Source organism: Pseudomonas tritici (genome assembly GCF_014268275.3).
GTDB lineage: Bacteria > Pseudomonadota > Gammaproteobacteria > Pseudomonadales > Pseudomonadaceae > Aquipseudomonas > Aquipseudomonas tritici.
On record NZ_CP077084.1, the window covers coordinates 863,777 to 1,786,522 of the forward strand.

Here is a 922,746-nt window from a genome sequence, read left to right on the forward strand (position 1 = left end):
AAGACGTGTTCAGTTTCTCCCTGCTGGTGGTGATTCTGATTTTCCGTCCTCAGGGCCTGCTTGGTCGCCCACTCGTGGCTAAGGTGTAAACATGTCTGCTGCCAAACCAATCGATATCAAGAAAAGTGTGGTCGATGCAGTCCTCGCCGGGCTGATTTCGTTGATCATCTTCGGGCCCATCGTTGGCGTTGTCCTCGATGGCTACAGCTTCAACCTGGAACCGACCCGCGTCGGCGTGATGGTCGCGATTGTGATGCTCGGCCGGTTCGCCATGAGCCTGTTCCTGCAAACGCCCAAGGGTATAAGAATCCTGCAGGGATTCGAGAGCAGCGGCTCCGGCGTGCACGTACAGAAACCGGACTATAAATCGCGGCTGCGCTGGATCATTCCGGCACTCATCGTGATCGCCATCGTGTTCCCGATCTTCGCCAACAAGTACCTGCTGACCGTGGTGATCCTCGGGCTGATCTACGTGTTGCTCGGGTTGGGCCTGAACATCGTGGTAGGCCTGGCGGGCTTGCTCGACTTGGGCTACGTGGCGTTCTACGCCATCGGTGCCTACGGCCTGGCGCTGGGTTATCAATACCTGGGCCTGGGTTTCTGGACGGTGCTGCCACTGGCGGCCATTGCGGCGGCGCTGGCGGGGTGCATCCTCGGGTTTCCGGTATTACGAATGCACGGTGACTACCTGGCTATCGTGACCCTGGGGTTCGGTGAAATCATCCGCTTGGTGCTTAACAACTGGCTGTCGTTTACCGGCGGCCCGAATGGCATGCCCGTGCCGTCACCGACCTTCATGGGGCTGGAGTTCGTGCGCAAGGCCAAGGATGGCGGGGTGCCCTTTCATGAGTTTTTTGGCATCGATTACAACCCTAATTTCAAGTTCATGTTTATCTACATCGTGTTGTTCATCGTGGTGATGCTGGTGCTGTACATCAAGCATCGCCTGACCCGCATGCCGGTCGGCCGTGCCTGGGAAGCGCTGCGCGAAGATGAAATCGCCTGCCGTTCCATGGGCCTGAACCACGTACTGGTCAAGCTCTCGGCGTTCACCATCGGTGCGTCGACTGCGGGCCTGGCCGGGGTGTTCTTTGCCAGCTACCAGGGCTTCGTCAACCCGTCCTCGTTTACCTTCTTCGAGTCGGCGCTGATCCTGGCCATCGTGGTCTTGGGTGGCATGGGCTCGACGGTCGGCGTGGTGATTGCGGCCTTCGTATTGACCGTCGCGCCCGAACTGCTGCGCAGCTTCTCCGAATACCGCGTGCTGCTGTTTGGCGTGTTGATGGTGGTGATGATGATCTGGCGACCGCGCGGCTTGATCCGCATCAGCCGTACCGGTGTGACACCACGTAAAGGAGTGGCGCCATGAGCAAGGAAGTCGTCCTTTCCGTTGAGCACTTGATGATGCACTTCGGTGGCATCAAAGCCTTGAGCGATGTGAGCCTCAAGGTGGAACGCAACTCGATCTTCGCCCTGATCGGCCCCAACGGCGCCGGCAAGACCACGGTATTCAACTGCCTCACCGGCTTCTACAAAGCCAGCGGCGGCAAGATTGAACTCAATGTGCGTGGTAAGCAGACAAACGTGATCCAACTGCTCGGCGAGCGCTTCAAAGCCGTCGACTTTGTGTCGCCGAAAAGTTTCCTCAGTCGGGTGTACTACAAGATGTTCGGCGGCACCCACCTGGTGAACCGTGCTGGCCTGGCGCGAACCTTCCAGAACATTCGCCTGTTCAAGGAAATGTCGGTGGTGGAAAACCTGCTGGTGGCCCAGCACATGTGGGTCAACCGCAATATGCTCGCGGGTATCCTCAACACCAAGGGCTACCGCAAAGCCGAAAGCGATGCCCTTGACCACGCTTTCTACTGGCTGGAAGTGGTGGACCTGGTGGACTGTGCCAACCGCCTGGCCGGCGAACTTTCCTACGGCCAGCAGCGCCGCCTGGAGATCGCTCGCGCCATGTGCACGCGGCCGCAGATCATCTGCCTCGATGAGCCGGCAGCGGGCCTCAACCCCCAGGAAACCGAAGCCCTCAGCGCGATGATTCGCCTGCTGCGCGACGAACACGACCTCACGGTCGTGCTGATCGAACACGACATGGGCATGGTGATGAGTATTTCCGACCACATCGTGGTGCTGGACCACGGCAACGTGATCGCCGAAGGCGGGCCGGAAGCGATCCGCAACGACCCGAAAGTGATTGCCGCCTACCTGGGCGCCGACGAAGAGGAGCTGGTATGAGCGGACCTATCCTCGAAATGAAGGACCTGGACGTGTACTACGGTCCGATCCAGGCCCTGAAAAAAGTCTCGCTGCATATCAACGAAGGCGAAACCGTCAGCCTGATCGGCTCCAACGGCGCGGGCAAGTCCACGCTGCTGATGTCGATTTTCGGCCAGCCACGGGCCGAGTCAGGGCAGATCCTCTATAACGGCGTCGACATTACCCACAAGTCGTCCCACTACATTGCCTCCAATGGTATTGCGCAGTCGCCGGAAGGGCGGCGGGTGTTCCCCGACATGACCGTCGAGGAAAACCTGCTGATGGGCACCATCCCGATTGGCGACAAGTTCGCCCAGGAAGACATGCAGCGCATGTTCGAGCTGTTCCCACGGCTCAAGGAACGGCGTACCCAGCGGGCCATGACCATGTCCGGTGGCGAGCAGCAAATGCTCGCCATCGCCCGCGCGTTGATGAGCCGTCCAAAGTTGTTGCTGTTGGACGAACCTAGCCTGGGGCTGGCGCCAATTGTGGTGAAGCAGATCTTCTCGACCCTGCGCGAGTTGGCGGCGACCGGGATGACTATTTTCCTGGTGGAGCAGAACGCCAACCATGCGCTGCGTCTGTCGGATCGGGCGTATGTGATGGTTAACGGTGAGATTCGCCTGACGGGTACTGGTAAGGAATTGTTGGTCAACGAGGAAGTGCGCAACGCCTACCTCGGCGGCCACTGATCTAAATAACGACGCAGCACCCACTGTGGGAGCCCACATAAAAGCGGCTCCCGCAGTCTTTTTAGTGCTATCCACAGACCGTTCTGGAAATTGTGGAAAACAAATCCAGCCGCCCTCTAAAGCGCGACATATAGCCGCCGCAAATCCCTGTTTTGTCACAGTTTTGACTTGTCCCCATCCACTGTGGAACCGGCTGTGGGTAACGTGGGAGTAGCTGGCTGAAAGCCTTTAAAACCGTGGCTTGTAGCGAGTCGGTTGTTTTTTGATCAGCGGCTTTTTCGCGACCGCCCGAGGGCTTTGTCAACCTGTTTAAAGACACAGGTATATGACCGAAATATGTCCCGCCAGCCTGTGGATAAGTCTGTGACTAAACTCTGGAAAGACGGCCGCAGAGGCCGGAATGACTGGCCTGGAGCCATCGTTCTGATTTCCCGCCTGTCGATGGGTCTACATACGGCCCGTCTAAGGTCAAGCAAAAAACTTTCTAAAACCCCCTGTAACCCTTGTGTACAGAGGCCTGGAGCTTTTTGCACTTGCCCCCAAAGACTGTGGGCGCAGTTGTGGATAACCTGCGTGCATATGGCTGCACGCCACGGTTCATAAGGCTTTGCGTGCAATGGTTAAAAAGTGATCAGCTGCACATGAAGTTATGCGCTTAGCGGTTGCCGCCACCGCGGCGTAAGGGCATTCTGCTGGCAACTTTTTTCCCGATGCCCGCAAGGAGAACACCATGTCCGACACGCTGTTTATTACTGGCGCAACCTCAGGTTTCGGCGAAGCCTGTGCTCGTCGTTTTGCCGACGCTGGCTGGAAACTGGTGCTGACTGGCCGGCGTGCCGACCGCCTGAATGCGCTGGTCGAAGAGCTTTCAAAGCAGACCGAAGTGCATGGCCTGGTTGTGGACGTGCGTGACCGCAAGGGCATGGAAGACGCCATCGCCAACCTGCCGCCGTCGTTCGCGAAGCTGCGCGGGCTGATCAACAACGCCGGCCTGGCCGTGGGCACTGACCCGGCGCCCAAGTGCAGCCTCGACGATTGGGAAACCATGGTCGACACCAACATCAAGGGCTTGTTGACCACCACCAGCCTGCTGCTGCCGCGCCTGATCGCGCATGGCCGTGGCGCCGGGATCATCAACCTGGGCTCCATCGCCGGCAGCTACCCGTACCCGGGCAGCCATGTGTATGGCGGCTCCAAGGCGTTTGTTAAGCAGTTCTCGCTGAACCTGCGCTGCGACCTGCAAGGTACCGGCGTGCGCGTGACCAACATCGAGCCAGGCCTGTGCGAGAGCGAGTTTTCGTTGGTGCGCTTTGGTGGTGACCAGGCGCGGTATGACGCGACGTATGCCGGTGCCGAGCCGATTCAGCCGCAGGATATTGCGGACACGATCTTCTGGGTCATGAATACGCCGGCGCATGTGAATATCAACCGGTTGGAGTTGATGCCGGTGAGCCAAACATGGGCTGGGTTTGCGATTGAGCGCGGCGCTAAAGCCTGATTTTGTAGTGAGCGGGCTTGCCCCGCGCGAGGCATGCTCGCTCACTACACATTTCATTGTCAGCCGCCAAATAGGCAGCAAATCGGCCAAAACACGGCATAAGGTACACTCCACCTCTGAAAACCCCTCCGCACTGTGCGGTTTTAAGGTTTTGACAGGAGGAAATGTGAGTAACCGAGGTGAGCAGTCACTGCTCAAACAATCGACCATCCTGATGTTCGCGGTAGCGATCGCCGGGATTGTCACGGGTGTGGTATCTGGCGCCCAATCCATTCTGTTCGACGGCTTTTTCTCGCTGATCGCCACCGCCATCAAGGTGTTGATGCTGATCACGGCCAAGCTGATCGCCAAGAAAAGCAACGAGCGCTTCCAGTTCGGCTATTGGCACCTGGAGCCCATGGTGTTGCTGATCGAAGGCAGTTTCCTGTTGCTGATCGCCATTTATGCGTTCCTCAACGGCGTGTTCGGCATTATCAATGGCGGGCGTGAGATCGAGTTGGGGCTGGTGATCCTCTACGCGGCGGTGTTTACCGTCGTCGAATTCGCCTACTTCTTTTACGTGCGCTATCGCAATCGCACGCTGAAATCATCGCTGATCCAGTTCGACAACATCAGTTGGCTGGTGGACGCGATGCTCTCGGTGGGCTTGCTGATCAGCTTTCTGGCGGCACTGCTGCTCAAGTCCCAGGGCTATGGCGAGTGGGCGGTGTATGTCGACCCGTTGATCCTGATCCTGCTGGCCCTGAGCATGCTGGCGCCGGCGTTCAAGATCCTGCGCCCGGCGTTGCGCGAGGTGCTGGGGATTGCCCCGGACCACCTGGATGACAAAGTGCGCGAAGTGATGGACGCGGCACAGGCCAAGCATGGTTTCGACGACTACGTGTCCTACGTGCAAAAACACGGGCGGGCGCGGTTTATCGAGATTCATGTGGTGCTGCCGGCGGATTATCCGGTGGATAACGTTGCGACCCTGGACGGGCTGCGCGAAGAGATATCCACAGGGCTCGGCACGCCGGATGCGGCGCGCTGGCTGACGATCAGTTTTACGGGAGATCGTAAGTGGATTGCGTGAGGGCAGTTAGACCGAGGTGAAGCCTTCGCGAGCAAGCCCGCTCCCACATTCGACCGCATTCACATGTTGGAACACGGTCAAGTGTAGGAGCGGGCTTGCTCGCGAAGAGGCCCTGAAAATCAGCCGAGAGACCGGATCAGACCCTGATAGCAAGTCGCCAAATGATAAGGCGTAGTCGACGGCATATCCCGTCGACTCACGACGCCCTCGGCATCCAGGCATTCATTCCAACCCTTTTCATGCAAGAAGTGCTGTTGCAGCGCGAGCAGTTGGCGCTGTAGCACCGCTTCGCTGCCTGGCCGCAAGGTCAGTGCCCGCAGGTATTCGGCCTGGGCCCAGATACGTTGAGTGCCGTCGCGTACCGTGCCGTCCAGCGCCAGCATGCCGCTGACCGCGCCGCTTACGTTATCCACACCCTGTTGCTCGGCGTAGGCGAAAGCCCGGGTCAGCGACGCATGCAGCGGCGTACCGCGCAGTACATCTGACGATTCCAGCAAAAAGAACCACTCGAACTGGTGTCCCGGTTCGAACCAGTTATCCACAGCGCCCAGCGGTTTTTCCATCATCACGCCGTGCTGGCGGTCGATGAAGCGCTGTTGCATGGCTGTCGCCAGTGCCAGCAGGGCTGCCTGCACGCGGGCGTCTTCACGCACCGCGAGGGTGGCGAGGAACCCTTCGGCCAAGTGCATCAATGGGTTTTGCAGCGGGCCGGATTCAAGCGATGACCAGTTGCGCTCCAGCACGGCTTCATACAGGCCGTCGCCTGTGGAAAACCGCTCGGCGACCACTTCCAGGGCCGCATTGAGCACCGATTCTACCAGCGGCGCACGCACCTTGGCCCAGTAATGGGCGCAGGCGAAGATGATGAAGGCGTGGGTGTAGAGGTCTTTGCGCTGGTCGAGCGGCTGGCCGGCGGGATCAATGCTGTAGAACCAGCCGCCGTGCTCGGCGTCATGGAAGTGCTGTTGCAGTGAACGGAACAGAACCGCTGCGCGCTCCTCGGCGAAGGCTGCGCCAGGCTCGCCGATCAGGCTGGCAAACAGGTACAGCTGCCGCGCGCAGGCCATGGCGCGGTAGCGTTGTGGGGGCAGCGGCCGGTGATCGGCATCCAGCGCCTCATAGGGCAGTGCCAGCTCGGCGTTCCAGCCCGGGCCTTGCCAGAGCGGTACGATCAGGCTGTGGAAGTGCGTGAGCACGGTGTTCAAGGAGGGTTGGGAAGCGCTGGGCATTGGCTGGCGTCGTCACGGCAGGGGTGTAGGCGCGCATGGTATCAGGCTTGGGTTGTGTGGTGTCTTTGAGACCGCCATCGCAGGCAAGCCAGCTCCCACAGTTTGATGTGCGAACCCAATCAAACGTGGGAGCTGGCTTGCCTGCGAAGAGGCCCTTACAAACGCAACAAAATTCAGCCCGCCAGCAGCCAAACCCCAGTCGCCGCCGACGCCGCCCCTGCAACCCGCACCAACGGCGCCGCAGCCGCCGGCAGGAAGCGCACTACCGCATAACCCGCCGCGTGCAACACGGCCGTTGCGCCTACAAAACCAGCCGCATACGCCCAAGGGTTGGACATGTCCGGCAGCTCCAAACCGTGCGCGACGCCGTGAAACAGCGCGAACAATGCCGTCGCCCCCACCGCCACAAACAACGGCGGTCGCACCGTCAGCGCCACCGCCAGGCCCAGTGCCAGCACCGACGCGGCAATCCCGCTTTCCAGCGCCGGCAATGCCAAGCCCTCAAAACCCAGCACGCCGCCAATCAGCATGGTGCCCACAAAAGTGCACGGCAGTGCCCAGCGGGCGGCGCCTTTTTGTTGGGCGGCCCACAAGCCGACGGCCACCATGGCCAACAAGTGGTCAATGCCACCCAGGGGGTGGCTGATGCCGGCCACCAGGCCGTTGTCGCCGTGGCCCGGGTGAGCGAAGGCGAGGGCGGGGGCCAGCAGCAGGGCGGCGGCGGTGAAAAGTTTCTTGAGGCTCATAAACGGGCTCCTTGGGGGTTGGTCAGGCGGCGGTCAGCAGGCCTTGGCGTTCGATAAAGGCGACGATGTCATCCAGGCCGACACCGGTTTTCTGGTTGCTGAACACAAAGGGTTTACCGTTGCGCATGCGCTGGGTGTCGCTGTTCATCAACTCCAGCGAGGCGCCCACCAGCGGTGCCAGGTCGATCTTGTTGATCACCAGCAGGTCGGATTTGCAAATACCAGGCCCGCCCTTGCGTGGCAGCTTGTCGCCGGCTGACACATCGATTACGTAGATGGTCAGGTCCGACAGCTCGGGGCTGAAGGTGGCCGAAAGGTTGTCGCCGCCGGACTCCACCAGGATCAGGTCCAGGCCGGGGAAACGGCGGTTGAGCTGATCCACGGCTTCGAGGTTGATCGAGGCGTCTTCACGGATCGCCGTGTGCGGGCAGCCACCGGTTTCCACGCCGATGATGCGCTCGGGTGCCAAGGCTTGGTTACGCACCAGGAAATCGGCGTCTTCGCGGGTATAGATGTCGTTGGTGACTACTGCCAGGTTGTAGCGGTCACGCAGCGCCAGGCACAGCGCCAGGGTCAGGGCCGTTTTGCCGGAGCCCACCGGGCCGCCGATACCAACACGCAAAGGTTGTGAGTTCATGTAGGTGTTCTCCTAGGAACGGAACAGGCGGCTGTACTGGCGCTCGTGGGCCATGCACGCCAGGGACAGGCCGAAAGCGGCGCTGCCGAAATGGGTAGGGTCGATGCGGCTGGCGTCCTGCTGGGCTTGTTGCAGCAGCGGCAGCAGTTCGCTCGTCAGGCGCTGGGCGGCTTGCTGGCCCAGGGGCAGGGTTTTCATCAGCACGGCCAGTTGGTTTTCCAGCCAGCTCCACAACCACGCGGCGAGGGCATCGGCGGGGCTGATGCTCCAGGCGCGGGCGGCCAGGGCCCAGCCCAGGGCCAGATGCGGCTCGGTGCACCGCTCAAGAAATGCGCGGGCGGCGTCGTCCAGTTCCGGCAATCCGCTGAGTAATTGCTGCAGCGAGTAGCCCATCTGCCGGCTCTCCTGATACAGCTCGCGGGTCTCGCGGCTGGCGCGATGCTCATCACACCATTGCGCCAGGCGCGGCCAATCCTCATCAAAGGCCGCTTGGCAGTGCGCGAGCAGCAACGGTGCTTCGAAACGCGCGAGGTTGAGCAGCAACTGATCGCTGATCCAGCGTCGTGCAGTGGCCGCATCATTGACGCGACCGTTCTCCACCGCCATTTCCAGGCCCTGGGAATAGCTGTAGCCGCCAATCGGCAATTGCGGACTGGCCAGACGCAGCAGCGCCCAGGCTGGGTTCATAGACGCACGCCGAACTGATGCAGCTTGGGTGGGTAGTTGAAATCTTCATCGCCATGGCGCGAGTGATGGTGGCCGCCGCCGTAAGCGCCGTGCTCCGGCTGGAATGGCGCTTCAATAGTTGCGGTCTGCGCGCCCAGCTGTTCGAGCATGGCCTTGAGCACATAGTCGTCCAGCAGGCGCAGCCAGCCGTCCCCTACCTGCAACGCCACATGGCGGTTACCCAGGTGATACGCCGCGCGAGTCAGTTCAAATGCGCTGCTGCAGGTGACGTGCAGCAGATGTTCAGGCCGGGCGCATACGCGTACGACGCGTCCGTCTTCAGCCTGTAGGAATTCGCCATCGTGCAGCGGCGGCTGGCCGCGCTCCAGGAAAAGGCCGACGTCTTCACCGTCGGCACTGAAACAGCGCAGGCGACTTTTGCTGCGTGCTTCGAAATTCAGCAGCAACTCGGCGGCCCAGAGGGCTTGAGGGGCGATTCGGCGGTGGATCACCAGCATCAGGAAGCTTCCAGCTATGAGCGATGAAACAGCTAGAGCAAGGGCCTTGCCAATGTCGATAGAGAGTAGGAATTGCCTGTAGGCAAGGACGATGGCGCCACTAAATGGAGCGAGGAGCAATTCTCTGTGTGCGCCAGAGTGGTGCGTATTTTTATAGGTTGCACGCGTGGTGGGCGTTTTCAGATTTTCCCTACAGGGTATGAGGATTCGGCGTTCATCAAGTTACCTGCAAGATCATTAGCCTGTGCGCCGTGTTTAATCCACCGCGACGTTCATCATGTTCAAGTCATTTTGTTGTCTGGTTATTGTCAGTCTGTCTCTCGCTCTTTCATCGGCTTCGGCCAATCTGAACTCCCATCCCTCTTTCACCGCGTCACCCAAAGAAGCGTCTATCGAGGATGTGGTCGACCGTGCCCACGAACTGTTGGGTACGCCTTACAAATGGGGCGGTACCTCGGCAGAGCAGGGTTTCGATTGCAGCAGCCTGCTGGTGTATCTGTTCAAGACTCAAGCCAATATCCGAATACCGCGCACCACGGCGGCAATGCAACGTTCGACGGCCGCGACCATCAAGCGCAACTCGCTCCAGCCCGGCGATGCGGTGTTTTTCAAAGGAAACGGTAGCGGCCAGGTCAGCCATGTGGGCCTTTATATAGGCGAGGGCAAATTTATCCATTCACCGCGCAGCGGCAAAAACATCCGTATCGATTCGCTGAGCAACCGCTATTGGAACAAGCACTACACCACGGCCAAGCGTTTCCATTCGGCAGGCTAATTGCGTTATTCGGTGCTGCCCAGGCCTTGCCAGTGCTTCAAACCGATAAAGATAAAGCGCAATTGCTGGGTGATTTTCGCCTGCGGCGTGAGGTGGGCGGGCAGGGCGTGGGCTGGCGGGTCGATGATGTCGGGAAGGGTGGCGAACACACTTTTGACGATCAAGTCCGCCATCACGTGCAAGCCTTCAGCGTCCAGGTGCTGCAGTTTGGGCATGAAAGTGAGGTCAGCCGCCAGGTCGCGAGTGATGTCTTCGCGCAGCGCCGCGATGGCTTGGCGCACGGCGAGGCAGCCGCCGTATTGCTCGCGGGCGAGGAACAGGAATTGCGAACGGTTGGCCGAAACCACATCGAGAAAGATCCGCACGGAGGCATCGATAATGCCGCCCATCACGAATTCGTTGTGGCGCACCAGGCGGATCGTAGCGCGAAAGGTCTGGCCGACTTCACTCACCAACACGAGGCCAAGCTGGTCCATGTCGGCAAAATGGCGATAAAAACCGGTGGGCACGATGCCAGCTGTCTTCGCCACTTCGCGCAGGCTCAGGCTACCAAACCCACGGCCACATTCCATCAGATGGCGGGCTGCGTCCATCAAGGCGAGGCGGGTCTGTTGCTTTTGTTCGGCGCGGGGCAGCATGGGCGGGCAGGCTTTGTTGGCAAGTACAGCGACGCACTCTAGCAAAACAGCTTTGCCGGCGTCGAACTTGGCGGGGAAGTACGTGACGCGATCTACAGGAAAGCAAAAGCCCGATCGACGGATCGGGCTTTTTTCTGGGCCACCACGGGTTAGCTCTGTGCTTGATGCAGTTCTTGCAGACGGTCAGCACCGCCCTCAGCAACACCTTCGGTGTAGGCGCGTTCGTTGGCTTGTTCAGCACCGCCTTCAACCAGGCCTTTTTGTTCCAGGCGATCACGGCCACCTTCGGCGACAGCATTGCGTTCCAGCAGGCGATCCGCACCACCTTCAACCAGACCTTTCTGTTCCAGGCGGTCGCGGCCATTTTCGGTCAGGCCTTCGGTGTAAGCGCGTTTGTTGGCTTGCTCCGAACCATTTTCAGCAACAGCGCCTTTGGCGTAGTCACGGTTCTCTTCTTCTTGCGAGCCGCTGCGCGCTACGGTCTGGCTGAAATGCACCGCGTCGGCTTTGACTTGTGGGGTGGCCTGTTCAACGGCTGGCAGGGCAAAGGCACTGGAAGCCAGGATGGACAACAGGACGGTAGCGAGTACTTGGCGTTTCATGATGGGTTGCTCCTTGGGAGGGCGATAAAGTGGGTACAGGGCTAATGCTACTCTCGATAAGTCGATATAAAAGTTCATAAACACAATGGTAATAATCAACAGAATTGATTGTTCTGGGCGGAGGCTCTAGATCGGGCCTCTCAAGCACGCGGTTTTGCACCGGTGTGGGTATTTTCGACACGCACATGGGTAACAATGGTGCGCTGTCGTAGGGGGATTCTGTCGAAGTGGTCAGAAATTGAGGTTTTTCCCGGCAAATGGCCGATTGGGTTAAACCCCCAAGCGGTTTGCCAGTCGTAGTCGTATAAGCTGTCCATAAAGGCTGTGACCCAGCCAGTCGTATTCAGGAGTCCTGTGCAATGACGCGCACTCGTAAAATCGTCGCTTGGTGCTGCGCCAGCTTCGTTCTGTTAATCGCCGTGGTGGTATTGGTTCTGGTGTTCTTCGACTGGAACCGCATCAAGCCGCCCCTCAATGCCAAGGTTTCCGAAGAGCTGCATCGACCGTTTGCCATCAACGGCAACCTGGCGGTGGTGTGGGCGCGTGAGCCCGACGAAGGCGGTTGGCGCGCCTGGGTGCCGTGGCCCCATGTGATTGCCGAAGACCTGACCCTGGGCAACCCCGACTGGTCGAAAACCCCGCAAATGGTCACGCTTAAAAAGGTCGAATTGCGCATTTCGCCGCTGGCGTTGCTGGTGCAGCGCGTGGTGATCCCGCGCATTGACCTCACTGAGCCGAGTGCGCAATTGCAGCGTCTGGCCGACGGCCGCGCCAACTGGACCTTCAAGTTCGACCCCAAGGACCCGAACGCCGAACCCTCCAACTGGGTGGTGGACATCGGCGCTATCGGCTTCGACAAAGGCCACGTGACCCTCGACGACCAGACCCTCAAGACCCAGCTGGATGTCATCATCGACCCGCTGGGCAAACCCGTGCCCTTTGGTGAAATCGTTGGCGACGCCGATGCCAAGAAGGCTTTGGAAAAAGGCTCGGCGCCGCAGGACTATGCGTTTGGCCTCAAGGTCAAAGGCCAGTACCACGGCCAGAAACTCGACGGCACCGGCAAAATCGGCGGCCTGCTGGCGTTGCAAGACGCGGCCAAGCCGTTTCCGTTGCAGGCTCAGGTCAAGATTGCCGACACCAGCATCGCCCTGGCCGGCACCCTCACGGATCCGCTGAATCTGGGTGCCCTAGACCTGCGCCTGAAACTCGCAGGTTCCAGCCTGGGCAACCTCTACCCACTGACCGGCGTGACCCTGCCGGATTCGCCGGCCTATTCCACCGATGGTCACCTGATCGCCAAGCTGCACGAAGCCAGCGGCGCCTCGTTCCGCTACGAAAACTTCAACGGCAAGATCGGTAACAGCGATATTCACGGTAGCCTTGGCTACGTCGCCAGCCAGCCGCGCCCCAAACTCAGCGGCGCGTTGGTGTCCAACCAACTGCTGATGACCGACCTCGCGCCCCTGATCGGCGCCGACTCGAATGCCAAGCAAAAAGCCCGTGGCGGCGACAGCAAACAACCCGCGACCAAAGTGCTGCCGGTGGAAGAGTTCCGCACCGAGCGCTGGCGTGTCATGGATGCCGATGTGGAGTTCACCGGCAAGCGCATCGTGCACAGTGCCGATCTGCCCTTCACCGACCTCTACACCCATGTGGTGCTCAATGACGGCGAACTGAGCCTGGAGCCCCTGCGTTTCGGCGTGGCCGGCGGCAAGCTGGATGCACAGATTCGCCTGAACGGGCGCACCGCACCGATGGAAGGTCGCGCCAAACTGACTGCGCGTAACTTCAAGCTCAAGCAGTTGTTCCCGACATTCGAACCGATGAAAACCAGCTTTGGTGAGCTCAACGGCGACGCCGACATTTCCGGTCGCGGCAACTCCGTGGCGGCACTGCTGGGCACCTCCAATGGTGACCTGAAGATGCTGATCAACGACGGCGCCATCAGCCGTGGTCTGATGGAAATCGCCGGGCTTAATGTGGGCAACTACGTGGTGGGCCGACTGTTTGGCGACAAGGAAGTGAAGATCAATTGCGCCGCGGCGGACTTCGGCATCAAGACTGGCCTGGCGACGACGCGGTTGTTTGTGTTTGATACCGAGAACGCCATTATCTATATCGATGGCACGGCGAACATGGCCACGGAGCAACTGGACTTGACCATCAACCCCGAATCGAAAGGTTTCCGACTGTTCTCCCTGCGTTCACCGCTGTACGTCAACGGGCCGTTTATCAAGCCGAATGCCGGTGTGAAAGCCATTCCTCTGGCGCTGCGTGGCGCGGGCATGGTGGCGCTGGGTGTGATCGCAGGGCCTGCGGCCGGTTTGCTGGCATTGATCGCACCCAGCGCCGACGCGCCTAACCAGTGCGCACCTTTGCTGCAACAGATGCGGGAAGGCAAAGCACCGAAAACAGTCAAAGGGTGATTGCTGAAAATCACCCACTTGCCCATTAATCAAACGATGTGTCGCAACAGCGCTAGCGAACATTCTGCGCCAGCGGTGTTGCGACCCTAGGCAATCTGGGTCGCAAACCTGCCCACCGCATCGACCACTCGTTTGGCGCCATCCTGAATCTCAACAATGACGTGGCCCGCCTGGGTGGCGAGTTCAAGACCTTGCTCTGCCTGGGATTTGCTGTTTGCCATCTCGGCGACGGTCTCATCCACCAGCTTCTGGTTCTGCAAGACAACCGATGCAATTTCTTCGGTAGCCGTGCTGGTACGCCCAGCCAATTGCCGAACCTCATCCGCCACGACCGCAAAACCGCGCCCCTGCTCACCTGCGCGCGCGGCTTCAATCGCAGCGTTCAATGCCAGCAAGTTGGTTTGTTGGGCAATACTACTGATCGTCTGGATGATCGAGCTGATCAACAATGACTGCTTGCCGAGCGCTTCAACGCCGCCAGAGGCCGCCTGCATATCAACGGCGACTTTACGCATGGTGTGCATCGTGTCGTTAACCACGACGGCGCCGCGCTGAGCCGTCACGTCAGTCTGCTGGGAGATTTCAAATGCAGTTTGGGCGGCTTCACTGACGGCTTGTTCACGGGCCACCTGGTCGGTGACCACCGTTGCAAACTTAACGACCTTGCAGAGTGTGCCTTCGGTGTCGTACACCGGGTTATAAGTCGCCTCCAGCCATACAGTCTGACCGCGACTGTCCATTCGTTCGAAGCGGCCAGCAACAAATTCACCCTTGTTCAGCGTTGACCAAAAATCCTTGTAGTTCTGCGACGAAGCTTCTTCTGGCTTGCAGAAAATACGGTGGTGACTGCCTTTCGCTTGGCTCAAGTTGTAGCCCATGGCTTTTAAAAACTGCTCATTCGCCATGAGCACATGCCCGGATAGGTCGAACTCGATCACCGCCGTCGAACGCAGCAGCGCGTCAATGAACGAGGCGTTTTCCGAGGCTTTTTCTACGCGGGACGTAATGTTGGTCGCATAGCAAGCGATATGACTTAACCGGCCAGTCGCCTCGGTTATGGGCTGCCAATGAGCATGAATCCACACTAACGAACCGTCAGCATGCAGGTAACGGTATTCGTCAGAGATCGATTTACCTGCGGCGACGGCGGCTCGAAAGTTGTGAAAGCACGGCAGCTTGGAGACGTACTGGGGAACGATATCGGCCATGGCACGGCCCAGAAGCTGATTCTGGGTGTAGCCCAAGGCCTGTGCGAAATTGTCGTTGCAGGCGGTAATTTTAAATGTCGAATCGATACTCAGCGTCAGCATTTCATGGCTGAGTCCATCACGCAGTTGGCGCAGCTGCGCCAGCTCGGCTGTCTGAGATTGAAGCTGGTTCTTGATTTTGGTATTGAACATGGGAAAACCGCCTGTTGGGTCTTGATAAGGCTATCGGCAAAGTCAGCAGCTTGTTGGTCCTTTGCGACGCCTAAGCAGCGCTGAAGAACGCAACTTTTGCAGTAAGGCGATCCGCCAACTGCGCGAGTTCCATGCTCGCCGTTGCCACTTGGCGTGAGCCGGTGGCGGACTGCACGGTGGATGCGTGAATACGGTTGATGTTTTGCGCCACGTCTTCGGCCACGCTGTTCTGCTGCGAGGAGGCACTGGCGATTTGGGCGTTCATGTCGCTGATCGCACCCACCTGCTCGCTGATCTTGGCTAACGCACTCTGCGCCCTACGGGTTTGCGCCACGGTTTGGCTTGCCAGCTCGCAGCTGTCACGCATGGTTTGCGAGGCGGTTTCAGTGCCCACTTGCAGCGTGCTGATCATCTCCCGAATTTCCTCGGTCGACCGCTGAGTCCGGTTGGCCAGCGAGCGCACCTCATCGGCGACTACCGCAAACCCGCGCCCATGCTCTCCAGCCCGCGCGGCCTCAATGGCGGCGTTCAGGGCCAGCAAGTTGGTTTGCGCAGCGATGGAGTTGATAACATCGATCACTGACTCGATCTTTTCGCTGTGTTTGGACACCTGGTTCACAGTGCCTGTGGTCTGCTCCAGCGTGACGGCCAGTTGTTCGATGGCCAGTGTGGTGCTAGCCACCAGTCGATTGCCGCTTTCCACTTCTATATCAGCCAACCGGGATGCCTCAGCTGCCTGCGCGGCATACCCTGAGACTTCATTCACCGTTGCCGCCATTTGCGTGATGGCGGTGGCCACCTGCTCGGCTTCACGGGTTTGCAGGCTGATCTGGTCATTGTTGGCCGATGAAGTGGCAGACAATTGAGTCGACGAGTGATTGACCTCTTGGGCCGCCCTGCGCACTTGCTGGATAGTCTCTGCCAGGTGGCTAAGTGCGTCTTTCAATACGCCCATCACGCTATTGGGGTACTTCGTGGCTATCGTCTGGTTCAGATCACCCGCTGCCAACCGCGCGATGGCCAATGCAACTTCCGTAGGCTCTGCGCCCAGCGTGGAGTTGACGAAGCGAATAATTACCGCCGACAACATAATGCTCAACAACAGGGCAATGCCGGTCGCGATGATCATCAGCGTACTGAACTGGCTGGCGGTTGCTTGCACCGCGCCAAGCTTCGCCTTGATTGACGCCTCTTCATAGTCGATCAGCGCATTCACGCGCTTGAGCCACTCGCTGTATTCCAAAGACGTTTGACGCATCAGCAGCGCTTGGGCGCCCGGAATATCGCCCGCTTGGCGCAGGGAGATTATGGCCTGGGTAGATGCCAGGGTTTGTTGTTCGATGGCCTTGATGGCGCTCAGTAATCGAACCTCTTCGGCGGTGACGCGGGTGCCCTTGAACAGCTGGTCCATAGGGGCCGCCGAGTCGGAGTAGGCCTTTTCCAGGGCTCGAATCTCATCCAAGTGTTTTTCCAGGTCCGCGTTGTTCGCCACCAGCACTGCATCCCGGATCGCAATGGCTCGGTTATGCACGCTGCCGCGGAAATTGATTGCGTAGCGCTGTACCTTCGCAGCGTTTTCGCTGACGTCGCCCAAGGTGGAATCAATAAACGCCACGCGCTGAATGCCGATGGCAGTGATCACTACAAGAAGCGCCAGGATGGCCGCGAAGCTAAGCCCTATACGTGTGGCCAACGAAAGCGTTTTCTTCATGGCTAGCTCGGAAATTCGCCCTGCACTGGGCTGAGTTGATGCGGATGACGCGAATGGCGCTATTAGCCGCTCACGTTGAGTTCATTGACGATACGTCGGTGCAATAAGGGCCATCCAGTTAGCAATACTCACTGCATTGATAGCTATGTGCTATCGGGCAGGGTCGCCGAGCAGGCTCCATCAAAAAACTAAATTCACAGCGGCGTGGGTGCCCGTTGTCAGCGATGGATTTTGAGCCTATCGTGCCATTAAACTTATACAGGATGCATATCATTGTACAAGAATTAGCGGTGACCACTGACGCTTTATTTTGATGGTGAGTGCCCACTTTGCGCTCGAGAATCAGTTGCGCGGCGATGTGGCGTCAGCCTCGCTGTAGTGGCACTTTCTGATGCGTCACGGTAACCGCCCACACAGACAAAAAGGGCGCGCTGGTTATCCAGCGCGCCCTTTTTGGTATTCCGGTTTTTTTGGTATTACAGGCTTTCGAGAATATCCGCCATGTCGTCGGCGTGCTCTTCTTCCTGGGCCAGGATTTCCTCGAAGAGACGGCGCGTGGTCGGATCTTTGTCACCGATGTACTGGATGATTTCACGGTAGCTGTCCACCGCGATCCTTTCGGCCACCAGGTCTTCGTAGACCATTTCCTTCAAGCTGTTACCTGCCACGTATTGAGCGTGGGAGTTTTTCGACAGCAGATCCGGGTTGAACTCCGGTTCGCCGCCCAACTGCACGATGCGCTCGGCGAGTTTGTCGGCGTGCTCGGCTTCCTGGGTGGCGTGCTCGAGGAACTCTTCTGCGGCTACATGGGCTTTGACGCCGCTGGCCATGAAGTAATGGCGCTTGTAGCGCAGTACGCAGACCAGTTCGGTCGCGAGCGAGCCGTTGAGCAAGCGGATGATTTCTTCGCGGTCGGCGTCGTAGCCTTCGGTCACGGCACCGTTTTCGACGTTCTGGCGGGCGCGTTGGCGCAGGGTTGCTACGTCAGTCAAGTTTGCTTCAGTCATCTCAATCTCCTGGTGCTAATCCGGTTTTACGCCACGCTCTACCGGCGTGATCGCTCCAAGTTGTGAGTGTTGGCTGAAGCAAAAAGTTTTATCGGATTTCACAAGGCGTGCCCGGACAGCCTGACTTCCTCCTGCATCCACTGGAAAAACGCCCGTACCGGCGGGTGACGCTCACGGCCCGGTACACACAGCGCGCTGTAACCGGCACCGCCTACGCTGATCTGTGGTTGGAAAGGCACCAGCAAGCCCGTGGCAATGCTCTCCGACACCAGAATATTGCTGGCCAGGACCAAGCCCTGACCGGCGATGGCCGCTTGCAGCGCGTAGTGTTCTTCGTCGTATTCACGCAGTGCCGGCGCGTCCTCCAACCAGCGTTCCCCGGCCTTTTCACACCAGGCTTGCCACCCCAGGGCATAGAGCCTGGAGTTGTGCCAGCGCACGCTGATCAGCGTCGGCACCTGCGTGTGGGCCAGCGCCACTTGTTCGGGGGAGCCGTACACCGCAAATCGCTCATCGAACAGGCACAGGCCGTAGAGGTTGGGGTAGTCATCGAGGCTGTAGCGGATTACCAGATCGACGCTGGCGTCTTGCTGCAGGTCAACGACGTCGCACTGGGTATCCAGGCGCAGGTTGATCCCCGGATGAGCGGCATAAAAACGTCCCAGCCGCGGCACCAGCCATAACGCGGCAAAGGCCGGCGTGGTGGACAGGGTAAGGTGCCCAGCGCTGCGTTGTGGGCGTAAGGTGTCAACGCTTTGCGCCACATCCAGCAAGGCGCCGTGCAGGCTGTGGAACAGCCGTTCGCCACACGCCGTCAGGCGTACCTGGCGCGGTAGGCGCTCGAACAGCGGCACCCCTAGCCAGGTTTCCAGGCTGCGTATCTGGTGGGACACCGCTGTGGGCGTGACCGACAACTCCTGGGCCGCCGCCTTGAAGCTCAGCAGACGCGACGCCGATTCAAAGGTGCGCAGGGCAGTGAGGGGCAACGAGGCAAACATTCTGGCTCCATGGATGAATTCAATTCATCCAGATCAACTATTGCTCATTTGTTGGAAGCTGCGTGCAGCACTAGATTTGCAGGCAAGAGCAGCGACCATACAGGTTGCCTGAGTCTAACGCGCGAAGGTCCTACAGATGAAAAAAATGCTAGTTGTCCATGCCAGTCCCCGGGGCGAACGCTCTCACTCCCGGCGCCTGGCCGAATCGTTCCTGGACGTGTGGCAGGCCGCCAACCCTGGTGCGCAGATCACCCGTCGCGAAGTCGGCCGGGCCTTCATTCCCCACGTCAACGAAGCGTTTGTGGCGGCGAATTTCTACCCCGAACCGCACTCTCTGCCCCGGGTCATGAAAGCTGACCTGCAGCTGAGCGATGAACTGGTCGGCGAGTTGATCGACCATGAAATCCTGGTGATTTCCATGCCCCTGTATAACTTCGGCGTACCCAGCGGTCTCAAGGCTTGGATTGACCAGATCGTGCGCATGGGCCTGACCTTTGACATCACTCAAGACAGCCAAGGTATCGCGCAGTACCAGCCTTTGCTCAAAGGCAAGCGTGCATTGATCATTACTAGCCGAGGCGGTAATGGGTTTGGTCCGGGTGGCGAATATGAATGGATGAACCATGCCGATCCGCACCTGCGCACCGTGCTGGGTTATATCGGTATTGACGATGTGCGGGTGATCGCCGCCGAGGGTGAAGAGTCGGACAAGAGCGTTTTCCTGCGTGCCTGCGAGGAGGCCGAACGCCAGTTGCACGATCTGGCCGGGCATTTTTAAAGAGCCCGCGTGTCACGGATTGGTCATGGTGCGGTCATGTCGATTTATGCAGTGTTGGTCTAGGATGGATTTATCGTACTGAGACCAGGATGTCTGCTCCATGCCCCACTCCCTTGCCACGCGTTATCCCCTGGTGCTGGTGCCTGGCATGCTCGGGTTCGTGCGCCTGGGGCTGTTCCCGTACTGGTACGGTATCGTCCCGGCACTGCGTGCGGGTGGCGCCCAGGTGTATCCCGTGCAGGTGGCACCGCTCGATTCCAGTGAAGTGCGCGGCGAGCAATTGCTGGTGCAGATCGAGCGCATCCGCCGCGAGACCGGGGCCGACAAGGTCAACCTGATCGGCCACAGCCAGGGCTCGCTCACCGCGCGATATGCGGCGGCCAAGCGACCGGAGTGGGTGGCGTCGGTGACGTCGGTGGCTGGGCCTAATCATGGCTCGGAGCTGGCCGACCATATCCACACCCATTATCCCGTCGACGGCGCCAAGGGCCGGATCATGAGCGCGCTGTTTCACCTGGTCGCCTGGGTGATGGGCGTGCTGGAAACCGGCTATCGCGGTCCGCGCTTCAAGGCGGATCTGCAGGCGTCCCATAGGTCCCTGACCAGTGCGGGGGTGGCGCTGTTCAATCAGCAATATCCACAAGGATTGCCCGAGACCTGGGGCGGGCAGGGCGCCGAAGAGGTCAATGGGGTGCGCTATTACTCGTGGTCCGGCACCTTGCAGCCGGGCATCACTGACCGTGGCCGTAACCTGTTCGACGGTACGCACCGCAGTTGCCGTTTGTTCGCCCGCAGCTTTGTGCGGGAAAAGGGCCAGTGCGATGGCATGGTCGGGCGCTACAGCTCACACCTGGGGGTGGTGATCGGTGATGACTACCCCTTGGACCATTTCGATATCGTCAACCAATCGCTGGGTCTGGTGGGTAAGGGGGCCGAGCCTATTCGGTTGTTTGTCGAGCATGCACAAAGGCTTAAGGCTGCTGGGGTGTAACTGTGGGAGCAGGCTGTGTTCAGGCAGTACTGACGGGGGTAGTCCAACGCTCCGACAAAATCACCCCGCCCAACGTCAGCAAGCCGCCCACCAGGTGGTACAGCGCCAACTCTTCCTTCAACACCACCGCTGCAATCAGCGCGGTAATCAACGGCAGCAGGTTGAAAAACAGCGTGGTGCGGCTCGGGCCCAAGGTCTTCACCGAATGCATCCACGCCAGCGGCGCCAGCATCGAGGCCAGCAGGCACGCATACAGCACCAGCGGAATATTCGCCCAGCCAAGGCCGGCTTTTGCCGAGAACAGGAACAGCGGAAACAGCACCACCACGGCCACCAGCACCTGCAAATACAGCAACACCAGTGGTGGCAGGCGCAGTTGCCATTTTTTCAGCAGGGTGCTGTAGACCGCGTAGGCCAGGGTGGCGACCAGCATCATGCCGTCACCCAGGTTGACCCCGTGTTGCAGCAGTGCGCCCAGGCTGCCCGCCGACACCACCACGACTACGCCGGCAAACGACAGCACGGCACCGGTCAATGCGCCGTAGGTCAGGCGCTGGCCAAGGCTGATGATGGCCGCCGTGAGTGCCATCAACGGCATCAGCGACAGAATGATGCCCATATTGGTGGCGGTGGTTAGCGAGGCGGCGTAGTACGCCAGGCTCTGGTACACCGCCATGCCGAGCGCGCCTAGGATGAAGATCTTGCCCAGGTTCGGGCGGATCAACGGCCAGTTGTCAATCACCGGCTTGAGCATGAACGGCGTAAACAGCAGCGCGGCCAGTAACCAGCGGTAAAACCCGATTTCAGCGGGGAAGATCGAACCCACCGCCAGCTTGTTGACCACGGTGTTGCCGGCCCAGATAAAAATGGCCAGCAGGGGATAAGCGTATTGCATCGAAAGAAACCAGGCGTGTTGATGAGGCAGGATTATCCCTTGTCTGGATTGAAGCTTATACTGCGATCCAGACAAATGACCTCTGTATCCAGACAATATGGCCAAGCACAACGTACGCCTTCAGGATTTCCCCCAACTGCCCAGTCCGGTGTACTTCCGCTATTCGGATTTCGCCCCGGACACCGAATGCACCCCACACCAGCATTTCTGGGGCTCGCTGGATTACTCCGCCAGCGGCGTGATGCGCATGGAAGTGGCCGGCAGCCGCTTCATGTCACCGCCGCAATACGCGGTGTGGGTGCCGCCGCACACCGAACACAGTTCCTACAACGCCGAGGCGATTGTCTACCACTCGGTGGGCCTTGCCCCGGAACTCTGCGAGGAACTGCCGCAACAGCCTTGCACCCTGGCCATCAGCGATATCCTCAAGGCCATCCTTCGCGACTTCGCACAGCGCGACGTAAATATGCCGCAGAGCGCATCCGATATCCGCCTGGCCCAAGCGCTGGTGGACCAGCTCAAACAGGCGCCGATCCACGAGTGTTTCCTGCCCTACGCCCGCCACCCAGGGTTGCTCGGCGTATTGGAAGGCATGCAGGCCGACCCCGCAGACAACCGCCCCCTGTCGCATTGGGCCGAGCAGGTACACGTGAGCGAACGCACCCTGGCGCGTCAGTTTGTGCGCGAACTCGGCATGAGCTTTGGTGAATGGCGCCAGCGCCTGCGCTACCTGGCGGCCATCGAAGCCCTCGACAGCGAGCGCAGCGTGCAACATGTGGCATTCGACTTGGGCTACAGCACCGCCTCGGCCTTTATCGCCATGTTCCAACGCCAGGCGGGTTGTACCCCGGAGCAGTATCGGCGGACGCATATACGCAGTCGGTGAAGATGTAACAGGTTTTGACTACACTGCTGGAAGGCCGTGCCCTCCGGCACGGTAACAGGGAGAAAACTCCATGAAGATGCTGCGAATTCCGCTGTTGATGATGGGCCTGCTGCTGTGTTCCCAGGGCTTTGCCGCCACCGCCCAGCAAAACAAAATGACCACCTGCAACGCTGAAGCCTCCACCAAGACGCTCAAGGGCGACGAGCGCAAGGCCTTCATGAAAACCTGCCTGTCGGCCCCGGCGGCCAACGACGCCAAGACCCTGACCCCGCAGCAGCAGAAGATGAAGGATTGCAATGCATCGGCGAAAACCAAGGCGCTGACGGGCGATGCGCGCAAAACCTACATGAGTACTTGCCTGAAAGGCAGCTGAGTGCGCGAATCCCCCTGTGGGAGCGGGCTTGCTCGCGAAAGCAGTTTTTCGTTCAACACATCAGTGACTGAACCACCGCATTCGCGAGCAAGCCCGATCCCACACTGACCGTGTTCACAACACTAAGACCTCTCGCTTGATTTCCCCAAGGCTGGCAGACTGCCCATCCTTTAACGCCGTTCGTTTTTGAGGCTGTATGCCAACGTTTTCTCAGCGTCATGTGTTGTTGCTGGCCAGCTACATCATCATTTTCGGCGGTTTGCTGCTGGTACTGCCGCTCAAATTGCTGCCCAGTCTGCTGGCGGGTCTGTTGGTGTTTGAACTGGTCAACATGCTCACCCCCCAACTGCAACGGCTGATCGAAGGCCGGCGCGCGCGTTGGCTGGCGGTGGCTCTGCTTGGCACACTGATCGTCAGCGTGCTGACCCTGATCTTTGCTGGCGCCATCAGCTTCCTGCTCCACGAAGCGGAAAATCCCGGAGCTTCCCTCGACAAATTCATGGGCGTGGTCGACCGCGCGCGCGGCCAACTGCCGCCGTTTCTCGATGCTTACCTGCCCGCCAGCGCCGCCGAATTCCGCGTGGCCATCGGCGATTGGCTGAGCAAACACCTGAGCGAACTGCAGCTTGTTGGTAAGGATGCCGCGCATATGTTCGTCACCCTGCTGATCGGCATGGTGCTCGGCGCGATCATCGCCTTGCAGCGCGTGCCCGACCTGACCAAACGCAAACCCCTGGCCGCCGCCCTGTTTGATCGCCTGCACTTGCTGGTCCAGGCCTTTCGCAACATTGTTTTCGCCCAGATCAAAATCGCCGCACTCAACACCGCCTTCACCGCCGTGTTCCTCGCCGTGGTGCTGCCGCTGTGCGGGATTCACCTGCCACTGACCAAAACCCTGATCGTGCTCACCTTCCTGCTCGGCTTGCTGCCGGTGATCGGCAACCTGATGTCCAACACCCTGATCACCATCGTCGCGCTGTCGCTGTCGATCTGGGTAGCAGTGGCGGCGTTGGGGTATCTGATTGTTATCCACAAGGTCGAGTACTTCCTCAACGCGCGGATCGTGGGTGGGCAAATCAGTGCCAAATCGTGGGAACTGTTGCTGGCGATGCTGGTGTTTGAAGCCGCGTTTGGTTTGCCGGGGGTGGTGGCGGGGCCGATTTATTATGCGTATTTGAAGAGTGAGCTGAAGCTGGGCGGGATGGTCTAGGAACGCTGTCCAAAGGCTTGGTGTTCGTTGCACTGGCGCTGCTTGCCGGGTGTGCGCCCTCGCATTCCGCATGGGTATCCAGTCGAGATGGCTCGAAAGGCACCCGATGGACTCACATATCCGTACGATCTGCTCCCAATCACCTGGGAAATGCTCGGATTCGTTCTGGTCGCCCGTCAATCAGAACCGAGTGTTTGACCGCGTTGTGGAAGAGGGTCAGGGCAAGCGCTACTACATCACGTGGATACGTGACTGCCGTTATTCCGTTTGGGTGGATGAAAACAGGGTGGTCAAGTCCTGGCGGTATGAGACGGAAAATACCGGAAGTTGCTACATTTTCTAGGTCTGGTGCGCGATGGACGCAGATCAAAATGTGGGAGCGGGCAACCCCCCCACATTAGTCATGCTGTGTTGGCGATAAAGGGGCAGATCAGCAGCCGTATCGCTTGCTCGCCTCAATCGCCAACCCACTGCCGATGCTGCCAAAGATATTCCCTTCCACATGCCGCGCATTCGGCAACATCGCCGAAATGCTGTGACGTAGTGCCGGAATCCCGCTGGAACCGCCGGTAAAGAACACCGTGTCCACCTGCGCCACACTGACCGATGCATCGTTGAGCAACTGCGTGACACTGCCGCGCACGCGCTCCAGCAAGCCATCGATGGCCGACTCGAACAGTGCTCGGCTCAGCGCTACGCTCAGCCCCGGCTCAACCCGGTCCAGCGCAACATGGCGGCTGTCTTCATGGGTCAGCTGGATCTTGGTTTCTTCCACTTCCATCGCCAACCAGTGCCCGGCGCGCTGTTCGATCAGCTTGAACAGGCGATCGATACCACCGGTGTCCTCGATGTCATAGCGCATGCTGCCCAACGCCAGCTGGGATTTCTGCGAGTACACCGAGTTGATGGTGTGCCAGGTGGCCAGGTTCATGTGATGGCTGGTGGGCATGTAGGCGCCACTTTTCATGCGGCTGCCGTAACCGAACAGCGGCATCATGCCTTGCAGGCTCAGTTGCTTGTCGAAGTCGGTACCGCCGATGTGCACGCCGCCGGTGGCGAGGATGTCATCGTGGCGGTTGTCGTTGTGACGACGGTCTGGCGACAGGCGCACCAGCGAGAAGTCTGAAGTACCCCCGCCGATGTCGACGATCAGTACCAGCTCTTCCTTTTCGATGGTGGACTCGTAGTCGAAGGCGGCCGCAATCGGTTCGTACTGGAACGAGATGTCCTTGAAGCCGATCTTGCGCGCAACGTCGACCAGGGTGTTTTCCGCTTCCTGGTCGGCCATCGGGTCGTCATCGACGAAAAACACCGGGCGGCCCAGCACCACTTCTTCGAACTCACGGCCGGCGTTGGCTTCGGCGCGGCTCTTGAGTTGGCCGATAAACAGCGCCAGCAGGTCTGTGAACGGCATCGCCGTGCCGAGCACGCTGGTGTCGTGCTTGATCAGCTTGGAACCCAGCAGGCTCTTGAGCGAGCGCATCAGCCGGCCTTCGTAGTTTTCCAGGTACTCATGCAGGGCCAGGCGGCCGTACACCGGGCGACGCTCCTCGAAGTTGAAGAACACCACCGACGGCAACGTGATCTTGTCGTCCTCCAGCGCGATAAGCGTTTCCATGCCGGGGCGGATCCAGCCGACGGTGGAGTTGGACGTGCCAAAGTCGATGCCGCAGGCACGGGCTGGGGATGGGTTTTTCATGTCTATCGGGTTCCGGTTGAAAAACGGCCGCGCAGTGTATGCCAGTCGAAGGCGGATGCGTAGGCCGACCATCCGTTAAATCGTGCTTGAATCCTGGGGATTTGCCCCCACATCTGCTGCATACGGCAAGTGCCGATAACACTTTGACGCACCCCCAGGCCACAAGACTCAACAAGTGCAAACCAGCGCACGTTGTGCCCCGGGCTGTGCGATCTCGATTGAAGGATGGTGAACCGCCGATGGATTTCAAAGACTATTACAAGATTTTGGGTGTCGAGCCGAGTGCTGATGACAAGGAAATCAAGGCCGCCTATCGCAAGCTTGCACGCAAATATCACCCGGATGTGAGCAAGGAAAAAGACGCTGAAGCCAAGTTCAAGGACGCGTCCGAAGCCTATGAAGCGCTTAAAAGCGCCGATAAGCGCGCGGAATACGACGAGCTGCGCAAATACGGCCAACATGGCCAGCCATTCCAGGGCCCGCCGGGCTGGCAGAGCCGTGGTGGCTATGGCGGTGGTGGCGGCGGTGAGGATTTTTCGGACTTCTTCAGCTCCATCTTCGGCTCGCGCGGCGATGCCTTTGGTGGCGGCCAGCGTCGTCCTGCCGGGCGCAAGGGCCAGGATGTGGAGATGCACCTCACGGTGTCGCTTGAAGAGACGCTGTCGACCGAGTCCAAGCCGATCAGCTTCCAGGTGCCGCACTACGACGCCTCGGGCCGGCATGTGAGCAATACCACCAAGAGCCTGAACGTGAAGATCCCCGCCGGCGTGGCCGACGGTGAGCGCATCCGCCTCAAGGCGCAGGGCGCACCGGGGATCGGCGGCGGGGCCAATGGCGACCTGTACCTGATCATCAAGTTCGCGCCGCACCCCAAATTCGAGGTGGACGGTGAAAACCTGATCATCAACCTGCCGCTGGCACCGTGGGAACTGGCCCTGGGCGCGGAAGTCGCCGTGCCGACACTGACCGGCAAGATCAACCTCAAGGTGCCCGCCGGCAGCCAGAACGGCCAGCGCATGCGCGCCAAGGGCCATGGCCTGTTGAACAAGGCGGGGCAGCGCGGGTACCTGTTCGTGCAGCTCAAGGCGGTAATGCCCAAGAGCAGCGACGATGAGGTGAAGGCGCTGTGGCAGGAACTGGCGCAGAAAGCCGCGTTCAACCCACGCGAGCACTTCTGACACCTGTAGGCGCGAACGTGCTCTGCATCGCAGGCTCGCGCCTACATAGTTAGCCCTCGTCCCCAGGCACCGATCATTAGGCTGATGGCTTTCCCATCAGTCACGGATGATCCGCCATGCCCAACCCGCAACCCCCCGCGTCCGCCAGTATCCACGGCCCCTTTCTCGAACAAAGCATTCCCGACTGGCTGATCAACGCCACCCCCGAACGCCGCGCCACCCTCAAGGAGGCCCGCACCATCGCGCCGGATTGGTACACCCGCGCCACCCCCGCCCAGCGCCTAGCCCTGAACAACCGCGTGCTTGCCAGCTTCAATGCGCAAACCGCGCTGGACAAGGCCGTGGCCTCGCTGCAAAGCGTCGACCAGTTCGCTGAACCCCTATTGCGCAAGGCGTTGCAGGATCAGTTCAACCTGCAGTTGGACGTCAACACCACCTACCTGCACCTGCAAAAGCCGGTGGAGCTGGGCGTGTTCGCCGTCGAGGTCGACCGCTTCGATGTGCTGAAACTGCCGCTGCTGCAGGCTGCGCTGCACAACTTCGAAGAAGCGGAAGCCAAGCCCGGCGCTTTTCATCGGCAATCCGGTTTCCTGCGCGAAACCCAGACCCCAGGCACTTTCGACCCCATCACGACAGCGTTGACCGTGCCCCAATTCATTCACCTGTGCCGCACCCTGGATATCGGCGCGCTCTACCAGGCCTACCTTGAGCGCTTCCTCAAGCCGCAGGACGACCAGGCCCTGCGCCAGGCTTTCATTGCTGCGCAGAAAGCCGCCCTCTCCGTGGCGGCGGACCAGGCGTTGTTGCAGCAGGATATCCGGCCCGCTGACTACCGGATGATCCAGGACGTGATCAACGGTGAACGCCACCCGCGCCTGGGCGGCAAACCGGTGTGGTTCCGCGATCTGGGCATGATGAAAAAACGCCTGACCGGCTGCGTGGTATTTGTGATGAGTGAGCAGTATCGCTACTCGGACGAGCTGATTCTCTATATCCCCAACGACCCCCTTCACCCCCTCAAGCGCTACACCTTCGAAGGCATGCGCGCTGCGTTCAAACAGCATTTCACCGCCCGTGACAACGCTGCCGAAGCCAACGGCAACCCCACTGGCTATCAGCGATTTTTCAGCCAATTCGTCGACTATGCCGATCGCCCGTACTTTTTCAGCCAGTTCACTGAAAACGCGCCTGCCGCCTCCCTGGGCGAGGCGCTGCAACCCTATGCGCCGCTGGCCAATCAGGGGCTCAAGGGCATCAATCCCTTTATCCTGCTCGTCGCCCCGCGTGAATTGCCGCCAGCGCCACCCAGGCCCAAGGTCGCCAACCTGGATCCTTACATTGACGCCAGGGCGCTGTCGCGCAAGGGCCATGGCATCTGGGCAGAGAACATCGACCTGTGGACTTATCTGTTCGAACAGTACCGCGACAAACTGATCAATGACGCACGCAGCCACGCCGTGCCCACTGCCGATGTGGATGCGCGGGTGCGCTCGGAAAAATTCAGTGCGTTGCTCAACATCGGCCTGCTGGTGCTCAACGCCGTGTCGATGTTCGTCCCGGTGCTGGGGGAGGTGATGATGGTCGTGATGGCCGGCCAACTGTTGCACGAGACCTTCACCGGTGTGATCGAATGGAGTGAAGGCGACCGCCGGGCGGCTAAGGCCCATTTGATCGATGTGGCGGAAAACCTCGCGGTGCTGGCATTGATGGTCGCCGGCGGCAAGGCCCTGGCCAAATTGACGGCGGCCAAGGCCGAGCCGGTGATAGAAAACCTGCACCCGGTCAGCCTGCCTGACGGCCAGGTCCGCCTGGGCAAAGCCGACCTGCGTGGCTACGAAAGCCCGGTGCTGCTTGAAGGCTCACCGAATGCCCAGGGCCAGTATTTCAAGGGCGGCAAGACCTACATTCGCCAGGGAGACAAGGCCTATGAGCAGCGCTACGACGCCACTGTGCAACGCTGGCGCATCGCGCACCCCAGCGACGCCAGTGCCTATCAACCGCTGCTCAGCCACAACGGCCAGGGCGCATGGCGCCATAGCCTGGAGCGGCCACTGGCCTGGGACCGCCTGACCCTGCTGCGCCGCATGGGCCACAGCACCCAAGGGTTTACCGATGCGCAATTGCTCAAGGCCGCCGACATCAGCGGCGTCACCGATAACCAACTGCGCCGCATGCACATGGACAACCGGTCACCTGCGCCTGAGTTGACCGACGCAATGCGCCTGATCGAGGCTGACCAAGGCGTGGACCAGGTCATCGAGCAGATCCGGACCGGGCAATCGACCAACGGACGCTACCTGTTCACCTTGCCTCTTATCACCGAACTGCCGCGCTGGCCGCTGGGACGCGTGCTCGAAGTGTTCGACAGCCGTGCATTGACCGGGCGCTCGATCAAGTACGGCTCCGAGCGGTGGTTTGCCGGGATCGAGGCCAAGGCACCGATCCGCATCAGCCGCGCCGACGTGCTCAGCGGCGAACTGCCGACGCGGATTCTCGCCGCACTGAATGAAACGGAAATTACCGCGCTGTTGGGCGGTGAACCGGCGCGCGTGGTGGCCGAGCGACCCACGGAGTTTCGCAAGCAGATCGCCGACTTCGCACGCACCCGCCAGGCGGCAATCTTTGAAAGCCTGTACAACGGCCACGCCGCATCGCACCCGGATATCGCCAAGCTGCAACGGCTCTGCCCAGGCCTCAGCGAGCCGGCTGCGCGTAACGTGATCGAGCTCGCCGACGCTGAGCAACTGGCACGCCTGCACAGCACCGGGCGCATGCCCTTGCCGCTGCTGGAACAAGGCCGTTGGTACGCCCGCCAAGGCCGCCTGGGCCACGCCTACGCCGGATTGCACCTGGAAAACATGGCCGCCGGCGACAGCACGCGCCTGGCCCTGCACGCTCTGCAACGCCTGCCGGGCTGGTCCGATCAACTGCGCCTGGAAGTGCGCGAAGGCAGCATCAGCGGGGCCCTGCTCGATGGCATCGGGAGCGAGACCGCGCCTCAGCGCAAATACCTGGTCAAGCACGGCCCGGTCTACCAGGCCTTCAACGCGCGTGGTGAAAGCCTCAACAGCCTGCCGCGCCATGGCGACAACTTCTATGCCTCGATCATGCACGCCTTGCCCGACGAGGCGCGCCAGGCTCTGGGCATGCCCCAGGTCAGCCAGAGCGCCGACCTGCGCCGCGCGATCATCGACTATGCCTTGGGCCATCGTGGCGAGATGGCCGCACGTCTCGACCGTCACGCCGCCACCCGTCAACGCATCAAGGCGCCGACACGTATCAGCGTCAGCCAGGTGGGCTACCTCGCCAGCGGCCGCGGCAGCGGCGTCGACCCGTCACTGGTCTCGCGGGTGCAGGACCTTTACCCCCAACTCACCGAGCAACAGGCCAACGGGTTCATCCTCGAGCAGCGCCTGGCCGGGCAGAGCGATGCGCAGATCTACGGCCTGCTGCAAGCGCGCACGCGTGAATGGCAAAGCTTGGAGGCCAGCCTCGACCAGTGGGTCGGCCCCCAGCCCCAAGGGCTGCAGTCGTCGTCCTTCGGGTCTAGGGCAGTGGCCGACAGCATCAAAGACTCCTGGCGCAATGCCCCATTGGCCGGCGAAGACCCACGCTACGCGCAGTTGCGCATCATCCATTTCTCCTCGCTGCCGCCGCTGCCTCGGTTGAGCGCCGACTTTTCCCATGTGCGCGACCTGCAACTGGTTACCTCCAGCGCCGATGACTTGCTGGCCCTGTTCCCCAACCTGGAAAAACTGCACATGGCCGGCAGCTCTGACCAGCTAGACAGTGTTTTCGAACACGTGCGCAACCTGCGCCAACTGCGCAGCCTGAGCATTTCGGTGCCGCTGACGCCGCCCATCCTGTCCAGGCTCGGCACCCTGACCCACATCGAGGAGCTGAGCCTGGTGTCGGCGCGCTTCGACGGACCGGCGCTGCCCAGCCCGCCGCTGGATGTGAGCGCATTCAATCACCTGCGTCGCCTGGAAATCATCGACCCCTGGATGAAGCAGTGGCCGACCGGCGTGCTCGACCTGCCGGCCTTGGAACGCCTGAACCTGCGCCAAACCGCCATCGACGCTTTGCCCGGCGGAATCTACGACGGTCATGAACGGCTGTTTGCCGGGTTGTCCCTGGACTGGTCGCGGTTCCCGCGTGAGGTGTTCAAGCCGGCGTATGAGTTTGTCAGTAGCCGCGCTGAACATTTGATGGACCTGGAGGAAATGGTCAGTGACTACTGCCGTGGCGAACTCAAGCGCCTGACCGAGATGGGCCCCCAGTCCCCCGACATCCTGTTCACGCGATTTGCCGAACAATGGCCGGGCGCCGAAACGCGGTTTGCGGCGATTGAGGCGCTGAGTGCGCAATGCCGTGAAATCAATGGCCTGCTGGAGGCCTGGGTGGGCGATTCGATGACGCTGGAGGGTGGCGGCTATGCACGCTCCACCCTGGCCTCCACGCTGAGAACCTGTTGGCGTAATGGCGTCTACCGCCAGTACGGTTCATCCACCGGCGAGCCGAGCCTGGACCGGTTGTACGGGCACATGAGCGACTCCTCGGTGCTGGACCTGCCTTACATGCAATTGGATACGCTGCCGCATCTGCCTGCGGCGGGCTTTAGCCATGTGCGCACCTTGCGCATGCGCAACCTGCGGGTGCCGGCGGATCAGGTCCAGGTGTTTATCCGGGCGTTTCCATCGGTGCAGATGCTCGACCTCAGCGGCAGCGCCCTGACGCAACTGCCGTTTGAAACCCGCGATTTACCAGCCCTTGAACACCTCAACTTGCGTAACAACCCACTGCACAGCTTGGATGTGCGCGGCCTGGAGCGTTTGCAATCACTGAGTCTGCGGGGAACCACACTGACAGCCTGGCCGACCGGCGTCGAACACCTGTCGCAGCTCACCTGGCTGGATTTGCGCAGCAGCCAGCTCACCCGCGTACCAGCCTCGGCCCTGGCCCAGGAGCGCGTGCTGCTCAACGCCAACCTTACCGATACGCCGCTGACACCCGAGGCGCACACCGCGCTGAAGACGGCCATGCACCGGGTAGAGCAAGCGCGTGGCTTGCCCGAAGGTACCTTGCAACGGTTTGCCGAGAATCAGGTGCCCGATCATTTCCCTCCTGCGGAGAGCGGGGGAGCCATTGCCCGACACTTGTTGCCGTTGCTGCCTGCCGAAATCCAAGGCGCATCCCTGGAGCAGCGGCTGCATCGTCTGTGCCCGGCGCTCGACGAGGATGGCGCCGCGCAGTGGCTGGCCAAGTTGCGCGAGGATGGGGTTGGCGATGCCCAACTGCATCAGCGTGTCGATGCCTGGAACCGTGACTTCGAAGACCTGACGCGGCGCTTGAATGGCTGGATGTACCTGCGCGAAACCCGGGGCATCGATTGGACTCGCGGGGGCAACTGGATCCTGTCGGCACAAAGTCGTGGCATGGCGGCGCGGCGCATCATGGCCTGCTGGCGCGACGGCATCCTGGCCTGCTGGCGCGACGGCATCCTGGCCTGGAGTCGCGAGGCCGATAGCGTGTTGACCCTCAACGGGTTGCAACTCGGCGACTTGCCACCACTGCCGGTATCACTTGCCCACGTTGGCACCCTGGACCTCAGCGGTGTGCGCGTCACCGAGCTGGGTTCCAACGGCTTCTTGAGCGCGTTCCCCCAACTGCACGTGTTGGAACTCAGCGGCAACGGCTTGCAACTGCTGCCCGAGCCGGTGGGTGCGATGAGCCAGTTGGAACGCCTGGAACTGGGTAGCAACAGCCTCGCCGACCCCGAGCCTTTGTATCGCACATTGGCAAACCTGACCCAGTTGCAATGGCTGGACCTGAGCTACAACAACTTGGAAACCTTCAGTGTCGACAACCTGCACACGCTGCACACCCTGGACCTGCGCAACAACCGCCTGGTGCAGTGGCCAGACGGCGTGTTGACCGCCCCGAACCTGCGCAGCCTGAACCTCAGTGACAATGAAATCTCGTTGATCCCCGATCATGCGCTCAATGGTCAGCACGATACGTTGCTCGATGGGGTCGACCTGTCCGACAACGTGAGTTTGTCCCTCGACAGCCTTGAGCGCCTGCGCGACTACTTGGTGGCTGGTCGGCGCGATCGCGCGCTGGGGCTTACGCGTAGCGATATCGAGCAACTGCTGCACGATCTGGACAGCGATACCGAAGACGCCAATGGCAACAGTGGCGTAGAGGAAGACGAAGATATCGTCGAGGCCCAGGGTGAGTCGCCACAACGCGCCGCATGGCTGGAAAATATCGACCCCGACGCCGTACAGGGCCACATCGAGCTGTGGGAGCAGTTGCACGCCGAGCCAGATAACCAGGCCTTCTTCCACCTGCTTGCGCGGTTGCAGGACACCCTGGAGTTTCGCGTGGCCCGCGCCGACCTGACGCGACGGGTGTGGGACGTGGTAAGCGCCGCCGCCGGCAACAGCCAGTTGCGGGAGATCCTGTTCGCCATGGCCAACACCCACGGCACCTGTATCGACGGGCGCATCCTCACGTTCAGCGGCATTGAGGTCAAGGTGTATGAATACAATGCGTTGCTCGGCCTGGACCCCGAACGTCTGGACTTGAAGGGCCAGGCGCTGTTGAACCTGTCGCGCCAGCTGTTTCGCCTGGGCAAGGTCGAGGCGTTGGCGACTACCGAGGGCTCTGTGGATATGGCAGAGAGGCGCCTGGAGTACCGCATAGGCCTGACTGACGGCTGGCCGGATGGCCTGGTGTTGCCCGCTCAACCCCGCCACATGTCGTATGGGCGGCCAATTGCTGGCGAGCTGCTCAATGAAGCCCGGGCCGAAATACTGCGCCTGGAGGGCACCGATGCGTTCTACGAGGACCTGATCAGCCGCGACTACTGGGTGCAGTACCTGACGGAGCGATACCCCGATGAGTTCAACACCCTGAGCCAGATCACCACGCGCCGGCGCAGCAGCCTTGAGGCCGCTCACGAGCAGATCGACGAAGCCTACGGCGAGGCTGCCAACGCGCTTGAAATCGAGCTGTCCACCCAGCGCAATCAGAAACTGATCGAGCTGTCCCGCCGCGAGACCGGCGCCTGATAGCTATCTACCGCTGAACCTGCCTGCGGGCGTGGTGTGCTGTGACTCTTACATTAACTGGAGAGACACCATGCCCGCAGGCACCCCCCCGGCCGCCCAGACCGAGCCGCTCACGGCTGAATATGCGCTGATCAAACAGAACACGCCGCAGTGGTTGATCAAGGCCGCCGCACCCACTCGCGAGGCGTTCAAGAGCGCCTCCACCCAGCCCCTGGAGTGGCTCGTAAGCCTTCCGGACGACCAGCGCCAGCAGCTCAAGCGCTACAACGAGGCCAGCGCCGACTCGCAAAATGCCTTGGACCAGGCCATGGCGCCGTTGCAGACGGTCGAGGCGTTCGCCAAACCCATACTGGCCGAACGGCTCAAGAAAACGTTCAACATCGAACTGGATCTGGACACCACCTGGCTGCACCTGCGCAAACCGATTGCCCTGGGCGCGCTGGAAATCAAGATCGGTGAATATTCCGTGCTCAAGCTCACCCTGCTGCAGGCCGCCTTGCACAACTTTGAAGAGCGCGAGTGCGTGGAGGGTGCCTTTGACAGGTCATCGGGCTTACGCGTCGGCGATGCGGACAACAGCGCAGCAGTCACCTCCTCGATGTCTGTAGAACGCTTGCTGCGGTTCTGTCGCGCCGTCGACATTGGCGACCTGTACCAGCGCCATCTCAAGGCATTCTTCGACAGCAACGAAGCGACGCTGCGGCCATTGGTGATCCGCGCCGAAAAAGATGCGCTGCAGGCGGCGGCCTACCTGGCCCTGCTGCAGCAGGACATTGGCCCTGGCGATTATGCTGTGATCGAAGCAGTGCTCGCCGGCCACCGCGATGTGCAGCAAGGCGGTAAGCCGGTGTGGTTCAGCGACCTGAGCATCATGGGCCTGCGCCTGAGCGGCTGCACCGTGTTCGTGCCGGTGGACAAGTACCAGTATTCCTCTGAAGTACTGGTCTACCTGCCCCATGATCCCGTGCACCCGCTGAAAAAATACCCCAACTCCCATGCCCTGGAAGGCGAGTTGACGCGCCAGTTGATGGCCGCCGACAGCAAGGGGCCTGGCCGCTACCCGCGCTATTTCGCGCAGTTCCTGGCCTATGCCGACCAGCCGGTATTTTACAGTCGCTTGACCCAGGAGGGCAGCACCACCAAGGCTCAGATCCTGTCGACTGTCGGTTCGGCCATCAACCAATACGTGCTGCCCTTTGTGTCGGCCACCGTGTCGATCCTGCTCGCGCCCAAAGAGCTGCCGCCCAAGTCGCCGGCCCCCCGGGAGCCGATCAAGGACCCGAATTTCTACATCCGGGTGATTTCAAAGCGCGGCCTGTGGGAAGAAAACGTCGCACTGTGGGAGCACAACGCCGACCGGCTGCGTGACAAGCTGATCGCCGATGCCCGCCAGCACGCGGTACCCACCGCGGATGTGGATGCGCGTGCGCGGGCCCGCAAGATCGCCGCGCTTGAGCAGGCGGGTCTGTTCGGGCTGAACCTGGTGTCGATGTTCGTGCCGGTGTTGGGCGAGGTGATGCTCGGGGTGATGGCCGGGCAACTGCTATATGAGACCTTTGACGGCGCAATCGAATGGAGCGAAGGCGATCGCGAAGCCGCGGTCGGGCATATCACTGACGTCGCGGAAAATCTTGCGCAGATGGCGCTGATGGCCGGCGGTGGCGCAGTGCTCGGGCGTGTACTGCGCCCGCCGCCGGTGATCGAAAACCTCAAGCCGGTGACCTTGCCGTCCGGTGAGCAGAAACTGTGGAAAAACGACCTGACACCCTACAAGGCCAACGTCGAGCTGCCCCCCGACGCGCGATCCGATGAACTGGGCCTGTATCACCATGAAGGCCAGGCGCTGCTGCCGCTGGAAGGCGAGCATTATGCGGTGCAGCACGACCCGCATAATGGCGAGTACCGTATCCAGCATCCCACGCGGCCGGACGCCTATGCGCCGGGGCTTGAGCACAACCAAGAGGGCGCCTGGCACCACGAAGGTGAAGCACCGTTGACCTGGGATGACGCGACCGTACGGCGTCGCCTTGGCTATTCGAGCGATGCCGTGCAGTTGGCGCAAGTCAGCAGCGGGATTGATACCGACGTGTTGCGCGCCGCCCACGTGGACCATGAGTCCGTCCCGTTATTGCTTGCCGATAGCCTGCAGCGTATTGCCATCCACCGCGAAATGACGGGCTTTATCGAGCAACTCGCCAGTGCCGAGCCTGCGGTGTACGCCAAGGCCGATGTGGCTTTGCAGATGCACCTGATGCAGCGCCGTGGCCTGCTTTCCGGTGCGCCGAAGCTGCGCGTGATGGACCGCGCCGGCAAGGTGCTATGGGACGACCCGACGGCCAGCACCCTCAAACGCCATGTGGTGGTGCTCAGCCCGACGCATCTGGCGCGTGGCGAGGCCCTCGATCAGTTGCTATTCAGCCTGGAAGGTTACCCTGACGTCTTAAAGGAAATGCCCGGTTCGTCCGCCGACGCCCTGGCATCCCGCGCCGGCAAACTACGCAGCTATCTCGCGCAAAGCGCCGAAACTATCAAGGCCGCGCTGGTCGAGGAACGCTATACGGCTCGCACCCGTAGCGCCGACCCCGATGTGCAGCGCCTGCTTGCCGAGCATCGCAGCCTGCCGTCGGCCATCGCCTCGCGGGTACTGGAGCGCTTGAGCCCTGAAGAACGCCAGTTGTTTCGCGACAGCGAACGCTTGCCCGAGCCATTGGCCGAACAGGTACGCTGGTACGAACAAGAAACCCGCGCCGCGCGCGCCTATGAGGGGGTGCTGCTGGGTACCCCCAGCGATCTTGACAGCCAGCGCCTGGCCCTGCGCACCCTTGAAACCCTGCCCGGCTGGCGCCGGGGTACGCGCGTGGAACTGCGCTACCACTCGGCCCAAGGCAAGGTGCTGGATGCCATCGGCTCCCCGGACCATGGCGCAGCGCGCAGCCTGGTGCTTGATGAACACGGGGATTTCTACACGGCGGCCTGGCAATTGTTGTCGGCCAGCGAACGGCAAAACCTGGGAATCGCCGACAGCGCCCAGCTCAAGGCTGCGATCCAGCGAAAGCCATTGCCACGGGCGGCATTACGCACGGTGCTGCTGGATAATCCGATCCGCAAACCGGCCTATGATCCGTCGTTGCGCCTGTTGGGTGGCGGGCGCGGTCTGCAGCAACTGGTGACCTCGACCACCAACGTGTTTCGCACCCCCGAGGCGCGGGTACGGCGCCTGTATCCGACCTTCGGCGACGCCGATGTAGGGGCCTTCATCCAGAACCTGGGGCCTGATGTACGTGGCAGCCTGTCGCGCCTGGAAAGCGAATATGCCAGCCTTGAGCACGACCTCAAAAGCTGGGTGCGTACCCACGCCCCGCAAATGACGGCCACGGCCTTTGATCGACGGGGAGGGTATGTGGGCAACCTGGCGAACCAGATCAAGCGCTGCTGGCGCCGGGAAACCGGACGCAGCCTGCACATCAGCGGCAGTGAAGGCCTGCCGCTGCCGGCCTTGAGCGCCGATTTCAGCCATGTCGACGAACTCGAACTGACCCGTATCGCCTGGGCACCCTCAGGGCAGCGGTTCCTGGCCAATTTCCCCCGGCTCAAGCATCTGCGTATGGCCGAGGCCAGCCTCAACGAACTGCCTGAGTCGATCACGGCCATGGGTGACCTGACCCACTTATGGTTGCGATCCAATAACGTGTGCCTGACCGTTGAAAGTGCGCAGAGACTGGCTGGCATGCGTGCGTTGGAAACCCTCGACCTATCCGGCAACCCGCTGGGCATCACGCCGGATGTCAGCGGCATGCCGCATTTGAAAAACCTCGACCTGAGCCATACCAGCATCACCCAGTGGCCCCGGGGCCTGCGCGATCAGGCGGCCTTGCAACGCCTGGACCTGAGCCACAATTGGTTGAGGAACATACCACCCGAGCACTTGAACCCGCCCGCTGAGGACCTCGAGCGCATTGCCCGCATCAACGGCGTGACCGTGATGCTCGGCAATCCGTTTTCCCTCGAGACGGCTGCCGAACTCGACCAGTATTGGCGCCGCCTCAAGCGACGTGAACCGGCACTGCCTGACAGCGGCATCGACGATGCATTTGCCATCGAGACGCCGCAGATCGCCCAGGTGCGGCGCATGTACCCCCACTACAGCATTGCCCAGGCCCGGGACTATATCTGGGCCTTGGGGGAAGACGCCGCGCAGCAGTTGCAACAACGCGAAGTCGAGTTCATCGGCTTGAACCAGCAACTCAACGGTTGGGCGTTTTCCGGCACCAATGAAAATGCCCGCGCGCCCAATACCTATGTGCGGGCCTATCAACGCCGGCTCAACGCCGATGTACAGATCGATCGTTTCGAAGCCAAGAGTCGTATCCTCAACTGCTGGCGGCGGGCAACCGCGCAGAAACTGGCGAGTGACGGCACCCCCATCGGCCTGGAGCTCGACCTCAGCGGCTTGAACCTGCCGGCCCTGCCGGAGCTGGAAGCCGATTTCGGTCATGTGGGGTCGCTGAAGCTGAACAACATGAACCTGACCGTTTCTCCTGAGCAGTTCCTGTCGCGCTTTCGCGGCGTGCGCTGGTTGGACCTGTCCAACAACCGCCTTCGCGAACTGCCGCCGGCCTTGGGCGAGATGCATGGGTTGACGCGGTTGTTCCTGCAGAAAAACCTGATCCGCCTGACCCCTGAGAGCGCGCAGATCCTGGCGCAGCGCACCACGCTGCGTGCGTTATGGATGGACAACAATCCACTGGGCCTGACCCCGGATTTCAGCTTGATAACCGATATGCGCTCCCTGAGTCTGGACGCTACCGGCATTGACACCTGGCCCACCGGCCTGGGGGCGCAACCGGCGCTGGATAAGATCAACCTGCGCAGTAATAGGCTCACCAACATTCCCGACTCGGTGATCGCGCCACCGGACGATCAGTTGGCGCAATCGGCACGCCTCAACAACATCACCAATGTCACCGATAACTCCTTCACTGCCGAGACGTTGGCGCGCGTGAACACCTATAGCGAGCGCCTGCACGAGGCCGGGATCACGCAAGGTAGTGACATCAACTTATTGGTGATGACTGCCAGGACCTCGGGCGCAAGTTTCCGTATGGCGCCGACCGTGGATGCACGGATCCAGCGTTGGACCCGTGGGCTGTCCGCCGAGCAAATCGCGGCGCGCCAGCAGCAGTGGCTGGCGTTGCGCGAGCAAGAAGGTTCGGATGGATTTTTCCAGATGCTCGACGACCTGATCAGGCCCGAGGGTGACGGCGATGAGCTGCAACAGCGGGTGTGGGAGGTGATCGATACCATCACCGAGAACACGGCTGAATCCCATGCACTGCGCCAGGAGATGTTCGACTGGGCCGGGCGCGCTGCGTGTTGTGATCGTGCGGCCTTGTCGTTCAGCAACCTGGAAATCAGGGCCATGGTGTATCGGGCACGCGCCTTGGCGACCGATGAAACCCAGGGGGCGGCGCTGATCAAGTTGTCCAGGGGCCTGTTGCGCCTGGACGAAGTGGAAAAAACCGCCCTGGCCGATATCGAGGCACGCAAGGCGCGCATCAACAACGCAAAGGGCTTGTCCGCCAGCCAGAAGCAACGCCAGATCGACCTGCTCGAAGAGGTGGAAATTCGACTGGCCTATCGCATGGGGCTCAAGGGGCCGGAGGCGCCCGGCGCCAAGCAACTGGACCTGCCTGGCCAGCCGCACATCGCACGGTTTACCAACATGGTCGGGGTCAGCCAGGCGACGCTAGATGCCACCTACGACCGGATCATCCAGCTCAACGAGTCGCCGCAGGAATTCCAGGCCTTGATGTCGCGGGAGTTCTGGCAGGACTACGTGACCCACAAATACCGTACGCAATTCGGTGCCCAGAGCCTGCCATACCAGGAACGTTTAGCGCAGCTGCGTGACAGGGTCGATGCGGGCACGCTGTCCGAGGGCAACTACGAGGCCCGGGCCAAGGACATGCAGGCGCAACTGGCGATCGAGGAAGCGAGCTTGATGGAGCGCCTGAGTCGCCAGGAAATCGCCGAATACCTGATGCCCCATGGCGAGATTCAAACCTTGGCCGAACCCTCGCTGGTGTTGCGGCTTTCCGAGGCCGAGAAGATCGAGTACGAGGGCAAGCCTTACTTCATCGCCAGTCTGCCTGATGCCGGTGATGGGCTGCACTATGTGTTGCGCGTCCAGGACCCGAAGAATCCGTTTGTATTGGTCAGCGCCGGTATCGTCGCCAAGCCGGACATAGCCGGTGCCTGGAAGCGCAGGGGCTTGTCGGGGGGAATGAAAGCGGACGTTCCCGACGACGAGTTCGAATTGGCTTCGGAATCAATGCAGGTCAAACCCTACACCCGTGCCGAGTTGGATTTCATGCGGCATGAAACCCACTTCATCAACCTGGACAACCGCCTGGGCACGTATAACCGTGCCAATAACGGCAAGTACCCTTTAAGGGATTACCAGGGCCGGCCGATTCGCATTCGAGGCTTGGAGAGTCGGGTTACAACCGCTGAGGGCCATCGCTATAGCTCGGCGCAAATCAAACCCTACATCCAATTCGAAGGCTATGAGCGCGTCGCGGCGCTGTATGACGAAAAGCTGCAATTGCGCACCTTTACCGCCGAGGATGTGAAGGTGCCCGGTGAACGGGGGTTGATCGGCCAGTCCATGGTGGTGGCGAATCGGCGAATTGCAAAAGGTGAAATCCTCGGGGTTTACGGGGGGACGATTCTCCCTCGTGGGCTCGTTGCGGACGCAAGCAGCACCTTTGGCATGGTCGTTGGCCACACCAAGGCACCGGAAGTCGAGCCGATCACGCTGGTGGGTGACAACATTATTTCCAGGATGAACACCCACTTTGAATACGACGCCGACGGCAAACCCATACGCCAGGCAGAAGGGGGATATAACGTCGAAGTGGTGCCTTTCCGGGCCGAAGCGGTGTATGCAACCAGCCGCTCCGGTGCCCGCGAGGCGTTTTCGTTGAATGCCGCGTTTGCGACCGAAGACATTCCGGCGGGCGTCGAACTGCGCTGGGATTATCAGTACACCGACGGCATGATAAAAAACCAATTCTCCTGAGCAGATGATGGGCAACGGTGAGTGTCACTCGCACATGTACGCCCTCGGCGAGGGGCGCATCAACACCCTGTGCTCCGTTATCCACCCGCTCATGGGGGGCTCAGAACAGGAAGTAACGCTGCGCCATCGGCAGCACCTCGGCCGGTTCGCACCACAGCAGTACGCCGTCGGCCTTGACCTGATAGGTCTGCGGGTCGACCTCGATGTCAGGCAAGTAATCGTTGTGGATCAGGTCGGTTTTCTGCACCGAGCGGCAACCCTTGACCACGGCGATCTGCTTTTTCAGGCCCAGGGCTTCGGGCAATCCGGCGTCCTGGGCGGCCTGGCTGATAAAGGTCAGGCTGGTAGCGTGCAGGGAGCTGCCGAAGCTGGCGAACATCGGGCGGTAGTGCACCGGTTGTGGCGTCGGGATTGAGGCGTTGGCGTCGCCCATCAGGCTCGAGGCAATCGCGCCGCCCTTGAGGATCAGTGTCGGCTTGACCCCGAAAAAAGCTGGGCGCCACAGCACCAGGTCGGCCCATTTGCCGACTTCGATAGACCCGACGATATGGCTCACGCCGTGGGTGATCGCCGGGTTGATGGTGTACTTGGCGATGTAGCGCTTGATGCGGAAATTGTCGTTGCCCGGGCCATCGCCAGGCAGGGCGCCGCGCTGGCGTTTCATCTTGTCGGCGGTCTGCCAGGTGCGCGTGATCACCTCGCCGACACGGCCCATGGCCTGGCTGTCGGAGCTGATCATCGAGAACGCGCCGAGGTCGTGCAGGATGTCTTCGGCGGCGATGGTTTCGCGGCGGATGCGGCTTTCCGCGAAGGCTACGTCTTCGGCAATGCTCGGGTCCAGGTGATGGCAGACCATCAGCATGTCCAGGTGTTCGTCGATGGTATTGCGTGTGAACGGCCGCGTCGGGTTGGTGGAGCTGGGGAGCACGTTGGCGAAGCCGCAGGCCTTGATGATATCCGGCGCGTGCCCCCCACCGGCACCCTCGGTGTGGTAGGTGTGGATGGTGCGGCCCTTGAGCGCGGCCAGGGTGGTTTCAACGAAGCCGGATTCGTTGAGGGTGTCGCTGTGGATCGCTACCTGCACGTCGTATTGGTCGGCGACGCTCAGGCAGTTGTCGATGCTCGCGGGTGTGGTGCCCCAGTCTTCGTGCAGCTTCAAACCGATGGCGCCGGCCTTGACCTGTTCGATCAACGGCTCCGGCAGGCTGGCGTTGCCCTTGCCGGTAAAACCGATGTTCATCGGGAACGAATCGCTGGCCTGGAGCATGCGCGCCAAGTGCCAGGGGCCGGAGGTGCAGGTGGTGGCGTTTGTGCCCGTGGCCGGCCCCGTGCCGCCGCCGATCATGGTGGTGACGCCGCTGGTCAGCGCTTCTTCGATCTGCTGCGGGCAGATGAAATGCACGTGGCTGTCGATGCCGCCGGCGGTGAGGATCATGCCCTCACCGGCGATCACTTCGGTACTGGCGCCGATGGCCATGGTCACGCCGGGCTGGATGTCCGGGTTGCCGGCTTTGCCGATGGCGTGGATGCGCCCGTTCTTCAGGCCGACATCGGCCTTGACGATGCCCCAGTGGTCGATGATCAGCGCGTTGGTGATCAGCGTGTCGACGACTTCATGGGCGAGTAATTGGCTTTGACCCTGACCGTCGCGGATGACCTTGCCGCCGCCGAATTTGACTTCTTCGCCGTAGACGGTGAAGTCCTGTTCGACTTCGAGGAACAGGTCAGTGTCGGCCAGGCGGACTTTGTCACCGACGGTGGGGCCGTACATGTCGGCGTAGGCTTGTCTGGAGATCTTCATGTGTCTGCCCTGAAATATTTGTGTTGAATGTGAAATAGCTATCGCAGGCAAGCCAGCTCCCACATGGGACTGTGTTCACACATTTGGATTTGTGAATACAGTCCCATGTGGGAGCTGGCTTGCCTGCGATGAGGCCCTAGAGATCACCCATAATGCGTCCGGCAAAACCGAACACCCGCCGCCCACCGCTCAAATCCACCAACTCGACCTCACGACTCTGCCCCGGCTCAAACCGCACCGCTGTCCCCGCCGGAATATTCAAACGCATGCCACGGCTCGCCGCACGGTCAAACGTCAGCGCGTCATTCGTCTCGAAAAAATGATAATGCGAGCCCACCTGGATCGGCCGATCGCCGCTGTTGGCTACGCCAAGGGTGACGGTACGGCGGCCGACGTTGAGTTCGATCTCGCCAGGCTGGATCTGATATTCGCCAGGAATCATGCAGGTTGCCCCAGGGTCTTGAAGTAGATAGCGGTCGGGCTGTAGCGCCCGTCCGGGCTTTGGCAGTAGTCGGGCAGTTCGCCGACCTTGATGTAGCGCAGCGACTGGTAGAAGGCTTCGGCGCCGGAGCCAGCCTCGGTGTCCAGGTACAGCAGGCCGCGCTTGTGCTGGCGCGCGGCGAGTTCCAGGGCGTTCATCAATTGCTGGCCCAGGCCATGGCGCCGTGCGCGGCTGTGCACCAGCAGTTTTTGCACCTCGGCGCGGTTCAGGCCGTTGGCCTTCTGGCACAGCGCCAACTGCACGCTGGCGATCACCTCTTCGTCGCGCACCACCACCCACAGCAGCAGGCTGGCGTCTTCAATACTCGCCTGCACGCCGTTCAGATAAGCACGCGCTTGAGCCTCATCGAAATCGGCCATGAAACCCACTGAAGCGCCATGCTTGACCGCGTCCAGCAACAGCTCGATCAAGCCCAGGCGGTAGTGGGCAAAACTTTCAGCATGGACTCGACGCAGTTGAGCAGCGTTCATCGGTGTCACTCCTGGGGCGGTTCTGCGCCCGGATTCAAGGCAAGCTGCATAAAGGTGAGGTCGAGCCAGCGGCCAAACTTGATCCCCACTCGCGGCATCTGCCCGGTGGTGATGAACCCCAGGCGTTCATGCAGGCGGATAGAGGCCTGGTTGCCACTTTCGATGGCGGCGACCATCACGTGTTTGCCGCAGGCGCGCGCGCGTTCGATCAGCGCTTCCATCAAGCGCGGGCCCAGGCCCTTGCCGCGTTGGTCGTTGCGCACGTACACCGAGTGTTCGACGCTGTAGCGGAAGCCCTCGAACGGGCGCCAGTCGCCAAACGCGGCGTAGCCCGTGACTTCGCCGTTTTCCACCGCCACCAGGATCGGATACCCCAAAGCCTGGCGCGCGCTGAACCAGGCCTGACGGTTGGCCAGGTCCACCGGTTGTTCGTTCCAGATCGCCGTCGTGTTCAGCACCGCATCGTTGTAGATGTCGCGGATCGCAGGCAGGTCCTGCTCGGTTGCATCACGAATCATGGCCGGCCTCTTACGCAATGGGTTGGTGGACGGTGACCAGCTTGGTGCCGTCGGGGAAGGTGGCTTCTACCTGGATATCCGGGATCATTTCCGGGATACCTTCCATCACCTGCTCGCGGCTGAGCAGGGTGGTGCCGTAGTGCATCAGGTCGGCCACGGTGCGGCCGTCGCGGGCGCCTTCCATCAAGGCGGCGGAGATGTAGGCGATGGTTTCCGGGTAGTTGAGCTTCACCCCGCGCGCCAGGCGACGCTCGGCTACCAAACCGGCGGTGAAGATCAGCAGTTTATCTTTTTCCCGTGGGGTCAGGTCCATGGTTCAAGGTCTCTCTTAGACAGCATTCTTATCAACAATGGAGATCCAGTGTGGGATCTTCATGTGCTCCAGATTCTCGGTGATACCGCTTCCCTGCCTAATACGGCCGGGCGCAACACGCGCCATAAATCAATCAACCACCCCCGTGCCAGCAGCGCTTCGCTGGCCAAACAACGGGCCACCAGCAAGCCGGGCAATTGGGTGAGATCGCCACGCACCGCGTGGGGCAGGGCGCGGCAGGTTTCCAGTAATTCAGGGTCAATATCAGCGGTCAGCAACAGCGTGGCAAACACCGGTTGTCCGTCCAGGCCGATAGGTGAATCGAGCAAACCGTCGGCGCCCACAATGCGCTGGCGCTCATGCCAGAGCAACTGGCCGTCGCGGCGGATATCCAGGTGCGACTGGAAGTGGCCCAGGTCAAAACGCTCGCCACTGGCCGGGCGACCGAGGGCGACCACGTCCCAGTAGAACAGTCGCGCATCGCCTTGCAGCTCAATGCGCGTGGTGAGTTCGGCCTGGGCGGCGCTGAATACAATGGTTTCCTGGGGTAGCCATTCCAGCGTCGCGCCGGCTTCGACCCTGAGGTCGAGCTGCTGAAACGCCGGCCCGTTGGCGCGGTACCACTTGGCCGCGCCGGGGCTGGTCAACTGTGCCCAGGCACCGGCACCGACGTGGGCGCTGATGTCCAGGCGATCGCCACCGGCAATCCCGCCCGGCGGGTGCACGATGATGTGCTGGCACACCTCGGGGCCTTCGGCATACAGGTGTTTTTGCACGCGCAGCGGGCCGAGGTGGCGACGCATCACCGGGCGCGTGGTGTCGCCGAAACGCGCGTAGCCGAGTTCCAGCTCGGCGTGCCAGCTGGGGGTGAACAGGGCGGAAGTAAGGGGCAGGTTCATGTTGTGCGCTTATCGTCAGGACGCTACAGGTTAGATCGTAACCAGGCCGCGTACACCCTCGCTTTCCATATTTTCACCACGGCCCTGCTGCACGATTTCACCCCGGGACATCACCAGGTATTGATCGGCCAGTTCCGCGGCAAAGTCGTAGAACTGCTCGACCAGCAGGATTGCCATATCGCCACGCTCAGCGAGTTTCTTGATCACCGCGCCGATCTCCTTGATCACCGACGGCTGGATGCCTTCGGTGGGCTCATCGAGGATCAACAGGCGCGGACGGCTGGCCAGGGCCCGGCCGATGGCGAGCTGTTGTTGCTGGCCGCCGGACAGGTCACCGCCACGGCGATGCTTCATTTGCAGCAACACCGGGAACAATTCGTAGATGAAGGCGGGCACTTCCTTGGCTTCTGAGCCCGGAAAACGCGAGAGCCCCATCAGCAGGTTTTCTTCCACGGTCAGCCGACCAAAAATCTCCCGGCCCTGGGGCACGTAGGCAATCCCGGCATGCACGCGCTGATGCGGCTTGAACCCGGTGATGGCCTTGCCTTCCCAATTCACCACGCCTTCCTTGGAGGGCAGCAGACCCATCAGGCATTTGAGCAGGGTGGTCTTGCCTACGCCGTTACGGCCGAGCAGGCAGGTGACTTCGCCGACTTTCACATCAAAGGACAGCCCGCGCAGGATGTGGCTACCGCCGTAATACTGGTGCAACTTATCGACTTGCAGCATATTCAACTCTCCTCAGCGACCGAGATAGACCTCGATCACCCGCTCATTTTCCTGCACCTGCTCCAGCGACCCTTCGGCCAGCACGCTGCCTTGGTGCAACACGGTCACGTGGTCGGCAATCGAGCCGACAAACCCCATGTCATGTTCCACCACCATCAGCGAGTGCTTGCCCGCCAGGCGCTTGAACAGTTCGGCGGTGAATTCGGTTTCGGCGTCGGTCATGCCCGCTACCGGCTCGTCCAACAGCAGCAGTTGCGGGTCTTGCATCAGGAGCATGCCGATCTCCAGGAACTGCTTCTGGCCGTGGGACAGCAAGCCGGCCGGGCGCTGTGCCGAAGCGATGAGACGAATGGTGTCGAGCACTTCATCGATACGGTCCTTCTGCTCACCGCTCAGGCGTGCGCGCAGGCTGGCCCACACCGATTTATCGGTCTTCTGCGCCAGCTCCAGGTTTTCAAACACGCTCAGGGCTTCGAATACCGTGGGCTTCTGGAACTTGCGCCCAATGCCAGCCTGGGCGATCTGCACTTCGCTCATACCGGTGAGGTCGAGGTTTTCGCCAAACCAGGCGGTGCCATGGCTGGGGCGAGTCTTGCCGGTGATCACGTCCATCAGCGTGGTCTTGCCCGCGCCGTTGGGGCCGATGATGCAGCGCAATTCGCCGACGCCGATGTACAGGTTCAAATCGTTGAGTGCCTTGAATCCATCGAAGCTGACGCTGATGTCTTCCAGGGTCAGGATGGTGCCGTGGCGGGTGTTCAGGCCCTTGCCGGCGGCCTGGCCAATGCCGATGGCATCGCGGCCGCTGCCTGCGTCGAAAATAGGTTCAAGCATGACGTTCCTCATTTCTTCAGCAGACCGATAACGCCCTTGGGCAGGTACAGGGTGACGATGATGAACAGCGCCCCGAGGAAGAACAGCCAATATTCCGGGAAGGCCACGGTGAACCAGCTCTTCATGCCATTCACCACCCCTGCGCCCAGCAGCGGGCCGATCAACGTCCCTCGCCCGCCCAAGGCCACCCACACCGCCGCTTCAATCGAGTTGGTCGGCGACATTTCACTGGGGTTGATGATGCCCACTTGTGGCACATACAGCGCCCCGGCCAACCCACACAACACCGCGCTCAACACCCACACGAACAGCTTGAAGCCACGTGGGTCGTAGCCGCAGAACATCAGGCGGTTCTCGGCGTCGCGCAAGGCGGTCAGCACCCGACCGAACTTGCTCTTGGCCAGGCGCCAGCCGATGTACAGGCTCGCCACCAGCAGCAGCACCGTTGCCACAAACAACACTGCCCGCGTGCCCGGCTCGGTAATCCCAAAGCCGAGAATGCTGCGGAAATTGGTGAAGCCGTTGTTGCCGCCAAAACCAGTCTCGTTGCGGAAAAACAGGAGCATCCCGGCGAAGGTCAGGGCCTGGGTCATGATCGAGAAATACACGCCCTTGATCCGCGAGCGGAAGGCGAAGAAACCAAAGACCAGTGCCAGCAGACCAGGCGCCAGCACCACCAGGCACATGGCCCAGAGGAAGTGCTCGGTGCCGACCCAGTACCAGGGCAATTCCGTCCACGAGAGGAAGGTCATGAACGCCGGCAACTCATCGCCGGACGCCTGGCGCATCAAGTACATGCCCATCGCATAGCCGCCCAGGGCAAAGAACAAACCGTGGCCGAGAGACAACATACCGGCATAGCCCCACACCAGGTCCAGCGCGAGGGCGACGATGGCGTAGCAGAGGATCTTGCCCACCAGCGTCAGGGTGTAGGCCGACACATGCAGCGGGTTTTCCGGTGACAGCAAGGAACACAACGGCAGCGCCAGCAGCAGGATCAGGATCACTGCGCCGACGGCAATCGTCACCTTGGGGCCGGCCTTTTGCGCGGCCGTAAGCATCAATGGCTGGTTCATCAGTCGATCACCCGTCCTTTCAGTGCGAAGAGTCCCTGCGGGCGTTTCTGGATAAACAGAATGATCAGCGCGAGGATCAGGATTTTGCCGAGCACGGCACCGATCTGTGGTTCCAGAATCTTGTTGGCGATGCCCAGCCCGAAGGCGGCCATGACACTCCCGGCCAACTGGCCGACGCCGCCGAGCACCACGACGAGGAACGAGTCGATGATGTAGCTCTGGCCCAGGTCCGGGCCGACGTTGCCGATCTGACTCAGCGCCACACCGCCCAACCCGGCAATGCCGGAACCCAGGCCAAACGCGAGCATGTCCACGCGGCCTGTCGGTACGCCGCAGCACGCGGCCATGTTGCGGTTCTGGGTCACGGCACGCACGTTGAGGCCCAGGCGAGTCTTGTTCAGCAGCAGCCAGGTCAGCACCACCACGCACAATGCGAAAGCGATGATCACAATGCGGTTGTACGGCAGCACGAGGTTGGGCAGCACTTGAATCCCGCCCGACAGCCATTCGGGGTTGGACACTTCGACGTTCTGCGCGCCGAACACCAGGCGCACCAACTGGATCAGCATCAGGCTGATGCCCCAGGTGGCCAGCAGGGTTTCCAGCGGCCGACCGTACAGGTGACGAATCACCGTGCGCTCCAGCGCCATGCCGATGGCAGCGGTGACAAAAAACGCCACCGGCAGCGCGATCAGCGGGTAGAACTCAATGGCTTGCGGCACGTAGCGCTGCATCAGCATTTGCACCACATACGTGGAGTAGGCGCCGAGCATCAGCATCTCGCCGTGGGCCATATTGATCACGCCGAGCAGGCCGAAGGTGATCGCCAGGCCCAGGGCCGCCAGCAACAGAATCGAGCCCAGGGACATGCCGCTGAAGGCCTGGCCGAGGAGCTCGCCGACCATCAACTTGCGTTTGACCTGGGCCAGGCTGGTTTCGGCGGCGGTGTGCACGGCGGCATCGGTTTCGACGCCTGGTGCCAGCAGCGCCTCAAGGCGGGTGCGGGCCAGTGGGTCGCCGGTGTTGCCGAGTAAGCGCACAGCGGCAAGGCGCACCACGGGATCAGGGTCGACCAGTTGCAGATTGGCCAACGCCAGGCTGAGTGCCGTGTGCACGTCCTCATCTGTTTCGGCGGCGACCTGCTGGTCGAGGAATTTCAGCTGCGCAGGTTGCGCGCTTTTTTGCAGGGTTTGCGCGGCGGCGAGGCGCACCTTGGGGTCGGCGGCGAGCAGTTGCTGGCTGGCCCGTACGTTGTCGATCAAGCCGCGCAGACGGTTGTTCAGGCGGACGGTTTTGGTCTCGCCGTTGACGGTGAGTTGGCCTTGTTGCAAGGCGTCCACCAACTCGATACGCGCCGGGTCAGGCTGCGCAGCCCAGTCCTGCAGGAGCTTGGCTTGTTGGGTCGGGTTGGCAGACAGGAAGTCTTCGGCGTCGCTGGCGTGTGCGGCGAAAGGCAGCAACAGCAGGGTAGCCAGGATGAAGCGGTAGAAGGCAGTGGGCATATTCGTGGGCCTTGCTCGAACTAATGTGGGAGCCTGGCTTGCCTGCGATAGCGGTACATCAGACAAACCGAGTCGTCTGCATCGCAGGCAAGCCAGCTCCCACAGGGTGTGTGTCTGCACTCAAGTGCCGACACCCCTCGGATCAGTTGCTCTTCACGGCATAATCCGGCTTCTTGTCATTCCCCGGAATGTACGGGCTCCACGGCTGCGCCCGGATCGGTTCCTGGGTCTGCCACACCACCGAGAACTGCCCGTCAGCCTGGATCTCGCCGATCATCACTGGCTTGTGCAGGTGATGGTTGGTCTTGTCCATGGTCAGGGTGAAGCCGGACGGCGCAGCAAAGGTCTGCCCGGCCAGTGCTTCACGCACTTTGTCGACGTCGGTGGACTTGGCTTTTTCAGCCGCCTGCGCCCACATATGGATGCCCACGTAGGTGGCTTCCATCGGGTCGTTGGTCACGGCTTTGTCGGCGCCCGGCAGGTTGTGTTTCTTCGCGTAGGCTTTCCAGTCGGCGACAAATTTCTTGTTGACCGGGTTCTCCACCGACTGGAAGTAGTTCCAGGCAGCGAGGTTGCCCACCAGCGGCTTGGTGTCGATGCCGCGCAGTTCTTCTTCACCCACCGAGAACGCCACCACGGGTACGTCGGTGGCTTTCAAACCCTGGTTGGCCAGTTCCTTATAGAACGGCACGTTGGAGTCGCCGTTTACGGTGGAGATCACAGCGGTCTTGCCGCCCGCCGAGAATTTTTTGATGTTGGCCACGATGGTTTGGTAATCGGCATGGCCGAACGGGGTGTAGACCTCTTCGATATCTTTATCCGCTACGCCTTTGGAATGCAGGAACGAGCGCAGGATTTTATTGGTGGTGCGTGGGTACACGTAGTCGGTGCCCAGCAGGAAGAAGCGTTTGGCGCTGCCGCCTTCTTCGCTCATTAGGTATTCCACTGCCGGAATCGCCTGCTGGTTCGGCGCCGCACCGGTATAGAACACGTTTGGCGACATCTCTTCGCCCTCGTATTGAACCGGGTAGAACAGCAGGCCGTTGAGCTCTTCGAACACCGGCAATACCGATTTACGCGACACCGAGGTCCAGCAACCGAACACCACGGCGACCTTGTCCTGGGTCAGCAACTGTCGGCCTTTCTCGGCGAACAGCGGCCAGTTCGACGCCGGGTCGACGACCACAGGTTCGAGCATCTTTCCGTTTACCCCACCCTTGGCGTTGATCTCGTCGATGGTCATCAATGCCATGTCTTTGAGCGACGTTTCGGAGATCGCCATGGTGCCGGACAGCGAATGCAGGATGCCGACCTTGATGGTCTCGGCAGCCTGGATCGTCCAGGTCATGCCCATGGCGGCGATGGATGCCGAAAGAGTGAAAGCCTTGATCAAGCTGCGACGCTTCATGGTGCGATCTCCGTGACCGATATTTTTATGGGTGGCAGATGAGGGACGTTGCAGAGGTGATAGCAAGGGGTGTGCCGAAGTCGCAAAAGCCTTGAACAGATGGCGTGGCGGGGTAGCGCAAGGTTGCTAGCGCACCAATGTGGCTCCCGGTTGCAGCGGGTGGGCACGGGTCTGTGCCGTAATGGTGCGTGCTGCCAACGCCGGACAACGGTGAGCGCTGATCCCGCAGGCTACTTATCTACCGATTGAAAGACGCGCCCCGCCCTAAGAATGAGGGGCCGGGCGCTATGCCCAGGCATTCTTTCAAGGAGTTGAAATGGCTATCAGATTGTCACGTGAAGAACGCGCTGCGAGTTCGAACCGGGGGGCGGCCAAGCTGCCGCCGCTGAGCCCTGCGTTTGTGAATGAAGCGGACGCCGCCTACTGGGCACACCAGGCAATCGGCGACCGGCGCGATGTCGAGTACGGTGGGGTGATTGTGCGCAGTTCCGCCGGTGACTATTTCGCGACCCAGCCGGTGGCGGGGGCGGGTATGCAGTTTGATCTGCGCGCGGTATTGGGCATCAGCGCCGATGGCTACTATCTTCAGCCAGCGGGCTATACCTGTGTCGCCAGCTACCACTCACACCCTGCGCAGCATGAGTTGATTCTCCAAAGAAACGCCAGTTTTGATGAGCGCATGGCCAAAGCGTTTCTGGGTTTTTTGTCTAGCACGGACTTTTACCGGGATGTGCATGATCGCGACTTTTTCCCATCGTCCTACTTGTCCGGGCCGGATGGCTCGCTGATCCGCCATACCCCCTCCGGTACGCCGGCAGAATTCAGTTTTGCCTTGTGGGTGCAGGCTGGGAAGCCGCCCAATAGCCCGGTGGGGGTGTATGGCGGGTTTGATGAGTTCGTCAAAAAAATAGCCACGTTCGGCTCCTTGAGCTTGATTGTGCCCACCGCGTTGTGGGGCGGCTCCGTTGGCCGAGTACCGGCCGATTGGGTGGTATTCGAACCTTTTTCGTCGTCAGCGCTGACCGAGCAGCCACTGTTCACTGCCGTCTTTGCCCAGGCGCCGTTGGCGCTGGCGGCAGCGCTCTCTTCACCGTCGGCACAGCCTACGGAGCCGCGCGTTGGCGTTGTGCTCAAGCACATCAGCGAAGACCGTTTTATCGCGACCATCGCGTCGCCCAAGCGTGAGCCTTTGTTTGCGCTGGATGCATTGTTTCCAAAGGGGCCTGGCGGCGTGTTGGTGTTGCCTGCCCAGTATCGTCTGGAGGCCATTTACTTCAAAGACTGGTACGAGAAGGATGCCGTGGCGGCGAAAGAGCGCTGGCTGGCCAGCGCGTTCTTTTCTCCTGCACAAGTGGTGGCCGCTATTCGTCAGGGGCAAAGTACGCTGGCCCTGCAAAACCCCAGCCGCGGTCTTGACCTCTACATGCGTGCCCATGACGACGCGTTGCTCAAGCTCAAGGTGCCGTCGACAGCACTGGTCACCGAGCTGTTCAAGCCAGATAGCGACGGCCTAATCAGTGACAACGGCGCCCAGGCTGCACTGGTCGCCGGTACGCTGACACCGCGCAACTATTTACGCAGGGTGATCCAAGCCACTGAGCTGTGGGTGGTGCAGGCGGGTAACTTATGGCGTGATGTTGGGCGCGTGGATACGCACTCGCCGCTGTTGGCCCCGAAGTATCCGCAGGCCTTTGGGCGCTCGTTTCTCAGCGCTCGTGATGCGGCTCTGCACGCCCATGAACAAATCGGCAGCCGACGCAGCCTCTATTACGGCGGGTATGTGCTCAAGGGGGCAGACGGCCGTTTCGTGGTCACGCCGCCCCTGCAAAGCATGGGACATCCGTTTTCGTCCACGCTGTTTTTTCCCGTGGGTGACCAAGGGGCGCTGATCCCGATGGAGGATTATGAGCTGCACGCACGCTACGGCTCGCATACGGCGCTGTCGATGGTCCATCCGAACTGGGTCATGCAACGTGGCTGGACGCAGGAAGAAGCGCTGATCAACCTGCAAGTGTTTTCCGATGACGAGATGTACTCGATCATCTCGGATGAACGGGTGGCCTACCTGTCCGGGGCGCAGGATTGTTTGTTGGAGTACGCGCCGACCAATTCGCCTCAGGAACAGTTGCTGCTGGCCAATATTGGCCCTCCGGCCGGGGAGAACCGACTCGGGCGGCGACTCGATCGCGGTGTGATCAGGCCGGCTGATTGGGTGCGGCGACTGGCGGTTGCAGGGGAGTTCAAAATCATCCAGGGCAACACGTTGTGGGGCCCACGTGGGGTTGTCTACAGTGATTGGTCGCCTAACTTCACCTATGCACCCAGGTTCGGACCACTCGATTACGTCCTCTATAGTGCGGTGTTCTCCAGTGGCGATGATGCTGCGCGTAACCTGCATGCGCGTTTGCAGGAACGCACAGTTCCCGAGCCGGCCTGCTATGCGTACATCCTTAAGCATAAAGACCTGCCGCAGTACATTGCGACCGAAGCGGTGGGCGCCGTCAACGCAGGTGCGCTGTTTGAGTTCAATCGCTTGTTCGCTCGCAACCTACGTAATGAACCGATATTGCCCGAGGGCTATGAGATGCACGCCTTGTTCCGGTCGCAGCATTGGTCGCCGCCGTGGCTGAAGGGGGCGAATGCGTGGTTGACGCAGTATTTTGTTACGCCGGAAGTGTTGCTGGTCGCGTTGACCGAAGGCCTGCGCGGTAGAGCGCAGAGTCTGCCGGTTTACTTTTCCAACCTTGACGGTGCGCTTTTGCGCTATCAGCCATCATTGATCGACGTGAAAGCCGGAGGCCTGGCGGACAACGTGCTGGGGATCGCAAGCACGCAGTTGGAGTCCGGCAAGAAAACGGCGTTGGAGTTTGTTCAGGAATGGATCGCCAAGGGCATGCTTTACGTGGTGCGCGGCAGTCAGCTCTGGGATAGGAGCGGGCAGGTCAAGCCGACGTGGAGTGGCTATGAAACGCTGACGCCTCGACGCCTGAGCCCGGCGTTTGCCTCACCGGATGATGCGGCACGCCATGCCGCGGTTGCGGTCGGCAGCAGGCAGCGCCGGACCTACGGTGGCGTCATCCTCAGGCTGACCAATGGCCTGTTTGTGGCAACTGAACCGTTGCTGGTCCCGGCTCAAGGCCCAACACTGGAGTGGATCTACCCTGACCCCGTGATTGCGACTGGCCTCTATCCAGGGGGCGCGACCCTTGCGGCTTTCTACCAGTCCCGGATGGAACAGGAGGTGCAGATACTGTTGTCGGCTTCTCAAAAAGTCCTTTATCAAAGCATGATCCCCACGGCGGTTTTGGGCAGGCTGCTGACCCGTGAAGCGCACGTTAAACGCCAGTATGTGTTCGGGCCAAATGGCACGATCCTCAGTTATCAGTTGACGGGCGATGTCGAGGAAGCGCTGTTGAGAAACAAGTTGGTCGCTACAACCCCTGGCGCTGGCGACTTGAGTGATAACCCCATCGAACGACAACTGCGCAGTGGAGCACTGCTACCGCAGGCATTTATCGATCAAGTGGCACGGGCCGGCAATTTGCGTGTGGTGGAAGGCAATGCAGTGTGGGGCAGTCCCAGACGGATACAAATCGGGTTTGTGCCGAATCAGTACCGCGCTGGCCCATTGGAGGTGCGCGATGCTGAAGCCGACTCACCGTGCGGCCCGATCTTTACCCGCGCACTCGATGCGGTTCGGCATGTCTACCGTAATTGGAACGCACAGGCTCAGGTTGCCGTCGGTTATGTGCTCAAGGCGTTTGGCAAGGAGCTGTACATGACGACCCTGCCGCTTGTCAGAGACCGTTATGACGATTTGAAACCGGTCTTTGTCAAGGGCCAACTACCCCAAGGCTATGTGTTGGCGGGTTTGTACTTGTGCGCGTCGACCGAAACCATCGCTGCCGCTGACGATGAAATGGCCCAGCACTTCTTTGCGCCGCCGGCCATCTCCAAAGCGTTGTCATTCATGACGACGCCACGCAACGGCGAGGCATTGCCGCTGTACCTGCTATGCGCTGACCGTGCACTGCTTTGGTATACCGTGCCCAAGAGCGCGCCCGTGTCCGAATGGGCAAGCAATGTGAGCCACGATTCGGCGCGACTGCGCGAGGGCTCGTTAACCGTACTCGACTATGTGCGCCGGCTGGCAGCCATGGGGGATTTGCGCATCCGGGTCACCAGTGAAATATGGGGGCGCAAGGAGCAGGTCACGACGCTATGGTGGCCCAAGCGGCCGCCGCATTCGTTCACTGCCGACCCCCATTTCCATTCATTTTGCGGGCCGTTGTTTTTTTATGCCGATGACGCAGCCCGTTACGCTCAGCGATTGATCGCGCCCTTTGCCGGTAAAACGTACCTAGGCGCGGTGCTGATGCCTCCGAAAATGACCGGGTTTGTCGCGATCGATCCCGTGGAGGACAGCCCCGGTTTTGGTAACAGTACGCTGGAGTTGCTGTTCTGGATGGGGCATGCCGGGTTCGACGTACCGGCTGAGAATGTGCTGCGCAATTACAAAGTTGCGGCGGTGCATGCCTTCTACAAGTCCATCCCGTCGAAGCCCAATCTCAAGCCGCTTGACCTCGTCCTGTTACCTAATTTTATCTCCAGCGACGTACTGAACCGCTACCTGTCTGTGGTGCTGAGTAACCAGCCCGACGCCGAGCGTATTTACCTGTCCTGCCAGCATGGTGCCCTGCTCAAGTACATACCGGCGCTGACGGCGGCCGAGTCGACGATACTCAGTGCCCGGCCAGCGCCTTCCCCGAGTGCGCTGGTCAGTCGTTTGAGGCAACTGGGCAGCCTGTCGGTGCTGGTCACTGATACGTTCTGGAGAAAACGTGGGCCGTTGGGTGATGAATGGGCCGCGATAGATCCGGATGTAGGCGAGCCCTGGTATGGCCATCAAAAAGATGAGCTTTGATGACGGCGTTTGTGCGCTTCATCGTGAACCTGAGACCGATTGATGCTGGCCAAAAAAGCGTGACAGCACCAGGCGATCCAGCGCCCACACGACGATCAGCGATGCACCCACCAGCGGAAAAATGATCGCCAGCCCGAGCATGATCACCATCGCGGTTTTCCATCTCGGCAGGTCATGGCGTAACGGCGGAACCCCCAGGCCGCCCTGTGGCCGGCGCTTCCACCAGATCACTACACCGCTGACGGCACTGAGCAGGATCATCAGGCAGATCAGCAACACGATGATCTGGTTGATCGGGCCGAACATCTTGCCTTCGTGCAGCATCACGCCGGTTTCGGTGGCGCGGGCGACCAGGTTGTAGTGCTCCCAGCGCACATCGGCGAGCACCTTGCCGGTGTACTGGTCCACATGCAGGGTGGCGTCGTTGCGCGGGTCGTTGGCGAACACCGCAACGGTGAACACGCCTTCGGCGGTGGTGGGGAAGGTGATGCTGTAGCCGGGCTCGACCTTGCGCGCGGTGGCCAGGTCGACCACCTGTTGCAGGCGCAAGGTGGGCGCGGCCGGCGCGGAGTGCATCGCGCCGTGGTTCATGTGCTCCGCGTGGTCGCCGGACATGGGCATAGGGGTGTTTTCCATGGCCCAGGGCACGGTCTGTTGCGTTGCGGTATTGAGTGCTCGCGCCTGCTGGTCGGACTGCGGCACGTTGTTCCACATGGCCGCCGGGAACCTGTTCCACAGGTCGGCGTATTGCTTGCCCCAGAAGCCGGTCCAGGTCATGCCGCTGAGCAGCATCACCAGCAACAGTGACGCGCCCCAGAAGCCGGTGACCGCATGCATGTCGCGCCAGAACACCCGGCCACGACTGCTGAACCGCGGCCACAAAACGCCTGCCGAAGACTTGCCGCGCGGCCACCACAGGTACAGGCCCGACACCACCAGCATCACGCCCCAACCGGCGGCGAGTTCCACCAGGCGGTCGCCGACGGTACCGATCATCAGCTCACCGTGCAGCGCGCGGGCGATGGCTTGCAGGTTGTATTTGGCGTCCTGCTCACCGAGCACGGTGCCGCGATACGGGTCGACGAAGATCGTTACTTCGTGGCCGCCGTTATGCATCACGAACTGCGCGCTGCTGGTGGCGTTGGCCGGCGGCAGGTATTTGCTGATGGCGCCCTGAGGGTAAGCGGCCTTGGCGCGTTGCAGTTGTTCGTCGGCGCTCAGGGCGTGTTCGGCGGCGGGTACGGTGAGCAGGTTGCCGTACATCAGCGGGTCGAGCTGGGGTTTGAACAGGTAGATGATGCCGGTGAGGGCCAGCAGCACCATGAACGGCGCGACGAAGAGGCCGGCGTAGAAGTGCCAGCGCCAGGCCAGGTTGTAGAAGGAAATTTTTTGAGTGGTCATCAGGTGCTCCGCAAAGGCTTTAATTTTTGTCGTCAGGTATGCCGCTATCGCGGGCCAGCCCGCTCCCACAGGTGGATGCATTTCGCCTGTGGGAGCAGGCTTGCCTGCGATGCTTTTAGAAGCTCATGTCCACCTTGGTCCAGAGGGTGCGACCGGGCTCCTTGATGGCCTGCGGGTCATTGGCCGGGTAGCCGAACCCGGCATTGCCGGCCAGGTTCAAGTGCTCGGCGTAGGCCTTGCCAAACAGGTTGTCGACGCCGGTGCTGACTTTGAAGTTTTTGTTGATGCGGTACGCCGCGTTCAACGAGAACACGCCGAAGCCGCCGCTCTTGTCGAAGTCCTTGCCGACTACGTTGCCCTTGTTTTGATCGATGCGGTTTTGCGCGGCGACCACGCGCCACAGGGCGCCGGCACTCCAGTTGTCCTCGCTGTAGGTGAGGCCCAGGCGTGCGTCCAACGGCGGCATTTGCGGCAGCGCCTTGCCGTCGCTGCTGTTCTTGCCCCAGGCGTAGGCGAGGGTGGCGTCGGCCTTCCAATGGCGCGTCAGTTTGTACGCCGCGCCCAGTTCACCGCCCATGATGCGGGCGTCGACGTTGCGCGCCTGGGAGGTGGTGCCCATCATCCCTGGCCTGTAGTCGAACAGGATGAAGTCCTGCACCCGGCCGATGTAGCCCGAGGCCCAGGCTTCAAGCGCCTCGGCTTTGTATTGCGCGCCGAAGTCGAGCTGGGTGGTTTTCTCTGGCTTTACGCCGTCAAAGGCATTCACCGTACCCGCCGCGCCGGTGTTGGGGGAAAACAGCTCCCAGTAATCCGGGAAACGCTCCGAGTGGCCCAGGCCCGCGTAGAGGGTGGTAGGGCTGTCGGCCAGGTCGTGTTCATAGCGCATAAAGCCGGACGGCAGGGTATCGGCGCGGGTGTCATCGGCGGTTGGGTTGGCGCGGGCGCTCATGCCGGAACCGGTGGTTTGCCTGAAGTCCTTGGCCGAGGCGCGATCCAGGCGTGCGCCTGTGATCAGGCGGTCACGGTCGGCGGCGTACCAGGTGAGTTCGCCGAACACGCCATAGTTGTGGAAATTGGCGTCCTTGACCCGGGGCAAATCCTTGTAAGTGTCGATGCCCATGCTGCTGCGCTGGCGGTGTTCGTTGGTCTGCGCGTCCAGGCCGCTGATCAGTTGCACATCGGCCCAGCGCCAAGTGGCCTTGATCCGTGCACCGAGGGTACGGCGGTCGACGTTGGAGGCCATCGGCCCAGCCATCATGCCGGTGCCGGAGGGCGTGCGCAGGCTGTAGTTGTCCATCACGTGGTCGGCGTAGTTGTAGTAGACCTGGGCCTCGACCTTATCCAGCACGTCGCCGATGTTGGACGTTTCGAAGCGCAGCCCCAGGCTTTCACGCAGGAACTGCGAGCCGTCCATACCGCGCCCGGCGTAGCGTGCCTCGCCATCGCCACGGCCGGCGGTGAGTTCCAGCAGGGTGTCGGCGTCGGGGGTGAAACCGACGGCTACATCACCGTTCCACTTGTCGTAGCGCGAGGCGACGGTGTCGTTGTTGCCGTCCTTGTAGTCATCGGCATGCGCCTGGTTGCCAATTACCCGTACATAGCCCAGCGGCCCACCGGCGGCGGCATCGATGACCTTGTCGAAGCGTCCGTTGGAACCGGCCAGCACACTGGCGTTGAGGCGCGTGCCCAACTCGCCGAACTGCTCCGGCTCGCGCTCGAACAACACGGTGCCAGCGGATGCGCCGGGGCCCCAGAGCACGGTTTGCGGGCCTTTGATCACGGTGAGCTTGTCGTAGGTTTCCGGCGAGATGTACGAGGTCGGCGCATCCATACGGCCGGGGCAGGCGCCGAGCATCATGCTGCCATTGGTGAGGATATTCAGGCGTGAGCCGAACATCCCGCGCAGCACCGGGTCGCCGTTGGTGCCGCCGTTGCGCACCAGCGCAAAGCCCGGGATGGTCTTGAGGTAGTCACCGCCGTCACTGGCGGGCACCGGTTGACGCGGGTCCTTGGGGTTGGTGACCACGGTCAGCGGCGAGCTGGGGGCGATCGCGGTGATCACGGTGGGGGTGAGCTCGTGCTCAGCGTGCTCATCGGCATACGCCTGTGGAGCCAGGAGTGCGCCGCATAGAACGGCGAACACAGGAGTGCTTCCCAAGCGGGTGTCAGCAGAAAACCTGGACATGACAAATTCCATCAATCAATCGTAAACAACACGGCCAGCAGCCTGCGGCTGTCTGTCTAAAGTCGGCCGGGGTGAAGTAACGGTGTGAAGTGCTTACGAAGCGATGGGCGGCGCGCGACTGCGGGCGCCGGGGAAGATGCTCTGCCGGGCGTGGCCCAGGCGCGTGGCGGCGGTGAGGGCGTTGGCAGGTGCCGGGCTGTTTAGGTTGAACGTTGAAATGCCGCCAGGCAGGGCGGGGCAGCTGTAGAGCAGGTCGCAATAGCCGCACTTGGACCAGAGGGCGTGGTGTTCGTCAGCGGCCTTTTTGTGATGGGAATCGCCATGGTCCATCGGCATTTCCATCGACATGCCGGCGTGATGATCCATCGGCATCGCTTGGGAAATCAGCGGACCGATAAAGATCATCAGCATGGCGAACAGGCTGATCCAACTGCCGCGCATTACGCGGTGGCGTGGAGACAGCCTGGCGCGAGGGGCGCCCATCTGGAGTCTGCCTATTGGGCGTGTTTATGCTCGTGTGTGGCCATTGGCGGCACCTTCTGCACCGACACTTCCACCTCGACCTTGCCGGCCTTTTCGAAGGTGAGGGTCAGCGGGAATTGCTTGCCGTCGGCCAACAGGCTGCGGTCTTTGAGGCCGAGCAGCATCACGTGATACGCCATCGGCGCAAAGGTCAGCTCGCCTTTTGCAGGTACGGCGACGCTGGGCACCTGCTGCATCTTCATCAGGTCGCCCTGCATCACATGCTCATGCAGCTCGGCCTTGTCGGCCACTGGCGTCTCGACGCTGAGCAGACGGTCCGGGGTAGCACCGGTGTTATGAATCACGAAGTACGCCGCAACAGTCGGCGCGTTGGGCGGCAATTCCTGGGACCAGGGATCGCTGACCAACAGGTCGCCGGCCTTGTAGTCATCGGCATTGGCAGCACTGAACACCGGCAGCAACAACGCAGCCAGAAGCAGGGAAGATTTGAGCATGGCAGTTCTCCAGAACGGTTCTAAACGCAGTTCACTTGCGAAGAAGATCAGACCGTTGGAGAGGCACGGGGGTTGAGGCTCGGCCATTGCTGGCGCGGGGTAGGGTTTTGCAGTGGGGGCTGCGGCAGGTTTTGCACCGCCTCGAACCGCGTGACATACAACTGCGGCACATGCCCCGGCAACGCCACCAACGGCGCCGAGCCTGAGCAACACCAGCAATGCTGCATGGTGGAGTGATCGTCCTGTTGTGGCGCCGGAATTTCCAGCGTGCCCAGGGCAATGGTCTTCAGGCTGGCGCCATTGGAGGAACAGAAACTGCCCCAGAGCAGTCTCTTGACCGGATCATCGGCTTGCTGCATCGCACTGGCCATCGGCATGGCAAAGGCGTTGAACAGCACTGCAAGGCAGGCGATCCAGGCGATTGCAAAGCGTTGACGGGCCATGGCGCACAATCCGTAGGGTTAAACGATCAGGGGGGTATTTAGCCTGATCGGTGGGGATAAGTAAAAAGGGTGGGTGTGGTTTGGTGTCGCAGTGACTGGTTACAGGATAGACGGGAACCACGGATTGCCAATTTTTGCAGATTGGGCGCGATGCTCAAGGTGCTGCGCAAACCTGTGGGAGCTTGCTTGCCTGCGATGGCATCGGGATCTGCGCATTTTTTAATGGCTTAAGAGCAATTTGTAGTGAGCGGGCTTGTCCCGCGCTGGGCTGCGAAGCGGCCCTAAAACCTGGCATCGCGTGTTACCTGAAAAGCGCGGTGGCCTTATTGGGGCCGCTTCGCAGCCCAGCGCGGGACAAGCCCGCTCACTACATTGTGTCGACAGCGTCGACACAATGGGTGACGTAGGGCCGCAAATTATGCAGTGGGAACTCCGTGGACCTGCATATCAACACCCAGGGCTTTTCTAATCACCGCAAAAATTGCCGCGAGGTTATCCATGCTTGGATTGCCACTGGCCGACAGCATTCGGTGCAGGCTTTTACTCGGTTTGGCCGTTTCTTTCGCAAGGCCTTCAAAGCCTACTGTGGCGTTGACCAGATCACGCAGAATGACACGTGAAACTTCCGGCTCACCATTTAGAAACAACGTAGCAGCCTCATCAAGGAGAGCCTGGGCAAATTCAGGGTCGCGCTGAGCACGTTCGGCGATGGTGTGTTTGTAGCTGCGGGTGAGCGCCATGTCGGTTACCTCTGTTGTTTCAATTTCTTGTCACGCTGATGTTCATTGATCAGCGACTTCACGACTTTGATATCGCGCTTTTGACTGGACTTGTCGCCACCACCGAAAAGGATGATTAGTCGGTGGGCTTCTTGTATCAGATAGATTCGCAGGCCTGGTCCCCAGTCGATGCGGTATTCGCCCAACCCATCGAACCACTTGATGTTGCTGGTGTTGCCCATTTCAAGTCGAACCAAAGCGGTGGAAACTCTGGTGGCTGCCGGCACACTCAAGGATGAAAACCACTCATCGAACGGGCTGGACTGGTTATCGCGTCGGTATTCTTCAATCTCAATCATTAGCCGTCCTGAAGGTAACAAATAGGTTACTAATCAAGCAAGCGAGCGATCCTGACTTACCGAATGAAATTTGCCAACGCGATGAGTGTTTCATCAGGCGACAAGAGTTCCCGATCTACTTGAGCCAACACGGGCCGCTTCAACACCAACACCGGTACTCCGCGCTCCCGCGCCACCTCCAACTTCGGCTCGGTTGCGCTGCTGCCGCTGTTCTTGCTGATCAACACATCGATCTGCCGTCTTTCAAATAGCGCCCGTTCGTCTTCAATCAGAAACGGTCCGCGTGCGCCGATCACTTCACACCGCTCATTCCCCGGATACACATCCAGCGCACGCAACGTCCAGAACTGCTCCGGCGGGATTTCGTCGAGATGCTGCAACGGCTCACGCCCCAGCGTGAACAATGGGCGTTTGAAGGGTTTGAGCGCTTCGATCAACGAGGTCCAATCACCCACCTCGCGCCAATCATCCCCCGCCTGCGGCTGCCATGCCGGTCGGCGTAACGCCCAGCACGGCACATGGCTTAACTGCGCAGCCTCGGCGGCATTGCGGCTGATCTGCGCCGCATACGGATGAGTCGCATCGAGAATCAAGCTAATCGCCTCATCCCGAACAAACTGCGCCAAACCCTCAGCGCCACCGTAACCGCCGACCCGCACTTGGCAGGTCAGATCAGTAGGCACGCGGCCAACGCCGGCCAAGCTGTAGATATGCTCCGGCCCCAAGGTCCGTGCGATAGCCAGCGCTTCAGTCACGCCGCCCAGCAGCAGGATGCGCTTCATAGCGGCTTGACCACTTCCAGCAAGGTGATCGGCAACGCCTGGCGCCAGGTATCGAATTCCCCCAGCGGCTGAGCCTGAGCCACATGGATGCGCGTCAGTTCGCCGCCGTGCTGCGCGCGCCAAGCCGTCAGGGTCATTTCACTTTGCAGGGTCACTGCGTTGGCGACCAATCGCCCCCCAGGCCGCAGGTGTTGCCAGCAGGTGTCGAGCACGCCTTCGCGAGTAACGCCGCCGCCGATGAAGATCGCGTCCGGTGCTTCCAGGCCGAGAAGCGCATCGGGCGCCTTGCCGCGAACCAGTTGCAAGCCAGGCACGCCAAGGGCGTCGCGGTTGTGTTCGATCAGGCCTTGGCGGCCCGCATCGCCTTCAATCGCCACTGCACGGCAGCTCGGATGAGCGCGCATCCATTCAATCCCAATGGAGCCGCTGCCCGCGCCCACATCCCACAGCAGTTCGCCGGGCATCGGGGCGAGGCGGGCGAGGGTCATGGCGCGCACGTCGCGTTTGGTCAGTTGGCCGTCATGTTTGAACGCCGAATCCGGCAGGCCGGCGAGGCGCGACAGGCGCGCAGTATTCGCGTCGGCCAGGCAGTCGATGGCGACCAGATTCAAATCAGCGACCAAGCTGTGTTCCCACGCCTGCGCCAGCCCGTCGAGACGCCGCTCATCCGTGCCGCCCAAGTGTTCAAACACGCTCAACCGGCTCGGCCCGAACCCGGACTCAGCCAGCAACGAGGCAATCAACGCAGGGCTGCGACCGTCATTACTCAACACCAACAATCGCACACCACTGGCCAGATGCGCATTCAGCGCCGCCAACGGCCGCGCCACCACGGATAACGTCACCACCTCCTGCAACGGCCAGCCCAGCCGCGCCGCCGCCAGGGACACCGACGAAGGCGCCGGCAATATCAGCAACTCATCCACCGCCACCTGTCGCGCCAAACTCGCCCCCACGCCATAGAACATCGGATCGCCACTCGCCAGCACACACACCGGCTCCCCGCGCCGCGCCAGCACCGGCTCCAGCGAAAACGGGCTCGGCCACACCTGGCGCTCGCCACGAATACACACCGGCAACAGGTCCAACTGACGCTGACCCCCTATAATCCGCGAGGCGCGCAACAGGGCATGCCGGGCATTCCTGCCCAGCCCCTTGAAGCCGTCTTCACCGATGCCTACAACCGTCAGCCAGGGCGACATATGAATTCCTTGAACGACATCCGACGGGCAGGCTTTTCATGCCGCCGGACAAAGCAGGCATAATACCGCGCCTTTACCCGCGAACCGGTAGCCCCGTGAACCAGACGCCCGCTGTGAATACCTTGCGCCCCTCGGCTTGTCCGGGGTTGCTGCGTATTGTCCAGGCGCTGGACGGTGGCATTTGCCGGATCAAATTGGCCGGTGGTTCGATCACCGCAGTGCAGGCCCATGCGGTGGCGGACGCGGCCCAGGCCTATGCCGGTGGAGTGATTGAGGCGACCAACCGCGCCAACCTGCAGATTCGCGGGATCGGTGCCGAAGAGCACGCCTTGATCGCCATGCTGCTGGCCGCAGGCCTAGGCCCCAGCAACGCCGCTGGCGACGATGTGCGCAACCTGATGCTCAGCCCCAGCGCCGGTATCGACCCGCAGATGCTGTTCGACACCCGCCCGCTGGCCGATCAGATCCTCGCCACCCTGCAAAACCACCCACGTTTCCATGAGCTGTCGGCAAAGTTCGCTGTGCAGTTGGATGGCGGTGAAGCGCTGGCGATGCTCGAACATCATCATGATCTGTGGCTTTCGGCGTTTGTACGCGATGGTGAGACGCTCCTCGCATTCGGCCTGGCCGGTTGCCCTGGGCTGGATGCACCGTTGGCGGCTGTGCCATTGGAGCAGGGCCATGCGCTGGTGGTGGCGGTGCTGGAGGCGTTTCTTGACCTCGCCACTCCGGAACAAACCCGCATGCGTCATCTGCCTGTGGATAACCTGCTGAGCCGCTTGCACCTGAAGCTACTGCCGGTCGACGGCTTCAATCGCCCGCCCAGTGGTGCTTTGCTGCACCTTGGGACTTATCCACAGACGCAAAAAAATCAGTTCTATGTCGCTGCCATCGCACCCTTGGGTCGCCTGGATTCGGCGATGCTTGCGGGCGTCGCACAACTCGCCAGCGAGTACGGCGACGGCACCTTGCGTTTCACCCCTTGGCAGGGCGTGCTGCTGCCCAACGTCGAAAAGCCTCACGCCGTGACCGAGCGCCTAGCGCAGCTGGGCTTCCTCTGCTCAGTTGACCAACCCCTGGCGCGCATGACTGCCTGCACCGGTTCCAGGGGCTGCGGCAAAGCGCTGGCCGACACCAAGGCTGATGCGGTGCAACTCGCCGCGCTGAAACCCGATCACGACGTGCACCTGTCCGGCTGCCCACGTTCCTGCGCCGCCGCACACGTTGCGCCGGTGACATTGCTGGCCGTGAGCCCCGGCCACTACGACCTCTATTTCCGCGAAGCAGCCCATCCCGGTTTCGGCCGGTTGCACGCGCGCAACCTTTCTATTGAAGCGACGGGCGCCTTGCTGCGCGCTCGCCCACGGAGCAACACCGATGATTGATTACATCCGCGATGGTCAGGAGATCTATCGCAACTCCTTCGCCATTATTCGCGCGGAAGCCAAGTTGGACCGCATCCCGGCCGACCTGGAAAAACTCGCGGTGCGCGTGATTCATGCCTGCGGCATGGTCGATGCCATCGACGGCCTGCAGTTCTCCGAAGGCGCAGGCAAGGCCGGGCGCGATGCGTTGGCCGCTGGCGCGCCGATTCTGTGTGATGCGCGGATGGTGTCCGAAGGCGTGACCCGCACACGCCTGCCGGCTAACAATCAAGTGATCTGCACCCTGCGTGACGACAGCGTGCCGGAGCTGGCACGGGCGTTGGGCAACACCCGTTCCGCTGCCGCCCTGGAACTCTGGCGCCCGCACCTGGAAGGCAGCGTGGTGGTGATCGGCAACGCGCCGACCGCGTTGTTCTACCTGCTGGAGATGCTTGATGCTGGCGCACCAAAACCGGCGTTGATCCTCGGCTTCCCGGTCGGCTTTGTGGGCGCCGCCGAATCCAAGGCGATGCTGGCCGCCGACAGCCGCGGCGTGCCATTCGTGATCATGCAAGGCCGCCTGGGCGGCAGCGCGATGGCCGCCGCAGCGGTGAATGCCCTGGCCACGGAGGTCGAATAATGCAGGCACGCGGACGCTTGATCGGCTTGGGCGTTGGCCCCGGTGATCCCGAACTGATCACCCTCAAGGCGCTGCGCCTGCTGCGCGAATCGCCTGTTGTGGCGTACTTCGTGGCCAAGGGCAAGAAGGGCAACGCCTTCGGCATCATCGAAGATCACCTGGTGCCGCAGCAGACCCTGATGCCGCTGGTGTACCCGGTGACCACCGAAGCGCTGCCGGCGCCGATGTCCTACGAGCAAGTAATCAGCGATTTCTACGACGCCGCCAGTGTCGACGTCGCCGCGCATTTGGACGCTGGCCGCGATGTGGCGGTGATCTGCGAAGGCGACCCGTTCTTCTACGGCTCCTACATGTACCTGCACGACCGCCTCGCCGAACGCTACGAAGCGCAAGTCATCCCAGGCGTGTGCTCGATGCTAGGTGGCGCCTCGGTGCTGGGTGCGCCGTTGGTGTATCGCAACCAGAGCCTGTCGGTGTTGTCAGGCGTGTTGCCACATGAGGACCTCAAGCGGCGCCTGGCGGATGCCGACGCGGCGGTGATCATGAAGCTGGGCCGTAACTTCCCCAAAGTGCGCCAGGTGCTCGAAGAACTCGGCCTGGCCGGGCGTGCGCTCTATGTGGAACGCGCGACCATGGCCAACCAGAAAATCGTGCCGCTGGATCAGGTGGAACCGATGTCGTCGCCGTATTTCTCGCTGATCATCGTGCCTGGCGAACGGTGGCAAGGTTGATGCGCCCGGCGATTGTCATCCTGGGGCAGGGCAGCCTGGCGACTGCGCGCCAGATCCAGCAGGTTTACCCAGGCGCGGTGATCCACGGCTTGGCCGGACGTGTTGAAGGGGCTGACCAGGCCTACAGCGAGTTCGGCGCGACCCTGCGCCAGCTCTATCAACACGGCACGCCGCTGATTGCCCTGTGCGCCGCCGGCATCGTCATACGCACCCTGGCGCCGTTGCTGCTGGAGAAAGGCGAAGAACCCGCCGTGCTGGCCGTGGCCGAAGACGGCAGCGCAGTGGTGCCGTTGCTCGGTGGCCTTGGCGGTGTGAATGTCATGGCGCGCGAAATCGCCGCTGCCTTGAACGTTGCCGCTGCAATCACCACCAGTGGCGAGCTGCGTTTTGGCACCTGCCTGCTTAATCCACCGATGGGTTATGAGCTGGCTGATCTGGAGCTGGGCAAGCGGTTTGTCTCGGACTTGCTGGCCGGCGAAAGCGTGCGCATCGAAGGCGCGGCGCCGTGGCTGGAGCAGGCCAACTTGCCTCAGGATCAACAGGCGCGCCTGGCGATTCATGTGGGCAGCGCCGAGCGCACGCCTGCGGCCAATGAATTGTTGATCTACCCGAAGAATGTATGTGTTACGTGCAAACCAGGCGTGCAATTGGCTGAGCGTGTGCGCACGGCCTTGCATAAGGCGGGTATCGCCGTGCAATCCCTGGCCTGCTTGCTGGCCAGTGATACGCAAATGGCCGAAGCATCGTTGCATGAAGCGGCTCTGGAACTCGGCGTACCGCTGCGGTTTGCCAGTGTTACCCAGGACGCCGACATCCTCATCAACGTTGCCGAGCAACCCCTGGACCTGGCGCAAGTCGGTCGCCCCCGTGGCCGACTGGCCGTGATCGGCCTGGGCCCCGGCGCTGCCGAATTGATGGTGCCCGCGGTGAAAGCCGAACTGGCGCGTTGCACCGACGTGCTCGGCTACGAAACCTACGTGCGCATGGCCGGGCCGTTTCGCGACGATCAGGTGCAGCACTGCACCGACAACCGCGAAGAAATGCAGCGTGCGCGCCACGCCTTCGAGCTGGCCGCGCAGGGCCGTTCGGTGGTGGTGGTGTCGTCCGGCGACCCTGGCGTATTTGCCATGGCCGCCGCGGTAATCGAGGCCTTGCACGAGTCCAGCGACCCGGCCTGGCATCAGGTCGACCTGGAAATCCTGCCCGGCGTCTCGGCCTCCCTGGCCACCGCCGCCCAGGCCGGTGCGCCGTTGGGCCATGACTTCTGCGTGATGTCGCTGTCGGACAACCTCAAGCCCTGGTCGATCATCGAGAAGCGCCTGGACCTGGCGTCCCAGGCCGATCTCGCCCTGGCGTTCTACAACCCGATTTCCCGTTCGCGCCCGTGGCAACTGGGGCGTGCCCTGGAAATCGTCGCGCTGCATCGCACGCCGCACACACCGGTGGTGCTGGGCCGCGATATTGGCCGTCCGGGGCAGACCTTGCGTGTCACCACGTTGGGGCAACTGACGCCGGACCAGGTGGACATGCGCACCATGGTGCTGATCGGCTCGTCCACCACCTGCACATTCCCCCGTGCCAGTGGCGGTGAATGGGTATACACACCGCGCTGGTATGGCGAGAAACCTGCCTGCTGAAAACGGCCTGCAGGTTGCCGGAAAGCTCCGAATGATCCAGGGATATTCCTGGCGTTGTTCGGGGCTTTTTCTTTTTTTTGCGACGAAGTCTGGAGGCTCACCCGTTACGCCACGCGATTGCTGGGCGCGGTAGTTTTACGTGGCGCGGCAAGGGATGTTTGTCGTCTGGTAAGCCCGTCGGTGGGTGGACTAGGGTGGACATAAGCCCCGAGTTGGGGTGCTTGTGGAGAGTCAAAATGGAGCGACATCACAGAAGGATCAACAGTAAACAAAGGCGCAAATTGATTGCCGCCTACAAACTGCCGGGAGCGCCAGGAGCGCTGAAGGCGTTGCCGATGGACACTGAGGACGATTTCAATGCGGCGGTGGTCAACAACAGCGTGATTTCGTTTGCCGATGGCCTGTCGGGCCTGAACCGGGAATACATTCGCAAGAGCTATCTGCTGGCCAGCAGCTACGTCAGCGATGTGTTGAAAATCCAGCGCGGTACCGAGGTCTGGTACGAGGAATTTATCAAGGTGATGGTCGGGTTGGGCTGGCTGCCGGTACGCAGCCGTTTCGAGCGGGTCTCACGTTCGGGCAAGGGGCTGACCGTGCAGTTGGCGGTGCTGAATATCATCGCCGCCATGCTGGCATCGACGTCATTGTCCGCAGCGTTGCTCGCGGCTTTGCCTAAATTGGCCGCCGATGCGTTGGAGGCGTTGAAGCAGACGCCGGCGAATTTCGAGTTGTTCAAACGCAACAGCGCGGTGCACCAAGGCGGTGATTTCGGCCTGGCTTCCTGTGCCGAAACAGAGGGTGAATTGATGATGGTGCTGGTGACCTACAGCACCCACAGCGTGAGCAAACAGGTAGGGCTGCCATTCCTGGAATGGGACAGCTCCTCGTTCGAGGCTTTCAGCGGGCAGACGTGCCTGGTGCTGAATACCTCGGTGGTCAACGAAAAGACTATCCAATTGATGCGCGAGAGCGCGGGTGACAAGGTGCAACAGGCGATCGCCAAGTACCGGATCTAGGGCACCAGGTAGCCGCGCACCCCGGTAAAGATGATTTGCGCGGCCAAGGCGCACACAAACAATCCCATCAATCGACTGACAATCTGCAAGCCCTGATCACCGAGGATGCGTTCGATACGGTTGGACAGGTACAGCACCACGCCGACCGTGAGGCTGGCCAGGGCGATGCTGAGGATGGCGGTGAGCTTGTCATCCCAGTGCGGCTGGCTCACGCCCATCACCAACAGTGCACCAATGGTGCCGGGGCCGACGGTGAGGGGAATGGTCAGCGGCACGATGGTCACGTCCTGCTGCACGTTGTCGGTCTGCACGGCCGACTTGCCTTGGGCCATGCCCAGGGCAGAGATAAACAGCACACTGCCGGCGCCGATGCGGAAGGCGTCGACGGTGATGCCGAACACGCTGAAAATCACCCGGCCGAACAGGTAGAGCAACACGCTCGAGACCAGGGTCGCCAGCGCCACTTTCCAGGCCAGGCGCCGACGCTCTTTGCTGGAGTAGCCGCGAGTAAGGCTGATAAAGCAGGACAGCACGAAGAACGGGCTGTAGAGCACCAGCATTTTCAGGTAGACGCTGAATAACACGTGGAGCATGTGAGTGGCTCGCGGGCGGAAAAAGTGTGGGCAGTCTATCAGGCGAAACAAATCAAATGTGGGAGCTGGCTTGCTGTGGCGAGGGAGCTTGCTCCCGTTCGACAGCGCAGCTGGAGTCGTTTTTTTTGGGGGCGCTTCGCACCCCAGCGGGAGCAAGCTCCCTCGCCACAGCAAGCCAGTTCCCACAGGGGACTGTATTTCAAGTCAAGAAGGCGCGTGCTCCGGGCGCTGCTGACGCTGCGCCACCCAGAACTCCACCAGCTCACGCAACTGCGACAACTCCACCGGCTTGGCCATGTGCCCGTCCATCCCAGCCTGGCGTGCACGTTCTTTGTGCTCCGAGAGGATATGCGCGGTAAGCGCCACCACCGGTGTGCGAATGCGCTGGTGGCTGACTTCCCACGCACGCAGTTGCTGAGTCGCCGAGAAGCCATCGAGGATCGGCATTTCGCAGTCCATCAACACCAGGTCATAACGCTGGGCTTTCATCGCCTCCAGCGCTTCTTCGCCGTTGCTGGCGGTGTCCGGGTTGAGGTTGAGCTTGCCGAGCATGCCACGGATCACTTTGGTGGAAATGCTGTTGTCCTCGGCCACCAGGATGCGGAAATCGCTGGGTACGGTGACGGCTGCTGGCGCGCTGGGCAACGCACGCGGTGGTACGGTGCCTTTGCTGCGCTGGGTCAGTTCATCCGCCAGGGTGGTCTTGAGCGTGTAACCCGCGACTGGCTTGGCGAGGATGCGTTTGATCCCGCAGTTGCGCGCGATGATCTTGCTCGGCGCGTTGCTGATGCCGGTGAGCATGATCAGCAGGATGTCGTGGTTCAGGCTCGGGTCTTCCTTGATTTTCGCTGCCAGTTGCATGCCGGTCATGCCGGGCATGTTCTGGTCCAGCAGCACCACATCGAAGTAGTCGCGCAGGTGCGCCTTGGTACGCAGCAACGCCAGGGCCTCCTTGCCCGATGGCACGGCGCTGACGTTAAGGCCCCAGGCCGAGCATTGCTGCACCAGCACCTTGCGGCAGGTGTCGTTGTCGTCCACCACCAGCACCCGCGCGCCTTTGAGCGGGCCGTCGAGGTCGGAGGTCGGGTGTTCCAGGCGTTCCGGGTCCAGCGGCAGGGTCAGCCACAGGGTGCTGCCCTGATGGCTGCCGCTTTTGATGCCGAACTCCCCGTTCATCAGCAGGATCAACTGGCGGGCGATAACCAGGCCCAAGTGGCCGTTCAAACGGGTGGCCGAGAAGAAATTCTTGCTGTGCAGTTCGCTGTGCAGCAGGGCGTCGCGCTCGGCCGCTTCCATCGGCAGGCCGCTGTCTTGCACGGCAATGCGCAGGCGTGGCTTGGTGCTGCGATCGTCCAGGGCAACCACGATCAGCACTTCGCCTTCGTCGGTTTTTTGCAGGGCGTTTTCCAGCAGGCTCAACATGGCCTGGCGCAGGCGTGTCGGGTCGCCGCTGATCACGCGGGGCACCTGGGGCTGGATAAAACTGATCAGTTCGACGTTCTGCTGTTCGGCCTTGGCGCGGAAGATGCTCAGGCAATCTTCGATCAGCGCATTGAGGTCGAACTGCACGTCGTCCAGTTCTATCTGGCCGGACTCCAGCTTGGAGATGTCGAGGATTTCGTTGATCAGGGTAAGCAGTTCATTACCTGCGCTGTGGATGGTTTGCACGTAGTCGCGCTGTTTCACCGACAGCGGCGTGCCCAGCAGCAGCTCGGTCATGCCGAGCACGCCGTTCATGGGGGTACGGATTTCGTGGCTGATCTTGGCCAGGAACTCGGCCTTGGCGGCGATCTCGGCATTGCTCGCTGCCAGGTCGCGACTGAGGCTGAAACGTGCCTCGACAATCGCGCGCTGGCGTTCGCCCAACGCCAGGCTCATCAACAAGCCGCTGAGGCAGATGAACGCCAGCAGCGTGACGATCAGGCCCTGGGGCGAAATCATCGTCAGGCCAAGCAGCGCCGGCAGGATGATCAGCGTACCGATGTTGAATACCACCATTGCCGCCACGAACAAGCGTGCCGGGCGGTAGCCTTTCTGCCAGTGACAGGCCGAGATAAACAGCATGCTCAAGCCAGCCAGGGCCACCAGCGCGTACGTGATGATGTTCAGCGGCAGGGTGTTGACGAACAACAGCAGCAGGCCGCACAGCACGATGACCAGGATGTCGGCCATCAACAGCTTGTTCAGTGGATGTGGGCCCAGAGGCATGAAGAAACGGTAGGCAAACATCAGCCCGCAGGGCGCGGTCAGCAGCAACGCCAGGTAGGCGCCCGGTGTCTGGATCGCATGCCAGTTCGGCAGCCATGGGCCCACCAGGTTCAGCAATAGCGCCAGGCTGAGCATCAACAGCGCTTCGCAGGCCGCCAGCCACAGGCTGCTGCGTGAGCGGTGGTAGGCGAAGCGCGTGAGGTTGTGCAGGATCAGCATCAGCAGGCAGCCGAACAATAGGCCGTAGATCAGCGTCTGGGTCTGGTCGGCGGCGGCGAGCACAGCCGGTTCCAGGGTGATATACGGGCGCAGTTCGTGCTCCGAGACCAGGCGCAGGTAAACCTCTAACGGTTTCTGGCTCTGGGGCATCGGCAGCATGAAGTCGCTGCTGGGCAACGGCCGCTCAGTCTGGGGCTGGCGCGTGCCGGTGCTCTGTTGTTCCACCAGGGTATCGCCGTCCAGTACATAGAGGCTCAGGTGGGACAAATCCGGGGCAAATACCCGCAACACTTGCTCGTGTTTGCCGGGTTGCAACTTAAACCGTATCCACAGCGCGCCGTTCGGTTCCGCGGCGCTGATGCGGTCCAGTTCGATGGGGCTGAATTGATTGGTGTAGCGTGAAGAGCGGATGTCGCTCAACTGCAGGTCGGCCTGTTCATCAAGCAATACTGCCCAGCCACTGCCTTGCGCGGCAGCCTGGGCCGGGAACAGGCAGAGCAGCGTCAGCAGGCTGACAGTAAAACCTATGGCGATCCTGAGCCAGCGCACGGCGAAATCCCTTCGTAGGTTGATGCACGGGGTAACTATGCGCGGGGAGGCCCGTATACGGCAAGGGCCAGAGGCCCTTGCCTAGCCGAACGGATAGCTACTGACGTCGGCGGCTTAGCTGTTTTCGCCACGTTCGCGGGCGATGGCGCGGTAGCCGATGTCTTTGCGGTAGAAGCAGCCTTTCCAATCGATTTTCGCGGCCAGCTTGTACGCTTGCTGCTGCGCGGCGTCGACACTGGCGGCCATGGCGGTGGCGCACAACACACGGCCACCGGCGGTCACGACCTGGCCATCCTTCAGCGCGGTGCCCGCATGGAACACCTTGCCTTCCAGCGTCGCGGCGGCGTCGAGGCCTTCGATGACGTCGCCCTTGTCGTAGTCGGCAGGGTAACCACCGGCCGCCAGCACAATGCCAACGCTCGGACGTGGGTCCCACTGCGCTTCAACCTTGTCCAAGGCCTGTGCCAGGGCGGCTTCCACCAGTAGCACCAGGCTCGATTGCAGGCGCAGCATCACTGGTTGGGTTTCCGGGTCGCCAAAGCGGCAGTTGAACTCGATGACTTTCGGGTTACCGGCTTTGTCGATCATCAAACCGGCGTACAGGAAACCGGTGTACACATTGCCCTCATCGGCCATGCCGCGCACGGTCGGCCAGATCACCAGGTCCATCACGCGCTTGTGCACGTCGGCGGTGACGACCGGGGCAGGGGAGTAGGCACCCATGCCGCCGGTGTTCGGGCCGCTGTCGCCGTCGCCGACGCGTTTATGGTCCTGGCTGGTGGCCATCGGCAATACGTTCTTGCCGTCGACCATCACGATAAAGCTGGCTTCTTCGCCGTCGAGGAACTCCTCGATCACCACGCGGGAACCTGCGTCACCGAAAGCGTTGCCGGCGAGCATATCGCGCACGGCGTCTTCGGCTTCTTGCAGGGTCATGGCGACGATCACGCCTTTGCCGGCGGCCAGGCCGTCGGCCTTGATCACGATGGGCGCACCTTTTTCACGCAGGTAAGCCAGGGCCGGCTCGATCTCGGTGAAGTTCTGGTAGTCGGCGGTCGGGATCTTGTGGCGCGCCAGGAAATCCTTGGTGAACGCCTTGGAACCTTCCAGCTGGGCAGCGCCGGCGGTTGGGCCGAAGCAGTCCAGGTTGCGGCTGCGGAACAGGTCCACCACGCCGGCAACCAATGGGACTTCCGGACCGACGATGGTCAGGGACACATTCTTTTCAGCAAAGTCGGCCAGTTGTTCAAGGGCGAGCACGTCGATAGCAACGTTCTCGCACTTGGCTTCAATGGCGGTGCCGGCGTTGCCGGGTGCAACGAAAACTTTCTGGACGCGCGGGTCTTGGGCAACTTTCCAGGCCAGGGCGTGTTCACGGCCACCGCTGCCAATGATCAAAACATTCATTTCAAAAACCTCTGGGAAACGCTGTGCTTCACTGTAGGAGCGAGCTTGCTCGCGAAGATCGTCAACGATAACGGGGGAAACCTGACACCCCGTGGCGCTCTCGGGCTTTTCGCGAGCAAGCTCGCTCCTACAGTCGAAAGCAGTGGTGTTTAGTGACGGAAGTGGCGCATGCCGGTGAATACCATGGCAATGCCGGCTTCATCAGCAGCGGCGATCACCTCGGCATCACGCATCGAACCGCCCGGTTGGATCACGGCGGTCACGCCGGCTTTCGCGGCATTGTCCAAGCCATCACGGAACGGGAAGAACGCATCGGAAGCCATTACCGAACCCACGACCTGCAAACCGGCGTGTTCAGCCTTGATCGCGGCGATACGCGCCGAGTTCACGCGGCTCATCTGGCCGGCACCGACACCGATGGTCTGGCGGTTCTTGGCGTAGACGATGGCGTTGGATTTAACGTACTTGGCCACTTTCCAGGCGAAGATCAGGTCGTTGATCTCTTGCTCGGTCGGTGCGCGCTTGGTCACCACTTTCAGGTCTTCGCTGCCGATCATGCCGATGTCGCGGCTCTGTACCAGCAAGCCGCCGTTGACGCGCTTGTAGTCCCAGGCAGCGGCGCGGTCAGCCGACCACTCGCCGCACGCCAGCAGGCGCACATTGGCCTTGGCGGCGACGATGGCGCGGGCTTCTTCGCTGACGCTTGGCGCGATGATCACTTCAACGAACTGACGCTCGACGATCGCCTTGGCGGTCTCGGCATCCAGCTCACGGTTGAAGGCGATGATGCCGCCGAACGCCGATTCGGTGTCAGTGGCGTAGGCCAGTTCGTAGGCCTGGCGGATACCGCCTTCTGCGTCCGGGCTCACGGCCACGCCGCACGGGTTGGCGTGCTTGACGATGACGCAGGCCGGCTTGACGAAGCTTTTCACGCATTCCAGCGCGGCGTCGGTGTCGGCCACGTTGTTGTAGGACAGCTCTTTACCTTGCAGTTGGGTCGCGGTGGCGATGCCGACTTCGGCCGGTTTTGCCTCAACGTAGAACGCCGCGCTCTGGTGCGGGTTCTCGCCGTAGCGCATTTCCTGGGCCTTGATGAACTGGCTGTTGAAGGTGCGCGGGAACTGGCTGCGGCCTTCGGTGCTCAGGGTCTCGGCCGTTTGGTTAACGGTGCCCATGTAGTTGGCGATCATGCCGTCGTAGGCGGCGGTGTGTTCGAACGCCTTGAGCATCAGGTCGAAACGCTGGGCGTAGGTCAGGCCACCGGCTTTCAGGCTTTCGAGCACGTTGGCGTAATCGCTGGCGTTAACCACGATGGCCACGTCTTTGTGGTTCTTGGCCGCCGAGCGAACCATGGTTGGGCCGCCGATATCGATGTTTTCGATAGCGGTCGGCAGGTCGCAGCCCGGCTTGTTGATGGTGGCTTCGAACGGGTAGAGGTTAACGGCCACCAGGTCGATCGGCTTGATGCCGTGTTCGGTCATGATCGCGTCGTCGATGCCGCGACGGCCGAGGATGCCGCCGTGGATTTTCGGGTGCAGGGTCTTGACCCGGCCGTCCATCATTTCTGCGAAACCGGTGTAGTCCGCCACTTCCACTGCGGCCACGCCGTTGTCCTGCAGCAGTTTGAAGGTCCCGCCCGTGGAGAGGATTTCCACACCCAGGGCTTCCAGCTCCCGGGCAAATTCGAGGATCCCGGTCTTGTCGGAAACACTGATCAAGGCGCGGCGGATCGGCAGGCGGGTAGTCTGGTCGGTCATTTCAATTTCCATCAAAAGCAAAGGAGTCAGCAAAAAAGGCGACCGGTTTTACGCGGGCGCCTTTCTGGTTTGATTGAATGCTTACAGCAAATCGTATTGCTTGAGCTTTTTGCGCAAGGTGCCACGGTTGAGGCCCAGCAGCTCACTGGCTTTGGTCTGGTTGCCCTTGACGTAGTTCATCACGCTTTCGAGCAAGGGCGCCTCGACTTCGGAGAGCACCAGGTTGTACACGTCCGTGACGGAAGCGCCCTCAAGGTGGGCGAAATAATTGTGCAGCGCCTTCTCGACACTCCCGCGAAGGGTTTGGCCTTCTTCGCTCGGCGTGTTGAGGTGCTGTTTCAAATTGACGTTGTCGCTCACGGGTGCTGTTCCACTCACTAAAGTCTCGGTCATCATCGTCATGCGGCCACCCCCTTTGCATCCCCTGTTCCCAGGCTGTTGTCACGTTCGGCGAAGAACTCACGAACGGTGGCGACCTGTGCCTGCGTTTCATCCAAACGATTGAACTGGGCGCGAAACTCCTTGGCGCCCGGCAAGGTTGCGAGATACCAGCCGACATGCTTGCGAGCAATGCGCACGCCCATCACGTCTCCGTAGAAAACGTGCAGGGCATTCAAATGCTCTAGCAGAATACGTTCCACCTCGACCAACCCTGGCGCCGGTAACATTTCGCCGGTACGCAGGAAATGCTCGATCTCACGAAAAATCCACGGCCGCCCCTGGGCGGCCCGGCCAATCAACAAACCATCGGCGCCGGTTGCGTGCAGTACGCGCCGGGCTTTCTCGGCTGAGTCGATGTCGCCATTGGCAAACACCGGCATCGACACCGCCTGCTTGATCGCAGCAATGGTGTCGTACTCGGCTTCACCGGTGTAAAGGTCGGCGCGGGTGCGGCCATGCACCGCCAGCGCTGTAATGCCTGCCTGTTCGGCGATCTTCGCCACCACCAGGCCGTTCTTGTTCTCCCGGTCCCAACCCGTGCGAATCTTCAGGGTGACCGGCACATCCACTGCGGCGACAACGGCCTGCAGGATCTCGGCAACCAACTGCTCATCTTTCAACAGGGCGGAACCGGCGGCCTTGTTGCAGACCTTCTTGGCCGGGCAGCCCATGTTGATATCGATGATCTGCGCCCCCAACTCCACGTTGGCCCGGGCCGCATCCGCCAGCATTTGCGCATCACCGCCGGCGATCTGTACCGAGCGGGGCTCGGGATCACCTTCGTGGATCATGCGCATCCGCGATTTGCGGGTGTTCCACAAGCTCATGTCGCTGGTGACCATTTCCGAGACTACTAGACCCGCGCCCAAACGCTTGCACAGCTGACGAAAGGGCTGGTCGGTGACGCCCGCCATCGGGGCGAGAATCAAGCCGTTCTGCAATGTGTATGGGCCGATGCGTACCGCCGACATAGGACTTCCCTGTTGTGGGGCCGGATCATTAGAGTTCGAAAAAGGGTTGGCATGATACCCGCTCTCGATGACTGGATAAAGGCTGAATTGGATAAAATCTGAACAGTTATTTTCTTATCGCCACCGGTTTGGTTGCCGATGGTCCAGCCATTCAATCCGCGATGCGGGCCTTGATTTACTCGGGCGAGTGAAAGCTCAGGCTGTAATTCACGGCTTTATTGCCCGGATCGAGGATGTCCAGGGAGATGTGGATCGGGACCTGTGATGGCATTTCGCTAACGCCGGCCAGTTCGCCGCTGAGGTATTCGGCGGGTTTGAAGCGACGACTGGCAATCAGGCCGCCGTTCAAGTCGGCAAAACGCAGCTCCAGCAGCGGGAAGGGCTGGGAGAAGGTCGCGCGGTTATAGATGATCGCGTCCACTACCAGCGCCCCGGCGAAGTCCGGGTGGCTGCGCACCACCAGGTTGCTGCTCTTGATATGGGCAATATCGACCCGTGACGGCACGGTGCAGCCCAGTGTAGGGCACAGTTCCTGGAACCAGGGGCGATAGGCGTCCTGGCGGGCCAGCTCGTCGAATTGGTAGGCGATGTACTGGCCTGCGAGACCGGCGGCGGCGATCAGTACCAGCAACAGCCAGATCAGGCGACGGCCCAGGCTGGCCGGACGCTTTTGCGCGTAGAGGTGCAGCGGGTCGTCTTCGAGATCCAGCAGTTGGTCGTCGTGCACATTCGTTTCGGCGCGCGGGCGCTTGCGCCGGGGTTTGGGGCGTTCTTCGGGTTCAACGTCATCGGCCGACTGGGTCAATGGCGTGAATGGCGGATCGGTGTCGTCATCTTCTGGCGTTGAACGCAGTGGCGGTTCATCGTCGATATCGTCGGTGTGGAACGACATGGACGGTTCGGTGCGCTGCTTGGTCGCAGGTGCGTTCGTCGGCTCGGGTTCGGCTTCAGTGCTTTGGGCACGCTCTTCAGGCGGTTCGCTGAACAGGCTGGCGGCCCATTTTTCTTCTTCGGCTTTAACCGTGTCGCGGCTGGCGCTGAAGGATTCTTCTTTTTGGCGCCGCTCGGCGCCGGGCTGGCGACGTTCTGCACCCGCCGGCAGCGTGTGCTGAATCTCGCGACGTTCCAGCTTGGCCAGCTCTTCGTCCAAGTCAAGGTTGTCCAGGTCCAGCTCTTCGGCGGTCCACTGCTTCTGGCTGATTGCCCGCGGTGCCTCAAGTGTGATCTCTGGAACAGGCTCGGCAGCAGGCAGATCAGGCAGATCAGGCTGCGGCGCCGGCACTTGGCCACGCTGCTCCAGCAACTGGCGAGCTGCATTGAACACTTGCAGGCACGAGCCGCAGCGCACCACGCCGCGGGCCACGCTCAATTGGGCGTGGTTGACGCGAAAGCGCGCTTGGCAATGCGGGCACTGGGTGACGAAACTGTCGGTCATGCGGCCATCCGATTCAGGCAAGCGCTCATTCTAGCGCCGACGACCGCTGATGCGTACCCAGCCATCACGGTTAGCGATGGGGTCCAGCTCGAAATCCTGCGCGTAGGCAGCGGCGACGTCTTCGCCTTGCTCTGCGAGGATGCCCGACAGCGCCAAACGGCCGCCCGGCTTGACCAGGCTGGACAGCTGCGGCGCCAGGGACACCAGCGGCCCGGCGAGAATGTTCGCCACGAGCACATCGGCCTGCACCTGGGGCAATTGCTCTGGCAGGTAGAGTGGGAATTTGCTTTCAGGAATGTTGTTGCGTCCGGCGTTATCGCGGGAGGCTTCCAGGGCCTGTACGTCGATATCGGTGCCCACGGCTTCCTTTGCGCCGAGCAGCAGGGCGGCAATTGCCAGGATGCCCGAGCCGCAGCCGAAGTCCAGCACGTGGCTGTCGGTCAGGTCCTGGCCGTCCAGCCATTCCAGGCACAGGGCGGTGGTCGGGTGGGTGCCGGTGCCGAACGCGAGGCCCGGGTCCAGCAGCAGGTTGACGGCATCCGGCTCAGGCGCGGCGTGCCAGCTTGGCACGATCCACAGGCGCTGGCCGAAACGCATCGGCTGGAAGTTGTCCATCCAGCTGCGTTCCCAGTCCTGGTCTTCGATCACTTCGCTGTGATGCTCCGGCAATGGGCCGCCGGTGAGCAATTCCATGTGGGCCAGCACGGCGGCAGCGTCGGTGCCGTCTTCGAACAGGGCCAGCAAATGGGTGTGGGACCACAGCGGGGTGGTGTTGAGTTCAGGTTCGAAGATCGGTTGGTCTTCGGCGTCCATGAAGGTGACCGAGACAGCGCCCACTTCGAGGAACGCGTCTTCATAGGTTTCGGCTTGTTCTGGGCTGATGGCGAGACGGACTTGCAGCCAAGGCATGGCGGGCACCTTTGAAAAAATGAGTGTGCAGCGGGGTTGGGCTGCGAAAGGGCGCAAGTTTACGCGAGCGGAGGGCAGAAGACGACTGTGCCGACGATATGCGGTGCAGGGGATACACACACAACAAAATGTGGGAGCGGGCTTGCTCGCGAAGGCGGTGTATCAGTCAGCACATGTATGACTTGACACACCGCCTTCGCGAGCAAGCCCGCTCCCACAGGGGATGGTGTTTTTCCACAGAAACCGGGGGGAGTAGAAACAACAAAGCCGCCCGAAGGCGGCTTTGTTGAGTGGAGCACTTACTGGTTGGCCAGCTTGTGTTCCAGGTAGTGAATGTTCACACCACCCTCGCAGAAGCCTTCATCACGAACCAGGTCCCGGTGCAGCGGGATGTTGGTCTTGATGCCGTCGACCACGATTTCGTCCAGGGCATTGCGCATACGGGCCATGGCCTCGTCGCGGGTGGCGCCCCAGGTGATCAGCTTGCCGATCAGCGAGTCGTAGTTGGACGGAACCTTGTAGCCGCTGTACAGGTGCGAATCGACGCGAACGCCGTTGCCGCCTGGCGCATGGAAGTGCTTGACCAGGCCTGGACTCGGGATAAAGGTTTTCGGGTCTTCGGCGTTGATCCGGCACTCCAGGGAGTGGCCGTGCATCTTCACGTCGTCCTGGGTAAAGGACAACACGTTGCCAGCGGCGATGCTCAGCATCTCCTTGACGATGTCGATACCGGTGACCATCTCCGAAACCGGGTGCTCTACCTGCACACGAGTGTTCATCTCGATGAAGTAGAAACGGCCGTTCTCGTAGAGGAACTCAAAGGTACCGGCGCCACGGTAGTTGATGTCGATGCACGCCTTGACGCAACGAGCCAGTACTTCCTGGCGCGCTTTTTCGTCCAGGCCGGGTGCCGGTGCTTCTTCCAACACCTTCTGGTGACGACGTTGCAGCGAGCAATCGCGATCGCCGAGATGGATGGCGTGGCCTTGGCCGTCGGACAATACTTGCACTTCCACGTGACGTGGGTTGGTCAGGTATTTTTCCAGGTAGACCATCGGGTTGCCGAACCAGGCGCCCGCTTCGGAGCGCGTCTGCTTGGCGGCTTCGATCAGGTCTTCTTCCTTGTGCACCACGCGCATGCCGCGACCACCACCGCCACCGGCGGCCTTGATGATCACTGGGTAGCCGACTTCGCGACCAATGCGCAGAGCGGTTTCTTCGTCTTCAGGCAGTGGGCCGTCGGAGCCAGGAACGGTGGGCACGCCGGCTGCAATCATGGCGTCCTTGGCCGAGACCTTGTCGCCCATCAGGCGAATGGTTTCGGCTTTCGGGCCGATGAAGGCGAACCCGGATTTTTCCACCTGTTCGGCGAAATCGGCGTTTTCCGCAAGGAAACCGTAGCCCGGGTGGATGCCGTCAGCGCCGGTCACTTCTGCCGCGGCGATGATGTTCGAGACTTTCAGGTACGAGTTCGTGGCCAGTGGCGGGCCGATGCAGATGCTTTCGTCCGCCAGTTTCACGTGCATCAATTCGGTATCGGCCGTCGAGTAAACAGCGACGGTCTTGATGCCCTCTTCCTTACAGGCGCGCAGGATACGCAGCGCGATCTCGCCGCGGTTAGCGATCAGGACTTTTTGCAGTTTCTTCGCAGGTTTCAACATCGAAGGCGCTCCGCGGTTCAAACGATGGTGAACAGCGGCTGGTCGTACTCAACCGGCTGACCGTTTTCTACCAGGATGGATTCGATGACGCCGGCTTTCTCAGCGGTGATGTGATTCATCATCTTCATCGCTTCAACGATGCAGATGGTGTCGCCCACTTTCACCGTCTTGCCGACTTCAACGAAGGCTGGCGAAGTCGGTGCCGGGGTACGGTAGAACGTACCGACCATTGGCGACTTGACCACGAAACCGTTCAGCACAGGCGCTGCGGGTGCTGCAGGTGCAGCGACAGCAGGTGCGGCGGCCGGAGCAGCAGCGGCCGGAGCCGGCGCTTGCATCTGTGGCGCGTAGAACTGTTGGGCCGGAGTCTTGCTGTGACGGCTGATCCGTACGGACTCTTCGCCTTCCTTGATTTCCAGCTCGTCGATACCGGATTCTTCCAGCAGCTCGATCAGTTTCTTAACTTTACGGATATCCATGAATCATCAACTCCCAAGGGTCGGTCAGGGGCGCTTGGCCGGTTGTTCAAGCTGTTCCAGGGCGGCCTCCAGGGCCAGTCGGTAACCGCTGGCGCCAAGGCCGCAGATCACTCCTACCGCTACGTCGGAGAAGTAAGAGTGATGGCGGAAAGGTTCACGTTTGTGCACGTTCGACAAATGCACTTCGATGAATGGGATGCTCACCGCCAGCAGCGCGTCACGTAATGCAACGCTTGTGTGCGTAAAAGCGGCGGGATTGATCAGGATAAAGTCCACGCCTTCGCCGCGCGCGGCATGGATGCGATCAATCAATTCGTACTCGGCATTGCTTTGCAGGTAGAGCAGATGGTGGCCGGCTTCACGCGCCCTGCGCTCAAGATCGAGGTTGATCTGATCCAGGGTAACTGCCCCGTAGACGCCCGGTTCACGGGTGCCGAGCAGGTTCAGGTTGGGTCCGTGAAGAACCAGTAAGGTCGCCATCGGCTGTTCCTTGTTATTGATGTGAGTACGGCAGAACCCGGCGACTATGCCGCAAAGCCTTTGTGACTGTCCAGTTCTATGCAGTAGGCAGCACGATTAGCGAGGATAGCGCAAAGTATGTGACCAAGTCGTAGGATCTGGTCATTGGTGGTACGTCTTCGAAGTTGATGGAGATTCAATGTGGGCGCTGGCTTGCCTGCGATGGCGGTGTGTCAGTACCGGATGTGTTAACTGGCCCACCGCTATCGCAGGCAAGCCAGCTCCCACAGTTTTGATCTGCGCATAGCCCGTGATCTTGATGAGGCGGTAGATCGGATTAGACGCGGAACGCCTGCACCGCGGTGTTGAGCTGCCCACCGAGTACCAGCAGATGCTCACCCTGGCTGCGCCCCTGACCAATGCGCAGCAAGTTATCCTCACCCAGCTGATGAATCCGCTCACTGTTATCGCGAATCTCACTCACGGCCCCACTCTGCTGCGCCGTCACATCGGCAATGCGCACGGCCGTGTCGGAAATGGTCTGGATCGCGCCGACGATCTCATCCAGCGCACCGTCCGCCGCCTGGGCCTGTTGGGCGGTGGCTTCTGCGTGTTCGACCTGGGCGCGCATGCCTTGCACGGATTGGTGGGCGGCGCTTTGCAGGCCCGCAATCAGGGTCTGGATCTCCGCCGTGGCGCCAGCGGTGCGTTGGGCCAGGGAGCGGACTTCGTCGGCGACCACGGCAAAACCACGTCCGGCTTCACCGGCACGGGCAGCCTCGATGGCAGCGTTGAGGGCCAGCAGATTGGTCTGCTCGGCAATCGCGCGAATCACGGTGAGCACGCCGCCGATGGTGGCGGATTCTTCGGCGAGTTTTTCGATCATCTGCGCGTTTTGCTGCACTTCGCCCACCAGGGCGTGCAGCCCGGTCAGGCTCAGGCCGATCACGCGTTGGCCTTGCTCTACCGCCTGGCCGGCACTGCGACTGGCGCCCGCGGCCTGGCTGGCATCGCCGGCGACTTGCTGGATGGTCGCTTCCAGTTCCCCCAGCGAATCGCGGATCTGCGCGGTATCCCCAGCCTGGCGTTTGGCACCGTCGTGCAGGCCGCTGCTCAGTTCGGCCAATGCCCGACTGCTGCCGGCGACTTCCTCGGCATTGCCGCGAATAGTGCCCACCAAGTCCACCAGATAGGCACGCAGGCGGTTCAGCGAGGCTTCGATATCGTGCAGCTCACGGTTGGTCTTGCCCAGGGCAATCGGCTGGCTGAAGTCGCCCTCGGCCCAAGTCGACAGGGCCGGCGCGAGGTTGGTCAGCACGCGTGCCAGGCGCCGTTGCAAGGTGTCGATCAACAACGCGATCAGCAGGATCAGGCCGATCATCACCCCTTGCATCAGGCGAACTTCGCCCTGGATCGTGCCGTGCTGCGCGCGCACCACCGGCTCCAGGCCGGCGATGGCTTCCTGCACGGCCTTGATTTTCAGGTGGGTAGCGGCGGCCAGTCCGGCGCGTTGCTGGATCTGTTCGCGGGTGCGCTTGAGTTCGGCAGGGTAGCGGGTCAATAAGCTGTTGAGTTCGCGCTTGAGGTCGACGCCGGTGTCTTGGGCCTCGGTTTTCTCAGTGTTTTCCAGGCCCATCAGCGCGGAAAAATCATCCGCGCTGGATTCGGCGCTGGCCTTTACGCCCAACAGCGGCAGTTGTTCCAGCACATCCGCCTGGCTGCGGATATTGCCGACTTCGCGCTCCACATCATCAGCCAGTTCCGCGCGCCCGCTGCTCACCAGTTTGTCGCGGGCCAGGGACAGTTTGGCCAGATGCTGGGACGCCGCCAGCAGTGGCGGCAGGTAACGTGCGGCCTCTGCAGAATTGACGCCGATGGCGTACTGGCCCAGTTGCTCCAGGTTCGCGCCGAGTTCGCGCTCGGCTTGCAGCAGCAGGGCCTGTGGGTCACCCGCTAATTTGCCGGCGGCGAGCAGGTCAGTCTTGCTGAAGGCATCCAGGTCCACCAGGCTGGGGCGCAGGCTTTGCGCCAGGTCGGCGGGCAGTTGATCCAGGTCTTGCAACAGGCTTTCCAGGCTCTGGCTGGCGCTGCTCAGGCGCAGCGCGTCGCCGCTGGCCAGGTAGTCGTCAATATTGCGCGCGGCCTGGTTCTGAAAAGCCTGCGACAGGCCCAAGTAGCGCTCCATCAGCAAATACGGCCGTTCCAGAGCGCGCTGCGACCACCACAGCGTCGCCCCGAGCGCCAGGCACACGGCCACAATAAGGAGGGTGTTGAGATTGGTCAGCAGCTTCAGGCGCATGCGTGGTTTCAACCGACAGCAAAAGATAAGTGCCTGAAGTTATTGCGTTTCCATTACAGCGTTATGACCGAATCGGTGAATTCAGGTGAAAAGATGGCACTTTGCTTTGACGTGCGCGCCGCTTGCACGCGGTTACGCCCGGCATGCTTGGCACGGTACAGCGCTTCATCGGCCTGGGCGGCCATCATCAGGCTGTCGGAACCGTCGCACAGTTCCACCAGCCCGGCGCTGAAGGTGCACCACAAATCCTCGGGCTGGGCCGGGTAGTGGATTTCCGCAAAGCGCCCACGGATATCATCCAGGACCTTGCAGGCCGATTCCAGGTCGGTGTCAGGCATCACGATGGCGAATTCTTCGCCGCCGTAGCGCCCGATATAGTCAGTCTTGCGCAGTCGCTGCTTGAGAAACAGCGCCAGGCTCTTGATCACGCGGTCGCCCATGGGGTGGCCGTGGCTGTCATTGACCCGCTTGAAGTGGTCGATATCGAGCATGGCAAAGCTCAACGGCTTGTTCTCGCGGCGTGCGCGAAAGCTGCAGTCTTCGAGCAATTGCAGGATGTGGGTGTGGTTGTACAGCCCGGTCAGGCTGTCGCGCACCATCCGCGCCTTGAGGTTGCGCGCACGGGCCGCGCGGTTGCGCACGGTGGTGATCAGGTGGCGCGGCTTGATCGGCTTGGTGAGGAAGTCGTCGCCGCCTTCGCTCATGGCGTCCAGTTGCTTGTCCAGATCGTCTTCGGCCGACAGGTAGATGATCGGCACGCTGACGTAACGGTCGTTATGGCGGATGACCTTGGCCAGTTCGGTACCGGTACAGGCGGGCATGTACATGTCGAGGATGATCAGGTCCGGCTGGAAATCCGCCAGCTCGGCCATGGCCTGGATCGGTTCGATCAGCGTGCGGGTGACGATGCCGGCGCTGTTGAGCAGCCGCTCGGTGTGCAGCGCCTGGGCCCGCGAGTCATCGATGATCAGCACTTTATACGGCTCGTACTGGGCGACGCAGGTCAGTACTTCGATTTTTTCCAGCAGGCTGGAGGCTTCCAGGGTGCCGGTGAGGAATTCCTGGCCCCCGGCGCGCACGGCGGCCAAGCGAGTTGGCGTATCGGTTTCGTGGAGGCTGAAAAACAGCAGCGGCAACTTGTGCTCCAGGCCCTCCTGGGCTTCGGCGGCGAGCTTGAGCCCCAGCCCTGTGCCGCAGAAATCCACATCCATCACAATCGCCGAAGGCAAGCGTTCGGCCATCGACGCGCGAAATGCCGCCACACTGTCGAGGGATTGGGCGCTCATGCCAAAGAATTCCAGTTGCTTGGCCAGGCGCTCGGCGCGATCGTGATCGGCCAGCATCACGTAGATCGGCTTGCGCATCGGCGGCAGAAAGGTGTGTTCGAACTGGTCGCCCTGGCGCAGGCCGGTGCGGGACAGGCGCTGCATCAAGCGGTTGAGTTCGGTGATCAGTTGGCTGCTCAGGCGGCCACGGTTGTCGTCCACTGCTTTGAGTGATTCGCCGATATGCCGCGCCAACTGGCCGTGCTCGGGTTGTTCGAAGCGCTCGGCAAAGCGCAGCAGGCGCAAATTGGCTTCGCTGAGTTCGGAGAGGTCGGCGCCGGACCATTCGCTGCGTTGCAGGCGCTGCCAGATCTCAAGAATTTGACGTGCCTGATGAATTACCCGCTGGGCAAAATGCTGCTTGAGACGCTCACGGCTGGGGTCTTCTGGCTCGGTCATATCCTGACTACTAGTTAGGGTGCATGCTGAGGTCGAGTGGTGGCTCTATGCTAGCACCATCTTTCCGATGGGATGAGTGTCTTGCGTCAATAAACTGCTCTTCCTTGTTATTCAGTTGCTGACCCGGTGGTCGCGCAGCGGAAAAAGCGTGCATCCTTTATAGTCGAACGCTCCCTGTGCGCCAGTTTGGCGAAAAGCCCCGCATGGGCGGGCACGATGGGGTAGGGTTGTGGTCGGAGTGTTTGAACGCACGCCATCAATTCAAGTGCATGAACTCAAGTGATTGAAAGGATATCGCCATGCTGGACTGGAAAAACCGTGCAGGCAGTGCCAAAGGCCCTGCGCCTGAGCCCAAGTCGGCCAACCGCAGCTACTTCCGTACGCTGCTGATGAGTCGGGCATTGCTGAGCGTCCTCGGCCTGTACCTGTTGGTCACCGGCGCGCTCGGCTGGTACTGGAGCGAAGAGCCGGCGCTGTTTCCGGTCCAGCAAAATGCGCAGATCGCCGCCGAAAAAGACGGCAAGCAGATGGTGGTAGGGTTCACTACCGTCGAAACCCTCAAGACCGTGGTCGGCACCTTGCTGAACAAGCCGGGTGGCTACATTTCCAATGACCGCTTCCCGCCGGGTCTGTGGATGGACAACATGCCGAGTTGGGAATATGGCGTGCTGGTGCAGGTGCGCGACCTGACGCGCGCCCTGCGTAAGGACTTCGCCCGTTCCCAGTCGCAGTCGGCCGAAGACGCTGATTTGGCCAAGGCCGAGCCGCGCTTCAACTTCGACAACAAAAGCTGGGTGCTGCCGTCCAGTGAGTCGGAGTACCAAGAAGGCATCAACTCCCTGAGCCGCTATGAAGCACGTCTGTCCGACCCGAATCAGCGCGGTGCGCTGTTCTATGCCCGCGCCGACAACCTGAACAACTGGCTGGGCGACGTCGCCACCCGTTTGGGTTCGCTGTCGCAACGCCTGTCGGCCAGTGTAGGTCGGGTGAAATTGAACACCGCTCTGAAAACCGAGGCGCTGGCGCCGGGTGAAGTACCGCAGGTCGATGAAGAAGTGGTGGAAACCCCATGGATGCAGATCGATAACGTGTTCTACGAGGCTCGCGGTCAAGCTTGGGCCCTGTCCCACCTGCTGCGCGCCATCGAAGTCGACTTCGCCGACGTGCTGGCCAAGAAAAACGCCACCGTCAGCGTGCGCCAGATCATCCGTGAGCTGGAAGCCTCGCAGGAACCGGTTTGGAGTCCTATGATCCTTAATGGCAGTGGCTTCGGCGTACTGGCGAACCACTCGCTCGTCATGGCCAACTACATTTCCCGGGCCAACGCTGCAGTGATCGACTTGCGTCAGCTCCTCAACCAGGGGTGATGATGGACGCTCCTCAAAAGGAGGCCGCGCACCGCGCGGCTTCCGATGCTGAACTGATCTGCTGGGTCGACGAGCAGGACAACCTGCTCGGCACCCTTGTCAGGTCCGACCTGCGCCAGCGTGGCCTGATCGGCCGGTGCACCTTTATCTTCCTGTTTAACGCCCGTGGTGAGCTGTGTGTGCATCGACGCACCCTGAGCAAAGCCATGTATCCCGGTTTCTGGGACACGGCAGCGGGTGGGATGGTGGCGGCGGGCGAGTCCTACGCCTTATCGGCGGCCCGCGAGTTGGAGGAAGAATTGGGCGTCAGCGGTGTGGAGCTGACCGAACACGATCATTTCTACTTCGAAGACGGTGACAGCAAACTCTGGTGCAAATCCTACTCCGCTGTCTGGGACGGGCCGCTGCGCCTGCAGCCCGAAGAGGTCATGGAAGCGCGCTTTTTACCGATTGAAGCAGTCCTGCAGGAGGCTGAACAAAAGCCTTACTGCCCGGACGCCCAGGAAGGCTTGCGACGCTATCTGGCGTCACGTCGCTAAAGTTGCATGAAATGGCGCCATTTGGCCCTTAGCAAGTGGGCTTTTTGTCGTTACACTGCGCCACTTTTCATCCCCCAAGAGGATTGCCGGTGGCCAAAAAAGCCGCATCCTTCGCCGCCCTGGGCGGCCTGGTATTTTCCACCGACGCAGGTCGACACTGCCCGGACTGTCGCCAGCCCGTGGACGCGTGTACCTGTAAACAGACCCTGATCCCCGAAGGCGACGGTATTGCCCGCGTGCGACGCGAGAGCAAGGGCCGTGGCGGCAAGACGGTGACCACCATCACCGGCGTGCCGCTGGCAGAAGACGCGCTGAAGGAGCTCGCCACCACGCTGAAGAAGCGCTGTGGCACCGGCGGCGCGTTGAAAGACGGCGTCATCGAGATCCAGGGCGATCACGTCGAATTGCTGTTGGCCGAGCTGATCAAGCTCGGGTACAAGGCCAAGAAGTCCGGCGGCTGAAAGCCTCTTCCCGACCTGTGTCTAAACTCTGTCCTGCGAATGAGGTCTACCTCCCTCACAGGCAAATCGTCATTTTTATTCTTTAGACTGCGCCAGCCTCTGCGAGAGGTGGCGCCTTCGCCTTCATTTATAGGGGACTTCGATGTCCGTACGACGCACACGCAAAGACGATGGCAGCCAATGGACAGTTGCGGACAGCCGCAGTGTTTACGGGATCCGCCATTGGGGGGCCGGGTATTTCGCGATCAATGAAGCCGGTCGCGTTGAAGTCCGTCCGAACGGCCCGAACAGCACGCCCGTGGACCTGTACGAGCAAGTCGACGAATTGCGTAAAAGCGGCCTGTCGCTGCCGTTGCTGGTGCGCTTCCCCGACATTCTGCAAGACCGTGTACGCCAGCTGACCGGCGCCTTCGATTCGAACATCGAGCGCCTGGAATACCAGAGCAAGTACACCGCGCTGTACCCGATCAAGGTGAACCAGCAGGAAGCGGTGATCGAGAACATCATCGCCACCCAGAATGTGTCCATCGGCCTGGAAGCCGGCTCCAAGCCTGAGCTGCTGGCCGTACTGGCCCTGGCGCCGAAGGGCGGCACCATCGTCTGCAACGGTTACAAAGACCGTGAGTTCATCCGCCTCGCGCTGATGGGCCAAAAGCTCGGCCACAACGTGTTCATCGTGATCGAGAAAGAATCCGAAGTTGAGCTGGTGATCGAAGAGGCCGCCAGCCTCAAGGTCAAGCCACAGGTCGGCCTGCGCGTGCGCTTGTCGTCCCTGGCGTCGAGCAAGTGGGCAGACACCGGTGGCGAGAAGTCCAAGTTCGGTTTGTCGGCGGCGCAACTGCTGTCTGTGGTCGAGCGCTTCCGCGCGGCGGGCCTGGACCAGGGCATTCGCTTGCTGCACTTCCACATGGGCTCGCAGATCGCCAACCTGGCCGACTACCAGCACGGGTTCAAGGAGGCCATTCGTTACTACGGCGAACTGCGCAACCTCGGCTTGCCGGTGGACCACATCGACGTGGGCGGTGGTCTGGGCGTGGACTACGACGGTACGCACTCGCGTAACGCCAGCTCGATCAACTACGACATGGACGACTACGCCGGCGTGGTCGTGGGCATGCTCAAGGAATTCTGCGATGCGCAGAGCCTGCCGCACCCGAACATCTTCTCTGAAAGCGGCCGCTCCCTGACCGCTCACCACGCCATGCTGGTGGTGCAGGTCACCGACGTCGAGAAACACAACGACGAAATCCCGACCATCGAAAACAAGGAAAGCCTGCCGGAAACCGTGCAATGGCTGGTGGACCTGCTCGGCCCGACCGACATCGAGATGGTCACCGAGACCTACTGGCGCGCCACTCACTACATGAGCGACGTGGCCACCCAGTACGCCGACGGCAAGCTGACCCTGGCCGAAAAAGCCCTGGCCGAGCAGTGCTACTTCGCCGTGTGCCGTCGCCTGCACAACTCGTTGAAAGCCCGCCAGCGCTCACACCGCCAAGTGCTGGACGAACTCAACGACAAGCTGGCCGACAAGTACATCTGCAACTTCTCGGTGTTCCAGAGCCTGCCGGACACCTGGGCCATCGGCCAGGTATTGCCGATCCTGCCGCTGCATCGCCTCGACGAAGAGCCGCTGCGCCGTGCCGTGCTACAAGACCTGACCTGCGACTCCGACGGCAAGATCAAGCAGTACGTCGATGAGCAGAGCATCGAGACCAGCCTGCCGGTTCACGCCTTGAACGAAGGTGAGGACTACTTGCTGGGGATCTTCCTGGTGGGCGCTTACCAGGAAATCCTCGGTGACATGCACAACCTGTTTGGTGACACCGATTCGGTGAACATCTACCAGCGTGAAGATGGGTCGGTGTACAGCGCGGGTATCGAGACCCACGACACAATCGAAGACATGCTGCGGTATGTGCACTTGTCGCCGGAAGAGTTGATGACGCATTACCGCGACAAGTGTGCAAGTGCGAAGATCAGTGCGTCGGAGCGTACTCAGTTCCTGGATGCGTTGCGCTTGGGGCTGACGCGGTCTTCGTACCTGTCCTCGTAATCTGAGCTGACATCAATCTAATGTGGGAGCGGGCTTGCTCGCGAAAGCGGAGTGTCAGTCACCGAAAATGTTGACTGACCCACCGCTTTCGCGAGCAAGCCCGCTCCCACATTTGGATCTCATTTCTTCAGTTGCTACCTAGCCATAACCCCCGCCGATTTAAACGCCAGGCAATCGCCCACAGCGTCAGGCTGCGCACCGCCATAAACATCAGGAAGGTTATCCACAGCCCGTGGTTGCCCAAGCCTTGCAACATCCATGCGACAGGTAATGTCAGCAATACCGTCAACAGCATCCCATTGCGCATCTCCCGCGCGCGCGTAGCGCCGATAAACAAACCATCCAGCAAGTAACTCCACACCGCAATCAACGGCAATACCGCGAGGTAAGGCAGGTAGATGTCGGCGGTTTCGCGTACGCTGGGAATATCGGTCTGCATGGCGATAAACAAGTGGCCAGCGACGGTGAACAGCAGCGCGAAACCGACGCTGGCGATCAGCGACCAGCCGCCGGCCACTACCAGCGAACGGCGCAGCGCTGGGCGGTCATGGGCGCCGATGGCGTGGCCGCACAGGGCCTCGACGGCGTGAGCCAACCCATCCAGGGCGTGGGCGGTCAGCAACAGGCCGTTGAGCAGCAGCGCGTTGGCGGCCACGGTAGCGTCGCCCAGGCGGGCGCCTTGTACGGTGATCATGAAAAACACCGATTGCAGCGCGAGGCTGCGGATGAAGATGTCGCGGTTGACCGCCAATAGCGGGCGCCAGCTTTCCCACAGCTTCAGTGCCGCCCAGGCGATGTGACCGGGGTAGGCGCGCAGGGCTTTTTGCGTCAGCGCGAGGCCCAGCAGGGCGCCGGTCCATTCGGCAACGACCGAGGCGCGGGCGGAGCCGACCACCCCCCAATCCAGGCCCAGTACGAACCACAGGTTGAGGGCGATGTTGACCAGGTTGGTGGTCAGCAGAATCGCCAGCGGCGCGCGGGCGTTTTGTGTGCCGAGGAACCAGCCGACCAGCGCGTAGCTGGCCAGCGCGGCGGGCAGGCCGAAGAGGCGGGTGTGGAAGAAATCCTGCGTCAGTTGATTGAGCTCGGGGGAGGGCTGCATCCACTCCAGCGCCAGATGGCTCAGCGGGATGCCCACGGTGCCGAGCAGCATCGCCAGGCCCAGTGCCAACAGCAAACCTTGCAGCAGGATTTGCCGCAGCGCTGCCCCATCATTGCGCCCGGCAGCTTGGGCGGCGAAACCGGTGGAGCCCATGCGCAGGAAACCCATGGCCCAGGCGAGGAAGGTATACAGGCTGGCGCCGACGGCTACGGCACCCAGTTGGTGGGCGTGGGGCAGGTGGCCGATGACCATGCTGTCGACCAGCGCTACGAGCGGCACCGAGATGTTCGACAGGATCATCGGCGCAGCCAGGGCCCAGACGCGGCGGTGGGTGGGGCGGTGGCGCCAGTCGGTGAGCAGGGTGGTCATGAGGGCTCCTTTGGGGAGGGGTATTGTAACTGTCCCTCCATGACACCGCGGAACCAATGTGGGAGCTGGCAAGCCAGCTCCCACATTTAGATCTCTGTTGTTTGTGGGATTTGGCTTGGTCTGGAAGGCCCTTAGAGCCAAACCATCCTCCCGTCGGTCAATGTGACCAGCACCTCATCGGCCCCACTCGGGCTGATATATAGTGAGTCCTTCGGTCCCTCCCACTACGAGTGCCTCATGCTTAACAAAGGATTGTTCCTGGCCTGCGCGCTGGCCCTGCTGAGCGCCTGCGATTCTTCCGATAAACCGACTGCCCCGACCGCGCCTGCGGCGGCAACGGTTGCACCCAAGCCGGCTAAAGCGGCGGTGGATGTGGCGGCGCTGAAGCAACGCTACGCCGGGCGTGAGTTGAGCGTGGTGGACGTGTCTGAAGTGCAGCTCGATGGGGCCAGTACCTTGTCGGTGAGCTTTTCCATTCCGCTGGACCCCGATCAGAAATTCGCTGACAAATTGCACTTGGTGGACAGCAAGTCCGGCAAGGTCGATGGCGCCTGGGAAATCTCCGACAACCTCATGGAGCTGCGCCTTCGCCACCTGGAGCCACAGCGCAAACTGGTGCTCACGGTGGATGCCGGGGTGAAGGCGGTCAACGACAAAACGCTCGCCGCCGAGTACATCGCCCGTCTGGAAACCCGCGACCTGCAAGCCACTGTCGGCTTCGCCAGCCGTGGCACCTTGTTGCCGACGCGCCTGGCAGAAGGCCTGCCGGTGATTGCGCTGAACGTCGACAAGATCGACGTCGAGTTCTTCCGCATCAAGCCCGAATCCTTGCCGTCATTCCTGGCGCAGTGGGGGCGTAATACCAGCCTGCAAAGTTATGAATCCCGCGAACTGCTGCCGCTGGCCGACCTGGTCTACGGTGGCCGTTTCGACTTGAACCCGGCGCGCAACACTCGCGAAACCCTTTTACTGCCGATCGCCGGCCTCAAGCAACTGCAGCAGCCGGGCGTGTACCTGGCGGTGATGCGTGCGTCGGGCACCTACAACTATTCGCAACCGGCCACGCTGTTCACCTTGAGTGACATTGGCCTGTCGGTGCACCGCTACGCCAACCGATTGGATGTGTTTACCCAGGCGCTGGAAGGCGGCAAGGCACTGGATGGGGTTGACCTTGAAGTACTCGACGCCGAGGGCCGTGTGTTGGGCCAGGGCAAGACCGAGAAGGGCGGCCACGCTGAATTGCCGCTGCCGAAAAAGGCCCAGGTGCTCCTGGCCAAGCAGGGTGAACAGACCAGTCTGTTGCGCCTCGACAGCGCTGCACTGGACCTGGCCGAATTCGACATTGGCGGCCAGCCTTCCCACCCCTTGCAGTTCTTTGTGTTCGGCCCGCGTGATCTGTATCGCCCCGGTGAAACGGTACTGCTCAATGCACTGTTGCGGGACAAGGACGGCAATGCCGTCAAACCGCAGCCGGTGAGCGTCGAAGTGCGTCGCCCGGACGAGCAGGTGAGCCGCAAATTCGTCTGGGATGCGGATGCCTCCGGTCTTTATCAATACCAGCTGCAACTGGCCGGCGAAGCGCCGACTGGGCGCTGGCAGCTGGTATTCGACCTGGGCGATGGCAAACCGCAGTTGTATGAGTTCCTCGTTGAAGACTTCTTGCCCGAGCGCCTGGCGCTGGAACTCAAGGGCAGCGACACCGCGCTGAGCCCCGCGGACAACCCGGTCATTCAGGTTAACGGCCGTTACCTGTACGGTGCGCCAGCATCGGGCAACCGCGTCAGTGGTCAGGTTTATGTGCGCCCGTTGCGCGAAGCGGTCAAGTCATTGCCGGGCTACCAGTTCGGCTCTGTTACCGAAGAAGAGTTGAGCCAGGATTTCGAACTGGATGAAAGCGTGCTCGACGCCAAGGGCCAGGAAGCGCTGACCCTGGAAAGCAAGTGGGCCGACGCGAAGTCGCCGTTGCAATTGATCGTGCAAGCCAGCCTGCAAGAGTCCGGCGGGCGCCCGATCACGCGGCGTCTGGTGCAGCCGATCTGGCCCGCCGAGCAGCTTCCGGGCCTGCGTGGGTTGTTTGACGGCACCGAAACCAATGGCGATGGCCCGGCGGAATTTGAAGTACTGCTGGCCAATCAGGATGGGCAGAAACTCGCCGCGCAAAACCTCAAGGTACGCCTGGTGCGCGAGCGCCGTGACTACTACTGGAACTACTCCGAGAACGATGGCTGGAGCTATCACTTCAACGAGAAATTCCTCAACCTTGACGAGCAGACCCTGACTATCAAGGCTGGCGACACCGCCAAGGTCAGCTTCCAGGTGGAGTGGGGCCCGTACCGCGTCGAGGTCGAAGACCCGCAGACGGGGTTGGTCAGCAGCTTGCGCTTCTGGGCCGGCTACCAGGGCCAGGACAATACCGAAGGCGGCGCTGTGCGCCCCGATCAGGTCAAGCTGGCGCTGGACAAACCCGCGTATGGCGATGGTGACACCGCCAATGTCACCGTCACGCCACCGGCAGCCGGTAAAGGCTACCTGCTGGTGGAGTCCGCCGAAGGGCCGCTGTGGTGGCAGGAAATCGACGTGCCTGCCGAGGGCAAAAGCTTCGCCGTGAAGCTCGACCCGAAATGGTCGCGGCATGACTTGTACGTGAGTGCCCTGGTGATTCGCCCAGGCGAGCGTAAAGCCAATATCACCCCCAAACGTGCAGTGGGCCTGCTGCACCTGCCGCTGGATCGCACCCAGCGCAAACTGGGCGTGACCCTCACTGCGCCGGAAAAAATGCGCCCCAAACAACCGCTGGCGGTGAAGATCTCGGCTAAAAATGCCGATGGCAGCGTGCCGAAACAGGTGCACGTACTGGTGGCGGCGGTGGACGTGGGCATCCTCAACATCACCGAATACCCGACACCGGACCCGTATTCCAGCCTGTTCGGCCGCAAGGCGTATGGCGTGGACCAGTTCGATATCTACGGCCAGTTGATCGAGGCCGGCCAGGGTCGCCTGGCCAGCCTGGCGTTTGGTGGTGACGCAGCGTTGGCCAAGGGCGGCAAGCGTCCGGACACCAGTGTGACCATCGTTGCCCTGCAAAGCGCGCCGGTCACTTTGAATGAGCAGGGCGAAGGCGAAGTCAGCGTCAATATTCCCGACTTCAACGGCGAACTGCGCCTGATGGCCCAGGCCTGGAGCGATGACCGCTACGGCATGGCTGAAGCCAAGACGGTCATTGCTGCACCGCTGATTGCCGAACTGTCGGCGCCACGCTTCCTGGCCGGTGGTGACCAGACAACGTTAGCGCTGGACCTGTCCAACCTGTCGGGCAAGGCGCAGAAGCTTGATGTGCAACTGACTGCCGAGGGGCAGTTGGAATTGGTCAACAGCGGCGCGCAAACCGTCGAGCTGACACAAGGCCAACGCACCACCTTGCGCATCCCCGTAAAAGCCTGGGGCGGGTTGGGGCAGGGCAAGGTCAAGGTGACCGTGAATGGGCTGGACTTGCCAGGTGAGCACCTGCCGCCGTTCACCCGTGAATGGACCTTGGGCGTGCGGCCGGCGTATCCGGCACTGCTCAAACATTATCGCGCGGTTCTCAAGGATCAGCCGTGGAGCCTGCCACCGGGTACCCTGGATCAATTCGATACCTCGGGGCGCCAGGCCCTGCTGAGCCTGTCGAGCCGGCCGCCGTTGAACCTCGGTGCGCAGATCAGTGCACTCAAGGCTTACCCTTACGGTTGCCTGGAACAGACCGCGAGTGGCCTGTACCCGTCGTTGTATGCCGACGATGCCTTGCTCAAACGCCTGTCCATCAAGGGCGAATCGGACAGCGAGCGCAAACGCAAGATCGAGCTGGGCATTGAGCGTTTGCTGGGTATGCAGCGCTACAACGGCAGCTTTGGTTTGTGGGGCGCCGATGGTGAAGAAGAATATTGGCTGACGGCCTATGTCACCGACTTCCTGTTGCGCGCCCGAGATCAGGGTTTTGCGGTACCGCCTGAAGCCTTGAAAAAGGCCAGCGAGCGCCTGCTGCGTTATGTGCAGGAGCGCAACCTGATCGATGTCGACTACAGCGATAACGCCGATCACACGCGCTTTGCCGTGCAGGCCTACGCCGGCATGGTCTTGGCGCGCAGTCAGCAGGCACCGTTGGGCGCGTTGCGCAGCATCTTTGAACGACGCAGCGACGCCCGCTCCGGGTTGCCGCTGGTGCAGTTGGCTATCGCGTTGCAGAAGATGGGCGACCAACCGCGTGCCGATCAAGCCTTGCTGGCCGGGTTGGCGGCGCAGCGCAATGCCAATGAATGGCTGGCCGATTACGGCAGCCCGCTGCGCGACCAGGCAATGATCCTGGCGTTGCTGGAAGAAAATGATTTGGCCAAGGGCAAGCGTGAGGAGCGCTTGTTTACGCTGTCGGATCAACTGGCGGCCAGTCCGTATCTGTCGACCCAGGAGCGTAATTCGTTGTTCCTGGCGGGGCGCCTCGGTTTCGCCAAGCCGGATTCGAACTGGCAGGTGTCGCTGACCGGCAGTGGCGGTGTGCAAGCGTTGAATAATCAGCAATCGACGCTGGCGCTGGAAGGCAAGCTGCTTTCCAGTGATTTGACCTTGAGCAATCAGGGCGAAACGCCGGTGTATCAGCAACTGACGATCTCGGGTTATCCACAGCTGCCACCGGCTGCCGGCGGCGACAACCTGAGCATTCGCCGTGAGTACCTGGGCATGAATGGCCAGCCGTTGAATCTTCGTAGCCTCAACAGTGGGGATCTGGTGCTGGTGCATCTGGCGGTCGGTGCCAAGCAACGTGTGCCGGATGCCTTGGTGGTGGATTTGCTGCCCGCTGGCCTGGAGCTTGAAAACCAGAACCTGGCGCAGAGTGCTGCCAGCCTGGAGAACGCCAGCAGCCAAGTGAAGGAGTGGCGTGAGTCGATGCAGAACGCGTCGCTCAAGCATCAGGAGTTCAGGGATGATCGGTATGTGGCGGCGATTAATCTGGAGGGGTCTGGCACCACGCACCTGCTGTATCTGGCGCGGGCGGTGACACCGGGGACTTATCGCGTACCACCGCCGCAGGTGGAGTCGATGTACCGACCGAATTGGCAGGCGGTGGGGGAGACGCCGGCGGATTTGGTGATCAAGGGGCGCTGATAACCTAACTGGCAGGACTGGCTCCCACAGGGGGGTTGAGGTGTTTGTAGGGTTAGTGGACGACCCAGCTCAGGAGCCATAGGCCGAGCAGTAGCCAGATGATGCCCATGATGACCGAGGCGCGCATGAAGGCGCGTACGGCGGAATACAGGAACAGCAGGCCGATGATCAGGGTAATGATGCTGATGATCGAGGTGTCCATGCCCAGGGTGCGGGACAGGCCTTCGACGAAGTTGCCGCCGGCGTTGGTCAGGGCACCGAACAGGCCGCTGAGGCCGTCGACGATAAAGCGGATGATGGAACCGAGCGCCTGGCCCAGCCATTCGAAAAAGCTTTCTACCTGCATGTGTGTGTCCTGATGAAGAGGTGGGCGTATCTGTGTCTTTGGTTGTTATTGCGAGAGGCTAGTTCCCTACAAGCATAGAGGTTTGCTCGGTTGAATTTGCGATTAAGTTGCGTCATTTGCGGGTGTACGCTCCCACATTTACTGCGCTGGGCTTTGGGGGCAGTGGTGTTGGTGGTGGTGTTGTTGTGGGGGGCGGATCGGGTTTGGCCGTTGCCGTTGCCCCAGGATGATTTGGCGCGGGTGGTGTTGGCTGAGGATGGCACGCCGTTATGGCGGTTTGCCGATGCGAATGGGGTGTGGCGCTATCCCGTGCAAACCAGCGAAGTGTCGCCGTATTACCTGGATGCGTTGCTCACCTATGAAGACCGTTGGTTCTATCAGCATCCTGGCGTAAACCCGCTGGCGCTGGTACGGGCGACTTGGCAGAACCTGACCGGGGCGCGTGTGGTGTCGGGGGGCAGTACGTTGTCGATGCAGGTGGCGCGGTTGTTGGATCCGCATTCGCGCACCTTCCACGGCAAGTTGCGCCAGTTGTGGCGCACGGCGCAGTTGGAATGGCACCTGTCCAAGGAGGAAATCCTCAACCTCTACCTGAATCGCGCACCGTTTGGCGGAACATTGCAGGGCGTGGCGGCGGCCAGTTGGGCGTATCTGGGCAAGTCTCCATCACAATTGACCCATGCCGAAGCCGCCTTGCTCGCGGTTTTGCCCCAGGCGCCCAGCCGATTGCGCCCGGACCGTCACCCGCAGCGTGCCCAGGAAGCGCGCGACAAAGTGCTGCGTCGTCTTGGCGAGTTCAAGGTGTGGCCGCAAGCCGCCGTCGATGAAGCCCTGCAGGAACCGCTGCTGCTCGCCCCGCGCCTGGAGCCGAGCTTGGCGCCCCTGCTCGCGCGCCGCCTGAACCGCCCCGACAGCCCGCCGCTGATCCGCACCACCCTGGATGCCACCCTGCAACGCCGCCTCGAAGACCTGCTGTTGGGTTGGCGTGCACGCTTGCCGGAGCACACCTCCGCCGCGATCCTGGTGGTGGAGGAAGAAACCATGGCGGTACGCGCCTACCTCGGCTCGGTGGACATCAATGATGCCAAGCGTTTTGGCCATGTGGACATGATCAGCGCACGGCGTTCGCCGGGCTCCACCTTGAAACCCTTTCTCTACGGCATGGCCCTTGATGACGGGCTGATTCATTCTGAGTCCCTGCTGCAGGACGTGCCGCGGCGTTACGGGGATTACCGGCCGGGCAACTTCTCCATGGGTTTTACCGGCGCAGTGCCGGCGAGTACGGCGCTGTCCAGTTCGCTCAACCTGCCGGCGGTACAGTTGCTGGAAGCCTATGGGCCGAAGCGGTTCGCCGCCGAGATGCGTATCGGCGGGGTGCCTTTGGCGTTGCCGGCGTTGGCCGAGCCGAACCTGGCCTTGATCCTGGGCGGCGCAGGCAGCCGTCTGGAAGATCTGGTGAGCGGCTATAGCGCCTTCGCCCGTGACGGCAGGAGTGCAACTATTCGATTACAGCCGGACGATGCGCTTAGGGAGCGGCCATTACTGTCGCCAGGGTCCGCCTGGATTGTGCGGCGCATACTCAGCGGCCAGGCGCGTCCCGACCGCGACCCGCGTGCCGAGCTGGTGCAACGCCCGGTCCTGGCCTGGAAGACCGGCACCAGCTACGGCTTTCGTGATGCCTGGGCGATTGGCGTGGGGCCGCGTTACTTGATCGGCGTGTGGATCGGCCGCCCGGACGGCACGCCGGTGCCGGGCCAGTTCGGGCTGGCCTCGGCGGCGCCGTTGATGTTGCAGGTGCACGACGTACTGAGCAACCGCGACAGCCAGCGCGGCATCAGCGCGCCGGTCAAACCGGTGCCCGCCAATGTCGGCGTGGCAGCGATCTGTTGGCCACTAGGCCAGCCCATGAGCCGCAGCGACCCCAATTGCCGCCGCCAGCGCTTCGCCTGGACGCTGGACAACACCACGCCGCCGACCTTGCAGGCACTGGACCAACCGTTGAGCGTGGGCCTGATGGAAAGCGTATGGGTCAATGCCAAAGGCTTGCGGGTCGACGCCCATTGCCCGGGTGCGGAGCCGAAAAACATCGCCCTGTGGCCTGCGCCCCTGGAACCCTGGCTGCCAAGGGCCGAACGCCGCGAAGCACGCATCCCGCCCGCTGACGCCGATTGCCCGCCACCGGCGCTGGCCGCGTCTTCACCGCTGTCGATCGTTGGCGTACGCGAGGGCGACCAACTGCGCCTGCCCGCCGCCAGCCAGCAAACCTTGCGCCTGAAAATCTCCGCCCTCGGCGGCAGTGGCCGGCGCTGGTGGTTCCTCAACGGCGCGCCACTGGGCGACAGCGCCAACCAGGACTTCATCAACGCCAGCTTCGAACACCTGGGCCGCTACCAACTCAGCGTCCTCGACGAAGCCGGCCAAACCGCCCGCCTGGAATTCAGCGTCATCGACTAGAGCCTTATCGCAGGCAAGCCTACATTTTGATTTGCAAACCCATTCCAATGTGGGAGCTGGCTTGCCTGCGAAGGCGTCCTCAAGCACACCAGAGATTCACTTGCCTTAACCGCCAATCCCCCCGAAGCTACCCACCTTCAGGAGCCCCCGCATGAACCTCGAACACCTCACCGAACGCCTGCACCGCATTCGCGATACAAATAATTGGAAACAATTCCACAGCCCAAAAAACCTGGCCATGGCCGCCAGCGTAGAAATGGCCGAACTGGTGGAAATCTTCCAATGGCTGAGCGAAGACCAATCGCGCCAGCTCCCGGCTGAGAAACTCGCCCACGCTGGCCAGGAAGTCGGCGATATCGTGTTGTACCTGCTGTTGCTGTGCAGCGAACTGGGCCTGGACATGAACGAGGTGGTGCGCGCCAAATTGGCCGACAGCGAACGGCGGTTTGCCCATGAGTGATCGTCATTTCGACCAACTGGCCACGCGCTTTGCCGAAAAAATCTACGGCGGTGCCAAAGGCGCGATTCGCCTGGCGGTGCTCCAGGCCGACCTCACCGAAGCCCTGCCCAAACGCCCCTTGCGAGTCCTGGATATCGGCGCAGGCCTGGGCCACATGTCGCTGTGGCTGGCCGAGCAAGGTCATCAGGTTACCTTGGCGGAACCTGCTGAACCGATGCTCGACGGCGCCCGCCAACGTTTTGCCGACGCCGGGCAGACCGCGACCTTTATCCATGCGCCCTGGCAAGACCTGCTCGGCCAACTCACCGAACCCTACGACCTGGTGCTGTGCCACGCCGTGCTGGAATGGCTGGCCGAACCTCATGCGATCCTGCCGATGCTGCACCAGCTCACGGTGCCTGGCGGCTGGTTGTCGTTGGCGTTCTACAACCGCGATGCGCTGATTTACCGCAACCTGCTTAAAGGCCACTTCCGCAAAATGCGCAAGAACGACATGGCCGGCGAAAAGCAGAGTCTCACCCCGCAGCAGCCGCTCGATCCACGTGAGTTGGCGGCGCAACTCGAAGGCCTTTGGCAGGTCGAAAGCCAAAGTGGCGTTCGCGTATTCCATGACTATATGCCGGTGGAATTCCAGGCCCGCGCGGATTTGCAGGACCTTTTGGAGATGGAACTCGCTCACCGTCGTCACCCAAGCTTTGCCGGACTTGGGCGTTATTTGCACTGGGTTTGCCGTCCGGTTTAAACGGCCCAGTCTGCGGAGGTCGAAATGCGTCGTCTCTGTTTGATCCTGTTATCTCTCGGCTTGGGGGCGTGTTCGAGCCCCAACCCTTATGTCTCCGCTTCGGCGCCGATTCCACCGGCGCCGCCGCAGGCAGCCAATACCTTTGATGCCAGCGCCTATCCCGCGCCCGTGCGCGACTACGGCGCCTACCGCAACTGGGCGTGGCGCAATGGCCAGCTCCCGGCGGGCACGGCCTGGGCGGATTCGGCGCAAATTGCCGAAGCGGTCAGCGGCGCGCTTGACCAGCGCGGCCTGCGTCCCTTGCACGACAACCGCCCGGCAGACCTGCTGGTGAGCGCCGATGTGCGTCAGGAGAAGCGCCTCAAGCAAGTCCAGGATGACTATGGCTACGGTTACGGCGGCTACAACCGCTATGGCAATGGCTACGGCATGTACAACTCGGTGCCGATCGTACGCACCTATGAAGTCCAGGTCGTGGTGGTGCGCGTCAATCTATTCGATGCCCGCACGGGCCAGCCGGTGTGGAGTGCCAGCGCGGAAACCAGCAGCCAGGGCAGCCTCAGTGAACGGGGAGATGCCTTGCGCCAGGCGGTGCAAAAGGCAATGACGGCGTATCCTCCGAGTTAACAGCTATTCTCATCTTGAGCGCGGGTCGCTTTTTGGAGAAAAACCATGTTTTGTCGTATCGCTTTGCTCGCAGTTGTCATGTTGCTGGGCGGTTGCCAGACCAGCCAGGTCAACCACGATTTTGATGCCAGCCGGGACTTCGGCGCCTACCGCAGTTGGGCCTGGAAAGACCCGGCCCTGCAATATCGCCCGGATGACCCACGTATCAAGAGCGACCTCACCGAACAACGCATCCGTCAGGCAGTGGGCGAACAACTCGACCAACGCGGCCTGCGCCCCGCGGCACCGGGCAGCAAGGCCGACTTGAGTGTACAGGCCTACCTGATCGTCGAAGACCGCCAGCAACAAGTCACCACCAATTATGGTGGTGCATGGGGCGGCCCATGGAACGGCTATTGGGGCGCGCCGATGTACAACGAAACCCGCAACATCACCTACAAAGTCGCCACCCTCCAGATCGACCTGCTTGACGGCAAAGACGGCAAACTGGTCTGGCGCGGCAGCGACGAACAAATGATGGCCAGCTCGCCCAACCCGCAGGACCGCAACAACGCCATCCGCACCACGATCACCCGAATCCTCTCCAGCTACCCACCCCACTAAAACCCAGCACAGATTCAATGTGGGAAATCCAGTGTGGGAGCGGGCTTGCTCGCGAATGCAGTGTGTCAGTCACACATGTACCGATTGACCCACCGCATTCGCGAGCAAGCCCGCTCCCACATTGGAACTCGGTCAGCCAATAAGTCTCTGTCAATCATTCATCTGGCGACTGGCCAGCCCTTGTCTACACTCAAAACCAACTAAGGAGAGTAAGCGCTAAGGAGTGCCTGATGTCTCCCCGACTTGGTTCCCGTCAGCGTGGTGCGATTGGCCTGATGGCTGCGGGCACCCTCGCAGTGGCCCTGGTGTTCATGCTGCTCGCGGTAGACAGCGGCCGCCTCCACCTGGAAAAGCGCAAATTGCAATCCATCGCCGACACCTCGGCCCTGGAAGCCGCCGGCCGTGGCGGCCTGTGCACGCCCACCACCACCGCCAACGACTACGCCAAGGAAAACGCCACGCGCAACGGCTTCACCGTGGTCGCCGGTGACAACAGCCGTGGCCTGGCCGTGACCTGCGGAACGTTGACCACCAATGCCAGCAATATCCGTGTATTCACCGCAGACGCCACCAAAAACGATGCCGTGCGAGTGGTGGCCACGCGCAGCGTGATGACCAGCATTGCCGGCGGGATCTGGAGCATGTTCAGCGGCGGGCCAACATCCACGCAGATGATCCTGAGTGCCACTGCCGTGGCTGCGTATGCGCCGCCGGTGGCGCAGTTGACGATTCGCAGCGGCCTAGGAACGGTCGACGCCAGCAAATCTCCTCTATTGAACATGCTCATCGGCAATCTGTTGGGCGGCAACCTGTCCCTGACGGCTGCGGGCTGGAACGGCTTGCTGACGACGAACGTGAACCTACTCAGCTACTTGGATCAGCTGGCGATTCAATTGAATGTCAAGGCAGGTGACTACGATGCGTTGCTCAACACCGCTGCATCCGCCAGCCAGTTGATCGACGCCGCGGTAAAGGTGCTGCAAAAAAATGGCTCGGTGGCCACGGCGATCATTAACGACGTGATTTCAGTGAAAGCAATCGCGCCCAACACACAACTGTTGAAGGTCGGAGACCTGCTGAAGGTCGCTACTGGAACACCGGCCGCAGCCTTGAATACCAGCGTGCAGGTGTTTCAACTCCTACAGACCGTGGCGCAGCTTTCCAGTAGCAAGAGTGCGGTGAGTGCTGCAACTCAGTTGAATATTCCCTTGATAGGAAACGTTTCGGTCCAAACCAAAGTGATCGTACCTCCCCAACTGTCGGCTATTGGTAACCCTGCAAAGGCCAAAGCGGGCTTGTTGAAGACCCCTCCGACAGATCAGATTTTTGTGCGTACGGCGCAAGTCCGCACGTTGGTGTCTATTCAACTTCCTGTGCTCAACGGACTGAGTCAGTTGACGTCTGCGGTTTCAGCGTTGACGACCCCGGTAACAGGAGTGGTCAATAACCTGTTGCACCTGAATCTTGTGGGCATGCTGGATCCGCTTCTGTGTCTAGTGTTGAAACCGTGTGACCGTACGGATGTGCAATTGCTTAGCGGCCTGGATATCAACATCGAAATGGCCAGTGCAAATGCCTATGTCACTGACTTTAGTTGCGCGAGCAATGCAACGAAGTCACTGACCGTTCAGGCGAGTACAGCGCTGGCGGACGTGTCAGTCGGAAAGGTTGACCCGGTGCAGGCATTCTCCTCGGCAGCGGCTGCCACTGTTCAGCCCGTCGCTCTAGTGGATATTGGTGTACAGACGTGCGCAGGGATTTTTGGATGTGCCCCACGTAAAGCCGGTTTGGGGGGCAGTTTATTGCTATCGGTTGTACACGCGACGGTTGGAGGCAGTACTCAGAAGCTTACGTTTTCACCGGTCAATGAAATGAACCTGACACCCACCTATCAACCCGTTGTTCCTGCTTCAGATGTAGTTAAAAGCTTGGTCAATACGCTGGGCGGGATTCAGGTGATATACGTTCCCCCTCCTGGGAATCCAACGAGCGGCCCATTGTCTAGTGTCTCGGGTTTGCTCGCGACCATCACCAACACATTGATCACTGCTGTCAAAGACGTCTTGTCGCCGGTGCTGGACCCGATCGTGAACGGGTTGCTCAGTGCACTAGGCATCACTGCTGGCAACGCCGAAGTCGGCGCCAACCTCAGTTGCCATATGGGCCGCGCCTACTTGGTGATCTAACTGATCGGCAATTCCACACAAAACCGCGCACCGTGCTCCCCATTGGCAACGCTCAACCGTCCGCCCATGTTTTCCACAATCCCGTAGCTCACCGACAACCCCAACCCCGTGCCCACGCCAATCGGCTTGGTGGTAAAGAACGGCTCGAAAATCCGCTCCAGCAACCGAGGGTCAATGCCACCAGCGTTGTCTTCCACCCAGATCCGCACATGCCGACTGTCGTGCTCGCAATGCACTGCGATCCAGGGGCGGAACGCCGGGTCCTTTTCCTGTTTGCTCAACAGCGCATCGCGGGCATTTACCACCAGGTTGATCAGCACCTGCTCAAGCTGGTCGACGTAACCTTTGACCTGCATCGCAGCGTCCGCTGGCGTGACGCGCACCTCCACACCTTTGCCGCGCAAGCCTTCACCGAGCAGTGACAGCGTGCCTTCCACCGCCTGTGACGGGTCGAAGGGTTGTTGTTCGATTTCCGAGCGGCGGCCAAACACGCGCATATGGTCCACCACCCGCGCCGCGCGCTGCACCTGGGTGTCGATGCGCTGGAGCTTGTCAGTGAGGTAGTCGATTTGCGCATCGCCAGTGCGCAGGCGCTTGAGCACATTAACGATCGCCATGCGCATCACGTTCAGCGGCTGGTTGATCTCATGGGCCAGGCCCGTGGCCATTTCGCCAAGGGTGGCCATCTTTGCGCTCTGGGTCAGTTGCTGCTGGGAGCGGCGCACTTCGGTGTTGTCGCGGCCCACCGCTTGCACTTCCACCAGCGTGCCCTGTTCATCGAACACGCCACGGTCTGACCATACCCACCAGGCGTGTTCGCGGCCGGGCAATTCCAGGCTGATTTCGGCGGTGCTGACCGGAAATTCCGCGCTCAATTGGCCGATACGTTGCACAAAGGCCTGGCGCTGTTCTTCCGACAGCCAGTGCCCCAGGTTCTGCCCCGGCAGCTGTGCGGGCAAGCATTCCAGGTAATTGGCCAGCGGCGTGTTGCCAAAGGTCAGGGTCAGGTCCGGGCGGTAGCGGCAGATCATTGCCGGGGAGTCTTCGACGAGGATGCGATAGCGCTCTTCGCTTTGTTTGATCTGCTCGGCAGCCTGGGTTGTCTCGGTGACGTCCAGCCACAGCCCGACGGCTTCCAGCGGCAATCCTAGGTCATCGCGCAGTAATTTGGCTTCATCGAGCAGCCAATGGTATTGGCCTTGTTTGTCGCGCAGGCGGTAGCGGCTGCGCACGGCGCCTTCGCGCAACAGTTGGCGGGTGCGTTCGAAGTACAGGTCGCGGTCTTCGGGGTGAATCAGCGACGCCAGGCTGTCGTGGTTACACTCGGCCAACGTCCAGCCCAGCAGCGGCAGCAGGCTATCGCTGAAGAACGCCGGGTGCAGGGCACCGCTGACATAGCGCTGCACATAGATGACTGCCGGTGAACTGGCGATGAGGTTGTCCAGGCGCGCATGGGCGGCGGCGGCTTGCAGTTGTTGGTTCTTGATGTCGCTGATGTCGAGCATGAAACCGACCCAGCGGCGGTCATCGCCCATGCCCAGCACCTGGCCCTGTACGCGGTACCAGAGGGGGTTGTGCTCGGCGTCGGTGCGTTGCAGGCGTACGCTGGTCAGCAGCGGTTTGCCCAGTGCCTGCAGATCGTGCAAGCGGCTGTTGAGTTCCTGGCGGTCGGCGGGGTGGATCAGCTCCAGCCACAGGCCCAGCGGTTGGTGGGTGGGGCCGTCCTCCGGGCTGAGGCTGTGCAGCAACTGCGGGGCGAGCTGGATTTCCTGGGTAGCCGGCAGCAGCTCCCACCAGCCGGTGCCGAGCAGGCCTTGCAGGGCTTCCATGCGGTCGAGCTGTTGATGATAGCGTTGCTCGCGCAAGCGGCTCAGCAAGGGGGCGGCGAGGGCGGCGGTGAGGTTCAGCCAGTCCTGTTCGCGGGCGTGTTGCTGGCCGTTGTAGAGGCCGCAGAGTAACCACGCGGCGATGCCCTGGCTGTCACGGTAGGGCACCAGGAATCCATCGGCATTGCCGAAAATGCTCTGCAGGCGTGGGTTGTCGCTACGCTCCTGGGCCAGGCTCAACGGCGTGTTGCCACTCACACTGTCGAGGCTGGTGCCCAGGTGTTGGCCGGTCCGCCACAAGGCGGGGGCATCGTGGGCGGCGTAGTGGCTGTAGATCCGCCAGTCCTGGTCTTCTTCATCGAGCAACGCCAGCGCGAGGCAGGGAATTCGCCAGCGCTGCGCCACGCTCCGCAGGTGCTCGTTGAACACCTCGGGCAGTCGGGCCAGGCTGCACACCCGCAACTGGCTGCTTATCTGGCAGGCCAGTTGATGATTCTGCTCACGGTGTTGGGCCAGTTGCGAGCCAGCCAGCAAGTCGCCGACGTCCAGCAGGCGCAGGCTCCAGCCGTCACCCTCGGCTTCGATCCAGCCGCGAGTGTGCAGGACCTGGCCGGTAGCACCCTGGAAGTCCAGGTCCAGGTTCTGGTGCTGCCAGTCTTCCGGACGGCCTTCAATGCTCAACGCGCTGCTGGCGCACAACAGGTCACGCAATAGTGGTCGGGTTTCGCCCACCTCATGCGACGCGAGCTGCGGCCGCAGAGTGCCGCTGATGCTCAATACGTGGCCCTGGGGATCCAGTTGCAGATGCAACCCTGGCGTGGGTGCGGCGGGCGTGTCGAGCGGCGTGGCGCTGGTGCGGCCGAGCAGGCGCCCGAAGAGGTTATCCCCCGAGGTCAAAACTGCAGACTCGACATGGCCGTCAGGTTGGCCGGCAGATTTGGCACGGGGCCTATGCCCGGCACTACCAATGTCGGAAACACTGAATAGAGACGGCTGGTGGGGTATTTAATCGTCACAGTCAGCGTGGTGCCGTTGTAGGCGGCGGTGATTAAATCGTCGGTAAATTGGAAGCTGGGTGGAATCCAGTTCAACTGCTGGATCGCCGTGGTTTTGGCGCGATCAGTCACCTGCGTGCCATAAGCGGTGCCCGCGGCTACCGGGTCCACCGCCATGGCCTGGCGTACGGCCTCCGCTGCCGCCTGGTTGAACGACTGCATTAACAGCATTGGCAGGCTATAGCTGATCAATCCATAGAACACCGCAAAAAAGATCCCGAAGACCAGCGCGAACTCAATCGCCGCCGCACCTTTTTGCTTTCTAGGGAGGCTTGTTTTCATGACTGCGTCTACCCTGACGGCTACTACTTGATATCAGCATAGAATCATTCGGCAAAAAGGGATGTTTTTTACGTGATCCATGGCGTGGTGATACTGCTCTGGTTGGGGCTCTGTGCATGGCAGGACATGCATCAACGGCAAATCGCCAACGGCTTGACCCTGGGGGCGGCGCTGCTGGCGCTGTTCTACCTGTTATGGACGGGCACCACCTGGCTCGGAGCGCCCGCCGGCGAAGGTGGCTGGGCCTTTGCCGTGGCACTGCTGCTGACCTTGCCCGGCTATGCGCTGGGCCGCTTTGGCGCGGGTGATGTGAAGCTGCTGGCCGCCCTGGCGCTGGCCAGTACGCTGGACTATTTATTGTGGTCTTTGATCGGCGCAGCGCTGTTCCAAAGTGGCTGGGTGCTTTTCCGTCAAAGGCTTAGCGCACCTCTTCAAGGTGCGGCTACGGGAGCGTCAACAAAACAGCCTTTTGCGCCCTTTGTATTGACTGGGTTTGGACTATATTGGTTTTGGATCCATTAGTCTGACGAGGTCTCTATCGCGGTGTACAGAGTCGGAAAGTAGGTCTACGTTTATTAACTGGATGTATAGGATTTTTTGTCAAAAGGGATCGATCAATCTTTTGGCTTTCCAGGCATGGAGTGGCGCGTGAACAAGCTTACCTCAGCGGTGAAAGTGCTCGTGGTCGACGATCAGCCGATGATCGTGGAAGAGCTCTGCGAATTTCTTGAAGGCAGTGGTTACCGCTGCGTCCCTTGTGAATCCAGTCGGCATGCGTTGCAACGCTTCGGCGAGGATGCCGACATCGGCTTGGTCCTGTGCGACCTGCATATGCCGGACATGGATGGCATCGAGCTGGTGCAGGCCATGCAGAAGGTAGCGGGCAAGCAGCGGGCGTTCGAAGCGATCATGCTGACCGGACGTGCCGACAAGCAGGACGTGATCAAGGCCCTGCGCGCAGGAATCTCGGATTACTACCAGAAGCCGATCAACCTCGATGAGTTGCTCGAAGGCCTGCAACGCCAGGAAGCGGCGTTGGAAGAACGGCAAAAAGAGCTGCAACTGGGGCACTTGAACCAGAAGCTGCAATACCTCTCCGAATCCATCAATGACCTGTACCAGGACCTCGATAAAGTGCGCCGCAGCCCAAGCCCCGGCTTGGTGGACGATGGCGAGCCGGTCGCCGAAGAGGCTGGACCAGTGGAGATTCCGACCATCTTCAACCAGCTGTCACCGCGCCAGCTCGATGTGGCTCGTCTGGTGGGCAAGGGCCAGACCAACTACCAGATTGCCTGTGAGCTGGGGATCACCGAGAACACCGTCAAGCTGTACGTGTCTCAGGTGCTGCGCCTCACCCACATGCACAACCGCACCCAGCTGGCGTTGGCCTTGTCACCGAATAACTCGGCGATGCGCCAACGGGTCACCGCCCACTAGGGTGTCACTGGCTCTTCCCGCCTTGGGAAGACCCTCCCGACTCCGATTCAAAGAACTCCGGAATCGGATGCTTATTGCTGTCCAGCCAGCGCTGAAAGGCTTGCTCCCGTTCTGCGGGAGTGGTCCTTTGCGGTGTCGCCGAAGCGGCCCGACCATTGACCTGCAAGGCCAGCCAGTTTTCCGTCTCCGCTTGTTGCGGGGACGACGGGCCAGGTTCGAGAGCCAGTGCGCTCAGCGGCAGCAGCGCCAGGCCAATAAGGTAATGTGCTTTCATCAATCACTCCTTACTTGAGGGTCACCGGCAGGGCATCGCTCACCGCCGCTACTTTGCGCGTCGCCGCGCGGGAGCCCTTGAGTTTTTCCGCGCGTGCCTGGGCAACGGTGACTTGCTCGGGGTTCAGGCCCAACTGGCTGACCACTTTCGCCGCTTGCCCCCAGTCGTCCTGATAGATCAACAGCGTCACCAGGTTGACGGCGGCCAAAGGATCGCCCTGCTTGAGCTCGATGGCGGTCATGAATTCAAAGCGAGCGTCTTCCAGGCGCAACTGGTTGAGGTACACCACGCCCAAGTCATTGCGGATCTTTTCGTCCGTGGGCGCCAGCCGCGCCGCTCGTTGCATATGGGCCATCGCTTGGTCGTTGTCGCCCTTGGCCGCGGCCAATTGCCCCAGGCCGTGTTCGCCTTCAGCGGTCATGCAGGTGCCGAGCAGGCTGCGGTACAACGGCTCGGCCTCGCTGCGCCCCAGCAAGCGGTAATTGCGGGCCTTGCGCTGGCGCACCTGGGGCAAGGACTCGGGCTGGCTTTGCAGGTTGGCGAGGCTGGCGTGCAGCTTGCCTTCGTTGGCCAGGTCGTCCGACAGGTTGAGCGCCAATTCCTGGTCTGAACTCGGCTTGGCGCAACTGCCGGATGAGGTCATCGCGGCCCAGGGTGATTGGCCGTTGGTGGCGCAGCCGCCGAGCATCAGCAGGGCCACGCCGGCAATCAGTACTTTCATCAACGTCTCCTCAAAAGTGATTCAAAGCGCTGGCGATGCCGATAAACGCCGGGCCACCGAGCACGATCAGCAACGCGGGGAACAGAAACACCATCATCACCACTGACATTTTTGCCGACATCTTCGAGATGTACTCCTGCAGGCGAGTCAGGCGTCGGTCGTCGAGCAACTGCTTGAGCGCCAGCAAGGACTTCATCGCGCCGCCACCCTGATGGATCAATTGCTGCAGGATGATGCAGGTGTCGGTGAACTCATCCACTTCCAGCAAGCGCGCGGTCTTGCCCAGTTCTTCGCTCAGCTCCAGGCCGGAATCGACACGCGCCAGGATCAGCCGCAATTCATGGGTAAGCGCGGGTAGCAGGCGTTCGGCTTCGTTGCCCAGCACCCGCAGCGACTGCTCGACCGCCATGCCCGACTCGAACAAGATGCGCAGCAGCGGAATGAACGTTGAGATTTCTTTGGCGATGGCCTGCTGGCGATGTTTGGCCGCCGCAGCCAACACGCGTTTTGGGAGCAGGTAGCCGATGCCCAGCGCAAACATCGGGGCAATCCATGCAGGTTCTGCGTGAGGAAACAGCAGTTGCTGGCCGATGAGCGTCAGACCCAGCAGCACGATAGGCAAACCAATCTGGAAGGCAGCAAACAGCGAGCGCTGGCTAGCCTTGCGCCAGCCGACCCGGTTGAGCAGGATCTGCGTCTCGTTGTCCAGGCTGACCGAGCGCTGCGCCAGGGTGCTCGCGCCCAATTGACGTATGAGCGTGCCGATCCTTGCATCGCCGCTCATCCGCCCCTGCAAGCGTTCAGCCACCCGGCGTCTGCGACGTCGATTCTCGAGCACTTGGCCGCCCACCAATACCGCGGCGGCGAGCAACAACAAGGCGCAGGCCAAAAGTGCCATCTCAGACACTCCTCAGCATGCGCCACATGATAAAGGTGCCGCCGAGGTCCATTGCCAGCGCGGTGAACAGCATCATGCGCCCCGTGCCGTCGTTCCACATGGTCATCAAATAGCCGGGGTTGACCACCATGAAGTAACCCACGATCAACACGGGCAGGCCGCCCAGCACATAGGCCGTCATGCGCGTTTCGCCGGTCATGGCTTTGAGTTGACGGGCGCCTTGTTCCCGCTCGCGAATCATGTTGATCAGGTTTTCCAGCAATTCGCTGGCATTGCCGCCATAGCGATGGTTGACCTTCAAGCCAAGGGCAAACAGGCGGAATTCGTCCTGTTCGTAAAACTCGGCGAAGTCGCTGACCGAATCCGGCAGACTGATCCCCATGCGCACATTGCGTTGCACGCGACCCATGGCGTCCTTCAGTGGGTTTTCAACGCTCTCGACCCCGCCCAGTACGGCGTCTGCCAGGGTTCTGCCGGATTTGAGGCTGCGTACGCTATGGTCCAACAACTGTGGCAATTGCTCGACCATGCGCTGCACGCGCTGTTGATAACGCCAGCTGATAAATATGCGCAATGCCAGGGGCGGCCCCACGATCATGGCGATCAGGCCCAGCCCGTCGGCGAGCAACCAGCCCAGCAGTGCGCCGATGACCCAGGCGCTCAGCCACAGGCCCAAACGGTCCGTGGGTTTGCCCAGCCCCGCGCGCAGGAACATGCGTTCAAGGCCGGTCCATCTGGTACTCGGTTCCTGGGCCTCGGGCTGGCCATCGCCGAGGCGTTCCAACACGCGGTCCGTCTGTGCCTTGCGCAGGGCATGTTGAAGCTGCCAGAACGACAAGCCGATCAGCAGCAGGCAGACAAGCAGCAACACCGGTCCAGTCATCACGCGCTCCCTAGGGTGGCAAGGCCGATTCGCGGCGCAGTTTGTCGCCGGCCGGGTTGAGGGCTTCGCGCAAGAAACCAACGCCGGTGCGCCGGTCCAGGCGGAACAGGGTGTTGGTGACATACACGTCATCGCGCACGCCGACCACCTCCACCACCTCGCTCACGCAGCGACGGCCATCGGGCATACGCGTCAGTTGGATAATCACGTCCAGTGCGGCGCAGATCATCTGGCGCAAGGTTTTTTCCGCGATCACGCGACCGGTCAGGCCCACCAGGGTTTCCAGGCGCAGCAACGCATCCTGGGCATTGTTGGCGTGCACCGTGCTCATGGAGCCGTCGTGACCGGTGTTCATCGCAGTCATCACGTCGAGCACTTCCACACCACGGATTTCCCCGAGGATGATGCGGTCCGGGCGCATCCGCAAAGCGTTGCGGATCAGGTCGCTGGACCTGACCTCACCGTGTCCCTCAGCGTTGGGCGGACGGGTTTCCAGGCGGACCACGTGCGGGTGGCCCAGTTGCAGCTCGGCGACGTCTTCGATCGTTACCAAGCGCTCGTGGGGGTTGATCAACTGACTGAGGATATTCAGCAAGGTGGTCTTGCCGGTACCCGTACCGCCGCTGATCAGGATGTTGCAGCGCCTGCCCACGGCCTCCTGGAAGAACTCGAAAATGCTCTGGTCGATAGTCTGCATGGCCACCAGATCGCTGCTCTTGAGCATGTCTTTGCGAAACTTTCGAATCGACAGGCACGGGCCGTCCAGGGCAATCGGCGGGATGATCGCGTTCACCCGGCTGCCGTCGGGCAAGCGTGCATCCACCATCGGCGAGGACTCATCCAGGCGTCGGCCCAGCGGCGCGAGGATACGTTGCATCACGCGTTCCACGTGGTGGTCGTCGATGAAGCGCAAGTCACTCTGGTGCAGCAGGCCATCACGTTCGATAAACACCCGGTGCGGCCCGTTGACCAGGATTTCGGTGACCGACGGGTCGCGCAACAGCACTTCCAGCGGGCCGAAACCGGTGAGTTCGTCGACGATCTCTTCGGCCAGGCGCTCCATCTCATAGCGCGAAATCGCCAGGCGCATGCGCGTGATGTATTCCGACACCTTGTCGATGACAAATTGCGCCAGCGACTGGCGCGTGCCTTCGAGCAGGTTTTTGCCCGACTCCTCGATGGCGTCGATGATGTAGCGATGCAGCACCAGTTTCAGCCCATCGTGATCGCTGTTGCCGCTGACGCTGCGGGCCGGACCGCCAAACAGTTTTTCGCCGCTCATCGTCCCGCCCCCAGGATGCGTTCAAACCAGCGCATTGAGGGCTTAGCAAGGCCCTCGGAGCGTTTTGCCAGGCGCTCGCCCAAGGTGCGTACGGCTTGGGTCAGGGGTTCACGTGGGGCCAGGGCGAACAGGGTCTGGCCTTGGTTTTTCACGTTCAGGCGCAGCTCAGCGCTCAGGGGCAGCACGGCGACGCACTCAAGGCCGAAGCTTTTTTCCAGGGCGTCGGTGTCCGGCGCACAGGCCTTGATGTACCGGTCGATCACCAGCCTGGCGTGATCGAGCTTCATGCCTTTTTCGCGCCAGCGGCTGAGCACCGCGAGGTTGCGGCGACAGTCCAGTACGTTTTGGTCGGTGCACCACAGCAGCTTGTCGCAATGGCTGACAAAGGTGCGCAGCGCTTCACTGTCTGGCTGGCCGGTGATGTTCACGACGATGTGCTGGAAGTGTTGGCGCAGTGCGCTGAGTAACATGTACAGCTCGGCGGCGCTGGTCAGTTTGAGTGGCTCGTCACCGGTGGCGTACGCCAGGATGCGCAGGCCATCCAGGGCGGTGGTAAAGGCACTGTTGATCAACGTGGTATCAAGGCGGCGTAAATGCCGCAACGCATCACCGAAATTGAACGTGCTCTCCAGGCCCAGCAAGGCCAGGCTGTCGCTGCGGGGCAGGCCCAGGTCGAGCAGTAAGGTCTGCTGCCCGCTTTTCTGCACGACCATGGCCAGGTGGGTTGCCAGCATTGCGCCGTCAGCGTTGCTCTGAGTGCCAAACAGTACGGTCAGGCCCCCCAGCTGTGCATTGTGGGCGACGGTTGGCAGGCGCTTGCTCAGGCGTCGCACCAGCCCCGCCACTTCGCTGGAACGCGAGCCGTAGGCTACAAAGTCGCGGGCACCGGCGCGCATGGCGTTGAGTACCAGCTGGTTGTCCATGCCATCGCCGAGGGCGACCACGGCGAGCATCGGCTTGGCTTCCAGGGCACCTTCGATGAGCGCGCTCTGGGCCACGACGTTTTCCCGGTCGAGGCCGACGAACACCAGGTTGGCGAACGTCACGTCCACCAGCGCCAGCAGTTCGTCCAGGCTGCCGGTGCCGGCGCTGACGACTTGGCCAAGGGGCGCGAGGGCACCCTGCAGCCACTCCAGGTCGGTGGTGTTGCGCGTGATGGCGAGGAAGGTCTGGCTCAGGCTATCGCTCATTGGGAAAGTCCACTGCGACGGTCGAAATTACCGTTTTCCAGGAAGAACATCCGGTACCAGTTCGGGTCGTAGCCGCGCAGTTTTTCACCAGGCAGCGACGGCAGTTGGGCGTTGGCGGCCAACGGCTGCACCAGGTGCGGCGTGACGATCATCAGCAGTTCTTTTTCTTCGCGGCTGATGTTGGAGTCGCGGAAAAATGCCCCGAGGACCGGGATATCGCCCAGCCCGGGAAACTTGCTGATGGTGGAGCGGTTATTGGTACTGATCAGGCCACTGATCACGAAACTTTCGCCATCGGCCAGGGACACGCTGGTGTCGGTGCGGCGCACGGTCAGGGCCGGCACCTGGATGCCTTGGATCTGCACCGCGTTGCTGTAGTCCAGCTCACTGACTTCCGGCGCCACCTTGAGGGTGATGCGGTTGCGGTCAATCACGGTGGGGGTCAGGGTCAGGCGAATGCCGAACTCCTTGTACTCGATGGAGATGGTGTCGCTGCCGGCGCTGGGCACCGGGATCGGTACCTCGCCACCGGCCAGGAAGGACGCGCTCTGACCGCTCATGGCCACCAGGCTTGGGCGTGCCAGGGTGTAGGCGAAACCGCTGCGTTCCAGCGCGTTGATCATGGCTTTGACCCGGCCCCCGCCAAACCCGATGTTGAAACTCTCAGTGCTCACCGGCAGCTTGAAGACGCTCTCCGCGGGGGACAGGAGATTGGGGCTGCCAAGGAAGAAGTTTGTGCCAATGCCCAAAAACTTCGTGCTGGCTTCCTTGAGCTTGGTGCGGCTGACTTCCACAAAGCGGATATCGGTCTGCACCTGGCTGGGCAGCAGTGGGTCTTGCGATGGCGACAATGATAGGCTGGTCAGCGCCGAGGTGGCTTTGCCCTTGACGAACACCATGCTCTGGCGCGGCGCGCTGGCACAGGCGGTCCACACCATCAGGCTGGTGGCGCCGCTGGTGACGCCGGTCAGCAGGAAGTGACGGTCGCCATTGACGCGCACATCGGCAATTTTCGGGTCGCCGATTGCCAGGCGCGTGATCGCCACTGGCGATTGCAGCTCTTGTTGCAGGCCTTCTCCCACTTCGACCACGGCCGGCAGTTGACCCAGGGCGCTGCAGTTGCCCGGCGCCGCCAAGGCCATGCCGACCGGCAGGCACGACAGCATCAAAGCCCAAGCCATTTGCGTGAACATGGGTGCGTAGCGATGGCTCATTCAAGGCATCCTTGCTCGATCACGGAGTTTGTGGCGCCGCTTGGGCACCGCGAATCACTTCAATGCCACGGCGCACGCCAGGCCCGCCACCGGCCGGCGCGATTCGTTTTGGCGGGCCGGTCAGGGCTAATTGGGTGAATTGGTAAAGGTCGCGGTTGGCGCTGTCGAGTTTCTCCGGCGCGTCGTTTTCGCCGGCCCAGTAGCGGCTGAGCAGTTGCTCCTCGGCGCTGCGTACGGCCAGGCGCAAGGTGCCGGCTTGCGCCGCGAGCATCAGGCGGCTTAATAAAGGCTCTGGCACGGCCAGCACCACGGTGCGTGCGGCGGCGCGGCGTTGGGCGGCTTGGACGCGCTCTTCGGCCGTGGCCGGCGGTGGCAGTGCGGGCTGGCCATCGTTGGCCAAACCCAACTGATCGCCGACGCTGAGCAGGCGCATCGCCGGAAGGGCAACCTGGGCCGATTGCTCGCTGTTGCTGGCATCCTGGCGCAGGAACAGCAACACATCCACGTAATCCCCGGGGGTCAACTGGCCGCCCGCGCCGATCACCTCATCCACGGCGACGGCCAGCGCGCGTTCATTGGGACGAATCATGCGCGCCAGCGGGCCACCGCCGCTGAAGCTGTCCTCGGTGAGCCAGGTGCCTGCACCCAGGGCGCGCAGCGGCATGCGGCCGAGGGCCTGGTCGAGTTGGGTCAGGCTGCCGGCAGGCACGGTGCGCAGTTTTTCCACCGCGAGGTCGGCGGCGGTCAGGGGAATAAAGGCGGGCACGTCATGCACCAGGACCACTACCGGTTGGCGGGTTTGGTCTTCAGCGGTGGCGACGGTGTTTTCCACGGAAACGACAGGTGCGGCGGGGGCTGCGACAGGTTCCGGTGCGCGGCTCAAAACAAGCCCCCAGTACCCGGCGATCAATGCCCCGATCAGCAACAAGCCGGCCAGGACCATGCTGATGCGACTGTTCATGACGGCTCTCCCTTTCCCCGTTGCACTACACACCCGTCTAATCCAAACGAGTTAATCCGCAACCTGGCTGTGATGAACATCTAACGATTTGGCTATTTGAAGGTAGCTCAGCTAGGACAAAAAGCCATTAACCCAGGAAAAAATTATCGGTCCTTTAAACCTCGCCTTTTAAACCCTACGTTTATGGCGCCAACGTTGCGACTAATACTTTGTGATTAATCCGTTCTTACAGTTGTGAGTCTGAGGTTTGTTGACAATGCTTTAGTGGCACGCCGTGATCATCTGGTGATAGAGCCCTTCCGGCTTTCAGTGGCGTTTTAGGGAGAAGTATTATGTTCCTTGACATGATGTTGAAACTTTATGTCCAGACGCAGTTGTTTTTTCAACGCAAAGACGGCGCGTCGGGTATTGAATACGCGATTATCGTGGCCATGGTTGCACTGGTGATCGTCGGTGCAGGTACAGGCCTTGGAACTAAGATCAAGTCCATCTTTGATAGCGTCGCTACTAAAATGACGACTTGATAGTCTGCTGATAACTGTGAGAAACACTCATTAACGTTCTTTCTGTCCAGGTACAGCCATGAGCGCCTCTTTTTCTTCCCGCCAACAAATTCTTTTGGTGGATGATGAAGAGGACGCCCTCATCGAACTCGCCGAGTCCCTCGAAAACGAGGGGTTTGTCTGTTTTACCGCCAACTCCGTCACCTTCGCCCTGCAAGAATTGACACTCCATCCCGACATCGCCCTGGTCATCACCGACCTGCGTATGCCCGAGGAAAGTGGCATTTCCTTGATCAAGCGCCTGCGCGAACACACCTCACGTTCTCATCTGCCCGTGATTGTGATGTCGGGCCATGCCGAAATGGATGATGTGAGCGACATGCTGCGTTTGCAGGTGTTGGACCTGTTCCGCAAGCCGATCTACCTGGTGCGGCTGATCGACACGTTGAACAACCTGTTTCCCCTTCCCAACGCTAAATCGTAGTGAGCGGGCTTGCCCCGCGCTGGGCTGCGCAGCAGCCCCATTGGCGGCGCTGAGTTTCCACAGTTGGAACGGAGGCGGCTGAATAGTGGGCTGCTGCGCAGCCCCGCGCGGGGCAAGCCCGCTCACTACAGTCAGAGCTGATAACTGAAGCTTAACGAGTAGCGCGGGCGTCGATCGAAGCTGTCCAGCGCTACGTCGGACATCGGCTTGGCGACTTCCAGCGCGATGTTGTAGTACTTGGCGTCGCCAAAGCGCAGCCCCACCGCTGCCGATGACATGTCGTTACCCTTGACCGGCAGGTCGTTGAACCAGGTCTTGGCGCGGTCGAACACCACGTAGGGTTGCAGGATCCTCACCCAGTCGCCGGCGCGGTTGTAGCTGTAGTTGACCTCGTACGCCACGCCCCAGCCTTTGTCGCCCGTGCCCTGGTCGTCGGGGTAGCCGCGCCCGAAGCTTTGCCCGCCGAAGGTGGCGCGTTCGCTGTCGGGCAGGTTGTCGTTACTCCAGTAGAGCGCACCGGACAGTACGCCTTGCCAGTTGTCGAGCAGCTTGTTGCTTTGCACGCCGGACAGGCGCAGGCGGAAGAAGTCGAGGTCGGGTTTAAGACCGCCGAAATCCGTGTGAGTCGTGGCGCCCATGCCATTGATGCCTTGGTACACACCGCCGCTGATGATGCGCAGCGACGTGGTGTCTGCCTTGCGCCAGTCTCCTTCGAAGGCCAGGGCGCGCAGGTCGGTTTGCAGTTCAAAGCGCTGGGGGAAGCCGTCCAGTGTGTAACGGGTGGTCTGGTCGACGGCATAGAGGCGCGTACCGAGGCTCAACGACTCCGTGGGCGAGGCGATAAAGGGGTGGCTGAGGCCGATTGAGTAACGGTCGATTTCCTGGTGCGGCTTGAGCTCGAAGCCATCACCCAGTTGCAGGCGGGTGCTGGGGTCGGCGCGGTAGCGTTCGCCGGAGAGCACCACCTGGGTGCCCTCGGCATTGATGAATTGGCTGTAGCTGGCGCGGTAGTAATGTTCTTTGTCTTCGCCAGGTGGAAACAGGCCGCTGAGGCTCAGTTGTTCGCCCATGGACGTCCATGAGTTGCTGGTGCCGGTCAGCAGCGCCTGGGTTCCGCCGCGGCTGGCCTCGTTGAGGCTCATGCTGGTGGTGAAGGGCTTGCGGCTGGCGGTGATCTGCATGTGAGTGCCGCCGTCTGTCGTGCTTGGCGGAGGCACTTGCGCCTGCAAGGTCACGCCTGGGATGGCGCTCATCAGGGTGGTGTAGCGCTCGAAGGTCTTGCGCGTGAGTGGGCGCTCGGCCGTGAGTTTTCCCGCCAGTTTGTCGACGTAGGACGAGACGGCGCCGATGTCGCCTTGCAGCTGGTAATCGCGGATGTAGCCTTCGACCAGCACCACCTGCACCAGGCCGCCTTCGAAGCGTTGTTCCGGCAGGAAGGCGTAGGACAGCAGGTAGCCGTCTTCCTGGTAGCGCCGGGTGATGTTGCGGGTGGCTTCGATCAATTGCGCCAGGTTGGTTTCATGGCCAATCAGCGGCTCGAATACCTGGGCGATGTCCTTGAGTGGGTAAACCGTTCCGCCGTCGATCTGCAGTTTTCGAATGGTCACTTTGCTGTCCATCAGCAACGGCTGCCCGGCGGTGGGGGCTGGCACCGGCACCTGGGTGGGCGTCGCGGCCGGTCGGTAGGCATCGGCGGGCAGGTTGGGCACCGGAAGGTTACGGATGGTGTCGTTGCTGTTGAGGAAGCTGGGTAGGGTATCGGCGTGGGCGTAAGCACTGAGGGTGAGCAATAACAACGGTGTCAAAGCGCGCATAGGACACTCCATGGTCAAAATTGCTGCAGCGTTTCGCAGATGCCCGCCGGGCTCTGGGGGCGCGGTTCGGGTGTTTTCAGGGGTCGATCATTGACCCCTAAAAAAGACGAGAGACTTAGTGGGTCTCTCGTCTCAACCAAGCGTAGGCGCTGTAGGTGAGGCCGTCTAATCGGCCAGGTGCAATTCTAATTTTTGCCGGTCACGCCACCCAACAGCCCACCCAGCAGGCCCCCATTTGCACCGGCGCCTGCTCCTGCACCCGCAGAGGCACCGGCGCCGAGGTTCAGGCCTCCACCGAGCAAGCCACCACCGGTATTGGTGCCGCCGGTGACCAGGCCGCCGATCGACGCGACGGTGCCACCCACGGCGGTCACGGTGCCGCCCAGGGCGTTGGTGACCGGGTTGGCAGTAGTGCCGCTGATTTTGCCGCCGAGGCTGCCAACCGCGTTGCCCACATGGGTGACCAGGCCGTTGACCGGGGCGCCCAGGCCGGTGGAGCCGCCAATGGTTTGGGTCAGGCTCTGCACGCCGCTGGTCACAGGGTTGAGTGCATTGCCGATGGGGCCGGTCAGCCCTGCGACCGGAACGCTGGTTTTAGTGCTTGGCGTGCCACCACCGAGGGCGGCCACGGTGATGCCCGTTTTGACACCGGTGACGCCTGCTGCGCTGACCACGCCATTGGTGTTGCCAGCATCCAGGCCACCGCCGGCACCGGCGATCACGCCACCGATGAGTTCGGCGAGGCCCAGTTTATCGGTGCTGCCTGTACCGCTGTCGTCGCTGCCGCCGCTGGTGTCCGCATCAGGGTCGACATAACCGCGGGCCTTGTCGACCACGCCGCCAACGCCATTGAACACGTGGCCCACGGCGCCAGTCACGGGGTTGCCCGTGCCGCCTGCGCTGGCGACTTTATCGCCCAGGCCATCGACGGTATCGCCGACTTTTTCCAGCAGGCCGCTCACCGGCTTATCAAGGCCCGTCGCGTTGCCGACTTTAGCGGTGGTGTTTTCCACCAGGGAAACAACCGGCACCAGGACTTTCGCACCTGCCGCGTGGGTAACCGAACCCAGTGGGCCGCTGGTGCTCGCGGTACTCAGGGTGTCACCAAGCATGGTCACGGCATAGCCGACCTTGCCCACCACATTGCCCACCGCCGGTGCGGCGCCGCCGACCACCGGCACGTTCCCGAGCAGGGTGGCGACGTTGGCACCGGTCACGGTCACGCCATCTCCCAGGTCGGACACACCATTGGCCACGCCAGCGACGGTTTTGCCCAGTGCGTTACTGTCGGTACCCAGCGTCCCCAGGCCATCCGACAAGCCGCGTCCGATGGTGTCTACTGCGTTGCCGGTCGCCGTTACCAGGTCGCCAGCGGTTGCGCCAACGATCGGCAGGCTGCCAAGGGTAGTGCCCAGGCTCCTGAAGGTGTTGCTGAGGTCGGTCATGGTATCGCCGCCGGTATCGACCACGTCGGCAGTGACCAGTGAGGCTGAGCTGACGCCTGGATCGGTGCCGCCGCCAGTCCCGCCACCGCCGGCATCGGAGGAACCGCCGGAGGAACCACCGCTTTTATGCCCGCCACCACCGCTGCTGCAGCCGCCGAGTGCCAGTGCTACTGCCAGGGCCAGCGCGGTACTTGCTTTCCAAAACACGATTTGAGTTTTCATGATTGAGTTCCCTGCACCTGTACAACCTTGGTTGTCTTCAAGCGCTCGCTATTTCTTGGGATAGCGATGCGTTTGTCCGTGTGGCTATAACAGCCCCGGCGGCGCGCTCTCTCAATTATCTCTTTGGTATTAACGATTTATATACCGCTGCAATGAACCGGTTAAGCGACTAATGCCAAGGGTATAGGGGGAGGGTGTATCAAGATGTATATGTTTTTGAAATCAAAGAGTTGAATAAAAAAGCGGACTTAAAAAAGTCCGCTATTACTTAAGGTGTATATATACAATTAATCAGTTTATTTCAGGCTATCGGCCGCCACTTACCTACCATATGTTCAATGTCGCCAGCGCCTTTCAACCACAACTCACCGGTGGAACCGGCGGCGCTGGTTAATAACGTCACATCACCGGGCAGGCGCACGGGTTTCTTGAACTCGACGTCTATTTCGATATTGGCGGCGGGCAGGTGTTCGCTGAGGGCGGCGAGCGTGCGCGCCTTGTTCCATAACCCGTGAGCAATGGCCTGAGGGAAGCCGAACAGCTTGGCGGTCAGGGCGCTGAGGTGGATCGGGTTGTAGTCACCGGAGACCCGTGCATAACGGCGGCCGATGTCGGCAGGGGCTTTCCAGCGGGTCAGTTCGTTGACGTGGGTCGGGGAAGGCTGGGCGTGATCCTCTGCGTCATCTTCCAGTTTCACGCCCCGGCACAGCATGCGGCTCTCAGCTTCCCAGAGCAGGCCGAGGGAATCCTCGACGCTGGTCACTAATTCAAAGGTCGCGCCTTTGGGGTGGGGCTTGAGGTTTTGTGTGTGCACGCTGATGGACAGCTCGCTCACGCCGCCCAGGGGACGGTGAAGGCGGATGCGATTATTCAGGTGAATCAACCCCAGCAGTGGGAAGGGAAAGTTGCTCTCCGTCAGCAACTGCATCTGCAAACCAAACGCCAGGATATGCGGATAAGTTGCCGGCAGAATCGGGCTGTCGGTAAAACCACAGACCTTGCGATACGCCGCCACCTGCTTGGGGTGGATGCTCACCCGACAGCGCAACCCCTGTTCGGGCAGGGTGTTGCCGGTAATCTTGCGCTTAAGCGCCGCGCGCCAATACAACGGCGGCAGAAACGGCGTAGCGCCTAATGTCTTCCATTGCATGCCTATGCTCCCAGGATACTTTGCCCACACACCCGCAGCGCTTGCCCGCTGACCGCACCGGAACCCGGTTGGCCAAGCCAGGCCACCGCTTCGGCGACGTCTTGCGGCAAGCCACCCTGGCCCAGCGAACTCATGCGCCGCCCGGCCTCACGCAGCGCGAACGGAATATGCGCGGTCATCTGGGTTTCGATAAAACCGGGGGCCACGGCGTTAATGGTGATGCCGCGTTCCTTGAGCAATGGCGCCCAGGCTTGCGCGAGGCCGATCAACCCGGCCTTGCTCGCGGCATAGTTGGTTTGCCCACGGTTACCGGCGATGCCGCTGATCGATGCCAGCAGCACCACGCGGGCGTTGTCGTGCAGGGTGCCGCTGTCGAGCAAGGCCTTGGTCAATAGTTGCGGTGCGTTTAGATTGACCGCCAGCACCGCGTCCCAGTATTCCGGGGTCATATTCGCCAGGGTTTTATCGCGGGTGATACCGGCGTTGTGCACCAGGATGTCGAGGCCATCGGGCAGTTGTTCGATCAATTGGCTGGCGGCGTCTTCGGCGCAGATATCCAGCACCACGGTGCGGGCACCCAGGCGCGCGGCCAGGGCTTCGAGGTCGGCCTTGGCCTGCGGCACGTCGAGCAGGATGACCTCGGCGCCGTCGCGGGCCAGGGTTTCAGCGATAGACGCGCCAATGCCTCGGGCGGCGCCGGTGACCAGCGCCTTGCGCCCGGCCAGTGGTCGCGTCCAATCCTCAACGGGGGTGGCGCAGGCTTCCAGGCGAATCACCTGGCCGGAGATATACGCACTTTTCGGCGAGAGGAAAAAGCGCAGCGCGCCTTCCAGTTGGTCTTCGGCACCCTCGCCGACGTAGAGCAATTGCAACACGCCGCCATTGCGCAACTCTTTGGCCAACGAGCGGCTGAAACCTTCCAAGGCGCGCTGGGCGCTGGCGGCGAACGGGTCGCGGAGGCTCTCCGGCGCGCGGCCGAGGATCACCACGTGGGCGCTGTTATCCAGGTTTTTCAGCAACGGCTGGAAGAACTCGCGCAGTTGCTTGAGCGTGTCGGTGTGCTGCAGATCGCTGGCATCGAATACCACGGCCTTGAGTTTGGGGCCATGGCCGGGAATCCACGTCGAGGCTTGGCTGCCGTAGGTGTAGATAGCGTCGGTGAATTTGTGAGCAAACGCTTGCACGTTGGTTGCCAGCGCACCACCGCCCAGCAGCAACGCGCCTTCCACCGGACGCAGGCGCCCGGCTTGCCAGCGTTCCAGGCGTACCGGTGACGGCAGGCCAATGGCGGCGACCAGGCGATGGCCGAGGCTTGAGTTGGCGAAGTCGATATAACGGTCAGACATGGAACGCTCTCCGAAGGCTGGGGTTCAAAGGGTTGACCACCCCGGGGTGGCAGTCGTTCGATTGAGCCTAGGCTAGGCTTGATGATTCCACCCACAACCATCAGGGAGCTTTCCATGACTCAATTGCGCCGTGTAGCGATCATTGGCGGTAACCGCATTCCTTTCGCTCGCTCCAATGGTCCGTATGCCACCGCGAGCAACCAGGCGATGCTGACGGCTGCGCTGGAAGGCCTGATCGAACGCTACAAGCTGCACGGCCTGCGCATGGGCGAAGTGGCGGCCGGCGCGGTACTCAAGCATTCGCGCGACTTCAACCTTACCCGCGAATGTGTGCTGGGCTCGCGCTTGTCGCCGCAGACACCGGCCTATGACATTCAACAGGCCTGCGGCACCGGGCTGGAAGCCGCATTGCTGGTGGCCAACAAGATTGCCCTGGGCCAGATCGAATGCGGGATTGCCGGCGGGGTGGACACCACTTCCGATGCGCCCATCGGTGTAAATGAGGGCCTGCGCAAGATTCTGCTGCAAGCCAACCGCAGCAAATCCATGGCGGATAAATTAAAAGTCCTGTTACAACTTCGTCCCCATCACCTCAAGCCCGAACTGCCACGTAATGGCGAGCCGCGCACAGGCCTGTCCATGGGCCAACATTGCGAATTGATGGCGCAGACGTGGCAAATCCCCCGCGCCGAACAGGATCAGTTGGCCCTGGAAAGCCACCAGAAAATGGCCGCCGCCTACGCTGAAGGCTGGCACAACGATTTACTCACACCGTTCCTGGGCCTGACCCGCGACAACAACCTGCGCCCCGACCTGACCCTGGAAAAACTCGCCGCGCTTAAACCCGCCTTCGAGCGCAGCGAGAAGGGCACGCTGACTGCCGGCAACTCCACGCCCCTCACGGACGGCGCGTCGTTGGTACTGCTGGGCAGCGAAGCCTGGGCCAAGGAACGCGGCTTGCCAATCCTGGCGTATCTGCGCGATGGTGAGGCGGCGGCGGTGGATTTCGTCAACGGCGCCGAAGGCCTGCTGATGGCACCGGTATATGCCGTGCCGCGGCTGCTGGCGAGGAATGGCCTGACGCTGCAAGACTTCGATTACTACGAGATCCACGAAGCCTTCGCTGCCCAGGTTTTGTGCACACTCAAGGCCTGGGAAGATGCGGACTACTGCAAGACGCGCCTTGGGCTTGACGCGCCGTTGGGGGCCATCGACCGCAGCCGGCTTAATGTAAAAGGCAGTTCCCTGGCCGCCGGGCATCCGTTTGCCGCCACAGGTGGGCGTATCGTCGCCAATCTGGCAAAGTTGCTCGACGCAGCAGGTAAGGGGCGAGGCCTGATTTCGATCTGTGCCGCCGGCGGTCAAGGCGTGACGGCGATCATCGAGCGTTGATTGCGCCACAAATTGGCATATTGGATGCATTCTGAAGGGGTCAGAGGTCGGTAGCCTCTCCCACCGGCGAGCCGATTGCCGTATAACGAGTTCCACACGCGTGTTTGGTAATACAGGACCCACAATAAAAGCTGATGAAGACTCCTAAACGCATTGAACCCCTGATCGAAGACGGTCTGGTCGACGAAGTGCTGCGCCCACTCATGAGTGGTAAAGAAGCAGCTGTTTATGTGGTGCGCTGCGGCAACGAATTGCGTTGCGCCAAGGTTTACAAGGAGGCGAACAAACGAAGTTTTCGTCAAGCGTCCGAATACCAGGAAGGCCGTAAGGTCCGTAACAGTCGTCAGGCCCGGGCCATGGCCAAAGGCTCCAAGTTCGGCAAGAAAGAAACCGAAGATGCCTGGCAGAATGCCGAAGTGGCGGCGTTGTTCCGCTTGGCCGGCGCGGGCGTTCGCGTGCCCAAGCCTTACGACTTCCTGGAAGGCGTGCTGTTGATGGAGCTGGTGGCCGACGAGTATGGCGACGCCGCGCCACGTCTGAACGACGTGACGCTGGATCCGGACCAGGCGCGCGAATACCACGCCTTCCTGATCTCGCAGATCGTGCTGATGCTGTGTACCGGCCTGGTGCACGGTGACTTGTCCGAGTTCAACGTACTGCTGACGCCAACCGGCCCGGTGATCATCGACCTGCCCCAGGCGGTGGATGCGGCGGGCAACAACCACGCGTTCAGCATGCTGGAGCGGGACGTGGGCAACATGGCTTCCTATTTCGGGCGTTTTGCTCCCGAGTTGAAGAAGACCAAGTACGCCAAGGAAATGTGGGCGCTGTACGAAGCCGGCACCTTGCACCCGGCCAGCGTCTTGACCGGCGAGTTCGACGAGCCGGAGGAGTTGGCGGACGTGGGCGGTGTGATCCGCGAAATCGAAGCAGCGCGGCTGGATGATGAACGTCGTCAGGCGATTCGCGCGGCGGATGATGCGCCGCAGAGCAAAGTGTCGGACGAGCCACCGCCACCGCCGTGGATGCAGTAGTCAGAGCAACTGCGATCGAATGTGGGAGCTGGCTTGCCTGCGATAGCATCAACTCGGTGTGACTGACATACCGAGGTGTCTGCATCGCGGGCAAGCCCGGCTCCCACACAAGCCAGCTCCCACAGTTGTTTTGTGTACGCCTGGTCAGGCGCAACAGCTGCCCGATGCCAACTCCTTGAGAATCGGACAATCCGGCCGATGATCGCCCTGACAGTGCTCCACCAGGTCCTGCAATGTATCGCGCAGTTGTCCCAGTTCCAGAATCTTCTGGTTCAACTCTTCGATGTGTTGGCGCGCGAGCGCCTTCACGTCAGCGCTGGCCCGTTGCCGGTCCTGCCACAGGGTGAGCAACTTGCCGACTTCCTCCAATGAAAACCCCAAATCCCGCGAACGCTTGATAAACGCCAGGGTGTGCAAGTCATCCTGGCCGTACACGCGATAGCCACTGTCGGTGCGGTGGGCGGCTTTGAGCAGGCCGATGGATTCGTAATAGCGAATCATCTTGGCGCTGAGCCCGCTCTGGCGTGCGGCTTGGCCGATGTTCATGGGCGTTGATCCTCCAGATCCTTGGGTTTCCAAGTCTTCAACAGTAACGCATTGCTTACCACGCTGACGCTGGACAAGGCCATCGCGGCCCCCGCCAGCACTGGATTGAGCAGGCCAAACGCTGCCAGGGGAATGCCAATTAAGTTATACACAAAGGCCCAAAACAGGTTCTGGCGGATTTTTGCGTAGGTCTTGCGGCTGATCTCCAGCGCGGCCGGCACCAGGCGCGGATCGCCGCGCATCAGGGTGATACCGGCCGCGTGCATGGCCACGTCGGTGCCACCGCCCATGGCGATGCCGATATCGGCGGCGGCCAGGGCCGGGGCGTCGTTGATGCCGTCGCCGACCATCGCGACGACGTCGGTTTTCTTTAGTTCGGCGACGGCGGCGGCTTTGTCGGCGGGCAGCACTTCGGCATGCACATCATCGATGCCCAAGGCCTCGGCGACCACGCGGGCGCTGCCGCGATTGTCACCGGTGAGCAAATGGCTGCTGATGTGCTGGGCCTTGAGTTGCTGCACAGCCTCCAGCGCACCGGGCTTGAGGGTATCGCCAAACGCGAACAGCCCCAGCACACGCGGTTGCGCACCTTGCTCGATCAACCAGGACAAGGTACGCCCCTCGGCTTCCCACGCCTTGGCGGAGTCGGCAAGGTCGCCCATGCGTAAGCCGCTTTCTTCCAGCAGCCGACGATTGCCCAAGGCCAGCGGTTGCCCCTCAAGCGTGCCGGCGATACCGCGCCCGGTCAGGGATTGGCTGGCGCTCACGTCGGTCACGTTCAAGCCTTGTTCATGGCACGCATCCAGCACGGCCTTGGCCAACGGGTGTTCGCTGCCGCGTTGCAACGCGCCGGCTTTTTGCAGCAGCAGCGCTTCATTGCCATCCACTGCCGCCAAGTGGGCGATTTTCGGCGTGCCTGAGGTGAGGGTGCCGGTCTTGTCAAAGACCACGGCGCTGACTTCATGGGCGCGTTCCAGGGCTTCGGCGTCCTTGATCAGGATGCCGTGGCGTGCAGCGACGCCTGTACCGGCCATGATCGCGGTGGGAGTGGCCAGGCCCAGGGCGCACGGGCAGGCGATCACCAGTACCGCTACGGCATTGATGATCGCGGTCTCCAGGGACGCGCCATACAGCCACCAGCCGATCAAGGTGACGGAGGCCAGCACCAACACGGCAGGGACGAACACCTGGCTGACTTTATCCACCAGTTTCTGGATCGGCGCCTTGGCGGCTTGTGCGTCTTCCACCAGGCGGATGATCCGCGCCAGCACGCTTTCGGCGCCGAGGGCCAGCGTGCGCACCAACAGGCGGCCTTCACCGTTGATGGCGCCGCCGGTGACTTTATCGCCGGTCTGCTTGGGCACCGGCAGGCTTTCGCCGCTGATCAAGGCTTCATCGGCATGGCTTTGACCGTCCACCACTTCGCCGTCCACCGGGAAGCGTTCGCCGGGTTTGACCAGCACCAAGTCATTGAGCTTCAAAGCGCTGATGGCGACGTCTTCTTCGCGACCGTCGAGCACTCGAATCGCCCGTTCGGGACGCAGGGCTTCCAGGGCGCGGATGGCGCTGGCGGTCTGGCGTTTGGCACGGCTCTCCAGGTATTTACCCAGCAGCACCAGCGCGATCACCACCGCCGAGGCTTCGAAGTACAGGTGCGGCGCCATGCCTGGGTGGGCCGTGAGCCATTCATAAATGCTCAGGCCGTACCCGGCGCTGGTGCCGATGGCCACCAGCAGGTCCATATTGCCAGCGCCGGCCCGCACGGCTTTCCAGGCAGCGATATAGAAGCGCGCGCCAAAGATGAATTGCACCGGTGTGGCCAGGGCGAACTGCGCCCAGGCGGGCAACATCCAGTGCAGGCCAAAAGGTTCCACCAACATGGGCAGCACCAACGGCAGTGCCAGCAGGATCGCCAGCAGCAACGCCCAACGCTCGCGATGCAGGCGCTGGGCTTGATTGGCTTCGGTGGCCGTTTCGCTTTGGGGCAGGGTGGCGGTGTAGCCGGCCTTGTCGACGGCGGCGATCAGCACGCTGGCGTCCATTTGGCCAAGCACTTCAACATGGGCACGTTCGTTGGCCAGGTTGACGCTGACGCTTTGCACCCCCGGCACTTTGCCCAGCGCGCGCTCGACCCGGCCGGCACAGCTGGCGCAGGTCATGCCGCTGATGGGCAGGTCAAAGGTGGTGGATCCATTCATGGGGCAGTCCTCCAGGAGAAGTTGCCCCTAGGATCAACCTTGACCTGTGGGGAAGGTCAAGCGCCGTTAATATTCCAGTGCGGCGGGTTTGAGGTACATGCCGTCCGGGCCCTGGGCGATACGCAATTTGCGCACGTCACCGACCTTGAGCGTGATGTTCTGCGCGGGAGGCGCGAGCAGGCCTGGCAGGCAACCTGGGGATTGGCCCGGTAGCAGCTTCAAGCGCAACGACAGATTGCCCGCCGGCAGGTTGAACGACGTGGCTTGCTCCTGGAACAACCGGCCGGCCAGTTGATCATTCAGGTATAGGCCGATCTCGCAGTTGGTCGGCACTTCCAGGCGTTCCCGGGAAATGATCAGCACCGCATAGTCTTCTGCGGCAACGGCCTGGGGCGCAGCGGCAGACAAGCTCATCAGGCCGGCAAGGGCAAAAAAAGACCAGCGCATGGCGAATGCTCCGTGGTTTGAATCGAAGAGGAATGAAGCTTGGCCTTTGAGGCCGCCAAATACCAGCCCGGCAGAAGTTTTCAGAACTTGACCTTGCCATCGTGGCAAGGTCGAGACTGGGTTCAACCTCATCAAAGGAGTCATGTCATGCAAGTATTCAGCGTTGAAGGAATGACCTGCGGCCATTGCGTTCGAGCGGTGACCCAGGCGCTGCAGAGCCAGGACCCGGCGGCCAGCGTAAAGGTCGACCTGGCGGCAAAGGAGGTCGGCGTCGAGAGCCGCCTGTCTGCCGACCAGGTGATCAGCCTGATCACGGAAGAAGGCTACAGCGCCAAGCTTGCCTGACGGGTAAAAATAGTTAGCGAGCTATCGTGTTCAATGCGCCCAAGCGCGGCTAGACTGTCGGGCTGCCGTTTGACTTGGGTGCCCGATGAACCTTCGCATAATCCTGATTCTGGGCGCCTTGAGCGCCTTCGCTCCGTTGGCGATCGATTTTTACCTGCCGGGCTTCCCGGCAATGGCCAAGGCCTTTGCCACCGATGAAAAACACATCCAGCTGACCCTGGCGGTGTACTTCGCTGGCCTGGCCATCGGCCAGTTGATCTATGGCCCACTCGCGGACCGCTTTGGTCGACGCGGCCCGCTGCTCAGTGGTGTCACTCTGTTTACGCTGGCCTCCTTTGCCTGCGCCTTCGCGCCATCCCTGGAATGGCTGATCGGCGCGCGTTTCGTGCAGGCCCTCGGTGGCTGCGCCGGCATGGTGATTTCCCGCGCGGTGGTCAGCGACAAATGCGATGCGGTGGGCTCGGCCAAAGTGTTTTCCCAATTGATGCTGGTCACCGGCCTGGCGCCGATCCTCGCGCCGCTGGCTGGCGGTGTGATGGTGGGATTATGGGGCTGGCAGTCGATTTTCCTGGCGCTGTCGATATTCAGCGTGATGGCGGCAATCGCCGTGGCGATCGGGCTGCCGGAAACCTTTCCGGCCCATCAGCCGCGCCAGCCGTTGTCCGGGTCGTTACGTCGCTACGGCTCGCTGTTGTCCGATCGGGTTTACCTGGGTTACGCGCTCACCGGCGGTATTTCGATTGCCGGGATGTTTGCCTACATTGCCGGTTCACCGTTCGTGTTTATCCAACTCTACGGCGTGCCAGCCGAGCATTACGGCTGGCTGTTTGGCTCTAATGCCGCAGGCTTTATCCTGGTGGCACAGGTGAATGCGCGGTTGCTGGCCAAGCGTGGCCCGGCGTACCTGCTGTCGCGCAGTGTGTGGGTTTACCTGTTGGCGGCGTTGACGCTGCTCGGCATCACGGCCTTACGCACCGAAGCGCTGTGGCCGTTGCTGGTGCCGCTGTTTATCTGCATCGCGAGCCTGGGCTGCATTTTGCCCAATACCTCGGCGTGTGCCATGGGCGGGCAGGGTGCACGCGCCGGTAGCGCGTCGGCGCTGCTCGGGTGCATTCAGTTTGGCGTGGCGGCGGGCGCTGCTTCATTAGTGGGTCTGCTGCACGACGGCACGGCGATGCCGATGGCCATCGTCATCAGCCTGTGCGGTGTATTGGCGGTAACGATTGCGATGTCGACCCAGCGCCTGCAACGGGCGAGGGCCGAGCAGGCGCAGGGCTGAAGCGCGGATCAGCCAGCGGCGGAGCGTTGCTGGCTGTTCGGAAAGCGGTGGGGGGCTTGGATACGGGCTTGCAGGGTGTCGGCAAAGGCACGGGCTTCGGCCTCGGTGCGGAAGGTGAACGCGTCGCCGTCGAGACGAACCTGCCATTTATTGCCTGCGGATTTTGCTAACGCTTTTATCAGGATCTTCATTGCTGACTTCCTCACGTAAAAGAATCGTGGCAAAGGCGGCCAATATAAACCCGAATACGCTCACACATATGACAAAGATCAACTCTCAGACTAGCGGTGTCGTCCATTACTCACAGGAATAATGGACAACACTGACAGACGTTTTTCAGAACCCTTCCAGCACGATCTTGCCCTTGGCCTTGCCGCTTTCCAGCAGCGCATGGGCACGCCGCAGGTTCGCCGCATTAATCACACCGAAGTGCTCACCCACTGTGGTTTTCAGGGTGCCTGCGTCGATCAGTTCGGCCACGCGATTGAGCAGGTTGTGCTGTTCGATCATGTCCGGGGTTTCGAACATCGAGCGCGTGTACATGAACTCCCAATGCAGTGACAGGCTCTTGCGCTTGAGCTTACTGACGTCCAGTGCCTTGGGATCGTCGATCAGCGCGAGCTTGCCCTGGGGTTGCAGGGCTTCGACCAGTTGGTCCAGGTGATGGTCGGTCTGGGTCAGGCTGGCGACGTGGGTCACTTGCGCGTGGCCGGCTGCTTTCAGCGCTTCGCTCAGCGGTTGGCTGTGATCGATCACCAGGTCGGCGCCGAGGGCCTTGGCCCATTCCTGGGTTTCCGGGCGCGAAGCGGTGCCGATCACTTTCAAGGCGGTGAGCTGGCTGGCCAACTGGGTCAGGATCGATCCTACGCCACCCGCGGCGCCGACGATCAGCAGGCTCTGGCCTTCATCCTGTTTGCCTTCACGCACTTGCAGGCGTTCGAACAGCAGTTCCCAGGCGGTGATGGCGGTCAGTGGCAGGGCGGCAGCGTCGGCAAAACCCAGGCTTTTCGGCATGTGCCCGACGATGCGTTCGTCCACGGTGTGCAATTCGCTGTTGCCCCCCGGGCGTACCAGAGAGCCGGCGTAGAACACCTTGTCACCGGCCTTGAACAGCGTCACTTCGCTGCCGACAGCCTTGACCACGCCAGCCACGTCCCAGCCCAGCACCTTGGCGGCGCCGTTTTCCGGGGCGACGTTCTGGCGCACTTTGGTGTCCACCGGGTTGACCGAGATGGCTTTGACTTCCACCAGCAGGTCACGCGGGCCGGCGACGGGCGCTGGCAACTCAATGTCTTGCAGGGCGTTCGGGTCGTTGATCGGCAGCGAGGCGTAGTAGGCAATGGCTTTCATGATGGCTCCAGGAAAAGGGCGGGTGATCAGGCAAGAAACTTCAGGCGCTTGAGGTCGAAGTGTTCGATCACATCAGCGGCCTTGGCGCGAAAGCTCTGGATGTGCGCGCTCTGGTCGTGGTCGGCCAGTGCTGCGTCGTCGCTCCAGCGTTCGAGCATGTAGAAGGTTTCGGGGTGTTGCAGGTCCTGGTGCAGGTCGTACTGCTCACAACCGGCCTCAAGGCGGGTGGGTTCCAGCAGGCCGCGCAGCAAGGTTTCCAAGGTGGCCTGCTGGCCGGGTTTGGCGATCAGCGTGGCGATGACGTTAAAGGCAGTGGACATATTCAACTCCAGATACGTAATGAACGGGATGCACGGATGATTGGCTATTTCCCCAGGAGATAAAAGCCGCTAAAACAAAGGTCTGTTTCAACCAAATTTTGATAATGAGCGGGAATGCATGCTGCGTTTTGATGATTTGCAGTTGTTTGTGCGTGCGGCGGACCTGGGTAGCCTGTCCGCTGCCGCACGGGTGATGGACCTGTCGCCTGCGGTAGCCAGTGCCGCGCTCAAGCGCATCGAACAGCAACTGGGCACGCGCTTGCTGGCGCGCTCTACCCGCAGCCTGCGCTTGACGGCTGAAGGCGACGGTTTCCTGGAATATGCTCGCGCCGCGTTGAGCTCGCTGGATGAAGGGCGGCGCTTATTGGCCAGCGGCCAGGACCATGTCAGTGGCGTGCTCCAGCTGTCGGCGCCTTCCGATTTCGGGCGTAACCAATTGCTGCCGTGGCTGGATGAATTCCAGCATGAGCACCCGCAACTGAGCGTGCGCCTGTTGTTGGGTGATCGAATTGCCGACTTGTTCCGCCAGCCGGTGGACATCGCCCTACGCTACGGTGAACCCGAGGATTCCAGCCTTGTCGCGCTCCCCGTCGCGCTGGAAAACGTTCGCGTGTTATGCGCTTCCCCCAGCTATCTCGCGCGGTTTGGCGAGCCTCGGCAGTTGGAGCAACTGGCCCAGCACAATTGCCTGCTGTACATGCTCGGTAGCCGGGTCCACGACCACTGGACTTTTCACGACGGTAAACGCGACGTCAGCCTGACCGTCTCCGGCGACCGTTTCAGTGACGATGCCGACGTAGTCCGCCGCTGGGCGGTGGCGGGTGTAGGCATTGCCTACAAGTCCTGGCTGGATGTGAGTACTGACGTGCTGGCCGGGCGCCTGCGCTTGATCCTGCCTGAGCTGCGCGGTGAGCGTACGCCACTCAATCTGCTGTGTGCTCATCGCGCGCAACTGAGCAAACCCATCAACCTGTTGCGGGAAATGCTCGTGTCCCGTTGTGCGATGTTGACTGCCCAATTACCGGAGCCATTGAGCGCGACGTAACGGCCTCCATCAAAGCAGGAAATTTCACTCAGATACCGTCCCTATCTACGCTGTCAGACGCCGTGGAACCGGCGATTTACGGCCCTATACTTTGGCGCCAACCTCAGTAGAAAAATAAATCGACAGGGAGTGAAAAGATGGAAGTGGCACCTTGCATCAGTCAGATCGCCAGCTTGCTCGCCGAGCCCAAACGCACCGCCATGCTGTGGGCCTTGATGGATGGCTCGGCCAAATCGCCGGTTGAGTTGGCAACGCTCGCCGGGTTGTCTCCGACATCCGCCAATGCGCACTTGGCGCGAATGACCGCAGGTGGTTTGCTGCGGGTTGAGGCCCGGCGTGGCAAGCGTTTGTTTCGTGTTGCGGCACCTGATGTCAGCGCTGCCATCGATGCCTTGGCCAGAACCACCATGGCGTGTGTTGCACGCAGCGCGCCGGGCGTAACAGCGGCGGCCCTGGTTGCTCCGCCGCTGTTACGCCATGCCCGGTTGTGCCACGGCCACCTCGGCGGGGAGCTGGGGGCGCAGCTGTATCAACATCTGTTGGAGGCGGGGTGGATCGAGCGCTATGAGTTGCGTACCGACATTACGGTCAAAGGCGCGCAGCACTTGGCCGGCCTGGGTATTTTCATTCAGGCATTGGCATCGCCGCTGGTGTGTAGCTGTTTTGACTGGAGCCAGCAGCAACCGCACCTGGGCGGTGCGTTGGGGGCAGGGTTGTTGCAACTGTTTTTGCAGTCGAACTGGATCAGTGTGATCAACGAGTCGCAGGCCTTGCAGGTGCACGCTATCGGGCAGCGGGAAATCGCCCGATTCACCCTGGCTGGGTGAGGTGTTGACGTGAGATCGATGAATTGAATGTGGGAGCCGGGCTTGTCGAACCGTCGAACCGCCGCGATAGCGGTGTGCCAGGCAATAAATTGCTCACTGATACACCTCTATCGCAGGCAAGCCAGCTCCCACATGTTGGACTGCGTTCAGTCAGTTATGGCTTGACCAGTCTGGCATCCAGGCTGTTCTGCGCCAGGCGCTTGGCCTGGTCCTGGGTCATGCCCAGCGAGGTGTACAGCGCGTGGAAGTTCTCGGTGACATAGCCGCCGAAGTACGCCGGGTCATCCGAATTCACCGTCACCTTCACGCCACGCTCGAGCATGTCGAGGATGTTGTGTTGGGCCATGTCGTCGAACACACACAGTTTGGTGTTGGACAATGGGCACACGGTCAGCGGGATCTGCTCGTCGATGATGCGCTGCATCAAGCGCTCGTCTTCGATAGCGCGCACGCCATGATCGATACGCTCGATCTTCAGCAGGTCGAGGGCTTCCCAGATGTATTCGGGCGGGCCTTCTTCACCGGCGTGGGCCACGGTGAGGAAGCCTTCGTGGCGGGCGCGGTCGAACACGCGCTGGAACTTGCTCGGCGGGTGACCCATTTCCGAACTGTCCAGGCCCACGGCCACAAACGCGTCACGGAACGGCAAGGCCTGGTCCAGGGTTTTCTCGGCTTCGGCTTCGCTCAAGTGGCGCAGGAAGCTGAGGATCAAACCGCTGGTGATGCCCAGTTGTTGCTCGCCATCTTTAAGGGCCGCGGCGATGCCGTTGAGCACCACTTCGAACGGCACGCCACGGTCGGTGTGGGTCTGCGGGTCGAAGAAGGGTTCGGTGTGGATCACGTTCTGCGCTTTGCAGCGCAGCAGGTAGGCCCAGGTCAGGTCGTAGAAATCCTGGGAGGTGCGCAGCACATCGGCGCCCTTGTAGTACAGGTCAAGAAACTCTTGCAGGTTGTTGAATGCGTAGGCCTTGCGCAGGGTGTCGACGTCGTTCCACGGCAGCGCAATCTTGTTGCGCTCGGCCAGGGCGAACAGCAACTCAGGCTCCAGCGAGCCCTCCAGATGCAGGTGCAATTCAGCCTTGGGCAGGGCGTTGAGCCAATCGTACATTTTCTAAATTCTCATCAGGTGCAATGGCGACATTCTACAGGCCATAGCTGAAATAATCGGTAAAACCTGACCAGCAGGAGAGTTTTGGTTTTATTCATGCAAGAACCCTCTCAACTAAGATGTAACGAAACGTTAGCGACACCGCGCAGTCTGTACCCCATCAATGACAGATTTGCCGTACTAAAAGGCCCGAAATGCTTACCTCACTCAAGCAAGAAAAATTCATGCTGCTGGCGCTGATTGCCGCCATCGCCGCCTACCCGCTGGAGCACTGGATGCTGCACAGCGGACAAATGGTGGCGCTGCTGGCTGGCGCGGCACTCATTGGCTTTATTGTGATGGCGTCGATGCGCGTTGCCCATCACGCCGAGCAACTCGCGGAAAAAGTCGGCGACCCCTACGGCACCATGATCCTCACCCTCGCCGCCGTGCTCGTGGAGGTGGTGATCCTGGCGATCATGATGAGCAACGAGCCTTCGCCCACCCTGGTGCGCGACACCATTTACTCGGCGGTGATTTTCTAGACACACTCCGCTTTGGTGTCAAAGCCCTTAGGCTTTGACCTGCTCCTGCTCCTGCTCCTGCTCCTGCTCCTGCTCCTGCTCCTGCTCCTGCTCCTGCTCCTGATGTGGAAGCTTAAGATCTGCATTTGACTGGGAATGCTCTTGCCTGGGCCTTCCTGGCACACCTCGGTCTATGGCATACCCCGGAAGCCCGAAAAAGTCTGAGTGATGTCGGCTCACAACTCCAGATGCCGCTCTGTTCGATTTGTATCAATCGTCGGTATCTGCGGGTCTTGCCATCAAAGCACCTGCGAATTTCTTCATTCTTGCCTTGAAGCCTGTTTTGTTCGAAAGGTCTTTATGCACCTTGGGCAGCCGCTCTTTGAGTTTTGTCACATAGGAGGCATAGGTGTCTTTGTGATCCTTAGAGATCGACCAGTCTGCGAGCTGTTCCCATCTGCTATCTAGGAAGTCCGAAGCTAGGGAGGTAGATCCTGGCTCGCGGTGGAGGAACAAAAGTATTCGGAGTAAGCGGTCTTCCTCAACGGCATTTCGAGGAGCGACACTTGGAAGTAGGGCTCCGAACTCAGACAATATGAATATCGAGGACTCAACAGCGGTAGCGCTATCATAGATGCAAGCTCTAAGTTCGGTACCGACAATAAACTTAGTGTCCTTGTCGAAAAGATTCAGTACGTTTTTTATATTTCTGAGCGCCGATGGGGAAAGGGCCACGAATGGAGATTGTTTGACCGCAGTCGTAAAGTACGTTGAGATTGCAGAGTGAGCGTTTTTCTCTCCTGCGAAATCTAGCTTACGAACCGCCATGTGATCCAGCGCATTAGCTACCCTAGGGTTGGGGCTGTTGAATATCGCGAGCCAAGCAGGAGCAGCAATCTCCGGCCCAAAGTCTCTGTTTAGAATATGTGCTCTGAACGCAAGTAGCATCTTGTTCGATCCGGTGAGGATCTCCTCAAGAAACTGCGGATCTATTTGGTCTAATGTTGGAATGTTCTGAACCGCTAAAGGAAATGAAGTGAACCATTCTAAAAATTCGCCTTCTTGTAGGCCGGCATCTTCTAACGCTTCGCACAGTTCGGTGTAGTGTCGGTATACATCAACAGTAAAAATGCTAGCTGCCAGTCTGTCCTTAATCACTCGGACGAGTAACGGAGCCACTAGCTCTCTTGACTCGGGCTGTAGAACCAGCGCGAACAGATTACCAGTTGTTATCAAAGCGCCCGTCATCGCATTTAGAAACTCTGGCTCTTGAGCAAAAGCAGATTCTATTTCTGGAATCTCGGCAAGCTCAGCTCCCATATCCTGTCGGATATATGCAACCGCCATAGCGATCTTTATAAAGTTTGATTTTGTAGAGGATGCGTAGCTCTTGATAAGGGTAGGTATGGAGCTAGAGTATTTTTCAAAAAAAGCCAGGCCAAGCCAAGCTCGCTCGTCGGCAGGATCACTGCTAATCGCAGTCGTAATTTCCGCAGCTTGTTCATCGTCTAGTTGATAATCGCGCTTCTTTACGGATAGCTTCATTTGCCCGAAGTATTGGTAAAGGCAGTGCACCCACTCATCTTCCGGCAGGGGAGTCATTTCAAGAGCGACGGTATCATTGGAGATAATCTGTCTAACTGCGTCGACACGGCCCTTCTGGCTGAGAGAAATGCGATTGGTGTCGATTACCAAGAGGTCTGGATCCGGAACTAAGGTGTGGAACAGTACCTCAGAGCTATCCATAGTCAGCTCTGGAAATTGATAGTCCAACGCATGGAGATAACTGTCATACAGAGTGATTGTTTTCTGATATGAGTCATTGGCGTCGGGGTCGAACGCTTGCCTGTTCATCTGCAAGAAAGCGTCGTGGGCAGCTTCAAGCTTTCCATCGAAAATCGTTTTGCTGACTCCCAGATTAATCAATCCTTTTATAGCCTCAAAATAACCTGTTTCGGGAACGTGACCTTCCAGTAGAGGGCTCTCTGTAAACCGTTTATTGACAAGAGGAATCAGCGCACCGATGTCGCAGTTCCCTGACGAAGCCGCCTCATGCAGTGTGAGGAATAGATTATTAGGCGAGACTGCACCTTCCAAGCCCCTCACAAATGAGTCGGTAAAGCCAAAGTACGGCACTAGCGAAGCTAGTTTTTTTCCGTCCTGAGATTCAATGGCAGTTGCCAAGGGTTGATCAATCAGTTCAGCGATGGCGATATCAGGAGATGTTTGGAAATGGATCTGGAGAATTTGAATTGGCCAGCCTTGATCCATGTCCTCCCCGAACAGTGTTTGAAGAGTGCGTCTGGTTCTGACCAGGTTCAAGCTAGTTATCTCTTTTAGCTCTTTTTCATCAGCCTTATCGGTCGGAGTAGCAGAGTCTGTCGCCGGCGCACTTGGCTCCTTTAGCAACGTCTCTATGGGGATATTGTTGTATTTACAGACCGCGATATAAGCCGCGATGCATACAACGCTTGGCTGCCCGGCTGTAACCAGCATGGTCGTGGCGATATCGTTAATGAATCTTTTTTGTAAGCGTGGTGTAACTAAGCCTCCTGCCATGGGGCTGTGACGTTGCAAAATGATGCTGCAAGTATCTGCATCGCTTTGACTCGCTGGGCCGAAGGTCTCAGACCACAGCGCGCGAAATGCATCCTTCCATCCGGATGTGATGATTGGTGGTGTACGAAATACGACAGGGAATTTCTTAGCGATGAAATCCTTGGAGTCGTAGCTATGCTCAGTATCTCCATTTAGGTATTTCGACACCTTCGTTGAGCAAAAAGGAACAATCACGCTCAGGTTCTCGGTTCCCGTTACTGATGTGAAGATCTCCAGGTCACTCCATACCGAGCGTAGGACGTCTCGAGGCAGTCGGTCGAGGTTGTCTATCACTATAATGAAATGATGCTCTTTAACTGCGTGAAGATGATTTCTTAATGCCCGTTTCAAGTCTAAAGGGCTGACTTCCTTGCTGATCTCAATCGTCTCGGTGATCTGGTCATCCGAACTCCCTTTGAGGAGGCTGCTGATGTTCCAGCGCTTTTTGCCAGTTTGTTCTTTGCCGTTGAAGAAATATGCGAGGATCAGAATGATAACTGGGGCTAGGCTAGTGCCTAGGTAGAAGAGATGTTGCCACCAGGGTAACTCTGCACTCGCCCTTAGCTGTGGTAGGTAGTCTCTAATGAACGTAGGGCTGAGCACACCACTTGCGATTAGAAGGACTGCCCATACGCTGATGTGGCTTCTAGTATCTTTTGTATAACTGAAGTGTCGGCCTAAGGCAATGTCACGGGTTTTCAGGACTTCTGGTATGGCGTCCTTATCTCCAACTTTAGTGAGAAGATCTGTAACTTGATCAGTAAATAATTCGATAAAATTACTTTTTATAGATCCTTGATAGTTTTGCTCGCAGTCGAATATCCATAGTACGGATTTCGAACCTTTGTCCTTTATTTTTTTCTCGAGCATTTGCAGGATAGAGCTTTTGCCTGAACCAAACTCACCATCAAGTCCGATTACCCGGTGGTTTTTTCGACTACTTATATAGTCATGGATAGCTTGCGCTACCCTGTCGTGGCTCTCGCCTTTGAACGCGTCCCGTTCGGATGGGTTCTCGCTTTGAAAATTTAAGATGTTCATCAGTCCCTTGCACCTTTGAGGCTCAACAACGTGGCCAATGACCACGAGGATACTGCTTTTGATGGCTAAGTGCCCACATCGATTTTACAAATAACACTTCCACGGTTTATATATTTCGAGCGGCCCGGAAAGCGCTAAGTGCCTTGCCGTGTGGCGATGTCTTGTCTGAATACCGAACGGTGTCTCCCAGCGATGGTCTAGTAGCATGTCGATGCCCCATAACTGACGGAAAGCCGTTCTCTGTCTACATCGTGGACGCTCATGGCCGTGGCCCAGCGACGTCTCTATTAACTAAAAAATCAAGTAAGGAATCTCGTAATGGCGGGCAGTAGCCTCTTCGCACTTCTGGACGACATCGCCACGCTGCTAGACGACATCTCCCTCATGAGCAAAGTCGCGGCGAAGAAATCGGCCAGCGTCTTGAGCGACGACCTTGCTGTGAATGCTGAGCAGGTCACCGGCATGAAAGCTGACCGAGAGCTGCCGGTGGTATGGGCTGTATTCAAGGGCTCGTTGAGAAACAAAGCCATCCTGGTGCCTTGTGCCTTGGTATTGAACGCACTGTTGCCTGCGGCGGTTCACTGGCTGCTCATGATTGGGGGAGCATATCTCTGTTATGAGGGCTTTGAGGCTATCAAGGACAAGCTCACGGCTGGTCGAGACGATGACACAGGGCAGCCAAACAAAACGAAGCCTAAGACGCCTGAAGAGCTTGCAGCTTATGAAAAGCGGAAGATTGCAGGGGCTGTTCGAACGGACTTCATCCTGAGCGCCGAGATCATCGTCATCACCCTAAATATCGTTACTGATGCCCCGATGCTCCAACAGATTTTGACGTTAGCGCTGATCGCGGTAGTCATGACAGTGGGCGTTTACGGATTGGTCGCGGGGATCGTCCGCTTGGATGATGCTGGTCTTATTCTCCAGAAGTCTAAAGCTACCGGTACATGGGGTTCTGTGGTGCGGACTGTCGGGCGATGGCTGCTGTCGGCTGCTCCGAAGCTTATGAAAGCATTATCCTGGATCGGAACTGTGGCAATGTTCCTGGTCGGGGGGGCGTTCATTACAGAAGGCATCGGGCCGATGCAGCACTTTGCTGAGAGACTGGTCGAAGGGGCAGGGGCGTGGGAAACCTTCGCAACTTTAGGCATTCACTGCCTGGTAGGCGCGCTTGTAGGCATGGTTGCCGTACTTGTGGTCAAAAGCATCACATCCATCACTGGAAGTAAGGCTTAAAGCTAGCTCTCATCGACGATGTTGAATCTGGAATCGCATACAACCTTACTTCGTAAGGAATCGCTGGGTTCAGCGCCGTTGATCCCATAACAGCGTTTGGCATAAGGTGAGTCGAACTGGCGTTTTAAGCCTGAAAAGTAGGGCAGTGGGCCGAGAGAGGAGCATTGGCTAATGCTAATGTCCTGCTTCTCTAGCCCTCATATCATCCGTTATGACCTTGATCATCTTGAAATACTCTGCTCTACCTTGGATTGCTTCTGGAGTAGATTCAATTTCTAGATTTGCCATATGGACAGCAGGATCTATGACGTAATGGCTCGCCTGCATATAGTTCTTGATGGCTGGGATAATCCAGCATGCGGGATAGAAACGGAGAATTCCATTACCAGCCTTCTGAATCATACCGACCCAGGCAACCTGGTTGGATTTAGGCATTAGGTTAGAAACCATCCCACCACTCATTCCATTCATTTCTGAGTGTGTGATCTGACCAAGAAAACGCAGGATGGGGGCTGATCCTTCGAACTCACAAACACCGTGAAAGATATGCTTATTGATCACTGTCGAGCAGTTGTAGTCATCGCCATACGGATACTCAATCGGGTTTTCATCTATTGGGTAGCCAGAGGCTACCAATAACATGCCGTCATACAAATCGCTTACAGCTACGGCTATACGGCCATTCGTGCCATCTAGGTCGATGAATTTATCGGGAAAACGGAATAGCGAGGATGAAAGCTCGATCAGCACGATGTCTTGCATGTCGATACAGGGACTATCTGCCGTTATCAGCTCACCGATACGCCAGCCGCGCATTGGGAATCCCATACCCTCTATTCCTTCCCAGCCTCTCTTAGCAAAGAGGTGAGTGAAGAACGGCGACTCGTTTTGTGCCGCCTCGTAGTTCGCATCTAGAACGTGTTGAGCCGTCAGGAGAAAAAATTTCTGCTGGTACTTGATCAGTATTCCTGTCCCGCCTTTGCTATAGACCATATCGGCGTGATACCGGCCAAGCTCTTCAATAGGCTGAGAGCAATGGGTGAATATAAGCCTTCTCACAGACTGAATTACGTTGCTCTGAGACGTATTCTCGTAGAACCGATTTAGCTTTCGTACTGGAATTTTAATGTTTTAACTTCCTGTATCGCAGGGTAGAAATTTGTTGCGGTTACGGAGCTTGAAGCTTCGTCTGCATGTCAGCGACATCGCCCCATTTTCTAGCCAAACCGCTCCTGAGTATCACAGCCAAAACAACTGCCAGCCAACGGTTAGCCAACTTTCCAAGGTAGATCCACCGGCAGGTCAATTTGCAAGCTGCTAGCCGCTACGTCCAGATCTGCGGTGGTCTCCGCAACCATCTGAACCTGAAACTCGGTATCTGCATATCGCTCCATAAGTGGCGCACGCATCAGTAATACTCGAACGCGAGCCTTGAGGCGCTGCCCCTCTGGATGCCCACAAGCGATCAACCTGCCTATGCGTCCCATCACTCGACGCGCCTCCTTTTCATCATCAGCGGACAGCTGACCTGAATTACCTTCGAAGCGATCCTCTAGCTGTTTCACGGCGGCGCGGATTGCCATCCGATGTTTTTTGGGAAGCGCCGGTATCGGCCCGTTCACCACTAATCCGGTCACGGTGACGGCGTCAGCTTTATCGCTAGTGATCAATGCTTGCCCGCGCTTACGAACATGCAGCTTGCTCCGCTTCTGCAGGCAGCCTTTTTGTCCGAGCATCCATGTGACAGAGGCAATAACTTGGGAGGTGGTAGCTTGATCAATACGAGTTTTGCTAGATACAGTAATGTCATCTGCGAAGCGCGAATACGCCAGTCCCTGAGCTTTAAAGCGAGTGACGAGCGCCGGCTCGATATCCCAAAACACTAGGTTGGCCAAGTAGCTACTTGTACTCGCCCCTTGTGGAACCTGGCCCTCACGAGTAACTAGATCCGCAAGCAGAGTGGCTACATCTGCGGAGAAGCGGAAGAGACCCACGAACAAGCGATGAATGTGCTCGTTTGTAATTGAGGGGAAGAAATCAGCGATGTCCTGAAGAATGACTGTCTTGGCGCCGGTATGAACCCGAGCGTTCGAGTAAATGCTGCGGGGTAGCTTGGGATCTCTGATACCGCCGTGCAGGTATCCAGGGAACGCAACCTTGCTGAGGATCCGATCCACGATCTTGCGCTGGATCGTCTTCAGAGGCTCATGAGCATCATAGGTATGTCTGGGTGTTATGCCGTCTTTTTTTGTTTGCGGGACATATCGATAAAGACGAGAGCTACGATGAGCAAGTGCGATTAGCCTCTCGACTGGCTCTCCGAGAGCACGTGCTAAGGCGCTGATGCTGTGGATAGGGCTATGAGGATAGAACGGAGCATCCATGTCCAAGCTTCCGGTGATGGGCCGGCCCCGAAGAACCGGCCCCTCTGAATTCGAATGATGTGGTTTGTTGTGTCATGGGAGGTTCTCAATAAATGGAATCACCACTGTCTCGACAAAATCCCAGCCCTCAACAGTCTTCTCCCATAACCAGATGCATAGACGAATACGTGCGATCCACTTGAGCAGGGTTACTGCCTTCGCCTTTACCCACGCAATCCGACCCGCTTTAGGTTCTTGAGATGGAGCTGTCTCGATGACACGAGCATCTTCACTGTTGTGCATAGACTGACGCGCCTTGCGGCGCGCTAGGTTCTTTAAATTAACCATGACTGATGTTCCCAACGACAGGCGAAATTGCCCCGCCGCCAAGCATTCCGGGCCGAAAGGAACGCTGAAGATGCCACTACAAACCACAGTTCTGCTTATCAAGTCCCTTGATAAGCCGTCCGCCGCATTACCGCCACATCACATTTCGCCTCAACGCATCAAACGATCAGAGACAAACCCTTGGATCACCTTTGGGATTGCCCTAGGCGCTAAGCACTCAGGAGCGATGGGCAGCACCAACCTGCGCGGCGAAGAAAGCCAAGGCGAACACCAAGGCGACCAGTTTCCCGGTCAAAAACCGCAAGCCCAAATTTCAGTCATATTTAAAGAGCACTTGGGTGGTAGCACCCAACAGACGCAGTATTTATCAGAATAAACAAACCGGCGACAACTGTTATTTGTTGCAAGAGTTGTTCTTTGTATAAGTCGTATTTTTGACTGTATAAAGCGTCAAAATTTAAGTGTCGCTCGTGTTAATGCCACTTAGGAAATTGAGCATCTTTCGAGTTGTCGAGTTGGGCTCGTTGACCTATGATCCCACTAGGCGGTGATGGTCGCCTGGCGCCTGTTTCGCGAAGCAATAGCCCATCGTAGATGCACCCCACGTTTTACATCGGCATGTCCCTACCCAGACGCTGCCCGGTGAACAGGCAATCGGTACCAAAGCGTCGAATGGTTTTGGATACTTGCTATGTCCGATTTCTCCCCTATCAGCATCATCAAATCGCAAGCCAAGCAGCATGCTCGTGAACACGACACGAAGCTTTCTGCTGCCCAAGAAGCGCTTGCGCGTCAGGCTGGGTTCGAGGAGTACCACGAGCTCGTTGTCGTCGCCCACCGAAACCCCACGGATCCGCGTTTGATGCTCGCCGCCTTTGGCGTGCGTGACTTCAAGGAAGCGATCTTCGAGGATTATGTATTCTCCGAGCTGGATCGAGAGCTGGAGCACATGCTGTCCGGCGCGATGGCCGAGACCAACGCTAGTGAGTTCACCATCTGTGATAGCGAGGTGGAGTCAGTCTCCTATGACGATGCAATTGGCGCACTCAGGTTGGGCATGTCTATCGACTGGGAAGGACAGCAGGATCCTGACCGTGTCTACTACGGTAGGGTTTTCTTCCTTAAGGCGGATGTTAATCTGGTTCGGCGAGATGGCAGGTGGTCGCTCGGTGAGGACGGTGTTTGCATCATCACTAGCGAAACGGATGCAGACCGTGATCGCAGGACTGAATGGGAGGACAGGGCGCACCAACAGGCCGCTGAAAGCGGGGAGCACCGTCCCAGCATTAGCATGGCGCAAGCGCTGGCCAGTGGGCTTGAGATATCCCTAGAGGATGCGGAGCTTCTGGCAGGCGCGAAGGTTAGAGGGTATACCTCAGATGACGGGATGATCTACAGCTACTGGGTGGACGTTGAGCCGTGTGCCGAGGGAGCGCTGCGAGCAGATCTGTTGGCCCGGTTCGGCACCTTGGAGTTCGAGGTGGACGTCAATTCCTTCGACGACATCCATCCTGAGATGTGAGTGAACTGGGGATGGCTGGCTGCGGATGCTGGCCACCTTCAGGCCTCGGGATCGCCGAGTACGAACAGCTAAGTTGGGGTTTGACCCTGGGGGGCACGGCTGTTGTGAACCAAACCTCGGCGACGCCGAGTTGTGGCCCTACCGGCGTCCAGTCAGACCAACCGGGAAATGAGTCGCAGGGAAATTAGAGCCAACCGTCTGCGTCCCAGACAGGTCACGGCTTGAACAACTCATCCAGCGGCACGAACGCAGCGCCAGTTTCTGCGGCAGCTCTAACCTTCCGGTCAATCACCTCCGCAATGGGTATGCGCCGTCCCAGTGCTTTGTAGATATCCTCGCCGGACATGCAAATCACCTTCCGACCTCTGCCGAATGCGTGAAGGCCTTCTTGTGTGAACCCGCCATAGCTGATGAAAACGCCACGCGCCCATGCAGCCTTTTGATCGAGTTTCCCCTGAAACGTGTGTAGCTCCGCTGCCCCAATCGGATCTCTGACCCATTTGGCCTCGATCAAGTACGTTTCGTTTCCAAGCTGGAAGCTACCGTCTATTTGCTCGCCAATCAGGCTGAACGGCGAACGCGCCTGAAGTTTGGATGAGTCAAAAAGCTCTTTGAGAAATCCTTCGAATTCGTAGCCACGCTTCTGCGGTGGCAGATCGCGCAGATCGTAAAGCCGCTGTTTCAGTGCGTCGAGTATTGGGCCCTGATTAACCAGCGCCGCTGCAGCGAAAGGATTTTGTACCACCTGGGCGTGCTGCCCCGGCGATCTAATTGACTCGAGCAGGGATAGAAAGCGGCCTTCGGCGTTCACGACATCTTCCGTAGCCTTGCTCTCTGCCCGTATCATTTGCCGGTGTTTCCAGAGGGCTTCGAGCACTCGAGCTACCGTGGAATGATCGGCGTTCTGGAGGAGGCATCTGACGCGCCTGGCCTTGGAGGTGCCATCCTTGGAAAACATCTCGTGCGAGATGTCGATTTCAAGCTCCTCCATGAAGAACTCGTCCATCGTGCGGTTGGAGAAGTCGAGAACGTATCCGCCACCCATGTCGAAGATCGAATCAAGGAACCGCATTTCTGTCGATTTGAAATTCGCCACACCTTTCCTCGGTCTTCATGTGCCCGACACTCAGATGCCAAGCCAAGATAGCGTTGAAAAATTATTTTAATAATATGCCCCAATCCAATCCCGAGGAATATCTTCATGACCTCCGATACGGTGACTCGGCGATGGGCGCGCTTTCTGAATACCTTTCTACATCTCCAATCAAATCAGCTACTCACCAAGGCATTGAGGTAAAAGGGCTTTTCGAAAAAAGCACTATAAATGGGTACGCCTTTCACGCCAGGTGGATACCTACAAAAAATGACTGATGTTCGAGAACGCTATCGCTAACCCAGGCTGCGCCGGATGGATGAAGACGAAATACGCGGCAAAAATGAAGGGGCCAGCCTCTTGAGTTCGACGATGCTCTGCCGATATGCTAAATGAAAGCGGTGAACGGTTCGTCGAGTGTTGCATCTTGGCGATCCGACGAATCGCGGGAACTTCACTGTTCGTTTGTTGATCAATCTGTATAATGCGCACCCGTTTCGATGCACCTTTCGGTGCACGTCACGCACGCTACCGCCAGAGCGATTCATTTTGATGCTGTCGTGAAGCTAGATGCATTCCGCATCGTTTCGTTTTGCATTGACTAGCGCTTCTGCTACCTTCAATGAAAATGTGCACGTTCTTGAGAGACGCCATGAGCCTGAAAGCACTGATTGACCTTGCCAACCGCCAAACTGTAGAAGACTCGCGCGCCCGCGACCGTCGGAACCAGGACAGCTATGCGCGCGTTAAACAGTACGGCAAAGAGGTCGAGCAACGTATCGCCTCCAAAGCCGTGAGTCAGGAACTGCTAGCAAGAGCCTGTAGCCTTTAATCCCCCTTTTTGAGGAAGGAAGCAGCCATCGCGGCTGCTTTTTTTATGTCCATGATTTCATATCTCGTATCTTCGTTCGAAAAGCAGACGATCACCAATCTCGTCAGGGAATGCTTTGGTTATGATTTCCCCGACATTTTCGAAAAAGCTCAGGTCGATTACATTTTCAATTACCTGAACAACCTTCCCGGTGGGAAAAAAGCTAAGTCAGTTTTGCTGGAGTACAACTACGTCGACAAGGACTATCTGGAAGATTTTTCGCGCTACTACGTGAAGCGTTTCGGCAACGATGGCCACAAGTGCGCACGCCTTCACTTCTTCAGTCGTGAGGTTGATCATCGCCGTGTCACGGAGATTCTGGAAGGAGGAAAAGGCGCTCGCGCTAAGATGGCCGAGCTCAACAAAGCCTACCTCGGGTTCATGGTCATCAAGCCGCTTCCCAGAACATTCATCGGTAAAACCTGCCTCATCGTTCTGCCAGACGCTACTACCAGTGCGAAAACGAAGAAGCGCTTAGCACGTGAATATAGAGTCGATTTGTTCGGGATTCCTCTCTCAGTGCGATCAATCGCATTCCAGGAGCAGGACAAAGTCGTTGCCGCCTGCGCTACCACCGCAATCTGGACAGCGCTGCACTCATTGCCGTGGCGTGAAAGCCGGAGCATCCCCTCTTGCAGTGAGATCACGATCAACGCCCTTAACCATGTTGAAGGATCAGCCAATAGCTTTCCTAGCAAGCAGCTAACCCACAAACAAATCCTTAGGTCGCTGGACGTTGAAGGGGTGCGATACCATGCGGAAAGCATGGAAAAACCGGTTGCCGAGGAGTTTTTGGCGTCGGTTGTGGCGCATATTAATAGTGGCCTTCCGATGATCCTGACAGGTGAAGTTTTCACTCGAGAAGAATCGGGCGACTTCGAAGGACAAGGTGGACACGCGATTAGCATTGTCGGTTACAAGGTCGACCAGGACGAGCAGGTTCTTTACGTCCATGATGATCGGCTTGGCCCCTTCGCTCGAGCAAAGCTTGTTCAGCTCGAGGATTACACGTTGACGGGTACATCCGACATTAAGGGACAGACGTGGGCATTGGGCCTTCAGAAAATGAAATCCAAGACCAAGTGGGAGAAACCCCATGAGCTGATCGTGCCTTTGTCATCCATCGTCCCGAGTGACAAGAAAGCGCGACTGCCTTTCTACTATGTTTACGAAACCTGCAATCTGATTGTCGAAGAGGCGAAACGAGAGCTGAATGTTCAGCACAGCGAAGTGAAAGCCCTCACCTATGACATTCAGCTCAAAGATATCTCCAGTATTCGACAGGAGATCATTGAGCATGTCGCTGATCGGAAAGTGTATGAGGACGGCTCAAGGCTACAGGTCGACCACATCGACTACGCGAAGTGGATGAGCGATAAACAAAAATTTTTGACAACGAGTTACGCACGGCTTCAGTGGTCGGCAGCTTTTAGCTATCAAGGAACGCTTCTATTCACGTTGTTTATCGATGCCAGTGATATTCCACAGGGCAATGCTGTGTCTGCGATCTACGTTCAGAACATCAAGCTTGCGGAACTGGTACTGAAAGGTTTCCGAGGGAAGGATCCTGACAAAATCGAGCACAACACAGGTCATTTTTATCAGTCCTTCCTTCGCCGCCTCAACAAAGTTAGCGACATACGAGAAAGCCACCTGAACGAGACATACGGAACCCCACGCGCGCCCAAAAAGCTTAGGCTCACAGAGTTTGAAGGGGGAAGCATCAAGCTGAACAATACACTCCAAACCTATTACGAGCCGAGAGGCGACCAGCTCCTAACGGTTTTTCAACGCTTTGCACTCAAACAAGTTCCTAACCTAATTTGGGCGATTTCTTTGGATGGTGATCTTCTGATTGCAGAGGAGCACGACGGAAATGGGCACCCTAGCATCACCGGCTTCAAGCCCGCACGCATCGCTGGTGAGATCAAGCACACAGATGAAGGATTTGTGCCGCCAGACTCCCGTGCCTGGCTTTATATAAACTCGAAATCTGGTCGATATAGCTCCGACTATTTCAACACCAAAGAGCTGCTTGAAAATGCCAAGAAACGTTTTGAACTCTATTTCCCAGAGCGCTTCCACATTGAAGAGCAAGTATTCTAAGTAACATCGCCTAGCCAACATCCGTCGACCGAATCGGCAGCAACGGCGACGGACTCAGGGCAGATTCGTGAAATGCCGACGCGCAGCTAGATGACGAAATATCGGAAACGCGGCGATGAACGTGGATTCCTATGATTTTCCTACCCAAACCCAGGAGCAGGATACGTAAAACGTACTTTCTCACATCCTGCTGGGAGATTGTTTTGCGTCGTCACGCTAGCTCGCCTTGACCGTCCGAAGCCGATCTTACCTTGGTGGTATGACTCTGGCCCATCAAATCGCTACGCATTGCCCAGCAAAGGACAGCAAGTAGCGATGCTATCCGGCGGGGTTGGTCTCAGTTGCAAAAGCAATTAACTCTCCTAACGCAATAATGACTGTAGCTTTCTAAACGTCCAAAGCGCCTACCGCAGCAGTGGCACCCGCAATCTAGCTTCAGTGCATCCCGATAGACTAAAATCAGCGCGAGCTTTTCTCCGCACTCTCCGCTGGGATGAGGGAGAAGCAGTCCTTGGCCGACAGCCAGTCCCCTGGAACCGCCATCAAAAAAGCATCCCCAACCTGCAACTCATGCGGCTCCTCGCCACGCATGACTTCTACCTTCGCAGCTAGGCTATCGGCGAACCATCGCAGTGACTCGAACTGGGTGGCTGTTCTTAGGAAATGAAGTTCACTAATTCGAAAAATGCCCAGTCTATCTTTCCAGTCGTCTGCGACCTTCTTCGTTTCGGAGCTGACTCTGACCTTGTTCCTCCAAGGAGCGATCTGAATAGCGCTCACGCCGTCCATGACGATCACAGGATCTAAGGCGCGCTCGTCCAGAAGATGCTTGACAATGGCCAATTCAATTAAGACAAAACAGGTAATGCTCTCCTGCATGAACAATACGGTATTGGCGGGTGACATTGAGGCTGTGAACGATTTACACGGTAGCCAATTAGGCTCTGGGGTTAATGCGACTATCAAAGTGGTTGGTGTTTGATGCCGCATCACCAGATCATCAATTGACTGAGCCCACTGGATATCATTTCGCCCACAGATGTATGTCAGGCCCGGCTCGGGGATGAGAGCTGCTGTACCTCGAAGCTGAGCCTGCGACATACAATTGTTGATCTCTTCCTCGTAGCTAATAAGAGGAACCGAGACTTCGATGCGCTTGGTGTTGGGCACACCTCTGAAGTTCGCCGCCCCGTCATCTCTGAAAAACTCATACAGTTCGCGCAGTTGTTTCTGCTGTCTACGCACCCTAGCGTTCACATTCGCCGAGCTCTTCACTTCCAAGGGCACTGGATCGGCAGCCCCCATCAACAAGATGTCGCCATGCCTGATTATATTCGTAAGATCGGAAAGCACAGCAGGTACGTTCATCGCGAGAGCCTTCCGCAGCAGGCGATACTCGTTCATGAATCCAGCCTTACCGAGTATGAAACCTGGATCGCTTTTGACCTGATAATCACCATCGAAGTAGAGGTGCTTCAAGCTGTATGAACTCTGATATACGCAGGCTATTCCATCACCAAAGCATCTCCAGAGGAAAAGAAGGTGATGGAGATTTTGGATGCGATCTTCGACCTTTGAGACAAATTTCTTAAGAAAGGCAGATCTGTCCTTAGTCGAGCCTTTCCGCCTTAAAGAAACCATCCTGCTCCTAGCCTTCTTCAGTCGTTTGATTCTGTGCTCGACAGTGATGACTTGCCTTAATAGAAAGCGCTGTAGACCCCGAACAGCGAATAGATCGTCAGGAACGTTTTGGATCTTATTGAGTAACAGCGCGGCCATTCCTAGACGCTCTGTCTCCTTGGGGAATCTCATCAATGGCTCTCGCACGCAGTGCAATCAGAGGAAGATCAACGGGGATGCATACCCACTCAAAGCCACTATTCCAGGCTCGTACACATCATGTTGTCCCTGCTCCCCAAGCCCAATCGCCGCCCACCACAATGAAGATTTCAGACGTCAATAGTCGCGCTCGGAAAGCGGCTTGTACCGAGTTACGGACATCGTTTCGTACAGCAACCGCGCTGGTGCCGTTGAAGAAACCCATCGTAGAGGTGGTGGGAATGACTACATGATGCCCCTCGTCTGCCTTAACCACTTTTGCTAGGCCGATCCGCTGAAGATCTGCATAAACGTTCTCGTAGTCCTTAGAAGAGGCGTTCTTCAAGTCAAACGTGCAATAGACCAAATAGCTCATAGTACAAACTCCTGGAAAACTCACACTTGAAAAATGGGGGCCAGCCCATGCAGCAGCCGGCTCACCAAAGAGCGAGAAATCTGACCTCTAGCCTCTTCCTACTGGGTGTGGCATGCAGAAGAGCACGTCCGGCAGCCGTTCGACTGAGGGTAAGTGTTGCGAGCCTGACGCACGGCAGTCACACAGCTGCTGTGTTGGCCTAAATCGAGGCGGTTCTGCAACGCCGGCAAGAAAATGCATGAACTGGTATGCACTTCATGATCGCCATTGTTTTGGGCATTGCGGTTAACGTAATACTGAGCCATCTCACTCACCCCGCTGTTTATTCGATTGAGTGAGTACCGAGGCCGCGAGGGTCTTGGTGGTGGCGTTGTATTTGTTGCTGTCGAGGACGTGGCTGGCTTTCGTCTCCATTTCGGCACCGGTTTGCTTACCGCTAGAGGCCTGAGCCATTGCCGAGCCTGCCAGTTCTTTCTGAATGGCCGAGGAGCTTTCGCTACGCAAGGTTTTGGCTGCCAGGCTGGCGACCGCAGTCGAGGTTTGTTTAGGGTTTTTAGGCACGATTAGGTGCTCCTGTAACTATATGAACATCAAGTAGGCAGGAACGACCCTTGAGCGGAAACCCGAGCTGAATGGTTGACATCCAAAGTCGGTTTTTCTCTAATGCGCGCCCCACCAGTGTTTGCATTGGTTCAGGGATAGGCGGGTATGTGTGCGCGGCTACCAAACTTTGCACGCATACCCGCTGTGTTCACTGAAGCCTCAGCTTCCCGCCAAAAACACAACATGTAGTGCTGATCTCGAGATGACCTACAAGATAATGTGGTAACTTTGACATTGCAAGATGACAAAGCTGTGGATAACTTGTGTGCAAACTGTGGGTTGGATCCATTTTTTCCTGTATGGATGCCCAGGCCCTTCTAGATCGCGGGCTGCGCCCCCGCAGGCTCGACACAACTTGAAACACTCTCCCTTGTGATGATCGTTTTTATCGCCTGAAACATGGCTTTCACCCATCTAAAGATGACAATTCAGTGGCGTCATTTCTTTGTTTGAATAAACTCCGAACTGCCACTTTCCATAGCTCTTCAGGGCCGCAAACTCTCTTCTCGTCGCTTGGCTTATGTACCCTAATCGACTCATTTAGGCCTTTAAACAGGCCTAATGTGCTATTTACGGATCCTTACGCTTAGCGAATCATCACGGCAATTTAACGTGCGTGGGATTGTGGAAGCGGCTCTCTCACCAGTTGCCAAAAAATTAAATCGGATTCCTTGCTCGAAGGGTAGTAGTGGATCTTGGAGACTTACCTCGCAGTCCCAACCACTAAAACCTGAGGTTTCCCATGATCCGTAAATCCGCTTTCACCGGCTGGTCAGCCCTTAAAGACTCGTACCACCTGCAGCAAGCCCGCGAGAGTTTCTCCGAGCCTGACTACCTTAACGCTCTCGCACAAAGTATCCAGGACGTGAAGCCAGGCACCTGCTTTCGTGACGCCATGCGCCAAGCCATCACAGTGGACGAGTACACTGTGGGCGTGCTCGGCGGCCAAGAACTGGGCAAGCGCACTAGGGCAATCCTCGAAGATCAACCTGCCGACGTCCCTGTTCGGTAATCAGAAATGGAAGAGATAATGAACGACAAAGGACAAGACAGGCTTGCCCAAGGTTTTTTGGCTCGTAAAGACCGAGCTCTCCAAAGCATCCAAGAAATTCTGGGGCTCGACAAGCAAACGTATCAAGGCTGGCTTGATGCCATGACCCCGGAAGAACGCTCCACCCACGACGATGAGGTCGGACGGTACATGGAGCTTTGCACGATCATGTATGCCGAGCACAAACAGTGGTCTAGCCAGCTCCTGCTTGGAGCACCTGAAAATGCGCTTGCGCACTCCGTAAATCAGTCCAGCATGATAGGCGGACTTGGCGCGATACTGCTGGATGAGCTAAAAAAGCCATCAGGCAGGGCTATCCCACAGCATCTGCGCAAGGCTGGAAAACAAATCGAAAAGCTGACCACAGCCAAGAAGCGTTTCCTTGACGAGCTCTATAAGCAGCTTCGCTCGGACGAACAAGAGGTCTATGGGGATCTTCTGACGTCGTGTATCCCCCTATTGTGTGCCATGCCCGACTTGGCCCTATACGAAACCTTTGGCCGAGTTGATCTAGCCTGGAAGTTCCGCTCAAGTCTGATGATCAAGCCCCAACCTGGCGTCCCAGAATCAGGTCTTCAAGCCGTGATCACCAGGCTGCATAAGCGCGTCACAGAGCTATCCAGCCAAGCTCTGAGCCCGATACTCTCAAGGTCGATTACTCAGAAAAAAGACTCCCTAGCGGCCAAGCTAATGCTGGCCACTCTGGTGAACCGTTCACACTGGGAGTTTCTGGAGCTAGAGCGTTTCGAAGGGATCGCAACCCAAAGCCTTCTGCGACTGGTCATGAGCTTGAGGCGCTCTGACCACGCGAAAATCCCTGCCAACGGGACTAGAGGGAACTTCACGCAGTGGCTAACAAGGACGTTCTGTGTTGACAGCTATGCCGGAGAACAAACCTGGAGAGGTCTCAAACCAAAGCACGTAGATCGCTTCTACAAGCAGGCCGAGTGGATCCTGCTTTGGGAGAAGCGAGATTCTGTCGAGCACTATGACTCCGAAGAAGCACTGCTGAACCTGTGTGTTCTCGGCATGACATGGAGCTACTGCACTCATGAGAAACATGACGTCAGAGTACCCGACGTCAAAGATTATGATCTGGTCAGCGGACGAGAGGTTGAGCACGGCGAGTTGGTGCCTCTGACTCGGATCATGTACCAGCAACGACAGTTGAACATTTTGGCCAGAAGCCAGCAGCACTATGCCCTGAGCCCGAGAAAGCTGGAAATTCAGTCGGCCTGCTCGAAAGTCGGACGCCAAGAACGGATGACGTACATTCGCTCGAACCTCAGAAACACTTCGCTCGCGCAATGGAGAGGACTGACCAAGGGCATTTATGAGGTGCTCGCACCGCTTCTGCAGGGCCAGGCCGCAGTACCCATCACAGTAACGTAGCCTTGGCTCTAGACGGACTGCGTGTTCAGCACTGTTCACTCCCGTCAGATCGCCAGACAGCTCAACTTCCGAGGAAGAAAAAAATAAATCGGAAACCCTGCCAGTTCTGTCGAAACGCTGCTGTTTAAATACGGTTGCCCTAAAAAAGGAGGGGGCAACCAATGAGTAAAACTGCTTTAAAAACAATCTTGCGGGATGTGGTCGTTGCGGTCTTAAGCGCCTACATCGTTGCACTGCTGCAGGCTGGTGATCAGCCGAAATCCGACGCTGATCGACCGCCTCAGTTGATGTACGTCCAGCACCAGGAGCCGGCATATGCCGGCGATCAGGTCTTGGTGACGATATGATGGCGGAAGACCGCACTACGCGGTCGCCGGCATCTTGTCGGGGGAGTTTTTGCTGCCAACGCAAAACTCGCGATTGCCCGAGGAAGTGCTGCTGAGGGGGTTGTCATCAGTTTTCTTGGCAACAAACCTTCTCCTGCATCAGGCCTCTAGAATCGGAGGCTTCAGCCTTGGGACTTCAGCCGCCAGGATCTGGTTGAACGTGAGTTCACCAAACGAAAGGTTATTGCCCTGCCTTCTGATCGAATCAAAATGCCCATTGATATAGGTTATCTCGTACGGCGCCACCATTCCTTCTCCATACACCTCAACAGAGCCTGTCGCAGTAGCGAGGTTGCCTTCTACCTTGAAATGTTTCGGGGCGATCAATAACGATGTGTCGGCGAACGACAAACGTAGCGAGCTACCTTCTCGTTCCTCTTCCCGACCACTGCTGTCAGTGACGAGGTACGCGGACGTCTTCGCCTCAGTAATGAAACCATCAAGGTCATACAGCGGCTGTATCCATTCTTCGATGCTCTCCATCAAACCGCTCAGTTGTGCTTCCCAAACGAGCAGCGCATCCCTCGATGCAATGTTGGTTTGATTCCGATATTCGATCTGTTTTTGTGCGGCGATCTTGAGGGCGTTCTGGATGGCGTTCATTTATAAGTCCTTGTTAAGAGTAATGGGCATCCTGCGAGCAAGCACCAACCTTGCAAAATACACAGTGGTATATCGGCCAGCTACCCGGTGGGCGGGCTCGAGTTAAGCACTACCTGAATTGCATATGCTGACTGGTCAGCGGCAAGGAATCAAAGCTCATCTTCACCGCGAATCCAATGGTGATCAGGCACGATCATAGTTCCGATAATCCCATCTGCCTGCTTACTCAAGATTTCCTCCTGCTGAGAGATTGCAAGCACGAGCATCTGAATTGCAGACCTAGCGACCCGAAGCGCACCTAGGGTCTCGTTAATAAAATCTGAGTGGTTGAGATGCTCGACTTCAGGAGCTTGCCTCGCTCGCGAGGGATCCCCAAAGTCATGAAGCACTACGAATCGGTGCGTACCCGCGTTCCGCAGATCCTTCTGTGAGCGGAGAATTCCCTCGTTGTCATCATAGTCTTCTGCCAGCTCAGCCAAGCCGTACAGCGCGTACACGCCTGCACGAATTAGTACCTCTACTTTTTTTGCGAGCGGAGTACCTGTTTTCTTGTCTGCGGAATCTCTCCATAGCCTTCCGAAACTTACTTTTTTGGGAGCTAATCCAAGCTCGAAATAGTGGTTCGCCGTTACGGCTACCTTGTCGAGCAGGTCAAGGGCTGTTCGATGTGCCAGCATAAGTGCCGAGATGTTAGGGCCGTACATTGCATAATCGAGCGTGTCCGCAAACTGTCCTGTCCTCGACCAAACGCTTGCATCACTTGCACGCCATGCCAAATCTCGGGCTAACAGAAAATCGCTCTTCAGCAGATTGAACATGGCAAACAATGGCGGCGGGCTCCCTCCCATATCTGTCTCACGCTCGAGAATTCCTGGGAGGGTAAGCCAATCTAGCTTGCCCAAGGATGGATCAACGAGCTCGACAGTTGGGGCTAACGTCAGGCGCTCCTCCTCCACCCATTTGATGAATGGATCTATATGCTCAGGCCGCGATGGCGGGTCACTTAACTCACCTGCTAGTGCTTCAACTTTGGCCGCTACGCGTGCGCCGGCGTACTGGACGATTCGCTCCTTATTTCGAAGTGCCTGCCTGGCTAGCATCACGGCCTCCATGCGTGTCAATTCTGAGTAGCCGCCTCGGTGGAAAAGCCACATCAGACCCAATGCTGCGCAAAACGCGGCGACGCCATTCGTGGGATCAACCTTCAACGCTGAAAGACGTGCGTCATGGGCCTCAGAAAGCCGGTAGGTTTTTTCGAACAAATTAGCGATGTTCGTCCAAGCCTGTGTGCGTAATTCGACATCGGCATCTACGTCTTGCGACACCCTCCAATAGCCTTGTCGCGCTTCGGCCCTGTAGGCTCGGGTTCGTTCCTGATGATCTAACCAATCGGAGTCATCACCACCAAATTTTGAGGCTTCCACGAGCGTGTTTGCTAGGTTGTAAGTGACATCTGCTGTCGGATATAGACCATGAAGCTCGCGGTACAGCTCAAGCCCCTCCTCAATCGCGTCTTGTTGTCCAACCGAGGCGCCGGCATTCACCAAAGTCGCTGCGCGCAGGGACATCCAATTAGCGCGATCACGCCCGTCTAGATCAATTTCACGAGCTTTTTGCAATGCAAGCTTGGGATCCGTATCCACCAAGGAACTGAGGTGTGATGAGAGCTTCGTAAATACGCTCAACATGTCTGGTACCTCCTTTCAAAGTGAACGATCAGCAATGCAGGCATGTCTCACTCATCCGCAAATGCCTCAAGCGCGGCGAGCAGCTTGGCAAGCTCAGCCAGGTTGGCTGCCGTCACGATGTCATATTCTCCTCGACTACTCAGCCGATATACCTCTCGAGCCTTTTTGACCCGTTCCAGTAGAGGAACAACAATGCCTGACGCTCTTTCAAGAAATTCGTTAATGTCTGCCCGTGTTTGAGGGATCTTGTAGCCTTTGGCCGCGCTTGTGATGATGACGTCCGCATCCCGAAGCTTCGCAATGCCACTGGATCGGATTCTCTGGCCGTTGACCTCTCCCAGTCCGCTGTCTTTTAGATGGGCCATGATCTCCGTAGTCAGCACGTAATCCTTGGTGACGAATTCGCTTTGAAATCTTAAGAACCGCAGGATACTCAATTGCAGGCGCTCATCCTCATCAGGGTGTTCGCCAGCCCGCTCGCTAAAACGATCAGCCTGGCGGAGAGCTTCTTGGTGTACCTGGTAGTCTGCATACCCAGATTCATCCGTCGGCGGTGGCAGAAGAGACTGGTACTTGGATGGCCACTCAAGCATTCCAAGAGTCAGGCTGCGAAGGATTTTCTTGTAGGCAAGAACAGCTTCTTCCGATGCTTTCTCTTCGTAGATCTGAGCGACTGAGCCAGCAAAAAAATCTGCAACCTGAACCAAAACGTTGTCCTTACTGGCCATCGTCTGGAACGCATCCTTATCGCCAAATAGGTCGTCCACGAATCGTTCTGCAACGTAGCTTTTGAGACTCTCCTGAAATTCCTGGCCACCATGCTCGTCTACGATCATCTGGAGGTCAGGGTATGCGCGGAACAAACGTCCATAGAGCAACCCGTTCACGTATTTTATGAACGAGGTCTTGATACGGAGGCCACCGTCTTTGTGAATTCGGGACTTATCAACGACGGTGAAATAGAGCTTGAATGGCAGCTCAGCTAGCTCGTTGAGGATTCGGTCACGGCGATCTGAATCCTTCGGCTTCAGATTGCTGGATTTGATCTCGCCTGTTTGAAAGTGACGCATGCGGAGTGCTTCAGCTTGGGCATAAGCAGCTTCCAGGTCTTTCTCTGCCACCAGAATGGAGCACACGATGAAGAAGCCCGAGCTTCCTCCCTTTGACGTATCAAGGTCGGAATTCCCGGACTCATCCACGAAGGCATATGTTCTGTCCATGAGCTTGCTCCATCAACAACGTGCTGAGCGCAGTGGGTCGCTCAATGGCAAGGTGGGGGACTCAGTTCGTCGCAGTGGTAGTGCCTGGAGCGGGGCCTTCGCTGAACGTGTAGTTGATGACCACGTCATTTCGGATTAAGACGTCGAGAGTTTTCTGAGTGCCCGTAGTCGTCACCTTCATGGTGACCACGTAGCTTTGGGCATGGGCTGAGCCATTGGTGTAGGTGTAGATCCACTTCTCGTCAGTCTCGCTGACCGCGCTCTTGGCGTAGGGCTCGCCAAATAGCGACTTCAGTTCTGAAGTGGTGGTTTTACCTTTGGTGATGCTCGCTACACTGGCCGACGGAAAGTCTCGTCCTGCGGTGTAGTGGGACGTAGCGCATCCGCCTAGTGCGACAGAGATACCCATTACTGCGATGAGCTTTTTCATATCCTTCCTTGATCGTAGAAAGCTCCAAATCTAGCTGGCATTGGGGCCAAAAGCCACTATCCCTGCGGATCGACTTTCAACAGCATCGTTCAGAAACCGGCCACTCTAGCCGCCGGTTGTCTGGACGCTCGCACTAATGATGCAGCGCAATGTCACAATGATGTCATGTGGGAGGCAGCGAAGCCTCCCCACCCCTCCCATAATATGCGTGACACCATGCCTACGACCGACGATTTCCGATTCAACGCCCATCACCTCCTGCTAGATCTGGATGCAGCTACAAGTCACCTAATGATGCTTGTAGTGTCACGTGAGGTGACAGGCAGCCGTTGGGATGACGCTGTGTCTCGTCATAAGCAAGCGTATACAGCGTGGGCCTCCATCCTCACGGGAATTCAAATCGATCCAATGCCTGCCCTTGATGGTCGACCGGTAGAAGGGAGCAGCTCTGCCGCTGAGTAGCATGCAAGGGTTGAAGATCTTCAGAAGTCTCGATCCGTGTGTCCTTCCCGAGTCGAAACAGCCTTTTTTTGGCAAGAATCGTCATGAGCTCTCCGCTTCTAGCCGAAAACAGCCGTTCAAGACGGTTGGTTTTTTAGGCGGTAGATGCTCATCGCGTCTTTGCTACTTGGCTCTCACTGTCCACAACTGGTCTAGCTTCGTCGTGTAACTCTGGCTCATAAGCTCCCGACGCATCGCCCATCCAGGTGCTGTAGGCACGCTGGCTAAACGCAGCACTCCCTTTCCCCAGCGAACGTTAATCTCATCCAGCACACCCATCACCTTGTCTGCCAACGCCGGTTGGGATTGCGCGAACAGGTCATCAGTGAATTCGCCGGGCTGTCGCAGATCCATCAGCAGAACCTCCGCCTTGCTGTATTTGTAGCCCGGACGGAAGATGCGATTGACCGCTTCAGTTGCAGCCTTCGTCATGAGTCGCACGTCGTTTGTTGGGTACGGCAATTCCACCAAGGCGCCATTCGCATATTTCGCTTCCTGGGGATTGAACATGCCGGTTCTAATACTCACGCGGATCTTCTTGCATAGCGAGTTTTGTGCTCGGAGCTTTTCCGCCGCGCGTTGCGTGTAGGTAGCGACAGCTTCCTTTATGGGCTCAATCTCGGTGAGCCGCGTGCCGAACATCCTGCTACAGCAAATCTCCCGCTTGGGAGGATCAGCCTCACCCAACTCGAGACTTGGGGTGCCGGCGAGTTCGCGAGCGGTTTTCTCGACCACCACACTGAATTTTTGGCGAAGCATCCACGGGTCGGCTTTTGCCAAGTCCATCGCGGTCTTGATGCCCATGACTTCCAGGTGAGCTTTCATACGCTTGCCAATGCCCCAGACCTCGCCGACATCGGTATTGCGCAGCGTCCAGTCCCGTTTGAACGGGTCGCAAAGATCGACCACACCGCCGGTGATATCTAACAGTCGCTTGGCGGTATGGTTTGCGAGCTTCGCCAGCGTCTTGGTGTGGGCAATACCCACACCGACTGGGATCCCGGTGCACTTGAAAAGAGTGGAGCGCATACGGCGCCCAAAAGCAGATAGATCACCTGGGACGCCAGTGAGGTCGGCAAACGCTTCATCAATGCTGTAGACCTCGAGCGCTGGCACCATCGATTCGATAATCGTCATGACGCGTTCGCTCATGTCGCCGTACAGGCTGTAATTACTGCTGAAGGCCACGATTCCATGCCGGCGTAGATGGTCTTTGATCTGGAAGTATGGCTCGCCCATTTTCACGAAAGGCTTCGCGTCGTAGCTGCGCGCAATCACACAGCCGTCGTTGTTGGACAGCACCACGATAGGCGTCTTGGCGAGGTCAGGTCTGAAAACGCGCTCGCAGCTCGCGTAAAACGAGTTGCAGTCGATCAGGGCGAAGACAGGCTCACGTATTGTCATGATCGCGGACGCTGTACTTCACGACACCCCAGATCACAAGCTCATCACCTTCCATGACATGTCTCGCCGGATATTTTGGGTTCTCCGACAAAAGCATCACGGCGTTCTCGCGCAGAAGCAGGCGCTTGCAGAACGGTTCCGAATTCAACGCGGCTATGACGATATCGCCACTGACCGCATCAATGCTCCGATCAACCACCACCAGATCCCCTGAGTAAATCCCGGCGCCCTGCATACTGTCCCCATCGATCCTTACCAAGTACACGTGCGGTGCACGGATATCGAACAGCTCATCGAGGGAAATGTGTTTCTCAATGTGGTCAGCAGCTGGCGAAGGGAACCCCGCAGGCACCTTGGAAGAATAAAGAGGCAGTTTCTTACCGCCAGGTGCGAGTGGGCCGAGGATGGTGATGCTCATGATGCAAGCCTTAGAGTGGTGAGCTGTACGTATATACAGTTAACGATTTGCTTTGCTTGCGGTCAATCTCATAGGCACGACAATTCGACGGGTGACAGCATGTGCGGACGATACTCAATCTACGAGTCGATGGATCACTACCTCAAGGTGCTAGCCCCGAAGCGGCTGGTGATCAATGGCTATGACCTCTGGCCCGTCGACCGATACAACGTCGCGCCATCGACGCGAGTGGAAATCATCCGGCCCGTTCTGGAAGGTTTAAGTGTTAACAAGGTCAAATGGGGATGGGCGCCTTTCTGGGCGAAGGGGAAGCGTCCAGACCCGATCAACGCGAGAGTCGAGACCGTCATCACCGGCAGGTTTTTCAATCAGCTTTGGCCAAACGGTCGTGTGCTTGCCCCGGCGAACGGCTGGTTTGAATGGGTTAAAGACCCCGATGATGCAAAGAAAAAGCAGCCCTACTTCATCACCTTGAAAGAGCAGATTCCAATGTTCTTCGCAGGGTTGGCCGAGGTGCACGAAAGCCTGGAGCCGGATGATCGCGATGGTTTCGTCATCATCACAGCTGCGAGTGACCAGGGCATGGTCGATATCCATGATCGCAAGCCTCTGGTCTTGTCACCTGAGCACGCTCGTGAATGGATTGATCCCGACACTCCACCTGAACGAGCACGCGAGTTAGCGATGGAGCATTGCCGGCCAGCAACAGACTTTCATTGGTACAAGGTTGGTAAGGATGTCGGAAATGTTCGAAACCAGGGCCCGCATCTGATTGAGCCGCTTTCCTTGGCCTCGGATGCCGATGATTGAGCGCAGATGCGACAACCTTGTCTTGAAGGAGCGTCACGCTCTGCTTAGGCACGCGGACACCTATCTAAATTAGCTCACCCCATTTTTTTTATCGGTTTAACCGAGACCACTTCCACGTACTTGTACTTCTGTCTGGCAGCCTTCACAGCATCTTGCTCAGCCAGCAACGAGCTCAACGTGTCGGCGTCCTGGATGAGCTCGTGCATCTCCCCCTCGTATTCGTTTCCAACCCGAAGCGTGACCCTGATCCTAGGCGTAAACGCTTTCGCCGCTTTTTTCGTAGCTATAGGCGCCGCTATCGCCTTTGTGAATACGACTTCTGTCACAGGCTCCGGTACTGGAGAGGCAGGCACCTCTCCGGGTTTAGCCGTACCAAACAAGGCGCGGCGCATCTCTTCTTCAGTTAAATCAGCTTTCATAAATCGTCTCTATAGAACAGCAATTAGCTCAACAAGTTGTTCGGGAAGGCTTAAGCCAAGAAGAGCTGTGGAGCAGGAGGAGATTTCAAATACCTAGGTCAATTTCGAGACAAGAACCCCTCCAGGCTCGGGAAAGTTGCCCCTTCGGCAGTCGCGTAATGAGCCCGTCTGCTAGGTCACTGGCGTGCCGGGAGTACAGTGTTACGGTGTCCGGAACCGGTGTCCGACCCGCAACGAATGCACCCACTCGCTCTTGGGCAATTTTCAGTATATTCAGGACTTCTTGGCTCATCTCTTTGGTGGACAGGTATTCCACGACTGGCTTGGGCGGAGGCGCAGCTTGACTCCACATTTCTATGACCACCTTGAGGAGCCCGTCCGAGCCAAAATGCTTGAGGGCCATTTCCCACAGCTCACCTTCCTGCACCATATCCAGGCGAGGCCTAGTCATAACGGAGTTCTGTCAAATGAGGCTCTTTCTTGATTGCGAGTTCACCCGGCTCTCAGCTACAGCGAAGCTAATATCACTCGCACTGGTAGCTGAGAATGGACGCGAATTCTACGTGGAATTGCTCGACACATGGCGAGAGGAAGATTGCAGCGACTTCGTCGTAGAGATCGTTCTTCCGCAGCTCTGGGGCAGTGACAATGCACAACCCATTATTGGGGCAAGAACTGCCCTGCTCGATTTCCTAGCGTCGTTCGACGAAGTTCTAGAAATTGTCACAGACGCACCACAGTTCGACTGGGAGCTTTTCTGCGAACTTGCATATAACGACGGTAAATGGCCAGGGAACGTTCGGAATTACCCCACCGACGCAACCACTCTGGATGCTACAAGTGACGGGGTTCCGCTTCCGCATCACGCTCTCCTCGATGCCCGTATCATCGCTGGCATGTTCACCAACAGCAATCGAAAGAAAGAGTGACTCTGAGAAGGGCAGTCAATCAGTAGTCTGTATGGGCCAATCGCCTGGAGCGAAATATGAAATGGAAAGCGCGCACGACCAAGCAAGTCGCCGAATTGATTTGTGGCGACAACACGAAAGGTTATTTCCTCTACCTTATCCGTGCGTGCAGCAGAGGCAACCGTCATTATTCGCTCAGCTTAATGTGCCCGGATAGGGCCATTGAGCCCAAAAATGATGGTTAATGTGCCGTATTGGGGACATTAGCTCGCACCTCATACGGAGAAGTGCTTTGCATCCGGCTTCAAGACGGCAGTTGATTCTCTGAGTCGCTAGGCTCATGCCTAGCCCAGTGCAACGTAGCTACCGCAGCCCTCCACAGCAGCCCTTCCTGTGACATTTTTAGCAGGGAGCTGGTCATTGAAAAATCACTCGGAATTAATTCGCTCAGACGTGGTTGTTTTCAGATATCTGCGGACAGTGGATCTCGACAGATCCAGCCTCTCTGCGATTTCGGACACCGCTACTCCGGCACTGCGGAGGCGATCCGCTTCAGCCGCTTTTTGCGCCGCATCGGATCGGACGGGTCGACCAGGCGCCGGCTTTCCGTCTCGTGCCATTGACTTCATTTCCTGGTCAACGCTTTCTTTTTTAATTCTGTTCAGCTGTTTGGAAATGCGTTTAAGGCCCTCCCCGAACGGCTCATTAGATTGCAGGGATGTTGCCATGAGAATCAGCGAGGCCGGTTCAACTTCCATTATCGCTGCAAGACGAATGAGCACATCAATCGTGATATTCACCTCGCCACGCTCTATCCGTCCCCAGTAGGAACGGTCAATCGTGATCAGGTTTTCCTGCGTAAAACCCTTTCTTCTACGCAGTGCTCGTACCACTACAGCTAGGGCTTCTGCGGCCTCCATGACATTTCCCCAAGCAAATCGAGGATGAGGCCATATTGCGAAGCACCATAACACGGACTATCATCCTCATTATGGTGCTCCTAGCGCTTTCAGGTTGGCTTCCCTTGATCTGATTGACGTCTCCAACCCCACACAGCTGGCGCGCGGAGAGGTTCCTACGAGGGGCGAGCGCAGACAAACGGGATTGAATTGTCAATTTCCGGGTAATTAATTGAGGTGAACCCTATGGCTAGCGTCCAAGAGCCCGATTTTATGAAAGGGCCTAGAACGTCCCTAGAGGGCCTGACAGGTACTTCCGAAGCTCGAGCTTTAGCAGTCGAACGATTGCCTAAAAAGCCTTACTGCCTAGTTCGCGACTGGACAATATTTCGCATTGAAGTCACCCGTGACGAGCTCTTCAAATGCAATGCAGCGGGCCAGCTCCCGATGATCCTGTTTGCCCATAACGTGGCAGAGGACAGTCAAGGCCGTTTCGAAAGGGGCGACTGGGTTCGTTCAAGCATGTGCACCGGTTTCCACGATGGTGTTGTGTTCGAAACCAGAAACACGATTTACGTGTTGATCGGCCCAGGTTATGAACAGCTCGCAAGCCTGAAAGACGTTTTCTCCCTCTTCTAACCTGCGCTCTGTATCGGAGCCCTTTCAGGCCAAGGACATAAAATGTTTAGAACACACGACGCCGACATGCTGGGCCTACCAGGCATGTTCGGTGAGGGTCAGTACCAATGGCATCAGGTATCCAAAGTGCTTCGTAATCACTGGTATCACGTAACCGTCCAGGCTAAGACCGAGGGCAGAATTTCCGAGGCGGTTCTGATGATCGACAGCGAACCTCGACTGCAGCAGGTGCTGATTGCCCAAGACGCTGAGACGATCATTACAGAGGTACAAGTAGTCACTCCCGCCCATATGAACGGAACGAGAAACTGGCGAATGGAGACTCTGACCAAGGTGACGCTCGGCGAAGACGAGAACGAATGCGTGGTGTGTTTGTTGGAAGTGGATACAGGCTCCCTATATCACAGTTCTCATCAACCCGGCTTCAGTAGCGGTGCACTGAGCAACCTTCGTCCGATCTATCATTCGAACATGATTCGTACAGCCTGAAATTTATCAAGAATCCCGCACGATATCAGCGCAAATGGTTCCGTGTGGATTTACTGGTAACGCCATACGGGCTGCGAAAGGAGCGCAATTATGCTGAACACTTTTGATGTGAATTTCCATGGAAAACGACATACAGATTTCGATCTCGCACGAATTCTAAGAGCACAAGCGCAAGGCTTCGACAAACCGATAACAGCCTATCTCTGCGGAGTATCCATAAAGGCTCGTGCTGGATTAGGCGTCGTGTTTGGTCACAACCGTAAAGACCAATATGGACGGTTCGGCGACGGTCACCTGATTCGGACTTCTGACGTGATCAAAGTCGAGCGTGAAGGCAGGTTTTGGGTGATGACGACCGAAAATTCCAGATACGTGCTCGTAACATTTCAGCGCGGTAACGGGCGTGCGAGCCTGCGGGAGTTTCTGCGGCTTTCACAGGGGATGCACCACTTCACCCCGCGAGGGTTACAGTAATGGTCGTGGTCTTCTTCCACTGGCAAAGCCTCCTGAATGGCTTCGAGGTGGTGTCATGATCGTCAAGGCAGGCGAAGTCATCTGCATTGCCTCGGGCATTTTTGAGAATTACGACCGCGCTGGGCCCTTTGTTGCAACGCAGGACTTCGACCTCGATTCATTCATAGCAGAGGCAATGAAGCCGCTCACAGAGAAATGGGAAGTGTCGAGCTTGTTTGCGGATATTCCCAGGGTGCTTTTCGATAACGGGCTCATCACCAAGCTTCCTTGTCGCAAAATTTACCTAGGAGCGATGGGCGAAGTCGACATTTGGGAAGAGCAGGATGACCTTTGATGACGACGCTTCAAGTATTTGGCAAAAGCCTAATGAAGGTAGCGATAGAGCTGAGATTCTTTGCCTTGCAGCAGCCGCACTTAGGATCGCGGTAAACGTCGATGACTTCACCGCCTTGTGCCGCTCCGGTCATGAGTAGTGTCGTGAACGCGGCAATTCGCAGACTGGCATTAATGGGAGTTCTCCTGTTTATAAATAATGCTTACCGGCAGCAACATCCGCCGCCGTTCCCGTCACAGCCCGAGGTTTATTACTCGCTACGCTTTCCACTGTCGCCAGCATTGCTGGATAGCCCGCGTTCTTCAGGGCCGCAAGCAGTGCTTGGCTGTCCGAATCGCCGCTGACCTTCACCCGTCCGGATTGTAAATCCACTGCTACGTCACTGACTCCTTCAAGTGGGCGCAGCGCTTCAGTGACATGTTTGACAAATGAGCCACAGCTCATGCCCTGACTGTCGAGCAATCGCCCGAGCAAATCAAAGTTGCTCAACCGATCAATCGCCGTACCTCAGTCAATCGCTTATAGCACTGCCTTCTGACTTGGGTCGCCTTAGCGCACCCTGAAATTCGAGGAAATCTAATCTAATTTTTTACGATTTCTTTACGGTAGGTTTTATCGCTCATCCCGATACTGGCCGTGATTTTTGATCGTCCACGTGCCTGCTCTGCAGTTGGCCCTGGAAAAACGTAATGCCCAAGGACGGCATGCAGTTACTCCCCGCTAATTGAGAGGGCGCCACCTTGAGTGAGACCGCAACCGCTACACACGTAGACTCCCCATCCAAAGCATCAGGGGTGGGCTTACTCGTCGCTGCTGTAGGTGTGGTTTACGGAGACATTGGCACGAGCCCCCTCTACACGTTGAAAGAGGTCTTTTCCGGGCATTACGGTGTTCAGGTGAATCACGATGGCGTGCTTGGCATTCTGTCGTTGATCTTTTGGTCACTGATCTGGGTAGTCTCGATTAAGTACGTATTGTTCATTTTGCGTGCCGACAACCAGGGCGAAGGCGGCATCATGGCTTTGACTGCGTTAGCCCGCCGCGCAGCTGCACCTTACCCACACATGAGCAAGATACTGGTTCTGCTCGGCCTATTCGGCGCGGCACTTTTTTACGGCGACAGCATGATTACCCCGGCTATTTCGGTGCTCTCTGCGGTCGAAGGATTACAGTTAGCATTTGATGGTATCGAGCACTGGGTCGTGCCTATATCAGTGGTCGTGCTCGTCGCCCTGTTCTTGATACAGAAACATGGCACAGCTCGAATCGGCATACTGTTTGGCCCTGTCATGGTGCTGTGGTTTGTGGTGCTGGGCGCCCTCGGTATCCACGGCATTTTGCAGCGGCCCGAAGTGCTGCAAGCGCTAAACCCTGTTTGGGCAGTGCAGTTCTTTGTTGCTCATCCAGGCATGGGTGTAGCGATTTTGGGCGCCGTCGTGTTGGCATTGACCGGTGCTGAAGCACTGTATGCCGACATGGGCCATTTTGGCCGCAAGCCGATTTCTCGGGCATGGTTCATGTTGGTGTTGCCGGGGCTGGCACTTAATTATTTTGGCCAAGGCGCCTTGATCCTGGAAAACCCGGAGGCTGTGCGCAATCCGTTCTACTTGCTTGCGCCGAGCTGGGCACTGCTGCCGATGGTCGCGCTTTCCACACTGGCGACCATCATCGCTTCTCAAGCCGTAATCTCCGGTGCTTTCTCCCTGACGCGCCAGGCCATCCAGCTAGGGTACGTCCCTCGGATGTTCATCCAGCACACCTCCAGCCAAGAGCAGGGGCAGATCTACATCGGCACGGTTAACTGGGCGTTGATGGTAGGTGTTGTACTGCTGGTGATCGGGTTCGAGTCATCCAGCGCCTTGGCTGCCGCTTATGGGGTCGCGGTGACAGGCACCATGTTGATCACAACGATCCTGTCTTCGGCTGTCGTCCTGCTGCTATGGAAAACACCGCGCTGGCTGGCGATCCCGATGCTGCTTGGCTTCTTGCTCGTCGACAGCTTGTACTTTGCGGCCAACGCTCCGAAGATTTTTCAGGGCGGAGCATTCCCGGTCATTGCCGGTGTCGCTCTTTTCATCCTGATGACGACTTGGAAGCGGGGTCGAAAAATCATTGTTGAGCGGCTGGATGAAACCGCGCTTCCTTTGCCCTTGTTCATCAGCAGCATTCGCTCGCAGCCTCCACATCGAGTGCAAGGAACAGCAGTCTTTCTCACGGCGAGGGCTGATGCCGTACCTCATGCGCTGCTGCACAACTTGCTGCATAACCAGGTCTTGCATGAGCAAGTGGTGCTCCTCACCGTTGTGTCTGAAGACAGCCCACGCGTCAGTCCTGCGCGTAGGTTCGAGGTCGAAGCTTATGGGGAAGGTTTTTTCCGAGTGAGCCTTCACTTTGGCTTTATGGAAGAAGCCGACGTTCCTCTGGCATTGAGTCTTTGCCACTTGGCTGACCTTGATTTCAGTCCGATGCGCACAACGTATTTCTTGAGCCGAGAGACCGTGATTCCTACTAAACGAATCGGCATGGCGCGCTGGCGAGAGAGTCTTTTTGCCTTCCTGCTGAAGAACGCAAACAGCAATCTCAAATATTTCAAATTGCCCATCAACAGGGTGATCGAGCTGGGTACCCAGGTGGAAATGTAAAAACATCTGAAGCCGCATGTGTCATTTAAAATGGCAAGGCTTTGGTTCGGGAAACGGCTGCTCACGACTTGTTCGTGTTGATCTTCCCAGTGTCTATTTTCGATGGAGGCTTGGGCAAGCCGGATTCGAATAGGAAGCGATGATCAAGAAAACTAATCATGCTTCCTACCGCCGCAATCACAACCATCATCAACATACCGATATCCGAAGATTGCATCGTGTGCTCCTGACCGAGATACCCATTAAAAAAGCGAATTCGTTAGGCCATACGCCGCAATGCGTAAACCATTCCCGCACCGACGAAACCCATGCACATGATCAGTACGGGAAAGGACATCCACCAGGGAACACCGGACGTCATCATGCTGAATTCCGACATCCCGCCGATGCCGGCGATAAGGTTTAACGGGAGGAAAACGACATTGATGAGCGTAAGTTTGCGAAGGGCTCGATTCATGCTGTTGTTTGCAAGGTTGCCGTGCGACTCGATCAGGTTTGCGAACACCTTCGCGTGAATTTTGGCCTGCTGATAACTTTGCTCGTTTTCTATGATCAGGTCGTTTAGCGAATCTAGCTGTCTGTCACTGAAGCCTTGTCGCTGGCCATGGTTTCGCAGCAGGGTCAAAACCGCGCCGTTACCTTGAATCGCGTTTACGTAGTAAACAAGGCTTTCGCTCAGGTTGTACATTTGAGCCAGCTGCTGGTTATCCATCGCTCGGGTGAATTGGTGCTGAATCTCTCGAGCAATTTGTTTCACTACCCTCAAATGCCCGAGGTAGTGATGAACGCTTTCAGCGAGTAGCGCCATCAACACATCCACTGGGCCAGTCATTTGCAGATCGTGCTCAAGACTGGACAGCAGCGAATTGCTTGCACAAATCACCACCAGCCGCTTTTCACTCGACACCACGCCGAACGATGAGACATTGAATGCTCGCCCGTCAAAGCTTTCCGGGCGCTTCCAGATCAGGAACAGGTGATCTGGTTTGATCTCGATTCGAGCCACCTCATCAGGATCGAGGGACGATTCCATCGCTTGAGCGCTAATGCCCAAGCGACTCTGTAGCTCGGATTGCTCGGCTGCGTCCGGGGCGACAGACAGCCAAATACACGCGTCGTCTTTTGATGCGCAGCACAGGGAGCCAGACTGTATAGAGTAACCTTCAACCATCGGTCACCACGCCTGGCCACGGTGTTTCAGTTCCAGCCTTTGCGTGAAGGCCAGCAATACGCGCCGATACAGTTCGTCACCCAGCACGGCATCTTCGATACCAGCGTCGAGGTTGGGGTTGTCGTTCACTTCGATCACCAGTACCCGATCACCTGCCTGCTTGAGGTCGACGCCGTAGAGCCCATCCCCAATGAGACGGGCCGTTTGTACGGCAAAGGCCTCAAAAAGCTGGCGACCGATCTCCTGCAGCGGTTCAATCGACGCCTTGCCGAAGTACAACGAGAGCGTGAAGGCTTCTGTTTCGCCGTATGGGTGATTTGCCAGCGCTCGCTCCAGGGTACGTTCAAGATCATTCAGCCCGACCCCGTAAAGCGCTTTGCGTGCCAGCTCGCTGACGGTGCGTACCGAGGGGAAAACTTTGTGCCCGCGCGCCTCTGCCAGCAGTGAGCAGTAGTAACCCTGGCCGAGGTATTTGTAGTTGCGACAGAGGTTGATGACTTGGGTGCGGTGAGGAAAATCATCGCTGTGTTCAAGGTAGTCTTGGGCAAGCATCAGGCTCTCGCTGGGCAAGTAATCTGCCCAGTCGTCCTTACGCTCGACCAGTATGAGCAGTCGGTTCCCTGAGCGTTTGATACTGGGAGGTTCCTCACTGAGGGAGATTGTAGAACGCTCGGTTTTATCTAATACTTCGTTCACGTTGGCTTGCACCGCTGACATGAGTAATTGATCCCTGTTGAAGAAGACGCCGCTTCAATAAATCACGGGCATCTCAGTCTGTCCCGGTTCGTTACTCAAAAATTACGGTGTTGCCATGTCTTTTGATTTCCGCTTTGCATCTCTGGACGATGTTGATGAATTGGTCGAGTTGGAGCAGGAATGTTTTACGCTGGATCGGCTGAACCAGCGCAACTTCAGTTGGATGATTAGTCGAGCAAACGCGTCTCTCATCCTGGCTACCTCAGGCGGCAAACTCGCCGGTTACGCTCTTTTGCTTTTCCATCGAGGCACTTCGCTCGCGCGCTTGTATTCCATAGCGGTTAGCCAGGCTTGGCGAGGTCATAGTCTCGGGCAGCGCTTGCTGGACGAAGCCCAGGCATGTGCCTTGGCGCGCAATTGCGCGTGGCTGCGACTGGAGGTGCGTCTCGACAACCCTGCCGCCATCCGACTCTATGAAGCAAATGGGTACCATCGATTCGCAATCGTGGAGGACTACTACGAAGACCATGCTGAGGCGTTGCGCTACGAGAAACGCATCTTGTGCGATGCTCCACCGCCAGCACGTCAGGTACCGTATTACCAGCAGACCACAGAGTTCACTTGCGGCGCGGCTTGCCTGCTAATGGCCATGGCCGCCATCGACGTGAATCGTCTTATGAGTCGCTCGGAAGAGATACAACTGTGGCGCGAGGCAACCACCGTTTTCATGACTGCGGGACACGGTGGCTGCAGTCCCCAAGGGATGGCATTGGCGGCATGGCGACGCGGTTATGACGTGCGTCTAGAGCTCAGTCATTTGGGCTCGCTTTTTCTGCACGGCGTACGTAGCGCTCAGAAGAAGGCCGTCATGAAACTGGTGGAGGAAGGGTTTGCCCAAGATTTGACTGAAACGAGTGTTGAGCAGGTTCTGGCCTCTACTCTGGATGTCGGCGCTGCATTGGAGGCCGGATTTAAACCGGTGGTACTGATTAGCAGCTACCGATTCACCCGTCTAAAAGCCCCTCACTGGGTGATCATCACCGGCTGCGACGATGAGTTCGTTTACCTGCATGACCCAGATATCGACCATAGCAAGCTGAAACGCAGCCTGGACTGCCAGCACTTGCCGATTAGCCATGAAGAGTTCCTTCGCATGAGTGTATTTGGCGTTCAGCGCGTTCGTGCTGCCGTTATGCTGCGCGCAAGGTGAACGGGTGGCCACCTATGCAAAGACCGAGTGCCGAGGGGTGATATTGTCTCAATACCATCATCTACATCTTGGACTGCTTAAGGCTGTTGACCAGATGTCATGATTGCACCGAGAACAATCTGCGCGTTGGGCCTCCGCAATGTGCTGAGGGCAACCGCAATTTACGCAGCAGAACAGGGCCGTCGCAGGCGCAGTTTCAAACTCAGCACGATGTTCTAATGGTAGGACGGACAGCCCAGGGCGCAGATCTTTCTGTTCGAAAAAATAAAGGCTGATGTCGCCGTCGGTCTCAACGAGACCGAGTCTTACTTGTCCGAGATGTTCAACACCTTGCTGTCGTAACTCCATCAACAATTCGTTGGATGAGATGTTCAGCGTGTCTAAAGACTTAAGCTCATAGAGACCGTCACGGATGACAGTTACCGGAAGCCCATCCATCCAGGCTTCGAATCTTTTGCTCTTGGTCATCACTAAGACGGTAAGCCGGTAGAGAAGCAGGAGCGTGAGAAATACTACGGCGACCGGCAGCAGCGGAACGTCATGATAGAAGGACACATCTCCTGCTGCTGAGCCCAATGTCAAAATTACGACCAGCTCAAAAAGTGAGAGCTGTCTGATCCCTCGTCGACCGCTGGATTTCAAAAAAAGAAACACTGCGAGAAAAGCGAAGGTGGCCCGGAAACCCACCTCCAGCAAGAACGTTAAAGGAAATTCGTCTATGAGCATCCGCTGGATATCAAAAGGCGACATCGTGACCTCGATTTTATTGTGAGAGCAGCCGACGGATCGATTCAACATTTGATTCCAAAAGCTGGTACCAGAGTATTCAGCGGGGAATCGAACTTTGCGGTGGGGCTGCGACGCGTAGCGGCTTTATCAAAGGTTCGCGCCATATCACGCGCTACTACGTTGAGCTGGCTCGCCAAGTGACATCGGTAATGCCGTATTTTTCGGCTTGAGGTTTGGACACCATCTTCAGTGGCGGGCGTCCAGGCTTGGGAATTGGGGCTGCGCCCGCATCGCAGCTAGCCCAGTGCCAGGCATCAGCGTTTTGCATCGCTTTGCTACGGATGATGAAGGACTTGGGCACACCATGAAGCTTGTAGTTGATGACGAATAGATTGTTTTCCATGACTTACTCCGTCTGCTCTGATCTAACGGAGTCATCGGGCGCGGAAAAATTCAAAAAATTCAGGGACTTCACCCCCATATTGATTTAGGGCAGTGGAGATGCAGACTCATCCGCTGAGCACCAACTAAGTCCTGCATGACCTCACGATTTCGAAGCCAGGCTCAACGTTTGCTAATCGGGTTTCCTGGCTGGAGAAGCTCCGCCACTGCCACTACCATGTCATCCAGCGACCAAGGCTTGTGCAGGTAAATGGTATGAGCTGGCACTGCGGTGCTCTCGATCAGATATCCCGAGGTAAGTATCGCAGCGATGTGAGGCCACCTGCCTTTAACCATTTCTATGAACTCGATGCCTTGGACTTGTCCGGGAACGCCATGATCGGCGATCACCAGGACGCATTCACCATGCGCTTCCAGCAGGTAGGTCAACGCATCATCCGCCGTCGCGAACGGGACAGTCTTCGCGCCAATCTCATCCATGATATCGGTCATGAGCGACTGCAGAGTTGGGTCGTCCTCAATGACGATGATCTCACCGCGAATCGGCAGCAGTCCTTCCCAATTTACGTCCAAACAATCCTCCTCTAATCAGGGAAACCGACCAAACAGACGGAACGGTTGGATGAGTGTAAGCGAAAATATCGCGTTTGCCGTGAAAGCGCTTGGAGCACGCGGGACACTCGACTCATGTCATGTCCCCTGCAGATGTCCTCGAAGCACATTGAAAGAGCGTCTGGCGCCTCGCTTTTTGTGATCGCGCGAGCATCGCAGTTAGATTCAATTGTGCGCGTAGAGCTATGAATGCTGCTTAGCAATCCCTTGATCTAGATCAAACTTTGCGCATTTTTTCGAACCTTCCCCCCTGGTACCTATCGAAACCAGGAAGAGAGTCAACGCATCGCAGGGAACATAGACCAGCACTCATTCGCAAAAGTAGATGAGGCAGCTGAGTCAAACTGGAGCATGCAATCTAGGATCGATCCATGCAGAAAGAAAGCCACAACCACCAAGTGATCGTCATCGGCACTTCAAGCGGCGGGCTCGCTGCATTGCGTGAGTTTCTTGCCGAGCTTCCGTCGGATTTAACTGCGGCAGTCTTTGTCACGATGCATATCGGAGACCAACCTAGCGTTCTCCCAAACCTTCTTGCCCAGACGAGCCCATTGCCTGTCGGCTTCGCCGTGGGTGAAGAGCCGATACAGACGGGTCGTGTATACATAGCGCCTCCGGATAAGCATCTGCTTGTCAGAAAAGGAGCTATTCAGGTCGTTCGAAGTGCAAAGGAAAACCACTCGCGACCTGCGATTGATCCGATGTTTAGATCGGCTGCCATCAGCTACGGAAGCAATGCCATAGGGGTGTTGATGACTGGCGAACTTGATGACGGTGTAGTTGGACTCCAGGCGATAAAGGCCTATGGCGGACTGGCCTTCGTACAGGATCCTGAAACTGCCGAAGCTCCCTCAATGCCGACGAGCGCTCTTCGTCATGTAACTGTTGACGGATGCCTGCCGCTCACTGATTTGGGTAGGAGGCTCGTACAGATCATCAATCAACGCATAGCCGGAGCGACAGCGCCTTCTGAATCAAAACGTATCGAGCCATTCGCTACGGAGAATGATCTGGCTGAGGATTTCAGTAAGGGTGGTTCTTACGCGCTGGATGAGATCGGCCAAGTCGCAGCCATTTCCTGTCCTGAATGCGGAGGCGCTCTGTGGGAGATAGACGCGTCATCACCACGGTTTCGCTGCCATACCGGTCATGCTTATACCGCCGCCGCATTGTTTCATGCCCAAAATGAAACGATTGAGGAGGCACTCTGGGTGGCCATTAGAGCCTTGCATGAAAAACAGTTGCTCTTGGGTCGGCTCATGCAGAGCAGCAAAGACGGCGGGCGCTTGGGCGCGTTACGAGAATACGAACTTGCGGGTGAGGGACTCGAAGGTCATAAGGCGACCCTACGCGCATTGCTTACTTCGTTACGTCCCGCTTGAGAACGTGCCGATTTGGATCTTGTTGTCGTATCGCCTAGGAACGTCCGAAGCGGATTTCCGAAAGCATTCAGCGTGCCGCAAATCCGTTCAAACTCTCCGGATCTCTAATGGTCAACTTGATAGCAGGTATCGATACGTCATATCAGAGGCGAGCCAATGGATAACTATCACATCAAGAAAACAGGAAAGCTTTGGGAGCTCGTCAAAGAGGGCGCGCAACGCGCCTCCAAGACCGCATCTACCAAAGCAGAAATTACCGAGATAGCGAGCGAATTTCTTCAGGGCAAGACAGCCTCTCTCAAAATTCACAAAGAGGACGGCACGATCCAAGAGGAGCGTACGTTTCCTCGATCAGCAGATCCTAGTAAAACAAAAGGCTGAACCGGGCACATGAAAATGGTTGCGGCGCGCATTTCACTGGCACTGCTATGCAAGCAACCGACCTGAAGTCTCGGTCATCCCAAATGGACTTCGCTTCAACTACAGGTGCTGATGATGGTCATTGCATGTCTAGGATGGGGATCTTTGATTTGGAAGCCGGATGCCTTACCGCTCGCGAGCGAGTGGTTTATGGATGGCCCCGTGTTGCCCATCGAGTTCGCGCGAATCAGTGACAACGGAGATCTTACGACGGCCATATGCGCGAATGCGCCTGGGTGCACAGTGCTTTGGGCGATACTGGATCTGGACAACCTTGATGAGGCACGCGAGGCCCTTAGAATTCGGGAGGGGGTACCTCAAGATCGGGAGGATGGCATCGGTAGTTTCATGGTTGGGAAGACCGTAGCGGGGGTCATTGCTGAATGGGCGATCCCCCGCCAATTGGACGCGGTAATCTGGACTGGATTGCCACCAAGGTTCGGAGGCATTGAAGGTTTAGTTCCCGCAGCTGAGGACGCTGTTGCCTATCTTGCCGGCTTAAGCGGAGAAGAACGTGAACACGCGCGCGACTACATCAAAAATGTGCCGTCCCAGATCGATACACCCTACCGGCGCCAGATCATGACAGGGCTTGGGTGGCATTGATTCGGTAGAACACCAAGTAAAAATCGCCGCCATCACTCCGAATTGGTGGCTCCGAGAAACTGGCTGCAAATATCTTCACCAGACAAAGGAGGTGAGTTGGTCGATCTTCGCAAGCATCAGGATAGACCGTTTGGGGTTTGTCCGGCGTTTCACAAAGTGCAGGAGCCTTCGAATTTTCTACGCTCTGGCGATGTCCGCTGCGTCCCGGGGTGCTCAGAAGCCACCGGCGAATGCTTTGATCTTTCTTTAGATGTACGGTATGAAGATTGCTCTATGAAGTCCACCGCCAATTTGACGACGCGCACATGACGCTCTCCTTACCGATCTACACAAGGCTGACACCTAAAGCGTTGTCCCTTTCGCTGATAGGTTTCATTCTTCTGGTCTGTTTTTCGTTGATCCTTGCTACTGCTTGGCAGATGGCGAAGTCGTCCGGTGAGCGAGTAGACGCGGCCAAAATAACTGTTTCGAACATCGTGCTTGCCGCTGAGCAGCAGGCCCGTGACACGATGCTGCAGGCCGACAATACCTTGCGAGATCTTGCTGAGCGTGTAGCGCACGATGGAAGCGGCCCTGATCAACAAGAGCGATTGGCGAAGCTGCTGGCCCGACAGGTGAATAATATTGAAGGTGTTCAAGGGCTTTTCATCTTCGATGCTCACGGCAACTGGATGGCGAATTCATTTTCGGAAGGCCTACACACCAAAAACAACAGCGACCGAGCATACTTCGTTTATCACCGCGAGCACGATGATCAGTCCATCCACATCGGCTCCATAGTCGAAAGTCGAACGACTGGCGAGATGGTGATCCCTATCAGTCGGCGTATCGAAACAGCCGATGGAGCATTTGCAGGAGTTGCGTTAGCCACGGTTCCGGTTTCATATTTCCAAAGCTTTTTCAAGCGTGTGGACGTTGACGACGAAGGAGTAATTTTCCTAGCACTCGATAACGGCGAGCTACTCGCCCGACGCCCGACAGTCGCAGCTTTGATGACGACCAATCTTTCCAAAGGTGAGATTTTCAGCCGGTACCTACCTCAGAGCGACAGTGGTACTGCAGTCATCAAATCCATTGTAGATGGCATTGAGCGGATCTACGCCTATCGTCGCTTGGCAGGGTTGCCTATCGTCGCTGCAGCCGGAGTGTCGTACGAGCATGTATTTGCTCCTTGGTGGTCATATGTTTACCAATCGGTTGCACTGGTAGGCTCCATCATATTGGCTTTGGCGTTTTTAGGTAGCTTGCTATATCGGCAGATCCAACAGCTGCTTGTCGCAGAGCGTGAGCTCAAAGCAATCCGAAAAGAGCTAGAGGTGATAGCCCATACAGATGGTCTCACTTCTCTAGCCAATAGGAGAAATTTTGACTTGGCTATGGATAAAGAATGGAAGCGTGCCACGAGAAATCAGACAAGCATATCCGTAATCCTTTTGGATATAGATTTGTTCAAGCAATATAATGACCATTACGGCCATTTAAGTGGTGATGATTGCCTTGTGCGCGTAGCGAACCTTATTGCAGCTAACGTCAATAGACCAGGTGATATCGCTGCTCGCTACGGTGGGGAAGAATTTGTAGTTCTGCTTCCGGACACTGAACTCGCAGGTGCGGTTATGGTTGCAGAGAACATTAGGCTTTCCTTGTTGGATGCAAAAATTCCACATTCAGCGAGCCCATTCGGCGTAGTCACCATAAGCTCTGGTGTAGTCTCGACTGCTAAAACAGGAGAGGAGAATCATAAAGAATTTCTGATCAAAGCTGACCGTTTGCTTTACAGCGCTAAGGCTCAAGGACGGAATCGAGTAGCAAGCTGAACACCGATAGCCTACAAAACGCCTCGAACGTTATCTCCAACTTCACCGCTACCTTGGGCTTCGACATGGAGCGTTAATTCCATCAGTGCAGCCTCCAGGGCGAGCTGATTTGATATCCTTTCCAGCGCTTTCGATAATGGATATTCGCTTGCCATGAGCTTCCTTTATCCTTGAAATTGTCTGAGCGTAGCAGCGGGTTCGGGTTGGGCATGAGGTGTGCCGCAACCGTTGCGAGGCGTAGCTCAGCATCTCTTTTTTTGGATCCTTGACTTCGAAACTATTCCTGCGAGACGCACATAGGAGGAGGTTATGAACAAAGCAGTCTTTACTGTGGGTCATTCGACAAAGCCTATCAATGTCTTCGTCCAGATGCTCCAGAGCTTCGATGTTGACGCCGTGGTAGACATCCGGACTGTGCCTCGCTCCAGGACGAATCCTCAGTACAATTTGGATGTGCTGCCAGAGTTATTAGCCAAATCTGAAATCTTGCATTACCAGATCGAGAGCTTAGGCGGATTGCGAAAAAAATCCAAAAACGTCCCGGATGACATCAATGCATTTTGGGAAAATAGAAGCTTCCACAACTACGCTGACTACGCTTTATCGGATGAGTTTGAAGACGGTTTGCATCAACTGTTGAAGCTGAGCGACACCAAGCGTTGCGCCATCATGTGCGCGGAAGCGGTCTGGTGGCGATGCCATCGTCGTATAGTCGCTGACTACCTGCTGAACCGAGGGGCGGAGGTCTTTCACATTATGGACATTGGCAAGTCCACGAAGGCGATACAGACTCCTTCTGCCGAGCTAGTGGGAAGCAAGCTTACCTATCCGAAAAAAGGCGAATCGAAAGAATAGCCTCCGTTTTGCCGAATTTTCCGTCGTTGTACGTGTAGGGCTTTCTCCAGCCAGGGGACACCTCTTGCTAACGTCATTCCCCTCGCACTCCCGCTACAGTTTTCTACCAGGAGGGTGTGGGGACGATAGGCTTATAGCCGCTTTAGACTCCTGCAACCATTGTTCGGCGTACATAGCCGAATCGTCATCTGGCAGCGGATAGCCTGCGGCTGAGAGAGCTTCGGCTCGCTCTTCAATGAGCAGGCGCTCAGGATCGCGGGCGACTTGATAGGCTCTGCCCGGCACGCGCCAGGTGGCATCCATTCGTGACTCGGGGGCTGACCGGCTTACTCTCCACCCGTCTTCGTCGGGATCTTTCGAAAGCAGGCACTCACCACAATTGGGTACGTGGTTCGCGATCTCATACTCACGCCAGTCCACCATAGCTCCGCCATCCATGCTGAGCGGCTTGCGCTCAATAAGCCAGGCTACGGCGTTGATAAGCTGACCATGCGAAAACGCTACGATGTCTTGAGCTGGATGTTCAGCAAGGCGTTCCATGAACACTTGAGCTCTAGCTATGAAATCTAGAAATGACTCAGCGCCTTCACCATCCGTGAAACCAGAATCTGCTTTTGCCCAATAGGCATCCACCCATTCGCGTCTCTGGGCGACGGTTGTGTTAGTGCACCGTGCAGGTTGAAGGTAAGTGAATTCTTGGATGGGCCAAGTTTCAAAAGGGGTATGAGGAAAGACCGCTGCGGTCGCCATAGCGGTTGAATGCGCTCGGCTGAACGGCGAGGCAACGATCAGAGCCGGAGGATGTTTGAACGATAGAGCCACCAGGTGCGCTTGCTCAAATCCTTTCGGAGTCAGAGGAATGGTCGCGTGATCTAACGTGGCTTGGCCTGCGTTCGCAGCGCTCTCTCCGTGGCGAATTAGCCTGACATGCTTCATTAACCAACTACTCGCACAGGTTCGGCCATCATTTCACTAACATCCCCAAGATTACTGTACTCAACCTTCAATCAAGAAGCCTCGAAAGCAATCCCTCTATCTGGGTGCCTGAATGCTTGAATTTCAGCTCTTCGAGCTTAGCTGCCCTTCGTTCCCCGGTGAGCAGGCTGAGTCCGTGAAGCGCATTAAGCAACTTCTGAGACTCACCAATTTCCGAACGCAAAGTCAGCCAGGTAGTGTTCACTCGACGAGTCAGCTCGTCGGCCTCATGGCTCAAGCTTTGCGACTCAATTAGCCTATTAGCGTGGATGGTTGCTTTCAGATTACCTACCGTCTGCTCAAGTTCTTCCAATAGCTCGGTAACGACGTCCGCTTGGTCAAGTGACACTGGACGCCCTTCGACGTAAATCGTGTCGTCCTGAACGCAATAGATAGCGAGTGGCCCTTCCCCCCCTCCCGTACAATCGAGTGCCAGAACGTTTCCTAATCGAACCGGCGCTGGAATCCAGGTGTGGCCCGTGCACACACGCCAGGCCCCTTTGATACCTTCTCGATGGTGCTTTTTGATCCGCTCGCGCCCCCATAGCGCAATCTCTTCGACAGCAGGGATTGATATGTCTCGAGTGAACTCGACCCATGACATCCCGGAAGGAATGTCCGCGTGAACAACGCCAACCAAGCCGCGAGGCGACTCGATTTCTATGACGGATGGAAGGCTCTCAAGCTTTCCAACTATCATCTCTTTCGATTCGTCGGCTATGGTCGACCACCAGCCTGCGCCATGAGCTACGTAACGAGCGCTGGGGTCTTCCCTGTAAGCATTGATAAGCATCTGCTCATGGTTACCTTGAACGGTAAAGAACCACGGCTCACCAAGAAGCTTCAGACCGTCGAGGACTCCAGGCCCGCGATCTATGAGGTCGCCCACCCCGATGACTCGGTCGATAGCTTTGTCGAAACCTAGCTTCAACAATCCTTTATGAAGATCAATCGTCTTGAAGTGGATGTCACCGACGACGAAGTCGCGACCGACCTCGTTCCGGGGAAGCCTCAGGACTTTCTGACTCATGCGCGGGGTTCCTTCCTGAATGGCCAGCTACCAGGTGACCAAACCCGTATTGTCCACCCAGCGACCGCACCTTCCAACAGAAATATGGCCGGACAGGATGACTACACTCCATTGCGCAGGGCTGAGGAAAACCGAGTTCTTCCGTCGATAGAAATGACCAGAGCAAGCGGAGCGCGCAGGCCAGTAAGGCCGGAGGCGCGAGGATGGAAGCCCAAAGGGCCATGACTTGGCGTCAGTCATGGCATGGTTTACGACAGCCGACCCGATAGGGCGCGCCAAAACCGCGATTTGCTTAGATTGCAGGATTGCTGATGTTCTGCAGGCTTATGTATTCCAATATTTTTGGACAGTGCTTCGCGCAACGCCGAGCTTTTCGGCGATTGTTTTCCTGTCGAAACCTTGCGCTTTCAGGGCTCGAATGTAAATCGCGTTAACGGGCCGCTTTGGCTTGCCTTGGGAGCGCTTGATGAGCTTTCCGTCACTGAACTGCTCCTCTACCAACTCCCACCCTCCAGACATCTCGAATTCCCTGACACGCAAGGCAGTACGCTGTAAAGCCTCTGACGGGAGTTCTTCACCCTGGGCAGCAATGGCGAGAGTGACCATCGTCAAAAGGTCGAGCCCTAGGTAGTCAGCGATCTCGTCCAGCTTCTCCAGCGTCGGCGTCGTCCTGGCCTGCTCAAGCTTCCCTAAATTCGTTCTGTGCGTCGCACCTGCCAGATCCTCGTAACTCAACCCTTGGTGTGCACGGGCTCCGCGTAATGCCCCCGCCAGCGCTTCCTTCAGATTCATGAGTCGGATCCTCAAAAGCGAGGATAGAGCCACGGCAAGTGTGTTTCGATAAACAGACCATGGTGATATTATCGTGACATATGGTTTGCCAGGCCGTCGTTTGATCATAGCGGCGCGATGTCTGGATTGGTGATGGATTGGTCATCAGAGCAGCACCTAAGACACGGCCAGGGACGTCTCGATGGGAGACGCGCTCATCAAGTCCGGCGTCTATGGCCCGCGTGAGCCCGCCTGCAATAGTCACTGAGCGACGTCTTGGCAAGAACCAGATCCACTTTTTTGAGCGAAGGCAGGGATAGTGAGTGATGAAGTTCGATTGCGTGAAAGTTTCAGGAAAAGTTGACTACGTTCGATCTGTTGATCGAATGAACGGCGGACATAAAGCTAAAGTCAGCATTGACGGTGCAGTTATCCCGAATTTGCAAGTATCGAATAAGCTTTACGAAGAGTTAGAAGTCGGCGAAAACGTAACTTTGTATGGCCTTTTCAAAAGAAGTAATGACAAGGAAAAAAACACAGGCATCTTGTACGGCCTAGCGAAGCAAAACGGCGAGAAATCATTTGCAACCCAGTACAGATATCAAGTCCCGCTTTTCCTGATCGTCACTGCGGCCATCGCATTTTGCTTAACTTTCGTCGCCGGCTGGATAGCTTCGATATTTCCAGTGCTTTTCTTATTTGGAGAAAATTCAGATTATATGTATACCACTACGGTATTTGCAGTAATTGAGTCGAGCTTGGTTGCCGCTTTTTTCCTGTGGAGGGCATTGGTGATGTTCAACGCTACGTCTGATCCTGAAGCTTGGGAAACTACCGAAGCCGCAGCGCTATCGAGTCGCTTCAGTAAGCTCCACAAGTAATAGGCCTATACGTAGGGCAAGCTTACACCCGCCCCGGCTTCAGGATCGCTGCGCAGGACTATCCTTACCGTGCAGTTCAGAAGGCAAGCGGAGCGCGCAGGCGTGCGGGATGAAAGCCCGTAGGGACGAGACGTGGCTTGCCACGGCTCGGTTCACGCCAGCCATCCGCCGAAGGCGGCACGCCATAACCACCGCCCAGCGTTGTGAAGAGGAGGCTTAAATGAGCTGCGATTTACTCCGCGAGCGTGAGAGAACTAGGCGAAGGGTTCTGTGGGCGCTTGCCACCTTCGACCCTGGTGATCCCAGCGCATCTGACCTCCTTGCCATCCTCGATGTTCTCGACGACCAAGAGCGAAACGACACCCCCTGTAGCGATAGGCTACTTGAGCTCCCTGAGGTTCGCAACTCTGTCTCGGTTATGCGCCACAACTCCGGAATCGACATCATTTTGGAGCGGTCTATTCCGCAACCCTGGAGAGAGCGTTTCCACCAAGCAAGCATCGGGTCGACCAGAGTTCCTGATGGGCCCTACTCCACAGACTGGGATAAATTTTTGGTTGAATGGGAGCGTGAGATGCAGCATGTGAAAAATCACCGAGCTGCACAGGCTGCTACCAGCTAGAGCGGCTAGTTCGCGCGATGGCGGCGCAAGCACACAAGCAGTCGGTGTAGCCTGGTGAAGTCGCACCCTCAAAACAGGAGCAGCAGAGTGGAACGGCCTTCTTTTTTTATCGATTTCGAAGCTTCAGGTATAGCCCCGGATAGCTATCCTATCGAAGTCGCCGTCGTGTCGAGTGAGTTCGCCTTCAATACGCTGATCAAACCAGCAAGGTACTGGACGCACTGGTCATTCGATGCGCAAGACATGCATGGTCTCACTCAGGATCATTTGCTTCAGGAAGGTGATACCCCACACACCGTGGCGGAACGAATGAATCAGCTGTTTTCAGGGCAGGTGCTTTGCAGCGACTCACCTCAAGACGTGTTTTGGTTCGATGTCCTTTATGAAGCAGCAGATCTGAGACCTACCTTCGAGTTGAAGCCTTTGGAGGTGTTGGTGGGCCGCGAGGCGGCTAGTGACATTTATCGCCTACTGCCAACATCTAGTCACCACCGAGCTTTGAATGACGCAACTGCTTTGATGAACGCCTGTCGTGCTTTTTTTGAAGCTGAACTTTCGAAGGGTTTAACCCAGTGAGCTTTGGATCTAGCTCAGTCTGGGTGTCCGCTCGAACCGAAGGAAGGTGATCACACGGCTGGATAAGCAATGCAAGCGGAGCGCGCAGGCGTGCGGGATGGAAGCCCGAAGGGCCGAGACGCAGGCTCGGTTTACGACAGCTCGCCCCCGAAGGGGCACGCCCCAACTGAACGCTCAGGGTCATTAAAGCTCCGTATCCCAAGCATTCATCGCCTCACTCAAAGTCGCGTACCAATGGAGTCCACCGCTCTGAAGTGCATTTGCAACTTGCCTGTTGGTATTGCCATCGACCCAAGTCGGGAGACTCTCTATGGCCTCTGTGAACAGACTGGCTGTAGCGACAGCGAATCGCCCCGTACTTGTAGACTGGAGGCACACGTAGCGCAATGCAGCGCCACTGGAAAGCCTACGCCAGGCCACGACCTCAATGCAGTCCATTGGCTCCACAGGAGCCTCGACGGCGAAACCCGCGCCCTCATCCGCCCTATGGCTCTCAGATGCTCGGAACGGCCCGCCAAGCGCTCTTGGGTCGTGTACGAGGTGCTTCAACTGCTCACGTGCGGAGACAATTTGCTCCCGGAACTCTTCTGGATCAATGAACATGGCCCCTTCCGGCGTCACCCTAAGGGTCTGGAGGCTGTTCGCGGCTTGGATGAACGCAAGTTCGCGCTCAATCTCACGCTGAGGACGGCGGTCTTGGCGGATGAGATCCCATAGCGCACGGACTATTCGCATCTGAATATTCTCCCTGGTATCGGTAAACCCACACCGGCAGCGCGTGAAACTGTGATGACTCAGGTTCACAAGCCGTTCGGGTGGAGCAGCAACACTACTCAGCACTCTCGCGGCTGCTTAGCCGCATTTCCAGCTTTTCAACCAGAGCTTTGACGCTTCGGATCTCAACCGACAGATCAATTTTTTGCAGCTTGGATTTATGCTCCAGAGCAGTGAGCGTGTCTTTAACAGAGTCCAATTCGTCCTGGGCCTCAAGCATTGAACTGTAGGTAGAGCTCGAGGTGAGCGCCTTGTATTCAGCGTGAAAATAATGGTGGAGAGATGCAGGGTCAGTGTGGCCGGTGAGTTGTGCCACCTCTGCGCAAACATCGTCTCGCAGCGCCGGCGTCCACCCTTTCTTTAGAGCGGGGGTTTGGGCGAATCTTTCCTCCAGCCTGATATTGATTTGACGCGTGACAAAACGATGTCTAAACATGGACAGGCAAACGCGGGTGCCTGACAAACCAGCACCTAAACACAGTCGGTCAAACTCCTTAGTGATTGACTCTTTTTTCAGTCGACTACCGTTCTCACCTAGGAATATATGGTTTGGCTGATCGAAAAAAATATTACGATCTGCCATGAAGTCAATATAAGCTTTCCTAGCTTCCACGTAAGTTGCGAACCGCCTTGCATCTGCAGCATTGATTTTAAAACGGCGTAACGGTGCCGGAGTTCCGCGCTTTTTAGTGGGGATCACAATCTCCAGTGTGTTCGAAATGTTTTGATTGAGCTCAAGGTCGAGGTCAAACAGCTCCTCAGGACGTAGTCCTGTGAGCTTCATCATTCTTAACGTGAACATCCGCCGTTCGTATAGATACACACTGGTAGCATCGTAAAGATCGAGGTCACTGATTGATTTAAGTCTGGAGCTAGCAGGCAGATCCTCCCAGTCTCGCTTCCGGAAAATCTCATCCTGGATTTTTTGGATGATATGTTCGTCTATTGCCACCTTGTCATCGTTGTACGGCACGGGAGCTACGAGCAGTGGATGAACCATGTAGCATCGCTTGGTTTTGGGATTTGTCTCGTAAGATATCGTGATGTTTGCACCGCTATTCTTTAAGCCTATCAATGGTGTTTTAGATAGATTTGGGTAATTTTCGGTTAGCCAGTGCAGAAAGTTAAGCATGGTATGCTGAATTAGCCGGGTGCGGTTGTTGTTCCTTGCTGGTTCGATACCACGAAGGGTGGATTTGGTTTCTTCAACTAGCTGTTTAGTAAAATCCTGAAAATTAGTTTCGTTGAAATTACCGAATTGAATATTCTTGACAGAGCAGAAGCGAACGAAATGCGTGATGAGCGCCGCGTCTACTCGCGCAGAATCCCTGGCGCCTGTGGACGCGCAGATCTCATTCAACCATAGATTGGCAAGGTTACATGGCCTCCCGTTGGGCCAACGAATAAGTACGAAATTTCCGATAATGCGTGGCTTTCCAATGAACGCCCCAGTCTTCCGAACCGGCATAGCTTTGTCAGGTACGCTTACGGACTCATATTCCGTGTAGAGTTGCTTACCCATCCTTTTTGCCGCCGTCGATAACCTTCATTTTCTCTGAAGAAAATATCTGGTCGCTTATCAGGAAAGAGTGATATTTGGCCTTGGACGTTTTGACTTTAAGTGCGATGGCTGCACGGATTTCATCAGCGCTACGGGTGCTTTGAGGGTCAACACGCTCTAGGAAAGTCAGGATGTCAAAGTACGCCATCGAGGCGATGTGAGCCTCCAGCAGCGCGATGCGTGCCTGATCCTTGTCTGAAGGAAGGTTAGGCGCCGGCGCCGGGTTAACCTTGGGTGTCAACAGGGCGAATGCCATGGTTCTCATCTGTAGCATCTTGTCCCACAGGCTTGACCCAGAGATGCCAAACTGTGCAACCTTAGCCGCTTGCTTCAGGGAGTTGAGCGAAATCGATGTGAAGCAGCCAGCGACCTCCAGTTCGCAGAAGCCTCGCATCGAGGATAGAGCTCGAAGCTGGGCTTTCGACGGTGTAATTTCTTTAGATAGCACCTGTGAAAGCCAAGTGTGGCGAGAGTGGAGGTTTTTATTTGTTGTATCTCTCATCTTTTTGGCCTCCTAGACAAATAGCGAAATCAATGGTGTAGATTTCTTCATCGTAAGTTTCAAGCCTGACTTTATATGTGGTCATATCGAACTCAGGTTGTTGCACCATTTTGTCTAAGTATTTGAGTAATTCCTTGTTGCTAATCGAGGCGATGCTAGTGGCTTTAAAGTGCTTCAAGGCTTCTGTGTAAAGTGCTAGAAGCCCTTGGTTTGTATCTTTGGACAGTAAGCCGTTTTCAAGAGCAATGAGCTTGTCATCGATGCATTCGGATTCATATCGGACGGCTTCCGAGTCTGATGGCTCATAATCTGTGTAATCGTCAATATGCTTCCTATTGGAGTGACCTGCCATATACCTCAGCAATTCCTTCCCTGAATCTCCTACGTGCCTGTGTACGAGCAGGAGGAAGAATTTTCTCATCTCGTGAATGCGCACATACCATCGCCGACCCAATTTATCGACGGGCAGGTGGACAACATCACAGAAAGTATTAATGCACAAGTTTACTTTCCATTCGGGAATTCCGCCACTAGGGCATTTGAATCCCCTGCCAGGAATATAGAACAGCCTCCGTGCGTACTCCGATTCATCCCCATAGATACCTGCCAGCTTTTCGCCGAGCACTTGGAGTAGCTGGATGGCATGAGCCGCAACGTAGGGGATAGGGCGTTCAATGAAGTCGTTTGCACCCAACTCCCCAGTTTTGCCGACCATGTGGCCCATAAAAGCGCCATTGTTGCCCCGGTCGGTAGAAAGGCAGTTGCGCTCCAGGGTGCTAAGCTCAATGTTCCGAATAGGTTTTATGATGCCGATAATTATGGCGCAAGCGCCATAAAAAGATTCCATTACCATTTTGTAGTTGTTTTTGTCTACAGGGAAATTCTTCTTCTCTTTGGTTTGGAGCCTGCTTATGGCGAGCGCTTGGAATAGCGGCTGCGCAGGTAAGTTTTCCATGCCTGTCGTCATCCAAAGGTGTTTCGTTTTCTGGAAGAACTCGTTCTTTTTTACGGACTGTTTCGACAATGAATTATCTTCGTCAATAGAGACGAATTGCTCGATATAAAAAATCAGAGATTCAACGATGGCATTCCCGTAGACGGTTATCCACTTGCAGGCTTGGTTCAGGCATTTGAAGCCAATATCAAGAGGTAGCAATTTGGTGTGGCCACCTGGCTTCAAATGTGGCTTGTAATTAAGAACAAGTTGATCAATGTTAAGTTTAATGTCGGGGATGTCTTCGGGCAGGATATCATGGCCTTGGAAAAACAATTTTAGGCATGACATAGTATCCTGGAAAGAGCTGATGCCCATTGCCCCTTCAGCTGCTTCATCTAATGTCTTAGTGTTTTGAGTGCTGTGAAGATTTGTGCGCACACCTCTTTGTAGTAATTCGTCATGGGCCAAGGTTGGCTCAAACTGCCTAATGAACAGGCGGAAATTTGCATTATGCAGAGACGTTGAAGGTCGACCGAGAATGGAGCCAATATAGTCTCTTGAAAGCAATCCTTTATCATAGGTGCTGCTTTGGGCGCTGGAGACATAGAGATCGTTTCGAGTGAAGTAGGAAATCGCTTCTCTTGTGAGCTCAACTGGTAGGGCGTCCGGGGCTGATATGAGATCCTCTAATGAGAAGGAGACAGGTAAGATATCAAGCAGGTGTGAAATGAAACGCTCCTTCAACAACAAAGCAGCAGTCCATCCACCCTGACTGAAAGTTTCGGCGATAGCTTTGCAAGCGTCCTCATCGAAGAGCCGGAAGCCATGCGAGCAGGTTTCATAAGTGTCTTTATAAAGATTGGCGCGTGCTGCCAAATTCATAGCGAAGCTAAAGTATGTAATCCATCGACCTTCCGCGACTGGTTTACCTGTAATGGTGCCCATGCGACAGTGAAATAACCATTTCTGCACCGTTTCTAGCAGCAGTTTATTAGAGTCGTCGGTGAGGTTGGTGCCGTCCGCCATCAAGCGATCAAAGCTCATGCACTGAAGCTTTGACCCACCCGGAAAACTGACCCACCATTCCTGACTTCCGATCCCGCCCCTTACCAGCCAATCTGCTTGATAGCTGTGGCTTCTTTTATAGATTTTGCTTTGCCGTTCCGCTTGTTCGATCATCGCTTTGATACGACGCTCGTCGAATGAAAAGTCTTCCATTAGACGGCCTTCCAAACAGAAAGCGAGACTAGCGGACGAAGGTCGTGTTTCAGGATGGTCGCACGAGCATGCGATTTCCGGAGTTCACTCATGGAATCGCCCGAGACCCTTTCCGCGATAGCCATCTCAGCGTTAGATGCGCTATCGAAATCGAGGGAAACTGTTTTCGCTACTAAATCCCTGAGCACCGGGAAGATCCATAGGGGCACGCTGGTTCGCTCATCGATCACCGAGCGTTCTTCTAGTGCAAGCTTATCGACGGCATCTGCGTATGCGTAGATCGCGGCAAGGCTACCCGCACTCCGATCAAACAGCAGCTCGCGCTCTACAAACATTTCAATTAGAGAGCTGGGATCAGGCGAGTAATGACCAAGCTTTGAGCGTAAGGCTTCGCTTAGGGGATCTCCCTTCTTAAGGCCTAATAGTATCCGTCGGACGAAAGCCTGTAGCTCTTCTCGAGTGCTAAAGTCAGATGCAGCTAACTGCCAAGGCTCGCCCTCTGTTGCTACTAAGATGACCTTTTGATGTAGCACCCTGAAAAACCTCGTCGCCCATCGATGAACCATCCAGGCCGGAATATATTTATCTCTGACCACCTGCAAAGAGTTACCCAGCATGTCCGCTACGGCCTGGAGACTACCAGTACGCAAAAACTCCAAAATCCCTTGAGTGCATCGGATCGTGTAGAGATTGACCATGCTTGGAGTTACGCCTACTTTGTCTAGTTCATCTTTATATAAATCGTGCAGAGAGAGTCCAGCATTTGTAGTCAAGGTTTTTGCAAAGTTAGGACTGGAGCCAATTTGGTTTCTGCTCGAGACAAGGAACAGCTTCCTCCACCCGCTCTTACCCTCCGATAAAAGGCGTCGTCTTGGCATGTTTGTACACCGAATCACATCCATAACGATCCGAGTGCTCAATGGGGGAAGTACAGCGACCTTGCGTGACTGCGCGCGAGGTTTGCTAACGCTGACTGTTATTCGCTTGGTGTCACTATTGCCGCGTAGATAGAATTTTCCGTCTCGTCGGTATAACCTTATGTTGGTCAGTGATGATGGATTGAACGAAGGGTTTTCTGATGCAATGATCGCACTTGCAACTGCGCAGTCTCTGGGTGACAAGTAGCCGAGTAGTCGGTTGAAAGTTTCATTAACTGTATTGTTATCGATACAGTCGTCGCCGGCAGCCTCCCATAGTCGTGCCCTAAGTTTTGGCTTGCTATGGGAGTTGTAGATGACGGGCCTAAAGAAAGGTAGTTCTTGCAGGTCGTCGAATGTCATCGATTTAAGCTCGTCAGTCTGTTCGGCGTAATATCGAGCGACGGCTAGAAACCAGTTGATACCTGTAGGCGAATCTGGATGCGCAAGATGCATGCCATTTCTGCTGAATTGTCCGCTCTCAAGCACCGCCTCGATTTCGTCGTTCGAGATGTTCTTACATAACTCATCACCTCGGGCGTGGCATCTTAGCATTCGCTTCCAGTAGTCTACCGAGCATTCGACAATGGCATCGGCCCTTGTCTCGAGAGTGTTCTTAAGATTAAGTAGGTACACGTCATCTTCAAAACTCAACCCTTCTTCCACAAGGTATTTTTTGGGAAGCAGAAATCGTGGCCCTTTGGGAATAGGCGTGTGCACAGTCCCGTAACCAGCCGGTTGAGACATATTCTCCGGCTGACTGACGGAATTCGCTTTTGCATCTGGGATGAATGTGTCTTCCGGTATGAATCCATCCCGCCTCAGTTTTTTGTAAATAAACGCCACCGCGTTCCAATGGTCATATCGGGTTTTGGGCTTATGATCTTTGTTGTAGAGGTGATGGGAGTAGTGTGTAAGTATGAAGTTGCTCCAGTCATCTTCCGCAGGTGGGAACTTTAACCGGAACTTGGTAACGTGGTTGAAGATATATCTACTTGCCCGGAAGCGTCCTGAATAGCTAGTGGTCTCTCCAGTGATGCATAATACCCTAACCGCATCGGCTACTTTATAGAGCACTTCTTTGTCGACCCACGATGGAGTGTGGATAGTAGAAATTCTGTAGTCGTGAATACATTCATCATCATCCCACTTGAATGTGATGCGATCATCCTGCACTTGGTAGGTAAGCATAATGAGATCCTACGTTGAAAGCGGCATAGCGTAGTGATCTGGTTGCTCTGGTCAAGAACTTTCGTGCGTGCTTTTAAAGTTTTAAACAGTGTATTAAAAGCATACTCTTACATGTATTTCGGGACGGGATTTTGCATTAACCTCACGTCGCAGTGAAAGGTTGGCCGACAATTGATATATTGTTTGGTATATCTGTTGGTCTGCGTTTCGCTGATAAGGAATTGCCGGCCTGGACGCTTATCTGCGAATACGCAGGGGGGTAAGGATTAGGCTAGAGAAGAGGGTTCGTCGTTATCGGCATACCTAAGCGTGGGTGAGCACAAGGAAGGCGGTTGCTGCTTCCCAGTGTACTCAGTTCCTAGGGAGCATTTCACTGAGCGATTGCTTGGTCATCCTCAACCAAGTCGTCTCTAATAGCTCTTTGCCGGGACTGCTGGCGGGGCATTAATTAAATCAATATTGACTTAGCGTTTGAACCAATTATCGATTTATCCGTCGCCGTGTTCTACGGATACTAGCACTACCTCCGCATATATTTAGTCCAGTTGGTGTTCGGCCCCTAGCTTGTAGTGTCGAAGCTAATATTAGTATCCGAATCGGCTTGAATCACGTCCAGCGCAAACCGTAATTCTTTTCAAGTGTGACTGGACATCCCGCGCCTCGCCGCAGACAACACTGCGATACGCGCCAGCTGTCCACCCTTGAGATTGGTGATTTGGGGGGGCAAAGGCGATGGACGGTGCGCTAGGGTTTCCCAACCGTCAATCCGAGGTGATGGGCAACCTGGCCACGATGACCTCATGTCGATCATTGTGGGAATCTCTCTTCCGTTCACAGCCTATGGGAGGTAGTGGAGTGCCGATGAATTCAGCGTTTTTTCGTCTGGGGTATCCGAAGCACATGGAAGTGGGTGTCAAGATTCAGGTGTCAAAACTGTTGGATAAGCTTTTGATCTGTAACGGTTTATACCTTCTAGATGAATTCATGTGTCTAGAAAAACCTAATGCTCGACATCAACGGGATTCTCGGCCTGGCTGCGCTGATGGGCGGTATCAAGCACGGTGAACAGTCCTACAACGACGATTCGGCGCGTACTTACAGCGTGATGATCCTCACCGCCATGGGCGTGTCGATGGTGGTGCCGGAATTCATCCCCGAAGCCGACTGGAAAATTTACTCGGCCTTCACCATTGGCGCGATGGTGGTGTTGTACACCCTGTTCCTGCGCATGCAGGTGGGGCCGCACAGTTATTTCTTCAGCTACAGCTACCCGGAAAAACGCCGCAAGAAGCAGCCGGAAGAACAGGAAGCGCCGTCGGTTAACCTGGCATTTTCCATCGGCACGCTGGTGTTTGGGGTGGTGGTGATCGGTGCATTGGCCGAAGTGATGTCTAAGACCCTGGACCTTGGCCTGGAAGGCACGGGCGCGCCGCCGGTGATCACGGCGATTGTGGTCGCGGCCATTTCGGCAGCGCCGGAAATTTTGACGGCGTTGCGCGCCGCTTTGGCGAACCGCATGCAGTCGGTGGTGAATATTGCGTTGGGTGCTTCGTTGTCGACGGTGATCCTGACGGTGCCGGTGATGGAAGCCATGGCGCTCTACACCGGCCAGCCCTTCCAGATGGCGATGACGCCGGTGCAGACCGTGATGGTGTTGATCACGCTCATTGTGAGCGCGATCAACCTCAACGATGGCGAAACCAATGCCATCGAAGGGATGACGCATTTTGTGTTGTTTGCGACCTTCATTATGTTGTCGTTGTTGGGGTTGTAAGGGTCTTCGGCACACCCCAAAACTAATGTGGGAGCTTTGTTTGGATTAGGTTCCGGCCATCAACTGCCGTGCCGCCTGGGTGTGATCGGCGATCAAGCCTTTCAGGTCCAGGCCTTCCACTTGGCCGTCAATCACACGCCACTTGCCGCCGATCATCACCCGATCCGCCCGATCCGCACCGCACAGCAGCAGTGCCGAGATTGGGTCGTGGCTGCCGGAGAAACGCAGCTCATCCAGCTTGAACAACGCCAGGTCGGCCTGCTTTCCTACCGCCAATTCGCCAATGTCTGTACGCCCGAGCAACTGCGCTGAACCTTTGGTCGCCCAGCCCAGCACGCCTTGCGGGGTGATCTTTTCCGCGCCGTAACGCAAGCGCTGGATGTACAGGGCTTGGCGTGCTTCAAGGATCATGTTTGACGCATCGTTGGAGGCGGAGCCATCCACGCCCAGGCCGATAGGCGCGCCTGCTGCCAGCAGGTCCAGCGTCGGGCAGATGCCGGACGCCAGACGCATGTTCGAGCTTGGGCAGTGGCAGATGCCGGTGCCGGCGGCGCCCAGGCGCGCAATCTCATCCGGGTTGAAGTGAATGCCATGCGCCAGCCAGGTGCGCGGGCCGAGCCAGCCGACGCTGTCCAGATAATCCACGGTGCGCAGGCCGAAGCGTTGCAGGCAGAAGTCTTCTTCGTCGAGGGTTTCCGCCAGGTGGGTGTGCAGGCGTACGTCGAGGCTGTTGGCCAGTTCGGCGCTGGCTTGCATGATTTCCGGGGTGACGGAAAACGGCGAGCAGGGGGCCAGGGCAATCTGGATCTGTGCGCCGTCGCCGCGCTGGTGATAGTCGCGGATCAGGCGTTGGCTGTCTTCAAGGATGACTTGGCCCTGTTGCACGGTCTGCTGCGGAGGCAGGCCGCCATCGGCTTCGCCGAGGCTCATGGAGCCGCGGGTTAGCATGGCGCGCATGCCCAATTCGCGCACGCTTTCAACTTGCACGTCGATCGCGTTTTCCAGGCCGTCAGGGAACAGGTAATGGTGGTCTGCCGCCGTGGTGCAGCCAGAAAGCAGCAACTCCGCGAGTGCCACCTTCGACGCCAGGGCGAGTTTTTCCGGGGTCAGCCGCGCCCAGACCGGGTAGAGGGTTTTCAACCAAGGGAACAATGGCTGATTGACCACCGGCGCCCAGGCGCGGGTCAGGGTTTGATAGAAGTGGTGGTGGGTGTTGATCAGGCCGGGAAGGATCACATGTTCGCGCGCGTCGAAGACATGCCCGCAAGGCACGGCAGGCTCTCTTCCCCAGCCCAGTACTTCGGTGATCACACCGTCTTGCAGCACCAGGCCGCCACGGCCATCGAGACCATTGGCAGTGAAAATCGCGAGGGGGTTTTTTAACCAGATACGGGTCGCAGGCATTGGCCGGCTCCTCTGAATGATGGGTTCAGGTTTGCCAGCTCAGTGTTGCCCTGTCTGCTGATCCAGGGTCGCCGGTGAAGGCGAGGGGCAGAGTTTACTTGTAGTCTATGTTCGGGTCTATCTGTAGGAGCGCGGTGCTCTTGAGATTATCGCGGGCAAGCCCGCTCCCACAGTGGATGGGTATTTACCAGGCGATGGTGTCGCCTTTGTAATCGATGAAGTGATGGCCGCCTTTACCGGTGTAGGCATTCACTTGGTCCACCAGGCCGCGCACGCTGGTGTCGACATCGATGTGCGCATTTTCGCCGCCCATATCGGTCTTCACCCAGCCTGGATGCAGTGACAACACCGTGAGTTTAGGGTCACCCAGTTGGGTGACAAAACTGTTGGTCATGGAGTTGAGCGCCGCCTTGCTGGCCTTATACAGCGCCAGGTCCGCCCCGTCGGGGATGGTCACGCTGCCCAGTACCGAACTCATGAAGGCCAGTACGCCGCTGTCCTTGCGGATCTGCCCGACAAAGCGCTGGGCCAGGTTGATCGGCGCCACGGCATTGGTGAAGAACAGTTGGCCGACTTCGGCCAGGGTGGCGTGGCCGGGTTCTTGATTGGCGGGTCCCTTGACGCCGGCGTTGACGAACAGCAGGTCGAAGGTGCGTTCCTTGAGACGCTTGCTCAGGGCGATCACGGCTTGTTGATCGTCCATGTCGAGCTTTTCGATCTGCGTTGGGCCGAGGGCTTTCAGCGCATCGGCATTGCTCGGATCACGCACGGTGGCGGTCACATCCCAGCCGTCCTGGATCAGTTGCTTGACCAGGCCAAGGCCCAGCCCGCGCGATGCGCCGATGATCAATGCGGTTTTTGGCGTAGGCATGAAAAGCTTCCTTTAGCGTTGCGGTTCAGGGCGTTCAGCGTTGTAGCAGGATACGCCCACGGCTGAGGTCGGCGAGTTGAATTTGCAGGGTGTCGATATGCGCTTCGCCCACCGCCAGTTGTAGTTCGACGCCGTTGGCGGTGAAGGTTTCTTCCACCACCAGCCCGCCCAGTTCAGCCACGCGCAGTTTCACCAGGTTGAGCTCGGCGAACCCGCAAGCGCAACTTAAGGGCACACGGCTGATCAATTCGATGCGTTCGGCATTTTGCAGGCATTTATTCGCGCCACCGCCGTACGCACGCGCTAGCCCGCCGGTGCCCAGTTGGATGCCGCCGTACCAGCGAATCACCAGCACCGCGACCTGATCAAAACCCTGTGCCTCGATGGCCGCCAGGATCGGCCGCCCGGCTGTGCCGCCGGGTTCGCCATCGTCGTTGCTGCGGTATTGATCGGCGAGTTTCCAGGCCCAGCAATTGTGCGTGGCGTTCAGGTCGCTGTGCTGCTCGAAAAAAGCCTGGGCGTCCTGCGGGCTGGTGATCGGTGCGGCGAGCGTGATGAAGCGGCTTTTGCGTATTTCTTCGCGAAATTCGCAAAGGCCGGTGAGCGTGAAAGGCATAAGTCGCTTCGTTTATTGGACGGGCTTGATGCCACAGCCCTTGAGAATGATGTGGATCAGGTTGGTGCCGGCGTCGTCCATGTCCTGCTTGGTCAGCTTGGTGCGACCGGTGACGCGGCAGATCTGGGTGGCGAAGTCGGCGTAGTGCTGGGTGCTGCCCCACAGCAGGAAGATCAGGTGCACGGGGTCGATGGGGTCCATCTTGCCGGCGTCGATCCAGGCCTGGAACACCGCCGCGCGGCCACTGAACCACGCACGATAGTCCTGGCTGAAATATTCGGTGAGGCATTCGCCGCCGCTGATGATCTCCATGGCGAAGATCCGCGAGGCCTGGGGTTGGCGCCGCGAGAACTCCATCTTGGTGCGAATGTAGCGGGTGAGGGCTACGGCCGGGTCGTCCTCGGCGGTCAGCGCGTTGAAGGTGCTGTCCCACAGTTCGAGGATGTTGCTGAGCACCGCGATGTACAGGCCCAGTTTGTTGGTGAAGTAGTAGTGCAAGTTGGCCTTTGGCAGCCCGGCACTGGCAGCAATCGTATTCATGCTGGTGCCTTTGTAGCCATGGCGCGCGAACTCATCTTCAGCAGCCTGGAGAATCGCTTGTTCGTTCTTTTGCCGAATGCGGCTGGCGGGTTTACCGGCTTGGTTGCTGTGGGCAGGAACTTCGAGGCTCATGGAGGTTTCCGTGCTGATCGATAGAGACGACGTGTGCACAGATAACCCACCCTCAAGCCTCAGACAAGTCCTGATGCAATAAAACTGTCAAAGCGGTTCCAGCGTGTCGCTTTCCGGTGTGTGGTTTGCGGCGACGCGGGTGGGTTTGGCTTCCGGTAATAGCAGGCACAGCACAATGGCAGTCAGGCCGCCGCTGGTGATAGCGGAGTCGAACAGGTTCTGCACCAGCGTCGGCATCAAGTGCAGCAGGTTCGGTTGGGCGGCGATACCCAGGCCCACACCAAACGAGGTGGCGATGATCAGCATGCTGCGTCGGTCCAGCGGTGCCTGAGCAAGGATGCGCACACCGGCGGCGGCCACGCTGCCGAACATCACCAGGGTCGCGCCGCCCAAGACCGGCTTGGGGATTTGCTGCAGGACTGCGCCAATCAATGGAAACAACCCGAGGCAAAACAGCACCACGCCGATATATAAGCCGACGTATCGGCTGGCGACGCCGGTGAGTTGAATCACGCCGTTGTTCTGCGCGAACGTGGTGTTGGGGAAGGCGCTGAAGGTGGCGGCGATCATGCAACTGACACCATCGCCGAGGACGCCACCCTTGAGGCGGCTTATATAAGAAGGGCCGCTGATGGGCTGGCGGGCGATCATGCAGTTGGCGGTGAGGTCACCGACCGTTTCGATGCTGCTGATCAGATAAATCAGCGCGATCGGCAGGAAAGCGCTCCAGTCGAAGTTGAAACCAAAGCGAAACGGAATAGGCAGGCTGACCAGCGGCAGGTCGGGCAGGGCTTGAGGCATGAGTTTGCCGCTGAACCACGCGGCCAGGCTACCGAGGGCCAGGCCGATGATGATTGCCGACAGGCGCACCCAAGGTGTGTTGGAGCGGTTGAGCAGGATGATGGTCAGTACCACGAACACACCCAGCGCCAAGTTGATAGGCGCGCCGAAGTCCGGGGCGTTGAAACCGCCGCCAAGGTCGGTGATGCCGACCTTGATCAAACTGATGCCGATCAACGTGATGACAATTCCAGTCACCAACGGCGTGATGACTCGGCGCAGTTGGCCGATAAAGCGGCTCAGCACGATCTGCACCACGGCGCCGAAAAAGCACACGCCAAAGATCATCGCCATGATGTCTTCCGGGCTGCCGCCACGTTGCTTCACCAAAAAGCCCGCCGACAACACCGCGCCGAGAAACGCAAAGCTGGTGCCTTGCAGGCAGATCATCCCGGCGCCGATACCAAATGGCCTACGTGCCTGGATGAAGGTGCCGACACCGGAGACCATCAACGCCATGCTGATCAAGTAGGGCAAATGGGCGGTGAGGCCCAGGGAGGAGCCGATGATCAGTGGCGGGGTGATGATGCCGACAAAGGCGGCCAGCACATGTTGCAGTGCGGCGAGCAGGGCCGGAGCGGGTTTCGGGCGGTCGTTGAGGCCGTAGATGAGGTCGCTGGAGCTGGAGGGTTCTGGTGGCATGGCGGGCAAACTCGAGTCGGACAGTTCTAGGTCCTGGTGGGCTTGCAAAAAACTGTCCAAGTGCTCAGCTTTTTGCTCGAGGCCCGCGTTAGCGCGTTGCTGCTAGACTTTCCAGGAAGCTTTCCAGCACCAAATGGGGGCGACGGCCCTTACGCGTGACCGATGCGAGGCTCAAATCGTAAAAACGTGTAGCCGGTTTCAGCGGGCGCAGTCGTCCTTGTTGTACCCACAGGCTGGCGTAGTGATCGGGCAGGTAACCGATATAGCGGCCGGTGAGGATCAGGAATGCCATGCCTTCGCGGTCGGAGGCGCTGGCGGTGCAGTTGAGTGCCTGGTAATGGGCCTGGATCTCGGCGGGCAGGCGGAACGTCGGTGCGATGGCGTCCTGGTCATCGATGCGAGCGTCGTCCAACTGCTTGTCGTCGGCATAGAACAACGGGTGGCCGACCGCGCAGTAGAGCAGCGAACGCTCGCTGTACAGCGGTTGATATTCCAATCCCGACAGGGCGCTTGCCTGGGGCACCACGCCGACATGCAGGCGACCGTCGAGCACGCCTTGTTCGACTTCGTTGGGGGCGATCATGCGGATCTGGATTTGCACATCCGGGCCGCGTTCCTTCAATTGTGCGAGCGCGTGGGTGATGCGCATGTGGGGCAGGGTGACGAGGTTGTCGGTGAGACCGATGATCAGCTCGCCGCGCAGATGCTGGTGCAGGCCGTTGACCTCGGTGCGAAAGCTTTCCAGGGCACTCAAGAGTTGCAGGGCCGATTGGTAGACCTCGCGGCCTTCTTCGGTCAGGGAGAAACCGGCGCGGCCGCGTTGGCACAGCCTTAGCCCGAGGCGTTGCTCAAGATCGCTCATTTGCTGGCTGATGGCCGAACGGCCTATGCCCAGCACGGTTTCTGCCGCTGAAAAACCACCGCACTCCACCACACTGCGAAAAATGCGCAGCAGGCGGATATCGAAGTCGCTGACTTGGGCCAGGGGATCGGGTCGACGGCTGCTCATAGTTTAGTGACGGCCTGACTGAAGGTTAGAAGAGTTGGATTTCACCGACTTTATCGCCATGGCAATTTAGCTGCAACCACGCGTTTCAATCCCGACGCTGCCTTCTGCCTTGCGAGGTTTTGCTGATGAACATGCCCGAAAACGCCCCATCGTCCCTGGCCAGCCAACTGAAGCTGGACGCGCACTGGATGCCTTACACCGCCAACCGTAACTTCCAGCGTGACCCGCGGCTGATCGTGGCCGCCGAAGGGAGCTGGTTGATGGATGACAAAGGCCGCAAGGTGTATGACTCGCTCTCGGGCCTGTGGACCTGTGGCGCCGGGCACACGCGTAAGGAAATCCAGGAAGCGGTGTCCAAACAACTGGGGACTTTGGACTACTCGCCGGGCTTCCAATACGGTCACCCGTTGTCCTTCCAACTGGCGGAAAAGATTACGGCCCTGACCCCTGGCAACCTTAACCATGTGTTCTTCACCGACTCCGGCTCCGAGTGCGCCGACACGGCGGTGAAGATGGTGCGTGCGTACTGGCGCCTGAAAGGTCAGGCCACCAAGACCAAGATGATCGGTCGCGCCCGTGGTTATCACGGTGTGAACATCGCCGGCACCAGCCTGGGCGGCGTCAACGGCAACCGTAAAATGTTTGGTCAGGCGATGATGGATGTTGATCATCTGCCGCACACCCTGCTGGCGAGCAATGCATTCTCCCGTGGGATGCCGGAGCAGGGCGGTATCGCGCTGGCTGATGAATTGCTCAAGCTGATCGAGTTGCACGATGCATCGAATATCGCGGCTGTATTTGTCGAGCCAATGGCCGGCTCTGCGGGCGTGCTGGTGCCGCCACAGGGTTACCTCAAGCGTCTGCGTGAGATCTGTGACCAGCACAATATCCTGTTGGTGTTCGACGAAGTGATCACCGGGTTTGGCCGTACCGGTTCGATGTTCGGGGCCGACAGCTTCGGCGTGACCCCAGACCTGATGTGCATCGCCAAGCAAGTAACCAACGGCGCGATCCCGATGGGCGCGGTGATTGCCAGCAGCGAGATCTATCAGACCTTCATGAACCAGGCGACGCCGGAGTATGCGGTGGAATTCCCCCACGGCTACACCTACTCGGCGCATCCGGTGGCGTGCGCAGCTGGCCTGGCGGCATTGGACCTGCTGCAGAAGGAAAACCTGGTGCAGAGCGTAGCCGAAGTCGCACCGCACTTTGAGAATGCGCTGCACGGTTTGAAGGGCAGCAAGAACGTAATCGATATTCGCAACTATGGCTTGGCCGGTGCGATCCAGATTGCCCCGCGTGACGGTGATGCCATCGTGCGTCCATTCGAGGCCGGCATGGCCTTGTGGAAAGCCGGTTTCTACGTGCGTTTTGGCGGTGACACCCTGCAGTTCGGACCAACCTTCAACAGCAAGCCGCAGGACCTGGATCGCTTGTTCGATGCGGTCGGCGGAGTGCTGAACAAGATCGACTGATTTCTCCTTCTATATAGAACAATTTTTCAGGAGCCCTGCATGAGCCTTATCCAGCATTTGATCAACGGTGAGATGGTCAACGACAGTGGCCGCAGTGCCGACGTGTATAACCCGTCGACCGGCCAGGTGATCCACCATGTGCCGTTGGCCAGCCGTGAAACCATTCAACAAGCGATCGACTCGGCCAAGGCTGCGTTCCCGGCGTGGCGTAATACCCCGCCAGCCAAGCGCGCCCAGGTGATGTTTCGTTTCAAGCAGTTGCTGGAGCAGAACGAAGCACGCATCTCGCAGTTAATCAGCGAAGAGCATGGCAAGACGCTGGAAGACGCGGCCGGTGAGTTGAAGCGCGGGATCGAAAACGTGGAGTACGCGTGCTCGGCGCCGGAGATTCTGAAGGGCGAATACAGTCGTAACGTAGGACCGAACATTGATGCCTGGTCGGACTTCCAGCCGCTGGGCGTGGTTGCCGGTATTACACCGTTCAACTTCCCGGCGATGGTGCCGTTGTGGATGTACCCGTTGGCGATAGTCTGCGGTAACTGTTTCATCCTGAAACCATCGGAGCGTGATCCGAGCTCGACGCTGTTGATCGCGCAATTGCTGCAAGAGGCCGGTTTGCCTAAAGGCGTGCTGAGTGTGGTGCACGGTGACAAGGGTGCGGTGGATGCACTGATCGAAGCACCGGAAGTGAAAGCACTGAGTTTCGTGGGCTCGACGCCGATTGCCGAATACATTTATTCCGAAGCGACCAAGCGTGGCAAACGCGTGCAGGCACTGGGTGGGGCGAAGAACCACGCGGTACTGATGCCGGACGCGGACCTGGATAACGCGGTGAGTGCCTTGATGGGCGCGGCGTATGGTTCCTGTGGTGAGCGTTGCATGGCGATTTCGGTGGCTGTGTGCGTGGGCGACCAAGTGGCGGATGCGTTGATTGCCAAGCTGGTGCCGCAGGTCAAGGCGCTGAAAATTGGCGCGGGCACGTCTTGCGGGCTGGATATGGGGCCGTTGGTGACGGGCCAGGCGCGTGACAAAGTCAGTGGCTATATAGAAGACGGAGTGGCGGCGGGGGCTGAGCTGGTTGTCGATGGTCGCGGCTTGAGTGTTGCCGGGCACGAAGAGGGCTTCTTCCTGGGGGGGAGTTTGTTTGATCGTGTGACGCCTGAGATGCGTATCTATAAAGAAGAGATCTTCGGACCGGTGTTGTGCGTGGTGCGGGTGGATAGCCTGGAAACGGCGATGCAACTGATCAACGATCATGAATACGGTAACGGTACCTGTATCTTCACGCGTGACGGTGAAGCGGCACGGCTGTTCTGCGATGAGATCGAAGTGGGCATGGTCGGCGTTAACGTTCCCCTGCCAGTGCCGGTGGCTTATCACAGCTTTGGTGGCTGGAAGCGATCGCTGTTCGGCGACTTGCATGCGTACGGTCCGGATGGGGTGCGCTTCTACACACGTCGCAAGGCGATTACACAGCGCTGGCCGCAACGGGCGAGCCATGAAGCGTCGCAGTTTGCCTTTCCTAGTCTTTAAGGCTCGGTAGGAAGAAAGCCGGCCCCTTGGGGCCGGCTTTTGCGTTTCTGGGGGCTTTTTGACCTATATGACAGAAATGTGAAAAAAAGGGGTTGACGGCAGATCCTAGAAGTCTATAATTCGCCCCACTTCCGGCGCAGTCGAAACGGAAAACTCCTTGGTAAACAAAGAGTTATGCGAGATTCGACAGCGAGTTGCTTCAGTTCATCGAAGCCCAGAAGGAGTTGGTAGAGCAGTGTTGTTTGGCTCTATTAACGTTTCGATCCTCTCGGTCGAAAGCGGAGAAAAAGAGGTGTTGACAGCAGCGTGTAACGCTGTAGAATTCGCCTCCCGCTAACGAGAGATCGGAAGCGCAAGTGGTTGAAGTTGTTGAAGAATTCTTCGAAAACTTCTGAAAATAATCACTTGACAGCAAATGAGGCTGCTGTAGAATGCGCGCCTCGGTTGAGACGAAAGATCTTAACCAACCGCTCTTTAACAACTGAATCAAGCAATTCGTGTGGGTGCTTGTGGAGTCAGACTGATAGTCAACAAGATTATCAGCATCACAAGTTACTCCGCGAGAAATCAAAGATGTAACCAACGATTGCTGAGCCAAGTTTAGGGTTTCTTAAAAACCCAAAGATGTTTGAACTGAAGAGTTTGATCATGGCTCAGATTGAACGCTGGCGGCAGGCCTAACACATGCAAGTCGAGCGGTAGAGAGAAGCTTGCTTCTCTTGAGAGCGGCGGACGGGTGAGTAATGCCTAGGAATCTGCCTGGTAGTGGGGGATAACGTTCGGAAACGGACGCTAATACCGCATACGTCCTACGGGAGAAAGCAGGGGACCTTCGGGCCTTGCGCTATCAGATGAGCCTAGGTCGGATTAGCTAGTTGGTGAGGTAATGGCTCACCAAGGCGACGATCCGTAACTGGTCTGAGAGGATGATCAGTCACACTGGAACTGAGACACGGTCCAGACTCCTACGGGAGGCAGCAGTGGGGAATATTGGACAATGGGCGAAAGCCTGATCCAGCCATGCCGCGTGTGTGAAGAAGGTCTTCGGATTGTAAAGCACTTTAAGTTGGGAGGAAGGGCAGTTACCTAATACGTGATTGTTTTGACGTTACCGACAGAATAAGCACCGGCTAACTCTGTGCCAGCAGCCGCGGTAATACAGAGGGTGCAAGCGTTAATCGGAATTACTGGGCGTAAAGCGCGCGTAGGTGGTTTGTTAAGTTGGATGTGAAATCCCCGGGCTCAACCTGGGAACTGCATTCAAAACTGACTGACTAGAGTATGGTAGAGGGTGGTGGAATTTCCTGTGTAGCGGTGAAATGCGTAGATATAGGAAGGAACACCAGTGGCGAAGGCGACCACCTGGACTAATACTGACACTGAGGTGCGAAAGCGTGGGGAGCAAACAGGATTAGATACCCTGGTAGTCCACGCCGTAAACGATGTCAACTAGCCGTTGGAAGCCTTGAGCTTTTAGTGGCGCAGCTAACGCATTAAGTTGACCGCCTGGGGAGTACGGCCGCAAGGTTAAAACTCAAATGAATTGACGGGGGCCCGCACAAGCGGTGGAGCATGTGGTTTAATTCGAAGCAACGCGAAGAACCTTACCAGGCCTTGACATCCAATGAACTTTCTAGAGATAGATTGGTGCCTTCGGGAACATTGAGACAGGTGCTGCATGGCTGTCGTCAGCTCGTGTCGTGAGATGTTGGGTTAAGTCCCGTAACGAGCGCAACCCTTGTCCTTAGTTACCAGCACGTCATGGTGGGCACTCTAAGGAGACTGCCGGTGACAAACCGGAGGAAGGTGGGGATGACGTCAAGTCATCATGGCCCTTACGGCCTGGGCTACACACGTGCTACAATGGTCGGTACAGAGGGTTGCCAAGCCGCGAGGTGGAGCTAATCCCAGAAAACCGATCGTAGTCCGGATCGCAGTCTGCAACTCGACTGCGTGAAGTCGGAATCGCTAGTAATCGCGAATCAGAATGTCGCGGTGAATACGTTCCCGGGCCTTGTACACACCGCCCGTCACACCATGGGAGTGGGTTGCACCAGAAGTAGCTAGTCTAACCTTCGGGAGGACGGTTACCACGGTGTGATTCATGACTGGGGTGAAGTCGTAACAAGGTAGCCGTAGGGGAACCTGCGGCTGGATCACCTCCTTAATCGACGACATCAGCTGCTCCATAAGTTCCCACACGAATTGCTTGATTCATTGAAGAAGACGATAAGAAGCAGCCCGAAATTGGGTCTGTAGCTCAGTTGGTTAGAGCGCACCCCTGATAAGGGTGAGGTCGGCAGTTCGAATCTGCCCAGACCCACCAATTTTGTGTGGGAAACGCCTGTAGAAATACGGGGCCATAGCTCAGCTGGGAGAGCGCCTGCCTTGCACGCAGGAGGTCAACGGTTCGATCCCGTTTGGCTCCACCACTACTGCTTCTACGTTATGAAAGCTTAGAAATGAGCATTCCATCGTTATGATGGTGAATGTTGATTTCTAGTCTTTGATTAGATCGTTCTTTAAAAATTTGGGTATGTGATAGAAAGATAGACTGAACGTTACTTTCACTGGTAACGGATCAGGCTAAGGTAAAATTTGTGAGTTACTCAGTTTTGAGTATTATCGAATTTTCGGCGAATGTTGTCTTCACAGTATAACCAGATTGCTTGGGGTTATATGGTCAAGTGAAGAAGCGCATACGGTGGATGCCTTGGCAGTCAGAGGCGATGAAAGACGTGGTAGCCTGCGAAAAGCTTCGGGGAGTCGGCAAACAGACTTTGATCCGGAGATGTCTGAATGGGGGAACCCAGCCATCATAAGATGGTTACCTTACACTGAATACATAGGTGTATGGAGCGAACCAGGGGAACTGAAACATCTAAGTACCCTGAGGAAAAGAAATCAACCGAGATTCCCTTAGTAGTGGCGAGCGAACGGGGACTAGCCCTTAAGTGGCTTTGAGATTAGCGGAACGCTCTGGAAAGTGCGGCCATAGTGGGTGATAGCCCTGTACGCGAAAATCTCTTAGTCATGAAATCGAGTAGGACGGAGCACGAGAAACTTTGTCTGAATATGGGGGGACCATCCTCCAAGGCTAAATACTACTGACTGACCGATAGTGAACTAGTACCGTGAGGGAAAGGCGAAAAGAACCCCGGAGAGGGGAGTGAAATAGATCCTGAAACCGTATGCGTACAAGCAGTGGGAGCCCACTTTGTTGGGTGACTGCGTACCTTTTGTATAATGGGTCAGCGACTTATTTTCAGTGGCGAGCTTAACCGAATAGGGGAGGCGTAGCGAAAGCGAGTCTTAATAGGGCGTCTAGTCGCTGGGAATAGACCCGAAACCGGGCGATCTATCCATGGGCAGGTTGAAGGTTGGGTAACACTAACTGGAGGACCGAACCGACTACCGTTGAAAAGTTAGCGGATGACCTGTGGATCGGAGTGAAAGGCTAATCAAGCTCGGAGATAGCTGGTTCTCCTCGAAAGCTATTTAGGTAGCGCCTCATGTATCACTGTAGGGGGTAGAGCACTGTTTCGGCTAGGGGGTCATCCCGACTTACCAAACCGATGCAAACTCCGAATACCTACAAGTGCCGAGCATGGGAGACACACGGCGGGTGCTAACGTCCGTCGTGAAAAGGGAAACAACCCAGACCGTCAGCTAAGGTCCCAAAGTTATGGTTAAGTGGGAAACGATGTGGGAAGGCTTAGACAGCTAGGAGGTTGGCTTAGAAGCAGCCACCCTTTAAAGAAAGCGTAATAGCTCACTAGTCGAGTCGGCCTGCGCGGAAGATGTAACGGGGCTCAAACCATACACCGAAGCTACGGGTATCACGTAAGTGATGCGGTAGAGGAGCGTTCTGTAAGCCTGTGAAGGTGAGTTGAGAAGCTTGCTGGAGGTATCAGAAGTGCGAATGCTGACATGAGTAACGACAATGGGTGTGAAAAACACCCACGCCGAAAGACCAAGGTTTCCTGCGCAACGTTAATCGACGCAGGGTTAGTCGGTCCCTAAGGCGAGGCTGAAAAGCGTAGTCGATGGAAAACAGGTTAATATTCCTGTACTTCTGGTTATTGCGATGGAGGGACGGAGAAGGCTAGGCCAGCTTGGCGTTGGTTGTCCAAGTTTAAGGTGGTAGGCTGAGATCTTAGGTAAATCCGGGATCTTAAGGCCGAGAGCTGATGACGAGCTAACTTTTAGTTAGCGAAGTGGTTGATGCCATGCTTCCAAGAAAAGCTTCTAAGCTTCAGGTAACCAGGAACCGTACCCCAAACCGACACAGGTGGTTGGGTAGAGAATACCAAGGCGCTTGAGAGAACTCGGGTGAAGGAACTAGGCAAAATGGCACCGTAACTTCGGGAGAAGGTGCGCCGGTGAGGGTGAAGGACTTGCTCCGTAAGCTCATGCCGGTCGAAGATACCAGGCCGCTGCGACTGTTTATTAAAAACACAGCACTCTGCAAACACGAAAGTGGACGTATAGGGTGTGACGCCTGCCCGGTGCCGGAAGGTTAATTGATGGGGTTAGCTAACGCGAAGCTCTTGATCGAAGCCCCGGTAAACGGCGGCCGTAACTATAACGGTCCTAAGGTAGCGAAATTCCTTGTCGGGTAAGTTCCGACCTGCACGAATGGCGTAACGATGGCGGCGCTGTCTCCACCCGAGACTCAGTGAAATTGAAATCGCTGTGAAGATGCAGTGTATCCGCGGCTAGACGGAAAGACCCCGTGAACCTTTACTATAGCTTTGCACTGGACTTTGAATTTGCTTGTGTAGGATAGGTGGGAGGCTTTGAAGCGTGGACGCCAGTCTGCGTGGAGCCAACCTTGAAATACCACCCTGGCAACTTTGAGGTTCTAACTCAGGTCCGTTATCCGGATCGAGGACAGTGTATGGTGGGTAGTTTGACTGGGGCGGTCTCCTCCTAAAGAGTAACGGAGGAGTACGAAGGTGCGCTCAGACCGGTCGGAAATCGGTCGTAGAGTATAAAGGCAAAAGCGCGCTTGACTGCGAGACAGACACGTCGAGCAGGTACGAAAGTAGGTCTTAGTGATCCGGTGGTTCTGTATGGAAGGGCCATCGCTCAACGGATAAAAGGTACTCCGGGGATAACAGGCTGATACCGCCCAAGAGTTCATATCGACGGCGGTGTTTGGCACCTCGATGTCGGCTCATCACATCCTGGGGCTGAAGCCGGTCCCAAGGGTATGGCTGTTCGCCATTTAAAGTGGTACGCGAGCTGGGTTTAGAACGTCGTGAGACAGTTCGGTCCCTATCTGCCGTGGACGTTTGAGATTTGAGAGGGGCTGCTCCTAGTACGAGAGGACCGGAGTGGACGAACCTCTGGTGTTCCGGTTGTCACGCCAGTGGCATTGCCGGGTAGCTATGTTCGGAATAGATAACCGCTGAAAGCATCTAAGCGGGAAACTAGCCTCAAGATGAGATCTCACTGGGACCTTGAGTCCCCTGAAGGGCCGTCGAAGACTACGACGTTGATAGGTTGGGTGTGTAAGCGCTGTGAGGCGTTGAGCTAACCAATACTAATTGCCCGTGAGGCTTGACCATATAACACCCAAGCAATTTGACTACTCGAAAGAGCATCAGATTGCGGTGTGTGAAGACGATAGAACCGAAAGTTCGATCTCACGAAAACACCGAAAGCTGTCACATACCCAATTTGCTGAAGCGAGGCCATCTGGTCACGACTCAGTACCCGAATTTCTTGACGACCATAGAGCATTGGAACCACCTGATCCCATCCCGAACTCAGTAGTGAAACGATGCATCGCCGATGGTAGTGTGGGGTTTCCCCATGTGAGAGTAGGTCATCGTCAAGATTAAATTCCAGAACCCCTGTTTGCTAACGCGAACAGGGGTTTTGTTTTGGGCGGTCGAAAAGCACATGGGGTGTTCGCGTAGGGCCAGAAAGACAATGCGCCGGCTGTAAACAGCAGTCGTCTGCGTAGCCAAGCGCACCCGAACTCGTCAAACAAATATGCACAGTTATTTCTGAACCAGACCACTAGAATAGGCACCTAACCTTTTTTAGAGTCCGAGCCCTACTTATGCCCGAGCCGGTTGATGCCCTTGAGGTATCGGATTTACCACTGGACGACCTGGCGGCATGCCATGAGTGCGACTTGCTGATGCGCAAGCCGGTGCTGGCCGTCGGTGAAAAAGCCCAATGCCCACGGTGCGGTTATGAGCTTTATGCTCATCGCCACAACGTCGTTGAGCGAAGCCTCGCCCTGGTGCTGGCCGCGCTGCTGCTGTATATCCCTGCGAACTTTTTGCCGATCATGCAGCTCAATCTACTCGGGCAGTCCTCGGAAGACACCGTATGGAGTGGCGTTGTCGGTCTGTTCAATACCGGTATGCAGGGGGTCGCCGCCGTTGTGTTTCTTTGCAGCATGGCCATTCCGCTGCTCAAATTACTCTGCCAATTGGCTGTGTTGCTCAGCATCCGCTGGAATATCGGCCGCAGTTATGGGCTGCTGTTGTACCGCATCTACCATCACATGAAAGATTGGGGAATGTTGGAGGTCTACTTGATGGGCGTGCTGGTGGCGATTGTAAAACTCGCCGACATGGCCTCCATCACGGTCGGCCTTGGTTTGGTCTGCTTTATCAGCCTATTAATGGTTCAGGTGCTGCTTGAGGTGGTGATGTCGCCCCACCAGATCTGGCAAGCGTTGTCAGGAGAGGATGATCATGCGGGCGATTGATGCGGGCATTCTGATTTGTACTGAATGCCACGAACTGAATAAACAAGACGCTGACTCCGACGAGCAACTCTGTACCCGTTGCGGTGCGCTGATTCATGCCCGACGCCCGAACAGCCTCACACGCACCTGGGCGTTGCTGATCACGGCGGCAATCTTGTATATCCCCGCCAATCTGCTGCCCATCATGACCGTCAACTCGTTAGGGCAGGGCGAGCCCAGTACTATCATGGCAGGCGTGATCCAACTGATGCAGCACGGCATGTACCCCATCGCAGCAGTCGTGTTCATCGCCAGTATTCTGGTCCCCACATTCAAGTTGGTGGGCATTGGGCTGCTACTGTTCTCAGTGCAGCGCCACCAGCCGCTGTCCGCCCAGCAACGCATTGTGATGTACCGCTTTATCGAGTTCATTGGCCGCTGGTCCATGCTGGATATTTTCGTAATCGCCATTCTGGTGGCGGTCGTAAACTTTGGGCGACTTGCCAGTGTCGAGGCCAATCTCGGTGCTGCGGCGTTCGCCAGTGTGGTGATCTTGACGATGTTCGCCGCAGTAACCTTTGATCCCCGACTGATTTGGGATAACACGGAGTCGGACGACGACAATGAGTGATTTGCCTAAAGCTAAAACCCGCCCGGCCTCCAATTGGTCGGCTATCTGGGTGTTGCCTCTGATTGCCCTGATCATCGGCGGCTGGTTGGGATGGCGTGCCTACTCCCAGCAAGGCCTCGAAATTCAGGTTCGCTTTGAAAGCGGTGAAGGGATCCAGGCCAATAAGACAGAAGTGGTCTACAAAGGCATGCCCGTGGGCAAGGTCAAAACCCTGGCCCTTGACGACGAAGGCAGCAATCGCGGGGTGATTGCCACCATCGAGATGAACAAGGACGTCGAGCAATACCTCAGGACCAACACCCGTTTCTGGCTGGTCAAGCCGAGCGTTACCCTGGCGGGTATCACGGGCCTCGAAACCCTGGTCTCGGGTAACTACATTGCTGCCAGCCCTGGCGACGGTGAGCCCACACGTAAATTCAAGGCACTCTCCGAAGAGCCGCCCTTGTCCGACGCCAAGCCCGGTCTGCACCTGACTATCAAGGCCGATCGCCTCGGTTCACTGGACCGTGGAAGCCCTGTGTTCTACAAGCAGATCCAGGTCGGCCAGGTTAAAAGCTACCTGCTCTCCGAGGACCAAAGCACCGTCGAGATCAAGGTCTACATCGAGCCGACCTACGCCAACCTGGTGCGCAAACACACGCGCTTCTGGAACGCCAGCGGCATCAGCATTGACGCCAATCTCTCCGGCGTGAAGGTGCGCAGCGAATCCCTCTCGAGTATTGTCGCTGGCGGTATCGCCTTCGCCACGCCAGAGAACCGCAAGGACAGTCCGCCGACCGATCCGAGCCTGCCGTTCCGCTTGTATGAGGATTTCGACGCCGCCGCAGCCGGTATCAAGGTCAAGGTCAAACTCTCTGACTTTGAGGGCCTGCAGGCCGGCCGCACGCCGGTGATGTACAAAGGCATCCAGGTCGGCAGTCTGAAGACCTTGAAGATCAACCCGGACCTGTCTAGCGCTAATGCCGAGCTGACACTCGACCCCCTGGCGGAAGACTACCTGGTCCAGGACACCCAGTTCTGGGTGGTCAAACCTTCCATTTCCCTTGCCGGTATCACCGGGCTTGAGGCATTGGTCAAAGGTAACTACATCGCCATTCGGCCCGGTGACAAAGGCACCCCGCCGCAGCGTGAATATGAGGCTCGCGCCAAGGCGCCGCCGTTGGACCTGCGCTCCCCCGGCCTGCATATGGTGCTGCTCACCGACACCCTGAGCTCGCTGGATGTCGGCAGCCCGATCCTTTACAAACAGGTCAAGGTCGGTTCGGTTCAGAGCTATCAGTTTTCGCGCAAGAAAAAACAGCTCGTGATCGGCGTTCATATCGAGAAGGAATACGAAAACCTGGTCAACGGTTCGACGCGATTCTGGAATGCCAGCGGCGTCACCCTCACGGGTGGCCTCACGGGAGGCATCCAGGTAAAAAGTGAATCCTTGGCCAGCTTGATGGCCGGCGGTATCGCTTTCGAAACGCCGGAGCCGAACGTGCCGTTGAAAAAACGCATCCCGCGTTTCCGCCTGTTCGCCGACCGCGAGGCCGCCAACCAGCACGGCACGTTGGTGACCATCAAAGTTGACCGCGCCGACGGCATGCGCCCTGGCACACCCGTGCGGTTCAAGGGCCTGGATGTGGGCAAGATTGAAAGCGTCGACCTCAGCGCCGACATGCAGTCGGTATTGCTCAGCGCGCGTATCACTCAGGTAGCGGACCGCATCGCACGGGTTGGCAGCCAGTTCTGGGTGGTCAAGCCAGAGTTGGGCTTGATGAAAACCTCTAACCTGGAAACTCTGGTCACCGGCCAATACATCGAAGTGCAACCGGCAGCCAGAAATGGCGGGCCACAAAAAAACTTCGTCGCCCTGGAACAGCCGCCTGAGGCTGCTCATAAGGAAGAGGGCCTGAGCCTGACACTCAGCGCCGCCCGCCGTGGTTCGCTGAAGGAAGGCGTTCCGGTCACCTATCGCGAAGTCACCGTGGGCAAAGTCACCGGCTATGAGCTGGGCCAGACCGCTGACCGTGTCCTCATCCATATCCTGATTGAGCCCAAGTACGCCGCCCTCGTGCGCAGCGGCAGTCGTTTCTGGAACACCAGCGGCTTCGGCTTCGACTTCGGGCTGTTCAAAGGTGCCTCCGTACGTACTGAATCCCTGGAGACCTTGGTCGCTGGCGGTATCGCCTTTGCCACGCCAGACGGCGAACGCATGGGCAACGCGGCGCGGCCACAGCAAACCTTCCCGCTGTTCGACAAGTTTGAGGATGAGTGGCTGACCTGGGCGCCTAAGATTCAACTCGGCAAGTAAACCGAGGTGCGTCCATCGCGGGCTTGTCCGCGATGAGGCCCTTCCATTCGACACAAAAAAACCAGCCATAAAAAAGGCCGCGATCCATAAGATCGCGGCCTTGTGCGTTTCAGCTATTCAAGTCAGACCTCATCCAACTCCGGCTCATCCGCCTGCACGTTCACCGTCGCCTTCACTACATCGTGACGACGGATGTACTTCCAATCCGCCTCATCGATATAGATCCCGTTCGGCCCGCTACCGCCTTCCAGGTCGATCGCCACCTGGGCGGATACCTGCGGCTTCACACTGGCCAGAATAGGCACGAAGCCCAGCTGCAAGCTCGTCTCCAGCAAGGCGGCCTGGTTCTTCTCATCGATGTCTGCTGCCTCGTCGAGGTAGTACGGCAAACGCACACGCCCGGCTTGGTCGCGATCCATCAAGTGCAGCAACAAGTACATGTTGGTCAGCGCCTTGATGGTCATGGTGGTGCCGTTGGACGCCGCACCATCGATATCGGTATGAATCACCGGCTGACCGTTTACCTTGGTGATCTCGAACGCCAGTTCGAACAAATCCTTTAGGCCCAACTGGTTATGGTTGGCAGCTACCAGGCGCGCCAGGTACTCCTTGGCTTCTTCGTTCTTGTTGTCCTGCTCGGCGCTATGGCTTAGGTCGAACACCGACAGCGTCTCGCCTTCTTCATACTGACCGGCACTGTGGATGATCTGGTCGATATGCTTGAGCGCTTCCTTGTTCGGCGCCAGCACAATACGGAAGCTTTGCAGGTTGGACACCTGGCGCTTGTTGATCTCGCGGTTGAACAACGCCAACTGGTGCTCAAGGCTGTCGTAGTCGCTACGGATATTGCGCAGGGTCCGGGCGATATCGGTGACGGCTGCACGGCGCGCCTTGCCCAGGGTCAGGGCTTCATCGGTACGGTGTGCATAAGCGTTGATCAGCAGTTGCAGGCGACGCTCAACGTCGTCCTCGCTGTCGAACTTGGCCACGCCCTTGAGGCGCACCTGCGCATACAGCGCTTCGATCTGGCCATCGGCGCGCAACAAACCTTGCCAGCTGTCCTGATAGTCATTGAGCAGCGGCAGCAGGTTGTCCATGGAATCGTCGACCGGGTCCATGAACGGCGTGCCGAACGGCAAGTCCGCCGGCAGCAACTGACGACGGCGCAAGGCGTCATCCAGCGTGCGCTGCTTGGCTTCCATGTCGCCGATCTGACGGCCGACCAATTGCAGCTTGGCCGACAACTGCTGGACGCGCTCGGTAAACGCATCACTGGAACGCTTCAACTCATCTTGCGCCGCTTCCATCTGCGCCAGGTTTTCCAGTTTCTCGCCTTCTTCTGCGCTCAGGGTCTGCGCGCGACGGAAGTCTTCCAGCGCTTTCTGCGCATCAAGTACCTGCTGGTACAGCGCTTCAGTCTGGGTTTTGCTCGCCGCGCGGTCAGACGCCACAGCCTGCTGGGTTTTCAGCTGCTTGAGTTCTTTTTCCAGACGCTCTTTCTGGTCGCGCAACGCCGCGCGATCCGCCAAGGCCTGCAACGCCGGTGGCTCGATGTGCGAGATATCGATGGCCAGCCCCGGTACTTCAAAACGCTCGCCCTTGAAGCCATCGAGGATCTGCTCCAGGGATTTCACCCACAGGCCTTCCTCGTCCAGCGTGATGCCATGCTCGCCCAGCGGCAGGCTGAACAGCGAACTGTTGAACAGGCGCATCAGTCGCTCGACATCCTGCTGCGAGAATTCTTCCCGTAGCTTGGCGTAGCTGTTGTTGTCCGCGTGATCCAGCTGCTGCTTGACCGACTTCAAGCGTTTTTCCAGGTCGCGCAGACGCTCGTCCAGGTCCTCGGCACTGAACTGTCGGGATTGCGCCAAGGCACCCGCCAACTCATCGTGAGCATCCTTGGCCGCCAGCAGTTGCTGCTCCAGCACCTTGACGTCATCGACCAGCGCAAAGCGATGCTTGAGCACCGACAGCTCGCCCAGCCAACGCTGAATACCGCTGATCTCACGCTCCAGTCGCATCAATTCCTGGGTGCCGCCACGCTGGTCGTTCTGCAGGGCATCCTGCTCGTTGCGGTAATGCTCGGCCTGGATCGTCAGCTCTTCCTTGCGTGCACTGGCGTAGTCGGACCAAGTGCCCAGCAACGAATCCAGCAATGGCGACAGGCGATGCAATTTGCCGCGCAAAATATCGCGTTGTTTCACGCCATTCGCCAGGGCTTCCACCAACGGCCCGGCAGCAACCAACGCGTTGTAGTCCTGCTCCATGCGTCGTACGTCGCGGAAGGCTTCTTCGCACGCCGCGATGTAATCAACACTGCCGGAACGCAGGCTGTGTTCGAAGGCATCCAGGAACAATTGCTTGAGCTTGGCCGCGGTGATTTCGCGCATGTGCAGCAGGTTGATAAACAGCGCGCGGAACGTCTTGAGGCTCTGTTCGCTGGTAGAGCGCAGCGGAATCAACGTCAGGTCCAGCGGGATCGATGTATGGCCACCCACCAGCAAACGGCGCAGCTCATCCGGCTTCAGCTCGTAGGCTTTGAGGCCCTCGCGCTCAAGGTTGGTGAACAGCTCTTTCTGACGCAGGCAGGTGTCATTCTTCTGATAGTGGGCCAGGTCCAGCTTGCCGGCATAGGCAAAGAACTGGTGCCCGAAACCGCCACCCGGGCCGCGCCCGACCACGCCGATTACATGCGGGCCGTGGGGCAGGGAGACTTCCACGAGGATGTAGCTGGTGTCGGTAGCGAAGTAGAAGCGCCGCGATTGTTCCAGGGTGTACTTGCCGAAACTCATGTCCGACATGCGCGCCAGGATCGGGAACTGCAAGGCGTTGATCGACGCGGATTTACCCAGGTTGTTTGCGCCGTAAACCGACAGCGGTTCTTCCAGCGGGAACAAACCCAGGCTGTAACCGGCGGTGTTCAATAGGGCGAAGCGGCGGATGCCGTAGCGTTCCTTACTCATGCGTCGGTCTCCTGTTCTTCGGCAATGGCGCGGGCCAGGGCGTCTTCTTCGCTTTCATCCGCGAAGTCGCTCAAGTCGAGAGGGTCATCGGTTTTCAGCAATTTCTCATCGCTGTCTTCGTCGATGATCACCGGCGCCGGCAGTGGCAACACGCTGTGCACGCTGGCAGCGAGGTCGCGGTCCTGCTGCACCGACAGGCACACATCCAGGAAACGGTGCATCGGCGGCAGGAAGCGGTAAATGCCGTTGTCTTCGCTGGCAAAACCCAGCTGGGTCATGCGGCGCATGATTTTTTCTTCGAGCTCTTCCTGGGTCTGCACTTCGGCCTGGATAAACAGGTCGCGGTACTTCTCCAACAGCGACGGCAGCTCATCGCGGCCCAGGCTGCCACCATCCAGCACGGCAATCGGGTCACGACCCTGGTCGGCCAAGTGCTCGACGATGATGAACGTGAACAACGCCAGGCGCTGCGCGGTCTTGTTTACCTGCGCGGCAGCCACGGCGGTGTCCGGCACGAAGTAGTAGAAGCCCCGCGTATCGCACACCAGCTCAAAGCCCAGGGCCTTGAACAGCGTGCGGTACTGGTCCTGGAAGTTCGACAGTTGCGCGTACAGCTCCGGATCGCGGCGGCTGACGTGGTAACCCTTGAACAGCTCGCGAAAGATCGGCGCCAGTTGGGACAGTTCGGATAGATCAAGATGCATAAGGTGTGCTCGCGGAATTCTCGGCCGCGTCAGGCGTGGCCGGGAGCAGGGCGAATGAGCGCAGGCTGACCTGGTGCTCGTGTGTGTGGTAATCGCGGCGTTCCAGGCGCTCGCGCTTGAAGCGTTTTTCGCGCGAGAGGCGCGAGAACCAGTACAGCAACTCGTCGGTCGCGCCGTCCGGTTCCTGCTCCAGCAGCCAGGTCATCAAGTCCGGCATCGGCAGCGCGTCTTCGCAGCGCTCGAGCATTTCCTTGACCGTCCGCGGTGCGCGCTGGGCTTCGCCCTTGTGGGATTTGTGCGCCTTGGGGAACCGCGCCGGTTTCGGCTCGAAATTCGCCAGGGCATACACATAAGCTTCCACCTGGCTGGCACTGCCGAGGAAGGTGCTTTGCGGCCGGGTAAACATCGGCATCGCTGCTTGCGGTACCGCGTCCAGGCCTTTGCGGCGGATCGCCGACAGCGCCAGCGCCGCGCCACGGGTCACGGCGTTGTGCCGGCGCGCTTCTTCGCGCAGAGGCAACAGCAGTTCCCGCGCATGACGCAAAGTCAGTTGGGCGCTAGTCTGCATTTCGAGGATGCGCGCGTGGGTGCGCAGCAGCATGTCGTCGTCCACCAGGTGGCCGAGGCGCTGTTGCTCAGTGAGCATGCGCAGCAGCACATTCTCCACCTTGCGCACGCCTTGCTCGAAGGCGCCGTCGGCGTTCACCAGTTGGATCATCGGTTCGACGTATTCGTCCCAGGTCGCCAGGACTTCGGCGTAGCGCTGGCGCAACGGGATCTGGCGGTCGCTGGTCTTGGCGCGGTCGGCCACGGCGGCTAGGGCCTGTTCGTCGTTGGCGAGTTTTTTCAACACGTCGCGCACGCGCATGTCGAGCAGGCGCAGCTGGCGGGCCAGGTCGTGGCCATCACGAATGTCGAAGGCGTCCTGGATATACCCGGCCAGGCGTTCGAGGTGGCGCAGGTAGGCTTCGATTTCCAGGCACAGGCCAAGCCGGTGCTCCTTACGAAGATAAGCCAGGAAGTCGTGGATCTGCGCGTTGAGCTCGAAACGGTTCGGGCTCTTGGCGACAGGCACCAGGATATCCAGGCGAATCCACACGTCCAGCAGGCTGGTGATGTCCTGGGGCGTGCTGTCCAGTTGTTGGGCGGCCAGTTGCGCACGCAGTTCGCTAAGGCTCAGGGTGCCTTGGTCGAAGTGTTCGCACAGTGGCTCAAGTAAGGCCCAGTGTTCGGCGAGGGCGCGCAGGACGCGCTTGGGTTCGATCATGGGAATGGCCGGCTGGTTGGCGATTAAAAGTCGCGATTGTACTGCATCGGACGCGGGATTTATCCACAGCCGGTCAGTGTGTAGTGGGCGATTGTTACCGAACAGCGGTAGAATCGCCGCTCTTTAGTTATCCACAAGTGGCCGAGCTGTGCTTATCGAGTCCCGACGTCGCGCTTACTTGACCGCCATGCAGGTGGTCAACTGGCTGCCCCGCACCGAACTGCCGTTTGCCGCACCGTCGCGGCCTGAGCTGTTGCAGGCGCTTGAGCCCTATGAGGCGTTCGAGTCTTCGGGCGAGGAGGCGGCCGCGCCGGTTGCGGTGGTCAAGCCTGTGCCCGAGGCGCGCCCCGTGGTCGAGCGGGCGAAGATCGAAGTGCCGCGCCCATCGCCGGTCGTCAAAGCCGTGGTCGTCGAAGAGGCCGCGCCGGTGGCCAAGGCTCCGGTGGTGCCGCCACCGCGCTTCGCCCTGCAATTGCTGCGGGCCGGGCGTTGCCTGCTGCTGGTCGAGTTACCGACCGGCGAGCGTTTCCAGACCCGCGACCCGGCCTACATGCTGCTCAAGGACATGCTGCGCGCCGCCGGCCTGCCCGATAGCCCACAGATTGTCGGCGACCCGGTGCGCTGGCCGTTGCTGGTGCGCGGCACCATGGACCAGGGCCCGGAAGCGGCGCGGGATTTTGTGCAAGGCTTTGTGTCGGCGCGCCTGGAAGACGAACCCTGTGTATGCCTGTGGCTGATCGGCCTGCCCGCCGTGCGGTTTGCCGGCGAAGCCAACGCCGAGGCCTGGTACCGCGAACTGCAAGTCGAAGGCTTGGGTTCGGTGTGGGCCCTGCCGGGCCTGGAATTATTAATGGAAGAGCCACAGCGTAAGGCTGATGTCTGGCAAGCCATGCGCCGGCTGATGGCGCGCTGGAAAACAACCGATGAGTGAGGCTTTATCCTTCCGCCCGATGACCGAGGCCGACCTCGACGCCGTGCTGAAAATTGAATACGCGGCTTTCAGCCACCCCTGGACCCGCGGAATTTTTCTCGACGGGCTGGGCAAGTATCAGATCTGGTTGATGTTTGAAGGTGAGCAGCAGGTGGGGCACGGTGTGGTGCAGATCATCCTTGATGAAGCGCATTTGCTGAATATCACCGTCAAGCCGGAGAACCAGAGCCGTGGCCTGGGTTTGGCGCTGTTGGAGCACTTGATGTCCCGTGCCTATGCCGCCAATGCGCGTGAGTGCTTCCTGGAAGTGCGGGATAGCAATACCGGCGCATTTCGCTTGTATGAGCGCTACGGCTTCAACGAGATCGGACGGCGTCGGGATTACTACCCTGCTGTGGGGGGGCGCGAGGATGCGGTCGTCATGGCCTGCACCCTGATCGACTGAACACAAAACTCAGTGTCCACACAGGCTCCTGTGGGAGCCGGGCTTGCCCGCGATGCAGGCGCCGCGGTGCGTCATCCACACCGCGGCGTTGCAATCGCAGGCAAGCCAGCTCCCACACAAGCCAGCTCCCACAGGGCCAGTTTTTACAGTGAGCTCCGTGGCGTTTCAGCGATTGCCGTCAACGGGATCAAGGTCGGCCAGTTCGGCCTCATCCAACCCATTCCCGCCGCCAATCTCATCCTCGTCCACGATGCTCAAGTCGAAATCCGCCGGATTATCGTCACCTTCCTCTCGAGCATCCCGCGCACCATCCTCGCGGATCAATGTTTCCGGGCTCATGTCGTCATCCGTTGACTCATGATCGTCGGTGGACGCTCCGGTCATCCCTGCTTCACGTACCCGTTCGTCAGGTATCAGGTGCTCGCGCTCGCGAGGCGGGATTTCATCGCCAATCTCAGCCGTTTGATCGGGCTCGTCAAAATCCAGCTCGCGCATAGAACCCATGCGATCTTCGTTATCATCAATCGGTTCGGGCTGTGTAGCGCCGTAGGGACGTCGTGATTCAGTCATGGCCAATCCTCATACTGTGGGGCTTATAGTGTGTGGACAGGCCGTGCGCCCCAAAGATTCAAGCTAATTTGCGCTAGGCGTGACCCGCAAGCGAGGTTGTCAGTCACAAAACTGCGCAACATTCCTGAGGCTTTCCCTGATGAACGAACTACAAGACCTGCTTGATAACAATGAGCGCTGGGCGGACGCGATCAAACAGGAAGATCCCGAATTCTTCGCCAAGCTCGCCCGTCAGCAAACCCCGGAATACCTGTGGATCGGCTGCTCCGATGCACGCGTACCGGCCAACGAGATCGTCGGCATGCTGCCCGGTGATCTGTTTGTGCACCGCAACGTGGCCAATGTGGTGCTGCACACCGACCTCAATTGCCTGTCGGTGATCCAGTACGCCGTGGACGTGCTCAAGGTCAAACACATCCTCGTCACCGGCCACTATGGCTGCGGCGGCGTGCGCGCCTCGATGCAGGACCGGCAGTTCGGCCTGATCGACGGCTGGCTGCGCACCATTCGCGACCTCTACTACGAAAACCGTGAGGTGTTGGCCGAGTTGCCGACCGAAGAAGAACGTGTGGACCGTATGTGCGAGCTGAATGTGATCCAGCAAGTGGCCAACGTTGGTCACACCAGCATTGTGCAAAACGCTTGGCACCGTGGGCAGAGTCTGTCGATCCATGGTTGCATCTACGGCATCAAGGATGGTCGCTGGAAGAGTTTGAACACGACCATCAGTGGCTTTGAGCAACTGCCGCCGCAATATCGTCTGCGTCCGTTGGGTGAAGTCTAGTCTCGGCATGATCGATGGTCAGCAGCTCACCGGCACGGATTTCACGCAAGGACCAGACCTCAAGGTAGTGCTTGTCGACACATACGTTCGGATCGCTGGAGGGTGAAAACAGCCCGCTGAACCAGCAGTCGTACAGGTGGACGCGCGGCGACAATTGCACGGTACAGGGGCGTTGCTCGCCCACCGCGTAGCCGGAGATCTTGGCGATGCACACGCGGCTATTGAAGTCGACAAGCGCCTTGATCCCTGCGCTCAGGCCATTAGCCACCTGCACCACCTCGAACTGCGCGGTAGAAGGGTAGCCCTTCTCAAGGTGTGACTTGAAGGGGTAAAGGCATTCGCTCTCGACGGTTTTAGCCTTATCCATGGTCAGAGTTTTCATCACTCTCCTCGGGTAGGCTGCATCGACCTGCAGGTGGTGTCTGACTACCAGTCTTGCAGCGGATGGACGCGGTTCAAGACTCGCTGAACAGGGCGCCGATTTCTACTGTCATTGTTGACAGTAGAAATCGGTTGGTTTTTGTGCAGCTTATAGCGCCGGGGTTGCAATAGCGGGGGATGGGGCGGCGTTCTTCAGCTGCTTCAACTGTGCCTTGATGGCGGGCGTGGCGCATTTTGCGTTTGCCTGCTCCGAGGGCAGGTTGCGCACCGAGCTGTAGAACAACTCACACGTCTGCTCCTTGCGCGTGACCTGCCAGGTGTTCATGCACGCTTTAAGCATCACATTCGGGTCACTCGCCGGTTTCTGCCCCATTCCGGCCTGCCAGCAGGCGGCGCTCAAGTCCTGGCCCATCACCTTCAAGCCGGCCTCGTCGGCTTTCTGTTCGTTGCCCTCGTAGGTGTCCGGGCTTGCGGCATACCAGATGTAACTCGGATGGTTGGCGCCCAGCACCGGCACGGTCTGGCCGGCCCCCGGGCTGATCTGCGCCAGGCCCAATACACCCACGGTCTGCCCGTATTGCTGCTTGATCCAGCTGCGCACGGGCGCGCCAAACGCCACCATCGGCAATGCCCCTTTGGCGGGCAGGCTCAGTTCCTGGACCATGCGCATCTGGTAATCAGTGAAGTAGCTGTAGACGGCTTCCAGGTCCTTGCCGGCGTTGGAAGGCGCGGCGATGGGCGCGATGTCGATGATGGTCTGGTAAGCCGGTGTTTCAGTGGCCGGGATGCCATTGTCGACGAGCAGGGCTGCCCAACGGTCAGTGGTGGCCGATTCCAGGTAATCCTGGGCCTGAGTCAGCGAGTAATCCGGCGGGAAGTGCAGCAGCTCGATGCTTTTGCGATTTTCCAGGGCCATGCCCAGCGGCAGGAACAGGTACCAGTTGTAGGCCCACTTGCCGTCACTGTTGAGTTTGCTGGCGCCTTGATAGGCCAGGTCGGCGGTATTGAGCAGGGTGGTCAGGGGTTGGCCATAACTGTCAGGGACGCCACTGAACGTCGCTGCTACCTGCCCGTCATGGGTCTTGACGCTGACTTTAGCGCGGCTGTACCCATCCCGTTGCAGGCTCTGGCTCAGATAATGCTCGGCGGTCTGCTCCAGCGTCCATGGCCGAAAACAGATCACATTGCAGTTATTGGGGTAGGCGAACAGTTGGGTCACACGCTGCGTGCTCCCCAGCGGTACCTCGATGTCGGCCTGTACGACCGCACTCGCCATCAGTGCGGCCAGGGTGAAGGACAGCCTGGTCGGTTTAAACATGGTTGTTTCCTTGTCAGCGAAAGCCCGTCTGCGCGGGATGAAAGCCCACCTCCACACAGTAGCGTCTGACCAGGAAAACCGCGTGCTAAATCACCCGATGTGTCGTTATTGGATACGAAAACCTACAGGCTGAATTGCAAAGCGTTACTCAAGTCGCCCATCGGCTTTTGGCCGCGGGCGATCATCGCGTCATCACGTTGCTTCAGGCCGTCCAAGGTCTCCAGCTGGAACACTCGGGTGATCAACCGCAGGATCGATGCCGTGTCGTACACCGTATGGTCCACCGTGCCTTTGCGCGCGAACGGTGACACCACGAGCGCCGGCACCCGCGTGCCAGGACCCCAGCGGTCGCCCTTGGGCGGAGCCACGTGGTCCCACCAGCCGCCGTTTTCGTCGACGGTCACCACCACCACCATATTTTTCCACTGCGGGCTGTCTTGCAGGACTTTCAAGGCGCGGACGATGTGGCGGTCGCCCGAGGCCACGTCGGCATAACCCGCATGCATGTTCAGGTTGCCCTGAGGCTTGTAGAAGGTCACGGCGGGCAGCTTGCCGGCTTGGGCGTCGGCGAAGAACCTGTTGGTGCTCGACTCATCACCCAAACCACCGTCGCGCAGGCGTTTGTCACGTTCGGCGCGGTTCTCGGGGCCTTGTTTTTTGAAGTAGTTGAACGGCTGGTGGTGATACTGGAAGTTCGGAATCTTCGGAATCCCGCCCGAATCCTTGAACTGGTCCAACGTCGCTTGCCACGCGCCGGCGTACCACGCCCAGTCGACGTTCTTTTTCGACAGCTTGTCGCCGATGTGTTCGTGGGTTTGCGGCACCAGCACGTTGGGCAGGTCGGGCTTGGCGTAATCCGGATTTTCCGGGTCCCGAATCCAGGTCGGCCAGTAGGGCGGGGCCAGGGTGTTCACGCCGTAGCCATCCGGGGTGAGGGCGCTGGGACCGAACTGCGGGGGGCCAGTCATGGCGCTGGCCGGGGACTTGTCCAGCGGCTTGAGGCGCGGGTCGGTGGGATCTTCACTTTGCAGCGTGGCGATCTGCGCCTTGGCTACCGATTGAGCCGCATTCGGGTAAAACGGCGCGGTGGCGCTGACCAGATACTGGTGGTTGAGGAACGAGCCACCGAAAGCCCCCTGGAAAAAGTTATCGCAGAGCACAAACGCCTTGGCCACGTCCCACAGGCGTAGCGAATAACGGGTCTGGGCGTAGTGGCCCATCACCAAGCCGCCGGAGTCCGCCCAGGCGACGAAGTTATCGTTCTTGCCGCCGTTGATCTGCATCTGGTTTTGATAAAACACATGCCACAAGTCGCGGGTCACCAGGCTCAAGGGCAAGTCTTCAGCGTTGGGGCCCTTAAGAGCAAATGGCGCGTTAGGCAGGTTTTCCTGGAATTGCACGTCGCTGGGGTAGGTCACCCCATCTACAGTCTGCGGGCCCACTTGCAATACGCCACCCCAAACCGGGGGCAGCGTGCTCAGTACGCTGCCGTCGCGGTCGCGTTGCTGGGTGTCGGCGGCAGAAAGTGCCGACAGCGGTTTCTCCACCCCGGGGAAATCGGCAAACAAATTGTTGAAGCTGCGATTCTCTGCGTAGATGACCACCACGGTTTTCACCTGATCACGCAGCGCTTTGTCGAGCTCCTGCGGCGTGAGCGGCCGCGTCACAGGTTTGCCTGGCGCTTCGCTGGTGTTGCCGCAGGCACTCAAGGTGGCGCCAACCCCCAACACCGCCGCACCCCCCAGGAAGCGCCGGCGGCTGGTGTCTACCGGCGGCTGGGCTACGGAATCGGCGGAAGGGTGGTCTTCGTGATCGTCACTCATAGCGGGGAATCCCTGGCGAGTTGTTGCAAGATATTTCGCCAGGACGGTAGCAATGCAATATGACGGAACGAAGACAATTATGGAGTCAGAGGCTCACAACAGGCGCAATGCCAACTGGCTGCCGGCTCGCAAGTACTCTACCTGCGCCGTCAGCGCATCCTTGACGATGGCCTCGCCCGTGTCAGTCAGCTTGGCTTTTTTCGAATCGATAACAGTGGTCTGCAACAGCTGCATCGCCACGTCGATCGATTTCTGGAAGGCTGTGACGTTGTTATGCAGGCCAAACTCCTTGATAACGGTCGCCATACGACGGTCGGCATCGTCACGCAAAGCGCGGTACTCCGTGACCGAAACGTTGTCGTCCTTATAAATATCAGTGATCAACTCTTCCAACGATTTGGATAGGGGCGTCATCGGATTTTCCTTGGTGTTTTGTGAGTGGGAATCCGAGTCAGGTTAATCAAAGAGGTTGGCGGGAGGAGTCAGGTATTGCCATCGCGTGGGGTGGGACAACCCCACGCGATTCATCAGAAACAGGCCTCAATCGACAAGCTGACCACTGTCGTTAAGGCATCACCGGAGGCAAATATTTCAACGTCGTCCCCAACGCCCACAACAGGAACAACACCAGCGGCGTGTGCACCAGCAACTGCACGAACGAAAAGCCGATCAAATCCCGCGCCTTCAACCCCAATACCCCCAGCAGCGGCAGCATGTAGAACGGGTTGATCAGGTTCGGCAACGCTTCAGCGGCGTTATAAATCTGCACCGCCCAGCCCAAGTGGTACTGCAGGTCATTGGCCACTTGCATCACATAGGGCGCTTCGATGATCCACTTGCCACCGCCTGACGGGATAAAGAAGCCCAGCACCGCCGAGTACACGCCCATCAGCAGCGCGTAGGTGTCATGGGAGGCGATGGAGGTGAAGAAGGTCGAGATATGGTGTGCCAGCGTCTGGCCGTCGCCGCCTTTGACCACGGTCATCAGTGCCGCGATCGAGCCGTACAGCGGGAACTGGATCAGTACACCGGTGGTGGTCGGCACCGCACGGGCCACTGCATCGAGGAAGCTGCGCGGGCGCCAGTGCAGCAGGGCGCCAACCATGATGAACAGGAAGTTATAGGTGTTCAGCCCCGAGATGGCGCTGATCGCCGGCTTGGTCGAGAACTCATGGAACAGCCAGCCGGCAGCCAGCAACGCCAACAGGATAGTCAGCAACGGGCTGTGTTCCAGCCATTCGCCCGGTCGGGTCGGTGCTTGTAGCTTCGGCAGATTGAACGCCGGGTCGACGCCGCAGGCCTTGGCATCGCGCGCGCTGTTCGGGCCGGGCGCGGTGGCATAGGCGATGATCAGCGACACCACGATCAGCGCCAGCAACAGCACGCCGGATTGCCACAGGAAAATCGTGTCGGTGAACGGGATCACCCCAGTGATCGACAAAATCGACGGCGGCAGGCTCGCCGGGTTGGCCTGCAACTGCGCGGCCGACGACGACAGCCCCAACGCCCACACGGCACCGAGCCCCAAGTAAGCCGCAGCACCGGCCGCGCGATAATCCATGCGCAAATCGGTACGACGCGCCAACGCCCGCACCAGCAACCCACCAAACACCAGGGACAAGCCCCAGTTCAACAATGAGGCGACCATCGAGATCAACGCCACCCAGGCCACGGCCGAGCGACCGTTCTTGGGGATACGCGCCAGGCGGTCGATCAGTTTTACCGCAGGCGGCGAGCTGGCCACCACATAACCACCGATCACTACAAAGGCCATCTGCATCGTAAAGGGGATCAGGCTCCAGAACCCATCACCAAAGGCTTTGGCAGCATCGGTCGGCGCGGCGCCCATGCCCAGGGCCGCCACGGCGACAATGATCACGGCGAGGGCGGCAAACACCCAGGAGTCTGGAAACCAGCGTTCGGCGAAGTTGGAACAGCGCAGGGCAAATCGGGCATAGCGGCTTTCTTCGATAGCATCGGCCACGGGGCATTCCTCTTGTATTTATTAGGGGGGGCGGCAGTTTTCCGGCATGTTCCGCTACGGTCATTGATATGGGAATGCAGTTATCTTCATCGATCCATGAGGAAAACAAATATATCTGTCGCGATTGCCATCATTGGACTCAGCTCATAACCTGCACGCCATTTTGTTTGTCTGCCGAGCCTTCACATGACTGCCACCTTTTCCTCACAGGCGCAGCGTTTTTCCCGCTCCGACTACAAAACCCTGGGCCTGGCCGCCCTGGGCGGTGCCCTGGAAATCTACGATTTCATCATCTTCGTTTTTTTTGCGCTGACCTTGAGCCAGCTGTTCTTCCCCCCGGAAATGCCCGAGTGGCTGCGCCTGCTGCAAAGCTTCGGCATCTTCGTCACGGGTTACCTTGCGCGCCCGTTGGGCGGCATCCTGATGGCCCATTTCGCCGATCACCTGGGACGCAAGCGCGTGTTCAGCCTGAGCATCCTGATGATGGCCATGCCCTGCCTGCTGATCGGGATCATGCCGACCTACGCGCAAATCGGCTATTTCGCACCCTTGATCCTGCTGGCGCTGCGCGTGCTGCAAGGCGCAGCGGTGGGCGGTGAAGTCCCTAGCGCCTGGACCTTCGTTGCCGAACACGCGCCGCCCCATCATCGTGGCTACGCCCTGGGTTTCCTGCAAGCCGGCCTGACCTTCGGCTACCTGCTTGGCGCACTCACTGCCACATTGCTGGCACAAGTCTTCACCCCGGCTGAAATCCTCGATTACGCCTGGCGCTTCCCGTTCCTGCTCGGCGGCGTATTCGGTGTGATCGGCGTATGGCTGCGTCGCTGGCTCAGCGAAACCCCAGTGTTCCTCGAAATGCAGGCTCGCCGCCTAGCCGCCGCCGAGATGCCGCTGCGCACTGTATTGCGCGACCACCGCGCCGTGTTGCTGCCGGCGATGATCCTCACCTGCGTCCTGACGTCAGCCGTGGTCGTCCTCGTGGTCATCACCCCAACCATGATGCAAAAAACCTTCGGCATGAGCCCCAGCCACACCTTCGCCTTGAGTGCCTTGGGCATCGTCTTCCTCAACATTGGCTGCGTATTGGCGGGCTTGCTCGTAGACCGCATCGGCGCCTGGCGTGCCGTGCTGGTCTACAGCCTGTTGCTGCCAGCGGGGATTGCGGTTCTGTACGCGAGCCTGATCAACGGCGGCATCTGGTTAGGTGCGGCCTATGCCGTGGCGGGCTTGAGTTGCGGAGTGGTGGGCGCGGTGCCATCGGTGATGGTCGGGTTGTTCCCGGCGCCGGTGCGGGTGTCGGGGATTTCCTTTACCTACAACATTGCGTATGCGCTGTGGGCGAGTACCACGCCGTTATTGCTGATTGCATTGATGCCGACCAGCCCGTGGATTTGCGTGGGGTATTGCGTGGTGATGGGCGCGGTGGGGGTGTTGAGTGTGGCGCTGTTTGGCAGGCGCCACACCTTGGCCGCCTAGTTATCAGGTCAAGAAGTGCCAGAACAGCAACGTACCCACCAGGCCGACGACGGACACAATCGTCTGCAACACCGACCACACCCAAATCGTCTGCTTCAACTGCAAGCCAAAATACTCACGCACCATCCAGAACCCTGCGTCGTTGACGTGGCAGAAGAACACCGAGCCCGCACCAATCGCCAGCGCCACCAACGAGCTTTGCGTCGCTGCCAACCCCGCCATCATCGGCGCGAGAATGCCCGCAGTCGTGGTGGTGGCGACAGTCGCCGAGCCAGTGGCTTGGCGCAACGCCACGGCGATCAACCAAGCCAGCAACAGGTACGGCATGTGCGCACCTTCGGCGACCTTGCTGATGGTCTGGCTTACGCCAGCGTCCAGCAGGGTTTGCTTGAGGCCACCGCCGGCGCCGATGGTCAGCAGCAACACGGCGATGGGCGCGAGGGCTTTGCGCAGGGTATTGCCGACTTCCGCACGCGGCATGCCGGCGGCCCAGCCCAGGCAGATCACGGCGGCGATCACGGCCAGGCCGAGGGCGATCAGCGGTTCACCGAGGAACTTCAAGGTCAGGCCGACGGTGCTTTCGGCCGGCAGGGCGACCTTGGCCAAGGTGCTGCCCAGCATCAGGATCACCGGCAACAGAATGATCAGCAACGACACACCAAAGCTCGGCTGCCGCGGCGCCTTGGGCGGTGCGCTGAACAGTGCCCCGATGTCGGCCGGCTCATCCACGTGCAGGCGCTTGGACAGCCAGTTGCCATAGATCGGGCCAGCAAGAATCACTGCCGGCACCGCCAGGCAGAAGCCCAGCAACATGGTCAGGCCCAGGTCGGCGTGCAGCGCGCCCACCGCAATCAGTGGTCCCGGATGCGGTGGCATCAGGGCGTGCAGGGTGGTCATGCCGGCCAAGGCGGGAATGGCGATTTTCAGCAGGGGCTGGTTCGAACGCTTAGCCATCACAAAGATGATCGGCACCATCATCACCAGGCCCACTTCGAAGAACAGTGGTAGGCCGATCACCATGGCCACCAGCGCCATCACCCAAGGCAATGACTTGCCCTTGCCCAGCCCGAGCAGGGTAGTGGCGATGCGGTCGGCCGCACCGGATTCCGCCATCAATGCGCCAAGCATCGAGCCCAGGGCAATGATGATCCCGGCTTCACCCAGGATCGCCCCAGCGCCTTTGCTGAATGCCTTGGCCACTTCTTCCGGCGGCAGGCCAGCGCCGACGCCGGCGATAAAGGTGCCGATCAGGATCGACAGAAATGGCGGCAGTTTGGTCGCGCTGATCAGCACGATGATGCTGGCGATGGCCAGCAGTACGCAGAGCATAAGACGGGTGTCGTGAACCATCCACGCGGCGGTCGATAACTCCAAAACGGGACTCCTTATCGAGCAGGCTGGCTAAATTGTTTCTTTTTGTTTCTGCTTGAAAAGCATACCTGATAGAACTGCCGCGTAGCATTCATGAGCCGCTTTGGTGCGTTGAATTTAACGGGAAGCTGATGCGCGCCTTGCGTCAGAACCAGGACAAGGCTCGCGATGCGGTCACCCTGATGACCGGTGGCCGCCTGCAAGTCGAGCACGGCCTGGCCCTGGCGGCCGAGGCAGGCACGGTGATCGTGGAAACGCCAGGACGGCGCGCAGGAAGTGGTCAGCGCAGTGGAGCCGTTCGCCAACCCACTGTCGAGTTGAGCGTAGGGCTTCAGGTATCGTAGGTGCTTTCTTGCATGAAGAGTCGACCTTCCATGAGCCCTACCCACTGTCGCCCCGTTCCGCTGTCCAAGGCCTACCGTTTGCTCAACCACGGCCCGACCGTGTTGGTGAGCGCCGCACACAACGGCCAGCGCAATATCATGGCCGCCGCTTGGGCGATGCCGCTGGATTTTGAGCCGCCGAAAGTCGCCGTGGTGTTGGACAAGGCAACATGGACCCGCCAACTGCTGGAAGGCGCCGGCACCTTTGTGCTTCAGGTGCCTTGCGCGGCGCAGGCGGATCTCGTGCAGACGGTCGGCAACACCACCGGCTCCGAGACTGACAAGTTTGCTGCTTACGGTGTGCAAGCGTTCAAGGGTGAACACACCGAAGCGCCGCTGCTGGAAGGCTGCGTGGCGTGGCTGGAATGCCGCCTGCTGCCCGAGCCTCACAATCAGCAGACTTACGATCTTTTCCTGGGTGAAGTCGTCGCGGCCTATGCCGACGACCGCGTGTTCAGCGACGGCCGGTGGCACTTCGAAGGGCATGATGAACTGCGCACGTTGCACCATGTGGCGGGCGGGCATTTCCTCACCATCGGCCAGCCGATTGATGGGCGCCAGCTCTAAGCCTTACCAGCGTGCGTTTGCCAGCGCTTCGGCAAACGCCATCAGCTTCGGTGAATATTGCCGCGACGGCGGATAGACCAGCGAGATCGCCCGACTGCGTCCGGCAACGTCTTCCAAGATACGCACCAGGCGCCCGGCTGCGAGGTCGTCGCGCACGGCAAAATCCATCACCTGGGCGATGCCGAAACCGCCCACGGCACCGTCGACTAAGGCATCGCCGATATCAAAGATCAGCCGTCCTTCGACGCTCACGTCCCGCACCTTGCCCTCGATCATGAATTGCCAATCCACCATGCGCCCGCTGCGCAAATTGCGCACGGTGAGGCAGTGGTGGTCCTTGAGATCATCAACGCTTTGCGGAGTGCCAAAGCGCGCTAGGTAGGCGGGGGCGGCGACCGTGACCCAGCGTAATGGCGGCAGGGCGCGGGCGATCAGGCGTTGGTCCTGGATCTCGCCGGTACGCAGCAACGCATCGAAGCCTTCGTCGATGATGTCCACCAGACGGTCAGTCATCACCGCTTCGATACGCAACTCGGGGTAACGCAAGGTCAATTCGCCGATGACCGGCATCACCACTTTGCGCCCGAACAACGACGGCGTACTGATCTTTAACAGGCCCGAAGGGCTGCTGCGCCGGTCGAGCATCAGCTTCTCGGCTTCAGCCAATTCCGCCAGTAACGGCGCGCTGCGCTCGTACAACATCTGCCCGTCGGGGGTGAGGCTGACGCTGCGCGTGTTGCGTTGCAGCAGGCGCACGCCCAGTTCGTTTTCCAGGCGCGAAATGGCGCGGGACAAGCCGGATTGAGTCAGACCCAGGTCGCTGGCCGCGCGCGTGAAACTGCGGGTTTCGGCCACGCGGACCAGCAAGCGAACGGCGTTCAGATCCATGATTAAAGTCATTACTGAAAGAGTGATAGCGCTATTTATCATCTATCCGGCATGAAAGACACTGACGACCTCTCATTCCGGACAGGACGCTGTGATGCCTTCCTCTCGACCCTCAGGCTGGATGCTGACGTTGCTGGCCACGGCGCAACTGATCATCGCGCTGGATGCCACCATTGTGTTTGTCGCGTTGCCGCAGATCGGCACGCACCTGGATTTCTCCGCCCAGCAATTGCAATGGGTGGTGAGCGCCTACAGCGTGGCGTTTGGCGGTTTCCTGCTGCTGGGCGGCAGGGCCACGGACTTGCTCGGCAAGCGCCGCTTGTACCGGGTGGGGCAGTCACTCTACGCATTGGCTTCCCTGGCGGCCGTGCTCGGCGGCAGCGCGGTATTGCTGGTGCTGGCGCGAGCGGTGCAGGGCGTGGGTGGCGCGATGTTGTTCCCGGCCACCTTGGCGCTGATCAATACCCACTACGCCGAAGGGCCAGCACGCAACCGTGCGTTCGCCGTGTGGAGTGCGGCGTCGGCGGCGGGCCTGGCGCTGGGCGCGTTGCTCGGTGGTGTACTGACCCAGGTGTGGGGCTGGGAAGCAGTGTTCTTGGTGAATGTGCCTTTGGCCGGTGGCTGCGCCTGGGCGGCGCGTTACTGGATACCCGCCGATGGTGAGCGTGCGCGGGGGCGCAACTTTGATATCAGCGGCGCGTTGACCGTGACCGTCGGCGGTACTTTGCTGGTGTTCTCGTTGGTACAAGGTCCGGAGTGGGGTTGGGCAGCAACGTCCACCCTCGGTTGCCTGGCGTTGGCGGTGGCCCTGCTCGGGCTGTTCACCTGGATCGAACATCGCGGCCGCGACCCGCTGATGCCGCTGCGTTTGTTGGCCTACCGTGAGCTGCGCATGGCGATGGTGCTGACGGCGGTGTTCATGAGCAGTTTTGGTGTGCAGTACTACTTTCTGGCGTTGTATTACCAGCAAGTCTACGGCTACAGCGTGTTGCAGGCGGGGTTGGCATTTTTGCCGGCGACGTTGGTGTGCACGTTCGGCATCTGGCTGGCGGAGCGCTCGTTGGCCAGGATTGGGTTGCGTAATACGTTGGTCATTGGGCAGCTAGCCGGCGCGGTCGGAATCGCGCTGGTGTGCTGGGCGTTGCCGACCGGTGTGGGGTTCTGGTCGCTGCTGCCAGGGATTTTCATCTTGAGCATCGGCCAGGGCATGACTTGGACCGCGATGTGGGTAGCGGCGGGTCTGGGTATCCGGCCGGGTGAGCAGGGCGTGGCAGCGGGGATGGCGTCCACCAGCCAGCAGAACGGCGGGGCGCTGGGGTTGGCGGTATTGGTGTCGGTGGCGAGTGCGGGAGGGATTGAGCTGGCGTTGTGGTGGAGTGCGGCGATTGCGCTGGCGGGGGCGGTGTTGGCGCTGCGCTTGAGAGAAAGCAGCCCTGGGGCGATCACGTTTTTGGACGCAACATAAATCAAAATGTGGGAGCGGGTTGCATTTCAAATCGGGGTTTCAGCGCCCGAGCATCTTCACCCAACGCGACGGTGGCATGCCGTAGGTGCTGCGAAATTGCCGAGTCATGTGGCTCTGGTCGGTGAACCCCGCGGTCAACGCCGCGTCTACCAGCGACTGGCCCTGGGTCAACAGGCTGCGCACCAGGTCCAGCCGACGCATGGTCAGGTAGCGGTAGGGGCTGGTGCCGAACAACAGGCGAAAATCCCGCGATAGCGCCCAGCGGTCCCGGCCGGCGTGTTCGGCCATTTCATCCAGGGTGATGCTGCGGCCCAAGGCGCTGTGGATAAACTCCCGGGCGCGCTCGGCGGCGAGGTAATCGAAGGTCTTGCGGCTGACGATACCGCCCGAGAGGTTGTTCAGCGCATGGGCCAAATCGAACAGGGCGTCCTGCTCCTGCAACGGGTCGATGGGGTTATCCAGGTTTTGCAGCAGCACTTCGCTGGCGCGGAACAGCCTTGGGTCTGTGGATAAACCACTGGGGATAAAGGGCAACGGCTTGCCACCGAGAATCTGCTGGATCAGCGATGGCTCGATGTAAATCATCCGGTATTTGAAACCTTCGTCACTGCCGGCGTGACCGTCATGGGTCTCATCGGGGTGAAGCACCATGGTCGTGCCAGGCAGGCTGTGGATCATGGCGCCGCGATAGTGAAAGCTTTGCACGCCAGTCAACGTACGCCCGATGGCGTAGGTGTCGTGGCGATGCGGGTCAAAGGCAAAGCCGGCGAAGTACGCCTCGATACGGTCCAGGCCACTGGCGTGCGGGGCGCGGTGTAGCCAATCGAGGGTGACGGAGGGATTGCCCATGGTGAGTGGTCACAAAAAAGAGGTGGAAACACGTTAACCCAGTCTGCGGCGGCTTGTCTGTCGGGTCTTGAACGATTGTGCAAGCTGGATGCCATCTGCGCCTATCTGGATTGCCAGCCCGGTGATTTGCTTGTACATATGGCAGAGCCGGCTGCCGACCCGTAGGGGCTTGTCCACACCGCGAAGAAGGATCATTCGATGCTGCTCACCCACCTGCCGTACGCTGCTCCGTTGTTGTCGCTGGCGTTGCTCTGGACTGTCGCGGTGGTGACGCCGGGGCCTAACTTCTTCAACACCGCGCAATTGGCCGCCAGTTGTTCGCGCCGCCATGGTGTGGTGGCGTCCGCCGGTGTGGCGACGGGCACCATCATGTGGGGGTTGGCGGGAGGCCTGGGCATCAAGTCGCTGTTTACCGCCGCGCCGATGCTGTACATGGCGTTCAAGATCATCGGCGGCTGCTATCTGATTTACCTTGGCTTGAAACTCTTCAAGCGCTCGGCACCGAGCATGAGCCAGAACGTGCTGCCGGCTGAGGCGCGTCGTTCGCTGTTCTCTGCATGGCGCCTGGGGTTGCTGGGTAATCTGTCCAACCCGAAGGCCGCACTGTTTGTGGCGACCATCTTCGCCTCGACCATGCCGCCTTCGCCATCGCCGATGCTGTTGACGCTGGCGGTGATCACCATGGCGACCTTGTCGTTCAGTTGGTATTCCTGCGTGGCCTTGGTGTTTTCCAGCGAGCGTATGGCTAACGTGTACAGCCGCTCGCGTAAGTGGCTCGACCGCTTTGCCGGCGGCTGCTACCTGTTGTTTGGCGCGCATCTGGTAGCGAATCGCTGACCGCACGTGGTAAGAAGCCTTACTTTCAACAGTGAGGCAGGGTCATGAGCAAGGTGCGGGTAGGTATTATTTTTGGTGGCCGTTCGGCCGAGCACGAAGTCTCATTGCAATCGGCGCGCAATATCGTCGATGCGCTGGATCGCTCACGTTTCGAGCCGGTGCTGATCGGCATCGACAAGGCCGGCCACTGGCACCTCAACGATACGTCGAACTTCTTGCTCAACCAGGAAAACCCGGCCCTGATTGCCCTGAACCAGTCCAACCGCGAACTGGCTGTAGTGCCCGGCAAGGCCAGCCAGCAACTGGTGGAGACCTCTGGCACCGGCCTGCTGGAACATGTCGATGTGATCTTCCCTATTGTCCACGGCAGCCTCGGCGAAGACGGTTGCCTGCAAGGCCTGTTGCGCATGGCTGACCTGCCTTTCGTCGGCTCGGATGTACTCGGTTCGGCGGTGTGCATGGACAAGGACATCAGCAAGCGCCTGCTGCGCGATGCCGGGATTGCCGTTACGCCGTTCATCACCCTGACACGGAGCAATGCGTCGCGTACGTCCTTTGAGACGGCGGTGAGCAAGCTCGGCTTGCCGATGTTCGTCAAGCCCGCCAATCAAGGCTCCTCGGTGGGTGTGAGCAAGGTCGGCGACGAGGCCGAATACCAGGCTGGCGTCGAATTGGCCCTGGGCTTTGATGAAAAAGTGCTGGTTGAATCCGCCGTCCAAGGCCGTGAAATCGAATGCGCCGTGCTGGGCAACGAACATCCTATTGCCAGTGGTTGTGGCGAAATCGTGGTGAGCAACGGTTTCTATTCCTATGACAGCAAATACATCGACGACCAGGCTGCCAAAGTGGTGGTACCGGCCGATATCAGCCACGAAGCCAGCGAGCGCATTCGCGGGCTGGCCATTGAGGCGTTTGAGGTGCTGGGCTGTTCCGGCCTGGCGCGGGTCGACGTGTTCCTCACCGATGCCGGCGAAGTGTTGATCAACGAAATCAATTCACTGCCCGGCTTCACCCGCATCAGCATGTACCCCAAGTTGTGGCAGGCGGCGGGGATGAGTTACAGCGAGCTGGTGAGCCGGTTGATTGAGCTGGCGCTGGAGCGGCATGCGGGGCGTAAGGGGCTGAAGATCAGTCGGTGAGGCCAGCGGTTTGCGGCGAGGGAGCAATCCACGAATAGATCAACGTCTTCGCCTCCTCCGGGTGATGTGTCCTGCGGCGATAGCTCGCAAACGTGGGTGAGGTGCAGTAAGTACATACCTCACTCACCTCGATCTGCTCTGGTCGAACGCCTGCCGCTTGCAGCAACATTCCTCCATACCCACTCAAATCAAACCACGCGCTTCCCGCTTGCCTGGCTTGCGGCGGCGCGATCTGTGGTGGCAACAGCGGTGCAGGCTGCACGGTGCTCCAAGGCGCCTGAGCGCTGTGCCACAAGTGCCCCTGGTCAGCCTGAAGTTGGGCGACAAACGCCTCGCTCACCTCATAACAGCAAGGTTTGATCGCCGGTCCGATCGCGACTCGCAATTGGTCGACGTTAATCCCTTCATCGGCAAAACGTTTCACGGCATTGGCGATAATTCCGCCTTGCAGCCCCTTCCAGCCACCATGCACGGCCGCCACCTTCTCGCCATTTTCCGAGGCAATCAGAAGGGGCAAGCAATCGGCAGTGATCACGGCGATTGGCTGATGCTCACCCGTGTACACGCCATCCGCCTCCACGGTGTTGGTCACCTGCTCGGCTTGCCATTCAATCACCGACGCACTGTGCACCTGCTTGCAGATGAACACCTCTGCCGGGCGCAGCGGATCATTGATCGAACAAAAACCGTGGGCTACACCCGGGATGGTGTCGAGATTATCTGCCTGCTGCACGGGCGCTTTCTCCGTTGATTGAAATGTTCAGTCGCCGACCGCCTGGCCTTCGCGCCGTGGGTCGGCGCCGCCGTTCAGTGACACCTTGCCCTGGGCATCCCGCGTGCGAACGATGGCCTGGATGCCGCTGGTCATATCGATCTCGCTCACTGCATGGCCCTTCTCCTTGAGCGCCTGTTTCAATGCGGGGCTGAACATACCGGCTTCCAGCTCGGTCGCACCGTTGCGGCTGCCAAAGTTGGGCAGGCTGATGGCGGTTTGCGGGTCGAGCTTCCAGTCAAGCATCGCGACCAGGGACTTGCTCACGTATTCGATGATCTGCGATCCGCCGGGCGAGCCGACCGTGGCCAGTAACTCGCCGCTTTTGCGGTCGAACACCAGCGTCGGCGCCATGGCCGAACGCGGGCGTTTGCCGGGCTCGACACGGTTCGCAACAGGCTGGCCATTTTCTTCGGGAATAAACGAAAAGTCGGTCAGCTGGTTGTTAAGCAAGAAGCCCTGGACCATGACATGCGAGCCAAACGCCGCTTCCACCGTGGTGGTCATCGACACGGCGCCGCCCTGGTCATCCACTGCCACCACTTGCGAGGTAGAGATGCGCAGCGGCGAGCGATCGGGTGCGTAAGCCACCTGAATGCCCGCAGGCAAGCCCGGCTTGGCGATGCCCATGCTGCGCTCGCCGATCAAGGTGGCGCGCCTGGCCAGGTAGTCCGGTGCGACAAGGCCTGCCACCGGCACCGGGACAAAGTCGGCGTCGGCAACGTATAACGCGCGATCAGCAAAGGCCAGGCGACCGGCTTCGGCCAGCAGGTGCACGGCTTCGGGTGTCGGCTCAAGGCCGTCGTGCGATGGGCTTTTCACCGGTTGCATCGCTGCGATGGCCAGCCCTGGGTCGTGGGCTTCCAGCGCCTGCAAGGTGCCGAGGATTTGCGCGATGGCGATCCCACCCGATGACGGCGGCGGCATCCCACACACCTTCCATTGTTTGTAGTCAGTGCACAGTGGCGTGCGTTCCTTGGCGGTGTAGCCCTTCAGGTCTGCCAGGGACAGGCTGCCCGCATTACGATTGCCCTGCACTGTGCGGGCGATCTCATCGGCAATCGGCCCGTGGTACAGCGCATCCGGCCCTTCCTTGGCGATGCGCTTGAACACGTCTGCCAGTGCCGGGTTTTTCAACACGGTGCCGATGGCTTTCGGCGTGCCATCGGCGTTCAGGAAGTACGCCGCCATGTCTGGCGATTGCGCGATGTAGCGATCGGCCGCGATCAAACTGTGCAGGCGCGGAGAAATCGCGAAGCCCTGTTCCGACAGCCTGATCGCCGGTTCGAACAGCTTGGCCCACGGCAGGTGGCCGGTCTTTTTGTGTGCCATTTCGAGTGCACGCAAGACGCCAGGCGTACCGACCGAGCGCCCACCGATCTGCGCCTCGGGAAAGGTCATCGGCTTGCCGTCTGCCTTCAGGAACAACCGCTCGGTTGCCCCGGCCGGTGCGGTTTCACGGCCGTCATACGCCTGCACGTTTTTGCCGTCCCACAGCATGATAAATGCACCCCCGCCGATGCCCGATGATTGCGGCTCCACCAGGGTCAACACCGCTTGCATCGCAATCGCTGCATCAATCGCCGAACCGCCCAGGCGCAACATGTCGCGTCCGGCCTCGGCCGCCAGGGGGTTGGCGGCAGCGGCCATATGACGCTCGGCGTGTTGGGTCGTGAGGCCGGTGCGATAGCCCGAACCCAGCTCCGGTGCCGGCGGCTGTTCGGTGACAGGCGTGTGGCAGGCTGCCAGGGCGAGGGCTGCGGCAACCACTGACAATTGACGGCGGGAAATCGAAAACACGCGCTGAACTCCGTTCATTTTGAGAATGATCTGTTGTCCTTGGGGTACTGCTTTTTTACAGGTAAATCGTGCCTTGCAGGTAGAGCACCGCATGACCGGAAATGATCACGCGGTCCCCCATGAGTTCGCAGCGCAATTGGCCACGGCGCTTGCCGCCTTGTTCTGCGGTGAGTTGCACCTTGCCCAAGCGTTCGGCCCAGAACGGCGCCAATGACGTGTGGGCCGATCCGGTAACCGGGTCTTCATTCACGCCCACATTCGGGCCGAACCAACGGGAGATAAAATCAAACTGCGTGCTTTTGGCCGTTACCGCAATCCCGCGCTTGGGCAGGCCCTTGAGGCCTGCGAAATCTGGCGTCAATGCGGCAACTTGGGCTTCGTCTTCGAGCAGCACGATGTAGTCATCGGTGCTGAACACTTCGGCCTGTTCAATGCCCAGCGCGCTCAACATGCCCGCGGGCGGTTCGCAGCCTTGAGGTTGCTTGGCGGGGAAGTCCATCGCCAGTTCATCGCCCTGACGCGTTACCCGTAGCTCGCCGCTACGGGTAGCAAAGCGCAACACGTCTGGCGCATCCCCCATCTGATGGATCAGCACCCACGCCGCCGCGAGCGTGGCATGGCCACACAGGTCCACTTCGACTTGCGGGGTAAACCAGCGCAACTCATAGAACCCCTCACGAGGGACGAAGTAGGCGGTTTCGGAGAGATTGTTTTCCGCTGCAATGTTCTGCAGTTGCTCATCGCTCAGCCACTCGGCCAGCGGGCAGACCGCCGCCGGGTTGCCGCCGAAGACGGTTTGGCTGAAAGCGTCGACTTGATAGATATCCAGTTTCATCGAGCGCACTCCGTTGAGGGGGGAGCCGGACACTAACAGTGGGTCAGGCGAGCGTCAAAATACAGATGGAAGGTTTTTTCGGGCGCATGAAGTCGCCGTTGTGATTAGGCATAAATGGAACCAAAAACAGCGAGTGCCCACTAGACAGCTGTGATTCATTATGTTTAGGAGCATTACCATGCACACAGGATTAGATCCGCTTCTCAAATTACAGCGTGCCCTTGCCAATTGCGTGACGCAATGGCACGAGGAAACCCCTCCGCGTAAAAGCCCGCCGTTGTTACCGCCAGTGTCGTTGCTCCACTATCAAACACTTCAACCGACCTCAATGCAGTTCGATGCCCGACTTATCAACGGGAAGGTGCAGGCTGATACGACGCTTGCGGGGCGTGAAATCGCCCAACACCTCAACCAGCCGAATAAACACTATGTGGCCGATGGTCCTTCTGCAGCGGGTACCCATACGTTGCGGATGAAGGATGAACGTCGGTACCTGTTTCATATTCAGTCCACACCCGCTGTCGCAGCGGTGTTCAAAAGCAGCTTTCCCGATGCTGCCGACGGCGCAGGTGACGGCCCGGGGCGCGCGCATTTGGGTAGCGTCAGCGCCATTCAAACCACTGCAGAGGGCCAGCAGTTTCGCCTGGATGGCGCACGACTGTTTCGGTTCGAGCCCCTCACGCTTTCCTGGAAGCCAGACGCGGATGCTCGCGCATTCAGCCGCATTGGCCTGAGCAAAGAAGGTGAGTTGCTGAAGACGCCCGAAGCGTTTGCAGACAGCAGCGCCCAAGGGCGCACTACGGTGCTGCTAAGTCAGGACCGGGATATTTCTGTTGTGCATCTCCAAGGGGTTGGCGCACAGACTGTGCGCCCGGTCGATGAGTCAGGTTTGCCGGTGCAACTCATGCGTATCGGGGTGTCGGGAAACGCCTTGTTTGGTGCGACCACCGACGGTGAGTTAGTCCGTGCCGACCTGCGCATGGCACGAGATGACAAGCTGCCCATGGTCAGGCAAACGGTCGACGCGCTGGAGCGGGCGCTGAAGGGCGCCGTCAATGTGGAAGGCTTCTTTCATGATGACGCCGGGCAACTCAATGCCCAGGTGCGCGACGCACGCCTTCAATTGCACAGCGTGCCCTTGAGTGACGGACATGCACTAAGCCCGCAATGGAACCTCAGCGATGTGCTGGTCAAACACATCGAGAAAGGGCTGCCCCTGCCCAGCCTGCAGGCGCTGGCGTCGGCGGTGGATCTCGGACAACGGGGCAAGATTGCACTCGATGCAGGCAACCTGTTGACCTGGGATGCGACGGCACAACGTTGGGAAAACGCTGGGCAGCCTGGTATCGAACATCTGGCGTGTGGGCTGGATGGTCGCGCCTATGTGCTGCAAGAGGGGCAATTGAAGGCGGTAGCCATCAGTCAAGTGCGCGACCCGTTGATTGAGGGCGCCAGTCACGATCTGGTCGCACTTCCCGCGCCGCGCCCGCACGTGTCCCTTGGCGAGGTGCTCGCCGGGGATAGTCAAAAGCCCGTGACCGGATTCGCTGTAGCGGACGGCCGAAATTTTGTGACCGTCAATCAGGATAACCAGCTGCAGGTCCATCAGGACGGCGTCGCCAGGGCGTTGGAACTGAGCCCCACGATTGACATAAAGACACTCGCCCTGGATCACGTGGGAAATCTGTATGCACATACCCAGGAAGGCGATTTGTTCAGGTTGGATCGCCAGGCCTGGCAGGGCAAAACCGAGCAGGCGCAAAGCTGGAGCAAGGTTGAACTACCGGATCGCCAGCCCTTGGAATCCCTGCGGATGGGCGCCGATAAGCACCTGGTTGGCGGGTGGGACAAGCAGTTCCATCGGCTGGAGAATGCCACCGCCAGTACGATGAAGTGGGGCCCGGTGCAATCGACGAGTCAGGCACCGTCACTGGCTGATACGTTGGTGGATACTTCGATGCGTGCACAGTTCAATGGGGGCGCGCTGACCGTCAGCAGCAATGTGATGGGGCAAACCCGTGAGGGGGTGCCGCTCAAGCGCAATTTTATCAAAGGGATCAAGGCGCACTTCCACCCGCTGGAAGGCCTTAGCCAGATGGGTAAGGATATTCAGCACCATTTCAAAGGCCGCAAGGGGCTGGAAGGGATCTATGCTGACGATAAACGCCTGCATGAACAGCTCAAGCCTCTGGCGCAGAGTCGGCCGGTTCCTGCTGACCTGGGCGTGCGGCTCGCCGCCCTGAGCAAGCCGGGGCCGCGTCAGGCGTTGGCCGAGCAGATCCGCCAAGCGCTGACCGACGTCGAACACAGTAGCCAGTCAAGCGCGCGCCGCCTGGCAGACGTGCATGGCATGGCATTTGACGCTCGGCCCACGTTGAGCAGGGCGGCGATCGACCCCGGTTCGACGCTGCATCAACTGTATGACGTGTTTAAAAGAGTCTCCCCCTCGGCGCAAAAATCGACCGCTGCGCTATTGGCCAACCTTGAAGGCCAAGGCTTGGCGCTTCCTGCTTGGACGCCCGAGCGCAAGCGCAACCGTGACCACCCCTCGGCACTCATTGAGGGCGACCTGATTCATCATGCAAGCACGCTCAAGCAACTGGCGGATCTGGCACGTGCGCTCGACGATACGTCAGGCGTTAGCCCAAGCGGCCTGGAGCGCATAGGAACCGCTCTGCGCGAGACGATGCAGGCGTATAAAACCAGCCCTGTCCACACATTGGCCAGCCAAGGTATTGCCAGCTATGAGCAGGCGGAGTCGTTGTATGGCAACTTCAAACTGTTGGCCAAGGACCTTGGAACACCTGGTTCTGCGCTGCACTGGCATCTTTCGAGCCTGCTGGGATTGCCCACCGGTGCTTCCATCAAGGAGGCAATGACGCAGCAGGTACAGCAACTGGGCAGTGGCCAGACCCTCGCGCCGAGCCGGACCCAAGGTAAAAGCGTGGGGTTGATGGTGACGGAGGTAAAACCCATAGCCCCCCTGGAGTTCTTCTTGGGCGCCTCCAAGTCGCATACCCACGGTGTGAGTATCAGCCGCACCGACAAAGGCGCGCGGGTTGAGATCAGTACGGACGATATGCGGCGGCTGGCCGGTTCGGTGGCCTCTGGCTTGACGCTGGGGCGAGGACCGGAGGCGGTGGGGCCGGCCTTGAGGGTCGCTGCGGAACTGACAGCAGCGGTGGCGAAAAACACAGGGTCGAGCATCGGCTTTGACGTGAAAGAAGCAGACTTTGGCAAGATGATGTCGATCCTTACCGGCGAGAACGGTACCGTCTATGACTTGCTGGCGTTGGGTGAGGAGCACGCGACAGGCAAGAGCTCCAAGATCAGTGGTGACGTCAATCTGGACGTACTCACCCAATTGCGCTTGATGTACAGCCCGCGGGAAAACATCGCCGAGTTGGACTCAGTGATACGCGCTGGCGTCGGTGTGGTGGGCAACCTCAATCTCGCGCATGCAGATAAGAGCCAGTCGACCACGTACACCGCAACAGGTACCAGCCAAGGTACGACAACCAGTGCTCAATTATTCAGGCAGGGCGGGGTTGGCGCCAACATCGCGCCGCTCAACGCGTTGGCGTTAGGCCGGGCCGACAGTGACGGGCCCAGCGCGGCGGCGGCCTTGTTGCCGGAACTGTCGGTCATGGTGAAGTTTGATCGCGGCGAATCGCAGGCTTTCAGTTTTTCGTTCAAGCATCCGCAACCGGTTACGCAGTCTCAGATGGATGAACTCACCCGCAGCGTGTCGCTTTACTCGCCGACTTTCAGGCGGGAGCTGGCAGCGATCGGGCTGTCGGGGAGCACCATCGATCAACAGTTGGCCACGGTGCAACGGTTTCTCACGACTCATCCGCCCATGGCAACGAAGCCGGACGCTTATCACGCCATCAGCCAGTCACTGGATAAGTTGATCACCCAGCAGGACCTGGTGAAGAACGGGCTGCGCCAACTGGCGTCGGTCGAGTCTTCCGTCACGCGTGTGGGGTTACGGGATGACGGGCGCCATGCGTGGCTGGATGATGTGGCGCCGGCCAACAAGGCGGCCATTGAACAGTGGTTGAAGGATGACCCCCAGTTTGCCCAGGTACTTGATCAGTGGCGCCAGGGTGAGGGCACTTCAGTGAAGCTCGGCATGGAGCTCAAGCCGCAGGTATTGCGCGCAATAGAGCGTAGCCACCTCGCCGGTGAAAGTACCGAACCGCTGATCCGGCGTGCCCTGAGTGACCGTACCAACCTGCGTGTCAAAAACATGAGCCTGAGCTACACCACGACGCAATCCCATGGCATGTCGATACCCACTATGAATCTCAGTTTTTCCAGCAGCGCTGGGCTGAGTCTCACGCAGAAACGCGTCAATGCTGATCTTGAATACGGAATGGATCCCGATAAACCGTTGCGCATGAACCTGAACGATACGCTGGGCAGTCTGCCCAGGCATGATCTGACTATTGACCTGGCAGATCAGCGGGTGAGGACGCAAAACCGGCCGATCATCTGAATCACTTCGACGTGTGAGCGCGGCGCCGAGGTGCTGCGGCTGGCGGCCCCAGCAGTTTTCGCGAGGCATAAAAAAACGGCCTACCTTTCGGTAAGCCGTTTTTAGTACTTGGTGGCTACACAGGGACTTGAACCCCGGACCCCAGCATTATGAATGCTATGCTCTAACCAACTGAGCTATGTAGCCAAGTGGCGCGCATTATTCGCGTAGAACAGAAATGCGTCAAGCATTTATTTTGAATTTTTATCTACGCTTTCAACTGTTTAAGCGAAATCACCGGATCTAGCGACGAGTGGTTCGTGATTCACCCTGTCGAGTACCCGAAAAGCCTGATCGCGTTGGGCAGATATCCCTGCCGCCCAACGCGTGGTCTGGCTTTAAGGAAACTGCGAGTTGTGAGTGGCGCGTTTAAGCTGTTCGCGCGCCCTTGAAAGGCGCGAGCGAACAGTGCCGATAGGAATGTCCAGTGCGTCAGCTGTGTCCTGGTAGCTACCGTCGGTTTCCAGTGAGGCGTATAGCGTCTTGCGCATTTCCATCGGCAGGTGGTCGATGGCGCTCAGGGTTTTTTCCAGGCGCCGGTTCACCTCAAATTCCCAGTCCAGGTTGTGGTTGTCTTCCTGGCCATGCCACAGCGACTCATCAAATTCGCAATGCACAGGCTTGGCGTACAGGCGCCTGAAGTGATTGCGGATAAGGTTTTGCGCGATACCACACATCCAAGTGCTGAGTGTGGCATTGCCGCTGAAACGCTCTCGGTTGCGCCAGGCTTCCAGGTACGTCAATTGCAGAAGATCGTCTGCATCTTCCGGGTTGAGGACGCGCTTGTGAATAAAGCGCCGCAGTTTTTTTTGCTGATCGTCTGTCAGGTGAAGCATGAATTGAGGCGAGCTGCCAACGAGGTGCGCTAAAGCTTCAATAGGGATATTCATGATTGTTTCCTTGGGATAGACGCAGTCGAAAGTGTGTCGACGGGAACCCCTTTTGCACTGGCTGTGCCAAGAAAAAATCTTTTCTAACCCATTAATTTATATAGATAAATATTTTGAAATGAGGCGTTTTTGTGCAGTGCGTTGCGCAGAGCTCTGAAGATCTGTGCAAGTCTTTTCAAATTTGTCGCGGGATCCGGCTGGATGGAACCGTTTGAGCAGGTCTTGCCACACAGGGAAACACTCTTCCTGTTCAGGTCTGTCCATGAAAGTCGAATCCTCCCCCGATGTGCAAACGGTCCGTCCCCTGGATCAACCTGCTGTCATCCAGACCTCTACGCCTGCGCCCGTCAATGGCGTGGATGAGCTCGCCTACCTGTTCAACCTGGAAGTGGTAAACAATAGCCAGCCCTTGAGTCAGCGGAAGGTGAGCGTGCACGTGCCTCCGATCGAGCATATGGCGGAGCTTTATCGTCAGCTAGGTCATCCGGCCAAGAAGACCCTGGCAATGATCGCTTTGCTGGTCAGGGACGCGTTACGGCAGCGGGCTGATGTGGGCGAATTGCTGAGGCTTTCCGAGGGAGACCCCGCGCGCACGTTCGTCGTGCTCAAATATGTGGCGGCCCAGGCAGACACGGAAGTGCGCCCGTCCGAAGCGGCATTGGCGCGTGATGCCATGGCCAAGCTGCAGGTCCGCTTCAAAGGGGAGATTCAGGCCGGCCTGAACATCGCCGTGGCACTGCAGGCGGCCAGTGTCGATCCGCAGGAGCGCCAGGCGCTGCGTTCGCTCTACTACGCCAGTGTGGTCACGCGCCAATCGTTGTCGACGATGATGCAGGCGCTGCTCGGCGTGTACGGCGGCGAACGGTTTGCGGACGGGCTCAACGTGATGCGCAAAGCGCTGGCTGACGATATAGCGGCCAAGGTCTCATCAATGCCGACACCGCTGTTGCGCACTTTGTTACTGGGCCTGCAAAGCTGTGGGCAGTTGAGCGGGGTGCTGGCGGGTTGTCATGCGCTGCTCCAGCGCCTGGGCATCAATCACGACGCAGTGAGCTTGCTGCAGCGCATGCTGAGTTTCGCCGGTACTGGTATCACCGCTGCTGAGATTCTTCGGATCGGCGATGAACTGGCGGGTGGTCCGAATGCCCAGCAATTGGTGTCGCTCAATGCCCTTTACCCCTTGGTCCAGCAATTGCCATTAGCGTTATGGCTCGACAGTCGAGTGCGTGAAGAAACCCTTCGTGGCTTCCTGGCGGTGATGGGGGAACTGGAACGGATCGCGCGTGGCCCTGCACGTTTTCCAAGTGAACTGGGGGCCTTGGCGTGACAGCGCTTTCGGCCATCAACCGCTTTTTGCTCAAGGTAGCGCAGCGCGCCGAAGTGCTGGGCGCTGTGGTAGTGCTGGCCATCGTCTTCATTTTTATCGTGCCGTTGCCCACCTGGTTGGTGGACATCCTGATCGCGCTCAACATCTGCATCTCGTGCCTGCTGATCGTGTTGGCACTGTACCTGCCAGGTCCTCTGGCGTTCTCTTCGTTCCCGTCGATCCTGCTGTTGACCACCATGTTTCGCCTGGCGCTATCGATCGCGACCACGCGCCTGATCCTGCTGGAGCAAGACGCCGGTGACATCGTCGAAGCCTTCGGCAATTTTGTGGTCGGCGGCAACCTGGCCGTGGGGATGGTGATCTTCCTGATCCTGACCCTGGTCAACTTCCTGGTGATCACTAAGGGCTCGGAGCGGGTGGCGGAAGTCGCGGCGCGGTTCAGCCTGGATGCGATGCCCGGCAAGCAGATGTCCATCGACAGCGACCTGCGTGCTGGCCTGATTGACGGCATGCAGGCACGGGACAAACGCGAGCAGTTGTCGCGCGAGAGCCAATTGTTCGGGGCCATGGACGGGGCCATGAAGTTCGTCAAGGGTGACGCCATCGCGGGCTTGATTATCGTTGTGGTCAACCTGTTGGGCGGCTTCTCCACGGGCATGTTCCAGCACGGATTGAGTGCCGCCGATTCAATGGCGCTGTACTCGGTGCTGACCATCGGCGATGGCCTGATTGCGCAGATTCCCGCGCTGCTGATCTCCCTCACCGCCGGCATGATCATCACCCGTGTGGCGCCGGACGGGCGCAAGGGTGTCAGCAACATGGGCGCCGAAATTGCCCGGCAAATGACCAGCGAACCCAAGAGTTGGATGATCGCCTCGGTGGGGATGCTTGCATTTGCTGCAGTACCCGGCATGCCTACCGGGGTGTTTATCCTCATCGCGACGATAACCGGTAGCTTGGGGTACTACCTGATGCGCCAGCGTCAACGGCAGGAGCAACCCGAAGCTGAAGCCGCGGAAGCGGTGCGTCCCGAAGAAAACGGTCATGAGGACTTGCGTGGGTTTGATCCGTCAAGGCCGTACCTGTTGCAGTTCTCTCCGGTACTGCGAGGGACGCCTGAGGTGACGGACCTTGTCCACTCGATTCGCCAGGCCCGGAACGCACTGGTCGCCAATATCGGCCTGACACTGCCACCGTTCGAGGTGGAGCTCGATGATTCGCTCGCCGATGATGAAATGCGCTTCTGTGTGCATGAGGTACCGATGGTCAAGGCCTCGGTGGTCACTCATGTGGCGGTTGAGCGTAAGGCGCTGACGGTCGAGCCTGCACACGCGATACCGGGTTTGGCAGATCGCGATGAACAGCATTGGGTCTGGTTGGCGCCGAATGATCCGCTGCTCGATGATCCACAGGTGGAACGCTTCACCGCAGCGAGTCTGATCGTTGAGCGCATGAAGCAGGCAATGATGCTCAGCGGGCCGCAGTTCCTGGGGATTCAGGAGAGCAAGTCGATCCTTAGTTGGCTGGAGCACAACCAGCCGGAATTGGTTCAGGAGCTGCAGCGGATCATGCCGCTGTCCCGTTTTTCAGCGGTGTTGCAACGCTTGGCCAGCGAAGGTGTGCCGTTGCGGGCTGTACGACTGATTGTCGAGTCACTGATCGAGTACGGCCAGCATGAACGTGAGCCGGACGCGCTGGCCGACTACGCGCGCATTGCGCTTAAGGCACAGATCTACCATCAGTACAGCGAAGCCGACGGTCTGCATGCCTGGTTGCTGTCGCCGCAGACCGAAAACATCCTGCGTGAAGCGCTACGCCAGACGCAGACCGGGGTGTTCTTCGCACTCGACGACGAACATAGCGCGGCGTTGGTCGGGCTGCTCAACCAGGCCTTCTCGGTGCGCCCGAAACTCAAGAGCGTGATGTTGGTGGCGCAGGATTTGCGCAGCCCGCTGCGTACCTTGTTGCTGGAAGAATTCAACCACGTGCCGGTGCTGTCCTTTGCCGAGCTGAGCAGCACGTCCAAGGTCAAAGTACTGGGGCGTTTCGACCTGGGCCAGAATGAATTGATGCGCGGTGCGGTGGCATGAGGGTTGGCCTGGGTTCAGTACGGAGGGCTCGATGATGTTCGAGCTGCGAGTGCTTGATGGGCTGCATCAAGGCGCTGCGTTGCCATTGTTTGGGGAGCAGTGGAGCATCGGTGCACACGCCGATGCTGACTTGGTGCTGAACGACCCGGGCATCGCCGAGCAGCATGCGCGGCTGCGACTCATCGACTCGAACTGGTCGGTGCAGGCTGAAGCGGGGCTTTTGCAGGATGCCGATGGTCAGGTGTTGGCACAGATCGCACGCCTGGCGCTCAACGTCACGTTTTGGGTCGGCAGTGTGCGGCTGTGTGTGACCTTGGCCGATGAACCCTGGCCCCAGGCGCCCGCCCCCGTAGCGCCAGCGTCGCCACGGGTCAATGAGCCGGCACGGGCGCTTAAGTTATCGGCCATCTCGCATTCGCAGCAGAAGCGTCTGATTACGCTGGTGCTGGTGGTGACGGTCATCTTTGTTGTGGTGGGCATGGCGTCCACCGGGAACCCCGAGGCCCTGGCTTCCTTGATGCCGCCTGTGGTGCAGAAACAGGAACTGGCCTCACCGTTTGAGGTACGCCAGCAGTTGTTGAAGATGCTCAGCGAACGTGAATTGAACCAGCGAGTCGGTTTGCAAGTGATCAATGGGCAGGTCGCGCTCAGTGGAGATGTCTCACAGGATGAAGTGGACCTGGTCGCGCGCATGCTCAGCCGTTTTGGCGAGCAATTCGACAGCGCGGTGCCGGTGATCAGCCGTGTGCGCGTACGCGATGGGACGTTGCCGTTCAAGATCGTGCAGATCGTAGGCGGGCCCAATGGTCATGTGGTCCTGGAGGAGGGCAGCCGACTTTTTGTCGGGGATGAGGTGGATGGCCTGCGTCTGGTGCTGATCGACAACAGCAAGGTGGTCTTCGATGGCGTACAGCGTTATGAGGTGCGCTGGTGAACGCTGAACTGCAAGCACGCCTCGACGCCTGGCAGCAGCGCCAGGCCCAGTCGTTGACCACTTTTGCGCCTGTGACGATGCGAGGTCGCATCCAGCGAGTCAATGGCATGTTGCTGCAGTGCCGGCTGCCTCAGGCGCGTATCGGTGATTTGTGTCGGGTGGAGAAAAAGCCTGGCGACTACATGCTGGCCGAGATCATTGGTTTTGATCAGCAGGATGCCGTGCTCAGTGCCTTGGGCAACCTGGAAGGGGTGCGGGTGGGCGCTGGCGTGGAGCGTCTTGGGGTAGCGCATCGGGTCCAGGTCAGCGAGGCATTGCTGGGCCAGGTGCTGGATGGCTTCGGACGGCCGATCACGGGAGAAGGCCCCAGTGCGTTTGTCGAGGCCGACTTACCGGACACGAGTGCGGTGTTGTGTGAGGCGCCGTTGCCCACCGAGCGCCCGCGGATCAACCGCGCGCTGGCCACCGGGGTGCGCTCTATCGATGGCCTGCTGACGCTGGGCGAGGGGCAGCGCGTGGGCCTGTTCGCGGGGGCGGGCTGCGGCAAGACCACCTTGTTGGCCGAGATCGCCCGTAACGTTGAGTGCGATGTCATCGTGTTCGGCCTGATCGGCGAGCGGGGTCGGGAGCTGCGTGAGTTCCTCGATCATGAGCTTGATGAGCAACTGCGTTCCAAAGCGGTACTGGTGTGTGCCACGTCCGATCGTTCCAGCATGGAGCGCGCCCGTGCGGCCTTCACGGCGACTGCATTGGCTGAAGGGTATCGGCGCAAGGGGCTTCGCGTGTTGCTGCTGATCGACTCCCTGACCCGATTCGCCAGGGCCCAGCGCGAAATCGGCCTGGCCGCTGGCGAACCCCTCGGTCGTGGCGGCCTGCCGCCTTCGGTGTATAGCCTGTTGCCGCGGCTGGTGGAGCGCGCCGGGTTGACGCGTGAGGGGGTGATCACGGCGATCTATACCGTGTTGATCGAGCAAGACTCCATGAACGACCCGGTGGCTGATGAGGTTCGCTCGCTGCTCGACGGTCATATCGTGCTGTCCCGCAAGTTGGCCGAGCGCGGGCACTACCCCGCAGTGGATGTGCTGGCGAGCCTGTCGCGGATCTTGAGTAACGTCGCCGAGCCTGCGGATATCCAAGCGGGTACGGCGTTGCGGCGTTTGTTGTCGGCCTATCAGCAAATCGAACTGATGCTCAAGCTAGGTGAATACCAAGCGGGCAGCGATGCCTTGACTGACCTGGCGGTGGACAGTCGCCAGGCGGTCGACAATTTCTTGCGCCAGGACTTGCGTGAGCCCGCACCGATGGCGGCGACGCTGGCGCAACTCAAGGAGCTGACGGCCTATGTCCCTTTCTGATGTGTTGCTCGGTGAAGTCGAGACGTTGCGGCGCCTGCGTCGGCACCGGGCAGACCGTGCCGAACGTGCCTTGCGTGAGGCGAAGCGAGCCCAGCAGGCCCTGCTCGCGCATATCCAGCAGGCCCAGGATGCGCTTGAGCAAACCCGGCAGGAGGAGGCCCTGCAAAGTGCTCAGTTACTCAGCCAGCACCAGGGGCAGGTACTGACCCTGCAGGCCCTGAAATCCTGGGGAACCCAGGAGCGCTCGTTGTCGGCCAGCACCCGACGAGACATGGGGCAGTTGGAAGCCTTGCGGGGCCAGCGGGAAGAAAAGCAGACCCGCGTTGGCAGTGCCCAGAAACAGGTCACGGAATGCCTGCGGCAGGTGGAAAAACTTCAGGAGTTATCCCTTTTACTGGCGCAGGAGCCGATATGACCCAGGTTTCAGATAAACCCGCAGAACGCCCGCGCCTGCGGGAAACACGCGAGGAGCGAGAGTCGGGAAATGCAGGCGTAGTGCCCGCGGAGTTGACGCGGTTATTTGCCCGGTTTTGGGCCGATGACGGTGACGGCTCGGGTGCGAGAACCTCTCTGTCGGGCACGAAGGGCGTGGAGGGGGCAGCCATGATCGAGGCGCTTGCCGAACAACTGGCACCTCGTCTGCAGGCCGCTTCGCAGTGGCCGCTTCAGGCAGTGTTGTACCTGCCTCGCCTGGGGCGGATCAACGCCAGTGTGCGCCGCGAGCAGGGTGCCTGGAGTCTCGACCTGGAAGCGGAGGAAGAGGCTACGGCGCGCTGGCTCAGCGGCGTGCGGCGACAGGTTGAGGACCGGTTTACGCAAACAATGGGGCGCACGGTCAGCCTGCAGTTGGCCGTTGTTGGGTCGGCATGATGATGCCGCAGGTGACGCTGCCTCTGGTCAGAGGCGACACGGCTGTTGCTCGCCGTCGCCTGGGGCGTGGTTTGCGTCTGCCGTTTGAAGTTGCCGGGCGGCGCGGTGAGTTATGTCTTGAACCGGGCCGTGCCCCCGCTGGAGCGCAACCGCTGTGCTTCGAAACGGCATGTGGGGTGTTGGCGCTTGCGGAGGCGGGACCTCTGCTCAGTCTGCTAGGCGAATGTCCGGTGACATTGGCCAACGCAGGCAACGATCCGGATTCCTGGTTCTGGGCTTTATTCCAGCACCACTTGAGTCCTCAGGTGAAAGCGCTGTTGGGCTATGTGCGGCTACTGGAGGTTGATCGGCCCGAAGGGCTTGGTTGCCGACTCAGCGTCACGCTGGGGGCAGCCCGGGTGATGGGCTATGTGTGGCTGGCGCCCGAGACGTTGATTGCGTTGTGCGACGCCGGGTCTTGGCGCGCCAATGCTGCACCGGTACCTGCGTCGTTTCAACTGGCAATTGCCGTGACGCTAGGGCGCCTGCAGTTGCCGATTGCACAAGCGCGCAGCCTGCGGGTCGGGGATGTGCTGATGCTTGAGCAGAACTTTTTTCAAACCCAGGGCGTAGGTCATGTTCAGGTTGGCAGGCAGCGGCTGCATGGGTGCATTGACGATGGCACAGGGGCGTTGTGCCTGACACTTACTTCTATTGAGGGCACAACGGTGGACGAAGATTTTGAAGCGCCGCACTACTCGGGTTATGAAGAGGATGAGCCCGTGGTGGATGTATTCGGTCATGAGCCGTTCGACGAGCTCAGCATGGCGTTGAACGTACGTTGCGGCACGTTGGACCTGACCCTGGGTGAGTTGCGTAATCTCGCGCCCGGCGCGGTGCTGGGGGTCACCGGTTATTCTCCCGGTATGGCCGGCCTTTATTATGGCGACCGTCCGATTGGCCAGGGGCAACTGGTGGAAATCGACGGTCGCCTGGGGTTGCAGTTGTCCCGCGTGATGTTCGGCCGATGATACTTCAGGGGCTGGACCCGTTAGTCCTGGCGGTATTTCTTGGGGCATTGTCGCTGATGCCCATGCTGTTGGTCGTCTGTACGGCGTTCTTGAAGATAGTGATTGTGCTGATGATCACCCGTAACGCCATCGGCGTGCAGCAGGTGCCACCGAGTATGGCCATCAATGGCATCGCATTGGCAGCCACGCTGTTTATCATGGCCCCGGTGGGTTACGAAATCGCCGAGAGCGTCAAAGTATCGCCTCTGGACTTGAGTAACGTGCAAACACTCCTGCAGACAGGCAATGAGGCTATCAAACCGCTGCGTGCCTTCATGCTGCGCAATATCGACCCGGACGTGCTGACGCACCTGCTGGAAAACACCGCGCGCCTGTGGCCAGCGCAGATGGCTCAGGAGGTACGGCGCGAAGACCTGATCCTGCTGATCCCGGCGTTTGTCCTGTCGCAACTGCAGGCGGGGTTCGAGATTGGTTTCCTGATCTACATCCCTTTCATCGTCATCGATCTTATCGTCTCCAACCTGCTGCTGGCGCTGGGTATGCAAATGGTCTCGCCGATGACCATTTCCCTGCCGCTCAAATTGCTGTTGTTTGTCATGGTGTCTGGTTGGTCGCGGTTGCTCGACAGCTTGTTCCTCTCCTATCTCTGAGTAACTTATGGAACCCATCGTGCTGTTCAAGCAGGGCATGTTGCTGGTGGTAGTGCTGTCGGCGCCCCCGTTGATCGTGGCGGTGACGGTGGGGGTGTTGACGTCGTTGGTGCAGGCGTTGATGCAGGTGCAGGACCAGACGTTGCCCTTTGGTATCAAATTGGTGGCGGTGGGCATCACGCTGATCATGACCGGCCGTTGGATCGGTGTGGAGTTGATCCAATTGATCAACCTGACCTTCGACATGATCAGCCGTTCGGCCCTGAGCTGAGGCGCTGCCCGTGCTGCTCTATCTCGAATTTCTGCCCAGCCTGGTGATTGGCATGGCGCGTATCTACCCCTGCGGCATCCTGGTAGCGGCGTTTTGCTTTCAACATATACGCGGCATGCCACGGCACACCATTGTGATGGTCATGGCACTGCTGCCCGCGCCGGGTATCCATGCGGCATTGGCAGGCCAGGACCACTCCGCAATCATGCTCAGTGCTTTGGTGTTCAAGGAGCTGGCCTTGGGGTTTTTACTGGGGGTGTTGCTGGCAATGCCCTTCTGGATGTTCGAGTCGGTGGGGGCGCTGCTGGATAACCAGCGCGGAGCCTTGGCGGGGGGCCAGCTCAACCCTTCGCTGGGGCCGGATGCGACACCGATTGGGCACCTGTTCAAGCAACTGGCGGTGTTTCTGCTGATGGCGAGCCTCGGGTTGGGTACCTTGACCCAGGTGATCTGGGACAGTTACCTGATCTGGCCTCCCACCGCGTGGTTTCCGCTACCGGCGGTGAACGGCATGGGCGTATTCGTCGGCCTGCTGGGCGATACCTTCACGCATATGATGCTCTACGCCGCGCCATTTATTGCGGTGTTGCTGTTACTGGAATTCGGCATCGCGCTGCTGGGGGTCTACAGCCAACAGTTACAAGTGAGCACGCTTGCGCCACCGGTCAAATGCCTGGCAGGTATCGGTATTTTGTTGCTGTACTTTGCACTGCTGCAGGACCTGATCGTCGGGCGCATGAGCCTGCTGGGCGACTTGAAACACTCACTCGGTCTCTTGATAAAGGTCGCGATCCCATGAGTGATTCAGGCGAAAAAAAACACCCGGCCTCAGCCAAAAAACTGCGTGACCAACGCAAGACAGGCCAGGTCGCCCAAAGCCAGGATGTCGCAAAGTTACTGGTGCTGACCGCCATCAGCGAGATTGCCTTGTTCACCGCCGAGACCAGCCTGCAACGCTTCCAGCAATTGATGCTCTTGCCGATGTCACGCCTGACTCAACCCTTTGCGCGAGCACTGGAAGAAGTGCTGTTCGAGGGTTTGGTGGTGTTTTTCTCATTTGCTCTGTTGATGGTCGGGGTGGCGATTGCCGCCAAGCTCATCAGCAGTTGGATGCAGTTCGGGTTGCTGTTTGCTCCGGAGACCCTGAAGCTGGATTTCAACCGCCTCAACCCGATCAGCCAAATCAAGCAAATGTTCTCAGCCCAGCAATTGATGAACCTATTGATGAGCGTTGCGAAAGCAATTCTTATCGCTTTGATTTTGTACGTGGTGATCCGACCCTCATTGGGCACGCTGATCAACCTGGCCACCAGCGATCTGCAAAGTTACATCCTGGCGTTGATTGCGCTGTTTCGTCACCTGCTGCATGCCTGCCTGGGCATGCTGCTGGTGCTGGCGCTTATCGACCTGGTGATGGTCAAGCACTTCTTTGCCAAGCGCATGCGCATGACCCAAGTGGAGGTCGTCAAAGAGTACAAGGACATGGAAGGTGACCCTCACGTAAAGGGGCAGCGACGGGCACTGGCGCATCAGATGGCTCAGGAAGAACCAAAGGTCAAGCTGCCCAAGCTGGAAGAGGCCGATATGCTGGTGGTCAACCCGACTCACTTTGCCGTGGCCCTTTACTACCGGCCCGGTAAAACGGCGCTGCCCCTGCTGGTCAGCAAGGGCACAGATGACGACGCGCGCAAATTGATCCGGCGCGCCAAGGCGGCCGATGTGCCGGTGATCCAGTGCGTCTGGCTGGCCCGCACGCTCTACACGAAAAAACTGGGAGCCAGCATACCCCGCGAAACCTTGCAGGCTGTGGCGCTGATTTACCGTACCTTGCGCGAACTCGATGATGAAGCCAAGCGCGAAACCCTGGAACTGCCGGAGCTCGAGCAGCGCTGATCACCTGTCCAAGGCTTGCAGATTGGCCAGCGACAGCATTCGGCTGAGGATCCTGTCGAGGGTGGCGTTCGTTGCCGGCAATGCATGCCAGATCACCAAATGGCCTTTGGCGTCGAGGTAGATAAAACAGCCATCGAACGCCACCGCCTGTTCAAAACGTCGCTCCAACGCTCGCTGCAATTGCCCGGCCTGCAACGCTTCGCGAGCGACTTGCAGGGCCAGCCCTGGGCGATTTCCGGCGGGCAGTGTGCACACCTTGATACCGGGCGCGAGGGACAAGTGAGCGGCAGCGCCGCTCACCAGGTTTTCCAGAAATACCTGGCGCTTATAGTCGGGCATTTCCTGGGACCTCATCGTTCCAGTGACACAGTCTGGTAATCCGCCCGCTCACCGGCGGGGCCAGGTTCGACGCGCATCTGCGGCGGCCACCAGATCACCATCTTGTCCTTGGTCGATTGCGGGCGTGAGCACGAATCACCTTTGCAGGTGGGCGTACAGCCGGTGATGAGCACCGCTGCGCCGATCAGGGTTATGCACAAAAGTCTAAGTTTCATGGCGTAGCCTTTTTATCGGAAGTGATCAAGGACGGACGGGGCACACTGATATGTTCATCCTTCAACACGGGGCGCATGGCGATAAATACCTCGGCTTCTTCACCTGGCTTGAGCCAGGCACGTGGCCATACGGTGACCGCGAGGGTCTGCGAGTTGCTGCATTCCTTTTCATCGATACGCACATTGCGCTTGAACTGGTTGCGCAACACCACGACCGCCACGTTGTATTCCGGGCCGGCGTACCACTGGCTGCGTTCGGTATTCAATGCCAGCAAGTCTCGGGTGCTGCACAAGGTGTTCAGCCCCAGAGGCATCGGCGCGGGTTTGAACGCCTTGGGCACTTCCCCGCTGACGAGGCGTGCCAGGGTGCCGATGATGTCACTGCGCTTGATCACCGGCTCATGGGGGGAGTAGCGCCTGGCCAGTGGTGTGAGAGCGGCTTGTAGCTCGGCCTGGTCGGCTTGCGGCAAGTAGCGGGACGGGTCGTCCTGGTCGCCGATAACGCGTGGTGTGAGGATAAACAAGCGCTCACGCCGATTATTCTGGCGTTCGGTCGATGAAAACAGCGCCTTGCCCAACAGTGGAATATCCCCCAGCAGGGGGATCTTTTTTTGCCTGTCAGAACTTTCAGTGACGTGGAAACCGCCGACCACCAGCGAGCGCTTTTCCTCCATGACGGCCTGGGTACTGACCTTGCCCCGGCGCACGTCCAAGTGATTGGGGTCGGGGTTGGTCTCGTCGAAATTGCCATCCTCAATATCCACTGCCAAATGGATCTGGTGAACGCCGCGGCTGGTGGTGACCCTGGGTACGACTTGAAAGCTGGTGCCCACGGTGACCGGTAAGATAGTTGCGTATTCGCTGCCGGGGGTCAGGTATTGGGTGCGGTTGAAGTCAATCACCGCGGGTTGGTTTTCCAGGGTGAGCACCGAGGGGTTTGAGACCATGGTTGCCAGCCCTTTGGCTTCCAGCGCGCGGATATCTGCGTAGAAACGATCACGGTTCTCGATCGATAACTGCGACGAGGTGCCGGGTGCCATGTTCACGCCACCCCGGAAACGACTGTTCTGGAAGCCCCAGTTCACCCCGAATTCGCGCAATTGCGTGCGCTCGATATCCAGAATGATCGCATCGATTTCGATCAGCTTGCGCGCGACGTCAAGTTGCGTGATCAACTCACGGTACATGGCCTGGCGTTCCGGCAAGTCGTAGATCAGCACCGCGTTGTTGCGCAGATCGGCTTCGACGCGTATCCGGCTGTTGGAGACGGGCGCGCGCGGGGTCAATGCGGGGGCTGCGTCGAACTGACCGCTATTGCCATTTGCACCGAGCATTTGGCCTAGCAATGGGTTACCCAGCCGAGGGATGTTGGGGGGGAGCGGGGCAGGCTGGGACGTCGGGCGCTGGCTCAGTCCAGTGAGCGCAGGAGCAGAACGTGGTTCCAGCAGCCCCCGCAGAATAGTGGCGACGCCAGGTACGGTGAGCTTCTCTCCGCGATAATCCACATGACGGTCCGCCGCGCTGGCGAACTTCAGCGGGTAACTCAGCACGCTCTGCTTCTCATCCGGCGAGCGGCGCTGACTGCTGAACTGCTTGATCTGATCGATATAGCGCTTGGGGCCGGAGACGAGTACCACGCCGTCTTCGGGCAACTCGCCCCAACCGAAACGGCTGTCGAGCAATCCGATATCGGTCAGCGCCTGCTTGAGGTCGGCAATCGTTTCCGAGGAAACTTCCAGGCGCGCGGACTCCTGCTGGTCCAGTGTGCTGATGAAGAGGGTGTTGTTGTAGAGGTACCACTGAAAACGGTGCTCGACGCCCAGCCTGTCCAGCATGGATTGCGGGGTATTCGCGCGGATCTTGCCGTTGACGTCGCCTTCCAGCAGGCCCTCGATTTGCAATTGCGTGCCGAAGGTCTGGGCGAAGTCTTCGAGCACTTCCCGTAGAGGTTTGTGTTCGGCCTCATAGGCGTAGGCGGTGTTTTTCCATTCGGGTGGAATGGCAGCAAGTGTGGTCTCCATTGGGCTAAGCAACCAAGGCATCACTATCAAGCAACCCCAACGGGCTCGTTTTGATGGTGCACCAGATGAGTCCGTTTGCAAGTACTCAGGCTTGAAAGGTGGTGAATACATGGAGAGTTCTCTGATTAGTGCGTCATTGATCGTAGCAAGGTGGGAGTCACGCTCTTGCGGGGGCGGGAAAGGCGTGCGGCAACAGCTCGCCAGGTGTCGCGTTGGTTGAGCAGGGCTTCGAGAGAATCGATCAGGGTTTGTTCGCCTTGATCTGCGTGCAGACACTGGATTAGCCAGAGCGCACCATTGGTGGGTGCTTGAGCGAGCGCGCCGTGGAAGCGATTCAGGCTCGCGCCTCCCAGCCGTATCCATGTTTGCAGTTGCGAGTTATCGGGTGCTTGGCGGGTCAGTTGGACACTTAAGTGCAAAGTGCAAGCATGACGTTGCAAGACTATTTCAAAATCGTCTTCGGACAAGCTAATTTGTTTTTCGCCGCTGTTAAACCATTTAATAAGTAAACTGTTCAATTTACTGAAAGCTATCAAATGTCGTTTTGTACATCATGTGGGTGGCACGGCCATGTTCATGCTGTGCCAACTGAGTGTAAAAAGTATCCCTCGATAATTTTCCGAATATCGCTGAGAGTTCGCTTAGGTCACCAGGATCTTGCATGGCGTCGTCCATGGCATTGTCAAACTGTTTCTTGACAGCGTTTCGACTGCTTAAAAGTTGCGGTGCTAATTTATAGAAGTCCATATTTTCTTTCCTGATGTGTTTGCTGATGCTGTGGTTGTGGCTTTCCTCCAGTGATCAGTTCCTTTTTTATACGACTTTGAAAAAAATCTTACGTGAGTTTGTTTTTTTGACTACGCGCTCTAATGTTGTCCAAGCGCTTCAAGCATTGAACTCCAGCTGATACGGAAGTCTCCCTCATCTGTTTTAAGCACTAGCGTTTGAGGCTCGACAGTTTCGTCAGGTTGAAGCTTCCAGAGCGTGGACCTCTGGTGGGCGAAGCATCGTTTTACGATCTCTGTTTCAAGGGGATGGCAGAGTAGTGTCGCGCTGACTTCTGGGAGCTGAACCGCTATAAGATGCCTGAGCAGAGCTGCCAGACGTTTCGGTTCTGCGGTATCGTCAAGCAGTCTGTTGATGGCTTGATTGACGACTGAGGTGGCGTACCTTTCCAAGTCGTCGCACATTCTCTGACGTTCACTTTCCCAGCGCTTGAACTGGGCGTCCGCGCGTTGCCATATTTCAAACGCAGCCCTCTCCAGCATTGCTTCACGTTCTTCATTAGCTTCAGTCAGCAGCTTATTGGCTTGTGCCGTGGCGTGGCTCAGTAGTTGGCTGCCCTGCGAGAAGTCAGCAAGCGTCTGGCGCGAGATGAGGGTTTGCGCCAACTCAAGGTTGTCCTTTTGAACTTCAATTGTGCGTCGGCAGAACATCGCTATGCTCCTTGCTCGTTCGAGTCAGAATGAGTGTTAACGCGTGCCATGGTCGTAGCACGCCAAACGAACGCTTGCCAGAGTGTGTCCAGGCGGCCGTGTCCACTTTCAAGTGGAGAATATTTTTTCTCCATCTCAAGCACGCGTTCATAGGGGAAACGCAGTCTTAGACGCTGCCAAATGGCGGGCTCAACCCAGTTATGGAGCAGTTGCAGCGGATCATCGTTGGGTAACAGTATGTCCGGAGGAAGGGCCCTGGAAAGACGCATGCACCACAGCTGATGATCTTTGCTCAACGGGGTTACTGGCACAGGATTGAACGTACAGTGAATCAGCAAGAGTATTAAGTTGAGCTGCTCGGACGAGGCAAGAACCAGTCGAAGTAGAGTGGGAGTAGGGGGCGGGGGCAAGCAGGGAGCGATACCAACAGCGTTGAGGTTCATTGAAATGCCATTGCGATAAAGCGTTTCTATGGCCGCGTACTTATCGACAGATCTCCAGTCTTCGTGGGCGTATCGCCATGGGAGCGCCCACCACTGAGCCCACGTCAAACCCTCTTTAATCAGGTCGTCGTCACCAGGCATCATGAGGCTGAATGGTCAACTGGCAGTGGCGCCAAGAATGCTTGCTGTCGCTTATGGCGTAAGAACAATAGGGTAGAAGCCGCTAGCACTAAGCCGATCAGCAAGGACGTCACGCTGACTTGCCAGAATCCGATGTCACTCTCGGGGACGAGAAACGGACCGAAGTAAGCCATATGTTGCTGTTCCTGATACGCCGTCGCTGGCACGAATATCACGGTGAGCTTTTGCGGATTGTCCACGGCTGAAGTCATACCGGGGAGGCTGCTCGCCACGAGTCTGCGAACACGTGCCCGGATGTGGTCGGGGTCGAGACGTGCGTCGTGCTTTATAAAGACTGAAGCCGAGGCGGGCTGGACCGGTTCGCCTGGGGCTATGCGTTCGGGGAGTACCACATGCACTCGAGCGACAATGACACCGTCAACGTTGGATAAGGTGGATTCAAGCTCTTGTGATAGGGCATAGATGTAGCGAGCACGCTCTTCAAGGGGCGTTGAAATAACGCCTTCCTTGCGAAACGTATCGCCTAGCGTGGTTCGCGCCAATCTGGGTAGGCCTGCCGCTTCGAGCGTGCGTACTGCGCGCCCAATGTCTCGCGCATCGACAGCAACGACAACGCCATCTTTGGCTGCGACTTTTTGGGCGCGAATATTTTTGTCTGCAAGTTCTGCAATGACTTCATTTGCTTCTTGTTCGGTCAGTTTGCTGTGGAGTTCGACACGGTCGCCGCAACCGTTCAGCACAAATGTCAGGAACACGAGCAACACTACGGGCAGAAAATGATTCATACCTACCTACTGCAAATTACAAATCTTGTCGATACATTGGGTTGTTTTGCCAAGGCTCTTCACCAGGATTTGCGACTGAAACAACGCATTGGACAGTTGGTTCGGGAATTTGCCGAGCAGTTCTTCATTGCCCTTCTTGCTTATACCCTTCAGGGTCTTTTTGAGTTGGTCTGTTGTACTAGAAAGCTCTGAGGACGCGACAGTTAATATATTTGAGTTTTGCAAGAGGGCAGTAATCGGCTGGCTTGAGTGTGCAAGTGCCGATTTGAAGAAGTCCACATCCGAATGGGATGCCAGAGAGGCGAGGTCTGCCTCATTAGCGGCGAAACCACTACGCGTTGATCTTACAGCTTCTGTAGTTTTCATAGAGAGCCTGGCGTATGAAGAATGATGGATTGGCGCCCGTCCGGCGATCAGGAGTAAACGTTGTCTGTTTATCGTTTATTGCCATCTCCCCGACCATGAGTCGGGGAGATGAGCTTTATTAGTTTCGCGCTTGAATGGTGGCTTTGTCGTATGAATCTTTTTTTGCGTCATTCATGTCTTTAGCGGCTATAAGTTGGTCCTCTTTGGCTCGCTGCTTTTCTCCTTCCATTTGAGTGTCAGCGTTTTGGTATGCGTTATATCCGCTGTACGGCGAATTGCTGGAACTTGGAATCATAGGTATATCTCCAATTTTCAATTTGAGTGTTCGCATCACGTGGGCCGATATTCGGATGTCAGGAGTACATGGTCATCCGTCTAGGACCACAAAATGAGTGGTGCTCGAAATTAATTAGTTCCAGATATTTACACCATGGCATTTCAAAATATTGCACGGTCTTCCAGCTTTGCTCTCGATGTAATACATTGCACAATGTTGCGGCATCTTTTTGAACAATCATGGCTTTCATGTATAGTTCTTGGCGAGCGTAAACGCGCCGTTTAGAGTGTGTCATTGTTGGTGGAAAGTCATGGTTTTCAGTGGATGAGCCTGCGGCCTTAACTCAATAATATGTCCAGTTGTTTCATTCGGTAATATAGCGTCCGCTTGGCCACTCCCAATTCCTTCGCTGCGCCATCCACACAGTGAGCGTTGCGGTGTAGAGATTCCTCGATCAGTACTTTTTCGATTTGTTGCATTCGCTCTTTAAGACTCGACTTGATTCGCGGAATGCCCACCTCAGCCGCAGCCAGGGGCGTCAAGCCCAATACAAAGCGTTTAGCCGTAGAGCGTAGTTCGCGCACATTGCCCTGCCATGAATGGCATAGCAGTTGCTGGAGTAGTTCGCTGGAGGGGCAGGGAGTAGTGCAGTGATAGTAGGCGGCTTCCTGCCGAGTCATGTTCAGAAATAAAGGGATGATGCGTTCGCGCCGATGACGCAGTGGGGGAAGACTAATGTTGACAACATTAAGGCGGAAATACAGGTCCCGTCTGAACCTACCTTGCTCGACCATCTCATGCAGTGATTGTTGGGCGGACGCGATGACACGCATGTCCACCGGTATGAACCGGGTTGAGCCCAAGCGTTCAACACCCCGCGACTCCAGCGCCCGTAACAGCTTGGCTTGCAATGCGAGTGGCATGCTATCGATCTCGTCCAAGTACAAGGTGCCCAGGTGTGCGGCCTCGATGACGCCTGCTCGTGACTGTACTGCACCGGTGTACGCGCCGCTATTGACGCCGAACAGTTGGCTTTCGGCCAAGCTTTCCGGGATGGCGGCACAGTTAACCGCAATGAAGTTTCCCTTGCGGTGGGAGAGGTAGTGGATGTGTTGTGCCAGTGTATCTTTACCGGTACCTGTTTCTCCCAGCAAGAGAATATCTATATCAAGAGTGGCGGTATTGTTTATAGTTGTTTGGATGCTCGGGCAATCAGGAAAGGTTATATCTGTTATGAGCCTGTTCTGGCTAATCGTCGACATAGCAATTTGCTCCAATGCAGAGGCCGCTTTCAGAGGGCTATCTCCCTATGTTCTTAGTTAATCAGGATTTTTTTATGTTGTCATGATGGGGGCAAAACTTTGGAGGAGGTGAAGTGTGTAATTTGAAAAAATTAAAAAATTACAAGTGTTGATTTGTGTTTTTTTTAAAGTTTTGCGTAAGGGAAATCTTAAAATTATAGTAAGTAATTTTTAGCGGCTTGGTATTTTTCTGAGTGCCGTAATTAGTTATAAGTTTTTTGTGTTTTTAAAGTGTTAGAGCAAGTTTCACGCTCAGGAATTTTGTCATTTTATCTAGCAGTTTCAAATTTCCCGACATTCGAGTTCGTTCAAGCGCCCACAAAAAAGCCGATGCAATGCATCGGCTTTTTTAGCTCGGTATAAACCGCAGGCAGCACTTACACGTTGAAGCGGAAGTGCATCACATCGCCATCTTTAACGATGTATTCCTTACCTTCCAAGCGCCACTTACCGGCTTCCTTGGTACCGGCTTCGCCCTTGTACTGGATGAAGTCGTTGTAGGCGATCACTTCGGCGCGGATGAAGCCCTTCTCGAAGTCGGTGTGGATCACGCCGGCAGCCTGTGGCGCGGTGGCGCCGACTTTGACGGTCCAGGCGCGGACTTCTTCGACACCGGCGGTGAAGTAAGTCTGCAGGTGCAGCATTTCGTAGCCAGCGCGGATCACACGGTTCAAGCCAGGCTCTTCCAGGCCCAGGGCCTCGAGGAACATGTCTTTTTCTTCGCCGTCATCCAGCTCGGCGATTTCTGCTTCGATCTTGTTGCACACCGGAACCACGATCGCGCCTTCTTCGTCGGCAATGGCCTTGACCACGTCCAGCAGCGGGTTGTTCTCGAAGCCGTCTTCAGCAACGTTGGCGATGTACATCACAGGCTTGGTCGTCAGCAAATGGAAGCCCTTGATCACCGCTTTTTCGTCGGTGCTCATGTTCTTCATCAGGCTGCGCGCAGGCTTGCCTTCGGTGAAGTGAGCAATCAACTGCTCCAGCAGGCCTTTCTGGACCACTGCGTCCTTGTCGCCGCCCTTGGCGTTACGCGCGACTTTTTGCAGTTGCTTTTCGCAGCTGTCGAGGTCGGCGAAGATCAGTTCCAGGTCGATGATCTCGATGTCACGCTTCGGGTCAACGCTGTTGGAGACGTGAATCACGTTCTCGTCTTCGAAGCAGCGGACCACGTGGGCGATCGCATCGGTTTCGCGGATGTTGGCCAGGAACTTGTTACCCAGGCCTTCACCTTTCGACGCACCGGCTACCAGGCCGGCGATGTCGACGAATTCCATGGTGGTCGGCAGGATGCGCTTGGGATTGACGATGGCCGCCAATGCCGCCAGGCGCGGGTCCGGCATAGCCACGATGCCGCTGTTGGGCTCGATGGTGCAGAAGGGGAAGTTCTCCGCTGCAATACCGGACTTGGTCAGGGCGTTGAACAGGGTGGATTTGCCGACGTTGGGCAGGCCGACGATGCCGCAATTGAATCCCATGGTGTTTCCCCTCGGTAAGAGTCAAGCCTTCTGGCTGTGCAGGTTTTTCATCGCGCGGTTCCATTCACCGGCGAAGATATCCGGCAGCACGCCGAGGGCAAAATCGATGCTGGCATCGAGTTTTTCCTGTTCGGCGCGTGGCGCACGACCCAGGACGAAATTTGAAACCATACTGGCAACGCCTGGGTGGCCAATGCCGAGCCGCAGACGGTAGAAATTATTCTGATTACCCAGCTGCGCGATGATGTCGCGCAGGCCATTGTGCCCGCCATGCCCGCCGCCGAGCTTGAGCTTGGCAACGCCGGGTGGCAGGTCCAGTTCGTCATGGGCCACCAGGATTTCCTCGGGTTTGATCCGGAAGAAGCCCGCAAGCGCCGCGACAGACTGGCCGCTGCGGTTCATGTAGGTGGTGGGAATCAGCAGACGAACATCCTGACCCTGATGCGAGAAGCGCCCGGTCAGGCCAAAATATTTGCGATCGGCCGCAAGGTTTACACCTTGTGCGTGGGCGATGCGCTCAACAAAAAGGGCCCCCGCGTTATGCCGGGTCTGTTCGTATTCGGCGCCTGGATTTCCCAGGCCAACGATCAGTTTAATGGCAGTCACGACAGGGGCCCTTCCTTTGGAGTTGTGGATAACATCGCCGCAACCTGGTTGCGGCGAAAGTGGACGACAGAAGCTAACTTATCCAGAGATAAACTTCGCGTTATCGCCCGCTTTCTCGCTACGTTTCGGTCCGCGATGTTTCCTCAAGCTCCGACGTTACAGAGCAAATTACTCTGCAGCGGTTTCGCCTTCTTCATCTTCTGCTACTACACGTGGCGCGTGGACGTTGGCAACAGCCTTGTCGTCGTCGTGAGCCAGTGCTACGAACTCAACGCCTTTAGGGGCTTTGAGGTCGGACAGGTGGATGATGGTGCCGATTTCAGCAGCCGACAGGTCGACTTCGATGAACTCAGGCAGGTCTTTCGGCAGGCAGCTTACTTCCAGCTCGGTGGCGGTGTGGGAAACAACGCCGCCTTTCTTGACTGGAGCTTCTTCACCGATGAAGTGCACAGGCACGATAGCGGTCAGCTTTTGACCGGCTACAACGCGGATGAAGTCAGCGTGCAGCACGTGGCCTTTGGCTGGGTGGCGTTGCAGAGCCTTGATGATGACGTTCTGCTTTTTGCCACCGACGTTCAGCTCGATGATGTGGCTGTAGGCCGCATCGTTTTCGAGCAGTTTGGCAATTTCTTTAGCCAACATGCTGATGGATTCAGGGGCTTTTTCGCCACCGTAAACTACAGCTGGAACCAGGCTTGCGAGACGACGCAGGCGGCGGCTCGCACCTTTCCCCAGGTCGGAACGCACTTCAGCATTCAGAGTAAAATCGTTCATGTTGTATCTCCAAAATAACCACATTCGCCCCAGCGTTTGCGACCAGCGCTAAAGGCGATATGGGCAAAAAAGCCCCGCCCCAACAGTATGCTGGGGCGGGGCGCTTTTCGTCAGTGAGGTGTACCGAAGGTTTGACCCTTAACGGAACATCGCGCTGATCGATTCTTCGTTGCTGATACGGCGAACCGCTTCGGCAACTACCGGTGCGATATCCAGTTGACGGATACGCGAACAGGCTTGAGCAGCAGCGGACAACGGGATGGTGTTAGTCACCACCAGTTCGTCCAGCATGGAATTCTCGATGTTCTCGATCGCTCGGCCCGACAGCACAGGGTGTGTGCAGTAGGCGAAGACTTTAGCTGCACCGTGCTCTTTCAAGGCTTTGGCCGCGTGGCACAGGGTGCCGGCGGTGTCGACCATGTCATCAACCAGAATACAGGTACGCCCTTCGACATCACCGATGATATGCATCACTTCAGAGTGATTGGCTTTCTCGCGGCGTTTGTCGATGATCCCGAGGTCAACGCCCAGGGATTTGGCAACAGCCCGTGCGCGCACGACGCCACCAATGTCCGGGGACACGATCATCAGGTTTTCAAAGCGCTGGTCTTCAATGTCATCCACCAATACTGGGGAGCCGTAGATGTTATCTACCGGAATATCGAAGAACCCCTGGATTTGGTCAGCGTGCAGGTCAACCGTGAGAACACGGTCGATACCTACCACGGTCAGCATGTCAGCAACGACTTTCGCGCTGATAGCCACACGTGCGGAACGCGGACGGCGATCCTGACGGGCATAACCAAAGTAAGGGATTACAGCTGTGATTCGAGTCGCTGAGGAGCGGCGGAAGGCATCAGCCATCACGACGAGTTCCATCAGGTTATCGTTGGTCGGAGCGCAGGTCGGCTGAATAATGAAGACGTCTTTACCGCGGACATTTTCATTGATCTCGGCTGTAATTTCGCCGTCGGAGAATTTACCGACAGAGATGTCACCGAGAGGGATATGCAGCTGACGTACGACACGTCGAGCCAGATCGGGGTTGGCGTTCCCCGTAAAGACCATCATCTTGGACACGCGCAGTACCTAGAGGCTGAGGGTAACCTGGATGAGTATAGGAAAATGGCAGGGGCGGCTGGATTCGAACCAACGCATGGCAGGATCAAAACCTGCTGCCTTACCGCTTGGCGACGCCCCTGTATCTGTTGCAACGAGTGCCTAACACTCGATTCCTTTTAGAGCAGACTTTGCAGCTTGCGATGCAACATCGAAACGTTGCTTCCTTTTGCTACAAACCCTGTAAGGGTCTCTGTAAGAAGGGCCGAGACTTTATCAGCTTCAGCTTTGCTTGGGAAGCCCCCAAACACACAACTTCCAGTTCCGGTTAATTTTGCTTCGGTAAATTTACCTAACAAATTCAAAGCGTTACGTACCTCTGGATAACGCCTTGCTACAACCGGTAAGCAGTCATTTCGACTGTTTCCCTTGGGAACGGGGCGCACTTTAATGGGAGGAGAGTTACGTGTCAACAGCGGATCTGAAAAAATTTCTGCTGTACTTACAGATACTTGCGGAACAAGCACAACGTACCACGGCTCTTCGGGGTATTCCGGGCTGAGTTTCTCCCCCACACCCTCGGCGAAAGCCGCGTGCCCGCGCACGAAAACCGGGACATCAGCACCCAGCGTCAAACCCAGCGCAGCCAGGCGATCATGGTCCCAACCCAGTTGCCACAAATGATTCAGGCCCAGCAATGTGGTTGCGGCATTCGAGCTGCCGCCACCGATACCACCGCCCATGGGCAGGATTTTATCGATCCAGATATCGATGCCGAGCGGGCAGCCGGATTGTTCCTTTATTTTTTTGGCGGCCTTCACAATCAGGTTGCTGTCGTGAGGAACGCCGTCGAACTCGGTGTGCAACTGGATCACGCCGTCGTCGCGCACGGCAAAAGTCAGCTCATCGCCGTAGTCGAGAAATTGAAACAGCGTCTGCAACTCGTGATAACCGTCTTCGCGGCGACCCAGAATATGCAGCATCAAATTGAGTTTGGCCGGGGAGGGCAAGGTCAGCGTTTGTACGGTCACGTTATTGCCCCAGCTTGCGCGGTTGCCAGTCCTTGATCACCAGCGTGACGTCAAGGTCGGTACCGTGCAGTTTGATGCGCTCGGGCAACCAGTAACCGCTTTGTTCTACGTAGCTTAGGTATTCGACTTGCCAGCCATCCTGTTCCAGGGTAGCCAGGCGGCTGTCGCCATTCAGGCTCAGACGGCTTTTGCTGTCAGGCGCTGGCAGGCCGCGTACCCACCATACCAGGTGGGAAACCGGCAGCTTCCAGCCAATCTGTTCTTCAAGCAGTACTTCCGGCGAGGTCGCCTCATAGCGCCCCTGGTTGGCCACTTCAAGGCTGACTTGCCCCGGTCTGCCGGTCAGGCGTGCGGCACCCCGGCCCAGCGGGCCGGAGAGACGAATGTCGTAGTAATCCTGGCGTTGCAGCCAGAACAACGTGCCGCTGCCGGAATCTTTGGGGGCGCGAACCCCGACTTTGCCTTCGATCTGCCAGCCATCGATGCTGCTGAGCTGGTCTTTGTGTTGTTTCCATTGCGCCGGGTTGCCCTGGCCCTCAACGGATTCACGGGCACCGAAACCCGCGCAACCGGCGAGCAGGGCGATAAAACTGAACACTACGATGTGGCGCAAGAACATAAGCTTAAAGGGTCTCGGAACCGGTCAGGCGCTTGATGGTGCTGCGCAGGATGGGGCTTTCGGGTTGTTCCTTGAGGAATTTTTCCCAGATTTGACGTGCTTCGCGCTGTTTGCCATTGGCCCACAGCACTTCGCCCAGGTGCGCGGCGACTTCCTGGTCGGGGAAGCGTTCCAGCGCCAGGCGCAGCAAGCGTTCGGCTTCGTCCAGGTTGCCCAGGCGGTAATTCACCCAGCCCAGGCTGTCGAGTACGGCCGGGTCTTCCGGGTTGAGCTTGTGGGCTTGTTCGATCAGTGCCTTGGCTTCGTCGTAACGCGTAGTACGGTCGGACAAGGTGTAGCCCAAGGCATTGAGGGCCATCGCATTGTCCGGGTCGCGCTTGATGATCAGGCGCAGGTCTTTTTCCATCTGCGCCAAGTCATTGCGTTTTTCCGCTTGCATGGCGCGGGTGTACAGCAGGTTCAAATCGTCAGGGAATTGCAGCAACGCTTGTTGCAGCAATTTCCAGGCGCGCTCACCCTGATTGTTGGCCGACAAAGTCTCGGCCTGGATCAGGTACAGCTGGATCGCATAGTCCGGCTCGGCATCGCGGGCGGCGGTCAGGCGTTTTTCCGCCTCATCGGTGCGGCCGTTGCTCATCAGGATATCGGCCTGGCGCAATTGGGCTGGCAGGTAGTCATTGCCGGGGCCGACCTGGGCATATTCGAGCAAGGCGGCCTGTGGGTCGTTGCGTTCTTCGGCGATACGGCCGAGGTTCAGGTGCGCCGAATCCACATGGCTTTCGCGCTGGATCAGCTCTTCCAGATAACCCTTGGCCTCGTCCCACGCCTTGGCTTCCAGGCATACCAGCGCCAGGGAGTAACGCAGCTCGTCGTCGTCCGGGTATTGCTGCACCAGGTTGGCGAACTGCACCTTGGCGTCTTCCATGCGGTCCTGTTCGACCAGCATGCGTGCGTAGGTCAGGCGCAGGCGCTTGTCATCCGGATACTTCTTGATACTTTTTTCCAGCAGAGGAATGGCTTCCTTGCCGCGATTGAGGTTCTGCAGCAGGCGTGCGCGCAGCAGGATCGGGGCGATTTCGCCTTCTTCCGGCGGGTTCTGCTCCAGCAGCTTCAGCGCTGCGTCGGCTTCGTCATCCTGTTGCAGCAACAAGGCCTTGCCGAAAACCAGCTGGCTGTTCTTTGGATGTTTTTGCAGCAGGCGGTCGAAACTCTTCATCAGGCCATTGCGCGTGTCCTGGTCGGTGTCGGCAGCTGACAGCGCGAGGAAGTCGAAATGGGTGTCGCCTTTGCCCTGCAGGACTTTCTCCATGTAGACCATGGAGTCGTCATAGCGCCCGGCGCGCGCCAGTTGGATCGCCGCGGCTCGCTGTGCTTCCAGATCGTCCGGTGCGTTTTTCGCCCAGATCAGCGACGTGTCCAGCGCAGCCTGGTCGGCGCCCAGGTACTCGGCGATGCGAAACGCCCGCTCGGAAATCCCCGGATCCTGGGTGTTGATGGCCTGGGTCACGTAATTGTCCAGCGCAATATCGAAGCGATTGCGCTGGCCGGCCAGCTCCGCGCTCAGCAGGCTGAACACCGTTTCTTCACTGAACGAGGAATAAACCTTGGGCTTTTCAGGGGCGGGGGTGCTGTCTTCTACGGGCGGTGTACCGTCCGGCGACACGGGTGCCATGGCCTGGCAGCCGCTGAGGAAGACAAAAGCAAGGAGCAACGCGGAAGATCTATTCATATAGGAAGAGGACGACTAACCTGCGGTCGGATCATCATGACACAAGCCTTCGGCCAAACATAACCGAGACTCAGCGGACGCCTTTCATAGGCACAACATATAGGGACAATAGACGACGGTGGTTGTTCTGAATCTTTCGAAGTAGGACAATTGTCGGCTTCCCGACATCATCAGCGATCTTGAATGGCCTTCCTCGCACTCGGTATTAACCACAAGACTGCCTCCGTAGACGTGCGCGAGCGCGTGGCGTTTACGCCAGAGCAGTTGGTTGAGGCCTTGCAGCAGCTCTGCCGGCTCACCGACAGTCGCGAAGCTGCGATCCTTTCAACCTGCAATCGCACCGAGCTTTATATAGAGCAGGAACATCTTTCAGCGGATGTAGTGCTGCGCTGGCTGGCCGATTTTCACCATTTGAGCCTCGATGACCTGCGTGCCTGCGCTTATGTGCATGAAGAGGATGCGGCAGTTCGTCACATGATGCGTGTGGCGTCCGGTCTCGATTCGCTGGTGTTGGGTGAACCGCAGATCCTCGGCCAGATGAAGTCCGCCTACGCCGTAGCGCGCGAGGCAGGAACCGTCGGCCCGCTGCTGGGGCGCTTGTTCCAGGCCACGTTCAATTCCGCCAAGCAGGTACGCACCGACACCGCCATTGGTGAAAACCCGGTGTCCGTGGCGTTTGCTGCGGTCAGCCTGGCCAAGCAGATTTTCAGTGATTTGCAACGCAGCCAGGCCTTGTTGATCGGCGCGGGGGAGACCATTACCCTGGTCGCCCGTCACCTGCATGACCTGGGGGTCAAGCGGATCGTGGTCGCCAACCGCACGCTTGAGCGCGCCAGCATCCTCGCCGAACAGTTCGGCGCGCATGCCGTGTTGCTGTCTGACATCCCGGCCGAACTGGTGCGCAGCGATATCGTCATCAGCTCTACCGCCAGCCAGTTGCCGATCCTTGGCAAGGGCGCGGTCGAAAGCGCATTGAAGCTGCGCAAGCACAAACCGATCTTTATGGTGGATATCGCCGTTCCCCGCGATATCGAACCCGAAGTCGGCGAGTTGGACGACGTTTACCTCTATAGCGTTGACGATCTGCACGAAGTGGTCGCCGAAAATCTCAAGAGCCGCCAGGGTGCAGCCCAGGCTGCTGAGGAAATGGTCAGCACCGGCGCCGAAGATTTCATGGTGCGCCTGCGTGAATTGGCGGCGGTGGATGTGCTCAAGGCGTATCGTCAGCAAGGCGAACGCCTGCGCGACGAGGAGCTGGTCAAAGCCCAGCGCTTGCTGGCCAATGGCAGCAGCGCTGAAGAGGTGCTGATGCAACTGGCCCGGGGCCTCACCAACAAGTTGCTCCACGCCCCCAGCGTACAATTAAAAAAGCTTACTGCCGAAGGCCGCCTCGATGCGCTGGCCATGGCCCAGGAACTCTTTGCCCTCGGTGAGGGCGCGTCAGAAAGCTCTTCGGATAAAAAACCGCAATGAAAGCGTCACTGCTCAATAAACTGGACGTGCTCCAGGACCGTTTCGAAGAACTGACCGCCTTGCTCGGCGATGGCGAGGTCATTTCCGATCAGACCAAGTTCCGCGCCTATTCCAAGGAATACGCCGAAGTTGAGCCGGTTGTGGCCACCTATAAAAACTTGCTGAAAGTGCAGGCCGATCTTGAAGGCGCCCAGGCGCTGCTCAAGGACAGCGACCCGGACATGCGTGAAATGGCCGTGGAGGAGGTCCGCGAGGCCAAGGAAAAGCTGGCCGAGCTGGAAGTCGACCTGCAGCGCATGTTGCTGCCCAAGGACCCGAACGATGGGCGCAACGTGTTCCTTGAAATCCGTGCCGGCACTGGCGGTGACGAGGCGGCGATCTTTTCCGGCGACCTGTTCCGCATGTATTCGCGTTATGCCGAGCGTCGCGGCTGGCGGGTCGAAATCCTCTCCGAGAACGAAGGTGAACACGGCGGCTATAAAGAAGTCATCGCGCGGGTTGAAGGCGATAACGTCTACGGAAAGCTCAAGTTTGAGTCCGGTGCACACCGCGTGCAGCGCGTTCCGGCGACTGAATCCCAAGGCCGCATCCACACCTCGGCGTGCACCGTCGCCGTGTTGCCTGAGCCGGACGAGCAGGAAGCCATCGAGATCAACCCGGCTGACTTGCGTGTCGATACTTACCGCTCGTCGGGCGCCGGTGGTCAGCACGTCAACAAGACTGATTCGGCGATCCGTATCACCCACTTGCCGTCGGGTATCGTGGTTGAGTGCCAGGAAGAGCGTTCCCAGCATAAAAACCGTGCGCGGGCGATGTCGTGGCTGTCGGCCAAGCTCAATGACCAGCAGACCAGCGCCGCCGCGAACGCGATTGCCAGCGAGCGCAAGTTGCTCGTGGGTTCGGGCGACCGTTCCGAGCGTATCCGTACCTACAACTTTGCCCAGGGCCGGGTCACCGACCACCGGGTTAACCTCACCCTTTATTCCCTTGACGAAATTCTCGCGGGTGGCGTCGACGCGGTGATCGAGCCGTTACTCGCCGAGTATCAGGCCGATCAATTAGCGGCGATAGGTGAATAAATGACCATCATTGCCAGCCTGCTGCGCGCCGCTGATCTGCCCGACTCGCCCACCGCGCGCCTGGATGCCGAATTGCTGCTGGCGGCTGCGCTGGGCAAGTCCCGCAGCTACCTGCACACCTGGCCGGAAAAAATTGTCAGCAGTGAAGACGCGTTGACCTTTGCCGGCTACCTGCAACGCCGTCGCGGCGGTGAGCCGGTGGCGTATATCCTCGGCCAGCAAGGTTTCTGGAAGCTGGACCTGGAGGTCGCGCCGCACACGCTGATCCCGCGTCCGGACACCGAACTGCTGGTGGAAGCCGCCCTGGAATTGTTGCCAGCCACGCCCGCCAAGGTCCTCGACCTGGGGACCGGCAGCGGGGCCATCGCGTTAGCTCTGGCCAGCGAGCGCCCAGCCTGGCAGATCACCGCTGTCGACCGTGTATTGGAAGCTGTGGCCCTGGCCGAGCGCAATCGCCAGCGCCTGCACCTCGATAACGCAGCGGTGCTGAACAGCCACTGGTTCAGCGCGTTGCAGGGTCATACCTATGACCTGATCATCAGTAACCCGCCGTATATTGCCGACAATGATCCACACCTGGTGGCCGGTGACGTGCGCTTCGAGCCGGCCAGCGCATTGGTGGCCGGTCATGATGGCTTGGACGACCTGCGCTTGATCATCAAAGAAGCCCCCGCTCACCTGAACGTCGGTGGCCGGCTGTTGCTGGAGCACGGTTACGACCAGGCCCCGGCTGTGAGCGATCTGCTGCTGAGTGAAGGCTTTGAAGAGGTACACAGCCGTATCGATCTCGGCGGACACGAGCGCATCACGCTGGGACGCCGGCCGTGCTGACCGATCAGGAGCTGTTGCGCTATAGCCGACAGATTCTGTTGCAACATGTCGACATCGACGGCCAGTTGCGCCTGAAAAACGGCCGTGCATTGATCGTGGGGCTTGGTGGCCTGGGCGCACCCGTTGCGCTGTACCTGGCGGCCGCGGGCGTGGGCGAGTTGCATCTGGCGGACTTCGACACGGTCGACCTGACCAACCTGCAACGCCAGATTATCCATGACACCGACAGCGTCGGGCAGACCAAGGTCGATTCAGCCCTGCGCCGCCTGAGCGCCATCAACCCCGAAATCAAGCTGATTGCCCACCGCACGGCGCTGGATGCCGACTCCTTGGCTGCCGCGGTAGGTGCGGTCGATGTTGTGCTCGATTGCAGCGACAACTTCTCCACGCGCGAGGCGGTCAACGCTGCTTGCGTTGCCGCCGGAAAGCCATTGATCAGCGGCGCGGCGATTCGCCTTGAAGGCCAATTGTCTGTGTTCGACCCGCGTCGCGCCGAAAGCCCGTGTTACCACTGTTTATATGGGCACGGCAGCGACACCGAACTTACCTGCAGCGAAGCCGGCGTGGCCGGCCCGCTGGTGGGGGTGGTGGGCAGCCTGCAGGCGCTGGAGGCCTTGAAGCTGCTGGCCGGTTTCGGCGAACCCTTGGTAGGCCGCCTGTTGCTTATCGATGCCTTGACCACGCGTTTTCGCGAGCTACGCGTCAAGCGTGACCCTGGCTGCAGCGTGTGCGGGACCCAACATGGTTAAGGGCGCGCCAATCGGTGTGTTCGATTCCGGTGTTGGCGGCTTGTCGGTACTGGCCGAAATCCAGCAATTGCTGCCCCATGAGTCGCTGCTGTACGTGGCCGACTGCGGGCATATCCCCTATGGCGAGAAAACCCCGGCGTTTATTCGTGAGCGCTCGCGGCAGGTCGCGGCGTTTCTCCGCGACAAGGGCGCCAAGGCATTTGTGATTGCCTGCAACACCGCGACCGTCGCGGCCGTCGCCGACTTGCGCCAGGACTATCCCGACTGGCCACTGGTGGGCATGGAGCCCGCTGTCAAACCTGCTGCCGCCGCCACCCGCAGCGGCGTGGTCGGTGTGCTTGCCACCACCGGCACGCTGCAAAGCGCCAAGTTCGCTGCGCTGCTGGACCGCTTCGCCACTGATGTTCGGGTCATCACCCAACCCTGCCCGGGCCTGGTGGAGCTGATTGAAACCGGCGACCTGAACAGCCCCGCCCTGCGCCAGTTATTGCAGGGTTACATCGAACCGCTGCTCAGCGCCGGTTGCGACACCATCATCCTCGGCTGCACCCACTATCCCTTCCTCAAGCCGCTCCTGGCGCAGATGCTGCCCCCCAGCATCATCCTTATCGACACCGGTGCCGCCGTGGCCCGCCAGCTCAAGCGTTTACTGAGTGAGCGCGATCTTCTGGCCGTCGGCGACCCTGAACCTGCACCTGCACAGTTCTGGACCAGTGGCGATCTGCAACATTTCAGAAACATCCTACCTACACTATGGAAATCTTCCGGAAATGTGAGTAATTTCAGTTTGTGAAAAAGTCGTGAAAAAATCACGGTTTTTGACTGAACTTCTGCATTAATGGCGACTTCTATAGCACGTTAGCCTGTACATAAAATCTTACAACGTCGTTTGAAGGGATGTTTCATATGAAGCGTTTTCTCTGTTTGGCTGCGCTTGCGGCCGCGGTAATGGGGCACTCTTTTTCGGCGCAAGCCGCCGGGTTGGAGTTTGGTCTGGGGGCAACCAGTGATTCAACGCTGACCTATCGGTTGGGGTTGACGTCGGATTGGGACAAGAGCTGGATGCAGAGCGATACCGGTCGCCTGACGGGCTATTGGAGCGGCGCTTACACTTACTGGGAAGGTGACGATCGCGCTGGCGCCAGTAGCCTGTCGTTCTCGCCCGTGTTTGTGTATGAGTTTGCCGGGCAGTCGGTCAAACCCTACATCGAAGCCGGGATCGGCGTAGCGGTGTTCTCCCGTACCAAGTTGGAAGACAACAACATTGGCCAGGCCTTTCAGTTCGAAGACCGCCTGGGTTTTGGTCTGCGGTTTACCGGTGGGCATGAAGTGGGCATTCGTGCCACGCACTATTCCAACGCCGGGATCAGCAGCAATAACGATGGGGTAGAGAGCTACTCGCTGCATTACACCATGCCGCTGTAGTCTTCAGGCCGCTGAAGATATCCCCTGTGGGAGCGAGCAAGCCCGCTCCCACATTTAGATCCCCACTCATTTCACGATCAGCGATACGCCGTCGCAATCCCTTCGCGTTCGGTCAAGCACTCCGGAGCGCCCATCTCGAACTCCCGGCAAATCAACGGCCGTCGCTCATAGATCGTGCACATCATCGTGTCCCGATCCAGCGCTGCGCACCAGCCGTCGTCCAGGCGCAGCATCACTTCGCCGCCCCAATCGTCGGTATCGATATAGCGCTCCGGCACGCCGGTGTCGGTAATCAGCATGACTTCCAGCTGGCAGCAGCAGGCCGCGCACGTCGAGCAGGTGACGGCGGGTTCAGCGATTTGGGTGTGGGGGATGTTGGTCATAGGTGCGCAGTGTAAGGCAAGCGGGTCACGCAGATGTGAAACGGCTGACGGACGTCAACGCGCCAAACGGTGTAACCCCACGAAAACCAAGGCCCACAGCAGCGCCAACGCAATCAGGGTGGGCGCCACACTAAAACCAAACTGCACGCCCGCCAATTGGCTGCCGGCGTAATAAGAGAGCGGCCCGCCCCCTGCACCGAGCACGGCCGCCCGCCACCAGGGGCGTGCGCTCCAGGCCAGGCAGTGGCGCAATGTGGTGGCCAGCAGGGCCCATAGCAGGATTAGCCAGAGGGGAATCAGCGGGCCAGGCTCAGTAAACTGAAATACCCCCAGCGCGCGCAACGCGGTATCCAGTAGTGTGCCCAGGATTGTAACGCTGAGGATCAGCTTGCCCTCACTGGCCCATGAACTTATCCACAGCAGATGAATGCCCAGTACAGCCAGCCCTACCAGTAACCATAAGCTGTCACCGCCGAGCACGCAGGCGAACCAGCCGCACTGAAAAAGCACGGCATTGGCCAATGTCTTAAGCACTGAAGCGTCCGAGCAGCGGCGGGTTAATCGCTGACGGTTTGGCCAGCAGCAATTGCGCCGTGCCAATGGTGCGCTCCATAAAGCCTCCTTCGCAGTAACACAGGTAAAACTCCCACAGCCGCAGGAAGTATTCGTCGTAGCCCAATTCGGCGAGGCGGCCATGGGCGCGGCGAAAATTCTCATGCCACAGGCGCAAGGTTCGCGCGTAGTGCAGGCCGAAATCCTCCATGTGCAGCAGGTTCATATCGGTGTCTCGGCTGACGATGTGCAGCATGTTTTGCACACTGGGCAAAGCGCCGCCGGGGAAGATATAGCGCTGGATGAAATCCACGCTGCGCTTGGCCTGTTCAAAGCGTTGCTCACGAATGGTGATGGCTTGCAGCAACATCAGGCCGTCACTTTTGAGCAGGTGCGCGCACTGTTTGAAGTAGGTCGGCAGAAAACGATGGCCCACTGCTTCGATCATCTCGATGGACACCAGCTTGTCGTACTGGCCGGTCAGGTCGCGGTAGTCCTTCAGCAACAGGGTGACCTGGCTTTGCAGCCCCAGGGCCTCGATGCGTTTTTCGGTGTAGGCAAACTGTTCCTTGGACAAGGTCGTGGTGGTGACCTTGCAACCGTAATGCTGCGCCGCATACAGCGCCATGCTGCCCCAGCCGGTGCCGATTTCCAGCAGGTGGTCGCTGGGTTTGAGCGCAAGCTTCTGGCAGATGCGCTCAAGCTTGTTCAGTTGTGCTTGCTCCAGGGTGTCGTCGGGGGTCAGGAATTGCGCCGCCGAGTACATCATGGTGGGGTCGAGGAATTCTTCGAACAGGTCGTTGCCGAGGTCGTAATGGGCGGCGATGTTTTTTTGCGAACCCTTGCGTGTGTTGCGATTGAGCCAGTGCAGGCCCTGGGTGAACGGCCGGGCCAAGCGTGCCAGGCCGCCTTCCATCGCATCCAGCACATCCAGGTTGCTGACCATCACGCGCACCACGGCGGTCAGGTCCGGGCTGCTCCAGTAACCGTGAATAAATGCCTCGCCAGCGCCAATAGAACCGTTGGCCGCCACCAGGCCCCACACGGCGGGGTCGAGGATCTGGATCTCCCCCAGCAAGTGCGCTTCGCGTGCGCCGAATACTTGCCGTTCGCCATCCTCGATCACCACCAATTGGCCATGGCGCAATTGGCTGAGTTGGCGCAGCACGCCTTTGCGCAACAGTGCGGTGGTCATGCCGTTGACGTTCAGGCGGTTGGCCTTGACCGATACGTTAGGGGATTTCATGGCGGCGATCCTTGGAATAACCGACTGCGGTGCGGGAGGCGCCATCGGCGGCCCGGTGGGGAAAAATCGGTGTGCGTTTGAGCAACAGGCGCATGGCTTGCCAGTAGATCGCCAAGCAAGTCTTGGCAGTCATCCAGGGGAAGCGCCATAGGTATCGATGCAAACTGGTGCGGTTCAGCGTTTCCTTGTGCAGGCTCAAGGTGGCGTCGAACACTTTCAACTCGCCCTGCCAGTCGGCCATGTGCACGCCGAGTTTGTCGGCGGGTGGGCTGAAGCTCATGCGGTATTCCAGGTCGCGCGGCAAAAACGGCGACACATGGAAGGCCTTGGCCACGGCGAAGTGCTGGTGTTCATCCGCGCCGAGGGCCTGGGCGGGCAGCACGTAGTGATAGCGCTCGCGCCATGGGGTGTTGGTCACTTCACACAGGATCGCGGCCAGACGTCCGTCGGCCTCGAAGCAGTAGAAGAAACTCACAGGGTTAAAAGCCAGGCCCCAACTGCGGGCCTGGGTCAGTAGGCAGATAACGCCCTGGGGCGTACGCCCCAGCGCCTTGCCGACTTCCTGGCGCACGGCATCGCTCAAGCTCATGCCGGTACGCGTCAATTCACGCAGGTAATCCTGTTGGCGAAAACCAAAGGGCGCCAGCCAGCTGCGCCCGGCCAAGGGCGACAGCCCTAGCACTTCGTGTTCTTCGCTCAGATCCAGGTACAACAGGCCGATGCGGTAGCGAAAGGCGTGGGCCTTGGGCGCAAATCGGCGATGGGCAATCCAGCCGCTGTACAGGGCGCTGTTCACAGGGTTTCCCCAAACGCTTGGGCCACGCGCAAGGCGCTGACCACGCCGTCTTCGTGGAAACCGTTGGCCCAGTAGGCACCGCAATAGAAGGTGTTACGCACGCCAGACACTTCTTCCCAACGGCCTTGGGCCGCGACCGCTGCCAGGCTGTATTGCGGATGGGCGTAGGTGTAGCGGGCCAGCACCTTCAGCGGGTTGATCATCGACGTCTGGTTCAGGCTCACGCAAAAGGTCGTGGCGCTGTCGATGCCTTGCAGGATGTTCATGTCATAAGTCACCGCCGCCGGCGCCTGCCTATTGCCGGTCAGCCGATAATTCCAGCTGGCCCAGGCCAGTTTGCGGTCGGGCAGCAGGCGGGTGTCGGTGTGCAGCACCACTTCGTTATCGGCATAAGGCAGGGCGCCGAGGACCGCTTGTTCGGCTGGGCTTGGATCGGCCAGCAGTGCCAGGGCCTGGTCGCTGTGGCAGGCGAAGACCACCCGATCAAATGCCTCGCTGCCGGCCGGGCTGTGGATAACCACGCCGTCGTCGGTACGCTCAACGTTATGCACAGGGCAATTGAGGCGGATCTGTTCGCGGAAGCTGCGGGTCAGCGGTTCGATATAACGGCTGGAGCCTCCCTCGATCACGCACCATTGCGGGCGGTTACTCACCGAGAGCAAGCCGTGATTCTTGAAGAAGCGCACAAAGAACTGCAACGGGAAGCCAAGCATGTCGGCCAGGGACATCGACCAGATCGCCGCGCCCATGGGCACGATGTAGTGCCGGATAAACCGCTCGCCGTAGTGACCGGCGTTGAGATAGTCACCCAGGGTCATTTCGGCGCTGATGCGTTGGTCTTGCAGGTCCAGCGGTGCCTGGCGATTGAAGCGCAAGATGTCGCGCAACATGCCCCAGAAGCCCGGCGAAAGGATATTGCGACGCTGGGCAAACAGGCTGTTGAGGTTGTTGCCGTTGTACTCCAAACCCGTCTCCTCATCGCACACCGAAAAGCTCATCTCGGTGGGCTTGAACGTGACGCCGATCTGCCCCAGCAGGCGGATGAAGTTGGGGTAGGTCCAGTCGTTAAACACGATGAAGCCGGTGTCTACCGCGTAGCTTTTGCCCTCGACGGTCACGTTGACCGTGTGGGTATGCCCGCCAATACGGTCACCCGCTTCGAACAGCGTAATTTCATGCTGGCGGCTGAGCAGGTAAGCACTGGTCAGTCCCGCGATGCCGCTGCCAATGATGGCGATCTTCACAGGTCGTCCTTTTTCGGCGGTGGGCTGCGCAACATGCGTTTACCGATGATCAACTGCGCGCGATTCGGGAGTTTCGACAGTGGCCAGAGGGTGGCGATAAACAGTGCAGGAAAGGCGATTTCCAGCGGGCGTTTTTCCAGCTTGGCGAAGATGTGCCGCGCGGCTTTGTCCGCCGACCAACTGAGGGGCATGGGGAAGTCGTTGCGTTCGGTCAGCGGCGTGTCGACAAAGCCTGGGCTGATCACAGTAACGTCGATGTTTTCCGGCGAAAGGCTGATGCGCAGGGCTTCGAACAGGTAGCGCAAGCCGGCCTTGGACGCGCCATAGGCTTCGGCGCGAGGCATCGGCAGATACGTCACGGCGCTGGCGACACCCACCAAGTGGGGGCTGTGCCCGGCCCGCAAAAGCGGCAGGGCTGCTTCGATGCAATAGCTGCTCGCCAGCAGGTTGGTGCGCACCACGTGCTCGATGATCGATGAATCGAACTGCTTGGCGTCCACATATTCACAGGTGCCGGCATTGAGGATCACCGTGTCCAGGGAACCCCAGACCACGCCGATGTGTTCGCCGATCTCGCGCACGGTCTGGCTGTTGGTCAGGTCGCCGGCCACCACCAGCACTTGGCCGGGGTAACGTTGCGCGAGCGCTTCCAAAGGCCCCTTGGTGCGGGAGCTGAGTGCGACGTGGGCGCCGCTGTTGAGCAACTCCACGGCGAGCGCGGCACCGATACCACTGCTGGCGCCGGTCAGCCAATAACGACGGGGCGGTACTGCGTTCATCCCACTCTCCTTTTCAGCCAACTCACGACGCTGCCCAGCACGGGCACGTGTTCGTACAGCATGGCGCCGGCATCGAAATAGTCACGGTGGCGGTACACCTTGTCACGCCACATCAAGTGCGAGCAGCCTTCCACGCGAATCACCTTGCCGTTGGCCAGGCGCGGGTGGCTGAAACTCATCTTCCAGCGCAGGTAACCTTCGCCTTCGGCCACTTGGTCGAAACCGTGGAAGTCGAAGCGTAGCTGGCTGACGTTGCTGTACAACTCGCCGAAGTAGCGGTGCAGGGCGGGCAGCCCATGCACTTCATGGAGCGGGTCGGTAAAGGCGATGTCCTTGCTGTACAAGCTGTCGAGCAGGTGCAGGTTGTGCTTGTCCAGCGTGGCGAAGGCCTGGGCGAAGCGTCGCAGGAAGTCACTCATATTCACCCCCTGCGGCGTGTCGCGAGGGCAGGCTGCGGAAAGCGGCCAAGGCGCGTTCGCGGGATTTCTTCAGGTCGACAATCGAGCGTGGGTAGTCGGCCACGCCGAACAAACCACCGGCGGCTTCGGGGTTGTGCACATCCTTTTTATTCAGCGTGGCGAGTTCCGGCAGCCAGTGCTTGATAAAGACGCCTTCGCTGTCGAATTTTTCCGACTGGCTCAGAGGGCTGAAAATCCGGAAGTACGGCGCCGAGTCGGTGCCGGTGGATGAGCTCCACTGCCAGCCGCCGTTGTTGGCGGCCAGGTCGCCATCGATCAGGTGACGCATGAAGAAGCGCTCGCCTTCACGCCAGTCGATCAGCAGGTTCTTGGTCAGGAACATCGCCACGACCATACGCAGGCGGTTGTGCATCCAGCCGGTCTCCAGCAGTTGTCGCATGGCGGCGTCGATGATCGGCAGGCCGGTGCGCGCCTCCTGCCACGCGGCGAGATCCTTGGGCGCGTTGCGCCAGGCCACGGCTTCGGTTTCGGGGCGGAACGCACGGTGGCGCGACACCCGTGGGTAACCCACCAGGATGTGCTTGTAGAACTCGCGCCACAGCAATTCATTGATCCAGGTGATGGCGCCCATGTCGCCACTCTCGAACTCGCCACCGTTGGTTTGTAACGCGGCGTGCAGGCATTGGCGCGGCGAAATGACCCCCGCAGCGAGGTAGGCAGAGAGCTGGCTGGTGCCGGGCTTGGCCGGGAAGTCACGCTCGTCCTTGTAGTAGCTGATCTGCTGGTCGGCGAAGGCGTCGAGGCGGCGCCGGGCCTCGTCTTCACCGGCGGGCCAGAGGGCACGCAGCGTGTCGCTGGGCGGCTCGAAACCTTCGACCGTGTTCGGGATGGGATCGCTTTTCAGCTTGAGCGCAGCCTGGGCCTTTGGCGCTGCCACCATCTGCGGTAACGCGCTGTGCAGGCGGGTGTAGCAGACCTTGCGGAACTGGCTGTAGACCTGAAAGTAAGTGCCGGTCTTGGTGAGCACACTGCCAGGCTGGAAGAACAGTTGATCCAGGTAGCTGTGGAAAGTGACGCCTGCCGCTTGCAATGCCTTGGACACTGCCGCATCGCGACGGCTTTCATGAATGCCGTATTCCTCGTTGACGTGCACCGACTCCACCGAGAGTTCGCGGCACAGCATGCTCAGCACGCTGGGCGCCTGGTCCCAGGTGGCTGCGGTGCGAATCAGCAGGGGAATGTTCAACTCGCCCAGCGTTTTACTAAGCGCCTGCAGGTTGCGCAGCCAGAAATCCACTTTGCACGGCGCATCGTCGTGGGCCAGCCACTGCTCGGGTGTAATCAGATACACGGCCGCCATCGGACCCCGCTGGCTCGCGGCGGTCAGGGCGGTGTTGTCGTGTAGGCGCAAGTCGGTGCGCAGCCAGATCAGATGCATTTAAAGAAGTCCACGCTGGATCAGTAGCTGATGGGCCGACAACGGCTCTTCGGCGACGAGCAACTCAGGGATGTCATGGGTTAATACCGCCAACTCCGCCTGGTGGATGCACACCGTTGGTCCGACGATCAACTTAGGGCAACTGATGCCGCCCAGCAGCTTCGCGAACGTCGACAACTGCAGCGCCTTGCTCGAATACAGCAACACGGCGCGCGGTCGCAGGTGTTCCACCGCCAGGGCCAGCTCGCCGACGGGCAGTGGCCAATCGAACACTTCCACCGGGCAGTCGGCACTGCTGGCCAGCCAGGCGCTGAGCCACAAATGCGGTTCCAGCGGCAGGGCGGACTGGTTGACCAGCAGCAATGGCGCACCCTGCAATTGGCGATTGTTGTGGTAGATGCGCGCACCAAACTTGCTGCGCAGCCAGGACAAGAAAAATACCCGTTCCATCTGCGCGCCGAATTGACCTTGCCAACGCTGTTCCAGCTCCTGCAACAGCGGTAACAGCAGTTGCTCGCACAAGGTGCGTGGCGGGTACAGTGCCATGGCCTGGTTGAAGGCGTCGTCGACCCGGCGCTCGGTCAATTCACTGATGGCGTGCACCAGGTTCTGGCGCAGGGTTTGCCATTCATTTTCCACGGCATCGGGACTGGCCTGGGCGGAGTCGATCAGGCCTTTGACTTGGCTGACCGGCACGCCACGATTGAGCCAGGTGAGAATGGTGTGGATGCGTTGCACATGCTCGGCGCTGAACAGCCGGTGGCCCTTGGGCGTGCGCTGGGGCACGATCAGGCCGTAGCGGCGCTCCCAGGCGCGAAGGGTCACGGCATTGACGCCGGTCTGGCGCGCCACTTCGCGGATCGGCAGCCAGCCGTCCTGGAGGGCTTGGGCGATGTCTTCGCCGGGTTCGTCTAGCAGGGCAGCTCTCATGGTCTAGATCGCATTTCGCAGGCTGAGGTTTTCCGGGTGCGGTTGCAGGTAGGCCTGCTGAGCGATGTAGCGGTCCGGGTGTTGGCGAAAGTGGTGCTTTAGCAGGGTCAACGGCACCACCAACGGTACGATGCCGTGGCGGTATTGGCCGATGACGGTTTGCATTTCCTGTTTGTCATCGGCGCTGATGGCCTGCTTGAGGTAGCCGCTGATGTGTTGCAACACATTGGTGTGGGTGCCACGGGTCGCGCATTTGCTCAGGCCGGTCATCAGGTCGCTGAAGTAACAGCTGGCCAATTCGTCGAGGTTGGCGCCCTTGGTCATGCTGCCCAGCAGGTGCCCAAGGCTTTTGTAATGCGCCGGGCTGTGGGCCATCAACAAGTATTTATAGCGCGAATGGAAGGCCAGCAAACGGTGGCGGGTCAGACCTTCGGCCAGCAGTTGTTGCCAACTGGCGTAGACGAACACACGGGCCAGGAAATTTTCCCGCAGCACGGGATCATTCAGCCGACCGTCTTCTTCCACCGGCAGGTCGGGGTGGCGTGCACAAAATGCCTGTGCGTAGATGCCACGCCCGCCGCCGTCCACCGGGGTGCCGTTGTCGCGGTACACCTTGACCCGCTCCAGGCCACAGGACGGCGACTTCTGCATAAAGATGTAGCCACACAGGTCGGTGTGTTCCGCGGCCATTTGCTGGCCGTAGTCGTCCAGCGGTTGGGTCACGTTCAGTGCGCGATTAACGGTGCCGACGGCTTCCGGATGGGCCGGGTCGCCCACCAGGCGGATCGGTTCGCGGGGGATACCCAGGCCGATCGCCACTTCAGGGCACAACGGCACAAAGTCGAAATAGTCAGCGAGGGTCTGACTGCACAGCAGCGATTGTTTATGGCCGCCGTTGAAGCGCACGTTTTCGCCCAACAGGCAGGCGCTGATGGCGATCTTCGGTTTGGTGGTGCTGGACATAAACCAACCCTCTGCAAGATTCCTGTACAAGATCTAAATCTTGTACAACTAAATCTCATCATAGGTTCGATGCTGTACAAGTCAAATTATTTGTACAAGTTTCGCGTGCGGTCTATTTCCAGCCAATTTTCCAGGCGTCGATATCTTGCAGGGTTTGCCAGGGCAGGCGTTCGCTGCGCCGGGTCATGACGGCTTGCAGTTCGATTTCCAGTACGGTGCCCTCATCGTCGCGAAACAACTCGGTGACCAGAAAGTGTTTTTCTTTGTTTCGGGGGCGCGCTGCTGTCCACTTCGACAGCAGCAATTTGGCGGGATTGATACGGTTCATTGCAGGTGTTCGATCAAGCGTCGCGCGGCTTCCTGGCCGCTGAGCCATGCGCCCTCGACGCGGCCCGACAGGCACCAGTCGCCACACACATACAGGCCCAGGTCTGCATCCGCCAGCACGCCGAATTCGTGGCTGCTGGACGGTCGTGCGTAGAGCCAGCGGTGCGCCAGGCTGAACGACGGCGCGGGCATGGCACTGTGCAACAGTTCGGCGAAAGCACCGTGCAGGTGCTCGATCACGTCCTCTTTGGACAGGTCCAGGTGGGTCTTGCTCCAGGCACTGGTGGCGTGCAGTACCCAGGTGTCGAGTGTGGCGTCGCGCCCTGGTTTGCTGCGGTTGCGCGCCAGCCAATCGAGGGGGCTGTCTTGTACAAAGCAGCCTTCCATGGGCGTATCCAGAGGTTTGTCGAACGCCAGGGCGATGGCCCAGGTCGGGTCCATTTTCACCCCGGCGGCGGCGCTCGCCAGCTTGGGAGCGGCGGCCAGCAGCGCGGTGGCTTGCGGAGCCGGGGTGGCGATGATCACGTGGCTGAACGGGCCGTGGTTCTCGCCGTCGGCGTCTAACAGGTTCCAGTGTTGTTTGCCCTGGAACACTTCGGTGATGCGGCAACCAAACTCCACCGGCAGGTCGTCGAGCAGCGCGCGGGTGATCGCGCTCATGCGGGGTGTGCCGACCCAGCGGATCTGTTCATCGGGGGAGGGTGTGAGTTGGCCGGACTTGAAGTTGTACAGCTGGGGCTTCCATTGCTCGGCCCAACCGTTACTTTGCCAGCGCTGGACTTCGTTGACGAAGCGCCGGTCGCGGGCGGTGAAGTACTGCGCACCCATGTCCAGGGCACCGGCATCGCTGCGCTTGCTGGACATGCGGCCACCGCTGCCGCGGCTTTTATCGAAGAGTTGCACAACGTGCCCCGCGTCTTGTAACGCTCGGGCGGCGGAGAGACCGGCAATGCCGGTGCCGATGATCGCGATGGGAACAGTCATGGGAGGCCTCATTTTACCGTTGGGTACAGACTACGCCGACACCAATAGCTGTACAATATTGTTTTTTGGTATAAGTTTTGGCTTACCTGTTCTTACGGCGTGACCTATGGTTAAACCAGAGGCTTAATCCAACGTTACGCCCGTTCAAATTGATCCCTGCTTATAAAATAGACCAGTGATCGGCGGCGAACGTTACATGAGGAGCGTCCCATGCATATTTTGCTGACCGGCGGTACTGGCCTGATCGGCCGCCAACTCTGCCAACACTGGCTTGCACAGGGCCATCGCCTGACCGTGTGGAGTCGTCATCCGGACCAGGTCGCCAAGTTATGTGGCGACCAAGTGTCTGGGGTTGGTCGCCTGCAAGAGGTTATCGGCCCGGTGGATGCGGTCATTAATCTCGCCGGCGCCGCCATCGCCGATCGCCCCTGGACCCACAAGCGCAAGGCGTTGCTGTGGAGCAGTCGTATCAGCCTCACCGAAACCTTGCTGGCGTGGCTTGAAGGCCTGGCGCAAAAACCAGCGGTGTTGATTTCCGGTTCGGCGGTGGGCTGGTATGGCGATGGCGGTGAACGCGAATTGACCGAAGCCAGCGGCCCGGTGCAGGACGATTTCCCCAGCCAGCTGTGCATCGCCTGGGAAGAAACCGCCCAGCGCGCTGAAGCCTTGGGCATTCGCGTAGTGCTGGTACGTACCGGGCTGGTGCTGGCGGCTGAGGGCGGCTTTTTGTCGCGGCTGTTGCTGCCGTTCAAACTGGCGCTGGGCGGGCCTATCGGTAATGGTCGGCAGTGGATGCCGTGGGTCCATATAAAGGATCAAATCGCCCTGATTGATTTTCTTCTGCACAAGCCTGACGCGAGCGGTCCTTATAATGCCTGCGCGCCACACCCGGTGCGCAATCGCGAATTTGCGAAAACCCTGGGCCAGGTGCTGCACCGCCCGGCGTTCATGCCGATGCCGGCCTTTGCGTTGAAGGTGGGCCTGGGCGAGTTGTCCGGCCTGTTGCTGGGTGGGCAGAAGGCGGTGCCCGAACGGTTACTGGCCGCTGGTTTCACTTTCCAGTTCACTGAGTTGCGCGCGGCTTTGGACGACTTGTCCAGCCGCCTCTAGAGATAGGATGTTGCATGACGGATCACGCGTTGTTACTGGTCAATCTGGGCTCGCCAAAGTCCACTTCGGTGGCCGATGTGCGCAGCTACCTCAATCAGTTCCTGATGGACCCTTACGTGATCGACCTGCCGTGGCCGGTGCGGCGCTTGCTGGTGTCGCTGATCCTGATCAAGCGCCCCGAGCAGTCGGCGCACGCCTACGCCTCCATCTGGTGGGACGAGGGCTCGCCGCTGGTGGTGCTCAGCCGCCGTCTGCAACAGCAGATGACCACGCAGTGGACCCAAGGGCCGGTGGAGTTGGCGATGCGCTACGGCGAGCCGTCCATTGAAACGGTGCTGACGCGCCTCGCCGCCCAAGGCATCCGCAAAGTGACCTTGGCGCCGTTGTATCCGCAGTTTGCCGACAGCACCGTGACCACGGTGATTGAAGAGGCCAAGCGGGTTGTGCGCGATAAAAAGTTGGACGTGCAATTCTCGATCTTGCCGCCGTTCTACGATCAGCCGGAATACCTTGATGCTCTCGCGGCGAGCGTCCGCTCCTATGTGGAGCAGGATTACGATCACCTGCTGCTGAGTTTCCACGGCCTGCCTGAGCGCCATCTGACCAAGCTCGACCCGACGGGCCAGCATTGCTTCAAGGACGCCGATTGCTGCAAGAACGCATCGGCTGAGGTGCTGAAGACGTGCTACCGCGCGCAATGCTTCAGCGTCGCCCGCGATTTCGCCGAACGGCTGGGCTTGCCGGAGGGCAAATGGTCGGTGGCCTTCCAATCGCGCCTGGGCCGGGCGAAGTGGATCGAACCCTACACCGAAGCGCGCCTGGAAGCCTTGGCCCAGCAAGGTGTGAAAAAGCTGCTGGTGATGTGCCCGGCGTTTGTCGCCGATTGCATCGAGACGCTGGAAGAGATCGGCGATCGCGGGCTGGAGCAGTTCCGCGAGGCCGGGGGCGAGGAGTTGGTGCTGGTACCGTGCTTGAATGATGATCCGCGGTGGGCGGCGGCGCTGAATACCTTGTGCGAACGCGCGCCGGTTGCGCTGTAACTGAGCCTTACACGCTCCAAATGTGGGAGCGGGCTTGCCCGCGATAACGGTGTATCTGTCAACGAATGTATTGACTGACACGCCCTCATCGCGGGCAAGCCCGCTCCCACATTTTTATCGTGTTTACAGGTTAAGGGTCAGGCTAACCGTGAGATTGCGCGGTTCACCGGGGTTGATCCAATAGCTGCTGTAGGACCGCTCGTAGTACTTTTCATCAAACAAGTTGTTGAGGTTCAAGCCCACGGTGACGTTCTTCGTAGCCTTGTAATGGGCCAGCAAATCGACGGTGTGGTAGGCGGGTAGCTCGAAACGCGTACCTGCCTCACCAGAGCGATCCCCTACATAAGTGAACGCCGCACCAAGGTCCGAACCCCGCAACGCGCCATCCTGAAACTCATACACCCCCAACAAACTGCCGCTGCGCTTGGCCACGCCGAGAATCCGGCTGCCGGCTGGAATGGCTTTGTCGCCCTTGGTGACTTCGGCGTCGATGTAGGCAAAGGCGCCGATCACGCGTACGGCATCGGTCACCTGCCCGGTCAGTTGCAGGTCAAGGCCCTGGCTGCGCGCTTTGCCCATGGCGCGATTCAGGTTGGTGGCAGGGTCCAGGGCCAGCACGTTTTCCTTTTCGATATGGAACGCGGCAAGGGTGGCGCTGAGGCGGTCGTCGAACAGCTCGCTCTTGATCCCCACTTCATAACCCACGCCTTCTTCCGGCTTGAAGGTTCTGCCGTTGGCATCCAGGCCGCTGTTGGGTTTGAACGAAGTAGAGGCGTTGGCGAACACGCCGACTTCGGGCGTTAGCTGGTAGAGCAGGCCAGCGCGTTGGGTAAATGCGTCGTGGGTTTGCCGGCTCTTGGCGTGATTGCGTGTGAAGTCGTCGGTGCTTTGTTCGAAATGCTCGAAGCGCGCGCCAACCATACCGCGCAAGCGATCGGTGAAGATGATCTGATCTTGCAGGTTCAATGCCTGGCTTTTGGTCTGTTCGAAGAAGTCGGTGCCGGAGCGCACGCCGTTGGGTTTGGTCTTGCCGTAGACCGGGTTATAGATATCGATGGCATAGTCGCTGCCGCCGATAGCCGTCACGCGCTCCTTCTTGCGGTAGTCCTCGTATTCAGTGCCGACCAGCAGCTCATGCTGCCAGCTGCCAATGTCGAACAACCCACGCAGTTCAAGCTGGGTAATGCTGTCGTGCCAACCCATGGAGCGTTCGCGATAGCGGCGGTTGATAGTGTGGCCGTCGGGATTCAGTGTGCGGTTTTCCGAAGCGTCGCCCCACAGGCTGCCTTGTTTGTAGTGGCTGGCCAGGCGCAGTTTCCAGGCATCGCTGAGGTGATGTTCCAGCGTGGCCTGGATGCGGTTGTTGTGGTTGTCGATGTCGCCATCGTTGGGCTCGCCGAGGAAGGTGGAGCGTGATACGCCACTGGCGTCGACGATGCCGCGGTCGAAGGTAGAGCTGTGGCGGACGAATTCGCTTTCCACCAGCAAGCTCGTGTCCGGGTCCAGTTGCCAACTGAACGAGGGCGCGACGAATACCCGCTTGCTCTGCACGTGATCGCGGAAGCTGTGGTTGTCTTCCACGGCCAGGTTGACCCGCGATAGCACGTTGGCTTCGCTGTCCAGCGGGGTGTTCACATCCACGGCGGTGCGGTAGCGGTCCCAACTGCCGGCGCTGGTTTGCACGGTGGTGAAGGCTTCCGGTTGGGGCTTCTTGGTGACGATATTCACTGTGCCGCCGGGGTCGCCACGCCCATACAGGCTGGCGGCGGGACCCTTGAGCACTTCAATGCGTTCGATATTGGCCGTATCCGGTGTGCTCGGGTAGCCGCGATTGGCGCTGAAGCCGTCCTGGTAGAACTCTGACGTGGTGAAGCCGCGCACGCTGTATTCGTAGAGGGTGAGGCCGCCGAAGTTGTTTTGCTTGGACACGCCGCCGGCGAATTCCAAGGCGCGTTCCACGTTGTTACTGCCCAGGTCCTTGAGCACTGTGGCGGGAATCACACTGATGGATTGTGGGATGTCACGAATGGCAGTGTCGGTTTTTGTCGCGCTGGCGGAGCGGGTGGCGCGGTAGCCTTTGACCGGGCCGGTGGCGGATTCATAGGCGTCGGTGGTGACACTGATGGTGTCGAGTTCCAGGGTGTTTTCTTCAGCGAAAGCGGGGTCGAGCAGCAAGCCTAAGGCCAGGCCAGCCAAGGGCACGATTTTTCGAGACGGCATGATAGAGCGTTCCAATAGCGATATTGAAACAATATAACATGACCAATGAGAATGGATTGCTTTGAAACATAAGCTTACAGGTGCCCGCGAACGGACACCCGGATGAGTCGGCTTATTCCTCTTCTTTAACCGGCGCGGGCGGTGGGCGCAGGCCTATTTCTGCCAGCAGCTTGATCTCTTTGCCGTTGCGCATCACCTGGATCGCCACCTTGTCGGTCGGTTTGATCCGCGCGACCTGGTTCATCGACTTGCGGCCATCGCCTGCCGGTTCGCCGTTGATGCTGAGGATCACATCGCCCAGCTGCAGGCCGGCTTTCTGCGCCGGGCCATCGCGGAAGATCCCCGCGACCACGATGCCTGGGCGCCCGGTCAAGCCAAACGACTCGGCCAGTTCCTTGGTCAACGGCTGTACTTCAATGCCCAACCACCCGCGAATCACTTGGCCGTGTTCGATGATTGACTTCATCACTTCCATCGCCAGCTTCACCGGGATCGCAAACCCGATGCCCTGTGAACCGCCAGACTTGGAGAAAATCGCCGTGTTGATGCCGGTCAGGTTGCCATTGGCATCCACCAGTGCACCGCCGGAGTTGCCCGGGTTGATCGCGGCGTCGGTCTGGATGAAGTCTTCGTAGCTGTTAAGCCCCAACTGGTTTCGCCCGGTGGCGCTGATAATGCCCATGGTCACGGTCTGGCCCACCCCGAACGGGTTGCCGATGGCCAGCGCCACGTCACCTACCCGCAAGCCGTCGGAACGGCCGAGGGTGATGGAGGGCAGGCTTTTCAAATCGATCTTCAGGACCGCGAGGTCGGTTTCCGGGTCGCTGCCCACCACGCGCGCCAGGGTTTCACGGCCGTCACGCAGGGCCACGACGATCTGGTCGGCGCCGGTGGTCACGTGGTTGTTGGTGAGGATGTAGCCTTCCGGGCTCATGATCACCCCGGAACCCAGGCTGGATTCCATGCGGCGTTGCTTGGGCCCGTTGTCACCGAAATAGCGGCGGAACTGTGGGTCTTCAAACAGTGGATGCGCCGGTTTGTTGATGACCTTGGTGGTGTACAGGTTAACCACGGCAGGGGCGGCAATAACCACCGCATCGGCATAAGTCACCGGACCTTGCACAACCGCGTTGGTTTGCGGCGCCTGTTGCAGGTTCACATCAAGGCTGGGTAGACCCACCAGCTCGGGGAAACGCTGAATAATCAGCATCGCGATCAGCACGCCAGCCAACAATGGCCATCCAAAAAAACGCAGCGCCTTGAGCATCAAGTAAGTCCTGACAGGTTGCAGGGGGCGGGAGAGCGCCCATAATGTCGCGCATTATACGAGGCTGCGAGCGCCTTCGAACGGGATATTTAGGAGTCTTTTATGGCCGTCCCCCTTACCACCCTCGTCGAGGAAGCAGACCGCTACCTCGGCAGCGCAAAAATTGCCGATTATTGCCCCAATGGCCTCCAGGTCGAGGGCCGCCCGCAGGTGATGCGCATCGTCAGCGGCGTGACCGCAAGCCAAGCCCTGCTGGACGCGGCGGTCGAAGCCCAAGCCGACCTGATCCTGGTGCATCACGGCTATTTCTGGAAAGGCGAAAACCCTTGTATCACCGGCATGAAACAGCGCCGCTTGAAGACGCTGCTCAAGCACGATATCAGCCTGTTGGCCTACCACCTGCCACTGGACCTGCACCCCGACGTCGGCAACAACGTGCAGTTGGCGCGTCAGCTCGACATCACCGTCGAAGGCCCACTGGACCCGAACAACCCCAAAGTCGTCGGCCTGGTCGGCTCCCTTGCCGAGCCCCTGTCGGCCCGCGACTTTGCCCGCCGGGTGCAAGAAGTCATGGGGCGCGAGCCGCTGTTGATCGAAGGCAGCGAAATGATCCGCCGCGTCGGCTGGTGCACCGGTGGTGGCCAGGGCTATATCGACAACGCGATTGCTGTCGGCGTCGATCTGTTCCTGAGCGGCGAGGCCTCGGAACAAACCTTCCACAGCGCCCGCGAAAACGACATCAGCTTCATCGCCGCGGGCCACCATGCGACTGAGCGCTATGGTGTACAGGCGCTGGGCGATTACCTGGCGCGGCGCTTCGCGTTGGAACATCTCTTCATCGATTGCCCCAATCCGATCTGAAGAATGCCGCTAAACAAATGTGGGAGCTGGCGGGCCTGCGATAGCATCGCTGCGGTTTACCTGACTGACCGCGGTGCCCGCATCGCAGGCAAGCCAGCTCCCACACTTGGCCGCATTCCAAGCCAAACTATGGGGCATATTCATATACCGTTTCGATCTAGCTGGCGCCCTGAATAGAAGCAGGTGCTGTGCTAGCATGCCCCGCTCGAACACGGCCCGCTGGCCGTCCACAAGATCGTTTTTCCGTGAGTAACCATGGTCGACAAACTGACGCATCTGAAACAGCTGGAGGCGGAAAGCATCCACATCATCCGCGAGGTCGCCGCCGAGTTCGACAACCCGGTGATGCTCTACTCGATCGGTAAAGACTCCGCCGTGATGCTGCACCTGGCACGCAAGGCCTTCTTCCCGGGCAAACTGCCATTCCCAGTGATGCACGTCGACACCCGCTGGAAATTCCAGGAAATGTACACGTTCCGCGACAAAATGGTCGAAGAGCTTGGCCTGGACCTGATCACCCACATCAACCCGGATGGCGTGGCGCAGGGCATCAACCCGTTCACCCACGGCAGCGCCAAGCACACCGACATCATGAAGACCGAAGGCCTCAAGCAGGCCCTGGACAAGCATGGTTTCGACGCAGCGTTCGGCGGTGCCCGTCGCGATGAAGAGAAATCCCGTGCCAAAGAGCGCGTGTACTCGTTCCGCGACAGCAAGCACCGCTGGGACCCGAAAAACCAGCGCCCGGAGCTGTGGAACGTCTACAACGGCAACGTCAACAAGGGCGAGTCCATCCGCGTGTTCCCGCTGTCCAACTGGACCGAGCTGGACATCTGGCAGTACATCTACCTGGAAGGCATCCCGATCGTACCGCTGTACTTCGCCGCCGAGCGCGACGTGATCGAGAAGAACGGCACGTTGATCATGATCGACGACGACCGCATCCTCGAGCACCTGTCCGACGAAGACAAAGCCCGAATCGTCAAAAAGAAAGTCCGTTTCCGTACCCTTGGCTGCTACCCGTTGACGGGCGCGGTGGAATCCGAAGCCGAGACGCTGACGGACATCATTCAGGAAATGCTCCTGACGCGAACTTCCGAGCGCCAGGGCCGTGTCATCGACCACGATGGCGCAGGCTCGATGGAAGATAAAAAACGTCAAGGCTATTTCTAAGGGGCTGTCATGTCGCATCAATCTGATTTGATCAGCGAGGACATCCTCGCTTACCTGGGCCAGCACGAGCGCAAGGAAATGTTGCGCTTCCTGACCTGCGGCAACGTCGACGACGGCAAGAGCACCCTGATCGGGCGCCTGCTGCACGACTCCAAGATGATCTACGAAGATCACCTGGAAGCCATCACCCGCGATTCGAAGAAGTCCGGCACCACCGGTGACGACGTCGACCTGGCGTTGCTGGTCGACGGCCTGCAGGCTGAGCGTGAGCAAGGCATCACCATTGATGTCGCCTACCGCTACTTCTCTACCGCCAAGCGCAAATTCATCATCGCCGACACCCCCGGCCATGAGCAGTACACCCGCAACATGGCCACCGGTGCGTCCACCTGTGACTTGGCGATCATCCTGATCGACGCCCGCTACGGCGTGCAGACCCAGACCCGTCGCCATAGCTATATCGCCTCGTTGCTGGGCATCAAGCACATCGTGATCGCCGTCAACAAGATGGACATCAATGGCTTTGACCAAAGCGTATTCGAGTCGATCAAGGCCGATTACCTGAAGTTTGCCGATGGCATCGCCTTCAAGCCGAGCACCATGGCCTTCGTGCCGATGTCGGCGCTCAAGGGCGATAACGTGGTCAACAAGAGCGAGCGTTCGCCCTGGTACACCGGGCAGTCGCTGATGGAGATCCTCGAAACCGTCGAGATCGCCAACGACCGCAACTACACCGACCTGCGTTTCCCGGTGCAGTACGTCAACCGGCCGAACCTGAACTTCCGTGGTTTCGCCGGCACCCTGGCCAGCGGCATCGTGCACAAGGGCGACGAAGTCGTGGTGTTGCCGTCGGGCAAGAGCAGCCGCGTCAAATCCATCGTCACCTTTGAAGGTGAGCTGGAACACGCCGGCCCTGGTCAAGCGGTGACGCTGACCATGGAAGACGAGATCGATATCTCCCGTGGCGACCTGCTGGTACATGCCGACAACGTGCCGCAAGTGACCGACGCTTTCGACGCCATGCTGGTGTGGATGGCCGAAGAACCGATGCTGCCGGGCAAGAAATACGACATCAAGCGCGCCACCAGCTACGTGCCGGGTTCCATCACCAGCATCGTGCACCGTGTGGATGTGAACACCCTGGCCGAAGGCCCGGCGAGTTCGCTGCAGTTGAACGAGATTGGCCGGGTCAAGGTCAGCCTCGACGCGGCCATCGCCCTGGACGGTTACGACAGCAACCGCACGACCGGTGCGTTCATCGTCATCGACCGCTTGACCAACGGCACTGTGGCCGCGGGCATGATCATCGCACCGCCAGTCACTCACGGCAGCGCGTCGCAGCACGGCAAGCTGGCCCACGTGGCCACCGAAGAGCGTGCCCTGCGCTTCGGCCAGCAGCCGGCCACCGTGTTGTTCAGCGGCCTGTCCGGCGCAGGCAAGAGCACCTTGGCCTACGCGGTTGAGCGCAAGCTGTTCGACATGGGCCGTGCGGTGTTTGTACTGGACGGCCAGAACCTGCGTCACGACCTGAACAAGGGCTTGCCGCAGGACCGTGCCGGGCGCACCGAGAACTGGCGTCGTGCCGCTCACGTGGCGCGTCAGTTCAACGAAGCGGGCCTGCTGACCCTGGCCGCGTTTGTGGCACCGGATGCCGAAGGCCGTGAACAGGCCAAGGCGCTGATCGGCGGCGACCGTCTGCTGACGGTCTACGTGCAAGCGTCACCGCTGGTGTGCGCCGAGCGTGACCCGCAAGGCTTGTACGCGGCGGGCGGGGATAACATCCCTGGCGAGTCGTTCCCGTATGACGTGCCGTTGAATGCCGATCTGGTCATCGACACCCAGGCCCTGTCGCTGGAAGACAGCGTCAAGCAAGTGCTGGAGTTGTTGCGTCAGCGCGGCGCGATCTAAGCCTCGCCGCCACAAAAAAGCCCGCCACCGAGCAATCGGTGGCGGGCTTTTTACATTCTTCAGTCGGAGTGCGGTCAAAAATGTGGGAGCGGGCTTGCTCGCGAATGCGGAGTGTCAGCCAATACATAGGTAACTGATCCACCGCCTTCGCGAGCAAGCCCGCTTGTGTCTTGAACCAGGCTTAAACTGAAGGTGAGAGCGGTGAGTGACAAGCTGAATGCCCGAAGTGCTTAAAGCACGTGTGGGAGCCCATGCTGTCACTCACCTCTCCACTCTGGTCATTGAGCCCGAACAGTTGAACGAGCCCACCTCGAACAGTTACAAGCGTGGGCCAAGCCAGAGCGCTCTCACCTTGAGTGTAAGAGGATTTGGCTATGTTTTCCTATCCAGCAGGTATTGATGTCTCCAGCGGTAGCCTCGAGATTCGGGTTGATCAACTGGATGTAGCGATGAGTTGTTCCAATTCGCAGAGTGATTTTCCTGGGTTAATTGGATGGCTAACCCTGCATCGCGTGGGTCGAGTGTTGCTGGAGGCCACTGGCGGTTACGAGCGCAAAGTCATGAAAGCGCTTCAAGCTGCGGGCTTTGAAGTCATACGGATCAACCCTTGCCGAGCCAAAAGCTTTGCCCGGGCTATGGGGCAACAAGCCAAAACCGATCCGATAGATGCACGCCTTCTTGCGCAGTTCGCAGCGGTCATCAAATCGCCCGATAGCCGGGTTACCAGCGCCGAGCAGGATGATTTGCGCGCCCTAGTCCAACAGCGAGAGCACTTTGTTCAGCAAAGAGATGACGACAAACGGCGGCTTAAAACGGCCTCCTCTGACGTGGTCAAGCCTGCGCTGCAGAGTCATATCGACTATTTGCAAAAAGTGCTGAAGGAGCTGGAAAGCCTGATCCGCCAAAGTACAGAACGTCTGGATCGTAAAAAAGTAGCCCTTCTGTGCTCAGTCAAAGGCATAGGACTTGTTACAGCGGCCAGCTTGATGTCCTATCTTCCGGAGCTAGGCGAGGTGGGTAGACATCAGATTGCAGCATTGAGCGGCACTGCGCCCTACAACGACGATAGCGGCAAGCACAAAGGCAAGCGTCATATCAGCGGCGGCAGGTTCGCCGCGAGGCGCTCACTGTATATGGCCTGTTGGTCAGTGATCCGGTTTCAGCCTGAGTTTGCCGCGCGATATAAGGCGCTGCGCGAGAAAGGAAAATGCGCCAAAGTGGCACTCATCGCGTGTATGCGTGTTTTGCTGGTACGCCTAAACGCAATGATCCGTGATGGATCTGAATGGAAAGAGCACGCCGCCTAAAATCCTGCGGTAGCTATTTCCTAAAGCAGTTACACGGAGTACAGCCGTGGGAGCGTTGCCGCCTCTGGAAAAAATGGCTTGATGAAAACCATCAAGACAGTTGCTCCCACATTTTGATCATCGGTTGTCTGGGAAATCTGTGTGCAATTTAGCGAGCAACTGATCCTTCTCTTCCCACAACCGATTGATCCACCCCTGGAACGCCAACCGATACTCCCCATCCTGCTCATAATTCTTTCCAATGAACTCAGCCGGGATCTGCACCTCTTCAAACTGCACCACCACGTCCTTCACATTCCCGCACAGCAAATCCCAATACCCAGGGCGTCCGGCAGGGTAGTGAATGGTCACGTTGACCAATGACTTCAACTGCTCACCCATCGCATCCAGCACAAACGCGATACCACCGGCCTTGGGTTTGAGCAGGTAGCGAAACGGCGAGTTCTGCTGCGCATGCTTGCCGGGGGTAAACCGCGTGCCTTCGGCAAAGTTGAAAATTCCCACCGAGTTGTCGCGAAACTTCGCACAGGTCTTGCGCGTAGTTTCCAGGTCCTTGCCCTTTTTCTCCGGGTGTTTTTCCAGATAAGCCTTGGTGTAGCGCTTCATGAACGGAAAGCCCAGCGCCCACCACGCCAGGCCGATTACCGGCACCCAGATCAGCTCCTGCTTGAGGAAGAACTTCAGCGGGCGGATCCGACGGTTCAGCACATATTGCAGCACCATGATGTCGACCCAGCTCTGGTGGTTGCTGGTCACCAGGTACGAGTGCTGGTAATCCAAGCTTTCCAGGCCTTTAAGGTGCCAGCGCGTGCGCCGGACCAGGTTCATCCAGCCCTTGTTGTTGGTGACCCAGGCCTCATGCGTGTGGTTCATCAGCCATTCGCTGAAACCCTTGGCAAACGGCAGCGCCTTGAACAGCGCGACGATAAACAAGAACGAGCACAGCAGGATCGTGTTCAGCGCCAGCAACAGCGATGCGATCACCCCGCGCACGGCGGCAGGTAGAAAATCCAGCATTTAGATATCCATAGGTCGGTTGGCGGCTTGGATCGCGGTGAGCGCGATGGTGTACACAATGTCGTCCACCTGAGCGCCACGCGGCAGGTCGTTGACCGGTTTGCGCAGGCCTTGGAGCATCGGCCCCAGGCTCACGCAATCGGCGCTGCGTTGTACCGCTTTGTGGGTGGTGTTGCCGGTGTTCAGGTCGGGGAACACGAACACCGTGGCCTTGCCGGCAACCAGGCTGTCGGGGGCCAGTTGGCGGGCCACGGTTTCGTTAGCCGCGGCATCGTATTGCAGTGGGCCGTCGATCAGCAGCGAGCTTTGTTGCTCATGGGCGAGCAGGGTGGCTTCACGGACTTTCTCCACTTCCTCGCCGCTGGCGGAGTCGCCGCTGGAATAGCTGATCATCGCCACGCGCGGCGTGATGCCAAAAGCAGCGGCCGAATCAGCGCTTTGCAGGGCGATCTCCGCCAGTTCGGCAGCGCTCGGGTGCGGGTTCATCACACAGTCGCCGTACACCAGCACCTGCTCAGGGAACAGCATGAAAAACACCGACGACACCAGCGTGCAACCCGGTGCGGTCTTGATCAACTGCAGGGCAGGGCGGATGGTATTGGCGGTGGAGTGGATAACGCCGGAAACCAGGCCGTCCACTTCATCCAGAGCGAGCATCATGGTAGCGATCACCACGGTGTCTTCCAGTTGCTGCTCGGCCATCGGCGCGTTGAGGCTCTTGCTCTTGCGTAGCGCGACCATCGGTTCCACGTAGCGCTGGCGGATCAGGTCCGGGTCGAGAATCTCCAGGCCTTCGGGCAATTCGATGCCTTGGGCGCGGGCGACCGCTTCCACATCCGCCGGCTTGGCCAGCAACACGCAGCGAGCAATGCCGCGTGCCTGGCAGATAGCGGCGGCTTGTACGGTCAGCGGTTCGCTGCCTTCCGGCAACACAATGCGTTTGTTGGCGGCCTGGGCGCGCTGGATCAACTGGTAGCGGAACACCGCCGGCGACAGGCGCATCTCCCGCGGCGTGCCGCAACGCTGGTGCAGCCAGCGCGCATCGAGGTGACTGGCGACGAAATCGGTGATGATTTCCGCGCGCTCGCGGTCATCGATGGGAATTTCTTTATTGAGGCTGTTGAGCTGGTTGGCAGTGTCATAGGAACCGGTGCTCACCGACAGCACCGGCAGGCCGGCCTGGAACGCACCTCGGCATAAATCCATGATGCGCGGGTCGGGCAGGGTGTCGCTGGTGAGCAACAGGCCGGCCAGCGGTACGCCGTTGATCGCGGCCAGGCTGACGGCGAGGATGATGTCGTCGCGGTCGCCGGGGGTTACCACCAGCACGCCGGGCTTGAGCAGCTCCACGGTATTTCGCATGGTGCGGGCGCAGATGATGATCTTGGTCATGCGGCGGGTTTCGTAGTCGCCGGCGTTGAGGATCTGCGCGCCCATCAGGTCGGCCACGTCGCGGGTGCGTGGGGCGTTGAGTTCCGGCTGGTAGGGGATGCAGCCGAGCAGGCGGAAATCACCGCTGCGCAGCAGGGGCGAATGTTCCTTGAGGCGCGCGGAGAAGGCTTGCATGCTTTCGTCGGTGCGCACCTTGTTAAGGATCACGCCGAGTACTTTCGGGTCTTTCGGGCCGCCGAACAGTTGGGCCTGCAATTCCACGCGGCCGGAGAGTTCGGTGAGCACTTCGTTTTCCGGGGCGGAGACCAGGATCACTTCCGCATCCAGGCTCTTGGCCAGGTGCAGGTTGACCCGCGCGGCATAGCTGGCGCTGCGGGTCGGCACCATGCCTTCGACGATCAGCACGTCCTTGCCCACTGCGGCCTGTTGGTACAGCGTGATGATTTCTTCCAGCAACTCGTCGAGCTGGCCGTCGCCGAGCATCCGCTCGACATGGGCCAGGCCCAGGGGTTGTGGTGGCTTGAGGCCGTGGGTGCGCGCTATCAGTTCGGTGGAGCGCTCAGGGCCAGTGTCGCCCGGGTGTGGTTGGGCAATCGGTTTGAAAAAGCCGACTTTCAGCCCGGCTCGCTCAAGGGTGCGCACCAGCCCAAGGCTGATGGAGGTCAGACCCACACCAAAATCGGTGGGCGCGATAAAAAAAGTTTGCATGCGAATTCTCTGGAGTTGCATGGCTTGGGTGGCGCTCTATGGCTGAGCGTCTACCGGGAATCAGATGCCAAGGTTATCGTTATTCGTGCACTTGCGCACACCAGCCGCAGGCAAAGGGCTGGCCTATTTTTTCAATACGTTGCGCGCGGTCAAGCACCCACGCGCGCGACTGCCAGGGCGGCTGGTGGCGCAGGTGCTGGGTGTGGCCGCAGGACAGCTCGGCAACCCAGTGCCGGTCTTCATCCTGATGAAAACCGGTGATCGTCGAGTGGCTTGTCTGACCCCGTCCGTCCGGGTTCTGTTCGCTTTCGGGCAAATCCTTGTTTAGACTTGTCCGTTCTTCATTCTTATGCAAAAGGTCTCGCCCCATGACGATCGCCGCTAACAAGGCTGTCTCCATCGACTATACCCTGACCAACGACGCTGGTGAGGTCATCGACAGCTCCGCCGGCGGCGCGCCGCTGGTCTACCTGCAAGGCGCAGGTAACATCATCCCAGGCCTGGAAAAGGCCCTGGAAGGCAAACAAGTTGGTGATGAGCTGACCGTTGCCGTAGAACCTGAAGATGCCTACGGCGAATACTCGGCCGAGTTGGTCAGCACGCTGAGCCGCAGCATGTTCGAAGGCGTTGACGAACTGGAAGTAGGCATGCAGTTCCACGCCTCCGCTCCGGACGGCCAAATGCAGATCGTCACCATCCGTGACCTGGACGGCGACGACGTTACCGTCGACGGCAACCACCCTCTGGCTGGCCAGCGCCTGAACTTCCAAGTGAAGATCGTTGCCATCCGCGACGCTTCCCAGGAAGAAGTGGCTCACGGCCATGTCCACGGTGAAGGTGGTCATCACCACTGATTGATGCATTGATCAGCTGGTAGCAAAAACGCCCCGACTGGTTCGGGGCGTTTTTTTTGTGCTCGAAAATACACTGCTCCCACATTTTGATCTGCGCACTCCACATATCGGGCGCAAACAAAAATGCCCCGGACCTTTCGGTACGGGGCATTTCTTAACTGTTTCACAACCTGGGTTGCGTTGCAGTTGTTACCACTTAGGCTGCAGCAGGAACGCTCAGAGCCTTGATGTGGCCATTCAGGCGGCTCTTATGACGAGCGGCCTTGTTCTTGTGGATGATGCCTTTATCGGCCATACGGTCGATAACTGGCACAGCCAGAACGTAAGCAGCTTGGGCTTTTTCAGCGTCTTTGGTGTCGATGGCCTTAACTACATTCTTGATGTAGGTACGAACCATGGAACGCAGGCTGGCGTTGTGGCTGCGACGCTTCTCAGCCTGTTTTGCACGTTTTTTGGCGGAAGGTGTGTTGGCCACCGTCGAGCTCCTCGAAAGACTTTTTAGGAAATAGCAAACAAAATAGGCCGCGAATCATGCCGATGACTTGATGTGTTGTCAAGAGCGGCTGATGCGAACTGCTGAGTGGTCGATCTGAAGAGGCGGGTGATTTATTTCCGGCGCTTGACCTGTAAACTCGCGAGCTTTGGCTCTGTGCTGTTGCAGGCGCGCAGTATCGCATAAGTGGGCGCTTCTTTCGCCTGCTGTTTATCTATAGGCGCAAACTCTTTCAATGAATCTGCTCAAATCGCTGGCCGCCGTCAGCTCTATCACAATGATCTCCCGGGTTTTGGGGTTTGTGCGTGACACCCTGCTGGCGCGCATTTTCGGCGCCAGCATGGCCACGGATGCCTTCTTTATTGCCTTTAAATTGCCCAACCTGCTGCGGCGAATCTTCGCCGAGGGTGCGTTTTCCCAAGCGTTCGTGCCCATCCTGGCGGAATACAAGACCCAGCAGGGTGAGGAAGCGACGCGCACTTTTATCGCCTATGTCTCGGGCCTGTTGACCCTGGTGCTGATGCTGGTGACCGTGCTCGGCATGCTTGCTGCTCCCTGGGTCATCTGGGCCACAGCCCCGGGTTTCGCCAATACACCAGAAAAATTCGCGCTGACCACTGACCTGCTGCGGGTGACCTTTCCTTATATATTGCTGATCTCCCTTTCATCGCTGGCCGGGGCGATCCTCAATACCTGGAACCGCTTCTCGGTGCCGGCCTTCGTGCCGACCCTGCTGAACGTCAGCATGATCATCTTCGCGCTGTTCCTCACGCCGTACTTCGATCCTCCGGTGATGGCGTTGGGCTGGGCAGTGCTGGCCGGCGGCCTGGCGCAATTGCTCTACCAACTGCCGCACCTGAAAAAAATCGGCATGCTCGTATTGCCGCGCCTGAACCTCAAGGACACCGGCGTCTGGCGCGTGATGCGCAATATGCTGCCGGCGATCCTCGGCGTCTCAGTCAGCCAGATTTCCCTGATTATCAACACGGCGTTCGCTTCGCTGCTGGTGTCCGGCTCGGTGTCGTGGATGTACTACGCCGATCGTCTGATGGAATTGCCGTCCGGCGTGCTGGGCGTGGCGCTGGGCACGATTTTGCTGCCAACCCTGGCGCGCACTTACGCCAGCAAGGACCGCCAGGAATACTCGCGCATCCTCGATTGGGGCCTGCGCCTGTGTTTTGTACTAGTGCTGCCATGTGCCCTGGCCCTGGGGATTCTGGCGGAGCCGCTGACCGTGTCGCTGTTTCAATACGGCCAATTCGATGCCCATGATGCATTGATGACGCAGTACGCACTGGTCGCCTATTCCGTAGGGTTGCTCGGCATTATCGTGATCAAGGTGCTGGCACCAGGCTTCTACGCCCAGCAAAACATCCGTACACCGGTCAAAATCGCCATTTTTACCTTGGTCGTAACGCAGCTGCTCAACCTGGTGTTCATCGGTCCGTTGGCCCATGCCGGCCTGGCACTGGCTATCAGCGTCGGTGCGTGCATCAACGCCGGGCTGTTGTTTTACCAGCTGCGCAAGCAGCAAATGTTCCAGCCGCAGCCCGGTTGGGGCCTGTTTGCGCTAAAGCTGCTGGTAGCGGTGGCGGTGATGTCGGCCGTGCTGCTGGGCTTGATGCACTATATGCCCGCCTGGGACGAGGGCCACATGCTGCAGCGCTTTATGCGCCTTGGCATGCTGGTAGTTGCCGGTGTGGTGGTGTACTTCGGGATGTTGCTGCTGCAAGGCTTCCGCCTGCGGGATTTCAATCGCAAGTCACTGAGCTAGAGAGTTTGCCGCGATAAAACGGTTGTTTTATCGATTCGATCCACTTGGCCTGTGCTGTTGCCTGTCGTCCGGGGCCGGGTGTGGTTATAATCGACCACTTTATGAGCAAGAAGCGCGTTATGCAGCTGGTTCGAGGTCTCCACAACCTGCGCCCTGAACATCGGGGCTGCGTCGCCACTATTGGCAACTTTGACGGTGTTCACCGTGGCCACCAGGCTATCCTGGCCCGGCTGCGCGAGCGCGCAGTCGAGTTGGGCGTGCCCAGCTGCGTGGTGATTTTTGAGCCGCAGCCGCGGGAATACTTTACCCCCGGGACAGCGCCGGCGCGTCTTGCCCGCCTGCGGGACAAGCTGCAACTGCTGGCGGAAGAGGGTGTAGACCGCGTCCTCTGCCTGGCTTTCAACCAGCGCTTGCAAAGCCTGAGCGCTGCCGAGTTCGTCGACCGCATCCTCGTCGATGGCCTGGGTGTGCAGCATTTGGAGGTCGGTGACGACTTCCGCTTTGGTTGCGACCGCGTCGGGGATTTCGATTTCCTGCTACAGGCCGGTGCCAACCAGGGGTTTACCGTCGAAGCCGCGCAAACCGTCGAACTGGACGGCCTGCGCGTGAGCAGCACCCAGGTGCGTAACGCCCTGGCTGCTGCCGACTTCGCCTTGGCCGAGCGTTTGCTCGGCCGTCCGTTCCGCATTGCCGGACGGGTCCTGCACGGCCAGAAGCTGGCGCGCCAATTGGGCACGCCAACCGCCAACGTGCAACTCAAGCGTCGTCGTGTGCCACTGACCGGGGTGTATCTGGTGAGTGTCGACATTGATGGCCAAGCGTGGCCGGGAGTCGCCAACATAGGCGTCAGGCCCACGGTTGCAGGTGATGGCAAGGCCCACCTGGAAGTACACCTGCTGGATTTTGCCGGTGATCTGTATGACCGGCGTTTGACGGTGGTTTTCCACCAGAAGCTGCGTGAAGAGCAGCGTTTCGCCTCCCTTGAGGCGTTGAAAACGGCGATCAATGCGGATGTCGCCGCCGCCCGTGCACTAGCCGCACCTAGCGCCCATCGCTAACCGAAGAGCCTTAAATGACCGACTATAAAGCCACGCTAAACCTTCCGGACACCGCCTTCCCAATGAAGGCCGGCCTGCCACAGCGCGAACCGCAGATCCTGCAGCGCTGGGACAGTATTGGCCTGTACGGAAAGTTGCGCGAAATTGGCAAGGATCGTCCGAAGTTCGTCCTGCACGACGGCCCTCCTTATGCCAACGGCACGATTCACATCGGTCATGCGCTGAACAAAATTCTCAAGGACATGATCCTGCGCTCGAAGACCCTGTCGGGCTTCGACGCGCCGTACGTCCCGGGTTGGGACTGCCACGGCCTGCCGATCGAACACAAAGTCGAAGTGACCTACGGCAAGAACCTGGGCGCGGATAAAACCCGCGAACTGTGCCGTGCCTACGCTACCGAGCAGATCGAAGGGCAGAAGTCCGAATTCATCCGCCTGGGCGTGTTGGGCGAGTGGGACAACCCGTACAAGACCATGAACTTCAAGAACGAGGCCGGTGAAATCCGTGCCTTGGCCGAAATCGTCAAAGGCGGTTTCGTGTTCAAGGGCCTCAAGCCCGTGAACTGGTGCTTTGACTGCGGTTCGGCCCTGGCTGAGGCGGAAGTCGAGTACGAAGACAAGAAGTCCTCGACCATCGACGTGGCCTTCCCGATCGCAGACGACGCCAAGTTGGCCCAGGCTTTTGGCCTGGCAAGCCTGAGCAAACCGGCTGCCATTGTGATCTGGACCACCACCCCGTGGACCATCCCGGCCAACCAGGCGCTGAACGTGCACCCGGAATTCACCTACGCCCTGGTGGACGTCGGTGATCGCCTGCTGGTGCTGGCCGAGGAAATGGTCGAAGCCTGCCTGGCGCGTTACGAACTGCAAGGTTCGGTGATTGCCACTACCACCGGCTCTGCGCTGGAACTGATCAACTTCCGTCACCCGTTCTATGACCGCCTGTCGCCGGTGTACCTGGCTGACTACGTCGAACTGGGTTCGGGTACTGGCATTGTTCACTGCTCGCCGGCCTATGGCGTGGACGACTTCGTGATCTGCAAGAAGTACGGCCTGGTCAACGACGACATCATCAACCCGGTGCAAAGCAACGGCGTCTACGTGCCGTCGCTGGAGTTCTTCGGCGGCCAGTTCATCTTCAAGGCCGACCAGCCGATCATCGAAAAGCTGCGTGAAGTCGGTGCGCTGATGCAAACCGCGACCATCCAGCACAGCTACATGCATTGCTGGCGCCACAAGACTCCGCTGATCTACCGCGCCACCGCGCAGTGGTTCATCGGCATGGACAAAGAGCCGACCCGCGGCGACACCCTGCGTAATCGCGCGATCAAGGCTATCGAAGAAACCAAGTTCGTCCCGGCCTGGGGCCAGGCGCGCCTGCACTCGATGATCGCCAATCGTCCGGACTGGTGCATCTCCCGCCAGCGTAACTGGGGCGTGCCAATCCCGTTCTTCCTGAACAAGGAAAGCGGCGAGCTGCACCCACGTACCGTTGAACTGATGGAAATCGTTGCCCAGCGCGTTGAACAGGAAGGCATCGAAGCCTGGTTCAAAATGGACGCCGCCGAACTGCTGGGCGATGAAGCGCCGCAGTACGACAAGATCAGCGACACCCTCGACGTGTGGTTCGACTCCGGCACCACCCATTGGCACGTCCTGCGCGGCTCGCACCCAATGGGCCACGAGACCGGCCCGCGTGCCGACTTGTATCTGGAAGGTTCGGACCAACACCGTGGCTGGTTCCACTCGTCGCTGCTGACCGGTTGCGCCATCGACGACCACGCGCCGTACCGCGAACTGCTGACCCACGGCTTCACCGTCGACGAGACGGGCCGCAAGATGTCCAAGTCGTTGAAGAACGTGATCGAGCCGAAAAAGATCAACGACACCCTGGGCGCCGACATCATGCGTCTGTGGGTAGCGTCGACCGACTATTCGGGCGAGATCGCCGTGTCGGATCAGATCCTGGCTCGTAGCGCCGATGCCTACCGCCGTATCCGAAATACCGCACGCTTCCTGCTGTCGAACCTGACCGGTTTCAACCCGGCGACCGATATCCTGCCGGCCGAGGACATGCTCGCCCTGGACCGTTGGGCTGTGGACCGTACCCTGTTGCTGCAGCGTGAGTTGCAGGAGAGCTACGGCGAATACCGCTTCTGGAACGTCTACTCGAAGATCCACAACTTCTGCGTGCAGGAGCTGGGTGGTTTCTACCTCGACATCATCAAGGATCGCCAGTACACCACCGGCGCCAACAGCAAGGCACGCCGCTCGGCGCAGACTGCGCTGTACCACATCAGCGAAGCGCTGGTGCGCTGGATCGCGCCGATCCTGGCGTTCACCGCCGACGAACTGTGGGAATACCTGCCGGGCGAGCGTAACGAGTCCGTGATGCTCAACACCTGGTACGAAGGCCTGACCGAACTGCCGGCCGACTTCGAACTGGGCCGCGAATATTGGGAAGGCGTAATGGCCGTCAAGGTTGCGGTGAACAAGGAGTTGGAAGTGCAACGTGCGGCCAAGGCCGTCGGTGGCAACCTGCAAGCCGAAGTCACCCTGTTTGCCGAGGAAGGCCTGACCGCCGACCTGGCCAAGCTGAGCAACGAACTGCGCTTCGTGCTGATCACCTCCACCGCGAGCCTGGCACCGTTTGCCCAGGCTCCGGCGGACGCGGTTGCCACCGAAGTACCGGGCCTCAAGCTCAAAGTGGTCAAGTCGGCCTTCCCTAAGTGCGCCCGTTGCTGGCACTGCCGCGAAGATGTTGGCGTGAACCCTGAGCATCCGGAAATCTGTGGTCGTTGTGTCGACAACATCTCGGGTGCTGGTGAGGTTCGCCACTATGCCTAATGCCGGTCGTTTCGGACGTCTGGGCTGGCTCGTACTGAGCTTGCTGGTGCTGGTCATTGACCAGGTCAGCAAGGCTCATTTCGAGGGCACTCTGGAAATGTTCCAGCAGATCGTAGTCATCCCGGATTACTTCAGCTGGACCCTGGCCTACAACACTGGCGCGGCCTTCAGCTTCCTCGCTGATGGAGGCGGCTGGCAGCGCTGGCTGTTCGCCGTGATCGCGGTGGTGGTCAGTGCGGTGCTGGTCGTGTGGCTCAAGCGTCTTGGTCGCGATGACACCTGGTTGGCGATCGCCTTGGCTCTGGTGTTGGGTGGCGCGCTGGGCAACCTGTACGATCGCATTGCCCTGGGCCATGTGATTGACTTCATCTTGGTGCATTGGCAGAACCGTTGGTACTTCCCGGCTTTCAATTTTGCCGACAGTGCCATCACCGTCGGTGCAATCATGCTGGCGTTGGACATGTTCAAAAGTAAGAAAACCGGAGAGACCGTCAATGACTGATCAGGTATTGGCTGAGCAACGCATCGGCCAGAACACGGAAGTCACCTTGCATTTCGCACTGCGCCTTGAGAACGGCGACACGGTCGACAGCACGTTCGACAAAGCCCCGGCTACCTTCAAGGTGGGCGACGGCAACCTGCTGCCGGGTTTCGAAGCGGCCCTGTTCGGCTTCAAGGCGGGTGACAAGCGTACCCTGCAGATCCTGCCGGAAAACGCCTTTGGCCAGCCCAACCCGCAAAACGTGCAAATCATCCCGCGTTCGCAGTTCCAGGACATGGACCTGTCGGAAGGCCTGCTGGTGATCTTCAACGATGCGGCGAATACCGAGCTGCCCGGCGTGGTGAAAACCTTTGATGACGCGCAAGTGACCATCGACTTCAACCACCCGCTGTCCGGTAAAACCTTGACCTTTGACGTTGAAATCTTCAGCGTTAAAGCGCTTTAAACTGACAGAAGCGGTTCCTGTGTGAGCTGGCTTGTGTGGGAGCTGGCTTGCCTGCGATGCAGACGACTCGGTGTATCGACTACACCGCGGTGATGCTATCGCAGGCAAGCCAGCTCCCACAGGAGTCGGTTTCCCCAAGGGCTGTGTTGATCTAATTTCTTGCAGGGCAAGACACGAGGCACAGCATGCAAATCAAACTCGCCAACCCCCGTGGCTTCTGCGCCGGTGTGGACCGGGCGATCGAAATCGTCAATCGCGCCCTGGAAGTCTTCGGGCCGCCGATTTACGTGCGCCATGAAGTCGTCCACAACAAATTCGTGGTCGAGGACCTGCGCGCGCGCGGTGCCATCTTTGTCGAAGAGCTGGACCAGGTGCCGGACGACGTAATCGTCATCTTCAGCGCCCACGGTGTTTCCCAGGCCGTGCGTACCGAAGCGGCAGGCCGTGGCCTGAAAGTCTTCGATGCCACCTGCCCGTTGGTCACCAAGGTGCACATCGAAGTCGCGCGCTACAGCCGTGACGGTCGAGAGTGCATCCTGATCGGCCATGCCGGCCACCCGGAAGTTGAAGGCACCATGGGCCAGTACGATGCCAGCAATGGCGGGGCTATCTACCTGGTCGAAGACGAAAAGGATGTTGCCAATCTTCAGGTGCAAAACCCTGAACGCCTGGCATTCGTGACCCAGACCACCTTGTCTATGGACGACACCAGCCGCGTTATCGACGCGCTGCGTAGTCGCTTCCCGGCCATCGGCGGGCCGCGCAAGGACGACATCTGCTACGCCACCCAAAACCGGCAGGACGCGGTCAAGCAACTGGCCGATGAATGTGACGTGGTCCTGGTGGTCGGCAGCCCTAACAGCTCCAACTCCAACCGCCTGCGTGAGCTGGCTGAGCGCATGGCAACCCCTGCATACCTGATCGACGGCGCCGAAGACATGCAGCGCAGCTGGTTCGATGGCGTCGAGCGCATTGGTATCACGGCGGGTGCTTCGGCCCCGGAAGTGCTGGTGCGCGGCGTTATCCAGCAGTTGCATGCGTGGGGTGCCACCGGTGCGGACGAACTGGCGGGTCGCGAAGAAAACATCACGTTCTCCATGCCCAAGGAGCTGCGGGTTCGCTCGCTGCTCTGATTGTCCGGGTGCCGGATTAGCTCCGGCACAATGCCTGCTCGGCACGGTCGCTGCGCAGGCTGATGCGCCCGCTGGGCGCCAGTACGACCTGATACAGGCTCTGTGGCTGCTCCGAGTCGCACACATGCACAGTACCTGCACGAAACCCTCCCCCTGAAAATATCGGCTCGCCCAGCCCGCTGAAGCGCACCTGGTTCTTGAGCGGCCCATTGCCGACGATCGGGACCTTCCCGCTGTCCTGGTGCTCCAGCAATACCGGGTTTTTATCGTCCAAGTGGCCGCGTCCGCTCTCATCCACGATCACCCGCCAACCCCGGCTCCAGTCTTCGTCCAGCGCGTGAATGACCACCGCCCGATTGCGTGCGACGGCTTCGGTGCGTGCGTAGCGCAGTCCTCCCGCCAAGGACTGTGCCGCGCTATGTCGTTGCTGTGATTCCAGCAGGCTCTTGAAACTGGGCACTGCCAGGTTAGCCAGGACGCTGCTCACGATCAGTCCGAGTAGCAGTTCAATCAGGGTGAAACCTCGTTGTTGCATATGCCATCCCTCCATGGATTTGAGTACAGCCATAGGTATAGCGCCCGTGCTGTGGCGCTGGATGGTGGCCTTTATGTCCAAAGTATTTCGCTTTGTTCCGGGAGCAGCGCGGGTGAAAAACCGACGCTAGTCTTGGGCCGTACAGCAGATTTCAGCTGCTTTTTTCTGGCCTTCGACACGGATGACGACGGTAATGCTTGCCTGCCCAAACACCAGTTTTCCCCACGCCTTACTCCGGCACCAACGCGGCATGACGCTGATCGAGGTGTTGGTTGCGGTGCTGATTCTCACCATCGGGCTGTTGGGCGCGGCGGTGATCCAGCTCAATGCGCTGAAATACACCGACAGTGCCAGGATGACCAGCCAGGCCAGTTTCATTGCCTACGACATGCTCGACCGAATCCGCGCCAATTCCGCTGCCGACTACGCATGGGAGCGGTCCGAGCGTGCTCCGGCGAGCAGCGCTACCGCTAGCGTGCGCGACCAGGACCTGCATGATTTCGAGGCGAATATTCTCGGCTTCGCCGGGGAGAGCGCCAAAGGCGCGGTGTCGATCAGTGCAAACGAAGCCACTGTCAGTATCAGTTGGGATGACAGTCGAGGCGCTAACAGCCCGGGTGCTCGGGAAACATTCATTCTGACCAGTCGCGTCAGTGATGAGCCGGGGGTGACGCAATGAGGCGTCGCACTCGGGGTTTCAGCTTGGTGGAATTGCTGTTGGCTTTGGCGATGGGCTTGGTGCTGGTGCTAGGGGTCAGCCAGGTGGCGGTCAATTCCAGGACCACCCACGACAGCCAGCAGGCCGCCATGATGCTGCAGGATGATGCGCGGTTCGTGCTGGGCAAGATGAGCCAGGATATCCGTCAGGCGGGCATGTTTGGCTGTTTGGCCACGGAGTTTATCGACAACGCTCCTCCGGCCTTTGATCGGCCTGTCAGTTGGAGTGCTGGGGCGGGTGCAAGGTCGCTCACGCTGGTGACCGCGGATGTCGGCAATGAGAGTGGCAAACCCGATTGGACGGTGCTGTCTGACTGCACAGGCAGCGCCCAAGCGTATGCCGGAAATTCCCCTGTGCCTGCACCCGGACAGATCCGTTTTGCACTGCGCCAACTCACGTACATCTTCGAAGCGGGCCAATTGAAGGTCAGCACGCCTGCGGCCCCTGCCAAGGCAGTGCTGGTGGATAACGTGCAGGCATTCGATATCAGCTTTGGCGTGGCTGCCAAACCCGCATCAACGGAGGTGGTGCGCTACGACCCGAGTCCGGCCGCCGTATCCCTGATACGCAGTGTGCGCATCCTGATGACGCTGCGAGATCCGACCGACCGGGTTAAAGATCAAACCTACAGCGTCGTGGCGGCGCTGCGAAACCGTCTGGGGTAAGCCGCCATGATGCTGACAGAGGGTATTCGTTTGCGCCAGGCGGGCATGGTTCTGCTGATCAGTCTGGTGTTCCTGTTGCTGGTGTCGCTGATCGGTTTGTCATCGATGCAAGGCGCAGTCACCCAGCAAAAGATCGCCGGTAGTCTCTGGCAGCGCAATCAGTCGCTGCAAAGTGCCGAGAGTGGCTTGAGGCGCGGCGAGCAGGCCATACAGCGGTCATTTGCGGCGCTGCCGTTGTGTCAGTCGATAGTTGCCTGTGCGCCGCCGCAAGCAGCATTTTCAGTGGTCGGGGCTGGAATGGACCCTGTTTCGGGCGTCACCTGGGTTGCGCTTAAGGGTGGTGTATACGGCATTCAGTTCCTCGGCCCCGGAGTAGGGTTGGCCCGTTTACCCGCGCAAACACCCGCTGCGGTGTACCGAGTGACGGCTGTCGGGCTGAGCGGCCAACTGCGCACGGTGCTGGAGAGCGTCTACGCGCGGGTGGAAGAAGAGGGCGGCTCACGTTTTCGGCGTGTGGCATGGCGACAACTTCAATAAGGAGCAATGTGATGGGCATGGATAGCCAGGGTTTTACCCTGATCGAGTTACTGATCGCTGTAGCGATCATCGCGGTTCTGGCCGGGATCGCTTATCCCGGATACACCGGCCATATGAAAAAGGTGTATCGCGCTGAAATCGTCGCGTTGTTGACCGAGCAAGCTCAACAACTGGAGCGCTTTTATACGAGGAACGGTACTTTTATTGACGCAAGCGGCGTCAGTGCGGGCAATGATCGCTATAGAATCAGCGCTGCATTGAACCCTCAGGATTTCCAGCTGGTGGCCACGCCTGCCGTCGACTCGATAATGGTCGGCGACCCTTGCGGCGACTTCAGCCTGACCAGCACCGGTGCGCGGTCCAATCCGGGCGCGGCGCCGGACATGTCGCGCAAGCTGTGCTGGGGGCAGTGATGAGGGTGCTGGATGATTGGGCGCCGGGTGCGCTTGTTCCTATTTATCGGCTGGATCAAATGATGGCAGAGCAACAGCAGGTAGTGATTGTCGGTGGCGGGGTCATCGGCTTGTTGACGGCGTTCAACCTGGCGACCCAAGGGCAAGCGGTGGTGCTGCTGGAGCGCGCGGGGTTGGGGCAGGAGTCTTCCTGGGCGGGTGGTGGCATTGTTTCGCCGCTGTATCCGTGGCGCTACAGCCCGGCAGTTACCGCGCTGGCGCATTGGTCCCAGGATTTTTATCCACAGCTGGCAGAACGCTTGTTTACTGCGACGGGTGTCGACCCTGAGGTGCATACCACTGGATTGTACTGGCTGGACCTGGACGACGAAGCCGAAGCCCTGGCTTGGGCTGAACGTGAGGGCCGGCCGTTGAGCAAAGTGGACGTGTCAGCCGCCCATGATGCCGTTCCGGTGCTGGGCAGTGGGTACTCCCAGGCGATCTATATGGCCAACGTCGCCAATGTGCGCAACCCGCGCTTGGTCAAATCCCTCAAGGCTGCACTGCTGGCGCTGCCCGGTGTGACCATTCATGAACAGTGCGAAGTGACCGGGTTTGCCCTGGACGCTGGCAATGTGGTGGGCGTGAAGACGGCCGACGGCCCGATCTTCGGCGATCATGTCGTTCTTGCGGCGGGCGCCTGGAGCGGTGAGTTGCTTGGCACACTCGGCTTGGCGCTACCGGTGGAGCCGGTCAAAGGCCAGATGATCCTGTACAAATGCGCCTCTGACTTCCTGTCGAGCATGGTCCTGGCCAAGGGGCGCTATGCGATCCCTCGGCGTGACGGGCACATCCTGGTCGGCAGTACGCTGGAGCATGAAGGCTTCGACAAGACTCCCACTGAAACAGCGTTGGAAAGCCTCAAGGCGTCAGCGGTGGAGTTGATTCCTGCCTTGGCGGACGCCGAGGTTGTTGGGCACTGGGCCGGATTGCGCCCAGGTTCGCCGGAAGGTATCCCTTACATCGGCCGCGTGCCGGGCTTCAAAGGGTTGTGGCTCAATTGCGGGCATTACCGCAATGGCCTGGTGCTTGCGCCGGCGTCCTGCCAATTATTTACCGACTTGCTGCTGGCGCGTACGCCAATTATCGACCCGGCGCCTTATGCGCCCGAGGGTCGGATCAACGCTGGATAGACTTCGGCCCCTGCTCCAGATGCGCCTGGGTGCAATACCACTCCTGGCGCGAGCCCAAGGCACGATCCTGCGGCAGGTGCACGCCGCAGTGGGCGCAACGCACCATCAAGGCGGCGTCGGGCTCACTGGCGCGTTGCTGTTTGGCGGCCGGGCTTTTGAATTTGCGCCAGAACCATACTGCAGCGGCAATGACGGCAATCCAGAACAGTAGACGAAGCATGATGGGCAGTTTCTCGACAAGGAATGCGCCAGTTTAGCCAAGGACATGCCAGGCGCACAGCGCAATAATACCGCTCACAAAAAAGGAGCCTCGAAAGGCTCCTTCTTGATGACGCAGGGTGCAATCAGTCAAACACACCAAAGGTCATGTAGCTGAACCACGAACGGTCCTGGTTGTTGCCCAGGGCCTGTGGCTCTTCCTCTTCGATCACGTCGCCGTTCTCGTCATGCGGCTTGAGGTCCGAAGGGATAGCGTCCTTGGCGTCCTGGTACTGCTTGATCACGTCCTGGTTGGCGCGGGTTTCGCCCGGCGGCAGCGGTGGACGGGACTCGATCAGGCCCAGGGTGTACTTGCTCAGCCACGAACGGTTGTCGGCTTCGGCAACCTGAGGCACGAACTGGCCATCTTTCAGGCTAGGGTGGTCAGGGTAGTTGAGCTTCAGGGTTTCCAGGCTGGTGCTGGCCAGGTCGTCCAGATGCAGACGCTGGTAAGCCTCGGTCATCACCGCCAGGCCGTCACCCACGGAAGGGGTTTCCTGGAAGTTCTCGACGACATAACGGCCACGGTTGGCGGCAGCTACATAGGCCTGACGGGTCAGGTAGTAGTGAGCCACGTGGATCTCGTAGGAAGCCAGCAGGTTGCGCAGGTAGATCATGCGCTGCTTGGCGTCCGGCGCGTAGCGGCTGTTGGGATAGCGGCTGGTCAGTTGCGCGAACTCGTTGTAGGAGTCGCGGGCAGCGCCCGGGTCACGCTTGGTCATGTCCAGCGGCAGGAAGCGCGCCAACAGGCCAACGTCCTGGTCGAACGAGGTCAGGCCCTTCATGTAGTAGGCGTAGTCGACGTTCGGGTGCTGCGGATGCAGGCGGATGAAACGCTCGGCGGCGGACTTGGCAGCTTCCGGTTCGGCGTTCTTGTAGTTGGCGTAGATCAGCTCGAGCTGGGCCTGGTCGGCGTAGCGCCCGAACGGATAACGCGACTCCAGTGCCTTCAGCTTCGCTGTGGCGCTGGTGTAGCTATTATTGTCCAAGTCTTTCTGAGCCAGTTGGTACAACTCGACTTCGCTCAGGTTTTCGTCGACGACTTCCTTTGTTGACGAGCAAGCAGCAGTCATGGCGAGGATGGCGATCAGCAGCAGGTGTTTCACTTGCATGGCGGCTTGCGTCCCTATGACGGCCGCTGTCTTGGGCGGGGCCGTCCTGTTATGATGAGCGCCCCGTTGAAAGCCTCGGGGCAAAAGACGCCGTATTTAACCACAAGCGCGCAGCCGAAACCAAAGGCTGTGCCACGCCTAGTCTGAGCATGTCCGATAAAATTGAACTTCGCGCAGAGGTGCCGTCCGAATTGGGCGGCCAACGCCTCGATCAAGTCGCCGCACAATTATTCGCTGAGCACTCGCGCTCGCGCCTTTCCGCCTGGATCAAAGACGGCCGCCTGACTGTGGATGGAGCGGTTATCCGCCCGCGAGACACAGTCCATGGCGGTGCGATTCTTGAGCTGACTGCCGAGCAGGAAGCCCAGGGAGAATGGGTTGCCCAGGACATTGAGCTGGACATCGTCTATGAAGACGACGACATCCTGGTCATCAACAAACCCGCAGGCCTGGTGGTTCACCCGGCCGCCGGGCACGCTGATGGCACTTTGCTTAATGCCTTGCTGCACCACGTGCCGGACATCATCAACGTCCCGCGCTGCGGCATCGTGCACCGTCTGGACAAGGACACCACCGGCTTGATGGTGGTGGCCAAGACCATTCAGGCGCAGACGCAGTTGGTCACACAATTGCAAAGCCGCAGCGTCAGCCGGATCTACGAATGCATCGTGATTGGCGTGGTGGTGGCAGGTGGCAAGATCAACGCCCCGATCGGTCGTCACGGCCAGCAGCGCCAGCGTATGGCGGTGATGGAGGGCGGCAAGCAAGCCGTCAGCCACTACCGTGTACTCGAGCGTTTCCGCTCCCACACGCATGTGCGGGTCAAGCTGGAAACCGGCCGTACGCACCAGATTCGCGTGCACATGGCGCACATTAACTTCCCGTTGGTCGGAGATCCGGCCTACGGCGGTCGCTTCCGTATTCCGCCAGCGGCCAGTGTGACCATGGTTGAATCGCTGAAATCCTTCCCGCGCCAGGCACTGCATGCACGCTTCCTGGAGCTGGATCATCCGACGAGCGGTAAGCGGATGAGCTGGGAATCGCCTCTTCCAGACGATTTGGTCTGGTTGTTGTCGCTGCTCAAGCAGGATCGCGAGGCATTTATCGGATGAGTGACTGGCTGATTCCTGACTGGCCTGCGCCGGCTCAGGTGAAAGCCTGCGTCACCACCCGTGCGGGCGGCGTCAGTCTGGCGCCGTTCGACAGCCTCAACCTGGGCGATCATGTCGAGGACAGCCTGGACGCCGTCCTGGAAAATCGCCGTCGGCTTACCGATGCCTTCGTTATTCAGCCGGCCTGGCTGCGCCAAGTCCACGGTATCAAGGTGGTCGAGGCCGATCCTGGCCAGACTGTCGAAGCCGATGGCAGTTGGACCAGCACTCCAGGCATTGCCTGTACCTCAATGACCGCCGATTGCCTACCCGTGTTGTTCTGCAACCGCGCCGGCACCCGTGTGGCCGCCGCCCATGCCGGTTGGCGCGGGCTGGCGGCAGGTGTGTTGGAAGCCGCTTTCGAAAGCCTCAACGCTGAACCTGCCGATGTGCTGGTCTGGCTCGGCCCGGCCATTGGCCCACAGGCCTTCGAAGTCGGCCCGGAGGTGCGTGAAGCCTTCATGCAGCAACTGCCGATTACTGCCGAAGCCTTTGTGCCCAGCCGCAATCCCGGCAAGTTCATGGCCGACATCTATCAGTTGGCCCGTTTGCGCCTTGCCGCGCGGGGTGTCACGGCTGTTTATGGTGGCGGTTTCTGCACCGTGACCGATCCACGCTTCTTTTCTTACCGCCGCAGCTCTCGCACCGGTCGGTTCGCCTCCCTTATCTGGCTCGAGCGCTAGACTCTTCTGATCTGCGTCAACTATCCGTAGCTTGAATCTCCCAGAATTGACCACATCTATAGGGGTATCTGGCAGGTTTCTTCATTCAGGATGTTTTATAGCTCCGGCCTGCTCAAAAGGAAGGTGACTAATGCGTATTGATCGTTTAACCAGCAAGTTGCAGTTGGCCTTATCGGACTCCCAATCCTTGGCGGTGGGCCTTGACCACCCGGCCATCGAGCCTGCGCACTTGATGCAGGCGCTCCTGGAACAGCAAGGTGGTTCTATCAAACCCTTGCTGATGCAGGTGGGCTTTGACGTCAACAGCCTGCGCAAGGAGTTGAGCAAAGAGCTCGACCAACTGCCGAAAATCCAAAACCCGACCGGCGACGTGAATATGTCGCAGGATTTGGCGCGCCTGCTGAATCAGGCTGACCGTCTGGCCCAGCAGAAGGGTGACCAGTTCATTTCCAGTGAACTGGTACTGCTCGCCGCGATGGACGAGAACAGTAAGCTTGGCAAATTGTTGCTGGGCCAGGGCGTGAGCAAGAAAGCCCTGGAAAACGCCATCAACAACCTGCGTGGCGGTGACGCGGTAAACGACCCCAACCATGAGGAGTCGCGTCAAGCACTGGATAAATACACGGTCGACCTGACCAAGCGCGCCGAAGAGGGCAAGCTTGACCCGGTGATCGGCCGTGACGATGAAATTCGTCGCACGATCCAGGTGCTGCAACGTCGCACCAAGAACAACCCGGTGCTGATCGGTGAACCTGGTGTGGGTAAAACCGCGATTGCCGAAGGCCTGGCCCAACGCATCATCAATGGTGAGGTGCCGGACGGCCTGAAGGGCAAGCGTCTGCTCTCCCTGGACATGGGCTCGTTGATTGCAGGTGCCAAGTTCCGCGGTGAGTTCGAAGAGCGTCTGAAATCCCTGCTGAATGAGTTGTCCAAGCAGGAAGGGCAGATCATTCTGTTTATCGACGAACTGCACACCATGGTAGGCGCCGGCAAAGGCGAGGGCTCCATGGACGCCGGCAACATGCTCAAGCCAGCCTTGGCGCGGGGTGAGTTGCACTGCGTCGGTGCTACCACGCTCAACGAATATCGCCAGTACATCGAAAAAGACGCCGCCCTTGAGCGTCGCTTCCAGAAAGTGCTGGTGGAGGAGCCGAGCGAAGAAGACACCATCGCGATCCTGCGAGGCTTGAAAGAACGTTATGAGGTCCACCACAAGGTGGCGATCACCGACGGTGCGATCATTGCGGCGGCCAAGTTGAGCCATCGCTATATCACTGACCGTCAGTTGCCGGACAAGGCCATCGACTTGATCGACGAAGCGGCCAGCCGTATCCGCATGGAAATCGATTCCAAGCCGGAAGTACTCGACCGTCTGGATCGGCGCCTGATTCAACTGAAAGTTGAGTCCCAGGCCCTTAAGAAAGAAGAAGACGAAGCGGCGAAGAAACGTCTGGAAAAACTCCAGGAAGAAATCGTCCGTCTGGAGCGCGAGTATTCCGACCTGGAAGAAATCTGGACCTCGGAGAAAGCTGAAGTGCAGGGTTCTGCGCAGATCCAGCAAAAGATCGAGCAGTCCCGCCAGGAACTGGAAGCCGCACGCCGCAAAGGTGACCTGAACCGCATGGCCGAGTTGCAATACGGGGTGATCCCGGACTTGGAGCGCAGCCTGCAGATGGTCGATCAGCACGGTAAAAGCGAGAACCAGTTGTTGCGCAGCAAAGTGACCGAGGAAGAAATTGCCGAAGTTGTTTCCAAGTGGACCGGCATTCCGGTGTCGAAAATGCTCGAAGGTGAGCGCGACAAGCTGCTGAAGATGGAAAGCCTGTTGCACCAGCGCGTCATTGGCCAAGAAGAGGCTGTGGTGGCGGTGTCCAACGCAGTACGGCGTTCCCGTGCCGGTTTGTCCGACCCGAATCGCCCAAGTGGTTCGTTCATGTTCCTCGGCCCGACCGGCGTGGGTAAAACCGAGCTGTGCAAAGCCTTGGCCGAGTTCCTCTTTGATACTGAAGAGGCCATGGTGCGGATCGATATGTCCGAATTCATGGAGAAACACTCGGTGGCTCGCTTGATCGGCGCGCCACCAGGCTATGTGGGCTACGAGGAGGGCGGTTACCTGACCGAAGCCGTGCGGCGTAAGCCTTACTCGGTGATCTTGCTGGATGAGGTCGAGAAGGCGCATCCGGATGTGTTCAACATCCTGTTGCAAGTGCTGGAAGATGGCCGCCTGACGGACAGTCACGGGCGCACCGTGGACTTCCGCAACACGGTGATCGTGATGACCTCCAACCTGGGCTCGGCGCAGATCCAGGAGCTGGTAGGTGATCGTGAGGGCCAGCGTGCTGCTGTAATGGATGCGTTGACCACGCACTTCCGTCCGGAATTCATTAACCGGGTCGACGAAGTGGTGATCTTTGAGCCTCTGGCACGTGACCAGATCGCGGGTATCACCGAGATCCAGCTGGGCCGTCTGCGCAGTCGTCTGGCCGAACGCGAACTGTCGCTGGAGCTGGGCAGTGACGCGTTGGAGAAATTGATCGCGGTCGGTTATGACCCGGTGTATGGCGCACGGCCGTTGAAACGTGCGATCCAGCGCTGGATCGAAAACCCGCTGGCCCAGTTGATTTTGTCGGGCAGTTTCATGCCGGGCACCAGCGTCACGGCGACCGTGGAAAACGACGAAATCGTCTTCCACTGAGCCCAGGCTGTAGGCGGATAAGACAAGGCCCCGCATTACGGGGCCTTTTTTTTCGATAGGGCGTTGAACTGTAAGGCAAAGGCTTGTAAAGTGCGCCCCGCAGCAACGTCAGCCCACGGGTTTCTTCTCCCCAAGAAGAAATCAGAAACAAGCGCAAATCATTGTCTTAAAAGCAATTTAAAGGGTTGACAGGGGTTTTTAAGATTGTAGAATAGCGCGCCTCAGACACATGAACGTAGCGATACGGGCAAGTCGAAGAGAAGGTTACACAGCAGTAAAAGTTGTACATTTGAAATATGTAGTTCCGTGATAGCTCAGTCGGTAGAGCAAATGACTGTTAATCATTGGGTCCCAGGTTCGAGTCCTGGTCACGGAGCCAATTTCAAAACCGGGGTATAGCGCAGTCCGGTAGCGCGCCTGCTTTGGGAGCAGGATGTCAGGAGTTCGAATCCCCTTACCCCGACCATATTTGGGTCGTTAGCTCAGTTGGTAGAGCAGTTGGCTTTTAACCAATTGGTCGTAGGTTCGAATCCCACACGACCCACCATTTTTGAGACCAGTTAACGCTGGAATCAGATCTTAAGATCAGAGGCCAAAAGCACTGATCGAAGAAGGCGACTGAAAGGTCGCCTTTTTATTACCGGGGTATAGCGCAGTCCGGTAGCGCGCCTGCTTTGGGAGCAGGATGTCAGGAGTTCGAATCCCCTTACCCCGACCATATTAAAAATCCTCGTATCGAAAGATACGGGGATTTTTTTTGTGCTGAAAATCTCAAATGCAACGCAAAAAAATGTGGGAGCGGGCTTGCCTGCGATAGCGGATTGTCAGCCAGCCTATGTGCTGCTGTTCCACCGCTATCGCGGGCAAGCCCGCTCCCACATTAATAAGCGTTGTTAGTGCAATTTCAGACGCGGCTCGGTGCCTCGGCCGATCTTGCTCCCCAGCATCAGCATCGCCGTACGGAAAAACCCATACAGCGCCACCTGGTGCATCCGGTACAGCGACACGTAAAACATCCGCGCCAACCAGCCTTCCAGCATCACGCTGCCAGTGAGGTTACCCATCAAGTTACCCACCGCCGAGAACCGCGATAGCGAAATCAGCGATCCATAGTCGGTGTACTTGTACGACGGCAGGTCCTTGCCTTCAATACGCAGCTTCAGCGATTTTGCCAGCAGCGACGCCTGTTGGTGAGCCGCCTGGGCCCGTGGCGGTACGTTGCGGTCGGTGCCCACTTGTGGGCAAGCAGCGCAGTCACCAAAGGCGAAGATGTTTTCGTCGCGGGTAGTTTGCAGCGTTGGCAACACCTGCAGCTGATTGATACGGTTGGTTTCCAGGCGGTCGATGTCCTTGAGGAAACCTGGTGCGCGAATGCCGGCGGCCCACACCTTGAGGCTGGCTGGAATCACTTGGCCGCTGCTGGTGATCAGGGCGTCGGCCGTCACTTCACTGACCGCCGAGTTGGTCAGCACCGTCACTCCGAGCTTTTCCAGGGTTTTATGCACAGGCCCGCCGATACGCTCCGGCAGGGCAGGCAACACCCGTGGCCCGGCTTCGATCAGGGTGATGTGCATGTTTTCCGGCTTGATGCGGTCCAGGCCATAGGCGGCCAACTCATGGGCGGCGTTATGCAGCTCGGCGGCCAGTTCGACGCCGGTTGCACCGGCGCCGACGATGGCGACGCTGATTTTTTCCACCACGTCGGTCTGCCCGGCATGAGCGCGCAGATAGTGGTTGAGCAATTGCTGGTGGAAGCGCTCGGCTTGCTTGCGGGTGTCGAGGAACAGGCAGTGTTGCGCCGCGCCTTCGGTGCCGAAATCGTTGGTGGTGCTGCCGACCGCGATGACCAGGCTGTCATAGTCCAGCACGCGCGCAGGCACCAGCTCACGGCCTTCTTCATCAAGCGTGGCGGCGAGCTGGATCTTCTTTTGTTCACGGTCAAGCCCGCTCATGCGCCCCAGTTGGAACTCGAAGTGGTTCCATTTGGCCTGGGCGACATAATTGAGTTCGTCCTCCGAAGAGTTCAGCGAACCTGCGGCCACTTCGTGCAGCAAGGGCTTCCAGATATGGGTCAGGTTGGCGTCCACCAGCGTGATGCTGGCGGTGCCGCGCTTGCCCAGAGTCTTACCCAGGCGGGTAGCCAACTCCAGGCCGCCGGCGCCGCCGCCGACGATAATAATACGATGGGTCATGGGGATATCTCGCAAGGCTAAAAGAAATCGGAGCAGTTACCCCCGCGAGCGCCAGGCAGCTCATAGCGTCAGGTAACTCAAAAGGCGACTCAACAGGCCGAGGCCGATCACCACTACAAGCACCACACCGAGGAGCAGCCACGGCCGGAAAGGCTTGCGCTCGACTCGGTGTTGGGAGAGTTGCAGGTACTCTTCGACATGCTGTTGGTCATCGGGGTTCAGGCGGCTGGTCATAAAGGCCTCGTCAGGTAGACGTTGCAAAAGGGCGCCACGTTACAGGCCGGGGGCTCAGAGGCTGATGCCCACGTCGAACACTATGCTGCGGCCCAGGTTGTTGCGCAAGAAATCCGGCGCGTCCGGGTGTGCGAACAGCACCCGTGCAAAAGTCGGCCCCACCAGTGACAGCGAGCGCCAGCCTTGGCGCAGGTATTCCGTCGGTGGCGGGAAGTGGCTGTTGAGGTCGAGCACTTCGCGCTTGAGGCTGGAGAAAGCGACGATATCCAGCTCCCCCAGGTCCATGCCGCGCTCTTTATAGTTGTGGGCCTTTTTGCGCAATGTGGGCGCCAGGCGCATTAAAAATTCATGGGCCGGGATACGTCGCGGCTTGGCTTCACGTCGTACCAGTTGGCTAAGGGAGAAGGCGCTGCGACGGCGCAGCAACTCGTCACGCCATTCGTCGTTCAGGCGACGGCCTTCATCCAGTACGAAAAACACTTCGAAGCTGGCATCGCGGAACAGCACGTCCGGCGGTTCTTGCCCGGCGGCGTGAAACTCTTCGGCACGGTAAGGCACGTTCAAGCCTTGCAGCAGGCGCTGGCAGACCCAACGCTCACGCTCCCACTTGCGGGCATTGGACAGGAAAGCGTTGGCTTGCTCGGCCGCCACGGTGAGCAGGCGCAAGTAATCTGAGTCATCCATAGGTAGCAGCTTAGCGCTCAAATCATGACCGCAGGAAGTCCCGCTGTAAAAGCTCGGTGTAGACTGGTCACTCGATCATCAAGCCGGACTTGAGGAGTGCGTAGTGAAGTTTTTAGCGGTGCTGATGCTCAGCCTTTTACCCGTGTGGTCCCAGGCCGTTGAAGTGGGTGAACGCCTGGCGCCCTGGACGTTGCTGGATCAATTCGACCAGGCCTACACCCTGGATGACCAAGCGCAGATCTTGCTGGTGGCGCGCAGCATGGACGCCGCCAAATGGGTGGATACGGCATTGCAAGGGCAGCCTAAGGGGTATCTGGAGTCACGGCGCGGGGTGTTTGTCGCCGATATCCAGCGCATGCCCCGACTGATCGCCAAACTGTTCGCAGTGCCGGCCATGCAGTCCTATAACTACCGGGTTATGCTGGACCGTGACGCGCGCGTTGCGCCGCGTTATCCGGGTCCTGTGGATAAGGTGCTGTGGCTGCAACTGGATAACGGCAAGCTGGTCGCGCAACGCGAATACAGCTCTGGCGCTGAGCTGCGCCAAGCCCTGGAGCAGGTGAAGCCGTGATCAGTGCGGCCGTGTTGGCGCCGCAAACCCTTGGCATCGGCTGGCTGTTGTACGCGCCGGTGGTGCTGTGGGCAATCTTGCGTTCGCCATGGGTCGAGTTGTTTGCCGACCGGCGGCGTCAGCATTTGCTGTTCGGCACGGTGTTCGCGTTGTTCATGCTGTGGCTGGTACGGCGGGATTTCGATACCGGTGTGTCCTACCACTTTATCGGCATGACTGCCGTCACCCTGTTGCTGGATTGGCCACTGGCGATCGTCGGCGGCTTTGCTGCCCAGGTGGGCCTGATGTTGTTGGGGCGCCAGGACTTGGCTGCCCTTGGTGTCAACGGCTTGCTGCTTGTCGGGCTGCCAGTGCTGGTTACCGAGGGTTGCGCACTGCTGGTCGAGCGTGCGCAACCACGCAATCCGTTTGTGTATATCTTCTGTTCCGGCTTTTTTGCCGCCGCGCTGTCGGCGTTGCTCTGCCTGTTGTTCGGGCTCGGGCTGTTGTGGTTCGACGGTCTTTTTGCCATGCCGGAATGGCTGGAGGATTTCGTCGGCTATCTGTGGTTGATCATCTTCCCAGAGGCCTTTATCAACGGCATGGTTATCAGCGCTTTGGTGGTGTTTTGCCCGGAATGGCTGGAGACCTTCAACCGTACTCGCTACCTCTCGGCGCCCTGGAAGGACGACGATTCACAGCGTTGACCCAGATCAAATCCCGCGTAGCCGAGCAGGCCCATGCTCTGCGAAATTTTCCTGGGCAAGGCGGGGGCACGATCATGAGTGTGTACGAGTGGGCACGGCAGGAGTTGCGCAGAAGCCAGGATGCGGCACAGGAAATCGGTTTTGACCCAGGCTTGACCCTGCGCGCCATGCTCAGTGCGGTGGTGCAGCAGAGCAAGGGTGTGCGCAGTTTTGAAGACCTGGCCGACGAGCTGCAATACCTTGCAGAGAACCTCGACGACCAGCAGGAATATGCCTTTATGCGCCCTTAATGGCGCGGCGGCAGGTCTTCGGAAAACAGCTCGTCTTCGGCATCCGGAGCCACCGGGATTTTGTGTTCCTCGGCCGCCCAGGCGCCGAGGTCGATGAGCTTGCAACGGTCCGAGCAGAACGGCCGGTTGAGGTTGGTCGCTTTCCATTCCACGGGTGCGCCGCAGGTTGGGCAATCGACGGTCAAGGGTTGGCTCATGTTCGGCCTCCACGCAAAGTAAGGTAAAAGTGGTGCAGTCGCTCGACCTCGCTGTGCAGCCAGGCGAGGTCCTTGTCGTTGACCAGTATGTCATCGGCATGGTTCAGGCGGCCTTCACGGCTTGACTGCGCCTTGAGGATTGCCTGTACCTGTTGTTCGGTGATGCCGTCGCGCTGCAGGGTACGCTGAATCTGCAGCGATTGCGGCACGTCGATCACCAGGATGCGTTGGGTCATGCTGTTCTGGCCTGACTCAATCAGCAGCGGCGATACCAGGATTGCGTAAGGCGACTGCGCGCGCGCCAGGTGGTTGCGAATCTCCTCGCCAATCAACGGGTGTAGCAAGGCTTCAAGCCAGCGGCGCTCTTCGGGTACCTCAAAGATCAGCTTGCGCAATGCGGCGCGGTCCAGCTGGCCGTCAGGCTGCAGCACGCCGGCACCGAAGTGCTCGGCGATGCGCGCCAGTGCCGGCCGGCCAGGCTCGACCACCCAACGGGCGGCGTGGTCGGCGTCCACCAGGTCAATACCCAGGTTGATAAAGTGCTGGGCAGCCGCGCTTTTGCCGCTGCCGATACCGCCGGTGAGGCCGAGAATCCAGGGTGCTGCAACAGAAGTGGTCATCTGAAACCGACAGACTGCAAATAGAAGTCGGTTATTTGACCACCCCAGAGCAATGCAATCCAGCCGGCAATTGCCAGATACGGACCAAACGGCATGGGCGCCGATGCCTGGGTCTTGCGTAGACGCATCAGGATCAAGCCTACGCACACCCCAAGCAGGGACGACATCAACAGCGTCATCGGCAGGATCTGCCAGCCACCCCAGGCGCCGAGCAGCGCCAGTAACTTGAAGTCGCCGTGGCCCATGCCGTCCTTGCCAGTGACCCACTTGAACAGCCAGAACACGCTCCACAGGCTCATATACCCGATCACCGCGCCCAACAGCGCGTCCGGCAATGTCGTCAACAGGCCCAACCCGTTGACGATCAGACCCAGCCATAACAACGGCATCACCAGCACATCGGGCAGCAGTTGATGGTCTGCATCGATCAGGCTCATCGCCAACAAGCCCCAACTCAGCACCATCACCGCTCCCGCCTGCCAGCCAACACCGAAATGCCAGGCCACCCAGGCCGAGATCAGCCCGCACCCCAGTTCTGTAAGTGGATAGCGGGCGCTGATCGCGCCCTGGCAATGGGCGCAACGGCCTCTGAGAAACAGATAACTGAGTAGAGGAATGTTTTCCCAGGGACGTATCGGATGATTGCAGTGCGGACAGCAGGAGTTGGGATGCATCAAATTGTAAGTCGGCCCGGCAGGTTCAGCGGGCAAACCGAGCACTTCATGGGCCTGGGCGCGCCATTCACGTTCGAGCATTTTCGGCAGGCGCCACACCACCACATTGAGAAAACTGCCAATCACCAGCCCCAATACCCATGCCATCACGACAAAAGCCAATGGGTGTTCACCCAGCACCAGGTTCAAAATGCACTCCCCAACTGGAAGACCGGCAGGTACATGGCGATCACCAACGCGCCAACGATACCCCCCAACACCACCATGATCAGCGGTTCCATCAGGCTGGTGAGGTTGTCGACCAAGTTGTCCACATCGGCCTCGTAATGGCTGGCGACCTTTTCCAGCATGCGGTCCAGTGTGCCCGACTCTTCGCCGATGGCCGTCATCTGGATTGCCATTGCGGGAAACAGTCCGCTGGCGACCATGGATTGGTTCAGTTGCATGCCAGTGGATACATCGTGTCGCATATGTTCGATTGCCTGTTTGAACGGTCCTGAACCTGCAGCACCAGCCACCGACTCCAGTGCCTGCACCAACGGAACACCGGCGGCAAAGGTGGTGGAAAGCGTGCGGGCATAGCGAGCCACGGCTGATTTGCTCAGCAGTTTGCCTGCCAGAGGCATTTTCAACAAACCGGTGTCCAGCCATAGACGAAAAGCAGGCAAGGCACGATAGGCGTGGCGCAATCCCAGGGCCCCCGCAAGAGCGCCCAGCGCCATGATCCACCAGGCTTTCTGCATGAACTCGGAGAGCGCGATAACCTGCAAGGTAAAACCGGGCAGTGTGCCGTCGACCCCGGCAAACAGGTTCTGGAACTGCGGCACGACGTGGATCAATAGAACGCTGGTGACAACGCTGGCCACTACCAGCACGGCGATCGGGTAGGTCATGGCCTTTTTGATCCTGGCCTTTAATTGCTCGTTCTTTTCCCGATGGATTGCCACGCGCTCCAGCAGTGTTTCCAGTGCCCCGGCCTGTTCGCCGGCTGCCACCAGGTTGCAATACAGCTCATCGAAATAGCGCGGTTGTTTGCGCAACGCTTCGGCCAGGCTGGAGCCGGCGGCGATCGCCTGTTTCAACCCTTGCACCTGCTCACGCACAGCTCGGTTGTCGAAGCCTTCGCCGATGATGTCGAAGGCTTGCAGAAGGGGAATGCCGGCCTTCAGCAGCGTGGCCAGTTGGCGAGTGAGTAGGGTGATGTCCGTCGATCTGATCGACGGTGCCAAGCTTGGCAGCACGGCAGATTGCTTGCGTACCACGCCTGGGCTGATGCCTTGCCGGCGCAACTGAGCCTTGACCAAGGCGGGGTTGTGCCCTGCGGTTTGCCCGGACACCTTACGTCCTTTACGGTTGATGCCTTCCCAGGCGTACAGCGTTGAAGCGTTATCCATGACAGGGTTCCGCAGAGAGGTCGTCGAAGATTTATAGCTTAGTCAGGTGACGGATTCGGGCAGGCAGGCAACGCAGGATAAAATGTCAGAATGTGCGTCCAGTGCGCGATTGAGCGCTTGCGGATGAGTACACTGGCGCCGCTGCACAACACGGGGCGCAGGAAGCGCCTTGTCATGAGTTCTATTCTGGAGAGTGAAAGTGATGCGTCAGAAAGGTTTTACTTTGATCGAGTTGTTGATCGTCGTGGCAATCATCGGCATCTTGGCCACCATCGGCCTGCCCATGTACACCACCCACCAGGCGAAGGCCAAGTTCACCGCCGGCCTGGCTGAAATCACCGCGTTGAAGCCTGGGTATGAAGACACCCTCAACCAAGGCACCGTACCCACGCTGGCGTTGATCGGTGGCGCCAGCCCGACCGCCAATTGCAAGATCGATGTGGCAGGGGATGTGGCGACGGGCGCGGGTTCCATCCGTTGCGAAATACTCGACGCTCCCGCGCCGGTACTGGGCAAGACCATCAGCCTGACGCGCAACGCCACCAGTGGTTGGAAATGCACCACCACCGCTGACGCGAAATATATCGCCAAGGGCTGCGGCGCCGACGGTGCATAACTGCTAGACCCTCCACAGGGAAGTTGAGGTGGCCGATGTATTTATCCATACAGCAGCGTGGCAGTATTTTTCTGGTAGCAGTGGTGTGTCTGCTGGTTGTCGGGATTTGTGCACCGTTCAGTGGGCATGATCTACAGCGGGCGATGCAGATTGCCATCGGGGCTTGTGCGGTGCTGTATGGGCTGTCGGTCGCCCCCGTTGAACGGTTGGTAGACCGGCCCACCACCCTGGGCCTGGCGCTGATTATTGGGCTGGGCCTGGTGTCATCGACGCTGGCCCACCAGCCGCTCTGGGCACTGGCCGAAGTGGCTTTGTTTGTCAGTTGCGGTGCGATTGCCGTGGCAGTTGCCTTGCTGCGTCGCCAGGGCGGCGAGCCTTTGGACCGCGCCTTGATCATGGTGGTGGTGCTGCTGTGCCTGATCAAGTCGATTCAATACGTGTATGCGGGCGCACTCGCGTTCGCCAGCGCCGAGCGGACGCTGGACCCTGACTTGCTGCTCTCTGGCTTTTCCAACAAGCGATTCTACGGCCAGTTCCAGACGTTCACCCTGCCATTGCTGGCGCTTCCCTTGTTGATCCCGACGCTCTCGCGCTCGCTCAAAGTTGCGGTGTTTGCGTTGCTGTGCGTGTGGTGGCTGATCGCAATTGGTGGCGGCACACGCGGCACCTGGCTTGGCATGGGCGCGGCGGGTGTGGTGTTGGCGGTGTTGGGGCCTTGGGGCCGGCGCTGGCTGGGGTGGCAGCTGGCCGCAGTGTGTGGCGGGCTGTTGCTGTACTGGCTGGTGTTTACGGTGTTAGCGGATTACCTGGGGATCGAACTCACCAGTGGCGCCAGCGATCGCCTCACCACCTCGTTGTCGGGTCGCGGGCCGATCTGGTGGCAGGGATGGCACATGCTCACCGAACGGCCAGGGCTGGGTTTCGGGCCTATGCATTTTGCCGATATCACCAACAGGATTGCCGCTCACCCCCACCAGGCCATCCTGCAATGGGCCAGTGAATGGGGTGTGCCATCGGCTCTGTGCGTCGCGGTGTTGGCGTGGCGAGGCGGCTGGGCCACATTCGGTATATTGCGTGAGCGTGCGCTGAGCGCCGAGCGTGCAGACCTGCTGCGGCTGTGCCTGTTTGCATCGGTGGTTGGCGCGTTGGTGCAGTCCATGGTCGATGGCGTGATTGTGATGCCCAACTCCCAGGTTTGGCTGGCGCTGGTGGTGGGCTGGCTGATGGCGCTGCATGTGTGGCGAATGCCGCCGACCGCTGAACTGCCATTGGCCCGGGGTGCTTGGAAAACGCTCAGTGTGCTGGCCGTTGGTCTGTTGATTTTTATTGTCGCGCGCGATGTACCTCACATCAAGCAAGCGCAGCAGCAGTACCTGGACGGCCATGACACCTTCCTGCAACCGCGCTTCTGGGCCCAAGGTGTGATTGCCCGTTGACGCCGGTAAGTTGCCGGACTTCCGATGCAGTGCTAGCTTTAGCCCACCGCCCGTGTAGCTCAGCCGGTAGAGCAGCGCACTCGTAACGCGAAGGTCGCAGGTTCGATTCCTGTCTCGGGCAAAAAGGCAACAAAGGCAGCACGTTTTCAGTTGATCCCAGAATGGTTCTGAAGGCCAGACGAGCCGGCATTCGCGCCCGCTCATTTGTATCTGCGCAACCCTTGATGACCCAGATGCATCCCCATTCCTCGATCTAAGAGAACACACATGACCACGACTGAAATGACCCAGGAAGCTCGGCACGAAGAAGCACTCAATAAATACCTTGAGGACACGCCGCAGCTTAAAGAAGAAATCAAGGACCTGAGCGCCGACGATCAGCGCGATCAGATTCAGTGGGCATTCGAGGACGAGGCCGAGAGCCAGGGCCTCCAGCCTTGGGAGCTGACCCTCAAGTACACCTCGACACCGGAAGAATTCGAAGCGGCACGGCTGGTCTTGCACAAAGAGGCGGCCGAGGTGCTGGGTGTCGATTGGGAAGAGTACTGCGAGATGAATAATCTGGTGGTCTGAGCGTTTTAAATGGGCGGGCTTGTTGTGGCGAGGGAGCTTGCTCCCGCTGGGCTGCGAAGCAGCCCTGATAGCGGGTGGTGAGGTGTATCAGATACACCGGCTGTGTCGGAAAGGGAGTGCTCCGCGCTCCAGCGGGAGCAAGCTCCCTCGCCACAGTGAGCTCGCTCTTAATTTGAAAGCTTAGATACTCAGCCGCATCGACAAATCCACCGCCTTCACATCCTTGGTCATGGCGCCGATTGAGATGTAGTCCACCCCGGTCTCTGCGATAGGCAGCAGGGTGCTTTCATTGATCCCGCCGCTGGCCTCCAGCTTCGCCTTGCCGCCGTTCAGGCGCACGGCTTCACGCATATCGTCCAGGCTCAACTCATCGAGCATGATGATATCCGCGCCCGCTGCCAGGGCTTCGCGCAGTTCATGCAGGCTTTCCACTTCGACTTCCACCGGCTTGCCGGGTGCGATCTTGTGGGCGGCCGTGATCGCCTGGGCAATGCCCCCGCAGGCGGCGATATGGTTTTCCTTGATCAGGAACGCGTCATATAAACCGATACGGTGGTTGTGGCAGCCGCCGCAGGTTACTGCGTACTTCTGCGCAAGGCGTAGGCCCGGCAGGGTTTTGCGGGTATCGAGCAGCTTGACCTGGGTACTGGCGACAAAATCTGCCAAGAATTGGGCGCGGGTCGCGACCCCGGACAGCAACTGCAGAAAATTCAACGCGCTACGTTCGCCGCTGAGCAGCGAGCGTGCCGGACCTTCCAGGTGGAACAGCGCTTGGTTGGGGCTGACGCGTTCACCGTCGGCGACCTGCCAATGCACGGCGACCCGTGGGTCCAACTGACGGAATACCGCGTCGACCCAAGCCGTACCCGCGATAACAGCGGCGTCGCGCGTGATGATGGTGGCGGTGGCCAGCCGTTCGGCCGGGATCAACTGAGCAGTGATGTCGCCGCTGCCGACGTCTTCCAGCAGTGCGCGGCGCACGTTGGCTTCGATTTCGGCGGTGAGGTCGGCAAGACGGAGATTCGGCATAACAGGCTCCACAAACAAAGTGCCCCGATTATAGGGGCAGTGCGCTTCTGAACCCAGGCTCACCCCTCATTTACCGTGCGATGGCAGAGTTTGCTGGCGCAACCCACCTCATTTGCAAGATAATCTTGCGCCTTGCAATTGGCGTCATAGCTTTGACGTTTAGACAGATAGCGCCGTTTCAGGAGGCCAGGATGCACAATGACGGAAAGGTGGTGCCAATCAAAAAGGCACACGCCACGCCATCGCCGCTCGCCCGACTTCCGGTGGTGTTGCTGCAGGTCCGCGACAAGGCGGTGCAACAGTTGCAGCAAGGGCTGCAGGAACTGTTCGATAACGCCGACGACACGTTGTTCGAAATGGCCGACAGGTCGCGCAACACGCTTGACCACCATATTTTCTTTGAAGCCATGCGCGACCTGCGCCTTAAGCGCAAGAATTTTGAGCGCGTGTTCCTGGAGCAACTGTTTGAAGCCTTCGCCAGCCTGGGCCAGGCGGGGCAGGGAGAGCTGCAACTGGTGCCGGTGGTTTCCTATGACGCGCCGCCCGGTTCATCCAAGGATGCCCTGGAAAAAGCCGTGGCGCTTGAAGCCATGCTCGGCCGGGTACGACATCGTGACGGCCTGGCCCTTGGTCAACTCACTGCGCGGTTGAGCGCATTACTGGGCAATCGCCTGGATGAGCGTGACAACCCGCTGGGCCCCGCGCTGTTGTGTGAGTTTTTCCTGCGGGCGGGGCGCAGCCTGGGGGTGGAGATCCGCGTTAAACTGATCATGCTCAAGCTCTTTGAAAAGTACGTGCTCAGTGACGCCGACCAGTTGTATGGCGAAGCCAATCAATTGCTGGTCGCGACCGGCGTATTGCCGGAACTCAAGGCCGTACCGTCCCGTCGGCTTGAGGCGCGTGCGGCCCGCGAACACCCGCACGAAGAGGCCCCGTCGGCCGCCGATCAGCCCGCCGACGACAATGGCCAGGAAGCCTTCGCCGCGCTCCAGAACTTACTCACAGCGGTACGCGGCAGCGTGGCGCCAACGCTTGAGGCCAGTGCCGAACCGCTGCCTATTTCCACCCGTGATCTGTTACGCCTGCTGTCCCACTTGCAGCAGTACGTGCCGGAGCCTGAGGCCGAAGACGATTTCGACCTGTGTAACCAGCTTGAACAGTTGCTCACCCGTGTCAGCGTCAAGAGTGGTAAGTCGCGGGTGGTAGAGGATGCGGACGAAGACGTGATCAACCTGGTCGCGCTGTTATTCGAATTTATCCTCAACGACCTTACCGTGCCCGGTGCCTTCAAGGCTTTGATCGGTCGCCTGCAGATCCCGATGCTGAAAGTCGCGTTGCTCGACAAGAGCTTTTTCAGCCGCGCCAGTCACCCGGCGCGACGCTTACTCAATGAAATCGCGGCCGCCGTCATGGGCAGCAGTCCGCCTGAAGACTGCCAGCGCGACCATCTTTATCTGCGCATCGAGCAAGTCGTGCAGCGTTTGCTCAATGAGTTCGTCGAAGACCCGGCGATTTTTCCCCAATTGCTCGCAGAGTTCAGCGTGTTTACCGCCGATGAACGGCGACGCAGCGACCTGCTTGAACAACACACCCGCGATGCCGAAGCTGGACGCGTGCGCACCGAAGCCGTACGCCAGCGCGTGGCCGATGTGCTTAATCGACGGTTGTTGGGCAAGGTCCTGCCGCGTCCGGTGGTGCAGTTCCTGCAGCAGGCATGGAGCCAAGTGTTGTTGCTGACCAGCCTCAAGCACGGTGAGCAGTCGGTGCAATGGCAAGCGGCGTTGCGCACCATGGACGAGCTGATCTGGAGTGTCAGCCTGCAGCAAGACACTGAAGCCGGGCGCCATTTGCTGGAGCAACTGCCTGGCTTGCTCAAGGCCTTGCGCGATGGGTTGACCAGTGCCGCGTTCGACCCGTTCAGCACCCGTGAATTCTTTCTGCGCTTGCAGGCCTTGCACGTCCAGGCGTCCGAAGGCATGGAAGATCTGATCGAAGTGCGCGAGCCGTTTGTCCTCAGCGCGGCGTCGCCCGCCCCGGTCATCGACCTGCCGAGCAACGACCCGGACTTGCTCAAGGCTCAAGAACTAAAGGTGGGTAGCTGGGTGGTGTTCCAAGCGGACGCGACCAGCACTCTGCGGTGCAAGCTGACGGCGATCATGGCACCGGCCAACACGTATATCTTCACCAGCCGCACGGGGCTCAAGGTGTTGGAGAAGAGTACCGGCCAGTTGGCGCTGGCGTTCAAGCGCGGCACGCTGCATTCCTTGGACGACGCCCCCCTGTTCGAGCGCGCGCTGGCCGCGGTGTTGAATAAACTGCGTCAACTCAATCGCGGCAAGTGATCGCAACCAGAGGGTCGAACGCGGCATACTGGTCATACGTTGTCTCGTTCAAGGAACCTGTATGCAGTTGGACCCCACCAGCGGTTGGTGCCAGGGCATTCGTCATTGCCCTTCGCCCAACTTCAACGAGCGCCCCGCAGGCGAAATCTCACTGTTGGTGGTGCATAACATCAGCTTGCCACCGGCGCAGTTCGCCACCGGTAAAGTGCAGGAATTTTTCCAGAACCGCCTGGATGTCACGGAACATCCCTACTTTGAAGGGATTGCCGACCTACGGGTGTCTGCGCATTTTCTGATTGAGCGCGATGGCACGGTGACGCAGTTTGTCTCCTGCCTCGACCGCGCCTGGCATGCCGGGGTCTCATATTTCGAGGGCCGGGAAACCTGTAATGACTTTTCCCTGGGGATAGAGCTGGAAGGCACGGATGATCAGCCGTTTACCGACGCACAATATGTGGCGCTGACCGACCTGACCCGCCAATTGCTGGCGGCTTACCCGGGCATCACCCCCCAGCGCATTTGTGGTCACAGCGATATCGCGCCGGGACGCAAGACCGATCCCGGCCCCGCTTTTGATTGGACGCGCTTTCGCAGCGCCCTGCAGGATGGAGGACACGCACGATGAGTTTTCTGGTGTTGGTGCTGGCCGTATGGATCGAGAAGTTCTCGGCCCTGCGCCAGCGGTTGCAGCGCGATGGTGGTTGGCTGCGCGAACTGGCCAAGCTGGAATCGAGCCCGAGCATGGGCAAGCGTCCCTGGCTGATTCTGGTAGTACTGGTGTTGTTGCCGGTGGCATTGCTGGCGTTGTTGCTGCTGGTGCTGGAGCCGGTGGCCTACGGTCTGTTGGCGCTGCCGGTGCACCTGGTGGTGGTGATCTACAGCCTGGGCCGTGGTGATCTGCTCGCCGGGCTCGGTCCGTTTCGCGATGCCTGGCGCCGTGGCGACCTGCAAGCTGCCGAGCACGTGGCCGAACGTGACCTGAACCTCAGCGCCGACAGTGGCGAACAGCTGCTCGAACGCGTTCAGGGCCATCTGTTGTGGCAGGCGTACCAGAGCTTCTTTGCGGTGATTTTCTGGTACTTCCTGCTGGGCCCGGTGGCTGCCTTGGCCTATCGCCTACTTGCCCTGGCCAGTGAGCACAGCAAGAACCCACGGGTCGCCGAGCGCGCCGGGCAACTGCGCCACGCGTTTGACTGGCTGCCGGTGCGCCTGTTGGCGGCCAGCTTTGCCTTGGTGGGCAACTTCGTCGCGGTTGGCCGCGTGATGCTGCACGAACTGCTGAGCTGGGACATCAGCGCTGCCCAATTGGTGGAAAAAGTCGGCCTGGTCGCCGCCGAAATCCCGCCACCAGCGGTGGGCGCCGATGGCATCAACAGCCTGGATCGCATATGGGAACTGCTGCTGCGCGCCGCCGTGCTGTGGTACGCCGGGTTTGCAATCTGGACGGTATTGCCCTAGCCGAGTGAATGCGGGCAAATTATTTTTCGGCAGCCCGCTGCCGTTAACCTTAAGTTACAAAACTCCCTTTCAAATTGAGCTATACAGATGCTGGCTAACTGCCGCCCTGGGCCTCAATAAAAATAAAAGAAAGGGAGTTCACCTGTGAAGAGCTTGCTCTATCCCGCTGTCGCGCTGATGAACCGCCTGAGCTTCGGCATGAAGTTCAGCTTGATCAGCGTGCTGTTCCTGCTGCCCATGCTGGCGACCAACTATTACCTGGTGCGCGATTCTTGGCGTGAATTCCAGGGCACACGCGTGGAATTGCAAAGCCTCGACTTGCTCGGCAGCAGCCTGGCCTTGCGCCGCGACTTGGAAACCCTCAACAACCAAGTCCAAATCAACGCCACCCTTGGCCAGTCCGGCAAGGCCGGCGACCTTGAGGGCAAGATCAGCGCATTGGAAAGCAGTGTCCTGAGCCGCCTGCAAAGCCTCAGCGCCATGGCGACCGATCCCGAGCAAATTGCCGCCTTTGACGGCAAGCGCGACGAGTTGATCGCGGCCTTCAAGGCCCAGCAGCAGGAAACATCGCTGCTGAGCAAAAGTGCACTGATCGGCAAGTTGCTTAACAAGGCACAGATGCTCAGCCAGATCATCGCCAGCCAATCCGGTTTGAGCCGCGACCCCCAGAGCGATCTGCGCCAGCTCAGCGAATTGATCACCAGCGTGACCCCGCAAGTCACGCAGACCCTGGGTGAAGGTCGGGCAATCGGCGCGTATTCCCTGGGCCAAGGTTTTCTCAATTCGTCGTCCAGTACGCGCTTTGACGAACTGTTGCAGCAATTGGAAAAACTCCAGGCTGAATATGGCTTGAAGTTGCACGATGCCTTGGGCGCCAGCATAGCCGCGCACACTGCACTCGATGGCCTGGCCAAGGCGAGTAACGCCAGCTTGAAGCAAGGCAGTGAGTTGTTTGAGGAGCAGGTGGTGATGGCCGAAACCCTTGACGCGCCCTGGCAGGGTTTCTACGACGGTATCAGCCAGCTGATGGCCCAGACCTACCAGTTGGACGACGCCACCCTGGCCTTTCTCGGACAGCAGTTGGAGCAACGCCTGGCGCAGAACCGCACGCACATGGTGGTGCTGGTCCTGGCCCTGACGGTCGTGTTCCTGCTGATCTTCTATTTGTACGCAGGGTTTTACGCCTCCACGCGCACAACCCTGCGGCGCCTGGGGACGATGATGGACAAGGTGGCGGCCGGCGATATGACGGTCACCTTTGTCGCGGATAGCCGCGATGAGTTGGGCGACCTGGGCCAGGTGTTCAATGGCACCGTAGCGAAGATCCATGACTTGATTGAACGTGTCGGGCACACCGTCGGCCAGGTCGAACTCCAGGCCGGCCAGGTGGAAACGGTCTCAGCCCAGAGCAATCAGGCGGTGTCCGGGCAGCGCACGCAGATCGAGCAAGTCGCGACGGCCATGAACCAGATGTCGTCCACAGCCCAGGAAGTCGCACGCAGTGCGGCGGCGGCGGTCAGCAGTGCCCAGAGCGTCAACGATGAAACTGTCAGTGGCCGTAGCCTGGTGCAATCCCAGCAGGGCAGCATCGCGCGGCTGGCCTCGGAGATCGATCAGTCGGTGCGGGTGATTAACCAATTGGCCACCGACAGCCAGTCCATCAGCAGTGTGTTGGAAGTGATCAAGAGCATTGCCGAGCAAACCAACCTGCTGGCACTCAACGCCGCCATCGAGGCCGCGCGGGCCGGTGAGCAGGGGCGTGGTTTTGCTGTGGTGGCCGACGAGGTGCGCACCCTGGCCCGGCGTACGCAGGACTCCACAGAAGAAATCGAACAGATGATCAGCCGCTTGCACAGCGGTGTGTCGGCCGCCGTGAAGGCCATGGGCAGCAGCCATGAAATGGCCAATGGCACCGTGGAGCAGTCGGAAAGGGTCCAGCAGGCCTTGGAAAATATCCTCGGTGCCGTGGGCATGATCGTCGATCAGAACCAGCAGATCGCTGCCGCCGTGGAACAACAGACGGCCGTCGCCCACGATATTGACCAGAATATCGTCGCAATCAATCGGGCCGGCGAATATGCCGCCGAGGGCGCGCATCAGACCGAAGCGGCGAGCCGGCAGTTATCGATGCAGGTGATCGAGTTGAAGCAATTGATCGGTGCGTTTCGCGTGTAAGACCTGGACGTAGGATTTATCGCTGGATGGCGTGGTGCTTGTCCTGATTTTCCGGCGTCCCTTTTCTGGCCCCCTGAATGGGTGAAAATTCTTTCACTCGATTTCAAGTTCTGGGGAGGCACAGCGATGACCGCTGCAATCGGCATCAAAGGGCACTGCGCCCATTGCAACATCACCTTTGAACTCAAGCCTTGGCAATTAAATGCCATTGCTATCGAAGAGCCATTCGATTGCCCGTACTGCCAGTGGATCTTGCGATTGAACTGCCCCCGGCAATTGCGTCAGTTCAAGTCCCTGGACCATTGGGCACTGGTGCGCCCAAGCATGGTGGTCTTGACCTGTATTGTGTTGATTGTGGTGCTGGTCGCGGAGTGGCTGGGGCTGATCAGTGTGATTGGCCAGTTCAACGTCTCGCTGGTGGTGCTGCTGGTGCATTTCCTGGCGTTGCGTTATGCCCGTTACCGCCAGCAGATAACGCTGGACCTGCAAGGGATCACGCCGAACCTACCAATTGAACAGCTCGCACGCATTGCGTGTGCTCGCCTCAGCCAGCAATAGGGAGCTGATACCCATGCGCTCGGCAAGGGCGGTGCAGATGGCTGGCAGGTGCTCGGGGCTGTTGCGTTGGCCGGGGAACATGGCCGGTGCCATATCGGGCGAGTCGGTTTCCAGCACCACCGCGTCGAGCGGCAGTTGCGCCAATACCTTGTGCATACGCAGGGCCTGGGGCCAGGTAGGGGCGCCGCCCAAACCCAGCTTGAAGCCGAGCTTGATGTACTCGCGGGCCTCTTCTTGGCTGCCGGCAAACGCATGGATGATGCCGCCACGGGGTAGGCGGATGCGCTTGAGGATGGCGATCACCGCGGCGTGGCTGCGACGTACATGCAGTAACGCTGGCAATTGGAAGTCCACCGCCAGCTTCAGTTGAGCTTCAAACAGGCTCTGCTGGCGTTCGCGGTCCAGTTGCTCGAGAAAGTAATCCAGGCCGATCTCACCGACCGCACACAGTTGCCGGTGGCCGTGCAGGCGAGTCAGCCAGTCGCCCAATTCCGTCAGGTCGGCGGGGCGATGCTCATCGAGGTACGCCGGGTGCAGGCCAAAGGCGGCGAACAAACCTTCGTCCGCTTGCACCAGATCCCACAGGCGCTGCCAATTCTGCTGATACACCCCCAGCACCACCATGCGGCGCACACCCAATGCCCGGCTACGACTGAGGACGTCCCGGCGGTCGCTGTCGAAATCCGCAAAGTCCAGGTGGGTGTGGGTGTCGATCAGCTCCACGCTCAGGCCTCGTGAATACGCTGCTTGAACGTCCGGCCAATGGCGTGCACGCCAGGTTGGTACTGCTCTTCTTCGATAGCGGCCAGGGCCAGGCGCAGGGCGGTTTCGGCGATCTGCTGATGTTGTTGGGCCATGGCGTTGACCGGCAGCGGCAGGAAGTCCAGCAACTGGGTGTCACCAAACGTGCCCAGGCGCAGCGGGCGTGATTTGAGTGGGAAGTCATGCAACGCGTCGAACACGCCTTGCAGCAGCACGTAGGACGTGGTCACCAGCGCGTCAGGCAAATGCCCCAGTTGACGCAGAAGTTGCTCCATCAACTGTCGGCCACAGTCGCGGCTGAACGCTTCGCCGTGTTCGACGATGACCTCGCCGGTGAAACCTTCGAGTGCTTCACGGAAACCAGCGGCACGCTCCTGGCTGATGCTCAGCTCGGGCCGTGCGCCGATCAGCACGATCTGCTTGGGCAGCGGTTGCAGCAGGCTGCTGGTCAATTGCTGGCACGCCTGGCGATCGTCGCTGACCACCGAGCAGAATTGATCCGCGCCCATCACCCGGTCGATGGCAATCACCGGCAACCCTTTGGCTTGCAGCTCGCGATAACTGTCATCGCTGGCCGGCAGGCAACTGGCCACAAACAACGCATCACAGCGGCGGGCGCGGAACAGTTGCAGTAATTGGCGCTCGCTGTCGGCGTCATCGTCGGAGCTGGCGATCAGCAACTGATAGCCTCGCGCCCGTGCGCCTTGCTCCAGGAGCTTGGCGATGCGTGCGTAACTGGGGTTTTCCAGGTCGGGCAGGATAAAACCCAAGGTGCGCGTGTGCCGACTGCGCAGCCCGGCGGCCTGGGGGTTGGGGGTAAAGCCATGGGCTTCGACGACAGCACGCACCCGTTCGACGGTGGCGTTGCTGATGCGTTGCTGTTCGGCCTTGCCATTGATGACGTAGCTGGCGGTGGTCACGGACACACCGGCGAGACGTGCGATATCACTGAGTTTCAAACCGGGATTTCCTTGTTTTTTGGCGCTTGCCCCGACATTTTGTCCAATCGTAACCGATTCCTGTACACGACCAATGTCCTGGCTCAAGCGCCGAGCGGTTCTTCAAGGACAAGCAATTAACGCGTAGTCTTCCATAAAGTCTAGATTAAACGTTTCAGCCAGCGTATTTTTACGAAGATCGCGTCTGAGTAGCTACTGCCAATTGACTGCTCAGTCAGTATTGATGAACACCCCTTACACTGTTTGTTTAAAACAATACCTAGTGCGCCACCGCACTAACTAGGAGAACGGCATGCTTGAGCTCACTGTAGAGCAGATTTCCATGGGCCAGGTGGCTGTGGATAAATCTGCTGCCTTGCACCTGCTCGCTGAAAAACTGGTGGCCGATGGCCTGGTCGCCGAGGGTTACCTCAGCGGTTTGCAAGCCCGTGAAGCCCAGGGCTCGACCTTCCTCGGCCAAGGTATTGCCATCCCCCATGGCACCCCCGAAACCCGTGACCACGTATTTTCTACCGGTGTGCGCCTGCTGCAGTTCCCCGAAGGGGTGGACTGGGGTGACGGCCAGATCGTGTACCTGGCGATCGGCATTGCCGCTAAATCCGACGAACACCTGCGCCTGTTGCAACTGCTCACCCGGGCCCTTGGCGAAACCGATCTGGGCCAGGCACTGCGCCGTGCCGGCACAGCCGAAGCCTTGCTGAAGCTGCTGCAAGGTGCGCCGCAGGAGTTGGCACTGGATGCGCAGATGATCGGCCTGGGCGTGTCCGCCGATGATTTCGAAGAGTTGGTGTGGCGCGGCGCCCGCCTGTTGCGCCAGGCCGATTGTGTCAGCAACGGTTTCGCCGCCGTCCTGCAGCAGGTCGACGCACTGCCCCTGGGCGATGGCCTGTGGTGGTTGCACAGCGAGCAAACGGTCAAGCGCCCGGGCCTGGCGTTTGTCACGCCGGATAAACCCATGCGTTACCTCGGCCAGCCGCTCAATGGCCTGTTTTGCCTGGCCAGCCTGGGTGAAGCCCACCAGACGCTGCTTGAGCGCTTGTGTGCCTTGCTGATTGAAGGTCGCGGCCAGGAACTCGGCCGCGCCACCAGCAGCCGCGCGGTGCTTGAAGTGCTCGGCGGCGAACTGCCGCCAGACTGGCCAAGCGCGCGCATCACCTTGGCCAACGCCCACGGCTTGCATGCACGCCCGGCGAAGATCCTCGCGCAATTGGCGAAAAGTTTTGAAGGCGATATTCGCGTGCGTATCGTCGGTGGCCCGGTGGGCGCCGTGTCGGTGAAAAGCCTGAGCAAACTGCTCAGCCTCGGCGCGCGTCGCGGCCAGGTGCTGGAGTTTGTCGCCGAGCCGACGATTGCTGGCGATGCACTGCCTGCGCTGTTGGCGGCGGTGGAAGAGGGTCTCGGCGAAGACGTTGAGCCGCTGCCGACCCTGAGCGCCCAGCCCGAAGTCCTCGACATTGAGCCGGTGCTCAGCGCGCCGCTGGCCGGCAGCCAGGTCCAGGCCATCGCCGCCGCGCCCGGCATCGCCATCGGCCCTGCGCATATCCAGGTTCAGCAGACGTTCGATTACCCGCTGCGCGGCGAATCCTCGGCCATTGAGCGCCAGCGCCTGCAAAGCGCCCTGGCCGAGGTGCGCGGTGATATCCACGGCCTGATCGAACGCAGCCAATCCAAGGCTATCCGCGAGATTTTCATCACTCACCAGGAGATGCTCGACGACCCGGAACTGACCGACGAAGTCGACACCCGCCTCAAGCAAGGCGAGAGCGCCGAAGCGGCGTGGATGAGCGTGATCGAAGCCGCCGCCAAGCAGCAGGAGTCGTTGCAGGATGCTTTGCTCGCCGAACGTGCGGCTGACCTTCGTGATGTCGGCCGACGCGTGCTGGCGCAATTGTGCGGCGTTGAGGCGGTTCAGGCGCCAAGTGAACCTTACATTCTGGTCATGGACGAAGTCGGCCCGTCCGACGTTGCACGGCTTGATCCCTCGCGCGTCGCCGGTATCCTCACCGCCCGTGGTGGGGCTACCGCCCACAGCGCCATCGTCGCCCGTGCCCTCGGTATTCCCGCGCTCGTCGGTGCGGGTCCCGCCGTATTGCTGCTGGCCTCCGGTACGCCGTTGCTGCTGGATGGCCAACGCGGTCGCCTGCATGTCGACGCCGACGCTGCCACCCTGCAGCGCGCCACGGTTGAGCGCGACACCCGTGAGCAACGCCTGCAAGCCGCTTCGGCGCAGCGTCATGAACCTGCATTGACCCGTGACGGCCACGCCGTGGAAGTATTCGCCAACATCGGCGAAAGCGCCGGCGTTGCCAGCGCGGTGGAGCAGGGCGCCGAAGGCATCGGTTTGCTGCGTACCGAACTGATTTTCATGGCCCACCCGCAAGCGCCGGACGAAGCCACCCAGGAAGCCGAGTACCGCCGCGTGCTCGATGGCCTCGGTGGTCGCCCATTGGTCGTTCGTACCCTTGATGTAGGCGGTGACAAGCCGCTGCCGTATTGGCCGATTGCCCAAGAAGAAAACCCTTTCCTTGGCGTGCGCGGCATTCGCCTCACCTTGCAACGCCCGCAGATCATGGAAGCGCAATTGCGCGCATTGCTGCGCTCGGCGGACAACCGCCCACTGCGCATCATGTTCCCCATGGTCGGCAGCGTCGACGAATGGCGCGCGGCCCGCGACATGACCGAGCGCCTGCGCCTGGAAATCCCGGTGGCCGACCTGCAACTGGGCATCATGATCGAAGTGCCATCGGCCGCTTTGCTTGCGCCGGTATTGGCCAAGGAAGTCGACTTCTTCAGCGTCGGCACCAACGACCTGACCCAGTACACCCTGGCCATCGACCGCGGCCACCCGACCTTGTCGGCCCAGGCCGACGGCCTGCATCCGGCGGTGTTGCAACTGATCGATATCACCGTGCGCGCCGCCCATGCCCATGGCAAATGGGTGGGGGTGTGCGGTGAGTTGGCAGCGGACCCGCTGGCAGTGCCGGTGTTGATCGGCCTGGGGGTGGATGAGTTGAGCGTGTCGGCCCGCAGCATTCCTGAAGTGAAGGCGCGCGTGCGCGAATTCAGTCTGAGCGAGGCCCAGGGCCTGGCGCAAAAAGCACTCGCGGTGGGCTCGCCCGCCGAAGTGCGTGCCCTAGTGGAGGCCGTGTAGATGGCAAGGATTCTGACCCTGACGCTGAACCCGGCGTTGGACCTGACGGTACGCCTGGCGCGCCTGGAACCGGGTGAAGTAAACCGCAGCGAAACCGTGCTCACCCATGCCGCCGGCAAGGGCGTGAATGTGGCGCAGGTGCTGGCGGATTTGGGCCATCACGTGAGCGTGGGTGGTTTTCTCGGTGCGGCAAACCCCGCGGCGTTTGATGCACTGATTGCCAGCCGTGGGTTTGGCGACGCGTTCATTCGCGTGCCGGGCGAAACCCGGAGCAACATCAAGATTGCCGAACAGGACGGCCGGGTTACCGACATCAATGCGCCGGGGCCTGTGGTGAGTGAGCAAGCGCAACGAGAACTGCTCAAGAGGGTGGCGATGATCGGCCCTGAATTCGATGCGGTCGTGGTGGCCGGCAGCTTGCCGCGCGGCGTCAGCCCGCAATGGTTTCAGGGCTTGCTCGAGGAACTCAAGGCGCTCGGTTTGAAAGTCGCCCTGGACACCAGTGGCGAAGCGCTGCGCGCTGGCTTGAAGGCTGGCCCATGGATGGTCAAACCCAACACCGAAGAGCTGGCCGAAGCCTTGGGTAATGCCACGGACGCCATCAACCAGTTGCATCAACAGGGCGTGGAGCATGTGGTGGTTTCCGACGGCGCCGCCGGCGTGACCTGGTACAGCCCGGCCGGGGCGCTGCATGCCACGCCGCCACAGGTGACGGTCGCCAGTACCGTCGGCGCCGGCGACTCGCTGCTGGCCGGGATGCTGCACGGTGTGCTCAGTGGCGATACGCCGGAGCACACCCTGCGCCGGGCCACGGCGATTGCCGCCATGGCGGTTACGCAGATTGGTTTTGGCATCAACGATGACGCGCAGTTGGCGCGTCTCGAAAGCGGCGTACACGTACGCACGCTGACAGAACAATAAGAGGGTTTGTGATGAAGTTAGCCATTGTTACTGCCTGCCCGAACGGCATGGTCACCAGTGTGCTGTGCGCCCGCTTGTTGGACGCTGCCGCGCAGCGCCAGGGCTGGAGCACCAGCGTTGAGGTGGTGGATGTGCAGCGCCCGGAACGCCAGTTGTCCCAGGCCACAATCGACGACGCTGAGTGGGTGTTGCTGGTCAGCAGCACCCCTGTCGACATGCAACGGTTTGTCGGCAAGCGCGTGTTCCAGAGTACCCCGGCCCAGGCGCTGGCGGATGTCGACGCCGTGTTGCGTCGCGGCGCCGAAGAGGCGCAGGTCTACGTTGCGGCTGCACCTGTAGCCAAAAATACACCGCGCATCGTCGCGATTACTGCCTGCCCAACGGGCGTCGCCCACACCTTCATGGCCGCCGAAGCCTTGCAGCAGACGGCCAAGCGTTTGGGCTATGACTTGCAGGTCGAAACCCAGGGTTCGGTCGGCGCACGCACGCCATTGAGTCCGGAAGCTATTGCCAATGCCGACGTGGTGCTGCTGGCGGCCGATATTGAAGTGGCCACCGAGCGCTTCGCCGGCAAGAAGATCTACCGCTGCGGCACCGGTATTGCCCTCAAGCAATCCGAAGCCACCCTCAACAAGGCCCTCGCCGAAGGTGCCGTGGAAAGCGCGGCCAGCGGCGCGGTGGCCAAGAAAGAAAAAACCGGTGTGTACAAACACCTGCTGACCGGCGTGTCGTTCATGTTGCCGATGGTGGTGGCGGGCGGGTTGTTGATTGCGTTGTCGTTCGTGTTCGGTATTCACGCGTTTGAACAAGAGGGCACCCTCGCCGCTGCGCTGAAAACCGTCGGCGATCGCGCCTTCATGCTGATGGTGCCGCTGCTGGCGGGCTACATCGCCTACTCGATTGCCGACCGTCCTGGTATTGCGCCGGGGATGATCGGCGGCCTGTTGGCGGGCACCCTGGGCGCGGGTTTTATCGGCGGCATCCTCGCCGGTTTCCTCGCAGGCTACTGCGTCAAGTTCATCTCGCGTGCGGTGCAATTGCCGCAAAGCCTGGAAGCGCTCAAGCCGATCCTGATCATCCCGTTGCTGGCAAGCCTGTTCACCGGCCTGGCGATGATCTACCTGGTGGGCCCACCGGTGGCGCGTCTGCTCACGGGCCTTACTGACTTCCTCAGCACCATGGGCACCACCAATGCGGTGCTGCTGGGCATCCTGCTGGGCGGCATGATGTGCGTCGACCTCGGCGGGCCGATCAACAAGGCGGCGTATGCGTTTTCGGTCGGCTTGCTGGCGGCGTCCAGCGGTGCGCCGATGGCGGCGACCATGGCCGCCGGCATGGTGCCGCCCATTGGCATGGGCATCGCTACGTTCCTGGCGCGACGCAAGTTCGCCCAGGCCGAACGCGAAGCCGGCAAGGCGGCGATGATCCTCGGCATGTGCTTTATTTCTGAAGGCGCGATCCCGTTTGCCGCCAAGGACCCGCTGCGCGTGATCCCGGCCAGCATCGCCGGCGGCGCCCTGACCGGCGCGCTGTCGATGTACTTCGGCTGCAAACTGGCGGCGCCCCATGGTGGGTTGTTTGTGCTGGTCATCCCGAATGCGATGAACCATGCGCTGCTGTATCTGCTGGCGATTGTTGCGGGTAGTTTGTTGACCGGTTTGGTCTACGCGTTGATCAAGCGCCCTGAAGCGGTCGAACTGGAGATGACACCTGCCAAGGCCTGACTCGGTTTAAAAGTGTGGGAGCTGGCTTGCCTGCGATAGCGGTGGGTCAGCTTGCAAATTTGTTACTGATACACCGCTATCGCAGGCAAGCCAGCTCCCACATTTGATCTTCATTGTCTGTGGGGCTGGTGTCATATCTGCTTCATGCCGCCGTGGTTTAGTTTCCCTTTTGATCCTCAAGAGGGCACCTGCATGAGCCACTTCGATCTAGGCCGCCGCCGCGTGATGCAAGCTGTCGGCGCCGGGCTGTTGTTGCCGGGCCTGGCGCCGGCAGTGATCGCCTCAGTCAAGGACCGCCCGCAACTCACTGACGGTGTGCAGTCCGGCGACCTGCTCGGCGACCGCGCGATGATCTGGAGCCGCAGCGACCGACCCGCGCGCATGGTGGTGGAGTGGGACACCCGCAGCGTGTTCAGCAACCCGCGCAAATTCATCTCTCCGCTGGCCGACAACCGCACAGACTTTACCGCCCGCGTCGAACTCACCGGGTTGCCCGCCGACCAGGCGATTTTCTACCGTGTGCATTTCGAAGACGCCCAGACCGGTGTTGCCAGCGAACCCTGGTTCGGCCACTTGCGCAGCGTGCCGCAACAGCGCCGTGATATTCGGTTTGTGTGGAGCGGCGACACCGTCGGCCAGGGCTTCGGCATCAACCCGGACATCGGCGGCATGCGCATCTACGAAGCCATGCGCCTGCGCCTGCCGGACTTCTTTATCCACAGCGGCGACACCATCTACGCCGACGGCCCGGTGCCGGCGCAGCTTAAGGTTGAAGATGGGCGTATCTGGCGCAATATCACCACCGAAGCCAAGAGCAAAGTCGCTGAAACCCTGGATGAATATCGCGGCAATTACCGCTACAACCTGATGGACGAAAACGTGCGTCGCTTCAACGCCGAGGTGCCGCAGATTTGGCAGTGGGACGACCACGAAGTGGTCAACAACTGGTCGCCGAGCAAGCAGCTCGATGAGCGCTATCAGACCAAGGACATCAACACCTTGGTCGGCCGCGCGCGCCAGGCCTGGCTGGAATATTCCCCGATGCGCCGGCAAGGCGCCGATGGCGGCGGGCGGATTTATCGCAAGCTCAGTTACGGTCCATTGTTGGATGTGTTCGTGCTGGATATGCGCAGTTATCGTGGCCCCAACGATGACAACCTGGGCGGTGAAAAACCCTTCCTCGGTCGTGAGCAATTGGACTGGCTCAAGGGCGAACTCAAGGCGTCCCAGGCGCAGTGGAAAGTGATCGCCGCCGACATGCCCATCGGTCTTGGCGTGCCTGACGGTGAAGTGAGCCCCGGTGTAGCGCGTTGGGAAGCCATCGCCAACAACGACCCGGGTGCGCCGCAAGGTCGCGAGTTGGAAATCGCCGAATTACTGGGCTTTTTAAGGGCTCAGAAGGTGCGCAACCATGTGTGGTTGACAGCGGATGTGCACTACTGCGCCGCGCATCATTACCACCCGGATCGCGCGGCGTTCCAGGATTTCGAGCCGTTCTGGGAGTTTGTCGCCGGGCCACTGAACGCAGGGAGTTTCGGGCCTAATCCACTGGATAAAACCTTTGGGCCCGAGGTGGTGTTCGAGAAGGCACCACCGGCGCAAAACACCTCGCCGTTTGCCGGGTTCCAGTTTTTTGGCGAGGTGCAGATTGATGGGCAGACGGCGGAGTTGACCGTGGTTCTACGGGACTTGGATGGCGTATCAGTGTTTGAGCAAAAACTCCAACCAGCCTGACTTGGAGTGCAATCAAAACTGTGGGAGCTGGCTTGCCTGCGATAGCGGTCGTGAATTCACTATCGTTATCGCAGGCAAGCCAGCTCCCACATTGATCTCATCGTCTATGAGGGATCAGTAGACATCCCGGCGGTAGCGACCTTGCTCGATCAACCGCTCTACGGCTTCACTGCCGAGAATATCCACCAGCGCCTGATCCACCCCAGCCGCCATCCCCTGCAAACTCCCGCACACATAAATCGCCGCGCCATCCGCCAGCCACTTACGCAGCACATCGGCCGATTCACGCAGGCGATCCTGCACATAGATTTTCTCTGCCTGATCGCGGGAAAACGCCAGGTCCAGCAACGCCAGATCACCACTGGCCAACCAGCCCTGCAATTCGTCCTGGCAGAGGAAGTCGTGGGCGATATTACGTTCGCCGAACAGCAGCCAGTTGCGTTGCTGCCCATCGGCAATCCGCGCCTTGAGCAAGCTGCGCAGGCCTGCCAGGCCTGTGCCGTTGCCCAGCAGGATCAGTGGCACCGGTGCCTCCGGCAGGTGGAAGCCACTGTTGCGACGCAGGCGCAGGCTGACGCTTGATCCGATGGCGGCGTGCTCGGTGAGCCAGCCACTGGCCAACCCCAGGCTGCCGTCGGGGTGGCGTTCCTGGCGCACGATCAACTCCAGCACGCCCTCGCTGGCAATCGAGGCGATGGAGTATTCGCGCATGCCCAGGGGCACCAGCGCGTTCACCAGGGCCTGGGCGTGCAGGCCGACCAAGTGGGTGCGGTTGTCCGGCAGTTGGCGCGTGGCCAGCGCTTGGTTGAGGGACTGCGGCATGCCGTCGATCAATACGCCATCGCTGCCGGCCAGGCCGAGGCCGGCGAGGAAGTGTTCGATGGCCCAGGGGCAATTGCGTGGCAGCACTTCCACCAGATCACCGGCTTGCCAGCTTTGCGGCGAAGGCGAGGTGAGGCCCAGCAAATACACGTTCGAGCCGCTGCTGTCGCGGTTGAGCAGGGTGCGTTGGCTGAGCGTCCAGTTTTCGTACTGGGCGGTCGGCCAGGCTGCCACGGGGGCGTGGCCTGTGAGTTGTCCAAGCTGTTGTTGCCAGTGCAGCAGGGCGGTGGTGTCGCCGTTGTCCACTTCCACGGGCGCGAACAGGGGGTTGCCGCCCTGGTTGGTCAGCCAGAAACTCAGGCGCCGTGCAAAACCGCAGAAGTGTTCGTATTGGCGGTCACCCAAGGCCAGTACCGAGTAGTTCAGGCCTTTGAGGGACAGGTCCTGGCCGAGCACGCTGCGCTCGAAACCACGGGCGCTGTCGGGGGCTTCGCCGTCACCGAAGGTGCTGACCACGAACAACGCATTTTCTGACTGACGCAGGTCATCCTGGCTGACGCTGCCCAGGGGCTGCACCTTCACCGGCAAGCCTGCCGCTTGTAGTTGCCCGGCGGTCTGCCAGGCCAGTTGTTCGGCAAAACCGCTCTGGCTGGCAAAGCCGATCAGCCAGGCCGGGGCATCGCTGGTATTGGCCGTGAGCCCTTGCCGTGCATCGCGCACCTGGCGTTTTTTGCGACGACGGTCCAGGTAGAGCAGCCAGCCGGTGATGAAGAACAACGGCATCAGCAATGAGCTGACCGTGAGGATAATCCGCCCTGTCAGGCCAAAGTAGCTGCCGGTGTGCAGCGCATAAACGCTGGTCAGCAATTGGGCGCCGAGCGTCTTGCTGGCGTATTGGTCGTGGGATTTAACCTCGCCGGTGGCCGGGTCCAGGTTGATCTGGTTCAGCGCGCGGTCATGGGGCGAGTTGCTCAGCAGGTAGTAGACCGTGGCGGGTTGCCCCGCGACCGCTGGCATGCGGATGTTATAGGCGCTCAAACCTGGGCCGGCGTTGCTGTAGATACTGCTCCAGATTGCGTCGTAGTTGGCCACTGGCGCCGCACCGTCGGGCGCCGGGCCGCGCTTGCGAACCCTTTCATTGTGAGGCGCGTCGGACAACAGTTTGGTCAGGCCCTGGCTGTACCAGTCGTAGGACCAGGTCAGCCCGGTCAGCGCCGACAGCAGATAGGCCAGCAAGCACCAGGTGCCGAATACCGAGTGCAGGTCCCAGTTGAAGCTGCGCCCCTTTTTGCGCCAGTCCAACGTCAGCCAGGCCCTCCAGCTCGCCACTTGGCGCGGCCAGCGCAGGTACAAGCCGGAGAGGCAGAAGAACACCAGGATCAGCGTGCAGGCGCCGGTGATCTGCCGGCCGGTTTCGCCCATGACCAGGAAACGGTGCAGTTGCAGGATAAAACCGAACGCGTCCTGGCCGACGGCGTCGCCCATGTAGTCGCCGGTGTAGGGGTCGAAGTAGCGCATCTGGCCACGGCGCTCGCCGGGCGGCGGGGTGAAGAACACGCGTGCAGCGTTACCGCTTTCGCTTTCCACCCAGAGCATGGACACGGTCTTGCCTTCAGTGGCCTCCAGCTTGCGCACCAGCTCGGCGGGCGGCAGCACACCCGCTTCGCGTTTCTCGACGCTCAGTACCGTGGGGTTGAGCGCCCGCAGAATCTCATCCTGAAACGAGACCGCAGCTCCGGTGGTCCCCATCAAGGCCAGCACCAGCCCGGCAGTAATGCCAAAGAACCAGTGCAACTGGAACAGGGTTTTCTTCAACACGTCTGACCGCCTCGTCTATCTGAATATGTAGGGCACGGCGCGCATTATGCCGTGGCTTGTCGAGAAACATTCTGTGTAACACGCAAAAGCCCCACGCATCCGATGCGTGGGGCTTTTTGCTGCGTGGCGCTGCTGTTTAAAAGTGGAAGCTGGTGGTCAACAGTGCCGTACGACTGGCCGCCTGGTTGGCGAAGTGGGTCGAGAATGCCTTGTCGTAGTAAACCTTGTCGGTCAGGTTTTGCACGTTCAATTGAAGGTCGACGTTCTTGGTCAGCTCGTAGCTGGCCAAGAACGTCGTAGCGGGTGTAGGACGGTACGTATACGCCGTGGGCTGGTACCGACGCTCAGCCGAAGGCGGGGATTTTCGCGGGCAGTTCAGCTACGCGGCGGTGCTGGCGGACAGAGGCCAGATCGATGCGGCGTTAGTGTGGTTGCGCAAGGCGTTGGCGGGCGGGAATCTGAGGTTTTTGCGGGTGGCGCATAAAGCGCTTTTAAAAGCAAAGCAACCAGAGATCCACTCCGTAGCAGAGGAGTTTGAGGTGCAAATTGCTCGATTAAACGATGAGCGGCCGAGCATTGAGGTTGTTGTCCGAGCGTAAATCACTATGATTAGGTGTGATTCAGTTTTAATCATGTATCTCGCATCGATGCGGAGAGAGGGTTTATGGGGGCGGACACCAAAGTACTGACAGCTCACGTCCCCACGGCGCTGGCGCAAAAGGTCGATCAGATGGCGGCGCGAATGGATCGTTCTTGAGGTTGGATCGTCAAGCAAGCCCTCGCCGATTGGGTTGATCTTGAAGAGGAGCGCAGCCGGCTCACGCGGGAGGCTATGGCCGATGTTGACGCTGGTCGTGTGATTGACCAGCAGGCAGTGCAAGCTTGGGTTGACAGTTTGAGCACCGATACGCCGTTGCCGGTGCCGCGTTGATGGAGTTGAAGTGGACTAGTAGAGCCTTATCAGACCTGGCTCGGCTTTTCGACTTCCTCGCTGTAGTCAATCGACAGGCTGCGGCACGCACCGTGCAGTCTCTGTCCCAAGCACCTACGAGTTTGCTGACTAATCTACGTCTAGGTGAGCGAGTCGAAGAATTCGAACCACGCGATGTAAGAGGGCTTTTAGTGGTCCGGTACGAGATGAGGTATGAGATTCAAGAATCCACAAGCTATATCTTGCGCTTGTGGCTCGTCCGCGAAGCTCGATGATTTTTACTCATAAAAAAACCCATGACACGTCATGGGTTTTTTATTGGCAGTACGCTTACACGTAGAACGACTTCAACGGCGGGAACCCATTGAACTCAACCGCGCTGTAGCTGGTGGTGTAAGCGCCGGTCGACAGCCAGTACAAACGATCACCAATCGCCAGGTTCAGCGGCAAGCCGTACTTGTAGTTTTCGTACATGATGTCGGCGCTGTCGCAGGTCGGGCCGGCGATGACCACTTCTTCCATCTCGCCTTTCTTCTCGGTCCAGATCGGGAACTTGATGGCTTCGTCCATGGTTTCGATCAGGCCGGAGAACTTGCCCACGTCCGTGTACACCCAGCGCTCGACGGCGGTGCGCGATTTACGCGCGACCAGCACCACTTCGCTGACCAGGATACCGGCGTTGGCAATCAACGAACGGCCCGGCTCAAGGATGATTTCCGGCAGTTCATCGCCAAAGTCTTCCTTGAGGAAACGGATGATTTCTTCGGCGTAGGTTTCCAGGCTGTTGGTGCGGGTGATGTAGTTGGCCGGGAAGCCACCGCCCATGTTGATCAGCTTGAGGTGAATGCCGTCTTCTTCTTTCAGGCGTTCGAAGATCACCTTGACCTTGGCGATCGCCGCGTCCCATACGCTGATGTCGCGCTGTTGCGAGCCAACGTGGAACGAGATGCCGTAAGGCACCAGGCCCAGGTCGCGGGCGAGGATCAGCAGGTCCATGGCCATGTCGGTCTGGCAGCCGAATTTGCGCGACAAAGGCCAGTCAGCCGTGGTCGAGCCTTCGGTGAGGATACGCACATACACTTTCGAACCCGGCGCGGCCTTGGCGATGTTGCGCAGGTCGGCTTCGGAGTCGGTAGAGAACAGGCTCACGCCCTTCTCGTAGAAGTAGCGTATGTCCTTGGATTTCTTGATGGTGTTGCCGTAGCTGATACGGTCGGCGCTGACGCCACGGTCCATCACTTTGTCCAGCTCGTAGATCGAGGCGATGTCGAAGCTCGAACCTTTGTCCTTGAGCAGGTCGATGATCTCGACGGCCGGGTTGGCCTTGACTGCGTAGTAGACCTTGGCGAATTCGAAACCGGCGCGCAGGTCATCGTAGGCCTGGCTGATCATCGCGGTGTCGATCACCACGAATGGGGTTTCCTGTTTGTCGGCGAACGCCTTCATTTTGTCAAAGGTGGCGCGCGCGAAATAATCTTCGACGTTGATCGACATGCTGGGAACTCCTAAGGGCAAACTGGTTTGATCAATGGGTGCAAATGAACGTCCTCCGTATCCCCACTTTGGTTCGCCTACTTCCCAAGGCTTGTCGCCGAAAGCAAAAAGGCCATGGGCGTAACCGCTTCCCTTGGCCTTGCTGTCTCGTCGTCAGTACTTGAGCCGGATGGATCGTTTCCAGCATGGACGTTCGGCGCGAACTTTAGGGCTTGATGGGCGTGGGATCAACTAAAAATGTCGCGTTTTTGCACGCGTTCGTCGCGAGGACCGGTACAGCTACTTATGTAACCGACAGGTGTGACGGAATGATGTTCCCCGAATGGGGTAAATCAGCGTGAATTGTGATGCCTTCATCGCGGGCAAGCCCGGCTTCCACAGGGATCGGCGTTATTCATGACAACGCGATCAAATGTGGGAGCTGGCTTGCCTGCGATAGCGATTGATCAGGCCAGCGCAGTTTCAGCAGGCGAAACGATACTGGTCTTGCCCCCACGCGACTTACCCGAACTCAGGTACTCGGCAATCGACTCCTGCGTCACCTCGCCCAGGAACACCCGCTCCGCATCCATCACCGGCAACCACGAGCGGTTGAACTCGTACATGCGCGACAGCAGGATGCGCAAATGCTCGTCATACGCCGCCGTGGCGTTGAATTCGCGCAGGTATTGGCCGCAAGTACCGGTCTGACGGTGCAGGTCGCGACGTCGTACATACCCCAGCGCCTTGTTCTCGGCACAGGTGACCACCACATAGCGGCGGTCAGTTTCATCCATCAATTCCAATGCTTCGGCCACCGGTGTTTCCGGGCTCACAGACGGCGCGTTATCCGCCGCGTCCTCGGCTTTCACCAGCAACAGGCGCTTGAGGGTGCTGTCCTGGCCCACGAAGTTGCTGACGAACTCGTCGGCCGGGTGCGCCAGCAAAGTGTCCGGGTGATCGATCTGCAGCAGCTTGCCGGCGCGGAAGATCGCGATCTTGTCGCCCAGCTTGATGGCTTCGTCGATGTCGTGGCTGACCATGATCACGGTCTTGTTCAGCGCGCGTTGCATCTCGAAGAATTCGTTCTGGATCATCTCGCGGTTGATCGGGTCGACCGCGCCGAACGGCTCATCCATCAGCAGCAGCGGCGCATCGGCCGCCAGTGCGCGGATCACGCCGATACGCTGTTGCTGGCCGCCCGACAATTCGCGCGGGTAGCGATGCAGGTATTGCTTGGGTTCCAGCTTGATCATGCTCATCAACTCGCGGGCGCGGTCGTGGCATTTCTGCTTGTCCCAGCCCAGCAATTTGGGCACGACCACGATATTTTCCTCGATGGTCATGTTCGGGAACAGGCCGATCTGCTGGATCACATAACCGATGTTGCGGCGCAGGGTCACTTCGTCGAGGTCGGTGGTGTCTTCGCCGTTGATCAGAATCTTGCCCGAGGTCGGCTTGATCAGGCGGTTGATCATTTTCAGTGTGGTGCTCTTGCCGCAGCCCGAAGGGCCGAGGAATACGCAAATCTCGCCTTCGTTGACGGTCAGGCTTACGTCGTTGACGGCGGAAACAGTCTTGCCGTTGCTTTGAAAAGTCTTGGTCAGGTTTTGAAGTTCGATCATTTGAGCAGTCCTTTTGGAGTCAGCGAGCGTTGCAGCCATTGCAAAAGCAGGTCGGCGAAGATGGCCAGGAGACTGACCAGCACGGCGCCAACGATCAGCATCGACATGTCGCTGCGGCTGATGGAAGCCAGAATAAGTACACCCAGGCCACCGGCGCCGATGGTGGCGGCGATGGTCATTACACCAATGTTCATCACCACGGCGGTGCGTACACCGGCGAGGATCACCGGCACGGCGATAGGCAGCTCGACCATGCGCAGGCGCTGGCCGAAGGTCATGCCGATGCCTTTGGCGGCTTCACGGATGCCCGGTTCCACACCGGTGAGGGCGAGGTAGGTGTTACGCATGATCGGCAACAGGGAGTAGAGGAACACGGCGGTGATCGCCGGCATTGGCCCCAGGCCCTGGCCGAACTTGGAGTAGAACGGCAACAACAGGCCGAACAGGGCGATAGACGGCACCGTCAGCAAAACCGTGGCACTGGCTTGCAATGGGCCGGCCAGCGTCGGGAAGCGTGTCATCAGCACGCCCAGCGGCACGCCTACGACGATTGCCAGGATCACGGCGATGCCAACCAGGGTGATGTGCTGCCAGGTCAGGTGCAGGACCTGGGCCCAATCAAGATGGGAAAAGGCGTTCAGGAATTCCATGTCTTCTCCTCTTTAGTTGATGGGGTGTTGGCGCAGGAAATCGGCGGCAACAGCGGATGGGCTTTCATGGCCGACGTCGACCCGCGCGTTCAGCTCGCGCATGGTTTTATCGTCGAACAGATCGGCCAACGGCTTGAGTTCAGCGGCCAATTGCGGATGCTTGTCGAGATAGTCCTGACGGATCACCGGCGCGGCGGTGTAGTCCGGGAAGTAGTGCTTGTCGTCTTCCAGCAGCTTCAATTTGAAGGCATTCAGGCGACCGTCGGTGGTGTAGACCAAGCCGGCAAACACTTGGCCATTTCGCAGCGCGGTGTAGACCAGGCCGGCGTCCATCTGCCGGGTGTTTTTGCGGGTCAGGTTCATGTCGTACAGCTTGACCATGCCACCCATGCCGTCGGAACGGTTGGCGAACTCGGTGTCCAGGGCCACCAGGCGCGTGCCTTTGGTTTTTTCCGCCAGGGCTTGGGTCAGGTCGCTGATGTTATTGATCTGCGGGAATTCCTTGGCCACGTTCTCGGGCAACGCCAGCGCATAGGTGTTGCTGAAGCGCGACGGCGAGAGCCAGACCAGGCCTTTTTTCGCGTCGAGTTCTTTCACCCGAGCGTAGGACTGTTCGCTGTCGAGTTTCTCGTCGATATGGTTGTAGGCCACCAGCGACACGCCGGTGTATTCCCACAGCAGGTCCAGTTGCCCGCTTTCCTGGGCACTGCGCGCCAGGTTGCTGCCCAGGCCGCCGGTCACCTGGGTTTTATAGCCCTTGGTGCGCAGGTACTGGGAGGTGATTTCGGCCAGCAGGGTCTGTTCGGTGAACACCCGGGCGCCGATGCGGATCAACGGTTTTTCAGCGGCTTGCGCAATGCCTGCAAACAGCAGCACGCAGCTCAATATCAGAGTCAGTCTTTTCATGTGATTTCCTTTGCCAAGCCTTAAGACGGACGCAACCCGCGTTCCAGCCAGAGGCGGCTGGCCATGGTCACCAGACCGTCAAGCAGCAACGCCAGCAACGCGGTGCACGCGGCGCCGAGCAGCAATTGCGGCTGATTGTTCAGGGCGATACCGGGGAAGATCAGGCTGCCCAGGCTGTTGGCACCAATCAGGAACGCCAGCGGTGCGGTGCCGACGTTGATCGCCAGGGCCACGCGCACGCCGCCGATGATGATCGGCACGGCGTTGGGCAATTCCACGCGAAACAGCACCTGGCGCGGCGTCATGCCGATGCCGGTGGCGGCTTCTTTCAGCGAGCCTTGAACGTTTTTCAGGCCTTCGTAGGTGTTGCGCACGATAGGCAGGAGGGAGGCGAGGAACAGCGCAAAAATGGCCGGGCCGCTGCCGATGCCAAGGACGCCGAGGGCGATGGCCAGTACGGCCAGGGGCGGGACGGTGTTACCGATGTTGAAGATCTGCATGAAGCGTTCTGCGCGCCCGACCATGTTCGGTCGGCTGAGCAGGATACCGGCGGGGATGCCCACAATCAGGGCGGCCAGCATGGAGACTAGAACCAGGATCAAATGAGCTTGCAGGTAAAACAACAAATCGTCGCGGTACAGTTCGATCGTGTTGATGCCGATCCAGTGGATCAGCAGGGCCAGGAGAGCGACGACAACCGCTCCTCCCATAAGCCCTTTGCCATAGCGAATAGCCACAGGCGGACTCCTTTTTTCTTCTGTCGGCGCCCACATTCTCCGGCGGCAATGCCATTCCTGGCTGCCTCTGAATGTGGTCGCGAAATGCAGCTCGCCGATACCGGCAACGCGGTATGCGATCGAGCCATGAGCGCAGCCTCGTCAGGCTAACTTGCTGATTTATCAGCCCCTGTTCCGAGTGCGATAGCAGGGGAGTGGACGTCTCTACCTTTTAAAAGGTTCCACACTTGGCAGCATTTAGCCACCCCCAATGGGCTGAACGGTGGTCTGGCCGCCCGGGTTTGCGCTATACTCGCCGCCCTTTTTTGACTCACCTGCCAGGCGATTTCCCATGACCCACCAGGCCGCCGAAGTCGCGAAACGCCGCACTTTCGCCATTATTTCCCACCCCGATGCCGGTAAAACCACCATCACCGAGAAGCTGTTGCTGATGGGCAAGGCAATCGCGGTGGCCGGCACGGTGAAATCCCGCAAGTCCGACCGCCATGCCACCTCTGACTGGATGGAAATGGAAAAACAACGGGGTATTTCCATTACCACGTCGGTCATGCAATTCCCGTATCGCGACCACATGGTCAACCTGCTCGACACCCCGGGCCACGAAGACTTCTCCGAAGACACCTATCGCACCCTGACCGCGGTCGACTCCGCGCTGATGGTCCTCGACGGCGGTAAAGGTGTCGAGCCACGGACCATCGCGCTGATGGACGTGTGCCGTCTGCGTGACACGCCGATCGTCAGCTTCATCAACAAACTCGACCGCGACATCCGCGACCCGATCGAGCTGTTGGATGAAATCGAAGCCGTCTTGAAGATCAAGGCCGCGCCGATCACCTGGCCGATTGGTTGCTACCGCGACTTCAAGGGCGTGTATCACCTAGCCGACGACTACATCATTGTCTACACCGCCGGCCACGGTCACGAGCGCACCGACGTCAAGATCATCGAGAAACTCGATTCGGACGAAGCCCGCGCCCACCTGGGTGACGAGTACGACCGCTTCGTCGACCAGCTGGAACTGGTGCAGGGCGCCTGCCATGAGTTCAATCAGCAAGAATTCCTCGACGGCCAACTGACCCCGGTGTTCTTCGGGACGGCCTTGGGCAACTTCGGTGTCGACCACGTGCTCGACGCCGTCGTCGATTGGGCGCCGAAGCCTTTGGCCCGCGTCGCCAACGAGCGCACCGTTGAGCCTGTGGAAGAGAAATTCACCGGCTTCGTGTTCAAGATCCAGGCGAACATGGACCCGAAACACCGTGACCGCATTGCCTTCATGCGCATCTGCTCCGGCCGATACGAAAAAGGTATGAAGATGCGCCACGTGCGCACCGGCAAGGACGTGCGCATCGGCGACGCCCTGACGTTCTTCTCCTCCGAGCGTGAACAGCTCGAAGAAGCCTACGCCGGCGACATTATCGGTCTGCACAACCACGGCACTATCCAGATCGGCGACACCTTCACCGAAGGCGAAGCGCTGGGCTTCACCGGTATCCCGCACTTCGCCCCGGAACTGTTCCGCCGCGTGCGCCTGCGCGACCCGCTGAAATCCAAGCAACTGCGCCAAGGCTTGCAGCAACTGGCGGAAGAGGGCGCCACCCAGGTGTTCTTCCCCGAGCGCAGCAACGACATCATCCTTGGTGCCGTCGGTGTGCTGCAGTTCGACGTGGTCGCCAGCCGCTTGAAAGAGGAATACAAGGTCGAATGCTCCTACGAGCCGATCACCGTGTACTCCGCGCGCTGGATCGATTGCAGCGATAAGAAGAAGCTGGAAGAGTTCTCCAACAAAGCCGTGGAAAACCTGGCGATCGACGGCGGTGGCCACCTGACCTACCTGGCGCCGACGCGGGTCAACCTGGCGCTGATGGAAGAGCGTTGGCCGGATGTGAAATTCCGTGCGACCCGCGAACACCACTGAGTTCTTATCGGGGGGACTAAAAAACCTCACAGGCGCGAGTCTGTGAGGTTTTTTTTCGGCTGCGCAAGAGCCTGTTGACATGGCTGTCCGCTGTCAGAGTTGACAGTAGACGCTGGATTTGGGGTGAACTAGTTTGTGAACTCACAGACATGTGTTCCCGCGTTCCGCAGGTCATTTCAACAGGAGAAAGGTCATGACGGTTCAATTAGATGCAGGGCAAGTCAGGTTCAAAGATAGCAGCCATGCAAACCTGATATTTCAAGGTGCGTCTAATATGTATGACGCAGGGGGCGGCGGTGTAATAACGGCCGGTTCTCCCGATCAGAACGCGGGTTCTATTCAGTTGTTCTGGACAGGGTTGGAGCTATGGTTATCCGGTAGCCCATTGAGTACCGAGCTGAGATTTGAGTACATGCCAAGAGTTGATAATGGGCGTAAATGGAATGGGAGAGCGGGTGTTCTGAATGGTGTCATCAGCCACTCAGGGGCCTTGGCAATCGTCAGTTTCAAGGTCACGGTTCATCGTGATGGCTCACCGACGGAAACCCGTGACATTGAGGGGGGGGTATACTGTGACCGCTTCACCGGGGCGCAGAATCCTTCCTCCAACGGATGAACCTGTGTGGTTGCTTAAGTCGCCATTTTCGCCTGAAAGGCTCGGCTGGGAGAACGTATCCATTTGCACAACCCGTGCATCAGGTCTAGCGTTTCGGATGCGGCCTTACCCACGACTGAAAAGGAGACCTCCTTGCCAAGTGTTCGACGCACCCTCCGTCTGATGTTTTTGGGGGGCTTGGGACTTTCCATCGCCTGGGCCCACACCACGGCACTCGCAGACGCTGGAACGCCTGCATGGAAAGACACCGGCCCTGTCAGCAAGCGTAAGCAACAAGAAGTCAACTCCGGCAGCTGGCAGCCCCAAGCCCAGCCCGCCCCGAAGGAGGACCAGGAAAACCCCTACAACGAAGGCGAAGACAGCGAAACCTACGACGACGGCGACACCTGAGTCCTGGCGTAAACCCGGCATTGGGACTAGCGTCAACGCTGGCGACGGTGAGCGGCTGTCGCGTGGGATTTACCTACTGACTGGGCGGAATCAACCATGAGTATTTTTCAACGAGTCGTGCTGTTGATAAAGGTGCTGGTGCTGTTGTCGTTAGGGACGTCGACGGCCTGGGCGAAAAATCCGGTGCACAGCGGTCTTGTGTCTTCGGGGCATAGCCAAGATCTGCAGTTGGCCAAATCCGAAGCTGAACCCGGCGATCAGGACCAGGGCGGCAGCGAGGGTGACGACGACTCCACCACAGACGGCCCCGACAGCGATGCCCCTGACGATGAAGGCGACAGCCAAACGTAGGCATCGCCAAAAAGAAAGCCCCTCCCGCCAAGCTGATGCGCAACCTGGTGGGAAGGGCTGTAGAACACGTGCAATGCCCTGGGCTCAAGACTCAGGGCATTTTTGTTGCAGGGTCAGGCGACAAATTGCTCCGCATAGTGGCAAGCCACCTGGCGGTTATCCAAGGCGCGCAGTTGCGGCTCCTCGGTGCTGCACCGCGCGGTCGCGTACGGGCAGCGCTTGTGGAAAGCGCAGCCGGGCGGCGGGTTCAGCGGGTTGGGCAGTTCGCCGACGATCTTGATCTTCGGCTTGTTCGGGTCCGGGTGAATGGTCGGGGTCGCCGACAGCAACGCCTGGGTGTACGGGTGCAGCGGGCGGGCGTAGATGTCTTCCTTGGGGCCGACTTCCACCGGGCGACCGAGGTACATCACCATCACGTCATCGGCAACGTGTTGCACCACGGCTAGGTTGTGGGAAATGAACACGTAGGCCGTGTTGAATTCCTGCTGCAGGTCCATGAACAGGTTCAGCACCTGGGCCTGGATTGACACGTCGAGTGCAGAGGTTGGCTCATCCGCCACCAGCACTTTCGGTTGCAGCATCATCGCGCGGGCGAGGGCGATACGCTGGCGCTGACCACCGGAGAACATGTGCGGGTAACGCTGATAATGCTCAGGGCGCAGGCCCACTTGCTTCATCATCGCCTGCACTTTCTCGCGGCGTTCGGCGGCGGACAGGTTGGTGTTGATCAGCAGCGGCTCGCCGAGTTGATCGCCGACTTTCTGCCGTGGGTTCAACGAGGCGTAGGGGCTTTGGAACACCATCTGCACGTCTTTGCGCAATTGCTTGCGCTGGGCCTTGTCGGCGCCGGCGACTTCCTGGCCGGCGATTTTCAAGGACCCGGAAGACGGCTCTTCAATCAGCGTCAGCGCACGGGCCAGGGTGGATTTGCCGCAACCCGACTCGCCAACAACGGCGAGGGTCTTGCCGGCCTCCAGCTCAAAGGACACGCCATTCAGCGCACGTACCAAGGCATGGCCCTTGAACAGGCCACGGGACACTTCATAGTGACGGGTAAGGTCGCGGGCGGTAAGAACGACGGCCATTACGCCACCTCCTGGTTCAAGGGGTAGAAGCAACGTGCAAGGCTGTGGCTTTTCGGGTCAAGTCCGGGCCGCTGGGTGCGGCAGGATTCCTGCACGTACGGGCAACGGGGTGACAGCAGGCAACCTTGCGGGCGGTCATAACGACCAGGAACGATACCCGGCAGCGTGGCCAGGCGCGTGGCGCCGAGGCTGTGCTCGGGGATCGCCTTGAGCAGCGCTTCGCTGTACGGGTGCGCCGGAATGTCGAACAACTGCGGCACCTGGCCGACTTCCACGGCTTGGCCGGCGTACATCACGCACACGCGCTGGGCGGTTTCCGCCACGACCGCGAGGTCGTGGGTGATCAGCACCAGGCCCATGTTCTGTTCTTTCTGCAGGGCCAGCAGCAGTTCCATGATCTGCGCCTGGATGGTCACGTCCAGCGCGGTGGTCGGTTCGTCGGCGATCAGCAGTTTCGGCTCGCCGGCAATCGCCATCGCGATGGCTACACGCTGGCTCATACCACCCGACAGTTGGTGCGGGTAGGCATCCATACGGCTGGCGGCGCCTGGGATTTCAACCTTTTCCAACAGTTCGATGGCACGCTTGCGCGCTTGCTTGCCGGACATCTTCAAATGCAGGCGCAGTACTTCTTCGATCTGGAAACCCACGGTGTAGCTGGGGTTCAGCGCGGTCATCGGGTCCTGGAACACCATCGCCAGGTCTTTGCCGACGATCTGGCGACGCTGGCGGTTGCTCAGCTTGAGCATGTCCTTGCCGTCGAAGTTCAGCGCGTCGGCGGTGACGATGCCGGGATGCTCGATCAGGCCCATCAGCGCCATCATGGTCACGGATTTACCCGAGCCCGACTCGCCAACGATCGCCAGTACTTCGCCTTTGTCGACCGAAATGTCGAGGCCATCGACCACCGGCACGGCGGTCTTGTCGCCGAAGCGGACGTTGAGATTCTTGATTTCTAACAGTGACATGGGAATCTCCTCAGGCGGCGTTCTTGAGTTTCGGGTCCAGCGCATCGCGCAGGCCGTCACCCATCAAGTTGATTGCCAGCACGCTGAGCAAAATGGTCAAACCAGGCAGGCTCACCACCCACCAGGCGCGTTCGATGTAGTCACGGGCCGACGCCAGCATGGTCCCCCACTCTGGGGTTGGCGGTTGTACGCCGAGGCCAAGGAAGCCCAGGGCCGCGGCATCGAGGATCGCCGAAGAGAAACTCAAGGTGGCCTGTACGATCAGTGGCGCCATGCAGTTGGGCAGCACGGTGATGAACATCAGGCGTGGCAGGCCGGCGCCGGCGAGGCGGGCGGCGGTCACGTAGTCACGGTTCAGTTCGCCCATCACCGCCGCGCGGGTCAGACGCACGTAGGACGGCAACGAGACGATAGCGATGGCGATCACGGTGTTGATCAGGCCAGGGCCGAGGATCGCGACAATGGCAACGGCCAGCAGCAGCGAGGGCAAGGCCAGCATGATGTCCATCAAACGCATGATGGTCGGGCCGAGCAAGCGTGGGAAGAATCCGGCGAACAGACCCAGCAGGATCCCCGGGATCAGCGACATCACCACCGACGACAAACCGATCAGCAACGACAGACGCGAGCCCTGAATCAGGCGCGAGAGCAAATCACGGCCCAATTCGTCGGTGCCCAACAGGAACTGCATCTGCCCGCCTTCCAGCCAGGCCGGCGGGGTCAGCAGGAAGTCGCGGTATTGCTCGCTTGGGTTATGCGGCGCAACCCAGGGCGCGAAGATCGCGCAGAACACAATCAGCAACATGAACAACAGGCCGGCAACCGCGCCCTTGTTCTTGGAGAAGGCTTGCCAGAATTCTTTGTACGGGGACGGGTACAGCAGGCTTTGATCGACTGCTGACACTGGAGTAGGTGTGGTCATGGTCTTGATCTCAGCGCTGGTGACGGATGCGTGGGTTGGCGAAGCCGTAGAGGATATCCACCACGAAGTTCACCAGGATCACCAGGCAGGCGATCAGCAGAATGCCGTTTTGCACCACCGGGTAGTCCCGCGCGCCAATGGCTTCGATCAGCCATTTGCCGATGCCGGGCCACGAGAAGATGGTTTCGGTCAAAACCGCACCGGCCAGCAGCGTGCCGACTTGCAGGCCGACCACGGTCAATACCGGGATCAACGCGTTACGCAGGCCGTGTACGAATACCACGCGCGCCGGCGATAGGCCCTTGGCCTTGGCGGTGCGGATGTAGTCTTCGCGCAGTACTTCGAGCATCGACGACCGGGTCATCCGCGCGATCACTGCCAGCGGGATGGTGCCAAGCACGATGGCCGGCAGGATCAGGTGGTGCAGTGCATCCCAGAACGCGTCTGGCTCGTCAGCCAGCAGGGTGTCGATCAGCATGAAGCCGGTGCGCGGCTCGATGTCGTAGAGCAGGTCGATACGCCCGGAAACCGGGGTCCAGCCCAGGCTCACCGAGAAGAACATGATCAGGATCAGGCCCCACCAGAAGATCGGCATCGAATATCCCGCCAGGGAGATGCCCATCACCCCGTGGTCGAACAGGGATCCTCGTTTAAGTGCCGCGATCACCCCGGCCAGCAGGCCCAGGATACCGGCGAACAACAGGGCGGCCATGGACAGTTCCAGGGTCGCCGGGAAGAGGGCGGTGAATTCGGTCCACACGCTGGTCCGGGTCCGCAGCGATTCGCCAAGGTCGCCTTGGGCGAGCTTGCCGACATAGTCCAGATATTGCGCATACAACGGCTTGTTAAGGCCAAGGCGTTCCATTGCCTGTGCGTGCATCTCGGGGTCGACTCGTCGTTCGCCCATCATGACTTCGACGGGGTCGCCAGGGATCATGCGAATCAACGCAAACGTCAGCAACGTGATGCCGAAGAACGTGGGGATCAGTAACCCCAGTCGGCGGGCAATAAAACTAAACATCTTGTTGTGTACCTCAATCAGCCGGTTAGGCAGGTCCGGCGCCGTCAATAGCGACGGCGCCGAGCGTTTTTCTTATTTACTTCACCTGGGTGGTGGCGAAGTTATTGTTCGTCAGAGGGCTTTGGGTATAACCCTCGACGTTCTTGCGCATGGCGGTGAACATTTTCGGGTAAGCCATGGGAATCCATGGTTGGTCCTTGTCGAAAACGTCCATTGCTTGTTCATAGAGTGCAGCGCGTTGTGCGGGTTCAGCGACAGCGCGCGCCTTGTCGATCAAGCCTTGAAACTCTTTGTTACACCAGCGCGCGTAGTTTTCGCCGTTTTTCGCTGCATCGCAACTCAGGTTCGGCGTGAGGAAGTTATCCGGGTCACCGTTATCCCCCGCCCAACCGGCAGAAACCATGTCGTGCTCACCGGCTTTGGCGCGCTTGAGCATCTCGCCCCACTCCATGACCTTGATATTCACCTTCAGGCCAATCTGCGCCAGATCTGCCTGCATGCGCTGTGCGCCGAGCATCGGGTTAGGGTTGGTCGGGCCGCCACCGTTACGGGTGAACAGGGTGAACTCGGTGCCTTCCGGTACGCCGGCTTCCTTGAGCAGGGCGCGAGCCTTGTCGAGGTCACGCGGTGGGTTTTTCAACTTGTCGTTGAAACCCAGCAGCGTAGGTGGAAACGGGCCGGTGGCATCGACTGCGTTGCCTTTGCCGTATAGCGATTCGTTGTAGCCCTTTTTGTCGAACGCGATGTTGATCGCGTGACGCACCCGCGCGTCGCTCATGTATTTGTGGGTGGTGTTCAGGGCAGTGTAGGCGGTGGTCATCGCCGCCAGTTCATCGACCTTCAGGTTCGGGTCTTTCTTGATGCTGGGCAGGTCATCGGGCTTGGGATACAGCGCGACCTGGCATTCGTTGGCCTTGAGCTTCTGCAGGCGCACGTTGTTGTCGACCGCAATGGCCAGGATCAACGGATCTGCCGGCGGCTTGCCACGGAAGTACTCCGGGTTGGCCTTGAAGCGTACCTGGGCGTCTTTCTGGTAGCGGATGAAGATGAACGGACCGGTGCCGATCGGCTTGCTGTTGAGCTCATCGGTCTTGCCGGCGGCGAGCAGCTTGTCGGCGTATTCAGCGGAGTGGATGGCGGTAAACGGCATCGCGACATCGGCCAGGAACGGTGCTTCAGGGCGCGTCAGGGTGAAGACCACTGTGTGGTCATCAGTCTTCTCGACACTTTTGAGCAGTTCCTTAAAGCCCATGCTTTCGAAATAGGGGAAACCCGTGGCGGATTTGTTATGCCAAGGGTGTTTCGGATCCAACTGGCGTTGGAAGCTCCAGAGCACGTCATCGGCATTCAGGTTGCGCGTAGGCTTGAAGTAGTCGGTGGTGTGGAACTTGACGTCATCGCGCAGGTGGAACGTGTAGGTCAGGCCGTCGTCGCTGATTTCCCAGGACGTGGCGAGTGCGGGAACGATTTCAGTGGTGCCAGGCTTGAAGTCCACCAAACGGTTGAACATGGTTTCAGCGGCGGCGTCAGCGGTCACGGCCGTGGTGTACAGGACCGGGTCGAAACCCTCCGGGCTGGCTTCGGTGCAGACCACCAGCGGTTTGGCCGAAACGCCGATCGCCACGCTCAACAGCGCGGCAGCCATGGCGGCTTGTAGTGGAAGCATTTTCATTCAGAGCCCTCTGCAATCGATGGGACCAGACAAACGTAGACGGCGGGCTCGTCCTGAGCCCGCCGTCTACCTGGCGCTAATTAAAGGATGTTGAATGGAACAGTGGTCACCAGACGGAACTCTTTGATGCTGCCATCTGCCTGGAACTCGCTGCCACGGTGCTCAACATAGGTTGCGCGCACGGTGGTGGCCTTGAGTGGGCCGCTTTGGATGGCGTAAGAGCCGCCAACACCGTATTCCTGGTGTTTTTCGCCGTCCTGGTTCTGGATGCCGTCGTAGGCGAACTTGGCCCGACCGTTGTTGCCGGTGTAGTGAGTGCCGTCGATGCCCCAGCCACGCGCCGAGTAGATGTTGAACTTCAAGCCTGGCACGCCGTATTCGGCCATGTTGATGCCATAGGCAACCTGGAACGATTTCTCGTTCGGGCCGTTGAAGTCAGAGGTCAGGGAGTTGGCCAGGTAGATGCCGTTGGTTTCGTGCAGGTAGTCGAAGTATTCGTTACCGTTCACAGCCTGGTAGGAGAAGGTCAGGCTGTGTGCCTGGTGAGCCAGGCCCAGGGACAGGGAGTAGGTATCGTTGTCGATTTCCCCCATCTCTTTTTTGCCTTCATCGACAGTCTTGTAGTAGTTGAAACCGGTGGTCAGGGCCAGTTGCTGGGCATCACCCAGCTCGTGGGTTGCGCCGAAGTAGTACTGGTTCCAGAAGTCCTTCACGTTGGCGCCGAAGACGCTGACTTTCAGGCTTTTCAGCGGCTGGTAGTTCAGGCCCAGGGTGGACACCTTGTCGGTTTCCGCGCCATTGCCGTATTCGCTGCGGAATTTCGACAGGCTCTGTTCGGTACGTGGCGAAACGCGGTCAAACACGCCACCTTGGAACGACAGGTTGCTGAACTCTTCGCTGTTGAAACTCACACCTTCAAAGCTCGATGGCAGGGCACGGTTGCCGATGGTGTCGACGATGCCGCTGCTGAAGTTCTGACGACCGGCAGTCAACGTGGTGTTCGACACACGGAACTGCACGTTGGCCAGGCCCAGTTTGCTCCATTGGCCTACTGCATCACCGTCGGAGTCAGCCAGGGTACGGTTGGAGCCGCCCTTGATATCACGCTTGCTGCGGTCCAGGACCACGGCGTTGTACACCGCCAATTCAGTCTTGACGCCTACGGTGCCCTGGGTGAAACCCGAGCTGGCGTTGATGATCGTGCCCTGTACCCAGTTGGTACGGTTACGGTCAGTCAGCGTCTGGCCATGCTTTTTGTATTCGAAGGTGCCGCCACGGTATTTGCTTTCGTGGGAGTACCAGTTACGCGTGGTGCCGCCCAGGCTGAAGTCTTCGATAAAGCCTTTGGCTTCGCTTTGCGCGCTGGTGCCGGCCAGGGTAGTCGGAACGAAGTCCTGGCTGACGGATTCAGCGTAGGCGGTGGCCGTGATGCTGCTGATGGCCAGGGCCAGAAGCGCTTTGCTGCTCAGTTTCATGAATGAAGCTCCTTTGGTTCTCTTTTTAATGCCGGTCTTTTTTGGTGATCCGGCTATTGGGTGTGTAACTCGTTCAAGCCATTGCAAACGTTTGCCGTAGGAAAAATCCTAATAGAAGGCCGCGCGTTTGCAGCAAGGCGATGTTCGCCCTGCGCAATCCGGTTATTTTCTTATGGGGTGATACTGACGCCCGAGAACACGTTGCGGCCGAAGGGGCTCACTTTGAAACCTTCGACTTTGGTGCTTAACGGCTGGTTGACCGTCGAGTGGGCGACTGGCGTGATTGGCACCTGCTGCTTGAGCAGTTGCTGCGCCTGTTTGTACAGAACAGTCCTTTGTTCGCGGTCAGTCACGACCTTGGCTTGCTTGATCAACTTGTCGTACGCCGGGTCACACCACATGGAGTAGTTGTTCCCGCCGATGGCGTCGCAGCTATAAAGCGTGCCCAGCCAGTTGTCCGGGTCACCATTGTCGCCGGTCCAGCCGATCAGGCTGATATCGTGCTCACCGTTCTTGGTGCGCTTGATGTACTCGCCCCACTCATAGCTGACGATCTTGACCTTGAGGCCGATCTTGGCCCAGTCGCTTTGCAGCATCTCGGCCATCAGCTTGGCGTTGGGGTTGTACGGCCGTTGTACCGGCATTGCCCACAGGGTGATCTCGGTACCTTCCTTCACGCCGGCGGCCTTGAGCAGTTCCTTGGCTTTTTCCGGGTTGTAGGCGGCGTCCTTGATGCTGTCGTCGTAGGACCACTGCGTCGGCGGCATCGCGTTGACCGCCAGTTGCCCCGCGCCCTGGTACACGGCATTCAGAATGCTCTGCTTGTTCACCGCCATGTCCAGCGCCTGGCGCACTTCGAGCTGGTCGAATGGCTTGTGGCGCACGTTGTAGGCGATGTAGCCGAGGTTGAAGCCTGGCTTGGTCAGCAGTTGCAGGTTCGGGTCCGCCTTGAGGGCGTCCACGTCAGCCGGGCGCGGATGCAGGGTTACCTGGCATTCGCCGGCCTTGAGTTTTTGCACCCGCACCGAAGCGTCGGTGTTGATGGCGAAGATCAACTGGTCGAGCTTGACCCGGCTCGGGTCCCAGTACTGTTTGTTGGCCACGTAACGGATCTGCGAATCTTTCTGATAACGCTGGAATACGAAGGGGCCAGTGCCGATCGGCTTCTGGTTGATATCGCTCGGCTTACCGGTCTTGAGCAACTGCTCGGCGTATTCGGCCGACAGGATCGCAGCGAAACTCATGGCAATGTTCTGCACGAACGCAGCGTCGACCGTGTTCAAGGTCATCACCACGGTGTGCGGGTCGGTTTTCTCGACCTTGGCAATGTTCTTGTTCAGGCTCATCCCGTTGAAGTACGGAAACTCGGTGGGGTAGGCCTTGCGAAACGGGTGTTCAGGGTCAAGCATGCGGTTGAAGGTGAACAGCACGTCGTCGGCGTTGAAGTCCCGCGTTGGCTTGAATTCCTTGTTGCTATGGAATTTCACCCCTTCACGCAGGTGGAAGGTGTACGTCAGGCCGTCTTCGGAAATATCCCACTTGGTTGCCAACCCCGGCACCACATTGGTCTCACCTTTTTCAAACTCAACCAGGCGGTTGTACAGCGGCTCGGCCGCATCGTTATCGGTGGCGGTGGTGTACTGCGCGGTGTCAAAACCTGCCGGGCTGCCTTCCGAGCAGAACACCAGGCTCTTCTTGTCGGCGGCTTGGCCCATCGTGGCCACGGCCAGAAGGCTGGTGCCAAAAATTGCGGATAGAACGGTGGTATGGCGCATGACGATCCCGATCCTTGTTTGTAGTTGTCATCAGCGAGCAATCACCCTGGCGTTCGGCCAGGGGGACATCACTGATCCCACACGCAGCAAGTACCCTTCCGAGGTTGGTGCTTCTGCTGTCCTACGACGTTATGGGTCGCGGACCTGGCAGTAAATGCACCAAATCGGATTGACCTTGTAGGCAACGGAGTCACGCATCGCAGTTCGCTGCTGTAGGACGCAACGATTGCAAGCGTGGTCCGTTTCCTACGGGTCGGGCGGATGCAATAACGGCGACGTTATGCAACGTCGCCGCCAAGGCTTCTTACTTGCCGCTGACGCTCACGCCGTAGAAGGAGTTCAAGCCAAACGGGCTGATCTTGAAGTCCTGCACGGTGGTGCGCATGGGTTGATACACCGTCGAGTGCGCGATAGGTGTCATCGGGACTGCATCTTTGAGGACATGTTGCGCCTGCTTGTACAGCTCGGTGCGTTTGGCGACGTCCGATGTGGCCTTGGCTTCTTTCACGATGCCGTCGAATTTCTTGTCGCACCATTTGGAGAAGTTGTTACCCGACAGCGAGTCGCAGCCGAACAGCACGTTCAGCCAGTTGTCCGGGTCACCATTGTCACCGCTCCAGCCAATGATCATGGCCTGGTTCTCGCCACCTTTGGAGCGCTTGATGTACTCGCCCCACTCGTAGCTGGTGATTTTCACGTTCAGACCGATCTTCTTCCAGTCGTTTTGCAGCATTTCAGCCATCAGCTTGGCGTTCGGGTTGTACGGACGCTGAACCGGCATGGCCCACAGAACGATTTCGGTCCCTTCCTTGACGCCGGCTTCCTTGAGCAGCGCCTTGGCTTTCTCTGGGTCGAACTTGGCGTCCTTGATGGTGGTGTCATACGACCATTGGGTCGGTGGCATGGCGTTCACGGCCAATTGGCCAGCGCCCTGGTACACGGAGTCGATGATCTGCTGCTTGTTCACCGACATGTCCAGCGCCTGGCGCACACGCAGGTCGGCCAGCGGGTTTGGCTGGTCGCTGCCCTTGACCTTGTCCATGACGTTGTAGGCGATGTAGCCCAGGTTGAAACCGGCCTGGTGCGGCAGTTTCAGGTCCTTGTCTTCACCCAGCGCCTTGAGGTCGGCCGGGCGTGGGAACAAGGTGATCTGGCATTCGTTTTTCTTGAGTTTCTGGATACGCACCGACGGGTCGGTGGTGATGGCGAAGATCAGGTTGTCGATCTTCACATCTTCAGGTTTCCAGTAGTCCTTGTTGCCGGTGTAACGAATGTTCGAGTCTTTCTGGTAGCTTTTGAACACGAACGGGCCAGTGCCGATTGGCTTCTGGTTGATGTCCGCAGGCTTGCCTTCCTTGAGCAGTTGAGCGGCGTATTCAGCCGACTGGATCGAGGCGAAGCTCATTGCCAGGTTCTGGATGAACGCGGCGTCCACAGTGCCAAGGGTGAACTTGACGGTGTGCTCATCGACTTTCTCGATGTTCTTGATGTTGGTGTCCATCCCCATGTCCGTGAAGTACGGGAACTCAGTGGGGTAGGCTTTGCGGAACGGATCGTCCTTGTTGATCATGCGGTTGAACGTGAACAGCACGTCATCGGCATTGAAGGTACGGGTCGGCTTGAAGTACGAGGTGGTGTGGAACTTGACGCCATCACGCAGGTGAAAGGTGTAGGTCAAGCCATCCGAAGACACGTCCCAGCTGGTGGCCAACCCAGGAATCACAGCGGTGCCGCCGCGTTCGAACTGGGTCAGGCGGTTGAACATGGTTTCGGCCGAGGCATCGAAGTCTGTTCCGGTGGTGTACTGGCCTGGATCAAAACCGGCCGGGCTCCCTTCGGAGCAGAACACCAGGTTAGTCGCCGCTTGGGCGAAAGGCGCCGCGGCCATTAGGCCAGCGCTAACAATTAACGGAATGACTGCGTTTCTAAGCATGTTGGCCTCATGATTTGTTGTCATTTTTGATGGTGAGGGCGACCTCGTGAGTCGGCCTGCGGATACTTACGCAGGCGCCATACCCATTGCAAGATGCTGAACCGTTACGAGGGTGAAACAGTGGTACGAACGTACAGGAATGTCGCAATTATGAAAGTTTGTACATATTTGCGCATATTTCGAGGGTTTTTTCGGTGCAAGCAGCGCACTAAAAAAGACCAACCGAGGCGTCTAGCGCACTCGGTTGGGGCGTTGCTGTTACTTATCTAGACTCACGCCATAGAACGGCGTCAACCCGAAGGGGCTGATCTTGAAGTCTTTGACTTCCTTGCGCATGGGTTGGAAAACCGTCGAGTTTGCGATAGGCGTTATAGGTACCTGTTCCTTAAGGATTTTCTGCGCCTGTTGATACCACTTGATGCGCTGCTCGCGGTCATTGCTGATCTTGGCTTGTTGCACGAGTTTGTCGTACGCCGGGTTACACCATTTAGCGTAGTTGCTGCCCTTGACCGCAGCACAACTGTAGAGCACGCCAAGCCAGTTATCCGGGTCGCCGTTGTCGCCGGTCCAGCCATAAATCATCGCATCGTGCTCGCCGTTTTTGGCGCGCTTGATGTATTCGCCCCATTCATAGCTGACGATGTTGGCCTTGATGCCCACCTTTTCCCAATCCTGCTGGATCATCTGCGCGGACATGCGCGCGTTTGGGTTGGACGCGCGTTGTACGGTCATCGCCCACAGGTTGATGGTGGTACCGGGTGCAACCCCTGCTTCTTTTAGTAGCGCCCGAGCCTTGGTCGGGTCGTGCGGCGCGTCTTTGATGGTCGGGTCATAAGACCACTGCGCAGGGGGCAGAGCGTTCTGCGCCAATTGCCCGGCGCCCTGGTACACGGCCTTGATGATCGCCGGCTTGTCGATCGCCATGTCCAGCGCCTGGCGCACCTTGAGCTGGTCCAGCGGCGGGTGGGTCACGTTGTAGGCCAGAAAGCCCAGGTTGAAACCGGCTTGCTGCAGCACGCGCAGATTCGGGTCCTGCTTCATCACTTCGATATCGGCGGGGCGCGGGTAGCCGCTGACCTGGCATTCGCCGGCCTTGAGCTTTTGCAGGCGTGACGCGGCATCCGGGGTAATGGCGAACACCAGGTTGTCGAGTTTCACCTCTTCGGGCTTCCAATACTGTTTGTTGGCCACGTAGCGGATCTGCGAATCCTTCTGGTAGCGCTTGAACACAAACGGCCCGGTGCCCACCGGCTTCTGGTTGATGTCGGAGGCTGTGCCTTGTTTGAGCAGTTGCGCGGCGTACTCGGCGGATTGCACCGAAGCGAAGCTCATGGCCAGGTTCTGCACGAACGACGCATCGACGTTGTTCAGGTTGAAGCGCACGGTGTGTTCGTCGAGTTTGTCGACGCTCTTGATCGTGGTGTTCAAGCCCATGTCGGTGAAGTACGGCGACTCGGAAGGGTAGGCTTTGCGAAACGGGCTTTCGGCATCCAGCAGGCGATTGAAGGTGAACAGCACGTCATCCGCGTTGAAGTCGCGAGTAGGCGTGAAGAAATCCGTGGTGTGGAACTTGACGCCATCGCGCAGGTGGAAGGTATACGTCAGGCCGTCCTTGGAAACATCCCAGCTTGTCGCCAGGCCAGGTTCGACTTCGGTGCCGCCGCGCTTGAACTGGGTCAGCCGGTTGAACACGGTTTCGGCAGATGCATCAAAATCGGTGCCGCTGGTGTACTGGCTGGGGTCGAAACCGGCGGGGCTGGCTTCGGAGCAGTAGACCAGGGTGCTGGCCGCCTGGGCCAACGGCATAAAGGCCAGCAGGCCTGCGGCGAGGAGGAGCGGTTTTAAGGCGATTCTTTCCATGGAGACCCCTGAAGTGGCAGGCATACATAAGCTGCCCAAACGAAAACGACGCCACCGAGGGTAACGCCGTTCAGGTTTGTCAGGTAGGGGTCACTGCATCTGCACTTCGATCACGCCATCGGCACTCATGGTGACTTGGCTGGTGCCGGCTTCTACTTCCGGTGTCGGTGCCGAATCGGCCATCGCTGCCTTCATCATCATGCCGCCACGGGCATAAGGCATTGGGTAACCGTTGGTGTTGAAGTTCAGGTTGACGATCTTGTAGCCCTTGCCGCCCAACGCATCGGTGGCCAGTTGCGCGCGTGCCTTGAAGGCGGCAACCGCATCCTTGAGCAGCGCATCTTCACTGGACTTGCGCGTGGCGTCGGCGATGGCGAAGTCCATGTTGTCCATCTTCAGGGTGGTCAGCAGTTCGCCGGTGAGCTTGGACAGCGCCGGGAAGTCCGCGCTTTCCAGGCGCAGTTCGGCACGCTCACGCCAGCCAGTGATCTTCTGGTTCTTGTTGTCGTAGATCGGGTAGCTGTTGCGGCTGCCTTGGCGCAGGGTCACGGCTTTGACTTCGCGGGCCTGGCCGAGGGCCTTGTTCATCGTTTCAGTGATTTCGGCGGCGAGCTTGGCCGGGTCGCTGTTCTGGGATTCGGTGTACAGCGTGACGATCATCTTGTCGCGAGCCACTTCCTGGCTGGCCTCGGCGCGCAGGGAAATCTGGTTGTAATGCAGCTCATCGGCGGCCAGGGCCGGAAGGCTGGCCAGGGCGCTGACGCTGAGCGTGATAACGGCTGCACTGCGAGTGAAACGAGACATGAAAGCTCCTTGGAATGTTCGTGTTCGGTAAGACTGTAGACGATGGCGTTGGGTTCTTCGGGTTTACACATTAGCTACAAGTTGCGGCGACGCCGACGAACGGTCATTTGCCCGGCCTGCGGCAAAGAGCCACACGCGCCGTGCCAGCCTGCCGGCTTCGTTTATACTCCTGCCGATCCGCCTGCAGCGCTCACCGGGAGAGCTCATGCTCGCCGCCGTAAAACTGACTTCCGCCACCCGCCAGAACCTCTGGCGCCTGACGTTCATCCGTACCCTGGTACTGGCCGCACAGGCCGGCTCTGTCGGGCTCGCCTATTGGTTCGACCTGTTGCCGCTGCCATGGCTGCAATTGGGCGTGACCCTGGGTTTCTCCATCGTGCTCTGTGTGTTTACCGCCATCCGGTTGCGCACCACGTGGCCGGTGACCGAGCTGGAATACGCCCTGCAATTGGCGTGCGACCTGTTTATCCACAGTGTGTTGCTGTATTTCTCCGGTGGTTCCACCAATCCGTTTGTTTCTTATTACCTGGTGCCACTGACCATCGCCGCCGTGACCCTGCCGTGGCGCTATTCGGTGGTGCTGTCGGGCATCGCGTTGACGCTGTACACCTTGCTGTTGGCGCGCTTCTATCCGCTGCAAACGTTCCCGATCGCGCGGGAAAACCTGCAGATCTACGGGATGTGGCTGAGCTTTGCGCTGTCCGCTGCGGTCATTACGTTCTTCGCTGCCCGCATGGCCGAAGAACTGCGCCGCCAGGAAGAACTGCGCGCCATTCGCCGTGAAGAAGGCTTGCGCGACCAGCAGTTGTTGGCCGTTGCCACCCAGGCAGCCGGCGCCGCCCATGAGCTGGGCACACCCTTGGCCACCATGAGCGTGCTGCTCAACGAAATGACCCAGGACCATCACGACCCGGCGTTGCAAGAAGATCTCGGCGTGCTGCGTGAGCAGGTCAAGCAGTGCAAGCAGACCCTTCAGCAGTTGGTACGCGCCGCCGAAGCCAATCGCCGCCTGGCGGTGGAGATGCAGGACGTGACCCAGTGGCTCGACGAAGCCCTGAACCGCTGGCACCTGATGCGCCCCGAAGCCAGTTACCGTTTTCATCTGCTGGGGCAGGGCAGCGTGCCGCGCATGGCGCCGCCACCGGATTTGACCCAGGCCCTGCTCAACCTGCTGAACAACGCCGCTGACGCCTGCCCCGAAGGCCTGGGCGTACAGTTGGACTGGGATGCCGAAAACGTGACTATCAGCATTCGTGACCACGGCGCGGGTGTGCCGCTGGCGATTGCCGAGCAGATCGGTAAACCGTTCTTTACCACCAAGGGCAAAGGCTTCGGCCTCGGCCTGTTTTTGAGCAAGGCCAGCGTGACCCGCGCGGGCGGCTCAGTGAAACTCTATAGTCATGAGGAAGGCGGTACGCTCACCGAGCTGCGCCTGCCCCGTGTCGCACGAGGAGATATCGATGAGTGACGAGATCCAAGTCGAAGGCGAAGAACTGCCGCACCTGTTGCTGGTAGATGACGACGCCACGTTTACCCGCGTGATGGCGCGTGCCATGAGCCGTCGTGGTTTCCGCGTCAGCACCGCAGGTTCCGCCGAAGAGGGCCTGACCATCGCCCAGGCCGACCTGCCGGACTACGCTGCGCTCGACCTGAAAATGGACGGCGACTCCGGCCTGGTGCTGTTGCCCAGGTTGCTGGAACTCGACCCGGAAATGCGTGTGGTGATCCTCACCGGTTACTCCAGCATTGCCACTGCGGTCGAAGCCATCAAGCGCGGCGCGTGCAACTACCTGTGCAAGCCGGCAGACGCCGACGACGTTCTGGCCGCCTTGCTGTCCGAGCACGCTGACCTCGACACCCTGGTGCCGGAAAACCCGATGTCGGTGGACCGCTTGCAGTGGGAGCACATCCAGCGCGTGCTGACCGAGCACGAAGGCAATATATCCGCCACTGCCCGCGCCCTGGGCATGCATCGCCGCACCTTGCAGCGTAAGTTGCAGAAGCGCCCGGTACGTCGCTGAACCTAAGCTGAACAGTCTGCTTCAGGCCGCACAGGCGTATGAACCGATCACCTATGATCGGTTCATACGCCTGTGACCTAATCCCTACCGAGCCTGAACGATGAATCAGAACGCTGAGTACTCCGCGGTCAACGACGCGGTGCGTGGGCAATTTTTACGGCGGGTGTGGGGGCTGATCACGCCTTATTGGCGCAGCGAAGAGAAGGGCAAGGCCTGGCTGCTGCTGTTGGTGGTACTGGGGCTTTCGCTGTTCAGCGTCGCTGTGTCGGTATGGTTCAACAGTTGGAACCGCGACTTCTACAACGCCCTGGAGCACAAGGACTACGACGCCTTCACCCATCTACTGATGTACTTCAGCGTGATTGCGGTGGTGGCAATCGTGACCGGTGTGTTCACCTCCTATTTGCAACAGATGCTCACCATCCGCTGGCGCCGCTGGCTGACGGAAACCTACTTTGCCCAATGGTTGAGCCACAAGAATTACTACCACCTGGAATACGGCGGCTACACCGATAACCCCGACCAGCGTATCTCCGAAGACCTCAACGCTTTTACCAGCAGCACCCTCAACTTGGGGCTGGGTTTTATCAGCAACCTGGTGAGCCTGGTGTCGTTCTCGGTGATTCTGTGGGGCGTGTCCGGCAGTATCGAAGTGTGGGGCATCACCATTCCCGGCTACATGTTCTGGGCGGCGCTGGTTTATGCGGTGGTCGGCAGTTGGTTGACCCACTTGATTGGTCGAAAACTGATCGGCCTGAGCAACCGTCAACAACGGTTTGAGGCCGACTTGCGTTTCAGCCTGGTGCGGGTGCGCGAAAACGCGGAAAGCATCGCGCTGATCAATGGCGAGCGCAACGAACACCAGCAATTGAGTGCGCGTTTCGGGCGGGTGTGGAGCAATTTCTGGAGCATCATGCAGCTCAAGAAGCGCCTGAATTTCTTTACCAGTGGTTACTCCCAGATCGCGATTATCTTTCCCTTTGTGGTCGCGGCGCCGCGTTATTTTTCCGGCAAAATCGAACTGGGCGTACTGATGCAGGTGGCCCAGGCGTTTGGCAGTGTGCAGGGCAGCCTCAGCTGGTTTGTCGACGCCTATACGATGCTGGCCAGTTGGCGCGCCACCTGTGATCGTCTGCTGAGTTTCGACCAGGCCATGCACGACAACGAAAACCGCACCATGGGCATTGGCTTGCAACATCAAGGCGGGGATTTGCAGGTCAAGGACCTGAGCCTGGACCTCGCAGACGGCCGCCATCTGCTGCAGAGCGCCGACCTGGTCGTCGCCGAAGGTGAGCGCGTGATGCTCAGCGGTCGTTCCGGCAGCGGCAAGTCGACCTTGCTGCGGGCTATGGGCAACCTGTGGCCCAACGGCCACGGTAATATTCGCCTGCCGGCCGAGCGCTCTTTGTTCCTGCCGCAAAAACCGTACTTGCCGATTGGCACGCTGAAGGCGGTGTTGAGTTATCCACAGGACGACAGCGCCTACCCGGCAGAACGTTATGCACAGGTCCTCGAGACGTGCCGTTTACCCCATCTGGTGGGTCGTCTGGACGAAGCCAACCACTGGCAGCGCATGCTCTCCCCGGGCGAGCAGCAGCGCCTGGCCTTCGCCCGTGCGTTGTTGTATGCGCCGCAATGGCTGTACATGGACGAAGCGACGTCGGCTATGGATGAAGAGGATGAGGCAACGCTGTACCAAACGTTGATTGATGAGCTGCCGGGGCTGAGCATTGTCAGCGTGGGGCATCGCAGCAGCCTCAAGCGTTTCCACGGGCGGCATGTGCGGATCGAAAGCGGGCGCTTGCAAGAACAACCATTGGCGTAAGGTCTTGCACTGTTCAGGTGGGAGCTGGCTTGCCTGCGATAGCCATAAGTATCTACACATCTTGAGGGAGCCCTCTGCGTAGCAGCTGTCGAGCCCCGGCGAGGCTGCGTCAGCGGTGTGTCAGACAGCCCGCAAACGCAGCCTCGCCGGGGCTCGACAGCTGCTACGCAATTTCACTTTGAAGATGTGTAGATACCTATGCTGCGATAGCGGTGTGTCTGCCAGCGGATGTGCCCACTGACCCACCGCTATCGCAGGCAAGCCAGCTTCCACATTTGATTGATGTTGTTTGTGAGACTCACAAAAAAGCCCGGCTGATCATCGATCAGCCGGGCTTTTTATTGTTTGAAGACGAGTTACTTCTTCAGACCGTAATGCTCATCCAGCATGCCAGGGGCGTTCGGCGTTTTTGGCGCGTAGTCCCGTGGAGGCTCCTGGTTTTCCCGCGGCGGGGTCAGGCGCTCCCGTGGCGCTTGCGGTGCATCGGAATGCAACGCGGCCAGCAGACGCTGACGGGTAATATCGTCGAGAGCCAGGCGGTTGGCACCATCGGCGAGGTGGTCCTGTACTTCCTGGTAGCTCTGGGTGAGCTTCTTGACCAAGGTCGCGGTGCTGTTGAAGTGGGTAACCACCTCATTCTGATAACTGTCAAAACGTTCCTGAATGTCATCCAACTGACGCTGCGTGCGGTTAGGCGCGGCATTCGGCAGCAGGCGAGCAACCAGGAATCCAATGGCGACACCGGCAACCAGGGCAAGAGTCGGCAACAACCAAACTAAGAGCGAGTGTTCCACGAGTCCTTCCTCTATAAACGGCTTTGCTTTACGTTAACGGCTCAAACCTGCGCTGTATACCGCGATTAAGCTCGCAATGATGCCATGCACAGACTTTTAGCTAGACGAGTCGACCCATTGAGAGGTCACGGAGTTCATCTCTTGCTCATGCGTGAAACCCCCGTTTTGATCGATGGCCCGGTAGGCCAATTGGAAGCCCTGTACCTGGATCACCCCGAGCCGCGTGGCTTGGCGCTGATCTGCCACCCTAACCCGGTGCAGGGCGGGACCATGCTTAATAAAGTTGTGTCGACCCTGCAGCGCACTGCCCGCGATGCTGGATTGATTACTTTGCGTTTCAATTACCGTGGTGTCGGCGCAAGTGCCGGCACCCACGACATGAGCACCGGTGAAGTGGACGATGCCGAAGCGGCTGCCAACTGGCTGCGGGAAAAACACCCCGAGCTGCCGATCACCTTGCTTGGTTTTTCCTTCGGTGGCTACGTCGCTGCCAGCCTCGGCGGTCGCCTGGAAGCCAAGGGCGAAAAACTGTCACATCTGTTCATGGTGGCCGCTGCGGTGATGCGCTTGAGCGACAACGACCTGCTGCCCCAGGGATGCCCATTGACCCTGATCCAGCCTGAAACCGACGAAGTGGTCGACCCACAACTCGTCTACGACTGGTCTGCCGCCCTGAAACGCCCCCATGAGCTGCTGAAAGTGGCAGAATGCGGACACTTTTTTCATGGCAAGCTCACCGATCTCAAGGATCTGGTCCTGCCGCGCCTCTCGAATTGATAGCAGTCTGATAAGCGATAACCCATGACGACTCGTACCCGTATTCTCACCGGCATCACCACCACCGGCACGCCGCACCTGGGCAACTACGCCGGTGCAATCCGCCCGGCGATCCTTGCCAGCCAGGACGCCAATGCCGATTCCTTCTACTTCCTGGCCGACTACCACGCCCTGATCAAATGCGATGACCCGCAGCGCATCCAGCGTTCGCGTATGGAAATCGCCGCGACCTGGCTGGCCGGTGGCCTGGATGTAAACCGGGTGACGTTCTATCGCCAGTCCGACATCCCGGAAATCCCCGAGCTGACGTGGCTGCTGACCTGCGTGGCCGCCAAGGGCCTGCTCAACCGCGCCCACGCCTACAAGGCCTCGGTGGACAAGAACGTGGAAACCGGCGAAGACCCGGACGCCGGCATCACCATGGGCCTGTACAGCTACCCGGTGCTGATGGCGGCGGACATCCTGATGTTCAATGCGCACAAGGTGCCGGTCGGCCGTGACCAGATCCAGCACGTGGAAATGGCCCGCGACATCGGCCAGCGCTTCAACCACCTGTTTGGCAACGGCAAAGAATTCTTCACCATGCCTGAGGCGTTGATCGAAGAAAGCGTCGCCACCTTGCCGGGCCTGGACGGCCGCAAGATGTCGAAAAGCTACGACAACACCATCCCGTTGTTCACCAGCGCCAAGGACATGAAAGACGCCATCTCGCGGATCGTCACCGACTCCCGCGCGCCAGGCGAAGCCAAGGATCCGGACAATTCGCACCTGTTCACCTTGTATCAGGCGTTTGCCAGCAAGGCCCAGGAAGAGGAATTCCGTGCCGAGCTGCAGCAAGGCCTGGGCTGGGGCGAGGCGAAAAGCCGTCTGTTCCAGCTGCTGGATGGCCAGTTGGGCGAAGCGCGCGAGCGCTACCACGCGCTGATGTCGCGCCCATCGGACATGGAAGACCTGCTGCTGGTCGGCGCCAAAAAGGCCCGTGCCGTGGCAGCGCCGTTCCTCGCCGAGCTGCGTGAAGCCGTTGGCCTGCGTTCGTTTGTCGAGCAAGCTGCGGCGCCGGTCGCTGCGAAGAAGAAAGCCGCAAAAGCCGCGCGCTTCGTGAGCTTTCGCGAAGACGACGGCAGCTTCCGCTTCCGCCTGTTGGCCGCCGATGGCGAGCAATTATTGCTTTCGCGTCATTTTGCCGACGGTAAAGCCGCAGGTGCCGTGACCAAGCAACTGCAAAACGGTGACGCGCTGGATGTGCGCCCTGAGGCCCTGAGCTTCAGCGTATGGCTGGACGGTAGCGTGGTGGCGGACAGCGCCGAGTTCGCCGACGAAGCGTCCCGCGATGCCGCCATCGCCGCGCTGCGCGTCGCGTTGACCCCCCTCGAGGATTAACCCGACCAAGGGTTGATTGCCATTATCCAGGGCCGTCGTTACAGTGACGGCCCGTTTTTGTTGCCTTGCTAACGAAATTATGACGCCCCTAGAACGATATCAAGCTGATTTGAAACGCCCTGAGTTCTTCCATGACGCGGCCCAGGAAACGGCAGTGCGTCATTTGCAGCGCCTGTACGACGACCTGGTCGCGGCCTCGCAAAGCAAGCCAGGGATGTTCAGCAAGCTGTTTGGCAAAAAAGACCACACGCCGGTCAAGGGCCTGTATTTCTGGGGCGGCGTGGGCCGTGGCAAGACCTACCTGGTGGATACGTTCTTCGAAGCGCTGCCGTTCAAGGAAAAGGTGCGGACGCACTTCCACCGCTTCATGAAGCGTGTGCACGAAGAGATGAAGACCCTGCCGGGCGAGAAAAACCCGTTGACCATCATCGCCAAGCGTTTCTCTGACGAGGCGCGGGTGATTTGCTTCGATGAATTTTTCGTCTCCGACATCACTGATGCCATGATCCTTGGCACGCTGATGGAAGAACTGTTCAAGAATGGCGTGACGCTGGTCGCCACCTCGAACATCGTGCCTGACGGTTTGTACAAGGACGGCCTGCAACGCGCACGCTTCCTGCCGGCCATCGCGTTGATCAAGCAGAACACCGAGATCGTCAACGTCGACAGCGGCGTCGACTACCGCCTGCGCCACCTGGAGCAAGCGGAGCTGTTCCACTTCCCGCTGAACGAAGCGGCCCATGAAAGCCTGAAAAAAAGCTTCCGTGCGCTGACGCCGGAATGCACCCAGGCGGTGGAAAACGACAAGCTGATGATCGAGAACCGCGAAATCATCGCGCTGCGTACCTGCGATGATGTGGCTTGGTTCGAGTTCCGCCAACTGTGCGACGGCCCGCGCAGCCAGAACGACTACATCGAACTGGGCAAGATCTTCCACGCGGTGATCTTGAGCGGCGTGGAGCAGATGAGCGTGACCACCGACGACATTGCGCGACGCTTTATCAACATGGTCGACGAGTTCTACGACCGTAACGTCAAGCTGATCATTTCGGCGGAAGTCGAGCTGAAGGATCTGTACACCGGTGGACGTTTGAACTTCGAGTTCCAGCGCACGCTGAGTCGTTTGTTGGAAATGCAGTCCCACGAGTTCCTGTCGCGCGGTCACAAACCGTAAACGAGAGTTCGAAATGAAAAAGGCCCGCAGCGATGCGGGCCTTTTTTCATGCGATCTTCTGAGCAATGCAGATCAACTGTGGGAGCCGGGCTTGCCCGCGATGGCGGCGTGTCAGTCACTTATTTACTGACGGATGTACCGCTATCGCAGGCAAGCCAGCTCCCACATTAGCGTTGTGTTTGTCTTGGCTTACGCAGCCTGCTGGAACTGCTGGCGATACTGGTTCGGCGACAGTTCGGTGTGCTGCCTGAACAGCCTGGCAAAGAAACTCGCATCGTCATAACCCACCTCATAACTGATGGTTTTGATGCTCTTGCGGCTGCCCGAGAGCAGTCCCTTCGCCGTCTCAATCCGTAACCGTTGCAGGTAATGCAGCGGCTTGTCACCCGTGGCGGTCTGGAAGCGGCGCATGAAATTGCGGATGCTCATGCCGTGTTCCCGTGCCACATCTTCGAAGCGGAATTTGTCGGCGAAATGCTCTTCGAGCCAATGCTGGATCTGCAGGATGATCACGTCCTGGTGCAGCTTCTGCCCGCCAAACCCGATGCGTCCAGGTGCATAGCTGCGTTGCACTTCGTAGAGGATGTCGCGGGCCACGGCCTGGGCGATGTTGGCGCCGCAGAAACGCTCGATCAAGTAGATGTAGAGGTCGCACGCCGAGGTGGTGCCGCCAGCGCAATACAGGTTGTCGGCGTCGGTGAGGTGCTTGTCCTGGTTGAGCTGGACCTTGGGGAAACGCTCGCTGAAGGCGTTGAAGAAACGCCAGTAGGTAGTCGCCTCCTTGCCGTCGAGCAGGCCGGCTTCCGCCAGCCAGAACACCCCGGTGGCTTCGCCGCACAACACCGCACCGCGGGCGTGTTGCTCGCGCAGCCACGGCAGCACTTGAGGGTAGCGCGCGCACAAGGCGTCGAAGTCATCCCAGAAGGCCGGTAATACGATGATGTCGGCGTCTTCCAGGCCGCCGTCCACCGGCATGATCACATCACTGAAGCTGCGCACCGATTGCCCGTCGGGGCTGACCAGTCGGGTCTCGAACGCAGGGGTCAGGCCCTGGCCCAGTTGCTTGCCGTAACGCAGGCTGGCGAGGTGGAAGAAATCTTTGGCTTGCATGAGGGTTGAAGCGAATACCCGATCAATGGCCAAAATGCTGACGCGCCGCAACGGCGTGGAGATTTGGTTAGACATAATTTCATTTATTCTTATAGGGGAAAGTGGTCACCAGACGGCTGGATCGTCTTATTTTTTGTCGCATGTGTCCAGTGTCCCGTGATGCCTTCGCGGCATAGTCTCTGTGGGTTCGTCTTTGTCCGACAATCCACGCAGGTGACCCATGATTCCCAGAACCTTGTTCAGCCCGGAACACGAACTCTTCCGCGAAAGCGTGCGTACCTTCCTTGAAAAAGACGCCGCGCCGTTCCATGGGCAATGGGAGAAACAGGGCTACATCGACCGCAACTTGTGGAGCAAGGCGGGGGAGGCGGGGATGCTGTGTTCCCATCTGCCGGAGGAATACGGCGGGCTGGGCGCGGACTTTTTGTACAGCGCGGTGGTGATCGAGGAGATCAGCCGGCTGGGCCTCACTGGCATCGGTTTTTCCCTGCACTCGGATATTGTGGCGCCCTACATCCTGCATTACGGCAGCGAGGCGCTGAAGCACAAATACCTGCCCAAGTTGATCTCCGGCGAGAGGGTCACGGCTATTGCCATGACTGAACCGGGGGCGGGTTCCGACCTGCAAGGGGTCAAGACCACGGCGGTGCTGGAGGGCGATGAGTATGTGATCAACGGCTCCAAGACGTTTATTACCAATGGCTACCTGGCCGAGTTGGTCATCGTCGTCGCCAAGACCGACCCCAAGGCCGGTGCCAAGGGCACCAGCCTGTTCCTGGTGGACGCCGACACACCGGGCTTCGCCAAGGGCAAGCGCCTGGAGAAGGTGGGCATGAAGGCCCAGGACACATCGGAGCTGTTCTTCCAGGACGTGCGTGTGCCCAAGGAAAACCTGTTGGGCCAGGCGGGCATGGGCTTCGCGTACTTGATGCAGGAGTTGCCTCAGGAGCGATTGACCGTGGCGATTGGTGCCCTGTCATCTGCTGAGGCCGCTTTGCAGTGGACGCTGGAATACACCCGCGAACGCAAGGCGTTCGGCAAGGCAATTGCGGATTTCCAGAACACCCGCTTCAAGCTGGCGGAGATGGCCACCGAGATTCAGATCGGCCGCGTGTTTGTGGACAAGTGCATGGCGTTGCACCTGGAAGGCAAGCTGGATGTGCCTACGGCAGCGATGGCCAAGTACTGGGCCACGGACTTGCAGTGCAAGGTGCTCGATGAGTGCGTGCAGCTGCACGGCGGCTACGGCTTCATGTGGGAATACCCGATCGCCCGGGCCTGGGCGGATGCGCGGGTGCAGCGGATTTATGCGGGGACCAATGAGATCATGAAGGAGATTATTGCGCGGGCGCTTTGATCTTGTGGTGCTTTTGACGTCGCCAGCGCAGGCAAGCCAGCTCCCACATTTGACGGTGTTCACAAATCAAAATGTGGGAGCTGGCTTGCCTGCGATAGCGATCTAACGATCAATCAAGGCGCCGGATTCGGATGATCCTTCTGAATCGCCTCAATCCCCTCCAGCACCTCTTTCGACAGCTTCAGATCAGCACTGGCAATGTTGCTGTCCAGCTGCTCCAGGCTTGTCGCCCCGATGATGTTGCTGGTCACAAACGGCTGCTGCGTGACAAACGCCAAGGCCATCTGCGCCGGGTCCAGACCATGCTCCCGAGCCAGCGCCACATAACGGCTGCACGCTGCTTCCGACTGCGGGTTGAAGTAGCGGCTGAAGCGGCTGTATTCCGTCAGGCGCGCTTTTGCAGGGCGCGCGCCGTTCTCGTACTTGCCGCTGAGCATGCCGAACGCCAGTGGCGAATACGCCAGCAAACCGCACTGTTCACGAATCGCGACTTCCGCCAAACCCACCTCGAAACTGCGGTTGAGCAGGTTGTACGGGTTCTGGATCGACACCGCGCGGCTCCAGCCACGGGCTTCGGCCAGGGCGAGGAATTTCATGGTGCCCCACGGCGTTTCATTGGACAGGCCGATGTGGCGGATCTTGCCGGCCTTCACTTGCTCGTCCAGCGCTTCGAGGGTTTCCTCCAGCGGGGTGAGGTCGTCTTCGTCCTTGTGCTTGTAGCTCAGTTGGCCGAAGAAGTTGGTGCTGCGCTCCGGCCAGTGCAGTTGGTAAAGGTCGATCCAATCGGTTTGCAGGCGCTTGAGGCTGGCATCCAGGGCTTCGACGATGTGCTTGCGGTTGTGGCGCAGGTGGCCGTCGCGGATGTAATCAATGGTGTTGCCGGGGCCGGCAATCTTGCTGGCAAGGATCCAGTCGGCCCGGTCGCCACGGCTTTTGAAGTAATTACCGATATAGCGCTCGGTGGTGGCATAGGTGTCGGCCTTGGGCGGCACCGGGTACATTTCTGCGGTGTCGAGGAAGTTGATCCCCGCGGCCTTGGCCCGTTCGATCTGTGCGAAGGCCTCTGCCTCGCTGTTCTGCTCGCCCCAGGTCATGGTGCCCAAGGCTATCGCGCTCACGTTCAGATCCGTACGGCCCAGCTGTCGATAATCCATTGGGTACTCCTTCAGGGAAAACAATCATAAAAGCAGGTTGAATTTTTTTTCGCAATCTGCATAATTGCCCACCTCTTTCTGCAGTGGAAGTGATGCGCCGTCTGCCGAAGAATCTTGCCGTTGAACGGACGCGCCGACCCGAGCCCCCGATAGCGTCTGTATCCGGCTGCCTTTGACTTGTCAAAGTACGCACTATTCAGTAAGATCCGCCGTCTAATTTACAGGGCGGCCCCTGAGGCTATTAAAGAATGACAACTTTTACTGCAAAACCGGAAACAGTTCAGCGCGACTGGTTTGTCGTCGACGCCGCTGGTCAGACCCTGGGTCGTCTGGCCACTGAAGTCGCCAGCCGTCTGCGTGGCAAGCACAAGCCTGAGTACACCCCTCACGTTGACACCGGTGACTACATCGTGATCATCAACGCTGAGCAGGTACGTGTTACCGGCAACAAAGCGCAAGACAAAATGTACTACCGTCACTCCGGTTTCCCAGGCGGTATCAAGTCTTCGAACTTCGAAGGTCTGATTTCCAAGAAGCCTGAAGCCCCGATCGAAATCGCGGTCAAAGGCATGCTGCCGAAGGGCCCACTGGGTCGCGATATGTTTCGCAAGCTGAAAGTCTATGCGGGCGCTGTACACCCTCATGCTGCTCAGCAGCCCCAAGAACTGAAGTTTTAACGGAATAGTTCATTATGTCGGCGACTCAAAATTACGGCACTGGCCGTCGCAAAACCGCAACCGCACGCGTTTTCCTGCGTCCGGGCACTGGTAACATCTCGATCAACAACCGCACTCTGGAAAATTTCTTCGGTCGCGAAACTGCCCGCATGGTAGTTCGTCAGCCGCTGGAACTGACCGAGACCGTTGAAAAGTTCGACATCTACGTCACCGTTATCGGTGGCGGTGTAAGTGGTCAAGCTGGCGCAATCCGCCACGGTATCACTCGCGCTCTGATGCAGTACGACGAAACCCTGCGTGGCGCTCTGCGCAAAGCTGGCTTCGTGACTCGCGATGCCCGTGAAGTTGAACGTAAGAAAGTCGGTCTGCGTAAAGCGCGTAAGCGTCCGCAGTACTCGAAGCGTTAATTCGCTTTACGTTCCACAAAAGCGCCCAGCCTCCTCACGGAGCTGGGCGTTTTTTATTGCCTGCGATTTATGCATAAAAATCGCCGTGACAACTTGCCACATCCGTAGACCCCCTATACTACAAGGCCTGGAGGCGGAGCCCCGGGCAATTCCCTTGTCATACGTGGGGCTTTTCATTACCATTCGGCAAAATTTTTATAAGTTCAGATTTAATACTTAGTAGACGCCTGATTTAACAGGCCAAAAAGCTGATGGGAGAGGACTGAATGAGCAATGACGGCGTGAATGCAGGCCGGCGTCGCTTCTTGGTAGCAGCCACATCCGTGGTGGGTGCTGCAGGAGCGGTGGGGGCTGCGGTCCCGTTCGTGGGGTCATGGTTTCCCAGTGCCAAGGCGAAAGCCGCAGGTGCACCGGTGAAGGTGAATATCAGCAAGATCGAGCCAGGCCAGCAGATGATTGCTGAATGGCGCGGCCAGCCGGTCTTCATTGTTCGTCGTACCGAGGAAATCCTGGGGAATCTCAAGAAGATCGAGGGCCAGTTGTCTGACCCCAAGTCCGAGAAGTCCGACCAACCCGCCTACGCCAAGAACGAAGCACGTTCGATCAAGCCAGAGATCCTGCTGCTGGTTGGTCTGTGCACCCATTTGGGATGCTCGCCAACCTTCCGCCCGGAAGTCGCTCCTGTGGACCTGGGCAAGGATTGGGTCGGTGGTTATTTCTGCCCCTGCCACGGTTCCCACTACGACCTCGCCGGCCGTGTCTACAAATCCCAGCCTGCGCCTTTGAACTTGCCGGTTCCTCCGCACGAGTACGAATCTGACGACATCATTGTCATTGGCCTCGATAAGGAGAACGCGTCATGAGTAAGTTCATGGATTGGGTGGATGCGCGCTTCCCCGCCACTAAAATGTGGGAAGACCATCTCAGCAAGTATTACGCGCCGAAAAACTTCAACTTCTTCTACTTCTTCGGCTCCCTGGCCCTGCTGGTGCTGGTTAACCAGATCATCACTGGCGTCTGGCTGACGATGAGCTACACGCCGTCGGCGGAGGAGGCGTTTGCTTCCGTTGAAGGCATCATGCGAGACGTCAACCACGGCGCCATCCTGCGTTTGCTGCATGCGGTCGGTGCGTCGATGTTCTTCATCGTCGTCTACCTGCATATGTTCCGTGGCCTGCTCTACGGCTCGTACCAGAAACCTCGCGAGCTGGTGTGGGTCTTCGGCATGCTGATCTACCTGGCGCTGATGGCCGAAGCCTTCATGGGTTACCTGCTGCCTTGGGGTCAGATGTCGTATTGGGGCGCCCAGGTGATCATCTCGCTGTTTGGGGCAATTCCAGTAATTGGCAACGACCTGACGCAGTGGATCCGTGGTGACTACCTGATCTCCGGCATCACCCTGAACCGCTTCTTCGCCCTGCACGTGGTGGCATTGCCCATCGTGATTCTGGGCTTGGTGGTGCTGCACATCCTGGCGCTGCACGAAGTGGGTTCCAACAACCCGGACGGCGTGGACATCAAGAAGCACAAGGACGAAAACGGCATCCCGCTGGACGGCATCCCGTTCCACCCTTACTACACCGTCAAAGACATTGTCGGCGTCGTGGTGTTCCTGTTCGTGTTCTGCTCGATCGTGTTCTTTTTCCCGGAGATGGGTGGTTATTTCCTGGAGAAACCTAACTTCGAACAGGCCAACGCCTTCAAGACGCCTGAGCACATTGCCCCGGTTTGGTACTTCACACCGTTCTACGCAATCTTGCGCGCAATCCCCGACAAACTCATGGGCGTGATCGCCATGGGCGCGGCCATTGCGGTGCTCTTCGTGTTGCCTTGGCTCGACCGCAGCCCGGTCAAGTCCATGCGCTACAAGGGCTGGCTGAGCAAGATCTGGCTGTGGGTGTTCTGCATTTCGTTCGTGATCCTGGGTGTGCTGGGCGTATTGGCGCCGACGCCTGAGCGTACGTTGCTGTCGCAGGTCTGCACCTTCCTGTACTTCGCCTACTTCATTCTGATGCCGTTCTATACCCGGCTCGAGAAGACCAAACCGGTTCCGGAAAGGGTGACTGGCTGATGAAAAAGTTATTTGTTGCATTGATGCTTGCGGCCTTGCCGCTACTGTCCTTCGCTGCCGAACACGGCGGCCCGGAACTGGAAAAAGTCGATATCGACGTGTCGGACAAAGCCGCCCTGCAGGACGGCGCGCGGACGTTCGCCAACTACTGCATGGGCTGTCACAGCGCCAAGTTCCAGCGTTATGAGCGTGTCGCCGATGACCTTGGCATTCCTCATGAAACGATGCTGGAGAAGCTGGTGTTCACCGGGGCCAAGATCGGCGACCACATGAACATCGGCATGAAGCCTGCGGATGCCAAGGCCTGGTTCGGTGCTGCACCGCCTGACCTGACCCTGGTGGCGCGCGTGCGCGGTACCGATTGGCTGTATGGCTACCTGAAATCCTTCTATGAAGACCCGGCGCGTCCTTACCAGGTCAACAACCGCGTGTTCCCGAACGTCGGCATGCCTAACGTTCTGGTCGGCCTGCAAGGCAAGCAAGTGGTAGGATGCAAGCAGATTCAGGTCGTTGAAGACGGCAAGAAGCAATACGATCCGTTGACCGGCACGCCGTTGACTCATGAAGCGTGCGATCAACTGACGATAGAGACTCCAGGTTCCCAGACTGAGGAGCAGTTCGACGGGACGGTCAAGAACCTCGTGACCTTCCTGGCCTACTCTGCCAACCCGGTCAAATTGCAGCATCAGCGCATCGGTACGTATGTGTTGCTGTACCTGGCTTTCTTCTTCGTATTCGCCTATCTGCTCAAACGCGAATACTGGAAGGATGTGCATTGATCCAACCGTAAGCAATTGCTGTTAATCTTGCGCGCCCAGCGGCATCTCTGAACACGTAGCGATCTGGTTGTACCAGGCGTTATAGAGATGCTCTCTGGGCGCGCTCGTTTTTGAGCTTTCGATAATTTCAACAAGCGAGGAGGACCGCCATGGGCGTGACCAACCGGTTGGCCTGTTACTCCGACCCCGCCGACCACTATTCCCACCGAGTACGCATCGTGCTCGCAGAGAAGGGTGTCAGCGCCGAGATCATCAGTGTGGAGGCAGGTCGTCACCCACCGAAACTGATCGAAGTGAACCCTTACGGCAGCTTGCCCACCCTGGTCGATCGTGACCTGGCGTTGTGGGAGTCAACCGTGGTGATGGAATACCTGGATGAGCGTTACCCGCATCCACCTTTGCTGCCGGTGTACCCGGTGGCGCGTGCCAACAGCCGCCTGCTGATCCATCGGATCCAGCGTGACTGGTGCGGGCTGGTGGATGTGATTCTGGACACACGCAGCAAAGAGCCGGCACGCGTGCAGGCGCGTAAGGAATTGCGCGAGAGCCTCACCGGTGTTTCGCCGTTGTTCGCCGACAAACCTTTTTTCCTCAGCGAGGAACAAAGCTTGGTGGATTGCTGCCTATTACCGATACTCTGGCGCTTGCCGATTCTCGGTATTGAACTGCCGCGGCCGGCCAAGCCGCTGCTTGATTATATGGAGCGCCAGTTTGCGCGTGAGGCTTTCCAGGCGAGTCTGTCTGGTGTCGAACGCGATATGCGCTAAGGCTTAAGGAGCCGCTGATGAACTCCAGTCGACCCTACCTGGTCCGCGCGCTCTATGAGTGGATTGTGGACAACGATTGCACCCCGCACATGCTGGTCAATTCTGAATTTGCTGCGGTTCAGGTACCGCAGGGTTTTGCCAGCGACGGGCAGATTGTGCTGAATGTATCGCCGAGCGCCGTGCGCCACCTGCACATGGACAACGAAGCCGTGAGCTTCGAAGGGCGTTTCGGCGGCGTGCCGCATACGCTGTACGTGCCGATTGGCGCCATCCTCGGCATTTATGCCCGGGAGAACGGCCAAGGCATGGTGTTCGATCTGGAGTCGCCTTTCGAGGATGACGAAGCGATCGAAGCAGAAGATGGCGACGATCTGCCGCCACCGGATTCCGAGCCGCCGCGCCCTAGCGGCCGGCCAAGCCTGAAAGTCGTGAAGTAACCGGTTTTCACCCTCGGGTGAGCCTCAAAAATGCCTCGACCTGTGTCGGGGCATTTTTTTGCGCGCAGGATATAAATGAAAGTCGTGCCCGGGCAGTGATCGTACAACCGCCATGGGCTATGATGCGTGTTCAAGTTCGCCGAGAAAAATGGATCATCATGGATAACGCCGCCACCGCCCCTCGTCTTCCCCGCAAGCGTCGCAGCCTTGCCCAGGAATTGGTCACGGTGTTGTCCGAGCAGATCCGCGACGGTCAGCTCAAACGTGGCGATAAACTGCCCACCGAGTCGGCGATCATGGAGGCCCATGGGGTCAGCCGCACCGTGGTGCGTGAGGCCATCTCACGCTTGCAAGCGGCGGGGCAGGTCGAGACCCGTCATGGTATCGGCACGTTTGTGCTGGATACGCCGAGCCCAAGCGGCTTCCGTATCGACCCGGCCACCGTGGTAACCCTGCGTGATGTGCTGGCGATTCTGGAATTGCGGATCAGCCTGGAAGTCGAATCCGCTGGTTTGGCCGCCTTGCGCCGCAGCGATGAACAGCTGGCAGCCATGCGTGCGGCACTCGATGCCCTGAATGAAAGCGCGGCCCACGCTGGAGATGCGGTGGCGTCTGATTTTGCGTTCCACCTCGAAATTGCGCTGTCGACCGGCAACCGCTACTTCACCGATATCATGACCCACTTGGGCACCAGCATCATTCCGCGGACCCGTTTGAATTCTGCGCGCCTGGCCCATGATGACCAGCAACATTACATGGGGCGTTTGAGCCGCGAACACGAAGAGATTTATGAGGCGATTGCGCGCCGGGATTCAGATGCGGCGCGGGCGGCGATGCGGTTGCATTTGACGAATAGTCGGGAGCGGCTGCGCCATGCTCATGAAGAGGCGGAGGCGCAGCGGGGGTAATTCTGGTAACAGTGAATTAACTATTCAGGCGAGGGTGAAGTCGATTTGGTCGACATTGCCTCCGTTGATTACGAAGTTCTTGGCTACGACCTCCAGAGCTGGATCACCATCAAGTTCAATCGTGTCCCCGATGTTGGGCAGGTCGGTAGCGTCAACGTTATGAGTCGCCGATTTAGATTTGTTGGAACGGGATTTAAAGGTGCACTTTTTAGTAGCCATGATATGCCTCACTGATTTTAGGATGAGTGAATGGCCTCCAAGGTGTTTGCGCCTCTTTTCGCGAAAGAGGTAACCCGGCGGTCGAATGCAAGCTACTGGCAGTTGATTCACCTGCGATACTGTCAGAAATGACAGTGGCGACGAGCGGTCCCATGCGCGCGTCTGCACACACACATGGGATTTCTGTTAACTCAAGGCTGCGGTGCGTTCGGCGTGTAGTCCTTCAACAACAAATACGTACTCCACCCCCACCAATCATTCGTCCAGTGCTTGTCGTTCAAGTCATTTACATCCTTACGACGCAGCACCTTGTCCCCCTCCATCTTGAACAGCGGTGAGAAGTTGTTCGCCGGGTTCTGCGCGGCATTCAGGTCCGGCACATACAGCGGCGCCTTGAAGTTGGCCGGGGAGGGCGCCACACCACTGATAAAGGTGTCGAAGACCTCATCCGCCGAAGCCTGCACTGCGCGTTTAACCTGCCCCCGGTTGTCCGCGTCGATGGCGTCGAAGTAGCGTTTATCCCCATAAGCGTGCCACTGATCTCCCAGGGCATTGCGCACCTTGAGCCCGAACTTGCTGTCTTCATCGTGCATGAAACGGCTGATCAGCGAGCCTAATTCACCGGGCGTTACCACTGCCGCCAACTGCTTGCGCGGAACCCGCAAGTGGCCTGCGGAAAACAGATCGGTCAAAAAGTGATCAGCAAAGCTGTTCATGGCATACGCCAGTTCCAAGGCCTGGTCGGTGCCGGTTTGGTGAGCCACCACGGCTTGTTGCAGCGCCGCCGTATGCCCCGCCAAATAGGCCGACAGCGCCCATTCGCCAAAGTGGTCGGCATTGTCCGCCGCCAGTTTCAGGTAGCGGCCCAACGGAACAAGCGCCGACACCGCGCTGCCACCGCCAGTGATGCGGTTCCATTCCTCAGACAACGTATCGCCCAGGGCGTCGTAGGCCTCATGGGCTTGCTTGCCGTCCTTTATCACCTGCTTGACCGCAGTGATCTCCTTTTGCATCACCGCCAGGATCTTGTGTGCTTCTTCTCGCGAAGCGGGCAGCACGGCCAGCGAGTTGAAAGCGGCAGTGAAGCGCTGCACGCGCTCGGCCGGCGACGCGCCATCGCTGATGGGCTGGCCGGGGATGCCATAGAAGTCGCCGCCCAGGGCGATCACTTGGCCATAGGTGAGCGCCAAGCCGTTGGGCAGGTGCAGTTCGACTTGGCGCGCGGGGATCGCCGGTGCGTCCTTGACGAAGCGCAACAGGGTGTCATCGCCGATGGCAGTGTGTTCACCGCCCTCGAAACGTAGGGTAGGCGGTTTTTTTCGGGTGCTGCGAGTTCAAGACCTGACATGTTAGCTCCTTGCTATGTCGTAGGAATCTTCCGTGATGACTGTATGCGCATACAGTATTGGCGAGCTTAGAGGAAAAATTTCCTACGTCAAGGAGGCGGCTCTAAACACCTTGCGGATGAAGTTTGATGAATTGCAGTTGACGAATATTTTTATAGTTGTACGATGACGTACGACATCACCAAAACCAACAATAACCTTTCGACAGAAAGTCTTTACCCAGGGTGTTCGAATAATGAATCCACAAGAACTGAAGTCCATCCTCTCCCACGGTCTGCTCTCTTTTCCGGTGACCGATTTCAATGCCCAGGGTGACTTTCACCAGGCGGGCTACATCAAGCGTCTAGAGTGGCTGGCCCCGTATGGCGCGACCGCCTTGTTCGCCGCCGGCGGCACGGGTGAGTTTTTCTCCCTCGCGGCCAGCGAATATTCCCAGGTGGTGAAAACCGCCGTTGATACCTGCGCGACCAGCGTGCCGATCCTCGCCGGCGTGGGCGGTTCGACTCGCCAAGCTATCGAGTACGCTCAAGAGGCCGAGCGTCTGGGGGCCAAAGGCCTGCTGTTGCTGCCGCACTACCTCACCGAAGCCAGTCAGGACGGCGTTGCCGCCCACGTTGAAGCCGTGTGCAAATCGGTCAAGATCGGCGTGGTGGTCTACAACCGCAATGTCTGCCGCCTGACCGCACCGCTGCTGGAACGTCTGGCCGAGCGCTGTCCGAACCTGATCGGCTACAAAGACGGCCTGGGTGACATTGAGTTGATGGTGTCGATCCGCCGTCGCCTCGGTGACCGTTTCAGCTACCTTGGCGGCCTGCCGACTGCAGAGGTTTACGCCGCTGCCTACAAGGCCTTGGGAGTGCCGGTGTACTCCTCGGCGGTGTTCAACTTCATCCCGAAAACCGCGATGGATTTCTATCACGCAATTGCCCGCGAAGATCACGCTACCGTTGGCAAAATCATCGACGACTTCTTCCTGCCATACCTGGACATCCGTAACCGCAAATCCGGTTATGCCGTGAGTATCGTCAAGGCCGGTGCAAAAATCGCAGGCTATGACGCCGGCCCGGTGCGTACGCCGCTGACCGACCTGTTGCCGGAAGAATACGAAGCCCTGGCCGCGCTGATCGACAAGCAAGGCCCGCAATAACCTATCTATAAGGCCGCTGAGCAATCAGCGGCCTTTTGCGTCAGGAGAAGATTCGTGTCCCAAGCCCAACGTTTTGACAACTACATCAACGGCCAATGGGTGGCCGGCGCTGACTATTGCGTCAACCTCAACCCGTCGGAGTTGTCCGATGTCATTGGTGAATACGCCAAGGCTGATGTTGCCCAAGTCAACGCCGCCATCGATGCTGCTCGCGCGGCGTTCCCGGCCTGGTCCACTTCCGGCATTCAAGCGCGCCACGATGCCTTGGATAAAGTCGGCAGCGAAATCCTCGCGCGCCGCGAAGAGCTCGGCACCTTGCTGGCTCGTGAAGAGGGCAAGACCCTGCCCGAGGCCATCGGCGAAGTGACTCGCGCCGGTAACATTTTCAAGTTCTTCGCCGGCGAATGCCTGCGCTTGTCCGGTGACTACGTGCCGTCGGTACGCCCGGGCGTCAACGTTGAAGTCACTCGCGAAGCCTTGGGTGTGGTCGGCCTGATCACCCCGTGGAACTTCCCGATTGCCATCCCCGCGTGGAAGATCGCCCCAGCCCTGGCCTACGGCAACTGCGTAGTGATCAAGCCTGCTGAACTGGTACCGGGCTGCGCCTGGGCCCTGGCCGAAATCATCTCGCGCGCCGGTTTCCCTGCCGGTGTATTCAACTTGGTGATGGGCAGCGGTCGCGTAGTGGGCGATGTGCTGGTCAACAGCCCGAAAGTCGATGGCATCAGCTTCACCGGTTCTGTGGGTGTAGGTCGCCAGATCGCTGTCAGCTGTGTCTCGCGCCAGGCCAAAGTGCAGTTGGAAATGGGCGGCAAGAACCCGCAGATCATCCTCGACGATGCCGACCTCAAGCAGGCCGTCGAGCTTTCGGTACAGAGCGCGTTCTACTCCACCGGCCAGCGTTGCACCGCCTCCAGCCGCTTGATCGTCACCGCCGGTATTCACGACCAGTTCGTCGCGGCCATGGCGGAACGCATGAAGTCGATCAAAGTCGGCCACGCCTTGAAAAGCGGCACCGATATCGGCCCGGTCGTTTCCCAGGCCCAGTTGGACCAGGACCTCAAGTACATCGACATCGGCCAAAGCGAAGGTGCGCGGCTGGTCAGCGGTGGCGGCCTGGTGACCTGTGATACCGAAGGCTATTACCTGGCGCCGACGCTGTTTGCCGACAGCGAAGCCGCCATGCGCATCAGCCGTGAAGAAATCTTTGGCCCAGTCGCCAACGTTGTGCGCGTGGCGGACTACGACGCGGCGCTGGCCATGGCCAACGACACCGAGTTCGGTTTGTCGGCGGGCATTGCCACCACTTCCTTGAAGTACGCCAACCACTTCAAACGCCACTCCCAGGCCGGGATGGTGATGGTCAACCTGCCAACCGCGGGTGTGGATTATCACGTTCCATTCGGTGGCCGTAAGGGCTCATCCTATGGTTCGCGTGAGCAAGGTCGCTATGCGCAAGAGTTCTACACCGTGGTGAAGACCAGCTACATCGGTTCGTAACAGCGACATCAGGTGGGGGCCAGATGCCTGCTGGCTCCCCCAACAAAAAAACAGAAAACCATTACCCGCAAAAAAAATAATTAGTGGGAGTACTTCTACATGCAAGCGACCAAGCCGACCCACGTCCGCTATTTGATCCTGCTCATGCTGTTCCTGGTGACCACGATCAACTACGCCGACCGGGCCACCATCGCCATCGCAGGTTCCAGCCTGCAAAAAGACCTCGGCATCGACGCGGTCACCCTCGGTTACATTTTCTCCGCATTCGGTTGGGCCTACGTGGCCGGGCAAATCCCCGGCGGCTGGCTGCTGGACCGCTTCGGCTCGAAAAAAGTCTATGCCCTGAGCATCTTCACCTGGTCACTGTTCACTGTGCTGCAAGGCTATGTCGGTGAGTTCGGTGTCTCCACCGCTGTTGTTGCGCTGTTTATGCTGCGCTTCATGGTGGGCCTGGCCGAAGCGCCATCCTTCCCCGGTAACGCACGTATCGTGGCAGCGTGGTTCCCTACCGCTGAGCGCGGTACCGCCTCGGCGATCTTCAACTCGGCGCAATACTTCGCCACCGTGTTGTTCGCGCCACTGATGGGCTGGATCGTCTACCGCTTCGGCTGGCAGCACGTGTTTATCGTGATGGGCGTGATCGGCATTATCTTCTCGCTGATTTGGCTGAAAGTTATCCACAGCCCGCGCCAGCACCCGCTGATCAACGAAGCTGAGCTCAATCACATCGCCGCCAACGGCGCGATGGTCGATATGGATCAGGACAAAGGCAAGGGCAAGAAAACCGACGGTCCGAAGTGGGATTACATCCGCCAGTTGCTGACCAACCGCATGATGCTCGGCGTCTACTTGGGCCAGTACTGCATCAATGGCATCACTTATTTCTTCCTGACGTGGTTCCCGGTGTACCTAGTGCAGGACCGTGGCATGACCATCCTCAAGGCGGGTTTCATCGCCTCGTTGCCAGCGATCTGCGGGTTTATCGGTGGCGTGCTCGGTGGGGTGATTTCCGACTACCTGCTGCGCAAGGGCCATTCCCTGACGTTCGCGCGCAAAGCACCGATCATTGCCGGCCTGTTGGTCTCCAGCAGCATCATCGCGTGTAACTACGTTGACGTTGAGTGGATGGTCGTGGGCTTCATGGCGTTGGCCTTCTTCGGCAAAGGCGTTGGCGCACTGGGTTGGGCGGTAGTGTCCGACACTTCGCCGAAACAAATCGCCGGCCTCAGTGGCGGCTTGTTCAACACCTTCGGTAACCTGGCGTCGATCACCACGCCGATTGTCATCGGCTACATCATCGCCACCACTGGTTCGTTCAAGTGGGCCCTGGTGTTCGTCGGCGCCAACGCACTGGTGGCGGTATTCAGCTATCTGGTCATCGTCGGTCCGATCAAGCGTGTGGTGCTCAAAGAGCCGCCAGCCAAAGGCCCAGAGCTGACCAACCTTACCGAAGCGCATTCCTGAGGGGCGATGTAATGCAGTTGATTGAACATGCCGACTCGCCGCGCTCGATTCGTTTGCACGAGCGCGACAACGTGGTGATCGTGGTCAATGACCAGGGCGTACCGGCCGGGACGGAGTTCCCGGACGGCCTGGTGACCGTGGATTTCATCCCCCAGAGCCACAAGGTGACCCTGGAAGATATCCCTGAAGGCGGTCAGATAATTCGCTACGGCCAGACCATCGGTTACGCCTTGGCGCCGATTCCGCGCGGCAGTTGGGTGCAGGAAGATCAACTGCGCATGCCGACCGCGCCGCCGCTGGACAGCTTGCCGCTGTCCACTGAGGTGCCTGAGACCCAGGCGCCGCTTGAAGGGTTTACGTTCGAGGGATACCGCAATGCCGACGGCACCGTGGGCACGCGCAATATCCTCGGGATCACCACTACGGTGCAGTGCGTCACCGGGGTGCTGGACCATGCGGTCAAGCGCATCAAGGATGAGTTGCTGCCCAAGTACCCGCACGTCGACGACGTAGTGGCGCTGACCCACAGCTACGGCTGCGGGGTGGCGATCACGGCGACGGATGCCTACATCCCGATCCGTACCGTGCGTAACCTGGCGCGCAACCCGAACCTGGGCGGCGAAGCACTCGTGATCAGCCTGGGCTGCGAGAAATTGCAGGCCGGGCAGGTCATGCACGATAACGACAGCTCCGTCGACCTTAGCGAGCCGTGGCTGTATCGACTGCAGGACTCCAGCCACGGCTTCACCGAAATGATCGAGCAGATCATGGCGCTGGCCGAGACGCGCTTGAAGAAGCTCGACCAGCGTCGCCGGGAAACCGTGCCGGCGTCCGAGCTGATCCTGGGCATGCAGTGTGGCGGCAGTGATGCATTCTCCGGCATCACCGCCAACCCGGCGTTGGGCTATGCCTCGGATTTGCTGTTGCGGGCGGGGGCGACGGTGATGTTTTCCGAAGTCACTGAGGTGCGTGATGCCATCTACCTGCTGACTTCGCGTGCCGAGAGCAAGGAAGTTGCCCAGGAACTGGTCAGGGAAATGGACTGGTACGACCGTTACCTGGCCAAGGGCGAAGCGGATCGCAGCGCCAACACCACGCCGGGCAACAAGAAGGGCGGCTTGTCGAACATTGTCGAGAAGTCCTTGGGCTCTATCGTCAAATCCGGCAGCAGCGCAATTAATGGTGTGCTGGGCCCGGGCGAGCGTTTCAAGGGCAAGGGCCTGATCTTTTGCGCCACGCCGGCCAGTGACTTTGTGTGCGGCACCTTGCAACTGGCGGCGGGGATGAACCTGCACGTGTTCACCACCGGGCGTGGCACGCCTTATGGGCTGGCGATGGCGCCGGTGGTAAAGGTGTCGACCCGCACGGAGCTGGCGCAGCGCTGGCCGGACCTGATTGATATCGACGCCGGGCGTATTGCGACCGGGCGCGCGAGCATCGAGGAGTTGGGTTGGGAGTTGTTTCACTTCTACCTGGATGTGGCCAGCGGCAAAAAGCAGACGTGGGCGGAGCATCACAAGCTGCATAACGACATCACCTTGTTTAACCCTGCGCCGATTACTTGACTGTAGTGAGCGGGCTTGCCCCGCGCTGGGGGGCGAAGCCGCCCCAAACCCAGGCGACTGAGTTCCAACTGGAGAAACTCAGTGCCGGAGATGGGGCGGCTTGCCCCCCAGCGCGGGGCAAGCCCGCTCACTACAGGTATCTGGACCAGACGAAGCGGCCCGCACTGGCTTATCATTAGCCACCTAACGACGGTCACCAAGGTTCTCCCCGGCATGCTGGCAATTTTCCTCACCACCCTCACCATCACCGCGCCGGTGTTTGCCATGCTGTTCCTCGGTGTGCTGCTCAAGCGCATCAACTGGATCAACGACAACTTTATCCACACGGCTTCGTCCCTGGTGTTCAACGTCACCATGCCGGCGTTGCTGTTCCTCGGCATCCTGCATGCCGACCTGCATTCGGCGCTCAAGCCGGGCTTGCTGATTTACTTTTCCGTCGCCACCTTGCTCAGCTTTGCCCTGGCCTGGGGCTGGGCGATCTTTCGATGCAAGCGTGAAGACCGAGGCATCTACACCCAAGGCGCGTTTCGCGGCAACAACGGGGTGATCGGCCTGGCGCTCGCGGCCAGTATGTACGGCGACTACGGTATCTCCCTCGGCGCGATCCTCGCGGCGCTGGTGATCCTGTTCTACAACACGCTGTCGACCATTGTGCTGGCGGTGTACAGCCCGGTGATCAAGTCCGACCCGTGGAGCATTTTCAAAAGTGTGGTGGCCAACCCGCTGATCATCAGTGTGATCGTGGCTGCGCCGTTCGCCTATTTTCAAATCGGCCTGCCGGGCTGGCTGGAAAAATCCCTGCAGTACCTGGCAGACACTACGTTGCCACTGGCGTTGATCTGCATTGGCGGCACGTTGTCCCTGGCGGCATTGCGCAAGAGCGGCAACATGGCGTTGAGCGCGAGCTTGATGAAAATGGTCTGGCTCCCGGTCGTCGCCACTCTGGGGGCATGGTTGCTTGGCTTCCGAGGGCCAGAGTTGGGGATTTTGTTCCTGTACTTCGGCGCACCCACCGCCGCTGCAAGCTTCGTGATGGCCAGGGCGGCTGACGGTAACCATGAATTGGCGGCGGCGATTATCGTGATCACCACCTTGATGGCGGCGGTGACTACGAATATCGGGATTTTTGTGTTGCAGGCGGGTGGTTGGATCTGAGAGTGGCGGTGTGGTTCAGGGCCAATCGCAGGCAAGCCAGCTCCCACACTTTCAATGTATTCACAAATCAGAATGTGGGAGCTGGCTTGCCTGCGATAGCTATTTAAAAGTCACTGCTTATCGGCCTGATACGCCTCAATCACTTCCTGTGCCGCCCGAAACGCATCAATCGCCGCCGGCACACCGGCATACACCGCGCAATGCAGCAGCGCTTCGCGGATCTCTTCCACGGTGCAACCATTATTCAGAGCGCCCCGCACATGGCCCTTGAGTTCCTGCGGGCACTTGAGTGCGGTCAGGGCGGCGAGGGTGATCAGGCTGCGGGTTTTCAGCGGCAACCCTTCGCGGTTCCATACACTGCCCCAGGCATGTTCGTTGACGAAGTCCTGCAGCGGCTGGGTGAACTCGGTGGCATTGCCCAGGGCGCGGTCGACGAACACATCGCCCATGACCTGGCGACGCATTTCAACCCCGGGCTTTTTCTGATCGGTCATTGCGATTCCCTCTTGTGTTGGCGGCGCCAGGCTCGCAGCGTGCTGAACAACAGAAAAGCCACCAGCACTGGCAGGACATAAAACAACATCAGTTGCTCGAGCTTGTTGGCCAGGGGCATTCCGGTGGTGAACGCCATCACGTGCAGCCCGTACGCCAGGTACAGGCCCAGCAGCACCAAGCCTTCGGCGCGGGTCAGGCGGTAGCCGGTATAGAACATCGGCAGGCACAGCACCACGACAGCGAGCATCACCGGCAGGTCGAAGTCCAGGGCGTTGGGCGATACTGACAGCGGCGAAGGGGCGAGCATGGCGGTCAAGCCCAAGACGCCAAGCAGATTGAACAGGTTGCTGCCGATCACATTGCCCACGGCAATTTCCCGCTGCCCGCGCAGGGCGGCAATCAGCGAAGTCGCCAGGCACGGCAGCGAGGTGCCGACGCCGATCAGTGTCAGGCCAATCACACGCTCCGACAGGCCCAGATCGCCCGCCACATCCACCGCCGCGCCCAGCAGCAAATGCCCAGCCAGCACCAGGATCAACAACCCGCTGAGCATCTGCAGCACGCTGCTCAGCCAGGGTGCGCGGGCCACTGTGTCCAGCGTACGTGGGCGGCGAGAGTGACGGGTCTGGTAGTGCAAAACGCCGAGGTAAGCAGCCAGGGCCACGAGCAGCAACAGGCCGTCGGTGGGCGTAAGCTCTTCATTGGCCGCCAGGGTAAACACCAGCAGCCCGGCCAGGATCATCACTGGGATGTCCAGGCGCACCAGCTGGCGCGAGACTCGCAGCGGAATGATCAGCGCCGACAGGCCCAGGGTCACCAGGATGTTGAAGATGCTGCTGCCGATTACGCTGCCCACGGCGATGTCTGTATTGCCCGCCAGGGTGGCCTGCAGGCTGACGGTCATCTGTGGCGCGCTGCTGCCGAAGGAGACGATCGTCAGGCCGATGATCAGCGGCCGTACCTTGAGGCTTGCGGCCAGGCGCACGGCCGCGCGCACCAGGATTTCGGCGCCGATGATCAGTAGCAGCAGGCCGCTGACCAATTCCAGCAGGCTCCAGGGCGAGAGGGCGGTTAATCCAAAAATGGCCAGGGCTCCATCGTCAGTTGCTCAAGGCTTGTACGCGCACTCGCGCCGTACCGCTGCTGATCATGCCTAGCTGCTCGGCAGCCTTGCGTGAAAGATCGATCAAGCGCCCACGGGTGTGCGGGCCGCGATCATTGATGCGGACAACCACGGATTTGTCGTTGTCGAGATTGGTGACCTTGACCTGGGTACCGAACGGTAAGCGCCGGTGGGCGGCGGTCAGGCCGTATTGGTTGAAGGGTTCACCGCTGGCAGTCTTATTGCCGTGGTGTTTGGCGCCGTAATAGGAGGCGGTGCCGGTTTCGTCATAGCCGTTGGGGTTGATGACGCCGTTGGCGCAGCCGGCCAGTAGAGAGAACAAGGCCAGTAGGCCGAGTAGACGCTTCATTTTCAAGATGCCCCCGTCACAAATGTGGGAGCGGGCTTGCTCGCGAATGCGGTGTGTCAGCTAAATATTCATTTACTGATCCACCGCATTCGCGAGCAAGCCCGCTCCCACAGGGGGTCCGAGTAGAGCATGAAATCTCCCCCGGACCATTCATTGCTATCAGCCTTCAAGCTTGCTTTTCAGCAGCTCGTTCACTTGTTGCGGGTTGGCCTTGCCTTTGGAGGCTTTCATCGCCTGGCCCACAAAGAAGCCGAACATCTTGCCGCGCTTGGCTTCGTCTGACGCACGGTATTGCTCGACCTGCTCGGCATTGGCCGCGAGCATTTCATCCAGAACGGCCGAAATCGCGCCGCTGTCGGTGACTTGCTTGAGGCCACGCTTCTCGATGATCTCGTCCGCGCTGCCTTCACCGCTGGCCATGGCTTCAAACACGGTCTTGGCGATTTTGCCGGAGATGGTGTTGTCCTTGATGCGCAGCAGCATGCCGCCCAGTTGCTCGGCGGTGACTGGCGCTTCGTCTATTTCCAGGCCCTGCTTGTTCAGCAGGCTGCCCAGCTCAACCATCACCCAGTTGGCCGCCAGCTTGGCGTCACCGGCAATGCTCACGACTTTTTCAAAGTAGTTGGCTTGTTCGCGGCTGGAGGCCAAAACGCTGGCATCGTAGACCGATAGGCCGAACTGCTCCTGGAAGCGCTCGCGTTTTTGCTGCGGCAGCTCCGGCAGGGTGGTGCGCACGTCATTGAGGAACGAGTCTTCGATGACCACCGGCAACAGGTCCGGATCGGGGAAGTAACGGTAGTCGTTGGCTTCCTCTTTGCTGCGCATGGCGCGGGTTTCGTCTTTGTTCGGGTCGTACAGGCGGGTTTGCTGGATGACCTTGCCGCCGTCTTCGATCAGTTCGATCTGGCGACGCACTTCGCTGTTGATCGCCTTCTCGATGAAGCGGAACGAGTTGACGTTCTTGATCTCGCAGCGGGTGCCGTACTCGGATTGGCCCTTGGGACGGATCGACACGTTGCAGTCGCAGCGCAGCGAGCCTTCGGCCATGTTGCCGTCGCAGATGCCCAGGTAGCGCACCAGCGCGTGGATCGTCTTGACGTAGGCCACGGCTTCCTTGGCGCTGCGCATGTCCGGCTCGGAGACGATTTCCAGCAGCGGCGTGCCGGCGCGGTTCAGGTCGATACCGGTCGCGCCCGGGAATTCTTCGTGCAGGCTCTTGCCAGCATCTTCTTCCAGGTGGGCGCGGGTGACGCCGACGCGCTTGATGGTGCCGTCTTCCAGAGGAATGTCCAGGTGGCCCTTGCCGACGATCGGCAATTCCATCTGGCTGATCTGGTAGCCCTTGGGCAGGTCCGGGTAAAAGTAGTTCTTGCGCGCGAACACGTTGTGCTGGCCGATCTCGGCGTCAATCGCCAGGCCGAACATCACCGCCATGCGCACCGCTTCCTGGTTCAGCACCGGCAGTACACCGGGCATGCCCAGGTCTACCAGGCTGGCCTGGGTGTTGGGCTCGGAGCCGAACGTGGTGGCGCTACCGGAGAAAATCTTCGATTGGGTGGCGAGCTGGGTATGAATCTCCAGCCCGATCACAACTTCCCATTGCATAGTGTTGTCCTCAGAAGCCGGTAGGGGTGCGGGTGTGCCAGTCGGTGTTCAACTGGTACTGGTGCGCCACATTGAGCAGGCGGCCTTCCTGGAAATACGGGGCGAGCAATTGCACGCCCACCGGCAGGCCATCGACGAAACCGGCAGGCATGGACAAGCCCGGCAAGCCCGCGAGGTTGGCGGTGATGGTGTACAGGTCTTCCAGGTACTCGGCGATCGGGTCGCCGGTCTTGGCACCGATCTTCCAGGCCGGGTTCGGCGTGGTTGGACCGAGGATCACGTCGACGTCTTCAAAGGCAGCCATGAAGTCGTTCTTGATCAGGCGACGGATTTTCTGCGCCTTCAGGTAGTAAGCGTCGTAGTAGCCAGCCGACAGGGCGTAGGCGCCGACCATGATGCGGCGTTGCACTTCGGCACCGAAGCCTTCGCCACGTGAGCGCTTATAAAGGTCGGTGAGGTCTTTCGGGTTTTCGCAGCGGTAGCCGAAGCGCACGCCATCGAAGCGCGACAGGTTGGATGACGCTTCTGCCGGGGCGATTACGTAGTACGCAGGAATCGCGTGCTGGTTGTTCGGCAGGCTGATTTCCTTGATCACAGCACCGAGGCTTTCCAGCGTCTTGACGCTGTTGTGCACCAGCTCCGCGATACGCGGGTCGAGGCCAGCGCTGAAGTATTCCTTTGGCACGCCGATGCGCAGGCCTTTGAGCGAGGTGTTAAGGCTGGCGCTGTAGTCCGGCACGGGCTCATCGATGCTGGTGGAGTCCTGTTTATCGAAGCCTGCCATGCCTTGTAACAAAATCGCGCAGTCTTCGGCCGTGCGTGCCAGAGGGCCACCCTGATCAAGGCTGGACGCGTAGGCGATCATGCCCCAGCGGGAAACGCGACCGTACGTCGGCTTCAAACCGGTGAGGTTGGTGAACGCGGCCGGCTGGCGAATCGAGCCGCCGGTGTCGGTGGCGGTGGCGGCGGGCAGGAAGCGCGCAGCCACTGCGGCAGCCGAACCACCGGAGGAACCGCCGGGCACGTGGTCCAGGTTCCAGGGGTTTTTTACTGCGCCGTAGTAGCTCGACTCGTTGGCCGAACCCATGGCGAATTCGTCCATGTTGGTCTTGCCCAGGGTCACGGCGCCGGCGGCGGCCAGCTTGGACACCACGGTGGCGTCGTAGGGCGCCTTGAAGTTGTCGAGCATCTTCGAGCCGCAGCTGGTGCGAATGCCCTGGGTGCAGAACAAGTCCTTGTGGGCAATAGGTGCGCCCAGCAGCGCGCCATTTTCACCGTTGGCGCGACGTGCGTCGGCAGCCTTTGCCTGGCTCAAGGCCAGCTCTTCGGTGAGGCTGATGAAGCTGTTAACCTTTGGATCAAGCTCGGCGATACGCGCAAGCAGGGTCTTGGTCAGCTCTTCGGAAGAAAACTTTTTTTCGGCGAGACCGCGGGCGATCTCGGCCAGAGTCATGTGATGCATTGCAGGCTCTTTCCCTTTAGTCGATGACTTTCGGAACCAGGTACAGGCCGTTTTCGACCGCTGGCGCGATGGACTGGTAAGCCTCGCGATTATTACGCTCGGTCACGACGTCTGCGCGCAGGCGCTGGCTGGCTTCCAGTGGATGAGCCAGGGGCTCGATGCCGTCGGTATTCACGGCCTGCATTTGGTCGACCAGCCCGAGAATACTGTTCAGGGCTGCGGTGGTCTGTGGAAGATCGGCATCATTAAGGCCAAGCGAGGCCAGATGCGCGATTTTTTCCACGTCGGAGCGTTCAAGTGTCATGGGAATCTCCAGTGGAAAACAGAACGGAGGCTGTCCGTGTGTTAGATTGTCGGAACACTACCGCATTTCTACGGTCTTACGGCCGCGATTGTGGGGGTTGGTGCACAGAAAGTCGGCCAATTTAGCACATTGGCGCCTTGCCCAAAATCCCTGTCGTTGTTAGAGTTTGCCGCACTTTTTTACCCACGCGTTGCCTAGGGTCCCTTTCCCATGTTCAAGAAACTGCGTGGCATGTTTTCCAGCGATCTTTCCATTGACCTGGGCACTGCCAACACCCTTATTTACGTGCGCGAGCGCGGTATCGTCCTGAATGAGCCATCAGTTGTGGCCATTCGGACCCATGGTAATCAGAAAAGTGTCGTTGCCGTCGGCACCGAGGCCAAGCGCATGCTCGGCCGCACACCAGGCAATATTGCCGCCATTCGTCCGATGAAAGACGGCGTGATCGCTGACTTCAGTGTCTGCGAGAAGATGCTGCAGTACTTCATCAACAAGGTTCACGAAAACAGTTTCCTGCAGCCCAGCCCTCGTGTGCTGATCTGCGTGCCGTGCAAGTCCACCCAGGTTGAGCGTCGAGCCATCCGTGAATCGGCCCTCGGCGCCGGTGCCCGGGAAGTGTTCCTGATCGAAGAGCCAATGGCTGCTGCGATCGGTGCCGGCCTGCCGGTTGAAGAAGCCCGCGGTTCGATGGTGGTGGATATCGGTGGTGGTACCACTGAAATCGCCCTGATTTCCCTGAACGGTGTGGTGTATGCCGAATCCGTACGTGTAGGCGGCGACCGCTTCGACGAAGCGATCATCACCTATGTGCGTCGTAACTACGGCAGCCTGATCGGCGAATCCACCGCTGAGCGCATCAAGCAGGAAATCGGTACCGCTTACCCGGGCGGCGAAGTGCGCGAAGTTGATGTTCGCGGTCGCAACCTGGCCGAAGGCGTTCCACGTGCTTTCACCCTGAACTCCAATGAAGTGCTGGAAGCTCTGCAAGAGTCCCTGGCCACCATCGTTCAGGCTGTGAAGAGCGCCCTGGAGCAATCGCCGCCGGAACTGGCTTCCGACATCGCCGAGCGTGGCCTGGTGTTGACCGGTGGTGGCGCCTTGCTGCGCGACCTCGACAAACTGCTGGCCCAGGAAACCGGCCTGCCGGTGATCGTCGCCGAAGACCCGCTGACCTGCGTCGCCCGTGGCGGTGGCCGTGCACTGGAAATGATGGATAAACACACCATGGACCTGCTCTCCAGCGAATGAGTCGTTGCTGGTAAGCCCATGTTTCGCCCGCAGGCAGCACTTTGCAGTGCTGCCTGTTGGCGTTTATCTTCTTCAATCTGCATCCAGGCCGGTTAGATGCCGTATGAATAAAGAGAACATTTGCCTGGGAGGAGCGGCCTATTAAACCGCTTTTCGCCAAAGGCCCCTCATTGGGCGTGCGCCTGTTGGTGCTGGTCGTGCTTTCGGTCGCGCTGATGGTGGTCGATGCTCGCTTTGCACTGCTTAAGCCCGTGCGCAGCCAAATGTCGCTGGTGTTGATGCAGACCTACTGGATCACCGACCTGCCGCAACGTCTGTACCAGGGCGTGGCCAGCCAATTTGGCAGCCGCACTGAGCTGGTTGCCGAAAATGAAAAACTCAAGACCGAAAACCTGCTGTTGCAGGGGCGCATGCAAAAGCTCGCGGCCCTCACCGAGCAGAACGTTCGGCTGCGCGAGTTGCTCAATTCCTCCGCGCTGGTCAACGAAAAGGTCGAAGTGGCCGAGTTGATCGGCATGGACCCCAACCCCTTCACCCACCGCATCATCATCAACAAGGGTGAGCGCGACGGTGTGGTCCTCGGCCAGCCGGTGCTTGATGCACGTGGCCTGATGGGCCAGGTGGTTGAGCTGATGCCCTACACCTCGCGGGTATTGCTGCTGACGGACACCACCCACAGCATTCCGGTGCAGGTCAACCGCAACGGCCTGCGTGCGATTGCCAGCGGCACCGGCAACCCCGAGCGCCTGGAACTGCGCCATGTGGCCGATACCGCCGACATCAAGGAAGGCGACCTGTTGGTCAGCTCCGGCCTGGGTCAGCGGTTCCCAGCGGGTTATCCGGTGGCGACGGTGAAGGAAGTGATCCACGATTCCGGTCAGCCGTTCGCCATTGTGCGTGCCGTGCCGACTGCCGCCTTGAACCGCAGCCGCTACCTGCTGCTGGTGTTCAGCGACAACCGCACCCCGGAAGAGCGCGCCAACGACGCCGCCCAGGCCCAGGAAGCGGAAGACCAGAAGAACGGCACTGCGCCGATCATTCCGGCCACCGTGCCCAAGCCTGCTCCGGCTACGCCTGCGGTGGCCCCGGCAGTGGCGGCGCCTGTTGCTACCTCAGTCAAGCCTGCTGCGCACCCGGTCAAACCGGCCGCGACCAAACCACCCGCGTCGACGCCGGCCGCCGCAACACCCGCGACTAAACCGCCTGCTGCTGCCCCGGCCACGCGCCCGGCAGCTACCGCCCCGGCAACCACGCGGCAGAGGGAAGAATAATGGCCGGTACTCATTCGCAAAACGGCTGGATCGTCTGGCTGACCTTCGCCATCGGCCTGCTGCTCAGCGTTTCGCCGCTGCCACAGTTCATGGAAATCCTGCGCCCGCTCTGGCTGGCGTTGCTGCTGGCTTTCTGGTCGCTGAACCTGCCGCATAAAGTCGGCATGGTCACCGCCATGTTCCTGGGCTTGGCGGAAGATGTGCTCTATGGCACCTTGCTGGGCCAGAACGCATTGATCCTGACCCTGATCACTTTCCTGGTGCTGTCGTTGCAGCAGCGTCTGCGCATGTTCCCGATGTGGCAGCAGTGCCTGGTGATCCTGGTGATTTTCGGCCTGGCGCAGCTTGTTCAGCTGTGGCTCAGCGCCTTGACCGGTAACCGGCAGCCGACCTTGGCGCTGGTATTGCCGGCCCTGGTCAGCGCCTTGCTGTGGCCGTGGATCAGTTTTGGCCTGCGTGGGTTGCGTCGTCGCTATAAGATCAATTGAATGGATTGCGAGGCTCTGCCTGGTTATCGAACCCTACAGGGAGAGTCTGCAATGAATTCGCTTTACCTGGCCTCGGGCTCACCGAGGCGGCGTGAACTGCTGACCCAGATCGGTGTGCCTTTCACCGTGGTCAGCGCCGCCATTGATGAAACCCCTCTCACAAACGAATCTGCTGTTTCCTACGTCGAGCGTTTAGCGCGGGGCAAGGCAGCGGCGGGTTTTGCTGCGCTTGAACACCCTGCTGGCGCCTGTGTGCTGGGGGCCGACACTGCCGTGATCGTCGATGGCCAGATCCTCGGCAAACCTGTGGACCAGGCCGATGCCTTGGCGATGTTGATGGCCCTGTCGGGGCGTGAACACGAAGTGCTCACCGCCATATCCCTTACCGACGGCCAGCGTTGCGAAACCCGATGTGTCAGCAGTCGTGTGCTTTTTCGTGGGATTTCTGTCGAGGAGGCTACAACCTACTGGCACAGTGGTGAACCTCAGGACAAAGCAGGCAGCTATGCTATCCAAGGGTTGGGTTCGGTGTTTGTCGCCGGCCTCAATGGCAGTTATTCCGCCGTGGTAGGGCTGCCGGTGTGCGAAACCGCGCAACTGCTCGACCAATTCGGCATACCCTGTTGGCAAAACCTTACCGCGCGCTGAACGCCGTTATTGGCGCGCCCAGCCTTAAGCGACCGGTCACTATTGTGAAAACGCCTGAACGAGACCCAGCCATGAGTGAAGAGATTCTGATCAATATCACGCCGATGGAATCGCGCGTGGCGGTGGTAGAGAACGGTGTTCTGCAAGAAGTGCACGTGGAGCGCACCCAGAAGCGCGGGATCGTCGGCAATATCTACAAAGGTAAGGTAGTGCGGGTATTGCCGGGGATGCAGGCGGCATTTGTCGATATCGGCCTGGACCGAGCTGCGTTTATCCATGCCTCCGAGATTTCCCTGCGCGAAGGCCCGGCGGTCGAAAGTATCAGCGCCCTGGTGCATGAAGGGCAGAGCCTGGTGGTGCAAGTCACCAAGGACCCCATCGGCTCCAAGGGCGCACGCCTGACCACTCAGCTGTCGATTCCGTCGCGTTACCTGGTGTACATGCCGCGTACCGCGCATGTCGGCATTTCCCTGAAGATCGAGGACGAAGCCGAGCGCGAGCGCCTGAAGAAGGTGGTCAGCGACTGCGTGGCGGCCGAGGGCATCAAGGAAGCCGGTGGGTTTATCCTGCGCACCGCCGCTGAAGGTGCTGGTGCCGATGAGATCCTCATGGACATCCGCTACCTGCGGCGCCTGTGGGACCAGATCGATGCCCAGATCAAGACCATCAGTGCACCCAGCGTTATTTATGAAGACTTGGGCCTGGCACTGCGCACGTTGCGCGACTTGGTCAGCCCCAAGATTGAGAAAATTCGCATCGACTCGCGGGAAACTTTCCAGCGCACCACGCAATTCGTTGCCGAATTGATGCCGGAAATTGCCGACCGCCTGGAACACTACCCCGGCGAACGGCCGATCTTCGACCTGTATGGCGTCGAAGACGAAATCCAGAAAGCCCTGGAACGCAAGGTGCCGCTCAAATCCGGCGGCTACCTGGTGGTGGACCCGGCAGAAGCCATGACCACCATCGACGTCAACACCGGCGCATTTGTTGGTCATCGCAACCTTGAAGAAACCATTTTCAAGACCAACCTCGAAGCGGCCACCGCGATTGCCCGCCAGCTGCGCCTGCGAAACCTGGGCGGGATCATCATCATCGATTTCATCGACATGGAAGATGAAGAGCACCAGCGCCAGGTGCTGCGTACCCTCGAGAAGCAGCTGGAGCGCGATCACGCCAAGACCAACATCATCGGCATTACCGAGTTGGGCCTGGTGCAAATGACCCGCAAGCGCACCCGCGAAAGCCTTGAGCAGGTGCTGTGCGAGCCGTGCAGCAGCTGCCAGGGACGCGGTAAATTGAAGACCCCGGAAACGGTTTGCTACGAGATTTTCCGCGAAATCCTACGAGAGGCACGTGCTTACCAGGCCGAAGGTTATAGAGTGCTGGCCAACCAAAAAGTGGTGGACCGGCTGTTGGACGAAGAGTCCGGCAACGTTGCCGAACTGGAAGGGTTTATCGGGCGCACGATACGCTTCCAGGTTGAAACCATGTATTCCCAGGAACAATACGACGTGGTGCTGCTCTGATCCCCAATCGTTTTCTTTTTATGAGACTGGCAGACCTTGATCTGCCGTCCGACTACCGCCTTGAGGGTCGCCTGACATGGAGCGTCTGATACGCTTTTTTGCCGCTTTGACCCGTTGGGGCCTTGGCCTTTGTGCCTTGCTGCTGGTATTGGCGGCGGTGTATGTGAGTCTGGGGCGTGAATTGACGCCGCTGGTGGCCGAGTACCGTGCGGAAGTCGAGGCCAAGGCCCAGGCTGCGGTGGTCATGCCTGTGCACATCGGCAGCCTGGAAGGCCGCTGGAGCGGCTTCGCGCCGGTATTGCTGGCCCATGATGTGATGGTGGGCGAGGGCAACAGTGGCTTGCGCCTGGACCAGGTCGAAGTGGTACCGGACATCTGGGCAAGCGTGATGGCCCGCGAAGTGCGCATTGCGCATTTGCAAGTCAGTGGCCTGCAGCTCAGTGCCAAGGAAGACAAGGACGGGAAATGGGTCCTGCAAGGTCTGCCGGTGCAGGACGACCAGCCGCTGGACCCGGAGCAGTTGCTCAAGCGCATGCAGTTGGTCAAGCGTGTGTCGCTGCTCGACAGCCAGGTGACGTTGCAACCGTTTGACCATGCGCCAGTGACCCTGACGTATGTCGGCCTCAGCTTGCGTACCGGCATCACCCGCCAACGCTTGGACGCGCGCTTGACCTTGCCGGACGGCCAGCCCCTTGCCATGAGCCTGCGCACGCGTATTCGTGCCAGCCAGTGGAAAGACGCTGAAGTCCAGGCCTATCTGAGCCTGCCGCAAAGCGACTGGGCCAAATGGATTCCTGCCAAGCTGACCCAGCAGTGGAAACTCACTCAGTTCAAGGCCGGTGGCGAATTCTGGCTGAACTGGGCCAAAGGTACCGTACAGAGTGCGGTGGTGCGTCTGAACTCGCCGCAGGTCAAGGGCAGCTACGCCGATCGTAAGCCCGTGCATATCGAAAACCTTGCGCTCACCGCCTACCTGCAACGCAGTGACACGGGCCTCAAGGTGCTCTTCGACTCACTGGCGATGAACCTGGGGGAAACGCGCTGGGAGTCGCGCGTGCAACTGCAACAAACCCTGGCCACCGACAAGGCTCAGGAAGTCTGGAAGCTGCAGGCCGACCGCCTTGACCTGACGCCAATCACGCCACTGCTCAACGCCCTGGCACCGCTGCCGGAAGGGTTCGCCAAGACTGTAGAGCACCTCAAGGCCACTGGCCTGTTGCGTAACGTGCTGGTGGATTTTCGCCCTCAAGACACTACCGATCAAAAACTCAGCTTCGCTGCCAACCTCGATCGCGTCGGTTTTGATGCCTACTCTGGCGCCCCGGCCGCGCGTAACGTTTCCGGCAGCATCAGCGGCGACTTGGGCCAGGGCGAGTTGCGCATGGACAGCAAGGATTTTTCCCTGCACCTCGATCCGATCTTTGCCAAGCCGTGGCAGTACATCCAGGCCAATGCGCGCCTGACGTGGAAGCTGGACAAAGAAGGCTTCACCCTGATCGCCCCGTATATCAAGGTGCTGGGCGAAGAGGGCAAGGTGGCTGCTGACTTTCTGATTCGCCTGCATTTTGACCACAGCCAGGAAGACTACATGGACCTGCGCGTCGGCTTGGTCGAGGGTGATGGGCGCTTCACTCCCAAGTACTTGCCGGCGGTATTGAGCCCCGCACTGGATGAATGGCTGCGCACGGCGATTCTCAAGGGCGCGGTGGATCAAGGGTTCTTCCAGTACCAGGGTTCGCTGAACCACGACGCGCTGCCGGCTTCGCGCAATATCAGCCTGTTTTTCAAGGTGCATGACGCTGAACTGGCCTTTCAACCGGGCTGGCCGCATGTGAGCAAGGTCAATGGCGAAGTGTTTGTCGAGGAAAGCGGTGTGCGCATCCTGGCCAGTAAAGGCCAGTTGCTCGACACGAAGGTCAAGGACATCTACGTCAATATCCCTCACGCACCTGCCGGCAAGGACAGTCACCTGTTGCTCACCGGTAATTTTGCCGGCGGCTTGGGCGATGGTCTGAAAATCCTCCAGGAAGCGCCGATTGGCACCGCATCGACGTTCGCCGGATGGAAGGGTGAGGGCGACTTGCAAGGCAGCCTTGACCTGGATATTCCGTTGACCAAGGGTGCCGATCCAAAAATCGTGGTGGACTTCAAAACCGATAAGTCGCGCTTGCAACTGGCTGAGCCGACCCTGGACCTGACCCAGCTCAAGGGTGATTTCCGTTTTGACAGCACCAAAGGCCTCAGTGGCCAGAACATCACGGCCCAAGCGTTTGACCGGCCGATCACCGCGCAGATTTTCGCCGATGGCAAGCCGGGCAGCATCAGCACCCGCGTGGCTGCCAAGGGTCAGGTGACGGTCAAGCGGCTGACGGACTGGTTGAACGTCAGCCAACCGCTGCCGGTGTCTGGCGATATTCCCTACCAACTGCAATTGACCCTGGACGGTGCCGACAGCCAACTGATGGTCAGCTCCAACCTCAAGGGTGTGGCGGTGGATTTGCCCGCGCCGTTCGGGATGCCAGCCAGCCAGGGGCGTGACAGTGTGTTTCGCATGACTTTGCAGGGCGCCGAGCGCCGTTATTGGTTCGATTACGGCGAACTGGCGAACTTCACCTTTGCTGCGCCGCCGGACAGATTCAATGATGGCCGCGGTGAACTGTTCCTCGGGGATGGGGACGCCGTGCTGCCGGGCGCCAAGGGTTTGCGCATTCGTGGTGTGCTCTCGGAGCTGGACATCGATCCGTGGAAAAAGCTGGTGAACCAGTACGCCGGCAATGACCCGGGGGGGAGTGCCAAGCAACTGCTGAGCAGTGCCGACTTCAAAATCGGCAAACTCACCGGTCTGGGCACCCAGTTCGATCAGGTCAACCTGCAACTCAACCGCAAACAGGCGGCCTGGGGCTTGCAGCTCGACAGCCAGCAGGCCAAGGGCACAGTCGACCTGCCTGACGCCAAGGGCGCGCCGATTGCGATCAACCTGCAATATGTGAAACTGCCGGCGGTGGATCCGACGGTGCAGGCGGACGAAAACGCGCCGGACCCTTTGGCAAGTATCGATCCCAAGGATATTCCGGCGCTGGATATCGCCATTGATCAGCTGTTCCAGGGCCCGGAGCTGGTGGGCGCCTGGTCGCTGAAAATTCGCCCGACCGCCAAAGGCCTGGTCTTCAATAACCTGGACCTGGGCCTCAAGGGCATGCAGCTCAAGGGCGCCGGTGGTTGGGAAGGTGCGGCGGGCGACAGCAGCAGTTGGTACAAGGGCCGTTTGGACGGTAAGAATATCGCCGATGTGCTCAAGGGCTGGGGCTATGCCCCCACCGTCACCAGCCAGGATTTCCACTTGGATGTGGATGGTCGCTGGCCTGGTTCGCCAGCCTATGTCGGGCCTAAGCGCTTCTCCGGCAGCTTGGATGCCGCGTTCCGCAACGGCCAGTTCGTGGAAGTGGAGGGTGGCGCCCAGGCCCTGCGGGTATTTGGCCTGCTGAACTTCAACTCCATCGGGCGCCGGTTGCGTCTGGACTTCTCGGACTTGCTCGGCAAGGGCTTGAGCTATGACCGAGTCAAAGGCTTGTTGGCGGCGAGTAGCGGTGTATTTGTAACCCGTGAACCGATCACCATGACCGGGCCTTCTACCAACCTGGAGCTCAACGGCACCCTGGACCTGGTAGCAGACCGTGTCGACGCCAAGCTGCTGGTCACCCTGCCGGTTACCAACAACCTTCCGATCGCAGCGCTGATCGTGGGGGCGCCCGCCATTGGTGGCGCGCTGTTCCTGATCGACAAGCTGATTGGTGATCGTGTTGCACGCTTCGCGAGCGTGCAATACAAGGTCGAAGGGCCGTGGAAGGACCCGAAAATCACCTTCGACAAGCCATTTGAAAAACCAAACTGAGGGCCTGTGGAGTAGCATGGCCGCATGCCTTTTATGGAGTGTCGGCCCATGTCCTTTGCGGTAATTCAAATGGTCAGCCAGAGCGATGTGCTGGCTAACCTGGCCCAGGCCCGGCGCTTGCTGGAGCGGGCGGCTGCGGGTGGGGCGAAGTTGGCGGTGCTGCCGGAAAACTTCGCTGCCATGGGGCGTCGCGATGTGGCTGATATCGGCCGCGCCGAGGCGCTGGGCGAAGGTCCGATCCTGCCGTGGTTGAAACAGACCGCCCGCGACCTCACCTTATGGATAGTGGCCGGCACGTTGCCGTTGCCGCCAGAGGACCAACCGCACGCCAAGTCCAACGCCTGCTCGCTGCTGGTTGATGATCGCGGCGAAATCGTGGCTCGTTACGACAAGCTGCACCTTTTCGATGTGGATGTCGCTGATGCTCGCGGTCGTTACCGTGAATCCGACGACTATGCTTTCGGGGGTAATGTGGTGGTGGCAGATACGCCCGTCGGCCGTTTGGGCTTGACGGTGTGTTACGACTTGCGCTTCCCCGAGCTCTACAGCGAGTTGCGCGCGGCGGGGGCTGAATTGATTACGGCGCCTTCGGCGTTTACGGCAGTGACCGGCGCCGCTCATTGGGACGTGCTGATTCGCGCACGGGCCATCGAGACCCAGTGCTACCTGCTGGCGGCGGCGCAAGGTGGTGTACACCCGGGCCCCCGGGAAACCCATGGCCACGCAGCCATTGTCGACCCCTGGGGGCGCGTGCTGACACAACAGGATACAGGCGAAGCGGTGTTGCTGGCCGAGCGCGATAGCAGTGAACAGGCGTCGATACGGGCGCGCATGCCGGTGGTCAACCATCGGCGCTTTTTCTCGCAGGGCGCACAGCGGCCTGCTTCGGAACGATGAATTTAAGGTCATACCTATGAGCGAGTTGTTGTCCTCAGTCAGTGAACACCTCCTGGCACCCGGTGGCGTGACCATCGAAAGCTTGCAAACCGTGCTCGGCGATCTGGCCGGACCGGGCATTGATGCGGCTGACCTGTATTTCCAGGGCCAGATCTCCGAGTCCTGGTCCCTGGAAGACGGGATCGTCAAGGAAGGCAGTTTCAATCTGGACCAGGGTGTCGGCGTGCGTGCGCAATCCGGTGAAAAAACCGGCTTTGCCTACAGCAACGCGATCACCCTGGAAGCCTTGGGCCTCGCGGCGCGTGCTGCGCGCTCAATCTCCCGCGCCGGCCAAAATGGCACGGTTCAGGCGTTCAGTACTCAAGATGTGGCGCAGTTGTACGCACCGGATAACCCGTTGGAAGTCATCAGTCGTGCGGAAAAGGTCGAGCTGCTCAAGCGTATCGACGTGGCCACCCGCGCCCTCGACCCGCGTATCCAGCAGGTCACCGTGAGCATGGCCGGTGTGTGGGAGCGCATTCTGGTGGCGTCCACCGACGGCGGCCTGGCGGCGGATGTACGGCCGCTGGTGCGCTTCAATGTCAGTGTAATCGTCGAACAGAATGGTCGCCGCGAGCGCGGTGGCCATGGTGGCGGCGGGCGTACCGACTACCGCTACTTCCTCACCGACGACCGTGCCATGGGCTATGCCCGTGAGGCCCTGCGCCAGGCGCTGGTCAACCTGGAAGCCATTCCGGCGCCGGCGGGTACCTTGCCTGTGGTGCTGGGATCGGGCTGGTCCGGCGTACTGCTGCACGAAGCGGTCGGCCATGGCCTGGAAGGTGACTTCAACCGCAAGGGCAGTTCAGCCTACAGCGGTCGTATGGGCGAGATGGTCGCGTCCAAGCTCTGCACCATCGTCGATGACGGCACCCTGACCGGGCGTCGTGGCTCGCTGAGCGTCGATGACGAAGGTACGCCTACCGAGTGCACCACCCTGATCGAAAACGGCGTGCTCAAGGGCTACATGCAAGACAAGCTCAACGCCCGCTTGCTGGGCGTGGCGCGCACCGGTAACGGCCGTCGCGAATCCTATGCGCACTTGCCGATGCCACGCATGACCAATACCTACATGCTCGGTGGCGAAAGCGACCCGGCGGAAATCATCGCTTCGGTGAAGCGCGGCATCTACTGCGCCAACCTCGGTGGCGGCCAAGTGGACATCACCAGCGGCAAGTTCGTGTTCTCCACCAGCGAGGCGTACCTGATCGAAGACGGCAAGATTACTGCGCCGGTCAAAGGAGCAACGTTGATTGGTAACGGTCCGGAAGCCATGAGCAAGGTGTCGATGGTCGGTAACGACCTGTCGCTCGACAGCGGCGTGGGCACGTGCGGGAAAGACGGGCAGTCGGTGCCGGTGGGTGTCGGCCAGCCAACGCTGAAAATTGATGCGATCACCGTGGGTGGCACGGGGTCGTAAGAGATGGAGCTTCGGGTGGCGAAAACCGCCACCCGGGGAAGAGGATCAGCGCAGGCCGCGTTGAGTCTCGTCCAGCTCTCGGATGTACTTGAAGATTTTACGGCTGGTGGCCGGTGCCTTGTTATGCGCCTGCTCGTGCTGGGCCTGACGGATCAGGGAGCGCAGTTGCTGGCGGTCCGCGTCCGGGTAGTCCAGCACGAATTTCTCCAGCACGGCGTCATCGCCCGCGATCAAGCGGTCACGCCAACGCTCCAGGTTATGGAAGCGTTCGTTGTACTGGCGAGTGGAGGCATCGGTTTGATCAAGCAAAGCCAGAATGGCGTCAGTGTCCTGATCGCGCATGAGTTTGCCGATAAACATGATGTGCCGTTTACGCGCGATATTCGCGGTGTGCTTGGGCGCATCGGCCAAGGCCCGGCGCATTTCGTCGGTCAAAGGCAGTTTTGCAATCAAATCTTTCTTGAGCGTTGTAAGGCGCTCGCCAAGGTCAACCAGAGCATGCAGCTCGCGTTTGACCTGGGTTTTGCTTTTCTCCCCATCGAGGGAGTCGTCGTAAGAATCAACCATGGTGGCAGTCCGCAAAGAAACGCCGCCATGATAACCAGTCGGGGGCCGCTTGTCCGGCCCGGTCGCTCGATGGCCTTAACCGAAAGCAGAATTTGAGTGGAGAAAACCATGAGTGCAGCCCAAAGCGTCGGTCCGCAAGCGTTACCGGCACTGCAGGAACAAGTCGAGCAGATCCTTGCCGAGGCCAAGCGCCAGGGGGCCAGTGCCTGTGAGGTGGCGGTGTCGCTGGAGCAGGGGCTGTCGACGTCGGTACGCCAGCGTGAAGTGGAAACCGTTGAGTTCAATCGCGACCAAGGGTTTGGCATCACCTTGTATGTCGGGCAGCGCAAAGGCTCGGCCAGTACGTCGGCCAGTGGCCCGGAAGCGATTCGCGAAACGGTGGCGGCTGCGTTGGCGATTGCCAAGCACACCTCGGAGGATGAAAGCTCGGGTTTGGCCGATAAGGCGCTGATGGCCAAGGACCTGAAGGATTTCGATCTGTTCCACGCCTGGGACATCACGCCTGAGCAAGCCATCGAACAGGCATTGATCTGTGAAGCAGCGGCGTTCGACGCCGATGCGCGCATCAAGAACGCTGATGGCACCACATTGAGTACCCATCAGGGCTGCCGTGTGTATGGCAACAGCCATGGTTTTATCGGCGGTTATGCGTCCACTCGTCATAGCCTGAGCTGCGTGATGATTGCCGAAGCCAATGGGCAGATGCAGCGTGATTACTGGTACGACGTGAATCGCCAGGGCGATTTGCTGGCGGACCCGGTGAGCATTGGCCAGCGTGCTGCGCAGCGTGCCGCGAGCCGCCTGGGCGCGCGCCCGGTGCCGACGTGCGAAGTGCCTGTGCTGTTTTCGGCAGAACTTGCCGGTGGGTTGTTCGGCAGCTTCCTGGGGGCGATTTCCGGTGGCAACTTGTACCGTAAGTCCTCGTTCCTGGAAGGTGCGATTGGCCAGAAACTGTTTCCCGAGTGGCTGACCATCGATGAACGCCCGCACCTGATGCGTGCCATGGGCAGCACGTCGTTCGATGGTGATGGCCTGGCGACTTATGCCAAGCCATTCGTCGAGAAAGGTGAATTGGTCTCCTACATATTGGGCACGTACTCCGGTCGCAAACTCGGCCTGCCAAGCACGGCGAACTCCGGTGGCGTGCATAACCTGTTTGTCACCCATGGCAATGAAGACCAGGCGGCGTTGCTGCGGCGCATGGGCCGTGGCTTGCTAGTCACCGAATTGATGGGCCATGGCTTGAACATGGTCACCGGTGATTACTCCCGTGGCGCGGCGGGGTTCTGGGTAGAAAACGGCGAGATTCAGTTTGCCGTTCAGGAAGTGACTATCGCTGGCAACATGCGCGATATGTTCAAGCAGATCGTTGCCGTGGGTAATGACTTGGAACTGCGCAGCAACATTCGCACAGGTTCTGTGCTGATCGAGCGGATGACCGTCGCCGGCAGCTAACCCTTCAACGCTCCCTGAAAAAGGCGCGCCATCCCACGGATGGCGCGCCTTTTTTTGTAACTACGTCGTGGGACGAATCCTTTGGTGCTCTTGTTTTGATTCTTAATATCATTTAATAATGAATATCATTATCGAGCGAGTGTAGATCATGAGTTCTGTCCTGCATGAGGATCCTTATCTGGAAAGCTGGCGCTGGATGAGTCGTCAAATCCGCTGCGCACTCGATCCAAATGAGCCTCGCCTGATCGAGCATTACCTCAACGAAGGTCGATACCTGGCGTGCTGCACCGCGACCCATCCGTGGACGATCGCTGAGACCTCATTGCGTTTACTGCTCGACACCGCCAGCGATATAGCGCTGCCGTGGCACTGGCGTTCCGTATGCCTGGACCAGGCTTGGCGTCCACTGCGTGACCTGGAACAGCTTTCTCAATGTCCCTGCCGTCTCAAGCGCTGGCAGACCTTTGCCTGGCAATTGGCGACCTGCGAATTGCTGCCGTCTATTTCTCACTCCGACCTCGTGCAAGGATCTAACGATGAGTAACACCCGTATCGAACGCGACAGCATGGGCGAGCTGCAAGTGCCTGCCGAAGCCTTGTATGGCGCTCAAACCCAGCGTGCGGTGAACAACTTCCCGATCAGCCATCAACGCATGCCGGCGCAATTCATTCGCGCCCTGATCTTGGCCAAGGTTGCGGCGGCCAAGGTTAACGTCGACCTCGAACAAATCAGCGCGGGGCAGGGCAAGGCTATTGTCGATGCCGCCCAAGGCCTGCTGGAAGGCGATTTCATGCCGCATTTCCCGGTGGATATTTTCCAGACCGGTTCCGGCACCAGTTCCAACATGAATGCCAACGAGGTGATTGCCACCCTCGCCAGTCGGTTGCTCGGCGAGCCGGTCAACCCCAATGACCACGTGAACTGCGGTCAAAGCAGCAATGACATCATTCCAACCACCCTCCACGTCAGCGCCGCATTGGTGCTCCATGAGCAAACACTGCCGGCCCTGTTGCACCTGGTTCAAGTCATCGAGCAGAAGGCCGTAGAGGTTCACCCGTTCATCAAGACCGGCCGCACTCACTTAATGGATGCCATGCCGGTACGCATGAGCCAGGTGCTCAATGGCTGGGCGCAGCAACTCAAGGCCAATATCGCGCATTTGCAGGATCTTCTGCCTAGCTTGCAAGCGCTGGCCCAGGGCGGCACAGCGGTTGGCACCGGGATCAACGCACACCCGCAATTCGCTGCGCGATTCAGCCAGCAGTTGAGCAGCCTGACCGGTGTCAAATTCACCCCAGGCAAAAACCTGTTCGCGCTGATCGGCTCCCAGGACACCGCCGTCGCCGTTTCCGGCCAGTTGAAAACCACCGCCGTGTCGTTGATGAAAATCGCCAACGACCTGCGCTGGATGAACTCCGGCCCGCTCGCAGGCCTTGGTGAAATTGAACTGGAAGGCTTGCAGCCTGGCTCTTCGATCATGCCTGGCAAGGTCAACCCGGTGATCCCGGAGGCGACGGCCATGGTCGCCGCGCAGGTCATCGGCAATGACACCGTGATCACCATCGCCGGTCAATCGGGCAACTTCGAGCTGAATGTGATGCTGCCGATCATCGCCCAGAACCTGCTCAGCAGCCTCGAATTGCTGGCCAATTCCAGCCGCCTGCTGGCGGACAAGGCCATCGCCAGCTTCAAGGTCAATGAAGCCAAGCTCAAGGAAGCGCTGTCGCGCAACCCGATTTTGGTGACCGCACTCAACCCGATTATCGGTTACCAAAAGGCCGCTGAAATTGCCAAGAAGGCGTATCAGCAAGGCCGTCCGGTGATTGATGTCGCCCTCGAGCACACCGACCTGCCGCGCAGCCAACTGGAAGTCCTGCTGGATCCGGAAAAGCTCACGGCCGGCGGCGTGTAATCACCGACCCTGATTTGGAGGCTCACCATGGAGCACTGGAAACGCACGATCGAACGGGCCAATCGCTGCTTTATGGCGGGCGAGTTGGTTGACGCTCGCGAGGCCTATTTGCAAGCCCTGGCCCTGGCTCAAGTGTTGTTCGAACGCTGGGCGGATGCCGACGAAGCAGTGGCGGCGTGCGTCATTTCTCATCATAACCTGGCGGACTTGCACCTGCGCCTGAACCAGCCGGAAGAAAGCGCGGAATACCTTTGCGCTATTCACCAGCGTCTTTTACAGACCCTGCAGGACTCGCGGCTGAGCCCGCAATTGCGGGAAGCGGCCTTGCGCCAGAGCAGCAAAACCTACGTCGAGCTACTGAATTTCATCAGCGATCACGGCGAGTACCCGCGTACCCATCGCTTGCTGGGCGGTACTGCGGCGCAGCCGACCACTCCTCATTACGGAGCACATTGATATGACCTACACCTTGCCTGCCTTGCCTTACGCCTATGACGCCTTGGAACCGCATATCGATGCGCAAACCATGGAGATCCATTACACCAAGCACCACCAAACCTATATCAACAACCTTAATGCCGCAGTTGAGGGCACTGAGTTTGCGGGCTGGCCGGTGGAAAAACTGGTATCCAGCGTGCAGCAGTTGCCGGAAAAACTTCGTGCAGCCGTGATTAACCAAGGCGGCGGCCACGCCAACCACTCGCTGTTCTGGGCCGTGATGTCGCCCAAAGGTGGCGGTAAGCCCGAGGGCGCACTGGGCAAGGCGATCGAGGAACAATTGGGCGGTTTCGACAGCTTCAAGGATGCTTTCACCAAAGCCGCGTTGACGCGCTTCGGTAGTGGATGGGCCTGGCTGAGCGTCACCCCGCAAAAGACCCTGGTGGTGGAAAGCAGCGGCAATCAGGACAGCCCCTTGATGAGCGGTAATACGCCGATTCTCGGCCTCGACGTCTGGGAGCACGCCTACTACCTGCTTTATCAGAACCGTCGCCCGGAATACATCAATGCGTTCTACAGTGTCATTAACTGGCCTGAAGTCGCCGCACGCTATCAGGCCGCTGTGGCCTGATATCCACCTCTATAACAAGATCTAAGGCCGACTATGGGCACTGACACACTGGCGATCAGCAGCGGGCGGATGTTTCGTTATGCACTTGGCTCGCTGCTGCTATTGGCAGGTACTGCATTGCTGGTGGCCCACGGGCTGGCCTGGCTTGACCTGGAACCGCGAATTCTGCGTGCCCTGCAGGGCGGGTCCATCTGCGCGCTCGGCACGGCGCTCGGCGCGGTCCCAGTGTTGGTCATTCGGCGGATGCCGGTGACATTGAGCGATACACTGCTGGGCTTTGGGGCAGGGGTGATGCTGGCGGCGACGGCGTTTTCGCTGATCGTGCCAGGCATTGCCGCGGCTGAAAGCCTGGGATTGTCGCCCTGGGGCGCCAGTGGCTTGATCAGCTTCGGCATTATGCTTGGGGCGTTCGGGCTATACCTGGTTGACCGCAAGGTTTCCGGCGCAAGCCCGGAAATGCTCGTCGGCACGCCGGATAAGCCGGTGATTCCGCCGCGCATCTGGCTGTTCGTGTTTGCCATCATCGCTCACAACATCCCCGAAGGCATGGCGGTCGGCGTTTCTGCCGGAGGCGGCATGCCAGAGGCCGATAGCCTGGCCATGGGCATTGCTTTGCAGGATGTGCCTGAAGGCCTTGTGATCGCGCTGGTGTTGGCCGGGGCAGGGATGTCGCGGGTCAAGGCGTTTATGATCGGTGCTGCGTCAGGCTTGGTGGAGCCGGTGTTTGCTGTGCTCTGCGCCTGGTTGGTGAGCCTGGCTGAGGTGCTGTTGCCTTTGGGCCTGGCCTTGGCTGCTGGCGCGATGCTATTGGTGGTGACTCACGAAGTCATCCCTGAATCGCGACGCAATGGTCACGAAAAACTCGCCAGTTTGGGATTGTGCACCGGTTTTTGCTTGATGATGGTGATGGACACGGCTTTAGGATAAACACGCTTTTCTGTAGGCGCCTGCTTGCCCGTGATTGGCTCCAGTCTTACATCGAACGCAATGACGTCATTGCCGGCAAGCCGGGCTGCTACGAAGGGTTATTCGCCTTCATCAAAGTAGTTGTTGATCAACGCAACCAGTGCGTCCATCGCTTCCTGCTCTTGCTCGCCTTCTGTCTTCAAGTGAATCTTGGTGCCTTTGCCGGCCGCCAACATCATCATTGCCATGATGCTTTTGCCATCGACCATGGATTCCGGCGTGCGCCCGGCCCGAATCTGGCAGGGAAACTGCCCAGCCACACCCACGAATTTGGCCGAAGCGCGGGCGTGAAGGCCCAGCTTGTTGATGATTTCAATTTCCAGAGCGGGCATCGCGGGGGTGTTCCTTTCAGCTAAGGTCGCGGTGGCGGACCTGAACGTTCTTGAGGGTTTGTTGCAGCACCTGGCCCAAGCGTTCGGTCAGGTAGACGGAGCGGTGGTGGCCGCCGGTGCAGCCAATGGCAATGGTGACATAGGCCCGATTGCTTGCGGCAAAGCGTGGCAACCATTTGAGCAAGTAGCTGGAAATGTCCTGGAACATCTCCTCAACATCCGGTTGCGCAGCCAGGTAGTCGGCAACAGGTTGATCCAGCCCGGATTGTTCGCGCAGTTCCGGCTTCCAATAGGGGTTCGGCAGGCAGCGCACATCAAACACCAAGTCTGCATCTACCGGCATTCCGCGCTTGAAACCAAACGACTCCACGAGAAACGCCGTGCCTGGCTCCGGCTGGTTCAACAGGCGCAGCTTGATGGCATCGCGCAGCTGGTACAGGTTAAGGCTGGTGGTGTTGATCTTGAGGTCGGCGAGGTCAATGATCGGTCCCAGCAGCTTGGTTTCGTCCTCGATGGCTTCGGCCAAGGAGCGGTGAGGGCTGCTGAGGGGGTGGCGTCGGCGTGTTTCGGAGAAACGCTTGAGCAGCGTCTCTTCGTCGGCATCCAGGTACAGCACATCGCAATGAATGTGCTTGGCCCGCACTTCCTCGAGCAATTGTGGAAATCGCTCAAGATGGCTGGGCAGGTTGCGGGCATCTATCGAAACGGCGACCAGGGGTTGCGCCAGTTCAGTATGGATCAGCGCGCGTTCCGCCAATTCCGGCAGCAGGCCGGCGGGCAAATTGTCGATGCAGTAGAAACCGCTGTCCTCAAGGACATTGAGGGCGGTGCTTTTACCTGAGCCGGAACGGCCGCTGACGATGATCAAGCGCATGATTACTGCCCGTTCTGTTCGTCCACGACAACCTGATACAGCGCCTCATTACTGCTGGCACTGCGCAGTTTGTCGCGTACTTCCTTGCGGTCGAGCATGCTGGCGATCTGCCGAAGCAGTTCCAGGTGTGCATCGGTGGCAGCTTCCGGGACCAGCAAAACAAACAGCAGGTCGACCGGGGCGCCATCGATAGCGTCGAAATCGATGGGATGGTCCAAGTGCAGCAGGGCGCTGACAGGCGTCTCGCAGCCTTTGAGGCGGCAGTGGGGAATAGCGATGCCGTTACCAAAACCGGTCGAGCCAAGTTTTTCACGAGCAATCAGTGCCTCGTACACAGTTTGCGTTTCCAGTTCAGGCACTTCACGGCCGATCAGGTTGGCAATTTGTTCGAGGGCGCGTTTTTTACTGCCGCCCGGCACGTTCACAAGGGAACGGCCGGGGGTCAGGATGGTTTCAAGTCGGATCATGGGGGGAGAGTTAACGACCTGTACCTTGCATCAGGTGCAGATTCTTTTCCTTATGCTTTATGAGTTGGCGGTCCAGCTTGTCGTAGAGCGAGTCGATCGCCGCGTACATGTCCTCATGTTCCGCATTGGCGACGAGCTTGGCATTCGGTACGTGCAGGGTGGCCTCGATTTTCTGCTTGAGCTTATCGACCTCCATGATGACCTGCACGTTGGTGATCTTGTCAAAATGCCCCGCAAGCTTGTTCAGCTTGCTTTCGGTGTATTCACGCAGGGGTTTGGTGACTTCCAGCTGGTGTCCACTGATGTTGACTTGCATACAGCTTCTCCTTCGTTGCCAGTGCATAAAGCGACAGGCGAAAGCGCCTGCCACTGGAACGCTGTGGCCCGCCCGTCACATCAAACGCTTACGCTCGCTGGAAGGCGCGATCCCGAGGGACTCGCGGTACTTGGCGACGGTTCGACGGGCGACCTGAATGCCTTGTGCCTCCAGTAAACCAGCGATCTTACTGTCACTCAATGGCTTTTTCTGATTTTCCGCGGCAACCAGTTTTTTGATGATCGCGCGAATCGCCGTGGACGAGCATTCACCGCCTTCGGAGGTGCTGACGTGGCTGGAGAAAAAGTATTTCAGTTCATAAATACCCCGTGGGGTATGCATGAATTTTTGCGTGGTTACCCGAGAAATCGTCGATTCATGCATGCCAACCGCCTCGGCGATGTCATGCAGTACCAACGGTTTCATCGCCTCGTCGCCGTATTCCAGGAAGCCGCGCTGGTGCTCGACGATCTGGGTGGCCACTTTCATCAGGGTTTCGTTGCGGCTTTGCAGGCTCTTGATAAACCAGCGAGCTTCCTGCAATTGGTTGCGCATGAAGGTGTTATCGGCGCTGGTGTCAGCGCGACGCACAAAACCGGCGTATTGCGGGTTGACCCGCAGGCGTGGCACCGACTCCTGGTTCAGTTCAACCAGCCAGCGCTCGTTATCCTTGCGCACGATCACGTCGGGAACCACGTATTCGGCTTCGCTGGACTCGATTTGCGAGCCAGGACGCGGGTTGAGGCTTTGTACCAGCTCAATGACCTGGCGCAGGTCGTCTTCCTTGAGCTTCATGCGGCGCATCAGTTGGCTGTAGTCGCGGCTGCCCAGCATGTCGATGTAATCGGTGACCAGGCGCTGGGCTTCGGCGAGCCAGGGGGTCTTGGCGGGCAGTTGGCGCAATTGCAGCAGCAGGCATTCGCTGAGGGAGCGCGCACCGATGCCAGCGGGTTCGAACTGCTGGATGCGGTGCAGGACGGCTTCGATCTCGTCCAGCTCGATATCCAGTTCAGGGTCGAATGCTTCGAGAATTTCCTCAAGCGTCTCGTCCAAGTAGCCCTGGTTATTGATGCAGTCGATCAGGGTCACGGCGATCAGGCGATCGGTGTCCGACATCGGCGCCAGGTTCAGTTGCCACAGCAGGTGGCTTTGCAGGCTTTCGCCGGCGGAGGTGCGGGTGGTGAAATCCCACTCGTCATCGTCATTGCTGGGCAGGCTGCTGGCGCTGGTCTGGTAGACGTCTTCCCAGGCGGTGTCGACGGGAAGCTCGTTGGGAATGCGTTCGTTCCAGTCGCCTTCCTCGAGGTTATCCACCGTTGGGGCGGTTTCCTGATAGGAGGGTTCCTGCACATCGGGGTTGGGTTTTTGCTCGATGTTATCGGCCAGCGGGTCTGCATTATCGAAGTCGTCGCCTTCTTCCTGGCGTTCGAGCATCGGATTGGACTCCAGGGCCTCCTGGATTTCCTGTTGCAGGTCCAGGGTCGACAATTGGAGCAGGCGGATGGCCTGTTGCAGCTGCGGTGTCATCGTCAGCTGCTGGCCCATTCTCAGGACTAGCGATGGTTTCATGGCAGGGGCTTAACACCTTATTCGCCGGCGCAATGCGCCATCCACGACAGGGCGCGTGAGCGCCAAACATAAGCAAATTATATGCCTGATATCGGGGGCTTTGCCTAGAGCGCGGTAACAATAAAAATCCAGAGGTTTTCATTGACTCCCGCGCACCTTGGCAATCGGCCGTGACACCACGGTGTTTACAGGCGGAACTCGTGACCCAGGTACACTTCCTTGACCAGTTCATTGGCCAGGATGGTGGCGGAGTCGCCTTCAGCGATCAGTTGACCATCGTTGACGATATACGCGGTTTCGCAGATATCGAGCGTCTCACGGACGTTGTGGTCAGTGATCAGCACGCCAATGCCCTTAGCCTTGAGGTGGTGAATGATCTGCTTGATGTCGCCGACCGATATTGGGTCGACGCCGGCAAACGGTTCGTCCAACAGGATGAACTTCGGTGCAGTGGCCAGGGCACGAGCGATTTCTACGCGGCGGCGCTCACCACCGGACAGGCTCATGCCGAGGTTGTCGCGGATATGGTTGATGTGGAATTCCTGCAGCAGGCTTTCCAGCTCCTTGCGACGGCCGTCACGGTCGAGCTCCTTGCGGGTCTCGAGGATGGCCATGATGTTGTCGGCCACCGACAGTTTGCGGAAGATCGACGCTTCCTGCGGGAGATAGCCGATACCGGCGCGGGCGCGGCCGTGCATCGGCTGGTGGCTCACGTCCAGGTCATCGATCAATACGCGACCCTGATCCGCCTGGACCAGTCCGACGATCATGTAGAAGCAGGTGGTCTTGCCGGCGCCATTGGGGCCGAGCAAGCCGACGATCTGGCCGCTGTCGATCGACAGGCTGACGTCGCGCACGACCTGACGGCCTTTATAGGCCTTGGCCAGATGCTGGGCTTTCAGGGTTGCCATTACTCGGCCTTCTTCTTCGGCTGGATAACCATGTCGATGCGTGGGCGCGGTGCGGTGACCTTGTTGCCATTGGCACGACCGGCGTTAGCGATCTGTTTCACGGTGTCATAGGTGATCTTCTCACCTTCCGTGGAGTTGCCGTCGGGGCTGAGCACCTTGGCTTGGTCGATCAGCACAATGCGGTTCTGCTGGGCGTGGTACTGGATGGTCTTGCCGTAACCCTTCATCGGGCCGGTGTCGGTAGCGGACTGCTTCTGTTCGAAGTAAGCCAGGTTGCCCACCGAAGTGACCACGTCAATATCGCCAGCCTGGGTGCGAGTCAGGGTCACCGTGTTGCCGGTGATCTTCATCGAGCCCTGGGTGATGATCACGCCGCCTGTGTAGGTGGCGACGCCTTGCTTGTCATCCAGTTGCGCATCGTCAGCCGAAATGTGGATCGGCTGCTGGCTATCGTTCGGCAGAGCCCAGGCGCTCACGCTTCCCAGTGCTGCGCCCAGGCCGAGCAAAATAGGGAGAGTTTTAACGAGCCTCATACTGTCCTCTTACGTTCGATAGCAGGTGTATCCTGCTTTCTTTCAAATACGCTTTCATTCCCTTGCCAGTCGATACACCGCCAGCGCCGTCGATTCTAACGTCTTGCTCGGTCTGCGCATATTGCTTCTGCGGGAATACGGTCATGCGACTGGTGGTAATCACGGTCTCACGTTTTTTATCGTCAGTGCGCGCAACGCGCACCGAGTCGATCAGTTCTACCTCGGTACCGTCCGGGTTGACCTCGCCACGCTTGCTGGTGACGTGCCATGGGAACTCGGTACCGCGGTAAATGTTCATGTCCGGGTTGGTCAGCAGGGTCACTTCGCTGGCTTTCACGTGCTCGACCTTGTCCGAGGTCATCTCGTACTGCACCTTGCCGTCGGGCAGGAACTGCACGCTTTTGGCATTGGTGGCGTAATAGTCGATAACCCCCTCGTCAACCTGCGCAGCAGGCTGGTCGAGAAAGCGCTCCGGGCTGATATTCCAGTAGCCCACCGCCAGGAACAGTGCGGCGATGACTGCGAATAGCAGGAAGTTGCGAATCTTTTTGCTCAGCATAAAACGCTCTATAAGTAGGCGGCGTGGGCCGCTTCAAGGCTGCCTTGGGCACGCAGGATCAGCTCGCAGAATTCGCGGGCGGCACCTTCACCGCCACGGGCGGTGGTGATGCCATGGGCATGCTCGCGAACAAAGGCTGCCGCATTGGCAACGGCCATGCCCAGGCCCACTCGACGAATCACCGGCAGGTCGGGCAGGTCATCGCCCAAGTAGGCGACCTGCTCATAGCTTAGGTTGAGTTGGCCAAGAAGCTCGTCCAGAACCACCAGTTTATCCTCGCGGCCCTGATACAGGTGAGGAATCCCCAGGTTTTGTGCGCGGCGTTCCACAACGGGGGTTTTTCTGCCGCTGATAATCGCTGTTTGCACACCCGACGCCATCAGCATCTTGATGCCTTGGCCGTCGAGGGTGTTGAACGTCTTGAATTCGCTGCCGTCTTCGAGGAAGTACAAGCGGCCATCGGTCAGCACGCCGTCAACGTCGAAAATCGCCAGTTTGATGTTTTTGCCGCGTTGCAACAGGTCGTCGGTCATTTACATCACTCCCGCACGCAGCAAGTCGTGCATGTTCAAGGCGCCAATCGGGTGGCCGTCGCTATTGACCACCACCAGCGCGCCGATCTTGTGGTCTTCCATGATCTTCAAGGCTTCGGCTGCAAGCATTTCAGGGCGGGCGGTCTTGCCGTGGGGTGTCATTACCGCATCGATGGTGGCGGTGTGGATGTCGATGGTGCGGTCCAGGGTGCGGCGCAAGTCACCGTCGGTGAAGACCCCGGCCAGGCGCCCGTCGGCTTCCAGGATAACGGTCATGCCCAGGCCCTTGCGGGTCATTTCCATCAGCGCGTCCTTCAGCAAAGTGCCGCGCTGGACATGGGGCAATTCGTCGCCCGAGTGCATGACGTTTTCCACTTTCAATAGCAGGCGGCGGCCCAGGGCACCACCTGGGTGGGAAAACGCGAAGTCTTCGGCGGTAAACCCGCGGGCTTCCAGCAGTGCCACGGCCAGGGCATCGCCCATGACCAGCGCGGCGGTGGTGGAAGAGGTTGGTGCCAGGTTCAGCGGGCAGGCCTCGTGGGCCACGTGAACGTTGAGGTTCACTTCGGCGGCCTTGGCCAGCGTTGATTCCGGGTTGCCTGTAACGCTGATCATCTGGATGCCCAGGCGCTTGATTAGTGGCAACAGGGTCACGATTTCATTGGTGGTGCCGGAGTTGGACAGTGCCAGGATGATGTCATCCTTGGTGATCATGCCCATGTCGCCATGACTGGCTTCGGCCGGGTGTACGAAAAACGCAGTGGTCCCGGTGCTGGCCAGGGTGGCGGCGATCTTGTTGCCGACGTGGCCTGACTTGCCCATGCCGACCACGACGACGCGGCCCTTGCTGGCCAGAATCATCTCGCAGGCGCGTACGAAATCTGCGTCGATATGGGCCAGTAAGCCTTCTACGGCTTCAAGCTCGAGGCGGATGGTGCGTTGTGCGGATTGGATAAGGTCGCTGGATTGGCTCATGTCTGGAATCGTATAGCCTGACGAAAAGTCGGCGATTATAACGGTAATGATCAATTCCCTCACGCAAGTTCGTCAGGGTTTGTGCGCGACGCGCCTGAGATTCATCTGAAGCAACGTTTTTTCCCTGTGCTCAATCTGAACAAGCGCTGTTCCGGCCTTGGGCGCCTCGTACCAGCAGTGATATAGTTCGCCGCCAGTTCGGTCCGCCCAGCCCATGTGTTCAACTATTGCACAAGCATTGCAAACGTTTGTCGCAAGCGTGGTGTCTGAGTGAGAGGCTGCATCCCAAGGAGTTTAGATGAGTGCCGATAACGCCTACGCGGTCGAGCTGAAGGGACTGACCTTCAAGCGCGGGACGCGCAGCATCTTGAATAACGTCGATATCCGCATTCCGCGCGGCAAGGTCACGGGCATCATGGGGCCTTCCGGTTGTGGCAAGACCACCCTGTTGCGCCTGATGGGCATGCAATTGCGGCCCAGTGCCGGCGAAGTGTGGGTCAACGGCCAGAACCTGCCGACATTGTCGCGCAGCGATCTGTTCGACGCACGCAAGCACATGGGTGTGCTGTTCCAGAGCGGTGCATTGTTCACCGACCTCGATGTTTTCGAGAATGTGGCTTTTCCGCTGCGGGTGCACACCCAGCTGTCCGACGAAATGATTCGTGACATCGTGTTGCTGAAACTGCAGGCCGTAGGCCTTCGCGGTGCCACCGACCTGATGCCCGACGAACTGTCCGGTGGCATGAAGCGTCGGGTCGCCCTGGCACGCGCCATTGCCCTCGACCCGCAGATCCTCATGTACGACGAACCTTTCGTCGGCCAGGACCCTATCGCCATGGGCGTGCTGGTGCGTCTGATCCGCCTGCTCAACGATGCGCTGGGTATCACCAGCATCGTGGTTTCCCATGATCTTGCAGAAACCGCGAGCATTGCCGATTACCTCTATGTAGTCGGCGATGGCCAGGTGTTGGGGCAGGGCACGCCTGAAGAACTGATGAATGCAGACAATCCGCGTATTCGCCAATTCATGACCGGCGACCCTGATGGCCCTGTGCCTTTTCACTTTCCGGCAACGGATTACCGCTCAGATCTTCTGGGGAAGCGTTGATGCGCAAGACATCTTTACTCGAGAAGGTGCGCCTTTTCGGTCGCTCCGGCATCGATATGATCGAAGTGCTGGGGCGTTCGACAATCTTCCTGTTCCACGCTTTGCTCGGCCGTGGCGGCATTGGCGGCGGTTTTGGCCTGTTGATCAAGCAACTGCATTCAGTCGGCGTGATGTCCCTTGTAATTATTGTGGTTTCCGGGATTTTCATCGGCATGGTGTTGGCGTTGCAGGGGTTCAATATCCTTTCCGGCTACGGCTCGGAGCAGGCCGTTGGGCAGATGGTCGCGCTGACGCTCTTGCGCGAACTGGGGCCGGTGGTCACTGCCTTGCTGTTTGCGGGCCGCGCGGGTTCTGCGTTGACCGCCGAAATCGGCAACATGAAGTCCACCGAGCAATTGTCCAGTCTCGAAATGATCGGTGTGGACCCGCTCAAGTACATCGTTGCGCCGCGCCTGTGGGCCGGCTTCATTTCACTGCCTCTGCTGGCGATGATTTTCAGCGTGGTGGGTATCTGGGGCGGTTCGTGGGTCGCGGTTGACTGGTTGGGCGTCTATGACGGCTCCTACTGGGGCAACATGCAAAACAGCGTCACCTTCAGCGGTGACGTGCTCAACGGCATCATAAAGAGCATCGTCTTCGCTTTTGTAGTGACCTGGATCGCCGTATTCCAAGGCTACGACTGTGAGCCCACTTCAGAAGGGATCAGTCGCGCCACCACCAAGACCGTTGTGTACGCCTCGCTGGCTGTACTGGGCCTTGACTTCATTTTGACCGCCTTGATGTTTGGAGATTTCTGATGCAAAACCGCACTGTGGAAATCGGTGTCGGCCTTTTCTTGCTGGCTGGCATCCTGGCTTTATTGTTGTTGGCCCTGCGAGTCAGTGGCCTTTCGGCCAGCCCCACCGCCGATACTTATAAACTTTACGCGTACTTCGACAATATCGCCGGTTTGACTGTCAGAGCTAAAGTGACCATGGCCGGTGTGACCATCGGCAAGGTCACGGCAATCGATCTGGACCGCGACAGCTTCACCGGGCGAGTGACCATGCAGCTGGATAAGAAGGTAGATAATCTGCCAACTGACTCCACTGCATCTATCCTCACTGCGGGTTTGCTGGGCGAGAAATACATCGGTGTCAGCGTGGGCGGGGAAACGGCCCTGCTCAAGGATGGCTCGACAATCCACGACACACAGTCGTCGCTGGTGCTTGAAGACCTGATCGGTAAATTCCTGCTTAATACGGTCAATAAAGACGCTAAATGAGGAATCTGTACATGATCTCTACCTTGCGACGTGGCCTCCTGGTACTGCTTGCAGCGCTGCCGTTGATGGCCAACGCAGCAGGTTCTGCCCACGAATTGGTGCAGGACACAACCAACAAGATGTTGGCTGACCTGTCGGCCAACAAAGAAAAGTACAAACAAGATCCGAGTCAGTTCTACAACGCGCTCAATACTATTGTCGGTCCTGTTGTAGATGCCGAAGGCATTTCCCGCAGCATCATGACGGTCAAGTATTCGCGCAAGGCTACCCCGGCGCAGATGCAGACCTTTCAGGAAAACTTCAAGAAAGGCCTGTTCCAGTTCTATGGTAACGCGCTGCTTGAGTACAACAACCAGGGGATTACCGTCGCTCCAGCCGGGGATGAATCAGGTGATCGCACCAGCGTGAACATGAGCGTCAAGGGCAACAATGGCGCTGTCTACCCTGTGCAGTACACGCTGGAGAAGGTCAACGGCGAGTGGAAGCTGCGTAACGTGATCATCAATGGCATCAACATCGGCAAGCTATTCCGTGATCAGTTCGCTGATGCCATGCAACGCAATGGCAACGACCTGGACAAAACCATCAATGGTTGGGCCGGTGAAGTCGCCAAGGCCAAGGAAGAAACCGATAAAGCTGCCGGGAAACCCGCACAATGACCGAGTCGGCTGTTCGTCTCGGCGACGCCGGCGAGCTGTTCATCAGCGGCGTGCTGGATTACCGCACCGGGCCTGACCTGCGCAAGCAGGGCCAGGCACTGATCAACACCAGCGCTGCGCCTGCACTGGTGCTGGATTGTTCGGGTGTGACCAAGTCCAGCAGCGTTGGTTTGTCACTGCTGCTGTGCTTTATGCGTGACGCCCAAGCGGCGAATAAGCCGGTCAGCATCCGTGCGATGCCTGAAGACATGCGCGAAATTGCCGAAGTTTCCGAGCTGACCGAGCTGTTGGCGCATCCTTAATACACATTATTAGAGAAGCCCCCCGTCAGAGTCCTGCTAAGCGGGGTTCGCAGGCGCGGGGCTTTTTTGTATGATGTGCGACCCGCGCGCACTGGGCGCCGATAGAGGTTGATCATGCAGGCCCTAGAAGTTAAAAGCTTCCTTGAAGGAAAGCTGCCCGAAACGAGTGTTGAAGTCGAAGGCGAAGGCTGCAACTTCCAGCTGAATGTGATTAGCGATGAACTGGCGGCACTTAGCCCGGTCAAGCGTCAGCAGCAGATCTATGCCCATTTGAACCCGTGGATCACCGATGGCAGCATCCATGCGGTCACTATGAAATTTTTCAGCCGCGCGGCCTGGGCCGAGCGCACCTGAGCCCCCAAGGCGTCGAGATTCTTATGGATAAATTGATTATTACCGGCGGTGCCCGCCTTGATGGCGAGATCCGCATCTCCGGTGCAAAAAACTCTGCCTTGCCGATCCTGGCAGCGACCCTGCTGTGCGATGGCCCGGTCACCGTGGCCAACCTGCCGCACCTGCACGACATCACCACCATGATCGAACTGTTCGGTCGCATGGGCATCGAGCCGGTGATCGACGAGAAGCTGTCCGTCGAAATCGACCCACGCACCATCAAGACCCTGATCGCCCCGTACGAGTTGGTGAAAACCATGCGTGCGTCGATCCTGGTGCTCGGCCCGATGGTTGCCCGTTTCGGCGAAGCTGAAGTGGCATTGCCTGGTGGTTGCGCCATTGGTTCGCGTCCGGTCGACCTGCACATCCGTGGCCTTGAAGCCATGGGCGCGACCATTGACGTCGAAGGCGGTTACATCAAGGCCAAGGCGCCGGAAGGCGGCCTGCGTGGCGCCAGCTTCTTCTTTGATACCGTCAGTGTGACCGGTACCGAGAACATCATGATGGCCGCTGCCCTGGCCAAAGGCCGCAGCGTGCTGCAAAACGCCGCCCGTGAGCCTGAAGTCGTCGACCTGGCGAACTTCCTGAACGCTATGGGCGCCAAGGTTTCCGGTGCTGGCACCGACACCATCACCATTGACGGTGTTGAGCGTCTGCACACGGCCACCTACAAGGTCATGCCGGACCGCATCGAAACCGGTACCTACCTGGTTGCCGCTGCCGTTACTGGTGGCCGCGTCAAGGTCAAGGACACCGATCCGACCATCCTGGAAGCGGTCCTGGAAAAACTGCGCGAAGCTGGCGCAGAAATCACCACCGGTGAAGACTGGATCGAGCTGAACATGCACGGCAAGCGTCCTAAGGCCGTCAACGTACGTACCGCTCCGTACCCGGCGTTCCCGACCGACATGCAAGCGCAGTTCATTTCCTTGAACGCCATTGCTGAAGGCACCGGTGCCGTGATCGAGACCATCTTCGAAAACCGCTTCATGCACGTGTACGAACTGCACCGCATGGGCGCGAAGATTCAGGTTGAGGGCAACACTGCCATCGTTACCGGTACCGAGAAACTCAAGGGCGCGCCAGTTATGGCCACCGACCTGCGTGCTTCGGCGAGCCTGGTGATCTCGGCGTTGATCGCTGAAGGCGACACTCTGATCGACCGCATCTACCACATAGACCGTGGCTACGAGTGCATCGAAGAAAAACTGCAGATGCTCGGCGCTAAAATCCGCCGCGTACCGGGCTAGTCCCGGGCTGTTTGTAGTGAGCGGGCTTGCCCCGCGCTGGGTTGCGTAGCGACCCCAAAAAATGGGACTGCTGCGCAGTCCAGCGCGGGGCAAGCCCGCTCACTACAATGAGGTTTGCCGTTAAATGAGCGGTATGCTGAATTCGTTTCAAATCGAGGCTGTCATGGCCTCGATCTGTGTCTGGCGCCGTTTGCGACCGGACAGCAATAGCCAGATGAAGGACTGACGCTTCCATGTTGACCATCGCACTGTCCAAGGGCCGCATCCTTGACGACACGTTGCCGCTTCTGGCTGAAGCGGGCATCGTGCCGACCGAGAATCCGGACAAGAGCCGCAAGCTGATCATTCCCACGACCCAGGACGATGTTCGCCTGTTGATCGTGCGGGCTACCGACGTGCCGACCTACGTTGAGCATGGCGCGGCCGACCTCGGCGTCGCCGGTAAAGACGTGCTGATGGAATACGGTGGCCAGGGCCTTTACGAGCCGTTGGACCTGCGTATCGCCCTGTGCAAGCTGATGACCGCCGGCCGCGTCGGTGACGTCGAGCCCAAGGGCCGCCTGCGCGTGGCCACCAAGTTCGTCAACGTTGCCAAGCGTTACTACGCCGAACAAGGCCGTCAGGTCGACATCATCAAGCTCTACGGCTCGATGGAGCTGGCGCCGCTGATCGGCCTGGCCGACAAAATCATCGACGTGGTCGACACCGGCAACACCCTGCGTGCCAACGGCCTCGAGCCCCAGGAATTCATTGCCGACATCAGCTCTCGCCTGGTTGTCAACAAAGCATCGATGAAGATGCAGCACGCCCGTATCCAGGCGTTGATCGACACCCTGCGCAAGGCAGTGGAGTCGCGACACCGCGGTTGACTCACCCGCGTAGCTGAAAGGCTGCGCCCGTCTATCCGCCTCATAGCCAGAATTCTCAGGTGCCCAAGCGGAGCGAACGGTAGTTTAGGGCGCCTGAGTTTTTTGCCAATCCTATGAGGCCCTCGCTATGACCACGTCCACTGCAATTGCCCGACTCAGCGCTGCCGACCCGGATTTCGCCCATCATCTGGATCATCTGCTGAGCTGGGAAAGCGTGTCCGACGATTCGGTCAACCAGCGGGTGCTCGACATCATCAAGGCCGTGCGCGAGCGTGGTGACGCGGCGCTGGTGGACTTCACCCGCCAGTTCGACGGCCTGGACGTCAAATCCATGTCCGACCTGATCCTGCCGCGCGAACGCCTGGAGCTGGCGCTGACGCGTATCACCGCGCCGCAGCGCGAAGCCCTGGAAGTGGCGGCGACGCGGGTGCGCAGCTACCACGAAAAGCAGAAACAGGACTCCTGGAGCTACACCGAGGCGGACGGTACCGTGCTGGGCCAGAAGGTTACGCCACTGGACCGCGCCGGCCTGTACGTGCCGGGCGGTAAGGCGTCGTACCCATCGTCGGTGTTGATGAACGCGATCCCGGCCAAAGTGGCGGGCGTGACCGAAGTGGTCATGGTCGTGCCGACGCCGCGCGGTGAAATCAACGAGCTGGTGTTGGCCGCCGCCTGCATTGCCGGCGTCGACCGCGTTTTCACCATCGGTGGCGCGCAAGCCGTTGCCGCCCTGGCCTATGGCACCGAAAGCGTGCCGAAGGTCGACAAAGTGGTCGGTCCCGGCAACATCTACGTCGCCACCGCCAAGCGTCACGTGTTTGGCCAGGTCGGTATCGACATGATTGCCGGCCCATCGGAAATCCTCGTGGTATGCGACGGCCAGACCGATCCGGACTGGATCGCCATGGACCTGTTCTCCCAGGCCGAGCACGATGAAGACGCCCAGGCGATCCTGGTCAGCCCGGACGCCGAGTTCCTCGACCAAGTGGCGGCCAGCATCAATAAGTTGCTGCCGACCATGGAGCGTGCCGAGATCATCGAGAAATCGATCAATGGCCGTGGCGCGCTGATCCTGGTGCGTGACATGGAGCAGGCCATCGAAGTGGCCAACCGTATCGCGCCGGAGCACTTGGAGTTGTCCGTGGCCGACCCACAAGCCTGGTTGCCATCGATTCGCCACGCTGGTGCGATCTTCATGGGCCGCCACACCAGCGAAGCCCTGGGTGACTATTGCGCAGGCCCGAACCACGTGCTGCCGACCTCCGGCACCGCGCGTTTCTCCTCGCCACTGGGCGTGTACGACTTCCAGAAGCGTTCGTCGATCATCTTCTGCTCGCCGCAGGGCGCTTCCGAGTTGGGCAAGACCGCCTCGGTACTGGCCCGTGGTGAATCCCTGAGTGCCCACGCCCGTAGCGCTGAATACCGCATCCTTGAAGAGGGGAACTGAGACATGAGCAAATTCTGGAGCCCCTTCGTCAAAGACCTCGTGCCTTACGTGCCTGGCGAACAACCGAAGCTGACCAAGCTGGTCAAGCTCAACACCAATGAAAACCCCTACGGCCCGTCGCCCAAGGCGTTGGCCGCGATGCAGGCCGAGCTGAACGACAACCTGCGCCTGTACCCGGACCCCAACAGCGACCTGCTCAAGCAGGCCGTGGCCAAGTATTACGCGATCGACGCCAGTAAGGTCTTCCTCGGCAACGGTTCAGATGAAGTCCTTGCACACATTTTCCACGGCCTGTTCCAGCACGAGCTACCGCTGTTGTTTCCGGATATCAGCTACAGCTTCTACCCGGTTTACTGCGGCCTCTACGGCATCAAGTCCGACCCGGTGCCGCTGGACGAACAGTTCCAGATTCGCGTGGCGGATTACGCCAGGCCCAACGGCGGGATCATCTTCCCCAACCCGAACGCGCCTACCGGTTGCGTGCTGGCACTGGATGCGGTGGAGCAGATCCTCAAGGCCAACCCGGACTCGGTGGTAGTAGTGGATGAAGCCTATATCGACTTCGGCGGCGAAACCGCGATCAGCCTGGTGGATCGCTACCCGAACCTGCTGGTGACCCAGACGCTGTCCAAATCGCGCTCACTGGCCGGTTTGCGCGTGGGCCTGGCCGTGGGCCACCCGGACCTGATCGAGGCGCTGGAGCGGGTCAAGAACAGCTTCAACTCTTATCCGCTGGATCGCCTGGCGATTGTCGGCGCGGCGGCAGCGTTCGAGGACCGTGAGTACTTCGAGAAGACGTGCCAGTTGGTCATCGACAGCCGCGACAAGGTGGTTGCGCAGTTGGAGGCAAAAGGTTTTGAAGTGTTGCCGTCGGCGGCCAACTTTATCTTTGCTCGCCACCCTCAACATGACGCTGCTGGCCTGGCGGCCAAGTTGCGTGAGCAGGGTGTGATCGTGCGGCACTTCAAGCAGGCGCGGATTGCCCAGTTCCTGCGGATCAGCATCGGTACGCCGGAGCAGAACCAGGCGCTGATTGATGGGCTTGGTGAGCTTTAACGTTCACTGAAAATCAAATGTGGGAGCTGGCTTGCCTGCGATAGCGGTGTATCAAACGACAACTATGTCGCCTGTTACTCCGCTATCGCAGGCAAGCCAGCTCCCACACTGATTTGCGTTGTGTCAGTTAGAGCAACGGCTCATCCGGCTTCTTGTTTTTCCAGCCATCATTGCCCGGCAGCAGCAGGTTCAAACCAATCGCTACCACCGCACACAGGGCGATGCCCTTGAGGCCGAAGTCATCCGGGCCGGTGCCGGTGCCGACCAGCACACCGCCAATCCCGAACACCAACGTCACCGACACAATCACCAGGTTGCGCGCTTCGCCCAGGTCGATTTTGTGGCGGATCAGCGTGTTCATCCCTACGGCGGCGATCGAACCGAACAGCAGGCACAGAATCCCGCCCATCACTGGCACCGGAATGCTCTGCAGCAATGCGCCGAACTTACCGATAAACGCCAGGCTGATGGCAAACACCGCCGCCCAGGTCATGATCTTCGGGTTGTAGTTCTTGGTCAGCATCACCGCACCGGTCACTTCAGCGTAGGTGGTGTTCGGCGGGCCGCCAAACAGGCCGGCGGCCGTGGTGGCAATGCCGTCACCCAGCAGGGTACGGTGCAGGCCCGGCTTTTTCAGGTAGTCACGACCGGTCACGCTGCCGACTGCAATCACACCGCCGATATGCTCGATCGCCGGGGCCAGGGCCACGGGGACGATAAACAGGATCGCCTGCCAGTTGAACTCAGGCGCGGTGAAGTGGGGCAGGGCGAACCAGGGGGCGGCGGCGATCTTTGCTGTGTCGACCACACCAAAATAGAACGCCATGGCAAAACCGACCAATACGCCGGAGATGATCGGCACCAGGCGGAATATGCCCTTGCCGAACACCGCCACAATCAACGTGGTCAGCAGCGCCGGCATCGAGATCATCATTGCCGTCTGGTAATGAATCAGCTCGGCACCATCGCCGGATTTACCCATGGCCATGTTGGCGGCAATCGGTGCCATGGCCAGGCCGATGGAGATAATCACCGGCCCGATCACCACGGGCGGCAGCAGCCGGTCGATGAAACCGGTGCCCTTGATCTTCACCGCGAGCCCGAGGAAGGTATAGACGAAACCGGCCGCCATTACCCCGCCCATGGTCGCCGCGAGGCCGAACTGGCTTTTGGCGAGAATGATCGGAGTAATGAAGGCAAAGCTCGACGCCAGAAAGACCGGCACCTGCCGCCCTGTCACCACCTGGAACAACAACGTGCCCAGGCCCGCGGTGAACAGCGCAACGTTTGGATCAAGACCTGTGATCAGCGGCATCAACACCAGCGCGCCAAATGCCACGAAGAGCATTTGTGCGCCAGACAGGATCTGGCGCCAAAGCGGGTCGTTGAATTCATCCTGCATGCTCAACCGTCCTTCTGCTTGGTACCGAAGATCTTGTCACCGGCATCGCCCAGACCTGGGATGATGTAGCCGTGTTCATTCAGGCGCTCATCGATGGACGCGGTGTAGATCTGCACGTCCGGGTGAGCTTTCTCGACGGCGGCGATGCCTTCGGGCGCGGCCACCAGCACCATGGCGCGGATGTCCTTGCAACCGGCTTTTTTCAGCAAGTCGATGGTGGCGACCATGGAACTGCCGGTGGCGAGCATCGGGTCGATGATCATCGCCAGGCGCTCGTTGATTTCCGGAACGAGTTTTTCCAGGTAGGTGTGGGCCTGCAAGGTTTCTTCATTGCGGGCCACGCCCACGGCGCTGACCTTGGCGCCCGGGATCAGGCTGAGCACGCCTTCGAGCATGCCGATACCGGCGCGCAGGATCGGCACGACGGTGATTTTCTTACCGGCGATTTTCTCGACCTGCACGGTACCGGCCCAACCTTCGATGTCGTAGGTTTCCAGGGGTAAATCTTTAGTGGCTTCGTAAGTCAGCAACGCTCCGACTTCCTGAGCAAGCTCACGGAAGTTCTTCGTGCTAATGTCGGCGCGGCGCATAAGGCCGAGCTTGTGTCGGATCAGCGGATGGCGGATCTCGCGAGTGGGCATGGGGATGGCTCCGGCGGCGGGCAAAAAAACCGGCCTAGATTAATCTATCCGAGGGTGTTGTCCTATAGACATCTAGTACGTTAGTCCATTAAGGCTTGCCCGGAGCGCACGAGAAGCGTACCTTCGCCCGCTTTTCTTGCCACAGCACCCCCTTGGAGAGCGCCATGTCCGCTGATCTCGAGCATATCCGTCAAATCATGCGCGAGGCTGACTGCCTGTACACCGAAGCGCAAGTCGAAGAGGCAATCGCCAAGGTCGGCGCGCACATCACCCGCGAAATGGCTGACACCAACCCGGTGGTTTTCTGCGTGATGAACGGTGGTCTGATCTTCGCTGGCAAATTGCTCACCCACCTGCAATTCCCGCTCGAAGCGTCCTACCTGCACGCCACCCGCTATCGCAACGAAACCAGCGGCGGCGACCTGTTTTGGAAAGCCAAGCCGGAAGTCTCGTTCATCGACCGCGACGTGCTGATCATCGACGACATCCTCGACGAAGGTCACACCCTCGGCGCGATCATTGACTTCTGCAAGCACGCTGGCGCGCGCAAAGTGCACACTGCCGTGCTGATCGACAAAGACCACGACCGCAAGGCCCGCCCAGAGCTGAAAGCCGATTTCGTTGGCCTGCCGTGCATCGACCGCTACATCTTCGGTTACGGCATGGACTACAAAGGCTACTGGCGCAACGCCAATGGGATCTACGCCGTCAAAGGGATGTAAGCCATGACCCGCTTTCTTGATCAGACGCTGTTTGCCGAATTGGCCGAGAAAGCGGGCGCCAGCCCCCGTGGCCGGCACCATCACAACTTCCACCAGATGGAAGAGCCCTGCCATCGCCTGGCCGTGGGCCTGCAGTCCAGCACCTATGTGCCGCCGCATCGGCACCTGAGTGCGGACAAGGCGGAAACCTTGCTCGTGCTTCAGGGCAGCCTGGGTCTGCTGGTGTTCAGCGAAACCGGCGAGGTGCTGGCCAAGCGCGTCATGCAGGCGGGGGGCGAATGCGCGGGTGTGGATCTGCCACCCGGTGTGTTTCACGGTTTGGTGGTGCTGGAGCCCGACACGGTGATGTTCGAGTGCAAAGCCGGACCTTATCGCCCGGTAGGCGAGGGTGAGCTGGCCGATTGGGCGCCGCGTGAAGGCGAGGCTGGTGTGGCCGCGTATCAACGTTGGATGCTTGCCCAGTTCGATTGAGCTACAGTGCTGGGCTATCTCGCACGGAGCGGCCCATGAACCTGTTGATACGTACCTGCGCCGCCCTGGCGTTGACCCTCAGTTTGCCCCTGGCCGCCGCGCCTGCGCCGTTGCACAGCCAATTCCTGCCCTCCGACGATCTGGCCCTGCGCGCCGAAGCCCCGGACCAGCAGCAATTGTTGCAAGTCACCGAGTACGCGGTGGTGGTGGGTAACCAGCGCCAGTCCAGCCAGCAACCGATCCCGGTCACCTCGCCGCTGATGATCCGCCTTAAGGGCAAGTCCCTGAACAAAGGCGCGACCATCAGCCAAGTGGTGCTCAACTTCGATGCGGAAAGCAAAAGCCTGAAAAAGCCGGTCTACGACGACAAGAGCAAGACCCTGACTTTGTCCTACCCGGTGGCCCAGTACCGAGTGATCGTCGACCTGCTGCGCAATGACACGGTGTATGTGCAGTTCCTGAGTTATGCCAATGGGCATATCTGGGCGGATTTGCATACCGGTGCCGTTCGCGCGAAGTAGTCAGGCGACACAGATTCCACTATGTGGATGCAATTAATGTGGGAGCTGGCTTGCCTGCGATAGCGTTGTATCAGTGACAGAGGGGCCCGTTGACCCACCGCTATCGCAGGCAAGCCAGCTCCCACATGAGTGTTTGGTTGTTTTCGAAGGTGGTGTCTCACAGGTAGACTTCAAACCCCGTGTAAATGTCTGCAGGCTGGAGTCGGTAATGCGTAAAGATAAGAAACAGGTGATTGGTGACGAGATTGGCGACGATCAGATCAAGTTGTTCCTCGACTTCGAACCGGTTGACGCGACTTCCCCGTCCCTGCACAAACTGATCAAAGCCTACCGTGGCCTGCGTATCGACGACTTTGAGCGCTTCCTGGGTTTCTTCAAGGAAGCCGGCCTGGACCTGGACGGCAAGGATGAGCATGGCCAGACCTTCGTCGACCTGATCAAGGACCAGCGTCACGCAGACGAGTACATCGAGTTGATCAACAACGCTCGCGGTTGATTCTCCAGGCAATAAAAAACGCCCCGTTCTCATGCCGAGAGCGGGGCGTTTTTTTATTGCCTTAAGGCCTCAAGCGTAGCTCTCGGTCTCGGCAGCAGGCTCAACCAGTTCCAGGCTGATGTTGTTCTGCTCATTGATCTTGCGATACAGCTCGGCATCCGTTTCCAGGACCTTTTCCCGAGCCGGGAAGATCTCGTGCAGCTTGGCCGCCCACTCTCCGGCAGCCTTGGCCGGGAAGCAGCGTTCGATCAGGTCGAGCATGATCGAAACGGTCACCGAAGCGCCAGGAGATGCGCCCAGCAGTGCCGCGAGCGAGCCGTCTTTGGCCGCGACCAGTTCGGTGCCGAATTGCAGTACGCCGCCTTTTTTCGGGTCTTTCTTGATGATCTGTACCCGTTGGCCGGCCACTTCCAGGCGCCAGTCTTCGGCTTTGGCTTCGGGGTAGAAGCGGCGCAGGGACTCCAGGCGCTGCTCCATGGACTGCATCACTTCGCTGACCAGGTACTTGGTCAGGTCCATGTTGTCGCGGGCCACGGCGAGCATCGGGCCAATGTTGCCGGCGCGAACCGACAGTGGCAGGTCAAGGAACGAGCCGTGCTTGAGGAACTTGGTGGTGAAGCCGGCATAGGGCCCAAACAGCAGGGATTTTTTGCCTTCCACTACGCGAGTGTCCAAGTGCGGCACGGACATCGGCGGCGAACCCACGGCGGCCTGGCTGTAGACCTTGGCCTCGTGGTGCTTGACCACTTCCGGGTTGTCGCAACGCAGCCATTGGCCGCTGACCGGGAAACCGCCAAAACCTTTGCTTTCTTCGATACCCGAGGCTTGCAGCAGCGGCAGCGCCGCGCCACCGGCGCCGAGGAACACGAACTTGGCGTCCACTTCACGGCTGTTGCCGCTGTTGACGTCCTTGATGCTGACGGTCCAGCCCGCGCCGTTGCGCTTGAGGCCGGTCACACGCTTGCTGTACTTGACCTGGGCGTCTGCCGAGCTGGTCAGGTGGCTGAGCAGTTGGTTGGTCAGCGCGCCGAAGTTGACGTCGGTGCCGTTCATGACACGGGTCGCCGCGATTTTTTCGTCGAGCGGGCGGCCCGGCATCATCAGCGGCATCCACTCGGCCATCTCGCTACGGTCTTCGGTGTAGTGCATGTCCGAAAACGCGTGGTGCTGGCTGAGGGTTTCAAAGCGCTTCTTGAGGAAGGACACGCCTTTTTCGCCCTGTACGAAGCTCAGGTGCGGCACCGGACTGATAAAAGATTTGGACGAGCCAAAGGTGCCCTTTTTGGTCAGGTACGCCCAGAACTGTTTCGACACCTCGAACTGGGTGTTGATGTGCACGGCTTTCTTGATGTCGATGGAGCCATCGGCAGCCTGCGGTGTGTAGTTCAGCTCACACAGCCCGGCGTGGCCGGTACCGGCGTTGTTCCACGGGTTGGAACTCTCCGCGGCACCCGAATCCATCAGCTCAACGACTTCCAGCTTGAGGCCGGGGTCGAGCTCTTTGAGCAGTACGGCCAGGGTGGCGCTCATGATGCCGGCCCCTACCAATACTACGTCGACTGCTTCGTTATGCGCCATTTAACGCGTCTCCAAAATCTGCAGCACCAAATTGACGGCATGGCTGCCAGGAGTGACGGGGCGGTTCACGTGTTGCCCCAGGTTACCCATGGCCAGGATCGCCATGTCCGTTTCGCAATTCTTTGCAACTTCAGCACACGCTTCCTGCCGGGCTAATCTGCCTATGAACGCATTCATGGGCGCCTGTGGCAATTCGACTTATGGTCAAAACGTGTGATCTGTGCAATCAATCCGTAGCGGACAGGCTCAAGCTCCGATTTTCAAGGAGTACTCGGTCCTGTGTGGTTGGGCTGTTCCAGACGCTGATGGTGCTTGTACAAACGCCAAACTATTCATTTGCTCGCCACACTCTTGTGAAGTTGTGAAAACCCGTTTTTTCACGCTCTTTTGAAGACGTGAACCTCAAAAAAGGGCTGCCCCAGCCTGGCACCTGGCCCGGAAAACCTTGCCGACATGCGGCAAAACGGGCAAACAACTCAAGTGGCCGAGCGCAATGGCAGCTCTGGCAGATTCGGCAAAGACGGGTGGTTTGCAAAGAAAACAGCAAGCGCGCCAGCTTCACTCGATCTGTGTGGGCGGCTCTCTGTGGGCGATTCTTGGGGTTAATACCGAGGCATTAACGATGCTGCGAGGCCCGATCAGGAGACGTCCTTATAATCGGGGGGAGATTGTAGCGAAGAACGCTGGGGAAATGGGCGTGTTTTATGACTTTTATTAGGCGTTCGGTCAGGCAGCCAACGGCTGATGCCGTGACGACCGCGCTGGACGTGGGCTGACGCGGGCGCGAGCGGGCAGTGGGTGGTGCATCCAGCTCAGGCGAATCTCATCGATTTCTACCCAACCGTCGCCTACGGGCGGCTGGCAGCATTCTTTGAATGCCTGGCAACGACCTTGTGCATCGAGCAGGGCGAACTGACGAAGGGCCGGCTTGCGCGTAAACAATGACCAAAGAAACTGCATGACGATTGACCTCCTGAGATTGAGGCCAAGCATGCCTGCGCTGGATGACGAGCCCATGTAACGGGTGTGACATCTCGGTGACAGCGAACCGCGCTCCACACGTGGGGTCACAGGTTGTAACTGATGCTAGTTCCCCGCAGTGGCGCCCCGCTATACTGCCGGCCTGTCGGATCATGATTTCTGGAGAGAAGCGCATGTTGCAACGCCTGTTGTTCGGTTTGATCACTGTGACCAGCTTGACCCTGGTGGGCTGCGCCAACAGCCCGCAACAACTGACCCCGGAACCGAAACTCACCACGCAGTTGGCCCCGGTGGGCCACGGCCAGGCGGTGTCGGTGCGGGTGGTGGATGGTCGTCCATCGCCTACGCTCGGCTCGCGCGGCGGCCTGTACCCGGAAACCGCTCTGATCTCGGTGAACGCTCAAGACGTGCTGCCCAAGCTGCAGGCCCAGGCTGAAGCCGCCGTGCGCTTGCTGGGTTTCACCCCAAGCGCCAATGCACCGGGCGCTCCGCAATTGACGATCACCCTGGCTGAATTGAAGTATCAATCGCCTAAGGACGGCCTGTACGTGACCGAAGCTTCCATCGGCGCGACGTTCAAGTCCGACGTCACCGCGGGTACCCGTCGCTACAGCGGTCGCTACGGCGCCTCCCTGAACCAGCGTTTCGGCATGTCGCCGAACCAGGAAACCAATACCAAGTTGGTCAGCGACGTCCTGAGTGACGCCTTGACCCGACTGTTCAAAGACCCAAGCATCGGTTCGTTGCTCAGCGCGCAATAAACGATTGTTAAAAAACCGGGCTCGGTTGAGTCCGGTTTTTTTTCGCCTCCTGTTTCACGCGGCGGTGTCGATACAGAAGTCCAGCAGGCTCACCCCCGTTAACAGATCGGTCTCCGGAAGGTCCGCATGCTGGTGCCCGCCAAGGGCGCAATACACCAGCCAGTGGCGATCCTGGACGTTGAAAGCCAGGCCGCCGATCAGCGCTTCCTGCTCATCGCTTTGGGCGACCAGATACAGCCGATCCTGGTTTTGCGCGTGCAACATGACAAGCTCCTGAGGCGTCAAAGGGCAACAGAGTGGACTGTTAAGGTGACGTTCAGGTGACGCTCTAAATTACTGGATACATTAACCGTCAATGGGGAAGGGAGCCGTTTCGGTGCCGGACGCCACTATCGTTCAGGTTGGTAGCTGAGCTGATACCAAGACACTGTTCCACTGAGGTTTGCAATGGCGCTGTCCGCACTACTGATCAATGTTGTAGCGTTAGCGGTAGCGTGCCCGGGTGCAGCGCTGCTGTTCATTACGCGCCTGCGCGAACAACGCGCGATGGCCGACCTGGCCGCGCAAGGCGAAGACCGTGCGATCGATCAACCGATGTTGTTTCTGGATGTGCGCACCGAGCGCGCGCACCGGGTGGCTTACCGTATTGGGTTTGCCTGCCTGGGGTTGGCGTTGACTATTTCCTGGTTCAGTACCCACCTCTAAAAACGCCATAAAACAAATGTGGGAGCTGGCTTGCCTGCGATAGCATCACCGAGGTGTGACTGATCCACCGAGGTGTCTGCATCGCAGGCAAGCCAGCTCCCACACAAGCCAGCGCTCATAGCGTCAGAGCGGTATGCCGGCCTTGACCCGATACTGATTCCGCACCGGCGTAGCGTATTGCACCACCAGGAACGGTCGGTGCTCGGCCGGGCACTCGTTCAAGCGCCGCTCCCATTCTGCCTTCGCCTTGGCCAGTTCGTCGGCCGGGAATACCTCGGCCGCCGTCGGCACCTGCAATTGCGGGTCGGCGTCGCTCCATTGGGCATATGCCAGGTAATGCACCGGGAACAGTCGGTAACCGCCGAGAATCTGCCGGTCCATTTCCACCGCCAACAGTTTGGTATCTTCGAAACGCTCGGTGATCGGCGGCGCAAAGTTGATGTGCACCCGCCCCTTGTAGCCCGTGATGCCAAGGGCGATGCTCACGTCATCCTCGCCCGGCGCCTTGCTGTAGGTGCCGGTGGTGGCGCGGATGTACAGCTCGCGAGCCTTGGCGGTATCGCACGGGTCGTACTCGTAGCTGATCGACACCGGCGTCAGGTTCAACGACTGGATGACCTCGGCAAACGGCTCATCCTTGCGGCTGACGTGGAACATCTTGAGGATCGCCGATTCGGTGCGATCATCCCCATCCTTGGCGCGCCCTTCGGCCTGGGCAATCCAGATCGATTGGCAGTCGTTGCGGATCGAATGGTTGATGTAGGCTGACAGCAGGTTGAAGGCCGCCATCTTTTCCTTTCGCCCGGTGATCGAGCGGTGCACGATAAAGCTCTTGTTCAGGCGCATCAGGTCACTGACAAACGGCTTTTGCAGCAGGTTGTCGCCGATGGCGATGCGCGGCGTCGGCAGGCCGGCGTGGTACACGGCGTAGTTGACGAAGGCCGGGTCCATCACGATATCGCGGTGGTTGGCGAGGAACAGGTAGGCGGTGCCGGACTTGAGCTGCTCGACGCCGGTGTAGGTCACGCCGTCGGTCGCGCGGTCAATGGTGTGGTCGACGTAGTACTCGACTTTGTCCTGCAAGGTCGCAACGGTGGTGACGCCGGCGAATTCACGGCGCAGTTTGCGGGCGATCATCGGCTTGAGCAGCCAGCCCAGGGCGCCGGCAAAGCGCGGGAAGCGGAAGTGGGTCAGGATGTCCAGAAAGGCCTTGTCACTGAACAGGCGTGCCAGCACTGCCGGGACTTCGCTGTCGTTGTAAGGTCGGATGGTATCGAATTCGCCCATCATGCTCTCTTGTTAGAAACGGCTAGGGTAAGTAAAGGAAATACCAGGGTGCGGCCTGAGTAATGGGCTCAGCCGAAATATAACCCTGTAAATAGACCGGCGATTATACGCACAAGTCACCTTGGAGGCTGCGATGCTGGAAACTGCGACGTACGATTGTCCTTATTGTGGTGAAGAGGTCGAGACAACGGTGGATTTGTCCGGCGGCGATCAGACGTATATAGAAGACTGTCAGGTGTGTTGCCGGCCAATCAGTTTCAATCTACAGGTGCATGGCGACGAGTGGATGCTCGAAACCCGTAGCGAAAACGAATAACAGGTACGCCCATGCAGCGAATCTACGAACCGGAAAACCTGATGGAAGGCGAGTTGCTGCAACAGATGCTCGCCAGCGAAGGTATCGAGGCCCACCTGGTGGGCCGGCATTTGCTCGGCGGCACCGGCGAACTGCCCATCTTCGGCTTGCTGGGCCTGGAGGTGGACAACGACCGGGCCGTGGACGCGCGTGAACTGATCACCGCCTACATCGGCGCGCAACCCCTGCCGGGTGATGAACCTGACAGCTTCCCAGGCGTTCTGGTCTGTTAGGCTGTCGGTCGGTTTACCCAAGAGTCATGTTGCCCCATGTGTGGACGTTATGCCCTGTTTCGCTGGAACCCCGCTTTTGCTGCCTTGCCGGGTTTCCCGGCCGACCAGCAGGCCCAGTGGAACATCTCCCCGAACGATTCGGTGCTGATCCAGCGCACCACCGACGGCCAGCTCACCCTGGCGCGGGCCCGCTGGGGCCTGACACCGCCCTGGCTGACCGACCTTTCGCGCACGCCGGCCCATGCCCGCGCCGAAACCCTGGCCGAACAACCGATGTTTCGCGAAGCGTTCCGCCTGCGCCGTTGCCTGCTGCCGGCCAATGGGTTCTACGAATGGCGCGGCACCCAGCGCAAACGTCCGTACTGGCTGACGCCAGGAGAGGGTTCCACCTTGTTTTTTGCCGCGATCTGGGAAGCGTATCCGGTGCAGGAACAGGTGTGGCTGAGCACGGCGGTGGTGACCCAGGCTGCGCAGAGCCAGCGTCGGCCGCTGATCCTGGATGCGGCGGGGCAGGCGGCCTGGCTCAATCCCGAAACACCGTTGCACGTGTTGCAAGGGCTATTGGCAAGTGAACCCACCGCGTTGCGCGAGCGGGTGCTGGCCAACATGGTCAATGATCCGAAGCTCAATGGGCCGGAGTGCTTGACCCCGGCGTGATCCCGTAAGGTGTGTATTGGCTTGCCTGCGATGGGGTCCTCAAGATCCCCGAAAGCTTAAACTTTGAACTGATTGATCAAGCGCCGCTGCTGCTCCGCCAGCTTGGTCAAATCCGCACTGGCCGCGCTGGATTCATCCGCGCCTCCCGCCACTTCATTGGCCACCTGGCCGATGTTGATCACGTTACGATTGATGTCCTCGGCTACCGCGCTCTGCTCTTCGGCCGCACTGGCGATCTGGGTGTTCATGTCGTTGATCACCGACACCGCCTGGGTGATGGTTTCCAGCGCTTCGGCCGCCTTCGCCGCGTGTTGCACGCTTTCATCGGTGCGGCTTTGGCTGTCCTCCATCACCCGTACCACGTCCCGCGTGCCTTGTTGCAACTGCTGGATCATGGTCTGGATTTCTTCAGTGGCTTTTTGAGTCTTCTGCGCCAGGTTGCGCACTTCGTCAGCGACGACGGCGAAACCCCGGCCTTGCTCGCCGGCACGCGCCGCCTCGATTGCAGCATTGAGCGCCAGTAGGTTGGTCTGCTCGGCGATACCGCGAATTGCCGTAAGGATGGCGTTGATGTTCTCGCTGTCCTTGGCGAGGGTTTGCACCACGCCCACGGCCTTGCCAATTTCTGCGGCCAACGCGCCAATCGAGGTGGATGTGTCGCGCACAATCCGCATGCCCTGGCTCGCGGCCTGATCGGCATGGCTGGCGGCTTGCGCGGCCTGGGTAGCGTTGCGCGCAACGTCTTGCGCAGTGGCGGTCATCTCATGCACGGCGGTGGCCACTTGGTCGATTTCCACCATTTGTTTATGCACGCCCTGGTTGGTGCGAATCGCAATATCAGCCGTGTGCTCCGACGAGTCACTGACCTTCTGCACTGAACTCACCACCTGGGTGATCATGCCTTGCAGCTTGATCAGGAAGGTGTTGAAGCCGTTGGCGATCGCGCCCAGTTCATCGGCGCGATCGCTGGTCAGGCGCCGCGTCAGGTCGCCTTCGCCCTGGGCGATGTCATTGAGCATGGCCACCATTTGCTTGAGCGGACGGGCGATGCCGTGGCCTACCAGCCAGATCACCAGCAAGCCGGCACCGGCGATCAATAGGCCGGCAATGGTCATGCCGAAGATATCGGTCTTGCGCTGGGCTTCCAGGTCACTTTGCAATTTCTGCGAGTCGGCCATCACTGCGCCCAGGGGCAACTGCATCATCAGGGTCCAGCGCGCGTCGGTCTGGCCGATGCTGAAGGGCAGGAACAGCTCGATATGCCCGTGTTCCCGGTCGATGTCGTAGCGCACTTCACCGGTTTTGAGTTGGCCGAGGTTGGCCAGTTCGTTGCCGTCGAGCAAGTCGCTGGCTTTTTCACCGAGCTTGCTGGCGTCCTTGGTATAGGCCACAAGGCGTCCGTTACTGGAGATCAGCGCCAGTTCACCGGCACCGTCGTAGAGTTTCTGATCGGCGCTGGTGAGCATGTCCTGGATGAAATTGACCGAGAGATCGGCACCGACGATGCCCTGGAAGGTGCCGTCGATCAGGATCGGCTCGATAAAAGAAGCCAGCATCACCATCGCATTGCCCACCTTGTAAGGGGCCGGGTCGATGACACAGGCTTTTTTGCTTTCCCTGGAGCACAGGTAGTACTCGCTGGCACGCACCCCGGTGGAGAGGATTTTCTGGTCGGCCACGTCGGCGAGTTTATCCAGGCCCAGGCTGCCATCCGCGTTGCGGTACCACCACGGTAGGAAACGTCCGTCGGCACCCATGCCAAGAATGGAGCTGTTCACGTAGGCCGTGTCGTTGTGATCAATGGCATTGGGCTCCCAGCCAATGTAGGCACCGAGGATCTTCGGGTTGCGCACCACGGTTTCATGCAGCAGGTTGATCAATTGTTCGCGGCCCACCTGCAGGGCAGGTTCGCCCTTGGCGTCTTTCATGCCGAGCAGGGCGTTGGCGGTGGCCAGGCTCTTGGCGGTCACCAGCGGGGCTTCCAGCTCACGCTGGATCAACGTGGCCTGGGTGTGCGCCAGGGCGGTGAGGCGTTGCTCGACAATCTGCTCGAACTGAGCCTGGGTGCGCTCCTGCACCATCGCCTGGGTTCGCGCGCCGGCAAACAAGGCGTAAAGCACCAGCACAGCGACCACACTCAGAACAATAGCGCCAGCCAGTGCCGCGACAGAAAACTGAATCGACTTGAATTTCATGAGAACTCCGGGCACAGAGGGGAGGGTCCGCCTTTTTGTATCGGCCACGGCCGCGGTGGGCATGAGCGTTTTTCCGACAAAAATGTCAGGGGTGTCGCGAATGGAATGCCCGCCGCCGTTGATGGGATAGGTGAGATGTATCCGAAAATCGTGAGTTACACGTCTGCTGTATCTGGCGCAGATACAAATGTGCGCCTACGATACGCGCCATATTTCAGGGCGTATTTTCAGGGAGAGTGTTCATGAAGAAGTCATTGGTGATAAGTGGTTTGGTTGCAGCGATGCTGCTGGCCGGGTGTCAGTCGGTCAATACCACCAGCGGCGGCGCCGTTGGAGTGGAGCGCAAGCAGTACATGTTCAGCATGCTGTCGAGCCAGGAAGTCGACCAGATGTATGCCCAGTCCTACCAGCAGACGTTGGGCGAAGCCAGCAGCAAAGGCCAGTTGGACAAGACCAGTGCCAACGCCAAGCGCGTGCAGGCCATTGCCAAGCGTTTGATTGCCCAGGCGCCGACCTTCCGCCCCGATGCTGCGCAGTGGAAGTGGGAAGTGAACCTGATCAAGAGCGACGAGATGAACGCCAACTGTGGGCCTGGCGGCAAGATCTTCGTGTACAGCGCGTTGATCGATAACCTCAAGCTCACGGATGACGAACTGGCCGCCGTGATGGGCCATGAAATCGCCCACGCCTTGCGTGAGCATGGCCGCGAAGCCATGTCCAAGGCCTACGGGATCGAGATGGCCAAGCAGGGCGCCGGTGCGTTGTTCGGCCTCGGCCAGGACAGCCTGGCACTGGCCGATACGGTGGCCAACTACGGCATGACCTTGCCCAACAGCCGCAGCAATGAAAACGAAGCGGACTTGATCGGCCTGGAACTGTCGGCCCGCGCCGGCTACAACCCGAACGCGGCCATCACGCTGTGGAACAAAATGGCCAAGGCTTCGGAAGGCGCACCGCCGGAGTTCATGAGTACTCACCCGGCTTCCGACAGCCGGATTGCCTCGTTGCAGGCGGCGATTCCGAAGGTGATGCCGCTTTACCAGCAGGCCAAAAAATCCTGAGTTAACGCAGATCAATGTGGGAGCCGGGCTTGCCCGCGATGCAGGCAACTCGGTCTCTCAGCTGCACCGGGTTGATGCCATCGCAGGCAAGCCAGCTCCCACAGAGATCGGGTTTGCAGCCTTAGATCCAGCCGCTGCTTTGCATGGCCTTGTACACCGCCACGATAGCCAGGATGAAAAACGCCGTAGCTGCCAACCGGCGAATCAAGGTCAACGGCAGTTTCTCCGCCGCAAAATTACCCGCCAATACCACCGGCACGTTGGCAATCAGCATGCCCACGGTCGTCCCGATAATCACCAGCCAGAGTTCCGGATACTGCGCCGCCAGCATGACCGTGGCGATCTGCGTCTTGTCACCGATTTCGGCGAGGAAGAACGCAATCAGCGTGGTCAGGAACGGTCCGAATTTGCGCGTGGTGCTGGCTTCGTCATCGTCGAGTTTGTCCGGCACCAGGGTCCACAAGGCCGTGGCGCAGAAGCTTGCCGCCAGGATCCAGTGCAATACCGCGTCGGAGAAGAAGCTCCCGAACCAGGCGCCAACGGCACCGGCGGCCGCGTGGTTGGCCAGGGTCGCGGCAACAATGCCGGCGATGATCGGCCAGGGCTTGCGAAAGCGAGCAGCAAGGATGAGCGCGAGCAGTTGCGTCTTGTCGCCGATTTCGGCCAAGGCAACGATTGCTGTAGGAACGAGTAATGAATCCAGCATCAGGTAGGTTTCCAGGGGCGGGTCGACACGGCTATGACACGTACAGCCTTCCCGCCCCGGGTAAGGTGTGCGTGTCATAGGTCTTGTCAAACCCCGGTCCGTCTGTGCGGACTCCTGGGTCGCATACGCCATGGTCTGTTGACCAAGTATGTTGACGTATGCCGGACGAGCGTGGCGCTCGTGGGAGACTACTCCCCTAGGACGGAGCGGATTCTGCCTAGGCAAATTCCATTCGGCAAGCCTTCTTTTTCAAACGCCCGTCAGCCGCGCTTGGCACGGTAGATGCGAAAACCATTGCCTTCAGCCTTGACCGCACAAATACCCAGATGCTCTTCAATCAAGGGTTGGTACTTGAGGAAACTGTTTGCGACTACGCGAAGTTCGCCGCCTTTTGCCAGATGTTTGCCGGCTTTTCGCAGCAGGTTTTCTGTGGCGAAGTAGTCGGTGTGCACGCCGACATGGAACGGCGGGTTGGTCAGAATCGCGTTCAAACCCATCGGCGCTGCGTCAATGCCATCACCGGTCAGCACCTCGGCTTCCAGGCCGTTGGCGGCCAGGGTCAAACGACTGCTGGCGGCGGCAAACGCATCCACGTCGAGCATCGTTACGGTGTTGTGTGGGTAGCGGCGTTTTACCGCAGCACCCAGCACACCGGCACCGCAACCGAAGTCCAGCAGATGGCCGCTCGGCAGTTTATCCAGGTGCTCCAGCAACAGCTCGGTACCGCGATCCAGGCGACCATGGCTGAACACACCGGGCAAGCTCACCACCTTGAGCGGCCCCTCAGCCAAAGGCACGTCGAACACCTGAGCCAGGCTCTCCAGCTCGACCGCTTGCGGGGCATTGGCCACGGTGACTTGCCACAGTTGGCAATGCCGCGCGTTGTCGAGCTTGCGCGGTTTGCCGAAGGGGATCATCTGCTTGGCGGCGCTCTCGATACCGCCTTTTTTCTCCCCTACCAGATACACCTCAGCGCCGGGCAAGCGCGCGGCTACGGCGTTGAGCAGGTAGTCGGTGAGGTCCTTGGACTTGGGCAGGAAGATGACCGCCGCCTCGAATTCGCGCTCTGGCACATTCACGCCAAATTGGCTGCGCTCGGGGAAGCGTGCGTCCAGCGCGGCCTGGTCGCCGGCATGCCAGCACCAGCCGTGCGCGTTGGGCAGGCGACCGAGCAGGTCGTCGGCGGGCAAACCTACCAACAGCAGGTTGCCTTGAAAAAGTTCGGCCTGACGAAGCAGTACTTCACTGCGCGGATCCATGGTCTGCTCCTTGAAAAGGGGCGCAGTTTATCAACTCACGACGCGCAGCGGGGCGCCGCTGAAAAAGCCCCGGGCGTTTTCCGCCAACTGACCAACAATGCGCTGGCGCGCCTCGCGACTGCCCCAGGCATTGTGCGGGGTGACGATCAGCCGGGGGATATCGCCGGCCAGCAGCGGGTTGCCGTTCACCGGCGGCTCAACGCTCAGCACATCGGTCGCCGCGCCGCCCAGGTGGCCGTTGCGCAATGCATCGGCCAGGGCTTGCTCGTTGATCAATCCGCCGCGCGCGGTGTTGACCACAAACGCGCCGGGCTTGAGCAGCGCCAATTCGCGGGCGCCGATAAAGTCGCGGGTGTGGTCGTTGAGCGGGCAGTGCAAGGTGAGCGCGTCAACCTGCGCCAACAGTTCATCCAGCGGCACGCGATCAGCGCGGGCAGGGCGGCCCGGAATGGCGCCCAGTAACACGCGCATGCCAAAGGCTTCAGCCAGGCGCGCGACTGCGCTGCCCAATTCGCCGTGGCCGAGCAAACCAAGGGTTTTACCTTCCAACTCGACAATCGGATGGTCCAGCAGGCAGAACTGTTTAGCTTCCTGCCACTGACCGGCGCTCACATCCCGTTGATAGTCCTTCAAGCGCGTCGCCAGGTTGAGCAGCAGCATGATCGTGTGCTGCGCCACCGACGGCGTGCCGTAGCCCTGGCAGTTGCTCACGGTAATGCCACGGGCACGGGCGGCTTCGAGGTCAACGTTGTTGGTGCCGGTGGCAGACACCAGGATCAGCTTGAGCGCCGGGCAGGCCGCCAGGGTTTCGCTGTTGAGGGCGATCTTGTTGCTGATCGCAACCTGGGCGCCTTGCAGGTGTTCGATCACGTTCAGCGGCGTGGTGTCGCTGAACAAGTGCAGGTCGCTGAAGCTGTTGCGCAGTTCGCTGAGGTCGAGGTCCCCCAAGTCCAGGGACGGGTGATCAAGGAAGACGGCGCGGCGATTGTTCGTCATCAACTGTACCTTTGTGCGACAGGGTTCGAAGGCGTAATCTGCCGAGCCTATCAGATGAAATAATCAGTTACTTAATGGAGTGCGTATGTACGTCGCCGAGTTTTTGACCGTAGCGCTGATTCACTTATTGGCGGTGGCCAGCCCCGGCCCGGATTTCGCGGTGGTGGTGCGTGAAAGTGTGACCCACGGCCGCCGTGCAGGGACCTGGACCGCGTTGGGCGTGGGGTCGGCTATTTTCCTGCACGTGGGGTATTCGTTGCTCGGTATCGGCTTGATCGTCTCCCAGTCCATCGTGCTGTTCAACGCGCTGAAATGGGCGGCGGCGGCCTACCTGCTGTACATCGGCTTCAAGGCTTTGCGCGCGCAGCCGGCCAAGCCTGCGGCCGAGGGTGAGTTGCATCGCGAAGCGGGCGAACGCACGCCCCGTGGCGCGTTTACCGCAGGTTTTGTGACCAATGGCTTGAACCCCAAGGCCACGTTGTTCTTCTTGTCGTTGTTCACCGTGGTGATCAACCCGCACACGCCACTGGCGGTCCAGGCCGGTTACGGCGTGTACCTGGCGGTGGCCACGGCGCTGTGGTTCTGCCTGGTGGCGATGCTGTTCAGCCAGCAACGCGTGCGCGCCGGGTTTGCGCGGATGGGACATTGGTTCGATCGGACCATGGGTGCGGTGTTGATTGCGATTGGGGTGAAGCTGGCGTTTACCAGCATGAAGTAAGGCTGGATAAGTAAGACCGAATGCAAGTGGGCACGGTCCATGTGTGAGCCGGGCTTGCCCACGATGCAGGCGCCTCGGTATTTCCGATGTACCGAGGCGTTGCTATCGCAGGCAAGCCAGCTCCCACCTTGGAGCGCTGCATGTCCCCGATGCTGGCGCAAAGCTAGCATTCATTGGGCGCTGCAAATCATTCCTTTGGCTGATTTGGCTGAAACATAAGGTCTCTAAAGTGCAGGTCTTCAAGCCAAGACCGTGCAGTCATAAAAGGGATTCGTATGTTGCAGACCCGTGTCATTCCGCCCGCCGAAGGTGCGTACCAATACCCGCTGCTGATCAAGCGCCTGCTGATGTCCGGGACCCGTTACGAGAAAACCCGGGAAATCGTCTACCGCGATAAATTGCGCTACACCTATCCAACCCTGATCGAACGGGTCGCGCGCCTGGCCAATGTGCTGACAGAAGCCGGGGTCAAGGCCGGTGACACGGTGGCGGTGATGGACTGGGACAGCCATCGCTACCTGGAATGTATGTTCGCCATTCCGATGATTGGTGCGGTGATCCACACCATCAACGTGCGCCTGTCGCCGGAACAGATCCTGTACACCATGAACCATGCCGAGGACCGCTTCGTGCTGGTCAACAGCGAGTTCGTGGGTCTCTACCAGGCCATTGCCGGGCAACTCACTACCGTTGACAAGACGTTGTTGCTCACCGATGGCGAGGCCAAGACCGCCGAGCTGCCAAACCTGGTAGGCGAGTACGAAACCCTGCTGGCCGCTGCCAGCCCGAAGTACGACTTCCAGGACTTCGACGAACACTCCGTCGCCACCACCTTCTACACCACTGGCACCACCGGCAACCCCAAGGGCGTGTACTTCACTCATCGCCAATTGGTGCTGCACACCATTGGCGTGGCGACCATCATGGGCAGTGTCGACAGCATGCGCCTGCTCGGCACCAATGACGTGTACATGCCGATCACGCCGATGTTCCACGTGCACGCCTGGGGCCTGCCGTACGTGGCGACCATGCTCGGTTTGAAGCAGGTCTACCCCGGCCGCTACGACCCGGAATACCTGGTGGAGCTGTGGCGCAAGGAAAAGGTCACTTTCTCCCATTGCGTGCCGACCATCCTGCAAATGGTGCTCAATGCAAAAGCCGCCCAGGACGTGGATTTTGGAGGTTGGAAAATCGTCATTGGCGGCAGCGCGCTCAACCGCACCCTGTATGAAGCATCCAAGGCCCGTGGCATTCAACTGACCGCAGCCTATGGCATGTCTGAGACCGGGCCGCTGGTGTCCTGCGCGCACCTCAACGAAGAGCTGATGGCGGGCACCGAGGATGAGCGCACCACCTACCGCATCAAGGCCGGCGTGCCAGGGCCCTTGGTGGAAGCCGCGATCATCGACAGCGACGGCCATTTCCTGCCCGCCGACGGCGAGTCCCAGGGCGAACTGGTATTGCGTGCACCGTGGCTGACCGAAGGTTATTACAACGAGCCGCAGAAGGGCGCCGAGCTGTGGGCGGGCGGCTGGATGCACACCGGCGACGTGGCGACGCTGGATGCCTTTGGCGTGATCGATATTCGCGACCGCATCAAGGATGTGATCAAGACCGGCGGCGAGTGGATCTCTTCCCTGGCCCTCGAAGACCTGGTCAGCCGTCACCCGGCGGTACGCGAAGTAGCGGTGGTGGGCATCGCCGACCCGCAGTGGGGGGAACGCCCGTTTGCGTTGTTGGTGGTGCATGATGGCCAGGTGATAGGGGCCCGCGAGCTCAAGGAACACCTCAAGCCGTTCGTGGAGCTGGGCCACTTGAGCAAGTGGGCGATTCCAAGCCAGATCGCTGTTGTTACTGAAATTCCCAAGACCAGCGTCGGCAAGCTCGACAAAAAACGTATCCGCATTGACATCATCGAATGGCAGGCCAACAACAGCACGTTCCTGTCCACCCTCTGAGCTGATTCGCCGTGCCCTTGTTGCACGGCGATGCTCTATCTCGCGCCTTCACTTGTGATTTGCCAATTTTCAGCCATCCTTCCCGCGTCGGCCTTCGTCGACGTGGCGAAAGGGTCGTGGCAGACGGGTTGCTGATGCAAATCACACTTTAGAGGGATCAAGCACTACCCCCTGCTGGCTATAGTCCCTTCCAGAGTTTTTCAAGGATGCGGTGCTGCGGACCATGGAGGTTCAGTTGCAGTCCGGCATTGGAATCGTTGTATTCCGGCCGTCACAAGCATCACAGAACGAACTCACTGCCATAACAATAATGCACATGGAGTAGCGTCGATGACCTCAGTAAACCAGTTCTGGCGCCGGGCTAAATTGCCCCTGGCCGTCAGTCTCGCCTCTACGCTCGCCGGGCCCGCATTCGGCGTCAGTTTCAATATCGGTGAAATCGAAGGGAGTTTTGACTCGTCTCTTTCCGTGGGGGCGAGCTGGTCGACGGCCAAGCCCAATCAGGATCTGATCGGTGTTAACAACGGTGGCAATGGCCTGTCCCAGACGTCCGATGACGGCCACCTGAACTTCAAGCGTGGCGAGACGTTCTCGAAAATCTTCAAGGGCATCCATGATCTAGAGCTGAAATACGGCGACACCGGCGTATTTGTGCGTGGCAAGTACTGGTATGACTTCGAACTCCAGGACGAGAGTCGCGAGTTCAAGGACATCAGCAACAGCAATCGCAAAGAGGGCGCCAAGTCCTCCGGCGGGCAAATTCTCGATGCTTTCGTTTACCACAACTACTCGATTGCTGATCAGCCCGGCAGCGTGCGGCTCGGTAAGCAAGTGGTGAGCTGGGGTGAAAGTACCTTCATCGGTGGGGGCATCAACTCCATCAACCCGATCGACGTGTCTGCGTTCCGTCGTCCGGGGGCTGAGGTCAAGGAAGGCTTGATTCCGGTCAACATGTTCTATGTGTCGCAGACGCTGACCGATAACTTGTCGGCGGAAGCGTTCTATCAGTTGGAATGGGACCAGACGGTTACCGATAACTGCGGGACATTCTTCTCTCAGCCGGACGTCATCTCTGATGGTTGCGACAACAACCTACGGGTGTTGAACAAGCGCTCTCGCATCTCGCCTCTTGCTTATCCAACCCTCAATACTTTGGGTGTTGATGTGAACGAAGAGGGCGTATTGGTGCGCCGTGGTCCTGACCGTGATGCTCGCGACAGCGGTCAGTTTGGCGTTGCCATGCACTACAACTTCGAGCCGTTGGACACCGAGTTCGGCGCTTACTTCATGAACTATCACAGCCGTGCGCCGATTTTCAGTGCACAAGGTGCGCCAGCGTCAGCGTACAACCGTCCTCTGGGTGGGCTGGCGGCGCTACGCCCGGTGATTGTGGCGGGTAGCTCCAACTACTTCGTCGAATACCCGGAAGACATCCGTCTTTACGGCTTGAGCTTTTCCACCACGCTGCCTACCGGTACCGCATGGAGCGGTGAGTTGAGCTACCGGCCAAACGCACCGGTGCAACTGAGCACCACCGACATACTCTATGCGGGCGTCACGCCTATTACCGGCTTTGGCAACGCTTCGGTGCTCAAAGGCTCGCCTGGTCAAGACCTGCATGGTTACAACCGCAAGGAAGTCACGCAGTTCCAGACCACATTCACGCACTTCTTTGATCAGGTGATGGGCGCGAGCCGCTTGACCACGGTGGGCGAGATTGGGGTGACTCACGTGGGCGGCCTGGAGAGCAAATCAGAGGCTCGTTATGGCCGCGACCCGGTATTTGGTCCAGGTACGTTGCCCGGTGGTTTCTGCAATACGCTCAATAACTCGACCGCCGTAGGTGCCGGCCTGGGTAATGCCAATGGGCTGAATACCAACTGCAACAACGATGGCTTTACCACGGCCACTTCCTGGGGCTACCGCGCTCGGGCAATCTGGGAATACCCGGATGTCTTCGCCGGCGTCAACCTTAAGCCAAACGTGGCGTGGTCCCATGACGTCAAGGGTTACTCCCCTGGTCCTGGCGCTAACTTCGAAGAAGGTCGCAAGGCTGTCAGCCTGGGTCTGGACGCCGAGTACCAGAACACCTACACCGCCAGCCTGAACTACACGAACTTCTTCGGCGGCGATTTCAGCACAGTGAATGACCGCGACTTTGTCGCTTTGAGCTTCGGCGCGAACTTCTAAGCACACTGCATTTCAGGAAGACCAGAACATGAAAATAACCAAAAGTCTGTTGCACGTGGGTGTGCTTGGGCTGTCGATCCTGGCGAGCAACGTCATGGCGGCAGTGTCGGCGGATGAAGCCGCCAAGCTGGGCACGAGTCTGACCCCGATGGGCGCCGAGATGGCCGGTAACGCTGCAGGCACCATTCCTAAGTGGTCGCCGTTGCCTACCAACGCCGGTGCCGTCGACGCCCGTGGGTTCCTGGCCAACCCTTACGCCAGTGAACAACCGCAATTCACCATCACCGCGCAAAACGTCGAGCAGTACAAAGACAAGCTGGCGCCGGGTCAGTACGCGATGTTCAAGCGCTACCCCGAGACCTTCAAGATGCCGGTCTACCCGACCCATCGCGGCGCTACCGTGCCGGCTGATGTGTTCGCCGCTATCAAGAAGAACGCCACCACCACCAACCTGGTGTCCGGCGGCAACGGCCTGGAAAACTTCGAAACCGCCGTGCCGTTCCCGATTCCAAAAAGCGGCGTTGAAGTCATCTGGAACCACATCACCCGTTATCGCGGTGGCAGCGTGACCCGTCTGGTAACCCAGGCTACGCCACAAACCAACGGTTCCTACAGTCTGGTGTACTTCCGCGACCAGTTTGTGTTCCGCGACAAGATGAAAGACTTCGACCCGAAAAACCCGGGCAACGTGCTGTTCTACTTCAAGCAGCAAGTGACCGCGCCGGCCCGTCTGGCCGGTGGTGTGCTGCTGGTGCACGAAACCCTGGACCAGGTGAAGGAGCCTCGTTCGGCCTGGGTCTACAACGCCGGCCAGCGCCGTGTGCGCCGGGCGCCGCAAGTGTCCTATGACGGCCCAGGTACCGCCGCCGACGGCCTGCGTACCTCCGACAACCTCGACATGTACAACGGCGCACCGGACCGCTACGACTGGAAGTTGGAGGGCAAGAAAGAAATCTACATCGCCTCCAACAGCTACAAGATCGACGATCCGAAGCTCAAGTACGCCGACATCATCAAGGCCGGCCACATCAACCAGGACCTGGCTCGCTACGAGCTGCGCCGCGTCTGGCATGTAGTCGCCACCTTGAAAGAAGGTCAGCGCCACATCTACGCCAAACGTGATTTCTTCATCGACGAAGACACCTGGCAAGCGGCGGTCATCGACCACTACGACGGCCGTGGCCAACTGTGGCGCGTGGCTGAAGCGCATGCCGAGAACTACTACGACAAGCAAGTGCCGTGGTACGCCCTGGAAACCCTCTACGACCTGCAGTCCGGCCGCTACCTTGCACTGGGCATGAAGAACGAAGAGAAACAGGCGTATGACTTCGGTTTCACCGCCACCACCAGCGACTTCACCCCAGCGGCCCTGCGCCAGGATGGCGTGCGCTAAGCTGAGTTAACCGAGGCCGCATCCTCGGAAAAAAGCCCCGATCCGTTCGGGGCTTTTTTATGTGGCGAATTTTTTTGTCGCAGTTCTTTTTCAGGCAAATGTTGCAAAGATCTACAAACCTGCTGCTTTTACCGCTAGTCTGCGGACATCTGCAATGCCGACAACAGCCTTCTACAAGAGCCCGGCGATGACTGATCTGTCCCGAATCCAAGGGCCTGCCAGTGCGGTAATTCCCACCCTGGAAGGTCGCTTCTACAGGCCACCGCTGCCTGACGGCTACGTGCTGCGTCCGCGCCTGTGCGAACGCCTGAGTGCTGGCCTGCAAGGGCGGCTGCTGCTGGTCAGTGCACCGGCAGGGTTCGGCAAGAGTTCGTTGGCGGTGGAGTTCTGCCAGAGCCTGCCGGCCCATTGGCAAAGCCTGTGGCTGGGCCTGAGCCCACGGGATAACGACCCCGGCCGTTTCCTTGAGCGCCTGCTCGACGGTTTACAGCAATTTTTCCCGCAACTCGGCGCCCAATCCCTGGGCCTGCTGAAAATGCGCCAGCGTCACCAACCCTTTGCCTTTGAAGAATGGCTGGACGGACTGCTCGATGAGCTGACCGTGCACCTGTCCCCGCGCGCGCCGTTGTTATTGGTACTGGATGACTACCATCTGGCCCAGGGGCCGGTGCTCGACCGGTGCCTGCAGTTTTTCCTCAACCATTTGCCCGATGGCCTGGTGGTGCTGGTCACCAGCCGTCAGCGCCCGGACTGGCATCTGGCGCGGCTGCGTTTATCGCGCCACCTGCTGGAGTTGCACGAACAGGATTTGCGCCTGACGCACAGCGAATCCCTGGCGGTGCTGGATCGCCACAGCAGTTCCTTGCGCGGCGAAGCCCTCGACAACCTGATCCGCCGCAGCGAAGGCTGGGTTGCCGGGCTGCGTTTCTGGTTGCTCGCCGCCTCCGAGGCCGGCAACGACGGGGCATTGCCGCAGAGCTTGCACGGCGGCGAAGGGCTGATCGGCGATTATTTGCTTGAAGAGGTGATCGACTGCCTGCCCGCCGAAGTGCAGGCGTTTTTGTACGACACAGCCCCTCAGGATCGGTTTTGCAGCGAACTCTGCGACGCGGTGCGCGAAGCCCATGACAGCGCTGAAATCCTGCGTTACCTGCAAGCCCACCAAGTGTTCCTGGTGCCTCTGGACGAGCAGGGCCACTGGTACCGTTATCACCATTTGTTTTCAGACCTGCTGCGCACCCGCCGCGCCAGCAGCAATGTGCTGCCGCCGGCCAGCCTGTACCTGCGCGCGTGCCGCTGGTTCAATGCCCAGGGCTTGATCGATGAGGCCGTGGAGCAAGCGTTGCGCGCCGGCCATCTGGATGTCGCCGCCAACCTGGTTCAGAACCTGTCCGAGGAGCAACTGCTGGCCGAGCAGAACGTGGGCATGCTGCTGCGTTGGAAAATGGACTTGCCCGACAGCTTGCTGATCAGTACGCCGCGCCTGATTGTTCTCTACAGCTGGGCCTTGGGCCTGGCCTGCCAGTTGGATGCGGCGGAAGAATTATCCAGCTACCTCAGCCGCTTCCTGCCAGCACCGTCGGCCACGGCGCAAAAATCGATGCTGGCACAGTGGCTGGCGCTGAGCGGGATCATCGCCCGGGGCCGGGGCGATCGCGAGCTGACCCAGCGCTATTGCAGCGAGGCGCTGGAAAGCCTGCCGCAACGGCGTTACGGCCAGCGGTTGATGTGCCTGTCGACCCTTTCCAACCTGGCCATTGTCGATGCCGACCTGTGGCGTGCGCGTGGCTTGAATCGCGAATCCCTGGAGTTGGCGCAGCGCGTCGGCAACCCATTGTTCGAGGCCCTGGCCCATTACGACCGTGCGCGTGTGTTGCAGGCCCGCGGTGAAATCCTGCGTTCCCTGGATGAAGTGCATCAGGGCCTGCAACGCCTGCAGGGCTTAGCGCCGCAGCGGTTGTACGCGGTGCGCGCGCGGTTGTCACTCTACGAAGGTTTTTTGCTGCTGGTGCGGCTACAACCCGAAGCCGGACTCGCCCGCTTGCGCGCCGGGCTCGTCGAAGCCCGTGCCTGCCGCGACATCAGTGTGTTGATCGGGCATTGCGTGATCGCCAATTTCGAAGGCCGCCGTGGTGACTTCGGCAAAGCCTTTGCTGAACTCGCCGAGGCCGAGCGCCTGATGCATATCTGGGACGTGCCGCCGATCTACTACCTGGCAATGATCACCCTGATCAAATGCGAACTGTGGCTGGCCCAGGGCCGTACAGATCTGGCCGACGCCTGGCTGACCCGCCTGGGGCAGACCTACAACGGTGAGCAGGCCGCCGCCGCACCGGAATTTCACCCGCACCTGCCACAACATATCGAGCTTCAACAAGCGGCGCTGGATGCCACTCGCCATCAACCTGTTGCCGCATTGCAACGGCTTGAAGCGTTGGCGCAGCAGGCGCACAACAGCGGCCGCCAGATGATTGCCCTGATGGCGCTGACGCAGCAGGCCCAGTTGCTCCTGGAAAGTGGTCAGGAAGCCAAGGCGCGCGCGATTCTGGTCCAGGCCCTTGAGGCCGGCGCCGGGGGCGCGCTGCAACCTTTCCAGCGCTTGTTGGAAGGGCACCCTGGCTGGATGCGCGAGCAATTGGGCAAGGATGCGCATGGCCTGCTGAACCAGAGTTTGCTGGTGCTTCTGCCGACGGTGGTGACACCCGAGGTAGCGCCGGCTCACGAAACCTTGAGCGCGCGTGAGTTGGCAGTGCTGAAACTGATTGCCCAAGGCTGCTCGAACCAGGAAATCAGTAACCAGCTGTTCATCTCACTGCACACCGTGAAGACCCACGCCAGCCACATCAACAGCAAGTTAGGGGTGGAGCGGCGGACCCAGGCGGTGGCCCGTGCCAAGGCAATGGGACTGCTGGCGTAGACCCTCCGAAGTCTATGGCGCGCTTGGGCACTGGTTGGACGGCCTGTCGACTGCCTGGCGAATCTGCGCCGCGAAGCGTTTGAGATTGTTCTGGTGGGCGAGCACCAAGTCGTCAATGCTCGCGCCGGCCGGCGACTGCAAGGTGGTGCGGCAGGTCAGCGGCACGCGATCACTGCCGCTGGCCGGCCGCAGACGCCATTTGACGTCGAGCAGTGCGTACTGGCCGGGCACGGAGTCAAAGCGCTGCACCTCAAGGCGCAACAGCATGGGTTGTCGAGGGTTGCTGTTAGCCAATTGGTCCACCAGCGCGCTCCTCAACTCATCCACCAGGCTGGCAGCCCACCACTGGGTGTCCAGGATCGCGACGCCGCTGTTGCCTTGGCGAACCACAATCTGCGGGCGGTCGACTTGTGGTGGCACACTGATACTTTCGATTTTTATCCCACCCGCGTCGGCCCCGGTGGTGTTGCTCCACTGCGCCGGGGTTAGGGTATGAAAAGTAATCGGTGTACTGCTGCATGCCCCCAGCGCGAGCAATGCGCTGAGCAGGGTGATTTTCAACGGTAACGTCATGGCGCTTGCTCCACGGTTCATTTGCGCGGCGGTCCTTGCAGGTCCAATGGGGCGGCGTTGTCTGGGCGGCCGCGAATCAGTGATTCCGGGTGTCGGCCCAGGTAGTCCGACAGCTCGCGCAAGGAACGCGACATGCGACCTAGCTCATCCAGGGTCTGGGTCAGTTGCTCGCGTTGCGGTGAGTCTTCGGCCAGGGTCGAGCTGGCCGATTGCAACGTCTTGCTCACGTCAGCCAGGGTGTTCTGGACGCTGGGCAAGGTCTTGGCGTTGAACTGGGTCAGTCCTTTGCGCAGTTCCACGAGGTTGCTGTCGAGGTTGCCGGCGATACGTTCGATCGGTAGCTGGTTGATCTTGTTGACGATGTTTTCGAGTTTTTCCTGCAACTGTTCCAGGTTGCCAGGAATCGTGGGAATGCTGACCGGACGCGCCTTGGGATCAAACGCCACCTTCTCGGCTTTCGGGTAGAAGTCCAGGGCGATGTATAACTGGCCGGTCAGCAAATTGCCGCTGCGCGCCTGGGCCCTCAGGCCGTTTTCGATAAACGAGCCGATCAGGCGCACACCGGCGGCTTCATCATTGGGGTCATGGTTCATCGTCTTGAGCAACTTGGTATGGGCCTGACCGAGCAATTGCGGGTAGATCACGATGCCGACGTTGAGCGGAAAGCTGCGCTTCTTCGCGTCGAAATCCAGGTTGATCGACACCACCTTGCCAAACTCGACGCCGAGGAATTCCACCGGTGCGCCGACCTTGAGCCCGCGCAGAGCCTGGTCGAAGCGCAGGCTCATGTATTGCCCCTGGCCGTTGGGCGGGGCGAGGGCGGCGAGCTGATCGTCGAACAGTTCAAACGTGCGTTCTTCACCGGCCGGCTTGTCGTTGGGGCTGTAAGGCGGTGCGAGGAAAGCGATACCGCCGACCAGCATGGACGACAGCGATTCGGTTTTCAGCGCGAAGCCATTGGCGCCCACACTCAGGTCGATGCCGCTGGCGTTCCAGAACCGCGTGTTTTCGGTGACGTAGACATCGTTGGGCGCGTGCACGAACACCTCGATATCGACGCCCTTGCCTTCGGCATCCAGCTTGTACGCCACGACCTGGCCGACCTCGATTTTGCGGTAATACACCGGCGAGCCGATATCCAGCGAACCCAGGTTCTGCGTGTGCAGGGTGAAGCGCTTGCCCGGTTCGCCGTAAGTGATGGGCGGCGGGTTTTCCAGGCCGGTAAACTGTTTGGCGCGGGTCTCGGACTGGCCAATGTCGGCGCCGATGTAGTCGCCAGAGAGCAGGGTGTCGATGCCGGACACGCCGCCGGCGCCGATGCGCGGGCGTACCACCCAGAACTGCGAGTCGGCGCGGGTAAAGCTGTCGGCCTGCTTGGCCAGCTTCACGGTGGCGTTGACGCTTTTCTGGTCGTCACTCAAGGCCACTTCGGTCACTTGGCCGATCACCACGTTGCGGTATTTGACCTCGGTTTTATTCGCGGTCAGGCCACTGCCGGTCTTGAAGTTAAGGATGATGGTCGGGCCTTGCTGAAGCACGCTGTGAACCACCAGCGAAATCCCCACCAACACCGCAACGATCGGTACGATCCAAACCAGCGAAACGCTGAAACGCCGAGTCTTGACGGCCGGCGAGCCTGGGGATTGCGGGGTGTCAGGGGTGGGTGACGTCATCCGAGGTATCCTTGGTGTGTGGGGGTTCCCAGATCAGCCTCGGGTCGAAGCTCATGGCGGCCAGCATGGTAAACACCACCACCAGGCCGAAAAACAGAATGCCCAGGCGTGGCTCGATAGTGCCCAGGGCCTGGAACTTGACCAACGCGGCCACCAGCGCAACCACGATCACGTCGAGCATGGACCAGTAGCCGATCAGTTCGACAAACCGAAACAGCTTCGAGCGCTCCTTGCGCGCCCAGCGGCTGTTGCGCTGCACGGTGACCAGCAGCAGCGTCAACGACACAAACTTGATGCCCGGCACCGCGATGCTGGCGATGAAAATAATCAGCGCAATGTCCCACGCGCCATGCTGCCAGAACTCCAGCACGCCGCTCATGATGGTGCTGTCTGCGCCTGAACCGAGCATGGTGGTGTTCATCACCGGCAGCAGGTTGGCCGGCACATAAAACGCCAGCGCCGTCAGCATATAGGCCCAGGTACGGGTCAGCGAGTTGACTTTGCGCCGGTGCAGGGGGGCGTCACAGCGCTGGCATTCCGGCGCGCCGGTGCTGATGTCGGCAGACAGGCCGCAACTGTGGCACAGGCACAGGTTAAGCTCGCTGGCAGTCGGTGGCGGGTTCATACGGCGTCCCACAGGTCGCGCACGTCACGACCGGCAATGCGGATCAGCAACAGGCTGAGCGCCGCCAGGGCAAAAAGCCCGGTGCCGGGGATCACATCCAGCATACCGGCCAGCTTGAACACGGCCACCATCGCGCCAAGCAGGCACACTTCCAGCATGCTCCAAGGTCTGAGCGCTTCCAGCCAGCGCATGCATAGCTTGAAGGCGGGCGAACGTCTGCCCGAGAGGGCAAAACTCAGCACCCAGGTCAGCAGCAATAGCTGAAACACCGGTGCGATGATGATGGAAATAGCGGCCACCAAGGCGATAAAGGTAATCGGCCCCAGACTCAGCGCAACCACTGAATCCCACAGGGTGGCGCTGTTTTTCAGGCCTTGCAGGCTGATGCTCATCACTGGATAGAAATTGGCGAAAGTCCATAACACGGCGGCGGTCAGCGTCAGGGCAAGACGCTGTTGGACTGACAGGCCGTTGTAACGCTGGAGTACGCCCGCGCAGCGCACGCAATGGGCTTTTTGATGTTTGGCGAGCGTGACTTTTTCGTACACACAGTCGCAGTGCTCGCAGATGATCAACTGATTCGCCATGGGGCTCGCTCCAGCGCGGCGCGGTTGCGGTCTTGGATTGTTCTTCAATGGCGCTTGGAAAGCTTAGCCGTTGGTACTCGGGACGCAATGCTTCCTTTCGGGTCAGGGGTATCGTCAACCATACTCTGTGCCGAATATGCCATAGAGCCTGCTGGAGCACCGATGAATATTGAACACGCCGCACTCATCCGCGAGACCTTTCCCGTCGGCCCGCTGCAGTGCAACTGCACCATCATCGGGGACCCGATCAGCAAAAAAGCCATCGTGGTCGACCCGGGTGGCAACCATGAGCTGATCCTGGCGCGCCTTGATGCATTGGGCCTCAAGGTCGTGAGCATTATCCACACCCATGCCCATCTCGATCACTTCCTGGCGTCCGGGCAGTTGAAAGAGAAGACCGGCGCCACACTGCACTTGCACAAGGAGGATCAATTCCTCTGGGACAATCTGGAAATGCAATGCCAGATGTTTCGCGTTCCCTACACCCCGGTGCCTTCGCCTGATCGCTGGCTGGAAGATGATGAGGAATTGGCCTGCGGCTGCGGTGTGGCGTTGCACACACCATCAAGCTACATTGACCAGTGATGCCAAGCTGCTGATTGCGGGTGACACGCTATTTCGTCGCGGTATCGGGCGTACAGATTTGTGGGGCGGGGACCAGGCGACCATTGTGCGTTCGATCAAGCAGCGCTTGTATACCTTGGATGAGGGCGCAACGGTGGTAACCGGTCACGGCCCCGATACCCGGTTGGGGGATGAAATGCGCGAGAACCCTTTTGTGCGGGCGTAACGGAATAGTTGCCACGCAGGTGCTGTTCTATAGCGGGCACGCCTTGTAGCAAAAACTCAGGTCGTGTTCAGCGTGCGTCTGCTACGGTTTTTGTAGCCACGGAATTTTTACCGTTTGTCGCGTTCCAAACTCGGCACAGGTCCATTGCCAATGTCCTTTGCACCTCAGAATGCAAAAGTAGGAGCTCCCTTCATGTTCACTTCGCGTCGTCTGCTTGTTGTTGCTACCGCCGTAGCCTTGTTGTCCGGCTGCGCATCCCCTAACCCTTATGACGGCAGCAGCCAGGGACAGGCGAGTAACGAATCCGGCGGTATGAGCAAGACCGCCAAGTACGGTGGCCTGGGTGCCCTGGCGGGCGCATTGGCGGGTGCGGCCATCGACCATAACAACCGTGGCAAGGGCGCACTGATCGGTGCCGTGGTTGCGGGTGCCGGTGCTGCGGGCTACGGCTACTACGCCGACCAACAGGAAAAGAAACTGCGTGAAAGCATGGCCAACACCGGTGTTGAAGTTCAGCGCCAGGGCGACCAGATCAAGCTGATCATGCCGGGCAACATCACCTTCGCGACCAACTCGGATGCGATCTCCAGCAGCTTCTATCAGCCGCTGAACAACCTGGCCAACTCGCTCAAGCAGTTCAACCAGAATACCATTCAGATCGTTGGTTACACCGACAGCACCGGCAGCCGCCAGTTGAACATGGACCTGTCCCAGCGTCGGGCGCAGAGCGTGGCCAACTACCTGACGTCCCAGGGTGTCAATGGTGCCAACCTGACTGCACGCGGTGCCGGCCCGGATAACCCGATTGCCAGCAACGCCGACGTCAACGGCCGCGCCCAGAACCGTCGCGTGGAAGTGAACCTCGGTCCAATCCCAGGCCAGCAGTATGGCCAACCAGGTGCCCAGCAACAGGCGCCACAGCAGAACAACCAGTTCCAGGGCAATCCGTACTCTCAATACCAATAAACAATCGTCAACAAAAAAGGGCGCCATGCGGCGCCCTTTTTTGTGGCTGCGTCATTACATCAATCGATGTACTCGAAGACCTTGACGATTTTCTGCACGCCGGACACACCCTGCACCAGATTGGATGCACGGGTTGCTTCAGCCTGGGTCAGCAGGCCCATCAGGTAAACGATGCCGTTGTCGGTGACGACCTTGATGCGCGAACCAGGGATCGCGTTATCCGTGAGCATCTGCGCCTTGATTTTGGTGGTCAGCAGGGCGTCATTGCTGATGGCGAGCAGAGTGATCGGTTCCATCACCTGCAACTCGTTGTGCACCTTCTTCACGCGCTGCACAGCGGCAGCAGCTTGTTCGGCCTGGGCCTTGAGGTCGGCGCGTGGCGTCTGGCCTGCTAGCAGCACGACGCCGTTGAAGCTGGTCACAACAATGCGCGATGCGCCGTTGCCCAGATCGGTCGCGGCCTTGGCGACGTTGACTTCGACCTTGGTTTCGATCAGCGAGTCATCGATCTTGCTGCCGAAGGTACGGGTGCCCTTGTCGTCCTGAATAGGGGTGTCGCGTGTTGCGGTGATGGCCGTGCTGCAGCCGCTGATAGCGAGGCACAGGGTAATGGCCAAAAGGCTGAGGCGGTTAACGGTCATTCTTCACTCCCAAACAGTTGGCTGTCGATCAGATCGCACAGGCAGTGGATCGCCAGCAGGTGGACTTCCTGGATACGTGCAGTGACATTGGCCGGGACGCGAATCTCCACGTCTTCCGGCAACAGCAGCGAGGCCATGCCGCCACCATCGCGTCCTGTCAATGCTACGACAATCATTTCGCGATCATGTGCGGCCTGGATCGCTTGAATAATATTCGCCGAGTTGCCGCTGGTGGAAATCGCCAGCAGCACGTCACCGGGTTGGCCCAGGGCGCGGATCTGCTTGGAGAAAATTTCGTTGTAGCTGTAATCGTTGGCGATCGAGGTGATCGTCGACGAGTCGGTGGTCAAGGCAATGGCCGGCAGGCTCGGGCGCTCACGTTCGAAACGGTTGAGCAGCTCGGACGAAAAATGCTGGGCATCGCCGGCCGAACCGCCGTTGCCGCACGAAAGCATTTTGCCCTCGTTGAGCAGGGCATTGACCATGACCTGACTGGCTTGCTCGATGTGCGGTGCAAGTACGTCCATCGCCTGTTGCTTGGTGTCGATGCTGGCCTGGAAAAGCTGGCGAATTCGGGATTGCATGTCCATCTGTGTGACCTTAAGTAGCGCGGCTGTTTGGCACAGGAATGTGTAGCCCGCAAAGCAAAGAGCAAAAGTGTGTGGTGAAGATGTCCGGCGAATCAACTGTCGAAGGCATTTTTAAGCCAGTTCAGATCAGCCTGACCAGACGGCGTGCTTTCTATGGCAACCACATCGAAACGGCAGGGGGCGTCGGCCCAGCGATGCTCTTTTTGCAGGAAAAACTGCGCTGCGAGTATCAGTTTCTGACGCTTGCGCCCGTCGATACTGGCGAGTGCGCCACCCCATTGTGCGTGTTTTCTGTAGCGGACTTCGACGAATACTACTGTATCGCCGTCAAGCATGACCAGATCAAGCTCGCCGCGTTTGCACAACCAGTTCTGCGCCAGGAGGCGCAGACCCTGCTGTTGCAAGTGTTTCAGTGCTTGAAGTTCGGCGTCCTTGCCGCTTTGTGCGCTGGACCGCTCGGGCATCAGCGCGGGGTGTCCGGCAGGCGCTGGATCTCGCCACCGACGAACTTGGCCCATGGCATCTGACGATCAACGCGCTGGTTGGTGCTGATGCCCAGGTTGCCCGAAAGGCCGTCAATACGGGTATCCGGCAGTGCCTTGAGCTGGCCCAGGCGCGGCGCCAGGCGGTAGGCATCGACGCCCATCGCGTACAGGCGACCCAGGCTGCCATTGGCTTGCGGCCATTGGGCAGCAACCTGGTTGCGCAGCGGATCGGTGGTGTTAAGCAGCCAAGGGGTTTCGCAGAACATCACGTTAGTCATGTCCAGGTACTGGTTCTTGTCGCCGCTGGCACTGAACACATGGGACGTGGCGTACACCGGCACATCACCGGCGTATTGGAAGTTCAGGGTCGGCTTGATCTGCTGGGCCAGCTGCGGGGTCACGGCCAGGAAGATGAACTCGATGTCCTGGCGACGCGAGGGTTGCGCGGCGACGTCGGTGCCGACGGTGCTTTGCAGGCTCTTGGCGCGGCCTTCGCTTTTACGCAGTTGGAACAGGTCGGCAATTTGCTGGGCGAGGGCGACTGGCTGGTCGACATACTCGACACCCATCACCGTGCCGCCATTGGCTTCCCAATCCTGGCGGAAGGCCTTGTAGACACGTTCGCCCCACTCACCACGCGGCACCATCGCCGCAGCGCGATGCAGGCCGTCGGCCCGTGCGCGGCGCGACACTTCGCGGGCTTCGTCTTCAGCAGCCAGGCCAAACTGGAACAGCTGCGGCGGGCCTTGGTCAGTCTCGCTGTAGTTCAGCGCCAGGGTGGTAATCGGCAACTGCGGACGTGCGCTGAGTTGTTTGACCAGTGGTTTTTCCAGCGGACCGACCACCAGTTGCACGCCGGCGGCCTGGGCCTTGGCGTAGAACTCATCAATGGACGTCAGACGCGAGCTGTCATAGAACTCGATGACCGGCGGCTTCTGCCCGGCTTGTTCAGCCTGGTAGTGCGCAGCCATGAAGCCCTCGCGTAGTGCTTTGCCGACGGCGGCCAGCGGGCCGTCTTGTGGCAGCAGCAGGGCAATTTTGGTCAGGGGCTGGCTGGCCAGCTCCTTGAGTTTGGTCAGCGGCGACGGCAGTTGCACGGCGGCTGGGTGGCCCGGGTTCTGTGCACGCCAAGTGTCGATCGCGGCTTGTTGTTGCTCCAGCGTCCCGGCGCCCTTGACCGACTGGGCGAGGGTGATCCAGCCGCCCAGCACTGGGTTGCCGCTGGCTTGCAGCTGTTCGGCCGGCAGGGCGGCAATCAGTGCCCAGATAGCTTCGTGGTTGCTGTTAGCGGCATCGCCAGTGAGCAGCGGGGCCATGGCAACACGCTCACGCGCAGCAGCCAGGGTCTGGCCGTCGGCTTCATAAGCACGGGCGTGCACGCTGCCGGTGCGGATCTGCTGTTCAGGCGGCAGGTCCTTCAGGCTTTGCAGGCTCGGGTGGTTCAGGGCGGTCAGCGCGGCCTTGGGCTGGTTGCGTGCCATGGCCAATTCGGCGGCCAGTGTGCTCGCAAAAACCTGCGGGGCTGGCTTGAGGACATCCAGGGGCACCTGCGCAAGAATCTGCGCTGAGCGGCCTGGGTTGTTCTGTTTGTAGGCCATGTCTGCCGCACTCAGGCGCAGCATGGCGGCCTTTTCTGGCGTGTTGGCGGTCGTGGCCTGTTCGAGCAGTTGCTCGATACTGGCGTCCGGAGTCCGTGGAAGGTCGCCAAGGCTGGACGAGGGCGAGCTGGCGCAAGCGGCCAACAAGGCAGCGAGGCAGAGGGCGGAGAGCAGCCGCAGGCAAGCGATCATGTAAGTGTTCCTGATACCGATCAAATTAGCGTGGAATTGTACCCAAGCACTGGCTCAGGCGCGATGTCAGTGGCGTGAAACTGTCGATTTAGATCGTGCAAATGTTGCTATTAGCTACTAACGGCTGAAACGGCATCTACCGTGATGGCATATTTTCAAGGCGCCTACGCGTTACAATGTCGCTTTTGCCAACCATCGAGGTGTGCGTTTTGACTGCTCCAGGTCCTTTGAATTCCACTGCAGGCTCGCTTTTTGTCGTGGCGACGCCCATTGGCAACCTGGACGACATCAGCGCTCGGGCGCTTAAGGTGTTGCGCGACGTCAAATTGGTTGCGGCTGAAGACACGCGGCACTCCCAGCGATTAATGCAGCATTTTGGTATCAGCACCCCACTGGCGGCCTGCCACGAACATAACGAACGCGAAGAGGGCAGTCGTTTTATCGTGCGTCTGCTGGCCGGCGACGATGTGGCGCTGATCTCCGACGCGGGCACCCCGCTGATTTCCGACCCAGGCTACCATCTGGTGCGCCAGGCACGGGCTGCTGGTATCAATGTAGTGCCTGTTCCGGGGGCGTGCGCACTGATCGCCGCATTGTCGGCGGCAGGCTTGCCCTCCGACCGTTTTATCTTCGAAGGTTTTCTGCCGGCCAAGGCCGTGGGTCGTCGCGCGCGTCTTCAGGCGTTGAAGGAAGAACCGCGCACCCTGATCTTTTACGAGGCCCCGCATCGCATCCTTGAATGCCTGCAAGACATGGAGCTGGTGTTTGGCGGCGAACGCCTGGCACTGCTGGCCCGTGAGCTGACCAAGACCTTTGAAACACTCAAGGGCCTGCCTTTGGAAGAGTTGCGCGGGTTTGTCGAAGGCGACAGCAATCAACAGCGCGGCGAGTGCGTGGTGCTGGTGGCGGGCTGGACGGCGCCGGAGGATGAAGACGCCGTGGGCAGCGAGGCGATGCGCATACTCGACCTGCTGCTCAAGGAAATGCCCCTCAAGCGTGCTGCGGCCCTGGCGGCGGAAATTACCGGCGTTCGCAAGAACCTCTTGTACCAGGCTGCGCTGGATAAACAGAAAGCCGAATAGTTCCGGGCTAAACCTGTATTCCGTCTGAGCGTGATGGTAATTCTGAACTTTTATTACTTGTCCTAAGTCCGCCGTGCCGTTAACCTGCGCGGCGGAGAGTCGATTGGACAGTCGCTGCCTTCTATGAAAATTAGGAGGGGGAGGAAAGTCCGGGCTCCATAGGGCGAAGTGCCAGGTAATGCCTGGGAGGCGTGAGCCTACGGAAAGTGCCACAGAAAATAACCGCCTAAGCGCTTCGGTGCCGGTAAGGGTGAAAAGGTGCGGTAAGAGCGCACCGCACGACTGGCAACAGTTCGTGGCTAGGTAAACCCCACTTGGAGCAAGACCAAATAGGGTCCCAAGGCGTGGCCCGCGCTGGGACCGGGTAGGTTGCTAAAGGTGTCCAGTGATGGCCATCGTAGACGAATGACTGTTCAAGACAGAACCCGGCTTACAGATCGACTCTCCACCTTTTTCCTTCTGTCTGAATCTCGGGCAGAAAACCGGTAGTAACGCAAGAATCCCTCCCTGCCAAATCATTGGCAGATGCATCTTCGTAATACCAAAAAAATCTTACTCTTAATAAATCACTTTAACTTTAAGCCATAGCTCTTTGAGCTATCTGCGCTTGTTGAGCCAAAAATACCGACGAACTCTGGTTTCTCCTCCGTTTACGCTCCTAAATCTCCGTTCTGTAAGGCTTTTCCTTGAATCCGCGCCTTGACGGTGTGGTGGGCGCATTCCTATAGTGTGCGCAAGTGGCGGAAAGTGGCACAAAGTGGGTTTTTTGAACGTAAAACGCTAAAATTTGGAGAAACGCATCTGTGTTTCGCGGAGCTAATGCAATCAGTCTCGATGCAAAAGGCCGTCTCGCTATGCCGAGCCGGTATCGTGACGAGCTGATTTCGCGAAGTTCCGGGCAGTTGATCATCACCATCGATGCCGTTGACCCTTGTTTATGTGTTTACCCGCTCGATGAGTGGGAGTTGATTGAAACCAAATTGCGCGCCCTGCCTTCATTGCGTGAAGAAAACCGCCGCCTGCAGCGTTTGCTGATTGGTAATGCCGTCGACCTCGAGCTCGATGGCAGCGGTCGCTTCCTGGTGCCTCCGCGTTTGCGCGAGTACGCCAAGCTGGATAAGCGCGCAATGCTGGTCGGCCAACTGAACAAGTTCCAATTGTGGGACGAAGATGCCTGGGATGCTGTTTCTGCAGCAGACCTGGCTGCTATTCAACAACCGGGCGCCATGCCTGATGAACTGCGTGATTTGATCCTGTGACTATTGATAGCGGCTTTAACCACATCACCGTACTGCTTGACGAAGCCGTTGAGGCTCTCGCCGTACGCGCGGATGGCTGCTATTTGGATGGCACTTTCGGCAGGGGCGGGCACAGCCGGTTGATCCTCAGCCAGCTTGGGTCGGACGGTAAACTCCTCGGGTTTGACAAAGACCCCCAAGCGATTGCCACCGGGCAAGCGCTAGCGGCCGAAGACGGCCGCTTTGTCGTTGTGCAGCGGAGCTTTGCCGAGCTGGGCGCTGAAGTCGCCGAGCGCGGCATGGCGGGCAAGGTGGCCGGGGTTTTGCTCGACCTGGGCGTGTCTTCGCCACAGCTCGACGACCCGGAGCGCGGCTTCAGTTTCATGAATGACGGCCCGCTCGACATGCGCATGGACCCGACGCGTGGCGTCAGTGCTGCACAGTTCATCGCCACCGCACCCGTGGAAGAAATCGCCCGTGTGTTCAAGGAATACGGTGAAGAACGCTTCGCCGGCCGCATGGCCCGTGCCGTGGTCGAACGCCGCGAAATCCAGCCATTCGAGCGCACCGCTGATCTCGCCGAAGTGCTGAAAGTTGCCAACCCCGCGTGGGAAAAAGGCAAGAACCCGGCGACTCGTGCGTTCCAGGGCCTGCGTATTCACGTCAATAACGAATTGGGCGACCTGGAGGCCGGCCTCGAAGCTGCCCTCGAGGCGCTGGAAGTGGGCGGTCGGCTTGTTGTGATCAGCTTCCACTCCCTGGAAGACCGTATCGTCAAACTGTTCATGCGTCGCCTGGTCAAGGGTGAGTCCGATAACCTGCCGCGCAACCTGCCGGTACGTTTTGAAGCCTTTGTGCCGAAAATCAAAATCCATGGCAAACCGCAGTTCGCTTCCGAAGCCGAACTCAAGGCCAACCCACGTTCCCGTAGCGCCGTCATGCGCGTTGCGGAGAAGTTGCGGTGAGCAAGCTTTTTGCCAAGCCCCTCCCGGGCGGCAGCTTCTTCATGATGCTGTTGTACGTTGGCGTGCTGGTGTCCGCGATTGCGGTGTCCTACAGCGCGCACTACAACCGTCAATTGCTCAATACCCTGTACGGGGAATTGAGTGTGCGCGACAAGGCGCAAGCCGAGTGGGGCCGGCTGATCCTGGAGCAAAGCACCTGGACCGCGCATAGCCGCATCGAAGTGTTGGCCACCGAACAGTTGAAGATGCACATCCCCGGCGCGGCCGAAGTTCGCATGGTGGCGCCATGATGAAGCTCGAAGGCGCACTTTACCCATGGCGATTCCGCCTGATGGTGGGGTTGCTCGCGTTGATGGTGGGTGCGATCGCCTGGCGGATCATTGATCTGCAAGTGGTCGACCGTGAGTTCCTGATCGGCCAGGGCGATGCACGCAGCCTGCGGCACATTCCGATTCCTGCGCACCGCGGCCTGATCACAGACCGTAACGGCGAGCCTTTGGCCGTCAGTACTCCGGTGACGACCCTGTGGGCCAACGCCAAGGAACTGCAGGTGGCCAAGGACCGTTGGCCAGCGCTTGCCGCTGCCCTCGGCCAAGACCCGAAAGCCTTGGCCGAGCGTCTGGAAGCGCAAGCCAACAAAGAATTCATCTACCTGGTTCGCGGCCTCACCCCCGAACAGGGCCAGCAAGTGCTCGATCTTAAAGTCCCCGGTGTCTACGGCATCGAGGAATTCCGTCGTTTCTACCCGGCGGGTGAAACCACCGCGCACATGGTGGGTTTTACCGACATCGATGACCACGGCCGCGAAGGTGTGGAGCTCGCCTACGATGAATGGCTCGCCGGAGTTCCCGGCAAACGACAAGTCATCAAGGATCGGCGCGGCAGGTTGATCAAGGATGTTCAAGTCACTAAAAACGCCAAGGCCGGTAAGCCCTTGGCGTTGTCGATTGACTTGCGCCTGCAATACCTGGCCAACCGCGAGCTGCGTAACGCGATCATCGAAAACGGCGCCAAGGCCGGCAGCCTGGTGATCATGGACGTGAAGACCGGCGAGATCCTCGCCATGGTCAACCAGCCGACCTACAACCCCAACAACCGTCGCAACCTGCAGCCGGCGATGATGCGCAACCGCGCGATGATCGACGTGTTCGAACCGGGTTCGACCATGAAAGCCATCTCGATGAGTGCCGCCCTGGAAACCGGACGCTGGAAACCCAGCGACAAGGTCGAGGTGTACCCAGGCACCTTGCAGCTGGGCAAATACACCATTCGTGACGTGTCTCGCACCGAAGGTCCGGTGCTGGATTTGACAGGTATCCTGATCAACTCCAGTAACGTGGGCATGAGTAAGGTCGCCTTCGATATCGGCGGCGAAACCATTTACCACCTGGCGCAGAAGATCGGTTTGGGCCAACCCACCGGCCTGGATTTCCCTGGCGAGCGTGTGGGCAACCTGCCGAACTACCGCGACTGGAAAAAGGCCGAGACCGCCACACTTTCCTACGGCTACGGCCTGTCGGTGACGGCGATCCAACTGGCCCATGCTTTCTCTGTATTGGCAAATAATGGCCGGATGGTTCCACTGAGCCTGATCCACATCGACGAAGCGCCGAAAGCCACCCAGGTCATCCCGGAAAACGTCGCCAAGACCATGCAGGGCATGCTGCAACAAGTGATCGAAGCACCGCGCGGCGTATTCCGTGCCCAGGTGCCGGCGTATCACGTGGCTGGCAAGTCGGGTACCGCGCGTAAGACATCGGTTGGCACCAAGGGCTACGCCGAAAACTCCTACCGTTCGTTGTTCGCCGGCTTCGGTCCGATGAGCGACCCACGCTACGCCATCGTCGTCGTGATCGATGAACCGAGTAAAGCGGGCTACTTCGGTGGCCTGGTATCGGCGCCGGTGTTCAGCAAAGTGATGTCCGGCACCCTGCGCCTGATGAACATCACACCGGACAACCTGCCGCCGACTCAACAAGCGAACGCCGGACCACCGGCCGCTGCTGTAAAAGCCAATGGAGGGCGCGGCTGATGTCTCTTAGCCTGAACAAGATTTTTGCCCACGCTGGTCGCGACCTGTTGATTCGCGAGTTGAGCCTGGACAGCCGTAATGTGCGTGCCGGTGACCTGTTCCTGGCCGTGCCTGGCGGTAAATTCGATGGCCGCGCGCATATCGCAGACGCGTTGCAGCGTGGTGCTGCCGCCGTGGCTTACGAAGTGGAAGGCGCTACCGTGCTGCCGATCACCGACGTGCCATTGATTCCGGTCAAGGGCCTGGCCGCACAACTGTCTGACATTGCCGGGCGCTTCTATGGCGACCCGAGCCGCCAGCTCAATCTGGTCGGCGTCACCGGTACCAACGGCAAGACCAGCGTGACCCAATTGGTCGCCCAGGCCCTTGACCTGCTTGGCCAGCACTGCGGCATTGTTGGCACCTTGGGCACCGGTTTCTACGGCGCGCTGCACAGCGGCCTGCACACCACGCCAAACCCGATCGCCGTGCAAGCGACCCTGGCCGACCTGAAAAAGGCCGGTGCCAAAGCGGTTGCCATGGAAGTGTCGTCCCATGGCCTGGACCAGGGACGCGTCACCGCGCTGGCGTTCGACGTGGCGGTGATGACCAACCTGTCCCGTGATCACCTGGACTACCACGGCACCATGGAAGCCTACGCGGCGGCCAAGGCCAAGCTGTTTGCCTGGAATGACCTCAAGTGCCGGGTTGTGAACCTGGACGACGCGTTCGGTCGCCAACTGGCAGCCGAAGACCGTGAATCGCGCCTGATCAGCTACAGCCTGGAAGACTCCAGCGCTTACCTGTATTGCCGCGAAGCCCAATTCAATGACGAAGGCGTGCGCGCCACCTTGGTTACGCCGCAAGGCGAACACCATTTGCGAAGCACCTTACTCGGTCGTTTCAACCTGAGCAACGTACTCGCCGCTATCGGCGCGTTGCTCGGCCTGGATTACGCCCTGGACGAAATCCTGCGCGTACTGCCCAAGCTGGAAGGCCCAGCCGGTCGCATGCAGCGCCTGGGTGGCGGCACACAGCCGTTGGTGGTGGTCGATTACGCCCACACGCCAGACGCTTTGGAAAAAGTACTGATGGCCCTGCGTCCACACGCCAAGGGCAAATTGCTGTGCCTGTTTGGTTGCGGCGGCGATCGCGATCGCGGCAAACGCCCGCTGATGGCCGACATTGTCGAACGCCTGGCTGATGGCGTGCTCGTCACCGACGACAACCCACGCAGCGAAGACCCGAGCCAGATTTTTGACGACATCCGTGTTGGCTTCAAAGAGGCGTCCAAGGTCACTTTCGTCGCCGGTCGCGGCGCGGCTATCGCCCAACTGATCGCCAGCGCCAGTGCTGACGACGTGGTCGTGCTGGCCGGTAAAGGTCACGAGGACTATCAGGAAATCAACGGCGAGCGGCATGCCTTCTCCGATCTGGTCGAGGCTGACCATGCCTTGACGGCCTGGGAGGTTGCTCATGCTTAAAGCGATGAAGTTCAGCGAACTCGCCCAGGCGCTGTCGGCCCGCGTGTTGTCGAGCGATTGCAGTTTCGACGGCGTCAGTATCGACAGTCGCGCCATCAAGCCGGGGCAACTGTTTGTTGCGCTGACGGGGCCGCGTTTCGACGGTCATGACTACCTGAATGACGTCGCCGCCAAAGGCGCAGTCGGCGCGTTGGTTCAGCACGAAGTCGCGGATTCCACTTTGCCGCAATTGCTGGTCGCTGATACCCGTCTGGCCCTGGGCCAGTTGGGCGCGTTGAACCGCGCCGCCTTTGATAAGCCGGTTGCCGCCATCACCGGCTCCAGCGGTAAGACCACGGTCAAGGAACTGCTTGCCGGTGTGCTGCGCACGCGCGGGCCGGTCCTTGCCACACGTGGCAACCTGAACAATGATTTCGGCGCTCCGCTGACCCTGCTCGAACTGGCCCCGGAACACACCGCGGCCGTGATCGAACTGGGCGCTTCGCGCGTCGGTGAAATTGCCTACACCGTGGCCTTGACCAAGCCCCACGTGGCCATCATCAACAATGCCGGTACCGCCCACGTCGGCGAGTTCGGTGGCCCGGAAAAAATCGTCCAAGCCAAAGGTGAAATCCTTGAAGGCCTGGATGCGTCGGGCACTGCTGTTCTGAATCTTGACGACAAGGCTTTCGAAACCTGGCGTGTACGCGCTGCCGGACGCAAGGTCCTGACGTTTGCCGTGCTGAATGCAGCGGCCGATTTCCATGCCTCCAACATCACGGTCGATGCGCGTGGATGTCCGTCCTTTACCTTGCACACTCCGCAAGGCAGTGAGCACGTGCAGTTGAACCTGCTGGGCAACCACAACGTCGCCAACGCCTTGGCCGCCGCCGCTGCTGCTTACGCCCTGGGCGTGTCGTTGTTCGGTATCGCCACCGGTTTGGGCGCGGTGCAGCCGGTCAAGGGCCGCACTGTGGCGCAGTTGGCCACCAACGGCATGCGCGTGATTGATGACACGTACAACGCCAATCAGTCCTCGGTCTGTGCCGCCATTGACCTGCTCAAAGGCTTTGATGGCCGCAAGGTACTGGTGCTGGGTGATATCGCCGAACTGGGCGAGTGGGCCGAACAGTCGCACCGTGAAGTCGGTGCGTATGCCGCAGGCAAGGTTGACGCGCTCTACGCCGTCGGCCCGAACATGGCTCACGCGGTAAACAGCTTTGGTTCCGGCGCGCGGCATTTCGCGACCCAGGCCGAGCTGATCCAGGCGCTGACGGCGGCTGAACAAGACAAACACACAACCATTTTGATCAAGGGATCGCGCAGCGCGGTGATGGAAAACGTCGTCGTGGCCTTGTGTGGCTCAAGTACGGAGAAACATTAATGCTGCTGCTGCTGGCTGAGTATCTGCAACAGTTCCACAAAGGCTTCGCGGTCTTTCAGTACCTGACCCTGCGCGGGATCCTGGGTGTGCTGACCGCGCTGTCTCTGTCGCTGTTTTTGGGGCCGTGGATGATCCGCACCCTGCAGAACCTGCAAATTGGTCAATCGGTTCGCAATGACGGCCCGCAGTCGCACCTGTCCAAATCCGGCACTCCGACCATGGGCGGCGCGCTGATCCTGTCGTCCATCGGCATCAGCACCTTGCTGTGGGCTGACCTGCACAACCGTTACGTCTGGACGGTGCTGCTGGTGACCCTGTTGTTCGGCGCCATCGGCTGGGTGGATGACTACCGCAAGGTAATCGAGAAAAACTCCAAGGGGCTGCCAAGCCGCTGGAAGTATTTCTGGCAATCGGTGTTCGGCCTGGGCGCAGCGATTTTCCTGTTCATGACGGCGCCGAGCGCCGTCGAGACCACCTTGATCATCCCAATGCTCAAGGACGCCAGCATTCCACTGGGCATCGGCTTTGTGGTGTTGACCTACTTCGTGATCGTTGGCTCGAGCAACGCGGTGAACCTGACTGACGGCCTCGACGGCCTGGCGATCATGCCGACGGTGATGGTCGGCGGTGCGCTCGGCATCTTCTGCTACCTGTCGGGTAACGTGAAATTCGCTGAATACCTGCTGATTCCTTACGTACCGGGCGCGGGTGAGTTGATCGTGTTCTGCGGCGCGCTGATCGGCGCCGGCCTGGGGTTCCTGTGGTTCAACACCTACCCGGCGCAAGTCTTCATGGGCGACGTCGGCGCACTGGCGCTGGGCGCGGCCCTGGGCACCATCGCGGTGATCGTTCGCCAGGAAATCGTGCTGTTCATCATGGGCGGTGTGTTCGTGATGGAAACCCTGTCGGTGGTCATCCAGGTGGCCTCCTTCAAATTGACCGGGCGTCGTGTGTTCCGCATGGCGCCGATTCATCACCACTTTGAACTCAAGGGCTGGCCCGAGCCGCGTGTGATTGTCCGTTTCTGGATCATCACCGTGATTCTGGTCCTGGTCGGCCTTGCCACCCTGAAACTGAGGTAGAAACGAGTGTCCCTGATCGCTTCAGACCACTTCCGCATCGTTGTCGGCCTCGGCAAGAGCGGCATGTCCCTGGTTCGCTTCCTGGCGAACCGGGGCACGTCGTTTGCCGTGGCCGACACGCGGGAAAATCCACCGGAGCTGGTCACGCTGCGCCGTGACTACCCGCACGTGGAAGTGCGTTGTGGCGAGCTGGATGTCGAGTTTCTGTGCCGCGCCGATGAGCTCTACGTGAGCCCCGGCCTGGCGTTGGCGACACCGGCCCTGCAAGCGGCAGCGGCGCGTGGCGTGAAGCTGTCCGGCGACATTGACCTGTTTGCACGCAACGCGAAGGCACCGATCATCGCCATCAGCGGCTCGAACGCGAAAAGCACCGTGACCACTCTGGTTGGCGAGATGGCGGCTGCGGCCGGCAAGCGCGTGGCCGTGGGCGGCAACCTCGGTACGCCGGCGCTGGACCTGCTCAGCGACGACATCGAGTTGTACGTGATGGAGCTGTCGAGCTTCCAGCTGGAAACGACTCACGACCTTGGCGCCGAAGTCGCCACCGTCTTGAACGTCAGCGAAGATCACATGGACCGCTACAGCGGCCTGCCGGCCTATCACCTGGCCAAGCACCGAATCTTCCGCGGCGCCAAGCAAGTGGTGGTCAACCGCCAGGACGCGCTGAGCCGTCCGCTGATGGGCGAGGGCCTGCCGTGCTGGACCTTCGGCCTGAGCAAACCCGATTTCAAAGCCTTCGGCATCCGCGAAGAGCACGACGAGAAGTACCTGGCCTTCGAATTCCAGAACCTGATGCCGGTGCGTGAGCTGAAAATCCGTGGCGCACATAACCAGTCCAACGCCCTGGCGGCCTTGGCGCTCGGCCATGCCGTGGGCGTGCCGTTCGACGCTATGTTGTCGGCCCTGCGCACCTTCGGCGGTCTTGAGCATCGCTGCCAGTGGGTCCGCGACCTGGATGGCGTCAGCTATTACAACGATTCCAAGGCCACCAACGTCGGTGCGGCGCTGGCTGCCATCGAGGGCCTTGGCGCCGATATCGAAGGCAAGCTGGTGCTGATCGCCGGTGGCGACGGCAAGGGCGCCGACTTCAAGGACCTTAAAGGCCCAGTGGCCGCGCATTGCCGTGCCGTGGTGCTGATCGGGCGCGATTCTGACTTGATCGCCGCCGCCCTGAGCGATGCCGTGCCGCAAGTACGCGCCACGTCGCTGGACGACGCCATCGCCCACTGCAAAGCCCTGGCCCAACCGGGCGATGCGGTGCTGCTGTCGCCGGCATGCGCCAGTTTCGACATGTTCAAGAACTACGAAGAGCGCGGCCAGCTGTTCGCCCGCGCCGTGGAGGCCTTGGCATGAGTATCGACTTCAGAAACATCATCAAGCCGTACCCGTCGCCGATTATTACCGGGCGCGGTATCGACCTGGATTTCCCAATGCTCGCCGGTTGCCTGGCGCTGCTGGGCCTGGGCCTGGTGATGATCACGTCGGCGTCCTCCGAAGTGGCCGCCGTGCAGTCTGGCAACACCCTGTACATGATGATCCGTCACTTGGTGTACCTCGTGATCGGCCTCGGTGCCTGCGTCGTGACCATGATGATCCCGATCGCAACCTGGCAACGCCTGGGTTGGCTGATGCTGATCGGTGCGTTTGGCTTGCTGATCATGGTGATCCTGCCCGGCATCGGCCGCGAGGTGAACGGTTCGATGCGCTGGATCGGCTTCGGTGCGTTCAACGTGCAGCCGTCGGAAATCGCCAAGGTATTCGTGGTGATCTACCTCGCCGGCTACCTGGTACGTCGCCAGAAAGAAGTGCGCGAAAGCTGGATGGGCTTCTTCAAGCCATTCATCGTGCTGCTGCCCATGGCCGGCCTGTTGCTGATGGAGCCCGACTTCGGTGCCACCGTCGTCATGATGGGCGCGGCGGCGGCGATGCTATTCCTCGGTGGCGTTGGGCTCGTACGTTTCGCCTTGATGGTCGTGCTGGCGGTGGTTGCGGTCTACCTTCTGGTCCTGGCGCAACCCTATCGGATGGCCCGCCTGATTACCTTTACCGACCCATGGTCCGATCAGTTTGGCGCGGGTTACCAGTTGACCCAGGCGCTGATCGCCTTTGGCCGAGGCGGGTGGTTTGGCGTGGGGTTGGGGAACAGCGTGCAGAAACAGTTTTACCTGCCGGAAGCCCACACCGACTTCGTGTTCTCGGTACTGGCGGAAGAGCTGGGTGTAGTGGGTTCGCTGTGCACTGTTGCGCTGTTTGTATTTGTCTGTGTGCGCGCCATGTACATAGGCCTGTGGGCCGAGAAAGCCAAGCAGTACTTTGCCGCCTACGTTGCCTATGGGTTGGCATTCCTATGGATCGGCCAATTCCTGATTAACGTCGGGGTGAATATCGGACGGCTGCCGACCAAGGGCCTGACCCTGCCGTTCCTCAGCTACGGCGGCAGCTCATTGGTGATTTGCTGCATCTGCCTGGGCTTGTTGTTGCGTATCGAGTGGGAGAGTCGAACCCACTTGGGCAGCGAAGAGATGGAGTTCAGCGAAAGCGACTTCGCTGAGGAGCCGACCCATGGGCGCTAACGTGCTGATCATGGCGGGCGGCACCGGGGGCCATGTGTTCCCGGCCCTGGCCTGCGCGCGCGAATTCCAGAACCGTGGCTATACCGTGCACTGGTTGGGAACACCGCGTGGCATCGAAAACGAATTGGTGCCGAATGCCGGCTTGCCGCTGCACCTGATCAACGTCACCGGCCTGCGTGGCAAGGGCAAATTGTCCTTGCTCAAGGCGCCGTTCGTGTTGCTCAAGGCGGTATGGCAAGCGCGCAAGGTCATTCGCGAATTGAAACCGGTGTGCGTGCTCGGCTTTGGCGGTTACGTGACCGGCCCAGGTGGCGTCGCGGCCAAGCTTGCCGGCGTGCCGGTGATCGTGCACGAACAGAACGCCGTCGCCGGTACTGCCAACCGGCTGCTGGTGCCCTTGGCTGCACGGGTGTGTGAAGCGTTCCCGAATACGTTTGCAGCGTCGGACAAGCGCCGCACTACCGGTAACCCGGTGCGCACCGAACTGTTTATGGACATCGCCCGCGAAGCATTGGCCGGGCGCAAGGCGCATCTACTGATCCTGGGCGGCAGCCTGGGCGCCGAGCCGCTGAACAAATTGCTGCCGGAAGCCGTGGCGCAACTCCCTGTGGACGTGCGCCCGGAGATCTTCCATCAGGCCGGCAAGCATCACGATGAAGTCACCGCGACGCGCTACCGCGAAGCCGGTGTAGAGGCGAACGTACAGCCCTTCATCAAAGACATGGCCCAAGCCTATGGCTGGGCCGACCTGGTGGTTTGTCGCGCTGGTGCGCTGACCGTCAGTGAACTGGCCGCCGCCGGTCTGCCGTCCTTGCTGGTGCCTCTGCCCCACGCGATTGACGATCACCAGACCCGCAACGCCGAATATTTGGCCGGGGAGGGCGCTGCCTTCCTGCTGCCGCAAAGAACGACTGGCGCCGCCGATTTGGCCGCACGCCTGACCGAGGTTTTGATGCAACCGGAACGACTCAATAGCATGGCGAGCACCGCAAGCCGCCTGGCCAAACCTGACGCAACCCGCACCGTGGTCGATATCTGCCTGGAGGTGGCCCATGGTTGAGAATCAGAAAGCCATGCCCCAGCCGGAAATGCGCCGCATCCGTCGCATCCACTTCGTCGGTATCGGCGGTGTGGGCATGTGCGGCATTGCCGAAGTATTGCTGAACCTGGGCTACCAGGTGTCCGGCTCTGACTTGAAAGAGTCGCCGGTCACCGATCGCCTTAAGACGTTTGGCGCGCAGATCTTCATCGGCCACCGTTCCGAGAACGCCGCCGAAGCTGACGTATTGGTAGTGTCCAGCGCCGTGAACACCTCCAACCCGGAAGTGGCCACGGCCCTTGAGCGCCGTATTCCGGTGGTGCCACGCGCCGAGATGCTCGCCGAGCTGATGCGCTATCGCCACGGCATCGCCGTTGCCGGTACTCATGGCAAAACCACCACCACCAGCCTGATCGCCTCGGTGTTCGCTGCCGGTGGCCTGGACCCGACGTTCGTGATCGGCGGCCGGCTGAATGCAGCCGGCACCAATGCCCAGCTCGGCACCAGCCGTTACCTGATCGCCGAAGCCGATGAAAGTGATGCGAGCTTCCTGCACCTGCAGCCGCTGGTCGCCGTCGTCACCAACATTGACGAAGACCACATGGCGACGTACGACGGTGACTTCAACAAGTTGAAGAAAACCTTCGTCGAGTTCCTGCACAACCTGCCGTTCTACGGTCTGGCCGTGGTGTGCCTGGACGACCCGGTAGTGCGCGAAATCCTTCCATCGGTGAAACGCCCAACCGTGACCTACGGTTTCAGCGAAGACGCCGACGTGCGCGCGATCAATGTGCGCCAGGAAGGCATGCAAACCTACTTCACCGTGCTGCGCCCGGATCGTGAGCCGCTGGATGTCTCGGTGAACATGCCGGGCAACCACAACGTCTTGAACTCCCTGGCGACTATCTGCATTGCAAGCGACGAGGGCGTCAGCGATGAAGCCATCGTCGAAGGTCTGTCGCGCTTTGCCGGCGTGGGCCGTCGCTTCCAGGTCTACGGCCAACTGCCAGTAGAAGGCGGCGACGTGATGCTGGTGGACGACTATGGTCACCACCCGACCGAAGTGGCCGCCGTGATCAAGGCCGTGCGTGGTGGCTGGCCGGAGCGTCGCCTGGTGATGGTCTACCAGCCGCACCGCTACAGCCGTACCCGGGATTTGTACGACGATTTCGTCAATGTACTGGCCGACGCCAACGTGCTGTTGTTGATGGAAGTCTACCCGGCCGGTGAAGAACCGATCCCGGGCGCCGACAGCCGCAAGCTGTGTAACAGCATCCGTCAGCGTGGCCAGTTGGACCCGATCTACATTGAGCGCGGTGTGGACCTGGCGCCAATCGTCAAGCCGCTGCTGCGTGCTGGCGACATTCTGCTGTGCCAGGGTGCCGGTGACATTGGCGGGCTCGCCCCTAAATTGCTCGCGAGCCCGCTGTTTGCGGCCGCTAAGGGGAAGTCGAAATGACCACTGGCTACGGCTCCCTGTTCTCCACTATCACGCCTGCCGACTTCGGTCGCGTAGCGGTGTTGTTCGGCGGCAAAAGCGCTGAACGCGAAGTGTCGCTCAAGTCCGGCAACGCCGTGCTTGAAGCCTTGCAAGGCGCTGGTGTGAACGCGTTTGGTATCGACGTAGGCGACGACTTCCTCGCCCGCCTGCAGGCCGAGAAAATCGACCGCGCCTTCATCATCCTGCACGGCCGTGGCGGTGAAGACGGCAGTATGCAAGGCCTGCTGGAGTGCGCTGGCATTCCTTATACCGGCAGCGGCATCCTCGCGTCGGCATTGGCCATGGACAAGCTGCGCACCAAGCAGGTGTGGCACAGCCTGGGCATTCCGACCCCGCGTCACAGCGTGCTGTGCAGCGAAGACGATTGTATTTCTGCAGCCAAGGAACTGGGCCTGCCTTTGATCGTCAAACCAGCCCATGAAGGCTCCAGTATCGGCATGGCCAAAGTGAACTCGGCCGCCGAATTGATCGACGCATGGAAAGCGGCAAGCACCTACGATTCGCAAGTATTGGTTGAACAGTGGATCCAGGGTCCCGAGTACACCATCGCCACCCTGCGTGGCCAGGTATTGCCGCCCATCGCATTGGGCACGCCCCACACCTTTTACGACTACGACGCCAAGTACGTGGCTTCCGATACCCAGTACCGGATCCCGTGCGGCCTTGATGCAACCAAAGAACAGGAATTGATGGACCTCACGGCGAAAGCCTGTGAGGCGCTGGGTATCGCCGGTTGGGCGCGGGCAGACGTGATGCAGGATGACCAAGGGAATTTCTGGTTCCTTGAAGTCAATACCGCTCCGGGCATGACCGATCACAGCCTGGTACCCATGGCCGCTCGCGCAGCCGGTCTGGATTTTCAGCAGTTGGTGCTGGCGATCCTCGCGGCAAGCATTGAGCCCAGAGGCTAAGACATGAAAGGCGCATCGCTTCGTCATCAGCCCCCACAAGCACCGAGCCGCAAGCCGGTGCCTCGGGGTGCCAGCCGAATGGTGGCTAAAGAGCCGATGTCTTCGCGCCTGCCGAAAGCCAATTTTGGTTTCCTCAAGGCGCTGTTCTGGCCGGTGCTGCTAGTGGTGTTGGGTTTTGGCACTTACGAGGGCGCACAGCGTCTACTGCCGTACGCCGACCGGCCGATCACCAAGATCAGTGTGCAGGGCGACTTGAGCTACATCAGCCAGCAGGCGGTGCAGCAGCGTATCAGCCCGTTCCTGGCGTCGAGTTTCTTCACCATCGACCTGGCCGGTATGCGCGCGGAGCTGGAACAGATGCCGTGGATCGCCCACGCCGAAGTCCGCCGTGTATGGCCGGACCAGGTCACGATCCGACTGGAAGAACAACTGCCCGTGGCCCGTTGGGGCGATGAAGCGCTGTTGAACAACCAGGGCCAGGCGTTCACCCCGCGTGAGCTGGCCAACTACGAGCACCTGCCGCAGTTGTTCGGGCCGCAGCGGGCGCAGCAGCAAGTGATGCAGCAGTACCAGGCCTTGAGCCAGATGCTGCGGCCACTGGGCTTCTCCATTGCACGCCTGGAACTGCGTGAACGGGGCAGCTGGTTTTTGACGACCGGGGCTGGCAGTTCCGGCCCGGGCATCCAGTTGTTGCTGGGACGCGACCGCTTGGTGGAAAAGATGCGCCGTTTCATTGCCATCTATGACAAGACCTTGAAAGAACAGATTACGAACATTGCGAGCGTCGACCTGCGTTACGCCAACGGCCTTGCCGTCGGCTGGCGTGAACCGGCTGCGCCCACGGCAGCGCAACCCGCTGTCGCGAAGAATTAAGAAGAGGCAGGACCCATGGCAAACGTGCAAAGCGGCAAAATGATCGTCGGTCTCGATATCGGCACCTCCAAAGTGGTGGCGCTGGTGGGCGAGGTCGGGGAAGACGGCACGATCGAAATCGTCGGTATTGGCACGCATCCGTCCCGTGGCCTGAAGAAGGGCGTGGTGGTGAACATCGAGTCCACCGTGCAATCGATCCAGCGCGCTATCGAAGAAGCGCAGCTGATGGCCGGTTGCCGGATCCACTCGGCGTTTGTCGGCGTGGCGGGCAACCATATCCGCAGCCTGAACTCCCACGGCATCGTGGCTATCCGCGACCGCGAAGTCAGCTCGGCTGACCTTGAGCGTGTACTCGACGCTGCCCAGGCCGTGGCGATCCCGGCTGACCAGCGCGTACTGCACACGCTGCCGCAAGACTACGTGATCGATAACCAGGAAGGCGTTCGCGAGCCTCTGGGCATGTCGGGCGTGCGCCTGGAAGCCAAGGTCCACGTGGTGACCTGCGCGGTCAACGCTGCACAGAACATTGAGAAATGCGTGCGCCGCTGCGGCCTGGAAATCGACGACATCATTCTCGAGCAACTGGCCTCGGCCTACTCGGTACTGACCGACGACGAAAAAGAACTCGGCGTATGCCTGGTCGACATTGGTGGCGGCACCACCGACATCGCGATCTTCACCGAGGGTGCGATCCGTCACACCGCCGTGATCCCGATTGCTGGCGACCAAGTGACCAACGACATCGCCATGGCGTTGCGTACACCGACCCAGTACGCCGAAGAAATCAAGATCCGCTACGCCTGCGCCCTGGCCAAGCTGGCCGGTGCCGGCGAGACGATCAAAGTGCCAAGCGTGGGCGATCGTCCACCGCGCGAATTGTCGCGTCAGGCCCTGGCCGAAGTGGTCGAGCCGCGCTACGACGAACTGTTCACCCTGATCCAGGCTGAACTGCGCCGCAGCGGCTACGAAGATTTGATCCCGGCCGGCATCGTGCTGACCGGTGGTACCTCGAAGATGGAAGGCGCGGTCGAGCTGGCCGAGGAAATCTTCCACATGCCCGTCCGCCTGGGCGTGCCCCATGGCGTCAAAGGCCTGGGCGACGTGGTACGCAACCCAATTTATTCCACCGGTGTGGGCTTGCTGTTGTACGGGCTGCAAAAGCAGACCGACGGCATTTCCTTGTCGGGCCCGAGCAACCGTGACAGCTACCGCAGTGACGACGACGCGAAAGCGCCGTTGTTCGAGCGTTTGCAGGCATGGGTCAAAGGCAACTTTTAAAGATTTACCGCGACACCGCAGCACAGCAATAAGCAGTAGGCGAAAAAACTAGAGAAAATGAAAGGAGAGGGAACATGTTCGAACTCGTAGACAACATCCCCGCTAGCCCGGTCATCAAAGTGATCGGTGTCGGCGGTGGCGGCGGTAACGCTGTCAACCATATGGTCAAGAGCAACATTGAAGGCGTTGAATTCATCTGCGCCAACACTGATGCCCAGGCGCTGAAAAGCATCGGCGCGCGGACCATCCTGCAATTGGGCACAGCCGTGACCAAGGGCCTTGGCGCTGGCGCCAATCCGGAAGTCGGCCGTCAAGCCGCGCTGGAAGACCGCGAGCGTATTGCTGAAGTGCTGCAAGGCACCAACATGGTGTTCATCACCACCGGCATGGGCGGCGGTACCGGTACCGGTGCTGCGCCGATCATTGCCGAAGTGGCCAAGGAAATGGGCATTCTGACGGTGGCTGTCGTCACTCGTCCGTTCCCGTTCGAAGGTCGCAAGCGCATGCAGATCGCGGACGAAGGCATCCGTCTGCTGTCTGAAAGCGTCGACTCGTTGATCACCATTCCCAACGAGAAGCTGCTGACTATCCTGGGCAAGGACGCAAGCCTGCTGTCCGCGTTCGCCAAGGCTGACGATGTACTGGCCGGTGCCGTTCGCGGTATCTCCGACATCATCAAGCGCCCAGGCATGATCAACGTCGACTTTGCCGACGTACGTACTGTCATGAGCGAAATGGGCATGGCGATGATGGGCACTGGCTGCGCCAGCGGTCCGAACCGTGCACGTGAAGCCACTGAAGCGGCCATCCGCAACCCGTTGCTGGAAGACGTGAACCTGCAAGGCGCACGCGGCATCCTGGTGAACATCACCGCCGGTCCTGATCTGTCCCTGGGTGAGTACTCCGACGTGGGTAGCATCATCGAAGCCTTCGCTTCCGAGCACGCGATGGTCAAAGTCGGTACCGTTATCGATCCAGACATGCGTGATGAACTGCACGTGACTGTGGTTGCGACCGGCCTTGGCGCTAAAATCGAGAAGCCTGTCAAGGTCATCGACAATACCGTTCATACCAGCCACAACAGCCACGCCAGCCAAGCGGCTGCTGCTCCAGCGCCTTCGCGCCAGGAACTGCCGTCGGTGAACTACCGTGATCTGGACCGTCCGACCGTGATGCGCAACCAGGCTCAGGCCGGTGCTGCGGCGTCCCGTAGCCCGAATCCGCAAGATGATCTGGACTACCTGGACATCCCGGCTTTCCTGCGTCGTCAGGCCGATTGATGGAATGTATCAGGGCTATGAAGGTGATTGGTGTTCAGCAAAGGTCTGGTCTGCTATTATCGCCAGCCTTTGTTGATACCAGTTCGCAATTTGCGCTCAAGCGGTCCAAGCCATGATTAAACAACGCACCCTGAAGAATATTATCCGTGCCACAGGTGTAGGTCTGCACTCCGGGGAGAAGGTATACCTGACCCTCAAACCTGCACCTGTCGACACCGGCATCGTGTTTGTTCGTGCCGACCTGGACCCTGTGGTGCAGATTCCTGCTCGCGCGGAAAACGTTGGCGAAACCACGATGTCGACCACATTGGTCAACGGTGACGTCAAAGTGGACACGGTGGAGCACTTGCTCTCGGCCATGGCTGGCCTGGGCATCGATAACGCCTACGTCGAGCTCTCCGCGTCCGAAGTCCCGATCATGGATGGCAGCGCTGGACCCTTCGTATTCTTGATTCAATCTGCCGGCCTGGAAGAACAGGACGCAGCCAAGAAGTTCATTCGCATTCTGCGGGAAGTGACAGTAGAGGACGGCGACAAGCGCGCCACCTTCGTCCCGTTCGAAGGCTTTAAAGTGAGCTTTGAGATCGATTTCGATCACCCGGTATTCCGTGACCGCACCCAAAGTGCAAGCGTGGATTTTTCCAGCACTTCGTTCGTAAAAGAAGTCAGCCGCGCCCGTACCTTTGGTTTCATGAGTGACATCGAGTACCTGCGCAAGCACAACCTCGCACTCGGCGGCAGCGTTGAAAACGCCATTGTGGTCGACGCGGATGGTGTACTGAACGAAGACGGCCTTCGCTACGAAGACGAATTTGTTAAGCACAAGATCCTCGATGCAATCGGTGACCTCTACCTGCTGGGCAATAGCCTGATAGGCGAGTTCAAAGGCTTCAAGTCGGGCCATGCCCTTAACAACCAGCTGCTGCGCAAGTTGATTGAGCAGACAGATGCTTGGGAAGTCGTGACCTTCGAAGATGCCAGCACCGCACCGATCTCTTACATGCGTCCCGTCGCGGCGGTGTAAGTAACAACTCTCTTTTCTTTAGTTTTGAAAGGCTGCCTTCGGGTGGCCTTTTTTTTGCTTTTAATTTCAATTAATCAGTGTTTTTTTGCACGATGGAATGGTGTGTTGAAGTTTTATTCGTGGTCAAACGGGGTTTTCAGTTCCTGCAGCCAAGTAGTGAATTTTCTCGTAATGGTTAGGCTGTTTTCTTTACCCAAGGCGACTGAGTAATGTAGCGCTGTGTTTCGATCTACCGCATGGATGCTCTGAGTTGTGGTTTCACGAATTTCGGAGTGCTTGTTATGTTGGAAATTGTTGAGTGGGGTAAAGGGTTCGATGTGTACTTCATTGGCCATGCCGGGAGTGTTCGAACATGAGCAGGGAGGATGATATTTTACAGGCGTTTGCAATGAAACTCGGATTGCCCGGGTTGAAGTTTGATGCGTCTCGTGTTTGTCAGTTGAACGTGGAGGGTCTCAAGTTAGCACTTTATGATAATAGAACCAGAAAAAGTGTGACGATCCTCTGTGACCTTGCGGACAGCTCAATGAGTCGTGGGGAGGTCGAGGACTGGCAAAAGTTCCTGTTTGAATCGCAATTTCAATTCTTGCATAAGGACACGCCTGTCGTCGGGTTCAACTCGGCGTCGGGAGCAATGGTCGCGATGAATCATATCGCTGATGACGAGCTGTCTCTTTCACGGCTCTGCGCGGAATTGAACGAGCTGATTGAATGGGTGCTGGAATGGTTCCACCAGTTTTCAATGAGATCACGGGCAGCGTTTATCGGTCTGACATCTCCCACTTATCAACCTGCCAACAGCCTGCGTAGAGGTCACCATGCCTAGTATAAGTCCAACCCATATTCCCAGTACCGGAACACTTTTGCGCGAAGCACAGGCTCCAGGCATTTTGGAAAGCAACGGTGTAAAGCGCCTTGTAACAGTCGGTGATGCCAAAGGCCACTTTGGTGGGGGGCTGCCTGGCTCGCTGGGCAATGGCTCTGCGCTTTACAAAGATGTTGCGGCTCGACAGATTGTGAAGGCGTTTCGGGGGTTCATCAGTGGAAAGTCGCATGAGCGGATGATTCATAACGGATCAATATGGAAGGGGGCACCGGCCGGTACAGAGAGAAATCACGTTGATGAACTGTCGAGAAACAACCTTCACGGGCTTCGTAAAGAACTGGGGAGGCTGTCCGAGCAGGAAAGTAGCTTTTTAGACAATTTTTTTACTGTCCCCCTGTATGCAACCCATAGTACGGCCGCACCCGTAAAGCGAGAGGATGGCAGCGTTGCACTGTTCTCGCGTCAAAAATTGATCGATAGACATATTATTTTTAATACTCAAAATTCGCCTCAAGAAGATATAAAACTTTTAGGAAATGATGACTTTGTATTCTTTGCTTTGGAGGTAGGCAAGGAGCCGAAGAAACCAAGTAGTCGTTTTGGTGGCACGACATATCGCTTCGATTTTGACACGCCTGCCTTCAAGGATGCCGCGTGGTTAAGTTTGGTTGAAATGCGTTTTGCGCAGACACCTAATTTGGATAGGCATGTAGACGGCCTGGACAGCACTGAATATGGCAAGCTCTCAAAACAGAAACTTCAACCCTTTGAAACTGTTTTTTCCGGGGGTGACATGAAGGCGGGTATTGGGCTATCGATTATCCGGGATTTGCGTAAACTTTCACCGACGTCAAATTACAATTTGCTTGAAAGTAGGGGGGAAGTGGAAATCAATAAGCTTGTTAATGGCCTCTATCGTCCTGAGATAAAAGTCGCTAAACATTTCTTTTCGGACAACTATATGGAGGCAGCCGTTAGAAAGGATGACAAGGCATAAGGCCAGCGGTTAGTAGCAGCGGGGCGTGGCGTTGATGATGCGATATATCTTGGCATCAACTGATGCCTGGCAGGCGCAGGCATTACAAAGTGCTGGCATCCACAACCCGATTCCGCCCCGTATGCTTGGCCTCATACAACGCCCGATCCGCGCTCAGCAGCAGCGCTTCCAGCGACATGTGACTGCGCTTGTCCCATGTGCTCACGCCGATACTCACGGTAATCGGCCGCTCATCCCCTGCCACCCGTGGCAAATGCTCGATGCTGCTGCGGATGTGCTCGGCAATCACCTTGGCACCCTTGGCATCGGTATGCGGCAGCACCACCGCAAACTCTTCTCCACCATAGCGCGCGGCCAGGTCGGCGGGGCGACGGATGTTGCTACCGATCACTTGGGCCACGTTGCGCAACGCTTCGTCCCCACCGTGATGGCCGTGGCGGTCGTTGAAGGCTTTGAAGTGGTCTACGTCAATCATCAGCACCGTCAGGGGCTCGGCCGAGCGCTGGGCGCGCTCCCATTCCAGGCGCAGGCGTTCGTCGAGGATGCGGCGGTTGGCCAGGCCGGTCAGGGCATCGGTGGCTGCCAGTTCTGACAGTACGCGTTCAGCGCGAAAACGGCGCCGCAGTTCCCGGCGCAGCATCCAAGTCAGCCATAGCAGGCCAACACACAGGATACCGGTGGCCCCACTGGTGAGCAGCGCGGCGCGATTCCATGGCGCGAGCACGTCTTCGCTGGACAGCGCCACCACCACGATCAGCGGCAATGTCCCGACATTGGTAAAGGTATACAGGCGCTCCTTGCCGGTGATGGCCGAGATGGCCTGAAAACTTCCTCTGCCCTCATTGAGTATGCGTTTGAAGTTGGGACGGTCGCTCAGGTCCTTGTCAATCATGTCGCGCTCCAGCAGTGGCTGCTGGGCTAACAGAATGCCGCGGTTGTTGAGCAGGTTGACCGAGCTGCCGTTGCCGATCGTCAGGCGGCTGAACAGCTGGTCGAAGTAAGCCAGGCGCATGGTCGCTACCGCTACGCCGGCAAACTCGCCATTGGGGCCTGATACGCGACGGCTGAATGCAATGCGCCACACTTGGTCGCAGTTACAGTGGATGCGGAATGGACGACTGATGAACAACCCCGTTTGCACAGCGTTTTTATGTGCCAGGAAATAGTCACGGTTGGCGAAATTACGCGGTGTCGGCGTGAGTGTCGATGAGTCTGCGATCACTGAACCATTGGCGTTCAGCAGCAGGACCTCGCCTTTGAAAGGCGCGGCGATGGATTGATCAAACTGCACCAGGTGCTGGATGTCCGCCGATGCCTGGGACAAGTCTTGACGCTGCCTGGCAGTGATCAACCCCTGCAAGGCAAAGTCATAGAGTTCTACATTACGCAACACGTCGGCGTTGATCAGTTGTGTGATGTTGCTCGTCGAGCGTTGAGCGGCCTGCAAGGTGCTGGCGTGTTCACGAATCAACAGCGCCGCGACAATGACCACAATCAAGGTCACGGTGAAACCGCTGCCCAGAATCAGTAACAGCTCCGGGCGCGCAGGCGGGGTACGAGTACGGCGTTGGCTCATCGCGCAGACTTCAGCAGGGAAGATACTGGCAGTTTAGTTCTACCCGATGAAAATTAAATCATCGCCGCGAAAGAAATCAGGGTGTCAGAACACGTTGATCGGATAGTCGACGATCACCCGGTATTCATCCACATCCCGATCCACCGCCGAGTAACCGTTGCTGCCCCGGTTGACGGCCCATTGCAGGCGCAATGCCAAGTCCTTGGCCTTGCCGCCCTGTACCACGTATTTCACATCGATATCCCGTTCCCAGTGCTTGGCGTCCTTACCGTCAGCGCTGTACCAGGCGCTGTAGCCACGGCTTTGCGGATCGACCTTGGTCAGGTCGGTCTTGCCGCTGATATAGGACACGGCCGTGCTCAGGCCGGGCAGGCCCAGGCCGCCGAAGTCATAGGCGTACTTGAGCTTCCACGAGCGTTCATTGGGGCCGTTGAAATCAGAGTATTGCTGGGAGTTGTCCAGGTACACACTGTCGCCCTGGGCAATGTAGTCGAACGGCGTGTTGCCATTGACTCGCTGGTAGGCGGCGGTGACGCTGTGATGACCCGCGTTCACGGTGAAATGCAGGCTGTAGGTATTGTTATCGATATCTCCCAGCAGCGACTGCCCGGTGTCCTGGGTGTGATAGTAGTGCAGACCGGGGTTGAGACTGATCATCTCGTTCACCACATAGGTGTAGTCCAGGTCGTAGTAGTACTGGTTCCACACGTCCTTGAGTTCGGAGGCGTAGAGGTTGCTGGTCAGCCCATCGATGCCGCTGAACGACATGCCTGCCCAGTTCATGTGCTGGCTGTCCGCGTTATTTGGCAGAGCGCCGTAGCTGGTGCCGATGCGCCGGTGGCCGCTCTGGTTGTAAAGTTTGGTGAAGCTGGCCTGGCCCCCTTCGAACATCCAGCCGTCCAGGCTGTGGTTGGCCAGGCTCACGCCACGGAAGGTCTGAGGCAGCATGCGGGTCATGCCGCCGGCGATCACCGGGTTATTCAGAAACAGGTCGCCGGCTTTCAGCTCGGTATCGAACGCACGCATTTTCAAGGTGCCACCGGCTGTGGAAAACGATCCGGGCGCCTTGCCGTTGCCACTGCCGTACGGAAGGATGCTGGAGCCATCAGTGCCGCCACCGCCGTCGAGCTTGAGGCCAAGCATGGCGTGAGCGTCCAGGCCGAAGCCGACAGTGCCCTGGGTGTAGCCGGATTCAAAAGTGCCAATGAAACCCTGGCCCCATTCTTTGCTGTCATCAGTGTGGATGTCGCGACGGTCGCGGTTCATGTAGTAATTGCGGGCGTTTAGCTTGAGGCTGGAACCTTCGACAAAGCCATCGGCAGGGGGAGCGTCTGCCGCATGGGCAAGGGGGGCAATCGTTGTTGCAATCGCGAGGAATAACGGGGTGAACGTCAGCGAGTTCTTCACCGGTGGTGCTCCTTTGGTCAATCTGGAACGGCCAATGTCGTGGGGGTGTGCCTGGCCTTTTTTACGGCAAAAAAAAGCCGCTGAAGTCAGCGGCTTTAAGACAGATTCCCAGTGTAGAGCCCTGGAAATAAGTCGAGGGAAATTCGGGTAAGCGGAAGCTGCCTTTGCCGTCGCGCTCATCGATGCGTCAAATTAACGCAGGCGAGCGGTACGATACAGAGTGTAACAAGATAAGGACTGTTGCCCAAACCGCAACAGTCGGACTGCCTGATCTTTCTGGTGTACATCGAACACACTGTGGGAGCGAGTTGGCTACACGGGAAGGGTGATGCCGAAGGTATTGCCGCCGTGCTCGCTGCGCACAAACACATCGCCGCCGTGCATCAGCGCAATCGCCTTGACGATGGCCAGGCCCAGTCCATGATTCGCGCCGCTGTTGCTGCGTGACGCATCCACCCGATAAAAGCGTTCGAACAGGCGCGGCAGATGTTCGCTGGCAATTTCATCGCCGGGGTTAGTTACGCCGATTGCCACCTGATGTTCGTGCACCTCGATGTTCACAACGATGATCTGCCCAGGCGCGGTGTGTTGCACAGCGTTGCTCAGCAAGTTGATCAGCGCACGGCGCAGGTGGGCTTTTTCGATCTGCACCGTGGCATCGCCACTTACCTGTACTTCGACCTGAGCGTCTTCGAGAATGAAGTCCAAGTAATCGAGGGTGGTTGCCACTTCATCGGCCAGGGAGCTTTCGATCAGCTTGGTGGCCTTGCTGCCCTGGTCGGCGCTGGCGAGGAAGAGCATGTCATTGATGATCGAGCGCAGGCGCTCCAGCTCTTCAAGGTTGGATTGCAGTACCTCGAAATAATGCTCGGCCGAACGCCCGCGGGTCAGCGCCACCTGGGTCTGGCCGATAAGGTTGGTCAATGGCGAACGCAGCTCGTGGGCTACATCGGCGTTGAACGACTCCAGGCGCGAATAGGCCTGCTCGACGCGGTCGAGAGTGGCGTTGAACGAGTTGACGAACTGGCTCAGCTCCGGCGGCAGTGGCGACAACTGCAGGCGCCCGGAGAGCTTAGGCGGGGCAAGTTTCTGTGCTTCATCCGACAGTTTGCCCAGCGGTTTGAGGCCGATGCGCGCTACCCAGAAGCCCAGCAGCGCGGCGAGCATGACACCCACAAAGGCCAGGCTCACCAGTGCCACCAGCAACTGGTGCTGGGTCGCGTGGAAGTTTTCTGTGTCGATGGCAATCATGAAGCGCAGCGGCGGGCGCTGGTCCTTGGCCGGGAACTGGCTCACCAGTGCCTTGAACGGGTGTTGATGGCCCGGTAGATGCAAATCGCGTTTGCCGGTGTGCCCATTGGCAAAAGCGCGGATCTGGGCATCGGGGTTGCCATACTCATAGGAGGGGACGTCGCTGACCACCCAGAAGCGGATACGCTTGTCTTCTTCACTGAGCAACTTGAGCTTGGCGGTAATCTTTGCCCAGTGATCGGGCGTCCCGAAGCGGCCCACCGACGACTCCAACACGCTGTAGCGTGCATCCAGTTCAGCCTCAGGCAACAAGCCCAGCCCCCGATCCACCTGCTGGTACAGCGCACCGCCGATCAGCAGGAAGATCACCAGCGCTACCAGGGTGAACATGCCGCTCAGGCGCAGGGCAATGGAGTTAGCTGACACTGCGACTCTCCAGCACATACCCCATGCCACGGATGGTGTGCAGCAGCTTGGTATCGAACGGCCCATCGAGTTTGGCCCGCAGGCGCTTGATCGCCACTTCCACGACGTTGGCGTCGCTGTCGAAATTGATGTCCCAGACCATTTCTGCAATCGCTGTCTTGGACAGGATCTCGCCCTGGCGCCGCGCCAATACGCTGAGCAGCGAGAACTCCTTGGCGGTCAGGTCCAGGCGCACGCCGTTACGGCTGGCCTTGCGGCTGATCAGGTCGATCCACAGGTCGGCAACGGTTACCTGCACCGGCTCATGACCACCGCTGCGGCGGGTCAAGGCTTGCAAACGTGCCACCAGCTCCAGGAAAGAGAACGGCTTGCCCAGGTAATCGTCAGCGCCTTCGCGCAGGCCACGAATGCGATCTTCCACGCGTTCGCGGGCGGTGAGCATGATCACCGGCGTTTGTTTGCGCGCACGCAGCGCACGCAATACACCAAAGCCATCGAGGCCGGGCAGCATCACGTCGAGCACAATCACCGCGTAGTCACTCTCCAACGCCAGGTGCAAACCCTCGACGCCTTCGCGGGCCACATCGACGGTGTAGCCCTGTTCTGTCAGGCCGCGATGCAGGTAGTCCGCGGTTTTTTCTTCGTCTTCAATAATCAGGACGCGCATGAGCCTTTTGCTCTAGGGCGGGGCCCCAGCCTCAATGTGTGGTCGCCAACGCAGGTGTTGGTTTGGGCCTGTGGAAAAACTTCTCAAGGTACAAGTATATGACCGGCGTGGTGAACAGCGTCAGCGCCTGGCTGACCAGCAGCCCGCCGACCACCGAGATGCCCAGCGGCTGGCGCAGCTCCGCACCGGCGCCATAGCCGAGCATCAGCGGCAGGGCGCCGAGCAGTGCGGCCAAGGACGTCATGATGATCGGCCGGAACCGTGTGATGCAGGCTTCGAAGATCGCATCCTGCGGTGACAGCCCACGCGTGCGCTGGGCGTCCAGGGCGAAATCGATCAGCAGGATACCGTTCTTCTTGACGATGCCGATCAATAGCACCAGGCCGATCAGCGCCATGATCGAGAAGTCCTGGCCCAACAGCCACAGCATGACCAGCGCACCCAGGCCTGCCGAGGGCAGCGTCGAGATGATCGTCAGCGGGTGCACGAAGCTCTCATACAGCACGCCGAGAATGATATAGACCGCCACCAATGCCGCAAGGATCAGCCACGGCTGGCTGGCCAGCGAACTCTGGAACGCCTGCGCCGCACCCTGGAAATTGCCGATGATCGAAGCCGGCATGCCGATCTCGTTTTTCGCCTGGTTGAGCAGAATCACCGCATCACCCAACGCAATACCGGGCGCCAGGTTGAACGACAGATTGGCGGCCGGGAACATGCCATCGTGGCTGATGGACAGTGGGCCAACTGTGGGCGCTTCGACGCGGGCCAATGCCGACAGCGGCACCATTTCATTGGTCAGCGGCGAACGCAGGTAGAAGTAATTCAGGCTTTCGGCCTTGCCGCGCTGTTGGGTGTCCAGTTCCAGTACCACTTGGTATTGGTTGATTTCGGTCTGGAACTCATTGACCTGGCGCTGGCCGAAGGCGTCATACAGCGCTTGATCGACGTCGGTGGCGGTGAGTCCGAACCGTGCGGCAGCGCGGCGATCGATGGTGATGTGGGTGATGCTGCCGCCCAGTTGCAGGTCATTGGAGATGTCGCGGAACGCCGGAATGGAACGCAGTTTTTCGGTCAGGCGTTGGGTCCAGGTGTTCAGCGTCGCGCCGTCGTTACTCTTGAGCACGTACTGATATTGACTACGACTTGGGCCGGAGCTGAGGTTGATGTCCTGGCCCGCGCGCAGGTACAACACGATGCCCGGCACCTTGGCCAGCTTGGGTCGGATGCGGTCGATGAATTGGCTGGCGGACACATCCCGATCACCTCGGGGTACGAGGGAAATCCAGAAGCGCCCGTTGGCGATGGTCTGGTTGCTACCGGTTACACCGACGGAGTGGGAGAACGCTCGCACAGCCGGGTCATCCTTCATGATTTGCGCCAGCGCCTTGTGCTTGGCGAGCATGTCCGGGTAAGACACGTCCGCCGCCGCCTCGCTGGTGCCGAGAATAAAACCGGTGTCCTGCACCGGAAAGAAACCCTTGGGGATAAACACATAGCCGACCACGGCCAGCGCCAGGGTCAGCATGAAGATGCCAGCCATGGTGCGCTGGTGGGCCAGGGCGCGACGCAAGCTTCTTTCGTAGGCTGCCAGCAGTCTTTCACCAAAGCCGGGTTTGTCATGCGCGCGGTGGTTTGGTGCATTCATGAACAATGCGGCCAGGGTCGGCGCCAGCGTCAGGGACACCACGACGGAAATCAGGATGGTCGACGTGGCGGTCAAGGCAAACTCCTTGAACAGCCTGCCGACTACGCCGCCCATGAACAGCAGCGGAATAAAGGCTGCCACCAGGGACACGCTGATAGACACCACGGTAAAGCCAATCTCACTGGACCCCTTGATCGCCGCCTCGCGCTTGTCCATGCCGGTCTCAAGATGGCGATGGATGTTCTCCACCACCACAATCGCATCGTCCACCACAAAGCCTACGGCCACCACGATGGCTACCAGGGTCAGGTTGTTCAGGCTGAAGCCCAGCACGTACATCAGGGCAAAACTCGCGATCAACGATACGCCCAGCACGCTGGAGACAATGATGGTCGCCGACCATTGGCGCAGGAAAATCGCCATCACCCCGACCACCAGCAATACGGCGATCAACAAGGTCATTTCCACTTCGTGCAGCGAGGCACGGATGGTGGTGGTACGGTCCATCAGCACGCTGACCTGCACCGATGCCGGCAGCATGGCTTCCAGTCGTGGTAATTCGGCCTGGATGCGCTCCACGGTCTCGACGATGTTGGCGCCGGGCTGGCGGGTAATTACCAGGTTAACGCCAGGCGTGTCGACGGCCCACGCCTGAACGTAGGCGTTTTCCGATCCGCTGACGACTTTGGCGACGTCGCGCAGTTGAACAGGGGCGCCATCCTTGTAGGAGACGATCAAGTCGCCGTATTCACCCGGGTGAAATAGCTGATCATTGGTTGCCAGGGTCGAGACGCTGTTCTTGCCGTACAGCGCCCCTTTGGCCAGGTTGAGGCTGGATTGCTGGATCGCCAGGCGGATGTCGGCCAAGGTCAGGCCGATGGCGGCGAGCTTATCGGGAGAAGCCTGCACGCGAATCGCCGGGCGCTGCTGGCCGGTGATGTTGATCTGGCCTACGCCGTCGATCTGGCTGATCTGGCGCGCCAACAAGGTTTCGACCAAATCACTCAGTTCAGTGCCGGGCATGTCGTGGGAGCTGACACTGACGATCAGAACCGGACTGTCCGCCGGGTTTACCTTACGCCAGGTCGGCAGACTCGGCATATCGCTCGGCAGTTTGCCGGCAGCGGTATTGATAGCTGCCTGCACTTCCTGCGCAGCGGTATCGATGCTTTTATCGAGGGTGAATTGCAGGGTCAGCAGAGTGGAGCCCAAGGCACTGCTGGAGGTCATCTGAGTCATGCCAGGAATTGCGCTGAATTGCACTTCCAGTGGGGTCGCAATCGACGATGCCATGGTGTCCGGGCTCGCGCCTGGTAACTGTGCGGTCACCTGAATGGTGGGAAACTCAGCCTCTGGCAGTGGGGCGATGGGTAATTTTGGAAAGGCAATCAGCCCGAGCAGCACCAGGGCGAATGTGAGCAGCAGGGTGGCGACCGGGCGGTCGATGCACCAGGCGGAAATCGAGCCCCGGGATGTCGTCATGGCTGCACCATGACGTCAGCGGTCTGGATCACTTGGGGTGGCTCTTTGAGGACCTCTATCTTGGCGCCCGCCTTGAGCCGCGACTGACCATCGCTGACCAGCACATCGCCCGCCTGGATGCCCTTGAGAATGTTGCGTTCACTGTCCTGATACACCACTTGCACCGGCACGATTTCTACCTTGTCACCGTTGACGCGGTACACGAAGTGCGAGTCCAGGCCGCGCTGCACCACGCTTGGCGGAACCGCCAGGGCGTTGCGGTCGAGGGCGGTCTGGATCTTGATCGTCACCAGTTGGCCCGGCCAGAGTTTCTGCATGCTGTTGCTGAATTCGGCCTTGGCGCGGAGGGTGCCGGTGGTACTGCTGATCTGGTTGTCGATCAGGCTCAGGCGGCCCTGGCCGAGCAGGTCGGCGTTTTCGCCTTCGGTATCGGCACCCAGGTAGGCGTCTACGCGGGCGGGATAAGCCGCTGCGATCAGGCCCTGCAATGTCGGTAACATCTGCTGGGGCAGGGAGAATTCGATGGCAATCGGGTCGATCTGGGTGACCGAGAACAGCCCTTGGGCATCGCTCATGCGCAGGAAGTTGCCTTCATCCACACTACGGATACCGACGCGGCCGGTGACGGGCGAGCGAATCTGCGTGTAAGACAGTTGCACCTGGGCCGCGTCGATGGCGGCCTGATTACCCTGTAACGTGGCTTTCAGCTGGTTGACCAGCGCCTGTTGCTGGTCGTAGGTCTGCTTGGAGATGCCATCATCAATGCTCAGTTCCTTGTAGCGCTTGAGGTTGACCTGCGCCACGTGCAGTTGCGCCTGGCTTTCGCCCAGTTGCGCCTTGGCCTGGTCGAGGCTGGCACGGATCGAGCGGTCATCGATGCTCGCCAGCAGGTCACCGGCCTTGACCAGTTGCCCCTCCTTGACCAGCAATCGAGTGAGGATGCCGTCGATTTGCGGGCGAATAACCACGCTGTGCAACGACAGCACCGAGCCGATTCCGGTCACGTAGCGCGGCAAGTCCTGCTCCACCACCTTCACGACCCTTACTGGCACGGCGGTGGAGGCAACCAGTTTGGGCTTGGCAGGTCGGGTCAGCGCCCAGGCCGCGACAGCCAGAATTGCGAGGACTCCCACGGTCAATACAGTTTTTCTTTTAATGTGCATGCTGTAAGGCGCCAAGGCAGGGGTTGAGGTAGGGGTGAGTATTTATAGCCTGCTGACCCAGTCAGTAAAGTGACCGCTATCTGACAGCCGCGTCAGTTAACTCCTGACCATTCGTACGACGCTGGTCAAAGATCTGAGTCGCGCAGGTATACTTCCTACCTATGTGATCCTTCACTTGGCCCACATCATCTTCTGCATGCCCCGGAGCTTTCATGAAATCCCCGACACACACACCTGTTGAAGCGGCCGACCTCGTCGATTCGGCCAACGCCGACGGCGTTGAAAAAGCCGAGATCCCGGCGTTCAAGTTTCCCTTCAAACCGGGTGAACTGGGTGGCAGCAAGAGTGACGCCCAGCCTTGGTACAAAAACGGTGCCAAGAACGGCCACACCAAGACCCCTGGCATGGCGCCGCCGGGTACTCGTCGTTCGATGGGTAAACGTTAGGAATAATCTGCAACACGCCTTGCAGGATGCAACCTACAGTGCCCGCTGAAATTTCCGCTTGTAGGCTCGCGATCGTTTCTTGAAAGCTTGCACCGCTTCTGTTCGGCCTCGACTTTTTACCGAGGCTGGATAGAGGGCGCTCTTTCCGGAAAAGGATGTTTCCTGTGGCCCTGATACAGCTCTGTGTAGCGCTTGCCCTGTTGCTCGCGGTGGATGCCGTTGCTGGCATTGATCAACCGCGACGCGAAATCCGCTTCGCCGTTGCCGCGCAATTCCCCCCCTTCCAGAGCCGTAACCCACAAGGACAGTTGGTCGGCCTGAATATCGAGCTGGGCAATGCTTTGTGCCAGCAGTTGAATGCGCGCTGCACCTGGGTCGACCAGGTGTTGGTCGAAAACTTCGAAGACCTTGATGCCCGCCAATTCGATGCAATCATGGGGATTGCGCCCACCCCCAAGCGACGGCGCTGGGTGAGCTTCAGCGATATCCTCTACCCCTTTACCACGCGCCTGGTCGCGCATCGAACCTCAGGCCTGATGCCAACGACGGCGTCGCTCAAGGGCAAGCGCGTTGGCGTATTGTTGGGCAGCAATCGCGAAGCCTTCGCCCGGTCGCAATGGGCGCGCAACGGGGTGATCATCAAGAGCTTCTGGCTCAACGACGAATTGGTGCGCAGCCTGGTGGCAGGTGATATTGACGCCACTCTGCAGGGCACCGTGGAAATCCGCAACGCCTTGCTCGACACGGTCGCAGGTGCGGATTTCGACTTCCTGGGCCCTGCGGTGTCTACCGAACTGCTGGGCGAGGGCGTGGCGATTGCACTGCGCAATACCGACACAGCGTTGCGTACGGAGCTTAATCGCGCCCTTGAACAACTTATGCACAACGGCGAGTATCAGCGGATTCTTGCGCCTTACCGGCTGGATGCACCGTGAGCGTCCACAGGCCCAGCATGCTGGCGTCGCGCTGGACGGTGCCAGCCAGCGCGTCACAAATCACGGCGCTTGTGGTGAAAGGACCATCACTATCGCGGGCTTGCCCGCGATGAGGCCGGAACAGTCTAAGCTGCCCGCAACGAAATAAACGCATAGTTGGCCGGCACCTCAGTCGCAACCCGCGCGCCGGCATCCAGCACCTGTTCGGCGATGTCCAGGCCCGACACATGGAACACCCACTCGCTGGCCACGGGTGGCTGATTCGCTGCGGACTCAAGCGCCTGGCCAAATGCGCCCATGTCCGGCAGGTAAGCGGTAAACCCATCCCCCTTGAGCGCCGTGGTCCGTATGCCCAGCAAGGCGCACACCGTTTCCTTGGTCTGCACGTCATCGCGATCGGCCTGACGTGAACGGCGGATCAACTCAGCCAGCTCCAGGTCCATCAACTCACCGCCTACGATCAGCGCAGGGCCCTGTTCCCAGGATTCCGGTGGGCAGTCCTTGGCGGCAGGGTTCAGCGGGATGTGCGGGTTGATCTCCATCGGGTAGATGCGGCACACCAATGGCCGGCGTTCGTAGATGCGGCACAGGTTGTCTTCGTCAAGATTCCGGCAGCGTCCGGCGTTGTAGGCAGCAAAGGTGATCGCCACAAACGCCTCGGTGTTGCCGCTGGGTACCACCACCGAACGGCGCTCGGCATGTTCGCGTTGCTGCTGGGGCAGGCCCAGGCCATTACCCAGGAACCCTTCCACCAGGACGATGACGTTACCGCCGTCCGCCGCCCACAGGCGGGCCTCGTCGAGTGTCAGGGGGACGTGATGGTCGGTGCAGCATTTACCGCAACCGACGCAGGAAAAGTGGGTGTTCATGGCAGATCTGTCACCAGGCTAGGTCAGAGGGCACGCAGGAACGGTGACGGGTTTTTACCTCTGTTCACCGTTCAGGCACTCTGGAAGCAAGTTATGCGCCAGCGAGTGTCAGTCGTCTGCGACCACATCCCGTAGGACAAATACCATGCCTGCGCTTTCATACAGTTGCCGGGCACGCAGGTTGCTCTCCAGCACCTTGAGGTCCACGTAGGGTTCGCCGCGCTGCTTGAATACCTGGAAGCTGTGCAGCAACAACGCACGGCCCACTCCCTGGCCCTGGGCGCAAGGGTGTACGCACAGGTTCTTGATAAAGGCGCTGGTCCAGCACTGCGCCACGCCGAGAATGCCCTCGCCGCTGCTGGCCACCAGGCACAGCGTGGGGTCGAACTCGGCATCGCTAGTGAATTGGCGCTGCCAGGTTTCCAGGTTGGGAACGCGGCCGCCGCCCTGGTCCTGGGTCATGCGCAACACCGCGTGAATCGCCGGGGCGAGGTCTGCGCGGTAATGATCCAACTGTGTATTGGCCGGCCACTGCGGTGCGGGCAGGCTGCCCCTCAGGTCGCGGCGCAGTAGTTGGAAATACTCGGTCACAGACTCTGTTGCGCCACGGTTTTGGCGGCCACTACCAGGCACTTGGTCAGCTCGGGCGAGGAAAACTTGGTCAGCACCGAGTTGGCCCCGGCCAGACGGGCTTTTTCGCTGTTCATCGCGCTGTCCAGGGAGGTGTGCAGCAACACATACAGGTGCTGGAAGTCCGGGGTTTCACGCAGGGTGCGGGTGAGGGCGTAACCGTCCATTTCGGACATCTCGATGTCCGACACCACCACATTGATCTGCTCGGCCGTGCCTTGCAGCTCCAGCAGCACATCGATGGCTTCCTTGGCACTGCGCGCAGTGTGGCAGGTGAGGCCGAGGTTGCGCAGGGTGTGCACCGATTGCTGCAGGGCGACCTGGCTGTCATCGACCACCAGGATCCGCGCATGGCCGAGTACTTCAGCTTCTTCCATGGTCAGGTCGGTAGGCGCCACTTCGATCGGAGCCGGCGCGATACCGTGGATGACTTTTTCGATATCCAGCACCTGCACCAGGCCGCCTTCCACCTGGGTGACTCCAGTGATGAACGCGCGGTTACCGCCGGAGCCATAGGGCGGCGGGCGGATGTCGGTGGTCAGGCAATGCACGATCTTGCTCACCGCCTGCACATGCAGACCCTGCTTGGAACGGCTCACATCAGTGACGATCAGGCAGCCGCCGTTGGGGTCTTCAAGGGGCATTTCGCCCAGGGCACGGCTCAGGTCGATCACTGCCAGCGAGGCACCGCGCAGGGTGGCGATGCCTTTGACGTGCGGGTGAGACTCCGGCAGCTTGGTCAGCGGCGGGCACGGAATGATTTCGCTGACTTTCAGCAGGTTGATGGCCATCAGCTTGCCGCTGCGCAAGGTAAAGAGCAGAAGCGAAAGTGAGTCTGCGCGGGCTTTGGTGGTGGACATAAAAACCTTCTGTGGATCAGGGAGGACGATCTATGGAAGGTTATCGACTTGGGGGAGCCAGGCTTTAACCGTATTTTGTGTGGTACATGCCCCGCTCCCACAGGGCATTTGTGTCAACCCTTCCAGACTTGCGGGTTCACCAGGTCCTGCGGACGTTGGCCCAGCAGGGCGCTGCGCAAATTGTCCAGGGCGCGGTTGGCCATGGCTTCACGGGTTTCATGGGTGGCCGAGCCAATATGCGGCAGGGTCACGGCATTGCTCAGCTGGAACAGCGGCGACTCGGCCAACGGCTCTTGCTCATACACATCCAGCCCGGCGCCACGGATGCGCTGGGTTTGCAGCGCTTCGATCAGCGCCGGCTCGTCGACCACCGGGCCTCGGGAGATATTGATCAGGATCGCGCTGGACTTCATCAACCCCAGCTCGCGGGTGCTGATCAGGTGGCGGGTCTTGTCGCTCAACGGCACCACCAGGCAGACGAAGTCCGCCTCGGCCAGCAGTTCATCCAGGCTGCGAAATTGTGCGCCCAGTTCCTGCTCCAGCGCCGGCTTGCGGCTGTTGCCGCTGTACAGGACCGGCATGTTGAAACCCAAGCGCCCACGCCGTGCCACGGCCGCGCCGATATTGCCCATGCCGACGATGCCCAGCGTCTTGCCATGCACATCGCAACCGAACAACGGCGCGCCCACGCTGGCTTTCCACTGGCCGGCTTTGGTCCAGGCGTCCAACTCGGCCACGCGGCGGGCGCTGCTCATCAGCAGGGCGAAGGCCAGGTCGGCGGTGCTTTCGGTGAGGACGTCGGGGGTATTGGTGAGCATGATCCCGCGCTCGTTGAAGTACGGCACGTCATAGTTGTCGTAGCCCACCGACACGCTGGACACCACTTCCAGGTTGCCCGCACCTTCCAACTGCTCGCGGCCCAGCTTGCGACCCACGCCGATCAGGCCGTGGGCGTGGGGCAGGGCTTCATTGAATTGAGCGTTGATATCGCCCAGCTTGGGGTTGGGCGCAATCACCTCGAAATCCTGTTGCAGGCGTTCGATCATTTCCGGGGTGACACGGCTGAAGGCGAGGACAGTCTTTTTCATTGCAGGCGGGCTCATCGACTACGGAAGAATGCCAAGCACGCTAACATTATTGAGTATTGTTGTGCGAATTGAGGGGGCTGTAGTGAGCGGGCTTGCCCCGCGCTGGGTGGCGAAGCCGCCCTAAAACCTAACACCTCGTTCTAACTGGAGAAATTTGGTGCTTGGGTTGGGGCGGCTTCGCCACCCAGCGCGGGGCAAGCCCGCTCACTACAATCAGTTCGCCATTCGCGCGCCGCTCAGGCTGCCACTCAACTCATACGTCACCAACTCCGCCTGGTGCGCTGCCAGAATTTCCGGCAGCGAGCCGCGCAGGTATTCCACCCAGGTTTTGATCTTCGCATCGAGGTATTGGCGCGACGGGTAGATGGCGTACAGGTTCAACTCCTGGGAGCGGTAATTGGGCATCACCCGCACCAGGGTGCCGTTGCGCAAGCCCTCGATGGCCGCATACACCGGCAGTAAGCCGATGCCCATGCCGCTGGTGATCGCGGTTTTCATCGCATCGGCCGAGTTCACCAGGAACGGCGAGGTGTTGATCGCCACGCTTTCCTGGCCTTCGGGGCCGTTGAAGGTCCACTTGTCCAGCTGGATCACCGGGCTGACCAGGCGCAGGCAGGCATGGTTGAGCAGGTCATGGGGGCGATGCGCGCAGCCCTTGGCCTTGACGTAATCCGGCGAGGCGCAGGCGATGCTGTAGGTGATGCCCAGGCGCTGCGACACGAAACCCGAGTCCGGCAGCTCGCTGGCGAGCACGATCGACACGTCATAGCCCTCGTCGAGCAAGTCCGGCACGCGGTTGGCCAGGGTCAGGTCGAAGGTCACGTCCGGGTGGGTACGGCGGTAGCGGGCGATGGCGTCAATCACGAAATGCTGGCCGATGCCAGTCATGGTGTGCACTTTCAGCTGCCCGGAAGGGCGCGCGTGGGCGTCGCTGGCTTCGGCCTCGGCTTCTTCGACGTAGGCCAGGATCTGCTCGCAGCGCAGCAAATAACGCTTTCCGGCTTCGGTCAGCGCAATGCGGCGGGTGGTGCGGTTGAGCAAGCGGGTTTGCAGATGGGCCTCAAGGTTGGAGACCGCGCGCGACACGTTGGCCGTGGTGGTATCCAGGTGCACGGCGGCGGCGGTGAAGCTGCCGGCTTCGGCCACGCAACTGAAGGCGCGCATGTTTTGCAAAGTGTCCATGGAGAGTTCTCAGGGGAGATGCCAAATTGTGACAGAAAGTTACGCCGTCCAGTGATCCCTACCAACGGATTATCGCTTGAACGGTAACAAAGATTCACAGGAATGCCAGCTTATCGTCCTCCATGCCGCCGCCTAGAATTGCGCCACCTCTCCCCGCACCCCCACCTCAGGAATTCGCAGCAGTGCCGCGTCGCATCAACAGAGAGTTGAAGGCTCTCAGTGTTTGGGCTTTATCGTTAGCAATCAGCGGCTGCATCGGAACCGGAGGAATCGCCCCCCAAGGCCAGTCCCTCAACGCCAACAACCTGGCCACCGACGAAGCGATCCAGAGTGCCGCCAAGGACGCTCATTGGCCCACCGCGCAATGGTGGCGGGCCTACGGCGACCCTCAACTCAACCGCTGGGTCGACCTCGCCACTCAAAACAACCCGAGCATGGCCATGGCCGCCGCACGCGTACGTGAAGCACGGGCGATGGCCGGCATTGCCGAGTCAGCCGAGTCGTTGCAGGTCAACAGTGACACCACCCTCAAGCGCCACAACTGGCCGAAGGATCAGTTCTACGGTCCCGGTGAATTGAGTGGCGCCAACACCTGGGACAACAATTCGTCCCTCGGCCTGAGCTATGCCCTCGATCTCTGGGGCCGCGAAAGCAATGCCTCCGAGCGTGCCGTCGACCTGGCGCATATGAGCGCCGCCGAAGCGCGCCAGGCCCAGCTCGAATTGCAGAACAACGTGGTGCGCGTTTATATCCAGCTGTCCTTGCATTACGCCAATCGCGATATCGTCGCGGCCACCCTGGCGCAACAGCAGCAGATTCTCGACCTGGCCAACAAACGCCTGAACGCCGGGATCGGCACGCACTTCGACGTCAGCCAGGCTGAAACCCCGCTGCCGGAAACCCACCGCCAACTTGACGCCCTGGACGAAGAAATTGCCCTGAGCCGTAACCAGCTGGCGGCGTTGGCGGGCAAAGGCCCGGGGGAGGGCGCGCGATTGCAACGCCCGACACTGTCTCTGGCCGCACCGCTGACATTACCCTCAAGCCTGCCCGCGCAATTGCTCGGTCAACGCCCGGATGTGGTCGCCAGCCGCTGGCAAGTTGCCGCCCAGGCGCGTGGCATCGATGTGGCCCACGCCGGCTTTTATCCCAACGTGGACCTGGTCGGCAGCCTCGGCTACGTGGCCAACGGCGGCGGCATGCTGGCGTTCCTGGCGGGCAAGAAATTCAACTACAACGTTGGCCCGGCGATCACCTTGCCGATCTTCGACGGCGGTCGCTTGCGTGCGCAACTGGGTGAGGCCAGTGCCGGATATGACATCGCGGTGGCGCGCTATAACCAAACCCTAGTGAATGCGCTCAAAGGCATCAGCGATCAATTGATCCGCCGTGAATCGATGGATAAGCAATCCTCTTTCGCCGCGCAATCGGTGGCCTCGGCGCAAAAGACCTACGACATCGCGATGATCGCCTACCAGCGCGGCCTCACCGACTACCTCAATGTGCTCAACGCCCAGACCTTGCTGTTCCGCCAGCAGCAGATCGAGCAACACGTACAGGCCGCACGCCTGACCACCCACGCCGAACTGGTGACCGCTCTTGGCGGCGGCATCAAAGCCGGCGACGACGTACCGCCAGATACCAAGATCCTCCCGAGCAAGACCCCGGCGGCGCTCGCCGTGTTTGATCACTGAGTAGGATGTGATGACCCCCTTGCCTGCACCGCTGCGCTGGCTGCATTCCCTTGAGTGGCGCCGTGGTTTTTTCGACTGGGCACGCAGCGACGGCGTGACCTGGGTGTATATCTTCAAGGTGCTGATCGCCGCGTTCCTCACGCTGTGGTTGGCCATGCGCCTGGAGCTGCCGCAACCGCGCACGGCAATGATCACCGTGTTTATCGTGATGCAACCGCAGAGCGGCCAGGTGTTTGCCAAGAGTTTCTACCGCTTCCTTGGCACCCTGACGGGGTCGGCGGTGATGGTGTTGTTGATTGCCCTGTTTGCGCAGAATACCGAACTGTTCCTCGGCGCGTTGGCGATCTGGGTCGGCGTCTGCACCGCCGGTGCGACGCGCAACCGTAACTTTCGCGCCTACGGGTTTGTACTGGCCGGCTACACGGCGGCGATGGTCGGCTTGCCGGCCCTGGCCCACCCGGACGGCGCCTTTATGGCGGCGGTGTGGCGCGTGCTGGAAATCTCCCTGGGGATATTGTGTTCCACGCTGGTCAGCGCGGCGATCCTGCCGCAAACCAGCAGCGCCGCCATGCGCAACGCCTTGTACCAACGTTTTGGCGTGTTCGCGCTGTTTGTCACCGACGGCCTGCGCGGGCGCAGTAAACGGGACGGTTTCGAGGCCAGCAACGTCCGGTTTATCGCCGAAGCGATCGGCCTGGAAGGGCTGCGCAGCCTCACCGTGTTTGAAGACCCGCACATGCGCCGGCGCAACGGTCGGCTGAGCCGCCTCAACAGCGAATTCATGAGCATCACCACGCGGTTCAACGCCTTGCACCAGTTGCTTGAACGCCTGCGAACCGATGACGCCGATCATGTGGTCGCCGCCATCAAACCCGGCCTGCAGGACCTTGCCGAAGTGCTCGATGGCTTCTCCGGTCGCGCGCTCACCAGCCCTGACGCAGCGCGCCTGGTGGCTCATCTGAGCGCCTACAAGGACGGCCTGCCGGCCAAGGTCCGCAGCCTGCGCGCGACCTTCCAGGAACAGAGCCCCAGCGAAGCCGAACAGCTGGATTTCCATACCGCCTACGAGCTGCTTTACCGCTTTGTCGATGACCTGCACAACTACGCGCAAACCCACGCCTCCCTCGCGGATCACAGCCATGCGCGCGAGCAGTGGGACGAAACCTTCATACCGAAAACCAACTGGCTGGCCTGCGCCGCCTCAGGGATTCGTGCGTCATTCATCTTGATCGTGCTCGGCAGCTATTGGGTTGCCACCGCCTGGCCCAGCGGCGCCACCATGACCCTGATCGCCGCCGCCACCGTCGGCTTGTCCGCCGCCACACCGAACCCCAAGCGCATGGCATTCCAGATGGCGTGCGGCACCTTGATCGGCGCGCTGGTGGGTTTTGTCGAAATGTTCTTCGTATTTCCCTTGATCGACGGCTTCCCGCTGCTCTGCGTGATGCTCGCCCCGGTGATCATCTTTGGGGCCTTCCTCGCTTCACGCCCGCAATACGCGGGTGTGGGCGTGGGCCTGCTGATCTTCTTCAGCACCGGCTCGGTGCCGGACAACCTCACGGTCTACAACCCCTACACCTTTATCAACGACTACATCGCCATGGTCATCGGCATGCTGGTGTGCGCGGCGGCGGGGGCGATCATCCTGCCGCCCAACAGCCGCTGGCTGTGGCGCCGCCTGGAGCAGGACCTGCGCGAGCAAGTGGTGTACGCGATCAGCGGCAAGCTCAAGGGCCTGGCCTCGAGTTTCGAAAGCCGCACCCGCGACCTGCTACACCAGGCCTACGGCCTCGCCGTCGGCCAGCCACACGTGCAGCGCGACCTGCTGCGCTGGATGTTCGTGGTGCTGGAAGTCGGCCACGCGATCATCGAGTTGCGTAAGGAACAGGCGATTTTGCCGGTGCACCCGGCGTACGCCGAATCCCAGCCCTGGCGCCAGGCGATCCGCGTGATGGGCCGCTCGCTGGTGCGCTTGTTCCTGCAACCCAGCGCGAGCAACCTGGAGCGTGGCCTGATCGCTGTGGACCACGCGATCAGCCGCGTGCACGCCACCGACGAACCCTTCGCCCCGCACTTCGATACCTCGGCGCTGCGGCGGGTGAAAAGCTACCTGCATTTTATCCGCACCTCATTGCTGGACCCGCAATCGCCGCTCGCTGCCCTCAAAGGATCCCCGAATGCCCCGTGAAATCGCCTTCCACGGCGTGTACATGCCGACCATCACCCTGATGTTCCTCATCGCGGCCGTGCTGGCCTGGGCGCTGGATCGCTTCCTGGCCGGGTTCGACCTGTACCGTTTTTTCTGGCACCCGGCGTTGCTGCGCCTGAGCCTGTTCGTTTGCCTGTTTGGCGCCCTGGCGCTGACCGTCTACCGTTGAGAATGCCCCGATGAAAAAGTTTTTCAGCCTGCTCGCGACCTTGCTGGTACTGGCCTTGGCGATCTGGATTGGCCGCACGCTGTGGGTGCATTACATGGAGACCCCGTGGACCCGCGACGGCCGCGTGCGTGCGGACATCATCAACGTGGCGGCTGACGTTACGGGTGAAGTGGTCGACGTGCCGGTGCGTGACAACCAGTTGGTGAAAAAGGGCGACTTGCTGATGCAGATCGACCCCGAGCACTACCGCATCGCAGTCAAGCAGGCGCAATCGTTGGTGGCTTCGCGCAAGGCCACTTGGGAAATGCGCAAGGTCAACGCCCACCGCCGCGCCGACCTCGATGCGCTGGTGATCTCCAAGGAAAACCGCGAAGACGCCAGCAACATCGCCGATTCGGCCTTGGCAGATTACCAGCACGCTCTGGCGCAATTGGAAGCGGCCGAACTCAACCTGAAACGCACTCAAGTCGTCGCGGCGGTCGATGGTTATGTCACCAACCTGAATGTGCATCGCGGCGACTACGCGCGCATCGGCGAAGCCAAGATGGCCGTTGTCGATATGAACTCGTTCTGGGTTTACGGGTTCTTCGAAGAAACCAAACTGCCTCACGTCAAGGTCGGTGATAAAGCCGATATGCAATTGATGAGCGGCGAGACCCTCAAGGGGCACGTAGAAAGCATCTCGCGCGGCATCTATGACCGTGACAACCCCGAAAGCCGCGAGCTGATCGCCGATGTGAACCCAACGTTCAACTGGGTGCGTTTGGCGCAGCGGGTCCCAGTGCGCATTCATATCGATGAAGTGCCGGAGGGGGTGTTGTTGGCGGCGGGGATTACTTGCACGGTGATTGTTGATCAAGCACGCAACTAAAATGTGGGAGCGGGCTTGCTCGCGAATACGGTGTGACAGTCACCTAATCCATCGACTGACCCAACGCCTACGCGAGCAAGCCCGCTCCCACATTTATCGACCCTGTCAGGCTTTGATAAAGGTCTCATGCAGGTGACGCCACAACAGCGCGCCACTGGCCTGCTTCTCGAACACCACCGTGGCGCGGCGGTCCGTCTGCGTGCCGCTGTCATCCACCTGATGTTCACGATAAGTCACCGTGGCGCCACGCGCATGCCGGTCAATCCCGGTCATCTCGCTCAACGTGATCTTCAACCCCGGACGCATGCCGCCCAAACGCGTGAACAGGGCGTTGACCCCGGCGGTATTGACCCGTGTGCCGGTCGCCGGGGCAACCATGCTGAATTCCGGAGAGAAGCGCGCGAGCAAGTTCTGCAAGGTGCCCTCTGGCGCAACCCCGGCAAACCATTGCTCGATCTCGACGTGGGTCTGGATCACTTCTTCAAAAAAGTCGCTGTAATCAATCATCGGTGAGGCTCGCTGGCAGGGTGGAGCAATGCGCGCACTCGGGACGTGTCCAGGCGCAGCACTGCAAAAAGAGGCAGCAGGGTCAGGGCTGCTGCCATCGTGAAGGTAATGGCGAAAGAATCCAAGGCCGACAACAATCCACTCAGCAGCGCGGCGCCCAGGCAGAAGCTCACTTGCCGATTGATGTTCCACAAGGCGCTGGCGTGGCCCATGCGTTCGGCGGGGATATCGAGAAAAGCCAGGGTTTGCGCGGTGCTGCTGCACAGGCTGCCGCCCAAACCCATCAACAGATAGGCCGGGATAATCAGCGCAGGCTCGTTCAGCAACAGAATGCCGATGCATTGCAGCGCCATGCCCGCCAGCAACAATGGCTTCGGCCCGCAACGGTTGAAGAGCTTTTTGCTGAGGTAAATTGCGACTGCCGAGGCCAGCGCCCAGGGCAGCATCAGCGCACCGGTGTGCGTGGCGTCATAGCCGAGGCCGCGCAGGTAGAGGATGGCGATCAGGCTGGTGCCGATAAAGACGCCGGGAATGCACAGATAGATCAGCATGGCGACCCGCAACATCGGGCTGCCGATCTGTTTGAAAATACTGCTCACGTCCAGGCCCGGCCTTACAGTTGTGGGCGCGTCGGGTTTTATCCACAGCAGGGCCAGCAGCAGTGTGATCAGCGCCAGCGGCAGGTTGGCGTAGAAGATCCAGCGCCATGACAGGCTGTCGACAATCAAACCGCCCAACGCTGGGGACAACGCGGGCACCAACAACGCCACTGACATCACCCGCGCCGTCAGTTGGCTGCGCTCAGCGGCAGGGAAGTGCCGGTAAGCCATGGCCTGCCCAACGGGAATCAGCAGGCCACCGCCCAGCCCTTGCAGGCCGCGCCAGCCGATCAGCGTTTCAATCGAACTCGCCTGGCCCACCATCACCGAGGCTCCGGCGAACAACAGCAGGCTGGCGGCGATCAAGGCTCTTTCTCCCATCATCGCGGCCAGCCAGACGCTGAGCGGAATGATCACCGTCAGGCCGAGCATGTAGGCGTTGCTGATCCACGCCAGTTGCGTGACCGAGGCCTGCAGGTCGCGGGCGATATCCGGGTAGGCGACCGTGGCGACAAACATATTCACCAGGTCCAGGGCGAAGCCCAGCAAAAAGATCCAGGCGACTTTCGAGCGGTAGGTCATGGGCGCAATCCTGCGAATGAAGCGGGCAGGGTAGGAGGGATGCAGTGTTTGGTATACGTCGGTTTGCCTGTTAGTTTGTCAAAAATATTTTGACAAAGGAGCGCGCTGCCGATGGTCAGCCTGGACCGATTCGACACCTTCAAGGCCGTGGTCGAGGCCGGCTCGCTGACGGCTGCGGCTGATTTGCTGGGGCAGACCCGCGCCGTGGTCAGCTTCAACCTCAAACGCCTGGAAGCCGAGTTGGGCGTGACCCTGTTGACCCGCAACACCCGCCAATTGGCGCTGACCGATGCCGGCGAACGCTTCTACCTGCGCTGTACGCGTATGCTCGAAGAGGCGCGGCTGGCGGTGGAAGAGGCGCGCTCGGAGCATGCCCAGCTCAAAGGTTCGTTGCGCATTACCACCACCGTGGAATACGCGTTGGCCGTGGTCGTTCCGGCTATCGAAGCTTTCCGCCGCTTGCATCCGGACTTGAATATTCACTTATCCACCTCCTCGACCCATGCAGATTTGATCTCCGAGCGTTTTGACGTGGCGATCCGCCTGGGACGTTTGCTGGATTCCAACCTGCGCGCGGTGCAGTTGTCGACGTTCGAGGTGTTTGCCGTGGCGGCGCCAGCGTTAGCAGGGGTGAGTACCCTGGATGAATTGGAGCAGATGCCCAGGTTGGGCCATGGGCGGCTGACCGAATTGACGGTGACCGACTCGGCGGGCGTCGAGCATCAATACTGCACGGGCCACACCACCCTCGTGGCTGACAGCGCCGCAGTCCTGCAAGCCTTCGCCGTGCGCGGGCATGGCGTGGCGGTGTTGCCCCAATGGCTGGTCAAAGACGATCTGGACGCCGGCAGGTTGGTGCGCCTGTTGCCGGACCATCGCTTCGCCCCGCAAGGGGTCTACGCACTGTATCCGGACACTCGGCATTTGCCGCTGAAGGTGCGGGCGTTTATTGATTTCATGAAGGGCTAAAGCGAGCCGGCGAGCCCGAAGCGCTTCTTGAGTACCTTCTCCAGCAACGCCTTGGGCAGTAACGCCGCCATCAACGGCAATGCCCGGCTGCCATTGCCCGAGCGCAGCAGGCGTGGCGGTAGATCTTGTTGCACAGCCTTCAGCACATCCGCCGCAAACACGCTGGCCGGTGTGGGTTTGTCCTGGGAGGCCTGGCTGCGCGCACGGATGCCGTCGCGCAACGGCCACCAAGGGGATTGCTCATTGATCAACAACTCGGCCTGGGCCCCGGCGTTTTTCGCGAAGTGGGTGTTGATGGCGCCGGGTTGCACTTCCATCACGCGCACGCCAAACGGCGCCAGTTCCATGCGCAGTGCATCGCTCAAGGCATGTACGGCGGCTTTTGACGCGCAGTAGGCGCCGGCAAACGGCGTGACCAGCACACCGGAAACACTGCCGATATTCACCACCAGGCCTTTACTGCGCCGCAGGGCCGGAAACAACGCTTGGGTCACACCCACGATAGAGAACACGTTGGTCTCGAATTGGCGCTGCATGGCTTCGGTGCCGCCGTCGAGTAAAGGACCCATGGCGCCATAACCGGCGTTGTTGACCAGCACATCCAATTCGCCCAATTGTTCGGCCAGGCGCTGCAAGGCGGCGCTGTCGTTGACGTCCAGTTCGACGGCATTAAACCCGGCGGCGGAAAGGGCGGCGACGTCTTCCGGGCGGCGGGCGCTGGCCCACACCGTGTAGCCGGCGGTTTTGAAGGCGTCCGCCAGGGCACGGCCGATGCCGCTTGAACATCCGGTGATGAGTACGTTGGGCATGGGTCAGTCCTTTGTCAGTCCGAGAAACTGCCTTGCAGGTGCTCGGCACGAAATTCGAGGGTTTGCGGGCGGTAGCCGGCGCGTAGAGGCGGTGTGGGCAGGCAATCGTCCCAGGTGGCGCCGGCCTGCAACTCACCCGGTCCGCGATAGCGCGGGGCGGCGTAGACATTGTCGGCGAGGTTGACCGTGTCGCCCGGCGCATAGGCGGCGACGCGCCACCGCAGCTCGGTGAGGGGCACGTCGTTGCCGTTGTTCAGGGTCAGTTTGAGCGGCCGGTCGGCCGGGCATTTTGCGGCGGCATAGGTGATGCGCAGTTCCAGTCGGGCTAATTGAGAGGCTTCGCGGTTGTCCAGCCATACCACCCAAACGGCGACCAGACCCAGGCCAACGGCGGCGGCCAGCGACACCGGCAAGGCCTTGGCCGGATAGCGCAGCAACAGGATCAACCAGGTGATGATCAATAGGACGCCGAAGAACATGATGACAACCTCATAAGCAGATAAAACATCCTACCTGCGGGGTGGCCTCGGTGCCTATCGCGGGTAGCGGTTTTCGTTTACAGGGAACCTGATAACTCATTTTCTCCACAGAGCCAGCATAGGGAAATGCCAACTACCCAGGAGGGTTATCAACCGCAGTCTGATTAAGTGAGAAAAACTATGATTGCAGCAGCCCTTCTTGCGCCGGCCGTCACCTCCGCCCTGGCGTCGGCGGTGACCTCTCTCATCACGGCTCAGCGAGCACCAGCGCCGAATACGGCTGGAGCGTCCAGGCAAACGAACGAAGAGCCGGGTTCACGCCCGTCTGGTCGTATGCAGAATCAGAAGCTTACAAACTTGGGGCAAACCTTGCTGCAAGCGCCTTCAGCAGATCTGCGCAACAGCGGTATGAACGCCAGGCACGCCAAGGGATTTGGTATTGCCATGGGCGGCATGGCAACCCAGGAGGCTGGGCAAACACTGGTCACCAGCGGTGGGACGTTGTCCAAAGTCCTCGGCGCCGCGATGATCGTGGGAGGCAAGGTTGCCCAAGAGTATGGTGCCGACACATTCGATCGCGCCAGTCGTAGGTAACGGCAATCAAAACCCAGGATTGCGTCTGTTCAGCAGCCGCAAAGCACGACCTGGGTGTGTGGGCATTTCCTTTGATACGGGAACCGGTTTCGAGCTTTTTCCCACAGAGTTTGAGCACGGAGTTGCGCGCTAAGCCATGAAGGAACTCAACCGTAGACTTACGAAGTGAGATGTTCTATGACCGTATCAAATACCCTCGCCCCTGTACCGACGCCTTTGTCTCGCTGGCATCCACGCCAGCGCCTGCGGTGTTGGGAACACCCAATCAAGTGCCCAAGCAAGAGGTCAGCTCGAACGGGTTACCGCGTATGCAAAACCTGGGGCTTACGAATCTGCGCCAGACACTCATGCAAGGCATCAGCAATCGCGTCAATTCGCAGTTTTCAACGGCGCTTCACGTTAAAGATGATTCGAATAAGGGTAAGGTCGCCGGGGTCGCCATAACGGTGGCAGGTGCGGCGATGCAGGGGGGTGGCGCGAGAGTTGCGACCAATGGTGGCGCAGGTGCGAAAGTTTTCGGGGGGGCTATGGTCTGGGGCGGCAGGACTATGGAGGAATATGGCAAGAAAAAATATGACATTGCGGGCACCAGCACTAACAATACGGGCAATTACAATGCCTATTCCCCGAGTAACTGGGGCGGTCGCGCATAGGCTTGAACGGCCTGTGAACTAAAAAGCCCCCGCCCAACCGGCTGCGGATAGGGGACGCAGTCGGCTGGACGGGGGCTTCTCGTACGACTGTTTTACTGCGCGATAGTTTTCACCGACACGCCACGTTCAACTGGCGTCGAGCGGCCGTAGATATCTTCAAATCGCTCGATATCGTCTTCGCCCAAGTAGCTGCCCGATTGTACTTCGATGATCTCCAACGGGATCTTGCCTGGGTTACGCAGGCGGTGCACCGAAGCGATCGGGATGTAGGTGGACTGGTTTTCGGTGAGCAGGAACACGTTCTCGTCACAGGTCACTTCGGCCGTGCCGCTGACCACGATCCAGTGTTCGGCGCGGTGGTGGTGCATTTGCAGCGACAGGCACGCGCCCGGCTTGACCGAAATGTGTTTGACCTGGAAGCGGCCGCCCATGTCCACCGAGTCGTAGGAGCCCCACGGGCGATAGACTTCACAGTGGTTCTGGGTTTCAGTGCGGCCCTGGTCGTTCAGGGTGTTGACCATCTGCTTGACGCCCTGGACCTTGTCCTTGTGGGCAATCATCATCGCGTCCTTGGTTTCAACGACCACGATGTTGTCCAGGCCGATCACCGACACCAGTTTGCCGTTGCCGTGGATCATGCAGTTGCGGCTGTCCTGGATCACCACGTCGCCTTTGCTGACGTTACCGTGGACGTCTTTGTCGTTGACAGCCCACAGCGACGCCCAGCAACCCACGTCGCTCCAGCCGGCGCTCAGCGGCACCACGCAGGCGCGCTGGGTTTTTTCCATCACAGCGTAGTCGATGGAGTTGTCCGGGCAGCAGGCGAAGGTGGCTTCGTCGAAGGACACGGTGTCGGCATCTTGCTCGCTGCGTTCCAGGGTCAGCACGCAGGTGTCGTAGATGTCCGGATCGTGCTTTTTCAGCTCTTCGAGGAAGCGGCTGGCGCGGAACAGGAACATGCCGCTGTTCCAGAAGTAACCGCCGCTTTTGACGAACTCGACGGCACGTTTTTCATCGGGCTTTTCCACGAACTGTTGCACGCGGCTCACGCCTTCGGGCAGCAGCGAATCAGCCGTGGACTTGATGTAGCCATAACCGGTTTCCGGACGGGTCGCCGGCACGCCGAACAACACCATCTCACCACGCTCGGCGGCTACGGTAGCCAGGGCCAGTGCACGCTGCAGGGCTTTCTGGTCGTCGATCACGTGGTCGGCCGGCAGCACCAGCATCAGTTCGTCGCGGCCTTCGTTGACCAGCATCATCGCGGTGAGGGCCACGGCCGGCGCCGTGTTGCGGCCGAACGGTTCCATCAGGATGCGCTGGCATTCCAGCTTACGGGTCGCCAGTTGTTCGTTGACGATAAAGCGATGGTCCTTGTTGCAGACCACGATCGGGGCGTCCATGCCTTCGAACACCAGGCGTTCCAGGGTTTGCTGGAACAGCGTGTGTTCGCCGGTCAGGGCCAGGAATTGTTTAGGAAACTGTTTACGGGAAAGCGGCCAAAGACGTGAGCCGCTACCACCGGAAAGGATTACTGGGATCATGTGTTTCTCCTTGAATCAATTTGGGTCAGAGCTACGAAGGTTTGTCGTTTCACTCTTGTTTTTGTCTCGGTCCCTGTGGGAGCGGGCTTGCTCGCGAAGGCATCACCTCGGTGCATCTGACAAACCGAGTCGTGTGCATCGCGGGTAAGCCCGGCTTCCACAGGGAAATAATTAGCGGGTCGACACGGGGCGTTTCACCCAGACTGGCGACAGGCTCGAACCGGAACCCGTGACGTACAGCACGGCGGCTTCACCGCGCTCCAGCGCCACTGGCTTCAGGTCGCTGACTTTCTTGTCGCCGTCATACAAGGCCAGGCTCACTTTCACCGGGTTGATTTCGCGCTCGCCGCGGCCTTTGGCAGCCACGGACTTGACCACGTCGGTCTTGCCGTCAGCGGTTTTCAGGGTCAGGGCCTTGTCGCTGAGGTTCTGCACGCGCACCAGGGACTTCTGCTTATTCTTGAACGGTGGTTCTTCGATCAGCTGTGGCTGGCCGCTGCCGTTGTTGACCAGGGTGTAGTAGTGGTCTGCGGCGAGTTTGACCGGCACGGTCTGGCTGCCTACCTTCGCGCTGTAGTCACCGCCCGGCATGAAGCTGAAATCGCTGCTCGCCAGTGGCGCGACTTCGCTCAGGTTGGTGCTGCCAACGGTGGCGCTGACTTCTTGATTGGAGGCGTTGTAGACGCGCACGAAGCTCGAACCTTTCGGTGCGACGGGGCCGTACAAGGCAGCATCACCGGCGAAGGCCGACATCGAAGCGATGCTCATGCCAGCGGCGAGGGCCAAGGTTTTGGCGAGACGACGCGGAGTAGTAGTGAAAGTCATGTGAGTTACCTCTCTTTCAGTTTTGCGCCCGGTCGGGCGTCTCGGATTTTGGGTTTTTAGCTGGGGTGTTCAGTGCCATGTTCTGTTGGCGCGTACCGGCTTGTTTAAGTTGCGCAACCCACTTGGGGTCGGCATCGCCGATTTCGTTGTTCACGGGCAGATAACGTTCAGGAAACTCCCAGATCAGCACCTGTGGCGGGCTGTTCTTGAAGTCATCGCTTTTGAGGTAGCTGAGCATTGGCAGGATCGGGCCGTGGCCGTCTTCGGCGTAGCTGACTACGTCGCTGCCCAGGGCTTGCTTGAGGGCGCCGACGAAGTTCCAGTTGGGGTTGGCGCTGTAGCTGGTGCCCACCAGTGCCACCGGGGTTTCGCTGTCGCTGAACAGCGCGTCGTCACCTTTGGTTTCGGCCAGGTGCGTGACGCGTTTTTCCAGCGGCTCTTTAGGTGGCATCAGGTTTTCGAACAGCGGGTCCAGAGGCAGGAACAGGCGCAGGTCGCCTTTGTGCGGCTCGGTTTTCTCTGCTTCGGTGACAAAGCGCTGTGGCTCGCCGCTCAGCGGGGTCTTTTCGGTAATCGTCTTAGCCAACTGCTTGGCGGCAATTTCAGCACCGTCCGGCGTCCAGTGCGTGTCGGTGCGCAGGAACACTTGCTTGCCAGCGAGCTTGGCCTGTTGCAGTGGGCCAAGCAGGTCGGGGGCGATGATCTTGTCGGCGGCGACACGGGCGTGGAAGTCCTGGTACAGGTTGGCGTGGATGCTGGCCGGTTTCACTTCACCCAGGTGTTCCGGGTACAGGCGCACCTTGGCCGGCACGATCGCCATCACCAGCTGAATGCCCTGCGCCTTAAGCTTCTGGCGTACGCCTTCGACCAGCGCGTAGTTGCCTTCAAGGTTCTGGTCTTCGTTGACGGCGGGGTTGAACTCCTCGTCGCTGTACAACCAGTGATCGCGACCCAGTACCACGCCAGGGCGACCTTCATTGAACAGCTTATAATCCAGCGCTGCCCACAGGTTGGTGCCCAGGCGTTTGATCGGGAACTCTTCGTCGTAGTGCGTCTCGACAGCCTTGGTCCAACGGCCGTTGAGCACGGTTGCGTCGGCATTGGTGCTGAAACCGAAGAAACTGCGCAGTGACCAGGCACCCAGGGCCAGCAGCACCACCAGGAACAGGCCGATATAGAGGACGCGTAATGAACGGGTCATGGTCGGCTCCCTCAGAATTGGAAGTAAAGGAACGGCGAGAAACTCTGCGCCGACAATTTAAGAATCGACGCCACGAACAGCAGCAGCACCGCAGCGCGCATGGCGTAGCGTGGCCAGTCAGCGGTCCAGTAGGCCGGTTGCACGGCGGCATCTTGGCCCACGGTGAAGCCGGGCTCGTGGATGCTGCCAGGGTTGTCGCCCGGTACGGCCTTGATCAGGCTCGGGTCGGCTGGCTTGGTCTTCTCGGTTTTCTCGGCAGGGCGATTGGTGTAGAAGTCGCGCAGGCCAAAAAACGCCAGGGTTGCATAGGCCACCACCAGGGTTGCTACTTGCAGGCCGGTGAGGTTGGCGCGGTTGAGTTCCGACAGCGACCACTCGCCAAAGCTGAACATCGCACCGTACATACGGCCGGCGACGTGCAGGTTTTCGGCGCGGAAGATCACCCAGCCCATCACCACCAGCAGGAAGGTAAAGGCCCACCGTACGGGGTTGAAGCTGCGCGGCGAGGTGTTGAGGCCGATGGCTTTTTCAATCGCCAGCCACATGCCGTGCCAGGCGCCCCACACGATGTAGGTGATGTTCGCACCGTGCCACAGGCCACCGAGCAACATGGTCAGGAACAGGTTGCGGTAGGTGGTCAGCGTGCCTTTACGGTTGCCGCCCAGGGTGATGTACAGGTAGTCACGCAGCCAGGTGGAGAGGCTGATGTGCCAGCGACGCCAGAACTCGGTGATCGACTGGCTGATGTACGGCTGCTTGAAGTTTTCCATGAAGCGGAAACCCATCATCAAGCCCAAACCAATCGCCATGTCGCTGTAGCCGGAGAAGTCGAAGTACAGCTGTGCGGTGTAGGCCAGCGCGCCGAGCCAGGCATCGCCCGTTGTCGGGTTTTGCAGGGCGAAGCAATGGTCGGCCACCACCGCCAGGGTGTCGGCGATGAAGACCTTCTTGATGAACCCCTGCATGAACCGCGTGCAGCCCTCGGAGAACTTGTCGAGGGTGTGGGTGCGGTTGTTGAACTGGTCGGCCAGGTCGCGAAAGCGCAACACAGGGCCGGCAATCAAGTGCGGGAAGATCGCCACGAACGCTGCAAAGTCGATGAGGTTGCGCGTGGCCGGGGTGTCGCCACGGTACACGTCGATGATGTAGCTGATGGACTCGAAGATGTAGAACGAGATACCGATCGGCAACAACACGTGGGTCAGGATAAACGGCTCCAGGCCCGCCGACTTCATCATCACATTGATGCTGTCGACGCCGAAGTTGGCGTACTTGAAGTAGCCGAGGATGCACAGGTCGACCACCACGCCCAGCAGCAGCCAGCGCTGGGCCGGCTTGGTGCGCACGCCTGCCGCACCGACCTTGAGGCCGATCCAGTAGTTCCACAGCGTCACCGCGGCGAACAGCGCCAGGAAGTCCACTCGCCACCAGGCGTAGAACACGTAGCTGGCCAGCAGCAGCAGCAGGTTGCGATAGCGTTGCCCGCTCAAATAGTACAAGCCGAGAAAGATCGGCAAGAACAGAAACAGGAACACATTGGACGAGAAAACCATCCCGATCTCTCCATGTTTAACCAACAGTCAAGGGCCAGAGCCCCCCCAAACCCCCCCACGATTTCGCGAGGGGGCGGTACTACATTCCTACTGACGAAACCGGTTCAAACTGTGGGAGCGGGCTCCCACATTTGAAGTGCGTTTCGTCAGCTACCTTTGTTGCCCTTTTCATGCGTCGGGTCGTACACCTTGGTCAGGTCACCCCCGAGGCGGAACGTCTTGAATGGCTGCATCCCGTGTTTGCGCTCGATCACATCCGGCGCACAGGTGTAGAGGGTGCAGAACGGCTCAAGCCAGGCATATTTCATGTCTTCCTTGAGGTCCTTCATGTCTTGCTCTTTGCCATTCTTCTGTTCGAAGATTTCCGGGTCTTTCACCCCGGCCAGCACTTTGTCGCCCAGGCGCTTGAGCGCGCTGTTGTTTTCCTGGCGCAGATCAACACCGTTGACCAGGGCAAAACTGGCGATCATCGACAGCGGCGGCAGGGCGTAGTTGTGGTACGACAAGGCGCGTTGCTGGCGCTTCAATTCGTTCGGCAAGAAGCCCTGGTCATCGACCTGGTTCACGCCGACCTTGTATTCCTTCACCGCCCAATCAAACAGGTCGCGGCGGTTGGTGGCGACGGACGTTGCCATCACCGACCAGGCGGCCCAGTAGGAGTGGTTGTTGGTTTTCTCCAGCGGCAGGTTGTCCCAGTCGCTTACTACCTGATCGGCCAGTTTGTTGAACCAGGCTTCGATGATTTGCGATTCCTGCTGGTGGTTGGCCAACGGGTGCGAATCGGAGAACTTCAGGCGTACATAGGCCGACGCCATGCTGCCCAGCGCCCATTTGCGCATGGACTTGCCGGTGTGGTTGAAGTCCTTGGACATCAACGCATCCGCCTTGGCCCAGCTCGTGAGCCAGTTGAGGGTGCATTCCAGCTGCTCCGGACGACCGTCGCGCATGAACTGCATCACGCGCTTGCTGGTGTCTTTTTCCAGCTTGGTGATATCAGCGGTGCTGTCGCGGAAGGCTTTTTCGGATTGCACATTCAGCGTGGAACGCGCCTTGTCCGAACCTTCGTACTTGCTGCGAAATTGCAGCGAGCCGGTGTACGGCGCCGGCATGGCGTCGCAGTCATTCTTGAAGTCGCCGGTCTTGAAGGCTTCAATCGGTGCGAAATAACCCTGGGGCGGACGCAGTGGCGCGGCGGCGTTAACGGAGCCGGCGAACATCGCCAGGCCGAGTAACGTAGGGATCAATAACTTCTGCATAGGTAACCTCATTGCCCGAGTGATGCGGTTTTTTGACCGCTGCTTGGGAATACGTTGCGTGTGCAAATTTTCGCTTCAACCTTTTGCGCGGCAGCGCCCGCTTCGGGACCCTGCACTTCCACGGCCAGCAAGTTCTGCGAGGCCCAGTCTTCATCGGTGCGCAGTTCAAAGGCGAAACGCCCGTCTGTATCGGATGTTTCGGGTTTCTCGATCTTGATGTCCTCGTGGCGCCCGTTCATGTACCAGAGGGTGGCTTGCAAGGTTTTCACCGATGGATCGGCGAAGCGGATATCAACCTGGTGGTTGGCGTTGCGCAGGTCTTTGTTCGAACTGTTAACCAGCAATTCGTTCTTGCCGGGTTTCAATGTCGTGCTGGCCGTCATCTGTGCGGTCTTGCCTTCGCAGCCGTTGTCGAGCAGGGACATCATCTGGCGATAGATGGTCTCCTGGTCGAGGCGATACAGCGGCGAGAACTCCCAGATCAGAATCTTTGGCGGCGACTTCTGGAATTCGTCGCTGCCCAGGTACTGGATCATCGAACCTTCCAGACCGCCGCCAGGGAAGGCGACGTTGAGGATATCGGCACCGATTTCCTGCTCGAGGAAACCGGCGAAGTTGTAGTTCTTGCCACTGTGGCTGGTGCCCACGAGGGTGATCTGCGGGTTGCCCGAGTCGCCGAACAGGTCGCCATCACCGGCTTCGCCTTTGGGCTCGGTGGTGAACTGGTCCATGTACTGGATCGCGTAGCTCGTGCCGCACAGCTGGCCGGCCATGTTGTGCAGGGTGCCGGTCTTGCCCATGCGCCCGGAACGCTTGGTTTCGAATTCGCGCTTGGGAATGTCGGCAAACTCAGGCATTGCACGCACTTTGGCACCGACGATTTTCGCCGTGCGCTGGGCGCCGTAGGGCGTCCAGTGCTGGTCGCCACGGAAGTAAAAATCGTGGGCCGGCAGTTCATCCGGAAGCTGTTCGTTGGTCAACGGCGACAGGTCCGGTACTACGTAGCCCATCTTGGCGAAACGGCCGAGCATGGTCTTGTAGTTGCCCAGTGCCTTGTCGAAATCGAACTTGGCTTTCTCTTCCGGGTTGAGTTTATTGCGGTTCACCAGGCCACGGGTGGGCTGGTAAACCACCACCAATTCAACGCCCTTGGCCTTGAACGCATCGTGCAGCTGTTGCATGCGCTTGTAGCCGGAAGGCGTGGTGTCGAACTCGGTACGCAGGTCTTCCTGGGTACGGAACAGCCAGTCGCCCTGGGCTTGTACCAGGGTGGTGAAATTCTGCTGGTAGCGCGTGGTGTAGTTGCGCGCATCATGCGCCGCCGGGCACAGGCTGCAGCACGGTTCGGCGGTGAAGGTCGGCGCCTTGATTTCGTCGGCGCGCACGCCCTGGCTGGCCGCAAGCAGGCCGAGGGTCAGACCCGAGAGGCTGAGCAGTTTGATCATGTGTGGGTGCATAAGGGTCATCCTCAGTCCTGCATTTCGGTCTGGCGTTCGACAGGGTCGATCAGCACGGCTTTCTGCTGGCGTACCAGCAGGTCGAGAATTTCTTCCTGGCGCTCGCCAAGAATGCCGGAGAAGCTGATGCCGCTGGATTTGGTCGGCGCCAGCATCGACACGCGGTACAACTCGACACTCAACGGCGAATCGATGGACAGCGGCCCGCTGCCGTTACCCGCCAGCTCTCCGCCGACCACGATCAGCGAAACTTTGGCGTCGAACGGGTCGAGGGCGATGTCACGGTCGGTGTCGGTCAAATCCTTGATGTGACCGTAAAGCCCCGTCAGGCCGTTGGCCATCGAGGTGTTTTCGTACAGCTTGATGTTCACGCTGTTACGCACGCGGATACCGTGGCGACGGTTGGCAATCACTTTATTGCCCCACAGCAGGTTGTCACCGCTCTCATAGAGCGTGATGCCGTCGGTGTGGTTGCGGTAGAACTCGTTGTCAGCCACGTAGTTGTTGACGCTGTTACGGTCGAGCACCAGGCCGGAGAGCTTGTTGTCGTAGCTGCGGTTGTTGAAGATGAAGCTGTCGTTCACTTCCCGGGAAATGATGATGCCGTGCTTCTTCTTGGTGCCGTAGACGGTGTTGTCCGCGATTATCAGGCCGTGGGAACGGTCATGAGGGTCAATGCCGTAGACGATGTTGTCTTTGTAGGTATTGCCCTTGATCACAAAGCCTGTGGTCTCGTAGCAGTAGAAGCCGTACCACATGTCCGAGAACTCGGAATCAATGATCCAGCCGGTCGGCTCAGGGCGCTTGAGTACCTTGGCCATATTCGGCGTGTACTGGGAAATACTCACCCCGTACGACTTACTGTTGGCGTAGCCGAAGCTCGCCATCTTGGTATTGGCGATGTACGTCTCGGTGCCTCCCCAAGCCAGCAGGAACGGGCGAAATTCCTTGGGCGACTTGAACAGCGCCGGGCCGTTGGCTTTTTCGCTCCAGCCGGTGACTTTGGTGTCACTCACAAATAGCTGGCCATCGTTGATCAGGAACGAACCGGCTTCCTGGGACAAACGCAACTCCTGGGTCTTCTTGTCGATTTCCAGGATGCCTTTGCGCCCGACCACGATCGGCAACTTGGCCAGGAACACGCCCGGCGAGGTTTCGCTCAGGTACTGCTTGGGCACCTTGCCCAGCAGGTCCTTGAGGTTCATGTAGCCGTCATCGACAAAGATCGCCTGGGGAATGCCGTGCTGGCGCACCACCCATTCGGCCATCTTGTTGTCACCGCCAATGAAGTCCTTGAGGGCGTCTTCCTGCATCATGCGACGGATGCTGAACTTGCCCGCTTTGCCACGCACGATCTTCTTTTGCATCGCTGCAGCGGTGTAGCCCGAAAGATCCGGCAGGGCCGGCTTGGCCATTTCCAGCGGCGCGGTCGGCGGGCTGGAAATAGTGTAGGTCTTGGCCTGTTGCAGTTCTTTGGCGATGGTCGGCGCCTTGACCTGCTGCGCGGTATCGGCGAAGGCTGTGGCGCTGGCCATCAGCATCGCGGTCACCAGCAAGCGTTGAGGAATCATTGCGCAGGCTCCCATCAGAACTTCCAAATCACGTCGACAAAGGCGCGATGCATGTACGAATCGACCTGGCTGCCATAGGCGTCACCCGGTTTGAACACACCGGCACGGAAGCGCACCAGGGCCGACGGTTCGTCGATCGACTGGCTGAGCGCGGCCGGCAGCAAGCCGGTCTTGAAGTACTTGGTAACGACCAGGTCCATCTCCTGGCCCAGGTCTTTCTTGCCGTCTTCAAGCGGCAGGGAAGTGCTGGACAGGATCGCGCCGGTCACATCGTCGGTGTTGTTCTGCACGGCATCGATGCCGTTGCTGCCCACCGGCTTGTTACCGTCGACACGCCAGAACTTGTGGTACACCAAGCTGGCGTCGTAGTCCTCGCGCAACTGCCAGGAACCGAAGAGGCTCATGGACTGCATGTTGTTCATTTCGCCACGGAAGGCTTCGCCGAAGCGGTGCACGCGGGACTGGGTGCCGGTCCAGTTCGAACGGTTGCTTTGCAGGCCGTTCTGTTCGTACTCGGCGCTGGCGCGGGCGTAGGCAGCACCCACTTGCCACTGCGGGTCGAGGCGCAGGCGGATACCCAAGTCGGTAGCCCAACCATTCACGTCATCGCTGCGCTTGGCCTGGTCGGGGCGGGTGCCGTCGGCCTTCAAAGCGTTGACCGTGTCACGGTCGCCCTGCATGCCGGTGATGCTCGCCCAATAGTTGACGGTGTTGGTGTTGCGCCAGTTATAGGCGTCGCTGTTGGCTTCGATGCCGAGCCAGGTCAGGTCGCCGTTCTCGCGCTTGTCCAGCGAGTCGGTCGGCTGGCCCGGTTCCGGGTAATCGAGCTTGCCGTTGTCATGGGTGTGGTGGCCGCGCAGGCCGATCCATTGGCCCGGCGTCCACTGGTAGGAAGCGTCGGCGTACAGGTGCTGACGGTCCTTGTCCTTCGGCGACAGTTCCTTGAGGTCGGTGCGGTATTCGCTGAAGCGTTCGGCAACGCCGACGTTGGCCTTGAGCAGGGTGGTGTCAAAGGTCCAGTTCAGTGCTTCGATGTTGGTATCGCGCCATTGTCCGTCGTCATTGCGCAGGCGTTGGCGACCGAGCTTGAGGATCTCGCCAGGGTAGGGCGTGAAGCCGCTGTAGCCGACCCAGAACTCACGCATGGCCAAGTAGTTTTTCTTGGTCTTGCGATCGTTGTTGCTGGTTTGCTGGTTTTCGTTATTGGCCGACTGTTGCAGGGTGTCGGTCTCGATGATGTCGCTGGACGCAACCGCCTGGCCCATGGCGTAGGCGCTCCAGTTGCCGCTTTCACCGTAGATCCACGGGCGCAGGTCGAGGCCGATGCCGTTGACGTCGCCGCCTTTCTGCGTGCCGAGGTCGCGGTCATCTTCGGACTGCGCGGTGGCTTTGACTTCCAGGCCGAAGTTCTTGGCTTCGGTCAGGGCGGCCAGGGTCGGGCACGACCACAGCAGGGCGAAGGTCAGGCCGATGCCGGCCTTGACGAATGGGTTGAGCTTCATAGGGATTCCTCGCCGTCTTCTTCTTGCAGGGCGTGCAGTTGCAGCGTGCTCTGGGCCAGGGTGCCGCGTGCGGCCAGTTCCTGTTGCACCAGGCGTTGGCCTTGAGCGCGTTGCTCAGGCGTCAGCGGTGCCTCCAGCTGCGTGGCCAAGTCATTGGCCTCTGGCGTGCCCTGGGCTTTAGCCAATTGGCTGAAGACATAGGCATTCAGTGGGTCGGGCTTGGTGCCCTTGCCTTGGGAAAACAACTGGGCGATGGCGAAGTCGGCGCTGTTCTGGCCGTTGCGCGCCGCCGTCAGCAAGTGGTCCAGGGCTTTTTGCGAGTAGACCTTGCCCAGGTAGCCACGGCGGTAGATCTGGCCGAGGTAGTAATCGGCAGCCACTTCGCGGCCTACGGCTTTCTGGAAGTGTGCTTCGGCGGCCTTGGCGTCTGCCGGTACCCACTTGCCTTCGTAGTAGAGCTTGCCCAGCAACAGCTCGGCGCGCGGCTGGTCGGCGGCGCGGCCGTTGTCCAGGTACTTCATCATTTGGTCGACGTCGCCGAGCTCCGGGAAGTCGTAGAGCAGTTGCGCCAGGCTCACCCAGGAAGCCGGGTAGCCAGGCGCGATTTTTTCCAGCAGGGCCTGGGCAGTTTTTTCGTCGGTCTTGCCCAACGAAGCATCACCCAATACGCGAGCAACACTGTCGACGCGTTGTGCGGTGACGGTGCCACGGCTGTAGCCCGCTTCCATTTGCTTGAGCAGCTCGGCCTGTTTTTCCGGTTCGGCTTTTTTCTGGTAAACCGTGGCCAGCTCGACGTAGCAGATGTCGGTGGTGTTGAGCGCGGCTTTACAAATGCGCTCCACATCATCCAGATGCTGGTCGTAGGTATCCTGGGTGCGATACAGCAGCACCTGGGCCAGGCCGGCTTCCGGATAACCCGCTGCTTGCCACTTGCTGATCTGCTGCTGGGCGTTCACGTTCGGAAAGCTGTGCGGGTATTGCAGGTACAGCATCGCCAGCGGGATCAACGTGTTGCCTTCACCGTTGGCAAAAGCTTTTTTCAGCAGGCCTTCGGCTTCATGGTGCTCGGCTTCGGTGGAGCCGGGCTTCGCCACCAGCAGGCGGCCGAGGCGTGCCTGGGCGCGGGGCGAGGTGTCCGCCGCCGCACGGTAAGTGGCTTCAGCCTGTTTGATTTGCGCCGGATCGCGGGTGCCTACCTGGATATCGGCGAGGCCCACTTGGGCCTCGCTGTAACCCAGGTCTGCCAGTTGCTGGTAATTCTGCTGCGCGGTGACGGTGTCGCCACGCTTGAGCGCTTCATTGGCCAGGCGTTGGTCAGGCAGGCCGGCGCAACCGGCCAGAGAAATGGCCAGTGCCAATGTGCACAGCGATCCAATGTGGGAGCGGGCTTGCTCGCGAAGCAGGCGACGCGGTCCATCAGGCATACCGCGCTGATCCCTTAGCGAGCAAGCCCGCTCCCACAGGGATTGCGGTGTTTTTGGGAAAGTCATCACAGGCATGTCCTCGCTTACAGACCGTGAGCCATGGCTTTGTCGATCAGCCAGTTCAGCGATGGGCCGCGGTCGCTGGTCACTTCGACCGGGCGGCCGGCGTAGGTGCTGTCCAGCGGAGCGTCAGGCTTGATCTGCACGCGGATGTCGGAGGACAGGTCGGCGCTGTTCAGGCTGGTGCTGCTGACGATGGTGCCGGTGCGCAGTTGTTCTTCGTCGGCCACCTGGAAGCTCACCGGTGTGCCTGGGCGAACGTCACCAAACTGGCGATAGGTGAAGCGTGCTTCAACATTGGCTTGGGCGCCGCGCGGTACCAGTTGGAAGATCACATCGCCTTTGCTGGCGTACTGACCGTCGGCGACCATTTGCTGGGCAACGATGCAATCGCATGGCGAAGTCAGGGTGCCGGTCATTTGCTTGCCGAACAGCTCTTCAACCTTGGCCGGTTGCAGTTGGTCTTCATCCAGATGGCCCTTGAGCACATCCAGCATGCTGGTGCTGAAGGTGGCCAGTGGTGCGCCTTTGGCCGCGATCGCATCACCCTTGAGCAGGCTTTGCACGGTGCCGTCGCGCGGCATGGTCACGTTCATGCCAGGCACGCTGACAATGCCGGCCTGGGCGTGGCTGACGAAGTACATGCCGTAGACCGACTTGAACACAAAGCCGAACGCGGCCAGACCCACCAGGAAGATTGCCAGGCTGAACGTCACGGCGCGCAAGCGGCCGAAGGCGCTCATGTTGCTGCCGCTGTCCTTGACCTTGCGCGCCTTGGTGAAGTTGTCGCGCTGCAGGGTCGCGAGCACGTCGCCCATGGTCACGATGTCACCGGACAAGTGCGAGGTGATCAAGTGGCGCAGGGTGGAAATATCCTGGGCATCGAGGTTCTGGAACTGGCAACCGGTGCGGCCGGTCTGGCGGTCGTAGGAGCGAATCTGCAGCTCCACGTCCATCGCCAGGCCGAGGTTATCGATGACGAATTGCAGGCGCCCCTTGTGCACTTCACCGATGGTCAGCGGCTGCGTCGCGGTGAACGCGAGGCCGCCAGCGGACAGGTCGAGCACGCGTGCTTCGGTCGGCGTGCGGTCGGTGTTGAAAAAGCGCAGCTTGGCCGGGATTTTGACGCGGGCGTGCTGGCGCTGGGCTTCGGATTCGTGGACTACGTTGGCGTTTACTGGACTGTTCATCAGGGCATTTCCTAGAGTTAATTCAGGCTTGGCAGGGTCAGACCATCATCAGCAACACGGCAACAAAGATGCTGCCGGCGGAGAAGGTCATGGTCCGAGACGACCAGGTGTTGAACCAACGTTGAAAGCTGGCCAAATCGCGGGTCAGTTTGGTGTCCTGGCGGGTCCAGGACTGTTGATCAAGGCGGAAGAACACGTAGATCTTCACCAGCGCGCCCATGATCTGGTTGTAATAGAGAATCACCGGGTAGGCCGGGCCGATCTTGTGGCCGGAGCACGACAGCAGCAGGGTCAGGATCAGGCGGGTGATGCCGATCCACAGCAGGTACGCAAGGATGAACGCGCCGCCGTATTTGAAAGTGGCGATGATCGCCACGGTCAGGCCGAGCAGGGACGTCCACATCGACACGCGCTGGTCGAACAGCACCACGCTGGTGAACAAGCCCAACCGACGCACACCCAGGCCCAGGGCACGGGAGTTCTGGCGCAGGTTGTTGCCGTACCAGCGAAACATCAGCTTGCGGCTGGCCTTGATGAAGCTTTTTTCCGGCGGGTGTTCCACGGTATTGATCGCGGCGTCCGGCACGTAGAACGTGTCGTAACCCAGGCGCATCAGGCTGAACCAGCTGGACTTGTCGTCGCCGGTCAAGAACTTGAAGCGGCCCAGGCGCCAGTGTTGCAGCGAGTCGCTTTCCACATCGGCGATAAAGCCCGGGTCGGTCACTACGCTGGCACGGAACACCGACATACGACCGGTCATGGTCAGTACGCGCTTGGACAGGGCCATGGAGCACATGTTGATGTGGCGTTGGGCGAAGCGCAGTTTGTGCCACTCGCTCATGATGTAGCCGCCGCGCACTTCGCAGAACTCGTTGGTGGTCAGGCCGCCGACATTGCCGAACAGCTGGAACCACGGCACGGTCTTGCGCACGACGCCTTCGGCGAGCACGGTGTCGCCATCGATCACCGCAACCACTGCGCGGTCATCCGGCAGATGGCGGGAGATGGCGCGGAAACCAAAGGCCAGGCCGTCGCGTTTGCCGGTACCGGCGATCCGCACGAAGTCGAGCTTGACGTGCTCCGGTGGGTTCATGCGTTCCCACAAACTCTTCACCAGCAGCTCGTCGGACATTTCCACTAGTGAGCAGACCACGGTGGTGGGGAAGCCGCATTCGATGGCTTCACGGATCACCGAGCTGTAGACCTGTGCAGTGGTCAGCGCATCAATACGGAAACTGGTGACCATCAGGAACACATGGGACGGGTCGGCGGCCTTGCCCAGCTTGCGCACTTTGCGGCGCAGGTGCGGGTAGACCACGTACAGGAACAGCATGCCGCGAAAGAAATGCGTTGCACCCATCGAGTAGCGCCAGATACCGACGGCGCCAATCAGGAAAATAAAATTCTTCGACTCAGCGTCGAACGTACTCGCCGGCAGCAGCAGGGCGAGTCCCATCAGCAGGCTCAGGAAGAACAGCCAGCCGGCGGATTGGAGCAGTACGTGTTTTAACTTGGACATGAGCGTCATCCGAAGGTGAAGAAGGCTCCAGGCTGCAAGCGCTGGGGATTAGTACGCTTGCAGCCCGGAACTGGCCGTTGCTGTTACCAGCAAATGCCTTCGGTACGACCGGTCGTGCTGGTGGCCTTGGACATGAAGCCCACCAGGTCGATCACTTGCTTACCGTGCGGTGCGTTCTGCGCCAGGGCACGGAACTTCTCATCGCGGTTGCCCAGGATGATCACGTCGGAGTTGTTGATCACGTCGTCGAAGTCCGAGTTGAGCAGGGACGACACGTGCGGGATCTTGCCTTCGATGTAGTCTTTGTTCGCGCCGTGGACACGGGCGTACTCGACGTTGCTGTCGTAGATGCTCAGGTCATAACCCTTGCCGATCAGCATTTCTGCCAGCTCGACCAGCGGGCTTTCGCGCAGGTCATCGGTGCCGGCCTTGAAGCTCAGGCCCAGCAGCGCGACTTTGCGTTTGTCGTGGCTGGAAACGATGTCGAAGGCGTTCTGCACCTGGGACTCGTTGCTGCGCATCAGCGAGTTGAGCAGCGGCGCTTCCACGTCCAGGGTGCTGGCGCGGTAGGTGAGGGCACGCACGTCTTTTGGCAGGCACGAACCGCCGAAGGCGAAGCCTGGGCGCATGTAGTACTGGGACAGGTTGAGGGTCTTGTCCTGGCAGACCACTTCCATCACTTCGCGACCGTCGACGCCGACAGCCTTGGCGATGTTGCCGATCTCGTTGGCGAAGGTCACTTTGGTGGCGTGCCACACGTTGCAGGTGTACTTGATCATCTCGGCAACGGCGATGTCCTTGCGGATGATCGGTGCGTCGAGTTCTTCGTACAGCGACTGCAGGACATCGCCGGAGGCTTTGTCGAATTCGCCGATCACGGTCATCGGTGGCAGGTCGTAGTCAGCGATGGCGGTGGATTCACGCAGGAATTCCGGGTTGACTGCAACGCCGAAGTCCACACCGGCTTTTTTGCCAGAGCAGTCTTCGAGGATCGGGATCACCACGTTGGCTACGGTGCCTGGCAAGACGGTGCTACGCACGACCACAGTGTGGCGGGTGGCTTTGTCACGCAGGACCAGGCCGATCTCGCGGCATACCGCTTCGATGTAGTCGAGTTCCAGGTCGCCGTTCTTCTTGCTCGGCGTGCCGACGCAAATCATCGACAGGTCGGTATCGCGGATGGCTTCGGCGAAGTTGGTCGTGCCGCGCAGCCGGCCGGTTTCAATACCCTGGCTCAACAGTTCGCCCAGGCCTGGCTCAACAATCGGCGATTTGCCAGCGTTGATCAGGTCGATCTTATCCTTGGAGATATCTACGCCGACCACTTCGTGGCCACGTGCAGACAGGCAACCGGCACAGACTGCGCCAACGTAACCCAAACCAAATATGCTGATGCGCATCGCATTTACCTCATGTGTCATTGAAGACGGTGTTAATCATGCCAATAATTGGCCGGAGTTCATGTTTGCAAGCGTCACTGATGCCGCGAAAGTTAGGCGAATAGACGCCGACTTATCGCGTGCAGGCATGTTAAATAGCGAGTGACTAACTATTGCACTCAAGTTGTGCGCAACTTGGCCTTGTTATTGGGGCCTGCCCTGAAATGCAGCCAGCCTTCCTGGGAGAAGGGCGTGGCGCCAGTGCCACAAGATTTTGATATGGGTTTTTAGCCTTAAATATCAATGTCTTGGGTTGTATCACTGACCCATTAGGGTAAGCACAGCCTTGGCCTCATAGTTCGTGGCAAATCATCCTTGTCGCCGCTCGTAACTAAGCATTTGTAAAGTGACCACTCGGTCAAAGTTTAGTGTGACAACTTCGATACTCTCCATTGGTCGTCATGTAAGTCATCTCCTACAGAAACAGAGAATTTCGTTACCGGTGGTATGAGCCGTGCGTTTTGACGAAGTTCCGGGCCGCTCATCCTGTTTCCCGAAATTTCTTGAAATATTAGGCAAGATGGCACTAGTACTATATTGATAGCACTTGCTATTTGGGCCAGTAGTTGTGGGGAGTTGGCGCGCAGGGATAGTTTTGTGCCATCACGCTTTTAAAAAAGTGGTGCCACTACGAAAAAAAATGACGAATGTCGAGTGAAAGAATTGTTAGACATGCTTCAGGATGTTTTTTGACGCCAAAAATATGACGAATCTTGATGGGCGTGCACCTAAAAATGTGGGAGCGGGCTTGCTCGCGAATGCGGTGGGTCAGTCAACTCATTCAGTGGCTGACATTGCGCATTTGCGAGCAAGCCCGCTCCCACATTTGGACCTCATTGTCTGATGAGGCGGTTACGCCTTATTGCGGTGCGTGATCGCGCAAAAACACCAGGTTATCCGGCTTCGACTGCTCTGCATTGAAGCGATACCCCTGCACATCAAACGCCTTGAGCTTTTCCGGGTCGTTGATGCGTTCTTCGATCACAAAGCGGCTCATCATGCCCCGTGCCTTCTTGGCGTAAAAGCTGATGATCTTGTACTGGCCGTTCTTCAGGTCCTTGAACTCGGTGTTGATGATCCTTGCGTTCAGGGCCGTGCGCTTGACCGCCGAGAAGTACTCGTTGGAGGCCAGGTTGAGCAGCACGTCGTCGCCTTGCTCAGCCAGCGCTTGGTTGAGCCACTCACTGATTCGTGTGCCCCAGAAGGCGTACAGGTCCTTGCCACGGGCGTTGGCCAGTTTGGTGCCCATTTCCAGGCGGTACGGCATCATCAGGTCCAGCGGGCGCAGCAAGCCATAGAGACCCGAGAGCATGCGCAGGTGGTCCTGGGCGTAGGTGAAATCGGCATCGCTGAAGGTTTCGGCATTCAGGCCGGTGTAGACGTCACCCTTGAACGCCAGCAGCGCCTGTTTGGCGTTGGCTTGGGTGAACGCTGGGGTCCAGCTGCCGAACCGGGCAGCGTTGAGGCCGCCGATCTTGTCGGAGACGTGCATCAATTCGCTGATTTGCGCCGGGCTGAGGGTGCGCAATTGCTCGATCAGTTCCTGGGAGTGGTCCAGGTACTGCGGCTGGGTGAAGCGCTGGGTCACGGGCGCGGTCTCGAAATCGAGGGTCTTGGCGGGGGAAATCACCATCAGCATGAAGTTGGCTCCTGTAATCGTGGGAGGGATTCTAGGGGCTTGGGCGTTTTGACTCCACCTATGATGGCGATAGGTATGCACTCGTTACGCGCCTAGGGGTTAAATGCGCTCGGGGTCAAGGCTCGTTCCACATTGTTAGGTTTGCACGTAAAAGTAATGGGGGTGAGCAACGATCAATTCTTCCTGGCTCGTCGTCTGGTTTGCCAGAAATGCGCCGAGGAAAAAAATGTACGTTTTGCTGGTCGGTACTCCTGGGTTGATGAGCTGCATTGCCAGCGATTGGCCAGCGACGCTGGCGCTCAGCATGGCAGCATTGATAATGACGATCTTTGGAGTTGCGTGCGCTTTTTGTTCTTTCAGGCGAATGTAAAAATCGCCATTGGAGAGTTTTCCCGACACCACGGAGGCCGTGTGTATTCTTGTCCCAACTGAATACATCGATTCTGTGTCTTGATAATCAAAGGGATAAAACGCTGAGGCGTAAGTGCCGCCGAGATTCCAGGGGGCTTCTAGCGGCTGGGTTTTTCTGACCTGCTGAGTCAATTTGAGCCACTCCTTCGCGAAGCGCTCAACCCGCTGGGACTGGCTTTTACTCGTGCCTGCGCCGGTCCGGGATCGGCCTTGGGTCGAAGCGCTTGAAGGATTGATCTGGCTTGGAGAGATCGCGGTGGGGCCCCCGGAGCCAGGAGAGGTGCCGATAGGATCCACCCAAACAGCGGGGATATTGTTTTTATCCGGGTTGGCTCCTTGCGTTGGTGAAGCGTGCATAGGAGCCAGCTGCGGCTGTGAAGGTTTGCGATCGCAACCCGCTATGTGCTTTCCATGAAAATAGGATGAAGGCGTTATTTTTCGGCCAGGCTTGGAGGGCGAAATGATAGTAATGCGAACTTTAACCTTGCAGCGTGTGTTCGCGCACTCAACCTCCACTGCGCTATTGGCTTTGGCGGAGGTCGAGTAGTTCTTTTCGATGTCTTCAATGGAAACCAATTGCCCGACTTGCCCCAATGTCTGATGGCTCTTGGTCAGCCTTGCCTGCTCATGCATATTCAATATTCCTTTCGGTCTTTAGATGAATGCGGATCCCTTTGCGCACAGCTGGATACACACCGGCGCTCAATTGACTCTACCGGGCAAATGAGGTGCTGCGCCACTTTAGCGCCGACCCTATTCACGCTCCGGCATAGGCGTGGACGAGTGACTGATCGGCTATAGTGCCGGTCGACTCTGGAGAGGGAGACCCGTTGTGCGAATCGCGCTTTTTTTATCCGCTTGCCTGTTCTGCCTGAGCGCTCACGCCGCCCCGGTGGATGTGGCCAGCCTCGACCGTGGCACCTGGCCCGAAAAACTCGGCAGCCCGGCGCTGTTCGACGTCGCCTCGCGCGCGGAAATCCTGATGTTCGCCCATAGCCTGTTGGCCAGCGAGAATCAGGATGAAAGCGCGCTCAAACAGCGCCTTGGCCTGAAGATCATCAATCTGTCCGCCATCGACGACCTGCGTCGTCAGCTCTGGCAGCGCCTGCTGGAGAACTACACGCTTGCCCAAAGGAGCTGCGAGGAGGATGCCTCGTTCTGCTACCTGGTGGAAAACATGGACGACCTGCGCGAGCAGGCCGGCAAGTTCGAGGTCAGCAGCGATTCCTTCTATATAGGCTGGGCCGCCCCCAGTCATAGCTTCCATGAACGGTACCTGGACGAACTGCTGCGCAAGGCTGCGCTGTTTCCACAGATCAGCAGCGAAATCGCGCGGTTTGGCGACCATGAGCGTAATGGCGATGAATTCAACGACCGCCTGTTCCTGCTGACCTTCGACGGCGGCCCGGCCCCGGTCAGCGGTAACACCGACTGGCTCACCGACTACCTGCGCAAGCAAAAGATGAACGCCACGTTCTTCGCCCTCGGCAGCAGCCTGCAAACCCGGGTGGAGCGCAGTTCCGTTGCTGATGTGCAGGCGCTGTACCAGGGTCAGTGCGTGGGCACCCAGGGTTGGCAGTACCGTTCCCACAGTCATTGGGTGGATTGGCAGAGCTCCATCACCCGCAGTGCCTCACTGGCGCAAAACCTGATGCCGGAAAACTACGTGCCTCTCTTCCGTCCGCCCTACGGCCAGCGTCGTGCCGACAGCCAGGGTTTCTTTCAAGCCCAAGGCTTGCAGGTGGCATTGTGGGACATCGATTCCCAGGACGAGCCGGGCAAGCTCAAGGCCGATGAGTCGGCGCAACGGGTGCTGACGTTGATGCTGCTGTGGCGCAAAGGTGTGATTGTGTTTCACGACACCCAGGACAAAGCGCGGGTTGCTTTGCCCATCCTGCTACAGGCAACGGCGCAGAGTGGACTGGGTTGGCAGGACTGCCGAGAGGCGTTTCGCTGAAGTGCCCGGCCCTGTTGGGTGTGAGGCATTTTTGGAGTGATTTTGTACGATATTTCGATGCAGGCGGACTTCCGACTTTAACGGGGTACCTGTTACTCGGCTAGTGGTATTCGTCATCCTGAAAAATAAACTTCAAAAAAGCGTCAAAGTGCTTTTTCCTGTCATGGGTTTTGCGGTATTACGAAGTCAGATCGCCGAAACCTGCAACACAGGTGGCGTCTTCCAAGACTCCTCATGTGGGCACTGCGCTTGACGTCACTCAGGTGCAGTCGGTGGTCGAATCGAGGCGCAGCACCGCCCAGGTATTGCGTCGACTGGCTCCCACAAAGGTGACCGAGTATGGATGATCATGGACGTAACCCTTCTTCCGACCAGCCAATCCTTTATGTGCTTGATACCAACGTACTGATCCACGATCCGAACGCACTGCTTAACTTTGAAGAACACCACGTCGCCATCCCGATGATCGTGCTTGAGGAGCTCGACAAACTCAAAAGCGGGCACCACAGCGTTGCCGCCGAATGCCGCCAGGCCATCCGCCTGATCGACAAGACACTGGGCGAAGCATCGCCGGAGGATGTTGAAGTCGGCGTACCGATCCAGCGTGGCAAAAGCGGGCCCAAGGGCTTGCTGTCGATTCTGATGAGCAAGCGCAGCGAGCCCAACAGCCTGCTGCCGGAAAATCTGAACGACAACAAAATCATCAACCAATTGATCGACCTGCACGCGCGCGACAAGGATCTGCGCCTGGTACTGGTGACCAAAGACATCAATATGCGCCTCAAGGCACGAGCGTGTGGGATCGCTGCCGAGGACTACAGCACTGACCAACTGGTCGACGACGTGTCGATGTTGTCGCGTGGCTATCACACGGTGCCCGGCTCCTTCTGGGACCTCGTCAGCAAGGTCGAAACCCGTCAGGACCATGGCCGCACCTGGCATCAGGTACAGCTGATCGACAACCTGCCGGCTGTACACATCAACGAATTCATCATCGACGAACAGGGCTTTGTAGGCTGGATCAAAGAAATCCAGGTCGACAAGCTGCTGATTCTCGACCTGCATCAGGAACCCCTGTTGCACCAGGAAGCCTGGGGCCTGAAACCGCGCGATATCTACCAGAGCCTGGCGCTGTACGCGCTGCTCGACCCGGACATCCACCTGGTCAACCTGACGGGGGCTGCCGGTTCCGGTAAAACCATCCTTGCCTTGGCTGCCGCCATCGAGCAGACCATGGTGACCAAGCGCTATCGCCGCATCATCGCCACCCGCAGCGTGCAGGGCCTGGACCAGGAAATCGGTTTCCTGCCCGGCACCGAGGCGGAAAAAATGGAACCGTGGCTGGGGGCGATCACCGACAACCTCGAAGCCTTGCACATGGATGACGAAAACACCCATGGCAGCGTCGACTACATCCTCAGCAAAGTGCCGTTGCAGTTCAAATCCCTCAACTACATCCGAGGTCGCAGCTTCCAGCAGAGCCTGATTTTGATCGATGAATGCCAGAACCTGACCCCGCACCAGATGAAAACCATCATCACCCGTGCCGGTGCCGGTTCCAAAGTGGTGTGCCTGGGCAACCTGGCACAGATCGACACCCCTTACCTGTCCGCGACCAGCTCCGGGCTGACGTACCTGACGGAACGCTTCAAAGACTTCCCCAACGGCGTGCACATTGCGCTGCAAGGGGTGCCCCGTTCGATTCTGGCCGAATACGCCGAATCTCACTTGTAAATGCGGTCAGTGTGGGAGGGCACTTGCCCCTCCCACATTTTGATCGGCGATAGGTTTACAATCGGTGCTCCTGATCAGGAGTATCCCTGTGCTGACCCATCTCGATTCCCAAGGTCGCGCCCATATGGTCGACGTCACCGACAAGTCCGTGACGTTCCGTGAGGCGGTGGCCGAAGCGCGCGTGCGCATGCTGCCCGAGACCCTGAAAATGATTGTCGACGGCGCCCATCCCAAGGGCGACGTATTTGCCGTGGCCCGCATTGCCGGGATCCAGGCTGCGAAAAAAACCAGTGATCTCATCCCTCTGTGCCACCCGCTGATGTTGACGGGCGTCAAGGTCGAACTGAGCGCCGATGGCGTGGACGCTGTGCATATCCTGGCGCGCTGCAAACTCTCCGGCCAGACCGGTGTAGAGATGGAAGCGTTGACCGCTGCCAGCGTCGCGGCATTGACGATCTACGACATGTGCAAGGCCGTGGACCGTGGCATGACCATCGAAAGCATTCGCCTGCTGGAAAAGCTCGGCGGTAAAAGCGGGCACTTCAAGGCGGACCAGGCATGAGCATCAACGTATTGTTTTTTGCGCGTTACGCCGAAGCAGTGGGCTTTGACTCGCTGGAGGTGGAGGGCGATTTCGCCACTGTCGATGCGGTGCGTCTAGCGTTGGCCAGTGACCCGGAGTTTGCCGTACTCAACGAGACCAGCCTGATGTGTGCGCGCAACGAAGAGTTGTGCGGCCTCGATGAGCCAGTGCAGGCAGGTGACGAAGTAGCATTCTTTCCACCCGTGACCGGAGGCTGATCATGGCCATTCGTGTGCAGGCCCAGGCGTTCGATCCGGGTTTTGAGGTGAATGCCATGCACGCGGCCAATGTGGGCGTGGGCGGGGTGGTGAGTTTTGTGGGCTATGTCCGCGACTTCAACGACGGCCTGGACGTGGCAGGGATGTTCCTGGAGCACTACCCCGGCATGACCGAAAAGGCCCTGGCCAAGATCGCAGTCGAAGCTGAGCAGCGCTGGCCGTTGCTCAAGCTGGAAGTGCTGCATCGTATTGGCGCGCTGGAGCCGGGTGAGCCGATTGTGTTTGTTGCAGCCGCCAGTGCCCATCGGCAGGCGGCGTTTGATGCCTGTGCGTTTGTGATGGACTACCTGAAGACGCGGGCGCCGTTCTGGAAGAAAGAGAACACCAGTGAGGGGCCGCGTTGGGTGGAAGGGCGGGAAAGCGATTGTGCGGCTGCACATCGTTGGAACGTGTGAGAGTTTTCATGGCTTTTTGAAGCGCAAAACTTCATGACTATTTCTATTTGTTCTTATTAACTGTTACTTCTGACAGTTGTCATCACCTTGGTGAAAGACTTTTAATCGACCGTATGGTGCGGTGGCTTATAGCGGTTAAAGAAATTTATAATAAGTTTGTCGAGCCTGTAATTTTCTTATTTTTCATAATTTCTATAAGGAATTTGACATGGCTCAGACCGAAGATTCTATTCGCCTTTCTCATTTTACAATCAGAGGCTCTGGCGATGAAAGTTCGCGTTGCTCGGTATATGCCAATGGTAACCATCAGTGCGAGCTAATTATCGAAGTGATTAAAGAGGCTCAGGATGGGAACGGAGTGTGGCATGAAACTGAATTGTCGGAGTCTGAGCGTGCCAGTGTAACGGTCATCCAGTGTTTCGCTGATAAGATTCAACCACTCGCGTCGGGATGGTCGTGTGATAAGAAGAGAAATCAATATGATCTTGGCCTGCAAAAAAATAAAACAGGGCAGGGCAAGGCTAGAAAAAATGAAACTTCGATCTGCGGTGTAGGTTCTAAAAAAGAGTATGTGCGGCGTTTTATGCGTTGCGCCCCAACTGATAGTTATGCACCTATCACCCTTGTGGCCAAGGTTGAATTTGATGGCCAAGTTTATACGTCGGCAGGCTGTGCAGGCGATGAGGAAGATTCGTCGGTAGTCGTTAAGCCGATCCGTCCATTCGTCATTAAAGCTGAGGATCTCTCTGAATCTGCAGATGCTGCGTATGTAGACGCCAGATGTACCATTCAATGTTCCTATTGGACGCCTCCAAGCCCAATGTATTTTACTCGGAATTTAGGGCTTGGACGGTCTGTTGAATTTTCTGAAGAGGGAGAGCTGTTCCAAACATCGTTCTTACATGAGGAAGCATACAACTTGGGGTGGAAGGCTGGCGTTGTCAGGGGGGGGGACTATTCCGGTCTGCAGCTGCATTTGAGTGATATTCATCATGGTTTCTACCATCCATGGAAAAATCCGCTAGTACGATTTCATGAGCGTCCGACGATCATGCGTGCTCTCCACGTGAGTGATGATATGCCAATTCTTCGCGAAGACACTCGCAGTGCATGGACATTGATTGATAATGTCGGGACGACACAAAAATACCGTTTATCGAAATCATCTGGCGGTTTTGGGATGCGGGTGGAGGACTATGAGGAGATCGCTGAAACTAACGTCAAAGTCTTCAAGATTTTTTTCCCTAGTGGGCAGCCCAATAGTAATGAGCTCTATACCAATAATCGCCATCAATGCAAAGTTTTGATTGAAGTCGTCAAAGAAGAAACTCTCGATGGGAGCATCTGGGTGGAAAAACCCCTGACGAATGAGGAGAAAAAAAGCGCAACGATCACCTTTTATTCATCAGATAAGTTTGCCCCACTCCCGACGGGGTGGTCTGTTGACACAGATAAAAACATCTTCGATACGGGAATTCGCAGCCTGGATGCCGAGAACTCTGTGTGTGATGATAGTGGGTATACAGTTACCAATGATCCTAGAGCTGAAATAATTGAGCGATATATGCGCGTTGCGCCAGGCATCCCATTAGAATCAATCAGATTTATGGCGAGAATAATTGTAGGTGGCGTGGTTTATACAACTTACGGGTACGTGGGTAATTCATTTATCACTCTTTCACCTGTCAGGCCTTATGTTATTCGGGTTGGTGAGTTAACTGTGAATCGCTATGATGTTTTTAATGGCGCAGTCTCTACTGATTTAGATATGTATTATGTGCGTCCGTCAATGGGCGGTGTCGAGTTTCTGATGAACAAAGGGTTGGACACCCCTCTGTCGTTGCCTAGTGAAGGGTTAAAATTTCAGTCGTGTTACGCTCATAATGGGGGCGCTTTAGGGCGCTCTAGAAAAATTGGTGTGCTGTTAGGTGATGATGTTAATGCCGTCGTTCGATTTGGTGATATTGCGAATGATGGATTAGTGGATCCAAATATTATAATAAAAGCGGATCATCATAATACAGTAATGCGTATTGCGAGAGTGACAAGGCCTTCGATTTCGTTCGGTAGCGGAGACACAAAAACGCCATTGCGGCTGATCGATAATTACGGATGTGAGCAGGCGTATTATATTAATCAGAGTGAGGACGGTAATACCGCCTACTTTACCGATTATAACTAGTGCTTAGGAACCTTGAGTCTTGTTGTTATTGATGAGGCGGCGTTCAATTTCAAATGCTGACTTGAGGTGCGTCCGTATGAATGTTTACTCGAATGCGTTTTGCTTTGGCTCTTATTTGGCCGGTTCTGTCGATGACCGCACATTGCAATACACGTCTAAGGTTCAATTGGCAACCTTATATCCAAACGGCCCTTTAGAAGTGTCTAAGGATGTCACGCTGTCATTTTCAATGCTGAACACTCAGCCTTCAAGGTACGGTATTGGTTGGCGAATCAGTAATACCGAGTTTGATGTTGACAACCTTACGCTCACGCTACTCACGGGTGAGCGCTATAAAACCCAGAGCCTGCCGTCAGTAGGGGGCACGCTTGCATTCACAGATCGTAAGTTAAGGGATTTGGTGGTCAAGCGGCCGGCTGCGGACACGCTACATGTAGTTTATAAGGATGGAACCGTCGAGGTTTTGAAAAAGCATGGCAGTACCGTGCCCTATCGTATAAATACCATTCAGTTTGAAAATGGCGAGAGCTTGAGCTTTCGATATGCTTTGGGTGAACACCTCGATCGCATCCTTAATCAGAAGGGCGAGGAACTTGTGGTGTTGACCTATTCCCAGAGCTGGATACTGTCGACGGTCGATACCCTTGTCGGCGGCGGGCGTTACGCACGCGTCCGATTTTCATATGCCAACGAGTATTTAACCGGTGTCACCGTTCCCTATGATCGCAGTGGTCCGCCCGGGTCTGCTGCTTACACGTTCGCCTATACCGTGTTCCGCAATGGCTTGAGTGCTATCGAGAGTGTAAAGCGGCCTATGGGGGGGGAGGAACGCATTGTCTACAGCGAAAATACCCTTGCCTACGGTAACAACCAATACATTCCCAGCGTCGACACGTGGGTGCAGATTCCTGGCGCCAATCAGCCGCGCATGATCAGAAAATATAGCTACAGTCCGGGCAGCAACTTCTCCGGATACCCTTTTTCAGGTGGTTTCCAGGAGGGCGAGGACAACTTGTTGAAGGTGGCGGGGGCTTACGTTTATTGGTCGGAGGAAACCCGCATTGACGCAGCCGACAATGACAAGGTGCTGATGGTTACACGTACGACCTACAACAAATTTCACCTGCAGACCGAAAAAACGGTGCGGCGCGATGGCACCATAAGCAAGACCAGCGTCATCTATAACGTGGTCGCGGGTCAGTTCTCTGATCAACCGGCCAATTACGCGATTCCGAAGACGGTTACCCAGCGCTATGAACGGGCGGGTAACCCTGCAAGGGAGGTGTCTGAGCATATCGAGACCGACGACTTTGGCAATGAGCTAAGTCTCACTGAAGTATCCGGCGTTCGCACCGAGTACAGCTACTACCCGATCACTGGTGAAGCTGCAAAATGCCCGGCCGACTCTCACAACCTCTTTCCTCGCTACGTGAAGCAAGAGCGCCTTTTTCCTGTGGGAGCCACGGTTGCTGCGCGAGTCACCGACTACACCCACACCCGCTTGCCGGCGACGGGCGCCAGTTACTTTGTCTTGCAGCAGTCCATCCTTCAGGCTGGGAGTTTCAGCCAGCAGCACACTTACTACAGCGCGCCTGCCGAGCTGGTAGGTCGGTTGGAAACATCCTCTTGCACCATTGCTGGACTGACGCTGGTCAGCAACTTCAGCTATACCATCGCGGGTGATCGTCTTATTGAAACGCGCCGACTGCTGGGCCGTGAAGGGCAATGGGTTGAGTCTCAACGCACACTATCGCTGGTCAACCGGCGCCAGGAATCAATGATCCGGGACGGTGGTTGTGCAGTGGCTCTAGCATTCGATGTCAATGGTCGACTGGTTGAGGAAGTGGTTTCTCCGGGCAAACCGCAGCAGGCTAAGCGTAACTATGCCTACCATTTTTCGACGCAGAGCAACGCTGCTCATCTGATCACCACAGATGCCCAAGGTCGCCAGGTCGTCACAAGGTTTGATGGGCTTGGCCGCCAGGTTTCCGATAATCAACTGATGGCGGGACCGCTGGAACGCGCTATCGGAACACGGACTTACGATGCGCTTGGGCAACTCATTGAACAGGTCGATTTCGATTATGTGACCGACGGCCAGCGTGTGCTGAAGACGGTCTATTCCTACAATGGTTGGGGCAACCCCAGCAGCGTAACCGGTCCCGATGGCCGCGTTCTGATTGATGAATACGATCCGCAGTTGAATCTCAAGGTTGAGGGCGTTGAGGGTGGTGAACGTCTGAAAACTTATTTCAATGAGCATAGTCAGCCGGTGAAGGTGGAGCGACTTGATGCCAGCAATAACGGCGTAGAAGTAGAGTCGCGCACCTATGATGGCCTGGGCCGATGCCTGCTGGTGAAGGATATCAATGGCACTTCGAGTGAGTTCACCTATGACACCTTCGGCCGGCTGTTGACCGTTCTTCAAAAGCCTGTGGACGGCACCCCGCAACGGTTGCGCAAAATTGACTACGCGCCGGGTACCAGCAGCGAAACGGTCAGCGCACTCTTGATCGACGGCAAACAGTTGGGCACACGCAGTTATGACAGCCTGGGGCGCATGACCAGCCAGAGTCGTGGCACGGGGCAAGCCTCTACATGGGAGTATGAGGCAGGGTGGATGGCGCCCGTTGCGATGGTATCCCCTCGTGGTGCTCGTCAAAGCATTACTTATGACAAAGAGCTGGATGTGCAAACCAAGGTGGAGATGACGGGGCTCCCGGTAAGTACCTACAAGCATGATTATGTTGCGGGAACACTGACGCGCACGGAGACCAATGGCCTGATCCATGAGTATGTTCATGATGAGAACGGCCATCTCGAGAAGGAGACTCAAAACATCAATGGCACTTCGTTGACTGCCCTCTACAGCTATTCCCCTGGCGGTCGACTGCTGCATCAAACGGCCGCTGATGGTCAGGTTAGTCGGCTTGATTATGACGAGCGCGGTCGGTTTACCAAGATAGTCACGGGCAGTATGGTCGTTGAGCAGAGCTATGATACGTTGGGTCGGCCACAGAACCTGACCACTGCCTATGGCAGCACTGAAGTCGTAACCATGCTGTCTTACGATGGGCTGGGGCGTGAGTCCTCACGCCGTTTTGAGCAGAACGGCGCGCTGCTGCAAGTGATCACCAGCACATACGATGCCAACAGTATGCTGGCGACACGGGTTCTGACGGATGCGAGCTCACAAGTGGTGACCGATGAGAAATTTACCTACGATGCCTTCCTGAGGCTCAAGACTTATCGCTGTGAGGGTCGCGAACAGCCTAAGGACCAGTTGGGGCGTGGCGTCGTAGGGCAGGTTTTCAGTTTTGATAGCCTTAATAACATTACCCAGGTAATCACCTCCTTTACCGACGGTACGCAAGATACGTGCGTGCGTTTTTTCACCGGCACCGACCCTACCTGTTTGACCCGGCTCACTCACACTCTCCCAGTGCAGGATGTCACTCTGACTTATGATGCGGCGGGCAACTTGCAGGTCGGAGCCTCAGGCCAGACCTATACCTATAACAGTTTTGATCAACTGACTGGAGTACGGGCCAATGCCCTCCAGTACAGCTATGAGTACGATGCCGAATCACGCCAGGTACTTGCTTCCAGGGGCAACGAACCTCCTGTGAAGCTGATGTACGTGGAAGACCGCCTTGATACCGTGGTGGAAGGCAATAAAAAAATCCGTTTTGCCGACGGAGGGGATCAGGTGTTGGCGCGCAGCGGCGGTGTGGATGGGCCACAACTGCACACTAACGATGCATCAGGTAGCGTGCGCGGCATATCGGCTCCGGGGCTTGCGCATGTGCGGCGACATTACACGCCCTATGGCGATGCGCAAGTTGTACCGAATGACGGAAAGACTCGCACCATGGCAGACCTGCAACTGCCAGCGTTCAATGGTCATCGACTGGATGCGTCGTGCAACCTCTATATTTTGGGCAACGGCCAGCGCGTCTACGATCCTAGTCTGCTGGTTTTTCTGCAGGTTGATCCGCTTGCTCCATTCGATGAGGGTGGATTCAATAGCTACGCGTATTGTGCGTGTAATCCAATCAACTTGATGGACCCCAGCGGTTTGTGGCCGAGCTGGCTGAAGTGGGTTCTGACCGGGACGGCATTAGCCCTGTCGATAGTAACGGTAGGATTTGCGACGCCCGGGTTGATGGCGGCTGCGGCTGCCTATACGGCGGCGGCGACGGCGGCAGGTTTAGCAGCGGCTTCGGGTGGCGCAGCGGCAGTTGCTGCGACAGCCTCCGCCGCTACGGCGGCGATGGTAGTTGCCTCCAAATCGGCAGTTTTTATCGCTTCTGCATTGGGCGTAGTGGGTGGAACCTTGAGTACTGCGGCGCTTGGCATTGCAGAGGTTGACAGAATGACGGGGTGGGACCGTTCCCACCATATTCGCAACCTGGGGTGGGCCTCTTTAGGGTTTTCCATTGCTTCATGGACGGCCAGTATTGGGGGAGCCTATACATCGGCAAACCTGGCTTACAACGCGGCAGCGAAAGCCGGGACTGCCAAAGACTTCGTCAAGTACGCTGGCTTTTTTGATACCCCGCTTGGAAGCGGTCTGCAGGCGGCGGGCAAACGCATGGTGGGCTTGACCTACAAGTTCACCGACAAACAGGGCGTTACTACCTTCAGCAAGGTTTATGGCGTCACGCGCTTTGCTTTGAGAACGACCAATTTTGGCCGAGCGATAGAGGCCAGAAGCAAAGCGGCGTCACCGGCTTCTGAGTCAGGCCCGACGGGGCCGGGTTCGAACGCTTCGGCACAGCCACAGGCCGCTGGCAGTCTTTTTTTTGATATGCCAACGAGCAGTGCAGGTTACTTTCAGGCATTCAGAGACGAGGAGTCGCGCATTCGCCAACCATCCTGGTGGAATTGATATCGGTAGGACGGTGGCGCGGGACGTGTTTGATGCAACAAATTTGAGAGCGGGCGGGCCCGCTCACTTTTTTAATCGCGTTGCGCTTAAGGCCGCTTACGTTCCACCGCCCGCAGCAAATGCGTCGACGGCGTCTCACAGCTGATCTTGCGGCCCAGCAACGTCTCAATCGACGGCAACTGGTACGAGTCATCCTCACCCGCAAAACTGATCGACACCCCCGCCGCCCCGGCACGGCCGGTACGGCCAATGCGGTGCACGTAGTCGTCCGGCACTTCCGGCAGGGTGAAGTTGATCACGTGGCTGATGCCGTCGATGTGAATCCCGCGCCCGGCCACGTCGGTGGCCACCAGCACGCGAATCTTGCCTTCGCGAAAGCCTTCCAATGTCTTGATGCGCTTATGCTGCGGCACGTCGCCCGACAGCTGCGCGGCGTTGACGCCGTCACGCACCAGGCGCTCTTCGATGCGGCGTACTTCATCCTTGCGGTTGGCGAACACCATCACCCGCTCCCAACCGTTATCGTTGATCAGGTTGTAGAGCAGCTTGTACTTGTCGGCGCCGGCCACGGCGTAGATGTGTTGCTCGACGTTTTCGCTGGCGACGTTGAGCGCTTCGATCTCAACGATGGACGGGTCGGTAGTCCACTGCTTGGCGAGGTTCATCACGTCTTCGGTGAAGGTCGCGGAGAACAGCAGGGTCTGGCGCTCGGCCTTCGGTGGAGTTTGGCGAATGATCTGGCGCACTTGCGGGATAAAGCCCATGTCGAGCATGCGGTCGGCTTCGTCCAGCACCATCACTTCGACCATGTCCAGGTGCACGTCGCCGCGCTGGTTGAAGTCGAGCAGGCGGCCCGGCGTGGCTACCAGGATGTCGCAGTGACGGGCTTCGAGGTGCTTGAGCTGCTTGTCGAAGTCCATGCCACCGACGAATGTCATGACGTTGAGGCCGGTGTACTTGGTCAGGTCGGCGGCGTCCTTGGCGATCTGTACCACCAGCTCCCGGGTCGGGGCGATGATCAGCGCGCGCGGTTCACCCATGTAGCGTTCTTTCGGCGGCGGCGTCTGCAGCAGTTGGGTGATGATCGAAATCAGGAACGCGGCGGTCTTGCCGGTACCGGTCTGGGCGCGGCCGATGGCGTCCTTGCCCGCCAGGGTAAAGCCCAGCACCTGCGCCTGGATCGGCGTGCAGTACGGGAAACCCAGGTCCTGGATGGCGTGCATCAGTTCCGGGGCCAGTTTGAAATCGTGGAAGCGGGTCTTGCCTTCCTGGGGTTCGACGACGAAGTCTTCGAGCTTCCAGGGGATGACGACCGGCTTTGGTGCGCGTTCGCGGCGAGGCTTTGGAGCCACTGGCGCGGGAGCGGCTGCCGCCGGTGTTGCCTGTTCAGGCGGTGTCACCTTCGGCTGGGCAACGGGTGCTGTCCGGCCGGGTTGTTCACCGTCGTTGCGGCTGCCGGTAATAGAGACAGGAGCACTGGAATCAGGCGCGAGCGGCTCAGCCTCGCTTTTGCCGAACATCTTCTTGAGTGCTTTGAGCACGGTGATCTCATTAATTGGTTAAGGAATGTACGCCGGCCAGTGTAATGCAAGAATCGGGCGCGGCGTAGTGCGTCTGTCATACGGCTACATAAACGCCGGGTTTCAGCCCAGGCGCGCGGTCAGCCAGGCGCCGATATCGTGTATCTCCTGGGGTAACACTTCGTGGCCCATTGGGTATTCCTGCCATGTCACGGTGACACCACGGCTCATCAGGTGCTCATACGCCGTGCGACCCATGGCGTTCTGTACCACTTCATCGTACTGGCCGTGCAGACACAGCGTTGGAATGCGCTGCTGGCTGGCGGATAACTCCAGCTCATCGCCGAATGTCGGTGCGTAGGTTGAGAGGGCAATAACGCCGCCCAGTGGGCCTTCCCAATTCAGGAACGCGGTATGAAAGACCACGGCGCCGCCCTGGGAAAACCCGGCGAGGAAAATCCGCGACGCGTCTATTCCGGTTCTCTTCTGCGCTTCGATCAAATCCGTGACCATTTTTGCCGACACCTCCAGCTCTTCCAGGCTGATCGAGCGGGCCGGGCTCATGGCCTTGATGTCGTACCAACTGGGCATCTCATAGCCGCCGTTGATCGTCACCGGACGGGTCGGTGCCTGGGGCAAAACGAAGCGGGTCGTCAGCAAGCTTTCCTGTAACGCCTCGGCCACCGGCAGGAAGTCGTAGCGATCGGCACCCAGGCCATGCAACCAGATTACGCAGGCGTCTGCGGGCTTGGCGGGCTGAAGAATCAAGGGTTCGGTCATGTCTGCTCCATTAATGTGCGCGCGCTCCGATTAAGTGCAACGGAACGGTGCGCGACGAGTTGATCTGTTAAGAAGATGTCGCACGGTTGAATCTTTTGCTATTGACCGTGGGCTGAATCGGCTCAGCCGGCACTCTGGTACGGGCCTTGCTATGTGTTGGACGATGTCAGCGCTATCTCAGGACGGTAACACTATCAGTGACTGCCGCTTATGGGATAGCAACTGGATTGACCGCAACAACCTCATGCCGCTTGACCCCAAAAAAAGCCAACACGGGTCGATATCGCCTCATAAGGGTGCGCTGAGGTTCGAGCTCCGACACAACAAGAGCAACTGGAGGTTTGAATGAAGGTATTGAAATCCACCCTGGCCATCGTTTCTGCGGCGGCTGTACTGGGTGTCAGTGGTTTCGCCCAAGCTGGCGCCACGCTGGACGCCGTGCAGAAGAAAGGCTTTGTGCAATGTGGCGTGAGTGACGGTCTGCCGGGTTTCTCGGTACCGGATGCCAGCGGCAAGATCCTGGGGATTGACGCTGATGTGTGCCGCGCTGTGGCCGCTGCCGTTTTCGGTGACGCGACCAAGGTCAAATTCAGCCAGTTGAACGCCAAGGAGCGTTTCACCGCGCTTCAATCGGGCGAAGTCGACATTCTGTCCCGTAATACCACCATGACCAGCTCCCGCGACGCCGGCATGGGCCTGAAATTCCCAGGCTTCATCACGTACTACGACGGCATCGGCTTCCTGGTAAACAACAAGCTGGGCGTTAAAAGTGCCAAGGAACTGGACGGTGCAACCATCTGTATCCAGGCCGGTACCACCACCGAGCTGAACGTTTCCGACTACTTCCGCGGCAACAACCTCAAATACACCCCGATCACCTTCGACACCTCCGATGAAAGCGCCAAGTCGCTGGAATCCGGTCGTTGCGACGTACTGACCTCCGACAAGTCCCAACTGTTCGCCCAGCGCAGCAAGCTGGCCGCACCGAAAGACTACGTGGTCCTGCCGGAAACCATTTCCAAGGAACCATTGGGCCCAGTCGTGCGTAACGGCGATGACGAGTGGCTGGCCATCGTGCGCTGGGTTGGCTACGCCATGCTCAACGCTGAAGAAGCCGGTATCACTTCGAAAAACGTTGAAGCTGAAGCCAAGTCCACCAAGAACCCGGACGTCGCTCGTCTGCTCGGTGCTGACGGCGAATACGGCAAAGACCTGAAAGTGAAGAAAGACTGGGTCGTACAGATCGTCAAGCAAGTCGGTAACTACGGCGAAGTGTTCGAGCGCAACCTCGGCAAGAGCACCCCGCTGGAAATCGACCGTGGCCTGAACGCGCTGTGGAACGCCGGCGGCATTCAATACGCACCACCTGTGCGCTGATCGCTGATGGTTCTGTCACCCGGTGGGCCAACCACCGGGTGATGTTCTGTTCCATTATTTCCGGGGCACTTCATGCAAAATCAAATCGGCGCACCAAAGCAGAAGCTCAGCTTCAGCGATCCCAAAGTGCGTGCGTGGCTCTTCCAGATCATCACGATTGTGGCGGTGGTCTCGCTGGGCTGGTACCTCTTCAACAATACCCAGACCAACCTTCAACACCGGGGCATTACCTCGGGTTTCGACTTTCTTGAACGCAGTGCCGGCTTCGGCATCGCGCAGCACCTGATCGACTACACCGAATCGGACAGTTATGCCCGGGTGTTTGTGATCGGTTTGCTCAACACCTTGCTGGTGACGTTTATCGGCGTGATCCTGGCGACGCTGCTGGGGTTCATCATCGGCGTCGCGCGGCTGTCGCCGAACTGGATGATCAACAAGCTGGCAACCGTGTATGTGGAAGTGTTCCGCAACATTCCGCCGCTGCTGCAAATCCTGTTCTGGTATTTCGCGGTGTTCCTGACCATGCCGGGGCCGCGTAACAGCCACAACTTCGGTGACACCTTCTTTGTCAGCAGCCGCGGCCTGAACATGCCGGCAGCGCTTGCAGCCGACGGTTTCTGGCCGTTTGTGGTCAGTGTGGTGGTGGCGATTGTCGCAATCGTGCTGATGGCTCGCTGGGCCAACAAGCGCTTTGAAGCGACGGGCGTACCGTTCCACAAATTCTGGGCGGGCCTGGCGCTGTTCATCGTGATTCCGGCGTTGTGCGCCTTGATCTTCGGCGCGCCGCTGCACTGGGAAATGCCTAAGCTGCAGGGCTTCAACTTTGTCGACGGTTGGGTACTCATCCCCGAACTGCTGGCACTGACCCTGGCGCTTACTGTTTATACGGCAGCGTTTATCGCCGAGATCGTGCGTTCGGGCATCAAGTCCGTCAGCCATGGCCAGACCGAAGCCGCGCGTTCCCTGGGCCTGCGCCCTGGGCCGACGCTGCGCAAGGTCATCATTCCGCAGGCCCTGCGGGTGATCATTCCGCCGCTGACCAGCCAATACCTCAACCTAGCGAAAAACTCTTCGCTGGCCGCCGGTATCGGTTACCCGGAAATGGTTTCGCTGTTTGCCGGCACGGTGCTCAACCAGACCGGCCAGGCCATCGAAGTTATTGCTATCACCATGAGCGTGTACCTGGCGATCAGCATCAGCATTTCCCTGCTGATGAACTGGTACAACAAGCGCATTGCGCTGATCGAGCGGTGAGGAAACGCCCATGAGTTCACATATTTTCAAACCTGATATGCCGCCGCCGAACAAAGTGTTCGGGCCGATGGCATGGATGCGCGCCAACCTGTTTTCCAGCTGGCTCAATACGCTGCTGACGTTGCTCGCGTTCTACCTTGTGTACCTGGTGGTGCCGCCGATCCTGAGCTGGGCGATCATCGACGCCAACTGGGTCGGCACCACGCGCGCCGACTGCACCAAAGAGGGCGCCTGCTGGGTGTTTATCCAACAGCGCTTCGGGCAGTTCATGTACGGCTACTACCCTGGAGACCTGCGCTGGCGTGTAGACCTCACCGTGTGGCTGGCCATCGTTGGCGTGGCGCCGTTGTTCATCTCGCGTTTTCAACGCAAGGCGGTCTACGGCCTGAGCTTCCTGGTGCTGTACCCGATCATCGCGTTCTTCCTGCTGCACGGCGGAATCTTCGGCCTGACCAACGTGGCGACCAGCCAATGGGGCGGCCTGATGCTGACCCTGGTGATCGCCACCGTCGGCATTGCTGGCGCCTTGCCGCTGGGCATCATGCTGGCGCTGGGGCGGCGTTCGAACATGCCGGCGATTCGGGTGGTCTGCGTGACTTTCATCGAATTCTGGCGCGGCGTGCCGTTGATCACCGTGCTGTTCATGTCCTCGGTGATGCTGCCGTTGTTTCTTCCCGAAGGCATGGGCATCGACAAACTGCTGCGCGCATTGATCGGCGTGATCCTGTTCCAGTCGGCCTACGTGGCGGAAGTGGTGCGCGGTGGCTTGCAGGCGATTCCCAAAGGTCAGTACGAAGCGGCCGCAGCGATGGGCCTCGGCTACTGGCGCTCGATGGGCCTGGTGATTCTGCCGCAAGCCCTGAAGATGGTCATCCCCGGCATCGTCAACACGTTTATTGCGCTGTTCAAGGACACCAGCCTGGTGATCATCATCGGCCTGTTCGACCTGCTCAACAGCGTCAAGCAAGCCGCCGCCGACCCGAAATGGTTGGGCATGGCCACTGAAGGCTACGTGTTCGCGGCCCTGGTGTTCTGGATTTTCTGTTTTGGTATGTCGCGCTATTCCATTCATTTGGAACACAAGCTCGACACTGGCCACAAGCGTTAGGAGTTGATGTTATGAGCGAAGCGATCAAACAGCCTGTGAGCCCTGAAGGCATTATCCAGATGCAGGGCGTCAACAAGTGGTACGGCCAGTTCCACGTGTTGAAAGACATCAACCTCAACGTCAAGCAGGGCGAGCGTATCGTGCTGTGCGGCCCGTCGGGTTCAGGCAAATCCACCACCATCCGCTGCCTCAACCGTCTGGAAGAGCACCAGCAGGGCCGCATCGTGGTCGATGGCGTGGAGCTGACCAACGACCTCAAGCAGATCGAAGCGATCCGCCGTGAAGTCGGCATGGTGTTCCAGCACTTCAACCTGTTCCCGCACCTGACCATCCTGCAGAACTGCACGCTGGCGCCGATGTGGGTGCGCAAGATGCCCAAGCGCAAGGCCGAAGAAATCGCCATGCATTACCTGGAGCGCGTGCGCATTCCGGAACAGGCGCACAAGTTTCCGGGGCAACTGTCCGGCGGCCAGCAACAGCGTGTGGCGATCGCCCGTGCCTTGTGCATGAAGCCGAAAATCATGCTGTTCGATGAGCCGACTTCGGCACTCGATCCGGAAATGGTGAAGGAAGTTCTGGACACCATGATCGGCCTGGCCGAAGACGGCATGACCATGTTGTGCGTGACCCACGAAATGGGCTTTGCGCGCACCGTGGCCAACCGCGTGATCTTCATGGACAAGGGCGAGATCGTGGAACAGGCGGCGCCGAATGACTTCTTCGACAACCCGCAGAATGACCGGACCAAGTTGTTCTTGAGCCAGATTTTGCATTGATCGATGTTTGAATGAATAAACCCGGCCTGGCGCCGGGTTTATTTTTTGGGGCTAGGACACTTTGAGTGCCTCAGCGTCGTTGTTCACGGTGTAGGTGAAAGCGCCACGCATGTCAGCACCTTCTGCCAAGACTTCGGCATCTGCCAGCAAATGCGGGTGACGATCCAATAGCCGCATCAGTAATACCAGCGGCTTGGGGGGAAGAAGCTCGCCGCGTTCGTAGCGAGAGAATGCGTTGTGGCCGCCACCGGACAGTAATTCCACCGCTTCCTTTTGCGTAAGGTGCAATTTGCGGCGGATACGTTTCATCTCGGCGCCAATCATCTTTTGGGCTGCTATGACGAGTTCATCGCCGGCTTCGCCATAACGATCCGCACTATCGGTATCGGGGTCCCAAAAGCCGTCACCGCATACGTGACATTCCCAGCCGGAAAGATTGTCTACCCGGCGCTCCATACCTCTGACCCTGATGGTTTCACTGCGGCCCTCAAAATAATGCAATGCGTCGGGGGCACCACAGATGTAGCAATTTTTTACCTTCATAGGTTCTTCTCCTTGAAGGAGATCACCGGAGGGTCACCGTCCGGGGAGTAAGTGACCTTGATGTAAATCTCCCTATCTTTTGCGTACGTGTGATACACGTCCTGCCAAACCCGATGATCTCTATAGGTGGTCATCGACTTGTACAACATCCAGTTTTGTAACTCATAGATGGCATCCTGCATTTCCTTGATGCTGAAGTGGAGTTCCCTGCCGCACCTTTGTGCTGTGTGGGTAAACGCTCTCCTGCCAAGCCGCTTCACATCCGCCTTTACCACCGCCAGATCGTAATGAGGTGTGTACTTTTCCATAAGACACCTGAGTCCAATAATTACCCTCTGAGGGTAATTTTACCAATCGAAAATACTGCTCCTTTTCCTGCCTCAAAACCCTAGTCCGTTGCCTTTGTAGGCTGCTCCGAATAGGCTGTAGGAAAATTCATCCTATGATTGGACGAAAATGCAAAAGCCATGACAGACATCGCCCCCCTGATCAAACGCTCCCTGGTCGACCAGGCGTTGGAGCAACTGCGCCAACGCATCAGTCGAGGGGTGTGGGCCATTGGCGAACGCCTGCCCACCGAGCCTGAGCTGTCCGCCGAGTTGGGCATCAGCCGCAATACCGTGCGCGAAGCCATGCGCGTATTGGCCTTTTCCGGGTTGATTGAAATTCGCCAGGGCGACGGCAGTTACCTGCGTTCGATGACCGATCCGCTGGGCGCGATGCGTGCGTTGTCCCATTGCACGGTCACCCAGGCGCAGGAGGCGCGGCAGATTCTTGAAGTGGAGGCCATCGGCCTTGCGGCGTTGCGCCGAACCCATGACGACCTGGCAGGTTTGCGCGAAGCCCTGCACGCGAGCGCCGCGCTGTATCACGGCGATTTGGAGGCGTACATCAGGGCTGATCTGGTGTTCCACAAGCGCCTGGTAGACGCCGCACACAACCCGGCCTTGAGCGAGCTGTACCAGTATTTTTCCGCCGTCGTCGGCGCCCAATTGCGCCAGACCCTGAACATCTCGCCGCGTCGCCAAGCGGTGTTCGACCTGCATATCGCCCTGCTCGAAGCCGTGGAGCACCAAGACCCGGAACGCGCCAAATCCCTTTGCCGGCAGTTGATCAATGAACCCTGAAACCAAGCTTGAAGAACTGTTGATCGACGCTGAAGCCGACGACGAGGGGGTGCAACACACCCCACCGGTGGTGAGCCGCCCGTGGCTGTTGATCATGGGCTTGATCCTGGTAGCGATGAACCTGCGCCCGGCACTGTCGAGCCTGTCGCCGTTGCTCAGTGCGGTGTCCGACAGCCTGGGGTTGTCGGCGGCCAAAGCGGGTTTGCTGACCACTTTGCCCGTGCTGTGCCTGGGGCTGTTTGCGCCCTTGGCGCCGCTGCTGGCGCGGCGTTTTGGCGCCGAGCGGGTGGTGTTGGGAATTCTGCTGACGCTGGCGGGCGGGATCACCCTGCGCAGTGCGTTCGGCGAAGTGGGGTTGTTCGCCGGCAGCCTGATCGCCGGCGCGAGCATCGGCATTATCGGCGTGTTACTGCCGGGCATCGTCAAGCGTGATTTTGCCAAGCAGGCCGGCACCATGACCGGCGTCTACACCATGGCCCTGTGCCTGGGCGCGGCGTTGGCGGCGGGGGCGACGGTGCCGCTCAGTCATTACTTCGGCGACAGTTGGAGCGTCGGCCTGGGCTTCTGGATTGTGCCCGCGCTGGTGGCGGCGTTGTTCTGGTTGCCACAGGTCGGCCAAAAGCACGGCGCCCATCAAGTCGCCTATCGCGTAAAGGGCTTGCTGCGCGACCCGCTGGCCTGGCAGGTGACCCTGTACATGGGCCTGCAATCGTCCCTGGCCTATATCGTGTTCGGTTGGGTACCGTCGATTCTGATCGATCGTGGCCTGAGTGCCACCGATGCCGGTTTGGCGCTGTCCGGTTCGATCATCGTGCAACTGCTCAGCGCGCTGACGGCGCCGTGGCTGGCTACCCGTGGCAAGGACCAGCGGCTGGCGATTGTGGTGGTGATGCTGCTGACCCTTGCCGGCCTGTTCGGTTGCCTGTATGCGCCGCTTGAGGGGTTGTGGGGGTGGGCGGTGCTGCTCGGCCTGGGGCAGGGCGGCACCTTCAGCCTGGCGCTGACCTTGATCGTGCTGCGCTCGCGGGACTCCCACGTGGCCGCCAACCTGTCGGGCATGGCCCAGGGCATCGGCTACACCCTGGCCTCCATGGGGCCGTTAGCGGTGGGCCTGGTGCATGATTGGACCGGTGGTTGGGCCGCGGTGGGCTGGATTTTTGCGGTGATCGGCGTGGGTGCGATCGTTGCCGGCCTGGGGGCAGGCCGGGCGTTGTATGTGGGGGTGAGCAGCGAGAAGGTCTAGTGCCTTACAGGTAGCGCACCGTCAATGTGGCTGAGCCGTCGATGGGCACTTCGCTGGTGAGTGTGAGGTTCTTGGACGGGGCAATGGCCGCGTCGATTTGCATCGAGGCCGTGAGCACTTGCACCGGGACCGGCATCAGCGGTGAGGCCTTGTAGATCGATACCAGGCCACCGTTCCTGAAGTAGCCGCCAGTGTTCCAGGTCAGGCCGCCGTCACTCGAATGAATACCGTAGCCGCTGTCGCCGTCGGCCAGTATGGACCTGAGCATCACATACATGTTGCCGAGCTTCTGGTTGCCGTTGATCAGCCCCAGTCCCAGGCTTTGGGCGTCATCGAAGTAGGCCGAGCCTGCGCGGTTATCCTGGGTTTCGATCGCCACCAGGGTTGCGGCCTCGCACGTGACGGTGAGGGCCGTGGTCATGCTTGGCAGGTCGGTCGGCTGTTCGGGATATAGATCTTTGGACGCGATCTTGCCGACTTCAAACTGGCCGCCATTGGCCAAATTCAATTCACACGCACTCGGTGTAATCAACCCGCTCACGCTCAGGTCGATAGCCGAGGCTGCCTGGGTTTGCGCGGCGCAGGCCATTGCCAGGGTGGCGACCAGGATGGGAAGGGACTTGCTCATGGTGTTGCTCCTTTCTAGGGATGGTTGTGTGGCAGGGAAAAGGGTTACAGGTAAACGACTTCCAACGACGCTGAACCGTCCATCAACACATCGGTGCTCAGGTCCAGGTTCTGCTTGGCGTTGATCACCGCTTCGAGGGTCAGGGTGCTGGTCAGGGTCTGGATTGCCGATGGTCCGGCGGTACTGCCCTGCACATCGGTGAAACCCAACAAACTGCGCGAGCCGATGTCGATGGGGTTGGTATTGGCCATGCGCCACGCCACGCCGCCGGTGGTGGACTCGGTGCCGTAGATCACCGGCACATCATCGACCACGGTTTTTTTCGGGTCGAAGCTCACGGAATACACGCCAATCTTGCCGCCGCTGTTATCCAGGCCGAGGCCGTAGAAAATCTCGCTGTTGACGTGGGCGGTGCCGTCGCGGTTATCGCGCATGCGCAGGGCATAACGGCCCGCCGCGTTGCAGTTGATGCTCAGGGTCAAGGACTTGAGCGGCAGGCGCGTGCCGACCGATTGGTTGAGGTCCTGTTGGGAAATCTTGCCGAAATCCACCAGCCCGCCGCCGGACAACACCGGTGTGCAGGCCATGGGCGTGATCAGCCCGGTGACAGTCAGCTCAACGGTGGACGCGGCGTGGGCGGAACTGCCCTGGGACAACAGGTACACAGCGAGAGGAATCAGGTAACGGTTCATGGTGAGCTCCAGTAGGGGGTCAGAGGTAAGTGATTTCGAGGTTCGCCGCGCCGTCGAGACGCACTTCGTTGCCCAGGTCCAGGCTGTTGAGCGGTGCAATCACCGCCTCCAGGCTTGCGGTGGCACTGAGGGTTTGAATCGCCACCGGGCCGGCGCTGCTGCCGGGCGTGGCGGCAAAACCCAGGTAGCGATTCGCGGCGATGGCGAGGGGGCTGCTGCTGGCGGTGCTCCAGGGCACGCCACCGCTGGCGGAGTCGGTGCGGTACAGCGCAGGCAGGCTGTCGGCGCTGGCCCGGGTTGGGTCGAAGGTCAGCGCGTAGCGGCCGATTTTTTGCTGGCGAGCATCCAGGCCCAGGCCGTAGGTGCCGGCATCGGCGGGCCCGGTCGCTGAGCCCTCACGGTTGTCCTGCAGGCGCAGGGCGAAGTGGGTGGGGGCGTCGCACGCCACCGTCACCAGCAGGTCGCGGGGGGGCAGGGCGGTGTCACGGTCTGTGTGCAGGTCGCTGACCGAGAGTTTGCCGAGGTTGACGTTGCCTCCATTGGACAGGCTTGGTGTACACGCCGCCGGGGCAAAGCGCGCTTGCAGGCGCAACTGCCGCGAGCGCCCGGCGCCGGTGGCATCCAGCACGCCGCTGGTGTCCCAGGTCACGGCGTCGCGCACGCGCAGGGCGTCTTCGCTGGCCCAGGCACTGGCGTCGATCTGCAACGACAGGCTGCGGCCAGTGACCACCGCACCGCCGCGCATTGGCACAATGCCGTGGTCGGCGCGCCACGCCAGGCTGGCGCCGCTGAGCCTGGGTGCCTGGCCGCTGGCGCTGAGCAAGCCCAGTTCAACGGCCTCGCCATCCAGCACAGCGTCACTGACGCTCAGGCCATAGCTGCCGCGCTCGGTGAAGCGAAAACGCTCCGGCCCGGCGGCCAGCCCCCGGTAGAACAGGCTCATATCGGTGGCTTGCGCGCAGTTCAAGGTGAGGCTGAGCCGGCGTTCGCCCAGCAATCGTTCCGGCGTCGGCACCAGGGCTGCGGCGCGGTTCATCAGGCCGAAATCCAGGGTCGATTCGCTGATGTTCAATTGGCACTCCTGCGCACCCCAGGCGCCGCTGCTCAGGCACAGGGTGGCTAACAACAGCCCGGTAGGCTTCATGACGATGTTCCTCATGGCTGGAGGCAGCGGGCGGCTGCGCTTTCGAAATACACATCGGGGTCGCCCTTGTTCGGCAACGTGTAGCTCAGGCGACAACGGGGTTGGCCCGGGGCCTTGACCCACAGCGGGCGCTCGTCGAGCACGTTGGGCAGGAACACCTGGCTGCCGTCCTGGACGAGGGTGATGAACTCGCCGTCCGCCGTGGTTACGGCTGCGCCTTTGGGCAGCGGCTGGCCGTCGTCGCGGCTTACCGTAAGCAACGCGCGACGGGTCACGGCCACACCGAATTGCACTTTGTCGACCGCGCCGCGTCCGGCGGTCAGCACCGCCAAGCCGTTGCTGATATCGGCATTGCGCGGCAGCGAACGGGTGTGCACTTCCACCGGGCTGCGGCCGTAGGCGCTCAGTTGCGGGACCACGGCCTGGCCTTGCCAGTCGGTCCACACCGGCCCGCTCGGGGTGCTGACTTTGATCCCTGCCATGTCGCCCACCGACATCACGGCAAAAGTGTCGCGCACCGGATAGGGCGAGAACGTCAGGCCGTCACCGTGGGCCACCACACCGCCGCGTGCGCCGCCCTGGTAGCTGGCGCGCTGGTCGTCGGAGCGGGTGTAGTTGAAGTCCAGCTGGCTGTAATACGGCAGGGCCGAGACGCCGAGGGTGGCTTCCACTTCGCGGTCGCGGCTGTCACGTTCGACGTCGACGCGGTAGCTCAGTTGGTCGTTGAGTTGCTCGCTGAGTCCGGCGCCCAGGCGATGTTCACCGCCGGTATTGCGTACCCAGGTACGCGCCCGGCGGGTTTCACCCAAGGGCAGGCTGACGTTGAGGTAAAGGCTGTCATCGCTCTGGTGTCGCCCGCCGACTTGCCACTCGGCACTGGCCGATACCGACACCCGCCTGAAGCTGGTGCCCCAGGACGCCAGCGCGCGGCTGCTGTTGTCGCCGCTATAGGATGACGAACGCGAAATCCCGGCACTGAATGCGCCCAGCGTCGGGTGCGCCCAGGAGGCGGTGAAGCTCTGTTGATCGCGGTAGCGCGAGCGTTGCTGGTCGCGAGTGTTGGCGTCGAAGGTCGACTCCTCCAGGTCGCGGTAACCGAGGGAGCGCCACGACGCCGCGGTACTGAACCCCCAGCGATCCGACAGGCGCTGCGACCACGACAGGTCGGTCTGCAGCCCTTGGTCCTGGCCGACGCGGCTGGCTTGGGCGGCCTGGGTCGACCATTGCAGCTGACTGTCCTGCCACGGCAGCCAGCCCAGGTTGACGCCGCTGGATCGGTACGCATCCGCCACCAGCACGCCGGCGCCCACGCTGATTTGCGGGTGCAGCGCACCGCTCCAGCCCGCGCTGACCACCCAGGGTTCGGCTCCGGCACTGTCGCCAATCTGCCGCACCCGCCCGGCCGCCACCGAGAAGCCCGGCGCCGGCAAGCCCAGCCCGAGCATGCCCGCCGGTACGGTGAAACGGCGCTCTTCACCGCTGGTTTCCTTAACCGTGACTTCCACGTCGGAGCGGCTGTTCAGGCGCCGCACATCGGTCAGCGAAAATGGCCCGGCCGGAACCACCGTGGAATGGATCAGCGTGCCGTTCTGACGGATCTCCACCTGGGCCGGGCTATTCGCGATGCCATTGATGGTCGCGCCCTGGTTCTGGTCCTGCAGCGCGGTCTCGGTCAGCACCTGGGCGCCGGTGATTTGCGTGCCGGCCAGCACCGGGTTATAGAGGTTGATCTGCCCGGCCTGCAGCACCGCCTGCTGTTCAGCGAAGGTGCGCTGGGCGTAGGCGTCCAAGTGGGTGGTGCGCGAGCGACTCTCTTGCCAGGTGCGTACCTGGCGGCTGCGCACGATCCAGTCGCCGGCATTGAAGCCGACTTCGGTGTTGGCCGAGCCGAAGCGGCTGGTGTCGCCGCCGTATTCGTTGTGCAGCCCAGTCAGGTCGTAATTGAGCAGCGCGGCAAAACCGCCGCTCTGGTAGCCAGACACATCTCGCTGCGCCGGGCGCAGGGCCTCGGTGGGCACCACCAGGGCCAGGTTGAGGCTGGCCGGGTCTTGCTCTATGACCGTCTGCGGGTAGCGCGCGAGAAAGCTGTCGCAGGCGCCATCGTCGGGGACGATCAGGTTGCCGACATCGAGCAACGCACGGTTGAAACACAGCGTACCGTCGCGCTCGAACGTCACATCGACCCGGCCGCGGCGTTGGCCGTTGACGTTCATGTTGACGGCATGCCGGCCAGGGGTGAAGCGCGGCGCGTCCAACAGCAGGTTGGCCAGCTCCGGGTCGATGCCGCGTTGGGACAAGGTTTGCGGATCAAATGAACCGGCGAGCAACAACTCATCGGCCAGTGGGTCGTTGGCGGGCAGTGTGCCACCCAGGGTCAGGGCCAGTCCCGCCAGAAACCTGCGGGACCGGCGAGTAGGACGACCGGGCACGGCTTCGCCGTCGCGGTCAGTGGTTACTGTGCTCACAAGGTCGTACTCAAGTGTTGGACGCGTGCTACCGATTCCTATCGGTTCACGCCGCGTGCCGGTGGCGTTCAATGGGAGGCCACTTCTTTTTGTCTGGGCGCCGGCTTAGGTCCTTGGGCGCCCGCTTGTCATAAAGTGATGGGGGCTTCGTAGGGCGCCACGGCGAACCCGTATACCGTGGCAGGTTGCAACTGCACACGGGTCGCGCCGCTGGCACTGGCGGTCACGTGCAGGGTTTCGCCGGGCAACACATAAGTGCGCGGCAACAGCGCGGCGCCATCACCCGGCAGCAAGCGCAGTTCCTGGGCCAGGCGCACCACGTAGGGCGTGGGGTTGTGCACGCTCAACTGGTTGTTGTCCAGGCGCCAGGCCAGGCCGGTCCAGGGCGTGCGATTGGGCTCAAGGCCCTTGGGATGAATGATCACCGGCAGGTTCTGGCGCACGGTCACGCCTACGCGAGCATGACCGGCCTGGGTGGCGGAGCGGTTCTGGGGCATGCCTTCGAAGATCACCCGCTTGAGGCGTTGAGTGGTCAGTGGCTCGGGGGTCTGCAGGATGAAGCGCACCAGCTGGCTCTTGGAGGGCTCAACCCGCGCCAGCGGTGGGGTGACGAACAACAGTGACGCAGTGTCCTCGGGGATATCCTCGAGGGTGACGTGCAACAGGGCGAGCTTGTTGTCGGTGTTGGTCACCGACACCGAGGCTTCGCCGTCCTCTTCATGCACGATCACCACCGAAGTGTCCGGCACCATGCCGTCGGCCAGCACCAGCGACGGGCCGCCCAATGCCAGGGCCAGCGCGCCTATATACAGGCATGCGTAGCGCATCAGGGTAGAAAACAACAGGTTCAGAAAGCGGTTGAACAAGGCAACACAAGGGAAGGGGGGCATGGCTACAAGTACCTCAGGTCAAGCACGATGGAGCCGTCCAACGGCACCTCTTGGTTAAGGGTCAGGTAGGCGGCGGCGTTGATCGACGTATTGACGTTCAGGGTGGCGGTCAGCAGGCGATGGGGCTCGGGCACCAGGGTGCCCGGGGAGGCAAAACCCATGTAGTTATTGGGATAGGCGTTGGACTCGGGAAACCAGGTCAGGCCTTGGTTGCTCGAGGCCAATACCAGCACGCCGTCGCCGTCGCCGATGACGTCACGAAAGGCCAGGGACACGGTGCCCAAGCGCTCGGTCGGGGCATGTATGTTGTTGCCCAGGCCGTAATAAAAGCCTGGGCCCAGGGACGAATCGGCGCGGTTGTCCACGCCCACCAGCACAAACAGCACGGGCTCGTTGCAACTCACGCTCAAGTCCAGGTTTTGGCTGGGCAACTGGCTGAACTCCCATTGATTGAGCCCGCGTGCCGGCACCTTGCCGTGGTCGACAATTCCGTCGGCCGACAGCGATACGGTGCATGCATTGGGCGTGATCCGCCCGGTGACGTTCAGCTCCGTGCTGGACGTCGCCAGCGCCGAGGGCCCGATACTCATCAGGCCCAACAGAGCAAACAGCGTTGAAGGAGTGGTCTTCATAAAGTGTGTTCACTAGGTGAGCGCGGCCCGGCGTCCTGCCGTGCCGCTGCTCGGTTCAATGGCGGCTTACAGGTAACGCACGGTCAGGGTGACGGAGCCGTCGATAGCGACTTCGTTGTTCAGGGTCAGTTGGCTGGCGGGCGCGATGTCGGAGACCACGGCGAAGTCCGAAGAGAACACCTGCACCGGCACCGGCGCCACGGTGGTGGAATCGGCCACCGAAAGAATGTTGTCGCGCATCACGTAGCGGTCGAGGTACCAAGTCAGGCCGTTGTCCATGGAGGCAATGGTGCGCGCCGCGACGCCATCGGCCAGGGGCGACAGCAGGCGGATGGACATACGCCCAAGTTTTTCCGTGCCATTGATCAGGCCCAGGCCGAAATACATCAGGTCGTTGCCGTAGTCCGTGCCTTCGCGATTGTCTTTGCCTTCGATGGCCATCAGCGTGGCGGCGTCGCAGGTCACGGTCAGTTGCAGGATGTGCTGGGGCAATTGGGTCGGCAGGTCGGGCTTGAGGTCCTTGGCCGAAATCTTGCCGTAATCAATCGCGCCGCCATTGGACAGCGCCGGTGTGCAGGCACTCGGGGTGATCAGGCCCTTGACGGTGAGGTCGACGCTGGAGGCGGCAACGGCGTGGCCAGTGAACGCCAGCAGGGCGGCAGCGATCAGGGTAGTGAGGGACTTGTTCATTTTCAGGGCTCCGTAGGGGGACAGGGTCAGGGGTTACCAGTACTTCAGTTGCAGGGTGACGTGACCGTCGATGGGGATTTCATCGAGCAACGTCAGCCCCTTTGAAGGGGCGATGGTGGTGAAGGCGCGCAGCCGCGCACTCAGGTCTTGCATGGCGATGGGCGTGTAGGGGGCACTCGGCGCGGCGAACGAGGTCAGCGCAGCGTGGCCCACGTAGGAAGACGGCCCCCAACTGGCGCCACCATCACGGGACATGATGGTGTTGACCGGCAATTCATCGGCCATCGGCTCGAATACACCAAATGCGACGTCGCCCAGTTTCTGGTCGGGGTTGGCCATGCCCAGGCCGTGGTGGGAGTAATGCCCTGCCGCCGTGCCCGAACGGTTATCCACCATGGTCAGGGTGAAAAACGTCGGCCCTTCACAGTGCACTTCAAAGGCCATCTCGCCCGCCTGAAGGCGGGTGGGCAGTTCGAGGTCGAGGTCACGGGCGGTGAGCTTGCCGTGATCGATCACCCCGTCGCCGGACAGGCTCGGTGCGCACGAGCTGGGGGTGATGGTCCCGGTGACACTCAGGTCCAGGCTGCTGGCGGCGAACACGCCGGGGGCACAGGTCGCCAACAGCAGGGCGAGGGTGGCTGGGGTGGGTCTGGTCATGGGCACAAATCCTTGTGGGGTTTACAGGTAGCGCAGTTCGAAGGTGGTGGAACCGTCGATGGGGATTTCTTCGTTGGCCGGCAACCAGGTTCCGCCCGGGTAGAAGAACGGACTGACCAGGAACGAAACATTCAGGTTCTGGATCGGCAGCACGTTGGCCGGGCCGATGATCCACTCGCCGAAAGCGGTCAGCTTGCGCGGCTCGATCAGGTCCAGCGGGTCAGCGACGCGCCAGGTCTGGCCGTTGTTTTCCGAATACAAGCGGGTGAGTTCGACGCCATCGGCCAGTGAGTCGACAAAGTCCAGCCAGTAGCCGCCCATGGGTTTGCCCGAAGGCATCAACGCGAAGCCGAACGCCCAGGGCGTGAACATTTGCGGGCGATTGTCCTGGGGGGCTAATGCAAACAGGGTGGCCGCTTCACAGTTCACGGCCAGGTCCATTGCCGCCTTGGGCAGGTAGGTGATGTCGCCGGGAAGAATGTCGCCGGCGGCAATTTTGCCCAGCTCAACCACGCCGCCGCTGCTCAGGGTGGGCGTGCAGGCGCTGGGGGTGATCAGGCCGGTGACCGACAGGTCCACACTGCTGGCAGCGTGGGCGCATGCAGCGGCGGTCAGTAATAGAGCAGCCGCGAGGGTGGCGCGGGATGCGTTCATAGGAAAGAGGCTCCAGGTGAAGTAAAGGCGTAGAGGTTCAGGGCGCGCTGATGCGTCAGTGGGCAGTCGTTATTTTTTAAAGGGCGACGTCAGTTCAGGACGGGGAGAAATTTATCGCCCGGGGCGGGGAGGGGGAATGCAACTATTACGATACTGTCGGGCGATGTGGAACTTATCGTCGTGTATGTAGGAAAAACCAACTTGTCGTAGTTGTTGTATCGCTGCAGTTCGTCCATTCAGATATTTTTCGCGCACTTTGTTGGCCGCACCTTATTCAAATGAATGTGGCGAACGTTTATGTGCGAGAAGTTCGAGTGCGGTCGCCCACCTGGTCGACAACATACAGCCGCGCCCTGTCGGGGGGGCGGTGAGCTGATCGCTCCGTATGAGGTCGATATGCCGGGCAAGACTCCAGGCCGTGGGGCGCGCAAACGTGCGCCCGCGGTGGCTATGCCATTGCATTGGCAAGGCGCCAGGTTGCTGGTGGTCGATGATCAACGCACTTACCGCTTGTTAATGAGTTCGCTGTTGCATCGGCTCGGGCTGGCACATGACGCGGTGGCCGACGGGCGCATGGCCTTGCTGGCCCTGAACGCGCAACGCTACGACATGGTCATTACCGACTGCCGCATGCCGGTCATGGACGGCTATACCCTGGCCCGCGAATTGCGGTGCCGTGAGGCGCGAACCGGGACGCCGCACATTCCGGTGCTGGCCTTGACCGGCTGCCTTGGCCCGGATGAAGTGCGGCGCTGTGTCGATTGCGGCATGGACGGTTGGCTGATCAAGCCGGTCGTTCTGGAGCAACTGCGCGAGGTGCTTCTTTACTGGCTGCCGGCTCCGCAGTCACGGCCACGGGGTGGCTGGCGTGAGCCCGTGCCTGCCGCCGTGCAGGAGCGGGTGCCCACGCGCAGCAGCCTTATCGCCACCTTCGGCTCCTGGGCCGTGGTGCAGCCGCTGCTGAGTTGCCTGCTGCAGGAGGCCCGCGAAGATCTCGCCGTGCTCAGCCTGGCACGCTCCCGCCTTGATGCGACATTGACGACCCAGCGGTTGCATCGCCTTGTCGGCAGCATCGCGTTTTTTGGTGCGACGATCCTTGAGCAACGGGCGGTGCACTTGATTGCCCAAGTGAATCAATCCGGCGTCGCCACGCAGTTGACGGGCCTTGAACAGTTTCATCGGGATGTTGAACAGTATTTGGAGTGTTTGGCGGCTCTCTGAATTTTCTGACTTTGTGCCGTGGGAATTTATCTATTTGGCATGTAGTACTTTTCTGTATTCCATTTCTTTTTATTTTGTAGGTGAAAGTGTGAGGCCCATTAAATAAAGGCTGGGCGTAAATTGAGCGGCGAGCGCGCAGTTGTTACTAAAGGTTTACCGTTGTATTTTGCTTATACCCAAATTGCCATCATGGAAAAGCCAATGCTTCGCATAATAATTGCTGACGACCACCCGATCGTCCGAGTTGGACAAAAAGTGGTGATTGAGGCGAGTGGTAAATGCAAAGTCGTAGGAGAGGCCAATGGCCCCGACCAACTGCTGGCCTTGATTGCCAGCACCCCGTGTGACGTCATAGTGACGGACTTCGCCATGCCCGGAAATCAACAGGCTGATGGTTATGGCTTGCTGGGGTTGCTGCATCGCCAGTATCCCAACTTGCCGGTGATTCTAGTGACGATGTTTGCCAATATCACCACCCTGCGCACTGCGCTGGCCCAAGGCGCCAAGGCGGTTGTGGCCAAAAGTGCGTCGGCCAGGGAGTTGCCCCAGGCCCTCGCCACCGTGGCCGCCGGGCGTGTGTTTGTCAGTGAGTGCCTGCGGGTGCAACTGGACCAGGCGTGCGTGGCCGAGCCGACTCAGGAACCCCAGTTGTCCGGCAAGGAACAGGAGGTGGTCCGCATGCTCGCCAGCGGTATGACCGTCAGCCAGATCGCCGCGCGGGTCAATCGCAGCATCTCCACCATCAGCAAACAGAAAAGTACCGCCATGCAGCGGTTGTGTATTTCAACTGATGTGGCGTTATTTGCGTATGCGCGAGACACGGGGATGGTGCCTTAGTTGGTAAGTTTTACACTTTTGTGAACGCTTTTAAGTTCGTGTTAGTTGCAGGGGTTGAGAGGGTTGAAACAGTAAAATGTGTGCATGCTCCGGTACAGGTTGATCGGCGCATGACACTGAATACTTATTAAATAAATCGAGCCCCACTGCCGATGCAAAACCTGGTGGTTGATCTCAAGGTGGCGACGACCATTGCGCTCAAGCGTACCTTGCCGGTGGGTCAGGCTATCCCTATGGACGGCAGTGCAACCCTTGAGGTTGTTTACCTCTAAGACGTGCACGCCACTCAGGGCTGGTCCATCGCGTGCCTATTGTTGTGAGGAATGCCGATAGTCTTTCCCGCCCGGGCGGATTATCGTGCGGGCCTCACAACAAAATTTTCCCGGAGCCTGCCCATGAGTGATGCCCACGACGCCCTGATCACCCGCTTCTACCAAGCCTTTCAACGCCTGGACGCCGAAGGCATGGTTGCCTGCTACACCGACGATGTGGTGTTCAGCGACCCTGCATTCGGCGAGCTGCACGGGCGTGATGCCGGCGATATGTGGCGCATGCTCACCACACGGGCCAAGGACTTTTCGCTGACGTTCGATCATGTGCGCAGCGACGAGACCACCGGCAGCGCGCACTGGGTCGCGACCTATTTGTTCAGCGCGACCGGCAACACGGTGGTCAACGACATCGGTGCGCGGTTCGTGTTTCGCGACGGCAAGATTTGTGAGCACCACGATCACTTCGACCTGTGGCGCTGGTCGCGTCAGGCCTTGGGCCTCAAGGGCCTACTGCTGGGTTGGTCGCCCGCGCTGAAAAACGCCGTGCGTGCCCAGGCGCTCAAAGGCTTGAAGGCATTCCAGGCCAGTCGTTGATAAGATTGGCGTCCCTTGGTCTTACCGAATGCACCCGTGACCACGCCTGAACCCAAACCCTGGTTTGTCTACCTGGTGCGCGCCGCCAATGGCTCGCTGTACTGCGGCATCAGCAATGACCCGGTGCGCCGCTTTGCTGCTCACCAGAGCGGCAGGGGCGCGCGGTTTTTCCTGTCCAGCCCGGCCGTGGCGCTGGTGTACACCGAGCAGTGCGCGAGCAAGGGCGAGGCGTTACGCCAGGAGCGGTTGATCAAGAAGTTGAAGAAGAGCGCCAAGGAATGCCTGGCGGCGAGTGGCTCATTGATTTGACTGATGGGCTCTCATCACCCCCAATCGGGTTTTTGCAGGCTAAGCTAGCGGCTCATTTCAAGAGCGGAAGCTGGCATGTCTGAGTTGATTCTTCATCACTACCCGCAGTCCCCCTTCGCTGAAAAAGCCCGCCTGTTGCTGGGCTTCAAGGGCTTATCCTGGCATTCGGTGTTGATCCCGCCGGTGATGCCCAAGCCTGACTTTACCGCCCTCACTGGCGGCTATCGTAAGACGCCAGTGTTGCAGGTCGGCGCGGATATCTACTGTGACACCGCTATGATTGCGCGTCGTCTGGAACAGGAAAAAGCCGCTCCTGCGTTGTTTCCCCAAGGCCTGGAAATGGTCGCCCAAGGCTTCGCTGCCTGGGCTGATTCGGTAGTGTTTGCCCACTCGGTTGCGTTGGTGTTCCAGCCCGAATCCCTGGCGGTCAAGTTCGCCAAGGTGCCGCCGGAAATGATCAAGGTATTGGTGGCGGATCGCAGCAAACTGTTCAGCGGTGGCACGGCGGCGCGTCTGCAACTGGACCAGGCCAAGCACCAATGGCCGGTGATCATCAACCGCATTGATCAGCAACTGCGGCACCAGTCGGGGGATTTCCTGTTCGGTGAGCCTTCGATTGCCGACTTCTCCCTGGCCCACCCGTTGTGGTTCCTCAAGGGCTCTTCGGTGACGGCGCCTTTGGTGGATGGGTATCCCTGCGTTGTTGCATGGCTGGACCGTGTGCTGGGTTTTGGCCATGGGACCTCCACTCAGATGAGCGCCGAGCAAGCCTTGGACGTGGCGCGCAGCGCGACGCCGGCGGCAGTGCCGCATGAACTGTTCGAGGACTTGAACGGCTTCGAGCCAGGCCAGCAAGTCACCATTTGCGCAACTGACTATGGCACTGACCCCGTGGCAGGCGAGTTGCTATTTGCGGGCCGCGAAGAGCTGATCCTGAGGCGCACCGATGAGCGCGCGGGCACCGTGAATGTGCATTTCCCACGCTTCGGTTTCCACATTCAGGCGCAATAAGTAAAAATATTTGCAAATAAGAGTGAGGTAAATTGCCGGCCCATCCGTGTAGTGCATGAAACTGCGATCTATTCGCATTAACAGCGTTTTCTACACGGGTTCTCATAGCATGAAGTCGACGGCGGGCGGTTTGGTTAAACAGTGGTTGGGCGCCTCGGTATTGGCAGCGTCGGGGCTGGCGTTGCTACCCCTGTGCGTGGCGCAGGCGCAGGAGCAGCAAAGCGCCCAGTTCAGCTTTGCCCTGGCGGCCAAACCGCTGCCCCAGGCCCTGAGCGACTTCAGCCGGGTCACCGGGATCAGCGTGATCTACACCGATGAAGCGCCCTACGGCCTCACCGCCCCGGCAGTCAGTGGGCAGATGAGCGCGATCCAGGCCCTGCAACGCCTGCTCGGTAACAGCGGCTTTACCTTTCGCCAGATCGACGCACGCACCCTGGCCCTGGAACCGGTGCCCACCGAGGGTGCGGTCAACCTCGGTGCCACCACCATCAGTGGCGTCGGCCAACAGACTCAGGACAGCACCAGCTACCAGCCACCGCCGACCAGTTCGGTGATGCGCTCCCGTGCCTTGCTGCTCGAAACCCCGCAAACCGTCAACGTCGTCCCCGCCCAGGTACTGCGTGACCAGACCCCGCGCAACCTGGATGACGCCCTCGCCAACATCAGCGGCATCACCCAGGCCAACACCTTGGCCAGCACCCAGGACGCGGTGATGCTGCGCGGCTTTGGCGACAACCGTAACGGCTCGATCATGCGCGACGGCATGCCGATCGTGCAGGGGCGTGCGCTGAATGCCACGGCGGAGCGCGTCGAAGTGCTCAAGGGCCCATCCTCGCTGCTGTACGGCATCCAGGACCCGGGCGGCGTGGTGAACATCGTCAGCAAAAAGCCTGAGCTGGTGCAGTCCACGGCCCTGACCGTGCGCGGTTCAACCTTCGGTGACGGCAAGAACGGCAGCGGCGGCAGCCTCGACACTACCGGCCCGATTGGCGACAGCGGCCTGGCGTATCGGTTGATCGTTGACCATGAAGACGAGGATTACTGGCGTAACTTCGGCACTCACCGTGAGAGTCTGATCGCGCCGTCGCTGGCCTGGTATGGGGACACCACCCAGTTGCTGTTGGCCTACGAACATCGCGAGTTTCTCTCGCCGTTCGACCGTGGCACCGCCATCGACAAGTCCAACCACCCGCTGGATATCCCGTCTACCCGGCGTCTGGACGAGCCGTTCAACAACATGGAAGGCCGCTCCGACCTGTACCGCTTCGAAGCCGACCATGATTTGAACGACGACTGGAAAGCCCATTTCGGCTACAGCTGGAACCGCGAAACCTATGACGCCAGCCAGGTGCGCGTCAGTGCCGTGAATACCAACGGTACCCTGACCCGCAAGATGGACGGCACCAAAGGTGCGATCACCACCGACCGTTTCGCCACGGCTAGCCTGGAAGGCAAGGTCAATGTGCTGGGCATGCAGCATGACCTGGTGTTTGGCCTGGATGATGAATACCGCAAGATCTATCGCGCCGATTTGATTCGTCAGAACTCGCGCGCCGCCAGCTTCAACTACAACAACCCGGTGTACGGCAACGAAGTTGCGGGCACCACCGTCAGCGCCGCCGACAGCGCCCAGACCGACCTGCTGCGCAGCGACTCGCTGTTCTTCCAGGACGCGATCCACCTGACCGACCAGTGGATTTTCGTGGCCGGCGCGCGCTACCAGATGTATGACCAGTACGCGGGCAAAGGCGTGCCGTTCAAGGCCAACACCAACGGCAATGGCCAGGCCTGGGTGCCGCGTGCGGGCCTGGTGTACCGCTACACGGATGAATTGTCGTTCTATGGCAGCTACACCGAATCGTTCAAACCCAACTCCACCATTGCCGCATTGGCCGATGGCAGCACCTTGACCGGCGACCTCACGCCCGAGGAATCCAAGTCCTGGGAGCTGGGGGCCAAGCTCGACATCCCAGGGCGTATCACTGCCAGTGCCGCGTTGTTCAATATCGACAAGCGCAATGTGCTGGTCTCGGTCGGTTCCGGCGCGAACACCGTCTACAGCATTGCCGGCCAGGTGCGTTCGCGCGGCCTGGAACTCGACGCCAGTGGCCAAGTGACCGACAAGTGGAGCCTGATCGGCAGCTACGCCTACACCGACGCACTGGACGTCAAGGACAACGACCCGACACTGGAAGGCAACCGCCTGCAAAATGTCGCCAAGCACACCGGCTCGCTGTCGGTGGCGTATGACTTTGGCAACATTTTTGGCGGTGATCAGCTGCGTGTGGGTACCGGTGCGCGCTATGTCGGTGAACGCGCAGGTGATGCGGCCAACGATTTCACCCTGCCGGGTTATACCGTGGCGGATGCATTTGCCACCTACGACACCAAAATCGATGGGCAAAAGGTCAAGTTCCAGCTCAACGTGAAGAACCTGTTCGACCGCGTCTACTACACCTCGGCGGCGAGCCGGTTGTTCGTGTCCATGGGCGATGCGCGACAAGTGTCGGTGTCCAGCACCCTGGAGTTCTAAGGGCGATGTGGTAGCGTTGCCGCCATTGATGATTGGGCGGAAAACAATACCGATGCCGTTTGGACGATGGATACACCTGTTGTGCTTGAGCGTGTTGCTGGGTGGTTGCGCGAGTGTTTCGACGACTTCCACCCCGGCAACCCTGGACCAGCTCCTGGCCGATCCGGCCTTCAATGGCGCCACCGTTTCGGTGATGGTGCGCGATGCCCGCAACGGCGACACCCTCTATCAACACAACCCGCGTACGCGGTTGATTCCCGCGTCCAACCTCAAGCTGTTGACCACTGCGGCAGCGCTGGATGTGCTGGGGCCGCAGTACCGTTTTTCTACCCAGTTGTTGAGCAATGGCACGCAGCAAGGTGAGCGCCTCACCGGCAACCTGTACCTCAAAGGCCTCGGCGATCCGACCACGCAGTTCGCCGATTACCAGGCACTGGCGGCACAGCTTGCAGGCCAAGGCGTGCGCCAGATCCAGGGCGACCTGGTATTCGACGACACCTTTTTCGACGCCGAACGGCTGGGCGTGGACTGGGCACAGGACGATGAAAGCACCTATTACGGCGCGCAGATTTCAGCGCTGACCGTGTCACCCAACACGGATTTTGATGCAGGAACATTGCTGGTTACGGCGAAGGCGCCCGCCGTGGTTGGCCAACCGGTCAGCGTGATGTTGAGCCCGTCCACCGATTACGTACAACTGAGCAATCGCGCTGTTAGCGGACCCGGCAACAACTACGGCATCACCCGCCAGCACGGCACCAATTTGCTGCAGCTCACCGGTGCGTTGGCGCCGGGTAAGCAAAGTCGACAGTGGGTGAGTGTGTGGGAGCCGACACAACTGGTGGCCAATCTGTTTGAACAGGCGTTGGCACAGCAGGGCATTCAGGTGATGGGACGGCGTGTGATCGGCGGTGCAAGCCCTGTGACGGCCAGGGTCCTGGCCGAGCATCAATCGGCGCCGTTGCAGGAACTGATCACGCCGCTGCTCAAACTGTCGAACAACAACATGTCCGAGGCGTTGCTCAAGGCCATGGGCCGTAAGGCGTCGAATACAGGCACGGCGCAGGCCGGTGTCGCGGCAGTGGCGGACTTCATGCGCCACCAGGGTTTGGACCCGATGACGCTGAGCCAGGTCGATGGTTCGGGCTTGTCGCGGCGCAACCTGGTGTCGTCGCAGAACCTCACGGACCTGCTGCTGGCCACGGCCAAACAGCCCTGGTTCGAGGCGTGGTACACCGCCTTGCCGATCGCCGGCAACCCGGACCGCATGACCGGCGGCAGCTTGCGTTATCGCTTGCGCGGCACCGCGGCTGAGAACAACCTGCACGCCAAGACGGGGTCTATGGCCGGGGTCTCCTCGCTGAGCGGCTATATCACCGATGCTGACGGGCGACGCTTGGTGTTCTCAATGATCAGCAACAACTACCTGAGCGATGCAGCGCCGATCCGCGCGCTGGAGAACCGCGTGGCACTGGCCCTGACTCAATGGCACGATTAGCTCAGGGCTGATAGCCCATTCGCCAACTCACGGCCTGGGTCGCCGCCAACAAGCGTTGCGCCGCCGGGCCATCTTCATCGGCGTGGAACAGTGAGGTGGGGCCGACCACGGTCATCACCGCCGCCACTTGGCCGATGGCGTTGAACACGGGGGCCGACAAGGCATCCACCCCAGGCATCAGCAAACCATGCACAAAATGCAGGCCACGGCTGCGGATCTGCTGGCAGACGGTGGCGTAAGCCTGGTCATCGGCCAGGGCATGGGCGATACCGGCCTGGATCTCGCGGTCACGCAATTCCACAGTTTCCCGCGACGGCAGAAAGGCGCTGAACACCAGCCCGGTGGACGAACTGAGCAGCGGCAATACGGAACCCAATTGCGTCACCACCGTGACGGCGCGCACGGCGGGTTCGATCTGCACCACGGTCGCGCCCTGGTTGCCCCACACCGCCAGAAAGCAGGTCTCATTCAATTCGTCGCGCAACTCTGCCAGCGGCATTGCGCCGACTTTCAATACGTCCATGCTGCCCAGCGCCGCCAGGCCCACGCGCAAGGCTTCACGGCCCAGGCCATAGTGGTTGGTGGCGGTGTTCTGTTCGGCGAATCCCGAGGCGATCAACGCCTGCAGGTAGCGGTGCACCTTGCTCGCAGGCATCTGCACATGCTCGGCCAAGCGCGACAATGAGGTCGCCGGCGACAGTTCGGCCAAGGCCTTGAGGATGTCGGTGCCCACTTCGGCCGAGCGGACTTTCTGTTTACCGGTGTCGCGAGGCTTTTCCATGGAGGGGCGAGAATCCGAGAGATGAATGGGCGTCTTTATAGCTTGACGGTCGATAGTGATCAAATTACGTTATGCGTAACTGGATTACGATAAAAACAACTTCCGTGTAGAGGATGATCCATGAACCTCGAATACCTGTCGGGCTTCGGCAATGAATTCGCCAGCGAAGCGCTGCCCGGCGCATTGCCGGTCGGCCAGAACTCCCCGCAAAAAGCGCCTTATGGGCTGTACACCGAGCTGTTCTCCGGCACAGCGTTCACCATGGTGCGCAGCGAAGCCCGGCGTACCTGGCTTTACCGCATTCAGCCGTCGGCTAATCACCCTGCGTTCGTCAAGCTTGCGCGGCAATTGGCTGGTGGGCCGTTGGGCGCGGTAACGCCCAATCGCTTGCGTTGGAACCCGTTGGATGTTCCAAGTGAACCGACGGACTTCGTTGATGGGCTTGTAGGAATGGTCGCCAATTCGGCGCTGGAAAAACCCTCTGGCATCAGCATCTATCACTACTGTGCCAACCGTTCGATGGAGCGCGTGTTCTTCAACGCTGATGGCGAATTGTTGATCGTCCCCGAGCAAGGTCGGCTGCGTATCGCCACGGAATTGGGCGTGCTGGAGGTGGAACCGCTGGAGATCGTCGTGCTGCCGCGAGGCCTCAAGTTCCGCGTCGAACTGCTGGATGCCCAGGCGCGTGGCTACGTCGCTGAGAACCACGGCGCGCCGTTGCGCCTGCCGGACCTGGGCCCCATCGGCAGCAATGGCCTGGCCAATCCGCGCGATTTCCTCACGCCGGTTGCGCACTACGAAGACCTGAAAAAGCCTACGACGCTGGTACAAAAATTCCTCGGTGAACTCTGGGCCTGCGAACTCGACCATTCCCCGCTCAACGTCGTCGCCTGGCACGGCAATAACGTGCCGTACAAATACGACCTGCGCCGTTTCAACACCCTCGGCACCGTGAGTTTCGATCACCCGGACCCGTCGATTTTCACTGTCTTGACCTCGCCGACCAGCACCCACGGCTTGGCTAACCTCGACTTCGTGATTTTCCCGCCGCGCTGGATGGTGGCCGAGAACACCTTCCGCCCGCCGTGGTTCCACCGCAACCTGATGAACGAATACATGGGCCTGATCCAGGGCGCCTACGATGCCAAGGCCGAAGGCTTCCTGCCCGGCGGCGCGTCGCTGCACAGCTGCATGAGCGCCCACGGCCCGGACGGCGAGACCTGCACCAAGGCGATCAACGTCGAGCTGGCGCCGCACAAGATTGATAACACCATGGCTTTCATGTTCGAGACCAGCCAAGTGCTGCGTCCCACACAGTTCGCCCTGGAATGCCCGCAACTGCAAAACACTTACGACGCGTGCTGGGCCTCGCTGCCCGCCACCTTCAACCCGAATCGGAGATAACCCATGACTCAGCCAACACTAACGCGCAGCTGGGTGACCTCGGCCAATGGTCACGCGGATTTTCCCCTGCAAAACCTGCCGCTGGGGGTGTTCAGCCTCAACGGTTCGGCACCGCGCAGTGGCGTGGCGATTGGTGATTCCATCCTTGATCTGCACGCCGCCTTGGATGAGTTCGACGGTGAAGCGCGTCGCGCCGTTGAAGCGACCGCTGGCGGCCAACTGAACGGGTTTTTTGAACTCGGCCGTGGCCCGCGCGTGGCCTTGCGCGAGCGTCTGCTGGAACTGCTGGCTGAAGGCAGTAAACTGCAAACCCGCGAGGCACAGGTGCTGCACCGCGCCGCCGATTGCCAGATGCACCTGCCGGCGAAAATCAATGACTACACTGACTTCTACGTCGGTATCGAACACGCGCAAAACGTCGGCAAACTGTTCCGCCCCGACAACCCGCTACTGCCTAACTACAAGTACGTACCGATTGGTTACCACGGCCGCGCATCGACCATCCGTGCCTCGGGCACCGAGGTGCGTCGTCCCAAAGGCCAAACCTTGCCAGCCGGCCAGACCGAGCCAACTTTCGGCCCATGTGCGCGCCTGGACTATGAACTGGAGCTGGGCATCTGGATCGGCCAGGGCAATGCGATGGGCGATTCGATCGCCATTGGTGACGCGGCCGAGCACATCGCCGGTTTCTGCCTGCTCAATGATTGGTCGGCGCGGGATATCCAGGCCTGGGAATATCAGCCGCTGGGGCCGTTCCTGTCGAAAAGCTTCATCACCACCATTTCACCGTGGGTGGTGACCGCCGAGGCCTTGGAGCCGTTCCGCAAGGCGCAACCGGCGCGGCCTGAGGGCGACCCGCAACCACTGCCGTACTTGCTGGATAAATGTGACCAGGCTGCGGGTGCGCTGGATATCGAATTGGAAGTACTGCTCACCACCGCCGCCATGCGCGAGCAGAACCTGCCGGCGCATCGCCTGGCCCTGAGCAACAGCCTGCACATGTACTGGACCGTCGCGCAGCTGGTTGCGCATCACAGCGTCAACGGCTGCCAGTTGCAAGCGGGTGATCTGTTTGGGTCGGGCACCTTGTCGGGGCCGCAAGAAGGCCAGTTCGGCAGCCTGTTGGAAATGACTGAAGGCGGCAAAAAGGCCATCGAGTTGCCGTCCGGCGAAGTGCGCAAGTTCCTGGAAGATGGTGACGAAATCATCCTGCGCGCCCGTTGCAGCCGCGAAGGTTTTGCTTCCATCGGCTTCGGCGAATGCCGCGGCACAGTGGTCGCGGCGCGCTAGGAGGGCAGGGCGATGGAACTCTATACCTACTACCGTTCCACCGCGTCGTACCGGGTGCGTATCGCCTTGGCACTCAAGGGCCTGGATTTCAGTGCCGTGCCAGTCAACCTGCTGGTGCCGGCGGGTGGTGCCAATCGCCAGCCGGAGTACCTGGCGATCAACCCACAAGGTCGCGTGCCGGCGTTGCGTACTGATGAGGGCGAGTTGCTGATTCAGTCACCGGCGATCATCGAATACCTGGAGGAACGTTATCCACAGGCGCCGTTGCTCTCCAAAGACTTGGCGACCCGCGCGCATGAGCGTGCGGTGGCGTCGATTATCGGCTGTGATATCCACCCACTGCATAATTCGAGCACCCAGAACCTGCTGCGGCAATGGGGGCATGACGAGACGAAGGTGTTGGAGTGGATCGGTCATTGGATCAGCCAGGGGCTGGGTGCGGTGGAGCAATTGATTGGTGACCAAGGTTATTGCTTTGGCGACCAGCCGGGGTTGGCTGATGCGTTTCTGATCCCTCAGCTGTATGCGGCAGAACGCTTCAAAGTGCCATTGGCGGCGTACCCGCGCATTGGGCGGGTGGCGGGGCTGGCGGCGCAGCATCCGGCATTTATCCAGGCCCACCCTGCCAATCAACCCGACACACCCCAACCCTAAATGTGGGAGCGAGCAAGCCCGCTCCCACATTTGTTCGGCGTGATCCTTATAAAAATAATAGGTACCTTGCGATGCACAACCAAATTGCCAGCTTTCGCGCGGCACTCGACGCCCGTCCGGTATCGCGCTATCAGTGGTTGATTCTCCTGTTGCTCGCGCTGCTGCTGGTCACCGATGGCTATGACGCCCAAGTGCTGGGATATGTCGTGCCAGCGCTGGCCAAGGATTGGGGGCTGGAGAAAGCTGCATTTGGTCCGGTGTTCAGCGCCAACCTGCTGGGGCTGACGCTCGGCTCATTGCTGGTCACACCCTTGGCCGATCGCTTTGGCGTACGCCGCATCCTGCTCGGCTGTGTGCTGATCTACGCCAGCCTCACCGTGTTGATGGTGTTTGCCAACTCGCTGAACACGCTGATGGCCGCACGGTTTATCTGCGGTATCGGCATGGGAGGTGCGATGCCGAGTGCGATGGCGTTGATGTCGGACTATTCCCCACCACGCTTGCGCACGCTGATGGTGACCTTGGCGGCTTGTGGCTTCTCGTTTGGCGGGGCCGCAGGTGGTTTCGTGGCGGCAGGGTTTATTGAAGGCTTCGGGTGGCAGGCAGTGTTTCTTGCCGGAGGCGTGACGCCGTTGCTGCTGTTCCCGTTTCTGGTGTGGCTGCTGCCGGAATCCCTGCCGCGTTTGCTGCGTGATGCCCCGCCCTATGCACGGTTGCGGACGGTGACGGTGCGTATGTTGCCCGACTGGCAACCGCCGCTGGCGACACAGGCAGAAAACCAACAGGAGCAAGGCAGCAAACTGACGGTCGTGGAGTTGTTCCGTAACGGCTACGCGCGCCCGACCGTGCTGATCTGGGCGACCTTTTTTGTCAGCCTGATCCTGCTGTATTTCATGATCAGTTGGTTGCCGTCGCTGCTTCTGGAAAGTGGGTTGACGCTGAAAGACGCCAATCTGGTGACATCGATGTTCCTGTTCGCCGGCACCTTGGGCGCCATCGGCATGGCCTGGTTCGCCGACCGCTTGAAAAGCAAAGTACGACTACTGTCAGGCGTGCTGGCGGCGGCTGCGGTGTGCACCGTTTTGCTCGGCCTGAACCATGACAACCCTCGCTATTTGGTGGCCTGCGTCTTTGCGGCCGGGTTTTGCATCATCGGTGGCCAGTTGACCCTCAATGCCTTTGCCAGCAACTTCTACCCGGCGCATGTGCGCGCTACCGGTACGGGCTGGGCATTGGGGGTAGGGCGATTTGGCTCAATCCTGGGGCCGCTGTTTGGCAGCATGCTGCTCGCGATGCATATCCCGGTGGAGCAGATTTTCTTCTTGTGCGCGATACCGGCGGTGATTGCGGCGTTGTTGATTATTCAGGTGCGTTCGCCCGGGGTTGAGCTGCCGAAGAACCCGATGACTGGGGATATTCTCAAGACGCCGCAGGCTTAATGCACCACTGAATTGGGCGGCAGGTGCCCCAGCCGCTCCGTCAGGCGCAGGCGTTGGATGGGGTCTTCGCTGAGCATCAACGCGTGCTCCAGGTCGAAGCGTTCGGCGTTAGGGCAGTCCAGGCGCTGATACAGGCTGGCCCTCGCCAGGTAATCGGCGGCGCTGGCATTGCCCAGTTCCAGCACGCGTTCGGCATCGACCAGCGCTTCAAGCGGGGCGTCATTGGAAAGGTGCAGTTGCCGCAGGTTGCGCGACAGCCGTTGCAGGATCGAACGCGGGTCGGCGGTGTGCAGGTGGTCGGCCTGCAACTTGAGGTTGGGGCCATATTGGCGTTGCAGCAGGTCGCGACAATCATTGGGGTACAGACGTCGGCCGCCGCAGGGGTCCAGCAGGTGATCGGCACCGGGTACCCGCAGCAGGAAGTGGCCGGGGAAATTCACGCCGACCATGGGGATGTCGAGGCGCCGCGCCAGTTCCATGGCGATCAGCCCCATGGCCAAGGGTTGTCCACGTTTGCGTTGCAAGACCTTGTCCAGCAGGGCGGCGGCGGGGCGCAAGGGGGTGAATTCATCCTGGGCAAACCCCAGGTCATTCATGCGCCGCAGCAGCGGCTGCGCCTGCTCATCCGCTGGCAGCATGGGCATGCCCAGGCTCACCTGCTGTTGCAACAGGGTCAGCTCCTGCAGGATCAGCAACGGCTGCACCGCCGGGTCATGCTCGGCGGCAATCCACAGCGCCGCTTCAAACAGCGCAGGTGGTGAGCGTTCCAGGCAGGCGAAAAAGGCTTTGCGGGGATTCATTGCATTCTCCGGCATATGCCCCCGTTTTAGCCTTGCTGGGATTTTTCGTCCAGTGGCTTAGAAAATATCCTGCGCTTATTTCCCAAGTCCCGCAAAAACGGGCGTCTTATTCCAGCGTGGTCCGGCACTTTTCTGCCACACGCCTATACTTGGCCCACTACCAGAAGTGATTCGGGAGCTTGACGATGTTTGCTCTCATGCATAGCACCCGCCTTGAATCGCTGCACTTGAGCGTCGACCCGGTCACCGGGCTGAAGGCGGTCATCGCCATCCACAACAGTCGCCTTGGGCCCGCCCTCGGTGGTTGCCGTTACCTCTCCTACCCCGACGACGAAAGTGCCGTGGCCGATGCCGCGCGCCTGGCCCAGGGCATGAGCTACAAGGCCGCACTGGCGGGATTGCCGGTGGGCGGCGGCACCGCAGTGATCCTGCGCCCAGGCCACGTGGAAAACCGCGCGGCACTGTTTGAAGCGTTTGGCCGTTGTATCGAACAACTCGACGGCCGCTACATCACCGCTACCGACAGTGGCACCTCGGTGGCGGACATGGATTGCATCGCCCAGCACACTCGTTACGTGACCAGCACCACCGCCGCGGGCGACCCTTCACCCCATGCCGCCATGGGCGTGTTCGCCGGCATCCGCACCACCGCCATGGCCCGCCTGGGCAGCGACAACCTGGAAGGCTTGCGCGTGGCCATCCAAGGCTTGGGCAATGTCGGCTACGCCCTGGCCGAACAACTGCACGCCGCCGGCGCCGAATTGCTGGTCAGCGACATCGACCATGGCAAGGTGCAGCTGGCCATGGAGCAACTGGGCGCGCACCCCATCGCCAACGAGGCGTTAATGAGCACGCCGTGCGACATCCTCGCGCCCTGCGGCCTCGGCGCCGTGCTCAACCGCCAGAGCGTCGGCCAACTGCGCTGCGCCGCCGTGGCCGGTTCCGCGAGTGCGCAACTGACCAACCTGCAAGTGGCCGACCAACTTGAAGGGCGCGGCATCCTCTACGCCCCCGACTACGTGATCAACTCCGGTGGCCTGATCTACGTGGCCCTCAAGCACAGCGGCGCAGAACTGGCGACCATTACTGCGCACCTGTCAAACATCGGTACGCGCCTAACCGAAATCTTCGCTCACGCCCAGGCCGAAAAACGCTCCCCCGCACGGGTGGCGGATGAACTGGCCGAACGGTTGCTGTACCAATAACCCGCTATTAAAAAGGCCCTGAATCGATGATTCAGGGCCTGTTCAATTCTGGCTTTATTCCGCCGCAGCGTTGAGCAACTCGGACAACGCGTCCGGCTGGCTCTTGAACGCCTTGGCAAATACATCGCGGTTCTTCGCCATGTAGATCCCGGCTTCTTCCACCTGCTGCTCACTCAGGGACGGCACGGCTTTTTGCAACACTTCTGCCAGCAGCTCAGCGAGCTCAAGCATTTTGTCATGACGGTCAGCTTCGGCTTTATCCATGAACAAACGCTCCAGATCTCGGCTGCTGCGGTATACCACTTCGACGGCCATTCACCACCTCACATGCCTTCACGATAGTTGTCTTTTGCGACTACTGTATTTATATACAGCAAAAAGAGTAAGCCAAACCGTGGGGTTTGGATAGCAGTTTTTAATGTAGCCCGTAAATACAGGTTAAGCGTGTCTCATGTCACCCGGCCATCATCTCATACCTGCCCTGGCCTTTTTTCTGCATGCAGAACAACCGTCACGTCCAACCCGCATTATCCGGTCGAGTCGACCTAAGGAAGCATCATCGTGAAAATCAACTGGGCCGAAAGGCTGCGCCAGCAAGTACATGGTCTGGCCGAGTCCCTGGGCAATCTGTTTGTCGAGTCGTTCCACTACCTGGCGTTGTTCGCCATTGGTGCGGTGACCGCTTGGGCAGCGGTGATGGAATTTCTGGGGATGCTGGAGAACGGGCACATCAAGATTGATGACATCTTGCTGCTGTTCATCTACTTGGAATTGGGCGCCATGGTCGGGATTTATTTCAAGACCAACCACATGCCGGTGCGCTTTCTGATCTACGTGGCGATCACCGCCCTGACGCGCCTGCTGATCTCCAACGTGTCGCACCACAACCCACCAGACGTAGGAATCATCTACCTGTGCGGCGGGATTCTGCTGCTGGCGTTCGCCATCCTGGTGGTGCGCTACGCGTCGTCGGCGTTCCCGTCGGTGAAGGTCGAAGGCCCGCGTCGCAAGGGCGGGGCGAGCCTGGAAACCGAGAAGGGCGAGCTTTAAAGCCCGACGCTGAAGGGCAGGGGGCGGGTGGGCGGTCGCTGTAGCACTTTGTGATCGCCATCTGTCATCACCGCCAGGATTTCCATGGCGCTGTGACCCTGTTCGATGGCAATACCGAATTGGATGCTCTGCACCAAACGCTTCAGCCGCTTTGGATCGTTGCGCTGTTCGGCGCTGATCATGCGTTTGGCCACCACCCCGTCCTCATTGGAGAGGGTGAGCATAATGCTGCCGTCCAACCGCTGGATGCTCAGGTTGACCCGATATTCCGGGGTGAAGGTGTCGGTGATGATCTGAAAAGGATTGTCCATGGTGCGTTACCGCCTGATAAGAACATGCAGTCATTGACGACCGGCGTTGGGATTAGTTCGTGTCTCCTGACCACCGGCCACTTCGTCGCTGAAGCGTCAAAAGATCCGTTTGCTTCATAAGCGGTACAGCAAGGGGCGTGCCGTGTGGCGAACTACCTGACTGCGACTGACCCCTGTGGGAGCGGGCTTGCCCGCGATTGCGGTTCGTCAGCTTGTTAATTTCTGACTGACGGACGGCTATCGCGGGCAAGCCCGCTCCCACATTGAATGGACGTTGTGGGCTATTTCAGGGCAGTACGGAAAAAACGATCGCAGACAGCGCAATCAGCCCGATCACCACCACAAATACATTCGAGACTTGGCCCGAATACTGGCGCAGGGATGGCACGCGGCGGATTGCGTACATCGGCATCAGGAACAGCAGGCACGCGATGATCGGCCCGCCCATGGTCTCGATCATGCCCAGGATGCTCGGGTTGAAAGTGGCCACGGCCCAGCAGGTCAGCACCATGAACAGTGCGGTGCAGCGTTCCAGCCATTTGGACGACATCGAACGATTGCGCCCACGCAGGGATTTGACGATCAGGCCCTGGAAGCCTTCGCTGGCACCGATGTAGTGGCCGAGGAAGGATTTGGTGATGGCCACCAGCGCGATCAACGGCGCGGCGTAAGCGATCACTGGGGTCTGGAAGTGGTTGGCCAGGTACGACAGGATCGAGATGTTCTGCGCCTTGGCTGCTGCGAGGTCAGCCGGTGACAGTGCCAGTACACAACTGAAGCAGAAGAACATCACGGTCAACACCATCATGCCGTGGGCGGTGGCCAGAATGCCGCTGCTTTTGCGCTCGGCTTGCGCGCCATACACGCGTTTCTGGTCGACGGCGAACGCGGAGATGATCGGCGAATGGTTGAAGGAAAACACCATCACCGGGATCGCCAGCCACAGCGTCTTGAAGAACAGTGGCAACGGCATGCCCTCACTGGCGGAGGCGAAGAACGCGCCGTTCCAGTTGGGGATCAGGCTCAACGCCAGTAACAGCAAGGCAGCGACGAACGGGTATACCAGCACGCTCATCGCCTTGATGATCACGCCCTGGCCGCAACGCACGATGGCCATCAGGCCGAGGATCAGCACCAGCGACAGGATCGCCCGCGGCGGCGGGGTCATGTGCAGTTGGTGCTCCATGAAGCTGCCCAGGGTGTTGGTCAGCGCCACGGCGTACACCAGCAGGATCGGGAAGATTGCAAAGAAATACAGCAGGGTGATCAGCTTGCCGGCGCCGACGCCGAAATGCTCTTCGACCACTTCGGTGATATCACCGGATTTGCCTGACAGCACAAAGCGCGTCAGCCCACGGTGGGCGAAGAAGGTCATCGGGAAGGCCAGCAGTGCCAGGATGATCAGCGGCCAGAAGCCGCCGACGCCAGCATTGATCGGCAGGAACAAGGTACCAGCACCGATGGCGGTGCCGTAGAGGCCCAGCATCCAGGTGGTGTCGTGCTGGGTCCAGCCGGTTGTGACGGTGCTCTCTACAGCAGGATTATCAGCAGCAGGTGTACGTACATCGGTCATCGTTATTGCCTCGTTATTATTTTTGCGCGGGCTCACGTTGGGGCAGTCAGGGAGTGCTCCTCAGCACTCCACCCAGCTGACCGCCAGGCCGCCCCGTGAAGTTTCCTTGTATTTGTCATGCATATCGGCGCCGGTATCGCGCATGGTGCGGATCACCCGGTCGAGGGAAATAAAGTGTTTGCCATCACCGCGCAGGGCCATTTGCGTGGCGTTGATCGCCTTGACGGCGGCGATGGCATTGCGCTCGATACACGGTACTTGCACCAGGCCACCGACCGGGTCGCAGGTGAGGCCGAGGTTGTGTTCAAGGCCAATTTCGGCGGCGTTTTCCAGTTGCTCGGGCGTGGCGCCAAGAATGTCCGCCAACCCGGCAGCGGCCATGGCGCAGGCCGAGCCGACCTCGCCCTGGCAGCCGACTTCAGCACCGGAGATCGAGGCGTTTTTCTTGCAGAGAATGCCCACTGCCGCCGCGGCCAGGAAGAAATTGACCACGTCGTCGTCAGACGCGTCGGCGTTGAACTTCATGTAGTAATGCAGCACTGCCGGGATAATGCCGGCGGCGCCATTGGTCGGTGCGGTGACCATGCGCCCGCCAGCGGCGTTTTCTTCGTTGACGGCGAGGGCGAACAGGTTGACCCACTCCATGGCCGACAAGGTTGACGTGATGACATTCGGTTTGCCGATTTCCAACAGGCTGCGGTGTAATTTCGCTGCACGGCGGGGCACGTCCAGGCCACCCGGCAGAATGCCTTCATCGCGCAGGCCTTGTTCCACGCATTCGCGCATCACCGACCAGATATGCAACAGGCCGCTGCGAATTTCGTCGTCGCTGCGCCACGCACGTTCGTTGGCCATCATCAGCTCCGATACCCGCAGGCCGTGCTTGTTGCAGAGGGCCAGCAGTTCAGCGGCGCTGGAAAAGTCGTAGGGCAATTCCACATCGCTGGTCGGCGCGATGCCCGAGGCTGCTTCGGCTGCCTCTATGATGAAACCACCACCCACCGAGTAATAGGTTTGCTCGTTCAGCAGGCCGTTTTCGCCGTAGGCGTGCAGGGACATGGCGTTGGGGTGGTAGGGCAAGCTTTCGTCCAGCAGTAGGAGATCTGTATGCCAGTTGAAGGCAATTTCCTGCTGGCCTGCGAGTAGCAGTCGTCCGGACTCGCGCAATTGCTGGATGCGTGCATTGATTGAGGTCGGATCGACCTGATCTGGCCATTCGCCCATCAGGCCCATCACGCAGGCACGGTCGGTGGCGTGACCGACGCCTGTAGCGGACAGCGAGCCATACAGGCGCACTTCAACGCGGCGGGTATCGCGCAGCAATTGGGTGTCGATCAGCGCTTGGGCAAACGTTGCCGCCGCCCGCATGGGGCCGACGGTATGAGAGCTGGAAGGGCCAATGCCTACCTTGAATAGATCGAAAACACTGATAGCCATGCTAAAGCCTTACAAGCAATGGAGTGGAAATCGCTGCCATCTTTTGTAGGACGAGCGGAATTAGCGCGATACTGAGGCTATGGATCGGCACTGACCAACGAATTATCCTAAGACACCCTTTAGCTGGACTAAACGCTATGACCCGACCCCTCCATGGTCAGACTTATGTGTGGCTGCACGTTTTTTCCTGTGCGGCGCGGCATTTGTCGTTCACCCGCTGCGCCGAAGAACTGCACATCACGCCGGGGGCGGTGAGCCAGCAAATCCGTCAGTTGGAGGAGCGATTAGGTTTCCGCTTGTTTCATCGACGCGCACGTGGCGTAGAGCTGAGTGCCGAGGGGCAGCGGTTGGCAGCAACGGTGGGTGAAGCCTACGGCAGCATCGATGCTGAATTGCAGCGCTTGGACGCGGGGATGATCAGCGGCACCCTGCGCCTGCGCTCGATCCCGTCGTTTCTCGGCAAGTGGCTGACCCCACGTTTACCGCGCTTGCAGCAGCGTTTTCCGGATATCCAACTGCGCATGGTTGCCGAAGACAGCAGCATTGCCCTGCATGAGGGCGACTTCGACCTGGCCATCGACTTGAATGACGGCAGCTACCCCGGCCTGTTATCTACAGCCCTGCTGGACGAACAGATCTTCCCGGTCTGCGCACCCAGCCTGTTGCGTGGTCGTCCACCGTTGCATGGCCCGGCTGATTTGGTGCATTTCCCGCTGCTGCACGACATCACTGCGTGGCGTGGGAGTTATGAGTACGCGGAGTGGGAGTTCTACCTGAATGCCATCGGCTATCACGTTGCCGATGTGCGTCGTGGCCACACCTTCAACCGCAACCACCTGACCATCGAAGCCGCCATCGCCGGCATGGGCGTGGCCATTGCGCGGCGCACTTTGCTTAACGATGAGCTGGAGCGCGGTACTTTGATCGTGCCGTTCGGCTTGGCCGTGCCTAACCACAAACGCTACGTATTGTTGTATGCGCCAGGCGCGCTGAACCATCCGGGCGTGCGGGCGGTCCATGATTGGCTGGTGGAAGAAGCGATGATTTTTCGCGGATTGCACCCCCTGGGAGAGGGGCAGTTGTAGGAAATTGGGCGAGTGAGAAGATGTACCCAACTCCCGACGATAACAGCGTGTTTGATCGTTGTCAGACTTAATTTGTAATGTGTGATTTATCTTTGCAAAGGGGTTGAATTGTTTCGCGGTCTGCCCAATTGTGTAATCAAGAGGTCATGGTTTTACCTGCCTGGTAAAGCAGTCGTGATCTCTCGCGAGCTAGCTGAAATAAGGGAAAAACTATGCAAATCCAAGTCAATAGCGATAACCATATTGAAAGCAGCATCCGACTGGAGGAGTGGGTACGTACTACCATTGAAAGCACGCTCGAACGTTATGAAGAAGACCTGACCCGCGTTGAGGTCTACCTGAAAGATGAGAACGGCGATAAGCCCGGTCCCCACGATTTAAGTTGCCGCCTGGAAGCACGGCCAAAAGGCCACCAGCCAGTGTCGGTCCTGCACAAGGCCGATACCCTGGAACAGGCGATCGACGGTGCAGCCACCAAGCTGGACCATGCGTTGGAACATTTGTTTGGCAAGCTGCAAGGCAAGCCACGCGCTGCCGGTAAAAACCTGCCGGCCAATAAAGTGAACGATGACGCGCTTGAAGAGGAATTCCTGGAAAACGAAAATGCTGCACTTAACAGCTGACAGTTTTTTCACACCCCACTAAAAACGGGCCTGCATTTGCAGGCCCGTTTTCGTTTCAGGCTTAAAACGCGATGGAGGTTTGCACGTAGACCGTGCGCGGCTCGCCTATGTATTTGCCCTTGTTGTTATCGTCGAACGAGCGGGTGAAGTACTGCGTGTTGAAGATGTTTTTCACCCCGACTGCCACGTTCAAGTCCGACAGCTGCGGGCCGAAGTCATATGCCGCGCGGCTGCTGAATAACATGTAGCCCGGGATGCGTCCGTTTGCGCCGTCAGCACTTTCCTTTTGGGTATTGGCGTTGTCGGCGAACTGGCTGCTCTGGTAGCTGCTGTCCAGGTTGAGCTTCCAGCGACCTTCGGTGTAACCCACGCCCAGAGTGCCCTTGTGCTTGGACGAGAAAGGCACGCGGTTACCTTTGTTCGGGCCGTCTTCGCGAATGGTGGCGTCGACGTAGGCGTAGGTGGCATAGACATCAAAGCCGGCCAGTGCCGGGCTCAAACCGTCGAGCGCATAGTTGACGCTGGTCTCGATACCCTGATGGCGCGTTTCGCCACGGGCAATCACCGAGTCGTTGGTCTGGTTGCTTTCGTACTGGTTGTCGAAGTTGATCAGAAACGCACCGATTTCCGCACGTAAGGTGCCGTCGTCGTAGCGGGTGCCCAGTTCCCAGGTGCGGGCTTTTTCCGGTTTCACTTCGCCGCTGGTCACGCGGTTGGGCATCTGGCTGTACTGCACGCTGCCGAACGAGCCTTCGGTGTTGGCGTAAAGGTTCCAGCTGTCGGTAAGGTGGTAGAGCACGTTCAGCGCCGGCAGCGCGGTGTTGTAGTCGCCCTTGTATTTGACGTTGGTGAGGTTGTTGGTCTGCTGGGACTCGATCATCTCGTAGCGAATGCCAGGGGTGATGGTCCACTTGCCGATATCAATCCGGTCATCGACGAAGAAGGCGTTGGCTTCGGTGCCGCCACGGGTGTCGCGGTCGTTGCGGCTGTCGGTGCTGGGGATTTGCTGGTTGGCGGCGATCGGCGTGCGGTAACGCAGTTCGTGGCCGGCTTCGTTGATGTAGCGGTAACCGACGCCGACTTCATGGCTGGTCGGACCCAGGTCAAAACCTTGGGCGAAGCGGGTCTCGATGCCACGTACCCAATATTCACGCGGGGACAGCGAAAGGAACGTGCCCTGGTCCAGGTAGCCGCTGCGCAGGGTCTTGGTGAAGAAGCTGTTCACGGTAAATTCGCGACGGTCCTGCTCATAGCGATAGCCGATGTTGAACATCGTCCGGCGGCCCCAGAATTTGTCGTAGGGGCGGGTGGACTGGTACGGGTCGGCCTTGTAGTTCGCGACGTTCAAGCCCCCAGGCATGTCGGCCTGGCCTTCGTAGTACTGCGCCATGGCGTTGAAACTGTTGGCGTCGTCGAGTTGGTATTTGCCCTTGAGAATCAGGTCGTCGATTTGCGTGTCGCTGTGTTCGCGCCAGTCGCCGCCACGGGTACCGGAGTACAAAATCGCCCCGCCCAGGCCATTGTCGGCGGTGCCGCCGGCGAGCAGGTTGCCGGTGGTCTTGAATCCGTCATGGCTGGAGGACGGGCTGGTTTCGGTCTGCAAGCCGCCTTTGACAGTGGGCGCGTCCGGAATTGCGCGGGTCACGAAGTTGACCACACCGCCGACGTTTTGCGGGCCGTAGCGCACGGCGCCGCCGCCGCGGACGACGTCCACCGCGTCCATGTTGCCCATGCTGATCGGTGCAAACGAAAGCTGTGGCTGGCCGTAAGGCGCGAAAGGCACCGGGATGCCGTCCATCAGCACCGTGGAGCGTGATGCCAGGCGCGGGTTGAGGCCGCGAATACCGAAGTTCAGCGCCATGTCATGGCTGCCGGTGCCGTTATTTTCCGGCGCGTTGACGCCAGGGATGCGGTTGAGCACGTCTTTGGCCTGGGTCGCGCCCTGGCGTTCGAATTCTTCACGGCGGATCACATCACGGGCGCCGGGGTGTTCGAAGACGTTGGTTTGCGCGGCGTCGCCGAGCCAGTCGCCGACCACGCTGGAGGTGCCCAACTCAATGCTGGCTGGGGCAGTGGCCGGTTGCAGGCTGTAGGCATTGTCGCCTTCGGCGCGGGCTTGCAGGCCGGTGCCTTCCAGCAGTTTTTGCAGGCCTTCAGCCGCGCTGTAGTTGCCCGTCAAGCCACGGCTCTGCCTGCCCGCCGTCACTTCGGAACCAAAGGAGATCAATACGCCGGCTTCGCGGCCAAATTGATTCAGTGCGGCTTCCAACGAAGTCGGCGCGATGTGAAAAGGCTTGGCGTCGGCGGCCATCACCTGAGGCAGTACGGTAAGACTCAGGCTGGCGCCGAGTAGGAGTTGGCGCAGTGAGCGGGCGAGAAGCGTCGGTTGCTGGGGCATGACGGGCGGTCCTGAGAAGGAAGGATCTAGGTGGCTTTCCTTCTCTGTCACGCGAGGTGTGGAAAACGGCTCATCGTTTTTAAGAAAAAGTTCAGGCGCGGGCCTGGACGGTCACCCAGTAGCGGGTAAACCGCCGGATTTTGACCGGCAGGCTCACTTCCAGCAGGTCGAGAATGCGTTCGCTGTTGTCCAGTGGATAGCTGCCGGAGATCAGCAGATTGGCCACCTGTGGGTCGCAATTAACCTGGCCACGCCGATAACGGCCGAGTTCGCCGAGGAAGTCTTCCAGGCGCATGTGAGCCGCGACCAGCATGCCGTCGGCCCAGGCGCCGCTGTTGGCGTCGGTAGGGCGCGGGGTGTCCCAGCCTTTGCGCGTGAAATTGACCTGATGCGAAGCCTGGACTGTCAGCGGCAGGCCGCTATAGGTATTGGGCATGACGTCGACGCGCCCCTCAAACACCGACAGTTGAGTGTGATCGTTGAACTGGCGCACGTTCAAACGCGCCGCCTGGCTGCTGAGCAGGCCCTGGCCGGTCAGCACCTGCAGCGGCGTATTGCCTGCGGCGCTGGTCAACAGGATCTCGCCTTCGAGCAAGCGGATCAGGCGTTGCTGGCCGTCGAAATGCACATCCACCGCACTGCCGGTATTGAGCTGCAATTGGCTGCCATCCGCCAGTTGTACCTTACGGCGCTGGCCGACGGGGCTACGGTAGTCGGCGCTCAGCGGCGGCACTATATGTTGCTGGCGCAGGCTCCAGGCGGCGGCTGAACCTGCGCCGAGTATCAGCAGCAGCTTCAGGGCCTGGCGTCGGCTGGTGGAGGTGGGGGCGTTCAGTGCCGCGTGGGCCAGCGGCGACGGCATGCCGCGCAGGCGCTGGTTGACGCGCTGCATGTGGTCCCACGCGCGCTGGTGTTCGCTGTGGGCGTTCAACCATTGTTGCCAGGCGGCTTGCTGGCGCGGATTGAGGGCGCCTTGCTGCATTTCCATCAACCAATGCACGGCTTGTTCGGCGACTTGCGTGGAAAAATTCATAGCGCGAAGTAGCAGCGCATCGCCGCTTTGCTCAAGTGGCGCTTAACAGTGGCGATGGAAATGCCCAACTCAGCGCCGATTTGCGCGTAAGTCAGGCCATCGAGTTGGGCCAGCAGGAAGGCACGCTTGACCTGCGTGGGCAGGCCGTCGAGCAGTTGGTCCAGCTCGATTAGGGTTTGCAGGATGATTGCGCGTTCTTCTTCCGACGGTGCCACGTGTTCGGGCATTTGCGCCAAGGCATCGAGATAGGCGCGTTCCAGGTCCTGGCGACGGTAGAAGTTGAACAGCACGCGCTTGGCGACAGTGGTGAGGAACGCGCGGGGTTCGATCAGCGTTGGTGTTTCCCGCCCGGTGAGCACGCGGATGAACGTGTCCTGAGCCAGGTCGGCGGCACTTTCCGGGCAGCCGAGTTTGCGTCGCAACCAGCCGGTGAGCCAGTGGTGATGGTCGTTGTACAAAACTTCGACGGTATTGGACGGGCTCAACGGGAACGCTCCGCAAGCATCGGCATGCTTTAGAGAACAAGAATTGTTCGCATTGTAGGGCGCATGAAGGGCTTCGGCAATCCATCTGCACAGGTGATTCATCCGTTCTCTTTTGCTTATGAGAATATTTATCATTAATATCGCGTGCTGATGAACCTGGCGCCTTCCGCATGAAAAGCAAAACCTCGCTGCCTGTCTCCTACCGTCTCGCCGTGACCTCGCGCGTACTGGCTGCTGTGGTGGGCGGTTACCTGATGGCTTCACTGGCCAGCATCTGCCTCGCGCTGTGGATGCCCACGTCACGTGCCGACGCTGTGATCACCGGGATGATGAGTTCATTCGTGTTCTATTTGCTGGCCGTGCTCTGGTGTTTCGCCTGCCGCAGCGCCGCACGCGCCTGGTTCGGCGTGATGCTGCCGAGCGCAGCATTTGCCACGCTGGCGGGCGTGGGCTTTTGGATGGCGCGCACATGAAAGAGGGCTTTCGCCAGGCCATGGCCTGGTTGCACACGTGGGCTGGATTGATCTTCGGCTGGCTGTTGTTTGCGATTTTTCTGACAGGCACGTTGGCGTATTTCAAAGACGAAATCAGCCACTGGATGCAGCCCGAAGTGCAGGCTCGTCCTCTGGACGATGCGCGTAGCCTGAACGTCGCTCAAACCTATCTGCAGCACGTCGCGCCGACCGCTGCCCGCTGGTTTATCACCCTGCCGGACAGCCGCGACCCCGGTCTGTCGGTAATGTGGCAGGACAAAGTCGACCCCGGCAAGCGTGGCAACTTCATCCAGAAAACCCTCGACCCGGTCACCGGCCAGGCGGTGCAGGCCCGTGAAAGCATGGGTGGCGAGTTCTTCTATCGCTTTCACTTCCAACTGCAAATGCCGCATCCCTGGGGCCGCTGGCTGTCGACCATTGCCGCGATGGTGATGTTTGTTGCACTGATCACCGGGATCATCACCCACAAGAAAATCTTCAAGGACTTCTTCACTTTCCGCCCCCGCAAAGGCCAGCGTTCCTGGCTCGACGGGCACAACGCGGTGGGTGTATTGGTGCTGCCATTTCACCTGATGATCACCTACAGCAGCCTGGTGATTTTCATGAGCCTGGTAATGCCGGCACCGATCCTGGCCTCGTACGGCAACGACACCCGCGCCTTCTTCAGTGAGGTGTTCCCGGCAACAAACAATGCACCGGCGCTTGGGCAACCCGGGCAGTTGAAGCCGCTGGTGCCGATGTACGAACAGGCGCGTGAGCATTGGGCGGGTGGACATGTCGGGCGTGTGGCGGTGAATAACCCCAGTGATGTGAACGCTTCGGTCAATGTGTTTCGCGCCGGCTCTGACAGCGTGGTGCATGATTTCGGCAGCACGGTGCCCTTTAACGGCACCACGGGCGAGCTATTGCGGGTCAGTGGTGAACAGTCACTGCCGGCCGTGATCGGCGGCAGTTTTTATGGCCTGCACATGGGCCATTTCGCCGGCCCGGTGCTGCGCTGGTTGTACTTTATCTGTGGTCTGGCGGGCACGGTGATGATTGGCACCGGGCTGGTGATCTGGCTTGGCAAACGCCAGCTCAAGCACGCAAAAAGCGCGGTGATGCCGTTTGAATTGCGCCTGGTGGAAGTGCTGAACATCGCCAGCATGTCCGGGCTGATGATCGCCATCGCGGCGTTTTTCTGGGCCAACCGTTTGTTGCCGGTGAGCTTCGCCGAGCGTTCCGACTGGGAAGTGCAAACCTTCTTTATCGCCTGGGGCCTGAGCCTGTTGCACGCCATGCTGCGCCGCGGTCGCCAGGGGTGGATCGAACAATTGAGCCTTGGCGCGCTGCTGTTTATCGCCATTCCACTGCTCAATGCGCTCACGACCTCCCATCACCTGGGCGTTTCCCTGGCAACGGGCGACTGGGCCATGGCCGGCTTCGACTTGACTTGCCTGGCCAGCGGTGTGTTCCTCGCCTGGGCCGCCTGGAAAATGCAGCAGCGTACGGTGCCTGCCTCCAAGCCTGAACGCGCACGCCGGTTGACGCTCAAGCAGGAGGCGAACTGAATGCTGCTCGCACTGGTGATGTGCTACGCGGGGTTCACCGCATTGTGCTTGTCTACCGATCGACATCACGGCGAACTGCTGCACAGCAAGCCATCGCCACGTCGTCGGCTGGGCCTGCGTGTGGCCGGTTGGGTGCTGCTGACGGTGTCGATCTGGCCCGCCGTGAATATCGCGGGTTGGGGCCAGGGCCTGGTGGAGTGGTGCGCGGTATTGATGCTCAGTGCGCTGTTGCTGGTGCTGTTGTTGCCGTATCGGCCAAGGCTGGCCTTGATCCTGGCGGGCGTCGGCCTGCTCGCCAGCCCTGTTGCGGCCTTTGCCACTCTTTGAGTTCAGCCTGATGATCAGCACGCCACCCGAATCCCAGGACAGCCCGCACGCTGACGCGGCAGGTGGACGTGCGCATTTCCTGCAGGTGTTTTTGTCCCAGCGTTCGCAGATGGAGGCCTTGGTGAGCCGTCGCGTGGGATGTCGCGCCACGGCGGCCGACCTGGTGCAGGACCTGTTCCTGCGCTTCTGGCGTCGGCCATTGGTGCAGGTCGAAGAACTCAGCACCTACCTGTTGCGCTGCGCCGGCAATATTGCCATCGACCACCTGCGCAGCGAAGGCGCGCGGGTGCGCAGCAGCGAAGGCTGGCTGCCCGAGCAGCAGGACAATCAGGGTTGCGAACCGCAGGCAGCGCTGGAAGCCGGCAACGATTTGCGCCACGTCGAAGCCGCCTTGCGCAGCTTGCCCGAACGCACGCGGCAGATTTTCCTGCTTAACCGCATTCACGGCCGCAAATACGCGGAGATCGCCAAGGCCATGGGCCTGTCCCAAAGTGCCGTGGAAAAACATATGATGCGTGCCCTCGAAGCCTGCAAAGCCAGCCTTCGCGAACCATCGCCCCCACGCACGCCAGGGAAAGCTCCGTGAACGTCACCCCCACGCCCGCGCAGGAGCAGGCCGCACTGGCTTGGCTGAGCCTGTTGCATGACCAACCCAGCAGCGGCGACCAGGCCACGTTCAGCCACTGGCTGCGCGCCGATCCCGCGCACGTCGAGGCCTACGCACAGGCTCAGGTGCTGTGGGAGTTGAGCGAAGTGCCGGCACGCAAATTGGCGGATGAAGAGGCCATGGCCTTGCAGGGCTATCTCAATGCGATGAACACCTCGAAGCGCTCACGGGTTGTGCGCTGGTCTGGCGCGTTGGCGATGGCCGCCTGTCTGGTGTTGATGGTGTCGATGGGCGCCGGTTGGCAGCCGTCGCGCTGGGTCGATGACTTCGGCGCCGACTACGTGACAGCGCCGGGGGAGGTCAGAACCGTCACGCTGGCCGACAAGTCCCAAGTCACCCTCGATGCCGACAGTGCCATTGCGGTGGATTTCAGCCAGGGTGAGCGGCATATCCAGTTGCGTCGCGGCGCCGGTTTTTTCAGCGTAACTCACACCGGGCAATCCTTTGTGGTGGAGGCGGGCAGCGGCGAAGCGCGGGTGTTGGGTACGCAGTTTGAAGTGCGCCTGCAACCGGAGGGTGCTCAGGTAACCGTGTTGTCCGGGCGCGTTGGCGTCATACCGTCCAAGCAGGGCCAGCAGCAAATTCTTACGGCAGGCCAGCAAGTGACCTACGTCGACGGTGTCGCCGACCCTCTGCATGCGGTCGACAGCGAATCACGCCTGGCTTGGCGTGACGGCTGGCTCAACTACTACAAGGCGCCGCTGGCCGATGTGATCAATGACTTGGGGCGCTACTATCCGGGCCGCATTCTGTTGCTCAACGAAGAGATGGGCGCCAAGCGGGTCAGCGGCAGCTTCCCGAGCAAAGACCCGCAGGCGGTGTTGAATGCGTTGCAGGCTGTGCTTGGCTTTGAGCAGCACACGGTATTGGGCCGGATGATCGTGGTGCGCTGATTACTTCAGCGCAGCCATGATCTTCTCGGGGCTGTAATCGCGGATCAGTGTGCCGTTTACATCCACGAACGGAATCCCACCGCCACCCAACGCCTCATACGCCTTGCGCGCCTGGGCGTCTTTTTCGATATCAAACGCCTGGTACGGAATGCCCTTCTGGTCCAGGAACCGGCGGATCTGCTTGCAGTAACCACACCACTCGGTGGAATAGAGCACCACACGCGCCGAGGCGCGGGTCTGCTCTGGTACCACCTGCGATGGGTTGAACACCCGCTCGATCTTGCCCCAGTTCTGAATCACCACCACGACCAGCAACACCAGCAGGACTTTCTTGAAAACCCCGCCGAGCATCAGTTGCGGCGCTTGAGCTGGTCGGTCAGTTGGGTCGGCAAGCCCTTGATGATCAAGGTACCGGCGGCTTCGTCGTATTCAATCTTGTCGCCCAGCAAGTGCGCTTCAAAGCTGATCGACAAGCCTTCGGCACGGCCGGTGAAGCGACGGAACTGGTTGAGCGTGCGTTTGTCAGCCGGTATCTCTGGCGACAGGCCGTAGTCCTTGTTGCGGATATGGTCGTAGAACGCTTTTGGCCGATCTTCATCGATCAGCCCCGAGAGTTCTTCCAGGCCCATCGGCTCGCCGAGCTTGGCCTGGCTGCTGGCGTAATCCACCAGGGTCTTGGTTTTTTCGCGAGCGGATTCGTCCGGCAGGTCCTCGCTTTCGACGAAGTCGCTGAAGGCCTTGAGCAGCGTGCGGGTCTCGCCCGGGCCGTCGACGCCTTCCTGGCAGCCGATAAAGTCGCGGAAGTACTCCGAGACTTTCTTGCCGTTCTTGCCTTTGATAAAGGAGATGTATTGCTTGGACTGCTTGTTGTTCTGCCACTCGGAGACGTTGATGCGTGCCGCCAGGTGCAGTTGGCCGAGGTCCAGGTGACGAGAAGGGGTCACGTCCAGCTCATCATTCACCGCCACGCCTTCGCTGTGGTGCAGCAGGGCGATGGCCAGGTAGTCGGTCATGCCTTGTTGGTAGTGGGCAAACAGCACGTGACCGCCGACGGAGAGGTTGGACTCTTCCATCAGCTTCTGCAGGTGCTCGACGGCAGTGCGGCTGAACGTGGTGAAATCCTGGCCACCGTCGAAATATTCCTTCAACCAGCCGCTGAACGGGTGCGCGCCGGACTCGGCATGGAAGAAGCCCCAGGCCTTGCCTTGTTTGGCGTTATAGCTCTCGTTAAGGTCGGCAAGCATGTTCTCGATGGCAGCGGATTCGGACAACTCCGAGTCACGCGCGTGAAGAACTGCAGGTGTGCCGTCGGGTTTTTTGTCGATCAGGTGGACGATGCAATGACGGATCGGCATAGGCTTCTCGGCTGGTTGAAGGGGAGCGGTGCGCCCTCCCCAAAAAGTTGCCCAGTGTACCGCACCCATTGGGCAAGACGCGCTTCGAAGGCGGTTTTGGGCACCCTCCGACGGTCCATATGCCTTTTTTTCACGGTTTAGAGCGATAAAGCTGACCAAATGGGTAGGTAGAGGCGGATATTTCCCCGTCTCTGTGCTAGTTTTGCCCCGTCTTACGCCAAGTCTCGGCGATAAGCGTGCATTCAGCATCTGTCAGGTCGAACCAATCCCCGTTTCAAGCATCTATAACCCCGATCTCCGTGGTTATAGCCGGGGGTGCCAGGCCATGACGGTCGGGCTCGACGGCTGACACTGCACTCTGCAATCCATATGAATTTGATAGGGAAGGAACACCACAATGGCTATTACTAAAGACCAACTGATCGCTGACCTGGCTGAAGCAGTAGACGCACCGAAGACCACCGTGCGCGCTCTGCTGGACCAACTGAGCCAGATCGTTGCTGATCAGCTGGAAAACGGCGGCGAAATCACTCTGCCAGGCGTTGGCAAACTGAAAGTGACCGAGCGTCCTGCCCGTACTGGCCGTAACCCTTCGACTGGCGCTGCCATCGAAATCGCTGCCAAGAAAGTTATCAAGCTGGTTGTGGCCAAAGGCCTGACCGACGCTGTTAACAAGTAAGACGCAGCAAAAAAACCGTGCTCCGGAGCGATCCGGGCACGGTTTTTTGTTGCCTGCGATTTACTGTGGTTGCGGGGTTGCTGTGGCGAGGGAGCTTGCTCCCGCTGGGCTGCGCAGCGGCCCCAAAAGTCTGGGAGCGCTTCGCACTGGAGCGCCAGCCCAGTCCCGCGGGAGCAAGCTCCCTCGCCAAATGGATCAGTCGCGCACCCAGCGCTGGCGCCAGATCTGCTGTTCGTTCTTGGTCTGGAAGGTCCAGGCCACAAAGCGGCTTTGCTTCTGCCCCTGGGACATTTCCACCACTTGGCTTTCCAGCACGCCGGCTTTTTTCAGTGCAGTCTCGATGGCGGGCAAGTTCGACGCTTTTGACACCAGAGTGCTGAACCACAACACCTTGTGGGCAAAGTGCGCGCTCTCGGCGATCAACTGGGTCACGAAGCGTACTTCACCGCCTTCACACCACAACTCGGCCGATTGGCCGCCGAAGTTCAGCACCGGCAACTTGCGTTTCGGGTCAGCCTTGCCCAAGGCTCGCCACTTGCGTTCGCTGCCCTTGGTGGCTTCGTCCATGGACGCGTGGAATGGCGGGTTGCACATGGTCAGGTCAAAGCGCTCACCCGGTTCCAGCAAGCCCAGCAGGATCTGCTTAGGGTTAGCCTGCAGGCGCAACTGGATGACCTTGCTCAAGTCATTGGACTGCACGATGGCCTTGGCTGCGGCCACGGCAGTAGGGTCGACCTCCGAGCCCAGGAAGTTCCAGCGGTACTCCATGTAGCCAATCAACGGGTAGACGCAATTGGCGCCCATGCCGATGTCCAGCACCTTGACGATTGAACCGCGCGGGATCTTGCCGTCGTTGACGCTGGCCAGCAGGTCGGCGAGGAAGTGTACGTAGTCCGCACGTCCCGGCACCGGTGGGCACAGGTAATCCGCCGGGATGTCCCAGTGCTGGATACCATAAAAAGCTTTCAGCAGCGCCCGGTTGAACACCCGCACCGCATCCGGGCTGGCGAAGTCGATGCTTTCCTTGCCGTAGGGGTTGAGGATCACGAACTGCGCCAGTTCCGGCGTGGTTTTGATCAACGCCGGGAAGTCGTAACGGCCCGTGTGACGGTTGCGCGGGTGCAGCGTGGCCTCTTTGCGCGGCACGACGGGCTTGGCCGTGGCTGCGGTTTTAGGCTTCTTGCGCGGAGGTTTTGGCGTGCTGGGGGGGGTCATGATGATTCTGGTGTTGGCTCAAAGTGGTGGGCATTGTCACACATTCTTGAGGTGATCTCGGTCAAATGTGGGAGCTGGCTTGCCTGCGATGGCATCAACGCTGTCGTGCAGGTACACCGAGTTGTCTGCATCGCAGGCAAGCCAGCTCCCACAAAAGGCAAAAAAAGAGACCCGAAGGTCTCTTTTTCACGCGGTTTACACCTTACAAGCTGGAAATCCGCGCATGTTGCTCCGCCAGCTTACCCAAGGCCTGTTCAGCCTCGGCCAGCTTGGCGCGTTCTTTTTCGATCACTTCAGCCGGCGCCTTGTCGACGAACGCCGCGTTGGACAGCTTGCCGCCCACCCGCTGCACTTCGCCTTGCAGGCGCAGGATTTCTTTGTCGAGGCGGGCCAGTTCAGCGCCCTTGTCGATCAGGCCAGCCATCGGCACCAGCACTTCCATGTCGCCGACCAGAGCGGTGGCGGACAGCGGTGCTTCTTCGCCCGCCGCTAATACAGTGATCGACTCCAGCTTCGCCAGCTTCTTGAGCAGTGCATCGTTCTCAGTAAGACGACGCTGATCCTCAGCGCTGGCGTTCTTCACAAACACCGCCAGTGGCTTGCCCGGCCCGATGTTCATCTCGGCGCGGATGTTACGTGTGCCCATCATCAGCGTCTTGAGCCATTCGATATCGCTTTCGGCCGCCTCATCGATACGCGCTTCGTTGGCCACCGGCCAAGGCTGCAGCATGATGGTCTTGCCTTCGATACCGGCCAGCGGCGCGAGGCGCTGCCAGATTTCTTCGGTGATGAACGGCATGAACGGGTGCGCCAGGCGCAGCGCCACTTCGAGCACGCGCACCAGGGTGCGGCGGGTGCCGCGCTGGCGTTCGACCGGTGCGTTCTCGTCCCACAGCACGGGTTTGGACAGTTCCAGGTACCAGTCGCAATACTGGTTCCAGATGAACTCGTACAAGGCCTGTGCGGCCAGGTCGAAGCGGAACTGGTCGAGCTGGCGGGTCACTTCGGCTTCGGTGCGTTGCAGTTGCGAGATGATCCAGCGGTCAGCCAGGGACAGTTCGACTTCTTCGCCGTTCTGGCCGCAGTCTTCGCCCTTATCCAGCACGTAGCGCGCCGCGTTCCAGATCTTGTTGCAGAAGTTGCGATAGCCTTCGACGCGGCCCATGTCGAACTTGATGTCGCGACCGGTAGAAGCCAGCGAGCAGAAGGTGAAGCGCAGGGCGTCGGTGCCGTAGCTGGCGATGCCGTCGGCGAACTCGTCGCGGGTCTGCTTCTCGATCTTCTTCGCCAGTTTTGGCTGCATCAGGCCCGAGGTGCGTTTCTGCACCAGGGTTTCCAGGTCGATGCCGTCGATGATGTCCAGCGGGTCCAGGACGTTGCCCTTGGACTTGGACATCTTCTGGCCCTGGCCATCACGCACCAGGCCGTGCACGTACACGGTTTTGAACGGTACTTGCGGCGTGCCGTCTTCGTTTTTCACCAAATGCATGGTCAGCATGATCATCCGGGCAACCCAGAAGAAAATGATGTCGAAACCGGTGACCAGCACGTCGGTGGAGTGGAATTTCTTCAGGAATTCGGTCTGCTGCGGCCAGCCCAGGGTAGAGAACGTCCACAGGCCCGAGCTGAACCAGGTGTCCAGTACGTCGTTGTCTTGTTGCAGCGCAACGTCCGGGCCGAGGTTGTGCTTGGCACGCACTTCGGCTTCGTCGCGACCTACGTAGACCTTGCCTGATTCGTCGTACCAGGCCGGAATGCGATGGCCCCACCACAGCTGACGGCTGATGCACCAATCCTGAATGTCACGCATCCACGAGAAGTACATGTTTTCGTACTGTTTCGGCACGAACTGGATGCGGCCATCTTCCACTGCGGCAATCGCAGGCTCGGCCAGCGGCTTGGTGGACACGTACCACTGGTCGGTCAGCCACGGTTCGATCACGGTACCGGAACGGTCGCCCTTCGGCACTTTCAGGCCGTGGTCGTCAACGCTCACCAGCAAACCGGCGGCGTCGAAGGCGGCAACGATCTGCTTGCGCGCTTCGAAGCGGTCGAGGCCGGCGTATTCGGCCGGGATCTTGCCGTCGATGCTCTCGTTCAACGTGCCGTCCAGGTTGAACACCTGGCAGGCCGGCAGTACGGCGGCATTCTTGTCGAAGATGTTCAGCAGCGGCAGGTTGTGCCGCTTGCCGACTTCGTAGTCGTTGAAGTCGTGGGCTGGAGTGATTTTCACGCAGCCGGTGCCGAATTCAGGGTCGCAGTAGTCGTCCGCGATGATCGGGATGCGACGGCCAACCAAAGGCAGCTCGACGAACTTGCCGATCAGCGCCTGGTAGCGTTCATCGTTCGGGTTAACCGCTACGGCGGCGTCGCCGAGCATGGTTTCCGGACGGGTGGTGGCGACGATCAGGTAGTCATTGCCTTCAGCGGTCTTGGCGCCGTCGGCCAGTGGGTACTTGAGGTTCCACAGGAAGCCTTTCTCGTCGTGGTTTTCCACTTCGAGGTCGGAAATCGCCGTGTGCAACTTGGTGTCCCAGTTGACCAGGCGCTTGCCGCGGTAGATCAGGCCGTCTTCATGCAGGCGCACGAAGGCTTCTTTCACGGATTCCGATAGGCCATCGTCCATGGTGAAGCGCTCGCGGCTCCAGTCGACGGACGAGCCCAAGCGGCGGATCTGACGGCTGATGTTGCCGCCGGACTGGTCTTTCCATTCCCAGATTTTTTCCAGGAATTTCTCGCGACCCAGGTCGTGACGGTTCTGGCCGGTGGCTTCGAGTTGGCGTTCCACCAGCATCTGCGTGGCGATACCGGCGTGGTCGGTGCCTGGCTGCCACAGGGTGTTGCGGCCCTGCATGCGGCGGAAACGGATCAACGCATCCATGATCGCATTGTTGAAGCCATGGCCCATGTGCAGGCTGCCAGTGACGTTCGGTGGCGGAATCATGATGGTGTACGAGTCGCCCGCACCTTGTGGGGCGAAATAGTTCTCGGACTCCCAGGTGTTGTACCAGGAAGTTTCGATAGCGTGGGGCTGGTAGGTCTTATCCATGCGCGGCGGGACCCTAGTTGGCATTAATTCAGGAAAGCCGGCAAGTATAACGGGGGAGGGCGTGGAGGGCGAGTTGAAGACGGACTAAAGGCCTATGCAAAACCAATGTGGGAGCTGGCTTGCCTGCGATAGCGGTATGCCTGCCACTGAAGATGTTGACTGAGACACTGCGATCGCAGGCAAGCCAGCTCCCACAAGGATCTGGACAGCTATTAAGACTGGTACTGGTTAAGCAACCTTTCCATCCGCGCATCCAACCGACGCTTGATCTCGGTCTCGATATGCGGTGCGAAATCGTCGATCACGTCTTGCATGATCAATTGCGCAGCGGCGCGCAGCTCGTTATCCAGGTGCAGCAGTAGGGCGTCCGGGCCTTTTTCAGCGGGGGCGGGTTCTGCTGCTGCAGTGACTGCCACCGGGGCTGCGGGCTTATTACCGACCATGTCGAATAACAGTGGAATCTGTACCTCGCTCTCGACCGTCTCGGTCAGCAGCGGCGGCTGCAAGTCATCATCACCCAGCAACTGGCGGATCGACTCGAGGTCGTCCAGCAGGTGGTCGTCTTTTTTTACAGAATTGGGAGTGTCCATCGTGTGCTCAAAGTCGTTGTAGCCGGTGATCTTGCAGAGGATAGCCCTGTTCGCGGTAGAAACGGAAACTCTCCCGCGCGGCCTGACGAATAGCCGGATCTTCCACCACCACCTCGGCCACGCGGGCAAATGCCTTGGCAAAGGGGGGGACTTTCAGGTCAAGGTTGACCAGCAGGTCCTGGTGATCGCCGCAGTTGTCGCCCAGGCCTAATACCACCTGGCCTTCGGGTTCGGATTCTGCGGCGCCGTGGGGCACGAAGCTTTCGCCCTTGAAGCGCCACAGGCGGGCATCCAGCTCGTCGCGCTGGGCGGCATCGCTGCAATGCAGGTAGATGCGGTGGCCCATGCGCCAGGCCTTTTCGGTGAGTTTGCAGGCAAAGTCCAGGCGCGCGAGTGGGTCGGCGCTGGGCAATATATAGAAGTCGACTTGGGTCATTGGGGTCCTTATAGCCGCGCCGCAATTAAATCGATCACCCTTCGCCGCAAAGGAGTCTGAGCTTGGCGTAGCAGCTGTCGAGCGCAAGCGAGGCTGCGTTGCGGTGTGTCAGATACTCCGCCAACGCAGCCTCGCTTGCGCTCGGCAGCTGCTACGGCCGGGGTGACGCAATGGCGACCCCGGCGTTTTAGCGTCAGGCCTTGGCGCGATCCAGCAGGTATTGGGTCAGCAACGGAACCGGACGGCCAGTGGCGCCCTTGTCCTTGCCGCCGCTGGTCCAGGCCGTGCCGGCGATGTCCAGGTGGGCCCAGTTGAAGTTTTTGGCAAAGCGCGACAGGAAGCAGGCAGCTGTGATGGTGCCGGCTTTCGGACCACCAATGTTGGCGATGTCGGCGAACGGGCTGTCCAGCTGTTCCTGGTACTCATCGAACAGCGGCAGTTGCCAGGCGCGGTCGTCGGCAGCCTTGCCGGCGCTGAGCAATTGCTCGATCAGTTCGTCGTTGTTGCCCAGCAGGCCCGAGGTATGGGAACCCAGGGCGACGATGCAGGCGCCGGTCAGGGTGGCGATGTCGATCACGGCCTGCGGCTTGAAGCGCTCGGCGTAGGTCAGGGCGTCGCACAGCACCAGGCGGCCTTCGGCGTCGGTGTTGAGGATTTCGACGGTCTGGCCGCTCATGGTGGTCACGATATCGCCCGGGCGCGCCGCGCCGCCGCTTGGCATGTTCTCGGCGCAGGCCAGGATGCACACCAGGTTGATCGGCAGTTTGAGTTCCAGCACGGCACGCAGGGTGCCGAACACGCTCGCGGCGCCGCCCATGTCGTACTTCATCTCGTCCATGCCCAGGCCCGGCTTGAGGCTGATGCCGCCGGTGTCGAAGGTGATGCCTTTGCCGACCAGGGCGTAAGGCTTCTCGGACTTCTTGCCGCCGTTGTATTGCATCACGATCAGGCGTGGCGGCTGGTCGCTGCCCTGGCCTACGGCATAGAACGAGCCCATGCCCAGTTCCTTGATCTTTTTCTCGTCCAGCACTTCAACTTTCAGGCCCTTGAACTCTTTGCCCAGTGCCTTGGCTTGTTCGCCCAGGAAGGTCGGGTGGCAGATGTTCGGCGGCAGGTTACCCAGGTCGCGAGTGAACGACATGCCATTGGCGATTGCTGTCGCGTGGGTGACGGCGCGCTCGACTTCAGCCTGGGCCGCCTTGATGGTCAGCAGGGTGATTTTCTTCAGGGCACGCGGTTCGGCTTTCTGGCTCTTGAACTGGTCGAAGAAGTAACCACCATCCACCAACGTTTCAGCCAGCAGGCGGGTCTTGCCGTAGCTGTCACGGCCTTTTACGACGATTTCATCGAGTGCCAGCGCTGCATCGCTGCCGCCCAGGCCCTTGAGGGTGGTGAGGATGGCGCTGATGATCTTGCGGAAAGGGCGGTCGCCGAGTTCGGCGTCCTTGCCCACGCCCACCAGCAATACACGCTCGGCTTTAAGGTTGGGCAGGCTCTGCAGCAGCAGGCTCTGGCCGACTTTGCCGGCCAGGTCGCCGCGCTTGAGCACTGCGCTGATAGCGCCGCCGCTGAGTTCGTCGAGTTGCTTGGCGGCAACGCCGAGTTTGCGGCCTTCGCCAATGGCGACCACGAGGGTGGCGGTTTTCAACGTTTCGGGGCTAACGCTTTTTACAACCAATTCCATTTTCGGGTCCCTTATAAAGGTCTATTAGCCAGGAGTCTGTACTCCGGCTTTAATACCCGGCAGCTGTGTAAACCGCCGGCGACAAAGGCCGCAGTTTGAACCTCGCCGGCGGAGCCTGACAACCCTTGCCACCAGCTTTGTGCACGTGCATGAGGTTGCGCAGTGACAGGCGCGGTCAATCACAGGATAATGCGCCATCTTTTTAGCCGGCCCTGTGTAACGGGGCTGACTCGGTATGCTTGCTTGTTTGGCCGCCTTAGCCTGACAACCCTGGAGTGTCTGGTTTGATCGTCTTCCGTTATCTGTCCCGCGAAGTCCTGTTGACCCTGAGTGCCGTGAGTGCGGTATTGCTGGTCATCATCATGAGTGGTCGTGTCGTTAAGTACCTGGCCCAGGCTGCCTCCGGCGCCCTCGATCCGGGAGCCCTGCTGTTGATCATGGGCTTTCGCATTCCCGGGTTCCTGCAACTGATCCTGCCGCTGGGCCTGTTCCTGGGCATCCTGTTGGCTTACGGCCGCCTGTACCTCGAAAGCGAAATGACCGTGCTATCTGCCACGGGCATGAGCCAGCAGCGCCTGCTGGGCATGACCATGATCCCGGCCACCGGCGTCGCGTTGCTCGTGGCTTGGTTGAGCCTGAGCCTGGCTCCCCAGGGCGCCATGCAATTCCAGTTGGTGCTTAATAAGCAGGACGCCATGACCGAGTTCGACACCCTCGAGCCGGGCCGCTTCCAGGCGCCCAACAGTGACGGTACGCGGGTGACCTATACCGAAACCCTGTCCGATGACCGTGCCAACCTGGGTGGGGTATTCATCTCCGAAAAGCGTCTGGACGATGATAATAAAGACCGTAGCATTTCCGTATTGGTGGCCGACTCGGGCCGCCAGGAAGTGCGGCCCGACGGCAGCCGCTACCTGATCCTGGAGAACGGTTACCGTTACGACGGCAACCCCGGCGAAGCCAATTACCGGGCCATCAAGTACGATACCTATGGCGTGTTGCTGGAGCGACCAGACATCAGCGGTGAAGTCACCGACCGTGACGCTATCCCTACGCGAGACCTGATCGGCAGCAAGGAGCTGCGCTCGATTGCCGAGCTGCAGTGGCGCATTTCCCTGCCGCTGCTGGTGTTTATCGTGACCTTGATGGCCGTGCCGCTGTCTCGCGTCAACCCGCGCCAGGGTCGGTTCCTCAAGTTGCTGCCGGCCATCCTGCTGTACATGGCGTACCTGACCATCCTCATTATCGCCCGTGGCTCCATGGAAAAGGGCAAGCTGTCGCCGACCCTGGGCCTGTGGTGGATTCACGGCATCTTTTTGCTGATTGGCCTCGGGCTGCTGTATTGGGAGCCTATTCGTTTGAACATGTTGAGCCGTCGTGGCCAGAAGGAGTTGGCTCGTGGTTAAGCTCGATCGTTACATTGGCAGCAGCGTACTTATTGCCATCCTGGCGGTATTGGGCATCATCCTTGGCCTGGCCTCGTTGTTCGCCTTTATCGATGAAGTCGGTAACGCCACCGCGAGCTACACGGTCTGGGACGTGTTGAGCTACGTCGCACTCACCGCGCCGCGTCGTGTGTACGAGATGATGCCGATGGCCGCACTGATCGGCTGCCTGATCGGCCTGGGCACCCTGGCCAGCAACAGTGAATTGACCATCATGCGTGCCGCCGGTGTCTCGATTGGACGCATCGTCTGGGCTGTCATGAAACCCATGCTGCTGCTGATGCTGTGCAGCGTCCTGGTCGGCGAATACATTGCGCCACCGGCTGAAACCACTGCCCAGGCCAACCGTGCTCTGGCACAGGGGGCGGGCAATGCGCAGAGTTCCAAGCGTGGCCTGTGGCACCGTCAGGGCGACGAATTCATCCATATCAACGCGGTGCAACCGGGCGGCCTGTTGATTGGTGTCACTCGCTACACCTTTGACAAGGAGCGCCACCTGCTGTCGTCGAGTTTCGCCAAACGTGCGCAGTACGGTGCCGATCAATGGCAACTGACCGACATCACCACGACTTACTTCCGCAATGTCGGTCAAGGCATCAAGGCCAGCACTGAAGTGATCAAAGTGCCGACCGAACAGTGGGATATTGCGCTTAAGCCCGAACTGCTCAATACCGTCGTGATGATCCCCGAAAGCTTGCCGATCTCCGGGCTTTGGAGCTATATCCATTACTTGAAGGACCAGGGCCTGAATAATGGCCGTTACTGGCTGGCATTCTGGGTCAAGGTATTGCAACCGGTGGTGACCGCTGCGCTGGTGTTGATGGCAATCTCGTTCATCTTCGGCCCGCTGCGCTCCGTGACCCTGGGTCAGCGCGTGTTTACCGGTGTGCTGGTGGGCTTTGCGTTCCGCCTTGCCCAAGACCTGCTCGGTCCTTCTAGCCTGCTGTTCGGCTTCTCGCCGCTGTTTGCGGTGCTGGTGCCCACGGCCATCTGCGCCTTGGCTGGCTTCTGGCTATTGCGTCGAGCCGGTTGATACCACGCTTATGAACAAAAAATGCCCCGGTCGAGAGTTCGGGGCATTTTTGTTCTGGTCAGCAAAGATGACGCCTGGCCTGAGCATCAGGTACAATTCCCGGCTATTTTTCAGCGGGCAATCTGCCTGCAGCCTTTTTGAGTGTTGATCCGTGAGTGATTTGAGTCATATCCGCAATTTCTCCATCATCGCCCACATTGACCATGGTAAGTCGACGCTGGCCGATCGATTCATCCAGATGTGCGGCGGCCTTGCCGAGCGTGAAATGGAAGCCCAGGTGCTGGATTCCATGGACCTCGAACGCGAGCGCGGGATCACCATCAAGGCCCACAGCGTCACCCTGTACTACACCGCCAAAGACGGTATCAAGTACCAGCTGAACTTCATTGACACCCCGGGCCACGTCGACTTCACCTATGAAGTCAGCCGTTCCCTGGCGGCCTGCGAAGGCGCATTGCTGGTGGTGGACGCGGGTCAGGGTGTTGAAGCCCAGTCCGTAGCCAACTGCTACACCGCCATCGAGCAAGGCCTGGAAGTGATGCCGGTGCTGAACAAGATCGACTTGCCACAAGCCGATCCGGACCGCGTCAAAGAAGAAATCGAAAAAATCATTGGCATTGACGCCACTGACGCCGTCGAGTGCAGCGCCAAGACCGGCCTGGGCGTCGACGAAGTGCTTGAGCGCCTGGTCAAGACCATTCCCGCCCCCACCGGCAACTACGAAGATCCGCTGCAAGCGTTGATCATCGACTCCTGGTTCGACAACTACCTGGGCGTTGTTTCCCTGGTACGCGTACGCCATGGCCGTGTGAAAAAGGGCGACAAGATCTTGGTCAAGTCCACCGGCAAGATCCACCTAGTGGACAGCGTCGGTGTGTTCAACCCCAAGCACACGGCTACCACTGATCTGAAAGCCGGTGAAGTAGGCTTCATCATTGCCGGTATCAAGGACATCCACGGTGCGCCGGTCGGTGACACCCTGACCTTGAGCTCCACCCCTGACGTCGACGTGCTGCCGGGTTTCAAACGCATCCAGCCGCAGGTCTACGCCGGCCTGTTCCCGGTCAGCTCCGACGACTTCGAAGACTTCCGCGAAGCCCTGCAAAAGCTGACCCTCAACGACTCGTCGTTGCAGTACACCCCGGAAAGCTCCGACGCCCTGGGCTTCGGCTTCCGCTGCGGCTTCCTCGGCATGCTGCACATGGAGATCATCCAGGAGCGCCTTGAGCGCGAATACGACCTGGACCTGATCACCACCGCGCCAACGGTTATTTTTGAGCTGGCGTTGAAAACCGGTGAAACGATTTACGTCGATAACCCGTCGAAGCTTCCAGACCTGTCTTCCATCGAAGACATGCGCGAACCGATCGTGCGCGCCAATATTCTTGTGCCGCAGGAACACCTGGGCAACGTCATTACCCTGTGTATCGAAAAACGTGGCGTACAGCACGACATGCTGTTCCTCGGTACCCAGGTGCAAGTGACCTATGATTTGCCGATGAACGAAGTGGTGCTGGACTTCTTCGACCGTCTCAAATCCACCAGTCGCGGCTATGCTTCGCTGGATTACCATTTCGACCGTTACCAGTCGGCTAATCTGGTGAAGCTGGATGTGTTGATCAACGGCGACAAGGTCGATGCCCTGGCACTGATCGTGCACAAGGACAATGCGCACTATAAAGGTCGCCAGTTGACCGAGAAGATGAAAGAACTGATTCCGCGCCAGATGTTCGACGTCGCGATCCAGGCCGCCATCGGCGGGCAGATCATTGCACGGACCTCCGTCAAGGCACTCAGAAAGAACGTACTGGCCAAATGCTACGGCGGTGACGTAAGCCGTAAGCGCAAGCTGCTTGAGAAGCAAAAGGCCGGTAAAAAACGCATGAAGCAAGTGGGCAACGTGGAAATTCCACAAGAAGCCTTCCTTGCGGTGCTCAGGTTGGATAGTTAGGTCCTATGTCACTAAATTTCCCGCTGTTGCTGGTCATCGCCGTTGCCGTTTGTGGCCTCCTGGCGTTGCTTGATCTGGTGTTCTTCGCCCCGCGTCGGCGGGCGGCTATCGCTTCGTATCAGGGCAGCGTCAGCCAGCCCGATGCCGTGGTGGTCGAGAAGCTCAACAAAGAGCCTTTGCTGGTTGAATACGGCAAGTCGTTCTTCCCGGTATTGTTCATCGTGCTGGTGCTGCGTTCGTTCCTGGTGGAGCCGTTTCAGATTCCTTCGGGGTCGATGAAACCAACCCTGGACGTGGGCGACTTCATTCTGGTGAACAAGTTTGCCTACGGGATTCGCCTGCCGGTGATCGACAAGAAGGTCATCGAAATTGGTGACCCGCAGCGCGGCGATGTGATGGTGTTCCGTTTCCCGAGCGACCCGAACGTCAACTACATCAAGCGCGTGATCGGCCTGCCGGGCGATGTGATTCGCTACACGGGCGACAAGCGTCTGTTGATCAACGGTGAGTCGGTGGCCGAGAAGCTGCTCGGCTCCGAGCCAAGTTCCCTGGGCAGCGCCGAGCTGTACCAGGAAAAACTCGGCGCGGTAGAGCATGAGATCCGCAAGGAAATGTCGCGCTACCGCCAGCCTGACGGTGAGTGGAAAGTGCCTGCCGGGCACTACTTCATGATGGGCGACAACCGTGACAACTCCAATGACAGCCGCTATTGGAATGATCCCGCTATTCCCAAGGACTTGCTGGGCATGGTCCCCGACGAAAATATCGTCGGCAAGGCCTTCGCGGTCTGGATGAGTTGGCCGGAGTCCAAACTCAGCCACCTGCCGAACTTCTCGCGGGTCGGGCTGATCAAGTAATACAGGCGGCGCTGTGAACACAGCGCCGAATGCTTTTCTGGGGCTGGGACAATTATTTGCCCGGCCCCATGCAGCACCAACCAGGATTTGAATTTGAACACTGCGTCAATCGTCGATGGCCGCCGGTGCCACCAAACAGATATGGGTAAACCGTGAGCGTTTCTTTAAGTCGTCTCGAGCGCCAGCTCGGCTACACCTTCAAGGACCAGGAATTGATGGTCCTTGCCCTCACACACCGCAGCTTTGCTGGGCGCAACAACGAGCGCCTGGAATTCCTCGGTGATGCCATCCTTAACTTTGCCGCCGGTGAGGCGCTCTTCGAACGTTTCCCTCAAGCGCGCGAAGGCCAGCTGTCGCGCTTGCGTGCACGCCTTGTGAAAGGCGAGACCCTGGCCGTGCTGGCCCGTGGTTTCGGCCTGGGCGAATACCTGCGACTGGGTTCCGGTGAATTGAAAAGCGGTGGCTTCCGTCGCGAGTCGATCCTGGCGGATGCCCTGGAAGCGTTGATCGGTGCGATCTACCTCGATGCAGGTATGGAGACAGCCAAGGAGCGCGTGGTCGCCTGGCTGGCCTCGGAAATCGAAAGCCTGACGCTGGTCGACACCAACAAAGATCCCAAGACCCGCCTGCAGGAATACCTGCAGTCCCGTGGTTGCGAACTGCCACGTTACGAAGTGGTGGATATCCAGGGTGAGCCGCATTGCCGCGTGTTCTTCGTGGAATGTGAAATCACCTTACTGAATGAAAAAAGCCGAGGTCAGGGTGTGAGCCGTCGTATTGCCGAACAGGTAGCGGCCGCTGCAGCACTGATTGCCCTGGGCGTGGAGAATGGCCATGACTGATTCAACCGCAACACGCTGTGGCTATGTTGCCATCGTTGGCCGCCCCAACGTGGGCAAGTCCACGCTGCTCAACCACATCCTCGGCCAGAAGCTCGCGATCACCTCGCGCAAGCCGCAGACGACTCGCCACAACATGCTGGGCATCAAGACCGAAGGCAACGTACAAGCGGTTTACGTCGACACCCCGGGCATGCACAAAGGCGGCGAGAAAGCGCTTAACCGCTACATGAACAAAACCGCTTCGGCGGCGTTGAAAGACGTCGACGTGGTGATCTTCGTGGTCGACCGCACCAAGTGGACTGATGAAGACCAGATGGTCCTCGAGCGTGTGCAATACGTAACCGGCCCCTTGATCGTCGCGCTGAACAAGACCGACCGTATCGAAGACAAAGCCGAACTGATGCCGCACCTGAGCTGGCTGCAGGAACAACTGCCGAACGCCCAGATCATGCCGATCTCGGCCCAGCACGGGCATAACCTCGAAGCCCTGGAACGCGTGATCGCCGGCTACCTGCCGGAGAACGAGCACTTCTTCCCGGAAGACCAGATCACCGACCGCAGCAGCCGTTTCCTCGCCGCCGAACTGGTCCGCGAGAAAATAATGCGCCAGATGGGGGCCGAGCTGCCGTACCAGATCACCGTCGAAATCGAAGAGTTCAAGCAGCAGGGCAAGACCTTGCACATCCATGCGCTGATCCTCGTCGAACGTGACGGCCAGAAGAAAATCATCATTGGCGACAAGGGCGAGCGCATCAAGCGCATCGGCACCGAAGCGCGCAAGGACATGGAGTTGTTGTTCGATTCCAAGATCATGCTCAACCTGTGGGTGAAGGTTAAGGGTGGTTGGTCCGATGATGAGCGTGCACTGCGCTCGCTGGGCTACGGCGACCTGTAAACACCGCATACCTTTGTGGGAGCGGGCTTGTGTGGGAGCTGGCTTGCCTGCGATAGCATCACCTCGGTGCAATTGAAAAACCGAGGTGCCTGCATCGCAGGCAAGCCAGCTCCCACATTGGTTTGTCGCTGTTCTTAAGTTCTGCGAAGAGACTTCCATGTCCCAATCCCCACCCCCCAGCCAACTCGCCTACGTCCTGCACAGCCGTGCCTACCGCGAGACCAGCGCCCTGGTGGACTTTCTCACGCCTCAAGGTCGCCTGCGCGCGGTATTGCGCAGCGCGCGTGGCAAGGCCGGCACGCTGGCAAGGCCATTCGTGGCGCTGGACGTGGAATTTCGCGGCAAGGGCGAGCTGAAAAACGTTGGGCGGCTCGAGAGCGTCGGTACGTCGGCCTGGCTCAACGGTGATGCGTTGTTCAGCGGCCTCTACCTCAACGAACTGCTGATCCGCCTACTGCCCGCCGAAGACCCGCACCCGAGCGTCTTCGATCACTACGCCGCCACCTTGATCGCCCTCGCCGAAGGCCGCCCGCTGGAGCCGCTGCTGCGCGCTTTTGAATGGCGCCTGCTCGACGACCTGGGCTACGGCTTCGAACTCGCCAACGACCTGCACGGCGACCCCATCGCCGCCGACGGCATGTATCGCCTGCAAGTCGATGCCGGCCTTGAGCGCGTGTACCTGCTGCAACCTGGCCTGTTCCAGGGCACCGAGTTGCTGGCGATGAGCGAAGCCGATTGGAGCGCCCCGGGTGCTTTGTCCGCCGCCAAGCGCCTGATGCGCCAAGCACTGGCCGTGCACCTGGGCGGGCGGCCGCTGGTCAGCCGCGAGTTGTTTCGAAAGCCCTGACAACCCCGTGTATGCTGTGCAGCGTTTCTTTCCCTATTCAGGAGCGCTTCCGTGACCACCAGCAATCGCATTCTTCTTGGCGTCAACATCGACCACGTCGCCACCCTGCGCCAGGCCCGGGGCACCCGTTACCCTGACCCGGTCAAGGCCGCGCTGGACGCCGAAGAAGCGGGCGCCGACGGCATCACCGTGCACCTGCGTGAAGACCGCCGCCATATCCAGGAGCGCGACGTGCTGGTGCTCAAGGACGTGCTGCAAACCCGCATGAACTTCGAGATGGGCGTCACCGAAGAAATGATGCAGTTCGCCGAGCGCATCCGCCCGGCGCACATCTGCCTGGTCCCGGAGACTCGTCAGGAACTGACCACCGAAGGCGGCCTCGACGTGGCGGGCCAGGAGGCAAGGATCAAGGCTGCGGTAGAGCGCTTGTCGAAGATCGGCAGCGAAGTCTCGCTGTTCATCGACGCCGACGAGCGCCAGATCGAAGCCTCGCGCCGTGTCGGTGCGCCGGCCATCGAACTGCACACCGGCCGTTACGCCGACGCTACCACACCGACCGAAGTCGCCGACGAACTGCAACGCATCATTGACGGTGTGAACTGCGGCCTCAAGGAAGGCCTGATCGTCAACGCCGGCCACGGTTTGCACTACCATAACGTCGAGGCCGTGGCTGCGATCAAGGGCATCAACGAGCTGAACATCGGCCACGCCTTGGTGGCGCACGCGTTGTTCGTCGGTTTCAAAGGTGCCGTGGCCGAGATGAAAGCGCTGATCCTGGCGGCCGCCACAATGAAACGCTGACACTGTAGGAGCGAGCTTGCTCGCGAAAAACTTCAACGATGACGTGGGTTGCCTGAATGTCCGGGGGGCCTTCGAGTTTTTCGCGAGCAAGCTCGCTCCTACAGCCGGTGCAGGTGTATCGTATCTGCCCTTTGCAGGCCCTGGCTCTGCGGCAGATACGTGAGGTTGTTGTGTCCCGATCCTTTTCCCGTCGACAAATCCTGGGTGGTCTTGCAGGCCTGGCCGTAGTGGGTGTGGGGGCCGGTGGCGCCTACCGCTACTGGCTGGGGAAAGTCGCCGAGGCTGAGGCCGGGCACGATTACGAACTGATCGCGGCACCCTTGGACGTCGAGTTGGTACCGGGCCACAAGACCGAAGCCTGGGCATTCGGCCCCTCAGCGCCGGGCACCGAGTTGCGCGTGCGCCAGGGTGAGTGGCTGCGGGTGCGCTTTATCAACCATCTGCCCGTCGCCACCACCATCCACTGGCATGGCATCCGCCTGCCGTTGGAAATGGACGGCGTGCCCTACGTCTCGCAATTGCCGGTACTGCCCGGTGAATATTTCGATTACAAATTCCGCGTGCCGGACGCCGGCAGCTACTGGTATCACCCCCATGTGAACAGCAGTGAAGAACTGGGCCGTGGCCTGGTCGGCCCGCTGATCATCGAAGAACGCGAGCCTACCGGTTTCAAACACGAACGCACCCTGAGCCTGAAAAGCTGGCATGTGGACGAAGAGGGCGCTTTCGTGGCCTTCAGCATCCCGCGTGAAGCGGCGCGTGGCGGCACCGCGGGGCGTTTGTCGACGATCAATGGCGTGTCCCAGGCGGTCATCGATTTGCCTGCGGGGCAGATCACCCGTGTGCGCCTGCTCAACCTCGACAACACCTTGACCTATCGCATCAATATTCCAGACGTTGAAGCGCAGATCTACGCGCTGGACGGCAACCCTATCGAGCCACGCCCGCTGGGCAAGGAATACTGGTTGGGCCCCGGCATGCGCATTTGCCTGGCGATCAAGGCACCGCCTGCCGGTGAAGAACTGTCGATCCGCAACGGCCCGGTGCGCCTCGGTACGTTTCGTTCGGTGGCCAACTCCGATGCGCCGAGTGAGTGGCCGCCCGCGTTGCCCGCCAACCCGATCAGCGAACCGGACCTGGCCAATGCGGAGAAACTCAACTTCAATTTCGAATGGGTTGGCAGCGTTTCAGTCGATGATGGCAAGCCACCAAGCCTGTGGCAGATCAACGGCAAGGCGTGGGACATCACAGACAAAACCTGTGCCGACCGCCCGATTGCCAAGCTGGAAAAGGGCAAGAGCTACATTTTCGAATTGAAGAACATGACCCAGTACCAGCATCCGATCCACCTGCATGGCATGAGCTTCAAGGTGATCGCCTCGAACCGCCACAAGGTGATCCCGTACTTCACCGACACCTACTTGTTGGGCAAAAACGAACGCGCCCGCGTGGCCTTGGTGGCGGATAACCCGGGGGTGTGGATGTTCCATTGCCATGTGATCGACCACATGGAAACCGGCCTGATGGCCGCCATCGAGGTGGCGTGATGCGCCAGTTTCGCCCAGCGGCGATCATCGACCGCAGCCGCGACCAGGACTTCATGCGTGAAGCCCTGGCCCTTGCTGCCCAGGGCGCTGCACTCGGCGAAGTGCCCGTCGGCGCAGTGCTCGTACAAGATGGCGAGATCATCGGCCGTGGCTTCAACTGCCCGATCAGCGGCAATGACCCCAGCGCGCATGCTGAAATGGTCGCCATCCGCGCCGCCGCGCAAGCGATCAGCAACTACCGCCTGGTCGGCAGCACGCTGTATGTGACGCTGGAACCGTGCAGCATGTGCGCCGGCGTGATCGTGCATTCGCGTGTTGCGCGGGTGGTGTATGGCGCGCTGGAGCCCAAGGCGGGGATTGTGCAAAGCCAGGGGCAGTTTTTTACCCAGGGATTTCTGAATCACCGGGTGTTGTTTGAAGGTGGGGTGTTGGCTGAAGAATGCGGGACGGTGCTGAGTGAGTTCTTCAAGGCCCGGCGGGCCAAGCCCGCTCCCACATTTTTGATCTCCACTTGGCAGGCAGATTGAAGGTTACTTCTTGGCGATGATCACCGCGCGCATCGGCGCCGGCAAACCTTCAATCGTCTTGCTGTGATCCTCCGGATCAAGAAAATCACTCAGCGACTGAAACTTCATCCACTCGGTCCCGCGCTGTTCTTCAACCGTGGTCACGCTCACATCCACACAGCGCACATCGCTGAACCCAGCACGGCGCAGCCACAGCATCAACGCCGGCATCGACGGCAGGAACCATACGTTACGCATCTGCGCATAGCGGTCTTCCGGCACCAGCACTTGCTGCTGATCGCCTTCCACCACCAAGGTTTCCAGGACCAGTTCACCGCCTTTGACCAGTGTGTCTTTCAGCGCCAACAAGTGCTCGATCGGCGAGCGGCGGTGATAGAACACGCCCATGGAAAACACCGTGTCGAACCCTTCCAGATTCGACGGCAAGTCTTCGAACGGGAACGGCAAGTGCCAGGCTTTGGGTTCGGACAGGTAACGCTGCACCGCCTGGAACTGGCAGAAGAACAACCAGTTCGGATCGACCCCAATCACGCTGTCCGCGCCGGCGCCGAGCATGCGCCACATGTAGTAGCCATTGCCGCAGCCGACATCAAGGATGCGCTTGCCTTTCAGATCCAGGTGCGGTGCGACCCGCGACCACTTCCAGTCCGAACGCCATTCGGTATCGACATGCACGCCGAACAGGTGGAACGGGCCTTTGCGCCACGGGCTCAGGCCCATCAACGCGGTGTGCATTTGCGCGCGGGTAGCGTCGTCGCAGTCAGTGTCGAGGGTCAGGTCATTCAGCAAATCGACTTCGCTGGGCATGATTTTCGGTAAGGCATCCAACGCACTCTGCCAACGCTCCAGGTCGCCATGACCTTTCTCCATCTTGCTATCGAGTTGCGCTTGCAGGCCCTGGGCCCAAACGGCCAAAGGAGTGCCCACCAAGTGGCGGGCAAGGGGGGAGAGATCAATCATGGCAGGGCAATCAACGAGGCAAAGTTAAGACACTGGAACCACGGCACGACTTTCGAGAACCCCGCTGCCAGCAGGCGTTCGCGGTGTTCTTCGAGGCTGTCGGGCTTCATGACGTTTTCGATGGCGCTGCGCTTCTGGGAAATTTCCAGTTCGCTGTAGCCGTTGGCGCGTTTGAACGCGATATGCAGGTCGGTGAGTAGCGCGTGTTCTTCAAGGTCATTGAAGCGCAGCTTTTCCGAGAGGATCAGCGCACCGCCCGGCAGCAGCGACTGGCGGATACGCGAGAGCAAGGCCAGGCGTTCATCCGGTGCGATAAATTGCAGGGTGAAGTTGAGTGCAACCACTGAGGCCGGTTGGAATTGCAGCGCGAGAATATCGCCCTCGATGACCTCGACCGGCAGCAACTCCTGGAACATCGAATCCTGGCCATTGAGGTACTCGCGGCAGCGCTCCACCATCGCCGCCGAGTTATCCACCGCAATCACCCGGCACCCGTCCGTGCGTACATGGCGGCGCAGGGCTTGGGTCACTGCACCGAGGGACGAGCCCAGGTCGTACAGCACGCTGCCCGGCTGGGCAAACTGCGCCGCGAGCACGCCGAGGTTTTCGACAATGGTCGGATAACCCGGCACCGAGCGCTTGATCATGTCCGGGAACACCCGCACCACGTCCTCGTTAAAGGCGAAGTCCGGCACCTGGGGCAGGGGCTGGGCGAATAGGCGATCGGGTTCTTTGCTCACGGTTGTTCCGGCGACGAGGGGGAAAGCCCGGCATTTTAGCCAAGTTGGCCCTCGTGTGCGCGGGTTGTCTGATGGAAAGCCGAGGCGGTAATGCCCCACTGGCCAAGCCAATACGTGCTGATCAACAAATACGGCGCGGCTTCAAACGTCACCACGAACCGGTTGATGCCTATCAGCGTGTCGGAAAACACAAACGACGCCGCACCCGCCGCTGCCAGCCATGCCGAACGTTTCGGCACGTCACTGCCCAGCCGTGCCAACGCACGCCAGAGCATGGCACTGATCACCAGGGCATAAACCACCACTGGAATCAGCAGGTCGCCCAGGCCATGGGAGATCAGGATGCTCAGCAGGACCGCGCCCACGCCCAGCGCCAATACCAGCGGCAGCAGTGCAAGACGGCGGCAGTCGCTGAAATAAGCTTTCAGATACGCCAAGTGTGCAAACAGAAACGCGCCCAGGCCAAAGATAAACAGGTCGCCTGGCCAGGCGAGTAATACATCGCCCACCAGGGAAAAAATCAGCCCCAGGCTGATCCAGCGTCGATAGTCGCTGGGCGGCGCATCATGCAGCCAGCCCAACAGCGCGAGGACCGGCAGCGGCTTGACCAGCAAGCACAGCAACGTGGCATGGGTGGTCAATCCGTAGATGAAAGTGCCGGCGCCCATCAACGCAAGAATCAGCCATGGCATATCAGTTCACCGTGATGGCGCAGTCGAACGTTTCGGCGGGTTCGGCTTCCGGCTCCCAGGGTTGCTGGGAGGTCAGGCGCAAGCGCCCCTGGCCGGCCGCGAAGGCCTGGAAGCGCCAGGTGGACTGGCCACCGCCGCCGACCACGCCGGATTCCGAGCTGCTGTAGACCTCAGGGCTCAAGGCGCGCAACACACCGCCAGCGGAATCCTGGATGGCCCAGCGGTAACCCGTGGTGGGGTTGCTCGGCAGGGTGAGGATCAGGTTTTGTCCGGTTTTAAGCTGAAGCGGGCAGGCGCTCTGGTTGTCCACGCTGACGTTTTGCTTGGGGGCGCTGGCGCAGGCGGCCAGCAGGGCAAGGCTCAAGGGGAGAAGCAGGCGAGCAGCGGTCATGAGGGCTCCGTTGATTGGCGACGAAGGGCGAGCATAACCGAAGATGGGACAAGGTGTGACAGATGGGCTAGACCTGACTTGTTGTAGTGAGCGGGCTTGCCCCGCGCTGGGTGGCGAAGCCGCCCTAAAACCGTGCACCTCGTTTTAACTGGAAAAACTGGGTGCCTGGGTTGGGGCGGCTTCGCCACCCAGCGCGGGGCAAGCCCGCTCACTACAGATCTGTCAGAAAAGCACCTTCGCCACATCCGCAAACCGCTTGGCAAAGTGCACCGTCATCCCTTCCTTCAGGTATTCCGGCAACTCCTCAAAACTGCCCCGATTTGGCTCCGGCAGGATCAGCTCATGAATCTTCTGACGCCGCGCCGCAATCACCTTTTCGCGCACCCCGCCAATCGGCAGTACATGCCCGGTCAACGTCAGCTCACCGGTCATGGCCACGCCTTTTTTCGGCGGCTGGTTACGTGCCAGCGACAACAGCGCACTGGCCATGGTCACCCCGGCGCTCGGGCCGTCTTTCGGCGTGGCACCTTCCGGTACGTGCAAGTGCACGAAGGCTTCGTCAAAGAATTTCGGATCACCGCCAAACGACTTCAGGTTCGAGCTGATGTAGCTGTAGGCAATTTCGGCCGATTCTTTCATCACTTCACCCAACTGCCCGGTGAGCTTGAAGCCGCGATTGAGCGTATGGATACGTGTCGCCTCAATCGGCAGCGTCGCGCCGCCCATGCTGGTCCACGCCAGGCCGGTGATCACGCCGGTGCCGGACAGCACCTGCTCATTGCGGAACACCGGTACACCCAGTGAGCTTTCCAGGTCTTTGTTGCCGATCTTGATCACCAGATCCGGCTCATCCAGCAGCTTGACCACAGCCTTGCGCACCAGTTTGCCTAGCTGTTTCTCCAGCTGGCGCACACCGGCTTCGCGGGCATAGCCGTCGATCAACGCGCGCAACGCGCCGTCGCTGATGGTCAGGGTGTTTTTCGACACGCCGGCTTTTTGCAGCTGCTTGGGCCACAGATGGCGCTTGGCAATGGCGACTTTTTCTTCGGTGATATAGCCCGACAGGCGAATCACTTCCATGCGGTCCAGCAGCGGGCCAGGGATGGAGTCCAGGGTGTTGGCGGTGCACACGAACAGCACTTTGGACAGGTCCAGGCGCAGGTCCAAGTAGTGGTCGAGGAATTCGACGTTTTGCTCGGGGTCGAGGGTTTCCAACAGCGCTGACGCCGGGTCGCCCTGGAAGCTCTGGCCCATCTTGTCGATCTCGTCGAGCATGATTACCGGGTTCATCACTTCCACATCTTTGAGCGCCTGCACCAGCTTGCCGGGCATGGCGCCGATGTAGGTGCGGCGATGGCCCTTGATCTCGGCCTCGTCGCGCATGCCGCCGACGCTGAAGCGGTAGAAGGGCCGTCCCAGCGACTCGGCGATGGATTTACCAACGCTGGTCTTGCCCACGCCCGGCGGGCCGACCAGCAGCACGATGGAACCGGCGACTTCGCCTTTATAGGCGCCCACCGCGAGGAATTCGAGGATGCGACTCTTGATGTCATCCAGGCCTGCGTGGTGCTTGTCCAGCACCTTGCGCGCATGTTTCAGGTCGAGTTTATCCTCGCCAAACACGCCCCACGGTACCGAGGTGGCCCAGTCCAGGTAATTGCGTGTCACCGCGTATTCCGGCGAGCCGGTTTCGAGGATCGACAGTTTGTTCAGTTCTTCATCGATGCGTTTTTTCGCCTGGGCCGGCAGTACTTTGCTTTCCAGGCGTTGCTCGAACTGCTCGACATCCGCACTGCGGTCGTCCTTGGTCAAGCCCAGCTCCTGCTGGATGACCTTGAGCTGTTCCTTGAGGAAGAACTCGCGCTGGTGCTCGCCGATCTTGCGGTTCACTTCAGCGGAGAGTTCTTTTTGCAGGCGCGCAACTTCGACTTCTTTGCGCAGCATCGGCAGCACTTTTTCCATGCGCTTGAGCATGGGCACGCAGTCCAGCACTTCCTGCAATTCGTTGCCGGTGGCCGAGGTCAACGCGGCGGCGAAGTCGGTGAGCGGCGACGGGTCGTTGGGGCTGAAGCGGTTGAGGTAGTTCTTCAACTCTTCGCTGTACAGCGGGTTAAGCGGCAGCAGTTCCTTGATCGCATTGATCAGCGCCATGCCGTAGGCCTTGACCTCGTCGGTCGGCTCCGAGGGCTGGTGCGGGTATTCGACTTCCACCAGGTACGGTGGGCGGTGGTGCTTGAGCCAGGTCTTGATGCGCACGCGGGTCAGGCCCTGGGCCACGAATTGCAGCTTGCCGTTTTCGCGGCTGGCGTGGTGCACCTTCACCAGCGTGCCGTACAGCGGCAGGCTGGAAGTGTCGAAGTGGCGCGGGTCTTCCGGCGGGGTGTCCATGAAGAACAGGGCCAGGGAGTGGTGGTCGGATTTGCTCACCAGCTCCAGGGTCTCGGCCCACGGCTCTTCATTGACGATCACCGGCAACACTTGCGCCGGGAAGAAGGGCCGGTTGTGGATCGGGATGATGTAGACCTTGTCCGGCAGGTTTTGCCCGGGTAGGGCCAGGCCGGTGTTGGAGGACGCTGCGTGCTCGGCGTTTTCGGGATCGGCGTAGTCGTTGAGGTCGTAATCAGGGAATTCTTGCTGGTCGCTCATGGGGCACCTGCATCAGGAAGTATGGTGCTTAGATGGGGCGGGGGGGCGGTGGTTTCAATGGCAGCGGCGAGATCGCAACATATTGCATGAAATTCTCGACAGCGCCGTGGTATCCCTGTGGGAGCTGGCTTGCCTGCGATGGCGGTGTGTCAGTTGATGAAGATGTGGCTGATGCGCCGCTATCGCAGCGGTTCGACGATTCGACAAGCCAGCTCCCACATTTTGTATTGCGTACGGTCAGCTGATTTTGTGCAAGTACGTCGGCAAGGGTTGTTCTGGCAGGACTGAGAGCACCTTCAGCCGTTGCAACATGCGCTGGCGTGCCCGCTGAAGATGCTCACGCAGATTCAGCGCCGCTGCATCCACCGCACCATGCAACAAGAGCTCAAGAATCAACCGATGTTCGGCCAACATCGCCGGATCGGCGCCGATCCCCAGCAATCGATAAAAAATCCGGCTGATGATCATCGGGCTCTGCCCCTGGCGAATCAGTGCAGCGATCTTGCGATTCTGCAAGCCGGCCAGGCAGTGCTGGTGCAAGTCTTCCTCGATCTGCTCGATGGCCTCAAGGCTGCAGTGCGGGCTGTCCTGGGCAGCCAGCACGCGTTGCAACATGGCTTCAAGCAGCTCGCGATCGAGGTTCGGCGCGCTCTGGCGCAGGGCTTCGGGTTCCAGGCAGGCGCGCAGTTCGTAGTCTTCGGTGACTTCCCGCGCCGTCAAAGGCCCCGCCAGCCATTGGGAATAGGGTTCCTTTTCCACCAGGCCGCGATCGCGCAGGCGCATCAGTGCTTCACGCACCACTGCACGGCTGACGCCGTAGTGGTCGGCGGCGGCTTGCTCATCCAGGCGGTAATGGCCGAAGGCAATGCAGGTGGACAGCGCCGCGCCGATTTCCTCGACGATACGTTCCCCCAGCGGCCGCGTATCCACCAGCTCATCCTTACCATCAAGACCCAAGTGTGTGTGGCTCAAAGGCAGGCGCAGCGGCTCCATTGCCAGGCCTTCAGGGTTGATCAGGTAACCCCGGCCATTGAAGCGGCAGATCAGGCCTTCGGCGTGCAGCAGGTCCAGGGCCTTGCGCACCGGTACACGGCTGGTACCGAACAGTTCGGCCAACGGCGCTTCCAGCAAAACCAGGCCGTGGCGAGCGGTGCCGTTGACGATCGCGTCACGCAACACTTGGTGAATCATCGCGTAGCGAGAGGCCGAGGCGGACACTGCTTTCATCGATTTCTCTAAAGGAGGGAGGACGGTGGCCGGGGATTCTCTCATAAGTTGCACTGTCACTCTGGGCCACGTCGATGGCACTTTTTTGGGGCCTGAAAACTGTGAATGTTACTTTTCTGCACCAAAATGTACTTATTAATAAAAGGTACATTATTTCGTTGGCAGCATTGCGCTTAGCTCAGACGCGGTTTTTTCGCGCCTATTAAAACCATCTATCCCGTTGCTCTCAGCGAAAAACCCTCACAGTGCAAAAGCACCTGACTTGAGACTGGCACGAAAGCTGCCTTTGCAAAATGTACATTTTATTAATATGTACGTTTTTTGAGGGTCATCTTGATGTCAGACGCCACTTCAATGGCCGAGGATTTTGCCAGCGGTCGCAGCGATCCGGTTCAAGCCCTCGAACAGGCACTCGAGAGGGCAAGCCAGGTGCCGTCAGTATTCATCAGCCTGACCACCGAGCGCGCCCGCCGTGAAGCCGCCGCCGCCGCCGCCCGTTGGCGCGCCGGCCAGCCCTTGAGCGTATTCGATGGCGTGCCGCTGGCCTGGAAAGACCTGTTCGATGTGGCTGGAAGCACCACCACTGCTGGCGCCGCCTATCGCCGCAATGCGCCTGCCGCTTTGCTCGACGCGCCCACTGTGGGCCTGTTGTGTCGCGCCGGGATGGTCAGTGTGGGCAAGACCAACCTCAGCGAATTGGCCTACTCAGGCTTGGGCCTGAACCCGCATTTCGGCACGCCGCACAACCCCCATGGCACTGACCAACCCCGTATTCCTGGCGGTTCGTCGTCCGGTTCGGCAGTGGCCGTTGCGGCCGGGATCGTTCCCATCGCCATGGGCACCGACACCGCCGGGTCGATCCGCATCCCGTCGGCGTTCAACGGCCTGGTCGGTTATCGCAGCAGCAGCCGACGCTACAGCCGCGATGGCGTATTCCCCCTGGCCCACACCCTCGACAGCCTCGGCCCGCTGACCCGCAGTGTACGCGACGCCTTGGCCATCGACGATTTGCTGCATGGGCGCACCCAAACCCACCACGCCCGCAGCCTCAAGGGCCAACGCTTCGTATTGGCGCAACAGGATGTCGAGCCTGCTGTGCGCAACAACCTGCTGCGTGCAGTCGAGCAACTCAAGGCCCAAGGTGCGCTGATCGAAGAGCGCGAATGCCCGACCTTCCAGGCCACCCTGGACCTGATCAACCACCACGGCTGGCTCGGCTCGTTCGAAGCCTTCGCGCTGCACCAAGGGTTGCTCGACAGCCGCGACGCCGAACAACTCGACCCTCGCGTACGCCGCCGCCTCGAAGCCGCGCGTTCGCTGCCGGCCAGCCAACTGATCCACCTGACCGACGCGCGTCGGCGTCTGCAACAGCAACTGATCGATGACCTCGACGGCGCCATTCTCATCACCCCAACCGTTGCCCACGTGGCGCCCGCATTGGCACCGCTGGAAGCCGACGACGACCTGTTCGTGAAAACCAACCTTGCCACCCTGCGCCTGACCATGCCCGGCAGTCTGCTCGACATGCCCGGCGTGACCCTGCCCAGCGGCCGCGATGCCCAGGGCCTGTCCACCGGGCTGCTGCTCAGTGCCCCGGCGGGAGAAGACGCACGCCTGCTGCGCGCGGCGTTGTCCGTCGAAACCGTACTTAACGTTTAAGGAGATTCATCATGGCTAAAGACATTCTTTGTGCATTTGGTGTCGACGTTGACGCCGTCGCCGGCTGGCTCGGTTCCTATGGCGGTGAAGACTCGCCGGACGACATTTCCCGCGGCTTGTTTGCCGGTGAAATCGGTGCGCCGCGCCTGCTCAAATTGTTCGAGCGCTATGGCCTGCGCACCACCTGGTTCATCCCCGGCCACTCGATGGAAACCTTTCCCGAGCAGATGAAGGCGGTGGCCGACGCCGGTCACGAAATCGGCGTGCACGGCTACAGCCACGAAAACCCCATCGCGATGACCGCCGAGCAGGAAGAAATCGTCCTCGATAAATCCATCGAGCTGATCACCCAGGTCACCGGCAAACGCCCCACTGGCTACGTCGCGCCATGGTGGGAATTCAGCAAGGTCACCAACGAACTGCTGCTGAAAAAAGGCATCAAGTACGACCACAGCCTGATGCACAACGACTTCCACCCCTACTACGTGCGCAAGGGTGACAGCTGGACCAAGATCGATTACAGCCAGCACCCCGACATCTGGATGAAACCACTGGTACGCGGCGAAGAAACCGACCTGGTGGAGATCCCGGCCAATTGGTACCTCGACGACCTGCCGCCGATGATGTTCATCAAAAAGGCCCCCAACAGCCACGGCTTCGTCAACCCGCGTCACCTCGAAGAAATGTGGCGCGACCAGTTCGATTGGGTCTACCGCGAGCACGAACACGCGGTGTTCACCATGACCATCCACCCCGATGTTTCCGGCCGCCCGCAAGTGCTGCTGATGCTTGAGCGGCTGATCGAACACATCCAGAGCCATGCCGGCGTGCGCTTCGTCACCTTTGACGAAATCGCCGACGATTTTATCCGCCGCCAACCGCGTACCTGACACCCACCCTTGCTCCCCCCTTGAGGCGCGATTATGTCCATCTATAACAAGCTTGACCTGACTGGCTGGAAACCCCGGCAACTGACGTCCAAGGAAGTACGTTTCGCCACCTGGATCGCGTTTTTCGCCTGGGTGTTCGCGGTGTATGACTTCATCCTGTTCGGCACTTTGCTACCGGAGATCGGCCGGCATTTTGGCTGGGGGGAAGTGGAGCAAGCTGAAATCGCGACCTGGGTAGCGGTGGGCACGGCGGTGGTCGCCTTTGCCATCGGCCCCGTCGTCGATAAGTTGGGGCGGCGCAAAGGCATTATCTTCACCGTGGCAGGTTCCGCGCTCTGCTCGGCACTGACTGCAATCGGCGGCGCGTGGGGCAAGTCGCCGCTGATTCTGATCCGGTCGCTGGGCGGCCTGGGCTATGCCGAGGAAACCGTCAACGCGACGTATTTGAGCGAGCTGTATGGCGCCTCGGAAGACCCGCGGTTGACCAAGCGTCGCGGCTTTATCTACAGCCTGGTGCAGGGCGGCTGGCCGGTCGGTGCGTTGATCGCCGCCGGGTTGACCGCGTTGCTGCTGCCGATCATTGGCTGGCAGGGCTGCTTCATCTTCGCTGCAATCCCGGCGCTGGTGATTGCGATCATGGCGCGCAAGCTCAAGGAGAGTCCGCAGTTCCAGATCCATGAACGCATCAGCCAGCTGCGTAAAAGCGGCGCGGTGACTGAAGCACAAAATGTCGCCGTGACCTACGGCGTGGACTATGACGAACACAGCAAGGCCGGTCTCAAGGCCGCCTTCCGTGGCCCGGCGCGCCGCGCCACCCTGGTGATTGGCGCTGCACTGTTGCTTAACTGGGCAGCTATCCAGGTGTTCAGCGTGCTCGGGACGTCGGTGATTGTCAGCGTGCACCACATCTCGTTCGAGAACTCGCTGATCATCCTCGTGCTGTCGAACCTGGTGGGCTACTGCGGCTACCTCAGCCACGGCTGGATGGGCGACAAGATCGGCCGTCGCAACGTGATCGGCCTGGGCTGGATGCTTGGCGGCCTGGCGTTTGCCGGGATGCTGTTTGGCCCGAGCAATATGCCGATGGTGGTCGGGCTCTACAGCCTGGGCCTGTTCTTCCTGATCGGGCCGTACTCGGCAGCGCTGTTCTTTATCAGTGAGAGTTTCCCTACCAGCATTCGCGCCACGGGGGGCGCGATCATCCATGCCATGGGCCCGATCGGCGCGGTGGTCGCAGGTTTTGGTGCGACCCAAGTGTTGTCCGCCGGCAGCGACTGGCAAACCGCCGCGCTGTGGTTTGGCGCATTGCCGTGCTTCCTGTCTGGCGTGCTGATGTTTGCCGCGCGCCATGTGCGCCCGGAAACCGTTCAGTAAGGAGTGAGTGATGAGCCGTAAAGTTGCCTTGATTACCGGTGCCGCCAGCGGCATCGGCCAAGCCCTCGCCGTGGCCTATGCCCGCAACCGCGTGGCGGTGGTGGGCGGGTATTACCCGGCTGATCCCCATGAGCCGCAGACCACCGTCAGCCTGGTGGAAGCCGCTGGTGGCGAATGCCTGATGCTGCCGTTGGACGTGGGCGATACTGCCTCGGTCGACGCACTGGCCGCGCAAGCCATACAGCATTTCGGGCGACTGGATTATGCGGTGGCCAACGCCGGACTGCTGCGTCGCGCACCGTTGCTGGAAATGACCGATGCGCTGTGGGACGAGATGCTCAACGTCGACCTCACGGGGGTGATGCGCACCTTCCGCGCGGCGACCCGGCATATGCATGAAGGCGGCGCGCTGGTCGCGATTTCGTCGATTGCCGGTGGCGTGTATGGCTGGCAGGAACACAGCCATTACGCGGCGGCCAAGGCCGGTGTGCCGGGGTTGTGCCGGTCTCTGGCGGTGGAGTTGGCGCCGCTGGGCATTCGTTGCAATGCGGTGATTCCAGGGTTGATTGAAACGCCGCAGTCGCTGGATGCAAAGAACTCGCTGGGGCCGGAAGGTTTGGCCAAGGCGGCGCGCGCGATTCCGCTGGGGCGGGTAGGGCGAGCGGATGAAGTCGCGTCGCTGGTGCAGTTTTTGACCAGTGAAGCGTCGAGCTACCTGACCGGGCAGAGCATCGTCATCGACGGCGGCCTGACCGTACGCTGGCCCGACTGACTGCACCCCATTTAAAAATGTGGGCGCTGGCTTGCCTGCGATAACGGTGTATCAGTGAATACATGTGTGGCTGACCCACCGCCATCGCAGGCAAGCCAGCTCCCACATTAGAACCGTGTTTGTCTCGGGAGAATTTACATGCCTCAACTCACTCACCGCCGCGCCGTCATCACCGGCGCCGGCAGTGGCATCGGCGCTGCCATCGCCCGTGCCTACGCCGCCGAAGGCGCGCGCCTGGTGCTGGCCGACCGCAACGCCGCCAGCCTCGCCGAAACCGCGATCACCTGCCGCAACCTTGGCGCCGAGGTGTTCGAATGCCTGGCCGACGTCGGCACCGTCGAAGGCGCCCAGGCCAGTGTTGACCGTTGCGTCGAGCAGTTCGGCGGTATCGATATCCTGGTCAACAATGCCGGCATGCTCACCCAGGCGCGTTGCGTCGACCTGACCATCGACATGTGGAACGACATGCTGCGCGTCGACCTCACCAGTGTGTTCGTCGCCAGCCAGCGCGCCTTGCCGCACATGCTCGCGCAGCGTTGGGGGCGGATCATCAATGTCGCCTCGCAACTGGGCATCAAAGGCGGCGCCGAGTTGACTCACTACGCCGCCGCCAAGGCTGGGGTGATCGGCTTTACCAAGTCCCTGGCGCTGGAAGTGGCAAAAGACAACGTACTGGTCAACGCCATCGCACCGGGCCCGATTGAAACGCCATTGGTGGGCGGTATCAGTGAGGAATGGAAACGCGCCAAGGCCAAGGAGTTGCCGCTGGGCCGTTTCGGCCTGGCCGATGAAGTGGCGCCGGTGGCGGTGCTGCTGGCCAGCGAGCCCGGCGGCAACTTGTTCGTTGGCCAGACACTGGGCCCGAACTCCGGCGATGTCATGCCATGAGTGAGGTGTAGCCATGTGCGGACTCTGCGGACTGCTCGGCGAGGACCTGCACTGGAGCGATCCCCTGGGTGATGAGTTACCCCGGCGCCGTGAACGCCTGCGCCGGATCGCGGCGATCAACCAGGTGCTGGCGGTGTTCCGGCTCAAGGTCGAAGACTTCCAGGGCGCGTCCTATCTGCTGCTCGGCGCCACTGGCAAGCAGGCGCTGGCCAGCGGTCTGGATCAACTCTGGCAAGCCGCCGAAAACATGCTCGGCCAGCCACTGGATCCCCTCGATACGCGTTTGTTGGAGCACTTGGAGACAGCCCGATGAGCATCGCCCTCAACGTCATCACCGGCTTCCTTGGCAGCGGCAAGACCACCTTGCTCAAGCGCCTGCTGCAGGGTGAAAGCCTGGGCGACACCGCGTTGCTGATCAACGAGTTCGGTGATGTCGGCATCGACCACCTGCTGGTGGAAGAAGTGGCGCCGGATACGGTGCTGCTGCCCAGCGGCTGTGTGTGTTGCTCGATCCGTGGCGAGTTGAAAGAGGCGTTGTTGACCTTGTTTCAACGCCGTGAGCGCGGTGAAATCCCGGCGTTCAAGCGGGTCATCCTGGAGACCACTGGCCTGGCCGACCCGGCGCCGATCCTGGCCACCCTGAACAACGACGTGCAGTTGCGCGGGCGTTTTCATATTGGCTTGGTGATCACCCTGGTGGACGCCAGCCATGCCGTCCTGCAAGAACGCCTGCACCCGGAATGGCTGGCCCAGGTAGCGGCGGCGGACCGTTTGCTGCTGAGCAAGACTGATCTGGCGGGTGACTGCGCTGCACTGCGCGCCCATTTACAGGCGCTCAATGCCGGTACGCCGATCCTCAATACCCATGACATCCACAGCGGCGACCAACTGCTGCTGGGCGAAGGCCTGCGCAGTGCCGAGCCCGCCATGGAAGTCAGCCGCTGGCAGCTGCATCACACCACCACGGCCACCCACGGCGCTGCGCAAGTCTGCAGCCTGACCTTCGACCAGCCTCTTGATTGGGTGGGTTTCGGGGTATGGTTGTCGATGCTGTTAAGATGCCACGGCGAACGAATTCTCCGCGTCAAAGGGCTGCTCAACGTGAACGCCAGTAACGCCCCCATCGTCATTCATGGCGTGCAGCATTGCCTGCATGCGCCGGTGCATTTGCCTGCATGGCCGGGCAGCGACCGGCAATCACGCCTGGTGTTTATCCTGCGTGGCCTCGAGCCTGCGCTGCTCAAGCGTTCGTTTGAAGCGTTCTCGCGGCGGTTCGCTGCATGATCACACTCCGCGTTCTCGGGACGTCGGTCACCCTGCTTGAATGCCTGCGGGTACGCGCCGAAGAGGAGCTGGGCATTCGCCTGGTCTACCAGGTGCACGACGTCGAGCAGGCGCAACGCATCGCGGTGATGCAACCCGACAGCTACGACCTGTATGACCAGTGGTTCCACAACGTCGACTTCGTGTGGCCGGCCCGGGCCATCCAGCCTATCGACACCCGACGCATCGCGCTATGGCACGAGATCAATGACCTGCCCAAGCGCGGGCGCCTGTCGCCCGATGACCGCCTGGGCAGCGGCAGCGTGCCCAGCGAGCGGCTGTTCGTGCAGCACGACGGCAGCCTCGGCAGCACGGTCACCGAGCGCATCAGCATGTTGCCCCTGACCCACAACGCCGACAGTTTCGCCTACCGTCCTGAGCGCTTGCCCGAAGGTTTTTGCCATGGCAATGAAAGCTGGGGCTGGTTGCTCGACCCGGCCTGGCGCGCACGTACCGCCCTGCAAAGCGACGCTGCGATCGGTGCGCTGGACGCGGCGCTGGCAGTGCAGGGCGCGGGGCTGGCGAGCTTCAAGGACATCGGCAACATGAGCATCGAAGAGATCGATGTACTGGCCGACATCCTCGTGCGCAAACAAAAGGAGGGGCACTTCGCGGCGTTCTGGTCCGATGACGAAGAGGCCGCGCAATTGATGCTCAGCCCCAGCATCGATATCCAGAGCCTGTGGTCGCCGACCTTGATGCGCCTGCACCGCGCCGGGGTGAAATACCGCCTGGCGGTGCCACGCGAAGGCTATCGCGCCTGGTTTGGTGGTTTGTCATTGTCGCGCCATGCGAAGGGGCCGGTGCTGGATGCCGCGTATGCCTACCTGAATTGGTGGCTGTCCGGCTGGCCCGGTGCGGTGATGGCGCGCCAGGGTTACTACATCGGCAACCCGGCGCGTAGCCGAGACCATCTGAGCCGCGCCGAGTGGGATTACTGGTATGCCGGCAAGCCTGCGCGAGAGGAGCTGCCGGGCAGCGATGGCCTGCCGTTGATCGATATCGGTGAAGTGCGCGACGGCGGTTCCTATGAGCAACGCATGGGGCATATTGCGGTGTGGAATTCGGTGATGGATGAACACAACTACCTGGTACGGCGTTGGGGGGATTTTATGCGTGCTCGCGGCTAAGTCGTCGGTCAATGGCTTACCGCCATTAAAATGGCAGTGAAGTCCCCGGTTTTATTGGGTGCACTTATGCTTTGTCCCGGTTAATCTGCGCAAACCAAATATCCATGCGAAATGGATGTTTTTTTGACGCCGGGTCAGCATTTGCCAGGAACGCTTATGACGAAGGGACGTAATGGCAGAGAGAGGCGAATGCTGCCAGAAGCCACCGCACTGCGCTGGCGCCATACGTTTCAAACCCGAATTGCCAGCGTGCTGGCGCTCTTGCTGTTGGTGGTGGTCGCCGCCACTTATTTCGCCGTCAAGGCCGCCACCGCCCGTGCCGTGGAAAACCAGGCGCAAGTTCAACTGAAAACCGGTAGCCAAGTGTTCGAACGCTTGCTGGAACTTCGTGGGCGTCGCCTTCAATACGGCCTCGACTGGCTCACCGTGGACGGCCCGTTCAGGCAGGCGGTGGCCGAGGGCAAGACCGTGGCGATGCTCGCGGCCCTGCGCCGGCATGGCACGGGTATTCGCTCCAGCGAAGTGTTTGTGCTGGGCCTGGATGGCAACGTCATGGCCAGCACCTTGCCCCTCTTCACGCGTGGCCAGGTTTTCCCTTATGACGATGCCATGCGCCACGCGCGTCGTACCGGCTTGCAGATGCTGATCGTGGCCATGGACGGTTGCCCTTACTTGCTGGTGCAACACGAAGTGCTCGACCCGCTGCCCATCGCACGCGTGGTCATGGGCTTTCCCATGGACACGTTGTTTGCCAATGAACTGCGCGCCATGAGCAGCCTTGAGGTGTCTTTCCTCAGCGTGCAGAACGGTAAACCCGGTGCGCTATTCAGCACCCAGCCCGAGGCGTACCAGGCCACCACCCTCAGTCTTTTGCGCGAGGCGCGCGTCAACCCCGAGCCGCAGATCCACCTGTTCTACGGCGAGCGTGTGCTCAGCCAGGTACTGCCGCTGGCCAACTCCGGTGACGGCGACGAGGTGCGTGTGCTGCTGCAAAGCCCGCTGGACCACGCCCTGGAATCCTTCGCGCCCCTGGACCGGCAGTTCCTCGGGATTGCCCTGGCGGTGCTGGTGGTGTCGCTGGCTGGCGCGCTGTTCCTGGCGCGGCGGGTGTCGCGTCCTCTTAACGCCTTGGTGCAAGCCGCCGAGCGCATCGGCGCCGGTGACTACCGCACGCCGGTGCGGGTGCGCGGCCATGATGAATTTGGCCTGCTGGCCCGGGCGTTCAATGCCATGCAAAGCGGCATCGCCATGCGCGAGCGGCAATTGGCCCATAACGCCCTGCATGATCCTCTCACCGGTCTGCCCAATCGCGCCCTGGCCATGGAGCGCCTGGGCAGTGCGATCAGTGCTCGGCGGCCGGTGGTTTTACTGTACGTGGGGATCGAGAACTACCGGGTGATCAACGAAGGTTTCGGCCCCGCCGGTGTGGAAGAAATGCTGCGTGAAGCCAGCCGCTGCCTGTCCATGAGCCTGTTGGCCAGCGACACCGCCGCGCGCATCACCGGCAGTGAATTCCTGCTGTTGCTGGAAAATACCGAGATCGACCGCGCCGTGTCGCGCGCCGATCGCCTTTATGCGCTGCTCACCGAACCCCAGCGCATCGGCAATGACGAACTGCGCCATGAAGTGAGCATTGGCATCGCGGCTTACCCCGCCGATGGCCAGCAGGTGGAAGAGTTGATCAGCCGCGCCGCCATTGCCCGGCATGACGCGGCGAGCCTGCCGGGGCATTTGCAGATCTACCAGCAGGACCGCGACCTGGCTCACCAGCGCCAGATCACCCTGATCCGTGACCTGCGGCGTGCCGCGGTCGAAGGCGAGTTGTTCCTGTGCTACCAACCCAAGCTCGACCTCAAGCACGGCCATGTATGCCAGGCTGAAGCCTTGTTGCGCTGGCAGCATCCGACCCTGGGCCAGGTGTCTCCCGCCGAATTCATCCCCTTGGCCGAGCGCACCGGCAGCATGAGCAGCCTGACCCTGTGGGTGATCGAAGAAGCCATCCGCCAGATCGGCGAGTGGGGGCAGCGGGGCATGCATATCCAGCTGTCGGTGAATATTTCGGTGGATGACCTGGCCGATGATGACCTGGCGATCCGGGTCACCGCCTTGCTGATGCACTACCAAGTGGGCGCCCAGCAACTGATTTTCGAGATCACCGAAAGCGCGATCATGCACAACCCGCAACAGGCGCTCAGCGTGCTGGAGCAACTGCGCGGCTGCGGTATCAGCCTGTCGGTGGATGACTTCGGCACCGGCTATTCCTCGCTCGCGCAACTGCAGCGCTTGCCGGTGCAGGAGTTGAAGATCGACCAGTCGTTCATCCGCAACCTGAACAGCACCAGTGGCGACGGCGTGATCGTGCGTTCCACCATCGAAATGAGCCATAACCTCGGCCTCAAGGTAGTGGCCGAAGGCGTCGAGTTCGCCCCCAGCTTGAAGCTGCTCAAGCTGTGGAACTGCGACACCGCCCAGGGATACCTCATCAGCCGACCGCTGAATGTGATGGCGTTCGAGATGTGGATGCGCCGTGAGCGGCTGCCGCTCTGAACCACCACCTAATAACCGCATAACAACCGCATGACGACGCCTGCTACGGGGGTGGCGAGGATGGCGAAGGTGGCGAAGGTGGCGAGTGTGGCGGGAACGGCGAGGGTTGCGGCGGGAAGGCGCAATGGGATTGGGCAGAAAAAAGGCGGCTACCTGCGTGGGTAGCCGCCTTTGTCTTGCCGCCGGTGTTGCTTAATCCGGCAGTTTGAACGCCATTACATAGTCACCCTGCTTGGTACCCAGGGAACCGTGACCGCCCGCCATGACCAGCACGTACTGCTTGCCGTCCTTGCCGGTGTAGGTCATCGGCGTGGTTTGCGCGCCCGCTGGCAGGCGGCCTTCCCACAGTTGCTTGCCGTTTTTCACGTCATAGGCACGCAGGTACTGGTCGAGGGTGCCGCTGAGGAAGGACACGCCACCAGCGGTGGTGAAGGTGCCGCCCAGGCTAGGCACGCCCATGGTCAGTGGGATCGGAACCGGCGAGCTGTCGCGCACGGTGCCGTTTTTGTGCATCCAGATGGTTTTGTGGGTGGTCAGGTCGACCGCCGCCACGTAACCCCAAGCTGGCGCCTGGCACGGCAGGCCCATTGGCGACAGCATGGCTTCGAGGATCACACCGTACGGCGCGCCTTTGTTTGGCTGCACGCCTTCGGTTTCACTGACGCGTGGGCCTTGCTTGGCGATGTCGGCCGCCGGGATCAGCTTCGATTTGAACGCCATGTAGCTTGGGTTCACGAAGGCAATCTGACGCACCGGGTCGACGGAAATGCCACCCCAGTCGAACACGCCGAAGTTACCCGGATAAACGATCGAACCTTGCAGCGATGGCGGGGTGAATGGGCCGTCGTAGCGCAGGGATTTGAAGTCGATGCGGCACAGCATCTGGTCGAACGGCGTCACGCCCCACATGTCACGCTCTTTGAGCGGCGGTGGCATGAAGTTCAGGTCGGACTTCGGTTGGGTAGGGGAGGTGCGGTCGCCCGCCACTGCGCCTTGCGGGACCGCCACTTCGTGGATCGGCACGACCGGTTGGCCGGTAGCGCGGTCCAGCACGTAGATGCTGCCTTGCTTGGTCGACGCCATCACTGCCTGCTTCACGCCGGCTTCGGTCTTGATGTCGATCAGCGAAGGCTGGCCGCCCACGTCCATGTCCCACAGGTCATGGTGAGTGAACTGGAAGGTCCACTTCACGTGGCCGGTGTCGATGTCCAGGGCGGTGAGGCCGGCAGCGTATTTTTCGGAATCGTCGGTACGGTCGCCGCCGTACTGGTCGGGCATCTGGTTGCCCATCGGCAGGTAGAGCATGCCGAGTTTTTCATCCACGGCGAACATGGACCACATGTTCGGCGAGTTGCGGGTGTAGGTCTTGCCTTCGGCCAACGGGGTGGTGTCGTCCGGGTTGCCGCTGTCCCAGTTCCACACCAGCTTGCCGGTGTGCACGTCGAACGCGCGGATCACGCCGCTCGGCTCGTCGATGGAAACGTTGTCGGTCACGTGACCGCCAATCACCACCAGGTTCTTGGTCACGGCCGGTGGCGACGTGGAGTAGTAACCGCCGGGGGCGAAGCTGCCGATATTGGCACGCAGGTCGACCTGGCCTTTGTCACCGAAGTCTTCACACATCTTGCCGGTGTCGGCATTCAGGGCGATCAGACGGGTGTCGGCGGTCGGCACGAAGATGCGTTTCGGGCAGGCGTTCGGTGCGGCGGCCGGGCTGGCGCTGCCGGTCGGGCTCTGCTCGGAGGCATAGGCGGCATCATCGTGATACGACACGCCACGGCAGGTCATGTGCGCCCAACCCTTGAAGCTTTCAGCACCTTGGGTGGTGATCTTCGGGTCGAAACGCCAGATTTCCTTGCCGGTGTCTGGGTCCAGGGCAATCACTTGGCTGTGCGGCGTGCACACGTAGAGCATGCCGTTGACTTTCAGCGGGGTGTTTTCCGCGGTGGTTTCACCCGGGTCGCCTGCGCCAGGGATGTCACCGGTGCGGAAGGTCCACGCCGGCACCAGTTTGTGGGCGTTTTCCGGGGTGATCTGCGCCAGCGGCGAGTAGCGATCGCCAAAGGCCGAACGGCCGTAGGCGTTCCAATCGCCGTCGGCCTGGGCCGGTGCAGCGTTGGCCATGCCCGGTACCGCGTCGCGGTCCAGCTGGCCTTTGATTTCACCGGGGTTGGTGAATTGGCTGGCAATGGCGGCGGCACCGGCCAGCACCACGGCAACGCTCAGTGCGCCAGTGCCCAGCGGGGCAGGCTGACCACGCAGCAACGGACGGCGAAACCACGGGAGCAGCATGACGAGACCCAGGGCGAACAGCAGCGCCAGGCGTGGCACCAATTGCCACCAGTCCAGGCCGACTTCCCACAGGGCCCACACGGTACTGGCGAACAGCACCAGTGCGTACAGACCCAGCGCGGCGCGGCGAGTAGCCAGCAGCAGAACGCCGGTCAGGGCGATGCCGATACCGGCCAGCAGGTAATACAGCGACCCGCCGAGCATCGTCAGCTTGATACCACCGGCCAGCAAGGCCAGGCCCATGATCAGCAGCAAGACGCCTAGCAGCCTGGGCAGCAGGCGACTTGGGCTTGAGGCACCGTCAGTGCTCATAGTTGTGTTTCTCCGTTGCGTTGGAATTATGTATCCCCGTGTTTCTTCACTGTAGATGACGATTCGACACGGGCTTGGTTCAGCGTTAATTCAGTTTTTCCGGGGATAAGCACGGTTATCCACAGGCGGGCGATTTATTCCCACGCGCAGGTCTGTGTAAGACAGCGCTGTCTTGATGGGCGGTATGATTCGGCAAGATGGGGTCGACCGGGAGGTGAAACGTTTCAGATTATTGCGGGCAAGGATAAAGGGAGTGCGCGGTTAGAGAAAGCGCAAATCGCAAGATGCATCATTTCAGATTTGGTAACAGTGACTAAATGTCGCTGCAAAAGGCGATGGGAACGGGTGTGTGTGGGAGCTGGCTTGCCTGCGATTGCATCGCCTCGGTGCAACTGGAATACCGAGGTGTCTGTATCGCGGGCAAGCCCGGCTCCCACAGGGATTGGGGGAGTTTTAGAAGGTTGTGCGGACGCCGAACTGCACGCTTCTGCCCGGTGCCGGCGCGATATCCCGCAGGATCGAACTGGCGTAGCGCACCGTCTGGTTTGTCAGGTTTTCACCGTTCACAAACGCCAACCACTGGCTGCCACCCATGTTGAAACGATACCCGGCGCTGGCGCCCAATGTGGTGTAGCCATCGGTGCCACTCTCGTTATCCGGCACACGCCCTTGTCCTGCGGCACGTTCAACATCGATGCGTGCCTGCCAGCGGTCCAGCTCCCACAACAAGCCGCTGTTCAAGCGCAGCGGCGCAATACGCGGCAAGGCTTCACCGGTATCCAGATTGGTCGCGCGGGTGTAGTCGCCCGACAGTTCCAGTGCGAACTTACCGTAGGCGCTTTCGCCAAGTTTCCAGTGATCCTGGGCTTCGAAGCCGGCGAAACGTGCACGCACGCCGGAGTATTTGTACTCAGGGATGCCGCCTGCGTCTTCTTCACCCTCATCGTTCAGTGTGCGACCGCTGCCCAGCAGGCCGATGTAGTTGGAGAAACGGCTGTAGAACACACCAAAGCTGCCTTTGTGGGTGCCGTTGTCAAAGCGCAGGGCCAGGTCGCTGGACACGGCTTTTTCTTTCTTCAGGTTGGCATTGCCCAGCTCGTAGGTGCCGGTGGCGACGTGGGCACCGTTGGCGTACAGCTCGTAAAAGGTCGGCGCGCGTTCGGTATAGCCCAGGGTCGCGGCAAGGGACCAGATTGGCGTGAGGCTGTAGACCGCCCCGGAGGACAGGCTGCCGGCGGTGAAATCATTGGATTTGTCCGCACCGGCGAAGCGCGCATTGCCCTTGGCATCCGGGTCGACGCTGGTGTGTTCCAGGCGCCCGCCGAGGCTGAGTTTCAGGCGCTCGGTGGCCTGCATTTCTTCGAGGATAAACAGCGCGCCGGCGTTGGTGTCGGTCTGCGGCACGAAGGCTTCTTCACCGAGGGCTGAGAATTCGTTGCGGGTCACTTGTGCGCCAACCACGCCGTCGAACGGGCCGATGGGGTGGTGACGGGCTTCGACGCGCGCTTCATAACCCTTGTTCTTGAAGATCGTGCCGGTTTCGCCGCCTTCGATTTCACGGTGTTCGTAATCGGTGTAGCCCGCGTCAAGTTTTACCGAGGTAAGCGGGCCTTGCAGGTTGCGGATCTCCGACGCGAACGCGTAGTGGTCCTGCTGCATGCGAATGCGCACGTCCTTTTCGGCCGGGGAGCCATAGTTCGCGTCGTAGTTGCTGTAGGACAGCCCGGCATAACCGTCATCCCAGGTGTAGGAACCTCCCACCGCGCCGCCGTCCTGGCGGCCGTCGCTGTTACCCAGGCGGCCGTTTTTGCCAGGGGCATCGTCGGTTTCCGGGGCATGGCGGCTGCGCGCCTGGCCGGGGATTTTCAGGTCATTGAATGCCCGCGCATTGGCGTCCAGGTGCAAGGCAAAGGTGCCGTTACCGGCTTCCAGTCTGCCAGCGCTGCTGCGCGTGGTGTCGGCGCCGCCGTAGCGCAATTCACCGGCACCGTGGATGCCTTCGATGGCCTCGGTGGGGATACGGTTGTCGAACGTGTTGACCACGCCGCCGATGGCGCTGCCGCCGTACAACAACGCCGCCGGGCCGCGCGCGATTTCAATGCGATCGACGTTAACCGGGTCCAGCGGCACCGAGTGGTCGTAGGACAGCGAAGAGGCATCCAGCGCACCCACGCCATTGCGCAGGATGCGGATACGGTCGCCATCCTGGCCACGGATGATTGGCCGGCTCGCGCCCGGGCCGAAGTAAGAAGACGACACGCCCGGCTGTTTGTTCAGGGTTTCACCGAGGCTGCCTTTTTGTTGCAGGGTCAGGTTATCGCCCTCCAGCACGGTGGTCGGCGAAGCAAGCTGTTCGCTGCCTAGAGGGTTGCCGGTGATGACCTGGGGCTGCAACTCCAGGGCGTGGGCTTCGGAGCAGATCAACAGGGCGGCGGCGAGTGGGGTCAAGCGCCACAGAGAAGAGAGGGGCATCGGACATTCCTTGGAAAACGACGAAAAGATTTGAGATTTATCGTTACAATATAACATCTCTTTTTCGTTGGAGGCGGGAACTTTTTATAACGAGCAGGCGGGGTGATAAGGTGTGCGCCTTCGTGAACACATTTTTCATAGGCCTGGCATGACCGCGACAAGTAACGACCCACTCCACGGCGTGACCCTGCAGCACGTCCTCACCACCCTGGTGGAACACTACGAATGGGAAGGCCTTGCCGAGCGTATTGATATCCGCTGCTTCAAGAGTGACCCGAGCATCAAGTCGAGCCTCACTTTCTTGCGCAAGACGCCTTGGGCGCGGGAGAAAGTCGAAGGGCTGTACGTGAAACTGATGCGCACCAAACGCCCGTTGGATTGAACCCATGAAGCGGTTCGTGGCAGCAGCGGCGCTGGCCGGTTGGACGGGGCTGGCGATCCAGCAATACCTGATTTTCTATTCGCGCTGGGAGTCGGGCGCCAGCCTGATGGGCGGGTTGGTCAACTTTTTCAGCTTCTTCACCGTGCTCACCAACACCCTGGCGGTGGTGGTGTTGAGCTATGCGTGGGTGAATCGCGATTGCGCAGCGAAGCGGTTTTTTCTCGGGCCCAAGGTCAGCAGCGGCATCGCCGTGAGCATCGTGGTAGTGGGCCTGGCCTATAACCTGCTGCTGCGGCACCTGTGGCAGCCTGAAGGTTTCCAGTTTATTGCTGACGAGTTGCTGCACGACGTGATGCCGGTGCTGTTTTTTATCTACTGGTGGCGATGTGTGCCCAAGGGCAGCTTGCACGTCAGGCACATTGCGGCTTGGGTGATTTACCCGCTGGTGTATTTTGGCTATGCGCTGCTGCGGGGGGATTTGCTCGGGCAGTATCAGTACCCGTTCATTGATGTGGGGACCCTCGGTTACCCACAGGTGTTTGTGAATGCCGGGGGGATTTTGGCGGGGTTTGTGCTGATTGCATTAATGGTGGTGGGGCTCGACAGGTTTCTGAGGCCACCACAAATCTAATGTGGGAGCCGGGCTTGCCCGCGATGGCGGAGCGTCAGTCGATGAATCTGTCGACAGATGCACCGCTATCGCAGCGATGCGGCGCCCGACAAGCCAGCTCCCACATTTGATCTTTAGTGTGTTCGAGGGGGTTACTCGTCTTCGCTGCCCTCGGCGCGCCAGTAACCCACGGCCTTGAGGTGTTCCTCATTGACCTTGTGCGTGTCCAGCAGCACTCGCCGTACCCGGCGCGACAACTTGGTTTCGGTCGCCACGAAGCTGTACAGCGAACCGCTCGGCAGCGTCAGGTTCTGTACGGTGTCGAGCAGATCGTCCTGGCCACGCACCACCCATTTCACCTGCACATCGGCGGCACTTTGCAGTGCTTGTTGCTCCGCCGCATTGGCGATCTCAATCACGGCCAACACCTTGCGGCCCGCCGGCAGTTCTTCCAGGCGTCGCGCAATGGCAGGCAGGGCGGTTTCATCGCCGATCAACAGGTAGCTGTCGAAAATATCCGGCACGATCATCGAGCCCCGTGGCCCGCCGATGTACAGGTGCTGGCCGACCTGCACCTGCTCGGCCCAGGTGGATGCAGGCCCATCGCCGTGCAGCACGAAGTCGATATCCAGTTCGCCAATGCTCAGGTCAAAGCGCCGTGGCGTGTAGTCGCGCATGGCCGGTTGCGGGCCGTCGCCCTTGATGCTGAAGCTCGGGCTTTCCAGCGCGGCCTGTTCAGCGGCGTTCTGCGGGAACAGCAGCTTGATGTGATCGTCACTGCCCAGGCTGATAAAGCCCGCCAGTTCAGGGCCGCCCAGGGTGATGCGGCGCATGCGTGGGGTGATATCAACCACACGCAGCACCTCGAGGCGACGACGTTTGATTTCGTGGGTAACGCGATGGATGGCTTGAGTATTCATTCTGCTTTCCCGTCGGCAATGGCTTGGGCGGCGCCGTTGAGCAGCGCCGCGACACGAAGAATTTCTTCCGGGCTCCAACGCCCGTGGTGCGAATGCAGGGCATGACGCAGGTTATGCACCGCCTCGTGGATTTCCGCTGGGCGGTCGTGGCCGCGCAGTGAACGCTTGCTTACGTCGATGCGCATGCGAATGCCGTCCAGGGCCACCGCCTGCTCGCTTAAGAAGAGACGACCGGCGTCGGTGATTGTGTAGCGTTTTTTCCCGCCCTCGGCGTCACCCGTGATCAATTCGCTCTCTTCGAGGAAGGTCAAGGTCGGGTAGATCACGCCGGGGCTGGGGGAGTAGGCGCCGTCAAACAGGCCTTCGATCTGACGGATCAGGTCGTAGCCGTGGCAGGGCTGTGCGGCGATCAACGCCGGCAGCAACAGCTTCAAATCGCCCGGTGCGAAGACCCGCGGGCCACGGCTACTGCGTTCGCGGCCGGGGCGTTTGTCGAAGCCGTCACGGTCATGATGATGGGGGTGATGTTCTCTCATTTTCTCTGCTCTGCGCTTTTGCAAGATACAACGTAAGATATATCTTTGCTTAAGGGCAAGCGCGTCTGACCAACGGTCAACCCCTTTCGGCTGGCAGGATTCGAGCAGTGTTCTATTAATTAAAATAACGACTCGATTAATCAGCGACATGCCTTACAGCGATTGAAGTGACAGAGACGTTTCGAACTAGAGCGCCGTGTAATATGGTTCTTACAGTTAATCGCTCTTCATAAATTAATCGAAGTAGTCTTTGCCTTACAGTTGAATGAAAAGTTTTGGCAAAAGGCCATCTTTTTCCTATGGCAAATAATTTGTTTGGCTACAGCAACTAAGGAAGTGCCCTGCTTACCTACAAGGATGGCCTTTGGATACTTGTTTGCGTTGATCGAGCCATGGGTTCGTTCAATGCAAGTAGTTGGAAAGCACGAACCCCAATGACGCTTTTCATCGCTTCTAAAACCTATACGTTTAGAAAACAGGTATTCAGCCATGCTTAAGAAAATTGCCGTCGCAGCACCCCTGGTCGCGGCCGTATTGAGTTCCTCCATGGCCTTTGCTGCCGATGACGCGCGTTCGTCGATCAACATCAAGGCGACCATTCCCACCAAGCAGTTCCATGCCCAGCCTCGCGACCCGAACTTCGGTAAGGACGAGACCATGAACTACAACGTGGTCAGCGGTGAACTGAGTTCCCTGCGCGCCACCTATGACGTCAAGAACACCGACGGTTCGGTACACGCCTACATCGAGGGCGGCCCCACGTCGGCCGCGCTGTACAACGGTAGCGACAGCATTGCGCTGACCAATACCTTCAACGGTGTCGTGCTCACCGCCACCCCTCAGGAGGTGGTCGACGACCCTCAATCCACCCCCGGTACCCAGGCTGACCTGGTGATTACGCCGGCCAAGCCGGCGGATACCCAGAACGGTCTCTACACCGCCCAATACACGGTGATCTTCGATGCCGTGCCACGTGCTCCGGCGCCTTAACGGCCCGGTGCAAGAGACTCTGGCTTGCGCCGGAGCTTGATCAAAGGTCGGTGGCCTGTCCTGGCCGCCGACCCGATTGAAGGTATAAGCGAGTATTCCGTTCATGTTCTCTATGACGCCGATTGCGGGTGCGCTCGCGCTAGTGTTTTGCGCCACTGCCCTGGCCGCGCCGACGGCACCGGGTTCTTTGCCTGGTAGCCTGTTATCGCAGTCCAAGGGGTTACCCACCGACTTTGAACAACACTTTTTCGATGTGCCCCTGGCCGTACGGGTTGAACTGGATCAGCAGTTCCTTGGCGAGGCCCTGATTGTATTGGGGCGCGACGATCGTATTACCCTGCTGGAGTTCACCGACACCGAAGACAGCAACTACGCCGCCAGCGAGCGCGACACGTGGGAGCAACTTCTGCAACAAGGCATGGCCCTTGGCAGTTGCGAAGGTCGCTGCCCATCGCAGCTACTGGCCGTGCACTACAGCCTGGAAAACTCTCTGGTCTCGATTCTTACGCAAAACGTGGAACGCAGCGTCGAGATCAAGAAATATTACGACCAGCCCGAAGACGGCAGCTTCGGGCTGATCATTAATAACCAACTCAACCTCAACGGTGGCCAGGACCAGGCCGTCGGCGGACGCTACGGCCTCGCCGCCAGCGCCAGTGTCGGCAACTGGACCCAGGCGCTCAACCTGCAACTGTCGCGCTTCGGCGGCACCGACACCACGCTCTACCACGCCGTGCACGAACTCTATAGCCAGCGCGAACTGGACGGCCACTTCCTGCGCGTGGGCTATTTCACCCCAGGCTCCGACGGCCTTACCCGGCAAATCCGCAACTTCGGCAACACCCCGGACACAGCCGTGGGCCTGATGTTCGGCAGCTCCGACAGCCTGCTGATCAACAACCCCAAGCCCAGCGTCTATCCAATCTACGTCACCGCCAGCCGCCAGGCCTCGGTGGAGATCTACCGCAATGGCTTGCTTATCAACAGCCAACCGGTGGCTGCCGGCCTGCAAACCCTTGACACCCGGCCCTTGCCCGGCGGTATCTACGAAGTGGAAGTGCGCCTGGTGGAAGATGGCCTCACCACCGCCACCACCCAGGAGCTGGTGTACAAGCCCAACAATTGGCGCAACGCCGACGAGCGCTGGCGCTACAACAGCTTTGTCGGGCGTGAGACCAAACTGTTGAGTAACTGGGACGAGCAGCCAACCGGCGACTGGACCTACGGCGCCGGCCTCAACTACCTGGCGCACCCGCGCGTGATCCTCGGCCTGTCCACTCGCAAGGTGCGCGAGGCCATGCAGTTCGGTACCTCCATCGACTGGACCCTGGCCAACAGCACGAGCCTCTACGCCAACGTCTACCAGACCCAGGATCACGGCACCGGTCTTGACCTGCAAGGCCTATATAGCTACGGGCATGGCACCGTCGTGCTCAGCCACAACCGCAGCTGGCTCGACACCCGCCGCACCTACGAGATGTTGCCCGACGGTACACGGTTGCGGCCGCGCACGGCGTTTATCGGCCAGACCAGCAACTCGTCGCTGTCGGTCAACCATCGCCTGAGCAACAAGAGTTCGATCAACTCGCGACTGTCCTACAGCCAGGGCAATATTGAAGGCGTGGGCCTGGACCTGGGCTGGAACCTGCGCAGCAGCCTGCTCGGTAGCGACGCCAACTGGCGCTTCTCGGTATTCGATCGCCCGGCGACGTCTACCACCGGCGACCGGCGCAATCGCGGCATCGACATCAGCGTCAGCCTGGCCCTGGGCGGGCCCGGCGAGCAGTGGTCCGCCAGCCTCGGTACCCGCACCGCCCGCGACGGCGGCCGCGATAACAACGGCTCGCTGACCTACCAGAAAAGCTTTAAAGACCACGTGCTGCAAAGCGTCTCGGCCACGGCGATTGCCGATACCTACGGCGTGGGGTTATCCGGGCGCGGCAGTTTCCAGACCGAGGCGATGTCGGGCGATGCCTTCGTGCAGCGCTCCTCGTTCAACGATCAGCTCAGCGGCGGCCTGAACCTCTCCAGCACCCTGGCTGTCGGCGGGCAGAAAGCCGTGCTCAGCAGCCAGTACCCCAACGGCGGTGCCGGGATGATCGTCGACGTGGACACCGACATCGACGACATCACCCTGCGTGCCGATGACTTGAGCGGTGGCAGCACCACCTTGCGTCCGGGCCGCAACTACGTACCCATCACGGCCTATCGCAGCAGCACCCTGAGCTTCGACTTCGATGGTAACCACCCACCCGCCGCCAGCATCCAACCGGTGCGCAGCCCCTACCACCTGAACAAAGGCGGGGTGGGCTACCGCAAGATCAGCGTGATCAAGACCGTCACCGTGCTCGGCCGCTTGATCGACGGCCAGGGCAACCCGCTCAAGGGCCACCACGTGATCAACCACGCCAGCCGTGGGGTCAGCGAAGTCGACGGGTTCTTCTCCATGGAAATGAACGCCAGCTCGCCCACCCTCGAAGTGCGCTACGCCAACCAATTGCTCTGCCAGTTCCGTCTGGAACCCAGCCAGGCACGCCTGGAAAGCGACGTGCTGATGATCGGCGATCTGCGCTGCACCCCAGACACCCTGGCCACAACCTATGCAGGATTTTGAAACATGAAACCATCAGTGATATACGCGTTCTGGCTGTGCTGCCTGTTGCCGCTCGGCGCCCAGGCCGGGCCGCAGATCAACGTCGGGGTGGTCTATGACTACCTGGACGGAGCCAAGAGCACCTATATGAAACGCGTGTTCAACGGCGGCACCTCCACTGCGTTCGTCAAGGTCAACATCCTCGAGATGATCTACGCCGCCGACGGCAGCTACCGCGAGGTGCCGGTGCAGACCCAGGCCGGCGCCACCGTGCGCGACGGCCTGATGGCCAGCCCCGCACGGCTGATCGTGCCGGCCAACGGCACCCAGGGCACGCGTCTGTTGTTCATGGGCAATCGTGACAAGGAGCGCATGTTCCGCGTGCGCTTCGTACCGGTGGTGCCCGAGACCGAAGATGAGTTCGCCGTCAGCGAACAGGAGCGCGCTGACTACAAGCAAAGCCTGTCCGCCGGGGTCAAGGTATTGGCCGGCTACGGCACGGTGTTTTTCGTGCGGCCCAAAAACACGCGTTTCCAGAGCGTGATCCAGAACGACGCAAAGCGCTGGCAACTGCGCAACAACGGCAACAGCGTGGTCGTGGTGGACGAGTTCAAGGACTGCCGGGCCGACAGCCTCGACTGCCGGCCCACCACCAAGCACCACATCATGGTCGGGCGCTCGTTTGGCTTTGATAAACAGGCCGGGCGCGAATACCGCTTCAACCTGATCGAAGGCAACGACACACGCCATATCGAGATCGAAGGGTGACCGGCATGTTCAACAGACTGACGTGCGCTGCCCTGGCTGTGGCATGCCTGCAACCGCTGCAGGCCGCCGTCGAACGGGAAACCTTCGAAGTGTTCGCCGAAATTCCCAGCCAAGACTTTTACGTGCTGCCCATGGACCCGCAGCTGGTGCACCGCGAAAACCCGCTGCACTACAACCCGGTGTCGTCCGAACTGAGCCCGTTGCGGGCCGAATACGAGGTGAAAAATATCGGCGGCTCTATCGAAGCGCGGCTTGAGCAGATGCCCTCCCTGTCCAACGGTACTGATCGCATCGACCTGCAGGTGCGCTTCAACAACCAGCCCCTGGGGCTCACGTCGGTCGAAGTGGTCTCGGCTGCCGAGGCCAAGCCTGGCAGGCGCGTGGCCCTGGATATCCGTGCGATCAAGCCCGACGATGATTACCGCGCGGGCCATTATTTCGGCACGGTGCAGATGGTGTTTGACGCCATTGCGCCGCGCCTGTGAAGGATATTCCGTCATGAGCAATAGAGTGTTTTTACCCGCCACATTGGCTTTGATGCTGAGCCTTTCATGCGCCACCGCCGAGGCGGCGGTGCAGCACATCACCGCCGCGTTCCGTCCGGACCCGAGCAACCCTGGCCACAATATTTTCGTTAACACCACTCCGGAAAGCGGCGTGTGCCCGGGGCATATTCCGCTACTGTGCAAAGCGCTTGGCATCTTCACGATCCGCACCACGGATATCACCGCGCAGTCCAACGGGCCCATCGTGGCCAACCACCCCAGCCCGCGCCAAGGGGCAATGTGGAAGGTGCCCTCGGACTGGCGTGATGTGACGGTGACCCACCGTGGCACGGGCAAGACCGAAGTGGTGCAGATGCGCATAGCCGGCATTGGCCATCGCTGGAACAGCTTGCCCCAGGGCGTGACCGCCTGGCATCCCACCAACTGGGTGGCCCTCTGGCGTGAGGCGCCCAGCCCATGTCAGGGCGTGGGTTATGCGACGGGGTTCACCCACTATGCACTGTTCTTTTGGCTGGTCCCGGAAAACGCCGGCGTGTGCTCCCGGTCGCCGCAGATCACCATCGACAGTTTCAACTACAGCCACACCGAATATGCCTACGCCATGAAGACCCCCAACCCGCTGACCATGGAGGCGGGCGATTACGAAGGCAGTATCACTTACACCCTGGGCCCGGGCGGTGACTTCGATTTCGGCGATGTGATGATGCCCAATGACAACAGCTTGACCTTCAACTTCACCCTGGAAGTCGATCACCACATCAAGGTGGAAATCCCGCCAGGCGGCAACCGCGTGCAACTCGAGCCCCAGGGCGGCTGGCAGGCCTGGCTCAACAGGGGGCGCAAACCCACGCGCCTGTATCGCGACCAACCGCTCAACCTGTGGACCAGTACCCACTTCAAGATGACCCTCGAATGCGGCGAGCCCCTGGGCAACACCTGCGCCTTGCGCAACCCCGCCGGGCATCAAGTGCCGTTGGACGTGGCCGTCACCTTGCCGCCGCACTTGAGCGACAGCGCCGGCCGCCCGATCCAGCGGCGGCCTTTGCTGCTCGATGGCAGCGGCACCGACTTAATCACCCCCAGCGCCTACGTCGACCGTCAACCCAGCACCCTGCACTTCGAGGTCAAGGGCGACGCCGTGGCCGAGATGATCGACCAGGGCAGCGGCAGCCGCTACACCGGGTTGGTCACCGTGACCTGGGATTCAGAGGTCTGACAGACCACCACTATCTAACTAACGCATAACCGCTCCCACATCGCTATATCTCACTTGGCTGCAAGGCCTCATGGGTCAGGCGCCTGGCCAGGGTTTGCTCGCTAGGCTGTGCGTCGGTGAAGCCCTCGGCGAGCAGGCGTTCGTAGGTCTGTGAGCTCATCTCTCGGCCGGTCAGTACTTCGCTGTGGGGCACGTGCAGGGCGTCGGCCAGGCTCAGCAGTTGCGGTTCAAGTGGCGTTCGTTGTTCGGGGGGGGCCGATGCCCATTGTTTCTGCGCAAACAGCAAATCATCCAACCGATCAGTCAGTGCCTCGGCATGCTCGATGCTGGCGCGAAACTGGTCGGCATAGGTGCTGCGCAGGTGCTCGTCCCAGAACGGCTGTTCGAGCATCTTGTCCACCAGCCCGTCGCCGGCCTCCAGTGCCTGCACCGTGGCATAAGCGTTATCCAGCCTGGCGTCGTCGACCTCGGCGGTGGCGCGGTAGGTCATGTGTTCGCTGACCCAAGGCAGGTCCAGGCGCCCCTTGAGCCCGCTTTGGTAGGCCAGGTAGACCTCGACTTCATCCACCGTGCCCGGCAGGCTGTCGACCATCTCGGTGCTGAAACGCAGGCCCTGGCCGCCTTGCGCCACGGGTGTGACGCGTTGGCGGATATCGGCCTGGGCCACTTGGTTGACCAGGTCCAGGCGCGCCTTGCCCTTGGCCAATTCAGCCAGGCGGATATGCAGGTATTCACCTCGTAACAGGCCCCGAGCGGCGAACAATTCCAGCTCGATGCCCATGGCATTGAACACATGGGCCCCGGCGTCGGCGCAGTTGATCGGGTGGCTGTCCATGGCAAACAGTTGCGTGCGCAGCGCCTGGTCCTCTTCGGCCCCGATCAGCAGGCGCCAGACTTTGTTGGTCAGCTCGCGGCGGTGCGCGCGGTATAAGCGTTCGTCCTGTTCGTGCTCAAATGCTTCCGGCTGTTCCAGGCTCTTGATCACTTCGAAGAAACCCTGTGAGCCATGTTCGCGCTCGACGTTGTTCCACATCTCACGTAGCCAGGGTTTGTGCCGCGTGCTTTCGTCCTGCAGCCAGAACGTGATATCGCCCTTGGGTGGATACGTTCGGTACGGGTCCAGGCCGTGGGCCAGGCGATAACTGACCAGGCGCTGTTCGCCTTCCCGGCTCAGTTGGTTACGGTCGATGCGGGCGCGGGCCACTTGTTCCGCCTCCGGTTGCCAGGGCAGAAACTGCGGCACGTCGCTGATCGCGGTGTTTTGCAGGTCGAGGGCGAAGTTGGCCGGGCGCGGTGGGTCAAACAGGCCGATGGGCCATTCACTGATCCCGGTGCCACGCAACGACAGCGCGCGCAGGTGCGGCATGCCAGTGATATCCGGGGCCTGGGTGAGGGCGCGGTTCTGTGCCAGGGATAATTGGCGCAGCTGCCCCATGCCCGCGAGTTGCTCCAGGCTGGCCGCGTTCCACTGGATCGGGTTGTTGTCCAGGCGCAACTGGGTCAGGTAAGGCAGCTCGACCACTGCCTGTGGCAATCGGGTCAGGCCGTTGCTGCGCAGGCTGAGGTAGACCAATTGCGGGAAGTTGGCGATGAAACCGGTGTCTGCGTCGAGCAAGCCGGCGTCGATCAAGTCCAAGTGCTGCACATGAGCGAAGCTGGCGCGCAACCTCGGCAGGTCGCTCAACTGGCCGCCCAGGGTCACGCCTTCGAGACTCAGGCCGATGCCTTCCTCACCGGGATTGAGGTTGTGTTCCCAACTGCGGATCAGCGCCTGGGCCAGGTCGAGACGGCGTTGGGTGGTTTGCGCCGTTGCTTGCTCGAAGGTGCGGTTGACCCAGTTGCTGAGGTCTTCCTGCAAGGCGTGTTTTTCCTGTTCGCGGGCTTCGAACACCAGGCGCTGGGCAGGAGATTCAAGGCCGCTCAGGTAGGCCTCGATATCAGGCTGGGGCGCGAAGGGGTAGAGAGATTTGACCCGGTCTTCCAACGTCGGCGGCAGGTATTCGCTGCTCCATTGCGGCACGCGGTGCATGGGTTTTTGCGTCAGCACCAGAGCGTCCGGCGCGACGTCGGCGCGCAGCGGCGGCTCGGCCAGGACGGTGCGACGCACCTCGGACGGTTGTAGGGTTGCCATCAGCCAGGTTTTTAAGGCAGCGCCGTCGCTTGGGGCAAAACCCAATGCAGTGCGCTGGCGGGCGGACAGGCAGTGGAGCAACGCCTCGTAGAGATCACTGGCGGCGTGCAACGGTTGTTGATCGCCGTCGTACACCTCATACCGCCCGGCATCATTGCGAACCAGAACACGGCGGCGGCTGGCCTGCTGCGGTCCGGCGCTGTAACGCAGTGACCCTTCGGGCGAATGCTGACGGATTTGCAGGTGCAGGTCGCCGAACGCATCGCTGTGCAACTTGAGGGTGTTGAGCAGCATGCGTTCACTGTCCGCGCTCAACGGCCCCTCCTGGTAAAAACTTTCGTAGGCGTGACTGCCCCTGGCCTGCAACAGCCGCTCGCGGGCCAGGTTGCGCAGGCGCAGGGGCAGGCGTTGTTCAGCGTCCATGACCTGGCGTTCGTCGCGGCGCGCATGGCTCAGCACGTCGTCTACCAGGCTTTTGGGGAGCTCGGGAAGCGCCTCGCGTACCAACCTATCGTGTGCGCGGGTGACCTCTTCACTGTTGCGGTAGAGGTAGTCGAATACTGCGCCCTGTTGCCTCGCGAGGTGCGCCGCAAGCTGTTCGCGCAGTGCATCGATCTGCGCCGCGCGGTTTTCGGGCACTGCGCCGAGCATGGCATGGCGCTCGTCGGTGTCGAGAAAATCCACCAGCCGCTCGGGTAACAATCCGGCGTTCAGGTCCTGGCGGCTGATACGCAACACCAGGTCCGCATCCGCCTCGCCAAAGCGTACGCACGGGCCTTCCAACTGCGGGTTTTCATACACCTCAATCGCCTTGGCTGACGGCCAACCCGGTAATTCCCGCGCCAGGTGCGGGCTCCAGTAGGTGGTTTCATCGGCGGCGATGCCGGCGCGGATCTGCTCGGGCAAACGGCGTGCCTGCTGGTCGAGGGCCGCGCGTTTGAGACTGTCGGCCAGCAATGGCGCAATGGCTTTGCGCAGGCTGTAGGCGCCGCGCACTACGTCAATCGAGACGCCGCTGCTGATCAGCGCTTGCCTGCGCTGTGAGGCATCGAGGTCGGGGGCCAGCGCGTGCAGCAGTCGTGGCTCGTCCCAGGCGGCGGCGGTGTCGTTGTGCTGAAGTGTCGGCGAGTAAGCTTCTCGTCGTTCGGGATGCAGGATGCGGTAAAGGCCGTTATCCGCTATGGGTTCCAATGCATAGTGCTCACCCTTCCACGGCAGCAGCGTACGGCCCTGATGGGTGTGCAGCCCACGGCTGTCGGGGGTCGACTCCGCCGGCAGCACGAGATTTTTTTGCGCGTAGGGTTTGAGGTCCGGGTTCCACAGACGCGTCTTGCCATTGACCTCTACCGCCTTGAGTTGATTGACGAAGACCGAGGGAATCAACGCGCCCGCAATCCCGAACGCGCCCAGTTGCACCACATCGCTGACCACCCCAACCAGATGCCCGGCGGCTTCCAGGGCCTGCCCTTCGGCCAGGTCGACCACGCCTTCCACCACTTCATCAAGCAATTGATAGGCGGTGTAGCCCAGCATCACCTCCCCCAGCAGCGGTACAAAAGGCGTAATCACCAGCAACGCGGCATTGAAGATCTCGCTGAGCAGACCGCTGGCGTTGTCCCACCAGGCCCAGCGCGCGCGGCTGTCGGCGTCGGCGGTGGACACGGCCAGGTCGCGGGCGTCATTGAGGATTTTGTTCAGCGCCTGTTGGTAACGGGTGGTCCACAGGTCGCCGCCAATATGCTGGGCGGCGTAGTGCGCAGGTTGATCCAGGCGGCTGGAAAAAAGCCTGCGTTGCGACTGGTCGACAAAGCGGCTGAAGAAGGTGCGGTAGGCCGGTTCGCGCAGACGCGCACTGAGGTCCTGCTTAAAGGCCAGGGTGCTTGGGTACTCCTTGACCGGGCACTGTGGGTCATCGGGGATGTAGGCGATCACCGGCACCACCCTACTGGCGCTGTCCAGGTCGGCGGCGACCAGCAGGATGCCGGTCAACAGGCTGTCCATGATCTGCAAACGGTAGCACTGCATCACCCCGCGTTCGCCCATGATCAGCCGTTGCAGCACATGAAAGCTGGCCGCAGTGATTGCCTTTTGCGCCAGCGCCACGTGCGCGGCGGCGTCGAGCGCGGCCTTCTGGCTGGCGATCACCGAAGCCTGCAATGCCGGCTGTAACAGGGGCGGTTGCAAGTGCGCCTGGTATTGCTTGCCCAGGTCCAGCTCGCGGCACAGGGCGACGAACTGCTCGATGCTCATGCGCTGCTTGAGCGGCTTGATCGTGAAGTGGCCGCGCTGATCGGGCCGGGTGATGTAGCTGGAACTGGCGGTAAAGCGTTCGCGGCTGGCGAAGTTCTGCAGCGCCGCATCCAGCAGCGACACGGTGCGGCTGGTGCTGCCCTTGAGCAGCGTGCCGGACTCGGTATGCAGGAACAGGTAGGTGTCCTTGACGCTGTCGTTGAGGCCATGGCGTGTGTTGAGCGCCTTGGCCAGCAGCGGTTCGGCAAACGCATACAGGTCCTGAAGCGCCTGCAATTGCTGGTCGACGGTATTCTGAGTGCTCCAGGCCTGGGCGTTGGCGCGCTTGAGCTCGGGCGTTGCGCTCGGATGCCAGTGCTCGATGGCCAGTTGGGCGCTGGCCAGCGCTTGGGCGCGTGTCCATGACGTTGTGCGCAGCCAGTCGGGCAGGGTCTGTGTGATCAGTGAGTAATGCGGGCCTTTATCGGGTGGCGACATGGCGGATGACCTGTTATTAAACAAGGTCATCAGCCTAGGGGCGGCAAACACGCCCGGGCGTTAGATAGTTAGGTCGGCCATGGCCAGTGCGCGTCGCGTCAATTGGCGGCGCAAGGCTTTTTGCTCGACGGCCAGGTTTTGCAGCAGGCGGGTGTAGGTGGCGTCGGTCATCGGTGCGCCGGTCAGCACCTCGCTGTGGGGAATGCCCAGGCTGTCGGCGAGGTTTTTCAGGGTTTGACGCAAGGCGACTTTTTCCTCCTCCGGTGCCTGGGGTTTGTTCGCCAGGGTATCCTGGATTTGCTGCAGGTCATCGACCATGCCCGCTTTTTCCTGGAACCGTTCGGCGTTGCGTTGCAGTTCATCGCCGTGGGTGGCGTCCAGGTAGTCGTCCCAGAACGGCACGTCGAGCATCTGGTCCAGCAGGCCGTCGCCTTGTTCGGCGCTGATGATCTGTTGATGGGCGCTGTCGAGCAGGTTTGCCGACACGTCGGCGGTGGCGCGGTAGACCATGTGCTCGGCAAGCCAAGGCAAGTCCAGGCGCTGCTTGAGGCCAGTCTGGTAGGCCAGGTGTACTTGCACTTCATCCACCGTACCGCGTACTCCGTCGAGCACTTCGGTGCTCAGGCGCAGGCCCAGGCCACCGCGCCCGGTCGGTGCCAGACGGCGCCTCACCTCGGCTTCGGCCAGGCGATTGACGTGGTCCAGCCGGGCTTTTTGCCGCGCCAGGTGGGCCAGGTGTGCGGCGAACGTGTCCGCGCTCAACTGCGCCCGGCGCCGGTAGGTTTCGTACACCAGCGTCTCGACGCCGAGGTTATTGAAGATCTGTGCACTGGCATCGGCACAGTTGCCGGGGGTGCCGGCCATGCGGAAAAACTCGCGGCGCAGGCCTTCGTCCTGATGCATCGCGTCGAGCATGCGCCACACATTGGCGCTCAAGCCGGTGCGGTTGGCGATGAACGCGTCGCGGTCACGTTCGGTTTCGACCTGCTCGGGCAGTTGCAGGCTGCGGATCACCTCGAAAAAGCCTTGGGAACCGTGCTCCCGTTCCAGATCGTTCCATTGGTTCTGACGCCAGATACGCTCGCGAGCATCGAAGCCTTGTAGCCAGAAAAAACTGTCCTGCGCGCCGCGCGGTGGATAGGTGCGATAAGGGTCCAGGCCGGCCTCAAGACGGTAACTGACCATGCGTTCCTCGGCGTCCAGGCCCAACTGGTTGCGGTCCAGGCGCGTGCGCGCCACCAGGTCTGCCTCGGGTTGCCAGGGCAAAAACTGCGGCACGTCGTGGACCGGCGCGTTCTGCATATCCAGCACGAAACCGCGTGGTCGCGGGTGATCGAATAAGCCGTTGGGCCAGTCGGTGATAGCGGTATTGCCCAGGTAGAGTTCGCGCAGGTCACGCATGCCGCTGACATCCGGGGCGGTGGTGAGGTTGCGGTTGTGGGACAGGTCGAGGGTTTTCAGTTGGCTGAGGTTTTTCACCTGCTCCAGTTGCGCGGCATCCCAGCGCAACGGGTTGGAGCCTATATCCAGCTGGGTCAGGCGCGGTAGGTTGGCCAGGGCCGGCGGCAATTGGGTGAGGTGGTTGTGGGTCAGATCCAGGGACAACAGGTTGGGAAATAATTGCAGGAACGGCACATTGGCGTCGGTCAAGGCGGTGTTGGGCACGGCCAGGCTGGTGATGTGGCCGAAGTTGCTGCGCAGGGTCGGCATGCGCAGCAGGTTGGGGCCCAGGGGCCAGCCCTCAAGGTCGAGACGACTGCCCACCTGTCGCTCGCCAAGGTCGTCGATGTAGCCGCCTCCGGAGGTTTCCCAACTGCGTTGCAAGGCGCGCGACAGCAGCGAGCGGACCATGCGTTCGGTCTGGCGGCGTTCCGCATCGCCGTCATGGAAGTCGGTGGGGGCCTTGACCCAATGGGCCAGGTCGTCCACCAGGGTCTTTTTCTGTCGCTCCAGATCCTGCAGCACCAGGCGACCTTCAGGGGTTGAAAACGTCTGGGCGCGAGCGTTGACCTGTTCGGCGCGCAGGTGCGGGTAGAGCGCACGTACACGGTCTTCCACGGTCGGCGGGGTGACGCCGAGCATTCGGCTGACCCACCGAAAGCGTTGCAGGGGGATCAGGTTTTCGCCGAGCGGCGCTTGCATCGGCTCATCCAATAGCAGGCGCCGCGGCTCCAGGCTCGCCAGGCGGTCCATCAGCCAATCGCGTAGCTGCGCGCCGTCGGTGAAGGCACGCTGATTCACCTCGGGCAGGCTCTGGAGCAAGGCGCTGTAGAGGTCGCCGGGGGCGGTCAACAGGTTGCCGTCGTGGTCGTGCACCCGGTATTGCGCGTGCTCGTCGCGCACCAACACACGTACTCGTCCGGCCTGCTCGGGCCCGGCCTGGCAGCGTAGTTTGCCGACGCGGCTGTGCTGGCGGATTTCGACGCGTGTGCGGCCAAAGGCATCGCTGTGCAGCTTCAGCGTATTGAGCATCAGCCGTTCGGTGTCGGGAGTGATCGCTTGCGTGGCGTACAGACCTTCATGGGCATGGCTGGCGCGAGCGTCCAAAGCCATGGCGCGGGCCAGGTTTTTCACGCGCAGGGGCAGGTGCTGTTGTGCGGTGATGTGCTCGATCTCGTCCGGGCGTGCCTGCTCGAGCAGGCTGCGCACCAGGGGGGTGGGCACTTCGGGAAACGACGCGCGGATCACTTCGCCTGGTACCGAGCCCGATGCCTGGCTGTTTTCATAGAGGTAGTCGAAGACATCGGGTTGGCGCTGGGCCAGGTTATCGGCAAGGCGATTGCGCAGTGCCTCTATTCGTTGGGCGCGTGGCTCCGGCAGGGTGTTGTCGTCGAGAAAGTCCACCAGTCGCTCGGGCAACAGGCCTTTGTTGAGGTCCTGGTGGCTGATGGCCAAGACCTTGGAGGCGCCGGGATCGCCAAACTCGGTGGCCGTCCCGGTGAGGCTGGGTTCCTGGAACACATTTATCCGATGGCTGGCGGGCCAGCCCGGCAGTTCCAGGGCCATGGCGGGGCTCCAGTAGGTCTCCTCATCGGCGGCGACACCTGTGCGGATGTTCTGCGCCAGGGTGAGCGCCTGTTGGTTGAGGCGCAGGCGGTGCAGGCTGTCTTGCAGCAACGGTGGCGGGGGGCTGTGTTCAGTGTGCATCGCGCATAGGTGTTCGGGTTCGGTGCCACTGTTGCGACTGACCTGAGCCAGTTGTGTGTCGCTGAGGTCGCTGACCGAATGGCCGAGGCGGCGCAGCAGTTTTGCCTCATCCCAGGCTCTGGGATTTTCCGCCTCATGGCTCCACGCGCCTTGGCCGTTGTGCTGCAAGCGGGGTGCGTAGGCATCGCTACGGCGGGGATGAAGAATACGGTAGTCGCCCTCGACGGGGTGTTGTTCAACCTGGTAGTGCGCGTTGTCCAGCGGCAGGATCGTACGGCCCTGCTGTGTGTGCAGGCCCAGGCGGTCGGGGCTCGAGTCCGGCGCCAGGTCGTGATGCACATAGGGCTTGAGGTCAGGGTTCCACAGGCGCTGCCGGCCCTTGACCCACACCGGTTTAAGCTGATTGACGAATAACGACGGCAGGATTTTCCCGGCCGCGGCAAACGCTCCCAGTTGCACCACGCTGCTCACCACCCCGACAAGATGTTGCGCCGCTTCCAGCGCCTGGCCCTCGGCGAGGTCCACCACGCCCTCGACCACTTCATCCAGCAGTTGGTACGCGGTGTAGGCCAGCATGGCTTCGCCGAGCAACGGTACAAAAGGTGTGACCACCAGTAAGGCGGCGTCGAAGATCTCGCTGAGCATCTTGCTGACGTTGTCCCACCAGCGCCAGCGTGCATGGCTGTCGCAGTCGGCGGTGGACACCGCGAGTTCACGGGCATCGTTGAGGATTTTATTCAGGGCTTGCTGGTAGCGCCGGGTCCACAGGTCGCCGTCGATGCGGGTTACGTGGTACTGCAAGATTGGACTGTCCACGGGCGTGTCGCGCCAGGTGGGGCGAGGGTCCGTCACGTCATCCTTGCGATGCCACTTGACCGTGCTCAAGCGCTGCGCCAAGCCACTGAAAAAATGCCCGCGTTGCTGCTGGTCGACAAACTGGCTGAAAAACCGGCGATAGTCCGCATCGCGCAGGCGAGTGGTGAGGTCATTCATCAAGGCCACGGTGTTGGCGTGCTCCTTGACCGGGGTGTGCGGGTCGTGGGGGATGTAGGCCAGCAGATTGACGGCCTCGCGAGCGGTATCCAAGTCGGCGGCGATCAGCAGGATGCCACTGAGGCTGGTATTCATCATGCCCAGCCGATAGAACTGCATCACCCCGCGCTCGCCCTTGAGGGTGCGCTGCAGCAGGTGAAAGCTGGCGGGCGTGATGTGCTGCTGCGCCAGCGCCATGTGCGCAGCGGCGTGCAGGGCGGCTTTTTGGTTGGCAATCACCGATGCTTTCAAGGTGGTTTGCAACAGGTGTCGTTTGAGATGGCGTTGATACTGCGCGCCGATATCCAGGCGGCGGCACAGGGCGGTGAACTGCGCGATGCTGATGCGCGGCTTGAGCTTGAGCACGGTGAAATGCCCACGGGCATCGGGCTGGCTGATGTAGTCGCTGGCGTCGGAGAAACGCTCGCTGCTGGAAAAATTATGCAGGGCCGCGTCCAGCAGCGACACGCTGCGGCTGGTGGCGCCCGGCAGGATGTGGCCTTTGGCACTGACCAGAAACAAGTAGGTCTGACGCACATCGACGTCGATCTGGTAGTGGGTTTTCAACGCCCCGCGCAATAACGGTTCAGCGAAAGCGGGCAGGTCCTGCAGCGCGCTCAATTGCTGGTCGACGGTATTTTGGGTGGTCCAGGCCTGGGCGTTGGCGTGCTTGAGCTCGGCGGCGGCGGTGCTGTACCAGGGCTGGATCGCCAGCGCGGTGCTGCTCAGCGCCTTGGCGCGGGCCTTTGAGGTGTTGAGCAACCATTTGGGCGCGGCCTGCTGGATCAGTTCGACGTGAGGGCTGGTATCGGGTAACGGCATGGCGGATGACCTTGTTGGATGAACGAGGTCATGAGCCTATTGGGCGAGCGTCGGGCCGGGAGTTAGATAGTTAGCGGCCAGCGGCTGGCACAAGGTCTGGCTGCCCGGCTGCAGGTACGGCATGAGGATCGGCGCCATGCCCTTGAGCACCTGCACCGGCAGCGCCGAGGTAAAGGTGAAGTGCTCGGCGCTGCGCCCCGGCACAAACGCAGTGAGCGTGCCGAAGTGATGCTCGCCCAGGTAAAACACAAAGGTCGCGGTGCGGTTGATCGACTTGGAACTGAGAATACGCCCACCAGCACCGACGGCCTCGATGCGGTTATCCCCGGTGCCGGTCTTGCCGCCCATGGCCAACGGCGTGTCGTCGGCCAGTTTGAAACTGCCGGCCACGCGTTTGGCGGTGCCGGCGTCCACCACTTGGGATAAGGCCCCGCGCAGCGCCCGCGCCACTTCCATCGGCATCACGCGCTTGCCGGGGGCGGGGTCGTTGACCAGCCGGGTTTCATAGGGCGTGCCGGCGGCAAAGTGCAGGCTGTCGATGCGCAGCACTTTATCGCGTACGCCGTCGTTGAGAATGATGCCCATCAATTCCGCTAGCGCCGCCGGGCGATCCCCCGAGCTGCCAATCGCCGTGGCCAGCGACGGCACCAGGTGATCGAACGGATAGCCCACCGCCTGCCAGCGCTGGTGAATCTCCAGGAACGCCTCGATCTCCAGCATGGTTCGGATGCGGCTGTCGCGCGCGCCCTGATGGCGGCTCTTGAACAGCCAGCTATAGACCTCTTGGCGCTCGAACTCGCTGGCTTTGACGATCTGGCTGAACGTCGCTTCGGGGTGTTGGAGCAGGTAGCCCAGCATCCACAAGTCCAGAGGGTGGACCTTGGCGATGTAGCCCTGGTCGGGCAAGTCATAGGCGCCGGGGCCGTAGCTCGCATACAGTTTTTGCAGGCGTTCATCGGTCAGTTTGGGGGTGGGTTTGGCGCCGCTCAGGTGCGAGCGCAGGAAACGGTTGAAACTGTCCTGGCTGGCCTCGGGCAGCAGGTAGCGGTGCACGGCCGCCAGGCGGATCGGCGTGGGGTGGATGCTGTCGAGGAACGTCTCGAGCCGCGCCTGGGTGTCTTTTTTCTGGTACTTCTTCCAGAACTTCTGCAGGAAGGTAATGCCCTCGCGATCGGCGAATTTAGCCAAGTATTCCTGGCGGCGCGGGTCGTTGTCGTCCTTGAGTAATTCAGCGCTGTTGTTGGGCCCGGCATAGGTGGTGTAACGCACCACGTCGCGCATCAGGCGAATGAACGGCAGGTTGATCGATTCGCGCAAGGCGTCGCGCAACGTGGGGTTGCGGCCATTGTCCTGGCTGCGAAAGTTATGAAAGGTGTGCAAACCACCGCCGGTGAAAAAGCGTTCGCCGGGGCTGGCCGAGTAGGTCCGGTCGAGGGCGGCGTCGAGCATCTTGCTAAGGCTTTTGTCCGGGGTCTGGGTCAGGTAATCCACGGCCCAGCGGCTCAGGCGGTCCTGGTCGGCGACCTCGGTTTTCTTCAGTTGGGCCGGTGTGCGCGCGGCGTATTGGTCATGCAACTCGGCAATGATTTGCAGGTAGGTGGTGAGCACCCGCAGCTTGGCGGTGGAGCCCAGTTCCAGCTTGCTGCCTTCGTTGATGTCGAAGGGTTGGTCGGTGTTGTCGGTTTGCACCCGTACCCGCGAGCCGTCCGGTGTCAGTTCGAACAAGGTGAAGCTGTAGCGCACCTGGGGCGTGCTGGTCGCGGTGAGCAAGCGTTCGCCCAACAGGCCGATCTGGCGTGCGTAAGCCGGGTCGGCCAGTTGCCTGAGGTAGGCGCTAACCTCGGTTTGTAATTGGCTTTGCAAGGTACTGGTGGCGGACAGGTCGAGGCGGTCGAGGTCGTAGAGCGGGCGCTGAAGCAACCCGGTCAGGCGGCTGCGCGCCGCGCTGATGCCCTTATTGGTCTCGATCGGTTGCACTGTCGGTTGTTGCACCCAGTCCCGGTAAGTGACCTTGCTCGCCAGCGCGGCTTTCAAAAGCTCAGGTTCGATCACGCCATTCTGGGCGAGCAGGCGCAGGTGGCTGTCGGTGAGTTGCGCCAATTCTTCGCGGCCCTTGGCCAGGTAATGGGAAGGGCGGCGCTGGGCGATGATCAACGACAGCACCTGACGTAACGCCAGGCCTTGTTGAGCGCTCACCGGCCCCAGCAGCGCCTGGTTGACCTGGTTGAAATCGGCGCCGTACCACACCCGCAAACCCTCGGCCATACCGTGCACTTCGCCGTGCCCGGGGACTGCCGACAATGGCACGCTGTTGAGGTAGTCGCGCAGGATGTTCTGCCGTGCGGCGAGGGTGTCCGGCCCGTCGTGGTAGGCGCGCACGGCGGCGGAGAACATCTGCCGCAGCTTCTCGCCACCGGACAGGGTCAGGCCATCCGGCGAGTGGCGGTATTTTTCCAACTGGGTCGCGAGCGTGCTGCCGCCGGCGCTTTGGCCGGGCAAATGCAGCACTTTGGCAACTTGCGACCACGCCGCCTTGGCAAAGCGTGGCCAGTCTACCGCCGGGTTGGCCTGGGGTTGGGCGGGGTCGAGCAGGTCGCGGTTTTCGATAAACAGCAGGCTGTTGCTCACCAGCGGCGGGATCACGGCAAAACTGGCGTACAGCTGCTGTGGGTAGTTGTATTGATACAGCGGCACGGCGCGGCAGTCGGTGATGGACAGCCCGGCCTGAATCTTTTCCGCGTAGGGCACAAACAGGCCCTTGGCGCTGTAGTCCATCAAGGCCGGGGAAAAGCGCGCCTGGGCCTCGATCACATAACCGCGCTTGAGCAGGCGCGGCAGGAAGCTGTCGAGGTCGCTGTAGCCCAGGCGGCGGTCGAACGGGCCGGCGCCGGGGTAGGCGATGGTATCGCTGGGGCCGGGCTCGACCTGGTAGGTGAGGCTGCGGGCCAAACGGCTGAGTTCCTGGGCTTGCAGGCGCGAGGTGCGCACCTCCTTGGCGGCAGCAAACCCCAGGGCAATAAGCCCCATCAGCACGATCAGCCAGAACAGCCGGCGACCGTAACGGGGCCTGGGGGTATTTTTCGGTGACGGCGCTGGGTCCGAACTGCCGTGTACTTTCGCAGCCTTGGTCGATTCGGTTTGCCACAGTGCGCCCATAGTCGATTGATCCCTGCACGCAGATTGATCGGACTTGCTGGAAGCTTAGTCGCTGAGGGCTGCCCGTGAGGGAAATCTGTTTTGTTTGTGGGAAATATCATAAAGGAGGCCTGCGACGTTTAGTCGCTCGGGGCAGGTAAGATGCTCCTGTAAAGTGCGTTTTTCGCGGGCATTTCAACTAAATTGGATGGCTTTTATAGTGAAAGGCCCTGGGCTGGGCTTTTTATACTGCATGCCCCGCCGAGCTTGCCCAATGGCGGACACTCCAATAACAAAATGAGGTTGTACCTTTATGCCAGTCGGCAACCCACTGCCCCACGGCGAGACCGCTCAAGGCGGTCCGCTCAAACGCGAACTCGGCGAGCGGCACATTCGCCTGATGGCCTTAGGCGCCTGCATCGGTGTCGGCCTGTTCCTCGGCTCGGCCAAGGCTATCGAAATGGCCGGCCCGGCAATCATGCTGTCGTACATCATCGGCGGCCTGGCGATCCTGGTGATCATGCGTGCGCTCGGTGAGATGGCGGTGCACAACCCCGTCGCCGGTTCGTTCAGCCGTTATGCCCAGGATTACCTCGGCCCGTTGGCGGGCTTTCTCACCGGCTGGAACTACTGGTTCCTGTGGCTGGTAACGTGCGTTGCGGAGATCACCGCCGTGGCCGTGTACATGGGCGTGTGGTTCCCCGACACGCCGCGCTGGATCTGGGCCCTGGCGGCACTGATCAGCATGGGTACGATCAACCTTATCGCAGTAAAAGCCTTCGGTGAATTCGAATTCTGGTTCGCGTTGATCAAGATCGTCACCATCATTGCGATGGTCATCGGCGGCGTCGGCATCATTGCGTTCGGCTTTGGCAACAACGGCGTGGCGCTGGGTATTTCCAACCTGTGGGCCCATGGCGGTTTCATGCCCAACGGCGTGCAAGGCGTGTTGATGTCGCTGCAGATGGTGATGTTTGCCTACCTGGGCGTCGAGATGATCGGCCTCACCGCCGGTGAAGCACGCAACCCGCAGAAGACGATTCCGAGCGCTATTGGCTCGGTGTTCTGGCGCATCCTGCTGTTCTACGTCGGCGCGTTGTTTGTGATTCTGTCGATCTACCCGTGGAATGAAATCGGCACCCAGGGCAGCCCGTTCGTGATGACGTTCGAGCGCTTGGGCATCAAGACCGCTGCGGGCATTATCAACTTCGTGGTGATCACCGCGGCGCTGTCGTCGTGCAACGGCGGTATTTTCAGCACCGGGCGCATGCTCTACAGCCTGGCGCAGAACGGGCAGGCACCGGCCACCTTTGGCACCACCTCGAGCAATGGCGTGCCGCGCAAGGCGCTGTTGTTGTCGATCTTTGCGTTGTTGCTGGGCGTGTTGCTCAACTACCTGGTGCCAGACCAGGTGTTCGTCTGGGTAACGTCCATCGCTACCTTTGGCGCGATCTGGACCTGGCTGATGATCCTGCTGGCCCAGCTCAAATTCCGCAAAAGCCTGAGCCCCGCTGAACAGGCCGGCCTCAAGTACCGCATGTGGCTGTACCCGGTCAGTTCCTACCTGGCGCTGGCGTTTCTGGTGCTGGTGGTGGGCCTGATGGCGTACTTCCCGGATACTCGCGTGGCGTTGTATGTGGGGCCGGCCTTCCTGGTGCTGCTCACGGTGCTGTTCTACGTGTTCAAGCTGCAACCGAACAACGCGACTGCGGCGCCGGTGCGTTCGGCCTGACGCCGCCAATGGCCCGCTGCGTGCGGCGGGCCATCCAGTCTATCCCGCGTGCACGCCTGCCTTGAGCGACTGATCCAGGCGCTTGTTGAACTCCAGCCACAGCGCGAGCAACCCCATCAGTGCAGCACCGGCCACAGCGGTCAGCAATTGCATCGCCAAGGCATCCCCGGCCATGGCATTGATCATGTCCGCCAACGGCGCGAGCACGACGCCCAGGCAAAACACCTCCAGCGAATAACGCCCCATGCGACAGGTATGTTGCGCCAGCCAGTTTTCGGTCCAGCCACGGCCCGGCAGCAGCTTGGCGGTGACATAAGCCAGGGCAAGGAAGTGCAGCAGGCGCAGCGGTGACAAGTCGGTCTTGCTGATGGGGTAGATGAGGTCGCTGATCACCGACGGCATCAGCGCATCGTGGATCTGCGGCCAGCGCCAGGACAGCGTCAGCACGCCGGCCATCAACACATAAAGGGTTGCCGCGACAAACACCGGCTGGCGGCGCAGTGGCCGGGTGTCCACCGGCCGTTCTTGTCGGCTGTAGAGCGCCGCCGCGCCTCCCAGTATGAACAGCAGTTGCCAGGTCACCGGGTTGAAGTACCAGACACCATCGGCAATCGCCCGCAGATTCCAGCCCATCCACGGCGCCAGCAAGTAGATCGTCGTAGACACGGTCACCACCGTCCAGGTGTTGCGCAGCATCAACGGCAACACCAGCGGCAGCCCTGCCAGCAGCACAATGTAGAGCGGCAACGGGTCCATCAGGTTGGGTTTGAAACGCAGCAGCAGCTCATCGGTCAACGCTTGCTGCGGGTGGGTGACGAAATGCGTCAGGCCCATCTCTTCGACAAGGTCGCGGGTTTCCACGTGGCTGTTAGCGAAGAACACGATGCCCATCAGCATCGCCAGCAGAAAGATATGCACCACATATAACACCCAGGCACGCCGCAGGATTTTCAGCGAGGCAATCCAATAGCCATCGCGTTGCAGGATCTTGCCGTAGGCCAATACCGCAGCGTAGCCGGCAAGAAATACAAACACCTCAGCCGCATCGCTGAAGCCGAAGTTGCGCAGCGTGATCTGGCCGAGGGGGTTGTGGGGGACGTGATCCCAGAAAATGAAGATCAACGCCAGGCCCCGAAAAAAATCGATGCGCGGGTCGCGTCCGTTCAGCATGGCAGCGGGCTCTTGTACGAAATGTTTATTAAAGACAGGCAGACGTGGGCGTTGGCGCACGCCACCCGTCGGGCGGGCGCAGGTTGGCGGTATTTGTAAGCAATTGCAAAGGCTGGGTATTACTGAATGTCTCTAGACATCGATAATGACTAAAGTGCCTTGGCTGCCGGCGAGTACGCCATGGGCGGTACCCGCTTCGACCAGGTACATCTGGCCGGCGGCCACGTTGATGTGTGTATCACCGATGCTCAGGCGCAAGCAGCCGTCGATCACCAGCAAACCTTCGTTGTAGTCGTGGGTTTCTTCTTCATAGGCCTTCTCATCCATGCGCAACACCTTGATCCGCGCCGGGCCGACCTGGCCCAGGCGCGTTGATTTCCAGCTGTCAGGCAGTTGCTCGGCGATGGCGGCCAAGTCCAGTAACGGCATGTGAATCTCCTGTTTGCAACGATGCCGTCGGTGGTCCGGTTCAGCGGGAAGTCGTGGTTTAGAACATATCCATCAACAGCACCCGGCAGGGCTTGGCTTCATACGCATTGATCTGTGGGACCAGCCGAGTGAAGTGTTCGGTCTGGCAATGTGTATCGAGTGCGGCCTGGTCCGGCCATTGCTCGACAAAGATAAAATGCCCCGGGTCTTTTTGATCAACGAACAGATCGTAGGCAATGCACAGCGGTTCCTGGCGGTTTTTTTCCACCAGTTCTTCGTACCACGGGCGCACCGTTTCCAGGTGTTCGGGCTTGATGAAATCTTCGGCGATGACTTTCAACACGGTGTCTCTCCTTTTTAAGCCGCCGCCACTTCATGTGGCTCAAAACTGTCCGCCCGCGCCATCTGCCACATGCGTGAATAGAACTCGCCATTCACCTCGCCGGTCAGCAATTCACCGGGTTTGAGGAACACATGCAACTGCGAAAACAGCTTGATCTCTGTCGCCGACATCCGCCGTACCAAGTGCTTGGCCGACAGTTGCGACGGATGATCCAGGCCGGCCGCGGCGAGCATTTCCGCCAGCGCCTTGAGCGTGTTGCGATGGAAGTTGAATACGCGCTGGGCCTTGTCCGGGACCACCAGCGCACGTTGACGCAACGGATCTTGGGTAGCAACGCCGGTCGGGCATTTGTTGGTGTGGCAGCTCTGCGATTGAATGCAACCGATCGCGAACATAAAGCCCCGCGCCGAGTTGGCCCAGTCGGCGCCGATGGCCAGGACGCTGGCGATGTCGAACGCGCTGACGATCTTGCCGCTGGCGCCGAGCTTGATCTTGTCGCGCAGGTTCAGGCCCACCAGGGTGTTGTGCACAAACAGCAGGCCTTCGCGCAGCGGCACGCCGATATGGTCGGTGAACTCCACCGGCGCAGCGCCGGTGCCGCCTTCCTTGCCATCCACCACGATAAAGTCCGGGAGGATGCCGGTTTCGAGCATGGCCTTGGCGATGCCCATGAACTCCCACGGGTGACCCAGGCAGAACTTGAAGCCCACCGGCTTGCCGCCGGACAGTTCGCGCAGTTGGGCGATGAACTGCATCAGTTCGATGGGCGTGGAAAACGCGCTGTGGCGCGACGGCGAGATGCAGTCTTCGCCCATCATGATGCCGCGGGTGTCGGCAATTTCCTGGGTGACTTTGTGCTTGGGCAGGATCCCGCCATGGCCGGGTTTGGCGCCCTGGCTCATCTTGATTTCGATCATGCGCACTTGCGGGTTCTGCGCCTGCACGGCAAAACGTTCCGGGTCGAAACGGCCGTCGCTGGTGCGGCAGCCGAAGTAGCCGCTGCCCAATTCCCAGGTCAGGTCGCCGCCGTTCTCGCGGTGGTAGGGGCTGATGCTGCCTTCGCCGGTGTCATGGGCGAAGTTGCCCAGCTTGGCGCCTTGGTTCAACGCGCGAATTGCGTTGGCACTCAACGAGCCAAAGCTCATTGCCGAGATATTGAATACCGACGCCGAATACGGTTGCGTGCACTGCGGGCCGCCAACCATTACACGGAAGGCGCTGGGGTCGCTGAGCGGTGCGGGGCGCATGGAGTGGCCGATGAATTCGAAGCCTGACTGGTACACGTCGATCAAGGTGCCGAAGGGTTTGTCGGCAGATTCATTCTTGGCGCGCGAATACACCAATGAACGCTGGGCCCGGGAGAAGGGCAGGGCGTCGCTGTCGGACTCCAGCAGGTACTGGCGGATTTCCGGGCGGATGGCTTCCACCAGGTAACGGATATTGCCCAGGATCGGGTAGTTGCGGCGCACGGCGTGGGGGCTTTGCAGCAGGTCGAAAATACCGATCAGGCTCAACACGCCAGTGACCACCGTGATCGGCCACAGCCATTCATGTTCGATAAAGGGGAGGCTGGCGAGGGTGAAAATGACGCACACGGCAAAGAAAGCGTAACGACTCAGTAGCGACAGGCTCATACGGGTTTCCTGGGTTCGGACTCATCGGCTAGGCGTTTTGCGCCTGTAGAAAGATCGAGAACAGCTCTGACTGGGATTTGATCCCTAGCTTGCTGTACATGTGTTTCTTATGGACTTTCACGGTTTCAACAGAGATTTCCAGCTTACGAGCGATTTCTTTGCTGGAGCAACCGCTGAGCATCAAGCGACCCACATCCAGCTCGCGGGCGGTGAGTTGCGCGCCCCACTCATCATTCTGGATCGGCGGCTGCGGGGCGCTGACCTGGTGCAGTTCAAAGGGCAGGCGCTGGCGCAGCAGGCCCAGCACCCAGGGCTGGATCAACGACAGCAGGGCAATCTGCGCCGGGTCAAAGCGCTGCCTGGAGCCCAGTGACAGGCACAGGGTACGCCCATCCGGCTGCTGGCAATTAAATTGGATTTCATCAGCCACCACGTTCAGGCGGAAGTAGCGCTGGTAGTACTCGGTGAGTTCGAAGTGCTCCGGCGCCACTTCGGCCAGGCGCAACAGCCCGGTGCGCGAGTGTTCACGGCTGGCGATGTAGAAGGGGTCGAGCAGGTACAGGCCGTTGAGGTAGTCCTGGAACAAATGATCCGGCGTGCCATCGGCGCCTGGGCATTCAGCGAATACCAGCGGGCGGTGTTCGCTGCTGAACAGCAATACGACCCAACTGTCGAACGGCACGTATTGGTCCAGCAGCCGGACAAGCTGGGTCCAGAAATTGGGCTGGTCCAGGGCGTCTATCATTTGCCCCACCGAACGGTGCCAGGCGATGTCTTGCAACGACATGGTCATTGATCTACCCCTATCGGGTTACCCCCGCCGCGTGATTCCCTGGCCGGTTGCGCCTGCGCATACTGCGGCACGTACACAGAACAAGGAATACCCATGAAGGTCGAATTTGCCCAGTTGGCGGGCCGTGATAACGGTACAGCTTACAACCTTGAGCGGGCCTTGGCGGCGATCGCTGCAGCGGCTGCGGATACGCAACTGATCGTCTTCCCGGAAACCCACCTGATGGGCTTCCCCAGCGCCGAGACCGTCGCCGACATCGCTGAACCGCTGGACGGGCCTACCGTGCAGGCTGTGATCCAGGCCGCGCGCGCGCAATGTCGCCGTGGTGATCGGCATGGCCGAAAGCGACGGCGGGCAATTCTATAACACCACCTTGCTGATCACCCCCGAAGGCATCGCCCTGCGTTATCGCAAGACCCATCTGTGGGCCTCGGATCGCGGTGTCTTCACCCCAGGCGATCGCTACGCCACTTGCCTCTGGAACGGCGTGCGCGTCGGTCTGTTGATCTGCTACGACATTGAGTTCCCGGAAACCGCCCGAGCCAACGCGCAACTGGGCGCCGAGTTGCTGATCGTCACCAACGGCAACATGGACCCATACGGCCCCACGCACCGCACCGCGATCATGGCGCGCGCCCAGGAAAACCAGGCGTTTGCGCTGATGGTCAACCGAGTGCAAGAGGGGGACGGCGGATTGTTGTTTGCCGGTGGCAGTGCGCTGGTGGACCCGTTTGGTACGTTGCTGTTTGAAGCCGGGCGTGACGAAGGGCAATTCACGGTCGAACTGGATCTCGACCAATTGGCAGCGGCGCGCAAGGACTACCGCTACCTGGATGACCAGCGCTTGAAATTGCCGGGTGAGGTGGTCGAGCACACTGACGGCACGCGCGAACTACTGATTCCTTAGGCCTGTAGTGAGCGGGCTTGCCCCGCGCTGGGTGGCGAAGCCGCCCCAAACCCAGGCAACTCAGTTTCGACTGGAGATACTCGGTGACTGAGATGGGGCGGCTTCGCCACCCAGCGCGGGGCAAGCCCGCTCACTACCCATCAACATAAGAAAAATGACACCTGCTTCACCGACTTCAGTTCTGCCATAAATCTAATAATTTCGCGGAGAATCGCTCATGGCTCATTTGCAACGCACCCTGTCATTAGGGTCGGTGGTGCTGTTCGGCATCGCCTATATGACGCCGATCATTGTGCTCGGCACCTTCGGTATCCTGGCGCAATCCACTGCGGGCATGGTCCCCGCTGCTTATCTGGCGGCGCTGGTGGCGATGTTCTTCACCGCCATGAGTTATGGGCGCATGGCCTCGGCGTTTCCGGTCGCCGGTTCCGCCTACAGCTACGTGCGCAAAGCCATCAGCCCGAAACTGGGTTTTATCGCCGGCTGGGCGGTGCTGCTCGACTACCTGTTCCTGCCCATGGCCATCTGGCTGATCGGTGCGGCGTACCTCAATTCAGCGTTCCCGGCGGTGCCGCAGTGGATCTGGGTGTTGGCGTTTATTGGCATCACCAGCGCCATCAATATCGTCGGCCTTAAGCTGGCGAACGGCATCAATGCCTTGCTGATGCTGGTGCAGTTCCTGGTGTTGATTGCGTTTGTGGCGCTGTGTATCCACTACATCGGGGGTGATGCGAGCAAGCCTTTATGGACGACCGCCCCGTTCTTCAACGGCCAGATGCAACTGCCGCTGATCATGAGCGGCGCGGCCATCGCTTGCTATTCATTCCTGGGCTTTGACGCGGTCAGCACCCTCACCGAAGAAACCCGCGACCCGCGCCGCACCATCCCACGGGCGATCATGTTGATCACCTTGATAGGCGGGCTGATTTTCGTGGCAGTGTCCTACTTTGTGCAGATCGCGCACCCGTCTTTCGAATTCGCCAATGTGGATTCGGCGGCGTATGAAATCGCGCGCAACATCGGTGGCGACCTGTTTGTGTCGATCTTCCTGATCGGCCTGATCGTCGGCCAGTTCGCCTCGGGGCTGTCGGCCCAGGCCAGTGGTTCGCGCTTGTTGTTTGCGATGGGCCGCGATGGCGTGTTGCCCAAGTCGTTCTTTGGCACCCTGCATGCGCGCTTTGGTACGCCGGTCAACAGCATCCTGTTGTGCGCGGTGGTGGCGCTGCTGGCGTTGAAGCTGGACGTGACCACGTCCACATCGTTTATCAACTTCGGCGCCTTCCTGGCGTTCAGTCTGGTGAACCTGTCGGTGATCTTCCATTACTGGATCGGCGCCAAGCAGCGGGGTGTGCGTGAGCTGATCCTGTTCCTGGTATTCCCGGCCATCGGCCTGCTGGCGGATTTATGGCTGATGGTCAGCCTCGATCACCTGGCGATTTACCTGGGCTTGGCGTGGTTGGCGATCGGGGTGGTTTACCTGGGCGTACTCACCCGTGGCTTCTCGCAACAGCCACCGGAGATGGATTTCCAGGAAGCGGCGTAGAGCTTTGCGGCTTGTTCGGCGGCGTGCCTTACGCCGCCGTCTGCCGAATCGGCAATACCACGCGGAATTTGGTGCCTTTGCCGAGTTCGCTGCTGACGGAAATATCGCCATGGTGTTTCTTGACGATACCGTAGGAGAGCGACAGCCCTAGTCCCGTCCCTTCGCCTACGGGTTTGGTGGTGAAGAACGGGTCGAAAATCTTCTGCACGGCGTCGGGGGCAATCCCGCAGCCGTTGTCCGCCACCTCCAGCCAGATGTTATCGCCTTCCACGCCATTGCTGATGGTAATGGTGCCGCGCTCCGGTCCCATGGCTTGCGCGGCATTGATCACCAGGTTCATCACCACCTGATTGAGCTGCGATGCCAGGCATTCGATCTCGGGCAATGCGCCGTAGTTTTTGACCACGTCGGCTTTGTACTTGAGTTCGCTGGCGACGATGTTCAGTGTTGAATCGATGCCCTGTTGCAGGTTCGCAAACTGCCAGGTCTGGTCATTGTCCACCCGTGAGAAATTTTTCAGGTCTTTGACGATTTGCACCACGCGGCCAATGCCTTCCTTGGACTCTTTGATCAGGATCGGAATGTCCTCCTTGAGAAACTCCAGCTCAAGGTCGGTTCGCAGTGCCTTGAGCTGATCGCGCTGTTCCGGCGGCGCAATCAGCGTTTCGGCGCGTTGATAGGCATCCAGTATCTGTTGCAGCTGGTTGAAGTAGCCGTCCAGGGTGCTGAGGTTGGAGGAGATAAAGCCCACCGGGTTGTTGATTTCATGGGCGACACCCGCCGCAAGCTGCCCCAGCGACGCGAGTTTTTCGGACTGCACCAGTTGGCTTTCCAGGTGCTTGCGCTCGTCGATTTCCAGTTGCAGCGCCTGGGTGCGTTGCTCCACCAAATGTTCCAAGTGGGTGGTCTGCAGCGAGGCGCGACGGGCCATGTCCCATTTATTCGCCAGGGTGTTGGCCATCTGCTGGACTTCGATGTTGTCGAAGGGTTTTTTCAGAATCAGCAAGCGTTCATGGGCGTGCAGGCGTTCCAGCAGGTCTTCCCAGGAGTAGTCCGAATAAGCGGTGCACACCACGACTTGCAGGTCTGGGGCGATTTTCCACAACGCTTCGATGGTCCTGGCGCCATCCCAGCCTTGGGGCATACGCATGTCGACAAAGGCCAGTGCGTAGGGGCGTTTTTCCGCCATGGCCGTGGTCAGCAAGCCAAGGCCTTCTTCCCCGCCATACGCCGAGTGCAGCTCGAAAACCTGGGCCTGGGCTTTGGCCGTGTCGCCGAACAGCGCCGATTCCATGTCATCCAGCAGCGGGTTCGATTCAACGGTCGGCACCAGGATCTTGCGGAAATCGTCATGAATCGACGGCGTGTCGTCGATCAGCAGGATGCGCCGGTTGGGAGGTTGGTTCATGCGGGGCTTCCGACAAGGGTGAGAGGGATGGTCAAGGTAAACACCGCGCCCAGGCCCGGCCCGTCGCTGTGTGCGCTGAGCTGGCCATTCATTTCCACGGCGGCCAGGGCGCAGCTGTGCAGGCCAAAGCCATGGCCTTCCTTGCGAGTGGTGAAACCGTGAGTGAAGATTCGTGTCATGTTTTCTGCCGGTATGCCTTCGCCCTCATCCTTCACGCTGATCTGCAAGGTGTCGTCATTCAGCGACTGCACCGTGAGGGTCATTTGCCGCGGCCGGTCGGAGAGGGTGGACATGGCGTACTTCGCATTGCTGATCAGGTTGACCATGATCAGCAGCAACCGGTGTTTGTCCGCTAGGATTTCCGGCAGTTGCGCGTAATGCTTGACCACCGTGACGTTGTGCCGATTCAGCGCCCCTGCGTTCATGCGCAAGGCATCTTCCATCAGGGCGCTGATATGCACCGGTTCGCGAACCGCAGACGCACCGGCATAGGATTGTTGGGTGGAGACGATGTCTTTGATATGGTCGACGCTTTTACTCAGCTGCGCCATTTCATCCGCCATGCCTTGTTGTTCCTGCGCAATGGCGTCCACCAGTTGGTTCAGGTAGGCGGGCAGTAGCTTGCCTTTTTCATCCTCGGTCAAGAAGGTGCCCAGGTCCCCCTGGCGTTCGTTGATCAACTGCATGGCTTTGCCCAGGCCCAATGCCTTGCTGCTGCGCAGCTTTCGCGTGACCAGGTCGGCGGAGATATTCACGCTGTTGAGCACGTTGCCCACGTTGTGCAGCACGTTGGTGGCGATTTCCGCCATGCCGGCCTGTCGCGCGCTGTCGAGCAGTTCACTCTGGGCATCCTTGAGTTGTTGGGTGCGCCGCTCCACGCGTTGTTCCAGGGTCTCGTTCGCCGCGTGCAGCGCGCGGTTGACTCGGTTGATTTCGGCGAAACTGCGCAGCAGGCGCACCGCCAGGTACAGTAAAAGCGCCACCAATAAGGTCGAGAAAATCAGCAGGTAGCGATGGTATTGATGGTCGATGAGGTCAGAGGCTTGCTGGTCCTGATTGAGATGCGTGGTCAGCTCGTCCAGGCGTTCGGCCACCGGGACTGCGGCGATTCGTTCGAGCAAACCGTTGACCACCGGCTGTTCGCGCAGGATCAGCGAAATGTGATTACTGAGGATCTCAACCGGCGCCTGGAAATCACTGGGCAATCGCTCCTTGTTGATCGCCAGTTTGCCCAGGCCCACCAGGATATCGGCCGCGAGCTCGTCGCTGGTGACCTGAGCGAACTCCAGGCTGCTGAGTAGCAAGTCGTAAGTGTCGGTAGCTACGCCTTGCAGTTGCAGCCGGTCTTCATCATTAAAGCGGTTGAACTGAGCCTGAATGTCGTCCTCAGCGGTTGGTAAAAAAGCCAATGAGTTGCGCAGCACCGCATTGTGGGATTTGAACTGGTCCACCAACCGCGCTTTTTCCTTGATCGCGGCCTGATAAGCATCCCGGCTGGCTTGCCAACGTTGCAGGTCAGCAGGGTCGTGGTAGGCGTCGCCGTTTTCCAGGTCTACCCATAACCGCGTCATTTCCCGCAGGGGTGCCACCAGCGGATCATAGTTGTGGGTGATGGCGATCCTGGCCTTCAACACTTCACTGTCCCATTGGGCATTGAGTTGCTGGAGTTGGCGGATCAGGTCCCGTGAGTGTGTGTAGGTGGCGGTCTGGTCACGGGAAGACTTGAGGTACAGAAACACCAGGGTGGACGCCAACAGCAGCGTCATCAGGCTAAGCAACACTTGGCTGGCGAGGCGGCGGGACAGGGTCATGACGGTATGCTCATAAAGGCTTGCCTGCCCATTCGCCGGTCAGGGTCTTGAGAAACTGGACAATCAGGTCCTTGTCTTCCTGGGACGGGGTGCGCCCCAGTTGGTACTTGAACATCACGTCGACCGCCTCTTGCAGTGTCTTGGCCGAGGCGTCGTGAAAGTAGGGCGCCGTGACCGCGACGTTACGCAAGCTGGGCACCTTGAACACGTGGCGGTCTTCTTCGTCCTGGGTCAGCAGGTAGCGCCCCAGGTCCGATTCGACCGGATTGCCGCGCGCCTTGAAGTAGCCGCCCATCACACCGAACTTCTGGAACATGTTGCCGCCGATGTTGATGCCCTGATGGCACGCGATACAGCCGTACTCCTTGAAGCGCTGATAGCCGTACTTTTCCTGGATCGTGAGGATTTCGGTATTGCCCAGGAGATATTGGTCAAACCGTGAGTTAAGGGTCAGCAGCGTTCGCTCATAGGTGGCCAGGGCATCTTGTACGTTAGCGGCGGTGACACCGTCCGGGTAGGCCTGCTTGAATGCCGCCTGGTAGGTGGGCATGGCAGCGAGGTTCTGCACTACGGTTTTCCAGTCGCTGCCCATTTCCACCGGGCTGATCACCACGTGTTCGACCTGTGCTTCCAACGTGTCGACGCGGCCATTCCAGAACTGCTTGAAATTGAGGCTGGCGTTGAACACCGACGGCGTGTTGAGTTCTACCGGCTTGCCGTCGAAGCCAATGGAGAAGGGTTTGTCGTCGGCGCCTCCCGATGCCAAGTGATGGCAACTGGCGCAGGACAGCGTGTTATTGGCCGACAATCGCGGCTCGTTGAACAGTTGGCGGCCCAGTTCAACCTTGGCCGGGTCCAATGCAGGGACCGCGGGCAACGGTTTCAGGGCCTCTTCCAACGGCGCGGCCATCAATGGCGCACCCAGGCCCAGCCACAGCGTGAGGAAGAGGCTGGTACGGCAGGTTGAAACGTCGTTCAAGCGAGCACTCCTTGCAGGCGTAGGGCTATTGATCGGGCATCAGTGTCGCGCAGCCCTTCTGCAGTAACTGGGCGAAGTCCTCTGAGGGCACCGCTTTACTGAACAGATAGCCTTGGCCTTCCTCGCACAGCTGGTGTTGCAGGAAGTTCAATTGCTCGAGGGTTTCTACGCCCTCGGCGATGATAGTCAAGCCCAGGCTTTTGCCCATGCCGATAATAGCGCTGATCAGTTGTTCGTCCTGGCTATTTACCTTCAGGCCATGAATGAACGATTGGTCGATTTTCAGCACGTCGATGGGAAACCGTCGCAGGTAGCTCAGGCTGGAGTAACCCGTGCCGAAATCATCCAGGGCCAGGCGCACGCCCATGGCTTTGATCCTGTTCAGGATATCGACCGTGTCGTCGACATTCTGCATCAGCACGCTTTCAGTGATCTCCAGCTCCAACAGGGCCGGCGGCAGGTGTGTCTGCTCGAGGATCGCGGCGAGATTGTCGACGAAGTCCCGCTGGCGGAAATCGATGGCTGAGATATTCACGGAGATGCGTAGCGTGGGCAGGCCCATGTCACGCCAGGTTTGTGCCTGTTCACAGGCCTGGCGCACTACCCACTGGGTCAACTGCACGATCAATCCAGTGTCTTCGGCCACCGGAATGAAGTCAGCCGGGCTGATCCAACCCAAACGCGGTTGAAACCAGCGAAGCAGCGCTTCCGCCCCCACGATCTGCCCGGATTTCAGATCCAGCTTCGGCTGGTAGTGCAGGGCAAATTCGTTGCATTCCAGGGCATGGCGAATCGCGCTTTCCAGGTTTTGCCGGTGTTGGGCGTGCAGGTTCATGTCTTCGGTATAAAAACTGAAATCGTCCGGGCCGCGCTCTTTGCTGGCGTGCATGGCGGTTTCGGCCTGTTTGATCAACTCCACCGCTGTGCCGCTGTCATTGGGGCAAATGCTGATACCCAGGCTGGCGGTGATGCTCAGGTCATGCCCGGCGACGTGACGGGTGGCGCGGATGGCCTTGAGGATCTTTTGCGCAACGTGCTGGGTTTGCTGGGGATGCAAGATGTCGTTGAGCAGGACCACGAACTCGTCGGAACCGTAGCGAAACACCGAATCCGAACTTCGCACCGCCGCCACCAGGCTTTGGCTGACCTGCTGCAGCACCTCATCGCCCACGGGGTAGCCCAGGGCGTTATTGATGCGCTTGAAGCGGTCCAGGCCGATAAACATCACCGCCATTTGCGTGTCATGCCGCCGGCCAAGGGCAATTGCCTGGGTCAGCCGGTCGCCTAACAACGTGCTGTTGGGCAGTTCGGTCAGGGCATCGTAGTGCAGCAGGTGCGAGACTTTGAGCAGCTCCTGCACGCGTTCTTCGACGGTGCGTTCCAGGCTGATCACTTTCAGCGCAATGTCCTGGGCGAGTTGCCATTTCCAGGTCAGGGCGCTGGCCATCTGGCGGATTTCCAGGTGATCGAAGGGCTTTTTCAGGATCAGCAACTGGTCGTTGTACTTTAAGCGCGCTTCGATGGCCTCGAAGGAGTAATCGGAGTAGGCGGTGCACAGGGCGATCTGCAGGTGGGGATCGACGTTCCAGAGGTGTTCGATGGTCTGCAAGCCATCCCAGCCAGGTGGCATGCGCATGTCAATGAAGGCCATGGCATAGGGCGCGTTGGCGGCCAGGGCCTTGTTCACCAGGGCCAGGGCCTCCTGACCCTGATAGGCCGAGTCGAGCTCGAACGCCTGACGCACTTTGGTCGGTGTCCCGAACAGGGCCTCCTCGAGGTTTTCCAGGGAGGGTTCGCCTTCGGCACAGAGGATCTTGCGAAAGTCCTGATGGATCGAGGCGGTGTCATCGACGATCAGAATGCGCCGGTTGGCCCGTACGGAATCCGGGGTCATTGTGCGCACCACAACTGCAAGTGATTCGACGGCATGACGGTTCCTTCCCTGGGTGCATCGTGAGCGGGGCGTCTGCCTGCTCTGACAGCATAGTCGAACTCCCTTGATATCGACGGCTACTTGGCGTCAAATCAAGCCCGCGTGCCAAGCGAGGGAAGACGGCTCGGCACACGGGTTCAATTTAGCTCAATTCAATTTGATTCGAAGGCGCAGCAGGCATGGATGAACAATTCGCTACGCTCTCCACCGCACAACCCACCATTTTGCTGGTCGACGATGAAGAGTCGATCCTCAACAGCTTGCGTCGCCTGTTGCGCGGCCAGCCCTTTAATGTGGTGCTTGCCGGCAGCGGTGCCCAGGCTCTGGAAATAATGGCGGCCCAACCCATCGACCTGATCATGAGCGACGCGCGCATGCCAGGTATGGACGGCGCGCAGTTGCTGGCTGAAGTCCATCGCTTGTATCCCACCACCAGTCGTATCCTGCTGACCGGTTACGCTGACCTGCCGACAATCATCAAGGCGATCAACGAAGGGCAGATCCACCGTTATATCGGCAAACCCTGGAATGACGATGAACTGAAGCTGATCCTGCAGCAGGCCCTGGAACATCAGCGGCTTGAACGCTTGACCCTGGTGCAGAACGAGCAGCTCAAGGCGCTCAATGCGACCTTGGAAAAACGCGTGGAGTCGCGTACCGGCGAGCTGCAGCAGACCGCGGACATGCTCGACCTGGCTTACGAAGAACTCAAGCGCAGCTACGTGACGGGCACCGAAGTGTTTTCGCTGCTGGCCAACCTGCGCTTGCCCAAGGACAAGCAGACCAACCGCCAGTTGATCGAGCTGATCCGTGTGTATTGCGCCTCGCAGGCCATCGACGAGGTCAGCACACGCGACCTCACCATGGCCGCCGCGCTCTATAACATCGGCAAACTGAGCTGGACCGACAGCATGATGACTGCCCCGGCCGATAAACTGCACAGCACCGACCGCGATCTGTACCGCGCCTATCCGACGCAGAGCGAGTCGCTGTTGATGACGCTGGAGCCGATGAAGGATGCGGCGCGGATCATTCGTCATCATCAGGAGCGCTACGACGGCAGTGGTTTCCCCGATCACCTCAAGGAGGATGCGATCCCGTTTGGTTCACGCTTGCTGAAACTGGCGGTGGATTTCATCGAGTTGCAGAAAGGGCTGATCCTTGAGCGACAGATGAACAGTGATGAAGCGCTGCTCTATATCCAAAAGTATGCCGGGCGCCTCTACGATCCGAGTCTGGTCGAGGCTTTCGTGCAGGCTTGTGCCAAGTTCCTCAGTGATGTGACGCTGGGTGATCCCACCGTCAAGGTCCTGACCACCCGTGAGCTGGCTGACGGTATGGTCCTGGCGCGTAACCTCAATGCCGATAACGGCATGCTCCTGCTCAATGCCGGCAAGGTGCTGAACCTGCCGCTGGTGGACAAGCTCATTGCGTTCGAGGCAATGGAAGGCGCGAAATACGCCATTTTTATCAAAGTACCCGAAGAGACAGCAGACCTTTCATGAGCACTTCTACTATCCGCATCGCCGCCGCCCTCCTGATCGGCAGCGACGGCCAAACCCTGCTGGTGCGCAAGCGCGGCACCCAGGCTTTCATGCAACCGGGGGGCAAGATTGACGCTGGCGAGCAACCCGTCGAAGCCCTGGCCCGCGAGCTGCACGAAGAGCTCAACTTGCGTATCGAGCCCAGTGCCGCCGTCTACCTCGGCACGTTTTCCGCACCGGCCGCCAACGAGCCGGGTTTTACCGTGGAAGCCGAGTTGTTCCAGGTGCAGATCGACGTTGCGGTGACCCCCGCCGCCGAAATTGAAGAGGTCCGCTGGATTGACCCGGCCGGTGACGGCGGCTTGCAGTTGGCACCCTTGACGCGCGATTTGATCCTGCCGTTTTACCGCTCATCGCTGACCGCATGATTGTTCGCACGCTGGGGACGCATGACGCCGAGGCCTATCGTGCATTGATGCTCGAGGCCTATGGCGCCTATCCCCAGGCATTCACCTCCAGCGTGGCGGAGCGTGCCGCGATGCCGTTGAGCTGGTGGGAAAAACGCTTGGGCAGTCCGCTGGACCGGCTGCTCGGTGCCTACGAAGGGGATGAGCTGGCCGGCATTGTCGGCCTTGCATACGAGCCACGAGAGAAGGCTCGGCACAAGGTGACGCTGTTCGGCATGTATGTGAACGCGGGCCACCAGCAAAAGGGCTTGGGCCGTCAGTTGGTTGAAGCGGCACTGGATGAGGCGCGTAAGCAGCCGCGCCTCAAGGTGATCCAGCTGACCGTCACGGCCGGTAATGACGCGGCGTTTGCCTTGTACCAACGCTGCGGTTTTATCCAATACGGCCTGGAGCCATTGGCAGTGCGCGTCGGCGTTGAATACTTCGACAAGATCCACATGTGGCGCGAACTGGAAGATCACTGATGTTCAATGTTTTCTAATGAGTGCCGCTCAGCGAACAGCACTCACCCCATCCAGCGTTGAAAACGACGTGTCCTTCGCCGTCAGCAAAAAGTCGCGCATATATGGCGCGTCCAGCATGTCCGCGCGAATCCCCGCGTACAGCGTCGCAAACAAGCCTTTCTCGCCCAGGCGCTTGGCCTTCACGTAACCGCGCGAGCTGTATTCATGCAGCGCCCAATGCGGCATGCCGCACACGCCACGGCCGCTGGCGACCAATTGCATCATCATCACTGTCAGTTCCGAGGTGCGCACCTGGGCCGGTTCGACGTCGGCGGGTTCCAGGAAGCGGGTGAAGATGTCCAGCCGGTCGCGCTCCACCGGGTAGGTGATCAGGGTTTCGGTCAGCAAGTCTTCCGGCACGATGTACGCCTTGTTCGCCAGCGCGTGCTGGTTGGCCACCGCCAGCATGGCTTCGTAGGTGAACAGCGGCACATAGGTGATGCCCGGCAGTTCCAGCGGGTCGGAGGTCACCACCAGGTCGAGGTCGCCGCGCGCCAGGGCCGGCAGCGGCGCGAAGGCGAAACCGGACGCCAGGTCCAGCTCGACTTCCGGCCAGGCATCGCGGAACTGGTCGATGGTCGGCATCAGCCACTGGAAGCAGCTGTGGCATTCAATCGCCATGTGCAAACGCCCGGCGGTGCCGCCGGCCAACCGCGCAATGTCACGCTCGGCGCCGCGCAGCAAGGGCAGGGTGGCGTCGGCCAGTTGCAACAGGCGCAGGCCGGCGCTCGTGAAACGCAGCGGCTTGGTCTTGCGCACGAACAGTTGCATGCCCAGGCGCTCTTCCAGCTCCTTGAACTGGTGGGACAGCGCCGATTGCGTCAGGTGCAGGCGTTCGGCGGCTTCGACCAGGCTGTCAGCCTCGCGCAGGGCGTGCAGGGTCTTGAGGTGACGGATTTCGAGCACGGGCTCTCCATGAAGATAATTTGTGACGAAGGCGGATGGCGTGAGTTTGTCTCATGTTGCAACGTGTGTCGACCATGACCGCTGGGCACTCTTCATCAAACTGTCATGGAAGTGTGGCAGCGCGCTTGAACAAACTTCATCAGACTCGCGCTCTACTGGGGTTCTGCGTTTCGGTGTTTTTCATGCGCGTGTTGTTTTTACTGGCCGCTTTACTGTTCGGCCTGCCGTCTTTTGCGGCTTCTCGATGTGATGTCAATGTCCCGACCCAAACGGTCGACCTGGCTCAGGTGAGCATTGCTTACCAGAGCATCGGTCGTGCGTCCGACCCTGCCTTGTTGCTGGTGATGGGCCTGGGCGGGCAGTTGATCCACTGGCCGGACGAAGTGGTGGTCGCCCTGTGTCAACAGGGTTTCCGGGTGATCCGCTACGACAACCGTGACGTCGGCCTGTCGACCTGGCGCCAGGCGCCGGTAAACGCCAACCTGACCTTTGAGGTACTGCGCTACAAGCTCGGCCTGCCGGTGGCGGCACCCTACACGCTGACGGATATGGCCGACGACGCCCTGGGCTTGATGGACGCCTTGCAGATCCAGCAGTTTCACGTACTGGGCGCAAGCATGGGCGGCATGATCGCCCAGCACCTGGCGGCGATGGCGCCGCAGCGCGTGGAAAGCCTGACCCTGATCATGACCAGCTCCGGTGCCGAAGGCTTGCCGGCACCCAATGCGGCGCTGGTGCAGTTGTTGTCGCGACGCAGTGCGCCGAATCGTGAAGTGGCGCTGGAGCAGCAGGCCGATTTGCTCGCGGCGCTGGGCAGCCCGAACGTGAAGGATGATCGCCAGGCGTTGCTGCACCAGGCGGCGCTGTCTTACGACCGCGCCTTCAACCCGGAAGGCGTGAAGCGCCAGATCATGGCGATCCTCGCCGAACCGAGCCGCGTGCCGTTGCTCAACCAACTGCGTGTACCGACGCTGGTGGTCCACGGCACCGCCGATCCGTTGCTGCCGGTGATGCACGGCGTGCACCTGGCGGCGCATATCCAGGGCAGCCAGTTGAAGTTGATTCCCGGCATGGCCCATCGTTTCCAGGAAGCGTTCAAGGCGCCGCTGCTGACAGCGGTGTTGCCGTACCTGCAGGCTCATCGCGAAGATGCCGCACATTGGGCGCAGATTGACCCGGTCGCGCCTTCGAAGCTGCTGTGACATTGGTGTATCGTGCACCCTTTACGGCGTATTGAAGCCTGCGAGGTTGCCTACCATGAGTACTCCCCTGAAAATCGATTTCGTCAGCGACGTGTCCTGCCCCTGGTGCATCATCGGCCTGCGCGGCCTGACCGAAGCCCTCGACCAGCTTGGCGCCGAAGTACAGGCCGAGATCCATTTCCAGCCGTTTGAGCTGAACCCGAACATGCCCGCCGAGGGCCAGAACATCGTCGAGCACATCACCGAAAAATACGGCTCCACTGCCGAAGAGTCCCAGGCAAACCGTGCGCGAATCCGCGACATGGGGGCTGAGTTGGGCTTTGCTTTTCGCACCGATGGTCAGAGCCGTATCTACAACACCTTCGACGCCCATCGCCTGCTGCATTGGGCCGGGCTGGAAGGCTTGCAGTACAACCTCAAGGAAGCGCTGTTCAAGGCGTATTTCACCGATGGGCAGGACCCTTCCGATCATGCGACGCTGGCGATCATCGCCGAAAGCGTTGGCCTGGATATCAAACGTGCGGCCGAGATTCTTGCTTGCGATGAATACGCCGCCGATGTCCGCGAACAGGAACAGCTGTGGACTTCCCGTGGCGTGACCTCGGTGCCGACCATTGTGTTCAACGATCAGTACGCCGTCAGCGGTGGCCAACCGGCCGAGGCATTTGTCGGCGCGATTCGGCAGATCATCAGCGAAGCCAAATCCTAAAGTCGAGCGCAGTTCAAAGTGTGGGAGCGGGCTTGCTCATTGTCTTCAAGATAGGCGCTGGCCCGTCCCTTGCATTGACCCCCTAAAGCCCTAGGGGAACACTGCCTTGAACATTCTTGACCTCGACCACAGCCTCACCGGCCAGGCGCCGATTGCCCGGCGTTTGGCCAGCGGCCGTGCCACGCGTATCGACCTGCTGGACCTGGGCCCCAAGCTGCGCCTGTGGTCCACCGAAAAAACCTGGAAGCGCTTCGCTGAACGCCTGGCCCTGCGGCCTCGGCCTAAGGATGCGCGGCCGGAAATCCTGTTTGTCGGCTCCGGCGATTATCACCACCTGACGCCGGCGTTTCTCGCCGACTTGAAAGAACCCATCAGCCTGATCCACTTCGACAACCACCCCGACTGGGTGCGCTTTGCGCCCAAACGTCACTGTGGCTCCTGGGTCAACCGTGCGCTGAAAATGCCGGCGATCAAACGCATCGTCACCCTCGGCCCGTGCAGCGATGACCTGCATAACCCACAACTGCGTGGCGGCAACCTCGGTGCCCTCAAGCGCGGGCACTTGCAGCTGTTTCCCTGGCAGCATCCGCCGTCGAAAGTTTGGGGGCGGGTGGGGGATGGCGCCGGCCATCAGCAGCGCGAAGACCATTTGCATTGGCGCAACCTGGCCGAGCTGGACTGGACCGCGTTCCTCGATCAGATGATCAGCAGCCTGCCCACCGAAGCGATCTGGATCACCCTCGACAAGGATGTGCTGGCCAGCGAAGACGCGGCCACCAACTGGGACCAGGGCGGCATGCGCTTGACCCACCTGCTGCAAGCCCTGCGGGCGTTGGCGGCGCGCAAACGCATCATCGGTATCGACGTGTGCGGCGAGTTCGCCACACCGGCGTTCAGCAATGCGTTCAAGCGCTGGGAGGCCAAGTCCGACCAGCCACCGCCCGAGCGCTGGAGCGCAGAGGATCTGCAGCGCAATGCGGCGACCAATGAAGCCCTGATCGACCTGTTTGAGGAGCTGTTTCCGTGACGTTGACGGTGGTGTTGCTGGTGGCGTTTTCCATCGTGCTCGATGTGATCGGCCAACTGTGTTTCAAGCTCGGCCTGGACCGTTTACCCGAGCTGGACGGCGGTTTCCGCCTGAACGCGTTCTGGGGCCAGGTGTTTAATGCGCCGTTGCTGTGGGCGGGGATCGGTGCGTATGTCGTCGAGTTTTTCGTCTGGCTTGAAGCCCTGTCGCGTGCGCCGCTGAGCCTGCTGTTTCCAGCGGCGGCGCTCGCCTATTGCGGGGTGGTGCTGGCGGGCAAGGTGGTGCTGGGCGAAACCGTCAGCCGCCGCCGTTGGATGGGCACGCTGGTGATTACGTTGGGTGTGATGTTGGTGGCAATTGCAGGGAGTCAGGCATGAATACGCAAATGATGAATACCGGATGGCTGCACGGGCGCTTCGGCACTGTGGTGTTGTGGGCCTTGTTGATCTGCACCGAAAGCGCTGGCCAGTTGTTTACCAAAGTGGCCGGTAATCAATTGGGGCAGATGGATTTCAACTGGCAATGGCTGGGTGAGGTGGCCCGCAACCCAGGCATTCTGGCGGCGATAGCCTGCTACATCGGCGCGTTCTTCGTGTGGATGCTGATCCTGCGGCGCAGCAGCCTGTCCCTGGCGTTCCCGCTGAGCTCACTGGTGTTTGTGGTGGTGTTGCTCGGTTCGTGGCTGGGGCTGGGGGAACACATCAGCCCGCTGCACTGGGTGGGGGTAGCGGTGATTATTGGCGGGATTGCTTTGCTGGCGGAAGGCGAAGAGAACTGAGGTCTCTCTCACTCTCTCGTAGCAGCTGTCGAGCCCCAGCGAGGCTGCGTCAGGCGCGACTCGATCCTGAATCGGCAGCGCGTCCGACGCAGCCTCGCTGGGGCTCGACAGCTGCTACGGAATTGGGGGTGATTCAGTCGAATTTGTAGCTGATCGCCGTCTGCACCTGGCCCTGATTCACGTCGCCGGTTTGCTTGACGATGCTGCTGTCCGCCGCCGAGCCCACCAAATGCACCCAACTGGCACTGGTCAGCAGCGACCATTTTGCGTCCAGCGGGAACTCGAAACTCTGGGTCAGCGTCACGTTCTGGAAACCACCACTGGCGTTGTACGGGCGAATCCCGGAGGCCGCGGATTCATTGGCATCTACCCCAAAATACGTCTGGGTCTGGCGCGCGTCGGCGAAGTTCGCCGCCAGGCCGGTGCTGCCGATGATCCCGCCGCCCAGTGGGTACCCGAGTTCGCTGCCGAGCTTGCCCAGCGCGCCGCTTTGCGAATGCCCGCCGCCCACGGCCTGGCCCAGCCGCGCATAGATGCGCCAGAAATCGGCGGGCGCGTACTGGATGAAGCCGCCTATCTCAGCCATGTCCGATACATTGCGCAAACCTTGCAGCGAGCCGTTGGAGGTGCGTCCTTGCAGGTAATTGATATAGGGGCCGGCGGTGAGACCGTTGGTGTTCAGCGCGCTCCAGGTCAAGCCGTCATCGGTGCTCAGGCTGACATCGCCCCAGTCCAGATCCAGGTACGGCACGGGCCGTGTTTCATAGCGGCTGCCGGTGGGGTCGTGGGGCTGGTAGCTGAAGCCCGCGCCCACTTCGCCAGTGATTGCATCGGCCCGGACCGTGCTGGAGAAGCCGCACAGCCCCAGTAAACCGGCGAATACAGCAGAAGTAGCCTTGAGCATGGAGCCGTTTCCTCGTCTGGATAGGCACGCATGAACGCGCGAAGGGCCCTCCGTACGCAAGCACTCATCTTGTTTGTAGCAAGCTACAAAAATTGTAGCTTGCACGACACATATTGCCTCGGCACATCAGGCAAAGCCCCGGCCCCGCTGGGCGCCGGCCAGTTGGCACACTCCCTGCTCTACCCCCTTGTGCAAGCGCACTGAGCGCGCCCCTACAAGGTAAACGTAGATGATCCACTGGCATATCGTGTGTGATTTCGACGGGACCATTACTCCCACCGATGTCATCGACAACGTCCTCCAACGCTTCGCCGGCCCCGAGTGGGAAACCATCGAACAGGAATGGCTGGATGGGCACATCGGTTCACGCGAATGCCTGAGCCGCCAACTGGCGCTGATCAAGGCAACGCCCTCCGAACTGCTGGCGTATTTCGACAGCGTCGAGATTGACCCGGACTTCCCGGACTTCGTCGATCACGTGATCGGCCTGGGCGCGTCCATTGAAGTGGTCAGTGACGGCATCGAGCAGGGCATCGCGCGGATCCTCTCGCGCAACTACGTGACCTTGCTGCCGATCCTCGCCAACCGCCTGCGCCAGGTCGACCAGAACAGCTGGCGCATCGACTTCCCGTACGCCAGCGACGCCTGCCGTGCCGCTTCCGGCAACTGCAAGTGCAAATCCACCCCGCGCCACAAACGCGTGCTGGTGATCGGCGACGGCAAGTCCGACATGTGCGTGGCCTCCACCGCCGACTTCGTCTTCGCCAAGGGCAGCCTCGCCGACTACTGCGTGGCCAACCACATCCCTCACGCGCGCTTCGACACCTTTGCCGAAGTGCCTGCATTGCTGGCGCTGCTGCCACAAGGCATCGCCGCCAACGCCACCACCTTCAACACCTCTTCCGACAATCAGGAACTCTTCCACCATGTCTGATATCCGTATCGCTACCGCCGAAGACCAGATCCTTCTGGATAAAGAAGCCAAATACTGCTCCTACGGCGACACCGTCCACTACATCGAGCCGCCGCGTATTTTCAGCCGTTGCGAAGGCTCCTACGTGTGGGACACCGAGGACCAGGCCTACCTCGACCTGCAAATGTGGTACTCGGCGGTCAACTTCGGCTACGCCAACCCGCGCCTGAACAATGCGTTGAAACAGCAGATCGACACCCTGCCGCAAATCGCCAGCCAGTACCTGCACAAGGGCAAGATCGAGCTGTCGGAAATGATCGCGGTGGACGCCAAGAAGAAGTTCGGCCTCGACGGTCGCGTGCACTTCAACGTGGGCGGTTCGCAGTCCATCGAAGACTCCTTGAAGGTGGTGCGTAACGCTTCCAACGGCAAGAGCCTGATGTTCGCCTTCGAAGGCGGCTACCACGGCCGTACGCTCGGCGCGTCGTCGATCACCTCGAGCTTCCGCTACCGTCGCCGCTACGGCCACTTTGGTGAGCGCGCCAACTTCATTCCGTTCCCGTACCACTTCCGCGGCCCTAAAGGCATGACCAAGGAAGAATACGGCAGCCAGTGTGTGCAGCAATTCGCCCGCTTGTTCGAGACCGAATACAACGGCGTCTGGGACCCGAAAACCAATCAGTGTGAATACGCAGCCTTCTACGTCGAGCCGATCCAGGGCACCGGCGGCTACGTGATCCCGCCGATGAACTTCTACCGCGAACTCAAGCATGTGCTGGATCAGCACGGCATCCTGATGGTCTCCGACGAAATCCAGATGGGTTTCTATCGCACCGGCAAACTGTGGTCGATCGAGCACTTCGACGTGCAGCCGGACGTGATCGTCTTTGGCAAGGCGCTGACCAACGGCCTCAACCCGCTGGGCGGCATCTGGGCCCGTGAAGAGTTGATCAACCCCAAAGTCTTCCCACCAGGCTCGACCCACTCCACCTTCGCCTCCAACCCGTTGGGCACGGCGGTGGGCCTGGAAATGTTCAAGATGACCAACGAAGTCGACTACGGCGCGATGGTCATGGCCAAGGGCAAGTTCTTCCTTGAAGGCCTGCAAGACCTGCAGAAACGTTTCCCGATCATTGGCGACGTTGACGGCCTGGGCCTGGCCCTGCGCTGCGAAATCTGCGGCCCAGACGGTTTCACGCCAGACAAGGCGACCCTGGACTACATGGTCGAAGAAGGCATGAAAGGCGACATGGTCGTAGATGGCCAGAAACTCGGCCTGATCCTCGACGTGGGTGGTTACTACAAAAACGTGATCACCCTGGCACCGTCCCTGGAAATCAGCTACCCGGAAATCGAACTGGGCCTGAAGTTGCTCGAACAACTGCTGGTGCGGGCGACTAATCGGTGAGCCAGGCAGAGATCGACCTCGGTGAAGGTACTGCCGGTTTCGTTCTCGGTGAAGGTCCGGTCGGGATCCTGTTGATCCACGGCCTGACCGGCACCCCGACGGAATTGCGCCAGGTCGCCAAGGGCCTCGCCAAGGCGGGCAATTGCACGGTGTATGTGCCCACCCTGGCCGGGCACTGCGGTGACAACAGCGACCTGCAGGCCACGGGCTGGCGCGACTGGTACGAAGGCGTGCGCAGGACCTTCGTCGGTGTGAAACAGCGTCACGAGCAGGTCTTTGTCGGTGGTTTGTCGATGGGCGCGGTGATGTCGATGTACCTGGCGTCGGAGCATCCAGGCCAGGTCGCCGGCTTGCTGATGTACTCCACCACGCTCAAGTACGACGGCTGGAGCATCAACAAAATGGCGTTCATCACGCCGTTGCTGATCCGTATTCCGTTCGGCGTGCGCCTGTTCCGGTTTACCGAGAAACCGCCCTACGGCATCAAGAACGAACGCCTGCGGGCCATCGTTGAACGGCAGATGAAAGAGGGCGAAAGCAGCGAAGCGGGCTTGTTGACGATGGAAGGCGTGACCGTGCGTGAATTGCACTGGATGAACGCCGTGGTCAAAAAACGCATGCCATCGATCAACGTACCGGCGCTGGTGTTGCATTCCATCGAGGACGACATCACCAGCCGCTGGAACGCCGATTACGTGGAGCGCCACTTGGGCGGGCCGGTGACCAAGATTCTGTTGGACAACTGCTACCACATGATCACCGTCGACCTGCAATACCGCCGGGTGATCGAGTTGAGTGCCGAGTTCATCGACCAGCACACGCATTATGTTCTGCCAAATCGGGTCGGTGTGGGAGCTGTCGAGCTTAAGCGAGGCTGCGATGCAGGCGCCTCGGTCTATCAGTGAAACCTGGGTGATGCTATCGCAGCCTCGCTGGGGCTCGACAGCTCCCACATTGGATCGGCGTTCGCCAAAGAAATAAGGGAAATACGTGATTACCACCCAAGCCTTCCCAACCATCCGGGCCATCCAGCGCAGTGCCTGGAACGACTGTTTCCCGGGCGCTCTGGAGGACTGGGACTATTACGTCGCCGTGGAAAACGCCGCTATCGATGATTTTCAGTGGCGTTACCTGGCTGTCTATGAAAATGGAACGCTGGTGGCGGTGGCCGCCGCGTTCATTACTCATTATCGCCTCGACACCACGGTATCGGGCGCCGGCAAGCGCCTGACCGAGCGTGTAGAGCGGCTGTGGCCCGGGCTTTTGCAGTTGGGGTTGTATGCCCTCGGCTCTCCGGTGGCCGAACGTTGCGACGTGGGTTTCGCCAGTGGTGTGGCAGATGCGCGCCGCCCGCAGATGCTCAAGCACCTGCTGGAAGCCGCGCGCCGGGATGCTGATGACGTGGGTATCGGCCTGGTGGCGGTAAAGGACGCGCCGAGCAGAGACCCGCATTGGCTCGAGAGTTGCCGGGCGGCAGGCTTTCAAAGCATGCCGAGCCTGCCCACCGGCGTGTTGCCGCTGCCTTATGGATCGGTAGATGCTTACCTCGGCTCGCTGGGCAAATCCACCCGCAAGGACCTGCGCCGCAAACTGCGTGCGCCGGGGCCGCGGGTGGAATGGCGGCGCAATATCGACGACGTGTTGCCCGAAGTCATGCGCCTTTACGAAGCCACGCTGACACGCGCCGAGTTGCAGTTCGAACGGCTGCCTGCCGGCTACTTCACCGGCGTGCTCGAGCGGCTTGATCAGCGCGCGGTCTGTGTTCTTTACTGGGTAGACGAGCGACTGGTGGCGTTCAACCTGATGCTGGTGGACGAACACCGGCTGGTGGACAAGTTTTTCGGGCACGACGTCGCGTTCACCCGCGACTACAACCTGTACTTCCGTAGTTGGCTGACCAACGTCGACTACTGTATTCAGCATAATATTGCGTTGTATGAGTGCGGGCAGGCCGGGTATGCCAGTAAGCTGCGCCTGGGCTGTGAGTTCCAGGGTAACCGTGTGTTTTTCCGCCACCGCAACCGGCTGGTCAACGGCCTGCTCAAGCTTGTAAAAGTGTTTATTCGACCGGACCGTTCCGACCCCGCCATGGCTGCTGCGATAAGCGAAACCTGATGATTACCAAGACCCGCCAGAAAGCCCGCCCCTTTGCCATTTCGCGCTGGAGCGTCCAGCGCAAGCTGGTGCTGGCGTTCTGGTTGGTCAGTGTGATCCCGACCATGATCGCGGCGGAGTTGGCCGCCACCACGTTGTCGCAGATCTTCGACAGCAACGTGCGCATCTGGCTGCAGGAATCCACCAAGATCGTCAAGGACGAGATCGGCGATATCCTTCATGACAACGCGCGTATGGCCAAATTGTTCCTGCGCTACACCAGCCCGCCTGAGAGCAAGCAAGCCGCCAAACACGACCGGCTGACCGCCGACATTGCCGATGCCACCGATATCGACGTGGTAGCGTTGATTCGCACCAGTGACCAAAAAGTCGTGTTCAGTACCGCCGCCTCCGACATCGTCAAGCAGATCAGCCTGGCCAAAAATACGGTGTTGCAGACTGTGCAGGTGGGGGGCGTGTCCACCGGCATCGTGGTCTCGACGTTCGAGACCTCCCAGGACGGCGTTGATTACGAGCTGCTGGTCGGGACTTACCTGGACAGCAGTTTCCTCACCAGCGTGGCCGATGTGCATTCCCTCGACCTGCGCCTGTACCTGGCCAACCCGGACGGTTTTTCCGAGATTTTCTCGACCCAACGGTTTGAGGATCACCCTTCGCGCATCCCCAAGAACGTCGAAACCGCGATGCGCGCCACAAGGCAGCCCAGCGAGCAGTTCACCAATAACTACAGCGGTTTGTACTGGCCGATCTTCAATGATGCCGGTGACCTGCAAGGCGTGATTTTCAGCGGCCTGCTGCGCCACACCAGCCTGGTTGGGCTGGTGAACCAGAGCAATCTGTTCGTGCTGATCTTCCTGCTCAGTTCGGCGCTGTCGTTGGCGGCCGGGGTGTTGGTGTCGCGACGCCTGACCAAGCCTTTGCGCGACCTGTCCCAAGGTGTAAATGCGGTGATTTCCGGCGACTACGCGCACCGCGTGGAGGTCAGCGGCGGCGACGAGCTGGCGCAGTTGAGCAGCACCTTCAACCATATGACCGAGCGCCTGGGCGAGTTGCATCACCTTGAAGCCCAGTTGCGTCGACGTGATCGCCTGCACGCCTTGGGTGAAGTCGCCATGGGCCTGGCGCACGAGATCCGCAACCCACTGGGGATCATCAAGACGGCGACGCAACTGCTGCACCGTCGCGCTGACCTGGCGGAAACCGACAAGCGTCACCTGGAATACGTGATCAGTGAAGTCAGCCGCATCAACGACCTGATCACCGAGTTTCTCGACTTTGCCAAGCCCAACCCGCCGTTGCGCGTGCTGCAGCCAACGCGACCCTTGGTGGAGGAAATCCTCGGCTTCTGCGGCCCGGAATTGGCCACCCATAACATCGATGCACACATCGATGACCAGGCGCCGGGGGCGACGATTTACGCGGATGCCAAGCAGCTCAAACAGGCGTGCCTCAACCTGATTCTCAACGCCATCGACGCAATGCCCGAAGGCGGGCGCCTGACCCTGGGCATTCGCACCGTGGGCGAAAATACGGTGATCAGCATCGCCGACACTGGCCAGGGCATTCCGGCGGAAATGGTCGAGCGTATCTTCACGCCATTCGTCACCACCAAGGCTTCCGGCACCGGCCTGGGCCTGGCTAAAGTCTATTCGATCATGGAAAGTCACGACGGCAGCATCGAATGTGCCAGCGAGAAAGATGCCGGCGCCACGTTCAGCCTGTACATTCCGGCGATGGGCGAAGACGACGAGGACAGTCATGACGCATAACATTCTGGTAGTCGACGACGAACCCAAGCTCTGCGACCTGCTCGCCTCGGCCCTGGGCCAGAACGACGTGCAGGTGTTTATCGCCGGCAACGGCCTGCACGCGCTCAAGGTGCTGGAGCAGGAAGACATCGACCTGGTGATCAGCGACTGGCGCATGCCCGGCATGGACGGGCCGGCGCTGCTGGCCGAGATCAAGGTGCGCTACCCGCACGTGCCGGTGATTGTGATGACCGCCTACAGCACGGTGAAAAACGCCGTGCAGTCGATGCGCAACGGCGCCTACGACTACATCGCCAAGCCATTCGATATCGATGAGCTGGACATCACCGTGGCCAAGGCCCTGCAATTTCGCGACATCATGCGCGACAACGCACGCCTGCGTGCCGAGCTGGATGAGCACGCGCAGTTCGACAGCCTGGTGGGCGACAGCCCGGCGTTTCGCAAGGTGCTGCAGGCAGTGGACTCGGTGCGTGACAGCAGCGCCACCATCCTACTGACGGGTGAAAGCGGCACTGGCAAGGAAATGGTCGCCCGCGCCATCCACAAACACGGCTGCCGGGCTGACAAACCGTTCGTGGCAGTCAATTGCGCGGCGATCCCGGAAGGCTTGCTGGAAAGCGAAATGTTCGGCCATCGCAAAGGCGCGTTTACCGGCGCTGTGGCTGATCGGGTAGGGCGCTTCCAGCAGGCTGATAAAGGCACCTTGTTTCTGGATGAAGTGGGCGATATGCCCCTGGCGTTACAGGCCAAGATCCTGCGCGCCTTGCAGGAACGGGTGATCGAACCGGTGGGCGACCCCCGCGAGCGCAAGGTGGATGTGCGGGTAATCGCCGCCACCAATAAGAACCTGCTGGAGGCGGTGGCTAACAAAGAGTTTCGCGAAGACCTGTATTACCGCCTCAACGTGTTCCCGATTCCTTTGCCGGCGTTGCGCGAGCGTGTGGAGGACATTGCGCCCCTGGCTCGTCACTTCGCCCAGACCCTCAGTGCCACTGCCGGCAAGCGCATTACGGGTTTCAGTGCCGAAGCGTTGCAGGCGATGGCGGCGTATCACTGGCCGGGCAATATTCGTGAATTGCAGAACTGCGTGGAGCGGGCGACCATCGTGGCCGCGTCACCCGTGATCGAAGATATCGACCTGCCGGGTTATTTGTTTGCCTCGACGCCGAGCGAGGGCGGCGTGACTGCGATCCTCAGCGACGGGCCGGGGATTCCTCAGGATCTGGATGCGGCGCTGGCAGAGGTGGAGAAGGCCTACATACTCGCGGCGTTGCAAGAAAGCAATGGCGTGCAGGCTGCGGCGGCGGCGAAGATCGGGATATCCGAGAGGAGTTTCTGGTACCGCCTGAAGAAGCTGGGGATTCAAGTGGACAAAATAGTCCGCTGACCTACCTGACACACCTCAATTCAAATGTGGGAGCTGGCTTGCCTGCGATAGCGGTGTATCAGCCAACTCGTCTGGCGCAGACATACCGCAATCGCAGGCAAGCCAGCTCCCACAGTTTGATCGAGTTGTGTCAGGTGTGGACGCGTACCCAAATGCTCACCAACACCGTTGCGGCCATCAACCACGCTACCGCTGCTACGGCTAGAGAGGCCTCCAAACGCATCCGATCCACCACCACATACAACGTCGCCAAATACACAAAATACGGAATGATCGACCACATGCCGAACAGGATCGTAGTCTTCAAATCGTCCACCGAGCGGCCCTTGCCGACGATGTAATGCGCGATCAACGCAAAGGTCGGAAACAGCGGTACCAACCCCGCAATGTAATAGTTCTTGGTCTTGGCCAGCGCCGCCAGGATCAGCACCACTGCCGCGCCCAGGGCGGCTTTCAAGAATAGATCCATCAGTGGCTCAACCCATACTTTTTAACTTTATCGAACAAGGTGGTCTTGGCCATCCCCAATTCCTGGCTGGCCTGGGTCAGGTTGCCGCCACTGCGTTGCAAGGCATCGTTGAGCAGGTTGCGTTCGAAGGCCTCCACCGCCTCAGTAAAGGCCAGGCCGTGGTTGCCGCTGCCGGCGCCGCTTTTCTTGAAGGCGGGCAGGCCCAGGGCGAAGCGTTCGGCGACGTTGCGCAGTTCGCGCACGTTGCCGGGCCAGTCGTGGCTCATCAGGTTCGACAGGGTCTGGTTGTCCAACTCCGGCACGGTACGGTCGAAGCGCAGGGAAGACTGCTGCAGGAAGTGTTCGAACAGCTGCAGGATGTCTTCGCGGCGTTCGCGCAAAGGCGGCAGTTCAAGGGTGACCACGTTGAGGCGGTAGTACAGGTCGCTGCGGAACTGACTGGCGCGGCTCAATTCGTCGAGGTCGGACTTGGTGGCGGCGATCACCCGGCAATCCACTGCCACGCTCTGGTTAGAGCCCAGGCGTTCCAGGGTGCGTTCCTGCAGCACCCGCAGCAGTTTGATCTGCAGGTTGATCGGCATGCTTTCCACTTCATCAAGGAACAGCGTGCCTTCGTGGGCGTGCTCGATCTTGCCGATGCGACGCTTGCCGGCGCCGGTAAAGGCGTTGGCTTCGTGGCCGAAAATCTCGCTTTCGAAGAGGTTCTCCGGCAAGCCGCCGCAGTTCAACGCGACGAACTGGTGCGAATGGCGCCGGCTGAAATCGTGCAGGCAGCGCGCGACCAATTCCTTGCCGGTGCCGGTCTCGCCTTCGATCAGCACGTTGGCCGAGGTGTCGGCGACGTTGGCGATCAGCTCGCGCAGGTTCTGCATGGCGGGCGAGCGGCCAATGATGCGGCCCTCGAGGGAGTCGCGCTCGGCCAGCTGACGGCGCAACGACCAGACTTCCCGCGCCAGCCCGCGCTGCTCCAGGGCGCGGCGGGCGACGTCCACCAGGCGTTCGGGGGAGAAGGGTTTTTCCATGAAATCGTAGGCGCCGTTGCGCATGGCGCCGACCGCCATGGAGATATCGCCATGCCCGGTAATCAGCACCACCGGCAGGCTTTTATCCAGGGCCTTGAGGCGGGTGAGCAGCTCCAGGCCGTCAATGCCCGGCAAGCGGATGTCGCTGATCACAATGCCCGCGAAGTTCTCGCCGATGTGCTTCAAGGCTTCTTCGGCACTGCCCACGCCGACGCTGTGGATGTCTTCCAGCGCCAGGGCTTGCTGGCAGCCGAGCAGTACATGGGGGTCGTCTTCGACGATCAGTACGGTGAGGTCGTCTTTAGGGGCTGTAGCGTCTGTATTCATGTCGACTCAGCTTTTTGAGCACCCGCCAGCGGCAGGCTCAGGACAAAGGCCGTTCCACCACTGGCCGGATGTTCCACGGCAAGGTTGCCGCCAGTGGCCGCCGCGAGGCTGGCGGAAAGCGTCAGGCCCAAGCCCAGGCCTTGCTCGCCGGGTTTGGTGGTGAAGAACGGTTCGAACAAATGTTTGCGTGCCTCGGCGTCGATGCCGTGGCCGTTGTCGCGCACGTGCAGGCGATATTTGCCCTCGCTGCTGCTCCCGTCCAGCCACAGCTCGGGGGCAGGTTGGGCCTGCATGGCGTCGAGGGCATTGCCGATCAGGTTGACCAGGATCTGCTCCAGGCGCGTCTGGTCGATTTGCAGTTGGGCGGGGGCAAAGTCACGGTGCACGCTCAGCGACAGACCGTCCAGGCGCGCGCCGAGTACCTGGAACGCGGCGTCCACGGCTTTGACGAGGCTGGCTTCACCCTGGTCGTCACCGCGCCGGGCAAACGAGCGCAAGCTGGCGGTGATGCGGCCCATGCGGTCGATCAGTTCGTTAATGGTCTTGAGGTTGGCGCTGGCGGTGTCCAGGGCGCCGCGCTCGAGGAAACGCACGGTGTTACCGGACAAGGTGCGCAAGGCGGCCAGGGGCTGGTTCAATTCGTGGGCGATGCTGGTGGACATCTGCCCGATGGCCGCCAGTTTGCCGGCCTGCACCAGTTCATCCTGGGCGCGGCGCAGGGTTTCTTCGGCCTGGCGGCGTTCGCGGATCTGGCCCTTGAGCCGTTCGTTGCTGGCGCGCAGGTCGGCGGTGCGTTCGGCAATCCGACGCTCCAGCTGGCTGTTGGCTTCCTGCAGGGCTTCGCGCGCGGCGAGGCGGGTGGCGATGACTTTGCGCCGCTCGTTCCAGGCAATCAGCAGGAACGCCACCAGGCCAAAGGCCACGGCCACCAGAATGCCCTGGTTGATCGCGGCTTGGCGCAGGTCGTTGAGCGGGGTGAGCAGGGTGAAATTCCACGGCGTGTCGTTGAGCGGCCGCGTTTGGGCAAGGTAGCTGACTTCGCGCTCATCATTCACCACTTCGCTATTGGCCGGGAAGGTCAGTTTCTCGGCGCCTTCGTTCAAGCGCTCGCGGGCCAAGGGCTCCAGCTCGTTCAGCGTCGCCCAGTAATATTGCAAGCTGTGGGCCAGGCGCTCCTTGGTGTCATCGCTCAGCGGGCGCACGGCCTTGAGGCGGCGGGCCGGGTCGCTGGAAAGGATGATGATGCCGTTCTCGTCGCTCACGAAGGCCTCGAGTCGCGCGCGTTGCCAGCGTTCCTCCAGGGCTTCGAGGCGCACTTTGACCACGGCGACGCCGATGATTTTGCCGTGTTCTTCCAGGCCGTGGGCCAGGTAGTAGCCGGGTTCGCCGTTGGTGCTGCCGATGCCATAGAACCGCCCGGGCTGGCCACGCACCGCGTTCTGGAAGTAGGCACGAAAGGACAGGTCTTCCCCCTGGTAACTGTCGGCATCGCGCCAGTTACTGGTGGCCAGCACGCGGCCGGTGGTGTCCATCACGTAGATGGCCCGACTGCGACTGCGTCGGTTCAGGCCTTCGAGGTAGTCATTGACGGTCTTGCGGGTTTCCTGGGTTGGGTCGGCCAGCAGTTTGGAGACGCTGGACTCCAGTTCCAGAAGGCTGGGCAGGTAGGTGTATTTGCTCAGCTCGCTTTCGACAGTGCGGGCATGCAGCTCCAGCTGGCGTTCGCCGGTATCGCTGAGGGTGCGGATGCCGTAGTACTCACTGATCCAGAAGCCGATATAACCCAGGCCGATCATCAGGGCGATGATCAACGGCGGCAGGAACAGTTGGCGAATCAAACGTGGTTTCACAGCAAGTGATGGCGGTGCGGCGCGAAATTGGTGGGGGTCGCATTTCATCACAGATGCCTTGGGTCAACCAGCGCTGTCAGCCCTGCTGTAAACCCACTTGTGTGGGCACTGGCTTATGTGGGAGCCGGGCTTGCCCGCGATGCAGGCGCCTCGGTGTCACAGTTGCACCGAGGCGATGCCATCGCAGGCAAGCCAGCTCCCACATAAGCCAGTGCCTGCACTAGCCGGGTTCTCAAAGGGAGAACAATGCTGTTTTAGTGCTGCAGGATTTTCTCAAGGAAGTGCTGCGCGCGTTCGGAGCGGGCGCTGATGTCGCCGAAGAATTCTTCTTTCGGGCAGTCTTCGATGATCTTGCCGGCGTCCATGAAGATCACGCGGTCGGCCACTTTGCGGGCGAAGCCCATTTCGTGGGTCACGCACATCATGGTCATGCCTTCGTGGGCCAGTTGCACCATTACGTCCAGTACTTCGTTGACCATTTCCGGGTCGAGGGCTGAGGTCGGTTCGTCGAACAGCATGACGATCGGGTCCATGGCCAAGGCGCGGGCAATGGCCACACGTTGTTGCTGGCCGCCAGAAAGCTGGCCCGGGTGCTTGTGGGCGTGCGCCGACAGGCCCACGCGCTCAAGCAGTTGCAGGCCCTTCTTGGTGGCTTCTTCCTTGCTGCGGCCAAGCACCTTGATCTGCGCGATGGTCAGGTTCTCGGTGATGGTCAGGTGCGGGAACAGCTCGAAGTGCTGGAACACCATGCCCACGCGTGAACGCAGTTTCGGCAGGTTGGTCTTCGGGTCGGCGATGGAGGTGCCGTCGACCACGATGTCGCCCTTCTGGAACGGCTCCAGCGCGTTGACGCACTTGATCAGGGTGGACTTGCCCGAGCCGGACGGCCCGCACACCACGATCACTTCGCCTTTTTTGACATCAGTGCTGCAATCGGTCAGCACCTGGAAGTCGCCATACCACTTGTTGATGTTCTTGATAGAGATCATACGGCAAACCTTTTTTGCAGACGCTTGACCAGCAGCGAGGCGGAAAAGCTGATGATGAAGTAGACGACACCGGCAAAGATCAGGAACTCATTGGAGCGGCCGATGATGTCGCCGTTCGAGCGGGCGGAGTTGAGGAAGTCCACCAGGCCCACGGTGTAGACCAGCGAGGTGTCCTGGAACAGGATGATCGACTGTTGCAGCAGCAACGGGGTCATCTTGCGGAACGCCTGGGGCAGGATGATCAGGCGCATGGTCTGGCCATAGCTCATGCCCATCGCCTGTGCCGCCGCCATCTGGCCCTTGGGGATCGACTGCACGCCGGCCCGCACGATTTCGCAGAAGTACGCGGCTTCGAACATCATGAAGGCCACGACGCAGGAGGTGAACGCACCGATCGGGGTGTCTTCGCCGGTGATCCAGCGCAGCACGAACGGCACCGCCAGGTAGAACCAGGTGATCACCAGCAGCAGCGGGATCGAGCGGAAGTAGTTCACATAAGCGCCGGCCACGCGGGACAGCAGTTTGCTGGACGACAGGCGCATCAGCGCCAGGATCGTACCCAGGATGATACCGCCGACCACGCCCATGACCATCAACTGCAAGGTCATGACCATGCCGTTCCACAGGCCGGGGATGGCGGGGATGATGCCGCTGAAATCGAAGTCCATTATTTACCCCCCACGGAGATCAGGCCGGGCACCGCGACTTTCTTCTCGACCATGCGCATCAGCAGCATCAGGCTCATGTTCAGGGTGAAGTAGATCAGCGTGGCCAGGGTGAAGGCCTCAAACAGGTTGGCCGAGAACTCGGCGGTCTGCTTGGTTTGTGCCAGCAGTTCCATCAGGCCGATCAAGGACGCCACGGAGGAGTTCTTGAAGACGTTGAGGAATTCCGAGGTGAGTGGCGGAATGATGATCCGGTAGGCCTGGGGCAGCAGCACGTTCCAGTAGATCTGCGGCAGCTTGAAACCCATGGCACGTGCAGCTGATTCCTGGCCACGCGGAAGCGCCTGGATACCGGTACGTACTTGCTCACACACCCGGGCGGCGGTGAACAGGCCCAGGCACACGACGACGCTCAGGTAAGCCGAAGTAGTCGGGTTGAGGTCTTGTTTGTACCAGTCTTGCAGGTTCTGCGGCAGCAGGTCGGGTATCAGGAAATACCAGATGAACAGCTGAACCAGCAGCGGCACGTTACGGAACAGTTCCACATAGCAGGTCGCAATGCCCGCTACGAGACGGTTCGGCACGGTGCGCATGACGCCCAGAATGGACCCCAGCAGCAAGGCGATAATCCATGCCACGACAGCGATGGCGATGGTCCAGCCCAAGCCGGCGATGTACCAGTCGAGATAAGTCTCGCTGCCCACGCCAGTGGACTTGAAGAACACGCTCCAGTCCCAGTTGTAATTCATTAGGGTCTCCCCCGAAATCGATCGATGTACAAGCACCCGCTTGGGGAAGATCCTTTCCCGCCCGACGGTGAACGCCAGGCACACACGATCGGCTCGAAAACCGCCAGGTCGAGTGTTCCAATGTATTGCCAGCAGGTAGTAACAGACGCCTGAGGGAGGGTTGGCTCCCTCAGGACATAAGCTTAGTCAGGTATCAGATTTTTACTTCCGGAGCCGGTTTGTCGCTCGGAGTAGCGATCAAAGCCTTAACCTTTTCGCTCATCGGGAAGTTCAGGTTCAGGCCTTTGGGTGGGATCGGGCTCTCGAACCACTTGCTGTAGATCTTGTTGATTTCGCCGGATTTGTACAGGGCGACAATGGCGTCATCGACAGCCTTCTTGAAGGCTGGGTCGTCTTTACGCACCATGCAAGCATAGGCTTCAAAGGACTGTGGAGTACCAGTAATGACCCAGTCACCCGGCTTCTTGGCCTTGGCTTCTTCACCGGCCAGCAGGGCGTCGTCCATCATGAAGGCAACGGCACGGCCGCTTTCCAGCATCTGGAAGGATTCGCCGTGGTCTTTGGCGGAGATGACGTTCATGCCCATCTGCTTGTCGGCGTTCATCGACTTGAGGATGCGCTCGGACGTGGTGCCAGCGGTGGTCACGACGTTCTTGCCTTTCAAGTCAGCGAAGTCGGCGTAGCTCGGCTGGCCATCCTTGTCTTTCTTGACCAGCAGACGGGTGCCGATTTCGAAAATGTTGACGGTGAAATCAACTTGTTGGGCGCGTTCGGCGTTGTTGGTGGTGGAGCCGCACTCGAGGTCCGCGGTGCCGTTCTGGATCAGCGGAATACGGGTTTGCGAAGTCACCAGGTTGTACTTGGCCTTCAGGTCGGGTTTGTTCAGGTCTTTTTTCAGTTGCTCGACGACCGCCAACTGAATGTCGTGGGAGTAGCCCACTGGTTTGCCCGAACCATCCGCGATGTAGGAAAACGGAATGGAGCTGTCGCGGTGAGCGAGAGTGATGGTGCCGGAGTCGTTGATCTTTTTCAGCGTGCCGGTGAGTTCGGCGGCGAAAACTGGAGTGCTGATCAGAGCAGCAGCGATAGCTGCGCCCAGAATATGGGGAACGATGCGCATCAATACTTCCTCGACATTTGTTTTTTTTATGAAGCCGGCTAAACGGCTCTCTTGTACAGCGAATGCCCGTAACGGCTCCTGAGGCGTCTCAGGCAATCGTCCAAGAGTGTAGAGCATGAGTCGTGCCAGACCGGTATTAAAAGCTTAAAGCTATGATTTTTAAGAAAATTAACTTTATATGTCAGAAAAAACCGTATCTCCGGGTCCGGCAAACCGAATAGGGCTGGCTGTCGCGTTCGGAAAACCGAATGCAAAACAAAGCCCCTGGACCTCACGGTGCAGGGGCTTTTGTTGTTATTGGCCGTCAGGCCGCTTCAATCTTGCTGCGGTTCTGCTCGACCTTGGACAGATAACGCTGCACGTTCTCCTGTTCTTGCGCAGTGGTGAACAGGCCCAGCTTGGTACGACGCCACAGTATGTCTTGAGGCTGGGTCACCCACTCTTCAGCACACAGGTAATCGACTTCTCGGGTATACAGGCCGCCACCCAGGTGCTCGCCCAGGTCAGCGATCGATTGCACGCCTTCCAGCAAGCGCCATGTGCGGCTGCCATAAGTGGTTGACCAACGGCGGGCGATTTCACTCGGTACCCAGTCGAATTTGTTGCGAATGGCCTCGGCCAAGGCTTCTGGCGTGGTCATGTCCTCGCCGCCGGGCAGGCTGGCCCTGGCGGTCCAGCTCGGGCGCATCTGGGTGAAATACGGCGCCAGTTGCGCCATCGCCGATTCGGCGAGCTTGCGATAGGTGGTCAGCTTGCCGCCAAACACCGACAGGATCGGTGCCTCACCCGTGCCGCCGGACAGCGCCAGCGTGTAGTCGCGGGTAATGGCCGACGGGTTGTCCGACTCGTCGTTGCACAGCGGGCGCACGCCAGAGTAGGTATGAACGATGTCGTCGCGGCTCAGTTGCTTCTTGAAGTGTGCGTTGACCACTTGGAGCATGTAGTCGGTTTCACCTTCGGTGATCGCAACTGCAGCCGGGTCGCCCGTGTATTCGCGGTCGGTGGTGCCGATGATGGTCAGGTGGTTCAGGTACGGAATGGTGAAAACGATGCGTTGGTCTTCGTTCTGCAGGATGTGCGCGTGGGCACCTTCGTAGAGTTTCGGCACGATCAGGTGGCTGCCCTGGATCAAACGGATGCCGTAGGGCGAATCCAGTTTCAAGTCATCCTTGATGAACTTGGCCACCCATGGGCCAGCGGCGTTCACCAGTGCGCGGGCACGGATCGAGAACAGGCTGCCATCGGCGCGTTCCATGTTCATTTCCCACAGGCCCTTGCTGCGATGGGCGCTGACGCAACGGGTCTGGGTGTGGATGTGCGCACCTTTTTCGCGGGCGGCCATGGCGTTCAGGACGACAAGGCGGGCGTCATCGACCCAGCAATCGGAGTACTCGAAGCCTTTGGTGATTTCGCTTTTCAGTGGGCTGTCCGGGCCGAACTTGAGGCTTTTAGAGCCGGCGAGCTTTTCGCGCTTGCCAAGATTGTCGTACAGGAACAGGCCGGCGCGGATCATCCATGCTGGACGCAGGTGCGGGCGGTGCGGCAACACGAAACGCATCTGCTTGACGATGTGCGGGGCCTTGGCCAGCAGCACTTCGCGTTCGGCCAACGCTTCGCGCACCAGGCGGAACTCGTAATGTTCAAGGTAGCGCAGGCCACCGTGGATCAGCTTGCTGCTAGCGGAAGAGGTGTGGCTGGCCAGGTCATCCTTTTCACAAAGGAAAACCGACAAACCGCGACCGGCTGCGTCTGCTGCAATGCCGACGCCATTGATTCCGCCGCCGATAACGGCAACGTCATAGACTTCGGCAAGCGGTGGAGCAGGCAAGGTAGAAGGATTCATCGGCTGGCCTCGCGATCTTTTTCGTATTGGAATTCGAACATTAATGTTCATTTGCGAAAATAGTAGCGGATAAACGCGCGCACAGCCACCTGACTTCGATTGAAAAAACTCATCGAAGGGCGGGTAAAGGAAAATTTGTGAACATCAATGGGAGGGCGGAGCTACTTATGTAGTGAGCGGGCTTGCCCCGCGCAGGGTGGCGAAGCCGCCCTGAACCCAGGCGCCGCAGTCGATCAGATGCACCGCGGTGGCCATATTGGGGCGGCTTCGCCACCCAGCGCGGGGCAAGCCCGCTCACTACAGGTCACACTACTTCCAATCTGACCTTATGCTCATTCAACAATTGCACCAGCGCCGGCACCGGCTGTTGGTCGGTCACCAGACAATCCACCAGGCTGATCGGCCCCAGGCGAATCATGGCGTTGCGCCCGAATTTGCTGGAGTCGGCCGCCAGGATGACCTTGCGCGCATTGGCGATAATCGCCTGGGAAACCCGCACTTCCTGGTAGTCAAAGTCGAGCAAGCTCCCATCTTCATCGATACCGCTGATACCCACCAAGGCAAAGTCGACCTTGAACTGGTTGATGAAGTCGACACTCGCCTGGCCCACCACGCCGCCGTCACGGCGCACATTACCGCCCGTCAACAACACGTCGAAGTCGTCCTTGGCGCTGAGCATGGTGGCGACGTTGAGGTTGTTGGTGATGATTTTCAGGTGGTTGTGGTTGAGCAGCGCACGGGCGATGGATTCGGTGGTGGTGCCGATATTGATGAACAGCGACGCGTGATCGGGGATTTGCGCCGCGATGGCTTCGCCGATGCGCTGTTTCTCGTCGCGCATCTGGTCGGCACGCATGGCGTACGCGGTGTTTTCGACACTGGAATCATAGGCCGCGCCGCCGTGGTAGCGGCGCAGCAGATTGGCGTCCGCCAGCTGGTTGATATCGCGGCGGATGGTTTGCGGGGTGACAACGAATAGCTGCGCCATTTCCTCGATGCTGACATAGCCGCGTTCGCGGACCAGTTCGAGGATTTGTTGCTGGCGGGGAGGCAGATTCATGGGGCGTCCTTTGGGCTGCCATACAAAAGTGGCCCATGATGACGCAGGAATCCGCTCCCTGCCAGTTACAACCCTATATGGATCCGGCGCTTGGCTTATTCAGCGCCTTCGTGCGGTTCCCAGTCGCGGGTACGGCTTACCGCTTTTTGCCAGCCGGCGTAGAGCTTCTCCTTGGCGACTTCGTCCAACTGCGGTTCGAATTCGCGTTCGATCACCGCCTTGCCGCGCAATTCATCCAGGCTGCCCCAGAAGCCGCAGGCCAGGCCTGCCAGGTACGCGGCGCCCAATGCAGTGGTCTCGCGCATTTGCGGGCGCTCGACCTGGGTGCCGAGGATATCGGCCTGGAACTGCATCAGGAAGTTGTTGGCCACCGCGCCGCCGTCCACACGCAGGGCTTTGAGGCGTTCGCCGGAGTCCTGTTGCATGGCGTCGAGCACGTCGCGGGTCTGGTAGGCAATCGACTCCAGGGCCGCACGAATGATGTGATCCACGCGTACGCCGCGGGTCAGGCCAAACAGGGCGCCGCGGGCATACGGGTCCCAGTACGGCGCGCCCAGGCCGGTGAACGCCGGGACCAGGTACACGCCGTTGCTGTCCTTGACCTTGCTGGCGAAGTATTCGGTGTCGGTGGCGTCGGCGATGATCTTGAGCTCGTCACGCAGCCATTGCACGGTGGAGCCGCCGTTGAATACGGCACCTTCCAGGGCGTAGGCCACTTCGCCACGCGGGCCGCAGGCGATGGTGGTAAGCATGCCGTGCTTGGATTTCACCGCTTTGTCGCCGGTGTTCATCAGCAGGAAGCAGCCGGTGCCGTAGGTGTTCTTGGCCTGGCCTGCTTCAACGCACATTTGGCCGAACAGTGCAGCCTGCTGGTCGCCGGCGATACCGCCGATAGCGATGCCGCTTTTGGTGCGGCCGTAGATTTCCGACGACGACTTCACTTCCGGCAGCATTTCGCGCGGCACGTCGAGGATCTCCAGCATCTTCGCATCCCACTCAAGGGTGTGGATGTTGAAAAGCATGGTGCGCGAGGCGTTGGTGTAGTCGGTGACGTGGGTCTTGCCGCCGGTAAATTTCCAGATCAGCCAGCTGTCGATGGTGCCGAACAGCAGCTCGCCGTTGCGCGCACGCTCGCGGCTGCCTTCGACATTGTCGAGGATCCACTTGAGCTTCGTGCCGGAGAAGTACGGGTCGGTGACCAGGCCGGTGGCGTCATTAATGTATTGCTCGTGGCCGTCGCGCTTGAGTTGCTGGCAAATCTCGGTGCTGCGGCGGCATTGCCAGACGATGGCGTTGTAGATCGGGCGACCGGTGATTTTGTCCCACACCACGGTGGTTTCACGCTGGTTGGTGATGCCGATGGCGGCGACCTGATCATGGTGCAGGCCGGCCTGGGCCAGGGCCTCGACCATCACCGCGCTCTGGGTGGCGAAGATTTCCATCGGGTCATGCTCGACCCAGCCCGGCTGTGGGTAGTGCTGGGTGAATTCACGCTGGGCGGTGCAGACCACGTTGGCGTCACGATCAAAGATGATCGCGCGGGAGCTGGTGGTGCCCTGGTCAAGGGCGATGATGTAGTTCTTATTCTGAATATCGGTCATGTCGAATGCCTTGGAAAATAAGAAAGTCGGTAGTCAGCCGGGCCGCAAAAGGGCAGGAGCGGCCAGGCTGGCGTGATCAGGAAATACGGGTTTTGCCGTTGACAGCCGTGTCAGGTGTTTCTTCAGCTATAGCAGGTGCGGTGCTTGGCAGGTGACGGGCAATCAGCCCGCGATACGCTGCAGCACCGAGGCATGCGCCAACAATCGGCGCGAAAATCGGTACCAGGAAGTAAGGAATATCGCGGCCACCGGTAAAGGCCATTTCACCCCAGCCGGCGAAAAAGGTCATCAGCTTGGGCCCAAAATCCCGCGCCGGGTTCATCGCGAAGCCTGTCAGCGGGCCCATGGCACTGCCGATCACCGCAATCAGCAGGCCGATCAGCAGCGGGGCCAGCGGGCCGCGTGGCAGGCCGTTGTTGTCATCGGTGAGGGCCATGATCACGCCCATCAGGATCGCGGTGATGACCATTTCCACCAGGAAGGCCTGGGCGGTGCTCAGCAGCGCATGGGGGTAGGTGGAAAACACCGACGCCAGTTCCAGGCTGGCTTGCGTGCCGCGGACCATATGGTGGGTTTGTTCGTAATCGAAAAACAGGTTGCTGTAGAGGGTGTACACCAACGCGGCCGAGCAGAAGGCACCGGCGATCTGGGCGAGGATATAGAAGGGCAGTTTACGTTTGTCGAAGTCGGCGAAAATGCACAGTGCAATACTGACGGCGGGGTTCAGGTGCGCCCCGGAAATGCCGGCGCTCAGGTAGATCGCCATGCTGACGCCCACCCCCCAGATGATACTGATCTCCCACAAGCCAAAGCTGGCACCCGCGACCTTGAGCGCAGCGACACATCCCGTACCGAAGAAGATCAGAAGCGCAGTCCCCAGGAACTCGGCCATACATTGGCTCGAAAGTGAAGGCTGTTGAAGAGCAGTTGTCATGGAAAACCTCAGTTGTTGTTCTTGTCTAGCGCACAACCTCAACGGGTTATTGCGCGATTTTCACCGTGGCAAGGATCCCCATCCCGGACACGGCTTACTGCTTGAATGCTGCGGACTATTCCTACAGCATTCGGAAACGAAAAAATATAGACAAGAATGACCGCTGTCAAAGGTCGAAAGTGAACTATCAGTCACTTTCAAACTATTGGTCTGGTGAATGATCACGCTTGTCATCTTGCGTGTGTACCTTAAGGGCGGGCGTACTAGAGCGTTTTGCGTGGGCTTGGCCTAGAATCGGCCATCTGTTTGCCATGCCCGGAGACACCATGACGCCTGCATTGGATTTGTTGAAAAAAGTTCGCGCCGAACATCGTATCCACAGTTACGAACATGACCCCAAGGCGGCTTCGTATGGCCTGGAGGCCGCGGAGAAGTTGGGCCTCGATCCGGCGCAGGTGTTCAAGACCTTGCTGGCGAGCAGTGAGAAAGGCGAATTGTTGGTGGCGGTGGTGCCGGTCGTCGGAAGTCTCGACCTGAAGGGGCTGGCGCACGCTGCCGGGGTGAAAAAAGTCGAAATGGCCGACCCGGCAGCGGCGCAGCGCTCTACGGGTTACTTGCTAGGCGGCATCAGCCCGCTGGGGCAGAAGAAGCGGTTGCGCACGTTTATCGATGTGACGGCGCAGCCGTTCGCGACGATTTTTGTAAGTGCGGGGCGGAGGGGGTTGGAAGTGGAGTTGTCGGCGGCGGTGCTGGCTGAGCATACCCAGGCCAAATTCGCGCCGATTGGCCGGGCCTGAATCTACTATGGAAGGTTGTGGATAACCCATGTGTGGGCCGGGCTTGCCCGCGATGCAGGCACCTCGGTGTGTTAGTTACACCGCGTTGATGCTATCGCAGGCAAGCCAGCTCCCACATTTTTGGATTCGGTTTTGTCAGTGCGCGGGGCTGTAGCGGCGTACGCCGGATTCGATTTTAGGGATTTGCGCTGCTGTACTCCCTGACGCCTGAAACAACACCAGATGCTCAGCCGCCACCCGAATTCCTACATCCGCCCCCACCTGATGGTCGGCGTGGCTGGGAAAAATCGACTCCAATTGCGCGCCTGTCGGAAGTTGCAGGCGGTACAAGGTAGACGCCCCCAGGAACGTCTTGCCGACGATCTGCGCTTTCAGCGTGCTGTCTGGAGCGTAGACGATGTCATCCGGGCGCAGCAGCACGTCCACCGCGCCGCCGGTAGGCCAGGTGTAGGCGCGGTTGCCGCGTAGCTCGCCGAGTTCGGTGCTCACGGATTCCGGCGAACTCAACTGGCCACGAATGAAGTAACCCTGGCCGATAAAGCTGGCGACATAGGGCGTCTGCGGTTCGTGATAGAGGTTGTAGGGCGTGTCCCACTGCTCAAGGCGGCCCTCCTTGAAAACACCGACCTGGTCGCTGACCGCGAAGGCTTCTTCCTGATCATGGGTCACCAGAATCGCACTGGTGCCGCGTGCCTTGAGGATATCGCGCACCTCGTGGCTGAGCTTGCGTCGCAACTCGCCATCCAGGTTGGAGAACGGTTCGTCCAGCAATAACAGGGCCGGCTCCGGCGCCAAAGCGCGGGCAAGGGCGACGCGTTGCTGCTGGCCGCCGGAAAGTTCATGAGGAAAGCGCTTGCCCAGGTTCTTCAGGTTCACCAGTTCCAGCAACTCAGCGACCACGCGGTCTTTCTGCGGATGCTTGCGAATGCCGAACGCAATGTTATCGGCCACGCTGAGGTGAGGAAACAGTGCGTAGTCCTGAAACACCATGCCGATGCGGCGTTTCTCCGGCGCCAGGGTGAACCCGGCACTGGAGATCACTTCGCCCGCCAGGCTGATTTCACCCTCGTGCACCGGCTCAAACCCGGCAATGGCGCGCAGCGTGGTGGTCTTGCCGCAGCCCGAAGAGCCCAACAGGCAACCGATATCGCCGGCATTCAGGTGCAGGTTGAGGTTCTGCACCACCCGTTGATCTTGATAGCCGCATGCCAGATTGCGCAGGTTCAGCAGTAATGGCTGGCTCATGCGTGGTGGTACGACGGCGGGACGAGGAATTCGAGCAGGGCTTTTTGCGCGTGCAGGCGGTTCTCGGCCTGGTCCCAGGCGACCGAACGCGGATCGTCGAGCAGGTCAAGGCTGATTTCTTCGCCACGGTGCGCCGGCAGGCAGTGCATGAACAACACGTCCGGCGCGGCCAGGTCGAGCAGGGCGCGGTTCACTTGATACGGGGCGAACTGGGCCAGGCGCTTGGTGGTTTCGTCTTCCTGGCCCATGGAGGTCCAGACGTCGGTGCTCACCAAGTGCGCGCCGATCACCGCGTCACGCGGGTCGCGAACCAGGGTCACGCGGTCACCGGCCTGCGCCAGGAAGCGCGCATCAGGCTCATAGCCTTCCGGGCAGGCAACGCGCAATTGGAAGTCGAACTGGATCGCCGCTTCTATATAGCTGTTGCACATGTTGTTGCCGTCGCCGATCCACGCCACGGTCTTGCCCTGAATCGAGCCGCGGTGCTCAAGAAAGGTTTGAATGTCGGCCAGCAACTGGCACGGGTGCAGGTCATCGGACAGGCCGTTGATCACCGGTACGCGGGAGTTGGCGGAAAATTCGGTCACGGTGCTGTGGGCAAAGGTACGGATCATCACGGCGTCGAGCATGCTCGACATGACCTTCGCGCTGTCGGCGATCGGCTCGCCACGGCCCAGTTGGGTGTCGCGCGAGGACAAGAAGATGGCTTGGCCGCCCAGTTGAATCATGCCGGCTTCGAAAGATACGCGAGTGCGGGTTGACGACTTCTCGAAAATCATCCCGAGCACGCGGTTTTTCAAAGGCTCGAACAGTACGCCGCGGTTACGCAGGTCTTTAAGCTCAATGCCTCGACGGATCACGCTGACCAGCTCTTCGGGCGTGCAATCCATCAGGGAGAGAAAGTGCCTTGCGCTCATCATTAACTACCTTTTTGCAACAGACCGCAGATACTCAAAGCCTTGTTTATTGTGACAACGGGCGAGACCTGCGGCGAAAGCCGCACGGGGCGACGAAATAGGGGAAGGCGCGATCTTATAATTAAATGTCGCGTCTTACCAATAGGGCTACGTTTTTAAAGGGTGTTCAAGCAGGGCGCCAAGGCGCTTTTGAAGACGAATTCCAGACAGCAGCGGGCCATTTGTACACTGGCGTAGCAACCTTTTGCAATGCGCGGGGGCGGCTGCAGGCCAGGCTGCGTCGGTTTCAGCGCGAGTGTGTGAGGTTTCTGAAACATTTGCTCATGCTTAGCCATGGCCTGGCCTGATGCTTGTCGATTCACGGGGCGAACGTTGGTGGCGCGCGTGCCGGTCGCGGCCCATAGTTGGACCAAAGCCCTTATAAGAGACTGGCCATGACCAAGACTCTCCACCACCGTGCCTGCCATCTGTGTGAAGCCATCTGCGGCCTGACGCTGGAAACCACCCGAGCCGACGACGGCAGCCTGGCGATCACCTCGATCAAGGGCGATGCCCAGGACAGTTTCAGTCGAGGGCATATCTGCCCCAAGGCCGTAGCGCTGCAGGATATCCAGAATGATCCTGACCGCCTGCACCAGCCCATGTTGCGGGTGGGTACCGAATGGCAGCCGATCGCCTGGGATGAGGCTTTCGCGCTTGTAGCCGAACGGTTGGCGGGCATTCAGGCGCGCCACGGGCAGAATGCGGTGGCGGTGTATCAGGGCAACCCCAGCGTGCACAACTATGGGCTGATGACCCACAGCAACTACTTCCTCGGCCTGTTGAAGACGCGCAATCGATTTTCCGCCACCTCGGTCGACCAACTGCCCCATCACCTCACCAGCTACCTCATGTACGGCCACGGCCTGTTGCTGCCGATCCCGGACATCGACCACACCGACTTCATGCTGATCCTGGGCGGCAACCCGCTGGCATCCAATGGCAGCATCATGACCGTGCCCGACGTGGAAAAGCGCCTCAAGGCGATCCAGGCGCGGGGCGGTAAAGTGGTGGTGGTCGACCCACGGCGCAGCGAGACGGCGGCGATGGCTGATCAGCATCTGTTCGTGCGCCCAGGCGGTGATGCGGCGCTGTTGTTCGGGGTGCTCAACACCTTGTTTACCGAGCACCTGACCCGCGACAGCCATTTGCCGGTTGAAGGCTTGGAGGATGTACGCTGCGTGATCGCCGGGTTTACCGCCGAGGCTATGAGCCGTCAATGCGCGGTGCCTGCCGAGCAGATACGTCAATTGGCACGCGACTTTGCCGCAGCGGACAAAGCGGTGTGCTACGGGCGCATGGGCGTATCAACCCAGGCGTTCGGCACGCTGTGCCATTGGCTGGTGCAACTGATCAACCTGGTGACTGGCAATCTCGACCGTGTGGGTGGCGCCTTGTGCACCACGCCCGCGGTGGATCTGGTGGCGTCGACCGGTGGCGGGCATTTCAATCGCTGGCAGAGCCGGGTTTCCGGGCGTCCGGAGTACGGTGGCGAGTTGCCGGTGTCTGCCCTGGCGGAAGAAATGCTCACTGAAGGCGAAGGACAAATCCGCGCGTTGGTGACAGTGGCCGGTAATCCGGTGTTGTCGACGCCTAACGGGCGGCAGTTGGAGCAAGCCCTGGATGGCTTGGAGTTCATGGTCAGCGTCGACCTCTATATCAACGAGACCACGCGGTATGCCGATTTGATTCTACCGTCCACGTCAGCATTGGAAAACGATCACTACGACACGACCTTCAATATGTTCGCGGTGCGTAACGTCACCCGTTTCAACCAGGCGATCTTGCCCAAGCCCGAGGGTGCGCTGCATGACTGGGAAATCTTCGTCGGGCTGGCCAAGGCCTTTGCGGCTCAGACCGGCGCCACACTCAAGCCGACCATGCCGCCGGCGCAGATGATCGATTTCGGGCTGCGCGCGGGCGCATACGGTGATGCCTCCAGCCACAAATTGTCGGTGGCGATGCTGGCCGACCATCCCCATGGCGTGGACCTGGGGCCGCTTCAGCCCAACCTTGCCGCGCGTCTGAAAACCGTTGATGGCAAGGTGCAGGCGGCGCCGGCAGTTATCCTCGCTGACCTGGTGCGGTTTGCCGCGCAGCCCGGGCCTGTGGCCGACGAACTGTTGCTGATCGGCCGCCGCCATGTGCGCAGCAATAATTCCTGGATGCATAACTATCACCGGCTGGTGAAGGGCAAGCCGCGTCATCAATTGCTGATGCATCCCGACGACCTGGCCAGCCGGCGTTTACTGGATGGCCAGCGGGTGCGGGTGAGTTCTCGGATTGGCATGATCGAGGTGGAAGTGGTCTCCAGCCTGGACATGATGCCTGGTGTCGTCAGCCTGCCCCACGGCTGGGGCCATGGTCGCCCGGGCGTCCAGATGGGCATCGCCAGCGCGCAACCCGGAGCGAGCGCGAACGACCTGACCGACGAACGGCAATTGGACGAGTTGTCGGGCAATGCGGCGCTCAATGGTGTTCCGGTCCAGGTCGCAGCCGCCTGAGCACCGCGCTGGAATTTTGCGTTACAATGCGCCACCGTGCCGACCTGTGAGTCGCAAAGTTCCAGCCGAGGTGTTCCATGGATATCATCGAAACGATCAAAGAGCAGATTGCTGCCAACACCATTCTGCTTTACATGAAGGGCGCACCCAACGCTCCTCAGTGCGGTTTCTCCGCGAAGGCGTCCCAGGCCATCATGGCGTGTGGCGAGAAATTCGCTTACGTGGATATCCTGCAAAACCCTGAAATCCGCGCCAACCTGCCGAAGTACGCCAACTGGCCTACGTTCCCACAACTGTGGGTGGCCGGTGAACTGGTCGGCGGTAGCGACATCATCACTGAAATGGCCGCTGACGGTTCGTTGCAGTCGTTGATCAAAGATGCAGCGGCAAAAGCGGCAGCCAAGACTGAAGCTTGATCCGGACGCAATAAAAAGCCCCGCTTCTCGTAAGAGAGCGGGGCTTTTTTATGCCTGCGTGTTGATGGGTTATTCACCCATCTGCGATTGCAGGTAGTTTTCCAGGCTGACTTTGTCGATCAGGCCCAGTTGGGTTTCCAGCCAGTCGATGTGTTCTTCCTGGTCTTCCAGGATATCTTCCAGCAGTTCACGGCTACCGTAGTCGCCGGTCAGTTCGCAGTGAGCGATGGCGGCCTTGAGGTCGCTGTGGCTCTTGCGCTCAAAACCAAGGTCGCTGCTGATCATTTCCTGGGTGTGTTCGCCGATGTTCAGCTTGCCCAGGTCCTGCACGTTTGGCAGGCCTTCCAGGAACAGGATGCGCTTGATCAGCGCGTCAGCGTCCTTCATGGCCTTGATCGATTCTTTGTATTCACGCTTGCCCAGCTTTTCCAGGCCCCAATCGTCGTACATGCGTGCATGCAGAAAGTACTGATTGATCGCGACCAGTTCATTGGCAAGGATTTTGTTGAGTTGCTGGATGACTGAGATGTCGCCTTTCATGACTGGGGTCCTGCCCTGTAATAGCTGTATATAGAGCGGAGTTTGAGCGGCGCAATCCCTAGTGTCAAACCTAAGTTATTGAATAATAAATGAAAATTAATCGGAATAAGAATGTTTGTGTTCCGCGTCTTGGCGCTAACTAATTGAATTTCGGGCATAAAAAAACCGGACACTAAGTCCGGTTCTCTAAAATATGCCAAATCAGGCGTGTGTAAATTCTGCTGAATAGGGGAGCGCGGCCTGGGCAGTCTGCAGCTGCGTCAGGGTTTCCCGTACCACTTGCTTGGCGAGGCAAGCACATTTGCCACACTGGCTGGCAACACCGGTGGTTTCACGTACTTCCTTGTAGCTGCAGCAACCTTCGTAGATTGCTTCGCGGATTTGTCCGTCGGTGACGCCAGTACAGAGGCACACATACATAAGGGAGAACCATCGCGGGTTAAGGCTTAAGTGCGATGGATCTTAATGTTAACGAGAATGATTGTCAAAGTAGATTCGCCGGGTATTTGCTGGCATCGCGCCCGCACTGACGAACGGTTTTTTCAGTGTATGATGGCCGGTCTTCACGAAGCGTGACTGCGTCACAGGGCTGTCGCTTATAAACGGCAGACTCTGGGCCGGTCCTTTTACTTCAATCGTCACCCTTACATCAGGAGATACCCAATGAGCGTACTCGTCGGCAAACAAGCCCCGGATTTCGACGTTCCAGCCGTTCTCGGCAATGGCGAAATCGTTGACAGCTTCAAACTGTCTGAAGCCATCAAAGGCAAATATGGCCTGGTGTTCTTCTACCCGCTGGACTTCACCTTCGTCTGCCCTTCGGAGCTGATCGCTCTGGACCACCGCATGGACGATTTCAAGGCGCGCAACGTTGAAGTGGTAGCCGTTTCCATCGACTCCCATTTCACCCACAACGCCTGGCGCAACACGGCCATCAACGATGGCGGCATCGGCAAAGTCAAATACACCATGGCTGCCGACATGAAACACGACATCGCCAAGGCCTACGACGTTGAGTCCGAAGGCGGCGTAGCGTTCCGTGGCGCATTCCTGATCGATGACAAGGGCGTTGTTCGCTCCCAGATCATCAACGACCTGCCACTGGGCCGTAACATGGAAGAGCTGATCCGCCTGGTCGACGCACTGCAATTCCACGAAGAGCACGGCGAAGTCTGCCCTGCCAACTGGAAAAAAGGCGACAAAGGCATGAATGCTTCGCCAGAAGGCGTTGCGGCGTACCTGACCGAGAACGCTGGCAAGCTGTAAGCCAGTTTCACGGTGAAAAAAAAACCGGCCTGAGAAGGCCGGTTTTTTTATACGCGGGAAACGACTGTAGTGAGCGGGCTTGTCCCGCGCTGGGTGGCGAAGCCGCCCCAATAAGGCCACCTCGGTTTCTCAGAAGTACCGAGGCGCCTGGGTTTGGGGCGGCTTCGCCACCCAGCGCGGGGCAAGCCCGCTCACTACAAAAGCTTGCGGTGTCAGTCGTTGAAGTCTTCCCAGCCGCCCATCTGCTTCCAGCGGTTGACGATGCCGCAGAACAGCTCGGCGGTCTTCTCTGTGTCGTAGCGGGCCGAATGGGCCTCACGACCGTCAAAGTCGATACCGGCTGCCTGGCAGGCCTTCGCCAATACCGTCTGGCCATAAGCCAGGCCCGCGAGGGTCGCGGTGTCAAAGCTGGAGAACGGGTGGAACGGGTTGCGCTTCATGTCCAACCGCGTCACGGCGGCGTTCAGGAAACCCAGGTCGAAGCTACTGTTATGGCCGACCAGAATCGCGCGTTTGCAGCCATTGGCCTTCAATGCCTTGCGCACGCCGCGGAAGATATCGGTCAGCGCCGCTTCTTCACTCACCGCCATGCGCAGTGGGTGATCGAGCTTGATCCCGGTGAACTCCAGGGCGGCCGCTTCGATGTTGGCGCCTTCGAACGGCTCGACACGGAAGAAGTGGGTGTGTTCCGGGAACACAAAGCCCTGTTCATCCATGCCGATGGTGGTCGCGGCGATTTCGAGCAGTGCGTCGGTGGCGCAATTGAAACCACCGGTTTCTACGTCGATGACGACTGGCAGATAACCGCGAAACCGCTCGGCCATCGGGTGACGGGAACCGCCACCACTGTGCTCATGTTCGTCGTCGTAATGGTCTTCACTCACTTGCTTTCCTCCAGCAGGCGCCAGCGCAGTGTTTCACCGGCGCGCAGCGGGATAACGGTCAGCTCGCCAAACGGCAGGCTGGCAGGGGCGGTCCAGTCTTCACGAACCAGGGTAATGCGGTCGGTATTTGCCGGCAGGCCGTAGAAGCGCGGGCCGTTGAGGCTGGCGAACGCTTCGAGCTTGTCCAGGGCATTGCGCTGTTCGAACGCCTCGGCGTACAGCTCGATGGCTGCATAGGCGGTGTAGCAACCGGCACAGCCGCACGCCGCTTCTTTGGCGTGCTGGGCGTGGGGCGCGGAGTCGGTGCCGAGGAAAAACTTCGGGTTGCCGCTGGTCGCAGCATCCAGCAAGGCCACCTGGTGGGTGTTGCGCTTGAGGATCGGCAGGCAATAGAAGTGCGGCCGAATCCCGCCCACCAGCATGTGGTTGCGGTTGTACAGCAGGTGGTGCGCGGTGATGGTCGCGCCGATGTTGGCCGAGGCCTCGGTGACGAACTGAACGGCATCGGCGGTGGTGATGTGCTCGAACACCACCTTCAGGGTCGGGAACAGCTCGACCACACGGCGCATGTGTTCGTCGATGAAGATCTTCTCGCGATCGAACACGTCCACGTCGCCACGGGTCACTTCACCGTGGATCAACAGCGGCATGCCGACTTCGGCCATGGCTTCGATGGCTGGCAGGATCTTGTCGATACTGGTCACACCGGAATCGGAGTTGGTGGTCGCGCCCGCCGGGTACAGCTTGGCGGCGTGCACGAAACCGCTGGCCTTGGCCTCGCGAATTTCTTCGGGCTGGGTGCGGTCGGTGAGGTAGAGCACCATCAACGGTTCGAAGCGGCTGCCGGCCGGTCGTGCAGCGAGGATTCGCTGGCGATAGGCATCGGCTTGCTCGGCGTTACGCACCGGAGGTACCAGGTTAGGCATGATGATGGCGCGGCCAAAGGTGCGCGCTACATCGGCCACGGTGTGGGGTAACGCAGCACCATCGCGAAGATGAATATGCCAGTCGTCGGGACGCAGCAGGGTCAGGCGGTCGGACATTGGGGATTCCAGGCGGGTCAATCTGGTGGGAATGCTACCGGAAAAGACTCTTGCAGGCACTCGCTATCAAGTTTTGCAGGAGGCAACCGATAGCCTTTCGTATGCCTTATCGATGTATGACGCTTTGAAGTGTTGTAGAAACCAGTGGAGCCTCCCGTGCGCCAGCATTATCTAGCCCTGCTCAGTGTGTTCGCCAGCCTGCCTGCGATGGCCCTCACGTTCCAGACACGTCTGGAGAATATTGAGTGGAAGGTAGAAGGGGACCAGTTCGAGTGCCGCCTGACCCAGCCGATCACCGACTTCGGTTCGGGTGAGTTCGTGCGCCGGGCCGGCGAGCAGGCGACGTTTCGTCTCAAAGCCTATAACGGCTCGCTGGGTGCGGGCTCGGCCACGTTGCTGGCCGCCGCCGCCCCTTGGCAGCCGGGGCGAGGTGATATCAACCTCGGCGCCGTGCGTGCCGGCAGTGGCGATGTCTTGTTCAACAGCTCCCAGGCCCAGGCTGGGCGGCTGTTCAATGGTTTGCTGGAAGGGCGTAGCCCGACCGTTCGCCATTACGGACGTGAAGGCGGTTACTCGGAAATTCGCCTGTTGCCGGTCAAATTCAACAAGGCCTACAACGACTATCAGTTGTGCACCACCAAGCTATTGCCGATGAATTACGACCAGGTCAAACAGACCGAAATCGGCTTTCCCGGTGGCGGCATTGAGCTGGACGCGGCGGCCAAGAAGAAACTCGACGTGATTCTCGCGTTCATGAAAGCCGACCCCACCGTCAACCACATCGAGCTCAATGGCCATTCGGACAACAGTGGCAACCGCCTGACCAACCGCGATGTCTCGCGCCGCCGCGCCTTGGCGGTGATGGACTACTTCAAAGCCAATGGCGTCCAGGAATCCCAGGTCACCCTGCGCTTTCATGGCGAAAGCTACCCGCTGGCGCCCAACACCAATGCGGCCAACCGGGCGCGCAATCGTCGGGTCAATATCCAGCTGGAGCGCGTGGCCGCCCCCGAGAAACCGGCCCCCCAGGCTACGGGCCCGAGCAACCCTGCGCACACGTCATAAAGTGCCAGCATCAGGTGCGACCATCGGTCGCCCGTTCGACATAATCTGTCGCTTTATCTTCATTTGCTGTCGCGCCCCTGTAAATTCACGGTTTTGGTCGGTAGAATCGACGCCTTTCCGTACAACCCCGTGGAGTGATGGCATGGCCGACGTAAACAAGGTCGTTCTCGCGTATTCCGGCGGCCTGGACACTTCGGTGATCCTCAAGTGGCTGCAGGATACTTATAACTGTGAAGTGGTGACCTTCACCGCTGACCTGGGTCAGGGCGAAGAGGTCGAACCTGCACGTGCCAAGGCGCAAGCCATGGGCGTGAAAGAGATCTACATTGACGACCTGCGCGAAGAGTTCGTCCGCGATTTCGTCTTCCCGATGTTTCGCGCCAACACTGTCTACGAAGGCGAGTACCTGCTGGGTACTTCCATCGCACGTCCGCTGATCGCCAAGCGCCTGATTGAAATCGCCAACGAAACCGGCGCTGACGCCATTTCCCATGGCGCTACCGGCAAGGGCAACGACCAGGTACGTTTCGAACTGGGCGCCTATGCACTCAAGCCAGGCGTGAAAGTGATTGCTCCTTGGCGTGAATGGGACCTGCTGTCCCGTGAAAAGCTGATGGATTACGCTGAAAAGCACGCGATCCCGATCGAGCGTCATGGCAAGAAGAAGTCCCCGTACTCGATGGACGCCAACTTGCTGCACATCTCCTATGAAGGCGGCGTGCTGGAAGACACCTGGACCGAACACGAAGAAGACATGTGGAAATGGACCGTCTCCCCGGAGAACGCTCCTGACAAGGCCCAGTACCTGGAACTGACCTACCGCAACGGCGACATCGTCGCGCTGGACGGCGTCGAAATGACCCCGGCCACCGTACTGGCGACCCTGAACCGTATCGGTGGCGAACACGGCGTCGGCCGTCTCGACATCGTCGAGAACCGCTACGTGGGCATGAAGTCCCGTGGCTGCTACGAAACCCCGGGCGGCACCATCATGCTGCGTGCCCACCGCGCCATCGAGTCCATCACCCTGGACCGCGAAGTGGCTCACCTCAAAGACGAGTTGATGCCCAAGTACGCCAGCCTGATCTACACCGGCTACTGGTGGAGCCCTGAGCGTCTGATGCTGCAACAGATGATCGACGCTTCCCAGGCCCACGTGAACGGCGTTGTGCGCCTGAAGCTGTACAAGGGCAACGTGATTGTGACCGGTCGCAAGTCCGATGACTCGCTGTTCGATGCCAACATCGCCACGTTCGAAGAAGACGGCGGCGCCTACAATCAGGCGGACGCAGCAGGCTTTATCAAGTTGAACGCATTGCGCATGCGCATTGCGGCCAACAAAGGTCGCTCGTTGTTCTAAGTTTGCGCGCGCTGTGAAGAATGGCCCCTTGTACAAGGGGCCATTTTTTTTGCCTGGGTTTTTGTCGGTACTTGTGGTGTTTATAACGCTTAAACATGTGTTGATGTTTTTGGCCGAGGTCTCTCTCAAATGAAGGCCTTGAATGAATTGTTGTTGAAAGTTTGTAGGGGGAATGAATTTTTACATCTGCGTAGGAACTGGTCTTACAGAAAATTCACTCATGTAAGTACCGCGAATATATAAATCGCAGAATGGTCTGTAGGAAATATGGAAGTAAGTGGATATGTTGAATGGAACTAAACCGACTCGTTTTTTCTTGCTGGGTTTCTCGGCAGCAGGCCAGAGGCAAGGGGCATTTCCTGAGAGTTACGTGCGGCGCGTTTACCCTGCCCCCCATACGCCATGGATATTTCACTCAAAGTATGTAAGTCCCCGGAAAGGTCTGAAAGGATCCATAAAACTGGATACGTCCGAGACGGCGTTTTTTTGTAGGCCAATTCCTTTATCGCTGTGGGTTGGGTCTCTGCTTGCTAATGCTTGGGGGTGAATGCTATGCCAACTAGTAAACGACTAGGCTATTGTGCTTGCTCTAAATAATTCGAACAGCGAAATTGGACTTTCTCATGAATAAAGTGCTGATCGTGGATGATCATCCCGTCATTCGTCTTGCTGTGCGTATGCTAATGGAACGTCATGGTTATGAGGTCGTTGCCGAGACCGATAACGGTGTCGATGCGTTGCAACTTGCGCGTGAGCATATGCCGGACATTGTCATACTGGATATTGGGATACCCAAACTTGATGGCCTGGAAGTTATTTGCCGGCTGTCCTCTACCAAACAACCTGCGCCGTTCAAGGTGCTGGTGCTTACGTCCCAGGCCCCTGGCCATTTTTCCATGCGCTGCATGCAGGCGGGGGCTGCCGGCTACGTGTGCAAGCAACAGGACCTGACCGAGTTGCTGAGTGCGATCAAGGCGGTCTTGTCGGGCTACAGCTACTTCCCGAACCAAGCGCTGAACTCGGTACGCTCCACCATGGGCAATGCCAGTGAGGCTGATATGGTCGAGCGCCTGTCGGGACGGGAAATGATGGTATTACAGCAGCTGGCCAGGGGCCGAACCAACAAGGAGATCGCCGACGGCATGTTCCTCAGCAACAAGACCGTCAGCACCTACAAGACACGTTTGCTGCTCAAGCTGAACGCACGCTCCCTCGTAGACCTGATTGAACTGGCCCAGCGTAACGGCTTGGTATAGAAGAGGGCAGCGCACCACGCATTGCTTGGATAAACGGCAGAAAAAAGCCTCCGTGAGGGAGGCTTCCGGCCGTCAACCGCTCGATCAGAGATCGAAGTCGTAATCGGCCAGCTGTTTTTGCAAGCGTCGTTCTTCCAAAAGGTTGTCGATGGTGCGGCGTTTGCTCAAATTGGTCTTGGCGACCTCTGCCACTGGTGCCTCGGCCACATCGTCATCCGATTCAACGAGGTCGTCTTCCACTTCCAGTTGTTCTTTGCCAGTGCTCATAAGGTTCACTCCGGGCTAAGACTGCCGTTGGCGCTCCTTATAACGATAATCCATGATCCGGTAAAAAAGATTTTTTCAATCGACTGATCGAGAAAACCAATGATCCCTCAATCGTCGGACGTCTTTTCCTTGTATTCGCACAAGTCTTCGATGCGACAGCTACCGCAACGCGGCTTGCGAGCCTGGCAAACATAGCGCCCGTGAAGGATCAGCCAGTGGTGGGAGTCCAGCAGATAGGGCTTGGGTACGAACTTCATCAGCTGCTTTTCCACCTCCACCACATTCTTCCCGCGGGCGATGCCGGTGCGGTTGCTGACCCGGAATATGTGGGTGTCCACGGCCATGGTCAGTTGCCGGAATGCGGTGTTGAGCACCACATTAGCGGTCTTACGGCCAACGCCCGGCAGGGCTTCCAGTTCTTCACGGGTTTGCGGCACTTGGCTGCCATGCCGCTCGACCAGCAGGCGGCACGTCTCGATAACGTTCTTGGCCTTGCTGTTGTACAGGCCAATGGTCTTAATGTACTCCGATAACCCGTCCACACCCAGGGCATAAATCGCTTCCGGCGTGTTCGCCACGGGATACAGCTTCGCCGTGGCCTTGTTGACGCCGACGTCGGTGGATTGCGCCGACAGGATCACCGCAATCAGCAACTCGAACGGCGTGGTGTAAGCCAGTTCGGTCTTGGGTTCCGGATTGTCTTCGTGAAGCCTGCGGAAAATTTCCAGGCGTTTTGCGGCGTTCATGGGGTGGGGCGTTCCTAGGAGTCAGTCGGCGGGATTGTAGCAATACACACAGCAGGTTTTTGCGGATCAGATGTTGCCATGGGCATCGACTTGGCGCTGCGCCTCGTCGAGGTTATGTTGTGCCTCGGCCAGTTGCTGCGCGTCGGCGTTCAAGTCCTGGGCTTTCTTCAATTCCGCACGGCGCATCGCCAGCTGGATTTTGGCGCGTTTCAGGTCGGCCATATTCATGGTCGTACCGACGGCCTTCGATGCGGTGCCCGGTTCCAGGGTCGCCAGCGCTTGTTCTGCTGCTTCGTACTGCTGCTGCAGGACAATCAACTGCGCCTGTTGTTCATAGGTTGGCGGGTGACCGAAAGCCTTCAAGGATTTATGCAGTTGGGCGCGACTCATTGCGACCGTGATTTTGGCTTTTTTTATCGCCGCATCCTGTGCGGTACCGACCTCTACAGGTAAAACCGGTACTGAGCGTTTGGCCCGAGCCAGGCGTTCGGCGAGTTTTTGCGCTTCTTCCCGCTGCAGCCGCGCATTGCGATGTTCATAACGCCGCCTTGCGCGGTCGCGCTTGAGCCCTCGTTCATGGCGTTGCTGATCATTGGCGGCCAGGCCGCCGACAATTGGCAATACGGTGGCTGTCGGGCGCATTTCAATGCAGTCTACGGGGCATGGCGCAACGCAGAGGTCGCAGCCGGTGCACTCGTCGATGAGCACGGTGTGCATCAGCTTGGCCGCGCCAACAATGGCATCCACCGGGCAGGCCTGGATGCATTTGGTACAGCCGATGCACTCGGCCTCGCGAATATAGGCGATCTGGGCCGGCGCTTCCCCTCGGCTGGTATCCAGTTCCAGCACTGGCACATGCAGTAGTTGCGCAAGGCCAGCAATGGTCTCCTGTCCGCCAGGCGGGCACTTGTTAATCGCCTCGCCTTGAGCAATACCCTCGGCGTAGGGTTTGCAGCCGGGATGCCCGCATTTGCCGCACTGGGTTTGCGGCAGCAGCGCGTCGATACGTTGAATCAGATTCATGGGGTGATCATTGGCATGCCGTTGAGCGAACGGGCGTGTTGTGGAGTTGTAGGAGCCCGGCAAGCCGGGCTCCTACAGTAGACCTAATTCGCTTGCAGCAGGCCCATGGGCTTACTTGATCCGTTGACCCGGCTTGGCGCCGCTGTCAGGGCTCAGCAGGTAGATCTCTTCGCCGCCAGGGCCGGCCGCCATGACCATGCCTTCGGAAATACCGAACTTCATTTTCCGTGGCTTGAGGTTGGCGATCATCATGGTCAGCCGACCGTCGAGCTTGGACGGGTCTGGGTAAGCGCTCTTGATCCCGGAGAACACGTTGCGTTGCTCGTCACCGATGTCCAGTGTGAGGCGCAGCAGCTTGTCGGCCCCTTCCACGGCTTCAGCCTTGACGATCAGCGCGACACGCAGGTCCACGGCAGCGAAGGCATCAAAGTCGATTTCCGGCGAGATCGGATCTTTGGCCAGCTCACCGTTGCCGGCTGGCGCAGCCGAGCCAGTGTCTGTCTGGCTGGCGACCAGGTCTTCTTTCGAAGCGTCGGTCATGGCCTGGACTTTAACCGGGTCGATACGGGTCATCAGCGGCTTGAACTCGTTCAACTGATGGTTGCTGAGCAAGGTGGCGTGATCGTTCCAGGTCAGCGGCGCCACATTGAGGAACGCCTCGGCATCCGCGGCCAGCAATGGCAGCACCGGCTTGAGGAAGATCACCAGTTGGCGGAACAGGTTGATGCCCGTGGCGCAGATCGCCTGGACTTCCGCCTGCTTGCCTTCCTGCTTGTTCAGCGACCACGGCGCCTTGTCGGCGATCCACGCGTTGGCGCGGTCGGCCAGGCCCATGATCTCGCGCATGGCGCGGGCAAAGTCGCGGGCTTCATAGGCGTCGGCGATGCTTGGCGCAGCGGCCAGGAACGCTTCCGTCAGTTCCGGCGCGGCGTTCTCGGCCACCAGTACACCGGCGTTGCCCTTGTGGATAAACCCGGCGCAACGGCTGGCGATGTTGACGACCTTGCCGACCAGGTCCGAGTTGACCTTCTGTACGAAGTCTTCCAGGTTCAGGTCGAGGTCATCGACGCCACGGCCCAGCTTGGAGGCGTAGTAGTAGCGCAGGTATTCCGGCGACAGGTGGTCCAGGTAGGTGCGCGCCTTGATAAAGGTGCCACGGGACTTGGACATCTTCTGGCCGTTGACCGTCAGGTAGCCATGCACCGCGATGCCGGTTGGCTTGCGGTAGCCCGAACCTTCAAGCATCGCCGGCCAGAACAGGGCGTGGAAGTTGACGATGTCCTTGCCGATGAAGTGGTACAGCTCGGCGGTGGAATCCTTGGCCCAGAAGGCATCGAAGTCCAGCTCAGGCGTGCGATCGCACAGGTTCTTGAAGCTGGCCATGTAGCCGATCGGCGCGTCCAGCCACACATAGAAGTACTTGCCCGGCTCGCCCGGGATCTCGAAGCCGAAGTACGGCGCATCGCGGGAGATGTCCCACTGCTGCAGGCCGGCATCCAGCCATTCGGCGATCTTGTTGGCCACGGCGTCCTGCAGCGTGCCGCTGCGCGTCCAGCTTTGCAGCATCTGCTGGAAGTCCGGGAGCTTGAAGAAGAAGTGCTGGGAGTCCTTGAGCACCGGGGTGGCGCCGGAGATCGCCGACTTCGGATCCTTCAGGTCTGTCGGTGCATAAGTAGCACCGCATTTTTCGCAGTTGTCACCGTACTGGTCTTCGGTGCCGCATTTCGGGCAGGTGCCCTTGATGAAGCGGTCGGCCAGGAACATTTTCTTTTCCGGGTCGAAATACTGCGTGATCGACCGCTGGGCAATGTGCCCGGCGTCTTTCAAACGTAGGTAGATCTGGCTCGACAGCTCGCGGTTCTCGTCGGAGTGGGTCGAGTGGAAATTGTCGAAATCCACCAGGAACTCGGCAAAGTCGGCGCTGTGTTCAGCCTGCACGTTGGCGATCAGTTGTTCCGGGGTGATGCCTTCCTTTTCGGCGCGCAACATGATGGCCGAACCGTGGGCGTCGTCCGCGCAGACATAAATGCACTGGTTGCCGCGATGCTTCTGGAAGCGCACCCACATATCGGTCTGGATGTACTCAAGCATATGGCCAAGATGGATCGAACCATTGGCATAGGGCAGGGCGCTGGTGACGAGGATCTTGCGTGGCTCGGACATGGGGCTCGGCTACTTGATGAAACGGAGGTCGGCCACTATAAAGCGCCGGGAAATATATTTCACCCCGTGGCGCTGTTTCAGAATCCTCCGAACCTGCGAAAGCATGCCGTTGGGCTGCTGGAACGGTTAGGATAGCCGCCTGTTTCAGTCAGTCTTTTTCGGGAGTAGCCCATGAGCGCCGTCAATCGCGCAGCGGTGGAAGCCGTTCTTCGCCAGTACACCGACCCCTATTTGAACCAGGACCCGGTCAGTTCCGGCTGTGTGCGCGCCATCGAAGTCCACGGCGACCAGGTGTCGGTCCAGTTGGAATTGGGCTATGCCGCAGGCCTTTTCAAGAACGGATGGGCGCAGATGCTGCAAATGGCCATCGAAGGCCTGGACAGCGTACGGTCGGCCAAGGTCGACATTCAATGCGTGATCGCCGCGCACAAGGCCCAGGCGCAGATTCCGGGTCTGGCCAACGTCAAGAACGTTGTAGCCGTGGCGTCCGGCAAGGGCGGCGTGGGTAAGTCCACCACGGCGGCCAACCTGGCCCTGGCCCTGGCTCGTGAAGGTGCGCGCGTGGGCATTCTCGACGCGGATATCTACGGCCCGAGCCAAGGTGTGATGTTCGGCATCGCCGAAGGCACGCGGCCGAAGGTCAAGGACCAGAAGTGGTTCGTGCCTATCGAATCCCTGGGCGTGGAAGTGATGTCCATGGCTTTCCTCACCGATGACAACACGCCGATGGTCTGGCGCGGGCCGATGGTTTCCGGCGCGTTACTGCAACTGGTTACCCAGACCGCTTGGGGCGATCTGGATTACCTGGTGATCGACATGCCGCCAGGCACCGGCGATATCCAGCTGACCCTGGCGCAGAAAGTCCCGGTGGCCGGCGCGGTGATTGTCACCACCCCCCAGGACCTGGCGCTGCTCGACGCGAAAAAAGGCGTGGAGATGTTCCGCAAGGTCAATATCCCGGTGCTGGGCGTGGTTGAGAACATGGCGGTGCATATCTGCTCCAACTGCGGCCACGCCGAGCACCTGTTTGGTGAGGGCGGTGGCGAGAAGTTGGCGACTCAGTACGGTGTGGAGCTATTGGCTTCATTGCCACTGTCGATGGTGATTCGTGAGCAGGCTGATGGCGGCAAGCCCACTGTCGCGGCAGACCCTGATGGTCAGATCGCCATGGTGTACCAGGAGCTCGCACGTCATGTCGGCGCGCGAATCGTCCTGCAGGAAGCCGCAGCGCCGGCCATGCCGACTATTACCGTCAGCGACGACTGAGGGTGATGCAGGGAAAAAGCCTCGACCCTGTCGGGGCTTTTTCATGTCTGGAGGACGGTCAAGCGGTGTCTGTTACGCATTTACGCAATTGGTCGTGTAAGCATTTACTTACTTTTTCGTAAGCGATTGGTTTTTTTACCCGTCTTGTGCGGCCCAGTTCTTCGAGAGCTTTTTCTATCTGGTTGAAATATAACAATTAATTATTTCATGGTTTCCGCGAGAGCCTGTCAGCCAATGGGTTAGAAGCCTTTGAACTTCCTATGGAACTCTCTAACATCAGCCCTGTGTCCACGGATTGGCACAGCCATCAAGGAACGATGGTTGAAGGAACGTCGCAGGATGCGATTCATCAGGATGATGAAAAGGAATAAAGGGACTAGGGAAAAAATGTGGGCGGGTCATACCGCCCCTTTTTTTTGCCTGTAGAAAAGTGAAACCCGCCATCCAGGAACGCGAAAAGGCCCGCAAGGGGCCTTTTTAGGGGGAGGCGACGTTATTAGCGTTCGAGCTCTGCAATCTTACCTTTTTTGCCATCCCACTCCGCTGCGTCCGGCATCGGGTCCTTGCGCTCAGTGATGTTCGGCCAGATTTCCGCCAGCTCGACGTTCAACTGAATAAATTGCTGCATCTCTGCCGGGACTTCATCCTCGGAGAAAATAGCGACGGCCGGGCATTCAGGCTCACACAGGGCGCAATCGATGCACTCATCCGGGTGGATAACCAGGAAATTCGGGCCTTCGTAGAAGCAGTCCACCGGACACACTTCTACGCAGTCGGTGTACTTGCACTTGATGCAGTTGTCGGTGACGACGAAGGTCATTTCTAATTTTCTCCTCAGGCGGCGGCAGCGAAACCCCTTATGGCGGGGTCCGCGAGGTTCGGGAGCGATAGTCTGCAGGCCAGGCTAAAAGCCCGCAGCATCCCAAACCGCGCGAGATAATATCAGCTTGCAAGCGTCTGCGTTAGACCCGTGTCTTCAGTGCATAGAGCAATTCCAACGCTTTTCGCGGCGTCAAGTCGTCCAGGTCAAGCTTTGCCAACTCATCCAGTACCGGATGGGGCAGGCTCGCGAACATATCGCTCTGGTGCGGCGCGGCTGGCTTGTTGGAGGCTTTGGCAGCGCTGGTGACCACGGTTTCATGGGGCAGCGCCGTGGTTTCCAGCCGGCTGAGGTGCTCGCGAGCGCGGGTGATTACGTCGTTCGGCACACCGGCCAGTTGTGCCACGGCCAGGCCGTAACTCTGGCTGGCAGGCCCCGGCAACACATGGTGAAGGAACACGATGCGCTCGTTGTGCTCGGTGGCGTTCAAGTGCACGTTGGCCACCAGTGGTTCGCTCTCCGGTAGAACGGTCAGTTCGAAATAGTGGGTGGCGAACAGCGTATAGGCGCGCAAATGCGCCAGGCGCTCGGCCGCCGCCCAGGCCAGGGACAGGCCGTCGAAGGTGCTGGTGCCGCGTCCCACTTCGTCCATCAATACCAGGCTGCGTTCGGTGGCGTTGTGCAGGATATTGGCGGTTTCGCTCATTTCCACCATAAAGGTCGAACGGCCACCGGCCAGGTCATCGCTGGAACCGATCCGGGTGAAAATGCGATCAACCAGTGACAGCTCGCAACTCGCGGCCGGGACAAAACTGCCGATATGCGCGAGCAACACAATCAAGGCGGTCTGACGCATATAGGTGGATTTACCGCCCATGTTCGGACCGGTGATGACCAGCATGCGGGTGTCGTCGTCCAGCGACAGGTCGTTGGCGACGAACGGCGTGGTCAGCACCTGCTCTACAACAGGGTGGCGACCTTGCACGATACGCATGCACGGCTCGCTGACAAAACGCGGGCAGTTCAGGTCAAGGTTCAGCGCACGTTCGGCCAGGTTGCTCAGCACGTCCAGTTCGGCCAGGGCGGCGGCGGTATCCTGCAACGGCGCCAGTTGGCTGATCAAGTCTTCCAGCAACGCTTCGTAGAGCATTTTTTCCCGAGCCAGGGCGCGGCTCTTGGCGGACAGTGCCTTGTCTTCGAATTCTTTCAGCTCCGGCGTGATAAAACGCTCGGCGCCTTTGAGGGTCTGGCGACGTTGATAGTCGATAGGTGCCGACTCGGCCTGCTTGCTGGGCAACTCAATAAAGTAGCCATGCACGCGGTTATAGCCGACTTTCAGGTTGGCCAGGCCGGTGCGGGCTTTTTCGCGGGCTTCCAGGTCAATCAGGAACTGCCCGGCGTTTTCGCTCAGGGATTGCAGTTCATCCAGCTCGCTGTCGTAACCGGTCTTCAATACGCCACCGTCGCGGATGATCGCGGGCGGGTTGTCGATGATGGCTTTTTCCAACAGCGCCGCCAGTTCCGGGTAGGTGCCAGCGGTTACCGCAAGCTGTTGCAGGTGCGGCGTATCCAGTTCAGTCATCGCGACCTGCAGTTGCGGCAAGGCGCTGAGGGCGTCGCGCAGACGCGCCAAATCACGCGGGCGTGCGTTACGCAGGCCGATCCGCGCCAGAATGCGCTCGATATCGCCGATTTCCTTCAACTGCGGCTGCAGCTTTTCAAAGCGATAGCCGTCCAGCAGGCAGGTAATAGACGACTGACGCGCTTGCAGCACGCTCAAGTCCCGCAACGGACGGTTCAGCCAGCGGGTCAGTAAACGGCTGCCCATGGCGGTCTGGCAACGGTCAACCACCGATTGCAGGGTGTTATCGCGTCCGCCGGCCAGGTTGGTGTCCAACTCCAGGTTGCGACGGCTCGCACCGTCGAGCACAACTGTGTCGTCCAGACGCTCATTGCGCAGGCTACGCAAATGCGGCAGGGCCGTGCGCTGGGTTTCCTTGGCATAGCCAAGCAAGCAACCGGCAGCACCAATGGCCAGGGTCAGGGTTTCGCAGCCGAAGCCTTTGAGGTCCTGCACCGAGAATTGCTGGCACAGACTTTTCAACGCCGAATCGCGCTCAAAATCCCACGGTGCACGACGCTTGGTCCCACGACGTTTTTCCGCTGGCAAGTCCTTCGGCCAATCATCCGGAATCAACAACTCCACCGGATTGATGCGCTCCAACTCCGCCAGCAGATTCTCCCAGCCCTTGATCTCCAGCACAGTGAAGTTGCCACTGGTGATATCCAGCACCGAAAGCCCGAACAGACGCTCATCACCCAGCACCGCGGCGATCAGGTTATCGCGACGCTCATCCAGCAGCGCTTCATCACTCACCGTCCCCGGCGTAATAATGCGCACCACCTGACGCTCAACCGGTCCTTTACTGGTGGCCGGATCGCCGATCTGCTCACAGATCACCACCGACTCGCCCAGTTTCACCAGCTTGACCAGGTAGCCTTCCAACGAATGGTAAGGAATCCCACACATCGGAATCGACTGCCCCGCCGACTGCCCACGCGCGGTCAGGGTGATGTCCAGCAACTTGGCGGCCTTCTTCGCGTCTTCGTAGAAGATCTCGTAGAAGTCGCCCATGCGATAGAACATCAACTGATCAGGGTGCTGGTTTTTGAGGCGCCAGTACTGCTGCATCATCGGGGTGTGGGAGGACAGATCGGAGGTGTTTTTACTCATTGGGTAATAGGCAAATTCGTTGAAAGTGATGGGGCAAACGTGGGGCACTCGGCCCAGCTGATTTTGCAATGGGCGCAAGGTTAACACGCGAGGTTGGGGGTTCGCAGTCCACATCAATATAGGTAGGTCGGCCCGGTAAATGCATGATTTATGCATAAGAATGCAAATTAGCATTTGCCAACCCCAAAAACTCTCGTCACTATCCCCGTTATGCAAAAACGCAACGTTTCTATCGTCTTAAGAGAACTGCTGGACCGCGACCGGATCTCCCCCACGGAGCTTCACCGGCGCACTGGCGTGCCTCAATCCACGTTATCCCGGATCCTCAGCGGCAAGATCGTTGATCCGTCGGACAAGCACATCTCGCGCATCGCCGAGTACTTCCGCGTGAGCACCGACCAATTGCGCGGGCGTGCGGCAGTGGGGGCTTTGCGCGATGATGGGCGCGACCCGATGCACTCGGAACTCAAGGACATAAGCCTGTGGGACGACGACACGCCCGTTAATGATGACGAGGTGTCGATCCCCTTTCTGCGCGAGGTTGAATTGGCTGCTGGATCAGGAAGATTCGTCATCGAGGAAAGCGAGAAGGCCAGCCTGCGATTTGGCAAGCGCAGCCTGCGGCATAACGGTGTGCAGTTCGACCAGGCCAAGTGTGTGACGGTGCGCGGCAACAGTATGTTGCCGGTGTTGCGTGATGGCGCGACGGTTGGTGTGAATGCGGGCAAGAGTGGCATTGGTGACATCGTCGATGGCGACCTGTACGCCATCAATCACAATGGCCAATTGCGCGTGAAACAGCTCTATCGCCTGCCTTCCGGGATTCGCCTGCGCAGTTTCAATCGGGATGAGCATCCGGATGAGGACTACAGTTTTCAGGATATCCAGGATGAGCAGATCAGCATCCTCGGGCATGTGTTCTGGTGGGGTATGTACGCCCGATAACCTCCTCACGTAAGACGAAGCCCGCCAATGCGCGGGCTTTTTTTCGCCCGTAGAAAATCCCCAAGCCCTCGGTGTGCAAGGCTTCAAATGCACTCATGCATTTCCATAGTGAAAATAAATGCATTTGTGCATTGACTGTATATGCATACATGCATATTCTCCATCTCAAGCCAGCCAACATGGTCTGGTGGAGGCGGCAAGGATGCTGCCAAGGAAGACAAGGAAGGCACGCAACATCGGCAAGGATGCCATCTGAGCGATGGCAGGGACGCCAAGTAACACCGGCAAGGATGCCGACGCTCTTTAGTTTCATCACGTTACAAGAACAGGCAGCGATGAACCGGCCTTAACGGTTCAGAGGGTTGGCAACTGACCCGGGTGTGCAGCGTAAAGCACCAGAAGCAGTTATCCGGCAGACAGGGATCGTGGTCGGAAAAACATTGAGGAAAGAACCGTACCGCGCCAGTAGCGCCGACAGTTCGAAGCGGGACCGCATTACTGAAAAGCCCGGGCAACCGGGCTTTTTGGAATGCCTACCTATAAATGGATTTACCCAGATACCGGCCCCTTGCCGGCATGCTCAGCCAGGAGGCGTGACATGACAAACGAGCAGCAAGTGTTAGCGGAAATGCCTGTCTGGCTGGTGATCGCACTGGCCCTGGTGGGTGGGGTGTCCGGCGAAATGTGGCGTGCCGACAAGGAGGGCGCTCGCGGTTGGTCGCTGATCCGGCGCCTGGCGCTGCGGTCCGGGGCGTGCATGGTCTGCGGGGTATCGGCGTTGATGCTGTGCTACGCCGCCGGCATGTCGATCTGGACCGCCGGCGCCATAGGTTGCCTGACCGCCATGGCCGGCGCGGACGTGGCCATCGGCCTCTATGAACGCTGGGCGGCCAAGCGCATTGGGGTCAACGAGCCCCCGAACTCTCGCCCGGATCAGCAGTAACCGCTGCAAGGATGCAAGCAGATGACACTTCTCGAAAAACCTTCCCAACTGCCCGTGGCGATTGCGGACGCGCTGAAAAGCGCTTTCCCACAACTGCTAGTAGGCAACCACCAGGACTTCTCCGGAACAGGAGATAAAACCGGGATTTTGATCAGCGTGGAGCGCAACGGCCCGGGCGTTCGCTCCCTTGCCGGGCGCAAGGCACACGCCTTGTCAGTTTCACTCAAGGCCATGGTCGCCAGCGGGGCCGCGCCCTTTGATGCCTGCGACCTGGCCAGCCAATTGATGGACCTGGCCCTGGATAACCGTTGGGGCCTGCCGCCCGATCAGTGTGATTTGCCCGCCACGATTGTCGCGGCGCCTTCTGGTCTTAACGGGGCGGAAACGGACTACGACACCTGGACCGTGTCCTTTACCCAAAACATCTACCTCGGCCCGTCGCTGCTCGAAGATCCCACAGGCAAACCGCTGTTTGCCCGCACCTGGGAAGTCACGAATATCGACGATCCGGATCAATACCGCCCGTTGCAGGAGTAGTCCATGCATTGCTACGGGATAGCCTCGGCCTGGTCTCGATACTGCCAGATCGCAACAGTAGCTTCCAAGCCAGCCAAGGCCCCCACTGCTCGCACGAGCGGGAGGGGGCTTGGCAGATAAATAAACGGACTTGCAGATGTTGAACGAATTCAGATGCGGTAACTGCAAAAGACTTCTCGCCCGTACGGGTGGGTTTACAGAGCTCCAGATCAAATGTTCCCGATGTGGGACGCTGAATCATGTGAAGGCCACGAGCCTCGAGCAATCGCCCATGAGCGCCATACGCCCAATACAGAGGCCTGAACTTAAATCAGCTAAGTAACGGAGTTTAAAATGGAAAACGCAAATTCGGCGTCTCAAACCTTGCAAGATCTTTGGACCCAAGTGCAACCGGTGGATAACACCGGCATGCTTAGGCGCGTGGTTTTTGGGGACGGCAAGTTTTATGCGGCTGGTGGCAACGGTCTTCCCACAACCACTCAGCTTGTCAGCGGAGGCGCGACTGGTACAGCTTGGACCAAGCTTAAGGACGTCGTCACCTCTGATAGCGGAAAGGTCCTCAACGACCTGTACTGGAACGGTCTTGGGACACAGCTTCAAGCCCTTTCTCAATCCGGCAGTGTGGTCTACGGCAGCACAGCACGCCCTGAAAGGGCTTGGACAGACATTACGGCAACTGTTCGCGCGTCCGGAGACTTGCAAGGCGTTGTGTATTATCAGCCAATTAACGGCAGCAACACGACCTGGATACTGGTTGGGTCTAACGGTAAAGTCTTTTCCCGTTATGGTGATTGGTCAGGCCAGGTGGAGCGCACTACGACCTTCACTTCTAGCGAGACAGTGTACTGCGTCAACGTCATTGGCGTTTTTGTGTTGGTTGCGGGATCGAATGGGAAGCTGCTTAGCGCTGTGAAGATGGCGACAAATGATTCGCAATCATTCTCGACCGTAACCAGCACCTTCGGCACTAGCACCATCCTTTCCATGAAGCTTTGCAACGGGAAAATGTTTATCGTTGGTGCGGATGGCAAGATGGCATATTCATCCGATGGGCTTAACTGGACTGCTGTTGAAGATACCAGTTTCGGTGGAACCATCATCCGCGACATTGCTTACGGTAATGGCAAGTATGTAGCTGTCGGCGACGGCGGCAAGACAGCCGTTTCCGAGGATGGGATCGGCTGGGTTCAGCAAGTCAACACTTTCGCAGGAACCGATATCCGGAGCGTCGCCTACGGCAACGGCAATTTTGTAGCTGTTGGTGCAGGCGGCAAGATTGCTTACTGGACTCCATGATCTTCTATCTCCTTGCGTAATAGAGCCCAGCCGTCGCGCTGGGCTTTTCTCGTTATGAGGCAAGGAAAATGTCCGGCACTATCCAGTCCAGCAACTGCGTGCCGGGCGTTTCCGGCTGGAAGCTCAATACCGTCACCGGTGAGTTCGAGATTAACTCTTGCACCCGCGGCAGCGCGGCCAATGCGCCAGAGCGTCAGATGGTGTCGGTCGAAGTGGCCAGCTGGAGCAAGTACGACCTGCCCAAGAATACCGCCAACCTGCTCCAGTTCATGCAGGCCGAGCTGCAGAAGCTCCCCGAGCGGTATCGCCATGTCGCCGAATTCGAAGAGTTCGATGCGAGCTACGGCGATGAGTCGTTCAATTCCCGCCTCTTCCTAACCTACGCCCGACTCGAAACAGAAGAAGAGCTGGCCGATCGCCTGGAGAAGGCTAAGGTTGCCGGTACCCGGGTCAGCATCAAGAACGGCTTGACGACTGTCATCCACGATGGTGTTGTACGGTACATGATCGGCAAGCTGGACCAGCCAGATCCTGAACCGCCTGATCCCTTCAAGGTTGATGACGCAAGGGCCTATATCAACGAGGCCACCATCTCTGACGCAACAATCGACAACAGTCTCGCAGCGAATTGGTCTATTCGAGTTAAGTTAGGCTCATATGGCCGACCATACGCAGCCGGTTTTGGCATGGGCGAGCTTGAGGGCTTCGAGTTTAACCTGGACTAACAGGTCAAAGAGGTGATCCGCTCCGAGCTTCGCCAGGGCGGACTGCTCTGGCGTTCACGCTAATTCACGGCCTGCCACTGAGCGAGCCTTTTCGTTTTCGACTCCACCACACCCATTGCTCCGAGCTGGGAGTTCTGCTGGAGCTGACTTATTTGTACAGGTCGTACCTCGGCCACTTTTCTCTATGAAGTGGCGATGGTGGTACCGGCACTGTGTTGCTGGTGGTCTGTGGTGTTGCTCCACGGCCACGCAGATGCACACACCCGCCAGATGGTGTGCCAATGACGACCATTGCCTACAAAGATGGCGTGATCACCAAGAGTCAAACCCATGCTCATGACGCTTCCCCAACTGCTTCAGGTGATGCCTGGCGCCCGTGCGCGTGCGGGCCTGTTTTTAACCGCCCTGAATGCAGCGTTCGTTCGCTACGAGATCGACCGCCCACTACGCATCGCCGCCTTCCTCGCCCAGGTCGGCCACGAATCCGCCGAGTTGCGCCATGTGCGCGAACTGGGCAGTGATGCGTACCTGAGCAGGTACGACACCGGCCCGTTGGCCGCGCGCCTGGGCAATACCCCGCAAGCCGATGGCGACGGCCAGGCATACCGGGGCAGGGGGCTGATCCAGATTACCGGTAGTCACAATTATCTGGCCTGCAGCCGGGCATTGTTCGGCGATGACCGTTTGTTGCGCGAGCCGATGCTGCTCGAGTTGCCCCAATGGGCCGCCGCCTCGGCCGGCTGGTTCTGGCAGAGCAATGGCCTGAACGAGCTGGCTGACAAGGGGCAGTTCACCACCATCACGCGGCGCATCAACGGCGGGCTCAATGGGCTGGAGGATCGCCTGCGGCTGTGGGCGCGGGCGAAGGCGGTGTTATGCGTTTCCTAAATGTGTGCCGGCTGATAGGCGTGGGCCTGCTGGTGGCGGTTGTCTGGCAGGTGCAGGCATGGCGGTACTCGGCGCGGATTGAACATTTGTCGGCAACACAGATCCAGGCCGCTCTGCACCAGCAACAGTTTGAGCAAGAGCAACGGCTGGCCCTGGAGCAACAACTCAGCGCCAGCGACACACAACATGCTCGGGAGTTGAGCGATGCGCACCATCACCAGGCTGTTCTGCGCGATCGGCTGGCCACTGCTGATGTGCGGTTGTCAGTCCTTCTCGACGCTTCCAGTGACTGTTCAGTGCCAGCCACCACCCCCCCCGGCGGCGTGGTTCATGCAGCCCCGCGAGCCCGACTTGACCCGGCGCATGCTCAGCGAATTATCGGGATCACCGACGACGGTGATAACGCCCTGATCGCCTTGCGCGCCTGTCAGGCGTACGTGCGCGCCGTCGCCCGCTAGCTTCTTGAGACAGTCCGTCACTTGCGCGTGCGATTGGCTCCTGTAGGGTAGGCAAACCCCCGCCTACGTCTGGAGACGACCGTGAAGGAAATCACTCAACTGGCTGCTGAACTGGGTCGCCGTCTACAGGTGCTCAACGCCCATGTCACCACTGCCGAGTCCTGCACCGGCGGCGGTATCGCGGAAGCTATCACGCGGATTCCGGGGAGTTCTGCCTGGTTCGAGGCGGGTTATGTCACCTATTCCAATCGACAGAAGACGCGGCAATTGAATGTGCCGGAAACGTTGTTTCCAAAAGTTGGCGCCGTCAGCCAGGAAGTGGTGGAAGCCATGGTGCGTGGCGCACAGGAAAAGAGCCTGGCGCGATTTGCCGTCGCGGTCAGCGGTGTGGCGGGGCCGGATGGCGGTTCCCGGGACAAACCGGTGGGCACTGTCTGGCTGGCCTTTGGCGTGGGCGAGGACGTCACGGCCGAACTTGAACACTTCACTGGCAACCGCGATGAGGTCCGCCGACAAACGGTAAAAGCCGCGCTAGAGGGCTTGTTGCGACGAGCTGCAGCAGAAATAGAAAATCAGGGGTAGGCGATCTCCGATCTTTGTGGAACAATACTGTCTACTTATACAGGTGTTGGCCGCCCCGGCCTTATTGATTACGTGAGGACTTTAATGGACGACAACAAGAAGAAAGCCTTGGCTGCGGCCCTGGGTCAGATCGAACGTCAATTCGGCAAGGGTGCCGTAATGCGTATGGGCGATCACGACCGTCAGGCGATCCCGGCTATTTCCACTGGCTCTCTGGGTCTGGACATCGCGCTCGGCATTGGCGGCCTGCCAAAAGGCCGTATCGTTGAAATCTACGGTCCTGAATCTTCCGGTAAAACTACCCTGACCCTGTCGGTGATTGCCCAAGCGCAGAAAATGGGCGCCACCTGCGCGTTCGTCGACGCCGAGCACGCATTGGACCCTGAATACGCCGGCAAGCTGGGCGTCAACGTTGACGACCTGCTGGTTTCCCAGCCGGACACGGGTGAGCAAGCCCTGGAAATCACCGACATGCTGGTGCGCTCCAACGCCATCGACGTGATCGTGGTCGACTCCGTGGCTGCCCTGGTTCCCAAGGCTGAAATCGAAGGCGAAATGGGCGACATGCACGTGGGCCTGCAAGCCCGTCTGATGTCCCAGGCGCTGCGTAAAATCACCGGTAACATCAAGAACGCCAACTGCCTGGTGATCTTCATCAACCAGATCCGTATGAAGATCGGCGTGATGTTCGGCAGCCCGGAAACCACCACCGGTGGTAACGCGCTGAAGTTCTACGCTTCGGTCCGTCTGGACATCCGCCGTACCGGCGCGGTGAAAGAAGGTGACGAGGTTGTGGGTAGCGAAACCCGCGTTAAAGTCGTGAAGAACAAAGTGGCCCCGCCTTTCCGTCAGGCTGAATTCCAGATTCTCTACGGCAAGGGTATCTACCTGAACGGCGAGATGATCGACCTGGGCGTGCTGCATGGTTTCGTCGAAAAATCCGGTGCCTGGTATGCCTACAATGGCAGCAAGATCGGTCAGGGCAAGGCCAACTCGGCCAAGTTCCTGGCAGACAACCCGGACATCGCCGCCACGCTTGAGAAGCAGATCCGCGACAAGCTGCTGACCCCAGCGCCAGACGTGAAAGCTGCCGCCAACCGTGAGCCGGTTGAAGAAGTGGAAGAAGCCGACACTGATATCTGAAGCAAACGATGACAGTTGTACTGGATACACTCGTCGCCGTTCGGCGCACCGCGATGGACCTGCTCGCTCGACGCGAGCATGGTCGAGTCGAGCTGACGCGTAAATTGCGTCAGCGCGGCGCGGAACCCGAGATGATCGAAGCTGCCCTCGACCGTTTGACGGAAGAGGGGCTGCTTTCGGAAGCCCGTTACCTCGAAAGTTTTGTCTCCTACCGAGCCCGTTCCGGCTATGGCCCGGCGCGTATTCGCGAAGAGCTGAGCCAGCGTGGCTTGCAGCGTGCGGATATCGACCTTGCCCTGCGTGAGTGCGGTATCAGCTGGCAGGCGCAGCTGGAAGACACCTGGCGACGCAAGTTTTCTGGCCATCTTCCGATTGATGCCAGAGAGCGTGCGAAGCAGGGACGCTTCCTGAGTTATCGCGGGTTTTCGATGGAGATGATCAGTCGCTTGTTGAGCGGTCGGGATATGGACGACTGAACACAGTTGGTGTAGTGAGCGGGCTTGTCCCGCGCTGGGTGGCGAAGCCGCCCCAAACCAGGCGACTTGGTTTTATCTGGAACTTGGCAGTGTCTTTATTGGGGTGGCTTTGCCACCCAGCGCGGGACAAGCCCGCTCACTACGATATTGTGTAGATACCTAAGCCGCCATAAGAAAGGCCCACTATGAAAATAGTGGGCCTTTTTTTTTTGCTTAAAAAATCACGCCGGCTCCGGCGCCACCCGCTGCTGAGCCTTCCCCTGAGCCTGTGCCCAGTTCTCCGGCAAATTGATGTAATCCACCAGTTCCCGCAGCCGGCCCTGATCGCGCCCGTTGAAGTTGAATACCAGTCGCGTCAAGTGGCTGAACCTCGGCTCATCATGTTCCTCGCCGGTATACCCGAGCTGCTGGAAGTCCCCACTCAGCCGCAAGCTGGCAAACTCGCTCTGCAAATGGGCCAATGCCCGCTCACTGAGCGGATGATTCATGCGTACCACAAACTCACGTTTCAACCAGCGCGTGGAGTGGAAGTTGGCATAAAACTGGTTGATCTCTTCCACTGCCTCTTCGGCGCTGTACACCAGGCGTACCAGCTTGAGGTCGGTAGGCAGGATATAGCGGTTGGCTTCCAACTGACTGCGGATGAAGTCCAGGGCACCTTGCCAGAACCCGCCGCCTGGGGCGTCCAACAGCACTACCGGTACCAGCGGGCTCTTGCCGGTCTGAATCAGGGTCAACACTTCCAACGCTTCATCCAGCGTGCCGAAACCGCCTGGGCACAACACCAATGCGTCGGCTTCCTTGACGAAGAACAGCTTGCGGGTAAAGAAGAAGTGGAAGGACAGCAGGTTCTCAGTGCCATCAATGGTCGGGTTGGCATGCTGTTCAAACGGCAGGGTGATGTTGAACCCCAGGCTGTGTTCCAAGCCGGCGCCTTCATGGGCGGCGGCCATGATGCCGCCGCCACCGCCGGTGATCACCATCAGGTCCGAGCGTGCCAGCGCTGCGCCGACTTCGCGGGCCAGGGCGTACAGCGGGCTTTCCACCGGGGTGCGTGCCGAGCCGAACACTGTCACTTTGCGGCGGCCCTTGAACTGTTCGAGCACGCGGAAGGCATGGTCCAATTCGCGGATGGCTTGGAGGGTGATCTTGGCGTTCCAGCGGTTGCGGTCGTCCTGAGCCATGCGCAGCACGGTGAGGATCATGTCGCGATACAGGGGGATATTCGGGCTGTTGGGAGCGATCAGTTGGAGTTGAGCTTCGACCTGCTGCGTGAGGTCGGCCCCATTCTCTTCAAAATGTCGAAGCAGGCGGTCATTCGGTTCGTAAGGCATTCAACGTCTCCTTCTTGCAGGGCCCGGGTGGCCGACGAGAGGTTCGCCGGAGGCTACGACACTGCATGTGTCGCTGCTTGCCGCAGGGGGCAACCTTCTTTTGCCCTGAAAATGTTACAGAACAGCATGAAAAGTGCTGAGAATAAATGGCTGGAATGACTTGATCATGGGCCGAAAAACCCTTGGCTGGCAACCACTTATTGGTCGCTCAATAGGGCACTTGGTTGCCTGGAAGGAGTTGACGCGGGGGGAGTGCGCGCTGCCGGGCAGCAGCGCGCGAAGGTAAAACAGTTACTTTTTCTTTTTCGCCGCAGCCGGTGCCGGGCAATCTGCTTCAACGAATTTGACCGACGCCACGGGACGGTTGGTCTTGTTCTCGGTGATTTCGTAGCGCATCACTGCACCTTTGGCCATCAGCTCGCGGTAGCCTTTGTTCAGGCATACGCTTTGGCCAAGCTGGAAGTACACAGCCTTGGGGTTGGCGCGCATCTGTTCGGCGCGGTCGGACATCACGCTCAGGTGATCGATCAGTTGCATGCCTTCAACGGTGTAGGCCACTTCCAGGGTTTTTTCGTCGATTTCCCGGGGCAGGTCCTTATTGCTCTCAGCCGCGACGCTTTGCAGCTTCCTGTTCATTTGGGCCTCCAGCAGCGAGGCCGCCTGGGCGCACACGGGCAATACCAGCGCGAGGGCGACGGATGGGGCGACAAGACGCAGCATGGAACGCAGCATGAAACTCTCCTGATTCGGTTACTGGTGCATAGACCAGCCACTGGGCTGTGCGTTCAGTGGCGCGCAATTATAGGTGAGCCCTTGCCACTACAGCCAGGCGTATCGCTGGTAAACTGCGGCCACTTCAGCCTTCCACGAGTTTCCACCGTGTCGATTTACCCGTTTTACCGGCGCATCCGATGAGCCACGCCGTCTCCCGCCTGCGTACCCAACGTCTGGCTCGCGCCGTGCGGCCGTTCCTCAATCGTGGCTCGCGTGCCGAACGCTGCCCCGGTTGCCGGGTTATCCCGCAATACTGTCTGTGTGCCTGGCGCCCCAAGGTCGAGGCCCGATCTGCCATGTGTCTACTGATGCATGACGTGGAACCGATGAAGCCCAGCAACACCGGCTGGCTGATCGCCGACGTAATCGAGGACACCACCGCATTCGCTTGGTCGCGCACCGAAGTCGATCCGGACTTGCTCACCTTGTTGGCCGACCCGCAGTGGCAGCCCTACATCGTGTTCCCCGGTGAATTTGTGGCGCCCGAGCGCGTGGTCAGCGAAGTAAAGGTGGAGGAGGGCAAGCGCCCGTTGTTCATCTTGCTGGATGGCACTTGGAGTGAAGCACGCAAGATGTTCCGCAAAAGCCCCTACCTTGAGCATTTGCCGGTACTCAGCCTGGCGCCGGAGCAACTGTCGCGCTACAAACTGCGCCGGTCCAAGCGTGATGATCATTTTTGCACCGCCGAAGTCGCCGCCCTGTGCCTTGAACTGGCCGATGACCAGGCTGCCTGCGAAGTACTCGATGCCTACCTCGACGTGTTCAGCACGCATTACCTGGCGGCCAAATTCCAGTTACCCCTGGACCCGACGGACATCGGCCATACTCGTCTTGCGCCCTATATACACGCGGGATAGCCACACGACGTTTGCATGATGGCCCCCTAAACCCGCACGTCGCTAAAATGCCCGTGGGCGTAGTGCTTGACCCCCCAGGCTACGCTGGGCATGCTGAGCGCCGATTGGGGTGCAACCGTGAATTTTCGACGTCGTTTCAGGTGCTTTTGACGTTGAGCGTGCCCTGTGGCGACAGCTGCCTGGCTGCCGCCTTGTGTACTGGCGAGCCCTGAACCCATCAGGACTCCCATAAAAAACAGGATCATTTAATCAATGGCCACATACGAAATCCTGATAGCCGATGACCACCCGCTGTTTCGCAGTGCGCTGCATCAAGCCGTGACCCTAGGCCTTGGCCCGGACGTGCGCCTGGTCGAGGTGGCCAGCATTGCCGAACTGGAAGCCCGCCTTGCCGAAAAGTCCGACTGGGACTTGGTGCTGCTCGACCTGAACATGCCCGGCGCCTATGGTTTTTCCGGGCTGGTGCTGTTGCGCGGGCAATACCCGCAGATCCCCGTGGTGATGGTTTCGGCCCAGGAAGACGCCGATGTGGTGGTGCGCTCCAAGGAGTTTGGCGCCAGCGGTTTCATCCCCAAGTCCAGTGCCATGGAAGATATCCAGAAAGCCGTGCGCACCGTGCTGGATGGCGATGTGTCCTGGCCGCCGCAAGCGTTTGAAGAAATTAACGTGTCCGACGAAGCCAAGGCCGCCCGCGATGGACTGGCCAGCCTGACGCCGCAGCAGTTTCGTGTGCTGACCATGGTTTGCGAAGGTTTGTTGAACAAGCAGATTGCCTACGAGCTGAGCGTATCGGAAGCGACCATCAAGGCCCATGTCACGGCGATCTTCCGCAAGCTGGGCGTGCGTACGCGCACCCAGGCGGCATTGCTCCTGCAACAACTTGAGTCAATTTCGCAGCATTAAGCGTTCAGCGGTTCACGCTTTTTTGACTTGGCGTGATCTAGTTTCCCCACTTCTTTGGTTCAGTTGCCTACGTCTATGTCGCCTTTCAAGGGTCAAACCGGTATCAAACGTATCTTTAACGCAGGTGGCTATTCCCTGGATGGCCTGCGCGCGGCTTTCACGGGCGAGGCAGCATTCCGCCAATTGGTGTTGCTGAACGTCATCCTGATCCCGCTGAGCTTTTTCCTGAATGTCAGCCGCGTCGAACGCGCGTTGTTGATCGCCGTGTGCCTGCTGGCCCTGATTGTCGAGCTGCTCAACTCGGCGGTTGAAGCCGCCATCGACCGCATCTCCCTGGACCGCCACCCGCTGTCGAAGAACGCCAAGGACATGGGCAGCGCTGCGCAGTTTGTCGCGCTGACCATGATCACGCTGGTGTGGGCTGTGATCCTGATCTAAGGCTCAGGCAATGCTCGGCAGCACGATCTCGTCGCTGCGCTGGACCCCAGCGGTAAAGGCGCGGCAAAGCTCCAGGAACTCGCGCATCGCTGAGGTCTGGTACTTCTGTTTATGCCAGATGAAGTAGAACTGCCGGGCCAGGTCCAGGTCCGGGGTTTCCACGGGTACTAAACTGCCACGGCGGAACGCGTCACGCAGCGCCAGCCGGGAAATACAGCCAATCCCCAACCCTGACTCCACAGCTCGTTTGATGGCCTCAGTGTGTTCCAGCTCCAGGCGGATATTCAGCGCGCTGCGGTGATGGCGCATGGCCTGGTCAAACGTCAAGCGCGTGCCCGAGCCTTGTTCGCGCAAAATCCAGGCTTCATGAGTCAACTCTGCCATGGTCGCCACGCCCCGCTTGGCCAAGTGATGCTGCGGCGCGCAAAACACCACCAGCTCATCTTCCACCCAGGTTTGCACCTCGATGTCCGGGTGGCTGCAGTCGCCTTCGATTAGACCCAAGTCAATTTCGTAGTGCGCGACTTGGTGCACGATATGTGCAGTGTTCTGCACATGCAGCTTCACCTGGCTCTCGGGATGTTGCTGCATGAAGCTGCCGATCAGCAGTGTGGCCAGGTAATTTCCGATGGTCAGGGTGGCGCCGACCGCCAGGGAGCCAAAGCCGGACTTGCCGTTGAGCAGGTCCTCGATCTCCTTGGCCTGGTCCAAAAGCGCCACGGCCTGGGGCAACAGCTGATGACCGAGGGCGTTGAGGCTCAGGCGCTTGCCCGCGCGGTCGAATAATTGGCAGCTGGATTGACGCTCCAGCTCGGTGATCGAGGTGCTGGCGGCGGATTGAGATAAGGCCAGAAGGCCAGCAGCGCGTGAGACGCTTTCCTGCTGGGCGACGGCGACGAAGACTTGCAGTTGACGGAGAGTAAATCGCATATCGATATAACCGATAACCCTTATCTTAATAATCCAGTTAACAGATATTGTCGCCGCCATTAGAATGCTGTGCAATTGCGCATCTACACCTTTGGCGCAGACCCATTTCCAGGAGTTCCCCGTACATGAGCAACATGAACCACGAGCGTGTCCTCAGTGTTCATCACTGGAACGACACTCTGTTCAGCTTCAAGTGCACCCGTGATCCGGGCCTGCGCTTCGAGAACGGTCAGTTCGTGATGATCGGCCTGCAACAGCCCAACGGCCGCCCGCTCATGCGCGCTTACTCCATTGCCAGCCCGAACTGGGAAGAGCATCTGGAGTTCTTCAGTATCAAGGTGCCAGATGGCCCGCTGACTTCCCAATTGCAGCACTTGAAGGAAGGCGACGAGATCATCATCAGCAAAAAACCGACAGGCACCCTCGTGCTTGACGATTTGAAGCCGGGCAAACACCTGTACCTGCTCAGCACCGGTACCGGCCTTGCTCCGTTCATGAGTGTGATCCAGGACCCGGAAACCTACGAGCGCTTTGAAAAAGTGATCCTGTGCCACGGCGTGCGTTACGTCAACGAAGTCGCTTACCGCGAATTCATCACCGAGCACCTGCCGCAGAACGAATTCTTCGGCGAGGCCCTGCGTGACAAGTTGATCTACTACCCAACCGTTACCCGCGAGCCGTTCGAAAACGAAGGCCGCCTGACCGACCTGATGCGCAGCGGTAAGTTGTTCAGCGACATCGGTCTGCCACCGATCAACCCCGAGGACGACCGCGCCATGCTGTGCGGCAGCCCGAGCATGCTGGATGAAACCAGTGAAGTGTTGAACAGCTTCGGCCTGAAAGTGTCGCCACGCATGCGTGAGCCGGGTGATTACCTGATCGAGCGAGCGTTCGTCGAGAAATAAACACAGATCAAAAAATGTGGGAGCTGGTTTCTGTGGGAGCTGGCTTGCCTGCGATAGCATCACCTCGGTTCAAATGAATGACCGAGGCGTCTGCATCGCAGGCAAGCCAGCTCCCACAGAAGCAGCTCCCACAGTTGTTTTCGGCGTTTAGCTGGCTGGAAGCACTTCCAACACACAAATCAGCCCAGCCTCGGGATAGTGCCAACGCACATCCACGTCCCAGAACTGCGCGCCATACTCTCGCTCCGGCCCCGGCGTTTGATACGCCGGCCGTGGGTCCTGCGCCAGGCACTGCTCAATCAACGCCACCAACGGCTCATCCAAGCGCTGAGCATGGCTTTGCGCCTGATGCAGCGCAGTCTTCAGCCATTGCACGGGAATCAGCTGCGGCGCAGCGCTGGCGATCCCGTTGGTGGCCGTGTCGACAATGTCGGCATACGGCACATATGGCTTGATATCCAGCACCGGCGTGCCGTCGAGCAGGTCTATCCCGGAAATCCACAACCGTCCTGGCTCGACCTTGTCCAGTTTCACCACCGACTGGCCAATACCATTGGGGCGATGGGTCGCGCGGGTAGCAAACACGCCCATGGAGGTGTTGCCACCCAAGCGCGGCGGGCGCACTTTCAGGCGTGGCTTGTCTTCCAGGGCCTGGTGGAACAGAAACAGCAGCCACACATGACTGACCTGCTCCAGGCCCTGCACCGCCTCACCCCCGTCGAACGGCGCCACCAATTCCAGCACGCCCCGAGCGGCGGGTGCCAGCTGCGGTTGGCGCGGGATCGCGAACTTCTCCTTGAAGCAGGAGCGCACGAAACCGACGGGCGAGACATGGTAATTCATGGCTTACGCACGAACCCGCAGCGTCAGGCCCTTGAGGAAGTTGCGCAGCAACTGGTCACCGCAGGTCCGGTAGTTGGTGTGGCCGAACTTGCGGAACAGCGCGCTCAACTCAGGCTTGGACACCGGGAACTCGGCCGCCTTGAGGATGGCGTGCATGTCGTCTTCCTTCAGTTCAAAGGCCACGCGCAGCTTCTTGAGGATGATGTTGTTGGTGATCGGGGTTTCGATCGGCTGCGGCGGACGGCTTTCGTCTTTGCCGCGCTTGAAGATCACCAGGCCATCAAGGAAGTGCGCCATGACTTCATCCGGGCAGAACACGAAGCCTTCTTCCTCATCTTTCTTGAGGTAGGTCAGCAGGTCTTCCTTGGTTACGTCCATGCCGCCGAGCTTGGTGATCTCGACCATTTTGTTGTCGCTGATGTCGAGCATGTAGCGCACGCTGCGCAGTACGTCATTGTGAATCATGGTGGGCAATCCTGGTTTTCAACGGTGGACACCGCCCAGGCAGGCGGTGTCGATAATAGGGGAGCGGCTTAGAACTTCTCTTTGCCGGACAGGTAACGCCATTGGCCAACCGGCACTTTGCCGATGGACACGCCGCCGATGCGGATACGACGAATGGCGATGACCTTGAGGCCAACCGCTTCGCAAAACAGTGCAATCACGCCCGGCTGCGGGTTTTTCATTGCAAAACGCAGGCGGTTTTCGTTCTGCCAGCTGGCTTTGACGGCCGGCAGCTCCTTGCCTTTGTAGGTCAGGCCGTGGTTCAGGCGGTTGAGGCCGTGGGCAACCATGTCACCCTCGACTTCCACCACGTATTCCTGCTCGATCTTGGCGGCATCGGCGGTCAGCTTGCGCAGGATCTTCCAATCCTGCGTGAACACCAGAAGGCCGCTGGCCTTGGCTTGCAGGTCGGCGCTGGCGGTCAGGCGCAGGAAGTGGCCCTTGAGCGGGCGCTTGCTGAAGCGATGTTCTTCCGAGAGTGTTTCGGCGCTGATCGACGCCATGGCCGTTTCGGCATCCACGCCGACAGGGGCGTGCAGCAGGATGGTCACCGGCTCGGGCACCGTGGCCTTGGCCTCGGGGTCGAGTTCGACCTTCTGGGTGGTGACCTTGAACTGCGGCTCGTCGATCACTTCACCGTCCACCGAGACCCAGCCGCCTTCAATGAACAGCTCAGCCTCCCGACGGGAGCAACCGACCAGTTCGATAAGGCGTTTGGAGAGGCGTATGGGGTCAGTCATGACAAGGGCCGTAACAAAAGGGGGCGGCTATTGTACCTGCCTGGAGCCGGTTAATCCCGGCCCCATTTCATTTAACCCTGGCGGGACTGCTGTTGCGCCTGGCGTAAACGCAGACGCAGCAACGGATAAGGCTGGCCCAGGCCATCATGTTCCGTGCGTCCGATCACCTCGAAGCCTTGCTTGAGGTAAAAGCCCAGGGCCTGGGGGTTCTGTTCGTTCACCTCGAGTTCGTCGGCGTTCATGCGTTCAATGGCATAGCGCAGCAATTGCCGGCCAAGGCCCTGGCCCCGGTGCTGCGGGTCGATAAACAGCATTTCGACCTTGCCCGCGGCCACGCCAGCGAACCCGGTGATGCATTGATGCGAGTCCTTGGTGCAGATCAGCATCACTGTGTCCAAATAGTGCGTCAGCACCAGATGCCTCAGTCGCTCGATGTAGCTCTCCGGCAAAAAATCGTGGGTGGCCCGCACTGAGGACTCCCAGATTTCAGTCAGTTTTTGATAATCGCTGGTTTTGGGGGTATGGATAACCGAATGCTGACGCATGCCGCTGCTTCCTGCCAGTGAGGGGCGATGGGCAAACGATAGACCTAAAAAAGCCCCACATCTTGATCAGATGCAGGGCTTTTGATTTTGTCGCCGATCAGTCGCGCTTTTCAGCCCACAAATCGTACTCGTCGGCGTCCGTCACGGTGCACCAGACCTTGTCACCCGGCTTCAAGCCGCTGGCATCGTCGATAAACACGTTACCGTCGATTTCCGGTGCATCGAAGAAGCAGCGGCCAACCGCGCCTTGCTCGTCGACTTCGTCGATCAGCACTTCGATTTCCTTGCCGATGCGCAGTTGCAGGCGCGCCGAGCTGATAGCCTGCTGGTGCGCCATGAAACGCTCCCAACGGTCCTGCTTGACGTCGTCCGGCACTACGGCCAGGTCCAGCAGGTTGGCCGGGGCGCCTTCAACCGGTGAGTACTGGAAGCAGCCGACGCGATCCAGTTGGGCTTCTGTCAGCCAGTCCAGCAGGTACTGGAAGTCTTCTTCGGTTTCGCCGGGGAAGCCGACGATGAAGGTCGAACGGATGATCAGCTCCGGGCAGATCTCGCGCCAGTTCTTGATGCGCGCCAGGGTCTTGTCTTCGAATGCCGGGCGTTTCATGGCCTTGAGCACTTTCGGGCTGGCGTGCTGGAACGGGATGTCCAGGTACGGCAGGATCTTGCCGGCGGCCATCAGCGGGATCAGCTCGTCCACGTGCGGGTACGGGTAAACGTAGTGTAGGCGCACCCACACACCCAGGCTGCTCAAGGCTTCGCAGAGTTCGGTCATGCGGGTTTTCACCGGCGCGCCGTTCCAGAAGCCGGTGCGGTATTTCACGTCGACGCCGTAGGCGCTGGTGTCCTGGGAGATCACCAGCAGCTCTTTCACGCCGGATTTGACCAGGCGCTGGGCCTCGTCCAGTACGTCACCCACCGGGCGGCTGACCAGCTTGCCGCGCATCGACGGGATGATGCAGAAGCTGCAGCTGTGGTTGCAGCCTTCGGAGATCTTCAGGTACGCGTAGTGGCGCGGGGTCAGCTTGATGCCTTGCGGCGGCACCAGGTCAATCAGCGGGTTGTGGTCCTGGCGTGGCGGCACCACCTGGTGCACGGCGTTGACCACCTGCTCGTACTGCTGCGGGCCGGTCACCGCGAGCACGCTTGGGTGCACATTGCGGATATTGCCTTCTTCCACACCCATGCAGCCGGTCACGATGACCTTGCCGTTTTCCTTGATCGCTTCGCCGATCACTTCCAGCGACTCTGCCTTGGCCGAGTCAATGAAGCCGCAGGTGTTGACCACCACCACGTCAGCGTCCTGGTAGGTGGACACAACGTCATAGCCTTCCATGCGCAGTTGCGTGAGGATGCGCTCGGAGTCAACCAGAGCCTTCGGGCAACCCAGGGAAACAAAGCCAACCTTGGGGTTGGCTTTTGCGATGGTGGTGGACATGTCTAACCTCGGTATTGAATGACGCTGCCGATCGTGCACGACGAGACAACGGATGGGCACTTGAAGTGTGCCTCTGATCAAAAAGTGCGCAATTCTAGCGACGGGCAGCGCACTTGACCAGCTTTATGCAGCGAAAAGCGACGAGTGCTGCGCTATGCTTCGCGCCGTTGCGCGTAGGTAAAATCCTAAGGTCAATAAAACGTCTGTTACGAGAAGTAAAACAGCGCATGCTAGGGTCAGCTTAGAGGCGTTGTTTATAAAGACCGCAGGTCATAAGGGCAGGAGTGGTTGATGGGTCAGGCAAGTAGTCCGGCGGCAGGCGCCGAGCATTCCACCGCAAAGCCGATTGGCATGCTGGTGGCAGCGGTCGGGGTGGTTTACGGCGATATCGGGACCAGCCCGCTCTACACCCTTAAAGAGGTGTTCAACGGCGGCTATGGGGTTCAGGTCAACCATGACGGTGTGCTGGGGATCCTGGCGCTGATCTTCTGGTCGCTGATTTGGGTCGTCTCGATCAAATACATGCTGTTTGTGCTGCGCGCCGACAACCAGGGCGAGGGCGGCATCATGGCTCTGACTGCACTGGCGCGACGGGCGGCGGGGGAGCGCAAGAAGCTGCGCAGCTTCCTGGTGGTGTGTGGCCTGTGCGGCGCGGCGCTGTTCTACGGCGACAGCATGATCACCCCGGCGATTTCCGTGTTATCGGCGGTTGAAGGCCTGGAGCTGGCGTTCGACGGCTTGGAAAAATGGGTCGTGCCCATCGCCCTTGTTGTGCTGGTGGCCTTGTTCCTGATCCAAAAGCACGGCACTGACCACATCGGCAAGCTGTTCGGACCTGTGATGGTGACCTGGTTCCTGGTCCTGGGCGGTCTCGGTGTGTATGGCATCACCCTGCATCCTGAGGTACTCAGTGCCATGAACCCGATGTGGGCGGTGCGCTTCTTCGAGGCTCACCCGGGCATTGGCGTGGCTATCCTTGGCGCGGTGGTGCTGGCACTGACCGGCGCCGAAGCACTGTACGCCGACATGGGCCACTTCGGCCGCAAACCCATTGCCCGCGCCTGGTTCATCCTGGTGCTGCCGGCGCTGGTACTCAATTATTTCGGCCAAGGCGCGATGCTGCTGGGTGACCCGGAAGCCGCGCGCAACCCGTTCTACCTGCTGGCACCCAGCTGGGCGTTGATCCCGCTGGTGGTGTTGTCCACCCTGGCCACGGTGATTGCGTCCCAGGCGGTGATTTCCGGTGCGTTCTCGTTGACGCGCCAGGCGATCCAACTGGGCTACATCCCGCGCATGCATATCCAGCACACCTCCAGTGCCGAGCAGGGCCAGATCTACATCGGCGCGGTGAACTGGTCGCTAATGGTGGGCGTGATCCTGCTGGTGCTGGGGTTCGAATCCTCCAACGCATTGGCGTCGGCCTACGGCGTGGCGGTAACCGGCACCATGCTGATGACGACCATCCTGGTGTCGGCGGTGATGTTGTTGCTGTGGAAATGGCCGCCGATCCTGGCAGTACCGGTCTTGGTCTGCTGCCTGCTGGTGGACGGGCTCTACTTCGCCGCCAACGTGCCGAAGATCATCCAGGGCGGCGCCTTCCCGGTTTTGGCGGGGATCGTGTTGTTCGTGCTGATGACCACCTGGAAGCGCGGCAAACAATTGCTGGTGGAGCGTCTCGACGAAGGCGGCCTGCCGCTGCCGATCTTTATCAGCAGTATCCGCGTGCAGCCACCCCATCGGGTCCAGGGCACCGCCGTGTTCCTCACCGCGCGCCCGGACGCTGTGCCCCACGCGCTGTTGCACAACCTGCTGCATAACCAGGTGTTGCATGAGCAAGTGGTGTTGCTGACGGTGGTCTATGAGGACATTCCTCGCGTACCGGCGGCACGGCGCTTCGAAGTGGATGCCTACGGCGAAGGCTTCTTCCGGGTGATCCTGCACTTTGGTTTTACCGACGAGCCGGACGTGCCTGAAGCGCTGAAGTTGTGTCACTTGGATGACCTGGACTTCAGCCCGATGCGCACCACGTACTTCCTCAGCCGCGAGACGGTGATCGCCTCTCGCATCAAGGGCATGGCGCGCTGGCGCGAGGCGTTGTTCGCGTTCATGTTGAAGAATGCCAACGGCAACCTGCGCTTCTTCAAACTCCCGGTAAACCGGGTGATCGAGCTGGGTACCCAGGTCGAAATGTAAGCTTTTGCAACACGGGAGCCGGCAATCGGCTCCCGCTTCTCTTTCTGAACCCTGTGCATTCCACCGTTGTCGACTAGGCTCTAAGCACTGTTGAACAGTGCCCATAGAACCCAGAAGAGGTGCGCCATGAGTCAGCTGCTCGAACCCTATACCCTGCGCCAATTGACCCTGCTCAATCGCATCGCGGTCTCGCCGATGTGCCAGTATTCGGCGGTCGACGGCCTGGCCAATGATTGGCACTTGGTACACCTTGGCAGCCGTGCGGTCGGCGGTGCGGGGCTGATTTTTACCGAAGCCACCGCTGTCACCGCTGATGGCCGCATCACCGCTCAGGACCTGGGCTTGTGGAACGACGCACAGATCGAACCGTTGCGACGCATCACGCGCTTTATTGCGGCACAGGGCGCTGTGGCCGGCATTCAATTGGCTCACGCCGGGCGCAAGGCCAGCACCCATCGGCCATGGATCGGCAAGCACGGCAGTGTCCAGGCGGAGGAGGGCGGCTGGGTGCCGGTAGGGCCCTCGCCGATTGCCTTCGATCCTCAGCACACTCAACCCAAGCAGTTGGATGAGGGGCAGATCCACCAAGTGATCGCCGATTTTGTCGCCGCCGCCAAGCGTGCGTTGACCGCGGGTTTTGAAGTGGTGGAAATCCACGCAGCGCATGGTTACCTGTTGCATCAATTCCTGTCGCCGATCAGCAATCAGCGTCAGGACAGGTACGGCGGCTCGTTTGAAAACCGTATCCGCCTGGTGCTGCAGGTCACAGAGGCCGTGCGTGAAGCCTGGCCCCAGGAGCTGCCGTTGTTTGTGCGGGTGTCGGCCACCGACTGGGTGGAAGATGGCTGGAACCCTGACGAAACCGTGGAACTGGCGCGACGCCTGAAAGACCTTGGCGTGGACCTGATTGACGTATCGTCCGGTGGCACGGCCGCTAACGCCGAGATCCCTACCGGCCCGGGCTACCAGACCCGTTTCGCCGAGCGGGTGCGCAAAGAGTCGGGCATGGCTACCGGCACCGTTGGCATGATCACCGAGCCGGCCCAGGCCGAGCACATCCTGCGCACCTGCCAGGCCGACATCATCTTCCTGGCGCGTGAACTGCTGCGTGACCCTTACTGGCCGCTGCATGCCGACGACGACCTGGGCGGGCGCAAGGCGATCTGGCCGGCGCAGTATCAAAGGGCGACCCATCGCGACCAGCCGATTCATGAGTCTGATCTGCGCGATTAATCCGCTGTTGGACTCGCTGACTGAAACCCACCTGACCCGGTGGGTTTTTTACGCGCGCAGGTGTCGGATATGTCTGTAGGTATTTGTTACCTAAGCAATTATTTAAGTTAATACTCTAAAAAAATCCCACACGAGAGCAGATTTTTTCTACCCTTAGGGTAAGCCTGATTTCTGGCCCAGGAAGTCAGTGGGTTTGCTCACTGAGGCATTGCGCTTCATGGGAGACGGGTAATGGGCAACAGGAGTATTCGATGCATATCAGGAGAACCAGTCCATGGCCAAGTCCTATGGTGTAGCGGGTGTGGTGACGTCTTTTCTGACCCGCAGGATGTCGTTGCGGGGGCGAAGGTTGAGCTCAGATGAAGTGGAATTGCTGGCGCAGTACCGCGCCCTGACCGAGAACGATCAGATGGCAATGCGCTATTTGATTGGGGCGATGAAGAGTGTGTCGCGGTTCTGAGGATCGTCGTTAAACAAGGTGGGAGCTGGCAAGCCAGCTCCCACCGGTATCACGTGTACTTACGCTGGTCCGGTGCCGGCGGGAAGTACTGATACAACCAGGTTTCACTCAAGGTGCGGTCCTGGGTACGGATAAACAGGCGCAGTTCCACCGGCTCCACGCTGTCGCTGGTCGGGTACCAGTCGAACAGGATGCGGTAGCCCTTGATGTTATCCAGCACCAGCACGCTGAAATCCTTGACCTGGCCATGGGAGCACGTCACCACTGGCTCAATCCCTGTGCCGGGTGGCAGGCGGTCCAGGCCACCGCCCTTGAAGTCTACGGCGAAACGGCGCGCCCACACCTCAGGGTAGTGCTCACCCGGTGCCCAACCTTCGATAAAGCCACCCATGCCTGAGCGGGTCGCGTCTACCTGGGCCAACGGCGTGCTCACCGGTGGCAGGGCGCTCCAGTACAGCTTGTAGCCGTAGTTCAGTGATTCGCCGGCTGCCACGGGTTTTTTTGGGGTCCAGAAGGCCACGATGTTATCGAGGGTCTCGCCGGTTGTAGGAATTTCCAACAGGTCGATGGAGCCTTCACCCCAAGCCGTGGTGGGTTCAACCCATAGGCTCGGGCGCTTGCTGTACCAGTCCACGGTGTCCTGGTAACTGGCGAACTCATGGTCGGTCTGCACCAGGCCAAAGCCTTTGGGGTCGGTGTCGGCAAACGCGTTGAACTGCAGCTTGGCCGGGTTGTTCAGCGGGCGGCAGATCCATTCGCCATTGCCGCGCCACATCGCCAGGCGGTCCGAGTCGTGGATTTGCGGGTGGATGGTGTCGCACATGCGGCGCTCATGGGTACCGCAACTGAACATGCTGGTCATCGGCGCGATGCCCAGTTGTTCGATGGCGGTACGCGCATTGATGTGCGCATCGATCGCCATCACCACCTGGTTGGCCTGGCAGTCGATATCGAAGCGGTAGGCGCCGGTGGCGCTCGGCGAGTCGAGCAGGGCGTAGACCACGAAGCGGGTGGCGTTCTTGTCCGGGGTTTCGAACCAGAACTGCGTGAAATCGGGGAATTCCTCGCGTTTTTTCGCGTAGGTGTCGATGGCCAGGCCACGGGCGGAGAGGCCGTACTGGCCGGTGGAATCCACTGCGCGAAAGTAGCTCGCGCCGAGAAATGACAGCACATCATGGCGGTCCAGTTCCGGCGCCTTGAACAGCTTGAAGCCGGAGAAACCCAGGTCGCCGGTCAGCTGTTTGGTGTCGACCGTGGTTTTTTCATAGTTGAACAGCGAAGGGCGGAAATGCACCTCACGGGCTTCGCGGGTCTTGGGGTCGACGCTGTGCATGCGCACCGGCGTCTTGAACCCCATGCCGACGTGGAAGAACTGCACGTCGAGCTGGCCGTTCAATTCCTTCCACAACGAGTGGTTGCCGTCGTAGCCGATGGCGTTGAAATTCTGCGGGGTCATGGTCGCCAGGGTGGGCGGCAGCACTTGTTTCGTGTCTTTGTAAGCGGTCCCGGCGAGTTGCTTGGCCTGGGCCTTCAGCGATTCGAAATCGAACGCCACGGCCTTGCCATCGGCGGCACGGTTCCCGGCCCAGGCCTGGGCGGCAAGCAGGCCGCTGGCCGACAAACCGGTGTAAGCCGCAATGGCCATGGACGCTTTGAGCAAATTCCTGCGGTGCATAGAGACAACCTGTCGTGAGCAAATCCCGCGCCGTTCCTGGCACGTAGCGGATCAGAAATTACGGTTCGGACATGCCTTCGGCCAAACGCAACGGACATTAAACAGACGCCGGATAGCTTAAGCGGTTCGATGACGCAGGAAAATTGATTGATAGCGGGGTGATGGCGTTGCATGTGAAACAAGACATTTCCAGGTCCTTCTCAGGTCAGCTCACTTCAGCGACTGCCCGATACGCCTCATCAATCGCCGCATGCGCATACGCACTCCACGCGGCGTCCGAATTGGCAATGCTCACATGCCCCACCGGCTTCCTCGCCAGCTTCATCCACGCTTCGTTCTCATCGGTATCATCAAACAAGCTGTTGGAGAAGCTCGCATAACCATGTGACCAGCGGTTGACAGTGATCGCCAGAATATCGGTCTGGTGGTTGAACCCACCCGGCCCAAGCATGCGTTGCAATTGGTCACGCAACTGCGCTTCCAGTTGCTCGAACGTCTGCCCATATAACTTGCCTCGCCCGGCGCGTGCCTGGTCGCGGGCGTTCATGCCGCTGTTGGGGCTGGTGGGTACGTAGACCATATGCAAGCCAATCGGCTGCGTCGGGTCGCGCGGGTGGTCGTAGCCGCCCATGCTCACCGGGTAGTCCAGTTTGATCCGGCTGTAAGGCTGGGTTGCCGCGTAAATTTCGTGCACGCCCAGTTTCTGGAACGACTGCCAATTGCGGATCACCACCTTGGTGTACACCAGCGGGTATTTGACGTTCTGGCTCAGGGCATGGGCTTGGGGCGCGGGCAGGTCCTTCAACAGGTAAGGAATCATCATGTTGTAGCAGGCCAGGATGCAGCGTTTGCCGCGCACCTGTGCGAGTTGTCCGCCACGGCTGTAGCCGATGTGCACGCCGTCACCGACGTTACGCACACTCACCGCCGTGCTATTCAAACGCAGCCGCACCGCCGCCTTGGGTTGATCGAGCCTGGCGTAATCAAAGGCCGCCAGCACGATATCGTCCATGGTATGGCCCGGCGCCACACCTGGGATGAGGCTGCGCACCAGCAACCGCGCCACCGACGCATTGCCGTCCGGGAAATGGTAGATGTAGGGCTCTTCCATTTCCGCCGCCGCTTCTTCACTGATTGGCGCCAGATTCATCCCGGCAAAGCCAGGGAAACCCACGTTATAAGCGTCGGACGACGCCACCGCATCAATGCTCAGGGCCATGAAGTCATTGGTGCGGCTCTGGAAGTACTTCACCGCGCCTTCGGAAAGTCCTACGTTCTTGCGTAAAAAATCCCGGTAGCTGGTGGCTGCCAGGTAGGCGGCTTTTTCGTTGGCGGTCTTGCCCAGCAGGTAATCCTTGGGCGCTGTGTGCAGCTCGATCAGGGCCTGGCGGTCCGCGGCTGGCAACGGAAAGTCATTGATGAAATCGCCGATGGCGCGCGCATTCAGTCGGTCCGGGGCGATGTCGTCGGCCACCATCGGCGTTGGGTCGCCGGTCACCAGTTTGTCTTCGCCGAAGTTTTCCTTGTCGAAAAACACCCCGCGCGACAGGCCGAGGCCAGGGTAGAACTGGCGGTCGAAGGCGGTTTCGAAGCGCTTGATGTTCACCCCGAGCTTTTTCAACAGCCCGTTCACGTGCTTGCTGTAAAGGTGGTTGGGCGACTGGAACGCCTCGCTGCCACCGTAGCCGATGATCATGCGGCCGCCGGCCTGGAACTCGTTGCGCTTGGCGTGGCCGCCGAAGTCGTCGTGGTTTTCCAGGATCAGGATCTTCGCCTTGGGGTGCTTCTCGCGGTAGAACCACGCCGCCGACAACCCACTCAAGCCGCCACCCACGACCACTAGATCGTAATCCTCGGTGATCGGTAGTTTTTCGGTGTCGAACACCTTCTTTTCCCAGCCCATCTGGTGCGCCACTTCAAACGAGCCGACATGGCTGCCGCGCAAGCCGGTAAGGGCGGGTGGGTAGTAACGACCATCGGGAGCGGCTTGAAGCAGTTGCAGCGGGGTCATACCGGCGGCAATGGTGACAGCGACGCCGTTGAGGAAGTCGCGGCGGGTGATATCCATGGGAACCTGCGAATTATTTATTGTTATAAGGAGATCCCCTGTGGGAGCGGGCTTGCTCGCGAATACGGTGTGTCAGTCGACACATGTGTGCCGGATGTACCGCATTCGCGAGCAAGCCTGCTCCCACAGGGGGCACAGCATTAGTGCTTGAACATCACATGGCGAACGGTGGTGTAGTCCTCCAGCCCGTACATGGACATGTCCTTGCCGTAGCCGGACAGTTTCTGACCGCCGTGAGGCATTTCGCTGACGAGCATGAAGTGGGTGTTCACCCAGGTGCAGCCGTACTGCAAGCGCGCGGCCAAACGATGGGCGCGTCCTGCATCGGCGGTCCATACGGATGACGCCAGGCCGTAGTCCGAATCATTGGCCCAGCCCAGCACTTGCGCTTCATCGGTGAACTTGGTCACCGACACCACGGGCCCGAATACCTCGCGGCGCACGATCTCGTCGTCCTGCTGCGCGTCGGCCAGCACGGTCGGCTCAAAGAAGAAACCATTGCCTTCCACCGCCTTGCCGCCGGTGACCAGGCGAATATGCGGTTGTGCCACGGCGCGTTCGACAAACCCGGCGACACGGTCGCGATGCTGAGCGGTAATCAGCGGGCCCAGTTCGGTGGCCGGATCATCCTGCAAACCGTACTTGATGCTGGCGACCGCGGCGCCGAGCTTCTCGACAAACGCATCGTAGATGTCCGCTTGCGCGTAGATCCGGCACGCAGCGGTGCAATCCTGCCCGGCGTTGTAGAAGCCAAAGGTGCGAATGCCTTCCACGGCAGCATCGATATCGGCATCGTTGAAGATGATCACCGGCGCCTTGCCGCCCAGCTCCATGTGCATGCGCTTAACGCTGTCGGCGGTGCTGGAAATGATGTTTGCACCGGTGGCGATGGAGCCGGTCAGCGAGACCATGCGCACTTTCGGATGATTCACCAGTGGGCTGCCGACGGTTGGCCCACGCCCGAACACCAGATTGAGTACGCCGGCCGGGAAAATTTCAGCGGCCAGTTCGACCATGCGCAACGCGGTCAGCGGGGTTTGTTCTGACGGCTTGAGCACCACGGTATTACCGGCGGCGAGCGCCGGGGCAATTTTCCAGGCGACCATCATCAGTGGGTAGTTCCAGGGTGCGATGGAGGCAATCACGCCCACCGGGTCGCGGCGGATCATCGAGGTGTGCCCGGGCAAGTACTCACCGCCGGCCGAGCCGCTCATGCAACGGCTGGCACCGGCAAAGAAGCGGAACACGTCGGCAATCGCCGGGATTTCATCGTTCAGCGCGGCGCTGTAAGGCTTGCCGCAGTTGTCCGATTCCAGCTTGGCCAGCTCTTCCCCATGGGCTTCGATCACGTCCGCCAGCTTCAGCAGCAACAGCGAGCGATCCTTGGGCGCGGTTTGCGACCAGCCTTCGAAGGCGGCATCGGCAGCGCGCACGGCGGCGTCGACCTGGGCTTCGCTGGCTTCCTTGATTTCCACCAGCACGCGGCCGAGTGCCGGGTTGAATATGGCTTGGGCCGGGCCTTCGCCTTCTACCAGTTGGCCGTTGATCAGTAGCTTGGTTTGCATGGTTCAGCTCTCCTAAAACGAGTGTTTACCCCTGAATAAATGCGATTCAAATGTGGGAGCTGGCAAGCCAGCTCCCACATTGACCGTGTTTCTTCAGAGGCAGGGTCTTGTCAGTTATTTACCGCCACTCCCCGCCACGCTTTCACCGCCGCGCGTCAGGTAATACGCACCGAGAATCGGCACCATCGTCACCAGCATCACCAGCATCGCCACCACGTTGGTCACCGGCACGTCGCGTGGGCGGCTGAGCTGGTTGAGCAGCCACAGCGGCAAGGTGCGCTCGTGGCCGGCGGTGAAGGTGGTGACGATGATTTCGTCGAAGGACAGCGCAAACGCGAGCATGCCGCCAGCCAGCAGCGCCGAGCCGAGGTTGGGCATGATGATGTAGCGAAAGGTCTGCCAGCCGTCGGCGCCCAGGTCCATTGAGGCTTCGATCAGGCTGTGGGAGGTGCGGCGCAAGCGCGCGATGACGTTGTTGTAGACGATCACCACGCAGAACGTCGCGTGGCCGACGATGATGGTGAACATCCCCGGCTCAATGCCCAACGTCTTGAACGTCGCCAGCAGCGCGATACCGGTGATGATCCCCGGCAGCGCAATTGGCAGGATCAACATCAACGACACGCCTTGCTTGCCGAAGAACTCGCGGCGATACAACGCCGCCGACGCCAACGTGCCAAGCACCATCGCAATCAGCGTGGCGATGGCGGCGATCTGCAAGGACAACTTGATCGACTCCAGCACGTCCGGCCGGGCGAAGGCCACGCTGAACCACTTCAAGGTAAAGCCTTGGGGCGGGAAGCTGAACGCGGCTTCTTCGGTGTTGAAGGCGTAGAGGAAGATGATCAGGATCGGGAAGTGCAAAAACACCAGGCCGCCCCAGGCTGCGATCTTCAAACTCAAACTGGATTTTTCAGAGTGCATCGAAGGCCCCCAGGCGTTTGACGATGGACAGGTAAACCGCGATCAGCACGATGGGCACCAACGTGAACGCTGCGGCCATGGGCATATTGCCGATGGCGCCTTGCTGCGCGTACACCATGCCGCCGACGAAGTAACCCGGTGGGCCCACCAGTTGCGGCACGATGAAATCGCCCAGGGTCAGCGAGAACGTGAAGATGGAACCGGCGGCAATCCCCGGAATCGACAGCGGCAGAATCACCTGCATGAAGGTCTGGCGCGGCTTGGCGCCAAGGTCGGCCGAAGCCTGTAGCAGCGACGGCGGTAAACGCTCCAGGGACGCCTGGATCGGCAGAATCATGAACGGCAGCCAGATATAAACGAAGACCATGAACCGCCCCAGGTGCGAGGTGCTCAAGGTGCTGCCGCCCACGCCGGGAATGCCCAGCACGAACTGCAACACGGGCTCCAGCCCCAAGTGCTGCACGAACCACTGCGCCACGCCGCCCTTGGCCAGCAGCAAGGTCCAGGCGTACGCCTTGACAATGTAGCTGGCCCACATTGGCATCATCACTGCGATGTAGAAAAACGCCTTGGTCTTGCCCGTGGTGTAGCGCGCCATGTAATAGGCAATCGGGAACGCGACCACCGCACTGGCAATCGACACCACAATCGCCATGCTCAAGGTGCGCACGATGATGTCGAAGTTCGACGGCTGGAACAGCGCGGCGAAGTTGGCCAGGGTCAAGTCCGGCGTGACCGCCATGGTGAAGTCGTCAAACGTATAGAAGCCTTGCCACAGCAGGGTCAGCAGCGAGCCCAGGTAGATCGCGCCAAACCAGATCAGCGGCGGCACCAGCAGCATCGCCAGGTAGAGGTTGGGGTTGCGGTACAGCAGGTTGGAAAACCTGCGCATCGGCGGTTGGGATAGGGCCAGGCTCATGTCACACCTCGCCTGCGATGTCGGTCAGCGGCGTCATGGCTTCCCGCGCCCAGCGGGCGGTGATGGACTGGCCGACCTGATGGCCGCTGCTGATGTCCAGCCACTGGTTGTTGGCCTGGCTGATGTTCAGCGCCTGGCCGTTTTCCAGCTTCAGCTCATAGCGCGTGGCGCTGCCCTGGTACTGGATATCGTGCAGCACACCGCTGACTTCCACGTCGCCGGCACCCAGCGGACCTTCGGCAAAACGCACGTGCTCCGGGCGGATCGAGAAGGGCTGCGGGTTGCCGCTGAGGCGCTGGGCCAGTTCGCCGCGAATCACGTTGGACGTGCCGACGAACTCGGCGACAAAGGCAGTGGCGGGCTTCATGTACAGGTTGCGCGGGGTGTCGACTTGCTCGATGCGACCTTTGTTGAACACCGCCACACGGTCAGACATCGACAGCGCTTCAGTCTGGTCGTGAGTCACGAAAATAAAGGTGATGCCGAGTTGGCGTTGCAGTTTTTTCAGCTCGCTCTGCATCTGCTCACGCAGCTTGAGGTCGAGGGCGCCCAACGGCTCATCCAGCAGCAATACGCGTGGGCGATTGACCAGGGCGCGGGCCAGGGCTACGCGCTGACGCTGCCCACCGGAAAGCTGCACCGGCTTGCGCTCGCCATAACCGCCGAGGGCGACCATCGCCAAGGCTTCTTCGGCGCGATGGAGGCGTTCGGCCTTGCCGACGCCCTTGACCTTGAGGCCGTAGGCGACGTTGTCGCGCACATTCATATGGGGGAACAGCGCGTAGTCCTGGAACACAGTGTTTACATCGCGCTGATACGGCGGCAAGCCGGCGGCTTCCTCGCCGTGGATACGGATCGAGCCTGCGCTCGGGTGTTCGAACCCGGCGATCAGGCGCAGGCAGGTGGTCTTGCCTGAGCCGGAAGGGCCGAGCATGGAAAAGAACTCGCCGTCCTGGATGTCGATGGAAACCCGGTCAACGGCTTTCACTTCGCCGAACTGACGGGAAACGTGGGTGAATTGGACTGCAAGGGTCATGGTGCGGTGCTCCAAAAAGGCGCGGGTCGTCGCAGCGGCCCGGCCTGGACTTCTGAAAAAGCGGGGAATCTGTGAACGCGGTCAAAAATGTGGGAGCGGGCTTGCTCGCGAAAGCGGTGGATCAGTTACAGATGTGTTGGTTGACACACCGCATTCGCGAGCAAGCCCGCTCCCACATGTTGTCCTGCGTTGTCAGGAAGGCTTAGCGGCCGCCCATGATCGCAATGTAATCCTGGGTCCAGCGGCTGTACGGCACGAACTTGCCGCCTTCAGCCTGCGGGGTTTTCCAGAAGGCGATCTTTTCGAACTGGTCAAAGCCATTGGTCTTGCAGCCTTCGGCGCCAAGCAGTTCGCTTTCCTTGCAAGCCGCCGGCACCGCCGGCAGCGAGCCGAACCAGGCGGCTACATCGCCCTGGACTTTGGGTTGCAGCGACCAATCCATCCACTTGTAGGCGCAATTCGGGTGCTTGGCCTCGGTGTGCAGCATGGTGGTGTCCGCCCAGCCGGTGGCGCCTTCCTTGGGAATGGTCGAGGCAATCGGCTGTTTCTCGTTCTGCAAACCGTTGACCTGGTACGGCCAGGCGCTGGAGGCGACCACGCCTTCGTTCTTGAAGTCACTCATTTGCACGGTGGTGTCGTGCCAGTAGCGGTGGATCAGCGGTTGCTGGGCGCGCAACAGTTCGAGCACGGCCTTGTACTGGGTTTCGGTCAGTTCATACGGGCTTTGAATGCCCAGCTCCGGCTTGGTCGACTTGAGGTACAGCGCCGCGTCGGCGATATAGATCGGGCCGTCATACGCCTGCACGCGGCCTTTGTTCGGCTTGCCGTCCGGCAGGTTCTGGGCGTTGAACAGCACGTCCCAGCTGGTGGGCGCGGTCTTGAACACGTTGGTGTTGTACATCAACACGTTCGGGCCCCACTGGTACGGGGTGCCGTAGGTTTGCTGACCGACCACGTACCACGGCGCATCCTTCAGGCGCGGGTCGATATTTTTCCAATTGGGGATCAGCGCGGTGTTGATCGGCTGCACGCGTTTGCCGACGATCAGGCGCAGCGAGGCATCGCCCGACGCGGTGACCAGATCATTCCCACCCTTGGCCATCAGGCTGACCATTTCGTCAGAGGTGGCGGCGGTTTTCACATTCACCTTGCAGCCGGTTTCCTTCTCGAAACCTGTGACCCAGTCGTAGGCCTTGTCGCTTTCGCCACGTTCGATGTAGCCGGGCCAGGCGACGATATCCAGTTGGCCTTCACCCGCGCCAACAGCCTTGAGCGGTTCGGCGGCCTGTAGGCTGGCACTGGCCAGCAGCGCGGTGGTCAGGGCACTGAGCAGTGCGGTCTTGTGCGCAGACATGGGGGTTCCCTCTTCTTTAATTATGGTCGGGGCAGTGTGTGTAGCCGGTAACGCAAGAGCTTAGTTGTTGTTTTAAAGATGCTGGCCGTGGCGCGCCATGATGTGGCGCACCACGCTGTAGTCCTGGAGTGAATCGCTGGACAGATCCTTCCCATACCCCGAGCGCTTCAAGCCGCCGTGGGGCATTTCGCTGACCAGCATGAAATGGCTGTTGATCCAGGTGCAGCCGTATTGCAGGCGCGCCGCCACTTGCATGGCCTTGTCCAGGTTCTGGGTCCACACCGAGGACGCCAGGCCGTATTCCGAGTCGTTGGCCCAGTCCACCGCCTGTTCCAGTTCGTCGAAGCGCGTCACCGTAACCACCGGTCCGAACACTTCGCGCTGCACGATTTCATCGTTCTGTTTACAGCCGGCCAGCAGGGTGGGCTGGTAATAGAAGCCCGCGCCGGAATGCACGGCGGCGCCGGTGATGCGTTCGATATGCGGCTGGCCGAGGGCGCGTTCGACAAAACTGGCGACGCGGTCGCGCTGGCGCGTGCTGATCAACGGGCCCAGTTCATTGTCGGCGTCGCGTTTACCGGCAAAGCGCAGGCTGCTGACCGCTGCGCCAAGTTCGGCAACCAATTTGTCGTGAATGCCGGCCTGGGCGTAGATGCGGCACGCGGCAGTGCAGTCCTGGCCGGCATTGTAGTAACCATAGGCGCGCACGCCCTCGACCACGGCTTGCAGGTCAGCATCGTTGCACACGATCACCGGCGCTTTGCCGCCCAGTTCCAGGTGCGTGCGTTTAAGGGTTTTGGACGCCGCTTGCAGGATTTTCTGCCCGGTAACGATATCGCCGGTCAGCGACACCATACGCACCTTGGGGTGGCTGACCAGATGACTGCCGACGCCTTCGCCGCCGCCACACAGAATGTTGATCACACCACGTGGCAAGAGCGCTTTAAGCACAGGGGCCAGCGCCAGGATCGACAGCGGCGTGTGCTCCGATGGTTTGAACACCAGCGTATTACCGGCGGCCAGGGCTGGAGCGATTTTCCACGCGGCCATCATCAGCGGGTAGTTCCACGGTGCAATCGAGGCCACGACGCCGATGGGGTCACGGCGCACCATGCTGGTGTAGCCCGGCAGGTATTCGCCGCTCAGTTGCCCGGTCTGGCAGCGCACGGCGCCGGCGAAGAAGCGGAACACATCGACAGTGGCGCTCAAGTCATCCTGGCGCGCCAGGTGCAAGGGCTTGCCGCAGTTCAGGGATTCCAGGCGGGCCAGGTAGTCGGCTTGTTTTTCGATGGCATCGGCGATGCCCAGCAAGACGTTCGAACGTTGCTGCGGTGTGGTGCGTGACCAGCCGGTAAAGGCGCGGTGGGCGGCGAGGATCGCAGCCTCCACTTGCTCGGTGCTGGCTTCGGCGATCTGGGTGAGGACTTCGCCGGTGGCCGGGTTGAGGATCGGCTCGACAAAACCCTGGCCTTGGACCAGTTCGCCGTCGATCAGCAACGCAGTAAGCAGCGGGGTGGGCGCGCCGGACATTTTTCGCGATCTCTTTTCTTGTATGGCCATGGGCGTTCTCTTACGAGGCACCTGACCTTTCTCTTATGGATGAGCCGAGAGTAGAGGTCAGGCGCGAGGTCAACAAATACTAAATACTGAATGCAGCATTCGATTAAATAGATGGCTTGCGTGGGTGCGGCTGTTCACGCGCAACCGTCAGGAACGGGTCGACCAGTGCCGGCCGCGCCGTGCCACGACGCCAGGCCAGGCCTACATCGAGGGTTTGGCTGAGGTCGGCAATCGGCCGCGCTTCGATAATGTCGCCTTCAAGGGACCAGGGGCGGTAGGTCATGTCCGGCTGGATCGACACGCCCAGGCCGGCCGCTACCAGGCTTCGCACGGCTTCGGTGGAGGCGGTGCGCAGGGTCACGCGCGGCTGCAGGCCCGCACCGGTCCACATGCGCTGGGCGTTGTGGCCCATTTCGTCGACGTTCAACTGAATCAACGGCTCGCGCGCCACATCGGCCAGGTTGATGCTGTCGTGTTCCAGCAACGGATGTTGCGCCGGCAGCCATAGCCGGTGAGGCGAATGGGTGAGTACTTCGGTTTGCAGGGCGTGACGGTCTTCGAGGTTGGACAGGATCAGCACGCCCACGTCGATCTCGCCGCTGACCAGCAAATGCTCGATATACGGGCGCTCATCCTCCATCACGCGGATTTCTACATTGGGGTAGGCGCGCTGGAAGCGTGTCAGCAAATCTGCGAGGTAATAGCCGGCCACCAAGCTGGTCACGCCGATGATCAACTGCCCGGCGACTTGGTCGGTGCTCTGTTGCAGGCTGCGCTTGGCGTTGTCGACGGTGGCGAGGATCAGGTGCGCCTGGCGCAGGAATTGATGGCCTTGATGCGTGAGTGTCATGCCCTTGGCGTGACGGTTGAACAGGTTCACGCCGATTTCCTGTTCCAGTTGCTGGATCGCCAGGGTCAGTGTGGACTGGGAAATGAACGCAGTTTGCGCGGCGGCGGAGATCGAGCCGGTCTCGGCCACGGCAATGAAGTGCCGGATTTGACGCAAGGTCATCATGCTGGAATTACCAGTGGGGTGTTTTTATAGATTTGCTCAAGTGTATATCGATTTAAGCGAAGGGTAGCCGCGTTACATCTGGAAGCACTCTAGGCAAAGGCTTTTTGGCACTTAGTTTTACGCTGGAGGCCTATTGGTCCTACGAACCCAAGTGTCTGGAGGCTTTGAATGAATACCCGTGGATTGCTCGATCAGTTGCTCAAGTCTGGCCAGGACATGTTGCAAAACAAGGCCGGCGGCCAGCGGAAACAGGACGATAAAGGCGCTCTTGGCGGCTTGCTCGGCGGTGGCGGCCTGGGCAGCCTGCTCGGTGGTGCGGGTGGCGGCGCGCTGGCAGCCGGCGCGATGGGCCTGTTGCTGGGCAATAAGAAGGCGCGCAATTTCGGCGGCAAGGCCCTGACTTACGGTGGGTTGGCGGCGTTGGGGGTGATTGCCTACAAAGCTTACGGTAACTGGCAAGCGCAACAGGCCAATGCCCCCCAGGGTGAGCCGCAAACCATCGACCGCCTGCCACCGGCTCAGGTTGAGCAACACAGCCAAGGCATTCTCAAGGCGCTGGTCGCGGCAGCCAAGGCTGACGGCCATGTGGACGAGCGCGAGCGCGCGCTGATCGAAGGCGAGTTCACCAAGCTGGATAACGACCGCGAGCTGCAAAGCTGGCTGCATGCCGAACTGAACAAACCCCTGGACCCTGCCGATGTGGCGCGGGCGGCCGGCACTCCGGAAATGGCCGCCGAAATGTACATCGCCAGTGTGATGCTGGTGGATGAGGAGAACTTCATGGAGAAGTCCTACCTCGATGAACTGGCCCGTCAGTTGAAACTGGAGCCTGGCTTGAAGTTGGAGCTGGAAAAACAGGTGCGCCAGGCCACACTTTAAACGCGCTTGTTAATACAAGCACCCCGGCTGCCTTGGCGGTCCGGGGTGTTTTTGCATTCCGTGCGCGCTGCGTCAAAACCCATTGATAAATGAGGGCACCCGCTCAGCTATACTCCCTCCATTTGAATGGCCCTTCGAGGAATTACTGTGAAGAACTGGACCTTGCGCCAACGGATCTTGGCAAGCTTTGCGGTCATTATCGCCATCATGCTGTTAATGGTTGTGGTCTCCTACTCACGGTTGCTGAAGATCGAAACCAGCCAGGAATTGGTGCGTGACGACGCGGTACCGGGCGTTTACCTCAGCTCGATGATCCGCAGCGCGTGGGTCGACAGCTACCTTGAAACCGTCGATATCATTGGTCTGCGCGACGAAAAAACGCTCAGCAACACCGACAGGTCGAACTACAAGTCCTTCGAAGCGCGTATCGAACAGCAGATGGCCAACTATGAAAAAACCATTCATAGCCAAGCTGACCGCATGGAATTCGATAACTTCAAGGCGGCGCACACGACGTACAACAAAGTCCTCGCCCAGGTGCTGGAGCGCGTCGAAGCCAACGACCTGCCGGGCGCGAGCGTATTGGTCGAGGAGCAATTGACGCCGATCTGGACTGAAGGGCGCATGAAGCTCAACGACATCATCACTGAAAACAAGAACGTGTCTGACCGCGCCACGGCGGCGATCGACGAGGCAGTCCTGTCGGCCAAGATCAGCATGGCCGTGTCGCTGCTTATCGCCATCCTTGCCGCTGGCCTGTGTGGCCTGCTGCTGATGCGCGCGATCATGGCGCCGATGCAGCGGATCGTCGACATCCTTGAAACCATGCGCACTGGTGACCTGAGCAAACGCCTGAACCTGGAGCGCAAGGACGAATTCGGTGCGGTAGAGACCGGCTTCAACGACATGATGACCGAGCTCACCGCCCTCGTGTCCCAGGCCCAGCGCTCGTCGGTGCAGGTGACCACCTCGGTCACCGAGATTGCCGCCACGTCCAAGCAACAACAGGCCACCGCCACTGAAACCGCTGCGACTACCACTGAGATCGGCGCCACGTCCCGCGAAATCGCTGCCACGTCCAAGGATCTGGTGCGCACCATGACCGAAGTGTCCACCGCTGCCGACCAGGCGTCGGTCGCCGCCGGCTCTGGCCAGCAAGGCCTGGCGCGCATGGAAGAAACCATGCACTCGGTGATGGGCGCCGCCGACTTGGTGAACGCCAAGCTGGCGATCCTCAATGAGAAGGCCGGCAACATCAATCAGGTGGTGGTGACCATCGTCAAGGTTGCCGACCAGACCAACCTGCTGTCGCTCAACGCGGCCATCGAGGCCGAGAAGGCCGGTGAATACGGTCGCGGCTTTGCCGTGGTTGCCACCGAAGTTCGCCGCCTTGCCGACCAGACCGCCGTGGCCACCTACGACATCGAGCAGATGGTGCGCGAGATCCAGTCGGCGGTGTCCGCAGGGGTGATGGGCATGGACAAGTTCTCCGAAGAAGTACGTCGCGGCATGTTTGAAGTGCAGCAAGTGGGCGAGCAGCTGTCGCAGATCATCCATCAGGTACAGGCGCTGGCGCCGCGGGTGTTGATGGTCAACGAAGGCATGCAGGCCCAGGCTACCGGCGCCGAGCAGATCAACCACGCGCTGGTGCAACTGGGCGATGCCAGCAGCCAGACTGTCGACTCGCTGCGCCAGGCCAGCTTTGCCATTGATGAGCTGAGCCAGGTTGCGGTCGGTCTGCGCAGCGGCGTGTCGCGTTTCAAAGTCTGATGAGCGATCTCGCGGCTAAACGCGGTGCCGTCCCGGCAGCGAAAAAGGCCTTGTTCCTGGTGTTCCACATCGGCGACGAGCGTTTTGCCCTCAGGGCCACGGAAGTCGCCGAGGTACTGCCGCGCCTGCCGCTCAAGCCGATTGCCCATGCACCGCAGTGGGTGTCGGGCATTTTTGCCCATCGTGGCGCGCTGGTGCCGGTCATCGACCTCAGCGCCCTGGCCTTCGGCACGCCGGCCCAGGCGCGCACCAGCACGCGCCTGGTGCTGGTCAATTACCAGCCGCAGCCTTGGGTTCAAGCGCATTGGTTGGGGCTGATCCTGGAACAAGCCACCGACACCCTGCGTTGCGACCTTGGCGAGTTCAAGCCTTATGGCCTGGATAACCGCGAGGCGCCGTACCTGGGGCTGGTGCGTGAAGATGCCTTGGGCTTGATGCAGTGGATTGGGGTTAACGAATTGCTCACCGACGAAGTGCGCGCCTTGCTGTTTTCTGCAGAGCCGAGCCCATGAGCCACGACCCGCGTTTTTTTGCCTTCCTGAAAGAGCGCATCGGCCTGGACGTCGCGTCTGTGGGCGAAGCCATCATCGAGCGTGCGGTGCGCCAACGCAGCCAGGCCGTCAATGCCCAAGCGGCCGGCGAATACTGGCAGCACCTGCAAAGCTCCGAGGATGAACAGCAAGCGCTGATCGAGGCGGTAATCGTCCCCGAGACCTGGTTTTTCCGTTACCCCGAATCCTTTGCAACCCTGGCCCGCCTGGCCAAGGCCCGCCTGCTCGACATCAAGCAGATGCGCGCACTGCGCATCCTCAGCCTGCCGTGCTCCACCGGCGAAGAACCTTATTCGATTGCCATGGCGCTGCTGGATGCCGGTTTGGCGCCGCACCAGTTCAAGGTGCTGGGCGTGGATGTCAGCCCACTGTCGGTTGAGCGCGCGCGACGCGGGGTGTATGGCAAGAACTCGTTTCGCGGCGGCGATCTGGCGTTTCGCGACCGACATTTCACCGAATTCGGCGACGGCTACCACATCGCCGACCGTGTGCGCGAACAGGTGCGCCTGCAAGTCGGCAACCTGCTTGACCCGGCGCTGCTGGCCAATGAGGCGAGCTACGACTTTGTGTTCTGTCGCAACCTGCTGATCTATTTCGACCAGCCGACCCAGAAGCAAGTGTTTGCTGTACTCAAGGGCCTGACCCATGAGGACGGCGTGCTGTTTATCGGCCCGGCCGAGGGCAGCCTGCTGGGGCGCCATGGCATGCGCTCGATTGGTGTGCCGCAGTCCTTTGCGTTCAGTCGGCAGGCTGAGCCGGTCAAGCCGGAGCCGGTGTTTGTGCCTATCGCCGCGCCCATCCCGCAGCGCAGTGCGGCACCGATTCCTACCAAGCCGCGGCCGTTCAGCACGGTCAGTGCCCAAGTGATGCCAATCAAGGTGGCGCATTCCGACGCGGCTGATCTGCTCAGTCGGATCGCCACGCTGGCCAATGAAGGCAAAAGCCTTGATGCTCGCGCCGCTTGCGAGCAATACCTGAACAACCACCCGCCGGCCGCCCAAGTGTTCTACTGGCTGGGGCTGCTCAGCGACGTGGCCGGCAGCGCCCTGGAGGCCCAGGGCTATTATCGAAAAGCCTTGTACCTGGAACCCCAGCACCCGCAGGCCTTGATGCACCTGGCCGCGTTGCTTGAGTCTCAGGGTGACAGTGCGGGGGCGCGCCGCTTGCAAGCGCGGGCCGCGCGGAGCGAGCGAGCTGACAGTGAGTCCAAGCGATGAATAACACCGAGGCGCTCGACACCGCAGGCCTGGACCTGACCCTGGCTGACACCCAGGCCATCGATGACTGTTGGAACCGCATCGGCATCCATGGCGACAAGTCCTGCCCGTTGCTGGCGGACCATATCCATTGCCGCAACTGCTCGGTGTACTCGGCGGCGGCCACGCGCTTGCTGGATCGCTACGCATTGCAGCAGGACGCGCATCGCGCGTACAACGCGGTCGAATTGGGCGAGGAGGTGGTCACACGTTCCCTGCTGATGTTCCGCCTCGGCGAAGAATGGCTGGGCATTGCCACCCGTTGTCTGGTGGAAGTGGCGCCGTTGCAACCGATTCACTCCCTGCCACACCAGCGCTCCCGCGCCTTGCTTGGCGTGGCCAACGTGCGCGGCGCGCTGGTGGCGTGCCTGTCGCTGGTCGAGTTGCTGGGCCTGGACGCCACCACCCAGGGCGCCAGCGGTGGGCGCATCATGCCGCGCATGTTGATCATCGCCGCCCAGGATGGCCCGGTGGTGGTGCCGGTGGATGAAGTCGACGGTATCCATGCTATCGATGAGCGCACCCTGAAGGCCGCATCGGCCTCCGGCACCCAGGCCAGCGGCCGCTTCACCCAGGGCGTGTTGCAGTGGAAAGGCCGCAGCCTGCGTTGGCTGGACGAGGCGCAATTGTTGTCCGCCGTGACCCGGAGCCTCACATGACCCCCGACCAGATGCGCGACGCCTCGCTGCTGGAACTGTTCAGCCTGGAAGCCGATGCGCAGACCCAGGTACTCAGCGCGGGCCTGCTGGCCCTGGAACGCAACCCGACCCAGGCCGACCAGCTTGAAGCGTGCATGCGTGCGGCGCACTCGCTCAAGGGCGCCGCGCGCATCGTTGGGGTGGACGCCGGGGTCAGCGTGTCCCACGTCATGGAGGATTGCCTGGTGAGCGCCCAGGAAAGCCGCCTGTACCTGCAACCCGAACATATTGATGCGTTGCTGCAAGGCACTGATCTGCTGATGCGCATCGCCACGCCGGGCAATGACGTGGGGTCGGCCGACATCGAAGCTTATGTGGCGTTGATGGAGCGCCTGCTGGACCCGTCCCAGGCGCCGGTCAAGGCTACGCCGCCGCCAGCGCCGGCACCGGTTGTTGAAGAACTGCCGCCGGAACCCGAGCCCGCGCCGCCAGTTGCCGCCGAGCCGCCGCGTCAGAACAAACGCATGACCGAAGGCGGCGAGCGCGTACTGCGGGTGACCGCCGAGCGCTTGAACAGCCTGCTCGACCTGTCGAGCAAATCCCTGGTGGAAACCCAGCGGCTCAAGCCCTACCTGGCCAGCCTGCAGCGCCTAAAACGCATTCAAAGTCAAAGTGTCCGCGCCCTCGATACGCTGGACGGCCAGCTCAAAACCGTGGGTTTGAACCTCGAAGCCCAGGAAGCCCTGGCCGACACCCGCCGCTTGTTGAGCGAAGCCCAGGCCTTGCTGGCGGAAAAACATGCTGAACTGGACGAATTCGGCTGGCAGGCCGGGCAGCGCGCCCAAGTGCTGTATGACACCGCCCTGGCCTGCCGCATGCGACCGTTTGCCGATGTCCTCGCTGGGCAGGTGCGCATGGTGCGCGACCTTGGCCGCAGCCTGGGCAAGCAGGTGCGCCTGGAAATCGAGGGTGAAAAGACCCAGGTCGACCGCGACGTGCTGGAAAAGCTCGAAGCGCCACTCACCCATTTATTGCGCAATGCCGTCGACCACGGCATCGAAATGCCTGAGCAACGCCTGCTCGGAGGCAAGCCGGCTGAAGGCCTGATCCGCCTGCGCGCCTCTCATCAAGCCGGTTTGCTGGTACTGGAATTGAGCGATGACGGCAATGGCGTCGACTTGGAGCGCTTGCGCGGCACCATCGTCGACCGCCATCTGTCGCCGGTTGAAACCGCCCTGCGCCTGAGCGAAGAAGAGTTGCTGACGTTCCTGTTCCTGCCGGGGTTCAGCCTGCGCGACAAGGTCACCGAAGTGTCCGGGCGTGGAGTCGGGCTGGATGCGGTGCAGCATATGGTCCGCCAACTGCGTGGTGCCGTGGTGCTGGAGCAGACGGCGGGGCAGGGCAGTCGTTTCCACCTGGAAGTGCCGTTGACCTTGTCGGTGGTACGCAGCCTGGTGGTGGAAGTCGGTGAAGAAGCCTACGCGTTCCCGCTGGCCCATATCGAGCGCATGTGCGACCTGGCGCCCGACGATATTGTGCAACTCGAAGGCCGCCAGCATTTCTGGCACGAAGGCCGGCATGTCGGCCTGGTCGCCGCCAGCCAGTTGTTGCAGCGCCCGGCGGGGCAGAGTCAGTCAGACACGCTGAAAGTGGTGGTGATCCGCGAGCGCGATGCCGTGTACGGGATTGCTGTGGAGCGTTTTATCGGCGAGCGCACGCTGGTGGTGTTACCGCTGGATGATCGCCTGGGCAAGGTCCAGGACATCTCCGCCGGCGCCTTGCTGGACGACGGCTCGGTGGTGTTGATCGTCGACGTTGAAGACATGCTGCGTTCGGTGGACAAGTTGCTCAACACCGGACGTTTGGAACGTATTGCCCGGCGTAGCCAACAAACCACCGAGGCGCCGCGTAAACGGGTGCTGGTGGTGGATGACTCGCTGACCGTGCGTGAGCTGCAACGCAAATTGTTACTTAATCGTGGTTATGAAGTGGCCGTCGCGGTTGATGGCATGGACGGCTGGAACGCCCTGCGTTCCGAAGACTTTGACCTGCTGATCACAGACATTGATATGCCTCGAATGGACGGTATTGAATTGGTCACACTCTTGCGCCGTGACAGTCGCCTGCAATCGTTGCCGGTGATGGTTGTGTCCTACAAGGATCGCGAAGAAGACCGACGTCGTGGACTGGACGCCGGCGCCGACTATTATTTAGCCAAAGCCAGTTTCCATGATGACGCGTTGCTCGACGCGGTGGTGGAACTGATCGGAGGCGCGCGCGCATGAGGATCGCAATCGTCAATGACATGCCCCTCGCGGTTGAGGCCCTTCGCCGTGCCTTGAGTTTCGAACCTGCTCACCAGGTTGTGTGGGTGGCAGCCAATGGCCTGGAAGCGGTGCAGCGCTGCGCTGAGCTGACCCCGGACCTGATCCTGATGGACTTGATCATGCCCGTAATGGACGGTGTGGAAGCCACTCGGCAGATCATGGCCGAGACCCCCTGTGCCATTGTTATCGTCACCGTCGACCGCCAGGCCAATGTCAGCCGCGTGTTCGAAGCCATGGGCCATGGCGCCCTGGATGTGGTGGACACGCCGCCGCTGGGCGTGGGCAACCCCAAGGATGCGGCGGCGCCGCTGCTGCGCAAGATCCTCAATATCGGCTGGTTGATCGGCCAGCGTGGCAGCCGCCTGCGTGCCGACGCCGCACCACCGCGCGCCACCGGCAAGCGCCAGAGCCTGGTGGCTATCGGGTCCTCGGCAGGTGGCCCGGCGGCCCTGGAAATCCTGCTCAAGGGTTTGCCTCAAGACTTTCCGGCCGCCATTGTATTGGTGCAGCATGTGGACCAGGTGTTTGCCGCCGGCATGGCCGAGTGGCTGAGCAGCGCCTCTGGCCTGCCGGTGCGCCTGGCCCGCGAGGGTGAGGCACCGCAAAGCGGTGTAGTGCTGCTGGCCGGCACCAACCACCATATTCGTCTGTTGAAGAATGGCACGCTAGCCTATACCGCAGAGCCAGTGAACGAGATTTACCGGCCTTCGATCGACGTGTTTTTCGAAAGCGTGGCCAGCCATTGGAATGGTGACGCCGTTGGCGTCTTGCTGACAGGTATGGGGCGCGACGGGGCCCAAGGCCTCAAGTTGCTGCGTGAACAAGGTTATTTAACCATCGCCCAGGATCAGCAGAGCTCGGCGGTGTATGGCATGCCCAAAGCGGCGGCGGCGATTGATGCTGCTGTTGAAATTCGCCCACTGGACAGAATTGCGCCCCGATTACTGGAGGTCTTCGCAAAATGATCAAGACCCTCCAGGGTGCTGGCCAGCAGGAAAGTAATTCAGGTGATTGCACATGAATGATTTACAGATCGACGACATCAAGACCGATGAAAATGCTGCCATGGTGTTGCTGGTCGACGACCAGGCCATGATCGGAGAAGCCGTGCGACGTGGCCTGGCCCATGAAGAAAACATCGACTTCCACTTCTGCGCCGACCCGCACCAGGCGATTGCCCAGGCGATCCGCATCAAACCGACCGTGATCCTGCAAGACTTGGTGATGCCTGGCCTCGACGGCCTGACGCTGGTGCGCGAATACCGCAACCACCCGGCCACGCAAAATATTCCGATCATCGTGCTTTCCACCAAGGAAGACCCGCTGATCAAGAGCGCGGCATTTTCGGCCGGCGCCAACGACTACCTGGTCAAGCTGCCGGACAATATCGAACTGGTGGCGCGCATCCGCTATCACTCGCGCTCCTACATGACCTTGTTGCAACGGGACGCGGCTTATCGAGCGCTGCGAGTCAGCCAGCAGCAACTGCTAGACACCAATTTGGTGCTGCAACGCTTGATGAACTCCGACGGCCTCACCGGGCTGTCCAACCGCCGCCACTTCGACGAATACCTGGAACTGGAATGGCGTCGTGCCATGCGCGACCAGACCCAGCTGTCGCTGCTGATGATCGACGTGGATTTTTTCAAAACCTACAACGACAGCTTCGGCCACGTCGAAGGCGACGAAGCCCTGCGCAAAGTCGCCACCACCATCCGCGAAGCCAGCAGTCGCCCCTCGGACCTGCCAGCGCGCTACGGCGGTGAAGAGTTCGCCTTGGTACTGCCGAATACGTCGCCGGGCGGCGCACGCCTGGTGGCTGAAAAGCTACGCATGGCCGTTGCCGCGCTGAAAATCCCGCACATAGCGCCGGCTGAGGGGGCGAGCCTGACCATCAGTATCGGCCTGTCGACCATGACACCGGTGCAGGGCACGGATTGCCGACAGTTGATCATGGCGGCGGACAAGGGGTTGTATACGGCCAAGCACAATGGGCGCAATCAGGTGTGTATCGAATAACTCGAAGCACCGTAAAACCCCTGTGGGAGCTGGCTTGCCTGCGATAGCGGTGTATCAGATACAGATGTGGTAACTGACGGACCGCAATCGCAGGCAAGCCAGCTCCCACATTTGATCTCCATTGTTCTGTCGATAGCCTACAAACCCCGCCTTTTCGGCCAAGCGGACTGCCGTTTCCGGACGTTTGCCGTTATACTCGCCGGCTTTCAAAAGTTCGCCAACGAGTGCTGCCCGCCATGGAAATCAACCCGATCCTTAACACCATCAAGGACCTGTCCGAGCGCTCCGAAACTATTCGGGGGTATCTTTGACTACGATCAAAAGCATGAGCGTCTGACCGAAGTCAATCGCGAGCTTGAAGATCCTGCTGTCTGGAACAAACCTGAATACGCCCAGGAACTGGGCCGCGAGCGCGCTGCGCTGGCGCAGATCGTCGATACCCTCGACGAGTTGAACACCGGTCTGGCCGATTGCCGTGACCTGCTGGACATGGCCGTCGAAGAAAACGACGAAGGCGCAGTGGGCGATGTCGTCGCCGAGCTGGCCCGTCTCGAGGACAACCTCGCCAAGCTTGAATTCCGTCGCATGTTCAGCCACGAAATGGACCCGAACAACGCCTACCTGGACATCCAGGCCGGTTCCGGCGGCACCGAGGCCCAGGACTGGGCCAACATCCTGCTGCGCATGTACCTGCGCTGGGCTGACAAGCGCGGTTTCGAAGCGACCATCATGGAGCTGTCCGCCGGTGAAGTCGCCGGTATCAAGGGCGCGACCGTACACATCAAGGGCGAATACGCCTTTGGTTGGCTGCGGACCGAGATCGGCGTGCATCGCCTGGTGCGCAAGAGCCCGTTTGACTCCGGCAACCGTCGACACACCTCGTTCTCTGCTGTGTTCGTCTCGCCAGAGATCGACGACAAGGTCGAAATCGAGATCAACCCGGCCGACCTCCGCATCGATACCTACCGCTCCTCCGGTGCCGGTGGCCAGCACGTAAACACCACCGACTCGGCCGTACGTATTACCCACGTACCGACCAACACCGTGGTGAGCTGCCAGAACGAACGCTCCCAGCACGCGAACAAGGACACCGCCATGAAAATGCTGCGGGCCAAGTTGTACGAGCAGGAAATGCAGAAGCGCAACGCCGCTTCCCAGGCGCTGGAAGACACCAAGTCGGATATCGGCTGGGGTCACCAGATCCGTTCTTATGTGCTTGATGCGTCGCGGATCAAGGATTTGCGCACTAACATCGAACGCAGCGACTGCGACAAGGTGCTCGACGGCGATATCGACGAATACCTGGAAGCCAGCCTGAAGTCAGGCCTGTAACCCCGTTTTAGGAGCCGGCATGCCGGCGATCCCCGGCCGCAGGCCGGGGGCAACGAACCTGATGGAATATTTAAAGACATGAGCGACCAACAACTCGACCCGCAAGCCCTGCAACAGGAAGAAAACTCCCTGATCGCCCTGCGCAAGGAAAAGCTGGCTGCCGAGCGCGCCAAGGGCAATGCCTTCCCGAACGACTTCCGCCGCGAAAACTACTGCGATGCCTTGCAGAAGCAATACGCGGACAAGACCAAGGAAGAGCTGGCAGAAGCGGCGATCCCGGTCAAGGTGGCAGGTCGCATCATGCTCAACCGTGGCTCGTTCATGGTGATCCAGGACATGACCGGGCGTATCCAGGTCTACGTCAACCGCAAGACCCTGCCTGAAGACACCCTGGCCTCGGTGAAAACCTGGGACATGGGCGACATCATCGCCGCCGAAGGCACCCTGGCCCGTTCCGGCAAGGGCGACCTGTACGTTGAAATGACCAGCGTACGCCTGCTGACCAAATCCCTGCGCCCGCTGCCGGACAAGCACCACGGCCTCACCGACACCGAGCAGCGCTACCGCCAGCGCTATGTTGACCTGATCGTCAACGAAGACGTGCGCCACACCTTCCGCGTGCGTTCGCAAGTCATCGCGCACATCCGCAGCTTCTTGATGCAGCGTGACTTCCTGGAAGTGGAAACCCCGATGCTGCAAACCATCCCCGGTGGTGCAGCAGCCAAGCCGTTTGAAACCCACCACAACGCACTGGACCTGGAAATGTTCCTGCGTATCGCGCCTGAGTTGTACCTCAAGCGCCTTGTGGTTGGCGGGTTTGAGAAAGTGTTCGAGATCAACCGCAACTTCCGTAACGAAGGCGTTTCGACGCGTCACAACCCAGAATTCACCATGTTGGAGTTCTACCAGGCCTACGCCGATTACGAAGACAACATGGACCTGACTGAAGAACTGTTCCGCGAACTGGCACAGTTGGTCCTGGGCAGCACTGACGTGCCGTACGGCGACAAGGTGTTCCACTTTGGCGAACCGTTCGTGCGCCTGTCGGTGTTCGATTCGATCCTCAAGTACAACCCCGAGTTGACCGCTGACGACCTGACCGACATCGACAAGGCCCGCGCCATTGCCAAGAAAGCCGGCGCCAAAGTGTTGGGCTTCGAAGGCCTGGGCAAATTGCAGGTGATGATTTTCGAAGAGTTGGTGGAGCACAAGCTCGAACAGCCGCACTTCATTACCCAGTACCCGTTCGAAGTGTCGCCGCTGGCCCGTCGCAACGATGACAACCCGAACGTCACCGACCGTTTCGAATTGTTCATCGGCGGCCGCGAAATCGCCAACGCCTACTCCGAGTTGAACGACGCGGAAGACCAGGCCGAGCGCTTCATGGCCCAGGTGGCTGACAAGGACGCCGGCGACGACGAAGCCATGCACTACGATGCCGACTTCGTGCGCGCCCTGGAATACGGCATGCCGCCAACCGCCGGTGAAGGGATCGGCATCGACCGCCTGGTGATGCTGTTGACTAACTCGCCGTCGATCCGCGATGTGATCTTGTTCCCGCACATGCGGCCACAAGCGTAACCGTAGCGAAATCCAGAGCCGCCTTTATAAGGCGGCTTTTTTATGCGGCGTTTATAAGCGTCAAGCAAACAGCGCCAGGTTTTGATCTATTCAAGGATGTGTGTCGTGAACCGCGTAATGGCTCAAGAAGGCGCCGCCGGCATTGCTGCTGCCGTGGCTGAAAGCGTCCAGTACCAGGGCCGTAAGGCCAGTCGACGGGGCAGTGAGCAACGCAGGCAAGACATTCTCGATGCGGCGATGCGCATCGTGGTGCGTGATGGCGTAAGGGCCGTGCGCCATCGGGCAGTCGCGGCAGAGGCGGGGGTGCCGTTGTCGGCCACCACCTACTATTTCAAGGATATCGATGACTTGCTCACCGATACCTTCGCCCAATACGTCGAACGCAGTGCCGCGTTCATGGGCAAGCTGTGGGTGCGTAACGAGGGTCTGCTGCGTGAAATGGTCGCCTATGGCGACGGCAGCCCGCAGTCACGCTCGCAACTGGCCGATGATATTGCGCGTTTGACCGCTGACTACGTGTTGCGCCAACTGACCAACCGCCGTGAGCACCTGATGGCCGAGCAGGCCTTTCGCCAGGAAGCGCTGCTGAACCCGCGGTTGGCTGAGCTGGTGCGTTCCCATCAGCAGATTCTGTTGCAGGGCACAGGGCAGTTTTTCCAGGTACTGGGCTCCCGCGAGCCGCAACAGGATGCCAAAGTGTTGACGGCGATAATCAGTCGGATGGAATATCAGGGCCTGCTGGGCGGCGCAGAGCCTCTGACCGGTGAAGAGATGCTTGAAATTCTCAAGCGTTATATGCATTTGGTGTTGGCCTCGGTCTGACACCGGGGGAGTCCAATGAAAACCTGGCGTGTGGCGGTAATCGCCTTGTCGTTCCTGTTGCTCAGCGGTTGCTTGGTGACGTTCAAGGACCCGCTGCCGGCTCATGAGGCGGCGCCGGATGAATTGCTGGGCCATTGGACCAGCAGGAATGCCTGGGGCGAACCGCTCAATCTGCAAATCAGCGGTGCTGGTGAGCATCGCTATAAGGCGGTGAGCTACCCTAAAGCCACACCGGCCCAGCGCGATGAATACCTGTTTACGGTTTCGCGTCATGGCAGCCGCTGGTACCTGTCGGCACCGTTGCCGGCCAAGTTCGGAGGGCATTACTTCCTGGCAGGATTCGAGTTCGACGATAAGCACGAATTGGTGGTCTATAACCTCGATCTGGAACAGATTCACCAGGCCATCGGGCAACAGGTGCTGCACGGCGACACCGTGGAAACCGTCGAAGGCGATGGGGTATTGGTCGACAGCCCCATGGACCAAGTGTTTGCCTACCTGGATGACCCGGCCAACGCCGATGTATTCGTGGAAGCCGTGCGCTACCAGCGCACGGGCAAATAACGTTTAAAGAGGAAGCACCGGGTGGACGATTACCAGCAGACGATACGCACCTTGTCTGATCGCATTGTGCTGGCGCAGACACCGATTCGCGTCCTCGACGCCGTGAAGTGGGACGACAACATTCGCCAGGGATTCTTCAAGGCCAAGGGCAAGGAAATGCCCGCGGTGGACCGCGACTACTACCGGAACCGACCGCTGTCGTTTGATTCCAGCGCGGTAAAGCTGGAGTTCCAGAACATCGAGCGCGACATTACCCGTCGCCTCGGCCAGTTCAGCCCCGTGGGGCAGATCATGCGCCGCATGTGCCGGGAATATCGCATGGTGGTGCGCATGCTCGAAGCGCGCGGTACCGAGGATTTCGGCCTGATATCCCAGGAACTGTACGGCGCCGCCTCCGATGCGTTCCACGCTGGCGACCCGACCCTGGCGGACCTGGGCCTGATGCTTTCTGACTATCTGAACAACATCGACGGCCGTGGCGATTTGAAGGATGAAGCCAAGACCCTCACCGCCAAGGACGCCGTGGCGCTGCTGCAAACACGCCTGAACAAGGTATTTGGCGAGGCCGAAGAGACTATCCGCGTGTTCGAGTCCGACGGTATTGTCGCCGACGCCGCGGCGGGCGCCGACTACATCAAGATCCGCGCCGACGCGATGTTCAATGACCGCGACGTGCGCGCCTTGGAAGTGCATGAAGGCCTGGTGCATGTTGGCACCACGCTAAACGGGCAGAACCAACCGATCTGCACATTCCTGTCCAAGGGCCCGCCGTCCTCCACCGTGACCCAGGAAGGCCTGGCGATCCTGATGGAAATCATCACCTTTGCCTCCTACCCGAGCCGCCTGCGCAAACTGACCAACCGCACCCGTGCCATCCACATGGTGGAGGAGGGCGCCGACTTCCTGCAGGTGTTTGAGTTCTTCCGCGAGCAAGGCTTTGAGATGGGCGAAAGCTATGGCAACGCCAGTCGCGTATTCCGTGGCTCGGTGCCGAACGGTCTGCCGTTTACCAAGGATCTGTCCTACCTCAAGGGCTTTATCATGGTCTACAACTACATTCAGCTCGCCGTGCGTAAAGGCAAGCTGGAGCAAGTGCCGCTGCTGTTCTGCGGCAAGACCACCCTGGAAGACATGCGCACCCTGCGTCAGCTGGTTGACGAAGGCCTGGTGGTGCCGCCCAAGTACTTGCCGGAGCAGTTCCGCGATATGAACGCGCTGGCGGCGTGGATGTGCTTCTCCAACTTCCTCAACCACTTGAGCCTGGATCGGATCGAGGCAGATTATTCGAATATCCTTTGAGGAAACCGGATCAAACAGGTGGGAGCAGGCGAACCAGCTCCCACATTTGATCTCATTTGTTTTTGAGAAATGAGTACAACCTTCCAGCGAGGCTTCAACGGATGAGAATCCTCGGCATTTTGTGCCTGCTACTCACTTTGAACGGCTGCAGCTCCCTGCTGTTCTACCCCGAGCCCGGCCTGCCGTTCACGCCGGAAAAAGCCCGCCTGCAATACCGCGACGTCACCTTGACCACCGCCGATGGCGTGAAGCTTCGCGCCTGGTGGCTACCGGCCAAGCCCGGCGTGCCCCTTAAGGGCACGGTGCTGCACTTGCACGGCAACGGCGGCAACCTCGCCTGGCACCTGGGCGGCAGTTGGTGGTTGCCTGAGCAGGGTTACCAAGTACTGCTGCTGGACTATCGCGGTTATGGGCTGTCGGAAGGCAAGCCATCATTACCCGCGGTCTATCAGGATGTTGATGCGGCGTTCAGCTGGATCGACAAGGCGCCCGAAACCCAGGGCCAGCCGCTGATCGTTCTGGGCCAAAGCCTGGGTGGCGCGCTGGCGGTGCACTACCTGGCAGCCCATCCGGAACGTCAATCCCGGCTCAAGGCGCTGGTGCTGGACGGCGTGCCCGCCAGTTATCGTGACGTAGGACAATTCGCCCTCAGTACTTCCTGGTTAACATGGCCGTTTCAAGTGCCCCTGTCCTGGCTGGTACCGGACGCCGACAGTGCGATCCGCGCCATGCCTCAGCTGACGGGTGTGCCGAAACTGTTGTTCCACAGTCTGGATGACCCCATTGTGCCAGTGGCCAATGGCATCCGCCTGTACCAGGCCGCGCCGCCGCCAAGGGTGCTGCAGTTGACCCGGGGCGGCCATGTGCAAACCTTTGCCGACAAGACCTGGCAAACCGTGATGCTGCGCTATCTGGACGACCCGCAACACTTCAACGGCCTACGTCGCCTGGGCGAAATTCCGAACTATCCCACTCGAAAAGTTGATTCATCAGAGAGCCCGCAATGAGCGAAGAACGCAATATGATCCCGCTGATCCTCACCGGTATTGGCACTATCATCGGTACCGTCGGTTGCCTGTGGTTCTACGGTTACCTGCACTTTGCCAAACCCGAAGATGCATTGCTGCTCAGCGATTTCACCCTGCTCAAGACCGTGCCCGGCGAGGACTACAAGATCTCCCTGACCCCGGCCGCGCAAGTGGCGCAATGCGTGGATGGCGTGCTGGTGATGTTCGACACCGAGCAGAAAGGCCTCAGCGGTGTGCTGGTGAACAACAAGAAGCAGGCCGTGCGATGCATGGGGCAAGAAACCCCGCAATTGCAGGAGTGAACGCTGTTTTCAGCGCTGTGGGAAAGCTCCGTTTTGCGTACCGTTTAATGATTTAACGCCTGTCAGGCGTTCAGCCGGCCGGAACCAGCCTGGCGCGCTCACCACAGATTATGGGCTGATTGGCGATGCTGATCGGCCCATTTTTTTCATTAGTCTGGAGTGAGCATATATGGCGGGTATAAACGGAGTGTCGGGCGTAGGGAGCATGGGCGCTGGTGCCAATGTAGGGGGCGCCCAATCAAACCAAGGCCTCGATCAGCAGATCCGAGACGTTCAAAATAAAATCAAAGAAATGCAGGCACAAGGTGCTAAAGGCGGTCAGGGTAGCGAGGGCGGAGCTGGCCTCGACGAACTGATGAAACTGCTGGAGAAGCTGCTGGCACAGAAGTCTCAGGGTGCACAGGGCGCGCAAGGCGATCAAGGCGCACAAGAGGGTCAGGCTGGCAGTCAGGGCCAAATCCAAATGCCGGAGACACAGGGCTCAGGCAAGGTCGGCGGGTAATTCTCGCTCCCTCAAAAAACCGCCTCTATTGGGCGGTTTTTCATGTTGAGTTAGACCGACAATCCGCAACGGAGCAGGCGGTGTGACGCGTGGCACACGCAAGTCACGTAGCGGCATGGGACATTCGCAGAGGAAATGTCTGGAACCGTTTCGGCTCAAGCTCCCACATAAAAAGGTGCAACCTACTCAGATTGGGTCGAGGATGAAAATACATATTCCTGTATTGGAAAACATGTTGGCCATGGCAAGACAGCATGTGGCGCTGGAACAGGAAGCTGCTCGCAGGTACAAGCGCGATCAACGGATGGATGAACCGGCCAGCGCAAAGATTGAACTGCCAGCCGAGGATACGAATCGCACCATTCAGTTTGACGAGCCGAAAAAAAACCCACCGTGAGGTGGGTTTTTTTATGCGGCGCCAATCAATCAGTTAGCAACGGAAGACCGTGGCTTGACCGGTTGGTTGTCGTTGGAGATGGTCACTTCAACGCGGCGGTTCATGGCACGGCCCGACACGCTGGTGTTGTCGGCAACCGGGTATTCCTTGCCATAGCCTTGAGTCACGATGCGCGAGATGTCCACGCCTTGCTGAGCCAGTGCGCGTTGCACGGAGGCTGCACGGCGCTCCGACAGGCTCTGGTTGTACGAGTCGGAACCGGTGCTGTCGGTGTAGCCTTCGACGATCACCTTACGGTCCGGGTTGTCGCGCAGGAACTGAGCCAGCTTGGTGATGTTAACCAGGCCGCTGGATTTCAGATCAGATTTGTTGGTGGCGAACAGCACGTCACCGAAGGTCACCAGGGTGCCGCGATCGGTCTGCTTGGCGTTCAAGCTGTCTTGCAGCTGCTTGATCTGCGCATCACGAGCATCCAGCAAAGCGCGAGCGCGTTCGTCGCCGGCGTTTTTCAGCTTGGCTTCGGATTCGCGCAGCACGATGGTGTCTTTGGCCACTTCAACACGCTGGTTGGTCAGGTAGGCCAGTTGGTCGACTTTCTTCTGGTCTTCGTTGTCGCGGTAAGCCTTGTCAGCCTTGTCCAGCCATTCGCTGGCGTCCTTGGTTTCCAGCGCCGCGAGCTTGGTCGCTTGCGGGTTGGTTTGCAGGGACGAGAAGTTGGTCCGTGCATTTTCCAGGTTCGCGTTCGGCGGAGTGGAGCAAGCCGCCAGTGCAACGCTCATCGCCAGCAGGGCAGGGATCATCAATTGTTTACGCATAGTCGTGTCGTCCTTTCAATTCTTTATCGGGTGCGATTCGGTCACAGGAAGCGTCTTACTTCTGCTGGATAGCAGCCGGGCGCATGCCTTCCTTACGCAACTCATCAACAGCCTTCTGGGAATCCTTCACAGCCTGTTCAGCCTTGGCAGCCTGGGATTTGCGCTCTGCAACGCGAGCGTCCCACTCGGCTTGTTCGGCCAGGCGACGGGCTTCGTCGTAATTTTTGTCGTGCATGGCAATCTCAGCTTGCTTGAGCTTGTCCTGGGCCGACTTCATTTCTACAGCCGCGTACTCGGTGCCGCCGGCGCTGACAGCGCTGTTCACCGCAGACTGGGTGACCGCATATTGCTCGGTCGGAGGGTTGCCGGCGCAGCCAGCCAAAACGAAGCTGGTGCCGATTGCCAGCGCGGCCAACTTGAGCCCGCGCAGAGGGTTAAACGAGGATTTGGCAGTGCTGGTCTTCATCGTCTTCAACTCCATTAGATAACTCCTAATAACATCAAAATCCATCTCAGGTGGTCAGCGGCGGCGGACTAGCTTTAAAGCTGCGGACGCCTATTCAAACGGCTGTTCCAAGTGATGGCTTACTCGGTGTGACCCGAGGCTTTTTTGAATAGTTCAGCAAAGATGGCGAATTGCCTAAAAATTTTTTTTGACTGATTGGTCAGGGCAAAAAGTTGGAACTTTCTGCTGCACGAACGGTATGCCGGGCTCGATAAAAGCCCGGAATACTTGGGTGAAAAGGAAGTTTTGAAGAGGGGGTCAGCGTTGCGGGTCTTCGTCGCTGGCAGACTGGTCGTGCAGAAACCGCCGCGAAAGTGACAGGAAGCGAGGGGTTGGACCGACATCTTCGTAAAGGGGGTCGCCCTCTTCGTCGGTGGCAATCACATGCTCGCCCTTGACGTACGGAAAGCTCTCTTCAAGCTCTTCCAGGGCCGCGCCGATCAACTCGCCCAGTAATTCTTCGGTCTGACGCTTGGGGTACATTTCGGCGATGGCCGCCAGCCTCGCGGCCGCCTCTACATCCAGATGAATCGCGTACTCGGTTTTGGTCAGGCGACCCTTGGCGTTCTCTTCCCAATGCTGGGCCAATTCTCGGATTTTCATGGCAACCTCAATAAAGCCTGCGTTGGCAGGCGGTGATGAGCAACCAGTCGCCTGCGTAGGTAAACGCGACGACTCAACCTTGAGACTAGCTGCAACTCACAAGGTTTAAAGTCTTGTCATAAATGGACGCTGGCGGCACTCTGGCAGACCTGCGCGTCCCGGATTTCTGGCTGGAGATTGGCTGATGAGTGATATCGATGCACGCTTGCGTGAGGATGTTCACCTGCTGGGTGAGCTGTTGGGCAACACCATTCGAGAGCAGTACGGCGATGATTTCCTCGACAAGATCGAGCAGATCCGCAAAGGCGCAAAGGCTGATCGCCGCGGCGCTGGCGATGAACTGAGTACCCGCGTGAATCAGCTGCAGGAAAACGAACTGTTGCCGGTGGCCCGTGCGTTCAATCAATTCCTCAACCTCGCCAACATCGCCGAGCAATACCAACTGATTCACCGACGCGATGAGTCGCAACCCGCGCCGTTTGAATCCCGCGTATTGCCGGAGTTGCTCGCCCGCCTGCAAAGCGAAGGCCATAGCAACGAATCCCTGGCCCGCCAGTTGGGGCGCCTGGAGATTGAACTGGTCCTCACCGCTCACCCTACGGAAGTGGCGCGCCGTACCCTGATCCAGAAATACGATGCCATTGCTGCCCAACTGGCCCTGCAGGATCACCGCGACCTCACGACCGCCGAGCGCGAGCAGATCCGCCAGCGCCTGCAACGGCTGATCGCTGAAGCCTGGCACACCGAAGAAATCCGCCGTACCCGGCCCACCCCGGTGGACGAGGCCAAGTGGGGCTTTGCGGTGATCGAGCATTCGCTGTGGCACGCCATCCCTAATTACCTGCGCAAGGCTGACCAGGCGTTGCACGCCGCCACCGGCCTGCGCCTGCCCCTGGAAGCGGCGCCGATCCGCTTTGCGTCCTGGATGGGCGGCGACCGTGACGGCAACCCGAATGTCACTGCGCCGGTCACCCGCGAAGTGTTGTTGTTGGCGCGCTGGATGGCGGCCGACTTGTACCTGCGTGATATCGATCACCTGGCCTCGGAGCTGTCGATGCAACAGGCCAGCCCGGCGTTGCAGGCCAAGGTCGGTGACAGCGTCGAGCCTTATCGCGCGTTGCTCAAGCAACTGCGCGAACGCCTGCGCGCCACGCGCCAATGGGCACACGCGGCGTTGAGCAGCAGCACCCCGGCGCCGGCCGAGGTGTTGCAGAACAACCGTGACCTGCTGGAGCCGCTGGAATTGTGCTACCAGTCGCTGCATGAGTGCGGCATGGGCGTGATCGCCGATGGCCCGCTGCTCGACTGCCTGCGTCGGGCCGTGACCTTTGGCTTATTCCTTGTACGCTTGGACGTGCGCCAGGACTCCAGTCGCCATTCGGCGGCGATGACCGAGATCACCGATTATCTGGGGCTGGGACGTTACGAAGACTGGGACGAAGACGCGCGCATCAGCTTCCTGATGAAGGAGCTGGCCAACCGTCGACCGCTATTGCCGAGTTATTTCAAACCGTCAGCCGATACCGCCGAGGTGCTTAACACTTGCAAGGAAGTCGCCGCCGCCCCGGCCGCCTCCTTGGGTTCGTATGTCATTTCCATGGCGGGCGCGGCGTCCGACGTGCTGGCAGTGCAACTGCTGCTTAAAGAGTCAGGCGTGCAACGGCCGATGCGCGTGGTGCCGCTGTTCGAAACCCTGACCGACTTGGATAACGCCGGTCCTGTGATCGAGCAACTGTTGCTGCTGCCGGGCTATCGCGCGCGTTTGCAGGGCCCGCAGGAAGTGATGATTGGCTACTCGGACTCAGCCAAGGACGCCGGCACCACCGCCGCTGCCTGGGCGCAGTACCGGGCACAGGAACGGCTGGTGGATATATGCCGCGAACAACAAGTGGAATTGCTGTTGTTCCACGGTCGTGGCGGCACGGTCGGCCGTGGCGGCGGCCCGGCGCACGCGGCGATCCTGTCGCAGCCACCGGGTTCGGTGGCGGGGCGGTTCCGTACCACTGAGCAGGGCGAGATGATTCGCTTTAAATTCGGCCTGCCGGATATCGCCGAACAGAACCTCAATCTTTACCTGGCGGCGGTACTCGAAGCCACGCTGTTGCCACCGCCGCCGCCTGAACCGGCCTGGCGCCATTTGATGGATGAATTGGCGGCAGACGGTGTCAGCGCTTACCGCGCCGTTGTGCGGGAAAATCCGCAGTTCGTTGAGTACTTCCGCCAGTCCACGCCGGAACAGGAACTGGGCCGTTTGCCATTGGGCAGTCGCCCGGCCAAGCGCCGTGCGGGCGGGATTGAAAGCCTGCGTGCGATCCCATGGATCTTCGGTTGGACCCAGACCCGCCTGATGCTGCCGGCCTGGCTTGGTTGGGAAGCGGCGCTGAGCAAGGCGCTGGAGCGCGGCGAAGGCGAACTGCTGGGGCAGATGCGTGAGCAATGGCCGTTCTTCCGTACCCGCATCGACATGCTGGAAATGGTGCTGGCCAAGGCCGATGCCGATATCGCCCGTCTGTATGACGAGCGGCTGGTGCAGCCAGACCTGCTGCCATTGGGTGCGCACCTGCGCGACCTATTGTCGCAGGCGTGCAGCGTGGTGCTTGGCCTGACCGGTCAGTCGCAACTGCTGGCCCATAGCCCTGACACCCTTGAGTTCATCCGCCTGCGCAACACCTACCTCGACCCCTTGCACTTGCTGCAAGCCGAGCTGCTGGCACGCTCGCGCCAGCAGGAAGCGGCGCAGGACAGCCCTCTGGAACAGGCGCTGCTGGTGTCTGTGGCCGGTATTGCCGCTGGTTTGCGTAACACCGGCTAAGGTTTTTTGCGTGTTCTCAATGGCTTGCAGATAAAGCACGTCGGCCGTCCTGAAAAGGGCGGCTGGCGTTTATGCGGCCGGGTTGCACTCAGGCACACCCTACCTATGACGTAAGCCGGGCACGGTTCCTGCGACTTTCGGCGGCTTGTGTGGTTAGGGCCTGCTGTGTATCTTGATCAGCCTTTGGCCGTTTTGGACGGCTGGGCTCATACAGTTACAAACCCTATTTTACGAGATTGGCCCCACGCGGCGAATCCGAGCGTCATCTCTATAAAAAATTGAGGAGCACATCAATGCGCGTCATTCTGCTGGGAGCTCCGGGGGCCGGTAAAGGTACTCAGGCAAAGTTCATCACTGAAAAATTCGGCATTCCACAAATCTCCACCGGCGACATGCTGCGTGCGGCCGTCAAGGCCGGCACCGAGCTGGGCCTGATCGCCAAGAGCGTGATGGACAGCGGTGGCCTGGTTTCTGATGACCTGATCATCAACCTGGTCAAGGAACGCATCAGCCAGGAAGACTGCAAGAACGGTTTCCTGTTCGACGGCTTCCCGCGCACCATTCCCCAGGCCGAAGCCCTGGTGAAGGCCGGCGTCGAGCTGGATGCCGTCGTCGAAATCGCGGTTGAAGACGAAGAAATCGTCCAGCGCATTGCTGGCCGTCGCGTTCACGAAGCTTCTGGCCGCGTGTACCACACCGTCTACAACCCGCCAAAGGTTGAAGGCAAGGACGATGTGACTGGCGAAGCCCTGGTGCAGCGTAAAGACGACACCGAAGAAACCGTGCGTCATCGCCTGTCGGTCTACCATTCCCAGACCAAACCGCTGGTGGATTTTTACCAGAAGCTGTCCGCCGCTAACGGCAAGCCGAAGTACAGCCACATTCCTGGCGTCGGCTCGGTTGAAGCGATCACTGCCAAAGTGCTGCAAGCACTGAGCTGATCCCTCGACTGGCTTCACGGATAACGGCCCGCTTGCGGGCCGTTGTTGTTTATACTGGCGCACTTTTTTTCGACTTGGACACCCACAACGATGAGCACCCTGCTGGCCCTGGACACCGCGACTGAAGCTTGCTCCGTTGCCTTGCTGCACAATGGCAAGGTAACGAGCCACTACGAGGTGATCCCGCGCCTGCATGCGCAGAAGCTGCTGCCAATGATCAAGCAACTGCTTGAAGACGCAGGTACTACGTTGGCTGCGGTCGATGCCATCGCCTTCGGCCGTGGCCCGGGCGCGTTTACCGGTGTGCGCATCGCCATCGGCGTGGTGCAGGGGCTGGCGTTCGCGTTGGAGCGCCCGGTGTTGCCGGTGTCCAACCTGGCGGTACTGGCGCAGCGTGCCTTGCGCGAACACGGCGCGCAGCAGGTGGCGGCCGCTATCGATGCGCGGATGGATGAAGTGTATTGGGGTTGCTATCGCGCAACGGCGGGCGAGATGCGCCTGGTGGGCGTGGAAGCAGTGCAGCCGCCGGAGTCGTCTGCGTTGCCGTTGGATGCCAGCGGTGATTGGTTCGGCGCCGGCACCGGCTGGGGGTATGGCGAACGCATTGCCGTGTCGGTGGCCGGCCAGGACGCTGCGATGTTGCCTCATGCCGAAGACTTATTGACCCTCGCGCGCTTCGCGTTCGAGCGGGGTGAAGCGATTCCGGCGGACCAGGCTGCTCCGGTTTATCTGCGCGATAAGGTTGCGCAGACTAAAGCTGAACGCGGGATTATTTGACGTCAAAAATGCTGGCACTTTGGGGCTAAATTCACCAATCGTCAGAATTTGCCCCCGCTTTTAAACCTTTTTCAAATTATGTGTTCTAGTTATCACCAGAGCATTTGCGCGTTATGGATTGCGCCACTAAAATGCCACCACCGATACCGAGTTCGCATACATGCGTATAGATGGATTTTCCTCACCGTCCTACCCCATCAAGCGTAAGCCACGCAAGGCAAACGTTACGGTAGACGAGTCCGTCGAAGATTCGCCGGACTTTATCGAAGTCCAGTCCGAAGCACAGCAAAATGCCCAGGGTTCCGCAGGCGCTCGTATCAGCGGTCTTCCAGCCCGTCAGCAAGACATGGTCTTCCCGCGCTCCATGAGCAAAAGCGTCGCCACCGCCCTGGCCAGCTACCTGACCACTGCCGGTTTTGTCGAATGGGATATGGAAGTGCTGGGCCTCGACATCCACATCTGATGCGTCTGCCTTACTACCTCGGTTGCCCATCCTGGAGCGAAAACGCTTGGCGCGAGTACCTGTACCCCGCCGATGCCCGTTCCAGCGACTACCTTGCGCTCTATTCCCAGGTCTTCAACGCGGTTGAAGGCAATACCACCTTTTATGCCCGCCCTTCAGCTGCGACGGTGCAACGCTGGGCCGAAATCATGCCTGACGATTTCCGCTTCACGGCCAAATTTCCCGGTGATATCAGCCATAGCGGCAACCTGATCGAACAACTGCCGGCGGCAGAAAGCTTTGTTGGCTTGATGAGCCCGCTGGGTGAGCGGGTATCGCCATTGTGGTTGCAGCTGCCCGCGACGTTCACGCCGCAGCGTCTGGGTGAGTTGGCAGGTTTTATTGATGGGCTCGAGCGTCCGATGGCTGTCGAGGTGCGGCACCTTGAGTTTTTCGCCAAGGGAGATGCCGAGCGCCGGCTCAACCGTTTGTTGCGTGATCGCGGGGTCGAGCGGGTCTGCCTTGACCCGCGCGCTTTGTTCAGTTGCACGTCCACCTCGGCGGCCGTGCTGCACGCGCAATCCAAGAAGCCCAAGGTGCCACCGCGTCCGGCGGCGCTGACGCAGTTTCCCCAAGTGCGTTTTATCGGCCATCCCGAATTGGAAGCCAATGACCCGTTCCTGGTCCCCTGGGTGGAGAAAGTTGCCGGTTGGATTGAAGAAGGCCGCACGCCCTACGTGTTCCTGCACACCTCGGACAACCGCCTCGCCGCGCAATTGGCGCTGCGGTTTCACGACCAGTTGAGGGTGCGCCTGCCTGGCCTGCCAGCGCTGGCAACCCTGGATCGAGCTCCCGTAGCGGAGCAACTGGGGTTACTCTAGGGCACCTTTTTCCGCCTGGAGCCAGACATGGATGCCCAAACCCTTCGCGCCGAAACCTTCAAGGCCTTGCATGAGCGCGACCGTGCGTTTGTGATGCCCAACCCGTGGGATGCAGGTTCCGCTGTGATGCTCGCCAGCCTGGGGTTTGAGGCGCTGGCCACCACCAGTGCGGGGTATGCGTTCAGCCTGGGGCGCCCGGATGCGGAAGGGGCGCTGTCCCTGGATGACACGTTGATCAACGCCAGTATGATCGTCAAAGCCACCGCGTTGCCGGTGGCGGCCGATCTGGAAAACGGCTTCAGTGACACCCCCGAAGGTTGCGCCCAGACGATCCTGCGTGCCGCGGCCACGGGTATCGTTGGCGGTTCCATCGAGGATGCCACCGGTATTGCCGCCGACCCGATCTATCCCTTCGACCTTTCCGTCGAGCGCGTGGAAGCTGCCGTTGCCGCCGCGCGCAGCCTGCCATTCCCCTTCACCCTGACTGCCCGCGCGGAAAACCTCCTGCATGGTCGTCTGGATTTGCCTGACACCATCCGCCGCCTGCAAGCCTACGCCGAAGCCGGTGCCGACGTGCTGTATGCCCCAGCCCTGCGCACTGCCGAGGAAGTGCTGGCGGTGGTCAAGGCGGTCGCGCCCAAGCCGGTGAATGTGTTGATGTCCGGCGGCTTGAACCTCAGCGTGGCGCAGTTGAGCGAGATGGGCGTGCGGCGTATCAGCGTCGGCTCGGCGCTGGCGTTGGCCGCCTATGGTGAGTTCTACCGCGCGGCCCAGGAAGTCTATGAGCTGGGCACGTTCACCTTCACCGACCGCAAAATGCCGTTCAGTCAGGCCAACCAGTTCTTTAAGGACTAAGCGGTGCGTTTCTTCAAAGTTATCGGCGTACTGCTGGTTCTGGGCGGGGTGTTTGCCGTCGGTGTCTGGCGTGGCTGGGTGCCGTTGCCGGCTGAGTGGAACCCCTGGGCGCCGTTGGATGTGCGCGCCAGCCCCAACTTTTTGACGCGTTATAAATTGGGACGTCTGCAGGATGATCCGGCGCTGTGCGACAAAGTGCTGGAAACCTCCGGCCTGCGCGTCAGCCATCAGGCCGATACGCCCGCCGACGCCGCCTGCCCTTTGCGCAATACCTTGCGTGTGCAGGGCGCTGCGGTTGGGCTAAGCAGTAGCTTTCTCGCCAGTTGCCCACTCGCGGTCGCGTTCGCCTTGTTTGAGCGGCACAGCTTGCAGCCTGCGGCGCAGGCGGTGTTTGGCCAGGCGGTGACGCGGGTCGATCACCTGGGCAGCTTCGCCTGCCGCAACATGTATAACCGCGCTGAAGGGCGTCTCAGCCAGCATGCCTCCGCCAATGCGCTGGACATTGCCGGCTTTCGCCTGGCGGATGGACGTAGCATCAGTGTGCTCAAGGATTGGCCGGGGGAGGGCGCTGATGCACGGTTCCTGCGTCAGGTGCGCGACAGTGCCTGCGATGATTTCAATGTGGTACTGAGCCCGGACTACAACGCCGCGCACCGCAACCATTTCCATCTGGACATGGGGCGTTGGTGGGTGTGTCGCTAGGGTTTAAGCGGCCAGACGCAGGTTGTTGGCGATCAGCGGGCGTGCCCAGTAGTAATCGAAGTCCAGGGCCTTTTGTTGCGCGACCAGTTCTTCGGTAGGGTACGGCGTGGCGGCCGGTGGCAGCAGGTCCAGCTCGAATTCGGCAATGGGCAGGTGCAGTGGGCGTGGTTCCGGCGCAGGGCCTGGCTCCGGCAGCGGCTGGCCGGCGGTCAGCACGATCGGGCGTACCCAGCCACTTTCGAAATTCTGCTGGCGTTGCTGGGCGACGATTTCTTCGTCCGGGAACGGCTCGGCGGCGGGTGGCAGCAGTTCGGTTTCGAACTCGGCGATCGGCAGGAACAGCGGCTCAGGAGGGGCGATCTCGGTGTCTTTCACGTCACACTCACGCTGGGTGAGGATCTGCGACAACAGGTCGGCGCCGGCGTTGGGTTCTACCGCTGGGTCCGCAGGTGCAGGCGCCTGGACCGCCAGCGCGCCAGGCGTATCGCCGAGCTGCTCGGCCAATGCCCGGGCGAAGAAGTCCTGCCACACATGACTCACCCCGGCCAGCGCTTGAGTATTGCGCAGGCCGTAGTGGTTATGGGTCGGCAGTACACCGATGGTTAGGGGAAGAATGTCTGACATTTTTCTCGGTCGACGCTCAGCTCTGGCAAAATACCTGACTGTTGTTTTTATCGGCCGGTTTTGGCCGATCCTTAATATTTTTGAGCGTAGCGATTGATGAGCGAACAACCAGCGGCCAGCCGCATCAGGGTCGAGGCCTTGGGCGAAGGTTTCAAGGACCGTGCCGAGCAGTGGGCTTCACTGCTGGGTTTGCCGTTACACCTGGCGGATGCGGACTTTGCCCTGCAGTTCGGGGAGCATGGCCTACAGCTACAACAACTTGGGCCTGACGCGCCTGGGCCGGTGCGGGTGGACTTTGTCGAGGGCGGCGCGGCGCATCGACGGCTGTACGGCGGTGGCAGCGGGCAGATGATTGCCAAGGCCGTGGGGGTCGCCCAAGGCGTACGCCCGCGGGTGCTGGACGCCACGGCGGGCCTGGGTAAGGACGCCTTCGTGCTTGCCAGCCTGGGCTGCGAAATGAGCCTGATCGAGCGCCAGCCGCTGATCGGCGCCCTGCTCGAAGATGGCCTGGCGCGCGGCGCGGATGATTTTGAGGTGGCGCCGATCGTGGCGCGTATGAAGTTGCTCAAGGGCAACTCCATTGACGTGATGCGCAACTGGGAAGGCGAGCCACCCCAGGTGATCTACCTCGACCCGATGTTCCCGCACCGTGAGAAGACGGCATTGGTGAAGAAGGAAATGCGCCTGTTCCGCCCGCTGGTGGGCGATGATCCGGACGCACCGGCGCTACTGGCCGCTGCCCTGGCCCTGGCCAGCCACCGCGTGGTGGTCAAGCGTCCGCGCAAGGCGCCGTGCATTGAAGGGCCGAAGCCGAGCCATGCGCTGGATGGTAAGTCCAGCCGGTATGATATTTACCCCAAGAAAGCGCTAAAGGCCTGACTCTTCATTGAGTCTTAGGGCCTCATAGCGGCAGCACAAGGCTTCAGGGTCGATAAGCCCGCATAAACAACCCCACCACTTCCTGCACATGTGCTTCGGCGGCTTCTTCGCTCAGTTGCCCGCCGCAGCCATACAGCAGGCAAAAATTCGCCGTGCCCTTGAGCAGGCAAAAAAAGTGCTCGGCTGCCGTGAAGGGTTTATCGATGCTCAGGGCGCCGCCCTGGTCGATCTTGCCGAGCAGGCGCTCCATGCCTTGCAGCATGCGCATGGGGCCGGCCTCGAAGAAGATCTGCGAGAGTTTCACGTCCTGGCTGCCGGTGGTCATCATCAGGCGATGCAGGTTTATCGACTCTTCGCTGTTGATCAGGCGATGGAACCCCCGCGCGATGTTCAACAACACAGTCTCCACAGGCACGCCTTCGGGCAGCTCGAAGTACATCACCGGCAGCTGTTCCTCGCACTTGGCCACCACGGCGGCGGTGAACAGGGTCTCTTTGTCATTGAAGTGGCTGTAGACGGTCAGTTTTGAAACGCCGGCCTCGAGGGCCACGGCATCCATGCTGGTGCTGGCGTAACCATTACTCAAAAACAGGAATTTCGCTGCTTCGAGAATAGCCTGGCGTTTTGCCATGTCCTTGGGGCGCCCGGGGCTATTGGTGTTTACAGGATTGTCGGACATTTTCACCTTTAATACTGGACTGGCGAGTTTGGTATTAATAACATACCGGCCAGTATAATTATTCTTAGCTTCATTTGCGAAAGGTCCTACAGCATGCGCAGCACTTTCCTGCCCTTTGCGTTGCCTGTCAGTCTGGTGTTCTTGTTGGCTGCCTGCGGCCATGAAGAAGCGGTCCAGACCACCATCCGCCCGGCCATGGTGGTGCAGCCACTGCCTTCGTCGCAGTCGATGGACAGTTACCCCGGCGAAGTGCGCGCGCGCTATGAGCCAGACCTGGCATTCCGCATCGGCGGCAAGATCAGCAAGCGTCTGGTGGAGGAGGGCGAGCGAGTCAAGGCCAACCAACCGCTGGCAGAGCTCGACCCACAGGACGTGCGCCTGCAACTGGAAGCCACCCGTGCCCAGGTTGCCGCCGCCGAGGCCAACCTGAGCCTGGTACGTGCCGAGCGCGACCGCTACAAGACCCTGATGGACCGTCAGATGGTCAGCCGTTCCCAGTACGACAATTCCGAAAACCTCTATCGTTCCGGTGTTGCCCGCCTCAAGCAGATCAAGGCTGAGTTCGACGTGGCCAGCAACCAGGCCGGCTATGCCGTGCTGCGTGCGCCACAGGACGGTGTGGTCGCCAAGCGCGCAGTGGAAGTTGGGCAAGTGGTGTCCGCCGGCCAGACCGTGTTCACCCTCGCCACCGATGGCGAGCGCGAAGTGCTGATCAGCTTGCCGGAGCAGGGTTTTGGCCGTTTCAAGCTTGGCCAGCCGGTCTCGGTGGAGCTGTGGAGCCAGCCCGATCAACGCTTCACCGGGCGTATTCGTGAGCTGTCACCGGCGGCCGATCCGAAGTCGCGTACGTTCGCGGCCCGCGTGGCGTTCACTGGCGGCAAGGTGCCGGCCGAGCTTGGCCAAAGCGCCCGGGTTTTCATACAGGCCGATGGTGTTATTCCGTTGTCGGTGCCGCTGTCGGCCCTCAGTGCGGAGAACGGTGAGTCCTACGTCTGGCGTGTGCAGCCCGACAATACGCTCAAGCGCACGCCGGTACGCATCGGCGCCTTTGGTGAAAAAACCGTCCCGGTACTGGAAGGCCTGACCCCGACCGATTGGGTAATCGCCGCGGGAGTCCATGTGCTCCACGAGGGCCAGCAAGTGCGCCCGGTGGATCGTGCCAACCGTGTGGTGAATCTGGCGGCCAAGGAGTAGTCCCCGATGGGTTTCAATCTTTCCGAATGGGCGCTGCGTAATCGCCAGATCGTACTGTTCCTGATGATCCTGCTGGCGGTGGTTGGCACCTTGTCCTACTCCAAGCTGGGACAAAGTGAAGACCCGCCGTTCACCTTCAAGGCCATGGTGATCAAGACCAACTGGCCGGGGGCCACGGCCCAGGAAGTTTCGCGGCAAGTCACCGAGCGCATCGAGAAAAAACTCATGGAGACGGGTGAGTACGAGCGCATCGTCTCCTTCTCGCGGCCCGGCGAATCCCAGGTCACTTTCATTGCCCGTGATTCCATGCATTCGGCGCAGATCCCCGACCTGTGGTACCAGGTGCGCAAGAAGATCAGCGACATCCGCCAGACCTTGCCACCGGATATCCAAGGGCCGTTTTTCAACGATGAGTTCGGCACCACCTTTGGCAATATCTACGCGCTGACCGGTGATGGTTTTGACTACGCCGTGCTTAAGGACTATGCCGACCGCATCCAGATTCAACTGCAGCGGGTGGCGGATGTGGGCAAGGTCGAGCTGCTCGGCCTGCAGGATGAAAAGATCTGGATCGAACTGTCCAACCTCAAGCTGGCCACGCTCGGCCTGCCATTGGCGGCGGTGCAGCAGGCATTGCAGGAGCAAAATGCGGTGTCCACTGCGGGCTTCTTTGAAACCCCTAGCGAGCGCGTGCAACTGCGGGTGTCGGGCAACTTCAAGAGCGTGGAAGAGATCCGTAACTTCCCGATTCGCGTGGGTGACCGCACCTTCCGCATCGGCGATGTAGCCGACATCCACCGCGGCTTCAACGACCCACCGGCACCGCGTATGCGCTTCATGGGCGCAGATGCCATTGGCCTGGCCGTGGCCATGCGTGACGGCGGCGATATTCTGGTACTGGGCAAAGCTTTGGAGAGCGAATTCTCACGCCTGCAGAAGAACCTTCCGGCAGGCATGGAACTGCGCAAGGTGTCGGACCAACCGGCGGCGGTGAAAACCAGCGTCGGGGAATTCGTGCAGGTGCTGGCCGAAGCGCTGGCTATTGTGTTGCTGGTGAGCTTCTTTTCCCTTGGCGTGCGCACGGGCATGGTGGTGGCCCTGGCGATTCCACTGGTGCTGGCGATGACCTTTGCCACCATGTATTACCTCGGCATCGGCCTGCACAAGATTTCCCTCGGTGCCCTGGTACTGGCCTTGGGTTTGCTGGTGGATGACGCGATCATCGCGGTAGAAATGATGGCGATCAAAATGGAGCAGGGCTACGACCGGCTCAAGGCCGCCAGCTTTGCCTGGACCAGCACCGCATTCCCGATGCTCACCGGTACGCTGATCACGGCGGCGGGCTTCCTGCCGATCGCCACGGCGCAATCGAGCACCGGCGAATACACCCGTTCGATTTTCCAGGTGGTGACCATTGCGTTGCTCGCCTCGTGGGTGGCTGCCGTGGTGTTTGTGCCCTACCTGGGGGAAAAACTCCTGCCTGACCTAGCGAAGATTCACGCAGCCAAGCACGGCACCGATGGCCCTGATCCCTACGGCACGCCGTTCTATCAGCGTGTAAGGCGATTGGTGGAATGGTGTGTGCGTCGGCGCAAGACCGTGATCGTACTGACCCTGTTGTTGTTTATCGGCTCGGTGGGGTTGTTCCGTTTTGTGCCTCAACAGTTCTTCCCAGCCTCTGGCCGACTGGAGCTGATGGTCGACCTGAAGCTGGCCGAAGGTGCCTCTTTGAGCAACACCGCTGATCAGGTCAAACGCCTGGAGGCGCTGCTCAAGCAGCACGAAAGCATCGACAATTACGTGGCCTATGTCGGTACCGGTTCGCCGCGCTTTTACTTGCCTCTGGATCAGCAACTGCCGGCCGCCAGCTTCGCGCAGTTTGTGGTGCTGGCCAGAACCATTGAAGAACGTGAAAGCCTGCGCACCTGGCTGATCGAAACCCTCAACGAACAATTCCCGGACCTGCGCTCACGGGTCACACGCCTGGAAAACGGCCCGCCCGTGGGCTACCCGGTGCAGTTCCGCGTGACCGGCGAGCACATCGAAGAAGTCCGCGCCCTGGCACGCAAAGTCGCAGCCAAGGTTCGCGAAAATACCCACGTGGTCAACGTGCACCTGGACTGGGAAGAGCCGAGCAAGATCGTCTACCTCAATATCGACCAGGACCGCGCCCGTGCCCTTGGCGTGAGCACGGCCAACTTGTCGAAATTCCTGCAGAGTTCGTTGACCGGTTCCAGCGTCAGTCAATACCGGGAGGACAACGAGTTGATCGAGATCCTCCTGCGCGGCACGGTGCATGAACGCACCGAGCTGTCATTGCTGCCAAGCCTGGCGGTGCCCACCGATAACGGTAAAAGTGTAGCGCTGTCGCAAATCGCTACCCTCGAATACGGCTTCGAAGAAGGCATTATCTGGCACCGCAACCGTCTGCCGACGGTGACCATCCGCGCCGACATCTATGGCAAGGAGCAGCCGGCGACATTGGTCCAACAGATCTTGCCAACCCTTGCAGGCGTGCGTGCCGAACTGCCGGATGGCTACCTGCTGGACGTCGGCGGTACGGTCGAGGACTCGGCCCGTGGCCAGAACTCGGTCAAGGCCGGCGTGCCGCTGTTTATCGTGGTGGTACTGACCCTGCTGATGCTGCAACTGCGCAGCTTCTCGCGCACGGCCATGGTGTTTCTGACAGCGCCGCTGGGGTTGATCGGTGTGACGTTATTCCTGCTGGTATTCCGCCAGCCGTTTGGCTTCGTGGCCATGCTGGGGACCATTGCACTGTCCGGGATGATTATGCGGAACTCAGTGATCCTGGTCGATCAGATCGAACAGGACATCAAGGCGGGCCTGGCACCCTGGCAGGCGATCATCGAAGCCACCGTGCGACGTTTCCGCCCGATTGTGCTGACAGCCCTGGCGGCCGTGCTGGCAATGATTCCACTGTCACGCAGTGTGTTCTTCGGACCAATGGCCGTGGCGATCATGGGCGGCTTGATCGTGGCGACGGCGTTGACGTTGTTGTTTTTGCCGGCGTTGTACGCGGCGTGGTTCCGAGTCAAACCACAGTCCGTGTAAAAGTTTGTCGTAGGGTTTTTCACAAAGGCAATACGGAGGCGGGAACGTTTCAGAGACGCGGGCCACACATGAATTACCTGATTGCCAGGTCTTCTACCAGCAGGCTCCATACCTGCTGGTAGAAGCTTAAATCTGATGATTCAAGGAGTGTTTATGAAAATTGATATCAATGTCAGCGCTTTCAAACCCGCCTGCAGCAGCAACCCATGCGGGCCTGGCAAGCCTGAACCTGCCAAGCCCAGTGACCCTTGCAAAGAGGCTTGCAAGCCCCGCAAGGGTTTCGCGATAGGCTTTGGTGTCATGCCCTTGGGGGCGATCGCTTTTGGCGGTCTTGGTCTTGGTTTAGGGAAGATCTTCTAATCACACGAGGACTTCTTGGTTCCGGGCAGGTGAGCCCCCCACACCTGCCCGGATTCATGTGCGGCTTTACAGTGCGCCGAAGACTTTCTTCGCCAGGCTGGTCGCGGCAGCTGCAGGGTTCTCGCGAATGGTTTCTTCCTGCTTGGCAATCATCTTGAACAACCCATCCAGCGCCTGCTCGGTCACGTAGTTTTCGACGTTGGCGCTCTTGGCGTCCACTGCGCCAAAGGCCGCAGCCTTGCCGGCCAGGGCGTTGTACTGTTGGGCCACGCCGACCTTGTCGGTAGCCGCCTTGACGATCGGCAGGAACTTGGCGCGAATTTGTTCGCGGCTGCTTTTGTTCAGGTACTGGGTTGCCGAGTCCTGACCCCCACTGAGAATGCCCTTGGCGTCAGTCACGCTCATGTTTTTCACGGCGTTGACCAGGATCGGTTGGGCCTGGGTCACGGCGGTTTCGGCGGCCTTGTTCATGCTGGTTTCCAGCTGAGTGACTTGATCACCCATGCCGAACATTTTCAGTTTGTCGGCGACTTTGCCCAACTTGCCCGGCAGGCCGATCTTCACTTCGGGGTTATCGCTGAAACCACCGGGGACGCCCAGTTGCTTCACGGCGATCTGCGCGCCTTGGGTCAGTGCATCCTTGAGGCCACCGGCGGCGTCGCCTTGGGACAGGCTGCCAAGATCCAGGGCCATGGCATTGGCACCGAGCAGCAAGCCGGCACACAGGGCAGTAAAACGAAGGGAGTTACGGAGCATGGACGCTTCCTTATGATGTTCGAATTCAGTGGGCGACAGCATCAACCCGCAGACGCAACGGTTGTGGGTCCTGGCCGTTGAGCTGCACAGAATGCCGTTCGGTGGTGATAAACAGTAGCTTGCCATCCAGCTCGATGCGAGCGCTCACCGAGTAACTGTGGCCAGGTTTGACTTGCGCCGGGTCGTAGCTCAGGTGAAAGGGTAGCGGCACTTGGCCTTTGACCGGGCCTTTCTGTTCGGCCAGGGTGACGGCCGGGGCGTCCATCAGCGACACGTCTTGCAGGCTGACGCTCAAGGTCGCGGTCGGCGGCAGGGCGATGCGTTGCAGATAGAACACTTCGCCATCAAGGCTGGCCTTGGGGGCGGGGCTCATGGACTGGCAGGCTCCAAGCAGGGCGGTGAGACCCAGGAGAATGATCTTTTTCATGGTACAGCTCCTTTTCAACGGCGCCGGCATCCAACCGGCGCCTGTTTAAATCTAGCGGGTTTCTTCAGGTGTCGGGGCTTCGGGTTCGACGGACGCTTCGGCAGCGCCATCCACTCGATGCAGGGCCACCTGACGGATCGACAGGCGAATCTCCGCCGGCAACACCCGCTTGGCTGCGCCTTCAGCCAGCTCACCCAGCAGGTCGTGGTAGCTCAGCTTGCCGGCTTCGTCGCGACGCAGCACATCTTGCTCCAACAAGGTCTGGATGAAATGTCGGAAAAGGCTCTTGTCGAAGAATTCCGGGGCGTTGAGGCCATGCAGGATCGACAGGCGCTGGGCCATGATCGTGCACAGGTCTTCCAGCTCTTCGGCGCTGATGCTGCTCTGGCCACTGTTGAGCAGCAGCGAAATCGCCATGTAGAAGCGTTGCAAGGTCTGGGCGATGCTCTTGGACAGCAGCGTCAGCAGTACGAAGTGCCGCGAACTCGGGGCCGGGCGCAGGAACACGTCTTTCTCGAAACGCAGCAGGCCCTGTTCGACAAAAGCCTCCAGCCATTGGTCAACCACCGTGTCCAGCTCTTCCAGCGACCAGCGGATAAACAGCTCCGATTGCAGGTACGGATACAGCGCGTGGGTGTAACGCAGGATCTGGTCGCGGCTCATGCGCGAGCTGCTCTGGAAGAAACTCGCCAGCAGCGCCGGCAGGGCAAAGATGTGCAAAACGTTGTTGCGGTAGTACGTCATCAGGACGGCGTTTTGCTCGTCCAGGTACAGAATCTTACCGAGGGCGTCGCTCTGTTCCGACAGCAGGTCCATGTCCTTGACGTGCTTGATCAGTGCCAGGCCATCGCCTTCGGGCAACGTGGTGTGAGGCGAGTAGGGCACGCGGCGCAGCAGCGCCAGGTACAGGTCCAACTGGCGCGCCATGGCTTGTTCGTCGAGCGCCAGGCGCGTGGTGGACAGCAGTGCCAGCGCTACCAGGTTCACTGGGTTCACTGCCGCAGCTTCGTTCAGGTGGCGCGCCACCTGTTCGCCAAGACGGTGGGTGGTTTCGTTGAGCCAGGCTGGTTTGTAGTTCGGGCCCAGTTCCTGGGAGCGCCAATCCGGCTGTTCGCTGTCGAGGAACTCGGTCAGCTTGATCGGCTCGCCGAAGTTGACCGCGACTTGGCCAAAGCGCTGCTTGAGCGCGCCGACCACCTTGAAAATATCGAAGATCGATTCTTTCTTCTTGGTCGCGCCGCGCAGCTCGCCGAGGTAGGTGCGGCCTTCGAGCACGCGTTCGTAGCCGATGTACACCGGCACAAACACGATCGGCATACGCGAGGAGCGCAAGAAACTGCGCAGGGTAATCGCCAGCATCCCGGTCTTCGGTTGCAGCATGCGACCGGTGCGCGAGCGCCCGCCTTCGACGAAGTACTCCACCGGGAAACCCTTGGTGAACAGGGTATGCAGGTATTCGTTGAACACCGAGGTGTACAGCGGGTTGCCCTTGAAGGTGCGGCGCATGAAAAACGCACCGCCACGGCGCAGCAGGCTGCCGATGACGGGCATGTTCAGGTTGATCCCTGCGGCGATATGCGGCGGCGTCAGGCCATTTTTGAACAACAGGTAAGACAGCAACAGGTAGTCGATATGGCTGCGGTGGCAAGGTACGTAGATCACCTCGTAACCCTGGGCAACCTTTTGCACACCTTCGATGTTATTGACCTTGATGCCGTCGTAGATCTTGTTCCAGAACCAGCTCAGTACCACTTCCAGGAAGCGGATCGCGGTGTAGGTGTAGTCCGAGGCGATCTCGTTGCCGTAACGCAGGGCCTGGGCCTTGGCTTTTTCCGGGGAGATTTTTTCCCGCTCAGCCTCGTCGGCAATGGCTTGGCGTACCAGCGGCATGTTGACCAGGCCTTTCACCAGATTGCGGCGGTGGGACAGGTCAGGGCCGATCACGGCGGTCTTCAGGTTACGAAAGTGCACACGCAGGATGCGTTGGGCCATGCGCACCGTACGTTCGTGGCCTTTATTGTGCTCGATCAATTCACGCAGGTTGATTGGCGCAGAGAATTGCACACGGGTCTTGCGACCGAGGATCAGGATGCTCAAGAACCGACGCAGACGACCTGTCACCGCCCAGCTGTCGGCAAATAACAATTTCCACGGGCTGGACTCGCTCTCGGGGGATTGGCCCCAGAACACGCTGACCGGAATGATTTGTGCATTCTCTTCGGCGTGTTCGCTGAGGGTGTTGACCAGGCGGGTCAGGGTCGGCGGCGCGCCGCGCTTGTCCTGGCGGCCAAGCCAGTCGGGCTCTGGCGTGAGGTAGAAGAACGCCGCCGCTTCCATCAACGGGCCGACCGCTACCGGCAGCACCGGGCGCGGCAAGCCGGCCTTGGTGCACTCGGCGTCGACCACGGCCAATTCGCTGAGGGAAGGTGATTGCAGGACGTAGAACACCGGCCGGCTGCGGTCCAGGTTAAGGGTTAGGGACGACTGGTTGATCGTCTCCGAGCGAACCCAGAGGTACAACAGCCGGCGCAAGGTGCCAAATACCAGACGGCGAAACGGGGAGCGGGTCATACGGCTTCTGCTTTGAGTGGAAAAAACCGAGCAGACGCTCGGGCGGGTAGTGTGCCGTATTCGCCGAAAATCGGCAAAAAAGCAGCGATGTAAACTTGAGTTGATCGTTTTTGAGCCTGTCTTATACTCGGCAGTTCAATGCGAGCGACTCAACAATAAAAATGCATGTGGGAGTAAGACAGATGGCAACGCGCGAAACCGGCAATGTGAAGTGGTTCAACGATGCAAAGGGCTATGGGTTTATTCAACGCGAGGATGGCAAGGATGTGTTTGTGCACTACCGCGCCATTCGCGGTGATGGTCACCGTTCTCTGGCCGAGGGCCAGCAGGTGGAGTACGCCGTGGTGACCGGCGAGAAGGGGTTGCAGGCGGAGGATGTGGTCGGTCTATAAAGACGCTGGCTTGGTAACCTAATCAACTGTGGGAGCTGGCTTGCCTGCGATAGCATCACTGCGGTCTGACTGAATAGACCGAGGTGTCTGCATTGCAGGCAAGCCAGCTCCCACATTGATTGGGTTTGCAGGTTTAGATCAGGCCGTTTTCCAGGTGATCTGCTCTTCACCGTCTTCGCTGATACGAATCCAGGTGTCAGCGCTTTCTTCACCTTCCTCTTCAACCCAAGTCCCCGGTGCACAGCGCACTTCCACGTTCAGCGCGGCAAACGCGGCGCGGGCGCAGGCGATGTCGTCATCCCACGGGGTCTGGTCGCTTTCCAGGAACAGGCTGTTCCATTTGCCTACGGCTTTCGGTAGCCACGTTACCGGCACATCGCCGGCCTTGCACTTGTAGGTCTGACCCCGTTGGACCCAGTCGGTGCACGGGCCCAGGGCGGCGCCCAGCCAGGCGGCAATGGCCTTGTGGTCGACGTCAGCGTCCTTCAGGTAAATCTCGATATCGGGTTGGCGCATGGATGTTCCTCGTTGCGGGATTCGAAAATCCATTCGCGGAAAAGTCAGTTAGTTAAGCACGAAATAATCGTAGCGCATCGACACAGTGACCAGCAGCGGCTCGGCCGCCTCGATCACTTGCGCGCGGCGCTCGGCACTGGCGCGCCAGCCGTGGGGTGTCATGGCCAGCAGGTTAGCGCGGTCCTGGGGCTCGGCCAGGCTCAGCGTGAATGCCAGCGTCTCGCTGTGCGCCAGGCTCATGCCGTCCGGCACCAGGGCCAGATGCTTGTCGTCGGTGTATTCGCGCACTTCGTCGTACAGGCGTTCGCGCAGTTCCATCAGGTGGCCGCTGGTAGGACCGACCTTCATCAAGCCGCCGCCAGGGCTGAGCAGGCGCTTGGCCTCCTGCCAGTCCAATGGGCTGAACACGCTGGCGAGGAACTGGCAACTGGCATCGGCCAAGGGCACACGGGCCATGCTGGCGATCAACCAGGTCAGCGCCGGGTTGCGCTTGCACGCGCGCTTGACCGCTTCTTTGGAGATATCCAGCGCGTAGCCATCGGCGTGGGGCAGGGCGTCGGCAATTTGCGCGGTGTAGTAACCCTCGCCACAACCGATGTCGACCCAGCGCGCCGGGGCACGTTCAGCGGCCAGCTCGGCCAGGCGTTTGGCCACGGGAGCGTAGTGCCCGGCGTTGAGGAAGTCGCGGCGCGCTTCCACCATCGCCAGGTTATCGCCCGGGTCGCGGCTGTTCTTGTGCTGCACCGGCAACAGGTTCAAGTAACCCTGGCGCGCACGGTCGAAACGGTGCCCGGCGGGGCAAGCCACGCCATTGTCGACCGCGTTCAGCGGTGCGCTGCAAATGGGGCACGCGAGCATCAGGCGAGCAACTTGATCAGGGTCTGGTAATAGATTTCGGTCAGCACATCGAGGTCGCTGGCGAGGATGCGTTCGTTGACCTGGTGGATCGTTGCGTTGACCGGACCCAGCTCTACCACTTGAGTGCCGAGGGTCGCAATGAAGCGCCCGTCGGAGGTGCCGCCACTGGTGGACGCCTTGGTCTCACGGCCGGTGATTGCCTTGATGCTCGCGGAGACCGCATCCAGCAACGCACCCGGTTCGGTCAGGAACGGCAGGCCCGACAGCGCCCACTCCACGTGCCAGTCCAGGCCATGCTTGTCGAGAATCGCCGCAACCCGTTGCTGCAGGCCTTCCACGGTGGATTCGGTGGAGAAGCGGAAGTTGAACACCGCTGTCAGCTCACCGGGGATCACGTTGGTCGCGCCAGTGCCCGAGTTGAGGTTGGAGATCTGGAAGCTGGTCGGCGGGAAGAACGTGTTGCCGTCATCCCAATGCTCGGCGGCCAGTTCGGCCAGTGCCGGAGCGGCCAGATGGATCGGGTTTTTCGCCAGGTGCGGGTAGGCCACGTGACCTTGCACACCGCGTACGGTCAGGGTGGCGCCGAGGGAGCCACGACGGCCGTTCTTGACCACATCGCCCACCAGTGTGGTGCTTGACGGTTCACCGACGATGCACCAGTCCAGGCGCTCCTTGCGCGCGGCCAGGCGTTCGATTACCGCCTTGGTGCCGTGGTGCGCGGGGCCTTCTTCATCGCTGGTGATCAGGAAAGCGACCGAACCCTTGTGGTCAGGGTAATCGGTGACGAAACGTTCAGCCGCCACCAACATGGCTGCCAGGCTGCCTTTCATGTCCGCCGCGCCACGTCCGCAGAGCATGCCGTTTTCGTCGATCAGCGCGTCGAACGGGTCGTTCTGCCACGCCTGCACCGGGCCGGTCGGCACCACGTCGGTATGGCCGGCAAAGCACAGCACCGGGCCGTCATGCTTGCCGTGAGTGGCCCAGAAATTGTCCACGTCTTCGATGCGCATCGGTTCCAGCGCAAAACCGGCGTCGCCCAGGCGCTGCATCATCAGCTTCTGGCAATCGGCGTCGATCGGCGTCACCGAGGGGCGACGGATCAGGTCGATGGCAAGTTGAAGGGTCGGCGAAAGGTCGGCATGGGCCGTCATGGGGGAAACTCCGGAAAGCGTGTAATAGGCGCTGGACGAATGTGGACTTGAAGCAGCGCAGATCCAATGTGGGAGCTGGTTTGCCTGCGATAGCATCGCCACGGTGTACCTGCCAGACCGTGGCGTCTGCATCGCAGGCAAGCCAGCTCCCACAGAGAGCAGGGTCTAGGCCAAGTCTTGCAAAACGGCCGTTATCTTATAGCAAAACGGCGGCCAGAGGCCGCCGTTTAGTGCATTGCGCAAGTTTTTACACGGCTGTGACAGGCTCAGCCTTCGCCGAAGGTTTCGGCAGCGAAGACAGGAACGCCATGATCAGCGCCGCCACATACGGCAGCGACTGCACCAGCAGCATCACCACCCAGAAGCGGATGTCATTGCTTGGCAGGCCCTGCACCAAGTAAATCCCCAGCGCCGCGCCCCACAACAGCAGCATGATGAACATCTCTTCACGGGCTTCGGAAATCGCTACCCAGAAGCCGTGGTTATCCGCGTTTTTCGGTGTACGAAAGAACGGAATACTGGTGGTGAAGAAACCATACAAAACCGCTTTGGCGATGGTGTGCGACAACGCCAGACCGGCCAGGGCTGCACAGAACGCATCCTTGAGGTTCACACCTACGGCGCGGCGGTACAGGAAGATGATCTTGCCGACTTTGAACACAAACAGCGCCAACGGCGGGATCGCGAAAATCAGCAACGGCGGGTCGACCCGCGTCGGCACGATGATCATCGCCGCCGACCACAACAGCGCGCCAACGGTGAAGAAGATGTTCATGCCGTCCGCCACCCACGGCAACCAGCCCGCGAGGAAGTGGTAGCGCTGGCCACGGGTCAGCTCGGTGCCTTTGCCGCGCAACAGGCTTGCGGTGTGACGCTTGATGATCTGGATCGCACCGTAGGCCCAGCGGAAACGCTGTTTCTTGAAGTCGATAAAGGTATCCGGCATCAGGCCCTTGCCGTAGCTGTCGTGGTAATACGCCGCCGACAGGCCTTTCTCGAATACACGTAGGCCTAGTTCGGCGTCTTCGCAGATGCACCAGTCGGCCCAGCCCAGTTCTTCAAGCACCGAGCGACGGGTCATGGTCATGGTGCCGTGCTGGATGATCGCGTCGCGGTCGTTGCGGGTGACCATGCCGATATGGAAGAAGCCCTTGTATTCCGCGTAGCAGAGCTTCTTGAAGGTGCTTTCGTTCTGGTCGCGGTAATCCTGCGGCGACTGCACGACGGCGATTTTCGGGTCGGCGAAATGCGGCACCATGTGCTTGAGCCAGTTTGGCGACACGCAGTAGTCCGAGTCGATCACCGCGATCACTTCGGCATCCTTGGCGGTGTGCGGGATCAGGTAGTTCAGTGCGCCGCCCTTGAAACCAGCCAGGGGCGCGACGTGGAAGAACTTGAAGCGCGGGCCCAGGGTTTCGCAGTAGTCGCGCACCGGCTCCCAAACGGCCGGGTCCTTGGTGTTGTTGTCGATGATCAGGACTTCGTAGTCCGGGTAATCGAGGGCGGCCAGGGCGTCGAGGGTCTGTTTGACCATCTCCGGAGGCTCGTTGTAGCACGGCACATGGATCGACACTTTCGGGCGGTAGTCCGACTCCCCCTCCACCGGCAGGAATTCACGCCGGCGCTTGTGAGTCCATACCGCTTCCGCCAGTTCGTGCGCTTCGGTCAGCAATACGATAAACACGCCCAGGGCGCCGAGGGCCAAGAGGATGCCCACGGTGACACTGAACCAGGTGCTGTATTGCTGGCTGTAGTCGTAACCGATCCACACCAGCACCGAACCGCACAAGAACGCGATGAACGTCAGGAAGGTCCGGCCACGTTGGCGCAGGGCGGAGCCGTCGATCATCAACAGGGTCAAGGACAGCAGCGCGAGTACGACCGAGCCGATGGCCAGTACGCGCCATTGCGGGATCGCGACCACCGGCCCTTCAAAGTTGAATTTCTGCTGGCGTGCGCCGTTGAACACACCCCAGTAAGCGCCGGCCGAGCCTTCGTCGCTGACTTTCCACGGCTGATCGAACGCCTCGATCACGAAGTAGTTGTAGCCCTGACGGTTCAGCTTGTTCACCAGCGTACGCAGGTAAATCGCCTGGTCGGCCGGCGACGTTTCATTGCCGCCGCGCATGCGCCCGTTGCTCGGCCAGCCAACCTCCGACAGCAGCAGCGGCTTTTTCGGGAACAGTTTCTTCAGATCCTTGGCGCGGTCGAGTACGTACTGGCCGGCCTTGTCCATCGGAATGTACTCCCAGAACGGCAGGATGTGCGCGGCGATCAGGTCGACGTGCTTGGCCAGTTGTGGGTTCTTCTCCCAGATGTCCCATTGCTCGGATGTCGTCACCGGCACTTTCACAGCGGCGCGCACCCGATCCAGCAGCACGATCAGCGCTTCTGGCGTGATGTCCTTACGGAACACCGCCTCGTTACCGACCACCACCCGCACCACGCTGCGCGAGGTGTTGGCGATTTCGATGGCGCGCTGGATTTCCCGCTCGTTACGTTCAAGGTCCGGGCTGATCCAGATCCCCAACGTCACGCGCAGGCCGAATTCTTCCGCCAACTTGGGGATGTCGCCCAGGGTGCCGTCGACCGAGTAGGTACGGATGTTGTCCGTCAGCTTGCTCATGATCTCAAGGTCGCGACGCATCTGATCGTCGGTCGGGAACTGGTTTTTCTGTGGGTACTGGCCTTGCTGGAACGGCGAGTAGGAAAAACCGGAGATCTGCTCAGGCCAGTTGGGAGCAGTGACCGGGCGGTTGATCAGCGCCCAGAAACCGGTGAACAGCGCGGCAATTGCCAGCACGATCACCAGGTTGAGTCCAAATTTACGCGATGCCATGGTTATGTCAGGTTCCAAAAGGTGTGGAACGAAAAGAGGTGTCGGCCTGCGCCGAACGGCGCGCATCCTACACCGGCCCTTCCCTGACCGTACAGCAAGCAGAGAAAAACCGGACATTAGTCAGCGAAAGGCCATCTAAGTTCTTTACTTGTAGCTTGTCGCTTCGAACTTGTCGCTGCGTAGTCCATAATGCGCGCCGGTTTTTGGGGTAATGGTCATGAGCACAGAAGATCCACGGTTTGCAGGCGTCGCCCGCTTGTATGGCATTGAAGGCCTGGAACGCTTGAAAGCGGCCCATGTGGCAATCGTCGGCGTCGGCGGCGTGGGCTCGTGGGCGGCGGAAGCCATGGCCCGTTGCGGGGTGGGCGAGATTTCGCTGTTTGATCTGGACGATGTCTGCGTCAGCAACAGCAACCGCCAGTTGCACGCGCTGGACAGCACCGTGGGCAAGCCCAAGGTCGAGGTGATGGCCGAGCGCCTGAAGGGCATCAACCCGGATTGCACCGTGCATGCGGTGGCGGACTTTGTGACCCGCGACACTATGGCCGAGTACATCACGCCGGATATCGACTGCGTGATCGACTGCATTGACGCCGTTAACGCCAAGGCGGCATTGATTGCCTGGTGCAAGCGCCGCAAGATCCAGATCATCACCACTGGCGGCGCCGGCGGGCAGATCGACCCGACGCTGATCCAGGTCTGCGACCTGAACCGCACCTTCAATGACCCGCTGGCGTCGAAAGTGCGCTCCACGTTGCGTCGCGACTATGGTTTCTCACGCACCGTGACCCGCCATTACAGCGTGCCGTGCGTGTTTTCCACCGAGCAACTGCGCTATCCCAAGCCGGATGGCAGTATTTGTTTGCAGAAGAGTTTTGTCGGGGATGGCGTGAAGCTGGATTGCGCCGGTGGGTTTGGCGCGGTGATGATGGTCACGGCCACGTTCGGCATGGTGGCGGCGACCAAGGCAGTGGACAAGATTGTGGCTGGGGTGCGGCGGCCGTCGGAGCGGGTCAAGCCTGCTTAAACCTTAATGCCGTGCACCGCTCCCACACAAGCCCGCTCCCACAGCTAGTTTTGTGTACGGCTCAACGCTCGCATGCGCTGCAATACCGCATTGAGGCCATTGCTGCGCGACGGTGACAGTTGACGGGAAAGGCCCAACTGGTTGAACCAGTCAGGCAGATCCACCGCCTGCAACTCGGCCGCCGACAACCCATTGACCCGCGCCAGCAGCAACGCCACCAGCCCGCGAATCATCCGCGCATCGCTGCTCGCCGCAAACTGCCAATGCCCATCCTGCAAACGCCCCACCAACCACACCAGGCTTTCGCAGCCCTGCACCAGGTTGGCGTCGACCTTGTCTTCATCCGCCAGGGCCGGCATACGCTCGCCCCACTGCATCAACATCCGCGCGCGTTGCTCCCAGCTACCGACGGCTTGAAAGGCTTCAAGCGCGCTGACCGCATCCACCGGCACACTCATCGCAACATATCCAGGGCCTGGTCCAGCGCTTCAAAAAAGCGTTCCAGGTCATCGGAATCGTTATACAGCGCCAGGGACACGCGGATCGCCCCCGACAGATGCATGGCCTTGAGCAACGGCATCGCGCAGTGATGACCCGCGCGCACGGCAATGCCTTGTTCGGTCAGCAGGTGCGCAAGGTCGGCGTTATGCACGCCGTCGACCACAAAACTGACCAACGCCACCTGCGGCGAACCCAGCACGCGCACGCCATTGCGTGCCTTGAGCCCACGCAACAGGTAGTCATGCAGGGCTGCTTCATGGGCGATGACCGCTTGTTGATCCAGCGAACTCAAGTAATCCAGGCTGGCGCCCAGGCCAATCACGCTGGCAATCGGCGGTGTGCCGGCCTCGAAACCCAGCGGCGCGGGACGGAAACTGGCGCTGTGGTAGTCGGCTTGTTGCACCATTTCTCCTCCGAACTGCCAGTGGCGCAGGTGATGCAGGGCGTCATTGCGCCCAAACAGCACGCCGACGCCGTCCGGGCCGTACAGTTTGTGGCTGGAGAATACGTAGAAGTCGCAACCCAGGGCCTGCACGTCGTGGCGGCCATGAACGATGCCTTGGGCGCCGTCCACGACGGTCAGGGCGCCGTGTGGCTGGGCCAGTGCCAGCAGGGCCTCCAGCGGCTGCCAGGCGCCGAGTACGTTGGACAGCTGGCTCACCGCCAGCAGGCGTGTGCGCGGGCCGATCAGCTCGGCGGCGGCTTGCAGGTCGATCACGCCGTCCTCGCCAAGTGGCAATACCACCAGCGTCAGCGCGCGACGTTTGGCCAATTGCTGCCACGGCAACAGGTTGGCGTGGTGCTCGAGGGCGCTGATGACAATCTCATCGCCCGCATTGAATAAATGCTCCAGGCCATAAGCCAGGAGGTTCAGCGCAGAGGTCGCGCCGTGGGTAAACACAATCTGCCCGCTGTCACCTGCATTCAACCATTGCGCGACCTTGCTGCGACTGTCTTCGAACGCCTGTGTCGCATGGGCCCCCGGCAAATGCTGGGCGCGGTGCACATTGGCTGCGCCGTTGGTGTAGTAATGGCTGATGGCATCCAACAAGGCCTGGGGTTTTTGCGTGGTGGCGGCGTTGTCCAGGTAAGTCTGGTCTTGCCGTTGCAGGGTGGCGATGGCTGGGAAATCGGCGCGCCAGGGGGAGGGCACAAGCATGGTGATCAAGACTCGTATAAGCGAGCCCCAGGGGAGGGGCCCGCTAGTGGCATCGAGTGGCTGCTTAGTTGTGAGCGTGCAGCGCTTCGTTCAGTTCGATAGCCGATTTGTGGGTTTTGCACTCCACGGCACCGGTCTCGGAATTACGGCGGAACAGCAGGTCTGGCTGGCCGGCCAGCTCGCGCGCCTTGACCACTTTGACCAATTGGTTCTGCTCGTCCAGCAGCGCAACCTTGGTCCCGGCCGTCACGTACAGGCCCGATTCCACGGTGTTGCGGTCGCCCAACGGGATACCAATACCGGCGTTGGCGCCGATCAGGCAGCCTTCGCCGACCTTGATCACAATGTTGCCGCCACCTGACAGGGTGCCCATGGTGGAGCAACCGCCGCCCAGGTCAGAACCTTTGCCGACGAACACGCCCGCTGATACCCGGCCTTCGATCATACCCGGGCCTTCGGTGCCGGCGTTGAAGTTGACAAAACCTTCGTGCATCACGGTGGTGCCTTCGCCCACGTAGGCGCCCAGGCGGATACGCGCCGCATCAGCGATACGCACACCGCTCGGCACCACGTAGTCGGTCATTTTCGGGAACTTGTCCACCGAGAACACTTCCAGCAGTTCGCCGCGCAGGCGGGCTTCCAGCTGGCGTTCGGCCAGCTCATTGATGTCGATCGCACCTTGGCTGGTCCAGGCTACGTTCGGCAACTGCGGGAACACACCGGCCAGGCTCAGGCCGTGTGGCTTGACCAGGCGGTGAGACAGCAGGTGCAGCTTGAGGTAAGCCTCCGGCGTGGAGGTCAGTGCGGTGTCTTCGGCCAGCAACGTGGCGACCAGCGGGGTGTGGCTCTCGGCGAGCCGATTGAGCAGCGCGGCTTGGGTCGCATCGACATTTTTGAGCGCATCAGCCAGTTGCAGTGCTTGGCTGATGGTGAACGTGATCGCTTGATTGCCTTCGGTGTAACCCAGGATCGGCGCGATGGCCGCGACGATTTCAGCCGATGGGTTGAGCAACGGTTGTGCGTAAAACACTTCCAGCCAAGCACCTTGGCGGTTCTGAGTGCCGACGCCGAAGCCCAGGCTGAACAGGGAATGGGACATGGTGTTACCTCTACAAAAAATGGAAGGCTGGCCTACTTGAGGGCCGCCGAATAACTTTCTGGCTTGAAGCCAATCAGGGTTCTGTCACCGAGATCGAGCACCGGGCGCTTGATCATCGAGGGTTGTGCGAGCATCAATTCAATGGCTTTCGACTGATCGAGATCGGCTTTGCGTTCGTCTTCGAGTTTGCGAAAGGTGGTGCCCGCACGGTTCAAAACCACCTGCCAACCGTGCTCGTTGCACCATTGGGTCAAGTGCTCGCGGTCGATACCGGCCGTTTTATAGTCGTGGAACTCATAGCTCACAGCGTGCTCATCGAGCCAGGTGCGGGCCTTTTTCATGGTGTCGCAGGCCTTGATGCCGAAAAGGTGCAACGTTTTGCTTGAAGCGGTCAAGGAATTGCCCCCTTTGAGCGAATGAAATGGAAAGGTTACGGATTATGCCACGACCAGCGGCCTCTGGTGCCCCTCGTCATGCTGGCGTGCGACTTATGTGCAAATGCCAGCCGGCAGCATAGGTGCGTAATATGGCACTTCAACGGCGAGTTGTTGCCTCATGTGTCGTTGCGAGTCGATTGTCCGGGAAACCCGCGTTATGCAAACCGCTTACACCGTTCTTATCCTACTGATGTTGGTCAGCGTTTCGCGCCTGGTCGGGCGTGTCATCCCCCTGCCGTTACCCTTGGTGCAGATCGCAGCGGGCGCCTTGTTGGCCTGGCCCACGTTGGGGTTGCACGTGGCGCTGGACCCGGAGCTGTTCCTGTTTCTGTTCCTGCCGCCGCTGCTGTTCTCGGATGGCTGGCGCATGCCCAAGCGTGAGTTGTGGCGCCTGCGTGGGCCGATCCTGACGTTGGCGGTGGGGCTGGTGCTGTTCACCGTGGTGGGTGCCGGTTACTTCATTCACTGGATTTTACCTACGATCCCGTTGCCCGTGGCCTTCGCCCTGGCGGCTGTGTTGTCACCGACGGACGCCGTGGCGGTGTCGGCCATTTCCCAGAACCGCCTGCCCACGCCGCTGATGCATATGCTCCAGGGCGAGGCCCTGATGAACGATGCTTCGGGCCTGGTGACCTTCAAATTTGCCCTGGCGGCGGCGTTGACTGGCGTGTTTTCCCTGGCGGATGCCAGCCTGACATTTGTGTTGGTCGCCGTAGGCGGCCTGGCCGTGGGGGTGGCGTTGAGCTGGCTGGTCGGGCGACTACGTGCGTGGATGATCGCGCGAGGCTGGGACGACCCGGCGACTCACGTGGTGTTTATGCTGCTGCTACCGTTCGCCGCCTATGTGCTGGCTGAGCGCTTGGGCGCATCGGGCATTTTGTCGGCGGTGGCGGCGGGCATGATGCAAAGCTGGCTCGACCTGCTACCCCGCCAGACCAGCACCCGCTTGCTCAATCGCAGTGTGTGGTCGTTGCTGGAGTTTGCCTTCAACGGCTTGATTTTCCTGCTGCTAGGCCTGCAACTGCCGGACATCATTAAGGCCGTGGTGAGTCACGAACCGACGCTGTGGCCCACATTGTTTTATCGCTGCCTGGATGTGGTCGCGATCTTTTTGGTGCTGGTGGTGTTGCGTTTCATCTGGGTGCAGAGCATCTGGCGGCTGTCGGGTTTATTGCGCCGGATTCGTGGGAAAAGTGAATTGACGCTGGTGCCGACGGCGCGCTCCTGCTGGCTGCTGACCGTCGGTGGTGTGCGCGGTGCGGTGACGCTGGCGGGTGTGATGTCAGTGCCGTTGCTGCTGGCGCCGGGCCAGGATTTCCCCGAGCGCGACTTGCTGATCTTTATTGCTGCCGGAGTGATCCTGCTGTCGCTGATCGCCGCGTGCATCGCCTTGCCCCTGTTGTTGCGCGGCATCGAAAAAAGCCCCGATGAAAAGCGCCACAACGAAGTGCGCGAGGCCTGGAAAAAGACCGCAGTGGCTGCAATCCACGCGCTGGAGGCCGAAGACTCGGCGCAAAGCGAAACCCAGGACGCCGCCCAGGCTGCGCTGGCGACCGAACTCAAGGCTCGCCTGATGTCGGAATACCGCCAGCAGTTGGAGGTGTTCAATGATTCAGCTGAAGCCCAGGCGCTGGCGCGGCAGATGGACCTGCTTGAGCGCAAATTGCGTCTGAAGGCCCTGCGCGCGCAGCGCTTGGAGTTGTATAGCTTGAGCCGTCATCGCCAGATTGGCGACGACGTCTTGAGGGAGGTGTTGGCCGAGCTGGATATGAGTGAGGCTAATCTGGGTCATGTGAAATGACCCATAAGGCCATTAGCGACGACGCTGAATAAAATCGCGAATCCGCTCCGCCGCCTCCACACACTCCGCCAAGGGGGCAACCAACGCCATGCGCACACGCCCGGCGCCGGGGTTGAAGCCGTCGACTTCCCGCGACAGGTACGAACCTGGCACCACAGTGACATGTTCCTCTACGAACAGATCCCGGCAGAAAGCGGCGTCATCACCTTCGACATTCGGCCACAGGTAGAAACCGCCGTCGGGGTTTTGCACGTCCAGTACTGGCTTGAGGATCGCCAGCACCGCATCGAATTTCTCGCGGTACAGATCACGGTTGGCCTGCACGTGGGCTTCGTCCTGCCAGGCAGCAATGCTCGCCAGTTGGGTTTGCACCGGCATCGCGCAACCGTGGTAGGTGCGGTACAGCAGGAAAGCCTTGAGGATGTCGGCGTCGCCGGCCACAAAACCGGAGCGCAGGCCCGGCAGGTTGGAGCGCTTGGACAGGCTGTGGAACACCACGCAACGCTTGAAGTCCTGGCGACCCAGCTCGACGCAGGCACTCAACAGGCCCGGCGGCGGGGTGTGCTCGTCGAAGTAGAGTTCGCTGTAGCATTCGTCGGCAGCGATCACGAAGTCGTATTCGTCGGCCAGGGCGATGAGTTTTTTCAGGGTGTCGACCGGTATCAGCGCGCCGGTCGGGTTGCCGGGGGAGCACAGGAACAGGATCTGGCAGCGTTTCCAGACGTCCGGCGTCACGGCGTCGAAATCCGGGTTGAAGCCATTGGCGTCCAGGCACGGCAGGTAGTGCGGCTTGGCCCCGGCCAGGAATGCGGCGCCTTCGTAGATCTGGTAGAACGGGTTCGGGCTCACCACCAGCGCGTCGTCGCCGCGATTGACCACGGTTTGGGTGAAGGCGAACAGCGCTTCACGCGTGCCGTTGACCGGCAAGATGTTGCGCGCAGGGTCGAGCCAGCCCTCGGGCACATCGAAGCGGCGCTCGCACCAGGCGCCGATGACCTCGCGCAGCGCGGGGATGCCCAGGGTGGTCGGGTACACGGCCATCTGGTCAAGGTTATTGCTCAGCGCTTCGGCCACGAAGGTCGGGGATTTGTGCTTCGGCTCGCCGATGGACAGCGCGATCGGGCGCTTATCCGGGGTCGGCGTAACACTGCCCAGCAGGGCGCGCAGTTTCTCGAACGGGTAGGGCTGCAGCTGGTTCAGGGCGTTGTTCATCGCAAATCTCGTTCAATTTGGTTGTAAACATACGGTCTGCCGGGCAAAGCAATTCAAATGTGGGAGCGGGCTTGCTCGCGAATGCGGTGGGTCAGTGATACATAAATTCACTGACCCACCGCATTCGCGAGCAAGCCCGCTCCCACACAAACCCGCCCGCACAGTGGAATCGGGTGTCTATATGGTCAGGCGCGTCAGCTCGACGTTCGGTTCCTGGGTCACGCTTAATTGCTGCTCGATGGCTTCCTGCAAGCGGCGGCACAGCTCCGGGTCGGACAGCGGCTGGTTGTCGGCGTCGGTGATGAAGAACACGTCTTCCACGCGCTCGCCGAGGGTTGCAATCTTGGCATTCTGCAACGACAGGTCGAACTCCAGGAAAATCCCACCGATCCGCGCCAGCAGGCCCGGGCGATCCGGGGCGCTGAGTTCCAGCACCGTCACCGGGCGCTGGGCGTCGTTGGAGATGGTCACCTGGGGCGCAAACGCAAAATGCTTGAGCTGGCGCGGCACCCGGCGCTGGATGATGGTCGGGTAGTCGTCAGGGTTGCGCAGGGCCTCGGTAAGGCCTTCGCGGATCTTTTTCACGCGTGCTGGGTTGTCACCAATGGAGTCGCCATCGGTGTCGAGCACGATATAAGTGTCAAGAGTGAACTGACTGCTGGAGGTAATCACGCGGGCGTCATGGATGTTCAGGTTGAGCTGGTCCATGGCGGCCACCGTCACAGCGAAGAAGTCATGCTGGTCCGGCGCATAAATGAAGATCTGCGTACCGCCCTCGAATTCGCGCTGGGTGGTTTCCTTGATCAGCACCAGCGGGCCGCCATCGGCCGGCTGCTGCAGGATCGCGTCAGTGTGCCAGGCCACGTCGCCAGCGGTGTGGCGCAGGAAATAATCGTCACCCAGTTGCGACCACAGCTGCTCGACGTCGTCCGGGTCGTTGCCGCCGCGCACCAATATGTCCAGCGCCGCGCTTTGGGTGCGGCGGATCTGCTCTTCGCGGTCCACCGGGTTTTCCAGGCCGCGGCGCAGGGCGCGCTTGGTCTCGGTGTACAGCTGGCGCAGCAGGCTGGCGCGCCAGGAGTTCCACAGCGTCGGGTTGGTGGCGTTGATGTCGGAGACGGTCAAGACGTACAGGTAGTCGAGGTGGGTTTCATCGCCGACGGTCTGTGCGAAGTCGTGGATCACCTGCGGGTCGGACAGGTCCTTGCGTTGGGCGGTGGTCGACATCACCAAATGGTTCTGCACCAGCCACACGATCAGGCGGCTGTCCCACAGCGGCAACTGGTGGCGCTGGCAGAACGCCTCGGCATCCACCGCACCAATCTCGGAATGGTCGCCATGCCGGCCCTTGCCAATGTCATGGTACAAGCCGGCCAGGTAGATCAGCTCGGGCTTGGGCAACTTGGCCATCAGCTTACTGGCCAGCGGGAATTTCTCTGATACCTGGGTGTACTGCAGTTTACGCAGGTGCTTGATTAGGTTCAGGGTGTGCGCATCCACGGTATAAATGTGGAACAGGTCGTGCTGCATTTGCCCGACGATAAAGCCGAACTCAGGCAGATAGCGCCCAAGGATGCCGTAACGGTTCATGCGCCGCAGGTTGCGGTGGATGCCGATCTTGCACTTGAACAGCTCGATAAACAGGCTGGTGTTGCGGATATCGTTGCGGAAATCGTCGTCGATCAGGTGACGGTTTTCCCGCAGCAGGCGAATGGTGTCGGCGCGCACGCCTTTTATCTCCGGCTGCTGGGCCATCAGCACGAAGATTTCCAGCATGGCGAACGGCGTGCGGCGGAACACATTGTCGTTGCGCGCTTCGATATAGCCGTCGTGCAGTTGGAAACGCGAGTTGATCGGTTGCGGCGGCGCTTCGTCTTCAGGGGCCAGGATCACCTCTTCGAAGTGCTGGATGATCAGGTCGCTGAGCTGGGCAATGCTCATGACCACCCGGTAATACTGCTGCATGAAGCTTTCGATGCTGGTCTTTGCGTCCTCGCCTTCAAACCCCAGCAAGGTGGCGATGGAGCGCTGATGATCGAACAGCAGGCGGTCTTCGGAGCGCCCCGCGAGCATGTGCAGGGCGTAGCGCACCTTCCACAGGAACTCCTGGGAGGAGGCCAGCAGGGCGTTCTCGCTTTCTACCAGGAAACCTTCGCCGGCCAGTGCCCGCAGGTTTAAGGTGCCGTATTGGCGGCGGGCAACCCACAAAATCGTCTGGATATCCCGCAGCCCGCCCGGCGAGCCTTTGACGTTGGGTTCCAGGTTGTATTCGGTGTCGTTGTACTTGTGATGCCGGGCCTTTTGCTCGGCGCGCTTGGCCAGGAAGAAGTGCTTGCTCGGCCACATGTGCGCGGTGCTGGTGACTTCGAGCATGCGCTGGCGCAGGCGCTCGGGGCCGGCAATGGTGCGGCTTTCCATCAGGTTGGTGATCACCGTGAGGTCGGCGCGGGCCTCTTCGGCGCATTCGTCGACCGAGCGCACGCTCTGGCCGACTTCCAAGCCTATGTCCCACAACAGCGTCAGAAAACGCTCGATGGAATCGCGAAAGATCTCATGGTCGGCGCTGTCCAGCAGGATCAGCAGGTCAATGTCGGAGTAGGGGTGCAACTCGCCACGTCCGTAGCCGCCGACCGCCACCAGGGCGATGTCGGCGTCTTCGCTCCAGTTGAACTGTTCCCATGCCTTTTGCAGGATGTTATCGACAAACCAGGCGCGGTCCTCGATCAACCGACGGATGTCCCGGCCGCTGCGAAAGCGCGCATCGAGCACCTCGCGGGCCTGGCGGATAGCTTTCTTGAACGCGGCGATGGGGCTCGCCTTCAGGGCCAGTTCGGCCTGGAACTGGCCACGGTCGAAGAGTTCGGGATCCACCTGGGGCATCGATCGGCTTTCCTTTCTATCTATCAGTCAGTCACAACACAGTGGGGGGAAAACCTGAGCAACCGTTACGCCGACGCAGCACCGGAAGTGCGCGGGATTGTGTCGTCGGCGCGCAGGGTGAAGATCTCGTAGCCGGTTTCGGTGACCAGCAGGGTGTGTTCCCACTGGGCCGAGAGCTTGCGGTCCTTGGTGATGGCGGTCCAGCCGTCGCCCAGCACTTTGGTATCGGCCTTGCCTTGGTTGATCATCGGCTCGATGGTGAAGGTCATGCCTGCCTTGAGTTCCATGCCAGTGCCGGCGCGGCCGTAGTGCAGGATCTGTGGCTCTTCGTGGAACACGGTGCCGATACCGTGGCCGCAGAATTCGCGCACCACCGAGAAGCCGTTCTTTTCAGCGTGCTTCTGGATCACTTCGCCGATGTCGCCCAGACGGCAACCGGGTTTGACGATTTCGATGGCCTTGTACATGCATTCCTGGGTCACCTGGGACAGGCGCTCGGCCCAGACCGGCACAGTGCCGACGTGGAACATGCGGCTGGTGTCGCCGAAGTAGCGGTCCTTGATCACGGTAACGTCGATGTTCAGGGTGTCGCCGTCCTTCAACGGTTTGTCACCCGGAATCCCGTGGCAGACCACGTGGTTGACCGAGGTGCAGATCGACTTGGGGAAGCCCTTGTAGTTCAACGGCGCAGGGATAGCGCCCTGCACGTTGACGATATAGTCATGGCAGATCTGGTTCAGGGTCTCGGTGGTCACGCCGGGCTTGACGTGCTCGGCGATCATTTCCAGCACGTCGGCAGCCAGTTTGCCGGCGATGCGCATGCCGGCGATGTCTTCGGCGGTTTTCAAACTAACGGTCATACAGGCTCTCTCTAGCGCGACGCGCTGAAATCAATACGGTTTACGGGCGTGCGACAAAAGGTTACAGAATTCGCACAAGCCACAAAAAACGCGATTCTAACAGACGATGGCGTCAAATCATGAGCCTCTGATGATCGCTTCTCTCTATAAGGTAGGGCTATGTGAGCTCTATTCAAGGGGTTACACGAAAGCACCCTGCGGCAAATGTGATTGCGTGTTCCGTTTTTGCCGATGCTGTGGTATAAAATGCGCCGCTTTCCGGGGATACCCCGCAGAGCTTAAATCCACACACGTGTCGACACGATGACCTGGGTGCCGGAGGCCTTGAAGCCGCTGGTTGGTCATTGGGATACGTGGAGGCCAAACCCGACTTATTAAGGAACTATCATGTCCCAAGTCAACATGCGCGATATGCTGAAGGCCGGTGTGCACTTCGGTCACCAGACCCGTTACTGGAACCCGAAAATGGGTAAATACATTTTCGGCGCGCGTAACAAGATCCACATTATCAACCTTGAAAAAACCCTGCCAATGTTCAACGAAGCTTTGACTTTCGTAGAGCGCCTGGCCCAGGGCAAAAACAAGATTCTGTTCGTCGGCACCAAGCGTTCCGCTGGCAAGATCGTTGCTGAAGAAGCAGCACGTTGCGGTTCGCCGTACGTCGATCACCGCTGGTTGGGCGGCATGCTCACCAACTTCAAAACCATCCGTGCTTCCATCAAGCGTCTGCGTGACCTTGAAGTGCAAGCCGAAGACGGTACTTTCGCCAAGCTGACCAAGAAAGAGGCGCTGATGCGCACTCGCGACCTGGAAAAGCTCGATCGTTCCCTGGGTGGTATCAAGGACATGGGCGGTCTGCCTGACGCACTGTTCGTTATCGACGTTGATCACGAGCGCATCGCGATCACCGAAGCCAACAAGCTGGGCATCCCTGTTATCGGCGTAGTCGATACCAACAGCAGCCCGGAAGGCGTTGACTACATCATCCCAGGCAACGATGACGCAATCCGCGCTATCCAGCTGTACATGGGTTCGATGGCTGACGCTGTAATCCGTGGTCGCAACCACGTTGCTGGTGGTGCCGAGCAGTTCGTTGAAGAAGCTCCGGTAGCCGCAGCTGAGTAATTGACGCCCTGGCGTTGACTCAGTAAGCAAAAAGGGGGCTTGGCCCCCTTTTTGCCACCTCGAAAACCATTTGTCGGCAGCGCAGCTACAACATCTGTAACGTGCAGCGGCTAACAAGGGTGGTTCGGGAAGAATTGATCCCCCGTTCGATCGGGTGGAGTGGTTGAAAACCTATCCAAGAGGAATTTGAAAATGGCAGCAATTACTGCAGCGTTGGTTAAAGAACTGCGTGAGCGTACCGGCGAAGGCATGATGGATTGCAAGAAAGCCCTGGAAAAGGCTGACGGCGACATCGAAAAAGCCATTGATGACATGCGTGCTTCCGGCGCCATCAAGGCTGCCAAGAAAGCAGGCAACGTGGCTGCTGAAGGCGCTATCGCTCTGAAAGAAGACGGCAAATCTGCTGTTCTGCTGGAAGTGAACTCGCAGACCGACTTCCTGGCCCTGCAGGACGACTTCAAGGCATTTGTTGCCGCCAGCGTTGATAAAGCGTTCGCCGACAAACTGACTGATGTCGCTCCGCTGATCGCTGCTCAGGAAGCTGATCGCCTGGTACTGGTCGGCAAGGTTGGCGAAAACGTCAACATCCGTCGCCTGACCCGCGTTGAAGGTGATGTGGTTGGTGGTTACCTGCACGGTAACAAAATCGGCGTTGCTGTTGTCCTCAAAGGCGGCGACGTTGAGCTGGCCAAAGACATCGCTATGCACGTAGCGGCCAGCAACCCTGAGTTCCTGCTGCCTTCGGAAGTTTCTGCCGAAGCCATCGAGCGTGAAAAGGCTGTTTTCCTGCAGCTGAACGAAGAAAAAATCAAAGGCAAGCCAGAAAACATTGTTGAGAACATGGTCAAAGGCCGTATCAGCAAGTTCCTGGCTGAAGCGAGCCTGGTTGAGCAGGCGTTCGTCAAGAACCCTGAAGTCAAGGTTGGCGAGCTGGCTAAGAAAGCCGGTGCTGAAATCGTTTCCTTCACCTACTTCAAAGTAGGCGAAGGCATCGAGAAGCCGGTCGACAACTTCGCTGAAGAAGTTGCTGCCCAGCTGGCTGCCGCCAAGCAATAAGACAGTTTTCAACTGTCGCCCGAAAGAGGCTGCCCGCTCACGCGCGCAGCCTCTTTTCAAATGGGAAGGCCGATTTTGATTGGCATCCCTTCGGAACTGGCTTACAAAGCCGTGTTCCGATGGCGCTGTAGCAGCGTCCAGCTAGAGTGAACGCAAGCCGTAAACGGCTCGCCAAGAATTTTTAAAAATACGCCGCAGGAGAGATTCGCAATGGCTCAGCAGGGCAGTGGTTATCAGGCTCGCTATAAACGCATTCTACTCAAGCTTAGCGGCGAGGCCCTCATGGGCTCGGAAGAGTTCGGGATCGATCCCAAAGTGCTCGACCGCATGGCGCTGGAAGTCGGCCAACTGGTCGGTATCGGCGTTCAGGTCGGCCTGGTGATCGGCGGCGGTAACCTGTTCCGCGGCGCGGCACTGAGTGCGGCCGGCATGGATCGGGTCACGGGCGACCACATGGGCATGCTGGCCACTGTGATGAACGCCTTGGCTATGCGCGACGCCCTGGAGCGCGCCAATATCTCGGCTATCGTGATGTCGGCTATTTCCATGGTCGGCGTGACCGATCACTATGACCGCCGCAAAGCCATGCGCCACCTGAACGCCAAGGAAGTGGTGATCTTCGCCGCTGGCACAGGTAACCCGTTCTTCACCACCGACTCGGCAGCGTGCCTGCGCGCCATCGAAATCGATGCTGACGTGGTGCTCAAGGCGACCAAGGTAGACGGCGTTTACACCGCAGATCCATTCAAAGACCCGCATGCCGAGAAGTTCGATCATCTGACCTACGATGAAGTGCTGGATCGCAAACTGGGCGTGATGGACCTGACGGCTATTTGCCTGTGCCGCGACCACAAGATGCCACTACGCGTATTTAACATGAACAAACCCGGTGCCCTGCTGAATATCGTACACGGCGGCGCAGAAGGGACTCTGATCGAGGAAGGCCAACAATGATCAACGAAATCAAGAAAGACGCTCAAGAGCGTATGCAGAAATCCCTGGACTCCCTGAACCATGCATTTGGTCAGATTCGTACAGGCAAGGCTCACCCAAGCATTCTGGGCAGCGTGATGGTGCCGTATTACGGCGCAGATACCTCCATCACCCAAGTGGCCAACATCACTGTAAAAGACTCGCGCACCCTGCAAGTCGTCGCCTTTGAGCGCAACATGCTCGGCGCCGTCGACAAGGCCATCCAGAGCGCCGGTCTGAACCTCAACCCGACCAACCTGGGCGAGTTGCTGCTGATCTCCATGCCAGCCCTGACTGAAGAAACCCGCAAGGGCTTCACCAAGCAGGCGCGCAGCGCAGCTGAAGATGCGCGGGTTGCCGTGCGCAACATTCGTCGTGATGCCTTGGGTGATCTGAAGAAGCTGGTCAAGGACAAGGAAATCAGCGAAGACGAAGAGCGCCGTGCCGTTGCCGATATCGACAAGCTGACCAAAGATGCCGAGGCCCAGATCACTAAGGCCACGGAAGAAAAAGAAAAGGACCTGATGGCCGTATAAGGGGTCAGGACGCCTTCATGGAAAAGACCAAGCAGACTGTACCCTCCGTGGTGCCGCGCCATGTCGCGATCATCATGGATGGGAATAATCGCTGGGCGAAGAAACGCTTTATGCCGGGTGTCGCCGGGCATAAAGCGGGTGTCGATGCGGTACGGGCTGTAATTGAGGTGTGTGCCGAGGCCAAGGTCGAAGTGTTGACCTTGTTCGCCTTCTCCAGTGAGAACTGGCAGCGGCCCGCCGAAGAAGTCAGTGCCTTGATGGATCTGTTCTTCAAGGCCTTGCGTCGTGAGGCCAAGCGCCTCAACGACAACAATATCAGCCTGCGTATCATCGGTGATCGCTCGCGCTTCCACCCGGAGCTGCAAGCCGCCATGCGCGAAGCCGAGGCTATTACCGCCGGCGCCGACCGTTTTGTGCTGCAGATCGCAGCCAACTACGGTGGCCAGTGGGACATCGCCCAGGCTGCACAGCGGCTCGCCCGCGAAGTGCAGGCCGGTCATCTGCGTCCCGACGACATCACGCCCGAACTGTTGCAAACCTGCCTGGTTACCGGCGACCTGCCGTTGCCTGACTTGTGCATCCGTACCGGTGGTGAGCACCGCATCAGCAATTTCCTGTTGTGGCAGCTGGCCTATACCGAGCTGTACTTCTCCGACCTGTTCTGGCCGGACTTCAAACACGATGCCATGCGTAAAGCACTGGCTGATTTCGCTTCCCGTCAACGTCGCTTCGGTAAAACGAGCGAGCAGATCGAAGCTGGAGCCCGGGTTTAAATGCTTAAACAACGAATCATCACAGCACTGATCCTGTTGCCGATCGCCTTGTGTGGGTTTTTCCTGCTCGAGGGTTCCGGCTTTGCGCTGTTTATCGGCCTGGTCGTGACGCTGGGTGCCTGGGAATGGGCGCGCCTGGCGGGTTTCAGCGCGCAGTTGCCGCGTGTGGTGTATGCCGCTGTCGTGGCTGCCTTGGCGTTTCTCTTGTACATCCTGCCGGACATTGCGCCCTGGGTGTTGGGGGCGGCGGTGCTGTGGTGGGCGCTGGCGACGTTCCTTGTGTTGACTTACCCGCGTACCAGCGGCAAGTGGTCCAGCGTTGCCTGCAAGCTGGTGATTGGCGTGTTGATCCTCTTACCGGCGTGGCAAGGGCTGGTTGAAATCAAGCGTTACCCTATGGGTAACTGGCTGATCCTGGCCGTGATGGTGCTGGTCTGGGGGGCGGATATCGGTGCCTACTTCTCGGGCCGGGCCTTCGGCAAGCGCAAGTTGGCGCCGGCAGTCAGCCCTGGCAAAAGCTGGGAAGGCGTTTATGGTGGTCTCGCGTTGACGCTGGTGATCGCGCTGGTCGTCGGCGTTGTGCGTGGCTGGTCGGTGAAGGAAATTTTGCTGGCGCTGGTGGCCACGGCCATCGTGGTGTTCATTTCGGTGGTGGGCGACCTCACTGAAAGCATGTTCAAGCGCCAGGCCGGGATCAAGGACAGCAGCAACCTGCTGCCGGGCCATGGCGGCGTGCTGGACCGCATCGACAGCTTGACCGCGGCCATTCCAATCTTCGCCGTGCTGTTGTGGATGACGGCTTCGTGAGCCGCCTGCAACAAGTAACCGTGCTGGGTGCAACCGGCTCGGTAGGGCTGAGTACCCTTGACGTGATTGCGCGTCATCCTGATCGCTATCAAGTCTTCGCCCTCACCGGGTTTACCCGCTTGAGCGAGCTGCTGGCCTTGTGCGTGCGTCATTCGCCGCGCTTTGCCGTAGTGCCCGAAGCCGCTCTGGCTCGGGGGCTGCAGGATGACCTGCGGGCTGCCGGGCTTGCCACTCAGGTGTTGGTGGGGGAGGAGGGGTTGTGCCAGGTCTCGGCTGACGCTGACGTGGATACCGTAGTCGCCGCTATTGTCGGTGCAGCCGGTTTGCGTCCGACCCTGGCTGCCGTCGATGCCGGCAAGAAGATCCTGCTGGCCAATAAAGAAGCGCTGGTGATGTCCGGCGCACTGTTTATGCAGGCGGTGCGCAAAAGCGGCGCCGTATTGCTACCCCTGGACAGTGAGCACAATGCAATCTTCCAGTGCATGCCCGGTGACTATGCGCGCGGCTTGAGCCAGGTTGGCGTGCGCCGGATCCTGCTGACGGCCTCTGGTGGTCCGTTCCGGCAAACTCCGTTGGCTGAGCTGGAGCATGTCTCGCCCGATCAGGCGTGCGCTCATCCGAACTGGTCCATGGGGCGAAAGATCTCGGTGGATTCGGCGAGCATGATGAACAAGGGCCTTGAGTTGATCGAGGCGTGCTGGCTGTTCGATGCGCGTCCGGATCAGGTCGAGGTGGTGATTCACCCGCAAAGTGTGATTCATTCGCTGGTTGATTACGTGGACGGTTCGGTGTTGGCGCAGTTGGGCAATCCCGATATGCGCACCCCTATCGCCAATGCCCTGGCCTGGCCGGAGCGGATTGATTCCGGCGTGGCGCCTTTGGACCTGTTTGCCGTGGCCCGTCTGGACTTCGAAGCGCCGGACGAGCAGCGCTTTCCTTGCCTGCGCCTGGCGCGGCAAGCTGCCGAAGCGGGTAACAGCGCGCCGGCGATGCTTAATGCAGCCAACGAAGTGGCTGTGGCAGCGTTTCTCGAACGGCGCATCCGCTTTCCGCAGATCGCGAGTATCATCGAGGACGTCCTGGCGCTTGAACCTGTCGTGGCGGTGAATGATCTGGGGGCGGTATTCGAGGCTGATACCAAGGCTCGAGCCCTGGCTGGGCAATGGTTGAGCCGGAACGCGCGTTAGTCTTTGGGCGGGTTTGAGCCTCTAGGCGCTGGATTGGAATGCGGAGAAATTAGATGAGTGCGCTTTACATGATCGTCGGCACCCTGGTTGCTCTGGGTGTGCTGGTTACCTTCCACGAATTTGGCCATTTCTGGGTCGCGCGTCGTTGCGGCGTCAAGGTACTGCGCTTTTCCGTCGGTTTCGGCATGCCGCTGTTGCGCTGGCATGACCGCCAAGGCACCGAATTCGTGATTGCGGCCATCCCGCTGGGTGGCTACGTCAAGATGCTCGATGAGCGCGAAGGCGAAGTGCCTGCAGATCAATTGGACCAATCCTTCAATCGCAAGACCGTTCGTCAGCGTATCGCCATTGTTGCCGCTGGCCCGATCGCCAACTTCCTGTTGGCGATGGTGTTCTTCTGGGTCCTGGCCATGCTGGGCAGCCAGCAGGTGCGTCCGGTCATCGGAGCGGTCGAGTCGGACAGTATTGCCGCCAAGGCCGGCCTGGTTGCCGGGCAGGAAATTGTTTCCATTGATGGCGAGCCCACCACAGGTTGGGGCGCGGTCAATCTGCAGTTGGTGCGCCGCCTGGGCGAAAGCGGCATCGTCAATGTGGTGGTGCGTGAACAGGACTCGACTACCGAAACCCCGCGTGATCTGACCCTCGACCACTGGCTCAAGGGCGCTGATGAACCTGATCCGATCAAGTCCCTGGGCATACGTCCATGGCGTCCGGCCTTGCCGCCGGTCCTGGCGGAGCTCGATCCGAAAGGTCCGGCCCAGGCCGCTGGCCTGAAAACCGGCGATCGGCTGTTGGCCCTCGATGGACAGGCGCTGGGCGACTGGCAGCAGGTGGTCGACCTGGTTCGTGTACGTCCTGATACTAAAATTCTGCTGAAAGTTGAGCGCGACGGTGCTCAAATCGACGTCCCAGTGACCTTGTCGGTTCGCGGGGAAGCCAAGGCGGCCGGGGGTTACCTCGGTGCCGGGGTCAAAGGTGTCGAATGGCCGCCGTCGATGGTGCGTGAGGTCAGCTTCGGGCCGTTAGCAGCAATTGGCGAGGGTGCAAAACGCACTTGGACCATGAGCGTGCTGACCCTGGAATCCCTCAAGAAAATGTTGTTCGGCGAGCTCTCGGTAAAAAACTTGAGTGGACCGATAACCATTGCTAAAGTGGCGGGCGCTTCTGCCCAGTCGGGTGTCGCGGATTTCCTGAATTTCCTGGCTTATCTGAGTATTAGCCTGGGTGTTCTGAATTTGTTGCCCATTCCAGTATTGGATGGGGGGCATCTGTTGTTTTATCTGGTCGAGTGGGTGCGTGGTCGCCCCTTGTCGGATCGGGTGCAGGGTTGGGGGATACAGATCGGTATCAGTTTGGTGGTCGGGGTGATGTTATTAGCCTTGGTCAACGATCTGGGTCGACTGTAACGCTTCGCTGAATTGCGAATCTGCCGCATTTTGCGGCAGTTTGTTTATTGCCAGTTGGAATAAGAAAGGACTTCATGAAACGTCTGCTGCTAACTGCGGTTCTCACCGTATTGATGATCGCCGAAGTTCACGCCGAGTCCTTCACCATCTCCGATATTCGCGTCAACGGCCTCCAGCGGGTTTCCGCCGGTAGCGTCTTTGGTGCATTACCGTTGAACGTCGGTGAACAGGCTGATGACCGTCGCCTGGTGGAGTCCACTCGTGCGCTGTTCAAAACCGGTTTCTTTCAAGACATCCAACTGGGGCGTGAAGGCAACGTCCTGGTCATCACCGTTGTCGAGCGACCTTCCGTCGCCAGTATCGAGATCGAAGGCAACAAGGCGATCTCTACTGAAGACTTGATGAAAGGTCTGAAGCAATCCGGCCTGGCCGAAGGCGAGATCTTCCAACGCGCCACCCTTGAAGGTGTGCGTAACGAACTGCAACGCCAGTACGTTGCCCAGGGCCGCTACTCCGCGACCGTGGAAACGGAAGTGGTGCCGCAGCCGCGCAACCGTGTGGGCCTCAAGGTCAACATCAACGAAGGCACCGTGGCGGCGATCCAGCACATCAACGTGGTGGGTAATACCAAGTTCGCTGATGAAGACCTGATCGACCTGTTCGAACTCAAGACCACCAACTGGCTGTCGTTCTTCAAGAACGATGACAAGTACGCCCGCGAAAAACTGTCTGGTGACCTGGAACGCCTGCGCTCCTACTACCTGGACCGTGGCTATATCAACATGGATATCGCCTCGACCCAGGTGTCCATCACCCCGGACAAGAAACACGTCTACATCACAGTCAACGTCAACGAAGGCGAGAAGTACAAGGTTCGTGACGTTAAGCTGAGCGGCGACCTGAAAGTGCCTGAAGACCAGGTCAAGGCGCTGCTGCTGGTGCAGAAAGACCAGGTGTTCTCGCGCAAGCTGATGACCACCACGTCAGAACTGATCACTCGCCGCCTGGGTAACGAAGGCTATACCTTCGCCAACGTCAACGGCGTGCCGACCCCGCATGATGATGACCACACCGTGGACATCACATTCGTCGTCGATCCCGGCAAGCGTGCCTACGTGAACCGCATCAACTTCCGTGGCAACACCAAGTCGGCGGACGAAGTACTGCGTCGTGAAATGCGTCAGATGGAAGGTGGCTGGGCGTCGACTTACCTGATCGACCAGTCCAAGACCCGTCTTGAGCGCCTGGGCTTTTTCAAGGAAGTCAACGTCGAAACCCCGGCCGTACCGGGTGTGGATGACCAGGTTGACGTGAACTACGCCGTGGAAGAACAAGCCTCGGGCTCGATCACCGCCAGTGTCGGCTTCGCACAAAGTGCCGGTCTGATCCTTGGTGGCTCCATCACCCAGAACAACTTCCTGGGTACCGGTAACCGCGTGTCTATCGGCCTGACCCGAAGCGAATACCAGAGCCGATATAACTTCGGTTATACCGACCCCTACTGGACTGCTGATGGTGTGAGCCTGGGCTACAACGCCTTCTACCGCACCACCGACTACAAAGACCTCGACGTTGACGTTGCAAGCTATGCAATCGACAGCCTCGGTGCCGGTGTCAACGTTGGTTACCCGATCAGCGAGACGTCGCGCCTGACCTTTGGCCTGACTGCGCAACAAGATGAGATCAAGACCGGTGTCTACACCGTGGATGAGATCTTTGACTTCACCCGTCGTGAAGGTGACAAGTTCCTGAACTTCAAGGCGTCTGCCGGCTGGTCCGAGTCGACCCTGAATAAAGGTGTACTGGCGACCCGTGGTCACTCCCAGAGCTTGACCCTGGAAACCACCACGCCGGGCAGCGACCTGTCGTTCTTCAAGCTTGACTACCGTGGCCAACTGTTCACGCCGTTGAGCGACAACTACACCATGCGCCTGCACACTGAATTGGGTTATGGCGATGGTTATGGCTCCACCAACGGTCTACCGTTCTACGAGAACTACTACGCGGGTGGCTTCAACTCCGTACGTGGTTTCAAAGACAGCACCTTGGGCCCACGTGGTACCCCAAGCCGTGGTGTTGGCGTAACCGGTAACCAAGGCACTGTGGCTGACTCCGACAACGACCCGCTGCCGTTCGGTGGTAACGTGTTGATCCAAGGTGGTGCGGAAATCCTGTTCCCGCTGCCGTTCGTAAAAGATCAGCGTTCCCTGCGTACCTCTGTATTCTGGGACGTGGGTAACGTGTTCGACTCCAAGTGCGAGCAGATCCGTAACCCGAGTGGCGTGAAGTCCGACACCCAGTGCAACGACGTGAGCCTGAGCAACCTGGCAAGCTCCGTGGGTGTGGGTGTGACTTGGGTAACTGCGCTTGGCCCATTGAGCTTTGCTCTGGCCATGCCGATCAAGAAACCGGATAACGCTGAAACCCAGATTTTCCAATTCTCCCTCGGCCAGACGTTCTAAGCGTCTGACCCAAGATAACGACAACGGATTCTGTAGGAGTGCATCGTGCGTAAGTTGACTCAATTGGTTCTGCTGGCAACCGTGCTGGTAGCGACCCCGGCCTTTGCCGAAATGAAAATTGCCGTGCTGAACTATCAGATGGCCCTGCTGGAATCCGATGCGGCCAAGCGTTATGCCGTGGATGCCGAGAAAAAATTCGGTCCGCAACTGACCAAACTCAAGACGCTGGAAAGCAGCGCCAAGGGCATCCAGGATCGTCTGGTAGCCGGTGGCGACAAGATGCAGCAAGGCGAGCGCGAGCGTCTGGAGCTTGAATTCAAGCAAAAGGCCCGTGACTACCAGTTCCAGTCCAAAGAGCTGAACGAAGCCAAAGCGGTTGCTGACCGTGAAATGCTTAAACAGCTGAAGCCGAAACTCGACAGCGCCGTGGAAGAAGTCATCAAGAAAGGTGCCTTTGACCTGGTGTTCGAGCGTGGCGCGGTTATCGACGTCAAGCCTCAATACGACATCACCCGCCAGGTGATCGAGCGCATGAACCAGCTGAAGTAAGCCATGACCGCGACTATCAAGCTCGGCGAGTTGGCCGAGTTCCTGGGGGCCACCTTAAATGGCTCCCCGGAGAAAGAAATCACTGGGCTAGCCACCTTGCAGGAGGCTGGCCCAGCTCAGTTGAGCTTCCTCGCAAACCCTCAATACCGTAAATACCTGGTCGACAGCCAAGCCGCCGCCGTGTTGCTGAAAGCTGCTGACGCCGAAGGGTTTGCCGGGGATTCGCTGGTGGTGGCCGACCCGTACCTGGCTTATGCCCGGGTGTCGCACCTGTTCGATCCGAAACCCAAGGCCGCAGCCGGTATTCATCCGTCTGCGGTCATCGCCGATGATGCCCAGGTTGATCCTGCGGCCAGCATTGGCGCCTTTGCGGTGATCGAGAGCGGTGCGCGCATTGCGGCAGGTGTGACCGTTGGTGCTCATTGCTTTATCGGTGCGCGCTGCGAGATTGGCGCTGACGGTTGGCTCGCACCGCGCGTAACCCTGTACCACGATGTGCGTATCGGTGAGCGTGTGGTCATCCAATCGGGTGCGGTGATCGGGGGGGAAGGCTTCGGCTTCGCCAACGCCAAGGGCATCTGGAACAAGATTGCCCAGGTCGGCGGCGTATTGATCGGCGACGACGTGGAAATTGGCGTCAACACGGCTGTTGATCGCGGGGCCTTGGCCGATACCGTGATCGGCAACGGCGTGAAGCTCGACAACCAGATTCAGATCGCCCACAACGTGCAGATTGGTGATCACACCGCCATGGCGGCGTGTGTGGGTATTTCCGGCAGCACCAGGATCGGCAAGCATTGCATGCTCGCCGGTGGCGTAGGGCTGGTGGGGCATATCGATATTTGCGACAACGTCTTCATCACCGGCATGACCATGGTTACCCACTCGATTACCGAGCCAGGGGCCTACTCATCCGGTACCGCCATGCAGCCTGCAGCTGAATGGCGCAAGAGCGCAGCACGGTTGAGGCAGCTCGACGACATGGCTCGACGTCTCAAACAGCTGGAAAAGCGTGTTGGGGACGTGACCCCTGGCGGTAATGCTTCATCAGAAGGCTGATACCATTTCCATATCAAGTGTGCACAGCCGCTAGACTGCCTCCTTGATTTGCTAGCGGGGCGTGCTTTTAGTTCGCCCGCCCCCAATCTTTATTACAGGCTTCCCCCCGAAATGATGGACATCAACGAGATTCGCGAATACCTGCCTCACCGTTACCCGTTCCTGCTGGTGGACCGCGTAGTGGACCTCAACGTCGAGGAAAAGCGCATTCGTGCCTACAAGAATGTCAGCATCAACGAACCGTTCTTCAACGGTCACTTTCCCGCGCATCCAATCATGCCGGGCGTGTTGATCATCGAAGCGATGGCCCAGGCTGCCGGTATCCTTGGCTTCAAAATGCTCGACCTCAAGCCTGCCGACGGCACGCTCTACTATTTCGTGGGCTCCGATAAGTTGCGTTTCCGCAACCCGGTCACCCCGGGTGACCAGTTGATCCTGGAAGCCAAGTTCATCAGCTGCAAACGCCAGATCTGGAAGTTCGAATGCCAGGCTTCGGTGGACGGCAAGCCTGTGTGCTCCGCCGAAATCATCTGTGCGGAACGCAAACTATGAGTTTGATTGACCCTCGCGCAATCATCGATCCGTCGGCCGTACTGGCCGCCGACGTTGAGGTCGGCCCCTGGTCGATCATCGGCGCAGGTGTGGAAATCGGCGAGGGAACTGTCATCGGGCCGCACGTGATCCTTAAAGGTCCGACCCGTATTGGCAAACACAATCGTATCTACCAGTTTTCCTCGGTAGGCGAAGACACCCCGGACATGAAGTACAAGGGTGAAGAAACACGCCTGGTAATCGGTGATCACAACATCATTCGTGAAGGCGTGACCATTCACCGTGGCACCGTGCAAGATCGGGCCGAGACCACGCTGGGTGATCACAACCTAGTCATGGCCTACGCGCACATCGGCCACGACAGCGTCATCGGCAACCACTGCATTCTGGTCAACAACACCGCGTTGGCCGGCCATGTGCACGTCGACGATTGGGCGATCCTCTCCGGATTCACCCTGGTGCATCAGTACTGCCATATCGGCGCCCACAGCTTTTCCGGCATGGGTACCGCCATCGGCAAGGATGTTCCGGCGTTCGTCACAGTATTCGGTAACCCGGCCGAAGCCCGCAGCATGAACTTCGAAGGCATGCGCCGTCGTGGTTTCAGCGAAGAGGCCATCCACGCCCTGCGCCGTGCCTACAAGGTGGTTTATCGCCAGGGGCTTACGGTGGACCAGGCGTTGACCCAATTGGCCGAGCCGTCGGCGTTGTTCCCGGAAGTCGCGGTGTTCCGTGACTCGATCCAGGCGTCGACTCGCGGCATCACCCGCTGATCATGGCTAATCTGCGTATTGCGCTGGTGGCCGGAGAAGCTTCCGGTGACATTCTAGGCGCAGGTCTTATGCGGGCCCTCAAGGCCCAGCACCCTGCGGTGGAATTTATTGGGGTCGGCGGCCCGCTGATGCAGGCCGAAGGGCTCACGTCCTACTTCCCCATGGAGCGGCTATCGGTCATGGGGTTGGTGGAAGTGCTGGGCCGTCTGCGTGAGCTGTTGGCTCGCCGCAAGCTGCTGATCCAGACCCTGATCGAAGAGAAGCCCGATGTTTTCATCGGGGTCGACGCACCGGACTTCACCCTTAATATCGAACTCAAGTTGCGTCAGGCCGGGATCAAGACCGTGCACTACGTCAGCCCCTCCGTGTGGGCATGGCGCCAGAAGCGCGTATTGAAGATCCGCGAAGGCTGTGACTTGATGCTGACCCTGCTACCGTTCGAAGCCAGGTTCTACGAAGAAAAGGGCGTGCCGGTGCGGTTTGTCGGGCACACCCTGGCCGACACCATCCCTTTGCAGGCTGACCGCGCAGCCGCGCGTGCCGAGTTGGGCTTGCCTGACGGTCCGCTGGTGGCGTTGATGCCGGGCAGCCGTGGCGGCGAAGTCGGCCGCCTGGCTGCGGTGTTCTTCGATGCTGCCGAGCGCCTGCAAGCGTTGAAGCCAGGCGTACGTTTCGTGCTGCCCTGCGCGAGCCCGCAGCGTCGTGCGCAGATCGAAACCCTGTTGGCCGGTCGGAACCTGCCGGTGACCTTGCTCGACGGCCAATCGCACCTGGCCCTGGCGGCCTGTGATGCGGTGCTGATCGCCTCGGGTACGGCCACCCTGGAGGCCTTGCTGTACAAGCGTCCGATGGTCGTGGCCTATCGCCTGGCGCCGCTGACCTTCTGGATTCTCAAGCGCATGGTCAAAAGCCCTTACATCTCCCTGCCCAACCTGCTGGCCCAGCGCCTGTTGGTGCCGGAGTTGTTGCAGGACGATGCAACGCCTGAGGCCTTGGCGCAAACTCTACTACCCTTGATCGACGGCGGCGAAGAGCAGACTCGCGGTTTTGACGACATTCACCGCACCTTGCGCCGTGATGCCTCGAACCAGGCGGCGGACGCCGTGTTGACCTTGATCGGCAAGAAACAGGAAACTTTATGATCAAGCAAATGGGCCTGGATTTCAGCCTGGTTGCCGAAGCCCACGAACTGGTGGCCGGTGTTGACGAAGTCGGGCGCGGGCCTTTGTGCGGCGCTGTCGTCACGGCGGCGGTGATTCTCGACCCGAGCCGCCCGATTCTCGGCCTCAACGACTCGAAAAAACTCACCGAAGCGCGGCGCGAAAAGCTCTACGACGAGATTATTGAGAAGGCCCTCAGCTGGCATATTGCTCGGGCCGAAGTCGAGGAAATCGACGCGTTGAACATCCTCCACGCCACCATGCTTGCCATGCAGCGTGCAGTAGAAGGCCTGCACATCACGCCAAAAATGGCCATGATCGACGGCAACCGCTGCCCAAAATTGGCCATGCCGGCGGAAGCGGTGGTGAAGGGCGATAGCAAGGTGCCTGCGATTGCGGCAGCTTCAATCCTGGCTAAGGTCAGCCGCGATCGTGAAATGGCTGCTTTCGAATTGATCTACCCCGGCTACGGGATCGGCGGCCATAAAGGCTACCCGACGCCCGTTCATCTGGAAGCCCTGGCTCGCCTCGGCCCGACGCCGATCCACCGCCGCTCGTTCGCCCCCGTACGCCAGGCTTATGAGCTGCGCGAGAGTCTCAGCGAGGTGTAGTCGCGAGGCTGATGTTTTTGCCAAGGCCCGGTACAATCCCGGGCCTTGTTGTTTCTACGTTTAAGACAGGATCACTATGCCGGCTTCATTCGTTCACCTGCGCCTGCACACTGAATACTCCCTGGTTGACGGCCTGGTACGGATCAAACCGCTGGTCAAAACCCTGGTGGGCATGAACATGCCTGCCGTGGCGGTTACCGATCAGAACAACATGTGTTCCCTGGTCAAATTCTATAAAAACGCCATGGGCGCCGGCATCAAGCCGATTTGCGGCGCCGACCTGTGGTTGTCCAACAAAGATCCGGATAACGCCCTTAGCCGTATCAGTCTGCTGGCGATGAACGGCGTGGGTTATCGCAACCTCACCGAACTGATTTCCCGTGGCTTTATCGACGGCCAGCGCAACGGCTCGATCATCATCGAGCGCGAGTGGGTCGCCGAGGCCAGCGAAGGGCTGATCATGCTGTCCGCCGCTAAAGAGGGTGAGATCGGTCTTGCGCTACTCGGCGGCAATCCTCAAGAGGCTGAAGGGCTGGCCCGCGAGTGGATGCAGGTTTTCCCCGACCGTTTCTACCTGGAAGTCCAGCGCACCAACCGCCCCAACGACGAAGAGCACCTGCACGCCGCCGTGGCCCTGGCCGACAAGCTGGGCGCGCCGCTGGTCGCGACCAACGATGTGCGCTTTATCAAGAAAGAAGATTTCGAAGCCCACGAAACCCGCGTGTGCATCGGCGAAGGCCGGGCCCTGGATGACCCGCGTCGCTCGAAGAACTACAGCGAGGAGCAATACCTCAAAAGTGCCGACGAGATGGCCGAGCTGTTCAGCGACCTGCCCGAGGCCCTGGAAAACTCTGTCGAAATTGCCAAGCGTTGTAACATTGAAGTGAAGCTGGGCAAGCACTTCCTGCCCAACTTCCCGATTCCCGATGGCATGACCATCGATGAGTACTTCCGCAAGGTGTCGTTCGACGGCTTGGAAGAGCGCCTCAGCGTGCTGTTGCCCAAGGACACCACTGAGGATTACGACGCCAAGCGCCAGGTCTATGTCGACCGGCTGAATTTCGAACTGGATATCATCATCCAGATGGGGTTCCCCGGTTACTTCCTGATCGTAATGGACTTTATCCAGTGGGCCAAAAGCAACGGCGTGCCGGTAGGCCCGGGCCGGGGGTCGGGTGCTGGCTCGCTGGTTGCTTACGTACAGAAGATTACCGATCTCGACCCGCTGGAATATGACCTGCTGTTCGAACGGTTCCTGAACCCGGAACGGGTTTCCATGCCCGACTTCGACGTCGACTTCTGCATGGACGGGCGCGACCGCGTCATTGAATACGTGGCTGAGAAATACGGCCGTAACGCGGTAAGCCAGATCATCACCTTCGGTTCCATGGCCGCGAAAGCGGTAATCCGCGACGTTGCGCGGGTGCAGGGCAAGTCCTACGGCCTGGCTGATCGCCTGTCGAAGATGATTCCGTTTGAAGTCGGCATGACCCTGGAAAAGGCCTACGATCAGGAAGAGATCCTGCGTGACTTCATCAAAATCGATGAAGAAGCCGCCGAAATCTGGGACATGGCGCGCAAGCTCGAAGGCGTGGTGCGTAACGTCGGTAAACACGCCGGTGGTGTGGTTATCGCGCCTACAAAGCTCACCGACTTTTCGCCGATCTATTGCGATGAAGAAGGCGGCGGCCTGGTCACCCAGTTCGACAAGGACGACGTGGAGGCGGCCGGCCTGGTGAAGTTCGACTTCCTCGGCCTGCGCACGCTGACGATCATCGACTGGGCGCTGAAGACCATCAACCGCGAGCGCGCCAAGGTCGACGAAGAGCCGCTGGATATTGCGTTTATCCCGCTGGACGACAAGCCGACCTATCAGTTGCTGCAAAAGGCCGAAACCACGGCGGTGTTCCAGCTTGAGTCGCGCGGCATGAAAGAGCTGATCAAAAAGCTCAAGCCCGACTGCCTGGAAGACTTGATCGCACTGGTGGCGCTGTTCCGTCCCGGCCCGCTGCAATCGGGCATGGTGGACGACTTCATCAACCGTAAGCACGGCCGCGCCGAGCTGGCGTACCCGCACTCCGACTACCAATACGAAGGCCTCAAGCCGGTATTGGCGCCGACCTACGGCATCATCCTGTATCAGGAACAGGTGATGCAGATCGCCCAGGTGATGGCCGGTTACACCCTCGGTGGTGCGGACATGTTGCGCCGCGCCATGGGTAAGAAAAAACCCGAGGAAATGGCCAAGCAGCGCGGCGGTTTCATTGAAGGTTGCGCCACCAACAATATTGACGCCGACCTGGCCGGTAATATTTTCGACCTGGTAGAGAAATTCGCCGGTTACGGCTTCAACAAATCCCACTCCGCCGCCTACGGCCTGGTGTCGTACCAGACCGCCTGGCTGAAGGCTCACTACCCGGCGCCGTTCATGGCTGCGGTACTTTCGGCGGATATGCACAACACCGACAAGGTCGTGACCTTGATCGAGGAAGTGCGCACCATGAAACTGCGCCTCGACGCACCGGACGTGAACGCCTCGGAGTTCAAGTTCACGGTAAACGACGAAGGCCGCATCATTTATGGCCTGGGCGCGATCAAAGGCGTGGGCGAAGGTCCGGTGGAAGCCATCACCGAAGCGCGCCAGGACGGCCCTTTCAAGGACCTGTTCGACTTCTGCGCACGGGTTGACCTCAAGCGCATCAACAAGCGAACCCTCGATGGCTTGATCCGCAGTGGTGCGCTCGACCGTCTCGGTCCGTATTTCCATGATGAGCCGAAGGCTTACCAGGCAAATATCGACCGTAACCGCGCCGTGTTGCTCACCGCGATGGAAGAGGCGATCAAGGCTGCCGAACAGACCGCGCGCACCCACGACAGTGGCCACGCCGACCTGTTTGGCGGATTGTTCGTCGAAGAAGACGCGGATGTGTACGCCAACCATCGCAAGGCCAAGGAGCTGACCCTGAAGGAGCGCCTCAAGGGTGAGAAAGACACCTTGGGCCTGTACCTGACCGGTCACCCGATTGATGAATACGAAGGTGAAATCCGGCGGTTCGCCCGCCAGCGCATCATCGACCTGAAACCGGCGCGGGATACGCAGACCGTCGCCGGCATGATCATCGCCCTGCGGGTGATGAAAAATAAAAAGGGCGACAAGATGGGCTTTATCACCCTCGACGACCGCTCGGGCCGCATCGAAGCCTCACTGTTTGCCGATGCGTTCCACTCCGCGCAGTCGCTGCTGCAGACTGACGCCATGGTGGTGGTGGAAGGGGAGGTCAGCAACGACGACTTCTCCGGCGGCCTGCGGCTGCGGATCAAGCGTGTGATGAGCATGGAAGATGCGCGCACCAATTTGGCCGAGAGCCTGCGCTTGAAGGTGAAAACCGAAGCGCTCAAGGGCGATCAGCTACGCTGGTTGGGCGACCTGCTCAAACGCCACCGTGGCGCGTGCCCGGTGACCATGGAGTACACCGGCAATGACGCCAAGGCCATGTTGCAGTTTGGCGAGACCTGGCGAATTGATCCTGCTGATGGCTTGATTCAAGCATTGCGTGACCAGTTCGGCCGTGACAACGTCTTTCTCCAATACCGTTGACGGTCAGGCAGTAATACTTAGCCTGATCTCGGCGAAACATTTAATCTCGACCTAGACGCGCCTCTCCCTTAAGGTAGGGCGCGAATAGACAACCGGCTGGCCAGGCACTCCTTGGCCGTCGACCCAAGACGGACGCTTATGAACCCGAATTTTCTTGATTTCGAACAGCCGATCGCTGACCTGCAAGCCAAGATCGAAGAGCTGCGCCTGGTCGGCAATGACAATTCGCTGAATATCGGCGATGAAATCGCTCGCCTGCAAGACAAGAGCAGTACGCTCACCGAAGACATCTTCGGCAAGTTGACCAGTTGGCAGATCGCCCGCCTGGCCCGCCACCCGCGCCGTCCGTACACCCTGGACTACATTCAGCACATCTTCACTGAGTTCGACGAGCTGCACGGCGATCGCCACTTCTCCGACGACGCGGCCATCGTGGGCGGTATCGCTCGCCTGGACGACCAGCCGGTGATGGTGATCGGTCACCAGAAAGGCCGTGAAGTGCGCGAGAAAGTGCGCCGCAACTTCGGCATGCCGCGTCCGGAAGGCTACCGCAAGGCGTGCCGCCTGATGGAAATGGCCGAGCGCTTCAAGATGCCGATCCTGACCTTCATCGACACGCCGGGCGCCTACCCGGGTATCGACGCTGAAGAGCGCAACCAGAGCGAAGCAATCGCCTGGAACCTGCGCGTCATGTCGCGCCTGAAAACCCCGATCATCGCTACCGTGATTGGTGAAGGTGGGTCCGGTGGTGCACTGGCCATTGGCGTGTGCGATCAGCTGAACATGCTGCAATACTCGACCTACGCGGTGATCTCGCCGGAAGGTTGCGCTTCGATTCTGTGGAAAACCGCCGAAAAAGCGCCGGACGCCGCTGAAGCGATGGGTATCACTGCTGATCGCCTCAAGGGCCTGGGCATTGTCGACAAAGTGATTGCCGAGCCATTGGGCGGCGCCCACCGTGATCCGGCGGCTGCTGCCGCGACTATTCGTGCCGAGCTGGGTTCGCAACTGGCGATGCTCAAGAAGCTGGATAACGAAACGCTGTTGGCCCGTCGTTATGAGCGTTTGATGAGCTACGGTCTCTGATCAAATACTGATCTGGCAGACAATGCTGTACTAGTGTGGGAGCGGGCTTGCTCGCGAAAGCGGTGAATCAGTCAATATATTCAGTGACTGACACCACGCTTTCGCGAGCAAGCCCGCTCCCACATTTGCTTTGTGTATGCTGGTCTATCGTGTTCCAAGTATGCGGCGACAATGTGTGATGAAACGAACGCTGACCGCCAAACTGCTGCAAGCCCTGAGTCCGTGGCAAAATGCCCCGGCCTGGCATATCGCTTTCTCTGGCGGACTGGATTCCACCGTCCTGCTCCATCTCCTGGCCTCCCTGCCAGAAACCGAAACGCTCCCACCCCTCGGCGCAATCCATGTCCACCATGGCCTGCAAGCCGCCGCCGACGCCTGGCCAAGCCATTGCCAGTCGATATGCGACAGCTTGGGCATCCCCCTGCGCGTCATGCGCGTGCAGGTACAACCCGGCGCCAGTCTTGAGCGGGCTGCCCGTGACGCGCGTTACCAGGCGTTCACCGAGGTGATCGGAGCAGGGGAGGTGCTGCTGACAGGCCAGCATCGCGATGATCAGGCCGAAACCCTGTTATTCCGCCTGTTGCGTGGCGCAGGCGTGCGCGGGCTGTCGGCAATGCCTGCACAGCGCCCGTTGGCGGCTGGTTATCTGGTTCGGCCTTTATTGGATGTAGCGAAGGGGGAGTTGGAAGCCTACGCCCACGAGCATCAGCTCACGTGGATCGAAGACCCGTCCAACGCCGACCCAAGGTTCTCACGCAATTACCTGCGCCATCACGTGTTCCCAACGCTCACGGAGCGCTGGCCTCAAGCTGTCACGAGCCTTGCCCGCACTGCCGAGCACCTGAGTGAAGCCCAGGGCCTGCTCGATGAATTGGCGCAAATGGACCTGCGAGCGGCCGACCAGCCTGCACCTTTTCCCTGGCTGCACCTGCCGTCCTTGGCTCTCGCGCCGCTGCGCGAACTTTCTGACGCACGCCAGCGTAACGCCCTGCGCCATTGGCTGGCCCCACTGACCCGTCTACCCGACAGCGACCACTGGGCCAGTTGGCATGCCCTGCGTGATGCCAAAGGCGACGCACAGCCCCTATGGTGCCTGGCCGACGGTGAGTTGCACCGTAGCGGCGAACGCCTGTGGTGGCTGCCCTCCACATGGTCGGATTTTTCCGACGCATCGCTGAGCTGGCCCGATCCGCAAAATCCACTAGAGTTACCCGGCAATGGCCGGCTGAAACTCACTGGCAAGGCGCCTGAAGGTCCGCTGGAGGTTCGCTACCGTCATGGCGGCGAAATCATCGACGTGCCACGTCGCGGGCGGCGGGACCTGAAGCGCCTGCTTAATGAAAGTGGGCTTCCGAGCTTCGTCCGTGGCAGATTGCCGCTGCTGTATCAGGGTGAGCAATTGCTGGGGGTGCCTAGCCTGGCGGGACTGTGGAACACAGGGCCGGGCGACTGGCAATTAGATTGGATGCCACAGACCTGCGATCAAGGTTTGAGCTGATAGCGCCTTTCCGGTAGACTACGCTCCCTTCTTGATACAACTTCTGTGGATTCGCCTGAATCGCAGCAGTTGCCGATTACCAAGCAGTCTTTGCTGGGCGATTCCAAAAAATGTGTAGCGATCAACGTACTGGTGTTTCAGTGCCGGTCTGTCATCACGCGGCGGTTTTTTTGAAAGGTGCACTGTGATTAATGCAGGTGATCGGGGGCTTCGGCCTCTCTTCGCTCTCCCCGGCGGCTCGGACCGCTTTAACGCAGACTTCTAGGGTTTTTCATGACGCGCTACATATTCGTCACGGGCGGTGTTGTTTCTTCATTGGGGAAAGGCATTGCCTCCGCTTCATTGGCGGCCATCCTGGAGGCGCGGGGACTTAAGGTCACCATGCTCAAGCTGGACCCGTACATCAACGTCGACCCGGGCACCATGAGCCCGTTCCAGCACGGTGAAGTGTTCGTCACTCACGACGGCGCCGAGACCGACCTGGACCTGGGCCACTACGAGCGGTTCATCCGCACGACCATGACCCAGAACAACAACTTCACCACCGGCCGTGTCTACGAACACGTGCTGCGCAAGGAGCGCCGTGGTGACTACCTGGGTGCAACCATCCAGGTGATCCCGCACATCACCGACGAAATCAAGCGCCGCATCATCAAGGGTGCAGGCGATGCCGACGTGGCGATGGTCGAGATTGGTGGCACCGTCGGTGACATCGAGTCCCAACCGTTCCTCGAAGCCATCCGCCAGCTGCGTTTCGAAGTCGGCGCCAAGCGTGCGATGCTGATGCACCTGACCCTGGTGCCGTACATCGCCACCGCCGGCGAAACCAAAACCAAGCCTACCCAGCACTCGGTCAAGGAACTGCGTTCCATCGGCCTGCAGCCGGATGTGCTGGTGTGCCGCTCCGATCACCCGATCGACATTTCCTCGCGTCGCAAGATCGCGCAATTCACCAACGTTGAAGAACGTGCGGTGATCGCGCTGGAAGACGCCGACACCATCTACAAGATCCCGGGCATCCTGCACTCGCAAGGCCTGGACGATTTTGTGGTCGAGCGTTTCGGCCTGCAATGCAACGGCGCGGACCTGTCCGAGTGGGAAGCCGTGGTCGACGCCAAGCTCAACCCTGAGCACGAAGTCACCATCGCCATGGTCGGCAAGTACATGGAGCTGCTGGACGCGTACAAGTCGCTGATCGAAGCGATGAGTCACGCCGGCATCAGCAACCGTACCAAGGTCAACCTGCGCTACATCGATTCCGAAGACATCGAGAACCAGGGCACTGCGCTGCTCGAAGGTGTCGACGCGATCCTCGTACCGGGCGGTTTCGGCCTGCGTGGCGTGGAAGGCAAGATCACGGCCGTGCAATACGCTCGCGAGAACAAGGTTCCGTACTTGGGTATCTGCCTGGGCATGCAAGTGGCCGTTATCGAGTTCGCCCGTAACGTGCTGGGCTGGAAAGACGCCAACTCCACCGAGTTCGACGGCAAGAGCGGTCACCCGGTCGTGGGCCTGATCACCGAGTGGGAAGATGCCACTGGTGCCGTCGAGACCCGTACCGAAGCCTCCGACCTTGGCGGCACCATGCGCCTTGGCGCGCAGGACTGCCTGCTGGAGCCGGGTTCGCTGGTCCACGATTGCTACGGCAAGGATGTGATCGTCGAGCGTCACCGTCACCGCTACGAAGTGAACAACAACCTGCTGCCGCAAATCAAAGAGGCCGGCCTGAAAATCTCCGGTCGCTCCGGTGATGGCGCGCTGGTTGAAGTGGTCGAGGCACCGGATCATCCATGGTTCGTGGCGTGCCAGTTCCACCCTGAGTTCACCTCGACGCCGCGCGACGGTCACCCGTTGTTCAGCGGTTTCGTTAAAGCAGCACTGACGCAACATCAGAAGAAGGCGTAACCCTGATGGCCCAGAAGATCATTCGCGTAGGCGACATCGAGATTGCCAACGACAAGCCCATGGTGCTGTTTGGCGGCATGAACGTGCTGGAAAGCCGCGACATGGCGATGCAGGTCTGTGAAGCGTACGTGAAGGTGACCCAGAAACTGGGTATCCCTTACGTGTTCAAGGCCAGCTTCGACAAGGCCAACCGTTCGTCCGTGACCTCCTATCGCGGCCCGGGCCTTGAAGAAGGCATGCGGATCTTCCAGGACATCAAGCAAGCCTTCGGCGTGCCGATCATCACCGACGTCCACGAGCCTGAACAGGCTGCCGTGGTCGCCGAGGTGTGCGACATCATCCAGTTGCCGGCCTTCCTGTCGCGCCAGACCGACCTGGTTGTCGCGATGGCCAAGACCGGCGCTGTGATCAATATCAAGAAAGCCCAGTTCCTCGCGCCCCAGGAGATGAAACACATCCTGAACAAGTGCGTGGAAGCGGGTAACGACCAGTTGATCCTCTGCGAGCGCGGTTCGAGCTTCGGCTATAACAACCTCGTGGTGGACATGCTCGGTTTCGGCATCATGAAACAGTTCGAATACCCGGTGTTCTTCGACGTGACCCACGCGCTGCAAATGCCCGGTGGTCGCGCCGATTCCGCGGGCGGGCGGCGTGCCCAGGTGCTGGACCTGGCCAAGGCCGGTATCAGCCAGTCTTTGGCGGGGCTGTTCCTCGAAGCCCACCCGGACCCGGACAACGCCAAATGCGACGGTCCGTGCGCCCTGCGCCTGGACAAACTGGAGCCATTCCTGGCCCAGCTCAAGCAGTTGGACGAACTGGTCAAGAGTTTTCCGACGGTAGAGACCGCGTAAGCGCCATTTCTCCGGTAGACTTTCCCACGCTTTACGCTCAGGCCTACGGGCCTGAGCCATGTCGCCTGCAAGCCTGCCCCGTTGTTCCACCCTTGCGGTCGGTCAAAAGATTTCCTTCAGCTGCGTCGTTTTCGTCAACTTTGGAGTGTTTACAACAATGGCAAAAATCGTCGACATCAAAGGTCGTGAAGTTCTCGACTCCCGTGGCAACCCCACCGTCGAAGCCGACGTGCTTCTCGATAACGGCATCATCGGCAGCGCCTGCGCGCCGTCCGGTGCTTCCACCGGTTCGCGCGAAGCGCTGGAACTGCGTGATGGCGACAAGAGCCGTTACCTGGGCAAGGGTGTACTCAAGGCTGTAGCCAACATCAACGGCCCGATCCGTGACCTGTTGCTGGGCAAAGACCCGCTGGACCAGAAAGCCCTGGACCACGCGATGATCAAGCTCGACGGCACCGAAAACAAAGGCAGCCTGGGCGCCAACGCCATCCTCGCCGTGTCCCTGGCTGCTGCCAAGGCTGCTGCCCAGGATCAGGACCTGCCGCTGTACGCACACATTGCCAACCTGAACGGCACCCCGGGTGTGTACTCGATGCCGGTCCCGATGATGAACATCATCAACGGTGGCGAGCACGCCGATAACAACGTCGACATCCAGGAATTCATGGTACAGCCGGTCGGCGCCAAGACCTTCTCCGAAGGCCTGCGCATGGGCACCGAGATTTTCCATCACCTCAAGGCTGTGCTGAAGGCCCGTGGCCTGAGCACTGCGGTGGGTGACGAAGGTGGTTTCGCACCGAACCTGGCGTCCAACGAAGATGCACTCAAAGTGATCTCCGAAGCCGTAGCCAACGCTGGCTACAAGCTGGGCACCGACGTGACCCTGGCCCTGGACTGCGCGGCCAGCGAGTTCTACGAGGACGGTAAATACAACCTGTCCGGCGAAGGCCAAGTGTTCAACTCCGAAGGTTTTGCTGACTACCTCAAAGGCTTGACCGAGCGTTACCCGATCATCTCGATCGAAGACGGCCTGGACGAGTCCGACTGGGATGGCTGGAAAATCCTCACCGACAAGATCGGCGAGAAAATCCAGCTGGTGGGCGACGACCTGTTCGTCACCAACACCAAGATCCTGAAAGAAGGCATCGATAAAAAGATCGCCAACTCGATCCTGATCAAGTTCAACCAGATCGGTACCCTGACCGAAACCCTGGAAGCCATCCAGATGGCCAAGGCTGCGGGCTACACCGCCGTGATCTCGCACCGCTCCGGCGAAACCGAAGATTCGACCATTGCCGACCTGGCCGTGGGCACTTCGGCTGGCCAGATCAAGACCGGTTCCCTGTGCCGTTCCGACCGCGTTTCCAAGTACAACCAATTGCTGCGTATCGAAGAGCAACTGGCCGGCAAAGCCAAGTACAACGGTCGCGGCGAGTTTCGCGGCTGATCGCTCTTGATGGTAAGGCATGGTAAAAAGTCGACGGATTGCGTCGGAAAACTCACGATAGTGTGGGTTTCGACGCTAATCTGATGGCTATCAAGCACAGGCCTGGTTTTTCCAGGCTTCGTGCTATCAGTTACTTTAAAAGTTTCGCATGGCTGTCTTTTTTCACTGGATACCCGGATTTCGATGCGCAGTCCCAATTGGTTGTTTCTCGTCTTGCTCTTGTTGCTGGCTGGCCTGCAGTACCGCCTATGGGTCGGTAATGGCAGCTTTGCGCAGGTAAAAGACCTGACCGAGCAAATCGCTGCACAGCACGCCGAAAACGAGGTCCTGCTGGAGCGCAACCGCGTCCTTGATGCGGAAGTGCTTGAGCTGAAAAAGGGTACCGAGACCGTTGAAGAGCGGGCTCGTCATGAGTTGGGCATGGTCAAGGAGGGCGAAACCCTCTACCAGTTGGCCCAATGAGCAACAGCTTGCCGGCCTTCTGGGCCGTGATTCCTGCCGCGGGCATTGGTGCCCGCATGGCCGCGGACCGTCCCAAGCAATACCTGCAACTGGGCGGACGCACCATTCTCGAACACAGCCTTGGCTGCTTTCTCGACCACCCCTGGCTTAATGGCCTGGTGGTCAGCCTTGCTTCTGATGATCCTTATTGGCCTGATTTGGCGTGTGCCATGGACCCGCGCATTCACCGTGCGGACGGCGGTTCGGAACGTTCCGGGTCGGTGCTCAACGCACTTTTGCAGCTGAACGCTTTGGGGGCCAGTGATGATGATTGGGTACTGGTGCATGATGCGGCGCGGCCGAACCTGAGTCGCGATGACCTCGACAAACTGCTGACTGAACTGGCGGACGACCCGGTGGGCGGTCTGCTGGCCGTGCCGGCACGCGACACCCTCAAGCGCGTCGATAAGCACGGGCGTGTCGTCGAAACCGTCGACCGTAGCCTGATCTGGCAAGCCTACACGCCGCAGATGTTCCGCCTGGGTCCGCTGCATCGTGCTTTGGCTGACAGCCTGGTGGCGGACGCCGTCATCACTGATGAGGCTTCTGCCATGGAATGGTCCGGCCAGGCGCCGCGGCTGATCGAAGGGCGGTCGGACAATATCAAGGTGACGCGGCCGGAGGATCTTGAGTGGCTCAGGTTGCGGTGGGCGAATCGGCGGTAGTCAGTTGCACCGAGTCGACCCCTTCGCGAGCAAGCCAGCTCCCACCTTTAAACGCGTTACTACAGGATAAACGCGGTTAAAGGTGGGAGCTGGCTTGCCTGCGAAGAGGCCGGCACAAACAGCCAATAATTACTGGCTGTACTCCGGCCTCTCAGCCAACCCCACCTTCAAAAAATCCACCAACTTCCTGACCTTCGGCGACAAGTGCCGCTGCTGCGGATACAGCGCCCACACCGCCGTATTCGGCGGCTGATGCGCCTCCAGCAGCGACACCAGCGCGCCACTGTGCAAATGCTCCAGCACGTAATAATCCGGCAACTGGCACAACCCGACGCCCAGCACCGCCGCATCCAGCACCGCTTGCCCACTGTTGCAGCGCCAGTTTCCCTGCACCCGCTGGGAAAACTCGCGTCCGTCCTGGGCCAGTTGCCAGATATCCGAGCTACCAATCAGGCAGTTATGCCGGCTCAACTCCGACAAACTATGTGGCCGACCATACCGCGCCAGGTAGGACGGCGACGCGCACAGGTACATGCGCCTCGGTGCCAGCCTGCTGGCGACCATGCGTGAATCCTGTAAGCGCCCCAGGCGAATCGCCAGATCCAGGCCTTCGTGCACGAGGTCCAGTTGACGGTTGCTCAGCTCGATATCCACGCGCAACTGCGGGTAGAGGCCCATGAACCGCGTTACCAGCGGCACGATAAACCGCTCGCCGTAGGCCACGGCACAGGTCATGCGCAACATGCCTTTGGGTTCGCTGGTGAGGTCACCCACCGCACGCAGGGCTTCTTCGCGACCGTCCTGTAAACGTTGGCAATGTTGCAGAAAGGTCTGGCCGGCTTCCGTCAAGGTAACCTTGCGCGTGCTGCGATACAGCAGCCGCGTTTGCAGGCGTTCTTCCAGGCGCGCCACCTGCCGGCTGATATGCGACGAAGAAACGCCCAGGCGTTCCGCTGCCGCAGTGAATTGGCTGCATTCGGCCACCGCGACAAATTCATCAATGCCTTCCCAGCGGTTTTCAAGCACGGTGATTATCCCTGTACAGCAATAAAGTTTTGCTTTCGCTTGGATTATTAATCAATCAGCCATGTTTTACACTCATCGCCTCAGTATTCAATTCCCTGGAGAAACCCGGATGATCAAGTCCCGCGCCGCCGTAGCCTTCGAAGCCAAGAAGCCCCTTGAGATCGTTGAAGTGGATGTCGCCATGCCCAAGGCTGGCGAGGTGCTGTTGCGCGTGGTCGCGTCCGGTGTATGCCATACCGACGCTTACACGCTGTCGGGCGCTGACCCGGAAGGTATCTTTCCGTCGATCCTCGGCCATGAAGGCGGTGCAGTGGTTGAAGCGATCGGCGAAGGCGTGACTTCGGTCGCCGTAGGCGATCATGTGATCCCGCTGTACACCCCGGAATGCGGCCAGTGCAAATTCTGCCTGTCGGGCAAGACCAACCTGTGCCAGGCCATTCGCTCCACTCAGGGCAAAGGCTTGATGCCGGATGGCACCACTCGGTTTTCCTACAAGGGCCAGCCAATTTTCCACTACATGGGCACCTCGACCTTCTCCGAATACACCGTGTTGCCGGAAATTTCCGTGGCCAAGATTCCTAAAGAAGCGCCACTGGAAAAAGTCTGCCTGTTGGGTTGCGGCGTCACCACCGGCATTGGTGCAGTGATCAACACTGCCAAGGTCAAGCCGGGCGACACCGTGGCCATCTTCGGTCTCGGCGGTATCGGCCTGTCGGCCGTCATCGGTGCAGTCAAGGCCAAGGCTGGGCGCATCATTGCCATCGACATCAACCCTGCCAAATTTGAAATCGCCAAGCAGCTGGGTGCGACTGACTGCATCAACCCGAAAGACTACGACCGCCCGATCCAGGACGTGATTGTCGACCTGACCGATGGCGGCGTGGACTTCTCTTTTGAATGCATCGGCAACGTTCAGCTGATGCGCGCTGCCCTCGAGTGCTGCCACAAAGGTTGGGGTGAGTCGGTGATCATCGGCGTGGCCGGTGCCGGTCAGGAAATCGCCACGCGTCCCTTCCAACTGGTGACCGGTCGCGTCTGGCGCGGTTCGGCCTTCGGTGGCGTGCGCGGTCGTACTGAGCTGCCAAGCTACGTGGAAATGGCCCAGACCGGCGAGATCCCGCTGGACACCTTCATCACCCATACCATGGGCCTGGAAGACATCAACAAAGCGTTTGACCTGATGCATGAAGGCAAAAGCATTCGTACCGTCATCCACTTCTGAGGTCGGCCATGAGTCTGGAAAACCTGTCGTGCCAGAAGAGCTTCGGCGGCTGGCACAAACGCTACAAGCATCACTCCGATGTGCTCGGCTGCGACATGACCTTCGCCGTCTACCTGCCGCCGCAAGCGGAGCAGGGCGGCAAGTTGCCGGTGTTGTACTGGCTGTCCGGTCTCACCTGCACTGATGAGAACTTCATGCAGAAGGCCGGCGCGCAGCGCATGGCCGCCGAGCTGGGGTTGATCATCGTGGCGCCGGACACCAGCCCTCGTGGGCCGGGTGTTCCGGGTGATCCCGATAACGCGTGGGATTTTGGCCTTGGCGCCGGCTTCTATCTGAATGCCACGCAGGAGCCCTGGGCCAAGCACTATCGGATGCATGACTACGTGGTGAAGGAATTGCCTGCGTTGGTTGAAGCGCATTTCCCGGCTTCAGATAAACGTGGCATCAGCGGTCACTCCATGGGCGGCCACGGTGCACTGGTGTGTGCGTTGCGCAATCCCGGGCGTTACCTGTCGGTGTCGGCGTTTTCGCCCATCAGTAACCCGATGGACTGCCCATGGGGTCAGAAGGCCTTTTCCCGCTACCTGGGCGAAGAGCGTTCGAAATGGCGTGAGTGGGACGCCTGCGTGTTGATCAGCGAAGCCGCGGAAAAGCTGCCGCTGCTGGTGGACCAAGGTGACCGCGACGATTTCCTTGCCGTGCAACTCAAGCCTGAAGCCTTGCAGCAAGCGGCGAAGGCGGCCAACCATCCGTTGGAACTGCGGCTGCAACCTGGCTACGACCACAGCTACTTCTTTATCGCCAGCTTCATCGAAGACCATTTGCGACACCATGGTCGTGCTTTGCTCGGTTAATGTGAGGCAAAAGTAGGTAGAATCACGCCCTGAATTAAATCGGGGCGTTTTTTTATGCGTATTGGCCACGGCTACGATGTGCACCGTTTCGCTGAAGGCGATTTCATCACCTTGGGCGGCGTGCGCATTGCACATCACCATGGGTTGCTGGCTCATTCCGACGGCGACGTTGTGTTGCATGCCTTGAGCGATGCCTTGCTCGGCGCGGCGGCGTTGGGCGATATCGGCAAGCACTTTCCGGACACCGACCCGACCTTCAAGGGTGCGGACAGCCGTGTATTGCTGCGCCATGTGGTTGGCCTGATCCATGCCAAAGGCTGGAAGGTCGGCAACGTCGACAACACCATCGTGGCCCAGGCGCCAAAAATGGCGCCCCATATTGAATCGATGCGCGCACTGATTGCCGCAGACCTGCACATTGAATTGGATCAAGTGAACGTGAAAGCCACCACCACCGAAAAGCTCGGGTTCACCGGTCGTGAAGAGGGCATCGCCGTGCACTCCGTTGCCTTGTTGCTGCGCGCATGAATGATCTGCAACTGCTGGGCCCACGGGCCTATGGCGAGGCCTTGGGCAGCGCGGTCCTGAAGGCGACCGCCGAAGACTTCCAGGTTGATGAAGTGCTGGATATCCCGCTGACCGGCGAGGGTGAGCACCTGTGGTTGTGGGTTGAGAAGCGTGGCCTCAATACAGAAGAAGCCGCGCGGCGCATCGCCAAGGCGGCCGGCGTGCCGTTGCGCACGGTCAGCTATGCCGGGCTCAAGGATCGCCAGGCGTTGACCCGCCAATGGTTCAGCGTGCAGTTGCCAGGCAAAGCCGATCCGGACATGAGCGCTGCGGAAAACGACAGCCTCAAGGTTCTCAAGACCGCCCGTCATAAACGCAAATTGCAGCGCGGCGCACATTCGGCCAATGGTTTCACCTTGCGCCTGACCCAGCTGGCCGGTGATACCGCCGCCATCGACGCGCGTTTGCAATTGATTGCACAGCAGGGCATCCCCAACTATTTCGGTGCCCAGCGTTTTGGTCACAATGGTGGCAACGTGGTCGACGCCCGCGAGTGGGCCGCGCGCAAGGCTTTGCCGGAACAGCGCAACGTGCGTTCGCGGCTGCTGTCGACGGCGCGCAGCTACCTGTTCAACAAGGTGCTGGCGGCGCGTGTGGCCGACGGTTCCTGGCAGCGTGCGCAGGTCGGCGACCTGTTGGCGTTTACCGACAGCCGCAGCTTTTTCCCGGCGGGGGAGGCGGAATGCAGCGACCCCCGCCTGGCCATTCTGGACCTGCACCCGACCGGGCCGCAGTGGGGCGAAGGTGATTCACCTGCCAGCGGCGCAACCTTCGAACTGGAACAGGCGGTCGCCGCCGGTGAAGCCGACCTGCGCGATTGGCTGGTGAATGCCGGCATGAGCCAGGAACGTCGCATTCTGCGACTGCCCATTGGCGGTTTGACGTGGCATTATCCCTCGCTGGACATTCTGCAATTGGAATTCGTCCTGCCGGCCGGATGCTTCGCCACTGTCTTGGTGCGCGAGCTTGTTGATCTGGTGCCGGTGGGGCAGACGGACAACCCATGCGTATTCTGATATCAAACGATGACGGTGCCACCGCACCCGGTCTTGCCGCGCTCTATGCTGCGCTGGAAGATTATGCCGAGTGCGTGGTGGTTGCCCCCGACCAGGACAAGAGCGGCGCCAGCAGTTCGTTGACGCTCGACCGTCCGCTGCACCCGCAGGTCCTGGCCAATGGCTTTATCAGCGTGAACGGCACTCCTACCGACTGCGTCCACCTGGCGATCAACAGCCTGTTGGATCCGCAGCCGGACCTGGTGGTGTCGGGCATCAATCTTGGTGCGAACCTGGGGGATGACGTGCTGTATTCCGGTACCGTGGCGGCAGCCCTTGAAGGGCGTTTCCTGGGGCAAACCGCGTTCGCCTTTTCGTTCGCCTCGCGCCAATTGGATAACCTGCCGACCGCGGCCTATTTCGCGCGCAAGCTGGTAGAGGCCCATGGCTCCCTGGACTTGCCGCCGCGCACGGTGCTCAACGTCAATATTCCCAACTTGCCCCTTGATCATATTCGCGGCATCCAGCTCACGCGCCTGGGCCATCGCGCCCGCGCGGCGGCGCCGTTGAAGGTGGTTGATCCGCGTGGCAAGGAAGGCTACTGGATCGCTGCTGCGGGTGACGCCGAAGATGGCGGCCCGGGCACGGACTTTCATGCGGTGATGCAAGGTTATGTATCGATTACCCCATTGCAATTTGATCGCACCTTCAGTGATGCCTTCAGTGGTCTCGATGGCTGGCTGGAGAGGCTTCGCTGATGGGCCGTGAACAAGACGACTTGCTGCGCCGGGGCATCGGGATGACTTCCCAGCGTACCCGCGAACGCCTGATACAGCGCCTGTACGAAGAGGGCTTGTCCAACGCCCAGGTGCTGGAAGTGATCCGGCGCACGCCTCGGCATCTGTTTGTCGATGAGGCCCTGGCCCACCGTGCCTATGAAGACACGGCGCTGCCTATCGGCCATAACCAGACCATTTCCCAGCCTTACATGGTGGCGCGCATGAGCGAGCTGCTGCTGGCGGCGGGGCCGTTGGACAAGGTGCTGGAAATCGGCACGGGCTCCGGCTACCAGACCGCCGTGCTGGCGCAGTTGGTGGAGCGGGTGTTCTCGGTGGAGCGCATCAAAGTGCTGCAAGACCGCGCCAAGGAGCGCCTGGTGGAGTTGAACCTGCGCAATGTGGTGTTTCGCTGGGGCGATGGCTGGGAAGGTTGGCCGGCGCTGGCACCGTACAACGGCATCATTGTTACCGCCGTGGCCACCGATGTTCCGCAAGCGCTGCTTGATCAACTCGCCCCCGGTGGGCGCCTGGTGATCCCGGTCGGCTCCGGTGAAGTGCAACAATTGATGCTCATTATCCGTGAGGACGAAGGCTTTTCACGGCATGTACTGGGCGCTGTTCGTTTTGTACCGCTGCTCAATGGCCCGCTGGCCTGATCAATTTTTTCCGGCGGTGAATTCTGCTGGCGGGGATGTGTCTTACAGCGGGGTCTATTGAATCAACATCACTGGCGCGACGATTCAACACGCTGAACGATTCGTTTCAGACGTGTGCCGGTAAAACTCCAATGCCCAGTTATACTTGCGTCATATTTCAAGCCTGGTACAGGCATTCATGTTCAGCCAGCACAAAGGGAGCGGCGGGTGAGTCTCACAGGTCTTGCGCAGCGTATGAGTAAAACAAGCTTTCATCGACTGGTGCTTGGCCTCGTCTTCAGTTCTGTGTTGGTAGGGTGCTCCAGCTCGCCAAGCAGCGGCGCGCGGGTGGTTGATCGTAATAGTGCGGCACCGCAAAAGCCGACGGTAACCACCGGGCAATATGTGGTGCGAAAGGGCGATACGATGTTCTCGATCGCCTTCCGTTATGGCTGGGACTACAAGGCCCTCGCAGCGCGTAACAATATTCCTGTGCCTTACACGATACATCCGGGTCAGACGATTCGCTTCGACGGTCGCACAGGATCAACGCCTACGGCAGTCGTGACAAACAGTGGTTCTTCGCCGTCGTCCTCAAGCAAAACCACCGTCTTCACCCGGCCTGCTGGTACTGCCGCGCCTGCCCCTGCGAACAAGCCGGCACCTGCGCCGTTGCCACCTGCAGGGCCCGCGCCGACCGGTTGGGGATGGCCTTCCAACGGCGTGTTGATTGGAAAATTCTCTTCAAACGGTAGTTTGAATAAAGGCATTGATATCGCCGGAGATTTGGGACAGCCTGTTTTAGCTGCGTCTGATGGGACGGTGGTGTACGCCGGGAGTGGTTTACGGGGCTACGGCGAGCTTGTCATCATCAAACACAGCGATACCTACGTCAGTGCCTACGGTCATAACCGTAGGCTGTTGGTTCGGGAGGGGCAGCAGGTCAAAGTCGGACAGACAATTGCCGAAATGGGATCAACTGGTACAGACCGGGTGAAACTGCACTTTGAGATTCGCCGACAAGGGAAGCCTGTAGATCCGCTGCAATTCTTGCCCCGGCGTTGATATGTTGCACAGCCTGTTCCCTTCACGTAGAAGGAACAGGCTCCAGCGTTGCCAAGGATAAAGGCGCCGCTTGAGCTTGAGGTCGAACTCACCAAAGGACTATAACAATGGCTCTCAGTAAAGAAGCGCCGGAGTTTGACATCGACGATGAGGTTCTCCTTATGGAGACCGGCATTGCTACGGAATCGATGTCGAATGAGGGACCTGCTGTACCTTCAGTTCGCACCAAATCCAAGAACTCCACCGCGTTAAAGCAACACAAGTACATTGACTACACACGGGCGCTCGATGCGACCCAGCTGTATCTCAATGAAATCGGCTTTTCCCCTCTGCTTACCCCCGAAGAAGAAGTCCATTTTGCGCGCTTGTCGCAAAAGGGTGATCCGGCTGGGCGCAAGCGCATGATTGAAAGCAACCTGCGCCTGGTGGTGAAAATCGCCCGACGCTACGTCAATCGTGGGCTTTCCTTGTTGGACTTGATCGAGGAGGGCAACCTGGGATTGATCCGGGCGGTAGAGAAGTTCGACCCTGAGCGGGGCTTCCGCTTTTCGACCTATGCCACTTGGTGGATTCGTCAGACCATCGAACGGGCGATCATGAATCAGACCCGCACGATCCGGTTGCCGATCCATGTGGTCAAAGAGCTCAACGTCTACCTGCGGGCAGCGCGTGAGCTTACCCAAAAACTCGATCATGAACCTTCGCCCGAAGAAATCGCCAACCTGCTGGAGAAGCCGGTAGGGGAGGTCAAGCGCATGCTTGGTCTTAACGAGCGCGTGTCTTCGGTCGACGTCTCGTTGGGTCCGGATTCGGATAAAACCCTGCTGGACACTCTGACGGATGATCGCCCTACAGATCCTTGTGAGCTGTTACAGGACGATGATCTTTCCCAAAGCATTGACCAGTGGTTGTCAGAGCTCACTGACAAGCAGCGTGAAGTGGTGATTCGCCGCTTCGGCCTGCGCGGCCATGAGAGCAGTACCTTGGAAGACGTGGGCCTGGAGATCGGTCTGACCCGTGAGCGGGTGCGGCAGATCCAGGTGGAAGGGCTCAAGCGCTTGCGCGAGATCCTGGAGAAGAATGGCTTGTCGAGCGAGTCGTTGTTTCAGTAAAGTCTCCTAAGGCAGCTATTAAAACGCCCGGTGCATGAGAGTGCGCCGGGCGTTTTGCTTTCTACTGCGGTAGCAGCTGCCGAGCCTTGGCGAGGCTGCGTCAACGGTATATCTGACGTACCGCGAACGCAGCCTCGCCAAGGCTCGACAGCTGCTACGTCACGCAGAGTCATACGGCATGAAATCCCAGGCATAAAAAAACCCCGCTTTTAAGGGCGGGGTCTTTTCGACTAAGTCAGTACAAGTTAGATAACTTGAACTTCTTCAGCTTGCATGCCTTTCTGACCGCGGGTAGCGATGAAAGAGACCTGTTGGCCTTCTTTCAGGCTTTTGAAGCCGTCGGATTGGATAGCTTTGAAGTGAACGAACAGGTCGTCACCGGATTGTGGAGTGATGAAGCCGAAGCCTTTTTCATCGTTGAACCACTTAACGGTACCAGTTTGGCGATTAGACATGGTGTAACTCCTTGAACAAAGTTAACTGCGACTCAGGAAAAGCCCTGGCCGAGACTGAGTGCAAAGAGCAGGAAAAATTCTTGGAGATGGTTGGATCGAAATTCAACATATCGTGTAGAGATTCTCAGTGACACAAGCAACACAGTGACGTCACCTTAACTGTTTTTCTCGGACGTGCCAATGATATTTCCGAAGGTTTCTCTATTTTCGTGACTGGCGGTGGTATTTCTATTCGCCTCGCACAGCTATACGGGTCCCGGCTCCGTTTGCTACGACGTGTAAGCAACCGGCGTTTTTTTTAAGAAAAGCCCCGTGGCCTTTGAACCCCAACGCCGGCCCCGGTAAGATGCCCAACAGATTTTTCACCTCGCTATTCAGGACACCGCCATGAGCATCAAATCGGACAAGTGGATTCGCCGCATGGCGCAAGAGCACGGCATGATCGAACCGTTCGTCGAGCGGCAGATCCGCGGCCAAGGTGATGCCCCGGTGATTTCCTACGGCGTTTCCAGCTATGGATACGACGTGCGCTGTGCCGATGAATTCAAGGTGTTCACCAACATCAACTCGGCCATCGTCGATCCAAAAAACTTCGACGAAAAGAGCTTCGTCGACGTCAAGAGCGACGTGTGCATCATCCCACCGAACTCCTTCGCCCTGGCGCGCACCGTGGAGTTCTTCCGTATCCCCCGCGACGTGCTCACCATCTGCCTGGGTAAAAGTACCTACGCGCGTTGCGGCATTATCGTCAACGTGACGCCGCTTGAGCCTGAGTGGGAAGGTCACGTGACCCTGGAATTCTCCAACACCACTACGCTACCGGCGAAAATCTACGCCAACGAAGGCGTGGCGCAGATGCTGTTCCTGCAGTCTGACGAGGCCTGTGAAGTGTCCTATAAAGACCGCGCGGGCAAGTATCAGGGCCAGCGCGGCGTCACTCTCCCACGCGCTTGATAGAAAGGTCTTACGCGTAAAGGGAATTAGTCTGAAGAAAGTGACTCTATCTAGGTGTACTGCCTCGGCGCGTGTAAAACGCGTCGAGCCACGCTTGAGGAGTACTTTATGAAGATCGACCCGCGAATCAGCGCAGAAATTGCCCGGCTTGAACCCAACCAGATTGGCGTTCTGGCCTGGTCCCTGATGGCCGATCCCGCTTATGCGGGTGGTATTCCCGGCCAGCCAGATCCGGATTCCCCGCAACCCATTGAAGAACCGGGCTCGCCCACTGTTCCAGATGAGCCACCTCCCGCGCCTGTAGCCTGACACTTCGCCAGCCAGTTAATGCACTGGCCAAACTTGATGGTCGCCGATGACAAATATTCGGCGGTCATTGGCCTGTTCCACTGCAAAGCCACCGGTAAACGCGCCAAACGCCGGCAGCAAGCTGACCTGCGTTCCGATCTGGAAGCACGGTAGGCGCAGACTTTGCCGTCCCCTGCCGCGCAAGCGATACACCGGATGCACGTGCCCTGCCAATACATGGTGGGTCGCATGGGCATCCGGTTCGTGTTGCAATGCAAACGGGGCCATCAGCAGCGGCTCCGCAACAACCTCGATCCTCAGATCCGCAGGTGGGTCACCCGCACGTTTATCGTGATTGCCTCGAATCAAGGTCATAGGCAGGTCAGGATGGCGTGCTCGCCAGGTTCTCAATGCGCTCAGCGTGCCGCTGGCGTGAGAGCCTGTGCCGTGCAGGAAATCGCCTAGAAAGATCACCTGCGTACACGGTAGCGTCGATAGCAACCGGTCCAGTCGTTGCAAATTCTCGGTCGTGGTTCCCTGCGGCACCGGTTGCCCCAGGCTTCGATATGCCGACGCCTTGCCGAAATGCGCATCCGCAATCAACAGACACTGACGCGCAGGCCAATAGACGGCCTTGTCTGCCAGCAGCCACAGTTCTTCACCCTCGAGCATTACCGAACAAACCATCAACGCTTCCCGTTATCCGCGACTTTTTCCAGGTCCTTGACCATCCGCGCAATGCGCTCAGAAAGTTTTTCCGAACTCATGCTTTCGCGCATCCGCTCAACCAGCAGGGGAAAGGCCAACGGCGTAGGCCGTTCGATCTTATGCAGGTCCAGTTTCAGCGCCGACAGATGACGTAATGTCTCTTCCAGCCGGCGAATATCCAACTCATCACGCAGGACTTCTTCCCCTGCCTGGGTCAGCAGCAGGTTCTGCGGGTCATATTGCTTGAACACCTCAAAGAACAACCCGCTGGACGCCTGCACCTGCCGGGTGCTTTTCGGCGCGCCAGGGTAACCGGCGAACACCAGCCCGGCGATACGTGCGATTTCACGAAAACGGCGCAGGGCCAACCCCCCGGCATTCAGGCTGGCCACCACATCATCCAGCAGGTTTTCAGGACTCAACAGCGCGTCGTTCAACAGCGCTGGCCAATCCACTTCGGTGGCACTCAATAACTCCAGCCCGTAATCATTCACCGCAATGGAGAAGGTGACCGCCTGCCCTCGGCTCACCCGCCACGCCAACACACTCGCCAGCCCCAGGTGCACCTGGCGCCCGGCGAAGGGGTAGAGGAACAGGTGCCATCCCTCCCGCGATTTCAAGGCCTCAGCCAGCAAGTGCTCGCGCGTCGGCAAGCCGGACCAGCGCAATTGTGTTTGCAAGAGGGGCCGAACCGCCTGAATCTCCGGCCCTTCGAAGTGTCCGTGGGCCGCTTCATCCAAGCGCACGACGACGGCCTGGGCCAGCTCATTGGAAAGCGGCATGCGCCCACCATTCCAGCGCGGTACGGCGGCTTTTTTCGCGGTGCTGCGACGTACATAGGCGGTCATGTTTTCGACCCGCACCAGCTCCAGCAAGCGCCCGGCGAACAGGAGGCCATCTCCCGGCTTGAGCCGCGCAATAAAACCTTCCTCGACGCTGCCGAGGTTTTTGCCGCCGCCGCCCTTGCTCCAGAACTTCAACTGGATGCTTGCGTCGCTGACGATGGTGCCGACGCTCATGCGATGTCGACGTGCCAGCCTTGCGTCCGGGACGCGCCAGATGCCGTGCTCGTCCGGCTCGACGCGACGGTAATCCGGATAAGCCGTCAACGAAAGGCCACCATGGCGCACAAACCCCAGCGCCCAGGCCCAGTCTTCATCCGTCAGATCGCGATAAGCCCAGGCGCCGCGTACCTCGGCCAGCAGCGCTTGCGGTGTAAAGCCACCGCCCAATGCCATGCTGACAAGATGCTGGACGAGTACATCCAACGATTTGTGCGGCGACTCGCGCGCTTCAATGCGCCGCTGCGCAATCGCATCCTGCGCCGCCGCGGCCTCCACCAACTCCAGGCTGTGGGTCGGCACCAATGTCACCCGCGAGGGCCGCCCCGGCGCGTGCCCCGAGCGACCGGCGCGTTGCATCAGGCGGGCCACGCCTTTGGCCGAGCCGATCTGCAGTACGCGCTCCACCGGCAGGAAATCCACCCCCAGGTCCAGGCTTGACGTACACACCACCGCCTTGAGCTGGCCGTCTTTCAAAGCCCGCTCCACCCAGTCACGGGTCTCTCGCGACAGCGAACCATGGTGCAGGGCAATCACCCCGGCCCAGTCGGGACGGGCATCAAGCAATGCCTGGTACCAAATTTCCGATTGCGCTCGCGTGTTGGTAAAGACCAGGCAACTGCTGCTGCTTTCCACCTCGGCCACCACTTGGGGCAGCATCTTCAAGCCGATATGCCCGGCCCAGGGAAAACGTTCTGTAACGGGTGGCAATAATGTGTCGATGATCAACTGCTTGGCCGTTAGCCCCTGCACATTGATCCCGTCACCCTGTGGGATCAGCACTTCCAATGCGTGAGACTGATTACCCAAGGTTGCCGAAATACCCCACACCATCAACTCTGGATGCCAGCGCCGCAAGCGTGCCAGCGCCAGTTGCAGTTGCACGCCGCGTTTATTACCGATCAGTTCGTGCCACTCATCCACGACCACCATGCGCAGTTTTCCCAGGCTGGTTTCGCTATCGGGGCGGGCCAGCATTAACGTCAGGCTTTCCGGGGTGGTGACCAATGCGGTGGGCTGGCGGCGGGTCTGCCGTGCGCGTTCGCTGCTGCTGGTGTCGCCGGTGCGCAGGCCGACACTCCAGGGAATCTGTAACGCCTCGAGCGGCGCTTCAAGGGCGCGGGCGGTGTCGGCGGCCAACGCACGCATGGGCGTGATCCACAGCACCGTCAGCGGTTCAGCCGGCGGTTTGCGTTTACCGGTTGCCGCTGGGCGAGTGATGGCCAAGCGATTGAGCGCGGCAAACCACAGTGCATAGGTTTTACCGGCGCCGGTGCTGGCATGCAGCAAACCTGATCGGCCTTCCTTGACAGCCGCCCAGACTTCTTTTTGAAAGGCGAACGGCTTCCAGCCTTTGGCGGCGAACCATTGCCGGGCGAAGTCGAGAGGTTTTGCCATGCGGGCGCTGACGCTCTGAAGGGCTTATTGCACAGACCCTTAACGCCTGCCAAAGGTTTAACCGGGTGCGGCACGACAGTAATGCAATTGGGATGTATTGGCCTGGGCCACTGCGTAGCAGGTCAAGGTTGGCGGCAGCGGTTGCTGGTTGTTTTTGCGTCGGACCAGGTAAAAGTCTTTCGACAGCGGCAGTTGTTGTGGGCTTTTGGTGTGCCGTGCCCAGCCGCTGCTATAGAACTCGGCCGAATAAGAGCGTGAGCCCAGGTAGATCAAGTCGCCCGGCGCAGCGGCTTGTTGCGCTTTCCAAAGCGCAACCATGTTTTTCTGGTTTTGTGGGCGGTCGGCAATCTCGCCACTGATGATCAAGATGCAGCCCAGTAGGGGCAAGGCCAACGCCATGGCTGCGATGACGGTCCCGCGTGTTTTGCGGCAGAGCACCTCAGCCAGTAATAACGCCCAGGCTGGCAGCGCGGGCAGTACGTAGGTCCAGAGGATGTTGGTGGACATGGTAAAGAACAAGGGCGCTGAAACAGCCCAGCCCAGCAGAAAGATCAAGTACTCCCGCTGACCTTCAAATTGCCCGCGCAGCTTGACCAGCATCGGTAAAAACAGCGTCCAGGGCAAAAGCCCGCCCAGCAGGTGCCCCCAAATCATCGCCAAGGGTTGCGCATGTGCGCTGCCGTATAGATCGCCTTGCCATTTGCTGATGACGTAGCGACTGAAATGTTCGCCGACGATGAAGTACTCCAGAAAACCCGGGGTTTTCAGTTCGGCCAGCCAATACCAAGGCATGGCCACTGCGAGCATCAGTGCCAACCCCGGCAACCATGGCAGCCCCAGCAATCGCCGCCAATGGCCGGTAAGCGCCAGCCAGATTGACGCGGGCATCGCCAGCAACACAAGCGCCAGCGGGCCTTTTGCGAGCAGGCCCAGGCCAAGCCCGAGAAAACCCGCCATGGCCCACCTGCGGTCACCGTGCATCAAACCGCGCCACACGCCCAGGTGGGCGAGCAAAAGGGCGAACGCCAATGCGCCGTCGGTCAACACGGCACCGCTGGAAAGGAGCCCGAGTGTGCAAGTCGAGTAGATAATCGCTGCCGTCAACCCGACTCGCAGGCTGCGCTCGCCGCAAGCGAAGTGCACGATCAGCGCGCAGCTGGCGACATGCAGCAGCCAGGTTGAAAAACGGCTGGAGAACTCGTTGATGCCGAACGCTTTCATGCTCAGTGCCTGTAGCCAGAATGACAACGGCGGCTTGCCCCAGAACGGCACTCCGTGATCGAACATCGGCGTGATCCAGTCATTGGAGACGAGCATTTTTCGGGCAATTTCGGCATAGCGGGCCTCTGAGGTATCCATGATTGGATAGAGCCCGAGTGTGAGCAGGCGCGCCAGCAGCACCGTGAACAGGATGCCCCAGAGCAAACGCATGGACGTGGAATGATTCATGCCGTCAGCCTTTATGAAGGGATTCAAGATAGATCGCGCTTATGCAGGGAGTTGGGCCTGGGGCTCACCACCGTCAGCACCCGGCCGACATACTCGCCGACCACGGCGGTACCCAGGCACAACAACAGAATCGATTGCACCAGCAGATGCGCATGGGTCAGTTCACCGAATGTCGCGGTGGCTGCAACCCACAGTGAGCCAACCAGAAAGCTCATGGCACTCAAGTAGCTGTACATGCGCAGCGGGCGAGTAGAGAAAGCAAGAATCGAGTCCGCACACAGGTCCAGCAATGACAGCGGCGTCCACTTGGTTGTGCCTGCTTGGCGTGGCTTGCGGTCGTAGTTCACTTCGGTACTTGGGTAGCCGAGCCAGCTGACCAGCAGTTTCAATACGCCGGCGTTGTCGTCCATGGCGCGAATGGCCGCGAGTGCGTTGGGCCCTATGAGTCTGAAATCACTGACTTGCTGGGGGACTTCGAAGTCGTCGATCAGTTGGTCCAGCGTGGCGTAATAGAGCCTTGCGGCCGTGCGTTTTGTCCAGGAATCACAGTGCCGTGAGCGGCGCTGCATGTTCACGATCTCATAGCCCTTGTGCCATTCCTGCACCATAAGGGGGATCAGCTCCGGTGGGTCTTGCAGGTCGCAGTCCATGATGATTACTGCGCCGCCGTCTATGTCGTTGATGCCTGCGCGCATGGCCGCTTCTTTGCCGAAGTTGCGACTCAAGTGCAGGCACCTGACACGCGGGTCCTGAGAAAATTGATCGATCATGGCCGCTGTCTGGTCTTGACTGCCGTCATTGATGTAGAACACTTCTGTGCGGATTCTTACGCGTTCAATGATCGCCATCAGGCGCAAATGGAATTGCGTTATTACGCACTGCTCGTTAAAGCAAGGCACCAATATTGTAAGTTTCGTGGCAGGCAAGGACTCACTGAAGAGGTTCGCGTTTGCTGTCATGTTTGAATACCCAGAAGTGATTAATCGTAAAGCCTTGAAGAGTCACGGCGACCATTGTCATGAGCTGTGCAAGTTGTGCAGGTACGCCCCAGTGGATCAGTAGCGTGACAATAAGCGTGTTAGATAAAACCTGACTGGTGGCCGTTATGAAAAATCGCCCTCTATTGCAGTCTCGCTTTACAAATACCCAATGCCTGGACAGGCAATAGGCGACCAGCGCCCCCGTAACGGCTGCACAGAAGGTGGATGGCGTTGGGCCGTAGTAAGGCAGCAAGCAGACGAACACTACGAAATGCACCAGTGTCGCGAAGAAGCCTGCGCCCAGATAACGGATGAACACTCGAAGTATTTTTTGCATGACAAGAATGTATAAGATGAAGTGTGAATCAAATGTAACGTCGCGAAACGATATTTGTTGTCAGTTTTTATTTGTTTGCTGAAGGGATGTTCTTAGTTGTTTGTAAGAATTTGGAGTTTGTCCTGATGGAAATATTACTAGTTGAAGATGATCATGCGTTGGCGGGTTCGTTGGGGGATTATCTCGGTGAATTTGGTTTCGATGTAGATTTTGCCCGCGATGGGCGAAGTTGCCTGGAGCGTGTCCAGCACCATGAGTACGACCTCATCGTCATGGATGTGGCAATGCCTCGCATGAGCGGTTTTGACACCTGTCGCCAGTTGCGGTGCGAGCAGAACCACACGCCCGTTATATTCCTGACGGCACGTGACGCACTGCCCGATAAACAAGAGGGTTACGACGCAGGCGGCGACGATTACCTGGTCAAACCCTTTGAGCCTCAAGAGTTGCTATGGCGTATCCGCGCGCTGATCCGCCGGGGCTCCCTGCGCCAGCCACGCCGTGTGAAACAACTGGGCGACCTGGTGATTGATCCGGTCTCGCAGGCGTTGCGCTACAACGGCGTCATCACGGTGTTACCCGCCCTCCAATTCACCTTGCTGAACCTGCTTGCCGATGGGGCACCGGAGCCCGTCAGCCGGCGCAAACTGGAGGCCGCGTTGTGGCCAGGGGGTGATCCGCCAGACAGTGATGCACTGCGCACGTATATCTACCGGCTCCGCCAAGCCTTGGGCAAGCCATACGGTAACGAGCTGATCCGGACGGTTCACGGTAAGGGCTATCGTCTTGCGATTCCTTACTGATTCCTTTTTTGCGCGAATCCTCTCTGCACTGCTGCCGTTCATGGCAACGATTACGTTGTTCTACAGTGTGCTGATCTGGGCCACTGTCAACGTGACAGAGGACTACATCATTGCCAGCTATTTGAAGCTTGAGGCACAGGCGTTCGAGGAACGGCATAGCCCGCAGGGGGCAGCGACGGCGATGCCCAACAGCATTTACCTGCAAGGCTACTGGTCGGGAGACGCTGAACTTCCCGCCGTCATTCGCCAATTGCCAGCCGGTCACCATGAACTGGAGGGAGAGGATGTCCATGTGTTCGTGAGTGTTGTACCGGGTGCGTCGCAGCGGCTGATACTGATGCTGAACGAGTCTGAACTCAGCCAGACCGAAGGCTACGGCGCTCAGATTTTCGGGCTGTTGTGCGCGGTGGCCGGATTGATCCTGATCCTGGGTACCATCCTGGCCATCGCGATTGCCCGCGCCATTGCCCAGCCCGTCAGCCAATTGGTGGAGGACGTGGCCTCTGAACCGCGTGGGCCGTGCAGATTCAGCGGGTTCGAGCGCCAGGACGAAATCGGCACGTTGAGCCGTACGCTGTCGGCTCTGGTGACCCAGCAAAATGCCGCGCTGCTGCGCGAGCAGGCATTTACCCGGCACGTGAGCCACGAGCTACGCACCCCCTTGGGGATCTTGAACAACAGCCTGGCGATCCTGCGTTTGCCCGGCTGCAACGCCGAAAAATCCGCACGCAGCCTGCTACGCATGGAGGGCGCGTTGTCCGGAATGAAAATGACCATTGAGCTGTTTTTGTCCCTGGCCCGTGAACCGCGTCAATTGCCCCATGCGGCGATTGACCTGTCCGCTGTCGTCGCCGAGCAGATCGAAAAATACCAGCTGCTTTACCCTCTCGCGGCTGATGCGCGGGTGCTGACGGGGGCATCAACGATCTGCGTGAAGGCCAATGAGGCGATAGCCCGCAGTGTGGTGCAGAACCTGCTGGGCAACGCTGTTCAGCATGGCGCCGGTAAAGTCCGGGTTGTCCTCACTGAGCAGCAACTGGTGATCATCAATAACCGTGTGGAACAGCGCGTGTCGCCGGGGTTCGGCTTTGGCCTGGAAATCGTCTCGCGTGCCTGCACGCAGGCAGGCTGGCGCTTTGAAACCCGACGCACACGCCATACGTTTCATGCGCGCATCTGCTTCACTTGAGATTGCCACTTAGAAACTGCTGCAAGCGCTCACTCTTGGGATTGCCCAACACATCCGCAGGCGCACCTTGCTCTTCCACCAGGCCCTTGTGCAGGAACAGCACCTGGCTCGACACCTTGCGCGCAAAGCTCATCTCGTGGGTCACCATGATCATGGTGCGGCCTTCCTCGGCCAGGCCCTGGATCACCTTGAGCACTTCGCCCACCAGTTCCGGGTCGAGGGCCGAGGTGGGCTCGTCGAACAGCATCACCTCGGGTTCCATGGCCAAGGCGCGGGCGATGGCGACCCGTTGCTGCTGGCCGCCGGACAGGAATGCCGGGTATTGATCGGCCACACGCGCCGGCAACCCTACCTTGTCGAGGTAGCGACGGGCGCGGTCTTCGGCGTCTTTCTTGCTGCAACCCAGCACCCGGCGCGGGGCCATGGTGATGTTTTCCAGCACGCTCATGTGGCTCCACAGGTTGAAGTGCTGGAACACCATCGCCAGGCGCGTGCGCAGGCGCTGCAGTTCGGCGTCGTCGGCCACGCGCATGCCGTGGCGATCGCTGACCATGCGGATCGACTGGCCGTCCAGGGTCATGGCGCCGTCGTTGGGGGTTTCCAGGAAGTTGATGCAGCGCAAAAAGGTGCTCTTGCCCGAGCCGCTGGCGCCGATCAGGCTGATCACGTCACCGGTCTTGGCCTTGAGCGAAACACCTTTGAGCACCTCATTGTCGCCATAGCTTTTATGCAGGCCTTCAACGGTCAATTTGTACATGGGGCGTGCATCCTCAAGGCGAAAGTAGGTAGCCGCTACGGTAGGCCTCGCTGCCTGCGACATGGCCGATGACCATCCCGGCAGTGGCCATGCGGCGTAGCGAACGGGCGTAAAGCAGGCCGGCCTTCTGGCAGTGCACCGGCGTTACGCGGTCGGAAATGGGGTCGATGATTTCGGCGATCAGTTGCCCGGCCTCCAGGTATTCACCGGGCAGGGCGCTGAACACCAGCAGGCCACCCACTGGCGTCGCCACCGGTTCAACGCCGGCCAGCGGTGTGGCCGGGTAGGGCAGGTCGGGCAGCGGTGCCGCATCACCGGTGATGGCGCCGAAGTGAATCAGGTAATCGATGATTGCCTGGCAGTCGAGACTGGCCAGGCCGTGGTTGACGTCGCCTTGCCCGCGCAGTTCGACGGTCACCGAAAAACTGCCCATGGGGATCGGGAAGCGCTCGCCGAAGCGTTGCTGCAATTGCCACCAGACCAGGGTGAAACACTCATCGAAGGATTGTCCACCGGAGTCGGTCGCGAGCAAATTAGCTTCCGAACCGATATACCGCGCGAGCGGTTCCACCTGCGGCCAGGCCTCGGGCGTGGTGTACAAGTGCGCCACGGCTTCGAAATCGCAATGCAGGTCCAGTACTATGTCGGCGTCACAGGCCAGGCGTTGCAGCACCAGGCGCTGGGATTGCAGCTGGGTGTCGGCATTTTGTGCGGCGAGGGCGGTGGACAGCGCGGCGCGGATCAGTTCGACGTTGTGCCGAGGATCATCCCCGAGCAAATCTTCGACCTGGTTGCCGACCGCTTCACTGAGGTCGACAAACAGGCGATTGAAGTTCTGCCCGCTCTCCAGCTCATAGCGACCCAGCGGGATATCCATCAACACCTGTTCCAGGCCCACCGGGTTGGCGATAGGCACCAGCACGATCTCGCTGCGCAGGCGACCGGCCGCGGCCAGCTTCGCCAATTGCACTTTGAGGTGCCAGGCCACCAGCATGCCCGGCAACTCATCGGCGTGCAGCGACGACTGGATGTAAATCTTGCCCTCGGCCTGCTCCGGGCCGAAGTGAAAACTGTGAATCTGCCGCGCCGTACCTGGCACTGGCGCGATCAGTTCATGAACCTGATGACGCATACAAACTCCTTAATGGCTCGGCCCGAGAAACGCCAGCCAGCGGCGCTCCGCCAGACGAAACAGACCGACCAGCGCGAAGGTCACGGTCAGGTAGATCAGCGCAGCGATACCGAATGATTGAAAGGTCATGAAGGTGGCCGAGTTAGCGTCCCGCGCCACTTTGAGGATGTCTGGAATCGTCGCGGTGAAGGCCACCGTGGTCGAGTGCAGCATCAGGATCACTTCATTACTGTAGTAGGGCAGCGAGCGACGCAGCGCGGACGGCATGATCACGTAGGCGTACAGCTTCCAGCCGCTCAAGCCATAGGCCTTGGCCGCTTCGACTTCGCCATGGGCCATGCTGCGGATCGCCCCGGCGAAAATCTCCGTGGTGTAGGCGCAGGTGTTGAGGGCGAAGGCCAGGATGGTGCAGTTCATCGCATCGCGAAAGAATGCGTCCAGCAGCGGTTGTTCGCGCACGGCGGCGATGCTGTAGATGCCGGTGTAGCAGATCAGCAACTGGATATAGAGCGGCGTGCCCCGGAACAGGTAGGTGTAGAACTGCACCGGCCAACGCACGGCACGATTGCGCGAGACACGCGCAATGGACAGCGGAATCGACACCAGAAAGCCGATGACCAGCGCGGCGCTGAGCAGCCACATCGTCATGGCCAGACCGGTGATGTGCTGGCCGTCGCTATAAAGGAAGGGGCGCCAGTATTCCTGCAAGAGTTCGATCATCGCACTGCCTCCCGGGCGCCTGCGGAGTAGCGCCGTTCAAGGCGACGCAAGACGAAGTTGGACGCGCTGGTGATCATCAGGTAGATCAACGCGGCGAGCACCAGGAAGTAGAACAGCTGATAGGTGCTCTTGCCCGCGTCCTGGGCAGCCTTGACCAAGTCGGCCAGGCCGATGATCGACACCAGCGCCGTGGCCTTGAGCATCACCATCCAGTTGTTGCCGATACCCGGCAGGGCAAAGCGCATCATCTGCGGGAAGGTCACGTAGCGAAACCGTTGCCCGCGCTTGAGGCCGTAGGCCGTGGCGGCTTCCAGTTGGCCACGGGGCACGGCGAGGATTGCGCCGCGAAAGGTTTCGGTGAAATAAGCACCGTAGATAAAGCCCAGGGTGATCACCCCGGCGCTGAATGGGTCGATCTCGATGTATTCCCATTCCATGAAGTCGGTGAAACCGGTGAGCCAGGTTTGCAGGCTGTAGAAAATCAGCAGCATCAGGACCAAGTCGGGTACACCGCGAATCAGCGTGGTGTAGAGCTGGGCGGGGATGCGCAAAAAGGGCAGGCTGGACAATTTGGCGCTGGCACCGAGCAAGCCGAGCACGACGCTGACGGCCAGGGACAGCACTGACAACTTGATCGTCATCCACGTGCCTTGCAGCAACAGCGGGCCGAAACCCTTCAAACTGAGCGCGCTCAGCCCGAGGGTTTGCAACAGTTCTTCGAGCATAAATCAGGACCTATGGCGATAAAAAAGCGCCCTTCCAGGGAAGGGCGCTCCAGGCATTATTTGCCGCTGTACAGGTTCAGATCGCCAAAGTGTTTCTTCTGGATGGTGGCGTAGGTGCCATCATCGTGTAACGCTTTGATACCTTTATCCAAAAGCGCCTTCAGTTCAGTGTTACCTTTTTTGATACCGATGGCGGTTTTCGACGGCAGCAGTGGGTCGTCAATGGCGGCGCTGACTTCGTAGCCCGCACCGGCTGGCGACTTCAAAAAGCCCAGTTCGGCTTGCAGCATGTCCTGCACGGAAGCGTCGAGACGGCCGGAGGTCAGGTCGGCATACACTTGGTCCTGGTTGGCGTAGGCCTTGGTGGTCACACCGGCTTTATCCAGTACCGCCTTGGCGTAGGCTTCCTGGATGGTGCCTTGCTCGTAGCCCACGGATTTACCCTTGAGGGACTCGGGCGTCGAGAAGCCAGCACCCTTCTTGAACACCAGCGAGGTTGGGCCGGAGAACAGCTCGTTAGAGAAGTCGATGGCCTTTTCACGCACCGGGGTCACGGTCATGGACGAAATCACGCCGTCGAATTTGTTGGCTTTCAGGCCTGGAATCATGCCGTCGAAATCACTTTCGACCCACTTGCACTTCACTTTCAGCTCGGCGCAGATCGCATTGCCCAGGTCGATATCGAAGCCGACCAGGCTGCCGTCGGCGGCCTTGGATTCAAACGGTGCATAGGACGGATCGACACCAAAACGCAGTTCCTTGTATTCCTTGGCCAGCGCGGAACCGGCGGCCATGCACAGAGCCAGTGCAGAAAGGGTCAGCAATGCTTTTTTCATTATGTAATCCCTGGAAACCAAGATAAGCGCTTGTGGCGCGTTTAGGACTGTTACTGAACGGTGTCAGACGGATCACAGGTAGCAATTTCTGCACCATAGTTCCGAATGAGCGTTTTAAAAGGTGGGATGAGGGAAGTTTGAGTGTAGGAGATGCCCGGAAATGGGCATGGAAAATTCATCGCACCAATTTGGAACTGATGCAGATCAAAAAGGTGGGAGCTGGCTTGCCTGCGAGAGCGGTGGGTCAATTACAGATGCATTAGCTGACCCGCCGCCATCGCAGGCAAGCCAGCTCCCACAGGTGTTTTGAGTCAGGCCAGAAGGTCCTGCAGCGTGGCGAGGTTATCGGCTTCTTCCACCGCCTTATCCTGTCGCCAGCGCAACATTCGCGGAAACCTCACCGCAATCCCGCTTTTATGCCGCTTGGACAGGGCAATCCCCTCAAACCCCAGCTCAAACACCATGCTCGGCGTGACGCTGCTGACCGGCCCGAACTTTTCCACCGTGGTCTTGCGCACGATGGCGTCGACCTTGCGCATTTCCTCGTCCGTCAGCCCTGAATACGCCTTGGCAAACGGCACCAGCGTGCGTTCGGTACCGGGCGGCCCGTCCCATACCGCAAAGGTGTAGTCGCTATACAGGCTGGCGCGTCGACCATGACCGCGCTGGGCATAGATCAACACCGCGTCGATGCTGAACGGGTCCACCTTCCACTTCCACCATAGACCCATGTCCTTGGTGCGGCCCACGCCGTAGAGGCCTTTGCGGTCCTTGAGCATCATGCCTTCCACCCCGAGGCTGCGAGAGGCTTCGCGTTGTTCGGCGAGGTCCTGCCAACTGCTCCCAGTCAGCAACGGTGATGCCTGCAACGAGGGTTGGTTGCACTGGGCAATCACCTGCTCAAGTTGCGCGCGGCGCTCAGCCTGAGTGTGGTTGCGCCAGTCGTCACCCTGATGTTCCAGCAGGTCGTAGGCCAGGACTGCGACCGGGGCGTCCTCAAGTACTTTTTTGCTCAGGGTCTTGCGACCAATGCGCTGTTGCAGCAGCGCGAAAGGTTGCACCGCGTCCTTCCACACTACGATTTCGCCATCGATCACCGTGCCATCGGGCAAGCCACTGACCAGGCTGTGAAGTTCGGGGAAACGCTCGGTGACCAGTTCTTCACCCCTGGACCAGATCCACAGGCGGCCTTCACGCTTGACCAGTTGCGCACGGATGCCATCCCACTTCCATTCCACCTGCCAGTCGGCGGGCGAGCCGAGCAGGGTGTCGAACTGCTCCACCGGTTGCGCCAAACCGTGGGCGAGAAAAAACGGATAGGGCTGCCCACCCCTTTGCGCATGCTCGTCGGAAGATTCAGCGGCGATCAGCTTGAGGTAGCCCTCAGGCGTAGGGCGGTTGGACAAGTCGGTGTAGCCCACCAGCCGCTGCGCCACGCGCTTGCTGTCGAGGTCGGCCATGGCAGCGAGGGCTCGCGTGACCAGCAACTTGGACACGCCCACGCGAAAACTGCCGGTGATCAACTTGATGCACACCATCAGGCTGGGTTGATCCAGTTGCGCCCATAACGCCGGTAGGCGCTCAGCCAATTCCAACGGAGGCAAGCCACGCAGGGGTAGGAGTTTTTCCTCCAGCCACACTGCAAGGCCGTCTTCTGAGGTGTAGGTGGATTCCGGTAACAGTAGGGAAATCGTCTCCGCCAAGTCACCCACCGACTGGTAGCTTTCTTCGAACAGCCAGGGTTCGATGCCCGACGCTTCGGTGGCCATGTCCCGCAGTAGGCGCGTGGGGACCAACTGGCGAGGGCGCCCCCCGGACAGAAAGTACACCGCCCAGGCGGCATCGTCCGGTGGCGCTTGCAGAAAGTAGGCTTGCAGTGCAGCAAGCTTGGCGTTGCTGGAGGTGGTGGCGTCGAGGTTGGCGTACAGCTCGGCGAAGGCCTTCATGCGCTGGCCTCCTCTTCGTCATCGCCGTATTCAGTGGTGAAGCCTTGGGCATCCAGACCTTTTTCCCGCAGATGGCGCACCAATACACCGACAGAGCCGTGGGTGACCATCACCCGCTCGGCGCCGGTTTGCTCGACGGCCCACAACAAACCGGGCCAGTCGGCGTGGTCTGACAGCACAAAACCTCTGTCCACACCCCGCCGCCGACGGGTACCGCGCAGGCGCATCCAGCCGCTGGCAAAGGCATCGCTATAGTCGCCAAAGCGCTTTATCCAACTGCTGCCGCCGGCAGAGGGCGGGGCGATGATCAAGGCCTGGCGCAACAACGGGTCGGTCTTTTTGAAGTCACCGGCATACAGGGTTTCGGGGATGTAGATCCCGGCCTCGCGGTACACCCGGTTCAGCGGCTCGACCGCGCCATGGCTGAGGATCGGGCCGATGCTGGCGTCGATCCCATGCAGGATGCGCTGGGCTTTGCCAAAGGAATAACAGAACAACACGCTGGCCTTGCCGGCGGCGATGTTCGCCTGCCACCAATCGTTGATCCCGGCAAAGATCTGCGCCTGGGGTTGCCAGCGGTAGATCGGCAGGCCGAAGGTGGATTCGGTGATGAAGGTATGGCAACGCACCGGTTCGAAGGGGGCGCAGGTGCCGTCGGGCTCGACTTTGTAATCGCCGGATGCGACCCACACTTCGCCTTGATATTCCAGGCGCACTTGGGCCGATCCCAATACATGCCCGGCCGGGTGGAAGCTCAGGGTGACGCCGTGATGGACCAGTTGTTCGCCGTAGGCCAAGGTTTGCAGGTTGATGTCCTGGCCCAGCCGCGAGCGCAGGATGCCTTCGCCGGGAGCCGCCGCCAAGTAGTGCTGGTTGCCGGTGCGGGCATGGTCGCCGTGGGCGTGGGTGATGACCGAACGTTCCACCGGGCGCCAGGGGTCGATGTAGAAATCTCCGGCGGGGCAATACAGGCCTTCGGGGCGGGCGATGACAAGGTCCATGGAATGACCGGGGAAGTGGGCTTGTTACTTATGAGGCGGGGCTGAGCGCAGAAGTTCTATCGGAATGTACACAGAACAAATGTGGGAGCTGGCTTGCCTGCGATGGCGGTGTATCAGCCACTGAAAGAGTGACTGAAAAGGCGTCATCGCAGGCAAGCCAGCTCCCACATTCTGGTTCGGTTTCTTCAGTAAGGCCCCGGGTTACTTACCAGGCGTCAGGGTCAACCTTGTTTTCCCATACACCTTCTCAAAGTTCTGCGGCTGCATCGGGAAGCTCAGGTATTGCGCCTTGAGCGCCGGGTCGATGCCATTGGCATAGTTCGGGCTGGCCGGGTTGCCGGACTGGCCGATGCCACCCTGGCCCATCATCGGTTCCACCTGGCCGAAATCGACAATCATGCGCAGCGCCGGCACTTGGGTGGTGGTGAAATCCTGGCCCCAGTTGTACGGTGCCGGGTTCAAGGTGTTGTGGTCGCCGCCGGACGCCAGTGGGCCACGAATCACCTGGCCATTGGTGTTTTTCCAAGTAGTCGTGTGCAGCTTGCCCCACTGCCAGGCCTTGTGATCGGTACCCAGTTGGCTGTCACCGGCGCTGATCGCCGCGGCCAGGCTGCGGGCGAGGATCAAAGGTTTGTCTTCTTTCTGCGGGGTGTGCACGTCGTCCCAGAATGGGCTGTCTTCGCGGCCCAGCAAGTGATCGGCCTGGGCGGCGTAGGACAGGCGGGCATTGCTGACGAAAGCCTTCCAGCTGGCGCTGTTTTCCGGGCCGAGTTCGTCGAGGAAGATCTGCCGAGTGCTTTCCTGCAGGAACAGTTCGTAGATGGCGGCGTCGGCGGACGTTGTCACCAGTCGACCATCGAAGGCCATCAAGCGATTCAGTGCTTCCCGTGCCTTGACCTGCTCAGCCGCCGGCAACGCATCGATCGCCTGTTTCAGTGGCTGGGCCATGCCTGGCGCCTGGAACATGGTCTTTAGCTTGGCAGCAAACGTGGTGGTCTGGTCGTATTGCATGGCTATCATGCTGCGGCTGTCATGCTTGCCGGCATTGGCCAACTGCGCCAGGCGCTCGCTGCGCTCCGGTGCATCCCAGGAGTTGGACAGTTGCATGCCATAACCGCGTGGCGCGGTGCGCTGGTTGGCAGTGCCTATCCAGCCTTGGGCCGGGTCCTGGTCATAGGGGTGCAACATCGCGTCGGCGTAACCGTCCCAGTCGAAACGCGTGTCCCAGCCCGGCGACGGCAGCAAACCTTCGCCTTCGCGACGGTTGGGGAAGCGGCCGGTGACTTGCCAGCCAATGTTGCTGGCGTCGGCGAAGACCATGTTCAGCGCAATGGCGCGAATCTCGCGGGTTGCGTCCGAGGCCTTGGCGGCGTTTTGCGCGCGTGACAGGTCGAAGAACGCATCCAGGCTCTTGTCGTCCTTGAAGTCGGCGGTTTGCAGCGCCAGGCCCAGGCCGGTGGTCAGCGCCTGGCTGCTGTTGAGCAAGGCACCGTGGCGGGTTTCGTACACCACTTCACGAATCGAGCGCTGGCCTTTGACGAAGAAGGTTTCGTTACGCACACCTGCTGGTAGCCATTTGCCGTTGTTCTCGTAGTACAGCGCGTTGCCCTGGCGTTTGACCTTTTCCAGGAACAGGTCCTGGGTGTCGCCCTTGACGGTGCTCATGCTCCACGCGACTTTGCCGTTGAAGCCGGACAGCAGCGTCGGCAAGCCGGCAATCGAGGCGCCCACGGCCTGGTATTTCGGTGCGCGGATCTGCACGTAGCTCCATGGCGACGGCGCTTGCGGCTGGGCGGCGAGATCGTTGGCCAACAGGCTTTTACCGCTGCGGCTGCGTTGCGGGCCAATCGCCCAGTTGCTCGAGGTGGTGACCGCCAGTGAGTTGAAGCGGCTCAGTTGCTGGCTGACCGCGTCCAGCCCGGCCAGGCCGGTGATCTGGCCCAGGTTCACACCCTTGAGTTTCTCGGCTTCAGCCAGCGGGACCGCTTCATCCGGCGCGCTTGGGGTCAGCCAGGCGAGTTTGTCGACGCCGACTTTCTGCGCCAGCACCAGGGATGAAATTTCTTCCTGCAGGTTGGCCGACTCGCTGAAATTCAGCAGGCAGAACAGCAGCGCCGAATCTTCCGGCTTCCAGTATTCCGGCTTGTAGCCAGTCTGGGCCAGGTCTGGCGGTAGCTTGTCGCGGTAGCGGAACAGGTAGGCGTTGACGCCACGGGCATACACTTCAAAGAAGCGTTTAAGGCGCGGCGACGAAGCGTTATACAGCTCGCCGGCACTTTTTTTCAGGTTGACCGCACGCATGAAACGGTCGACGTCCAGCACTTCAGCACCCGCCATTTCCGCCAAGCGACCCTGGGCCAGCAGGCGCAGGGTGACCATCTGGGTGATGCGATCGCTGGCGTGCACGTAACCGAGGCTGAACAGCGCGTCATGGAAGGTATTGCTTTCGATCAGCGGCATGCCCTGGGCATTGCGGCGCACGGAAACGTTTTGAGCCAGGCCTTTGATCGGCAGCACGCCGGCGACCGGCGGCAGGGTGTCCTGGGTGTTCTGGAGCTGGCAACCGGCCAGGCTTAACGCACTGGCCACTGCCGCGGCAACGCCGAACCGGGGAAGAAAATGTGAGAGGGCTGGCGAGGCCATGGCAAAGCTCCTGCGGGGGGTAGCGTCAGTAAAGGCGCTACGTTAGTGAGCGCGGCGAAACGACGCAAGCGGGAGTTTGGGGAAAGCGTGAGATCTTGAGTCTTGCGCAGACAAATGTGGGAGCGAGCTTGCTCGCGAAGGCGGTGTATCAGTGCCTGTACGGTTGACTGACCCACCGCTTTCGCGAGCAAGCCCGCTCCCACACTGAGGTCTCAGTTGCCTTGAGATCAGGATTTGGGCGGGTTGACCTTCTGCACCAGTTCATAGGCGCGGACCGTCGCAGGCCGTTCCTTGATGCTGTTGAACCAGCGCTGCAGGTGTGGGAAATCTTCCAGCCGCTGGCTCTGCCACTTGTGGGAAACAACCCACGGGTAGATCGCCATATCCGCGATGCTGTAGGCCTCGCCTGCCACGAACGGCCGATCCGCCAAGCGCCGGTCCAGCACGCCGTAAAGCCGGGCGGTCTCATCTATATAACGCTTGATTGCGTAGGGAATCTTCTCCGGCGCGAACTGGCTGAAGTGATGATTCTGACCGGCCATTGGCCCCAATCCGCCCATTTGCCAGAACAGCCATTGCAAGGCTTCCTGACGACCGCGCAGGTCTTTTGGAATGAACTGGCCAGTTTTTTCCGCGAGGTACAGCAGGATTGCTCCGGATTCAAACAGCGAAATCGGCGCGCCGCCGTCGGCAGGGTTCTGATCGACGATCGCCGGAATGCGGTTGTTGGGGGCTATCTTCAGGAAGTCAGGCTTGAACTGTTCGCCCTGGCCGATATTGATCGGGTGCACCTCGTAGGGGAGGCCGGCTTCTTCCAGGAACAGCGATATTTTGTGACCGTTGGGGGTGGTCCAGTAATACAGGTCGATCATGAAGCTCTCCAAAAAGGGGGATGCTTGAGCGGATGCCTGTAGGTATAGGTGATGTTCAGCGCGCGAAAATTCAATGAAATATTTGCGCATAACCTTAGAAGCAATTTATACGGCCCTATCCACCAACCCAATGTGGGAGCAACTGTCTTGATGGTTTTCATCAAGCCATTTTTTCCAGAGGCGGCAACGCTCCCACGGCTGTACTCCGTGTAACTGCTTTAGGAAATAGCTACCGCAGGATTTTAGGCGGCGTGCTCTTTCCATTCAGATCCATCACGGATCATTGCGTTTAGGCGTACCAGCAAAACACGCATACACGCGATGAGTGCCACTTTGGCGCATTTTCCTTTCTCGCGCAGCGCCTTATATCGCGCGGCAAACTCAGGCTGAAACCGGATCACTGACCAACAGGCCATATACAGTGAGCGCCTCGCGGCGAACCTGCCGCCGCTGATATGACGCTTGCCTTTGTGCTTGCCGCTATCGTCGTTGTAGGGCGCAGTGCCGCTCAATGCTGCAATCTGATGTCTACCCACCTCGCCTAGCTCCGGAAGATAGGACATCAAGCTGGCCGCTGTAACAAGTCCTATGCCTTTGACTGAGCACAGAAGAGCTACTTTTTTACGATCCAGACGTTCTGTACTTTGGCGGATCAGGCTTTCCAGCTCCTTCAGCACTTTTTGCAAATAGTCGATATGACTCTGCAGCGCAGGCTTGACCACGTCAGAGGAGGCCGTTTTAAGCCGCCGTTTGTCGTCATCTCTTTGCTGAACAAAGTGCTCTCGCTGTTGGACTAGGGCGCGCAAATCATCCTGCTCGGCGCTGGTAACCCGGCTATCGGGCGATTTGATGACCGCTGCGAACTGCGCAAGAAGGCGTGCATCTATCGGATCGGTTTTGGCTTGTTGCCCCATAGCCCGGGCAAAGCTTTTGGCTCGGCAAGGGTTGATCCGTATGACTTCAAAGCCCGCAGCTTGAAGCGCTTTCATGACTTTGCGCTCGTAACCGCCAGTGGCCTCCAGCAACACTCGACCCACGCGATGCAGGGTTAGCCATCCAATTAACCCAGGAAAATCACTCTGCGAATTGGAACAACTCATCGCTACATCCAGTTGATCAACCCGAATCTCGAGGCTACCGCTGGAGACATCAATACCTGCTGGATAGGAAAACATAGCCAAATCCTCTTACACTCAAGGTGAGAGCGCTCTGGCTTGGCCCACGCTTGTAACTGTTCGAGGTGGGCTCGTTCAACTGTTCGGGCTCAATGACCAGAGTGGAGAGGTGAGTGACAGCATGGGCTCCCACACGTGCTTTAAGCACTTCGGGCATTCAGCTTGTCACTCACCGCTCTCACCTTCAGTTTAAGCCTGGTTCAAGACACAAGCGGGCCTGCTCCCACATTTGGATCTTCAGCGTGGCTTACGCCCCGTGGCACTTCTTGAATTTCTTCTCGCTGCCGCACGGGCAAGGGTCATTGCGACCCACGTCCTTCAACGCATTGCGCACCGGCTCCTGGTGAGCGTGGCCGCAGTTCGGACCGTGGACATGGCCGTGGTCGTGATCATGGTGATCGTGGTGATCGTGATCATGGTTGCAGTCAGGACCATGGACGTGGGGTTGCTGAGTCATCGATGTCGCTCCGGAATAAAATCGCCGGGGATTATCTCGCCATTGTGGTTCACCTGCACGTCATAACCGATGAATAATCCGGTTTTCAGCTCACCTTCCAGGCGATACGGCACAGGCTTGTTGGGGTTTTTCAGCATCTGCACCACATCACGGATCTGCGGCCAGAGGTTGGTGCGTACCGACACCCGGAAAAACTTATGACTGCGCGGCGGTACGGTGAGCCACTCGTCGGACTCGCCCTCGGTCAACACGAAGTCGCCCAGGCTGACCTTGTAGATCAGGCCGCGCACGGTCAGGTCGGCGTCGTCACGGTTGTCCACGCGAAAGAACAGCTTGAACTTCTGCTCCAGCAGCTTGGCGCGCACCACTTCGACTTTCACCAGGGACACGTGCGGCGGCGGTGAGTCGTCTTCGAACCACGACGCGCAGCCGGTCAGGCCAAGGGTTAACGCCAGCATCAAGCTGTACATCCGGAGCATGGCGTGAGCCCTGTGGTGGCTAGAGATAGCTGGAACAACACTTCTTGAATTTCTGCCCACTGCCGCACAGGCACGGATCGTTGCGTCCGGCCTTCACTTCCACTGTCGGGTCGATGAAGTACCAGCGCCCGTCATTCTGTACGAAAGAGGACTGCTCGCGGTGGCTATGTTCGCCGGTGCTGTCATGCCAGCGCGCAGTGAACGTCACAAAGGCATGTTCCGGCTGGCCGCCAAACACCTCGGAGCTTTCCACTTCAAGGCCGAGCCAGGTGCTCTGTGCGCTCCAGGTGCCGATGGCATTGCGGTCCAGGTTCGGCTGTTGGGCGGGCAGGGTGGTGGCGACCAGATAGTCCACCAGGCCCAGCACGTAGGCGCTGTAGCGCGAGCGCATCAGCGCGCTCGCGCAAGGTGCCGGGTGCCCGGCGTGATAATGGCCGCAGCAGGCATCCAGCAGGTTGCCACTGCCGCAGGGGCAAATGGGTGTGCTCATGGGGTTACCACCAGTACTTTCCGAAGTTTTCCGGGTTGGCCCAAAAGCGGGCGTTGAGCCAGTCCGGTACTTGTTTATAGTCAAGCAGATCATAGGTAAACAGCGTCAGAACCTGCTCATCACGCTGGAAACGCTCACCAGCCTGCAGGGCCAGCGAGAAGAAGTCGGTGTCCTTCCAGTCGCAGGCGCCCAGGTCCACCAGCACCGCAATGCGGCTGGCATTGAGGTTGCGGATGCCGCCAAGCAGCGTCAGGCCTTGTGGTTTTGACAGGTGCTCCAGGCAGTCCACCACCAGCGCCAGGTCAAACCGCTGTGCGGCAAGCTCCGCCGGCAAGGCTCCCGGTGCCGCGACAGACACCTGGGTATCCGGGTGCGCCTTTTGAAACGCCTCCAGCGCCGGGAACTGGCTGGCGCCCAACAACAACAGGCGTTTTGGCTGGTGCAAATCAAGCAAGGCGGCCAAGGCTTGCTGGGGTGTACGGGCAGAAATACCAGCGGTCATCAGAGATCCTCACATCAGGACCGTAGAGACTAGCGCGGCTGAGCGTGCGGGCCTAGAGCGGGCGGCAGCGAAAAGTCCGACAAGAGCAACGAACCTCAATGAATACAGGGGGGCGGCGCAGTGGCGCAGATGAAAAGAGCCGTCTTTACTCCACCCATCGGCCCCCGCCGATCCCCTCAGGAGAAATCAGATGAGCATCATGCGGACAGCTCTACCCTTGGTTCTGCTAACCGGAGTATTGACAGGTTGCGCAGGTTTGCAAAAAACCGATTGGCCCACCTGCGCCGCCGTTGGCGGTGTGACCGGCGCGGCGATCGGTGCCACTGAAAGCTCGGCCTATGCAGGCTATGGTGCGTTGCTGATCGGTGGCATGGCCGGCGCCTATTGCTGGGTGCACGGCGATGGCGACGAAGACGGCGATGGTGTGCCAGACAGCCGCGACAAGTGCCCGGGCACGCCAAAAGGTGTGCAGGTAAATGCCGATGGGTGTCCGCCTGCGCCGCCAGCGGCCGTGGTTGAGGAGGTCGTGGTGGTCAAGGAAGAAACCATCGTGATTCGCGATGTGCATTTTGAATTCGACTCGGCCAGGCTGACCGCGGCGGATAAAACCAAGCTCGACATCATCGCCACCCGCCTGAAACAGGAAGCCCCAAGCGCTCAACTGCGCGTCACCGGCCATACCGACAGCGTGGGCAAAGACGCCTACAACCAACGGCTCTCGGATAAGCGCGCGCATTCGGTGACGGATTACCTGGTCGGCTCCGGTGTGCCTCGCAGCGCCTTCGTGGCGGTGACGGGCGCGGGTGAGAGCCAGCCGGTGGCTGACAATAAAACCGCTGAAGGCCGTGCCTTGAACCGTCGCACGGAAATCCAGATCAACCGCTGACGGCCCTTGCCCCTGTGGGTTCCACAGGGGCATTGCTGGCAACTTTCGCTGAAGTCTCCCCTTTGTTAACTTTTTTGATCCTTCACTGGCAAAACGCCGGTAGAAGTCGTTACTGTGCGTCCAAAGAATAATTTGAAATAGCTTTTGTAATAATTCCGGGGAGCTTCATATGCGTAAGGTTTTACTGTTGGCCGTGTTGGTCAGCCCCGTTGCCCTGGCGCAAAGCGTCAGTGTTGAAACCAACTCGTTGATGCGCCTGCCCAGCAGCACCAGCGTGTTGCAACTGGAGCGCCTGGACGTGGCGGACTACGGCACCTTGCTGGTGCCTTCCACCATCAGCCAAGTCACGGTGGATGAGTTGCACCTGGGGCGTGACGCCCGTATCGCCATCGTGCCCGGCGGCACCGCGCTGCAATTGCAGGTGCGCCATGCGCAGTTGGACCACGGCAGCCAGATCACCTCACGCGGCGCTCCCGGTACCCATGAAAAGCCGGCCAAGGCTGGGCGTGATTTGATCTTGCGCATCAATTCGCTGAACGCTGAAGAACTCTCGGTGGACGCCCGTGGCGGCGCCGGTGCCCAAGGTTATGCCGGGCTGGATGGTGCCAACGGTGAGGACCCGGGTTGCACCTGGGGTTCGGCGGGCCGGGGCTTCAATGGCGATAACGGCGGGGATGGTTTGCCCGGCGCGGCAGGTGCACAGGTGCGGGTTGAGTTGCCGCAGGACTTCCCCGCGCAGCAGATCAAGGTGTGGGTGGACGGTGGCCCCGGTGGCCTGGCGGGCACGGCGGGTAAACCAGGTCGCGGCGGCGAGTCCAAGGGCTGCCTGGTGTACCGCGCAGACGGTGGCGAGAAAGGCCGCCCAGGGTTGGAAGGGCAGCCGGGGCCTACGGGGCCAGCGGGTACAGTGACCATCCAACGCCTGTAGAAACCCCGTAGCAGCTGTCGAGCCCTGGCGAGGCTGCGTCCGCGGTGTATCTGACGCACCGCGGACGCAGCCTCGCCAGGGCTCGACAGCTGCTACGTCGATTCGCGAGGGTTTTAGAACATCGGTCGGGCCGAAGCAATTGCCACCACCCCCAACCCCACGATCAGATTGATTCCCACCAGCTTGCGAATCTGACCCAACGCAGCCGCACCCGCCGGCCAATCTTCAGCCGCCACTGCCGTGCGCAATTCCGGGAGTTTCAACGCCTGGATACGGATAAACAGCGCCGTCATCACCAGATACAACCCCATCATCACCTGCACATAGCGCGGTGCTGTCTCAAACCCGCTGAAGCGCAACTGCAACAGGCCAATGCCGCTGATCGGCAAAACCGCCACCGCGACCCACACCCAAACGAAAAAACGTTGAAACACATTTGCCCACAGCTTGAGCCGGGCAGGGCCTTCAAGCGCCGCCACAGCGGCGGGGCGCAGGATCATCCAGGCGAAAAACATGCCGCCGACCCAGATCAGGGCAGCCAGTACATGCAGGGTATAAACGAGGCTAAACACAGTCATTGAGGTACTCCGTTCTGCGCGGGATTAATTAGCGGGGTATGATAGCGGCCGATCCGAACCACTGAAAATTTATCCAGCGTTTTTTGCGCCCGACTATCCATGATCAGCACTGAACTCAAAACTACGATCCAGGGCGCCTACACGCGTTTTCTCGAAGCCAAGAGCTTGAAACCGCGCTACGGCCAACGCCTGATGATCGCCGAAGTGGCCAAGGTCCTCGGGGATATCGACACCGACGACGAAGGCCGGCGCAGTGGCGACCCCGCGATCGTGGCCGTCGAGGCCGGCACCGGTACCGGCAAGACTGTAGCCTACAGCCTGGCCGCGATCCCTACCGCCAAGGCCGCCGGCAAACGCCTGGTGATTGCCACCGCGACCGTCGCCCTGCAAGAGCAGATCGTCTACAAAGACCTGCCTGACCTGATGCGCAACAGCGGCCTGAACTTCACCTTCGCCCTGGCCAAGGGCCGTGGCCGCTACATGTGCCTGTCCAAGCTCGACGTGCTGTTGCAGGAAGGCCACGCGCAAACCGCCACCGCGTCGCTGTTTGAAGAAGAAGGCTTCAAGATCGAAGTGGATGAAGTCAGCCAGAAGCTGTTCACCAGCATGATCGAGAAGCTGGCCGGCAATAAATGGGACGGCGACCGCGACAGCTGGCCCACCGCGCTGGAAGACGCCGACTGGGCGCGCCTGACCACCGACCACAGCCAGTGCACCAATCGCCATTGCCCCAACTTCGGCCAGTGCGCCTTCTACAAAGCGCGCGAAGGCATGGGCAAGGTCGATGTGATCGTCACTAACCACGACATGGTCCTGGCCGACCTGGCCTTGGGCGGTGGCGCCGTGCTGCCTGACCCGCGCGACACCCTCTATGTATTCGACGAAGGCCATCACCTGCCCGACAAGGCCATCGGCCACTTCGCCCACTACACGCGGCTGCGTTCCACTGCCGACTGGCTGGAAACCACCGCGAAGAACCTCACCAAGTTGTTGGCCCAGCATCCGCTGCCCGGCGACCTGGGCAAGCTGATCGAACAAGTGCCGGAGCTGGCGCGGGAGATCAAGACCCAACAGCAATTCATGTTCAGCGCCTGCGAGCAGGTGGCTGACTTCAAGCCCGGTGAAGACGTCGAGGGCCGTGAGCGACCCCGTCATCGTTTCGTCGGTGGGTTGATCCCCGAACACATGCGCGAAATGGGCATCGAGTTAAAGAAGGGCTTCTCGCGCCTGACCGACCTGTTCACCCGCCTTACTGACCTGCTCAAGGAGGGCATGGACGGCGAGGTCAACATTGGCATCGCCAGCAACCAGGCCGAAGAATGGTATCCGCTGTTCGGCAGTCTGCTTTCCCGTTCCCAGGGCAACTGGGAGTTGTGGACGGCCTTCACCGTCGAAGACCCGGAAGACAACCCGCCCATGGCGCGCTGGTTGACCCTGTCGGAAAGCGGCGCGCTGTTTGATATCGAGGTCAACGCCAGCCCGATCCTGGCGGCCGAAATGCTGCGGCGCAACCTCTGGAACGTCGCCTACGGCTGCCTGGTGACCTCGGCCACGCTGACCGCGCTGGGTACTTTTGATCGCTTCCGCATGCGCGCCGGCCTGCCGAAAAAAGCCGTTACGGCGGTAGTGCCAAGCCCGTTCCATCACGCCGACGCGGGTGTGTTGCGGGTGCCGGACCTCAAGGCCGACCCACGGGATGCACCCGCCCACACGGCCGCGATCATCCGCGACCTGCCGGAGCTGGTAGAAGGCTCGCGGGGCACCCTGGTGCTGTTCTCGTCACGCAAACAGATGCAGGACGTGTTCGACGGCCTCGACCGCGACTGGCGCAAGCAAGTGTTTATCCAGGGCAACCTGTCCAAACAGGAAACCCTGAACAAGCACAAGGCGCGGGTCGACGGTGGAGACTCCAGCGTGCTGTTCGGCCTGGCGAGTTTCGCCGAGGGTGTGGACTTGCCCGGTGCCTACTGCGAACACGTGGTGATCGCCAAGATCCCGTTTTCGGTGCCGGATGATCCGGTCGAGGCGGCACTGGCCGAGTGGATCGAAGCACGGGGTGGTAATCCGTTCATGGAAATCTCGGTGCCGGATGCTTCCTTGAAGCTGGTCCAGGCCTGTGGTCGCTTGCTGCGTACCGAAGAAGACCGGGGCACCATCACCTTGCTCGACCGCCGTTTGGTCACCCAACGCTATGGCAAGGCTATCCTCAATGCCTTGCCGCCGTTCAGGCGCGAAATTTCTTAAGCCACCGTGGGCGGATTCGCCCACTTCGTGGTCTATCTCAATTATGTCATCAGGCCATTCACCGGCCGCCTGGGAGAACCTTGCTCGTATGATTCGCACGCTGCCCGCTCTTTTTGCCCTGCTGTTTACCGCGCCCTTGATGGCTGCGCCTGCGGGGCAACAAACGCTGTTCAATTTCGTCCGGCCTGCCGATGTGGTCAAGGTGGCGACCCAGGACGCCAGCCTGCCGCAATACAACGCCGAACAGACCGCCGAAGGCGAAGTGCTGCGCCGCATCACCTTCAACCCGGCGGCCGAACCGAGCCTGGTGCTCAGCCCGCAGACCGGCACCTGGGACTGGGCGCAATCGAGCGCCATGAGCTTGCGTATCCAGAGTGCGATGGACTGGGCGTTAACCCTCTATGTCAAGGTGCAGAGCAGCGATGGCCGCACCCTGGTCAGTCGCATTGACTTGCCGGCCGGTCCGGCCCAGACCTTGTTGATCCCGTTGCAAGCCAATTCGCCGTTGAGCCAGGGCATGAAGGCCGGCCCGCCGATGCCGATCACCGTGGACGGCCAGCGCGTATTGCTCGCCAGCAGCGCGGGTGAAATCGACCGCAGCCAGGTGGTTTCGGTGACCTTGTCGATGCTCAAGCCCAACGCCGCCCAGAGCATCTTGCTGGAGCGCTTTGGCGTGCAGGACAGCGAGCCTGTATTGAAGGCGGCCTACAGCGAGTTGGTGGATGCCTATGGTCAATCCACCCGGGCGCGCTGGCCGGAAAAAGTCAGCAGCGACGAGCAACTCAAAGCCGCTGCGGCCAAGGAACAACAGCAACTTCAGGGCTGGCTGGCCACGCGGGATAAGTCCGCCCTGGACCAGTACGGCGGCTGGAACAAAGGCCCGGCGTTCGACGCCAGCGGGTTTTTCCGCACCGAAAAACGCGACGGCCGCTGGTACCTGGTGACGCCGGAGGGGCATCCGTTCTACTCCCTGGGCGTCAATACTGTGGCCCCGGACAACAGCCAGACTTATGTGGCCGGCCGTGAATGGATGTTCGCGGCGTTGCCTAAAGGCGGCGAACCCTTCGACAAGTACTACGGCAGCGGCGACAACCGTACCGGTAACGGTGCAGGCGAAGGGCGTAGCTTTGGTGCCGGCCGTTGGTATGACTTTTACGGCGCCAACTTGCAACGCACGTATGGCGGTGACGGTTTCGACCAAAAACGCTGGGTCACCCATACCCTTGACCGCCTGCAAGCCTGGGGTTTCAACACCGTAGGCAACTGGAGCGACGAGGGTTTGACCACTGCCGATCGTGTGCCCTACACCTTGCCGCTGTCGATCGTCGGCGACTACGCCAGCATCAGCACCGGCACCGACTGGTGGGGTGGCATGCCCGACCCGTTCGACCCGCGTTTCGCCATGGCCACCGAACGCGCCGTGGCTATCGCCGCCCGCGATCACCGTGACGACCCGTGGTTGGTCGGTTTCTTTGCCGACAACGAGCTGGCCTGGGCCGGCCCCGGCGATGATGCTAAATCCCGCTACGCCTTGGCCTACGGCACCTTGCGCATGACCACCGACGTACCGGCCAAGCGCGCCTTCCTCAAACAACTGCGTGACAAGTACCGTAACGAAGAGGGCCTGTCGAAAGCCTGGGGCATCGAGTTGAAGGGCTGGGAATTGATGGAAGACCCGGGCTTCGAACCGCCGATTCCCAACCCTGAGCACCCGGAAATCGAAGCTGATTTCCGATACTTCCAGAAGACGTTTGCGGATGCCTACTTCAAGACCATCTCCGACTCGCTGAAATGGCACGCCCCCAACCAACTGCTGTTGGGCGGCCGGTATGCGGTCAGCACGCCGGAAGCCGTGGCCTCCTGCGCGCAGTATTGCGATGTGCTGAGCTTCAACATGTACACGCTTAAGCCGCAGGACGGCTATGATTTTGCCGCTTTGCGTGCGCTGGACAAGCCGGTGCTGATCACCGAATTCAACTTCGGCTCGGCCGACCGTGGGCCGTTCTGGGGTGGCGTGACGCAGTTGGCCAAGGAAGAAGACCGTGGCGCGGCTTACGGCAACTTCTTGAAGCAGGCCATGGCCGAGCCGTCGATTGTCGGCGTGCATTGGTTCCAGTACCTGGACCAGCCGGTGACCGGTCGATTGCTCGACGGTGAAAACGGCCACTTTGGCCTGGTGGGCATCACCGACGTACCGTTCCAGGGTTTTGTTGAAAGCGTGCGCAAAAGTAACCTGGCGGCGGTCGATCAACTCGGCAAAGAAGCCGAAAAGGCCAAGGCGGCCGGTGCCGTGCGCGAAAGCGAAGGGGGCAGGGCCGGGCACGAAGGCAAAGGCCCGGGGCAGGGCGCCGGGCATGCCGGTGGGCACTCCGGAAATGGTCATTGATTGAGTGCTGACGGGTTCACAAAACCCACAAGGGCTGGAACAATGTCGGCCACTTTTTGCTGTGTTGTCCGAGGGTGTTCAGGTGCAGATCCAGGGTCATTACGAACTCCAGTTCGAAGCGGTACGTGAAGCCTTTGCCGCGTTGTTCGATGACCCCCAGGAGCGCGGGGCCGGGCTCTGCATCCAGATCGGCGGTGAAACCGTCGTCGACCTGTGGGCCGGTACCGCCGACAAGGACGGTAGCGAGGCCTGGCACAGCGATACGATCGTCAACCTGTTCTCCTGCACCAAGACCTTTACCGCCGTTACGGCCCTGCAGCTGGTGGCCGAAGGCAAATTGCAACTGGATGCACCGGTTGCCAACTACTGGCCGGAATTTGCGGCGGCAGGCAAAGAAGCCATCACCCTGCGCCAGTTGCTCTGCCACCAGGCCGGGTTGCCGGCGATCCGCCAGATGCTGCCTACTGAAGCCCTGTACGATTGGCAACTGATGGTCGACACACTGGCGGCCGAAGCACCGTGGTGGACGCCGGGCCAAGGCCATGGCTACGAGGCGATCACCTACGGCTGGCTGGTGGGTGAGTTGCTGCGTCGCGCCGATGGGCGCGGGCCGGGAGAGTCCATCGTGGCGCGGGTTGCACGGCCATTGGGGCTGGACTTTCATGTGGGCCTGGCCGATGAAGAGTTTTATCGCGTCGCGCATATAGCGCGCAGCAAAGGCAATATGGGCGATGAGGCCGCACAACGCTTACTGCAAGTAATGATGCGTGAACCTGAGGCCATGACTACACGTGCTTTTGCCAATCCACCGTCTATTCTGACCAGCACTAATAAACCCGAATGGCGGCGTATGCAGCAGCCAGCGGCAAATGGTCACGGTAATGCACGTAGCCTGGCGGGTTTTTATAGTGGATTGTTGGACGGTAGTTTGCTGGAAGCCGACATGCTTGAACAATTGACCCGTGAGCACAGTATCGGGCCGGATAAAACATTATTGACACAAACCCGTTTTGGCCTGGGCTGCATGTTGGACCAACCGCAGTTGCCCAACGCCACCTTCGGCCTTGGCCCGCGTGCTTTCGGGCATCCCGGCGCGGGTGGTTCGGTCGGGTTTGCCGATCCCGAGCATGATGTAGCGTTTGGTTTCGTGACTAATACATTGGGGCCTTATGTACTAATGGACCCGCGGGCGCAGAAGTTGGTCGGAATATTGGCCGGTTGTCTGTAAACCCCTTGCTGTTTCACGTTTTTTTGTTACAAAGGCAACTATAAGAAGACGCTGAACGAAATGACGTAACTTTAATGTTCTGTAAGCGTCTGTTTAACGGGTCACCCAGACCCCCGTTTCTTTTCTCATTTTGTGGATATCTCATGTTATCGAACAAGTCCTTGGCACTGGCGCTATGCCTCACTATTACCGGCTGCGCACAAACTCCACAAAATGATGCCGAGGGCGGGCATTGGTGGTCATTTGGATCTGATAAGGCCGCTACCAAGGACGCAGTGACCCAAACCGACGCCAAGCCGGATGCGAAGCCGGATGCCAAGCCCGCTGCGGGCGCCAAGCCTGCAGCACCAGTAGCGGCCGCCGCTGCTGCGCCAGCCCCAGCGCCAACCGCCAAGGCTGACACCGGCTCCAGCTGGTGGCCGTTCTCGTCCAAAAGCGCCGACGAAAAGGCGGCCGATGCCAAGGCTGACCTGAAAGCCGACCTCAAGGCCGCGGAGCCAGCACCTGCCGCCGCCCCAGTCGTCGCCAAGACCGACACCGACACCAAATGGTGGTGGCCTTTCGAAAGCAAACCTAAGCCATTGGCCAAGGTCGACGTGACCAACGTACCAATGCCTGATCCGAAAATCACTCAGGCCTGGCTGGACGACTATGAGCCACGCCTGCGCGCCGCCATCAAGGACAGCAACCTGCAACTGGAGCGTCGTGACAATGTGCTGGTGGTGATTGCCCCGGTAGACGGCTCCTACAACCCGAAACGCCCAGCGATGCTGCTGCCCGTCACCCTCGGCCCGTTCACCCGCGTTGCCAAGGCCGTTGAAGCCGATCCAAAGACCGCCGTACTGGTATTGGGCCACGTCGATGCCACCGGCACCGCCCCGGCCAGCCAGGCGCTGACCAAGGAACGTGCACAATCCATCGCCTCGATCTTCAGCCTCAGCGGCCTCAAGCAAGACCGCCTGATGCTGCGCGGCATGGGCGACCTGATGCCACGTGCCGCCAACGACAGCAACCAGGGTCGCGCCCTGAACCGTCGTATGGAAATCATGTTCACCCAGCGCACCACCATGCTGGCTTTGCTGAGCAAGTATCAGTCGGGCAAGACTCCACCTGTGGCTGAAATGGTTGCAGTACAGAACGTTCCAGCCCCGGCCCCGGCTGCGAAAGCCCCGGCCAAGAAAGCTACAGCCGCCAAGAAAGCCGCTGCCAAGCCAGCCGCTAAAAAAGCACCGGCCAAGCCTGCTGCCAAAAAGCCTGCTCCCGCCAAAGCCAAGGCCGCTGCACCGGCAAACGACCAGGCGAAAAACTGATCTGCTGAACCAGAAGGATAAAGCCGCATGACCCAGGCACTGGCCGATATGCGCCGTGACTACACACGGGATGGTTTGAGCGAGGCCCAGTCCCCGAGCGAGCCGTTTGCCTTGTTCCACCAGTGGTTTGCTGATGCGGTGACAACCGAGCAGCCCCCGGTGGAAGCCAATGCCATGACCTTGGCCACGGTCGACCAGGACGGTCGCCCGCACTGCCGCATCCTGTTGCTCAAGGGCCTGGATGCGCAGGGCTTTACCTTCTTCACCAATTATCAGAGTGCCAAGGGCCAACAGCTCGCGGCTCGGCCGTTTGCGGCCATGACCTTTTTCTGGCCGACCCTGGAACGCCAAGTGCGCATCGAGGGGCGGGTGGTCAAGGTCACGCCTGAGGAGTCGGACGCTTATTACCAGGTCCGTCCGCTGGGCAGCCGTCTGGGGGCCTGGGCGTCCCCGCAGAGCCAGGTCATCCGTGACCGCGAAGAACTGCAGGACCTGCTCAAGGCCACCGAACAGCGTTTCAGCGATACCCAGCCCGATTGCCCCGAGCATTGGGGTGGCTATCGTTTGCTGCCGGAGCGCATCGAGTTCTGGCAAGGTCGCGCCAGCCGCTTGCATGACCGCTTGAACTATCGCTTGCAAGGGGCCGACTGGACCCGCGAACGCCTGGCGCCCTGAGCCACACCTTTCGTCACCTCACCTGAATGTTGCCGATCACGCCGAAGTCTCTATCACAGAGGCTTCGGGCGTGTGCTGCTGCGCGGCTTTTTTCAACCAGAGCGGCAAATCGGACCGCCTGATTTTCAGCGCGCGAGCCTGCTCCAGCTGTTGCAGCATAAATGCGCGCTTGTGCAGGTCATTGCCCGCCAGCGATAGCGCCAGGTCACGGTCGATCCAGCGCCTGATACGCAGGTACAGCCAGCCGTGGAAATACAGGCCGGCAAGCGTTGTGACTACAATGATGAAGTAATCCATGGAGGTCCTGGCTAGGAGTGGAGTGCTACCGTTCGTCGAGTTTCCTGGTGCGGGCTGTCTGTACTCAGGCTGAATGAAAGCAATTTTCTGCGGCGCTTGCCGTGACAGGCGTCAAGCTGCAGCGTTTAATGAACACCTGTCCTTTGGAGTTGATGCTATGCGTAAGTCCGTTTTACTGGTTGCCTGCTTTACCACCCTGTCGTTGCTGCTGGGTGGCTGCGCCTCGAGTCTGACCGGCGACTCGTACTCCCGCGACGAAGCGCGTCGTGTTCAGACCGTGCGCATGGGGACCATCGAATCCCTGCGCCCCGTGAAAATCGAAGGCACCAAGACCCCAATCGGCGGCGCTGCTGGCGCAGTCATCGGCGGCGTTGGCGGCAGCGCTATCGGCGGCGGCCGTGGCAGCATCGTGACTGCCGTGATCGGCGCCGTTGCTGGCGGCCTGCTGGGCTCGGCCACCGAAGAAGGCCTGACCCGGACCCAGGGTGTGGAAATCACCGTACGCGAAGACGACGGCAGCATGCGCGCCTACGTGCAGGCTGTGCAGGAGAATGAAATCTTCCGCATTGGTGACCGTGTACGCATCATGACCGTTGATGGTACTAGCCGCGTTACGCGTTAAGCGCTGGTTGTAGAACTACAAAACCCCAGCCGGGTGACCGGCTGGGGTTTTTGGTTTTATGGGGTGTGGCCGGGTTGAACTGCAAAAAATGCAGGCAATAAAAAACCGCCTTAGTAGGGCGGTTTTTTATTGCGAACCCCATTATTGACGGGGCTGCGACTTCAAAGATGCATTGACCTGCAGCCGGGATAGTACCCCCGGTCACACTCTCATGCAAGGTTGAGAGAAAGTCGACGACGGCCATTCCTGAAGCTTTTCTGTTTCGATTTCTACTGCAAAAAATTGCAATAGATCTCATAAGCAATACTGGATATTTAACCACTTTTCGTCACACCTTTATTCGGGATATTCGTTAGGCTCCCCCCTGTTCTACGTTTGTTGCTTCTAGGCGAGCCGGGTACGCGCGCGAATTTTTGGACTGATCGCCACGGGCTAGTAATCCGTGCCGGATTCATGCGGGAAGCCCATCAACCCGGCCGCCTCAAAGATGCATTGACCTGCATCCAAAGGCTCACGTGTTCCGGTAAGTGCGCTGGAGGTAAGGCCCAACGTTAGGAGGGCCGAGTATGTCGAAGTTTGCACGACGTACGTGGAACCTCGTAGTGAATATCCTGCGTGTTTATCACGTGTGGGTATTCCTGCGGGACAGCTTCGATGACCTGTAAGGTCTGAGAAGTGGAGCCGCCTCGGTTTAATCCGAGGCGGCTTTTTGGTTTTAGGGGCTGTCAGTTCAAATCTGAAGTTACAGCCTTCTTGCGACTCGCCATTGCCGTCACCGCATAACCAATACACGCCGCCAATATCGAGCCGGTCAAAATTCCCATCCGGTCCTCCCCCGCGAACTCACTGGCACCCGGCACGAATGCCAGTGACCCCACAAACAAGCTCATGGTGAAGCCAATGCCGCACAGGATTGCCACACCAAACACCTGGCCCCAATTTGCGCCGTTCGGTAGGGCAGCAATGCCGGTCTTGATCGCCAGCCAAGTGAGCCCGAACACGCCGACAGTCTTACCAATCAACAGGCCCGCAGCGATGCCCATAGGCACATGGTGGGTGAAGCTTTCCAGGCTGACACCTGTCAGCGAGACCCCGGCGTTGGCGAAGGCGAACAGTGGCAGGATGGCGTAGGCCACCCACGGGTGCAGGGCGTGCTCCAGCGTGAGCAACGGTGACGGCTCGGCGTTCTTGGTGCGCATCGGGATGCAGAATGCCAACGTCACACCGGCGAGCGTCGCGTGTACGCCGCTCTTGAGCACACACACCCACAGGATCAGACCAATGATCAGGTACGGTCCAAGTTTGATAACACCCAGGCGGTTCATCGCGATCAGGGCAATCAAGCAGGCACCTGCACCTGCCAGGGCGGCGCCGGACAGGTCGGCGGAATAGAAAATGGCGATCACGATGATCGCGCCCAGGTCGTCAATAATCGCCAGGGTCATCAGGAACAGCTTCAGCGACACCGGTACGCGTTTGCCCAGCAGGGCCAGCACGCCGAGGGCGAAGGCAATGTCGGTGGCCATCGGGATCGCCCAGCCCGAAAGTGCCGCGGGGTAGTCCTTGTTGATCGCCCAGTAGATCAGCGCTGGCACCACCATGCCGCCGATGGCCGCTGCGCCGGGCAGCACCACTTGCGAGGGCTTTGACAGGTGGCCGTCGAGCAGCTCGCGCTTGACCTCAAGGCCGATCAGCAGGAAGAACAAGGCCATCAGGCCATCGTTGATCCAAAGCAAGGCGGGCTTGGCGATTTTCAACGCGCCAATCTGCGCCACTACCGGTACGTCGAGAAACGCGCTGTACAGGTGCGACAAAGGTGAATTGTTGACGATCAGGGCCAGGGCGGCTGCCGCGATCAACAACAGACCGCTGGCGGCTTCCAGCTGGAAGAAACGGGTGAAAGTGCTACGCAGAGGCAAGGGATGCTCTCCAATCCAGGTTCAATAGGTGGGTACCCTAACCCGTACCGTTGGTTGTTAAAACAAAAGTTATATTCTTATTTGTTATAAGCGGCGGTTCGCGTTGACGTTACGTCGAAGCCTAGCAATTACGCCCTCAATTGAGCCGGTACTGTATCTGTGTGGTGAGTAGGAAACCCCCTAAAATCAGGGCTTACACCTTTAGAGAAACTCTCCATGAACGACCAACGTCCCTGGGCCCGCGAAGCCATTCGTATCATTGAAGCAGACTTCCAGCGCAGCGCCGACACGCACCTGATTCCCTTGCCTCTGCCGGGGTTGCCGGGTATTGAGTTGTACTTCAAGGACGAGTCCAGCCACCCCACTGGCAGCCTCAAGCATCGGCTGGCTCGCTCGCTGTTCCTGTATGCGTTGTGCAACGGCTGGCTCAAGCCTGGCGCGCCGGTGATCGAAGCGTCCAGCGGGTCAACGGCGATTTCCGAAGCTTACTTTGCCGGTCTGCTCGGCTTGCCATTTATTGCGGTGATGCCGGCCACCACCTCCCAGGAAAAAATCGCGCAGATTGCTTTCTACGGCGGTAAAAGCCACCTGGTACAGGACCCGACGCAGATCTATGCGGAGTCCGAGCGGCTGGCACTGGAAAGCGGTGGTCATTTCATGGACCAGTTCACCTACGCCGAGCGCGCCACCGATTGGCGTGCGAACAACAACATCGCCGAGTCGATCTTCCAGCAGATGCGTTTCGAGCAGCATCCGGAACCGAGCTGGCTGATCTCCAGCCCCGGCACCGGCGGCACCACAGCAACTCTCGGCCGTTATGTGCGCTATCGCCAGCATTGCACCCGTGTGTTGTGTGCCGATGCCGAACGCTCCGTGTTCTTTGATTTCTATCAGAGTGGCGACGCGAGTTTGCGCCTGGACTGTGGTTCGCGCATCGAAGGGATTGGTCGGCCACGGGTCGAGGCATCCTTTTTGCCAAAGGTGATTGATGCGATGGTCAAGGTGCCGGATGCGCTCTCGCTGGCGGCCATGCATTACCTTGCTGCACGGCTTGGACGGCGGGTCGGCGGTTCCAGCGGGACCAACCTGATTGGCGCGCTGGTGGCGGCGCAGCAGATGAAAGCGGCGGGGGAGTCGGGCTCGATCGTGGCGATTTTGTGTGATGGGGGTGAGCGGTATGCCACCACCTATTACGATCAGGCGTGGCTGGCGGGGCAAGGCTATGAATTGGTCGGGTTAATGGCGGCCGTTGCGGCCAGTGTGGAGCGGGGTGAGCCATTGCCCGAAACGATCTTGCGCGCAAATATCTGACCCGACACAACAACCAATGTGGGAGCTGGCTCGCCTGCGATTACAGACTGTCAGTCGCCGAATTTATCGACTGAACCATCACAATCGCAGCGATGCGGTGATCCGGCAAGCCAGCTCCCACCTTTGAATGGGGGCTGGCAGGGAGAGAATGTCAGGCCTCGATGCCCAACATATCTCGCGCCAACGCCTCGGCAATCCGAATCCCATCCACACCCGCTGACAGAATCCCCCCGGCATAACCGGCGCCTTCACCGGCCGGGAACAGGCCTTTCACGTTCAAGCTCTGCATCGATTCGTTACGGGTTATCCGCAGTGGCGACGAGGTGCGCGTCTCGATACCGGTCAACACCGCGTCGTGCAGCGAATAGCCCTTGATCTGTTTCTCGAACGCCGGCAACGCTTCGCGGATCGCCTCGATAGCGAAGTCCGGCAACGCCAGGGCCAGGTCACCGAGAGCAACGCCAGGCTTGTAGGACGGTTCCACACTGCCGATAGCGGTCGATGGCTTACCGGCGATGAAATCACCCACCAATTGCGCCGGGGCCTCGTAGTTGCTGCCGCCGAGGATGTAGGCGTGGGACTCCAGGCGTTCCTGCAACTCGATACCCGCCAGCGGGCCACCCGGGTAATCCACTTCAGGCGTGATGCCGACCACGATGCCGGAGTTGGCATTGCGCTCGTTACGCGAGTACTGGCTCATACCGTTGGTGACGACGCGACCTGGCTCGGAGGTCGCGGCAACCACGGTGCCGCCTGGGCACATGCAGAAGCTGTAGACCGAGCGGCCGTTCTTGGCGTGGTGCACCAGCTTGTAGTCGGCGGCGCCGAGTTTTGGGTGCCCGGCGTATTTGCCCAGGCGCGCGGCGTCGATCAGCGACTGTGGGTGTTCAATACGGAAGCCCACCGAGAACGGCTTGGCTTCCATGTAAACCCCACGGCCGTGGAGCATGCGGAAGGTATCGCGGGCGCTGTGGCCGAGAGCCAGGATCACATGCCTGGACAGGATCTGCTCGCCGCCATCGACCACCACGCCGTTCAACTGGCCGTCTTCGATCAGCACGTCGGTAACCCGCTGCTCGAAGCGCACTTCACCGCCCAGGGCGATGATCTGCTCGCGCATGTTCTCCACCACGCCGGTCAGGCGGAATGTACCGATATGCGGCTTGCTGACGTAGAGGATTTCTTCCGGCGCACCGGCCTTGACGAACTCGTGCAGGACTTTGCGACCGTGGAACTTCGGGTCCTTGATCTGGCTGTACAGCTTGCCATCGGAAAAGGTCCCGGCGCCGCCTTCACCGAATTGCACGTTGGATTCGGGGTTGAGCACGTTTTTGCGCCACAGGCCCCAGGTGTCCTTGGTGCGCTGACGCACTTCCTTGCCGCGTTCGAGGATGATCGGCTTGAAGCCCATCTGCGCGAGCAACAGCCCGGCGAAAATGCCGCACGGGCCAAAGCCCACGACGATTGGACGTTCTGTCAGGCCTTCCGGCGCCTGGCCGACCACGGTGTAGCTGACATCCGGCGCCGGGTTGACGTTGCGGTCATCAGCGAACTTGAGCAACAGGGCGGCTTCGCCTTTCACGTTCAGATCGATGGTGTAGATGAAACACAGCTCCGACGATTTCTTGCGGGCGTCGTAGCTGCGCTTGAACAGGGTGAAATCGAGCAGGTCATCACTGGCGATGCCCAGGCGCTGCACGATGGCAGGCCGCAGGTCTTCTTCGGGATGGTCGATGGGCAGCTTGAGTTCGGTGATTCGTAACATGACAGGATCCGGTAGGCGGCGGGCTCGGAGGCCGGCTGTTTTGCAAACCGGCGATTATAAGCCCCAAAGGCGGTTTCCCGTCATGTTAAAACAGCGCAGCGTGGAGTCAGTCGTCGCGTGAACCGCCGAACGACGCGCAACCGCGCTGTACCTGACCGTTGACGCGCAACTCGGCGGTCATGTGTTGCAGGCTGCCGCTCGCGCTGTCGATGCAACGTTGTGGGGCCACCCACAGTTCGACGCGCTGGTTGTTGGCTTCAGTCATCAGGTTGAAGCGGCCGTCACCGATCTGCTCTTCCACATAAGGCACTGCCAGTGGCGGCTGGCCTTCGCGCTCCAGTACCAGGCCCTTGGCGGTGACGTTCATTATCCAGGTCGGCTTGTGACCGTTGGCACGCAGGATCATGCGCTTGAAGTCCGGATCGTTGCAGGCCGAGGTCGAGCGTTCGACGCGATACAGCTGTTGCAGGTCCACGCTGCCCTGGGTGCCGCTGGCAACGCCGGAAAATTTGCCGCGCAGGTCGGCAAACAACGCGCCTTGCTGGCCGGCCAGGGAGGCCGCTTCCTGCAGGATGCTGGTGCCCCCGGTATCGTTGACCACGTAGTTGCGCTTGTCGTTGCACGGCTGGAACAGCAGTTTGTCGCCGACCGCCGTGAGTTCGCCCTGCATGCGGGTCAGCCCGGCAAGAGAAGGCTTGGCTGGGTCGCTGTCGAACATCTGGCAGGCGGCGAACAGGGGAAACAAGGCAAGTAGAGTAAGGGTATGAGCGGCGCGCATTATCGGTCTCCAGACAAGTGCCGCCACGTTACGCAGGCTGGCGTTTCATCACAACCCCGGCTGCCAGCTTCAGTCAAATCTGACAGGTATCCGATTCAACCCACGATAAAGGTCTGACCGGTCTGTAAACCTTCAACACTTTTTGCGTAGGCCAGCGCCACGTCGGCGGCTGGAGCTGGTTTGTAGCCGCGGAAATATGGCGCGTAACTGTCCATGGCTTCCAGCAGGACCGTCGGGCTCACGGAGTTGATGCGCAGGCCGCGCGGCAATTCAATTGCCGTCGCTTTGACAAAGGCGTCAATGGCGCCGTTGACCAGCGCAGCCGAGGCGCCGGTGCGGATGGGGTCGCGATTCAGAATGCCACTGGTGAAGGTAAACGAGGCGCCATCGTTGGCGTATTCACTACCGATCAACAGCAGGTTGACCTGGCCCATCAGCTTGTCACGCAGGCCCAGCTCGAAATCGCTTTCGCTCATGTCGCCCAGCGCGACGAAGTTCACACGGCCCGCCGCACAGATCAGCGCGTCGAACTTACCGGTCTGTTCGAACAGTTGGCGGATCGACGCGCTGTCGCTGATATCCACCTGGAAGTCGCCGCTGCTGCGGCCGATGCTGATCACTTCGTGACGCTGAGCCAGTTCCGCCTTGACTGCCGAGCCGACGGTGCCGCTGGCGCCAATCAATAGGATTTTCATGGTGCTGTTCCTCCAAGGGTAAGTGAGGGTTCAGTGTAGAGTGGCTTTTTAGGCAGATAAACGTACTAATGGGCAACCTTTGGTTTTAAAATGGAAACAATCCATGAGCGAAATGGATGACTTGGCGGCCTTCGCCGTGCTGATCGACGCCGGAAGTTTTACCGTGGCCGCGGAGAAACTGGGCTGTAGCAAAGGGCAGTTGTCCAAGCGAATCAGCCAGCTGGAAGCACAGCATGCCGTGGTGCTGCTGCACCGCACGACGCGCAAGCTCAGCCTGACTGCAGCCGGTGCGGCATTGCTGCCCCAGGCTCAGGCATTGGTGGTGCAGGTGGATCGCGCCCGTCAGGCGTTGGCCCGGCTAAAGGACGATCTGGCCGGGCCGGTGCGTATGACGGTTCCGGTCTCCTTGGGCGAAACCTTCTTCGATGGCTTGTTGCTGGAGTTTTCCAAGCAGTACCCGCAGGTGCAGATCGAGCTGGAGCTCAACAACAATTACCGCGACCTGGCGCGGGATGGCTTTGATTTGGGGGTACGCTCAGGCGCGATTGAAAACGAGCGCCTGGTGGTCAAGCCTCTGCTGGCCTGGCATGAAATGACCTGCGCCAGCCCGGCGTACCTTGAGAAGCATGGCGAACCAGAGACGCCGGCCGATTTGGCCGCCCACACCTGCCTGCTCAACAGCCACTACAGCGGCCGTGAAGAGTGGTTGTACCACCAGCAGCACGAATTGCTGCGGGTGCGGGTCAGCGGTACCTTTGCCTCCAATCACTACAATTTGTTGAAAAAGGCCGCGTTAGTGGGCGCTGGTATCGCGCGCCTGCCGTCCTACGTTCTGCCTGCGGAATTGGCTGACGGCCGCTTGCGCTGGCTCCTGCGTGATTATCAGACGCGGAGCATGCCAATGTACCTGGTGCATCCCTACCAGGGCGGCCTGCCGCGTCGCACCCAGGTGCTGGCTGACTACTTGGTGGACTGGTTCAAGCGCAGCGGCGAGGCCCTCGACCGACTCTAAGCGTAGCGACGCGCGATCAAGTGATCGATGGACAGGCGCCCCGGTCCTTTGGCTACGAGTAGCAAAAGCAGCGCAATCCAGGTGCCATGGGTCGGGTAGGCGTCCGGGTAGACGAACAGCTGAATCACCAGGGTCATGCCGATCAGGGCCAAGGCCGAGAAGCGCGTGGCGAAGCCCACCAGGATCAACACTGGGAAGAAGTGCTCGGCAAACGCCGCCATATGCGCCGCCACCTCCGGTGATAGCAGCGGCACGTGGTATTCGCTGCGAAACAACGGCAATGTCGAGGCGGCCAGTTTCGGTTCGCCCAGTTGGAAGGTGCCGCTGACCAAATCAATGACGAATCCTTCGACCTTGGTTTGCCCGGATTTCCAGAACACCGCAGCAATCGAAAAACGCGCAAGAAAGGCAGTCAAGCTGTAAGGGATTTGTTCGAAAAGCGCGATGGCCCGATTGATCAGGCCTGATGGACGAGTGTTCATGGCGATACCTTTTGTTCTGGATGCAAATGAGTAATGGCGTTGTGGCTGATCAGCAGCGTCAGGCATTGGTGCAGGTCGAACTCGGCCGCTGCGTCAAGCGCATGCTCCACGGCTTTTTCTAAGGTATTGCCATGGGCGAGGCTGTTGATAAACGCCACTGAGCCACTGTCGGTGGCAAATACCCTGACCTCCAGCCCCTGACGTATTACCAGCGCACTCTGGGCGTGCCAGGGATTCAGGGTGGCCAGGCCGCCTTCGGTCTGGTGCGCGGCCCATACCGCCACCACCGCGTAGGCAGAATTCAAGGTGGCAAGGGAGGGATGCAGCTGCAGGCGCAATTTCCCCAGGGCTGTTTGGCCTTGCAGTGCTTGAAGAACAGTCGGTTGGTCGAGTGGCTGGGTGTCCGCCGCGTGATAAGCGCGCACACGCAGTCGTTCCAAACGCGCCATATCGGCTAGGTAGGGCACGCTGGCGGCGGGCTCAAAGTCCTGGATAAATGCGGCGAGCGCACTTCCGTACCCGCTGATCAGCGGGCTGGTGGGTGGGCAAGCCTGGATAAACAGGCCGGTCATCGCACGGAAGAAGTCCTCGCCCACCAATTGCAATGTCACGGGGTAGGCCGTTGCGAGTGCGTTGATCAACGAGCTGTGCACATTGTTGCGATACACCGCAAAACGACTGCTCGGGTCGGCACCGTTGCTGCTGTACAGGCCATTGGGGCACGCCTGGTTCGGCGCCAGCAGCGCTGCGGCAAATTCGTCATGAAGGCTCATGAAGTCACCTGCGACAGGTGCCATTGGGCCTGTTGAGCCTCGGCCAGCAATACACTGAGCGCGGGCACTTGGTTGTCCCGTTCGATCAGCGTGGCTATTGGGCCTACGTGCGCCAATACTTTTTCGTACAGCTGCCATACGGCGTTATCGATAGGCGCGCCGTGATCGTCGATCAACAAGCGATCACCGAGGCTGTCAGTGTCTTCGGCAAAACCGGCCAGATGAATCTCGCCCACCGCATGCATCGGCAGGCGGTCGATGTAGGCAACCGGATCGCGTTGATGGTTGATGCACGACACATAGACGTTATTCACGTCCAACAGCAAACCGCAGCCAGTACGGCGGATGATCTCACTGATGAAGTCGGTCTCATCCAGGGTTGAGCGCTGGAATTGCAGGTAAGTCGACGGGTTCTCCAGCAACATTGGTCGCTTGAGGGTATTTTGCACGTGGTCAATGTGTTCGCACACCCGTTGCAGGGTCGCACTGTCATAGGCCAAGGGCAGCAGGTCATTGAGAAACACCGGGCCGTGGCTTGACCAGGCCAGGTGTTCGGAAAAAGAGTGGGGTTGATAGCGTTCGATCAGCGTTGCCAGCCGTGCAAGGTGCTCACGGTCCGGCGGGCCTTCTCCGCCGATGGACAGGCCTACGCCGTGCAATGACAGCGGGTACTGTTCGCGGATCAACCCCAGGTAGTAATGAAACGGGCCGCCATCCACCATGTAGTTTTCGGCGTGCACTTCAAAAAAACCGATGTCGGGCGAGGTCTCCAGCACTGCAATGAAGTGCTCATGCTTGAGCCCCAGCCCGGCCCGGCGTGGGAGGCCGGGCGCCTGAGCCTGGGAGACGGCTTGCAGGGATGAAAGAGTCATCATCAGTACTCAGGTTTTTCGAGGATCAGGACTTGGCAGTGAAGGCTGCTTCCTGGCCGAAGCCGGTCGGCGAGGTGGAGCTTGGGGTCTTGAGGCAGGTGCCGGCCGGAACCAGTTTCCAGGCGTTGGCCTGGTCCTTGGTTTTCGAGGTGCCGGCGCAGGAAGTGCCAGCACCTGCGGCGCAATCGTTCTTGCCGGCTTCGGCGACACCGAAGCACTTTTGCATGTCGTCGGCGGCGTGAGCGGTGGTGGTCAGGGCCGACAGGCTCAGCGCGGAACCGAGGGCCAGGACGAGGGTGGCAGCGGACAGTTTGGTGGTCATGGTGTCTCTCCAGTGGGGTGGGTTGGCGGGCTTGAATGCCTGCTTGTACCACTAGAGAGAGGGGGGTGGGGTTCGTTACAAATCAGCCGAAAATAGTTTCAAGCAACGCCATTCCAGAGATCACACGAAGCAAATGTGGGAGCTGGCTTGCCTGCGATGGCATCACCTCGGTGTGACTGATACACCAAGGTGATGCCATCGCAGGCAAGCCAGCTCCCACACAGGCCTGCACACACATTGAAAGCTGATCAGCCGCCGAGGTATGCCTCGCGCACCTTAGGGTCCGTCAACAACTGCTCGCCCGTACCCTGCATCACCACCCGGCCGTTTTCCAGCACGTAGGCACGGTCAGCAATCTTCAGCGCCTGGTTGGCGTTCTGCTCCACCAGGAACACCGTCACACCGTCCTTGCGCAGTTGTTCGATGATGTCGAAGATCTGCTGGATGATGATCGGCGCCAGGCCAAGCGAAGGTTCGTCGAGTAGCAACAGCTTGGGCTTGCTCATCAGCGCCCGGCCGATGGCGAGCATTTGCTGCTCGCCGCCGGACATGGTGCCGCCGCGCTGGCTGAAGCGTTCCTTGAGCCGAGGGAACAGGTGCAGCACCTTGTCCATCTGCTCCTGGTAGTCGCCCTTGTCGGTGAAGAACCCGCCCATGGCGAGGTTCTCTTCGACGGTCAGGCGCGAGAACACGCGACGGCCTTCCGGTACTACCGCAATGCTCTTGCGCATGATCTGCGACGACTGCTGGCCCACCAGTTCTTCACCCATGTAGCGGATGCTGCCGCTGTGGGCCTGCGGTGAACCGCACAGGGTCATCAGCAAGGTCGACTTGCCGGCACCGTTGGCGCCGATCAGCGTCACGATCTCGCCTTGGCGCACTTCCACGTTGACGCTGTGCAGGGCCTGGATCTTGCCGTAGAAAGTGGAAACGTTTTCGAATTGCAGCATTTTACGCTTCCCCCAAATAGGCTTTGATCACTTCAGGATTGTCGCGGATCTGCTCCGGTGTCCCGTTGGCCAAAGGCGTGCCCTGGTTGATCACCACGATGTGGTCGGAAATGCTCATGACCAGTTTCATGTCGTGTTCGATCAACAGCACGGTGGCGTTGTTTTCTTCACGCAACACGCTGATCAGCGCCTTGAGGTCTTCGGTTTCCTTGGGGTTCAGGCCGGCGGCCGGTTCGTCGAGCATGAGGATCCGCGGGCGGGTCATCATGCAGCGGGCGATCTCCAGGCGACGTTGCTGACCATAGGCCAAGGTGCCGGCGGGGCGGTTGGCAAACTCGGTGAGGTTGACCTTGTCCAGCCAGTACTCGGCGTACTCCATGGCCTCGCGTTCGCTCTTGCGGAACGCCGGGGTCTTGAACAGGCCCGCGAAGAAGTTGGTGTTCAAGTGACGGTGCTGGGCGATCAGCAGGTTCTCGACCGCCGTCATGTCCTTGAACAACCGCACGTTCTGGAAGGTCCGCACCACGCCCTTGCGGGCAATCTCGTGACCGGCCAGGCCCTGGATCGGCTGACCGTCCAGCAGGATGCTGCCGCCACTCGGCTTGTAGAAACCGGTGAGGCAGTTGAACACCGTGGTCTTGCCGGCGCCGTTCGGGCCGATCAACGCTACAACCTGTTTCTCTTTCACGGTCAGGGCCACGCCGTTGACCGCCAGCAAACCGCCGAAACGCATGCTCAGATTTTCGACTTTCAGGATCTCGCGGCTCATTTGCGCAGCTCCATGTGTGGACGTTGCATGGGCAGCAGGCCTTGAGGACGCCAGATCATCATCAGCACCATCATGGCGCCGAACATCAACATGCGGTATTCGCTGAACTCACGCATCATTTCCGGCAACAGGATCATCACGATCGCGGCCAAAATCACACCCAGTTGCGAGCCCATGCCACCCAGTACCACGATGGCGAGGATGATCGCCGACTCGATGAAGGTGAACGACTCCGGCGTCACCAGACCTTGGCGAGCGGCAAAGAAGCTACCGGCGAAACCGGCGAATGCAGCACCCAGGGTAAAGGCGGAGAGTTTGATGATGGTCGGGTTCAGGCCCAGTGCACGGCAGGCGATCTCGTCTTCGCGCAATGCTTCCCAAGCGCGGCCTATCGGCATGCGCAACAGGCGGTTGATCACGAACAAGGCTGCCAGTGCCAGCAACAGCGCCACCAGGTACAGGAACACCACTTTGCTCACCGGGTTGTAGGCAATCCCGAAGTACTCGTGGAACGTCTGCATGCCCTCTGCGGCGGTGCGGTCGAACGACAGCCCGAAGAAGGTCGGCTTGGGGATGCTGCTGATGCCGTTGGGGCCGCCGGTGATATCGGTGAGGTTACGCAGGAACAAGCGGATGATTTCACCGAAGCCCAGGGTCACGATGGCCAGGTAGTCACCGCGCAACCGCAATACCGGAAAGCCCAGCAGGAAGCCGAACGTGGCCGCCGCCATGCCGGCCAGCGGCAGGCAGATCCAGAAGCTCCAGCCCAGGTAGTGCGACAGCAGCGCGTAGGTGTAGGCACCCACCGCATAAAAACCCACATAACCCAGGTCGAGCAGGCCGGCCAGGCCCACCACGATGTTCAGGCCCAGGCCCAACAACACGTAGATCAGGATCAGGGTGGCGATGTCGACCGCGCCGCGCGAGCCGAAGAACGGCCAGATCAACGCGGCCACGATCAGGCCGATGATGATGTAGCGCTGGGTGCGCGGCAGGGTCAGGAATTGGCTGACCTTGGGCGACACCAACGGCGCACGGTTGCCCTTGAGCAAGGCGCCGACCTGCTGGGTGAACAGCACGCGCAGGAACATCAGCACCGAACACAGGGCGATGATGGTCAGGGTCACGGGACCGGTGCCATGCACTTCCAGGTTGATGCCGACAATGCTCAGCTTGAGGCCGAGTACCGGGAAGGCCACGGCCCACACCAGCAAGGCGCTGAAAAACGCCGATTTAAGATATCTGCTCATACTTTCTCAACCTCCGGACGGCCCAGGATGCCGGTCGGACGGAACAACAGCACCAGAACCAACAGGCCGAACGCCACGACGTCCTTGTACTGGTCGCCGAAGATATCGGCGCCAAAGGCTTCGGCCACGCCCAGCACCAGCCCGCCGAGCATCGCGCCCGGGATGCTGCCGATGCCGCCCAATACCGCCGCGGTAAAGGCCTTGAGGCCCACCAGGAAACCGGCGTTGGGGTTGATCACGCCGTACTGCATGCTCAGCAGCACCGCCGCGACGGCCGCCAATGCGGCGCCGATCACGAAGGTCAGGGCGATGATGTTGTTGGTGTTGATGCCCAGCAGGTTGGCCATCTTGATATCTTCGGCGCAGGCCCGGCAGGCGCGCCCCAGACGGGAGCGAGAGATGAACAGGGTCAGGCCCAGCATGGCCACCAGGGTGACGACGAAGACCAGGATCTGCATATACGAAATCAGCACTTCTTGTGCGCCACCTGGGCCGAAGGAGAAGCTCCCCGGAATCAGGTTGGGAATGGACTTGTCCTTGGAGTCCTGGGACAGCAATACGGTGTTCTGCAGGAAAATCGACATGCCGATGGCGGAAATCAGCGGGATCAAACGGTTGCTGCCACGCAAGGGGCGATAGGCAACGCGCTCGATACTGTAGCCATAGGCACTGGTCACGACGATCGACGCAAGGAACGCGGCGGTCATCAACAGCGGCAGGGAATGGATACCCATCATGGCCAACCCGGCAAGGGCGATAAAGGCCACGTAGGAGCCAATCATGTACACCTCGCCATGGGCGAAGTTAATCATTCCAATGATGCCGTAAACCATTGTGTAGCCAATGGCTATCAAGGCATAGGTGCTGCCAATGGTCAGGCCATTAACCAGCTGTTGGAAAAAATGATAGATCTCAGGCATTACAGCGCTCCTAAAAACCCGATACGCATTTCACTGGTGGAGTCATTTCCGGCCTGTGCCCTGTTCTGTGAGCAGGTTGCACAAAGCGTTTGCCAGCGAACCGCTGGTGACGGTTTTAAGATTTTCAGGTGAGCCAGCGCCCGGATCGCGGGTGACAGGCCCATAAACCTCGTAAAACAAAGCCCACTGCTCTCACAGTGGGCTTGTTGGACCAGTAATGCCTGGCTTACTGAGGGGAAACTTCGGTTTTTGGCTTACCGAAGTGCCATTCGTAGACCACGAATTTGAAGTCTTTCAGGTCGCCCTTGGCGTCGAAGCTCAGCTCGCCGGTAGGGGTCTTGAAGGTGCCCGCGTGGATGGCGGCTGCCACTTTGGCGGTGTCTTCACTCTTCGCTGCGGCAATACCGCCGGCGATCACTTCGATAGCCGAGTAGGCTGGGAACACGAATGGACCGGTTGGGTCCTGCTTGTTCTTGGCGAACTCTTCAACGATGGCTTTGTTGGCCGGATCGGTGTCGAAGGATTTAGGCAGGGTCACCAGCAGGCCTTCGGAAGCGCCCTGGGCGATTTGCGAGATGGAGTCGTTGCCGACGCCCTCTGGGCCCATGAACTTGGCGTTCAGGCCTTTTTCCTTGGCTTGGCGCAGGATCAGGCCCAGCTCAGGGTGGTAGCCGCCGTAGTAGACGAAGTCGACGTTGGCTTGCTTGAGTTTCTGGATGACCGAGGAGAAGTCTTTGTCGCCGGCGTTCAGGCCTTCAAAGACGGCAACCTTGGTGCCTTTTTTCTCGAGGGTCTGTTTAACGGCGGTGGCGATGCCTTCACCGTATTGCTGTTTGTCGTGCAGGACGGCAACGATTTTCGGCTTGACGTGGTCGGCGATGTAGTTGCCGGCCGCTGGGCCTTGTGCGCTGTCCAGGCCAATGGTGCGGAAGATCAGCTTGTAGCCACGTGCAGTGATTTCCGGGCTGGTGGCAGCCGGGGTAATCATGATCACGCCTTCGTCTTCATAGATGTCTGAGGCTGGCTGAGTGGAGCTGGAGCAGAGGTGGCCGACCACGAACTTGACGCCGTCGTTGACCACTTTGTTGGCGACAGCCACGGCTTGTTTAGGGTCGCAAGCGTCGTCGTATTCCTTGGCTTCGAGCATTTTGCCATCGACGCCGCCTTTGGCGTTGATGTCGGCGATTGCCTGCTTGGCACCCATGAATTGCATATCGCCGTATTGCGTCACTGGGCCGGTTTTAGGGCCTGCGATACCGATCTTGATGGTGTCGGCTGCGAACGAATGGCCGGCAACCCCAGCCAGGACCATAGCGGCAAACAGTTTGGAAATCTGCTTAGTAGCCTTATTCATAGTGCTCCACTCTTACTGTTGTATTTTTTATAGTTCTAGCGGCCTTGTGAGCTGCAGAACCGGATCAGATATCTCGGATATCCCCCCGGCAGTGCCCTGGCAACTGTACCGGTACAGTGTAGAGCGCCGGTTGATCGCTTGAAAAGCTGGCTGCTGGGGGCAAAACCCGGGGGTGTCGCATAAATGAAAGAAAAAGACAGAATTGCGGCGAGGTGATGCCAGAGTTCCGGGCAATCCTTGGCTTTCCTGACACTTTCTATCGATGACTCATTTGCAACTGGGTTTTTCTACCTGATGCGTGACGTTATGATTGCGCCGTTTTTTTCTTCAGGTGAAGTCCCATGACGCAAGAACCTAGCACCCTCTATGCCAAGCTGCTCGGTGAAACCGCCGAAATATCCTGGAAGGAGCTTGAACCGTTCTTTGCCAAGGGTGCCCTATTGTGGGTCGATGCCGGCCTGGATTTGATCGAGGCTGCCGAGGGAATGGCTGAGGACAACCGCGACAAAGTCGCTGCCTGGCTGGCTGCCGGGAGCCTTGGCGAAGTGTCTGCGACGCGGGCATTGGACCTGGTGGAGCGCGACCCGAGCTTATGGGCGGTGGTGGTTTCGCCCTGGATCCTGATCCAGGAAAGGGCAGTGTCCGCAGGCTGAGCACCGAAATGGTGCGTGCTTTGCCCGTTTGAAAGTGTGTAGCGGGGTAACCGCTGGCGCGGTGATGGCACCTTGCCGTGGAGAAAGGTCACAGCGCAGGGTGACGGGCACGTCATGGGAACAGTTTTCCGATGACCGAACAGGTCGGAGAATTGTTTCCCGGTGTGAATATATGCCCGGCAGCTGTCAGATCGCAGGGTAGGAAAGACTGAAATCCGGTAAAGTCCGCGGCTTGTTACTCGGAGCCAGTCATGCCCTCAACGCTGCCCCTCTCAGCGAAACCCTCGCACCAGTTGCTTTACCTTATCTACGGTAAACAGGATGTTTATCGGCGTGAGGCCAAATTCAGCATTCTCACTGCCCTGGCGCAGCTCAAGCAGGGTGAGTCGCTGTGCATCCGGGTCATGACTGATCGTCCCCAGGACTTCATCGGCTGGCCGGTGGAAACCATCGAGCTGGATGAGCAGACCCTGACCCAATGGCAGGGCGAAAACGGCTACCTCCACCGGCGCAAGGCATGTGCAATCGCACAAGGGTTGAAGCTGGCGGACAAAACCCTGTTCGTCGACACCGACACGCTGTTCCTCAAATCCCCCCATTGCGTGTTTGAACTCATCAAGCCTGGCCAGTATGTGATGGACGAGCTCGAGTACGACTGGCATTACGTCTGCAAACGCCCGGACTACCTCAAGCTGGGCCAGCACCTGCACTCCCATGGAGTCTCTGCCAGCAACAGCTTCAAGCTCTACAACAGTGGCCTGTGCGGTGTGTGCGCCAGTGATACCGCGCTGCTCGAAACGTCGATCCGCTTGATCGACGAGTGGACCCAGGGTTCCTTTGATATCCACACCATCGAGCAAATCGCGATTTCCTTTGCGATGCGTGGCAAGACGGTGCGCGAGTCGAAGAAAATCGTTCATCACTATTACGCCGAAAAGCGCTTCTTTCACGCCATGCAGGCGCATTTTTTCAGCCTTCACGGTGAAACCTTCGGGCCTGAATTGGTCATGCGTTGCTTGGATGTGCCGCAGGTCAAGCCTTTGCCATCAGCCTGGCAGCGGCTGCTCATCAAATGGAAACTGCGCAATCAGCGCAAACACCTGAAAAGGGTCGGCCGCGATTTGCTCTACGGCAGCGCGGCACCAGAGAACCCCTATTACGACGTGTGCCGACAGGGCTGGTGGGAGTCGGCTTCGCGTGAAATCCGCGGCTGGGATGAGGCTGAGCAGACGCAGTTTTTCGGCACGCAGGGTGCCGGTTGGCCAGAGCAGCTGCCCCGGCCAGCTAAGCCTGCAGACGAACAAGTCATCGTCGATTATCTGCAGAAACGAAGAGCCTGATGAAACAGTAACGGTGCCGAGCGGTACCGTCGCAATGCCTCAGCCGGTCTTACCGGTGTGGTTATTCAACGAAATAACCTTGGTCTTCCCGATCCGGTGACGATAAATCTCACGCAAGTACTTGATCGCCTTCTTCACACAATCCCGCGACAGGCGGATGTCATTGATTGACACGAACTTGTCTTTGTCGTTGATCAACTCGCGGTACTTCTTCTCATACATCGGCTTGATCGCGTACCAGTTGGTATCGAGGATCTTCGCCGGGTTCTCGAACTCGTTGAGCAGCTCGTCGATACGGTCTTCGTCGAAGTCTCCGTGGATGATGAAGTCCAGGATCGAGTTGTCCAGCGTGTCGTCGAAACGGTACGGGTTGCGCGCAAAGCAGCGTTTGATGAACGCCACGATCAACGTCAGGAAGTCATCCGACAGGCACGGGCTTTTCGCGATCAGGGTGGTCAGGGATAAGTTGGCTGAGGCGCCGATCACCAAGGCGTAGCGCTTGAGGGTGGTGTTGGGGAACAGGCTGTTAAGGTGGGTCTTGAGCCGGTTCAGGTCCATGTAGGACAGCTTGTAGTCCTTGGGCAGGGACACGATCGACACCACTGACGAGCAATTTTTGAAGAAGTGCAGGTCATGCAGCGCCGCCGCGTCGTAGCCGGAGTTCTTGTACTGCTCCAAGGAAGCCTTGTAACGCTTCGATTCGATCGGCAACAGGCTGATGCCTTCGATGGCCTGGGTGACCTTGTTGAAGTGCGGCAGGTCGATGGAACGGAAGAACAGGTCGTCGATGTTCAGGCGCTGTGGCTCTTTCTCGAAGACCTTGAATTTGTCATTCGACGGTGCCGGTGTTTCCGGAACCACTGACTCGGCGTAGGCAATCGCTACCGGTCCGGCCAGGCTCATGAACAGGTCGTTGGCATCCAGGCGAATGGTTTCGCCGATGTCGATACCGGCGCGGCGGAAGTAGTTCTGGTCGTAGTCGGTGGTGACGGCCTGGGCCGTGAGGATGTTGAAGATCTGCTGGGAAATGTATTGGTTGGCGTGTTTTTCCATGGCATTGACGTCAATGTTCTGGATATTGCCGTCATCGCTTTCTTCGGCGTAACGCATGATGTCGTTGGAGATCAGCATCATCGCGTTCCACGGCCGGATGCGGCCCTTCACACTGGCTTCGCTGCTGTCTTCGTTGTCGAAGTTGTAAGAGAAGTCCCATTCTTCCGACAGGTATTTGCACAGCAGTCGCCCGGCGTTGATGTGCAACGCCTCGGACATTTCGCTGCGGTGGTCGGAGATATTCGGCAGCACGCAGATGCCGCTGGTGAAGATCGGCTCGAACACAAAGGCGTGGCCGCTTTTGCTGTCATGCTCGTCGGCGGGCTTGGTGTCGAACGTCTTGTTCATGTACGAGTGTTGCTGAGCCAGGCCGAATTCCGAGGCCATGCCCGAGCCGGTGCCGCCGCCGGCGCTGAAGATCGAGAAGTACAGGCGCGACTGGTTGGCCTTGATGCCGCAGGAGTCGATCAGGTACGAGTGGATCATCTTCCAATCGGGGCTGGAAAAACGCTGGGTGTCTTTATTGAGGATGATCTTGGCCAGGTACTGGCCGAGGATCGGCGCGTTACCGGCGCCGCCGGCATGGACTTCCGAGAGGTCCATGATTTTCATCTTGCTGTAATCGCGCAGGAAGCCGCTTTTTTCGCCCTTGCGCGAGAAGCGGATGCGCCCGGCGATGTCCTTGTCCAGGTCGCCGAGCATCACCAGCGGTTCCACCAGGAACACCGGTTTGCTCGCCTTGCCACTGCCCAGGCGCAGGTTGTTGCGGATCCACTGGGCCGGGCTGTAGCCCTTGTCCTGCGACTTGTCTTCGTTGCTGAACTCGTTCAAATAGAACTTGCGCGCGTTGTACACCAGCTCCGCCACGTCCAGCGCGATGTTCGAACCGCAGCGGCCCAGGCCGATCAGGCACACCGAGGGGAATTCCTGCTCGTTGCGCGGATCGCTGTCGCCTTCCAGGTGGGGCGGGCGCGGGAACACCATGTCGCGCAGGCCATCGAGGTTGTCGAGGATGCGGTCGGTATTGGTTTCGGTGAAGTACAGGTATTGCTGGGTGGCCAGCGGCCGGGCGGTGCTCAATGACTTTGAGCCTGAGGGCTTGTCCGCAGGAGCTGGGAGCAACACGTCGGATACCACGGTGGCAGAGTTATTTTTAGAGGTCATTGTGCGCCATGTGCCTGAACGGATGGCTGAAACAAATCAAAGGGCCATCACGGAATGGGTGTTCGCGACTTTGCAGTGCGTCCTTGTCCTGGCCGAAGGGGGATAACCCTGGTTTCTTCAGGGAAAACCCGGCCGGACTCTGATGAATCGGCCGTTCGTCGGTGTTCTTTAGGCGAATGATGGCGAAATGCCAAATATTGGGCGTCAGCGAATTGGCCTGACGATGGACGTAGAGCCACCGCGGCTTGAGGACGTTTCTTTCGGCGAGCTGTTGTCTTTGGCGCCCACCACGCTGTGCGGGTAGAGCGGGTTACGCATGTTGATGCTCTGGATCACACCCATGATGTCACTGGCCGCCACTGCCGGGCTCAGCAGGTAACCCTGGACGAAATCGCAGTCATGCTTGAGCAGCAGCTCGAATTGCGCCTGGGTTTCGACGCCTTCAGTGACTACCTGCAAGTGCAGGGTGTGGGCCATCCCGATAATCGCCTGAACGATCTCGATATCCGCAGTGGACTTGGGAATATCCTGGATAAACGAGCGGTCGATCTTCAAGGTATTGAGCGGCAGGCGCTTGAGGTAGGCGAGGGACGAGTAGCCGGTGCCAAAGTCGTCGATGGCCAGCGACACGCCCAGCGCGCGAATTTGCCGCAGCAGCGTCAGGGTGCTGCTGATATTGCCCATCAGCGCATTTTCGGTGACTTCCAGCTCCAGGCGGTTGGCGGCGACGCCGCTGAAGCGCAGCGCATCTTCGATTTCATCCGCCAGCTCGTCACGGGCCAGGTTCAGGGCCGAGCAGTTCACTGACATCGTCAGTTCGGTATAGCCTCTGTCAGAAAGCATGCTCAGGTCATGACAGGCTTGGCGCAACACCCAGTGGTCCAATTCGGCAATCAGCCCATTGCTTTCGGCGATGCCGATAAACCGATCTGGTGCCAGCAGGCCGTGCTTTGGGTGTTGCCAGCGTACGAGGGCCTCTAGCCGCGTAACTTTGCCCAGCTTCATGTCAAAGATCGGTTGATAGAACAGCACCAGTTGGTCGTGGGTGCGCAAAGCGCCGCGCAGTTCCTCTTCCAATTGCAGTTCGAGAAAGGCGCGGGTTTTCAGGTTGGAGCTGAAGAAGTTCAGGGTGTTGCGCCCAGTGTCCTTGGACTGATACAGCGCCAGGTCGGCAGTTTTCAGCAGCTCCTCGCAGGTGAGGCCGTCATCGGGGAACAGGCTGATGCCGATGCTGGTGGTCATTACCATGCGTCGACCGGCCAGCTCGATGGGTTCTTTCATCTGTTGCATGATGCGCTGGGCCAGGTGCCGGGCTTCGTCGCGGTGGTGGATGCTGATCAAGATGCAGAACTCATCGCCGCCGAACCGCGCAACCACGTCGGCATGGCTGCGCACCGAGCCCTTGATATGCGCGGCCAGCACGGTGAGCAACTGGTCACCTGCGTCATGCCCGAGGCTGTCGTTGATGCGTTTGAAGTGGTCGATATCAAGAAAAATCACCGCCATCATGCCGTGGGAGGCGGTTTTTTCGGCAAGCTTCTCTGCAAAGATTTGGTTGAAGCCCCGTCGATTGAGCAGGCTGGTCAGGGCGTCGTAATGGGCCACTTGTTGCAATGAAGCGCGCGCCTGATCCAGTTCGCTGAGCAACGCATTAACCCGGCGCAGGTCGCGTTCCTTATGCTGCAGTTTCTTGTCGGCCAGGGCAGCACTGATGCTGCTGCCAATCACCAGCAGGGTGATGACCGCCACCGACAAACCCAGCTGGATAGGGTTGTTATCCGAAGGCAATGAGAGGTCAGCCCCAGTGGGAACAATTAATTGCATCGCGGCCATGCCGGTAAAATGCATGCTCAGGATTCCCGCACCCAAGACCAGGCTGGCGGCGTATTTGAGCAGTTGATGAAACACGCCGGTGCCGGTGCGCAGGTAGCTCGACAGCAACAACGCAGCCAGGCTTGCGCCCATGGCGATGGCCACCGAGGCTATGAACAACTCGGTCTCAAAATACAGCTGGGCCTGGGAACGCATGGCCGACATGCCAACGTAATGCATCAAGGCGATGCCGACACCCATCCATAGGGAGGCCAGCCCATATTGGTGGAACCGCAGGTGAGGATGGCTGAGGGTCTGCATGGCGATCAACGAGGCGATCAGCGCGATGAGCAAGGACGCGAACGTCATCAACAGGTCGTAGTGAATCGCGATAGGCGCCTGGAAGGCCAGCATGCTGATGAAGTGGGTGGACCAGATCCCGCCCGCCAGGCAACTGGCGCCGAGCCAGCGCCAATGGCGCTGCGCGGTCGGGTTCTCGACATGACCTACGCGTTCAGCCATGTCGAGCGTGCCAAAGCCTGCCGCGCAAGCGACGAGGTAGGCCAACAGCACCAAAAAGGGGTTATGACTGCAATTGAGTAATAAATGCCCGCTTTCCGGAAGCCCGGTGAACAAATGCAGACCCAGCCATTCCATAGCATGTCCCGTCATAGCGTCACGTCACTGCCTACGGCGATGACCTATGAGGTCAAGTATAGAAGCCTTACGGAATTTGCCAGGAATGATGGCACTTTGCTCTGAATTATTTTTGCATGCTGCTCATAGCGTTTGATGCTAAGCGCTGATGGGCAGCTCCAATTCGAATGGCGCATGCAACGGCGCCAAGCCAAACTCGGCGCGTGCGGCATCGCAATCGACGTTCTGCACACCCTGGCTCCACGACGCTTCAAACTCGCGGCAGGGGCTTGAGCGTTGCTCATAGATCGAGCAACTCGTCCCTTTACCCACTTCACCTTCAAGGCTGCAGCAGCGGGCGGGTTTCTGGTCGGTACCGATCATCGCCACGCGCGTTGGGTTGATTTGCACCACCAGGTCGTCGGGCACCGTGCCCCCCGATGAGGCGCACTCTCCCCAGAAGAAAGACACACGAAAGTATGAACAGCAGGCACCGCAACTCAGACACGGACTGGCTTCGGACATGGGCGTCATCAATAGGATAAGTAGAGGGGGGACTACGGGAAGGCTCGCCATTCTATCCGCGCCATGGCTGTTGGGAAGGGGGGCGCGGACTTATATTTTCGTAGGCAAAGTCCCGCAGCACCGGGTGAAATCATGCCCTATCAGCTTTACGAATCATTACAGACAACCGCCGCCCGCCTGACTATGTTGCAGGTACCGGGCAGGATGCAGCGGGCATCGCAGCTCTCATAACAATAAAAGAGACGGACCCATGCAGAACTCGACCCAAGCGGCGAATGCCTGGCGCATTCTGTTCCTGCTGTTCCTGGCCAACCTGTTCAACTTCTTCGACCGCACCATTCCGGCGATCATCATTGAGCCAATCCGTATGGAATGGCACCTGAGCGACTTCCAGCTCGGCATCATCGGCACCGCCTTTACCCTCGTCTACGCCATCGCCGGCTTGCCCCTGGGGCGTATGGCCGACACCGGCTCGCGCAGCAAGCTGATGGGGTGGGGCCTGTTCGCCTGGAGCGGGCTGACGGCGGTCAACGGCCTGGTCGGCAGTTTCTGGACGTTTTTGCTGGTGCGCATGGGCGTCGGCATCGGCGAGGCCAGCTATGCGCCAGCGGCCAACTCGCTGATTGGCGACCTGTTCCCGGCGCACCGTCGCGCGCGGGCCATGGGCATTTTCATGCTGGGCCTGCCCTTGGGGCTATTGCTGGCGTTTTTCACCATCGGTTGGATGGTCAAGGCGTTTGACAGCTGGCGCGCACCGTTCTTTATCGCGGCAGTGCCGGGGCTGATCCTTGCGGTGTTCATGTTCTATATCAAGGAGCCCAAGCGTGGCGCGGCGGAAACCGTGCAGGTTTCCCAGGAACGCGTCGACCGCCCGATTCGTCGCGTGCTGGCGGTGCCTACCTTCCTGTGGCTGGTGCTGGCCGGGTTGTGCTTTAACTTTGCCACCTACGCCTGTAACTCGTTCCTGGTGCCGATGTTGCAGCGTTACTTCCTGATGCCGCTGCAGGACGCCGCCGTGGCCACCGGGGTGATCGTCGGCCTGACCGGCCTGGTGGGCCTGACCCTAGGCGGCTGGATCGCCGACAAGATCCATCAACGCGTAGCCAATGGCCGGCTGTTGTTCGCCGCGTTCAGCCTGATCATCTCCACCGTGACCACTGCCTGGGCGTTGCACGCCGGGCGCATTGAGATTGGTGTGTTTGTGGCGTTGTTCAGTGTGGGCTGGTTGTTTGCCTATAACTTCTACACCTGCGTGTACACGGCGATTCAGGACGTGGTGGAACCGCGCCTGCGGGCCACGGCGATGGCGCTGTTTTTTGCCGGGTTGTACTTGCTGGGTGGGGGGATGGGGCCGATCGTCGTGGGTGGGCTTTCCGATCATTTTGCCCATTCGGCTATGTACGCGGCGGGGGCGGAGCAGATGACGGAGGCCTATAAGGCGGTGGGGTTACATGACGCCATGTACCTGATTCCGGTGGCGCTGTTCTTGACCCTGTTGTTTTTGTTTCAGGCGTCGCGCTGTTTTGTGCGGGATGCCAAACGGATGAAAGAGGGGTTGGTGGCGGTTGAGGTGCCGGCTGCTGTGGCTACGGCTTGAGACCGAGTGGACCCTTTCGCGAGCAAGCCCGCTCCCACATTGATCGGTGATCGACATGACAACTCGGTCAAATGTGGGAGCGGGCTTGCTCGCGAAGGCGCTATTAATGCCACAGATATTCTCAAGCGAATAAAAAAGGCCCGCATTGCGCGGGCCTTCTTTTTAGCGGAGCAGGGTGGTAATCAACCCGCTACCAGGACTCGAATCGCTTCCAGTCGCAGCGCCGCTTTATCCAGCATGGCCAAGCCTTGCTCGCGCTGGTTGCGCAGGGCAACCAGCTCGCTGTCACGCACGGTCGGGTTGACCGCTTGCAACGCGGTCAGGCGCGCCAGCTCTTCGTCGGTGTCCGCCGCCAGGCGACGTTTGGCCTCGGCTACGCGCTCGGCGTGGCGCGGGGTGATCTTCTCTTCACCGGCGTTGATCCGTGGCGTCAGATGGTCGCGCTGGGCCTGGATAAACTTGTTGGCGCTGGCCCGAGGCACGCTTTCCAACTGGTCGTTGAGGGTTTCGAACGACACGCGGCCCGACAGGTCGTTGCCATTGGCGTCCAGCAGGCAGCGCAGTGCCGCCGGCGGCAGGTAACGACCCAGTTGCAGCGCGCGCGGCGCGACCACTTCGCTGACGTAAAGCAGCTCCAGCAACACGGTGCCCGGCTTGAGCGCCTTGTTCTTGATCAGCGCCACGGCGGTGTTGCCCATGGAACCGGACAGCACCAGGTCCATGCCACCCTGCACCATCGGGTGTTCCCAGGTGATGAACTGCATGTCTTCGCGCGACAGTGCCTGGTTGCGGTCGTAGGTGATGGTCACACCTTCGTCGTCACCCAGGGGGAAGCTGGCGTCGAGCATTTTTTCGCTGGGCTTGAGGATCAGCGCGTTTTCCGAATGGTCTTCGCTGTCGATGCCAAACGCGTCGAACAGGGTTTCCATGTAGATCGGCAGGGCGAACTGGTCGTCTTGCTCAAGGATGTCTTCGACCAGCGCATCGCCTTCACCCGCGCCGCCGGAATTGAGCTCCAGCAAGCGGTCTCGACCGGTGTGCAGTTCCTGCTCCAGGCGCTCGCGTTCGACGCGGGCCTCGTCGACCAGGGCTTGCCACTCGCCGTCGTCGGCGTTTTCCAGCAGCGGCAGCAGGCGTGGGCCGAACTGGTGCTGCAAGGCGTTGCCGGTCGGGCAGGTATTGAGAAACGCGTTCAGCGCTTCGTGGTACCACTGGAACAGACGCTCTTGCGGGCTGGTTTCCAGGTAAGGCACGTGCAGTTCGATCACATGCTTCTGGCCGATCCGGTCCAGACGGCCGATCCGCTGTTCCAGCAAGTCAGGGTGGGACGGCAGGTCGAACAGCACCAAATGGTGGGAGAACTGGAAGTTACGGCCTTCACTGCCGATCTCGGAGCAGATCAGCACTTGGGCGCCAAACTCTTCATCGGCGAAGTAAGCGGCGGCGCGGTCACGCTCGAGGATGTTCATGCCCTCATGGAACACCGTGGCCGGGATGCCGGAGCGCACGCGCAGGGCGTCTTCCAGGTCCATGGCGGTTTCGGCGTGGGCGCAGATCACCAGGACCTTGGTGCGCTTGAGCATTTTCAGCTGGTCGATCAGCCACTCGACCCGTGGGTCGAAGCGCCACCAGCGGTTTTCTTCTTCGATGTCCGGCTGCGACTGGAAGCTGACTTCCGGGTACAGCTCGGCGTGTTCGCCCAGCGGCAACTCCAGGTATTCGTCCGGGTTTGGCAGCGGGTAGGCGTGCAGCTTGCGCTCCGGGAAGCCTTGCACAGCGGCGCGGGTGTTGCGAAACAGCACGCGGCCAGTGCCGTGGCGGTCGAGCAACTCACGCACCAGGCGCGCACTGGCTTCTGTGTCGCCATCGTTGACGGCGGTCAGCAGGGCTTCGCCTTCGTTGCCGAGGAAACCCTGGATGGTCGTGTGTGCGGCAGGGGAGAGGCGACCCTTGTCCAGCAACTCCTGCACGGCTTCGGCCACCGGGCGATAGTTTTCGCTCTCGGCGCGGAAGGCCGCCAGGTCGTGGAAGCGGTTCGGGTCCAGCAGACGCAGGCGCGCGAAGTGGCTGTCCTGGCCCAGTTGTTCCGGGGTGGCGGTGAGCAGCAGCACGCCGGGAATCACTTCAGCCAACTGTTCGACCAGTGTGTATTCGGGGCTGGCTTTCTCTTCATGCCACACCAGGTGGTGGGCTTCGTCGACGACCAGCAAGTCCCAGCCAGCCGCGAACAGTGCGTCCTGGGCCTTCTCGTCGTCCACCAGCCATTCCAGCGCGACCAGCGCCAGTTGGGTGTCTTCGAACGGGTTGGCGGCATCGCTTTCGATAAAGCGTTCTTCGTCGAACAGCGCGACTTGCAGGTTGAAGCGCCGGCGCATTTCCACCAGCCATTGGTGCTGCAGGTTTTCCGGGACGAGGATCAGAACGCGGTTGGCGCGACCCGAGAGCAGTTGGCGATGGATCACCAGGCCGGCTTCGATGGTCTTGCCCAAGCCTACTTCGTCGGCCAGCAATACCCGAGGCGCGATACGGTCAGCGACTTCACGGGCGATGTGCAGTTGGTGCGCGATAGGTTGCGCACGCACGCCGCCCAGGCCCCACAGCGAGGACTGCAATTGGCGGCTGGTGTGTTCCAGGGTGTGGTAGCGCAGCGAGAACCAGGCCAGCGGGTCGATCTGCCCGGCGAACAGACGGTCGCTGGCCAGGCGGAACTGGATAAAGTTGGAGAGTTGGGTTTCCGGCAGGGTGACCTGCTCGTGCTGCCCATTGAGGCCGTGGTACACCAGCAAGCCGTCGACATCGTCGACTTCCTGCACGGTCATTTTCCAGCCTTCGAAATGGGTGATGGTGTCGCCCGGCGAAAACCTCACGCGGGTGAGGGGCGCATTCCGTAACGCATACTGGCGAGTGTCGCCAGTGGCCGGATAGAGCACGGTCAACAAGCGGCCGTCCTGTGCCAGAACGGTGCCTAACCCCAGCTCTGCTTCGCTGTCACTAATCCAGCGTTGCCCCGGTTGATACTGCTGCGCCATGCTGCCTGACTCCCGCCGTGAAAAAGCCGACTATCTTAACGGAACAAGGCCCCCATCCAAAGGACTCTGAGAAAAACTACTCTCTTTGGCGAGCGTATCCAGCGCTGAATCGACGGGTGGCGGGCACTTGCGAGTGTCGACTGGGTCACAGCTTGGCGAGCCTATGCTCAAGTCGCCCTGCCACCCGCCGACAGCCTGTTGATCAGGAGAGTAATCATTATGCTGCCACCCATGCTGCCCGTCAGCGTTGTGCCGGTCACGTCACAACTCGATCCGGTGCGACAGAAGCCGGATATCCCGCCCGTGGTGCCAGTTCAGCCGGGCTCCAACGAAAGCACTATCGACCTGAAAAAGGGCGACGCCGAGACATCGGCGTTTTTGCTGCGCGAAGAACAACGCCGCCAGCAGGAACAACAGAAGCGCCGGCGTGAAGCCGATGAAAATCCGGAACAGCACTTGGCCATTCCGGGGGATGTGCTCAACGCCGACAACACCGTGCCAGTGATTCCGCTGATCGAAGACGCGCCGCGCCAGGGCTTGTGGGTCGACGTCGAGGTTTAGTCGGCCAATTCGCGCAAGGCCGCTGACAGCAACGCGATATCGTCCTCGTTGTTCAGCGGGCTGACTGAGATCCGCGCCACGCTTTGCAGGCCTCGCGCTTGCATATCCAACGGGGTATACGCCACGCCGTTGGCGCCGATGTTGATGCGCTGCAAGCCCAGGCGCCGTTTGAGTTCGAAGGCATCCCAACCGGCCAAGTTGAAAGCGATCAAGCCTGATTGACGGGTGCCCAAGTCATGCAGGGTAATGCCCGGAACCCCACGCAACGCTTCGCGAATTCGCTCACTGGTCTGCGAGACGCGCTCCCAGACGCGCTCGATGCCCAGTCGATTCATCTCCTGCAATGCATTGCCCAGCCCGGCCAGCAAGGCGAACGATGTCTCGCTGGTTTCAAAGCGGCGGGCATCGTTGCGCAGGTCGAAACCCTGGGCGGTCCATGGCGCTGAAAACACGTCGCGCTGAGCAGGCTTCAATCGCTCGAGAAACGCCGGCCGCACATACAACAGCGCTGTACCACGTGGCCCGCGCAGGTGTTTGCGACCGGCCGACTTGAGCACATCACACTGCAGCGCGTGCACATCTACAGGCATCTGGCCGACGGCTTGGCCTGCATCGATGAAATAGGGGATGGCGTGGCGACTGGCGACCTCACCGATGGCCTGGGCGGGGTTGATCAGGCCACCGTTGGCCGGCAGCCAAGTGAGGTCGATCAACTTCACATGGGCATCAATCATTGACTCCAGCGCCACTGGGCAGGCCGCGCCACTGTCATCGCAGGGGATGACCTCGATCCGAGCACCGGCTTGCACGGCCAGTTCCATGCTCGCCAGGTTGCCGCCCCACTCGTGACGGCCCACCAGAATGCGGTCTCCGGGCTGCCAGCGGCCCAAGGCCTGGAAGGCCATGCTCCAGGCGGTCGAGCCGCTGCTGGCAAAGGCAATTGAGGAAGCCGGGGCATTGAGTAACTGCCCGGCGGCTCGGCGGGCTTTTTCTAGCAGCACCTCGCCGTGTTCGCCGGCCTCCATCGGGCCGTCGCGGGCTTCGCGTTGCAACTGCTCGATGATGGCGTCGAGGGTCGCCTGGCTGGGCAAGGAGGCGCCTGCATGGTTGAAATGCACGATGCCGGACTGGCAGCCTGGCGTTGCATCCCGCAGTTGTTGGATTTCGCGCGGGCTCATGGGCGCAACTCAAAAATCGCATCAACCTCCACCGCTACGCCGGCCGGAAGGCTGGAAACGCCCAGGGCGGTACGCACATGCCGACCTTTTTCGCCGAGGGCGTTGACCAACAGGTTGGAGGCACCGTTGGCGACCAAGCTCTGTTGCTTGAAATCAGCGCTGCAGGCGATAAAGACCTCCAGGCGCAGCGTGCGCACCAGGCGCGACAGGTCATCACCCAGCGCATCGCTCAACTGCGCCAATAGGCTCAACGCGGCGAGTTCCGCCGCTTGGGCGCCTTCTTCATCATTCAAGGATTCACCCAGCCGGCCCACGTAGGCAGGTTTATCGTCCACCAGTGGAATTTGCCCGGAAATGAACAACTGGTGCTGGCTGATGACATGGCTGATGTAGTTGGCAGCCGGTTGGCTGGGGGCGGGCAGCGTGAGGCCGAGAGCTTGCACGCGTTGGCGGATGGAGTCGCTCATGATGAATCCTCTTGAGTCAGGAGGTTTCAGCATGTTGGTTGCTCAGAAAGGCGACAAACGGATAGATCTCACGCGACGTATCGAAATCACTCACGCGTCGGCGCAGGTTTCCTTCAACCATTGGCTGAAACACGCGGCTGCTTCATTCGTAGTGCCCTGCGGGGCGATGAGCCAGTAGCCAATGTCGCTGTGATAGGGCGGCCAATCGAAGGCTTGTACCAGGCTGCCGTCCAGAAGCTTGCGCTCGATCAGGCGATGACGGCCCATGGCGATGCCTTGGCCAGCCACAGCGGCTTCAACCACGATGTTGTAGTCGTGCAGCATCACACGGGGGTGGTTGGCGAGGTCGACGTGGTAATGCTCAGACCAATCGGTCCATTCAAACGGGCGGTGCGAAGTGGCCATCAGCAGCGGGCCGTCATGCCGGGCGTTGAACGCCGGGCTGCACACCGGGGAGAGGATTTCCGGCATCAGTCGCGTGGCCTGCACATCGGGCCAATCGCCCTTGCCATAGCGGATGGCCAGGTCGACCTCGGCGGCTGCGACGTTCGCCAGCTGGATCGCCGGCAACAACTCCACTTGGATATGCGGGTAGCGGTTGAGAAACCCGGCCAGGCGTGGTGCCAGCCACAGGGTGGCAAAGGAGGCCAGCAAGCCGATGCGCAATACCGTGGCGCTAGGGGGCACGCGTTGGGCACGGGTAGCGGCGGCAATGACGCCAAGGGCCGGGCTGATTTCGTCGTAGTAACGTTGGCCGTCGGCAGTCAGGTCAATCGCGCGCGTGCGTCGGATAAACAGCGGTTTGCCCAAGTGTTGCTCAAGCTTCTGTACTTGATGACTCAGGGCGCTCTGGGTCACCGACAACTCGTTCGCGGCCTTGATAAAACTCAAATGCCGCGCCACCGCTTCAAAGGCGCGCAGTGCCAGCAACGGCGGAAGGTCCTTGTGCAGTGCCACCTGAGTGCGTCTCCTGAAAGGGGAAAAGTACCGATTTTGTGGGATGACCTGCCTTTTGTCGCCCGCTGATTTGCCGTTGGGCGGGGGAGGCCGCATTATTGAGCCATTCTAGCCACCACGTAAGCCAAGCCATGAGTGAAGACGACAAACTGATCGACCTGAGTGCCGAACGCGCCAAGCGGGTGCACGACCTCAATGACAAGCGCTTGAATGAAGTACGCCAGGCGTTTGAACAGGCAATGCCGCTCGGCAAAGTTAAGAAAAAACCTAAGAACAAGCCAAAAAAGCGTTGAAACAGCCTGCATCCATTGATGCAGGTCAGTTATTTCCCTTCTTTACGCCCCGTCGTGGGCGACATTGATCCCTGTCAATTTTTCAATCCGCCTTCTCCATTAACTTAGCCCTATCGCAACAGGGCACGTGCAGGAGGCCGGTCATGTTTTTCGATAATGTGGTGTTTGCCGGAGTGCTGACTGTGAGCCTCATGGTGATGTTTTTTGTAGGGTTTGGATTTTTTATCTGGAAAGACGCGAACAAGCGTAAAAAACCCTAGGTTTTTCCGGATTACATGAGCACGCAAGGCATTTTGGGCGACTTCGGTCGCCCTTTTTTTTGCCTGTTATTTGATCGGTGAAGATCAACTGTGGGGATGGAATTGGGGCATAAAAAAAGGTGCGACCCTCGCGGATCGCACCTTTTTTATTACTGCTAGGTTATCAGCTACCGAGTGCCCAGGAGGCCAGCCAGAACAACCCGGCCGAAAGGCCCACGGTTGCCGGCAGGGTCAATACCCAGGCCATCAGGATGGTTTTGACGGTGCCGCCTTGCAGGCCGCTTTTGTTCGCAACCATGGTGCCGGCCACGCCCGAAGAGAGCACGTGGGTAGTGGACACCGGCAGCGCGAAGATGTTGGCAAAGCCAATCATGGTCGCGGTGGTGATCTGTGCCGACATGCCTTGGGCATAGGTCATGCCCTGCTTGCCGATCTTCTCGCCGATGGTCAGTACCACACGCTTCCAGCCCACCATGGTGCCCAGGCCCAAGGCCAGAGCTACGGCGAGGATGACCCAGAACGGCGCGTATTCGGTGGTGGCGGTCAGGTCTTTGCGCAGCTTGTCGAGGTCGGACTTCTCACGCGCCGGCAGGCCTGGCAATTTGCCGACTTTCTTTGCGGTATCGTCCAGGCAGAGCAGGTAGCGGCGCACTTCAATGCGGTGATCGGCGGTCAGCGAATGGTAGTCGGAGACCCCTTTCAGCGTGTCCAGCAATGCATTGATGGTCGGTTCGGTCTGCTGCGGGTTGCAACGGAACTTGCCCGGCAGGTCATCCTTCACGCTTTTACCCAAGGCCAGGAATTCACCCAGGGGCTCGTGGTTGCGCTGGTAGAACTGGTTCAGGTGCAAGGTCGCGTCGCGGGTACGCTCGATCTGGTAAGTGGTGCTGCCCAGGTCGAGTACAAACTGCGCCGGCACGATACCGATCAGCACCAGCATGATCAGGCCGATACCTTTCTGACCGTCGTTGGAGCCGTGCACGAAGCTCACCGCCATGGCAGAAATCACCAATACCAAGCGGTTCCAGAACGGCGGGTGCTTCTTGTCATCAAGCTTGCGGCGCTGGTCCGGGGTCTTGTGCATCTTCGACAGCGGGCGCCACCACTTCAGGCCAATCAGCACAAGGGCCGCGACCAGAAAGCCGGCCATCGGCGAGAACACCAGGGAGGCGCCGATATCGATCGCCTTCTGCCAATTCACACCGTCAGCCAGGGGGATGTCGTTGATCAGCGCATTGGCCAGGCCGACACCAAGGATCGAGCCGATCAGGGTGTGGGAGCTGGACGCGGGAATACCGAAGTACCAGGTGCCCAGGTTCCAGGTGATCGCCGCCGCCAATAAAGAGAAGACCATCGCCAAGCCATGGCCGGTGTTCACATTAATCAGCAACTCCACCGGCAGCAAATGCACGATGGCGTAGGCGACACCGACACCACCGAGCAACACGCCGAGGAAGTTGAACACCCCGGAGAAGAACACGGCCAGGTGCGGCGGCATGGCTTTGGTATAGATGACTGTGGCCACCGCGTTAGCGGTGTCATGAAAGCCATTGATGAACTCGAAGGCGAGGACAAAGGCCAGGGCGAGCAACAGGCTCACTAGAACCCAAGCATCCAGTCCGCTGAATAAATCGATCATGAAGGTTTTCTGACCCGGTCGTAAGGGGGCGCGATTATGCCAGAAAACCTCAGTAATCGATGCACTAGCTGCTCATCGGTAACAATCTTCCTTGAAAAAAACCGGCGCCAGGGGGCGTATCCCAGGGATTTCGGGGCTTTGGCAAGTCTTTGATTTATAAAGCAGAGGGGCTGCGGGGCAGGGGATTGTCACAAAAACGTCACGCCTGAAACATTTGTATGAAATTTTACCGCTGGTGGAGCGATGCAAGGTAGCTGGATGCTAGCTATATGCCAGCACCCAAGGCCAAAACCTTGAGTTCCAAACCGAATCGCTTATGGCTCTTCGGTTTTGAGTTCCTGTTCAATCTTTTGGATTTCCTGGGCGAACGCCTGGTCGAGGAGACTGGCTCGCTTGCGCCAGGGTTTGCGTTCAGGTTCAGGCTGGGCGGCGTAAGTGGTGACTTCCCCGCCGTAAACGTCCTTGTAACGTTGCTCCTGGCGCTCAAGTTCCGCGCGCAGTTCATCTTTCGTCACATCGTTACCTAATTGAGTTGAGTGTAAATACGTTGCAGCGTTATGCCTGAATGCCGTTCCTGGGGTATTCCAAGTTGAACCGTGAAAACGTCCAAGTTTGAAATAGGGACGGGCGGCCACCTGTTAGTGCAGTCATTCAAAGCAGGTAGTTGCGGTCGACAATGCACAACGTGCATCACCTGGCGAGCGCTGCTCTCGAGAGTAAACCGGGCAGAACGGCACATAGGGTGCATTATAGCGGCGCATTTGAATAACACTATCGGCATAAAGTTAAAAAGCGTCAACTTTGTGTGAGCGTTTTGTTACACGGGCGTGCCGGTAATTGCATGAATTCTGACGTCATAAAATCAACCCAACTTCAGACGTTATTAAGCGTGACTTCATTTTACTGCGCTCCGCTGGCTGGCCAGGGAAGGGAACCCACAAATTGCGATAATCGAATGACTGTCCGATAATCGCACAATGTTCTTGGCCCCGCCTTGTGCACGCGGCTGACGCGACTTGTAATAGCAGCCAAACCTCCCCTGCGGTTGACAATAAGAGTAAGGACCCCGACATGAACGATCAATTGCGCAACTCTTTCGCGTCAATGGCGCCGCCGATCGTTGCGTCCCCGGCCAAGCGTATCCAGGCGTTCACCGGTGATCCGGACTTCATGACCTCCCTCGCCCGTGGCCTGGCGGTGGTGCAGGCGTTCCAGGAGCGCAAGCGCCATCTCACCATCGCCCAGATCAGTCATCGCACCGAGATCCCCCGCGCCGCCGTGCGCCGTTGCCTGCACACCTTGATCAAGCTCGGTTACGCCACGACCGACGGGCGTACCTATTCGCTGCTGCCCAAAGTCCTGACCCTGGGCCATGCCTACCTGTCGTCCACGCCACTGGCGGTCTCGGCCCAACCCTACCTGGACCGCATGAGTGAGCAGCTTCACGAAGCCTGCAACATGGCCACCCTCGAAGGCGACGACATTCTCTATATCGCCCGTTCGGCCACTACCCAGCGCCTGATTTCCGTGGACCTGTCGGTGGGCGGGCGGCTGCCGGCCTATTGCACTTCCATGGGCCGCATATTGCTTGCGGCGCTGGACGACGCCTCGCTGCAGGATTATCTCGACCACGCCGACCTGCAAACCAAGACCAGCCGCACCTTGACCACGCCACAGGCCTTGCTCGAATGTCTGCAGCAAGTGCGTCAACAGGGCTGGTGCATCGTCGACCAGGAGCTTGAGCAGGGCCTGCGCTCCATCGCCGTGCCGGTGTATGACGCTTCGGGCCAGGTGTTGGCCGCGCTGAACGTCAGCACCCACGCCGGACGGGTCAGCCGCGCCGAGCTGGAACAGCGCTTCTTGCCGAGCATGCTGAGTGCCAGCTGCGAGCTGAGTGCGCAGCTGTTTGCCTAAGCTGTTCGGTGACCGCACAGATCCCGGTTTGATCAATTGACGGTGTTTCCCCAGGCTTACTAATGTGCGGCAGCGCTGTCAGCGCCACATAATAACGACGACCCCAGGTCGTCAGCCCGCCATCGGTGTGGAAATAAAAATAATGACTCAGCCCTCTGTCGGTACCACGCTGGACGTCCAGTCCTTCATCAACACCCAGCCACTGTCACGCTATCAGTGGCGCGTGGTGATCCTGTGTTTCCTGATTGTTTTCCTTGATGGCCTCGACACGGCCGCCATGGGCTTTATCGCGCCTGCGCTGTCCCAGGATTGGGGCATCGACCGCGCCAGCCTCGGCCCGGTGATGAGCGCCGCGTTGATCGGCATGGTCTTCGGTGCGCTCGGCTCCGGCCCACTGGCGGATCGCTTTGGGCGCAAGGTGGTGCTGGTAGGCGCGGTGTTGGTGTTTGGTGCGTTCAGCCTGGCGTCTGCCTACAGCGCCAACGTTGACCAGTTGCTGGTGCTGCGCTTTCTCACCGGGCTGGGCCTGGGGGCCGGCATGCCGAATGCCACCACGCTGCTGTCCGAATACACCCCGGAACGCCATAAGTCGCTGCTGGTGACCAGCATGTTCTGCGGCTTCAACCTGGGCATGGCCGGCGGCGGGTTTATTTCAGCCAAGCTGATCCCTGCGTTCGGTTGGCACAGCCTGCTGCTGATCGGCGGCATCCTGCCGTTGATCCTGGCGGTGGTGTTGTTGGTGTGGCTGCCGGAGTCGGCGCGTTTTCTGGTGGTGCGCAATCGCGGCACCGACAAGGTGCGCAAGACCTTGTCACCCATCGAGCCTTCAATCGTTGCCCAGGCCACCCGCTTCAGCGTGCCTGAGCAAAAAACCGTCAAGGCGCGCAACGTGTTCGCGGTGATTTTCTCCGGCACCTACAGCGTCGGTACGTTATTGCTGTGGCTCACCTACTTCATGGGCCTGGTGATCGTGTACCTGCTCACCAGTTGGCTCCCGACGCTCATGCGCGACAGCGGCGCCAGCATGGAACAGGCCGCGTTTATCGGCGCCTTGTTCCAGTTTGGTGGCGTGTTGAGCGCGGTGGGCGTGGGTTGGGCGATGGACCGGTTCAACCCTCACAAGGTCATCGGCATTTTCTACTTGCTGGCCGGGGTATTTGCCTACGCGGTAGGGCAGAGTCTGGGCAATATCACCGTGCTGGCGACCTTGGTGCTGATCGCCGGGATGTGCGTCAACGGTGCGCAGTCGGCAATGCCGTCCCTGGCCGCACGCTTCTACCCGACCCAGGGGCGCGCCACCGGCGTGTCGTGGATGCTCGGCATCGGCCGCTTCGGCGCGATCCTCGGCGCTTGGATGGGTGCCACCTTGCTCGGCCTGGGTTGGAACTTCGAGCAGGTGCTCACCGCGCTGGTGATTCCGGCTGCATTGGCGACGTCAGCCGTGGTGATCAAAGGCATGGTCAGCCACGCCGACGCGACCTGAGGCCGATCACTTTTCATGTGGGAGCCAGCTCCCACATTGACTGTGCTAATCCGGATGATTAGCAAGACAACAATCCGTTCGATAATCGAACGCTGAGTCGATTATCGGATTGTTTGGCCCACTTCCCCAGCTTAATCTTCAAGCACTCCGGCGCCACCTCAGCGCCTTTTTCGATCCACACCGGGAGCCCGAACCCCATGGCTGAAATCCTCGCGCTGCGTGACGCGGTGAAGCAATTTGTGAACGACGGCGACACCGTCGCTCTGGAAGGCTTCACCCATCTGATCCCTACGGCAGCGGGTCATGAAATCATTCGTCAGGGTAAGAAAGACCTGACGCTGGTGCGTATGACGCCTGACCTGGTCTACGACCAGTTGATCGGTGCCGGTTGCGCCCGCAAGCTGATTTTTTCCTGGGGCGGCAACCCGGGCGTGGGCTCCCTGCATCGCCTGCGCGACGCGGTCGAGAAGCAATGGCCGCAACCGCTGGAGATCGAAGAGCACAGCCACGCCGACCTGGCCAACGCCTACGTCGCCGGCGCTTCTGGCCTACCTTTCGCGGTACTGCGTGCCTACGCCGGTTCCGACTTGCCCAAGGTCAACCCGCTGATCAAGACCGTGACCTGTCCGTTCACCGGCGAAGTGCTCGCGGCGGTGCCGTCGGTGCGTCCGGATGTCACCGTGATCCATGCGCAAAAAGCCGACCGCAAGGGCAACGTGTTGCTCTGGGGCATTCTTGGCGTGCAGAAGGAGGCGGCACTGGCGGCCAAGCGTTGCATCGTCACCGTCGAGGAAATCGTCGATGACCTCAACGCACCGATGAACAGCTGCGTGTTGCCGACCTGGGCCCTGACTGCGGTGTGCCATGTGCCCGGTGGCGCCCACCCGTCCTACGCCCATGGCTACAACGAGCGTGATAACCGCTTCTACCAGGCGTGGGACCCAATCGCCCGCGACCGTGAGACCTTTACCGCCTGGATCGACGAATACATCCACGGCACCGCCGATTTCACTGAATTCCAGGCCAAGCTGGCCGCCGCGCAGGAGGCCAAGTAATGGCTTACTCGACCAATGAAATGATGACTGTCGCCGCTGCGCGGCGCCTCAAGAACGGCTCGGTCTGCTTTGTTGGCATCGGCCTGCCGTCGAAGGCGGCCAACCTGGCGCGCCTGACCTCGTCGCCGGATGTGGTGCTGATCTACGAGTCCGGCCCGATTGGCGCCAAGCCTAGCGTATTGCCGCTGTCCATCGGCGACGGCGAGCTGGCAGAAACCGCCGACACCGTGGTGCCGACCGGTGAGATCTTTCGTTACTGGTTGCAGGGCGGGCGCATTGACGTGGGCTTTCTTGGTGCGGCCCAGGTCGACCGTTTCGGCAATATCAATACCACCGTGGTCGGTGACTACCACCAGCCCAAAGTGCGCCTGCCGGGTGCCGGTGGCGCGCCGGAGATCGCCGGTTCCGCCAAGAGCGTGCTGATCATCCTCAAGCAGTCGGCGCGTTCGTTTGTCGACAAGCTGGACTTCATCACCTCGGTCGGCCACGGCGAAGGCGGCGACTCGCGCAAACGCCTGGGCCTGCCGGGCGCGGGGCCTGTAGGGATTATTACCGACCTGTGCATCATGGAGCCGGAAGAGGGCACCCATGAGTTCGTGGTTACCGCGCTGCACCCTGGTGTTACCCGTGAGCAAGTGGTGGCGGCCACCGGTTGGGCGATTCGATTTGCCGACAAGGTCGACACCACCGCTGAACCGACTGATGTAGAGCTGACCGCTTTGCGTGACCTTGAAGCACGTACCGCGACGGCCCATGGCCAAGCGCCGGGAGAAGCCTGATGCGCGACGTATTTATCTGTGACGCCATTCGTACCCCCATCGGCCGTTTCGGCGGTGGCTTGTCCACCGTGCGTGCCGATGATTTGGCGGCGTTGCCGATCAAGGCGCTGATCGAGCGTAACCCTTCGGTGGATTGGCGTGCGGTTGATGAGGTGTTCCTCGGCTGTGCCAACCAGGCCGGCGAAGACAATCGTAACGTGGCACGTATGGCGCTGTTGCTGGCGGGCCTGCCGGAGAGCATTCCAGGCGTGACGCTCAACCGCTTGTGCGCCTCGGGCATGGACGCCATCGGCACGGCCTTCCGCGCCATTGCCAGCGGTGAAATGGAGCTGGCGATTGCCGGTGGCGTCGAGTCGATGTCCCGTGCACCGTTCGTGATGGGCAAGGCCGACGCGGCGTTTTCGCGCAACATGAAGCTGGAAGACACCACCATCGGCTGGCGCTTTATCAACCCGTTGATGAAGGCCCAGTACGGCGTGGATGCCATGCCGCAGACCGCCGATAACGTCGCCGACGATTACCACGTATCCCGCGCCGACCAGGACGCCTTCGCCCTGCGCAGCCAGCAACGCACCGCTGCCGCGCAAGCCGCTGGGTTCTTCGCCGAAGAAATCGTGCCGGTGCGGGTCGCCCATAAAAAAGGCGAGACTGTTGTCGAGCAGGATGAACATCCACGTGACACCACGTTGGAAGCCCTGGCCAAACTCAAACCGGTCAACGGCCCTGACAAAACCGTCACCGCTGGCAATGCCTCGGGTGTGAATGACGGTGCGGCGGCGCTGATCCTGGCCTCCGCCGACGCCGTCAAGAAACACGGCTTGACCGCCCGCGCCCGCGTATTGGGCATGGCCAGCGCCGGCGTCGCACCGCGCGTGATGGGCATCGGCCCGGTGCCGGCGGTGCGCAAACTGGTGGAGCGGCTGGGCCTGGCGGTCACCGACTTTGATGTGATCGAACTCAACGAAGCCTTCGCCAGCCAAGGCCTGGCGGTGCTGCGTGAACTGGGCATCGCCGACGACGCGCCGCAGGTCAACCCGAATGGTGGTGCCATCGCCCTCGGCCACCCGTTGGGCATGAGCGGCGCGCGGCTGGTGCTGACCGCCCTGCATCAACTGGAAAAAACCGGCGGCCGCAAAGGCCTGGCGACCATGTGCGTGGGCGTCGGCCAAGGCTTGGCCCTGGCGATTGAACGCATCTAACAAGAGAGGATTGTTCCATGAGTGACAAGCCCGGATACCGGCGCCCGCAAGCGGGTACCCAACCTGATTACCTGCACCCGGCCTACCAGTCGACGAACCTGCGCTCGCCGTCCCAGCCGTTGGTGTTCTTGCCACACTCTTTATCGGAAATCACCGGCCCGACCATCGGCGCCGAGCGGATCAATGAGAAGGACAATGACCTCACCGCCCAGCATGAGGGCGAGCCCCAGGGCGAGCGCATCATCATTCACGGCCGCGTGCTGGACGAAAACGGCCTGCCGGTGCCGGGCATTCTTGTGGAAATCTGGCAAGCCAACGCTGCTGGCCGCTACAACCACAAGCGCGACCTGCACGATGCACCGCTGGACCCGAATTTCACCGGCACCGGGCGCACCGTGACCGACGCTGACGGCTGGTACCAGTTCCAGACCATCAAGCCCGGTGCCTACCCATGGGGCAATCACCACAACGCCTGGCGCCCGGCGCATATCCACTTTTCGCTGTTTGGCCCGAGTGTGCTGACGCGCCTGGTCACGCAGATGTACTTCCCCGGCGACCCGCTATTGGAATACGACCCGATCTACAACTGCGTGCCGGATACCTCGGCCAAGGAACGCCTGATCGCCCGTTTCGACCTGGAAAAAACCGTCCCGCACTACGCCCTCGGCTACCGTTGGGACATCGTCCTGCGTGGCCGCGACGCTACGCCGATGGAGAAATAAGATGACACTCAACGCGACCACGTCCCACACCGTTGGGCCTTATTACCACATTGGCCTGACCTGGCTGAACCGCGAAGACCTGACCGTGGCTGCCACCCTTGGCGAGCGCGTGGCGATCAGCGGGCAAGTGGTGGATGGCAACGGCGATGTCGTCAACGACGCCATGCTTGAAGTCTGGCAGGCCAACGCCGCCGGCAAATATGACCACCCGGAAGATGAGCAGGACAAAGCGCTGGACCCGAACTTCGAAGGTTTCGGCCGGGTGCCGGTGGATGCCGAAGGGCGATTTCGCTTTACCACCATCAAGCCGGGCGCCGTGCCGGGGTTGAAGGGCACGACCCAGGCGCCGCATCTGGTGGTGCTGGTGTTTGCACGAGGGTTGGTGAAGCACCTGCTGACGCGGATTTATTTTGAGGGTGAGCCGATGAATGGGGATGACCCGTTGTTGGCGTGTGTGCCGGCGGAGCGGCGTAGCACCTTGATTGCCAAGCCGGATGCGGCGGGTGTGCATCAGTGGAATGTGGTGTTGCAGGGGACGGATAAGGAAACGGTGTTCTTCGACTACTGAGTCGCTTGTCAGGGCCTCATCGGGGGCTTGCCCCCGATGAGGCCGGTTCAGCCGATACATATCCAAAGTCTGCTTGCGGAACACGGTTGTTGCAAAGTATGTCTAGGCTATAACCGTTCCCACTGAGTGAAAAAACCATGACAACAACCACCAGTCACTACACCGGAGAAGAACGCCGCAAACGGATTTTTGCGATTGTCGGTGCTTCGTCCGGCAACCTCGTCGAATGGTTCGACTTCTACGTCTACGCCTTCTGCGCCATCTACTTCGCCCCTGCGTTTTTCCCATCGGACGACCCCACGGTCCAACTGCTCAACACCGCGGGTGTGTTCGCCGCCGGGTTCCTGATGCGGCCTATCGGCGGCTGGCTGTTTGGTCGGGTGGCCGACAAGCACGGCCGTAAGAACTCGATGATGATCTCGGTGCTGATGATGTGCGCCGGCTCGCTGGTCATTGCCTTCCTGCCGACTTACAAGGACATCGGCGCCTGGGCCCCGGCGTTGCTGTTGGTCGCGCGACTTTTCCAAGGCTTGTCAGTGGGGGGCGAATACGGCACCACCGCGACCTATATGAGTGAAGTCGCGCTCAAGGGCCAGCGCGGTTTCTTCGCCTCGTTCCAGTACGTAACGCTGATCGGCGGGCAATTGCTGGCGGTGCTGGTGGTGGTGATCCTGCAGCAGATCCTCACCGAAGACGAATTGCGCGCCTGGGGCTGGCGGATTCCGTTCGTGATCGGCGCGATTGCGGCGGTGATCTCGCTGCTGCTGCGTCGCACCCTCAAGGAAACCACCAGTAAGGAAATGCGCCAGGACAAGGACGCCGGCAGCATCGCCGCGCTGTTCCGCAACCATAAGGCGGCGTTTATCACCGTGCTCGGCTACACCGCCGGCGGCTCGCTGATTTTCTACACCTTTACCACCTACATGCAGAAGTACCTGGTGAACACTGCCGGGATGCATGCCAAGACCGCCAGCTACATCATGACCGGCGCGCTGTTCGTGTACATGTGCATGCAGCCACTGTTCGGCATGCTTTCGGACAAGATCGGCCGGCGTAACTCGATGCTCTGGTTCGGCGCGCTCGGCACCCTGTGCACGGTACCGATCCTGCTGACCCTGAAAACCGTGACCAGCCCGTTCCTGGCGTTTGTGCTGATCTCCCTGGCCTTGGCCATCGTGAGTTTCTACACCTCGATCAGCGGGCTGGTGAAAGCAGAAATGTTCCCGCCGCACGTACGTGCATTGGGGGTGGGCCTGGCCTATGCAGTGGCCAATGCGATCTTCGGCGGTTCGGCGGAATACGTGGCCTTGGGCCTGAAATCCATGGGCATGGAAAACACCTTTTACTGGTACGTCACCGGCATGATGGCGGTGGCTTTCCTGTTCAGCTTGCGCCTGCCTAAACAGGCGGAGTACTTGCATCACGATCTTTAAGGGATGAGCTATGACGCTGCGCACGAGCAATCAATTGTTCGACGCTTATTTCACGGCGGACAGCATGGCCGAGGTGTTCTGCGACAGGGGACGCTTGCAGGGCATGCTGGATTTTGAGGCGGGGTTGGCCCGGGCCGAGGCTCGGGTCGGTTTGATCCCCCAGGCCGCGGTCGCACCGATCGCCCAGGCGTGCCTGGCGTCGCTGTATGACGTCGATGCCCTTGGCGTGGCGATTGCCACGGCGGGGAATTCGGCGATTCCGTTGGTGAAGGCATTGGGCAAGTTGATTGCCGCTGAAGACCCCGGCGCCGAACGTTATGTGCACCTGGGCGCGACGAGCCAGGATGTGATGGACACCGGGTTGGTGCTGCAACTGCGCCAAGCCGTGGCGTTGATCGAAACGGACTTGGCACGCCTGGGCGACATTCTTGCCACCCAGGCCCAGCGCTATGCTGCTGTGCCACTGGCTGGGCGGACCTGGTTGCAGCATGCGACGCCGGTGACCCTGGGGATGAAAATCGCCGGTTGGCTGGGGGCAGTAACGCGCAGTCGGCAACGTCTCGCCGAACTGAAACCGCGCTTGCTGGTGCTGCAATTCGGCGGTGCCTCCGGAACCCTCGCAGCGCTGGGCGAACAGGCCATGCCGGTGGCCGAGGCGCTGGCAACAGAGCTGCAACTGACCTTGCCCGAACAGCCTTGGCACACCCAACGGGATCGCCTGGTGGAATTCGCGAGCGTGCTTGGCCTGATCGCTGGCAGCCTCGGCAAACTGGGCCGCGATATCAGCCTGCTGATGCAAACCGAAGCGGCGGAAGTCTTTGAGCCCTCCGCGCCGGGCAAAGGCGGCTCATCGACCATGCCGCACAAGCGTAACCCGGTGGGCGCCGCAGTGCTGATCAGCGCCGCGACCCGCGTGCCCGGGTTGGTGGCGACAATGTTCAGCGCCATGCCCCAGGAGCACGAGCGCAGCCTGGGCCTGTGGCATGCCGAATGGGAAACCTTGCCGGAGATTTGCCGGTTGGTCTCCGGCGCGTTGCAACAGGCCTTGCTGGTGAGCGAAGGGTTGGAAGTCGACCCGCAACGCATGACGCATAACCTCGACCTGACCCAAGGCCTGGTGCTGGCCGAAGCCGTCAGCATCGTGCTCGCCCAGCGCCTTGGCCGTGAAACTGCACACCATCTGCTGGAGCAATGCTG

General features: G+C 59.7%; 826 protein-coding genes, 9 tRNA genes, 3 rRNA genes, 1 other RNA gene, 18 pseudogenes and 1 riboswitch (2 of these 858 only partly in view). Of the genes and pseudogenes, 440 read left to right on the top strand and 417 right to left on the bottom strand.

Annotated elements, in window-relative coordinates; translation table 11 throughout:
• The 6 genes from HU722_RS03675 to HU722_RS03700 all read left to right on the top strand — a co-directional run.
• A protein-coding gene (locus HU722_RS03675) for an ABC transporter permease subunit (RefSeq protein ID WP_048727385.1) crosses the window boundary here: on the top strand, positions 1-89 show its end. The gene continues 826 nt to the left of window position 1, outside the view; only the last 89 of its 915 coding nucleotides appear in the window; its start codon lies off the left edge, out of view; its stop codon occupies positions 87-89.
• A 2-nt stretch (positions 90-91) separates the two neighbouring features.
• Positions 92-1,369, top strand: a complete 1,278-nt coding sequence (gene livM, locus HU722_RS03680; protein ID WP_065879912.1) for a high-affinity branched-chain amino acid ABC transporter permease LivM — start codon at positions 92-94, stop codon at positions 1,367-1,369.
• Positions 1,366-2,241 (top strand): ABC transporter ATP-binding protein, encoded by an 876-nt coding sequence (locus tag HU722_RS03685; protein WP_049710276.1) that lies wholly within the window; start codon positions 1,366-1,368, stop codon positions 2,239-2,241. The genes livM and HU722_RS03685 overlap by 4 nt, the downstream gene beginning before the upstream one ends.
• Positions 2,238-2,954, top strand: coding sequence for an ABC transporter ATP-binding protein (locus HU722_RS03690; RefSeq protein WP_065874337.1), 717 nt, complete (start codon positions 2,238-2,240; stop codon positions 2,952-2,954). Before HU722_RS03685 ends, HU722_RS03690 begins: the two co-directional genes overlap by 4 nt.
• Positions 2,955-3,684: 730 nt before the next feature.
• Entirely contained in the window at positions 3,685-4,452 is a 768-nt protein-coding gene (locus HU722_RS03695) for an SDR family oxidoreductase (protein WP_049710274.1), read from the top strand.
• 166 nt (positions 4,453-4,618) lie between these two features.
• On the top strand, positions 4,619-5,524 hold the full coding sequence (locus tag HU722_RS03700; RefSeq protein WP_065874336.1) for a cation diffusion facilitator family transporter: 906 nt from the start codon (positions 4,619-4,621) through the stop codon (positions 5,522-5,524).
• Between the two features lie 119 nt (positions 5,525-5,643).
• Here HU722_RS03700 and HU722_RS03705 read toward each other — a convergent pair whose 3' ends face one another.
• The 5 genes from HU722_RS03705 to ureE all read right to left on the bottom strand — a co-directional run bounded on the left by HU722_RS03705 (position 5,644) and on the right by ureE (position 9,320).
• A complete protein-coding gene (locus HU722_RS03705; RefSeq protein WP_065879914.1) occupies positions 5,644-6,753 on the bottom strand; it encodes an AGE family epimerase/isomerase in 1,110 nt (369 codons plus the stop codon).
• 173 nt (positions 6,754-6,926) lie between these two features.
• Positions 6,927-7,499 (bottom strand): HupE/UreJ family protein, encoded by a 573-nt coding sequence (locus HU722_RS03710; RefSeq protein WP_065889086.1) that lies wholly within the window; start codon positions 7,497-7,499, stop codon positions 6,927-6,929.
• A 22-nt stretch (positions 7,500-7,521) separates the two neighbouring features.
• Entirely contained in the window at positions 7,522-8,136 is a 615-nt protein-coding gene (ureG, locus tag HU722_RS03715) for an urease accessory protein UreG (protein WP_065874333.1), read from the bottom strand.
• Between the two features lie 12 nt (positions 8,137-8,148).
• Entirely contained in the window at positions 8,149-8,823 is a 675-nt protein-coding gene (locus HU722_RS03720) for an urease accessory protein UreF (protein ID WP_065874332.1), read from the bottom strand.
• Complete coding sequence (gene ureE, locus HU722_RS03725) at positions 8,820-9,320, bottom strand: urease accessory protein UreE (RefSeq protein ID WP_010213559.1); 501 nt, start codon at positions 9,318-9,320, stop codon at positions 8,820-8,822. Before ureE ends, HU722_RS03720 begins: the two co-directional genes overlap by 4 nt.
• A 277-nt stretch (positions 9,321-9,597) precedes the next feature.
• Between ureE and HU722_RS03730 the strand changes: the two genes are divergently transcribed.
• Complete coding sequence (locus HU722_RS03730; RefSeq protein ID WP_065879915.1) at positions 9,598-10,095, top strand: C40 family peptidase; 498 nt, start codon at positions 9,598-9,600, stop codon at positions 10,093-10,095.
• Positions 10,096-10,100: 5 nt separating this feature from the next.
• Here the strand turns inward: HU722_RS03730 and HU722_RS03735 are convergent, their stop codons facing one another.
• The gene (locus HU722_RS03735) at positions 10,101-10,733 is read right to left on the bottom strand and encodes a TetR family transcriptional regulator (RefSeq protein ID WP_049710266.1); all 633 of its coding nucleotides are present in this window, start codon (positions 10,731-10,733) and stop codon (positions 10,101-10,103) included.
• A gap of 149 nt (positions 10,734-10,882) precedes the next feature.
• Positions 10,883-11,335, bottom strand: coding sequence for a hypothetical protein (locus tag HU722_RS03740; protein WP_065874329.1), 453 nt, complete (start codon positions 11,333-11,335; stop codon positions 10,883-10,885).
• A gap of 359 nt (positions 11,336-11,694) precedes the next feature.
• On the opposite strand from HU722_RS03740, the gene HU722_RS03745 reads away from it, so the two are divergent.
• The gene (locus tag HU722_RS03745; protein WP_065889084.1) at positions 11,695-13,764 is read left to right on the top strand and encodes an AsmA family protein; all 2,070 of its coding nucleotides are present in this window, start codon (positions 11,695-11,697) and stop codon (positions 13,762-13,764) included.
• Between the two features lie 86 nt (positions 13,765-13,850).
• On the opposite strand, the gene HU722_RS29150 is transcribed toward HU722_RS03745, so the two are convergent.
• The 6 genes and pseudogenes from HU722_RS29150 to HU722_RS03765 form a co-directional block, all read right to left on the bottom strand.
• A complete protein-coding gene (locus HU722_RS29150; protein WP_371905324.1) occupies positions 13,851-14,288 on the bottom strand; it encodes a methyl-accepting chemotaxis protein in 438 nt (145 codons plus the stop codon).
• Positions 14,289-14,387: 99 nt separating this feature from the next.
• A pseudogene (locus HU722_RS29155) lies at positions 14,388-15,164 on the bottom strand (PAS domain-containing protein); the annotation flags it as partial.
• Between the two features lie 70 nt (positions 15,165-15,234).
• Positions 15,235-15,756, bottom strand: a pseudogene (locus HU722_RS29160) (methyl-accepting chemotaxis protein); the annotation flags it as partial.
• Between the two features lie 609 nt (positions 15,757-16,365).
• Positions 16,366-16,875: pseudogene (locus HU722_RS29165) on the bottom strand (MCP four helix bundle domain-containing protein); the annotation flags it as partial.
• Positions 16,876-17,351: 476 nt separating this feature from the next.
• The gene (locus HU722_RS03760; protein WP_065874325.1) at positions 17,352-17,882 is read right to left on the bottom strand and encodes a ferritin-like domain-containing protein; all 531 of its coding nucleotides are present in this window, start codon (positions 17,880-17,882) and stop codon (positions 17,352-17,354) included.
• Positions 17,883-17,980: 98 nt separating this feature from the next.
• Positions 17,981-18,880, bottom strand: a complete 900-nt coding sequence (locus HU722_RS03765) for a LysR substrate-binding domain-containing protein (RefSeq protein WP_065874324.1) — start codon at positions 18,878-18,880, stop codon at positions 17,981-17,983.
• Between the two features lie 136 nt (positions 18,881-19,016).
• Between HU722_RS03765 and HU722_RS03770 the strand changes: the two genes are divergently transcribed.
• Positions 19,017-19,658, top strand: coding sequence for an FMN-dependent NADH-azoreductase (locus HU722_RS03770; protein ID WP_065874323.1), 642 nt, complete (start codon positions 19,017-19,019; stop codon positions 19,656-19,658).
• Positions 19,659-19,758: 100 nt separating this feature from the next.
• Positions 19,759-20,649, top strand: coding sequence for an esterase/lipase family protein (locus tag HU722_RS03775; protein WP_065874322.1), 891 nt, complete (start codon positions 19,759-19,761; stop codon positions 20,647-20,649).
• Between the two features lie 19 nt (positions 20,650-20,668).
• Here the strand turns inward: HU722_RS03775 and HU722_RS03780 are convergent, their stop codons facing one another.
• A complete protein-coding gene (locus HU722_RS03780) occupies positions 20,669-21,544 on the bottom strand; it encodes a DMT family transporter (protein WP_065889080.1) in 876 nt (291 codons plus the stop codon).
• Positions 21,545-21,641: 97 nt separating this feature from the next.
• Here HU722_RS03780 and HU722_RS03785 point away from each other — a divergent pair, with 97 nt between their 5' ends.
• The 3 genes from HU722_RS03785 to HU722_RS03795 all read left to right on the top strand — a co-directional run bounded on the left by HU722_RS03785 (position 21,642) and on the right by HU722_RS03795 (position 24,013).
• Positions 21,642-22,430: an AraC family transcriptional regulator gene (locus HU722_RS03785; protein ID WP_065889078.1), complete on the top strand. Its 789-nt coding sequence runs from the start codon at positions 21,642-21,644 to the stop codon at positions 22,428-22,430.
• 70 nt (positions 22,431-22,500) lie between these two features.
• Complete coding sequence (locus HU722_RS03790) at positions 22,501-22,803, top strand: PsiF family protein (protein ID WP_065874319.1); 303 nt, start codon at positions 22,501-22,503, stop codon at positions 22,801-22,803.
• A 196-nt stretch (positions 22,804-22,999) separates the two neighbouring features.
• Positions 23,000-24,013, top strand: coding sequence for an AI-2E family transporter (locus HU722_RS03795; protein ID WP_065874318.1), 1,014 nt, complete (start codon positions 23,000-23,002; stop codon positions 24,011-24,013).
• Between the two features lie 430 nt (positions 24,014-24,443).
• Here HU722_RS03795 and HU722_RS03800 read toward each other — a convergent pair whose 3' ends face one another.
• Positions 24,444-25,712 (bottom strand): Hsp70 family protein, encoded by a 1,269-nt coding sequence (locus HU722_RS03800; protein ID WP_186754648.1) that lies wholly within the window; start codon positions 25,710-25,712, stop codon positions 24,444-24,446.
• Between the two features lie 239 nt (positions 25,713-25,951).
• On the opposite strand from HU722_RS03800, the gene HU722_RS03805 reads away from it, so the two are divergent.
• The 3 genes from HU722_RS03805 (at position 25,952) to HU722_RS03815 (ending at position 41,047) form a co-directional block, all read left to right on the top strand.
• Positions 25,952-26,890, top strand: coding sequence for a DnaJ C-terminal domain-containing protein (locus tag HU722_RS03805; RefSeq protein ID WP_065874317.1), 939 nt, complete (start codon positions 25,952-25,954; stop codon positions 26,888-26,890).
• A 116-nt stretch (positions 26,891-27,006) separates the two neighbouring features.
• Positions 27,007-33,966, top strand: coding sequence for a dermonecrotic toxin domain-containing protein (locus HU722_RS03810; RefSeq protein WP_186754650.1), 6,960 nt, complete (start codon positions 27,007-27,009; stop codon positions 33,964-33,966).
• A gap of 70 nt (positions 33,967-34,036) precedes the next feature.
• Positions 34,037-41,047 (top strand): NEL-type E3 ubiquitin ligase domain-containing protein, encoded by a 7,011-nt coding sequence (locus HU722_RS03815; RefSeq protein ID WP_065889074.1) that lies wholly within the window; start codon positions 34,037-34,039, stop codon positions 41,045-41,047.
• 100 nt (positions 41,048-41,147) lie between these two features.
• On the opposite strand, the gene ureC is transcribed toward HU722_RS03815, so the two are convergent.
• From ureC to urtA, 11 genes are all read right to left on the bottom strand, one after another.
• Positions 41,148-42,848 (bottom strand): urease subunit alpha, encoded by a 1,701-nt coding sequence (ureC, locus tag HU722_RS03820; RefSeq protein WP_065874314.1) that lies wholly within the window; start codon positions 42,846-42,848, stop codon positions 41,148-41,150.
• 136 nt (positions 42,849-42,984) lie between these two features.
• Positions 42,985-43,290, bottom strand: coding sequence for an urease subunit beta (locus HU722_RS03825; RefSeq protein ID WP_065874313.1), 306 nt, complete (start codon positions 43,288-43,290; stop codon positions 42,985-42,987).
• A complete protein-coding gene (locus HU722_RS03830) occupies positions 43,287-43,820 on the bottom strand; it encodes a GNAT family N-acetyltransferase (RefSeq protein ID WP_065889072.1) in 534 nt (177 codons plus the stop codon). The genes HU722_RS03825 and HU722_RS03830 overlap by 4 nt, the downstream gene beginning before the upstream one ends.
• A 5-nt stretch (positions 43,821-43,825) precedes the next feature.
• Entirely contained in the window at positions 43,826-44,338 is a 513-nt protein-coding gene (locus HU722_RS03835) for a GNAT family N-acetyltransferase (RefSeq protein WP_065879923.1), read from the bottom strand.
• A 10-nt stretch (positions 44,339-44,348) separates the two neighbouring features.
• Complete coding sequence (gene ureA / locus HU722_RS03840; RefSeq protein WP_003171437.1) at positions 44,349-44,651, bottom strand: urease subunit gamma; 303 nt, start codon at positions 44,649-44,651, stop codon at positions 44,349-44,351.
• 59 nt (positions 44,652-44,710) lie between these two features.
• The gene (locus HU722_RS03845) at positions 44,711-45,550 is read right to left on the bottom strand and encodes an urease accessory protein UreD (protein WP_065874310.1); all 840 of its coding nucleotides are present in this window, start codon (positions 45,548-45,550) and stop codon (positions 44,711-44,713) included.
• A 30-nt stretch (positions 45,551-45,580) separates the two neighbouring features.
• Positions 45,581-46,279: an urea ABC transporter ATP-binding subunit UrtE gene (urtE, locus tag HU722_RS03850; RefSeq protein ID WP_049710245.1), complete on the bottom strand. Its 699-nt coding sequence runs from the start codon at positions 46,277-46,279 to the stop codon at positions 45,581-45,583.
• Positions 46,280-46,291: 12 nt separating this feature from the next.
• Positions 46,292-47,125 carry an urea ABC transporter ATP-binding protein UrtD gene (gene urtD, locus HU722_RS03855; protein ID WP_175405767.1) on the bottom strand — a complete coding sequence of 278 codons (834 nt, stop codon included), beginning with the start codon at positions 47,123-47,125 and terminating at the stop codon, positions 46,292-46,294.
• The gene (gene urtC, locus HU722_RS03860) at positions 47,122-48,189 is read right to left on the bottom strand and encodes an urea ABC transporter permease subunit UrtC (RefSeq protein WP_065874309.1); all 1,068 of its coding nucleotides are present in this window, start codon (positions 48,187-48,189) and stop codon (positions 47,122-47,124) included. The genes urtD and urtC overlap by 4 nt, the downstream gene beginning before the upstream one ends.
• Positions 48,189-49,691 (bottom strand): urea ABC transporter permease subunit UrtB, encoded by a 1,503-nt coding sequence (gene urtB / locus HU722_RS03865; protein ID WP_065879924.1) that lies wholly within the window; start codon positions 49,689-49,691, stop codon positions 48,189-48,191. The genes urtC and urtB overlap by 1 nt, the downstream gene beginning before the upstream one ends.
• 142 nt (positions 49,692-49,833) lie before the next feature.
• Positions 49,834-51,099, bottom strand: coding sequence for an urea ABC transporter substrate-binding protein (gene urtA / locus HU722_RS03870; protein ID WP_065874307.1), 1,266 nt, complete (start codon positions 51,097-51,099; stop codon positions 49,834-49,836).
• 316 nt (positions 51,100-51,415) lie between these two features.
• On the opposite strand from urtA, the gene HU722_RS03875 reads away from it, so the two are divergent.
• Positions 51,416-56,023 (top strand): DUF4329 domain-containing protein, encoded by a 4,608-nt coding sequence (locus HU722_RS03875; RefSeq protein ID WP_065889068.1) that lies wholly within the window; start codon positions 51,416-51,418, stop codon positions 56,021-56,023.
• An 18-nt stretch (positions 56,024-56,041) separates the two neighbouring features.
• On the opposite strand, the gene HU722_RS03880 is transcribed toward HU722_RS03875, so the two are convergent.
• The 9 genes from HU722_RS03880 to HU722_RS03920 all read right to left on the bottom strand — a co-directional run bounded on the left by HU722_RS03880 (position 56,042) and on the right by HU722_RS03920 (position 64,091).
• Positions 56,042-57,424 (bottom strand): PepSY-associated TM helix domain-containing protein, encoded by a 1,383-nt coding sequence (locus HU722_RS03880; RefSeq protein WP_065889063.1) that lies wholly within the window; start codon positions 57,422-57,424, stop codon positions 56,042-56,044.
• Between the two features lie 115 nt (positions 57,425-57,539).
• Positions 57,540-59,609 (bottom strand): TonB-dependent copper receptor, encoded by a 2,070-nt coding sequence (locus HU722_RS03885; protein WP_065889061.1) that lies wholly within the window; start codon positions 59,607-59,609, stop codon positions 57,540-57,542.
• Between the two features lie 93 nt (positions 59,610-59,702).
• A complete protein-coding gene (locus HU722_RS03890) occupies positions 59,703-60,092 on the bottom strand; it encodes a DUF2946 domain-containing protein (RefSeq protein ID WP_065879928.1) in 390 nt (129 codons plus the stop codon).
• A gap of 11 nt (positions 60,093-60,103) precedes the next feature.
• Positions 60,104-60,586: a copper chaperone PCu(A)C gene (locus HU722_RS03895; RefSeq protein ID WP_049710236.1), complete on the bottom strand. Its 483-nt coding sequence runs from the start codon at positions 60,584-60,586 to the stop codon at positions 60,104-60,106.
• A gap of 47 nt (positions 60,587-60,633) precedes the next feature.
• Positions 60,634-61,029 (bottom strand): DUF2946 domain-containing protein, encoded by a 396-nt coding sequence (locus tag HU722_RS03900; protein WP_065874302.1) that lies wholly within the window; start codon positions 61,027-61,029, stop codon positions 60,634-60,636.
• Positions 61,030-61,445: 416 nt separating this feature from the next.
• Positions 61,446-61,769 carry a helix-turn-helix domain-containing transcriptional regulator gene (locus tag HU722_RS03905; protein ID WP_049710234.1) on the bottom strand — a complete coding sequence of 108 codons (324 nt, stop codon included), beginning with the start codon at positions 61,767-61,769 and terminating at the stop codon, positions 61,446-61,448.
• 5 nt (positions 61,770-61,774) lie between these two features.
• Positions 61,775-62,107 carry a type II toxin-antitoxin system RelE/ParE family toxin gene (locus HU722_RS03910; protein ID WP_058423566.1) on the bottom strand — a complete coding sequence of 111 codons (333 nt, stop codon included), beginning with the start codon at positions 62,105-62,107 and terminating at the stop codon, positions 61,775-61,777.
• A 56-nt stretch (positions 62,108-62,163) separates the two neighbouring features.
• Positions 62,164-62,889 (bottom strand): cobalt-precorrin-6A reductase, encoded by a 726-nt coding sequence (locus HU722_RS03915; RefSeq protein ID WP_065874301.1) that lies wholly within the window; start codon positions 62,887-62,889, stop codon positions 62,164-62,166.
• A complete protein-coding gene (locus HU722_RS03920) occupies positions 62,886-64,091 on the bottom strand; it encodes a bifunctional cobalt-precorrin-7 (C(5))-methyltransferase/cobalt-precorrin-6B (C(15))-methyltransferase (RefSeq protein WP_065889058.1) in 1,206 nt (401 codons plus the stop codon). The genes HU722_RS03915 and HU722_RS03920 overlap by 4 nt, the downstream gene beginning before the upstream one ends.
• Positions 64,092-64,129: 38 nt before the next feature.
• On the opposite strand from HU722_RS03920, the gene cobG reads away from it, so the two are divergent.
• The 5 genes from cobG (at position 64,130) to HU722_RS03945 (ending at position 69,479) form a co-directional block, all read left to right on the top strand.
• Positions 64,130-65,476 carry a precorrin-3B synthase gene (gene cobG / locus HU722_RS03925; RefSeq protein WP_065874299.1) on the top strand — a complete coding sequence of 449 codons (1,347 nt, stop codon included), beginning with the start codon at positions 64,130-64,132 and terminating at the stop codon, positions 65,474-65,476.
• The gene (locus HU722_RS03930; protein ID WP_065874298.1) at positions 65,469-66,095 is read left to right on the top strand and encodes a precorrin-8X methylmutase; all 627 of its coding nucleotides are present in this window, start codon (positions 65,469-65,471) and stop codon (positions 66,093-66,095) included. The genes cobG and HU722_RS03930 overlap by 8 nt, the downstream gene beginning before the upstream one ends.
• Complete coding sequence (locus tag HU722_RS03935; protein ID WP_065879930.1) at positions 66,095-66,826, top strand: precorrin-2 C(20)-methyltransferase; 732 nt, start codon at positions 66,095-66,097, stop codon at positions 66,824-66,826. Before HU722_RS03930 ends, HU722_RS03935 begins: the two co-directional genes overlap by 1 nt.
• Positions 66,826-68,463 carry a precorrin-3B C(17)-methyltransferase gene (gene cobJ / locus HU722_RS03940; RefSeq protein ID WP_065889054.1) on the top strand — a complete coding sequence of 546 codons (1,638 nt, stop codon included), beginning with the start codon at positions 66,826-66,828 and terminating at the stop codon, positions 68,461-68,463. Before HU722_RS03935 ends, cobJ begins: the two co-directional genes overlap by 1 nt.
• Positions 68,464-68,699: 236 nt before the next feature.
• Complete coding sequence (locus HU722_RS03945) at positions 68,700-69,479, top strand: hypothetical protein (RefSeq protein WP_065889051.1); 780 nt, start codon at positions 68,700-68,702, stop codon at positions 69,477-69,479.
• Here HU722_RS03945 and HU722_RS03950 read toward each other — a convergent pair.
• The 3 genes from HU722_RS03950 to purD form a co-directional block, all read right to left on the bottom strand.
• Entirely contained in the window at positions 69,476-70,072 is a 597-nt protein-coding gene (locus HU722_RS03950) for a MarC family protein (protein WP_003171467.1), read from the bottom strand. The genes HU722_RS03945 and HU722_RS03950 overlap by 4 nt on opposite strands.
• Before the next feature lie 204 nt (positions 70,073-70,276).
• Complete coding sequence (locus HU722_RS03955; RefSeq protein WP_186754652.1) at positions 70,277-73,048, bottom strand: hybrid sensor histidine kinase/response regulator; 2,772 nt, start codon at positions 73,046-73,048, stop codon at positions 70,277-70,279.
• A 114-nt stretch (positions 73,049-73,162) separates the two neighbouring features.
• Positions 73,163-74,455, bottom strand: coding sequence for a phosphoribosylamine--glycine ligase (gene purD / locus HU722_RS03960; protein WP_065889048.1), 1,293 nt, complete (start codon positions 74,453-74,455; stop codon positions 73,163-73,165).
• A gap of 21 nt (positions 74,456-74,476) precedes the next feature.
• On the opposite strand from purD, the pseudogene HU722_RS28785 reads away from it, so the two are divergent.
• Positions 74,477-74,590, top strand: a pseudogene (locus HU722_RS28785) (outer membrane lipoprotein carrier protein LolA); the annotation flags it as partial.
• A 14-nt stretch (positions 74,591-74,604) separates the two neighbouring features.
• Here the strand turns inward: HU722_RS28785 and purH are convergent.
• From purH to HU722_RS04010, 10 genes are all read right to left on the bottom strand, one after another.
• The gene (purH, locus tag HU722_RS03965; RefSeq protein ID WP_065874291.1) at positions 74,605-76,212 is read right to left on the bottom strand and encodes a bifunctional phosphoribosylaminoimidazolecarboxamide formyltransferase/IMP cyclohydrolase; all 1,608 of its coding nucleotides are present in this window, start codon (positions 76,210-76,212) and stop codon (positions 74,605-74,607) included.
• Positions 76,213-76,293: 81 nt separating this feature from the next.
• On the bottom strand, positions 76,294-76,614 hold the full coding sequence (gene fis, locus HU722_RS03970) for a DNA-binding transcriptional regulator Fis (protein WP_003221275.1): 321 nt from the start codon (positions 76,612-76,614) through the stop codon (positions 76,294-76,296).
• The gene (dusB, locus tag HU722_RS03975) at positions 76,611-77,624 is read right to left on the bottom strand and encodes a tRNA dihydrouridine synthase DusB (RefSeq protein WP_065879933.1); all 1,014 of its coding nucleotides are present in this window, start codon (positions 77,622-77,624) and stop codon (positions 76,611-76,613) included. The genes fis and dusB overlap by 4 nt, the downstream gene beginning before the upstream one ends.
• A gap of 175 nt (positions 77,625-77,799) precedes the next feature.
• A complete protein-coding gene (locus tag HU722_RS03980; RefSeq protein ID WP_065879934.1) occupies positions 77,800-79,059 on the bottom strand; it encodes a DUF3426 domain-containing protein in 1,260 nt (419 codons plus the stop codon).
• A gap of 30 nt (positions 79,060-79,089) precedes the next feature.
• The gene (gene prmA, locus HU722_RS03985) at positions 79,090-79,968 is read right to left on the bottom strand and encodes a 50S ribosomal protein L11 methyltransferase (protein WP_065874288.1); all 879 of its coding nucleotides are present in this window, start codon (positions 79,966-79,968) and stop codon (positions 79,090-79,092) included.
• Positions 79,969-80,267: 299 nt separating this feature from the next.
• Positions 80,268-81,629: an acetyl-CoA carboxylase biotin carboxylase subunit gene (gene accC / locus HU722_RS03990; RefSeq protein WP_003188188.1), complete on the bottom strand. Its 1,362-nt coding sequence runs from the start codon at positions 81,627-81,629 to the stop codon at positions 80,268-80,270.
• A 17-nt stretch (positions 81,630-81,646) separates the two neighbouring features.
• Positions 81,647-82,108, bottom strand: a complete 462-nt coding sequence (gene accB / locus HU722_RS03995; protein WP_065889044.1) for an acetyl-CoA carboxylase biotin carboxyl carrier protein — start codon at positions 82,106-82,108, stop codon at positions 81,647-81,649.
• Positions 82,109-82,132: 24 nt separating this feature from the next.
• A complete protein-coding gene (gene aroQ / locus HU722_RS04000) occupies positions 82,133-82,588 on the bottom strand; it encodes a type II 3-dehydroquinate dehydratase (RefSeq protein WP_012721999.1) in 456 nt (151 codons plus the stop codon).
• A gap of 316 nt (positions 82,589-82,904) precedes the next feature.
• Positions 82,905-84,866, bottom strand: a complete 1,962-nt coding sequence (locus tag HU722_RS04005; protein ID WP_065889042.1) for a methyl-accepting chemotaxis protein — start codon at positions 84,864-84,866, stop codon at positions 82,905-82,907.
• A gap of 53 nt (positions 84,867-84,919) precedes the next feature.
• Positions 84,920-86,590: a response regulator gene (locus HU722_RS04010; RefSeq protein WP_065874285.1), complete on the bottom strand. Its 1,671-nt coding sequence runs from the start codon at positions 86,588-86,590 to the stop codon at positions 84,920-84,922.
• Positions 86,591-86,889: 299 nt separating this feature from the next.
• Between HU722_RS04010 and HU722_RS04015 the strand changes: the two genes are divergently transcribed.
• From HU722_RS04015 to speA, 4 genes are all read left to right on the top strand, one after another.
• Positions 86,890-87,957 (top strand): DUF2333 family protein, encoded by a 1,068-nt coding sequence (locus HU722_RS04015; protein WP_065889040.1) that lies wholly within the window; start codon positions 86,890-86,892, stop codon positions 87,955-87,957.
• Positions 87,958-87,959: 2 nt separating this feature from the next.
• The gene (locus tag HU722_RS04020) at positions 87,960-88,496 is read left to right on the top strand and encodes an NUDIX hydrolase (RefSeq protein WP_065879936.1); all 537 of its coding nucleotides are present in this window, start codon (positions 87,960-87,962) and stop codon (positions 88,494-88,496) included.
• 89 nt (positions 88,497-88,585) lie between these two features.
• A complete protein-coding gene (locus HU722_RS04025; protein ID WP_017849660.1) occupies positions 88,586-88,957 on the top strand; it encodes a translation initiation factor Sui1 in 372 nt (123 codons plus the stop codon).
• A gap of 142 nt (positions 88,958-89,099) precedes the next feature.
• Positions 89,100-91,013: an arginine decarboxylase gene (speA, locus tag HU722_RS04030; RefSeq protein ID WP_065874282.1), complete on the top strand. Its 1,914-nt coding sequence runs from the start codon at positions 89,100-89,102 to the stop codon at positions 91,011-91,013.
• A 127-nt stretch (positions 91,014-91,140) separates the two neighbouring features.
• On the opposite strand, the gene HU722_RS04035 is transcribed toward speA, so the two are convergent.
• On the bottom strand, positions 91,141-92,484 hold the full coding sequence (locus tag HU722_RS04035) for an MATE family efflux transporter (RefSeq protein WP_065874281.1): 1,344 nt from the start codon (positions 92,482-92,484) through the stop codon (positions 91,141-91,143).
• 237 nt (positions 92,485-92,721) lie between these two features.
• Between HU722_RS04035 and HU722_RS04040 the strand changes: the two genes are divergently transcribed.
• On the top strand, positions 92,722-97,620 hold the full coding sequence (locus HU722_RS04040) for an alpha-2-macroglobulin (protein WP_065889038.1): 4,899 nt from the start codon (positions 92,722-92,724) through the stop codon (positions 97,618-97,620).
• Between the two features lie 52 nt (positions 97,621-97,672).
• Here HU722_RS04040 and HU722_RS04045 read toward each other — a convergent pair whose 3' ends face one another.
• Entirely contained in the window at positions 97,673-97,966 is a 294-nt protein-coding gene (locus tag HU722_RS04045; protein WP_049710209.1) for a hypothetical protein, read from the bottom strand.
• Between the two features lie 141 nt (positions 97,967-98,107).
• On the opposite strand from HU722_RS04045, the gene pbpC reads away from it, so the two are divergent.
• The 6 genes from pbpC (at position 98,108) to HU722_RS04075 (ending at position 105,038) form a co-directional block, all read left to right on the top strand.
• Positions 98,108-100,420, top strand: a complete 2,313-nt coding sequence (pbpC, locus tag HU722_RS04050) for a peptidoglycan glycosyltransferase PbpC (protein WP_083213913.1) — start codon at positions 98,108-98,110, stop codon at positions 100,418-100,420.
• A gap of 151 nt (positions 100,421-100,571) precedes the next feature.
• Positions 100,572-100,880 (top strand): MazG-like family protein, encoded by a 309-nt coding sequence (locus tag HU722_RS04055; RefSeq protein ID WP_010567659.1) that lies wholly within the window; start codon positions 100,572-100,574, stop codon positions 100,878-100,880.
• On the top strand, positions 100,873-101,622 hold the full coding sequence (locus tag HU722_RS04060) for a methyltransferase domain-containing protein (protein WP_065874279.1): 750 nt from the start codon (positions 100,873-100,875) through the stop codon (positions 101,620-101,622). The genes HU722_RS04055 and HU722_RS04060 overlap by 8 nt, the downstream gene beginning before the upstream one ends.
• 24 nt (positions 101,623-101,646) lie before the next feature.
• A complete protein-coding gene (locus HU722_RS04065) occupies positions 101,647-102,249 on the top strand; it encodes a DUF4136 domain-containing protein (protein ID WP_065874278.1) in 603 nt (200 codons plus the stop codon).
• A gap of 45 nt (positions 102,250-102,294) precedes the next feature.
• The gene (locus HU722_RS04070) at positions 102,295-102,852 is read left to right on the top strand and encodes a DUF4136 domain-containing protein (RefSeq protein WP_065874277.1); all 558 of its coding nucleotides are present in this window, start codon (positions 102,295-102,297) and stop codon (positions 102,850-102,852) included.
• A gap of 230 nt (positions 102,853-103,082) precedes the next feature.
• Positions 103,083-105,038, top strand: coding sequence for a pilus assembly protein TadG-related protein (locus HU722_RS04075; protein ID WP_065879941.1), 1,956 nt, complete (start codon positions 103,083-103,085; stop codon positions 105,036-105,038).
• Here the strand turns inward: HU722_RS04075 and HU722_RS04080 are convergent.
• The gene (locus tag HU722_RS04080; RefSeq protein ID WP_065889036.1) at positions 105,035-107,761 is read right to left on the bottom strand and encodes a PAS domain-containing sensor histidine kinase; all 2,727 of its coding nucleotides are present in this window, start codon (positions 107,759-107,761) and stop codon (positions 105,035-105,037) included. The two genes, HU722_RS04075 and HU722_RS04080, sit on opposite strands and share 4 nt — an antisense overlap.
• Positions 107,758-108,201, bottom strand: a complete 444-nt coding sequence (locus tag HU722_RS04085; protein ID WP_065874274.1) for a TadE/TadG family type IV pilus assembly protein — start codon at positions 108,199-108,201, stop codon at positions 107,758-107,760. The genes HU722_RS04080 and HU722_RS04085 overlap by 4 nt, the downstream gene beginning before the upstream one ends.
• Before the next feature lie 72 nt (positions 108,202-108,273).
• Between HU722_RS04085 and HU722_RS04090 the strand changes: the two genes are divergently transcribed.
• Both HU722_RS04090 and HU722_RS04095 read left to right on the top strand, forming a co-directional pair.
• Positions 108,274-108,723, top strand: a complete 450-nt coding sequence (locus HU722_RS04090) for a prepilin peptidase (RefSeq protein WP_065889034.1) — start codon at positions 108,274-108,276, stop codon at positions 108,721-108,723.
• Between the two features lie 126 nt (positions 108,724-108,849).
• Entirely contained in the window at positions 108,850-109,638 is a 789-nt protein-coding gene (locus HU722_RS04095; RefSeq protein ID WP_065889032.1) for a response regulator transcription factor, read from the top strand.
• Between the two features lie 4 nt (positions 109,639-109,642).
• Here HU722_RS04095 and HU722_RS04100 read toward each other — a convergent pair whose 3' ends face one another.
• Genes HU722_RS04100 through cpaB form a run of 8 tightly spaced genes read right to left on the bottom strand, consistent with a single transcriptional unit; the run spans position 109,643 to position 117,061 of the window.
• On the bottom strand, positions 109,643-109,912 hold the full coding sequence (locus HU722_RS04100; RefSeq protein WP_065874272.1) for a DUF3613 domain-containing protein: 270 nt from the start codon (positions 109,910-109,912) through the stop codon (positions 109,643-109,645).
• Between the two features lie 10 nt (positions 109,913-109,922).
• Positions 109,923-110,633: a tetratricopeptide repeat protein gene (locus tag HU722_RS04105; RefSeq protein ID WP_065874271.1), complete on the bottom strand. Its 711-nt coding sequence runs from the start codon at positions 110,631-110,633 to the stop codon at positions 109,923-109,925.
• Positions 110,634-110,643: 10 nt separating this feature from the next.
• The gene (locus tag HU722_RS04110; RefSeq protein ID WP_065874270.1) at positions 110,644-111,531 is read right to left on the bottom strand and encodes a type II secretion system F family protein; all 888 of its coding nucleotides are present in this window, start codon (positions 111,529-111,531) and stop codon (positions 110,644-110,646) included.
• Between the two features lies 1 nt (position 111,532).
• Positions 111,533-112,414 carry a type II secretion system F family protein gene (locus HU722_RS04115; protein ID WP_065874269.1) on the bottom strand — a complete coding sequence of 294 codons (882 nt, stop codon included), beginning with the start codon at positions 112,412-112,414 and terminating at the stop codon, positions 111,533-111,535.
• A 10-nt stretch (positions 112,415-112,424) separates the two neighbouring features.
• Entirely contained in the window at positions 112,425-113,696 is a 1,272-nt protein-coding gene (locus HU722_RS04120; protein ID WP_065874268.1) for a TadA family conjugal transfer-associated ATPase, read from the bottom strand.
• The gene (locus tag HU722_RS04125) at positions 113,693-114,886 is read right to left on the bottom strand and encodes a CpaE/TadZ family protein (protein WP_065874267.1); all 1,194 of its coding nucleotides are present in this window, start codon (positions 114,884-114,886) and stop codon (positions 113,693-113,695) included. The genes HU722_RS04120 and HU722_RS04125 overlap by 4 nt, the downstream gene beginning before the upstream one ends.
• Positions 114,883-116,100: a type II and III secretion system protein family protein gene (locus HU722_RS04130; protein ID WP_065889031.1), complete on the bottom strand. Its 1,218-nt coding sequence runs from the start codon at positions 116,098-116,100 to the stop codon at positions 114,883-114,885. Before HU722_RS04130 ends, HU722_RS04125 begins: the two co-directional genes overlap by 4 nt.
• 19 nt (positions 116,101-116,119) lie before the next feature.
• A complete protein-coding gene (gene cpaB / locus HU722_RS04135; RefSeq protein ID WP_065889029.1) occupies positions 116,120-117,061 on the bottom strand; it encodes a Flp pilus assembly protein CpaB in 942 nt (313 codons plus the stop codon).
• Between the two features lie 332 nt (positions 117,062-117,393).
• On the opposite strand from cpaB, the gene HU722_RS04140 reads away from it, so the two are divergent.
• Together HU722_RS04140 and HU722_RS04145 are read left to right on the top strand one after the other, a co-directional pair.
• Positions 117,394-117,585, top strand: coding sequence for a Flp family type IVb pilin (locus tag HU722_RS04140; protein WP_065874264.1), 192 nt, complete (start codon positions 117,394-117,396; stop codon positions 117,583-117,585).
• Between the two features lie 58 nt (positions 117,586-117,643).
• A complete protein-coding gene (locus HU722_RS04145; RefSeq protein ID WP_065874263.1) occupies positions 117,644-118,048 on the top strand; it encodes a response regulator in 405 nt (134 codons plus the stop codon).
• A gap of 131 nt (positions 118,049-118,179) precedes the next feature.
• On the opposite strand, the gene HU722_RS04150 is transcribed toward HU722_RS04145, so the two are convergent.
• From HU722_RS04150 to HU722_RS04165, 4 genes are all read right to left on the bottom strand, one after another.
• Entirely contained in the window at positions 118,180-119,862 is a 1,683-nt protein-coding gene (locus tag HU722_RS04150) for a ShlB/FhaC/HecB family hemolysin secretion/activation protein (protein WP_065874262.1), read from the bottom strand.
• 185 nt (positions 119,863-120,047) lie between these two features.
• The gene (locus tag HU722_RS04155) at positions 120,048-121,529 is read right to left on the bottom strand and encodes a collagen-like triple helix repeat-containing protein (protein ID WP_065889027.1); all 1,482 of its coding nucleotides are present in this window, start codon (positions 121,527-121,529) and stop codon (positions 120,048-120,050) included.
• 301 nt (positions 121,530-121,830) lie between these two features.
• Positions 121,831-122,679: a MaoC family dehydratase gene (locus tag HU722_RS04160; protein ID WP_065874260.1), complete on the bottom strand. Its 849-nt coding sequence runs from the start codon at positions 122,677-122,679 to the stop codon at positions 121,831-121,833.
• Between the two features lie 2 nt (positions 122,680-122,681).
• The gene (locus HU722_RS04165) at positions 122,682-124,025 is read right to left on the bottom strand and encodes a 3-oxoacyl-ACP reductase (RefSeq protein WP_065874259.1); all 1,344 of its coding nucleotides are present in this window, start codon (positions 124,023-124,025) and stop codon (positions 122,682-122,684) included.
• 114 nt (positions 124,026-124,139) lie between these two features.
• Here HU722_RS04165 and HU722_RS04170 point away from each other — a divergent pair, with 114 nt between their 5' ends.
• Positions 124,140-125,417 (top strand): acetyl-CoA C-acetyltransferase, encoded by a 1,278-nt coding sequence (locus tag HU722_RS04170; protein ID WP_065874258.1) that lies wholly within the window; start codon positions 124,140-124,142, stop codon positions 125,415-125,417.
• Positions 125,418-125,551: 134 nt separating this feature from the next.
• Positions 125,552-126,451: a PA4780 family RIO1-like protein kinase gene (locus HU722_RS04175; RefSeq protein ID WP_065874257.1), complete on the top strand. Its 900-nt coding sequence runs from the start codon at positions 125,552-125,554 to the stop codon at positions 126,449-126,451.
• 144 nt (positions 126,452-126,595) lie between these two features.
• Here the strand turns inward: HU722_RS04175 and cueR are convergent, their stop codons facing one another.
• From cueR to HU722_RS04190, 3 genes are all read right to left on the bottom strand, one after another.
• On the bottom strand, positions 126,596-126,997 hold the full coding sequence (cueR, locus tag HU722_RS04180; RefSeq protein WP_010213432.1) for a Cu(I)-responsive transcriptional regulator: 402 nt from the start codon (positions 126,995-126,997) through the stop codon (positions 126,596-126,598).
• On the bottom strand, positions 126,994-129,195 hold the full coding sequence (locus HU722_RS04185) for a heavy metal translocating P-type ATPase (RefSeq protein WP_065874256.1): 2,202 nt from the start codon (positions 129,193-129,195) through the stop codon (positions 126,994-126,996). Before HU722_RS04185 ends, cueR begins: the two co-directional genes overlap by 4 nt.
• A 66-nt stretch (positions 129,196-129,261) precedes the next feature.
• Positions 129,262-129,642 (bottom strand): hypothetical protein, encoded by a 381-nt coding sequence (locus HU722_RS04190; RefSeq protein ID WP_065874255.1) that lies wholly within the window; start codon positions 129,640-129,642, stop codon positions 129,262-129,264.
• Positions 129,643-129,789: 147 nt separating this feature from the next.
• Between HU722_RS04190 and HU722_RS04195 the strand changes: the two genes are divergently transcribed.
• Both HU722_RS04195 and HU722_RS04200 read left to right on the top strand, forming a co-directional pair.
• Positions 129,790-129,987, top strand: a complete 198-nt coding sequence (locus tag HU722_RS04195; RefSeq protein WP_065889025.1) for a heavy-metal-associated domain-containing protein — start codon at positions 129,790-129,792, stop codon at positions 129,985-129,987.
• A gap of 85 nt (positions 129,988-130,072) precedes the next feature.
• Positions 130,073-131,266 carry a multidrug effflux MFS transporter gene (locus HU722_RS04200; RefSeq protein ID WP_065879953.1) on the top strand — a complete coding sequence of 398 codons (1,194 nt, stop codon included), beginning with the start codon at positions 130,073-130,075 and terminating at the stop codon, positions 131,264-131,266.
• 8 nt (positions 131,267-131,274) lie between these two features.
• On the opposite strand, the gene HU722_RS04205 is transcribed toward HU722_RS04200, so the two are convergent.
• From HU722_RS04205 to HU722_RS04215, 3 genes are all read right to left on the bottom strand, one after another.
• Positions 131,275-131,457, bottom strand: a complete 183-nt coding sequence (locus HU722_RS04205) for a hypothetical protein (protein ID WP_049710180.1) — start codon at positions 131,455-131,457, stop codon at positions 131,275-131,277.
• Between the two features lie 145 nt (positions 131,458-131,602).
• A complete protein-coding gene (locus HU722_RS04210) occupies positions 131,603-132,616 on the bottom strand; it encodes a zinc-binding alcohol dehydrogenase family protein (protein WP_065889023.1) in 1,014 nt (337 codons plus the stop codon).
• A gap of 26 nt (positions 132,617-132,642) precedes the next feature.
• Positions 132,643-132,936, bottom strand: a complete 294-nt coding sequence (locus HU722_RS04215) for a putative quinol monooxygenase (protein WP_065874251.1) — start codon at positions 132,934-132,936, stop codon at positions 132,643-132,645.
• Positions 132,937-133,054: 118 nt separating this feature from the next.
• Between HU722_RS04215 and vimR the strand changes: the two genes are divergently transcribed.
• On the top strand, positions 133,055-133,981 hold the full coding sequence (vimR, locus tag HU722_RS04220) for a transcription regulator VimR (protein WP_065889021.1): 927 nt from the start codon (positions 133,055-133,057) through the stop codon (positions 133,979-133,981).
• Between the two features lie 137 nt (positions 133,982-134,118).
• Complete coding sequence (locus HU722_RS04225; protein WP_065874249.1) at positions 134,119-134,808, top strand: ArsR/SmtB family transcription factor; 690 nt, start codon at positions 134,119-134,121, stop codon at positions 134,806-134,808.
• A gap of 154 nt (positions 134,809-134,962) precedes the next feature.
• Here the strand turns inward: HU722_RS04225 and HU722_RS04230 are convergent, their stop codons facing one another.
• The gene (locus tag HU722_RS04230) at positions 134,963-135,916 is read right to left on the bottom strand and encodes an adenosine deaminase (protein WP_065874248.1); all 954 of its coding nucleotides are present in this window, start codon (positions 135,914-135,916) and stop codon (positions 134,963-134,965) included.
• Positions 135,917-136,110: 194 nt separating this feature from the next.
• On the opposite strand from HU722_RS04230, the pseudogene HU722_RS04235 reads away from it, so the two are divergent.
• Positions 136,111-136,434: pseudogene (locus HU722_RS04235) on the top strand (calcium:proton antiporter); the annotation flags it as partial.
• A 255-nt stretch (positions 136,435-136,689) separates the two neighbouring features.
• Here HU722_RS04235 and HU722_RS04240 read toward each other — a convergent pair.
• Positions 136,690-140,058 (bottom strand): P-loop NTPase fold protein, encoded by a 3,369-nt coding sequence (locus tag HU722_RS04240; protein WP_186754716.1) that lies wholly within the window; start codon positions 140,056-140,058, stop codon positions 136,690-136,692.
• A gap of 318 nt (positions 140,059-140,376) precedes the next feature.
• Between HU722_RS04240 and HU722_RS04245 the strand changes: the two genes are divergently transcribed.
• Positions 140,377-141,294, top strand: a complete 918-nt coding sequence (locus HU722_RS04245; protein ID WP_186754718.1) for a DUF808 domain-containing protein — start codon at positions 140,377-140,379, stop codon at positions 141,292-141,294.
• Between the two features lie 174 nt (positions 141,295-141,468).
• On the opposite strand, the gene HU722_RS04250 is transcribed toward HU722_RS04245, so the two are convergent.
• From HU722_RS04250 to HU722_RS04260, 3 genes are all read right to left on the bottom strand, one after another.
• Positions 141,469-142,287, bottom strand: a complete 819-nt coding sequence (locus HU722_RS04250) for a hypothetical protein (protein WP_186754720.1) — start codon at positions 142,285-142,287, stop codon at positions 141,469-141,471.
• Positions 142,288-142,562: 275 nt separating this feature from the next.
• The gene (locus HU722_RS04255; protein WP_186754722.1) at positions 142,563-143,678 is read right to left on the bottom strand and encodes a reverse transcriptase family protein; all 1,116 of its coding nucleotides are present in this window, start codon (positions 143,676-143,678) and stop codon (positions 142,563-142,565) included.
• 72 nt (positions 143,679-143,750) lie between these two features.
• Complete coding sequence (locus HU722_RS04260; protein ID WP_186754723.1) at positions 143,751-144,005, bottom strand: hypothetical protein; 255 nt, start codon at positions 144,003-144,005, stop codon at positions 143,751-143,753.
• 70 nt (positions 144,006-144,075) lie between these two features.
• On the opposite strand from HU722_RS04260, the gene HU722_RS04265 reads away from it, so the two are divergent.
• Both HU722_RS04265 and HU722_RS04270 read left to right on the top strand, forming a co-directional pair.
• Entirely contained in the window at positions 144,076-144,381 is a 306-nt protein-coding gene (locus HU722_RS04265; protein ID WP_186754793.1) for a hypothetical protein, read from the top strand.
• A 315-nt stretch (positions 144,382-144,696) separates the two neighbouring features.
• Positions 144,697-145,527, top strand: a complete 831-nt coding sequence (locus tag HU722_RS04270) for a hypothetical protein (protein ID WP_186754724.1) — start codon at positions 144,697-144,699, stop codon at positions 145,525-145,527.
• Positions 145,528-145,741: 214 nt separating this feature from the next.
• On the opposite strand, the gene HU722_RS04275 is transcribed toward HU722_RS04270, so the two are convergent.
• Entirely contained in the window at positions 145,742-146,623 is an 882-nt protein-coding gene (locus tag HU722_RS04275; RefSeq protein ID WP_225930675.1) for a restriction endonuclease, read from the bottom strand.
• A gap of 649 nt (positions 146,624-147,272) precedes the next feature.
• On the opposite strand from HU722_RS04275, the gene HU722_RS04280 reads away from it, so the two are divergent.
• Positions 147,273-147,452: a hypothetical protein gene (locus tag HU722_RS04280; RefSeq protein WP_186754725.1), complete on the top strand. Its 180-nt coding sequence runs from the start codon at positions 147,273-147,275 to the stop codon at positions 147,450-147,452.
• 45 nt (positions 147,453-147,497) lie between these two features.
• Positions 147,498-149,597 carry a cysteine peptidase family C39 domain-containing protein gene (locus HU722_RS04285; RefSeq protein ID WP_186754726.1) on the top strand — a complete coding sequence of 700 codons (2,100 nt, stop codon included), beginning with the start codon at positions 147,498-147,500 and terminating at the stop codon, positions 149,595-149,597.
• Positions 149,598-150,056: 459 nt separating this feature from the next.
• Here HU722_RS04285 and HU722_RS04290 read toward each other — a convergent pair whose 3' ends face one another.
• From HU722_RS04290 to HU722_RS04300, 3 genes are all read right to left on the bottom strand, one after another.
• Positions 150,057-151,376 carry a hypothetical protein gene (locus tag HU722_RS04290; protein WP_186754727.1) on the bottom strand — a complete coding sequence of 440 codons (1,320 nt, stop codon included), beginning with the start codon at positions 151,374-151,376 and terminating at the stop codon, positions 150,057-150,059.
• A gap of 118 nt (positions 151,377-151,494) precedes the next feature.
• Positions 151,495-151,791 (bottom strand): hypothetical protein, encoded by a 297-nt coding sequence (locus tag HU722_RS04295; protein WP_186754729.1) that lies wholly within the window; start codon positions 151,789-151,791, stop codon positions 151,495-151,497.
• Between the two features lie 306 nt (positions 151,792-152,097).
• The gene (locus HU722_RS04300; protein ID WP_186754731.1) at positions 152,098-152,352 is read right to left on the bottom strand and encodes a hypothetical protein; all 255 of its coding nucleotides are present in this window, start codon (positions 152,350-152,352) and stop codon (positions 152,098-152,100) included.
• A gap of 784 nt (positions 152,353-153,136) precedes the next feature.
• Between HU722_RS04300 and HU722_RS04305 the strand changes: the two genes are divergently transcribed.
• The 3 genes from HU722_RS04305 to HU722_RS04315 all read left to right on the top strand — a co-directional run bounded on the left by HU722_RS04305 (position 153,137) and on the right by HU722_RS04315 (position 155,184).
• Positions 153,137-153,406, top strand: a complete 270-nt coding sequence (locus HU722_RS04305) for a hypothetical protein (RefSeq protein ID WP_186754733.1) — start codon at positions 153,137-153,139, stop codon at positions 153,404-153,406.
• Positions 153,407-153,424: 18 nt separating this feature from the next.
• Positions 153,425-154,837, top strand: coding sequence for a hypothetical protein (locus tag HU722_RS04310; RefSeq protein ID WP_186754735.1), 1,413 nt, complete (start codon positions 153,425-153,427; stop codon positions 154,835-154,837).
• Between the two features lie 161 nt (positions 154,838-154,998).
• Positions 154,999-155,184: a hypothetical protein gene (locus HU722_RS04315; protein ID WP_186754737.1), complete on the top strand. Its 186-nt coding sequence runs from the start codon at positions 154,999-155,001 to the stop codon at positions 155,182-155,184.
• Between the two features lie 138 nt (positions 155,185-155,322).
• On the opposite strand, the gene HU722_RS04320 is transcribed toward HU722_RS04315, so the two are convergent.
• The 6 genes from HU722_RS04320 to HU722_RS04345 all read right to left on the bottom strand — a co-directional run bounded on the left by HU722_RS04320 (position 155,323) and on the right by HU722_RS04345 (position 161,487).
• On the bottom strand, positions 155,323-155,826 hold the full coding sequence (locus HU722_RS04320; protein ID WP_186754739.1) for a hypothetical protein: 504 nt from the start codon (positions 155,824-155,826) through the stop codon (positions 155,323-155,325).
• A gap of 149 nt (positions 155,827-155,975) precedes the next feature.
• A complete protein-coding gene (locus HU722_RS04325) occupies positions 155,976-157,514 on the bottom strand; it encodes an LA2681 family HEPN domain-containing protein (protein WP_186754741.1) in 1,539 nt (512 codons plus the stop codon).
• A 47-nt stretch (positions 157,515-157,561) separates the two neighbouring features.
• The gene (locus HU722_RS04330; RefSeq protein WP_186754743.1) at positions 157,562-158,734 is read right to left on the bottom strand and encodes a DUF3800 domain-containing protein; all 1,173 of its coding nucleotides are present in this window, start codon (positions 158,732-158,734) and stop codon (positions 157,562-157,564) included.
• Between the two features lie 61 nt (positions 158,735-158,795).
• Positions 158,796-159,164, bottom strand: coding sequence for a hypothetical protein (locus tag HU722_RS04335; RefSeq protein WP_186754745.1), 369 nt, complete (start codon positions 159,162-159,164; stop codon positions 158,796-158,798).
• 624 nt (positions 159,165-159,788) lie between these two features.
• Complete coding sequence (gene umuC / locus HU722_RS04340) at positions 159,789-161,069, bottom strand: translesion error-prone DNA polymerase V subunit UmuC (protein ID WP_186754754.1); 1,281 nt, start codon at positions 161,067-161,069, stop codon at positions 159,789-159,791.
• Positions 161,056-161,487 (bottom strand): LexA family protein, encoded by a 432-nt coding sequence (locus HU722_RS04345; RefSeq protein ID WP_186754756.1) that lies wholly within the window; start codon positions 161,485-161,487, stop codon positions 161,056-161,058. The genes umuC and HU722_RS04345 overlap by 14 nt, the downstream gene beginning before the upstream one ends.
• A 99-nt stretch (positions 161,488-161,586) precedes the next feature.
• Between HU722_RS04345 and HU722_RS04350 the strand changes: the two genes are divergently transcribed.
• Positions 161,587-162,297 carry an SOS response-associated peptidase family protein gene (locus HU722_RS04350; RefSeq protein ID WP_186754758.1) on the top strand — a complete coding sequence of 237 codons (711 nt, stop codon included), beginning with the start codon at positions 161,587-161,589 and terminating at the stop codon, positions 162,295-162,297.
• A 74-nt stretch (positions 162,298-162,371) separates the two neighbouring features.
• On the opposite strand, the gene HU722_RS04355 is transcribed toward HU722_RS04350, so the two are convergent.
• On the bottom strand, positions 162,372-162,716 hold the full coding sequence (locus HU722_RS04355) for a hypothetical protein (protein ID WP_186754760.1): 345 nt from the start codon (positions 162,714-162,716) through the stop codon (positions 162,372-162,374).
• A 467-nt stretch (positions 162,717-163,183) separates the two neighbouring features.
• Between HU722_RS04355 and HU722_RS04360 the strand changes: the two genes are divergently transcribed.
• Positions 163,184-163,645 carry a 3'-5' exonuclease family protein gene (locus HU722_RS04360; RefSeq protein ID WP_186754762.1) on the top strand — a complete coding sequence of 154 codons (462 nt, stop codon included), beginning with the start codon at positions 163,184-163,186 and terminating at the stop codon, positions 163,643-163,645.
• Between the two features lie 56 nt (positions 163,646-163,701).
• Positions 163,702-163,869: a hypothetical protein gene (locus tag HU722_RS04365; RefSeq protein WP_186754795.1), complete on the top strand. Its 168-nt coding sequence runs from the start codon at positions 163,702-163,704 to the stop codon at positions 163,867-163,869.
• Positions 163,870-164,052: 183 nt separating this feature from the next.
• Here HU722_RS04365 and HU722_RS04370 read toward each other — a convergent pair whose 3' ends face one another.
• A complete protein-coding gene (locus HU722_RS04370) occupies positions 164,053-164,544 on the bottom strand; it encodes a transcriptional regulator (protein WP_186754764.1) in 492 nt (163 codons plus the stop codon).
• Positions 164,545-164,769: 225 nt separating this feature from the next.
• Here HU722_RS04370 and HU722_RS04375 point away from each other — a divergent pair, with 225 nt between their 5' ends.
• From HU722_RS04375 to HU722_RS04390, 4 genes are all read left to right on the top strand, one after another.
• Entirely contained in the window at positions 164,770-165,162 is a 393-nt protein-coding gene (locus HU722_RS04375) for a DUF6957 family protein (RefSeq protein WP_186754766.1), read from the top strand.
• A gap of 42 nt (positions 165,163-165,204) precedes the next feature.
• Positions 165,205-165,651, top strand: coding sequence for a hypothetical protein (locus HU722_RS04380; RefSeq protein WP_186754768.1), 447 nt, complete (start codon positions 165,205-165,207; stop codon positions 165,649-165,651).
• 90 nt (positions 165,652-165,741) lie between these two features.
• Entirely contained in the window at positions 165,742-166,125 is a 384-nt protein-coding gene (locus HU722_RS04385; protein WP_186754770.1) for a hypothetical protein, read from the top strand.
• Between the two features lie 55 nt (positions 166,126-166,180).
• Entirely contained in the window at positions 166,181-166,459 is a 279-nt protein-coding gene (locus HU722_RS04390) for a hypothetical protein (RefSeq protein WP_186754772.1), read from the top strand.
• A gap of 189 nt (positions 166,460-166,648) precedes the next feature.
• Here HU722_RS04390 and HU722_RS04395 read toward each other — a convergent pair whose 3' ends face one another.
• On the bottom strand, positions 166,649-166,948 hold the full coding sequence (locus HU722_RS04395; protein ID WP_413817762.1) for a heavy-metal-associated domain-containing protein: 300 nt from the start codon (positions 166,946-166,948) through the stop codon (positions 166,649-166,651).
• A gap of 251 nt (positions 166,949-167,199) precedes the next feature.
• On the opposite strand from HU722_RS04395, the gene HU722_RS04400 reads away from it, so the two are divergent.
• Complete coding sequence (locus tag HU722_RS04400; RefSeq protein ID WP_186701141.1) at positions 167,200-169,101, top strand: potassium transporter Kup; 1,902 nt, start codon at positions 167,200-167,202, stop codon at positions 169,099-169,101.
• A 61-nt stretch (positions 169,102-169,162) separates the two neighbouring features.
• On the opposite strand, the gene HU722_RS04405 is transcribed toward HU722_RS04400, so the two are convergent.
• The 3 genes and pseudogenes from HU722_RS04405 to HU722_RS04415 form a co-directional block, all read right to left on the bottom strand.
• Complete coding sequence (locus tag HU722_RS04405) at positions 169,163-169,318, bottom strand: hypothetical protein (RefSeq protein WP_186701140.1); 156 nt, start codon at positions 169,316-169,318, stop codon at positions 169,163-169,165.
• Positions 169,319-169,360: 42 nt separating this feature from the next.
• Complete coding sequence (locus HU722_RS04410) at positions 169,361-170,272, bottom strand: magnesium transporter CorA family protein (RefSeq protein WP_186754774.1); 912 nt, start codon at positions 170,270-170,272, stop codon at positions 169,361-169,363.
• A gap of 213 nt (positions 170,273-170,485) precedes the next feature.
• A pseudogene (locus HU722_RS04415) lies at positions 170,486-170,989 on the bottom strand (RimK-like ATPgrasp N-terminal domain-containing protein); the annotation flags it as partial.
• Between the two features lie 94 nt (positions 170,990-171,083).
• Between HU722_RS04415 and HU722_RS04420 the strand changes: the two are divergent.
• Positions 171,084-172,178: a GNAT family N-acetyltransferase/peptidase C39 family protein gene (locus HU722_RS04420; protein WP_186754778.1), complete on the top strand. Its 1,095-nt coding sequence runs from the start codon at positions 171,084-171,086 to the stop codon at positions 172,176-172,178.
• A gap of 57 nt (positions 172,179-172,235) precedes the next feature.
• Here HU722_RS04420 and HU722_RS04425 read toward each other — a convergent pair whose 3' ends face one another.
• From HU722_RS04425 to HU722_RS04435, 3 genes are all read right to left on the bottom strand, one after another.
• Positions 172,236-172,928 (bottom strand): DUF421 domain-containing protein, encoded by a 693-nt coding sequence (locus tag HU722_RS04425; RefSeq protein ID WP_186701194.1) that lies wholly within the window; start codon positions 172,926-172,928, stop codon positions 172,236-172,238.
• Positions 172,929-173,082: 154 nt separating this feature from the next.
• Positions 173,083-173,310, bottom strand: a complete 228-nt coding sequence (locus HU722_RS04430; protein ID WP_186701138.1) for a DUF6555 family protein — start codon at positions 173,308-173,310, stop codon at positions 173,083-173,085.
• A 161-nt stretch (positions 173,311-173,471) separates the two neighbouring features.
• Entirely contained in the window at positions 173,472-173,882 is a 411-nt protein-coding gene (locus HU722_RS04435) for a response regulator (protein ID WP_186701137.1), read from the bottom strand.
• Between the two features lie 410 nt (positions 173,883-174,292).
• Here HU722_RS04435 and HU722_RS04440 point away from each other — a divergent pair, with 410 nt between their 5' ends.
• The 5 genes from HU722_RS04440 to HU722_RS04460 all read left to right on the top strand — a co-directional run bounded on the left by HU722_RS04440 (position 174,293) and on the right by HU722_RS04460 (position 179,001).
• Entirely contained in the window at positions 174,293-175,303 is a 1,011-nt protein-coding gene (locus HU722_RS04440) for a chemotaxis protein CheB (protein ID WP_186701136.1), read from the top strand.
• Positions 175,304-175,459: 156 nt separating this feature from the next.
• Positions 175,460-175,684 (top strand): DUF2188 domain-containing protein, encoded by a 225-nt coding sequence (locus tag HU722_RS04445; RefSeq protein WP_186701135.1) that lies wholly within the window; start codon positions 175,460-175,462, stop codon positions 175,682-175,684.
• 111 nt (positions 175,685-175,795) lie between these two features.
• A complete protein-coding gene (locus HU722_RS04450) occupies positions 175,796-176,329 on the top strand; it encodes a hypothetical protein (RefSeq protein WP_225913301.1) in 534 nt (177 codons plus the stop codon).
• A 305-nt stretch (positions 176,330-176,634) separates the two neighbouring features.
• The gene (locus HU722_RS04455; RefSeq protein WP_186754780.1) at positions 176,635-178,146 is read left to right on the top strand and encodes a sensor domain-containing diguanylate cyclase; all 1,512 of its coding nucleotides are present in this window, start codon (positions 176,635-176,637) and stop codon (positions 178,144-178,146) included.
• A gap of 309 nt (positions 178,147-178,455) precedes the next feature.
• Positions 178,456-179,001, top strand: coding sequence for a DUF488 domain-containing protein (locus HU722_RS04460; protein WP_186701133.1), 546 nt, complete (start codon positions 178,456-178,458; stop codon positions 178,999-179,001).
• Between the two features lie 327 nt (positions 179,002-179,328).
• Here HU722_RS04460 and HU722_RS04465 read toward each other — a convergent pair.
• The 3 genes and pseudogenes from HU722_RS04465 to HU722_RS04475 all read right to left on the bottom strand — a co-directional run.
• Positions 179,329-179,937 (bottom strand): annotated as a pseudogene (locus HU722_RS04465) (histidine phosphatase family protein); the annotation flags it as partial.
• 67 nt (positions 179,938-180,004) lie between these two features.
• Entirely contained in the window at positions 180,005-181,006 is a 1,002-nt protein-coding gene (locus HU722_RS04470; protein ID WP_186754782.1) for a metallophosphoesterase, read from the bottom strand.
• A 324-nt stretch (positions 181,007-181,330) separates the two neighbouring features.
• Positions 181,331-181,798: a transcriptional regulator gene (locus HU722_RS04475; protein WP_186701132.1), complete on the bottom strand. Its 468-nt coding sequence runs from the start codon at positions 181,796-181,798 to the stop codon at positions 181,331-181,333.
• Positions 181,799-182,103: 305 nt separating this feature from the next.
• On the opposite strand from HU722_RS04475, the gene HU722_RS04480 reads away from it, so the two are divergent.
• The gene (locus HU722_RS04480) at positions 182,104-182,658 is read left to right on the top strand and encodes a hypothetical protein (RefSeq protein ID WP_189683307.1); all 555 of its coding nucleotides are present in this window, start codon (positions 182,104-182,106) and stop codon (positions 182,656-182,658) included.
• A gap of 709 nt (positions 182,659-183,367) precedes the next feature.
• Entirely contained in the window at positions 183,368-183,856 is a 489-nt protein-coding gene (locus tag HU722_RS04485; protein WP_186754785.1) for a 3'-5' exonuclease family protein, read from the top strand.
• A gap of 829 nt (positions 183,857-184,685) precedes the next feature.
• Here the strand turns inward: HU722_RS04485 and HU722_RS04490 are convergent.
• The 4 genes from HU722_RS04490 to HU722_RS04505 are packed head-to-tail and all read right to left on the bottom strand — an operon-like array spanning position 184,686 to position 190,956.
• Complete coding sequence (locus HU722_RS04490) at positions 184,686-186,152, bottom strand: tyrosine-type recombinase/integrase (protein WP_186754786.1); 1,467 nt, start codon at positions 186,150-186,152, stop codon at positions 184,686-184,688.
• Complete coding sequence (locus tag HU722_RS04495; RefSeq protein WP_186754787.1) at positions 186,145-186,693, bottom strand: hypothetical protein; 549 nt, start codon at positions 186,691-186,693, stop codon at positions 186,145-186,147. The genes HU722_RS04490 and HU722_RS04495 overlap by 8 nt, the downstream gene beginning before the upstream one ends.
• Positions 186,674-188,848, bottom strand: coding sequence for a hypothetical protein (locus HU722_RS04500; RefSeq protein ID WP_186754788.1), 2,175 nt, complete (start codon positions 188,846-188,848; stop codon positions 186,674-186,676). Before HU722_RS04500 ends, HU722_RS04495 begins: the two co-directional genes overlap by 20 nt.
• Positions 188,848-190,956: a hypothetical protein gene (locus HU722_RS04505; protein ID WP_186754790.1), complete on the bottom strand. Its 2,109-nt coding sequence runs from the start codon at positions 190,954-190,956 to the stop codon at positions 188,848-188,850. Before HU722_RS04505 ends, HU722_RS04500 begins: the two co-directional genes overlap by 1 nt.
• A gap of 1,000 nt (positions 190,957-191,956) precedes the next feature.
• Here HU722_RS04505 and HU722_RS04510 point away from each other — a divergent pair.
• Positions 191,957-192,730: pseudogene (locus HU722_RS04510) on the top strand (calcium:cation antiporter); the annotation flags it as partial.
• 45 nt (positions 192,731-192,775) lie between these two features.
• Here the strand turns inward: HU722_RS04510 and HU722_RS04515 are convergent.
• From HU722_RS04515 to HU722_RS04540, 6 genes are all read right to left on the bottom strand, one after another.
• Positions 192,776-194,134, bottom strand: coding sequence for an 8-oxoguanine deaminase (locus HU722_RS04515; RefSeq protein WP_065889019.1), 1,359 nt, complete (start codon positions 194,132-194,134; stop codon positions 192,776-192,778).
• A gap of 184 nt (positions 194,135-194,318) precedes the next feature.
• Positions 194,319-195,005: an SDR family oxidoreductase gene (locus HU722_RS04520; protein WP_065879956.1), complete on the bottom strand. Its 687-nt coding sequence runs from the start codon at positions 195,003-195,005 to the stop codon at positions 194,319-194,321.
• A 34-nt stretch (positions 195,006-195,039) separates the two neighbouring features.
• Entirely contained in the window at positions 195,040-195,621 is a 582-nt protein-coding gene (locus HU722_RS04525; RefSeq protein WP_065874244.1) for an IMPACT family protein, read from the bottom strand.
• A 12-nt stretch (positions 195,622-195,633) separates the two neighbouring features.
• Positions 195,634-196,293 (bottom strand): TetR/AcrR family transcriptional regulator, encoded by a 660-nt coding sequence (locus HU722_RS04530; RefSeq protein WP_049710168.1) that lies wholly within the window; start codon positions 196,291-196,293, stop codon positions 195,634-195,636.
• An 87-nt stretch (positions 196,294-196,380) separates the two neighbouring features.
• Complete coding sequence (locus tag HU722_RS04535; RefSeq protein ID WP_065889018.1) at positions 196,381-197,775, bottom strand: uracil-xanthine permease family protein; 1,395 nt, start codon at positions 197,773-197,775, stop codon at positions 196,381-196,383.
• Positions 197,776-197,863: 88 nt separating this feature from the next.
• Entirely contained in the window at positions 197,864-198,784 is a 921-nt protein-coding gene (locus HU722_RS04540; RefSeq protein WP_065889016.1) for a LysR family transcriptional regulator, read from the bottom strand.
• A gap of 125 nt (positions 198,785-198,909) precedes the next feature.
• On the opposite strand from HU722_RS04540, the gene aptA reads away from it, so the two are divergent.
• From aptA to HU722_RS04590, 10 genes are all read left to right on the top strand, one after another.
• Positions 198,910-200,259: an omega-aminotransferase AptA gene (aptA, locus tag HU722_RS04545; protein ID WP_065889014.1), complete on the top strand. Its 1,350-nt coding sequence runs from the start codon at positions 198,910-198,912 to the stop codon at positions 200,257-200,259.
• A 39-nt stretch (positions 200,260-200,298) separates the two neighbouring features.
• Positions 200,299-201,792: a CoA-acylating methylmalonate-semialdehyde dehydrogenase gene (locus HU722_RS04550; RefSeq protein ID WP_065874240.1), complete on the top strand. Its 1,494-nt coding sequence runs from the start codon at positions 200,299-200,301 to the stop codon at positions 201,790-201,792.
• 630 nt (positions 201,793-202,422) lie between these two features.
• A 16S ribosomal RNA gene (locus tag HU722_RS04555) occupies positions 202,423-203,959 on the top strand.
• A gap of 82 nt (positions 203,960-204,041) precedes the next feature.
• Positions 204,042-204,118, top strand: a tRNA-Ile gene (locus tag HU722_RS04560).
• Positions 204,119-204,148: 30 nt separating this feature from the next.
• Positions 204,149-204,224 (top strand) — tRNA-Ala (locus tag HU722_RS04565).
• A 249-nt stretch (positions 204,225-204,473) separates the two neighbouring features.
• Positions 204,474-207,365: ribosomal RNA gene (locus tag HU722_RS04570) — 23S ribosomal RNA — on the top strand.
• A gap of 156 nt (positions 207,366-207,521) precedes the next feature.
• Positions 207,522-207,637: ribosomal RNA gene (rrf, locus tag HU722_RS04575) — 5S ribosomal RNA — on the top strand.
• The 16S, 23S and 5S rRNA genes sit together here with 2 tRNA genes alongside, the layout of an rRNA operon.
• A gap of 228 nt (positions 207,638-207,865) precedes the next feature.
• Positions 207,866-208,525, top strand: coding sequence for a paraquat-inducible protein A (locus tag HU722_RS04580; protein WP_065875237.1), 660 nt, complete (start codon positions 207,866-207,868; stop codon positions 208,523-208,525).
• On the top strand, positions 208,512-209,135 hold the full coding sequence (locus HU722_RS04585) for a paraquat-inducible protein A (protein WP_049710163.1): 624 nt from the start codon (positions 208,512-208,514) through the stop codon (positions 209,133-209,135). Before HU722_RS04580 ends, HU722_RS04585 begins: the two co-directional genes overlap by 14 nt.
• A complete protein-coding gene (locus HU722_RS04590; RefSeq protein WP_186754944.1) occupies positions 209,128-211,431 on the top strand; it encodes a PqiB family protein in 2,304 nt (767 codons plus the stop codon). The genes HU722_RS04585 and HU722_RS04590 overlap by 8 nt, the downstream gene beginning before the upstream one ends.
• A gap of 122 nt (positions 211,432-211,553) precedes the next feature.
• On the opposite strand, the gene mksF is transcribed toward HU722_RS04590, so the two are convergent.
• The 3 genes from mksF to mksB are packed head-to-tail and all read right to left on the bottom strand — an operon-like array spanning position 211,554 to position 216,365.
• Entirely contained in the window at positions 211,554-214,394 is a 2,841-nt protein-coding gene (gene mksF, locus HU722_RS04595; protein ID WP_065890582.1) for an Mks condensin complex protein MksF, read from the bottom strand.
• Positions 214,391-215,098, bottom strand: a complete 708-nt coding sequence (gene mksE / locus HU722_RS04600) for an Mks condensin complex protein MksE (RefSeq protein WP_016974932.1) — start codon at positions 215,096-215,098, stop codon at positions 214,391-214,393. Before mksE ends, mksF begins: the two co-directional genes overlap by 4 nt.
• Entirely contained in the window at positions 215,088-216,365 is a 1,278-nt protein-coding gene (gene mksB, locus HU722_RS04605; RefSeq protein WP_049710159.1) for an Mks condensin complex protein MksB, read from the bottom strand. The genes mksE and mksB overlap by 11 nt, the downstream gene beginning before the upstream one ends.
• A 187-nt stretch (positions 216,366-216,552) precedes the next feature.
• Here mksB and HU722_RS04610 point away from each other — a divergent pair, with 187 nt between their 5' ends.
• Entirely contained in the window at positions 216,553-217,296 is a 744-nt protein-coding gene (locus HU722_RS04610; RefSeq protein WP_065875234.1) for an energy transducer TonB, read from the top strand.
• Complete coding sequence (gene rimI, locus HU722_RS04615; protein ID WP_186754946.1) at positions 217,289-217,741, top strand: ribosomal protein S18-alanine N-acetyltransferase; 453 nt, start codon at positions 217,289-217,291, stop codon at positions 217,739-217,741. The genes HU722_RS04610 and rimI overlap by 8 nt, the downstream gene beginning before the upstream one ends.
• Positions 217,742-217,906: 165 nt before the next feature.
• Here rimI and HU722_RS04620 read toward each other — a convergent pair whose 3' ends face one another.
• Positions 217,907-218,311, bottom strand: coding sequence for a serine kinase/phosphatase (locus tag HU722_RS04620; RefSeq protein WP_065890581.1), 405 nt, complete (start codon positions 218,309-218,311; stop codon positions 217,907-217,909).
• A 139-nt stretch (positions 218,312-218,450) separates the two neighbouring features.
• Here HU722_RS04620 and can point away from each other — a divergent pair, with 139 nt between their 5' ends.
• Positions 218,451-219,095: a carbonate dehydratase gene (gene can / locus HU722_RS04625; RefSeq protein WP_065879680.1), complete on the top strand. Its 645-nt coding sequence runs from the start codon at positions 218,451-218,453 to the stop codon at positions 219,093-219,095.
• Here the strand turns inward: can and HU722_RS04630 are convergent.
• The 5 genes from HU722_RS04630 to HU722_RS04650 all read right to left on the bottom strand — a co-directional run bounded on the left by HU722_RS04630 (position 219,037) and on the right by HU722_RS04650 (position 224,601).
• Positions 219,037-219,477 carry a hypothetical protein gene (locus HU722_RS04630; protein ID WP_065875231.1) on the bottom strand — a complete coding sequence of 147 codons (441 nt, stop codon included), beginning with the start codon at positions 219,475-219,477 and terminating at the stop codon, positions 219,037-219,039. The genes can and HU722_RS04630 overlap by 59 nt on opposite strands.
• Positions 219,478-219,624: 147 nt before the next feature.
• Positions 219,625-220,794: a hypothetical protein gene (locus HU722_RS04635; protein WP_065875230.1), complete on the bottom strand. Its 1,170-nt coding sequence runs from the start codon at positions 220,792-220,794 to the stop codon at positions 219,625-219,627.
• Positions 220,795-220,916: 122 nt separating this feature from the next.
• Entirely contained in the window at positions 220,917-222,617 is a 1,701-nt protein-coding gene (locus HU722_RS04640) for an acid phosphatase (RefSeq protein ID WP_065875229.1), read from the bottom strand.
• Positions 222,618-222,710: 93 nt separating this feature from the next.
• The gene (locus HU722_RS04645) at positions 222,711-223,031 is read right to left on the bottom strand and encodes a hypothetical protein (protein ID WP_065875228.1); all 321 of its coding nucleotides are present in this window, start codon (positions 223,029-223,031) and stop codon (positions 222,711-222,713) included.
• Positions 223,032-223,182: 151 nt separating this feature from the next.
• Positions 223,183-224,601 carry a short-chain fatty acid transporter gene (locus HU722_RS04650; protein WP_065879679.1) on the bottom strand — a complete coding sequence of 473 codons (1,419 nt, stop codon included), beginning with the start codon at positions 224,599-224,601 and terminating at the stop codon, positions 223,183-223,185.
• Positions 224,602-224,787: 186 nt separating this feature from the next.
• Here HU722_RS04650 and HU722_RS04655 point away from each other — a divergent pair, with 186 nt between their 5' ends.
• Positions 224,788-226,077, top strand: coding sequence for an MFS transporter (locus HU722_RS04655; protein ID WP_186754950.1), 1,290 nt, complete (start codon positions 224,788-224,790; stop codon positions 226,075-226,077).
• 3 nt (positions 226,078-226,080) lie between these two features.
• On the opposite strand, the gene HU722_RS04660 is transcribed toward HU722_RS04655, so the two are convergent.
• Positions 226,081-227,451 carry a GntT/GntP/DsdX family permease gene (locus HU722_RS04660; protein WP_065875225.1) on the bottom strand — a complete coding sequence of 457 codons (1,371 nt, stop codon included), beginning with the start codon at positions 227,449-227,451 and terminating at the stop codon, positions 226,081-226,083.
• A 137-nt stretch (positions 227,452-227,588) separates the two neighbouring features.
• Between HU722_RS04660 and HU722_RS04665 the strand changes: the two are divergent.
• Both HU722_RS04665 and HU722_RS04670 read left to right on the top strand, forming a co-directional pair.
• Positions 227,589-227,769 (top strand): annotated as a pseudogene (locus HU722_RS04665) (chemotaxis protein); the annotation flags it as partial.
• 53 nt (positions 227,770-227,822) lie between these two features.
• Positions 227,823-228,398 carry a flavin reductase family protein gene (locus tag HU722_RS04670; protein ID WP_065875223.1) on the top strand — a complete coding sequence of 192 codons (576 nt, stop codon included), beginning with the start codon at positions 227,823-227,825 and terminating at the stop codon, positions 228,396-228,398.
• 3 nt (positions 228,399-228,401) lie between these two features.
• Here HU722_RS04670 and HU722_RS04675 read toward each other — a convergent pair whose 3' ends face one another.
• On the bottom strand, positions 228,402-229,286 hold the full coding sequence (locus tag HU722_RS04675) for a LysR family transcriptional regulator (protein ID WP_065875222.1): 885 nt from the start codon (positions 229,284-229,286) through the stop codon (positions 228,402-228,404).
• 121 nt (positions 229,287-229,407) lie between these two features.
• Here HU722_RS04675 and HU722_RS04680 point away from each other — a divergent pair, with 121 nt between their 5' ends.
• Positions 229,408-230,751 carry an MFS transporter gene (locus tag HU722_RS04680; protein ID WP_083213964.1) on the top strand — a complete coding sequence of 448 codons (1,344 nt, stop codon included), beginning with the start codon at positions 229,408-229,410 and terminating at the stop codon, positions 230,749-230,751.
• 39 nt (positions 230,752-230,790) lie between these two features.
• Here HU722_RS04680 and HU722_RS04685 read toward each other — a convergent pair whose 3' ends face one another.
• Positions 230,791-231,600, bottom strand: coding sequence for an AraC family transcriptional regulator (locus tag HU722_RS04685; protein WP_065890579.1), 810 nt, complete (start codon positions 231,598-231,600; stop codon positions 230,791-230,793).
• A 75-nt stretch (positions 231,601-231,675) separates the two neighbouring features.
• Here HU722_RS04685 and HU722_RS28795 point away from each other — a divergent pair, with 75 nt between their 5' ends.
• The 3 genes from HU722_RS28795 to ddlA are packed head-to-tail and all read left to right on the top strand — an operon-like array spanning position 231,676 to position 233,576.
• Positions 231,676-231,765: a helix-turn-helix domain-containing protein gene (locus HU722_RS28795; protein WP_225930676.1), complete on the top strand. Its 90-nt coding sequence runs from the start codon at positions 231,676-231,678 to the stop codon at positions 231,763-231,765.
• A gap of 33 nt (positions 231,766-231,798) precedes the next feature.
• Positions 231,799-232,437, top strand: a complete 639-nt coding sequence (locus HU722_RS04695; RefSeq protein WP_065875219.1) for a LysE family transporter — start codon at positions 231,799-231,801, stop codon at positions 232,435-232,437.
• Positions 232,438-232,481: 44 nt separating this feature from the next.
• Positions 232,482-233,576 (top strand): D-alanine--D-alanine ligase, encoded by a 1,095-nt coding sequence (gene ddlA, locus HU722_RS04700; RefSeq protein WP_065890578.1) that lies wholly within the window; start codon positions 232,482-232,484, stop codon positions 233,574-233,576.
• Here ddlA and pgeF (HU722_RS04705) read toward each other — a convergent pair.
• Genes pgeF (HU722_RS04705) through HU722_RS04715 form a run of 3 tightly spaced genes read right to left on the bottom strand, consistent with a single transcriptional unit; the run spans position 233,566 to position 236,983 of the window.
• Positions 233,566-234,309, bottom strand: coding sequence for a peptidoglycan editing factor PgeF (gene pgeF / locus HU722_RS04705; RefSeq protein ID WP_065879674.1), 744 nt, complete (start codon positions 234,307-234,309; stop codon positions 233,566-233,568). The genes ddlA and pgeF (HU722_RS04705) overlap by 11 nt on opposite strands.
• A gap of 27 nt (positions 234,310-234,336) precedes the next feature.
• Positions 234,337-236,166 (bottom strand): gamma-glutamyltransferase, encoded by a 1,830-nt coding sequence (ggt, locus tag HU722_RS04710; RefSeq protein ID WP_065875216.1) that lies wholly within the window; start codon positions 236,164-236,166, stop codon positions 234,337-234,339.
• 37 nt (positions 236,167-236,203) lie between these two features.
• Entirely contained in the window at positions 236,204-236,983 is a 780-nt protein-coding gene (locus tag HU722_RS04715) for a PhzF family phenazine biosynthesis protein (RefSeq protein ID WP_065875215.1), read from the bottom strand.
• A 178-nt stretch (positions 236,984-237,161) separates the two neighbouring features.
• Here HU722_RS04715 and HU722_RS04720 point away from each other — a divergent pair, with 178 nt between their 5' ends.
• A complete protein-coding gene (locus HU722_RS04720) occupies positions 237,162-241,484 on the top strand; it encodes an AvrE-family type 3 secretion system effector (RefSeq protein WP_065879673.1) in 4,323 nt (1,440 codons plus the stop codon).
• A 109-nt stretch (positions 241,485-241,593) separates the two neighbouring features.
• Here HU722_RS04720 and HU722_RS04725 read toward each other — a convergent pair.
• Together HU722_RS04725 and HU722_RS04730 are read right to left on the bottom strand one after the other, a co-directional pair.
• Positions 241,594-241,670 (bottom strand) — tRNA-Met (locus HU722_RS04725).
• A gap of 191 nt (positions 241,671-241,861) precedes the next feature.
• The gene (locus HU722_RS04730; RefSeq protein ID WP_065875213.1) at positions 241,862-242,413 is read right to left on the bottom strand and encodes an RNA polymerase sigma factor; all 552 of its coding nucleotides are present in this window, start codon (positions 242,411-242,413) and stop codon (positions 241,862-241,864) included.
• 262 nt (positions 242,414-242,675) lie between these two features.
• Here HU722_RS04730 and sctW point away from each other — a divergent pair, with 262 nt between their 5' ends.
• Genes sctW through sctU form a run of 11 tightly spaced genes read left to right on the top strand, consistent with a single transcriptional unit; the run spans position 242,676 to position 252,813 of the window.
• Complete coding sequence (gene sctW, locus HU722_RS04735; protein WP_186754952.1) at positions 242,676-243,740, top strand: type III secretion system gatekeeper subunit SctW; 1,065 nt, start codon at positions 242,676-242,678, stop codon at positions 243,738-243,740.
• A complete protein-coding gene (gene sctV / locus HU722_RS04740; RefSeq protein ID WP_065890577.1) occupies positions 243,737-245,830 on the top strand; it encodes a type III secretion system export apparatus subunit SctV in 2,094 nt (697 codons plus the stop codon). Before sctW ends, sctV begins: the two co-directional genes overlap by 4 nt.
• Before the next feature lie 34 nt (positions 245,831-245,864).
• On the top strand, positions 245,865-246,764 hold the full coding sequence (locus HU722_RS04745; RefSeq protein WP_065879684.1) for an FHA domain-containing protein: 900 nt from the start codon (positions 245,865-245,867) through the stop codon (positions 246,762-246,764).
• Positions 246,761-248,119, top strand: coding sequence for a FliI/YscN family ATPase (locus tag HU722_RS04750; protein WP_065879670.1), 1,359 nt, complete (start codon positions 246,761-246,763; stop codon positions 248,117-248,119). Before HU722_RS04745 ends, HU722_RS04750 begins: the two co-directional genes overlap by 4 nt.
• Entirely contained in the window at positions 248,106-248,534 is a 429-nt protein-coding gene (gene sctO, locus HU722_RS04755; protein WP_065879669.1) for a type III secretion system stalk subunit SctO, read from the top strand. Before HU722_RS04750 ends, sctO begins: the two co-directional genes overlap by 14 nt.
• Positions 248,531-248,989 (top strand): type III secretion system HrpP C-terminal domain-containing protein, encoded by a 459-nt coding sequence (locus HU722_RS04760; protein WP_065890575.1) that lies wholly within the window; start codon positions 248,531-248,533, stop codon positions 248,987-248,989. The genes sctO and HU722_RS04760 overlap by 4 nt, the downstream gene beginning before the upstream one ends.
• Positions 248,986-249,999, top strand: a complete 1,014-nt coding sequence (locus HU722_RS04765) for a FliM/FliN family flagellar motor switch protein (RefSeq protein ID WP_065890573.1) — start codon at positions 248,986-248,988, stop codon at positions 249,997-249,999. Before HU722_RS04760 ends, HU722_RS04765 begins: the two co-directional genes overlap by 4 nt.
• The gene (sctR, locus tag HU722_RS04770; protein ID WP_065879666.1) at positions 249,996-250,649 is read left to right on the top strand and encodes a type III secretion system export apparatus subunit SctR; all 654 of its coding nucleotides are present in this window, start codon (positions 249,996-249,998) and stop codon (positions 250,647-250,649) included. Before HU722_RS04765 ends, sctR begins: the two co-directional genes overlap by 4 nt.
• Positions 250,650-250,656: 7 nt before the next feature.
• Complete coding sequence (gene sctS, locus HU722_RS04775) at positions 250,657-250,920, top strand: type III secretion system export apparatus subunit SctS (protein ID WP_065879665.1); 264 nt, start codon at positions 250,657-250,659, stop codon at positions 250,918-250,920.
• 10 nt (positions 250,921-250,930) lie between these two features.
• Entirely contained in the window at positions 250,931-251,719 is a 789-nt protein-coding gene (sctT, locus tag HU722_RS04780; protein WP_065879664.1) for a type III secretion system export apparatus subunit SctT, read from the top strand.
• On the top strand, positions 251,716-252,813 hold the full coding sequence (gene sctU / locus HU722_RS04785) for a type III secretion system export apparatus subunit SctU (RefSeq protein WP_065890568.1): 1,098 nt from the start codon (positions 251,716-251,718) through the stop codon (positions 252,811-252,813). The genes sctT and sctU overlap by 4 nt, the downstream gene beginning before the upstream one ends.
• On the opposite strand, the gene HU722_RS04790 is transcribed toward sctU, so the two are convergent.
• The 17 genes from HU722_RS04790 to HU722_RS04870 all read right to left on the bottom strand — a co-directional run bounded on the left by HU722_RS04790 (position 252,814) and on the right by HU722_RS04870 (position 267,433).
• The gene (locus HU722_RS04790; RefSeq protein WP_065879662.1) at positions 252,814-253,152 is read right to left on the bottom strand and encodes a transcriptional regulator; all 339 of its coding nucleotides are present in this window, start codon (positions 253,150-253,152) and stop codon (positions 252,814-252,816) included.
• An 11-nt stretch (positions 253,153-253,163) separates the two neighbouring features.
• A complete protein-coding gene (gene hrpT / locus HU722_RS04795; RefSeq protein ID WP_065879661.1) occupies positions 253,164-253,367 on the bottom strand; it encodes an HrpT family type III secretion system protein in 204 nt (67 codons plus the stop codon).
• The gene (sctC, locus tag HU722_RS04800) at positions 253,364-255,409 is read right to left on the bottom strand and encodes a type III secretion system outer membrane ring subunit SctC (RefSeq protein ID WP_371905299.1); all 2,046 of its coding nucleotides are present in this window, start codon (positions 255,407-255,409) and stop codon (positions 253,364-253,366) included. Before sctC ends, hrpT begins: the two co-directional genes overlap by 4 nt.
• A 104-nt stretch (positions 255,410-255,513) precedes the next feature.
• Positions 255,514-255,906, bottom strand: a complete 393-nt coding sequence (locus tag HU722_RS04805; protein ID WP_083207171.1) for a type III secretion protein — start codon at positions 255,904-255,906, stop codon at positions 255,514-255,516.
• Between the two features lies 1 nt (position 255,907).
• Entirely contained in the window at positions 255,908-256,135 is a 228-nt protein-coding gene (locus tag HU722_RS04810) for a hypothetical protein (protein WP_065875209.1), read from the bottom strand.
• 119 nt (positions 256,136-256,254) lie between these two features.
• Positions 256,255-256,824, bottom strand: coding sequence for a type III secretion system stator protein SctL (gene sctL / locus HU722_RS04815; protein ID WP_065875208.1), 570 nt, complete (start codon positions 256,822-256,824; stop codon positions 256,255-256,257).
• A 583-nt stretch (positions 256,825-257,407) separates the two neighbouring features.
• Entirely contained in the window at positions 257,408-258,193 is a 786-nt protein-coding gene (gene sctJ / locus HU722_RS04820) for a type III secretion system inner membrane ring lipoprotein SctJ (protein WP_065875206.1), read from the bottom strand.
• A gap of 6 nt (positions 258,194-258,199) precedes the next feature.
• Entirely contained in the window at positions 258,200-258,559 is a 360-nt protein-coding gene (locus HU722_RS28800; RefSeq protein WP_225930677.1) for an EscI/YscI/HrpB family type III secretion system inner rod protein, read from the bottom strand.
• Between the two features lie 615 nt (positions 258,560-259,174).
• Complete coding sequence (locus tag HU722_RS04830; protein WP_065875205.1) at positions 259,175-260,098, bottom strand: sigma 54-interacting transcriptional regulator; 924 nt, start codon at positions 260,096-260,098, stop codon at positions 259,175-259,177.
• 416 nt (positions 260,099-260,514) lie between these two features.
• Positions 260,515-261,615, bottom strand: a complete 1,101-nt coding sequence (gene ychF, locus HU722_RS04835; RefSeq protein ID WP_049710111.1) for a redox-regulated ATPase YchF — start codon at positions 261,613-261,615, stop codon at positions 260,515-260,517.
• A 21-nt stretch (positions 261,616-261,636) separates the two neighbouring features.
• Entirely contained in the window at positions 261,637-262,221 is a 585-nt protein-coding gene (gene pth / locus HU722_RS04840) for an aminoacyl-tRNA hydrolase (RefSeq protein ID WP_017529915.1), read from the bottom strand.
• 168 nt (positions 262,222-262,389) lie between these two features.
• Positions 262,390-262,995, bottom strand: a complete 606-nt coding sequence (locus tag HU722_RS04845) for a 50S ribosomal protein L25/general stress protein Ctc (RefSeq protein WP_065875203.1) — start codon at positions 262,993-262,995, stop codon at positions 262,390-262,392.
• Between the two features lie 138 nt (positions 262,996-263,133).
• Positions 263,134-264,075, bottom strand: coding sequence for a ribose-phosphate pyrophosphokinase (locus tag HU722_RS04850; RefSeq protein WP_003208392.1), 942 nt, complete (start codon positions 264,073-264,075; stop codon positions 263,134-263,136).
• Positions 264,076-264,121: 46 nt separating this feature from the next.
• A tRNA-Gln gene (locus HU722_RS04855) sits at positions 264,122-264,196 on the bottom strand.
• 37 nt (positions 264,197-264,233) lie between these two features.
• On the bottom strand, positions 264,234-265,037 hold the full coding sequence (gene ispE, locus HU722_RS04860; RefSeq protein WP_189683732.1) for a 4-(cytidine 5'-diphospho)-2-C-methyl-D-erythritol kinase: 804 nt from the start codon (positions 265,035-265,037) through the stop codon (positions 264,234-264,236).
• A 49-nt stretch (positions 265,038-265,086) separates the two neighbouring features.
• On the bottom strand, positions 265,087-265,704 hold the full coding sequence (gene lolB / locus HU722_RS04865; protein WP_049710107.1) for a lipoprotein insertase outer membrane protein LolB: 618 nt from the start codon (positions 265,702-265,704) through the stop codon (positions 265,087-265,089).
• A gap of 4 nt (positions 265,705-265,708) precedes the next feature.
• Positions 265,709-267,433: a tetratricopeptide repeat protein gene (locus HU722_RS04870; RefSeq protein WP_065879659.1), complete on the bottom strand. Its 1,725-nt coding sequence runs from the start codon at positions 267,431-267,433 to the stop codon at positions 265,709-265,711.
• 183 nt (positions 267,434-267,616) lie between these two features.
• On the opposite strand from HU722_RS04870, the gene hemA reads away from it, so the two are divergent.
• From hemA to HU722_RS04900, 6 genes are all read left to right on the top strand, one after another.
• Positions 267,617-268,906, top strand: coding sequence for a glutamyl-tRNA reductase (hemA, locus tag HU722_RS04875; protein ID WP_065875200.1), 1,290 nt, complete (start codon positions 267,617-267,619; stop codon positions 268,904-268,906).
• Positions 268,903-269,985 carry a peptide chain release factor 1 gene (gene prfA, locus HU722_RS04880; protein ID WP_065879658.1) on the top strand — a complete coding sequence of 361 codons (1,083 nt, stop codon included), beginning with the start codon at positions 268,903-268,905 and terminating at the stop codon, positions 269,983-269,985. Before hemA ends, prfA begins: the two co-directional genes overlap by 4 nt.
• On the top strand, positions 269,986-270,816 hold the full coding sequence (gene prmC / locus HU722_RS04885) for a peptide chain release factor N(5)-glutamine methyltransferase (protein ID WP_065890564.1): 831 nt from the start codon (positions 269,986-269,988) through the stop codon (positions 270,814-270,816). It begins immediately after the preceding gene.
• Positions 270,810-271,565, top strand: coding sequence for a molybdopterin-synthase adenylyltransferase MoeB (locus tag HU722_RS04890; RefSeq protein ID WP_065875197.1), 756 nt, complete (start codon positions 270,810-270,812; stop codon positions 271,563-271,565). The genes prmC and HU722_RS04890 overlap by 7 nt, the downstream gene beginning before the upstream one ends.
• Complete coding sequence (murI, locus tag HU722_RS04895; RefSeq protein ID WP_065875196.1) at positions 271,558-272,358, top strand: glutamate racemase; 801 nt, start codon at positions 271,558-271,560, stop codon at positions 272,356-272,358. Before HU722_RS04890 ends, murI begins: the two co-directional genes overlap by 8 nt.
• A gap of 113 nt (positions 272,359-272,471) precedes the next feature.
• A complete protein-coding gene (locus tag HU722_RS04900; RefSeq protein ID WP_065875195.1) occupies positions 272,472-272,990 on the top strand; it encodes an acyloxyacyl hydrolase in 519 nt (172 codons plus the stop codon).
• A 77-nt stretch (positions 272,991-273,067) separates the two neighbouring features.
• Here the strand turns inward: HU722_RS04900 and HU722_RS04905 are convergent, their stop codons facing one another.
• The 12 genes from HU722_RS04905 to HU722_RS04960 all read right to left on the bottom strand — a co-directional run bounded on the left by HU722_RS04905 (position 273,068) and on the right by HU722_RS04960 (position 283,051).
• Positions 273,068-273,373, bottom strand: a complete 306-nt coding sequence (locus tag HU722_RS04905) for a YkgJ family cysteine cluster protein (RefSeq protein ID WP_065875194.1) — start codon at positions 273,371-273,373, stop codon at positions 273,068-273,070.
• A gap of 54 nt (positions 273,374-273,427) precedes the next feature.
• Positions 273,428-273,907: a DUF2878 domain-containing protein gene (locus HU722_RS04910; protein ID WP_065879656.1), complete on the bottom strand. Its 480-nt coding sequence runs from the start codon at positions 273,905-273,907 to the stop codon at positions 273,428-273,430.
• Entirely contained in the window at positions 273,900-275,171 is a 1,272-nt protein-coding gene (locus HU722_RS04915) for an SAM-dependent methyltransferase (protein ID WP_065879655.1), read from the bottom strand. Before HU722_RS04915 ends, HU722_RS04910 begins: the two co-directional genes overlap by 8 nt.
• Entirely contained in the window at positions 275,158-275,967 is an 810-nt protein-coding gene (locus HU722_RS04920) for a DUF1365 domain-containing protein (protein WP_065875191.1), read from the bottom strand. Before HU722_RS04920 ends, HU722_RS04915 begins: the two co-directional genes overlap by 14 nt.
• A complete protein-coding gene (locus HU722_RS04925) occupies positions 275,964-277,211 on the bottom strand; it encodes an NAD(P)/FAD-dependent oxidoreductase (RefSeq protein WP_065890562.1) in 1,248 nt (415 codons plus the stop codon). Before HU722_RS04925 ends, HU722_RS04920 begins: the two co-directional genes overlap by 4 nt.
• Positions 277,208-277,990 (bottom strand): SDR family NAD(P)-dependent oxidoreductase, encoded by a 783-nt coding sequence (locus tag HU722_RS04930; RefSeq protein WP_065890560.1) that lies wholly within the window; start codon positions 277,988-277,990, stop codon positions 277,208-277,210. Before HU722_RS04930 ends, HU722_RS04925 begins: the two co-directional genes overlap by 4 nt.
• Complete coding sequence (locus HU722_RS04935) at positions 277,987-278,409, bottom strand: nuclear transport factor 2 family protein (protein ID WP_065875188.1); 423 nt, start codon at positions 278,407-278,409, stop codon at positions 277,987-277,989. The genes HU722_RS04930 and HU722_RS04935 overlap by 4 nt, the downstream gene beginning before the upstream one ends.
• A complete protein-coding gene (gene phrB / locus HU722_RS04940; RefSeq protein WP_065890558.1) occupies positions 278,402-279,847 on the bottom strand; it encodes a deoxyribodipyrimidine photo-lyase in 1,446 nt (481 codons plus the stop codon). Before phrB ends, HU722_RS04935 begins: the two co-directional genes overlap by 8 nt.
• Positions 279,848-280,777 (bottom strand): MerR family transcriptional regulator, encoded by a 930-nt coding sequence (locus HU722_RS04945; RefSeq protein ID WP_065875186.1) that lies wholly within the window; start codon positions 280,775-280,777, stop codon positions 279,848-279,850.
• A gap of 3 nt (positions 280,778-280,780) precedes the next feature.
• Positions 280,781-281,740, bottom strand: a complete 960-nt coding sequence (locus HU722_RS04950) for a YbgA family protein (RefSeq protein ID WP_065875185.1) — start codon at positions 281,738-281,740, stop codon at positions 280,781-280,783.
• A 112-nt stretch (positions 281,741-281,852) separates the two neighbouring features.
• Complete coding sequence (locus HU722_RS04955) at positions 281,853-282,068, bottom strand: TIGR02450 family Trp-rich protein (protein ID WP_049710090.1); 216 nt, start codon at positions 282,066-282,068, stop codon at positions 281,853-281,855.
• Positions 282,065-283,051: an NAD(P)/FAD-dependent oxidoreductase gene (locus HU722_RS04960; protein ID WP_065890556.1), complete on the bottom strand. Its 987-nt coding sequence runs from the start codon at positions 283,049-283,051 to the stop codon at positions 282,065-282,067. Before HU722_RS04960 ends, HU722_RS04955 begins: the two co-directional genes overlap by 4 nt.
• A gap of 210 nt (positions 283,052-283,261) precedes the next feature.
• Here HU722_RS04960 and HU722_RS04965 point away from each other — a divergent pair, with 210 nt between their 5' ends.
• On the top strand, positions 283,262-284,161 hold the full coding sequence (locus HU722_RS04965; protein ID WP_065875183.1) for a TIGR01777 family oxidoreductase: 900 nt from the start codon (positions 283,262-283,264) through the stop codon (positions 284,159-284,161).
• Positions 284,162-284,175: 14 nt separating this feature from the next.
• Entirely contained in the window at positions 284,176-285,201 is a 1,026-nt protein-coding gene (hemH, locus tag HU722_RS04970) for a ferrochelatase (protein ID WP_065875182.1), read from the top strand.
• Positions 285,202-285,324: 123 nt separating this feature from the next.
• Here the strand turns inward: hemH and HU722_RS04975 are convergent, their stop codons facing one another.
• Together HU722_RS04975 and algW are read right to left on the bottom strand one after the other, a co-directional pair.
• Positions 285,325-287,421, bottom strand: a complete 2,097-nt coding sequence (locus tag HU722_RS04975) for a TonB-dependent siderophore receptor (protein ID WP_065890554.1) — start codon at positions 287,419-287,421, stop codon at positions 285,325-285,327.
• Positions 287,422-287,533: 112 nt separating this feature from the next.
• The gene (algW, locus tag HU722_RS04980; protein ID WP_065875180.1) at positions 287,534-288,688 is read right to left on the bottom strand and encodes a Do family serine endopeptidase AlgW; all 1,155 of its coding nucleotides are present in this window, start codon (positions 288,686-288,688) and stop codon (positions 287,534-287,536) included.
• A gap of 102 nt (positions 288,689-288,790) precedes the next feature.
• Between algW and HU722_RS04985 the strand changes: the two genes are divergently transcribed.
• The 4 genes from HU722_RS04985 (at position 288,791) to HU722_RS05000 (ending at position 293,937) form a co-directional block, all read left to right on the top strand.
• Positions 288,791-289,549 (top strand): Nif3-like dinuclear metal center hexameric protein, encoded by a 759-nt coding sequence (locus tag HU722_RS04985; RefSeq protein WP_065875179.1) that lies wholly within the window; start codon positions 288,791-288,793, stop codon positions 289,547-289,549.
• A 255-nt stretch (positions 289,550-289,804) separates the two neighbouring features.
• Complete coding sequence (gene cysD / locus HU722_RS04990; RefSeq protein WP_065875178.1) at positions 289,805-290,722, top strand: sulfate adenylyltransferase subunit CysD; 918 nt, start codon at positions 289,805-289,807, stop codon at positions 290,720-290,722.
• A 9-nt stretch (positions 290,723-290,731) separates the two neighbouring features.
• Positions 290,732-292,630 carry a sulfate adenylyltransferase subunit CysN gene (gene cysN / locus HU722_RS04995; protein ID WP_065875177.1) on the top strand — a complete coding sequence of 633 codons (1,899 nt, stop codon included), beginning with the start codon at positions 290,732-290,734 and terminating at the stop codon, positions 292,628-292,630.
• Between the two features lie 374 nt (positions 292,631-293,004).
• Positions 293,005-293,937 (top strand): IS110 family transposase, encoded by a 933-nt coding sequence (locus HU722_RS05000; RefSeq protein ID WP_065875287.1) that lies wholly within the window; start codon positions 293,005-293,007, stop codon positions 293,935-293,937.
• Positions 293,938-294,054: 117 nt separating this feature from the next.
• Here the strand turns inward: HU722_RS05000 and yihG are convergent, their stop codons facing one another.
• From yihG to HU722_RS05015, 3 genes are all read right to left on the bottom strand, one after another.
• Positions 294,055-294,954: a 1-acylglycerol-3-phosphate O-acyltransferase, YihG family gene (gene yihG, locus HU722_RS05005; RefSeq protein ID WP_065875176.1), complete on the bottom strand. Its 900-nt coding sequence runs from the start codon at positions 294,952-294,954 to the stop codon at positions 294,055-294,057.
• Positions 294,955-297,054 (bottom strand): phosphate acetyltransferase, encoded by a 2,100-nt coding sequence (pta, locus tag HU722_RS05010; RefSeq protein ID WP_065875175.1) that lies wholly within the window; start codon positions 297,052-297,054, stop codon positions 294,955-294,957.
• A 79-nt stretch (positions 297,055-297,133) separates the two neighbouring features.
• The gene (locus HU722_RS05015; RefSeq protein ID WP_139114552.1) at positions 297,134-297,424 is read right to left on the bottom strand and encodes a DUF3565 domain-containing protein; all 291 of its coding nucleotides are present in this window, start codon (positions 297,422-297,424) and stop codon (positions 297,134-297,136) included.
• Between HU722_RS05015 and HU722_RS05020 the strand changes: the two genes are divergently transcribed.
• Complete coding sequence (locus tag HU722_RS05020) at positions 297,423-297,908, top strand: FKBP-type peptidyl-prolyl cis-trans isomerase (RefSeq protein WP_012722137.1); 486 nt, start codon at positions 297,423-297,425, stop codon at positions 297,906-297,908. The genes HU722_RS05015 and HU722_RS05020 overlap by 2 nt on opposite strands.
• 196 nt (positions 297,909-298,104) lie before the next feature.
• On the opposite strand, the gene rpsT is transcribed toward HU722_RS05020, so the two are convergent.
• Positions 298,105-298,383 (bottom strand): 30S ribosomal protein S20, encoded by a 279-nt coding sequence (gene rpsT, locus HU722_RS05025; RefSeq protein ID WP_003188401.1) that lies wholly within the window; start codon positions 298,381-298,383, stop codon positions 298,105-298,107.
• 253 nt (positions 298,384-298,636) lie between these two features.
• Between rpsT and murJ the strand changes: the two genes are divergently transcribed.
• From murJ to ispH, 6 genes are all read left to right on the top strand, one after another.
• Complete coding sequence (murJ, locus tag HU722_RS05030; RefSeq protein ID WP_065890550.1) at positions 298,637-300,175, top strand: murein biosynthesis integral membrane protein MurJ; 1,539 nt, start codon at positions 298,637-298,639, stop codon at positions 300,173-300,175.
• Between the two features lie 119 nt (positions 300,176-300,294).
• Positions 300,295-301,233 (top strand): bifunctional riboflavin kinase/FAD synthetase, encoded by a 939-nt coding sequence (gene ribF, locus HU722_RS05035; RefSeq protein WP_065890548.1) that lies wholly within the window; start codon positions 300,295-300,297, stop codon positions 301,231-301,233.
• 14 nt (positions 301,234-301,247) lie between these two features.
• Entirely contained in the window at positions 301,248-304,079 is a 2,832-nt protein-coding gene (gene ileS, locus HU722_RS05040) for an isoleucine--tRNA ligase (protein ID WP_065890546.1), read from the top strand.
• Positions 304,072-304,581, top strand: coding sequence for a signal peptidase II (gene lspA, locus HU722_RS05045; protein ID WP_065890544.1), 510 nt, complete (start codon positions 304,072-304,074; stop codon positions 304,579-304,581). Before ileS ends, lspA begins: the two co-directional genes overlap by 8 nt.
• A 7-nt stretch (positions 304,582-304,588) precedes the next feature.
• Positions 304,589-305,026, top strand: a complete 438-nt coding sequence (locus HU722_RS05050) for an FKBP-type peptidyl-prolyl cis-trans isomerase (RefSeq protein WP_175403053.1) — start codon at positions 304,589-304,591, stop codon at positions 305,024-305,026.
• A 185-nt stretch (positions 305,027-305,211) separates the two neighbouring features.
• The gene (ispH, locus tag HU722_RS05055; RefSeq protein ID WP_012722142.1) at positions 305,212-306,159 is read left to right on the top strand and encodes a 4-hydroxy-3-methylbut-2-enyl diphosphate reductase; all 948 of its coding nucleotides are present in this window, start codon (positions 305,212-305,214) and stop codon (positions 306,157-306,159) included.
• Positions 306,160-306,178: 19 nt separating this feature from the next.
• Here the strand turns inward: ispH and HU722_RS05060 are convergent.
• Positions 306,179-306,694 (bottom strand): annotated as a pseudogene (locus HU722_RS05060) (GspH/FimT family pseudopilin); the annotation flags it as partial.
• Positions 306,695-306,887: 193 nt separating this feature from the next.
• Between HU722_RS05060 and pilV the strand changes: the two are divergent.
• The 5 genes from pilV to thiO all read left to right on the top strand — a co-directional run bounded on the left by pilV (position 306,888) and on the right by thiO (position 310,199).
• Positions 306,888-307,373: a type IV pilus modification protein PilV gene (gene pilV / locus HU722_RS05065; RefSeq protein ID WP_065879642.1), complete on the top strand. Its 486-nt coding sequence runs from the start codon at positions 306,888-306,890 to the stop codon at positions 307,371-307,373.
• Complete coding sequence (locus HU722_RS05070; RefSeq protein WP_065890543.1) at positions 307,370-308,077, top strand: PilW family protein; 708 nt, start codon at positions 307,370-307,372, stop codon at positions 308,075-308,077. Before pilV ends, HU722_RS05070 begins: the two co-directional genes overlap by 4 nt.
• 6 nt (positions 308,078-308,083) lie before the next feature.
• Positions 308,084-308,614 (top strand): pilus assembly PilX family protein, encoded by a 531-nt coding sequence (locus tag HU722_RS05075; RefSeq protein ID WP_065890542.1) that lies wholly within the window; start codon positions 308,084-308,086, stop codon positions 308,612-308,614.
• Between the two features lie 11 nt (positions 308,615-308,625).
• The gene (locus tag HU722_RS05080) at positions 308,626-309,027 is read left to right on the top strand and encodes a type IV pilin protein (protein ID WP_065890541.1); all 402 of its coding nucleotides are present in this window, start codon (positions 308,626-308,628) and stop codon (positions 309,025-309,027) included.
• A gap of 62 nt (positions 309,028-309,089) precedes the next feature.
• Positions 309,090-310,199: a glycine oxidase ThiO gene (thiO, locus tag HU722_RS05085; RefSeq protein WP_065890537.1), complete on the top strand. Its 1,110-nt coding sequence runs from the start codon at positions 309,090-309,092 to the stop codon at positions 310,197-310,199.
• Here thiO and HU722_RS05090 read toward each other — a convergent pair.
• Together HU722_RS05090 and HU722_RS05095 are read right to left on the bottom strand one after the other, a co-directional pair.
• Entirely contained in the window at positions 310,186-310,419 is a 234-nt protein-coding gene (locus tag HU722_RS05090; protein WP_065875164.1) for a PP0621 family protein, read from the bottom strand. The genes thiO and HU722_RS05090 overlap by 14 nt on opposite strands.
• Positions 310,420-310,543: 124 nt before the next feature.
• Positions 310,544-311,569 carry an outer membrane protein assembly factor BamD gene (locus HU722_RS05095; RefSeq protein ID WP_049710065.1) on the bottom strand — a complete coding sequence of 342 codons (1,026 nt, stop codon included), beginning with the start codon at positions 311,567-311,569 and terminating at the stop codon, positions 310,544-310,546.
• A gap of 149 nt (positions 311,570-311,718) precedes the next feature.
• Between HU722_RS05095 and rluD the strand changes: the two genes are divergently transcribed.
• The 7 genes from rluD (at position 311,719) to HU722_RS05130 (ending at position 316,816) form a co-directional block, all read left to right on the top strand.
• Positions 311,719-312,681 (top strand): 23S rRNA pseudouridine(1911/1915/1917) synthase RluD, encoded by a 963-nt coding sequence (gene rluD / locus HU722_RS05100; RefSeq protein ID WP_049710064.1) that lies wholly within the window; start codon positions 311,719-311,721, stop codon positions 312,679-312,681.
• Entirely contained in the window at positions 312,678-313,403 is a 726-nt protein-coding gene (gene pgeF, locus HU722_RS05105; protein ID WP_049710063.1) for a peptidoglycan editing factor PgeF, read from the top strand. The genes rluD and pgeF (HU722_RS05105) overlap by 4 nt, the downstream gene beginning before the upstream one ends.
• Positions 313,404-313,533: 130 nt before the next feature.
• On the top strand, positions 313,534-316,098 hold the full coding sequence (gene clpB, locus HU722_RS05110; RefSeq protein ID WP_065875161.1) for an ATP-dependent chaperone ClpB: 2,565 nt from the start codon (positions 313,534-313,536) through the stop codon (positions 316,096-316,098).
• Between the two features lie 303 nt (positions 316,099-316,401).
• Positions 316,402-316,477 (top strand) — tRNA-Asn (locus HU722_RS05115).
• Between the two features lie 10 nt (positions 316,478-316,487).
• Positions 316,488-316,564 (top strand) — tRNA-Pro (locus HU722_RS05120).
• Between the two features lie 5 nt (positions 316,565-316,569).
• Positions 316,570-316,645, top strand: a tRNA-Lys gene (locus HU722_RS05125).
• Positions 316,646-316,739: 94 nt separating this feature from the next.
• A tRNA-Pro gene (locus HU722_RS05130) sits at positions 316,740-316,816 on the top strand.
• Positions 316,817-316,991: 175 nt separating this feature from the next.
• Here HU722_RS05130 and HU722_RS05135 read toward each other — a convergent pair.
• Genes HU722_RS05135 through HU722_RS05145 form a run of 3 tightly spaced genes read right to left on the bottom strand, consistent with a single transcriptional unit; the run spans position 316,992 to position 319,208 of the window.
• The gene (locus HU722_RS05135; protein ID WP_065890535.1) at positions 316,992-318,290 is read right to left on the bottom strand and encodes an NAD(P)/FAD-dependent oxidoreductase; all 1,299 of its coding nucleotides are present in this window, start codon (positions 318,288-318,290) and stop codon (positions 316,992-316,994) included.
• 60 nt (positions 318,291-318,350) lie between these two features.
• Complete coding sequence (locus HU722_RS05140) at positions 318,351-318,524, bottom strand: DUF3094 family protein (RefSeq protein ID WP_044286631.1); 174 nt, start codon at positions 318,522-318,524, stop codon at positions 318,351-318,353.
• Positions 318,525-318,578: 54 nt separating this feature from the next.
• Entirely contained in the window at positions 318,579-319,208 is a 630-nt protein-coding gene (locus tag HU722_RS05145; protein WP_049710060.1) for a DUF1780 domain-containing protein, read from the bottom strand.
• Between the two features lie 103 nt (positions 319,209-319,311).
• Between HU722_RS05145 and HU722_RS05150 the strand changes: the two genes are divergently transcribed.
• The 3 genes from HU722_RS05150 (at position 319,312) to HU722_RS05160 (ending at position 320,755) form a co-directional block, all read left to right on the top strand.
• Entirely contained in the window at positions 319,312-319,779 is a 468-nt protein-coding gene (locus HU722_RS05150) for an FAD/FMN-containing dehydrogenase (protein WP_065875159.1), read from the top strand.
• On the top strand, positions 319,776-320,465 hold the full coding sequence (locus HU722_RS05155) for an energy-coupling factor ABC transporter permease (RefSeq protein WP_065875158.1): 690 nt from the start codon (positions 319,776-319,778) through the stop codon (positions 320,463-320,465). Before HU722_RS05150 ends, HU722_RS05155 begins: the two co-directional genes overlap by 4 nt.
• Positions 320,466-320,539: 74 nt before the next feature.
• A complete protein-coding gene (locus tag HU722_RS05160) occupies positions 320,540-320,755 on the top strand; it encodes a hypothetical protein (RefSeq protein WP_003171680.1) in 216 nt (71 codons plus the stop codon).
• On the opposite strand, the gene yacG is transcribed toward HU722_RS05160, so the two are convergent.
• The 4 genes from yacG to HU722_RS05180 are packed head-to-tail and all read right to left on the bottom strand — an operon-like array spanning position 320,752 to position 323,640.
• Complete coding sequence (gene yacG / locus HU722_RS05165; protein ID WP_003188437.1) at positions 320,752-320,952, bottom strand: DNA gyrase inhibitor YacG; 201 nt, start codon at positions 320,950-320,952, stop codon at positions 320,752-320,754. The genes HU722_RS05160 and yacG overlap by 4 nt on opposite strands.
• Positions 320,949-321,572, bottom strand: a complete 624-nt coding sequence (gene coaE / locus HU722_RS05170; RefSeq protein WP_065890533.1) for a dephospho-CoA kinase — start codon at positions 321,570-321,572, stop codon at positions 320,949-320,951. Before coaE ends, yacG begins: the two co-directional genes overlap by 4 nt.
• On the bottom strand, positions 321,569-322,435 hold the full coding sequence (locus HU722_RS05175) for a prepilin peptidase (protein ID WP_065875156.1): 867 nt from the start codon (positions 322,433-322,435) through the stop codon (positions 321,569-321,571). The genes coaE and HU722_RS05175 overlap by 4 nt, the downstream gene beginning before the upstream one ends.
• Positions 322,432-323,640 carry a type II secretion system F family protein gene (locus HU722_RS05180; protein ID WP_065890532.1) on the bottom strand — a complete coding sequence of 403 codons (1,209 nt, stop codon included), beginning with the start codon at positions 323,638-323,640 and terminating at the stop codon, positions 322,432-322,434. Before HU722_RS05180 ends, HU722_RS05175 begins: the two co-directional genes overlap by 4 nt.
• A gap of 202 nt (positions 323,641-323,842) precedes the next feature.
• On the opposite strand from HU722_RS05180, the gene HU722_RS05185 reads away from it, so the two are divergent.
• The 4 genes from HU722_RS05185 to HU722_RS05200 all read left to right on the top strand — a co-directional run bounded on the left by HU722_RS05185 (position 323,843) and on the right by HU722_RS05200 (position 326,265).
• Positions 323,843-324,256, top strand: coding sequence for a pilin (locus HU722_RS05185; RefSeq protein ID WP_065879638.1), 414 nt, complete (start codon positions 323,843-323,845; stop codon positions 324,254-324,256).
• Positions 324,257-324,291: 35 nt separating this feature from the next.
• Positions 324,292-325,692, top strand: a complete 1,401-nt coding sequence (locus HU722_RS05190; protein ID WP_065875153.1) for an O-antigen ligase family protein — start codon at positions 324,292-324,294, stop codon at positions 325,690-325,692.
• A 48-nt stretch (positions 325,693-325,740) separates the two neighbouring features.
• A tRNA-Thr gene (locus HU722_RS05195) sits at positions 325,741-325,813 on the top strand.
• A gap of 146 nt (positions 325,814-325,959) precedes the next feature.
• Complete coding sequence (locus HU722_RS05200; RefSeq protein WP_065875152.1) at positions 325,960-326,265, top strand: DUF6388 family protein; 306 nt, start codon at positions 325,960-325,962, stop codon at positions 326,263-326,265.
• Between the two features lie 180 nt (positions 326,266-326,445).
• Here HU722_RS05200 and nadC read toward each other — a convergent pair whose 3' ends face one another.
• Complete coding sequence (gene nadC / locus HU722_RS05205; RefSeq protein ID WP_065879637.1) at positions 326,446-327,294, bottom strand: carboxylating nicotinate-nucleotide diphosphorylase; 849 nt, start codon at positions 327,292-327,294, stop codon at positions 326,446-326,448.
• Positions 327,295-327,485: 191 nt separating this feature from the next.
• On the opposite strand from nadC, the gene HU722_RS05210 reads away from it, so the two are divergent.
• From HU722_RS05210 to HU722_RS05230, 5 genes are all read left to right on the top strand, one after another.
• Positions 327,486-329,636: a DUF1631 domain-containing protein gene (locus tag HU722_RS05210; RefSeq protein ID WP_065879636.1), complete on the top strand. Its 2,151-nt coding sequence runs from the start codon at positions 327,486-327,488 to the stop codon at positions 329,634-329,636.
• Positions 329,637-329,697: 61 nt separating this feature from the next.
• Positions 329,698-330,261: a 1,6-anhydro-N-acetylmuramyl-L-alanine amidase AmpD gene (gene ampD / locus HU722_RS05215; RefSeq protein ID WP_065875149.1), complete on the top strand. Its 564-nt coding sequence runs from the start codon at positions 329,698-329,700 to the stop codon at positions 330,259-330,261.
• Complete coding sequence (gene ampE, locus HU722_RS05220) at positions 330,258-331,094, top strand: regulatory signaling modulator protein AmpE (RefSeq protein ID WP_065879635.1); 837 nt, start codon at positions 330,258-330,260, stop codon at positions 331,092-331,094. The genes ampD and ampE overlap by 4 nt, the downstream gene beginning before the upstream one ends.
• A gap of 1,470 nt (positions 331,095-332,564) precedes the next feature.
• The gene (locus HU722_RS29170) at positions 332,565-333,269 is read left to right on the top strand and encodes a methyl-accepting chemotaxis protein (protein WP_405045949.1); all 705 of its coding nucleotides are present in this window, start codon (positions 332,565-332,567) and stop codon (positions 333,267-333,269) included.
• A 126-nt stretch (positions 333,270-333,395) separates the two neighbouring features.
• On the top strand, positions 333,396-333,827 hold the full coding sequence (locus HU722_RS05230) for a hypothetical protein (RefSeq protein WP_065875146.1): 432 nt from the start codon (positions 333,396-333,398) through the stop codon (positions 333,825-333,827).
• Here the strand turns inward: HU722_RS05230 and HU722_RS05235 are convergent.
• Together HU722_RS05235 and cra are read right to left on the bottom strand one after the other, a co-directional pair.
• A complete protein-coding gene (locus HU722_RS05235) occupies positions 333,774-334,550 on the bottom strand; it encodes a TatD family hydrolase (RefSeq protein ID WP_065879632.1) in 777 nt (258 codons plus the stop codon). The two genes, HU722_RS05230 and HU722_RS05235, sit on opposite strands and share 54 nt — an antisense overlap.
• Positions 334,551-334,552: 2 nt before the next feature.
• Positions 334,553-335,548 carry a catabolite repressor/activator gene (gene cra / locus HU722_RS05240; RefSeq protein WP_065875144.1) on the bottom strand — a complete coding sequence of 332 codons (996 nt, stop codon included), beginning with the start codon at positions 335,546-335,548 and terminating at the stop codon, positions 334,553-334,555.
• A 292-nt stretch (positions 335,549-335,840) separates the two neighbouring features.
• On the opposite strand from cra, the gene ptsP reads away from it, so the two are divergent.
• The 4 genes from ptsP (at position 335,841) to HU722_RS05260 (ending at position 343,078) form a co-directional block, all read left to right on the top strand.
• The gene (gene ptsP / locus HU722_RS05245; protein ID WP_065879631.1) at positions 335,841-338,699 is read left to right on the top strand and encodes a phosphoenolpyruvate--protein phosphotransferase; all 2,859 of its coding nucleotides are present in this window, start codon (positions 335,841-335,843) and stop codon (positions 338,697-338,699) included.
• Entirely contained in the window at positions 338,700-339,620 is a 921-nt protein-coding gene (gene pfkB / locus HU722_RS05250) for a 1-phosphofructokinase (protein ID WP_065879630.1), read from the top strand.
• A gap of 11 nt (positions 339,621-339,631) precedes the next feature.
• Positions 339,632-341,344 carry a PTS fructose-like transporter subunit IIB gene (locus HU722_RS05255; protein ID WP_065890531.1) on the top strand — a complete coding sequence of 571 codons (1,713 nt, stop codon included), beginning with the start codon at positions 339,632-339,634 and terminating at the stop codon, positions 341,342-341,344.
• A gap of 192 nt (positions 341,345-341,536) precedes the next feature.
• The gene (locus HU722_RS05260) at positions 341,537-343,078 is read left to right on the top strand and encodes an alkaline phosphatase D family protein (RefSeq protein WP_065890528.1); all 1,542 of its coding nucleotides are present in this window, start codon (positions 341,537-341,539) and stop codon (positions 343,076-343,078) included.
• A gap of 114 nt (positions 343,079-343,192) precedes the next feature.
• On the opposite strand, the gene HU722_RS05265 is transcribed toward HU722_RS05260, so the two are convergent.
• Together HU722_RS05265 and HU722_RS05270 are read right to left on the bottom strand one after the other, a co-directional pair.
• Positions 343,193-345,718, bottom strand: coding sequence for a PepSY domain-containing protein (locus tag HU722_RS05265; RefSeq protein WP_065875139.1), 2,526 nt, complete (start codon positions 345,716-345,718; stop codon positions 343,193-343,195).
• Between the two features lie 136 nt (positions 345,719-345,854).
• Positions 345,855-346,041, bottom strand: a pseudogene (locus tag HU722_RS05270) (hypothetical protein); the annotation flags it as partial.
• On the opposite strand from HU722_RS05270, the pseudogene HU722_RS05275 reads away from it, so the two are divergent.
• The 3 genes and pseudogenes from HU722_RS05275 to HU722_RS05285 form a co-directional block, all read left to right on the top strand.
• Positions 346,042-346,317 (top strand): annotated as a pseudogene (locus HU722_RS05275) (sel1 repeat family protein); the annotation flags it as partial.
• A 65-nt stretch (positions 346,318-346,382) separates the two neighbouring features.
• Positions 346,383-346,649 (top strand): annotated as a pseudogene (locus tag HU722_RS05280) (CopG family ribbon-helix-helix protein).
• Entirely contained in the window at positions 346,649-346,924 is a 276-nt protein-coding gene (locus HU722_RS05285) for a type II toxin-antitoxin system RelE/ParE family toxin (RefSeq protein WP_083213963.1), read from the top strand. Before HU722_RS05280 ends, HU722_RS05285 begins: the two are co-directional and overlap by 1 nt.
• A gap of 55 nt (positions 346,925-346,979) precedes the next feature.
• On the opposite strand, the gene HU722_RS05290 is transcribed toward HU722_RS05285, so the two are convergent.
• The 5 genes from HU722_RS05290 to HU722_RS05310 form a co-directional block, all read right to left on the bottom strand.
• The gene (locus HU722_RS05290; RefSeq protein WP_186755062.1) at positions 346,980-348,143 is read right to left on the bottom strand and encodes a type III PLP-dependent enzyme; all 1,164 of its coding nucleotides are present in this window, start codon (positions 348,141-348,143) and stop codon (positions 346,980-346,982) included.
• A gap of 446 nt (positions 348,144-348,589) precedes the next feature.
• Positions 348,590-349,747, bottom strand: a complete 1,158-nt coding sequence (locus HU722_RS05295; protein WP_053131666.1) for an osmoprotectant ABC transporter ATP-binding protein OsmV — start codon at positions 349,745-349,747, stop codon at positions 348,590-348,592.
• A complete protein-coding gene (locus tag HU722_RS05300) occupies positions 349,744-350,397 on the bottom strand; it encodes an ABC transporter permease (RefSeq protein ID WP_027604864.1) in 654 nt (217 codons plus the stop codon). Before HU722_RS05300 ends, HU722_RS05295 begins: the two co-directional genes overlap by 4 nt.
• Positions 350,398-350,409: 12 nt before the next feature.
• On the bottom strand, positions 350,410-351,303 hold the full coding sequence (locus HU722_RS05305) for a glycine betaine ABC transporter substrate-binding protein (protein WP_065879626.1): 894 nt from the start codon (positions 351,301-351,303) through the stop codon (positions 350,410-350,412).
• 20 nt (positions 351,304-351,323) lie between these two features.
• On the bottom strand, positions 351,324-352,076 hold the full coding sequence (locus HU722_RS05310) for an ABC transporter permease (RefSeq protein WP_371905293.1): 753 nt from the start codon (positions 352,074-352,076) through the stop codon (positions 351,324-351,326).
• Between the two features lie 295 nt (positions 352,077-352,371).
• Between HU722_RS05310 and HU722_RS05315 the strand changes: the two genes are divergently transcribed.
• The 4 genes from HU722_RS05315 to HU722_RS05330 all read left to right on the top strand — a co-directional run bounded on the left by HU722_RS05315 (position 352,372) and on the right by HU722_RS05330 (position 355,312).
• Positions 352,372-353,955, top strand: a complete 1,584-nt coding sequence (locus HU722_RS05315; RefSeq protein ID WP_049710031.1) for a peptide chain release factor 3 — start codon at positions 352,372-352,374, stop codon at positions 353,953-353,955.
• A gap of 193 nt (positions 353,956-354,148) precedes the next feature.
• Positions 354,149-354,571, top strand: coding sequence for a hypothetical protein (locus HU722_RS05320; protein ID WP_065890526.1), 423 nt, complete (start codon positions 354,149-354,151; stop codon positions 354,569-354,571).
• 132 nt (positions 354,572-354,703) lie between these two features.
• Complete coding sequence (locus tag HU722_RS05325) at positions 354,704-354,961, top strand: hypothetical protein (protein WP_139114547.1); 258 nt, start codon at positions 354,704-354,706, stop codon at positions 354,959-354,961.
• Between the two features lie 96 nt (positions 354,962-355,057).
• Positions 355,058-355,312 carry a hypothetical protein gene (locus HU722_RS05330; protein ID WP_065890523.1) on the top strand — a complete coding sequence of 85 codons (255 nt, stop codon included), beginning with the start codon at positions 355,058-355,060 and terminating at the stop codon, positions 355,310-355,312.
• Positions 355,313-355,425: 113 nt separating this feature from the next.
• Here HU722_RS05330 and HU722_RS05335 read toward each other — a convergent pair whose 3' ends face one another.
• From HU722_RS05335 to HU722_RS05380, 10 genes are all read right to left on the bottom strand, one after another.
• Positions 355,426-356,397, bottom strand: a complete 972-nt coding sequence (locus tag HU722_RS05335; protein WP_016976250.1) for a peptide ABC transporter ATP-binding protein — start codon at positions 356,395-356,397, stop codon at positions 355,426-355,428.
• Positions 356,397-357,365 (bottom strand): ABC transporter ATP-binding protein, encoded by a 969-nt coding sequence (locus HU722_RS05340; RefSeq protein ID WP_065875131.1) that lies wholly within the window; start codon positions 357,363-357,365, stop codon positions 356,397-356,399. The genes HU722_RS05335 and HU722_RS05340 overlap by 1 nt, the downstream gene beginning before the upstream one ends.
• A 10-nt stretch (positions 357,366-357,375) precedes the next feature.
• Complete coding sequence (locus tag HU722_RS05345) at positions 357,376-358,287, bottom strand: ABC transporter permease subunit (protein ID WP_010213191.1); 912 nt, start codon at positions 358,285-358,287, stop codon at positions 357,376-357,378.
• 10 nt (positions 358,288-358,297) lie between these two features.
• Positions 358,298-359,308, bottom strand: coding sequence for an ABC transporter permease subunit (locus HU722_RS05350; RefSeq protein WP_003171721.1), 1,011 nt, complete (start codon positions 359,306-359,308; stop codon positions 358,298-358,300).
• A gap of 76 nt (positions 359,309-359,384) precedes the next feature.
• Positions 359,385-360,980 (bottom strand): ABC transporter substrate-binding protein, encoded by a 1,596-nt coding sequence (locus HU722_RS05355; protein ID WP_065875130.1) that lies wholly within the window; start codon positions 360,978-360,980, stop codon positions 359,385-359,387.
• Positions 360,981-361,060: 80 nt separating this feature from the next.
• The gene (locus HU722_RS05360; RefSeq protein WP_065875129.1) at positions 361,061-362,455 is read right to left on the bottom strand and encodes an OprD family outer membrane porin; all 1,395 of its coding nucleotides are present in this window, start codon (positions 362,453-362,455) and stop codon (positions 361,061-361,063) included.
• Between the two features lie 170 nt (positions 362,456-362,625).
• Entirely contained in the window at positions 362,626-364,170 is a 1,545-nt protein-coding gene (locus HU722_RS05365) for an ABC transporter substrate-binding protein (RefSeq protein ID WP_371905303.1), read from the bottom strand.
• Between the two features lie 364 nt (positions 364,171-364,534).
• Positions 364,535-366,163 carry an ABC transporter substrate-binding protein gene (locus tag HU722_RS05370; protein ID WP_065875127.1) on the bottom strand — a complete coding sequence of 543 codons (1,629 nt, stop codon included), beginning with the start codon at positions 366,161-366,163 and terminating at the stop codon, positions 364,535-364,537.
• Positions 366,164-366,421: 258 nt separating this feature from the next.
• Positions 366,422-368,023, bottom strand: a complete 1,602-nt coding sequence (locus HU722_RS05375) for an ABC transporter substrate-binding protein (RefSeq protein ID WP_065879623.1) — start codon at positions 368,021-368,023, stop codon at positions 366,422-366,424.
• Positions 368,024-368,113: 90 nt separating this feature from the next.
• Positions 368,114-368,827, bottom strand: a complete 714-nt coding sequence (locus tag HU722_RS05380; protein ID WP_049710019.1) for an SIMPL domain-containing protein — start codon at positions 368,825-368,827, stop codon at positions 368,114-368,116.
• 205 nt (positions 368,828-369,032) lie between these two features.
• On the opposite strand from HU722_RS05380, the gene HU722_RS05385 reads away from it, so the two are divergent.
• The 3 genes from HU722_RS05385 (at position 369,033) to HU722_RS05395 (ending at position 372,673) form a co-directional block, all read left to right on the top strand.
• Positions 369,033-370,295, top strand: a complete 1,263-nt coding sequence (locus HU722_RS05385; protein ID WP_065875125.1) for an ATP-binding protein — start codon at positions 369,033-369,035, stop codon at positions 370,293-370,295.
• Positions 370,288-370,848: a response regulator transcription factor gene (locus tag HU722_RS05390; protein WP_043048539.1), complete on the top strand. Its 561-nt coding sequence runs from the start codon at positions 370,288-370,290 to the stop codon at positions 370,846-370,848. Before HU722_RS05385 ends, HU722_RS05390 begins: the two co-directional genes overlap by 8 nt.
• 100 nt (positions 370,849-370,948) lie before the next feature.
• A complete protein-coding gene (locus HU722_RS05395) occupies positions 370,949-372,673 on the top strand; it encodes an ABC transporter ATP-binding protein/permease (RefSeq protein ID WP_065890521.1) in 1,725 nt (574 codons plus the stop codon).
• 356 nt (positions 372,674-373,029) lie between these two features.
• Here the strand turns inward: HU722_RS05395 and HU722_RS05400 are convergent, their stop codons facing one another.
• Positions 373,030-373,467 (bottom strand): Z-ring associated ZapG family protein, encoded by a 438-nt coding sequence (locus HU722_RS05400; RefSeq protein WP_017138275.1) that lies wholly within the window; start codon positions 373,465-373,467, stop codon positions 373,030-373,032.
• A gap of 147 nt (positions 373,468-373,614) precedes the next feature.
• Here HU722_RS05400 and HU722_RS05405 point away from each other — a divergent pair, with 147 nt between their 5' ends.
• The 3 genes from HU722_RS05405 to zapE all read left to right on the top strand — a co-directional run bounded on the left by HU722_RS05405 (position 373,615) and on the right by zapE (position 376,798).
• Positions 373,615-374,244 (top strand): alpha/beta hydrolase, encoded by a 630-nt coding sequence (locus HU722_RS05405; protein ID WP_065875123.1) that lies wholly within the window; start codon positions 373,615-373,617, stop codon positions 374,242-374,244.
• 24 nt (positions 374,245-374,268) lie between these two features.
• Complete coding sequence (locus HU722_RS05410) at positions 374,269-375,624, top strand: tryptophan--tRNA ligase (protein ID WP_065875122.1); 1,356 nt, start codon at positions 374,269-374,271, stop codon at positions 375,622-375,624.
• Positions 375,625-375,703: 79 nt separating this feature from the next.
• On the top strand, positions 375,704-376,798 hold the full coding sequence (gene zapE / locus HU722_RS05415; protein ID WP_012722199.1) for a cell division protein ZapE: 1,095 nt from the start codon (positions 375,704-375,706) through the stop codon (positions 376,796-376,798).
• Between the two features lie 189 nt (positions 376,799-376,987).
• On the opposite strand, the gene HU722_RS05420 is transcribed toward zapE, so the two are convergent.
• Positions 376,988-377,908 (bottom strand): GlxA family transcriptional regulator, encoded by a 921-nt coding sequence (locus HU722_RS05420; protein WP_175405787.1) that lies wholly within the window; start codon positions 377,906-377,908, stop codon positions 376,988-376,990.
• 220 nt (positions 377,909-378,128) lie between these two features.
• Between HU722_RS05420 and HU722_RS05425 the strand changes: the two genes are divergently transcribed.
• Positions 378,129-379,265, top strand: coding sequence for an acyl-CoA dehydrogenase family protein (locus tag HU722_RS05425; RefSeq protein WP_065875121.1), 1,137 nt, complete (start codon positions 378,129-378,131; stop codon positions 379,263-379,265).
• A 113-nt stretch (positions 379,266-379,378) separates the two neighbouring features.
• Here the strand turns inward: HU722_RS05425 and HU722_RS05430 are convergent, their stop codons facing one another.
• Positions 379,379-380,419 carry an NADP(H)-dependent aldo-keto reductase gene (locus HU722_RS05430; RefSeq protein ID WP_065879620.1) on the bottom strand — a complete coding sequence of 347 codons (1,041 nt, stop codon included), beginning with the start codon at positions 380,417-380,419 and terminating at the stop codon, positions 379,379-379,381.
• A 248-nt stretch (positions 380,420-380,667) separates the two neighbouring features.
• Here HU722_RS05430 and rplM point away from each other — a divergent pair, with 248 nt between their 5' ends.
• The 8 genes from rplM (at position 380,668) to HU722_RS05470 (ending at position 386,465) form a co-directional block, all read left to right on the top strand.
• A complete protein-coding gene (gene rplM / locus HU722_RS05435; RefSeq protein WP_003171742.1) occupies positions 380,668-381,096 on the top strand; it encodes a 50S ribosomal protein L13 in 429 nt (142 codons plus the stop codon).
• 14 nt (positions 381,097-381,110) lie between these two features.
• On the top strand, positions 381,111-381,503 hold the full coding sequence (gene rpsI / locus HU722_RS05440) for a 30S ribosomal protein S9 (protein ID WP_003216038.1): 393 nt from the start codon (positions 381,111-381,113) through the stop codon (positions 381,501-381,503).
• A 266-nt stretch (positions 381,504-381,769) separates the two neighbouring features.
• On the top strand, positions 381,770-382,366 hold the full coding sequence (petA, locus tag HU722_RS05445; RefSeq protein WP_065875119.1) for a ubiquinol-cytochrome c reductase iron-sulfur subunit: 597 nt from the start codon (positions 381,770-381,772) through the stop codon (positions 382,364-382,366).
• Positions 382,363-383,574: a cytochrome b gene (locus tag HU722_RS05450; RefSeq protein ID WP_065875118.1), complete on the top strand. Its 1,212-nt coding sequence runs from the start codon at positions 382,363-382,365 to the stop codon at positions 383,572-383,574. Before petA ends, HU722_RS05450 begins: the two co-directional genes overlap by 4 nt.
• Positions 383,574-384,353, top strand: coding sequence for a cytochrome c1 (locus HU722_RS05455; protein WP_065879619.1), 780 nt, complete (start codon positions 383,574-383,576; stop codon positions 384,351-384,353). Before HU722_RS05450 ends, HU722_RS05455 begins: the two co-directional genes overlap by 1 nt.
• A gap of 149 nt (positions 384,354-384,502) precedes the next feature.
• On the top strand, positions 384,503-385,120 hold the full coding sequence (locus HU722_RS05460) for a glutathione S-transferase N-terminal domain-containing protein (protein WP_065875116.1): 618 nt from the start codon (positions 384,503-384,505) through the stop codon (positions 385,118-385,120).
• 17 nt (positions 385,121-385,137) lie between these two features.
• Complete coding sequence (locus HU722_RS05465) at positions 385,138-385,557, top strand: ClpXP protease specificity-enhancing factor (protein WP_065875115.1); 420 nt, start codon at positions 385,138-385,140, stop codon at positions 385,555-385,557.
• A gap of 158 nt (positions 385,558-385,715) precedes the next feature.
• Positions 385,716-386,465, top strand: a complete 750-nt coding sequence (locus HU722_RS05470; protein WP_065875114.1) for a FadR/GntR family transcriptional regulator — start codon at positions 385,716-385,718, stop codon at positions 386,463-386,465.
• A 24-nt stretch (positions 386,466-386,489) separates the two neighbouring features.
• On the opposite strand, the gene HU722_RS05475 is transcribed toward HU722_RS05470, so the two are convergent.
• Both HU722_RS05475 and HU722_RS05480 read right to left on the bottom strand, forming a co-directional pair.
• On the bottom strand, positions 386,490-386,684 hold the full coding sequence (locus HU722_RS05475; protein WP_065875113.1) for a hypothetical protein: 195 nt from the start codon (positions 386,682-386,684) through the stop codon (positions 386,490-386,492).
• A gap of 191 nt (positions 386,685-386,875) precedes the next feature.
• Positions 386,876-388,032: pseudogene (locus HU722_RS05480) on the bottom strand (phospholipase).
• Between the two features lie 233 nt (positions 388,033-388,265).
• Here HU722_RS05480 and kdgD point away from each other — a divergent pair.
• The 5 genes from kdgD to HU722_RS05505 all read left to right on the top strand — a co-directional run bounded on the left by kdgD (position 388,266) and on the right by HU722_RS05505 (position 394,861).
• Positions 388,266-389,177 (top strand): 5-dehydro-4-deoxyglucarate dehydratase, encoded by a 912-nt coding sequence (kdgD, locus tag HU722_RS05485; RefSeq protein WP_049710004.1) that lies wholly within the window; start codon positions 388,266-388,268, stop codon positions 389,175-389,177.
• Positions 389,178-389,231: 54 nt separating this feature from the next.
• Positions 389,232-390,677: an aldehyde dehydrogenase family protein gene (locus HU722_RS05490; RefSeq protein WP_065875111.1), complete on the top strand. Its 1,446-nt coding sequence runs from the start codon at positions 389,232-389,234 to the stop codon at positions 390,675-390,677.
• A gap of 99 nt (positions 390,678-390,776) precedes the next feature.
• Positions 390,777-392,141: an MFS transporter gene (locus tag HU722_RS05495; RefSeq protein WP_065875110.1), complete on the top strand. Its 1,365-nt coding sequence runs from the start codon at positions 390,777-390,779 to the stop codon at positions 392,139-392,141.
• Positions 392,142-392,152: 11 nt separating this feature from the next.
• Positions 392,153-393,706: a galactarate dehydratase gene (gene garD, locus HU722_RS05500; protein WP_065875109.1), complete on the top strand. Its 1,554-nt coding sequence runs from the start codon at positions 392,153-392,155 to the stop codon at positions 393,704-393,706.
• 213 nt (positions 393,707-393,919) lie between these two features.
• On the top strand, positions 393,920-394,861 hold the full coding sequence (locus HU722_RS05505) for an AEC family transporter (protein ID WP_049710001.1): 942 nt from the start codon (positions 393,920-393,922) through the stop codon (positions 394,859-394,861).
• 110 nt (positions 394,862-394,971) lie between these two features.
• On the opposite strand, the gene HU722_RS05510 is transcribed toward HU722_RS05505, so the two are convergent.
• From HU722_RS05510 to gatC, 6 genes are all read right to left on the bottom strand, one after another.
• On the bottom strand, positions 394,972-395,355 hold the full coding sequence (locus HU722_RS05510; protein ID WP_065875108.1) for a carboxymuconolactone decarboxylase family protein: 384 nt from the start codon (positions 395,353-395,355) through the stop codon (positions 394,972-394,974).
• Complete coding sequence (locus tag HU722_RS05515; RefSeq protein ID WP_065875107.1) at positions 395,352-396,398, bottom strand: calcium/sodium antiporter; 1,047 nt, start codon at positions 396,396-396,398, stop codon at positions 395,352-395,354. Before HU722_RS05515 ends, HU722_RS05510 begins: the two co-directional genes overlap by 4 nt.
• A gap of 58 nt (positions 396,399-396,456) precedes the next feature.
• Positions 396,457-396,828, bottom strand: coding sequence for a septal ring lytic transglycosylase RlpA family protein (locus HU722_RS05520; protein WP_065875106.1), 372 nt, complete (start codon positions 396,826-396,828; stop codon positions 396,457-396,459).
• Positions 396,829-396,987: 159 nt separating this feature from the next.
• Positions 396,988-398,433, bottom strand: a complete 1,446-nt coding sequence (gatB, locus tag HU722_RS05525) for an Asp-tRNA(Asn)/Glu-tRNA(Gln) amidotransferase subunit GatB (protein ID WP_065890517.1) — start codon at positions 398,431-398,433, stop codon at positions 396,988-396,990.
• 10 nt (positions 398,434-398,443) lie between these two features.
• The gene (gene gatA, locus HU722_RS05530; protein ID WP_065875104.1) at positions 398,444-399,895 is read right to left on the bottom strand and encodes an Asp-tRNA(Asn)/Glu-tRNA(Gln) amidotransferase subunit GatA; all 1,452 of its coding nucleotides are present in this window, start codon (positions 399,893-399,895) and stop codon (positions 398,444-398,446) included.
• A 16-nt stretch (positions 399,896-399,911) separates the two neighbouring features.
• Entirely contained in the window at positions 399,912-400,199 is a 288-nt protein-coding gene (gene gatC / locus HU722_RS05535) for an Asp-tRNA(Asn)/Glu-tRNA(Gln) amidotransferase subunit GatC (RefSeq protein WP_065875103.1), read from the bottom strand.
• Positions 400,200-400,409: 210 nt separating this feature from the next.
• On the opposite strand from gatC, the gene mreB reads away from it, so the two are divergent.
• The 8 genes from mreB (at position 400,410) to tldD (ending at position 411,631) form a co-directional block, all read left to right on the top strand.
• Complete coding sequence (mreB, locus tag HU722_RS05540; RefSeq protein WP_002555108.1) at positions 400,410-401,447, top strand: rod shape-determining protein MreB; 1,038 nt, start codon at positions 400,410-400,412, stop codon at positions 401,445-401,447.
• 140 nt (positions 401,448-401,587) lie between these two features.
• Complete coding sequence (mreC, locus tag HU722_RS05545) at positions 401,588-402,718, top strand: rod shape-determining protein MreC (protein WP_083213962.1); 1,131 nt, start codon at positions 401,588-401,590, stop codon at positions 402,716-402,718.
• Positions 402,718-403,206 carry a rod shape-determining protein MreD gene (gene mreD, locus HU722_RS05550; protein ID WP_049709993.1) on the top strand — a complete coding sequence of 163 codons (489 nt, stop codon included), beginning with the start codon at positions 402,718-402,720 and terminating at the stop codon, positions 403,204-403,206. The genes mreC and mreD overlap by 1 nt, the downstream gene beginning before the upstream one ends.
• A gap of 51 nt (positions 403,207-403,257) precedes the next feature.
• The gene (locus HU722_RS05555; protein WP_065875101.1) at positions 403,258-403,854 is read left to right on the top strand and encodes a Maf family protein; all 597 of its coding nucleotides are present in this window, start codon (positions 403,258-403,260) and stop codon (positions 403,852-403,854) included.
• Positions 403,855-403,925: 71 nt separating this feature from the next.
• Positions 403,926-405,383 carry a ribonuclease G gene (gene rng, locus HU722_RS05560; protein ID WP_012722226.1) on the top strand — a complete coding sequence of 486 codons (1,458 nt, stop codon included), beginning with the start codon at positions 403,926-403,928 and terminating at the stop codon, positions 405,381-405,383.
• Positions 405,384-405,459: 76 nt separating this feature from the next.
• Complete coding sequence (locus HU722_RS05565; RefSeq protein WP_065890515.1) at positions 405,460-409,275, top strand: YhdP family protein; 3,816 nt, start codon at positions 405,460-405,462, stop codon at positions 409,273-409,275.
• A 48-nt stretch (positions 409,276-409,323) separates the two neighbouring features.
• Positions 409,324-410,172, top strand: a complete 849-nt coding sequence (locus HU722_RS05570) for a carbon-nitrogen hydrolase family protein (RefSeq protein WP_065875099.1) — start codon at positions 409,324-409,326, stop codon at positions 410,170-410,172.
• A gap of 16 nt (positions 410,173-410,188) precedes the next feature.
• The gene (gene tldD / locus HU722_RS05575; protein WP_186752334.1) at positions 410,189-411,631 is read left to right on the top strand and encodes a metalloprotease TldD; all 1,443 of its coding nucleotides are present in this window, start codon (positions 410,189-410,191) and stop codon (positions 411,629-411,631) included.
• A gap of 45 nt (positions 411,632-411,676) precedes the next feature.
• On the opposite strand, the gene yjgA is transcribed toward tldD, so the two are convergent.
• Positions 411,677-412,198: a ribosome biogenesis factor YjgA gene (gene yjgA / locus HU722_RS05580; protein ID WP_017738766.1), complete on the bottom strand. Its 522-nt coding sequence runs from the start codon at positions 412,196-412,198 to the stop codon at positions 411,677-411,679.
• Positions 412,199-412,306: 108 nt separating this feature from the next.
• On the opposite strand from yjgA, the gene pmbA reads away from it, so the two are divergent.
• The 6 genes from pmbA (at position 412,307) to HU722_RS05610 (ending at position 417,562) form a co-directional block, all read left to right on the top strand.
• Positions 412,307-413,653 (top strand): metalloprotease PmbA, encoded by a 1,347-nt coding sequence (gene pmbA, locus HU722_RS05585; protein ID WP_065875097.1) that lies wholly within the window; start codon positions 412,307-412,309, stop codon positions 413,651-413,653.
• Positions 413,654-413,801: 148 nt separating this feature from the next.
• Positions 413,802-414,197, top strand: coding sequence for a FagA protein (locus HU722_RS05590; RefSeq protein WP_065875096.1), 396 nt, complete (start codon positions 413,802-413,804; stop codon positions 414,195-414,197).
• Entirely contained in the window at positions 414,190-415,566 is a 1,377-nt protein-coding gene (locus HU722_RS05595) for a class II fumarate hydratase (protein ID WP_065875095.1), read from the top strand. The genes HU722_RS05590 and HU722_RS05595 overlap by 8 nt, the downstream gene beginning before the upstream one ends.
• A gap of 27 nt (positions 415,567-415,593) precedes the next feature.
• Positions 415,594-416,022, top strand: a complete 429-nt coding sequence (locus tag HU722_RS05600) for a DUF2753 family protein (RefSeq protein WP_065875094.1) — start codon at positions 415,594-415,596, stop codon at positions 416,020-416,022.
• Position 416,023: 1 nt separating this feature from the next.
• A complete protein-coding gene (locus tag HU722_RS05605) occupies positions 416,024-416,635 on the top strand; it encodes a superoxide dismutase (protein WP_065875093.1) in 612 nt (203 codons plus the stop codon).
• A 33-nt stretch (positions 416,636-416,668) separates the two neighbouring features.
• Positions 416,669-417,562, top strand: coding sequence for a ZIP family metal transporter (locus HU722_RS05610; protein WP_065890514.1), 894 nt, complete (start codon positions 416,669-416,671; stop codon positions 417,560-417,562).
• Positions 417,563-417,660: 98 nt separating this feature from the next.
• Here HU722_RS05610 and HU722_RS05615 read toward each other — a convergent pair whose 3' ends face one another.
• From HU722_RS05615 to HU722_RS05660, 10 genes are all read right to left on the bottom strand, one after another.
• Positions 417,661-417,933 (bottom strand): HPr family phosphocarrier protein, encoded by a 273-nt coding sequence (locus tag HU722_RS05615; protein WP_012722237.1) that lies wholly within the window; start codon positions 417,931-417,933, stop codon positions 417,661-417,663.
• A gap of 16 nt (positions 417,934-417,949) precedes the next feature.
• Positions 417,950-418,807, bottom strand: a complete 858-nt coding sequence (rapZ, locus tag HU722_RS05620) for an RNase adapter RapZ (RefSeq protein ID WP_049709982.1) — start codon at positions 418,805-418,807, stop codon at positions 417,950-417,952.
• A gap of 2 nt (positions 418,808-418,809) precedes the next feature.
• Positions 418,810-419,274 carry a PTS IIA-like nitrogen regulatory protein PtsN gene (ptsN, locus tag HU722_RS05625; protein ID WP_065875091.1) on the bottom strand — a complete coding sequence of 155 codons (465 nt, stop codon included), beginning with the start codon at positions 419,272-419,274 and terminating at the stop codon, positions 418,810-418,812.
• A 10-nt stretch (positions 419,275-419,284) separates the two neighbouring features.
• Entirely contained in the window at positions 419,285-419,590 is a 306-nt protein-coding gene (hpf, locus tag HU722_RS05630) for a ribosome hibernation-promoting factor, HPF/YfiA family (protein ID WP_003171804.1), read from the bottom strand.
• Positions 419,591-419,665: 75 nt separating this feature from the next.
• Positions 419,666-421,159 (bottom strand): RNA polymerase factor sigma-54, encoded by a 1,494-nt coding sequence (locus HU722_RS05635; protein ID WP_049709980.1) that lies wholly within the window; start codon positions 421,157-421,159, stop codon positions 419,666-419,668.
• A gap of 185 nt (positions 421,160-421,344) precedes the next feature.
• Complete coding sequence (gene lptB / locus HU722_RS05640; protein WP_049709979.1) at positions 421,345-422,070, bottom strand: LPS export ABC transporter ATP-binding protein; 726 nt, start codon at positions 422,068-422,070, stop codon at positions 421,345-421,347.
• Positions 422,070-422,603 (bottom strand): lipopolysaccharide transport periplasmic protein LptA, encoded by a 534-nt coding sequence (gene lptA / locus HU722_RS05645; RefSeq protein ID WP_025856312.1) that lies wholly within the window; start codon positions 422,601-422,603, stop codon positions 422,070-422,072. The genes lptB and lptA overlap by 1 nt, the downstream gene beginning before the upstream one ends.
• On the bottom strand, positions 422,590-423,162 hold the full coding sequence (lptC, locus tag HU722_RS05650; protein ID WP_065875089.1) for an LPS export ABC transporter periplasmic protein LptC: 573 nt from the start codon (positions 423,160-423,162) through the stop codon (positions 422,590-422,592). The genes lptA and lptC overlap by 14 nt, the downstream gene beginning before the upstream one ends.
• An 8-nt stretch (positions 423,163-423,170) precedes the next feature.
• The gene (locus HU722_RS05655) at positions 423,171-423,695 is read right to left on the bottom strand and encodes a KdsC family phosphatase (protein ID WP_049709977.1); all 525 of its coding nucleotides are present in this window, start codon (positions 423,693-423,695) and stop codon (positions 423,171-423,173) included.
• Positions 423,696-424,670, bottom strand: a complete 975-nt coding sequence (locus tag HU722_RS05660) for a KpsF/GutQ family sugar-phosphate isomerase (protein WP_065875088.1) — start codon at positions 424,668-424,670, stop codon at positions 423,696-423,698.
• A gap of 298 nt (positions 424,671-424,968) precedes the next feature.
• Here HU722_RS05660 and HU722_RS05665 point away from each other — a divergent pair, with 298 nt between their 5' ends.
• The 10 genes from HU722_RS05665 (at position 424,969) to hisC (ending at position 433,018) form a co-directional block, all read left to right on the top strand.
• Entirely contained in the window at positions 424,969-425,778 is an 810-nt protein-coding gene (locus HU722_RS05665) for an ATP-binding cassette domain-containing protein (protein ID WP_186752333.1), read from the top strand.
• Positions 425,778-426,575 (top strand): lipid asymmetry maintenance ABC transporter permease subunit MlaE, encoded by a 798-nt coding sequence (gene mlaE, locus HU722_RS05670; RefSeq protein WP_065875086.1) that lies wholly within the window; start codon positions 425,778-425,780, stop codon positions 426,573-426,575. The genes HU722_RS05665 and mlaE overlap by 1 nt, the downstream gene beginning before the upstream one ends.
• Positions 426,575-427,042 (top strand): outer membrane lipid asymmetry maintenance protein MlaD, encoded by a 468-nt coding sequence (mlaD, locus tag HU722_RS05675; protein WP_003171814.1) that lies wholly within the window; start codon positions 426,575-426,577, stop codon positions 427,040-427,042. The genes mlaE and mlaD overlap by 1 nt, the downstream gene beginning before the upstream one ends.
• Positions 427,043-427,053: 11 nt before the next feature.
• On the top strand, positions 427,054-427,701 hold the full coding sequence (locus tag HU722_RS05680; RefSeq protein ID WP_065875085.1) for an MlaC/ttg2D family ABC transporter substrate-binding protein: 648 nt from the start codon (positions 427,054-427,056) through the stop codon (positions 427,699-427,701).
• Entirely contained in the window at positions 427,698-428,003 is a 306-nt protein-coding gene (locus HU722_RS05685) for an STAS domain-containing protein (RefSeq protein WP_065879608.1), read from the top strand. Before HU722_RS05680 ends, HU722_RS05685 begins: the two co-directional genes overlap by 4 nt.
• Positions 428,004-428,117: 114 nt before the next feature.
• Entirely contained in the window at positions 428,118-428,357 is a 240-nt protein-coding gene (locus HU722_RS05690) for a BolA family protein (RefSeq protein WP_049709972.1), read from the top strand.
• Positions 428,358-428,380: 23 nt separating this feature from the next.
• Complete coding sequence (gene murA / locus HU722_RS05695; RefSeq protein ID WP_049709971.1) at positions 428,381-429,646, top strand: UDP-N-acetylglucosamine 1-carboxyvinyltransferase; 1,266 nt, start codon at positions 428,381-428,383, stop codon at positions 429,644-429,646.
• A gap of 233 nt (positions 429,647-429,879) precedes the next feature.
• A complete protein-coding gene (gene hisG / locus HU722_RS05700; RefSeq protein ID WP_049709970.1) occupies positions 429,880-430,515 on the top strand; it encodes an ATP phosphoribosyltransferase in 636 nt (211 codons plus the stop codon).
• A gap of 127 nt (positions 430,516-430,642) precedes the next feature.
• On the top strand, positions 430,643-431,962 hold the full coding sequence (gene hisD, locus HU722_RS05705; RefSeq protein ID WP_065879607.1) for a histidinol dehydrogenase: 1,320 nt from the start codon (positions 430,643-430,645) through the stop codon (positions 431,960-431,962).
• Positions 431,963-431,965: 3 nt separating this feature from the next.
• Positions 431,966-433,018 carry a histidinol-phosphate transaminase gene (gene hisC, locus HU722_RS05710; RefSeq protein WP_065890513.1) on the top strand — a complete coding sequence of 351 codons (1,053 nt, stop codon included), beginning with the start codon at positions 431,966-431,968 and terminating at the stop codon, positions 433,016-433,018.
• A gap of 127 nt (positions 433,019-433,145) precedes the next feature.
• On the opposite strand, the gene HU722_RS05715 is transcribed toward hisC, so the two are convergent.
• Together HU722_RS05715 and upp are read right to left on the bottom strand one after the other, a co-directional pair.
• Positions 433,146-434,420 carry a uracil-xanthine permease family protein gene (locus tag HU722_RS05715; protein ID WP_065875081.1) on the bottom strand — a complete coding sequence of 425 codons (1,275 nt, stop codon included), beginning with the start codon at positions 434,418-434,420 and terminating at the stop codon, positions 433,146-433,148.
• A 2-nt stretch (positions 434,421-434,422) separates the two neighbouring features.
• Positions 434,423-435,061, bottom strand: a complete 639-nt coding sequence (upp, locus tag HU722_RS05720; RefSeq protein ID WP_049709966.1) for a uracil phosphoribosyltransferase — start codon at positions 435,059-435,061, stop codon at positions 434,423-434,425.
• A gap of 164 nt (positions 435,062-435,225) precedes the next feature.
• Between upp and HU722_RS05725 the strand changes: the two genes are divergently transcribed.
• From HU722_RS05725 to HU722_RS05740, 4 genes are all read left to right on the top strand, one after another.
• Positions 435,226-435,783, top strand: coding sequence for a hypoxanthine-guanine phosphoribosyltransferase (locus HU722_RS05725; protein ID WP_012722254.1), 558 nt, complete (start codon positions 435,226-435,228; stop codon positions 435,781-435,783).
• Positions 435,784-435,786: 3 nt separating this feature from the next.
• Positions 435,787-436,254 (top strand): WbuC family cupin fold metalloprotein, encoded by a 468-nt coding sequence (locus HU722_RS05730; protein ID WP_065879605.1) that lies wholly within the window; start codon positions 435,787-435,789, stop codon positions 436,252-436,254.
• A gap of 35 nt (positions 436,255-436,289) precedes the next feature.
• Entirely contained in the window at positions 436,290-436,775 is a 486-nt protein-coding gene (locus HU722_RS05735; protein WP_065875079.1) for a hypothetical protein, read from the top strand.
• Positions 436,776-436,983: 208 nt separating this feature from the next.
• The gene (locus HU722_RS05740; RefSeq protein WP_065875078.1) at positions 436,984-437,271 is read left to right on the top strand and encodes a PA4642 family protein; all 288 of its coding nucleotides are present in this window, start codon (positions 436,984-436,986) and stop codon (positions 437,269-437,271) included.
• 69 nt (positions 437,272-437,340) lie between these two features.
• Here the strand turns inward: HU722_RS05740 and mqo are convergent, their stop codons facing one another.
• Together mqo and HU722_RS05750 are read right to left on the bottom strand one after the other, a co-directional pair.
• A complete protein-coding gene (gene mqo, locus HU722_RS05745) occupies positions 437,341-438,849 on the bottom strand; it encodes a malate dehydrogenase (quinone) (RefSeq protein ID WP_065890512.1) in 1,509 nt (502 codons plus the stop codon).
• A 726-nt stretch (positions 438,850-439,575) separates the two neighbouring features.
• Positions 439,576-439,809, bottom strand: a complete 234-nt coding sequence (locus HU722_RS05750) for a hypothetical protein (protein ID WP_065875076.1) — start codon at positions 439,807-439,809, stop codon at positions 439,576-439,578.
• Positions 439,810-440,003: 194 nt separating this feature from the next.
• Here HU722_RS05750 and HU722_RS05755 point away from each other — a divergent pair, with 194 nt between their 5' ends.
• Positions 440,004-440,591, top strand: coding sequence for a YajG family lipoprotein (locus HU722_RS05755; RefSeq protein ID WP_065875075.1), 588 nt, complete (start codon positions 440,004-440,006; stop codon positions 440,589-440,591).
• Between the two features lie 54 nt (positions 440,592-440,645).
• On the opposite strand, the gene HU722_RS05760 is transcribed toward HU722_RS05755, so the two are convergent.
• Complete coding sequence (locus tag HU722_RS05760; protein ID WP_049709958.1) at positions 440,646-440,855, bottom strand: hypothetical protein; 210 nt, start codon at positions 440,853-440,855, stop codon at positions 440,646-440,648.
• 183 nt (positions 440,856-441,038) lie between these two features.
• On the opposite strand from HU722_RS05760, the gene HU722_RS05765 reads away from it, so the two are divergent.
• Complete coding sequence (locus HU722_RS05765) at positions 441,039-441,296, top strand: hypothetical protein (protein ID WP_065890510.1); 258 nt, start codon at positions 441,039-441,041, stop codon at positions 441,294-441,296.
• A gap of 123 nt (positions 441,297-441,419) precedes the next feature.
• On the opposite strand, the gene HU722_RS05770 is transcribed toward HU722_RS05765, so the two are convergent.
• Positions 441,420-442,583 (bottom strand): 1-acyl-sn-glycerol-3-phosphate acyltransferase, encoded by a 1,164-nt coding sequence (locus HU722_RS05770; RefSeq protein ID WP_175402970.1) that lies wholly within the window; start codon positions 442,581-442,583, stop codon positions 441,420-441,422.
• A 133-nt stretch (positions 442,584-442,716) separates the two neighbouring features.
• On the opposite strand from HU722_RS05770, the gene HU722_RS05775 reads away from it, so the two are divergent.
• From HU722_RS05775 to HU722_RS05785, 3 genes are read left to right on the top strand one after another with little or no spacing between them, the layout of a single operon-like run.
• Positions 442,717-442,899, top strand: coding sequence for a CPXCG motif-containing cysteine-rich protein (locus HU722_RS05775; RefSeq protein ID WP_065875072.1), 183 nt, complete (start codon positions 442,717-442,719; stop codon positions 442,897-442,899).
• A gap of 11 nt (positions 442,900-442,910) precedes the next feature.
• A complete protein-coding gene (locus HU722_RS05780) occupies positions 442,911-443,171 on the top strand; it encodes a putative signal transducing protein (RefSeq protein WP_065875071.1) in 261 nt (86 codons plus the stop codon).
• A 36-nt stretch (positions 443,172-443,207) separates the two neighbouring features.
• Positions 443,208-443,828 carry an SOS response-associated peptidase gene (locus tag HU722_RS05785; RefSeq protein ID WP_065875070.1) on the top strand — a complete coding sequence of 207 codons (621 nt, stop codon included), beginning with the start codon at positions 443,208-443,210 and terminating at the stop codon, positions 443,826-443,828.
• A 56-nt stretch (positions 443,829-443,884) separates the two neighbouring features.
• Here the strand turns inward: HU722_RS05785 and HU722_RS29175 are convergent, their stop codons facing one another.
• Both HU722_RS29175 and HU722_RS29180 read right to left on the bottom strand, forming a co-directional pair.
• Positions 443,885-444,727, bottom strand: a complete 843-nt coding sequence (locus HU722_RS29175) for a methyl-accepting chemotaxis protein (RefSeq protein WP_405045950.1) — start codon at positions 444,725-444,727, stop codon at positions 443,885-443,887.
• A 15-nt stretch (positions 444,728-444,742) separates the two neighbouring features.
• Positions 444,743-446,086: pseudogene (locus tag HU722_RS29180) on the bottom strand (methyl-accepting chemotaxis protein); the annotation flags it as partial.
• A gap of 179 nt (positions 446,087-446,265) precedes the next feature.
• On the opposite strand from HU722_RS29180, the gene HU722_RS05795 reads away from it, so the two are divergent.
• Positions 446,266-447,084, top strand: a complete 819-nt coding sequence (locus tag HU722_RS05795; RefSeq protein WP_065879601.1) for a M48 family metallopeptidase — start codon at positions 446,266-446,268, stop codon at positions 447,082-447,084.
• Between the two features lie 121 nt (positions 447,085-447,205).
• Here HU722_RS05795 and HU722_RS05800 read toward each other — a convergent pair whose 3' ends face one another.
• The 3 genes from HU722_RS05800 to HU722_RS05810 all read right to left on the bottom strand — a co-directional run bounded on the left by HU722_RS05800 (position 447,206) and on the right by HU722_RS05810 (position 450,045).
• A complete protein-coding gene (locus HU722_RS05800) occupies positions 447,206-447,790 on the bottom strand; it encodes a TMEM165/GDT1 family protein (RefSeq protein ID WP_049709951.1) in 585 nt (194 codons plus the stop codon).
• An 88-nt stretch (positions 447,791-447,878) separates the two neighbouring features.
• A riboswitch (yybP-ykoY riboswitch) is annotated at positions 447,879-448,000 on the bottom strand.
• A 50-nt stretch (positions 448,001-448,050) separates the two neighbouring features.
• Positions 448,051-449,049 carry a methyltransferase gene (locus tag HU722_RS05805; RefSeq protein ID WP_065875067.1) on the bottom strand — a complete coding sequence of 333 codons (999 nt, stop codon included), beginning with the start codon at positions 449,047-449,049 and terminating at the stop codon, positions 448,051-448,053.
• A gap of 30 nt (positions 449,050-449,079) precedes the next feature.
• A complete protein-coding gene (locus HU722_RS05810) occupies positions 449,080-450,045 on the bottom strand; it encodes a 2-hydroxyacid dehydrogenase (protein WP_065875066.1) in 966 nt (321 codons plus the stop codon).
• 85 nt (positions 450,046-450,130) lie between these two features.
• Here HU722_RS05810 and HU722_RS05815 point away from each other — a divergent pair, with 85 nt between their 5' ends.
• From HU722_RS05815 to HU722_RS05835, 5 genes are all read left to right on the top strand, one after another.
• A complete protein-coding gene (locus tag HU722_RS05815; RefSeq protein ID WP_003188636.1) occupies positions 450,131-450,763 on the top strand; it encodes a LysE family translocator in 633 nt (210 codons plus the stop codon).
• A gap of 275 nt (positions 450,764-451,038) precedes the next feature.
• Complete coding sequence (locus tag HU722_RS05820) at positions 451,039-452,721, top strand: fatty acid--CoA ligase (RefSeq protein WP_186752332.1); 1,683 nt, start codon at positions 451,039-451,041, stop codon at positions 452,719-452,721.
• 330 nt (positions 452,722-453,051) lie between these two features.
• Positions 453,052-454,911: a DUF1302 domain-containing protein gene (locus HU722_RS05825; RefSeq protein ID WP_065875064.1), complete on the top strand. Its 1,860-nt coding sequence runs from the start codon at positions 453,052-453,054 to the stop codon at positions 454,909-454,911.
• A gap of 28 nt (positions 454,912-454,939) precedes the next feature.
• Positions 454,940-456,304, top strand: a complete 1,365-nt coding sequence (locus tag HU722_RS05830; RefSeq protein ID WP_065875063.1) for a DUF1329 domain-containing protein — start codon at positions 454,940-454,942, stop codon at positions 456,302-456,304.
• Positions 456,305-456,491: 187 nt separating this feature from the next.
• Positions 456,492-459,221, top strand: a complete 2,730-nt coding sequence (locus tag HU722_RS05835) for a winged helix-turn-helix domain-containing protein (protein ID WP_065875062.1) — start codon at positions 456,492-456,494, stop codon at positions 459,219-459,221.
• Positions 459,222-459,233: 12 nt separating this feature from the next.
• Here HU722_RS05835 and HU722_RS05840 read toward each other — a convergent pair whose 3' ends face one another.
• The 4 genes from HU722_RS05840 to HU722_RS05855 are packed head-to-tail and all read right to left on the bottom strand — an operon-like array spanning position 459,234 to position 462,679.
• A complete protein-coding gene (locus tag HU722_RS05840; protein ID WP_065875061.1) occupies positions 459,234-459,794 on the bottom strand; it encodes a PqiC family protein in 561 nt (186 codons plus the stop codon).
• Between the two features lie 17 nt (positions 459,795-459,811).
• Positions 459,812-461,467 carry a PqiB family protein gene (locus HU722_RS05845; protein WP_065875060.1) on the bottom strand — a complete coding sequence of 552 codons (1,656 nt, stop codon included), beginning with the start codon at positions 461,465-461,467 and terminating at the stop codon, positions 459,812-459,814.
• Complete coding sequence (locus HU722_RS05850; protein WP_065875059.1) at positions 461,448-462,092, bottom strand: paraquat-inducible protein A; 645 nt, start codon at positions 462,090-462,092, stop codon at positions 461,448-461,450. Before HU722_RS05850 ends, HU722_RS05845 begins: the two co-directional genes overlap by 20 nt.
• Entirely contained in the window at positions 462,089-462,679 is a 591-nt protein-coding gene (locus tag HU722_RS05855) for a paraquat-inducible protein A (RefSeq protein ID WP_012722281.1), read from the bottom strand. The genes HU722_RS05850 and HU722_RS05855 overlap by 4 nt, the downstream gene beginning before the upstream one ends.
• Positions 462,680-462,841: 162 nt before the next feature.
• Here HU722_RS05855 and HU722_RS05860 point away from each other — a divergent pair.
• Both HU722_RS05860 and HU722_RS05865 read left to right on the top strand, forming a co-directional pair.
• Positions 462,842-463,469: pseudogene (locus HU722_RS05860) on the top strand (MBL fold metallo-hydrolase).
• 192 nt (positions 463,470-463,661) lie between these two features.
• Entirely contained in the window at positions 463,662-464,435 is a 774-nt protein-coding gene (locus tag HU722_RS05865) for a YiaD family glycine zipper/OmpA-like lipoprotein (RefSeq protein WP_065875058.1), read from the top strand.
• Positions 464,436-464,494: 59 nt separating this feature from the next.
• On the opposite strand, the gene HU722_RS05870 is transcribed toward HU722_RS05865, so the two are convergent.
• From HU722_RS05870 to HU722_RS05885, 4 genes are all read right to left on the bottom strand, one after another.
• On the bottom strand, positions 464,495-465,076 hold the full coding sequence (locus HU722_RS05870) for a BON domain-containing protein (RefSeq protein ID WP_065875057.1): 582 nt from the start codon (positions 465,074-465,076) through the stop codon (positions 464,495-464,497).
• Complete coding sequence (locus tag HU722_RS05875; RefSeq protein WP_007904374.1) at positions 465,073-465,666, bottom strand: phosphoheptose isomerase; 594 nt, start codon at positions 465,664-465,666, stop codon at positions 465,073-465,075. Before HU722_RS05875 ends, HU722_RS05870 begins: the two co-directional genes overlap by 4 nt.
• Positions 465,667-465,758: 92 nt before the next feature.
• Positions 465,759-466,130, bottom strand: a complete 372-nt coding sequence (locus tag HU722_RS05880) for a YraN family protein (RefSeq protein ID WP_061435353.1) — start codon at positions 466,128-466,130, stop codon at positions 465,759-465,761.
• Entirely contained in the window at positions 466,130-467,941 is a 1,812-nt protein-coding gene (locus HU722_RS05885; RefSeq protein WP_186752331.1) for a penicillin-binding protein activator, read from the bottom strand. Before HU722_RS05885 ends, HU722_RS05880 begins: the two co-directional genes overlap by 1 nt.
• 176 nt (positions 467,942-468,117) lie before the next feature.
• Here HU722_RS05885 and rsmI point away from each other — a divergent pair, with 176 nt between their 5' ends.
• The 20 genes from rsmI (at position 468,118) to HU722_RS05985 (ending at position 489,468) form a co-directional block, all read left to right on the top strand.
• Positions 468,118-469,023 carry a 16S rRNA (cytidine(1402)-2'-O)-methyltransferase gene (gene rsmI / locus HU722_RS05890; RefSeq protein ID WP_162490583.1) on the top strand — a complete coding sequence of 302 codons (906 nt, stop codon included), beginning with the start codon at positions 468,118-468,120 and terminating at the stop codon, positions 469,021-469,023.
• 95 nt (positions 469,024-469,118) lie between these two features.
• An RNA gene (gene rnpB, locus HU722_RS05895) (RNase P RNA component class A) lies at positions 469,119-469,472 on the top strand.
• Positions 469,473-469,826: 354 nt separating this feature from the next.
• Positions 469,827-470,282, top strand: coding sequence for a division/cell wall cluster transcriptional repressor MraZ (gene mraZ, locus HU722_RS05900; RefSeq protein ID WP_003171868.1), 456 nt, complete (start codon positions 469,827-469,829; stop codon positions 470,280-470,282).
• Positions 470,279-471,226: a 16S rRNA (cytosine(1402)-N(4))-methyltransferase RsmH gene (gene rsmH / locus HU722_RS05905; protein WP_049709935.1), complete on the top strand. Its 948-nt coding sequence runs from the start codon at positions 470,279-470,281 to the stop codon at positions 471,224-471,226. The genes mraZ and rsmH overlap by 4 nt, the downstream gene beginning before the upstream one ends.
• Entirely contained in the window at positions 471,223-471,516 is a 294-nt protein-coding gene (ftsL, locus tag HU722_RS05910) for a cell division protein FtsL (RefSeq protein ID WP_017738702.1), read from the top strand. Before rsmH ends, ftsL begins: the two co-directional genes overlap by 4 nt.
• Positions 471,516-473,258 carry a peptidoglycan D,D-transpeptidase FtsI family protein gene (locus HU722_RS05915; protein WP_167345855.1) on the top strand — a complete coding sequence of 581 codons (1,743 nt, stop codon included), beginning with the start codon at positions 471,516-471,518 and terminating at the stop codon, positions 473,256-473,258. The genes ftsL and HU722_RS05915 overlap by 1 nt, the downstream gene beginning before the upstream one ends.
• Positions 473,258-474,721, top strand: a complete 1,464-nt coding sequence (locus HU722_RS05920) for a UDP-N-acetylmuramoyl-L-alanyl-D-glutamate--2,6-diaminopimelate ligase (protein ID WP_065875054.1) — start codon at positions 473,258-473,260, stop codon at positions 474,719-474,721. The genes HU722_RS05915 and HU722_RS05920 overlap by 1 nt, the downstream gene beginning before the upstream one ends.
• Positions 474,714-476,084: a UDP-N-acetylmuramoyl-tripeptide--D-alanyl-D-alanine ligase gene (locus HU722_RS05925; RefSeq protein WP_065890508.1), complete on the top strand. Its 1,371-nt coding sequence runs from the start codon at positions 474,714-474,716 to the stop codon at positions 476,082-476,084. Before HU722_RS05920 ends, HU722_RS05925 begins: the two co-directional genes overlap by 8 nt.
• Positions 476,084-477,166, top strand: coding sequence for a phospho-N-acetylmuramoyl-pentapeptide-transferase (gene mraY / locus HU722_RS05930; RefSeq protein WP_065875052.1), 1,083 nt, complete (start codon positions 476,084-476,086; stop codon positions 477,164-477,166). The genes HU722_RS05925 and mraY overlap by 1 nt, the downstream gene beginning before the upstream one ends.
• Positions 477,167-477,172: 6 nt before the next feature.
• Entirely contained in the window at positions 477,173-478,519 is a 1,347-nt protein-coding gene (gene murD, locus HU722_RS05935; protein ID WP_065879596.1) for a UDP-N-acetylmuramoyl-L-alanine--D-glutamate ligase, read from the top strand.
• On the top strand, positions 478,516-479,739 hold the full coding sequence (ftsW, locus tag HU722_RS05940) for a putative lipid II flippase FtsW (protein ID WP_065875050.1): 1,224 nt from the start codon (positions 478,516-478,518) through the stop codon (positions 479,737-479,739). The genes murD and ftsW overlap by 4 nt, the downstream gene beginning before the upstream one ends.
• The gene (gene murG, locus HU722_RS05945; RefSeq protein WP_065875049.1) at positions 479,729-480,799 is read left to right on the top strand and encodes an undecaprenyldiphospho-muramoylpentapeptide beta-N-acetylglucosaminyltransferase; all 1,071 of its coding nucleotides are present in this window, start codon (positions 479,729-479,731) and stop codon (positions 480,797-480,799) included. Before ftsW ends, murG begins: the two co-directional genes overlap by 11 nt.
• Positions 480,792-482,237, top strand: a complete 1,446-nt coding sequence (gene murC, locus HU722_RS05950) for a UDP-N-acetylmuramate--L-alanine ligase (protein WP_065875048.1) — start codon at positions 480,792-480,794, stop codon at positions 482,235-482,237. Before murG ends, murC begins: the two co-directional genes overlap by 8 nt.
• The gene (locus HU722_RS05955) at positions 482,234-483,190 is read left to right on the top strand and encodes a D-alanine--D-alanine ligase (protein WP_065875047.1); all 957 of its coding nucleotides are present in this window, start codon (positions 482,234-482,236) and stop codon (positions 483,188-483,190) included. The genes murC and HU722_RS05955 overlap by 4 nt, the downstream gene beginning before the upstream one ends.
• A 3-nt stretch (positions 483,191-483,193) precedes the next feature.
• Positions 483,194-484,063 carry a cell division protein FtsQ/DivIB gene (locus HU722_RS05960; RefSeq protein ID WP_065875046.1) on the top strand — a complete coding sequence of 290 codons (870 nt, stop codon included), beginning with the start codon at positions 483,194-483,196 and terminating at the stop codon, positions 484,061-484,063.
• Positions 484,064-484,078: 15 nt separating this feature from the next.
• Positions 484,079-485,341: a cell division protein FtsA gene (gene ftsA / locus HU722_RS05965; protein WP_065875045.1), complete on the top strand. Its 1,263-nt coding sequence runs from the start codon at positions 484,079-484,081 to the stop codon at positions 485,339-485,341.
• Positions 485,342-485,415: 74 nt separating this feature from the next.
• Positions 485,416-486,621, top strand: a complete 1,206-nt coding sequence (gene ftsZ / locus HU722_RS05970; protein WP_065875044.1) for a cell division protein FtsZ — start codon at positions 485,416-485,418, stop codon at positions 486,619-486,621.
• Between the two features lie 112 nt (positions 486,622-486,733).
• On the top strand, positions 486,734-487,645 hold the full coding sequence (lpxC, locus tag HU722_RS05975; protein ID WP_003171886.1) for a UDP-3-O-acyl-N-acetylglucosamine deacetylase: 912 nt from the start codon (positions 486,734-486,736) through the stop codon (positions 487,643-487,645).
• Positions 487,646-487,997: 352 nt separating this feature from the next.
• Positions 487,998-488,471 (top strand): CesT family type III secretion system chaperone, encoded by a 474-nt coding sequence (locus tag HU722_RS05980; RefSeq protein WP_065875043.1) that lies wholly within the window; start codon positions 487,998-488,000, stop codon positions 488,469-488,471.
• A gap of 37 nt (positions 488,472-488,508) precedes the next feature.
• Positions 488,509-489,468 (top strand): hypothetical protein, encoded by a 960-nt coding sequence (locus HU722_RS05985; RefSeq protein WP_065875042.1) that lies wholly within the window; start codon positions 488,509-488,511, stop codon positions 489,466-489,468.
• A gap of 82 nt (positions 489,469-489,550) precedes the next feature.
• Here the strand turns inward: HU722_RS05985 and HU722_RS05990 are convergent, their stop codons facing one another.
• The 6 genes from HU722_RS05990 to HU722_RS06015 form a co-directional block, all read right to left on the bottom strand.
• Positions 489,551-491,044 carry a sensor domain-containing diguanylate cyclase gene (locus HU722_RS05990; RefSeq protein ID WP_065879594.1) on the bottom strand — a complete coding sequence of 498 codons (1,494 nt, stop codon included), beginning with the start codon at positions 491,042-491,044 and terminating at the stop codon, positions 489,551-489,553.
• An 84-nt stretch (positions 491,045-491,128) separates the two neighbouring features.
• Complete coding sequence (locus HU722_RS05995) at positions 491,129-492,451, bottom strand: OprD family porin (protein ID WP_065875040.1); 1,323 nt, start codon at positions 492,449-492,451, stop codon at positions 491,129-491,131.
• Between the two features lie 312 nt (positions 492,452-492,763).
• Positions 492,764-494,128, bottom strand: a complete 1,365-nt coding sequence (locus tag HU722_RS06000) for a heavy metal sensor histidine kinase (protein ID WP_065879593.1) — start codon at positions 494,126-494,128, stop codon at positions 492,764-492,766.
• Positions 494,118-494,795: a heavy metal response regulator transcription factor gene (locus tag HU722_RS06005; protein ID WP_065879592.1), complete on the bottom strand. Its 678-nt coding sequence runs from the start codon at positions 494,793-494,795 to the stop codon at positions 494,118-494,120. The genes HU722_RS06000 and HU722_RS06005 overlap by 11 nt, the downstream gene beginning before the upstream one ends.
• A gap of 31 nt (positions 494,796-494,826) precedes the next feature.
• On the bottom strand, positions 494,827-497,925 hold the full coding sequence (locus HU722_RS06010) for a multidrug efflux RND transporter permease subunit (RefSeq protein ID WP_065879591.1): 3,099 nt from the start codon (positions 497,923-497,925) through the stop codon (positions 494,827-494,829).
• Positions 497,922-499,088, bottom strand: a complete 1,167-nt coding sequence (locus HU722_RS06015) for an efflux RND transporter periplasmic adaptor subunit (RefSeq protein ID WP_065875037.1) — start codon at positions 499,086-499,088, stop codon at positions 497,922-497,924. The genes HU722_RS06010 and HU722_RS06015 overlap by 4 nt, the downstream gene beginning before the upstream one ends.
• Before the next feature lie 212 nt (positions 499,089-499,300).
• Here HU722_RS06015 and HU722_RS06020 point away from each other — a divergent pair, with 212 nt between their 5' ends.
• Both HU722_RS06020 and HU722_RS06025 read left to right on the top strand, forming a co-directional pair.
• Positions 499,301-499,534, top strand: coding sequence for a hypothetical protein (locus tag HU722_RS06020; protein WP_065875036.1), 234 nt, complete (start codon positions 499,301-499,303; stop codon positions 499,532-499,534).
• Positions 499,535-499,698: 164 nt separating this feature from the next.
• Positions 499,699-500,469, top strand: a complete 771-nt coding sequence (locus HU722_RS06025) for a transporter substrate-binding domain-containing protein (protein ID WP_065875035.1) — start codon at positions 499,699-499,701, stop codon at positions 500,467-500,469.
• A gap of 125 nt (positions 500,470-500,594) precedes the next feature.
• Here the strand turns inward: HU722_RS06025 and HU722_RS06030 are convergent, their stop codons facing one another.
• The 5 genes from HU722_RS06030 to HU722_RS06050 all read right to left on the bottom strand — a co-directional run bounded on the left by HU722_RS06030 (position 500,595) and on the right by HU722_RS06050 (position 505,098).
• A complete protein-coding gene (locus tag HU722_RS06030) occupies positions 500,595-501,338 on the bottom strand; it encodes a YkgJ family cysteine cluster protein (protein ID WP_065875034.1) in 744 nt (247 codons plus the stop codon).
• Between the two features lie 108 nt (positions 501,339-501,446).
• A complete protein-coding gene (locus HU722_RS06035; protein ID WP_065875033.1) occupies positions 501,447-501,929 on the bottom strand; it encodes a GNAT family N-acetyltransferase in 483 nt (160 codons plus the stop codon).
• Positions 501,926-502,828, bottom strand: coding sequence for a chemotaxis protein CheV (locus HU722_RS06040; RefSeq protein ID WP_065875032.1), 903 nt, complete (start codon positions 502,826-502,828; stop codon positions 501,926-501,928). Before HU722_RS06040 ends, HU722_RS06035 begins: the two co-directional genes overlap by 4 nt.
• A gap of 113 nt (positions 502,829-502,941) precedes the next feature.
• On the bottom strand, positions 502,942-503,916 hold the full coding sequence (locus HU722_RS06045; RefSeq protein WP_065875031.1) for a 2-hydroxyacid dehydrogenase: 975 nt from the start codon (positions 503,914-503,916) through the stop codon (positions 502,942-502,944).
• A gap of 213 nt (positions 503,917-504,129) precedes the next feature.
• The gene (locus tag HU722_RS06050) at positions 504,130-505,098 is read right to left on the bottom strand and encodes a LysR family transcriptional regulator (RefSeq protein ID WP_065879589.1); all 969 of its coding nucleotides are present in this window, start codon (positions 505,096-505,098) and stop codon (positions 504,130-504,132) included.
• A gap of 182 nt (positions 505,099-505,280) precedes the next feature.
• On the opposite strand from HU722_RS06050, the gene HU722_RS06055 reads away from it, so the two are divergent.
• The 4 genes from HU722_RS06055 to HU722_RS06070 are packed head-to-tail and all read left to right on the top strand — an operon-like array spanning position 505,281 to position 510,041.
• Positions 505,281-506,792, top strand: coding sequence for an efflux transporter outer membrane subunit (locus HU722_RS06055; protein WP_186752330.1), 1,512 nt, complete (start codon positions 505,281-505,283; stop codon positions 506,790-506,792).
• A gap of 10 nt (positions 506,793-506,802) precedes the next feature.
• On the top strand, positions 506,803-508,980 hold the full coding sequence (locus tag HU722_RS06060) for an FUSC family protein (RefSeq protein ID WP_186752329.1): 2,178 nt from the start codon (positions 506,803-506,805) through the stop codon (positions 508,978-508,980).
• Positions 508,970-509,170, top strand: coding sequence for a DUF1656 domain-containing protein (locus HU722_RS06065; protein WP_065875027.1), 201 nt, complete (start codon positions 508,970-508,972; stop codon positions 509,168-509,170). The genes HU722_RS06060 and HU722_RS06065 overlap by 11 nt, the downstream gene beginning before the upstream one ends.
• Positions 509,171-509,180: 10 nt before the next feature.
• Positions 509,181-510,041 carry an efflux RND transporter periplasmic adaptor subunit gene (locus HU722_RS06070; RefSeq protein ID WP_065890506.1) on the top strand — a complete coding sequence of 287 codons (861 nt, stop codon included), beginning with the start codon at positions 509,181-509,183 and terminating at the stop codon, positions 510,039-510,041.
• Positions 510,042-510,146: 105 nt separating this feature from the next.
• Here HU722_RS06070 and HU722_RS06075 read toward each other — a convergent pair whose 3' ends face one another.
• Positions 510,147-510,548 carry a hypothetical protein gene (locus HU722_RS06075; RefSeq protein ID WP_017526200.1) on the bottom strand — a complete coding sequence of 134 codons (402 nt, stop codon included), beginning with the start codon at positions 510,546-510,548 and terminating at the stop codon, positions 510,147-510,149.
• Positions 510,545-511,729, bottom strand: a complete 1,185-nt coding sequence (locus tag HU722_RS06080; RefSeq protein WP_065890504.1) for an MFS transporter — start codon at positions 511,727-511,729, stop codon at positions 510,545-510,547. Before HU722_RS06080 ends, HU722_RS06075 begins: the two co-directional genes overlap by 4 nt.
• Positions 511,730-511,840: 111 nt before the next feature.
• Between HU722_RS06080 and HU722_RS06085 the strand changes: the two genes are divergently transcribed.
• Positions 511,841-512,698: a LysR family transcriptional regulator gene (locus HU722_RS06085; protein ID WP_065875025.1), complete on the top strand. Its 858-nt coding sequence runs from the start codon at positions 511,841-511,843 to the stop codon at positions 512,696-512,698.
• Here the strand turns inward: HU722_RS06085 and HU722_RS06090 are convergent.
• On the bottom strand, positions 512,695-513,507 hold the full coding sequence (locus tag HU722_RS06090; RefSeq protein WP_065875024.1) for an SDR family oxidoreductase: 813 nt from the start codon (positions 513,505-513,507) through the stop codon (positions 512,695-512,697). The two genes, HU722_RS06085 and HU722_RS06090, sit on opposite strands and share 4 nt — an antisense overlap.
• A 14-nt stretch (positions 513,508-513,521) precedes the next feature.
• The gene (locus tag HU722_RS06095) at positions 513,522-513,986 is read right to left on the bottom strand and encodes a multidrug transporter (RefSeq protein ID WP_065875023.1); all 465 of its coding nucleotides are present in this window, start codon (positions 513,984-513,986) and stop codon (positions 513,522-513,524) included.
• 180 nt (positions 513,987-514,166) lie between these two features.
• Here HU722_RS06095 and HU722_RS06100 point away from each other — a divergent pair, with 180 nt between their 5' ends.
• Together HU722_RS06100 and HU722_RS06105 are read left to right on the top strand one after the other, a co-directional pair.
• Entirely contained in the window at positions 514,167-514,580 is a 414-nt protein-coding gene (locus tag HU722_RS06100; protein WP_065875022.1) for a hypothetical protein, read from the top strand.
• Positions 514,581-514,750: 170 nt separating this feature from the next.
• On the top strand, positions 514,751-515,233 hold the full coding sequence (locus HU722_RS06105) for a hypothetical protein (RefSeq protein ID WP_065875021.1): 483 nt from the start codon (positions 514,751-514,753) through the stop codon (positions 515,231-515,233).
• A 92-nt stretch (positions 515,234-515,325) separates the two neighbouring features.
• On the opposite strand, the gene HU722_RS06110 is transcribed toward HU722_RS06105, so the two are convergent.
• From HU722_RS06110 to HU722_RS06175, 14 genes are all read right to left on the bottom strand, one after another.
• A complete protein-coding gene (locus tag HU722_RS06110; RefSeq protein WP_065875020.1) occupies positions 515,326-516,777 on the bottom strand; it encodes a mannose-1-phosphate guanylyltransferase/mannose-6-phosphate isomerase in 1,452 nt (483 codons plus the stop codon).
• Positions 516,778-516,948: 171 nt separating this feature from the next.
• Complete coding sequence (locus HU722_RS06115; RefSeq protein ID WP_049709899.1) at positions 516,949-517,602, bottom strand: alginate O-acetyltransferase AlgF; 654 nt, start codon at positions 517,600-517,602, stop codon at positions 516,949-516,951.
• A gap of 16 nt (positions 517,603-517,618) precedes the next feature.
• Positions 517,619-518,803, bottom strand: coding sequence for an alginate O-acetyltransferase (locus HU722_RS06120; protein WP_065875019.1), 1,185 nt, complete (start codon positions 518,801-518,803; stop codon positions 517,619-517,621).
• An 11-nt stretch (positions 518,804-518,814) separates the two neighbouring features.
• Positions 518,815-520,356, bottom strand: a complete 1,542-nt coding sequence (locus HU722_RS06125; RefSeq protein ID WP_065875018.1) for an MBOAT family O-acyltransferase — start codon at positions 520,354-520,356, stop codon at positions 518,815-518,817.
• Positions 520,357-520,502: 146 nt separating this feature from the next.
• Complete coding sequence (locus tag HU722_RS06130) at positions 520,503-521,612, bottom strand: mannuronate-specific alginate lyase (RefSeq protein ID WP_083207046.1); 1,110 nt, start codon at positions 521,610-521,612, stop codon at positions 520,503-520,505.
• Positions 521,613-521,620: 8 nt separating this feature from the next.
• Entirely contained in the window at positions 521,621-523,069 is a 1,449-nt protein-coding gene (locus HU722_RS06135) for an alginate O-acetyltransferase (RefSeq protein ID WP_065875239.1), read from the bottom strand.
• An 11-nt stretch (positions 523,070-523,080) separates the two neighbouring features.
• Positions 523,081-524,655, bottom strand: coding sequence for a mannuronan 5-epimerase AlgG (gene algG, locus HU722_RS06140; protein WP_065890502.1), 1,575 nt, complete (start codon positions 524,653-524,655; stop codon positions 523,081-523,083).
• Positions 524,655-526,142 carry an alginate export family protein gene (locus tag HU722_RS06145; protein WP_065890500.1) on the bottom strand — a complete coding sequence of 496 codons (1,488 nt, stop codon included), beginning with the start codon at positions 526,140-526,142 and terminating at the stop codon, positions 524,655-524,657. The genes algG and HU722_RS06145 overlap by 1 nt, the downstream gene beginning before the upstream one ends.
• Positions 526,139-527,566, bottom strand: a complete 1,428-nt coding sequence (algK, locus tag HU722_RS06150; protein WP_371905285.1) for an alginate biosynthesis TPR repeat lipoprotein AlgK — start codon at positions 527,564-527,566, stop codon at positions 526,139-526,141. Before algK ends, HU722_RS06145 begins: the two co-directional genes overlap by 4 nt.
• Positions 527,567-527,649: 83 nt before the next feature.
• The gene (locus HU722_RS06155) at positions 527,650-528,816 is read right to left on the bottom strand and encodes an alginate biosynthesis protein Alg44 (protein ID WP_065875014.1); all 1,167 of its coding nucleotides are present in this window, start codon (positions 528,814-528,816) and stop codon (positions 527,650-527,652) included.
• 37 nt (positions 528,817-528,853) lie between these two features.
• Positions 528,854-530,335: a mannuronan synthase gene (alg8, locus tag HU722_RS06160; protein WP_175402968.1), complete on the bottom strand. Its 1,482-nt coding sequence runs from the start codon at positions 530,333-530,335 to the stop codon at positions 528,854-528,856.
• An 83-nt stretch (positions 530,336-530,418) separates the two neighbouring features.
• Positions 530,419-531,735 (bottom strand): nucleotide sugar dehydrogenase, encoded by a 1,317-nt coding sequence (locus HU722_RS06165; protein WP_065875012.1) that lies wholly within the window; start codon positions 531,733-531,735, stop codon positions 530,419-530,421.
• An 898-nt stretch (positions 531,736-532,633) separates the two neighbouring features.
• The gene (yaaA, locus tag HU722_RS06170) at positions 532,634-533,413 is read right to left on the bottom strand and encodes a peroxide stress protein YaaA (protein ID WP_065875011.1); all 780 of its coding nucleotides are present in this window, start codon (positions 533,411-533,413) and stop codon (positions 532,634-532,636) included.
• A gap of 135 nt (positions 533,414-533,548) precedes the next feature.
• Positions 533,549-534,457, bottom strand: coding sequence for a hypothetical protein (locus tag HU722_RS06175; protein ID WP_065875010.1), 909 nt, complete (start codon positions 534,455-534,457; stop codon positions 533,549-533,551).
• 199 nt (positions 534,458-534,656) lie between these two features.
• On the opposite strand from HU722_RS06175, the gene HU722_RS06180 reads away from it, so the two are divergent.
• The 7 genes from HU722_RS06180 to HU722_RS06210 all read left to right on the top strand — a co-directional run bounded on the left by HU722_RS06180 (position 534,657) and on the right by HU722_RS06210 (position 545,844).
• Complete coding sequence (locus HU722_RS06180; protein WP_065890493.1) at positions 534,657-535,781, top strand: polysaccharide deacetylase family protein; 1,125 nt, start codon at positions 534,657-534,659, stop codon at positions 535,779-535,781.
• Between the two features lie 339 nt (positions 535,782-536,120).
• Positions 536,121-537,515 (top strand): PhoH family protein, encoded by a 1,395-nt coding sequence (locus HU722_RS06185; protein WP_065875008.1) that lies wholly within the window; start codon positions 536,121-536,123, stop codon positions 537,513-537,515.
• Positions 537,516-537,603: 88 nt separating this feature from the next.
• On the top strand, positions 537,604-538,077 hold the full coding sequence (gene moaC, locus HU722_RS06190; RefSeq protein WP_016978208.1) for a cyclic pyranopterin monophosphate synthase MoaC: 474 nt from the start codon (positions 537,604-537,606) through the stop codon (positions 538,075-538,077).
• Complete coding sequence (gene moaD, locus HU722_RS06195; protein WP_049709886.1) at positions 538,074-538,316, top strand: molybdopterin converting factor subunit 1; 243 nt, start codon at positions 538,074-538,076, stop codon at positions 538,314-538,316. Before moaC ends, moaD begins: the two co-directional genes overlap by 4 nt.
• Positions 538,317-538,318: 2 nt before the next feature.
• Positions 538,319-538,771, top strand: a complete 453-nt coding sequence (moaE, locus tag HU722_RS06200; protein WP_065875007.1) for a molybdopterin synthase catalytic subunit MoaE — start codon at positions 538,319-538,321, stop codon at positions 538,769-538,771.
• A 208-nt stretch (positions 538,772-538,979) separates the two neighbouring features.
• Complete coding sequence (locus tag HU722_RS06205) at positions 538,980-540,953, top strand: hypothetical protein (protein WP_139114545.1); 1,974 nt, start codon at positions 538,980-538,982, stop codon at positions 540,951-540,953.
• 76 nt (positions 540,954-541,029) lie between these two features.
• Complete coding sequence (locus HU722_RS06210; RefSeq protein WP_065879582.1) at positions 541,030-545,844, top strand: RHS repeat domain-containing protein; 4,815 nt, start codon at positions 541,030-541,032, stop codon at positions 545,842-545,844.
• An 86-nt stretch (positions 545,845-545,930) separates the two neighbouring features.
• Here the strand turns inward: HU722_RS06210 and rhlB are convergent, their stop codons facing one another.
• Both rhlB and HU722_RS06220 read right to left on the bottom strand, forming a co-directional pair.
• Positions 545,931-547,391 carry an ATP-dependent RNA helicase RhlB gene (gene rhlB, locus HU722_RS06215; RefSeq protein WP_175402971.1) on the bottom strand — a complete coding sequence of 487 codons (1,461 nt, stop codon included), beginning with the start codon at positions 547,389-547,391 and terminating at the stop codon, positions 545,931-545,933.
• 96 nt (positions 547,392-547,487) lie between these two features.
• On the bottom strand, positions 547,488-548,144 hold the full coding sequence (locus tag HU722_RS06220) for an alpha/beta hydrolase (RefSeq protein ID WP_065875001.1): 657 nt from the start codon (positions 548,142-548,144) through the stop codon (positions 547,488-547,490).
• A gap of 345 nt (positions 548,145-548,489) precedes the next feature.
• Between HU722_RS06220 and HU722_RS06225 the strand changes: the two genes are divergently transcribed.
• The 4 genes from HU722_RS06225 to HU722_RS06240 all read left to right on the top strand — a co-directional run bounded on the left by HU722_RS06225 (position 548,490) and on the right by HU722_RS06240 (position 552,659).
• Positions 548,490-549,521: an amino acid ABC transporter substrate-binding protein gene (locus HU722_RS06225; RefSeq protein WP_065875000.1), complete on the top strand. Its 1,032-nt coding sequence runs from the start codon at positions 548,490-548,492 to the stop codon at positions 549,519-549,521.
• 72 nt (positions 549,522-549,593) lie between these two features.
• Positions 549,594-550,775 carry an amino acid ABC transporter permease gene (locus tag HU722_RS06230; RefSeq protein ID WP_065874999.1) on the top strand — a complete coding sequence of 394 codons (1,182 nt, stop codon included), beginning with the start codon at positions 549,594-549,596 and terminating at the stop codon, positions 550,773-550,775.
• A gap of 10 nt (positions 550,776-550,785) precedes the next feature.
• Positions 550,786-551,883 (top strand): amino acid ABC transporter permease, encoded by a 1,098-nt coding sequence (locus tag HU722_RS06235; protein ID WP_049709881.1) that lies wholly within the window; start codon positions 550,786-550,788, stop codon positions 551,881-551,883.
• A gap of 11 nt (positions 551,884-551,894) precedes the next feature.
• Positions 551,895-552,659 (top strand): amino acid ABC transporter ATP-binding protein, encoded by a 765-nt coding sequence (locus tag HU722_RS06240; protein ID WP_003171943.1) that lies wholly within the window; start codon positions 551,895-551,897, stop codon positions 552,657-552,659.
• Positions 552,660-552,710: 51 nt separating this feature from the next.
• Here the strand turns inward: HU722_RS06240 and HU722_RS06245 are convergent, their stop codons facing one another.
• Both HU722_RS06245 and HU722_RS06250 read right to left on the bottom strand, forming a co-directional pair.
• The gene (locus HU722_RS06245; protein WP_065874998.1) at positions 552,711-553,202 is read right to left on the bottom strand and encodes a type II toxin-antitoxin system MqsA family antitoxin; all 492 of its coding nucleotides are present in this window, start codon (positions 553,200-553,202) and stop codon (positions 552,711-552,713) included.
• Positions 553,199-553,510: a type II toxin-antitoxin system MqsR family toxin gene (locus HU722_RS06250; RefSeq protein WP_049709879.1), complete on the bottom strand. Its 312-nt coding sequence runs from the start codon at positions 553,508-553,510 to the stop codon at positions 553,199-553,201. Before HU722_RS06250 ends, HU722_RS06245 begins: the two co-directional genes overlap by 4 nt.
• Positions 553,511-553,669: 159 nt before the next feature.
• On the opposite strand from HU722_RS06250, the gene HU722_RS06255 reads away from it, so the two are divergent.
• Positions 553,670-554,329 (top strand): FadR/GntR family transcriptional regulator, encoded by a 660-nt coding sequence (locus tag HU722_RS06255; protein WP_065874997.1) that lies wholly within the window; start codon positions 553,670-553,672, stop codon positions 554,327-554,329.
• A complete protein-coding gene (locus HU722_RS06260) occupies positions 554,319-555,572 on the top strand; it encodes a CynX/NimT family MFS transporter (RefSeq protein WP_065945251.1) in 1,254 nt (417 codons plus the stop codon). The genes HU722_RS06255 and HU722_RS06260 overlap by 11 nt, the downstream gene beginning before the upstream one ends.
• Positions 555,573-555,576: 4 nt before the next feature.
• Here HU722_RS06260 and HU722_RS06265 read toward each other — a convergent pair whose 3' ends face one another.
• The 9 genes from HU722_RS06265 to HU722_RS06305 form a co-directional block, all read right to left on the bottom strand.
• Positions 555,577-556,200, bottom strand: coding sequence for a DUF1120 domain-containing protein (locus HU722_RS06265; RefSeq protein WP_065890487.1), 624 nt, complete (start codon positions 556,198-556,200; stop codon positions 555,577-555,579).
• A 44-nt stretch (positions 556,201-556,244) separates the two neighbouring features.
• Positions 556,245-556,892 (bottom strand): DUF1120 domain-containing protein, encoded by a 648-nt coding sequence (locus tag HU722_RS06270; RefSeq protein WP_065890486.1) that lies wholly within the window; start codon positions 556,890-556,892, stop codon positions 556,245-556,247.
• Positions 556,893-556,911: 19 nt separating this feature from the next.
• Positions 556,912-558,036: a DUF1120 domain-containing protein gene (locus HU722_RS06275; RefSeq protein ID WP_186752327.1), complete on the bottom strand. Its 1,125-nt coding sequence runs from the start codon at positions 558,034-558,036 to the stop codon at positions 556,912-556,914.
• Positions 558,037-558,047: 11 nt separating this feature from the next.
• Positions 558,048-560,501: a fimbria/pilus outer membrane usher protein gene (locus HU722_RS06280; protein ID WP_065890484.1), complete on the bottom strand. Its 2,454-nt coding sequence runs from the start codon at positions 560,499-560,501 to the stop codon at positions 558,048-558,050.
• A 128-nt stretch (positions 560,502-560,629) separates the two neighbouring features.
• The gene (locus HU722_RS06285; protein WP_065890587.1) at positions 560,630-561,328 is read right to left on the bottom strand and encodes a fimbria/pilus chaperone family protein; all 699 of its coding nucleotides are present in this window, start codon (positions 561,326-561,328) and stop codon (positions 560,630-560,632) included.
• Between the two features lie 65 nt (positions 561,329-561,393).
• A complete protein-coding gene (locus HU722_RS06290; RefSeq protein WP_065879578.1) occupies positions 561,394-562,023 on the bottom strand; it encodes a DUF1120 domain-containing protein in 630 nt (209 codons plus the stop codon).
• A 66-nt stretch (positions 562,024-562,089) separates the two neighbouring features.
• On the bottom strand, positions 562,090-562,713 hold the full coding sequence (locus HU722_RS06295; RefSeq protein WP_065890482.1) for a DUF1120 domain-containing protein: 624 nt from the start codon (positions 562,711-562,713) through the stop codon (positions 562,090-562,092).
• 33 nt (positions 562,714-562,746) lie between these two features.
• Positions 562,747-563,370 carry a DUF1120 domain-containing protein gene (locus tag HU722_RS06300; RefSeq protein WP_065879577.1) on the bottom strand — a complete coding sequence of 208 codons (624 nt, stop codon included), beginning with the start codon at positions 563,368-563,370 and terminating at the stop codon, positions 562,747-562,749.
• 21 nt (positions 563,371-563,391) lie between these two features.
• Entirely contained in the window at positions 563,392-564,024 is a 633-nt protein-coding gene (locus HU722_RS06305; RefSeq protein WP_065871717.1) for a DUF1120 domain-containing protein, read from the bottom strand.
• Between the two features lie 396 nt (positions 564,025-564,420).
• Here HU722_RS06305 and HU722_RS06310 point away from each other — a divergent pair, with 396 nt between their 5' ends.
• From HU722_RS06310 to dacB, 7 genes are all read left to right on the top strand, one after another.
• Entirely contained in the window at positions 564,421-565,245 is an 825-nt protein-coding gene (locus tag HU722_RS06310) for a response regulator (protein ID WP_065890480.1), read from the top strand.
• A 201-nt stretch (positions 565,246-565,446) separates the two neighbouring features.
• Positions 565,447-566,082, top strand: coding sequence for a response regulator (locus tag HU722_RS06315; RefSeq protein WP_065871719.1), 636 nt, complete (start codon positions 565,447-565,449; stop codon positions 566,080-566,082).
• Positions 566,083-566,477: 395 nt separating this feature from the next.
• Positions 566,478-566,948, top strand: coding sequence for a nuclear transport factor 2 family protein (locus HU722_RS06320; protein ID WP_065871720.1), 471 nt, complete (start codon positions 566,478-566,480; stop codon positions 566,946-566,948).
• Between the two features lie 36 nt (positions 566,949-566,984).
• On the top strand, positions 566,985-567,257 hold the full coding sequence (locus HU722_RS06325; protein ID WP_065890478.1) for a GIY-YIG nuclease family protein: 273 nt from the start codon (positions 566,985-566,987) through the stop codon (positions 567,255-567,257).
• A 75-nt stretch (positions 567,258-567,332) separates the two neighbouring features.
• Positions 567,333-568,268 (top strand): glutathione S-transferase family protein, encoded by a 936-nt coding sequence (locus tag HU722_RS06330; protein WP_065890476.1) that lies wholly within the window; start codon positions 567,333-567,335, stop codon positions 568,266-568,268.
• A gap of 109 nt (positions 568,269-568,377) precedes the next feature.
• Positions 568,378-570,801, top strand: a complete 2,424-nt coding sequence (locus HU722_RS06335) for a TonB-dependent siderophore receptor (RefSeq protein WP_065871723.1) — start codon at positions 568,378-568,380, stop codon at positions 570,799-570,801.
• Positions 570,802-570,853: 52 nt separating this feature from the next.
• Entirely contained in the window at positions 570,854-572,299 is a 1,446-nt protein-coding gene (gene dacB / locus HU722_RS06340; protein ID WP_065890474.1) for a D-alanyl-D-alanine carboxypeptidase/D-alanyl-D-alanine endopeptidase, read from the top strand.
• A 1-nt stretch (position 572,300) separates the two neighbouring features.
• Here the strand turns inward: dacB and HU722_RS06345 are convergent, their stop codons facing one another.
• Positions 572,301-573,080 carry an IclR family transcriptional regulator gene (locus HU722_RS06345; protein ID WP_065871725.1) on the bottom strand — a complete coding sequence of 260 codons (780 nt, stop codon included), beginning with the start codon at positions 573,078-573,080 and terminating at the stop codon, positions 572,301-572,303.
• A gap of 120 nt (positions 573,081-573,200) precedes the next feature.
• Here HU722_RS06345 and hmgA point away from each other — a divergent pair, with 120 nt between their 5' ends.
• The 4 genes from hmgA to HU722_RS06365 all read left to right on the top strand — a co-directional run bounded on the left by hmgA (position 573,201) and on the right by HU722_RS06365 (position 577,867).
• Positions 573,201-574,484, top strand: a complete 1,284-nt coding sequence (gene hmgA / locus HU722_RS06350; protein WP_065879576.1) for a homogentisate 1,2-dioxygenase — start codon at positions 573,201-573,203, stop codon at positions 574,482-574,484.
• Between the two features lie 3 nt (positions 574,485-574,487).
• Complete coding sequence (fahA, locus tag HU722_RS06355; RefSeq protein ID WP_065890472.1) at positions 574,488-575,774, top strand: fumarylacetoacetase; 1,287 nt, start codon at positions 574,488-574,490, stop codon at positions 575,772-575,774.
• A gap of 12 nt (positions 575,775-575,786) precedes the next feature.
• Positions 575,787-576,428: a maleylacetoacetate isomerase gene (maiA, locus tag HU722_RS06360; RefSeq protein ID WP_065879575.1), complete on the top strand. Its 642-nt coding sequence runs from the start codon at positions 575,787-575,789 to the stop codon at positions 576,426-576,428.
• Between the two features lie 71 nt (positions 576,429-576,499).
• The gene (locus HU722_RS06365) at positions 576,500-577,867 is read left to right on the top strand and encodes an MFS transporter (protein WP_065871729.1); all 1,368 of its coding nucleotides are present in this window, start codon (positions 576,500-576,502) and stop codon (positions 577,865-577,867) included.
• Here HU722_RS06365 and HU722_RS06370 read toward each other — a convergent pair.
• Positions 577,864-578,667, bottom strand: a complete 804-nt coding sequence (locus HU722_RS06370; RefSeq protein WP_049709855.1) for a SirB1 family protein — start codon at positions 578,665-578,667, stop codon at positions 577,864-577,866. The two genes, HU722_RS06365 and HU722_RS06370, sit on opposite strands and share 4 nt — an antisense overlap.
• Positions 578,668-578,852: 185 nt before the next feature.
• Between HU722_RS06370 and HU722_RS06375 the strand changes: the two genes are divergently transcribed.
• The gene (locus HU722_RS06375; RefSeq protein WP_065871730.1) at positions 578,853-579,872 is read left to right on the top strand and encodes a Leu/Phe/Val dehydrogenase; all 1,020 of its coding nucleotides are present in this window, start codon (positions 578,853-578,855) and stop codon (positions 579,870-579,872) included.
• A 54-nt stretch (positions 579,873-579,926) separates the two neighbouring features.
• Here HU722_RS06375 and HU722_RS06380 read toward each other — a convergent pair whose 3' ends face one another.
• The gene (locus HU722_RS06380) at positions 579,927-580,187 is read right to left on the bottom strand and encodes a YebG family protein (protein ID WP_003171979.1); all 261 of its coding nucleotides are present in this window, start codon (positions 580,185-580,187) and stop codon (positions 579,927-579,929) included.
• Positions 580,188-580,433: 246 nt separating this feature from the next.
• Here HU722_RS06380 and HU722_RS06385 point away from each other — a divergent pair, with 246 nt between their 5' ends.
• Positions 580,434-580,922: a phosphate-starvation-inducible protein PsiE gene (locus HU722_RS06385; protein ID WP_049709853.1), complete on the top strand. Its 489-nt coding sequence runs from the start codon at positions 580,434-580,436 to the stop codon at positions 580,920-580,922.
• On the opposite strand, the gene HU722_RS06390 is transcribed toward HU722_RS06385, so the two are convergent.
• From HU722_RS06390 to HU722_RS06400, 3 genes are all read right to left on the bottom strand, one after another.
• Entirely contained in the window at positions 580,919-581,233 is a 315-nt protein-coding gene (locus HU722_RS06390) for a DUF3509 domain-containing protein (protein ID WP_065871731.1), read from the bottom strand. The two genes, HU722_RS06385 and HU722_RS06390, sit on opposite strands and share 4 nt — an antisense overlap.
• A 286-nt stretch (positions 581,234-581,519) precedes the next feature.
• Positions 581,520-582,806 carry a serine/threonine transporter gene (locus HU722_RS06395; RefSeq protein ID WP_065871732.1) on the bottom strand — a complete coding sequence of 429 codons (1,287 nt, stop codon included), beginning with the start codon at positions 582,804-582,806 and terminating at the stop codon, positions 581,520-581,522.
• A 60-nt stretch (positions 582,807-582,866) separates the two neighbouring features.
• On the bottom strand, positions 582,867-584,243 hold the full coding sequence (locus tag HU722_RS06400; protein WP_065879573.1) for an L-serine ammonia-lyase: 1,377 nt from the start codon (positions 584,241-584,243) through the stop codon (positions 582,867-582,869).
• A gap of 137 nt (positions 584,244-584,380) precedes the next feature.
• Between HU722_RS06400 and HU722_RS06405 the strand changes: the two genes are divergently transcribed.
• Together HU722_RS06405 and HU722_RS06410 are read left to right on the top strand one after the other, a co-directional pair.
• Entirely contained in the window at positions 584,381-585,328 is a 948-nt protein-coding gene (locus tag HU722_RS06405; protein WP_065871734.1) for a LysR substrate-binding domain-containing protein, read from the top strand.
• 212 nt (positions 585,329-585,540) lie between these two features.
• Entirely contained in the window at positions 585,541-585,951 is a 411-nt protein-coding gene (locus tag HU722_RS06410; protein WP_065871735.1) for an HPF/RaiA family ribosome-associated protein, read from the top strand.
• A gap of 61 nt (positions 585,952-586,012) precedes the next feature.
• On the opposite strand, the gene fecA is transcribed toward HU722_RS06410, so the two are convergent.
• The 3 genes from fecA to HU722_RS06425 form a co-directional block, all read right to left on the bottom strand.
• Complete coding sequence (gene fecA / locus HU722_RS06415) at positions 586,013-588,349, bottom strand: TonB-dependent Fe(3+) dicitrate receptor FecA (RefSeq protein WP_065879572.1); 2,337 nt, start codon at positions 588,347-588,349, stop codon at positions 586,013-586,015.
• Positions 588,350-588,440: 91 nt separating this feature from the next.
• Entirely contained in the window at positions 588,441-589,382 is a 942-nt protein-coding gene (locus HU722_RS06420; RefSeq protein ID WP_065879571.1) for a FecR domain-containing protein, read from the bottom strand.
• Positions 589,379-589,867, bottom strand: a complete 489-nt coding sequence (locus HU722_RS06425; RefSeq protein ID WP_065871738.1) for a sigma-70 family RNA polymerase sigma factor — start codon at positions 589,865-589,867, stop codon at positions 589,379-589,381. Before HU722_RS06425 ends, HU722_RS06420 begins: the two co-directional genes overlap by 4 nt.
• A 170-nt stretch (positions 589,868-590,037) precedes the next feature.
• Between HU722_RS06425 and HU722_RS06430 the strand changes: the two genes are divergently transcribed.
• Genes HU722_RS06430 through HU722_RS06450 form a run of 5 tightly spaced genes read left to right on the top strand, consistent with a single transcriptional unit; the run spans position 590,038 to position 593,798 of the window.
• Positions 590,038-590,340, top strand: a complete 303-nt coding sequence (locus tag HU722_RS06430; protein WP_025858985.1) for a DUF3649 domain-containing protein — start codon at positions 590,038-590,040, stop codon at positions 590,338-590,340.
• Positions 590,337-591,911, top strand: a complete 1,575-nt coding sequence (locus HU722_RS06435) for a PepSY-associated TM helix domain-containing protein (RefSeq protein WP_065890470.1) — start codon at positions 590,337-590,339, stop codon at positions 591,909-591,911. Before HU722_RS06430 ends, HU722_RS06435 begins: the two co-directional genes overlap by 4 nt.
• Entirely contained in the window at positions 591,912-592,238 is a 327-nt protein-coding gene (locus tag HU722_RS06440) for a DUF3325 domain-containing protein (protein WP_065879569.1), read from the top strand.
• Between the two features lie 7 nt (positions 592,239-592,245).
• Positions 592,246-592,824, top strand: coding sequence for an RNA polymerase sigma factor (locus HU722_RS06445; protein WP_049713413.1), 579 nt, complete (start codon positions 592,246-592,248; stop codon positions 592,822-592,824).
• The gene (locus HU722_RS06450) at positions 592,821-593,798 is read left to right on the top strand and encodes a FecR family protein (protein ID WP_065890465.1); all 978 of its coding nucleotides are present in this window, start codon (positions 592,821-592,823) and stop codon (positions 593,796-593,798) included. The genes HU722_RS06445 and HU722_RS06450 overlap by 4 nt, the downstream gene beginning before the upstream one ends.
• Here the strand turns inward: HU722_RS06450 and HU722_RS06455 are convergent, their stop codons facing one another.
• Complete coding sequence (locus HU722_RS06455; protein WP_065871742.1) at positions 593,799-594,149, bottom strand: glutaredoxin family protein; 351 nt, start codon at positions 594,147-594,149, stop codon at positions 593,799-593,801.
• Positions 594,149-595,153, bottom strand: coding sequence for a nucleoid-associated protein YejK (yejK, locus tag HU722_RS06460; protein WP_049709838.1), 1,005 nt, complete (start codon positions 595,151-595,153; stop codon positions 594,149-594,151). The genes HU722_RS06455 and yejK overlap by 1 nt, the downstream gene beginning before the upstream one ends.
• Positions 595,154-595,550: 397 nt before the next feature.
• Between yejK and HU722_RS06465 the strand changes: the two genes are divergently transcribed.
• Entirely contained in the window at positions 595,551-595,832 is a 282-nt protein-coding gene (locus HU722_RS06465; protein WP_003212743.1) for an HU family DNA-binding protein, read from the top strand.
• 195 nt (positions 595,833-596,027) lie between these two features.
• On the opposite strand, the gene rlmF is transcribed toward HU722_RS06465, so the two are convergent.
• The 5 genes from rlmF to HU722_RS06490 form a co-directional block, all read right to left on the bottom strand.
• Positions 596,028-597,047, bottom strand: a complete 1,020-nt coding sequence (rlmF, locus tag HU722_RS06470; protein WP_065890464.1) for a 23S rRNA (adenine(1618)-N(6))-methyltransferase RlmF — start codon at positions 597,045-597,047, stop codon at positions 596,028-596,030.
• 202 nt (positions 597,048-597,249) lie between these two features.
• Positions 597,250-600,096 carry a valine--tRNA ligase gene (locus HU722_RS06475; protein WP_065871744.1) on the bottom strand — a complete coding sequence of 949 codons (2,847 nt, stop codon included), beginning with the start codon at positions 600,094-600,096 and terminating at the stop codon, positions 597,250-597,252.
• 212 nt (positions 600,097-600,308) lie between these two features.
• On the bottom strand, positions 600,309-600,686 hold the full coding sequence (locus tag HU722_RS06480) for a DNA polymerase III subunit chi (protein WP_065871745.1): 378 nt from the start codon (positions 600,684-600,686) through the stop codon (positions 600,309-600,311).
• A 7-nt stretch (positions 600,687-600,693) separates the two neighbouring features.
• Positions 600,694-601,122 (bottom strand): DNA polymerase III subunit chi, encoded by a 429-nt coding sequence (locus HU722_RS06485; RefSeq protein WP_065871746.1) that lies wholly within the window; start codon positions 601,120-601,122, stop codon positions 600,694-600,696.
• A gap of 193 nt (positions 601,123-601,315) precedes the next feature.
• Positions 601,316-602,806, bottom strand: a complete 1,491-nt coding sequence (locus tag HU722_RS06490; protein WP_065871747.1) for a leucyl aminopeptidase — start codon at positions 602,804-602,806, stop codon at positions 601,316-601,318.
• Between the two features lie 284 nt (positions 602,807-603,090).
• Here HU722_RS06490 and lptF (HU722_RS06495) point away from each other — a divergent pair, with 284 nt between their 5' ends.
• The 10 genes from lptF (HU722_RS06495) (at position 603,091) to tadA (ending at position 613,551) form a co-directional block, all read left to right on the top strand.
• Positions 603,091-604,212: an LPS export ABC transporter permease LptF gene (gene lptF / locus HU722_RS06495; RefSeq protein ID WP_065871748.1), complete on the top strand. Its 1,122-nt coding sequence runs from the start codon at positions 603,091-603,093 to the stop codon at positions 604,210-604,212.
• Positions 604,205-605,284, top strand: coding sequence for an LPS export ABC transporter permease LptG (gene lptG, locus HU722_RS06500; RefSeq protein ID WP_065871749.1), 1,080 nt, complete (start codon positions 604,205-604,207; stop codon positions 605,282-605,284). Before lptF (HU722_RS06495) ends, lptG begins: the two co-directional genes overlap by 8 nt.
• Before the next feature lie 151 nt (positions 605,285-605,435).
• Positions 605,436-607,235: a translation elongation factor 4 gene (gene lepA / locus HU722_RS06505; RefSeq protein WP_003210439.1), complete on the top strand. Its 1,800-nt coding sequence runs from the start codon at positions 605,436-605,438 to the stop codon at positions 607,233-607,235.
• 5 nt (positions 607,236-607,240) lie between these two features.
• Positions 607,241-608,092 carry a signal peptidase I gene (gene lepB, locus HU722_RS06510; RefSeq protein ID WP_049709829.1) on the top strand — a complete coding sequence of 284 codons (852 nt, stop codon included), beginning with the start codon at positions 607,241-607,243 and terminating at the stop codon, positions 608,090-608,092.
• A gap of 152 nt (positions 608,093-608,244) precedes the next feature.
• Entirely contained in the window at positions 608,245-608,934 is a 690-nt protein-coding gene (gene rnc, locus HU722_RS06515) for a ribonuclease III (RefSeq protein WP_017136295.1), read from the top strand.
• Complete coding sequence (gene era / locus HU722_RS06520; RefSeq protein WP_029297473.1) at positions 608,927-609,829, top strand: GTPase Era; 903 nt, start codon at positions 608,927-608,929, stop codon at positions 609,827-609,829. Before rnc ends, era begins: the two co-directional genes overlap by 8 nt.
• A 157-nt stretch (positions 609,830-609,986) precedes the next feature.
• A complete protein-coding gene (gene recO, locus HU722_RS06525; protein WP_065871750.1) occupies positions 609,987-610,676 on the top strand; it encodes a DNA repair protein RecO in 690 nt (229 codons plus the stop codon).
• 51 nt (positions 610,677-610,727) lie between these two features.
• The gene (gene pdxJ, locus HU722_RS06530) at positions 610,728-611,477 is read left to right on the top strand and encodes a pyridoxine 5'-phosphate synthase (RefSeq protein ID WP_065871751.1); all 750 of its coding nucleotides are present in this window, start codon (positions 610,728-610,730) and stop codon (positions 611,475-611,477) included.
• A gap of 170 nt (positions 611,478-611,647) precedes the next feature.
• A complete protein-coding gene (locus HU722_RS06535; RefSeq protein ID WP_139113170.1) occupies positions 611,648-613,024 on the top strand; it encodes a multicopper oxidase family protein in 1,377 nt (458 codons plus the stop codon).
• On the top strand, positions 613,024-613,551 hold the full coding sequence (gene tadA, locus HU722_RS06540; RefSeq protein ID WP_186752326.1) for a tRNA adenosine(34) deaminase TadA: 528 nt from the start codon (positions 613,024-613,026) through the stop codon (positions 613,549-613,551). The genes HU722_RS06535 and tadA overlap by 1 nt, the downstream gene beginning before the upstream one ends.
• Before the next feature lie 3 nt (positions 613,552-613,554).
• Here tadA and cmoB read toward each other — a convergent pair whose 3' ends face one another.
• The 6 genes from cmoB to HU722_RS06570 all read right to left on the bottom strand — a co-directional run bounded on the left by cmoB (position 613,555) and on the right by HU722_RS06570 (position 620,207).
• Positions 613,555-614,511 carry a tRNA 5-methoxyuridine(34)/uridine 5-oxyacetic acid(34) synthase CmoB gene (gene cmoB / locus HU722_RS06545; protein ID WP_186752325.1) on the bottom strand — a complete coding sequence of 319 codons (957 nt, stop codon included), beginning with the start codon at positions 614,509-614,511 and terminating at the stop codon, positions 613,555-613,557.
• Positions 614,508-615,251, bottom strand: coding sequence for a carboxy-S-adenosyl-L-methionine synthase CmoA (gene cmoA, locus HU722_RS06550; RefSeq protein ID WP_065871755.1), 744 nt, complete (start codon positions 615,249-615,251; stop codon positions 614,508-614,510). The genes cmoB and cmoA overlap by 4 nt, the downstream gene beginning before the upstream one ends.
• A gap of 35 nt (positions 615,252-615,286) precedes the next feature.
• Positions 615,287-615,943 carry a lysoplasmalogenase gene (locus HU722_RS06555; protein WP_065871756.1) on the bottom strand — a complete coding sequence of 219 codons (657 nt, stop codon included), beginning with the start codon at positions 615,941-615,943 and terminating at the stop codon, positions 615,287-615,289.
• Between the two features lies 1 nt (position 615,944).
• Positions 615,945-616,334, bottom strand: coding sequence for a protease inhibitor I42 family protein (locus tag HU722_RS06560; protein WP_065871757.1), 390 nt, complete (start codon positions 616,332-616,334; stop codon positions 615,945-615,947).
• 222 nt (positions 616,335-616,556) lie between these two features.
• Entirely contained in the window at positions 616,557-618,980 is a 2,424-nt protein-coding gene (gene lon, locus HU722_RS06565; protein WP_065871758.1) for an endopeptidase La, read from the bottom strand.
• Between the two features lie 237 nt (positions 618,981-619,217).
• On the bottom strand, positions 619,218-620,207 hold the full coding sequence (locus HU722_RS06570) for a GntR family transcriptional regulator (RefSeq protein WP_065879562.1): 990 nt from the start codon (positions 620,205-620,207) through the stop codon (positions 619,218-619,220).
• Positions 620,208-620,543: 336 nt separating this feature from the next.
• On the opposite strand from HU722_RS06570, the gene HU722_RS06575 reads away from it, so the two are divergent.
• The 9 genes from HU722_RS06575 to HU722_RS06615 all read left to right on the top strand — a co-directional run bounded on the left by HU722_RS06575 (position 620,544) and on the right by HU722_RS06615 (position 630,790).
• Positions 620,544-621,866: an amidase gene (locus HU722_RS06575; protein ID WP_065890462.1), complete on the top strand. Its 1,323-nt coding sequence runs from the start codon at positions 620,544-620,546 to the stop codon at positions 621,864-621,866.
• Positions 621,867-621,877: 11 nt separating this feature from the next.
• Positions 621,878-622,756: a polysaccharide deacetylase family protein gene (locus HU722_RS06580; protein WP_065880124.1), complete on the top strand. Its 879-nt coding sequence runs from the start codon at positions 621,878-621,880 to the stop codon at positions 622,754-622,756.
• Positions 622,757-622,789: 33 nt separating this feature from the next.
• Positions 622,790-624,130, top strand: coding sequence for an MFS transporter (locus tag HU722_RS06585; protein WP_049709816.1), 1,341 nt, complete (start codon positions 622,790-622,792; stop codon positions 624,128-624,130).
• A gap of 10 nt (positions 624,131-624,140) precedes the next feature.
• Complete coding sequence (locus HU722_RS06590; protein WP_065890461.1) at positions 624,141-624,902, top strand: SDR family NAD(P)-dependent oxidoreductase; 762 nt, start codon at positions 624,141-624,143, stop codon at positions 624,900-624,902.
• Positions 624,903-625,040: 138 nt separating this feature from the next.
• The gene (locus tag HU722_RS06595; protein ID WP_065880122.1) at positions 625,041-625,790 is read left to right on the top strand and encodes an SDR family NAD(P)-dependent oxidoreductase; all 750 of its coding nucleotides are present in this window, start codon (positions 625,041-625,043) and stop codon (positions 625,788-625,790) included.
• A 13-nt stretch (positions 625,791-625,803) separates the two neighbouring features.
• Entirely contained in the window at positions 625,804-626,103 is a 300-nt protein-coding gene (locus tag HU722_RS06600) for a hypothetical protein (RefSeq protein WP_186752324.1), read from the top strand.
• Positions 626,100-627,074 carry a CobW family GTP-binding protein gene (locus tag HU722_RS06605; RefSeq protein WP_065872567.1) on the top strand — a complete coding sequence of 325 codons (975 nt, stop codon included), beginning with the start codon at positions 626,100-626,102 and terminating at the stop codon, positions 627,072-627,074. Before HU722_RS06600 ends, HU722_RS06605 begins: the two co-directional genes overlap by 4 nt.
• On the top strand, positions 627,071-628,243 hold the full coding sequence (locus tag HU722_RS06610) for an ABC transporter substrate-binding protein (protein ID WP_065872566.1): 1,173 nt from the start codon (positions 627,071-627,073) through the stop codon (positions 628,241-628,243). The genes HU722_RS06605 and HU722_RS06610 overlap by 4 nt, the downstream gene beginning before the upstream one ends.
• A gap of 210 nt (positions 628,244-628,453) precedes the next feature.
• Positions 628,454-630,790: a putative bifunctional diguanylate cyclase/phosphodiesterase gene (locus HU722_RS06615; RefSeq protein WP_065872575.1), complete on the top strand. Its 2,337-nt coding sequence runs from the start codon at positions 628,454-628,456 to the stop codon at positions 630,788-630,790.
• A gap of 192 nt (positions 630,791-630,982) precedes the next feature.
• On the opposite strand, the gene HU722_RS06620 is transcribed toward HU722_RS06615, so the two are convergent.
• Positions 630,983-633,394, bottom strand: coding sequence for a glucose/quinate/shikimate family membrane-bound PQQ-dependent dehydrogenase (locus tag HU722_RS06620; RefSeq protein ID WP_186752323.1), 2,412 nt, complete (start codon positions 633,392-633,394; stop codon positions 630,983-630,985).
• Between the two features lie 453 nt (positions 633,395-633,847).
• Positions 633,848-635,866, bottom strand: coding sequence for a TonB-dependent receptor (locus HU722_RS06625; RefSeq protein WP_186752322.1), 2,019 nt, complete (start codon positions 635,864-635,866; stop codon positions 633,848-633,850).
• Positions 635,867-636,014: 148 nt separating this feature from the next.
• Here HU722_RS06625 and HU722_RS06630 point away from each other — a divergent pair, with 148 nt between their 5' ends.
• Both HU722_RS06630 and HU722_RS06635 read left to right on the top strand, forming a co-directional pair.
• Complete coding sequence (locus HU722_RS06630) at positions 636,015-636,248, top strand: VF530 family protein (protein WP_012722427.1); 234 nt, start codon at positions 636,015-636,017, stop codon at positions 636,246-636,248.
• Between the two features lie 4 nt (positions 636,249-636,252).
• Positions 636,253-636,879, top strand: coding sequence for a Pr6Pr family membrane protein (locus HU722_RS06635; protein ID WP_186752321.1), 627 nt, complete (start codon positions 636,253-636,255; stop codon positions 636,877-636,879).
• Between the two features lie 131 nt (positions 636,880-637,010).
• Here the strand turns inward: HU722_RS06635 and HU722_RS06640 are convergent, their stop codons facing one another.
• Both HU722_RS06640 and HU722_RS06645 read right to left on the bottom strand, forming a co-directional pair.
• Entirely contained in the window at positions 637,011-637,778 is a 768-nt protein-coding gene (locus tag HU722_RS06640) for a siderophore-interacting protein (protein WP_065872562.1), read from the bottom strand.
• Positions 637,775-638,314 carry a PadR family transcriptional regulator gene (locus HU722_RS06645; protein WP_186752320.1) on the bottom strand — a complete coding sequence of 180 codons (540 nt, stop codon included), beginning with the start codon at positions 638,312-638,314 and terminating at the stop codon, positions 637,775-637,777. Before HU722_RS06645 ends, HU722_RS06640 begins: the two co-directional genes overlap by 4 nt.
• A gap of 489 nt (positions 638,315-638,803) precedes the next feature.
• On the opposite strand from HU722_RS06645, the gene HU722_RS06650 reads away from it, so the two are divergent.
• From HU722_RS06650 to HU722_RS06670, 5 genes are all read left to right on the top strand, one after another.
• Positions 638,804-639,304 (top strand): CS1 type fimbrial major subunit, encoded by a 501-nt coding sequence (locus HU722_RS06650; protein ID WP_065872560.1) that lies wholly within the window; start codon positions 638,804-638,806, stop codon positions 639,302-639,304.
• 103 nt (positions 639,305-639,407) lie between these two features.
• Positions 639,408-641,918 carry a TcfC E-set like domain-containing protein gene (locus tag HU722_RS06655; protein WP_065872559.1) on the top strand — a complete coding sequence of 837 codons (2,511 nt, stop codon included), beginning with the start codon at positions 639,408-639,410 and terminating at the stop codon, positions 641,916-641,918.
• 3 nt (positions 641,919-641,921) lie between these two features.
• The gene (locus HU722_RS06660) at positions 641,922-642,665 is read left to right on the top strand and encodes a pilus assembly protein (protein ID WP_065872558.1); all 744 of its coding nucleotides are present in this window, start codon (positions 641,922-641,924) and stop codon (positions 642,663-642,665) included.
• 5 nt (positions 642,666-642,670) lie between these two features.
• Positions 642,671-643,150: a CS1 type fimbrial major subunit gene (locus HU722_RS06665; protein WP_065872574.1), complete on the top strand. Its 480-nt coding sequence runs from the start codon at positions 642,671-642,673 to the stop codon at positions 643,148-643,150.
• A gap of 13 nt (positions 643,151-643,163) precedes the next feature.
• On the top strand, positions 643,164-644,387 hold the full coding sequence (locus HU722_RS06670) for a hypothetical protein (protein WP_225930679.1): 1,224 nt from the start codon (positions 643,164-643,166) through the stop codon (positions 644,385-644,387).
• A gap of 43 nt (positions 644,388-644,430) precedes the next feature.
• Here the strand turns inward: HU722_RS06670 and HU722_RS06675 are convergent, their stop codons facing one another.
• The 3 genes from HU722_RS06675 to HU722_RS06685 are packed head-to-tail and all read right to left on the bottom strand — an operon-like array spanning position 644,431 to position 657,402.
• The gene (locus HU722_RS06675; protein ID WP_186752319.1) at positions 644,431-649,245 is read right to left on the bottom strand and encodes an NEL-type E3 ubiquitin ligase domain-containing protein; all 4,815 of its coding nucleotides are present in this window, start codon (positions 649,243-649,245) and stop codon (positions 644,431-644,433) included.
• A gap of 60 nt (positions 649,246-649,305) precedes the next feature.
• Positions 649,306-654,246, bottom strand: a complete 4,941-nt coding sequence (locus tag HU722_RS06680; RefSeq protein WP_186752318.1) for an NEL-type E3 ubiquitin ligase domain-containing protein — start codon at positions 654,244-654,246, stop codon at positions 649,306-649,308.
• A gap of 36 nt (positions 654,247-654,282) precedes the next feature.
• Positions 654,283-657,402 carry a transglycosylase domain-containing protein gene (locus HU722_RS06685; protein ID WP_065880115.1) on the bottom strand — a complete coding sequence of 1,040 codons (3,120 nt, stop codon included), beginning with the start codon at positions 657,400-657,402 and terminating at the stop codon, positions 654,283-654,285.
• 292 nt (positions 657,403-657,694) lie between these two features.
• On the opposite strand from HU722_RS06685, the gene HU722_RS06690 reads away from it, so the two are divergent.
• A complete protein-coding gene (locus tag HU722_RS06690) occupies positions 657,695-659,113 on the top strand; it encodes an amino acid permease (protein WP_065872554.1) in 1,419 nt (472 codons plus the stop codon).
• 39 nt (positions 659,114-659,152) lie between these two features.
• On the opposite strand, the gene HU722_RS06695 is transcribed toward HU722_RS06690, so the two are convergent.
• The 5 genes from HU722_RS06695 to HU722_RS06715 all read right to left on the bottom strand — a co-directional run bounded on the left by HU722_RS06695 (position 659,153) and on the right by HU722_RS06715 (position 663,482).
• Complete coding sequence (locus HU722_RS06695) at positions 659,153-660,283, bottom strand: OpgC family protein (RefSeq protein WP_065880114.1); 1,131 nt, start codon at positions 660,281-660,283, stop codon at positions 659,153-659,155.
• A 132-nt stretch (positions 660,284-660,415) separates the two neighbouring features.
• Positions 660,416-660,712: a cupin domain-containing protein gene (locus HU722_RS06700; protein ID WP_065880113.1), complete on the bottom strand. Its 297-nt coding sequence runs from the start codon at positions 660,710-660,712 to the stop codon at positions 660,416-660,418.
• Positions 660,713-660,770: 58 nt separating this feature from the next.
• On the bottom strand, positions 660,771-661,055 hold the full coding sequence (locus tag HU722_RS06705) for a putative quinol monooxygenase (RefSeq protein ID WP_065880112.1): 285 nt from the start codon (positions 661,053-661,055) through the stop codon (positions 660,771-660,773).
• A gap of 14 nt (positions 661,056-661,069) precedes the next feature.
• Complete coding sequence (locus HU722_RS06710; RefSeq protein WP_065872551.1) at positions 661,070-662,689, bottom strand: FMN-binding glutamate synthase family protein; 1,620 nt, start codon at positions 662,687-662,689, stop codon at positions 661,070-661,072.
• Between the two features lie 28 nt (positions 662,690-662,717).
• Entirely contained in the window at positions 662,718-663,482 is a 765-nt protein-coding gene (locus tag HU722_RS06715; RefSeq protein WP_065872550.1) for a helix-turn-helix transcriptional regulator, read from the bottom strand.
• A 93-nt stretch (positions 663,483-663,575) separates the two neighbouring features.
• Between HU722_RS06715 and HU722_RS06720 the strand changes: the two are divergent.
• Positions 663,576-664,389, top strand: a pseudogene (locus HU722_RS06720) (carbon-nitrogen hydrolase family protein).
• 217 nt (positions 664,390-664,606) lie between these two features.
• Positions 664,607-665,932 (top strand): APC family permease, encoded by a 1,326-nt coding sequence (locus tag HU722_RS06725; protein ID WP_065880110.1) that lies wholly within the window; start codon positions 664,607-664,609, stop codon positions 665,930-665,932.
• A gap of 28 nt (positions 665,933-665,960) precedes the next feature.
• On the opposite strand, the gene HU722_RS29185 is transcribed toward HU722_RS06725, so the two are convergent.
• From HU722_RS29185 to HU722_RS06745, 5 genes and pseudogenes are all read right to left on the bottom strand, one after another.
• Complete coding sequence (locus tag HU722_RS29185) at positions 665,961-666,683, bottom strand: ATP-binding protein (RefSeq protein ID WP_371915015.1); 723 nt, start codon at positions 666,681-666,683, stop codon at positions 665,961-665,963.
• Positions 666,684-666,767: pseudogene (locus HU722_RS29190) on the bottom strand (hypothetical protein); the annotation flags it as partial.
• 569 nt (positions 666,768-667,336) lie between these two features.
• Positions 667,337-669,151, bottom strand: coding sequence for a DAHL domain-containing sensor histidine kinase (locus HU722_RS06735; RefSeq protein ID WP_065880108.1), 1,815 nt, complete (start codon positions 669,149-669,151; stop codon positions 667,337-667,339).
• Positions 669,152-669,161: 10 nt separating this feature from the next.
• The gene (locus HU722_RS06740) at positions 669,162-670,130 is read right to left on the bottom strand and encodes a cytochrome-c peroxidase (protein ID WP_065880107.1); all 969 of its coding nucleotides are present in this window, start codon (positions 670,128-670,130) and stop codon (positions 669,162-669,164) included.
• A 25-nt stretch (positions 670,131-670,155) separates the two neighbouring features.
• A complete protein-coding gene (locus tag HU722_RS06745; protein ID WP_186752317.1) occupies positions 670,156-672,024 on the bottom strand; it encodes a putative bifunctional diguanylate cyclase/phosphodiesterase in 1,869 nt (622 codons plus the stop codon).
• A 218-nt stretch (positions 672,025-672,242) separates the two neighbouring features.
• Between HU722_RS06745 and nosR the strand changes: the two genes are divergently transcribed.
• From nosR to HU722_RS06760, 3 genes are read left to right on the top strand one after another with little or no spacing between them, the layout of a single operon-like run.
• Complete coding sequence (nosR, locus tag HU722_RS06750; protein WP_049709784.1) at positions 672,243-673,568, top strand: response regulator c-di-GMP phosphodiesterase, NosR family; 1,326 nt, start codon at positions 672,243-672,245, stop codon at positions 673,566-673,568.
• Positions 673,565-673,975, top strand: coding sequence for an NUDIX hydrolase (locus tag HU722_RS06755; RefSeq protein ID WP_065872542.1), 411 nt, complete (start codon positions 673,565-673,567; stop codon positions 673,973-673,975). Before nosR ends, HU722_RS06755 begins: the two co-directional genes overlap by 4 nt.
• Positions 673,972-674,478: a GNAT family N-acetyltransferase gene (locus tag HU722_RS06760; protein WP_065872541.1), complete on the top strand. Its 507-nt coding sequence runs from the start codon at positions 673,972-673,974 to the stop codon at positions 674,476-674,478. Before HU722_RS06755 ends, HU722_RS06760 begins: the two co-directional genes overlap by 4 nt.
• 27 nt (positions 674,479-674,505) lie before the next feature.
• Here HU722_RS06760 and metR read toward each other — a convergent pair whose 3' ends face one another.
• The gene (gene metR, locus HU722_RS06765) at positions 674,506-675,423 is read right to left on the bottom strand and encodes a transcriptional regulator MetR (RefSeq protein WP_049709781.1); all 918 of its coding nucleotides are present in this window, start codon (positions 675,421-675,423) and stop codon (positions 674,506-674,508) included.
• A 182-nt stretch (positions 675,424-675,605) separates the two neighbouring features.
• Here metR and HU722_RS06770 point away from each other — a divergent pair, with 182 nt between their 5' ends.
• From HU722_RS06770 to HU722_RS06790, 5 genes are all read left to right on the top strand, one after another.
• Positions 675,606-676,625, top strand: coding sequence for an alpha/beta fold hydrolase (locus HU722_RS06770; protein ID WP_065872540.1), 1,020 nt, complete (start codon positions 675,606-675,608; stop codon positions 676,623-676,625).
• A 55-nt stretch (positions 676,626-676,680) separates the two neighbouring features.
• The gene (locus HU722_RS06775; RefSeq protein ID WP_065872539.1) at positions 676,681-677,334 is read left to right on the top strand and encodes a DsbA family oxidoreductase; all 654 of its coding nucleotides are present in this window, start codon (positions 676,681-676,683) and stop codon (positions 677,332-677,334) included.
• A 106-nt stretch (positions 677,335-677,440) separates the two neighbouring features.
• Entirely contained in the window at positions 677,441-678,361 is a 921-nt protein-coding gene (locus HU722_RS06780) for an arginase family protein (protein ID WP_065872538.1), read from the top strand.
• Positions 678,358-678,738, top strand: coding sequence for a DMT family transporter (locus tag HU722_RS06785; protein ID WP_065872537.1), 381 nt, complete (start codon positions 678,358-678,360; stop codon positions 678,736-678,738). Before HU722_RS06780 ends, HU722_RS06785 begins: the two co-directional genes overlap by 4 nt.
• Positions 678,735-679,139, top strand: coding sequence for a DMT family transporter (locus HU722_RS06790; protein WP_065872536.1), 405 nt, complete (start codon positions 678,735-678,737; stop codon positions 679,137-679,139). Before HU722_RS06785 ends, HU722_RS06790 begins: the two co-directional genes overlap by 4 nt.
• Positions 679,140-679,272: 133 nt before the next feature.
• Here HU722_RS06790 and HU722_RS06795 read toward each other — a convergent pair whose 3' ends face one another.
• Positions 679,273-680,043 (bottom strand): MipA/OmpV family protein, encoded by a 771-nt coding sequence (locus HU722_RS06795; protein WP_065945362.1) that lies wholly within the window; start codon positions 680,041-680,043, stop codon positions 679,273-679,275.
• A gap of 229 nt (positions 680,044-680,272) precedes the next feature.
• Between HU722_RS06795 and HU722_RS06800 the strand changes: the two genes are divergently transcribed.
• The 6 genes from HU722_RS06800 to HU722_RS06825 all read left to right on the top strand — a co-directional run bounded on the left by HU722_RS06800 (position 680,273) and on the right by HU722_RS06825 (position 687,635).
• Positions 680,273-680,977 (top strand): MtnX-like HAD-IB family phosphatase, encoded by a 705-nt coding sequence (locus HU722_RS06800; protein ID WP_065872534.1) that lies wholly within the window; start codon positions 680,273-680,275, stop codon positions 680,975-680,977.
• A complete protein-coding gene (locus tag HU722_RS06805; protein ID WP_065872533.1) occupies positions 680,970-682,364 on the top strand; it encodes an aspartate aminotransferase family protein in 1,395 nt (464 codons plus the stop codon). Before HU722_RS06800 ends, HU722_RS06805 begins: the two co-directional genes overlap by 8 nt.
• Positions 682,361-683,269: an alpha/beta hydrolase gene (locus HU722_RS06810; RefSeq protein WP_065880104.1), complete on the top strand. Its 909-nt coding sequence runs from the start codon at positions 682,361-682,363 to the stop codon at positions 683,267-683,269. Before HU722_RS06805 ends, HU722_RS06810 begins: the two co-directional genes overlap by 4 nt.
• A gap of 85 nt (positions 683,270-683,354) precedes the next feature.
• Complete coding sequence (locus tag HU722_RS06815; RefSeq protein WP_186752316.1) at positions 683,355-684,479, top strand: GNAT family N-acetyltransferase; 1,125 nt, start codon at positions 683,355-683,357, stop codon at positions 684,477-684,479.
• On the top strand, positions 684,479-686,248 hold the full coding sequence (locus tag HU722_RS06820) for a sensor histidine kinase (RefSeq protein ID WP_065872530.1): 1,770 nt from the start codon (positions 684,479-684,481) through the stop codon (positions 686,246-686,248). The genes HU722_RS06815 and HU722_RS06820 overlap by 1 nt, the downstream gene beginning before the upstream one ends.
• The gene (locus tag HU722_RS06825; protein WP_065872529.1) at positions 686,238-687,635 is read left to right on the top strand and encodes a sigma-54-dependent transcriptional regulator; all 1,398 of its coding nucleotides are present in this window, start codon (positions 686,238-686,240) and stop codon (positions 687,633-687,635) included. The genes HU722_RS06820 and HU722_RS06825 overlap by 11 nt, the downstream gene beginning before the upstream one ends.
• Before the next feature lie 130 nt (positions 687,636-687,765).
• On the opposite strand, the gene HU722_RS06830 is transcribed toward HU722_RS06825, so the two are convergent.
• The 11 genes from HU722_RS06830 to HU722_RS06880 form a co-directional block, all read right to left on the bottom strand.
• On the bottom strand, positions 687,766-688,104 hold the full coding sequence (locus tag HU722_RS06830) for a GlpM family protein (RefSeq protein WP_049709767.1): 339 nt from the start codon (positions 688,102-688,104) through the stop codon (positions 687,766-687,768).
• Positions 688,104-689,453, bottom strand: a complete 1,350-nt coding sequence (gene aauR / locus HU722_RS06835; RefSeq protein WP_065872528.1) for a two-component response regulator AauR — start codon at positions 689,451-689,453, stop codon at positions 688,104-688,106. Before aauR ends, HU722_RS06830 begins: the two co-directional genes overlap by 1 nt.
• Positions 689,450-691,351 carry a two-component sensor histidine kinase AauS gene (gene aauS, locus HU722_RS06840; RefSeq protein WP_065880102.1) on the bottom strand — a complete coding sequence of 634 codons (1,902 nt, stop codon included), beginning with the start codon at positions 691,349-691,351 and terminating at the stop codon, positions 689,450-689,452. Before aauS ends, aauR begins: the two co-directional genes overlap by 4 nt.
• A gap of 206 nt (positions 691,352-691,557) precedes the next feature.
• On the bottom strand, positions 691,558-692,292 hold the full coding sequence (locus HU722_RS06845) for an amino acid ABC transporter ATP-binding protein (protein WP_049709764.1): 735 nt from the start codon (positions 692,290-692,292) through the stop codon (positions 691,558-691,560).
• A complete protein-coding gene (locus tag HU722_RS06850; RefSeq protein ID WP_065872526.1) occupies positions 692,289-692,960 on the bottom strand; it encodes an amino acid ABC transporter permease in 672 nt (223 codons plus the stop codon). The genes HU722_RS06845 and HU722_RS06850 overlap by 4 nt, the downstream gene beginning before the upstream one ends.
• Positions 692,960-693,706, bottom strand: coding sequence for an amino acid ABC transporter permease (locus tag HU722_RS06855; RefSeq protein ID WP_065872525.1), 747 nt, complete (start codon positions 693,704-693,706; stop codon positions 692,960-692,962). Before HU722_RS06855 ends, HU722_RS06850 begins: the two co-directional genes overlap by 1 nt.
• A gap of 193 nt (positions 693,707-693,899) precedes the next feature.
• Positions 693,900-694,826 (bottom strand): glutamate/aspartate ABC transporter substrate-binding protein, encoded by a 927-nt coding sequence (locus HU722_RS06860; protein WP_186752315.1) that lies wholly within the window; start codon positions 694,824-694,826, stop codon positions 693,900-693,902.
• 304 nt (positions 694,827-695,130) lie between these two features.
• Positions 695,131-696,669, bottom strand: a complete 1,539-nt coding sequence (gene glpD / locus HU722_RS06865; RefSeq protein ID WP_065872524.1) for a glycerol-3-phosphate dehydrogenase — start codon at positions 696,667-696,669, stop codon at positions 695,131-695,133.
• A gap of 304 nt (positions 696,670-696,973) precedes the next feature.
• Positions 696,974-697,729 carry a DeoR/GlpR family transcriptional regulator gene (locus HU722_RS06870; RefSeq protein ID WP_049709759.1) on the bottom strand — a complete coding sequence of 252 codons (756 nt, stop codon included), beginning with the start codon at positions 697,727-697,729 and terminating at the stop codon, positions 696,974-696,976.
• A 95-nt stretch (positions 697,730-697,824) separates the two neighbouring features.
• The gene (glpK, locus tag HU722_RS06875; RefSeq protein WP_065872523.1) at positions 697,825-699,330 is read right to left on the bottom strand and encodes a glycerol kinase GlpK; all 1,506 of its coding nucleotides are present in this window, start codon (positions 699,328-699,330) and stop codon (positions 697,825-697,827) included.
• A gap of 76 nt (positions 699,331-699,406) precedes the next feature.
• Positions 699,407-700,264, bottom strand: coding sequence for an MIP/aquaporin family protein (locus HU722_RS06880; protein WP_065880101.1), 858 nt, complete (start codon positions 700,262-700,264; stop codon positions 699,407-699,409).
• Between the two features lie 326 nt (positions 700,265-700,590).
• Here HU722_RS06880 and ybaK point away from each other — a divergent pair, with 326 nt between their 5' ends.
• A complete protein-coding gene (gene ybaK / locus HU722_RS06885; protein WP_065872522.1) occupies positions 700,591-701,061 on the top strand; it encodes a Cys-tRNA(Pro) deacylase in 471 nt (156 codons plus the stop codon).
• Positions 701,062-701,196: 135 nt separating this feature from the next.
• Here ybaK and HU722_RS06890 read toward each other — a convergent pair whose 3' ends face one another.
• The gene (locus HU722_RS06890) at positions 701,197-702,306 is read right to left on the bottom strand and encodes an ABC transporter ATP-binding protein (protein WP_065872521.1); all 1,110 of its coding nucleotides are present in this window, start codon (positions 702,304-702,306) and stop codon (positions 701,197-701,199) included.
• Complete coding sequence (gene argF, locus HU722_RS06895; protein WP_186752314.1) at positions 702,303-703,223, bottom strand: ornithine carbamoyltransferase; 921 nt, start codon at positions 703,221-703,223, stop codon at positions 702,303-702,305. The genes HU722_RS06890 and argF overlap by 4 nt, the downstream gene beginning before the upstream one ends.
• Before the next feature lie 434 nt (positions 703,224-703,657).
• Between argF and HU722_RS06900 the strand changes: the two genes are divergently transcribed.
• Positions 703,658-705,766, top strand: a complete 2,109-nt coding sequence (locus HU722_RS06900; protein ID WP_186752313.1) for a molybdopterin oxidoreductase family protein — start codon at positions 703,658-703,660, stop codon at positions 705,764-705,766.
• Positions 705,767-705,843: 77 nt separating this feature from the next.
• Positions 705,844-706,182 (top strand): Grx4 family monothiol glutaredoxin, encoded by a 339-nt coding sequence (grxD, locus tag HU722_RS06905; protein WP_049709752.1) that lies wholly within the window; start codon positions 705,844-705,846, stop codon positions 706,180-706,182.
• Between the two features lie 69 nt (positions 706,183-706,251).
• Here the strand turns inward: grxD and bfr are convergent, their stop codons facing one another.
• Both bfr and HU722_RS06915 read right to left on the bottom strand, forming a co-directional pair.
• Positions 706,252-706,722: a bacterioferritin gene (gene bfr, locus HU722_RS06910; RefSeq protein WP_065872518.1), complete on the bottom strand. Its 471-nt coding sequence runs from the start codon at positions 706,720-706,722 to the stop codon at positions 706,252-706,254.
• A 201-nt stretch (positions 706,723-706,923) separates the two neighbouring features.
• Complete coding sequence (locus HU722_RS06915; protein ID WP_010564137.1) at positions 706,924-707,142, bottom strand: bacterioferritin-associated ferredoxin; 219 nt, start codon at positions 707,140-707,142, stop codon at positions 706,924-706,926.
• Between the two features lie 243 nt (positions 707,143-707,385).
• Here HU722_RS06915 and HU722_RS06920 point away from each other — a divergent pair, with 243 nt between their 5' ends.
• Positions 707,386-707,988 carry a peroxiredoxin gene (locus tag HU722_RS06920; protein WP_003172097.1) on the top strand — a complete coding sequence of 201 codons (603 nt, stop codon included), beginning with the start codon at positions 707,386-707,388 and terminating at the stop codon, positions 707,986-707,988.
• 212 nt (positions 707,989-708,200) lie between these two features.
• Here HU722_RS06920 and rnt read toward each other — a convergent pair whose 3' ends face one another.
• Together rnt and pyrC are read right to left on the bottom strand one after the other, a co-directional pair.
• Positions 708,201-708,872 carry a ribonuclease T gene (rnt, locus tag HU722_RS06925; RefSeq protein WP_017137041.1) on the bottom strand — a complete coding sequence of 224 codons (672 nt, stop codon included), beginning with the start codon at positions 708,870-708,872 and terminating at the stop codon, positions 708,201-708,203.
• On the bottom strand, positions 708,869-709,915 hold the full coding sequence (gene pyrC, locus HU722_RS06930; RefSeq protein WP_065872517.1) for a dihydroorotase: 1,047 nt from the start codon (positions 709,913-709,915) through the stop codon (positions 708,869-708,871). Before pyrC ends, rnt begins: the two co-directional genes overlap by 4 nt.
• Before the next feature lie 156 nt (positions 709,916-710,071).
• Between pyrC and HU722_RS06935 the strand changes: the two genes are divergently transcribed.
• The 3 genes from HU722_RS06935 to HU722_RS06945 all read left to right on the top strand — a co-directional run bounded on the left by HU722_RS06935 (position 710,072) and on the right by HU722_RS06945 (position 713,596).
• Complete coding sequence (locus tag HU722_RS06935) at positions 710,072-710,980, top strand: flagellar protein MotY (protein WP_065910514.1); 909 nt, start codon at positions 710,072-710,074, stop codon at positions 710,978-710,980.
• Positions 710,981-711,122: 142 nt separating this feature from the next.
• Positions 711,123-712,340 (top strand): argininosuccinate synthase, encoded by a 1,218-nt coding sequence (locus HU722_RS06940; protein ID WP_065872515.1) that lies wholly within the window; start codon positions 711,123-711,125, stop codon positions 712,338-712,340.
• Positions 712,341-712,963: 623 nt separating this feature from the next.
• Positions 712,964-713,596, top strand: coding sequence for a response regulator transcription factor (locus HU722_RS06945; RefSeq protein ID WP_010212736.1), 633 nt, complete (start codon positions 712,964-712,966; stop codon positions 713,594-713,596).
• A gap of 84 nt (positions 713,597-713,680) precedes the next feature.
• Here HU722_RS06945 and HU722_RS06950 read toward each other — a convergent pair whose 3' ends face one another.
• The 4 genes from HU722_RS06950 to metG form a co-directional block, all read right to left on the bottom strand.
• A complete protein-coding gene (locus tag HU722_RS06950; RefSeq protein WP_058423775.1) occupies positions 713,681-713,863 on the bottom strand; it encodes a PA3496 family putative envelope integrity protein in 183 nt (60 codons plus the stop codon).
• A 107-nt stretch (positions 713,864-713,970) separates the two neighbouring features.
• The gene (nth, locus tag HU722_RS06955; RefSeq protein ID WP_065872514.1) at positions 713,971-714,609 is read right to left on the bottom strand and encodes an endonuclease III; all 639 of its coding nucleotides are present in this window, start codon (positions 714,607-714,609) and stop codon (positions 713,971-713,973) included.
• A 66-nt stretch (positions 714,610-714,675) separates the two neighbouring features.
• A complete protein-coding gene (gene rsxB, locus HU722_RS06960; RefSeq protein ID WP_256530429.1) occupies positions 714,676-715,695 on the bottom strand; it encodes an electron transport complex subunit RsxB in 1,020 nt (339 codons plus the stop codon).
• A gap of 48 nt (positions 715,696-715,743) precedes the next feature.
• Positions 715,744-717,795, bottom strand: coding sequence for a methionine--tRNA ligase (metG, locus tag HU722_RS06965; RefSeq protein ID WP_065872512.1), 2,052 nt, complete (start codon positions 717,793-717,795; stop codon positions 715,744-715,746).
• A 171-nt stretch (positions 717,796-717,966) separates the two neighbouring features.
• Between metG and apbC the strand changes: the two genes are divergently transcribed.
• Entirely contained in the window at positions 717,967-719,061 is a 1,095-nt protein-coding gene (gene apbC / locus HU722_RS06970) for an iron-sulfur cluster carrier protein ApbC (protein WP_186752312.1), read from the top strand.
• Between the two features lie 496 nt (positions 719,062-719,557).
• Here the strand turns inward: apbC and fdxA are convergent, their stop codons facing one another.
• On the bottom strand, positions 719,558-719,881 hold the full coding sequence (gene fdxA, locus HU722_RS06975) for a ferredoxin FdxA (RefSeq protein ID WP_065872510.1): 324 nt from the start codon (positions 719,879-719,881) through the stop codon (positions 719,558-719,560).
• A gap of 142 nt (positions 719,882-720,023) precedes the next feature.
• Complete coding sequence (gene mutS / locus HU722_RS06980; protein ID WP_186752311.1) at positions 720,024-722,615, bottom strand: DNA mismatch repair protein MutS; 2,592 nt, start codon at positions 722,613-722,615, stop codon at positions 720,024-720,026.
• A gap of 210 nt (positions 722,616-722,825) precedes the next feature.
• Here mutS and HU722_RS06985 point away from each other — a divergent pair, with 210 nt between their 5' ends.
• The 11 genes from HU722_RS06985 (at position 722,826) to recX (ending at position 730,608) form a co-directional block, all read left to right on the top strand.
• Complete coding sequence (locus tag HU722_RS06985; protein ID WP_005785382.1) at positions 722,826-723,560, top strand: LexA family transcriptional regulator; 735 nt, start codon at positions 722,826-722,828, stop codon at positions 723,558-723,560.
• A gap of 598 nt (positions 723,561-724,158) precedes the next feature.
• Positions 724,159-724,503: a phage holin family protein gene (locus tag HU722_RS06990; RefSeq protein ID WP_065910512.1), complete on the top strand. Its 345-nt coding sequence runs from the start codon at positions 724,159-724,161 to the stop codon at positions 724,501-724,503.
• Between the two features lie 21 nt (positions 724,504-724,524).
• On the top strand, positions 724,525-725,040 hold the full coding sequence (locus tag HU722_RS06995) for a hypothetical protein (protein WP_186752310.1): 516 nt from the start codon (positions 724,525-724,527) through the stop codon (positions 725,038-725,040).
• A gap of 136 nt (positions 725,041-725,176) precedes the next feature.
• Entirely contained in the window at positions 725,177-725,362 is a 186-nt protein-coding gene (locus HU722_RS07000) for a zinc finger domain-containing protein (RefSeq protein WP_083207058.1), read from the top strand.
• 11 nt (positions 725,363-725,373) lie between these two features.
• Positions 725,374-726,336: a DUF6242 domain-containing protein gene (locus HU722_RS07005; protein ID WP_065872506.1), complete on the top strand. Its 963-nt coding sequence runs from the start codon at positions 725,374-725,376 to the stop codon at positions 726,334-726,336.
• 68 nt (positions 726,337-726,404) lie between these two features.
• Positions 726,405-727,061 (top strand): DUF1983 domain-containing protein, encoded by a 657-nt coding sequence (locus HU722_RS07010; RefSeq protein WP_139113185.1) that lies wholly within the window; start codon positions 726,405-726,407, stop codon positions 727,059-727,061.
• A 330-nt stretch (positions 727,062-727,391) separates the two neighbouring features.
• Positions 727,392-727,949, top strand: coding sequence for a glycoside hydrolase family 19 protein (locus tag HU722_RS07015; protein WP_065872505.1), 558 nt, complete (start codon positions 727,392-727,394; stop codon positions 727,947-727,949).
• Positions 727,937-728,407, top strand: coding sequence for a lysis system i-spanin subunit Rz (locus tag HU722_RS07020; RefSeq protein WP_065880099.1), 471 nt, complete (start codon positions 727,937-727,939; stop codon positions 728,405-728,407). Before HU722_RS07015 ends, HU722_RS07020 begins: the two co-directional genes overlap by 13 nt.
• Before the next feature lie 81 nt (positions 728,408-728,488).
• Complete coding sequence (locus tag HU722_RS07025; protein WP_065872503.1) at positions 728,489-728,989, top strand: CinA family protein; 501 nt, start codon at positions 728,489-728,491, stop codon at positions 728,987-728,989.
• 84 nt (positions 728,990-729,073) lie between these two features.
• Positions 729,074-730,132 carry a recombinase RecA gene (gene recA / locus HU722_RS07030; protein ID WP_048720087.1) on the top strand — a complete coding sequence of 353 codons (1,059 nt, stop codon included), beginning with the start codon at positions 729,074-729,076 and terminating at the stop codon, positions 730,130-730,132.
• An 8-nt stretch (positions 730,133-730,140) separates the two neighbouring features.
• Positions 730,141-730,608, top strand: coding sequence for a recombination regulator RecX (gene recX, locus HU722_RS07035; RefSeq protein ID WP_186752308.1), 468 nt, complete (start codon positions 730,141-730,143; stop codon positions 730,606-730,608).
• A gap of 221 nt (positions 730,609-730,829) precedes the next feature.
• Here the strand turns inward: recX and HU722_RS07040 are convergent, their stop codons facing one another.
• Both HU722_RS07040 and HU722_RS07045 read right to left on the bottom strand, forming a co-directional pair.
• Positions 730,830-731,942 (bottom strand): LOG family protein, encoded by a 1,113-nt coding sequence (locus HU722_RS07040; protein ID WP_065890139.1) that lies wholly within the window; start codon positions 731,940-731,942, stop codon positions 730,830-730,832.
• Between the two features lie 291 nt (positions 731,943-732,233).
• Positions 732,234-732,674 (bottom strand): PA3611 family quorum-sensing-regulated virulence factor, encoded by a 441-nt coding sequence (locus HU722_RS07045; RefSeq protein WP_049709734.1) that lies wholly within the window; start codon positions 732,672-732,674, stop codon positions 732,234-732,236.
• 179 nt (positions 732,675-732,853) lie between these two features.
• On the opposite strand from HU722_RS07045, the gene HU722_RS07050 reads away from it, so the two are divergent.
• From HU722_RS07050 to HU722_RS07060, 3 genes are all read left to right on the top strand, one after another.
• A complete protein-coding gene (locus HU722_RS07050) occupies positions 732,854-733,573 on the top strand; it encodes a tRNA-uridine aminocarboxypropyltransferase (protein ID WP_186752307.1) in 720 nt (239 codons plus the stop codon).
• Positions 733,574-733,825: 252 nt separating this feature from the next.
• On the top strand, positions 733,826-734,476 hold the full coding sequence (erdR, locus tag HU722_RS07055) for a response regulator transcription factor ErdR (protein ID WP_065872500.1): 651 nt from the start codon (positions 733,826-733,828) through the stop codon (positions 734,474-734,476).
• A 75-nt stretch (positions 734,477-734,551) separates the two neighbouring features.
• Positions 734,552-734,914, top strand: a complete 363-nt coding sequence (locus HU722_RS07060) for a diacylglycerol kinase (protein WP_003172176.1) — start codon at positions 734,552-734,554, stop codon at positions 734,912-734,914.
• Positions 734,915-734,917: 3 nt separating this feature from the next.
• On the opposite strand, the gene HU722_RS07065 is transcribed toward HU722_RS07060, so the two are convergent.
• On the bottom strand, positions 734,918-735,844 hold the full coding sequence (locus HU722_RS07065) for a LysR family transcriptional regulator (RefSeq protein ID WP_049709730.1): 927 nt from the start codon (positions 735,842-735,844) through the stop codon (positions 734,918-734,920).
• A 125-nt stretch (positions 735,845-735,969) separates the two neighbouring features.
• Here HU722_RS07065 and fpr point away from each other — a divergent pair, with 125 nt between their 5' ends.
• Positions 735,970-736,749, top strand: a complete 780-nt coding sequence (fpr, locus tag HU722_RS07070) for a ferredoxin-NADP reductase (RefSeq protein ID WP_003189055.1) — start codon at positions 735,970-735,972, stop codon at positions 736,747-736,749.
• A 147-nt stretch (positions 736,750-736,896) separates the two neighbouring features.
• Here the strand turns inward: fpr and tsaA are convergent, their stop codons facing one another.
• The 5 genes from tsaA to rimO all read right to left on the bottom strand — a co-directional run bounded on the left by tsaA (position 736,897) and on the right by rimO (position 740,819).
• The gene (gene tsaA, locus HU722_RS07075; RefSeq protein WP_065872499.1) at positions 736,897-737,592 is read right to left on the bottom strand and encodes a tRNA (N6-threonylcarbamoyladenosine(37)-N6)-methyltransferase TrmO; all 696 of its coding nucleotides are present in this window, start codon (positions 737,590-737,592) and stop codon (positions 736,897-736,899) included.
• A 3-nt stretch (positions 737,593-737,595) separates the two neighbouring features.
• On the bottom strand, positions 737,596-738,057 hold the full coding sequence (locus HU722_RS07080) for a YehS family protein (protein ID WP_049709728.1): 462 nt from the start codon (positions 738,055-738,057) through the stop codon (positions 737,596-737,598).
• 68 nt (positions 738,058-738,125) lie between these two features.
• Positions 738,126-738,836 (bottom strand): rRNA pseudouridine synthase, encoded by a 711-nt coding sequence (locus HU722_RS07085; protein WP_065872498.1) that lies wholly within the window; start codon positions 738,834-738,836, stop codon positions 738,126-738,128.
• 71 nt (positions 738,837-738,907) lie between these two features.
• The gene (locus HU722_RS07090) at positions 738,908-739,381 is read right to left on the bottom strand and encodes a GNAT family N-acetyltransferase (protein ID WP_186752306.1); all 474 of its coding nucleotides are present in this window, start codon (positions 739,379-739,381) and stop codon (positions 738,908-738,910) included.
• A gap of 97 nt (positions 739,382-739,478) precedes the next feature.
• The gene (gene rimO, locus HU722_RS07095; RefSeq protein WP_046384502.1) at positions 739,479-740,819 is read right to left on the bottom strand and encodes a 30S ribosomal protein S12 methylthiotransferase RimO; all 1,341 of its coding nucleotides are present in this window, start codon (positions 740,817-740,819) and stop codon (positions 739,479-739,481) included.
• Positions 740,820-741,110: 291 nt separating this feature from the next.
• Between rimO and HU722_RS07100 the strand changes: the two genes are divergently transcribed.
• The 3 genes from HU722_RS07100 (at position 741,111) to HU722_RS07110 (ending at position 744,705) form a co-directional block, all read left to right on the top strand.
• Positions 741,111-743,012, top strand: a complete 1,902-nt coding sequence (locus tag HU722_RS07100) for a potassium transporter Kup (RefSeq protein WP_065872496.1) — start codon at positions 741,111-741,113, stop codon at positions 743,010-743,012.
• A gap of 126 nt (positions 743,013-743,138) precedes the next feature.
• The gene (locus HU722_RS07105) at positions 743,139-744,245 is read left to right on the top strand and encodes an NADH:flavin oxidoreductase/NADH oxidase (protein ID WP_065945369.1); all 1,107 of its coding nucleotides are present in this window, start codon (positions 743,139-743,141) and stop codon (positions 744,243-744,245) included.
• A gap of 274 nt (positions 744,246-744,519) precedes the next feature.
• The gene (locus HU722_RS07110) at positions 744,520-744,705 is read left to right on the top strand and encodes a hypothetical protein (RefSeq protein WP_049709721.1); all 186 of its coding nucleotides are present in this window, start codon (positions 744,520-744,522) and stop codon (positions 744,703-744,705) included.
• Between the two features lie 49 nt (positions 744,706-744,754).
• Here the strand turns inward: HU722_RS07110 and HU722_RS07115 are convergent, their stop codons facing one another.
• From HU722_RS07115 to HU722_RS07155, 9 genes are all read right to left on the bottom strand, one after another.
• Complete coding sequence (locus HU722_RS07115; RefSeq protein WP_065890132.1) at positions 744,755-746,380, bottom strand: glucan biosynthesis protein D; 1,626 nt, start codon at positions 746,378-746,380, stop codon at positions 744,755-744,757.
• 205 nt (positions 746,381-746,585) lie between these two features.
• Positions 746,586-748,448 (bottom strand): NAD(P)-binding protein, encoded by a 1,863-nt coding sequence (locus tag HU722_RS07120; RefSeq protein WP_065945370.1) that lies wholly within the window; start codon positions 748,446-748,448, stop codon positions 746,586-746,588.
• A 140-nt stretch (positions 748,449-748,588) separates the two neighbouring features.
• Positions 748,589-750,013, bottom strand: a complete 1,425-nt coding sequence (locus HU722_RS07125) for a gamma-aminobutyraldehyde dehydrogenase (protein WP_065945371.1) — start codon at positions 750,011-750,013, stop codon at positions 748,589-748,591.
• Positions 750,014-750,127: 114 nt separating this feature from the next.
• Positions 750,128-750,937 (bottom strand): ABC transporter permease, encoded by an 810-nt coding sequence (locus HU722_RS07130; protein WP_049709717.1) that lies wholly within the window; start codon positions 750,935-750,937, stop codon positions 750,128-750,130.
• Positions 750,927-751,856, bottom strand: coding sequence for an ABC transporter permease (locus HU722_RS07135; protein WP_186752305.1), 930 nt, complete (start codon positions 751,854-751,856; stop codon positions 750,927-750,929). Before HU722_RS07135 ends, HU722_RS07130 begins: the two co-directional genes overlap by 11 nt.
• A gap of 1 nt (position 751,857) precedes the next feature.
• Positions 751,858-752,892, bottom strand: a complete 1,035-nt coding sequence (locus tag HU722_RS07140) for an ABC transporter ATP-binding protein (RefSeq protein WP_065880093.1) — start codon at positions 752,890-752,892, stop codon at positions 751,858-751,860.
• A 202-nt stretch (positions 752,893-753,094) separates the two neighbouring features.
• A complete protein-coding gene (gene ydcS / locus HU722_RS07145; RefSeq protein ID WP_186752304.1) occupies positions 753,095-754,246 on the bottom strand; it encodes a putative ABC transporter substrate-binding protein YdcS in 1,152 nt (383 codons plus the stop codon).
• A 72-nt stretch (positions 754,247-754,318) separates the two neighbouring features.
• Positions 754,319-755,776, bottom strand: coding sequence for a gamma-aminobutyraldehyde dehydrogenase (locus HU722_RS07150; RefSeq protein ID WP_065872489.1), 1,458 nt, complete (start codon positions 755,774-755,776; stop codon positions 754,319-754,321).
• Positions 755,777-755,909: 133 nt separating this feature from the next.
• Positions 755,910-756,821, bottom strand: coding sequence for a LysR family transcriptional regulator (locus tag HU722_RS07155; RefSeq protein WP_003209548.1), 912 nt, complete (start codon positions 756,819-756,821; stop codon positions 755,910-755,912).
• A gap of 168 nt (positions 756,822-756,989) precedes the next feature.
• Here HU722_RS07155 and HU722_RS07160 point away from each other — a divergent pair, with 168 nt between their 5' ends.
• The 17 genes from HU722_RS07160 to HU722_RS07240 all read left to right on the top strand — a co-directional run bounded on the left by HU722_RS07160 (position 756,990) and on the right by HU722_RS07240 (position 774,088).
• Positions 756,990-757,700 (top strand): tellurite resistance TerB family protein, encoded by a 711-nt coding sequence (locus tag HU722_RS07160; RefSeq protein ID WP_065872488.1) that lies wholly within the window; start codon positions 756,990-756,992, stop codon positions 757,698-757,700.
• 147 nt (positions 757,701-757,847) lie between these two features.
• Entirely contained in the window at positions 757,848-759,470 is a 1,623-nt protein-coding gene (locus HU722_RS07165; protein ID WP_065872487.1) for a methyl-accepting chemotaxis protein, read from the top strand.
• Positions 759,470-759,982, top strand: coding sequence for a chemotaxis protein CheW (locus tag HU722_RS07170; protein WP_065880091.1), 513 nt, complete (start codon positions 759,470-759,472; stop codon positions 759,980-759,982). The genes HU722_RS07165 and HU722_RS07170 overlap by 1 nt, the downstream gene beginning before the upstream one ends.
• Entirely contained in the window at positions 759,979-761,238 is a 1,260-nt protein-coding gene (locus tag HU722_RS07175; RefSeq protein WP_186752303.1) for a CheR family methyltransferase, read from the top strand. Before HU722_RS07170 ends, HU722_RS07175 begins: the two co-directional genes overlap by 4 nt.
• Complete coding sequence (locus tag HU722_RS07180; RefSeq protein ID WP_065872484.1) at positions 761,235-761,936, top strand: chemotaxis protein CheW; 702 nt, start codon at positions 761,235-761,237, stop codon at positions 761,934-761,936. The genes HU722_RS07175 and HU722_RS07180 overlap by 4 nt, the downstream gene beginning before the upstream one ends.
• Complete coding sequence (locus HU722_RS07185; RefSeq protein WP_186752302.1) at positions 761,933-764,200, top strand: hybrid sensor histidine kinase/response regulator; 2,268 nt, start codon at positions 761,933-761,935, stop codon at positions 764,198-764,200. Before HU722_RS07180 ends, HU722_RS07185 begins: the two co-directional genes overlap by 4 nt.
• Positions 764,197-765,207, top strand: coding sequence for a chemotaxis response regulator protein-glutamate methylesterase (locus tag HU722_RS07190; protein WP_065872482.1), 1,011 nt, complete (start codon positions 764,197-764,199; stop codon positions 765,205-765,207). Before HU722_RS07185 ends, HU722_RS07190 begins: the two co-directional genes overlap by 4 nt.
• Positions 765,208-765,259: 52 nt before the next feature.
• A complete protein-coding gene (locus HU722_RS07195; RefSeq protein WP_065872481.1) occupies positions 765,260-766,261 on the top strand; it encodes a response regulator in 1,002 nt (333 codons plus the stop codon).
• A gap of 236 nt (positions 766,262-766,497) precedes the next feature.
• Positions 766,498-767,593, top strand: a protein-coding gene (gene prfB, locus HU722_RS07200; protein WP_139113184.1) for a peptide chain release factor 2 whose coding sequence is annotated in 2 segments (ribosomal slippage) — positions 766,498-766,569 and positions 766,571-767,593 — 1,095 coding nt in all. Because the reading frame shifts where the segments join, the coding sequence is not laid out codon by codon here.
• Positions 767,594-767,671: 78 nt separating this feature from the next.
• Positions 767,672-769,174 carry a lysine--tRNA ligase gene (lysS, locus tag HU722_RS07205; RefSeq protein ID WP_065872480.1) on the top strand — a complete coding sequence of 501 codons (1,503 nt, stop codon included), beginning with the start codon at positions 767,672-767,674 and terminating at the stop codon, positions 769,172-769,174.
• Positions 769,175-769,279: 105 nt separating this feature from the next.
• Positions 769,280-769,996, top strand: coding sequence for a TetR/AcrR family transcriptional regulator (locus HU722_RS07210; protein WP_083207060.1), 717 nt, complete (start codon positions 769,280-769,282; stop codon positions 769,994-769,996).
• A 15-nt stretch (positions 769,997-770,011) separates the two neighbouring features.
• Positions 770,012-770,560: a hypothetical protein gene (locus HU722_RS07215; protein ID WP_065872478.1), complete on the top strand. Its 549-nt coding sequence runs from the start codon at positions 770,012-770,014 to the stop codon at positions 770,558-770,560.
• A 21-nt stretch (positions 770,561-770,581) separates the two neighbouring features.
• Entirely contained in the window at positions 770,582-771,859 is a 1,278-nt protein-coding gene (locus HU722_RS07220) for a flavohemoglobin expression-modulating QEGLA motif protein (protein ID WP_186752301.1), read from the top strand.
• A 101-nt stretch (positions 771,860-771,960) separates the two neighbouring features.
• On the top strand, positions 771,961-772,866 hold the full coding sequence (locus HU722_RS07225) for an alpha/beta hydrolase (RefSeq protein ID WP_186752300.1): 906 nt from the start codon (positions 771,961-771,963) through the stop codon (positions 772,864-772,866).
• Positions 772,863-773,189 (top strand): PA3694 family proteiin, encoded by a 327-nt coding sequence (locus tag HU722_RS07230; protein ID WP_064451038.1) that lies wholly within the window; start codon positions 772,863-772,865, stop codon positions 773,187-773,189. The genes HU722_RS07225 and HU722_RS07230 overlap by 4 nt, the downstream gene beginning before the upstream one ends.
• A gap of 205 nt (positions 773,190-773,394) precedes the next feature.
• Complete coding sequence (locus HU722_RS07235; RefSeq protein WP_175405779.1) at positions 773,395-773,691, top strand: hypothetical protein; 297 nt, start codon at positions 773,395-773,397, stop codon at positions 773,689-773,691.
• 202 nt (positions 773,692-773,893) lie between these two features.
• Positions 773,894-774,088 carry a hypothetical protein gene (locus HU722_RS07240; RefSeq protein WP_065872474.1) on the top strand — a complete coding sequence of 65 codons (195 nt, stop codon included), beginning with the start codon at positions 773,894-773,896 and terminating at the stop codon, positions 774,086-774,088.
• A gap of 29 nt (positions 774,089-774,117) precedes the next feature.
• On the opposite strand, the gene lptF (HU722_RS07245) is transcribed toward HU722_RS07240, so the two are convergent.
• The 3 genes from lptF (HU722_RS07245) to HU722_RS07255 form a co-directional block, all read right to left on the bottom strand.
• On the bottom strand, positions 774,118-774,903 hold the full coding sequence (gene lptF / locus HU722_RS07245) for a lipotoxin F family OmpA-related lipoprotein LptF (protein ID WP_065872473.1): 786 nt from the start codon (positions 774,901-774,903) through the stop codon (positions 774,118-774,120).
• A 55-nt stretch (positions 774,904-774,958) separates the two neighbouring features.
• Positions 774,959-775,369, bottom strand: coding sequence for a DUF4398 domain-containing protein (locus HU722_RS07250; protein WP_175402981.1), 411 nt, complete (start codon positions 775,367-775,369; stop codon positions 774,959-774,961).
• Between the two features lie 297 nt (positions 775,370-775,666).
• Positions 775,667-776,011, bottom strand: coding sequence for a pilin assembly protein (locus HU722_RS07255; protein WP_065872471.1), 345 nt, complete (start codon positions 776,009-776,011; stop codon positions 775,667-775,669).
• A gap of 184 nt (positions 776,012-776,195) precedes the next feature.
• Here HU722_RS07255 and ppc point away from each other — a divergent pair, with 184 nt between their 5' ends.
• The 7 genes from ppc (at position 776,196) to HU722_RS07290 (ending at position 783,421) form a co-directional block, all read left to right on the top strand.
• Positions 776,196-778,823, top strand: coding sequence for a phosphoenolpyruvate carboxylase (gene ppc / locus HU722_RS07260; protein WP_186752299.1), 2,628 nt, complete (start codon positions 776,196-776,198; stop codon positions 778,821-778,823).
• A gap of 293 nt (positions 778,824-779,116) precedes the next feature.
• The gene (gene adk, locus HU722_RS07265) at positions 779,117-779,764 is read left to right on the top strand and encodes an adenylate kinase (protein WP_186752298.1); all 648 of its coding nucleotides are present in this window, start codon (positions 779,117-779,119) and stop codon (positions 779,762-779,764) included.
• A 90-nt stretch (positions 779,765-779,854) separates the two neighbouring features.
• Positions 779,855-780,541, top strand: a complete 687-nt coding sequence (gene tsaB, locus HU722_RS07270; protein WP_186752297.1) for a tRNA (adenosine(37)-N6)-threonylcarbamoyltransferase complex dimerization subunit type 1 TsaB — start codon at positions 779,855-779,857, stop codon at positions 780,539-780,541.
• A 160-nt stretch (positions 780,542-780,701) separates the two neighbouring features.
• Positions 780,702-781,004, top strand: a complete 303-nt coding sequence (locus HU722_RS07275) for a hypothetical protein (RefSeq protein WP_049709694.1) — start codon at positions 780,702-780,704, stop codon at positions 781,002-781,004.
• The gene (locus HU722_RS07280; protein ID WP_065872468.1) at positions 781,004-781,864 is read left to right on the top strand and encodes a DUF72 domain-containing protein; all 861 of its coding nucleotides are present in this window, start codon (positions 781,004-781,006) and stop codon (positions 781,862-781,864) included. Before HU722_RS07275 ends, HU722_RS07280 begins: the two co-directional genes overlap by 1 nt.
• 27 nt (positions 781,865-781,891) lie before the next feature.
• A complete protein-coding gene (locus HU722_RS07285) occupies positions 781,892-782,719 on the top strand; it encodes an isocitrate lyase/PEP mutase family protein (protein WP_065872467.1) in 828 nt (275 codons plus the stop codon).
• A 3-nt stretch (positions 782,720-782,722) separates the two neighbouring features.
• A complete protein-coding gene (locus tag HU722_RS07290) occupies positions 782,723-783,421 on the top strand; it encodes an extensin-like domain-containing protein (protein WP_065880086.1) in 699 nt (232 codons plus the stop codon).
• Between the two features lie 3 nt (positions 783,422-783,424).
• Here the strand turns inward: HU722_RS07290 and HU722_RS07295 are convergent, their stop codons facing one another.
• On the bottom strand, positions 783,425-784,045 hold the full coding sequence (locus tag HU722_RS07295) for an energy transducer TonB (RefSeq protein ID WP_065872465.1): 621 nt from the start codon (positions 784,043-784,045) through the stop codon (positions 783,425-783,427).
• A 96-nt stretch (positions 784,046-784,141) separates the two neighbouring features.
• Here HU722_RS07295 and HU722_RS07300 point away from each other — a divergent pair, with 96 nt between their 5' ends.
• Positions 784,142-784,924: a class I SAM-dependent methyltransferase gene (locus HU722_RS07300; RefSeq protein WP_065872464.1), complete on the top strand. Its 783-nt coding sequence runs from the start codon at positions 784,142-784,144 to the stop codon at positions 784,922-784,924.
• A gap of 43 nt (positions 784,925-784,967) precedes the next feature.
• Here HU722_RS07300 and HU722_RS07305 read toward each other — a convergent pair whose 3' ends face one another.
• Positions 784,968-785,603 carry a TetR/AcrR family transcriptional regulator gene (locus HU722_RS07305; protein ID WP_065872463.1) on the bottom strand — a complete coding sequence of 212 codons (636 nt, stop codon included), beginning with the start codon at positions 785,601-785,603 and terminating at the stop codon, positions 784,968-784,970.
• 93 nt (positions 785,604-785,696) lie between these two features.
• Here HU722_RS07305 and HU722_RS07310 point away from each other — a divergent pair, with 93 nt between their 5' ends.
• The 3 genes from HU722_RS07310 (at position 785,697) to HU722_RS07320 (ending at position 790,229) form a co-directional block, all read left to right on the top strand.
• Positions 785,697-786,797 (top strand): efflux RND transporter periplasmic adaptor subunit, encoded by a 1,101-nt coding sequence (locus HU722_RS07310; protein WP_065880084.1) that lies wholly within the window; start codon positions 785,697-785,699, stop codon positions 786,795-786,797.
• Positions 786,798-786,803: 6 nt separating this feature from the next.
• Positions 786,804-789,869 (top strand): efflux RND transporter permease subunit, encoded by a 3,066-nt coding sequence (locus tag HU722_RS07315; RefSeq protein WP_186752296.1) that lies wholly within the window; start codon positions 786,804-786,806, stop codon positions 789,867-789,869.
• Positions 789,870-790,022: 153 nt separating this feature from the next.
• Positions 790,023-790,229: a hypothetical protein gene (locus HU722_RS07320; RefSeq protein WP_065880083.1), complete on the top strand. Its 207-nt coding sequence runs from the start codon at positions 790,023-790,025 to the stop codon at positions 790,227-790,229.
• A gap of 66 nt (positions 790,230-790,295) precedes the next feature.
• On the opposite strand, the gene HU722_RS07325 is transcribed toward HU722_RS07320, so the two are convergent.
• From HU722_RS07325 to plsB, 3 genes are read right to left on the bottom strand one after another with little or no spacing between them, the layout of a single operon-like run.
• Positions 790,296-790,985, bottom strand: coding sequence for a DUF4197 domain-containing protein (locus HU722_RS07325; RefSeq protein ID WP_049713406.1), 690 nt, complete (start codon positions 790,983-790,985; stop codon positions 790,296-790,298).
• 25 nt (positions 790,986-791,010) lie between these two features.
• The gene (locus tag HU722_RS07330; RefSeq protein WP_065880082.1) at positions 791,011-791,412 is read right to left on the bottom strand and encodes a YbaY family lipoprotein; all 402 of its coding nucleotides are present in this window, start codon (positions 791,410-791,412) and stop codon (positions 791,011-791,013) included.
• Between the two features lie 51 nt (positions 791,413-791,463).
• Entirely contained in the window at positions 791,464-793,983 is a 2,520-nt protein-coding gene (gene plsB / locus HU722_RS07335; RefSeq protein ID WP_065880081.1) for a glycerol-3-phosphate 1-O-acyltransferase PlsB, read from the bottom strand.
• A 182-nt stretch (positions 793,984-794,165) separates the two neighbouring features.
• Between plsB and HU722_RS07340 the strand changes: the two genes are divergently transcribed.
• On the top strand, positions 794,166-794,375 hold the full coding sequence (locus HU722_RS07340) for a cold-shock protein (protein WP_032891681.1): 210 nt from the start codon (positions 794,166-794,168) through the stop codon (positions 794,373-794,375).
• Between the two features lie 138 nt (positions 794,376-794,513).
• Here the strand turns inward: HU722_RS07340 and HU722_RS07345 are convergent, their stop codons facing one another.
• From HU722_RS07345 to HU722_RS07360, 4 genes are all read right to left on the bottom strand, one after another.
• The gene (locus HU722_RS07345; protein WP_065872457.1) at positions 794,514-794,891 is read right to left on the bottom strand and encodes a hypothetical protein; all 378 of its coding nucleotides are present in this window, start codon (positions 794,889-794,891) and stop codon (positions 794,514-794,516) included.
• A 48-nt stretch (positions 794,892-794,939) separates the two neighbouring features.
• Positions 794,940-795,749, bottom strand: coding sequence for a putative RNA methyltransferase (locus tag HU722_RS07350; protein ID WP_065872456.1), 810 nt, complete (start codon positions 795,747-795,749; stop codon positions 794,940-794,942).
• A complete protein-coding gene (dapE, locus tag HU722_RS07355) occupies positions 795,749-796,900 on the bottom strand; it encodes a succinyl-diaminopimelate desuccinylase (RefSeq protein ID WP_065872455.1) in 1,152 nt (383 codons plus the stop codon). Before dapE ends, HU722_RS07350 begins: the two co-directional genes overlap by 1 nt.
• A 247-nt stretch (positions 796,901-797,147) precedes the next feature.
• Positions 797,148-799,739: a glycosyltransferase gene (locus tag HU722_RS07360; RefSeq protein WP_065872454.1), complete on the bottom strand. Its 2,592-nt coding sequence runs from the start codon at positions 799,737-799,739 to the stop codon at positions 797,148-797,150.
• 217 nt (positions 799,740-799,956) lie between these two features.
• On the opposite strand from HU722_RS07360, the gene tcdA reads away from it, so the two are divergent.
• Positions 799,957-800,766, top strand: coding sequence for a tRNA cyclic N6-threonylcarbamoyladenosine(37) synthase TcdA (tcdA, locus tag HU722_RS07365; RefSeq protein WP_371905336.1), 810 nt, complete (start codon positions 799,957-799,959; stop codon positions 800,764-800,766).
• 44 nt (positions 800,767-800,810) lie between these two features.
• Here the strand turns inward: tcdA and HU722_RS07370 are convergent, their stop codons facing one another.
• The 4 genes from HU722_RS07370 to HU722_RS07385 all read right to left on the bottom strand — a co-directional run bounded on the left by HU722_RS07370 (position 800,811) and on the right by HU722_RS07385 (position 803,866).
• The gene (locus HU722_RS07370) at positions 800,811-801,224 is read right to left on the bottom strand and encodes a SufE family protein (RefSeq protein WP_065872452.1); all 414 of its coding nucleotides are present in this window, start codon (positions 801,222-801,224) and stop codon (positions 800,811-800,813) included.
• Entirely contained in the window at positions 801,221-802,426 is a 1,206-nt protein-coding gene (locus tag HU722_RS07375; RefSeq protein WP_065872451.1) for an aminotransferase class V-fold PLP-dependent enzyme, read from the bottom strand. Before HU722_RS07375 ends, HU722_RS07370 begins: the two co-directional genes overlap by 4 nt.
• A gap of 64 nt (positions 802,427-802,490) precedes the next feature.
• A complete protein-coding gene (gene dapD, locus HU722_RS07380; RefSeq protein ID WP_065872450.1) occupies positions 802,491-803,525 on the bottom strand; it encodes a 2,3,4,5-tetrahydropyridine-2,6-dicarboxylate N-succinyltransferase in 1,035 nt (344 codons plus the stop codon).
• Between the two features lie 32 nt (positions 803,526-803,557).
• Positions 803,558-803,866 (bottom strand): arsenate reductase, encoded by a 309-nt coding sequence (locus HU722_RS07385; protein ID WP_231984831.1) that lies wholly within the window; start codon positions 803,864-803,866, stop codon positions 803,558-803,560.
• 253 nt (positions 803,867-804,119) lie between these two features.
• Between HU722_RS07385 and HU722_RS07390 the strand changes: the two genes are divergently transcribed.
• Complete coding sequence (locus tag HU722_RS07390; protein ID WP_186752295.1) at positions 804,120-805,763, top strand: Na+/H+ antiporter; 1,644 nt, start codon at positions 804,120-804,122, stop codon at positions 805,761-805,763.
• Positions 805,764-805,775: 12 nt separating this feature from the next.
• On the opposite strand, the gene dapC is transcribed toward HU722_RS07390, so the two are convergent.
• The 3 genes from dapC to map form a co-directional block, all read right to left on the bottom strand.
• A complete protein-coding gene (gene dapC, locus HU722_RS07395) occupies positions 805,776-806,975 on the bottom strand; it encodes a succinyldiaminopimelate transaminase (protein WP_186752294.1) in 1,200 nt (399 codons plus the stop codon).
• A 177-nt stretch (positions 806,976-807,152) separates the two neighbouring features.
• Entirely contained in the window at positions 807,153-809,855 is a 2,703-nt protein-coding gene (locus HU722_RS07400) for a [protein-PII] uridylyltransferase (RefSeq protein WP_186755060.1), read from the bottom strand.
• Positions 809,856-809,920: 65 nt separating this feature from the next.
• The gene (gene map / locus HU722_RS07405; protein ID WP_065872446.1) at positions 809,921-810,715 is read right to left on the bottom strand and encodes a type I methionyl aminopeptidase; all 795 of its coding nucleotides are present in this window, start codon (positions 810,713-810,715) and stop codon (positions 809,921-809,923) included.
• Between the two features lie 387 nt (positions 810,716-811,102).
• On the opposite strand from map, the gene rpsB reads away from it, so the two are divergent.
• The 23 genes from rpsB (at position 811,103) to ispD (ending at position 837,294) form a co-directional block, all read left to right on the top strand.
• Positions 811,103-811,840, top strand: a complete 738-nt coding sequence (gene rpsB, locus HU722_RS07410; RefSeq protein ID WP_049709669.1) for a 30S ribosomal protein S2 — start codon at positions 811,103-811,105, stop codon at positions 811,838-811,840.
• Between the two features lie 192 nt (positions 811,841-812,032).
• Positions 812,033-812,896: a translation elongation factor Ts gene (gene tsf / locus HU722_RS07415; protein ID WP_065872445.1), complete on the top strand. Its 864-nt coding sequence runs from the start codon at positions 812,033-812,035 to the stop codon at positions 812,894-812,896.
• 210 nt (positions 812,897-813,106) lie between these two features.
• Positions 813,107-813,850, top strand: coding sequence for a UMP kinase (gene pyrH, locus HU722_RS07420; RefSeq protein WP_003172271.1), 744 nt, complete (start codon positions 813,107-813,109; stop codon positions 813,848-813,850).
• Positions 813,847-814,404, top strand: coding sequence for a ribosome recycling factor (frr, locus tag HU722_RS07425; RefSeq protein WP_049709667.1), 558 nt, complete (start codon positions 813,847-813,849; stop codon positions 814,402-814,404). The genes pyrH and frr overlap by 4 nt, the downstream gene beginning before the upstream one ends.
• 17 nt (positions 814,405-814,421) lie before the next feature.
• The gene (gene uppS, locus HU722_RS07430; RefSeq protein WP_065872444.1) at positions 814,422-815,177 is read left to right on the top strand and encodes a polyprenyl diphosphate synthase; all 756 of its coding nucleotides are present in this window, start codon (positions 814,422-814,424) and stop codon (positions 815,175-815,177) included.
• Positions 815,178-815,984: a phosphatidate cytidylyltransferase gene (locus HU722_RS07435; protein WP_065872443.1), complete on the top strand. Its 807-nt coding sequence runs from the start codon at positions 815,178-815,180 to the stop codon at positions 815,982-815,984. It abuts the gene before it with no gap.
• Positions 815,981-817,171 (top strand): 1-deoxy-D-xylulose-5-phosphate reductoisomerase, encoded by a 1,191-nt coding sequence (gene ispC, locus HU722_RS07440; RefSeq protein ID WP_065872571.1) that lies wholly within the window; start codon positions 815,981-815,983, stop codon positions 817,169-817,171. The genes HU722_RS07435 and ispC overlap by 4 nt, the downstream gene beginning before the upstream one ends.
• Before the next feature lie 53 nt (positions 817,172-817,224).
• Positions 817,225-818,577 (top strand): sigma E protease regulator RseP, encoded by a 1,353-nt coding sequence (rseP, locus tag HU722_RS07445; protein ID WP_065872442.1) that lies wholly within the window; start codon positions 817,225-817,227, stop codon positions 818,575-818,577.
• Between the two features lie 74 nt (positions 818,578-818,651).
• On the top strand, positions 818,652-821,039 hold the full coding sequence (bamA, locus tag HU722_RS07450; protein WP_049709662.1) for an outer membrane protein assembly factor BamA: 2,388 nt from the start codon (positions 818,652-818,654) through the stop codon (positions 821,037-821,039).
• 45 nt (positions 821,040-821,084) lie between these two features.
• Complete coding sequence (locus HU722_RS07455) at positions 821,085-821,588, top strand: OmpH/Skp family outer membrane protein (protein ID WP_033902788.1); 504 nt, start codon at positions 821,085-821,087, stop codon at positions 821,586-821,588.
• A gap of 3 nt (positions 821,589-821,591) precedes the next feature.
• On the top strand, positions 821,592-822,647 hold the full coding sequence (lpxD, locus tag HU722_RS07460; RefSeq protein WP_065872441.1) for a UDP-3-O-(3-hydroxymyristoyl)glucosamine N-acyltransferase: 1,056 nt from the start codon (positions 821,592-821,594) through the stop codon (positions 822,645-822,647).
• Positions 822,648-822,758: 111 nt separating this feature from the next.
• Positions 822,759-823,199 carry a 3-hydroxyacyl-ACP dehydratase FabZ gene (fabZ, locus tag HU722_RS07465; RefSeq protein ID WP_003172281.1) on the top strand — a complete coding sequence of 147 codons (441 nt, stop codon included), beginning with the start codon at positions 822,759-822,761 and terminating at the stop codon, positions 823,197-823,199.
• Complete coding sequence (lpxA, locus tag HU722_RS07470) at positions 823,196-823,972, top strand: acyl-ACP--UDP-N-acetylglucosamine O-acyltransferase (RefSeq protein ID WP_065872440.1); 777 nt, start codon at positions 823,196-823,198, stop codon at positions 823,970-823,972. Before fabZ ends, lpxA begins: the two co-directional genes overlap by 4 nt.
• A gap of 2 nt (positions 823,973-823,974) precedes the next feature.
• Positions 823,975-825,114 (top strand): lipid-A-disaccharide synthase, encoded by a 1,140-nt coding sequence (gene lpxB, locus HU722_RS07475; RefSeq protein WP_065880075.1) that lies wholly within the window; start codon positions 823,975-823,977, stop codon positions 825,112-825,114.
• Positions 825,111-825,743, top strand: coding sequence for a ribonuclease HII (gene rnhB / locus HU722_RS07480; protein ID WP_065872438.1), 633 nt, complete (start codon positions 825,111-825,113; stop codon positions 825,741-825,743). The genes lpxB and rnhB overlap by 4 nt, the downstream gene beginning before the upstream one ends.
• 76 nt (positions 825,744-825,819) lie before the next feature.
• Positions 825,820-829,341: a DNA polymerase III subunit alpha gene (dnaE, locus tag HU722_RS07485; RefSeq protein WP_065880074.1), complete on the top strand. Its 3,522-nt coding sequence runs from the start codon at positions 825,820-825,822 to the stop codon at positions 829,339-829,341.
• 138 nt (positions 829,342-829,479) lie between these two features.
• The gene (locus tag HU722_RS07490; RefSeq protein WP_065880073.1) at positions 829,480-830,427 is read left to right on the top strand and encodes an acetyl-CoA carboxylase carboxyltransferase subunit alpha; all 948 of its coding nucleotides are present in this window, start codon (positions 829,480-829,482) and stop codon (positions 830,425-830,427) included.
• Between the two features lie 178 nt (positions 830,428-830,605).
• The gene (gene tilS / locus HU722_RS07495; protein WP_065880072.1) at positions 830,606-831,925 is read left to right on the top strand and encodes a tRNA lysidine(34) synthetase TilS; all 1,320 of its coding nucleotides are present in this window, start codon (positions 830,606-830,608) and stop codon (positions 831,923-831,925) included.
• A gap of 273 nt (positions 831,926-832,198) precedes the next feature.
• The gene (pyrG, locus tag HU722_RS07500; RefSeq protein ID WP_065880071.1) at positions 832,199-833,830 is read left to right on the top strand and encodes a CTP synthase; all 1,632 of its coding nucleotides are present in this window, start codon (positions 832,199-832,201) and stop codon (positions 833,828-833,830) included.
• Between the two features lie 5 nt (positions 833,831-833,835).
• A complete protein-coding gene (gene kdsA / locus HU722_RS07505) occupies positions 833,836-834,681 on the top strand; it encodes a 3-deoxy-8-phosphooctulonate synthase (RefSeq protein WP_065880070.1) in 846 nt (281 codons plus the stop codon).
• 157 nt (positions 834,682-834,838) lie between these two features.
• Positions 834,839-836,128 (top strand): phosphopyruvate hydratase, encoded by a 1,290-nt coding sequence (gene eno, locus HU722_RS07510; RefSeq protein ID WP_065880069.1) that lies wholly within the window; start codon positions 834,839-834,841, stop codon positions 836,126-836,128.
• Between the two features lie 183 nt (positions 836,129-836,311).
• Positions 836,312-836,590 (top strand): cell division protein FtsB, encoded by a 279-nt coding sequence (ftsB, locus tag HU722_RS07515; RefSeq protein WP_049709653.1) that lies wholly within the window; start codon positions 836,312-836,314, stop codon positions 836,588-836,590.
• A complete protein-coding gene (ispD, locus tag HU722_RS07520; RefSeq protein WP_065880068.1) occupies positions 836,587-837,294 on the top strand; it encodes a 2-C-methyl-D-erythritol 4-phosphate cytidylyltransferase in 708 nt (235 codons plus the stop codon). Before ftsB ends, ispD begins: the two co-directional genes overlap by 4 nt.
• Positions 837,295-837,423: 129 nt before the next feature.
• Here the strand turns inward: ispD and HU722_RS07525 are convergent, their stop codons facing one another.
• Positions 837,424-838,320: a LysR substrate-binding domain-containing protein gene (locus tag HU722_RS07525; protein ID WP_065890105.1), complete on the bottom strand. Its 897-nt coding sequence runs from the start codon at positions 838,318-838,320 to the stop codon at positions 837,424-837,426.
• Between the two features lie 109 nt (positions 838,321-838,429).
• Between HU722_RS07525 and HU722_RS07530 the strand changes: the two genes are divergently transcribed.
• The 8 genes from HU722_RS07530 (at position 838,430) to rpoS (ending at position 845,549) form a co-directional block, all read left to right on the top strand.
• On the top strand, positions 838,430-839,542 hold the full coding sequence (locus HU722_RS07530) for an S-(hydroxymethyl)glutathione dehydrogenase/class III alcohol dehydrogenase (RefSeq protein WP_065880066.1): 1,113 nt from the start codon (positions 838,430-838,432) through the stop codon (positions 839,540-839,542).
• Between the two features lie 8 nt (positions 839,543-839,550).
• Positions 839,551-840,396: an S-formylglutathione hydrolase gene (gene fghA, locus HU722_RS07535; RefSeq protein WP_065880065.1), complete on the top strand. Its 846-nt coding sequence runs from the start codon at positions 839,551-839,553 to the stop codon at positions 840,394-840,396.
• A 54-nt stretch (positions 840,397-840,450) separates the two neighbouring features.
• On the top strand, positions 840,451-840,924 hold the full coding sequence (ispF, locus tag HU722_RS07540; RefSeq protein ID WP_025855145.1) for a 2-C-methyl-D-erythritol 2,4-cyclodiphosphate synthase: 474 nt from the start codon (positions 840,451-840,453) through the stop codon (positions 840,922-840,924).
• Positions 840,921-841,979 (top strand): tRNA pseudouridine(13) synthase TruD, encoded by a 1,059-nt coding sequence (gene truD / locus HU722_RS07545; protein ID WP_065890103.1) that lies wholly within the window; start codon positions 840,921-840,923, stop codon positions 841,977-841,979. The genes ispF and truD overlap by 4 nt, the downstream gene beginning before the upstream one ends.
• Entirely contained in the window at positions 841,967-842,716 is a 750-nt protein-coding gene (gene surE / locus HU722_RS07550; RefSeq protein WP_065880063.1) for a 5'/3'-nucleotidase SurE, read from the top strand. The genes truD and surE overlap by 13 nt, the downstream gene beginning before the upstream one ends.
• Before the next feature lie 41 nt (positions 842,717-842,757).
• Positions 842,758-843,393 carry a protein-L-isoaspartate(D-aspartate) O-methyltransferase gene (locus tag HU722_RS07555; RefSeq protein ID WP_010563544.1) on the top strand — a complete coding sequence of 212 codons (636 nt, stop codon included), beginning with the start codon at positions 842,758-842,760 and terminating at the stop codon, positions 843,391-843,393.
• A gap of 207 nt (positions 843,394-843,600) precedes the next feature.
• Positions 843,601-844,437: a peptidoglycan DD-metalloendopeptidase family protein gene (locus HU722_RS07560; RefSeq protein WP_083207061.1), complete on the top strand. Its 837-nt coding sequence runs from the start codon at positions 843,601-843,603 to the stop codon at positions 844,435-844,437.
• 107 nt (positions 844,438-844,544) lie between these two features.
• A complete protein-coding gene (gene rpoS, locus HU722_RS07565; RefSeq protein ID WP_025855149.1) occupies positions 844,545-845,549 on the top strand; it encodes an RNA polymerase sigma factor RpoS in 1,005 nt (334 codons plus the stop codon).
• Between the two features lie 245 nt (positions 845,550-845,794).
• Here the strand turns inward: rpoS and HU722_RS07570 are convergent, their stop codons facing one another.
• Complete coding sequence (locus HU722_RS07570; protein ID WP_002554837.1) at positions 845,795-846,004, bottom strand: cold-shock protein; 210 nt, start codon at positions 846,002-846,004, stop codon at positions 845,795-845,797.
• 387 nt (positions 846,005-846,391) lie between these two features.
• Between HU722_RS07570 and dcd the strand changes: the two genes are divergently transcribed.
• Both dcd and HU722_RS07580 read left to right on the top strand, forming a co-directional pair.
• The gene (gene dcd / locus HU722_RS07575; RefSeq protein ID WP_010212421.1) at positions 846,392-846,958 is read left to right on the top strand and encodes a dCTP deaminase; all 567 of its coding nucleotides are present in this window, start codon (positions 846,392-846,394) and stop codon (positions 846,956-846,958) included.
• A gap of 108 nt (positions 846,959-847,066) precedes the next feature.
• Positions 847,067-847,267, top strand: coding sequence for a hypothetical protein (locus tag HU722_RS07580; RefSeq protein ID WP_049709645.1), 201 nt, complete (start codon positions 847,067-847,069; stop codon positions 847,265-847,267).
• Between the two features lie 15 nt (positions 847,268-847,282).
• On the opposite strand, the gene pdeM is transcribed toward HU722_RS07580, so the two are convergent.
• From pdeM to HU722_RS07605, 5 genes are read right to left on the bottom strand one after another with little or no spacing between them, the layout of a single operon-like run.
• Positions 847,283-847,933 (bottom strand): ligase-associated DNA damage response endonuclease PdeM, encoded by a 651-nt coding sequence (pdeM, locus tag HU722_RS07585; protein ID WP_065945382.1) that lies wholly within the window; start codon positions 847,931-847,933, stop codon positions 847,283-847,285.
• Positions 847,933-850,413 carry a ligase-associated DNA damage response DEXH box helicase gene (locus HU722_RS07590; RefSeq protein WP_186755058.1) on the bottom strand — a complete coding sequence of 827 codons (2,481 nt, stop codon included), beginning with the start codon at positions 850,411-850,413 and terminating at the stop codon, positions 847,933-847,935. The genes pdeM and HU722_RS07590 overlap by 1 nt, the downstream gene beginning before the upstream one ends.
• A gap of 57 nt (positions 850,414-850,470) precedes the next feature.
• On the bottom strand, positions 850,471-851,862 hold the full coding sequence (locus HU722_RS07595) for an ArnT family glycosyltransferase (RefSeq protein WP_186755055.1): 1,392 nt from the start codon (positions 851,860-851,862) through the stop codon (positions 850,471-850,473).
• 23 nt (positions 851,863-851,885) lie between these two features.
• A complete protein-coding gene (locus HU722_RS07600) occupies positions 851,886-852,821 on the bottom strand; it encodes a glycosyltransferase family 2 protein (protein ID WP_083224231.1) in 936 nt (311 codons plus the stop codon).
• Positions 852,793-853,179: a GtrA family protein gene (locus HU722_RS07605; protein WP_065872425.1), complete on the bottom strand. Its 387-nt coding sequence runs from the start codon at positions 853,177-853,179 to the stop codon at positions 852,793-852,795. The genes HU722_RS07600 and HU722_RS07605 overlap by 29 nt, the downstream gene beginning before the upstream one ends.
• A gap of 125 nt (positions 853,180-853,304) precedes the next feature.
• On the opposite strand from HU722_RS07605, the gene HU722_RS07610 reads away from it, so the two are divergent.
• Positions 853,305-853,982: a response regulator transcription factor gene (locus HU722_RS07610; protein ID WP_065910497.1), complete on the top strand. Its 678-nt coding sequence runs from the start codon at positions 853,305-853,307 to the stop codon at positions 853,980-853,982.
• 40 nt (positions 853,983-854,022) lie between these two features.
• A complete protein-coding gene (locus HU722_RS07615) occupies positions 854,023-855,171 on the top strand; it encodes a sensor histidine kinase (RefSeq protein WP_186755053.1) in 1,149 nt (382 codons plus the stop codon).
• On the opposite strand, the gene HU722_RS07620 is transcribed toward HU722_RS07615, so the two are convergent.
• The 14 genes from HU722_RS07620 to HU722_RS07685 form a co-directional block, all read right to left on the bottom strand.
• Positions 855,164-855,928, bottom strand: coding sequence for an ABC transporter ATP-binding protein (locus HU722_RS07620; RefSeq protein WP_065880055.1), 765 nt, complete (start codon positions 855,926-855,928; stop codon positions 855,164-855,166). The two genes, HU722_RS07615 and HU722_RS07620, sit on opposite strands and share 8 nt — an antisense overlap.
• A 13-nt stretch (positions 855,929-855,941) precedes the next feature.
• Positions 855,942-857,060, bottom strand: a complete 1,119-nt coding sequence (locus HU722_RS07625; protein WP_065890096.1) for a succinylglutamate desuccinylase/aspartoacylase family protein — start codon at positions 857,058-857,060, stop codon at positions 855,942-855,944.
• A 9-nt stretch (positions 857,061-857,069) separates the two neighbouring features.
• Entirely contained in the window at positions 857,070-857,780 is a 711-nt protein-coding gene (locus HU722_RS07630) for an ABC transporter permease (protein ID WP_065872420.1), read from the bottom strand.
• Positions 857,777-858,505, bottom strand: a complete 729-nt coding sequence (locus tag HU722_RS07635; RefSeq protein ID WP_065872419.1) for an ABC transporter permease — start codon at positions 858,503-858,505, stop codon at positions 857,777-857,779. The genes HU722_RS07630 and HU722_RS07635 overlap by 4 nt, the downstream gene beginning before the upstream one ends.
• 56 nt (positions 858,506-858,561) lie before the next feature.
• Positions 858,562-859,341: a transporter substrate-binding domain-containing protein gene (locus HU722_RS07640; protein WP_065872418.1), complete on the bottom strand. Its 780-nt coding sequence runs from the start codon at positions 859,339-859,341 to the stop codon at positions 858,562-858,564.
• 311 nt (positions 859,342-859,652) lie between these two features.
• Positions 859,653-861,287: an ATP-dependent DNA ligase gene (locus HU722_RS07645; RefSeq protein ID WP_186755052.1), complete on the bottom strand. Its 1,635-nt coding sequence runs from the start codon at positions 861,285-861,287 to the stop codon at positions 859,653-859,655.
• Entirely contained in the window at positions 861,284-862,288 is a 1,005-nt protein-coding gene (locus HU722_RS07650) for a ligase-associated DNA damage response exonuclease (RefSeq protein WP_065872416.1), read from the bottom strand. The genes HU722_RS07645 and HU722_RS07650 overlap by 4 nt, the downstream gene beginning before the upstream one ends.
• 201 nt (positions 862,289-862,489) lie before the next feature.
• Positions 862,490-864,931: a penicillin acylase family protein gene (locus tag HU722_RS07655; protein ID WP_186755051.1), complete on the bottom strand. Its 2,442-nt coding sequence runs from the start codon at positions 864,929-864,931 to the stop codon at positions 862,490-862,492.
• A 227-nt stretch (positions 864,932-865,158) separates the two neighbouring features.
• Positions 865,159-865,803: a glutathione S-transferase N-terminal domain-containing protein gene (locus HU722_RS07660; RefSeq protein WP_065872414.1), complete on the bottom strand. Its 645-nt coding sequence runs from the start codon at positions 865,801-865,803 to the stop codon at positions 865,159-865,161.
• 242 nt (positions 865,804-866,045) lie between these two features.
• Positions 866,046-866,978 (bottom strand): IS110 family transposase, encoded by a 933-nt coding sequence (locus HU722_RS07665; RefSeq protein WP_065875287.1) that lies wholly within the window; start codon positions 866,976-866,978, stop codon positions 866,046-866,048.
• A 247-nt stretch (positions 866,979-867,225) separates the two neighbouring features.
• Positions 867,226-867,435: an SEC-C metal-binding domain-containing protein gene (locus HU722_RS07670; RefSeq protein ID WP_065890089.1), complete on the bottom strand. Its 210-nt coding sequence runs from the start codon at positions 867,433-867,435 to the stop codon at positions 867,226-867,228.
• Positions 867,432-867,914 (bottom strand): LEA/WHy family protein, encoded by a 483-nt coding sequence (locus tag HU722_RS07675; RefSeq protein ID WP_065872413.1) that lies wholly within the window; start codon positions 867,912-867,914, stop codon positions 867,432-867,434. The genes HU722_RS07670 and HU722_RS07675 overlap by 4 nt, the downstream gene beginning before the upstream one ends.
• 19 nt (positions 867,915-867,933) lie before the next feature.
• Positions 867,934-868,404, bottom strand: coding sequence for a YchJ family protein (locus tag HU722_RS07680; RefSeq protein ID WP_065872412.1), 471 nt, complete (start codon positions 868,402-868,404; stop codon positions 867,934-867,936).
• Between the two features lie 4 nt (positions 868,405-868,408).
• On the bottom strand, positions 868,409-868,906 hold the full coding sequence (locus HU722_RS07685; protein ID WP_049709632.1) for a DUF6231 family protein: 498 nt from the start codon (positions 868,904-868,906) through the stop codon (positions 868,409-868,411).
• A 190-nt stretch (positions 868,907-869,096) separates the two neighbouring features.
• Here HU722_RS07685 and HU722_RS07690 point away from each other — a divergent pair, with 190 nt between their 5' ends.
• Together HU722_RS07690 and HU722_RS07695 are read left to right on the top strand one after the other, a co-directional pair.
• Positions 869,097-869,792, top strand: a complete 696-nt coding sequence (locus HU722_RS07690; RefSeq protein WP_065872411.1) for a PA1041 family peptidoglycan-binding anchor lipoprotein — start codon at positions 869,097-869,099, stop codon at positions 869,790-869,792.
• A 169-nt stretch (positions 869,793-869,961) separates the two neighbouring features.
• Entirely contained in the window at positions 869,962-870,720 is a 759-nt protein-coding gene (locus tag HU722_RS07695) for a collagen-like triple helix repeat-containing protein (protein WP_065872410.1), read from the top strand.
• A gap of 113 nt (positions 870,721-870,833) precedes the next feature.
• Here the strand turns inward: HU722_RS07695 and HU722_RS07700 are convergent, their stop codons facing one another.
• Positions 870,834-871,298 (bottom strand): CopD family protein, encoded by a 465-nt coding sequence (locus tag HU722_RS07700; protein WP_065872409.1) that lies wholly within the window; start codon positions 871,296-871,298, stop codon positions 870,834-870,836.
• 99 nt (positions 871,299-871,397) lie between these two features.
• Here HU722_RS07700 and dinG point away from each other — a divergent pair, with 99 nt between their 5' ends.
• The 5 genes from dinG to pdxH all read left to right on the top strand — a co-directional run bounded on the left by dinG (position 871,398) and on the right by pdxH (position 879,141).
• The gene (gene dinG, locus HU722_RS07705; RefSeq protein WP_065880050.1) at positions 871,398-873,542 is read left to right on the top strand and encodes an ATP-dependent DNA helicase DinG; all 2,145 of its coding nucleotides are present in this window, start codon (positions 871,398-871,400) and stop codon (positions 873,540-873,542) included.
• An 88-nt stretch (positions 873,543-873,630) separates the two neighbouring features.
• Positions 873,631-875,928 carry a beta-galactosidase gene (locus HU722_RS07710; RefSeq protein ID WP_186755351.1) on the top strand — a complete coding sequence of 766 codons (2,298 nt, stop codon included), beginning with the start codon at positions 873,631-873,633 and terminating at the stop codon, positions 875,926-875,928.
• Between the two features lie 82 nt (positions 875,929-876,010).
• A complete protein-coding gene (locus tag HU722_RS07715) occupies positions 876,011-877,156 on the top strand; it encodes a serine hydrolase domain-containing protein (RefSeq protein ID WP_065890183.1) in 1,146 nt (381 codons plus the stop codon).
• 143 nt (positions 877,157-877,299) lie between these two features.
• The gene (locus tag HU722_RS07720) at positions 877,300-878,466 is read left to right on the top strand and encodes an OmpA family protein (RefSeq protein ID WP_083207064.1); all 1,167 of its coding nucleotides are present in this window, start codon (positions 877,300-877,302) and stop codon (positions 878,464-878,466) included.
• Positions 878,467-878,493: 27 nt separating this feature from the next.
• Positions 878,494-879,141 carry a pyridoxamine 5'-phosphate oxidase gene (gene pdxH, locus HU722_RS07725; protein WP_065945390.1) on the top strand — a complete coding sequence of 216 codons (648 nt, stop codon included), beginning with the start codon at positions 878,494-878,496 and terminating at the stop codon, positions 879,139-879,141.
• A 36-nt stretch (positions 879,142-879,177) separates the two neighbouring features.
• Here the strand turns inward: pdxH and HU722_RS07730 are convergent, their stop codons facing one another.
• Positions 879,178-879,438: a hypothetical protein gene (locus HU722_RS07730; RefSeq protein ID WP_065872404.1), complete on the bottom strand. Its 261-nt coding sequence runs from the start codon at positions 879,436-879,438 to the stop codon at positions 879,178-879,180.
• A 157-nt stretch (positions 879,439-879,595) separates the two neighbouring features.
• Between HU722_RS07730 and HU722_RS07735 the strand changes: the two genes are divergently transcribed.
• The gene (locus HU722_RS07735; RefSeq protein ID WP_003189251.1) at positions 879,596-880,060 is read left to right on the top strand and encodes an outer membrane lipoprotein; all 465 of its coding nucleotides are present in this window, start codon (positions 879,596-879,598) and stop codon (positions 880,058-880,060) included.
• A 725-nt stretch (positions 880,061-880,785) separates the two neighbouring features.
• Here the strand turns inward: HU722_RS07735 and nhaA are convergent.
• Positions 880,786-881,979, bottom strand: a complete 1,194-nt coding sequence (gene nhaA, locus HU722_RS07740; protein WP_065872403.1) for a Na+/H+ antiporter NhaA — start codon at positions 881,977-881,979, stop codon at positions 880,786-880,788.
• Between the two features lie 216 nt (positions 881,980-882,195).
• Here nhaA and HU722_RS07745 point away from each other — a divergent pair, with 216 nt between their 5' ends.
• The gene (locus tag HU722_RS07745) at positions 882,196-883,290 is read left to right on the top strand and encodes a PLP-dependent cysteine synthase family protein (protein ID WP_065872402.1); all 1,095 of its coding nucleotides are present in this window, start codon (positions 882,196-882,198) and stop codon (positions 883,288-883,290) included.
• Positions 883,291-883,441: 151 nt separating this feature from the next.
• On the opposite strand, the gene HU722_RS07750 is transcribed toward HU722_RS07745, so the two are convergent.
• From HU722_RS07750 to HU722_RS07760, 3 genes are all read right to left on the bottom strand, one after another.
• Positions 883,442-885,055, bottom strand: coding sequence for an NAD(P)/FAD-dependent oxidoreductase (locus HU722_RS07750; RefSeq protein ID WP_065872401.1), 1,614 nt, complete (start codon positions 885,053-885,055; stop codon positions 883,442-883,444).
• A gap of 106 nt (positions 885,056-885,161) precedes the next feature.
• Positions 885,162-885,833 carry a COG3650 family protein gene (locus tag HU722_RS07755; RefSeq protein WP_065872400.1) on the bottom strand — a complete coding sequence of 224 codons (672 nt, stop codon included), beginning with the start codon at positions 885,831-885,833 and terminating at the stop codon, positions 885,162-885,164.
• A 95-nt stretch (positions 885,834-885,928) separates the two neighbouring features.
• Positions 885,929-886,528, bottom strand: a complete 600-nt coding sequence (locus tag HU722_RS07760; protein ID WP_065872399.1) for a short chain dehydrogenase — start codon at positions 886,526-886,528, stop codon at positions 885,929-885,931.
• A gap of 103 nt (positions 886,529-886,631) precedes the next feature.
• Here HU722_RS07760 and HU722_RS07765 point away from each other — a divergent pair, with 103 nt between their 5' ends.
• A complete protein-coding gene (locus tag HU722_RS07765) occupies positions 886,632-887,540 on the top strand; it encodes a LysR family transcriptional regulator (protein ID WP_065872398.1) in 909 nt (302 codons plus the stop codon).
• Here HU722_RS07765 and HU722_RS07770 read toward each other — a convergent pair.
• The 9 genes from HU722_RS07770 to HU722_RS07810 all read right to left on the bottom strand — a co-directional run bounded on the left by HU722_RS07770 (position 887,537) and on the right by HU722_RS07810 (position 895,232).
• Positions 887,537-888,022: a DoxX family protein gene (locus tag HU722_RS07770; RefSeq protein ID WP_065872397.1), complete on the bottom strand. Its 486-nt coding sequence runs from the start codon at positions 888,020-888,022 to the stop codon at positions 887,537-887,539. The genes HU722_RS07765 and HU722_RS07770 overlap by 4 nt on opposite strands.
• The gene (locus HU722_RS07775) at positions 888,019-888,795 is read right to left on the bottom strand and encodes an HvfC/BufC N-terminal domain-containing protein (protein WP_186755353.1); all 777 of its coding nucleotides are present in this window, start codon (positions 888,793-888,795) and stop codon (positions 888,019-888,021) included. Before HU722_RS07775 ends, HU722_RS07770 begins: the two co-directional genes overlap by 4 nt.
• Positions 888,792-889,670: an MNIO family bufferin maturase gene (bufB, locus tag HU722_RS07780; RefSeq protein ID WP_065945392.1), complete on the bottom strand. Its 879-nt coding sequence runs from the start codon at positions 889,668-889,670 to the stop codon at positions 888,792-888,794. The genes HU722_RS07775 and bufB overlap by 4 nt, the downstream gene beginning before the upstream one ends.
• A gap of 22 nt (positions 889,671-889,692) precedes the next feature.
• A complete protein-coding gene (locus HU722_RS07785; RefSeq protein ID WP_012722651.1) occupies positions 889,693-889,989 on the bottom strand; it encodes a BufA1 family periplasmic bufferin-type metallophore in 297 nt (98 codons plus the stop codon).
• 248 nt (positions 889,990-890,237) lie between these two features.
• Positions 890,238-890,939 carry an ABC transporter ATP-binding protein gene (locus HU722_RS07790; protein WP_010212366.1) on the bottom strand — a complete coding sequence of 234 codons (702 nt, stop codon included), beginning with the start codon at positions 890,937-890,939 and terminating at the stop codon, positions 890,238-890,240.
• A gap of 1 nt (position 890,940) precedes the next feature.
• A complete protein-coding gene (gene livG / locus HU722_RS07795) occupies positions 890,941-891,708 on the bottom strand; it encodes a high-affinity branched-chain amino acid ABC transporter ATP-binding protein LivG (RefSeq protein ID WP_010212365.1) in 768 nt (255 codons plus the stop codon).
• A complete protein-coding gene (locus HU722_RS07800; RefSeq protein WP_065873280.1) occupies positions 891,705-892,958 on the bottom strand; it encodes a high-affinity branched-chain amino acid ABC transporter permease LivM in 1,254 nt (417 codons plus the stop codon). The genes livG and HU722_RS07800 overlap by 4 nt, the downstream gene beginning before the upstream one ends.
• Positions 892,955-893,878, bottom strand: a complete 924-nt coding sequence (livH, locus tag HU722_RS07805; protein ID WP_003231100.1) for a high-affinity branched-chain amino acid ABC transporter permease LivH — start codon at positions 893,876-893,878, stop codon at positions 892,955-892,957. The genes HU722_RS07800 and livH overlap by 4 nt, the downstream gene beginning before the upstream one ends.
• A gap of 226 nt (positions 893,879-894,104) precedes the next feature.
• A complete protein-coding gene (locus tag HU722_RS07810; protein ID WP_065873279.1) occupies positions 894,105-895,232 on the bottom strand; it encodes a branched-chain amino acid ABC transporter substrate-binding protein in 1,128 nt (375 codons plus the stop codon).
• 341 nt (positions 895,233-895,573) lie between these two features.
• On the opposite strand from HU722_RS07810, the gene HU722_RS07815 reads away from it, so the two are divergent.
• Both HU722_RS07815 and HU722_RS07820 read left to right on the top strand, forming a co-directional pair.
• Positions 895,574-895,885: a DUF2288 domain-containing protein gene (locus HU722_RS07815; RefSeq protein ID WP_065945393.1), complete on the top strand. Its 312-nt coding sequence runs from the start codon at positions 895,574-895,576 to the stop codon at positions 895,883-895,885.
• 251 nt (positions 895,886-896,136) lie between these two features.
• On the top strand, positions 896,137-897,225 hold the full coding sequence (locus HU722_RS07820; RefSeq protein ID WP_065910489.1) for a hypothetical protein: 1,089 nt from the start codon (positions 896,137-896,139) through the stop codon (positions 897,223-897,225).
• 39 nt (positions 897,226-897,264) lie between these two features.
• Here HU722_RS07820 and HU722_RS07825 read toward each other — a convergent pair whose 3' ends face one another.
• The 3 genes from HU722_RS07825 to HU722_RS07835 form a co-directional block, all read right to left on the bottom strand.
• Positions 897,265-899,442 carry a hypothetical protein gene (locus HU722_RS07825; protein WP_065945395.1) on the bottom strand — a complete coding sequence of 726 codons (2,178 nt, stop codon included), beginning with the start codon at positions 899,440-899,442 and terminating at the stop codon, positions 897,265-897,267.
• Between the two features lie 204 nt (positions 899,443-899,646).
• Complete coding sequence (locus HU722_RS07830; RefSeq protein WP_186755065.1) at positions 899,647-901,911, bottom strand: putative bifunctional diguanylate cyclase/phosphodiesterase; 2,265 nt, start codon at positions 901,909-901,911, stop codon at positions 899,647-899,649.
• A gap of 138 nt (positions 901,912-902,049) precedes the next feature.
• Positions 902,050-902,415 carry a YkgJ family cysteine cluster protein gene (locus tag HU722_RS07835; protein WP_186755067.1) on the bottom strand — a complete coding sequence of 122 codons (366 nt, stop codon included), beginning with the start codon at positions 902,413-902,415 and terminating at the stop codon, positions 902,050-902,052.
• A 250-nt stretch (positions 902,416-902,665) separates the two neighbouring features.
• Between HU722_RS07835 and HU722_RS07840 the strand changes: the two genes are divergently transcribed.
• Complete coding sequence (locus HU722_RS07840) at positions 902,666-904,012, top strand: spinster family MFS transporter (protein ID WP_065880042.1); 1,347 nt, start codon at positions 902,666-902,668, stop codon at positions 904,010-904,012.
• Between the two features lie 182 nt (positions 904,013-904,194).
• On the opposite strand, the gene rapA is transcribed toward HU722_RS07840, so the two are convergent.
• Positions 904,195-907,041 (bottom strand): RNA polymerase-associated protein RapA, encoded by a 2,847-nt coding sequence (gene rapA, locus HU722_RS07845; protein ID WP_065873272.1) that lies wholly within the window; start codon positions 907,039-907,041, stop codon positions 904,195-904,197.
• A 219-nt stretch (positions 907,042-907,260) separates the two neighbouring features.
• On the opposite strand from rapA, the gene HU722_RS07850 reads away from it, so the two are divergent.
• Positions 907,261-907,602, top strand: a complete 342-nt coding sequence (locus HU722_RS07850; RefSeq protein ID WP_065910487.1) for an aspartate-semialdehyde dehydrogenase — start codon at positions 907,261-907,263, stop codon at positions 907,600-907,602.
• Here the strand turns inward: HU722_RS07850 and HU722_RS07855 are convergent.
• The 3 genes from HU722_RS07855 to HU722_RS07865 form a co-directional block, all read right to left on the bottom strand.
• Positions 907,599-908,780, bottom strand: coding sequence for an aminotransferase class V-fold PLP-dependent enzyme (locus HU722_RS07855; protein ID WP_186755069.1), 1,182 nt, complete (start codon positions 908,778-908,780; stop codon positions 907,599-907,601). The genes HU722_RS07850 and HU722_RS07855 overlap by 4 nt on opposite strands.
• Entirely contained in the window at positions 908,777-909,247 is a 471-nt protein-coding gene (locus HU722_RS07860; protein ID WP_186755071.1) for a RidA family protein, read from the bottom strand. Before HU722_RS07860 ends, HU722_RS07855 begins: the two co-directional genes overlap by 4 nt.
• A gap of 90 nt (positions 909,248-909,337) precedes the next feature.
• On the bottom strand, positions 909,338-910,204 hold the full coding sequence (locus tag HU722_RS07865) for a LysR substrate-binding domain-containing protein (RefSeq protein ID WP_065873269.1): 867 nt from the start codon (positions 910,202-910,204) through the stop codon (positions 909,338-909,340).
• 131 nt (positions 910,205-910,335) lie between these two features.
• Here HU722_RS07865 and HU722_RS07870 point away from each other — a divergent pair, with 131 nt between their 5' ends.
• Together HU722_RS07870 and ccoM are read left to right on the top strand one after the other, a co-directional pair.
• Entirely contained in the window at positions 910,336-910,497 is a 162-nt protein-coding gene (locus tag HU722_RS07870; protein WP_175402983.1) for a hypothetical protein, read from the top strand.
• Positions 910,498-910,640: 143 nt separating this feature from the next.
• Positions 910,641-910,757, top strand: coding sequence for a cytochrome c oxidase subunit CcoM (gene ccoM, locus HU722_RS29020; protein WP_275957920.1), 117 nt, complete (start codon positions 910,641-910,643; stop codon positions 910,755-910,757).
• Between the two features lie 163 nt (positions 910,758-910,920).
• Here ccoM and HU722_RS07875 read toward each other — a convergent pair whose 3' ends face one another.
• Positions 910,921-912,396, bottom strand: a complete 1,476-nt coding sequence (locus tag HU722_RS07875) for an inorganic phosphate transporter (protein ID WP_186755073.1) — start codon at positions 912,394-912,396, stop codon at positions 910,921-910,923.
• A gap of 314 nt (positions 912,397-912,710) precedes the next feature.
• Positions 912,711-912,911: a hypothetical protein gene (locus tag HU722_RS07880; RefSeq protein WP_003189295.1), complete on the bottom strand. Its 201-nt coding sequence runs from the start codon at positions 912,909-912,911 to the stop codon at positions 912,711-912,713.
• A 556-nt stretch (positions 912,912-913,467) separates the two neighbouring features.
• On the opposite strand from HU722_RS07880, the gene pcaR reads away from it, so the two are divergent.
• The 9 genes from pcaR to HU722_RS07925 form a co-directional block, all read left to right on the top strand.
• Positions 913,468-914,310 carry a pca regulon transcriptional regulator PcaR gene (gene pcaR, locus HU722_RS07885; RefSeq protein ID WP_065873267.1) on the top strand — a complete coding sequence of 281 codons (843 nt, stop codon included), beginning with the start codon at positions 913,468-913,470 and terminating at the stop codon, positions 914,308-914,310.
• A 142-nt stretch (positions 914,311-914,452) separates the two neighbouring features.
• A complete protein-coding gene (gene pcaK, locus HU722_RS07890) occupies positions 914,453-915,793 on the top strand; it encodes a 4-hydroxybenzoate transporter PcaK (RefSeq protein ID WP_065873266.1) in 1,341 nt (446 codons plus the stop codon).
• 197 nt (positions 915,794-915,990) lie between these two features.
• Positions 915,991-916,848 carry a CoA transferase subunit A gene (locus tag HU722_RS07895; protein ID WP_065873265.1) on the top strand — a complete coding sequence of 286 codons (858 nt, stop codon included), beginning with the start codon at positions 915,991-915,993 and terminating at the stop codon, positions 916,846-916,848.
• Entirely contained in the window at positions 916,848-917,627 is a 780-nt protein-coding gene (locus HU722_RS07900) for a CoA-transferase subunit beta (protein WP_065880920.1), read from the top strand. The genes HU722_RS07895 and HU722_RS07900 overlap by 1 nt, the downstream gene beginning before the upstream one ends.
• The gene (gene pcaF, locus HU722_RS07905; RefSeq protein ID WP_175405780.1) at positions 917,624-918,826 is read left to right on the top strand and encodes a 3-oxoadipyl-CoA thiolase; all 1,203 of its coding nucleotides are present in this window, start codon (positions 917,624-917,626) and stop codon (positions 918,824-918,826) included. Before HU722_RS07900 ends, pcaF begins: the two co-directional genes overlap by 4 nt.
• A 17-nt stretch (positions 918,827-918,843) precedes the next feature.
• Positions 918,844-919,548 (top strand): protocatechuate 3,4-dioxygenase subunit beta, encoded by a 705-nt coding sequence (gene pcaH / locus HU722_RS07910; protein WP_065873262.1) that lies wholly within the window; start codon positions 918,844-918,846, stop codon positions 919,546-919,548.
• 1 nt (position 919,549) lies between these two features.
• On the top strand, positions 919,550-920,116 hold the full coding sequence (gene pcaG, locus HU722_RS07915; RefSeq protein ID WP_186755075.1) for a protocatechuate 3,4-dioxygenase subunit alpha: 567 nt from the start codon (positions 919,550-919,552) through the stop codon (positions 920,114-920,116).
• A 137-nt stretch (positions 920,117-920,253) separates the two neighbouring features.
• A complete protein-coding gene (locus HU722_RS07920; RefSeq protein WP_065873260.1) occupies positions 920,254-921,549 on the top strand; it encodes an MFS family transporter in 1,296 nt (431 codons plus the stop codon).
• Between the two features lie 10 nt (positions 921,550-921,559).
• Positions 921,560-922,746 carry the 5' portion of a 3-carboxy-cis,cis-muconate cycloisomerase gene (locus HU722_RS07925; protein ID WP_186755077.1) on the top strand. 169 nt of this gene lie beyond the right edge of the window, so the window shows 1,187 of its 1,356 coding nt (coding positions 1-1,187); its start codon is at positions 921,560-921,562; its stop codon lies off the right edge, out of view.

Bases quoted from the DNA above. Each gene is read 5' to 3' on its own strand.
- purD (WP_065889048.1), bottom strand. From the start codon at position 74,455: ATGAATGTTTTGATCATTGGCAGCGGTGGCCGTGAACACGCCCTGGCC.
- HU722_RS07195 (WP_065872481.1), top strand. From the start codon at position 765,260: ATGAATGATTTACAGATCGACGACATCAAGACCGATGAAAATGCTGCC.
- HU722_RS07215 (WP_065872478.1), top strand. From the start codon at position 770,012: ATGAAAACCTGGCGTGTGGCGGTAATCGCCTTGTCGTTCCTGTTGCTC.
- lptA (WP_025856312.1), bottom strand. From the start codon at position 422,603: ATGAGGCTCGTTAAAACTCTCCCTATTTTGCTCGGCCTGGGCGCAGCA.
- HU722_RS07340 (WP_032891681.1), top strand. From the start codon at position 794,166: ATGGCAACGCGCGAAACCGGCAATGTGAAGTGGTTCAACGATGCAAAG.
- hisC (WP_065890513.1), top strand. From the start codon at position 431,966: ATGAGCAAATTCTGGAGCCCCTTCGTCAAAGACCTCGTGCCTTACGTG.
- HU722_RS04045 (WP_049710209.1), bottom strand. From the start codon at position 97,966: ATGCAGGTAGAAAGCTTTTTCGAATGGCTGGGCCAGGCGCTCGGTTCC.
- pta (WP_065875175.1), bottom strand. From the start codon at position 297,054: ATGCAAACTTTTTTTATCGCGCCCACCGATTTTGGTGTGGGTCTGACC.
- HU722_RS07855 (WP_186755069.1), bottom strand. From the start codon at position 908,780: ATGAGCCCGCGCGAAATCCAACAACTGCGGGATGCAACGCCAGGCTGC.
- HU722_RS04830 (WP_065875205.1), bottom strand. From the start codon at position 260,098: ATGTCGACGATTAGCCAGAACAGGCTCATAACAGATATAACCTTTCCT.
- aauR (WP_065872528.1), bottom strand. From the start codon at position 689,453: ATGAATACAGACGCTACAGCCCCTAAAGACGACCTCACCGTACTGATC.
- sctU (WP_065890568.1), top strand. From the start codon at position 251,716: ATGAGTGATTCAGGCGAAAAAAAACACCCGGCCTCAGCCAAAAAACTG.
- HU722_RS03710 (WP_065889086.1), bottom strand. From the start codon at position 7,499: ATGAGCCTCAAGAAACTTTTCACCGCCGCCGCCCTGCTGCTGGCCCCC.
- ptsN (WP_065875091.1), bottom strand. From the start codon at position 419,274: ATGATCCGACTTGAAACCATCCTGACCCCCGGCCGTTCCCTTGTGAAC.
- HU722_RS04515 (WP_065889019.1), bottom strand. From the start codon at position 194,134: ATGCCTGCGACCCGTATCTGGTTAAAAAACCCCCTCGCGATTTTCACT.
- HU722_RS03830 (WP_065889072.1), bottom strand. From the start codon at position 43,820: ATGAACGCTGCTCAACTGCGTCGAGTCCATGCTGAAAGTTTTGCCCAC.
- HU722_RS06735 (WP_065880108.1), bottom strand. From the start codon at position 669,151: ATGACCCTGTCCCGCCGCCTCGCCAGCCAAGTGTTGCTTAGCCTGATG.
- bufB (WP_065945392.1), bottom strand. From the start codon at position 889,670: ATGATGACTCTTTCATCCCTGCAAGCCGTCTCCCAGGCTCAGGCGCCC.
- HU722_RS05370 (WP_065875127.1), bottom strand. From the start codon at position 366,163: ATGCTTAGAAACGCAGTCATTCCGTTAATTGTTAGCGCTGGCCTAATG.
- glpD (WP_065872524.1), bottom strand. From the start codon at position 696,669: ATGAATCCTTCTACCTTGCCTGCTCCACCGCTTGCCGAAGTCTATGAC.
- HU722_RS06050 (WP_065879589.1), bottom strand. From the start codon at position 505,098: ATGGACACTTTGCAAAACATGCGCGCCTTCAGTTGCGTGGCCGAAGCC.
- HU722_RS07690 (WP_065872411.1), top strand. From the start codon at position 869,097: ATGAGCATCATGCGGACAGCTCTACCCTTGGTTCTGCTAACCGGAGTA.
- HU722_RS06465 (WP_003212743.1), top strand. From the start codon at position 595,551: ATGGCTATTACTAAAGACCAACTGATCGCTGACCTGGCTGAAGCAGTA.
- HU722_RS06115 (WP_049709899.1), bottom strand. From the start codon at position 517,602: ATGACTTTCACTACTACTCCGCGTCGTCTCGCCAAAACCTTGGCCCTC.
- HU722_RS05810 (WP_065875066.1), bottom strand. From the start codon at position 450,045: ATGACGAACAATCGCCGCGCCGTCTTCCTTGATCACCCGTCCCTGGAC.
- HU722_RS07710 (WP_186755351.1), top strand. From the start codon at position 873,631: ATGATTCGCACGCTGCCCGCTCTTTTTGCCCTGCTGTTTACCGCGCCC.
- HU722_RS05755 (WP_065875075.1), top strand. From the start codon at position 440,004: ATGTTGCAACGCCTGTTGTTCGGTTTGATCACTGTGACCAGCTTGACC.
- HU722_RS05145 (WP_049710060.1), bottom strand. From the start codon at position 319,208: ATGGATGACTCAGATTACTTGCGCCTGCTCACCGTGGCGGCCGAGCAA.
- HU722_RS07635 (WP_065872419.1), bottom strand. From the start codon at position 858,505: ATGCTCGAAGAACTGTTGCAAACCCTCGGGCTGAGCGCGCTCAGTTTG.
- rpoS (WP_025855149.1), top strand. From the start codon at position 844,545: ATGGCTCTCAGTAAAGAAGCGCCGGAGTTTGACATCGACGATGAGGTT.
- cobG (WP_065874299.1), top strand. From the start codon at position 64,130: ATGCCGCCGGACAAAGCAGGCATAATACCGCGCCTTTACCCGCGAACC.
- ftsW (WP_065875050.1), top strand. From the start codon at position 478,516: ATGAGTATCGACTTCAGAAACATCATCAAGCCGTACCCGTCGCCGATT.
- HU722_RS07555 (WP_010563544.1), top strand. From the start codon at position 842,758: ATGACTTCCCAGCGTACCCGCGAACGCCTGATACAGCGCCTGTACGAA.
- HU722_RS07800 (WP_065873280.1), bottom strand. From the start codon at position 892,958: ATGAGCAGATATCTTAAATCGGCGTTTTTCAGCGCCTTGCTGGTGTGG.
- HU722_RS04125 (WP_065874267.1), bottom strand. From the start codon at position 114,886: ATGAGCGATAGCCTGAGCCAGACCTTCCTCGCCATCACGCGCAACACC.
- HU722_RS07605 (WP_065872425.1), bottom strand. From the start codon at position 853,179: ATGCAAAAAATACTTCGAGTGTTCATCCGTTATCTGGGCGCAGGCTTC.
- HU722_RS05715 (WP_065875081.1), bottom strand. From the start codon at position 434,420: ATGCAGGATGAATTCAACGACCCGCTTTGGCGCCAGATCCTGTCTGGC.
- HU722_RS07240 (WP_065872474.1), top strand. From the start codon at position 773,894: ATGAAAATACATATTCCTGTATTGGAAAACATGTTGGCCATGGCAAGA.
- HU722_RS06595 (WP_065880122.1), top strand. From the start codon at position 625,041: ATGCCTCAACTCACTCACCGCCGCGCCGTCATCACCGGCGCCGGCAGT.
- HU722_RS04175 (WP_065874257.1), top strand. From the start codon at position 125,552: ATGAAGACTCCTAAACGCATTGAACCCCTGATCGAAGACGGTCTGGTC.
- HU722_RS05070 (WP_065890543.1), top strand. From the start codon at position 307,370: ATGAGGCGTCGCACTCGGGGTTTCAGCTTGGTGGAATTGCTGTTGGCT.
- rsmI (WP_162490583.1), top strand. From the start codon at position 468,118: ATGTCGCTTTTGCCAACCATCGAGGTGTGCGTTTTGACTGCTCCAGGT.
- HU722_RS06775 (WP_065872539.1), top strand. From the start codon at position 676,681: ATGAGTACTCCCCTGAAAATCGATTTCGTCAGCGACGTGTCCTGCCCC.
- HU722_RS06275 (WP_186752327.1), bottom strand. From the start codon at position 558,036: ATGAAGCCTACCGGGCTGTTGTTAGCCACCCTGTGCCTGAGCAGCGGC.
- ampD (WP_065875149.1), top strand. From the start codon at position 329,698: ATGCAGTTGGACCCCACCAGCGGTTGGTGCCAGGGCATTCGTCATTGC.
- HU722_RS07530 (WP_065880066.1), top strand. From the start codon at position 838,430: ATGATCAAGTCCCGCGCCGCCGTAGCCTTCGAAGCCAAGAAGCCCCTT.
- HU722_RS04870 (WP_065879659.1), bottom strand. From the start codon at position 267,433: ATGAATAGATCTTCCGCGTTGCTCCTTGCTTTTGTCTTCCTCAGCGGC.
- HU722_RS05570 (WP_065875099.1), top strand. From the start codon at position 409,324: ATGTCCTTTGCGGTAATTCAAATGGTCAGCCAGAGCGATGTGCTGGCT.
- rpsB (WP_049709669.1), top strand. From the start codon at position 811,103: ATGTCCCAAGTCAACATGCGCGATATGCTGAAGGCCGGTGTGCACTTC.
- HU722_RS04210 (WP_065889023.1), bottom strand. From the start codon at position 132,616: ATGAAAGCCATTGCCTACTACGCCTCGCTGCCGATCAACGACCCGAAC.
- HU722_RS04035 (WP_065874281.1), bottom strand. From the start codon at position 92,484: ATGACCACCCTGCTCACCGACTGGCGCCACCGCCCCACCCACCGCCGC.
- HU722_RS05600 (WP_065875094.1), top strand. From the start codon at position 415,594: ATGGAGCACTGGAAACGCACGATCGAACGGGCCAATCGCTGCTTTATG.
- HU722_RS03825 (WP_065874313.1), bottom strand. From the start codon at position 43,290: ATGATTCCTGGCGAATATCAGATCCAGCCTGGCGAGATCGAACTCAAC.
- HU722_RS07775 (WP_186755353.1), bottom strand. From the start codon at position 888,795: ATGAGCCTTCATGACGAATTTGCCGCAGCGCTGCTGGCGCCGAACCAG.
- prmC (WP_065890564.1), top strand. From the start codon at position 269,986: ATGACCATCATTGCCAGCCTGCTGCGCGCCGCTGATCTGCCCGACTCG.
- HU722_RS06240 (WP_003171943.1), top strand. From the start codon at position 551,895: ATGAGCGAAGCGATCAAACAGCCTGTGAGCCCTGAAGGCATTATCCAG.
- HU722_RS04915 (WP_065879655.1), bottom strand. From the start codon at position 275,171: ATGAAATCCCCTAACGTATCGGTCAAGGCCAACCGCCTGAACGTCAAC.
- HU722_RS07020 (WP_065880099.1), top strand. From the start codon at position 727,937: ATGCGTTTCCTAAATGTGTGCCGGCTGATAGGCGTGGGCCTGCTGGTG.
- HU722_RS06790 (WP_065872536.1), top strand. From the start codon at position 678,735: ATGAATACGCAAATGATGAATACCGGATGGCTGCACGGGCGCTTCGGC.
- HU722_RS05805 (WP_065875067.1), bottom strand. From the start codon at position 449,049: ATGGATCCGCGCAGTGAAGTACTGCTTCGTCAGGCCGAACTTTTTCAA.
- alg8 (WP_175402968.1), bottom strand. From the start codon at position 530,335: ATGTCCAAGTTAAAACACGTACTGCTCCAATCCGCCGGCTGGCTGTTC.
- HU722_RS05760 (WP_049709958.1), bottom strand. From the start codon at position 440,855: ATGTTGCACGCGCAAAACCAGGATCGGCTGTATCTGGTCGCCCAAAGC.
- HU722_RS07320 (WP_065880083.1), top strand. From the start codon at position 790,023: ATGAAAATTGATATCAATGTCAGCGCTTTCAAACCCGCCTGCAGCAGC.
- HU722_RS07085 (WP_065872498.1), bottom strand. From the start codon at position 738,836: ATGACTGACCCCATACGCCTCTCCAAACGCCTTATCGAACTGGTCGGT.
- HU722_RS07755 (WP_065872400.1), bottom strand. From the start codon at position 885,833: ATGCGCGCCGCTCATACCCTTACTCTACTTGCCTTGTTTCCCCTGTTC.
- HU722_RS04010 (WP_065874285.1), bottom strand. From the start codon at position 86,590: ATGACCGAGCCAGAAGACCCCAGCCGTGAGCGTCTCAAGCAGCATTTT.
- HU722_RS06135 (WP_065875239.1), bottom strand. From the start codon at position 523,069: ATGCACCCACACATGATCAAACTGCTCAGCCTCTCGGGTCTGACCCTC.
- HU722_RS06260 (WP_065945251.1), top strand. From the start codon at position 554,319: ATGAACCCTGAAACCAAGCTTGAAGAACTGTTGATCGACGCTGAAGCC.
- HU722_RS04330 (WP_186754743.1), bottom strand. From the start codon at position 158,734: ATGGACAGAACATATGCCTTCGTGGATGAGTCCGGGAATTCCGACCTT.
- HU722_RS05765 (WP_065890510.1), top strand. From the start codon at position 441,039: ATGGCGCTGTCCGCACTACTGATCAATGTTGTAGCGTTAGCGGTAGCG.
- HU722_RS03745 (WP_065889084.1), top strand. From the start codon at position 11,695: ATGACGCGCACTCGTAAAATCGTCGCTTGGTGCTGCGCCAGCTTCGTT.
- HU722_RS05405 (WP_065875123.1), top strand. From the start codon at position 373,615: ATGCGTGAAACCCCCGTTTTGATCGATGGCCCGGTAGGCCAATTGGAA.
- murC (WP_065875048.1), top strand. From the start codon at position 480,792: ATGGTTGAGAATCAGAAAGCCATGCCCCAGCCGGAAATGCGCCGCATC.
- HU722_RS05075 (WP_065890542.1), top strand. From the start codon at position 308,084: ATGATGCTGACAGAGGGTATTCGTTTGCGCCAGGCGGGCATGGTTCTG.
- HU722_RS05295 (WP_053131666.1), bottom strand. From the start codon at position 349,747: ATGATCGAACTTCAAAACCTGACCAAGACTTTTCAAAGCAACGGCAAG.
- aauS (WP_065880102.1), bottom strand. From the start codon at position 691,351: ATGAAATGCGACCCCCACCAATTTCGCGCCGCACCGCCATCACTTGCT.
- HU722_RS05185 (WP_065879638.1), top strand. From the start codon at position 323,843: ATGCGTCAGAAAGGTTTTACTTTGATCGAGTTGTTGATCGTCGTGGCA.
- HU722_RS05180 (WP_065890532.1), bottom strand. From the start codon at position 323,640: ATGGATAACGCTTCAACGCTGTACGCCTGGGAAGGCATCAACCGTAAA.
- lpxD (WP_065872441.1), top strand. From the start codon at position 821,592: ATGACCGCGACTATCAAGCTCGGCGAGTTGGCCGAGTTCCTGGGGGCC.
- HU722_RS07655 (WP_186755051.1), bottom strand. From the start codon at position 864,931: ATGGCCTCGCCAGCCCTCTCACATTTTCTTCCCCGGTTCGGCGTTGCC.
- HU722_RS07010 (WP_139113185.1), top strand. From the start codon at position 726,405: ATGTCCGGCACTATCCAGTCCAGCAACTGCGTGCCGGGCGTTTCCGGC.
- fdxA (WP_065872510.1), bottom strand. From the start codon at position 719,881: ATGACCTTCGTCGTCACCGACAACTGCATCAAGTGCAAGTACACCGAC.
- HU722_RS05340 (WP_065875131.1), bottom strand. From the start codon at position 357,365: ATGTCACTGTTAGAAATCAAGAATCTCAACGTCCGCTTCGGCGACAAG.
- HU722_RS04810 (WP_065875209.1), bottom strand. From the start codon at position 256,135: ATGGACTTCTATAAATTAGCACCGCAACTTTTAAGCAGTCGAAACGCT.
- zapE (WP_012722199.1), top strand. From the start codon at position 375,704: ATGACGCCCCTAGAACGATATCAAGCTGATTTGAAACGCCCTGAGTTC.
- HU722_RS07305 (WP_065872463.1), bottom strand. From the start codon at position 785,603: ATGTCCGACAATCCTGTAAACACCAATAGCCCCGGGCGCCCCAAGGAC.
- HU722_RS07700 (WP_065872409.1), bottom strand. From the start codon at position 871,298: ATGACTGTGTTTAGCCTCGTTTATACCCTGCATGTACTGGCTGCCCTG.
- HU722_RS06205 (WP_139114545.1), top strand. From the start codon at position 538,980: ATGGCTCAGACCGAAGATTCTATTCGCCTTTCTCATTTTACAATCAGA.
- HU722_RS04360 (WP_186754762.1), top strand. From the start codon at position 163,184: ATGAGGCTCTTTCTTGATTGCGAGTTCACCCGGCTCTCAGCTACAGCG.
- HU722_RS06845 (WP_049709764.1), bottom strand. From the start codon at position 692,292: ATGATCTCTATCAAGAACATCAACAAGTGGTATGGCGACTTCCAGGTG.
- HU722_RS05385 (WP_065875125.1), top strand. From the start codon at position 369,033: ATGCTCGCCGCCGTAAAACTGACTTCCGCCACCCGCCAGAACCTCTGG.
- kdsA (WP_065880070.1), top strand. From the start codon at position 833,836: ATGGCCCAGAAGATCATTCGCGTAGGCGACATCGAGATTGCCAACGAC.
- HU722_RS06745 (WP_186752317.1), bottom strand. From the start codon at position 672,024: ATGACCCCGGATTCCGTACGGGCCAACCGGCGCATTCTGATCGTCGAT.
- nth (WP_065872514.1), bottom strand. From the start codon at position 714,609: ATGAACGCCGCAAAACGCCTGGAAATTTTCCGCAGGCTTCACGAAGAC.
- sctW (WP_186754952.1), top strand. From the start codon at position 242,676: ATGAAAGTCGAATCCTCCCCCGATGTGCAAACGGTCCGTCCCCTGGAT.
- HU722_RS05520 (WP_065875106.1), bottom strand. From the start codon at position 396,828: ATGAAGCGTCTACTCGGCCTACTGGCCTTGTTCTCTCTACTGGCCGGC.
- HU722_RS06005 (WP_065879592.1), bottom strand. From the start codon at position 494,795: ATGCGCGTCCTGATTATTGAAGACGAAGAAAAAACCGCGGACTACCTG.
- ychF (WP_049710111.1), bottom strand. From the start codon at position 261,615: ATGGGATTCAATTGCGGCATCGTCGGCCTGCCCAACGTCGGCAAATCC.
- HU722_RS04500 (WP_186754788.1), bottom strand. From the start codon at position 188,848: ATGGAAGACTTTTCATTCGACGAGCGTCGTATCAAAGCGATGATCGAA.
- HU722_RS04745 (WP_065879684.1), top strand. From the start codon at position 245,865: ATGTTCGAGCTGCGAGTGCTTGATGGGCTGCATCAAGGCGCTGCGTTG.
- HU722_RS04120 (WP_065874268.1), bottom strand. From the start codon at position 113,696: ATGAGCGGCGAAAAACTGTTTGGCGGTCCGGCCCGCAGCGTCAGCGGC.
- HU722_RS04540 (WP_065889016.1), bottom strand. From the start codon at position 198,784: ATGAGCAGCCGTCGACCCGATCCCCTGGCCCAAGTCAGCGACTTCGAT.
- metG (WP_065872512.1), bottom strand. From the start codon at position 717,795: ATGTCCGAGCCACGCAAGATCCTCGTCACCAGCGCCCTGCCCTATGCC.
- murJ (WP_065890550.1), top strand. From the start codon at position 298,637: ATGAATCTGCTCAAATCGCTGGCCGCCGTCAGCTCTATCACAATGATC.
- HU722_RS06800 (WP_065872534.1), top strand. From the start codon at position 680,273: ATGATCCACTGGCATATCGTGTGTGATTTCGACGGGACCATTACTCCC.
- HU722_RS05090 (WP_065875164.1), bottom strand. From the start codon at position 310,419: ATGCTTCGTCTACTGTTCTGGATTGCCGTCATTGCCGCTGCAGTATGG.
- grxD (WP_049709752.1), top strand. From the start codon at position 705,844: ATGGATATCATCGAAACGATCAAAGAGCAGATTGCTGCCAACACCATT.
- HU722_RS05455 (WP_065879619.1), top strand. From the start codon at position 383,574: ATGAAAAAGTTATTTGTTGCATTGATGCTTGCGGCCTTGCCGCTACTG.
- HU722_RS05190 (WP_065875153.1), top strand. From the start codon at position 324,292: ATGTATTTATCCATACAGCAGCGTGGCAGTATTTTTCTGGTAGCAGTG.
- rluD (WP_049710064.1), top strand. From the start codon at position 311,719: ATGTCCGATAAAATTGAACTTCGCGCAGAGGTGCCGTCCGAATTGGGC.
- fecA (WP_065879572.1), bottom strand. From the start codon at position 588,349: ATGCCCCAGCAACCGACGCTTCTCGCCCGCTCACTGCGCCAACTCCTA.
- rapA (WP_065873272.1), bottom strand. From the start codon at position 907,041: ATGGCGCAGCAGTATCAACCGGGGCAACGCTGGATTAGTGACAGCGAA.
- HU722_RS06015 (WP_065875037.1), bottom strand. From the start codon at position 499,088: ATGCACATTAAAAGAAAAACTGTATTGACCGTGGGAGTCCTCGCAATT.
- HU722_RS05815 (WP_003188636.1), top strand. From the start codon at position 450,131: ATGTACGTCGCCGAGTTTTTGACCGTAGCGCTGATTCACTTATTGGCG.
- dcd (WP_010212421.1), top strand. From the start codon at position 846,392: ATGAGCATCAAATCGGACAAGTGGATTCGCCGCATGGCGCAAGAGCAC.
- HU722_RS05690 (WP_049709972.1), top strand. From the start codon at position 428,118: ATGCAGGCCCTAGAAGTTAAAAGCTTCCTTGAAGGAAAGCTGCCCGAA.
- HU722_RS05660 (WP_065875088.1), bottom strand. From the start codon at position 424,670: ATGAGCCAATCCAGCGACCTTATCCAATCCGCACAACGCACCATCCGC.
- HU722_RS05505 (WP_049710001.1), top strand. From the start codon at position 393,920: ATGCTGGCAATTTTCCTCACCACCCTCACCATCACCGCGCCGGTGTTT.
- dacB (WP_065890474.1), top strand. From the start codon at position 570,854: ATGCCGTTTGGACGATGGATACACCTGTTGTGCTTGAGCGTGTTGCTG.
- HU722_RS06585 (WP_049709816.1), top strand. From the start codon at position 622,790: ATGTCCATCTATAACAAGCTTGACCTGACTGGCTGGAAACCCCGGCAA.
- HU722_RS07300 (WP_065872464.1), top strand. From the start codon at position 784,142: ATGAGCGAACAACCAGCGGCCAGCCGCATCAGGGTCGAGGCCTTGGGC.
- HU722_RS05785 (WP_065875070.1), top strand. From the start codon at position 443,208: ATGTGTGGACGTTATGCCCTGTTTCGCTGGAACCCCGCTTTTGCTGCC.
- lpxA (WP_065872440.1), top strand. From the start codon at position 823,196: ATGAGTTTGATTGACCCTCGCGCAATCATCGATCCGTCGGCCGTACTG.
- ftsB (WP_049709653.1), top strand. From the start codon at position 836,312: ATGCGCAGTCCCAATTGGTTGTTTCTCGTCTTGCTCTTGTTGCTGGCT.
- HU722_RS06725 (WP_065880110.1), top strand. From the start codon at position 664,607: ATGGCTCATTTGCAACGCACCCTGTCATTAGGGTCGGTGGTGCTGTTC.
- HU722_RS06045 (WP_065875031.1), bottom strand. From the start codon at position 503,916: ATGAAAAAGACTGTCCTCGCCTTCAGCCGTGTCACCCCGGAAATGATC.
- HU722_RS04285 (WP_186754726.1), top strand. From the start codon at position 147,498: ATGTCCATGATTTCATATCTCGTATCTTCGTTCGAAAAGCAGACGATC.
- HU722_RS07255 (WP_065872471.1), bottom strand. From the start codon at position 776,011: ATGAAAATCCGAGAATTGGCCCAGCATTGGGAAGAGAACGCCAAGGGT.
- HU722_RS06310 (WP_065890480.1), top strand. From the start codon at position 564,421: ATGCCGGGCAAGACTCCAGGCCGTGGGGCGCGCAAACGTGCGCCCGCG.
- urtB (WP_065879924.1), bottom strand. From the start codon at position 49,691: ATGCCCACTGCCTTCTACCGCTTCATCCTGGCTACCCTGCTGTTGCTG.
- HU722_RS05850 (WP_065875059.1), bottom strand. From the start codon at position 462,092: ATGAACCCGCCACCGACTGCCAGCGAGCTTAACCTGTGCCTGTGCCAC.
- HU722_RS06285 (WP_065890587.1), bottom strand. From the start codon at position 561,328: ATGCGCTACGCATGCCTGTATATAGGCGCGCTGGCCCTGGCATTGGGC.
- HU722_RS04405 (WP_186701140.1), bottom strand. From the start codon at position 169,318: ATGCAATCTTCGGATATCGGTATGTTGATGATGGTTGTGATTGCGGCG.
- HU722_RS07600 (WP_083224231.1), bottom strand. From the start codon at position 852,821: ATGACAGCAAACGCGAACCTCTTCAGTGAGTCCTTGCCTGCCACGAAA.
- HU722_RS07810 (WP_065873279.1), bottom strand. From the start codon at position 895,232: ATGAATAAGGCTACTAAGCAGATTTCCAAACTGTTTGCCGCTATGGTC.
- HU722_RS07680 (WP_065872412.1), bottom strand. From the start codon at position 868,404: ATGAGCACACCCATTTGCCCCTGCGGCAGTGGCAACCTGCTGGATGCC.
- HU722_RS03795 (WP_065874318.1), top strand. From the start codon at position 23,000: ATGCCAACGTTTTCTCAGCGTCATGTGTTGTTGCTGGCCAGCTACATC.
- HU722_RS05730 (WP_065879605.1), top strand. From the start codon at position 435,787: ATGACCCGCTTTCTTGATCAGACGCTGTTTGCCGAATTGGCCGAGAAA.
- HU722_RS05735 (WP_065875079.1), top strand. From the start codon at position 436,290: ATGAACCTGTTGATACGTACCTGCGCCGCCCTGGCGTTGACCCTCAGT.
- HU722_RS03810 (WP_186754650.1), top strand. From the start codon at position 27,007: ATGCCCAACCCGCAACCCCCCGCGTCCGCCAGTATCCACGGCCCCTTT.
- HU722_RS06560 (WP_065871757.1), bottom strand. From the start codon at position 616,334: ATGACCGCTGCTCGCCTGCTTCTCCCCTTGAGCCTTGCCCTGCTGGCC.
- HU722_RS05260 (WP_065890528.1), top strand. From the start codon at position 341,537: ATGAGCCACTTCGATCTAGGCCGCCGCCGCGTGATGCAAGCTGTCGGC.
- phrB (WP_065890558.1), bottom strand. From the start codon at position 279,847: ATGCATCTGATCTGGCTGCGCACCGACTTGCGCCTACACGACAACACC.
- HU722_RS05015 (WP_139114552.1), bottom strand. From the start codon at position 297,424: ATGGGGCGAGACCTTTTGCATAAGAATGAAGAACGGACAAGTCTAAAC.
- HU722_RS05605 (WP_065875093.1), top strand. From the start codon at position 416,024: ATGACCTACACCTTGCCTGCCTTGCCTTACGCCTATGACGCCTTGGAA.
- pilV (WP_065879642.1), top strand. From the start codon at position 306,888: ATGCTTGCCTGCCCAAACACCAGTTTTCCCCACGCCTTACTCCGGCAC.
- HU722_RS04505 (WP_186754790.1), bottom strand. From the start codon at position 190,956: ATGCTTACCTACCAAGTGCAGGATGATCGCATCACATTCAAGTGGGAT.
- dapE (WP_065872455.1), bottom strand. From the start codon at position 796,900: ATGACGGCCCATGCCGACCTTTCGCCGACCCTTCAACTTGCCATCGAC.
- murI (WP_065875196.1), top strand. From the start codon at position 271,558: ATGGTTAAGGGCGCGCCAATCGGTGTGTTCGATTCCGGTGTTGGCGGC.
- hisD (WP_065879607.1), top strand. From the start codon at position 430,643: ATGACCACGTCCACTGCAATTGCCCGACTCAGCGCTGCCGACCCGGAT.
- HU722_RS07370 (WP_065872452.1), bottom strand. From the start codon at position 801,224: ATGAGTGTGCCGGTGGATGCGGTCAGCGCGCTTGAAGCCTTTCAAGCC.
- urtE (WP_049710245.1), bottom strand. From the start codon at position 46,279: ATGCTGCAAGTCGATAAGTTGCACCAGTATTACGGCGGTAGCCACATC.
- HU722_RS07785 (WP_012722651.1), bottom strand. From the start codon at position 889,989: ATGACCACCAAACTGTCCGCTGCCACCCTCGTCCTGGCCCTCGGTTCC.
- HU722_RS05775 (WP_065875072.1), top strand. From the start codon at position 442,717: ATGCTGGAAACTGCGACGTACGATTGTCCTTATTGTGGTGAAGAGGTC.
- tadA (WP_186752326.1), top strand. From the start codon at position 613,024: ATGCGCCAGTTTCGCCCAGCGGCGATCATCGACCGCAGCCGCGACCAG.
- lptB (WP_049709979.1), bottom strand. From the start codon at position 422,070: ATGGCAACCCTGAAAGCCCAGCATCTGGCCAAGGCCTATAAAGGCCGT.
- HU722_RS06995 (WP_186752310.1), top strand. From the start codon at position 724,525: ATGACACTTCTCGAAAAACCTTCCCAACTGCCCGTGGCGATTGCGGAC.
- HU722_RS04520 (WP_065879956.1), bottom strand. From the start codon at position 195,005: ATGCCTACGCCAAAAACCGCATTGATCATCGGCGCATCGCGCGGGCTG.
- HU722_RS06755 (WP_065872542.1), top strand. From the start codon at position 673,565: ATGAGCACTTCTACTATCCGCATCGCCGCCGCCCTCCTGATCGGCAGC.
- HU722_RS05475 (WP_065875113.1), bottom strand. From the start codon at position 386,684: ATGGCTACTAAAAAGTGCACCTTTAAATCCCGTTCCAACAAATCTAAA.
- algG (WP_065890502.1), bottom strand. From the start codon at position 524,655: ATGGGAGCCTGCGCAATGATTCCTCAACGCTTGCTGGTGACCGCGATG.
- HU722_RS04430 (WP_186701138.1), bottom strand. From the start codon at position 173,310: ATGGAAAACAATCTATTCGTCATCAACTACAAGCTTCATGGTGTGCCC.
- HU722_RS07375 (WP_065872451.1), bottom strand. From the start codon at position 802,426: ATGCTTGTGCCCTCCCCCTGGCGCGCCGATTTCCCAGCCATCGCCACC.
- HU722_RS05345 (WP_010213191.1), bottom strand. From the start codon at position 358,287: ATGACCACACCTACTCCAGTGTCAGCAGTCGATCAAAGCCTGCTGTAC.
- HU722_RS06145 (WP_065890500.1), bottom strand. From the start codon at position 526,142: ATGAAGCTCAACCCATTCGTCAAGGCCGGCATCGGCCTGACCTTCGCC.
- HU722_RS04635 (WP_065875230.1), bottom strand. From the start codon at position 220,794: ATGTTTAAACCGACCAGGCTGTCCTTCACCCTGGCCGCACTGATGGCG.
- HU722_RS05925 (WP_065890508.1), top strand. From the start codon at position 474,714: ATGCTTAAAGCGATGAAGTTCAGCGAACTCGCCCAGGCGCTGTCGGCC.
- fahA (WP_065890472.1), top strand. From the start codon at position 574,488: ATGACTCAGCCAACACTAACGCGCAGCTGGGTGACCTCGGCCAATGGT.
- HU722_RS06210 (WP_065879582.1), top strand. From the start codon at position 541,030: ATGAATGTTTACTCGAATGCGTTTTGCTTTGGCTCTTATTTGGCCGGT.
- HU722_RS04310 (WP_186754735.1), top strand. From the start codon at position 153,425: ATGAACGACAAAGGACAAGACAGGCTTGCCCAAGGTTTTTTGGCTCGT.
- sctC (WP_371905299.1), bottom strand. From the start codon at position 255,409: ATGCCTTGGTTGCTTAGCCCAATGGAGACCACACTTGCTGCCATTCCA.
- HU722_RS04280 (WP_186754725.1), top strand. From the start codon at position 147,273: ATGAGCCTGAAAGCACTGATTGACCTTGCCAACCGCCAAACTGTAGAA.
- tldD (WP_186752334.1), top strand. From the start codon at position 410,189: ATGAGCGAGTTGTTGTCCTCAGTCAGTGAACACCTCCTGGCACCCGGT.
- HU722_RS07000 (WP_083207058.1), top strand. From the start codon at position 725,177: ATGTTGAACGAATTCAGATGCGGTAACTGCAAAAGACTTCTCGCCCGT.
- HU722_RS07615 (WP_186755053.1), top strand. From the start codon at position 854,023: ATGGCAACGATTACGTTGTTCTACAGTGTGCTGATCTGGGCCACTGTC.
- HU722_RS04230 (WP_065874248.1), bottom strand. From the start codon at position 135,916: ATGTACGATTGGCTCAACGCCCTGCCCAAGGCTGAATTGCACCTGCAT.
- HU722_RS03800 (WP_186754648.1), bottom strand. From the start codon at position 25,712: ATGAAAAACCCATCCCCAGCCCGTGCCTGCGGCATCGACTTTGGCACG.
- HU722_RS06395 (WP_065871732.1), bottom strand. From the start codon at position 582,806: ATGACCGATGTACGTACACCTGCTGCTGATAATCCTGCTGTAGAGAGC.
- garD (WP_065875109.1), top strand. From the start codon at position 392,153: ATGCAGTTGATTGAACATGCCGACTCGCCGCGCTCGATTCGTTTGCAC.
- HU722_RS04905 (WP_065875194.1), bottom strand. From the start codon at position 273,373: ATGACCAACATCCCCCACACCCAAATCGCTGAACCCGCCGTCACCTGC.
- ureG (WP_065874333.1), bottom strand. From the start codon at position 8,136: ATGAACTCACAACCTTTGCGTGTTGGTATCGGCGGCCCGGTGGGCTCC.
- HU722_RS05020 (WP_012722137.1), top strand. From the start codon at position 297,423: ATGACGATCGCCGCTAACAAGGCTGTCTCCATCGACTATACCCTGACC.
- HU722_RS05665 (WP_186752333.1), top strand. From the start codon at position 424,969: ATGAGTGCCGATAACGCCTACGCGGTCGAGCTGAAGGGACTGACCTTC.
- HU722_RS06920 (WP_003172097.1), top strand. From the start codon at position 707,386: ATGAGCGTACTCGTCGGCAAACAAGCCCCGGATTTCGACGTTCCAGCC.
- HU722_RS04190 (WP_065874255.1), bottom strand. From the start codon at position 129,642: ATGCGCTGGTCTTTTTTTGCCCTTGCCGGCCTGATGAGCTTGTCTGCC.
- HU722_RS07125 (WP_065945371.1), bottom strand. From the start codon at position 750,013: ATGCAAACCAAGCTACTGATCAACGGCCAACTGGTAGAAGGCGAAGGC.
- HU722_RS07745 (WP_065872402.1), top strand. From the start codon at position 882,196: ATGAACGACCAACGTCCCTGGGCCCGCGAAGCCATTCGTATCATTGAA.
- HU722_RS05865 (WP_065875058.1), top strand. From the start codon at position 463,662: ATGTTCACTTCGCGTCGTCTGCTTGTTGTTGCTACCGCCGTAGCCTTG.
- HU722_RS07005 (WP_065872506.1), top strand. From the start codon at position 725,374: ATGGAAAACGCAAATTCGGCGTCTCAAACCTTGCAAGATCTTTGGACC.
- HU722_RS06990 (WP_065910512.1), top strand. From the start codon at position 724,159: ATGACAAACGAGCAGCAAGTGTTAGCGGAAATGCCTGTCTGGCTGGTG.
- HU722_RS06850 (WP_065872526.1), bottom strand. From the start codon at position 692,960: ATGGACTTCGATTTCAGCGGCATCATCCCCGCCATCCCCGGCCTGTGG.
- HU722_RS06795 (WP_065945362.1), bottom strand. From the start codon at position 680,043: ATGCTCAAGGCTACTTCTGCTGTATTCGCCGGTTTACTGGGGCTGTGC.
- HU722_RS06265 (WP_065890487.1), bottom strand. From the start codon at position 556,200: ATGAGCAAGTCCCTTCCCATCCTGGTCGCCACCCTGGCAATGGCCTGC.
- HU722_RS07140 (WP_065880093.1), bottom strand. From the start codon at position 752,892: ATGACCCTTGCAGTCCAATTCACCCACGTTTCCCGTCAGTTCGGCGAA.
- HU722_RS06095 (WP_065875023.1), bottom strand. From the start codon at position 513,986: ATGTTCTTCGGCGTCCTATTGATCATCACCTGGTTGATCCTGTTGCTG.
- lptF (WP_065872473.1), bottom strand. From the start codon at position 774,903: ATGCGTAAACAATTGATGATCCCTGCCCTGCTGGCGATGAGCGTTGCA.
- eno (WP_065880069.1), top strand. From the start codon at position 834,839: ATGGCAAAAATCGTCGACATCAAAGGTCGTGAAGTTCTCGACTCCCGT.
- ureA (WP_003171437.1), bottom strand. From the start codon at position 44,651: ATGGACCTGACCCCACGGGAAAAAGATAAACTGCTGATCTTCACCGCC.
- HU722_RS07150 (WP_065872489.1), bottom strand. From the start codon at position 755,776: ATGTCCGGCGCGCCCACCCCGCTGCTTACTGCGTTGCTGATCGACGGC.
- pmbA (WP_065875097.1), top strand. From the start codon at position 412,307: ATGAGTGCAGCCCAAAGCGTCGGTCCGCAAGCGTTACCGGCACTGCAG.
- lolB (WP_049710107.1), bottom strand. From the start codon at position 265,704: ATGTTCTTGCGCCACATCGTAGTGTTCAGTTTTATCGCCCTGCTCGCC.
- HU722_RS06490 (WP_065871747.1), bottom strand. From the start codon at position 602,806: ATGGAATTGGTTGTAAAAAGCGTTAGCCCCGAAACGTTGAAAACCGCC.
- HU722_RS07225 (WP_186752300.1), top strand. From the start codon at position 771,961: ATGAGAATCCTCGGCATTTTGTGCCTGCTACTCACTTTGAACGGCTGC.
- HU722_RS06300 (WP_065879577.1), bottom strand. From the start codon at position 563,370: ATGACCAGACCCACCCCAGCCACCCTCGCCCTGCTGTTGGCGACCTGT.
- HU722_RS06060 (WP_186752329.1), top strand. From the start codon at position 506,803: ATGACCCCCTTGCCTGCACCGCTGCGCTGGCTGCATTCCCTTGAGTGG.
- HU722_RS07090 (WP_186752306.1), bottom strand. From the start codon at position 739,381: ATGCGTCAGCATTCGGTTATCCATACCCCCAAAACCAGCGATTATCAA.
- HU722_RS05330 (WP_065890523.1), top strand. From the start codon at position 355,058: ATGAGTATTTTTCAACGAGTCGTGCTGTTGATAAAGGTGCTGGTGCTG.
- lptC (WP_065875089.1), bottom strand. From the start codon at position 423,162: ATGCTGAGCAAAAAGATTCGCAACTTCCTGCTATTCGCAGTCATCGCC.
- HU722_RS05725 (WP_012722254.1), top strand. From the start codon at position 435,226: ATGTCCGCTGATCTCGAGCATATCCGTCAAATCATGCGCGAGGCTGAC.
- HU722_RS07590 (WP_186755058.1), bottom strand. From the start codon at position 850,413: ATGGCAAAACCTCTCGACTTCGCCCGGCAATGGTTCGCCGCCAAAGGC.
- recA (WP_048720087.1), top strand. From the start codon at position 729,074: ATGGACGACAACAAGAAGAAAGCCTTGGCTGCGGCCCTGGGTCAGATC.
- HU722_RS07190 (WP_065872482.1), top strand. From the start codon at position 764,197: ATGAGGATCGCAATCGTCAATGACATGCCCCTCGCGGTTGAGGCCCTT.
- HU722_RS04040 (WP_065889038.1), top strand. From the start codon at position 92,722: ATGCTTAACAAAGGATTGTTCCTGGCCTGCGCGCTGGCCCTGCTGAGC.
- HU722_RS04370 (WP_186754764.1), bottom strand. From the start codon at position 164,544: ATGGAGGCCGCAGAAGCCCTAGCTGTAGTGGTACGAGCACTGCGTAGA.
- lysS (WP_065872480.1), top strand. From the start codon at position 767,672: ATGAGCGACCAACAACTCGACCCGCAAGCCCTGCAACAGGAAGAAAAC.
- HU722_RS03765 (WP_065874324.1), bottom strand. From the start codon at position 18,880: ATGTTTGCCTCGTTGCCCCTCACTGCCCTGCGCACCTTTGAATCGGCG.
- HU722_RS05430 (WP_065879620.1), bottom strand. From the start codon at position 380,419: ATGGATTATCGACAGCTGGGCCGTACGGATCTGAACGTGAGCGCGATA.
- HU722_RS03905 (WP_049710234.1), bottom strand. From the start codon at position 61,769: ATGGCGCTCACCCGCAGCTACAAACACACCATCGCCGAACGTGCTCAG.
- rng (WP_012722226.1), top strand. From the start codon at position 403,926: ATGAGTGAAGAGATTCTGATCAATATCACGCCGATGGAATCGCGCGTG.
- HU722_RS04960 (WP_065890556.1), bottom strand. From the start codon at position 283,051: ATGACTGTTCCCATCGCGATCATCGGCACCGGCATTGCCGGTCTCTCC.
- maiA (WP_065879575.1), top strand. From the start codon at position 575,787: ATGGAACTCTATACCTACTACCGTTCCACCGCGTCGTACCGGGTGCGT.
- ispD (WP_065880068.1), top strand. From the start codon at position 836,587: ATGAGCAACAGCTTGCCGGCCTTCTGGGCCGTGATTCCTGCCGCGGGC.
- rnhB (WP_065872438.1), top strand. From the start codon at position 825,111: ATGATCAAGCAAATGGGCCTGGATTTCAGCCTGGTTGCCGAAGCCCAC.
- hemA (WP_065875200.1), top strand. From the start codon at position 267,617: ATGGCCTTCCTCGCACTCGGTATTAACCACAAGACTGCCTCCGTAGAC.
- speA (WP_065874282.1), top strand. From the start codon at position 89,100: ATGTCCGTACGACGCACACGCAAAGACGATGGCAGCCAATGGACAGTT.
- gatB (WP_065890517.1), bottom strand. From the start codon at position 398,433: ATGCAATGGGAAGTTGTGATCGGGCTGGAGATTCATACCCAGCTCGCC.
- HU722_RS05655 (WP_049709977.1), bottom strand. From the start codon at position 423,695: ATGACCGACGACCTGTTGCAACGCGGCAAAAACATCAAACTGGCGATT.
- algK (WP_371905285.1), bottom strand. From the start codon at position 527,566: ATGCCTGATGGACCGCGTCGCCTGCTTCGCGAGCAAGCCCGCTCCCAC.
- HU722_RS05355 (WP_065875130.1), bottom strand. From the start codon at position 360,980: ATGAAAATGCTTCCACTACAAGCCGCCATGGCTGCCGCGCTGTTGAGC.
- dapD (WP_065872450.1), bottom strand. From the start codon at position 803,525: ATGTCCCATTCCCTGTTCAGCCTGGGCTTCGGCGTCGGCACTCAGAAC.
- ddlA (WP_065890578.1), top strand. From the start codon at position 232,482: ATGAGCAAGGTGCGGGTAGGTATTATTTTTGGTGGCCGTTCGGCCGAG.
- HU722_RS05845 (WP_065875060.1), bottom strand. From the start codon at position 461,467: ATGACGTCACCCACCCCTGACACCCCGCAATCCCCAGGCTCGCCGGCC.
- HU722_RS04250 (WP_186754720.1), bottom strand. From the start codon at position 142,287: ATGGTCTATAGCAAAGGCGGGACAGGAATACTGATCAAGTACCAGCAG.
- HU722_RS06610 (WP_065872566.1), top strand. From the start codon at position 627,071: ATGATCACACTCCGCGTTCTCGGGACGTCGGTCACCCTGCTTGAATGC.
- HU722_RS03900 (WP_065874302.1), bottom strand. From the start codon at position 61,029: ATGGCCCGTCAACGCTTTGCAATCGCCTGGATCGCCTGCCTTGCAGTG.
- HU722_RS04760 (WP_065890575.1), top strand. From the start codon at position 248,531: ATGACCCAGGTTTCAGATAAACCCGCAGAACGCCCGCGCCTGCGGGAA.
- HU722_RS07435 (WP_065872443.1), top strand. From the start codon at position 815,178: ATGCTTAAACAACGAATCATCACAGCACTGATCCTGTTGCCGATCGCC.
- HU722_RS04985 (WP_065875179.1), top strand. From the start codon at position 288,791: ATGGCCGTCCCCCTTACCACCCTCGTCGAGGAAGCAGACCGCTACCTC.
- HU722_RS06040 (WP_065875032.1), bottom strand. From the start codon at position 502,828: ATGTCCACCACCAAAGCCCGCGCAGACTCACTTTCGCTTCTGCTCTTT.
- prfA (WP_065879658.1), top strand. From the start codon at position 268,903: ATGAAAGCGTCACTGCTCAATAAACTGGACGTGCTCCAGGACCGTTTC.
- accC (WP_003188188.1), bottom strand. From the start codon at position 81,629: ATGTTGAAACCTGCGAAGAAACTGCAAAAAGTCCTGATCGCTAACCGC.
- lon (WP_065871758.1), bottom strand. From the start codon at position 618,980: ATGAGCGACCAGCAAGAATTCCCTGATTACGACCTCAACGACTACGCC.
- HU722_RS07610 (WP_065910497.1), top strand. From the start codon at position 853,305: ATGGAAATATTACTAGTTGAAGATGATCATGCGTTGGCGGGTTCGTTG.
- dinG (WP_065880050.1), top strand. From the start codon at position 871,398: ATGATCAGCACTGAACTCAAAACTACGATCCAGGGCGCCTACACGCGT.
- HU722_RS05960 (WP_065875046.1), top strand. From the start codon at position 483,194: ATGAAAGGCGCATCGCTTCGTCATCAGCCCCCACAAGCACCGAGCCGC.
- HU722_RS06940 (WP_065872515.1), top strand. From the start codon at position 711,123: ATGGCCGACGTAAACAAGGTCGTTCTCGCGTATTCCGGCGGCCTGGAC.
- HU722_RS07130 (WP_049709717.1), bottom strand. From the start codon at position 750,937: ATGCACTCTGAAAAATCCAGTTTGAGTTTGAAGATCGCAGCCTGGGGC.
- HU722_RS04350 (WP_186754758.1), top strand. From the start codon at position 161,587: ATGTGCGGACGATACTCAATCTACGAGTCGATGGATCACTACCTCAAG.
- HU722_RS04590 (WP_186754944.1), top strand. From the start codon at position 209,128: ATGAGTGATTTGCCTAAAGCTAAAACCCGCCCGGCCTCCAATTGGTCG.
- HU722_RS04715 (WP_065875215.1), bottom strand. From the start codon at position 236,983: ATGAAACTGGATATCTATCAAGTCGACGCTTTCAGCCAAACCGTCTTC.
- pdxH (WP_065945390.1), top strand. From the start codon at position 878,494: ATGACCCAGGCACTGGCCGATATGCGCCGTGACTACACACGGGATGGT.
- ftsA (WP_065875045.1), top strand. From the start codon at position 484,079: ATGGCAAACGTGCAAAGCGGCAAAATGATCGTCGGTCTCGATATCGGC.
- HU722_RS04020 (WP_065879936.1), top strand. From the start codon at position 87,960: ATGGACGCTCCTCAAAAGGAGGCCGCGCACCGCGCGGCTTCCGATGCT.
- cmoB (WP_186752325.1), bottom strand. From the start codon at position 614,511: ATGATTGATCTCTCCCCCCTTGCCCGCCACTTGGTGGGCACTCCTTTG.
- HU722_RS06155 (WP_065875014.1), bottom strand. From the start codon at position 528,816: ATGAACAGTCCAGTAAACGCCAACGTAGTCCACGAATCCGAAGCCCAG.
- nosR (WP_049709784.1), top strand. From the start codon at position 672,243: ATGGATGAACAATTCGCTACGCTCTCCACCGCACAACCCACCATTTTG.
- HU722_RS06655 (WP_065872559.1), top strand. From the start codon at position 639,408: ATGTTCTCTATGACGCCGATTGCGGGTGCGCTCGCGCTAGTGTTTTGC.
- HU722_RS05470 (WP_065875114.1), top strand. From the start codon at position 385,716: ATGGATAACGCCGCCACCGCCCCTCGTCTTCCCCGCAAGCGTCGCAGC.
- HU722_RS07285 (WP_065872467.1), top strand. From the start codon at position 781,892: ATGGATGCCCAAACCCTTCGCGCCGAAACCTTCAAGGCCTTGCATGAG.
- HU722_RS06455 (WP_065871742.1), bottom strand. From the start codon at position 594,149: ATGCTCGGCGGGGTTTTCAAGAAAGTCCTGCTGGTGTTGCTGGTCGTG.
- HU722_RS04390 (WP_186754772.1), top strand. From the start codon at position 166,181: ATGATCGTCAAGGCAGGCGAAGTCATCTGCATTGCCTCGGGCATTTTT.
- HU722_RS06770 (WP_065872540.1), top strand. From the start codon at position 675,606: ATGCGCGTGTTGTTTTTACTGGCCGCTTTACTGTTCGGCCTGCCGTCT.
- HU722_RS07230 (WP_064451038.1), top strand. From the start codon at position 772,863: ATGAGCGAAGAACGCAATATGATCCCGCTGATCCTCACCGGTATTGGC.
- HU722_RS05315 (WP_049710031.1), top strand. From the start codon at position 352,372: ATGACCCACCAGGCCGCCGAAGTCGCGAAACGCCGCACTTTCGCCATT.
- yjgA (WP_017738766.1), bottom strand. From the start codon at position 412,198: ATGGTTGATTCTTACGACGACTCCCTCGATGGGGAGAAAAGCAAAACC.
- HU722_RS07620 (WP_065880055.1), bottom strand. From the start codon at position 855,928: ATGTACAAATTGACCGTTGAAGGCCTGCATAAAAGCTATGGCGACAAT.
- hisG (WP_049709970.1), top strand. From the start codon at position 429,880: ATGTTGACCATCGCACTGTCCAAGGGCCGCATCCTTGACGACACGTTG.
- HU722_RS07360 (WP_065872454.1), bottom strand. From the start codon at position 799,739: ATGGCATCGCGTAAATTTGGACTCAACCTGGTGATCGTGCTGGCAATT.
- HU722_RS07730 (WP_065872404.1), bottom strand. From the start codon at position 879,438: ATGGATTACTTCATCATTGTAGTCACAACGCTTGCCGGCCTGTATTTC.
- HU722_RS07170 (WP_065880091.1), top strand. From the start codon at position 759,470: ATGAGCGATCTCGCGGCTAAACGCGGTGCCGTCCCGGCAGCGAAAAAG.
- HU722_RS07015 (WP_065872505.1), top strand. From the start codon at position 727,392: ATGCTCATGACGCTTCCCCAACTGCTTCAGGTGATGCCTGGCGCCCGT.
- HU722_RS05360 (WP_065875129.1), bottom strand. From the start codon at position 362,455: ATGAAACTGAGCAGCAAAGCGCTTCTGGCCCTGGCCATCAGCAGCATC.
- HU722_RS04420 (WP_186754778.1), top strand. From the start codon at position 171,084: ATGTCTTTTGATTTCCGCTTTGCATCTCTGGACGATGTTGATGAATTG.
- rpsI (WP_003216038.1), top strand. From the start codon at position 381,111: ATGTCGGCGACTCAAAATTACGGCACTGGCCGTCGCAAAACCGCAACC.
- HU722_RS04070 (WP_065874277.1), top strand. From the start codon at position 102,295: ATGTTTTGTCGTATCGCTTTGCTCGCAGTTGTCATGTTGCTGGGCGGT.
- HU722_RS06120 (WP_065875019.1), bottom strand. From the start codon at position 518,803: ATGACCCGTTCATTACGCGTCCTCTATATCGGCCTGTTCCTGGTGGTG.
- mraY (WP_065875052.1), top strand. From the start codon at position 476,084: ATGCTGCTGCTGCTGGCTGAGTATCTGCAACAGTTCCACAAAGGCTTC.
- tcdA (WP_371905336.1), top strand. From the start codon at position 799,957: ATGAGCACAGAAGATCCACGGTTTGCAGGCGTCGCCCGCTTGTATGGC.
- HU722_RS06670 (WP_225930679.1), top strand. From the start codon at position 643,164: ATGAGCAATAGAGTGTTTTTACCCGCCACATTGGCTTTGATGCTGAGC.
- HU722_RS03705 (WP_065879914.1), bottom strand. From the start codon at position 6,753: ATGCCCAGCGCTTCCCAACCCTCCTTGAACACCGTGCTCACGCACTTC.
- HU722_RS04900 (WP_065875195.1), top strand. From the start codon at position 272,472: ATGAAGCGTTTTCTCTGTTTGGCTGCGCTTGCGGCCGCGGTAATGGGG.
- ptsP (WP_065879631.1), top strand. From the start codon at position 335,841: ATGCTTGAGCTCACTGTAGAGCAGATTTCCATGGGCCAGGTGGCTGTG.
- HU722_RS06820 (WP_065872530.1), top strand. From the start codon at position 684,479: ATGATTACCAAGACCCGCCAGAAAGCCCGCCCCTTTGCCATTTCGCGC.
- HU722_RS07670 (WP_065890089.1), bottom strand. From the start codon at position 867,435: ATGACTCAGCAACCCCACGTCCATGGTCCTGACTGCAACCATGATCAC.
- aroQ (WP_012721999.1), bottom strand. From the start codon at position 82,588: ATGGCGACCTTACTGGTTCTTCACGGACCCAACCTGAACCTGCTCGGC.
- HU722_RS05875 (WP_007904374.1), bottom strand. From the start codon at position 465,666: ATGGACATGCAATCCCGAATTCGCCAGCTTTTCCAGGCCAGCATCGAC.
- clpB (WP_065875161.1), top strand. From the start codon at position 313,534: ATGCGTATTGATCGTTTAACCAGCAAGTTGCAGTTGGCCTTATCGGAC.
- HU722_RS06805 (WP_065872533.1), top strand. From the start codon at position 680,970: ATGTCTGATATCCGTATCGCTACCGCCGAAGACCAGATCCTTCTGGAT.
- HU722_RS07315 (WP_186752296.1), top strand. From the start codon at position 786,804: ATGGGTTTCAATCTTTCCGAATGGGCGCTGCGTAATCGCCAGATCGTA.
- HU722_RS05160 (WP_003171680.1), top strand. From the start codon at position 320,540: ATGAGTGTGTACGAGTGGGCACGGCAGGAGTTGCGCAGAAGCCAGGAT.
- HU722_RS07490 (WP_065880073.1), top strand. From the start codon at position 829,480: ATGAACCCGAATTTTCTTGATTTCGAACAGCCGATCGCTGACCTGCAA.
- HU722_RS04200 (WP_065879953.1), top strand. From the start codon at position 130,073: ATGAACCTTCGCATAATCCTGATTCTGGGCGCCTTGAGCGCCTTCGCT.
- urtC (WP_065874309.1), bottom strand. From the start codon at position 48,189: ATGAACCAGCCATTGATGCTTACGGCCGCGCAAAAGGCCGGCCCCAAG.
- HU722_RS05800 (WP_049709951.1), bottom strand. From the start codon at position 447,790: ATGCTGGATTCATTACTCGTTCCTACAGCAATCGTTGCCTTGGCCGAA.
- HU722_RS03950 (WP_003171467.1), bottom strand. From the start codon at position 70,072: ATGCTCCACGTGTTATTCAGCGTCTACCTGAAAATGCTGGTGCTCTAC.
- pcaR (WP_065873267.1), top strand. From the start codon at position 913,468: ATGAACGATCAATTGCGCAACTCTTTCGCGTCAATGGCGCCGCCGATC.
- yejK (WP_049709838.1), bottom strand. From the start codon at position 595,153: ATGCCGATCCGTCATTGCATCGTCCACCTGATCGACAAAAAACCCGAC.
- HU722_RS07100 (WP_065872496.1), top strand. From the start codon at position 741,111: ATGGGTCAGGCAAGTAGTCCGGCGGCAGGCGCCGAGCATTCCACCGCA.
- HU722_RS06985 (WP_005785382.1), top strand. From the start codon at position 722,826: ATGCAAAAACGCAACGTTTCTATCGTCTTAAGAGAACTGCTGGACCGC.
- HU722_RS07815 (WP_065945393.1), top strand. From the start codon at position 895,574: ATGACGCAAGAACCTAGCACCCTCTATGCCAAGCTGCTCGGTGAAACC.
- HU722_RS04975 (WP_065890554.1), bottom strand. From the start codon at position 287,421: ATGCCGTCTCGAAAAATCGTGCCCTTGGCTGGCCTGGCCTTAGGCTTG.
- HU722_RS04470 (WP_186754782.1), bottom strand. From the start codon at position 181,006: ATGAGTCAGAAAGTCCTGAGGCTTCCCCGGAACGAGGTCGGTCGCGAC.
- HU722_RS04585 (WP_049710163.1), top strand. From the start codon at position 208,512: ATGCGGGCGATTGATGCGGGCATTCTGATTTGTACTGAATGCCACGAA.
- lpxB (WP_065880075.1), top strand. From the start codon at position 823,975: ATGGCTAATCTGCGTATTGCGCTGGTGGCCGGAGAAGCTTCCGGTGAC.
- urtA (WP_065874307.1), bottom strand. From the start codon at position 51,099: ATGAAGCGTCGCAGCTTGATCAAGGCTTTCACTCTTTCGGCATCCATC.
- accB (WP_065889044.1), bottom strand. From the start codon at position 82,108: ATGGATATCCGTAAAGTTAAGAAACTGATCGAGCTGCTGGAAGAATCC.
- HU722_RS04145 (WP_065874263.1), top strand. From the start codon at position 117,644: ATGAGCGCCTCTTTTTCTTCCCGCCAACAAATTCTTTTGGTGGATGAT.
- HU722_RS04410 (WP_186754774.1), bottom strand. From the start codon at position 170,272: ATGGTTGAAGGTTACTCTATACAGTCTGGCTCCCTGTGCTGCGCATCA.
- HU722_RS06090 (WP_065875024.1), bottom strand. From the start codon at position 513,507: ATGCCCAACGTACTCATCACCGGATGTTCAAGCGGCATCGGCCGTGCC.
- kdgD (WP_049710004.1), top strand. From the start codon at position 388,266: ATGAATCCACAAGAACTGAAGTCCATCCTCTCCCACGGTCTGCTCTCT.
- HU722_RS04730 (WP_065875213.1), bottom strand. From the start codon at position 242,413: ATGAATATCCCTATTGAAGCTTTAGCGCACCTCGTTGGCAGCTCGCCT.
- tsf (WP_065872445.1), top strand. From the start codon at position 812,033: ATGGCAGCAATTACTGCAGCGTTGGTTAAAGAACTGCGTGAGCGTACC.
- HU722_RS04105 (WP_065874271.1), bottom strand. From the start codon at position 110,633: ATGAAAGTACTGATTGCCGGCGTGGCCCTGCTGATGCTCGGCGGCTGC.
- HU722_RS04375 (WP_186754766.1), top strand. From the start codon at position 164,770: ATGGCTAGCGTCCAAGAGCCCGATTTTATGAAAGGGCCTAGAACGTCC.
- HU722_RS07580 (WP_049709645.1), top strand. From the start codon at position 847,067: ATGAAGATCGACCCGCGAATCAGCGCAGAAATTGCCCGGCTTGAACCC.
- HU722_RS03780 (WP_065889080.1), bottom strand. From the start codon at position 21,544: ATGCAATACGCTTATCCCCTGCTGGCCATTTTTATCTGGGCCGGCAAC.
- HU722_RS06580 (WP_065880124.1), top strand. From the start codon at position 621,878: ATGGCTAAAGACATTCTTTGTGCATTTGGTGTCGACGTTGACGCCGTC.
- HU722_RS04640 (WP_065875229.1), bottom strand. From the start codon at position 222,617: ATGAGTGACGATCACGAAGACCACCCTTCCGCCGATTCCGTAGCCCAG.
- HU722_RS06880 (WP_065880101.1), bottom strand. From the start codon at position 700,264: ATGACAACTGCTCTTCAACAGCCTTCACTTTCGAGCCAATGTATGGCC.
- HU722_RS07860 (WP_186755071.1), bottom strand. From the start codon at position 909,247: ATGAGCGACTCCATCCGCCAACGCGTGCAAGCTCTCGGCCTCACGCTG.
- HU722_RS04930 (WP_065890560.1), bottom strand. From the start codon at position 277,990: ATGAACGCAGTACCGCCCCGTCGTTATTGGCTGACCGGCGCCAGCAGT.
- HU722_RS06950 (WP_058423775.1), bottom strand. From the start codon at position 713,863: ATGAGCACTGGCAAAGAACAACTGGAAGTGGAAGACGACCTCGTTGAA.
- HU722_RS04345 (WP_186754756.1), bottom strand. From the start codon at position 161,487: ATGAGCATCACCATCCTCGGCCCACTCGCACCTGGCGGTAAGAAACTG.
- HU722_RS05680 (WP_065875085.1), top strand. From the start codon at position 427,054: ATGATCTCTACCTTGCGACGTGGCCTCCTGGTACTGCTTGCAGCGCTG.
- HU722_RS05610 (WP_065890514.1), top strand. From the start codon at position 416,669: ATGGGCACTGACACACTGGCGATCAGCAGCGGGCGGATGTTTCGTTAT.
- HU722_RS04355 (WP_186754760.1), bottom strand. From the start codon at position 162,716: ATGAAAGCTGATTTAACTGAAGAAGAGATGCGCCGCGCCTTGTTTGGT.
- ampE (WP_065879635.1), top strand. From the start codon at position 330,258: ATGAGTTTTCTGGTGTTGGTGCTGGCCGTATGGATCGAGAAGTTCTCG.
- HU722_RS06605 (WP_065872567.1), top strand. From the start codon at position 626,100: ATGAGCATCGCCCTCAACGTCATCACCGGCTTCCTTGGCAGCGGCAAG.
- pyrG (WP_065880071.1), top strand. From the start codon at position 832,199: ATGACGCGCTACATATTCGTCACGGGCGGTGTTGTTTCTTCATTGGGG.
- HU722_RS04655 (WP_186754950.1), top strand. From the start codon at position 224,788: ATGACTGCCACCTTTTCCTCACAGGCGCAGCGTTTTTCCCGCTCCGAC.
- HU722_RS06435 (WP_065890470.1), top strand. From the start codon at position 590,337: ATGAAAGAGGGCTTTCGCCAGGCCATGGCCTGGTTGCACACGTGGGCT.
- HU722_RS07400 (WP_186755060.1), bottom strand. From the start codon at position 809,855: ATGCCCCAGGTGGATCCCGAACTCTTCGACCGTGGCCAGTTCCAGGCC.
- HU722_RS06430 (WP_025858985.1), top strand. From the start codon at position 590,038: ATGAAAAGCAAAACCTCGCTGCCTGTCTCCTACCGTCTCGCCGTGACC.
- HU722_RS06640 (WP_065872562.1), bottom strand. From the start codon at position 637,778: ATGAATACTCAAGCCATCCATCGCGTTACCCACGAAATCAAACGTCGT.
- HU722_RS04320 (WP_186754739.1), bottom strand. From the start codon at position 155,826: ATGAACGCCATCCAGAACGCCCTCAAGATCGCCGCACAAAAACAGATC.
- HU722_RS06645 (WP_186752320.1), bottom strand. From the start codon at position 638,314: ATGAGAGAACATCACCCCCATCATCATGACCGTGACGGCTTCGACAAA.
- HU722_RS07345 (WP_065872457.1), bottom strand. From the start codon at position 794,891: ATGCGCCAACCCGATATCGAGATTTACCTGAAGGACGCTGACGTCGAC.
- moaE (WP_065875007.1), top strand. From the start codon at position 538,319: ATGGCCATTCGTGTGCAGGCCCAGGCGTTCGATCCGGGTTTTGAGGTG.
- plsB (WP_065880081.1), bottom strand. From the start codon at position 793,983: ATGACCCGCTCCCCGTTTCGCCGTCTGGTATTTGGCACCTTGCGCCGG.
- HU722_RS05365 (WP_371905303.1), bottom strand. From the start codon at position 364,170: ATGGGCCAAGCCGCCGACAAGAAGAGCCTGGTGTTCTGCTCGGAAGGC.
- HU722_RS07110 (WP_049709721.1), top strand. From the start codon at position 744,520: ATGGCCAAGTCCTATGGTGTAGCGGGTGTGGTGACGTCTTTTCTGACC.
- HU722_RS06080 (WP_065890504.1), bottom strand. From the start codon at position 511,729: ATGACCTACCGCTCGAAAGTCGCCTGGATCTTTTTGCTGGGCTTCGCC.
- HU722_RS05880 (WP_061435353.1), bottom strand. From the start codon at position 466,130: ATGCCCGAGCGGTCCAGCGCACAAAGCGGCAAGGACGCCGAACTTCAA.
- surE (WP_065880063.1), top strand. From the start codon at position 841,967: ATGCGTATTCTGATATCAAACGATGACGGTGCCACCGCACCCGGTCTT.
- HU722_RS07895 (WP_065873265.1), top strand. From the start codon at position 915,991: ATGGCTGAAATCCTCGCGCTGCGTGACGCGGTGAAGCAATTTGTGAAC.
- HU722_RS05855 (WP_012722281.1), bottom strand. From the start codon at position 462,679: ATGGCGAATCAGTTGATCATCTGCGAGCACTGCGACTGTGTGTACGAA.
- HU722_RS04765 (WP_065890573.1), top strand. From the start codon at position 248,986: ATGATGATGCCGCAGGTGACGCTGCCTCTGGTCAGAGGCGACACGGCT.
- HU722_RS05350 (WP_003171721.1), bottom strand. From the start codon at position 359,308: ATGTTTAGTTTTATTGCCCGCCGACTGGGGTTACTGATCCCCACGTTC.
- mreB (WP_002555108.1), top strand. From the start codon at position 400,410: ATGTTCAAGAAACTGCGTGGCATGTTTTCCAGCGATCTTTCCATTGAC.
- recX (WP_186752308.1), top strand. From the start codon at position 730,141: ATGACAGTTGTACTGGATACACTCGTCGCCGTTCGGCGCACCGCGATG.
- HU722_RS07765 (WP_065872398.1), top strand. From the start codon at position 886,632: ATGAGCGAAATGGATGACTTGGCGGCCTTCGCCGTGCTGATCGACGCC.
- cysD (WP_065875178.1), top strand. From the start codon at position 289,805: ATGGTCGACAAACTGACGCATCTGAAACAGCTGGAGGCGGAAAGCATC.
- HU722_RS03775 (WP_065874322.1), top strand. From the start codon at position 19,759: ATGCCCCACTCCCTTGCCACGCGTTATCCCCTGGTGCTGGTGCCTGGC.
- hpf (WP_003171804.1), bottom strand. From the start codon at position 419,590: ATGCAAGTCAACATCAGTGGACACCAGCTGGAAGTCACCAAACCCCTG.
- ybaK (WP_065872522.1), top strand. From the start codon at position 700,591: ATGACGCCTGCATTGGATTTGTTGAAAAAAGTTCGCGCCGAACATCGT.
- tilS (WP_065880072.1), top strand. From the start codon at position 830,606: ATGAAACGAACGCTGACCGCCAAACTGCTGCAAGCCCTGAGTCCGTGG.
- HU722_RS04240 (WP_186754716.1), bottom strand. From the start codon at position 140,058: ATGAACATCTTAAATTTTCAAAGCGAGAACCCATCCGAACGGGACGCG.
- HU722_RS03910 (WP_058423566.1), bottom strand. From the start codon at position 62,107: ATGATTGAGATTGAAGAATACCGACGCGATAACCAGTCCAGCCCGTTC.
- HU722_RS06320 (WP_065871720.1), top strand. From the start codon at position 566,478: ATGAGTGATGCCCACGACGCCCTGATCACCCGCTTCTACCAAGCCTTT.
- HU722_RS05820 (WP_186752332.1), top strand. From the start codon at position 451,039: ATGTTGCAGACCCGTGTCATTCCGCCCGCCGAAGGTGCGTACCAATAC.
- hmgA (WP_065879576.1), top strand. From the start codon at position 573,201: ATGAACCTCGAATACCTGTCGGGCTTCGGCAATGAATTCGCCAGCGAA.
- thiO (WP_065890537.1), top strand. From the start codon at position 309,090: ATGGCAGAGCAACAGCAGGTAGTGATTGTCGGTGGCGGGGTCATCGGC.
- HU722_RS03935 (WP_065879930.1), top strand. From the start codon at position 66,095: ATGCAGGCACGCGGACGCTTGATCGGCTTGGGCGTTGGCCCCGGTGAT.
- HU722_RS06675 (WP_186752319.1), bottom strand. From the start codon at position 649,245: ATGTCGCCACCCGATAAAGGCCCGCATTACTCACTGATCACACAGACC.
- HU722_RS05595 (WP_065875095.1), top strand. From the start codon at position 414,190: ATGAGTAACACCCGTATCGAACGCGACAGCATGGGCGAGCTGCAAGTG.
- HU722_RS05495 (WP_065875110.1), top strand. From the start codon at position 390,777: ATGCAAGCGACCAAGCCGACCCACGTCCGCTATTTGATCCTGCTCATG.
- HU722_RS04695 (WP_065875219.1), top strand. From the start codon at position 231,799: ATGCTGCTCACCCACCTGCCGTACGCTGCTCCGTTGTTGTCGCTGGCG.
- HU722_RS04065 (WP_065874278.1), top strand. From the start codon at position 101,647: ATGCGTCGTCTCTGTTTGATCCTGTTATCTCTCGGCTTGGGGGCGTGT.
- ydcS (WP_186752304.1), bottom strand. From the start codon at position 754,246: ATGTCTGCGCACAAGACCGCACTGCTCAGTGCCCTGACCACCGCGCTG.
- HU722_RS05095 (WP_049710065.1), bottom strand. From the start codon at position 311,569: ATGCAAGTGAAACACCTGCTGCTGATCGCCATCCTCGCCATGACTGCT.
- HU722_RS06695 (WP_065880114.1), bottom strand. From the start codon at position 660,283: ATGCTGAACGGACGCGACCCGCGCATCGATTTTTTTCGGGGCCTGGCG.
- HU722_RS05420 (WP_175405787.1), bottom strand. From the start codon at position 377,908: ATGCAAGCCAAAGATTTCTTCCACCTCGCCAGCCTGCGTTACGGCAAG.
- HU722_RS05375 (WP_065879623.1), bottom strand. From the start codon at position 368,023: ATGGAAAGAATCGCCTTAAAACCGCTCCTCCTCGCCGCAGGCCTGCTG.
- HU722_RS06125 (WP_065875018.1), bottom strand. From the start codon at position 520,356: ATGGTTTTCTCGTCCAATGTGTTCCTGTTTCTGTTCTTGCCGATCTTT.
- HU722_RS05465 (WP_065875115.1), top strand. From the start codon at position 385,138: ATGAACTCCAGTCGACCCTACCTGGTCCGCGCGCTCTATGAGTGGATT.
- HU722_RS07155 (WP_003209548.1), bottom strand. From the start codon at position 756,821: ATGATGACCTTGCGTCAAATCCGGCACTTCATTGCCGTGGCCGAGACC.
- HU722_RS04115 (WP_065874269.1), bottom strand. From the start codon at position 112,414: ATGACTGGACCGGTGTTGCTGCTTGTCTGCCTGCTGCTGATCGGCTTG.
- HU722_RS04720 (WP_065879673.1), top strand. From the start codon at position 237,162: ATGCACACAGGATTAGATCCGCTTCTCAAATTACAGCGTGCCCTTGCC.
- HU722_RS07850 (WP_065910487.1), top strand. From the start codon at position 907,261: ATGCTGCCACCCATGCTGCCCGTCAGCGTTGTGCCGGTCACGTCACAA.
- HU722_RS07770 (WP_065872397.1), bottom strand. From the start codon at position 888,022: ATGAACACTCGTCCATCAGGCCTGATCAATCGGGCCATCGCGCTTTTC.
- tsaA (WP_065872499.1), bottom strand. From the start codon at position 737,592: ATGAATTACCATGTCTCGCCCGTCGGTTTCGTGCGCTCCTGCTTCAAG.
- HU722_RS03885 (WP_065889061.1), bottom strand. From the start codon at position 59,609: ATGTCCAGGTTTTCTGCTGACACCCGCTTGGGAAGCACTCCTGTGTTC.
- HU722_RS06375 (WP_065871730.1), top strand. From the start codon at position 578,853: ATGTTTGCTCTCATGCATAGCACCCGCCTTGAATCGCTGCACTTGAGC.
- HU722_RS06100 (WP_065875022.1), top strand. From the start codon at position 514,167: ATGATTGCAGCAGCCCTTCTTGCGCCGGCCGTCACCTCCGCCCTGGCG.
- HU722_RS05920 (WP_065875054.1), top strand. From the start codon at position 473,258: ATGTCTCTTAGCCTGAACAAGATTTTTGCCCACGCTGGTCGCGACCTG.
- HU722_RS07840 (WP_065880042.1), top strand. From the start codon at position 902,666: ATGCAGAACTCGACCCAAGCGGCGAATGCCTGGCGCATTCTGTTCCTG.
- ureE (WP_010213559.1), bottom strand. From the start codon at position 9,320: ATGCTGGTGATCCACCGCCGAATCGCCCCTCAAGCCCTCTGGGCCGCC.
- HU722_RS06270 (WP_065890486.1), bottom strand. From the start codon at position 556,892: ATGAACCGTTACCTGATTCCTCTCGCTGTGTACCTGTTGTCCCAGGGC.
- HU722_RS07665 (WP_065875287.1), bottom strand. From the start codon at position 866,978: ATGTTTTCCTATCCAGCAGGTATTGATGTCTCCAGCGGTAGCCTCGAG.
- HU722_RS06290 (WP_065879578.1), bottom strand. From the start codon at position 562,023: ATGAAGACCACTCCTTCAACGCTGTTTGCTCTGTTGGGCCTGATGAGT.
- HU722_RS04610 (WP_065875234.1), top strand. From the start codon at position 216,553: ATGCAGGTGGTCAACTGGCTGCCCCGCACCGAACTGCCGTTTGCCGCA.
- pyrC (WP_065872517.1), bottom strand. From the start codon at position 709,915: ATGTCCGACCGCCTGACCCTGCTGCGTCCCGACGACTGGCATATTCAT.
- algW (WP_065875180.1), bottom strand. From the start codon at position 288,688: ATGCTCAAGGCGCTGCGTTTTTTTGGATGGCCATTGTTGGCTGGCGTG.
- cobJ (WP_065889054.1), top strand. From the start codon at position 66,826: ATGCGCCCGGCGATTGTCATCCTGGGGCAGGGCAGCCTGGCGACTGCG.
- HU722_RS06245 (WP_065874998.1), bottom strand. From the start codon at position 553,202: ATGAAGGTAAAAAATTGCTACATCTGTGGTGCCCCCGACGCATTGCAT.
- HU722_RS06715 (WP_065872550.1), bottom strand. From the start codon at position 663,482: ATGACCATGTCGTTGCAAGACATCGCCTGGCACCGTTCGGTGGGGCAA.
- livH (WP_003231100.1), bottom strand. From the start codon at position 893,878: ATGCCTGAGATCTATCATTTTTTCCAACAGCTGGTTAATGGCCTGACC.
- HU722_RS05750 (WP_065875076.1), bottom strand. From the start codon at position 439,809: ATGCAGTTTCTTTGGTCATTGTTTACGCGCAAGCCGGCCCTTCGTCAG.
- HU722_RS04205 (WP_049710180.1), bottom strand. From the start codon at position 131,457: ATGAAGATCCTGATAAAAGCGTTAGCAAAATCCGCAGGCAATAAATGG.
- HU722_RS06405 (WP_065871734.1), top strand. From the start codon at position 584,381: ATGACCCGACCCCTCCATGGTCAGACTTATGTGTGGCTGCACGTTTTT.
- sctL (WP_065875208.1), bottom strand. From the start codon at position 256,824: ATGTTCTGCCGACGCACAATTGAAGTTCAAAAGGACAACCTTGAGTTG.
- HU722_RS05300 (WP_027604864.1), bottom strand. From the start codon at position 350,397: ATGGAATTCCTGAACGCCTTTTCCCATCTTGATTGGGCCCAGGTCCTG.
- tsaB (WP_186752297.1), top strand. From the start codon at position 779,855: ATGAGCACCCTGCTGGCCCTGGACACCGCGACTGAAGCTTGCTCCGTT.
- HU722_RS06235 (WP_049709881.1), top strand. From the start codon at position 550,786: ATGAGTTCACATATTTTCAAACCTGATATGCCGCCGCCGAACAAAGTG.
- HU722_RS07875 (WP_186755073.1), bottom strand. From the start codon at position 912,396: ATGATCGATTTATTCAGCGGACTGGATGCTTGGGTTCTAGTGAGCCTG.
- HU722_RS07750 (WP_065872401.1), bottom strand. From the start codon at position 885,055: ATGTTACGAATCACCGAACTCAAGCTGCCCATCGACCATCCCGAAGAA.
- HU722_RS06710 (WP_065872551.1), bottom strand. From the start codon at position 662,689: ATGAGCCTGTCGCTACTGAGTCGTTACGCTTTCTTTGCCGTGTGCGTC.
- HU722_RS06485 (WP_065871746.1), bottom strand. From the start codon at position 601,122: ATGACCCAAGTCGACTTCTATATATTGCCCAGCGCCGACCCACTCGCG.
- rapZ (WP_049709982.1), bottom strand. From the start codon at position 418,807: ATGCGCTTGATCATCGTCAGCGGCCGTTCCGGCTCAGGTAAAAGCACC.
- HU722_RS06685 (WP_065880115.1), bottom strand. From the start codon at position 657,402: ATGGGCGCACTGTGGCAAACCGAATCGACCAAGGCTGCGAAAGTACAC.
- HU722_RS05460 (WP_065875116.1), top strand. From the start codon at position 384,503: ATGGGCGTGACCAACCGGTTGGCCTGTTACTCCGACCCCGCCGACCAC.
- HU722_RS06700 (WP_065880113.1), bottom strand. From the start codon at position 660,712: ATGCCGTTACTGGACTTGGCCGCCATCGCCGAGCAACTGCCTGACAGC.
- HU722_RS05140 (WP_044286631.1), bottom strand. From the start codon at position 318,524: ATGACCAGCCGCCTGAACCCCGATGACCAACAGCATGTCGAAGAGTAC.
- HU722_RS05390 (WP_043048539.1), top strand. From the start codon at position 370,288: ATGAGTGACGAGATCCAAGTCGAAGGCGAAGAACTGCCGCACCTGTTG.
- HU722_RS04165 (WP_065874259.1), bottom strand. From the start codon at position 124,025: ATGTCTGACCGTTATATCGACTTCGCCAACTCAAGCCTCGGCCATCGC.
- HU722_RS04680 (WP_083213964.1), top strand. From the start codon at position 229,408: ATGCTGACGTTGCTGGCCACGGCGCAACTGATCATCGCGCTGGATGCC.
- HU722_RS03815 (WP_065889074.1), top strand. From the start codon at position 34,037: ATGCCCGCAGGCACCCCCCCGGCCGCCCAGACCGAGCCGCTCACGGCT.
- HU722_RS04945 (WP_065875186.1), bottom strand. From the start codon at position 280,777: ATGAGAGCTGCCCTGCTAGACGAACCCGGCGAAGACATCGCCCAAGCC.
- HU722_RS04535 (WP_065889018.1), bottom strand. From the start codon at position 197,775: ATGCCACCAGAACCCTCCAGCTCCAGCGACCTCATCTACGGCCTCAAC.
- HU722_RS03845 (WP_065874310.1), bottom strand. From the start codon at position 45,550: ATGAACCTGCCCCTTACTTCCGCCCTGTTCACCCCCAGCTGGCACGCC.
- HU722_RS04380 (WP_186754768.1), top strand. From the start codon at position 165,205: ATGTTTAGAACACACGACGCCGACATGCTGGGCCTACCAGGCATGTTC.
- HU722_RS04325 (WP_186754741.1), bottom strand. From the start codon at position 157,514: ATGTTGAGCGTATTTACGAAGCTCTCATCACACCTCAGTTCCTTGGTG.
- HU722_RS04260 (WP_186754723.1), bottom strand. From the start codon at position 144,005: ATGGTTAATTTAAAGAACCTAGCGCGCCGCAAGGCGCGTCAGTCTATG.
- HU722_RS06825 (WP_065872529.1), top strand. From the start codon at position 686,238: ATGACGCATAACATTCTGGTAGTCGACGACGAACCCAAGCTCTGCGAC.
- HU722_RS06760 (WP_065872541.1), top strand. From the start codon at position 673,972: ATGATTGTTCGCACGCTGGGGACGCATGACGCCGAGGCCTATCGTGCA.
- HU722_RS06380 (WP_003171979.1), bottom strand. From the start codon at position 580,187: ATGGCCGTCGAAGTGGTATACCGCAGCAGCCGAGATCTGGAGCGTTTG.
- HU722_RS05000 (WP_065875287.1), top strand. From the start codon at position 293,005: ATGTTTTCCTATCCAGCAGGTATTGATGTCTCCAGCGGTAGCCTCGAG.
- HU722_RS06420 (WP_065879571.1), bottom strand. From the start codon at position 589,382: ATGAATTTTTCCACGCAAGTCGCCGAACAAGCCGTGCATTGGTTGATG.
- HU722_RS04620 (WP_065890581.1), bottom strand. From the start codon at position 218,311: ATGACTGAATCACGACGTCCCTACGGCGCTACACAGCCCGAACCGATT.
- hrpT (WP_065879661.1), bottom strand. From the start codon at position 253,367: ATGAAACTTAGACTTTTGTGCATAACCCTGATCGGCGCAGCGGTGCTC.
- HU722_RS03875 (WP_065889068.1), top strand. From the start codon at position 51,416: ATGGCTATCAGATTGTCACGTGAAGAACGCGCTGCGAGTTCGAACCGG.
- HU722_RS07735 (WP_003189251.1), top strand. From the start codon at position 879,596: ATGCGTAAGTCCGTTTTACTGGTTGCCTGCTTTACCACCCTGTCGTTG.
- fpr (WP_003189055.1), top strand. From the start codon at position 735,970: ATGAGCAACATGAACCACGAGCGTGTCCTCAGTGTTCATCACTGGAAC.
- HU722_RS06315 (WP_065871719.1), top strand. From the start codon at position 565,447: ATGCTTCGCATAATAATTGCTGACGACCACCCGATCGTCCGAGTTGGA.
- HU722_RS06475 (WP_065871744.1), bottom strand. From the start codon at position 600,096: ATGGATAAGACCTACCAGCCCCACGCTATCGAAACTTCCTGGTACAAC.
- HU722_RS06010 (WP_065879591.1), bottom strand. From the start codon at position 497,925: ATGACGACATCCCGGGGCTCGATTTCCGCCTGGTGCATCGACCGCCCG.
- HU722_RS04295 (WP_186754729.1), bottom strand. From the start codon at position 151,791: ATGAGCTATTTGGTCTATTGCACGTTTGACTTGAAGAACGCCTCTTCT.
- HU722_RS04185 (WP_065874256.1), bottom strand. From the start codon at position 129,195: ATGAATGGATCCACCACCTTTGACCTGCCCATCAGCGGCATGACCTGC.
- lpxC (WP_003171886.1), top strand. From the start codon at position 486,734: ATGATTAAACAACGCACCCTGAAGAATATTATCCGTGCCACAGGTGTA.
- truD (WP_065890103.1), top strand. From the start codon at position 840,921: ATGAATGATCTGCAACTGCTGGGCCCACGGGCCTATGGCGAGGCCTTG.
- HU722_RS04085 (WP_065874274.1), bottom strand. From the start codon at position 108,201: ATGAAAACAAGCCTCCCTAGAAAGCAAAAAGGTGCGGCGGCGATTGAG.
- HU722_RS06075 (WP_017526200.1), bottom strand. From the start codon at position 510,548: ATGATTGATTACAGCGACTTTTTTGAAGAAGTGATCCAGACCCACGTC.
- HU722_RS05380 (WP_049710019.1), bottom strand. From the start codon at position 368,827: ATGTCTCGTTTCACTCGCAGTGCAGCCGTTATCACGCTCAGCGTCAGC.
- HU722_RS06225 (WP_065875000.1), top strand. From the start codon at position 548,490: ATGAAGGTATTGAAATCCACCCTGGCCATCGTTTCTGCGGCGGCTGTA.
- HU722_RS03980 (WP_065879934.1), bottom strand. From the start codon at position 79,059: ATGACCGACAGTTTCGTCACCCAGTGCCCGCATTGCCAAGCGCGCTTT.
- apbC (WP_186752312.1), top strand. From the start codon at position 717,967: ATGAGCGCCGTCAATCGCGCAGCGGTGGAAGCCGTTCTTCGCCAGTAC.
- HU722_RS07645 (WP_186755052.1), bottom strand. From the start codon at position 861,287: ATGAAGGCCTTCGCCGAGCTGTACGCCAACCTCGACGCCACCACCTCC.
- HU722_RS06830 (WP_049709767.1), bottom strand. From the start codon at position 688,104: ATGGATCTATTCTTGAAAGCCGCCCTGGGCGCGGCAGTGGTGCTGATC.
- mutS (WP_186752311.1), bottom strand. From the start codon at position 722,615: ATGAGTAAAAACACCTCCGATCTGTCCTCCCACACCCCGATGATGCAG.
- HU722_RS04525 (WP_065874244.1), bottom strand. From the start codon at position 195,621: ATGCCTTTCACGCTCACCGGCCTTTGCGAATTTCGCGAAGAAATACGC.
- HU722_RS07685 (WP_049709632.1), bottom strand. From the start codon at position 868,906: ATGACCGCTGGTATTTCTGCCCGTACACCCCAGCAAGCCTTGGCCGCC.
- HU722_RS06220 (WP_065875001.1), bottom strand. From the start codon at position 548,144: ATGACCGAACCCTTGATTCTTCAGCCCGCCAAGCCCGCAGACGCCTGC.
- HU722_RS05825 (WP_065875064.1), top strand. From the start codon at position 453,052: ATGACCTCAGTAAACCAGTTCTGGCGCCGGGCTAAATTGCCCCTGGCC.
- mlaE (WP_065875086.1), top strand. From the start codon at position 425,778: ATGCGCAAGACATCTTTACTCGAGAAGGTGCGCCTTTTCGGTCGCTCC.
- HU722_RS07330 (WP_065880082.1), bottom strand. From the start codon at position 791,412: ATGAAAAAGATCATTCTCCTGGGTCTCACCGCCCTGCTTGGAGCCTGC.
- HU722_RS05425 (WP_065875121.1), top strand. From the start codon at position 378,129: ATGATTCCCAGAACCTTGTTCAGCCCGGAACACGAACTCTTCCGCGAA.
- can (WP_065879680.1), top strand. From the start codon at position 218,451: ATGAACGAACTACAAGACCTGCTTGATAACAATGAGCGCTGGGCGGAC.
- HU722_RS06175 (WP_065875010.1), bottom strand. From the start codon at position 534,457: ATGCATGAGCAGGCAAGGCTGACCAAGAGCCATCAGACATTGGGGCAA.
- fghA (WP_065880065.1), top strand. From the start codon at position 839,551: ATGAGTCTGGAAAACCTGTCGTGCCAGAAGAGCTTCGGCGGCTGGCAC.
- HU722_RS06665 (WP_065872574.1), top strand. From the start codon at position 642,671: ATGTTCAACAGACTGACGTGCGCTGCCCTGGCTGTGGCATGCCTGCAA.
- HU722_RS07160 (WP_065872488.1), top strand. From the start codon at position 756,990: ATGAATACCCGTGGATTGCTCGATCAGTTGCTCAAGTCTGGCCAGGAC.
- HU722_RS07325 (WP_049713406.1), bottom strand. From the start codon at position 790,985: ATGCTCCGTAACTCCCTTCGTTTTACTGCCCTGTGTGCCGGCTTGCTG.
- HU722_RS29170 (WP_405045949.1), top strand. From the start codon at position 332,565: ATGTCGTCCACAGCCCAGGAAGTCGCACGCAGTGCGGCGGCGGCGGTC.
- HU722_RS04790 (WP_065879662.1), bottom strand. From the start codon at position 253,152: ATGCCCGACTATAAGCGCCAGGTATTTCTGGAAAACCTGGTGAGCGGC.
- HU722_RS06890 (WP_065872521.1), bottom strand. From the start codon at position 702,306: ATGAGCCAGCCATTACTGCTGAACCTGCGCAATCTGGCATGCGGCTAT.
- cysN (WP_065875177.1), top strand. From the start codon at position 290,732: ATGTCGCATCAATCTGATTTGATCAGCGAGGACATCCTCGCTTACCTG.
- HU722_RS03945 (WP_065889051.1), top strand. From the start codon at position 68,700: ATGGAGCGACATCACAGAAGGATCAACAGTAAACAAAGGCGCAAATTG.
- HU722_RS06440 (WP_065879569.1), top strand. From the start codon at position 591,912: ATGCTGCTCGCACTGGTGATGTGCTACGCGGGGTTCACCGCATTGTGC.
- HU722_RS05830 (WP_065875063.1), top strand. From the start codon at position 454,940: ATGAAAATAACCAAAAGTCTGTTGCACGTGGGTGTGCTTGGGCTGTCG.
- HU722_RS04170 (WP_065874258.1), top strand. From the start codon at position 124,140: ATGACTCAATTGCGCCGTGTAGCGATCATTGGCGGTAACCGCATTCCT.
- HU722_RS04160 (WP_065874260.1), bottom strand. From the start codon at position 122,679: ATGCAATGGAAGACATTAGGCGCTACGCCGTTTCTGCCGCCGTTGTAT.
- HU722_RS05885 (WP_186752331.1), bottom strand. From the start codon at position 467,941: ATGATCGCTTGCCTGCGGCTGCTCTCCGCCCTCTGCCTCGCTGCCTTG.
- HU722_RS06185 (WP_065875008.1), top strand. From the start codon at position 536,121: ATGGATGATCATGGACGTAACCCTTCTTCCGACCAGCCAATCCTTTAT.
- HU722_RS04255 (WP_186754722.1), bottom strand. From the start codon at position 143,678: ATGGATGCTCCGTTCTATCCTCATAGCCCTATCCACAGCATCAGCGCC.
- HU722_RS06085 (WP_065875025.1), top strand. From the start codon at position 511,841: ATGGTCAGCCTGGACCGATTCGACACCTTCAAGGCCGTGGTCGAGGCC.
- HU722_RS04015 (WP_065889040.1), top strand. From the start codon at position 86,890: ATGCTGGACTGGAAAAACCGTGCAGGCAGTGCCAAAGGCCCTGCGCCT.
- HU722_RS03695 (WP_049710274.1), top strand. From the start codon at position 3,685: ATGTCCGACACGCTGTTTATTACTGGCGCAACCTCAGGTTTCGGCGAA.
- mksE (WP_016974932.1), bottom strand. From the start codon at position 215,098: ATGCATCTTGATCTATCCGAACTGTCCCAACTGGCGCCGATCTTTCGC.
- HU722_RS06480 (WP_065871745.1), bottom strand. From the start codon at position 600,686: ATGGACACTCCCAATTCTGTAAAAAAAGACGACCACCTGCTGGACGAC.
- HU722_RS04225 (WP_065874249.1), top strand. From the start codon at position 134,119: ATGGAAGTGGCACCTTGCATCAGTCAGATCGCCAGCTTGCTCGCCGAG.
- lspA (WP_065890544.1), top strand. From the start codon at position 304,072: ATGCCTAATGCCGGTCGTTTCGGACGTCTGGGCTGGCTCGTACTGAGC.
- ileS (WP_065890546.1), top strand. From the start codon at position 301,248: ATGACCGACTATAAAGCCACGCTAAACCTTCCGGACACCGCCTTCCCA.
- HU722_RS03930 (WP_065874298.1), top strand. From the start codon at position 65,469: ATGATTGATTACATCCGCGATGGTCAGGAGATCTATCGCAACTCCTTC.
- nadC (WP_065879637.1), bottom strand. From the start codon at position 327,294: ATGCCGAATCTCCGTCTTGCCGACCTCACCGCCGAAATCGAAGCCAAC.
- HU722_RS28800 (WP_225930677.1), bottom strand. From the start codon at position 258,559: ATGAAAACTACAGAAGCTGTAAGATCAACGCGTAGTGGTTTCGCCGCT.
- HU722_RS04075 (WP_065879941.1), top strand. From the start codon at position 103,083: ATGTCTCCCCGACTTGGTTCCCGTCAGCGTGGTGCGATTGGCCTGATG.
- HU722_RS07660 (WP_065872414.1), bottom strand. From the start codon at position 865,803: ATGATCGACCTGTATTACTGGACCACCCCCAACGGTCACAAAATATCG.
- mqo (WP_065890512.1), bottom strand. From the start codon at position 438,849: ATGGCGCATAACGAAGCAGTCGACGTAGTATTGGTAGGGGCCGGCATC.
- ggt (WP_065875216.1), bottom strand. From the start codon at position 236,166: ATGAACGGAGTTCAGCGCGTGTTTTCGATTTCCCGCCGTCAATTGTCA.
- HU722_RS07640 (WP_065872418.1), bottom strand. From the start codon at position 859,341: ATGAAAAAAGCATTGCTGACCCTTTCTGCACTGGCTCTGTGCATGGCC.
- lepB (WP_049709829.1), top strand. From the start codon at position 607,241: ATGTCACTAAATTTCCCGCTGTTGCTGGTCATCGCCGTTGCCGTTTGT.
- HU722_RS05320 (WP_065890526.1), top strand. From the start codon at position 354,149: ATGACGGTTCAATTAGATGCAGGGCAAGTCAGGTTCAAAGATAGCAGC.
- rseP (WP_065872442.1), top strand. From the start codon at position 817,225: ATGAGTGCGCTTTACATGATCGTCGGCACCCTGGTTGCTCTGGGTGTG.
- HU722_RS03915 (WP_065874301.1), bottom strand. From the start codon at position 62,889: ATGAAGCGCATCCTGCTGCTGGGCGGCGTGACTGAAGCGCTGGCTATC.
- HU722_RS05990 (WP_065879594.1), bottom strand. From the start codon at position 491,044: ATGAGCCAACGCCGTACTCGTACCCCGCCTGCGCGCCCGGAGCTGTTA.
- HU722_RS05310 (WP_371905293.1), bottom strand. From the start codon at position 352,076: ATGTGGGCGCCGACAGAAGAAAAAAGGAGTCCGCCTGTGGCTATTCGC.
- HU722_RS07720 (WP_083207064.1), top strand. From the start codon at position 877,300: ATGTTATCGAACAAGTCCTTGGCACTGGCGCTATGCCTCACTATTACC.
- HU722_RS04580 (WP_065875237.1), top strand. From the start codon at position 207,866: ATGCCCGAGCCGGTTGATGCCCTTGAGGTATCGGATTTACCACTGGAC.
- HU722_RS07060 (WP_003172176.1), top strand. From the start codon at position 734,552: ATGTCGCCTTTCAAGGGTCAAACCGGTATCAAACGTATCTTTAACGCA.
- HU722_RS04965 (WP_065875183.1), top strand. From the start codon at position 283,262: ATGCATATTTTGCTGACCGGCGGTACTGGCCTGATCGGCCGCCAACTC.
- HU722_RS07570 (WP_002554837.1), bottom strand. From the start codon at position 846,004: ATGTCTAATCGCCAAACTGGTACCGTTAAGTGGTTCAACGATGAAAAA.
- HU722_RS07040 (WP_065890139.1), bottom strand. From the start codon at position 731,942: ATGCCTTACGAACCGAATGACCGCCTGCTTCGACATTTTGAAGAGAAT.
- HU722_RS03770 (WP_065874323.1), top strand. From the start codon at position 19,017: ATGAAAAAAATGCTAGTTGTCCATGCCAGTCCCCGGGGCGAACGCTCT.
- HU722_RS04290 (WP_186754727.1), bottom strand. From the start codon at position 151,376: ATGGCCGCGCTGTTACTCAATAAGATCCAAAACGTTCCTGACGATCTA.
- mksF (WP_065890582.1), bottom strand. From the start codon at position 214,394: ATGAGTAAGGAACGCTACGGCATCCGCCGCTTCGCCCTATTGAACACC.
- recO (WP_065871750.1), top strand. From the start codon at position 609,987: ATGTCCCAATCCCCACCCCCCAGCCAACTCGCCTACGTCCTGCACAGC.
- HU722_RS05290 (WP_186755062.1), bottom strand. From the start codon at position 348,143: ATGTCGATCAACGTCGAAGATTATTTCGCGCGCGCCACCTTTGACAAA.
- HU722_RS04455 (WP_186754780.1), top strand. From the start codon at position 176,635: ATGACGCTCTCCTTACCGATCTACACAAGGCTGACACCTAAAGCGTTG.
- HU722_RS06660 (WP_065872558.1), top strand. From the start codon at position 641,922: ATGAAACCATCAGTGATATACGCGTTCTGGCTGTGCTGCCTGTTGCCG.
- coaE (WP_065890533.1), bottom strand. From the start codon at position 321,572: ATGACCACTTCTGTTGCAGCACCCTGGATTCTCGGCCTCACCGGCGGT.
- HU722_RS04645 (WP_065875228.1), bottom strand. From the start codon at position 223,031: ATGACGCCCCTATCCAAATCGTTGGAAGAGTTGATCACTGATATTTAT.
- ureC (WP_065874314.1), bottom strand. From the start codon at position 42,848: ATGAAGATCTCCAGACAAGCCTACGCCGACATGTACGGCCCCACCGTC.
- dnaE (WP_065880074.1), top strand. From the start codon at position 825,820: ATGCCGGCTTCATTCGTTCACCTGCGCCTGCACACTGAATACTCCCTG.
- HU722_RS05835 (WP_065875062.1), top strand. From the start codon at position 456,492: ATGACTGATCTGTCCCGAATCCAAGGGCCTGCCAGTGCGGTAATTCCC.
- HU722_RS07630 (WP_065872420.1), bottom strand. From the start codon at position 857,780: ATGATCGAACTCTTGCAGGAATACTGGCGCCCCTTCCTTTATAGCGAC.
- map (WP_065872446.1), bottom strand. From the start codon at position 810,715: ATGACCGTTAGTTTGAAAACCGCCGAAGACATCGCCGGCATGCGCATC.
- HU722_RS03805 (WP_065874317.1), top strand. From the start codon at position 25,952: ATGGATTTCAAAGACTATTACAAGATTTTGGGTGTCGAGCCGAGTGCT.
- HU722_RS04550 (WP_065874240.1), top strand. From the start codon at position 200,299: ATGAGCCTTATCCAGCATTTGATCAACGGTGAGATGGTCAACGACAGT.
- HU722_RS05510 (WP_065875108.1), bottom strand. From the start codon at position 395,355: ATGACCGATCAGAAAAAGCCCGGGGTTGAAATGCGTCGCCAGGTCATG.
- HU722_RS07235 (WP_175405779.1), top strand. From the start codon at position 773,395: ATGGGCGCTGGTGCCAATGTAGGGGGCGCCCAATCAAACCAAGGCCTC.
- argF (WP_186752314.1), bottom strand. From the start codon at position 703,223: ATGAGCGCAAGGCACTTTCTCTCCCTGATGGATTGCACGCCCGAAGAG.
- HU722_RS03895 (WP_049710236.1), bottom strand. From the start codon at position 60,586: ATGCTCAAATCTTCCCTGCTTCTGGCTGCGTTGTTGCTGCCGGTGTTC.
- HU722_RS04365 (WP_186754795.1), top strand. From the start codon at position 163,702: ATGAAATGGAAAGCGCGCACGACCAAGCAAGTCGCCGAATTGATTTGT.
- HU722_RS06165 (WP_065875012.1), bottom strand. From the start codon at position 531,735: ATGCGCATCAGCATATTTGGTTTGGGTTACGTTGGCGCAGTCTGTGCC.
- hemH (WP_065875182.1), top strand. From the start codon at position 284,176: ATGACGGATCACGCGTTGTTACTGGTCAATCTGGGCTCGCCAAAGTCC.
- sctR (WP_065879666.1), top strand. From the start codon at position 249,996: ATGATACTTCAGGGGCTGGACCCGTTAGTCCTGGCGGTATTTCTTGGG.
- HU722_RS07310 (WP_065880084.1), top strand. From the start codon at position 785,697: ATGCGCAGCACTTTCCTGCCCTTTGCGTTGCCTGTCAGTCTGGTGTTC.
- fabZ (WP_003172281.1), top strand. From the start codon at position 822,759: ATGATGGACATCAACGAGATTCGCGAATACCTGCCTCACCGTTACCCG.
- HU722_RS03720 (WP_065874332.1), bottom strand. From the start codon at position 8,823: ATGAACCCAGCCTGGGCGCTGCTGCGTCTGGCCAGTCCGCAATTGCCG.
- HU722_RS29150 (WP_371905324.1), bottom strand. From the start codon at position 14,288: ATGCACACCATGCGTAAAGTCGCCGTTGATATGCAGGCGGCCTCTGGC.
- HU722_RS04060 (WP_065874279.1), top strand. From the start codon at position 100,873: ATGAGTGATCGTCATTTCGACCAACTGGCCACGCGCTTTGCCGAAAAA.
- livG (WP_010212365.1), bottom strand. From the start codon at position 891,708: ATGAGCCGCGAGATCCTGAAAGTCGAAAATCTGAGCATGCGTTTCGGC.
- pdeM (WP_065945382.1), bottom strand. From the start codon at position 847,933: ATGGTTTGTTCGGTAATGCTCGAGGGTGAAGAACTGTGGCTGCTGGCA.
- moaD (WP_049709886.1), top strand. From the start codon at position 538,074: ATGAGCATCAACGTATTGTTTTTTGCGCGTTACGCCGAAGCAGTGGGC.
- HU722_RS06690 (WP_065872554.1), top strand. From the start codon at position 657,695: ATGCCAGTCGGCAACCCACTGCCCCACGGCGAGACCGCTCAAGGCGGT.
- yacG (WP_003188437.1), bottom strand. From the start codon at position 320,952: ATGAGCCAACCCTTGACCGTCGATTGCCCAACCTGCGGCGCACCCGTG.
- umuC (WP_186754754.1), bottom strand. From the start codon at position 161,069: ATGACAATACGTGAGCCTGTCTTCGCCCTGATCGACTGCAACTCGTTT.
- pcaG (WP_186755075.1), top strand. From the start codon at position 919,550: ATGACACTCAACGCGACCACGTCCCACACCGTTGGGCCTTATTACCAC.
- HU722_RS07650 (WP_065872416.1), bottom strand. From the start codon at position 862,288: ATGGACCTTGTCATCGCCCGCCCCGAAGGCCTGTATTGCCCCGCCGGA.
- HU722_RS07295 (WP_065872465.1), bottom strand. From the start codon at position 784,045: ATGTCAGACATTCTTCCCCTAACCATCGGTGTACTGCCGACCCATAAC.
- HU722_RS05285 (WP_083213963.1), top strand. From the start codon at position 346,649: ATGGAGTTGAAGTGGACTAGTAGAGCCTTATCAGACCTGGCTCGGCTT.
- HU722_RS07920 (WP_065873260.1), top strand. From the start codon at position 920,254: ATGACAACAACCACCAGTCACTACACCGGAGAAGAACGCCGCAAACGG.
- HU722_RS06365 (WP_065871729.1), top strand. From the start codon at position 576,500: ATGCACAACCAAATTGCCAGCTTTCGCGCGGCACTCGACGCCCGTCCG.
- HU722_RS05795 (WP_065879601.1), top strand. From the start codon at position 446,266: ATGAAGAAGTCATTGGTGATAAGTGGTTTGGTTGCAGCGATGCTGCTG.
- HU722_RS05565 (WP_065890515.1), top strand. From the start codon at position 405,460: ATGGAGCGTCTGATACGCTTTTTTGCCGCTTTGACCCGTTGGGGCCTT.
- HU722_RS06570 (WP_065879562.1), bottom strand. From the start codon at position 620,207: ATGAAAGCAGTGTCCGCCTCGGCCTCTCGCTACGCGATGATTCACCAA.
- HU722_RS06230 (WP_065874999.1), top strand. From the start codon at position 549,594: ATGCAAAATCAAATCGGCGCACCAAAGCAGAAGCTCAGCTTCAGCGAT.
- HU722_RS05450 (WP_065875118.1), top strand. From the start codon at position 382,363: ATGAGTAAGTTCATGGATTGGGTGGATGCGCGCTTCCCCGCCACTAAA.
- rplM (WP_003171742.1), top strand. From the start codon at position 380,668: ATGACAACTTTTACTGCAAAACCGGAAACAGTTCAGCGCGACTGGTTT.
- HU722_RS04265 (WP_186754793.1), top strand. From the start codon at position 144,076: ATGCCACTACAAACCACAGTTCTGCTTATCAAGTCCCTTGATAAGCCG.
- HU722_RS04245 (WP_186754718.1), top strand. From the start codon at position 140,377: ATGGCGGGCAGTAGCCTCTTCGCACTTCTGGACGACATCGCCACGCTG.
- HU722_RS03835 (WP_065879923.1), bottom strand. From the start codon at position 44,338: ATGATTCGTGATGCAACCGAGCAGGACCTGCCTGCGATCCGCGACATC.
- glpK (WP_065872523.1), bottom strand. From the start codon at position 699,330: ATGACCGATATTCAGAATAAGAACTACATCATCGCCCTTGACCAGGGC.
- HU722_RS05590 (WP_065875096.1), top strand. From the start codon at position 413,802: ATGAGTTCTGTCCTGCATGAGGATCCTTATCTGGAAAGCTGGCGCTGG.
- HU722_RS07790 (WP_010212366.1), bottom strand. From the start codon at position 890,939: ATGCTGCAATTCGAAAACGTTTCCACTTTCTACGGCAAGATCCAGGCC.
- HU722_RS03890 (WP_065879928.1), bottom strand. From the start codon at position 60,092: ATGGGCGCCCCTCGCGCCAGGCTGTCTCCACGCCACCGCGTAATGCGC.
- HU722_RS04335 (WP_186754745.1), bottom strand. From the start codon at position 159,164: ATGAAAAAGCTCATCGCAGTAATGGGTATCTCTGTCGCACTAGGCGGA.
- HU722_RS05685 (WP_065879608.1), top strand. From the start codon at position 427,698: ATGACCGAGTCGGCTGTTCGTCTCGGCGACGCCGGCGAGCTGTTCATC.
- HU722_RS04155 (WP_065889027.1), bottom strand. From the start codon at position 121,529: ATGAAAACTCAAATCGTGTTTTGGAAAGCAAGTACCGCGCTGGCCCTG.
- HU722_RS07180 (WP_065872484.1), top strand. From the start codon at position 761,235: ATGAATAACACCGAGGCGCTCGACACCGCAGGCCTGGACCTGACCCTG.
- HU722_RS04440 (WP_186701136.1), top strand. From the start codon at position 174,293: ATGCAGAAAGAAAGCCACAACCACCAAGTGATCGTCATCGGCACTTCA.
- HU722_RS06400 (WP_065879573.1), bottom strand. From the start codon at position 584,243: ATGGCTATCAGTGTTTTCGATCTATTCAAGGTAGGCATTGGCCCTTCC.
- HU722_RS07045 (WP_049709734.1), bottom strand. From the start codon at position 732,674: ATGCTGCGTTCCATGCTGCGTCTTGTCGCCCCATCCGTCGCCCTCGCG.
- HU722_RS03760 (WP_065874325.1), bottom strand. From the start codon at position 17,882: ATGACTGAAGCAAACTTGACTGACGTAGCAACCCTGCGCCAACGCGCC.
- HU722_RS06070 (WP_065890506.1), top strand. From the start codon at position 509,181: ATGAAAAAGTTTTTCAGCCTGCTCGCGACCTTGCTGGTACTGGCCTTG.
- HU722_RS04935 (WP_065875188.1), bottom strand. From the start codon at position 278,409: ATGAGTGACTTCCTGCGACGCTTCGCCCAGGCCTTCGCCACGCTGGAC.
- HU722_RS05410 (WP_065875122.1), top strand. From the start codon at position 374,269: ATGACGACTCGTACCCGTATTCTCACCGGCATCACCACCACCGGCACG.
- ispH (WP_012722142.1), top strand. From the start codon at position 305,212: ATGCAAATCAAACTCGCCAACCCCCGTGGCTTCTGCGCCGGTGTGGAC.
- HU722_RS04450 (WP_225913301.1), top strand. From the start codon at position 175,796: ATGATGGTCATTGCATGTCTAGGATGGGGATCTTTGATTTGGAAGCCG.
- urtD (WP_175405767.1), bottom strand. From the start codon at position 47,125: ATGAGGAACGTCATGCTTGAACCTATTTTCGACGCAGGCAGCGGCCGC.
- HU722_RS06680 (WP_186752318.1), bottom strand. From the start codon at position 654,246: ATGCCGTTACCCGATACCAGCCCTCACGTCGAACTGATCCAGCAGGCC.
- HU722_RS07115 (WP_065890132.1), bottom strand. From the start codon at position 746,380: ATGCACCGCAGGAATTTGCTCAAAGCGTCCATGGCCATTGCGGCTTAC.
- HU722_RS06030 (WP_065875034.1), bottom strand. From the start codon at position 501,338: ATGAACACCCACTTTTCCTGCGTCGGTTGCGGTAAATGCTGCACCGAC.
- HU722_RS04005 (WP_065889042.1), bottom strand. From the start codon at position 84,866: ATGCGCCTGAAGCTGCTGACCAATCTCAACACCCTCCTTATTGTGGCC.
- pyrH (WP_003172271.1), top strand. From the start codon at position 813,107: ATGGCTCAGCAGGGCAGTGGTTATCAGGCTCGCTATAAACGCATTCTA.
- HU722_RS05255 (WP_065890531.1), top strand. From the start codon at position 339,632: ATGAAGTTAGCCATTGTTACTGCCTGCCCGAACGGCATGGTCACCAGT.
- HU722_RS07050 (WP_186752307.1), top strand. From the start codon at position 732,854: ATGAGCCACGCCGTCTCCCGCCTGCGTACCCAACGTCTGGCTCGCGCC.
- HU722_RS03740 (WP_065874329.1), bottom strand. From the start codon at position 11,335: ATGAAACGCCAAGTACTCGCTACCGTCCTGTTGTCCATCCTGGCTTCC.
- cueR (WP_010213432.1), bottom strand. From the start codon at position 126,997: ATGAACATCGGCCAAGCCGCACGCCAGAGCGGGCTCAGCGCCAAGATG.
- HU722_RS03735 (WP_049710266.1), bottom strand. From the start codon at position 10,733: ATGCTGCCCCGCGCCGAACAAAAGCAACAGACCCGCCTCGCCTTGATG.
- livM (WP_065879912.1), top strand. From the start codon at position 92: ATGTCTGCTGCCAAACCAATCGATATCAAGAAAAGTGTGGTCGATGCA.
- yaaA (WP_065875011.1), bottom strand. From the start codon at position 533,413: ATGCTGATGGTGATTTCCCCCGCCAAGACCCTCGATTTCGAGACCGCG.
- HU722_RS06295 (WP_065890482.1), bottom strand. From the start codon at position 562,713: ATGAACAAGTCCCTCACTACCCTGATCGCTGCCGCCCTGCTGGCGTTC.
- HU722_RS07135 (WP_186752305.1), bottom strand. From the start codon at position 751,856: ATGAGCCTGGCCCTATCCCAACCGCCGATGCGCAGGTTTTCCAACCTG.
- HU722_RS04490 (WP_186754786.1), bottom strand. From the start codon at position 186,152: ATGGGTAAGCAACTCTACACGGAATATGAGTCCGTAAGCGTACCTGAC.
- HU722_RS06590 (WP_065890461.1), top strand. From the start codon at position 624,141: ATGAGCCGTAAAGTTGCCTTGATTACCGGTGCCGCCAGCGGCATCGGC.
- HU722_RS07065 (WP_049709730.1), bottom strand. From the start codon at position 735,844: ATGCGATTTACTCTCCGTCAACTGCAAGTCTTCGTCGCCGTCGCCCAG.
- HU722_RS06625 (WP_186752322.1), bottom strand. From the start codon at position 635,866: ATGCCCCTCTCTTCTCTGTGGCGCTTGACCCCACTCGCCGCCGCCCTG.
- HU722_RS07250 (WP_175402981.1), bottom strand. From the start codon at position 775,369: ATGAAGACCAGCACTGCCAAATCCTCGTTTAACCCTCTGCGCGGGCTC.
- HU722_RS07175 (WP_186752303.1), top strand. From the start codon at position 759,979: ATGAGCCACGACCCGCGTTTTTTTGCCTTCCTGAAAGAGCGCATCGGC.
- HU722_RS04480 (WP_189683307.1), top strand. From the start codon at position 182,104: ATGAAGTTCGATTGCGTGAAAGTTTCAGGAAAAGTTGACTACGTTCGA.
- sctO (WP_065879669.1), top strand. From the start codon at position 248,106: ATGTCCCTTTCTGATGTGTTGCTCGGTGAAGTCGAGACGTTGCGGCGC.
- mreD (WP_049709993.1), top strand. From the start codon at position 402,718: ATGGCCGGTACTCATTCGCAAAACGGCTGGATCGTCTGGCTGACCTTC.
- HU722_RS06915 (WP_010564137.1), bottom strand. From the start codon at position 707,142: ATGTATGTGTGCCTCTGTACTGGCGTCACCGACGGACAAATCCGCGAA.
- HU722_RS04150 (WP_065874262.1), bottom strand. From the start codon at position 119,862: ATGCGCGCTTTGACACCGTTGTTATTGCTCACCCTCAGTGCTTACGCC.
- HU722_RS06105 (WP_065875021.1), top strand. From the start codon at position 514,751: ATGTTCTATGACCGTATCAAATACCCTCGCCCCTGTACCGACGCCTTT.
- HU722_RS04630 (WP_065875231.1), bottom strand. From the start codon at position 219,477: ATGAAAACTCTGACCATGGATAAGGCTAAAACCGTCGAGAGCGAATGC.
- HU722_RS07870 (WP_175402983.1), top strand. From the start codon at position 910,336: ATGAGTGAAGACGACAAACTGATCGACCTGAGTGCCGAACGCGCCAAG.
- HU722_RS04215 (WP_065874251.1), bottom strand. From the start codon at position 132,936: ATGTCCACTGCCTTTAACGTCATCGCCACGCTGATCGCCAAACCCGGC.
- HU722_RS06345 (WP_065871725.1), bottom strand. From the start codon at position 573,080: ATGGAAAAGCCTCGCGACACCGGTAAACAGAAAGTCCGCTCGGCCGAA.
- HU722_RS06555 (WP_065871756.1), bottom strand. From the start codon at position 615,943: ATGCCATGGCTGATTCTTGCGTTGATGGGCGCCGGCACTTTCATCTAC.
- HU722_RS04425 (WP_186701194.1), bottom strand. From the start codon at position 172,928: ATGTCGCCTTTTGATATCCAGCGGATGCTCATAGACGAATTTCCTTTA.
- HU722_RS04100 (WP_065874272.1), bottom strand. From the start codon at position 109,912: ATGAAAGCACATTACCTTATTGGCCTGGCGCTGCTGCCGCTGAGCGCA.
- HU722_RS04130 (WP_065889031.1), bottom strand. From the start codon at position 116,100: ATGAGCCATCGCTACGCACCCATGTTCACGCAAATGGCTTGGGCTTTG.
- HU722_RS06620 (WP_186752323.1), bottom strand. From the start codon at position 633,394: ATGAGCACTGACGGTGCCTCAAGCCCAAGTCGCCTGCTGCCCAGGCTG.
- HU722_RS07835 (WP_186755067.1), bottom strand. From the start codon at position 902,415: ATGTCCGAAGCCAGTCCGTGTCTGAGTTGCGGTGCCTGCTGTTCATAC.
- HU722_RS04315 (WP_186754737.1), top strand. From the start codon at position 154,999: ATGAGTAAAACTGCTTTAAAAACAATCTTGCGGGATGTGGTCGTTGCG.
- HU722_RS04195 (WP_065889025.1), top strand. From the start codon at position 129,790: ATGCAAGTATTCAGCGTTGAAGGAATGACCTGCGGCCATTGCGTTCGA.
- vimR (WP_065889021.1), top strand. From the start codon at position 133,055: ATGCTGCGTTTTGATGATTTGCAGTTGTTTGTGCGTGCGGCGGACCTG.
- bfr (WP_065872518.1), bottom strand. From the start codon at position 706,722: ATGAAAGGCGACATCTCAGTCATCCAGCAACTCAACAAAATCCTTGCC.
- uppS (WP_065872444.1), top strand. From the start codon at position 814,422: ATGGAAAAGACCAAGCAGACTGTACCCTCCGTGGTGCCGCGCCATGTC.
- HU722_RS07675 (WP_065872413.1), bottom strand. From the start codon at position 867,914: ATGCTCCGGATGTACAGCTTGATGCTGGCGTTAACCCTTGGCCTGACC.
- HU722_RS06305 (WP_065871717.1), bottom strand. From the start codon at position 564,024: ATGAACGCATCCCGCGCCACCCTCGCGGCTGCTCTATTACTGACCGCC.
- HU722_RS06945 (WP_010212736.1), top strand. From the start codon at position 712,964: ATGAATAAAGTGCTGATCGTGGATGATCATCCCGTCATTCGTCTTGCT.
- HU722_RS29175 (WP_405045950.1), bottom strand. From the start codon at position 444,727: ATGATCACCCAGGTGGTGAGTTCAGTGCAGAAGGTCAGTGACTCGTCG.
- HU722_RS06855 (WP_065872525.1), bottom strand. From the start codon at position 693,706: ATGAATTACAACTGGGACTGGAGCGTGTTCTTCAAGTCCACTGGCGTG.
- sctS (WP_065879665.1), top strand. From the start codon at position 250,657: ATGGAACCCATCGTGCTGTTCAAGCAGGGCATGTTGCTGGTGGTAGTG.
- frr (WP_049709667.1), top strand. From the start codon at position 813,847: ATGATCAACGAAATCAAGAAAGACGCTCAAGAGCGTATGCAGAAATCC.
- HU722_RS04685 (WP_065890579.1), bottom strand. From the start codon at position 231,600: ATGGGCAATCCCTCCGTCACCCTCGATTGGCTACACCGCGCCCCGCAC.
- rlmF (WP_065890464.1), bottom strand. From the start codon at position 597,047: ATGACCCCCCCCAGCACGCCAAAACCTCCGCGCAAGAAGCCTAAAACC.
- gatA (WP_065875104.1), bottom strand. From the start codon at position 399,895: ATGCATCACATGACTCTGGCCGAGATCGCCCGCGGTCTCGCCGAAAAA.
- HU722_RS04675 (WP_065875222.1), bottom strand. From the start codon at position 229,286: ATGGATCTGAACGCCGTTCGCTTGCTGGTCCGCGTGGCCGAAACCCGC.
- HU722_RS05780 (WP_065875071.1), top strand. From the start codon at position 442,911: ATGCAGCGAATCTACGAACCGGAAAACCTGATGGAAGGCGAGTTGCTG.
- HU722_RS07625 (WP_065890096.1), bottom strand. From the start codon at position 857,060: ATGCGTCATCAGGTTCATGAACTGATCGCGCCAGTGCCAGGTACGGCG.
- HU722_RS05230 (WP_065875146.1), top strand. From the start codon at position 333,396: ATGACCGCTGCAATCGGCATCAAAGGGCACTGCGCCCATTGCAACATC.
- HU722_RS06110 (WP_065875020.1), bottom strand. From the start codon at position 516,777: ATGATCCCAGTAATCCTTTCCGGTGGTAGCGGCTCACGTCTTTGGCCG.
- HU722_RS03785 (WP_065889078.1), top strand. From the start codon at position 21,642: ATGGCCAAGCACAACGTACGCCTTCAGGATTTCCCCCAACTGCCCAGT.
- HU722_RS07385 (WP_231984831.1), bottom strand. From the start codon at position 803,866: ATGAAAAAGGCCCGCACCTGGCTCGATGAGCACGCTGTGAGCTATGAG.
- HU722_RS06600 (WP_186752324.1), top strand. From the start codon at position 625,804: ATGTGCGGACTCTGCGGACTGCTCGGCGAGGACCTGCACTGGAGCGAT.
- HU722_RS05915 (WP_167345855.1), top strand. From the start codon at position 471,516: ATGAAGCTCGAAGGCGCACTTTACCCATGGCGATTCCGCCTGATGGTG.
- cpaB (WP_065889029.1), bottom strand. From the start codon at position 117,061: ATGAACAGTCGCATCAGCATGGTCCTGGCCGGCTTGTTGCTGATCGGG.
- HU722_RS04385 (WP_186754770.1), top strand. From the start codon at position 165,742: ATGCTGAACACTTTTGATGTGAATTTCCATGGAAAACGACATACAGAT.
- dusB (WP_065879933.1), bottom strand. From the start codon at position 77,624: ATGTCGGCGGTACGCATCGGCCCATACACATTGCAGAACGGCTTGATT.
- HU722_RS06870 (WP_049709759.1), bottom strand. From the start codon at position 697,729: ATGAATCTGCCTCCCCGCCAGCAACAAATCCTCGAACTGGTCCGCGAA.
- HU722_RS06250 (WP_049709879.1), bottom strand. From the start codon at position 553,510: ATGGAAAAGTACACACCTCATTACGATCTGGCGGTGGTAAAGGCGGAT.
- upp (WP_049709966.1), bottom strand. From the start codon at position 435,061: ATGCCCACTCGCGAGATCCGCCATCCGCTGATCCGACACAAGCTCGGC.
- HU722_RS05200 (WP_065875152.1), top strand. From the start codon at position 325,960: ATGACCACGACTGAAATGACCCAGGAAGCTCGGCACGAAGAAGCACTC.
- HU722_RS07900 (WP_065880920.1), top strand. From the start codon at position 916,848: ATGGCTTACTCGACCAATGAAATGATGACTGTCGCCGCTGCGCGGCGC.
- HU722_RS04445 (WP_186701135.1), top strand. From the start codon at position 175,460: ATGGATAACTATCACATCAAGAAAACAGGAAAGCTTTGGGAGCTCGTC.
- purH (WP_065874291.1), bottom strand. From the start codon at position 76,212: ATGACCGACCAGACTACCCGCCTGCCGATCCGCCGCGCCTTGATCAGT.
- ccoM (WP_275957920.1), top strand. From the start codon at position 910,641: ATGTTTTTCGATAATGTGGTGTTTGCCGGAGTGCTGACTGTGAGCCTC.
- HU722_RS06335 (WP_065871723.1), top strand. From the start codon at position 568,378: ATGAAGTCGACGGCGGGCGGTTTGGTTAAACAGTGGTTGGGCGCCTCG.
- ribF (WP_065890548.1), top strand. From the start codon at position 300,295: ATGCAGCTGGTTCGAGGTCTCCACAACCTGCGCCCTGAACATCGGGGC.
- HU722_RS04110 (WP_065874270.1), bottom strand. From the start codon at position 111,531: ATGGCACTTTTGGCCTGCGCCTTGTTGTTGCTCGCCGCCGCGGTATTG.
- HU722_RS03730 (WP_065879915.1), top strand. From the start codon at position 9,598: ATGTTCAAGTCATTTTGTTGTCTGGTTATTGTCAGTCTGTCTCTCGCT.
- prmA (WP_065874288.1), bottom strand. From the start codon at position 79,968: ATGCCTTGGCTGCAAGTCCGTCTCGCCATCAGCCCAGAACAAGCCGAA.
- HU722_RS07280 (WP_065872468.1), top strand. From the start codon at position 781,004: ATGCGTCTGCCTTACTACCTCGGTTGCCCATCCTGGAGCGAAAACGCT.
- ispE (WP_189683732.1), bottom strand. From the start codon at position 265,037: ATGCTGCATATTCTGGGTCGCCGCGAAGACGGTTATCACGAGTTGCAG.
- HU722_RS05770 (WP_175402970.1), bottom strand. From the start codon at position 442,583: ATGGGCGAATTCGATACCATCCGACCTTACAACGACAGCGAAGTCCCG.
- fis (WP_003221275.1), bottom strand. From the start codon at position 76,614: ATGACGATGATGACCGAGACTTTAGTGAGTGGAACAGCACCCGTGAGC.
- petA (WP_065875119.1), top strand. From the start codon at position 381,770: ATGAGCAATGACGGCGTGAATGCAGGCCGGCGTCGCTTCTTGGTAGCA.
- yihG (WP_065875176.1), bottom strand. From the start codon at position 294,954: ATGCTGGATTTTCTACCTGCCGCCGTGCGCGGGGTGATCGCATCGCTG.
- HU722_RS04270 (WP_186754724.1), top strand. From the start codon at position 144,697: ATGTCCGATTTCTCCCCTATCAGCATCATCAAATCGCAAGCCAAGCAG.
- HU722_RS03920 (WP_065889058.1), bottom strand. From the start codon at position 64,091: ATGTCGCCCTGGCTGACGGTTGTAGGCATCGGTGAAGACGGCTTCAAG.
- bamA (WP_049709662.1), top strand. From the start codon at position 818,652: ATGAAACGTCTGCTGCTAACTGCGGTTCTCACCGTATTGATGATCGCC.
- HU722_RS04950 (WP_065875185.1), bottom strand. From the start codon at position 281,740: ATGTCCAGCACCACCAAACCGAAGATCGCCATCAGCGCCTGCCTGTTG.
- HU722_RS05395 (WP_065890521.1), top strand. From the start codon at position 370,949: ATGAATCAGAACGCTGAGTACTCCGCGGTCAACGACGCGGTGCGTGGG.
- pgeF (WP_049710063.1), top strand. From the start codon at position 312,678: ATGAGTGACTGGCTGATTCCTGACTGGCCTGCGCCGGCTCAGGTGAAA.
- HU722_RS07820 (WP_065910489.1), top strand. From the start codon at position 896,137: ATGCCCTCAACGCTGCCCCTCTCAGCGAAACCCTCGCACCAGTTGCTT.
- HU722_RS05080 (WP_065890541.1), top strand. From the start codon at position 308,626: ATGGGCATGGATAGCCAGGGTTTTACCCTGATCGAGTTACTGATCGCT.
- aptA (WP_065889014.1), top strand. From the start codon at position 198,910: ATGAACATGCCCGAAAACGCCCCATCGTCCCTGGCCAGCCAACTGAAG.
- murG (WP_065875049.1), top strand. From the start codon at position 479,729: ATGGGCGCTAACGTGCTGATCATGGCGGGCGGCACCGGGGGCCATGTG.
- HU722_RS07830 (WP_186755065.1), bottom strand. From the start codon at position 901,911: ATGGAATGGCTGGGTCTGCATTTGTTCACCGGGCTTCCGGAAAGCGGG.
- HU722_RS04475 (WP_186701132.1), bottom strand. From the start codon at position 181,798: ATGAATCTGAAGGAAGCGCTGGCGGGGGCATTACGCGGAGCCCGTGCA.
- HU722_RS04305 (WP_186754733.1), top strand. From the start codon at position 153,137: ATGATCCGTAAATCCGCTTTCACCGGCTGGTCAGCCCTTAAAGACTCG.
- HU722_RS06020 (WP_065875036.1), top strand. From the start codon at position 499,301: ATGAAATCCCCGACACACACACCTGTTGAAGCGGCCGACCTCGTCGAT.
- HU722_RS05840 (WP_065875061.1), bottom strand. From the start codon at position 459,794: ATGACGTTACCGTTGAAAATCACCCTGCTCAGCGCATTGCTCGCGCTG.
- HU722_RS05980 (WP_065875043.1), top strand. From the start codon at position 487,998: ATGAGCAGGGAGGATGATATTTTACAGGCGTTTGCAATGAAACTCGGA.
- HU722_RS03685 (WP_049710276.1), top strand. From the start codon at position 1,366: ATGAGCAAGGAAGTCGTCCTTTCCGTTGAGCACTTGATGATGCACTTC.
- HU722_RS05210 (WP_065879636.1), top strand. From the start codon at position 327,486: ATGCACAATGACGGAAAGGTGGTGCCAATCAAAAAGGCACACGCCACG.
- HU722_RS04140 (WP_065874264.1), top strand. From the start codon at position 117,394: ATGTTCCTTGACATGATGTTGAAACTTTATGTCCAGACGCAGTTGTTT.
- HU722_RS04460 (WP_186701133.1), top strand. From the start codon at position 178,456: ATGAACAAAGCAGTCTTTACTGTGGGTCATTCGACAAAGCCTATCAAT.
- HU722_RS04055 (WP_010567659.1), top strand. From the start codon at position 100,572: ATGAACCTCGAACACCTCACCGAACGCCTGCACCGCATTCGCGATACA.
- HU722_RS05615 (WP_012722237.1), bottom strand. From the start codon at position 417,933: ATGCCCGCTCTGGAAATTGAAATCATCAACAAGCTGGGCCTTCACGCC.
- ppc (WP_186752299.1), top strand. From the start codon at position 776,196: ATGAGTGATATCGATGCACGCTTGCGTGAGGATGTTCACCTGCTGGGT.
- HU722_RS06860 (WP_186752315.1), bottom strand. From the start codon at position 694,826: ATGCGCATCGTTCCCCATATTCTGGGCGCAGCTATCGCTGCTGCTCTG.
- HU722_RS06065 (WP_065875027.1), top strand. From the start codon at position 508,970: ATGCCCCGTGAAATCGCCTTCCACGGCGTGTACATGCCGACCATCACC.
- HU722_RS07080 (WP_049709728.1), bottom strand. From the start codon at position 738,057: ATGATTCACAATGACGTACTGCGCAGCGTGCGCTACATGCTCGACATC.
- HU722_RS06635 (WP_186752321.1), top strand. From the start codon at position 636,253: ATGAAGCGGTTCGTGGCAGCAGCGGCGCTGGCCGGTTGGACGGGGCTG.
- rimI (WP_186754946.1), top strand. From the start codon at position 217,289: ATGAGTGAGGCTTTATCCTTCCGCCCGATGACCGAGGCCGACCTCGAC.
- pfkB (WP_065879630.1), top strand. From the start codon at position 338,700: ATGGCAAGGATTCTGACCCTGACGCTGAACCCGGCGTTGGACCTGACG.
- HU722_RS04845 (WP_065875203.1), bottom strand. From the start codon at position 262,995: ATGAACGATTTTACTCTGAATGCTGAAGTGCGTTCCGACCTGGGGAAA.
- HU722_RS06575 (WP_065890462.1), top strand. From the start codon at position 620,544: ATGTCAGACGCCACTTCAATGGCCGAGGATTTTGCCAGCGGTCGCAGC.
- pcaK (WP_065873266.1), top strand. From the start codon at position 914,453: ATGACTCAGCCCTCTGTCGGTACCACGCTGGACGTCCAGTCCTTCATC.
- murA (WP_049709971.1), top strand. From the start codon at position 428,381: ATGGATAAATTGATTATTACCGGCGGTGCCCGCCTTGATGGCGAGATC.
- HU722_RS03690 (WP_065874337.1), top strand. From the start codon at position 2,238: ATGAGCGGACCTATCCTCGAAATGAAGGACCTGGACGTGTACTACGGT.
- HU722_RS05135 (WP_065890535.1), bottom strand. From the start codon at position 318,290: ATGACCCATCGTATTATTATCGTCGGCGGCGGCGCCGGCGGCCTGGAG.
- adk (WP_186752298.1), top strand. From the start codon at position 779,117: ATGCGCGTCATTCTGCTGGGAGCTCCGGGGGCCGGTAAAGGTACTCAG.
- HU722_RS05955 (WP_065875047.1), top strand. From the start codon at position 482,234: ATGACCACTGGCTACGGCTCCCTGTTCTCCACTATCACGCCTGCCGAC.
- HU722_RS07350 (WP_065872456.1), bottom strand. From the start codon at position 795,749: ATGCTCGCGTGCCCCATTTGCAGCGCACCGCTGAACGCGGTCGACAAT.
- HU722_RS04670 (WP_065875223.1), top strand. From the start codon at position 227,823: ATGAGCCCTACCCACTGTCGCCCCGTTCCGCTGTCCAAGGCCTACCGT.
- HU722_RS03880 (WP_065889063.1), bottom strand. From the start codon at position 57,424: ATGACCACTCAAAAAATTTCCTTCTACAACCTGGCCTGGCGCTGGCAC.
- ispF (WP_025855145.1), top strand. From the start codon at position 840,451: ATGCGTATTGGCCACGGCTACGATGTGCACCGTTTCGCTGAAGGCGAT.
- HU722_RS04495 (WP_186754787.1), bottom strand. From the start codon at position 186,693: ATGAGAGATACAACAAATAAAAACCTCCACTCTCGCCACACTTGGCTT.
- HU722_RS05305 (WP_065879626.1), bottom strand. From the start codon at position 351,303: ATGAAAAGACTGACTCTGATATTGAGCTGCGTGCTGCTGTTTGCAGGC.
- gatC (WP_065875103.1), bottom strand. From the start codon at position 400,199: ATGACACTTGAACGCTCCGACGTGGAAAAAATCGCGCATCTGGCCTCG.
- HU722_RS06255 (WP_065874997.1), top strand. From the start codon at position 553,670: ATGACAGACATCGCCCCCCTGATCAAACGCTCCCTGGTCGACCAGGCG.
- dapC (WP_186752294.1), bottom strand. From the start codon at position 806,975: ATGAACAACGCCCTGAACCAGCTGCAGCCCTACCCGTTCGAGAAACTG.
- HU722_RS07760 (WP_065872399.1), bottom strand. From the start codon at position 886,528: ATGAAAATCCTATTGATTGGCGCCAGCGGCACCGTCGGCTCGGCAGTC.
- mksB (WP_049710159.1), bottom strand. From the start codon at position 216,365: ATGATCGAACCCAAGCGCGTCCTGCGCGCCCTCGCCGAACACTGGGCC.
- HU722_RS06330 (WP_065890476.1), top strand. From the start codon at position 567,333: ATGTCTGAGTTGATTCTTCATCACTACCCGCAGTCCCCCTTCGCTGAA.
- ftsZ (WP_065875044.1), top strand. From the start codon at position 485,416: ATGTTCGAACTCGTAGACAACATCCCCGCTAGCCCGGTCATCAAAGTG.
- HU722_RS06370 (WP_049709855.1), bottom strand. From the start codon at position 578,667: ATGAATCCCCGCAAAGCCTTTTTCGCCTGCCTGGAACGCTCACCACCT.
- HU722_RS04530 (WP_049710168.1), bottom strand. From the start codon at position 196,293: ATGAGCCTCGAAGTTCCTGCCCACAGCAACCAAGCCGGTAAACCCGCC.
- rimO (WP_046384502.1), bottom strand. From the start codon at position 740,819: ATGTCCACCACCATCGCAAAAGCCAACCCCAAGGTTGGCTTTGTTTCC.
- HU722_RS05335 (WP_016976250.1), bottom strand. From the start codon at position 356,397: ATGGCCGTCGTTCTTACCGCCCGCGACCTTACCCGTCACTATGAAGTG.
- HU722_RS07595 (WP_186755055.1), bottom strand. From the start codon at position 851,862: ATGAATCATTCCACGTCCATGCGTTTGCTCTGGGGCATCCTGTTCACG.
- HU722_RS07105 (WP_065945369.1), top strand. From the start codon at position 743,139: ATGAGTCAGCTGCTCGAACCCTATACCCTGCGCCAATTGACCCTGCTC.
- HU722_RS05555 (WP_065875101.1), top strand. From the start codon at position 403,258: ATGAATTCGCTTTACCTGGCCTCGGGCTCACCGAGGCGGCGTGAACTG.
- HU722_RS07825 (WP_065945395.1), bottom strand. From the start codon at position 899,442: ATGACCTCTAAAAATAACTCTGCCACCGTGGTATCCGACGTGTTGCTC.
- HU722_RS06630 (WP_012722427.1), top strand. From the start codon at position 636,015: ATGACCGCGACAAGTAACGACCCACTCCACGGCGTGACCCTGCAGCAC.
- HU722_RS05740 (WP_065875078.1), top strand. From the start codon at position 436,984: ATGCGTAAAGATAAGAAACAGGTGATTGGTGACGAGATTGGCGACGAT.
- HU722_RS05635 (WP_049709980.1), bottom strand. From the start codon at position 421,159: ATGAAACCATCGCTAGTCCTGAGAATGGGCCAGCAGCTGACGATGACA.
- HU722_RS07120 (WP_065945370.1), bottom strand. From the start codon at position 748,448: ATGGATATCACCCGCCGCGACTTCCTCAACGGCGTCGCTGTCACCATT.
- HU722_RS07275 (WP_049709694.1), top strand. From the start codon at position 780,702: ATGCGTATAGATGGATTTTCCTCACCGTCCTACCCCATCAAGCGTAAG.
- HU722_RS06410 (WP_065871735.1), top strand. From the start codon at position 585,541: ATGCAAATCCAAGTCAATAGCGATAACCATATTGAAAGCAGCATCCGA.
- HU722_RS05870 (WP_065875057.1), bottom strand. From the start codon at position 465,076: ATGACCGTTAACCGCCTCAGCCTTTTGGCCATTACCCTGTGCCTCGCT.
- HU722_RS06390 (WP_065871731.1), bottom strand. From the start codon at position 581,233: ATGGACAATCCTTTTCAGATCATCACCGACACCTTCACCCCGGAATAT.
- HU722_RS04955 (WP_049710090.1), bottom strand. From the start codon at position 282,068: ATGAACCGTATCAATCCCGCCAAATTGCTGCTGTCGAAGTGGACAGCA.
- HU722_RS06130 (WP_083207046.1), bottom strand. From the start codon at position 521,612: ATGCAGAAGTTATTGATCCCTACGTTACTCGGCCTGGCGATGTTCGCC.
- HU722_RS07695 (WP_065872410.1), top strand. From the start codon at position 869,962: ATGCGTAAGGTTTTACTGTTGGCCGTGTTGGTCAGCCCCGTTGCCCTG.
- mlaD (WP_003171814.1), top strand. From the start codon at position 426,575: ATGCAAAACCGCACTGTGGAAATCGGTGTCGGCCTTTTCTTGCTGGCT.
- sctJ (WP_065875206.1), bottom strand. From the start codon at position 258,193: ATGAATCATTTTCTGCCCGTAGTGTTGCTCGTGTTCCTGACATTTGTG.
- era (WP_029297473.1), top strand. From the start codon at position 608,927: ATGACTGATTCAACCGCAACACGCTGTGGCTATGTTGCCATCGTTGGC.
- HU722_RS06650 (WP_065872560.1), top strand. From the start codon at position 638,804: ATGCTTAAGAAAATTGCCGTCGCAGCACCCCTGGTCGCGGCCGTATTG.
- HU722_RS06900 (WP_186752313.1), top strand. From the start codon at position 703,658: ATGACCAAGACTCTCCACCACCGTGCCTGCCATCTGTGTGAAGCCATC.
- pcaH (WP_065873262.1), top strand. From the start codon at position 918,844: ATGAGTGACAAGCCCGGATACCGGCGCCCGCAAGCGGGTACCCAACCT.
- HU722_RS07185 (WP_186752302.1), top strand. From the start codon at position 761,933: ATGACCCCCGACCAGATGCGCGACGCCTCGCTGCTGGAACTGTTCAGC.
- HU722_RS03790 (WP_065874319.1), top strand. From the start codon at position 22,501: ATGAAGATGCTGCGAATTCCGCTGTTGATGATGGGCCTGCTGCTGTGT.
- erdR (WP_065872500.1), top strand. From the start codon at position 733,826: ATGGCCACATACGAAATCCTGATAGCCGATGACCACCCGCTGTTTCGC.
- HU722_RS07390 (WP_186752295.1), top strand. From the start codon at position 804,120: ATGCAAACCGCTTACACCGTTCTTATCCTACTGATGTTGGTCAGCGTT.